We start from the raw sequence: 909,564 nt of genomic DNA on the forward strand, positions 1-909,564 counted from the left end.
CCTCGGCCCGGACCTCGCCGGCGCGGTGCGCGAGATCCGCGACCGGCACGAGCACGTGAAGGTCGTCGGGAGCCTGAACCTCGTGCAGACCCTCCTGCGCGAGAAGCTCTTCGACCGCCTCGGCCTCTGGGTGCACCCGATCGTGCTCGGCGTCGGGAAGAAGGTGTTCGACGACGGCGCCGTGCCCACCAACCTCACGCTGCTCGCGCCCCCGGCCACCGGCGCCAAGGGCACGGTGCACCTGCGCTACGGGCTCGCCGGCGGCACTCCCGCGACGGGCGACATGAGCGCCCCCGGCCGCGGCGTCGAGAACAGCACCTGAGGCCGCCCCGGCCCCACGGGCCCGTCCCACGAGGGGTGGCACCGGGCGGCGGACTGGGCCAGTAGAGTGATCCACCGTGGCAGCACGACCGTTGAACGAGATCGTCGAGCCGGGCTGGGCCCGGGCTCTGGAGCCGGTGGCGGCGCAGATCGCCGCGATGGGCGACTTCCTGCGCGCGGAGATCGCGGCGGGCAGGACCTACGTACCCGCGGGGGCGAACGTGCTGCGCGCGTTCCAACAGCCCTTCGACGAGGTGAAGGTGCTGATCGTCGGGCAGGATCCGTACCCGACGCCGGGGCACGCGATCGGCCTGTCCTTCTCCGTGGCCCCCGAAGTCAGCCCGTGGCCCCCGAGCCTCGACAACATCTTCCGCGAACTGCACGCCGATCTCGGTACGGGACGGCCCCGGAACGGGGATCTGACCCCGTGGACCCGGCAGGGCGTCCTGCTGTTGAACCGCTCGCTCACCACCGCCCCGCGCAAGCCCAACGCCCATCGCGGCAAGGGCTGGGAGGCGGTGACCGAGCAGGCCATCCGCGCGCTCGCGGCCCGCGGCAAGCCCCTGGTGTCGGTGTTGTGGGGGCGCGAGGCGCGCAACCTCCGGCCGCTGCTGGGCGATCTGCCGGCCGTGGAATCGGTGCACCCCTCCCCGATGTCCGCGGACAACGGGTTCTTCGGCTCGAGGCCGTTCAGCAGGACCAACGACCTGCTGGTCCGCCAGGGCGCGCAGCCCGTGGACTGGCGGCTTCCCGCCGCGGGGTGAGCGGCCGGGAGACCGGCCGGTGAGCGGAGAGCGGAACCGTATCTGACATTCACCGGATAAATACGGACAGATGCCGCCGGAGAAGGCCCTGCCCGAACACCCGGTTTCGATAAACCAGTAGCATGCGGCGCCATGAGCTCCCCCACTGGGCCCGCAAATGGCCTGCCCGTACGAATGCCGCGACCCCGCCAGACCGGACGGCACCGCCGGCCCGAGCCCGCGGTGGCGCCCGAGGGCGCGCCCGCGCTGGTGCTCGCCGTGCCCGGTGCCCCCTCGGCCGCCTCGCGGGGGCTCGCGGAAGAGATCATCAGCATCGGCCGCTCCGAGCTGCCCGGCCTGGACGCCCGGGTCGGTTTCCTCGACGGTGACGACGCCACCGAGTTCCCGTCCCTGGCGGGTGTGCTGACCACCGTCGCCCGTGACCGCGCGGCACGCGCGGAGTCCGCCCGCGCCGCCGGGCAGGAGGTGCCCGCGCCGACCGGCCCGGACGCCGTGGTCGTGCCCCTGCTGGCCGGCCCCGACGGGGATCTGCTGCGCCGCATGCGCCAGGCCCTGATGGACTCCTCGGCCGCCGCCGAGCTCGCCGACCCGCTGGGTCCGCACCCGCTGCTCGCCGAGGGGCTGCACGTGCGGCTGTCCGAGGCCGGTCTCGCCCGCGCCGATCGGGCCAGGCTCTTCAGCGTGACCACGGCCGCCGACGGCATCGTCCTGGCCACCACCGGCGGCGAGGAGGCCGTGCAGGCCGCGGGCATCACCGGCATGCTGCTGGCCGCCCGTCTCGCGGTGCCGGTGATGGCCGCCGCGCTGGACGAGGAGGGTTCGGTGGCCGCCATCGCCGACCAGCTCCGCCGCGAGGGTTCGACGCAGCTCGCGCTGGCCCCGTACCTGGTGGGCCCGGAGGCCGCCGAGGGGCTCCTCGACACCGCCTGCAAGGAGGCCGGCTGCAGCGCCGCCGACGTGCTCGGCGCGTACCCCGCGCTCGGCAAGCTGGCCGTCGCGCAGTACTCCGCCGCCCTCGGGATCACCCAGGGCGCCGCCGCCCACTGACCTCCCCGGCTCATGCCGTACGCACGAGGGCCCGCGCCACGGACCGTTCCGAATCGAACGAGCCGGGGCGCGGGCCCTCGTGCGTACGGCGGCGGCCCGGGTGTCAGCCGAAGACCACGCAGGTGGCGGCCGGCGCGGCCACCGAGCCGGCCCGGCGCGGTGCGCCGCTCAGCGGATCGACGTCGAACCAGGTGACGTCGCCGGAGCGCTCGTTGGCCGCGTACAGCCTGCGCCCCGACGGATCGGCGGCGAGATCGCGCGGCCAATTGCCCCCGCACGGCACGGCGCCCGTGAGCTGCGGCTTCTCCGCACCGTCGGCGAGGGAGAGGGTGACGATCGTGTCGGTTCCGCGGACGGCCGCCCAGACGAAACGGCCGTCGACGGAGGCCACGACGGCCGAGGGGTAGGCCGTCGGGGCCCCTGGAGCGCCCGTGGAAGCGACCGGAACCTCGCCGACCGGTTCCAGCTCACCCGCCTCCCCGTTCCAGCGGCAGACGGTCAGCTGCGGCTCCAGCTCGTGCAATACGTAGACCACCTCGCCGGAGGGGTGGAAGGCGAGGTGCCGGGGGCCGGTCCCGGCGCGCAGCGCGGTCTCGGCGTGCAGGACCGGGGCTCCGGTGGTGGGGTCGAGCGCGCAGACCCGTACCGAATCGGTGCCGAGATCGACGCTGAGCACCCAGCGGCCACCGGGGGCGGGCACCACCTGGTGGGCGTGCGGGCCCTTCTGCCGGCCGGAGTCGGGGCCGGAGCCTTGGTGGGCCAGTACGGCGGCGGGCTCCCCGATCGAGCCGTCGGCGGCGAGCGGGAGGCTGCTGACGCTGCCGGAGGTGTAGTTGGCGGTCAGCAGCCGGCGCCCGGCCAGGCTGAGGTGGGTGGGACCGGAGCCGCCGACGCGGACGGCCGCGCCGAGGGGGACGAGCCCCGCGCTGCCGGTCCGGAAGGCGCCCGCGGCGCCCTGCCCGGTCTCGCTCACGGCGTACAGCACGCCGGTTGCGGGATCGTGGGCCAGGTACGAGGGGTCCGCGACGGCGTCCGTCGCGGAGAGCGGGGTCAGCGCTCCCGTGACCGGATCCACGGCCGCGGTGATGACACCGCGGCCGCCCCCCGAGGTGAACGAGCCGATCCAGGCCAGGTGTCCGCCGCTGTGGACCGTACGGTCCGTACCGTCCACACCACTGTCCGCGTCGCCCACGGGAGGCCCCTCTCCGCCGTTCCGGATCCTCCCCCAGCTAACGCTGGGAGGTACCCCCTGTGACCGACGATAACAGAAGGTCTAGACCAAATCCCGTCCCTGGGCACGTTCCTGGGCGCCGGGGTGGTGGACGTAGGCCGTCGAGCTCGACCGGTCCTCGTAGGTCCGGTGGAAGACCGGGGTCGCCGACCCGGAGATGGGCGGCACGATCCAGGACCAGTCCGCGCCCACGTCACGGCCCTTGCGCTCCTCCTTCTCCAGGTGGGTCAGGAAGCGCCGGGACTCCGTGTGGTGGTCGGCGATGGTGACCTTGGCGCGGTCGAAGGAGTGCAGCACCGCCCGGTTGAGCTCGACGAGCGCGCGGTCCTTCCAGAGGGAACGGTCGCTGGCGGTGTCGAGGCCCATGCGGCGGGCGACCGCGGGCAGCAGGTTGTAGCGGTCGGTGTCGGCGAGGTTGCGGGCGCCGATCTCGGTGCCCATGTACCAGCCGTTGAAGGGGGCCGCCGGGTAGTGGATGCCGCCGATCTCCAGGCACATGTTGGAGATCGCGGGGACGGCGTGCCAGCGCAGGCCCCAGTCCGACCAGCCGTCACCGCCCGCCGCTCCGTCGGGGTGCTCGATGGGCACCTCCAGGACGGCGTCCGGGGGGACGTCGAACCAGCGGGGTTTGTCGTCGACCCCCTGCACGACCAGCGGAAGGAGGTCGAAGGGGGTGCCGGGGCCGCGGGACCAGCCCAGTGCGAGCAGCGCGCTCGTGAGTTCGGCGTTGCGGGCGTCGCCGACGGTTATCGAGTGGTGGTCGCCGTAGCCGGCGTACCGGACGAGCTGTTCGCTCCAGATGACCGGGCCGGGGCGGTCCGGGGTGTCGGGGGCGAAGACCGTGATGGTGGGCCGGACCCGGCCGCCGTTGGTGGCCTCGCGCAGGTGCTCGAAGCACTCCTCGGCGATCCCGTCGGCGTCGGTGAGGCCGCGGCGGTCGCGGACGCGGAGCGAGTTCCAGTACAGCCTGCCTATGCAGCGGTTGCTGTTGCGCCACGCGACGCGGGCGCCGTGCTCCAGTTCCTCGGGAGTGTGCCGGTACGTGTCCGTCTCGGCGAGCTCGGCCCGTACGGCGGCGAGCCGCTCGCGCGGATCACCGGCCTCCGGGTTCTCCCTGTGGAACAGTCGGATGAACTCCTCGGCCGCTTCCCACACCTGAGCGGTGCTGGAACGCTGTTGAAGTATTTCCATTCCGGGCGGTTACCCCCTGTCCGATCCGACCAGGTCCACCCCGCGCGCCGTGAAGCGGCGCCATGCCGGATGAATGTGCAATGAACAATCACCCGTTGTACACGTCGCAGGTCAGCGGCGTGCGGAAGGCGCGCCCGGAACACTCCTCCGTGTGATCTTCATCGATCGGCCTGCGGACGGGAGTTGGGCGGACGTACCATCCGCGGCAACACCGGAGCGAACGCCGGAGTGCGCGGGCGCGCGCCCCGTCCGCGGATCGCGCCCGGGTCAGGCGCCCACCAGCGGGGCGCGTGACGCGGTGCGTAGAGGTCCGTCGAGCTGCGCGAGGAGCCGCTCCAGCCCGTGCAGGTGCGCCAGCGCGGGCTCCGCGGCGGCCCGCGCCGGGTTCGCCGCCGGCGCGGCCGCCCGACGCCCCGACTCCGTACCGCGGTCCGCTTCAGGGGCCTCCTCCGGCGTCAGCAGGGCTTCCACGGCGGCCTCCACGCGCCAGCACGCCGCCGCGAGCCGGGCGTCGTGGCTCGCGTCCGGGTCCGCCGCCACCGAGACCAGACCGCGGACCTCCACGGCGCACTCGTCGAGCAGGGCGAGCACCCGGCGGGCCCTGGCCTTGCGGCCCCGGTAGGGGCTCAGCGGGTGGACGAGGGGAGCCAGGGAGAGCCGTACCCGGCCCAGGAACAGCTCCAGCTGCGCGGCGTGCGGCGCGGGGTCGGCGACCGGTGAGCCGGCGAGCCGGGCCGCGGCCTCGGCCGTGCAGGTGCGCACGCAGCGCAGGGCGCGCTGGATCCACATGTCGTTGGTCGCGTGGGTGGTCACCGGGAGGACCAGGATCACGGCCAGCCCGGCGCACACCGCGCCGACGGCCGTCTGCTCCAGGCGCAGGACGAGCAGACCCGGATCGAGAACGCCCAGCAGTCCGTAGAGCAGGCCGGCCATCACCGTCACGGCCAGCATCATCCAGCTGTAGGACACGGCGGCGGTGTAGAAGATCCCGAAGACGCAGAGCGCCACGAGGGCGGCCGTGGGCGCCGGCGCCCCGTTCAGCGGGATGGCGATCAGCAGGCCCGCGCCGATCCCGAACGCCGTGCCGAGGACCCGGCGGAAGCCGCGGACCAGGGTCTCGCCGCGCGAGGCGGTGTTGACGAAGATCCACCAGGCGGTACCGACCGCCCAGTACCAGCGGTCCTCCGACAGGACCTGGCCGATGCCCAGCGCGACCGCGCAGGCGGCGGTGGCCTGGAAGGCCTGGCGGGTGGTCGGCCGGGCCAGCCCGGTCCCGGGCGCGGCGGGCGGTACGGCGGCGGGCGGTACGCGGCGCTCGATCGGCCAGAGCACGAACCGCACGGCGCCGGCCGAGAGGAGGGCCAGTCCGACGGCCGCGTAGAGCTCGGGCAGCTGCGCGGGCCGGGCGTGCAGGAACTGCGTGACGAAGAAGTTCATGAACGCGAAAATCCCCAGGGCGTGACCGCGCACCCCCCACCTGCGGGCGTAGACGCCGGCGAACACCACGGCGACGAACACCGCGTCGCGGGCGAGCGGTACGCCGTGCAGGGCGGTGGCCAGGGCCAGTACGGGGAAACCTGCGGCCGGCAGCAGGGCGGTGGTCACCCGCTGGGCGCGCACGGTCGAGTCGGTCACCGTGAAGAGGGCGAGCAGCGCCGCCAGTCCCCCGGTGATCGACGCGACGAGCGAGAGCCCGCAGAGCTCGGCCACGGCCACCGCGAGCCCGATGCCGATGACGGCCCGCAACGCGTTCCTGAGTCTTGCCCGCCCCGGATCCGGAGCCACGAACATCCTCTTCACGGCGGTGTGCCGCCCCCCTTGCGATGGAGCACGCCGGACCCGTGGCCGCCCGGGGGTGGTGGGCGGTGCACGGGCACGGCGAAGGCGCCACGGTCCGGAGCGGCCTCGTTGCCGTCCGGCGCTGCGTGGCGCCGTAGATACATGGATAGGACACAGATAAGCATCCGCAGGGGCAATGGCTCAAGTCGGACCGCCGTGGGTGGGCCATTGGTACAGCAATGGGCGGCGATCTTCGGCCACGGAGAGACCAACGGACCCGCGCGGCGGCGGAGCGGCGTTCGGGTCCCGGCGCGCGGTCGGCGGGTCAGTCCCCCGGAGCGTGCTCCGTCGGGACGCACAGGACCGGGACCGGGGAGAGGTGCAGGAGTTTGTGCGGGGTGGATCCGAGCAGGGCCCCGCGGATCGGGCTGTCGCCCCAGCTCCCCACGATGATCACCCGGGCGTCGTGCCGTTCGGCGGCGTCGAGCAGCGCCTGGGCCGGTTTCGCGTCGGCCACCTCGATCGTGGACGGCACCCCCGCCTCGTCGGCGGCCTCCACCGCCCGGGCGAGCGCACTGCGGCCGGCCTCCCGTACGGCCTCCCGGTGCGCGCGGTACTCCTCGCCGGTAGGGCCCGGGGCGGCGGCCCCGTAGACGAGGACGAGCGGCTCGCCGAAGGCGGCGGCCACCTCCAGGGCCACGCGCAGGGCGCGCTCGGCGCCGGGCGACTCGTCGTACCCGAGGACGACGGACATCGGGGCTCCTCTCCGGCTTCCGGTCGGTGCTGCGGGGCTGTTCGGTGGTTTCAGCTGGGCGGGGAGCTGCGCGGAGAACCGGGCGGGGGCTTCCTGACCGCGTGCACCAGGGCCGGGTCGGCGACGCCGCGGCGCTCCTGCCAGAAGCGGCCGTCCCTGATCCGCCAGAAGCACATGACGAGCACGCCGACGACGGCGATGCCGATCCCGATGACCAGCGGCGGGCCGAGTCCGAACCAGGAGACGCCGCCGGCCGAGTTCTCCGGGTCGGACATGTCGCCGACCGACTGCACGAGCAGCCAGGCCAGCAGGCCGGCGCCGACCACCGGGCCGAGCCCGATCAGCAGGAAGTTGTGCACGCTCTCCAGCAGGTGGCGCCGGTAGTACACGGCGCAGGCCAGGCCGGTGAGCGCGTAGTAGAAGGAGATCAGCAGGGACAGGGCGGTCAGGGAGTCCAGGAGGGCGTTCTCGCTGATCTGGTTGACAGCCAGGTACCAGACGATGGCGATGCCGGCCACCCACCAGGTGCTCACGTCCGGGGTCCGGAACCGGGGGTGGATGTGCGAGAGCTTCGGCGGCAGCGCGTGCCGGCGGGCCATGGACAGGGCGGTACGGGAGGCGGGGATGATCGTGGTCTGGGTGGAGGCGAGGGCGGAGGTGCAGACGGCGAGCAGGACCATCCAGTCCCAGCCGCCCATGACCTCGTGGGCGAGGACCGCGAAGACGGCCTCCTCCTCGCCGGCGTTCGCGGCGAGGAACTCCGTCCCGGCGTAGCCGACGACCGCGAAGCCGACGGACAGGTACGTGACCAGCAGGACGACGGTGGACCAGATGCCGGCCTTGCCGGGTGCGGTGGCCGAGTTCTCGACCTCCTCGGTGAGGTTGACCGCCGACTCCCAGCCCCAGTAGATGAACACGCCGAGCAGCAGTCCGCCGGTGAGGGCGGCGCCGCCGGCGCCGAAGGGGTTGAGCCACTCGAGCGCGGGTCTGGTGCCGTCGAGGCTGCTGGTGCCGGCGTAGACGCGGTAGAGGGCGACCACGGCGAAGGCCAGCAGGAAGAAGACCTGGGCGAGGATCAGGACGTCCTGGAGCCGCGCCGACATCTCGGTGCCGATGACGCAGACGGCGGTCATGGCCAGGATCACGACGACGGTCAGGCTCTGGCGCAGTGCCTCGTTCGCCGCCCAGCCGTCGAGTCCGGCGGCGAGCAGTCCGAAGTGGACGGCCACGTCGGCCAGGGAACCGATGACGAGGACTCCGGTCATCGCGATGGCCCAGCCGCCGAGCCAGCCGGCCCAGGGGCCCATGGCGCGCGTCACCCAGGAGAAGGTGGTTCCGCAGTCCTGGTCGACCTTGTTGAGGTAGTAGAAGGCGGCGGCGATCAGCAGCATGGGGACGAAGGAGGCCAGCATGACGCCGGGGGCGTAGATGCCGGCGAGCGCGACGATCGGCCCGATGACCGCGGCCAGGGAGTAGGCGGGCGAGGTCGAGTTCAGGCCGATGACGAGCGCGTCGAGGAAGCCGATCGCGTTGGCCTTGAGCCCGGGTTCCGCCTCCGCCGCGGGGTCCGTGGCCGTACTGGACCCCGGTTCCCGGTCCGGTGCCGGTTCCGGGGGCTCAGGGGGATCGCCGTCCGAGCCATCGTGGGCCATGTACGCATCGTCACGCAGACGGCGGCCGCGCGCGAGGCGGGGCGGGGCGGGGTCGGAGTGGGCGGCGGGAGTGCTCGGCCCTACTACTGAGGCGGGCGTTCCGCTTCGGGGACGGCCGTTCCCCGTGTCGGTGTGCCGGGGGTCGGTGTGCCCGGTGCATCCGGGGTCGGTGTCCCCGGGGGCCTCACGCCCCAGGGGCGGGAGTTCCAGCTCGCGATGACCGGCAGGCCGTGCTCCGTGGACAGGGCGCTGAAGGTCCCCGTCCGGAGCATGAAGAGCCGTCCGGCCTCGGGCGGCAGACCGAGGTAGCGGGCGGTCAGTACGCGCAGCAGGTGCCCGTGGGCGACCAGGACGACATTGCCCCGGTCCTCGGCCAGTACCCCGGCCACCCGGGCCAGCACCCGGTCCGCGCGGGCGCCGACCTGGGCGGCGTTCTCGCCGGGGTGCTCCGCGTCCCCGGGCGGTACCCCGTCGGTCCACAGGGACCAGTCGGGGCGCTCGCGCTGGATGTCCGCGGTGGTGACGCCCTCGTAGCCGCCGTAGTCCCACTCGTACAGGTCGGGGTCCGTGACGCCACCGCTCAGGCCGGCGAGCTCGGCCGTGGCGGCGGCCCGGCGGAGCGGGCTGGTCAGCACCAGGGCCGGGTGCTTGTCCCGGAAGTACGCGAAGAGCGAGATGGCCTCTTCGACCCCGTGCGGGGTCAGCGGGACGTCGGTGCGCCCGGTGTGCCGCCCGGTCGCGCTCCAGGCGGTCTCGCCATGCCTCACCAGCAGCAGATCACTCACTCTCCGGACCCTAGTCCCTGCGGCATGTCAGCGCCGGACGAGCGGGCCGGATCTGTCAGTGTCGGGGCTCATGAGCCCCGGTTCCCGTACGACGCGGCCCGCGCTGCCCCTCCTGCTGCTGGTCCTGACCGTGGTGACCGGGCTGACCGAGGCGGTCAGCCTGCTGGCGCTGGGGCCCGTCTTCACCGCGATGCAGACGGGCAACGTGCTGTTCCTGGCCTTCGGCGTGGCCCACGCGGGCCCGGTGCCCTCGCTGGCGCCCGCCGTCTCGCTGTCTGCGTTCGCCCTGGGGGTGGCGTGCGGGGCCCGGCTGGAGGCCTTCGTGGAGAGCCGGGGCCGGCGCTGGTTCGTGACCGGACTGTCGGCCGAGGCCGTGCTGGTCCTGGCGGCCGCCGCCGCCGGATGGGGGTTGGCGCCTCGCTACGGAGCTCCTGGCGCCCGGCAGCTGCTGGTCTCCGCGGCCCTGTCGCTGGCGATGGGGATCCGGAACGTGACGAGCCTGCGGGTGAACCTGGCCGGGGTGCCGACCACCCTGGTGACCCGCTCGCTGACCTCCTTCCTCGGCGGCTCGGTCATCGGGCAGGACCGGGCCTTCGGGTACGGGACCGAGGCCTGGGTGCGGCGGGCCTGGTCGGTCGGCGCGATGTTCGCGGGCGGACTGGCCGGAGCCCTGCTCGTACGGACCGGCTGGCCGGTGGGGTGGCTGCTGCTGCCGGCCGCCGTACTGGTCCTGGCGGTGGCGCTGGTGTACCTGACCCAGCCGCTGATGCACCCCGGCGGGGAGCCGTCGGGCTAGGTGGTCTCCTCCAGCCGGGAGAAAACGCTGCGGAAACGGTGCAAGTTGGCTGCGGGTGCCGTTCCCGCGAGGCTCGGGGCATGGACGACCAGGACGGCGCGCGGCTGGCGGCGGGTTTCGCGGCGGGCGACGAGGAGTGCGTGGCGGCGGTCTACCGGCGCTGGCGGCCGCTGGTGCACGCGCTCGCGCGGCGCGCGCTCGGCGACGAGCGGGAGGCCGAGGACGTGACCCAGCAGGTCTTCCTCGCCGCATGGCGGGGCCGCGGCGGGTACCGGCCCGGGCCGGGCGGCCTCGGGGCCTGGCTTACCGGCATCACCCGGCACAAGGTGGCCGACGCCCTGGAGGCCCGCACCCGGCGGGCCCGGGCGGCCCTGGCCGCCGCGCGGGTGTGCACCCAGGTCCGGCCGGAACCGGAGCCGGGACCGGAACGGGCCGTGGAACGGGTCCTGCTGCTCGGCGAGCTGGCCCGGCTGCCATCGGCGCAGCAGCGGGTGCTGCGGCTGGCCTTCTACGCCGACCTGACCCAGTCGCAGATCGCGGACCGCACCGGGCTCCCGCTGGGCACCGTCAAGAGCCACATGAGGCGGGCGCTGCACGTCCTGCGGCAGTCCCTGGAGCCTTCCCTCGCGCATTCCCCGGAGCACCGGGTGCCACAACCGATTCGATGACGGCCAGCCCCGAGCGGAGCCCGAACAGCCGCTCGGCGCGGGCGGGCGGGGCCGCGGCCCCGGATCCCCAGCCGGGTCCGGCGAGCAGCAGCGCCGAGTGGCCGCGAGCACCGCGCGGCCCCCACTCGATGCCCGCCACCGCACTGGCCAGTGCGGCGTCAGCGGTGGTGCGGGACTGCGCCCACAGGACGACGGCCCGCGGACCCGTGCGCCGGACGGCCTCGCACAGGGCGTCGGCGGGCAGGGCCGCACCGAACATCCGCACCGGCAGGGCCCGTTCACCGAGGGCGGCGGCCAACGCCTCCATCGGCAGGCTGTGTTGCTCCCCGGGAGTGCAGGCCAGCAGCACGGGCGGGGCGGGCACCGGCCCCGGGGCGGGGAGCGCGTCCGGGGCGGGCCGGATCCGGTGCAGGGCCGCGGAGACGTACCAGGACAGGAGGTGCTCGACCTCGACGTAACGCTCCCCCGCCGAAGCCCACTTGCGGCCCACGGCGTGCAGGGTCGGCGCGATGACCTCTTCCCAGGCGGTGACCGGGCCCAGTTCCGCGAGCACGGACGCCAGCAGGTCCTCCACGGCCGGCGCGTCCAGTCTTACGGCGGCCCGCGCGAGCCCCCTGCACTCCGGGCGGACGTCCCCGAGGCGCAGCGCGCGGGGCCCTCCGGGGGCCGGGGCGGCGGGAGCGGCTGCGGGCGGGCCGTCCGGGGCGACTCCGCGGGCCACCCGGGCGGCTTCCGACGGGGGTGCGCCCTGGGCGGTGAGCCGGCACATCAGTTCCAGCCGGGCGATGTCCTCGGGGGTCCAGCGCCGGTGCCGGCCCGCTTCGCGGCGGTCCGGGCCGATGGCGTAGCGGCGCTCCCAGGAGCGCAGCGTGGTCGGTGAGACCCCGAGGCGCCGGGCGACCGCCCCCGTGCCGAGGGCGACGGGCGGGGGCTGCTGCGCCGGCGGGGGCTGCGAGGGTCCGGACTCCACCGTTCCACCGTACGGCGCGGCGGGGCGGCCGAGGGTCACTCGGATCCCTGTCCCGCATCGCGGCCCCGGCGGAAGCGGTCCAGCCCGTCGGCGAGGCCGACCACCGGGTCGGGGTAGTCGTAGGCGGCCCGTTCCAGGCCGGGGAGCCGCCAGGGCTCGTGCACGCGCGGCGCCGGGAGTCCGGCCAGTTCGGGGACCCAGCGGTGGACGTAGCCGCCGTCGGGGTCGTAACGCAGGCCCTGACGCACCGGGTTGAGGACCCGGTTGGGGCGGGTGTCGGTGCCCGTGCCCGCCGCCCACTGCCAGTTGAGCTGGTTGTTGGCGAGGTCCCCGTCGACGAGGAGGTCCATGAAGTGGCGGGCTCCGACGCGCCAGTCGACGTACAGGGTCTTGGTGAGGAAGCTCGCCACCAGCAGTCGGCCGCGGTTGTGCATCCAGCCCTCGTGGGCCAGTTGGCGCATGGCCGCGTCCACGACCGGGTAGCCGGTGCGGCCCTCCTTCCAGGCCCGGATCTCCTCCTCGGCGGCGGGTCCGGTGCGCCAGCGGTCGCCGCGGTCCCGGTAGTCCGCGGCGGCGGCGGCCGGCCTGGCGGCGAGCACCTGGTGGTGGAAGTCGCGCCAGCACAGCTGCCGTACGAAGGCCTCCGCACCGGGACCACCGGGGCCGGGGCCACCGGCTGCGCGGGCCCGGTGGACGGCCTCGGTGGGCGAGAGCGTGCCGAAGTGCAGGTGCGGGGAGAGCCGGGAGGTGGCGTCGCCGGCCAGGTCGTCGTGGGTCTCGGCGTAGCGCTCGATGCCCGAGCGCAGCCACCGGGCCAGCAGCCGGCGCGCCTCGGGCTCGCCGCCGGGGGCGAGCCCCGGGGAGGTGCCGGTGACGGCGGCGCGCTCGGGCAGGGGCTCGGAGTGGATCGCGTCGGGCACCGGGACGGCGCGGGGCGCGGGTGCGGCGGCCCGCAGGGGGTGCTCGGACCAGTGGCGGTGGTACGGGGTGAAGACGGCGAAGTGGTCGGCGCCGGACCCGGTGGGGGTGACGGCCCCGGGGGCGACCGCGGTGATCACCGCGTCGTGGACGTGGAACCGCCGTCCCTCGGCTTCGAGTGCCTCGCGCAGGCGCTCCTCCCGCGCGTGGGCGTAGGCGCTGACCCCGGCCGCCATGTGCACCTCGTCGGCGTCGGCCTCCCGTACGACCGCCATGGTCGCCGCGACCGGGTCGCCGGACCGCACGACGAGCCGGCCACCGCGGGAGCGCAGCCCGGCGTCGAGTCCGGCGAGACAGTCGGCGAGGAAGGCGAGCCGGTTGGGCGGGGCGGCGACCGCCGGGTCACGCACGAAGAGCGGCACGACCTGCCCGGAGGAGGACAGGGCCGCCCGCAGCGGCGGATGGTCGTGCAGCCGGAGGTCGGAGGTGTACAGCACCACCGCGACGTTCATGGGTTTCGCTCCGCGTGGGGGATGTGGGGAGGGACTGTCACGAGGTACTTCGCCACCGACCCCCCTCCCGGATGCGATGGCGCTGCCGCGCGGCGCCGAAGGCCCTCCGGGGCCGCCCCCCTGCCCCGCCACGGCCGCCGAGGGACGGCCTGGGGCCCGGGGGGCGTACGGGGCTCGAGGCGGCGGGCGCCGCCCCCGCCCACGGGGCTACGCCGCACCACCGTCGGCTCCGCCGGAGGCGTCCGCTCGCTCCGCCGCTCGGGCGATGTTGCGTGCCATGCCGCCGAAGACGACGGCGTGGAACGGCGACACGCTCCACCAGTACAAGTGGCCGAGCAGGCCGTGCGGATGGAACAGTGCCCGCTGCCGGTAGCGGGATCCGGATTCCCCCGGGGCCGGCGGATCGGCGTGCAGTTCCAGCCAGGCGAGCCCCGGCAGCCGCATCTCGGCGCGCAGCCGCAGCAGCCGGCCCGGTTCGATCTCCTCCACCCGCCAGAAGTCCAGCGAGTCCCCCACCCGCAGCCGCGCCGCGTCCCGGCGGCCGCGGCGGATGCCGACTCCGCCGACGAGCCGGTCCAGCCAGCCGCGTACGGCCCAGGCCAGCGGGAAGGAGTACCAGCCGTTCTCCCCGCCGATGCCCTCCACCACCTGCCAGAGCGCCGCGGCCGGGGCTTCGACCGTCAGCTCCCGGCGGTCGGTGTAGAGGCTGCCGCCCGCCCAGTCGGGGTCGGTGGGCAGCGGGTCGCTCGGCGCCCCCGGGAGGGAGGCGGAGGACCAGCGGGTGGTCACCCGGGCCTCGCGGATCCGCCGGAGGGCCAGGGCGAGGGCCTCGTCGAAGCCGATGGGCGCGCCGGGCAGGTCCGGGACGTGGACGGCGATGTCGTGCTCCGCGCACACCACCTCGTGCCGCAGGGATTCGGCGAGCGGACGCGCCAGCGCCCTCGGCACGGGGGTGACCAGGCCGATCCAGTGGCTGGACAGTCTCGGGGTGAGCATCGGCACCCGCAGGATGAGGCGGGCGGGGAGCCCCGCGACGGCCGCGTAGCGGCGCATCATCTCCTCGTACGTGAGCACGTCGGGCCCGCCGATGTCGAAGGCCCGGTTCACCTCGGGCGGCATGCCCGCGCTGCCGAGGAGGTAGCGCAGGACGTCGCGGACGGCGATCGGCTGGCAGCGGGTGCCGACCCAGCTGGGGGTGACCATGACGGGCAGGCGTTCGGTCAGGTAGCGCAGCATCTCGAAGGACGCGGAGCCGGACCCGATGACCACGGCGGCGCGCAGCACGGTGGCCGGAACGGCCCCGGCGAGGAAGATCTCCCCGACCTCGGCGCGGGAGCGCAGGTGCGGTGAGAGGGCGTGCGGCGGGATGTCCGAGGGGGTGAGGCCGCCGAGGTAGACGATGCGGCCGACGCCGGCGGCGCGGGCCGCGTCCGCGAACGCCCGGGCGGCGTCCCGGTCGCGTTCCTCGAAGCGGGATCCGGTGCCGAGGGAGTGCACGAGGTAGTAGGCGACGTCGATGCCGTCCATCGCCCCCGCGAGGGACGGCGGGTCGGTGACGTCTCCCCGGACGATCTCGGCGGCCCCGGCCCAGGGATGGTCGCGCAGTTTTTCCGGGGTGCGGGCCAGGCAGCGGACCCGGTGCCCGGCGTCCAGGAGGTCGGGTACGAGGCGTCCGCCGATGTATCCGGTCGCCCCGGTGACCAGGCAGTTCTTGCCCGTCATGGCTCTCTCCGCTCCTCGCGCCCTGTCCTTCGGTACCCCTGCCCCCTGCCTCCGTTTCCCGGCGGCGCGCCGGATCGGATGCGGGAATCCCCCGTACGGCACATCCAGGACCCCCCTCGGCTCCGAAGTGGGGGTGAGGGGGTGCACCGGATGACGGGGCGAGCAGAGAGGAACACGATGACCGAACGAGGGGCGCCGCGCCCGAGGACGGCCGTGATCGGCGGGGGCGTGTCGGGGCTGACGGCGGCGTACGTCCTGGCGCGCTCGCACGAGGTGACCTTGTACGAGGCGGACGACCGGCTGGGCGGGCACGCGCACACGCACGAGCTGAAGGGTCCGGACGGGGTGGTCCGATCGGTGGATTCGGGGTTCATCGTCCACAACGACCGCACCTATCCCCAGCTGCTACGCCTATTCGGCGAGCTGGGGGTGGCCACCCGGCCGACGACGATGAGCCTGTCGGTCCACTGCGAGGGGTGCGGGCTGGAGTACGCGGGCGCCCGCGGGCCGCGCGGGCTGTTCGCCCGGCGCCGGTCCGCCGTGAACCCGCAGTACCTGCGGATGCTGGCGCGGATCCCGGCGTTCCACCGGCGGGCCAGGCGGCTGCTGGCCACCGACGCCCGCACCGGCTCGGGCCCGTCGGAGACGACCCTGGCCGAGTTCCTGGAACGGGGCCGTTTCGGGGCGTACTTCACCGCGCACTTCGCGATCCCGCTGGTCGCCTCGGTGTGGTCCTGCCCGCCGGACACGGCGCTCGGCTATCCGGCCCGGTACCTGTTCCGGTTCCTGGAGCACCACGGCATGCTGTCGGTCGGCGGCTCGCCGAACTGGCGTACGGTCGAGGGCGGCTCGGCGCGCTACGTGGAGCGGGTCCGCGAACGGCTGGACGCCGTGTACCTGGCCACCCCCGTACGGGCCCTCGCGCGCTCCCCGCGGGGCGTGTCGGTCACCACCGCCGGCGGGGCCACCGACCTCTACGACGCGGTGGTCGTCGCCGTCCACGCCGATCAGGCGCTGCGCCTGCTGGCCGATCCAACGGACGCGGAACGCGCCGCGCTCGGCGCCTTCCGGTACTCCCGCAACCGGACCGTGCTGCACACCGACACCTCGGTGCTGCCGCGCACCCCCGGCGCCCGGGGCTGCTGGAACTACCGGCTGTCGGGGTGCCGCCCGTCCGACGCGCACGTACGGGTCAGCTACGACATGAACCGGCTCCAGGGACTGGACGGGCCCGAGCCGTACGTGGTCACGCTGAACGCGGACGGGGCGGTGCGGCCCGATTCGGTCCTGGCGGAGATGGAGTACGAACACCCCGTCTACACCACGGAGTCGGTGGCGGCCCAGCGGCTCCTGCCGGCCCTGTCGGGGCCGGTGACGGCCTTCGCCGGGGCCTACCACGGGTGGGGGTTCCACGAGGACGGCTGCCGCTCGGGCGTGGCGGCGGCCGCCGCGCTGGGGGTGACGTGGTGAACCACGGCCCGCCGGGGCCCGGCCCGACCGAGCCCCGCCTCTACCCGACCGAGCCCCGCCTCTACCTGGCCGACATCCGGCACGTCCGGTCGGGCGGGAGCCGCTACCGGCTGCGGCACCGCACGTACCTGTGGCTGGTGGACCTCGACCGACTCCCGCGCCTGCCCCGGCCGTTGCGGCCGCTCGCCCGGTTCGAGGCGCGTGACCACTTCGGCGGCGGCGCCCCCTCGATCCGGGCCGGACTCGACGCCTTCCTCGCGGCGCGCGGATCCGGACTCCCCCCGGGGTCACGGGTGTTGATGCTGGCGCACGCCCGGGTGCTCGGCCACGTCTTCAACCCGCTGACCGTGTACTGGTGCCACGGCCCGGACGGCTCCCTGCGCCAGGTGGTCGCCGAGGTGCACAACACGTACGGCGAACGGCACTGCTACCTGCTTCCTCCGGAGACCGCCCGGGACGACCGCGGCGCCCTTGGTGACCTCGGCGTGTCCCCGGTCCCCAAGGAGTTCTACGTCTCCCCCTTCCTCTCCGTGGAAGGGGCCTACCGCATGCAGCTGCCCGAACCGGGCGAACACCTGACCCTGACCGTCCGGCTGGCCGGCGGGACGGACGGTGCCCGCCTGACCGCGACCGTCCGCGGCGAACGCCGCCCCGCCGGCGCCCGCGGACTGCTGCGCGCCGCGCTGCGCCGGCCCTGGTCCACCGCCGCCGTCAGCGCCGGCATCCGCTTCCACGGCGTCCGGCTGTGGCTGCGCGGGCTGCCCGTCCGGCCGCGCCCCGTCCACGTACCCCAGGAGGGCCTGAAGTGAGCACGTCGACCACCACCAACACCGCCGCCCCGGCCGTGCCGCCCTGCTCCCGGGCCAGGGCCGCCGTCGGGCGGCTGCTGATCCGCCGGGCCCTGGACCGGCTGCCGCTCCAGGTCCGGATGGGCCCCGACGGGACCCTGGGGCGGGGCGGCCCCGCGATGGCGGTGTACGACCCGGACGCCTTCGAACGCCGGATCGCCGCCGAGGGGCTGATCGGCTTCGGCGAGTCGTACCTGGCCGGGGAATGGGACGCGCGCGACCCGGTCGCCGTCCTGACGGTGCTGGCCGGGCACGTGACGGGGCTGGTCCCGGCCCCGCTCCAGCGGCTGCGCGGCCTGTGGGCCTCCCGGCACCCGGCCTCGGAGCGCAACACCCCGGACGGCTCGAGGACGAACGTCCGGCGCCACTACGACCTGTCGAACGAGCTGTTCGCGGAGTTCCTCGATCCGACGATGACCTACTCCTCGGCGGTGTTCCGCACCCTGCCCGCCGGCCCGGAGCAGCTCGCCGAGGCCCAGCACCGCAAGATCGACATGCTGCTGGACCTGGCGGGGACCGGTCCCGGCACCCGGCTGCTGGAGATCGGCACGGGCTGGGGCGAGCTGGCCGTACGGGCCGCCCAGCGCGGTGCCCACGTGGTCACCCTGACCCTGTCGCGGGAGCAGCGGGAGCTGGCCCTGCGCCGGATCGCGGCCGCCGGGCTGTCCGACCGCGTCGAGGTGCGGCTGTGCGACTACCGGGAGGCCGAGGGCAGTTACGACGCCATCGTGAGCGTCGAGATGATCGAGGCGGTCGGCGCCGAGTACTGGCCGGTGTACTTCGCCACGCTGGACCGGCTGCTGGCGCCGGGCGGGCGGGTCGCGCTCCAGGCGATCACCATGCCGCACGAGCGGATGCTCGCCACCAGGGACACGTACACCTGGATCCACAAGTACATCTTCCCCGGCGGCATGCTGCCGTCGGTGCGGGCGGTGGAGGAGATGGCGCGCTCGCACACCGGGCTGCGCGTGACCCGCTCCGAGGCCTACGGGGCCCACTACGCGCAGACGCTGCGGCTGTGGCGGGAACGCTTCGCCGAGCGGGCCGACCGGGTGGCGGAGCTGGGCTTCGACGCGACGTTCCGCCGGATGTGGACCTTCTACCTGGCCTACTGCGAGGCCGGTTTCGCCTCCGGCTACCTCGACGTGCACCAGTTCCTGCTGACGCGCACGGCCCCGGAGGGGCTCGCGGCCGGGGGGCTCGCGGCGGGCGGTGGCCCCCGGTGAACTGGAGCGGCTTCGGGCTCAACCTGGCCGTCTCGGCGGGGGCGGCCCTCGCCGTCATGCTGGCCGCCTTCGCCGTCGGGGTCCGGCTGGGCAGGCACCGCGGGGTGGACGTGGCCTGGGGCCTGGGCTTCGTCGCCGTCGCCGTGGCCACGTACGCGCAGTCGGGCGGCCGGCACCCGCTGCCGGCCGCCCTGTCGGTGGTGTGGGGCCTGCGGCTGGCCGGGCACATCGCGTGGCGGGGCCGGGGACACGGCGAGGACCCGCGCTACGAGCGGATGCTCGCGAAGGCCCCGGGCAACCGGAACGCGTACGCGCTGCGCATGGTCTACCTGCTCCAGGCGGGCCTGGTCTGGCTGGTCTCGCTGCCCGTACAGGCGGCGGCGTACGCGACCGGGCGCCCCGGGGCCCTGGCCGTGGCGGGCGCCGCGCTGTGGCTGGGCGGGCTGCTCTTCGAGGGGGTCGGCGACCACCAGCTGGCCCGCTTCAAGGCCGATCCCGCGAACCGGGGGCGGATCATGGACCGGGGCCTGTGGTCCTGGACCCGGCACCCGAACTACTTCGGCGACTTCTGCGTGTGGTGGGGGCTGTCGCTGACCGCCTGGACCTCGGGCGCGGCGGTGGCGGTGTCGGTGGTCTCCCCGCTGGTGATGTCGTACCTGCTGATCGGCGGCAGCGGGAAGCGGCTGCTGGAGCGGCACATGGCGGAGCGCCCCGGCTACGCCGCGTACCGGGCCCGCACCAGCGGATTCCTGCCCCGGCCGCCGCGGCGCCACCGCAGGTCAGAGCGGGTTTGACGCGGTACACGTTGGTACAGTCGCGGCATGGCGGTGGACGAGCTCGACACACGGATCCTGCGCCTGCTGATCGAGCAGCCGCGTACCAGCGTCCGGGAGTACGCCCGGATCCTCGGCGTCGCGCGCGGCACCCTCCAGGCCCGGCTCGACCGGCTGGAGCGTACCGGGGTGATCACCGGGACCGGGCCCGTGCTCTCCCCCGCCGCCCTCGGACATCCCGTCCTGGCCTTCGTGCACATCGAGGTCACCCAGGGGCACCTGGACGAGGTCGGCGACGCGCTGGCCTCCGTACCGGAGATCATCGAGGCCTTCTCCATCACCGGCGGCGGGGACCTGCTGACCCGGGTGGCCGCGCGGGACAACGCGCATCTGGAGGACGTCATCCAACGGCTGATCCGGCTGCCCGGGGTGGTGCGCACCCGTACCGAGGTCGCGCTGCGCGAGCGGGTGGCGCACCGGCTCCTGCCCCTGGTCGAGTCCGTGGGACGAGCGGCACGGAAGCCCTGAAAATACTGACAAGATGGTACGGACAGGAAGAAGACAGGCACCGGCAGGACGGGCACAACGGATGATCTCCGTCATATTCGATCTCGACGGCACCCTCGTGGACAGCGAGCCGAACTACTACGAGTCCGGACGGCGCACCCTGGAGCGCCACGGCGTCCCCGATTTCACCTGGGAGCAGCACGCCCGGTACATCGGCATCGGCACGCTGGAAACCCTGGAGATCCTCCGGGACGAGTACGGCATCACGACCCCGGTGGAGCAGTTGCTCGCCGAGCAGAACGCCGCCTATCTGGAGCTGGCCCGGACCCACACCGAGGCCTACCCCGAGATGCGCGCGTTCGTGCGGCGGCTGCACTCCGAGGGCGTCCCGATGGCGGTGGCCTCGGGTTCCTCGCTCGAGGCGATCGACGCGGTCCTGGCGGGCACCGGGCTGGACGCGCTGCTGACGACGGTGGTCTCCGCCGAGGAGGTCGCGCAGGGCAAGCCCGCCCCGGACGTGTTCCTGGAGGCGGCACGGCGGCTGGGCGCGGAGCCCGCCGACTGCGTGGTCGTCGAGGACGCGGCGCCGGGAGCGCTGGCCGCGCACGCGGCGGGCATGCGGTGCGTGGCGATCCCGTACGTGGCGGCCATGGCCGACGACCCGGCCTTCGCGGCGGCCGGGCTGCTCTTCCCCTCCGGGCAGACGGAGTTCAGCGCGGAGAGCGCCTACACCTGGCTCACCACCGCGCAGGCGGCCTGAACCCTCCCGGACCCCGGACCCGCCGCACCAACGCGGCGGCCCGGGGTTCCGGCGCGCTCTGGCGTCCTGGGGGCGGCGCTGTCACCATGCCGGGGTGACCGCCACCCTGATGCCCCCGGGCGCCGAGCGCGGACCGCGCCGCTGGCCCCTGGTGGGGAACCTCCCGGCCTTCGCCCGTGATCCGCTGGCCTTCTTCGAATCGCTGCGCGACGAGTACGGGGACTGGGTGCCCTGGGCGCTCGGCCCGCAGCGCAACGTCCTGGTCTCGCGGCCGGAGCACGCCGGTGAACTGCTCGGGGCCGTGGAGTCCACCTTCAGCCCGACCGAACTGGGCTGGGCCTTCCGGCAGTTGCTGGGCAACGGGGTGGTCGTGGCCACCGGCGAGGACTGGCGGCGCAAGCGGGCGCTGGTCCAGCCCTCGGTGCGCCCGCGCCAAGTGCGCTCGTACGCGGGCACGATGGTGGAGTGCGCCGACGCGCTGGTCTCGGGCTGGAGCGACGGCGCGCGGATCGACCTGCACCGGGAGATGGCCGGACTCACCCAACGCATCGCGGTGCGCACCCTGTTCGGGAGCGACGCCGCCGGCCGGGAAGCGCCGATCAGCGCGGCCATGGCCACCGCACAGCGCGAACTGGGCGCCGAGTTCCGGGGCGTGACGATGTTCCTGCCGCCCTGGGTGCAAACCCCGGGCCGGCGCCGGATGCGGGCAGCCGTGGACGTCCTCGACCGCGAGATCGAGCACGTCATACGGGAGCACGAGGCGGCCTCGGCGGCCGGTGAGGAGCGGGACGACCTGCTCAGCAGGCTCCTCTCCGCACGCGACGAGAATGGCGGTCCACTGTCGCGCAAGGAGCTGCGGGACGAGTCGATCACCCTGTACATCGGCGGCCACGAGACCACGTCGACCACCCTGACCTGGGCCTGGCAACTGCTCTCGGGGGCGCCGGAGGCCCGCGAGCGGCTGACGGAGGAGCTGGACCGGGTACTCGGCGGCCGGCTGCCGACGTACGAGGACTACGCACGGCTGCCCTGGACCCAGCAGGTGGTCAAGGAGGCGCTGCGGATCTACCCGCCGATCTGGCTGATCTCCGCGGTTGCCGGGGAAGGCGCCACGCTCGGCGGCCGCCCGGTCCCGGCGGGCCTGTCGGTGTGGATCAGCCCCTGGTCGATGCACCGGGACGCGCGCTGGTTCCCGGAGCCGGAGGCCTTCCGCCCCGAGCGCTGGTCCGCCGAAGCGGCCGCCTCCCACCAGATCCCGGAACACGCCTGGTTCCCCTTCGGCGGCGGCCCGCGCGCCTGCCTGGGTGCCCGCTTCGCCCTGGTCGAGGCCGCCCTGGTGCTGGCCGTCGTGGCCCAGCGCTTCCACCTGGACAGCGGCCCGACCCACGCGAGGGTCCTCCCGGGACTCACCCTCCAGCCCAGGGACCCGGTCCTGGCCACCCTCCGCGCACACCGCCCCTGACCGCTGGCGTCCCGACGGGAGAGATCACCGTCTCAGGGGTCGAGACGCCATTGACCCGGAGCGGTCGAATGGCTAAGTTTCGCCGCATGTTGCGTCCAGTCATGCTCACCACGCGCGGTCACATCGACCTGCTGCGGGTGGCCTCCGCCGCGTGTTGTCGCGGCTGCTGACGCCCTTTCACCTGTGGCACGAGCGCTCCGCGCTCCCCTTTCGCGCGCCCTGAGCCGCTGATCCCCTGAGTCTCTGATCTCCTGAGCCCCGGTCCTCCGCGGCTCGGTCCTCCGTGGCTCGGTCCTCCGTGGCTCGGTCCTCCGTGGCTCGGGCTCCGGCTGCTCCGGTTCTCCGAGCTCCGCGCCCCCCGCACTCCGCCGCCGTACCGGCATGGGGGCCGAGGGGTGCGGGGGCCGATGGCGTGCGCTTCCCCCTGCCTGACTTCTCCCCTCGCCCTCCCCCGCCCTCCCTCGCCTCCCCTCGCCTTCCGTGGAGCACCCATGACCCTCACCAGCCATGCACCGCCGGATATATCGGTTAAAAGAGCATCCGTGCATCTCATCGGCGCCGCCCCCGCACTCGTACCCGTCGTACCCGCCTCGGCGAAGCGGCGCTCCCCGCCCCGCTGGATCCGGCGCACCATCGGACCGCTCCTGCTGCTCGCCGCGTGGCAACTGACCAGCAGCCTCGGCTGGTTGCCCGCCGACGTGCTGGCTCCGCCCTCCACCATCGCGAGCGCCGCCGCCGGCCTGATCTCGGACGGCACGCTGCCCGCCGCGATGGGGGTGTCGCTCCAGCGCGTGGCGATCGGTCTCGTCCTGGGCGGGACGGTGGGGACGGTGCTGGCGCTGCTGTCCGGGCTCTCCCGGCTGGGCGAGGACCTGATCGACGCGAGCGTGCAGATGCTGCGCACGGTGCCCTGGGTGGGTCTCATCCCGCTGTTCATCATCTGGATGGGCATCGGGGAGGCGCCGAAGGTGGCGCTCATCGCCCTCGGCACGGCCTTCCACCTGTACCTCAACGTCTACGCCGGGATCCGCGGGGTGGACGAGCAACTCATCGAAGCGGGCGGGGCCTTGGGGCTGGGCCGCTGGGGACTGGTACGGCACGTGGTGCTGCCCGGCGCGCTGCCCGGGTTCATGACCGGGCTGCGGTACTCGCTGGCCACCGGCTGGCTGGCCCTGGTGTTCGGGGAGTCCATCAACGCCGACGCCGGGATCGGGTTCCTGATGAACCAGGCCCGCGAGTTCTTCCGCACCGACGTCATCGTCGTCTGCCTCGTCGTCTACGCCTTCCTCGGCCTCACCGCCGACCTCATCGTCCGCGCTCTCGAAAGGCTGCTGCTGCAATGGCGACCGACCTTCACCGGCCAGTGACCGCCACCGCCGCCACCCTCTCGGCGGACCCGGCCGTCCCGGCGGACCCCGCGAACCTTGCCGACCCGGCCGATACCGCCGTACGGGTCCGGGGGCTGACCCGGGCCTTCGACGGCCGGGCCGTCATCGACGGACTCGATCTGACCTTGCGCGCAGGGCAGTTCACCGTGCTCCTCGGCCGCAGCGGTTGCGGGAAGTCCACCCTGCTGCGAGTGCTCGCCGGCCTGGACCGGGAGATCGAGGGCGAGGTCCTGGTGCCCGAGCGCCGGGCGGTGGCCTTCCAGGCTCCCCGGCTGATGCCCTGGAAGCGGGTCTGGCGCAATGTGCTGCTCGGCCTGCCCGGGCGCCCCGAACGCGAGCGGGCGGAGCGGGCGTTGGCCGAGGTCGGGCTGGAGCACCGCACCGACGCCTGGCCGAAGACCCTGTCCGGCGGCGAGGCGCAGCGGGCCTCCCTGGCCCGCGCCCTGGTCCGGGAGCCCGATCTGCTGCTGCTGGACGAGCCGTTCGGCGCGCTCGACGCGCTGACCCGGATCAACGCCCAGCGGCTGGTCGCCGAGCTGTGGCAGCGGCGCGGCTGCGCGGTGCTGCTGGTCACGCACGACGTCGACGAGGCGGTGCTGCTGGCCGACCGCGTGCTCGTGATGGACGAGGGCCGCATCGCCCACGACACCGAAGTGCCGCTGGAGCGGCCGCGCTCGGTCGGCGACCCCGGTTTCGCCGCGCTGCGCGCCCGGCTGCTGGCCGAGCTCGGCGTCAGCTGAGCCGCGTCCGGCCCTTCCGCTCCCCCTGCTCCCCCTGCCCCCTGTCCCCCTGCCCTGGTTCCCGTACGAGAGATCGAAGAGAAGCGACATGAGACGTCACACCCTGCCCCTGATCGCCGCGCTGCTTCCGCTGTCGCTGGTCCTGACCGCCTGCGGCGGCAGTTCGGCCGCCGACACCAGTTCCGGCGCGAAGGACGGCGCGAAGAGCGGCGCCAAGGTGACCCTCAACGTGGGTGACCAGAAGGGCGGCTACGAGTCGCTGCTGCGGGCCGCCGGTGAACTGGAGAAGATCGACTACGAGATCAAGTGGTCCACCTTCACCTCCGGCCCCCCGCTGCTGGAGGCCGTCAACGCCAAGGCCGTCGACATCGGCGGTGTGGGCAACACCCCGCCGGTGTTCGCCGCCGCGGCCAAGTCGAAGATCACGGTGGTGGGCGCCTCCCACGGCTCCTCCGCCGGCGAGGCGATCCTCGTACCCAAGGGTTCCGCCCTCCAGACCCCCGCCGAGCTGCGCGGCAAGAAGATCGCGGTGGCGCAGGGCAGTTCGGCCCACTTCCAGCTGATCGCGAGCCTCCAGCAGGCCGGCCTGACCCCGGCCGACGTGCAGATCACCCTGCTCCAGCCCGCCGACGCGCTGGCCGCCTTCAACAGCGGCAAGGTCGACGCCTGGGCGGTCTGGGACCCGTACACCTCCCAGGTGCTGCGCTCGGGCGCCCGCATCCTGACGAGCGGCGAGGGGGTGGTCAACGGGCTCTCCTTCCAGGTGGCGGCGCCCGGCGCGCTGGCGGACGAGGGCAAGGGGAAGGCCATCGGGGACTTCCTCCAGCGCCTCCAGCGGGCCCAGGACTGGGTGTTCAAGCACCCGGAGGAGTGGGCCAAGGTCTGGGCGAAGGAGACCGGGCTGCCGTACGAGGTGGCCTTCGACGCGGTGAAGCGGAGCAACGGCACCCGGGTGCCGGTCGCCGTGGACGATGCGGCCGTGGCCTCCGAGCAGAAGATCGCCGACACCTTCACCGAGCTCAAGCTGATCCCGGGCAAGGTCGTCTTCAAGGACTTCGTCGACACCCGCTTCAACGGGAACCTGCCGCCCTCCACCACCCCCGCGCGCACGTACGGGAAGGACTCCTGATGACGGTACGACTGCACTGGTTCCTGCCCACCGGCGGCGACGGCCGCACCCTGGTCGACCGGCACGCCTACGCCAACAACCACGCCGCCGCCGGGGTGCGCGAGCCCGACATCGAGTACCTCGCCCAGATCGCGAAGGCGGCCGAGCGGCTCGGCTTCGAGGCGGTGCTGACCCCGACCGGCACCTGGTGCGAGGACGCCTGGCTGACGACGGTGGCGCTCGCGCAGCACACCGAGCGGCTGAAGTTCCTGGTGGCCTTCCGGCCGGGAGTGATCTCGCCGACACTGGCCGCGCAGATGGCGGCGACGTACCAGCGGATCACGCGCGGGCGGCTGCTGCTCAACGTGGTGACGGGCGGCGACTCGGCGGAGCAGCGACGGTTCGGCGACCATCTCGGCCACGATCTGCGGTACGCGCGCACGGCCGAGTTCCTCTCGGTCGTCCGCGGGGTCTGGGGCGGGCAGCCCTTCGATTTCCACGGCGAGCACTACCGGATCGACGGCGGCCTGACGGCGCTGCCGCCCGACCCGCTGCCGGAGATCTTCTTCGGCGGGTCCTCGGCCGCGGCGGGTCCGGTGGCCGCCGAGCACGCGGACGTGTACCTGACGTGGGGCGAGCGGCCGCAGGAGGTGAAGGAGAAGATCGACTGGATCCGTTCGCTGGCCGAGGAACGGGGCCGGACGGTGAAGTTCGGCATCCGGCTGCACACCATCTCCCGGGATTCGGCGAAGGAGGCCTGGTCGGCGGCAGACCGGCTGCTCGGCGACCTGGACGACGCGTCCATCGCCACGGCGCAGGCGGCGCTGGGCGCGAGCGAGTCGGTGGGCCAGCAGCGGATGCTGGCCCTGCACGGCGATTCGCGCGACAAGCTGGAGATCTCCCCGAACCTGTGGGCCGGGGTCGGCCTGGTGCGCGGGGGCGCCGGCACCGCCCTGGTCGGCAGCCACGGGGACGTGGCGGACCGGATCGAGGAGTACCACGCGCTCGGGATCGAGAACTTCGTACTGTCGGGCTATCCGCACCTGGAGGAGGCCTACTGGTTCGGCGAGGGGGTGACTCCGGAGCTCGCGTCGCGCGGGCTGCTCGCGCGCTGAGCCGGCGGGGGCGGGGCTGAGGTCCCGGTCCCGGACCGGGGTCCGGGAAGATCTCGACTCCACCCCCAGTTAGTAGAACCGTGAACGATTTCGCGGTGCAGGACGTGGACGTGGTGGTCGTGGGCGCGGGGCAGGCGGGACTGTCCAGCGCCTACCACCTGGCCCGGGCGGGCATCGGCCACGTGGTCCTGGACCACGCGCCGCGCCCCGGCGGCGCGTGGCAGTTCCGCTGGCCCTCGCTCACCTACGGCAAGGTCCACGGCATGCACGCGCTGCCCGGGATGGAACTGACCGGCGCCGATCCTCTGCGGCCGTCCTCCGAGGTGATCGCGGAGTACTTCGCCGCCTACGAGGACCGTTTCGACCTGCGCGTACGCCGGCCCGTGGACGTCACCGCCGTACGCGACGGGGAGGGCGGCCGGCTGATCGTGGAATCCCGGTCGGGTACCTGGTCGGCGCGGGCGCTGATCAACGCCACCGGGACCTGGGACCGGCCGTTCTGGCCCCGCTACCCGGGGCAGGAGCTCTTCCACGGCCGCCAGCTGCACACGGCGAACTACCCGGGACCGGCGGAGTTCGCCGGAGCCCGGGTCGTCGTGGTGGGTGGCGGCACCTCGGCGGTGCAGCACCTGCTGGAGATCGCCGAGGTGGCGGCGGAGACCACCTGGGTCACCCGCCGGCCCCCGGTGTTCCGCGACGGGAGCTTCGGCGAGGAGCAGGGCCGTGCGGCGGTGGCCCTGGTGGAGGACCGGGTACGACAGGGCCTGCCGCCCCGGAGCGTGGTCAGCGTCACCGGGCTGCCGCTGAACGAGGCGGTCCGGGGCGGGCTGGAGTCGGGGGTCCTGGACCGCCTCCCGATGTTCGACCACCTCACGAAGACGGGGGTCGCCTGGTCGGACGGCAGCCGCGTGGACGCGGACGTGATCCTGTGGGCCACCGGCTTCCGCCCGGTCATCGACCACCTGGCTCCGCTGCGCCTGCGCGAGCCGGGCGGCGGCATCCGGCTCGACGGCACCCGCGCGGTCCGCGACGCACGGATCCACCTGGTCGGATACGGCCCCTCGGCCTCCACCATCGGCGCCAACCGGGCCGGCGGCGCCGCGGTCCGCGAGCTCCGCCGCCTGCTCGCCCGCACCGGGGCCGGGGTCAGCTAGGGGACGTCTGGTCGATCAGGAGGAGACGTCTTGTCGATCAGGCCGCGCACGCGGACCGCTCAGGTGGCGCGCGAGGCCGACCGGAGCCGGTTGAACTCGGCCACGTGCCGCTTGTGTTCCTCGTACGTCGCCGAGAAGCGGGTGTCCCCCTGCTTCACGGTGACGAAGAAGAGCCAGTCCCCCGGTGTCGGGGCCACCGCGGCGGCCAAGGCCTGCAGGCCGGGGCTGTCGATCGGGGTGGGCGGCAGGCCCTGGCGTTCGTACGTGTTGAAGGGGCTGTCGATCTTCGTCTCGCTCAGCTTGGTGTCCACCGTGGAACGGTTCAGCGCGTAGTTGATGGTGGAGTCCATCTGGAGCGGCATCGACTTCGCCAGCCGGTTGTGCACCACCCGGGCGACCTTGCCCATGTCCCCGCGGGTCTCGGCCTCCGCTTCGATGATGCTCGCGAGGGTGGCCGTCTGGTACGCGGTCATCCCGTGGGCCTTGCCGCCGTCCGCGACGGCCTTGGTGGCGAGGCTCTTGTTGGCCGTCTCGACCATGTAGGTGAGCAGCGAGGCCGGGGTGGCCTCTGAGGTCACCGGATAGGTGGCAGGGAAGAGGTACCCCTCCGGGTTGCCCTTCGCCTCGGCGGGCAGGGGCAGGGCGGTCGTGGCGGCCGCGGCCTTGGCGGAGCCGGCCGGGAGCTTCAGTTCGCGGTCGATGGCGGCGTAGACCTGTGGGGCCCGCCAGCCCTCGGGGATCAGCAACTGGCGCGGTTTCTCGGGCGCCCGCTCCCCGGGAAACAGGGGGATCAGGAGGGCTGCCCCGAGACCCAGGACGGTTCCGAGGAGGAGCGCCAGCCTGCCCCGGCGAGTGAGCCGGGAACGGCGCGGTGACGGCGGCCGGTTCTCATGACGCATGCGGGCACGCTAACCCGCGAACCGTCGCATTCCCGACATCCGACCCGTGTGCCGGTCATACGATCACACGTTCACCGGGGTCGGTTCGGTGCCGCGCAGGGTGTCCGGCTTGAACGCCCCCGGCTTGAGCAGGCCGGCCGTGTGCATCTCGGAGCCGAGCGCCCCGGACAGGAGGCCTCCGGACGCCGGGGTCTCCGGCGTGAGGACGGTCTCCCGGTCGCGGCGCACGAGGGCGGCGTACCGGCCGTCGGCCTTCAGCAGCTCCTCATGGGTGCCGCGCTCCGCTATCCGGCCTCCGTCGAGGACGACGATCTGGTCGGCGTCGCGGACGGTGGAGAGGCGGTGGGCGATGGTGATGGTGGTGCGGCCCTGAGAGAGGTTGTCGATGGCGCGCTGCACGGCGTGCTCGGTGCGGGTGTCCAGCGCGCTGGTGGCCTCGTCGAGGATCAGCACCGGCGGGTCGCGCAGGATGGTGCGCGCGATGGCCAGGCGCTGCTTCTCGCCGCCGGAGAACCGGTAGCCCCGCTCGCCGACCAGGGTGTCGTACCCGTCGGGCAGGGACTCGATGTGGTCGTGGATCTGGGCCGCGCGGGCCGCCTCCGCTATCTCCTCGTCGGTGGCGTCCGGCTTGGCGAAGCGCAGGTTGTCCGCGACGGAGGCGTGGAAGAGGTAGGTCTCCTGGGACACCACGCCGATGGAGCGGGCCAGGGAGTCGAAGTCGAGGTCGCGCACGTCGACGCCGTCGAGGGCGACCCGGCCGCCGGTGACGTCGTAGAGCCGGGGCACGAGGTAGCTCAGCGTGCTCTTGCCGGATCCGGTCGGGCCGACCACCGCGAGGGACCCGCCGGCCGGGACCGTGATGTCGATGCCCGTGAGGGTGGGGCCGCTCTTCGTGTCGTACGCGAAGTGGACGTCCTCCAGGCGGACCTCGCCCTTGGCGCGGTCGAGGCGGACGGGGTCCTCGCGCTCGGTGATGTCGACGGGCAGGTCGAGGTACTCGAAGATGCGGGCGAAGAGCGCCAGGGAGGTCTGGATCTGGACACCGGTCGACAGCAGGCTCACGGCGGGCCGGAACAGGCCCTGCTGGAGGGTGACGAAGGCGACGAGGGTGCCGACCGAGAGCGAGGGGGCTCCGGTCTGCAGGGCTATGCCGGCCGCCCAGTAGATGAGCGCGGGCATGGCGGCCATGACGATGCCGATGGTGGACATCCGCCAGCGCCCGGCCATGCTGGAGCGCACCTCGAGGTCGACGAGCTTCTCGGACTCCTCCGCGAAGGAGGTGGTGAGCGAATCGGCGCGGCCCATGGTGCGGCCGAGCAGGATGCCGCTGACCGACAGGGACTCGGTGACCGTCGCGGCCATCGCGGCCATCTGCTTCTGGCGCTGCGCGGTGATCTTCTTGCGCTCGCCGCCGACGCGGCGGCTGATCCACACGAAGACGGGCAGCAGGGCGAGCGAGACGAGCGTGAGCCGCCAGTCGAGCGCGAGCATCGCGACGACGGAGGCGATGACGGCCGTCGCGTTCGAGACGAGGGAGGTCGCCGTGGAGGTGACCGTCGCCTGCATGCCGCCGATGTCATTGGCGATGCGGGACTGCACCTCGCCGGTGCGCGTCCGGGTGAAGAAGGCCAGGGGCATCCGCTGGAGCTGTGCGTAGACGGCGGTGCGCAGATCGTGCATGACGCGCTGGCCGACGGTGGTGGATATCAGGGTCTGGAGCACGCCGAAGATGCTGGTGACGACGGCGGTCGCGATCATGCCGAGGGCGAGCAGGCTGAGCAGCCCGGTACGGCCCTGCGGGATCGCGACGTCGAGGACCTCCTTCAACAGGAAGGGGGTGGCGACCCCGACCAGCGAGGAGGCGGCGACCAGGACGCCGACGACGGCGAGGCGGCCGCGGTAGGGCCGGAACAGGCCGACGATGCGGCGCAGCTCGCGGGGCCGCTCGTCCGGGGCGGGACCGCTCGGGTCCAGGGATTCCTTCGAGGGTTCCCACTCGGGTTCTTTGGGGCGCATGGGCCTCCTTCATGACAGGTGACGAGACTCGAATGAGCATAGCTCATTGTTACCTATACTCACAATGAATCTGGTCCTGATATCGTTCCCATTATGAGGACCGCAGCATGAGCACCGCTTCCGAGACCGACAGCAGCCAGGGCGCCGCCGACGGCGCCGACACGACCGACGGTGTGCTCGCCGAGCAGCTGCTCCGCCTGACCCGGCGGCTCCACCGCATCCAGAAGCGCCATCTGGAGCCGCTCGGCATCACCCCGGCCCAGTCCCGGCTGCTGCGCACCGTCGCCCACCTCTCCGCCGTGCGGCCGCCCCGGATGGCGGACCTCGCCGCCCGCCTGGAGGTGGTGCCCCGCGCCGTGACCACGCTGGTCGACGGCCTGGAGAGCGCCGACTGCGTCCGCCGCGTGCCCGACCCGGCGAACCGCCGTGTCATAAGGATCGAGCTCACCGACACCGGCCGCGCCACGCTGCGCCGCCTGCGCAACGCGCGAACCGGCGCCGCAGAGGAGATCCTGGCTCCATTGACCGCCGATCAGCGCGAGGTGCTCGGCGGCCTGCTGAACGCTCTGGCGGACGCTCCGGCGGAGCACGGCTGCTGACGGGCGACGGTCCGGCCGGGACAGGGCTCGGGGGCTGCGCCGAACGAGTGAGATCGACTGAGCGGGATCGACCGACACGGCGCGAGTTGAGGGGCTGCAGATGCCACTGCTGGAACCGAAGCCGGGGGCCCTGCGCCCGCGCACCCTCAGCGGCCCCGCCCCCGACCGGGTGCCCGACCGCGCCTCGACGGGCACCCCCGAGCCGCTGCGGAGCGAGCTGGCGGAGCTCCTGGGCGCCGACAAGGTGCTCTCGGGCGTCTCCGACCTGGTCCGGTACGCCTCCGACGCCTCCCCGTACCGGTTCCTGCCGCAGGTCGTCGTGGTCGCCGAGGACATCGACGACGTCTCCGCCGTCCTGTCCTACGCCCACGGCAAGCAGCGCGAGGTGGTCTTCCGGGCCGCCGGGACCTCGCTCAACGGCCAGGCCCAGGGCGAGGACATCCTCGTCGACGTGCGCCGCCACTGGGCCGGGGTCGAGGTGCTGAAGGAGGGACTGCGGGCCCGGATCCAGCCCGGCACCACCGTCGTGCGCGCCAATGCCGCGCTCGCCCGGCACGGCCGCGTCCTCGGCCCGGACCCGGCCAGCGCCATCGCCTGCACCCTCGGCGGAGTCGTCGCGAACAACGCCTCGGGCATGACCGCGGGCACCACGAGGAACTCGTACCGCACCTTGTCCTCCCTCACCTTCGTGCTGCCGAGCGGCACCGTCGTGGACACCGCCGATCCGCTCGCCGACGAGGAACTGGCCCACGCCGAGCCCACGCTCTGCCACGGGCTGATGGAGATCAAGAAGGAGATCGAGGCCGATGCGGAGCTCGTCTCCCGCATCCGGGCCAAGTACGAGATCAAGAACACCACCGGCTACCGCCTCGACGCCTACCTCGACGGCGCCACCCCGGTGGAGATCCTGCGCGGGCTGATGGTCGGCTCCGAGGGCACGCTCGGCTTCATCGCCGAGGTCGTCTTCGACACCCTGCCGCTGGACCGCGAGCTCACCAGCGCCCTGCTCTTCTTCCCCTCGCTGCCCGCCGCGGCCGCCGCCGTACCGCTCTTCAACGAGGCGGGGGCGCTGGCCGTCGAGCTGATGGACGGCAACACCCTGCGCGCCTCGGTGAGCGTCGCGGGCGTCCCCGCCGACTGGGCCGCCCTGCCCAAGGAGACCACCGCGCTGCTGGTGGAGTTCCGGGCCCCCGACGAGGCCGGCCGCGCGGAGTACGAGCGGCGGGCCGCCGAGGTGCTGGCCGGGCTGGACCTGGTGGCCCCGGTGGCCTCGGTGACCAATGCCTTCACCCGCGACGCCGGGACCATCTCCGGCTACTGGAAGGCCCGCAAGGCCTTCGTCACCGCCGTCGGCGGCGCCCGCGCCTCCGGCACCACCCTGATCACCGAGGACTTCGCGGTCCCCCCGTCACGGCTGGCCGAGGCCTGCGAGGCCCTCCTCGAACTCCAGGCGGAGCACGGCTTCGACGCCGCCGTCGCCGGCCACGCCGCCCACGGCAACCTGCACTTCCTGCTCGCCTTCGACGCCGCCCGGCCCGCGGACGTGGAGCGGTACGCCGCCTTCATGGAGGCCTTCTGCCGGCTCACCGTGGAGCGCTTCGACGGCTCCCTGAAGGCCGAGCACTCCACCGGCCGCAACATGGCCCCGTTCCTGGAGCTGGAGTGGGGGCCCCGGGCCACCGAGATGATGTGGCGCACCAAGCGGGTCATCGACCCCGACCTGGTGCTCGCCCCGCGGATCCTCCTGGACCGCGACCCGAAGGCGCACCTGCGCGGCCTCAAGACGATCCCGAAGGTGGAGGCCGTCGCCGACCCCTGCATCGAGTGCGGGTTCTGCGAACCGACCTGCCCCAGCGAGGACCTGACGACCACCCCGCGCCAGCGGATCGTGCTGCGCCGGGAGATGATGCGCCAGCAGCCCGGCTCCCCCGTGCTCGACGGCCTGCTCGACGCCTACGGCTACGACGCCGTGGACACCTGCGCCGGCGACTCCACCTGCAAGCTCGCCTGCCCCGTCGGCATCGACACCGGCGCCCTGATGAAGGACTTCCGCCACCGCCGGCACAGCCCGCGCGAGGAACGCGCGGCCGAGCTCGCCGCCCTGCGGTTCGGCGCCGTCGAAGTGGCCGCGCGGCTGGCCGTGGCCGCCGCCGACAAGATCACCGATGCCGTCGGGGACCGGATCCTGCAGGCCGTGACGGGGGCCGCGCGCAAGGTCGTACGGCCCGACCTGGTTCCGGAGTGGCTTCCGCAGGTCCCGGGCGCCGCGGCCGGCAAGCTGCCCGCCACCCGGCGCCCCGGCGCCGCCGCGGTCTACTACCCGGCCTGCGTCAACCGGATCTTCGGCGGCCCCGACGGCAAGTCCGGGCCCTCCCTGCCCGAGGCCGTGGTGGCGGTGTCGGAGCGGGCGGGCAGGCCGGTGTGGATCCCCGGGGACGTCCGGGGCACCTGCTGCGCGACGATCTGGCACTCCAAGGGGTACGACGCCGGCAACCGCGTGATGGCCAACCGGATCGTGGAGGCCGCCTGGGGCTGGACGGCCGGCGGGCGACTGCCACTCGTGGTCGACGCGTCCTCCTGCACCCTGGGGATCGCCCACGAGGTGGTCCCGTACCTGACGGACGACAACCGGGCGCTCCACGCCGAGCTGCGGATCGTCGACTCCATCGTCTGGGCGGCCGATGAGCTCCTGCCGCACCTGGAGGTCCGGCGCACGGTGGGCTCGGCGGTGCTCCACCCCACCTGTTCGATGCGGCACCTGGACGACGAGGCGCACCTGCGGAAGGTCGCCGAGGCCTGCGCGGACGAGGTGGTGGTCCCGTACGACGCGGGGTGCTGCGCCTTCGCGGGCGACCGCGGCATGCTGCACCCCGAGCTCACGGAGTCGGCTACGGCACGGGAGGCCGCCGAGGTGACGGCGCGGCGGTTCGACGCCCACCTGTCGGCGAACCGGATGTGCGAGGTGGGCATGGACCGGGCCACGGGCCGCAGCTACTACTCGGCGCTGCTGGAACTGGAGCGCGCCACCCGGCCCTAGAACCGGGTGGCGCCCTCTCCCGGACGGCCCGGTCAGACCACGGTCACCGGGTGGTGCACCACCGCGTCGAACAGGTAGCCCTGCGTGTTGTGGGCCGTGGTCGCCGGCTGGGTCCGGCCGGTGGCGTCGGTGGCCCGCGCGAGCAGCGCCGTCGGACCGGTGGCCCGCGGGGTCCACGGCAGTGACCAGCGTACCCAGCTGCCCCGGCGCGGGGCGTCGTGCAGCCGGGCCCGCTGCCAGCGGACCCCGCCGTCGGTACTGACCTCCACCCGGTGCACGGGCGCCGCGCCGGACCACGAGCGTCCGGTCAGCAGCCGCGGCCGGTGCGCGGACACGGTCGCGCCGTGCTCCAGTTCGAAGGCGCTCTTGAGGGTCTGGCGGGTCAGCGGGGCACTGCCATGCGGCGGCTGGTCGGGCCCGAAGAGCCGGTACAGGTCGGTGTTCCACGGTGTGTAGAGGGGCTGTGCACTCACCTCGATGTCCCCGACCCACTTGATCGAGGAGATCCCGATCCAGTTCGGCACGACCACGCGGACCGGCCCGCCGTGGTCGGGCGGCAGCGGCTCGCCGTTCATCTCGTACGCGAGGATCACGTCGTCGAGGGCCTTGGAGACGGGCAGCGGGCGCCGCACCCGGCCCAGGTTCACCCCGTTCGTGACGACCTCGTCGTCCAGCCCGCGCGGCAGTACGTCCACGGCCCCGGGGGCCAGGCCCGCCCGCCTCAGGACGTCGGAGAGCCGGGCGCCGCGCCAGCGAGCCACGCCGATCGCGCCGAGGGTCCACGCGGTCCCGGTCACCGGCTGGCCCTGCTGCGTGGTGTAGAAGCTCCGGCCGTTGCCCGCGCACTCGATGAACAGGGTCCGCTCGACGGCCGGCAGCGCGCGCAGCCGGTCGTAGGAGAATTCGACCGGCCCGCCGGTCAGGGCGTCGCCCCACACCTTCAGCCGCCAGTCGTGCGCGTCGAGGCGCGGGGTGACGGTGTGGTTGCGTACGAAGAACCGGTCGATGGGGGTCAGGGGGCCGGTGCCGCGCAGGGCGGCGAAGTTCGTCTCCGCGTTGGTGCCCCGGATGGTGAACAGCTCGGGCGGCAAGGGCTTCACGGTCCCGGGCGCCGCGGCGGCGGCGGTCGTCGCACCGGCCGTCTTCGCGCCGTCCGTCGTCGCGCCGGCAGCGGGCGTCGCGCCGACGGCGGTTCCGGCGGCGCCCAGGCCCAGAGAGCCGGCCGCGGCCCCCGCCGCGAACAGTTTGAGCAGGTCGCGGCGGTCCACCCCGGAGGAGCGGGCGCGGCCACGCGCCCACTGCCGCAGGCGCGCGCGGTCGTACTGGCTCTCGTCCGACAGGTCGAGGGGCATGGCGGGACACTCCTTGGTCGTGATTCCCGACGGACCGTAGAAGCCCGGCCCCACCTGCGGGAACCTCCTCGCCCCGATGGCCACGAACCTGCAACACGGCTGCAACGGCGGACGGTTCGCGGGACGGCGGGTTCAGGGGCTGGTGTCCAGTTGCCAGAAGAGCCGGTTCCCCAGGCATTGCGTCAGGTAGGGGACGCCGTCGGTGTAGCCCGAACCATGGGCGTCGCCGAGCATGCGTGCGGCGAGCCCGCGGTGGGCCGACTTCCACCGCTGGTGCCCGTTCTCCAGACGGCCGATCGCCCGGTCGAGGCGGTTCCACCGGGCCCGGTCGAAACCTCCCTCGTTCCGGAGGTCGAGACAGGCCCGGGTGATGGTGTCGTGGCCGGGATCCTCCGTCTCGGCCCGTACGAAGGGCACGCTCGTGAACGCGGACGACCGCAGGCGCGGCACGGGCGGAACACCGCACAGGCTCTCGAAGCGTTTGTACTGTTCGGACTGAATGGCGCTGGCACCCTGGGTGTACTGCCGGAAGGCGGAGAACTGCTCCGGCCTCATCGTGGCCACGACGCGGAAGAGCGTCGCGGCCCGCTCGAACATCACCACCGCTCGGTCCACCAGCTCCGCGGCCGCTTCCGGATTTCCCGCGCGCAACGCCCCGATCACCTTCTTCGCGACGGCCGCCATCGCGGTGAAATACATTTCGTGGGTCTGGAGGACCCGGATGAAGAAGTATTCGTCATGAACGACGTGGACGGGCTGGACGGTGACGTCGAACCAGCGGGCGCAATCCGTCGCCGGCGGCCGGGGAAGCCGATCGGCAAGGCCTTCCAGGCGGGAGCGGGGAACGTGCTCCCGCCGCGACGGAAGGTCGTCGGACTCGGACTGCCCCGGCCCCGTCGTCACGAGTCGCAGGGCGTGCCTCAACCGCGTGTTCAGCGTCGCCTCATCGGGCCGGTCCCGCCCGGGCCCCTCCAGCGGCCCGGCCGCCGCCTCGATCTCGAAACGCACCACGTCGGCCATCAGCAGGGACGCCATCCGGTCCGCACTAAGCCCGGCGTGCCGTTCGTCCATGAGGAGTTCCAGGACCGGCAGCGCAAGGTAGGTGCGGTTCTGGAAACGTCCCTCGTGTTTGTCGAGGACGCAGTCGAGAAAGGCGCTGAGGAACGGCCGGTTCGTCCCGTGCCGTCGCTTGATGTCACTCAAACGGACAAGCGTCCGATCCGACAGGAGATGCTTCCCTTTCAGCCGCACGTGTTCCGTAATGGACCGCGCGAGGGAAAAGCCGTCGGATTCCTCCGGTATTCGTTCAGCGGTCGCCCAGCGATTGATCTCGCGCAGGTTCGCCGCCCGCGATCCGCACGTGTCACGCAGCGCGCATGCGGAGCCGCCGGCGATTTTCCGTGCGCACGCGAGCGTATCGATCTCAGGGTTCGTCGACATTCGTCTCTCCCAAGCCGTCATGCGGGGTAAAGGGTCGCTTTCCACTAGGCATGATCGAAAGACCGCGCGTCATGTCTCGGGAATTCGTGCCTTGACAGCGGACCCCGATCCCCCTTCGACGCCCCCGGCCGTCGATCCGCGCTCCCGGGCCCGGCCGGGGGCAGGACGGCGCCGGGCTTCCGGCTCGCTCCCCGGGTGAGCAGACCCTGCTGCGGAGGGCTGCGGGCAACGGAAAATCGATTGCCCCGGACCGGTCCGGAACGCGAACCTTGCACGGTTTGGAACACTCGACGAGTCATGGGGCGTCATGCAGATCAGCGATCTTCCGTATCCGGACCCAGGGGTACCCGATGCTCGCTCCGGCCCCCGCTTGCTCTGGTGGCTGGGCCGGAACCAACTCGGCGGACAGGCCAAAAGCCTGGGCTGGGGGATGCTTCACTTCGGCGGCGTCGCGGGACTGCCGTACACCGTGGGCCTGGGCATCGACGCGGTCGTGGACCACGACGGCGGCCGACTGCTGTGGGTCGGTGGTCTGATCGCGCTGCTCGGCGTCGCGATCTCGCTCGGCGACGCGATGCTGCACCGTACGGCCGTCACCAACTGGATCACCGCCGCCGCGCGGGTCCAGCAACTGCTCGCCCGCAAGACCGCCGAGCTCGGTTCCGCCCTGACCCAGCGGGTCGCGGCGGGCGAGGTGGTGGCCGTGTCCACGGGCGACGTGGAGAAGATCGGGTGGTTCGTCGAGGCGGTCTCCCGCTTCCTTGCCGCCGCCCTGACCCTGGTCGTCGGCTGTGTCGTCCTGCTCTTCTACGCGCCCACGATCGGCGTGGTCGTGGCCATCGGCATGCCGGTGCTCGCCCTGGCGGTCCTGCCCCTGCTGCCGCGCGCCACCCGGCGCGCCGACATCCAGCGGGAGAAGGCGGGCAAGGCCACCGAGCTGGCCTCGGACACCGTGGCGGGCCTGCGGGTGCTGCGCGGCATCGGCGGCGAGGAACTGTTCCTCGGCCGCTACCGCGAGGCCTCGCAGCAGGTCCGGGAGGCGGCGGTGCACAGTGCCCGGATGTGGGCGCTGATCTCCGCGATCCAGGTGCTGCTGCCGGGTGCGCTGCTGGTCACCGTGGTCTGGTACGGATCCTCGCTCGTCCTGGACGGCCGACTGGACGTCGGTGAACTCGTCGCCGCCTTCAGCGCGGTGGCGACCATGCTCTACCCGCTGCGGCACTTCGAGGAGATCGCGATGGCGTACTCCTTCTCCCGCCCCTCCGCCAAACGGGCCGCCCGGGTGCTGTCACTGACCCGGACCGGCGCGACGGCGGAGGCCGGTTCGGAGCCGGAGGGTGCCGCGGAACCGGTCGTGGCCACCGAGGCCACGCGGGCCCCGGCCTCGGGCGGGGACCTGTACGACCCGGAGACCGGGCTGCTGGTCCCGGCGGGCCGGCTCACCGCCGTGGTGTGCGGGGACCCCGACCTGGCGGGCCGGCTGGCCGAACGGCTGGGCGGGCACCCGATGGACGCCGCGACCGGGCCCTCCGTCCTGCTGGGCGGGGTCGCCCTGGACGAGCTCGCCCTCGGAACCGCGCGCGAGCTGGTCCTCGTACAGGACAAGGATCCGGTCCTGCTGTCCGGGACGCTGCGCGAGCTGTTCGACGTACCGGCGTCCGGAGCGGTCGAACCGCCGGCGGCGCTCGCGGCGGCCCAGTGCGCGGACGTACTGGACGCCCTGCTGCAGTCCGCCCCGGACGGGGTGGACGACCCGATGGACGCCAGGATCACCGAGCGCGGCCGCTCGCTGTCCGGCGGGCAGCGGCAGCGGCTGGCACTGGCGCGGTCCCTGGTGACCGATCCCGAGGTGCTGGTGCTGGACGAGCCGACCTCGGCGGTCGACTCGCACACCGAGGCCCGGATCGCGGACGGGATCTCGGCCCTGCGCTCCGGTCGCACGACGGTGGTACTGGCGTCCTCGCCCCTGCTGCTGGACCGCGCCGACCGGGTCGTCCTGATCCACGAGGGCAAGACGGCGGCGAGCGGTACGCACCGCGAGCTGCTGCACGGCGACCCCCGTTACCGGGCGGTCGTCACCCGCGAGACCGAGGAGGAACAGCGGCTCCCGCGGCTGGAATCCGTACTGACCGAGATCGAGCTGACAGAGATCGAGGAATCCGCATGATCGGCGTGGCGCCGCCGCAATACGATCCGGCCGCCCCCGAAACGGCCACGACCCTGCCCGTGGGCAGTGCCGCGACGGTACGGGGCTACGTGCGCGGCCTGTTCCGCCGCCACCGGCGGGCCTTCCTGGTCCTGGTGGCGGTCAACACGGTCGCCGTGATCGCCTCCATGGTCGGCCCGTACCTGCTGGGCCAGGTCGTGGACCAGCTCTCGGAAGGGACGCGCGAACTCCATCTGGGCCGGGTGGGGCTGCTGTTCGCCCTGGCGCTCGGCATCCAGACCGTGTTCGTGCGGCTGGTCCGGCTGCGCGGGGCGATGCTCGGCGAGGAGATGCTGGCCGACCTGCGCGAGGACTTCCTCGTGCGATCGGTGGGCCTGCCGCCCGGCGTGCTGGAGCGCGCGGGAACCGGTGACCTGCTGTCGCGGATCACCACGGACATCGACCGGCTGGCCAACGCGATGCGCGAGGCCGTTCCGCAGCTGGCCATCGGTGTGGTCTGGGCGGGGCTCCTCTACGGGGCGCTCGCCGTGACCGCGCCGCCGCTGGCGCTCGCCGCGCTGGTGGCGCTGCCGGTGCCGGTGATCGGCTGCCGCTGGTACTTCAAGCGGGCGCCGCGGGCCTACCGGTCCGAGGCGGCCGGGTACGCGGCGGTCGCCGCCGTGCTCACCGAGACGGTGGACGCGGGCCGCACCATCGAGGCGCACCGCCTCGGCGCGCGCCGGATCGAGCTGTCCGAGCGGCGGATCAAGGAGTGGACGGCGTGGGAGCGGTACACGCTGTTCCTGCGGACGGTCCTGTTCCCCGTCGTCAACGTCACCTACGTGACGATCCTCGGCTCGGTGCTGATGATCGGCGGGTACTGCGTGATCCAGGGCTGGATGTCGGTGGGGCAGCTGACCACGGGCGCCCTGCTCGCGCAGATGATGGTCGACCCGATCGGCCTGATCCTGCGCTGGTACGACGAACTGCAGATCGCGCAGGTCTCGCTGGGCCGGCTGGTGGGCGTACGGGAGATCGAGCCGGACGCGGGCGACGCGGCCGTCTCCCCGGACGGCCGGGACGTACGCGCCGACCAGGTGCACTTCGGGTACCGCGAGGGCGTCGACGTGCTGCACCAGGTGTCGATGTCGGTGCCGCCGGGCACCCGGATGGCCCTGGTCGGGCCCTCGGGCGCGGGCAAGTCCACGCTGGGCCGGCTGCTGGCGGGCATTTACGCGCCGCGGACCGGTGAGATCACCCTCGGCGGGGCGCGGCTGTCGCAGATGCCGGCGGAGCGGGTGCGCGAGCACGTGGCCCTGGTCAACCAGGAGCACCACGTGTTCGTGGGCTCCCTGCGCGACAACCTGCGCCTCGCCCGTACGGAGGCGGGTGACGCCGAGCTGTGGGCGGCGCTCGGCGCGGTCGACGCGGAGGACTGGGCGCGGGCGCTGGACGCCGGCCTGGACACCGAGGTCGGCTCGGGCGCCTCGGCGCTGACCCCGGCGCAGGCGCAGCAGATCGCGCTGGCCCGGCTGGTGCTGGCCGATCCGCACACCCTGGTGCTGGACGAGGCCACCTCACTGCTGGACCCGCGCGCGGCACGGCACTTGGAGCGCTCCCTGGCCCGGGTGCTGGACGGCCGGACGGTGATCGCGATCGCGCACCGGCTGCACACCGCGCACGACGCGGACGTGATCGCGGTGGTCGAGGGCGGCCGCATCACCGAGCTCGGCTCGCACGACGCCCTGGTCGAGGCCGACGGCGCGTACGCCGCCCTGTGGCGCTCCTGGCACGGCTGACCGCCACCGCCCCACCTGCCCCGGACCCCTCTCCTACGAGGTCCGGGGCAGGCGGACGGCCCCGCTGTGTGTTGAGGAACCGCACCGGCCGGTCCGACGTCGGCCTGCCGGGGGGGCTCCTGCGCGGTCTGTCCGACACGGGCCCCGTCTGGGATGCTGAAGGCCGGACTGGACGGGGGCGGACGGTGTTCACGGAACCCATGGCGCGAGCCGTTGTGGAACCAGCGGTACTCGAGCTGGTGCGGCGGTACCCCCGCGGCAGGTCGTTCTCCACCACGGTCGCGCTCGGCGGGGACGACTTCAGCATGTGCGCCCACGTACGGGCGCGGTGGGCGGCACCCGGGCAGGTCGAGATCGCGCTGGCCTGCTGGGTCGTCAACAAGGACACCGCGCGCTATCTGGGTGGCAGCCCGCCGGCCGCGGAGGAGTCGCGCCTGCCGCCGGAAGGCACGGCGCGGTGGGACGAGGAACTGACCGGCCGGGTGATCGGCCACCTCGCGACACGTATGAACGCACTGACCGCCGCCGTGCCGACCGGCGACGACCACCTCACCGTCACCGTGCCCCTCGTCCTGACGTAGTCCGGTGACCGGAGCGGGACCGGCCGACGGTCCGGCCGGCGGTCCGGCGAGCGGGCCCGCCCGTCAGAAGAAGCCGAGGGCCGAGGCTCCGCCGACCCCGCCCAGCAGCATGAAGACCGGCATGAGGACCTTGAGCTCCACCCAGCTGCCGGCGCGGAAGCGCATCATCTTCGGCGGGCCGATCGGGTACCAGCGCTTGCCCGCGATGGGCAGGGGCCACAGGATCGGGCAGCCCGAGACGGTCAGGGCGTCGCCGATGTCGTGGACCAGGGCGCCGAGCACGATCGGGATGCCGAGCCACAGGTATTCCTGGCCGGGGGCGGTGAAGAGCCAGTCGGAGCCGTTGCCGGGCTGGTCGAGCACGCCGGCCAGTATCCAGGCGCTGGTCGCGCCGAGGAGCCAGACCAGCACGTCGCTGGACATGCGGGCGGCCCGCCACAGCAGGCCCTCGACGGCGAGGACCAGGTGGACGAAGAGGAGGGCGAGGACGCCCCACCGGTCCGTGGTGACGGCGATCGCGGAGGAGCCTGCGCCGATCAGGACGGCCCAGACCCAGGTGTGGGTCAGGGTGCGGTGACCTCCGGTGCGGCGGGCATCGCGCGGGGACCGGGTGGCTTTGTAGACCCCGTAGGAGATCTTGTCGACCACCTCGCACAGGACCCGGGAGAGCGGGCCGAAGGCGCGGGAGATCGTCGCCGACTTGTGGTCCAGGTCGGGAGCCAGGGCCGCTCCGGCGCAGATGAGCGCGCCGACGACGAGGACGGGCCAGGGCATCGGGTGTCCGGCGGCCGCAGCCGCGGCGCCCACCCCCAGCCAGGCCGCTGCCCCGGACAGTGAGTGCGCCGGACCCATCATGGTCGTTCCCCGCCCCGGTGGTGTGCTGGTAGGGCCCTGTTGACGGTGTCGTTCGGGCCGCGTCGACGGCACAGCGTACCGTCGATGATCTTCCTTCTGTCCTCCGGTTCCCTGATCCGGGGGGAAGCCAGGCAAGATGGGGGGTGTGACCCTCATTGATCAGCTCCCGCCGAACGCCGACCCCGACGCCCTCTTCGAGGCTTTCTCCTCGTGGGCGGAGGACCAGGGCATCACCCTGTACCCGGCTCAGGAGGAGGCGCTGATGGAGGTGGTCACCGGCGCGAACGTGGTCCTGTCCACCCCGACCGGCTCCGGCAAGAGCCTGGTGGCGGCGGGCGCGCACTTCACGGCCCTGGCCCAGGACAAGGTCACCTTCTACACCGCGCCGATCAAGGCGCTGGTCTCGGAGAAGTTCTTCGACCTGTGCAAGCTCTTCGGCACCGAGAACGTCGGCATGCTGACCGGCGACGCCTCCGTGAACTCGGACGCGCCGGTGATCTGCTGCACCGCCGAGGTGCTGGCCTCGATCGCCCTGCGCGACGGCAAGTACGCCGACATCGGCCAGGTCGTGATGGACGAGTTCCACTTCTATGCCGAGCCGGACCGCGGCTGGGCCTGGCAGATCCCGATCCTGGAGCTGCCGCAGGCTCAGTTCATCCTGATGTCCGCGACGCTCGGCGACATGAAGCGGTTCGAGGAGGACCTGACCCGGCGCACCGGCCGGCCCACCTCGGTGGTGCGCTCCGCGACCCGGCCCGTCCCGCTGTCCTACGAGTACGTCACGACGCCCATCACCGACACCATCACCGAGCTGCTGGAGACCCGGCAGGCGCCGGTCTACATCGTGCACTTCACCCAGGCCCAGGCGGTCGAGCGGGCGCAGTCGCTGATGAGCATCAACATGTGCACCCGCGAGGAGAAGGACAAGATCGCCGAGCTGATCGGCAACTTCCGCTTCACCACCAAGTTCGGCCAGAACCTCTCCCGTTACGTCCGCCACGGCATCGGCGTGCACCACGCGGGCATGCTGCCCAAGTACCGCCGCCTGGTGGAGAAGCTGGCCCAGGCCGGTCTGCTGAAGGTCATCTGCGGCACCGACACCCTCGGCGTCGGCGTCAACGTCCCGATCCGCACCGTGCTGTTCACGGCGCTGACCAAGTACGACGGCACCCGGGTCCGCACGCTGCGCGCCCGCGAGTTCCACCAGATCGCCGGCCGCGCCGGCCGGGCCGGCTTCGACACCGCCGGTTACGTGGTGGCCCAGGCGCCCGAGCACGTCATCGAGAACGAGAAGGCCCTCGCCAAGGCGGGCGACGACCCGAAGAAGCGCCGCAAGGTGGTCCGCAAGAAGGCCCCCGAGGGCTTCGTGGCCTGGTCGGACATCACCTTCGAGAAGCTCATCGCCGCCGACCCAGAGGCCCTGACCTCGCGCTTCAAGGTCACCAACATCATGCTCCTGTCGGTCATCGCCCGGCCCGGCGACGCCTTCAAGGCGATGCGTCACCTGCTGGAGGACAACCACGAGCCGCGCAAGGCCCAGCTGCGCCACATCCGCCGGGCCATCGCCATCTACCGCTCGCTGCTGGACGGCGGTGTCGTCGAGAAGCTCGACACCCCGGACGCCGAGGGCCGCACGATCCGGCTGACCGTCGACCTCCAGCAGGACTTCGCGCTGAACCAGCCGCTGTCCACCTTCGCGCTGGCCTCCTTCGACCTGCTGGACCCGGAGTCCCCTTCCTACGCGCTGGACATGGTCTCGGTGGTGGAGTCCACGCTGGACGACCCGCGCCAGATCCTCGCCGCCCAGCAGAACAAGGAACGCGGCACGGCCGTGGGCGCGATGAAGGCCGACGGGGTCGAGTACGAGGAGCGGATGGAGCGGCTCCAGGAGATCACCTATCCGAAGCCCCTCGAAGAGCTGCTCCTGCACGCCTACGACGTGTACAGCAAGAGCCACCCGTGGGTCCGCGACCACCCGGTCTCGCCGAAGTCGATCATCCGCGACATGTACGAGCGTGCGATGACCTTCACCGAGTTCACCTCGCACTACGAGCTGGCGCGCACCGAGGGCATCGTGCTGCGCTACCTGGCGAGCGCCTTCAAGGCGCTGGACCACACCATCCCCGACGACCTCAAGTCCGAGGACCTCCAGGACCTGATCGAGTGGCTCGGCGAGCTGGTCCGCCAGGTCGACTCCAGCCTGCTCGACGAGTGGGAGCAGCTGGCGAACCCGGAGGTGGAGACGGCGGAGCAGGCCCAGGAGAAGGCCGACCAGGTCAAGCCGGTCACCGCGAACTCCCGCGCCTTCCGCGTCCTGGTCCGCAACGCCATGTTCCGCCGGGTGGAGCTGGCCGCCCTGGACCACGTCAACGTGCTGGGCGAGCTCGACGGCGACTCCGGCTGGGACGCCGACGCCTGGGGCGAGGCCATGGACGGCTACTGGGACGAGTACGACGACCTGGGCACGGGACCCGACGCGCGCGGCCCCAAGCTGCTGCAGATCGAGGAGGACCCGGCGCACGGCCTGTGGCGCGTCCGGCAGACCTTCGCCGACCCCAACGGGGACCATGGCTGGGGCATCAGCGCCGAGGTGGACCTCGCCGCCTCCGACGAGGAGGGCCGGGCGGTCCTGCGCGTCACCTCGGTCGGCGAACTCGGCCAGCTCTGACCCTCCTCCGGCTCCGCCCGGGCGGGCACCCGCCCCGCCACCGACCCCCGACCCGCAACCGGCCGGCGCCCTCACGGCGGCCCGGCCCGACAGTGGAGATCCTCCGATGACGAACCCCGCCGAGAGGCTGGTCGATCTGCTCGACCTGGAGCAGATCGAGGTCAACATCTTCCGGGGCGCCAGCCCCCAGGAGTCCCTCCAGCGCGTCTTCGGCGGCCAGGTCGCCGGCCAGGCGCTGGTGGCGGCAGGCCGCACCACGGAGGGCGACCGGCCCGTCCACTCCCTCCACTCGTACTTCCTGCGCCCCGGGATTCCCGGAGTGCCGATCGTGTACCAGGTGGAGCGGGTGCGCGACGGGCGCTCCTTCACCACCCGCCGGGTCACCGCGGTCCAGCAGGGCAAGACCATCTTCAACCTGACCGCCTCCTTCCATCAGCCGGAGGAGGGCAGCATCGAGCACCAGCTGCCTCCCCGCCTCGACTTCCCGCACCCGGACACGCTCCCGAAGGTCGTGGACGAGATCCGCGAGCACCTGGGCACGCTGCCGGAGGCGCTGGAGCGCATGGCCCGCCGCCAGCCCTTCGACATCCGCTACGTGGACCGGCTCCGCTGGACCCCCGAGGAGCTCAAGGACGCCGATCCGCGCAGCGCGGTGTGGATGCGCGCCGTCGGCCCGCTGGGGGACGACCCGCTCGTGCACACCTGCGCCCTCACCTACGCCAGTGACATGACCCTCCTCGACGCCGTGCGCATCCCCGTGGAGCCCCTGTGGGGCATGCGCGGTTTCGACATGGCCTCCCTCGACCACGCCATGTGGTTCCACCGGCCGTTCCGGGCGGACGAGTGGTTCCTGTACGACCAGGAGTCACCCATCGCGCACGGCGGCCGGGGCCTGGCCCGCGGCCGCATCTACGACCTCGAGGGCAAGCTGCTGGTCTCCGTGGTCCAGGAGGGGCTCTTCCGCCCCTACGGCGCCAAGGCGTCCAAGCCGGCCGTGTCCCCGCGGTAGTCCCTCCCCTCCCCGAAGAACTGAGTGCTCGCATGCCCACCCCGGCTCCCGCTCCAGCCGTTCCCTGCCCCTGCGGGCTGCCCGCCGCCTATCCGGAGTGCTGCGGCCGCTTCCACTCCGGCGAGCGGCAGGCGCCCACCGCCGAGCTGCTGATGCGCTCCCGCTTCAGCGCCTTCGCCGTCGGCGACACCGCCTATCTCCTGCGCTCATGGCACCCCTCGACCCGGCCGGGCGTGCTCGACCTGGATCCCGGGCAGCGCTGGGAGCGGCTGGAGATCCTGGCCACCGAGCGCGGCGGGATGTTCGAGACGGAGGGCTCGGTGGAGTTCCGGGCCCACTACCGCGAGGGGCGGCACACCGGATCGCTGCGCGAGCACAGTTCCTTCGCCCGGGAGAACGGGGCCTGGGTCTACGTCGGCCCCCTCTCCCCCGTCGACTTCGACTGACCCCTCGCTCCGGTCAGGGCGAAGTCGAGGCTGGTGCGGTACCACCCGATCTCGTCCGGTGGCCCGGCCCGTAGCAGCCGGGCCGCCACCTCGGCGGCCGGCGGAACCTGTGGGTGCCCGTAGGGCGGGGGCGGTGCGAGCGCCCCGAGCAGGATGCGTTCCGCCGGGTCGGGCACGGTCGCGCGCACGTCGTCCTCGGGGAGCACCGAGGCCAGGACGGCAGCGCGCTCCCAGGGGTCGGCGGTTCGTCTCAGCAACAGTCCGACGTGCCGTTCGCGCCACTTCCGGGGACGCAGGTCGGCCTTGGCCGCCATCAGCTCCCGGTCCGCCCGCGGCGCGCTCCCCGTCAGCATCGCGGGCTCGCGGGCCGCGAAGTCCCGTAGCTCCGCGGTCAGATAGAGCCACACCACCGCCCGGTAACGGTTGATCCGGTATCCCACCGGAATGAGGTGTCCGCAGCGTGCGAGCCGGGTGAACCGGCTCGGGCCGACCCCCAGGACGGTGGCCGCGGCCTCCGCTCCCGCGACCGTCTCCACGCGTCGGCGCAGCGCGTCCGGGAATCCCCCGGCCGACCGGACCCGGTCGAGCTCGGTCCGGGTGTACCGAGCTGTCCCGGCGACCCCCGGGGGCCCGGCCCGTACGAGCCCCAGCTGTACGGCGCGGGCGAACTCGCTGCGGCTCAGCCCCAGTTCTTCGGCGGCACGTCCGCCGCCCAGCAGCCCGGCGACCTCGCCGCACCCCGCCACCGCGGACTCCGCCGTCGCCGCTACCGTCGTCCGAGGCGCCTGAATCGTCTGTGCCATCGCGCTCTCCCCACCAGAGTGATTACCGTGTGTGAAGAACGTAACTCAGAGCGACGGCATCCCGCAGGGCCTGTGGACAAGCCGGCTCAGCCGCCGGTGATCCGCCGCTCCGCGACACCGAGGTGCTCCCCCACCCGGTTCACCAGCAGCGTCATCTCGTACGCCACGTGCCCGATATCGGCCTCGGAGGCGCTCAGCACGCACAGGCAGCTGCCCGCACCCGCCGCCATGACGAACAGGACCCCGTCGTCGTACTCGACCATCGTCTGGCGGACCTCACCCGCCCGGAAGTGCCGCCCCGAGCCCTTCGCCAGGCTCTGCAGCCCCGCCGCCACGGCCGCCAGGTGCTCCGCGTCCTCCCGTGCCAGCCCCGCGCTCGCGCCCGTCACCAGGCCGTCGTTGGAGAGCACCACCGCGTGCCGCACCTGCTGCACCCGCCGCGTCAAGTCATCCAGCAGCCAGTCCAGCTGCTTGTCCAGCGCCATATACAGTCCCTCCCCCTCGACGCGGCCGGACCGGCCGCGCCCCACCCCGCATGCTCGTGCCGCCAGCCTTCCCCACCAGGGGCTTTCCGGCAAGGAGGATGGGCCCATGGTGAAGAAGATGACTCAAGAGGAATGGCGGGAGTTCGTCTCCCACTCCACCCGCACCGGAAAACTGTCCACCGTACGTGAGGACGGAAGCCCCCACATCGCTCCCATCTGGTTCGTTCTCGACGGCGACTCCTTCGTGTTCAACACCGGGAAGGACACCGTCAAGGGGCGCAATCTGGCCCGCGACGGCCGCGTCGCCCTCTGCGTGGACGACGACCGGCCGCCCTTCTCCTACGTCGTCCTCCAGGGCCGGGCGGAGATCAGCGAGGACCTGGACGCGATGCTCCCCTGGTCGACCCGGATCGGTGCCCGCTACATGGGAGCCGAGCACGGCGAGGCCTTCGGCCGCCGCAACGCCGTCCCCGGCGAACTCCTCGTGCGCGTGCGCATCGACAAGGTGATCTCGGCAGCCGGCGTGGCCGACTGACGGCACCCCCGCGTCACCCCGCACCACCCCCGCAGCACCCCCGCAGCACCCCCGCGACACCGCTTCACCGCGGGCCGGTTCACACCGAGTCGGCCCGCGGTTCCACGGACTCCAGCAACCGCGCCGTGTGCACCCGGCCCGCGTACTCCACCAGCCGGATCAGCACTTCCTTCCCCGAGTCCTTGTCCCGCGCGTCGCACAGAACCACCGGCGTCCCCTGATCCAGGTCCAGCGCCCGCGCGACCTCGTTCGAGGCGTACCGACGCGCGTTCGCGAAGCAGTTGACGGCCACCACGAACGGGATCTTGCGGTGCTCGAAGTAGTCCACCGCGGGGAAGCAGTCCTCCAGGCGCCGCGTGTCGGCGAGGACCACCGCGCCCAGCGCGCCCTGGGACAGCTCGTCCCACAGGAACCAGAACCGGTCCTGCCCCGGCGTCCCGAACAGGTAGAGCGACAGCCCCGACCTGATCGTGATCCGCCCGAAGTCCATGGCCACGGTGGTGGTCGTCTTCTGGTCGACCCCTCCCGTGTCGTCGACCAGCTCCCCGGCCTCGCTGAGCAGTTCCTCCGTCCGCAGCGGCCGGATCTCGCTGACCGAGCCGACCAGGGTCGTCTTCCCCACGCCGAAGCCGCCCGCCACGAGTATCTTCAGCGCGAGCGCGGCCAGTTCCTCTCCGCCCTCGGCCGCCGGCGGCGGCCCGTTGTCGTGCAGTCCCATCACAGCGCTCGCAATCCCTCGATGACTTCACGCAGAATCCGCTCGTCCGGCAGCTGTGCGGGCGGCACGGGCCGGCTGACCTTGACGTGCCCGGCCTCCAGCAGGTCCCCGAGCAGTACGCGCACCACGCCCACGGGCAGGTCCGCGTCCGCCGCGAGTTCGGCCACCGACTGGGTCTCGTCCCGGCACAGCCCGAGCAGTGCCCGGTGCTCCGGTCCCAGCAGCGACTCGGCCGCCTCGTCCGTTCCCGCCGGGTCCACGACGACCAGCGCGATGAGGTCGAACCGGACCCCGTGGGGTCCGGGCTTCGTCCGTCCGCCCGTCATCGCGTACGGACGGACGAGCGGGCCCGCGTCGGCGTCGTACCACTGGCCGTTCGTGCTCAAGGCCGCCGCCCTAACCGGCGGCCGGCGGCCGCGCCGCGAACCGGGCCGGGGTGTAGAGGTGCTCGCCGACCCGCTTGACCAGCCGGGCCATCTCGTAGGCGATCAGCCCCATGTCGGCGCCGGCCCCGCTGAGCACGGCCAGGCAGGAGCCGTCTCCGGCGGCCGCCACGAAGAGGTAACCCTCGTCCATCTCCACCATCGTCTGGCGCACGCCCCCGGCGTGGAAGTGCCGGCCCGCGCCCTTGGCCAGGCTGTGGAAGCCGGAGGCCACGGCCGCCAGGTGCTCGGCGTCCTCCCGGCTGAGCGCGCTGGAGGCGCCCACCGCCAGGCCGTCGTTGGACAGGACCACGGCGTGCCGGACCTCGCGCACCCGGACCACGAGGTCGTCCAGGAGCCAGTCGAGTTCGCCCGACCTGCGGACGCCGTCGAGGTCGATCCTCTGATGTTCGATCATCATCGTGCTCCTTCACCTTCGCCAGTACTGCCTGTGCCGCCCGCGCCGCCCGTGGACCCCGGGGCGCCCGCACCGCCCGCACCGCCCGGACCGTCCGCGCCGGCCTCGGCGCTCGCCTGCGTGCCCCGCACCCAGCCCGCCCGGTAGGCCGCCATCCGCTCGCGCGCCTGCTCGGGGCTGCGCCCGGGCGGCCCCGCCGCCCCCCGGACACCGGCGGGAGCCTTGGTTGCGGGGGCCTCGCGCAGCTGCGGGACGAGGCTCGCCTGCCGGACCCGGCGCGGCAGTTCGGTGACCGAGGCGGCCGGGCCCGAGGAGGCCGGGGGGCCTGAGGGGGCCGGGGGGCCTGAGGGGGCCGCCGTGACCGCCGGGGCGGGCGTACGGGGAACCGCCCCCGCGGAGCCGCGCGGCCGCAGCGGGGCCACCGGGGAGGGCCGCGGTTCCTCCCGTACGGGGCTGCGGTCCGGGACCGGGACCCCGCGCGCGTCGTCCCGTACGACGCTGATGGCCTGGGAAGGCTCCCGGAACCGCTCCCGTACCGGCTCGGCGACCGGCTCCGGAGCCGGAGTCGGAACCTGTGCGGCAGTGCGCTCTTCCTCGTGCTGCGGGGCGGCGGCCGTGAGGGCGCCCTGGAGCAGGGAGTTGGGGAGGAGCACCACCGCGGTGGTGCCGCCGTACGGTGACATGCGCAGGTGCACCTTCACACCGTGGCGGGCCGAGAGGCGGCTGACCACGAAGAGCCCGAGCCGGTCACTGTCGAAGAGGTCGAGGGCCTCGGACTGCTCGATGCGCCGGTTGGCCTCCTGGAGGGATTCGCGGCCCATGCCGAGCCCCCGGTCCTCGACCTCCAGGACGTAGCCGGCGCCGACGGGTTCTCCGCTGACCCGGACCTTGGTGTGGGGCGGGGAGAACTGGGTGGCGTTCTCGATGAGTTCCGCCAGCAGATGGGTGAGGTCGGCGACGGCTCCGCCGACCACCGCGGCCTCGGCGAGCTGGCGGACCTCGACGCGCGGGTAGTCCTCGATCTCGGAGACGGCGGCCCGTACCACGTTCGTGAGCGGGATCGGCATCCGCCAGGCGCGCCCGGGAGCCGCTCCCGACAGGATGATCAGGCTTTCCGCGTGCCGCCGCATGCGGGTGGTCAGGTGGTCGAGCCGGAAGAGGTCGCCGAGCTCGTTCGGGTCGTCCGCGCGCCGCTCCATCGAGTCGAGCAGGGTGAGCTGCTTGTGCACCAGGACCTGGCTGCGGCGGGCGAGGTTGACGAAGACCCCGCTCACGCCGCTGGCCAGTTCGGCGCGTTCGACGGCGGCACTGAGCGCGGCCCGGTGGACCGTGTCCAGGGCCTCGCCGACCTGGGCGATCTCGTCGTCGGCGGCCGGGCCCCGCGGGGTCTCGGCGGCCACGTCGATGTCCTGGCCGGCCCGCAACCGGTCCATGGCCCGCGGGAGTTTGCGGTGGGCGATCTCCAGCGCGGTGTTGCGCAGCGAGACCAGCTCGACGACCAGGGCCCGGCCGATGCGGACCGAGATGACGAGCGAGGCGGCCACGGCGGCCAGGCCCAGGAGGACGGCGGCTCCGGCGGGACTCAGCGCGCCCGCGCCGAACGGGTCGGCGCGGTCCTCGGAGGCCGCGCGGGCGGCGTCCCCGATCTCCCGCATCGAGCCGGCGACGGAGGTGTACGCGGCCTCCCAGCCGGCGGGCGGGCCGGCGGTCCCGGCACCGGCCGCGGCGGCCAGCGCCCGGTCCTCGGCCCCGGTGAGATCGGCGTAGGCGGCGCTCTTGGCCACGGACTGCCAGGCGTCCTGCTGTGCGGCGGGCAGGTCCCGGGCGGCGGAGGCGGTCAGGGCCCGTCGGGTCTCGACCGCGCCGGTCAGGCGGCGAAGCGTTTCGGCGGTGCGCGGCCCCGGCGCCGTCAGCAGGGCGTCCTCCCGGGACAGCTGCTCCCCGGCCCGCGCGAATTCCAGCAGGATCCTGGCGTCGACGCCCAGTTCGGCGTCCCGGCCTCCTCCGGTGAGGGCTCCGCCGACCTCCAGCGCCGCGTCGATCACCCGGCTGTACGTCTCGTAGGCCGCTCCCGGGGTTGCCCGGTGCCCGGCGACGTCCTCGCGCACCGGGCCGAGTCCCTCGGCGGCGGCGACGAAGGCGCGCAGCCGGATGACGATGTCGGTGCCGTAGTCGCCGGAGTCGGCCACGGTGTTGCTGTCGCCGAGCCGCAGGGCCCGTAGCGAACCGTCCGTCCGGCGTGCCTGTTCGTCCAGGGCGGCGGCCTGGCCGGGGGCCTGGGCCGCGGCGGCCTGACCTCCGGTGGGATCGGCCAGCAGCCTTACGGCCGTGCGCCGTTCGGCCTGCAACGCGGTGACGGTGGCCTCGATCGGTGCCCGCAGTTCCCGGTCGACGCGCTGGACTCGGGTGAGGCGGGCGATGTCCTGGGCCGCGTCGACGGTCGCGAAGGCCCAGAGGGCGAGCAGCGAGACCACCGGCACCATCAGCAGCGAGACGATCTTCGCCCGGACGGTGGCGGGGCGCAGCCGCAGGCGCGGACCGCGGCCGCCTCCCCCGGTGGCGCCGGGTATCGCCCCGAGCGCGTCGAGGGCCGTGCGGTCGGCCGGCTCCTCGGCGGGCGGACCGGCGTGCGCCCGGCGGCCCGGCCCCTTGCCGCGGCCACCCGCCGGCGCGGGCGCGGGCGGCCGCGACGCCGCTGCTTCCGGTGTGGTGCGGGGTCTGCGCATGGGCTCCTCGTTCCGGGCGGTGCGTACCTACGTGACGGTCGCGGGGGCGGTGGCGTGGCGGCGGTGGCATGGCGCCGGTGGCGTGCGGGGCGGCGGGCATCACCGGCGGCAGGGGGAACGGCCGGGTGGCGGCGGGGCCTCAGCCGGCGGGTGCGGTGGCGGCCCGCTCCCCCAGGCGCAGGTCGGCGGAGGCCATCGCGGAGGCCTCCCGCTCGTCGGCGGTCGGCGAGAGGGCGACGAACGCGGAGGTGATGAAGAGGTAGGAGCCGAGGCCGACGGCGAGCGGGAAGATGAACTGCATGGCGGTGGCGCCCGGCAGGGCCGCGTCCGAGGGGGTGACCTGGACGGCGACCGCGAGCATGCCGGTGTAGTGCATGCTGCTGACGGCGCCGCCCATCACGAGCGAGGCGACGGCCACGGCGACCGGGGACTTGATGTTGAGGGCCGCCCACAGGGCGGCCGTGGCCGCGACGACCGCGATGGCGACGGAGAGTCCGACGGTGAGCGGCGCGTAGGAGACAGAGCCGTGCAGGCGCAGGGCCGCCATGCCGAGGTAGTGCATGCTGGCGACGCCGAGGCCGGTGGTGAGTCCGCCGACGACGAGGGCCCGGCCGCGGTCCTTCCCGTAGCCGACGGCGAAGACTCCGGCGCCCACGACGATCATCGCGACGAGGAGGCTGAGGATGGTCAGCGGCACGTTGTAGCGGATCTCGGTCCCGGTGACGTGGAAGCCGAGCATGGCGACGAAGTGCATCGTCCAGATCCCGGTTCCGATGGCCGAGGCCGCTGTGAGGAGCCAGTTGCGGCGGGAGGCGCCGGTCGTCGCGGCGAGCGCGCGAACGGTGCAGCGCAGGCCGAGGGCGGCGCCGATCGAAGCCATCACGTATGACAGCACGGGGGTAAGCCAGCCGTAGGCGGCGTGGTCCAGGTGTCCCATGGCCACGGAAGCTAGTCCGGGTGAGGGAGCGAACACGGGCAGCATTTCGAAAGCCACTGGAACTGCTGGAATATGACAGAGATACGTTCATCTTCGATCACGCCGGGTACCACCTTGCACACGTTCCGCAGGCATGTGCCGGAGCACCGGTGAGGGATCATGGGCACATGAGCGAAGAGCGTACGCAGGACCACACCGGGGACCGGGCTCAGGACGGGACTCGGGACCGGGTTCGGGACGGGATTCGGGACGGGGCTCAGGACGGGGTTCGGGAACCCGCTCGGGAGCGGCCCCGGGACCAGACGCGGGACCGCGGCCACGTCCAGGAGTTCTTCGGGGCGCGCGCGGCCGGCTGGGATGGCAAGTTCCCCGGGGACGGGCCCGCCTTCACGACCGCCGTGGGTGAGTTCGGGCTGCGTCCCGGCGACCGGGTGCTCGACGCCGGCTGCGGCACCGGGCGGGCGCTGACCGCGCTCCGCGCGGCCGTCGGCCCGTCGGGGACGGTGCTCGGCGCCGATGTCACCCCGCAGATGCTCGCCGCCGCGCAGGAGGCCGGCCGGGACGCCGCGGGCGCCCTGCTGCTGGCGGACGTGGCCCGCCTGCCGCTGCGCGACGGGGTGCTGGACGCCGTGTTCGCCGCCGGCCTCATCGCCCACCTGCCCGACCCCGGGGCCAATTTGCGCGAGCTCGCCCGGGTCGTGCGCCCGGACGGCCGGCTCGCACTGTTCCACCCGATCGGCCGGGCGGCCCTCGCGGCGCGCCACGGCCGCGAGCTGACCCCGGACGACTTGCGGGCCGAGCACAACCTCGGCCCGCTGCTGGCCGGTTCGGGCTGGCGGCTGACCTCGTACGCCGACGAGGACGCCCGCTTCCTCGCGCTGGCGGTCCGTACCGCCTGACGTACTCCCTGAGCACCGCGGCGCGGCGTCGGTGGCGCCGAACCGTATCCGTGCCGGGCCGCACGGCCCTCCGTGCAGGTGGCGGGCTCGGAAATCGGCTCCCGCCAGCTCTCGACGCGGTGGTTACTCGCTGGTTAGGGTGCGCCGACGAGAGAACGACCGGGAGGCCACGTGTCCGAAGAGGAGGACGGCGGTTCGCTGTACGTGCTGACCGCCGTGCTGCTGACCCCCGCGCAGTTCCCGAGCATCCTGGGTGACGACTACCCCGAGGCCTGCTCGCTGCTCGGCGTGCCGCCTGCGGCCGCCGGGTACGGCCTGGTGCTGGGGCAGGACGAGGAGGGCGCGCGCTGGACGGTCGTGATCGACGACGTCTCGCTCGCGGCCATGGCCATCGCCTCGTGGGACTGCGGGATGGAGTACGACCTGTCGCCCGACGAACGGTCCATCGTGGTCTCACTGGCCGGCTGGCCGCTGGCGCTCACGGTGGCCACGCCCGGGATCCCCGATCCGCACGATCCCGAGCAGGGCGCGGACGGTACGGGGCGGGTGCCGCTGGCCCCGCCGTCGGCCGAGGCCTGGGGTCCGGTGCAGCGGCGGATGGGCGCCGACCAGATAGCCCGGGAGTGGACCGACTGGAGCGCGCGCGTGGCCACGGACGGCGGGGCCGCGGCCGCCGCGCACCCGGGACTGGCGCGAGCCCTGGAGGAGGCCCTGGGCTACACCCAGAGCCCGCCGCCGCCCGGCAGGGTGCGGTCGGCCTTCGCGGGCGAGGAGACGCGGACCCTGCGCGCCGACGGGCCGGGGTGGTCGCTGGTGGCCCGTACGGACGGGGCCGCCTTCGTACTGCTCGACGAGGAGCCGAGCGAGGTGCTGGCCGTACCGCACGAGGCGCACGGAGAGCTTCCGGAGCTGTCGGAGCTGCTGGCGGCGTTGGACCGGGTCGCCGTGCGGCCCGCCTGAGCGGGGTCCGCTCGCGGGGATGCCCGCGTGCGGTGCTGGGATCGAGGGGGAGGACGCGCTGATGGATCCGGTGGAAGTGGTCCCGGTCGGCACGGTGGTGGGCGGCCGCTCGGCGGTCGTCGACGACGACTGGGGGCGGGAGACCGCGGTGATCCGCCTGGACCGGGAGCGGTTCGGTCCGGAAGCCCTCTACGGACTGGAGGACTTTTCGCACGTCGAGGTGGTCTTCCACTTCGACCGGGTGCCCGAGGACAGGATCGAGGCGGGCGCGCGGCGCCCCCGGGGCAATCCCGACTGGCCGCTCGTCGGCATCTTCGCCCAGCGCGGCAAGAACCGGCCCAACCGGCTGGGGCTCTCGCGCTGTCGCGTCCTGAAGGTGGACGTACTGGCGGCGGACGGCCCTGAGTTGCACGTGGAGGGGCTGGACGCGGTCGCGGGCACGCCGGTGCTCGACCTCAAGCCGTACATGACGGAATTCGGCCCGCGCGGCGAGCACCGCCAGCCGCAGTGGGCGACGGAGCTGATGCGCGACTACTACTGAGCCGCGCGGGGTGGGGTCGGGGCGCCGAGTGTAGGCTCCGGGATTCCGTGAGCACCTGCGGCAGGCCGCGAAGGGAAGCTCGGGGAACAGGGCCGGTGCTGGGCGAACCGACAGGAGTGCGGCATGACTGTGGTGACCCGTCTGGTCACTTACACCGATCTGGACGCCGGCGGTACGAGCGCGCGGCAGTTGTCCGTGTCGGCACGGCTGGAGGCCGTACTCGCGGACGGACGCAGCGTGGTGCTGCTCGACGATCGCGGCTGGAGCTCCTCGGGCCCGGCGGGCCTCCTCGCGTCGACCTCCGGCGAGGACCTCGAGGAGACGGCCCGGACGGTGGTCGGGCCGGACGAGCCCTTCGACGGCATGACACGGGAGCAGATGGCGGCCGGGCACTGGGGCCACCTGGCCGACGTCCTCGGGCAGCACGGGGTGGACGTGGCCGCGCACGAGTTGGAGCGGCTGCCCCATGACGTGGTGCTCAGCGCACGCCTTCGGGCATGGATCGGCTGAGGGACCGGGCGGGAGACCGGCCGTGAGACCGGCCGAGTGGACCCGGCCGGCCCCGGGCTCTGCCGGTCAGACCCGGTCGAGCGGGATGTGCGGGGTCGGGGGGAGGGTGACCTCGATGGTGTCGCCGGGGTGGATCGTGCCGCCCCGGTGGACCACGCCCATGATTCCGGCCTTGCGGAGCAGGTTGCCCTCGTCGTCCCTGCTCACCACCTGCTTGAGCAGCCCGTGCTGGAAGTTGTCGATCTGCAGGCACGGGTTGCGCAGCCCGGTGACCTCGACCACCGCGTCCGCCCCGAGGCGCAGCAGGGTGCCGGTCGGCAGGCCGAGCAGGTCGATGCCTTCGGTGGTGACGTTCTCCCCGAGCTGGCCCGGTTCGACCTGGTGGCCGGCCTCGGCCACCTCCTCGAAGAGCTCCCGGTGGATCAGGTGCACCTGCCGGAGATTCGGCTGCGTGGGGTCCTGGGCCACACGGGAACGGTGCTTGACCGTGACCCCCGCGTGGACGTCCCCCTCGACCCCGAGCCCTTCGAGGAGCCTGATGCTCTCGCGCGTGGGCTTGGTGAACGAATAGACCGCGTTGCTGCTGACCGCCGCGACCTGCGCCACGCCTGCCGTACTCCCCGTGCTCATGGTTGGCCCCCCTGCCGCCCTCAGCGGCCGATCTGCTTCCTGGATATACCCCGCAGCCTACGACGCTGGGAGGAGTCCAACAGCAGGTAGGCGGCCACGGGGACGCCGATCAGGACCAGCAGTCCGGCCCAGAAGCCGACCGCCCAGAACAGCACGATGGCTGCCACCACACCGGCAACCGCGATCTTTCCGCTCGTGGACATCTGCGGCACCCTCTTTCTCCGTCGGTCGGCCACTACCCCGCACAACGCGCGCTCCCGCCCCCGCGTTCCCGCGCCGCGGTCCCGCTCGCACATTTCCTTCCCGTCCCCCCGTCCCCCCGTCCCCGCATGTCGGCTCGCTCGCACGCAGACGTACGCAGGAGGAAGTGACCCGGGTCACGGTGTCGCCGTGGGCCCGGGCGGCCGCGGGTGCGTTACTCTCGGCCACCCTGTATTCGGTAGTCAAGTTTGAGGAATGCGTGCTCCCAGCGATCTCCGGTCTCATCCCCTGCTCCGCCGTCTTCCTCCCCGCCGAGCCGGCCCGCGACGGCCGGATCGCCTTCTGGCAGCTCGACCCGGACGGGCCCGACCCGGACAGGCCTGACCTGGACGGGCCGCCCGCCCCGGACGAGGGCCTCCACCTCGGCGGCCGGGGCACCCCCCAGCGGCTCACCATCGTCACGCCCGACCTGCGGCACACCACCGTGACGGCCCTCGTCCTGCCCCTCGCCGAGGCCCTGCCCCTGCTCACCCGGGTCCGGTCCGCCGCGTCGGCCGGGGCCGCGCCGTTCTGGGGCGCCGCCGCACTGCTGGCCCTGCGCTTCGCGGCCCGCGGACTGCTGCTGCCCGGCCTGAGCCCCGCCGGGTACGACGCCTGGCGGCTCGGGCCGCTGGACGCCGCCGACCTGGAGGAGGTCCGGGAGCTGGCGGCGGCCATGCCGCCCGACGCGCACTGCGTACCCGTGGACCCCGGCGCCACCGGCGCCACCGGCGACGTCAGCGCCGGGGGAGGCACCCGGGCAGGCACCGGGCAGCCCGACACCGCCGCCCCGCCGCGGCTGCCCGCCGCGGAGCCGCTGCTGCGCGCCTTCCTCGACGCCGTCGCCGACACCCTGCCCCGCTCCCCGGCCGCACCCGCCGCCGCCGGCGGTCCCGCCTACGCCGCCCGCCCGGCCCGGCTCCACCCCGAACTGCGCGACTGGGCCGCGGAGGTCGCCGCCGGGCACGACGCCGGGGTGCGCGTCTCGCTCCGCATCGAGGTGGACCCCGAAGCCCGGCCCCCCGCCTTCCGTGCCGTCCTGCAGATGCACGGCCTCGCCGACGCCACCCTCGTCGCGGACGCCGCCGACGTCTGGGCCGGCTCCGGACCCGCCGCGGCCGCCTTCCCGCCCCGCGCCCGTCTGGACGCGCTCCGGGCCCTGCGCCGCGCCGCCCGCCTGTGGCAGCCGCTCGCGCCGCTGCTCGGCGCCGCCGTCCCCGACGCGGTCGACCTGGCCGACGAGGAGGTCGTGGAGCTGCTCGGGGAGGCCTCCGCAGCCCTGGCGGCCGACGGGGTGCAGGTGCACTGGCCGCGCGGGCTCGCCCGTACGCTCACCGCGCGGGCCGTCGTGGGCAGGCCCGCCGCCGGCTCGGACCTGCCGGGCCTGGCCGGCCCGCTGTCCGCCACCTCGGCGCACCCCGTCGGCTGGCGCTACGGCCTGGGCGAGCAGGGCGATCTGACCCTCGACGAGCTGGACCGGCTCGCCGAGTCGAAGCGGCCCCTGGTCCGGCTGCGCGACCAGTGGGTCCTGATCGATCCCGCCGCGGCCCGCCGCACCCGCGCCCTCGCCGGCCGGCTCCGCGAGGTGACGGCCGCCGACGCGCTGGCGGCCGTACTGACCGGCTCGGCGGAGCTCGACGGCACGCGGTACGACGTAGAGGCCACCGGTCCGCTGGAACGGCTCCGCACCCTCCTCACCGCCGATCCCGGGCACCCCGCCGCGGAGCATTCCGACGTACAGGCCCCGGCCGCCCTTCGCGCCGCGCTGCGCGACTACCAGCTCCGCGGCCTGCGCTGGCTCGCCCGGCTCACCGGGCTCGGTTTCGGCGCCTGCCTCGCGGACGACATGGGCCTCGGCAAGACCGTCACGCTGATCGCCCTGCACCTGCACCGCCAGGAGCAGGTGCACGAGGGTCCGACTCTGGTGGTCTGCCCGGCCTCCCTGCTGGGCAACTGGCAGCGGGAGATCGAGAAGTTCGCCCCCGGCACCCCCGTGCGCCGCTTCCACGGCCCCGGCCGCGAACTCGAAGGGGCGGCCGGTGCACCCGCCGGTGGATTCGTCCTCACCACCTACGGCACCATGCGCCTGGACGCGCCCCGACTCGCCGCCGTGCGCTGGGGCATGGTGGTCGCGGACGAGGCCCAGCACGTCAAGAACCCGCGCTCCTCGACCGCCAAGGCCCTGCGCACCATCCCGTCGGCCGCCCGCGTGGCCCTCACGGGCACCCCGGTCGAGAACAACCTGTCCGAACTGTGGGCCGTCCTCGACTGGACCACGCCCGGCCTCCTCGGCCGCCTCGGCACCTTCCGCACGCGCTACGCCGAGCCGGTCGAAAGCGGTCGCGACCCGCGGGCGGCGGCCCGACTCGGGGCGCTCGTAAGGCCGTTCCTGCTCCGCCGCAAGAAGTCCGACCCGGGGATCGCGCCCGAACTGCCGCCCAAGACCGAGACCGACCACGCCGTGTCCCTGACCCGCGAACAGGCCGGGCTGTACGAGGCGGTCGTGCGCGAGACCCTCGCCGCGATCGCCGCAGCGGACGGGATGGAGCGCCGCGGGCTCGTCGTCAAACTGCTGACCTCGCTCAAGCAGATCTGCAACCACCCCGCGCAGTACACGAAGGAGCCGCACGGCCCGAAGGAGTCCGCCGCGGCGGGCTCCGGCAAGCTGGAGCTCCTCGACGAGCTGCTCGACACGATCCTGGCCGAGGGCGGCTCGGTGCTGGTCTTCACGCAGTACGTGACGATGGCCCGGCTCATCGAGCGCCATCTGACCGCGCGCGGCATCTCCCACCAACTGCTGCACGGGGGCACGCCCGTTCCACGCCGCGAGGAGCTCGTGGACCGCTTCCAGGCGGGCGAGGTGCCCGTCTTCCTGCTCTCCCTCAAGGCGGCCGGCACCGGCCTCAACCTCACCCGCGCCGGGCACGTCATCCACTACGACCGCTGGTGGAACCCGGCCGTCGAGGAACAGGCCACCGACCGCGCCTACCGCATCGGCCAGACCCAGCCCGTCCAGGTCCACCGGATCATCGCCGAAGGCACCGTCGAGGACCGTATCGCCGAACTCCTGGAACGCAAACGGGCCTTGGCCGATGCCGTGCTCGCGGGCGGCGAGGCCGCGCTGACCGAACTGAGCGACGCGGAGCTGGCCGAACTCGTCGCCCTCCGCCCGACCGCCTCCGGGAAGTGACACGGATGAACGCGCAGGACCCGTACGAGAAGACCTTCCCGGCCCTGGCGCCCGCCCCGGGCCGCGGCTTCGCCCACACCTGGTGGGGCCATGCCTGGCTGCGCGCCCTGGAGGACAGCGCGCTCGACGGACAGCAGGTCAAGCAGGGCCGCCGGTACGCACGTTCCGGCGCGGTCGGGGCCGTTTCCGTACGCCCGGGCGGGCTGACGGCCGTGGTGCGCGACCCGGACGGGACGGCGCACCGGACCGACGTGCTGGTCCAGGAGTTCACGGAGGCGGAATGGGACCGGCTGCTCGGCATGGCCGCCGCCGAGTCCGGCCACATCGCGGCGCTGCTCGACCGGGAGGTCCCGCCGGAGCTCGCGGAGGACGCGGCGGCCGCCGGGGTGGACCTGCTGCCCGGGATAGGCGACCTCGATCCGCGCTGCGACTGCGAGGAGTGGGACCACTGCCCGCACACGGCGGCGCTCTGCTACCAGGTGGCGCGGCTGCTGGACGAGGACCCCTTCGTGCTGTTGCTGCTCCGCGGGCGGGCGGAGGCCGGTCTGGTGGCCGAGCTGGAGGAGCGCAGCACGGCGGAGGCGGAAGCGGGATCTGCGGACTTCGCACCCGACGTCGGCGTGCTCGCCTCCGAGGTGTACGCCGAGGCCCCGGCCCTGCCCCCGCTGCCTCCGCCCGCGGCGCTGCCGGACGGGCCGGGCCAGCCTCCGACGCTGGACACGGAGTCGGGGACGGAGCCGCCGGGCCTGGACGTGGACGGGGTGGAGTTCCTGGCGCAGGCGGCCGCGGCGCAGGCGTACCGGCTGCTCGCGGAGGCGCTTGCTCCGGCCCACGCGGACCACGCCCCGCAGCCCGGGCCCCCCTTCGCGTACGACGCCGTACGGCTCACGGCCCAGGCCCACGACCTTCGGGTCCGCTCCCGCCTGTCGGAGGCTTCCGACAGGGACCGGGCGGCCATGGACCGGGCCGTACTCGCCTGGGGCTTCGGCGGGGCACAGGCCGTCGCGGTACTGGAGGAGGACTGGACCCCGGACCGGGCGTCGCTCGCCCGGGCCAGGGCCGCGCTGGCGGCCGCCCGGGCCGACGGGGCGGAGGCGGACACGGACGACGCCGACGCCGACGCGCCGGCCCCGACGCTGCGCCGGGTCCGGTCCCGCTGGACCGAACCGGGCGGCGACCGCCAGCTCCGCCTGGGCCGCGACGGCCGCTGGTGGCCGTACCGGCGCGCGGCGGACCACTGGCTCCCGGCGGGCCCGCCGTCCACGGACCCCGCGGCTGCGCTGGCCGCGCTGGACCCGGAGGAGTAGGCCCGGGACGGCGCGCGCACCGATCGGGACCGGCCGAGCTTCGTCACGCACTGGCCGACGTACCGCTTGCCGGGGCGGCGGGCCGGTACGACGATGGGGCGCTCCGGGTACCACGGCACCGCGAGAGGGCGACATGGACGATCCTTCTGTGGCTCTGCCGGGCGGGGCCGACCCCGCCGAGCGGACGCGGGAACTACGGGCGGCCCACGCCGCGTTCACCCGGGACGGGCGGGTCGAGGCCCCGGTGCGGGCGGTCATCGCGAGGTCCTGGCGCCGCTGCGCCCGGGCCCGGGTCAGCCCGGAGTGCGCGCCCCGGATGGAGCTGGCCGGGGCGGAACTGCGGTCGTACCGGGAGCAGCATCCGCTGGCCCGGGTGCTGCCGCTGTTCCGGGACCTCGTGGGCGCCTTCGCCTCGGACGGGGCCCATCTGCTGGCGGTGTGCGATGCGCGGGGCAGCCTGCTCTGGGTGGAGGGCGAACCCGCCACGATGCGGCGCGCGGAGGGCCTCGGCTTCGTGCCGGGTGCCCGCTGGGCGGAGACGGCGATGGGCACCAACGCCCCCGGCACGGCGGTGGCGGTCGGGGAGCCGGTCCAGGTCTTCGGCGCCGAGCACTTCAGCCGTCGGGTGCACCCGTGGACCTGCGCGGCGGCTCCGGTCCGCGATCCGCACACCGGAAGGCTGCTCGGGGCCGTCGACGTCACCGGGGGCGACTGGCTGGCCCACCCGCACTCCCTCGCCTTCGTGGCGGCGGTGGCGTGCGCGGCGGAGGCCCGGCTCGCCCTGCTGGATCCGGGGCCCGGGGCAACCGGGGTTCCCGGGGACCGCCTCACCGCACTCGGCCGCGAGGAGGCGCTGCTGACCAACGGTGGCCGCGAGCTCCGGCTCGGGCGGCGGCACAGCGAGATCATGGCGCTGCTCGCGCACCACCCAGAGGGGCTGTCGGGGGAGGAACTGTCGATCGCCCTGTACGAGGACGAGTCGGTGTCGCCGGTCACCCTGCGCGCCGAAATGTCGCGGCTGCGCGGCCTGTTGGGTCCCCGGGCCCCGCTCTCCCGTCCCTACCGCACGGCCGTGCCGCTGGAGGCCGACTTCACCGCCGTCACCCGCCACCTGGCCTCCGGAGCCGTCTCGGCGGCCCTGGCCCGCTACCCGGGCCCGCTGCTGCCCGCCTCCACGGCGCCCGGCATCGTCCGGCTCCGGCGCCGCATCGAGGAGCAGGCGCGGGCCGCGGTGATCGCGCGGGCCGACCCGGGGCTGCTCACCGACTGGGTGTGCAGCCCGTGGGGCGCGGAGGACGCCGAAGTCTGGCGGGCCCTGGCGGCCGTACTCCCTGCCGCCGGCCGGACGGCCGCGCTGGCCCGCGTACGGGCCATCGACGCGGAACTCGGAGCGGAGGGCCTGCAGACGGACCTCGGAACGGACCCGGACCCGGGCGCGGGCCTCAGAACGGACCCGGGCGCGGGCCCCGGCACGGGCCTGGGCGCAGGCCTCGGAACGGGCCTGGGCGCGGAACTCGGCAAGGCCCTCGGAACGGGACCGGGCGCAAAACACGGCTCGCCGGCCGCACACTTGCCGGTCGCCGGGCCGCCCGCGCGCCGTCGGCCGGCGCCGGAGGGGACCCCGACCGCCACCGCGCCACCGCCCGCGGCGGTCCGTTCACCGCGCGGCCGCGCAACGTACCGGCAACCTGCCCGCCCCTAGCCTCACGTCGAGCACCGGCCGATGGCGGCCGGCGCCCGGCAAGGGGAGGTCCTCCATGGCCCGTTACGCTGCGCCCGGTACCGAAGGCGCGCTGATGTCGTACGCGTCCCGCTACGGCCACTTCATAGGCGGCGAGTACGTCGAGCCCGCCCTCGGGCGGTACTTCGCCAACCCCTCCCCCGTGACCGGCGAGACCTTCACCGAGGTCGCGCGCGGCACCGCCGAGGACGTCGAGCGCGCACTGCACGCGGCGCACGCCGCCGCGCCGGCATGGGGAAGTACCTCGATCACCGAGCGTTCCACGATCCTGCTGCGAATCGCGGACCGCATGGAGCGGAACCTGGAAGCGCTCGCGGTCGCGGAGACCTGGGAGAACGGCAAGCCGGTCCGCGAGACCCTGGCCGCCGACATGCCGCTCGCCGTGGACCAGTTCCGTTACTTCGCGGGTGCGCTGCGGGCCCAGGAGGGGGCCCTCAGCCAGATCGACGAGGACACGGTGGCCTATCACTTCCACGAGCCGCTGGGCGTGGTCGCCCAGATCATCCCGTGGAACTTCCCCATCCTGATGGCCGTGTGGAAACTGGCGCCGGCCCTGGCCGCGGGCAACACGGTCGTACTGAAGCCGGCCGAGCAGACCCCGGTGTCCGTCCACTACTTGATGAGCCTGATCGCGGACCTGCTGCCGCCGGGCGTGGTGAACATCGTCAACGGCTTCGGCGAGGAGGCGGGCAAGCCGCTCGCGTCCAGCCCGCGCGTGGCGAAGGTGGCCTTCACCGGGGAGACCTCCACCGGGCGGCTGATCCTGCAGTACGCGGCGGAGCATCTGAAGCCGGTGACGCTGGAGTTGGGCGGAAAGAGCCCCAACCTCTTCTTCGACGACATCTGGACCGCCGACGACGACCTGCGGGACAAGGCCCTGGAAGGCTTCACGATGTTCGCCCTCAACCAGGGCGAGGTGTGCACCAGCCCGTCGCGCGCCCTGATCGAGCGCGGCCGCTACGGCGACTTCCTCGACGCGGCGGTGGCCCGCACCGAACTGATCGTGCCGGGGCATCCGTTGGACACGGACACGATGATCGGCGCGCAGGCCTCGGCGGAGCAGCTGAAGAAGGTGCTGTCGTACGTGGAGATCGGCCAGCAGGAGGGCGCGAAGATCCTGACCGGCGGGCAGCGCATCGACCACGGCGGTGAACTGGCGGGCGGGTTCTACGTCCAGCCGACCATCTTCGAGGGCGACAACCGCATGCGGATCTTCCAGGAGGAGATCTTCGGCCCGGTGGTGTCGGTGACCTCCTTCCAGGACTTCGACGACGCGGTGCGCATCGCGAACGACACGGCGTACGGCCTGGGCGCCGGCGTCTGGACCCGCGACATCAACACGGCCTACCGCGCGGGCCGCGCGATCCAGGCGGGCCGCGTCTGGACCAACTGCTACCACGCCTATCCCGCCCACGCCGCCTTCGGCGGCTACAAGCAGTCGGGCATCGGCCGCGAGACCCACAAGATGATGCTGGAGCACTACCAGCAGACCAAGAACTTGTTAGTAAGCTATTCCCCCAAGAGGCTCGGCTTCTTCTAAGAGTTGAGCACAGCGCCTGACCTGCACAAACGACCGGTCAGGCACCGCGCCCTGCTCTCCTGATGGCTACCGAAGCCGCTTGATTCCTGGGTTCATTTGCCTCCGGAATCCCACTTCCCAGAGAAGGTCCGGGCCAGTCACGGACCAGCGCGATCACCGGTCCACCACGCATACCAGCAGACAGTGGCCGCCTTGGAGCCCGTAGCCACCGTCCACCCCGTCTGCGCAGTGAACGACCCGCCCCAGACGTCGAGCAGCAAGCGGCTCTGGTGGACGTGTCTCTCGGTCTGCACCGGGCTGCCATCACCGTCGGCGTGGGCGACAACTGCCACGTCACCGAATCATCTTCATAATCGTCATCAATGACGGCCCACTCTCCGATTTCACGGAGCATGGGCCGCGGCCGGAAGGCAGGCCACGACTGCCCCGTGCGGCTTTGTTCGGCCTGCGGGCCGCCGTGCTAGAGCCGAGCGGGATGCCCGAGATCCGGTCGGCCGCCGTGAGGCGGAGCGTCACGGCGGCCGACGGGGCTCTCGCACTCAAACGCTCCGGACACGGCCAGGCCGCCACCGGCGGGGGTGACTCTGTCCCGGGATGGCTTGTCGAGGCGGTTGCCGACCAGGGCGACCTGATCCTCGACCAAGGTGGCACCCAGCAGCCCACGCACCGTCGTGGTCAAGGTGATCTCGTTGCCCCAAGAGCCGCCCAGGCCCGGTAGCCCGGTGCTGAGGGTGCCGCTGACGGGTGCACCCTCACCTTGCCCAGACAGGTGATGACGGCCAGGCCTGTCGCGCTGTGGCCGATTTCGTCGCTGGCGTGAACCGCGACCGTGTTGGCGACACCCCCGAGCACGAGTAACTCCCCGACCAGGCGACCGTGCCTCCAGAGCTGTGCGCGGAGACGACCTTCGCGTCACGGTCCAGGCCAGGACCGCGCTCTCCGGCAATCTGGCCACCTACGCCGGGACTGTGCTCCCGCACCGGCCGTCGCAGACTGAGTCCTGCGAAGGCAGGTACAGCGCTCCACGTGACGCGTCGCCAGCCCCGTACAGGACCCGGCCAACGTCGCGCCTGCCGATCAGCAGGCGCGACGCCCCTTGTGGGAGGCAATGAACAATCGGACCTCGACCGGTAGGTGCGGCCAGTCGGTCGAGGTCCGGGCATCCTGGATCGGCCCTGCCTGCAGGATGTTCAGGACCTCGCGCAGGTTGCCGGTAGGGGTCATGATCACCGTAAGGTCCATTCGGGGGCTGGTACCCCCGCCGTTCAGGCGTACGTGGGCCTGGTGGACTCCGGGGACGGCCAGAGCTTGTTCCCGGACGGCCCTAGCCAGCGCCGAGCCACGTACGGTGATGGACCCTCGTTGTGCAGGTCCGCCCACGGGAGCATTGCGGGGCATGAAGCCGGGAAGTTGCCGCAGCAGCCAGACGAGCCCGAACAGCACGACCAGGGCCAGTACGGCCAGGGTCACCGGCAAGGACCCCGGCCATGCGGCAACGCCATCGCGTGCAGCGGAGCGCAGGGCCTCGCCCGGGCTGGTGGGTATCCACTGGGGTGGCCGAGGCAGGTCCCAACGGCGGTACAGATCGAGGCCGGCGGCCAGAGCCAAGCATCCGGCGCCGAGCAGGGTCGCCCCGATCGAAGCCAAAAGGGCACGGTTGACGACGGGTTGCACTCGCATGACAGATCCCCGGGACGAAGTTTGGCCATGTGGCAGTGGGTGCGGGCTCCGGGCGCTAGGACGTGCGCCGTCGGGTGCGGAGCGTCAGGGCCGGGGAGTGGGTCAGGCAGAGCCCGTCCAGCGCAAGATTCAAAGCCTGGCTCAGATCCGTGTCGATCTGCTGCGGATCGCCGAAGCTGCTGACAGCTCGCACGGTGATCCGGCGTCGTAGGCGTACTCGCGCGGCGGTGACGCCCGGCACGCTCAGCGCCGCATCGCGCATCGCGTCGGCTGCGCTGGCACGGTCCAGGCTCGCCCTCAGCAGCTGTTCCTGGTCCTGGTCCTTCCGACGCAGGGGCAGCAGACGGCGACGCCCAGCGGTCAGTGCCAGGACGACGAGCCACAGGCCCAGCGTGGCGCAGAGTCCCGCTGCAAGCACCGGCCAGGCGCTGCCCAGCGGATGATCGGTCAGCTGGCGGACCACCAGGCTCTGGTCCCAGCGGGGCAGATGCTCATGCCCGACGGCCACGACGTCGTAGCTGACAAGTCCGGACCCGGCCATCACCAGCACGGCTGTCAGTGCGGCGGGGATCCGGCGTGCCGACCACCAGCGGTACGGCACGCGCGCCGCGTGGTTCACGGCCGCGCCGTCAGCCCCGGCGAGCGCCGGACTACGGAACGCAGGATGGGCTGGTGGCTTGGCGAGGTCCACCGCCGGGCCCCGGGCCGTGCCGGCGGGGTCGATGATGAAGTGCTGGATTTCGACCCGCACCTCGGGGACATGAAGACCCGTCATTTCGGCCAGGCGCACGGCGACGTGGTCCTGCAGCCGGGTGCAGACCCCTGAGAGATCAGCCGGGTAGGGCAGATGGATCTGCAGCGCTACCCGCACCGCACCCCCGGCGGTGGCGATCCGCGCGTGCGGTGCCCTGCTGCGCCGTCCGGGGCTGGCGTGCGCATCGAGCGCGTCGTCCGCCAGGCGGGCGGCGAGGCGTGCCACGACCCGGCCCTCAATATGGGTGGTCCCGCGCCCCGGAGCCGCCACGGCCTGCTGTCCGTGGGGCTCGGGCGGCACCAAGGCGGTTCTCATCATCGACCTCGCCGTGCCCCCAGAAGGGCGCCCAGGTCCAGGCGCCCCTCCAGAACAAGCCCCGTCACCAATCCCGCCGCTCCCATGACGGCCACCAGCAGGAAGGCGAAGAATCCGCCGAAGTAGCCGGCGAACGCCAGGGCCATCCCGGCCAGCAGGCCGATGGCGGCGCTGTGTTCGCCGGGGTACCGCCCCGGCTCAGTGCCCGACGCGTGCTCGCGCCAGGTCGTGCGCTCCACCGGGGGAGGCGTCACTGCACCCGGCTCTCGAGGGGTGCGGCCTCGTCCTCGTCCTGGGGCAGGTGGACGTCGACGACGGAGATGTTGACCTCCACGACCTCCAGGCCGGTCGTCCGCTCCACCTCGGAGATGACGTGTGCGCGAGTGCCTGCGGTGATGTCGAGGATCGCGACGCCGTACTCGACCACCACGTCCAGGTCCACGGCCGCTTGGCGCTCGCCGACCTCGACCTTGACTCCGCGGGAGAGGTTCGAGCCTCCGCCGGGGACGTGGTCGCGCATCGCGCCGATGGCACGGCTCATCCCGGCGCCCAGGCTGTGGATGCCAGGGACTTCGCGGGCAGCCATACCGGCGATCTGCGCCACCACGCTGTCCGCGATCGTCGTCCGGCCCCGAGACTCCGGTGCGGGCAGGTCGGCAGTGCTCCGTTGGCGCAGGTCCTTGCCATTGGTGCTCGGCACGCTCTCGATGGGGCCCCGGGTCATGGTGTCGGTCATGTTGTCTCCTTGAGGCAGGCGCCTCGGGTGCTTCGGAGAAGCACCGCATCTTCCTGCTTGCACCGACAGTGTGCTCGGGATAGGCCAGCGGCCGAAGGGCCGAACGGCCCAATGCGCCGGACCACTTGGACCCCGCCATCGCACCGCCATGCCCCCACCAGAGAACTGCGCCACGCAGGTGCGGCGCACGTATGCGCGATACTCCGCGTCGCCACACGAGCAACACAGCCTCAAGGCGATCAAGGTCAACCTCGTCGCGCGGATCGCCGAAGCGCACCGGCAAGGCTGGCTCGGTATGGCTGGACGAAGAAGAGCCGACGACTGACGGCCCCCGGCCCTTCTTCCTCCGGGAGCCGCCCATCCACGAAGTGGCCCTGGTCTGACGCTGTTCAGCACGTCGTGCGCAAGCCGACGCGGCCGTCACGGCGCCGCCATGGAGATCCCGACGGCCGGCCGTCCTGGGAGCGGTCTGCCCGTCGGGCTCGGGTTAGGGCAGGCGGATGGTCGGCACCGTGGGCGCGGACATAAGGACTTCGCCTGGCACGGGCGGCCGGACATACAGCCGTTAGACGCCCGCTTCGCTGCCGCGTCCGACCAGACCTCATAGCTGACCCACGGGACGTGCTCGTAGGTGTCGGTGTAGCTGTAGTCCCAGTCCCACAGGTTGGCGTCGAAGGCGAAGGTGCTGTCGTTGGTGAACGGCCGTGTCCTGTGCTGAGAGGCTGCATGCCGAACAGCCGGAACCCCGGCCAAGGGCGTTTCGCTTCAGCCGTGGGAGTTCGCCGTCGTCCGTCGCTGCGCGTGGAACGCCGTCCGTACGAAGCGGGCGGCGATGAATCCGGTCAGGGCTGTGGCCGCCGCCAGTCCGATGCCGGTCAGGTCGAGCGGTTCGGTTTCCAGGATCGAGCGGAGTGCGGGGAGGTAGAGCGCGGCTGCCGCGAGGAGTGCGGAGGCGAGGACTGCCAGGGGAAGGAAGAGGTTCTCCTTGGTCAGGAGGCGGGCTCGCAGGCCCAGGACCACTCCGAGCTGGCCGGCGAGCAGGGCGAGGAAGAGCACGCTCTGCCACGGCAGGTCCCAGGCGCGTGCGGTGAGGGCGGCTGCGAGGCAGGAGGCGGTGACGACGGTGGCGAGCAGGAGGAGTCGCTGCCAGGCTCCGGCGCCGAGGATGTGCTGTCCGGGCGGGCGGGGAGGTCTGTTCATGACGCCCGGTGAGACCGGTTCTGCGCCCATGGCGACACCGGTGAGGCCGTGGGTGAGGAGGTTGATCCAGAGGATCTGGCCGGCCCGCAGGGGCAGGGGGAGACCGATGAGGGGGCCGGTGAGCATGACGAGGATCTCGGCCGTTCCACCGGCCAGGCCGTACACGAGGAAGCGGCGGATGTTGTCGTAGACGCGACGGCCTTCCTCGACCGCCGCGACGACCGTCGACAGTTCGTCGTTGGTGAGCACGAGGTCTGCCGCCTGCCGCGCGACCTCCGTGCCGCGCGCGCCCATCGCGACGCCGATGTCGGCCTGGCGCAGGGCGGGTCCGTCGTTCACGCCGTCGCCGGTCATCGCGGTGACGGCGCCGTGGGAGCGCCAGGCTTCCACGATGTCCAGCTTCTGCTGCGGATTCGTACGCGCGAAGACGCGGACGGTGGTGAGGTCCTCGACCCGGCCGGCGGTGAGGTCCGCACCCGTGACCACGTTCTCGTGCGTGCTGTCGGAAGAGAGCAGGCCCACCTCGGTCGCCACGGCGCGCGCGGTGGCGGGGTGGTCGCCGGTGATGAGGATGGGGGTGATGCCCGCCGCCCGACAGGCGGCGATCGTGGCCGCGGCCTCCGTTTTGGGCGGGTCGCTGATGGCGACCAGGCCGAGCAGGTGGAGGCCGGTCTCGGCGTCCGCGGGGTGGTCGGGGGCCTCGTCCCGTGTCCCTGAGGCGATGGCAAGGACGCGGAAGCCGCGGGCAGCGAGTAGCGCGGCCTGCTGTTCCGCTGTGTGGAGCAGGTCCGTGGGGTCGGCGAGGACGGCGGGGTCGAGGATCGCTTCGGGCGCGCCCTTCAGGCACACGAGCACCCGGTCCTCGGGTGTGGTGTGCAGGGTGGTCATGCGTTTGCGCAGGCTGTCGAAAGGCGCTTCGTCCGCGCGCGGGTGGCTTTCGTGGAGGCTGGCCTGATCGGCGCAGCCCGCCTTGACCGCGGCCGTCAGGAGGGCCGCCTCGGTGGGATCCCCCATGGGGGTCCAGCGGTCGTCGGGCGCGGCGGATCCCGTCGGCGGGCGGATGGAGGCGTCGTTGCAGAGTGCCGCTGCGGTCAGCAGTTCGCGTAGCGGCTCCCATTCCCTCGGCGTCGGGCGTCGGCCGGCGATCAGGACATCGCCTTCCGGCTCGTAGCCGACGCCGGAGAGGTCGGCCGTGGCATGGGGCATCCAGACCTGCTGGACCACCATGCGGCCCTCGGTGAGGGTGCCGGTCTTGTCCGTGGCGAGGACCGAGACGGAACCTAGCGTCTCCACGGCGGGAAGGCGGCGTACGAGCGCGTGCCGCGTGGCCATCCGGCGGGCGCCGAGGGCGAGGGCGAGGGTGACTACGGCGGGCAGGGATTCCGGTACCGCGGCGACCGCCAGGCTGATGGCCGTCACGGCCATGATCCCGACGGGCAGGCCTTGCAGGAGGCCCAGTACGAAGACGATCAGGCACAATCCGAGGGTGGCGGCGGCCAGGATCCGTCCGAGGGAGGCCAGTCGGTGCTGCAGCGGGGTCGGCTCCCGACCGCCTTCGAGGAGGGCGGCGATACGGCCGAGCGCGCTGCCCCCGCCGGTCGCCGCAACGGTGGCCACGCCCCTCCCCCGTACGACGACCGTTCCGGCGCTCAGGGCCGTACCCGGCTCCTTGCCCACCGCGACGGACTCGCCGGTGAGCATGGACTCGTCGACGAGGAGGGCCGATGCCTCGGTGAGTTCGGCGTCGGCGGCGACGATGTCGCCCTCGCCGAGGAGGAGAACGTCACCGGGTACGACGTCGGTGGCCGGGACTTCGCGCGGTGTGCCCTCCCTCAGCACGCGTGCGCCCGGGGCCGACATGGCCGAGAGTGCGGCCACCGCGTTGTCGGCGCGGATCTCCTGGGTCACGCCGACGGTGGTGTTGAAGAGGATCACCAGGCCGATGACGATGGAGTCGGCGTGGTCGCCGATGGCGATCGTGAGCAGGACCGCGCCGATCAGGACCATGACCAGGGGGTCTCGGAGCTGTGCCAGGACCCGGGCGTACAGGGGTGCGGCCGGCCGGGCGGCGATTTCGTTGCGGCCGTGCTCGACGAGGCGTCGCCCGGCCTCCCGTTCGGTGAGTCCGCCGGGTTTCAGCGGGGTGGCGGGTGCTTGGCTGGCCGCGGGCGCGGACATCAGGTCCCTTGCGCGAGGGGGACAGTGATGACCGGGCAGTGTGCCCGGTGCAGCAGTCCGTGGACGACGGAGCCGAGCCGCATGCCGGTGTAGCCCCCGTTTCCACGGCGGCCCAGGATCACTACCAGTGCGTGTTCGGCCGCCTGCGCCAGCTCCTCGACCGGGTGGCCCGCCAGCACTTCGTGGGTGAGCGCGACGTCCGGGTACTTCTCCGACCAGCCGGCGACCGTCTCGTACAGCATGCGGCGCTGCTCCTGGAGACCTTCGTCCCTGTTCTGGAACGAGAGCAGGGGCAGGCGCCACACCGAGATGGCCCGCAGCATGCACCCGCGAACGCTCGCTTCCTCGAAGGCCACGGCCAGCGCCGCCTTCGAGGACTCGCTGCCGTCGACCGCGACGACCATGTACGGCGACAGTTGGCTGACGTGCTCCGCATCGCCGACGACCACGACCGGACAGTGCGCCTGCGCGACGACGGGCACCACCAGCGAACCGGCACTTAGGAACTCCTCGGTGCGGCTGAGGTGTCGCGAACCGAGCACCAGCATGGGGGCCTTGAGGGAAAGCCGGCCGAGGACGGGGGCGGGAAGCCCGTCGAGCAGGTGGGTGGACGGTTCGAGATCCGGGTGACGCGAGCGCGCCCACACGGCGGCCGCTTCGAGGGTTTCCGCTCCGGTCCGGCGCAGGTCGATGCGGTGCGTGCCCCCGTCGGCGTGCTGGGTGTCGTGTTGCGGTGGCACCACCAGGACGAGACCCAGGCCGAGCGCCCGGCGGTGCGCCTCGTCGGCGGCCCAGGCCAGGGCCATGTGCCAGTCCCTGACCGGGTCGATGCCGACGACGATCTCACGGTCCGTCATGTTCTTCATCACGACTCGTTCCCCTGGTCGTTGGCGTGCCGCGGGATGAGCAGCACGGGACACCGTGCGTGATGCAGGAGGCTGTGGCTCACGTGCCCGAGCGTGCGCCCGATGTAGCCCGGCGAGCGCTTCCCGCCGACGACCAGCAGGTCCGCGTCCTGCGAGGCCTCGGCCAGTACGCCAGCCACCGAGAAGCTCCTCTCCAAGTCGGCGTGCACGGTCAGATCCGGGAACTCCTCACGGATCAGGCCTGCCATGGCCGTCAGGCGCTCCACGTGCCGACCGCTGACCTCCTCGACGTCGTCGAGCATGCTCACGACGTTGCCGACGGAGTGCAGCGGGCTCCATACGTGCAGCAGCCGCAACGACGCCTTGCGCAGCCCCGCTTCGTGCGCGGCGTACCGGACGCAGTCGAGGTCGTGTTCGTCGTGGACGCCGGCCAGCACGCTGCCGGTTTCGCCCCGCGGGTCCGTGCCCCGCACCACGACGAGGGGGGTGGTGGCGCTCGCGGCGGCCTTGAGTCCGACGGAGCCGAGCATCAGCGAGGTGAACCCGCCGAGACCGCGGTTGCCGATGACGATCGTGCCGTGGACGCCGGCGGCCCTGTGGAGGCTGAGTACGGGTGCGTTGCGGCTGAACTCCATGGTGACGTACAGATCGGGATGGAGTTCCGCTACGGCGGCGGCGGTGTCATCGAGTAGTTCGCGGCCCGCGGTGCGGACCCGTTCGATGGTCTCCACCGATGCGTAGACGGCTCTGCTGTCCGTATCCGCGGCGTGGACGATGTGCAGGGTGCTCCCCCGCCGTACGGCTTCGGCCGCGGCCCACAGGACTGCCCCGCGTGCGGGGTCCGACCCGTCGACGCCGACGATGACCGTCCCGAGTTCCGGACCGGCAGTGATGCCTTCCATGTCTTCTCCTGATCGAGGGCCATCGTGCTTGCCCTCTCACGCTGGCATCGCGGGCGAGTGGCCGGCGAGGGCCATAGGGGCCAGGGCAAGGGCCGACCGGTCCCTCCCCGGTTCCCCTCCCCGGCGCTCGGAATCGGCGCACGCCCCCGTGGACTGACCCGGTCGGCCCTCTCACAGGACCGTTCGGCCCTCGATACGGATGCCGGCGGGGCGGATGGTGGCTGGTACGGGTGGTGCACACCAGCCCTCTGCGCCCCCGCATGACGACGTACAGGAGGTCCGGTCGTGAAGCACACCCAGGTCGGCGAGGTGATGTCGGCAGATGTCGTCTCGGTGGACCGTTCGACGACGTTCAGGGAGATCGTCAAGCTCCTCGCCGACCACGACATCACCGGACTGCCCGTCGTGGACGGGGACGACCGGGTGGTCGGCGTCGTCTCCGAGAGCGATCTGCTCGCCCGCAAGGCCCTGACGGCCGCCGACATCATGACGGCTCCCGCAGTCACCATCCGCGCGGCGGGAAGGCGTCTCGGAGGCCGGGCAGCTCATGACGCGCCTCGGTCTGCAACGCCTTCCGGTGACCGACGAGGAAGAACGCCTCGTCGGCATCGTCACCCGGCGTGACCTCCTGCGCGTCTTCCTGCGCCCCGATGCCGAGATACGGCGGCACGTGAGCGAGGACGTGCTGTCGGAAAGCGTCGGGGCGCCCACCGGGGCGGTGGACATCCACGTCCTGGACGGTGTCGTGACCCTCGCGGGCCGACTGGAACGGCAGAGCCAGATCCCCCTCGCCCTGCGACTCACCGCACGACTGGACGGCGTTGTCGCCGTGGTCGACGAGCTCACCGCCCGCACGGACGACTCCCGTCTGATCCCACCGGAGCGCGGAGCACAACCCATCACCTGGTGACCGCGGAACACTCCGCGCAGCCCGAGGAGGCCACCGTCATGAACCACCACGTAACCGTCGGCGTCGACGGCACCCCCAGAGCCTCTCCGCAGCCCGCTGGGCAGCCCGCGAGGCCACGCTCCGCGAGGCCCCCCTGCGGATCGTCCACGCCGAGGACTGGTCCTCCGGCACCCTGATACCTGAACTGGACCCCGGGACGCACGACCGCTGGGCCGACGAGGTCCTGACCTCCGCCACCGACGAGCTGAAGCAGGCGTATCCCCGCCTGGAGATCTCCGCCCGTCGCCTCTCCGGCAGGCCTTCCACGGCTCTGGCGGCAGAGGCCGAGAGCGCCGGCCTGCTGGTCCTCGGCTCCCGCGGGCTGGGCAGTGTGGTCGGCTTCATCGTCGGCTCCGTGGGCCTGTCCACCCTCACCGCCACCGAGACGCCCGTCGTCCTCGTACGGGCGGAGGAGGACGACGGGGAGAACGCGGCCCGCACCCCGTACGGCGAGATCGTCGTGGGCGTCGACATCCACCAGTCCTGCGACAGGGTCCTGGCCTTCGCCTTCGAAGAAGCCTCGCGCCGTGACTGCGCGTTGCGGGCGGTACACGGCTGGAAGCTCCCTCCGGCGTCCGGCTACTCGCCCGTCCTCAAGGCCTCGGTCGCACGCGAGGTCGACCACACCGTCGCCGAGATGCTCGACGACATGCTCATGCCCTGGCGGATGAAGTTCCCGGACGTACGACTCGAGGAGCAGACGTTCATCGGATCGGCGGGACGTGAGCTCGTCCAGGCCACCACGGGCGCGGACCTCGTCGTCATCGGGCGCCGCATCCGCCGCTCGCCCATGGGCACGCACCTCGGCCCGATCGCCCATGCCGTGCTCCACCACACGGCCGCACCGGTGGCCGTACTCGCCCACGACTGACCGCCGGCCAGAGCCGACCGTTACCGCTCCACACCCGGCAGCCCTGCCGGGGGACCTGCGCGCCCGCTCTCCGAGGAGGACTCGTGAAGGACCTGAGCACCAAGGTGGCAGCGGAGCGGCAAACCCGCCTCTCCCGCCGGGCGCTGCGCGTCATCGCGTACGGCGCACTCATGACGGACGAGTACCCGCCCTTGCGGCTCGACCTGGGCGGTGCCGAGCCGCAGCTCACTCCGGACACCGCCCGGCAAGGGCCGGTCGGCTCAACAACGGACTCCTCGGCCCCCCTTGGAAGCGGTGGCCGGGACGGAGTCTGGAACTCACACGTCAACTCAGGGAGATGGGCACCATGGCCAACCTTGTGACCGCCGGCCTCGACGGCTCGCGCGAAAGTGTCGCTGCGGCCCGATGGGCCGCGCACGAAGCAAACCTCCGCGGGGCACCTCTGGCCCTGGTCCACGTGGAGGAGTGGCTGGAGCGGCCCCCTCTCACCGTCGCGACGAGCGAAGTCCAGAGCGAGTGGGCGCAGGGACTGCTCCGCGAGGCCTCCGAGGAGATCAAGGGGCTTTACCCGAACCTGGAGATCACCTCCCGCCGGCTGTCAGGGATCCCGGCTACGGCCCTGGCCCACGCGGCTGCCTCGTCGGACATGCTGGTGCTCGGTTCCCGAGGGCTAGGCGGCATCGCCGGGTTCATCCTCGGGTCCATCAGCGCCGGGACCATCGCCGCAACCGATCAGCCGATCGTTCTCGTCCGGGCACCGCACGATGAGGCCACGCCCGCCGAGGAGCGCGGCACCGATGGCCCGATCGTGACGGGAGTGGACATCGGGCGCCCCTGTGACGCACTGCTCTCCTTCGCCTTCGACGAGGCGGCACGCCGCGGGTGCGCCCTGCGGGTGATCCACGCCTGGTCACCGCCGCCCGTCGTCGGCTCCGGCTACAGCTACGGTCTCGATCTCGGCGTGCAGGAGGAGATAGGTCGGGGGATCGCCACGGCCGTGGACGAGATGATCCGCCCCTGGTGCGAGAAGTACCCCTCGGTGGCGGTCGCCCCCGAGGTGTTCATCGGCCAGTCCGCGATCCAGCTCGTGGACGCATCCAAGGGTGCCGCGCTGGTCGTGGTCGGCAGGCGCATCCGGCGCTCCGCCTACGGCACCCACATCGGCGGGATCGCCCACGCGGTCCTGCACCACGCCGCCGCGCCCGTCGCCGTCATCGCCCACGAGTGAAGGCACCTCCCCGGCCGGTGAGCGCCTCAGTCGTCGTCGACTCCTGATTGAGTGGGCAGTCGGCCCGACCAGCCGGGTTCCACGCGCTGCCAGTCCCGTCCCCACATGGACAGGCTGCGCGCATGGACGGTTCGGAGCCTCAGGTGGACGACGCCTGCGGCTGTCAGCGCGATCAGGGCCGCGGCAGTGGCACCGACGGTCATCGCGGCGAAGGCCCGCTCGCCCGCGGATGGGTGCCCCTGGACCGTACGGCCCGAGTCGTCCACCCAGATCACGACGGGACTACCCGCGGGGGTTTTGGGCTGGACCGTTACGAGTCCCGTGCGCCGGGTGGCCGAAGGGTACTGCCAGGCAGCCTGTGCTACGGACGCGGCGGCACCGCCGCTCCAGGAGTCGGGTGCGTGCTCGGCGGCCCCGAGCGTGGTGGCCGTGATCCGGTGCGCGTGCTCGGCCTCTTCCCGCGCAGTGCGGTTGTCGACGTTCCACACGGCCAGCCCGACGGCCACTCCGCAGAAGGCTGCGACGAGAGCCGACAGGACGAAGGCGACGAGCCACCGGGTGCGCGTGCGGTCAGATTTCCGCCGCAACGGATTGGGCGGTGTTCCGTGAAGCATGGCGGGCCTCCGGCACCAGGAGTCTTCCTACGGGGCGGGTGAGGCGGCCGCGGTGAGTTCGGCACCGATGTGGTGGGCCCAGGCCTGGATGCGCTCGGGGTTGCGGAAGTCTCCGGCCTTGCCCTGGCGTACGAGGGTGCGGGCGAGCAGGCCGGGCGTGCCCTCCGTGAGGCTGCCGCCGAAGGTGACGTGGTCGCGGGCGCCGAGTTGTCGCATCTGCCTGGCGACGGCCCTTACCGGCGGGATGTCGTTGCGTTCGGCGGAGGAGTCGACCGGTCCGCTGCTGAACAGCCAGACGGGACGGTGCTTCAGATACCGGGCGTTGCGCTTCGCGCAGCGCCGGGCCCGTCCGTTCCACCGCCCCGCGTACAGGGATCCGCCCAGCACCACCCCGTCGTAGCCGCGGACGTCCGTGACCTCGTCGGCCGGGACCACCCAGACGTCGATGCCGTCCTCACGCAGTGCCGATCCGATCTGCTCCGCGATCCCGGCGGTCGCACCGTGCTTGCTTCCGTAGGCGACCAGAACCTGTTTCGCACTCATGCGCTTCCTCCTTCGGTCGTTCCTGCGAGCCCGTGCGTGATGCATCTTGACGCTTCCTCCACTCTCCCCTCGGGGACGAGCCGTCCGTAGGGGCCCAACCGGGGCCTGAGTAGGGGCCGTTCGGCCCTCTCGTGGATGCCAGGACCCTTTGAGGGGGACCTCCTCGAAGCAGGGATCAGTCCGGTGGCAGGCGGAACAGATGCTCGTCGCCGGCCGCCACCACGACGGCCTGCCCCCCGGGCAGCATGAGGGCCAGGGGACTTTGGCAGGATTCCGGCACGGTGATGCCGAACCTCCCGGGGAGCAGGCGTACGCGGACACCGCGGTGTCCCCGGTGGCAGAGCGTGAAGGAGACGGGCTCGATCTCCCGCAGGGGGACGGGATCGACGTACAGGCCTTCGGGGCCGGCCTCCAGGCCCGTGACGCCGCGCTCCGCGAGGTCAAGGGTGCCGGCCATGGCGCCGAGGTGGATTCCCTCGCCGGTGGTGCCCCCCTGGATGTCCGTGACATCGCCGAGGAGTGCCTCCTCGCAGTACTTCCAGGCGTCCGGGTCCTTCTGGCGGGCCAGCACCCAGCCGTGGACGAGGCTGCTGAGCGTCGATCCGTGGCTGGTGCGCTGCAGGTAGTACGCTACGGTCGCCCGCCACACCGCGTCGTCGAGCCGGTAGCCGAGCCGGGCGAAGAGGGCGTACAGCTCGGCGGGCCGGAAGAGGTAGCCGAGCATGACCACGTCGGCCTGCTTCGACGCCTGGTAGCGGTTGACCGTATCCCCCTCGGCTTCCAGGATCCGGTCGAGCCGGCGGATGTCGCCGTACCGGGCGCGGTAGGCCGCCCAGTCCAGCTCGGCCAGGTCTCCGTATCCCTCGAACTGGCTGATGACGCCCCGGTGGAACGGGACGTACAGGCGACGGGACACCTCTTCCCAGTGCACGAGCGCACCGCGGTCCAGGGCGAGCCATTCGGTCAGCTCCGTCCGGCGGGCCGGGGGCAGCTCGTCGAGCAGTTCGAGCCCCTGCTGGATCACCCAGGCGGCCATGACGTTGGTGTACGCGTTGTCGTCGATTCCGGGTTCCGCGGCCTCCGGATAGGCGTCGTGGTACTCGTCCGGGCCCAGCACGCCGCAGACGCGGAACCGCCCCCGTTCCGAGTCGTAGACGGCGGCTCCGGCCCAGAAGCTCGCGATCTCCAGCAGGAGTTCCGCGCCCGGGCCGTGCAGGAAGCCGGTGTCCCCGGTGGCCCGCCCGTACCGGCAGACGTTCAGGGCCATGGCGGAGCCGACGTGGCGCTGGAGGTGCGAGTGGTCGGGGAGCCAACGGCCCGAGCGGGGGTTGAGGTGCAGGGCCTGACTCTCCTCTTGTCCCGAACTTCCGCTCTGCCAGGGGAACATGGCCCCGATCTGACCGGCTTGCCGGGCAGCGTCGCGGGCGGCCGGAAGGCGTCGGTGGCGGTACATGAGCAGGGCCCGCGCGACTTCGGGGAAGTGCAGGGTGATGTAGGGCAGGACGAAGAGTTCGTCCCAGAAGACGTGCCCCCGGTAGGCCTCGCCGTGCAGCCCCCGCGCGGGGACGCCGACGTCCAGCTCGGCGGTGTGCGGGGAGAGCGTCTGGAGCACGTGGAAGGCATGGAGGCGCAGGATCCGGCCCGTCTCCCCCGAGACGGTCAACTCCCCTTGTTCCCAAAGTCGTTCCCAGGCCGAGTGCTGTGACGTGAGCAGCTCCGGGAATCCGGGGGCCCGCGAAGCGTGCTCGATCGCGCGCGGCAGGAGGTCTCCGTTCGGCCGGTCGAGGGATGTGTACAGGGCCGCGGTCTTCACCACCGTCGCGGATCGCCGGGGAGCCACGGGCAGTCTGAACGTCTGCACCGTCCCGGCCGCGGTGGAACTCGTCATGGTGGCCGCTCGGGGTCGGGTGACCGTCTTTACGGCAAGGGCGATTTCGGTGAGGGCGGAGGTGGTACGGCAGGCGATCCATACGACGCCGTGCGGTGCGAAGCCCGTCCGGTGGTCGGTGAGGTGGCGGCCGTCGAGCCCGCCGTAGCGTTCCACCCCCGCGTTGACGACGTCCCCGTCGAGCGCTGATTCCACTTCGACCTGACCGCTCCAGCCGTACGCGTGGAAGGTGGTTCGCTGGGCCGCGAGGTAGGGGTCCCCCATGTGCACGAGGCGGACGTGAGTGACGCCGAGGCGGCGGCCGTGGCCGCTCTGGAACAGCATGTGCCGGGTGAGCGTTCCCCGGCGCAGATCGAGCACCACCTTGTGGTGCAGCAGGCCGGGGTCGTCGGGAGTCAGCCAGTCGCCCGGGCGTCCGTCGTCGGTGATGCAGCGGTAGCGCAGTGCCGTCCAGTTGGGCAGGTTGACCATGTCCTCGTTGTCTACCTGCTGGCCGGCCACGTGGGAGGTGAGCCGGTTGGAGCAGCCGGCGGCGTAGGTGGCGGGATAGTGCACGGGGCCCGCCGGGGTCTCGGGGGCCGCACCACGCGTGGCGAACCTGCCGTTGCCCAGCGTGCACAGGGCTTCGACGAGTCGCTCCGCCTTGGGGTCGTAGTGGCCGTACTCCCACGTCCACGAGGCGGTCACGGTCCGGCCCCGCAGACGGTGTCGGCGACGGCGTGGAGTTCGGCGGCGACCAGGTCCGCCCCTCGTTCCCGTAGTGCCCGCGCGGTGGCGGGGCTCGTCGTCCGGTCGAGGCCGACGACGAGGCCGAAGCGGCCGCGCCGACCGGCTTCGACGCCCGCGAGGGCGTCTTCCACCACCGCGCAGCTGGCGGGGGCTATCCCGAGGCGTACGGCCGCTTCGAGGAACAGGGCGGGGTCGGGCTTGCCCGCGAGCCCCAGTTCGGCGGCGTCCGTACCGTCCACCACCGCGTCGAAGTAGTCCAGGAGGGAGGCTGCTCCGAGAAGCGGCCGGGCGTGCCGGGAGGCCGATACGGCGGCGCAGCACACTCCGTGCGCCCGCAGCCGGGAGAGCGCCGGAGCGACGTCGGCGAAGGCCTCCACGGCCCCCGCTTCCAGCGTCCGTACGAACGCCGCCTCCTTGCGCGCGGCGACCGCCCAGACCGTGTCGTCGCCCGGTGCGCTGTCGGGAGTGCCGGCCGGCAGGTCGATGCCACGGGAGCTCAAGAAGGATTCCGCCCCGTCCAGCCGGGGCTTGCCGTCCACCCACCGGCGGTACTCACGGTCCGCGTCGAAGGGAGGCTGCCGGCCGTTCCCGGACGCGGCCCAGGCGTCCAGGCAACTGTCGAAGGCGGTCTTCCAAGCCGCGGCGTGCCGCCGTGCCGAGTCGAGCAGTACTCCGTCGGTGTCGAAGACGACGGCATCCGGGGCGCTCACCCGGATCCCACGCGCCGGCCGGAGACCCGGGTCGGGGCCACGGTCATCCAGTGCGTACGGGGTCCGCCGGCCCAGGGGAGCGAGCGGGCTACGGAGTACAGGTGGCTGACGCGTTCCCCGTCCGTGATGCCGGACAGCTCGCCGACGGCCATGACGCTCCAGCCCTCTCGCATCGCGTCGTCGATGTGGTCCACCTCGAAGGCGACCTCGGTGCCGGATGCCTCGGCGAGGCGCGAGTCGGCCGCCGTTCGGAACGCGATCTCGGCCCCGACAACGACGTAGTTGACGGGAAAGACGGCAAGCCCTTCCATCCCGGAGAAGCCCACCCGGCCGATGCCGTGGGTGGAGAGCAGCCGGTGGCACTCGGCCTCGCTCAGCACCGTCGAGGCGGAACCGCGCATCGAGGTCCCCATGCCGGGAGGACTGTCCGTCGTTCTCCCGGTCAGCTCCCCAACGGTGGTCTCCAGACCATCCGCGAGACCCACGAGCATGCCCATGCTCGGCGCTGCCGCCCGTTCTTCCACGTAGGCGATGTACGACGCGGCGGCCCCACAGCGCTCTCCTAGTTCCTCACGCGTGATTCCCAGCTCTTCGCGTCGGGCCGTCACGCGTCGCCCGAGGTCACCCCGGGCAGCCGGAACCTTGATCGGGGACGCGTCTGCCGTGGTCTCTCCCATGATCGTCACACCCTTGCGGTTCTTAGCCGGTACAGGAACTTCGGCGACGCACAGGTCGTCACCCTCAGGTTGTACCCGCCACCGGTGCACGCACAGGGCCGGACGGTCCCCTACCGGGGCCGGTCGGACCCATGCGGGGCCGCGGCCGTCCGGGCCCGGTGCGGCGGCGCCGCACCGAGGGGCACGAGTACGCGTTCGGGCTGCTGCTCGCCAGCCCGTGCCCGGGTTCGGCCACGTCTAGGCCGTCTCTTTCGGATCTTGCCGGGCCCGCGACGCCTGGCGCCGCGGGCTCGGCCGACAAGATCCGAAAGAGACGGGCTAGGGCGTGTCCGCAATGTCAGTTGGGGAGCCATAGCCGTAGGCAGGCAAGGGTGACCAGGGCTTTGTAGTGGCGGGCTCGTTTGTCGTAGCGGGTGGCGAGGGCCTTGTTCTGCTTGAGCCGGTTGAAGCAGCGTTCGACGACGTTGCGGCGCCGGTAGACCGCACGGTCGAAACGGCACAGGCTCTCGCCGCGCCGCATACGCCCGCTGATCTGGTCGACGCGCTCGGGGATCGTGCAGGCGATGCCGCGTCGCCGCAGGTAGGAGCGGATCTTGCGGGACGAGTAGCCCTTGTCGCCGACCACCCGCTCCGGCCGGGTGCGGGGCCGGCCGGGCCCGCACCGTTTGATGCGGATGCGGGCCATGACCAGCTCGAACTGCGTGCAGTCGTTCACGTTCCCGCCGGTGATCGTGAACGCGAGAGGCCGGCCCTGCCCGTCGCAGGAGAGGTGGATTTTCGTGCTCAGTCCGCCGCGGGAGCGTCCGAGTGCTTCGCCGGTCCAGGGCCCCCTTTTCGGGCCCCGGCTGCGTGCTGGTGAGCTCGCACGATCGTCGAGTCGACGCAGACGATCGTCCAGTCGACCTCGCCGATCGCATCCGCGTGCTGCTGGACGTGGGCCAGGAGCCGGTCCCAGGTTCCGTCGGCTGACCAGCGGCGGAACCGTTCATAGACCGTCTTCCACGGCCCATACCGTTCCGGCAGATCCCGCCAGGCCGCACCCGTGGACAGCTTCCACAGGATCCCGTTGAGGACCTGACGCCGGTCTCGCACCGGACGACCCATCCGGGGCGGAGCCAGCAACGGCCCGATGACATCCCAGGCCTGATCAGTCAGTTCATGACCTCGCACCACGAACGGAGTAACGACCGATCGACATTGCGGACACGCCCTAGGCGTCCTGGACTGCTGACCGAGGCCGCTCAAACTCCGACCGGGGCCGTCATGTGCGCTGTGGCCCCCTTCACCGTGCCGAGGACCCGCCGTCGCTGTCCACTTCGGGAACCAGCCGGCTGTGGAGTTCCGTGGTCATCGCGTGGATGGCACGGGTCAGTTCCGTATTGGTCTTGAGCTCCAGCTCCTGCTCGACGAAGTCGTGGTCGGCCTTCTCCTGCTGGAACACAGCCTGCCGGTTCTGGCCGATCATCACGAAGGTCGACAGGAAGATCGCCTCCAGGGAGACGACGAGGGTCAGCATCGGCCAGGGATTGGCCTCCACGAACACCATCCAGAAGGCGAAGCCGATCGCGTGGAGGTAGACGAACGGCATGGAGCCGGCGAATTTCGTGATCGCGTCGGCGACGCGCAGCTGGACATCGGCCGCCCGGTTCGTACGGTGTGCGACGACAACGGGATGATGCCGCGCCTCGGCTTCGGCCTCGGCCTGGGGTCCCTTCACCTGCCTGCCTCCTCGGGACGAGCACCCTGACACGGTTCTGTGGCCCGCATCGTCTCAAACCGGCCGGCGTTCCCGACGTACCGCCAGGCCCCGCCCTGACGGCGCGGACATGCCCCCGCAACGGCCCGACTGCCCACACTCCACGCCCGGCTGTTGTCGCAGAAGGGGCCGACCGGCCCCCATGCAGGGCCGTTCCTGCCCTTCCCGCCCCCGGCCCCGCAGGAGCACGGTTCAAGCATCGGCTCGACCGGCCCATTCCCCGGACTGCGGTTCGAAGGAGTCTCAATGATGGAAGTCAAGCCGGATGCGTGACCGGCGGAGCGGAGGTGAACTCCCTCCCGTCACGCAGCAGTGTCCACAACACACTCGCCCGTCGTCGGGCCAGGGCGATGACGGCCTGGACGTGCTTGCAGCCCTCGGCGCGCTTCTTGAGGTAGAAGTTCCGGTTCGGGCCGTCGCGGATGATGCTGGTCTGCGCGGACATGTAGAACACCCGCCGCAGTCGGCGGCTGTAGCGCTTGGGCCGATGCAGGTTGCCCGTCCGGCGGCCGGAGTCCCGGGGGACGGGTACCAGCCCGGCCGCCGAGGCCAGGTGACCGGCATCCGCGTAGGCGGTCAGGTCGCCCGCGGCGACGACGAGCTCGGCGCCGAGTATCGGGCCCATGCCGGGCATCGACTCGATGATCCCGGCCTGCGGATGGGTACGGAACGTCTCGCGGATCTGCTTGTCGACGCGCTTGAGTCGATCGTCCAGCGCCAGGATCTGCCCGGCCAGGTCGGCGCTGATCTGTCCTGCAACGTCCTCGCCGGGCAGCACCGTGTACTGGGCTCCGGCCGCTTCCAGAGCGGTGGTTGCGACGGTGTCGGCGTTACGGACGCCGCGTTTGGCCAGCCATGCCGTGAGCCTGGTCTGCCCTCGCCTACGCAGGGCGGCCGGGGTCTGGAAGCCGGTCAGCAGCACCAGTGCACCTCTGTGACTGCTGTAGTCGAAGGCCCGTTCCAGCGAGGGGAAGACACCGGTCAGCACATCGCGGAGCCGGTTGATCATGCGTACCCGGTCGGCCACCAGGTCCGAGCGGTGGGCGGTCAGCAGTGCAAGGTCGGCAGCGAGCTGGGCGGGGACCTCAATCGTGGCGAAGTCCCGCCGGTGGCGGGCGGTTTCGGCGATGACGTAGGCATCTCGGGCGTCCGTCTTGGTCTCGCCCCGGTAGGCCCCGGACATGCGGTTGACCGTGCGGCCGGGCACGTAGACGGTCTGCTGGCCATGGGCCGCGAGCAGGGCCAGCAGCAGCGCGGAGGACGTTCCGGAGATGTCCACCGCCCAGCGGACCTCGTCGGCAAGCTCCAGGATCCCGCCGAGTGCGGTCAGGATCGCCGACTCGTCATTGTCGATCTTTTTCGACCACAGGGTGCTGCCGGATTCGTCGACCACTGCTGCCCAGTGGTGTCCCTTGCCCGCGTCGATGCCGGCCCAGAGCCGGGCTCGTCGCTCGTTCATCTACCCCTCCTCGTTCCGCACGGCTTGCCGTCGGCCCGAGGGACACCCCGCTGTCATCTCCGTAATCAGCGACCGAAGCGCACATCTCAATCAGCAGCCAGGGCGCCCAAGAGAGCCGGGCGGCCACTCCTTCGAAGCCACTGAAGGCAGAGCCTCATCAGCCACACCCGGCCCTCTCGGGCCGCCTAACAACTTACGGAGCACTCATGACGACCACGTACCGGATCACTGAGCTGGACGCGCATTGGCGTGCCGCGAACTATCTGACCGCCGGCCAGATCTACCTCCTGGACAACCCGCTGCTCGCCGAGCCGTTGCGGCCGGAGCACATCAAGCCTCGCCTGCTCGGCCACTGGGGCACCGCACCCGGCCTGAACCTCGTCCACACCCACCTGAACCGGGTGATCAAGGAGCGTTCGCTGGAGGCCCTGTGCGTCTGGGGACCCGGCCACGGCGGGGCGGCGGTCCTCGCAAACTCCTGGCTGGAGGGCACGTACACCGAGACCTACCCGGACCTCGGCCGCGACACGGAAGGGATGCGCAAGCTGTTCCGCCAGTTCTCCTTCCCCGGCGGCGTGCCGAGCCACGTGGCGCCCGAGACGCCGGGCTCCGTCCACGAGGGCGGCGAGCTCGGCTACTCACTGGCCCACGCCTACGGGGCCGCCTTCGACCATCCCAGCCTGCTCGTCGCCTGCGTCATCGGTGACGGCGAGGCGGAGACGGGACCGCTGGCCGCTTCCTGGCACTCCAACAAGTTCCTGGACCCGGTCCACGACGGCGCCGTCCTACCGATCCTCCACCTCAACGGATACAAGATCGCCAACCCGACCGTGCTGTCACGGATCCCCGAGGCCGAACTCGACGCGCTGCTGCGCGGCTACGGGCACGAGCCCCTCTACGTCTCCGGCAGCGACCCCGCACTCGTCCACCCGGCCATGGCCGGAGCCATGGACCAGGCCCTCGACCGCATCCACACCATCCAGAGCGAAGCACGGGCCGCAGGCACGGATCCGGGCGCCGAGCGCGCACGCTGGCCGATGATCGTCCTGAGGACCCCCAAGGGCTGGACGGGTCCCGCCGTCGTCGACGGGCAACCCGTCGAGGGCACCTGGCGCGCCCACCAGGTGCCGCTCGCCGAAGTCCGCGAGAACCCCGAACACCTGCGGCAGCTGGAAAGGTGGATGCGCTCCTACCGGCCCGAGGAGCTCTTCGCCGGCGACGGCCGTCCGGTGTCCGCCGTACTGGCCTGCGTACCGGAAGGCGAGCGGCGCCTGGGCGCGAGCCCGTACGCCAACGGCGGCCGGCTGCTGCGCTCGCTCCCCCTGCCCGGGCTCGACGCGTGGGCCGTCCCCGTGGAGAAGCCCGGAAGCACCCTGCACGAGCCCACCCGCGTGCTCGGCCGCTACCTCGCGCAGGTCATGGCGGCCACGGCGGGACGGCGGGACTTCCGGGTCGTAGGACCGGACGAAACGGCGAGCAACCATCTCGACGACCTGTACGCGGTGACGGGCAAGGCCTGGCAGGGCATGACGGAACCCACCGACCAGCACCTCTCCCGCGACGGCCGGGTCATGGAGATCCTCTCCGAGCACGTGTGCCAGGGCTGGCTGGAGGGGTACCTCCTCACGGGCCGCCACGGACTGTTCTCCACCTACGAGGCCTTCGCCCACATCGTGGACTCCATGGTCGGTCAGCACATCAAATGGCTCAAGAACGCCCGCGAGCTGAGCTGGCGCGCACCCATCGCCTCCCTCAACTACCTGCTCACCTCGCACGTCTGGCGCCAGGACAGCAACGGCTTCTCCCACCAGGACCCCGGCTTCGTCGACCACGTCCTCAACAAGAGCCCCGAGGTCGTACGGGTCTACCTGCCGCCGGACGCCAACACCCTCCTCGCCGTGGCCGATCACGCCCTGCGCAGCCGCGACCGGGTCAACGTGATCGTCGCGGGCAAGCAGCCCTGCCACGACTGGCTGGCCATGGACGCGGCACGGGCACACGTCGCACGGGGCGCCGGAGTCTGGGCGTGGGCCGGGACCGACGACGGGACCCGCGCACCCGACGTCGTACTGGCCTGCGCTGGGGACGTGCCGACCCTGGAGGTCCTCGCAGCCGCGGCCCTGCTGCGTCAGCACCTCCCGGAGCTGGCCGTGCGCGTGGTCAACGTCGTCGACATCGCCCGACTCATGCCGCGGTCCGAGCACCCGCACGGCATGACGGACCCCGAGTACGACGCGCTCTTCACCACCGACAAGCCGGTGGTCTTCGCGTACCACGGCTATCCGTGGCTGATCCACCGCCTCGCCTACCGCCGGACCGGCCATCCGAACCTGCACGTGCGCGGCTACAGGGAGTCCGGCACCACCACCACCCCCTTCGACATGGTCGTGCGCAACGACCTCGACCGGTACCGGCTCGTCATGGACGTCATCGACCGCGTCCCCGGCCTCGCCGGCCGCGCCGAAGGCCTGCGCCGGAGCATGTGCGACCAGCGGATCCGCCACCACGACTGGATCCGCTCCCACGGCACCGATCTCCCTGAGGTCGCCGACTGGTCCTGGCCTTACTGATCAGCCCGCCCGAGCTGGCACGGGTGGGCCGCCCGGGTCGGAGAGGGTACCGATCGGCCCTTTCCGGGCAGGCCGCCGCCGACGGAGTGTGAAGGTGGACCCGAACGGAGAAACGCCATGAGCACCTCCTCCCCCCACCGGCTCACCTCCTCCCCCAACCGCTTCGACCACGCCCTCTCCCCGGAACACCGTGGCAGCCTGCTGGCCCTCGCCCACGAGGCGGACTTCCCCGCCGGCACGCGCATGTACAACCAGGGCGGGCACACCAGCCACTTCTGGGTCATCCGGTCGGGGAACGTCGGCATGGACGTGCACGTACCCGGCCGGCAGGCCGCGGTGGTCGAGACCGTCGGCCCCGGCGAGCTCGTCGGCTGGTCCTGGCTGTTCCGCCCCTACACCTGGCACTTCGGCGCCGAGGCCATGACGCCGGTGCGCACCGACGAGTTCGACGCCGCCGCCGTGCGCGAGCTGATGGACACCGACCCCGCCCTCGCCTCCGCGATGTGGCAGTGGGTGGGCCAGGTGCTCGCCCACCGGCTCGTCTCCGCCCACGTCCGGCTCCTCGACCTGTACGCACCCCACGGCAGCGGAACCCACATCTGAGACAATAGACCCGAGACGTATCCCGACCCGAGAGTGTGGCGTGGATGTCCGATGCACCAGCTGCCGCCCAGGACCCCATCCGGGTGTTCCTCCTCGACGACCACGAGGTCGTCCGGCGCGGCTTGCACGATCTGCTGGACTCCGAGCCCGACATCGAGGTGGTGGGCGAGGCGGGAACGGCCGCACAGGCCCTGGCCAGGGGGCCCGCCCTGCGGCCGGACGTGGCGGTGCTCGACGTACGGCTGCCCGACAGCGACGGCATCACCGTCTGCCGCGAACTCCGCTCACGCATGCCGGACCTCGCCTGCCTCATGCTGACGTCCTTCGACGATGAGGAGGCCCTCCTCGACGCCATCATGGCCGGAGCGGCCGGGTACGTCCTGAAACAGATCAAGGGCTCGGACCTGCTCACCGCCATCCGGACGGTGGCGACGGGCCAGTCGATGCTCGACCCCGCGACCACCGCGCGCCTGATGAGTTCACTCCGGGATCCGGCCGCCGGGAAACCGCCCGGGGACGAGCGGCTGACGGTCCTCTCCGAGCGCGAGCGCGCCGTACTCGAACTCATCGGCGAAGGACTCACCAACCGTCAGGTCGGCAAACGGCTCTTCCTGTCCGAGAAGACGGTCAAGAACCACATCTCGCGACTGCTCGCCAAACTGGGCGTCGAACGCCGTGTGCAGGCCGCCGTCATCGCCGCCGAGGTCCGCGAACACGACGAGACCGGCCGCTGAGACCCGCGCTCACCTGGTGGGGCCCAGCGGGATCCGCCAGTCCAGACGCGTTCCGCAACTGCCGGAATGCGGCGAGACGGACAGCTTGCCCCCGCGGGCCTCGGCGCGCTCCGCGAGGTTGCGCAGACCACTCCGACGGCCACCGTCCGCGAGACCCACCCCGTCGTCACTCACCGTCACGGCCAGCACGCCGTCCGCCAGGACGATCCCGACCTCCACCCGCGCCGCCCGCGCGTGCCGGGCCACGTTGGTCAGAGCCTCCCCCAGCACCGCCACCACGTCGTCGGCGACCGGCACCGGTACATCCGTGTCGATCAGACCCTCCATACGCAGGGCGGGAGCGAAGCCCAGTACCGCCGCCGCCGCGCCCACGGCGCGCACCGTGCGGGCCCGGAGCCTCGGACTGCTGCCCGCCGCCTCGTGGTCGCGCAGTCCGAAGATGGTTGTACGGATGATCTTGATCGTCTCGTCCAGGTCGTCGATCGCCCGGCTCAGCCGCTCGGACGCCTCGGGGTGCTCCACGAAGCGCTGGGCGCTTTGCAACGTCATGCCCGTCGCGAAGAGCCGCTGGATCGCGAGATCGTGCAGGTCGCGGGCGATCCGGTCACGGTCTTCCAGCAAGCTCACCTGCTCGCTGTCCCGGCGCCGGTCCGCGAGCTCCAGGGCCAGGGCGGCCTGTCCCGCGAAGCCGGGCAGGGGCGCCACCTCGGCCCCGGCGAAGGCCCGCCGGCCAGTACGCCTCGCCAGCATCAGCACGCCGCGCAGCTTCGCCCTGGTGCCCACCGTGACGGCCACGGCCGGGCCGAAGCCCGTCCATGCGTCCGGCTGCGCCGCGATCCGGGCGTCGGTGGCCACATCGGCCAAGGTGATCAGTCCGTCCGGGGCCAGGGTGAGTGCGGCGAGTATCCCCTCGCCGCCGGGCAGCACGATCCCGCGGTGCGCTTCGGCACCCGCGCCCAAGGCCAGGGAGCCGCGCAGCTCGCCGCTGGGCCCCGACTGGTAGAAGACACACATCTCGGCCGAGATGATGTCGCGGGCGCGCTCGAGCATGCCTTCCAGTACCTCGATCTCGGAGGAGCCGGACAGCAACGCGTTCGTGAAGTCCGAGCCGGCCTCCAGCCAGCGCTCCCGAAGGCGGACCTCTTCGTACAAGCGGGCGTTGTCCACAGCGACACCGGCAGCGACCGCGAGTGTGGACAGGACCCCCTCGTCCTCCGCGTCGAAGCCCTTCCCGCCCCGCTTCTCCGTCAGGTAGAGATTGCCGAACACCTCACCCCGGGCCCGTATCGGTACACCGAGGAAGGAACGCATCGGCGGATGGTGTTCCGGAAAGCCGGCGGAGGCCGGGTGCTCCGAGAGGTCTCCCAGGCGCAGCGGCCGCGGGTGCCTGATCAGCTCGCCCAGCAGTCCATGCCCGGCGGGTAGGGCTCCGATCCGCGCCCGGAGCTGGTCGCTGATGCCCACCGGGAGGAACTCCGCGAGCTTCTCGTCGGCTCCCACCACGCCCAGTGCCCCGTACTCCGCGTCCACCAGGACGACCGCGGCCTCCACGATGCCCCGCAGCACCTGGGCCAGGTCCAGCTCCTGCCCCAGCGACATGACCGCTTCCAACAGGCCTGTCAGCCGGTCCCGGGTATCCCGCGCGTCGTTGACCTCTGCCTGGAGCGCGTCAAGCCTCGGCTGCGGAATCCGGCTCGTCGGCGCTTCGCGATCATCCCCGACCATGGGCACCTCCGCCAGTATCGAGGGGCTCTGCGCACCAGCCCGGCCTTCAGCCTAGTCCCCCTTCCCACAGGCCGGTCATTTCCGAAGCCTTGCGTGGGAGATGAGGGGCGTCGAGCCGTGGCGAATCCGGTCAGGCTGTTGCCCCTGAGCGAGGGGCTTGGGGTCCGTTCATTTGCCCGGGACGGTGACGACCGGGCAGTGCGCACGGTGCAGCAGCCCGTGGACGACCGATCCGAGCCGGATGCCCGTGTAGCCGCCCCTGCCCCGTCGGCCCACGACCAAGGCCAAGGCGTGATCAGCTGCCATGGCGAGGCACTCCACCGGGTGCCCGGTCAGCACCTCGTGGGTGAGCTTCACGTCCGGGTACTCCTGCACCCAGCCTGCGGCCGTCTCGGTGAGCATGCGGCGCTGGGCCCCCACAGCCGCCGTCTCGTTCTGGAAGGAGAAGACGGGTGGCTGCCACACCGAGATCGCGTGCAGCTCGCAGCCCCGCAGGCTGGCCTCCTGGAAGGCCACGGCCGTGGCCTTCTTGGACGCTTCGCTGCCGTCGACTCCGACGACAAGACGGGGCGGACCCGTGACAACGCCCTCGGAGCCTCCCACCACGACGACCCGGCAGTCCGCCTGCGCCGTGACGGGCAGCACGACGGAGCAACCGCTGAAGATCTCCTCGGGCCGGGTCAGGTGCCGCGAGCCGAGGACGACCATGCGCGCATGTCTAGACGTGCCGCAGAGCACTGGTGCCGGGTATCCGTCGCGCAGCACGGTTGCCAGTTCCGTCCCGGAGTGGCGCTCACGCGCCCAGACCGCGGCCTCTTCGAGAGCCTCCGAGCTGGCTTGGCGTACGGCATCGTGCTGAGCGGTGTCGTCGACCATGTGCTCGGTGTCGTGGGGCGAGGGCACGGCCAGGACGAGTCGGAGCCGTACATTGCGACGGTGTGCCTCGTCGGCAGCCCAGGCGAGGGGCAGGAGCCACCTTCCGGTGGGGTCGATCCCCACCATGATGTCCCTTCCTTCCGCGATGTCCGTCATGACGCGTCGCTCCCCTGCTCCTCGTCGCGCCGCGGAATGAGCTCCACGGGGCAGTGCGAGTGGTGCAGGAGACTGTGGGTGGTACGTCCCAGGGTGGGTCCGAAGTATCCGGGTGATCTCCGGCCTCCCATGACGAACAGGTCAGCGTGACGTGACGCCTCGACCAGGACCGAAGCCACCGAGACGCTCTTCTCCGCAACGGTGTTCACCGTCACCGCGGGAAACTCCTCGCGTACCCGGTCGGCCACGGACTTCAGACTCCGGACATGGCGGCCGGCGAGCTCGTCGACGTCATCGAGCATGGTGACGGCGGTTCCGGCGTACTGGAGTATGTTCCACACGGTCAGCAGCCGCAGCGTTGCCTTGCGCAGCTCCGCTTCGCGGGCGGCGCGTCGTGCCGATTCGAGGTCGTACTCGTCCCGGACCGCCGCCAGCACCACCCCGCTCTCGGCAAGGTCCTCGCCGCCTCGTACCACGATGACGGGGGTCGTCGCGGCTGCCACGACCCTCAGACCGACCGAACCGAGCCGCAGGGCCTCGAACCCACCCAGACCTCGGTGACCTACCACGGTGGTGCCGTACTTCGCCCCCACTCGGTGCAGACCGAAGACGGGGTCCCTGCGGCTGTACTCCGTGGTGACGTGGAGGCCGGGGAACCGCTCCGAGACCGCGGCGGCCGTGACCTCCAGCAGATCGCGGCCCTCCGCGTGGACGCGTTCGATGATCTGAGCCGAGAGGTAGAAGATCCGGTCGGCGGTGTCGCCCGCGTAGAAGATGTGAAGGGTGCTGCTGCGCCGCGACGCTTCGGCGGCGGCCCAGAAGGCCGCTGTCAGTGCAGTGCTCGATCCGTCGACACCGACGACGACCGAGCCGAGGTCCGGACGGTGTTGGGTGGAGCCTTCCATGGCTTCCTCCTCTGTCGAACAGCGTCGGGGATGCCTTCACCCTGCCACCCGGGCCCGCGCGAGGAACGGGCCGCAAGGGTCAGTCAAGGGACCGAAGGTCCCTTGCCCGCCACGCGCCGCCTCACCGGCAGTGCACCACAGGGACCTGTCAGGCCTGAGGGAGGACCGTTCGGCCCCTCGCACTGCGGGCGTACGGGGCGGATGGTGGCTGGTGAGGGCGCTCCGCAAGATGCGCTCACCGGCCGAAGCCGACAGGAGGGCCGCAGATGAAGCACGCCAAGGTCGGCTTCCTGATGACCGACGAGGTCGTCTCGGTCCTCGGGCTGACCCCGTCCACGGACGTGGCCGCGCTGCTCGTCGAGCACGACATCAGCGGAGTGCCGGTCGTGGACGCGGACGATCGCGTCCTCGGGGTCGTTTCGAGGAGCGATCTGCTCGTCCAAGACCACCTCACCGCAAAGGAGTTGATGACCACACCGGCCGTCACGATCCACGCCGAACAGACCGTCACCGAGGCCGCCCGCCTCATCACCCGACGCGGTGTGACGCGCCTGCCGGTGATCGACGACGAGGACCGGCTGGTCGGCATCGTGACCCGCCGGGACCTGCTGCGCGTGTTCCTCCGCCCTGACCACGAGATACGCCGCGTGCTGGTCGAGGACGTGCTGGCGGACACGATGGGCATCGGCGCCGACGCCGTGAGCGTGCGCGTCGCGGACGGGGTCGTCACCCTGGCCGGCCGGCTGCCCGAGAGCAGCCAGATTCCCGTCGCGCTCCGGCTCGCCGGACAGTTGGACGGTGTGGTGGCGGTCATCGACAGGCTCACGGCGCACTCCGACGACGCCCGCACCCGCATCCGCACCGCTCCACTGGACCGCGGCGCCGAGGATGCACCCCGCTGATCCCGGGTGTGGACCGTTCGACCCCTGCCCGCCCCACTCGACCGCGCGAGCATGGAAGGAGGCAGGCTCGCCGCCCCGATCGCAGAGGTGTGGAGCCCTGCGGACGGACCCGGGTCATCCCCTTGCTCCGCCACCGCACTTCGTGAGGTGCACCTTCATGGAAGTCCTGATCTTCGCGCTGATCGCTCTGGCCATCCCTGCCCTGATAGCGCTGCCGATGACCCTCAAGATCGTCAAGCAGTACGAGCAGGGCGTACTGTTCCGCTTCGGCCGGCTCACCGGGACCCGTGCGCCGGGCCTGAGGGTCATCGTGCCGTTCGCGGACGTCCTGCACAGGGTGTCCCTGCGGATCGTCACCATGCCCATCCAGTCCCAGGGCATCATCACCCGCGACAACGTCAGCGTCGACGTCTCCGCGGTCGCCTACTTCCGCGTCGTCGACGCCGTGAAGTCGGTCATCGCGATCGAGAACGTGGGCGCGGCCATCAACCAGATCGCACAGACCACCCTGCGCAAGGTCGTCGGGCAGCACACCCTCGACGAAACCCTGTCGAAGACCGACCGCATCAATCTCGGTATCCGGGAGATCCTCGATGTCACCACCGCCGAATGGGGCGTCGAGGTCACTCTGGTCGAACTGAAGGACATCCAGCTGCCCGACAGCATGAAGCGCGCGATGGCCCGCCAGGCCGAGGCCGAACGGGAGAAGAGGGCCAAGATCATCAACGCGGAGGGCGAATCGTTGGCCTCCGCCGCACTCGGAGACGCCTCCGACACCATGATGGCCCACCCCCTCGCCCTCCAACTGCGCAACCTGCAGAGCCTCGTGGAGATCGGTGTCGACAAGAACACCACCGTGGTCTTCCCCGCACCGCTCATGAGCACCATCGGCGAACTCGGCACCTTCCTCGCCCGCAAGACCTCCGCCGCCACCGTGGCCGCCACCGTCCAGGCACCGCCCGTCGCGGAGCTCGCCGCGAAGATCCCCACCCCTCCCCTGCCCAACGGAGCAGCCAAGGCCGTGTAACCGACAGTTGGTACCGCCGCGTGGAGGGCATCCTCCGCGCGGCGGTGCCGACTGCGGTGCGGCGCGCTCAGTGGGTCGCCGCGAGCTCGGCGCCGATCCGACGGGCCTCGACGCCCATCCGCTGTGCGCTCATGGGCCTGCCTCCCTACTGCTTTCTCAGTACGGCAGGACGCGCCCCGACGGGGTGCGCAGGTCGAGGGGCAGGGGGCGGTGCGGCCGAGGCCGAGGTGCCGAGATCTGGATGCGAGGCATGGCGGATCACCTCTCGGGAGCGGAACCGGAAGGGGTCCGCACTCCAGAGTCCTCCCGTGGGACGTTGACTTGGCAGGGCCGACGGGCCCAGAGGAGGGGGCCGACCGGCCCTCACATCAGCGCTGGTGCCGTCACGCTTTCTGGACGCGCGACGGGTTCGATACGGCCAGGTCGTCGTGGCGCGGGCCGCCCAGCACGACCTTCAGCGCGTTCGTCTCACCAGCGTGCGAGAACACCTCGTACGCCTCTTCCATCCGTCCCAGCTCGAAACGATGGGTGATGAGCGGCGAGGTCGGCAGCCTGCCGGCCGCCAGCATGCGCAACAGCATCGGCGTGGAGGAGCTGTCCACGAGCCCGGTGGTGATGGTGACGTCCTTGATCCACAGGTCCTCGAGATGCAGGGTCGCGGGCTCGCCGTGGACGCCGATGTTCGCGACCCGGCCGCCCGGGCGGACCATGCGGGTACACATTTCGAAGGCCTCGGGCATGCCGACGGCCTCCATGACGACGTCCGCACCGAGACCGTCGGTCAGGTCGCCCACGAGCATTTCCGGTTCCTCGGCGGCATTCACGACCGCAGGAGGTAGGGAAGATGTCCGCCAGCAGGACGGCGTCGGCACTGTCGACCGTGCTCGGCAGCAGGTGCACGGAGAGATCGGCGAACGGCACGCGGACGTATTCGGCCTGGGTTCCGTCGATCGTGTGGCCGAGCACCCAGCCGCCTCCCCCGCGGCACTGTCCGTAGCGGCTCTCACGGCAGAAACGGCACCGGCCGCACGAGGATATGCAGGAAACCAGCACCCGGTCGCCGGGCCGCACCGAGCGGACGTCACCGCCGCTCTCCACCACCGTGCCCACGGCCTCGTGCCCGAGCACGCGCCCCGGAACCACCTCCGGCAGATCACCCTTGACGATGTGCAGGTCCATACCGCAGATGGTCACGGCATCGACGCGCACTATCACGTCGGCGGGGTCCTTGATGCTCGGATCCGGCACCTCCTGCCACGCGGTACGCCCCGGCCCCTGGAAGACGAGTGCCTTCATGACTCCACCTCTCCATGTCTCCCGTGCTCCGTTCGGCAAAGGTCACTTCATGCTGTCCCCGCCGCTCGGTTCCCGGACAGGGCCGGACGGTCCCGTACACGGGCCTGACAGGCCCGTCCGACCCTGCCGAGGACATGTGATGGTGGATGGCGAGGTCTCCCTCACCGGAGGACGGCCGCCGAACTCCGGGGCAACACGGGGAACCTTTCGCTCTCTCATCGAGGACCACGCCATGACCTCCAGCCCGCATCCCGTCCGCGACATATCGAGGGCGAGGGCACCAGCGAGGTCATCGGTGTGGTCTCGGAAGCCGATCTGCTTCCGAAAGCGGAGTTCCGCGATCACGACCCCGATCTCATAGAGCGGATGCGGCGGCTGGGTGACACGCTGAAGGCAGGCTCGACCCTGGCCAAAGACCTGATGACGACCCCCGCCGTCACCGTTCGGCCCGACACCACACTGGCCCGGGCGGCCCGGCTCATGGCGGAACGGCACATCAAACGACTCCTGGTCGTCGACCCGGCCGGCACCCTCCAGGGCATCGTCAGCCGCAGCGATCTACTCAAGGTGTTCCTACGCCCGGACAGTGAACTCGCCGACGAGATACGGCGCGAGGTTGTCGGCCGACTGTTCCCCCTCGCACAGCACAGGGTGCGGGTCGATGTCCACCACGGCGTGGTCACCCTATCCGGCGGCATCCTCGACGCATCGCTCAGACTGCCGGAGCACAAATCCTTGGCCTCAACGGAAATACCTGGTCAGAACCCCTTTTGATCTCCACACCGGAGTAGGCTGAAAGTACCGGGAGTATTTCGCGCATCGGATGCAACTCAGGTGTCATTTCCGGCGATCAATACGCCGGGCCGTCGAACTGCGAGCGGCCCGGGGACAGGTCTCCACCATGACCGTCACCCTGGAACGCACCGCACCTGCCGCGTCATCCAAGCCGCCTCGCCCCGCTCGCCTCGTGCTCACGCCGAAGACCACCCTCGCCGGGCAGCTGGACGGCGCCTGGTGGCCCCGCTCCCGTGACCTCGCGGCCGAACTTCCTGCTCTCGTCGCCGCCTTGGCAGAACCCTGGGGACGCATCACCCGCGTCACCGTGAACCCCACCCGCTGGCCCGTCGTCCCACCCAAGGTCCCCGTGGCCGGGCACACCGTGCACGTGGGCTGGTTCACCGAACAGGACGCCGACAAGCTGATCCTGCTCTCCTACACCGTCGGCCGCTGGGACCTCCTCGTCGTCCCACCCCAGACCACACCCGCCGCCGCGGCCCGACTGATGGCCGCCGCTGCCGTCCCCGGCAGCGTCCTGACCCCCCGCGCGCTGATCGCCGCCGAAGCCGTCATCGGCCGAAGGCCCGACCTCCGGAACAGGGAAGACGCCTGGGAGAGCGAAGGTGGGGCGCGCACATCCGACATCGGCTCCCTCGCCAGGCTACCGGTCGGACCGCTGTCCGCCGGCGCCTGGTGGTGAGCGCTGCCCTACCTGACCGGAGGGGACCGCTGAGCGCGACAGCTTCCAAGCGGCGTCCTGATCCCCGGCCATGATCACGACCAAGAAGTCAGCCATGGGGCAACATACCGGCCCCATGGTGGCGTTGGTCTGGATTCGCAGTAGCCCCAGCTGAGCAACGACGGCCCCTGACACCGGGCACGGAATCAGGGGCTGTCACACGCGTCCCGACTTGGGAGCGTCGGGGCACGAGTCGGCGGCCAACAGCGCGGGCCGCCAGGTCACGCCGCTGGGTTCATCAGGTGTGCAGCCGGCTGTTGGGGCCGTCCTGGTCGCCGGCGCCCTCGTCGTTGAACCAGTAATGACCGCGTCCAGGTACCTGAAGGAAAGCGTGCTCCCACTCGGCAGCTCGACCGTGCCCAGCGGGTGGGCGCCCGCGCCCACCCGCCGACTCTTCTCCGCCCACTCCGAAGGGAACACGCCGACGTGAAGTACATCGAGACCCAGATACCGCCGTCGCTCGCACACGCCGAGATACGGATCATCGCACACACCCCCGAAGCCGCCCGAGCCGTCGCGGAGGCGCTTCGACACTGCTTCGCCGGCGCGGAACAGCGCAGCTACCCCGGTCTCGACGGCGACACCCGCCTCCACCTCACCGTGGACACGGCAACACGGGCCGGCCCCGCCCGCACCTGGCTGGCCGCCAGCAGAACCCCCGTCGGCGCCGGCACCCACTCCGACGAGACCTGAGCCAGGGCCCGGAAGCCCACCCACCCCGCACACGAGAGGACGCGGTCATGGCCACCCCGCACGAACGTAAGACCTATCGCGATCAGGTGCTCCGGGTCCTGTACGAAGCCGTCGAAGACAACCGCCTCCTCGGCGTCACCGGAGCGCAACTACGGCAGGACCTCCACGTGCCGGAGCAGGATCTTGCCGCCGCCTGCACCTACCTGGCAGGCGAGGGCTTGATCACGGTCGACTGGGAGCCGGGCAACACCTCCGCGATGGTCACCCTCACGCACGCGGGTATCCGGCGCACGGAGACCGAGGAGGAAGAACGCGGCTGAGCGGTCCTTCAGCCCCGGCGGTGGGCCGCGCGCGGCCAGGCGGATTTGGCGTGCGGCGGGACGAGCAGGCGTCGGAGTGCCTGGAGTCATGGCGTCGCCCGGTGCTGGTGGCCGACCTCGCGTACGAGGTCCAGCCCGAGGACGCGGTCGAGAAAGGCGAACGTCTCGAACTTGGCACCGGCCGGCACCTGCGCGCGTGTCGCCACGCCGGCCAACATGTCCAGGACGGCGGGGACGCCGAGATCGTCGGCGAGAACGGCCCGAGCCTGCCGCAGTTCGTCGGCAGGAATCGGCCTGGACGGCTGCTGCGCCCATTCGGCCACCTGCTGCCGCCAGTGCGTCAGCGTCCTCCGGGCCTCGGCGAGCGCGGAGCTGGTGACCGTGACCGGCAAGCCGTAGGCATGGCCGAGCAACAGCATCCTCACAGCCAGCGGATCGGTCCCCGCCGGGGCGAATCCTTCCGGGGGCGGCGGGCTGACCGGACCCACCTCGATCCGGACTCCGCCGGCCGCGTCCAGCAGGACGGCGTCGTACGGGAGGACGTGCACGTCGGCAGCCGCGCAGAACGTCTCGGTCAGCTGGTGAACACCGATGGTGGCGGGCGGGTGGATACCGAGAGCATCCATGGCCCGATCGAGCGCCTGGGTCTGCTCATGCGGGAGGTCCGGCGTCGTGAGGGCCGTGAGGGACTGCAGGCCATGCAACTCCGCGGCGCGCGCCAGTACGTCGCCGACCAGAGGCGCCCGCAGATGCGCCATACCGATCCCCGTGTCGATGACCGGCAGGTGGACGCAAATGCGCAGCAGGTGCCGGTGTGCGGAAGGAATCTCCACGAACAGGCCGGTGCGAGTGTCGGCGATACGCAGCATGATGCGGAGGCTAGTCCTGGAAACCTCCGGTACCGGGGAGGACCTGGCAGGACGCCTACGTTGCGAACTCCGACCGGCATCACGTGCCGTCCGTCCAGTACCGCTGAAGGCGGGCCACGGCATCCTCCACCTCGGTCAGTAGATGGGCGTTAGAACCATCGGCACGCACGATCCGGAGTCCCCCGCTTCTCAGCAAGACCTTGGAGTTCCGCAGGGGCGACGATGCGGGGGGAACTCCTGCACGGTGCCGAAAGCAAGCCGCTGGGTACGAGAGCCCAGGCCAGCACCACCGAACGCGTGACCGATGCGTGAGCGGACGGGGCGGCACCAGTCGTCACGCGCTGAACGACGCAACGTGCCGCATGGCGCTGAGCAAGGTGTTCAGCACAACTGAATCCGTATGGGGGCATCGGTGAACCGGTCGACCCGGCCTCAGAACACCACACCCGCCACCACGACGGAGGTCACGACGCGTGCACCACCTCGACACGGACACCCGCGCATCGATCCAGCGGCACTCTGCCGCGCGGCGCGACCCGCCCTGCGCCAGCTGGCAGAGCCCATCGACCGCAAGACGGCCCACACGGTCTTCAAGGCCTCCGGCTTGCAGTGACCGGCGGTCAGCGGCCTCTGCACTCCCGGTCATGACCTCAGTCCCACGCTCCCCGCCCTGGACTGCCTCGTTGGTGCCATCCGTCACGGGGATCGCCCCGCGCCGTGGCACACGCCAGCGGGCGTCGGCTGCCGGAACTGCGGGCCCGTCAGCGGGGTTTGCCTCAGGGCCCCGGCCGACCGGGGCTGCGGATCGTGGTCCGTGTTGTCGACGCTTCGGGCGAGACCAGGATCCGGACCAGTTCCGGACCAGCACCTCGCCGCCCGAACCATCTGCGCTAGTTACGGCTGGTCAGCAGGGGTACGAGCCATGTACCACCAGCAGACGAAGAATCTCCTGGTGTCCTACTCCCCGAAGAAGCTCGGCTTCTTCTAGAGGCACGGGGCCTCCCGCGGGAGGCCCCGGCATGATGGGGTCCGTAAGGTGTGCGTGGTCTCGTCGTCCTGTGCCGGCGAGCCATGGACGTGAGAGCGGACAGTGGAGTGCTGCGATGGTGACGGCGAAGACCAGCGACATTGAGCAGGCGGCCGAGGTGCTGCGTGCGGGCGGTCTGGTGGCCCTTCCGACCGAGACCGTCTACGGTCTCGGCGCGAACGCCGAGGACCCCGCCGCCATCGCGCGCACCTTCCATGTGAAGGGGCGTCCGCCCTCTCACCCGCTGATCGTCCACATCGCCGCCGCGGAGGATCTGGACGACTGGGTCGAGACCGTGCCCGCAACGGCGCGTCTGCTGGCCGAACATTTCTGGCCGGGGCCGCTGACCCTGGTCCTGCGGCGCGGGCACCGGGTGCCCTTGGAAGCGACGGGTGGGCTCGAGACGGTGGCCGTGCGCGTGCCCGATCACCCCGTCGCCCTCGCGTTGCTCTCGGCCTTCGGTGGCGGCGTCACCGCTCCGTCCGCCAACCGGTTCGGCTCGGTCAGCCCCACCACCGCGTCCCACGTCCGCGCGGAGCTCGGTGATTCCGTCGACTTCGTGCTGGACGGAGGCTCGTGCGCGGTCGGCGTCGAGTCGACCATCGTCGACGTCACGGGTGAGATCCCGAGCATCCTGCGGCCCGGCGGTGTGACGCGCGAGGACCTCGAAGCGGTACTCGGACGCTCGATCACGGTGCCCTCGACGAGTCGGGTCCGGGTACCGGGCCAGCACCCGTCGCACTACGCGCCGCGTGCCCGGGTCGTCCTGGTCGAGCCGGAGGAAGTGGCGGCCGAAGCCGAGCTCGCGCAGGGACTGGGGCACAAGGTCGGCGTCTTCCTGCCCGCCTCCCTCGCCGACGCCGCGGTCAAGGCACATGCCGTGGTGAGCGTCCCCGATTCGATGGACGCCTACGCGCAGGGCTTGTACGGATACCTGCGCGCGCTCGATCAGCAGGAGTGCGACCTCATCATCGCGTCCCTGCCGCCGGAGGAGGGGCTGGGGCTGGCGATCGCCAACCGGCTTCGCCGGGCTGCGGGGCCCCGGCCCTCCAGGTGAGCGGCTGCGGCCGGGACGCTCAGGACGCGGTGGGGAGCGCCGCGTCGAGGCCGCGGGCGGCGACGAGCTGCGCACTACCGTCGGCCAGCCGGTAGGACAGGCCCAGCACGCCGAGGCGGCCGTCGGCGACCCGCTCGGCCAGCACCCGGGAGCGCTCCAGGAGCAGGTCCACCGTGTTCTCGATGTGCTCGGCCAGGATCTCCTCGGCCGTATCGCGGCCGGCGGCGCGGGCTGCCAGCACGCTCGGGGTCACCCGTTCGACGACGTCGCGGACGAAACCGCCCGGCGTCCGCCCGTCCTCCAGTGCGGAGCAGGCCGCGGCGACGGCTCCGCACGAGTCGTGGCCCAGGACGACAACCAGCGGCGCGTCGAGAACGCTCACACCGAACTCGATGGAACCGAGCACTTCGGTACCGGCGACATGCCCAGCGGTGCGTACCACGAACAGGTCGCCCAGGCCGCGGTCGAAGATGATCTCGGCGGCCAGCCGCGAGTCGGAGCACCCGAAGACCACGGCGAAGGGCTGCTGGGACGGTGCGATCTCGGTGCGGCGGGTCGAGTCCTGGTTGGGGTGCTCGGGGGTGCCGAAGACGAAGCGCTGATTGCCGGCTATCAGCAGGTCAAAGGCGTCGCGGGGCGTGCGGGTCTCAGTCATGGCAGCAGCCTACGAGGCGGCACCGGGCCCCGCTGTGACAGGTACCGCCGGAAGGGCGACGGAGCGGACGGGGCGGACGGGGCGGACGGGGCGGACGGCCCGGCAGCCGACCCAGCCGCCCGACGAGGGCACCCTCGATGCCGCTTTCGTAGCTTTATGCACCAATCACCCCAGCGTTCGGCTCCGAATCAAGGGTGAGGGGAACGAGCGGGCCCAGGGACGGGGCAGACCATGGGTCCCGCCTCCACCAGGAGGAACACATGAGCATCCACACCGTCCGCCGCTCCGCCGCACTCGCGGCAGCAGCGTTCGCACTCCCCATCGCCCTGGGCGTGGCGGCCCCGGCGTTCGCCGACTCGCCGCAGGCCGATCCCTTCGGGCCCGCCTGCGCCTCGGTGCCCAAGGAGGGCTCCGGCAGTCTCGCGGGCATGGCCACGGACCCGGTGGCCACCGCGGCGTCGAACAACCCCGCGCTGTCGACGCTGGTCACGGCCGTCAAGAAGGCCGGCCTCGTCGACACGCTGAACAATGCCAAGGGCATCACCGTGTTCGCGCCGACCAATGACGCCTTCGCCAAGATCCCGAAGGCCGACCTGGACAAGATCCTGGCCGACAAGGCCGAACTCACCAAGATCCTCACGTACCACGTGGTGGGCGAGAAGATCACTCCCGAGCAACTCGCCATGGGCGACTTCAAGACCCTCGAAGGCGGCTCCCTGACCACGGCAGGATCCGGCGAGAGCTTCACCGTCAACGGCAAGGCGAAGATCATCTGCGGTGACGTCCAGACCGCCAACGCGACCGTCAACATCATCGACACCGTCCTCACCCCGAAGTGAGAACGCGGGCTCCGGGAGGGAAACGGGCAGGGGTGGACGGCTCGACAGAGCCGCCCACCCCTGCCCGGACCGTGTCAGCCCTGGTTCAGCGGCAGGGCGAGGTCGGTGATCTGGCGGTCCTTGGGGAAGGCTCCCAGGTCATGGGCGGCTCCGGTGAGGAGGTTGATCCCGTACAGGCGGAAAGCGCTGCCGGTGTTGAGGGCGGCGAAGCCCTGGTTGGTGCCCTGCTTGGGGGCGAAGTAGATATCGAAGCCCGCGTCGGGGCCGGCGTCGACGCCGAGGTTTCCGGTCGGGGCGAGCGTCCCGGCGTTGGCGGGCGACTGGAGGGAGACCCGGTCGGCCTTGGTGTCGATGTCGAACAGAGTGGTCGCGGTGGCCGCGTTGAGGTCGTTGTTCGTGTACGCGGCGCCGGTGACGCCCAGGGCGGTCGAGGGAGGCGTCGTCGGGTTGGTGAGGGGCCCGTCGACGGTGGTGGTCAGCGGGGCCGCGTTGTCGTCGATGTTGTGCCGCAGGTTCTGGCCGGTGTCGCTGATGACGCGCAGCCGGTTGGCGGCGGGGTTGAAGTCCACGCCGAACCGGGCTCCGGAGAGGGCGACGGTGAGCTGGGAGACCTTCGCGGCCTTGGCGTTGTGCGTGTTGAGGGTGTAGACGCCGCCCTTGTCGCCGACGCCGTAGAGCTTCTCGTTCTGGACGCGGAAGTCGATGCCGACGATCTTGGTGTCGCCCATGAGGCCGGCCACCTTGCCGATCGACATCGTCTTCGACGGCCGGTCGACCATGAACTCCACCAGGCGCTGGTCGGAAGTCAGCCCGATCGCGGTCAGCGACGTGCGGTCCATGCCGTCCATGCCGTGCGGGTCCGCGCCGTCGGCGGAGGCCAGGACGGGCGCGGAGAGGGCCGCTGCGATGGCGACCGAGACGGCGATGGTGCTCTTGCGCGTGCGCATGGTGCTCCCCAACTGAGGTGTCGTCCCGTCCGGAATGGGCGCGGGATCCGGTCGGGGTTCGCAGCGGACGGCCACCCGGACGGGCCGGGTACGTGAGGACCACCCTGACGGCGCCATAGTCCGCTTGTCGGGCTAGGCCGTCTCTTTCGGATCTTGCCGGGCGTCGCGGGCCCGGCAAGATCCGAAAGAGACGGCCTAGGCGCCGGCCGGACCGGACAGTGGCGCCTTCGTCCCCCGGGCCGCGATGAGGTGGCGCCGGGCCGCCGGGAGGGAGAGCGCGGTGGGTGCGAGAACGGCGAGGGTGAGGAAGGCCCAGCAGTACAGGGCGGCGCTCTCGCCGTCGTTCTGCAAGGGCAGCAGCCCATGGGGCTGGTGTTCGGTGAAGTAGGCGTAGGCCATGGTGCCGGAGCACAGCAGTGCGGCGGGGCGGGTGAGCAGGCCGGTGGCCACGAGGGCGCCGCCGCCGAGTTCGATGAGGCCGGCCCACCAGTAGGGCCACAGGCCCACCGGTACCGGGTCGTCTCCGAAGAAACCGGAGAGCTTGGCGGCGCCGTGGCAGGCAAGGAGGAAGCCGGTGGCGATGCGGAACAGGCCCAGCAGGTGGTCGTCCCCGGGGCGCGAAAGATGAGGCATGGCTGCTTTCCGGAGTCAGCGGACGGTGAGGCTGCCGGACATGAACTGGTGGATGTCGCAGATGTACGCGTACTGGCCGCGGGCGCGGGGCGCCGTGAAAGTGGCGCTGCGGCCGGCCTTGACCCTTCCGGTGTCGAAGGTGGCGCGGCCGGTTCCGGTGAGGGTGTGCGGGGCGTTGTCCCTGTTGACCACGGTGACCACGGTGCCGGGCGCCACGGTGAGGGACGCGGGACTGAATCCGAAGTCCTTGATCACGATGCGGGCGGTCGGAGCGGCCTGAGCGGGTGCCGACCGGGCGCCGGCGGGAGTCAGGAACACGCCGGCCAAGGCGACTGCGGCGCACGCGGCCCGGGCCGCGACGGAACGCAGCGCGACCGGGAGCGGGACGGGGGCGGAGCTGTGCTTGGGCATGACGAATCGGTCCTTCACGGGATGGCGGAGCAAGGGCGCCGGACGGCCCGCGTACGTGGAGGCGTACGCGGTCATCGGGGAAGGGGCGCCGCGACGGCGGAGCGGGCGCGGCGCCCGGGTCGTGCGTGGGTCAGATGGTGAGGAGGGCGGGCTCGGCGGCCTTGTCCGTCTGGAGGAAGGCGTCCGGGACGGGGTACTCGCCGAGGACGAAGTGCAGGATCGCTGCGTGCATCGCCTCAACGGGGGCGATGCTCGCGGCGGTCCCGATGCCGGCCGGGCTGCTGACGTGGCCGACGGCGAACAGGTAGGTCTGCGCGGCCTGGTCCTCCAGGGCCAGGGCGAGGCGGGCGACGGCGCCGACGTCCTTGGCCCGGCCCAGGGCTTTGACAGTGGCGGGCTGGTTCGACAGCGGTACCCCGGTGATCGCGGGGCGGCCCGCGCCGGTCAGGACCGCGTTCCAGGCCTTGGCGTGCGCCGCGTGCTGGTCCATGGCGGTCTTCGCGAAGGTGCCCACGGCGGGCGGCACCTTGCCGAGCTTGCCCGCGTCCGCCGCCTTCAGCGCGGCACCGTAGGCGCCCACGGCCTGGTTCTCCAGCGCTGCCGCAAGGGCCACCACCTTCAGGTCCCCCTGGTAGGGGCTCGGAGCCACGGCCCGCCGCCCCGGGGCCGTGCCGGCGCCGAACGCCTTCCCGGATCCCGTAGCGGAGACCAGGGCGAAGGCGGCGGCCGCTGCCGCGATGCCCGCGCCCGCGAGGAAGCAGCGCCGGCCCGCGTCCTCCCGGCCGATCTCCTCGACGAGTTCGGCCGCTCCCTCGTGCAGGGCGGGCAGCGTCTCCATGTGCGCCTCCTGCATTCCCTTCGTCAGCCGGATCAGCTCGCCCTCACCGATCCCCGGCTCCCACGTGCTCCTCGCGGCGCTCACTTGACGGCTCCTTCAGCGATCGGGGAAGCGTTCTTGACGGGATAGAAGCCCTCGGGGAAGGCGACCGACCCGGCCGCGGCCGGCAGCGCCGCGACCTTCGTGGGCAGGGCGATCAGCTCCGGCTTTCCGGCGCCCAGGAGGGCTTGGACCGCGAGGAGCACCGCCCGGTGCTGGGCCTCGACCGGCGCGATCGAGGCGAACAGCGACCGCAGCCGTGCGTCGCGGACCCCGCCGGCGTTCTTCGTGTAGGTCTGCGCGGCGACGTCCTCCAACGTGATCGCCAACGCCACCACATCGGCCGGCCCCTTGATCCCGGGCAGGGCCTTCTTCACGATCGCCGCGTACTTCGCGTTCGGCGCCGTCTGCGCCTTCCCTCCGGCCTGGGTCGCCGCCGCGTTGAACGCCCGCGCGTGTGCGCTGTGCTGGCTGATGGTGGTGGCGATGAAGGCGGCCACGGTCTTGTTGCCGTTCTTGATGAACGGCAGGCCGGCGGCCTTGCGGTACACGTCGACGGCAAGGTTCTCCAGCGAGGCCGCGGTCTGCAGCGCCATGACGTCCTCGCGCGACACCCGGACGTCGACCTCGCCGAGCGCGGAGCCCGTCATACGCATGGCGGTGCTGTTCAGGTCCTGCGACTTCTCGGTCAGCTGTCCCAACAGCCTGTCATCGATACGGCTTGCGCCCATCACGCCCCATCTCTCCTTCACATACGGCGCGCACGCACCCACCGCGCTCGCGCATCCAGCGCAAGTTCGCGACGGGGAGAGGGTCGGACCGGTCAACTCACCCTAAAGAGGTGAAGATTGGGATGATGTGACGGGTTGACGCAACGGCTGGGCACCTTCGACGGCCAGTGGCCGCAGCGGCCAATCCCCGCGGTCGTCCGCTACGAAGTCCGGGTGATGCCGCCGAGTAGGGCGGCGTGCCGAGTGGCGGGCGCCGGCCGGCTCCGGCGGCCGTCTTCGGTTCCTCGCGCGAGGCCGGGTCCCGTTTCCGGCGCATCGACGTCCGACAGGTTCTCCTCGTGGAAGGGACCATCCTATGAGGCCCGCAGCCGACCGTCTGGTCGACCTCCTCAGCCACTTCCTCGCCGGACCGCCACCGGTCCGGCTGCGTGCCTGGGACGGCAGCGAGGCCGGCCCCGCGGACGCGCCCCTGGTCGCCCTGCGCGGCCCCGAAGCCCTGCGCCGCCTGCTGTGGCAGCCGAACGAGCTCGGGATCGCCGAGGCGTACGTCACCGGGGACCTCGACGTCCACGGTGACCTGGCCCAAGCCCTGGGCAAGGCCGGCCGGTCGGTTCGCGACCAGGGGATCCGGCGGCCGGGCCCGGCCGCACTGGCCTCGGCCACCGTGCTCGCCGCCGGACTGGGCGCCGCCGGCCCGCCCCCGCACCGCCCGGACGGTCGCGCCCGGCTGAACGGCCGTCCGCACAGCGCCTCCCGGGACCGCGCCGCGATCAGCCACCACTACGACCTGTCCAACGCGTTCTACGCCCTGCTGCTCGACACGACGATGGCGTACTCCTGCGCCTACTGGACCCGCCCCGCGGACGCTTCGTACGGCCTGGCCGAGGCTCAGGCCGACAAACTGGAGCTGATCTGCGGCAAGCTCGGGCTGCGCGCCGGCGACCGGCTCCTGGACGTCGGCTGCGGCTGGGGCTCCCTCTCCGTCCACGCGGCCCGGGAACACGGGGCGAGGGTCACCGCGGTCACCCTGTCCGAGGCGCAGCGGGAGTTCGTCACCGCCCGGGCGGCCCGCGAGGGCGTGGCCGATCTGGTGGACGTCCAGCTGCGGCACTGGCGGCACGTCGACGGCGGAGGGTACGACGCTGCCGCCGCGGTGGAAATGGGCGAGCATGTCGGGGACGCCGAGTACCCGGAGTTCGCCGGGATGCTGCGGGCGGCCCTGCGCCCGGAAGGGAGGCTCCTCATCCAGCAGATGTCCCGCGGAGCACACGCCCCCGGCGGCGGCCGCTTCATCGAGACGTACATCGCTCCCGATATGCACATGCGCCCCTTGGGCCGCACCGCGGACCTGTTGGAGGCTGCCGGTCTGGAGGTCCGCTCCGTCGAGTCCCTCCGTGAGCACTACACCCGGACCATCGACACCTGGCGTGCCAACCTCGAAGAACGGTGGGGAGACATCGAGGACGTCGTCGGCGAGACCACCGGTCGCATCTGGCGGCTCTACCTGGCCGGGGCGTCCCTCGCCTTCGCCGAACGCCGCATGGGAGTCGACCAGTTCCTCGCGATCCGGCCCACCCGGGAGGGAACCTCGGGGATGCCCGCCACCTCGTCCGTACCGTCCGTCCCGGCCGCCCGGTACGCGCGCGAGGGCCGGCCGTCACGGGCAGGCACCCGGTGAAACACCTGCGCGACACCGCGGCGGAACCGGTCCCGGCCCTGGCGCCGGTCTTCCGCCACCGTCTGCCGCGCGAGGCCGCCGCAGCCGTACTCCTGCTCCACGGCGGACGCGCGAACGGGCTGCGACCGCCACCCCGCGCGAACCTGCCCGCGTTGCGGATGCGGCCCTTCGCCGGTGCGCTGCTCCGGGAGACGTTCGATGACGACGTCCTCGTCGCCCATGTCCGCTACCGGTACCGCGGCTGGAACGGAGAGCACGCGCATCCCGTAGCCGATGCCCGGCGGGCCCTGGCCGAACTCCGTGCCCTGACGGGCCCGGTTCCCGTCATCCTCGTCGGCCACTCCATGGGCGGCCGCGCCGCGCTGCGTGCGGCGGCAGACCCGCAGGTCAAGGGGGTAGTCGCCCTCGCACCCTGGTGGCCCGCCGCAGAACCCACCGGCCACCTGCACGGCCGTACCGTCATCGCCCTTCACGACGAGGCCGACCGAGTCACCAGCGCGGCGGACACCTGGGCCTGTCTCACACGTGCCCGGAGCGCGGGGGCACTGGTCCAGGGGATCCGCATGCCCCACGGCGGCCATTCGATGATCCGCGACGCCCGCCGGTGGCACCGCGTCATGGCGGAGGCCGTCGGCGCGATCCTCGGAAACGGCCTGCCCATCGCGCAGAGTGCGGGCGGGCCCGAGCGGGTGATCTTGGATGCAGGCCCGTAAAGGGGATACGGGCGGACCGTGCCGCTCCCCGCGAAAGCGGGGCCCGCACCTGGGTACGGGCCCCGCTCCACAGCTCCGGGAGGCCGGGAGGCCGGGAGGAGTCACGACAGCAGCAGACGGTCCCGGCCCGCGGGTCCGGTCAGCAGTAGCGCACCCATTCGTGCGCGTGGACGTAGCGGGCGTCGACCCAGCCGGACTTGTCGGCGAGGTGGTACCAGCCGCCCTGCTGGCAGGCCAGCTTGACGTGGCTTCCCGGGGACAGGCTCCACACCACGTGGGAGTGGGTCCACGGGTGCTGGCGGACGTTGAGCTCCATCCGGGAGGTCACGGTCCCCGACACCCCGTGATCATGGTGGTGGGACTGAGGGGCGGCTCCCGCCGCACCCACGCCCGCCACACCGAAAGCAGCGGCCAGGACTACGGCGGCGAGGCCGCGCCCGATCATTCGTCCGGTCATCGCAACACTTCCCTTCCTGCCCCCGCACCTCTGCGCCCCAGGGTCGGATGGGACCCGACGCCGTGAGCAGCGGATGCTCACGCCTCCACCCGTTGATTCGTCGGCACGAACACTCCGGATTGGTGTGCATCATCCCAATGCGGGCGGCGGGGTGGTGGGCGTGGGCGACCCCTCACAGACCGGTGACGGCTCGGGCGGTGAGGCCGATCCCGACGATCAGGACGAGCGCGGAGGTGGTGGCAGGTCCGATGCGCCGGAGCCCTGTCAGCCAGGTGGAGGCCTTCCCGGAGGCGTGGGCGGCCATGCGGTCGCCCAGCCGTACGAGGAGGAGGCCGGCGAGGGTGAGGGTGGCGGCCATGCCGAGGCCGTAGCCGATGACGAGGAGAATTCCGAAGGCCGTACGGCCGAGGGCGACGGCGCCCAGGAGCACGACGAGCGCCGAGGGGCTGGGGACGAGGCCGCCGGCGATGCCGACTCCGATCAGGACCCGGCGCCGTCGCCCGGCCGGCTCCTGGTCGTGGTCGTGGTCGTGACGGTGGTGGCCCGTGTCGTCGTGGTGATGGTGGTGGTGACGGCCGGACGGCGGTGCCGTTCTGGTCAGGACGGTGGTGTCGGCCGCCGTGGCCTCGGGTGCCCGGCGTGAGGGCGGCAGCGTGGGCGCCGGCTCGTCCGTCTGGCCGTGGCCCTGATCGTGACGGTGGCCGGCATGCACGTGGGCGTGGGTGTGGCCGCCGTGGTGGTGTCCGTGGCCGTGCTGCCGGCCGCGGCCGCGCAGGGCGGATTGCAGGAGGCGCAGGCCGATGGCGGTGACGAGGAGGCCGCTGGCCAGGCCGAGCCAGGCCAGGACGGTTTCCCCGGCGAGGTGGGTGGCGAGCGGGAGGACGAGGCCGAGCGTGAGGACGCCGGCTGTGTGGGTGAGGGTGACGGTGGCGCCGACGGTGACGGCGTCGCGCGGGGTGCCACGGCGGCCGGCCAGGTAGGCGGCCATGATCGTCTTGCCGTGGCCGGGCAACGCGGCGTGCGAGGCCCCGAGGACCACGGCGAGGAGCAGGGCGAGGAGGCCGACCGGCACGGTCAGTTCGCGGCTGCCGACGAGGCTGTCGAAGAGGGCCGCGACCTTGTCGAGTACGGCCGTGACGGGTCCCGCACCGGGCAGGCCGGGCGGCACGATCCGGGCTGCGGGCCCCTCCCCCGGGGCTGTCCGCAGTTCGGCACTGCGCTGGTCGAGCGGGGCGGCGAGCGGGTCCTGCGGGTAGTGGCGCAGCCCGCCGGTGGACGAGACGGCCGGGACGGTGGAGCCCGTGACAGTGAGGCCTTCGCCGCTGGCGGTGATCTCGCGCCAGCCGATGCGCCGGGTGTCGTAGTGGGTGACGGCCCGGACGGTGGACGGCGGGACGAGGTCCGCGTCGGCCTGGATCCGGCAGGTCAGCCGGCTCGTCTCGAGCCCGGCCTCGCCCGGATGGAAGGCCAGCGTGGCGGCGCGCCGGTTCCATTGGACTCTCATGCCGCCCGCGTCGGCGGCCAGTTGCCCGGCCAGGGTGGCACATGCCCGGTCCGCGTACCCGCCCCGTTCGACGGCCGTGATGATCCCGTCGCGGTCCCGGTCGATGAGCGGACGCTCCTGTGCGGCGGCGATCTCGGCGCGGTCGACCACGATCTCGGCCTCGACCGCATGGGGGCGCAGGGTGAGGTGGGTGGCGTAGTTGACGGTGAAGTTGCCCAAGGGATGCGCGGCGGCCGGGTGCGCGGCGGCGATCAACGCGAGCGGGGTGAACAGCGCGGCCGCGAGCGGGGTCAGCCGTACGGCCGCGAGCGGTGCGGCGGTCGGGCGCCGACGGTTGCGAGGGGTCATGGGGTGCCGTCGATTCGCCGGATCGCTGCGCGCGCCGCGGGGGCGTGCAGCGGGTGGAAGGAGGGGTCGATGGCCAGTGCCTGCTCGAGGTCGTGCAGCGCGGCCGTGGTGTCGCCGAGGGCCTGGTGGATGGCCCCGCGGTGGTAGCGGAAGAGCGCGCTGCGCGTCCCCAGCGTGAGAGCCCGCTCCGCTTCGGCGAGGGCCTCCTCGTCGCGGCCGGCGCGGTGCAGGGCCCAGGCGTAGGCGTCGTGGACCGCGATGAACGGCCGCTCCCGTACGGCCGCTTCGGCCATGGTCACCGCTTGCCGGGGGTCGCCGTGGTCGGCCTCGAAGAGGATCGCGTCGACGTCGGCGGGTGCGCCGGTCGCGCGGCGGAGCGTCTCCTGGGCGCGCAGGACCGCGTACTGGGCTTCGGCCTGCTCCCGGTTGCCGTGGGACTGCTGGAGTTCGCCGAGTCCGAGCAGGTACTGCGGCAGGGGGGCCGCGGCGATGGCGGCGGTGTAGTCGGCGACCGCCTGTCCGGTCTCACCCTGGGCTGCGCGGGCTTTGGCCCGGGCCTCCAGGAGGCCCGCATCGCGGGGGGTGATGGCCAGTCCGGCCTGCGCCTGGCGTTCCGCGGCCGCCGCATCACCGCTCTCCAGGGCGAGGGAGGACAGGTGCGTGTGGGCGAAGGCGCGTTCGCCCGGGGTGCCGGCCGCCCGCAGTGCGCGTGCCATCAGGGTCTTGGCCCGGGCGGTTTCTCCGCGGAGTTCGAAAACGTAGGAGGCCCGGGCGAGGGAGGCGCTGTCGGGGCGGAGGTCGGCCATCTTCTGGACGGCGTTCTCCGCTTCCTCGTACTGGCCGAGCTGGGTGTGGGCGTCGGCGAGGACCCCGTAGGAGGCGGGGGTGGCCGGGCTGGTGGCGACAGCCTTGCGGGCCCAGGTCAGTGCGTCCCGGAATCGGTGGCGGGCCGCGGCGAGGGCGCCCATCCCGATCTCGGCGTGGAGGTTCTCGGCCGGCTGGAGGGCGAGCGAGCGGCGCAGGGCGCCTTCCGCCTGCGCGTAGGTGCTCTGGTCGGCGGTGGTGCGGGCCTGCTGGACCAGGGCCAGGCCGAGGTCCGCCCAGCTGACGGGATCTTTCGGCAGGCGTTTCACGCGTGCGCGCAGTCCCTCGATGCCGCGCGTTTGTGCGGAGGTGGCCGACGCCGTGGTGGAGCTCTCCCGTGGGCCCGGACCGTTCGGGGAGAGGGCTACGGCGCCGACGGTGAACATGACCGCGCCCAGGGCGACGGCGATCGCGGTGTTGCGCAGGTGTCTGCGGTGCCGGATCGCGGGGGCGGGGTTCTCTTCGGGCCGGTGCACGGGGTCCTCCCCGGTGAAGGTGAGAAGTGACGGGTGACGGGTGGGGGCTCCGGGCGGGAAAGGAGGACCGGCCTCAGGTCCCGCCCGGAGTGTGTCGAGTCAGCCGGAGTGTGGTGGGTCAGTGCGGTTCCGCCGAGGGCTGCGGCGTTCCATCTACCGCTTCTCGGGTGCGTTCGGGCCGCTGTTGACGGACTTGGTGTGCGGGAGCGCCAGGTACGGGAACGAGGTGCCGAAGGGGACCTCGTTGGTGTCGACCTGGTCGCCTCCGGCGAGGGCCGGGACGAGCCGGCCGGTCTGGGCGGCGCCTTCGACGGCCTGGAGGGAGATGTCGATGACGTCGTCGGTCAGGCGGCGGCCGTTGGGGAAGCCGGCCAGGTCGCCGGCGAGGACGCCGTACCGGTTGGGACTGGTGGTGGGCGGCACGGCCATGTTCAGGCGCAGTTCCTCCGCGGGCACGATCTTCTTGAGGTTCGCGTCCTTGTTCAGGCGGTGCGCGTTGAGGTCGGCCTGGATGGGCCCGCACGCCTTGCAGATGCCCGTCAGGTAGATCTCGAACAGGTCCCTGCGCGGGGCGGCCGGGGCGGGGATGCCGTAGACCTGCTGGATGAGCTTGGGCAGGATCGGGTCCAGGACCTTGTCCACGACGGGCTGGACGGTGCGGTCCTGGTCCGGGTTGAGGGTGTTGAAGGCGTCCTTGTACTTGAGCGGGACGACGACCTCGTTGACCAGGGGGTTGCCCAGGCGCGAGACCTGCTTCCACTTGTCGCCGTGCTTGTCGCGGGAGTCGGACACCTGCACGCCCTGGCGGTCGGTGGTCGACCACACGCCGATGACCGGGTTGCGGCCGGGGTTGCCCTTCAGCGCCAGCGCCTTCTTGGGGATCTGCAGGGCGACGGAGTTGACGTTGTAGCCCGCGAGGGTGTCCTGGCCGCGCTCGGACAGGTTTCCGCCGTAGAGGAGGTCGAACACGCGCAGGTCCGCGAAGAACGGGTCCTCGGCCTGGCCCGCGAAGGTCTGCCCGCCGCCGGGGACGTTGCGGACGGCCTGGTTGCGCAGGGCGGCGTAGTCGGGCATCGACGCCGGGCCCACGCGGGAGGGAGCGGCGGGCACGCCGGACAGGAGCACGGTGGACTTGCCGCCGGTGGTGACGACGAGGTCGTAGACCTGCCGGAAGTTCAGGTCCGGGTCGTTCAGCGAGGTGACCTGACCGGTGTTGTACAGGAACTGGTTGGCGTCGTCGCGGTAGCTGCTGCGGAACCGCCAGGTGTAGGTGATGTCGGAGTCGCCGTCACCGTTGTTGTCGATCTTGATGTTGTAGCGGAGGTCGTCGCCGAACGCGTAGAAGTTCGGGCCGCCGTTCGGTTCTTCGAACGGGATCCAGTTCGCGAGGAGCGTGACCGAGTCGGGGCGGTCGAGGCTGGTGTACGCGTACACGTCGGTGTTGTCCGCCCGAGGGTCGCCCGCGATCAGCGGCGCCTCACGGTGGCTGGACGCCGAACTGACCCCGGGGGCCAGAGTGAAGGCGGCGAGGCCGGTCGCCAGCGCGCCGGCGCCCAGGACAAGCAGGGACTGGTTGAGCACACGACGCGAACGAGGCCGTGCGGAGTTGGACTTCAAAGCTGTTCCTCTCGACTGCGGACCCCCGGCCCACCGCACACACCGGCACGGCGGTTGAAGGGCCATACAGGTGGGGTGACCACTCGGTCGGACCACGCGCCCATGAGCCATCAGCAGCGGCGATAGGGCCCACCGACCCCGCGCCGCACCTTTGCGCTCAGACCCGCGCGCCCCTACTTCGCCGGGGAAGCTCAGACGGCTTGGCCCGAGCCAGCCTGTTCCCCCGAAGGGGTGGGCACTTCCCTGCATCCGGCCGAACGGTGCCACGCCGTCGGTCAGGCGGGGAGCGTCAGCTGGAGCAGGGGGCTCGTGGTGGGCTGCGGGGAGCCGCCGGCCGGTTCGAGGGTGAGACCGACCGCGCGGGCACTGCCCCGGTCGCCTTGCATGACGGTGGCGCCGTCGCTGGGGAGGAGGCCGGCGGGGCGCATGGTGCCGTTGTCGTCGAACCACAGCTGGTACGTCTTGCCGGCCGGCGGGGTCGGCAGGCCGGCGCTGACGAAGACGGCCTTGTCGCGCAGCGCCGAGGTGACCACGGTGGTGGCGGCGCCGGTGGTGGTGCGTCCGTGCACGGTCCTGGCGTCGGGGGCGGTCATGACGGCCGCCAGCTCCTGGGCCTGCTCGTTGGTGAGCCGGGCCTGGGCACGGGCCTGTTCGGTCTGCTGGTGCTGCCAGACGGCGAGTCCGCCGAAGGTAGCGGCGAGGGCGATACCGGCGGCGACGACGAACGGGCCGGCCCTGCGCGTCAGGACGGCGGTGAGCCGGGCCGGGGCGGCGGGCCGGATGCGCGGTGGCAGCTGACGGACGCCTTCGATGCGGTGGACCACCACCTGCTTCATGCGGGCGGGCGCGGGCAGTTGAGCCGCTGCGGCCAGATGTGCGGCGGTCGCCGCGAACTCGGTGACCTCCTGCGCGCAGGCCGGGCACTGCCCGAGGTGCGCGGTGAAAGCCTCGTACTCCTTGCCCGTGAGCGCGTCCAGGGCGTACGCCCCGGTGAGGGTGTGCAGGTCTTCGTCGTGTTTCACGTTGTCACCCCCATGCAGTCGCGCAGCCGGATCAGTCCGTCGCGCATTCGGGTCTTGATGGTCGGAAGCGGGGAGTGCAGGGCGTCCGCGACCTCGCGGTAGGTCAGGCCCTGGTAGTAGGCCAGGGTCACGGCTTGTCGCTGGAGTTCGGTCAGGCCGCGCAGGCAGCGGCGTACCTGTTCGCCGTCCAGGCGTGTTTCGACCTGTTCGGCGACTTCGTCGAAGGGCCTGGCCTGGTCGCGTACGGCGTTGGCGTACTCGCGGTCGGCGGAGGCCTGGGCGGACCGGACGCGGTCCACCGCCCTGCGGTGGGCGATCGTCGCCACCCAGGTCATGACGGATCCCTGCTCCGGGTGGTAGCGGGCGGCTTGGCGCCACAGGTCGATCATCGCTTCCTGAGCCACCTCCTCCGCCTGCGCGCGGTCCCGGACGACCTTGACGGCGATGCCGAAGACCATGGGGGCGACCGCGTCGTACAGGACGGTGAAGGCGTCCTTGTCGCCGTGGCTCACCCGCTCCATCACCTCCTCCAGCCGCGGTCCGCCCGCGTCCGTTCCTCCGGACCGCTGACGCTGGGTCACCGGTGTCCCGTCCCGAGTCGCCGGGAGCCTGGCTGCGGTCCGGCGCCTCTGTCGACCCGGTCGCTTCTGTCGCCTCTGTCGCCGCGTCCGCGCCCGCGCCTCGGTGCCATCAACCGCTCTTTCGACGAGAGAAGGACCGGCCCGTGGTCGGGGGCCGGTCATGGTTGCTCCGCTTGTCTTGCATGTTCTTCGTAGCGGACCTTTGTACGGATTGCTCCGGTGCGGCAACGCCGCACCTCTGGCGCCATCCGATCGGGTGAAGCCGCCTTCCACCGCCCAGCCACCCGGGGGCCTCATGTGCCCGCTCCGGGAGCGGAAACCGCTGATGTCGACGCGGGACCAATCCGCCGGACGGAGCGCAGCGAATGCCGGGTGTGAGTGCTCCGCGGCACTGACGGCTGGTCTCGGCCGGGCCGAGGGACGTACGCGGAGCAGCTCCACCCCCAGACCTGATGTGCCTTTGATCGCCAGATGCATACGAGGAGATCCTCATGTCCAGCACGCTTCGTTTCCGTCGTACCGCTCTCGCCGTGGCCGCCGCGGCCGTTCTTCCCTTCGCCCTGTCCGCCTGCTCCGACTCCGGAAGTGACTCCGCGTCCGGATCCTCTTCGGACAAGAGCAGCGAAGCTCCGGCCGCCTCGCAGCCCGCGACGCCGGACGCGTCGATGGCCGGGGACAAGCCGTTCGGACCGGCCTGTGCCGGGGTTCCCGCCGATGGTGCCGGCTCGTTCGACGGGATGGCCAAGGACCCAGTCGCGACCGCGGCGTCCAACAACCCGGCGCTGTCCACCCTGGTGGCGGCCGTCAAGCAGGCCGGGCTCGTCGACACCCTGAACAACGCTCAGGGCATCACGGTGTTCGCGCCGACCAACGACGCCTTCGCCAAGATCCCGAAGGCCGACCTCGACAAGGTCCTCGCCGACAAGGCCACCCTCACCAAGATCCTCACGTACCACGTCGTCGGCCAGGAGCTGACGCCGAAGCAGCTGGAGTCGGGCTCCTTCGACACCCTGGAGAAGACCAAGCTCACCACCAGCGGCTCGGGCGAGACCTACAAGGTCAACGACACCTCCAACGTCGTCTGCGGCAACGTCAAGACCGCGAACGCCAACGTCTACATCGTCGACACCGTCCTGATGCCCAAGTAACACCCTTCCGCGCGACCCGCAGCACCTGCACTCCCAGGAGCACTCGGCAGGGCGGCCGTCCCAGGACGGTCCCGCCGGGTGCTCGTCGCGCGCTGCGGCAGGCCCCAGCCGGTCGCCCTCGGACATGGTGCGCGGCCGGTCGGCGCCCCTCAGTGGGCAGGGGCTCCGAATTCCGCGTGCTGGGTGTGGAAGGCGTACTCCGCGTCATCGCCGGAGGGCGGTGCGGAGAACAAGATCCTGCGCGCTTCGGCCCGTGCCTGGTCCAGGAGCTCTTCGAACTCTTCGTCGGTCATCGTGATCACCTCACACCACTCGTCCCCCTACAGGTGATTCGTGGCACACCCGCTGCCGGACTGGTCGGCGGCGGCCGCGAGCAGGTTCCCGGAGAGCGTCCACAGGCGTCGGGCGTTGTCCGGGTCGAGGGCGTAGCGGGCGACGCCGTGCAGGTTGCCGGTGCGGCGCTCGACGGTCCCGGTCCCGTTGCAGTCGGCGAAGTAGCGGCCGCCGATGCCTTCGAGGAGGGGTGACGTGGCGAGGAGTAGGGCCGTCGCGGCGCTGCACCTCGTGGCCGCGCTGCGGGCGGCCGCCATCGCGACCGACGACGACGCACCCTGAGCACACTGGGGCGGGCCACCGTCCTGCCGCAGCCGCGGACAGCGGTTCCCGGAGCGCCACGTCCTCCCCTTTGGGGTGCGGAGGGAAGGCTTGGGGCATGGCCCTTCGAGGATGGTTGGACGTCCGGCGCTCCTGGCTGCCGGGGCACGCGCCCGCGCTGCTCGCGATCCCGCTCGGGCTGATCGTCACCGTGTGCGTACTGGACGTACTGGCTCCGCCGCACATCCACCTCGGACCGCTGCTCGTGGCGGCGCCCGCGATCACCGTGGCGTTTGCCGGCGCCCGTACGACGGCGGTGATGGGGGGTCTGGCCGTAGCGGCCCAGGTGCTGATCGGCATGCTCAGGGGGGTCTCGGGCACCGCCAACATCCAGGCGCAGATCGCTGCCCTGATCGTCGTCTCGGCCGTCTGTGTCACCGTCTGTGTGGTGCGGGGCCGGCGCGAGCAGCAACTGCACCGGGTCCGGTCGGTGGCCGAGGCAGCCCAAAGAGTGCTGTTGCAGCCGCTGCCCGCGCGCGCCGGGCCGCTGCGGATCGCCGGCTTGTACATCCCCGCCGAGGAGGAGGCCGAGCTGGGCGGAGACCTGTACGCCGCCGCACGCACCGCCCACCACAGCACCCGGATCCTCCTCGGCGATGTGCGCGGCAGTGGTCTGGGCGCCATCAGCAACTCCGCGCTGCTGCTCGGCGCCTTCCGAGCGGCCGCCCATCGGCAGGCCACCCTTCCCCGCCTCGCCGTCCACCTGGACGCCGCGTTCCGCTGGGACACCGGCCAGTGGCGGTCGCGGACGGAGCAGGACACCATCGAGGACTTCGCCACCGCCGTGCTGCTCGACATCCCCGACCACGATCCGGTGGTCCACCTCATCAGCTGCGGTCACCCGCCGCCGCTCATCCTCCGCGGAGATCGGCTCATCCCGCTCGTGGCCGAGGCCAGCCACCTTCCGATCGGATTCGGCGGGGCCTTCGGGATCACCGACTACGACGTCCAGACGTTCCCGTTCGAGGCCGGCGACCTGATACTCCTCTACACCGACGGCGTCATCGAGGCACGCGACACCGACGGACGCTTCTACCCGTTCACCGAACGCGCGCCACAGTGGACCGCGGAAGCCCCCGACCAACTCCTGCGCCATCTCCGGGCCGACCTGCTGGCCCACGTCCATGCGCACCTCGGCGACGACGCGGCCGTCGTCGCGATCCGCCGCAGGGCGTCCGCCCCTGCGCCGTCCGAACCCGCCCCGTGAACGGGGGCGGCGTGCCGTAGCCGGCCGGAGGTGGGCTCCCTCGATCGTCAGGGGCGCAACCAGATCGGGTTGGTGAGGGCGGCCGGCCAGGACGGCGCCACCGTCTGGAGCCGGCCCAGCGGCCTTCCACAGGTCGCCGTGACTGCGTCCATGGCCGGCTACCAGAGCTCACTCTCCCTCCACCAAGGCGTCCTCACCTGCATACCCCCCGGAACCTCGGTGCTCCCGGACAACCCCGTCGACACGGCGGCCTTCGACCCCGCCCGGGGCACCCGGCTCTGGAGCGGCAGGCGCAGTGGCCCCGTCGCCGGGAGCGCCGAGGCCGCGGGGGTGCTCGTCCTGGGCGGACCGCGGGGCGCGTCCGGCACCGACCTGCGCACCGGGCGTACCGCCTGGATCCGGCAGTCGCCCCCAGGCGGCGCCACCGTCCGGGGCTCCGCCGGGAAGCTGGTCCTCCTCACCGCACCCACCGCCGCCGGAGGGATCACCCTGCAGGCGCTCACCGCCGGCGGAGGCACCGTGAAGTGGCAGCAGACCTTCGCCCGGCAGCCGGGAGAGCCGCGGGTCCTGCTCCAGGACTCGGCCCTCCTGATCGGCTACGGGACCACGCTGACCGCCTACCGCCTGCCCAGCAGCTGACCCGCCTCCGAAAGGTTCACCACGAGATGGCCGACACCGAGGACACCCCGCACGCCCTCCCGAACCCGGCCGACCTGCGCCCCGTAGGCCCCGCCCAGCGGTGGATCTGGCTGCTCGGCGGCCTCGCCGCCGGGGCCGCGGCCATCACCCTCGCACTGAGCCTGGCTGCCAACCTCGTCGAGGCGGCACCGGCCGCCGCACCGACCACTGCGGCAACCGTCACCGGCGGTCCGGAAACCGCGCCCTACACCAAACTGGTCGACGGCTGTGCGCTGCTGCGCCCGGAGACGGTCGAGCGGTACATCAAGGGAGCCACCTGCACCGCGCAGGAGCAGAGAGCCGGTGAGGCCTCGTCGAACGGGATGTGGACGAGCATGACCTCCGGCTATGCCGAGGCGCGGATCGGCGTAGGACTGTCCCCGTTCGCGGAAGGCGTCTACCAGCAGACCCTGACCATCAGCCGGAACATGGCGACCACCACCGGCGCGAAGATCACCGACGACCGGGCCGTTCCGGACCTGGGCGACAAGGCGACCCTGCTCTACACCTCCTACAGCGGCTACGGCCGTGCCAAGCTCTCGGTGGTCCGGAACAACGCGCTCGTCACCGTCGAATACTCCGCGAGCACGTACTCCGGCCTGACCCGCAAGGACGTTCCCGTCGACACCGCCGAGGCAGCCGCCATCGCCTGCGCCAAGGACGTGCTCGGCACGCTCGCCACTCCCTGAACCCGCCCTGGCCCCGCACCCATCGGGGCGTCAGCCTGGCGTGTGGGCCGTTTGGCTCGTCGCGGTGCCGTCTTCGTCCCGGGCCTGCGCCGCCGCGGGCTGGTGCGGAGCGGGCGGGGTGCGGATCAGCAGCGCGACCAGCACGGCCAGTGCGCCGAGCCCGGCGCCGATGCCGAATCCCCATTGGATGCCCGTGGCGAGGGCGCCGGTGGCGTCGGCGCCCTCGGCCGCCGCCGTGGCGGCGTGCCCCGACATGACGCTGATCACCAGGGCGGTGCCCGCGGCGGCCGCGACCTGTTGGAGCGAGCCCAGGATGGCGGAGCCGTGGGGGTAGAGGTGCGGCGGCAGTACGGACAGTCCGGAGGTGAAGACGGGGGTGAAGACGAACGCCATGCCCGCGCTGAGGGCCACGTGCAGGGCGAGCACCAGCCACGGCGAGGTCCGTTCGCCCGTGAAGGCGAACAGCGTGAGGCAAAGGGCCGTGAGTACGGCTCCCGGTACGACCAGCCGTGGTGCGCCCAGTCGGTCGTAGAGCTTGCCGACCTGTGGTCCGAGCAGGCCCATGGTCAGGCCGCCGGGGATGAGGAGCAGCCCGGTCTGCAGTGAGGTCAGGCCGCACACCTCCTGCAGGTAGATCGGCAGCAGGATGAAGGTGCCCATGAGGGCCATGAAGGACACGCACATCAGGCCCAGCGCCACCGAGAAATGACGGAACGTCAGTGCGCGCAGGTCCAGCAGCGGGGTGGAGGAGCGCTGCAGTGCCAGCTGTCGCCATACGAACAGTCCTACGAGCACGGCGCCGGCCGAGGTGACGGCCTCCGCGGGCACCGGGGCCCGGGCCGCGTTCTCGGCGCCGAGTCCGCTCAGGCCGTAGACCAGGGCGCCGAAGCCCGCCGCCGCCAGGGGGACGGACAGCCAGTCGATGGGACCGGCCTGCGGCTCGCCGATGTTGACCAGGTTGCGCCGGCCGAACACGGCCATGCCTCCGGCGATGGGCAGTACGGCCAGGAACAGCAGTCGCCACGAGCCCAGTTGCAGCAGCACCCCGGAGACGGCGGGGCCGAGGGCGGGTGCGACGGAGATGACGAGGGTGATGTTGCCCATGACTCGGCCGCGGTCGTGCGGGGGCACGAGGGTCATCAGCGTCGTCATGAGCAGCGGCATCATGACGGCGGTGCCACTGGCCTGGATGACCCGGGCGGCCAGCAGCACGGGGAAGGCGGGCGCGGCCGCGGCCAGAGCCGTACCGGCGAGGAACAGCGCCATGGCGAGGCTGAAGGCGGTCCGGGTCGTCACGCGCTGGAGGAACCACCCCGTCACCGGGATGACCACGGCCATGGTGAGCATGAAGGCCGTGGACAGCCATCCCGCTGCGGCTGCGGTGACCTCGAAATCGCGCATGAGCCGCGGGATCGCGTTGACCATGATCGTCTCGTTGAGGAGGACGACGAACGTGGACAGTACGAGAATCCGCAGCACGGCGGTGACACGGGCGGGCGAGGGGTCGGGCGTTGCGTGGGGCACTGGCATCGTGGCGGGTCCCATCCGTCGTTCAGTCGCAGCAGTCGCAGCAGCACTTGCACGGATTGCAGCAGCCACCGCCACCACCACCGCAGCCGTCACCCGAGCCACCGCCCGAGCCTCCGGAGCTGCCGGAGCCCTGACCACCGCCCCAACCGCCCGAGGAGCCACCCGAGTTGCCGCCGCCCTGGCCGCCGGACCAGCCGTCGTTCCCGGACCGGTCACTCCCGGAACCGTCCCTGGTCGAGCCGCCGTTGCGGTTGCCGTCACCGAACTGCAAGGGCTCTCCGTCATCCATGCCGTCGTCCTCGTTGCAGCGGCAGCACGCACGGCACAACTGGCAATCGGCGCACAGCCGGCCCCGCTCGCGACACCGCCGGCACTGTCCCTCCGGCGGCCGGCCCGACGCCGTCACCCCACCGTCCGGCGCCGCGCCCGCAAGCTCCCCCACGCCGCAGGCCGCGCCCGTGCCGGTCCCCGACGGCGTGTCCGTCTCCGCACCCCGGCGTCCCAGCCAGGGCACCATGCGGAGGCCCGGCGCCGGGCGGCGGCGCTGATGGTGACGGTGCCGAGGGTCGAAGACCCGATCGACGGCACGCTCCAACTCGCCGCCCAGCAGCGCCCGCACCAGCCGATCGTCGACGAACACGGCCTCGGCCAGGGCGAGTCGGATGCCGTGGACGGCGTCGTCGCAGAGCCGGCGCACCTCGGCGCGGTCCGCTCCGGTCACGGCGATCGGGTTCCACGCGCCGGACGCCTCGTCCGCGTCCAGGTCCTCGACGGCGTCCAGCAGGTGCGCCAGCCGGCCGAACAGGCGGCCGGCTTCCGCCAGCGGTTCGGCGTTGCCCGGGCGGTCCGTGAGTACCGCGGTGTGCGCGAAGGCGGCCGCGGTCGCCGTCTCCGCGGGCTCCGTGACCGTCAGCAGCGACCCACCGGGGCCGGTCGACCGCTCGATCTCCGGCTGGCGTTCGACCGCCGCGAGCAGCAGCGCGGTGTCGAAGCCGATCCGTTCGCCGCCGGCGACGCCCGCACGGTCCCAGTGGTGGGCGATCCGGCGTGCCGCCAGCGCCACCGGGCGGCGCCCCGCCAGGCCGTCCCCATCGGCCGCGTGGTCCCGCATCTTCGCCGCGGCCAGGACCAGCGACACCGTCGCCGCCAGCCGCGCGCCCTCGCCCTGCGCCACGTCCGCCGACCGCATCCCGCGCAGCGGGCACGGACCGGCGCCCCGGCGCCAGTCCCCGGTGCGCTCCGACTGCGCTTCGGTCAGTACCGAGACGATCAGGCCGTCGTAGTTGGTGGCCACCCTCGCGAACTGCCCGTACTCGCTGCGCAGGGCCAGGCACAGCCCGCACAGATGCGCCATCCACTCGGTACGCAAGCCCTCGCCCAGGCGATGACGGCACGGTCTGATGATTCCGAACACCTAAGGTTCTCCCCCGTAGAAACAGTTACCCGGACGCCTCCGGGCGGACGGCATGTCCGGCCGGCCCGTGCGGAGCCTCCGTTGGAAAGTATGAGGGTGCGATGAGTGAACTGACGAAGCCCGAGGTCGAGGTTCCGGAGGGTGCCGCTCCCACCGAGCTGACCGTCCGGGACCTGGTCGTCGGGGACGGGGTCGAGGTCAAGCCGGGCATGGTGGTCAGGGTCCACTACGTCGGGGTGACCTTCGAGTCCGGGAAGGAGTTCGACGCCTCCTGGGACCGGGGTGAGCCGTTCAAGTTCGCCGTGGGCGGTGGCCGGGTCATCAAGGGCTGGGACCGGGGGGTGAAGGGGATGAGGGTCGGCGGCCGCCGCGAGATCATCGTTCCCCCGCGTCTCGGCTACGGCAAGCAGTCGCCCTCGCCGTTGATCCCTGCGGGCTCGACCCTGGTCTTCGTCGTGGACCTGCTGGACTCGTACTCCGGCACGGCCGGATGGAGCAAGGGCTAGGGGGTGTCTTGCCGATCAGGCCGGGAGCGGTCCGCGCGGAGCGTGAGGGCCCGCCCTTCCCCCGCCAGTTCGGCCGCAGGGGTGGATCACCGGACTCGGAAGGCTGCGGGCCGCCGCGCCTCGGGCGTCCCGCGCACGGCCGGCACGAAGCTGCTGCCTGCTCGTTTCCGCGGCGCGACGCGGAGGTCCGTACGCCCATGATCAGCTCATACCCCAGACCAGATGAGGAGCACCACCGCCCCGTCCGGCCCGGAGGGCGGGGCGGCAAGGTGGTGGCAGCCGCGGCGGCTGCCGCCCTGGCGCTGGTGCTCGCTCTGCCCGGCACCGCGCTGGCGGCTCCGGGGGACCTGGACCCCGCCTTCGCCGGCTCCGGCAAGGTCCAGACGTACTTCCCCGACGACGGCGGTCCGTGGGACTACGCCGAGGGGCTGGACGTGGCCCGGCAGGGCGACGGCAAGCTGGTCGTGGCCGGCCACGTCTCGGGGCCCGGCGTCCCCTTCGACATGGCGCTGATCCGGTACAACGCCAACGGCAGTGTCGACACCGCCTTCGGTGGTGGCGACGGCCGGGTGACCAGTGACTTCGGGGGTGACGACCAGGCCGAGGCGGTGGCCGTGCAGCCCGCCGACGGGAAGATCGTGGTCGCCGGCCGTACGGAGGTCCCGGACGAGGGCGGCGGCTGCTGCTTCTTCTCCGTCGCCCGCTACAACACCGACGGCTCGCTCGACCAGGGCTTCGGCTCGGCCGGTCTCGTGCGCGTCGACGACTTCGGCAGCGCCTCGGGGGCCGCCGACCTGGTCGTCCAGCCGGACGGAAAGATCCTCGCGGTCGGCCTCAGCGGCGGGGCGGGCTTCGCCCTGGCCCGCCTCAACCCGAACGGCAGCCCCGACCCGGCCTTCGGCGGGGACGGCACGGTGGTGGCGGGCTTCGCTCCCGCCTTCCGCGGGGACGCCGGCGGCCAGGCCACCGGCCTGGCGCTGCAGCCGGACGGCCGGTTCGTGGCCGTCGGCTACGTGGGCAGCACCGCCTTCGACTTCGGCGTGGCCCGCTACCTGTCCAACGGCAGCCTCGACACGTCCTTCAGCGGTGACGGCATGGCCACCGCGGACTTCGGCGGCACGGACTTCGGCCGGGCCGTGGCGGTCCGGTCCGACGGGGCGGTCGTCGTCGCCGGATCGACCAACACCGGTTTCGCACTGGCCCGGTTCACCGCGGGCGGCGGTCCCGACCCGGCCTTCGGCACCGGCGGCAAGGTCACCACCGTCTGGCCCCTCAGCACGGCGGTGGCGTACGACATGGCGCTCCAGCAGGACGGGAAGATCCTCGTCGGCGGCACGGCCGACGACCCGGACAGCCAGGAGGCCTCCGACTTCGCCCTCGCCCGCTACCTGCCGAGCGGTGTCCTGGACACCGGCTTCGGCGGCGGCGACGGCCGCGTGTACACCGGCATGCTGGGCGGGGAGGAGATCCGCGGCCTGCTCGTACAGCCCGACGGGAAGACCGTGGCCGCGGGCCTGGCCGGGCTCGGGGCCTTCGGCATCGCCCGCTACGAAGGCGGCGGCGGCACTCCGCCTCCGCCCCCGGCCGCCGACCTGTCGGTGACGCACACCGGTACGCCGACCGTGAGCATCGGCGACCAGGCCTCGTACACCGTACGGGTCTCCAGCGCCGCGACGTCCACCGTGACCGCGACGGGCGTGACCCTCACCGACTCCCTCTCGGGAGCGGGCGGCACCCTCCTGTCGGCCGTCCCCTCCCAAGGCACCTGCACGACCACGGCGACCGGGGCGAACTGCGCCCTGGGCAGCCTCGCACCGGGTGCGAGCGCCACGGTCACGGTGACGGCCGAGCCGCGCGCCACGGGCACCCTGACGAACAGCGCCTCCGTCACCGCCTCGACCCAGGACCCGAACGCGGCCAACAACAGTGCGGGCGCGTCGACCTCGGTGAACAACTCCCGCGGCTGCACGATCATCGGCACCAGCGGTACGGACACCCTGAACGGCGGCTACTCCAACGACGTCATCTGCGGCCTCAGCGGCAATGACACCGTCAGCGCGAGCTACGGCAACGACACCGTCCACGGTGGCCCGGGCAACGACAACATCGACGGAGGCTTCGGCGACGACACCCTGAACGGCGGCCCGGGCAACGACGTCCTCACCGGCTACTACGGCAACGACCGCCTGACCACCACCGACGGCGTGGGCGCCAACGACACCGCCAACGGCGGCATGGGCACCGACACCTGCACCACCGACCCCGGCGACACCCGCATCAGCTGCCCCTGATCCGAGGCGTGGGAGGGGTTCGTCCGTCCATTCGTTCGCTCCCCTCCCGCGCCGGGCTGTGCCCCCTGACCCCGAAGGAGCGGCAGATGACCGATTCCACGATGCTCGACCTCGGACCGCAGTGCGGGATCGTGGCCCGGCTCGCGGCGGGCGTCCCGGACGACCGGCTCGCCGGCCCGACGCCCTGCCCCGAGTACGCGGTCCGCGACGTGCTGGGCCACATCACGCACCTGGCCGTCGCCTTTCGCGACGCCGCCCGCAAGAACCTGGGCCCCACGACGGACACGGCCCCCGGCGCGGCCGTACCCGACCTTCCCGCCGGCTGGCGGGAGGAGCTGCCCCGGGTCCTCGGCGAGCTCGCCGAAGCCTGGAGGGATCCGGACGCCTGGACCGGCATGACCCGTGCGGGCGGCGTGGACCTGCCGGGCGAGGTCGCGGGTCTGGTGGCCGTCAACGAACTGGTCGTTCACGGCTGGGACCTGGCGCGCTCCACCGGCCAGGAGTACGCACCCGAACAGGCCGCCCTGCACGCCTCGTACGCCTTCCTCCAGGCAACGGTGGAGGAGGAAGGCGGCGGCGGGGGCATCTTCGGTCCCGTCGTCCCCGTCCCGGACGACGCCCCGCTGCTGGACCGGGCGATCGGGCTGAGCGGACGTGATCCGGGCTGAGCCGACGCGATCCGGGCCGGCCGGTACCGGGTGACGGGCGGGCTCCCTCAGTCGGCGGCCCGGCGCCTGCCGCGCTGACGGCGCGGGTACGGCAGGAGCCGCGGCGCGCGTCTGGCGGCCACGTCCTCGACCCAGCCGAAGGTCAGCACCAGCAGACCGACCAGCGGGATCGCCACCAGCAGCGTGAACCACTGGCTGGTCAGCAGCCACTGGAGGTGCTCGTAGAAGAAGGGGACGCTCCAGAGGGGGTCGATCAGCGGGATCGCGACCGCGAGCGCCGCCTGGTGCCACAGGTAGACGCTGACGGCGCGGGAGTTGAGCAGGCTGACCAGGCCGTTCCACCGCTCCAGCGCCCTGGGCCACTGCTCCCAGGACGGGCTGATGTGGAGCAGGATGGCTACGAAGCCGAGGGACCACAGGGCCTGGGCGATCGGCCAGGCCTCGATTTCGGTCGGTACGGTCGGGTCGACCGGGCGGGTCTGCAGGTACCAGAGCCCGGCCACCATGACCAGCGGCGCGACGGACGGCAGGACGTACTGCGGGATCTTCTTGAGCAGCCCCTCCTGGTGGGCCATGCCGAGGATCCAGCAGGAGCCGAACATGGCGAAGTCGTTGGCGCTCTCCCAGACCCGGCCGTAGACGAACTCCTGGTCGGCGAAGAGGGTGTTCATGACGATCAGCGCCGCCAGGGGGCCGGACAGCGTCACCACCGGAAGCCGTCGCAGCGCCCGGAGCATCAGCGGAGAGAGCAGCACGAACCACAGGTAGGCCCGGAGGTACCAGAGCGGGACGGTGATCTGCAGGGCCCACGTCGGTTCCACCAGGCCGAAGCCGGGCAGGCCCTCCGCGTACGGCGGCGTGCTCAGCGGCAGGATCCAGAAGCCCAGCTTGGTCCACCACCAGGTGGGGTGGCCTTCGGAGTCGGGGCCCCAGCCGTCGAGGATCTGGAGGGTGAGCAGGACGGCGCCGAACAGCCACATCGGCGGCAGCAGCCGGCGCAGTCGGCCGCGGATCACGCCGAGGGCGGGGCGGCTGAGCGAGCGGACCATCAGCGAGCCGGCCAGCGCGAACATCACGCCCATCGACGGGAAGACGAGGGGCAGCCAGAACCAGCCGAAGTTGTGGTAGAGCATCACGCGCACCAGCGCGAGCGCGCGCAGGAGGTCGAGATAGCGGTCCCGGCCGCCCTTGCGCGGGGCGGGTGACCCCGGATCCGGAGACGAATCCGGCTCTGGCTCTGGCTCCGTCTGCGCCTCCGGCCACGGTCCCTGCCCCTGGTACGGAAAGGCGAGGACCCTCAGCTGGACGGTGTCCTGGGTGCGCCCGGGGTCGGTGTACGCGGTCACGGTCGGACCTCCACGGGTACGGCGACCTCACCGGTGCGCCGGAGCTTCTGCCAGCGCAGGCGGCCCCCGGTCATCGCCGTGATCGCGGACTGCAGCAGGACGATGTACATCAGCTGCCGGTAGACCAGTTGCTGGATCGGCAGGCTGATCAGGTACCAGGGCTTCTCGCCGTCGAGATGGAAGGCGTACCAGGACAGTGCGGCCTGGAGCAGGATGAAGCCGCCCCAGCTGCTGAGGGTGATGCCCGCGTCCCCGAAGAACACGCCGTACAGCAGGAACAGGTCGACCAGCGGCGCCAGCAGCGGGGCGATCACGCCGAAGAGCACGACGAGCGGCAACCCGAGCCGGCCGAAGCGCCCGGCCGGGCCGCGGGAGGTCACCGCGTGGCGGTGCTTCCACATCGCCTGCATGCTGCCGTAGCTCCAGCGGTACCGCTGGGACCAGAGCTGCTGGAGGCTGACGGGTGCCTCGGTCCAGGCGCGGGCGTGCTCGGCGTAGACGATCCGCCAGCCGTCGCAGAGCACCGCGATGGTGATGTCGGTGTCCTCGGCGAGGGTGTCCTCGCTCATCCCGCCGACCCGCCGCAGGGCCTCCTTGTGGAAGGCTCCGACCGCGCCGGGGATGGTCTGGATGACGTTCAGCATGTCGTACATCCGGCGGTCCAGGTTGTGGCCGAGGACGTACTCGATGTGCTGCCAGGCGCCGATCAGGCTGTCGCGGTTGCCGACCTTGGCGTTGCCCGAGACCGCGCCGATCGCCTCGTCGCCGAAGGGCTGGACCAGCTCGCGCACGGTGGACGGTTCGAAGACGGTGTCGCCGTCCATCATCACGATGATCTCGTGCGAGGCGGCCGCGATACCGGTGTTGCGGGCGCTGGACTTGCCGCCGTTGGCCTGGCGGATCAGCCGGACGAACGGCAGGTTCATCGCCTCGACGATGTCCGCGGTGCCGTCCGAGGAACCGTCGTCGATGACGATCACCTCGATCGGATGATCGCTGACGGCCAGGGAGTTGAGGGTGTTGGCTATGCACTCGCGCTCGTTGTACGCGGGCACCAGCACGGTGACCGCCTGGGTGACGGGCGGTCCCCAGGCGTCGCGCCGCTTGGCGCGGCGGGCGTGGATCGGCGCGAGGACGAGCATCAGCCCGAACCGGCCGAAGTTGAGGAAGCCGACGAGGGCCAGCAGCCCGACCAGTACCGGCAAGGTGTGCACCGCCACCTGGGTGGCCCAGATGTAGCCCTTGCCCGCCCACAGCTGGTACCCGGTCACCGGCACGGTGGCGCCGGAGGCGCCGAGGGCTTCGGAGATGGTGGTGAAGCGGTAGCCCTCGGCCTGCAGCTTGACGATGATCTGCTCGAGCGCGGCGATGGTCTGGGTACGGTCGCCACCCGCGTCGTGCAGCAGGATCAGCGCGCCCGCACCGGGCCTGGACGGCATGGCCGCCTTGACGATCTCCTCGACTCCGGGACGCTTCCAGTCATCGGTGTCCCGGTCGATGAACGCGGTGAGGTAGCCGCGTGCGCCCACGTACTTGATCACCGGGTAGTTCCAGTCGTCCATCGCCGTGGCGTCGGAGGAGTACGGCGGGCGGAACAGTGCGCTGTGGACGCCGGCCACACCGGCCAGGGCGAGCTGCGTCTGCGCCAGCTCCCAGCTGATCCGGGTCTTGGACTGGTACACCAGGTCGGGGTGGGTGAAGGTGTGGACGCCGAGTTCGTGGCCGTCCGCGACGATCTGCCGGATCAGCTCCGGGTTGCGGGTGGTCATGGCGCCGGTCACGAAGAAGTCCGCACGGACGTCATGGGCCGCGAGCACGTCCAGGATCTTCGGAGTCCACTGCGGTGAGGGACCGTCGTCGAAGCTCAGTACCGCGGTGCGGTCGGGGATGTGGTAGCTGACCGGCTTCTCGTTCCTGCTGCCGCGCGCGTCGATGACCGGACCACCCTTGAGCAGTTCGGTCGGCACGGTCGTCTTGTCGACCGAGATCGCGATCCGGTCGTCGTGGAAGGCCTCGTTGGTGGCGAGGCCGCGCAGGACGAGAAGCGCGAGCAGGCATGCCAGCAGCGACAGCGGCATGAAGAAGCGCAGCGGCGGCGCGGCCAGTCGGCGCGGCCTGCGCAGGGACTGCCGGCGGCGCTGATGGCGGGACAATGACGCTCCTGGAGATGGGTGGCGCGGAAGATCAGGGGGTGTTGACGGGCCGGTCCGAAGGACGTGCCCCGGGCGGCACGGTGGCCGGGGCATCCGGTGTGTCGGCCATGGGCCTGGGCCCGGTGGCCGTGGGCTTCGGTTTGGCGGCCGGGGGTTTCGGTTTGGCCGGCGAGGACTTCGACGGAGCGGCCGACGGCTTCGGTGGGGTGAGCACCGGCTTCGACGAGGTGGCGGAGGGCTTCGTCCCGGGCTTCACCGACGGCGCGGCCGGGGCGGCCGGTGCGGACGATGTGGCCGATGCGCCCGGCCGGGGCGAAGAGGTCCGGGACGACGCCGACTGCGAGGTGGGTGACGGCGAGGGTACGGCCGAAGGCAGCGCCGCGGGCTGCCGCGAGGGCTGCGCGGGGATCCCCATCGCCGGGGCGTCCGCCTGCACGCCGATCAGGCTGCCGCCCATGGCGACCGCCAGGACCGCGCCGACTACGGAAACCGGCCATCCGAGCCCCCGCAGCAGACGGCCGCGCAGACCCGACTGGTCGACGAAAACCGGTCCCGGAGCGGGATCCTCGAAGCTCGACCCGGACATTTCAGGCTGCACCGGGTACGCCGATCCGCGATCAGGGGAACCATTGACTGAGCGCACCTTGCGGGGCCTTTCATTGCAGGGTACGTAGACCGTGGGATGGCAGGGCGAACGCTAGTGCACCGGACCAAACCGACTTGGGCCCGATCTGCGCTTTCGGCGCGATCTGCTCCGGTGCCGTAATCGGATTGGAATACCAATTGGCAGTACCGGCAAGTAGGCCTGTATGCGCGGTTGCCGGACAATGATCAGCGCGTATACGACCGGGGAAAAGAGAGGCCGCCGCGAACCTTAGGATGACCTCTCGCGTGATCAGCAATTGATCCGTTGATCCGTTGATCCTCGTTCAAGGGCGTGTCCAGGTACCGCCTCTGCGCCCCAAGGAGCCCGTGTGAGTCAGCCCCGCCGCACCACTCGTCGCCGCGCGTGGACCGCGCTCACGCTGCCCGCCCTCCTGTGCGTGCTCGCCGCCTGCTCCGGCGGCGGCCCCGTCGGCGGACCCGCCGCGTCCACGCCCGCCCCCAGCACCTCGCCGACGCCGTCCGGACCGCCGGGAACCCTGTTCGACGGCTTCCAGTACAGCGGTGCCGACGACCCCTCGCTCGGCGCCAACGGCTGGGAGATCCGTACGGGGGCGGCGGCCCGGGGATCAAGGACACCTGGTCCTCCGCCGGTGCGAGCTTCCCCTCCGACACGACGGCCCAGGGGGGCAAGACCCTGCAGCTGCAGTCCTCCACCGACGGCACCGAGCAGGGCACGCGGCAGGTCGAGGTGCAGACCACCGGCACCCCGCTCTTCACGGGTACCTTCGCCGCCCGGGTCCACCTGACCGACAAGCCCGCCGCCGGCCGCAACGGCGACCACGTCGTCGAGACCTTCTTCCCGATATCGGCGTCGGACTCCTCGGCGAACTACAGCGAGCTCGACTACGAGTACCTGCCGAACGGCGGCTGGGGTTCGGTGGGTCCGCAGCTCGACACCACGAGCTGGTTCAAGGCCGATCCGCCGGACCGGGTCACCCACGCGCTCAAGAAGCGGCGCCTCGAGGGCTGGCACATCATGATGGTCACCTTCCTGAACGGAAAGGTCACCTATTCACTGGACGGCAAGGATCTGTTCACCAGTTCCGGCAAATACGTTCCGCGCGAGAAGATGGACATGCATTTCAGCAACTGGTTCATCGACCTTCCCTTCACCGGCGGTACACGTACGTGGAACATGAAGGTCAACTGGTTCTACTACAAGGCCGGCGAGGCCGTTTCCCAGGCGAATGTCCAGAAAGCCGTCGACGGCTTCTACAACGCCGGAACCACCTACGTGAACACCGTGCCGAAGTCCTGATCCCCGGCCCTTCCACCGGCGGAAAGCGCCCCGCCGCCCCCGGACCCGCGTCCAAGTCCGCGGGGCAGCATCCTTCCTGTCGGACCGGCATGTTTCAGCCAGAGCCGCTCATGCCGGGGGCGCGACCAGGCCGAACTCGTAGGCGAGGATCACGAGGTGGACCCGGTCGCGCGCGTCGAGTTTGGTGAAGAGCCGCGCGAGGTGGGCCTTGGCGGTGGCCACGCTGATGGTGAGTTCCGCGGCGATCTCGGCGTTCGACAGACCCCGGCCCACGAGGGTCAGGACCTCGCGCTCCCGGTCGGTGATGCCGCCGACGGCCGTCCGGCGCGCGGGGGCGGGTTCGGGATCGGGATCGGGGCGCGCCGCGAACTCCTCGATGAGGCGGCGGGTGACGCTGGGCGCGATGAGGGCGTCCCCGGCGGCGACGATCCGGACTCCGTCGAGGATCGACTCCAGGGGCATGTCCTTGACGAGGAAGCCGCTCGCCCCGGCGCGGAGCGCACCGTAGACGTACTCGTCGTCGTCGAAGGTGGTGAGGATCAGGACGCGGGTCGCCGCCCCCGTCGACGAGGCCTCCGCCTTGATCCCGCGGGTGGCCTCGATGCCGTCGGTGCCGGGCATCCGGATGTCCATGATGGCGACGTCCGGCCGTAGCCGCGCCACCAGTTCCACGGCTTCGGCGCCGTTCCCGGCTTCGCCGACCACCTCCAGGTCGGGGGTGTCGGCGATGAGGACGCGCAGGCCCGTACGGATCAGCGGCTGGTCGTCGACCAGTACCACCCGGATCATCGGGCGGCCTCCACCGGTATCGGGAGCAGGGCCGCCACGCGGAAGCCGCCGTCCGGCAACGGCCCGGCGCTGAACTCTCCGTGCAGCAGACCGACCCGCTCCCGCATGCCGACGATGCCGTATCCGGAGCCCCCGGGGGCTCCGGCGCGGCCGTGGCCGCGGTCGACCACGTCGACGGCCAGCTCGCCGTGGCGGTAGTCGACGGTCACCGTGCAGTCCCGGGTGCCGGAGTGCCGCACCACGTTGGTGACCGCCTCCTGGACGATGCGGAAGGCCGCCAGGTCCACGTCCGGGGGCAGTTCGCACCGCTCCCCGCGCCAGCGGACGTAGACCCGGACACCGGCGGACGCGCTGCGCCCGACGAGGTCGCCGAGGGCGGCGAGGCCGGGGACCGGATCCAGCGGCGCCTGCTCCTCCTCGCCCTTGCGCAGCGCGCCGAGCATCCGCCGCAGGCCGGAGAGGGTCTCCCGGCCGGTGGCCTCGATGGCTTCGAGGGCCTTGCGCGTCTCGGCGGGCTGGGTGTCCATGACGCGGCTGCCCACGCCGGCCTGGATGGTGATGATGCCGATGCTGTGGGCGACCATGTCGTGCAGTTCCCGGGCGATCCGCAGCCGCTCGGCGGTGATCGCCTGACGTGTGGCCTGGGCGCGCACCGTGTCCGCGTGGGCCCGGTTCTGACGGATCGTGTTGCCGATCAGCCAGGCGATGGCGACGGTCGACGCGAGCCCGGCCGGCGCCGAGGCGTTGAAGAAGGTGCCGCGGGCCAGCTGCCAGACCGAGTAGCCCGCCAGGGTGGCGACGCAGAGCCCGGCGGCGGGCACGGAGAGCCGCCGGGAGCGGGTCGCGGCGGTGTAGCCCACGGCCGCGTCGGCCAGCAGGAACAGGACGAAGGTCGTCTCCCGCACGGCCATTCCGATCGAGAACACGGTGCCGGCGAGCGCGACGGCCACGGCTGCCAGCGGTGCCCGGAAGAGCAGCAGCGCGCCCAGGGTCGTGACGGCGGCGGTGGCCAGCAGCGGCGCATCCTCGATGTTGCCGTCGTACTGGATCAAGTGACGCAGCTCGTCCGGCCGTTGCAGCATGCGCACGAGGATGAGGGTCACCCAGAAGGCACCCACCCACGCACCCGGTGGCACGCGTCTGAGCAGGAATGGACGAGGAGCTGCGGTCATCGCCCGATCGTAACCGCGGCCGTCCGCCGGGGCATTGGCCCGCGGACCTAGTCCCCCGGGCTACCGGCGGGGCCGGTGGTGTGAACCCCCGGCCGACGCACGGGCGGTCCCCGTACCGGCAGCGTGGAGCCCGTGATCGAATCGACTCGGCTGACCAAGCGGTACGGCGACACCGTCGCCGTCGACGACCTGACCTTCACCGTGGAACCGGGCCGGGTGACGGGCTTCCTCGGCCCCAACGGCGCGGGGAAATCCACCACCCTGCGCATGATCCTGGGCCTGAACGCGCCGACCGGCGGGAGCGTCACGGTGGACGGGGTCCCCTTCGCCCACCGCCCGCGGGGGCTGCGCCACGTCGGCGCGCTGCTGGACGCCCAGGACGTGCACGGCGGACGGAGCGCGCGGGCCCACCTGTCCGCCCTGGCCCGCGGCAACGGCATCCCCCTGTCCCGGGTGGACGAGGTCCTGCGTGAGGTCGGGCTGACGAAGGCGGCGGCCCGCCGGATCGGCGGCTACTCACTCGGCATGAAGCAGCGCCTCGGCATCGCGGGCGCCCTGCTCGGCGATCCGCCGGTGCTGCTGTTCGACGAGCCCCTGAACGGCCTGGATCCCGAGGGCGTGCTGTGGGTGCGCGGCCTGTTCCGGCGGCTGGCGTCCGAGGGCCGCACCCTGCTCGTCTCGAGCCACATGATGGCCGAGATGGAGCACACCGCCGACCGGATCGTCGTCATCGGCCGGGGCCGGCTGATCGCCGACGAGAGCCTCGCGGAGTTCTCGGCGCGGCACGCCTCCCGGGGCGTGAGGGTCCACACCCCCGACCCGGCGGCCCTGGAGGCCGTACTGGTCGGCGAGGGCGGGTCGGTGCGCAGGGAGGGCGGCCCGGCCGTCCGCGTCACCGGTCTGACCGCGGCCCGGATCGGCGAGCTCGCCCACCGGCACCGCATCGTGCTGCACGAACTGGCCACGGACGCCTCGTCCCTGGAGTCGGTGTTCCTCTTCCTCACCACCGACAGCGTCGAATACCCCGCAGGAGACCCCCGATGATCACACCGAGCACACCGACCACACCGAGCGCACCGGCTCCGTCCGGCACCGTGCCGTTCGAGCGGACGGTGCCGCCCGCGGCGGCCGCCTTCACCGACCTGCTCGCCGCCGAGTGGATCAAGATGCGGTCGCTCAGGTCGACCTACTGGTTGCTCGCCCTCAGTGCCGTCGTCGCGATCGCGATCAACGTGAACGGCGTCCACTCCGACCTGCCGTACATCGACCAGTCGCATCCCCCGGTTCCCGGCGAACCCCCCTATCTGTACGACCCGTTGTTCCACGGACTGAGCAGCATCGCCGCCGACGTCATGGCCCTGGCCGCGGCCGCGTTCGGGGCCATCACCGTCTTCGGCGAATACGCGACCGGGATGATCCGCACCACCTTCGCCGCCGTTCCCGACCGGCGCGCGGTGATCAAGGCCAAGGTGGTCCTGGTCGCCGCGACCTCGCTCCTGCTCGGCGTCGTGGTCTCCGTGACCTCGTTCTTCACGGTCAACGCGATGCTGTCCTCCCGGCACGTCGGGCTCTCGATCGACGACCCCGGCTGTCTGCGGGCCGTCGTGGCCTACGCGCTGGTCGTCCCGGTGTGCGCGCTGACCGGCATGGCGTTCGGGGCCGTCCTGCGTCACGCCACGGCCTCGATCGTCGCGGTCGTGGGCCTGCTCTTCCTCCTGCCCCTGCTCTTCGGCGGCGATCGGTACAGGTTCCTGAAGGAGATCGGCAACCACCTGCCGCTCGCCGCCCAGGCCCGGCTGGCCCTGAACCCGGAGGCCTCCACCTCCCTGGGCGCCCACCCGGGCACGGTCACGGGCTCCTGGATCGCGCTCGCGGGCTGGGCGCTCGTCTCGGTGATCACGGCCGTGACGGTCGTACGGCGCCGGGACGTCTGAGGACGCCCTCGCCGCTTCCGGGCGGGCGGGCGTCGTTCAGGACCGGCTGTTGATGTATCCGATGACGCAGGCGCCCCACCAGCCGGTCTGACTGACGGTGGCGGCCAGACCCGACTGGACGAGGAAGCGGACGGGGACGCCGGTGTCCCGGTAGCGCTCCAGGCGCTGCCCGAGCCAGTGCGCGTAGAGACCGTTCAGGGTGATGACCAGAACCAGAGCGATCTTGGTCAGGGTGAGCGTCGATTCCATGTTCGGGCTCAGGAAGAGGCCCGTGACGAGGAGACCCGCGAGGCCGCCCCAGATCGGAACCTGCAGCGTGGCGGCGGTGTCCAGGATGTCGGCCAGGCGGCGGCGTCCGAGCAGCCACAGGATGGCGAACCAGTCGACGGCCAGTACGGCGCCCAGGCCCACGACCATGGCTGCCAGGTGGAGGAAGCGGGCGGTGGCCTGAAGCGTCGGGTCCGCGTGGACGTGGCCGGACACCCAGCACGCACCGGTCAGGGCGGCGGTGGCGAAGAGCCCGAGCGCTCCGAGGACCCATACGGGGGTCGGCTGCTTTCCGGCCGTGGACCGGTCGGCCGGCGGGACGGCCGTGGTGATCTGCGCATCGACGGAGAGGGCCACGGTTCAGCTCGCCACCTTGTGCACGACGGGGTGGCGGAGGTATCCGGGCGATCTTCGCATGGCTGATTTCTTCCGTACGGCAAGAAGGGGCTTAGGTAAGGCGAACCTAAGTCGTCGTTCGGGGCCCCGCCAGCCCGTCTCACCATGCGATCGCCAGGCAAAGGCGGGCATAAGGGGTGCATCCGGAGTGGGTGCGTCCGGAACCAAACCCGGGCCGGGGCCCGCACGGGGAGGGGCGGGCGACCCCGCCCCTCCCCGTCGCTCAGTGGGCGTGGCCGTCGGTGTGCGGCGCCGCCGACTTCGACGGAGTCGGCTTCGCGGGAGCGGGCTTCGCCGTGGACGGGGCTCCGGGGGCGGGCGCCGCCGGATGCTCCGGGGTGGCGGCAGGAGCGTGGCCGTCCTCGGCGGGCTCTTGCGCCCCGCCGTGACTGTGGCCGCCACCGGGGGCGTTCTCCATGGAGGCGGCGACTTCCCGCAGACCGAGGAAGGCGAGAGCCGCGGTGACGAGAACGGCCAGGCCGACGGGGCCGAAGACCCGGGGCGCCGGGGTGTCGGCGTCCTTGATCACGTAGGCGACGAACGAGACGACCAGTCCGGTGGGAACGAGAACGGCGCCGCGGGCGGGGAAGTCGTCGAAGTGCTGGAGGCCGCCGCTGAGCATGCCGATGCCGAAGGACAACAGCAGCGAAGCGCCCATCACCAGCAGCAGGCGGGGCAGCCCCGGACGCTCCCTGGTGAGCACGAACTCGTTGAGGACGGTCGCGGCGAGGAAGACGAGGGCGCCGTACGCGGCGATGCGGGTGTAGCGGTCGGGATCGAGCGGGTGGTGGACGACGGCGCCGCTGATGAGGCCGGCGCCGACGAAGTAGCCGACGTAGCCGAGGTACCGGGCGGCCAGGGACCGGGTCCGCGCCGGGCTTGCGTGGCGCTTGCGCCGGGCGGCGCGTCCCGTGGCGGGAGCGCCGGGTGAAGCGTCCGCGGTCCGGGTGCCGAGGAGTTGGGGCGAAGTCACGTGCGAGTTCCTTTGGTGCCGCGTGCACGGCTCATCGCCCGGCCGGCTACGAGGGGCGGACCGGGTCTTCGATGAGATCGGGTCGGATCGGGGCGAACGGCCCGGACCTATACCCGGTGCACCACCGAGCCGAGAACACTGCGCAGGGGAGGGAGGCCGGACGGAGCGGTCCGCTCCCACAGGGCCGTACGCATCGCACCGACGGCAGGAGACAGGTCCCCGAGGGGAACCGGCGACGGCGCGGGCAGCTCCGCACCCTGCTGCGGGTGCCCGGAGACGCACACCTCGGCGGGGTGCCCGCGCCCGCGATCATCACCGGGCCCGCTGCCGCTGCCGTCGCCGTGCCCGCCGTCATCGCCGTGCCCGCCCGGTGTCCCGTCGCCGTGAGGACCGGCGGCGCCGTCGAGCCCGACGGCATCCAGGTGGGCCACCGGGACCGCACCGCGGGCGACGTGCGTGGAGAGGAACGCGAACAGCAGGGCGGCCAGCCACAGCAGTCGCAGCGCGCCCGCCGGACGGCGGGCCCGCTGCGCGCCGGATGCGGCTCGGGCCGTGATCATGCCGAGAACCTATCCGGCGGCCGGGATCCACCGTGCGGCAGCCCCGTTGACACGAGGTGTACGGCCGTGGGCCGTTTCCGTCGCGCGCCGCCACCCTCTCCCGCGGCTCCCGTGGTTGCATCCTCAGCGGAGGGGTGGGTTCACCGGGACCTGGAGGAGGCTGGATGTCCGGCTCGGCCGACGACCCCGCACGGCTGCGCACCCGGGAAAGCCGCCGCGGGCGGGGCGCGATGCTCCCCCGCCCCTCGCGCGCGGTGCGCAGGGATCTGGCGCAGCTCGTCTGCGCGGTCATCGGGGCGGCCCTGGGGGTGGCCCTTCCCAGGCTCTCGCTGGGACCCGAGGTGGATGCCGGGCCGGTGGTGACGCTCCTGTTCACCCTCGGGTTCGGTGTCATCAGTCTGGTGAGCATCATCTACTCGATGCTGTTCCTGGTGATCCAGTTCTCCGCCAGCACCTTCACTCCGCGCCTCGGCCTCTTCCGGGACGACCCCATCGTGTGGCGCACCTTCGCCTTCACCGTCGGCGTGTTCGTCTTCAGCATCGTCTCCGGACTGGCCATCGGTGCCCGCAGGACGGCCGTCTCGACCCTCGTTCCGGGGACCGCGATGGTGCTCACCCTGGTCGCGCTCAGCTTCATGCGGACGCTGCAGACGAGAGCGTTCCTCTCGATCCAGCTCGGCCATTCCCTGACCGCGATCGCCACGCGCGCGCACCGGCTGTTCGATGAGCTGTACGTCCGGCCCTACGATCCCGGGACGGCCACGGCCACGGACCCACCGCCCCCGCAGGCCCCCACCAGCGCCGTCCGGTGGTCCGGACCGGCCGTGGTGGTGCAGCGGATCGACGTGCGCGCACTGGTCGCCCTGGCCGAGCGGCACGACTGCTCCCTCACCTTCCTCGTCGCCCCGGGAGCGACCGTGTCGCAGGGCATGACGCTCGCCGGGGTGACCGGCGGCGAGCTGCCCGAGGAGGTTCTGCGCGGCCATCTGGAGGCCGGAGTGGAGCGCACCTTCGATCAGGATCCCGACCTGCCCTTCCGGCTGCTCGCCGACATCGCGCTGCGGGCGCTCTCCCCCGCGATCAACGACCCGGCCACGGCGGCGGAGAGCCTGGACCGCCTCGAGGACCTGCTGACGCGGCTCTCCGGCCGCGATCTGGGCATCGGCCGGTTCGCCGACGGGAGCGGCCGGCTGCGGGTGACGATCCCGGTGCCGGACTGGGAGCGGTACGTGCGAACGGCCGTCGACGACCTGCTCTTCTCCGCCGCCGATTCCCCGATGGCCCTGCGCAGGATGCGCGACCTGCTGGGCAGGCTGGCGGAGCGGGTCCCGGAGAGCCGGCGCGCGGTCGTGCGGGAGCGGCTCCAGTGGGTCGACCGGACGGGAAGGGAGAGGTACCCGCTGCTCTGGGCCGATTCCGAGGCACCGTGAGCAGCAGGCCTCAGCGGGACGGAACAGCCGCACCCCGCAGGGTGGTTGGCCTGCCGCCCGGCCGCCGGGCTACTTCGCCCGCTCGTGGTACGTCTTGCGGGTGTGCTCCGTGTGCGCGCGCATGATCGCCGTCGCGGCCTGTCCGTCGCCGTCCGCGATCGCCGCGATCAGCTCGCGGTGCTCGACCCAGGACTGGCGGCCCCGCTGCCGGGCGACGGGCGTGTAGTACCAGCGGACGCGCCGGTCCACCTGTGCGGCCAGCTCGGCGAGGACGGCGTTGCCCGCGAGCTCCATGATCTTCGCGTGGAGCCGGGCGTTCGCCCTGACCGCCGCGTCCACGTCGTCCGCGGCGACGGCCCGCTCCCCCTGCGCGCACAGCTCTTCGAGCTCCGTGATGGCCTCGGCGCCGGCGTGGGTGGCGGCGAGCCCGCGCTCTGAGCCGCACCTCCGCGTAGCCAGAGCTCTCTCTCCGTCCCCCGACGGCCCCCGGGCGCTCTCCGCCCAGCCGTCGCATCCTTCTCCGGCCCGTTCCGGCAACCGGCGCGCCCAGCCCTTGCGGCGGGCTCGTCCGCCATGCTCCGGGCTCCCACCCCTCACCCTTTCCCAGGGCGTCCCACGGCCGCTCTGCCCTGTCCGCGCACAGCCATGTCCGCGGACCCCATTCCAGAAAGAAGCACTGTCATGACCTTCAACACCGCCATCGACGCCGCCACGACCACCCCCACCACCGCGGCCGCCGAGGAGCAGGCCCAGACCCTCGCCGTACTGCACGAGATCCGCGACGAACTCCGCGATTTCAACAAGGACATGGACCGTCTGAACGCCCTGACCGAGGATCAGGTCAAGTCCACCGTCGAGAACCGCAAGCTGACGGCGCTGACGCTCATGTTCGTCATTCCGTCCACCTTCGCCGCGATCCCGGGCGCCAACTTCGAGCACCTCAACGAGTACGGCTTCGACAACTTCTTCGCCCTGCCGGTGCTCCTCGGCACCGTCCTCGCCGCATCGCTGGGCACCTTCGTCTTCGTCAAGAAGAAGGGATGGCTCTAGAGCGCCCCGGCCGGCGAAGGCAGCGGCGGGAGGGCCGGCTCGGAGAGCCAGGCCGTGAAGAGCTCGTCCAGCGGTTCGAGCGCGTAGCGGGACGCGTGCGCGGTGAAGCCCGCCGTGGTGACCACGCCGTGGCGGTGCACGGTGGCCCACTCCCGCAGCATGCGGAAGAACGGGCCGTCCCCCAGTGCGCAGCGGATCGCGTGCACGGCCAAGCCGCCCCGCTGGTAGAGGCGGTCGTCGAACATCAGCTTGCGTCCCGGGTCGGCCAGCAGGAGGTCCTGCGGCTGCCCGGACAGCAAGCGGTGTGCGGCGGCCGCCAGTTCGTGCGCGGTGCGGCCGCCGGAGCGTTCCGACCAGAGCCATTCCGCGTACTTCGCGAAGCCCTCGTTGAGCCAGATGTGCCGCCAGTCGGCGATGGTCACGCTGTTGCCGAACCACTGGTGCGCGAGCTCGTGGGCGATGAGCCGCTCGGAGCCGCGTACGCCGTCCACGTGGTTGGCGCCGAACAGGGAGAGCCCCTGGGCCTCCACCGGCACGTCCAGTTCCTCGTCGGCGACGACGACCGCGTACTCGCCGAAGGGATAGGGGCCGAACAGCTCCTCGAACAGCTGCATCATGGCGGGCTGCCGCGCGAAGTCCCGGGAGAAGCCCGGCAGCAGGTGCGCCGGTACGTGGGCGCTCTGCGGGACCCCGCCGAGCCCGGGGTCGCCGAGCAGCACCGTCTGGTACATGCCGATGGACAGGCCGACCAGGTACGTGGAGGTCGGCGCGGGCTGCTCGTACACCCACGTGGTGGTGGAGGCCCGGGTCGTCCGCGTGAGCAGCCTGCCTCCGGCCACGACGGTGTAGGCGGAGGGGGTGTTGACCGAGATCTGGTACGAGGCCTTGTCCGCGGGCCGGTCGTTGCACGGGTACCAGGAGGGTGCGCCGACGGGCTGGCTCGCCACGAGCGCGCCGTCGGTCAGTTCCTCCCAGCCGAGCCCGCCCCAGGGGCTGCGCACCGGGGTGGGGTTGCCCGCCCAGTGCACCTCGACGGTGAAGGCGGCGCCGGCGGGCAGCGGCTTGGGGGGCCGGATCCGGAGTTTGCCGCCGCGGTGGCTGTAGTGCGGGGCCCGGCCGTTCACCAGGACGCGGCCTATTTTGAACTCGGCCAGGTTGAGGTGGAACTCGGTGAGCGGCGCCCGCCCGGCGATCGCGCTGAGCCGGGCCGTGCCGGCGAGCCGGTTGGGGCCGGGGCGGTACTCCAGAGCGAGTTCGTACCGGTGCACGCGGTAACGGGGGTCGCCGTTGGCCGGAAAGTACGGGTCCGATGCCGCTGTCTTCTGGCCGTTCACTGCCGCTTCCGCTCCCTGCGTTGTGCTCGTACGACGTGCTGGTGCCGCTGGGCCCGGACGCCCGGTTCCGGACGTCCCGACCCGCTCTTCAAGGCCGCCACGCCTCGATCGGGTTGCCCAGCCAGCGGGTGTCGGCGGGAACGGATTCCCCGGCCATCACGAGGGAGGCGGGGCCCAGCGTGCTGCGGGCCCCGACCGTGCTCCCGGGCAGGACGATGCCACCCGGGCCCAGGGTGGCGCCCTCACGGAGGACCACAGTATCCGTCCTCAAGATCCGGTCGTGGAAGAGGTGCGTCTGCAACACGCAGCCCCTGTTCACGCTGACCGCGTCACCCAGGGTGACCAGGTCGGTCTCGGGCAGCCAGTAGCTCTCGCACCACACGCCCCGGCCGATCCGGGCACCGAGTGCGCGCAGCCACAGCGACAGTACCGGCGTGCCGGGCACCGAGCCGATCAGCCAGGGCACGGCCAGTACCTCGACGAAGGTGTCGGCCAGTTCGTTGCGCCACACGAAGCCGCTCCACAGCGGGTGCTCGCCCGTCCGGTGCCGGCCGACCAGCAGCCACTTCGCGGCCGCCGAGACCACGCACGCGGCCACCCCGGCGGCGAGCAGGACCGCTCCCGACAGCACCGCGGTCACCCACGGGCCGGGCCCGTCCGCCGCGGCCAGCGCGCAGAACGCGGCGACGGTCAGTACGGCCAGCGCGGCCGAGCAGAAGACCGGGACGAGCCGGCACAGCTCCACCAGCCCGCGCGCCCACAGCAGCCGCGCGGGCGGATCGTACGTCCGGCTCTGGTCGGAGTCCGCGGTGGACCTGGGGAGCCGGACCGGCGGCAGGCCCAGGTAGGAGCTGCCCTTCTTGGCCTTCTTCGGGGTGGCGGACAGGACGCCGACCAGCCCGTCGTCCGGCACGGAGCGGCCCGGCGCGGTCATGCCGGAGTTGCCGAGGAAGGCCCGGCGGCCGATCTCGGAGTGTCCGATCCGCAGCCAGCCGCCGCCCAGCTCGTAGGGGGCGGTCAGGGTGTCGTCGGCGAGGAAGGCGCCCTCGCCGACGGTGGTGAGGCTCGGCAGCGCGAGCACGGTGGACACCTCGGCGCCCCGGCCGATCTTCATGCCGAGGAGCCGCAGCCACACCGGTGTGATCAGTCCGGCGTACAGGGGGAAGAGGGTTTCCCGGGAGAGGTCCATCAGCTGGGTGACCGTCCAGGCCTGCCAGCCGATCCTGCTGTGCGTCGGGTGGACGCCGGTGCGCAGTCCGAGGCTGAGGAGGCGTACGGAGACCAGGATCAGGGCCGCGTACGCGAACCCGAAGGCGAGCGCCCCCGGCACCACGGCGAGCAGCGCTCCGGCCAGGGCCCGGCCCGCTCCGGCGTCGGCGGGCATGAAGCGGGCGGCGACCAGGAGGGCGGGCAGGGCGGCGAGCACGGGCAGGGAGGTGAGGCAGAAGCCGGCCGCCCCGTAGGCGGCGCGCCAGGGCAGACCGCGCGGCGGGCGCTCCTTGGGCCAGTTCCGCTTGGCCTTGCCGAGTTTCCCGGCGGGGGCTCCGGCCCAGCGCTGGCCGGTCGGGATCTGGCCGACCACGGCGGAGCCGGGGGCCACCTCGGCCCGCTTTCCGACGCGGGCGCCGGGGAAGAGGATGCTGCGGGTGCCGACCACGGCGCCCGCGCCGACCTTCACGGCGCCGATCTCCAGCCGGTCCCCGTCCAGCCAGTGGCCGGAGAGGTCGACCTCGGACTCCACGGCGCAGCCGCGGCCGAGTTTGAGCATGCCCGTGACGGGCGGCAGCGAGTGCAGGTCCACCTCGGGGCCGATCTTGGCGCCCAGGGCCCGCCCGTAGCGCTCCAGCCAGGAGCCGGTGAGGGAGGTCGCGCCGGAGTACTCGGCCAGTCGCTCGGCCGTCCACAGCCGCAGGTGAACGTTTCCGCCGCGCGGGTGGCGTCCCGCCTTCACCCCGCGCAGCAGCAGCCGGGCCCCGCCCGCGGCGATCGCGAGGCGGCCGGGCGGGCTGAAGAGCAGTGCGGCGCCGGCGGCGACGAGCCACCAGGAGGCGGCGGGCGCCCACGGGTAGGCACCGAACCAGTGCAGGACGTTGCCCAGGGCGAGCACCGCCACGGTCCAGCGCAGGCCGACCAGGGTGAACAGCGGGATCAGCAGCAGGGACTGGATGACCTCGGTCCGCCGCGGCACGGGCGCGATGGTCCGGACGGCGCCGTCGTCCTGTGCGGACTTCTCCAGGTGCCGGGCCAGCTTGCGCAGGGTGGGCTGCTGGTAGATGTCGAGGACGGCCGCGCTCGGGTAGCGCGTGCGCAGCCGGGTGGTGAGCTGGGCGGCGGCGAGGCTGCTGCCGCCGATCGCGAAGAAGTCGTCGGCGGCGCCGGTGACGGCCACGCCCAGGGTCTCGCTCCACTGCTCGGCGAGCCAGGCCTCGGTCCCGTAGAGCTGCTCGGTGGGGCCGCTGGTCTCCAGTTCCGGGAGCGGCCAGGGCAGGGCGTTCCGGTCCACCTTGCCGGAGGTGCGGGTGGGCAGCTCCTCGACCGGTGCGAGCAGCGGTACGAGGGCCGCGGGCAGCTCGGCGCGCAGCCGGGTCACGGCCGCCGCGTGGTCCCAGCCGTCCTGGGTGACCAGGTAGCCGACGAGGAGCTGGTTGCCGCTGCGCGCGGTGCGGACAGCGGCGGCCGCGCCGGCGACCCCGGGCAGGGCCTGGAGGGCGGCGTCCACCTCGCCCAGCTCGATGCGCCGGCCGCCGAGCTTGATCTGCTCGTCGCCGCGGCCCAGGAAGACCAGGCCCTCCGGTTCCGCGCGGACGAGGTCGCCGCTGCGGTAGGCGCGCTCCCAGCCGAGGGATTCCAGCGGGGCGTACTTCTCCGCGTCCTTCTCGGGGTCGAGGTAGCGGGCCAGGCCGACGCCGCCGATGACGAGCTGACCGCTGCCGCCCATGGGCACCGGTTCGCCGGACTCGTCGACGACGGCCAGTTCCCAGCCGTTCAGCGGGAGGCCGATCCGGATCGGTTCCTCGCCGGTCAGCAGGGAGGCGCAGGCCACGACGGTGGCTTCGGTGGGGCCGTAGGTGTTCCAGACCTCGCGGCCCTCGGTGACCAGGCGCTGGGTGAGTTCGGGCGGGCAGGCCTCGCCGCCGAAGATCAGCAGCCGGACCTCGTTGAGGGCCTCGGGCTCCCACAGGGCGGCCAGGGTCGGCACCGTGGAGACCACGGTGATCTCCTGCTCGGCCAGCCAGGGGCCGAGGTCGGCGCCGCTGCGGACCTGTGAGCGGGGGACGGGCACGAGGCAGGCGCCGTAGCGCCAGGCCAGCCACATCTCCTCGCAGGAGGCGTCGAAGGCCACGGACAGTCCGGCCATGACCCGGTCGCCGGGGCCGATGGGCTCCTCGGTGAGGAACAGCGCGGCCTCGGCGTCCACGAAGGCGGCGGCGCTGCGGTGGCTGACGGCCACGCCCTTGGGCTTGCCGGTGGAGCCGGAGGTGAAGATGATCCACGCGTCGTGTTCGGGCCCGGGCCGGGCGGCCGGGGCGCCCGCGGCAGCGGGGCCCGCGCCCGGCGCGGCGACCTCGATGCACTGGCCGGCGCCCAGCACGGCCCGTACTCCGGCCTCGCCGAAGACCAGGTCGGCCCGCTCGTCCGGGTCCTCGGCGTCCACGGGCACGTAGGCGGCGCCCGCCGCGAGGACGGCCAGGATGCCCGCGTACAGCTCGTTGGTGCCGGACGGCACCCGGACGCCGACCCGGTCCCCGAGCCCCACTCCGGCGGCCGCCAGGGCCCGCCGCCGTCGCTCCACCTCGGCGGCGAGCGCCCGATAGGTCAGCCGGGTGGCGCCGTCGTCCAGGGCGAGCTCGTCGGGGTGGGCGCGTACGGAGGCCTCGAAGACGTCGACGAGGGTACGGGTCGGGGCGGCGGGTCCGGCACAGAACAGGGCGGACTTGCCCGACTCCCCGGGTCCCTCCCCGGCGTCGGGCGCCTGCCCTTCGTCGAGTCCGGTCCCGTCGTCGAGCAACGTGACTTCACCGTGCTCTGGTGTGGCTGCCATCGGCCCTCGCGTCGTGTTCCCGGAAGCCTCCGGGTCGCCGGGCGGAGCCCGGGGATGCCCAGGTTGTTCCGGTCCAGCGCCAAACAACCTGCCAGTCTAGTGCGATATCAAGGATTTTCCATTTCAAGCCTTGCGCATGGCCGGGAAGGACCGGTAAAAGCGGCGCGCCGCGGACCGGATACCCGGTCCGCGGCGCGCCCTGCGGGCTGAGGTCCGGCCTCAGCTGCCGGCGAGGAGTTCGAGCGTGTCGATGACCCGGTTCGAGAAGCCCCACTCGTTGTCGTACCAGGCGACCACCTTGATGTGGCGGCCTTCGACGCGGGTGAGCTGCGAGTCGAAGATGGAGGAGGCGGGGTTGCCCGTGATGTCGGAGGACACCAGCGGGTCGTCCGAGTACTCCAGCACCCCGGCGAGCGGTCCCTCGGCGGCGGCGCGGTAGGCCGCCAGGACGTCCTCGCGGGTCACGTCGCGGGCGACGGTGGTGTTCAGCTCGACGATCGATCCCACCGGTACGGGGACGCGGATGGAGTCGCCGGAGAGCTTGCCGTCCAGGTTCGGCAGGACCAGGCCGATGGCCTTGGCGGCGCCCGTCGTGGTCGGCACGATGTTCACGGCGGCGGCGCGGGCGCGCCGGGGGTCGCGGTGCGGACCGTCCTGGAGGTTCTGCTCCTGCGTGTAGGCGTGCACCGTGGTCATGAACCCGTGCTCGATGCCGGCGAGTTCGTCCAGTACGGCGGCCAGCGGAGCGAGCGCGTTGGTCGTGCAGGAGGCGTTGGAGACGATCGTGTGCAGGGCCGGGTCGTAGGAGTCGCTGTTCACCCCGAAGGCGAGGGTGATGTCGGCCCCGTCCGCCGGTGCGCTGACGAGCACCTTCTTGGCGCCGGCGTCGATGTGGGCGCGGGCGGCCTTGGCGGTGGCGAACCGGCCGGTGGCCTCCAGCACGATGTCCACACCGAGCTCGGCCCAGGGCAGCTGGGCCGGCTCGCGCTCGGCGAGCACCTTGATGCGGCGGCCGTCGACGACCAGGACGTCCCCGTCGACGGTGACCGGGCGGCCGAGCCGGCCGGAGGTGGTGTCGTAGGCGAGCAGCCGCGCGAGGGTGGCGGGTTCGGTGAGGTCGTTGACGGCGACGACGTCGAGCTTGCTGTCGCGTTCCAGCAGAGCGCGGAGCACGTTGCGTCCGATGCGGCCGAATCCGTTGATGGCGATGCGAGTCATGGTGTCTCCCTGTTCCCTGTCCCTTGGGTTCGACTCCAGGTTCGCCGCTCGGGGACGCCCGCGACAGCGGCGCGATCGCCACGGTCCGCAAGGATCGCGCCACGGAGGGGGCGGGCGGGGGCCTCGGGGCCTCCGGGCCGTCCCCGTCACTCGGGACCGTCCCCCGTCACTCGCCCCGGGCGAAAGTGCGCCGGTACTCGCTCGGCGTGGTCCGCAGGATGTGCTGGAAGTGCAGCCGCAGGTTCGCGCCGGTGCCCAGGCCCACGTCCGCGGCGATCTGCTCCACGCTCCGCTCCGAGCGCTCCAGCAGTTCCCGGGCCACGTCGATGCGGGCGCGCATCACCCACTGCATCGGCGTGTACCCGGTGTCCTCGGCGAACCGGCGGGAGAACGTGCGCGGGGACACCGCCGCGTGCCGGGCGAGCGTCTCCAGCGTGAGGGGTTCGCCGAGCCGGTGCAGGGCCCACTCGCGGGTGGCGGCGAACCGCGGGCCGAGCGGCTCGGGCACGCTGCGCTGCACGTACTGCGCCTGGCCGCCGCTGCGGTAGGGGGCCGCGACCAGCCGGCGGGCCGTGTGGTTCGACGCGGCGACCCCGAGGTCGCCGCGCAGGACGTGCAGGCACAGGTCGATGCCCGAGGCGGCTCCGGCGGAGGTGAGCACCGAGCCCTCGTCGACGAACAGGACGTTCTCGTCCACCTGTACCAGAGGCCACTTCGCGGCGAGGGCCCGGGCGTAGTGCCAGTGCGTGGTGGCGCGCTTGCCGTCGAGCAGGCCCGTGGCGGCGAGCGCGAAGGCTCCGGTGGAGATGGCTGCGAGCCGTGCGCCCCGGTCGTGGGCGGCGATCAGTGCCTCGACGACGGCCCGCGGCGGGTCCTCGCGGTCGGGGAACCGGTAGCCGGGGACGAAGACGGTGTCGGCCCACGCGAGGGCTTCGAGGCCGTGGGCGACGGAGTACGACAGGCCGTCACCTCCGGTCACGAGCCCCGGGGCGGCTCCGCACACGCGGACCTCGTAGGGCATGCTCGCGCGGGTCGTGAACACCTGCGCGGGGATGCCGACGTCGAGGGGCTTCGCCCCTTCGAGGACGAGGACGGCGACGTGGTGGGGGCGGGAGGCTGGCACCGCGACATGCTTCCGAAGCGGCGGGAGGCTTGTCAAGCATCACGGTTAGTAAACCTTCCGATTGAGATAACCACCTATCGGTTGGTCCAGACCTGTTGACGGCGGTCCTTCCGGAGGATTAGGTTCCCGGCCACGAAGCGCACTCGAAGCGGATACGACGTCAACTCCCCACGCCCGCCAGGATGTACGGCCCCACCTCGGGCCTCCCCCCCGCCGCCCGTCCCCACGCGTCCCCCGGCGGGCCCGCACGCCCCGCTTCGCGCTCCACGCCGTCCCCCCATTCCACTGGAGGCACTTCCTTGCGCACCCCAACCCGAACCCGAACCCGCACACGGCTGGCCTGCGCCCTCGGCGCGACCCTGCTCGGCGCGGCCGCGGTGCTGGCCTCCCCCGGGGCGGCCTTCGGCGCCAACATCCTCGCGAACGGCGACTTCGAGTCCGGCAGCACGGCCGGCTGGTCCTGTTCCGGCGGGCTGGGATCCGTGGTCGGCTCCCCCGTGCACGGCGGGAGCAAGGCACTGGCCGGCGCGGCCAGTGCGAGCGACAACGCCAAGTGCGTCCAGACCGTCGCCGTACAGCCCAACACCAGCTACACGCTCTCCGCCTGGGTCCGCGGCAGCTACGTCTACCTCGGCGTCACCGGCGGCGCCTCCACCTGGACCCCCTCGGCGGCCGCCTACACCAAGCTGACCGTGTCCTTCACCACCGGCGCCTCCCAGACCAGCGCGGAGATCTACCTCAACGGCTGGTACGGACAGGGTACTTACCACGCCGACGACATCACCCTGGACGGCCCCGGCGGCACCGCCGACACCCAGGCGCCCACCGTGCCCGGCAGCCTCACCTCCACCGGCAAGACCTCCACCTCGGCGTCCCTGAGCTGGAGCGCGTCCACCGACAACGTCGGCGTGAACGGCTACGACGTCTACCAGGGCGCTGCGTTGGTCGCCACGTCGGGCACCACCAGCGCGACCGTCACCGGCCTGACCTCGAGCACCGCCTACGCGTTCACCGTGCGGGCCCGCGACGCCGCCGGGAACACCTCGGCCGCCTCGAACACCGTCAACGTCACCACGGACACCGGGACCACGCCGCCGGCCGGCTTCAAGCAGGCCGCGCCGTACCTGTACCTGGGCTGGGGCAACCCGCCGAGCCCGACCACCGTGATGAACGCGACCGGCACCAAATGGTTCACCATGGCGTTCATCCTCTCCTCCGGGGGCTGCAACGCGTCCTGGGACGGTCAGCGCCCGCTGACCGGCGGCATCGACCAGAGCACCATCGCCTCGATCCGCGCCGCGGGCGGCGACATCGTGCCCTCCATCGGCGGCTGGCAGGGCAATAAGCTCGGCCCCAACTGCTCGAGCGCCGAGGCCCTGGCCGGCGCCTACCAGCAGGTCATCAGCGCGTACGGCCTCAAGGCCATCGACGTGGACATAGAGAACACCGACGAGTTCGAGAACGCCGTGGTCCAGGACCGCATCCTCGGCGCGCTCAAGATCGTCAAGCAGAACAACCCCGGCCTGAAGACCATCCTGACCTTCGGCACCTCCACCACCGGCCCGACCAGCTGGGGCAACCGCCTGATCGAGCAGTCCAAGGCGCTGAACGCCGGCATCGACGTCTTCACGATCATGCCGTTCGACTTCGGCAACGCCTCGACGGACATGTACGCCAGCACCGTCAGCGCGACCGAGGGCCTCAAGGCCAAGCTGAAGGCCGTCTACGGCTGGGACGACGCGACCGCCTACTCCCACATCGGCATCTCGGGGATGAACGGCATCAGCGACACCCAGGAGACCACCACCGTCCAGAACTGGACCGACATCCGCAACTGGGCCAACTCCCACCACATCGCGCGCCTCGCCTTCTGGTCGGTGAACCGCGACCGTGGCTGCCCCGGCGGCGGCCTGCAGGAGACCTGCTCGGGCATCGCCCAGAGCGACTGGCAGTTCACCTCCCTCACGGCCGGCTTCACCGGCTGATCCACCGCCTCGCAAGGGTGGGGGCCGTCGCGGAGATCCGCGGCGGCCCCCACTGCTCGTATGGGGTCAGGAAGCGGTCGGGGTCAGGAAGCGGTCGGGGCCTGCCCTTCGGCGCCGGCCCGGACCCGGGCCCGTACGACCTCCGGATACCTCTCCGTGAAGCGCAGGGCCGCGACGATCGTGAGGACCTGGATGATCCAGCCGGTCCACATGTTGTCCGGGTCGTGCAGCACGAGGTCGCCGTACGCCCCCACGATCGCGTTGATCAGGAAGGCCAGCCCCCAGACCCCGGTGATCAGGTAGTTCGTCCGCTTGAAGACGGGCGAGTCCCAGAACTTCCGGTCGACCTGCTCGCGGGCGTACTGGAGGGTGAACGGCATCCTTGCCAGGATCGAGCCGAGGGCGATGAGGAAGAGGGCGACGTTCGAGATCTCGCCCGCGTAGGTCTCCAGCCAGCGTCGCGTCCCGTCACTGGCGAAGGCCCCGACCACCGTCAGGATCGCGAAGAACACGACGTCGGAGAGTTCCAGGATCTTCAGTGAGGACCCGGGACGGAGCATCCGGCTGCCGACGACGAGGCAGACGGAGATGGCCAGGGCCAGCCCCACCGCCCATTCGAAGCGTCCGGGCCCCACCACGAAGGCGAAGACGATCCAGGGGGACAGCCCCACAAAGGGGCTCTCCAGGAACTGCGCCACCTTGTTCGTGCCGTGGGCACCAGCCGTGTGCGCCATGGGTCAGCCCTTCTTGCGGCGGCCGTTGTCCCTCCCCCTCCCAACGTACGCCGACACCCCCGGAGCCCGCCGCCCGGACCTGATTCCGGCGGCTGTCAAGTAACGAACAGCCGGGACTACGACCCGGCGACGCCTCCGGGCACGGTGGAAAGCGACCCTCCCGCGCACCGCGGGAACGACGCCGTCCGGCCCGGAGGCCCGCAATGACCGATACCGCCGTCATCGGACTCGGCCGCCGGACGCCCCGCGCCGTCCCGGCCGCTTCTTCCTCCCGGCCGGAAATCCCGGGCCGCTGGACCAGTACGTCGGCGAGTTACTCGACGTACTCGACGCGGCGGACCGTGCGCCGCTGGCCCGGCAGGCCGTCGAGCGCGGGTGACCGCACTGCGTTGGTGCTCCTTGCCGCTCCGGATGATGCTTGTCAGTGGAGCCCCTGGCCAGCGAAGGCGAGATGAGCGGCGATGGAGCAACTTCCCACCCCTCCCGGTGAGCGGCCGGCCCGGACCACGGATGCCTCGACGCATGCCTCCCCGGGCGCCTCGTACACGGCCACGGCCACCGTCAGTGACCTGGGCATCGTGACCGGGTGGAGCGAGGAGGCCCGCCGACTGCTCGGCTACGCGCCGTCGGAGGTCGTGGGGCGGCCCGCCGCGGATCTGCTCGCGGACCGGTCCGACCGCTCCGGCGGGCCCGCCGGATCCGGCGGTACGGGCCCTGCGGCGCGGCCGGTCACGCCCGGCCAGGAGCGGTGGAGCGGCACCGTCCCGCTGCGCCACCGGGACGGCCGCCGACTGGACGCTGCGCTGCTCGCACACCGCAGGACGGCCCTCGGCGGAGCCGCCGAGTGGTTCGTGCTGTCCGCCGTGACGGGGCCGCCCGACGCCTCCTGGGAGGGACCCCTGGGTGAATGGGCCTTCGACCGGTCCCCCTGCGCCATGGCGGTCTTCGACGAGGACCTGCGGCTGGTCCGGGCGAACGAGGGCATGCACGGCGCGCTCACCCTCACCGAGGCCGAGATGCGCGGGCTGCGCCTGTCGGAGATCGCCCCCGACCCGGTGAGCGAGGAGACGGAGCGGGGGATGCGCCGGGTACTGGAGACGGGAGAGCCGCAGGCCGTGGACGGCTTCGTCCGGCCGCCCGGCGCGGGAGCCGCGCACGCCTGGGCGACCTCGCTGGCCCCCGTACCGGGTCCGGACGGCCGGGTACGGGCCGTGTACCTGAGCGCGCAGGGTCGGCCAGGCGGTGACACCGCCCCGCGGCCGGCGCTCCCGCCGACCCTGGCCGGCGCCCGCGCCGACACCCCGCCGGACAGTGCCCGTACCGCGCAGGAACTGGCCGACGCGGCCGTCCCCCGGCTCGCCGACTTCGCGGTCGTCGACCTGCTGGAGCCCTCCCCGCGCGGCGAGGCCCGGGCCCCGGCCGCCGGGACGGGTCCGGTCACGGTCTCCCGCACCGCCGTGCGGTCGGTGCTCGGCGGGAGCCAGGAGGCCCGGTTCGCGGTCGGGGACACGGCGGTCTACCCGGCGCTGTCGCCCCCGGTGGAGTGTCTGGCCGCGGGGCACGGCGCGGTGTACGGGACCGCCGACCCGGCCGTCGCCCGGTGGGTCGCACAGGATCCCGGGGCCGGCTGGATCGGCGAGCACGGGACCCATTCGTTGATGCTGGTGCCGCTGCGCGACGGCCGGGTCACCATCGGCCTGGCCCTCTTCAGCCGTCACCGGGGGCGGGAGCCCTTCGACCTGGAGGACCTGCGGCTGGCCGAGGAGCTCACGGCCCGGGCGGCCACCGGCATCCACCGTGCGCGCCGGACCGTCCGGGAGCACACCACCACCATGACGCTGCAGCGCAGCCTGCTCCCGCACACGCTGCCCGTGCAGTCGGCGCTGGAGATCGCCTCCCGCTACCTGCCCTCCGGCGGCGAGGCCGGTGTGGGCGGCGACTGGTTCGACGTGATCCCGCTGTCCGGAGCCCGGGTGGCCCTGGTCGTGGGCGATGTGGTCGGCCACGGCATGCGCGCTTCGGCCACCATGGGCCGGCTGCGGACCGCGGTGCGCACGCTGGCGGACGTCGACCTGCCGCCCGACGAGCTGCTCACCCACCTCGACGACCTGATCATCCACCTGTCGGCGGACGAGACGGGCGGTGAAACGGCCGGGGGCATCGGCACCACCTGCCTCTACGTGGTCTACGACCCGGTGACCCGCCGGTGCACCGCCGCCCGGGCCGGTCACCCCCCGCCCGCCGTGGTCTCCCCCGAGGGCTCCGCGTACCTGCTCGACGTCCCGGCGGGGCCGCCGCTGGGCCTGGGCGGCCTGCCCTTCGAGACCATCGAGGTCGATCTTCCCGAGGGCAGCCTCCTCGCGCTGTACACCGACGGCCTCCTGCAGGCCCGCGAGCACGACATCGACGAGGCCCTGGACGGCATGCTGGCGGCCCTGGTCCGGCCCGCCTCCACCCTGGACACCGTCTGCGACCGGGTGCTGTCGGCGATGCTGACCCACCGTCCCGAGGACGACGTGGCCCTGCTCGTCGCCCGGACCCGGGCCCTGCACACCGACAAGGTGGCCGTCTGGGACCTGCCCTCCGATCCCGCTTTCGTCGCGGAGGCCCGCCGCAACGCCACCGACCAGCTGACCGCCTGGGGGCTGGACGAGGCCGCCTTCGTCACCGAGCTCGTGGTCAGCGAGCTGGTCACCAACGCCATCCGCTACGGCTCGCCGCCCGTACAGCTGCGGCTGATCCACGAGGGCTCCACGCTGATCAGCGAGGTTTCGGACGCGAGCGGTACCGCTCCGCACATGCGGCGTGCCCGGATCTTCGACGAGGGAGGGCGCGGGCTGCTGCTGGTCGCGCAGCTCACCCAGCGCTGGGGCACCCGGCACACCCTCTTCGGCAAGACCATCTGGGCCGAGCAGTCCCTCGTCGACTTCTGAGGGCACCAGGGAAGGGCACTAAGTCCCGGGACCAACGGGACCTAGTGCCCTTCCCTGTGACACGCCCGTGACAGACGACGGACAGGACGATGAACTCCCCCCGACATGCTCTTTAACACGGACATACACCCACATTCGTGGATATGTCTTCTGCTTTCAAAGGTGCGAGCAGCCGTGATGACCGAGCCCGAAGTCCGGAGGACGTCCCATGACCCTCACCCTGATCGCGCCGCACACCGAATCCCCCGCCGCCGTTCTCGCCCCCCGCGAGCAGGAGGCCCTGCGCCACATCGCCGCCGGGTGCACCTACGTGCAGACGGCCCGCTCGATGGGACTCTCCAAGCACACGGTCGACGCCTACCTGCGCCGCATCCGCGCCAAGCTGAACATCAACACGACGGCCGAGATGACTCGCCTGGCCATCTCCATGGGACTGTGAACACCGGCCGGGCCCAGTCCGGGGGCTCCCTGGGCGGTATCTGGTTCCCCGGTTCCGCAGGCCGGAGGGCGGCCCGCCGGGCCGGTGGGGTGGCCGTCGCGGTGGCCGCACGCAGCGCCGCCACGAACTCCAGGCAGGAGTCGTAACGGTCCTCCGGGGCCTTCGCCAGAGCCTTCGCCAGGACGGCGTCGGCCGCCGGCGCGATATCGGGCCGCTTCTCCGTCAGGGGAGGCGGCTTCTCGTACTGGTGCGCCCACAGCAGCGCGGGGGCGTCGTCCCGGACGAAGGGCGGCTCGCCGGCGAGGGACTCGTGGACGACACAGCCCAGGCTGTAGACATCGCACCTGCCGTCGACCGGGCGCCCCGAGATCTGTTCCGGCGCCACGTAGTCGATCGTGCCGACGAACTCGCCCGCCGTGGTGAACCCGGTGAGGGCCAGCGATCTCTTCGTCAGTCCGAAGTCCGTGAGGTAGACGTGCTCCGGGTGGTCGCTGTCGGTGCCCTCGGCGACCAGGATGTTGGCGGGCTTGACGTCGCGGTGCACCAGATCGTGCTCGTGGGCGGCGTCGAGCGCGGATGCCACCTGGGCGGCGATGCGCAGCGCGGTCGGGACGGGCAGCGGTCCGTCCCGGTCCAGCAGGGCCCGCAGGTCCGGTCCGGCCACGTACCGCATGGCGATGTACAGGACCCCGTCGGTCTCCCCGGCCTCGAAGACGGGGACGATGTGCGGGTGGTCGATCCGCGCGGCGACCTTGGATTCGTGGGCGAAGCGGCGCCGGAACACCTCGTCCCGGACGCGCTCCGGGGCGATCAGCTTGAGCGCGACCGTACGGTCCAGGCGCAGGTCCTTCGCCTGGTAGACGACGGCCATGCCGCCCCGGCCGATGATGCGCTCGATCCGGTAGCCGGCGATCTGCCTCCCGATCAGGCCGGAGGCCCGTCCCGTATAAAGGCCCTGGTTCGCTGCCGTGCCCATCAGGCGCCTCCCGCGGCAAGTCTATCGAGTGATCCACACGCACGCCCGTGGGGCGAGCGGCGCTCGCCCCACGGGGTGGGCCCCTCGGCCGGTCAGACGGCGCGGCGGCCGCGGAGGGCGACCACGGAGATCCAGAGCATCGCCGTGACGGCTCCGACGGCCAGGGTCAGCGTGCCGGCCCGGCCGCCGCTCATCGCCCAGCCGTTGCCGATCAGGAGGGCGGTAGCGGCGACCCGGGAGGCGATCGCGCGGCTGCGGTCGCCGGCCCGGCCGAAGTGCCGTCCCAGGACGTAGCAGGCGGCGATCAGCGAGGTGAAGGTGACCGAGCCGGCGGCGAAGTGGGCGTAGCTGTGCCAGGTCAGCGTCGCGGTCTCCGCGGAGGGGGCTCCCCCGGGGAAGCCGTCGACCGGGTCCATGACGAAGGCTCCCGCGGCGATCATGCCGATGCCCGCGATCCGGACCAGCCGCGGCGCCCAGGTGCCACCCGGGGTACCGCCGAGGGCCCGGCGCAGGCCGGTCGCCCCGAGGACGAGGAGGGCTCCGGCGAGCAGGAAGTTGGTGATCTGGAGCCAGCCGAGGCCGCCGTTGCTCAGCGCGCTCAGCGGGTGGCGGGTGATGTCGAAGCCCTGGCGGGTCGCGGCCTGGGTCAGGGAGACGGCCGCCCAGAGCGGGGAGGCCACGACCGCGCAGGTGAGCAGGGCGCGGGTGGAGGAGGCGGAGGAAGAGAAAACGGTGGCGGTGGCTGTGGCGGTGGGGGCCTGGGCGCTCATGGCGGGTGCCTCTCGGGGTCGTCGTACGCGGCTCTCGTTCGGGGTTCTCGCTGATACGTCGAACCGGAGATCTGACAGTGAATGGGCGCGTTCCCTGTCACATCGGCCGTTCGACGTGTAGGCAAGGTGCGGGCAGCAGCTCGGCACCACGAGACGAGGAGTCCCCATGCGCTACCTGATGACGACGCGCCCCTCCGGCAGCGGCGACACCGCCCCCGACGAGCGGCTGTACGCCGAGATGGGCAAGTTCATCGAGGAGCTGACCGCGGCCGGCGTCCTGCTGGCCACGGGCGGCCTGGAACCGGGCGGCATCCTGGTGGCCTCCTCCGGCGAGGAGATCACCGTGACGGACGGGCCGTTCGCCGAGGCCAAGGAGGCCGTGGCGGGTTTCGCGCTGATCGAGGTCCGGTCCAGGGAAGAGGCGATCGAGCTGGCCCGCCGCTTCCGCAGGATCGTCGGTGACGGCGAGAGCGTGGTCCAGCAGGTCTTCGGCCCCTGATCCGTGCCGGACATCCCGCGGACGATTGACGCGGTCTGGAAGCTCGAATCGGCCAGGATCGTCGCCACGCTCACGCGCATGGTGCGCGATGTCGGCCTGGCCGAGGAACTGGCCCAGGACGCGCTCGTCGCCGCCCTCGAACAGTGGCCGGACGCCGGGGTGCCGGACAACCCCGGCGCCTGGCTGACGACCACGGCCAAGCGCCGGGCGGTCGACCACATCCGGCGCTCCCGGACGATGACCGACAAGCAGGAGCAGCTCGCCCACGAGCTGGAGGAGCGGGAGGAACACCAGGAGCGGCAGGAGCCCGAACAGGACGACGTGCTGCGGCTGATGTTCCTCTCCTGCCACCCCGTGCTGTCGACCGGAGCCTGTGCGGCGCTCACGCTCCGGCTGCTGGGCGGCCTGACGGCCGAGGAGATCGCACGGGCCTTCCTCGTCACGGCGGGCACCGTCACCCGGCGCATCGCCGCGGCCAAGCGGACGCTGGCCGAGCATCACGTGCCCTTCGACCTGCCGGAGGAGTCGGAGCTGCCCGAGCGGCTGTCCTCGGTGCTGGAGGTCATCTACCTGATCTTCAACGAGGGTTACTCGGCCACCTCGGGCGACGACCTGATGCGTCCCGGGCTCTGCCTCGAAGCGCTCCGCCTGGGCCGGCTGCTGGCCGAACTGGCCCCCCGGGAGGCCGAGGTGCACGCCCTGGTCGCGCTGATGGAGATCCAGGCCTCCCGTTCGGCGGCGCGCACCGGGCCCTCGGGCGAGCCCGTCCAGCTCCACGAGCAGAACCGGGGGCGCTGGGACCAGTTGCTCGTACGCCGCGGGTTCACCGCGATGCTGCGCGCACGGGAGGCCGGCGGCACCCCGGGCCCGTACATGCTGCAAGCGGCGATCGCCGTGTGCCACGCGCAGGCACGCACCGCCGAGGAGACCGACTGGGCGCAGATCGCGACCCTGTACGGGGCGCTGGCCCGGCTGCTGCCGACGGCGGTGGTCCAGCTCAACCGGGCGGTGGCGCTCGCCATGGCGTACGGGCCGCAGGCCGGCCTCGACCTGGTCGACTCCCTGGTCGCCGATCCCGTACTCCGTGACTACCACCTCCTGCCCAGCGTCCGCGGAGACCTACTGCTGCGCCTGGAACGGGGCCCGGAGGCACGGCTGGAGTTCCTCCGGGCGGCGGGCCTCGCCAGGAACGCCGCCGAGCGCGCCTTCCTGCGCCGGCGCGCGCAGGAGGTGCCCGCCCCCGGCGGCCCGGCCGGTCCGCCGTCGGGTCCGACCCTCGGCCGTGCCGCGGAGGGCTTCCTGGGCCGGGCGGATCTGGACGCGGCGACGGTCCGCTCGTACGGCCAGACCCTGCGGCGCCTGCGCCTGGACCTCGGCGACGCCGCTCCGCTGTCCGGCGTGACGGCCGAGGCGGTGGCGCGGGTGTGCACGGCCGCCTGGGGCTCCGCGGCGGCCAGGACCTGGAACCGCCACCGCTCGGCCGTACGCTCCTTCGGCGCCTGGGCCGGCCTGGACGAGCTCGCGGCCGGGCTGGCGCGGCGCGCCGAGACCCGCCCCCGGGCGTCCGCCGCGGACCCCGTGCTGCTCGACGCGCTGTGGAGCGACCCCGAAGTCCCGCTGCGCGAGCGGACGTTGTGGCGGCTCCTGCACGAATCGGGGGCGGGCGCGAAGACCGTCCTGTCCCTGAACGTGGAGGACCTGGACCTGGAGGACCGCCGGGCCCGCGCGGGCCGCACCTGGGTGAGCTGGCGCTCCGGGACGGCCCGGCTCCTGCCCCTGCTGCTGGCCGGCCGGACCCGGGGCCCGGTGTTCCTCACCGACCGGCGGCCCGGACCGGCCCGGACCCCCGGGCCGGCCGACCTGTGCCCGGACACGGGCCGGCGCCGGCTGTCCTACGAGCGGGCCGAGCACCTCTTCAAGGAGGCCACCAGACCCCTGGATCCGGCGCACGAGGGCTACACCCTGCGCCGCCTCAAACCCGGCCCGAAGGCCGCGCCTTCGCCATGACAAGATCCGTGGCCATGAGGATCGAAGAAGCGGATCGGCCCGTGGCCCTGGTCAGTGGATCGACGTCGGGGATCGGGGAGGCGGTCGCGCGGCGGCTCGCGGCGGACGGGATGCGGGTCGTCGTGCACTCGCGGCACAGCGGGGAGGCCGGGGAGGCGCTGGCGGCGGAACTCGGCGGAGCGTACGTGCGGGCGGATCTGGCCGTGGAGGAGGAGGCCCGGGGGCTGGTCGAGGCCGCGCTGGACCGGTACGGGCGGCTGGACGTGCTGGTGAACAACGCGGGCATCAGCTGGCCGATCCCCCACGACGATCTGGCCGCGGCGACACCCGCGGACTGGCGGCTGCTGCTGGAGGTCAACCTGATCGCACCCTGGGTGCTGTGCACGGCGGCCCTTCCGGCGCTGCGCCGGTCCCCGCTGGGCGGCAGCATCGTGAACGTCACCAGTCACGCCGGGGTGCGCCCCAAGGGTTCGTCGGTGCCGTACGCGGCGAGCAAGGCCGCGCTCAATCACGTGACCCGGCTGCTCGCGGCCGCGCTCGGGCCCGAGGTGCGGGTCAACGCGGTGGCGCCGGGGCTGGTGGACACGCCGATGACCAAGGACTGGGCGCAGGCGCACGAGCTGTGGCGGGATCGTGCGCCCATGCGCCGTCCGGCCCGGCCGGCCGATGTGGCGGACCTGGTGGCGTCGTTGATCGCGAGCACCTATCTCACCGGTGAGGTCATCGTCCTCGACGGCGGACTGAATCTGACCTGAGGGCCCGGCCGGCGGTGCCCGGTCAGCCGAAGCGGCCCTGGACGTAGTCCGAGGTGCGCGGGTCGGCGGGGGTGGAGAACATGGCCTTCGTCGGTCCGTGTTCCACGATCCGGCCGGGCGTGCCCTGTTCCGCGAGGAAGAAGGCGCACTGGTCGGAAACCCGGGCCGCCTGCTGCATGTTGTGCGTCACGATCACGATGGTGACCTCGTCGGCCAGCTCGCGGACGGTCTCCTCGATGCGGCGCGTGGAGGTGGGGTCCAGGGCCGAGCAGGGTTCGTCCATGAGCAGGATCCGCGGCCGGACCGCGAGGGAGCGGGCGATGCACAGGCGCTGCTGCTGGCCGCCGGAGAGCGCGCCGCCCGGCTGGCGGAGCCGGTCCTGGACCTCCTTCCACAGCCCGGCCTTGGTCAGGCACTCCTCCACCAGTGCGTCCTTCTCGGCCGCGGAGGCGCGGGTGCCCGTCAGCTTGAGGCCCGCGGTGACGTTGTCGTAGACCGACATCGCCGGGAAGGGGTTCGGCTTCTGGAAGACCATGCCGATCCGGCGGCGGGCGTCGGTGAGCCGGCGGCCGCGGGCGTAGACGTCCTCGCCGTCGAGCATGACCTCGCCGGCCAGTTCGGCGCCCGGGATCAGCTCGTGCATCCGGTTCAGGATCCGCAGGAAGGTGGACTTGCCGCAGCCCGAGGGGCCGATCAGGGCGGTGACCTGGCCGCCGGGCATGGTCAGGGAGACCCGGTTCAGAACCTTGCGGCCGCCGAACCACGCCGAGATGTCCCGCGCGTCGAGGGTGGACGCGCCCGTGGCGGGGATCGCGGGGAGGGTGATCGTCTGGGTGGTCATCGCGGCCTCGTTCACAGGAGGTTGGGCAGGAGGAGGGCGGCCTGGTCGGCGACCGCCAGGCCGAGGACGGCCAGTACGGGGAAGCCGACCAGCCAGGTGTGCGCGCGGCCCCAGCGGATCCGCGCCCAGGCCAGGGCCGCCGCGGCCAGCAGCAGCGCCTGGGCCCACAGGACCAGCGGGAACCAGGCCGAGGTCTGGCTCCCCAGGGGGGCCTCGTCCGCGGCCAGCCGCCCCGGGGTGCGGCCGCCGGACTGCTGTACGGGCGTGGTCAGTTGCGCGTCGACGTGCACCACCCCGTCGGGCATGTACGGGGTCCCGTCCGCGGTCATCAGGGTGAGCAGGGCCGCGTCCCCGGCCGGGCGGGCCGGCCGGGGGTCGCCGGCGCGGCGGACGCCCAGCACCTTGTACGTGTGCTCGCCCTGACCCGTGACGACCCGGAAGGTCTCCCCGCGCTCCAGGTCCGCGATGTGGGCGAAGGGGCCGCCGTAGCCGGCCTGCCGGCCCATGAGGATGCTGGTGCCGGGCTGGCCGGGCAGGACCGTGTCGCGCCGGTGGCCGGGCCCCGAGGCCAGTACCCCGGAGGTGGTCGCCTCGCGGACCACCTCGCGCAGCCCGATCTGCGGGATCTCCAGGAGGGCGACCGGGGTGCCGGGCTCGGTCGGCCCGAGCGGCGCGGTGGCGTTGGCGAGCCCTTCCCGCAGCTGCGCGTACCCCACCCGGCGGTCCCGCTCGTGGCGCAGGTGTCCGAGCGGGCCCACTTCCGCGACGAAGCCGAGGAGCAGGGCGCCCAGGATGGCCAGGGCCGCGCCGGTGGCCCACAGGCCGGGTGGGCCCGTACGCCCCGCCGGGGCCCCGGGGGCTCCGGCGGGGTCGGGGCGCACGTCCACCGGCGGGGTGGAGGTGGCTGTCATCGTGTCTTCTCCGAATGCGGAAGCGGATGCTGCGGGGATGCGTGGATGCGTGGATGCTGCGGTCAGTTGCCCATGAAGGTCAGCAGGCCGCGGCGGCGGGCCCACCAGACGAGCCCGCCGCCGGTGACGACGAGGACTCCGGAGAGCAGGCCGATCGTGGTGGCGTCGGCTCCGGTGTTGGCGAGGCCGCCGCCGGGGCCGCCGGATCCTCCGGCCGCTCCGCCCGTGACGTTGGTGGAGACGCCCACGCTGCTGCCGCCGCTCGTGGTCGTCCCGGTGGAGGCCGACCCGGTCGGGGAGGGGGTGTCGGTCGGGGTCGGAGTGGGGGACGCCGAGTCCGAGGGGGTCGGGGTGTCGGTCGGGGTCGGGGTGGGCGTCGCCGTCGGGGTGGGGGTCGGCGTGGGGGTCGGGGTGGGGCTGGGCGTGGGGGTGGGGGTCGGGTTCCCGGTCCCCGGTTCCGTCGTCCGGTAGTCGGTGCCGGAGGTGAACCACATGGAGCCCGCGAACTCTCCGTGGATGTCCGGCCCGAAGGGCATGCGGCACACGACCGTCAGGTCGTAGCGGCCTTCGAGGGTGGCGAAGCCGGCCTGCTTCGCGTAGTCCCGCATGGTCAGCGTCAGGGGGATTCTCAGGCCGCCCGTTTCCGTCGGCGGGTACGTGGTGATGGGCGCGTTGCCGACCAGGTTGAGGCCCTCGGCCGGGAAGCCCTTGCCCACCACCTTGACCAGGACGTACGTGGAGGGCTCCGGACAGGCGGCCGACGTGGTCACGTCGACGTTGCTGTCGTCGTGACCGGTGGCCGGGTTGATCGTCGCCGACCCGGTCGGGGCGGCGTGGGCCGTCGTCGGCGCGGTCAGGGCCAGGCCCACGAGGGCGGCGGCCGCGGCGGCGGCACCTGCCGCGGATCGCCGGCGGGGGCGGGTGAACTGCACGATGGACTCCTTCTTGGCGTTCTGGCGTTCGTCGGTATCGGAGGTGGCGCGCCGGCGGGCCGACGCGGCGGCCGCGGCCGCGGCACGGGCCAGGCGCCTGCGGCGCCACACCCACAGCCCGCCCCCGGTGATCACGAGGACCATCGCGAGCAGCGCCCACGGGACCGTCCACAGCGACACCGAGCGGGTCAGGGACGGGAGTTTGGGGTCCACGCCGTCGCGGGCGGCGACCGGCTGGACGGAGACCACGGCGGAGGACCGCACCACCTGGGCCACTCCGTCGGCCTTGGCGGTGATCGTCAGCGCGGTGCCGGGCAGCACGTCGCCGAGGTCCTTGACGCCGGACGCGGTGACGGAGGTGCCGAAGAGGCCGTTGACGCGTACGGCCTGCCGGGCGCCGAGCCGCACGTTGCCGGTGTTGCGCAGGGTGTACGTGACGGTCGCCGAACCCGTGGAGAAGGGGTTCGCGGAGCCTTCGTACGTGGCGGACACCTGCTGGACCTCCAGGCGCGGGGTCAGGGTCCCGGCGGCGCGGACGTAGACGCGGGCGCCGACCCGCTGGTCGAGCTTGACCTTGTTGCCCTGGGAGTCCGTGGCTCCGGCGGCGAGCGAGGCGACGATGCCGCCGGTGTGGTCCCCGGGGGTGACTTCGCGGGGGACGGTGACGGTGAAGGGGACGACGACGTTGCCCTTGGGCGGGACGGTCACCTTGTCCTTCTCCAGCTTGATCCAGCTGCCCGCGTCCTTCGGGGCCTGGCCGGCCGGGAGCAGGTCGAAGCCGCCGTCGAGGGTGTTGACCGCGTCGCTCGCGTAGACGGCGAGGGTGAGCGGCTGCTCGCCGTAGTTCCAGATGGCGATCTGGTCGCGGGTCGTGGCTCCGCCGGTGACCCCGTAGGAGAAGTGGGCCCGGGCGTCGGGCCCCTTCGGCCCGGTCGGCTGCACACCGAAGGTGGACTTGCGGTCCTCCGCGGGAGCGGCCGGGGCCGAGGACGCGGCCCGCGCGGGTGCGACGCCCGCCAGCAGGAGCAGCCCGGCCAGCGCGAGCAGCGTGAGCAGCAGGGAAGGGAGCGGGGCGGCCGCGGCCGACGGGCCGGGGCGGCTGCCGCGCCGGGCGGCGGGGGCGGTGGGGTTCATGGCTCGGGCGTCCGATCCGGAGGAGGGTGTGCGGCGGGTCCAGGCGTCAGGGGCGGGTCGGAGCGGACCGCGGGGAAGCGCGGCCGCTCCGACCCGGAGCTCACGCCTGGATCAGATGGCGGTGAGCGTGAGGGTGGCGGAGTAGGTGCCGGCCACCGTGGAGGTCGGGACGTTCAGCGCCAGGTCGGCGGTGACGTGCGCGGTACCGAGACCGGTGCCGTTGGCGAGGGTGCGGGCGGACTTGAGGCCCGCCGTACCCGCGTCACCGGTGGCCACGCCGTGCGCGGCGGCGACGACGGAACCGGCCGTCACCGTCTGCGCGGGAGCCTTGTCGACGAGCTTCGGGCTCCAGCCCAGGTTCTGGCCGTTGATGGCGTGGGTGGCACCGTCGGAGAAGTCGGTGACCTGGCCGCTGACGGTCCAGCCCGGGTTGCCGGCGCGGGTGTCGGTGAGGGTGACCGGGTTGATGGAACCGGCCGTGGTCAGCAGGTCCCCGTCGGCGTTCAGCACCGGCGAGGGCAGCGTGACCTGCGGGTTGGCGACGCTGATGGCCAGCGCGCCCGAGTTGACGGTGGTGGTGATCGTCTCTGAGGCGGAGACACCGGCGAAGGCGCCGACCACGTACGGGATCGCGCCCGAGTCGGAGCCGGTGAAGGCGCCCGCGTTGGCCGGGACGAACACGGCGGTGAAGGAGTGGTCGCCCACCGGGAGGCTGCTGGTGTTCAGCACCGCGGTGCCGTTCGCCACCGGGACGGTGCCCAGGGTGGTGGTGGAGCCGCCGACGGTGTCGGTGAACTTCACCGAGCCCGCCGCGCCCGCGGGGGTGACCGTACCGGTCAGGGTCACCGTGCTGTACTGCGGCGCGGTGCCGGCCGGGGAGACGGCCAGGGCGGTGGTGGTGGTCGTGGCCGCGGCGGCCGTGACCACGTAGGAGACGGCGGAGGAGGCCGAGCCGTTGTACGAGGCGCTCGCCGGCGTGAAGACGGCCGTCAGGCTGTGCGTACCGGCGGTCAGGTTGGACGTGGTGAGCGCCGCGGTGCCGTTGTTCACGGTGACCGGGGTGCCCAGATCGGCCGCGCCGTCCTTGAACTGGACGGTGCCGCCGGCGCCGGCCGGGGTGACGCCCGCGGTCAGGGTGACCGGGGTGCCCGCCTGCGCGGGGCCGGCCGGGGCGACGGCGAGGGAGGTGACGGTGTCGGTCTTCACCGCCGGGTCGGTGTTCTGGTAGGTCGTGTTCGAGGTGAACCAGATCGCGCCGGTGTAGTCACCGAGGCTGGTGCCGTTGAAAGCGGTGCGGCAGATCACGGTGAAGTCGTACTTGCCCTGCAGGGTGGTGAAGCCCGCCTGGCTGGCGTAGTCCCGCATGGTGGAGGTGAGCGGGATGACCATGCCGCCGTTGGCGGCGGTCGGGTAGGTCGCGATGGGCGAGTTGCCGACCACGTTCAGGCCCTCGGCAGGGAAGCCGGAACCCGCCACCGTGACCAGCACGTTGGTGGCGTTGGCCGGGCAGGCGGCCGAGGTGGTGAACGCGATGCCGGACGTGTCCGCACCGGTCGCCGGGTTGATCTCGATGGTCCCGATCGGGGCGGCGTACGCGGCGCTCGCCCCGGCCAGACCCGCGGCGAAGGCGGTGGTCACGGCGGCGACCCCCAGGGCCATGGTCCGCAAAACTCTGTTCTTCAGCACAACGTCTCCAGAATGTGAAGCTCGAGCGGCGATCAGGGTGAGGATCAGGGGGTCTGCTTGGTGATGTCGCCACAGTTCGGGCTGGTGGCGAAGCCGTACGTGTTGATCACCGAGGTCTGCTTGCAGATCTCGGAGTTGGCGCCGACGAAGACGGTGCTCCACGGCGCCGTCCCGACCTTGCTGGTCGGGATCACGTTGTAGACGTCGCGCTTCACGCCGAACCCGCTGTTGAGGACGGTGGGCGCCGTGCCGTCGACCGTGCCGAGGATGGCGCGGCCGCGCAGGTCCGCGATGGTCTGCGAGGACTGCGACTGGTACTGGGCGATGGAGAACGGCACGATCGACTTGTCGTCGAGGAGGCGGCCGTCGTGCTCCTGCACCGGGGTGGTGCCCTTCTTGTCCTTGATGCAGGGGTAGACACCGGCGACGACGTCGGCGTCCGTGATCCCCATCTGGGACTCCCAAAAGCTGCGGGTGCCCGAGCCGGCCTGCGGCAGGTAGACCGTCATGGCGTAGTTGGGGCCCGAACCCACGTAGTTCGGGTCGCAGTGGTAGATCGCCTTCAGGTCGGTCAGCGACAGCTTGCGCGGGATCGCCGAACCGGGGGTGATGGCGTAGGTGACGCCGTCGACCGCGAAGGGCACGTAGGTCAGGCCCGGGGCCGCCGCCGCCAGGTTCAGCGAGGAGGAACGGGCGAAGTCCAGACAGCCGTTGCCCGCCTGCAGGGAGGTCAGCAGCGCGGAACGGCCGGCGCCCGAGCCGTTCGGGCGGGCCATGGTGCAGTTGCCGTTGGCCGGGTCCTTGGTGGTGATGTTCGCGGAGCCGGTGGAGTCGTAGGAGCCGATGACCTTCTGGCCGCCTACGGAGATGGCCGCGGCCATGCCGTTCATGACGTCCTGGGTCGTGTCGGAGCCGACGCCGGAGAGCTGGCGGTACGTCGGCGCGCCCGACGGGTCGGCGGCGGCGAGGCCGGCTCCGGCGACGGTCGCCGCGAGGGCGAAGGCCGAGACGCCGAAGGCGATTTTCTTCTTGTTCACTTGGGATGACCCCTCAGCTAGGCTGCGCCCCGGGTGGTGCCCGGCGCGCGTGGGATGAAGTTCCGTTGGCGCGGATTGGTCAGACGGTTGTCGCCGGGCACCACCTCCTCTCGTCGTACGGGGCCGCGGTCCTTCGTCCTACGGAGCCGCGGCGCGGACTTCAGTCCTGGTCCGGCGGGCTCCAGTCCCTCGGGCCGGGCTTCTTGTGGGTCGCCCAGTCCGCCGGCAGACCCACGGCCGCGCCGCCCGCGGCGCCGCGCAGCGACCGCAGCCACGTCAGGACCCCGGGCAGGAAGCGCGGGAGCAGCAGACCCGCGAAGGCCGCGAGCGCGCCGACCACGAGGCAGATCAGCAGGACGTTGCGGATGGCTCCGACGGCCCAGTCCGGCGTGCTCCCGACCGCCTGCGTGGCCGGGGCGCCCGAGGTACCGGTGGCGCCCGTGGTGCCCGCGCCGCCCGTGGTCGTCACGGCGGCGCCGGGCGAGGCCGGGGCGGGCCCGGGCGCGCCGCCCGCGGCGGAGCCGGCGCCCGCGGCCGAGGTTCCGGATCCGGAGGTCCCCGTACCCACCGAGCCGGCGCCGCCGGCCGCGCCGCCCGTACCGGACGGCGTACCGCCGGCGGCGCCCGGGGCCGGGCTGCTCGGCGCCGGGGGCTCCGGCGACGGCGTCGGCTTCTTTCCCGCCTCGGTGCTCACCCGCTGCGCCGCCGCCCGGGTCTGGGCGCGCAGGGCCTGCGGCAGCGGGGCGTAGCCGTGCGGCAGGCTGCCCGCGGCCACGCCCGGGGTCTGCCCCTGGGCGGCCGCGTAGGCCAGCATGGCGCCGTAGTCCTTGCCCTCCGCCTCCGTGAGGTCGGCGGGCACGGTGGCGGCGTAGGTGAGGACGGTGAGCGGGTACGCCGCCGGGTCCTTGGCCGCCGGGTCGGGTGAACTGACCCCGTCGGTACCGGCCTTGCGGGCGTTCGCGGCGGCGATCAGCGCGGCCGGCTCGGGCGCTACGAACTTCCCGCCGGCGTTGAGCAGTTCGGCGCGCACCAGGCCGTACCGGTCGGCGGTCGCGGTGTCGGTGACGGCGAGCACGGCGCGCGAGCCGGCGAGGTGCGGCGGGTCCTTCTTGTACGTGGGCGGGGTGGCCATGGCGTCCCAGGAGGTACGGGCCAGGGTGTCGCCCCGGCTCGCGGCGCGCGCGGCGGCGTGCATGTCGGTGGCGTAGGGGTGCTTGTCCTGGATGCAGAGCGGGGACTCGGGGTGGTCCGGGAAGGCCTGGCAGAAGGGGTCGCTCTTGGGGAAGGTGTCCAACGGCAGGGATATCCCCCGGTAGTTCGGGTTCACGGCCATGCCGGCGTACGAGGCGTCCCCGTGCGCGCCGGTGTTGTCGGGCGTGCCGTCGAGGAACTCCCGGGCGGCCGGGTCCCGGGACACCCACTCCCACAGCTGCCGGGTGGTGTCGGCGAGCGGCTGCGGGACCAGGGCGTCGCCGAGCTTGCCCGGGAAGTCCAGTCCCGCGTAGTCGGGGTTGTGGTGCATGAACTCCGGGTCGTGGCCCAGGTTCGCCGGGTTCTTCGCGGTGCTGTCGGCGAAGCGCGAGTTGCCGTCCTGGTAGGACTCGGTCAGCAGCTTCGCCACCAGCCTGGGGGTGAGCCGCAGGTTGCCCAACCGGACCCCGTTGCGGGCCTTGACCTCGTCGGGCGCCTGGAATCCGGCCTGGCTCTCGATGAAGAAGCCGATGGTGATGCCGGAGAGGGCCACGGGTGCGTAGACGGGCTTGCGCACGGGGTCGGCGGGCGCCGGCCGGCCGAGGAAGACCAGCCCGGGCGTGCCGGAGAGCAGCTTGACGCGGGCGGTCTCGTCGGGGACCTGGGCGTAGCCGTAGATGGCCTTGCCGCCGGTCTGGCACAGGGCGGGCTGCCAGCGCGTGATGGCCTCGGCGGCCATCTCGCTGCCGAGGGTGCCGCGTTCCTCGGCGCCGATGGGGCAGTAGCTGCCGAGGGGTTCGAAGCCGAGCGGAACGACGAGGCGCTGCTTCCAGTTGGCGGGGCTGAGCGGGGAGGACTGGAGCTGGCCGCTGGACTGCGCGGTGTACGGGCTGCCGTCGACCTCCTTCTCGCCGCGCGGCACGATCACCAGCCAGCAGCCGCGTCCGGTCGTGGCGCCCTGGGAACCGGGGACCGCGGTGCCGCAGCCGAGGCCGGGGGCCTCGACGGCGGTCTGGGTCTCGAACCAGACCTCGCCGGTTCCGCGGGCGTTGGTGCGTGCGTACGGGACCTCGTTGGTGCTGTTGACGTCGTAGAACTCGTTCCAGTTGCCCGGACTGACCGGGTCTCCGCCCACCGTGCGGAAGGGGGCGAAGGAGATCCCGCTCGGGGTGGGGGGCGGCAGCGGCTCGTGCTCCGCGTCCTGGAGGTTGGCGCCGTAGTTGAGCTGGCGGGTGTTGGTGTAGGCCCCGGCCTGGATGCCGGCGGAGCCCAGGGCCGAGGAGGCGCCGAACTGGCACTGGTCGGCGGCGGGACCGGTGGCCGCGTCGCCCCAGCACTGCATGATCTGCAGGTAGTTGGCGCTGTAGGCGGTGTCGGAGACCGTGGGCTTCCCGCCGGTCCAGGAGATCTTGACGACCTGGCCGACGAGGTTGCGGGTCTGGCCGACGGTCACCTTGAGGTCGGCGAAGTCGCCGGCCCCGGACACGGTGACCTCGGAGCTCGCGTCCACCCCGGCGGCGTACGCGGCCTGCGGCCCCAGGCCGCCGGGCCCGGAGGTGGCGACCACGGGGAGCAGCACGAGGCAGAGCGAGCCGAAGAGCAGCCGGATCCGGCCCGTACGGAGCGGGGTACGGGGCGGGGTACGGAACGGCATGCGGAACGCGGTACGGAACGGCATGCGGAGCGGGACGCGCATCAGGACCCGCCTCCCGTGCGGCCGCGCCGCGTCAGGCGCCGGGTGACCAGCGGAGGGGCGACCGTGACCGCCAGCAGGATCAGGGCGCCGAGCACCATCAGGACGGTCTGCAGGGACCCGCCGATGCCGCTCGAGGTGGTGACGGGGATGCCGAACAGATCGGCCGCGCTCGCCGCGAGGGGCTGCCCGGTCTGCGGGTCCACTCCCCCGCCGTCCGCGCCGCCGCTGACCGAGCCGTCACCCGTACCGCCGGTGGCGGACGCCGCGCCGCCGGAGGCCGCCGCACCGCCCGAGGCGGTGCCCGCGGCGCCCCCCGTGGCTCCGCCGGCGCCCGTGCCGGCCGTACCTCCCGTGGCGCCGCCGGAGGCCGCCGCACCGCCGGTGCCCGTGGCTCCGCCGGAGGCGGCAGCGCCGCCGCCACCGGAACCGCCGGGCTGCGTGGGGTTCTTGTTGCCGCCGGTGCCGGTCTCGCACTGGGTGGGGCCCTGCTTGTCGCAGGCGGGGGGCTTCGGGGCGGTCTCGGCCAGGATGTTGCGCCCGTCGGGCGAGAAGGTGGGGTTGCGGCAGTTCTTGATGTCGATGTTGGCCACGGTCACGCCGGGGATGCGGCGCACCTGCTCCAGCCCCGCCTGGACGAGGTTGATGGGGAGCGGCGAGTAGCCGAGCCGGTCGACGGAGCGCTGGCCCTCGCAGAGGAAGTAGTAGGCGAAGGCGCCGAGCGCCTTGCCCTTCTGCGGGTTGAAGTTCGACTCCTGCGCCGTCGGGATGATCATGTAGCTGTAGCTGGAGAGCGGGTAGGTCCGCACGTCAGGCCCCGTGTAGACGCCGTCCAGCCTCTGCGTGAGGTCGGGGTCGATCTTCGCGTTGATGAGCGACACGGCGACGTTCTGGGCGGTGGGCTCGGTGAAGTAGCCCGACTTGTTGAGCACCTTGACGACCGGGAAGCCCGTCGTGGAGACGGCGTAGGAGTACTCCACGTACGTGATGGTGCCGATGTTGCTCTCTTGGGCCACATAGCCGGAGACGCCGTTGGAGCCGGACTGGCCGACGAATCCGCGGCCGGCGATGGTGGGGTAGTTGGAGGTCTGCCCGCAGGGGGTGGAGCGGCCGGCCTTGCCGCAGTAGGCGTCCCACAGCCCCCCGTGCTGCGAGCTCATCCACCTGGTGAGCTGCGCCGTCGTGCCCGAGCCGTCGGAGCGGACGACGGGGACGATCCGGCGGGCGGGGAGGGCGGCGGCGAGGCCCGGGTTGTCGGCCTTGATCGCCGGGTCGTTCCACGTGGTGATCACGCCGGTGAAGATCTTGGCCACGTTCTCGCCGGTGAGGCGGAGGTTGGTGACCCGGCGGTTGCCGATCTTGAGGTTGTACATGAAGGCGGTACCGCCCGCGACGATGGGCATGTAGGCGAACTTCCGCCCGGGCGGCGGGTCGACGACCCCCGAGTCCTTGATCCCGTAGGGGATCTCGGAGACCGCGAAGTCGACGGTGCCGTTGCGGAACTGGTTGCGGCCGTCGGACGATCCCGTACCGCTGTAGTTGACCGTCATGCCGTACTGCTTGACGTTGGCCCGCCACTGGTCGAGGGCGTTCTGGCTCCAGGTGGAACCCGCGCCGGATACCGGTACGTAGCTCTCGGCGGCGGCCGGCACCGCGCCGGGCAGGACGGCGGCCAGCGCGGCCAGGACCAGCGCGAGTCCGCGGCGGAGCAGGCGTCCGCGCCGGTCGGGTGCGCGGTCGCCCGAAGGGGCCCGCACGGGGTATGCCGGGGGTCGTCCGGGCATGGGAAACTCTCCTGATCGGTCACAGATCGTACGAATGGACGCGGCGCGGAGCCGCGAGGAGCGGGCCGGCTACGGCAGGGGCTGGGGTAGCGCCCGCCACCCCTCCGGCTCCGGCCCCCCGGCCTCCTCTTCGGCCGGGGCGAGGTCCCGCTCGGCGGCCCGGGCCCGCATCCGCTCCACGTCACGGGCGGAGGCGAGCACCCGGCGGTGCTGGGCACCGCGGCCGAGCTGGCCCGGGGCCTTGCCGCCGATGACACGGGCGAGCACGAAGAGCAGCAGCACCAGCCCCATCAGCAGGGCCGCGCAGCCGAACCCGCGGGCGATCATGGACTTCTCCGGGGACTGGACCAGGCTGAAGACCGCGAGCGGCAGCGAGAGTTGGGGCCCCTCGAAGGGATCGGCGTTGAGCCCGTTGGCGATGCCCGAGGTGAGCAGGACCGGGGAGGTCTCCCCGATGCCGCGGGCGGTGCCCAGGATGACGGCGGTGGTCAGTCCGGACCGGGACGTGGGCAGGACCACCGTCCACACGGTGCGCCACTGACCGGCCCCCAGGGCGTACGAGGCCTCCTTCAGCGAGCCCGGCACCAGCCGGATCACCACGTCGGAGGCCCTGATGACGATCGGCAGCATCATCACGGACAGCGCGAGGGCGGCGGCGAAGCCGGACTTGTCGAAGTGGAGGATCAGGATCCAGGTCGCGTAGACGAACAGGCCGGCCACGATCGAGGGCAGCGCGGTCATGGCTTCGACGATGGTGCGCACGAACCGCGCGTAGCGGCCCGGTACCTCGTTGAGGAACACCGCGCAGGCCAGGCCCAGCGGCACGGAGACGGCCAGCGCGATGCCGATCTGCTCCAGGGTGCCGACGATCGCGTGCAGCGCCCCGCCCTGGGTCAGCGGCTCCAGGGGACCGGTGGCGGCCATGTCCTCGGTGAAGAAGTTGAGGTGGGCCAGGGCGGCCCAGCCGCGCATGAGCACGTAGCCGACGACGAGCGCCAGGGCCGTCATGAGCAGGGCGGCGATGCTGTGCACGAGGGCCTGCGCGAGGCGGGCCCGCACGGTGGCGGCGGACTCGTCGAGGGACACCAGGACGGCGTAGAGGGCCATGAAGGCCAGGTAGAGGACGACCACGAAGCCGAGGGGCGCGTTGAAGGGCAGGAGCCGACCGAACAGCAGCGCGGTCACGGCGAGCGCGGCGGCGGCCGCGCCCACCATGGCGAGGACGTCGCGCAGGTGCAACGTCGAGGTGTTGCGCCGACGTTCGGGCGGAACCCCGGCGCCGTCGGACACCACGGGCGGGCGGACCGTGGCGACGGCGGGAGCGTCCGCGGCGCCGGCGGGAGCGTCCGCGGCGCCGGCGGGAGCGTCCACGGCGCCGGCGGCACCCGGCCCCCCGTGCGGCGTGTGCGAGAGGGCGGTCATGCGTCGGCCCCCGCTCCGGAGCGGCTGCGGGCCACGACCGAGGAGGCGATGAAGTTGACCACCAGGGTCATCAGGAAGAGGGTCAGGCCGGCCGCCATCAGTGCGGATATCCCGAGGGGGCTGGCCGAGCCGTAGCGCAGGGCGATCAGGGCGGACACGGAGATGGTGCCGTTCTGGAGGATGTGCGGCTGGATCACGAAGACCGGGGAGATGATCAGGTAGACGGCGATGGTCTCGCCGAGCGCGCGGCCGAGCCCGAGCATGGTGCCGCCGATGATCCCGCCCCTGCCGAAGGGCAGGACGACGGAGCGGATGACACCCCACGGGGTGGCGCCGAGCGCGAAGGCGCCCTCGCGCTCACCGGGCGGCGCCTGGGCGAAGGCCTCGCGCATCACCGAACAGGCGATCGGCGTCACCATCAGCGCGACGACCATGCCCGCGATGAAGGTGGAGGAGGTGTAGAAGGTGTTCGGGCTGAGCGGGTCGCTCGGGTCGTCCCCGTCGACCGCGAAGGGCGGGAACCAGCCCAGGTAGGTGGTCAGCCAGCGGGACAGCCCGACCACGTGCGGCTGGAACAGGAACAGCCCCCACAGGCCGTAGACCACGCTGGGCACCGCGGCCATCAGGTCGACGAGGCTGATCAGGGTCTGCTTGATGCGGCGCGGCGCGTACTCGGTGATGTAGAGGGCGGTACCCATCGCCAGCGGCAGCGCGAAGAAGATCGCGACGCCGCCGATCAGCAGGGTGCCGACCAGCACCGCCGCCACACCGAAGTTGTGGGAGTCGGGCTCCCACGCGGAGGTCGCGAGGAAGGCCCAGCCGGCATCGTCCAGGGCCTTCACGGCGCGGACCCCGAGGAAGACGCCCACCAGGGTCATGACGAGCAGGACGGCGGCGCCGGCGGTGCGGGCCGAGCCGCGGAAGATCCGGTCGGCCGGATCGCCGCTCCCGGTGAGGGCGCGCGGGGTGATGTGCTCGTCCTCGGGGGCGGCCGGGGGGATCACCGTGGTCGCGGTCATCGCGGGCCTCCCCCGCGCAGGGCCAGCCCCTGGGTCTCCCCGGCACCGGGCAGCCGCAGACCGCGCAGCCGCCGGGTGTGGGTGACCCCGGAGGCCACCTGGGCCTCGGCGGCGGCGGACAGGAACAGCTGGAGGCTGTGCCGGCATTCGCGCTGGCGGCGGAAGGTGCGGACGGCCACGGCCACGCACTGCTCGTCGAGGACGAGCTGCCAGGTCCAGGCGCCGATGCCGGAGCCTGACGTGGCGCCCATGCCGGACGTGGCATTGGAGCCGGACGTCGCGCCGGAGCCGGACAGGGGACCGGACAGGGCGCCGGACCCGGTACGGGAGCCGCCCGGGACCGCGGCGCCCGCCCCCCGGGGGGCCGTACCCGCCATCACGGCCGTGGACATGGCTACGATCGGGACGGCCTCGCCGATCCGCTCCCGGAGCCGGTCCACGGCCGCGCCGCAGGCGCCGAGGGCGCGGAACATGGAAGGACTGCGGCCGAGTTCATGATTGTTCGAGCCGACCAGGCGCCAGGTCACGGCGTCGGGCCCGCCTCCATGGCCGCCACCCCCGCACGCTCCGTGCGGTCCCCCCGCCGTCGACGCAGGCGCCTGACGTCTTTCTACGTCCACCCAGGACACGAACAGAAAACGTGGCTGCGACACCGGACCGCCCCCCTTCCCCACAAGCCGTGCGTGGCCGGAAAACGGCCACCCACCCATGGCCGCGGGCATGACAATCCACGGGGCGTAGGGCTCTGGGGCACACGGATCGGTGAAGCAGAAACGGAGAACACGTGAACGGGCGGCGGAGGCGTGTTGCGCACGCGATGGCCCGTTCGGCCCGCGGCGGCAGGGATCAGGCCGCGACCGGCCCCTCGGGGGATCTCCACAGAAACATCACGAACGGGCTCAGGACCTGATGACGGCAGGCCCCCCACAGCACGGAGCGCGTCCCGCACCGGACCCCGGAGACCCGCGCGAAACTCGCCGCAGCGATCCTGCCCCCACCAACGAGTGGCCGAAACAGCATCCCGCCACCGGCCACCCCGCAGCACTCACCGGTGCATGCGGGCCCCCTTGAACACCTTGTCCACCGCGTTGCGCGCCCCGTGGACGGCGATCCCGACCAGGTCGAGCCGCTCCGTACCCACCGCCGCCACGGCCGCCCGGTTGGCCCGGTCGTGGCCCGTGGCGAACAGGTCGGAGGTGAACACCGCCGTCGCGAGTCCGCGCCCGACTGCGCGCGCGTGAGCCGCCGCCACCGTTTCCTTCCCGCCCTCGAAGACCAGTACGGGCTGGCGGAACATCGGCAGGTAGGGGGTCCCGTCGGCGTCCTCGTACGGCTCGCCGACCACCTCGGGGAAGGCCGTGCCGAGCCCGCTGACGAGGAACGCGGTGACGTTCAGCCGCTGCCAGGTCTCCAGGTCGTCGCGCAGCAGCACCGCGATCTTGGTATCGAACCGCACGGGCGCGTCCGCGCCGTTCCCGCTCTTCTTCTCGTCGCTCATGCCGTGAGACTGCCGGGCGTCCCCGCGCACGGTCTTGTACGTTCTTTGCGTGCAGCCCCAGCAGGAGGTCTCGGCCTGGCGTCCGCGGGTCGCGGGTGTCGTCGAGGTGTTCCACGCACACTTCACGGCGCACGCCTACCCCATGCACGTCCACGACGCGTGGACCCTGCTGATCGTCGACGACGGAGCCGTCCGCTACGACCTGGACCGCCACCGCCGCGGCACCCCGGGCGACACCGTGAGCCTGCTCCCGCCGCAGGTTCCGCACAACGGCTCGGCCGCGACCCCGGACGGGTTCCGCAAGCGCGTGGTCTACCTCGACACGACCGTGCTGGACGAGCGCTTCATCGGCCCCGCCGTGGACGGTCCCGACCTCGCCGACCCCGTACTGCGCCGCCGCGTCGGGCAGCTCCACCGGGTCCTGGCCTCCCCCGGTGACGAGTTCGAGGCGGAGAGCCGGCTGACGCTGATCGGCGAACGGGTGCGCACGCCGCTCCGGCCCCGCCCCGGGCTCCCGGGAACCGGCGCCGCATCGCCTGGCCCGGGCCTCGCCCGGAGCATGCGCGAGCTGCTCGACGACCGGGCGGCCGGCGGCGTGTCCCTGAAGGAAGCGGCGGGCCTGCTCCAGGCCCACCCCGCCCACCTGGTGCGCACGTTCAGCGGCGCCTTCGGCATCGCCCCGCACCAGTACCTCGTCTCCCGCCGGGTCGCCCTGGCCCGTCGGCTGCTCCTCGACGGCCGCCCGGCCGCCGAGGTCGCCGTCGCGGCGGGCTTCTACGACCAGGCGCACTTCACCCGGCACTTCAAGCGCGTCGTCGGCACCACCCCCGGGCGCTACGCCCGCTTCCGCGCGACCCACTGACGGCAACCCTCCGGGCGAGTAGGGTGACGATCCATCAGGTCATGCGACCCGGACTCTTGACTCTGTACCCGGCAGTAGCGATTCTCGACCCAATGCTTGCGCGGGACATGACAATCAGGTGCCAGGGCGGCCACGCCTCCGGTGGACCGTGTCCTCGACCGCGCCCTCCGCCGACCGAGGACGTGAGTAGTGGCCATGACCCCAGACCCGCAGAAGCCACGACCGGAACCGCACCCCCGCCGCCGGCGCAAGCCGGTCGCGATCCTGTCCCTGCTCCTCGGCCTGCTCGCCATGGTGCTCGGCCCCGCCCCGGGAGCCGCCGCCGACAACAACTGGTGGGAACCCACCGCACGGCCCGCACCCGATTCCCAGATCAACGTCACGGGCGAGCCCTTCAAGGGCACCGACGCCCAGGGCAACGTCCGGGGCTTCGTCGACGCGCACGACCACATCATGTCCAACGAGGGCTTCGGCGGCCGTCTGATCTGCGGAAAGCCCTTCTCCGATGCCGGGATCGCCGACGCGCTCAAGGACTGTCCCGAGCACTACCCGGACGGCAGCCTGGCGATCTTCGACTTCGTCACCAAAGGCGGCGACGGCAAGCACGACCCCGACGGCTGGCCCACCTTCAAGGACTGGCCCGCCCACGACTCGCTGACCCACCAGCAGAACTACTACGCCTGGATCGAGCGCGCCTGGCGCGGCGGGCAGCGCGTCCTCGTCAACGACCTCGTGACCAACGGGGTGATCTGCTCGGTCTACTTCTTCAAGGACCGCGGCTGCGACGAGATGACCGCCATCCGCCTGGAGGCGGAGAAGACCTACGACATGCAGGCCTACGTCGACAAGATGTACGGCGGCGCGGGCAAGGGCTGGTTCCGCATCGTCACCGACTCCGCGCAGGCCCGTGAGGTGATCAAGCAGGGGAAGCTGGCCGTGGTCCTCGGCGTCGAGACCTCCGAGCCCTTCGGCTGCAAGCAGATCCTGGACATCGCGCAGTGCAGCAAGCAGGACATCGACCGCGGCCTCGACGAGCTCTACAACCTCGGCGTGCGCAGCATGTTCCTGTGCCACAAGTTCGACAACGCCCTGTGCGGGGTCCGCTTCGACGAGGGCGCGCTGGGAACGGCCATCAACGTCGGGCAGTTCCTGTCGACGGGCACCTTCTGGCAGACCGAGCAGTGCCGGGGCCCGCAGCACGACAACCCCATCGGCCTGGCCCCGGCGGCCGGCGCCGAGAAGCAGCTGCCGGCGGGCGTGAGCGTGCCCTCGTACGCCTCGGGCGCCCAGTGCAACACCCGCGGCCTCACCGACCTCGGTGACTACGCGGTGCGCGGCATGATGAAACGCAAGATGATGCTCGAACTCGACCACATGAGCGTGAAGGCGGCCGGCCAGGCCTTCGACATCATGGAGACCGAGAACTACCCGGGCGTGATCTCCTCGCACAGCTGGATGGACCTCGGCTGGATGGAGCGGCTCTACAAGCTCGGCGGTTTCGCCGCCGCGTACATGGGCGGCTCCGAGGGCTTCAGCGCCGAGGCCAAGCGGACCGACGCGCTGCGCGAGAAGTACAACGTCGGCTACGGCTACGGCACCGACATGAACGGCGTCGGCGGCTGGCCCGGCCCGCGCGGGGCGAACACCCCGAACCCGGTGACGTACCCCTTCCGCAGCACCGACGGCGGCTCGGTCATCGACAAGCAGACCACCGGCCAGCGCACCTGGGACCTCAACACCGACGGCGCCTCCCACTACGGCCTGGTGCCGGACTGGATCGAGGACATCCGCATCGTCGGCGGACAGGGCGTGGTGGACGACCTGTTCAAGGGCGCCGAGTCCTACCTGCGCACCTGGGGCGCGTCGGAGCAGCACAAGGCCGGCGTGAACCTCGCCGTGGGCCGGCCCGCCTCCGCGAGCACGTCCGAGTGGTGGAACCCCTTCGTCAGCTTCTCGCCCGGCCTCGCCTTCGACGGCAGCCGGAGCAGCCGCTGGGCGAGCGAGTGGAACGACAACCAGTGGCTGCAGGTCGACCTCGGCTCCTCGCAGCTGGTCAAGCGGGTCACCCTGGACTGGGAGGCGGCGTACGGGCGTTCGTACCGCATCGAGGTCTCCCCGAACGGCACGGACTGGACGACGGCCTGGTCCACGGCCGAGGGTGACGGCGGGGTGGACACGGCGAGGTTCGCCGGGGTCCCGGCCCGGTACCTACGCGTCCACGGAGCGGGACGCGGCACCCAGTGGGGTTACTCCCTGCACGAAGTCGGCGTATACAGCAGCTGACGGCGCCCTGCGGGGTGTCCGGGGCCGGTGGCCCGCGGACACCCCGCAGGGGCGCACCGGAGCGAAGGGGAACCCGTACATGGCACGGATGCCGTTGACCGACCGGCGCAGGCAGCTGACGGAGGCGGCGATCCGCGCGATGACCCGCGACGGGGTGTCCAGGACCACGACCCGGTCCATCGCCGCCGAGGCGGGCGTCTCCCTGAGCGTCTTCCACTACTGCTTCGACTCCAAGCAGGCCCTGCTGGAGTCGGTCATCGAGACCATCACCGCGCACTACGTCACCCTCGTGAAGGCCGCGATCGTGCCGAGGCCGACGCTGCGCGAGACCATCCGGGCCGGCTTCCAGGCGTACTGGGACCACGTGGCGGCCAGTCCCGGGGCGCACATGCTCACCTACGAGCTCACCCAGTACGCTCTGCGCCGGCCGGAGTTCGGGCACCTGGCGCGCAAACAGTACGAGTCCTACTGCGACACGTACACCGAGCTGCTCGAAGAGCTGCGCCGGATCACCCCGTTCGAGCTGAGCGTGCCGGTGTCCGTGCTGGCGCGCTATCTGGCGGCCATGACGGACGGGGTGACCCTGAGCTTCCTGGTCCTCGGCGACGACGAGGCCGCCGCCGAGATCCTCGACATGGTCACCGACCACGTGGCCGGTCTCGTCGTCCAGGTGAACTGATCCGCCCTCAGGCCGCCACCCGGAAACCGATGTTGGACGTGGAGCTGTCCGGGGTGTTGGAACTGCGGGCCGCGACCCGGTAGCGGTTGCAGTACGAGTCGTGGCAGAGGAAGGAACCGCCGCGCATCGTGCGGGACTCGTGGCCCGGACCGAAGGGGTCCGCACACCACTCCCACACGTTGCCCACGGCGTTGTAGAGCCCGTGGCCGTTGGGGCGGTAGGACTTCACGGGGACCGTGCCGAGGTGGGGTCCGGTATGGGTGGTGGGGAAGTCGCCCTGCCAGATGTTGAGCAGCGTGCGTCCGCCCGGGGCCAGTTCGTCGCCCCAGGGGTAGCGGCGCTGCTCCAGGCCGCCGCGGGCCGCGTACTCCCATTCGGCCTCGCTGGGCAGCCTGGTTCCGGACCAGGAGCAGTACGCCTGCGCGTCGTTCCACGAGACGTGGACGACGGGGTGGTTCTGCCGGGTCGTGACGGACGATCCGGGCCCTTCGGGGTGCTTCCAGCTCGCGCCGGACACCGCCCGCCACCAGGGGACCCCGGCCACGGGCGGTGCGGTGGCGGCGAGTTCCTGCGCCAGCAGCCCGGCGAAGACGAAGGAGAACCCGAACTCCTCCGCCTCCGTGACATGTCCGGTGGCCTTGACGAAGGTGGCGTACTGGGCGTTGGTCACCGTCGTCGGCGCGATCCGGAAGGGATCCACGGCCACCTCCCGGACCGGCCCCTCACCGTCGGCCGGAAACCCGTCCGCGTCCTCGGTGCCCATGAGGAAGCGCCCCCCGGGCAGGTCGAGCAGACCGCGTACGGGCCGGGGCGCGGGGAGCACGGGAGCGGCGAGCACCGGCGCGGCGAGCAGGGTGACGGCGCCAGCCGGGGAGTCGTTTCCGGGGGTGCAGCAGGAGGGGTACGAAGAGGACACAGCAGCTCCGGTGAACGTGCGGGATGGATGCGGTCCGGCCGGGCGCGCGGTGGTGCGCCCGGCCGGAGGTCCGGCGGCTAGCCGACCCGGTCGGCGGCGAGCGCGGCGGCCAGGGCGGGGATGCCCAGGTTCCGTTCCTGCGCCGGGGTGGCCTGGTACAGCTTGTTGACCAGCTGGTGCGGGTCGGCGGCGAGGTCGTAGTACTCCCGGAAGGTGACCTCTCCGGTGCCGGACACGGTGCCGTTGGCATCGGTGTGCAGCTTGTAGTACTCCACGTACTGCTTGTCCTTGGCCACGTAGGAGGACCAGGTCCGGTGGTCGGGGGCGGTGCCCTGCTTCCACCATTCGACGAGCAGGTGGTCGCGGCTGTACGAGCTCAGCAGCGACCGGCCGTCCTGCGGGGTGTTCGGGGTGATCCCGGCGGCGTCGAGGATGGTGGGCGCGATGTCGATGTTGGCGACGATGCGGTTGTCCACCGTGCCGGCTCCGAGGCCTCCGGCGGGCCAAGAGAGGTAGAACGGCACCTCGTGGGCGGGGCTGTAGGGCACCGACTTGGCGGTCCAGCCGTGGTCGGCCCAGCCGAAGCCGTTGTCGCCGATGTAGATGACGAGGGTGTTGTCCAGCTGGCCGGTCGCCGCGAGCTTGTCCTTGAAGGCCTGCACCGCGTCGTCGACCGAGAGCAGGACGCGCAGTTGCTCCGCCCGGATGCGCTTGCCGTCCTCCAGGGTGCCGGTGGCGTCCTGGATGTAGGGCGGCTTGTCGCTGCGGTCGGCCTCGGTGACGGAGGGGCGGCCGTTCCACTCGGGGACGGGGGTGCCCGCGTACTTAGGCTCGGGCGTACGGGGCCCGTGCGAGGCGTACGGGGTGACGTAGGCGAACCAGGGGCGGGTGTCGGTGGCGGCCTTGTCCAGGAAGCTCAGCGTCCGGTGCTTGATGACGTTCGTGGTGTAGCCGTTGATCGTCTGGACCGTCCCGTTGACGTTCCATTTGCCGTCCACGTACGAGGGCTGGAGCAGGGCGAAATCCTCGAAATGCGGGGGCGCGTCCGCGATGTTCCAGGAATTGAGGTATTTACCGAAGAGGCCCGTGCGATATCCGGCCTGCTTGAGATAGCGCTGAACGGTCGTGTTCTGGTCGAGCGCCGCCGAGGAGGCATTGTTGCGCACCCCGTGGTTGTGGGCGTAGCGGCCGGAGAACACCGAGGAGCGGGAGGGTGCGCACAGCGGGGTGGTGACGTGCCCGTGGTTGAACTTCACCCCCTGCCCGGCGAGCCAGCCGATGGTCTTCTGGAGCGCCCAGTCGGTCTGTTTGGGCTGGTCATCGGTGACGATCAGCAGGATGTTCGGCCGGCCGGCGGCCGCCGCCGCGGGAGCCGCGGCCGCCTGGCCGATCGCGGGCACGGTGGCGGCGGCCGCGGCCGCCGCGGTGCCGGCGAGGAATCCTCGGCGGCTGACCTGCGTACGGATTCTCTTACTCATGGGTATTTCCTCCTGCTCTCCGAAGGGGCCCCATCAATTTCACAAGATGGTGTGGCGGCCACTGCCATGCGGAGAGCGTAAAGGGATCCCCATACCCGTTCCATGTACGGAGTATGAAATGACGTCAGTGTATGTGAACGGGCGTCAGTCGAGGACCGGGTGGGCTTCCGGGTGCTCGTCCCACCACGCCCGGTGGAAGGGGTTGTTGTCCACATTGGCCAGGTACGCGTACGCGGCGGACCGGAAGAAGAGCTCCGCCTGGCGGGCCGAGACCGCCGAGCGGTTCCAGGCGAGCCGGATGCGCCCCGTGATCGGCGCCCCGATCAGCGGCCGCATCACCGTGCCGGGTACGGCGGGTGCGGTGGGCTGGCTGAGGGAGACGGCGCGGCCCGCGGAGATCAGGTCGTACTGCATCATGCGGTCGGTGATCCGGTAGCGCAGCGCGGGGACGAAGCCGGCTTTGGCGCAGGCCTCGACCAGCGCCTCGGGTCCGCCGTCGTCGTCCTCGACGAGTGTCATCCACTGCTCGTCGGCGAGGTCCGCGAGATCGAGGGCCTCCAGCCGGGCCAGCGGGTGCCGGGCCGACATCCGGATGCAGAAGGGCTCCTTGGGGACCAGGGTGCGGGCCGTCACGCCCGCGGGCAGCGGCACCTCGTGGTCGTTCACCTCTCCGTACACGATGACGTCGTAGCGGCCCGCGCCGAGCATCCGCACCAGGGCGGTCACCGAGTCCTCCAGGTCCACGGTGATCTCCCGGCCCGACAGGACCAGGTCCTGCCGGGCGATCAGCCCGTCGATCAGCACCAGCAGGATGCAGCCCAGGCGCAGCGGGGCGTCGGCCGTCATGGCCCGGGTCTCCGCGCCGAGCGCGTCCATCTCGCTGAGCACCCGGCGGGCCTTGGCCAGGACGAACTGGCCGAGCGGGGTGGGTTCGACCCCGAGCCGGCCCCGGACGAAGAGTTCGCCGCCGGTGACCCGCTCGATCCGGCGCAGCTGGGCGGAGAGCGCCGGCTGGGAGACCCCGAGGACCCGTGCCGCGCCCCCCAGACTTCCGGTCTCCGCTATCTGGCAGACGGCTTGCAGATGCCTCAACTCCAGCTGCATCCCCGCAGCTTACGCAGCGTCACGCGCCCGCACCATAACGCCGGTCTTATGTCCGCAGGGATGTCCCGAACTCGTCATGGACACGCCCATACTCGGCCGCGAACAGCCGTCCAGCCGTCCCCATCCCCATCCACACCCCCCACACGATCGGAGTGGACTCTTGCAGCCCACCAGATGGATGGCCGCCCTCGCGGCCATGGTGCTGACCACGGGCCTCGCAGGCACGCTGGCCACCACCGCCACCGCCTCGCAGAGCTCGGACCCCGCCCCGGCCACCGCCGCCGAACGGGCCGTCGCCGCGGCCGACGCGGCCGTGCGCAGCGGGCTCGACAGCCTCGTCAACTCCCCGCAGCAGCAGTACGACCGGCGCCTGGTCACCCCCTGGGTGAAGGACCTCTACTCCGTCGCGTACGAGCGCAGCTACCGCGGCCTGCCGGTCGTCGGCGGCGACGCGGTCGTGCTCGCCGACGGCCAGGGCCGGGTACGGGCCCTCCAGTCGGCCTCCGCGACCGTGATCGACGTGTCGACCACCGCGTCGTTCACGGCCAGGGCCGCCGAGGCCGTCTCGCGCGGCAAGCAGGTCAAGACCGACAAGGTGGAGAGCAGCCGGCTCGTCGTCAAGATCAAGGACGACAAGCCGGTGCTGGCCTGGGAGACCGTCCTGATCGGACGGACCGCCAAGGCGCCGAGCAAGCTCCACGTGTTCGTGGACGCCCGCACCGGAAAGTTCGTCGACAGCTTCGACGAGGTGGTCGCGGGCAGCGGCAACAGCAAGTGGAACGGCCCGAACCCGCTGACCATCGACACCACGGCCTCGGGTGGCACGTACTCCCTGCGCGACCCGAACCGGACCGGTCTGAGCTGCGCCGACTACACCAGCGGCACGGTCTTCTCGAAGTCCTCCGACTCCTGGGGCACGGGCAACCCGACCTCCAAGGAGACCGGTTGCGTGGACCTGATGTTCGCCGCGCAGAAGCAGTGGGACATGCTGAGCCAGTGGCTCGGCCGCAACGGCGTCAACGGCAGCGGCCGCAGCTTCCCGGCCAAGGTCGGCCTGAACGACGTCAACGCGTACTGGGACGGCAGCTCCGTCAGCATCGGCCACAACAACGCCAACGAGTGGATCGCCGGCGTGGACGTGGTGGCCCACGAGTACGGGCACGCCATCGACTCCAACACCCCCGGCGGCACCAGTGGCCAGGAGTCCGGGCTCGGCGAGGCCACCGGTGACATCTTCGGCGCGCTGACCGAGGCGTTCATCAACGAGCCCTCCCCGTACGACACTCCGGACTACACCGTCGGCGAGATGATCAACCTCGTGGGCAACGGTCCGATCCGCAACATGTACAACCCGCCGGCCGTCAACAACGACCCGGCCTGCTACAGCTCCGCGATACCGGGCACCGAGGTGCACGCGGCCGCCGGCCCGCTGAACCACTGGTTCTACCTGCTCGCCGAGGGCACCAGCCCGGGCGGCGGCAAGCCCAGCAGCAGCACCTGCAACCAGTCCACGCTGACCGGGGTGGGCGTCCAGAACGCCGGCAAGATCTTCTACGGCGGCATGCTGCTGAAGACCTCCAGCATGTCCTACAAAAAGTACCGGACGGCGACGCTGAGTTCCGCCAAGTCGCTGGACACCACCTGCGACCTGTTCAACAAGACCAAGGCCGCCTGGGACGCCATCAGCGTGCCCGCCCAGTCCGGTGACCCGACGTGTACCCCGAGCGGCCAGAACAGCGACTTCTCGATGGCCCTGAACCCCTCCTCGGGCTCGGTCCAGCAGGGCGCCTCGGTCACCACCTCGGTCGCCACCGCGATCTCCACGGGCACCGCCCAGCAGGTGACCCTCAGCGCGTCCGGCCTCCCGGCCGGGGTCACCGCCTCCTTCAGCCCGGCCACCGTGCAGTCCGGCCAGTCCTCGACGCTGACGCTGACCGCCTCCTCCAGCGCGGCTCCGGGATCCTCGACCGTCGTGGTCAAGGGCCAGGGCACCAGCCTCTCGCACACCGTCGACTACACGCTCACCGTCGGCGGCACCACTCCCACCCCCGGCGCGCCGAACATCGACGTGGCCGCCGTCCAGGCACACCTGACCCAGCTGAACACGATCGCCTCCCAGAACGGCGGCAACCGCCGCGCGGGCAGCGCCGGTTACACGGCGTCGGTGGCGTACATCAAGGGCAAGCTGCAGGCCGCCGGCTACACGGTGTCCGAGCAGAACTGCACCTCGTGCACCTACCCGTCGAACAACCTGATCGCCGACTGGCCCGGCGGCCCCGCCGACCAGACGATCATGTTCGGCGCGCACCTCGACAGCGTCTCGGCGGGTCCGGGCATCAACGACAACGGCTCGGGCTCCGCGACCCTGCTGGAGAACGCGCTCGTCCTCGCCCAGAAGAACCCCACCATGACCAAGCACGTCCGCTTCGCCTGGTGGACCGACGAGGAGCAGGGCCTCAACGGCTCGAAGTACTACGTCAACCAGCTCACCAGCACCCAGAAGACCGCCATCAAGGCCTACTACAACTTCGACATGGTCGGCTCGACCAACGGCGGCTACTTCATCAACAACGTCAACTCCACCGCGGCCGCCCCGCTCAAGGCCTACTGGACCTCCCTGAACCTCGCTCCCGAGGAGAACACCGAGGGCCAGGGCCGCAGTGACGACTACTCCTTCCAGCAGGGCGGCATCCCCACCTCCGGCTACGCCGCCGGTGCCAGCGCCCGCAAGACCTCGGCGCAGGCGACGAAGTGGGGCGGCACCGCGAACGCGGCGTACGACCCCTGCTACCACGCCTCCTGCGACACCACGAACAACATCAGCGCCACCGTCCTGGACCGCAGCGCGGACGGCGTGGCCTACACCGTCTGGAACCAGGCCGTCGGCGGCACCACCCCCGGCCCCGACTTCTCGATCAGCGCCTCCCCGGCCACCGGCAGCGCCGCCCAGGGCGGCAGCGCCAGCTCCACGATCAACACCGCCACCACCAGTGGCGCCGCGCAGACCGTCGCCCTGTCGGTGACCGGCGCCCCCGCCGGCACGACGGCCTCGCTGAGCCCGTCCTCGGTCCAGTCGGGCAGCTCCTCCACGCTCTCCGTCCAGGTCGGCGCGAGCACCGCGCCCGGCACCTACACCCTGACCGTCACCGGCTCGGGCTCGGTCAGCCACACCACCACCTACACCCTGACCGTCACGGGCACCGGCCCCTCCTGCACCCCGCGCCAGCTCGTGGCAAACGGCGGGTTCGAGAGCGGCACCACCCCGTGGACGACCACCACGAACGTCATCACCAACCAGGCCGGACAGGCCCCGCACGGCGGCACGTACAAGGCCTGGCTCAACGGCTACGGCACGGCCCGCACGGACAGCGCCTCCCAGTCCGTGACCATCCCGACCGGCTGCTCCTCGTACCAGCTCGGTTTCTACCTGCACATCGACACCGCCGAGACCGAGAACACGGTCTACGACACCTTCACGGTCTCGGTGGGCGGCCAGACGCTGGCGACCCTGTCCAACGTGAACGCGGCCTCCGGCTACCAGCTCAAGACGTACGACGTCTCCCGGTTCGCCGGCCAGAGCGTCACCCTGAAGTTCCAGGGCGTGGAGGACGCCTCCCTGCAGACCTCCTTCGTCGTGGACGACGTCACCCTCCAGGTGAGCTGACGCCACCGGCACCCTGAGCACCACCCTGGCGGCACCCGCCCCGGCCCACGGCCGGAGCGGGTGCCGCCCGGCCGTGGGCGGTGTATGCAGGAGGCATGGACCCCTCAGCGCCGCACCCACGCACCAGCCGGTTCCGGGAATCGCGCGCGGTACTGCTGGCGGTCCCGTTCCTGCTGATCGCCGCCGTGACGGTGGTGGACGTCCTGGCCCCGCCGGACGTCCACCTGGGTCCCTTCCTGGTCGCCGCCCCCGCTCTCACCGCCTCCTTCGCCGGGCCCCGGACGACCGGGCTCGTCGGCGCCGTGGCGGTCCTCGCGCAGGTGGGGGTGGCGATCGCGCGCACCTCCCTGACGGACCTCAACCACACCTTCCAGATCATCGCCCTCGTCCTGATCTCGGCCTTCGTCACCTTCTTCGCACACTTGCGCGAAGTGCACGAGCGCCAGCTCACCCGCCTTCGCTCCGTGGCCGTGGCGGCGCAGCAGGTGGTCCTACGACCGCTGCGCGACCGGATGGGCCCGCTGCGGATCGCCTCGGTGTACCTGTCGGCCGAGGCCGAGGCGCAGATCGGCGGCGACCTGTACGCGGCCGCCCGCACCGCCGAAGGCACCCGGCTGCTCATCGGGGACGTCCGCGGCAAGGGGCTGGAGGCGGTCGGGGAGGCGTCCGTCGTCCTCGGAGCCTTCCGGGCCGCGGCCCACCTGGCGGCCGACCTGCCCGGCCTGGTGGGCTACCTGGAGGCCGCCGTGGCCGCCGACCCGGACCGGGGCGCGGAAGGCTCCTGGGGCCCCGGACGCCCGGACGAGGGGTTCACCACCGCAGCCGTGCTCGACATCCCCGACGGCGAGCCCTCACTGCGGCTGGTCAGCTGCGGGCACCCGCCGCCGCTGCTGCTGCGCGGGGGCCGGGCCGTCCCGCTCCAGGTGGACCACCCGGCGCCGCCGCTGGGTCTGGCCGAGCTGGCGGACACCGGGTTCACCGCGCAGCCCTTCGCCTTCGAGCCGGGGGACGTGGTGCTGCTGTACACGGACGGCGTCATCGAGGCCCGCGACGCGTCGGGGGCCTTCTACCCGCTGCCGGAGCGGGCCGCGGACTGGCCCGGAGACGGCCCGGAGGCCCTCCTGCGCCACCTCTGCGCGGACCTCCTGGCCCACACCCCGAACGGCCTCCTGGGCGACGACGCGGCGATGGTGGCCATCGAGCGCGTGGGCCCCGTGCCGTGAGCGGGGACCCGTCCGGTGGACGGGTCCCCGCTCGGGCTCGCCTCGAAGCTCAGCGGCCGTCGCGGACCGCGACGATGCCGTTGAAGACGCCGACGTAGGCGGTCCCGTCGGGGCCCAGCGTGATCGGGGCCCAGTTGTTGTCGTACAGCGGGCCGGTGCCGGTCAGCTGGCGCCAGCGGCGCTCGCCGGTGCGGAAGTCGACGGCCGTGAGGTACCAGGCGTCGATCCCCCAGACGTTCGGCTCCTTCTCGTAGAAGTACAGCAGCCCGTTCGCGGTGGAGAGCTTCGGGACCACGGAGGGCGAGCGGATCGCGCTCTGCCAGACCGTGTCGCAGCCGCTGCCGTCGGCGCGGACGTCGATGCGGCTAACGCCGCCGACGACCGACTTGCCGAGGACCAGCGAGGTGACGTTCTCGTAGCCGTAGTTGTTCTCGACGACGATGCTGTTGCCCCAGGTGATCAGGGAGTTGTCGGTGGTCGAGGCGCCGGACTGGAAGACCGGGACCTTGCACACCAGGCGCTGCCCCTCGGGGACGTCCAGGCCCCGCTTGAAGACCAGGACGTTCATCCGGTCGTCGGCGTTGTCGGTGATCGCGACATAGCCGTCGCCGAAGAGGTCCGGGGTGGTGCCCGAGCCCTGGTTGACCGAGCCGGGCTTGGTTCCCGTACCCCGGTCGTAGGTCTGGCGCCACTGCGCGACGGGGGTGCCGTCGGCCGAGGCGGCGAAGCTGTACAGCGCGTGGTCGGTGACGATGGAGACGCCGTCCTCGCCGACCGAGAAGGAGTTCTGGATCTCCTCCCCCGGCAGCCGGATCGAGCGGATCACCGAGGTCGCCGGGTCCACGGTGCCGACGCGGCCCTGGCGGGTGACCCACCAGATGCGGCCGTTCCAGTCGGGCATCACCGAGGTGACGGGGTCACAGGTGCCGGTGGGCCACAGGTTGGTCCAGTCGACGCAGTCGTGCGGGACCTGGCCGGTGAGGTCCCAGTCGTTGTCGACCGTGAACTGCCAGCTTCCGTCCGCCTTCTGGGCGTGCGAGAGGCGCAGGACGTGCTGGCGGGAGTCGGCCAGCACCGCCCGGTCCTGGTTGTCCAGGTAGAAGTAGGCACCGCCGGAGGTGTCCTTGAAGATCTTCGAGAAGTCGAGCGAGGTGATCGCCTGGACCGTCGAGGAACGCTGCGGGAGCTGGTACTCCGCGAGCGTGGCGAGCGTACGGGGCTCCAGCAGTTTGACCTTGAAGCCGCCGAAGGTGCCGCAGACCGTGACCAGCCGGCCGCCCGAGTCGAAGGTGGCGGTGGCGCATTCCCCGCCGAGGGCGGCGATCTTCTCGCTGGTCACCTCCGGGTCCTTGCCGAGCGGTCCCGACCAGGGCGAGGTGGCGCTGCCCGCCGCGTCGGAGTGCATGCCGCTGCGGCCGTTGGGCGCGAGGAAGGGGTGCTGCGGCGGGGCCTCGCCGGGGAGCGGGGCGGCGGTGGCGGGGCCGCCCTGGTAGTGGCTGATCAAGCGGCGGCCCGGGGCCAGGGGTATCTCCTCGGCGGCGGCCGGCGAGACCCCGTACAACACCGCACATGCGGCGAGAGCGGGTGCCACGGCGCAGTTCAGCGCTCTTCGGAACATCCGGACTTCCTCCTCATCCTCGACTGTCCTCGACTGCCGAAGGGTTCTATTGACATTGCGTCTGACATCGCGCCGGGGCCAGACGCTAGATCGCACTGCCTGAGGAGTCCATGGAAGAGCCGGATGATTCACGAAGGCGCAACAGTTGATCAATTGACGGGGCGTCAGGGTTTGAAGCCGCTGACCACCCCGGCCGTGGCCGAGACCCCGTTGTGGATGGTCTGCGCGAGGCTGCTGCTCGCGAGGTAGAAGCCGAGCAGGACGCAGACGAGCGCGTGCGAGAACTTGAGGCCGCCACCACGCAGGAAGATCCACGCGAGGACGAGGAGCAGGACGAGGACGGAGAGGGAGATCACCATCGGAACACCTCCTTACGCGCCGCCATGGTGGCGCAGCGGGAGGGCCCTTCGGGCGAAACCCGTGTCCGCCAAACGGGTGTTGACCGTCCGTGACCGGCGATCAGTCCTTGACGATCTCCTCCCAGTGAGCCGTTCGCGCGCACCAGCGTCCGAGCAGGACGGGATCGTGCCCCACCGCCAGCAGGCCCGCGCCGGACTCCGCGCGGTACTCCTCCACCACGCCGACCAGCGCGGCCGTGGTGGACGCGTCGAGCATGGCGGTCATCTCGTCGCACACCAGCCAGCGCGGCCGCAGAACCAACGCCCTGGCCACACAGGCCCGTTGCAGCTGCCCGTCGCTGACCTCGTGGGGCCGCCGGCCGAGCAGGTCCGCGCCGAGGCCGACCCGGCCCGCCAACTCGGGTACGACGGCCTCGATTTCGCTACGCCGACCGGTCGCGCGGAGCGGTTCGGCGACGAGCTCGCGCAGTGTGAGCCGGGGATCCGCCGCCAGCCGGGGCTGCTGGAAGACCATGCCGACCGAGGTGCGCAGGGCGCGCGGCGCCCGGTGCCGGAAGCCGGGCACGGCGCGGCCGTCGAAGGCCACGGTCCCCCGCTCGGGCCGGTGCAGCAGGGCGGCGACCCTGGCCAGCGTGGACTTCCCGCAGCCGCTGGGGCCCAGCAGTCCGAGGGATTCCCCGGGGGCGAGGCTCAGGTGGGCGTCCCGTACGACGGGGGCCCGGCGGTCGTAGCCGGCGGTGATGCCGGTCAGCTCAAGCATGGTGGCAGGCCACCCCTTCGGTGAGCGCGGGCCGCTCGGCCCGGCAGCGGGAGTCGGCGCGCGGACAGCGCGCGGCGAAGGCGCAGCCGGCCGGGAGCGCGCCGAGCTCGGGCGGGGCGCCCGGAACCGGGGTGAAGGCCCGCTCGGGGAGGGCGTCGAGGAGTCCGCGCGCGTAGGGGTGACGGGGGCCCGGAACGCCGAAGAAGGCTCCGGCGGGGGCGGTTTCCACGATGCGGCCCGCGTACATGACGGCCACGGTGTCGGCGATGCGGTGGGCCGCCGCGAGGTCGTGCGTGATCATCAGCAGCGCGCGCCCGGCGTCCCGGGTGTGGGCGCGCAGCTCGTCGACCGTGAGGTGGACCAGGTCCCGGTCGAGGCCGGTGGTCGGCTCGTCGGCGAGCAGCAGGGGCGCGTCGCCGATCAGCGCGAGCGCGGTGGCGGCCCGTTGGGCGAGCCCGCCGGAGAGCTCGTGGGGATGGCGGTCGAGGTGGGTGGCGGGGAAGGACACCCGCTCGGCCGCCGCTTCGGCGGCCTCGCGCAGCGCCGCCCCGGCCGTCCCCTTCAGCTCGCGGACGGTCTCCTCGAGGTGGGAGCGGATGGTGCGGACCGGGGTGAGGTGCGCGGCGGGGCTCTGCGGGACCAGCGCGACGCGGCGGCCCCGGATGCTGCGAGCGAGGGTGCGCTCGTCGAGGGCGAGCAGGTCGGTCCCGTCGGCGAGCCGGGCGGCGCCGGCGGTCTCGGCGTTGCCGGGGAGCAGGCCGAGGAGGGCTGAGGCGAGCACGGACTTGCCGCAGCCGCTCTCGCCGACGAGGGCGAGGCATTCGCCGGGGGCCAGGGCGAGGGTGGCTCCGGTGACGGCCTCGACGTACCGGCCGCCGCGCATGCGGAAGCGGACGGAGAGGCGGTCCAGTGCTAGCACGGGCGGGGCGGACGCGGGGCCGGGTTCCGGAGCCGGCTCCGCGGGGACGGGGGTCTTCACAGGCTGAGCTCCGAGCGGCGGCGGGGGTTGAGGCGCTCGCGCCAGGCGCCCGCGAGGCCGGCGATGGCCAGGGTCGGGACGATCAGGAGGAGCCCGGGGAAGAGCGTGGGCCACCAGTCGCCGGCGAGCAGCGAACCGCGGGCCGTCTGGACCAGGTTGCCCAGGCTCGCCTGGTGCGCCGGCAGGCCGAGGCCGAGGAAGGACAGGGCCGACTCGTGCCACATGGCGTGCGGGACCATCAGGACGGCCGCGAGGCCCGCCTGCGGCAGGACTCCGGGCACGAGGTGGCGTACGGTCACCCGCCACCGCGAGGCGCCGCCCGAGACGGCCGCGTCCAGATAGGGCCGCGAGCGCAGCGAGAGGACTTCCGCGCGGACGATGCGGGCCGTGGACAGCCAGTGGGTCAGGGCCACGGAGACGACCACAGGCCACACCCCCGGCCGGAACATCGCGACGATGAAGATGCCGAGCAGCAGGTGCGGGATCGAGGACAGCGCGTCCACCACGCGCATGACGCACCGGTCCGGCCACCCGCCGAGCGCCCCGGCGAGCGCGCCGACCGCCGTGCCGAGGACGCTGGCGACCAGCGCCGCCACCAGCCCGACCAGCAGCGAGACGCGCAGCCCGTACACGCAGCGCAGCAGCAGGTCGCGGCCCACGTCGTCGGTGCCGAAGGGATGGGCCCAGGAGGGCGGCAGGAGCTTTGCCGACAAGTCGACCGCCTGCTGGTCGAGCCGGACCAGCGGCGGCACGAGCAGCACTGCCAGCGCGATCAGTACGACGATCACCGCCGAGGTCCGCACCCGCAGGTTCCGGGTGGAGCCGCGGTCGCGGCCGTGGGAGCGCCAGAGCAGCGGCGCCGGGGTCGTGTCAGCCATCGAAGCCCACCCTCGGGTCCGCCAGCCCGTAGAGCAGGTCGGACAGCAGGTTCCCGGCCAGCACGGCCGCCGTGGCCAGGACGGTCAGCGCGGCCAGCAGCGGGAAGTCCACCGCGGTCGCGGCCTGCACGGTGGCCGCGGCGATGCCGGGCCAGCTGAAGACGGTCTCCACCAGCAGCGCACCGGTGATCAGCTCCGGCACCCGCGACCCGATCAGGGTCAGCATCGGGAGCATGCCGGAGCGCAGCCCGTGGCCGAGCAGCACCCGCCGCTCCGCCAGGCCCCGCGCGCGGGCGCCCCGTACGGGATCCTCCTCCAGCGCGTCGGCCACGCCCTGTCTGACGTACAGGAAGAACCAGGGCAGTTGGGAGATGCCGAGGACGAGCGCGGGCAGCACCAGGTGGCGGGCCACCTGCCCGGCGGTGACCACGTCGCTGCCCGCGTCGGTGAGGCCTCCGGACGGCAGCACGCCCAGGCGCACCGAGAAGAACCAGATGGCGAGCAGGCCCAGCCAGAAGGCCGGGGCCGCTTCGAGGGTGTACGCGAGCCCGGAGACGGCCCGGTCCAGGCGCCCGCCCTGGCGGCGCGCGGCCAGGACGCCGAGCCCGGTGCCGAGCAGCACGGCGACGGCGAAGGCGCACAGCGTGAGCAGGGCCGACCAGCCGAGCCGCTCGGCGATGACGTCGGAGACGGGCTGGCGCATGACGGCGGAGGTGCCGAGATCACCGGTCAGGGCCGAGGTCAGCCACTCCCACCAGCGCGCGAGCAGCGGCTGATCGGCGCCGAGGTTGGCCCGCAGCTGGTCGAGTCCGGCCTGCGAGGCGGTGAGCCCGGCGGTGCCGGCGTAGGCCTTGACGGGGTCGAAGGGGGACAGCGCGGCGACCGCGAAGACCCCGAAGGTGACGACGACCAGCACCGGCCCGGCGAACAGCGTCCGCCGGCCCGCCATGCGCGCCATCGGCCCCCAGGGGAGCCGGTGGAGCCGGTGGAGCGAGAGGGGACGGCTCACTTCTGCTTCGGCTTCCAGCTCTCGATGTTCCACCAGGGGCCGGTTCCGAGGCCGTGGTCGTGCGGCTCGGTCTGGGTGGAGGGTCCGTCCCACCGGTCGGCCACGACGTAGAGGTGGTCGATGTGGGTGAGGTAGACGTAGCCCGGGTTCTTGACCAGCTCGCGCTGGACCGTGTCGTACGCCGCCTTGCGCACGGCCGGGTCCGCGCTCCGGCGGCCCTCCAGCAGGGCCTTGTCGACGACCGGGTTGGCGTACCGGGCCATGTTGTTGAAGCCGTCGCCGGCGAGCGCGGAGTTCAGCGTCAGGTACTGGTCGAAGTCCGGGTCGGCCGGGGAGCCGCCGCCCGCGAGGACGGCGTCGGTCCGCATCCGGGGCTCGATGACCTCCCAGCTGCCGGACTCGGTGGTGACCTGGATGCCGGCCTTCTTCGCGTCGGAGGCGAAGGCGAGCGCGTGGTCCTGGCGGAGCTTGTCGCCGGTGGTGTACCAGAGCAGGAAGGCGGCGCGGACCCCGTTCTTGACGCGGATGCCGTCGGCGCCGGGGATCCAGCCGGCTTCGTCGAGGATCTGCTTGGCCCTGGCGAGGTCGTACGCACGCTCCGTGCCGGCGGTGAACCAGGGACTGCCGGTCGGGACGGGGCCGTAGGCGGCCTTGCCCGCGCCCTCCAGGAGCTTGTCGACCATGGTGGCGCGGTCCACGGCGATGTCCAGGGCCTGGCGGACGGCCGTGTCACCGGTGACGGGGTGCTCGGTCGGCAGGGTGACGTTGCGGTAGTCGAAGGACTTCGCGGCGTAGGTCCTGAGCGCCTTGTCGCCCTTGAATCCCTTGGCCAGGTTCGGCGGCAGGACGGCCCCGTCCAGTTCGCCGGAGCGCAGCCGGGTGGCGCGCACGTCGTCGTCCTTGATGACCGCCATGGTGAACTTCTTCACCGCGGGCTCGCCGCCCCAGTAGGTGGGGTTGGCCTTGAAGCTCAGCTTCTCGCCCTTGGACCAGGCGGTGAGCACGTACGGTCCGGTGCCGACGGGCTTGGTGGTGAACTCCCCGCTGTTGACGTCCTGTCCGCCCGCGAGGTGCTCGGGGGCGATGGGTAGGACGGTCCGTTCGGCGAAGGGGGCGTAGGGGTACTTCAGGGTGAAGACGACGGCCTCGTCGCCCCGTGCGGTGACGTCCGCGATCGCGTCGAGCTCGGACTTGGACGCGTTGTTCGTCTTCGCGTCGAGGATCGTCCGGTAGGTGAAGACGACGTCCTTGGCGCCGAAGGGCCGCCCGTCGCTGAACCGCACGCCCCGGCGGAGCGCGTAGGTGTAGGTGAGCCCGTCCGCGGAGACCGTCGGCAGGGCCTCGGCCAGCGCGGGCTTCAGCTTCATGTCGGCGTCGTGCGCGAGCAGTCCGTCGAAGATCTTCGAGTTGCCGTCCTTGCCGTAGCCCAGCAGCGGGCTGAGGCTCTCCGGCTCGGTGGCTATGCCGACGACGGCGGAGTCTGCGGCCCCGGCGCCCGCCGCGGCACCTCCCCCGGGGTTCGAACAGGCTGCCGCGCCCGTGACGATCACCGCGGCCGCGGTCGCCCCGGCCATTCCCCGTACGGTCCGGGCCTTCACCTGGTGCACTTCCTTCGTTATTGCAAAGAGCTCGCAATAATGCCAGACGGGAACGGAAGGACACGAACCGGGCACCCGGGCGGGAAGGGGTCCGCAGAGGTCTTGCCCGGCCGCCGCGGGGCGTGCCATAAATGTCTAGACCTTTCCGAGGAGCAGGAACCGGAAGACCCGGAGCACCGGAAGACCCGAAGCACCGGAAGACCCGAAGCACCGGAAGAAGAGGGCGCCCGCCGTGCACGACCCCGCACCCAGCACCGCGCCGCACCCCCCGCACCGCACCCGGCGGCCGTCCGTACGGGCAGGAGCGGCGCCCGCCCTCGCCCTGCTCCTCGCGGCCGCCGCGCTGACGGCGTGCGGCGGCTCCGACACCGAGCCCCCGGCGGCTCCGGCCGGGCTCACGGCCCAGGCCGGCAGCGCCACGACCGTGCACGTCATGTGGCTGTCACCCGCACCCTCCGACGGGGTGACCTCCTTCCTCGTCTACCAGGCGGACCGGCTGGTCCGCGAACTGCCCGCCGACAAGACGATGACGGACATCACCGGCCTCACCCCGCGGACGGCCTACGCGTTCACCGTCCGCGCCCGGGACGCCGCCGGGAACACCTCCCCGGCCGGCCCGGCCGCCTCCGCCACCACCCCCGCCGCCACGGCCGAGGACCGGCGGGCCCCGACCGCGCCGCCCCGTACGAACGGCCAGCAGCTCGGGCCCACTTCCGCCCGGCTGACCTGGGCCGCGGCCACCGACGACACGGGCGTCACCGCCTACGACGTCTACCAGGGCGACGCCCGGATCCACACGGTCGGCCCCGGCGTCACCACGACGGTCCTGGAGGACCTCCAGCCCGACAGCGTGTACACCTTCACCGTCCGGGCCCGCGACGGCGCCGACAACTCCTCCCCCGACGGCCCGGCCGTCGACGTGAGGACCCCGCCCGGTCCCGGACAGCGGAACGGCACCGCCCCGGGCGAGTTCACCGCGGCCGCCTCGCCGGGCACGGTCACCCTCACCTGGACCGCGCCGGCGACCGGCCGGGAGACCAGCGAGTACGAGCTCTACGTCAACGGCCGCCCCACCACCGTCATCCAGTTCGGCGCGGGCGCCGTCCCGGCGGGCCGGGCGGAGCACCGCCTCACGGTCGCCGAACCGCCCGGTACCGTATGGACGTTGAAGCTCCGGGCGCGGCTGCCCGACGGCACCTGGGGGGCCTTCTCAGCCGAGCGGCGGATCGTACTGGCCGCCTGAACCCCCGCGCCGCGGAGCGGTTCGCGACAACCTGTTCGTCCGATCTGGCCCGAACGGCACTACGGAGAAAGAAGATCGCGCAGAATACTCCCGTGTTCGGTGAGTACTCGGTCAACAACAATCAGGCAGATTCCATGGACGGCATTCCTGGAGCAGACTCTGGCGCCGTGTCGGGAAACCTGCCGCCGGAAACGGCGAGCTTCGTGGGCCGCGAGCGTGAACTCGGCCTCCTGTCCGACCTGCTGCGCGAGCGGCGGCTCGTGACGCTCACGGGCGTCGGCGGCGTCGGCAAGTCCAGGCTGGCCCTGCGGGCCGCCGCCGACCCCCGCCAGCGCAGGCACGACGGGGTGTGGTGGGTGGAGCTCTCGCCCCTGCGCGACGCCGAGCTGCTCACCGCCACGGTCGCGCACACCCTCGGCCTGGCCCACCAGTCCCCGCGCCCCCTCGACGAGGAACTGTGCGCGTGGATGGCCGACAAGGAGCTGCTGATCGTCCTCGACACCTGCGAGCACCTGGTGGCCGCCTGCCGGCACCTGGTGGGCGAACTCCTGCAGTCCGCACCGGGCCTGACGGTCCTGATCACCACGCGCGAGCCGCTCCGCAGCCCCGGGGAACACCTCGTCGAGGTCAGCCCGCTGCCCAGTGACGGACCCGAGAGCGACGCCCTCGCCCTCTTCCGGGCCTGCGCGCTCGCCGCCACCCCGCAGGCCGCGGCCGCCTTCGCCGACCCGGAGCGGGCGGCCCTCGCCGCGGACATCTGCCGCCGCCTGGACGGGATCCCCCTCGCCCTCGAACTGGCCGGGGCCCGGATGCGGCTGTGGACCCTGGAGCAGATGGCCCAGCGCCTCGAAGGCCGCTTCGACCTGCTCTCCGGCACCACCACCGCCCGCCTCCCCCGGCACCAGACGATGCGCACCGCGATCGGCTGGAGCCACGAGCTGTGCGAACCGGTCGAGCGGCTGCTGTGGGCCCGTCTCTCGGTGTTCACCGGGGACTTCGACATCGCCGCGGCGCGCGCGGTGTGCTCGGGCGGCCCGCTGCCCGCCGCGCGGGTGGAGCGGGTGCTGGCGGGCCTGGTGGCCAAGTCGGTGGTCCGGTGCAGCCGTGAGCGGGGCGCGGGCGCCCGCTACCGGCTGCTGGACACGATCCGCGAATACGGGCAGGACTGGCTGGCGGAACTCGGCGAGGAACGGGTCGTCGCCGACCGGCACGCCCATTGGTACGCGGCGCTCTCCAAGGCCGCCGAACCGGGCTGGATGGGGCCCGGCCAGGTGGACTGGTACCGCAGGATGACCGCCGAGCACGCGCAGCTGCGTACGGCCCTGGAGCACCTGCTCCGCTCGGACCCGACGGCGGCCCTGGAGGCGGCCGGCGCGCTCTGGTTCTTCTGGTTCTCCTGCGGCCACGTCGACGAGGGCCGGTCCTTCCTCGAACGGGCCCTGAGCAGGGGCCCGCGCTCGGGCGCCGCGTACGTCCAGGCCCTGTGGGCCCTGGGGCTCACCACCATGCTCCAGGGCGACCTGGCCACCGCCGAGGAGCTCGGCAAGGAGTGCACGGGCGCCGCGGCCACGCTGGCGGACCCCGAGCCGGAGCTGCGCGCCGCGTACCTGCACGCGGTGTCGGTGCTGATGCCGGGTGATCCCGTACGGGCCCTCGCGCTCGCCGGACCCCGGGCGCGCGGGGGGCACGGCGGCAGACCCAGCGGCGTGGGCTGGCTGCTGTGCCGGCTGGCCACCGGCTACGCCCTGTGCGACCTCGGGCGCTTCGAGGAGGCCGAGCGGGAGGCCCAGGGCCTGCGCGAGGCCTGCGCGGAGCTGGGCGAGCGCTGGCTGCGGGCGTACGCGGACTACATCCTGGCCATGGCGGCGCTGGGGCTCGGCCACCACGGGGAGGCGGCCCGGCACGCGCGGGCGATGCTGTCGGGCAAACGGCTGCTGGGCGACCGCTTCGGGATCGCGCTCGGCCTCGACCTGCTGGCGGCGGCCGTGGCGGGCCTGGGCGACGGCGAGCTGGCGGCCCGGCTGCTGGGCACGGGGCACGCCTGGTGGCGCACGGTGGGCCGGCCGCAGATGGGCTCCCCCTCGCTCACGGCCGTGCGCGACCAGGGCGAACGGCAGGCCCGGGCGGCGATCGGCGACGAGGCGTACGAAAGCGCCTTCTCGGGCGGTGCGGCGGCGTCCACCGGCTGACGGCGACCCGTGTCGTGGGCCCAGCCGGTGGCGCCGTGGCGTAACTCCGGGGCTCCCGTCAGTACGGGAGGGGTCTGCCCGACGGGGTACGCAGATCCAGGTCTCGGGGTGCGGGCTTCGGGACGGGCTTTCGGATCAGCTGCTGGCGCATGCTACCTCCTCGCTCAGACAAGGGCCGGGCGGCGGGGTTCCACCGTGCGGCCGTCGGGGAGCAGTTCACCTGTGTCGTCGAACACCACGGCGCCGTTGCACAGCAGATTCCAGCCCTGTTCGGGGTGGAAGGCCACGGTGCGTGCGGCGTCGTGATCGACGCTGTCGGCGGACGGGCAGGGGGGCTGGTGGGAGCACATGGCGCACCTCCTCGCAGTGTGGGGCGGGAGGGCCGGTGGTCACCCGGTCGAATCCGCGATCCACGGTGGCGGTGAGTATTGCTGATCGCCACCCCCGGACGGAACCCATATTCGCCGCCCAGTTCAGGGTGTGTATGCCCGCTTACGATGCGCTCATGCCCGCTATCCGGATCATTCGCCACACACTTCTCGACCCCGCGGAGGCGTGGAGGAGGCTGACGGACTGGGAACGCCACGGCGCCGCCGTCCCGCTCACCCGGGCGATCATCGAAACGCCGCCTCCGACGCACACCGGGACCCGTTTCACCATGCGTACGGGCGTGGGGAGGATCACGTTCGACGACCCCATGGAAGTGACCTTCTGGCGGCCCCCGCAGGGCGGCTCGGCGGGACTGGTCCGGCTCGTCAAACACGGCCGCGTGGTGCGCGGCCGGGCGGAGATCGAGCTCCGTCCCTCGCCCGGGGGCGGCGGCGAGGCCGAATGGCGCGAGGAACTGCGCGTACGCGGCCTGGGCCGCCCCTTCGACCCCCTGGTCGCGGCGGCTGCCCGGCTCTTCTTCACCCGCGCCCTGGACCGCCTGCTGCGGCCCTGAGCCCCGCGGTTAAGGTTCCCCCGTCACCGCACCCGGTGATCACCGCGCGACCGAAGGGGATCTCCGTGGCCACCCCGCCACCTCCGCAGGCAGGCCCGTACGGTCCGTACGCGGCCCGGCAGCCGCAGCAGCCCGGGCCGGCGGGCCCGTACGCCCCGCCGCAGTCCGCGGGCCCCTACGGTCCGCACGCGGGCCACGCGCCGCACGTGCCGCCGCAGCCGGGCCCGTACGGCTCCTGGTCCGCGCCGCAGCCCTCGTACGGCTGCCGGCTCTGCGGGGCCGGTCCGGCCGCCGAGGCGACCGTGCGCGGCCATCAGGGGATGATCGTGCTGATGCGGTTCCTGAGCCTGCGGGGGCCGTTCTGCCGGGACTGCGGGCTCGCCACCTACCGCCGCATGTCCTCGGACACCCTGTGGCAGGGCTGGTGGGGTCCCCTGTCGGCGTTCATCACGCCGGTCACCCTGCTGCTGAACCTCGGCCCGCGCGCGGCCTTCCGCCGGCTCGCTCCCCCGACGGGCGGCCACCGGCCCCCGCTCGACCCGGGCAGGCCGCTGCGCCGCCGGCCGGCCGCACTGTTCTTCCTCGTACCGGCCCTGCTCCTCCTCCTGGCGATCCCCACCCTGATCCTGATCGGCGTGCTGGCCGGGGACGACGCCCCGCGCCCGCTGGTGTCGGGGCAGTGCGTCCGCAACGTGGGCGACTGGAGCGACCAGAAGCTCCTCGTCACCGACTGCGCCGCTCCGGAGGCCCAGTACCGCGCCACCCGGCCCTCGTCGGCCCCGGGCGGGACCTGCGCCCCCGGCGACTTCCTGGCCCTGCCCGCCTACAGCCCCGAAGGCACCGTCCTCTACTGCCTGACCCCGCTGCACTGACCGGGCGACCGGCAGCGGAAGGGCCCCCGGCGCCTCATGGCGCCGGGGGCCCTTCCCGTTCGTGCCCCGCGTTAGCGGATCGGCATGCCCGAGAGGGTGCGGGCGATCACCAGCCGCTGGATCTCGCTCGTCCCCTCGAAGATCGTGTAGATCGCGCTGTCGCGGTGCATGCGCTCCACCGGGTACTCGCGGGTGAAGCCGTTGCCGCCGAGGATCTGGACCGCCTGGGCGGTGACCTTCTTGGCCGTCTCGCTCGCGAACAGCTTGGACATGGAGCCCTCGGCCGAGGTGAAGGGCTTGCCCGCGACCGCCATCCAGGAGGCCCGCCACACCAGCAGGCGGGCCGCGTCGATGGAGGTCCGCATGTCCGCGAGCTGGAAGGCGACGCCCTGGTTGTCGATGATCGGCCGACCGAACTGCGTACGGGTCTTCGCGTAGTCCAGCGCCACCTCGTACGCGGCGCGCGCCGTGCCGACCGCCATGGCACCGACGGCGGGTCGCGAGGCCTCGAAGGTGGCCATCGCCGCGTTCTTCACCCGCTCCCCGCCGCCCGCCTTGGCCCGCTCGTGGGCCCGCGCGAGCCGCTCGTCCAGCTTCTCCTTGCCGCCGAGCAGGCAGGAACCGGGGATCCGCACGTCCTCCAGCACCACCTCGGCGGTGTGCGAGGCGCGGATGCCGTGCTTCTTGAACTTCTGTCCCTGGGAGAGGCCCTTGGTGTTCGGCGGCACGATGAAGGAGGCGTGCCCCTTCGTCCCCAGCTCCGGGTCGACGACCGCCACCACGATGTGGACGTTGGCGATGCCGCCGTTGGTCGCCCAGGTCTTGGTGCCGTTGAGCACCCATTCGTCGGTGGCCCGGTCGTAGACGGCGCGGGTGCGCATCGCGCCGACGTCGGAGCCGGCGTCGGGCTCGGAGGAGCAGAAGGCGGCGACCTTCACGTCGTCGGGGGTCCCGTACATCTGCGGGATCCAGGTGCCGATCTGCTCCTCGGTGCCGTTGGCGACGACGCCGATGGCGGCGAGCCCGGTGCCGACGATCGACAGCGCGATGCCCGCGTCACCCCAGAACAGCTCCTCCATGGCCATCGGGATGCCGAGGCCGGTGGGGTCGAAGAACTGCTGGGCGTAGAAGTCGAGGGAGTAGATGCCGACCTTGGCGGCCTCCTGGATGACGGGCCACGGAGTCTCTTCGCGCTCGTCCCATTCCGCGGCGGCGGGACGGATCACGTCGGCGGCGAAACCGTGGATCCAGTCACGTACCTGCTTCTGGTCGTCGTTCAGATCCATGGTGAACTCCGCCATGTCCCCTCCATCTTTCGTCTCGCCTGCCGTACGGGTGGTCGTTCCAGCAGTGCCCATCAAGCATGTTACCAACGGTAACCCCCACTCCGACTCCAGTCTGTTACCGGCTAGTAAGCACTGTCAAGCAGCAGCGACCGAGGACCACCGATGAGATCACCGGGGTGTGCGGGGTGTTACGTTGCGTGGGCCTGAAGGACATCGCAAGGGCGGGGAGTGACACGGCATGGAGACCACACGGCAGTCCGGCGAACCGGGAGCGGGTGAGCGCCGGCGGCGGGAGCTGCTGGAGGCCGCCGACCGGGTCGTCCTCCGGGACGGCCCCAAGGCGTCCATGAACGCCATCGCGGCGGAGGCCGGGATCACCAAGCCCATCCTCTACCGCCACTTCGGCGACAAGGCGGGCCTCTACCAGGCCCTGGCCGTCCGGCACACGGACGCCCTGCTCGACTCGCTGCGCGCGGCCCTCGACGCCCCCGCCGAACGGCGCAGACGGGTGGAGGCCACCCTCGACACCTATCTCGCCGCGATCGAGGCCCGCCCCCAGGTCTACCGCTTCCTCATGCACCCGGCCGAGGACTCCCAGGCCCCGGAACGCGGCTTCGACGTCGGCCTGCACTCGGCCCCGCTGCTGCGCCGCCTCGGCGAGGAACTGGCCCAGGTGATCGGCGAACGCGTGGACCTCGGCCCCGGCGGCGAACGCCTGGCCCGGGTCTGGGGGCACGGCATCGTCGGCATGATGCACGCGGCGGGCGACTGGTGGCTCGGCGAACGCCCCTGCGAGCGCAAGGAACTCGTCAGCGCCCTCACCGACCTCTTGTGGGGCCGCCTCGCCACAGCAGGCAACCGCGCGGACGGCCCGGGCTTCTAGACACCGCCGGGCACATCCCGTACTCCCGTGCCGCCGGGCACATCCGGCGCCACCGGGGCACATCCAGCCCTGCGGACCCTCGGCCGCCCGGGCACCGCCGGGGGCAAATCCAGCCCCGCCGGCGTTTGAGGCGCGGGGTCCGGGGCGGAGCCCCGGGAACCCCGGCCCCACCGGGCCCTCACTCCCCCAGTACGTGGATCCCGGCGGCGCCCCAGTCGGTCTTCCGGATCTGCCGGCGCAGCTTGCGCGCCCGCAGCCCCGTCACCCGCTCCGCGTACACCGCACCGGCCAGATGATCGCACTCGTGCTGCAGGCACCGCGCGAAGAACCCGGTCCCGGACACCCGTACCGCCGCCCCGTCCGAGGTGACCCCTTCCACGACGGCCTCGTCGAAGCGAACCGTGGACGCCTCCAATCCCGGCAGGGACAGGCACCCCTCGGGGCCCGCGAACTCCTCGCCGCCCGTGGACACCAGCCGCGGGTTGACGATGTGCCCGACGTGGCGGACGTCCTCGTCGTCGGGGCAGTCGTACACGAACACCCGCTGCCCGACGCCGATCTGGTTCGCGGCGAGGCCGACGCCCTGCGCGGCGTACATCGTGGCGAACATGTCCTCGATGAGCCGGTCGAGGGCCGGACCGAACTCGGTGACCTCCGCGCAAGCGGAATGGAGCACCGGGTCGCCCAGCAGGCTCATGGTGCGGACGATGCCGGAGGTACCGGGGAGGGGGCGCTGTCGCATGGCCGTAAGGGTACGACGGGCGACTATATGAGGAGATCTTCGGCGGACCGGGGGCGCCGCGGTCGGGGCGCGGGCAGGTCATGGATAGGCTGGGGGCGACCGACGCAAGGAGGACAAGGGACGATGGCAGGCAACACAGAGCCGCTTTCGCCGCGGGCCAAGCTGGCCGTGACGGCGGGCAAGGCCGCGGCGGCGGTGTCGCGGGCCGCGGGACGCGGAAGCGGATCGGTGATCGGAGGCAAGGTCGCGCTCAAACTCGACCCCGATCTCCTCGGCGCACTGGCGCAGCATCTCGACGTCGTCCTCGTCTCGGCGACGAACGGCAAGACCACGACGACCCGGCTCATCGCGGAGGCCCTGCGGGCCAGCGGCCCGGTCGTCTCGAACGCCCTGGGCGCGAACATGCCCGCGGGCATCACCTCCGCCCTGGCGGGCGGCTCGGACGCCCGTTACGGCGTCATCGAAGTGGACGAGAAGTACCTGGCCGGAGTGGCCCGGGACGTCACCCCCAAGGTGATCGCCCTGCTGAACCTCTCCCGCGACCAGCTGGACCGCGCCGCCGAGACCCGCATGCTCGCGGAGAAGTGGCGCGAGGGCCTCTCGGGCTCCAAGGCGGTCGTCGTCGCGAACGCGGACGACCCGCTCATCGTGTGGGCCGCCTCCTCCTCGCAGAACGTGGTGTGGGTCGCGGCCGGCCAGGAGTGGAAGGACGACGCCTGGTCGTGCCCCTCCTGCGGTGGCGTCATGCAGCGTCCGGGCGACGACTGGTTCTGCGGCGAGTGCGGCTTCCGGCGTCCCACCCCGAGCTGGGTGCTCTCCGGTGACCACGTGCTCGACCCGCACGGCAGCGCCTGGCCGATCAGCCTCCAGCTCCCGGGCCGCGCCAACAAGGCGAACGCGGCCACCTCGGCCGCCGTGGCAGCCGTCTTCGGCGTCCCGCCGCAGGTGGCGCTGGAGCGGATGTACCAGGTGCAGGCCGTCGCCGGACGCTACGACGTGGTGAGCTTCCAGGGCCGCGAACTGCGGCTGCTGCTCGCGAAGAACCCGGCCGGCTGGCTGGAGACCTTCTCCCTGATCGACCCGCCGCCGACCCCGGTGATCCTGTCGGTCAACGCCCGCGGCGCGGACGGTACCGACACCTCCTGGCTGTGGGACGTGGACTACCCGCGCCTGGCCGGCCACCCGATCTTCGTGATCGGCGACCGCAAGCTGGACCTCGCGGTCCGACTCGAGGTCGCGGGCCTGGACTTCCGGGTGTGCGAGACCCTCGACGAGGCCGTGCAGCTGGCGCCGCCCGGACAGATCGAGCTGATCGCCAACTACACCGCCTTCCAGGACGTGCGCCGCCGCGTCGGCAACTAGTACCCATAAGGACAAGAGCATGAGCGACAACAGCCTGCGTCTGGTGTGGGTCTACCCCGACCTGCTCAGCACGTACGGAGACCAGGGCAACGCCCTGGTCGTCGAGCGCCGGGCCCGCCGCCGCGGCCTGGACGTGCAGCGCGTGGACGTACGCAGCGACCAGCCCATCCCGACCTCGGGCGACATCTACCTGATCGGCGGCGGTGAGGACCGGCCGCAGCGGCTGGCCGCCGAGCGGCTGGTGCGCGACGGCGGTCTGGAGCGCGCCGTCTCGAACGGGGCGATCGTCTTCTCCGTCTGCGCCGGGTACCAGATCCTGGGGCAGGAGTTCGTCAACGACGTCGGCGAGCGCCAGCAGGGCCTCGGCCTGCTGGACGTGGTGACCGTGCGCGGCGAGGGCGAGCGGTGCGTCGGCGACGTGCTGGGCGACATCGACCCGCGGCTCGGGCTGCCGCAGCTGACGGGCTTCGAGAACCACCAGGGCGTCACGCACCTCGGCCCGACGGCCAAGCCCTTCGCCCGGGTCTCGATGGGCCGGGGCAACGGCACCGGCGACGGCACCGAAGGCGCGTACAACGACACCGTGTTCGGCACGTACATGCACGGTCCCGTGCTGGCGCGCAACCCGCAGATCGCGGACCTGCTGCTGAAGCTGGCCCTCGACGTGAACGCGCTGCCGCCCATCGACGACCGCTGGTACGACGCCCTGCGCGCCGAGCGGATCGCGGCGGCCACGCAGCCCGCGTAGCGCTCGCGGCACCCGTTGTTCGGCCCGGATTCCCCTGGTGGGGTCCGGGCCGACGTGTTTTCGTACGACTGATCTGACCAGCATGTGGAGGATGGTTCAGTCCACCCTCGATCCGCTTGTAGGGTGCTGGGTAGTTCCAACCGGACGACGTGGTCCGGTCGTCGGCCCACGTTGCAAAGGTCCTCCTGCCATGCGCATAGGTGTGCTCACTTCCGGAGGCGACTGCCCCGGGCTCAATGCCGTCATCCGCTCCGTCGTGCACCGCGCCGTCGTCGACCACGGGGACGAGGTCATCGGTTTCCACGACGGCTGGCGCGGCCTGCTGGAGTGCGACTACCGCAAGCTCGACCTGGACGCCGTGAGCGGCATCCTGGCCCGTGGCGGAACGATTCTGGGCTCCTCCCGGGTCCAGCCCGCCCATCTGCGCGACGGCGTGGAGCGGGCCCGCGGCCACGTCGCCGATCTCGGCCTGGACGCCATCATCCCGATCGGCGGCGAGGGCACCCTGAAGGCCGCGAACCTGCTCGCGCAGGGCGGCCTGCCGATCGTCGGCGTCCCCAAGACCATCGACAACGACATCGCCTCCACCGACGTCACCTTCGGCTTCGACACCGCCGTCGGCGTCGCCACCGAGGCCCTGGACCGGCTGAAGACCACCGCCGAGTCCCACCAGCGCGTGATGGTCGTGGAGGTCATGGGCCGCCACACCGGCTGGATCGCCCTGCACTCGGGCATGGCGGCCGGCGCGCACGCCATCGTCGTGCCGGAGCGCCCCTTCGACATCGAGGAGCTGACGACGATCGTCGGCGAACGCTTCGAGCAGGGCAAGCGCTTCGCGATCGTCGTGGTCGCCGAGGGCGCCAAGCCCGCCGAGGGCAGCTCGATGGCGCTGGAGGAGGGCGGCACCGACATGTACGGCCACGAGCGGTTCGCCGGCATCGGCAACCGGCTCGCCGTCGAGCTGGAGGAACGCCTCGGCAAGGAGGCCCGGCCCGTCATCCTGGGCCACGTCCAGCGCGGCGGCACGCCCACGGCGTACGACCGCGTCCTGGCGACCCGCTTCGGCTGGCACGCCGTGGAGGCGGCCCACCGGGGAGAGTTCGGGATGCTCACGGCGCTGCGCGGCACGGACATCGTCATGGTCCCGCTCGACGAGGCCGTGCAGACCCTGAAGACGGTCCCGTCCGAGCGCTACGACGAGGCGCAGAACGTTCTGTGATCTTTCCCCTTTTCCCACCGTCACGCCCGTAATGGCCGCCCCCGGACGATTCCCGTCCGGGGGCGGCATTACTGTGGTGGGGCACCACGGGTCAAGGGAGTGAAGAGATTGAGTTACCTCGCGCACGACGGCATGGACATGCACGACATGGACCTGCCGCCCTTCACCCTCGGGCGCGGGCTGGAGTTCTCCTTCGACGCCTTCTTCCTGATCGGCTCCCTCCTCGGCCTCGCCCTGTACGGGTGGGGCGTGGTGCGGCTGCGCCGGCGCGGGGACGCCTGGCCGGTCGGCCGGACGGTCGCCTTCGTCATCGGTGTGCTGAGCGTGGCCCTGGTGATGTGCACCAAGCTGAACGACTACGGCATGGTCATGTTCAGCGTGCACATGGTCCAGCACATGGTGATCAGCATGCTCAGCCCGATCCTGCTGCTGCTGGGCGCGCCCGTGACGCTGGCGCTGCGCGCGCTGCCGCCGGCGGCCCGCGGTCACAAGGGGCCGCGCGAGCTGCTGCTGATGCTCCTGCACAGCCGGTACATGAAGGTGATCACCCATCCGGTGTTCACCATCCCGATGTTCATCGCCAGCCTCTACGGCCTGTACTTCACCCCGCTCTTCGATTTCCTGATGGGGTCGAAGACCGGTCACATCGCGATGATGGTGCACTTCCTCGCCGTCGGCCTCGTCTTCTTCTGGCCGATCATGGGAGTGGACCCGGGTCCGCACCGCCCCGGCTACGTGATGCGGATGCTGGAGCTGTTCGCCGGAATGCCCTTCCACGCCTTCTTCGGCATCGCGCTGATGATGGGCAGCGAGCCGATGATCAAGACGTACGCGAACCCGCCTGCCTCCCTCGGCATCGACCCGCTGCTCGACCAGCAGTGGGGCGGCGGCATCGCCTGGGCCTTCAGCGAGATCCCCTCGGTACTGGTGCTGATCGCGCTGGTCTACCAGTGGTACCACTCGGAACAGCGGGCGGCGAAGCGCTCCGACCGGTCCGAGGAGCGCAACGGCGACCAGGAGCTGGCGGCCTACAACTCGTATCTCGCCTCGCTCCAAGCGCGTGGCCAGTAGCGCGGAACCACCTTCAGGCGCCACCATGGGGCATGACCGGATCCGTGAAGGCGATGGCAGTGATGACCTTCGCCTCTCTGGTGGCGATCGCCACGTATTCCGTGGCCCTCGGAAGCAACGGCTGGCTGTGGTTCGGCTGGGTCGTGCTGGGGCTGCTCACCGCGGGCATGGCGGCCTCGGGCGGTACCTGAGTAGCTACCTGAGTAGCCGCGCCCTGCTCCCCCTGACGTGCCGTCCGTAGGATGTCCCTGACCACGGGACGTCGACGGGAGCCGCCTGGTGTTCTACCACTTGCTCAAGCACGTGATCCTGGGGCCGCTGCTGCGGCTCCTGTTCCGGCCCCGCATCGAAGGACTGGAGAACATTCCGGAGGACGGGGCCGCGATCATCGCGGGCAACCACCTCTCCTTCTCCGACCACTTCCTGATGCCCGCGATCCTGAACCGGCGCATCACCTTCCTCGCGAAGGCCGAGTACTTCACCGGACCGGGCCTGAAGGGCCGGCTCACGGCCGCCTTCTTCCGCAGCGCCGGTCAGATCCCGGTGGACCGCTCCGGCAAGGACGCCGGTCAGGCGGCGCTCCGCGAGGGGCTCGGGGTGCTGTCCAAGGGCGAGTTGCTCGGCATCTACCCGGAGGGCACCCGCTCGCACGACGGGCGGCTCTACAAGGGCAAGGTCGGAGTCGCGGCCATGGCCCTGGGCGCCGGGGTGCCGGTCGTCCCGTGCGCGATGGTCGGGACCTTCGAGATCCAGCCTCCGGGGCAGAAGATCCCCAGCATCCGCCGGGTCACGATCCGCTTCGGACGGCCGCTGGAGTTCTCCCGGTACGCCGGGATGGAGGGCGAGCGGGCCGTGCTGCGGGCCGTCACCGACGAGATCATGTACGAGGTCCTCTCCCTGTCCGGTCAGGAGTACGTGGACCGGTACGCCGCCGAGGTGAAGGCGGAGGAGGAGGAAGCACGGAAGAAGGCCCGGCGCAGGACACGCTGAGCCTTCTCCCGTGCGGTGCGCGGCGGTCCCCGCGGCCCGGTCCGGTCAGTGCCCGGACCGGGAAGCGGAGGGTGCTGCTAGCGGATGGCCGGGAGCTCGTCGATCGCCCGCTGGTCGGCGGCCGGGGCCGGCGCGATCAGCTTGGCGGCGACGGGGGCCGGAGCCACCGGGGTGGCGTGCGGGGCGCACGTCACGTCCTGGGCGTCCACCTTGCCGGTGAGCAGGTAGGTGTCCACGCGGGTGTTGATGCAGGGGTTCACCAGGTTGGTGACACCGTGCGAACCGGCGTCCTTCTCGGTGATCAGACGCGAGCCCGCGAGCCGCTTGTGCAGGGAGACCCCGCCCTTGTACGGCGTGGCGGCGTCGCGCTCGGACTGCACGATCAGCACCGGCGGCAGGCCGCGGTGGGCGCCGACCCCGACCTCGATCGCGTTGTGCTGCTTGGACTTCCAGGTGGCGCAGGGCAGGTTCATCCACGCGTTGGCCCAGGTCATGAAGGGGTACTGGGCGTGCAGCTTGGAGTTGTCCCGGTCCCACTTGGACCAGCTGGTGGGCCACTTGGCGTCGGCGCACTCCACCGCGGTGTAGACCGCGGTGCCGTTCTCCGCCGCGGCGTTGCCCTGGATGTCGCTCATGTCGGGCGCGATGGCGTCGATCAGCGCCTGCTCGTCCCCGGCCTCGTACGCCGCCCAGGTCTGGGCGACGGGCACCCAGGAGGAGTCGTAGTACGGGGCGCTCTGGAAGAAGCCGATGAGCTCCGCCGGGCCGACGATCCCGCCGAGCGGGTTGGCCTTGGCCTTGGCGCGCAGCTTCAGCCACTTGGCCTCGACCGCGGCGCGGGTGGTGCCCAGGTGGAAGGAGGCGTCGTTCTTGGCGACCCAGTCCTCCCAGTCGTTCCAGCGCATCTGGAAGGCGATGTCCTGGCCGAGGTTGGCCTCGTACCAGATGTTGTCGCGGGACGGGTCCACGACGCTGTCGACGATCATGCGGCGCACGTGCGTCGGGAACAGGGTCGCGTAGACCCCGCCGATGTAGGTGCCGTAGGAGACGCCGAGGAAGTTCAGCTTCTTCTCGCCGAGGGCGGCGCGGATGACGTCCAGGTCACGCGCGACGTTCGGCGTGGTCATGAACGGCAGCATCTCGCCGCTGCGCTCCTTGCAGCCGTCCGCGTACTCCTCGGCGAGCTTGCGCTGGGCGGCCTTGTCGGCCTTGCTGTCCGGCACCGGGTCGGCCTTGGGGGCCTTGACGTACTCCTGCGGGTCGATGCAGGAGATCGGCGCGGAGTGGCCGACGCCGCGCGGGTCGAAGCCCACAAAGTCGTACGCCTTGGCGGTGTTCACCCACAGCGGGCTGTTGGTGGTGGTGCGGCGCGGGAAGCGCATGCCGGAGCCGCCGGGGCCGCCCGGGTTGTAGACGAGCGCGCCCTGGCGCTCCTCCTTGGTGCCGGTGCTGACGGCGCGGTCGACCGCGAGGTCGATCGTCTTGCCGAAGGGCTTGCTGTAGTCGAGCGGGACCTTCACATAGCCGCACTGGATGGGCGCCGCGAAGCCCCAGTCGGGCGGGCAGTCCTTCCAGTCGATCCCGGCGCGCGCCGCGCGGGAGGCGGCGATCTGGGTGCCGATCGCCTCGGCGATCGGGGTGTCGCGGCCGTAGGACCCGCTCTCGAAGCTCTGCGAGGCCGACGCGGACGGGGCGAGCAGCAGGCCCGCCGCCAGCGTGCCGGTGATCAGAGTGGCGGCGCTCCCCAGCGCCGCGTTGCGTATCACGTGGTTGTTCCCCCTGCGTCATCTGCCGCCGTGGGCGGCGAGGTTCGTGCCGGTCCGGATGTGCGTCGGCATGTGCAGGGGATACTTCCGCCTGACCAGGAGCGGGCGACAGAGCGCGGGGCCGTTCTTTGCCAACCCGATATCCGGAAATGGGTGTACCGCTGAGCGGTGCCCGGTTCCTCCCGGGATCGCGGGCCGTCGGCCGGCGCCCGCCGCGGGGTCACCAACCGTAGGCCGCGCAGGCGGAGTCGAGCAGTTCGCGCAGCCGCAGCGCGTCCGGCGCCAGGGCCGTGACCAGGACGGCGGGGCCCGCCAGCGGGGTGACCGCGGCGAACTCCCCCAGCATCCCGGCCGGCGGCGGGGTCCTCGCGAACTCCGGGTCCACCACCAGCAGCTGGCCCAGCGCCCGGTGGCCCGCGAGTCCCGCCGGGCCGTCCCAGCCGCCGGGTGCGCTGGGTCCGCAGGCCAGCTCCTGGTCCAGCAGCGGTTTCCCGTCCCGGGTCACGGTGAGCCGGGCGCGCAGCAGGCCCGGCGCCTCCCCGCTACGGCCGAGCACCTGCTCCTCGCGCAGCAGGAGCCGGGCGGTCGGGGCGAGTTCGGCGCGGGTGCGGACCCGCAGGTCGCTGCCGCGCACCGAGACGAGGGGCTCCGGCAGCCAGCGCACCGCCGCTCCGTCCCCGAGCCGGAGCCGTACGTCGTACCGCGCGGGTTCCCCGTGCCGGCCGGGCAGCGCCAGGGTGGCCGCCGCCGAGCGGAGCACCAGCCGGGCGCCCGGCCCGGCGGTGGCCTCCACCCTGAGGTGGTCACCGCCCAGCGGGGCGCTCATGGCGCCGACCAGCATGACGCCCGCCTCGCCCGGCCCGCCCCGGGTGCGGCGCAGGGCGAGCGGTCCCTCCCCGGCCAGCAGCGGCAGGGCGGTGGAGCCCCGGCCGTCGGAGGCGGCGGCGATTCGGGCGGTGGCGCGCAGTCCGGCCGGAGCGGGGGCCGGGGGGCCGGCGGGGGCCCGGCCCGTCGCCGTGGGGGGCGCCGCCGCCGGGATCACCGTAGGGCTCATCGGGCGGTCCAGGCGGCGATCCGCTCGCGCACCCAAGCGGCCACCGGGGCCACGCCCTCCTCGCCGCGCAAGGACTGGAAGGCCACGGGCAGTTCGCCGCGCTGCTCGGCGGCGTCGCGGGCCATCCGGCCCAGGTCCGAGCCGACGTGGGGAGCGAGGTCGGTCTTGTTGACGACCAGCAGGTCGGCGGTGGTGACGCCGGGGCCGCCCTTGCGCGGGATGTCGTCGCCGCCGGCCACGTCGATGACGAAGATCTGGGCGTCGACCAGGCCCCGGGAGAAGGTGGCGGTGAGGTTGTCGCCGCCGGATTCGACGAGGATCAGGTCGAGCCGTCCGTTCCCGTGGAAGGCCTCCTCCAGTTCCTCCACGGCCTCCAGGTTGGCGGAGATGTCGTCGCGGATGGCGGTGTGGGGGCACGCGCCGGTCTCCACGGCACTGATCCGCTCGGGCGGCAGGACGGCCTCGCGGAGCAGGAACTCCGCGTCCTCGCGGGTGTAGATGTCGTTGGTGACCACGGCCATGGACAGCTCCGCGCGCAGGGTCCTGCAGAGGGCGGCGACGGTGGCGGTCTTGCCGGAGCCTACGGGCCCGCCGAGGCCGATGCGCAGGGCCCTGCGGGTACCGTCCGCGCGCAGCGGCTCGGCGCTGTGGGTGTGGCGGTGCGGGAAGGTCACGCTGTGGTCGAGGTGCATGGGGGTCTCCTTGTGCTGAAGCAGGGGGGTGCGGGGCCTGCGGGGGCCTCGCGGGGATCAGGAGGCGAAGAGGCGTACCGGCCAGTCGGCATGGGCCTGCGCCGCGATGTCCAGCAGCGGCGAGGAGGCCGCGGGCAGGGTGTGCGTGCCTTCGGCGCCGGCCCGCAGCGCGGCCCGCTCCGCGTGCCGGGACACGGAGTCCAGCTCGGGGGCGAGCCCGGCCAGGACCCGGCTCGCCTCGAAGGGGTCCAGGCCGAGCAGCCGTACGGTGGCGGTGGCCGGCCCGCTCACGCTCTCGTACGCCGCCACGTGCGCGGCGTCCAGCGGCCGGAGTCCCGCCGACCGGGCGGTGACGCCGAGCACCACGGGCTGGTGCGCCCCGCGCGGGAACGCGGCGGCCAGCGCGTCCAGTTCCGCGCCGGGCCAGGTGGCGCGGGCGGCCCGCATCAGCTGGCGCCCGAGCCGCCGCCCGGCGGCGCGCAGCGCGGGCGACGGGGTCCGGGCGTCGGCGGCTTCGTCGAGGGCCGCCGGGTCGATCCCGAGGGCGGCCGCCGCGGCGAGGCCGGCCGCGACGAGCCCGGCGGTGTGCAGCCGGCCCCGGCAGAACTCCGCCAGGGTGTCGGCGTCGTGGATCCGGCCCGCCTTGCAGGCGGCTTCGGCCCCGCCGGAGTGGGCGTGGCCTCCGGCGGGAAAGCGGCCGTCGGCGAGGACGAGAAGGGTGGCGAGGCTCATCGGAAGGCCCCTCCCCTCAGAAGAGGCCCCATCAGAAAAGGAAGTAGCGTTGGGCCATGGGGAGTTCCGCCGCCGGGGTCGGTTCCACGACCTCTCCGTCGATGGTGACGGTGAAGGTGTCGGCGTCGACTTCCACCCGCGGCATGGCGTCGTTGTTGCGCATGTCCGCCTTCGTCACCTTGCGGGTGCTCTCGATGGCGACGAACTCCTTGCCGAGCCCGAGGCGTTCGGGCAGTCCGTCGTCGAGGGCCGCCTGGGAGGTGAAGTTGACCGAGTTGAGCCCGGGGGCCCGCCCGTACGCCCCGAACATCGGGCGCGGCAGGACCGGCTGCGGGGTGGGGATGGAGGCGTTGGCATCGCCCATCTGCGCGTAGGCGATCTGGCCTCCCTTGATGACCAGTTCGGGCTTGACCCCGAAGAAGGCGGGCTTCCACAGCACCAGGTCGGCCAGCTTGCCGGTCTCGACGGAGCCGATCTCGCGGGCCAGGCCCTGGGCGACGGCGGGGTTGATCGTGTACTTGGCGACGTAGCGCCGGGCCCGGTGGTTGTCGGCGGGGCCGTCTCCGGGGAGGGAACCCCGGCGCTTCTTCATCACGTGGGCCGTCTGCCAGGTGCGCAGGACGACCTCGCCGACGCGGCCCATGGCCTGGGCGTCGGAGGAGATGATCGAGATGGCTCCGAGGTCGTGCAGGACGTCCTCGGCGGCGATGGTGGAGGGGCGGATCCGGGACTCGGCGAAGGCCAGGTCCTCGGGGACGGCCGGGTTGAGGTGGTGGCAGACCATCAGCATGTCGAGGTGTTCCTCGACGGTGTTGACGGTGTGCGGCCGGGTCGGATTCGTGGAGCTGGGCAGGATGTTCGGCTCGGAGACCACGGTGATGATGTCGGGGGCGTGCCCACCTCCGGCGCCTTCGGTGTGGTACGAGTGGATGGTGCGGCCGCCGATGGCGGCGAGGGTGTCGGCGACGAACCCGGCCTCGTTGAGGGTGTCGGTGTGGATGGCGGCCTGGGCGCCGGTCTCCTCGCAGACGGTGAGGCAGGCATCGATGACGGCGGGGGTGGATCCCCAGTCCTCGTGGAGCTTGAATCCGATTGCTCCGCCGCGCAGTTGGGAGTACATGCCCTCGCGGGACATGGTGTTGCCCTTGCCGAGCAGGCCGATGTTGACGGGGTGGGCCTCCAGCGCGGCGAACATCCGGGCCAGGTGCCAGGGCCCGGGGGTGACGGTGGTGGCCTTGGTGCCCTCGGCGGGGCCGGTGCCGCCGCCGACGAGGGTGGTGACGCCGGAGGCGAGGGCCTCGTCGATCACGGTCGGGGAGATGAAGTGCACGTGGGCGTCGACGGCTCCGGCAGTGAGGATCTTCCCGTTGCCGGCGATGATCTCGGTCTCGGGGCCGATCACCAGCGCCCGGTCGACGCCGTCCATGGTGTCGGGGTTGCCGGCCTTGCCGATGCCGCAGATCCGGCCGTCGCGGATGCCCACGTCGGCCTTGACGATGCCCCAGTGGTCGAGGATCACCACTCCGGTGATGACGGTGTCGGCGGCCCCTTCGGCGCGGGTGGTGCGGGCCTGCCCCATGGATTCACGGATGACCTTGCCGCCGCCGAAGACGGCCTCGTCGCCGGCCCGGCCGGGGCCGCCGGCGAGGTCCTGCTCGATCTCGACGAAGAGGTCCGTGTCGGCGAGGCGGATGCGGTCGCCCGTGGTGGGCCCGAAGAGGTCGGCGTAGACCTGGCGCGATATCTCAGCCATCGAGCGGCCCTCCGGTCTCCCCGCGCAGTCCGGGCACGGTGCGCAGCCCGGCCAGCGGCACGAGGGCCACGGCGACCGGGATGCCCGGCTCGAAGCGGACCGCGGTGCCGGCGGCGATGTCGAGGCGCAGTCCGCGGGCGGCCGTACGGTCGAAGTCGAGGCCGGGGTTGGCCTCGGCGAAGTGGTAGTGCGAGCCGACCTGGACGGGCCGGTCGGCGGCGTTGAGCACGGTGATTCGGGTGACGGGCCGGCCTTCGTTGAGGCGCACCGGGCCGTCCCCGTAGGCGATTTCGCCGGGGATCATGCGGGTACTCGCTCTCAGACGATGGGGTCGTGGACGGTGACGAGCTTGGTGCCGTCCGGGAAGGTCGCCTCGACCTGGACGTCGTGGATCATCTCGGGTATCCCCTCCATGACCTCCTCGCGGGAGAGCACGGTGCGCCCGGAGGCCATGAGCTCGGCCACCGTCCGCCCGTCGCGGGCCCCTTCGAGGATGTGTGCGGTGATCAGGGCTATCACCTCGGGATGGTTGAGGAGCACGCCCCGCGCCTTGCGTCTCTCGGCCACGTCGGCGGCCACGTGGATGAGCAGTCTCTCCTGCTCGTGGGGGGTCAGCTGCACAGCAATCACCAAGCTTCCGGGACATGATCAACATTGCGCCGAGCCGACCTTACGGGCCGTCAACACTTTGTTGACCTGCGCATATCCGAGCCAACCGCGTCTTGCCCAACACAGGGAAAGGCTTTCCGTCCCGCCCACCGCCGCTTTGCCGGCGCATGGGTGACCATTGACGGAAGGAACGTGGCCGCCACGCTAGGGGCCGTGTTTTTCCGCTGAGTTAACCCACGTTTCGAGCAGGTACCCGGTTCAACTCCGGGCGTCGCACAGCCCGGTTCCGTATACGGAGCCGTCCACGAGGAGCAGCATGTTCGCGAACCCCGTCCACCACATCACCTTCGACGCGCAGGAGCCGTACGCACTGGCCCGGTTCTGGTCCGAGGTCACCGGCTGGCCCATTCACCCGGACGACCTGGCGGATGACCCCGAGATCTCTCTGGTGCCGGGGCAGCCGGGGGTGACCGGACTGCTGTTCATCCGGGTACCGGAGGGCAAGTCCGCGAAGAACCGCGTCCACTTGGACATCCAGCCGACCAACGGCACGCGCGACGAGAACGTGGAGCGGCTGATCGCGCTCGGCGCGAAGCTCCAGGGCGACCACCGCAGGGAGGACGGCAGCGGCTGGGTCACTCTGACCGACCCGGAGGGCAACGAACTGTGCATAGAGCGCAGTGCGGCGGAGCGCGCCGGGGCCTGATCCGGCGATCGCCGGAGCGGGTCGGTCAACAGCCCGCGCGCGTCCCCGCCGGGGCGCCGGCCCCCGCCCAGGGCAGGGCGATCCACACGGTCTTGCCCCCGTCCTCGGTCGGGCTGACCGAGAGCCGGCCGCCCGCCTCCGCGGCGAGCCAGCGGATGATGACCATGCCCCGGCCGTTGTCCTGCTGGACGGCGGCCGGGAGCCGCTTGGGCCAGCGCGGGTGGCTGTCGGTGACCCCGATGCGCAGCCACTCCTCGCGCTCCAGGCGGATGTCCACGGTGAAGGTCGGTGACTGGCCGAAGGTGTGCTGCACGGAGTTGGTGGCCAGTTCCGAGACGATGAGCCGGATGCTGTCCGCGGCTTCGGTCTCCTCGGACAGTCCCCACTCACCCAGCACCTCCGCGACGTAGCGGCGGGCGGCCGCGACCGAGGCGGGATCGCTCGGCAGAGTGACGGATGCTTCCAGGTGATCTGCCATGGCGACGGTCCCTTTCCCACCGGGGCGAAGCCGCCCCGGATCTGTGCTGGACGCCAGAGTGCCACCCATCGTCCCGTCGTTTCCGCAGATCCCTCAAGATATGCATATATCTGTCGCTCGATGCGGTGAACTCTGCTACGGAAGAGCGTATTTGGACGGCAGACTGGTGCGACCTGTGCCGGTGGAAGGAGGCGGGTGTGCAGCACGGTCCCGCAGTGCGTCGGCGCAAGCTCGGCGAGGAACTGCGTGCCCTTCGCGACCGGTCCGGACTCACCAGTGGTGAGGCGGCCCGGCTGGCGGGGTGGCACCAGTCGAAGATCAGTCGTATCGAGACGGGGCGCAGCGGCGTCAAGGTGGAGGACATCCGGATCCTGCTCGACGTCTACGGGGAAGACGTGGTGAGCGCACAGCAGCGCGCCCTACTGGAGGCCCTGTCGGCCTCGGCGGCGGGGCCCGCCCCGGACGCCGACACCGGGCGCGGGCGCCAGTGGTGGCACGACTACCAGGGGCTGCTGCCGCAGGAGTACCGGGACTTCATCAGCCTGGAGGCGGGCGCCCGCTCGGCCCGCACCGTCGAACTGTCGGTGGTGCCGGGGCTGCTGCAGACCCCCGAGTACGCGCGCGCCGTGACCCGGGCCACGCTGGGCGGGCTGCCGGAGCCGAAGGTGGACGCGCTGGTCGACGTACGGCTGGCGCGTCAGTCCGTGCTGCGGGCCGATCCGCCGCTTGAGCTGAGCGCGGTGCTGGACGAGGCGGTGCTGCGGCGCACGATCGGCGGGGCGGGGGTGATGGAGGAACAGTTGAGGCACCTGGTGCAGGTGGCGCGTTTGCCCCAAGTACGGCTTCAGGTACTGCCGTTCAGCGTGGGGGGACATCTCGGCCTGACAGGACCGTTCGTCATCTTCTCATTTCCGAACATCGCCGATCTGGATGTGGTGGTACTCGACCATTTGACGAGTAGCCTCTATCTGGAGCGGAAGGAAGACCTTGAGGCGTACAGCGCCGCGTTCCGCACCATCCAGGCGCACGCCCTCCCGCCCCGCGATTCGTCGGATCTCATCAGCGCCCTCGCTGACGACGCGTAAGGAGGCACCCCCGTGTCCGCAACCCCCTTATCCACAGGCGGACTTCTGAACAGCGCGCGGTGGCGGCGAAGCAGCCGCAGCACCGGAATGAACAACTGTGTGGAAACGGCCGTCCTCAGCGGCGGCCTGCTCGCCGTCCGCGATTCCAAGCGGACGGACGGCCCGGCGGTGCTCTTCACCGGGCCGGCCTGGGACGGCTTCCTCGTCTCCGTCCGCGCGGATCTCGGGACGTAGGACGTAGGGACGCAAGACACGCAAGACCTGCACGACCTGCACGACCTGCACGACCTGCACGATGCGCAAGAACCCGAGCGCCCGTAACGGCTCCGCTCAGCGGTCCGTGGCTCCGGCCGGAGCGGTCTGAAGGATCGTCTCCACCGCACGGCTGATCTCGACCCCCGTGAGATCCGCCCGCGCGGTCAGTCGCAGCCGGGAGATGCCGTCCGGCACCGACGGCGGCCGGAAGCACCCCACGGACAGACCTGCCCCGCGGCAGTCGGCGGCCCAGCGCAGTGCCGCCGACGCCGACGGGGCCCGTACCGACACCACGGCCGCGTCCGGCCGGGCCGCGGTCAGGCCGGACGCGGTGAGCCGCCCGTACAGTTCGGCGGCCACCGCGCGGGCGCGGTCCGCGCGCTCCGGTTCCCGCTCCAGCAGGCGCAGGGCCGCCAGTGCGGCGCCGGTCGCGGCCGGGGCCAGCCCGGTGTCGAAGATGAAGGTCCGCGCCGTGTTGACCAGGTGCCGGATCACCTTCGCCGGGCCGAGCACCGCACCGCCCTGGCTGCCCAGGGACTTCGAGAGGGTCAGCGTCGCGACCACCCCGGGAGCCCCGGCGAGCCCGGCGGCGTGCAGCGCCCCCCGCCCGCCCTCGCCCAGTACCCCGAGGCCGTGCGCGTCGTCCACGAGCAGGGCCGCGCCCTCGGCCCGGCACGCCTCGGCGTGGGCCGCGAGCGGGGCGGCGTCCCCGTCGACGGAGAACACCGAGTCGGTGACCAGCAGCGCCCGGCCCTGGTGGGCGGCGAGGGTCTTGCGGGCGGCCTCCGGGTCGGAGTGCGGGACGACGGCGGTGTCGGCGCGCGAGAGCCGGCAGCCGTCCACGATCGAGGCGTGGTTGCCCGCGTCCGAGACCACCAGGGTGCCCCGGTCGCTGAGCGCGGTGACGGCGGCCAGGTTCGCCGCGTACCCGGAGGAGAGGACCAGCGCCGCCTCGAACCCGCAGAAGGCGGCGAGCTCCCGCTCCAGTTCGGCGTGCAGTTCGGTGGTGCCGGTGACCAGCCGCGATCCGGTGGCCCCCGCGCCCCAGCGCTCGGCGGCCTCGCGCGCCCCCCGTACGGTCTCCGGGTGCCGGGAGAGCCCGAGGTAGTCGTTGCTCGCCAGGTCCAGGAGCGGGGAGGCCGCCGGACGCGGACGCAGCGTCCGGACGAGTCCGGCCTGCTCCCTGGCCCGCTCCGCGTCGTCGATCCAGGAGAAGACGTCCACGGGGGCGGGGGTGTGCTGGTGCGGCATCGACGGTCCTCGGGTTTTTGTCGGCAGTCCACAGACCTGCCCGACCCTAACCGCCCGTGACCCCTGCGTCAGGTGTGGCGATACACACACCTTCTTCCGGCCATGTTGTTCGATCTCTCCTTGGCCGGGAGTGCCCGTGTGGGACAGGATCGGCATCATGGACCTGCTGAACACCCTCGTGGACAAGGGGCTGCGGCGTGAGCTGCCGACCCGCGAAGAGGCACTCGCCGTGCTGGCGACCTCTGACGACGAACTGCTCGACGTGGTGGCCGCGGCCGGCAAGGTGCGCCGACAGTGGTTCGGACGCCGGGTCAAGCTGAACTACCTGGTCAACCTGAAGTCGGGGCTCTGCCCCGAGGACTGCTCGTACTGTTCCCAGCGCCTGGGATCGAAGGCCGAGATCCTCAAGTACACGTGGCTGAAGCCCGAGGAGGCCTCCCAGGCCGCCGCCGCGGGCGTCGCGGGCGGGGCCAAGCGGGTCTGTCTGGTGGCGAGCGGCCGCGGTCCGACGGACCGCGACGTGGACCGGGTCGGCAAGACGATCGCGGCCATCAAGGAGGCGAACGAGGGCGTCGAGGTGTGCGCCTGCCTCGGTCTGCTCTCGGACGGCCAGGCCGAGCGCCTGAAGGACGCGGGCGCGGATGCCTACAACCACAACCTGAACACTTCCGAGGCCACGTACGGCCAGATCACCAAGACCCACACCTACGCGGACCGGGTCGACACGGTGCAGAAGGCGCACGCCGCCGGCCTGTCGGCCTGCTCGGGCCTGATCGCGGGCATGGGCGAGAGCGACGAGGACCTCGTCGACGTCGTCTACGCGCTGCGCGAGCTCGACAGCGACTCGGTCCCGGTCAACTTCCTGATCCCCTTCGAGGGCACCCCGCTCGCCAAGGAGTGGAACCTCACCCCGCAGCGCGCCCTGCGCATCCTCGCGATGGTCCGCTTCGTCTGCCCCGACGTCGAGGTCCGCATCGCGGGAGGCCGCGAGGTGCACCTGCGCACCCTGCAGCCGCTGGCGCTGCACATCGCGAACTCGATCTTCCTCGGCGACTACCTGACCAGCGAGGGCCAGGCCGGACAGGCCGACCTCGAGATGATCGCGGACGCCGGTTTCGAGGTGGAGGGCGCCGGTACGACGACCCTTCCCGCGCACCGCTCCGACATCGCGGCGGCGGCCACCGCCACCGGCGGCTGCGGTTCGAAGGGCTCCGGCGCCTCGGTCTGCGGCTCCTCCGCCACGGACGAGGCGGCCGGCTGCGGTTCGGCGTGCGGCGGCTGCTCGGGTCACGCCGGGCACGAGGCCCCCGTACCGGTCCAGGCGGAGGCCGGTGACGTCCGCTCCGACCTGGTGGCGGTCCGCCGTCGCGGTGCGGGAACGGATCTCGCGCCCAATGCCTAATGGGACGTATCGGGTCGTAGAGACTTGATGTTGTAGCCGCCAGCAGGTGAGCACTTCCGATGCCGGAGCCGTTCGAGTTCTGTGGTCAGACCGTGCCCCTGCTGGTCGGCCGGGAGGCCATGACCGCTGATGGGATGGCGTGCCCGCCCACGGGCGTGAGCACTGGATCCATTAGGCCGCGTGCCGTGCCTTCCGCAGGCTGCTGTGCAACTGAACGAACGGATACGAGCGGGAGAGAACTGTTGCTGCTGATCGGTGACGACTGGGCCGAAGACCATCACGATGTCGAGGTCCAGGACGGGACGGGCCGCAAGCTGGCCGTCGCGACCCTGCCCGAGGGGGTGGAGGGCATCGCGAAACTGCACGCGCTCATCGCGAAGTACGGTGGCGCGGATGTGGACTCCGCCGAGGTGGTGGTGGGGATCGAGACCGATCGCGGCCCGTGGGTGCAGGCCCTGATCGCCTCCGGCTACCAGGTGTTCGCGATCAACCCGAGGCAGGTCAACCGGTTCAAGGAACGCTACGGAACCTCCGGCGCCAAGAGCGATAAAGGCGATGCGCACGCGCTGGCAGACATGGTCCGTATCGACCGTGACCAGTTGCGGCCCGTCGCTGGAGACAGCGAGCAGGCCCAGGCCGTGAAGGTCGTCGCCCGTGCCCACCAGACACTGATCTGGGAACGCACCCGCACCTTCCAGCGGCTGCGCAATACGCTGCGCGAGTACTTCCCCGCGGCCCTGGACGCCTACGCCGACTTGGCGCTGACCAGCACGGACGCACTGGAGCTGCTGATCAAGGCGCCCACGCCCGCCACCGCGGCGAAGCTGACGCGCCCCCAGATCACCGCGGTCCTGACCCGCCACCGCCGGCACAACCGGCCCCAGAAAGCCGCCACGATCCAGACCGCGCTGCGAGAAGAACACCTCGGTCTGCCCGAACCGGTGACCGCCGCCTACGCGGCCGCCGCGACAGCCCACGCGCGCCTGCTGATCAGTCTGAACGAGCAGATAGCCGAGCTCGAAAGGCAGGTGAAGGCACATTTTCTTGAGCACCCGGACGCTGAGATCTACCTCTCGATGCCCGGCATCGCGGAGATCACCGGCGCCCGGGTGCTCGCCGAGTTCGGGGACGACCCCACCCGCTACGACAACGCGAAGGCCCGCAAGAACTACGCCGGGACCAGCCCTATCACCCGGGCCTCCGGCAAGAGCCACACCGTCCAGGCCCGCTACGTCCGCAACAACCGCCTCGCCTCGGCCCTGCAACTCCAGGCGTTCTCCGCGCTGAACACCTCACCCGGCGCCCGCCGCTACTACGACAAGCAGCGCGCCCGCGACGCCGGCTACAACCCTGCCCTCCGCCAGGTCGGAAACCGCCTCGTCGGCATCCTCCACGGATGCCTCAAAACCCGCACCCACTACGACGAAGCAACCGCCTGGTCACACCACGCCCAGCTCTATCCCTCTTGACATGAAACGGCATGGGATGTCTGACCAGCACCACGCGCAGCACTCGCCCGACGCGCTGCCGGCCGCCGAGCTCCTCGCGCTGGACCGGCAGCACGTCTGGCACCCGTACGGCCCGATGCCCGGGCGGCAGGAGCCGCTCGTCGTCGCCTCCGCCTCGGGGGTCCGCCTCCGGCTGGCCGAGCCCTCGCAGGGGCACGACGAGCTGGTCGACGGCATGTCCTCCTGGTGGTCGGCGATCCACGGGTACAACCACCCGGCACTGAACGAGGCGGTCACCGGCCAGCTCGGCCGGATGTCGCACGTGATGTTCGGCGGGCTCACCCACGAGCCCGCCGTCCGGCTGGCCGCGAAGCTCGTCGAGCTCACCCCGGCCGGCCTGGAGCACGTCTTCCTCGCCGACTCGGGCTCGGTCTCCGTCGAGGTCGCGGTGAAGATGTGCCTGCAGTACTGGCGTTCGGTGGGGCGCCCCGAGAAGAGCCGCCTCCTGACCTGGCGGGGCGGCTACCACGGGGACACCTGGCAGCCGATGGCCGTCTGCGACCCCGAGGGCGGCATGCACGAGCTGTGGTCGGGCATCCTCCCGCGCCAGCTCTTCGCGGACGCCCCGCCGAGCGGCTTCTCCGCTCCCCTGGACGAGTCCTACGTCGCCCACCTGCGCTATATGCTCTCCGCGCACCGGGACGAACTGGCGGCCGTGATCGTGGAGCCGGTGGTCCAGGGCGCGGGCGGCATGCGCTTCCACAACCCGGGCTACCTCCGGGTGCTGCGGGACCTGTGCGACGAGTTCGACGTCCTGCTCATCCTGGACGAGATCGCCACCGGCTTCGGCCGTACGGGCGCGCTGTTCGCGGCGGACCACGCCGGGATCACCCCCGACGTGATGTGCCTGGGCAAGGCGCTGACCGGCGGCTACCTCACCCTCGCCGCCACGCTCTGCACGGAGCGGGTCGCGGACGGCATCTCGCGGGGCGAGGTCCCGGTGCTGGCCCACGGGCCGACCTTCATGGGCAACCCGCTGGCCACCGCGGTGGCCCTGGCCTCCATCGACCTGCTGCTCGGCCAGGACTGGCAGGGCGAGGTCAAGCGCATCGAGGCCGCCCTGCTGGAGGGCCTGGCCCCGGCCGCGGAGCTGCCGGGCGTCCAGGAGGTACGGGTCCAGGGCGCGATCGGCGTCATCCAGCTCGACCACCCGGTCGACATGGCCCGCGCCACGGCGGCGGCGGTCCGGGAGGGCGTGTGGCTGCGCCCGTTCCGGGACCTGATCTACACGATGCCGCCGTTCGTGGCGGGCGACGCCGACCTGGCCCGCATCTGTCGGGCCGTGGTCGCGGCAGCGAGGGAGGCCTGAGATGGCGGTACTGATGGTCTCGGGGACGGGAACCGAGATCGGCAAGACGGTCGTCACCTCGGCCGTCGCGGCGGCCGCGCTCGCGGCAAACCTCTCGGTGGCCGTCCTGAAGCCGGCCCAGACGGGCGTCGGCCCGGACGAGCCCGGGGACGCGGCGGAGGTCGGCCGGCTGGCCGGCTCCGCCGTCACCACGGTCGAACTGGCCCGCTATCCGGAGCCGCTGGCCCCGGACACGGCGGCCCGGCGCTCGGGGCTCCCGACGCTCTCCCCCGAGCGGATCGCCGAGGCGGCGCGCGAGCTCGCCCTCTCCCACGACCTGGTCCTGGTCGAGGGCGCGGGCGGCCTCCTGGTCCGCTTCGACGAGGCCGGGCACACCCTCGCGGACGCGGCCCGCCTGCTCGGCGCCCCGGTGCTGATCGTGGCTCCGGCCGGTCTCGGCACCCTCAACTCCACCGCGCTGACGGCGGAGGCGCTCCGGGCCCGCGGCCTGACCTCCCCGGGCGTGGTGATCGGCAGCTGGCCGGCCGAGCCCGACCTGGCCGCCCGCTGCAACCTGGCCGACCTGCCCTCGGTCTCCGGACTCCCGCTCCTGGGCGCGGTCCCGGCCGGAGCGGGCGCCTTCGCCCCGGCGGCCTTCCGCGGCGCGGCGCCCGACTGGCTCGCCGCCCCCCTCCACGGCACCTGGTCGGCGCCCTCCGGCTGACCCCGCCGCCGCGGGCGGACCCGGGCGGCAGGGCCCCGTACGGCGTCCCGCCCGCCCCGGTCCGTGGGGCCGGACGGGGGAACGGGCGCCGCCGCACGCCCACCCGGCGGTGTCGCGACGGGCAGTGGCGCCGGGGCCGATGAGGATCGGCGCGTGGGCTTCCTCGTGCCGGTCCTCTTCGCGCTGTTCGCGGCGCTCAGCAACGCGCTCGCGACCGTGCTCCAGCGGCGGGCGGCACTCACCGTGCCGCAGAGCGACGGATTCCGCTTCGGGCTGGTGCTCGACCTGCTGCGGCAGCCGCTCTGGATCGGCGGGATCCTGGCGGTGATCGCGGCCGGTGTCGGGCAGGCCGTGGCACTGGCCACGGGCGCGCTGGCCCTCGTACAGCCCCTGTTCGTCCTGGAGCTGCCGCTCGCGCTGCTGATCGCCTCGCTGGTGACGCGGACCCGGATGCCGAGGTCGCTGTGGCTGGCCGTGGCAGGAGTGGTGGCCGGACTCGGGATCGTCCTGGTGGCCGCCTCGCCGACGGGGAACCGTACGGATGTCCCGGCCGGCCGCTGGGTCCTGGCCCTGGCGGCGTGCGCGGTCGCGGTGGCGGTGCTCGCCGTGACGGGCCTGCGGCGACGGCCCGGCCGGATGCGGGCCGGCTGCCTCGGCGCGGCCACCGCCGTCTGCTACGCGCTGACCGCCGCGCTGATGAAGTCGGCCATGCACGTCCTCGACGAACACGGCATCGGCACCTTCCTGCGCACCTGGGAGACCTACGCCTTCGCCGCGACCGGCATCTGCGCCCTCCTGTTCCTCGAACACGCCATGCAGGGCGGCCCCCTGGTCGCCTCCCAGCCCGCACTGACCCTCGGCGACGCGGGCGTCAGCGTCGCGCTGGGCGTACTCCTGTACGAGGAACAGCTCCGGGCCCACTGGTGGCTGCTGCCCCAGCTGCTGGGCCTGTCCCTGATCTGCGCCGGAGTACTCACCCTGGCCAGGCAGGACCCGGAAACCACCGCCGACACACCGTGACCCGGCGAGCGGGCGGCTGCGCCCTCGGAAGGTTCGGCGGCCTCGGCCGGACCAGCAACCGTAGCGGGGCCGACGGCCACGGCGGGGTCTGCAGGCCCGGCCACGTCAGCGGGATCGGCCGCGTCAACGGCCTTGGCCGGGTCAACGGGCTCGGCCCACCCGGCGGGATCTGCGGGCTCGGCCCGCTCGGCGGCCTCGGCAGGGTGGGGCGGGTCAGCGGCCTTGGCCGAGTCAGCAGGCTCGGCCGCGTCAACGGCCTTGGCCGGGTCAACGGGCTCGGCCCACCCGGCGGCGTCTGCAGGCTCGGCCGACTCAGCGGCCTCGGCCGGGTCAACGGACTCGGGTGGGGCGGCGGGCTCAGCCAGGTCAGCGGCCTCGGCGGGATGGTGCGGGTCTGCGGCCTTGGCCGGGGCAACGGCCTCGGCCAGGTCAGCGGCCTCGGCGGGATCGGGCGGGTCAGCGGCCTTGGCCGGGGCAGCGGGATCGGGCGGGCGGCGGACTCGGCCGGGGCAACGGGATCGGCCGAGTCACCGGCCTTGGCCGAGTCTGCGGGCTCAGCCGGGTCAGTGGCCTTGGCCGGGGCTGCGGGCTCGGGTGGGGCGGCGGTCGTCGTGGGGGCGGTGGCCCCGAGGGGTCGGCGGCGTCGCCGGTCAGTGGCCTCCGCGGGGCTCCAGGCAGCCGCCTTCGACGTACATCCCGTGGGCCTCCACGGTCACCGGCGGGCCCAGCCGGCCCGTCACGCACGGGCCGCTCTCGGGGACCGACAGGACGAACGAGACGTTCACCGCCCCGGATCCGTAGACACCCCCGCCCTCGAACCCGTACCCCAGCCCGGTCAGGACCGCGCGGAGCTCATCCGCCGAGTGCGGGGCACCCTTCGCGCCGGAGCCGCCCGTCATCGCCGCCTTGATCCGCGCGGCGTGCGCGGCGCCCCGGCAGCGGGCTCCGGGGGTGAGCGGTGCCTGCTGTTTGAAGGCGTGGTTCTCCGCGTACTTGCGCGCCTCGGGATCCGCGGGCAGCTCTCCCCCGGGGGATGCGCCGATCGCCCGTTCTCCCTCGCCCGAGCCAGCGCCCGCGCCCGCGCCCCCGCACCGCGCAGCGATCGCGGGGAACAGCTTGTCGTGGCGCGCGACCGCCGTGGCCGCCTGCGCCGCGTAGTCCACTGAGGGAGTCGCCGCAGGCGCCGACGGCTCGGCCGGGGAACCGGCGCCCGCGGCCCTCGTGCCACAGCCCGTCAGCGCGACCGCTCCGGCGGCGAGGAGCAGCGCCGCGCCACGCGTACGGGTGCGGGAGCGCGGCCTCACGGCGTCTCCACCAGCGGCTTGACCCAGCGCCGCCAGTGATCCTCTCGGTGGTAGCCGGCCGCGGCCCAGGCCCGCTGCGCGCGTTCGTTCGCTTCGAGGACCATCGCGTCACCGCGTCGGCCCCCGACGGCGACGAAGCGCCGTTCGGCCGCCTCCAGGAGCCCCGTGGCGATCCCCTGACGGCGACGGGACGGCAGTACGGCGAGCCGGTACAGGGACGCCCGCCAGCCGTCCCACCCGGCGATCACGGAGCCGACCAGGACCCCGTCGGCCTCCGCGAGGATCAGCGCTTCGGGGTCGCGGGTGACGAGCCGGGTCACGCCGTCCGCGTCGTCCGTGATCGAGGTGCCCTCTGCGGCTTCCTTCCAGAAGGCGAGAACGGCCCCGGCATCGGCCGGCACGGCGGCCCGTATGTGCAGATCGGTCATGTCCCGGAGCCAAGCACGCGCGGCCGGTGGCCCGCCACCGACTTCCGCCTGCCGAGACGTGCCGCGGGCTCGTCCGCGCCCGTCTCCCTGACGCCGGCCCGGGTGGGATGCGAGGATCGTTCACATCCGACCCCATCAGGGCCTCAGGCCCCCGGAGCCGGGCGGGTCCGCCGAAGGAATGATCCATCCACTTTGCTCTTCCTTTACCCTGTAGGCAGCTGTTCCTCTCCTCCCCTCGAACGAAAGGTGTGAGCGTCCGTCCATGGGCGAGCCTCCCAGTCCCCTCCCTTCCCGTCCGCGACAGCGCGCGACACCCCTCCTCCTGGCTGATCATGGGACGGAGGTGAAGGACCGATGACCGAAGTGCTCCTGCTCGTCGTGGCGCTGTTGCTCTGCCTTGCCTGCGGAGTCTTCGTCGCGGCCGAGTTCTCGCTGACCACCATCGAGCGCAGCGAACTGGAACGGGCCGTCGAGCGCGGCGAACGCGGCGCCGACAGCGCGCTGACCGCGGTCCGCAGCCTGACCTTCCAGCTCTCCGGCGCCCAGCTGGGCATCACCGTGACCGGCCTGGTCATCGGCATGATCTCCAAGCCCTCGATCGCCGCCCTCCTCAAGGGCCCCTTCGAGGCCATGGGACTGTCGGCCGGAGCCGCGTCCTCCACCGCGCTGATCCTCGGCACCGTGCTGTCGACCGTCGTCCTGATGGTCGTGGGCGAGCTCGTCCCCAAGAACTGGGCAATCTCCTCCCCGCTGGCCGTCGCCAAGCGGGTCGCCACGTTCCAGCGGGTCTTCAGCCGTGCCTTCAGGCCCCTCATCAGCCATCTGAACACCACGGCGAACCACATGGTGCGCCGGTTCGGCATGGAGCCCGCCGAGGAACTCGCCTCGGCACGCACCCCGCAGGAGCTGGCGGCCCTGGCCCGGCACTCCGCGCGGGCGGGCGCCCTGGAGAAGGACACCGCCGAACTGTTCATGCGGACCCTGAACCTCGCCGACCTGACCGCGGAGAACGTCATGACCCCGCGGGTCCAGGTCACCGCCCTCGACCTGCAGACCACCGCCGAGGACGTGGCGAACGCGACGCTCGCCACCGGCCTGTCCCGATTCCCGGTCTACCGGGGCAGCCTGGACAGCGTCGTCGGCACCGTCCACATCAAGGACGTACTGGCCCTGCCGGCGGAGGACCGGCACCGCACCCCGGTGTCGCAGCTGCTGCGCGAACCCCTCCTCGTACCGGAGTCGCTGACCGTGGACCGGCTGCTGGACCGGCTGTCCGGGAAGCAGACCATGGCCGTGGTCATCGACGAGTACGGCGGCACGGCCGGTGTGGCCACGCTGGAGGACATCGTCGAGGAGGTCGTCGGCGAGGTCCGCGACGAGCACGACCCGCACGAGACCCCCGACCTGGCCCCGGCCGGGGAGGACGACTCCGGTCACACCCTGTACTCGGCGGACGGCTCCGCACGCACTGACCAGCTCCAGCGGATCGGACTGCGCGTGCCGGACGGCCCGTACGAGACGCTGGCCGGTCTGATAGCGACCGAGCTGGGGCGGATCCCGGTGGTGGGCGACAGCCTGGAGCTCGACGGCTGGCGCCTGGACGTGGTGGACGCGAGTGGGCGGCGGGCCGCGCGGGTGCTGTTGCACGTGCCGGCCGAACCGACCCCCGGTGATGGTGTGGAGGAGGCCCGATGACCGTCGTCCAGTTGCTGATCGGCCTGGCGACCCTGGTCGTCAACGCCTTCTTCGTCGGTGCGGAGTTCGCCATGATCTCCGTACGGCGCAGCCAGATCGAGCCGTACGCCGAGGAGGGCGACCGCAGGGCGCGGGCCGTGTTGTGGGGCCTGGAGCACGTGTCGGCCCTCATGGCGGCGGCCCAGCTGGGCATCACCCTGTGCACCCTGGTGCTGGGTGTGGTGGCCGAGCCGGCCATCGCCCATCTGCTGACCCCCGCGTTCGACTTCTTCGGGGTGCCGTCGGGGCTGACCCACGCGATCTCCTTCGTGGTGGCGCTGGCCCTGGCCACGTACCTGCACATGCTCTTCGGCGAGATGCTGCCGAAGAACGTGGCCCTGGCCGAGCCGGTGCGGACCGCCCTGCTGCTGGGTCCGCCGTTGGTGACCCTCACCCGGGGGCTCAGGCCGGTGATCTTCGCGATCAACGCCTTCGCCAACGCCCTGCTGCGCCTGCTGCGGGTGGAGGTCAAGGACGAGGTCGCGGCGACCTTCTCGGACGACGAGCTGGCCCGGATCGTCAAGGACTCCAGCGACGCGGGACTCATCGACGACCGCGCGAGCGAGCGCCTGCACGACGCCCTGGAACTGGGGCGGCGGCCGGTGACCGACGTGGTGCTGCCCGCGGACCGGGTGGTTCCGGCCCGCGAGGGCATCACACCGGCCGGCCTGGAGCGGTTGTCGGCCGAATCCGGGTACTCCCGGTTCCCGATGATCGACGCACAGGGCCGGATCCTGGGATACCTGCACGTCAAGGACGCGCTGGACGCGCCCGAGCGGGACGAGCCCTTCCCGGTCACCGCGCTGAGGCCGATCGCGCAGGTCCGGGCGGAGACGCCGCTGGACGACGTGCTGACGGCGATGCGGCGCAGCCGTACACACCTGGCGGCGGTGCTCGCTCCGGACGGGGTCATGACCGGCCTGGTCACGATGGAGGACGTGCTGCGGGAGCTGTTCGGCCGGCCGGCGGCGACGTAGCGGCCGGAGCGTCGCCCGTCGCGCGCGGTACCCCGGCCCCGTCCGCGGGGTGGGGGTACCGCGCGGTAGCATCGCTCCCGCCATGGAGATGAATGTGCGTTACACCAGCTTCGTCGCGGTCGGCGACTCCTTCACCGAGGGCATGTCGGACCTGCTGCCCGACGGCTCCTACCGGGGCTGGGCCGATCTGCTCGCCGACCGCCTCGCCGCCCGCGAGCCGGGCTTCCGCTACGCGAACCTCGCGGTCCGCGGCAAGCTGATCGGGCAGATCGCCGGGGAGCAGGCGCCCGCGGCCGCCAAGATGGGCGCCGATGTGGTGACCCTGGTCGGCGGCCTGAACGACACCCTGCGCCCCAAGGTGGACATGGGCCGGGTGCGTGGTCACCTCGAGGAGGCCGTCGGCCTGCTGGCGCCCTCCTGCGGGACGCTGGTCCTGATGCGCTCACCGGGCCGCAACGGCCCCGTGATGGAACGGTTCCGCCCGCGCATGGAGGAGCTCTTCGTCATCATCGAGGAGCTCGCCGCGCGGCACGGCGCCCTCGTGGTCGACCTGTACGGGTCCGCCGCGCTCGGCGATCCGCGGATGTGGGACGTGGACCGGCTGCACCTGACGGCCGAAGGGCACCGCAGGGTCGCGGAGGCGGTCTGGCAGACCCTGGGCCTGCCGCCCGAGGCCGACTGGAACACCGAGCTGCCTCCCGCCGTCCCTCCGGGCTGGGCCGCGCGCCGCTCGCAGGACGTCAGCTTCGCCCGGCAGCACCTGCTCCCCTGGGTCGGCCGCCGCCTGACGGGCCGCTCCAGCGGGGACGGCCGGCCCGCCAAGCGCCCGGAACTCCTGCCGTACGAGGCTCCGGCGGCCGACCGGCCCGCATAGCCGACGGCGCCCGGGCGCACCGCCGCCCGCCCGCCCGGGCTCTCGTAGCAAGGCACAATCCCGGCCGGGTCCCCTACCTGCGTAAACGCACAGCCAGGGCCCAAGTAGAATCCCTACACGTGACTGCCAAGCCCCGCATCCCCAATGTCCTGGCCGGCCGCTACGCCTCCGCGGAGCTCGCCGTCCTGTGGTCCCCCGAGTACAAGGTGACGCTGGAGCGGCGGCTGTGGCTCGCCGTGCTCCGCGCCCAGAAGGATCTCGGCATCGAGGTCCCCGACGAGGCCCTCGCCGACTACGAGCGCGTCCTGGAGACCGTCGACCTCGCTTCCATCGCCGAGCGCGAGAAGATCACCCGGCACGACGTGAAGGCCCGGATCGAGGAGTTCAACGCCCTCGCCGGACACGAGCACGTCCACAAGGGCATGACCTCCCGCGACCTCACCGAGAACGTCGAGCAGCTCCAGATCCGGCTCTCGCTGGAACTGGTGCGGGACCGCACGGTCGCCGTCCTCGCCCGCCTCGGCAAGCTGGCCGGCGAGCACGCCGAGCTGGTCATGGCCGGCCGCTCCCACAACGTCGCCGCTCAGGCGACCACCCTGGGCAAGCGCTTCGCCACCGCCGCCGACGAGCTGCTGGTCGCGTACGGCCGCCTGGACGACCTGCTCACCCGCTACCCGCTGCGCGGCATCAAGGGCCCGGTCGGCACCTCTCAGGACATGCTCGACCTGCTGGGCGGCGACGCCGCGAAGCTGGCCGACCTCGAGCAGCGGATCGCGGCCCACCTCGGCTTCGGCCAGGCCTTCACCTCGGTCGGCCAGGTCTACCCGCGCTCGCTCGACTACGACGTGGTCACCGCCCTGGTGCAGCTGGCCGCCGCGCCCTCCTCCATCGCCAAGACGATCCGTCTGATGGCCGGTCACGAGCTGGTGACCGAGGGCTTCAAGCCCGGCCAGGTCGGCTCCTCCGCGATGCCGCACAAGATGAACACCCGCTCCTGCGAGCGCGTGAACGGCCTGATGGTCATCCTGCGCGGTTACGCCTCGATGACCGGCGAGCTGGCCGGCGACCAGTGGAACGAGGGCGACGTCTCCTGCTCCGTGGTCCGCCGGGTCGCGCTGCCCGACGCGTTCTTCGCTCTCGACGGCCTGATGGAGACCTTCCTGACGGTCCTGGACGAGTTCGGCGCCTTCCCCGCCGTCGTGGCCCGCGAACTGGACCGCTACCTCCCCTTCCTCGCCACCACCAAGGTCCTGATGGGCGCCGTGCGGGCCGGGGTCGGCCGCGAGTCCGCCCACGAGGTCATCAAGGAGCACGCGGTGGCCTCCGCCCTCGCCATGCGCGAGCAGGGTGCCGAGCGCAACGAGCTGCTGGACAAGCTGGCCGCCGACGAGCGCATGCCGCTGGACCGGGCCCAGCTGGACGCCCTGATGGCCGACAAGCTGTCCTTCACCGGCGCGGCGGGCGACCAGGTCGCCGCGGTGGTCTCGCGCATCGAGGAGATCACCAAGGAGCACCCCGAGGCCGCGGGCTACACCCCCGGGTCGATCCTCTGACCCCCGACGAGCTGAACGCCGCCCGTGACCGCGTCCTCCCGGACGTGGTCGCGGGCGGTCTTCGTGTCCTCTTCTGCGGCATCAACCCGGGCCTCCTCTCCGCCGCGACGGGCCACCACTTCGCCCGCCCGGGCAACCGCTTCTGGCCGGTCCTCCACATGTCGGGCTTCACCCCGCGTCTCCTCTCCCCCGCCGAGCAGGAGGAGTTGCTGACGTACCGCCTCGGCATCACGAACGTCGTGGCCCGCACCACGGCCCGCGCGGACGAGCTGAGCGCCGAGGAGCTGCGCGAGGGAGGCCGCGTCCTGACGGCCAAGGTGGAACTCCTGCGCCCCCAGTGGCTGGCCGTGGTCGGGGTCACCGCCTACCGCACCGCCTTCGGCGAGCGGAAGGCCCTGATCGGCCCCCAGGACCGCACCATCGGCGCCACCCGAATCTGGGCCCTGCCCAACCCCAGCGGTCTCAACGCCCACTGGACCGCCGCCTCGATGGCCCAGGAGTACGGCCGCCTCCGCACGGCCGCGGAGTCCGCCGGTCCGGCCGGCGCCGCTCCGTAGGACGCCCGCTGCCGTGGGACGGGCCCCTATCATCCGGGGATGATCATCAAGCCGATCGAACTCGTGATCTTCGACTGCGACGGGGTCCTCGTCGACAGCGAACGGATAGCCGCCCGCGTCCAAGTCGCCCTGGGCGCCGAGCTGGGCTGGCCGCTCACCGAGGCGGAGGTCGTCGAACGGTTCATCGGGCGCTCCTCCGTCTCCATCCGTGAGCAGGTCACCGACCGGCTCGGCCCCGAGGTCGCCGCCCACTGGTGGGACCGGTTCGAGGAACTCCACCGAGAGGCGGTGGACTCGGGGCTGTCCCCCGTGGAGGGGCTGCCCCAGGCGCTCGACGCGATCGACCTGCCGACCTGTGTCGCCTCCAGCGGCTCGCACGAGAAGATGCGCCACACCCTCGGCCGCACCGGCCTCTACGAGCGCTTCGCCGGCCGTATCCACAGCGCCTCCGAAGTCTCCCGCGGCAAGCCCGCCCCGGACCTCTTCCTGTACGCCGCCCGGCGGATGGGCGTGGATCCCGCCGCTTGCGCGGTCGTCGAGGACAGCCGTCCCGGCGTCCAGGCGGCCCGCGCCGCCGGAATGCGGTCCTTCGGCTACGCCGACGGGCTGACCTCCGCCGATCAGCTCGAAGGCCCGGGCACCGTCGTCTTCGACGACATGCGCCGACTCCCCGGCCTCCTCGCCGGCCACTGACCCCGCCGGGTGGCGGGGCCCCGTGACCGCTCCGGCGTCAGGCGTCCCGCCGCCGGACCGCCAGCCAGCCGCCGCCCACCGCGAGCAGCGCCCACAGGACCGTGACCCCGAGCCCGGCCCAGGGGGCGAGGCCCACCGAGGTGTCCAGCCGCATCATCATCTGGCCCGCACGGTCCGGGAAGTACTGGGCGATGCCCCCGGCCTTCGCCGCGAAGACGAACGACACGATCAGCGTGAAGGGTATGAGCAGGCTCAGGACGGCCGTCGCGCTGCGCAGCACCGCCGTCAGCCCGGCGGCCAGCAGGGCCATGAGCGCGAGGTACGCACCGCAGCCGAAGACGGCACGGTAGGTGCCCGGGCTCCCCAGCTCCAGGGTGTAGGGGCCCATGAACGCCTGTCCGCCGAGGAAGGTGGCCAGTCCGGTGAGCTGACCCACCAGGAAGGCGAGCCCGCCGATCACGGCCATCTTCGAGAGGTAGAGCCGCGCCCGGTTCGGTACCGCCGCGAGCGACGTGCGCAGGGCGCCGTTGTGGAACTCGGACGACAACGCGGTCGCGCCGAAGGCGAAGGCGGCTATCTGGCCGAAGTTGAGGCCGTAGAAGGCCGCGAGGAGCGGATCGTCCCCCATGCTGCCGGCCTCCGCGTCGCCGATCAGCGCGGCCGTCAGCGTCTGGATCCCCGCCGTCGCTCCGAAGATGGCCAGCAGCGCCCCGAAGGCGCCGCGCAGGGACCGTATCTTGATCCATTCCGAGTGCAGGACGGGGACGGTGGGCAGAGCGGTGCTCATGGGGAAGCCTCCTTGAAAGGGACGGGTCAGCGGGTGGCGGCGAACTGGGCGCTGTCCGCGGTGAGATCGAGGTAGGCCCGCTCCAGCGAGGCCCGCTCGTCGATCAGTTCCAGCATCGGGATGCCTTCGCGGGCTGCGATGACACCGAGCTGCTCGGCCTGTATGCCGTCCACGGTCCACCGCCCGCCCTCGGCGGTGACCAGTTCGAAGTCGTCCCGGGCCAGGGTGGCCCGGAGCCGGACGGGGTCCGTGGTGCGCAGCCGCACCCTCGGGGTGCTGCGGGAGTCGATGAACTCCTCCACGGAGGTGTCGGCCAGCAGCCTGCCCTGCCCGAGGACGATCAGGTGGTCGGCGAGGGCGGCGGTCTCGGTCATCAGATGGCTGGAGACGAGGACGGTGCGGCCCTCGGCGGCCAGGCCGCGCATGAGCTCGCGGATCCAGATGATGCCCTCGGGGTCGAGGCCGTTGGTGGGCTCGTCCAGGAGCAGCACTTCGGGGTCTCCGAGCAGCGCTGCCGCTATGCCGAGGCGCTGGCGCATGCCCAGGGAGAAGGTCTTGATCCGCCGCTTGGCCGCCGAGGCGATTCCGGACTGCTCCAGGACCGCCTCCACCCGGCTCGCCGGGATGCGGTTGGCGGCGGCGAGGAAGCGCAGGTGGTCCCGGGCCGTGCGGCCGCCATGCGCCGACTGTGCGTCCAGCAGGGCCCCGACCTGGTGCAGGGGGTCGGGGAGTTCGGTGTACCGCCGGCCCCCGATCGTGGCCGTACCGGAGGTGATCCGGTCCAGGCCCAGCAGCAGCCTCATCGTGGTCGACTTCCCGGCCCCGTTGGGTCCGAGGAAGCCGGTGACACGGCCGGGCATGACATCGAAGGTGAGGTGGTCCACGGCCCGGGTACGGCCGAACTCCTTGGTCAGTTCTCGGATCTCGATGCTGTTCATGTCTCAAGGTTCGCCGCCGGCCCCACCCCTCTTCCTCCCCCATGCGAGGGTTCCTTCTCCCCCACGTGGGGGAGGAGCCGCACCGCCCCGAACTGCGACGATGTGGGGATGCACCGACTGTTCCGCGCCGCGCTGCGCCCCGTGACCTACTCGCGCTGGGTGCATCTGTGCGTGCCCATCCTGATGTTGGCCGTCTGGATGTTCATCGAGCCCGCGGCTCCGTGGGTACCGCTCGTCCTCGTCATACCGATGGGGCTGCTGCCCTGGATGCGGGTGGCCGAGGGGCTCCAGGCGCAGTTCCTCCTCACCCCCGCCGAGCGCAACGCCCGGGGCGCGGCGGAGGCCGAGGAGAACAGCTTCAGCACCGTCGGGTCCCGGACGTGGAGCGACCGCTGGCGGACCCTGCTGTGGCTGGAGATACGACTCGTTGTCTCCCTGGCCACGATGATGGCCACGGTGTGGCTGCCGATGCTGACGGTCCAACTGATCACGGCCGGACTCGGCCGCAGGGTCACCGAGGACAATCTGATACCGCCCGGATTCCCGTCCTGGGCGGCCTGGCTACTGGCTCCGCTGCCGCCGGTCCTCCTGATCGTCCTCGTGGTCCTGCTCGGCGACATGATCACGGCCATCGCCCGCCGGCTGCTGGGGCCCTCGGCCGCGGAGCGGCTCACCGCCCTGGAGGTGCGGACCGAGCAGCTGCTGGAGCGCACCCGCATCGCGCGGGAGCTGCACGACTCCATCGGCCACGCGCTGACCGTGGCCGTCGTCCAGGCGGGGGCGGCGCGGGCGGCGGGCGATCCGGAGTTCACGGACCGCGCGCTGAGCGCGATCGAGGAGACGGGCCGGGCCGCTCTGGAGGACCTGGACCGGGTGCTGCGCGTCCTGCGCGAGTCCGGTCAGCGGCCGTCCCAGCGGCCGACCCTGGTGGAGGCGGACCGGCTGTTCGAGTCCGCGCGCGCCTCCGGCGCGGCCGTCGACGCGCAACTGGTCGGCCCCCTCGACCAGTTGCCGGACCCGGTGAGCCAGGAGGGGTACCGGATCCTGCAGGAGGCGCTGACCAATGTGCTGCGGCACTGCGGCCCCGTACCGGTACGGGTGAGGATCGGCATGGTCTCCGACCGGCTGGACCTGGAGGTGACCAATCCGCTGCCGGACCGGCCTTCCGTCATCACCGGCGGCGGCACCGGACTGCGCGGGATGCGGGAGCGGGCCGCACTCCTCGGCGGGAACACCGAGACCGGTCCGTACAAGGGGGGTTGGAGGGTGCGCACGCGGCTGCCGCTGGAGCGAATACGCTGACCGGATGCCGGTTACCGTACTGCTCGTCGACGACGAACCCCTGGTGCGCGCGGGTCTGCGCGCCGTCCTGGACGCCCAGCCCGACATCGAGGTGATCGGCGAGGCCGCCGACGGAGCCGCGGTGGTCCCGCTCGTGCGGCAACTGCGCCCCGACGTCGTGGCGATGGACGTGCGGATGCCGCTGCTCGACGGGATCGAGGCGACCCGGGCGGTCCTGCGGAGCGTGGACTCGCCTCCCAAGATCCTCGTGGTCACCACCTTCGAGAACGACGAGTACGTCTACCAGGCGCTGCGGGCCGGCGCGGACGGGTTCCTGCTGAAGCGGGCCCGGCCGTCGGAGATCGTGCACGCGGTCCGGCTGGTGGCGGAGGGCGAGACCCTGCTCTTCCCCCAGGCGGTCCGCTCGCTGGCCGCCGAGTACGGCAACCGGCAGGCGCGGACGGCGCTGGAGCGGGCGGCGCTGACGGAGCGCGAGGAGGCCGTGCTCCGGCTGATGGCGAAGGGGCTGACCAACATCGAGATCGCCCGTGAGCTGATCGTGGGCACGGAGACGGTGAAGTCCCACGTCAGCGCGATCCTGGCGAAGCTGGGGGCACGGGACCGGACCCAGGCGGTGATCACCGCGTACGAATCCGGGTTCGTCGCTCCCGCGTGACCGGCCCCCGAGGGGAAGGGCGGATTCCGGCCGATGGGGGGCCGCTTCTCGCCGCCGCGGCCGGTGCGCAGTACGATCCGGCTGACAAGCTCGCTCGCTGGGAGGACACACGTTGGGGCAGCTGACCGGCGGGGACCCTTCTCTGTTGCGGCGGATCAACTCCGCCGTGGTGCTGCGGGCCCTGCGTGCGGCCGAAGCGCCGACGCTCACCGACCTCACCCGGGTCACCGGTCTCTCGCGTCCCACCGTCGAGGGTGTCGTCGAAGGGCTCATCGGGACGGGCCTGGTCGTCGAGGCGGGCGCGGAGGAGGGTGCGCGGCGCCAGGGGCGCCCGGCCAGACGGTTCCGCTTCCGCGCGGAGGCGGGGCACCTGCTCGGCGTGGAGATCGGCGCGCACCGGATCGCGGTGCTGCTGTCCGGGCTGGACGGCCGGGTGATCGGCGCCGGCACCAAGGAGGTCGCCGAGACGGCCTCCGCCGACGAGCGGCTCGATCGGGTCCGCGGTGCAGTGGCCGACCTGCTGCGCCGCGCGGGCGTACCCCGGGACTCGCTGCGGGCGGTCGGTGTGGGCAGCCCCGGGATCGTGGAGGCCGACGGCACCGTCCGCCTCGGCACGGCCCTGCCCGGCTGGACCGGGCTGCCGCTCGGGGAACGGCTCCGGCGCTCGTTCCGCTGCCCGGTGCAGGTGGAGAACGACGCGAACGCCGCGGCGGTCGCCGAGCACTGGAAGGGCGCCGCGACCGACACGGACGACATGGTCTTCGTGATGGCCGGACTCAGCCCCGGAGCGGGCTCCCTGATCGGGGGCCGGCTACACCGCGGGTTCGGCGGGGCGGCCGGGGAGATCGGCGCACTGCACCTGCTGGGTCGCGAGGCCACGCCCGAGAAGCTGCTGTCGACGACCGGCGAACCGCTGCACCCGCTGGACGAGCGGGCGGTGGCGGAGGTCTTCGCGATGGCCAGGCGCGGGGACGTGGGCGCGGTGGCGGCGGTGGAGCGGTTCATCCAGCGGCTGGTCCACGACGTGGCCGCGCTGGTCCTCGCCATGGATCCGGAGCTGGTCGTGGTCGGCGGCTGGGCCGCCGGGCTGGACGGCGTACTGGATCCCCTGCGCCGGGAGCTGGAGCGGTACTGTCTGCGCCCGCCGCGCGTGGCGCTCTCCCTGCTGGGCGAGGCGGCGGTGGCCACGGGGGCGTTGCGGCTGGCGCTGGACCACGTGGAGGAAGAGCTGTTCGCGGTGGAGAAGACGGTCACCGCCCGCCGCCGCTGATCCCTTCCGGGGGTACGGATACCGGTGCCCCGGTCCAGCCTGCGGGCCGGCGCCGGCGCGTCCCTGCGGGGCGAAGTCCCCTACCCGCCCTTCCACCGTTCCCCGGGCGCTGCCCGGACCCCGGTCCTCGAACGCCGGACGGGCCGAAAAGCCCCTGGGGCTCCGCCCCGGACCCGGCGCCTCACACGCCGGCGAGGCTGGATCGACGCGGCCGCACCGAAAGAGGGGTACCGGGCTGGGCCGCCGCCCTGTGGGGCGGCCCAGATCAGCGCGCGGTCAGGACGCGACCCGCGCGTCGTGGGTGATCTGCACGTCGCCCGAGTCGCCGAAGGTCAGCCGGCAGGTGTCCGCACGGTAGGTGGCCACCGAGACGGCCGCCGTGCCCGCCGCCGTGAAGTAGCGGGTGGTGACCAGCAGGACCGGGGCGCCGGGCAGGCGGTCCAGTTCCTTGGCGTCGTCGGCACGGGCGGAGCCGAGCTCCACCGAGCGGTCCTGCCCGTCGAGGACCAGCTTCTGCAGCTCGCGCATGACGGCGCGGGCGCGGGCCGGACCGGCCGGGGCGTCGATCGCGGAGAGGCCCTGCACCGAGGAGGCCGGCACGTAGAGCAGCTCGGCCGCGAGGACCTGGCCCTGCTCTACGCGGCTGCGGCGCACGGCGAGCACCAGCTCGCCGGGGGGCGTTCCGAGGAGCTTCAGGATCGCGGAGGGCACGACGGCCTCCGCCGCGTCCACCGGCTCCCACCCGTCGACGCTCTCGCCGGGCCAGCTGTGCTGGGCACCGCCGACGTCGACGCCCACGCGCGGCGGGGCGACGGTGGTGCCGACGCCGCGGCGGCGCTGGAGGCGGCCTTCGAGCTCGAGCTGCTCCAGGGCCTGGCGCAGGGTCGCGCGGGCGACACCGAAGCGGGCGGCGAGCTCGCGCTCGTTCGGCAGGATCTCGCCCACGGCGAAGTCCTGGTCGAGCGCCTCGCTGAGGACGGTCTTGAGGTGCAAGTACTTCGGCTCCGGCACCGATTCGAGCTGCATGGTCCCCACCCTGACTCCTCCTGCAATCGCCGCACTCGCCGTGTTCCAGCGTGAGTTCCGCGCCTTTGTTTATTAAAGGTTCCTGCACTATGCCTGCGACGATAGGACCGCGCACCCCCTTGGTCAAGACCAATGCTCACCGCTTTATCGGGCAGATCGGGCATATGCATCAAGCTGTTCACGGGATGTTCGCGAGCACCGCGAAAGTCGAGCATCTTGCCCCCAGGGGCTACCGGACGGTAACCGGCCGGGAGACACTACTGACAAGTCGTCTCACACGGCCGCCGAAGCCGCCCGACCCCGACGAGGAGCAGCATGACCGCCACGGTCTCCTTCACGATCGATTCGCCGCTGGGCCCCCGCACCACCACCGCCGCCTACGAGCGCAAGGGCGCGGGCGAGCCGCTCCTGCTGCTCCACGGCATCGGCCACCACCTCCAGGCCTGGCACCCGGTGACCGACGTCCTGGCCGCCGAATACGACGTGATCGCCGTCGACCTGCCCGGCTTCGGCGTCTCGGAGCCGCTGCCGCACGGCGTTCCGTACGATCTGGGCACCGTCGCCCCGGCCCTGGGCGCGCTCTGCGCCGCGCTCGGGGTGGAGCGGCCGCACGTCGCGGGGAACTCCCTCGGCGGGCTGCTCGCCCTGGAGATGGGGCGCGTCGGCCTGGCCCGCTCGGTCACCGCCCTCTCCCCCGCCGGGTTCTGGTCGGAGGGCGAGCGCCGCTACGCCTTCACCGCACTGCGCGCGATGCGCGTAGGCGCCGGCGCACTGCCCCTCTCCGCCGTGGAACGGCTCGCCCGGAGCTCCGCCGGACGCGCCGCGCTGACCGGCAGCATCTACGCGCGCCCGGGACGGCGCTCGCCCGGCTCCGTGGTCGCCGAGACCGTCGCGCTGCGGGAGGCCACCGGCTTCGAGCAGACCCTGGCCGCCGGCGGCTCCGTACGGTTCACCGCGGATCTGCCCGATCTGCCCGTCACCATCGCCTGGGGCAGCCGCGACCGGCTGCTCCTGCGCCGCCAGGGCGTCCGGGCGAAACACACCATCCCCGGCGCCCGTCTCGTCGCCCTCCCCGGATGCGGCCACGTCCCCATGAATGACGACCCGGCCCTGGTCGCCCGCGTCATCCTGGACACAACCAAGCTTGTCCGGTGAGGTCCTGACTAGTCGTCAGCCCTGCGCATCAGTGTTCACGCATGGTTCGCGTGCGCGACGTGGGCGGTCCGGTGTGCGGCCGGTGTACGGCAGCACACTGGTCCGGCCCGTCCCCGCCGGCCTCTGGAGACGCACCGATGGCACCTCTGCCGCACACCCGACGCTCCCTGCTCGGCGGTTCCCTCGCCGTTCCCGTGGGCCTCGCCCTGTCCAGCGCCCTCACGGGCGCCCTGACCACTCCCGCCCACGCGGCGGTGCCCGCCTTCGTCCGCTCGGACCGGCCGAACGCCTTCTGGGGCGTCCAGTCCGGCGAGATCACCGCCCACTCCGCCATCGTCTGGACGCGTTCCGATCGCCCCGCGCGGATGTACGTCGAGACCTCCCCGAGCGAGTCGTTCCGCTACGCCGTGCGCCGCCACCGCGGCCCGCTGCTCGGCCCGGACACCGACTTCACGGGCACCACCACGCTGCGCGAGCTCCCGCCCGGCCAGCAGGTCCACTACCGGGTGATCCTCAGCGACCCCGACGATCCGCGCCGCAGCGGCGAGCCGGTCCACGGCACCTTCCGGACCACCCCCGCCTCCCGCCGCCGCGACGTGCGCTTCCTGTGGTCCGGGGACCTCGCCGGCCAGGGCTGGGGCATCAACCCGGAGCTCGGCGGCTACCGCGTCTTCGACGAAATGCGTCTGCGGGACCCCGACTTCTTCCTCTTCAGCGGGGACACCATCTACGCCGACGGGCCGATCCAGGCCTCCGTACCGCTGCGCGACGGAACCCTGTGGCACAACGTGACCACCGAGGAGAAGGCGAAGGTCGCCGAGACCCTCGCCGAGTACCGGGGCAACTTCCGCTACAACCTGCTCGACCGCAACCTGCGCGATTTCAACGCCCAGGTGCCGGTCCTCGCCCAGTGGGACGACCACGAGGTGCGCAACAACTGGTACCCCGGCCAGATCCTCGACGACCCCCGCTACACCGTGAAGGACGTCGACACCCTGGCCGGCCGGGCCCGCCGGGCCTTCGGCGAGTACTTCCCGGTCACCGACCTGCGCGGCGGCCGCGCCGAGGGCCGGATGTACCGCGTGATGCGCTACGGCCCGCTGCTCGACGTGTTCGTCCTCGACATGCGCACCTACCGCAACGCGAACTCCCCCGGCCGCCAGACCGACGACCCCATCGGCATCCTCGGTCCCGAGCAGCTGGCCTGGATCAAGCGCGAGCTGTCGCGGTCCCGCGCCACCTGGAAGGTCATCGCCGCCGACATGCCGCTGGGCATCGTGGTGGCCGACGGGGCCGCGAACTTCGAGGCAGTCGCCCAGGGCGACCCCGGCGCGCCGCTCGGGCGGGAGCTGCAGATCGCCGAGCTGCTGCGCCACGTCAAGCACCAGCGCATCACCGGCACGCTCTGGCTCACCGCCGACGTCCACTACACGGCCGCGAACCACTACGCGCCCGAGCGAGCAGCCTTCACCGACTTCGCGCCGTTCTGGGAGTTCGTCTCCGGCCCCATCGGCGCGGGCGGGTTCCCCGCCGGCCGGCTGGACGCCACCTTCGGCCCGGAGACGGCCTACGTCCAGTCCGCGCCCTTCGCCAACATGTCCCCGTCCGAGAACCCCCCGTACTACGGGGAGGTCGAGATCGACGGGGAGTGCGGCGAGCTCACCGTCCGGCTGCGCCGCCAGGGAGGCGGCGTACTCTTCTCCCGGACTCTGCAACCCGGGCGGGTGGGCCAGTAAACGGGTGGGCAGTGGACGGTCGGGGCAGTAGACGGGCGGGGCAGTAAGCAGGTCGGACAACAAGCGGAACCGCCGTGGGCGGACCGCCCACGCGCCGGGAGCTGGACCGGGATCTGAAATCAGCCGGAAAACAGGGCGAAATCGGCCAGATGGATCCTTAACCAGTCGGTCACAGATCGTTCGTGATCACGCAACACCCCTGCGTCACAGTGGTCTGCATGACTGAGCGTATTACTGCCCCTTCCCAGCGTCCCCACCGCCACCACTGGCGCCGCGACGTCGTCGAACTCGCCGCCCTCTTCTGCGCCGTCGCGGTCGCCGACGCCATCGCCAATCTCGTCGTGCACGGCCCCCGCGGCCCGGTCCTGCTCGTCGCCTCGGCCGTCGCACTCCTGGTCACGGCGGCGTTCCACACCTGGTGGGCACGCCGCCACAGCCATGCGCCACCGCCCACGGACACCGCGCTCCCGGACCCGGCCACGGGCACCGGGGCGGACGCGGAGGCGGCCCGTACGGCCGGCACGGACACCGCGCCGGCCCCCGCCCTGTGGCGGATGCGGACGACCGTGCGCGACGAGCCCGGCAGCCTCGCCGCGCTCTGCACCGCCCTCGCCGGCCGCGGGGTCGACATCCTGACCCTCCAGACGCACCCCCTTCCCGAGGGCGGCACGGTGGACGAGTTCCTGCTGCGCGCCCCGCAGCAGCTCCCCTCCGCCGACCTCACCCGGGCCGTCGCCGCCGCCGGCGGCCACAGCACCTGGATCGAGCGCGCCGACGCCCACGACCTGGTGGACACCCCGACCCGGGTCCTGGGGCTGGCCACCCGCACCGCACTGGACGCCGCCGAACTGCCGCTCGCCCTGCGCCAGCTGCTCGGCCGCTGCACCATCCACTCGATCCCGGCGACCACCCTCTCCGGGCGCCCCAACGCCGGCGCCGACGCGCCCGTCGAAGGCGTCCTGGAGGCCACCGTCATGCGGCTGCGCGACCCTTCCGGCGGCGCGATCACCATCGAGCGGCCCTACCTCCCCTTCACCCCGACCGAGTTCGCCCGCGCCCGCGCGCTCGTCGAGCTGGACGCCCGGCTCGGACCGCGGGTCCCGCGCAGCCGGGACGTACTGACCCTCCCCGAGGGCAACGAGATCACCGTCCGCCGCGCCGACGGCGCCGACCTGCCCGCGGCCCGCGCCATGCACGACCGCTGCTCGGAGCGCACCCTCGGCCTGCGCTACCACGGCCCCGTCTCCGACGCCGACCGCTACCTCGGCCACCTGCTGAGCCCGCGCTTCGGCCGCACCCTCGCCGCGACCACCGCCTCCGGCAAGCTCGTCGCCCTCGGCCACCTGCTCTGGGACGGCGACGAGACCGAGGTGGCCCTGCTCATCGAGGACGACTGGCAGCGCCGCGGCATCGGCTCCGAGCTGCTGGGCCGGCTGATCGGCATGGCCGTCGAGGCCGGATGCGACAGCGTGTACGCCGTCACCCAGGCCTCGAACACCGGCATGGTCGCCGCCATGCGCGGCCTCGGCCTCCCCCTCGACTACCAGATCGAGGAGGGCACCCTGGTGATCACGGCCCGGCTGGACGCGACCCCGGTCAGCTCCCGGCTGCCGTACGAGCTCCCGGGCGAATCCCGCGGCCTGCCCCGCGGCCGGCAGTGACCTAGACACCGGCCCCGGCCCGGCCCCGCCTCCGGCGCCGGCGGCCGACAGGCCCGCAATCCCCCTCCCGAGCCGGTGCCAGGAGGGGGATCGCGGGCCGCTGCCATGGCGTACGACAGCAGACTGACGCTCATTGGTGATGACGCGGACCCTTCCCGCGTACGAAGATGTCCACATGTCAGACATCCTCACCAGTGACAGCACTGCTCGACTGCCCCGTCAGGTCGCCGACGCCTACGTCGACGACCTGATCGCCATCGACCCGATCACGGGCACCTACCTCGGTGTCGCCGCAAGCTCCGGCAAGCTCCCGGACCTCTCCCCGGCGGGCCGTGCGGCAGCCGCCGAACTCTCCCGCGCCACCCTCGCGAAGCTCGACGCCGCCGAGCGCCTCCCCGGCGCCGACAGCGACGTCGAGCGCCGCTGCGCCCGGCTGCTGCGCGATCGGCTCACCGCCGAACTCGCCGTCCACGAGGCCGACGAGGACCTGCGTGCGGTCAGCAACATCCACTCCCCCGCGCACTCGGTCCGCGAGGTCTTCTCCCTGACCCCGGCCGACACCGACGAGGACTGGGCCGCGATCGCCGAGCGGCTGCGCGCCGTACCGGTCGCGTACGCCGGCTACCGCGAGTGCCTCGCGCTCGGCCTGGACCGCGGCCTGTTCGGCAGCCCGCGCCCCACCGCCACCTTCATCGAGCAGCTCACCGCGTGGGCCGGCCAGGCCGAGGACACCGACGGCGAGGGCAAGGGCGGCTACTTCACCGAGTTCGCCGCCGCCGGCCCCCAGGCGCTGCGCGCCGAGCTCGACGAGGCCGCCGCCGCCGCGACCGCCGCCGTCGTGGAACTGCGCGACTGGATGCGGGACGTGTACGCCCCCGCGGTCGAGGGCAAGCCCGACCCGGTCGGCCGCGAGCGTTACGCCCGCTGGTCGCGCTTCTTCAACGGCACCGACCTGGACCTGGACGAGGCGTACGCCTACGGCTGGTCCGAGTACCACCGGCTGCTCGCCGAGATGAAGACGGAAGCCGCCAAGATCCTCCCGGACGCCGGTCCCTGGGAGGTGCTCAAGCACCTGGACGAGCACGGCACCCACATCGAGGGCGTGGACGAGGTCCAGGCCTGGCTGCAGGGCCTGATGGACGAGGCGATCGAGAACCTCGACGGCACCCACTTCGAACTCGCCGAGCGGGTCAAGCGCGTGGAGTCGCGGATCGCCCCGCCCGGCGGCGCCGCGGCCCCGTACTACACGAACCCGTCCGAGGACTTCTCCCGTCCGGGCCGCACCTGGCTGCCGACGATGGGCCAGACCCGCTTCCCGGTCTACGACCTGGTCTCCACCTGGTACCACGAGGGCGTTCCGGGCCACCACCTCCAGCTGGCGCAGTGGACGCACGTGGCGGACCAGCTCTCCCGCTACCAGGCCAGCGTCGGTCTCGTCAGCGCCAACGCCGAGGGCTGGGCGCTGTACGCGGAGCGGCTCATGGACGAGCTGGGCTACCTCAAGGACGCCGAGCAGCGGCTCGGTTACCTGGACTGCCAGATGATGCGCGCCGCGCGGGTCATCGTGGACATCGGCATGCACCTGGGCCTGGAGATCCCGGCGGACTCGCCGTTCCACCCGGGCGAGCGCTGGACGGTGGACCTGGCGCAGGAGTTCTTCGGCCGGCACAGCGGCCGGCCGGGCGACTTCGTCGAGAGCGAGCTGACCCGCTACCTGTCGATGCCGGGTCAGGCGATCGGCTACAAGCTGGGCGAGCGCGCCTGGCTGCTGGGCCGTGACAACGCGCGTGCCGCGCACGGTGATTCCTTCGACTTGAAGGCCTGGCACATGGCGGCGCTGTCCCAGGGTTCGCTGGGCCTGGACGACCTGGTGGACGAGCTCTCCAAGCTCTGACCGCCGGAGTCCTCCATACGCGCGGACGGGCCGGCTCCCTCGGGGAGCCGGCCCGTCCGTCCAAGGGACCCGTCGTCAGCAGCCGCAGTCGTCGGAGTCCGTGGGGGCCGTCAGCGGGTCGGCCTCGGGGCGCTGTTCGCGGCCCTGCCAGGTCTCGACCTCGAAGCCCTCGCGGATCCAGTACTCGATGCCGCCGAGCATTTCCTTGACCTGGAAGCCGAGCCGGGCCAGGGCGAGCGCGGAACGGGTGCCGCCGTTGCAGGCGGGGCCCCAGCAGTAGGTCACCACGGGAACGTTCTTGTCGAGGAGGCGCTCCGCCTGCTCCGCGACGAGGGCGTTCGGCAGGTGGACCGCCCCGGGGACATGGGCCTGGTCCCAGGAGGGGGTGGAGCGCGAGTCGACGAGCTGGAAGCCGAGCTCGGCGCCCTCCTCCCGGTGCGCCTTGAAGGCGGCGGCGACGTCCGAGACGTCGGCGTGGAAGGCGAGGCTGGTCGCGAAGTAGGCGGCGGCATCGGCCGGTGCGGCCGGGGGAACCCGCAGGACGGGATTGGTCGAAGCGGGGGTGTGCGTGGTCGCCATGGCGAGAAATCTACAATTTGTTGATCACGCCCCGAAGAGCGCCTCCCCCGCCCGACCGACATGTCCACGAGGGTCGGTTTCACCCCGCTGACCTGGCATTTCAGCCCGTTCCGCCCGCCGTGCGGTGCCGCACCACCGAGCCTCCGCGCTGCTTGACGATCTCCAGCTGGGCCTGCACCCGGGTCCGCAGGTCGGCGACGTGACTCACGATGCCGACGCTGCGGTCGCGTTCGCGCAGCGAGTCCAGGACGTCGAGCACCTCGTCCAGCGCCTGGTCGTCGAGGCTGCCGAAACCCTCGTCGATGAAGAGGGTGTCGAGCCGCATGCCGCCCGCCTCGTCGGTGACCACGTCGGCCAGGCCCAGCGCGAGGGCGAGCGAGGCGAAGAAGGTCTCGCCGCCGGAGAGCGTGGCGGTGTCCCGCTCGCTGCCGGTCCAGGCGTCGACCACGTGCAGCCCGAGCCCGGAACGCCCGCGTCCGCTCGCCCTCGCGTCGGAGTGCAGCAGGGTGTAGCGGCCGCCCGACATGCGCAGCAGCCGTACCGTGGCCGCGGCGGCGACCTGCTCCAGCCGGGCCGCGAGCACGTAGGCCTCCAGCCGCATCTTGCGCTCGTTGTCCGCGGAGGTGCCCGCGGTGAGTCCGGCGAGCCGGGCCACCCGTTCGTAGGCCTCGCGCAGCGGTCCCAGGGAGCGCAGCTCCCGCTCCGCCTGGAGGGAGAGCCCGTCGAGGTCCTTGCACCGGACCCGGGCCGCGTCCACGGCGGACCCGGCCGTACGAAGCTTCGCGGCGGCCAGCGCCGCGTAGGCCTCGGCCGCCTCCGGCGCGGCCGGGGGCAGGGCCGCCGCCGCGGCGGTGTCGGGCTCGCCGAGGCGGTCGGCCAGCATGGCCTCCTCCGCCTGCCAGGCGTCCATGCGGCGTTGGAGCGCGCTGCGTTCGTACTCGGGGAGCACGGCGTCGGCCGCCTCCTCCGTGGTGTCGAAGCCGGCCTTGAAGGCGGCGTCGGCGAGCTGGTCGTCGGCCTCCTTCAGCCGGGCGGCGGTGGTCTCGGCCCGGCGCAGCGAGGCGGCCGCCGCCGTGACCATGCGGACCCGGTCCTCCAGGACTCCGCCGCGGGCCGCGACGCTGGGGGCGTCCGCCCGCACGAGGGCCAGCTCCGCTTCCAGCGAGGCCTGTTCCCGGTCGAGCGCCTCGCGCCGCGAGGCCCTGGCCGCGCCCCGGGCCTCGGCCTCGCTCCGCTCCGCGCTGCGCACGGCGTGCTCCCGCTCGGCGCGGGCGAGGCGCTCCCGCGCGGTGTGCAGACCGGCGGCCGCGGCGTGCGCTTCTGCGTGACGGGAACTCAAGCCGGAGGTGAGTTCCAGGAGTTCGGCGGTGGTGGCCTCCCCCGCGGCGGCCGCGGCCTCGGCGCGGGCCTCCCGGACCGCGGCCAGCCTGCGCTCGACGCCGGCCCTGCGCTCCTCGGCCCCCTCGAAGCGGGCGTGCGCCGCCTCCTCCGCGGCCCGGTCGACGTGACCGGGGGCGGGCCGGGCGGGAGCGGGGTGCTCCGCGGCCCCGCAGACGGTGCAGGGCTCCCCCGCCACCAGGGCGGCGGCGAGCTCCGCGGCGATCCCGCGCAGCCGGGTCTCCTTCAGCTCCAGCCAGCGCTCCCGGGCGACGGCCGACTCCTCGCGCGCGGTGAGCAGTTCGCCCGAGGCCTGCTCCGCGTCGGCGTCCAGGGCGTCGCGCCGCCGGGCGGCGTGCAGGTGCAGCCGGGCGGGCTCCAGCTTGCCGGCGAGCTGCTCGGCCAGGGTCGCGGCCTGCTGGGCGGCGTCCGCACGGCCGGCCAGCTCGGTCCGGGTGGCGTCCCAGCGGCCGAGCCACTCCGCGGTCTCCTGCTGCTGCTCCTCGGCGGCGCGGGACTCCCGTTCCAGGTCGGCGCGTTCGCGGCCGATCTCGGCGCTGCGCTGCTCGGCGCGGCGGGCGGCTCCGAGTGCTCCCAGATCCTCGCGCAGCCGCTGCTCGACCGCGGCCAGCTGCTCGGTCCCCGCCTCGGCGAGCTGGGGCGGTAGCTCCGCCCGGGCCACCGACTCGGCGTGCGCGGCGGCCATGTGGGCGCCGGCGGCGGCTCCGCGCAGCTCCAGGGCGGGGGCGACCAGCGCTCCGCGCCGGGCCCGGTCGAGCAGGGCGCGCACCCGCTCCCGCTCCGGACCGGCCTCGGTGAGCAGGGCCGCCCGACGGGTGGTCTCCGCGTGCCGGCGCTGCAACCGATCGAGCTCCCGTACGTCCTCGGCGGCCCGCCGGGCGGCGTGGTAGCGCCCCTCCACGGCGGCGAGGGCGTACTCGGCGACGGTGAGCCGCTCCCGGGCGGAGCAGCGCGCGACGGCGGCCCAGGCGCGGATCGCCCCGGCCAGCCCGGGGTCGCCCGGCTGGTGCCGGGGCAGTGGCCAGGCGCGCAGGTCGGCGGCGTCCCCGGCGGCCTGGGCGAGCCGCTGGGCGGTATGCAAGACCTGCTCGTCACCGGCGCGGACCTTGGCCTCGGCGGCGCGGCGGTGCTCACCCAGCAGGGTCTCGACGGCGGCGAACCGCCGGGTGTCGAAGAGCCGCCCCAGCAGCCGCCCCCGCGCCGCCTCGTCGGCCCGCAGGAACCGCGCGAACTCCCCCTGGGGCAACAGAACGACCTGGCAGAACTGCTCGCGGCTCATGCCGAGCAGCTGCTCGATCTCCTCGCCGATCTCCTGATGGGACCGGCTGAGCGCGCCCCACTTCTCCCCGTCGAACTCGCGCAGCCAGCTCTGCGCCTTGTCCTTCGTCGTCCCGGAGCCGCGCTTCTTGGGCCGGTCCTGCTCGGGCCGCCGGGTGATCTCGAGCCGGCGTCCGCCCGCGGTGAGCTCGAGGGTGATCTCGGTCGGGGTGTCGGCGGCCGCGTGGTCACTGCGCAGACTCGTCCCCGGAGCCTGCCGGGCGCCGGGCACGGATCCGTACAGCGCGTAGCACACGGCATCCAGGACGGAGGTCTTGCCCGCACCGGTAGGCCCGTGCAGCAGGAAGATCCCGGCGCCGGAGAGTGCGTCGAAGTCGATCTCCTGAGGCTCGGCGAAAGGCCCGAAGGCGGTGATCCGCAGCCGGTGCAGCCTCATCGGTGGGTCTCCTGCCGGCTGTCCTCGGCCCGAACCTCGTCGAAGGCGCCCTGGAGCACGGCCCGCTCGGCCTCGTCGGAGAACCCGCCGCCCCCGCGCACGTGGGCGACGAAGTCCTCGGCGATCTCCCGGTCGCTGCGCCCCTTGAGCCGCTGTGCGTAGGACCCGCCGGCGTCCTCGCCACGCCCCTCGGGGTCGAAGGCGAGGCTCAGCACGTGGGGGAACCGCACGGCGAGCCGGGCCATGGGCTCCTCGGGCCGGACGGCGTCGGTGAGCGTCGCCTCCACCCAGCAGTCCTCGTACCGGGCGTACGCGCCCTCTGCCAGCAGCTCCTCCAGCGGCCCCCGCACCCGCGCGAGCCCGCGCGGCACGGGGGTGTCCACACGCTCGGCGCTGACGATCTCCCCGCCCTCCCCCATGTCCACGACCCAGACACTCTTCCGCTGATCGGCTTCGGAGAAGGAGTAGGCGAGCGGGGACCCGGAGTAGCGAACCCTCTCGTTGATCCTCTGGCAACCGTGAAGATGACCGAGGGCGGCATAGTCGACCCCGTCGAACACAGAAGCCGGCACGGCCTCGACCCCACCAACGGTGATGTCACGCTCACTGTCACAGGCTTGCCCGCCAACAACAAAGGCATGGGCGAGCACGACGGACCGCGTCCCGGGCGCCCGCCCGGCCAGATCCGCCCGAATCCGGTCCATGGCCGCCCCGAGCACGGCCTCGTGGCTCACTTTCCCGGCACCGAACTCATCCTTGACCAGCGCAGGCTCCAGATAGGGCAGCCCGTAGAACGCCACATCACCATGCGCGTCGGCCAGCACCACAGGGTCGGCACACCCGGCGGGATCGGTCCGCAGATGGATCCCGGCCCGCCCGATGAGCCCGGCCCCCACTCCCAGACGGCGGGCGGAGTCATGGTTCCCGGAGATCATCACGGTGGGCACGCCAAGATCGGCGAGCCGATGCAGGGCCCGGTCGTACAGCTCGACAGCAGGCAGGGGCGGCACGGCCCGGTCGTACACATCACCGGCGACAAGCACGGCGTCGACCTCATGCTCCCGCACGGTCTCGACAAGGTGATCGATAAAAACACCCTGGGCCCCGAGCAGGTTCACCCGGTGAAAGCTCCGCCCCAGATGCCAGTCGGAGGTATGCAGAATCCTCAAGATATCGCTCCGACCTGCACGTTTACCGTTCCTCCGCCTCCGAAACCAGCACGGAACCAGCACGGGCGCCGTGGTCAGCACCAACCACGCTAACGCCAGTCAGCACCTGATCCATCACAGACCTCAGTCTGCCACCGGCGTCCGGGGTCAGGTGACCATAGATGTCAGCGGTGATCTGGATCGTGGCGTGTCCCAACCATCGGGAAACCTCCAGCAGCGACACGCCGCCGGCGATGGCGCTGCTGGCAAAGAAATGCCGCAGTGTGTGGGCCGTCCAGGATTCATCGCCGAAGCCAGCCTTCTTGACCGCATTCCGGAAGTCGATCCGGTAGTTCGAATCCAGCACCTCGCCACCCTGATGGGTGTGCATGAGATAGCCGTCGCGACCGAGGCCGTGCTTGTCTACATGCCGCCTTACAGCGTCCAAGACAGAGGGAGGAACAGGCACGTCGCGCCACTCGCCCTCTTCACGAGCCTTCAGCGGCGACAGCTCGGCTACATATACACCGGCCCGCTTAAGTCTCACGAACTGACGACGGAGCCTAACTGTCCCCCCCTCGAAATCCGCATGCCGCAGGGCCAAGACTTCACCAATTCGCAGACCACAACCCGCCATCAGCCAGATGGAGATTGCCCAGTCTGGGCGGATCTCCCCCGCAACGGACATGACCGCCTTGCCATCGGGAAGAGATTTCTCATCAACCCGCTTGGTCTTAACCCTCGGTAGCGCGGCACGAGCCACTGGCGATTCAGGTATTCGCTTTTCGTTAACTGCGGAGTTGAATAGCGACCGCAGCGGAACCATTATCGAATGATAGACAGTTCTACGCGAGAGACCCCGCTCAACCATGGCAGTACACATAATTTCAACATCGCGGGCCGTGACGCTAATCAGCGACTTCGAGCCAAGATGAGGAATCAGGTGGAGTCTGAAGAATCGGGCATAATTCTGCTTGGTGGTTTCTTTAATTGCTCGGCGCGCCAACCAATCGGCCGCATATACACTGACGAGGATCTTCCCGGCATCGGGATCCAGATAAGCATGTTCACGCTTGTCATTCTCGACCTTCACACCGTAATCTGCCGCCTCCCGCTTAGAAGGAAGGGTTTTCTCTCGCTGTCGCCCCGTTCGACCTCCCGGCTCCCGGTATCGAACGGTCCAGGAATGCCCACACCGCACCTTTTCGCATGGGAAATTATGGTTCTTCTCATCCACCTTGCATTTTTGGAACACCGTCGCCAAAACCTTGCCCCCCTGTTCACCTGTGGCCCACACAGCTATTTAGCCGTAACGCGAATCGAGATAGGCCACGATATCGCGCTCTCGAAACCGGAGCAGGCGCCCGACCTTTTGCGCTTTAATTCCCCAGGTTCGATATTTGTTCTTGACTGTTACCTCGCTCACTTTTAGCCATCCGGCAACCTCTGCAGGCGTGAGGAGTCGATTACTTCCTCCCGGCACATCCATCTCCAATATTCCGGGCAGCCACAATATCCACCACCATTCATCCGACTGCCGGAGATATGCTGCGCCCAAAGGGCCATGCAACTCGCCGAACCGCCATCGAGCGATGGGAGACAAGCCTCGCCACGTCGAACATGACGCATGGATCCAACAGCAGCTGTGGGCAACCAGTCGGGTTCATGCATCCGCATGGCTCCACCGCCAAGCACAGCCACTGCGAACAGATCCAATGATCCGGAAAATCTGGGATTTACGAATTCACGGATCGAGTGATAGAAGCCCTCAGCCACCGATTGACCGGGTGTGCCCACCGACCTCCCCCTGCCCGCGCTCCCGCCGCGAACTACAGGTCAGGCCTGCGCGCCGCGGTGCCTCTTCCCCATCTCCGCCGCGTACGACTTCGTGGACGACCCTCCGCTCCACTCTCCGCATGCGCACGCAGCCAGGTACCGCAATCGGCCAGTGCACCCCGAGGTCAGCGGGCCCCCTCCCCGCGTGTGCTCGTGAGCCGGCGGGCATACCGTTCCGTCCCCGTGCAGTCCGGTGACCTTGATCCTGTGTAGCGGCATGAAGCTCCCCGTTGAACAGTCGAGATTTGCAACCTCTGACCTGCGGCTCTCCGTCAGACCATTACGTTGACATGGGTTACCGAGTGATCTCCACTCATCGGACCGGGCTGCCGGTCTGCCACCAGCGAACTCTGTATGCGCAGCAGGCTGGGTCTGCGTCTACGGCCACGAGAACCAGCAGTTCGTCCTGAGTTAGGCGGGCGAAGTCCCGAGTTGCGCGCCGAACCGTGACGCCCAGCACCTGAGCCGAGTGGCGCGGCGTGACACCCGGGTGCGATGCCACATAGACCAGAATGGCTCGGTCACGCCGGTACGTATCCCGGAGCAGATTTTCGGCGAAGAGCGCGGCCGCGCACACGCAGAGCGAAAGCGAGACAGCGACGACTGCATAGTCATGGCACACCTGCCCAAAGACGGCAGAGACTGCACCTAGGGTGAACAGAATTGGGGCAGTCAGTAGAAATGCAATAGGGAGGTTAGTCAGTTGAGGCTCCTATGGTCGCCACACAGGTCAGAGAACGACGGGACTGCGTAACTGAATCGGTCTCAGTGAATGCGCACAGAGCCGATCCGCTCTTCCCGTGAGTGTTGTAGGTTGACATGCCGTGACGGAAGCTTCCAGCCCTATCGGTAACCTTCCCGTCTGCCGTGGGCGAATCCGACGCCGAACGGCCCTGCCATCGAGAAGGGCATTCTGATGCGGACCCTTGAGGAGCAGTGGGAGCGGTCGCTGGGCCAGCTGCAGAAGCTAGGGCAGCTCTCGGCCGCAGCACATGGCCGGGCTACGGCAGCACGCGAGATGCTCGCCTCCATCGGGGCCAATGCAGAGAGCCGCAGCGGCTACCTCGCCGCGTATCCGGCGCTTCAGGCCCGCAGCCAGGTCTGCGACGTGGCCTACCTCCGAGCCTCCAACCGCCTTCTTCGCCGGGCTGCATCGGGTCGGCGTCCGCCGGCTCGACTTCCTCGACCGTGGCTCGTTGGTCCAGCGGGCCCGTCCTGGTGGGTCGAGATGATCCGGTGTTCCGGCGCCGTATGGCGGAGCATCCCCGAGGCCGCGCCGGAGTTCGCGTTGGGGATGCCGCTCAATCACCCGGCCGTCGCTGCCGTCACTGCCGGGGCGGAACAGTTGGGTGCGAGCTGCCGGGCCAAAGATATCCGGGGCTCGTCGGCCCTGTACGAAATCACGAGGCCGGTCGGACCCGGTGGCCGCCTAGCATCAGCCGACGTCCGCATCCGCCCCGGCAAACAGGAAGAGACCCGTCAGCTTCACACCGACCGGCACAAGGTCTGGGAGCGTGCCGGCGCCTACGGCGACGCGACCCAGGTCCTGCTGGCCGAATGGCGCCACACCAACACCTAGTGGTCCGTCTTCGGGGCGCCCTGCTCCGCGAGCGCAGCGGCAGTCAGCACACGGCGCAGCACGTCGGGCCCATCGTCGCCTAGACCAGACTTATTCGCCGCGTACGTGAGCAGCTGGTTGAAGCCGTGCGTTCCGTACCCTTCAAACCACTGATCCAGGGTGAGTTCGCCGCCGAAATTGGCGCGATAGTCATCCCTGTCGCGCTGCTGGACAGCTGCGATCACCTCCACCGCGTCCTGGATCGCGGCTGGGGAAACCCCATGCTGTTCAGCCTCCGCGCGCAGCTGCTCCTCGCGGGCGGACTGATCCATGGCCGTCTCCTCGGTGTCGCGTATCTCCCGAAGCTTGATTCATTGAGATCCCGGGAATGTGTCCAGCCTTCCATACCTGGCCGCGAGGTAGTGCCATCGAGGCGGGTCTCAGGGTGTGGTCAGTGCCGGCGGGCCCGGAGCTGTCACGGCCATTCAGCCCAGGTCCTGGCGAAGGCGGCGGATATAGGCGTCGATCTGCGCAAGTCCAGGCCAGTCGCTTCCCCGTAGGCGGGACGTTTCCGACCGGAGCCGCTCTCCGACGTCCAGTGCCTTGGGGAGGCTTTCCGTCGCGGCATACAGACTCATCAGCCGTGCGAGAGCATCGAGGTGGCGGTTGACGGCGTCCTCGTCGCCCTCTTCGGGCATGATCTCGCTCACGCGGTCGAAAGCTCGGATCGCGGAGGTGGCTTCGCCGAGTTCCATCCTGCACTGCCCGGCGTAGTACCAGCACAGCTGGGCCTGCTCGTCATGGTCTCCGTAGCGGTCGGTGTAGTGGTCGGCGAGCGGCTCGAAGAGCGCGAGGGCCTCGCGGTGACTTCCAGCCAGGAACTTCACCTGTGCGAGGCTGAACTGCATACCTTCCCTGAGCTCCGGGTCAGCGGCTTTTGCGATTGCCTCGGCCAATACGTCGGCTGCCTGGGTGAACTGGCCCTCCTGAGCCAGCCCCGCTGCCCGGTCGGATACCTCGTCCGCCTCCTGCTCGGTCAGTGCGGCGGGGCCTGTCTCCGGCCCCTGAGGTGCGGCTACCGGTGGGGCCGCGAGCGGCGAGGGAACTACAACAGTGGGTGCGTACGAGGCGGCGACACTAGGGCTGTGCGCCCGGCCCCCGAAAGGACACAGGAACGGCAGACGGGGGTCATGGATGCCCTCGATGGTGGCGGGGGTGCCGGCGGAGGCGTGTACGAAGGGCAGGAGGGCGTCGTAGACGTCCATCGCGTCCATGCGCTGCTCGGATTCCTTGGTGAGCATCGCTAGCAGGAGCTTCTCGATGTCGACCGGCACGTCCGGGCGCAGGGAGCGGATGGGCGGGGGCGGGGTGTGGACGTGGTGCCACATGTGGGAGCGGCTGTCGTCGGGCGTGAACGGCGGCTTTCCGGTGAGGAGTTCGTGGAGTACACAGGCGAGGGCGTAGACGTCGGCCGCGGGGCCGACGGCGTTGGCAAGGCTCTGCTCGGGTGACATGTAGGGCGGGGTGCCTACGGTCATACCGACTTGGGTGAGCCGGGGCAGAGTGCCGACTCCGCGCAGAGCAGCGACGCCGAAGTCGAGGACCTTGACCACTCCTCCGGGGGTAAGCATCAGGTTGGACGGTTTGATGTCACGGTGAACGACGTCGTGACGGTGCACGGTGTCAAGGACGGAAGCGATCTGGGCGCCGACGGCCGCGGCCCAGGAGACGGGTACCGTTTCGCTCTCGTAGTCGGTCTCGTCGATGAACGTCTGCACTTCGCGTCCCTGCAGGAGCTGCATGACGACGAACAGCCGTCCACTGGCCTCGTCAGTACCGGTGTCGTAGACAGCCGGCACACCCAGGTGTTCGATGCCGGCGGTGATCTGGACCTCGCGCAGGAAGCGGGCGCGGCGAGTCTGCAGGGTCTCCTCGAAGGCTGCGCCGTGGAACCCGGGCGGAACCGGGCTCTCGGCCAACATCATCTTCACCGCGACCCGGCGGTCCAGGCGTTCGTCGTACGCCTGCCAGACCTCGCCCATGCCGCCCGCGCCGATGGGCGTGTGCAGCCGGTAGCGGCCCGCGATCACGCGGGCCGGTACGCCGGCGTCGAAGCTCGGCGTGCCGCCCTGCACCATGCGAGGTCCCCTTCTGCGTGGTCGGAGCGTGACCACCCCGACCGGATCCTTGTCAGATTTGCTGCCGAGGACAGGCTATGCGGATGGCGGCTCTGCCCGACGGCTTCCGGTGGACTTGAGCTCGGCAGCCCGCTGTTCGGTGGCCCGGCGCTCGGCCTCGCGTCGGACCGGGCGCCGGATGAGCTGGTACGCCTGCTGGGTCGCAACCTGCTTGAACAGGCGGTTGACGTTGGCGTCGTCAAAGTAGCGGACCATCAGGTCGTCGTTGGACGCCGCCTGGTCGATGACGATCCGGTCGAGGTCCTTTTCCAGTTCCCCACCGAAGACGTCCTGGTCCTGGTGCAAGGCGATGGCCCGAAGCTCGGGGTCCTCGCTGACGGCAACCACGAGCTGGCCAAGCAGGATCTGGTCTGTAGTGGACAGCCCGGTCCCGTACTCATGGTTAACAGACTGGATCACCTCGGCCAGCGACATCTCCTCCGCCTCAGCCACCCCTCCGCCTGCTTCGGGAACCAGCCCAGCCAAGACCTGCGCACCCGCTGCCTCCAGGCGCAGCTCCGGGGTGCCCGTCTGAGTGATGCGCATGTGGCTCGGGGCGGCGGTCCCTATGTCGGCGCCGGCACTGCGGGCGGGCGCAGGCAGGCGGCGCAGCAGGAAGCGTCCGTACTGGTAGAGCCGTTCCAGTTCGAGGTTCTCGAATCCGATGACGTGGGAGAGCCAGCCGTACGCCTTGGTGTAGGAGTCCAGGGCACGGCGGAACTCGGAGGCGGTTTCCGGTTCGGTGGCGTTGAGGGCGTTGAAGCGGTCCAGCGCAGGCTGAAGGTAGCCATAGAGGCGGGCGTGGGCCTTCATGATGGCGGTGTCGGTGGCCGAGCCGCCCTGGAAGGCTGCGAAGTACGCGGTGACGAAGGCGTCCATCTCGGCTTCCACCAGGAGCTGGTAGGCCATGACCTCGCGTTCGCGATCGAACAGCAAGTTGGGGTCGGTGGGCTCGGTGACCGACGCCTCGTAGTATTGCTGGAAAGCCTGTTCGATGTCCTCGGGCCGGTTGGCGAAGTCGAGGATGAACAGGTCCTCGGTGGTCTTGAGCCGGTGGGTGCGGTTGAGCCGGGAAAGCGTCTGCACCGCGGCCAGCCCCACCAGGATCTTGTCCACGTACATGGTAGTCAGCAGCGGCTGATCGAAGCCGGTCTGGTACTTCTCGGCGACAACGAGGATGCGGTGCTCGGGCTTGGGCACGGAGGGCGGGTTCGGATCGTCCGCGCGGGTATAGCCAAAGCGGGTCGGCAACTCACGTTCGGGGAAGCCGTTGAGCTTGGGCTCGGTGTACTCGATCCCGTCAAGGGTCAGTGCCCCGGAAAATGCGACCAAGGTGCCGCAGTCGGTGAAGCCCCGCTGGTCGATGTAGGCCCGCATGGCCTGGTACAGCCGTACGGCGTGATCACGACCCGAGGTGACCACCATCGCCTTGGCCCGGCCACCGAGGCGCGGGCTGGAATGCGAGCGGAAGTGGTCGACAATGATCTTCGCGCGGGAAGCCATCGACGCCTCCGACATCAGCGCGGCCCTCACCAGCTTCGAGCGGGCCTTCCGAGGGTCCACCTGCTGCTCAGCCTCATCGGCGGCAGCCTCCTGGAGCTTGAAGTACGTGGCGTAGGTGATGTAGTTACCGAGCACATCGAGGATGAAGCCCTCCTCGATCGCCTGCCGCATCGAGTAGACGTGGAACGGTCCCTTCTCCTGCTCCCCCGAGCCAGGGTTGAGGTAAGGGGTGCCGAAGAGGTCGATCGTCTTCGCCTTGGGGGTAGCCGTGAACGCGAAGAAGGACAGGTTCGGCTGCTTGCCGCGAGCCAGGGCTGCGGCGGTCAGTGGGTCGCCGTCCTCGTCCACCGCGTCCGAGCCGAGACGTCCCAGTGCCTTCTTCAGTGCCGCCGCGCTCTCCCCACCCTGCGAGGAGTGCGCTTCGTCGATGATCACTGCGTAGCGCTGGCCGCCCAGCCCAGCGACCTTGTCCAAGACGAAGGGGAACTTCTGCACCGTGGTGATCACGATCCGGGCCGTCGGCCCGGTCAGCGCGTCCGCGAGCTGCTGGGAGTTCTCGTCGATCCGCACGACCACGCCGGCCTTGTGGTCGAACTGGTAGATCGTGTCCTGAAGCTGCTTGTCCAGCACCCGCCTGTCGGTGATGACGATGACCTTGTCGAAGACCAGCTTGTTCGCCCCCAGGCCGAAGGCGAGCGCGGCGGGCGCGATCAACGCGGGGTCGTGGGAGGTATGCAGGCTGGACAGGTGGTGTGCAAGCCAGGCAATGGTGTTGGACTTGCCCGAGCCGGCGGAGTGCTGGATCAGGTAGTTCTCCCCCGCACCGTGGCGGGCCGCGTGCGCGATGAGCTTGCGCACTGCGTCCCACTGGTGGAACCGAGGGAAGATCAACGGCTGCGTGTGCGCGCTGCCCGGCCTGTGCGACGGCGCCCGCCCGGACTTCGCAGCGGCGTCCTCCACGTGCAAGAACCGCTGGAGCAGCTCCAGCCAGTTGTCCCGCGCCCACACCTCGTCGAAGAGGTAGGAGGTGGGGTACGTCCCGTCGGTCGGGGCCGGGACGTTGCCCGCGCCGCCGATCTGGCCAGGGCCGCCAGAGCCAGTGTTGAAGGGGAGGAAACGGGTAGCGTCCCCAGCCAGACGGGTCGTCAGGAAGGCCAGCGTCGGATCGACCGCGAAGTGGACCAGGCTGCGCTTGGCGAAGAACGCCTCCTTCGGATCCCGCTTCCGCCGGTACTGACGCTTGGCGTCCTCGACGGTCTGGCCGGTCAGCCCGTTCTTCAACTCTACGGAGGCGACTGGCAGCCCGTTGAGGAAGAACGCCATGTCGAGGGTGTCGGCCGGCCGCGTGGCTGAGTAGTGAAACTGGCGCACGAAGGTGAGCCGGTTGGCCTCATACTCAGCCAAGGCGTCGGCGGCAAGCGTGTGCGCGGGGCGGAAGTACGCAAGTTGGATCTTCACGTTCCGGTCGTTCACGCCCCGACGCAGCACGTCCAACAGTCCTCGCGAGTCAATCTCCCGCGCCACGCGCTTCGCGAACCGGGCGATGGCCTGCTCTTCCTCCTCGCCGTAGGCGGCCTGGAGCGCCAACCACGCGTCGTTCTGCGACGCGCGGAGGAACTCGGACAGCTCGGAGGTATCGATACCGAGGGCGCGATCGTAGGTGTTCGACGGCCCGCGCTGCCAGCCGCTGCGCAGCAGCGCCGCTTCCACGGCGTTCTCGAATGCCTTCTCGGTGTATACGCGGGCGTCGTTCATCTAAGTCCCCCTCAGAGGTCGCGTGCAGGGCGGGCGGTGGTGACGTCGAGCTGGCCAGTGACCGCAGCGGTGATCAGTGCCTGGCGGCGCTCGGCGAGCAGTGCCTGCGCTTGGTCAAGCCGCTTGACCAACGACAGCAGGTCACGTACCTCATGGTTCAGCGCGACTACGCGACTGTCGCCATCTGGAGGAATGGGGATTCGATACTCGCGCAATTGCTCGCCCGTAAGATGCGGGATAGTCGCGATGTTCCCGTCTGCCTCAAACACGCCTACGTGCTTGGCCAAGCGGAGCCAGTACATAAGCCACTCGACAGGCACGTGCCCTGACCTTCGGACCCGATGCAGCGACTTCTGGTAGTAGCAGTCCGAGATCTCGCCGTTCCATACTGCTGCCTCGGCGACTCCGGCGCCGCCTTCACAGACCAGTAGATCACCAGGTGCCACCGAATAGCGATGTGTTTCGGAGGCGTCGAACGACATCGTGGCCATGTCTGAAATATCGATGTCATACCAGTGGACATTGGCATTGCGAAGATATGGGCGCTGGCGATCCCCTGTTGCGCGCTCCGCGTTAAGCATCTTTCCGAGCTCGGTGGAGAAATAGGCGTATACCGGTCCAATCTTCCAATCCGCGGGAATTGCGGGAAGCCAGGGCATCCCGGTTGAACGACCGCCGCGAGGGCCTACCCCACCCGACAAGGTCTCAGAAATAAGTGAGAGCTCCCGCTCCCTAAGAATGGATTGCTGAGCCTGCCTTGCTGCTGCGGTGCGGTCGATGCGCGCTGTCTCGACATCGAGAAAGTCGGCGACTCGGCGTTGCTCGCCCAGTGGTGGACGCGGAATGGCGAGGTTGCCTACTTGTTCAGCATTGAGATTTGATTGAGTATTGCTTCGCGCCTGTTCTAGGAGCGTTGGCCTAAGGGAAACCAGACTATAGCGCAGGAACCGGGCATCGGTGGTCGAATCTGAACGCATTCCGAGGATAGCTTGATTCCAAGCAGCCGGGGTGCTGAGCCATGCTGTGTGACCGAGGCTCGCATACATGCTGAACAAGAGTGTCCCTGGATCACCCAGCGCGATTCGTGCTGAACGCAACCCGGCATCGGAGACCCGGCGCGCTGTTGCAGTGACGCTGTCAACCGAGGACATGTCACTAATAGAGACCCACGCATTACCTTCGCCCTCGTCAGACCAGTAAGTCGGCTCTCCCACCGCCGGCGTGCCGCCTGCTGTGAGCACCGCAATTCGCTTCAGAGGGATGGTCGCCCAACTCACCGCGCCACCTCCCCGAGCAGCGCCTGAATCTCGGCCTCCAACGACTTCAACTCCGAATCGATCTCAGCAAGCGGCCTCGGGGGCGTGTAGACGTAGAAATGACGGGTGAACGGGATCTCGTATCCCACCTTGTACCGTTCCATCTCCTTCGTCTTTGGGTTACGGGTCTCCGCAATCCAGGCGTCCGGCACGTGCGGCAGCACCTCGCGAGCGAAGTACTCGTCAATATCCTCGCTCAGCGGGACGTTCTCGTTGTCGCGCAGGTCGGGGTCGGGCTCGGGCTTGCGCTTGATGAGTTGGACCTCGCCCTCCGGGTCGGCCACGCCCACGGCGTCACGCAATGCCTTCTGGAACGGCGCGACGGAGGGCCACAGAACGCCCGCGGCCACCATCGCCGTCCGTAGGGCGTCCCAGGCCTCTGCCTTGGTGGACCACTGCGATCCGAGCAGCGGCTTGAGCGCGGCCAGCAACAGCTCGACCGCAGCCTCGTCCCCGACCGCCTTCTTCACGGCGGCCGACGCGTCGAGCTGGTCGAGGCTGTCCTCAGTCAGCTCGAACCGGAGCTTGAGCGGTCGATCGACCGTGATGCGCTGGTAGCCAAAGTCCCGGTTCGCGAAGAGCTTCACCCGCCCGTGCTCCGGATGGGCCGCGTTGTCGGCATTGCTGACGGCATCGCGGTAGATCGCGCAGATGTGCCCGATCTGAGCGCGAGTCATCGTCTTGCGCTTCTCGCCGAGAGACTTGCGCATCTTGGTCCACTGGTCGCGGGCGTCGAGCAGGATCACACGGCCCTTGCGGTCCGCGGACTTGCGGTTGGTAATGATCCAGAAGTATGTGGAGATGCCGGTGTTGTAGAAGAGCTGGTCCGGGAGGGCGACAATCGCCTCCAAGTAGTCATGCTCAATGATCCATCTGCGGATCTCTGACTCGCCTGACCCCGCCCCACCGGTGAACAGGGGGGAACCGTTGAAGACGATGGCAAGGCGGGTGCCGCCGACCTCGTCGCCCGCCGCATCCTTCTTGAGCGGTTGCATCTTGCTCATCATGTGCTGCAGGAAAAGCAGCGAGCCGTCATTGATCCGGGGCAGGCCGGCTCCGAACCGGCCGTCGTATCCCCGGTCCTCGTGCTCCTGGCGGACGGTCTTCTCAACTTTCTTCCACTCCACGCCGAAGGGTGGGTTGGCGAGCATGTAGTCGAAGACTTCGCCGTCGTGGCCGTCCTGGCTGAACGAGTTGCCGAAGCGGATGTTCTTGGCAGTGTGGCCCTTCAACAGCATGTCGGAGCGACAGATTGCATAGGACTCGGCGTTGAGTTCCTGACCGAACAGGTTGACGCGCACACGGGGGTTGAGCTTCTGGATGTGCTCCTCCGTCGCCGCCAGCATGCCGCCGGTGCCGCAGGCCGGGTCGAGGATCTTGACAACCTGGCCCTCCCCCGTGAGCCGACTGTCGTCCGGAGCGAGCAGCAGCTCGACCATCAGCTCGATGACCTCACGCGGGGTGAAGTGCTCACCGGCGGTCTCGTTGGAGGCGTCGGCAAACTTGCGGATCAGCTCCTCGAAGACGTAACCCATGTCGTGGTTGTCCACGGCTTCAAAACTCAGATCCAGGCCGGCGAACTTCCGCACCACCTGGTAGAGCAGGTCGGCGTTGTCCAGACGGTCGATCTGAAGGTGGAACTCGTAGCGGTTGATGATCTCGGTGGCCTCCGAGGAGAACCCCCGGATGTAGTCCTTGAGGTTCTTCGCCACGTTGGCCGCGTCGCTGCTGATCGTGTCAAAGGTCTGCTCGGAGACGTTGTAGAACTTCAGCTTGGAGGCTGCCAGCAGCAGCCCATCCTTGTTCTCCCCAGTGTAGGAGGCCGAGCGGTCCCACACCGCCTGGCGGGTCGGGGCCATGACGCAGTCCAGCCTGCGCAGCACCGTCAGCGGCAGGATGACCTTTCCGTACTCAGAGCGCTTGTAGTCACCGCGCAGCAGGTCGGCCACCGACCAGATGAAGTCGGCCAGTTCCTGGTTCTTACTCAAAGTGTCCTGTCCTCTCGCCCCACTGCGGCGTCTACGTCGGTCGTCGTTCTCTGGTGTTCAGCGTCGCCGCTGCCACGGGTCGGCGGCGGATCGAGCGCGCCGCCAGTGAGGCCGTCACGGGCGAGCCGCGCAGCCCGGTCTCCCATCCTGGCGAGTTCGGCAAGTTCACGCTCGAACGCACCCAACGAGCGAAAAGCGTCCCCGTAGCGGTGCTGTCGCTCGACATCCATGCGGGGCAGACGCGCCGCCTGCAGGTCCGCTCGGAACGTACCCGAGGAGGACGTGCTACGACGGGTATTCGCCGCGCTACTCGCGAATCCGCGCACGTAGTCGGGATCCAACTGGTCGCTGACGGACGTGAGCTCTTCGCCATCCAGGCTGACCAGGCCGGCGGCCAGTAGGTCGCTCACCGCCACCGGGACGCCATCGTCCAGGCCGTCGGCCCCGCCTCGCGGCGGCAGCTCGGGAAGTAGCGCCTGCAGGCGGCTCAGGCGCATGTCGAGATCCTCTCGCAGCGTGGCGTACTCCACCGCGTAGTCGGGTTCCGGCTCGCGTACGTAGCGGCTGGGCGTGAGGTCCACCTCGTTGTCCAGCAGATCGATCAGCGGCACCTCCACCTCCTGGTGCGGCTGCGGCTCCCACGGTCCGTCCGGGCTGTTGGTGCTGAGATCCACCATGCGTACGGTCCCCGTCGCCCGCCCAGGGCCCGGGGGGCGGCTCAGCAGCCACAGGTGCAGCGGAAATGCGTGACTGGCAGCGAGGCCCGGCGGCAGAGCCACCACCGCGGCGACGCATCCGCGACGCACCAGCTCCGCCCGGATTCTGCGACCGGAGCGGCGATGGGCGACCGACGCCGGCAGGGCCACCACTGCCCGCCCGCCGGGTGCCGTGTGGTGGTAGCAATGCTGGAGCCAAGCGAGTTCGCTCTCCCCTCGCGAGGGGACACCCGCCTCCCATCGCGGATCGATGAGCAACTGCTCGCGACCCCAGTCGGCCACGGCGGTCGGCGGCTCGCACACGACCAGGTCCGCGCGGAGATCGGGGAACGCGTCAGCCCGCAACGAGTCACCCGCCACGATCTCAACCGGCGCCGCCGCCCTGGTGGCGGCCAGGGCGGCGCGCACCCGGGCCACGCGCGTCGCGTCCGCGTGCGTGTCCTGCCCCAGCCTGCTCCCGACCGCATCACCACCCGCCCCGACAAGAAGCGAGCCGATGCCGCACGCCGGGTCGAAGACGGTGCCAGAGGTCTCACCAGCGAATTCTCGGACAGCGCGAGCAAGCCGCAACGTCGAGGCCCCATCCAACGCGGCGCGCGTGGTGGATTCCAGCAGCCGAGCGACTAGAGCGTCCATCACCTCGGTGGGCATACGGTCGGCGACCAGCCCGTCCGCCGCCTCGCGGGCGCCCTGGTCGGTCAACTCTCCTAGACCGCCCCCGAGATGGTCCCCGACAGCAGCCAGCGCCCTGACCATCTCCTCGCCGTAGGTGCCACGCAGCGCCTGCCAGAGCCGGACTTCCCCACTGACCTCTCGCCCTTCGCGCTGCCCCTCCAGCCACTGCCGTACCTCGGCGAGCGAAAACAGGGGACTCGCCGAGGTACCGCCGACGGGTGCGGGAAAGTCCGAGCGGCGCCTACGCCAGTTGGACACCGCAGCACGCGTCACGCCCGCCAACCGTGCGATCTCCGCAGCGGTCGCCGTGACAGCGGGCACCTCGTCTTCTCCGATCATGACAAGACCGTACACCCAGAAGCCATCCTGACCAAGTTACATTCCGTTGACAGCGTCAACCGACCCCGGACCTACGCGCGGAACCATGCGCCCGTACAACGCACGCCTTTAGGCTTCCAGTCCGTCGGAGCAGCCGAGCAGGGGGATTCGAGCATGAGCATCGGTCACGTAGGCGAAGAAGAGGACGACCGCGACAGCGTCGATAGCCTGTTCAGCAACTGGGAGCACCTGCTCTCCCGACCGCGCAGGACCGGCGACGAAGTACGCGCTCTCCATGCGCGCATGACGCCCTGGCACGGCCCGGAGCCGCGACGCGCGGCCGACTGGGATTGGATCATGGAGGCATTCGCGCGCGAGGCCGGCACCGCCAACAGGAGCGACTTCGACAGCTTGATCTTCCAGACCACAGGGCTGCACCACCGCGGTATCGAAGTCCTCAATCCGGATCGCGGCCCTCAGCCCATCCCCTCTGCGTTCGTGCGACGCATGCCCGAGAACCAAGCCAAGATCGAGGCCGAACGCTACGAACGCCAAGGCCGTCACGTACTCGCCTACCAGCAACACATCCGCCAGTGCCTTGAACACTTCGTCACCGCCTGGACCGCGCTCATCGACGGCTGCTCGATCTGCGACTGGGAGATGATCGACGACGAGTTCCCCAAACTCGCTCAACTGCAGGAGGAAGCCGCTCGCGCCTTCGCCATCTGGGCTGACCTCGACCGATAGCCGAGCACGGAATAGGGCCGTGCGGGTTTCGCTTGCTCCCCTTGTACTGATCGCGGGAGAGAACCGCTGGCGAACGACCTGAAGCTCAGACGTGGCCAGGCCCCTGTTTCCGGCGACTGCCCGTATTCCGGACCGTCCCGAACTCACTGCGTGGGGTGAAGCGTCGCCCCTGGTCGCCTGTCGTTGAGGCCGTCGCAGGGAAGCACGACGTAGTCGCGAGCTCGCGACTACGTCGTGCCGTAGGCAGTCTCAACGCCCTGCCCGTGCGGTTGCGGAACAGCCAGCCGTCCGGTGTCACCGAACGCGCCTCGCGGATTAGAGGATGTACTCCTCCATCAACTCGGCAAGGTGGACGATGGCAGGCCAGGTGGTCGCGATCGTCGTGTGGGCGTGGAGACGTCGCTGGGCATGGGTGTACATGGCCCAGTCGGCGGGGTTGTCTCCTTCCTGGAGGAAGGCGGGCACGATCTCCAGGGAGGTCGGGTTGGAGCAGGTCCTAGTGCGGCTGGACGGGTCGGCCGGGTCGAACTTGGTGAGGCTGAGCACGATCTGGTTCTGATCCGGCCGCGGGTTGATACCCCAGAAAGCGCGTTCACCGGCGTCGACGAGCCCCGAGAACCGCCCGTACCGGGTTACGGGGACCAGCTCGTCGATGTCTTCGCCGACGCTGACCATCTCCTCGGCGACTCCGAAGGCCCGAGGGACCGCATATCGGTCGCTACGCTCCCGGAGCCGAACGATCCGTAGGCCAGGCTGGTCGCCAGGCTTCCGGAACACCGGAACCACTGCAGGGTCCGTCATGTCGACACCCGGCAGAACCAGTCGGTCGAAGGCGATCCGACTGTCCTGGAGCCATGGCCAGATCTCCTTGTCGCTCATCCGCGCGCGGCGCACGAGCAGGAGCCGGTCTGCCGTCGAGTCGAGGGCCAATGCCCCGGTGATGAACTCGGCGAGAGCCGCGCGCGAGGTACGGGTGACCACCCGTCCGCGGCCAGCGGTCAGTGCCTCGGGCAGTGCGGTCAACGGCATGGGCCGCTCGGTGGGGCTGCCCGTTGAGGGCATCAGTTGCGCGGTGGGCTCTTCGTGTGTGTGCTGCCTGATGAGGATGGGAACGATCATCCGCTCGCCCGCAGGGGCGAGCCAAACCGTGATCAGCTCGAAGGGTCCCTCGATCCCTAGGGGTACGGCGACCTTGGGGAGGTGCCCAGCCTGACGGAGGGCGTCCTGGAGAGCGGAAGCGGCGCGCTCGATGTCCGTCGCGGTGAAGTCGGTGCCTAGGAAGCGCTTGGCGAGGGCGGCTTTGCTGGGATTCGGGTTGGCAGGAACGATCGGGCGCAGGCACTGGACGTTGCGGCGGAGAGCCGGGAGAGCCTTCTTGAAGAGCTTCTTGGGATCGTTTTGGCGCGTGCGTGAGAAGAAGGCAGCCCCTTCCATCTCCACGATGCAGGCGATGGGCTCGTCAAGACGGGGGAAGACTTCGGCAATCCTCGCCGCGCGCTCCGCCTCGTTCCTTTCGTACTCAGCTCGTCGAGCGGCTTTGTCGGTGTTGGTGGAGCGCGGCAGGCCGGCGGTCAGGTCTTGCGGATTGCAGCGGTGGAGCGTGACGTTCATCGGCCCGGTGAAGCTGGCTGAAGTCTCTGTGGAATGGCCGGGGGTCAGGTCGAGTTTGGCGGCGGCCGCGACCTGCAGCCCTTCCCAGGTCCGGTCGGAGGATGCCCAGACCTCAATCCCGTGGATGGGGTTGTCGTCCAGCTCCAGCGGCAGGAGGGTCTTGGCGCGGGTCCGCGCCTTGGGAGCGGGTGCGAGCGGAGTCATCCCCTTCGCCTCCAGCTGCTGGGCGACCTGGGCGAGGACCTCCATGTGGTCACGGGGCTGATAGCCGTGGCCGGCTGGGTGGTCGTGGGTCGAGCGCGCCGGTGGGGTGCCGTCCTTGTCTGGGTAGCGGTAGGTCATACCAGTGCTGTGGACGAGATGGGCTGCGAAGGGCTGGGCCGCCGCGTCGCCGGGTGCGGTGCGCAGTTGTTCGAGGCTTGGTGGCTGGTGGTGGGTGAGGCGGGCAAGGATCTCGGCAACGCCCGGCTCCCAGGTCCAAGTGCTGCCTTCTCCGCGCCGGCGGACGGTGGCTCCGCTCTGTAGGAGCATGGGCCGCTCTCGGCGGTGGACGAATCCCTCCTTGGCGGAAAGAAGGACGCTGGCAGTCGGGTCGCTGAATCCGCGGCGGGGGATGTAGTCGACCGGGTGCGTCGCAAAGCGGGTCATGCTCAGGTCGACATGGAGGTGGACTTCAGGGACGCCGGGCACGGTCTCGAGGTGGAAGGTCAGGACATCCACGCTGGCGCCGGCCGCGCCGTCTTCGTCGGTGAGGGTCTCGGGTGCGCCGAGGTGCAGGGTACGACGGCCATCCGGTCGGGTGGGGCCGAGTCGCAGGTCACGGTGGTGGTCCAGGAGTTGGAGCCCGGTGGTGGTGAGGTGCTCGGCGACAAGGCTGGGCAGGAGGTTGAAAACGTGGCTCGGGGGGTTGGCGGTGCCGTTGGTGTGAAGGTCGTGGCGGGTGAGATCGAGGTCCTCGGGGATCCATTCCAGCTGGCCGGCGCCTTCGAGCTGGCTGTACCAGTTGGTGTCGGGCATGTGAGGTGCTACACGCGCGGAGGCCCATGCCGACAGGGCGATCAGCAGGAGGTCCGGGTCGACCGTGGTCCGGGCTCGGAGCCATGCCGGATCGCGCGGGTTCCTCTGTACAGAGGTGATGTCGGGGTCGATGAGGGTGAGCAGGTCCCTCAGCGAGCTGGTGGGCAGGTAGTCCGGTGCGCCACGGGGACGACGGCCAGGCCGCGTATCCCACGCCTTCTCCAGGAGGGTAAGCATTCCCGGCGGGCAGGTCGTGCGGTAGCCAGTGACGGGCCAGGTGGCTTCCGGCGTGAAAGTGAGGACGGTGGCTTGGGTGCTGCGGTAGGCGGGCATCAGCGGTGACCCCAGTCGATGTTTTCGAGGAGATGGGAGGCCAGGCCCCAGCAGGCCTGGGCGAGAGCGTGGTCGAGCCGTTCGGTGGCCGTGGCCGTGGGGCCGGGATCGGTGAGCCAGCCGTGCAGCAGCTGTTGCGCGGCGACAATCACACTCGTACGGGGAGTGTCTGCGGCGGTTTCGTCTAGGTTCGCGGTGCGGGGGGCGAAGGCCGCGTCGCAGAGGTAGACCAGGACAGGCTCGTTGCCGCGGATGCCACGTCCGAGGGTCTGGTGGAGGGGAACCAGGAAATTGCCGACGAACGCGGCGTGCTCGATCGGGTCCGTGAGACGGGTGAATAGGACGGGCTCGCCTACCCGTCGCTGCCATCGGCGGCGCTCGCTGTAGCGCAGCTTGCGCGCAAGGTCGACCAGATCAGCATGGTCGAGGGTGAGGTCGACGGGGTGGCGAAGGCGGCGCATCGCCTCTCGGCTGAGGAGGGAGAGCGGGAAGGTGGCGTCGTCGGCGGGCGGGTGGATCCGGGCCAGGTAGAACACTGCGCCCAGGGCCGCGACGCGGCGGGCGTTGAGGATGTTGTGGCCACGTTGGACGGCGCCTTCGGCTGCGACGAGGATGTCGGCCCCGGAGGCCGCGAAAGTAGCAAGGCGTCGCCGGGGGATGCTGTTGCGGGTGGGCTGGTCGTCGTCGCGGATGACGTGGAGGGCCGTGTATGGGGTCTTCTGGTTGATGTAGTCGGCGACGGTCTGGGCGTCCCGGGTGCTCTGCACGGTGAACAAGACTTGCTGGCGGTCGGCGGCCAGGCGCTGGCGGGCCTGCTGCAGTAGCGACTCCCGCGCTCCGGGGGCGGGGTTGCAGATCCATTCAGCGGACGCGCACAGGGCGTGGGCGTGGAGGGTGGGGTTGCCGCCGGTGCCCGAGGTGAAGACCGGACGGCCGTCGCGGTAGCGCGGGGGGCGGAAGAACATCTTGCTCTCTAGCAGCGCTGCCCTGGCCTTCTTCGGTTCGCGCAGGACCAGGTTCGGGGTGACGTCGAGGTGGAAGCGGGGGGAGGCGGGCATCCAGCTGGTGGCGGAGGCGAGCACGACGTTGGGTCCCTGGATTCCTTCAGCCTCCAGGAGGTCATGGAGGTGATACAGGAGCCAGCGGCCCACGCCGCGCAGCCACAGAATGCTGAAGGACCCGCTGTCGCCACCTGGGTTGGGCTGCCACTGAAGGGCCATCAGGTTCCCCGCGGCCTGCTCGGGGACGAAGGGCATCAGGTCACGGGGCGGCTGACGGCTCCAGAAGTCCTCGCCATCGCCGATCTGCGACGTACTGATGGCCGACAGACGCTGGGCGACCTCGAAGAACGACGTCGTAATGCGTGCAGCCCACAAGCCGGCCTGCAACAGCTGTGCGAGCTCTGGCGGTGTGCCCCGGGCCGTGATGCCGTCGAGTGCCGGTTGGTGTGCCTCGATCCACGCCTCGGCGGCTTCCTGTGCCGACACAGCGGTGTCGTGGGTCGCGGTCATCGCCTCGATCAGCTCGGCCCAGTTCTCTGCGGGCGCTTGGAAGGGGGTGGTGACCATGGGCTCGAAGTGCTCTTCGAAGTACCGGTCGGCGGCTTCCTCGAGTTCTGCCTTGCGGGCGAAGTCGTTGCGCTCAGGGAGGCCGTGAAGGCTCCGGGCGAGGCGCCGGAGGAGGCTGTACCCGGTGAATGGTCCCTCGGCAATGACGGCGCGCAGCTGGTCAGCGCCCGGGTCGATCATCAGCCGGTAGAGCTCCGTCATCGCCTGATCGTGGCGGCGGAAGTGCTTGTCTCCGGCCTTCACCTCGGGGTCCAGGAGGTCAAGGAACCACGACTGCTCCAAGCGTTGCCCGATCCGGTCCCCCACTCGGTGGCTCCATCCCCTGCCGGGCTGGGAGAGAATCTCGTGCAGCAGGAACCGGTCGTCGAACTGCTGTTGCACGGTGTCGGCCTCGTCGACCAGCAGTGCGGCCAGGTGATGCTGGGCCGCTTCGGCGACGCGGACCTCGATCTGGGACTGCGGCATCACCGTGGATGCCATGCCGGCCGCAGTGGTCACCCACACCTCGGCTTCGGCCACATTGCGGGCCGCTGAGTGGGCAGGGCACCGCGAAAGAATCGGGCAGTCCCGCCGACCACTCTGACCGTCCACGAAGAGCTTGCCCCTGCATGGCCGCTCGTCCCTCGGCAGCGGTGCCCGGTCGGTCCTGCTGGTCAGGCGCAGCTCCTCCAGATAGCACTGGTCGTCGGCGAACGCCGCAGCGGCGTCGACACCGGTGGGGAATGTGGTATCGCCGTCGTGGAGGAGTGAGCGCCAATAGCGGTCTTTGTGGACTCCCTCCCGGGTCCGTCCAAAGATGGGGACGGCGTCGATGCCAAGTGCCCGCAGGAAGCTGACCTTGGCGTACATGTCGCTACCGGAGGCGAGCACGAAGCCGACCTTGCCGCCGCGGCGGGCGACGATGTAGGCGATCATGTCCAGCAGAGTGGACTTGCCGCTGTTCATCAGGCCGACCACGTGCCACAGTCCGTCGATGACCATCTGCTGCGGCCGTTCCAGAAGGCGCCCTCCGATCTGATCGGCGAGCAGGGCCTCCATCTGTTCCAGCCGCTTGACGAAGTCCCGGTTCTCGCTCTCCGGATGACTCTCAAGGATCTTGTCCATCTCGACCGCAGCCCATTGGAGATCCTCCGGGGTGAGAGGAATTGGCTCCCGTGTTCGGGAGGTCGTCGCTGGCAGCGTGGGCGGGGCCGGCGCGGGGATGAACGTCTCGGGGATACGGATCCTTTCCCGACTGCCGTCATCTCGGTCGAAGGAGCACATCGAGCCAGGCGGCGCGGGCCGGTAGCCACCGCCCGTCTTGTAAGGGGCGATTTCTTGAAGCTTCTGCCGGTAGACGTCGTGGCGTGCCGCGGCGTATGGGGAACGACGGCGAGTGAACACGGTCGACAGTTCAGTCTTGTGCCCCGCCATGTCACCGGGCTCAAACCCACGTACCTGGGCGGGGAGCTTCACATACTGGTCGATCTTCTCCCGCATCGTCCCGGTCTTGGCCACCGAGCCCATCAGCTCACGCAGGGTACGGATCTGCGGGTCGAGTGCCGGGTCCAGTCGCATGTACCCGGCGAGCACAGGCCACAGAGCGCCAATGCCCCGGCCCGGCAAATGGTCGGCCAGGAACGACAATCCAAGTTCGAGGGCGCACAGTTCCCACGGCTTGAGAGGGCCGAGCATAGGCCGGACGCACTCGTCGTCCAGTTCCTTCACAAGCAAAGTGCTCCAGGAGCGGGTGTCCCTCATCGCGTGCCCCCTGCCCTGCTCGCGCGGACGGCGACTTGCCGCAAGAACGCTTTCTCATCGAGGACCTCAACTCCGGTGACCCGTCCCTGCAGCTCGCGTTCCAAATCCGCTAGGTACCCGGGAGTCTTGAGGCGGTGCATGGGCACGACGATGATGCGGCGGCGCGCCGACACGCGGAGGTCGATGCGGAACCCGCGGGCAAGCAGGGTGGGGCTCGCGCAGTCCTTCGCGTCGATCGCCCAGCACTCCCCTTCTCCACCAGGGCTCAGCGGTTCGAAGGTCAGTGCCCCATCCCACGCATCCAGACACGGCCAAGGCTCGGTCCGGACCTGGTCCGGCGGCAGTTCGGCGAGCCGGTCCAGCAGCCGCCCTTCCAGCAGTCCCGGGTCGTGGAAGAACTGGCGAGTCGCCCGGTGCTGGGTCCAGTACCCGCCCAGACATGTGAGCTCGTACCGCTCGGGCTCTCCCTCACATCCCGGAGTTCCGCAGCTAGCCGCCCCCTCGTCGACGGTGTTGCGACACTTGCGGCAACGCCACAGCCGGATCTTCCCCGGGCTCTCGACCGGATGGAGTACGTACGCGGTGCGCACGAACTTCGCGAGAAACGAGTCGCTGTCTGCGTCCGTCTTCGGAAACTCTCGAGTCAGGGCCTGAACGTCCCGGTCGCTGAGCACGGGACGGTCGATCAGCAACCGCCGCAGGCAGCAGTAGTTACGCTGGACGGCCTGCTCGTCAGCACCGTTCATCCGCGCGCAGGACATCAGCGCCGCGAAGGTCTCGTTCTGAACGAGTTCTGCCTCGACATCTGCATGCCGGACGAGATCGGCCGCTTGCTCGGCGAACTCCGACAGCTCATCGCCTTCCAGCAGGACAGCATCCAGGTCGCCGTCGGCGAGGGAGAGGCGCACGGGCCAGGACCCCAGCGGGCGACGGCACCAGTCGAACAGCTCGAGATCGTCGCCGGGCCACTCCGACCCCAGCGCCTGGGCCTGGGCCTGGGCCTTCCACCACAAGCGTCCCCGGGCATCACGCCAGGCGCGCGGCAACAGCCCTGATAGTTCAGCAGAACGCAACTGACCGCTGTCGGCCTGCTGCCGGTCGAGCCGGATTCTGGCGAGGGCGGCACACAGCAGTTCCACCGTCATGTAGTCGTCCGCTGTGCTCTGCGGATCCCATTCCCTGCCGGGATTGGGATCCCGGGACTCCGCTACATCATCCGGCGAGAGACAGTCGGTCGGCGACGACGCTCCGACGGACTGAGGGTGTACGCGACCGGCGGGCAGCGCGCCGACTTCCTGGGCAATACTCATAGCCGATTGATATACATGACGTCACTGACAATGCACCGCCTGTTACGAACAAGCGTTCACCAGTCGCGCTACTGCGCATCTGTGAGGCGACGGCAGCCCCGGCCCTCCCCAGCGCGGAGCGCAAGATCCGAACAGCCTTATGCCACCAGCCGCCCCTACTCGCCTCCAGGGCGCGAGTGGGGGGCAGCTCAAGCCGAGCCAACGACGAGCATGTGCGCCGATGCATCGTGGAACACGCCGTGCTCATCGGCGAGCCGGGCCGTCGCTATCGCATCCGCGACGAGCTCCCCCGCCTCTTCCTGGCCCGCACACCGACCAGCCGCAACAACGTAAGCCCACCCTGGGCCCTCGATCCCGTGGATGCTCACAGCACCCAGTCCAACTTCACGGGCCTCCTCAGTCAGCTCTGCAGCCGTGTGGAAATGTACAACCGTGAAACCCCTGCTGCCGTCGTAAGAACCCGTACGAACCACCTGCGACACCTCGCCGGCCAGCAGCTCCGGGGACAGGCCCGCACTCACGGTGTAATCCTGCATCAGGGAGTACCGGGAGATACCCGCAGCCGCGATGACACCGCCCTGCACCGCAACGCGCCGGGCCTCCTGCAGCGCCTTCAGCCGGTCCTCGCGGTCCGCCAGGTGGTAGAGCGGCCCGAGGAGCAGCACCGCGTCGAAGGTTCGGGCCGAGAAGGCCAGCTGACGCGCATCCCCTTCCGCGGCGACGCATCCGGGCGCCCGCTCGCGGGCCTGCTCGACGTGCTTTGGCACGGGATCCACCAGGTGAACTTCATAACCGTCCTCGGCCAACCACCGGGCATGGGCACCTGGGCCTCCACCCACGTCCAACACGCGAGCTGGCGGTGGAGGCAGGTAGCGTCCTAACAGCTCCCGGGTGCGCTCGAATTCGAGACGGCCCGCAGCTGTGGAGTGCAGTCGGGCCGCCTCGTCGTACTCGCTGTAGAAACCCGCGATGCGGGGATCGATGCTCGTCATGCCTGGCGAGAGTAGGGCCCCGCAGATGCCGGCGTCATCCAGATATCTCGCGCGGCCGCCCTTTCGGGATGGCCGATGGCGATGACCGCGCCGGTCGACGCGCAGCATGAGGGGCGTGGCCGAAGAAACTGGGGCTCCGAGATGGCCGTGGAGGAGCCTATCGACGGGTAGCAATCGTGCATACGGTTTGCCTGGTCTCGAAGAACCGGCCAGTTGGATCGAAACGGGCTAGGTCGCTACGCAGGTCGGCCTCGTACGCGGCCTGCCTGTCACCGAGAACATCCGGACTGGTGTACGAGAAGGAGAATTGCAATCCCACCAGCTCCTCCAGGGTGAACTCGAGTGCCTGCTCGAAAGCGGCTGTCTCCACGTGGGAGAACACCGAGGCTGCGAGTAGGTCGCCAGGCTCCCCGACCGGGCCGCTGGCAGGTCCATACCGGGTCCGGTAGTCAGGCCCGAGGTAGTCCGCTCCTACTCCTTCGATCACCTTCAGCCACGGCGGCGGCTCCGGCGGTGCGAGGCTGGAAACGAATACGAGGCCGCCATCCGGCGTGATCAACCTGCCCAGGTCGGCCAGAACCTGGGATCGGTCCATCCAGCCGAAGGCACGTCCCATGGTGCACACCGCGACCTCGGGGAGGCCTAGATCAAGCACTCGGGACGCGTCCGCAACCTGCCACGCGATATTGACAGCGCCTCTGGCTTCGGCGAGTTTCAGGCCTTCAGCGACCATCGCGGACTCCGGGTCCACCGCATGGACAACCGCCGTGAACCGTGCCAGCGGGATGGCCAGCGTCCCTGGCCCGCACCCCAGGTCCAGAATGTGCTGAGTTCCGTCCAGCCGGAAACGCTTGCGGATGTGGGTGTAGACGGCCTCGGGGTAGGCCGGCCGGAAGCGGGCGTAGTAGGGAGCCGCAGCAGCAAAAGTGGTCATGTGGATCTCTACCTGCGCGGTGACCTGGAACGTCGCCGTCAGGTCCCAGACGGGCTCTAAATCACCCGGCCGGCGGTCTGAAATCCTTGCTGCTGACGAGCCATCGGGGCCGATACCCTGGCTCGATGAACTCGATCCGCGTCCGATTCGCCCCCTCGCCGACAGGCATGTTCCACGTCGGCGGAGCCCGCTCCGCTCTCTTCAACTGGGTCATCGCCCGACAGCAGCAAGGCAAGTTCGTCCTGCGGATCGAGGACACCGACGAAGCCCGCAACCGGCCCGAGTGGGTGGACGGCATCATCAGCGCCCTGTCCTCCATCGGCATCAACACCGGCGATCCCACTTTCGAGGGACCGCATTTCCAGTCTCACAACACCGAGGAACAGCGGGCCGCGGCTCTCCGGCTCCACTCCGAGGGCAAGGCGTACTACTGCGATTGCACCCGCGAGGAACTGACCGCCCGCACCGGCTCCCAGCAGCTGGGCTACGACGGGTTCTGCCGTGACCGTGGCCTCGAGCACGCAGAAGGCCGGGCCCTGCGCTTCCGTACCCCCGACGACGGCGCAACCGTCGTGGACGACGTCGTGCGCGGGCGAACCGAGTTCCCCAATAAGGCGCTGGAGGACTTCGTGATCGCCCGGGGCAACGGTAGCCCCGTGTTCATCCTCGCCAACGCAGTGGACGACATCCAGCAGGGCATCACGCACGTCATTCGAGGCGAGGAGCACCTGTCGAACACCCCCAAGCAGCAGCTGTTGTGGGACGCACTCGAGGCCCCGGCGCCCGTCTGGGCGCACCTTCCTGTGATCGTGAACGAGAAGCGGCAGAAACTGTCGAAGCGCCGCGACAAGGTGGCTCTGGAGGACTACCTCGCCGAGGGCTACCTCCCGAACGCAATGGTGAACTACCTGATGCTGCTCGGCTGGGGCCCCAGCGACAACGTAGAGGTCCGCCCGTTCACGGAGCTGGAGAAGCTGTTCCGGCTGGAAGATGTCAACAAGGCGTCCGCGTTCTTCGACGTCAAGAAGCTGTCTGCGTTCAACGGGGACTACATGCGGGCGCTGTCCCCGCAGGAGTTTGCCGACGCCTGCCGACCCTGGCTGTCCGGCGAGGCAGCACCGTGGCCGGAGGCCGCGTTCGATGAGGCAGTCTGGCAGGCCGTGGCCCCCTACGCCCAGACCCGCATCACCGTGCTGTCGGAGATCACGAACTACGTGGATTGGCTGTTCCTCGACACTCCCCCGCGTGATGAGGTGTCCTGGTCGAAGGCCATGAAGCCGGGCGCGGAGAGCATCCTGGCAGCAGCCCGTGAGCGGTGGGCGGCTCTGGACGACTGGACCGCCGCGGCGCTGCACGCGGGCCTGGAGGACGTCGCGGCCGGGCAGGGGCTGAAGCTGGGCAAGGCTCAGGCGCCCGTGCGGGTGGCGGTCACCGGTCGTACGGTCGGCCTGCCGCTGTTCGAGTCGGTCGAGGTGCTGGGCCGTGAACGGGTCCTGGCCCGTCTGGACGCTGCGTCGGTGCGTCTGACGGGCCAGGAAGAAGCAGCTGCTCCGGTCAGCTGATCTTGGCGAGGACGGTGCTCCAGGCGTCGGCGAAGTAGCCGGTGTCGAACTGGGCCAGGGCCGCGTACGCGGCCCTGGCCTCTTCCTGTGGTGCGGCAGCCCTGTCTCGGACCTGCTGCGGCAGCCGGTCCAGGTCAGGGGCGGGCTGACCGCTGACGGCAGCAAGGTCGCTAAGGCCGGCGAGAGGCCGGATGAGACACGGCATACCGAGCAGGACCGCTTCGGCGGCGCAGCGGCTCCACCCTTCCTGCATCTCGGGCATGAAGACCCCGACGTCGCACGCCCGCAGCAGCCTCAGGTACCGGTCCCGTGGCAGATCATGGTGGCTGCCAGCGAACCCGATCGTATTGCTGCCGGTGGCGAGGACCCTCATGCCCGAGGCGCCGTCGAGCTGGCCGGCAACCTGTTCGGTTCCTTTCCAGTGGACAGCCTTGCCCGCGTAGACGGCGATAGTGTCCACCGCAAGCCCGAACTCGGCCCGACACGCCGCCCGGTCGAGACCGCGTACGGTGTCGATCTCGGTCAGGTCGAAAGCGTTGTAGATGACGTGAACGTTCTCTACTCCATGGTGCTGAAGGAACTCCGCCCAGTACGGGGCAACGCACACCACGGCCGCGCACTCGGGTAGTAAGGCGAACAGCTGCTGCCACAGGACGGCTTCCAATGGCCCGGAGTCGTGCTGAAGAGGCTCGTAGTGGTGGAAGACGAACACGGTGCGCGCCCGCATGCCTGGGGTGAACAGCAGCAGGCTCAGGTCGTCCCACACGAACGAGGCGTCGGGACGGTCGAGCGCGGCGATGACCGGGGCCAGGCGCTGGAGATGCCGGACCTTGCGCCAGCGCCGGATGCGGTCGGCCCGCTTGTAGTCGGGAACCGTGCCCCATCGCACCTGCTCAGCTGTGACGTTGTGGATCATTTGGAGGTAGACCCGGCCGCCGGTCCTGCCCGTCGGTTCCATGGAGTACACGGTCTGCACCATCGTGCCTCTCCTACTGGTGGGTGTCGTACTCGCGCCGCAGCACCCGGTATGCCGCGGCAAGTTGAGGGCTGGCCGCCCGGCGTGCCTTGGCGAGCGGGAGGTAGAAGGCGGCCAGGTCGTCCAGGAACCGGGCGCGGCGCACCAGGTCGGGAGATTTGGCCAGGTCGCGGGTGTTGTGGATGCGGTCCGCCAGCCGGATCAACAGCGGCACCGGCTCCAGGGCCGCAGTCTTCTCCCGCCACGCCTGACGGTCTCCAGGCCCTTTGGCTCGCCGCTCGAGCCGGTGATCGGGAGTGATGTCAGCGAGCCGGTTGGCGAACTTCACCCCGAGCCGTCGGCCGATCAGATCGCGGGCACCGGGGCTGATCTCCAGCACATCGTGAAGAAGCCCGGTCATAAGGGCCGTGGGGCAGACAACACCCAGCTCTTCGCGGAGGATCTCCACCACTGCCATGGGGTGTTCGATGTACGGGGTGCCCTGATCGCGGCTGTGCCCCCCGTACAAAGTCATCGCGATTGCTGCGCAGGTGCGAGCCGTCGTCTGCTGGCCCGGCTCCCAGCTGGCAGCGCCAAGAGCAGACCAGACCGCCCTCTCCAGATCGGTCACGCCGCCCACCCCCGGGCCGGCGCGGCATGCTGACCGTGATCGGCGGCCAGGAGGGTCGTGCCGACAGCGAGCGCGTCGAGGCCAAGCCCGGCGGCGCCCTGGGCTGCCTGCGCGGCGGTCCGCAGGATCGGCGTGCCCTTGAGATTGAAGCTGGTGTTCAGCAGCATCGGCAGGCCCGTCTGCTGCCGGAATTCCTCCAAGAGGCGGCCCAGGCCGGTGTGCCCGGCTGCGACGGTCTGGACACGCGCGGTTCCGTCGTGGTGAACGACGTCCGGGACGTGTGCAGCCTGCTCAGGCCGGATACGGGCGACGCGGTTCATGAACGGGTCTGCGTCGCCGGTGAACCAATCACGAAGGTGGGTGTCGAGGACCGCTGGGGCGAACGGTCGGTACGCGGCGCGCCGCTTGATCGTGTTGAGGCGGTCGCGGCTGCCGGCGTGACCGGGGTGGGCGAGGATCGACCGGTGCCCCAGTGCCCGGGGCCCGAACTCCATGGGGCCCTGTACCCATCCGATGATGCTGCCGCCCGCGAGGAGCCCTGCGACTGTAGGCCCGAGGTCGTCACCGAGGTCACCGAGGTTGTGCCAACCGTCGGGGACATCCCGCAGGGACAGGGCGCCTGGCACGGGGCCCCATCCCGCGTCGACCGGGGCGGGCAGCGGGTCGTTCCCGAGGTGGTGGTGCCATCCGTAGAGGGCAGCGCCGACGGCGGTCCCCGCGTCGTGCGGCGCGGGAGCGATGAACAGCCGGTCGAACCCCGAGTCCTGGGCGAGAGTTCCATTGAGGTGAGAGTTGAGGGCACACCCTCCCGAGAACACCAGGTCAGTTGCGCGAGTCAGCCGGCGCAGGTGCCGGGCGGTGTGGACCACGGCGGCAGCGAACGCCTCCTGGACGGCCGCCGCGAAGTCAGCGCGTTCAGCCAGCGGCACCTCGGCGGCGCCGGCCTGCGTCCAGGCCCGGCTGCCGGCCTTGAGCGGGGTGCAGCTGTCCGCGGAACCATAGGGGGCGGCGATGCGGACAACACCGTCGCCGCCGAGGTGGATCAGCTCGCTGATCAGCTGCCGGTAGCGGGCAGGGTCGCCATATGCCGCCAGCGCCATCATGCTGCCCTCGGGTTCGTCTCCCGGAGGGATCACTCGGTGAGCCATGTTGCGGTAGAAGTGCCCGAGGGAGTGGTGGCCGCGCTCAACGCCTACCGGTCCTGCGGACAGGCTGGGAATGGATTGGTGGACGCGGTCGATGAGGCCGGGGCGCAGGTCATAGCCGGTGGTTCTCTCCCTGCCGGGCCCGAAGTCCACGCCGAGGGGTGAGCCCCCGGCGTCGATGACCAGGCCGGCGGCGTGGCCGAGTCCTGATATGAGATAGCCGGAGAGCATGTGCGCGGTGTGGTGGGACATCAACCGGAGCCTGTCGCCGAGCGGCTGAGGCAGGAGAGCAGCGAGTTCCTCACGTTCGGTGGCCAGGCAATGCCCGCCGGGCGGGTGGGGGCGCATCCCCGCGGCCCAGACGGCATCCACCTGACCGAGCTCGATCCCGGCGGCTTCCAGGCACCAGGCGAGGGAGCGGGCGGGGGCGGTCAGGACGGCCTTGTGCTGCCCGTGCTCGCGGTGGTGCTTGAGGCCGGACCAGCGCTCCTCCTCGGCGGCGTAGAGGCGGCCATCCACGATGAGCGCGGCGGATGTGTCGTGGTGGAAGTTCAAGCCCAGGGCGACGGGCATCAGGTACCTCCAGCAGTCGCGGGCACAGTCTGGCGCCCGGAGTCGGTGTACTCGTGGCACTTGAGACAGAACCGGTAGTGCTGGGTGCGGGGGGCGAACAACTTCGTCGTGAAATCGTCATCCCAGACGGTGAACTCGCTGTCCTGCTTGGCCATTGCGTTGAAGCATCGGTAGCAGGAGCCGTCGATCTCGACCATGAGGTGCTGGTCGAGATAGCGGGCGCACAGCCCGCCGAGTCGGTTGTCCGGCTGGCCGACGTCGATGTGGTGGACGTGGTTGGTGACGTGGATCGCGCCAGTCCGCTCGCACAGGGCGGCGACTTGGTCGAGGTGGCTGGAGGAGATGGCCTCGAGCACGCTGTTGATCACGACGGTCTTGCCCGCCTGCCGGAGTAGCGGCACGACGTGGGCGACCTCGTCGTAGTTCCCGTGCTCGTCGTCGCAGCCGATGAGGATCTGGTCGTAGACCTCGAGGGTCACGTCGAGGAGCCGCTGGTTGCGGGCGAGGGTAATGGCGTTGGTGCCCAGCACCATCACCGTGTCCGGCAGGCGGGTGTGGGCCAGCCGGGAGAGGGCGGGGAAGTCTCGGTGGACGGTCGGCTCGCCGCCATTGATGTGGAGTTGCCGGAACGGTACGGTCCCGAGCCGGTCCAGGATCCTTGCGAACAGCTCCAGGCTCATGTTCTCGCCGTGGGCGCCGTCGGCGAAGATGCAGAAGTCGCACGACCGGTTGCACTTTGTGGTGATCTTGACTTTGGCAGTCTTCAGCACCCGTGGGGGTATGAGCGGCCGCGTCATAGTGGGGCGCCTTCCATAGTCTGGGTCGGGCCGGTCAGGAAGTCTCCGAGGGCCGCACCGGCCCTCGACCAGGAGCGCAGCAGGTCCCGCAGCACCCCGGCGCTGGTCGGTGTACCTGACGGGGGCAGTACGGCGGCCACCCGGGCGGCCATGGACCGCTCCTCGGGCGTTCCGTGGCCGGCCAGCCGTTCCAGCGCGGCTTGTGCAGCGGTCAGTTCCTTGGCTTCGCGGGCGATCAGGTAGCCGGTGGAGATCCCGGGCGGGGGGTCCAGGTAGTACCGCCAGCGGGCTGGTTTGACCCGCAGCATGCCTGCAGTCATCGCCCACTCCCGGCGCAGCCCGAGCCCCGGCCGGCCATCCGGCTCGCAGAAGGAAGCTGGGGTGTAGTGCAAGGCGGCCTCCACCGCGCTGTGCGCGTGCCGCATCAGCAAACGGGGGGCAAGGGTGGGCCGGGACCCAACGGGCCCCGCGTGCGAGGCGAACAGTTCAGCGTGGCGACCGGTGTCACCGGGCCTCCAACGGGTGAGCGCGTCGAGCTTGCCCGACGAGCGGCTGTGGGTGGCCAGGCATGCGGCAGCGAACCAGCACGGGGCGACGTAGTGCCACGCTACGCAGTGCCGCAGGTAGCCGCTCAGATCACGGTGCACGTTGTCCGTGGCGTCGGCAGCCAGGCGGTAGCGGCCAGCCACCCGCGCGTCCAGGAGTGCCCAGTAGAACCGGGCGTCCGAGGCCGTCCATGGTTCCGCGGTGGCGACCTTCATCCACTGTCCGAGGATCTCCTGCGAACCATGGACCAGCGACCAGGTTGCGACCTCTGCGGGCTGGACCAAACCAGCGTCCAACTCCGCGGTCGTGAAGGCGTACCCGGGCGGGTGTTCCAGCAAGCGGCCGTGCGCCGGGTCGGCGGCGACGGCCGCCGTGTGGGCGGCAGCCACGCGCGTATTGAAGTCCCCCCAGGAGGCCGGGGCGGCATCGAGGACGAGCCGCAGGTCCAGGTCGGAATGCGGGGCGATGAGATCGGGCTGTTGCCACTTGTGCGTAACCATCACCGGGTGCAGCCCAGCAGCGCGAAGGTGATGGGCGTACAGGGCGGTGGTTGCCTCGTAGATGGTGTTCACTCCTCGACCCCGGTCGGCAGCCGGCGGACGGAGCATCCGGCTCCGCTGTTGGTGGCGAGGACCGGGAGGAAGACGGCAGCTCCCTGGGGGCGTTTCATGCGGTCCCACCGCAGGTCGTAGTCGACGTAGTGGTATCCGCCCCAGGCCGGGTTGGTGTTGCGTTCGAGCATGGCGTTGAACAGGTGGGCGAACGCCGTGTCCAGCGTGCCGGGGGCAAGGTATTCGCGGAGCTGGATGTCCTGGTTGTGGAGGATGCAGGGGCGCGCTACCCCGCTCGGCGTGACCTTGATGCGGTTGGCGTCCGAGCACGTAGCGCACGAGGAGTTGGAGATGAAGCCGATGGAGCCTTTCCAACCGTCGGGCTGGAGGTATCGGCCGGGGCTGCGGACACCGAGGTCAGTACGGGAAACTTCGCCAGCCCCGGTGAACCAGTCCCCGAGCAAATCCCGGACCTCCGCCTCGGGGATGAACTCGGTCTCGAACATCTCCTTGGCGGGGCCGATGTTCTGCAACTCGATCAGCCTCACTGCCACCGGCAGGCTCCGGGCCAGCGACGCGACGGCGAAGGCGTCCTCGATGTAGGAACGCATCAGCACGCAGTTGATCTTTACCTTGAGGCCGAGGTCTAGCGCCTCCGTGATGGTGGCGAGCGATATGCCCGGGTCACCGCCACCCATGATCTCCGCGGACCGGCCGGGGTCGGTGCTGTGGAGGCTTACGTTCAGGTACGTCAGCCCCGCCTCCGCAAACCCTTCCACCGAGAGTCCCTTGCGGAAGTTTCCGTGGCTGGTCATGCCGATTTGCGCGCCTTCGCCCAGCCCTTCTGCCAGGACCCGGATGATGTCGAGGATGTCCTTGCGGAGGGTCGGCTCCCCGCCGGAACAGTGTGCTTTGCGGACCCCCCACTGCCCGGCGGTGCGGGCGATGGCCGCGTACTCGGGTACCGAGAGGACGGTGTCCTTGTGTCCGTAGTCCGGCATGCAGCGCGGCTTGCAGAACACGCAGTCGCGGTCGCAGATTCCGTTCAGCGTGAACGCCAAGTAGGGGTGGTTGCGCCCCGTCTCCGCGAACGCGGCCAAGAGGTCGTTGTATTCGGTGGCGAGCGTCATCAGTGGATTCCTTTCATCCGGTCGGGGATCGGTTCGTCGACCGCGCCGCGCAGCGGGTGGCCGGAGAGGTAGCTGTGCAGGTTGTCCGCGAAGAACCGAACAGCCCTATCCATGTAGGCGTGGGAGAACACGGCGGTCTTCGGGGTAAGCAGCACCCGCGGGTGGCGGCGGAGTAGGTCACGCCGGTGCAGCGGACGAGGGTCGGTGACGTCAAGGCCGGCGCCATTCAGCTGGCGGGTTTCAAGGGCGCCCAGCAGAGCCGCGTGGTCGACGGTTGTCCCCCGGCCGAGGTTCACGAACACCGAACCGGGCTTGAACGCAGCGAATGTCGATGCGTCGAAGGCACCGACCGTGTCTGGTGTCGCAGGGAGCAGGTTCACCACCACGTCCACGGCGGGCAAGGCCTGCCGCCAGCGGGAGGCGGGTATCCATTCGATGCCGTTCTGGGGCGCGTGAGGCAGCGTGCGGCGGACGCCGAGGACCTGCATGCCGAAGGCTCGTCCCATTCCGGCGAGGTGGGTGCCGATGCTGCCGCAGCCGACGATCATCATCGTCGCCCCAGCGAGGTCGAAGAACTCACCCGCCAGGTCGTCCTTCCACCACTGATGGGTGCGCTGAAGCCGGGAACTGGTGAGAAGGCCGCGGGAGAACGCAAGGATCATGCCCATGGCGTGCTCGGCCACCGGCTGCGCGTGGAAACCGTACGAGCGAGTCAGCACGGCGCCGAAGGCGGCGATCTGCCTGGCGGGAAGGTGGTCGGTTCCGGCGGCCGGGGTCGCGATCCACTTCAAGTGGGGCGCCTGGGTCAGCCACCGTTCCTCGAACCGCCACCCGAGATAGGCTTCCGCAGCCGCGAGGGCGGTCGGTAGCTCCTCATCAGCAGCCGTGCGGAACTCCAGCGCGGGAAACTCGTCCCGGAGCCAGGCCATATGACCGGGCCCGATCGCCCAGAACGAGTGCGGCGAGTTCAAGGCGATGACGACCTGCCGGATCACTGGCTGACCCCCGCCCGGGCGGACAACGCCCACGGCGCGCACCGTTCGAGGACGGAACGGACCGAAACGGCGTAGTCATGGCGCTCGGCCAAGAGTCGCGCCCCGGCCTCGGCGAGCCGGGCGCGGTCGGCGGGAGAAGCGTCCAGAGCACGATGGAGCGCCACTGCCAACGCCTGGGGCGAGGCCGGCGGCGCGGAGTAGCCAGTGACGCCGTCGAGGACGGTCTGCGCCAACCCTCCTGCGGTGGTGGCCACCACGGGGCCGGCGCCAGCGGCGAACGCCTCCAGCGGTATCCGGCCGAACGGCTCAGCCCTTGAGGGCACCACCACCGCCCGCAGGCTGGGGTCGCCCAGCCAACCACGCACACGCGGATCGAACCGGGTGAGCAGCGTGGCTTCAATACCGAGTCGGTCGATGAGGCCGCGCAACTGCACCTGGTGCGAATTCCGCTCACCCGTGCTCGCGGCCACGAGCACCAGGTGCGGGACCGCAACGCCCTGGTCTCCGAGGAGGCCCACGGCATGGAGGAGATCCGCGAATCCCTTGGACTCCACAGCACGCCCCATCGCTAAGACGAATCCGTCGGTGGCGCCAGCCGGCAGCGGTAGCACGGGGCCGTGCACCACGGCTTGATCCGCGGGCATAAGCCCGTTGGGGAGGTCCAGCACCACGCCGTCGGGCAGCCCGTAGGTGCCAGTCAGGTGATCCCTCATATGGTCGGAGATAGCCGCCACGAGGCCGCCACCGGCGACGGTCACGGTCAGCCCGCGCCGCTCCCAGGCGATCTGTGAGCTGTCCTCCGGGCGGACCATTGCGGCCGTGGACCGGGGCACGAGGAGTACATCCGCGCTCTTCGGAGCGTACGAGCCAACGGCCAGGAAAGGCACATCGCAGCCGACAAGCAGCGACCGGCCGTGAAGGTAAGGCTCGGCTCGGCGCACGGCCATGGCAGATAACGCCTCACAGCCGACAGGCGACGTGAGCATGGCCTCACCCTGAAGCGGCAGCACCCTCGCTCCGGCCTTCGCCAACATCCGCTCGACGTCGACCTCCCACTGCGGGTCGCGGCCGGGGTGGGCAGGGGGCAGGACTACCGGTACGACCACCAGGAGCCCATGCGGCAGGTCTTGTGCGAGGGCGGTCAGGAAGGCCCGGTTGCTGAAGCCGCTGCCCGACACAGCTCCATAGAATCCTTCGTGGAGCAGCACCACGACGTAGCCGGATTCCGAGCTGAGTTCATTACGCGATCGTTCACAGCGCTGAATTGATGCCTGATGCATGGTGTCCTCGAAGCCGGGGGAATGCAGATGCGCGCACCGGCGTCGGCGCGTCTTGGCAGGCCGATCGCGTTTCGGTGCCGGGCAGACTGTGCCCTGGTCGATCCGAATCGCCTCCCGCTCCCGAGTAACCAGAGCTTGTGGAATGACTCGGAAGCGCCACCTGGTCTTCTGGGTCAGGGGGCCTGGACTCGGACGGCGTTAGAGAAGAGCAGCGTGGGCTCGCCGAGGATGTTGCGGCCGGCCTCGCTTTCGTAAATCTCCTCCACGCTGCCGAAGCAGGCCTCTGCGAAGTCGAGTTCGACGAGCGCGGCAGCCTGACGAACGGATGCCTCGTCCGGGGCCTCGATTTTGAGGAATGCGGAAAGGTCGGGCCACGTGTCGAAGCTGTAGTCGGCTTCGCCCAGGCGCCACTGCTCCCGGTAGTGCTCCTGATAGCGGGCTTCGCGCAGGCCGAGTCTGCGAAGGATGTCGGCCATGGCGTGCAGGTCCGCAACCTCGGTCTCGGTGGTGCTGGTCGTGGCGGCGCCAGCGACGTGCTTGAGCGTGAGGATGGACCGGGTGTGCTCGTCCCGCAGGCGGAGCCAGGCGCCGCCGAGAGCATCGTGCTCGAAGATCCTGCAGGTCACGAGGGTCTGAGGGAGCACTTGGACGGCACCAAGCTTGGTCAGCCTTACCCTGAGGTGGGCGACGTCAATGTCCAGGAACTTCGCCCCGTACTCGCGCTTCATCAGATCCTCTTCCCGTAGCGGTGGGGCCGTGGACGGGCCGCCCAGAGCAGGGCCGCACACCGCGCAAGAGTTCTGGGGCTCCCCCACACGGCGGGCCCCGATTACCTGCGGGCCTGCTTCGGCCGGTCACCTCGTCGAGGCCCTGATACTCCCTGAGCCTCTGGGACCTCATCACCGCGTATTCGGACGCCACGAAGGACGTCCTGGGACGTTTTCACTCCCGCGCGAAGTCCTCAAGCAGCGCGAGTACATGCGTGGTGTCCGACAGATCTGGTAGCACGACGGCCGCGCCGGCGGCAGACAGCTCCGCCTGGCCGTGAATCCCCGAGGCGACGGCGATGATTCCGGAGCCCGTCGTCAGGCTCGCTTCGACGTCCCTGGGTGTATCTCCGACCAACACCACGGGCACATCGCCTCGGACACCGCGAAGGCGCTGAACCCGCTCACGCGCAATGGCCACAAGGTCGGGGCGCTGATCGGCATCGGCGCCGTACGCCCCGACGCTGAGATCCAGCAGCAGATCAAGATCGAAGGCCGACAGTTTCACGCGGGCATTGGCCGCGATGTTGCCCGTCAGAACCGACGACACCCAGCCCGAACGTTGGGCCACTGCGGTCAGTGCCTCTCGTACCCCCGGCAACGCGGCCCCACGACGGCGGAGATCCTCCTCGCGCCCTTCGCCAGCCCTGGTCAGGGCAGCCTCGACAGTGGACCACCCCGGTACTGCCACTCCGTGCTGCCGGAGCATCTCGCGCATGATCATGCGGTCCGTCCGGCCTTCCGTCGGCGCCGGCCTCGTGGCAGGACGACCTGCGAGCGCCGAAAAAGCATCGGCGTAGATCTCCTTACTCACCCCCGCGTTCTCGATGAGCGTGTGGTCGATGTCCCACAGGACGATGAGCTGCATGGCGCAAGCGTAGGGAACCGTCCCGGCCTCATCCCGCATGAACGTCCCAAAACGTCCTTGCCCGATCGCTCCTCGCTCCGCTTGCATGACGTCTGTGAACGAGCGACTGCACTCCGTACTCGCCCAGCGTGGTGTCTCACCCGAGTCGCTCGCCGAAGTCTGCGAGGTTGACCCCAAGACCGTTGGACGCTGGCTTGGCGGACGCGTCCCCCACGCGCGTCACCGGTTCCGCGCCGCCCAACATCTGCGGGTGGAGGAGTCCTTCCTCTGGCCGGCCCCGCAACCACGTACCAGCGCGCCCAACACCGCCGGGGGCGGCGAACTGGTCGGCACGTACCCGAACCGGGCCTCCGTCCCCCGGGACATGTGGCTGGCCCTCCTCCAAGAGGCCCGAAAGGAGATCAGCGTGCTCGTCTTCTCCGGCACCTTTTTCGCACAGTCCAATCCGCACGTTGCCAAAATGCTCGCCGAGCGGGCCGCCAATGGCGTGCGTGTTCGTCTGTGCTTCGGCGACCCGGGGGGCCAGGCAGTCGCCATCCGGGGCCGCGAGGAAGGCATCGGCGACGCTCTCGCGGCCAAGATCCGCGCCTCCCTGACCTACTACCGCCCGCTACTTCCCGAGGCCAGCTGCGAAGTGCGGCTGCACGACACCACGCTCTACACGTCATTGTTCCGCTACGACGACAACCTGCTGGTCAACCCGCACGTCTGGGGCCAGCCCGCCAGCGCCAATCCCCTCCTGCACCTCAAGAAAGTTGACAGCACAGGGTGGTTCGACAACTACGCTGAAAGCTTCGAAGCCGTCTGGGCCGCCGCACGGCTCTGGACTCCCGACCAAGAGGGGACCGCCGCACATGGGCAGGACTGAGTACTACAACGACCCCACCGCACCCAAGGCAAATACCCTCATCCCCGCCAGCAACCTGCTCGTTGTCGACGAGAGCGGTGCCATCCTGCTACAGCGTCGCCGCGACACCGGCCAGTGGGCTTTGCCCGGCGGCGCGCAGGACATTGGCGAGACCGCTGCCCAGTGCGCTGTGCGGGAATGCCTGGAGGAGACCGGTATCGAAGCCGAGATCACCGGCTTCCTCGGGGTCTACACCAACCCCCACCACATCGTCGCCTACACCGACGGCGAGATCCGCCAGCAGTACGAGAACACCTACATCGGCCGCCCGATCGGCGGCGAGCCGACCATCAACGACGAGGCCGACGGCGTCCGCTTCATCCAGCCCGCCGACCTCGACCAGTACGACATCCACGCCAGCATGCGCCAGCAGATCGGCGACTACCTCGCTGGTTCCTTCCCCTACCTCGGCTGAGCCGCCAGTACCGCCTCCACCCGCTCAACAGCCGCCAGGATCTGCGGCGACGCCCGACGGATGAAGCGCCCCACCAGGCTGTCAGCCCCATAGCGGCCGACGATCTCCGCCACCCGCTCCTCGGCGGTCGTCCGCTCCCCGTCGGGCGTCGTCGTCATGTCGCAATACACGAGCGCGTCCACCAGCAGCGGCTCGTCAAGCAACGGGAACTCAGCATCCAGACACTCCCGAAACCCGCGTTCTTCGGCTTCCAGCCGTGCGAAGGAATGGTTCGCTACCAACCGCACGAGCCGTCCATCAGCACCATGCTCATCGCGTAGGAACCGTGCCCCGTCGAGCGGATGGAAGCCCGTCACCGCCAGCCGGGGTGCGTACCCCACGTCATGCAGCACCGCCGAAGCCAACAGGAGGCTGCCGTCACTTCCCAAGATCTGCGCAAGCTCGGCCGCTCGAGTTGCCACCCCTTGCGAGTGCGCCCACCGCCTCGGAAGTGCAAGGCTGAGTTCCGCGTTTGCAACCCTCGTCGCCCAGCCGACCAGCGACTCATCCATGGACTGGTACCTGTCCCGCCAGACCCGATGTGTCATGAGCTTCCCTTCCTACCTCGTCGTGACCTGGCCAATGTATTCGGGCCAGGCAGGCGGCGGCCCAGGCATCCAGGCCGGTGGCGGCGGGAATCCTCGGTGTCAGTACGGGGACCCCAGACGACACGTGTCGGCAGCGGCCTGGCGGGCGCGTTTATCGACGAATCAATCGGCGAGATCAGTAACCACTGTGAACAGCCTGGAGCGGTGCCTGAGATGACAATTACCAAGCGAAATGCCAGGGCCATCCTTCTGGACGGCGACGAGCTTGTTCTCATCAAGCGGACCAAGCCCGGCCGGGACGCGTACTGGGTAACCGTCGGTGGCGGCGTCGAGGCCGAGGACGCGAGCATTGAGGACGCCCTGCACCGCGAGGTGTTCGAGGAGCTCGGAGGCAAACTGAGCAAGGCTGAGCTCGTTTACCTGATCACCGACTCGCTGGAGGACGGCCTGGGTGTCCAACACATCTTCGCCGCGCGCCTGGAGCAGATGGACATCGCGGCCCGTACGGGCACCGAGTTCGACAAGCCCGAGCGGGGCGGCTACGAGGTCGTGCGCGTACCGTTCACCGCAGAGGCGATCCGGCAGCTCGACCTGATGCCGCCGGCGCTGGCCAAGTTCGTGGCCAGCAACGCCGAGGCCATCACGGCCGTGCTCGACACCCAGATCCGCGCCACCTGACCGTCGTCATGTTCCTCAGCCTCAACCGCCCGGACAACGACGGCAAGGCCACGCAGCTACGTCTGCTCGGCGCTCGCTTCCCCAGCGTCCAGCTACCCGGCTCCGCTCACGAGCACGATGCCGCTTCGTGGGAGCGAGTGGCCAGTGAGGACTACGCCGCGTGGTGGTTCAAGCAGTCCACCACCGCCGAGCTGACCGGTCTGCTCCTCACCAGTTCCAAGAAGCAGGCCGCTGCGCTCGAGCCCGGCCGCGTCGGTCTCCTCGACCGAGGGGTGCCGATCCTGATCGCCGTGAGCGCGGCCACTGCCACGGTCAAGGAAGACGCGTCCACCGCGGACGGCGTGGGCGAGGCGGGCACCATTCTTGCATCGGCCGACGACAGGGGAACTTGTGGTGCTCCGTGTTGACGGACGGATCGTGTCGGCGGGGCTCTTCCTGCTACGGTCATCCGTTCGCCGAGGAGGTCGTGATGACTGGATCCCTGCCCGTTGCTGCCCAGGTGGACCTGCGCCGTCAGCCAGTGGAAGACGTGCTGGAGCGCGTGGAGGAGGCCCTACAGGTGCGACTGGTTCGGGAGGCCCTGGTCCGCAAGCGCCGTTCCTTGGGTGGCCGTACGGAGCGGGGCACGTGGGTGCGTATCGAGCGGCGGGGATTCGAGCGGATCGGCCCGCAGGGCTGGAACGGGACCGAGGCCGCCGCCGTACTGCAAGGGGTCGCGATGCCCGAGTGGTACCAGGGAGTGGCGTGGCGCGAGCCGGGCGAGCCGGTCATGTGGCGCGCGGATGAGCTGGAGCTGATTCCATCGCCGTCTGTTGGCAAAGGTGCCCTGGTGCTTGAAGACCCGGGCCTTCCGGAGGAGTGGTGGGAGGCGCTGAATGCTTCGCTGGACGCGCTTGCCTCGCAGCAGACACCGCGGATCGCGACGCCGGACACGGTGACGATCACGCAGGAGCAGGTGACCCAGACCCTCAGAGCGGTCTTCCCCGGGGTGGCCGATACGCGGATCGAGCGGTGGGCGCCGGCTCATGCGGATCTGACCTGGGCCAACGTGATGGGACCGGGGTTCTCCCTCATTGACTGGGAGGACTGGGGCATGGCGCCCCGGGGCCTGGACGCCGCAACGCTGTGGGGCAACGCGCTTGCCGTCCCAGGGCTCGCGGACCGCGTCCGAAATGAGCGACGTGCGGACTTGGAGAGCCGGGACGGCAAGCTGATGTCGCTGTTCTTCCTGTCGAAGATCGTCGGACCCTACGTGTGCGAAGAGGATCCGCTGCTGGCACCGGCCCGGAAGGAGGCCGAGCGCCTGGTAGCCGAGCTTCAGCGCTGACGGTGTGAGAGCCTGGTGATCAAGGGCTAGTCAGTGCGGGGTGCCCCGCACTGGCGGGTGATCGTTTCCCTGCGGTGGGTGCCGAGGAGGGTTCCGGAGAAGCATCGAGCTGGTTCCGAGTGGACGTGGGAGGTCTCGATGGTGTCCGTGATGTCGTTGATGACGGCGAAGGCCGAGCTGGCGCGAGGGAAGGCGACGGAGTGGCAGTCGCTGCTCGTGGAGGCCCAGGAGCAGGTGGATCACTGGCTGGCGGAGGCTGCGGCGGAAGAGGACGCGGTGCGCCGGTTGCGCCTTGCGCTTGAGGAGCGTGCGGAACTGGCTGAGGTAGCGGCCTCGTTGAGCCCGGTCGTGACGGAGGTCGACGAGGTGGCTGACGCGGTCGGCGCTCTCGCGCCGGTCCGGACAGCAGCGCTGAGGACGGCCCAGGGGCCCGCGCTGACGGTGGCTGGTCCGATCGCCGCGTGGGAGCCGGGACGGGACGAGGAGGTGCTGCCCGGGATGTATCGGGCAGCGCTGGCGGTCGTGCGGGAGTCGGAGGGGGCGGTGATGGCCCGGCAGGTGGCCGAGCGGCTGGGCTGGGAGACGACTCCGGCGCGTCAGCAGCGGGCACGGGATGTGTGTTCCCGGCTCGCGGACCGGGGATGGATCGTGAAGCGGGGTGACGGGAAGTTCACCAGGCTGCCCGGCTGACGCCGCGGTTGCCGCGGTCGGCAGGGCCGGCGAGGCGGCGGCTCATCTGGATGCCTGCGGCGAGGAGGACGAACGTGGCGTGATGGTCGGGGCGGCGTTCGTAGTCGCGCACGCAGCGGCGCCGCCGGGTGATCCACGCGAGTGATCGTTCCACGATCCACCGCTTGGCGATGACCTTGAAGCCCTCGCCCTTGCGGCGGCCGGGGTGGTCGGGAATCTCCAGGTCCAGGCCGAGGGTGCGCCGGGCCCAGGGGGCGAGTTCGCCGTCGTAGCCGTGATCCGCCCAGACCTTGGTGACCCGCCGGAACAGCAGGGTGAGGCGGTGGAAGAGGGCCATCGCGGCGGTCCGGTCGTTCATGTCGGCGCCGGTGACAGCGACCAGCAGGATCAGGCCGAGGGTGTCGACGACGATATGCCGCTTGCGGCCGTTGACCTGCTTGCCGCCGTCGAAGCCCCGGCTCGAGGCGCCGACGGTCTCGGCCGCCTTCACGGACTGCGCGTCGATGATCGCGGCGGTCGGCTGCTCGGACCGGCCGGCCTTCACCCGGATCTTCTTCACCAGCGCGGAGTGGATCTGCGCGAACACGTTCTGACGCACCCAGCGGCGGAAGAAGTCGAAGACCTTGCGCGGCGGCGGGAACGGTTCGGGCAGCGCCCGCCACTTGCCGCCGTTGTCGGCGAGATAACGCAGCGCGTCCAACATCCGCCGATGGCAGTACTCCTCGGGCCGGCCCCCGCGTCCCTCCAGCCACGGTGGCGACGGGATCACGCCGCGCACCGCATCCCACTCGGTGTCGGTCATGTCCGTCTCGAAGGCACGCTCGTGCTCGGGCGCCCAGGACGGCACGTTCCCGAAACGGCATGGCAGACACGCGCACGTGCGGGTGGTGAAGTTGGCGGCGGGCACGGCGAGTTGGTAGAACTGCGGCACAGGGGTCCTCCGGAGTGTTTCGTCGCAACGAATAGCTCTCCAGAGGGCCCCTTCTCTCATGCCTCACGAACCCCGAAAACTCCCACCCGAACACCAGAGCCCCTGATCACCAGGCTCTGAGTGAAGGGCCCGCAGGTACTGACTGACGGCGGCGGTGTCCACCTCCGCGCCCAGGGCCTGGACCAACTGGGCCAGGTGCCCGGGGTCGTTGGTGCCGACCGCCATCGCGGAGGTGCTGGGCAGGTGGAACGCGGTCCGGAACGCGGCCTGTATGCGGGACAGATCTCCGTGATGCGGCCGTAGGAACGGCCGGGGGTCGAATTCCTCCCACACCTTCCTGTGGCCGCCGCGGAAGGGACTCATGCCCCAGGTCTCGTCCGGCTGCCAGGCCGTGCTCAGGACGGTTGTGGCGTCGAGTAGGTCGATGCCCACGAGGAACCCGGCACGGACCATGAGGACGTCCGGGGACGGCAGGTCGTCCACCTGGACCATGCTGAGCGTTCGGGTGTCCCAGGAGGTCACACCCCAGGCGCGGCACAGGCCGTCGCGGGCGGCGTCGGCCAGGGCAGTGCAGGCATTGCCGAGGAGGGTGTGGCCATCGGCAGTGGACAGGCCCGCGAGGCTCCGTTCGGGGTTGTGGAGGAGCACGGTGTCGGGTTCCCTGCCGAGTTCCCGGGCTGCTCGCTCGACGGCCAGCCGCAGCCGGACCGGATCAAGGGAGTGCTCAGCACCTCCGGCGCGCGGGAAGAAGCCCACCTTCGTGGAGAGGGTGAACTTCGGCAGCAGGTCGGCCGCCGTCTCGGACAGCACCGTGTGAGAGCGGAAGCCGAGGTAGGGAGCCGCAGTGTCCAGGGCGGTGACGCCGAGGTCGAGTGCGGCCGTCAGGATGTCGCGGTGGTGACGAGACCGGTGAAGGCCGAGGACAAGGCGGGGGTCAGCTCCGTGCACAGTTCCTCCTTCAGCAGGATCTCGGCGAGCTGTTCCACGTCCAGGCCGGTCTTCTCGGCGGCGTCGGCGATGTCGACGGGGTGGCCGCTCAGCAGCAGGGCGAGGGCGGGGTACGCCTTGCCGGCGAACGTGAGCTTCTTGCCTGCGGCGAGGACGTCCACGGTGTCGTGGTGCTGCTCGATCACGGGCTTGAAGTCGGTGACGCACACGACGGCCGCGGGCTTGCCGAACAGGCCGGTGGCCGGGACGTGCCGGGCGGCCAGCCGTTCGCGCTCGCGGGCATTGAAGAAGTCCTGCGGGGTCAGCTTCGTAGCCATCTCGGCGACGGCGTCGGCCAGGAGCTGCTGTTGCCCGTCCCACTGGCCGGGGGAGTTCCAGCGGTCCAGGTCGTACCGGAACAGGTCCTGCGTGCGGGCCTGGTCGGCGAGCCAGGCCAGCCAGTTCACGCCGACGCGCTTCACGATGCCGAAGGTGGCGTGGAGGCTGTAGCCGTCGCCTTGGTCGTCGCGGGTGGCCTGGTGCCAGAGGCCGCGCGGGATGTGCATCACGTCGCCGGGCTCCATGACGCCCTGCCACACGATTTCCTCGCTGGGCTCGGAGTTGGGGGCGGAGTCGCGGTACATCGGAACCTTGCGCGAGGTGCCGCGGACTTCCCAGCTCTTGCGGCCGGCGAGCTGGACGATCAGGGTGTCGTGGTCGTCCCAGTGGAGCTTGAAGCCGCTGGCGTCCTGGGTGGTCAGGTAGGCGTTCACCTGCACCAGCTCGCGGGCCCACCACTGGAGCGCGCGGCAAGTGGCCTCCATGGCCGGGTCGAAGAAGTCGACCTCGTCCAGCACCATGGTGCAGCCCTCGCGCATCAGCCCGCCGACGCGGCGCATGTCGGCCATGGGGATGGCCTGTCCCCGCCGGGTGACGGAGGGCTGGATGTAGCGGCCGGGGTGCAGTTCGGCCCCGTCCTGGAAGATGCGGAACTGGGGCGTGGTGACGCTGCGGCGCATCACCAGGTCCAGCAGTTTCCTGGGGTTGAGCAGGCGATCGAGCAGATCGAGGTCCTCGATCGTTCCCCGGGCGAAAGCGGCTCCGAGTGCACCGGGCCCGTCCCAGCCGAGGGCTTTCTCCAGTGCGGTGACGAAGTGGTGGTCCACGTGTTCCTCCGGTTGGTGCCATGGCGGGTGAAGGCCGGGGGTCCGCCGTGGCTGACGGGCCCCCGGTTGGTGCTGTGGTGTGCTGGTAGGGCTACTCCTGCGGGAGGTTCAGACCGTCGCGGTTCTCGCCGTCGTCGCCCGCGGAGGTGCCGGTGGAGTCGGACTCCGCCGCCGCGGCGGTGAAGCGGTCCTGGACCTTGATCAGGCTCTCGACGCCGATCAACAGGTCTTCCTTCTGTGCCGCCATGTGTGTCTCCATTTCCTGGAAGTCCAGGGCCGACGGATACCGACCCAGCCCCGATGGGGCGTGCCTCACCAACCTCTTTGTTCCCGGGCCGGTGAGGAGACGGGGGGTGGCGCGAGGCCACGGATCGAGCGAAGCCGGAATTCATGCTGGGAGCTGGTTGCCGGTCAGCGGCCGGGCTCACCGGCGATTGCCAGGGCGCCAGCCCCGCGGCGTGCGACTGCGTACCGGGGAATCCCGCCCTAAGGGAGCTTTCAACGTCGTAAGGCCGCCACTACACAGCCCCCGGCGCGATGGATGCCGGCTGAAGGGCACGGACCGACGACGAGGTACCGCCACAGCGGGGGCATTCGCACGGGGGGTAGCGGCCGGGGTTGGAGAGGATGTCGAACGGGTCGCCTTCCAGGACCCGCGTGCTCGGCGACCACGTCCGACCCGAGTCCCGCGATACCCGGATGCTCATCAGGACGTGGGGTTCTATGCCCAGGTCAGGGGTTTTCCCGAAGGCCGTTCGCTCTGTGTCAGGAGTGCCCGCCGAATCGTTCAAGGCGGTCGTCCTCGGTCGCTTCGCCATGTCCAGAAGGATCGCGATCAGGACGACGAGCCAGAAAGGCCCAGCGGATTACCCAACTTGGGTAACATCACAGGCGGTTGAGACTTTAAAGCGATCCGTAGTCTTCCTCCGGAGCGTGCCCGATGCCCGAGACACGTCGCACGAAGGAACTACCAGTAAGTCTGCTCACCGAGCCCGAGATGATCGACGCGTGCCGCGTGCGCGACTTTGCGAGGGTCTTTCGCCTGGTCAAGACTCGGGCAGGCATCTACCCGTCGATGATCGCGCGGCAGTGCGAGCTGACGCCGAGCCGAGTGGGTGAGGTGATCGCGGGTCAGCGGCAGCTCCTCCACATGGAAGTGATCGAGCGGATCGCCGATGGATTGCGTATCCCGGGGCACATGCTCGGGCTTGCCCGCCGTACGTGGGAGACGCCGGCTGTCTTGGCCGTGGCCGACCGGGAGCGGCCGGAGTCCGGCCACGTGGCCGTTGAGCCGAAACTCCTCAGCGCCTTACCGAGCGTGGAGGTGGACAGCATCCTGGCCCTGGCCGCCGGGACCAACCCGAGCCCATCCACACTGCACGCCCTGCGTTCTTCGATCGAGGACTACTGGCGTCGTGACGACGAGCACGGGGGCGAGACGCTCCGGCCTGCTGTCGTCGGCCAGCTGCGATACGTCGAAGGGCTGTTGAAGGACCAGCGACCGACGCCGATACAGCACGGCCTGTACGGCATCGCGGCGGAGCTGGCGCGGTTGACCGGGTGGACGTACTTCGATGCCCGGCAATACCACCAGGCTCGCGCGTACTTCTCCGAAGCTCTGCAACTGGCCCGGGAGATTGACGACCACCCATTCATGGCCAACGTGCTGGCGTGCATGAGCCTGCAAGCGACCTACCAGGACAAGCCAGCGGACGCGCTTGCGCTGGTGTCTGCCGCCCAAGACCAGGCCAGAGCGGCCATCGGCACGACGCCGAGAGTCCGGGCCATGCTGGCCATGCGTGAGGCGTTCGCCCACGCGACCTTGGGTGACCGGACGGCGACCCACACCGCGATCTCCGAGGCGCACGCTCAGTACGACCGGATCAAGGCGGACGACCCGGACCCGGCATGGGTGACGTACTTCGACGAGCCGAAGCTCATCGTGGACACGGGCATCGCGCACGGCCGTCTCGGCGAGGCGGCGATTGCCGAACCGTTGATCGCGGACGCGCTGGATCGGGAGGCCCCCGCCAACCAAACGGGGTCGGGCGTTCCACGCATTTTGGCTGGCCCGAACGCAGCTCCAGCGGGGCAAGCTCGACCAGGCGTGCCACACGGCGATAGAGGCGCTAGTACCCGCCGCAGCGGTGTCATCCGAGTGGGTGACCGGGCACCTTCGCGAGTTCTACGAGCAGCTTGCGCCGTATCGCGAGGTGCCGGCCGCAGTCGCCTTCGAGGCCCGCCTACGAGCGATGCTCCCCCGCAAGGTCAGCGAACCCCTTCATCCATGAGGACGTAGAGGAGGCCGACCAGGGAGCCGCTGCTGACGATCTCGCGGCGGTCGATCATGCCCCGGATGCTCGCCAGGGGGATCCACTCGACCCGGTCCGACTCATTCTTCTCGGTCGGCGGCCCGTCGTACGTCGCGCCGTCGGCGCGGAACAGATGGTGCTGGGAGTCCGTGATGCCGTTCGCCGGTTCGGCGTAGATCAGCGGCGTCATCGGGCCCGGACACCAGCCGGTCTCTTCTAGGACTTCACGGGCGGCAGCCTCGCCGGGGGTCTCGTCCGCCTCCACCAGGCCCATGGGAAGCTCCCACGCCCACGCATCCGTGATGAAGCGGTGACGCCACATCATCAGGACCTCTTGGCGGTCGTTGAGCACAGCGGCCACGGCCAGGTGTCGGAGCTTGACGACGTGGTGTTCCCAGCGGTGCCCGTCCGGCGTCTCGATGTCGGTGAGCCACAGGTTCACCCACTTGTTCTCGTAGATCGGACGTTCACCGTGGATCTTCCACTGCATCGCTGCGGCCCCTCTCGATCGGCCTCCAGCATCGCAGAATAGGCCTGTACGGCGGCCAGGTTCAGGCAAATTCACGTCATAATGACGAATATGGGCGAGGCCCTTCAGAGCTGCCGACGTTGGCACGGCTCGTCGTCGTCAGCTCGGCGATGCCCTCCAGAACCCGTGCCACGTCTGCGAGGGAGTCGAATACGAGGTCGGCGCCGGCCTCGGTAAGTTCGGCCGCCGTGGTCTTGCCCGATGCGATGCCAATGACGGGGGCGCCGCCCTCAAGGCCTGTTCGAACATCCTCCAGCGAGTCCCCGATGATCACAGTGTTCGAGCGTGTGAAGACCGTGCCGTACTTGGCCTGGGCGCGCTTCTGAGCGATGGCGACGAGCGCCGGCCGGTGGTGATCGTCGGAGGCGAATCCACCGATCTCGGTGTCGAGGAGACCGTCGAGGTCGAAGGCCGCGAGCTTGAGCACGGCGTTCGGCTTGAGGTTCCCGGTCACGGCGGTCGCAATCAAGCTCGGATGATCGTGCACCGCGCGCAGCGCGGCGGCGGCTCCCGGCATGAGGACGCCCTGTGTACGCAGGTCCTCTGCATGTGTGGCGAGGTGGACCGGCAGGAGATCCACCATGCGCGGCAGCAGACCGACCACTTCACCTTCCGGGACTCCGTTGTCGATAAGGAGCGATCGGATCGCCCGTGGCATGGTGACTCCAGTGCCGCGGGCCGGCAGGTGTTCTGCGGGGCGGCCGACAACCTCGGCGAAGGTCTCGCGATAGACCTGCCGGTCGATGTCGCCGACGTACAGGAGCGTGCGGTCGATGTCCCACAGCACGAGGACCTGCTGGGCCTGGGTCACGTTCAGCTCCTTACGCCTGTCACGAGAGCAGCGCGGTCGATCAGCTCCCGAGCGTACGGGCTCCGCTGGACCGGGGCGAGCTCGCCGACCATGCCGTCGATGTGCTCGTTGAGGCGGGCCGATTGGAGCTGTTCGGCAAGGTCGAGCGCCTGATGTGCCGTGGCGCAGCCTGCTTCGAGCTCGCCCTTCCGGAGGAAGGCGGACGCCGCGCGGGAAAGAAACAGGGCGTTGGTGCGCTGGTCTGCCGGGTTGAGGGCCTTTCGCGCCTCGGTGAAGCTGACAGCGGCATGGGGCGCATCGTCCAGGTCCAGATAGGCGCTGCCGGACTGGCCGTGGATCTCGCCTTCGTTGATCCAGTACAGCCAGTGGGGGTCGAACTCGGAACGCCCCCGGGCGCAGAGTTCGGCGGCCTCGCCGAGCGCGATGAGGGCTGCCTGCCGCTCGCCGAGCTTGGCGTGCCCGCGCGCCTGCCGGGTCAACAGCATCGCCTCCAGGGCGGGGGTACCCAGGGTCCTGATCTGCTCGCGGGCGGCTCGCGCCGCAGTGACCGCGGTACGTGGCTGTCCGGTGGAGTAGCCGTGGATGGCCAGGTAGGACAGGGCGCCGGCTCCCAGGCGGTCGTCGCCGGAGACCTTTGCCGCGCGGAGTGCGGCGAGCAGGTAGCTCTGGGCGTGGTCGTGGCGCCCGGAGTCGAAGGCGAACCAGCCGGTCTGTGTAGCGGTGTCGGCGACGATGGCGGCCAGGCGGCGGCCGATGTCCTCGGTGTATGACGCCTTCTGCAGAAGGCGTTTAAGGAGTTCGAGGTGCGCGTCGCCGAGCTCAGTGAGGGTCCCACTGCCGGCGTTGGCATCCATGATGCGCAGGTGGTCGGTCGTCGACTGCAGGTTGTCCAGCAGTTCCGGGGCGAGCTGGCTTCCCTCCGCGGCGCGTTGAAGGGGCTCTGCCTCGGCGGTGCCCCAGTGATGGACGAAGGCGGTGAGCGCGATGCCGCTCACCGTGAGGAATTGCCGGCGGTCAATCACGTCGCCTCCAGCCGCGTTGTCCAAGGCCGCCACCATACGGGCCGCGGTCCAGGGCAGGGTTGGGTCGAGATCTCCGGCCGACTGGTCCGTAGGCTGTTGAAGCGGTCTGCCCGCTGACCGTGGGAGCCGGAGCTGTACGAGGTCGGCGGGCGCGCCAATGCCTGCGACGAATTCGATGATCTTGTCGATGTTGGTGAGGCGGCGGCTGCCCGACTCCAGCATGGACAAGAACGCCTGGCTCAGTCCCGTGAACTGGGCCATGTCCTCCTGGCGCAGCGAGCCTCGCTGTCTGATCAAACGGCTGGCCTTTCCGAAGTCAAGGGCTGCAAAGGCCTGTCGGACACCGACGTCTTGCCACACCCGCTCCGGTACGGCGGGTAACGCGGGGGCGGACGGGATGCGAGATCGCGCGCAAGCGGAGCAGAAGCCGTCTGGGTTGTACTGGCTGAGTCGGCAGCCGCAGTCGTCGCACTGTCGCAGCGCCTGCTGGGCCACCTGTACCTCCCCTAGCGAAAGTGCGCCGGCCGCCGGCGTAGACCGCCGAAAACCGAGATCACCCCAGTGATATCACCGGCGGAATGTGCGCACCGGGCGTTTCCCGGTCAGCCTTGTGCCTCAACCAGCCTCAATTCAGGCCCACTCGCAGCTCGAACGCGTCCGGTCCTGTGTACCTCTCGCACCGGTTCGTCGCCATTGCCGCCGGGAATGGGCTTGAGCTCCGCTGCGGGGGGACTTGGCCGGGAACGAGCCACATCACCGACGGATCCGAAGGGGGGACACATCCGTGGCGGTCAGCATCTCCGCTGTCCTACTGCTCGCGGTCCTCGTCACCCTCCTCGTCAAGAAGGGCGGACTGAAAGCCGGGCACGCCGTCGTGTGCGTCCTCCTGGGGTTCTACCTGGCCAGCTCTTCGATGGCCCCCGCGATCTCCGAGGTCGCGACGAACGTCGCGCGCCTGATCAGCGGGATCAAGTTCTAGACCGGGCACTGGCAGTCCGGTAGCTCTCTCCGGCCGCGCAGCGATCCTGTCCGGCACCAACCTCCCTCTCTCTGCCGAGGAAGCATTCGATGACCGAGAAGAGCATGACGCACCCTTGTGCCGCGATCGAGAGCACGAGGTTTCAGCTTTCCCGGCCCTCGACTGCGACCGTCGACGACCCCGGTCGCGAGGCGCACTGATGCGCCCCGTGTACCACCCGGCCGGCACCGATGAAACCCTCGGTATGGCCATGGTCGAGTTGCAGGTCGGCCGGTGGAGACCGGCGCGTGACTTGCTGGCGGCAACTGGGGGGCAGTGGGGGCTGCGGACGTCACGTACGCAGGTGCTGGCGGTCACCGCTGCCCACTCCGACGTGATGGGCGTGTGGCTGGCGGAAGAGCCGAACAGTTACGACGCCCAGGTGATGCGTGCCCGCGTGTCGGTGGAGCGGGCACTGCGGGCCCATCACCAGCAGCACGCAGGCGCTGCGGCATTGGAGGAGGCTGCACGGCATGCCTCGTTGATGATGGCGCACCGGGAGCCGCGGGATCCGGTGCCCTGGATCTGCTTGCTCGCCCTCGCACAGATCGATGGACGCCAGGTGCGCCGGGAACACCGTGAGGTATCAGCAGAGCCGATGCTGCCGAGCGGGCCGTGGGGGCTGCTGCACGGGATCAACCAGCGCGACCCGTACAACCGGGAGGCGTACCACCGGATACTGCAATTCATACTGGCCCGCCCCGTCCCACGGGCAGCCTCACTCGCCGCGGTCTTCGACTTCGGCCGATGGGTGGCCTCGTGGTCGCCGGCGGGTTCCCCATTGCTGCTGTTGCCGCTGTACGCGCTCGTTGAGCAGTGCCGGCAGCAGTCCCTCCAGCACCGTGCCGATCCGCTGTGGCGACGGCAGTGGGCGCAGGAGCCGACGATCACATACACAGTCAAGGCGTTCCACCACTGGTTCAAGCAGCCGGACACCGCGCCGCGCTCGGTGACCGACCTGCACCACCTCGCGTACGCCTTGTGGGCCGGCCACCGGTTCGTGGAGGCCGCCGAGGTGTTCACAGCCGTGGGCACCTACGCCTCGCGCGAGCCGTGGGCGTCCGTCCATGAGGACCCGAACCATCCCGACGGCGGCGAGGCTCTGCTGCTGCGGGCCCGCCGGGAGTCCCTGTCCTTCGCACGCACCCACGCACCTCGCGCCGGACCGGTGCGCTGACCGTCACGCACAACAAAACACAGCTTGGCATACACCTGACTTTTTGTACTCGTTCCACCCATTCCATGGAGGATGTCCAGTGTTACGAACACGCCCGACTCGCCGCGCGGCGGGGGCCCAGTCAGATGACGCGTTCCTTCGGGAACTGGGCTACGAGCCGGTGCTGGCCCGCCGCATGCGGCCGTTCGGCAACTTCGCCATCAGCTTCTCGGTGATCTCCGTGCTGAGCGGCTGCATGACCCTGTACGGCTTCGGTCTCGCGACCGGGGGGCCCGCCGTGATGATGTGGGGCTGGATCGCCGTCGGCGCCATGGTGATGCTCGTCGGAGCCGGCCTGGCAGAGGTCACCTCCGCGTACCCCACCTCCGGCGCCCTCTACTACCAGGCCGAACAGCTCGGCGGGCGCAAGTGGGGCTGGTACACCGGCTGGCTCAACCTGCTCGGTCTGCTCGGTGCGATCGCCGGCATCGACTACGGTGCCGCGCTGTTCACCGGCGCCTTCTTGAACCTGCAGTTCGGCTTCGTCCCGACGCCAGGCAAGATCATGGCGATCTACTTCTGCATCCTCTCGCTGCACGCCACGCTGAACCTCTTCGGGGTCCGGCTGGTGAGCATCCTGAACTCCATCAGCGTGTGGTGGCACCTGGGCGGGATCGCCGTGATCGTCGGCGCGCTCGCGATCGTGCCGTCACGCCACCAGTCGCCGTCCTTCGTCTTCGGGGAGTTCGTCAACAACACCGGCTGGTCCGGCTCGCTGTACGTAGTGCTGATCGGGCTGCTGCTCGCCCAGTACACCTTCAGCGGGTACGACGCCTCCGCGCACCTGTCGGAGGAGACCACCAACGCGCAGGTCTCCGCCTCCCGCGGCATCATGCGGGCGATCGGCTGGTCGTGGCTGGCCGGGTTCGTGCTGCTGGCCGGACTGACCTTCGCCATCCAGGACTACGCCGCCACCCAGGCCACCGCCACCGGCGTGCCACCGGCACAGATCTTCCTCGACGCCCTCGGCACCGCCGGCGCGAAGGCCCTGCTGCTGGTCGTAATCGTCGCGCAGCTGTTCTGCGGCAACGCCGAGACCGCCGCCGCCAGCCGCATGGTGTTCGCCTTCTCCCGCGACGGCGCCCTGCCCGGGTCGAAGCTGTGGCGTCACGTCGATGCCCGCACCGGCACCCCGACCCGCGCCGTGTGGCTGTCAGTCGCCGTGGCCGCAGTCCTGGCGCTGCCGTCGCTGTACAGCCCGACCGCGTACGCCGCCGTCACGGCGATCAACGTCATCGGGATCACGCCCGCGTACGCCATCCCGATCTACCTGCGGATCCGCAACCGCCACCGCTTCCAGCCCGGCCCTTGGAACCTGGGTCGCTGGGGCGTGCCCGTCGGCGCGATCGCCGTGGCCTGGGTGGTCTTCGTGACCGTGCTGTTCTGCCTCCCCCAGTCCCGGCCCGAGTCCGGTCTCGTCTCCGTGACCACGTTCAACTACGCGCCCATCGCCCTTCTGGTCGTCATCGCCCTGGCCACCGTGTGGTGGCGTGTCGCGGGAGGCGACTACAAGGTGCCGACCGCGGCGGCCGACGCGGGCTCGGGCATGGCCCGGATCCAGGAAGAGGTCGTGTGATGACCGCTCTGTCCACCCAGACCGGAGGAACGCCGCGCCCGAGCGGCCCGTCGCACCGTAATGCCGATGCCGCCTCGACCGCCCCGCAGCGGCCGGCCCGGGCGTTCAGCGTCGACGAGCTGCGTAAGGCCGTCGGAGCCGGTGTGATCGACACCGTCCTCCTCGCCGTTCCGGACCTGCAGGGCCGCCTCAAGGGCAAACGGTACGGGGCGCGGCACTTCCTCGACCGCGTACTCGACGGCGGCGCGGAGATGTGCGCCTACCTCCTGGCCACCGACGTCGACATGACGCCCGCCGACGGGTTCGCCCTCACGTCCTGGGCGAGCGGGTACGAGGACATGACGGTCGTGCCGGACCCCTCGACGCTGCGGACTCTGCCGTGGATGCCGCGCACCGCGCTCGTTCTCGGCAACGCGATCGGTCTGAGCGAGGAGCCCATCGAGGTTGCGCCGCGGCAGATTCTGCGGCACCAGCTGACCCGGCTTGCCGCCCACGGGCTGCACGCCCAGGCCGGCCTGGAGACCGAGTTCATGCTCTACCACGGCACCTACACCCCGACCGCCGGCATCGGCCCGGGCGGACTCACGCCGGTGGCCGAGGAGAACCTGGACTACGCCCTCGACCACGCGCCGGACACTGACCGGCTCTTCCGGCGCCTCCAGGGCTCGCTGTCCAAGGCGGGCATGCCCGTCGAGGCGATCAAGACTGAAGGCGCCCCGGGTCAGGTGGAGGTCACCTTCCCCTACGGTGCTGCGCTGCCCGCGTGCGACAACCATGTCGTCTTCAAGCACGCGGTGCGCACCCTCGCAGGACGGTCCGGCATGACGGCCACGTTCATGGCCTCCCCCGAGACCGGCATCGCCAGCGGACTCCACCTGCACGTCTCCCTTACGCGCAGCGGCAATGCCATGCTCTCCGATCAGGCCGGACGGCTGTCCGAGATCGGCGAGCAGGCAATCGCCGGACTGCTCACGACGCTGCCGGGGCTCGCCCCGCTGTACGCGCCGAACGTCAATTCCTATAAGCGGTACGTGCCCGGCTCCTTCGCCCCCACTCGCATGGCGTGGGGGTGGGACAACCGCACGTGCGCCGTGCGACTCACCGGCCACGGTTCGGGCCTGCACTTGGAGATCCGCGTGCCGGGGGCGGACGCGAACCCATACCTGGCTCTCTCCGCCGTTCTCGCTTCGATCATCCACGGCATCGAACGGCAGATCACCCCGACGGCACCCTGCACGGCCAACGCCTACGAGGCCACCGACGTGCCCCTCCTGCCCCTCACCCTCGGTCAGGCCCGCTCCGCGTTCCGGCACAGCCCCGTCGCCCAGGAGGCGTTCGGGAAAGAGATGGTCGAGCACTACGCCCACCTCGCGCAGCTCGAACTCGACCACCACCGCGGCATCGTCACCGACGCAGAACAGGCCCGCTGGTTCACCCGCGCCTGATCCTGCCGCACCCAGACCAGACTCCGGCCGGGAGAGTTCCCCCTCGGCCGGGGTCTGCCCAACCTGCACCACCACACCGCCGCCGCAACGTAAGGACCCGATCATGCCCGCACGGCCCGCCACGGCCGCCTCACATCCGACCCCGGCACAGGTGAAGATCGCTGGAACCCTCGCCCAGGGCATGAGCACCGCCAAGGCGGCAGCCGAACTGGGCCTGTCCGAAGGCACCGTCGCGATCCAGATGTCGCACGGGAACCGGCGGGCCGGAGTACGCCACCGTCACGCCCTGGTCCACGCGTGCTACGTCACCGAGCAGCTGCCCCGGCCGGAGCCGACAGCACCACCGCCCGGCGGCGTCGACGACATCGAGACCAAGATCCTCTGGTCCCTCGCTCTGGACGGGACCTACGCCGAGATCGCAGAGCACTGCGGCCTCTCCCACGACGGGATGAAGAAGCGGATCCGAGCGCTACGGGCGCGCTGGAGCGCCGAGCACGACCCGCACCTGATCACCCTGGGCTGGATGTTCGGCGTACTCGACGCCTCCCACGGAACCGGCGGCCACCAGGTCACGTAGCTGCAGACGGCCACGTAATCAGTGGCCCTTGGCAAGCTACTCCCCCACACAACAGACAACACTGGATTCCTCGATACATCCAACCTCCGCTCCGGCCGTCGCGAAGGCATAGCCGATGTCCAGGTGGTAATGCTCCGGCTCGTCCTTCGCGGGCCTGGCCGGCACCTGGCCGAACTCGACGTAGGCGGGAAGCCCGGAGACCGGGACGATCCGCCCGGGGTCGATGCCCGTCTCCTCGGAAAGCTCCCGTATGGCCCCGCCGAGCAGCGTGGTATCAGTCAGTTCGGGATGCCCGCCCTTACGAACTCGTCCATGGTTGGCGGTGCGACGCCGGGGCTTGATCCCTGATCATGTTGGTGTGGTGGGGAAAGGGTCTCGTGCAGCGATCATCAGCGACCGGCGGATCACAGGGCTCTCAGCCGAAGTGATCGCCGAACTCGTCGCCGAGGTAGGTCCGTTATGGCACGAACGACACCAGGCGAGACTGGAGTCCCGGCCACGCCAGAGGGCCGTTGGCGCTGGTGCAAAGCATCGGCTGGTCTTCATCGACCGGCTCCTGGCCACGCTCGTCCACCTTCGCCACGGTGCCACTCACGACGTGCTGGCCTGCTGGTTCGGCGTTGACCGCTCCACGATCACCCGGGCGATCGGCGAGGTACGGCCCCTGCTCGCAGCCCGCGGCTGCACCATCGCGGCCGACATCCGGCTCCGCACCCTCGCCGAGGTCATCGACCACCTCGGCGTCAGCGGGCAGACCGGGATCATCGACGGCACCGAGATCCGGGTCCGCAGGCCCGCAGTCGGCCGCAAGGACCGGGAGAAGTTCATCTCCGGCAAGAACAAGCAGAACGCCGTCAAGGCCATGGTCCTCACCGACGCCCGCGGCAGGCTCCTGTTCTGCAGTCCAGCCCAGCCGGCAAGCTGCGCCGACATCACCCACGCCCGACAGTTGGGCCTGGTCAAGCACCTGACTGGCAGCCCGGTGGCCGTGGAGATCCTCGCCGACGCCGGCTACCAGGGCCTGGGCGCCCAAACCGGCGGCCGCGTGGTGACACCACCGCACCGCAAGTTCAAGAAGAACCCGCCGGACTGGTACGAAGAGATCTACGAACGCCAGCGCAAGGCGCACTCTTCACCCGGATCCGCGTCGAGCACGGCATCGCACACCTCAAGAACTGGCGAGTACTCGCCCACCACCACGGCCGACGCGACCACCTCAGCGACACGATCCAAGCCATCGCCAGCCTGCTCTCACACCAGCAGACCGCCACCCGCGGCGGCCGTCAGCAACCGTGACCACCAAGCCGACCTGCACCTTTCGACGTCGCACCGCCAACCATGCACGAGCTCGTTAGGAACAGTTCGCATATCTCAGGCCCTTGGCTGTCTCAGCGTACGGCGCTGCTGGCTCCGCACTCCCTGGTGTAGCGGCGTTAACCCTGGCGTCTCAGTCGGCATCGAAAACTTTACTCTTCTGTGATCTCGATTTGCTGACTTGTCGCTCGCCATAGACAGCTACTGCTGCGGTCGGCGATCAAGGAACGCCCGGACAGCTGTGTGCATCGTGGGCAGCAACAGGCGGACGGGAAGGGTCTCACCGCTCGGTCGCTGTCGGTGGTCGCCCGTAGAGTCATCGCGGGGCCAGCGTGGCCGCAACCTGACTGAGGGATGGACAAGTTGGTATCGGGACGTGCGACTGATCCGGAAGAAGCGCGGCAGCTCATGCTTCGGAACGGGTGCGACCCGAAGGTGCCTTTCGCCTCGAACAAGACACCCTGGGAGAGCACCTGCATGAGGTGCCAGGGAGATATTGACCCGACGTACGACAGCATCTCCACGAAGGCCAAGCGGCACGGGGATGCTCGCCGCGGTTGTCGCCCGTGCGCCGACAAGGAGCGTGCAAAGAAGTTCAGGCTCGATGAGGACGAGCTGGCGAAGAGCGTCGTAGCCGCCAACATCGAGCCACTGGAGCCGTACGAGAAGAACTCCAAGGGGTGGGCATGTCGTTGCCTCAATGTCGGTTGCCCACGCGAGGGCAAGCCGATCAAGGTACTCATGAAGGTGGTTCGGGCCGGCGGCATGGCCTGCCGTTTCTGCTCCAAGAAGGAGATCCACCCCGATGATGCGTTCAAGATGATGGTCGACTCGGGGATGGTCGAGCCCAAGGTGCCCTACCCAGGCATCGACATACCGTGGCTCGGCGAATGCCTGCGGTGTCACAAGGATGTGACCCCTCGTCTGAACGACGTCCGAAACGGTCAAGGAGCGTGCATACACTGCGCGTCTAACACTCCGCTAACCCCGGAGCAGGCATGGGGCCGCGCCCTCTCCTACCGTGTTCTTCCCGATGATCTGCACGCATTCAAGAGCACGAATACCCCTTGGCCGGGGACGTGCATCGAGTGCGGGGCCGATGTGGAGCCCCGACTGGGCAACCTCTACCGGGGCCAGGGAGCCTGCAACTCCCAAAAGTGCAAGCTCACCGGCTTCAAGGACGACGCGCCGGGCCTGATCTACCTCCTTCACCGCTCGGATCCGGAGATAGCGAAGATCGGCATCTGCGAGCACGCTCCGCACAACAAGGGTCTTGAGCGCCACATCAACAACGGCTGGGAAGTGGCGCAAACGCTAACTTTCCAGGTGGGACTCCATGCACGGCTGCTCGAGTCGACCATCAAGAGGTTGTGGTTCAAGGACCGGGCCTGGGCGGACGGCCGGGCCCGCGGAGAGGCGTGGTTCGACGGCTACACCGAGACGGTGCTGCTCGATGACCCAGAGCGGACTGAACCGTGGACTTCGCTCACGGCGCTGTCCCTGTGGACCGATGTCCAGATCCAGGCCGAGCGGCTGGGCTTCGCCATGGACGAGCGGCGCGCTGAGGCCGAGGCCGAGGGAGGCGAGCAGCTGACCTGAGTGGGGCGAACTACGTGTCGTTCGGCTTGGGCGTACAGGTGAGCGACCCCTTTGAGGGCAGGCCGAGCAGTTTACTTGGCCCGCTCGCGGGTCATGTTTGCGTGGCGTTGCCGCCGTGCAGGAGGCAGGTCCCGGTGTCGTACGGGCGAGCGGTGGCCCAGGAGCCGCCGTCGGGCGCGCCGATGACCAGGTGGTCGGCGGCGCAGTTCCGCACGAGGCCGGGATGGAGGTGTTCTTCGCGCTCAACATGTCTCATGAGACATGTTGCTTGACGCTGGCCGCGTGATTGACCGGGAGGCTAGCCGGATTGGCGAGAGCCTCTGGAGCGCGTGAGGCGCGAGCGAGGCAGAATCTGGAGTCCTGGACGGAGGTTCTGGAGCAGACTCAGGCGGAGGTGGATGCCGCGCGGGAGCGGGTCTAGCGGGCTCGGGTGGGCGTGAGGAGCTCGTGTCGGTGCTGGCCGAGGAACGCCCGGTTGATATGCCGGTTTCCGTGCCGTCTGGTGGTGAGATGGCTGCCGTGGGAGCGGGCGGCTCGGGTGTGGGGCATGGCGTGCGGCCGCCGGTGTGGCGGTCGGGCATGGGTGAGGAGGTGCTGAGCGGCATGTATCGGGAGGTGTTCGCCGCGGTGGTGGCTGCTTCGGGGCCGGTGAACGGGGTGGAGCTGACGCGGTCTGTGGGCCGGGAAGCGGAAATCGAGAACGAGGTGGAGAAGATCCGTCACCGTGACTATGTGCCGGAGAAGCGGGGCTGGCTGGCGCGGGCGAAGGACGGACGGTTCATGCCCGCGCCCGCAGCAGTCGGCCGAGGCGCTTCTCGGGCCAGTGCGGAGCATCCCCGGCCAGACGCCGGGACAGCCTGATCACGGCGGCCCACCACACCATCTGGGCGTGGTGGTCGAGGCGGCGCTCGTGGTCGCGGTTGAGGCGGCGTGAGTGGGCCAGCCAGCTCAGCGTGCGCTCCACCACCCACCTGCGGGCCAGTACGACAGACGCCGGCCTTGGTCCCGCAGCCAGCGCCAGGCCGTGACTCCGGAGCAGCCCACGGTCTCGGCCGGGACGTCGCGCCAGGCAACGCCGGTCCGCAGGACGTACACGATCCCCGCGAGAGCCGCTCGGTCCGGAACGCGAAGCCGCCCGGGATACGAATCTGTAGGACGGACGCCAAGGGTTCAGGGAACTTGTCACGACGTGTCCGCCAGCCTTGAACCGTCTGGCGCGGCCGGTCGCGACGCCGCCCTGCCCATAAGGCTCGCCAACTGGTCTAGGGTCGGCCCGTGTCACAGACCGCCGATCAGGACGATCAGAACGAGATACCAGGGTTCCTCTACCAGTGGGACCGCGACCAGGCGCTCACCCAGGACCGATGCTTCCTGTGCGGGGCCGACCTTGCCGGAGGCCGGACCGACGAGCATGTCTTCCCCCAGTGGCTGCTGCGGCGGTGTGACCTGTGGAACGAGAAGATCACACTGCTCAACGGCACCCTGATGCCGTACAAGCAGATGAAGATTCCCTGCTGCAGCACCTGCAACAACGAATACTTGTCCCGCATTGAACAAGCCGTGGGCGACGCCTTCGCCGAGGGCCCCGAAGCGGTTGCGGCCCTGGACGCCACCACCCTGTTCTTGTGGATGGGCAAGATCTACTACGGCCTCATGTTCCGGGAACTGTCGCTCCTCGCTGACCGGTGTGACCCGCAGGGCGGCTCCATCGTCTCGCCCGAATTCCTGACCACCTTCCGCATGCACCACCTGCTGTTGCAGGCGGCTCGCGGCGCCGTACGCTGGCAAAAAGATCAGCATCCGGCCTCCGTGTTCGTTTTCCAGGCGCAGGAGCCCACCGACCCGCGCCACCGCTTCGACTACGTGGACGTCATCAACTTCCCGTTCTTCGCCATCAGAGTCGGAGCGACCGCCGTCGTCGCCGTGCTCCAGGACTGGGGCGCGCTCGCCCAGGCTGTGACCGTGCCTGCTTTCGAGGCGGCCCGACAACTCGTGCTCCACCCGCAGCAGTTCCGTGAGGTGGCTGCCCTGGCCGCCTACATGACTACCCTGTTCAACCGCGTCCCCAAGCACCTTCTGTATGCAGGTGAGAACCGCGTCGATGTCATGACTCTGCCCCTCCAGGGCATGTCCACCAAGTTCGTCTTCGATCCCTTCGATGTGGGCGACTACGCACAGGTTCTGTCCCATGTCACTGGCCATCCCCTCGAGGAGCTGTATGACGGACGCAACATCGTCACCCTCCTGCGGGACGGGGACAATCAGCCGTGGGCCGTTCCATGGCCTGCCGACGAACGCCAGTACCCCGACATCCGGTTCATGCAGCGCTGACCTGCACAGCAATTCCCGCAGGCCGACAGGAGCAGCTCACGGCATGCGGCCTGCACCCGAGACCCAAGCCGCGGTCTGCATCGGGAGCGTCGACGTCGTGCCGGCGATGCCGGCGCAGGCAAGGGACCGGATCTCGCCGGCGGCGCGGAGGCAGTCTGCCCGGCGGCGGAGCGAGGAGGGCACGGTGGGTCCTTCGGCGCTGTCCGGCCGGCTGGAGCACCACATGATGCGGATCAAGAACGATCATGAAGGGCGAAGCGGGTGCGCCACACCCTCTGCCGGCGCCACGGAGCATCCGGGATGTCTTCTGCACCCGGTCCAGTCCTCCACGGACCGGTACACCGACGCTGCAACTGCGCGGCGCACCCCTCGTCTGCGATACGCACCGTCATCCCTGCCGGCTGCGAGAAAGAGGCTTCACCGGCATGCTCGTCATGCCTGCAGCGCAGCAGCAGGCACGGGAGTCGGGTGGAGCGGTCGGGCAGCTTGTCGGTGTGGCGTCGTGCGGCGAGGATGGCGGGGTGATCGAACGTGACCATGCGCCGAACGCCGGGACGGGACTGCTCGGAGCGAACTTCAGTCGTCGCAGCCGTCTGGAACCGACCGACGACCGGGCCGGGGCCGGGGCCGGGCGGTGGATCGCCATCGACGAGTCCGGCTACCACGGCGATCAGCTGCACGGCGGCGACCGCTACATGATCCTGGGCTCGGTGGCCATTGATGACGCCGATGCTGCCGCCATCGTGGACACCCTGCGTGTCGAGGGGGGGATCCAGAAGTCCGCGACAGAGCTGAAGTTCCAGAAGATGTTCGCCGGCCCGGCTGCGGGCCGGCGCCGTCACCTCCTGGGCGACCTGCTGGCACCCGATGGTCCGCTCCATGACCGCGCCTCGGTATACGTGATCGACAAGCACTACTTCGTCGCGGCCAAACTTGTCGACCTCCTGCTGGAGGAGCGGTTCAACGCCCTGGGCATCGACATCGTCATGAACGGCGTAGCCCGGCAGTTCGCCCTGGACCTGGCCACCGAAGGCCCCCGGGCGATGGGCCGCGACGGCTTCGACCGACTCATCGCCACCGCCGTGGGCTTCTTCTCCAAGAAGAACCGTACGGGCGACCATGTCACCGTCGACGAGCTCTTCACCGTCATCCAGCAGTGCCACACGTACGCCCGTCGCCGTAAAGCCCCGCAGGCGAAGAAGGCGGCACAGGTCCTGGAGATGTTGCGCACAACCCGCGCGGAGGCCGAAGCCTTCGCCCGTGAGCGGCCGTCCGAAGCCACACCGACCGGAGAGCACGGGCTGCTCGACGACTCCACCGATCCGCTCGTCACCGCCGTGCCGACGGTCATCCTCCACGCCTCGATCCGACACGGCGGCAAGCTCCAGGTCCTCGCGGACGACCAACGGCTTCTGACCGACGACAAACTCGACGTCCTGGAACGCGGGGCGACAGCCGTGGGTCTGGTGCAAGGCCTGATCGAGCAGAGCCACCTTCAGAGCCTGGTCCGCGGCCGGTCGGTGGATCATCCCTCCCTCCAGCTTGCCGACCTGGTGGCAGGCGCCGGCCGGGCGGTTGCACGATGGCACGACGGCCAGGACGACCCTGCCGGGCAGGACCTTCACCTAGTAGTGGCGCCACTCGTGGACCCCAACGGCCTGCTCATGGGTGAGAAGCCCGCCGATTTCGCGCGAGTCGACACCGCCCGCGCGAAGCGCCGCTGAACGCCGTGCGCTGCCGTAGAGTCACCTGCGGTTCGAGCACCGGATGGGACGCTGCCCGCCCGAGGTGTTGTGCCGTCGCTGCCCCTGCCGCCGCGCAGAGAGCTGATGCCCCGTGCCCGGACAGCAGCCGGCGAGCCCTTCCGCACGGCACGAGGAATATGCGCGTGTCGCATGCGAGGGAGGTGGATTCTGGTGTAAGCAGGCGTGAGGCCCCGCGGCCGTAGACGTCCGGCGGGGGCAGGGATCGGGGTGGGGCTCGTGACAGAAAGCGCGTACGAGGAGCTGCAGACCGGCGGGTTGGGGCCAGCAACGTTCGAACTGCTGCGGAGGCTGGTTCACCAGGTGCGCCGTGGCACCGGTTTTCCGCCCCCGGAGGGGCACACGGTGTGGAGCGATGACGCGGCTTACGACGTGATTAGCGCGATGTTGTCCCAGGAAGGAGCGGGACAACGGTTCGTGACCGTCTGCTTCACCCAGGCCGCCGACGAAGCCTCTCTGGAACGACTGTTTCTCACGTCGATCAAGAACTTCCTCATCGACGAGGCGAAGAAGACACCGCGAGGCAAGCTTCGGCGCCGTATCGCCCGGCTGATGGGCGAGAACGCGGCCTACCGCAAGCTCAAGGGTTCCCCGCCGCGCTGGGCACTGGCCGACCACGCCGAAGGAGCCGTTTGGCAGGGAGATCTCGACGATCTCATCGCCCAGGCCGCACAGGTGAAAGGCGTCGGCATCACCCGCTGGAACCACTCCGGCCCCACACCCCAGCAGACCGTGCACGCCCTGATGGCCATCCTGCTGTCCGTGCTGCAGTACGCGCAAGGAGCGGTACGGGAGGAAGACCTCGCCAAGGTTCTCGAGGCCCGGTTCGGGCTTCTGGCACCGGCCCGCATGACCCCTCTGTTCGCCGACGAAGGGACCGTCGCCGCCATCGTCGAGCAGCATGCAGCCACCACCGCACCTGACCCGACCGGGGTCGAAGGGGTTGCCGAGGACATCTGGCAGCGCCTCTCACCCAACGAGCGTCTGCTGCTTCCCTACCTCGACAAGGACGCCCACCACGCGGCGCAACTACTGGAGATCCGGCAAGGCCATGCGGCGCTTGTCCTGTCCAACCTCAAGACAATGCTCCGTGATGCCCTCTCCGCTGACAGTGCCCCCCAGGTGGTCATGGCTGCCCTGTTGCGGCGCTGCAGCGAGGCTGCCTCGTGAACAGCCCCAGTTACGTCGTCTGGACCCAGTGAGAAGAGAATGCGCTGATGGACCACAGCCGAGGAGACGGGGGAGACGGCATGAGCTCTGTCCACACCACTGCCTACCAGAGGCTTCTAGCCGCCGCAGCGAACCTGAAAGTACCCGACGCCGTCCACCGAGTGGCCACCGCAGCACCCCAGGACCCCCGCCCCGGCCAGATCTGGCGCGCGATGTGGGAGGACACCATCGAGCTGCTGCTGATCACCACGGCCGGTGACGACGACACCGCCCGCGTCGTGCCGGCCTCCTTCGAGCGGTACGCCGACGCCGACACCCTGCTTCTGCCCGCCCAGGCGACCACCCTGGAGCAGCCGCTGGCCCTGTGGTGGGGCCTGGAGACCACCGTGCCGTGGTGTGTGCTGGACCGGCAGGTCAGCGAGCTGACAAGCCGCCCCGACAACCTCACCTCCCGTGCGCTCGCCGACACAGTGACCGGCGCCCAGTGGGGGAGCCGTACCGTCTTGTCCACAGCGGCAGGCGAGTACCGCGCCGTTCTCACCGGCCACTTCGAGGTCCTCGGCTCCGCATGGTGGGCCCCGCAAGGATCGGGAGGTCTCTCCGAGCTCCTTGGTGAGCATGGAATCACCGTCAAGCAGCTCGCGGCCGAACTGAAACTGCTACCCCCTCTGGCGCTGGACGTGTGGCGGGGCCAGCAGCCCCTCACCGCCGAACAGGCCGCCACGCTCGCCGCACTCCTCGGCCAGCCCGCCGCCCGCTTCCTCGACGCCAACCCCGCCCTGCCACCCGCCGTCGTCCACGAACTCAACCGGCCTCTGCGGCGCAGCCAGGTCAAGAAGCTCTCCGCCCAGTACGACGAGACCGAACACGCCGCCCGTCTGCGCGCCGCCTATGGCGTCTACACGCTCGCGGCACGCGACGACAACCGCACCCAGCCGAACTGGACCGCACGCACCGACCGCTACTTCGAACTCCTCCTGGACCAATAGAGAAGAGGGGGTACCCCCGGGTGATCAACTACGTGCTCGCCGGCGCCGCCCGCACCCAGGCCGCCGCCATGATCACAGAACTCGAAACGGCCCGCCCCGGCGCCGTCGAACTCCTGGCACAAGGCGCCCTCGCGGCACTGCGGACCTGGCCCGAGCTCACCGTCAAAGACGTCCCCGAGAACGAGGCAGCCCAAGGCTGCAGCGTCGCCGGCGCGTACGACTACGGCCCCCACCCCGCCTGTCCGTCGCCACCTCCAACAGCCACGCACGGCGGGACTTCACCGCCCTGCACGAACTCGGTCACCACCTGCAGAAGAACAGCTTCGACCTCATGGAGCCCTTCAGCAAGCAAGCCGACCGCGGCGTCCTCCTCGAAGACGCCGCCTGCGACGCGTTCGCCGCCCAGATCCTGCTCCCTGCACACCTCGTCGACCAGCACCTGGACGCCAAAGGGCCCACCGCCTCAGCGATCACCCTCCTGTGGGAGACGAGCAAAGCCTCCCGCATGGCCGTCTGCGTACGAGCAGCCCAGCACCTCCCCGCCCCCGGTCACGTTCTCCTCCTCGACCCTGTCGGACACCTCGCTTTCGCCGCCTCCCACGGCCTGCCGCCCCTGCGGCGCGGCAGCTTCCAAGGCGACATCCCCGTCATCGACCGCGCCCTGGCCGGCCCCGGCCGCGTACAAGGACGGACCCAGGTCCGCTACCGCGACGGCATCCTCGGACGCGAACTGCACACCGATACCGCCCCCATGGACGGCTACACCGTCGCCGTCCTCCTCACCGACTCCGCCCCCTGGCGCGCCTTCACCCCGCCCACCACCGACACCGGCCCCCGGCCGCGCGACTACATCTGCGCGAACTGCGACGAGAACTACCGCTCCTTCGAACCCGCCTGCCGGCGCTGCCGCGTCCCTCACTGCCCCGAATGCGGCCGCTGCGCCTGCCCGCCCCGCACCCCCGGCCGCTCCTGCCCCGGCTGCTTCCTCGAGCACCCGCCCGCGATGTTTGCCCCGGACAGCGACCGCTGCCTCGACTGCTCCTGACACCCCGCCGGCCCCGCCAGCCACACGCGTCTTCCTACCCGCGAGTTACGTCGTCTGTCCCAGGCGAAGCACCCCACCCAGGGTGCTCACGGAACCCGGGCGCCGGCCGCGGGGACCCGCAGGAACGTCGCCGGCAGGGACAGCAACATGGCTATCCAGATCACCGCAGTGCGCCTGACGGCCGGCGGAACCGCGCACGAGCACATCACCCACCTGTGGTGGACCGAGCAGGCGACTGGCAAGACCGGCGACAACACCCGGGCCGAGATCGTCCACTGGATCGAGAACAAGGCCGGCAAGGCCTACACCAGTGACGCAGCCGGCCGCAGCACGGAAGTGCTCGTGGTGACGCCCACCCGGGGCGAGAAGTACCTGCGGACCCACGCCGACGGCGTATGGACCAACAACCTTCTCGCCCTCCCCAGGCGCTGACCCGCCACAAGCCCCCGGGCACTCGGCGCGCCGCCCCCGTAGCGGCGCGCCGGGGTACCCCGGCATCCACAGTCCGAACACGCGCTCCCCACTTCAGGAGGACCCCATGTCCCAGGACACTCACGGGCCTAAGCCCGTCACGATCATCGTCAACGCCCGCCCCCACATCTGGGAGGCGAAGGAGATCACGTATGAGCAGGTCGTCGACCTCGCTTACCCCGGCCAGCCGCCGAACGACCAGGACACCTACACCGTCCGCTACAGCCGCGGACACGACGGCCACGGAACAGGCAGCCTCACCGCCAGCCACAGCGTCCGAGTGAAGGAGGGAATGGTCTTCGATGTCTACCGCACTTCTCGCTCGTGACCCCGACCTGTCCCGCCTCATCGACGACGGCTACGCCATCACCGTCCACGCCGGCCACATCATCGTCCGGATCCCGTACGTCACCGAGAACGGCACTGTTGAGCGTGGCTTCCTCGCCCACCCGATCACCGTCAGCGGAGACCGCCTCGTTTCCGGCACCGACCACCGCATCTGGTTCGGCGGCTCCACCCCCTGCACCGAGCACGGCCACCCCCTGCCCCTGGCCACCCCCGAGAGCCGGGTGATCGCCGAGGGCATGCAGGCGAACTTCATGCTCTCCAGCAAGCCCCCGGACGGCTACCCCGACCAGTACACGAAGATCACCGCGTACGCGCGGATCATCGCCGACCACGCCCACGCCCTCGACCCCTCAGCCACGCCCACCCCCGGCGCCGCGTGGCAGAAGATCGACGACGACAGCCCCTTCGCCTATCGCGACACCGCCACCTCCCGCGCCGGCATCACCGCTATCAACCGCCGCTTCCGGGGCCACCGGATCGTGATCGTCGGCCTCGGCGGCAGCGGCAGCTACATCCTCGACCAGGTCGCCAAGACCGAGGTCGACTCGATCCTCCTCATCGACGGCGACACTTTCGACAACCACAACGCCTTCCGCGCACCCGGCGCCCCCACCCTCGACACCCTGCGCACCCGCCCACCCAAGGCGACCCACTTCGCCTCGATCTACGCCAACATGCACCAGGGCGTGACCGCCTGCGCGCAGTACCTCGACGAGGACAACCTCGACCTGCTCACCGGGGCGACGTTCGTGTTCCTCGCCTCCGACGACGCCGCCAGCAAGCCGGTCATCATCGACTGGCTCGAAGCCCACGACGTGCCGTTCATCGACGTCGGCATGGGCATCGAAGAGATCGACGGCCGCCTCAGCGGACTGCTCCGCATCACCACCAGCCTCCCCGGCCGCCGAGACACGCCCCGCGAGCGCATCCCCCGGCCGGCACCCGAACGCGACGCCTACGCAAGCAACATCCAGACCGCGGACCTCAACGCGCTCAACGCCGTCCTGGCCGTCATCCGATGGAAACGCTCCCTCGGCATCTACGCCGACGCCACCGACGAGGCCCACACCACGTACTCGCTGATCACCAACGAGATCGCCAACGAGGACCTCCCGTGACCCCGCAAGACACCCTGCGCCCGGTCTTCACCGAGACCTTCCCCCAGGCCATGGACGCAGGAGTGCTTTACATCTCGATCTCGTACCGCACCTGCGGCCACCTGTGCTGCTGCGGATGCGGGTACGAAGTCGTCACACCGCTCTCTCCGGCCCAGTGGTCCCTCACCTACGACGGCGAGAACGCCTCCCTCACCCCATCGATCGGCAACTGGTCCCTCCCGTGCCAGTCGCACTACTGGATCCGTGACGGCCGCGTCCGCTGGGCCCGCCGCTACTCGCCGGCGGAAATCGACCAGAACCGGAACCGGGACGGTCGCCTGCTGGCCGTCCACGACACCAGAGATCCCCAGCCGAAACGACGGGAAGGGTTCCGCCGCCGTCTCCGGTTCTGGCACCGTCCGTAGACCGACGGGCGAGCCCTGCCCCCACCGCCCTGCCGGACAAACAGACCCCCACAACGCACTTAGCGACGTTGACGGGGGCCGCGGGGGCGGATGGGCGTGACGGTGGTTGAGATGTCTTGTCGAGTTGCTACCGATGGGCTTCGTAGAACGGATCCTAGGGAGCCGCCAGCGGGAGCCCGCCCAACGGCTCCCAAGATCGCCCGGACAAGTCCTAACAGACTCCCGTCCGTGCTCGGCTTCGGTGCCTATGGAGTTACTCCAGGCGGTCGGCCTGTCGGATGTCACCTGGGAGCGAATTCGTGACTTCGAGACGCGCGCCCTCAAGGCGTTAGATCACTGGTGACCCCCGACCCAAGACGCCCCACGCCTCTGCGGCTGAGCGACGTAGCTACGGCACTCCGTCACAGCCGCCTGATGTGACTGACCGTCATATTTGGCCAGTCTGCCGGGCCCCTTTTGGCGGGCCCCGGCGGCGTGCTGATGAGCCCGGACGATCGTGGAATCTACATCGCCACTGCCCGAACCCCCTGCTACGCGCGGGTTGGAGAGCCGTGATACTGGGGAGATGGCAGATGACTCCGCGCCGAACCTCAACCTCTCCGCCCCTGTCGGGTCCGTCGACCTCCGCGCCTTTGACGACGACGGCAACCCGTACGAGATCTGGACGTGCCACGACTGCTTGCCCTGGCATGCTGAGGTCGTCCTGGTCTAAGGTGAAGTGCTCGTGCGTGAGTGGCACGCCGTGGACTGCCCTCAGTTCCGGGACCTCGTGAAGGACTGAGCTGCCCGGGGTCAGAACTCGAACGCCAACTGCTCCGTTGGCCGAGGGCTCTCCGTTGGAGCAGGTGGCCTCGGAGCCGGCACTGTAGCCCGCAGCGTGGTCGCTCCGGCCCCTCGCTCAGCCTCGGCCAGGACCAGCTCCCAAACCTCACGCGCCGAGATAAGTGACAGGGCGAACGTCTCCGTGGCGCCGTTCTGCGGAAGGTCCCGCTGGGTGAGGTACTGCGGCACCGCCAGTTCATCGCGCAGAAGATCCAGCACGGCCTGCTCGATCCGATAGGCGTCGTCACCTGAGGGGCGCGGCAGTGAGTACGGCATCCTCCAGCCGCGAGGACGCATCACCGAGAGCCGACCGCGCTTCGGGCGCATCGAAGCGATGCCCACCTTCCCGGCTCCGGACTGATCGTTGGTCATGACGTAGACCAGTGCCGGACCGGACCAGTCGAACCCCTGCTTGTCGCAGAGCTTGCAGCCGTGGCCCCGCATTACCGCCTTGTAGCGGCGTCGCGATTCCTTCCCGCACTTGTGGCAGCGCATCAGCCAGGTTTCCTGACGGCCCCGGAACTTCTCCAACGGCGTCGCCCCCCGCTCCTCCATCCGCTTTGCCGCCGTCTCTGGCGTGATCCTCGCGACCTTGGAGCAGTACGGGCAGCCGCTCTGCTCAGGCCGCTGGCGCAGGTTGACGAGGATGGGCTGCACCGTCTCGCCGCACCGCAGACAGGTGCTTACCCAGGGGAAGCTGACCCGGGCGGGTGCGGGGGCGAGTCGAAGCCACGCCACACCATTTCCGAGTGCAGTTCTTCAGGTGACCACCGACCGGAACACCAGGAACAGCCGAGCCCGCGGGCGATGCGCTCGACCACCACATCGACCTCATTGCCACACCCTGTGCACCGACACCGCCACGGCGTCGCGGAAAGCTGGGGCGCCGGCACCACCGGCACAAACCCGGCATCCTGCACGATCTTCTTCCGGCGCGTAGGGCTGGCGAGGAAGAAGCTGCACGACCGGCAGCCGTGGCCCTCCACGACGCGTCGCAGTGAGCGTCGGTGGCTCTCGCTGCACGTTGTGCACCGCATCAGCCAGGTCGCGTTCACGGTGCCGGGGAAGTCTTCCAGCGGCACCCAGCCGCGCTGATCCAGCTCAGCTTTGGCTTCCTCTTCGGTGAAGCGTGGCTTGCGCATACGTCGACGATAGAACGTGGCACTGACAGCCAGTCAGGACCACCTCGCGCTATGCCGCCATGCCCTGCGTGCGCATACTGAGGATCTCCGACTTCGGGCTCGGCCCGATGGGGCCGAAGGCGGCTATCTGGAACCGGTACACGGTGTCAGAGGGCGAGTCTGGTCTGACCTTCGCGTCGGAGGAGCCTGCGCCACTCGCTCGGAGGGCTTCCGGTCAAGGCGTTCCACCCACATCCTGACCCGGAGGTGACTTCGGGAGGGGAACCGCGTGTACGCGAAGAACTGGGCGAAGTACTACATCGACCTGGGTGCGGAATCCATGTACGTCGACCTGAGCGGCGAGTCAGACGCGCCTGTCCCCCACTGGGACGACCTGAATCTGGTGGAGGCCGCCTACCGAGCACGACAGCGGATCCTGCACGCGTTCCACCAGGACCTCAGGCCGGATACTGCGGACAAAGAAGTCGTCCTCACGGCGGCCAAGCGCAGCATGGTGCACAGCGCCGGCGGAACGAAGCTGCACGGGGACCAGCTCTACGTGCTGTGGTTCGAGGACCGCGATTCCTCGTTCGTTAAGGTCGGCCGCTCCTACGACTTCGAAGGGACCGGAGCTACCGATACTTCAGCGAGGCGGACCGGAACGCGAAGGCCCTGATGGGTGCGTGGCTGTCGCCTCCGGTGGCGCCCTTCGACGACAAGTACGCTGCGAAACCGTGGGAGGACAGGCTGAAGGCCAAGCTGGTGGAGTACGGGGTCGCGCGGAAAGGTACGGAGTACTTCAGCGTCATCTGGGAGCCCGGCGGGAACCTTGTCAGACCGTACGGGGACGCTGCGAACGACGGGATCACGTTCAGGCGCGTGGTGGACATCGCCCAGAAGCTCCGCGGCGGGGATGCGGACATGGTCTAGCGGACCGCGGGAGGCTTCGCGTCGTTGGTCATGGACCGCAGTCTGGGGGACGCGCCCCCTCCAGGACGTGCCGCACCGGCCGGTGTCCCCTGCGCACCCCTCCACCAGGTCACATCCAACGCGGCATAGGGCGAGTCAGTTTGAAAGGCTTGAGGACTGAGATGCCCCCGGACCGATCCGGCGGATTCAGGGAACATCCACCCGCCGCAAAGGTACCGACCATCGCCGACTCTCGGCTTGCATCTTGAAGCCTGAACTGGTTGCGAGACCAAGTATCCCTAGACACCTGGGCTTCCGGGGATCACCCCCACGAATCAGCCTATGCCGCAAAGCCTCAAGAACAGTCGTTCGTCTGGAGGTTCCACGACACCCCTCCAGGGAGTCGGGGACCACCGCCTTTTCACACAGGGTAGGGCGCGGCCTCACGGACGGGCCGGCATCTCCAACATCCCCATGGTGCGCACAGGGGTTATCTCCACCAACACACGCTCAGGGTCTGGGGCAGGGCGGCGACCGTATCGATCCGCATAGCGGTCGACAGCGTTCGAAACCTCATCGCCTGCAGTTCGAACCTCAGCAACGCCCTCGATGGTCAGCCACCTCGGACCCGCTACCTGCGATATCGCGACCCTCGCCTCTCCGGGAAGCGCGGCAAGGATGTTGGCGATTTTCACGCTGCTCTTTCGCGTGATGACACGCGCGACGCCCGCATCGTGGTCGTAAGTCACACCCACGGGCACTACATGCGGAGTTCCATCCGAACGCAACGTGGTCAGCGTGGCCAGGTGGTATTCAGACCAGAAGTCTACGAAGGCTTCGGTTTCAGTGATCGCGGTAGCCATGGCGCCAGGTTAATTCACTTCCGCATTCAAGCGGGTGCGACCTGTGTCACGTAATTCGAGATCACCACAAAGATTCCGTTACGTCCGAATCGCTCCAATTCAATAGCAGGCCCTACAGGCGGCCTGTTTCGGATTCATAACGAATCCGCCCGCGCCCACTTTCCGTGAACCTGCCAACTCATTCTCCAGATAATGGCAGGTCAGATGGGTTTCACTACGGCGCGCCTCACGGGGTTCGATGATCGAATAGCCGTTTTCGATCTTGCCTAACTTTTCGCTCCCTATTGCCCTACGCGAATCCGGTGATCAATCCACTCCAGGGATGACGTACGGTTCGATCAAGCAGGTGGATCACGGGTTCATCAAGGCCTTCCTCCGTGACCTCCACCGGCCAGGCCATGCGGAGATACGTCTTCCACAGAACCCCGAGCACGAGCCCAGCGGAGTCGCTGGGTGGAGACGGCTCGCAGGGCGCAGGGGTACCGCTTGACCGGCGGCGCACCCCGCCCCTCAGACAGCAGGACAAGACCGAGCCGTACCTCCACCGCTGTGGCGTCCGCCTCGGATATCGAGCATACAAGCGATAGCACCGGTGTCGATCGCCACCGCCTGCGGGTGTGGCGGACGACCACTGGCTGACGAGGGACCTATGTGGTGGCGAACCGGGGACACACGTCCCCACAGCAACACCGAGCGCCAGGTGCGTCCCTGGCCTCTCCGCCGACCAGGGACCTTCTCCCTTGCAGGTCGAGCGGACCGCGTGGCGGACAGGCAACTTCGTAAGCGGATCCGCCTGGAGCTCCAGGAGCTCGGCGTGCAGCCCCCGCTGCGCATCGACGAGCTTCGGAGCGCGCTGGCAGCCCAGCGCGATCGACCGATTCTGATTCGACGCGCTCCGCTCCCGATGCCGGGGCCCGTGGGCTTCTGGCTCGACCTCCCGGACGCCGACGTCATCGTCGTCCAGGAGCGCACGACCCGGCTCCACCAGGACCACATCATCCTGCACGAGCTGTGCCACCTAAAGGCCGACGGACCGCAAGCTCCCCGCTGGGAGGACCACGCCGCAGGTTTCGGAACGGAGGGCGGGCGATGCTCGTACCTCGACAAGGAGGAGTGTCAGGTGGAGAAGGCGGCCACGATCATCATGGAGTGGGCGTCCGTTCTGGAGCAGGTCGGTCCGCCGCCGGCCACCGATCCGGCCGTACGCAGCGTGAACCTGGCCCTGGGTGACCGTCAGGGGTGGCTGTGATGACGATCCTGTTCCTCCTCATCCTCGCCGCCGCCGTTGCATGGAAGGTCTACCAGCTCACGAAGGCACCCCGGGATGGCGCCCTGCGCTCCGTCACCCTGTGCCTCGTGTGTGCGGCCCTGTCCTATCCGGTGGCGATGCCGGGCGGAGCCAGTGGCGTGGACACCGTCGCCGGCCACGGCGCGGCCAAGCTCATACAGAACATCCTGCTGCTCGGCACGGTGTACTTCCTGATGTGCTTCTACCTGTACTCATCGGCCGACCGGGCAACGAGTAGGCGTCGTGCGCGTCGCGAGGCCCTTCTTGCGCTCGGAGTCGCGGCCGTTCTCGTCATCTCGGCCACGACGGTGCCGCACGAGGTGTTCGCCGGCTCTTTCTCGACCGCGGACATGGCAATTACCCAGCTCGCCGCGTTCTACGGCGTCGCCGGCCTGTACCTGACCTACGCCTTGGGCGCCGCCGGCATCTGGACGGTCCGCTACGCCCGGCTTTCACCGCGTCCGCATTCCACCGGTCTCTGGATCACGGCGGTCGGGCTGCTGGCCATGGCTGCGGCCTGCGCTGTCCGAGCGGTCTTCGTGGCAACCCGGTGGCAGGGCGGCACCGTTCCGAGGGGACTGATGTCCGCGGTCGCGATGCTGCTGGTCCTCTCCATCCTCCTCTTCGTCGTCGGCGTTTCGTACTCCGGCGCCCGCAGCCGCCTGTCGGCTCTGCGGGTGTGGCGGCAGCATCGCCGCGGATACCGTCGCCTCGAACCGCTCTGGAGGCTCCTGTCCGACCGGTTCCCCGAGACCGTCCTCGCCTCCCTGCCTACGGTGCTCGAAACCTGGGGTGTGCGTGGCGTGCACCGCCTCTACCACCGCCGCGTGGTCGAGTGTCGAGACGGGCTGGTCCGTATCAGCCCCCTCATGGGCGACCTGACGACGGAGGACCTCCTGGCCATGGACGCGACCATCCTGGCCAACCGGCTCCGCTCGGCAGCAGCCGCAGACGTCCACGGGTCCGAGGAAGCCCAGCCGGTCATTCCGCTGGCCGTGCCCGAGATCGACAGCGCCGGTGCTGACGCCGCCCACCTGTTCGCCCTCTCCGACGCCCTCCGCGCCGCCTGACCACCCTTCACGGAAAGAGAATCCCGATGCTGATCACAGCTGGCCGCATCCTCACCGGAGACGCCGACGTAACCGACGGCGCCGTACTCGTCCGAGACGGCATCATCACGGCCGTCGGCCTGCGCGCCGACATCGAAGCCCAGGCGGGCAGCGACGAACCGCGCCAGGACTTCCCGGACTCCACCCTGCTGCCCGGCCTCATCGACGCCCACGTCCACCTGGTCTTCGACGCCGGCGCGGACCCCGTGGCCACCATGCAGGAAGCCAGCGACGAGGACCTGCTGGAGGGGATGCGCAAGCGCGCCGACCAACTGCTGGCCACCGGCGTCACCACGGCCCGCGACCTCGGCGACCGCGGAGGCCTCGCGCTGCGCCTCGCCCAGGAAATCGCCGCCGGCACCGCGACGGGCCCCCGCATCATCGGAGCCGGGGCACCCGTCACTCCGCCCGGAGGACACTGCTGGTTCCTCGGAGGCGAGGTCTCCAACGCCGACGAGGCCCGCGCCCTCGTGCGCCGCAACGTCGCCGCCGGCGCCAAGGTCGTCAAGGTCATGGCCGGCGGCGGCGGCCTCACCAAGGGCGGAGCCCCCAGCTGGAAGAGCCAGTTCGGCGCAGACGAGCTCGCCGTCGTAGTCGAAGAGGCCCACCAGGCTGGCCTGAAGGTGGCCGCACACGCGCACGGCACCGATGCCATCACCGACGCGGTGGCCGCCGGTGTCGACACCATCGAGCACTGCACCTGGATGACCGAGGACGGCTTCGACCTCCGCGAGGACGTCCTGGCACAGATCATCGAGAAGGGGATCTACGTCTGCCCGGCCGTGAGCCCGCACTGGCGGATGCTCCCCCGCTTCTTCGGCGAGGAGAAGGCCGCCGCCATGTTCGCGCTCGTGCAGCGGATGGCCGAGGCAGGAGCCCGTCTGATCGCCGGCACCGACGCCGGCGTCCAGCGCGCCGGATTCGACGGGATCGTGGGCGCCCTCGGGTTTTACGAGCACCTCGGCGTCTCCCGCGACCGAATCCTGGCCATGGCCACCACCGAGGCTGCGGCGGCCCTCGGCGTAGGTGACCAGACCGGCCGCATCGCCCCCGGCTACAGCGCCGACCTCCTCCTGGTCGACGGCAACCCGCTCGAAGAGCTGTCCGCCCTGAGCGCGGTACGTGCCGTCTTCACCAACGGCCGCCAGCACCAGGCCGCTTAGACGCAGGGAACTACCAAGCGGGGCTTCGCCCGGCGCCGTCAGGCGCTGGGCAGGCCCCGCTCTTCGATTTCCGCGACGATGTTGTTGATCAGGGTCATAACTTCGGTGGGCAACCCCTCGGGTCCCATCTGTCGCCCCTTCAACCCGCGGATCTTGCCGGCCTGAACGTTCGCGAGCAGGGTCAGTCCCTCGGCGACCTGCCTCTTGACCACGTCGCGGCTCCGGAAGAAGAGGGCGCTGACTCCGAAGGCAGCCGACAGTCCCTCCAGCACCGGTGGGGACGCCTCGGTCACCACGCCGTTCCGCAGGTCCGCAACACCGGCCGCAGAGATCACCTGGGCGCCGACGTAGGCGTTGACCGCGCGCGCGGTCTGCGCATCCGAGGGTGGCGTGCTGCCGTCGTCCGGGTTCTCCAGGAGGTACCGCATCTTCTCGGCCAGGCTCGTGGGCACCTCGGGGTGAGGCTCCGGCACCTCGATCCCGAACGAGCGCTCCTGCGCTGCCATCAGCTGCTCGACACTCACGCCGTACGCCTTGGCCAGTGGCTCTACATAGACACCCGAGAGCCGCCGCTTGGCCCGCTCCGCGTTCGCCACAGGGCCAGCGGATTTAGTGCCTAGGAGCCCCGGCACCTCGTTCTGGAAGAACCCGGCATCGGCCCTCAGGTCCGCCAAGGTCGGCAGACCATCACGCGGGAACAGGTCTTCGAGCGACTGCCCCAGCGCGCGAGCGAGAGCCGGGAGCCTCTCCTGATCCGGATGGCTCGCACCCTTCTCCCACGCGGTCACGCTGGTGGCGTGGACTCCCACTACGGTCGCCACAGCCTCCTGTGTCAGCTCGGCGGTGCGACGGAGCGTGCGTACACGCTGCCCATCGAAAGTCCGTGCTGGCATGCTCCTCCTTCGTTCCGCCCCGACCCTGCGTTCACTGTATTCAGGAAACCTAGTTTTAGCCACTTGTGCGGTTCGCCGAACACAGATAACTTCGACTCAGCGAACGATACCGGCCGGCAGTCGGAGATCCCACCCTCGCGTCCAAGTCGTGATGGTCGGATTCTCCGCAGGTCAGGTGGGTGCTGCGTGGAGTGCGTCGGTTCTAGAGCTATGTCTAGATCTTGCACGGGGGTCTGCGTAGCTTGTTGCCAACCCCGCCGGACACGGCCGGGCAAGGGGCAGACCAGGGGGAGGGGTCCGGTGAGGACACAGCGCCAGTCACGCACTAGCGGCGGGTAGGCAAACAGAAACGGCGCCGGGGAGGAACTCCCAGACGCCGACTGCGCAGCTCGGAGGGCGTCAACTCTCCTGCGCTGCCCAGCAGATCACCTCGGGCCCCGGCAAGGGCCCGGCAGATCACCTACCTCACTCCGCGCCGGCCCCTTTCCATGGACAGCGGCGCGGAATCATCACGGGAGAGTGTTGCATGTCCACACCCCTGCGCGAAAGGCCGCAGATTCCGGCTCACGCCGAGATACCGACTCTGCGGGCCCGCGCGCTTGCCCAGCAGCTCACCACGATGCTGCCGCAGGTCGCCGACCTCCACATCCGCCTGCAGGACGGCCGCACAACCTGGCCCCACCTCGACGTGAGGGCCACCGGCGCCGACGGGCAGGCGGTGCGGATCAGCCGCACCCAGGCGCACGTCGCCGCCCGCTGGATCATCCGCACCTACCCTGCAGCCAACTGGGCAGCACGCCGCACCTTTGACCTTCGGTCCGGTGCGCTCGATGGCGGTGCCGCCTGATGGCTCGCATCCGCACGATCAAGCCCGAGGCCTTCGAGTCGGAGGACCTTGCCTCGGTCGACATCACCGCCATGGTCACCTTCTTCGGGCTGCTCACCCAGGCCGACGACCACGGTCGCTTCCGCGACCACCCGGCGATCATCGCCGGGCGGCTCTGGGCTCTCCGCGCCGACCACACCCCGGCAGACGTGGCCAGGGACCTCGACCAGCTGGCCGGCGCAGGCCTCATCTGCCGCTACACGGGGTGCGACGGCGGGCAGTACCTGCACTTTGTGACCTGGGAGAAGCACCAGAAGATCGACCGCGCCTCAGCGTCTCGGCGACCGCGGTGCCCCGTGCACCAGAGCCACAGCAAGTGCAGCGAGTGCGACGGGGCCTCGTGCCCAGCCTCCTCCGCTCCGGCCACGACAGCGGCACCGACCACTCCCGCCGAGCTCTGCGGTCCCCGCCCAAAGGACTCGATGAACACTCGACGAGCCCTCGATCACACCATTTCGCCGGATTCGACGCCCTCTGCGGCTCCAGGGGCCTCCCGCGCCGACAGCAACACCGGTCTGAAGTCGACTCCACCGGCGCTCCAGCAGGCTCTTCCCGGAAGCCCGGAGGAATCCGCAGGTCAGACGGTTCTCGATGAGCCTTCGACACAACTGCGCGAGGGCTCGGCGTCTGGATCTAGGATCCTGGATCTTGGATCTTTCCCTAAGGGGGGCGCTGCCCCCGCGCCGGAGTCCGCACCCGGATCGATATCGGCAAAGGACCTGCTGGCCGAGTATGTGGCGGCCTGCTCGCAACCGGTGCCGCAGACGGTGCGCGGACTGATCGGCCGCCACACCAAGGGACTGCTGGAAGAAGGCTTCGACCCGGCGGTCATCCGAGCCGCCCTGGAGCGCCTCCGCGTCAAGGGCCTGCACGCCAGCGTCCTCCCGAGCCTGGTCAACGAGGCACTGAACGCCTCTCCGCCGGCATCCGCCTCCGGCGCGGGGCCCTGGGCCAGCGCCCGGCCCGCCTATCAGCCCTGGCAGAACCCCACCGACAGCTCGGTCTACGAGGAGTCCCTGTGAACCGACGCACGCACACCCGTGATCCGCTGGCGCTGGGCGAGACCACCTCGGTGAGCCGCATTCGGGCGAAGTTCGCGGCGATGGGGATCGATCCGGGCCGACCGGTGGCCGACACTCCGGCAGCAATTCCCGCGCTGGAGGCGGCGCACGCGCGGATCCCCTCGCGCTACCAGCGGGCGACGATCTCAGACCCACGGGTCAGCCGGTGGGTGGACGACGTCGTCGAGCGCTCCTCGGCTCCCCACACCGCTGGGCGCCGGGAGGTGGCGACGGGTCCCTCGCTGCTGCTGCTCGGAGCGACCGGGGTCGGCAAGACGCACGAGGCCTTCGCCGCGATCCGGGCCCTGATCGCCACCGGGATCGTCGTCCGGTGGGAGTCCGTCACGGCCGCCGACCTGTACGCCGAAATGCGCCCTCGGCAGGGTGTCGACCCGGAGTGGATGCTGCGGCGCCTTGTGCGGATCCCGGTCCTGCACCTGGACGACCTGGGTGCTGCAACGACCACCCGGTGGACCGAGGAGCTGACTTACCGGCTGATCAACCACCGGTACAACCGCGAGCTGCCGACGCTGATCACCAGCAACCTCGCCCCCGCGCGCACCCCCTCGATGCCTGCCGACCAGCCGGTGCTGCGCGAGCAGATCGGCGACCGCGTCGCCTCGCGCCTCGTCGGAATGTGCCAGCAGATCGCCATGACCGGACCGGATCGCCGCCGGACACGAACCTCCGCCTGACCAGCCTCCGCTCCCCCTGCCAACCCTCACCGCCTGGACCCGCCACGCCGCGCTGCCCTGCTGCAGCGCCGTGGTGACCGCGTGCCGGCCGTGAAGCACAACGGAGAACACCTTGCGATACATCACCACCCACGAGAACCCCCTTGTCGGCATGCTCGGGATCACCGACCGAAGCTGGGCCGAGCGAGGCTCCTGCTACGGCATGGACGCAACCGAGGCCGACGAGATCTTCTTCCCGACGGTCACCAACACGAAGAGCACTGAGGAAGCGCGGTCCATCTGCGCAACCTGCCCGGTCGTGCAGCAGTGCTTCGACGGCGCCATGGACAGCGACGCCCGGAGGGGATTCCGAGCCGGACTCACCGAGGCAGAACGGCGCCCCTTCCACAACAAGGTCGCCAAGCGCCTTGACTACAACCGCGTGCACGCCACCTTCCGGGGCCGCGACGTCGCCCTGTCGATTCCCGAGCGCAACGCTGTGGTCCGCCAGGCCTACCTTCGGGGATGGAGCGTCGAGCGCCTGGTGATGCTGCTGCAGAGCGAGTTCGACTACACCCGCCGGTTGATGCGCGAGCAGGCCGAGCTGGTGACGGACCGCGACCGCGATTGGCTCCGGCAGATGTCCCGCGCGCGCGAGGCCGGCGATCAGGCGAGGGCCGCGAGCGCGCCCACCACCGACGCCCCTGCCGCCCGCGGCTCGGAGCTCCGAATGGCCTTCGGGGAGGCCGCGTGAAGGACTCCCCCGCGCACACCGTCGCCCCCATCGGGTTCTGGGACCGCCTCGCGATCATCACGCTCGGCACGGCCGGCTGCGCCCTGTCGTACGACGCCCTCCAGCAGATGGCCGTGGCCATCCACGTCCGGGGATTCCTGACCTACCTGTTCCCGCTGGTGGTCGACGGATTCATCGCCTACGGCGTGCGGGCCCTGCTGGTGCTCGCCGAAGCGCCTCTGCGTGCCCGGCTGTACGTGTGGACGCTCTTCGGCACGGCAACCGCCTCCAGCATCTGGGCGAACGCACTTCACGCGGTACGTCTCAACCAGCAGGCCCTCAGCCCCAACGGACTGCAACTGGGCGACACCGTGGTGGCGATCCTGTCCACGCTCGCCCCCCTTGCGCTCGCCGGCGCGGTCCACCTCTACATCCTCATCACCCGGCACCACCCCGCGGACCAGATGCGGACCAGACCTGCGGACCAACCCACCACCCCTCTGGTCCGGTCCAGCACATCCCTCGTCCGGTCCGTCGCGTCGGAGGCGGATGTCATCGGACCAGACCGCCTGTGCAAAGTCATCGTTCAGGCGGACCAGGAGGAGGCGGACCACACCGCTGGCCGCGATCCGCACAGTGGGGAAGGCGACGAGACGGTGGCCCCCATGGCGGACCACCCCCTGCCCAGCGAAGCGGGCGGGGGCACACCGGCGGCGGCCCTCCGACCCCACCTGGGGAGCGACCTCGCCGCACACGAGCCTGAACCCGATCACGGCCGTTCTGGCAAAGCCGCAGGTGGCATCGCGGACCAAGCCCTCCCGCACCCCGTCGAGCAAGGCGGACCAGACCCTGCGGCGGACCACGCTCCCGACGCAGATCCTGCACTGGAGCCTCCAGGGGCCGGACCAGACCCGGCCTCAGACCAGCACAGCGACAGGACGGGAGAAGGATTGAGGTGCCCCGAAGTTCTCGGACAGGGGCCCAATAGGGTTGTCCTGTCAAGGGAATGAGGAAGCACGAAGTGGCACCGCCCAGCAAGTACACCCCGGAGTTCCGCGAGGAAGCAGTCCAGATCGCGCTCCGCTCCAGCAAGACCGTCTCGGAGACAGCCCGAGAGCTTGAATTGAACCCGGAGACACTCCGGGGCTGGGTGAAAAAGTTCCAGAAACGGCGTGAGCCGGCCGCTGACGCTGAGCTGACGGTGAGTGAACGCGCCCGGTTGAAGGAACTCGAACGCCGCATTCGCGAAGTCGAGATGGAGAACGCCTTCCTGAAAAAATGCGCGGCGTACTTCGCGAAGGATCCCCGGTAGCACGCAAGTACGAGTTCATCGAAACGATGCGACTCGACACCGCGGAGTACGTATTTTCTGTCGAGTTCATGTGTGAGCGGCTCGACGTGTCCAAGTCCGGCTACTACGACTGGCGACGCCGTCCTGATTCTGCGACGGCTCAGCGGCGCGAGGAATTGAAACTGCTCGTCAAGAAAGCCTTCGAGGTGTCCGACAGTACGTACGGATACCGGCGCATCCGCGCCCAGCTGGCGCGCTGGGGGCACGCCGCCGGCCTGGAGCTCGTGCGCCAGCTCATGCGTGAACTGGGCCTGATGCCCTGCCAGCCCCGCCCGAAGCGGTTCAGCCTGACCCAGGCTGCGGCGGGCGCAGTGCCCGACCTCGTCGGCCGGAACTTCACCGCCGACACCCCGGGTGAAAAGCTCGTCGGAGACATAACCTACATTCCGACTGGCGAGGGCTGGCTTTATCTCGCGACGGTCATCGACTGCTGCACGAAGGAAGTCATCGGGTATGCGATGGACGACCACTACCAGACGCCTTTGATATCCCGGGCCATACGCAACGCAGCCCGCAACAGGAAGCTCACCAAGGGGGCAATTTTTCACTCCGATCGCGGAAGTAACTATATGTCAGCCGAGTTCGGGAAGGCGCTGAACCGGCTCGGCCTCCGCAGATCGTCTGGGCGCACCGGGATCTGTTTCGACAACGCGATGGCCGAATCGTTCTTCGGAACTCTGAAGAACGAGCGTGTCTCACGTGTGACTTACCTGACCCTCGAGGCCGCCCGGCAGGACATCACTCGCTACATCGAATTCTGGTACAATCGCAAACGCCTTCACTCGGCTGTCGGTTACCGGCCTCCGCAGGAAGTCCACGCCGAGTATGCAAGGTTGCGAATAGCCGCGTGAAATGAACGGTCAGATCCCTGTCCGAAAAACGCGAGGCCCCTCAGATCGGCGGACCAGACCAACACCCCCTTTCCTGACCCGGTCCCCCTGGAAGTGCTCGTCCCGATCGCCCGCGATGCGGCTCTGGCCGGCGGCCGAATGACGCGCCGAGTCATCGGACCGTACTTGCGCCAGCAGCACCTCACGATCAGCAACGAGCGGTTCCGAGAGCTGCAAGAGGTCCTGTACGAGGACGCCGCGCTCGCCCACCTGCCTCGGCCGAAACGTCGAACCCGTTGATGCACGGACAACCAGCGCGTCCCTGACCGGTCGGTCACCCATCGCAGAGCGGGGCGTCCCGGAGACAGCTCCGGACGCCTCGCTCCTCTCACTCAAGGAGCCTTCGTGTCCTCATCCGCCAGCAACCGGCCCCCGAAGTCGGCGAACCACCCTGCTGTTGCCGCCGCTTGGGCTGAAGTCCTCGTGCGCCGAGGGCACCTGCACGCAGCCCTGCCTGCGCCCACGGGCCAATGGCTGGTCCAGGAGGGGCCGGAATCGCCCGTACTGGTGCTGCCCGGCCCCGAAGACCTGCTGGACCTCGCGGCCCAGGCCCAGCGCCTCGATCACGCGAGCCGGGGCGTCAGCCGATGACGGATCTGCTCTCGAGCCTGCCCCACGAGACCTACCCGCTACCTATCAACTCGACGTCAGGGCGAGCAAGTTATCCCATTGGATACTCCACCGTCGGCGGAGTATCCAATGGACCCGGCCCCCAGGGGAGCCGGGAGCCCTCCTGGCACCGGGGGGCGCCAGGAGGGGAGACTGCGACCGGGGGCGGATCGCAGTCGGAGGAGCAGCCACACACCTGCCACGACAGCGCGTGCGAGCACGTCGAGCGTGTCCAAGCGCGCCCACGCCGCCGTCCGTACCAGCGCGGGCAGCGCCCGCACGTACGCAACGCCCGACTCAACGACGAAGAACTCGCGGCCATCACCGCCGGCGCCCACGCTGCCGGTCTGACCGTCGCCGGATTCATCGCCCACGCCGCCCTCGCCGCGGCGCGCGACATCCACAAGACGGCAGCGGAGATCGCTTCCGAACGCGAGGTGGTCTCAGAGCTGTTCGCCGCCCGTCGGCACCTGGGCTACATCGGCAACAACATCAACCAGATCGCCCACATCCTCAACTCCGGCGGCGACACACCCCAGACCGACGCCGCCCTCGCCGCGGTCCATCGGGCAGCACGGCGCCTGGAAGCCGTCACCCAACAGCTGATCGAACGCTAAGGCGCCTGCGCATGATCCCCCGAGTCCACAAGCGCGGCAGCCGCACGATCGGCCTGCTCCACTACCTCTACGGCCCCGGCACCCACGAGGAACACACCGACCCCCACCTGGTCGCCGCCTGGGACAGCCTCGCCCCCGATCCCGGCCGGGACCCCGAGGCGACCTTGAAGGAACTGCAGCAGCTGCTCGACCAGCCCGTGGACGCTCTGCCCGCTGGCCGGTGCCCGGACCAGCACGTGTGGCACCTGTCCGTGCGCGCCGCCCCGGAAGACCCGGTGCTGACGGACGAGCAGTGGGGGGACATCGCCCGACGGATGGTCGCCGCGACCGGCATCGCCGCAGGTGATGATCCTGCAGCCTGCCGGTGGGCGGCCGTACGCCATGCGGACGACCACATTCACATCATCGCCACGACCGTCCGCGAGGACGGCCGCAAGCCCCGTCTCCACAACGACGCGGCCCGTTCCCAGGCCGAGGCACGCCTCATCGAGGCCGACTACGGTCTGCGGCGTCTCAACGCTGGTGACAAGACCGCTGCTCAGCGCCCCACCAGCGCCGAGCGGCACAAGGCGGAGCGCACCGGGAGGACCCGTACCGCGCGCGAGGAGCTCCGCGAGACCGTCCGTCGTGCGGTGGCCGGGGCCGTGAGCGACGCCGAGTTCTTCGACCGGCTCGGCGCCTCCGGCCTCCTCGTCGTTCGCCGGGTCGCGCCCAGCGGTGACCTCCTCGGCTACAAGGTCGCCCTGCCCGAGGACCGTAACAAGGACGGCGAACCGATCTTCTACGCCGGCGCGAAGCTGGCTCCCGACCTTTCCCTCCCCCGGATCCGCCAGCGATACGGACGCGAGGAGGCTCCGGACGAGGCCACGGTCAGCAGTCCGCACAGCGGCGAGGAACGGCCGGGTCCGTCGCAGGCCCGCCGTTCGGCCACCGGTGCGGTGTGGACAGCACTGCTGGTCATCGACCAGGACGATGACAGCGCGGCGGCCGCCCAGATCGCCGATGCCGGAGAGGTCCTTGACGCCCTGGCCAAGACGAGCGCCGCCCACACCAGGCGTGAACTCTCCGATGCAGCCTTCGCGTTCGAGCGGGCATCGCGCTCTCACATCCGTGCCGAACGGCAGCAGGACCGTGTCCTGCGTCAGGCAGCACGCGACCTGGTCCGGGGAGGTCCCGCTCTGGGCCGTGGTGAGGACGGCGCCGGCACGGCCATGGTCATCGACATGTTGTTCTTCCTCGTCATCACCGCCGCGGCCTGGCATGCGAAGAAGGACCATGCACAGCAGGCCGCAGCGGCGCAGCAGGCGGCCGAGTACCTGCGGGCGGCGTACCTCAACGCGGCCGTGGCGCCCCTTGGGGTCTTGCGTGAACGGGGCCGCCGACTGGCTCCACCGCTCCAGCGCCGGTACGGATCCGCTCTCCGCGAGGCTGTGCCAGATCTCGCGCAACGGGTCCTCGACGAGGCCGGGTGGCCGGCGCTCGCTGCGACGCTCGCGGAGGCCGAGGCAGCTGGTCACGAAGTGGGGCCGCTGCTGGCCGAGGCCGCCTCGCGCCGCGAGCTGGATACCGCGGAGTCGATGTCCGACGTGCTGGTGTGGCGCCTTCGGCGCCTGGCAGACCTTCCTGCCGCTGCTGGTACCGGTCCTCGCCCTCGAAGCACCAAGCCGAGCACCGTCCGCTCCGGGCGGGCCTTCGTCCCAGGTCAGAGCGGGCATAAGCGCGATCAGCCGACGCCGAGCCAATGATCTTTTCGTTAGTAGAAGTGCGAGCCGCTGTCGGGAGAGGATTCTCCCCTGCCACCACACCCCAGGCCCGGGAGGCGCCCATGTTCCGCCGGAAGAACCGACACGACGAACAGGCAGAGGAGTTCCGCGCCGCCGCCGCACAGCTGATCGCCTCGGCCGCCGAGCCCTGCCGGCCTGCTCCGGCGGGCGCGGAGCCGAGCGGCGTAGAGCCCGAGGGTGTGGAGCTGGAGATCCCGGCGGAGCTCCACGTCCCGGCGGCCGGGGATCTGGCCGGGTCGATGATGCCGTACTGGGCGCCGCTGACCGTGGACGGAGTCGTCGTGTCCTGCTCGGAGTGCGGCGTATACCGCGACTGGCTCGTCCTGAACTCCGACGACCGGGTGTGGGTGCGCTGCCGCTCCGGACACGCAACTCCCGTCCCCGGGCTGGACGCGGCCTGGTACGAGCGGACCGCCGGGCCGGTCGAAAGTCTCCACGCCAGCCGGGAGGACGGCGAGACCGCGTTCGGCTACGACGGAACCTTCGCGGGAGTGATCCTCTGATCGCACACCAGGCGAGATGGATCTACCCCGCCCATGGTGATCGGGGTAACGTACGGCCGCACACGAATTCTGGGGGGGGAATCACATATGCGAAACAGCGTCAGAAATCTGCTCGGCCTCACCGCTCTCGGCGCCTTCGCGCTGACGGGCTGCTCTCAGGCCGCCACGCCCTCCGCACCTGCCTCCTCACCGCAGGGCGAAGTGAAGGTCGGCGCGAAGTCCGGCACACCGTCGAAGCCCTTGACCAGTGCTGAACTCGGCCCGCGCTTGCTGGACCTGATCGACCTCGGCTCCGACTACCGGGTGAAGCCCGAGACGACGTCGAAGCACGACGACATGGCCGTGGTCGGGTGCCCGGCCCTGGAGAAGCTCGGCTCCGGATCAACTGACGGCTCCCTGGACTTCCCCAACCAGGCCAAGGTCTCCTTCACGTACGCGTCGAAGGATTCCGACCTGAGCGAGGAGGTCTACAGCGACACCGACGAGAAGATCGCCAGCCGGTCCCGGGAGATCTTCACCGCGATGGGCTCGTGCCCGAAGTACCAGATGGTCTCTGGAAGCACTCCCATCGAGGTCACCGTCCAGAAGGTGACCGCGCCCCAGCGCGGCGATGAGCAGTGGGGGCACATCCTGACGCTCACGGCCGGCGGACGTCCCAGCGTGATGAAGCAGATCGCCGTCCGCTCCGGCAACGTGCTGGTCGTCGCGGCTTATGCGGGTCCGGACATGTCCTTGCTACGTTCCCGCTGTGCTGAAGAGCGAGACTGGAGTGCTGGGGTGGCGGGTGTTCTTCACCCGTCGTGGTCTGCCGCGGCCGAAGACCGAATGCGACTTGCTGCCTGAACTCGGTGATCTTGACGGTTGGCTGGACGAGTGGCGGATCGAGGATGGATCGCCGTATCTGATCGACCCGTTGCGTCGGTACGACGTGGACCTCAACGACTACTTCGTGACCGAGCTGGCCAACGAGCCGGTGACCACGCAGGAGGCGGTGGCGTACGACCTCAAGCGGTTCTTGAAGTTCTTATGGGACAACCGGAGGCGGCGGAGCTGGAAGGTGGCCACGTCCGAGGACCGGGCCGCGTTCAAGCACTGGCGGGTGACCGATATCGCCGGCCCGCGGGTGGAATTGACGACCTGGGACCGGGAGGTCGCGACGGTCAACCAGTTTTACCGCTGGGCCGTACGGAAGGGGCATGCTGCGTGGAGCCCGTTCCTTCTGCGGACGTCCCGCAGCCGCGACCCTCGGCGGACGGCAGCGGGTGCGGAGACCCCGGCGGAAGCGTCGCACAAGGGCCCGCGCAACGACGTCGAGTGGCTGCCGCCGGCGCTCTACCGGCAGTGGCGGGACGTCGGGGTACGGGGCTTCGGCGTTGACGGCCTGCCGGACCGATCGTTCCGGGGCCGGTTCGCCTCGCGCAACGCGGCCTACAGCGATCTGAAGATCCGCACGGGCCTGCGGCTGGCCGAGCAGACGAGCCTGAGCCTGTTCGAGCTGCCGGAGATGGTCCCGGGCCTGCTGAATCAGCGGTCGTGGCTACCGACAGCGATTGCCAAGGCAGGCTCCGCACGCCGTGTCTACTTCCCGGCGTCCGCGCTGAAGGACGTGTGGGACTTCGTTGAGACAGACCGGGCGGAGGCGGTGGAGGCCGCCCAGGAGGCGGGCCTCTATGAGCGGATCCTGAACCCGCTGATCGTCCCGGACCGGCGACGGCCGTTCGTGATGGTGGACGGCGAACGTCTGTCCATCGCGAAGCTGAAGCACGAAGAGCGCCGACGGGTGCTGATCGACAGCCCGCAGGGGCTGGAACCTGCGGCCTTGTGGCTTAACCAGTTCGGCCTGCCGAGCAAGCCTTCGGCCTGGCAGGAGGTGTTCAAGACAGCCAACGGGCGGTGCGAGCGACTCGGGCTCAGGCTTCGGTGCCACCCCCATGTTCTGCGCCACAGCTTCGCCGTGATCACTTTGGAACAGCTGTGGCGCGGGCACATTCAGGAGCTGGCGACGATGACTCCCAGGCAGCGTGAGACGTACCAGATGATCTTCGGGGATCCGTTGAACTGGGTGCGGATGAGACTGGGGCATTCGTCCATCGAGGTCACGCAGATATACCTGCACACCTTGCAGGAACTGGAGATGGAGACCCGGATGGCGCTGGTCCCCTCCGGGTGGGAGCCAACCGGTGTCCATCCGGAGGACCTGCAGGGGGCGGTGGACGATGCAGCCTGAGCTCCCTGGACAGCGCCGCCGGACCGGGCGGGGGCGGGTCGCGGCCCAGCCGGAGGGTTACTACCAGCCGGAGATGGTCCGCGCGGAGGCCGGTCCGGTCGTCGAGTTCTTCGGGGAGGACGACCGCCGAGCCGCCTACGACTTCGCCAAGCTGCCCTGCTCGCGCATGCACGCGGACCTGGCCGCCGCGTGGGGGCGCCGGATCGGCCCGAGCGGGGGACTGCGGACCCGTGGCGCCGCGGACAGCGCCTGGGGATCTCTCTCGCGTCTGCTGCGGTGGTTGGGCAGCCTGGGCCGTCCGCCCGCGACGCTGGCCGGGCTGACCGTCTCGCATCTGCGGCACTTCGACCAGCACCGGCGCATGACCATCTCCGCCTTCGTGGCGGTGACCGAGATGGCCCAGATCCGCGAGGCACTGAAGGCAGTACAGCCGGTCAGCCTTCTGCACCAGGAGGTACGCGAGTACCTGGAACAGCCCGGGCATCTCTACGGCCGGTGGAAGGCGCTCAAGACCAGGCCGCTGGTTGCGGGCTACTCGGACCGGGAGTTCGCCGCCATCATGGCCGCGGCTCGCGCGGACGTGGTGGCCGTCCGGCAACGGCTGCGGGCCTCCTGGAGGCTGGCCGAGATTTTCGAGTCCACCCCGGACACCCTTAGCGATACCGACCGGGCCCGGGTGGCCGAGCTGGCGCGGAGGCTGCGGACGGGTGAGGTCCCGCCGCCGGAGAGGCACCGGATCAGGGGCACCAACATCCCGGATCTGACCGCGCAGAAGGACCGTGCGGGCGAGCTGTTTCTCACCACTCAGGACCTGGCTCCGCTGCTGGTCCTCGGAGTTGGGCTGTCGGGGCGGAATTCCGAGACGCTGAAGGAGCTTGCGGCCGACCATCGTGTTCTCGATGGCCGGGCGGTCGCGGTGAACCTGCTTAAACGACGCCGCGGCAAGACCCGTAGCCGCGAGACGATCCACTGGGAGGTCGGCTCGGAGAGCTCCCAGCTGCACACGCCGGGCGGGTGGTTCCTGTTGGTGAGCGAATTATCCGCTGCCAGCCGTGGCTTCAGCCGCTCCGAGCGAGTGTGGTCGATCTGGGCGGGTACGCCGTCTGCCGGCCCGGAGGAGTTCCGCGCCGCCCGGGCGGCCGCCAACGGCCACATCGACCCGTTCGCCCTCCGTCTCGGCCGGCAGCTGCATCTGAGCCGGTGGGCTGCCGGGCACGGTCTGATCGCCGATGCGGCCACCGAGACCGCCCAGGGCGAGCCGGAGCCGCTGAAGCTCACCCTGGGACGGTTGAAGAAGACCGTCGAGGTTCGCACCACCCGGGCCGTGGGCGGCCACCTGCCCTCGGCATCGCGGACCAACACCCCGGACGTGTCGTTCCTGCACTACCTGCGCAGTGATCCGAGGATCAGGAACTGGGCCGACCGGGTCCTGACCGAGGCCCTGGCAGACGCAGAGGCGTCCGCCCACGCCTTCCGCGGAAGGATCCTGGATGAGTGGGCCGCCACGGAGGTGCGGCGCGATCCGCAGGCCACGGCCACTGCGCTGGGCACCACCGCCGAAAACCTCATGCGCGCGACCGCCGGTGAGCTTGACACACTGGTGGCTTCCTGCCTGGACTTCGAGCACAGCCCGCACAGCGCGGGCGGACTCTGCGACGTGTCCTTCCTGACCTGTTTGCGCTGCCCGAACGCGCTGGTCGCGGAACGTCACCTGCCCAAGCTGTTCGCTCTGCTGAACTGGCTCCAGGACGAGCTCAACGCCCGCAGCATCGAGGACTGGATCGGGCGGCACGGCATCACCTGGCTGATCATCACCCGGCTGATCCTGCCGAAGTTCACCCCCGCCCAGCTGGAGCAGGCCCGCCACCAGGCGCCGGATGCCTTGCCCACCGCTCTGCTCGACGGACTGAGGGAGCCTTCGTGACCAACCGGACTGCCGGCCGCGTACACGCGGGCCTGCCCAACCAGAGGCAGCCCCGGGTCGATCCGGATGCCTTCGTCCTGGCCGGGCGCCCGCTGCTGCCCGGAGTGCGCCTGTCGGACACCTCACGGTTCAGCGAGGACATCTGGCGGCTGAAGCATGCCCAGATGCAGCGCCACCAGACCGACCTCGTCATGAACTTCACGCGGGTCCCAGCCCGGTTCCGGCAGGTTGCCAAGGAGGTGAGCTACACGCTGCTGGCCAGTGACCTGCCGCCGGGCTGCGAGCAGGTCCGAACCCTCTCGACGATCCGCAGATACGCGGCCGACCTGCGAAGGGTTCTGGTCTGGGTGGACGACCACCAAGCCCTTGCAGTCTCCGCGTTGACCGGCGCCGATGTCGAGGAATTCGCCCGGCACCTGGCCGGTCTGCGGGAAAGTCAGGACGCCAAGAACGGCTGCCACCGGGCCCTGCGCCTGCTGTGGTTGTGCCGGACGAAGATCAGCGACCCACTGACGTTCGACCCCGCAGCCGTCCTCGCCGGCCTCCAGCCGTCGGGGTCCCGCTCGGTGACACGACGGGCCAGGGAGAACGCGACCAGCCGCATCCCCGAGCAGGTGCTGGCGCCCTATCTGGTCTGGGCCCTGCGCTGGATTAACGACTTCGCGGACGATGTGATCGGCGCCCATGACGAGTGGCGTCAGCTGAACCGCTGGTCGATGCCCAGCCGTCGACGTCGCGGGCAGCAGCCCATCGGGTTCGGCCAAGCGGGCAAGCAGGTCGCCAAGGTCCTGAACCGATATCGGCTCGAGGGCCGGCCCTTGCCGGGGTGGAAGGGCAGCGTCAACCGCCAGCACCTCGCCCGTGAGGCCCAGGTCGAACGGACGAGTCTGGTTGACCGGGCCCCGGGCGGGAAGCTGATCCGTGAGGCCGCCGCCGAACTCGGGATCGCCGACGCGGCATACCTGCGGGTTCCCGTCCGCGGCCTGCTGGACGGCAAGCCCTGGCACGGGCCGATCGAGTACGCAGACGTCGAGCCGCTGACCCGAATGCTGCAAACTGCCTGCTACATCGTGATCGCTTTCCTTTCCGGCATGCGCGACAGCGAGGTCAAGCACATCAAGCGCGGCGGCGTCTCCGCCTGGCGCGACGAGGACGGACATGTGGTCCGCCGGCGTTTGACCAGCCTGGCGTTCAAGGGCGAGGCCGAGCAGGCGGGAGTGGAGGCAACCTGGGTGATCAGTGCCTCCGCCCAACGGGCCGTCGAAGTTCTCCAACGGCTTCAACCCGATGGCCAGGACGCTCTCTTCGCGCTGCTGCCGCCTTCGCACGGCTATATCGCCCAGGGCGGAAGGAACGAGGCGCGAACGACGAGCGCCACCAACGCCGACCTGACCGCCTTCACGAAATGGATCAACGGGTACTGCCAGAAGACCGGCAGCGATGACACCATTTCGCTGGTCAACGGACAAGACTGGAAGGTCACCACCAGCCAGTTCCGGCGCACGCTGGCCTGGTTCATCGCCCGCCGTCCCGGCGGCGTCATCGCCGGGGCCCTGCAATTCCGCCACCTGTGCGTTCAAATGTTCGAAGGGTATGCGGGCACCTCGGAATCCGGCTTCCGAGACGAGGTCGAGGCCGAGGACGCCATCGCTCGCGGCGAGAAGCTCGGCGACCTGATCGTAAGCCACGAGTTCCACCGCCTGAGCGGACCGGCTGCCGCCGAGGCAGAGAGCCGCCTCGCGGAGTTCGAGCGACACGTCCAGTTCTGCGGCAAGGTCTTCAACGACGCCAAGCGGCTCCAGCGACACATGAACCGGCATGACCCGCACATCTATCCGGGCGACTTTGTCACCTGCGTCCACAATCCCGACCGGGCCCTCTGTCGTCGCAGCGATGGCAGGGACGGGCCATCCCTGCCGGATTGCCAGCCGTTGCGCTGCCGCAATGTCGCGCTGAGCAGCGACAACATCCTCCGCATGAGGGAAGCCCTCGCCGCCTATGACCGGGAGCTCGAGCTTGGCGACCACCTCGCCCCGCTCGTCCGCCACCGACTGGGCGTCCGCCGCCAGGAGATCGCCGGCTTCCTCACCGCTGCCGCCGCGAATGACCCCGCCCCGGAGACATCATGAATCGCCCCCTGCCGACGGATCAGCAGGTCCGCACCTCGATGGAGACCGAACTCGACGCGAGCCGGTCCGCCGGCCGGCGCGCCACGGTGAGCAACGTCGAGAAGCAACTCGGCGTGACGCACGCGACGTTCTACCGGAACTATCCCGGCCAGATCGCGTGGTTCAAGGCTCAGCTTGTCGCTCGCCGCGAGGGTGCGGTCGCCGTCAGGGACACCGTCAAGCACCAGGACGATCTGGACCGGCTTCGACGCGAGAACACCGACCTACGCAAGCAGCTGAGGATCTATGCCGAGGCGATCCGTCAGCTATCCATGGACAAGGCCTTGCTGGAGGACAAGCTCCAGGTCCTCACAGGAACCACGGATCTCGATGAGCGCCGTCGCCAACAAGACCTTCGGGGAGTATCGCAACGAGAGACGGAAGCCCGCGTCGCTGCTGGCGAGGGTTCGGCATTGGGAGCCCGCGAGCATGGACGACGCCTTGGACCTCCTGGACATCTTGATGGCCTCCCGGCTCCCGGCCCGCACCGACCGGGAGGAGCAGGAGCCGCTCGGTAGGGTTCCCGGCCGCCGTTGTGGGCGATCTCCCGGAAGACCGTCGACGCCGCCCGACCGAGGCGCCTCTCCATCTGACGAGCGGAGTCACCGACGCTGTCCTTCGACAGTGGGCATAGTCGCCTTGTCGCCGATTCGAGTCGACGCGAAAGGCTCGTGGCATCTTGGCTGGAGATGTCACGGCGGCCTGCCTCGACCGGTCCTACAGGGATGAGGTTCCCCTGCAATGCCGAGTGTCGGGGGAGCGAGCGGGGCGGAGGCACTGCACCGCCGAGCCGAAGCCGCCGAGCAAGGAACTGCCCGTCGATCAGCGTGCACCCGGAGGGCAGCACGGCTGGATCCCTCAGGCCGCGCCTGGGTCGGTGAGTGCGATGGCCGGATCACCATCGACGAACGCGCCGAACTTGCCGCGCAGCGCACGGAGAATGCCCAGTTCGAGGGGGCCAGCGGCGTACTGAGGACAGCCGCCGGCCGCCGCTGACGGACCTCCTGGACGAACTGCCCTGCGACTGGGAGCAGGGGCGATGCAGTCCGGCCCGATTTGCTTGTGTGGACGCGTAAGAAGCCAGAGGCCCAATGCGGTTGGGCGGCGAGCCTTGCGGGCGTACACCGATGAGGCGGAAGGGGCTGACGGCTATCCGTCCGTCGGCTCGACGTAGGTGCTGTCGAACCAGTCGATGAACTCGCGCACGGTACCGATCTTCGAGATCCGGGCGTGCAGGGCTCGCTGGTCGTGGCCGATGACGAACCAGCCGCTGGCCACCGGCTCTCCGCAGCCGCAGTAGCAGGTGCGGGCGCCGTGGGGGGAGTCGAAGTAGGTGATGGGGTTACGGGTCGTCTCGACAGGCGTGGGCTTGCCGACGTAAGCGTCGTAGACCTCGTCGCCCGGCGTGAGGTACCTGCCCTCGATCGCTTTGCGTCCTCCGGCCACGGGAACGAGGCTGTCGATCTCGATGGCCATGCGCACCTCGCCCTCGTGGGAGAGCAGGGCGTAACGCTCCTTCTCGGCGCGTTCCCCAAGGACCCAGCAGCCGCGGTTGGCGTGGAAGAGGGCTTCGTCATTCATGACCGGGTCGAAGCCGACGATGTTGCGGCCGAGCTGGTCCTCCTGCGGGTTGACGTACCGCCTTGAACCAAGGGTGATGTGAATCATGAACTGCCCCCAATAGGTGTATACCCAGGGCTCCCCGCCCTGCGGACTATCGAGATCCTGGCATGAGAGCGCGATACCTTCAACCCCCGGGACGCCAGCACTTCAAGTAGATCGAGTGATGCGGACTTCAGACACGCGCGAGTCACGTGGTACGGGCTTCGCGGCGCCTTGACCGCCGTTCGACGTGGTCGTGGTTCCAGGCCGGGAAGCTGGGGTGGCCCGGCTGCGACTTCGTGATGTGTGCGTGCCGGTCATGCTCGGGGCGCCCGAGGTCACGGCCCCTGTGGCATCCGTGTCAGGCAGGCCACGCCGGAGCTGGACCAGTCGAAGACGTCTGGAACGCGGACGTGTTCAGGTCGGCTTGTGGGGCGCGCAGCCCACGGGCGGCATCCCGCAACCCGCTGCGGGCCCCGGGCGCGGCCGGGCGCGACGAGGGGAGGGCAACGCAGGACTGCCGGCATGGGGCGGTCGGGCATGCAGGGGGATCCGAAGGTGTTTCACCCTGTGGTTTCGAGGGTGCTGAGGGCGGCGTCGAGGCGGCGGGCGGCTTCGTCGGCGACGGGCTGGAGGGCGGGCAGGCCGGTGAGGGTGACCATGACGCCGGGATCCAGGACCTGGACGGCGGTGCGGTCGCCGTCGGCGCGGACCACGACGTTGCAGGGCAGGAGGAGGCCGATGGTGCGGTCGGCGTCCAGGGCCTGGCGGGCGAGCGGCGGGTTGCAGGCGCCGAGGATCAGGTAGTCCTCCATGTCGTGGCCGAGTTTGGCCTTCAGGGTGGCGGTGACGTCGATCTCGGTGAGGATGCCGAAGCCCTGCGCGGCAAGGGCCTCACGTACGGCGGTGACGGCGGTGGCGAAGTCGGTGTCGAGGTGGACGGTCCGGTCGTAACGCATGGCGTCATCTCTCTTCCGGAGGTGCGTAGGCGGGCGGGCGGCGGGTAGCCGCCCTGTGTGAACGGGTTCACCATGCCGCCAAAAATACCCCCGGGGGTACCCGTGCTAGGCTCGAGATATACCCCCGGGGGTAAATGTCAGCCGAAAGGAGCAACCGCGTGTTCTTCATCGACACCATCGAGACCGAGGGTCTCGGAAACCGCAGCTACCTGGCGGGCGGCGCGCACACGGCGGTGGTGGTGGACCCGCCCCGCGACATCGACCGTGTCCTTGTGGCCGCTGCGGAGCGGGGCGTGCGGATATCGCACGTCGTGGAGACCCACGTCCACAACGACTACGTCACCGGCGGCCTGGACCTGGCCCGCCTGACCGGCGCCGCCTACCTCGTGCCCGCCGCCGCCCGCGTCGCCTTCACCCGCACACCGGTAGCCGACGGTGACACAGTGAGCGTGGACGAAGGCATCACGCTGCGGGCGATGGCGACCCCCGGCCACACCCCGCACCACACCTCCTACGTCCTGGAAGAGCAGGGGGCAGTGGCAGCGGTCTTCACCGGCGGGTCGCTCTTGATCGGTTCGGTGGGCCGCCCCGACCTGGTCGAGCCGAGGCTGACCGAACAGCTGGCCCGCGCCCAGCACGCCTCCGCCCACCGGCTGGCCACCGAGCTCCCCGACGAGACACCGGTACTGCCCACCCACGGCTTCGGCAGCTTCTGCTCCTCCTCCCAGTCCGAGGGCGACGCCACCACCATCGGCAAGGAGAAGACGGGCAACGACGCCCTGGTCAAGGACGTCGACTCCTTCGTCGCCGCCTTGCTGGCCGGCCTGGAGGACGTGCCCGCCTACTACGCCCACATGGGCCCGGCCAACGCCGACGGCCCCAACCCGGTGGACCTGACCGCACCCCCGCTGGCCGACGCCGCCGACATCGCCGAGCGCCTGGCCGCCGGGGAGTGGGTGGTGGACCTGCGCAACCGGATCGCGTTCGCCGAGGGCCACGTCGCGGGATCGTTCAACTTCGAGGCGGACGGCAAGATCGCCACCTACCTCGCCTGGATGATCCCCTGGGGCAAGCCCGTCACGCTGCTCGCGGAGTCACCCGCCCAGCTCGCCGCCGCCCAGCGTGAACTGGTCCGCGTCGGCATCGACCGCCCGGCCGCCGCCGCCACCGGCACCGTCCGCGACTGGATACCCGATGGCCACGCCCCGCGCTCCTTCCCCCGTGCCACCTTCGCCGAGCTCGCCGCCCAAGACCCCCGCCCGGACCTGGTCCTCGACGTGCGCCGGGACTCCGAACGCGCCACGGGCTGGATCGAAGGCTCCGTACACATCCCGATCCACCACCTCCACCGCCGCCTGGCCGACGTACCGGCAGGGACGGTCTGGGTGCACTGCGCGGGCGGAATGCGCGCGGGCATCGCAGCGTCCCTGCTCGACGCCGCGGGCCGCGACGTCGTCGCAGTCGACGACTCCTTCGACGCCGCAACCGACGTCGGCCTGCCCCTCACCACCGGCACCGGCACCGGCACCGGCAGCTGAACCGCAACACCGCAGCCACCCCCCTGCCCCCGACAATCGGAAGGAAGACGGATGTTCCTCTTCCGTCGCGGCACCGCCCGCGTCACCCCCGCCCAGGCCCGCCAGAACACCACCGACGGCGACGCCGTTCTCCTCGACGTACGCGAGCAGGTCGAGTGGAACGCCGGACACGCTCCCGGCGCCGTCCACATCCCGCTCTCCCGGCTGGTCACCGGCGCCGCTCTGCCCTCCGCCGCCGAGGGCCGGCCGCTGGTGGTGATCTGCCGCTCCGGGCACCGCTCCCGGCAGGCCGCCAAACTCCTGGCCGGGCGCGGAGCCGAGACCGTCGACGTCAGGGGCGGTATGAACGCCTGGGTGTCAGCCGGGCTGCCGGTCGTCGACGAACGCGGAAGCAGCGGCCGGATAGCGTGAGCACGCTCATACTCGCCCTCGCCGCCGGGGCCGTCATCGGCCTGGCTCTCGGGGCACTCGGCGGAGGCGGCAGTGTCCTGGCCGTGCCCGCCCTGATCTATCTCCTCGGCTTCACACCGGCCGCCGCCACCACCGCCTCACTGATCATCGTCACCGCCACCTCCGCGACCGCCCTCTACGCCCACGCCACATCCGGCAACGTCCGCTGGAAGACCGGCGTCCTGTTCGCGGCCGCCGGGATCGTCCCCGCGATCACCGCGGCCACCCTCGCCACCCGCCTGCCCGAAACGGTTCTGACCGCAGCGTTCGCCGCGATAGCCGCCCTCGCCGCCCTCGCCATGCTCAGAACCCCGGCCGCCAATCCGCAGCCCCAGCCGGTCCGGCCCGTACGGGCGGCAGGAGCGGGCGCCGGACTCGGGGCGGTCACCGGATTCCTCGGCGTCGGCGGCGGCTTCCTCGCCGTCCCCGCACTCGTAGGCGTCCTCGGACTGCGCATGCGCGCCGCGGTCGGCACCAGCCTGCTGGTCATCACCGTCAACTCCCTCGCCGCGCTCGCCGCCCGCGCCGGCACCAGCACGCCCCTGGACTGGGCGGTCATCGCCCCCTTCACCGGCGCCGCGATCCTCGGAGCCTGGGACGGCAAACGCCTCGCCGCCAAAATCTCCGGCCCCACCCTCCAACGGATCTTCGCGATCGTGCTCCTGGCCGTCGCCGCCCTCATGCTCACCGACGCCCTCCACTGACCCCTGCGCGACCCGTGGCGGAGCCCCGCCGCGACACCCCCGCCAATACCTCCCGGGGTAGCGCGTTGCCCACAATCGGGCATCACCGACAACTCAGGAAGGAACGCCTCACCGTGATCACGCCCCGCACCCTCGACGCCGACCAGGCCCACACCCGCCTGCACGAACTGATCGTCCTGGACGTCCGCACTCCCGGCGAATACGCCGCCGGCCACCTGCCCGGCGCCCTCAACATCCCGCTCGACCACCTGGACCGGGCCCTACCCGACATCCGTCACGCGGCCCAGCGCGGCGACATCCTCGTCGTCTGCGCTTCCGGCGCCCGCTCCGAGAACGCCTGCCACACTCTCGCCGCCCACGGCATCACCACCGCCACCCTCACCGGCGGCACGGGCGCCTGGGCCGCACACGGCCACGCCCTCCACCACCCCGACGGCGCCCGGCGTACCGCCTGGAGCATGGAACGCCAGGTCCGCCTCACCGCCGGCGCCGTCGTCCTGACCGGCCTCGCCTTGGGCCGCCTGCGCCCCGCATTCCGCCTCGCCTCCGCCGGCATCGCCGGCGGCCTGGCCTTCTCCGCCGTCACCAACACCTGCGGCATGGCCGCCCTCCTCGCCAAACTCCCCCACAACCGCCCCCACCAAGGCGACCTCGATGCCGCCCTCGCCGCCCTCCGCAACCACTGACCCCCACCCGGCCGGATACCCCCTGGGGTACCATGAGGTGAGAGTAGACAAGGCCAGGAGGCAACCGGTGAAAGTCGACGACGACGCAGTCAAAGCAGTCCTCAACCGCCTGCGCCGCGCCCAAGGCCAGCTCGCCGGCGTCATCGCCATGATCGAAGCCGGCCGCGACTGCAAGGACGTCGTCACACAGCTCGCCGCCGTCTCCAAGGCCCTGGACCGCGCGGGCTTCAAAATCGTCGCCAGCGGCATGCGCCAGTGCATGACCAACGCCGATGCGAACCAGGCCCCCATGACCGAGGAAGAACTCGAAAAGCTCTTCCTCGCCCTCGCCTGACAGCGTCGGCCCGAACGGCCCGGCCGCCACCGCGAACCGGGCCGTCCGCGTGCCCGCACCGGCCATGGCGCAGTGTCGCGCCCCGCCCTCCGCCCCGAGCGCGTCAACCGCCGCAGAATCTCACCAAGCCCTGCTAGTGACCGTAGTCTGAGGTCTGGCGTTAGTTCGGCATGAGTCGTCCTGGTCCGAAGATTCCACCGTTGCCGGTAACCGATGCCCAGCAGGCTGTGGTGGAGGGATGCGTGTGTCGTCGTACAACGGTCCAGGCGCCGGCTCGGCGGTCGCGGAACGTGCTGGAGTACGCGGACGGGCACTCGATCATGGAGGTGTCGCGTCGACGCTTGGCTGGCGAGACTGCCATCGACTGCACGAACCTGGTCGACTACACGACCGGACACACCGAGGAACGTGGTGACGGGTCGCGGCCGCTTGTGCGGTAGCGGCTCACGTGGTTGTGGCCAGAAAAACCCAGGGCTCTGAGAATTCTGACGTGGGCTGACGCAAGACCGCGAACGCGTACCGCCCTCGTTGACCGGGAGAGAAATATGACCATCAAGGACATCGGGCCGGAACCTCAAAGCTTCAACCTCGAGAAGGCAACGCTCGAGAACGCGAACTACCGCGCGGTCGCCTGGTCCGGGAAGTACCTTCAGCTGACCCTCATGTCGATCCCTGTGGGTGCGGACATCGGCTTGGAAGCCCACCCGGAGACCGACCAATTCCTACGACTCGACGCAGGCCGGGGCCGCGTCCAGATGGGCCGCACGAAGGAGCGACTCGACTTCGACGGGGAGGTCGAGGACGGCTGGGCAATCTTCGTGCCCGCCGGCACTTGGCACAACGTCACCAACATCGGTGACGAGCCCCTGCAGCTCTACGCCGTGTACGCACCGGTCCACCACGCACCGGGCAAGACCCAGGCGACAGCCGCCGACGCGGAGCGCGAGGAGGACTCAGGCGACGACGAGCCGCCAAGCTGGTCGGTCCAGCCTGCCCAGCAGCCATCGGACAAGCACGCCTGACAGCGAGGACCCCATCGCGACAGAGGAGACGTGCCCCTCGGTGCCTTCGGCGCGGAGCCCGCAGGCCAGCCCGCGGGTGGCGGCCGGGTCGTCGAGGAGGGAGGCGATCGGCTTGCCGAGCAGATCGACCGAGGGCATGTGCTGACGAAAACGGGTCGGACGGTCGCCGCGTGGATGTGTTCCGGGAGATCCACCGAAGACGCGGATTCAAGGGCCTCGCCATTTCCGCGCCGTCAGCCGGCAGCGGGGAGGTCCCGCAGTCGGTCGCGGAATTCGCGGACGGCCGGCACTGCGGCGTGCGGCCCGGCTCGCCGCCGTCTCCAAAGCCCTGGACCGCGCGGGCTTCAAAATCGTCGCCAGCGGCATGCGCCAGTGCATGACCAACGCCGACGCGAACCAGGCCCCCATGACCGAGGAAGAACTCGAAAAGCTCGCCCTCGCCCTCGCCTGACAGCGCCGGCCCGAACGGCCCGGCCTCCGCGGGCCGAGCCCTTTCGCGGGCAGCCTGCGGCCGAACCCAGCGCCACCACGCCACCCTTTCAATGCTCCCGCGCGCGACGATGCCCTGCGCCGTAGCGGTCACCGGGCTGGCGCAAGCCCCGGCCACGCCACCCACGAAAGCGCGCCCCGGGGTGAAAACCGTCGGCCGCACTCGATACCGTGATCACGGTGACCAAGCCTCAGAAGGACCGAGTACAAGACAGCGACGACCGCGGACTGTCGGCGTGGGCATTCGCCGCGCTGCTGCTGGCCGCCTTCGCCGTCGTAGCCGTATGCGCGCTGATCGGCGGTTGGCCAGGACTGGTAGGCATCGCCGTCGCCGCGATCGTCCTGATCGCCTTCGCCGCCTACCGCCTGTAGAGCACACGGTCCTTGCCCCCATTGACCAGGCCCCTGCACCGGGACAGCACGGGGGCAGGCTGGGGTCAGCGAGCGTTTTCAGCTTCGCCACTCCAGAGTGACGCCGCGGCCCTCGCTTGAGCCTGGAAGCTCCTCGGCTGGGCCCGCCGGGCACGGTGGGTTGTCTGTGAAAAGTCGCGTGCGGTCACTTTGCTGAGGGGCCGGTCCTGCGCTTCGGGGCGGACGGTGATTGTGGGGAGGGATGGAACGCATGCTCGAAGTACCATCCCTGCAAGGTTCTCCGGCCGGTACTTCCCAACCTCCGCAGTGGCGTAGTCGGACGGGGACATCCTTGTAGAGAGGACAGAGGGCATAGGGCGATGAGTGTGGCTGAGAGTTGGTCGCGTGTGATGAGCCTTCTTCGGGAGCACGCGTCGGCCGATCACGCGGATCTGCCGGGGCCCGCTACGGAGCAGATGCTCGCGGCAGCCGAGGAACGGATGGGGGTCTCCCTTCATGGGGACCTGCGGACGTGGCTGGTGCAGAACAATCTGGATCTGCCGGAGGAAGACCTCGACGACGACGTGATGTGCTGCGGCTTCGACGGGTTCCCCGACGAGGGAAGCTTTTTTCTGGGCATCCGGGCGATGGAGAGGCTCTACGCCAACCATCCCCTGTCCAGTGGGAGCGAATGGCGCGAGGAGTGGATCCCGTTCCTGTCGGATCAGGATGCCTGGATGGGGCTGTTCATCGATGTGACGGACGGACGTATCGGCAGGTGGTTCGTGAGTAAGCCAACGACCACCGGCGAGTACGCGTCACTGGCTCACTACTTCGACTTCGTGGCGGAGATGCTGACGAGGATCGGCGCAGGAGACTATCCGATCTGTTCCGTTGCCGAAGGGCGACTTGTCTGGTCGTGAGACGGTTCCCACCGTATGACGGCCATCGCCAATCCGTCCTCACCCTGGAACGGCAAGGAGACGCATCAGCGTTGACGTTCCAGGGTGAGGACGGCTGCGGCGATGACGGTCATCCGGTTGGGCTGCAGCGGGCCCGGCGCAGGATCTGCCAGGACTTGAGTCGCGCGATGCTGCGTTCGACCGGTGCTCGTGCCGCTGACAGGGCTCGGTTGACCGTCTGCTGGGTTGTGGTGAGGTCTTGGCCGGGAAGCCGTCTGATGGGTGTGGTCACCCAGGGGCCGGCCCCGATGTAGGCGCGGTCGGCGAGCACGGGGACGCCCTGGCGTTCGCAGATCCGGATGATGCGGTGGGTGCGGGCCGCGGTCAGGTCATGGGTGCGGCCGGGCAGCGCGGGTGAGATCCGCAGCAGGTTGCCGGTGGGATCGGCCACGACCTGCACGTTCACGCTGTGACGGCGTTGCTTCTGGGAGAAGTCGGCCCGGCTGTCGCCGACTCGGTCGCACTCGGCGAGCGTCCCGTCGAGCAGGACGTGATCAGGATCCGTCTCGCGCAGGACCCGCAGCAGACCGGGTGCCCGGCGGGACAGGTGGTTGACGACGGCCGTGACGTAGGCGTGGGCGGTCCCGACGGATATGCCGAAGCCGGCGGCGATCTGCGCGAGCGTCTCGTGCCGGCGCAGGTAGACCAGGCCGACGAGGGCGCGCTGGTGGGGCGGGAGCTTGCAGCGTCGGTCACCCTCACGGGTGACGATGAGCATCGATACCAACTCGACCAATGTATGAGGCAGGTCGAGTGCGGAAGGACGGGGAACCAACGAGGCTCCTGTGCTGTTGAGTTGAGACGTCGAGCATCTCTCTCAACGGCACGGGAGCCTCGTGGGTTGCGGGACGCTGGCCCGCCACCCGATCAGTGGCCACTCTGAAAGAGCTCAGTGACTGGCGAGTTCGCCGGTGAGCTTGCCGTGGAGGTCGGCGCTGGCGTCGTTGAGGCCGATGATCTCCACGGATTTGCCGCGCTGGGCGTACTTGGTTTCGATCGCGTCCAAGGCGGCGACCGAGGAGGCATCCCAGATGTGCGCGGCGGACAGGTCGATGACGACGGTCTTCGGGTCGGCCGTGTAGTTGAACTGGCCGACGAGGTCGTCGGAGGAGGCGAAGAATAGCTCCCCGGTCACCGTGTAGACCACGCTGGTGCCGTCGGGGGCGGTGACGGCGGTGACTTCCGCGAGGTGGGCGACGCGCTTGGCGAAGATGACCATCGCGGTGACCGAGCCGGCGACGACGCCGATGGCGAGGTTGTGGGTGGCCACGACGCAGGCGACGGTGACGACCATGACGGTGATCTCCCCGGCCGGCATCCGCTTGAGGGTCTTGGGGGCGATGGAGTGCCAGTCGAAGGTGGCGAAGCAGACCATGACCATGACGGCGACGAGGGCGGCCATGGGGATGTCGGAGACGACCGGGCCGAAGACGATGCACAGCACCATCAGGAATACCCCCGCCAGGAAGGTCGACAGGCGGGTGCGGGCGCCGGACACCTTCACGTTGATCATCGTCTGGCCGATCATGGCGCAGCCGCCCATGCCGCCGAAGAACCCGGTGACGATGTTGGCGATGCCCTGGCCGATGGACTCGCGGGTCTTGGAGGAGTGGGTGTCGGTGATCTCGTCGACGAGCTTGGCCGTCATCAGCGACTCCATGAGGCCGACCAGCGCCATCGCGAAAGCGTACGGGGCGATCGTGGTCAGGGTGTCCACGGTGAACGGGACGTCGGGCAGGCCGGGCACGGGCAGCGAGGACGGCAGCGCCCCCTTGTCGCCCACGGTCGGGACCGCGATGCCGGCCGCGACGGTGATCACGGTCAGGATGACGATCGAGACCAGCGGCGCCGGGATCACGGTGGTGACCTTCGGGAAGAACACCATCAGCGCGAGTCCGGCCGCGATCAGCGGATACACCGGCCAGGGCACGTCGTGCATTTCGGGGACCTGGGCCATGAAGATCAGGATCGCGAGGGAGTTGACGAAGCCGACCATCACTGAACGCGGGATGAACCGCATCAGCTTCGCGACCCCGATGGCGCCGAGCGCGATCTGGAAGACACCGGCCAGGATGACCGCGGCGACCAGGTAGCCGAAGCCGTGCTCCCGGTTCAGCGGCGCGATCACCAGGGCGACGGCGCCGGTGGCGGCGGAGATCATCGCGCGGCGGCCGCCGACGATGGAGATGACCACGGCCATGGTGAATGAGGCGAACAGGCCGACCGCCGGGTCGACCCCGGCGATGATCGAGAATGAGATCGCCTCCGGAATAAGGGCGAGCGCGACGACCAGGCCTGCGAGGACCTCGGTGCGCCACACCTTGGGGTCGGAGAGCCAGTCCGGGCGCAGGTCGCGCAGCCGAGATCCGGGAGAAGACTGGGCGGAGACAGAAGACAAGGGATCGGGAACCTGTCGTTCGGGCACACCCTGCCCTGGCAGGCCGGGGCTGTGCGGCAGGACGCGGGAAGGCCGGGCGGGCATTCCGCGGACGACCCGCACGAGCGGGCCGGAAGCAGAAGGGAGACGAAGCGGGGCCTCGCCAAGGGCGTGGCCGGGCCGTACCTCAGAGGTGAAGCGTCACGGCGGGCAGGCGGCGGCGCTGGGCGTCATGGGCTCGCGCACGCTTCTCTCCTGCAAGAGTCGGATCTTCCACGGGGACTCCATCGACCCCGACACAGTCACAGCGGCACCGCGGCAGGCCGCCCTCACTGCCAACGACTCTACCCTAACGTTAGAGTAGAGATCGGTGAGGCGGTGCGGACGCGTCCGCCTGGACGAGACGGACCAGAGGATCACGGGCGTGGACGATAGGCACATGCAGATCGGTGAGGTCGCCACACGGACCGAGCTGTCCCTGCGCACCATCCGGCACTACGAGGAGACCGGTCTGGTCACCCCCTCGGCACGCTCACAGGGCGGCTTCCGGCTCTACACCGAGACCGACGTCGCCCGCCTGATGGTCATCCGCCGGATGAAGCCGCTCGGGTTCACCCTCGATCAAATGCGCGACCTTCTGGACGCTACCGACCGCCTGGATGCCGGTGACGGCCTCGACGGCGACGAGCGCAAAGTCCTCCTCGAGCGTGTACGCGCGTACGAACAGGCCGCCACCGAGCAGGTCGGCAAGCTGCGAGTGCAGCTCGCCCGGGCGGAAGATTTCGCCGCCACCTTGCGCGGACGCCTCCACCCCATCCCCGCGCCATAAGCCGCCAAACGGTGAAGGAGGCTCCCGTGCCGCAGTCGCGCTGGAGGATGTGGCGGACGGTGCACGACCCCGGTTGCCCTGTGCGGGTCCACCGCAGAGGTCCCAACGGTGTGGAGGTCGCTTTGCGCGGCGAGATCCGCGCCCAGGACGCCCCGCTCGTCGGATCCGCGCTGGCCCGTCTGGCGGACGATGCCCCGCCGCACATCCGTATCGATCTCGGGCACGCCGGCGAGCTGAATGCGACCACCGGCGGGGCGGCGTTCTTCCCCCTGCTGGCCCGGGCCCGCCTGCACGGCACCGTCGTCATCGTCCACCACGCCTCGACCCGTACCCGTGCGAAGCTCCGCGAACTGGGCCTGGACCACTGCGTGGCCTGCCCCGACACCTCCCCCTGACCGTGGGCCGAGAACTCGGGACGGGGCCGGGGAGGGAAGGCAGGGCTGGCGCTCACGCCCAGAGGGTTTTGGCGAGGCCGAGCCCTCCGCTGCCCAGGAGCCCCGTATGAGCCACTACCCTCGCACCGGCCGCGCCGATCCGAGTCCGGCGGGCGCTCGCTGCCCCGGCTCGCCGCTCTTCGTTGCGGGCCTGATTCTCACCATCACCGGCGTCGCCCTCTACACGCTGCCCAGGGAACGGCCGGGGCTCATCCCGCCGGATCACTGCCCCTGGCCGCGGTCGCCGCCTGGTGGTCCGCCTCCCGCCAGAGCTGATCACAACCCCGCACCGATGTGATCATGCCAAGGGCGCGAGGCAGACATCCGGCCCTGCTCTGGATACGGTGTAAGGAACGCGTCAAGAGTGTGGCGCGCGGTGTGCCGGGAAGTCTGGTCGGCGTCCTGGGGGCAGTGCGCCCTCGTCGCCCCCGACACCCGAAGGCCACCGACATGCCCGCCGACCCGCACGAACCCTCCTCCTCTTCCCGGTCACCGCTGTTCGGGGTCCTGCCCTGGCCCGAGCGCACCGCCATCGCCGGCGCGCTGCGGACCGAGACGGTGGGCGGGATGGTTCTCCTCGCCGCAGCCGTGATCGCCCTGGTGTGGGCCAACAGCCCCCTGTTCGGCGCGTATGAGGCGGTGCGGGACTTCCACTTCGGTATCCCCGCCCTGGGCCTGGTACCTGTCGGTGCAGCACTGGGCAGCGGACGGCCTCCTCGCGATCTTCTTCCTCGTCGCGGGAATTGAGCTGAAGCGCGAACTCGTCGTCGGTGAGCTCCGCACCCCGGCCACTGCTGTACTGCCCGTCGTCGCCGCCATCTGTGGGATGGCCGTCCCGGCCGCCGTCTACCTGACCATCGTCTCGGCGGGTGGCGGGAGCCCGGGCGGGTGGGCGGTGCCGATGGCCACGGACATCGCCTTCGCGCTCGCCGTCCTCGCCGTCATCTCCACTCACCTGCCCGCTGCTCTGAGGGCGTTCCTCCTGACCCTGGCCGTCGTCGATGACCTCGGTGCGATCCTGGTGATCGCCGTGTTCTTCACCGCCGACCTCAACCTCTGGGCCCTCGCTGCGGCCTTCACCGGGCTCGCTGTCTTCTACCTGCTCCAGCGGTTCCGGGTTCGCGGCTGGTGGTGGTACGTCCCCCTTGGGCTGGCGATCTGGGGGCTGATGTACAACAGCGGGGTCCACGCCACCGTCGCCGGCGTCGCCATGGGCCTGATTCTCCGCCCCCAGCGCGACCCCGCACGCGGCCACCGCCCGGCCGAGACCGCCTCCCCCGGCGAGCGGACCGCGCATCTCCTGCGCCCGGTGTCCGCCGGGATCGCGGTGCCGCTGTTCGCGCTCTTCGCCGCGGGCGTGGCCCTCTCCGGGCCCGCGCTCGGCGCGGTGTTCACCCAGGCCGAACCCCTCGGCGTCGTCCTCGGCCTCGTCCTCGGCAAAACGGTCGGGGTGTTCGCCGGTACCTATCTGACTGCCCGGTTCACCCGGGCCCGTCTCAACCCCGACCTGGCCTGGGCCGACATCCTCGCCTTGGCTGTGCTCGCCGGGATCGGGTTCACCGTCGCCCTCCTCATCGGCGAACTCGCCTTCACCGACCCGACCACAACCGAGCACATCAAGGCCGCCGTCCTCGTCGGCTCCCTCATCGCCGCCGCCCTCGCGGCCCTCCTGGTCCGACGCCGCAACACGATCTACCGACGCCTGTACGAGGAGGAGAACCTCGACGCGGACAACGACGGGATACCCGACATCTACCAGCGCGGCCCTGTCGCAGGGACCGACGGCACCGTTGACCGTGCAGGAGGGCAGCACACCTGATGTCCAGCGATGCCTCACTGCCAGGCACCCGCTGCCGGCGCCGTCTCGGACACCTCCACCGCGCTCCAGCATCCGCGGCCAATGGTCACCTCTGCTGGGCAGTGGCGGGCTCGGGCCTGCTCGCCGGGGCACTCTCCGCCTTCCCCACCGCCCGCAACGTCCCTGCCGCCGCACCCCCACCGCCCCGAGCAGGAGCAGACCATGTCTGAACGCCGGATCGGACGAGTAATGGCTCTCATCGGCGCACCTCTCACCCTGGCCGGAGTGGCGTTGTACTTCCTGCCCGGACCCGGCTTCCCCATCCTCGTCATCGGCTTGGCCCTACTTGTCACCGGCCTCGCCATGGCCGCAGCCGGCCACCGCTGACTCTCCACCCCCAAGCCCGCACCACGAACGACAGGAATCACGACGATGAGCTGGGAATGGATCGGGTGGCGTGGCCGCCCGGCGGCAGGACGGCCCCTTCCGGACGAGCCAGTGGATGCGCCCGCCCCACACGCCACGCCGCTTCCCCGCCCCATCTCGCTATCCGTCGAGTTCGAGGGCAGCGAGCCGATCGCCGAGGCCCGGCGACTGACCCGCGCCTTCCTCGCCGACGTGCAATCCGTCCACGGCCTGCCGGTCTCTCACCGTGCCCGGGACATGATCGAGCTGGTCGTCAGCGAGCTGGTCACCAACACCCGCAAATACGCGCCCGGCCCCAGCCTGCTCATCCTCGAAGTCCGCGACGGCTGCGTGAACGTGGCTGTCTGGGACAGCAATCCCGCGCTACCCGCGATCCTGCCTCCCGACCCCGCCCGGGTGGGACAGCACGGTCTGGAGATCATCATGGCCGCGGCACTGACCCTTCAAATCCACCGCGAACCCGTCGGCAAGCGGATTACAGCGTCCATCGAACTGGCCCACGGGCCGAACACCGACGCCGCAGACCGAGAACGCTGAGATTGGGTCCGGCAGGTTCTGGACCCGGACCAAGCGATACCCGCCAAGGAGGAGGCCCCTTCTTTCGGTGATCAAGCTCCTGACCGACTCCGCATGCACTGTGCACCGCGCGAAGACAGGGATCATCGAGACCGGCTCCGGCACCGCAAGCTCGGCCCACCGAGGCTGCGTAGGTCGCAGCAGGCTCACGGCGACAAAGCCAGGGGACTCCCGCCGCAGAAGGCCTACACGGTGACACGGCTCACCGTGGAGCTGCACCACGTCTGGCCCTGGCCTCAGTGGCTGATCGGGCTACGCCTACCTGCCGAACCTGGCAGGGTGGGTGTAGCCCGATGAGTTGTTAGCCCGCGGTAGTTGCGAGCGTGATATCCGCCACCGAGATGAACGGGTCTGCCGCATCCACTAGGCCGCGCATACAGTGTTGATCACCAGCTTCTAACGATCTTCGGATGGCCCATGGTCGACCACTGGACCGCCACCCCATACCCACCAGCGATCATCAGCGACCTCCAACGCCCGCCGAAGTCGTTACTGGTCGCTCCGATCCTCCCGAGTGCCGACAACAGGCACCAGCGGACAACGGACATAAGTGAAAGACCCTCATAAGCTCTCCGGCAGCCCCGCCCTCGTCGACGCCCATGTGGACAAGGCGCTTGACAAGGCCCTGAAGCCCGCAGGCTGACACGCTCCGGACATACAGAAGGCACTGGCCCCCAGCGAAGGATCTCGCTGGGGGCCAGTGCCTTGTTGACGGGCCGCGTAGGTCCGGTGTCCGCCACCGGCCGTCCCCTCGTTAGAGGGAGGGCCGGATCGTGAGGCGTGCTTGGGAGGATTCCGGCAGGACGCGACGCGGAACCGGTGCCTCGCAGACGAGGCCTGCGGCGAAGACTGCGACCAAGTCGTGCGGTGTGGACGTGCTGAACGCGGCAACCCACAGGTAGGGACCGCTGGCTTCCGGCTGGGACCAGGCCTGCCAGCCGGGCATGTCGGGGCGGGGGTCCTGGTCCTGGATCCCGTCCGGGAGCGGCGCCCGGGTCATGCATGCCGTGAAGGACTTGTCCCAGAGGGTGAAGGCCGGGTCGTCCACGTCCCCGTGCCAGCCTCCGGCCACCAGCGCTTCGGGAACGGCCTCGGGCCCGTCGAAGCCCCACGTCGGCTCCGTACGGGCGGCAACGGCGAGGGCGAAGGCGGCAACAGCTTCGTAGGGCACACCGCGGGTGAAGTAGGCCGTCCAGTTCACCGTGGCACGTGAGGTGTCCTCGCGTGCGGAGATCTCCCAGGCGACGGGTAGGTCGGCCAGTTCCGTGGTGAGAGGGTCGGCCATGACCCATTCGGCGCAGCGGAGTTGGTCGGGGCTCGCGTGGAAAAGCGTCCGGCGGGCCGTTACCCAGTACGACCATCCGGCGCCGACGAGTTCGTCTCCCACCTGCTCAGCCAGCGCGCTGTCGTCGCCGGCCAGGTGTCGCGGGCTGACCCAGAGCACGTCGGGACTCGGAAGGTCTGCGGGCAGTTCGGGATTCAGGGGCGCCTCCCGGGCTTTCGTGGAACGGTCACTGGACGATGGCTCCTACGCCTCGTCGGACCCTGGCCGGCAGGGTGGTGCGCGGGTGCCAGCCCAAGTCCTGGGCGGTGAGGGCCGGCAGGAAGCCCGTCTGCCCCGATTCGCCGAGAAAGACGACGGGGCGGCCGTCGTGCCCGACGCCCAGGACGATGTCTCCCAGCGTGTGGGCGAAGGGGAATTCGGGGTTGATGGCCAGGCGTACTGAGATGTCGGGGGCGAAGCGCGAGAGGTGCTCGATGATTTCGGCGACGGTGGGATCGGCGGCGATGGGGTGCATGGAGCCTCCGGGGCTGGATGCGGAAGAGGGGTGCGAAGTCGTGCTCGACGTCGGCTATCAGGCCGGACGTGAGGTGGAGATGACGGTGGCGACCGCCGAGGCGATGACATGGGCTGGGGTCTCGACACCAAAGCCGATGCTGTAGCCGGGCACGGTTGCCGTTCCCGTGATGGCCAGCCGCCAACCCTCGTCGAGTCGGCCAGGCCGGCCTTCGGGGAACCAACCGAGGTAGAGGCGCCCGTCCTTGCTGGCGATGTGCATGTCGGCCCTGTCGTCCACGACGAAGTGGAAGTCCTCGGCCGTGAACTGGTCGATCACCTGGGAGGGCTGGCCCCGCCCGAGCATCCACGTGCGGATCCGCAGGGCCTCGATGCTCGTGGAGAATCCGGGGCGGCCTACCTCGACGGTCATACGCGATCACCTTTTTGACCTGCGGTTTCGGGGAAGGGGTCAACCTTGACATGGGTCGGCCGGTCTCTCCAGAGATGTACGCGTCTTGCCCGTCTGCCGTGAGCGATGTCCGGACAGCACGAAGCGAGGGCGGTACCCCGTCAGGGGGGTATCGCCCTCGCTTGGCGTTCTTCGGCTATCGGATTGATTCGGGAGTGGTGCTTCGCCGTCAGCCGTCAGGAATGCCTGCCGGGATGGGGCTCCGTGGCCGCCCCATCTCTATGGGGCGGGGGCGGCCTCGGCGTCCTCCGCAAGCGTCACGACCTGCTCACCGGGCCGACCCCAACGGTTGGTCCAGGGCGGCGCGGGCACGCGTCTCGAATTCGCGAATTCGCTGCCAGGTCAGGTCGGACAGGCCGACGGCATCGGCCGGTCCTTGCCGGAGCACAGACTGTACGGAACGTGAGGCCGCCAGAGGATGGCCAGGATGGTATGCGCCGCTCGAGCAAGCCCAAGCTGTCAAGGCGCGCACCGCTTGGTGAGCCGCACGCGCTACATCCTCGGGGCCCTCCACCAGAACCAGGGCGAGTGCCTTGCTGGTGGTCCGGCGCATGTCGACGACCTGGCTGTATAGCTCTGCTGCTTCGGGGCTGGGGCGGTCCTCGTCGTCGAGTGCCTGAACGATGCTGATGACTTCACCGTAATCAACCGCCGCGCCGACGAAGGCCACGTACGCCTGCCTCCGGCCGTCTCGACGCCAGTGCTCGTGTTGTGAGCGCCGCTGCATCGTCCCGTTCAGCCGTGCGGCGCCGAGCGCGCTCACTGCCCCCGAGCACGTACCGATGATTGCCGCCAGCGCCGCCACGATCCCTGGTTCCACAGATCCGCCCCCTACGAGGAACACCCCTGGCACTGTTCGACGAAGCCAGGGTCCACCTGGTTGCACGCGGGACGCTGGAGACGGCGGCCGGGTGCCGTCCGGCTTCGGTATGGTGCTGCCCTTCACGGAGGTACGACCATGACCGACGAACCCCTCGACCGATGGGCCGCGCGCCGCCAAGGGCGACTGCGCAAGCCCGGCGAGCTCAAGGCCATCACCCTCGGCGCCGGCCCGCAGCGCGCAGCACACGTGGACCCCCGCGCCCCTCGCCTGATCTTGGAGTGGGACGGCTTCGCCTGGCAGGCACTGACGACGGTGAAGAACTATGCAGAGGCCTGCCGCGTACTCGGCCGGACGCTTGAAGCCGCGAGTATCGAACAAGCCGAGACGACTGGCCCCATCACCGGACGCAATCCACTGGCCCCAGGGACCGGACGTCACCGAAAGCCCCGGCCCTGACCGATGCCGACCGTCCGACTCCCCGAGATCCCCGCTGACGTCCTGGACCTGATCGAAGCGCGGACTGGGCCCGTCCTCGGGTACGAGACCGTCAGTGCCGGGCTGAACAGTGCCGTCGCCGCCCGCGTCCGCACTGCCAACACCACGGTCTTCGTCAAAGGGATGCCCAGCGACCACCGCCGCGTCTGGACGCAGCAGCGCGAAGCCGACATCAACCCGAGCGTCCCTCACCTCGCGCCGACGCTCCTGTGGCACGTCCAAGAGGCCGGCTGGGACCTGCTGGCCTTCACCAACATCGACGGCCACCACGCGGACTACGCCCCCGGCTCGCCCGATCTTCCGCTCGTGGCCGAAGCGATGGCCCGCCTCTCCCCCGTCACCGCGCCCGGCATCACCATGCGGTCGATGCCGGAGCGGATGAAGGCCTACAGCGAGACGCCCGAGCTGTTCGCCGGCCCGAGCCTTCTCCACACCGACTGGTTCCCCAGCAACGTCCTCATCGCCGACAACCGCGCCGTCCTCGTCGACTGGGCCTGGGCCTCACGCGGGGCGGCGTGGATCGATCCAGCCCTGTGGGTGGTCTGGCTCATCAAGAGCGGCCACACCCCTCAGCAAGCTGAGGAGTGGGCGGCACGCGTCCCCACCTGGACTACCGCCCCGCCTGCGGCGGCCACCGCCTTCGCGAAGGCCACCGTCGCTGTGTGGGAGGAGATCGCCGCGGGCGAGCCGGCGGGCTGGGTCCTCGACATGCTCCAGGCCGCCCGCACCTGGTACGGCTCCCGCTGAGCCGGACGGGACGGTCAACTGCCACCACGGGTGGGAGGACGACGGAACGTGTCCGGCACCGCGGGCTTCGTGGCCGGTTTGGCAGTCGGGCCGATAGGACGCGGTTCCTGGACGGGCACGGCGGCAGACGGGCGGACGGGCCCCAAGGCCATGAGCCCTTGAAGTCGCTCGGCGGGGAGAGCCGGGTGGTCGGCGGTGTACATGGCGATGTACCCGGCGTTTGCCAGTTCCGCGTACGACGCCAGGTGCAGCACGGTGCTCAGCTGCGTGCTGGTCCCTTCAGGGAGAGCGAAGAGTTCCAGGTCACCGACCATGGTTGGGCGGAAGGCATGCCGTTCTAGCACCTCGATGACGGCCGGGTTGTCCTTGAGCACGGCGACCCACAGCGGATTCGAACTGCCGGGAGTCTGCCCGTACAGGACGTCGGGCTCGACGAAGTCAGTCATGTAACTCCTGGTGAAAGGGACGCCAGAGCGGGCTGGCCGTCCGATTTACGTGAGGGCGTCAGTGGGCGAGCGTTAAGGGGTGGTGCGTTCTGCCCGGCGACGCAGTGCCCAGACGGCGCCGCCGCCGGCAATGATCAGAACGCCGCCCAGGAGGCCGATCCAACGGGCGGAGCCGCCACCGGTATTGGCGAGCACGCCTGTCGGGGCGGGGGAGGTGGTACTCGAAGCTGTCTCAGCGACCGTGGGAGTGGCCGACGGGGCCGCGGAGGCTGCAGCCGAAGGTGTGGATGACGTGCTCGGCTTGGGCGTGGACGGGGAAGTCGGCGGAGGGCTGCTCGGGGGCTGGGTCGGGGGGATCTTCGAGTTGGTGAACTCCGCGGTGACCGGTGCGCCCGGCTTCGCAGTGACGGTCACCGGCTTGGCGGTCAGCTGGTATCCGGCCGGCGCCTTCGTCTCGGTGGCGGTGTAGGCGGTGCCGGTTCGCGCGGAGACTGTCAGCTTGGCCTTGGCTGTGCCCTCGGGTCCCGTGGTCAAGGTGAGCGTCTCCCCCTGGCCGCTTGTCGGTGTCACGTTGATCACCGCGCCGGACAGGGGCTTGCCGGTTTCCTTGTCCGCCTTCTTGACGATCAGGTCGGCGGCCTTGAACGGGTCGGTGATCACCATGGGCGTGACGGCATCGGTGATGATGACGTCCTGGTCGGCGACGGTGTCGTGGATCGGGCTGCCGCTGGCGGTTTCCTTGAGGCGGTAGGGGCCGGGTATGAGGCCTTCGAGGCGGAGCAGGCCGTCGGCGCCGGTCTTACCTTCGGCTGCCGGATTGCCGGAGGCGTCGAGGAGGGCAAAGGAGGCGCCGGCGAGGATGTCTCCGGTCGGGTCCTTCTTCTGGATCTCGATCCCTCCGGTCGTCACGGAGCGCTCGGTCATGACCGGCGGCGGGGCGGACGGGTCGGGGCTCGTGCTGGCGTGGGCGAAGGGAATGGTGGCGGCCATCGCCGTGAGGGTGAGGGCGAGGACCGGGGTTGTGCGGCGGCTGGGCAAGTGGTGGTGCTCCTGTTGATCGCAGTGGCGGGTGGTGCGGCGGCTGCTCGGCAGAGTGCTGGCCTGTCCCGCTGCGGGGACAGACCAGCGGGAATGGGCGGCCGCTCTCCTGGGGTGCGGTTCATCGCGTGGGGCTGGTTGCGGCCTTCACCGGCGTGGCCTGGAGGACTGGGGCCGGGGCTGACCTGACGGTTCCCCGGGTGCGTTTCGGGGAGAACCAGAGGTCGGCATACCTCGTGATGGCCTCCCTCAGCGGAGTCCAGTCGCCTCCTGACCAGCCGGGTGCGCCCTTGGCGGTGTTGTAGTCGGTGAAGACGCCGTGCCCGCTGAGGCCCGGGTAGCTGCCGGCGGCTTGGTCGCGGCGCTGGAATGTCCGGTGGTCGGCGAAGGACAGGACCAGGTCGTCGATCGTGCCTTTGTCTTCGTGGAGGATCCGGACGCGCAGGCCCCCGTATTCGCGATGGCGGATGGTCGGATGGAAGTCGACTCGCAGGCGCAGTGGGCTCCGGGGGCTCGGCGTCGCGTAATAGCTCTGCCCGATGACCGTGCTGCCGGGGAGGCCGAGAGCGAGTTCCTGATCGAAGAACCAGCGTGGCTGTAGGGACAATTCAACAACTCCACAGGTTCCGACTCAGCGGCCCGACCGCCGGGTGGGCACGGGGAGCCGCGCGCCCGGTGCGCTGCTGGTCGACCAGCGCGGAACACTGTGTGTCCGGGCGCTGGGCAGCACGCGGGGGCGGGCACGGGCGACATCGAGAGGCGTCGGCGCCTTCGGCGATGCCGGTCGCACCGGGGTGAGCTCGGCGCGTTCGCGCAGCGCCTTCGGCATCTCCTGCTCCCAGCGCAGGATCGGGGCGGGGTCCGCAATCGCAGCAGTGATCGCAGTGATGAGGCTGACGGGGGTCTCCGTGGACGCTGTCGCGTACCAGCGGTCCCATCCCTTCGGCCCGCCCCACATGAACCACCGGGCTTCCAGGGTGGTGAACTCCATCTCGGGGTCGAGGTCACCGGTGGTGAAAGCGACGCCCGCCAGCTTGTCGGGCGATGTCCATTCGAGGGTCCGTTCCACGGCGCGGGTCAGTTTCCATCCGTTGTGGATCATCGGAACGAGCCCGTCGTAGGCGCTCCCCTTCATGTGGGGAAGGTAGGACCCGGGTCCTTCGGTGTAGCCCTGGGCGAGGGCTTCGGTGAAGGCGGTGACGAACTCGGTGGGTGCCTTGTCGTTGAAGCAGACGCCCCAGACCGGGGCTGCGTGCGGGTCGCGGTAGGCGGAGATCCGCCAGAGGCCGTCGTCCTCGCCTTCGGGGAGGTAGCCGAGGCGGACGCGCCGGTCGGGTGAGGTCACGTAGCAGTTGCCGAGGTTGTCGTGGTCGAGGGGCCAGCCCAGGTCGCGCAGGGGCTGAAGCCCCGGGTCTCCTATGTATGTGGTTCCGGCGAGGTAGCGGGGGGTGACGTAGACGTCGCCGTCGAGGTCGTCGGCGTCGAATGCGGAGGAAGCCTCGCCCATCAGCCGGCCACCTGTCCCCCGGTGCTCGCGCCGGGGTTCTCCGGTGCGGGGTGGACCACGACCGTGATGTGGTCCTGGGCTTCCTCGATCCGGGTGGCGGCCTGGGCAGCATCAGCGGCGGTCACGACGACGAGGCCGACCCGGGCAACGTCGACATCGCCCTCGGGTGGCAGAACCACTTGGTCGCCGACCTCGCTGATCCAGCTGACCTGCGTCAGCCAGTCGGCGCCGACCAGGTGGGCGTCGATGCCTCGCTCGATGACGGTGCCGGATACCTCGGGGTAGAGCAGGCGTACGGCTGCGGCCTGCCGGCGGGTGGGCGTGAGGTTGGGTTCGGTGCCGAGGGCGAGGTCGGCGGCGGCCCGGGGCAGGTCGATGCCGGTCGCGAGCTGGACGAGCCGGCCGATCAGGTCACCGCCGATCCGCTGGTTGACCTCGATGATCCGCGGGCCGGTGGCGGTAAGCCGGAGCTCGACGTGGGAGATGCCGGTCGTCACCCCGAGGGCGGCGACGGCGGCCGTGGCGATCGGGCCGGCCTCGGCGAGCAGCGGGTCGGCTGCGTCCACGCTGTGGCCGATCTCCTCGAAGTAGGGCTCGAAGCCCAGTTCCTTGCGTGTGACGGCCACGGCGGTGGTCTGGCCCCGGTGGGTGACGCACTCGACGGAGATCTCCGGGCCATCGAGGTACTCCTCGACGAGGACGTCGTTGGAGTCACCGCCGTGCAGGTTCGCGCCGGCGGTCGCGAACTCGTATGCCTCGGGGAGCTGTTCGGCCTTGTCCACGCGGATCACGCCGACGCTGCCGGCCTGACCCGCCGGCTTGAGGACGGCGGGATATCCGATGGATTCCGCCGCGAGGGCGCTCTCCAGGAGGGAGGCGACCTTGATGGACTGCGCGGAGGGAACGGCATGGCGGGCGAACTGGGCCCGGCTGGTGGCCTTGTCGCGGCAGGCGTGGAGGACCTGCGGGTCGTCGGTGAGGACGGCCAGGTGCTGGGCCAGGTGTGCGGTCGCCACCAAGAGCGTCTCGTTCCAGGTGAGGACGGCGGCAACAGGATGGCGAGAAGCGAGGAGTTCGCCTGCGGCCAGCAGGGCCTCGCGGTCGTACGGATCGGCCGTCTCGTGGTCGATGACGAGTCCGTGCTCCCAGGTGATGGGGCCCGGGGTGATGACGACGGTGTCGTAGGCGGCGGCGACCGATTCCAGGCAGTAGCCGCGGTACAGGAAGTCGTTCGGGGCGACGACCAGGACGACCGGGCGGGAGGGTGCGGGGCGAGTGGAGGACAAGGGTCGGAAGGGTCCCGTTCTAGAGATGGTTGATGGAGGGCGGTGGCTGCTGATGGCTACTCCGGCGCCACCGAGGCCATGGGGCGGAAGCCGGCACGCAATCCCCGTGCGCCCGGAGAGAAGGACCGGTCCGGTACCCGCCGGGCCGGGGACGGAATTCCGACTGCCTTCTGCTCGGCGGTGGTCAGGTGCCGACGGAGTTCGGACAGTGGCCCGTCGTCAGTCGGCACCGCGACTCCGGCGTGGGCACTCGCCGCTGCGACGAGCAGGCATATGTCGTTCACGAGTCCGGCGGGGACAAGGAGCGAACGAGCGAGGGACTCCGCTTCCGGCTGGGGAAGGGTGTCGAGCCGCGAGGTGAGGCTCCGCAGGAGGCTTCCGGCAGCCGCGGCTTGATCCGCGCTGAACGACGAAGCGTTGTGGTTCGTACGCGACATGGCTTCTCCGGGGGTTGTTGTTCAGACGGCGGCTGGTTCGAGGGCCGGTCTGTTCGGCTCGTGCATGGCGGGATCGCGTCGCAGGCGCCAGAACGCGGTGGCCAGCCCGATGGCCTGGAGCGCGGCGCAGGCGGTCATCACGTGGCCGAGCGTCTCGGGCGGGGTGACGGCGACGAGGACGCCGGCGATCGGGAAGGGCAGCAGCATGATCAGGATGGTGATGCTGAGGGTGGCGCCGAAGACGTCGCGCGGGATGAGGCGGGAGCGCAGGGTGCGTAGGACGACGGTCATGGAGCCTTCGCCGGCCATCAGGACGGCGACGAGGACCAGGAACGGTGTGTAGTCGCTGGCCTGGGACACGGTGAGGCCGCCGAGCGAGGCGATCAGGGCCCCTGCTGTGCCGACGGGCCAGAGCCCGAAGCGGTCGATGGCGAACCTGGACAGGGTGGTGGCGAGGAGGGCGGCGGTCGCGGCGGCGGACCAGATGAGGCCTACGGAGGCGGTGCTGAGGCCGAAGTTCTGTACGACGATCACAGGGGCGGCGGCCTGGAGGAGGCCGGTGGCGAAGTTGCTGACTGTGAGGCCGGCGATCAGCCATCCGAGGGCGGGCAGTGCTCTGAGCGTCGACCAGCCCATCCTCAGGCTCTGTCGGGCGGTTGCGGAATCCGCGTCCTGCTGGGTCCGGCGAGCCCTGGGGGAGGTGACGGCCGCGAGGAGTGAGAGTGCTCCGATGGTGATGAGCAGGGTCTGCTGTCCGGCGTATTGGAGGAGGAAGGCGCCGGCGGCGGGTCCGGCGAGGGTGGCGGACTGGTCGATGCTGAGCAGTACGGACTGCACGCGGTGCTCGACGCGGCCCGGTTCCCGGCTGGCTGCGCCTCCGGCGGTCTCCGCTGCGACGTAGGAGTATTCGGTGAGGACGCCGATGACGGCGGCGAGGGCCATCACCGAGATCGTGGTGATGAGTTTGTCGTCGATGAAGGTCAGGGCCAGGACCGCTGCGGTGACGACCAGGGTTCGGATCGTTGTAGCGGTTCGGAAGACGCGTTCCGCGCCGTGGCGGTCGACGGCAGCGCCGGCACCGATGAAGGCTCCAATCCGGGGGATCCATTCCAGGACGAAGGCGAGGCCAGTCAGCATGGCCGAGGACGTGGTGGCCAGTACGAGCAGCGGGATCCCGTAGGTGCCCAGGTTGAACGCGGCGGCGTCCATGGTCCGCGGCAGGTAGATGCGGCGGAAGATGCCGTGATCGGGCAGGCGGGCATGGCGGCCACCAGCGGCTCTGTGACGGGTCATGATCACTTTCAGTCGGGGTGTGGCCGATGGGTGGTGGCCGGGATACTTCAGTCCTCGCGGTCCGCGGGTGTGGGCGCCGAGCCGACCGGCACCGTCAGTTCTGACGTGTGTGCTTGCTCGCGCACCTGGCGGAAGGACGGGTTGCTACGCGGAGCGCCGAGGGGCTGCCCCGGGCAGGGCGGCTCCCAGTACTACGCCCGGGACGGCTGCACGCACCCTGGACACCGGTGGGGCAGGCCGTGCGTGCCGCACGCGCTGGACGAGCGCGGTGTTCGCGGTGGCCCAGCCCTGCACCTCGGCCAGCGGCCCCTGCAGGTCGCGTCCGGCATCGGTCAAAATCCACGGAACGTGAGCGCCTTGCCGGACCAAGCCGGCGTCGACAGCTCGGGCAACACGGCTGGCTTCGTACGGGGCGTGGGGGTTGAGCAGGAACGTCACGGTGTGCGGGTCGCGCAGCAGGCCGAGGGCGGCTTCGACTCGGGTGACGAAGTCGGGCTGGTCATCGGGGTAGTCGTGTTGGCGGGCCCACCGGCCGAGCCGGTCGTAGACGTCTCCGAGGGCGAGGCCTGGCTCCGTCAGGGTGAGTTGCTGCTCTCCGGTGGTGAGGGTCTCGCGGCGGACGAGTCCACGACGGCGCAGGCCGGCCACGGCAGTCTTCAAGACGTCCACCGGGATGTCAGAGAACGTGGCTGCGAGGCTGCCTCGACGCCGGGCGACGGGGCCGTTGTCGTCGAGTTCGGTGATGATCCTTGTGGTCCACCGGTAGCTGAGAAGCGTCGCCGTGCGCACGAGGGAGTCGGCCTCGGGGTTCGGCTCGGTCATCGGACGCGGCCGCCCATGGAGGACCCGGCTCGGGGGCGATCGGGTACTCCATGGGAGAACAGGCTCGTGGAGCTCTGCGGGGTGCTCTCTGGCGTGGCCACCACCGGTGTGGGGCTCGGGGACGGGGAGCTGTTCGCGGCCCACATGGTCGGGCGGCCGGGAGCGGGCGCGGACAGCCAGAGCGGGTGCTCAGTGGCTTTGGTGCGGCCGGCTGCCCAGGTGGACAGGGCCTGGAAGGTGCTGGTCAGGGCTTCGCCCTGGGCGGGAGGAGCAATGCTCGGAACCTGTGGATCGGCCTGGGGCGGGGTGCCTCGTGGGATGCGGAGGGCGTACCTTCCCGGGTGATCGACTCATGGTCACCGAATGGGCCCGCGTTCGAGCGCGGGTCGGGAAGGCACGCCCGTGCTCAGCGTAGTCAACGAAGACGGCACCACCGAGTCTGGTATCTCTCTGATCGACGAGATCGTCCGGGAGGGCGCCCGGCGGATGCTCGCGGCAGCCCTGGAGGCCGAGGTCGAGCAGTACATAGCCGAGCTCGCTGGCCAGCACGACGAGCGGGGCCGGAGGCTGGTGGTCCGCAACGGCCGTCACCGGCCCCGGTCGGTGACCACGGCCGCGGGACCGGTCGAGGTGGCCGCGCCGCGTGTGAACGACAAACGAGTCGACGCTGGGACCGGCGAGCGGGAACGGTTCTCCTCGAAGATCCTCGCGCCGTGGTGCCGGAAGTCCCCGAAGGTCAGCGAGGTCCTGCCCCTGCTCTACCTCCACGGCCTGTCCTCGGGTGACTTCGTGCCCGCACTCGAGCAGTTCCTCGGCGGCACGGCCGGCCTGTCACCGGCGACGGTGACCCGGCTGACGAAGCAGTGGACAGCAGATCATGCCGTCTTCCAGCGCCGTGACCTGGCGGAAACCGATTACGTCTATGTGTGGGCCGACGGCATCCACCCCAAGATCCGTCTGTCCCAGACCCATTCGTGCCTGCTGGTCTTGATGGGCGTCCGCGTCGACGGCACCAAGGAGCTGATCGCGATCGCCGAGGGGCTGAGGGAGTCCACCGAGTCCTGGGCGGATCTGCTGCGGGACTGCCGCCGGCGCGGCATGCGCGACCCGGTCCTGGTCACCGGCGACGGGGCAATGGGGCTGTGGCGGGCCCTGGCGGAGGTGTTCCCCGCCGCCCGCCATCAGAGGTGCTGGGTTCACAAAACCCGCAATGTCATGAACGCGCTGCCGAAATCCGCGCAGCCCGGCGCGAGGAAAGCCCTCCAGGAAATCTACAACGCCGAGGACCGCACCCACGCCCAGAAGGCGGTCACCGCGTTCGAGAAGACGTACGGGGCGAAGTGGCCGAAGGCGGTGAAGAAGATCACCGGCGAGGTCGACGAGCTGCTGGCGTTCTACGACTTCCCCGCCGAGCACTGGATCCACCTGCGGACCACGAACCCCATCGAATCAACGTTCTCCACAGTCAAGCTCCGGACCAAGGTCACCCGCGGCGCCGGCAGCCCCACCGCCGCCCTCGCCATGGTCTTCAAGCTCGTGGAATCCGCCCAGGCCCGCTGGCGCGCGGTCACCGCACCCCACCTCGTCGCCCTCGTCCGAGCCGGCAACCGCTTCGAGAACGGTCACCTCGTCGATCAGGACGAGACCCTCGCGGCATGAACCACCTCAGCTGATCCACAACTCTTGACTATTGCTCTGGCGGGAGAGCTGGTAACTGCTGTGGCCGAGTCGGTCGACGAGGCCGTCCTCGACGAGCTGGCGCAGCGGCTGGTAGATCGGGGCGGTGGTGCTGGCGTGGTCCAGGACGACGTCGGCGAGCTGTCGGCCCGAGGCGCTGCCCTGGTAGCGGAGGGCCCACAGCAGGGAGGTGGCGTATTTGGGGGTGATCAGCTTGAGTGCGTCCTCGGCGTTCTGGGCCGCGGGTATCCGCTCGGGCTCCAGTTCGCCTGTGGTCCGGTTGGGCTTGGAGATCTTGTCCAGGTGGGTGTCGCCGTAGGTGGCCAGGGCGGCGATGACCGTTCCCAGGCTGCGTCCGCGCACGGAGAGCCGGTAGGTGACGTGGCGGACGGTCTCCTCGTGCCGGTCGACAAGTCCGTCAGCGGTCAGGGTGGTCAGCCGTGCGGAGAGCTGGGCGTCGAAGAGCATGGGGAGGCGTGTCTTGATGTCGGTGTAGCGCAGGGGCTGTTCGCCCAGGGTCATCAGGGTCCACACGCTCCAGCGGGGGCTGAGCATGTCGAGTGCCTCGGTGACGCGGGACAGGTCCTTCGCGATGGGGCGGGGCAGGCCGGGGGTAGCCACGGGAGGGTCTCCTGGGAGTTTCGGGTCAGTGGGTGCGCGAGGAAGTGCTGGACACCGCCCGGGCGGTGGACGCGACGGGCGGGGTCACGGGCGGCTCGGTGCGGCGCAGTCCCTGGAGGACGGCGGTCAGGGTCTTGGCGTGAGTCGCGTGCGCGGTCACCGCGCGGTGCAGCCTCTCGGCGCTGTCGCGGATGTGGCCGGCCTCGAAGGAGCCTATGTCCCGGTCTTCGCCCGTGTAGGTGCGCAGGCGGTCCAGCTGGAAGTCGATGCTGCGTTCGGCGAAGACCAGGTCACCGTGGATGGTGAGGATGGCGCCGAGGAGGGTGGAGTCGGGAGCCTGTGCGGCGGCCTGCTTGAGTTCGGTGAGCGGCCTACCGAAGAGGGTTTCGATGCGGTTGCGGAGCTCGCGGGAGGTCCGATCGGACAGGTGCGTTCCTTCAGGGGTGTCGGGACCGGGCCGCGGTTGTGGCGGTGTTCGCCTTCGGGCTGGCCGTGGGGGTGACCTGGTGACGGCCAGCGTTGGAGGCTTCGCGGCCGGGCATGCTGCGGAGCAGCCGGGTGAGGGCGGTGATGATCTCGGTGCGGGAGGAGAGGGCCGCTTCTAGCCACTGGACGTCCATGCGGAAGTCAGCCGCGTCGAGTTCGTTCTGGTCGCGGTCGGGCGCGGTGGCCTGGTGCATGCGGTCCCGTACCCGGTTCACGTGCGATTCGGTGACGGCGAGGAAGGAGCGGAGCTCCATCGCCCGTAACAGCGCGGGCCCTGCCTGGCCGGCGGTCGCCGTGCGGTAGAGCTCGGATACCGGCTGGCCGAACGCGGACTCGATCGCCTGGTCCTGACTGCTCACACGCGACGGGGTACTCATCGCCCGGTGGATCGAGCGGCGTTCGCCGGCGGGCGAGGCGGCAACGCCGTGGATGCCTGCGAGATGGTCCGACCCTGGGGTCGGTCCCCTCGCCAGACCTGTCGCGCATTGGGGTCGAGCAGATGGCGCAGGACCATGGCGCGGCCGTCTCGTGCTGCGACCGCAGTATTGACGTGGTGCGCGATGGCCATCTGGGACGGGGTGAGTTCGCCGGGAGCCGGTCCGATGGCCGCGAGCAAGGTGTTCTCGGCCCGGTCCACCACAGTCTGGGCTTCGGCTGTCAGCCCGTACCAGTGAAGGACTTCGGTGGCGGGATGCACTCGACCGGTGGCGGCCGCTACCTGGCGGAGGTCATCGAGCGGCTGCTGAAAGGCTGCCTCTATGTGCTGGGTGAGGACACCCATGACGTCGTCGGATGACACATCTCTCCTTTCGGGAATGCGGGGTTCGACCGGCGGGCGTGTTCCGCGTACGGCCTTCTCTAATACTCCGGAGAATCCGGGAATTTGATAAACACGAAAGGGCTGATACAAGGCCATCGGCGGCGAGCTGGATATCGTTCAGCGCCGACGGGCGAGGCCCGGAATCGGGGGCTGAACCGGAGCCTGGCGGGGAGCTGTTCGAGAGGTGAGGGGTGCCGGGCGAAGGGGGACATTCGGACCGTCGATCCAGTCCATCGCGGCATCAAATGTGGGGAATACGCCCTCGCGGAGGGTGTGAGTGAAGGACTCCATGTCGGCAACCTCGTGCAGGAGCCGGTAGGGGTGGGGATCCTTTTCGTCGAGGGCGCGCAGTACGACAACGACGACCGGTGCCTGCGCCGAGTCGTCGGTGTCGCTGTGCAGCAGCGCGAAGTGGTCGCCGTCGCCCATCAGGCGCTCTTGCAGGGCAACTGTCCGCTTGTCAGCGGGTGTGGTGCCCATGCCTTTCGGGAGGCGGATTTCCTCACGCGGGCATCCTCGGGAAATCAGCCAGGACTGCACCATCACCGCGAGCGGAAGGCTGGCGAACTCGAAGGTGAAGGTCTTGGCCGTCAGGTCGCGGTCGATGTGGAGGGCCAGGAGCTGGGGAAGTCCGGGGATTCCCCAGGTGACGGATTCATCGAAGATGACGTGGTAGCTGTGGCGGCCGTCGGGCGTGTGATGCTCGGCCAGCCGGCACAGCGTGTGGAGGTTGGAGTCGATCGCGTCGTAGAAGTCCCTGTCCACGGAGTCGTCGGCGGGCTCGAAGCCGTCGAGGCGCAGGGCAGGGCGGCGGTCAGGATCTGGCACGTGCCTGCTTTCGGCAGTGGCTGGGTCAGGCCAGCGGGGAACGGGAAGGAGTTCGGGGGCCCGGCTGCGGGGGCGGGCGGGTGCCGATGGCGGGGCGCCGGGTGCCTGCGAGGACTGAGCGGCCAAGGTCGGTGACCGTGACGGGCTGGCCCGCGTGCAGAGAGTGCGAGGGATCGCGGGCGACGAGGCCGGCGTCCTCAAGACGCTCGAAGTCGTACTGGGTGATCTTGGTTCCGGCTGCCGTAGCGACGGATAGGCGCCGCGTCATGAGGTTTTCGTGGAGTTTGGCGCCGCGGGCGATGGCGAGGAGGGCCGCGAAGTCCGGTGGTGAGATGTCGGGGCACAGCGGCCTGGAGGGACGAGGACCGGCCTGTTCCAGCGGTACGAGCAGGGTGAGTACTTCGCCGAGGAGCTGGTCGCGGGTGGCGACGGCTTCCTTGAGGTGGGCGAGACCGCGATCGATCCGGCCGAGTACAGCGTTGTCGATCTCGAACTGTCCGCTGGTCAGACATCCCATGCCGTTTCATGTCAAGAGGGATAGAGCTGGGCGTGGTGTGACCAGGCGGTTGCTTCGTCGTAGTGGGTGCGGGTTTTGAGGCATCCGTGGAGGATGCCGACGAGGCGGTTTCCGACCTGGCGGAGGGCAGGGTTGTAGCCGGCGTCGCGGGCGCGCTGCTTGTCGTAGTAGCGGCGGGCGCCGGGTGAGGTGTTCAGCGCGGAGAACGCCTGGAGTTGCAGGGCCGAGGCGAGGCGGTTGTTGCGGACGTAGCGGGCCTGGACGGTGTGGCTCTTGCCGGAGGCCCGGGTGATAGGGCTGGTCCCGGCGTAGTTCTTGCGGGCCTTCGCGTTGTCGTAGCGGGTGGGGTCGTCCCCGAACTCGGCGAGCACCCGGGCGCCGGTGATCTCCGCGATGCCGGGCATCGAGAGGTAGATCTCAGCGTCCGGGTGCTCAAGAAAATGTGCCTTCACCTGCCTTTCGAGCTCGGCTATCTGCTCGTTCAGACTGATCAGCAGGCGCGCGTGGGCTGTCGCGGCGGCCGCGTAGGCGGCGGTCACCGGTTCGGGCAGACCGAGGTGTTCTTCTCGCAGCGCGGTCTGGATCGTGGCGGCTTTCTGGGGCCGGTTGTGCCGGCGGTGGCGGGTCAGGACCGCGGTGATCTGGGGGCGCGTCAGCTTCGCCGCGGTGGCGGGCGTGGGCGCCTTGATCAGCAGCTCCAGTGCGTCCGTGCTGGTCAGCGCCAAGTCGGCGTAGGCGTCCAGGGCCGCGGGGAAGTACTCGCGCAGCGTATTGCGCAGCCGCTGGAAGGTGCGGGTGCGTTCCCAGATCAGTGTCTGGTGGGCACGGGCGACGACCTTCACGGCCTGGGCCTGCTCGCTGTCTCCAGCGACGGGCCGCAACTGGTCACGGTCGATACGGACCATGTCTGCCAGCGCGTGCGCATCGCCTTTATCGCTCTTGGCGCCGGAGGTTCCGTAGCGTTCCTTGAACCGGTTGACCTGCCTCGGGTTGATCGCGAACACCTGGTAGCCGGAGGCGATCAGGGCCTGCACCCACGGGCCGCGATCGGTCTCGATCCCCACCACCACCTCGGCGGAGTCCACATCCGCGCCACCGTACTTCGCGATGAGCGCGTGCAGTTTCGCGATGCCCTCCACCCCCTCGGGCAGGGTCGCGACGGCCAGCTTGCGGCCCGTCCCGTCCTGGACCTCGACATCGTGATGGTCTTCGGCCCAGTCGTCACCGATCAGCAGCAACAGTTCTCTCCCGCTCGTATCCGTTCGTTCAGTTGCACAGCAGCCTGCGGAAGGCACGGCACGCGGCCTAATGGATCCAGTGCTCACGCCCGTGGGCGGGCACGCCATCCCATCAGCGGTCATGGCCTCCCGGCCGACCAGCAGGGGCACGGTCTGACCACAGAACTCGAACGGCTCCGGCATCGGAAGTGCTCACCTGCTGGCGGCTACAACATCAAGTCTCTACGACCCGATACGTCCCATTAGGCGCTGGAGCAGGGTGCGGTTGAAGGTCAGGGTGGCCTGCGCTTTCGCCAGTGCACGGTGTGCGTGGACGAGACGGGCAACGGGCTCGGTCAGCAGGTTGCTGTCATCGAGGCGCCAGAGGGCCTCGACGGAGTTCCCAGTGACGGCTTCGATCCGGTCATCGATCCCGGTCGGGTCCTTGTGGATGGGCATAAAGGTCCTGTCGGACGAGCTGGAGAGGGGCCGGCAGAGCAAGGAGCGCGAGCGGGAGCCGTACTTCCAGATGGGCGCCGTCGGGCCGCTCGACGGTGGGGCCGAGTCGCCGCAGGAGGGCCAGCATCGGGTGGTTGGACCGCTCGACGTACGCGTGCAGGGTGCGGGCTCCCGCGGTCCGAGCGTGGTCTGCGGCCGTGTGGATCAGCCGGGTCCCGATGCCGCGGCGGTGGTGCGGGTCGGCGACCTGAATGCCGAGGTCAACGGTGCCGGGTTCGTTGCGGACCGGGCCGATGGACACGAGTCCGATGGCGGCGCCGGCTTCGGTTGCCGCCCAGCACTGCGAGAGGGTCAACAACCGCTCCCAGTCGCGCTGTCGAATCTGGGTGTGACCCCATCGGCGGTGCAGCGAGTTCTCGGCGCACCCGCGGTGGAAGGCATCCATCAGGGGCCAGTCGGCTGCTCCGGTCCGGCGGATCTGGGTCGGCCCGGTGTGCTGGGTACTCAGGGTGTGGCTCGCCCCTGCGCGCACGCGGGGGCCTCCACCTCGCAGGTGCAGCAGCAGGTGGCGCGGGCGCGTAGGGCCTGCACAAGCACAGCGAGGAGGGAGCAGGCGCAGGTGTCGCTGGCGGTGTCCGCAATGACGGCGTCGTCAGCCGACCGCGGGCAAGACGTCGTGGGGGTACAGGGGGCTGCGACCGGACATGCTCGGCTGCTCAAGGGGTTGCGCCTCTCGGATGGTGGGAGACGGGAGACGGGGTGGCGGGCCGCCCGAGGGGCAGGCCGACCGTGATCGGCTTGGGGTGCGCGGTGGTCTGCGGGGATCTCGCCCGGGCCGCGTGGGCGAGCGCGCTCAGGGGCCGGTGCGCGATGCCCAGGCGTTCTGCGACGACCTTGTAGATCTCGTTCTGGGCACGTGGCCTGAGCGCGACGACGAAGACCTCGCGCCGGTGCTCCGACCCTTCCGGCGCGGGGCGCAGTCCGTAGACCATGCGCCATCGGGCGGAGTCGATGTAGACCTTCCGGAACCCAGCCAGGGTTCCGGTCAGTTCCCGGCCGTGGCGCTGGCCGGTGACCGCGTCCTGGAGGCGGGAGAGCGCCACATCCCGGACGTCGGCGGGCGCGGCAAGCAGGTCGTTCAAGGCCCGAGGGTCAAGAGACAGGCTGTACACGGGCTCGGCGGGGCCGTTCACGACACCCCTTGAGGCCCGTTCGCCTCCGCGGCCGGCGTGGGAGCCTTCGGCCCCGGCAGCAATCGGTGGGAGGGTCGGCTCGGATCGGTCATGCACGCCGAGAGGGGCCCGCCCGGGGCGCGCACCGCGGCCATGGTGTGGGTGAGGAAGTCGCGGTGCCAGACGGCCGGACCGGACAGACCTGCCTCGGGTTCCATGTGCTGCTGGTAGGCCATCCACAGGGCGTGGAGCCAGCCCACGACGTCAAGATGCTCCTGCCACTGCTGGCACCAGGGCGCCGACGTGGTGACCTCCGCGCCGTAGACGTCGAGGAGAACGTCCTGGACCCAGTCGGTGAGGGCGTCGAGCTCGGCCTCGTACTCCTCGCCGTCGAGGGCGAGGATGAAGCGCGGCTCGGGCGGTGGTTCCGGCATCGAGCGCGAGCCCGGCATCGGCATGCCGGCGAACGGGGACATCCCCGGGAGCGGTTCGGCGGAGAGCGTGTCCAGAAGGCGGGCCTGCTCGGCCGACTGGTCCATCAGCCGGCGCACCGAGGCCTCCAGGTTGTCCAGCTCTGTGTCCGGCAGCCTGATCGGCTCCAACCGCCTCTGATCAGGATCGGTGGATTCAGACATGGAGGTCCTCCTTGACGCCGCACAAGGCGGGAAATGGGCTGCCACTTCCAGCAGCATGGGAATCCGCTGATTCCGAATTCACGAACCAGCTGCTATGTCCGACCGGGGCAGGGGAACCCCCTGCCCCGGAAGCCGGTCATGCGGCGAGGATGAAGTCCTCGCGGGTGAGGGTCTGGTTGAGGGTTTCGGTAAGCCGGTCGGCCGCTATGCGGCTGTACTCGGCGGTCTTCTCCACACCGATAAAGCTGCGGCCCTCCAGCAGGGCCGCGACTCCGGTGGAGCCGCTGCCAGCGCAGAAGTCGAGGACGGTGCCCTGCTCCGGGCAGATCTTCACGAGCTCCCGCATGACGGAGACCGGCTTCTGCGTGATGTGCTGACGCTCCTTGCCCGAGGGCTGCGAGGCGCTGTAGAGACCAGGCAGGTAGACCTCGTTCTGGGAGCCGTCCAGAGCGCCCTTGCTGCCCCAGATGACGAACTCTAGGTTCTGGGTGAAACGGCCCTTCTGCGGCCTGGCCTGCGGCTTGTGCCAGCCCAGGACGCCGCGCCACAGCCAGCCAGCGGCCTGCAGGGCGTCGGTCGTGGTCGGCAGCTGCCGCCAGTCGCTGAACAGGAGCGCGGTGCCGCCCGGCTTCGTCAGCCGGTGCGCCTCGGTCATGATCTGCGTCAGCCAGAACGAATAGGACCGCTGGTCCATGTTCTCGCCGGTGAAGTCCGGCAGAGCGTGCTTGGCGTCGTTGGAGGTGTACTTCTGCCGCGCCGTACGGGACGTGCGCTCCTTCGCCGTCCGGCCGCCGCTGTTGTACGGCGGGTCGGTGATGACGGAGTCGACACAGGCATCGGGCAGGGTGGCGAGCACGCTGAGCGCATCGCCCTGGTGAAGGGAAAAGGGCAAGGGTGTACCGCGATTCTGATTGATGAAGGGGAAACCCCCAGCGCGACGGCGCATCCCCGGACGTCATGAAGGGCGACGTCCGGCGGGTGCGGTGGCGGGGATATCGAAAAGGCTAGGGCACGATCCGGGAATGACGACGGCCGCTCACGGCTGTTTCGGGAAGTCCGGATCGGCACTTAGTGTTTTGGATGTCCCGACCGGCACAGCCCGGTTGGACATCCCTTCTCCCCGACTTCCGTGCCGGAGGCATGCCTTGATCCGAATCACCTAGACGTGCGCCGGCCCCGGACGAGCGGCAACTCGACCGGACATGCCGGCCTCCCTGATCACCTACCGCCGGCCGTAGCGTCTTTCCGCTCCTCAACGCGCCACGGCCTGGCCCTCATCCAAGGAACCTTCCCATGGCACATCCATGCCCTGAGGCAGCTGATGCCTCCGTCGACCAGCCTGTCCCCGCGCTGAGGCGGCCCGATTGAGAGCGCTGGCCGCCGCGATAGGCCTCGTCTGCCTGTCCCCGCTCCTCCTCGCAGCCACCGCAGCCGTAGCGGCGGCGGGCTCCGCCGGACGCTCGACCACGTGCAACACGGGGTTCGGTACCGATGCGGCGGCCGTGGCCAAGGCCGTCGAGGCGATCCTCGGCAGCAACGGCTCTTCCAGCCAGGACGTACGCGTCGAGGGCCTGGAGCTGCCCGCCGAACAGATCCCCCACGCGAAGACCATCGTCGCCACAGGCATCTCCCTACACGTCCCCGAGCGCGGCCAGGTCGTGGCGCTCGCCACCGCGATCCAGGAATCCCGCCTGCGGAATCTGGACTACGGCGACCGCGACAGCCTGGGCTTGTTCCAGCAGCGTCCCAGCCAGGGGTGGGGAACGCCTGCGCAGATCCGCGACCCCGTCTACGCGAGCACCGAGTTCTACAACGCGCTCCTCAAGGTGCCCGGTTGGGAGAGCCTGACCGTCACCCAGGCCGCACAGAAGGTCCAGCTCAGCGGATTCCCCAACGCGTACGCCCAGTGGGAGCCGCTCGCCCGGGCCCTGCAGCAGGCCATCGTCAAGGTCCTGCCCGGCGGCGGAAACCCGGCCCCCGGGGGACAGCCCCCGGCTGCCGGCGGATGCACCGGCGGCGGGGACTTCGGGCCGATCCCCGAGGGCACGGTGCCCGAGGGGTACGAGATCCCCAAGGACGCACCCGCGAAGGTCCAGAGCGCGATCCGCTGGTCCATGGGCCAGCTCGGCACGATGTACCAGTGGGGCGGCACCTGCCTCGCCTCCCACGGCCCGGACCCGATGGGCCGATGTGACTGCTCCAGCCTGACCCAGCAGTCCTACAACGCGGCCGGCATCACCCTCACCCGCACCACGTACACCCAGGTCAACGAAGGTTCCAGCATGCCGGTGTCCGGCATCAAGCCGGGCGACCTGCTGTTCACCCGCCCCGGCCCCAACGGACCCGAGCACGTGGCCATGGCCATCGGCTCCGCGAAGGGCACGGTCCTCGCGATCGAGGCCCCGCGGACTGGAAAACCGGTCCGGATCGTGACCCAAGCCAGTCTCGGCGACATCATCGCCGTCCGGCGGATGGTCCCCGTTCCCTGACCGCCTGACGGCCGTCCTTTCCTATCCGGCTTCCTCACCGGATCTCCCAGCGACCGGGCGCTGCCCTCGCTTCCCCCTCAGAACACGCCACCGCACGAGGCCGAACTGCCAGTGCGTGCAAGGAGTTCAGCACAGCCATGCCCACGATCGACCGCATCATCTACCTCGCGTACGACCCGGGCGTCACCCCTAAGGACGGCGGCCTGCCGGGCCTGTCGGTCCTCAAGGATGTCGTCAACTCCATCAACCTCTACGGGATCATCGCCGTCGTCGGTGCCCTCTCGGTCAGCCTCGCCGTCTGGGCCTGGGGCCACTTCACCGGCGGCCACAACAGCGAGGCAAACGGGAAGAAGGGCGCCCTGGTGTCTGCGGGCGCGGCCCTCGGTCTCGGTGCCGCCAACGGCGCCGTCGCCTTCTTCACCACGCTCGGCTCCCAGGTCAAGTAGTGGCGAAACGATCACGCAAGCGCGCTCGCCCCCGCATGTACAGCCACGCAGGCCACTGGCCGGCCAACAAGCGCATCACCTTCCTCGCCATCGGCCTGGCCGTCCTCCTCGCCTTCGCCGGGCTCGCCGCATGGTGGACCGGGCGCTCCGAAACCGACCGGCCCACATCCCTCAGCCCTTCCGGCGCACCGCCGACCACGGCCCCGGCGCAGTCTCCGGCCGGCGGTACCGGCACGGTGGCCCCGCCGGCGAAGATCTCCGACCCGCTCGCGTACGGGAAGGCAGCGGCGCAGGTGCTGTGGACGTACGACACCCGCACCACGAGTCACACCCAGCACCTCGCCGGTCTTCGCGGCTGGGTCACCCAGGAGACGAAGTACGCGGACTGGCCTGGAATCCAGGCCCAGATCCCCGACCCGGTCCTGTGGACCCGGATGCACGACAACGCCCAGCACGCCGAGGCCAACATCAGCGAGTCCCGGTTCCCCAGCAGCTTCAAGCAGGCGCTGGCCGAGGATCCCGCCGCGCTGACCACCGCGTACATCTACTTCGTCACCGTCACCGGCAAGCAGCAGATCAGCTGGAACGGCGGCGGCGCCGGGGCCGAGGACCGCTCGGTCACCCTCGCCGTGCAGTGCCGCGCAGGAGCCGACTGCTCCCTCGTCGCGATCTCGCCCCGAGTCCTGCCGTGATCCGCCCCGCTCCCTGAAAGGAGGCATCCCCTATGGGGTTCTGTGACCTGCCCATGGCGAACAAGTTGTGCTCCGCTGCCGACCTGATCGACTTCGCCAACGACCCCGGCAAGGCGATCACCGAAGGCATCGGGAACTGGATCGCGAAATCGGTCGGGGAACTGGCGATGGCCTCGGCCGACCTCGCCGTCGATGGCATCACCGCCACTACCAAGATCGACCTCAACGCGACGTGGTTCAGGGACAACTACGAGACGCTGCTGCCCATCGGCCTCGTCATGCTCGTGGCGACCATGTGCGCTCAGCTGGTACGTGCCGCGATCAAGAGGGACGGCCAGGCCCTGACCCAGGCGTTCACCGGCACCTTCATGGGCGTGCTCTTCTCGTTCAGCGCCATCGCCCTGACCACGGTCGCGATCGAAGTCGTCGATGCCCTCAGTGACGGGCTCTTCGCGGCGGCCGGCACCTCCATGGAGGAGGCGGTCCGGCGCAGCATCAAGGCCTCCGTCATCGGCGGCGTGGCCGGGCTCGGCTGGATGGTGCCCGCGTTCGTCGGGATCGGCACAGCCGTCGGCGCGTTCATGTTCTGGTGCGTGATGCTGATGCGCAAGGTGGGCATCCTGGTCCTCGTCACGCTGGCGGTCTTCGCCGGTGCCGGCGGCGGCTGGGAAGTCGCACGCCGTTGGCGCCGCGGATGGATCGAGGCCACCGCAACCCTCGTCGTCTCCAAGCTCCTGATGACCGTCATCTTCATCCTCGGCATCTCCGCGCTCGGCGACACCGAGGGCAAGGACGGCACCCAGGCCCTGGCCGACGTCATGGCCGGCATCGTCATCATGTGCCTGGTCCTGCTCGCCCCGTACGCGACGTTCAAATTTGTGCACTGGGCGGCTGAGGGCACGGACGGCGAATCCATTCACCGCGCCGGTGGAGCCGGTGCACAGGTTGCCCGTCAGCACACTGAGCAGGCAGCCCGCAAGGCCGCGACCATGGCCGCGACAGGCGGAGCCGGCGGAGCGGCAGCAGGATCCGCCGCTCCCCAGGGTCCCGACTCGCTCGCAAGCGGCGGGTTCCCCGGCGATGTCGCCTCCCAATCGAGTGGTGGCGGCGGGCAGAAGCAGGGCTCCCAGGAGGGTGGCGGCATGTCGCCCGCGATGGACGCGCTGACGAAGGCGGTCCAGCCTCCGCCGACCAGCCCGCAGCAGGACACCAGCGGACAGCCCGGAGGCCCCTCCGGCCAGCAGCCCGGCGGCGGTTCCCCCGCCAGCCCGGACTCGAGCGGCACGCAGTGGTCGGGCCGCGGCACCGGTTCCCCGCCCCCGCAGGGAGCCGCCCCGTCGGCCGACGCAGGCCAGGCGACCGGACCGGCGGCCCCGACGCCGCCGCCCGCCGGCAACTGATCCCCATCCGCTGACGGCAGGAAGCCCCGTGGGACGCGCCGCGCCCGCTCCGGCGCGTCCCACGGACCCACCCCGGCCTCCCGCCCGTACCTGAACGGCCCTCCCTTGTCAGACCTGACACTCTCCCCCATGACGGTGAAGTTCCCCATCCGCTCCCGTCGCGGCATCCTCCTCGGCCTCACCCTCCCCCAGCTCGTCCTCGTCTCGATCACCCTCGCGCTGCTGCTCGCGACCGTCGTGACCTCCGGCCTGCTCGGCGCCCTCGCCCTGACACCGATCTGGGCGGCCATCGCCACCCTCACCTTCGTACGCCGCCAAGGCCGGTCCCTGATCGACTGGGCGCCGATCATCGTCCGCTACGCGCAGCGCCGCCGTACCGGGCAGACCATGTGGCTGGCCCGCGCTGTCTCCCGGCCCCGCTTGGACGGACTGCTCCACCTGCCCGGCACCACCGCGTCGCTGCGCGTCGTCACACCGGACGGCTCCCAGGCCGCCGCCGTCCACGACCCCCAGCAGCAGACCCTGACCGCGGTCGCCCGCGTCACCTCCCGGGCGTTCGCGCTGCTCGACCCGGGCACCCAGAACGCGAACGTCGCCAACTGGGGCCGGGCGCTGGCGAGCATCGCCCGCACCGGGCACGTCGCCACCGTCCAGGTCCTGGAGCGCACGGTGCCCGACTCCGGGGACGGGCTGGCCCGTCACTGGGCCCAGCACGGCAACGCCCAGACCCCCGTCGCCGGCCAGGTGTACTCAGAGCTGCTGGCATCCGCCGGACCGGCCGCCGCCCCGCACGAGGCGTACATCGCGATCTCCCTGGACCTCAAGGCCGCCAAGCGCCTCATCTCCCAGGCCGGCGGCGGCCTCGCCGGAGCCTTCACCGTCATGGCCACGACCACGAGCTCGGTCTCCCAGGCCGCCCGCTCCTCCGGACTGACCGTCACCGGCTGGCTGACCGCCCGCGAGATCTCGGCCGTGATCCGCACCGCGTACGACCCGAAGGCCATGTCCGCCCTGCAGCAGTGGTCTCCCAACGGCCGTGCCGAGGCTGACCCGGCCGCCGCCGGTCCCGTGGTTCAGATCGAGGAGAGCGACCGGCTCGCCACCGACTCCGCACGCCACGCCACCTACTGGGTGGAGGCCTGGCCGCGGACCGAGACGGGCGCCGGCTTCCTCCATGGCCTCCTCTTCAGCGCCGGCGTTCGGCGCAGCTTCTCCCTTATATACGCACCGCAGGCCCTCACGGCCGCCCTCCGTGATGTCCAGCGCCGCAAGGCGACGATCATCGCCGACGTCGCCGAGCGGCGCCGCAAGGGCATGGTCGACAGCGAAGAGGACAACGTCGAGTACACCGACGTCAAAGACCGCGAGCGCCAGCTGATCGCCGGCCACGCCGACGTCGCCCTCACCGGCCTGATCACCGTCAGCGCCGAGACCGACGCCCTCCTCGACGCAGCCTGCGCGCAGATCGAGACCGCCGCCGTCACCGCCCAAGTCGACCTGCGGCGGCTCCTGTTCCAGCAGCCCGACGCCTTCGCCCTCGCCGCGCTGCCTCTGGCCCGCGCCGCCCTCTAGCAGCGGCGCACCGTCCCTGCCCCGCAGGAAGGACTCCGTGACACCCCCCACCCCGCTGCCCGACTCACATCCCTATCTGCGCGCCGCCACCGCCGGTATCCGCCACCACGCCCGCGGCCTGATTCCCAGCGCTCCAGTGCCCGCCGACCGGGTCCATCTCGACACCGTGCACGCCCACCTCACGGCGCTCCATCACCTCCTCGACCAGCTCACCGACACCACCCGCACCACCTGGCCGACCGCTGGCCGTCACCTCGCCGGCGCCCACACCCGCCTGTGGCAGGCCGCAGCCGAAGTCCACGACGCCTTCCACACCCTCCCGGCGACAACCGCCGCCCCCGGCGCGGCTGAGGAGTGTGATCCGGACCGGCTTCCCGAGGGCCCGCCCGTGCTGACCATCTGCCAGCGCCACCTCACTGCCGGCCACGCCATCCGGCGCAAGACGACCCCTGCCGACCTGCGCGGTCACGTCACCCACTGCGGGCGATGACCACCCCCGCCCTCACGAGATCAGGCCGCCCCCGATGACCCACCGGCCCGCACGCCGCGCCCGACGCGCCAGCGCATCGCCCCTGTTCACCCCGCACGGCACCGACCGCGCTACCCGCCGGGCCGCGCGACGCCAGCTCGCCGAAGCCCAGGCCAAGGCCCGCGAAACCGCCGCGTCGCTCCCCGGCGGATACCTGCCGACCGAGGCCGAGATGCCGCTGCCGCTGTACCCGCCCTCCGGGCGTCCCGGCCCCGCCTCAGCCCGCGGCAACAAGCTGCGGCTGCCCGCCCACCGCATGACCACCGCTACCGCGAGCGGCGCGTACCCCTTCCTCGCCGAGGGCGGCCTCGGCGCCGACGGCGTCTACATCGGTCGAGACGTCCACGCCGAGGCGTCGTTCACGTTCGACCCCTTCTCCCTCTACGGGAAGATCGAAGGCTTCACCAACCCGAACGTGCTGCTCGCCGGAGTGATCGGCCAGGGCAAGAGCGCCCTCGCGAAGTCCTTCGCGCTCCGCAGCGTCGCCTTCGGGTACAAGGTGTACGTCCCCTGCGACCCGAAGGGCGAGTGGACGCCCGTCGCCACAGCCCTCGGTGGAACCTCCATCGCTCTCGGCCCCGGCCTGCCCGGCAAGTTGAACCCGCTCGACGCTGCGCCCCGCCCGAACAGCGTTACGGAAGCGGACTGGGCGGGCGAGATACGCAAGCGGCGACTCCTGCTTCTCGGTTCCCTGGCCCGCACCGTCCTCGGCCGCGATCTCCAGCCGATGGAGCACACCGCCCTCGATGTCGCCCTCGACGCCGTCGTCCAGGCCGCTGCCGCGGCCGGGCGCACCCCCCTGCTCGGCGACATCGCCCACACCCTCAACCAGCCCAACCTCCTCGACCAAGCCGGCGGCACCATGTCCGGCCACCTCGGCGACGCCGCCCGCGACCTCGCCCATGCCCTGCGGCGCATGGTCCACGGAGACCTGAGCGGCATGTTCGACGCCCAGTCGACCATCCGCTTCGACCCCAACAGCCCGATGCTCACCATCGACCTCTCACGGCTGGGTGGATCGGGCGACGACACCGCCCTCGTGCTGGCGATGACCTGCGCATCGGCCTGGATGGAGTCCGCGCTCACCGACCCGCGCGGTGGCCGGCGCTGGGTCGTGTACGACGAGGCCTGGCGGCTGATGCGCCACGCCGGCCTCCTGGAGCGCATGCAGGCCCAGTGGAAGCTGAGCCGTGGCCTTGGCATCGCCAACTTGATGGTCATCCACCGGCTGTCGGACCTGCTCACCGCAGGCGACGTCGGCTCCCGAGGCCGCGCCCTCGCCGAAGGTCTCCTCGCCGACTGCTCCACCCGCATCATCTACCGCCAGGAGAACGACCAGCTCGCCGCAGCCGCTGGACTCCTCGGCCTCACCAGCGTCGAGACGCAGGCCATCTCCCACCTGAACCGGGGCCGCGGCCTGTGGCGGGTCGCCGGACGGTCCTTCATCGTCCAGCACCTCCTCCATCCCCACGAAGCCGCCCTCTTCGACACAGATGCCCGGATGCACTAGCTATCCGACCAATCCACCAACTTGAGGAACCGATCATCGAATTCCACCCCACCGCCACCATTTTTCCCATGCTCGACGAGGACGAACTCCACGCGCTTGCTGAGGACATCCGTCAGCTCGGCCAGCTCCAGCCCATCGTCCTGGACAGCGCAGGACGCCTTCTCGACGGACGAAACCGCCTCAAAGCCTGCGAGCTCATCGGCATCAAGCCGGTCTTCGCCACCTACGACGGCGACGATCCCGACGCATACGCCCTGTCCGTGAACGCGCGCCGACGCAACCTGACCAAGGGACAGCTGGCCATGATCGCGGCCAAGGCCCTTTCAATCACTGAACAGTCGCACCGTTCAGCCGCTGAACAGTCCGCTCGTTCAGTCAGTGAACAAGCAGGGGTGTCCCTCGGCCGGATCGGCCAAGCCAACACCGTCCTACGCCACGCCCCCGACCTGGTCGATCCCGTCATCAACGGCGCCATCACCATCGACGAGGCCTACAAGACGGCACGCGAAGCGAAGAACCACGCCGAGTCGGCGGAATCCCAGCTCGCCCGACTCCGCTCCGAGGACCAGGAACTGGCCGATCGAGTGGTCGAAGGAGAACTAACCCTGGCCGGCGCCTGGGCGGAGCGGAAAGCCCGCGCGGAAGAAGAAGTACGCCAGCGCAAGGTCGCCACCCAGTTCCTGTGCGAGGTCGTACCGCCCCTCGCACAGGCGCGCGGCACGAACACCGCCGGCAAGTTCGACCCCGAATTCGTGCTGCCGGGCAGATCCATAACCCAGGAAGTCATCCAGAACGCCATGACCGCCCTGACAGAGATGGCCGCGACCCTACGGGCGCGTGATCTCGCATGAGTGCACAGTCCGACGCCCGCCTGTGGCAGATCGTCGAGGAAGCCGCCGCCGCCGTCACCGACGAAACCGGCCGCTTCCGCAAGGGCGACCTCGAAAGCGAGCTCCGCACGCGGTTCGCCCACGAAGATCTCGAAGTACATGTCCGAGCCGCGGCAGCCGACAAACTCGTCCAAGGCCTCGTGCGGGGATTCGGCGAGCGCCGCAGCCCCAAGCTGCGCCGGCAGTCGGGAATGTTCCACCCCGAAGGCATCCTGAAGCTGGGCAACGGCATCTGGGTCTGGATGGACCGCGCCACCCGCAACGACCTCCTGGAGTGGGGCCGCCTGTCCACCCGGAACCTTGCGCGGGTCGCAACAGCCGAGATCGACCGCCAGCGCTACGTCGCCGAGCGGCTCGATGCATTCCGCGAGCACACCGGCTTCGATTTCCTCGGAGAGCTGGAAAAGACCGTCTTCGGGTACGTCGCGTCGGAGGCGGAGGACCCCTTCAGCGATGACGATCCGCTGCCGGATCCCGAAGGCCTTCTCGATGGTGGCCAGCAGCGATGACCTCCTCCGAGCGTCCGCGCCCATTGGCCCCGCTCCCCGACCATCGCAAGACCGAGGACCCCGCGTGGCAGCGGGCGTGGGCGAACAACGCGTACCTGACGACCCCGCTCCGCGAGCGCGGCATGGTCTGCGATGTCCAGCAGGGTCTCCAGTACAGGCTCGTCTACGCCTATCCGCCCGGCCACGACTCGGTCCTCGTCATCGGCCCCGAGGGCTACGGCTGGCTGGTGACCCACCAGGCACCCGCGGAGGACTGGACCGACTTCTCCGTCGTCTACGACTCCCGCGCCGGCAGCACATCTCCAGCGGGCCCTGATGCAGAACACGGCAGCCAGATCGGCCCCCTGCTTGCAGCCATAGACGCTCACGTCGCCCGCCTTCCCCGCGTGCCCGCTGCTCCCATTTCGACCGTGCCCCGGCAAGCAGGGTCGTCCGCAGGGAAACCGACGCGCACCCGTTGACCAGACCCGATCGGATATCCATGGACCGACCACCCGGACTAAGTGACGCCGACTGGGCCGACTACCGGACAGCCGCCCGCGACGACGCACTCATCCAGAGCGAACTTGCCGATCGCGAGGCTCAGATCGAAGGCGGGCTCATCAGCTCCTACGAGGAGTACGACTTCACCTGGGAGCCGGCCGACGACCGCACCTGGCCCGGCGGCCTCGATGATCTCACAGCCGCGTTCGAGCAGGCCATGCAGAGCATCGTCCTGCTGGACGCGTCCGGCAACGTGCCCAAAGCTCCACTGCAGCCCCTGCTGTACCAGCAGATGCGCCAGGCCCAAGGGCTCGCCCGTGCAGCCAACCGAGTGCTCGACGAGGCAGCGAGGCCAGACCAGCTCCCGACGCCCCGAGGTATCGCCGCGCTCGCTCACCTTGCTTCCGCCGCTGCTCTGAGCGCAGCGGCCGTGGGCGGCCTGGCCGAGGCCCTCAAGACCGAGGCCGAACCTTCCAGGAGTCCCCGGCACACCGTCGAATGGCGTCTGGTCATCGCCCACGCCGACGCCCGCCGAGACCTACGCCGGGCCGGCGAGGCCATCCGCTCCGCCAAGGCGCAGATCGCCCCACCTCCCCCTGCCCTCAGTGTCATGCGGACAACCGGCATCGCCCAACGCCCCACGCCTGGGCCCCTTCCCCGAATCCGGCGCTGACCCAGGACAAGCAGAACGAGAGGCCTCCTTCCGTGTACCACCCCGCCAGCATCCGCATCGGTCTGCACACAGCAGGCCCGCTGGACCAAGCCCCCAGGACGCCGCTCCAACGACTCCTGTGGAGCCGCGGGTTCACCTACTCGCCGCGCTACAACGGATACGTGCCGCCGCTGTCCCTCTCCGTTGACCAGCAGATCCATCTCGTCCACGACGCCGTACACGCCGTGCACTCCCTCGGCCATCCCGTCGCGCACTTCCACCACCCCGAGGCCGGCCTGTGACGAGCCCCGGCCCGAACCGCCCGACGGAGGACACGACCAAGGACACCAGCCTGTTCCTGTTCGCTCAGCAGCTGGCCACACGCCTGGGTCCCGCCTGGGCGGCATCTGCTCGGCAGAGCCCCCACACCACTAGCACGGTGGGGTGGGACCTAGCGGAGAAGCGCTGTTGGGACAGAGAGGAAGGCGTCGTCAGCCGAGCCCTGCGCCGTGCAGTAGACAGCGAGCGAGCCGTCCTCACCCATCCGCACGGATTCCAGCTCTACCTGATGGAGCGGCCGGGACGGGCGCGGCAGACCCTCGTGGCCGGACTACTCCCCGCAGGAATCCGGGAATTCGGTTCGGTTCAGGCTCCGGCCGCAATCTCCGTGCTGAGGGACCCTGCCCGCGCCGCCGCGACCATGCGGAGCCGAGGTTTCCTGCCGCGCTACCGGCTGGCCGCCGCTCGCGTGTCGAGGGAGACCCGGTTCAAGGGCGTTCACCAGGTCATGTTTGGCCAGGACTTCGACGGTAGCCCGCTCGTCAACGTGCTGTCGCAGCACGCGGCACGCCTCTTGCTGCACGTGGACTCCCCCTGGCTGCTCGATCCGGAATCCGGCCTGTGCCGTCCCCGGGACCCCGCCAGTGATGCGGGAGAACTCGTCCGCTCCGCGGGCGCCCTCCTGCAGTCTTACGGCTACAGGGTCACCGTCACCTCGGCCCACCCCTGGGACCACGCCCTCCAGCCTCCCACCAGGCCTCTCCCGCCACCTGCGCCAGGTCCGCCGCCTGGCAGGTCCGCCGGACAGACCCGCTGACAAGGCCAGCCGCCTCTCCCTTGGCGCGCGTAGAGCGCGCCTGCTTCCCCTGGAGTCACCCTGGCAACCCGATCGACCATCGCCCGCCCCACGGAGACCGGCTTCACCGGCATCTACGTGCACTGGGACGGATACCCCAGCAACCACCTTCCCCTCTTGCTCGCGGCTCATCAGCACCGCTTCGCCGGTGACACCGCCGCCCTTGCCGCCCACCTCATCGACTCGCCCACCGTCGGATGGAACTCGCTCGGCGACGACCTCCTCAACGGCGCACCCGAGGAACTCCGCCAGCACCTCGTCGGCCAGTACGGCGGCCCGGGGCCAAGCTCGACCATCGACAACATGTACACACCCGACGGCAGCCCCGCGGAGCGGATGACCTGCGACGAGTCCGCAGCCGGACAAGGGTGGCTGCAGTGGGCCTACGTCCTCCACCCGCACGGCATCGAGGTCCTCCCGCTCTCGGAGTCCGTCACCGGATCCGTCGTGGCCTGGGACCAGGACCCGACGACACCCTTCCCGGATGACGTACGGGCCTGGCTCCCCGGACGGCGCACACCACCCGCGACCACCGTCCATAAGCCGGCCCCCCTGAGCACGTCGCCCGCCAAGACGGTACGCCGGTGACCAGCGGGACCGTTCCGTCCCAGGCTGATGCCGCGGACAGCACGCATCCGGAGACCGACCCGCAGGCATGCCCGGGGCCCGCAGGCCTTCGGCGGCAGGCTCGCCTGGAGGCAGGACCGTACCTCGCCGGCCTGGAGCTCCCCGATCCGGGCCGCGCGGTCCGCGCCTGGGCTGAGCAGGGGGCCCAGGCCCCGTCTGCGGCGGCACTCCACCTCCTCGTGGACGGCGCCACCGGAGCGGACGGCGCCCTGCTCGAACTCCGTGACCTCCTTCGCGCCGCCGCTACGTGGTGCCTGGAACACGAAGAACTGGACCTCGCTCGGCGGTACGCACACACCAGCGATCTCTTCGACGTCGCCGACCGACTGCTCTACCAGCTGGGTGTCGACCTGCTCACTGCCGCGCACGAGGCCCGTACCGCGCCCTGACCGCCCCGCGCAGCGCCACCGATCGCCGAGCAGGCGCCACCTCCCCACGACGAAAGGACCCTTGAGCCCTTGGAAGCCCCGCACCTCCATCTCGGCTGGCACCCCGACTACGGCTTCGTCGCCGCGTCCACCCCGCTTCTGACCGACCACCTGCGCGACTGGGCCCTCGAACGTGTCCAGTTCGAACCCGTCCCCGGCACCAACCTGCACCGCCTCACCGAGCCGGGCCAGGACGGCCAGCGCCGCGCCCGTCAGGCCGTGACCGCGATCCGCGGCCTGGGCTTGGTCGTCAAGGCGGACTTCACCCTCGATCCGGAACTCACCCCCGACCCGCCGCGGCCCACCGTGAGCCGCCGCCTCGCCGAGCGCCAGGCCCGTGTCGCGGGCGCGGCCGCAGCCCAGTCACCTCAACGCGCCGCACCTATCCCCAGCGCCGTCGCCTCGGCCAACCAGGCGGTGCCCGTCGCGGTGCCGGCGAGCGCGGTCACCGGCCCAGCGCGAGGCCGGTAGCCCCGGCCAGGACTGCGTTCACCTGATTCGTCCCACTTCTCTCCGAGGAATTCCCTTTTGGCTATTCGAACCCATTGGACTGTCGAGCACCCCTGCGGCCACCAGGTCGATCATGACCTCTCGACTCGGCCTGCTGATAGGCGCGCCGGCCTCGCGCGCTGGCTCGGCACGAAGGACTGCACCGCCTGCTGGAAGGCAGCCCGCGGCGGCGACACCGAGAGCCGGGAAGCCTGGCTCGCCGGCAAGCGTGCCGAGGAGCAGGCCGCCGCCACGGAGTGGGCGGCCAAGTTCTCCATGCCACCGCTGGAAGGCCCCGAACGTGCTCTGGCATGGGGCGAACGCAGCCGACATCAGCTGGTCACCGCCGCATATGAGGGTCTCGTGGTCGAAGGGACCTGGGATGAATCCGACTGGTCGACGCTGGAGGAGGCAGTCCGCGGCATCCGCCGGGCGGGGTGGTGGATCGACCAGCGCGACGCCGAAGGGACCGACCTGCCCGAGCTCGTCGACGCCGTCTCCGAAGCCGACCGCGGCAACGAGAACCCCCACCTGTAGCTGCTTCTATCCCACATTCCGCGAATTCGATAATCCGGGATTCTCCGCATCATTAAAGTAATCCCCTTCGCCAACCGGCGCCCATTCGCGGAAGGACCCGACTATGCCCGAAGCTGTTCCCCGCCCGCCCTATGCCACCCCCGCGGACACCCTCACCCCCAACCGGGACATCACCCACGGCCACTTCGCCCCCGGCGACCGCGTCGTGGTCATCCACGGCGTGGCGGGGGACAGCCTCTACGGTGACGCCGTCACCGTTGTCGCCCCGTCCTGGCACACCCCCACCGACGAGGACGGGTGGAGGCTGCGCAACCCGCTCGGCGGGCAGCACACCTTCGTCACCGGCCACCCGCGCTACCTCATCCACCTGGACCGGCACTGCCCGGACTGCCTGATCCACATGCGGGCCCTGGAGGAACTCCTCCTGCCCCGCCTTGCCACGGAAGCCGAGAACACCGAGATCGACTGCGGCTGGTACAGCCTGACCGCACTCGACCAGCTCGTCCACGTCGCCGACACCAAGCACGGCCAGTGATCCCCCTGGTCCGGCCTCGACTCTTTCACGTCGAGGACGTCTTCGAAGATGCCCTCGGCCGGCCCGTACTCCACGCCGATGACCTGACCGCGTTCACCGTGGTTGCTCACGGTCCGGCCGTCACCCAGCGGCCGGTGCTGGAGGAGAACGCCCGCATGTGGAGTGCGGAGGAGTGGGTCGAACATCTCGAAGAGCCTTTCCACGAGCACCCCTTCGCCGCCAGCCCCGGGGGTGACCGACACGCGGTCCTCCATCTGGAGCTCCGACTCCACCCGCATGATCCGGGGCAGCATCCCGCCACGTGGGAGCAGATCGCCGTACGGATGGCACAGGCCTCGGGCGTCGCCGCACCGACCGACGAGCTCGGGTGCCGCTGGGTGGCCTTCCTCTCGGAAACGAACACGCTCCACGTCGTCGCCAACCTCATCCGCGCCGACGGCTCATGGACCGACGTGTCGCGCGGCCTCGCCCGCCATCTCACCGCCGAAGCACGGCGCCTCGAACTCGACTTCGGCCTCCACGCCCCGAAGGCGGACGGAGGCCTTACGGAGGCGCCCATCCACCTCGGAGGGGATACCGAGAAGCTGCTCGCGGCACTGGCGGACCCCGACCGGGGACTGCTCGCCCAGGCCGCGCGCGTCAGTGCCCGAACCTCCGAGGCCCTCGCCTACCGCTTCGGGCAGACCAATGACATCAGCACCCGGATCGCGGCCGTCGTCACCCACCTGCGAGCGCTGAACGCCGAGGTCACCACCATCGCCACCCTGGCCGACCCCGCGTGGACGAGGCCGGCCCAACCCACCACGGTCCTCCGCGTTCCGGCCGCTGCCACGCAGCCGAGCATTCCTGGCCCGCGGAGACGCTGACCCAACTGGAGCCAGCCATAGCCCTATCCGACCGCGCCGTGCACATCTCCCGCGATCCGCACTCCGACGAGATCATCGCCCGTGGCGGGGACGAGGAAGCCGAGTCGATCCTGCAACGCGCAGGGTTCATCGTCGTCGCCCGCGCTCATGACCGCTACCACCGTCTCCCCTACGCCCTCGACGGAGACGAACAGCTCCATCTGCCCCGACGGGCAGTCGCGCTGCTGAAGGCGGCCGGTTACGCCGTCCAGCACGATCCCGCTTTCGCCGCTACCCAGATGGCGTTCCACGACCTGACGCTTGGCGGACAGGTCGCGAACCTGGCCCAGAGGATCCGGGCCGCCGAGCACAGTGAGGATGCCACCGCCGTTCTGACCGAGCTGGTGGCGCCCGGCGACGGTGTCCTGCCGGCAGCTGTCGAGGTCCTCGAAGCCGCAGCGGAGTTCGTCGGCGGCCTCGGTGAAGACGCCGACCCTCATCACGCCGCCCGGATCCGCGGCCTCGCGGAGAAGATCGCGGTGGTCAGCATCGAGATCTCCGCGTACCGCAACGCTCTCGCGGACCGGCATACCGCGCACCCTCTTCGTCCGGCCTGCACCGGAGTCGAGAGCACCGAGCGCGAAGCATCCGTCATCTGCTCCTGCCCACCGCCCCCTCCCCCGGCTCCCGCCGTACGCCGCGGGCGCTGAACTTCCCCCATCACCCGCAAGGTTCCCCATGCCCTCGTCCCATCGGCGCGATGACCTCGCCGTCTTCGCCGCCTCCCTCGCCGCCCGCCTGCCCGGCGCGACCTGGACCAGCACGTACACCCGCCACGCCTCGTATTCCGATCAGATTCCTGCGACCGCCGAGCTCTGGGACGTCGGTGCCATCGGATACGCCGCTTCCAACTTCGTCCTAGCCCACCAAGCGGTCCTCAGCCGTGCCGACGGAGCCCGCCTGCTGGCCTTCGACCGGCCGATGCGGGCCCGCCAGTTCATGATCGGACCGATGGTTCCGGACGCCGTTCCTGACGCCTTCCACAAGGTCGCCGAGCCCAACGGCATCACCATCCCCGCGGACCCTGTCCGCGCGGCCTCCCAGATCGGCCGCCGGCTCCTGCCCCGGTACGAGGCGGCTCTGCAGCAGGTCCAGCACAATTTGGAGCACCCCATCCCCCGGCGTCCGGCGCCGCCCGTCCTCGCCGGGCGGGTCAGCATGGCCTGGTACCCCGACGGAGCCGTAGGCGCGGTGTCGGGAGCCGATGGCGCCGGCGAAGCCCTGTACCGGTCCGGCTTCAGTTACCACCCCTACGACCGGATGTTCGTGCTGCCCCCGTCGCAGTACGGCGACCGCGAACAGATCACCCGCATCCACCTCGTCTCCCAGCGCCTGGACCGCCTGGGCATCGGTGTCGTCGTCCGGCCCCCGCTCATCTCCAAACCAGCCCGGCCAGTCGCCCACAGCCAAGGTGCCCCTGCCCGCAGCCGGTGACCTCGTTCAACACTGCGCCCGAGAGGACTGCCCACCCTGAACCACGCTGACGAATTCGGCACCGACCTTGAGATCTACCGGCATTACTCCGACAAGGCCGTCTACGCCGATACCCGCACGGGGGCCCCCGAGCGCCTGCTGAAGCTGCTGGATGCCCAGGGCTTCGAGCGGAATATCCTGCCGCCCCTCTACGTGTGGCACCGACTCCCCGACACCATCAGCTCTGAAGAGGAAAGGCAGCACGCGACCCGCGCCATGGCCGCCGGGACGAAGGCCGGTTACCGGGTCAATATCGCCCCCGAACTCTTCGACGAGGCGACCTACTCCGAGGCCATGACCAACCGGAATAGCCCAGTGCCGCATCCGCCCTACGGCCTCCCCGCGCCGGGCTCCGCCCCACGTCGGCGTTCCTGACGTCGCTGGAGACCCGATCACCTCAACGCCCAACCCCGTCCTGCCTCCTCCGATCTCCGTCCGGCGCAGACCCCGGCTCGCCTTCCTCCTCATCCGCCGCTACCTGAAGGACTGCACCTTCGGCAGCGACCGCCGCCCCACCCCGAGAACGGCGAAGACCCCCCTCGGCGCAGGCGGCGGGAGCCGCCGCCGCGCCCCGCGCTGCAGTCCCGGAGAGCACCCCGTACAGCACCCCGTACACCCCGATGCCTGAAAGGAGGCCGCTTGTTCAACGTCACCGTGCGAGACCTCCACGACGTCATTACGACCCTCGCTACCCTGGCCAAGCAACTGGACGAAGGCACACCGGCCCAGGACGCCGCCGCACTGTTGACCCCCGTCTTCGAGATTGACGACGGGCTGCTCTACCAGGTCAGCAACGTCCTGGGAGCGGTCAGCCGGATGGCCAAGCGTTCCCACGACGCCGGCGTCGAAGACGCTGACATCTGGCGAGACCTCGCCAACTCCTGCGACACAGTGTTCCGCCAAGCAGAGAAGCTCCTCGGCACCGAAGCCGAGATCGCCCAGTGGCCGGCCTCCGAACCCGCTCCGGCCAAGTCCGCCACCCCCTTGCCGCCGCCCCCGCCTGCCCCGCTGACGAGGCGGGGCCGATGAGCCGGCAGTGGAAGGGGTGGGGACCGGGGGCCGAGCTCCCTGAGCAGCACTACCTCATCGAACCCCGCCACCTGGCCGGCGGCGGCGACATCCGGCACGTCACCGAATACCTCCGTGCCAGCGGATGGGCCGACAGGACGCCCCGCGCCGGCACTCCGGTCGTCTTCGACAGCCCGGACCAGTCCGTCCGCATCGGGTACAACGTCGCCGCCACGCCCCCGGGCTGGACGGTCTCCGGACGAGCCACCCCGGAACAGGACGCCTGGCACGTGACCCTCACCGCGCACGTTCCCGTCGAGATCATCGCGGGGCTCACCGACGCGCTGACGCAGCCCCGCCCGGCGCACGCCCCGAACGTGTGGGCGCCGTTGGAGGAGCAGAACTGGGCGACCGCCCGCGGGAAGCACTTCACCGCGACCAGCCCAGACGGCGACGCCTGGATCCAGTTCCACCAGAACGGGCCGGGCAAGGCGCACTGGTGGGCCGGCGCCCGAACCGAACACGGACGGGCCTGGGACGCGGTGTTCTCCCAGACCACCCCGATGCACCTGGTCCAGGAGTTCGCCACCGCCCTCGCCGACCCCCAGCCCGTGATACGGCCACGAGGTCACGTACCGGCCACCGACAGGATCCGCACCACCTCGGTGTCCGTCCTGCCCTCCCATCTCGCCGCCTGGAAGCAGGCGCGCGTCACCGCCGCCCGCTCCGCGACCTGGGCCAAAAACGCATGGGCCGCCCGCCAGCCTCGCAAGGCCGCACCCCGCGCCCACACCTCCCGGAGCGGTGCCGCAACCGGCCGCCGTTAACCACCTCACTAGGACGCCCATGCCCGACAGCACCACCGACATCACGCCCGAGCAACTCCAGGAGGCCGCGAACACACTCCTGAAGCTCACCGCACATCTGCGATCGGGCCCCGCCCCCGACCAGGCCCTGGACCTGGCTGCCGTCCTCCTCGACGAGGATCACGGAGTCCTCGTCCGCCTCTCCGAAGCCCTCCGCGCGACCTCCCGCTACCTGGTCCAGCAGGCACCCGTCCCGTGGAGCCCGCAGGTCGAACACACCGTCCACTGGCTCACGCTCGCGGCCAACGACATCCAGGACTGGACCATCCTTCACTTCGACGTCAGCCGGCTGCGCAAGACTCCCTTCCGGGGCCAGAGCAGCCCGTGAACGAGGACCTGCAAGCCTTCGCCGAAGACAAGAAGGGCAAGTTCCACTGCGAGGTCAGCCCCCGCCACCTGGCCGGTACAGGAGACCCCCGGCACATCACGCACAGCCTGCGCGCGGCGGGCTGGAAGCATGACGGTGACCGCGGTCTCCCGCAGGTCTCCCTGACGAGCCCCGACCGCTCGCTGGGTCTCGTCCTCGACCCCTTCTCACCGCACCAAGCGTGGTCGGTGGGCAGCGCCCTGATGTTCGTGCCCGGCTACTGGCACGCCGGGTTCACCCGCAACGCCCCGGTCGAGATCATCGCGGGACTGACCGACTCCCTCATCCGACCAGCCCCCACGCACGCTCCACCAGACCTATGGGAGACGCTGGCTGCCGCCGGGTGGAATGCCAGCGACGGACCTCGCGGGCGCGAGGCCTCAGCACCCGGCCAGGGACTGAAGATCCAACAGTTCGGGTCGGACAAGCCAGACGACGACCGCTTCTGGTGGAGGATCCAGGCCGTCGAGGAGACCTACGGCGGCGGGGTCGAAACGGTCTGGTCTGCCGCCCTTGACCAAACCACCCCAACGCACGTCATGGCCGGCCTGATCAAGGAGCTCGCCAACCCGGCCGCCTTGCTCCGAGGTTCACACGACCAAGGCGCCCACTACCGGGCGACTGAGGGCGACATGTTCACCGCCGGGCCCCAGATCGTGGAGGCCCACAGCGCACGCCTGGACGCGGCGCGCGCCGGGGCCCGAGCCCTCGCCCGAGCAGCAAAGCCGCCGTCCGCCCGTCCGCACTCGCCCGCCCCGGCCGCAACTGCCGCGGCGACGGGCCGCAGCCGGTAGCTGATCCCGGAGGGTGGCGCGCCGACCCGTGCCCGCCCCCTCCGGGAACCCCACTCCCCTTCCGTTGGAAGGACGCCCTCTCCCCTTGGCCTTGTCCCCCACCGAACTCCACCGGCTACGCCTCCAGCAACTGGCCGTGTACGTACGCGACAGTCGCGCGCACCTCCAAACAGCGCGGGATGACCCCGGCGACGGAACCGAAGAACCGTCGATCGCGAGTACGGCAGCGCACGCGGCCACGTGGCGGGCGTTCCGGAAGATCTCCTACAGCACCGCGCAGCTGGTCACCGTCGCCGAGATCCAGGCCACGCGGCTACCCGCGGACGTCCTACCCGATTCCTGGGCCGCCGTCTGCGCGGGCCTGCGCGACGCAGCCCGCCGCCTGGACGAACTCCAGTCCCAGTGGCTGGTGGACCGCGAGGAGATCCTCGCCCGCGACACCGATACGCGAACTGAGTACGAAGCAACCCTCCAGCGCCGCAACCACGCCGCCTGGCCGTACCTGTCCCTCTGGTCCCGCGATGCAGAAACGATCCTTCAGATCGACGTTCTCGCGCGCAGTCTCACCGCTCCCGTAGCCCGCATTCCCGGACTGCCCCCACTTCCCCGCCGCCGTGCCGCGCCGCCGAACCGTCCCTGAACCAACGCTCCTAGGACCTCCGCTTGCCACCCAACCGACCCGACTCCTCCAACGACTTCACCGACCTGTCCTTCAAGCTGCTGCTCGGCACCCTGGCCGTGGCCATCCCCTGGGCCAACCTCGCCTGGCTGGGCGCCAACAGCACCACCTGGCTGACCGGTGCAGGCGCTTGGGCCGCGTACGACCCGGCCAACGCTCTCCTCCACCCGGAACGGCTGTGGCCCACCACCGGCAGCACCGCCCTGGTGATCGGCCGCCTCATCGTCCCCGCGGTCCTCCTGGCCACGATCGCACTCGTCGCACACAGCCTGTGGAAGAAGCGCGCCGGCGGGGGGACGAAGAAGAAGGTCGTGGGGATGGCCAAGGCCCGCGACATCGAACCACTTCTTGCCAAGTCCCTCAACGGCAAAGCCCGATCACTGCGCCCCAGCCTGAAGGAGGTCAAGAACCTCGCGCCCAAGGACACCGGAATCCTCCTCGGCAACATCGCCGGAAGCCGTACCGAGGTCCGGATGAACTTCGAGGACGTGGCCGTCGCGATCATGGCACCCCGGTCGGGCAAGACGACCACCCTGGCCATCCCCATGATCCTGGCCGCCCCCGGCCCGGTCCTCCTGACCTCGAACAAGGCCGCCGGCGACGCCTACACCTGTTGCCTCGACGCCCGCGGCGCGGTGGGCCGGACCTGGTCGATGGACCCGCAGCAGATCGCCCACGCGGAGCGGACCATGTGGTGGAACCCGCTCGCCGACGCCGACAGCCTCGAAGGGGCCGGCCGCCTCGCCGGCCACTTCCTGACCGCCGCCGTCGATGCCAGCCAGCAGGGCGACTTCTGGTCCAAGGCCGCCTCCAACGTGCTGAGCCAGTTGTTCCTCGCGGCCGCACTCGACCAGCGCCCCATCACCGACGTCATGAGCTGGCTCGCGTTCCCTGCCGACCGAACCCCGCTCGACCTCTTGCGCGACCACGGCTTCACCGCCGTCGCCTCCCAGCTCAAGGGCACCGTGGAAGGGCCGCCGGAAACACGGGACGGCATCTTCGAAACCAGCAGGCAGTACGCCGCCTGCCTCCTCAACGCCGACATCGCGAAGTGGGTCACCCCGCAGAAGGACGCGGACGAGTTCAAGCCCCGCGACTTCGTAACCAGCACCGACACCTTGTTCCTCCTCAGCAAGGATGGCGGCGGCGGCGCCTCTGCCCTCATCGCAGCCTGCGCGGACTCCGTGATGCGCACCGCGACGTCCCAGGCCGAGCGCGCCGGCGGGCGGCTCGACCCGCCCATGATCTGCGTCCTCGACGAGGCCGCAAATGTCTGCAAAATCTCAGACTTGCCCGATCTGTACTCCCACCTCGGCAGCCGAGGCATCATCCCCATCACAATCCTGCAGTCCTACCGGCAGGGCCAGCGCGTCTGGGGCGATGCCGGCATGGACGCCATGTGGAGCGCCTCCACCATCAAGGTCATCGGCAGTGGCATCGACGACCCCGACTTCGCGGACAAGCTGTCCCGGATGATCGGCGACCACGACGTCGAGACCACCTCCACCTCGACCTCCGACTCCGGGAAGTCCACGTCGGTCTCCATGCGGCAGGAGCGGATCCTGCCGGCCGACGCCATCCGTGCCCTCCCCAAGGGGTCCGGACTCCTCTTCGCCACCGGTATGCGCCCCGCGATGCTCGACATGCGCCCGTGGTACCTGGAACCCGGCGCCGACGAGCTGTCTGCCGCCTCCGCCCGCGCTTCGAAGGCCATCACAGCCCGAGCCATCGCCAAGGTGACACCCGGCCAATCCGACTTCGGAACCGCCTCCTGAACCGACTGGGCGCATCCAGCCCCAGTCCGTCCTCACCACACCCCCCAGCCCCTAGTCCTCGGCATGCCCTCAGCCCAACTCCCCCACGCGTCCCGTACTCGCCCGTAGCCCGGGTCCGCTCACTCCCTGGAGGCCCCATCAACGAAGACAATCACGCCGTGCCGATCAAGACCTTTCGAGAGCTCACCGTGGAGGAGTACGAACAACTCTGTGAAGATCTCGACGCGCCTCTCAGGCGCTTGGCAGACCTGGATGACGTGTTCAGGCAGCTCTGCAGCGAGGTACGCGGACTCTCCTACACGGTTGATACCGACGCCCAGCGCAAAATCACCCCCCTCCTCCTCAGAGCTGTGGCCCTGACGGCCGACGCAGTCGAGGTCCTCGGAGTACTGGACAGCAGCAAGTACGCGTCGATGCCCCGTCGGGATTCCTTCCTGGAAAGGGTCACCGGGCTCGTCCACGACTCCTCGCTGGCTACCACCAACCTGGCCGTCGCGCTCAGCGCCAACCCGTACACCGAGACTCCCGCACCGCTCTCAAGGCCGAACGGATACCGCCCCCTTATCCGTCACTTCGAGGCGGAGTACACGATGGCGTGGCACCTTGCTGAGGGATCCAATCTGCTCGAACGCAGCGCCGACACCTGCACCAATGCCGCGGATGCCATGTCATGGGACTTGGACGTCGCCGATCAGGCACGCAATCAACGGCATCTGAACATCGCGGTCCATGCCAGCGCAGTAACGGCCCTACCCGTCGCGCCCCCTGCGAAGGCTGCACCGCCGCCGAGCCTCCGCCGGTAGCCCCGGCGCCGCTACGGGTCGCGCGCACGCAGCCGTCGAATTTGGCCGCGCGCCTCGGGCCACCCGTCGCTGGGTGGCCCGGGCACCGCGGCCAGCTCGGCACCCGACGTCATCCGCACACAGGCGTGCCTTCCTCCGCCCCCTGGAGTTGTCCTGAATACACCCTCTGCCGAAGCCGCTCGTGCCATCGAACGCCTCCGTGCCCTGTCCCACGATTACGGAACGCTCCGTGAGGTCCTCGACAGCGCGCATCCCGTCGCTGGAACCCCGGCTTTCCCAGAACTCGCCTCCTGGTACGGCACCGCCCAGGGGCTCTCCGCCACCGCCCTCGCACTACTGCTGGCAGTATCCGAGCATCCGTACGCGCACACCACTGTGTCCGGACACCACGCCGTGGAAGCGCTCGGTCAGCTCGTCCAGCGCTCGGCCGACATCACCGCCCGCATCGCCGGCGCCGTCGGAATCGCCACCCAGTACCACCGCATCGACGGCCTCCCCGACCCGGTATCCGGCCAGATGGACTCGCTCACCGAGAAGCAGCTGATTCGCCTGGATGCCAGCGGCAGCCTCTCCGCCGGGCAGAGGCTGCGCCCCACCGAGCAGGGGCGACGAGCTCTCGACAGGGGACTTCAGCTTCCTGTCACGACCACGCTCACCGGCCCCCAGCACCGCGCCCTGCACCTCGTCCACGCCAGCACCGTCACGTACTGGCAGTGGCCCGGAAAACAGCCGACCGTGACTGCCGGATCACCCGAGAACATCACCCTGCGCTCGGTGAACTCCCTCTTTGAGAAAGGCCTCATCGGGCGGGACCGCAGCACCAGCCTGCACACGGGACAGCACCTGTACCTCACCGACGACGGACACCGCCTCCTTCACCATCTCGGACCCGCGCCCACGCCGGCACCCCCCGCCCCCTCACGTCGTCCAGGCCCCGCCCCGGCTCGCTGACTTGATCACCCCGTAGCGGAGCGTCCCACCTGACGACGGCCCTCCCCCGAAGGCCAGTTCTCTTGACCGAAGACGTCCTCTTCTCCCTCCCCGAGACACCCTCGCCGCCCGAACCCGCCCCCTCCCTACCCGTGCCGGCCCCTGCCTCTCCGCCCATCCCCGCCGAGCCCTCTCCGGTGGTGCGTCTGCTTGCGCTCGGCGACCAGTTCACCCAGCACAACGACCACATGGCCCGGCTCCGGCCGACCTACGGTGCCGCCCGCGGGCACGCCTCCGCTCAGATCCTGGTGCTCGCCTGCCTGGAGGCTGTCCAGGCCATCGCGGACCAGCCGATACACGCGAACGTCGCGCTGACCGAGGCCGCGGTCCGGATCAAGCAACTCGCCGTTCTCACCGGACAGGCAGTCCGTCACCTCGCCGAAGCCAAGGCACTGCTCAGCGCGCCGGCTTCGCCGCCGGCGCTGGCGTCCCGGGGCGGAGAGATCGAGCGCCAGATCCAGCTGGCCCGGGAGCTGACGGCTCTGGCTCCAGCTGCGGCCGTCGAGTCAGCGAGCACCGTCGCCTTGGAAATCCACCGCCGCAGGAACTCCACCAACACAACGGCGGACGGCCTGACTCCCGCCGAGCGGACCGCACTTCACGCCACCGCCCGAGGACACGTTGTGATCGGCCGGCAGCAGGGACGCGAGTACGTACACAGCCGCGACAGCTCCGTGGACATCGGCACGCTCCGCGTCCTGGAAGGCAATGGCCTCATCGCGATCGAGCCCGCCGGTGCCCCGCCGGCCTTCGACGGAGGGCCTCCGCTCGATCGTGTCCGTCTCACCCTCAGTGGCGCACTGTCCGTCGCGGCCCTCCTCGGGTACAGCCCCCAGAGCCCTGCCCGAGCCACCCCCACCGCTCGGCCCGCGCTGTCCACCCCATCGCCGACACGAGTCCGCTGACCCGTTGCCCCGCCTCTCCCGCCTGCGCGCCGTGGCAATCCGGCGCCCGCACTACCTTGGAATCCCTACTTGGAAATCCCCCGCCACCGCCTGCTCTCCCTCGGAGCCGGCGTCCAGTCTTCAGCCCTCCTCGCGCTCTCCGCCAGTGGGACCCTCCCGCGAGTCGACGCCGCGATCTTCGCCGATACCGGCTGGGAACCCCGCGCCGTGTACGACCACCTCGACCGGCTGGAGCGCGAGGTAGCCAAACCGGCCGACATCCCCATCGTGCGTGTTTCCTCCGGAAATATTCGCAAGGATGCCCTCGATCCGAATCACCGGTTCGCCTCAATGCCGCTCTACATTCTCAATAGGGACGGCAAGAATGGAATGACTCGACGCCAATGCACGGGCGAATATAAGATAAAGCCGATAAAGAAGGCCGTGCGTGAACTCCTCGGCTACCCGTACCCGATTCGTGTCCCGAAGGGCGTGTTCGTCGAGCAGTGGGTCGGCATCTCCACCGACGAATTCCATCGGGCCAAGGAGGCTGACGTCAAGTACATGCGCAACCGGCATCCCCTCATCGATCTGGGCTGGTCACGCACGGACTGCATTCGGTACCTGACCTCACTCGGCCTGGCGGACACTCCGAAGTCCAGTTGCCTGGGTTGCCCCTTCCACGGTAATCGGCAGTGGAGAACCATAAGGGACACCTCGCCTGCCGAGTGGGAAGACGTAGTCGAATTCGATGCAGCGATCCGCAAGGGAAACGCGCGCGCCAACGCGACGGGAAACCAGTTGCTCGGGCAGGCATTTCTCCACCGCTCCCGCGTGCCCCTGAGTGAAGCTCCGATCGACCACGTCACCGCAGCGGAATGGGCTGCCATCCAGCAGGAAACCAGCACCGATCTCGATGAGCTGGAACAAGGGGTCTCCAACGGCTGCTCGCCCTGGGCCTGCCGCGGCTCCGAGGCCGAGACGGACCTGGTCCAGGACGACTTCGGGCTGGCGACGTGATGCGCTACGTCTTCGACCTGTTCGCGGGCCCGGGCGGCTGGAGCCACGCCCTGCATGTTCTCGGTGTACGGGACATCGGCCTGGAATGGGACGAGTGGGCCTGCAAGACCCGTGGCCGCGCTGGCCAGTTGACGATCCGCACCGATGTGGCGATGTACCCGGCCTGGCCTCTGGTCGGCCGGACTGATGGGTTCCTGGCGAGCCCACCCTGTCAGGCGTGGTCGATGGCCGGCAGGAGGCTCGGCCTGCTCGACCAGCCGCTCGTCCACCAGGCCGTCGCCGACCTCGCTGTCGGCCGCGACACCCGGGAGCAGCTCTTGGCCGCCTGCAAGGACCCCAGGTCGCTGCTGGCCGCGGAGCCGATGCGCTACCTCCACGCCCTGCACTCGGTGGGTGAGCCGGAGTGGGTCCTCATGGAGGAAGTCCCGGACGTCCTGCCGCTGTGGCGGCAGTACGCCGTGATCCTTCGGGGCTGGGGCTTCTCCGTCTGGACCGGAATCCTTAACGCTGCCGATTACGGGGTGCCCCAGACCCGGCGGCGGGCGATCCTGATCGCCTCCCGGACCCGCGTGGCCGAACCGCCGACGCCGACCCACGCGCAGGCTGCCGAGCCCGAGTCGTTGTTCGGCCCGGGTCGCGAGAAGTGGGTGTCCATGGCTGAGGCCCTCGGCTGGGGCGCAACCGACCGCCCCGTCCCGACGGTATGCGCCGGCGGGGGCCCAGGCGGAGGGCCGGAGCCCTTCCCGTCCGGGGCCCGCAAGACCCTGGCCGACGCCCGCGACCGCGGCACCTGGAAGCCTCCCGCCTCGCGCCCCGCCACCCAGCGGAAGCGAACGCGTCCGTCTCGCTCTGAAGCTTCGGCTTGTACCTGCGGGAGGCACCCCTGGGCCTGGTCGCTCCGGAGCAACAACCAGGCCAACGCCACCATCCGCGCCATCGACGAGCCGGCCGGGACCTTGTTCTTCGGGCACCGGGCGAACGAGTGCGTGTGGGTCGCGGAGCCCGCGAACACCGCCACCGGCGGGGAGGCAGCCGCGCCTGACCCCATCCGGATCACCGCCGCCGAAGCAGGGGCGCTGCAGACCTTCCCCGCGGGCTATCCGTGGGCCGGCACGAAGGGAGCCCAGTTCAGTCAGATAGGCAACGCTGTCCCACCCCTGCTGACCGGCCACCTCCTTGCGCCGCATCTCGGCAAGAGCCTCACTCGCGCCGACTTCATCCTGGCTGCCTGATGCCCATCGTTCCGCGGCCCGACCCGGACTTCGGGCTGGCGGACATCCCACCGAATCCACCTGTCCACTACGCCGAGCAGGCCCTCCTCGGCGCCCTTCTCCTCGACCCGCACCGGATCAAGACGATCGGCCCCCTCGACCCCGATCGCTTCGCCTCCGCCAACCACCGGGCACTCTTCGCGGCGATGGCCACGCTCACCGCACCGGCCCCAGACCTCCATGCCAGGGAACCGGTGTGGATCGCAGCCGTCCTCGCCCACGCACGCCCTCACGCCCGCGGGCTGACCCCCAGCTACCTCCACGCCCTGGCCGGTGCCTGCCCCGATCCCGCTCACGCCCCCGCCTACGCGCGGATGGTCCGGTCCGACCACGCCCGACGAACCGTCCTCATGCACGCCGGCCTCCTCGTCCAGGCGGCGAACGACCCCGGGCTCCCCGACCCCACCGCCGTGACGCTGCGCCGGGCGGACGCTCTTACCGCGCTCCTCGATCATCTGGCCGCCACCTTCCCCTCCCATCCCGGCTCACTGCCCCGCACCCCACCGCCGGCACCGCCGAACCACCAGGAGGGCACTGAAGCCGCCGGGGAGGAGCAGCTGCTGCTGTCGACGGCCGCCGCGTATCCGGCGGCACTGGCGTCGATGCGGTGGCTGCGCCCGGAGGACTTCACCACCGTGCTGTACGGCGGGCTGTACCGGTGTTTGACCTCCCTGGCCGGTCGGGGAGAGCCGGTCGACAAGGTGACCGTGCTCTGGGAGGCCCAGCAACAGGGTTTGCTGACAGCCGCGTTCGGCTCGCAGGAAGCCCTGGAGCTGCTGGCCACCCCGGCAGGAACCCCAGAGCACTGGGGCGAGCAGATCCTCCGGCGCTCCCTCCTGCACCGCGCCCACCTCACGGGGCTGCATGTCCAGGCCTTCACCCAGGACCTGACGAACTCCCCTCACCAAGTGATCACCGGCAGTCGCCGGGCCCTCGCCCACCTCGCCGGGGTCCGGGCCCGCTGGCAGCAGGCCACCGGCCGGACGCCAGCGGGACGCCCGCCGACACCGCCTGTCCCAGCCTCCCGGGCCGGGCCCTCTCCTCAGCGGACCAGCCTCCCACCCGCCTCCTCACGATCCCCCCGATAAACCCACCCGACCGGGTCCGGCCGGCCACTCGCTGGCCGGACCCGAGAAGCGAGCCGCATGCCCCACGCCACACCCGACACCCACGATGTCCACCTGGCCCTCCACCCCGACCACAGCAGCGCCGTGATCGCCACCATCAGCACCCCCGACCGCTACCTCGCCCGCGCCGTGCTCACCGAGTACGGATTCCGCCCGACCGGCGACAACAGCATGGTCCTGGCCCGAATCGACCACGACGAACCCCACCATGCCGAGAAGGCCGCCTTCGCCCTCCGTCAGAGCGGCGCAATCGTGGAGATCACCGCCGCCCTCCAGGAGGAGATCGACACCGAGTGGACCTACGGCAACGCCCCAACGCACTGGACGTGGCTGACTCGGGAGGAGATCCGCGAGGCCACCGGTGAAGCCCAGCAGATCCACGACGACATCGCCGCCGGCCGCCTCGTCATCCACCTCCACGCCCGTGACAACTGGACCACCCTCGCAGTGGGCACCTACACCGGAGGCAAGAGCGTCCACCTCCACGGAGAAGACCACTTGCGCACGGAGGAGACGGACTACACCTCCGAGGCCGAGGCAGTGGCCGACTTCCATCGCCGCCACACCGTTGCGGTCCGCCCCGGACCAGCCCCTCTCACTGACATCGAGCGAGCCGCCGGCGAAGCCCTGGGGGTGGCACCACCCTCCACGGCGCCGACAGCGACGCCAATGACCGTCGCGGCCGAGGAGGCGTCACAGCTGGTACCTGTGTACGCCAATGGCCCTGGCGACCACGAAGCCCTCCTCAACGAGTTCTTCACGACCCACGGGGAATGGGAGAAATGGCGCCCTCACGACGAGACCACCATTGCCAGCCACGAATCCCTCACCCTGCGCGTCGAGTTCCTTCACGACGCAGCCCACGGCGACAGCCTCTGGACGATCGCCGCCTACGAGTCACCCGTCGGCGAACGCCACTGGCACGCCACCGCCACCCCAGCCACTCCGGTCGAGATCATGCGTGTCCTCCTCAACAGCCTCAGCACCGAAGACTCCTGGCCTCGATCGTTCACGTGCGCGCGCCGGCGTAGGTGGTTCGGCTGGGTGTCTGCTTCCTGATGGTTTGTTCTGTGGGTTGGCTGCCGCGGGGTAGGCCGGTGGGCCGCGTGTCGTCGCGGGTGTCGTCGGCGTCCACTCGCCGAGGGTGCTGCGGGTCTCCTCCTTCCGGTGGGTGGGGCGGCGGCGTGCTGGTCAGCCGGGGTCGGGCAGGGCCTGGACCCGTTCCCATGCGGCGACGACATGGTGGGAGGCGGGCCAGGCAGGGTCGAGCTTGAGTTCGCGGCGGCGGGCGTGGTCGGTCAGCTTGGCGGGGACGTCGAGCAGGTCGGTGCGGACGGCGGCGGGCTCGGCACGGGCAAGGCGCCCGTCGAGTGCGAGCAGTTGCAGCCAGGACAGCAGGTCCATGGCCAGGGCGAGCAGGGTGCACCAGGCCTGGTTGAGGGCGAACTTGAACGATGGCAGCCGCAGTAGGGTCAGCGCCTTTGACCTGCGGATCCCGGACTCCACGTGCGCGTGGGCCCGGTGGCGTGCGTCCAGCCACTGCAGTTGCCGGCCGACGGTGTTCGTGGCGATCACGGTGTACCGGAACCCGGTCGTCTGCTCGTAGGGCTTGAGGTCCTTGGTGTACTTGGGGTGGACGGGCTCGCGACGGATGATGATCCGCAGGCCCGGTGGCCAGCCCGAGAGGCCGAGGAGGTCGGTGATCTCGACCAGGGCGGCGTCCTGGCGGGGGTCGCCCTTTGCGTCGAGCGCGGGCGTCCACGCTTTCTCGGGGACCTTGGCCAGGCCGGTCCAGAAGTCCTCGTCCCGGCTCCAGCCGACCGAGTACTCCCAGGTGTTGGCCTTGTTGCCACCACCGGAGGTGATCCAGGCGAGCCACTCCTTCGTTGCGCCGGCGCCGTCGGCGCGGAAGAGGACCTTCCTACGGCGGCGGGTCGGCAACTGCCGCACCGCCTCCGTGGAGACCTCGATGTGGTCTTCGGCGGTGTTCGCGCCCGCACTGCCGGGCCGGAGCCGGCACACCAGGTGCTCGTCGGTGTTGTCCAGGAACACCAGCAGCGGGTGCAGGCCGAAACCCTTGCGGTGCGGCTCGGCACCCTCCTTGTCCGAGTGCGCGGGCACGAAGGAAGCATCGACGTCCAGCACACTCCATCCGGTCAGCGGCCTGCCGTCCACGCGTATCCACGGGAAGCCGCCCGGGCGAAGGTCAAGCAGGTCATGGACGCGAGAGCGGACCTTCGCCCGCGCCGAGGTAATCTTCGCCAGCTGGACCGGGCCGATCGCGTCCAGTGTCCGGTACAGCGTCGAGGCCGAGGCCGGCCGGCCCAGCACCAGCGCCGCCTGCCGCATCACCGCGATCCCGGCGATCGAACGCGCGCCCAGCAGCACCGCACACGCTGCGGACACCAGCACCCCACCCCGGTCATGGACCGGATGGAAGCCCCGCCGCACCAACGCGCCGCTGAGCGCGCCGGTCAGCCCGATCTTGTCCGCCAGACGCCGCACCGGCACGATCCCGGCCTTGCCCACCAGCTTCCGTCCGCCCGCCGACAGCGACAGGCCCTCCGACCACTCGGTAAGCTCCGACACCCGAAGGGTGCCTCCTTCCCACGATGATCCAGCCCTCAGCAAGCCAGATCATCACAGGTCGAGGCACCCTTCCTCGCTACTCTCACGCTCTGTCACCAACACCGACCCCTACGGTGAATTCATGAGGCTGGGGGCTGGGCGCCGCCACCCCCGTCAAGGAGGAGGACCTCGCCCAAGCGTCCCGTCCCCTGGAAGACGCAGGCTGGCCCCTGAAGTGCGGAGCCCAGCTGATCGACTGGACCGCACCCACCACCGACGGGGCAGGCCTCCGCTTCGACACCCACGTCAAGCAAGGAAACCCGCTGCCGGCTTGGACCATCTGGGGCGGCAACGCGGCCGACAATTTCACATGGGCCATCCGCCTCTCCACACACGCCCCCACATCCCTGATCCAGGACATCACCTTCGAACTCGCGCACGGCTACAGCCACCAGCCGCCCCCACTCCGCGCCACCGGCTCAGCCCCCAACCTCATCCATCAGCCGGTTGCGGTCCCGCCCCCGGCCACATCGCCCCGCCCGGTTTCCAAGCGCTGAACCGGCGCCCCGGTGCGAAACCGCCACGCCGTCGCCTCGACCACCGTGCGTCGGTCTATCTGCGGACGGCCCGTAGCCTTCACAGCGGGAAACAGAGGCTCGAGCACGGCCCACGCCTCATCAGAGATCACGTCACGCGACACAGCACAAGGCTGCGCCCGACGACTTCGAAGACCCTCTAGCAACACGCTCCGAGGCTGACCGAGACTCGTTGCCCGCGCGCACCACGAAGTGTCTACTGGTCAGACGGGATCGGTGAACGAGATCGACTTGCCGGTGGCGTGGGCATATGCGATCTCCCTGCTCGTGGACTCGCCGACATACCCGCCGGGGTTGACGACCAGAACCCGGTCAGCCAGGTCGATCTTGCGCAGGTGGAGGGCGTCCAGCGCGGTCTTCTGCTCGTTGGTGATCAACTCGTCTGCTTCGCCTGGCGCGACGACGATGACACCTGCGAAAGTCAGATCACGGTTCGCCATACGCATCTCGTCCACGAACCGGGTAGAGCCGCAGATGCAGACAATCTCAGGTCGGCCGGGCACGGCTCAGTCCTTCGGTCGAACGGGTAACCGTCAGTGTGCACGTTGACATCACAGAGAGACACACGAGCCAACAGTTTACGCAGCGAGATGGTCACCACGCGACTGCACCGTCGCAGGCGGGAGGCGTGGCCCGTACTGGGAATGGAGCTGCTCGACGGCGAAGTCTGGGGTGCACCCGGCCCACCAGCTCTCTTTAGCAATACGGCCTAGTCCACAACCTTCAGATTGATGGCGGACGCCTTGCCGTTCTTCTGGTTCTCCTCGATCTCGAACTCAATCTCCTGGTCGTCATTGAGGGTGTTCAGGCCTGCTGCCGAGACGGCGGAAATGTGGACGAAGATGTCTTGGTCGCTGCCCTCCGGCTTGATGAAACCGAACCCCTTGGTGATGTTGAACCACTTCACTCGTCCTCGCTGCATGCGCCCATACGTGCCCATGCATACGATCATGAAACGCGCGCGGATGGGCGAGTGGCTGACGGGTTGGTCGCAGTCGGCCGCACCAGGCTCGGACAGCCAACACGCAGGCAGCCACCGTCACGATCCGATGCACACGCCGAAGAGCTACTGTCTGAGTGAGCGTTTTCAGCGTTGCCTCTCCAGAGTGAGGACGGCTTTGGTGATGACGGTCATGCGGTTGGGGCTGACGCGGGACCTGCGGAAGATCTGCCATGACTTCAGCCGTGCCATGCCGCGTTCGACCGGTGCCCTCGCCGCGGCCAGGGCCCGGTTGACGGTGCGCTGGGTGAGGGTGAGTTCACCGCCCGGTGGCCGTTTGAGTCCGGTGGTGACCCAGGGGCCGGCGCCCTGGTAGGCGCGGTTGTGGCCGGTCTTCAGAACTGACCGTTGACCGGTGGAAGGGGGTTAGGAACTCCAGGACCCCGTTGCGGATAGCCCCCCATCACGAAAGCGGGACCCATGTCAACCACAGCCCCGAGGATCGGAGGCCGTCGTGTCAGCTCTGCCTCCGCGCCCAGCACGCCGGTGTCCCTCTTGACCACGAGCACGGAACACGGCAACCGCAGGGCTTCCAGGACTTCGACGGTCGTTTCGTCGGCCTCGTCAACGACAAGGAGTCCCAGGCCTTGAGTTGCCTGCGTTAGCCGGTCTCGGAGCTCAGGGCTCACGTGCAGGGGACGCCTCTGCGTCGCCCAGTCGGGCGCCCAGACGTAGTGCGTCTTCGCGCCCGCCTTGGCCAGGGTCTCGCTGACCCAGCGGACGGTCGTGGACTTGCCGCATCCCGCTGGACCCATGAGCAAGTGCAGCCGGTTTTGGCTACTTGGGCTGACGTCGAGGATTGCGTCGAGCAAGGTGAAACAGGCCTGGCGCTGATCGGCCGTGGGGAGCACTGTCAGGCCGTAGCTCAGGGCGTTCGGCGTGCGCGTCGGCAGGAGTTGCTCGAGAGGCTGCCCAGGTCGGCTCGCTCGGCGTGCAGTCCGCAGTGACCAGCGGAGTTGCGGCAGCCGCGCAAAGTAGCCCAGCGCGAATCCCATGTGTGCCAGCTTCCCGGGCAACCGTTCGAGTTCTGCGGTCCACTCCTCGGAGTACCGCTCGATCGCCTGCGGATCGCCCAGCCGTCGGGCAGTCCACCGGACGAGGTTCTTGGCGAGGCGGGGGCACCAGTCTCCGAGCTCCGTTAAGGCCATGGGCAGGATGACGGCGGTGACGAGGAAGAGGATGGCCTCGGTGGTCATCGGGTGCCTCCAAGGCCGGGGCGGAGGATCGCGGGCATGATCTTGCGGGGTGCCTTCTTCTTCTCGCGCACCAGGCTTGCGGCTTCGCCGGCATGGTCGGAGTGGAGCCGGTAGAACCGGCGCCGGGGCCCGCGGGCGGCGTTGCCCTGCTCCCACTCACTGAGGACCCAGCCGCAGCTTTCGAGGCGCATCAGGATGGGGACGACGCTGCCGCTCGGCCGGTCAATCATCTTGGCGATCTTCAAGCCGTAAAGCTCCTCATCGCCGGAGAGGAGCGCTTCAACGACGTCGACCGTCGCGTCTGTGACCCTGAACGGATAGCTCATACTATAACTCTAGCTAACTAGAGATAGCGCGTCTAGGGGTCGGCGCGACGTCAGATCCTTCAGTTCCGCGGGCGCCTCTCGTTGATGTGGGTGACCTTTATGCTGGCCTCGAGGGCCTCCTCGAGCCGGGCAGATCTGAGGGCGAGGAACTGGATCTGAGCGACGGCGAGAGCGAGGTCCGAGGCCAGCTCCTGGTTCCGGCGGCGAAGCTTCGCGTTCCGGGCAATGAGCCTGTCCTGCGTGGTAGGCCCAGCGCACCGTCAACCGCGCGCTCGCCCAGGCCCGCGCACCCGTCGAACGAGGCATGGCCCGGCTGAAGTCCTGGCGGATCTTCCGCAGGTCACGCATCAGCCCGAACCGGATGACGTCCATCGCGCGAGCCGTCCTCACCCTGGAGAGGCAACGCTGAAAACTCTCAGTGAAACCCCGCCGAATCCCCCCTCGGCGGGGTCTCACTGCGCATGCAGCGCGGCCGTCGACCAGTGGCTATCGCATCGTCCCGGCCACGAGGCTACGGCTCTCAGACGGCCGTGCCCCGTCGAGATCCGGATGGAGCATCGGACGGTCAGGTGCAACAGGGGCCTCTTATATCAGCGGTTTCACGAATTCCGAATTCCCGAATTCGCCGCATCATGGAAGGACACCGCCACCCCTGTTCGCACCACGAAAGGCCGACGCCGCTGCCTGAACCACAACTCGACGCCTCCGCCCGCCGTGCGGTCAGACAGCCTCGTAGGCCTGCCGCAGCAGTGGCTCCGCTCGCCGGAGATCACGGTCCGCGCGCAGCCGGACTTCGAGGTCGCCCGTTCCGTGGTGGCCGATCTCGCTGACGTCCCGGGTGAAGCCGGGGACCAGGTCAACGTCCTTGGGCGACAGGCGGAGGGTCATGACGACTTCCTGCTGGTGGCCGTGGCTGACGCAGGCGAAGTTCCGCAGCGTCCGGTACGCCCGGTACTGCTTGCGGTCTATCCGGCTGACGTCGTCACCGAGTCCCAGGAGCAGCTCCTCCAGCGCGGCCCTCAGGTCTGGTACCCGGGAGGCGGACGCCGCCCTGTCCGCTGGCGCCGCCCTGCGCTGCCGGCGGTCGGTTCGGACCGCTCCGTCGGCGACGACGGAGGCCACCGGCTCAAGGGCCAGGAGGTCGGTGCCGAAGTAGCTGTAGCGAACCAGGTCGATGCTGCGGCGGATCTCGCGTACGGCGTGGACGTCGTAGCGCGTGAAGTCCTCCGCAACGCAGATCAGCCTGGGCGCGCTCCACAGAACCTGGGCCGCGGCCGCATCCCCGAGCCGGTCGCGGACCAGGTGCTGGAACTCGGCCTTGTGGTCGACGAGCCACGACAGGTAGAAGAGCCCCTGCGTGATGACACCGGCGTCGCGTCCACGCTTGTACTCGACGACGACCGGCGAGCCGTTCTCGTCGATACCGAGCGAGTCGATCCTGCCACCGTGAACCGGCCCCGTGCTGTACTCGCTGGCCAGGAACCGGACCCCGAGCAGCAGCTCCATGTTCCCCTCGACCACGTCCTGCAGATGACGCTCCAGCTCCGCCGGCCTCGCGGTGATCTCCACCGCGCCCCCACCGTTCACATCGAACAGCCTCAGTCTCAGCACCCCCATGCATCGCTGTATCCAGGGGCCATAACAGCGACGGAGACCGAATTGTTTCCGTCCCGGCCTTCGAGGATGTAAAGATCCCGTGAGAGGCTGAAAGCCGGAGCCGGACGCCCCACACGTACCCTTGTGGCCCATGTGTGGCACAGCGACACACGGCTCATGTTCGGAAGCTGCGTTTTCGCAGGTCAGCCCCCGCAGCTCAGCGGATAGAGCAGGCGCCTTCTAAGGACCCTCTCTTCTTCAGAAGTCTCGACACCCAGCATTTTCACCGCCTATGCAGAAACCTGCGCCCGACAGGCAGAATTGTGCCCCGCAACTCCCGCAGAAGTCGGTTCGCATCGGTCTGCAGCGACTGGCTTCCACCGTCCACACACCGTCAACGCCCAGACCGCTGTCGCCAAGTTCGCCCGTCCGATCTTGGTTGCACAGCTTGCCGATGACCACCGAAGGCATCGGGGCTGGGCGTGTCTAAGTCAGCACCGACCCAGCACGGTTGAGGTTCGCAGGGGTGATGACGGGTGATGAGCTGCCTGGCCCGGGCCCACTGCGCCGCCACCCTCAGCGACGCGGTTCCGGTTCGTGGGGGTTGCATCCCCTGAGGTGAGGCTTAAGCTCCTCCGGCGTGGGTTCACGTGTGTGGGGCATGCCTGGAAGCCCGCTCAAGGGGTCTATCGACTTTACATATTCCCTTGCCCACTCCAACCAGCGTCGGGCCGAGTCCAGTGCCGCCTCGTCCCCGGCGCCGTCCGACTCTCCGATACGACGTTCCAGTGCCATGCAGTACGCACTGAGAGCAGCCGCTTCTCGCCACCCCCCGGCCTCTTCACGCAGCACCTGGGCAAGTTGTTCACGAAGGGCTTGTTCCTTCGCCGCGTCCATGGCCGCTTGCCAACGGACCTCGCTTTCTGCCCTGGCCTGCCGTTCATCCTGCCGGCGCCGAGTGTCCTCGACAGCTCGCGCCTCGATCTCTTCAAGAATCAGGCCCAAGGCTTCTTCAAGTGTCCGGGTCTTCCGATCCCGCCAGCGACCAGGCCGACCGGTCAGACCATGGGCAAGCTCCACAACGAGACGAGCGGAGCGCTCCGGATTCGTGGACTCCGGGAACTCCTGCCTGGCGGAGACCGTGTACGCAAAGCCATCGACAGTGACATCCACTCCACCCTCGCGCCGGGAGAAGCACGACCTCGCCCGCCGCACCTCATGCCCTCGCCGTACCGCCTCAGCCGCCAGACCCTGCAACAGCAGAAGCGACCTACGGCGCAGCGCAGACGGCATCACTAGCCGACGCTCGTCGTCTTTGAGCGCAGCCACCACCGGATGCAGGTGACCCAGCCGAGCGGCGACAGGAACCAGCCCCCCGCCCACCTTCGGCCGCTGGCTCCGCGCGTTAGGATGCGGGCCCTCCGTAAGAAGCCGTATCTCAACCGAACGTGATCGTTGAGTCTTCGCTGGTCAGGAATGGTTTCGGTGGGATGAGGGAGGGATCCTGCGTCCTGTTTCCGTCTGATCGTCGAGGTGCGTGCGGTGGCGTCGATTCTGGGTTTGCTGGAGGAGCGCGAGGCGGCTGCTCGTGTGCGGGCCGAAGAGCTTCGGGAGGCCGCGGTGTTGGCGGCTGCGGTGCTGGAGGCCGCTGAGGTCGAGCTGGAGCGGCGGGTGATCGCGCGTGAGGAACTCGTTGATGCCCTGGCCGTGTCCGCGGCCGAGACCGCCGTCGTCACGGAGGGCGGAGAGGAGAGGGTCGCGCCGCCCGAGCCCGGCCCTGAGCCCGTGGCCGCGTCGGTGCCGGGGGCCGTGGTGCCTGCGTGGCGGGAGGGGCTGTCGGTGTCGGTCCTCTCACCGGACAATCAGCGGATCTTGAATGTCCTCCAGGACCGGCCGGGCCCGGAGCCGGTGCGGGCCAAGGACATCGCGGAGGCGCTGGGGATCGATACGACGGTGCCGGCGAAGGTCGAAGGAGTGCGCTCGAAGGCGAAACGCCTGGGCGAGCGCGGTTGGCTGCTCCTGGAGGCTTCGGGGATGTTCAGTGCCGGACGGCGGCTCGTGGCCGGGCCAGCCGGCGCCCCATCCGCGTGATCATCGAGAACAGGATCATCGCCTCGCTGGTCGCGGGCAGGGTCTCGTAGTCCCTGGCCAGACGCCTCGAATGCATCAACCAGCTCAGCGTCCTCTCTACCACCCACCGCCTGGGCAGCACCACGAACCCCTCCATGTCGTCGGTACGTTTGACGATCTCGAGGGTGAGCGCGAGCTTCTGCCGGCACCAGTCGATCAGGCCGCCGGTGTAGCCGCCGTCGGCCCAGACCAGGGTGATGTCCCGGTGCAGGTTCCGCAGCCGGGCCAGCAAGGGGAGGGCTGCCTCGCGGTCGCCGATGTTCGCGGCGGTCACCGCGACGACCAGGATCAGACCGAGACAATCTGTAATCATGTGGCGCTTGCGCCCGTTGACCTGCTTGCCTCCGTCGTAGCCGCGTGAGGCGGCGGGCACCGAGGCGGCCGCCTTCACCGACTGCGCGTCGATGATCCCCGCGCTGGGTTGCGCCTCGCGGCCCTCCCGCTTTCGAACGTGTCCCCGCAGCCGGTCGTGGAACTCCGCGATCAGCTCGTTCTCGCGCCAGCGGCGGAAGAAGGCATAGACCCGGGCCCAGGCGGGGAAGTCCACCGGCATCGACCGCCAGGAGATCCCGCCCGCGACGAGGTAGCGGATCGCGTCCAGCATCTGACGGTGACAGTAGCCCTCGGGCTGCCCGCCCCGGCCCTCCAGCCAGGCCGGGACCGGTAGGAGAGGGCGGACCGCCGCCCACTCCTCGTCCGACATGTCCGAGGGGTAGTGCGGCTTCCGGGCGGGATGATCGGCCGCGTTGCCGTACACGTGCGCGAGGCAATCGCACGACACGTCGGACGAGTTGAAATGGGCGGGCGCAGGCGCGTACAACTGCGACAACAGGGCCTCCGGGTACTCGGTAAGGATTCGCATCCCCGAGCTACCAGGAGGCCCTGCCTTCATGCACCGGCCACCCGGAGATCACTCACGCGGGAAGCCTGTTCGACCCGCACGTTCCAAGATCGGTTGAGATACGGCTTCTAAGCTTGGCGTTTATCCTCGCTCGTCACCCGACCTGCTGATCTGCGGTGTTTCCCGGGACAGCGGAGGCGGCCGTTCTCCACGCTTCGAGATGTCGAGTAACAAAGCACCAGAGAACGGCCGCTGTGTATGAGTCTGTCTGCCGACGTGTCCGGACGCGAGGCATTGGAGGTGTTGTCCCGCTTTCGTGTCGAGTTCTACGACTGCCTGTATGCCCGGGCTGACGCGCTCTTCGAGCTCACCGACGCGGTGCTGTGTGCGGACGGGCCGGTGAACACCCTGGTCGAGCTGTCGCTGACGGCCGAACACCGGCGCGGACACGGCGCTCTGTACGCGGGGCTGGATCGCGGCTGGACCGAACCGTCGCGTCTGCGACGCGCTCTGGCCGGCCTACCGCTGCCGAAGACGGCCGACGGGCGGATCGTACTGGCTGTCGACGTGAGCAACTGGCTCCGCCCCGACGCTCCGACCAGCGACGACCGGCTGTTCTGCCACGTCTACGGACGTGGCGACCGCAAAACGGACCAGTTCATCCCGGGCTGGCCGTACTCCTTCGTCGCCGCCCTGGAAACAGGCCGCACCTCCTGGTGCCGTCTACTGGACGCCCTGCGGCTCGGACCCGCGGACGACGCGACACTCGTCACCGCCGCCCAGCTCCGCGAGGTCGTGGAACGCCTGGCCGACGCGGGACACTGGAAGCCGGGCGACCCCGAGATCCTGATCGTGATGGACGCCGGCTACGACGTCACCTACCTCTCCCACTCCCTGCAGGACCTGCCCGTCGTGCTGCTCGGACGACTGCGCTCGGACCGCGTCATGCTCCGCGACCCGGGCCCCGCCCGCTCCGGACCCAAGGGCGGACGACCCCGCCGGCACGGCGGCGTCCTTACCTTCGCAAAGCCCGACACATGGCACCAGCCCGACGTCACCACCGCCACGGACACCACCCGCTACGGCAAGGCAGAGACGATGGCCTGGAACCGGATGCATCCCCGGCTCACTCACCGCGGCCCCTGGCTGGAGCATGCGGAAGAGGAACTGCCTGTCCTGCACGGCACATTGATGCGACTGAAGGTGGAGTACCTGCCGGGCGACCGCGACCCGAAGCCGGTCTGGCTGTGGTGCTCCGCAACCTCGGCCGTGTCGGCCGACGTGGACCGGTGGTGGCAGTCGTTCCTCCGCCGCTTCGACCTGGAGCACACCTTCCGGCTGATGAAACAGACCCTCGGATGGACCGCACCGAAGATCCGCCGCGCCGACACCGCTGATCTGTGGACCTGGCTGATCATCGCCGCACATACCCAGCTCTGTCTCGCCCGGCCCCTCACCGAAGACCTCCGGCGGCCCTGGGAACGACGAACCGAACCTCGTCGCCTCACCCCCGCCCGGGTCCGGCGGGGGTTTCGCAACGTCCGTGCAACCGCGGCCCGCCCTGCAGCCGCACCGAAACCATCCCGACCCGGCCCCGGACGACCCCTGGGCACGAAGAACAAGCACCGAGCCGAGCACCACAACGTCGGCAAGACCGTCAAACGAGCCGAATCAATCAAGGAACACCAAGCCCGCAGAGGATAAATGCCAAGCTAAGGAACAGCTCCAGCCCCGGCCCGCTATAAGGGACCTTCTCAATGCGCTTGCCCGCCGGCTCCAGGCCGTGGCGCTTCGCGTAATTGACGACGCGCCGCCACTCCGCGACCTCGTCGTCATCGGGATCAGCGATCCGGACCCGCCCCTCGGCGACGAGCCGCTCGATCAGTTCCTGCGCCTTAACCTGCCGGGCGCGCGCGATGGGCCGCTCACTGTAGGGCGCCCGAGGCTTGGTAGGCTCCGCCGCCTCACCGCCGCCGGCAACCGCAGTTTCGTCGTCGATCATCAGGAGCCAACGATCCCGCATCGCATCGGCCGAACGCCAGCCACTTGACATCAAGGTTCGAGCGCCCTCGTCGACAACGCCGGGTCGCGGCGTCCGGCGCGGTGCCGTGACCCGGTGAACCGTGCCGGTCAGAGCTAGGTGATCATGTCGCGGCGGCGGAGGGCGGCGAGGCCGGCGCCCGTCAGGGCCGCGGCCAGGGCGGTCAGGGTCAGCAGCGGGCCCCAGGCCAGGGCCTCCGCGCCCGGGAGCTTGGGCAGGTGGGCGAAGGGCGAGAGGTCCATAACGGTCTGCGGGAGGTTCAGCGCCGGGCCGATCCAGCCCAGGGCCAGCGCGGTCCCGGCCACCGCCCAGGCGGCCACCGCGTACTTCGGGGCCGCGCCGTGCAGCAGGGCGGCCAGCGCCCCGAGCACCCACACCGCCGGGAGCTGCGCGAGGCAGGCCCCCACCACCGCGCCCACGTCCTCGCCGTGCCCAGCGCCCAGGCCGAGCCCGCCCAGGAACAGGATCAGTGCCGATCCGCCGAAGGCCACGGCCAGGTGGCCGCCGGCCCAGCGCAGCCGGCCGACCGCGTTCGCGAGCAGCGATTCGGCGCGCTGCCCCGACTCCTCGCCGCCCAGCCGCAGCACCGCCGAGACGATGTAGAGGGCGGCAACCATGCCCAGCATCCCGGCCATCGTGGCGAGGAAGGCGTCGGCGAGATCGCTCTGCCCGCCCATCCGCTCGATGACCTCGCGGGACTTCGCGTTGTCGCCGATCAGCTCGGTGGCGCCGTCCGTCATCCCGCCGAAGACCACCCCGGCGGCGAGGAACCCGAGGCTCCAGCTGGTCAGGCTGCCGCGCTGGAGCCGCCAGGCCAGCGCCCCGGCCGAGCCGAGCCGCCCCTGCGCCGGACCCGGGCGGGCCGGCAGGAAGCTCATGCCCAGGTCACGGCGGCCGGCCAGTACGTACGCCGCCGCCACTTGCGCGGCCCCGGCCGCCGCGAACAGGGCGAGCACCCACCAGCGTTCGCCGGCGAAGGCCCGTACGTTCTCCAGCCAGCCCAGCGGCGAGACCCAGGTCAGCGCGGACGAACCGTCCACCGACCCCGCGTCACCGGCCGCGCGCAGCACGAAGGCCACGCCGATGAGTGCTCCCGTGAGCCCCTTGGCGAGCCGCGCGCTCTCGGTGAACTGCGCCGCGATGGCGGCCAGCCCCGCGAACAGCATCCCGGTGGCGCCGATGCCGAGCCCGAGGGCCAGCGCACCGCCCGCGCCCTGCCCGGCGAGGCCGGCGGTCACCAGCAGCACGACGAGGCCGTTGGCCACCAGGGCCGCCAGCAGCGCGGCCGTCAGCGGAGCTCGGCGCCCCACCATGGCGGCAGAGAGAAGCTCCTGACGGCCCGTCTCCTCCTCCTCGCGGGTGTGCCGCACCACGATGACCAGGCTCATGATCGCGGCGAGGAGGGCGGCGAAGCCCCCGCCGCGCCAGGCGGTCAGAGCGCCCAGCGAGTCGCCGAAGAGCGGCCCGTACACGGAGCGCAGCGAGCCGTTGACGCTGACCGCGCGGGCGAGTTCGGCCCGTTCGGCGGCCGTCCCGTACACCGACTCCAGGGCGCCCGGCAGGCTCACCACCATCATGGCCACGACCAGGATCCAGACGGGCATCATCACGCGGTCGCGGCGCAGGGCGAGGCGCAGCAGGGCGCCGTTGCCGGCCAGTTGGTCCGTCATCACGTGCCGGCTCGCGTCGTTCTTGCTCTTCATCGCGACACGCCTGCCTTCGCGGTGCCGTCCGTACCGTCCGAGCCATCCGTGCCGGTCGTGCCGTTTCCGCCGTCCGCGTCGTCCGTGTAGTGGCGCAGGAAGAGCTCTTCGAGCGTCGGCGGGTTCGCGGTCATCGAGCGCAGACCCGACTCGGTGAGCGAGCGCAGTACGGGGTCCAGCTTGTCGGTATCCACCTGGAAGCTGATCTTCAGCCCGTCCACCTCCACGTCGTGGACGCCGGGCAGGTGCGCGATGCCGTTCGGCGGGCCGGCGAGCTCGGCGCTGATCGACGTACGGGTCAGGTGGCGCAGTTCGGCAAGGCTGCCGGTCTCCACGGTGCGGCCCTTGCGGATGATGCTGACCCGGTCGCAGAGGGCCTCGACCTCGCTGAGGATGTGCGAGCTGAGGAGGACGGTGCGGCCGGCGGCGCGGGCGTCAGTGACGCAGCTCCGGAAGACCCCCTCCATGAGCGGGTCGAGGCCGGAGGTGGGCTCGTCAAGGATGAGGAGCTCGACGTCGGAGGCAAAGGCGGCGACGAGGGCGACCTTCTGCCGGTTGCCCTTGGAGTACGTACGCCCCTTCCTGGTGGGATCGAGTTCGAACCGCTCGATCAGCTCGGCCCGGCGGGCGCGGTCGAGGCCGCCGCGGAGCCGCCCGTAGAGGTCGATGACCTCACCGCCGGAGAGGTTGCGCCACAGCGTGACGTCTCCCGGGACGTAGGCGACGCGGCGATGGAGGGCGACGGCGTCGGCCCACGGGTCGCCGCCGAGGAGTTCGGCGGCGCCGGAGTCGGCGCGCAGCAGGCCCAGCAGGACCCGGATGGTGGTGGACTTGCCAGCGCCGTTGGGGCCGAGGAACCCGTGGACCTCGCCGGTCGAGACCGAGAGGTCGAGTCCATCAAGTGCGTGGGTGCGGCCGAATGCCTTGTGGAGTCCGGCGACGCTGATTGCCTTCGTCATTCTTCCGAACGTACGCTATTTTCATAAATTTGTGAAGGTTGGAGATCGCGTAAAGTCTGGAGGGTGACGGGCATGGACGCGGAACGGAACGAGGAAGCGGTCTCCCGCTTCGTGGAGCGGTTCGCCGCCCAGTTGACCGACGGGGGAATGCAGCGGATGGCGGCGCGGGTCTTCGCGCAGCTGCTGGCGAGCGACGAGGGCGCCATGACATCGGCGGAGCTGGGTGAGGCGCTGCAGATCAGCCCGGCGGCGGTGTCGGGGGCGGTCTCGTACCTGACCCAGGTCGACATGGTCAGCCGCGAGCGGGAACCGGGCTCGCGACGGGACCGGTACGTGCTGCACAACGAGCTCTGGTACGAGACCTTCAGCCGGCGGGACCAAGTGCTGACCTTGTGGGAGAAGACCCTGCGGGAGGGCGCGGCCAGCCTGGGCACCGGCTCTCCGGCCGGGTCGCGGGTCGCGGAGACGGCGGAGTTCTTCGACTTCATGCAGAAGGAACTGCTGGGCCTGCTGGACCGCTGGCGGATCCACAAGGAGAAGCTGGACCGGTCGTCTGCAGCGGGCTAGGTGTACTGCCCTGTGAGGTTGTGGACGCGACTGGCGGGTGGTTTGCCTGCGAGGGCGGTGTGTCCGCAGTGGTGATTGTAGGTGTGGAGCCACTGGGGGAACGCTGCTCCTCGTTCGGCTTCTGACTGGTAGGGGCGGGCGTAGGCCCATTCCTCCAGCAGTGTGCGGTTGAGGCGTTCGACTTTGCCGTTGGTCGGGGGCCGGTAGGGCCGGGTTCGCTTGTGGGTGATCCCGGCTACTGTCAGCAGGTCGCGCCAGGCATGGGATTTGTAGGCGACACCGGCATCACGTCCGCCGCCGTCGCCGCGGCCCGCGACTTTCCACGCCTTCGCGTGCTGGCTCTGACCATCGTCACCAGCATGACGAGCTCCGATCTCGCTGACATCGGCGTCGCCGGCTCAGCCTCGGCCGAGGAGCAGGTGTTGCGGCTGGCCCGGCTGGCGGAAGGCGCTGGTTGCCATGGCGTCATCGCATCGCCGCAGGAAGCCGGGCCACCGCGTGGTGTGCTGAGAACCAGCGCCCTGATCGTCACGCCGGGAGTCACGCTTCCTGGTGAGTCCCCAGGTGAGCACGCCCGGCCCGGCACGACGCGTGGTGCCGTTGTTGCCGCTGGTGCTTCACATGTTGTCGTGGGCCGGACGGTCACCCGTACCGCGGACCCGGCGGCGGCATTCCGGCTCGTCCGCACCGACCTGGAGCTGTGAGCGGAAGCGATCATCCGGCTGGATGGTCAAGCCGCTGCTGGGAGGGGCCGACCGCTCCATCGGATGCCCTTCTCGCTGTGGATGCGGGCGCGGCCGCCAGAACACCCCGAGAACGCCACGCCCCGACCCGACCCGCGCAGCGGGAATGGCGCCTGGGCTCAGCTGAGTTCGGCGAAGGCTTCCACGTCGCGAGTCTTGCCCGTGACGATGATGACGTCGCCCTTCTCGACGACGGTTTCGGCGGTGGCGTGGGTGAAGTCCTGGCCAGGGCGTTTGATGCCGACGACAGTGATGCCGTACTTGGTGCGTACGGCGCTCTCGCCCAGGGGGATGCCGGTGGCGACGGCCGGGGTGATGGTCTTGACCAGGGCGTAGTCGTCGTCGAACTCGATGAAGTCGAGCATGCGGCCGGTGACGAGGTGGGCGACGCGTTCGCCCATCTCGTGTTCGGGGAGGACGACGTGGTGGACGCCGAGGCGTTCGAGGATCTGGCCGTGCTGGCGGCTGATGGCCTTGGCCCAGATGTTGGGGACGTTCTCCTCCAGGAGGTTGGAGGCGACGAGAATACTTGCCTCGATGTCGGTGCCGATGCCGACGACCACACTGGGGAAGTCCCCGACGCCGAGTTGTCGGAGCACCTCGGGGTCGGTGCAGTCGGCGACGGCGGTGTGGGTGAAGACGTCGCTGTGCTTCTGCACGAGGGTGGCGTCGGTGTCGATGCCCAGCACGTCCCAGCCGCGCCGGGTCAGTTCGTTCGCCAGGGAACTGCCGAACCTGCCCAGGCCGATGACGGCGACGCGCTGGTCAGCCGCGGCGTGGGTGCCGAGGTCCAGGAGCCGCTTGCGGCGGCGACGGCGCAGGGAGTGCAGGTAGTTACCCAATGACGGGTCGCTCCTCGGGTAGCTGGTAGCGGCGGGTCCGCTCGCGCAGGGCGAGGGACGAGACGAGGGTGATCGGGCCGAGTCGGCCGACGAACATGAGGAGGATGAGGATCAGCTGGCCGGAGTCGGGGGTGTCCGCGGTGATGCCGGTGGACAGGCCGACGGTGGCGAAGGCGGAGACGGCCTCGAAGAGGACGGCCTCGAAGGGGGCTTTGGTGACGGTGAGCAGGGCGAGGGTGGCGGCAATGACGAGTCCCACGGCGAGCAGTGCCACGGTCAGGGCCTGACGCAGCACGTGCGGGGCAAGGCGCCGGCCCATCACGGTGGAGTTGGGCTCGCCCCGGACCTCTGCGAGCATCGCGGCGGCCAAGACCGCGAAGGTTGTCACCTTGATGCCGCCGGCCGTGCCCGCGCTCCCGCCCCCGATGAACATCAGGGTGCAGGTGAACAGGATGGTCGTGGCGTTGAGTGCGCCCATGTCGATGGCATTGAAGCCGGCGGTGCGGCTCATCGCGGAGTAGAAGAAGCCGTTGAGGATCTTCTCGTCCCAGTCGAAAGGAGCGAGGGTCCCCGGGTTGGTCCATTCCAGCAGGCTGGTGAGCACGGTGCCGATGAACAGCAAGGCGGCGCTGGTGACGATCGTCAGACGGGTGTGCAGCGACCAGTTGCGGCGGCCGGTGGTGCGGCGCCGGGTGCGATGGCGCAGCAGTTCCAGCAGGACGGGGAAGCCAAGGCCTCCCAGGATCACGGCCACGGCGATCGGGAGGGTGACCCACGGGTCCTGGGCGTACGGAGTGAGGCTGTCTCCGTGCAGGCCGAAGCCGGCGTTGTTGAACGCCGATACCGCGTGGAAGAAACCGGAGTAGGCGGCTTCGGTGAAAGAACGGCCGTATCCGAAGCGCAGCCGCAGGGCGAGGAACGCGCCCACCGCGAGTTCGACGATGAGCGTGCAGCCCGCGACTCCGAGGAGGACACGGCGAACGTCGCCGATGCCCAGGCTCTTGGTCTCCGCTGCCGCGGTCAGCTGCATGCGCAGCCGCAGTTTGCCGGATACCAGCAGAGCCAGCAGGGATGCCAGGGCCATGATGCCGAAGCCGCCGACCTGGATCAGCGCCAGGATGACGCCCTCACCGAAACCACTCCAGTGCGTGGCGGTGTCCACGACGACCAGACCCGTCACGCACACCGCCGAGGTGGACGTGAACAGCGCCGTCACGACGTCCGTCGTCGAGCCGTCCTGGGAGGCGATCGGCAGCATCAGCAGTGCCGTGCCGACGGCGATCACCAGCGCGAACGCCCAGACCACAGTGCGGGCCGGATGAGTGGTGAACAGCGAATGCCACAGTCTTGCCGCGTGTCCGGGCACTCGACCGACTTCCCTCCGACTCGACGCCACCATTGGGCCCGAGCGTCAGGAGTGCGTCAAGGACCAGCGGCGTCACCCTACCCGGCCACGCAGCAAGTCCCGAACGGGGCACGAGGTTCCGGAGCGAGCGTCCCCCCGACGGCAGCAGCAGGGTCCATCAAGGTGAGCCGGAAGGTAGGCCGGGTTGCCGTGCGTGTCAGGTGAGTGCCGCCTTGGGGAGGTCGGGGGCGGATCTGGGGACCTTGTCCGCGATGGGCAGGGTGAGAACCATGGTCAGACCGCCGCCGGGGGTGTCCTCCGCTGCCAGGGTGCCTCCGATGGCTTCGGTGAAGCCGCGGGCGACCGCGAGGCCGAGGCCCACGCCGGCTCCGGCGGGGGCGTCTCCGTAGCGCTGGAAGGGTTCGAAGATGCGGTCCTTGGCCTCGTCCGGGATGCCTGGGCCGCGGTCGACGACGCGCAGTTCGACCCGCTCGGCCAGCGCACTGGCCGAGACGAGGACGGGGCGACCGTCTGGGCTGTACTTGACGGCGTTCTCGACGATGTTGGCGACTGCCCGTTCCAGCAGGCCGCGGTCGACGGCGACCATGGGGAGGGTTTCAGGAATGTCGAGTTCGACGCTGTCGTCGGGTACGCCGACCAGGGCCATCGGGACCACTTCGTCGAGGTCGGTCTCGCGGATCAGCGGGGTGACGGTGCCGGTCTGGAGGCGGGACATGTCGAGGAGGTTGCCGACCAGTGCGTCGAGTCGGTCTGCTCCCTCTTCGATGCCTTCGAGCAGGTCGGCTCGGTCCTCTTCCGACCATTCCACGTCATCGGCGCGGAGGGAGGTGACGGATGCCTTGATTCCGGCGAGGGGTGTGCGGAGGTCGTGGCTGACGGCTGCCAGCAGCGCGGTACGGATTCGGCTGCCCTCGGCGAGCCGCTGGGCTTCCTCGGCCTGGCCGACCAGGCGCTGGTGGTCGAGGACGACGGCGGCTTGGGCGGCGAAGGCGCCGAGGACCCGGCGGTCCTCGGCCGGGAGGACGCGGCCGGTGAGGGCGAGGGCCATGTTCTCGCCGATGGGCATGTCGACGTCGGCGTCCTCCGGTCGCGCGGCCGGGGCGGGCCCGGTGCCGGCCGCGAGGGTCCAAGGTTCGACCTCGCTGTCTCGCTCGAGCAGGGCCACCGATTCCATGGCGAAGGTCTCGCGGACCCGTTCCAGCAGGGCGGGCAGGGCTGTTTCGCCGCGCAGGACGCTGCCGGCGAGGAAGGAGAGGATCTCGGCTTCGGCGCGCAGCCGGGCGGCCTGGTGGGTCCGGCGGGCGGCGAGGTCGACGACGGAGGCGACGGAGACGGCGACCGCGAAGAAGACCGCGATGGCGACGATGTTCTTGGGGTCTGCGATGGTCCACAGGTGCAGCGGCGGCGTGAAGAAGTAGTTGAGCAGCAGGGACCCGAAGGCAGCCGAGGCCAGCGCGGGGAACAGTCCGCCGAGCAGGGCGGCGGCCACGGTGAGCGTGAGGAAGAGCAGCATGTCGTTGGTGAGCCCGAGGTCGGGCACGACAGTGCGCAGCAGTACGGTCAGGAGTGCCGGTCCGGCGATGCCGACCAGCCAACCCCAGATGCTGCGGGAGCGGCCCAGGCGGGCGCCGCGTGCCACGGGTAGGCCCCTGCCCTTGGCGGCCGCGTCGTGGGTGACGATGTGGACGTCGAGGTCGGGTCCGGACTCACGGGCGACGGTGGCGCTGACGCCGGGGCCGAAGACGTACTGCCAGGGGCGGCGGCGGCTCACGCCGAGGACGATCTGGGTGGCGTTGACGCCGCGGGCGAATTCCAGCAGGGCGTCGGGGATGTCGTCGCCGATGACGTGGTGGAAGGTGCCGCCGAGGTCCTCGACCAGGGTGCGCTGGACGGCCAGTTCCTTGGGTGAGGCGGAGGTGAGCCCGTCGCTGCGGGCGATGTAGACGGCGAGGACTTCACCGCCCGCGCCCTTCTCGGCGAGACGTGCGGCCCGGCGGATGAGCTGTCGGCCTTCGGGGCCACCAGTCAGACCGACGACGATGCGTTCACGGGCCTGCCAGGTGGAGCGGATGTTGTGCTCGCCCCGGTACTCCTGGAGGTACTCGTCCACCCGGTCGGCGACCCACAGCAGCGCCAGCTCGCGCAGGGCGGTCAGATTGCCCGGCCGGAAGTAGTTCGACAGGGCCGCGTCGACCTTGTCCGGCTTGTAGACGTTGCCGTGGGCCATGCGCCGGCGCAGGGCCTGCGGGGACATGTCGACCAGCTCGATCTGGTCGGCCCTGCGGACCACCTCGTCGGGCACGGTCTCCTGCTGCCGGACCCCGGTTATGGCCTCGACGACGTCTCCGAGGGACTCCAGGTGCTGGATGTTGACGGTCGAGACGACGTCGATGCCCGCCTGGAGGAGTTCCTCGACGTCCTGCCAGCGCTTGGCGTTACGGGAGCCGGGAACATTGGTGTGGGCGAGTTCGTCCACGAGCGCCACGGCAGGGCGGCGGGCCAGGACGGCGTCCACGTCCATCTCCGTGAAGACGCCACCCCGGTACTCCAGCTCGGCCCGCGGGATCTCTTCGAGTCCGTGGAGCATGACCTCGGTGCGGGGGCGGCCGTGGTGCTCGACGAAGGCGACGACGGCGTCGGTGCCTCGCTCGATCCTGCGGTGCCCTTCCGAGAGCATGGCGTACGTCTTGCCGACGCCCGGGGCGGCGCCGAGGTAGATCCGGAATGTGCCGCGTCTCATGTCGTTCAGCCTTCGAAGCGGTAGCCCATGCCGGGCTCGGTGATCAGGTATCTGGGATGTGCCGGGTCTGCTTCCAGTTTGCGCCGGAGCTGGGCCATGTAGACGCGCAGGTAATTGGTCTTGTCTTCGTACGTCGGGCCCCACACCTCCAGCAGCAGCTGACGCTGGCTGATCAGCCTGCCGGGGTGGGTGATGAGGATTTCCAGCAGGTGCCACTCGGTCGGAGTGAGCCGGACATCCCGGCCATCACGCCGGACCCTTTTGGCCACCAGGTCCACCGTGAAGCCGTCGGTCGTCACCAGGACCGTCTCCTGCGAAGGCTCAGCGGCCTCCTGGCGGCGGACCGCTGCGCGCAGCCGGGCCAGCAGCTCGTCCATGCTGAAGGGCTTGGTGACGTAGTCGTCGGCTCCTGCATCGAGCGCCCTGATCTTGTCCTCGGAGGTGTGGCGGGCCGACAGGACGAGGATCGGGACGCGGCTCCAGTCCCGTACGCCCTTGATGACTTCGATGCCGTCCATGTCGGGCAGGCCGAGGTCCAGCAGTATGACGTCCGGTTTGCGGGTGGCGGCGAGGCGGAGGGCCGACCTGCCGTCGGTCGCCGACTCGACGTCGAACTTGCGCGCCTGGAGGTTGATCCTCAGGGCGCGGACGAGCTGCGGGTCGTCTTCCACCACCAGGACCCTGGTCATCGCTGTGGCACCTTCCTTCCGTGGTGGGTGTGCTGGGTATGGGGCGGAGCCGGCCGGACACGAGAGTTCCGCATCTGGCCGGCTCCGGAGCCCGTTCAAGGCAGGCCCTAGCGCTTGGTCAGCGCCTTGAGTGCCAGGTTGAGGCTGAGGACATTGACGTGGGGTTCGCCGAGGAAGCCGGCGGTACGGCCCTCGGTGTGCTCTTCGACCAGCTTGGCCACCTGCTGCTCGGTGAGGCCGTTCTCCTTGGCCACGCGCTTGATCTGGATTTCCGCGTACTCCGGGGAGATATGCGGGTCGATCGCGGAGGCGGAGCCGGTGACCGCGTCCTTGGGCACCTCGGACTCCGGGACGCCGTTGAACCCGGCAACCTGCTTCTTGGCATCGGTGACCGCTTGCACCAGCCGGGAGTCGGACGCGCCGAGCTGACTGGAGCCGGTGGCGAGCGGGTTGTAGCCGCTGTTGGAGGGGCGCGGCTGGAACCACTTGGGGTCCGGGCGCGCTGCCTCTTCCTCGTCATCCGGGTTGTTCTTGGGGAGGTCCCAGCTCTGGCCGATGAGCGAGGAGCCGACCTCCTTGCCGTCGGCCTTGACCAGGGAGCCGTTGGCCTTGTCGTGGAAGAGCGCCTGGGCGACCCCGGTGACGGCGAGCGGGTAGAGGATGCCGGTCACGACGGTCAGCACCAGCAGCATCCGTAGCGCGGCGACCAGGAGACGGCCTGTGTTGGAGACGGAGTTGTTCATGGCGATCAGCCGATTCCGGGGATGAGGGAGATGAGCAGGTCGATGAGCTTGATGCCGATGAACGGGGCGACCAGGCCGCCCAGGCCGTAGATCCCGAGGTTGCGGCGGAGCATCTTGTCCGCGCTGGTCGGCCGGTACCGGACGCCCTTGAGGGCGAGCGGGACGAGCGCGATGATGATCAGCGCGTTGAAGATGACCGCGGAGAGGATCGCGGACTCGGGCGAGGCGAGGCCCATGATGTTGAGCTTGTCCAGGCCCGGGTAGGCGACCGCGAACATGGCCGGGATGATCGCGAAGTACTTCGCGACGTCGTTGGCGATCGAGAAGGTGGTCAGGGCGCCTCGGGTGATGAGGAGTTGCTTGCCGATCTCGACGATCTCGATGAGCTTGGTGGGGTTGGAGTCCAGGTCCACCATGTTCCCGGCCTCCTTCGCGGCCGAGGTGCCCGTGTTCATCGCCACGCCGACATCGGCCTGGGCCAGGGCGGGTGCGTCGTTCGTGCCGTCGCCGGTCATCGCGACGAGCTTTCCGCCGGCCTGCTCCCGCTTGATGAGGGCCATCTTGTCCTCGGGAGTCGCCTCCGCGAGGAAGTCGTCCACACCCGCTTCCTCCGCGATGGCCTTCGCGGTCAGCGGGTTGTCTCCCGTGATCATGATGGTCTTGATGCCCATGCGCCGCAGCTCGTCGAAGCGTTCGCGCATGCCCTCCTTGACCACGTCCTTGAGGTGGATGACACCGAGGACGCGCGCGCCCTTCTCGTCCTCCACGGCCACCAGGAGCGGCGTGCCGCCGGCCTCGGAGATGCGGTTGGCGAGAAGGTCGGCGTCGTCGGAGACCTGACCGCCCTGCTCCTTGACCCAGGTGATGACCGAACCGGCCGCACCCTTGCGGGTCTTCCTGCCGTCGACGTCGACACCGGACATACGGGTCTGGGCGGTGAACGCGATCCACTCGGCGTGGGCGAGCTCGCCCTGGTGGCGCTCGCGCAGCCCGTACTTCTCCTTCGCCAGGACCACGATCGAGCGGCCCTCGGGGGTCTCGTCGGCCAGCGAGGACAGCTGGGCAGCATCGGCCAGTTCGGCCTCGGTGGTGCCCGTGACCGGGACGAACTCGGCGGCCTGCCGGTTGCCCAGCGTGATCGTGCCTGTCTTGTCGAGCAGCAGCGTCGAGACGTCTCCGGCCGCCTCCACGGCTCGCCCGGACATGGCCAGCACGTTGCGCTGGACGAGGCGGTCCATGCCGGCGATGCCGATCGCGGACAGCAGGGCCCCGATCGTGGTCGGGATCAGGCAGACCAGCAGCGCGGTCAGCACGATCATCGAGGTCTGCTCGTCGGCGCCCGCATAGATCGCGAACGGCTTCAACGTGACCACGGCCAGCAGGAAGACGATCGTCAAGGAAGCCAGAAGAATGTTCAGCGCGATCTCGTTCGGCGTCTTCTGCCGCGCCGCGCCCTCCACCAGGTTGATCATCCGGTCGATGAAGGTCTCGCCCGGCTTTGTCGTGATCTTGATGACGATCCGGTCCGAGAGGACCTTCGTACCGCCGGTCACCGCACTGCGGTCGCCGCCCGACTCGCGGATGACCGGGGCGGACTCCCCCGTGATGGCGGACTCGTCCACGGACGCGACACCTTCGACGACGTCACCGTCGCCGGGGATGATGTCGCCGGCCTCGCACACCACCAGGTCGCCGATGCGCAGCTCGGTGCCCGGGACGCGCTCCTCGTTCTTGCCGACGATGCGGCGGGCGACGGTGTCGGTCTTGGCCTTGCGAAGAGTGTCGGCCTGCGCCTTGCCCCGTCCCTCGGCGACGGCCTCCGCGAGGTTCGCGAAGATCGTGGTCAGCCACAACCATGCCGTAATGGCCCAGCCGAACCAGTCCGTCGGGTTGGTGATCGCCAGGACGGTGGTGACCACCGACCCGATCAGGACCACGAACATGACCGGGGACTTGATCATGATCCGGGGGTCGAGTTTGCGGACCGCGTCCGGGAAGGACTTCAGCAGCTGCTTGGGGTCGAAGAGACCGGCGCCCACGCGGCCGCTCTCGGGCTTGTGCCCCGTCGGAACATCGCTGTGCGGCGCGGGGGTCCCCGTGCTGGTGGACATCGGGTCCTCGTGCTTCTTTACGTTGGTGTTCATGACCCCAGCCCCTCGGCGAGCGGCCCCAGCGCCAGCGCCGGGAAGAACGTCAGACCGGTGATGATCAGGATTACGCCGACGAGCAGCCCCGTGAACAGGGGCTTCTCGGTGCGCAGGGTGCCCGCGGTCTCGGGGACGGGCTTCTGCTCGGCGAGCGAGCCGGCCAGGGCCAGCACGAACACCATGGGCAGGAAGCGGCCCAGCAGCATGCACAAGCCCAGCGTCGTGTTGAAGAACGGCGTGTTGGCGCCGAAGCCGGCGAACGCCGAGCCGTTGTTGTTCGAGGCGGAGGTATAGGCGTACAGGACCTCGGAGAAGCCGTGCGCCCCGACGTTGGTCATGGCCTCCTTGCCGTCCGGCAGGGCCATCGCCACGGCGGTACCGACCAGTACCAGCGCGGGAGTGATGAGGATGTAGCAGGCCGCGAACTTGATCTCGCGGGTGCCGATCTTCTTGCCCAGGTACTCCGGGGTGCGGCCCACCATCAGACCGGCCAGGAAGACCGCGATGACCGCCATGATCAGCATGCCGTAGAGGCCGGAGCCCACGCCGCCGGGCGCGATCTCGCCCAGCATCATGCCGAGCAGCAGCACACCGCCGGACAGGCCGCTGAAGGAGTCGTGGAAGGAGTTGACCGACCCGGTGGAGGTCATGGTGGTGGAGACCGCGAACAGCGAGGACGCGCCTTCGCCGAACCGCTGCTCCTTGCCCTCCATCGCCCCGCCCGCGAGCTGGGAGGCGGTGCCCGGGTGGGCGTACTCGATCCAGGTCACCAGGATCACGCCGACGAACCAGATCGTCCCCATCGCGGCGACGATCGCGTAGCCCTGCTTGACGTTGCCGACCATGCGGCCGAACGTGCGCGGCAGCGAGAAGGGGATCACCAGGAGCAGGAAGATCGTCAGCAGGTTCGAGAAGCCGTTGGGGTTCTCGAAGGGGTGGGCGGAGTTGGCGTTGAAGTAGCCGCCGCCGTTGGTGCCCAGGTCCTTGATGGCTTCCTGGGAGGCCACCGCGCCCGGCGAGATGCTCTGGGTCTGCCCGGTCACCGTGGTGAGCTCGTGGATGCCGCCGAAGTTCTGGATGGCGCCCGCGGCGACCAACAGGATCGCGGCGATCACCGAGATGGGGATCAGGATGCGGACGGTGCCGCGCACCAGGTCGGCCCAGAAGTTGCCCAGCTCGCCCGTGCGGGAGCGGGCGAAACCGCGTACGAGGGCCACCGCGACGGCGATGCCGACTGCCGCCGAGACGAAGTTCTGGACGGCCAGGCCGGCGGTCTGGGTGACGTGGCTCATGGCCGTCTCGCCCGAGTACGACTGCCAGTTCGTGTTCGACACGAAGGACGCGGCCGTGTTGAACGCCTGGTCCGGGGTGATCGCCTCGAAGCCGAGCGACAGCGGCAGCACGTGCTGTACGCGCTGGAGCACGTACAGCAACAGCACGCTCACGGCCGAGAAGGCCAGCACCGCGCGCAGGTAGGCGGACCAGCGCATCTCGGCGTTCGGATTGGCGCCGACGCTGCGGTAGATCCACTTCTCGACCCGCAGGTGCTTCTCGGAGGAGAAGACGCGGGCCATGTAGTCGCCCAGGGGGCGGTGCACCAGGGCCAGGGCGGCGATCAGCGCCGCCACCTGGAGCACGTCAGCAAGAACGGGGCTCATATCGGGACTCAGAACCTCTCCGGCTTGACGAGGGCGAGAACGAGATATCCCAGCAGAGCGACGGCCACGACCAGGCCGACGATGTTCTCGGCAGTCACAGCTTCGTCACCCCCTTGGCGATGAGAGCCACCAGCGCGAAAACCGCGATCGTGGTGACGACGAAGGCCACATCGGCCATCGTGAGCTCCTGGAGGAAGTGGAAGTAAAAGATCGGCCAGCTGGCCGATCCAGAGCTAACCGCATCCCGGAAGCGTCGTTAAGGGGCCTTGACGGCTCCCATACGCCGGACGTGGCGCCTTTGACGGAATCCTTACGCGGCTCCGATACGCAAGCCCTGTTCAGCCCTCGCCGGGCAACGCCGTGTCGAGGGCAGAGCCGGTCAGGTCGGCGAGTGTCGCGGCCACCCGGCGCGCCTGGACCGAAGGCACCGAACCCGGCGTGGGGGCGAGCATGAACCGGCCGTAGTAGTGACCGTTGCCACTGGCGCGCAGTTCGATCTCGCCCTCGGGCCAGCCGTTGCGTTCCAGATCCCAGGCGCGGCGACCGACCGACACACTGCCGTCGTGCTCCAGCCGTGGCGGGCGGCCGAGCAGGGACCCGTATTCGAAGCGGCATCCCCGCAGCTCCAGCAGCTCGGTGAGATCGCCCCGGACGTGGTCCACCACGGCCTCGGGAGATCCGGCGCGCTGAGCGAGACGGGCGGTGGCGTGCAGGCGGGAGAGGTGATCGGCATCTGTCACCGTCACCACCTCGAGCCGTCGCACCCGGACGGCGAGCTGGGCGACGAGGAGTCCGACCACCAGCAGCAGGACGGCAGTCTGGATGTCGTCCGGGTCGGTGATGGTGAAGCGCTGGTAGGGGCGGGTCAGGAAGAAGTCGAACCAGGCCGCCGCCGAGACGGCCGCGAGCGCCCCGGCGAGGCGGGTGCCACGGGCGGCCACCAGGACGATGGCCACCACCAGGATCAGTGCTTCGTTCGTCTCCGCCAGCCGGCTGCGGAAGGGCACGAGCGCGAGGGCGACCAGGAAGGGCAGGACGAGCGCCCCGATCAGTGCGACACGGTCACTCGCCAGGTACCGGGGCATTCGGTCACCTTCCAGTTCATCCGTCTCGGGACGGACCCCGAAGGACGTCGGCTCAGAACTTCTCCGGGTTGATCAGGGCTGCCACGAGGTATGCGAGCAGGGAAACGGCCACGAGCAGCCCGACGACATTCTCCAGGTCCATCTGCGATCCGTTCTCTCGGCCACGCGGGGCGGCCCCGCAATGCGACGATGCACCCGCGCCGGGCGGACCGCGCCCGTGCTGACGCTGTCTTGTCGGACTTCATACGGAAACCGTCCAGCACTCGCCGACACCCCGTGACGTACAGGAACCGGAACCTCAGCGAGTCGGCAGGGCCGGCGGATCCATACCTGTTGATGTTTCGCTGACGGAGTCCTGACGGAAGTCACCGCACACCCGTCAAGACCTCGCCAATTACCGGCTCCGGACGCTGGGCATGGGCTCAACGACCGGTAGGTTCCTGCCCGTTGCACCGCCAGGGGATCCTAACGTCGTGTGACGAGCCGGAGGGGCCCCTATGGGACGGGTCCCCCGGCGGTGCATCCCTCGTTCCGGCCCAGCCGATCCCACCGATAGGTCTCTCCATGCCTCCCGCGCCACCCGGCAGGTACCTCCCGTCCGGACCCCGTCGCAGGCTCCCGTCAACCGGCCACCTCACAGACGCCCAGGGCGGCGGCCCCTGCTGGACTCCGTGCAGCCGGCGGCTTCCTTCCAGGAAGCCCTGCGCAAGCTGCGTCCCCGTGAACTCGTCAGGAAGCCCGTCTTGTTCGTGGTGGCGGTGGGGTCCGTCCTGACCACCCTCTCGGCTCTGGTCCACCCGTCCGTTTTCACCTGGGTGATCAGCATCTGGCTCTGGCTGACGGTGATCTTCGCCAACTTCGCCGAGGCCGTCGCCGAAGGGCGCGGCCGGGCCCAGGCCGAGTCGCTGCGCCGGGCGCGTACAGACATCGTCGCGCTGCGCCTTCGTCACTGGACGTACGGCATGAACCTCCGGCACGCCGAGACCGAGGCCGTCTCACCGGCCGGCCTCCAGCCGCTCGATGTGGTCCTGGTGGAGGCGGGGGAGATGATCCCCGCCGACGGCGATGTGATCGACGGCGCCGCAGCGGTCGACGAGTCAGCCGTCACCGGCGAATCGGCCCCGGTGATCCGGGAGTCCGGCGGCGACCGATCAGGCGTGACGGGCGGTACGACCGTTCTCTCCGACTCGATCGTCGTACGGGTCACCTCACGCCCCGGGCACAGCTTCATCGACCGCATGATCGCCCTCGTGGAGGGCGCCACCCGGCAGAAGACCCCGACCGAGATCGCGCTCAACATCCTGCTGTCGGCGCTCACCGTCACCTTCATCCTGGTCGTCGTCACGCTCCAGCCCATGGCCGCACACGCGGGCGCCGCCCAGACCACCACCGTGTTGGTGGCCCTCCTCGTCACCCTGATCCCCACCACCATCGGCGCCCTGCTGTCCGCCATCGGCATCGCCGGCATGGACCGCCTCGTCCAGCGCAACGTCGTCGCGATGAGCGGGCGCGCGGTCGAGGCCGCCGGCGACGTCAACACCCTGCTGCTCGACAAGACCGGCACCATCACCCTCGGCAACCGGGAGGCGGCCTCCTTCGTGCCGCTCCCCGGGGTGGACCACCTCAAGGCCGCCGACGCCGCCCAGCTGGCCTCGCTCGCCGACGAGACCCCCGAGGGGCGCTCCATCGTCGTGCTCGCCCGGCAGTACGGCCTTCAGCCGCCCGCCGAGGGGGAGCTGAGCAATGCGACGTTCACCCATTTCAGCGCCCGGACCCGGATGAGCGGAATCAACCTGAGCTGGAGCAACGGCGCCGCCTGCGCCATCCGCAAGGGCGCGGCGGCTCAGGTCGCCGAATGGGTCTCGCTGCGCGGCGGGAGCGTGCCGAGCGAGGCCCTGCACTGGTCCGACGGGATCTCCGCGTCCGGTGGTACACCCCTGCTGGTCGCCGTCCATGACTGGGACGGCCCGCGGGTGGTGGGGATCATCCATCTCAAGGACGTGGTCAAGGAAGGGATCCGGGAACGCTTCGCGGAGCTGCGCAGCATGGGCATCCGTACGGTCATGGTCACCGGCGACAACCCTCTCACTGCCAGGGCCATCGCCCAAGAGGCCGGCGTCGACGACTATCTCGCCGAGGCCACCCCCGAGGACAAGCTCGCGCTGATCAAGCACGAGCAGGCGGGCGGCAGGCTCGTCGCGATGACCGGCGACGGCACGAACGACGCTCCGGCCCTGGCTCAGGCCGATGTCGGCGTCGCGATGAACACGGGCACCTCGGCCGCGAAGGAGGCCGGGAACATGGTGGACCTCGACTCCAACCCCACCAAGCTCATTGAGATCGTCGAGATCGGCAAGCAACTCCTCATCACTCGGGGAGCACTGACCACGTTCTCCATCACGAACGACGTCGCCAAGTACTTCGCGATCATCCCCGCCATGTTCACTGCCGCCTACCCGGGGCTGGAGGCGCTCAACATCATGGGCCTGCACAGCCCGAAGTCCGCCATCACCTCGGCGATCATCTTCAACGCCCTGATCATCATCGCCCTGATCCCCCTCGCCCTGCGCGGCGTCCGCTACACGCCCGCCTCCGCACACGATCTCCTGCGCAGAAACCTCGCCCTGTACGGACTGGGCGGCCTCATCCTGCCTTTCGTGGGCATCAAGCTCATCGACCTGCTGGTGTCCGCCGTTCCCGGCCTCGGATGAGATCCGTCAGAGCCGAGTCAAGGAGCCGTCAGGGCACTTGAACCCGTCGTCGCAAGCACGTTGGATGGATACCGTGAACATCGGTCAGCGCCACGACGACCGGCCGCCATCAGGACTGATCCGTGCCCGGCTCACGTCGATGCCGCCCGCGAAGCGCCCTGCGCGCCCTCCAGTGCGCTAGCACCCGTTGACCCGTGCGGGAGGCCCTTCCGGGCTCGCCGCGATCACCATGCAACGCCGGCGCACTCGCGTCCGCACACACCCGCGTTCACCTCACCGCATGGCCGGCGGGGCACTTCGTGTCCCCTCCGCAGCTATGCCCTTCCACAGGAACCACCATGCCTTCATTCCTGTCCGGCCGGACCATCCTGGTCACCGGCGCCACCTCCGGCATCGGCTACGAGACCGCCCGTCGGCTCGCCGAATGCGGTGCCACCGTCCTGCTGCACGGCCGCACCCCGCAGGAGGCCCGGGCAGCCACCGACCGCCTCATCGCCACCGCCGACGTCGACGCAGAACTACTGCGCCCGTGCGCGGCGGACTTCGCCCACCTCGACGAGGTCGAGCGGCTGGCCAACCGGATCATCACAGGGCACCCGCATCTCGACGTCCTCGTCAACAACGCCGCCGTCGCCGCCCCCGAGCGCCACACCGTGACACCCGATGGCAACGAACTCGCCTTCCAGGTCAACTTCCTCGCCCACTACCTCCTGACGAACCTCCTCGAACCGGCGCTGACCAGCGCCCCGGGCGGCCGCGTCGTCAACGTCTCCTCCTCAATGCACCGCACAGCCTCCATCATGTGGAACGACCCCAACCGCACCCGCCGCTACTCCAGGCTGGCGGCCTACGCCCAGTCCCAGCTGGCACTCACGGTCTTCGCCGCCGACCCGCGCGTCACCGCGGTCTCCGTCGATCCGGGTGTGTGTGAGACCGCACTGCGGCCCCTCTACGGCCACGAAGGCACCTCGGCCGCCGAGGGCGCCGCCCACGTCGCGCGGCTCTGCGACCCGGCCGTCGAGATCGTCAACGGCGCTTACTACGACCGCGGCCGGCGCATGGAGCCGGCACCCGCCGCCACCGAGGAACGGACCGTCAAGCGGCTGAACAAGCTCGCAGACCTGCTCGTCAGCCACTCCGGCTGAAGGAGGACCCGGAAGAAGAAAGCTCGCCGCGAAAGGGCCGCCGACCACGGAGGCAGGGCCAGCCGGAGCTGACCGCTGTGCGATCCGGCCCAGGAGTGGGGCGGCCCAACAACCGGGGCCGCCCCACTCCCGCCTCCCATGGGTACGGAGACCGATGATCGAGATCTCTCCCTGACCCGTCGCGGTCACACTGCTGGTCGGGAGCCTGCTGGGCGCGTTCCCCAGAGCGTCGTAGACGGTGCGCACTCGCAGCTCCACCTGTACGAAGCGGTGGCGGCCCCGGCGCCGCGGCCCTGGTGGGGGTCCAGCTCACCACCATTGGACCTTGGTTCCTCCACCGCTTGGCCGCACGAAGCGGCCAAGGGGACCCGCTGGCCTCCCACCTCCCGGCTGACGAGAGACCGGACACAACCAGCGGACACGGCGGACAGCCCGTGGGAAGCTTCGCTCTGAGAAAGCCCTCCTGCCAGGAGTCCCTTCATGAGCCACCACTCCCATCCCGGCCAACGCCGAGCGAACCCCCGCGCTCGCATGCGCTGTCCCGGCTCACCGCTTGCCGCTATGGGAGTGATCCTCACGATCACCGGTGCCGCCCTCTACGCGACGCCTGGTGAGCGGCCGGGAATCGTCGCCGCCGGCGCACTCGTTCTGTCGGCCCTCGCCGCTTGGTGGTGTGCCTCCCGCCAGGGGTGATCACGACCTGACACCGAAGTGTCCATGGGCCGGGTGCGGGGCAGACAACCCGGCCTCCGGTGGATACGGTGTAAACAACGTGTCAAGAGTTGGCACGCGGTGTGCCGGGAAGTCTGGTCGGCGTCCCCAGGGCAGTGCGCCCTTTCTCGCCGACGCCGAAAGCCAACCGCGATGCCCACCGACCCACATGACACTTCCTCCCCCCGACCGCCACTCCCCGGTGTCCCACCCCGGCCCGGGCTCACCGCTCCCAAAGCCGAGACAGTCGGCGCGGACGGACACCACATCTGATGGCCGATGGTGGAACCTCGCTGTTGGCACCGGTAATCGTCATCGCTGCCCTGGTCATCCGGACAGCGCTCACCGAGCTCCGGGATCCGGGCAGTGCCCAGCGGCAGTGGGCATTCGCCGCCAATGCCCGGGCCATGGCGGTCGGCGCGACGGTCGCCTCAGCCATCATCTTGATCGGCGGTCAGCGCTTCGGCTGGGCGGCATCTGCCTGGGCACTTCTCGCCGGGGCACTCACCGCGTTCCTCACCGGCCGTGACACTCCCGACCCCACATCCGCGGTCGCGCGGAGCAAGGAGCAGGCCGTGTCGGAACGGCAGATCGGAAAGGTGTTGGCCGCGGTTGGCGCGCCCCTCACCCTGGCCGGAGCGGCCATGCACATCCTGCCTGGCCCCGGATTCCCGTTTCTCATCATCGGCCTGGCCATGCTGATCACAGGCCTTGCCATGGCCGCCTCAGCCCGCCGCCGATAGCGCTGTCGGCGTACGGGAGCTCAGGACGTACGCCGACAACCACCGCCACCTCCCCCTCTCCCCGCCCCACCGTCGACCGGAGCCTGCAAGCCATGACCTGGCAGTGGATCGGGCGAGGTGGCCGTCCGGCAGGAGACCGGCCCGACACGGACGAGGCGGCGGAGGGGACCGAACCGGACACCACGCCACTCCCCCGCCCTCTGTCACTCTCTGCCGCATTCGAGGGCAGCGAGCCGATCGCCGGGGCGCGGCTGCTTACCCGCTCCTTCTTGGCCGGCGTGCAGAGGGTCCATGGTCTGCGGATCTCGGACCGCGTTCTGGACCTGGTGGAGCCGGTCGTCAGCGAGTTGGTCACCAACACCCGCAAATACGCGCCCGGCCCCAGCCTGCTGACCCTCCAAGTCCGGGACGGCTGCGTGGACGTGACCGTCTGGGACAGCAACCCGGCCCTGCCGACGATCCTGCCTCCAGAACCCACCCGCGTGGGACATCACGGCATCGAGATCGTCATGGCCTCCGCCCGGACCTTTCAGGTCCGCCGCGAACCCGTCGGCAAACGGATCACCGCCTTCATCCTGCTCACCGACGATCCGGCCGCGGACGCCGCAGGCCGCTGACGATGAGAGATCGGGCCGCGGAAACGCACAGCCTGCGGGGGGGCTGCCCTCCTCGAAGGCGTGGACCTCTTCAAGGCTTCATCCCTCAGCCATGGCATCGCGAAGCGGCCGCCGCCCAAGCCTCGCGCGAGGTCCAGGTCACGGGTCAGGAGCGCGCGGACTGCGCAGCCCGGTTCTCGGCAGAACGTATGGGTAAAACACTACAAAAGGTATATAGCCACTCTCCTTCGCTTGCGAGGAGGCGTAGGGCATGGATTCCTGGCTGATCTGGCTGATTGCAGCTCTGATCCTGGGCGCAGTGGAGATCATCACCCTCACCGCCGCTCTCGGGTTGCTGGGGGGCGCAGCGCTGGTCACAGCCGTATTCGCCGCCGCCGGTTTGCCCCTTCCCTGGCAGTTTCTGGTGTTCGCGGTCGTGTCGACGGTCGGCTTGGTCTTCGTCCGCCCGGTCGCGCTTCGCCGCTTGTCTTCATCGCAGGAGGGGCGCTTCGGCGTGGACGCCCTGATCGGCGGAGCCGCCTACGTGACATCAGAGGTGTCGAAGTGGGGTGGCAGGGTCCGTATCGGCGGTGAGGAATGGACGGCGCGTGCCTACGACGAGACGCTGGTGATCCCTCCCGGCACGACCGTCGATGTCATCGAGATCAAAGGCACCACCGCGCTCGTCTATCCCCGGGAGTGAGCCATGGAGATCTCCGCGTTCCTCATAGCCGGCCTGCTCGTCGCGGCCCTCGCAGTCTTCACCGTGGTGCGGGCGGTCCGGATCGTCCCCCAGGCCCGCGCTCGCAACGTCGAGCGCCTCGGACGCTACCACCGGACCCTGAAGCCCGGGCTCAACGTGGTCATCCCCTACATCGACCGCGTCTACCCGGTCATCGACCTGCGCGAGCAGGTCGTCTCCTTCCAACCTCAACCGGTCATCACCGAGGACAATCTCGTCGTCGAGATCGACACCGTCCTCTACTTCCAGGTCACCGACCCGCGCGCGGCCGCCTACGAGATCGCGAACTTCCTGCAGGCGGTGGAACAGCTGACCGTCACGACGCTGCGCAACGTCGTCGGCTCCATGGACCTGGAAAAGACCCTGACATCGCGCGACACCATCAACAACCAGCTCCGCGGTGTCCTCGACGAAGCCACTGGTAAATGGGGACTCAGGGTCAACCGGGTCGAGATCAAGGCCATCGACCCGCCGCAGTCCATCAAGGACGCGATGGAGAAGCAGATGCGGGCCGAGCGGGACAAGCGGGCCGCCATCCTCGGAGCCGAGGGGCAGCGCCAGTCCCAGATCCTCACCGCGGAAGGCGACAAGCAGTCCGCCGTCCTGCGTGCCGAAGGCAACCGGACCGCCGAGATCCTCAAGGCCGAGGGGCAGTCGCGAGCCATCGACGAGGTGTTCCAGGCCGTCCACCGCAACGACCCCGACCCCAAGCTCCTCGCCTACCAGTACCTCCAGATGCTCCCCCAGCTCGCACAGGGCCCGGGCAACACGTTCTGGGTGATACCCGGCGAGGTCACCTCCGCCCTCCAGAACGTGACGCGCGCCTTCACCGAAGCCCTCCCCCAGTCCGCGGCCACACGCGAGGCGTCCTCGGACGACCTGGCCGTCCAGGCCGCGAACGACGCGGCGAAAGCCGCGGAAGCCGCCGCCGAAGCCCTCGCCGACGCCGCCGAGGCCGACAGTGAGGCCGTCACCGTCAGCGCGCTCACAGCACGTCGCGACTCCAGCGGGTCGGGCGATAAGGCAGCGCCCCCGCCCGGTCCACCGAACTGAATCGACTTCGGGTCGATCCGGACGCGCCACGCACAGATGCTCCAGCGCCGTTCTCGCGCACGGGAGACACCCGAACGCAACCGCTCGGCAGCCTCGTCAACGTGACCTTGGTGTACCGGTTGTCGGCATGCCTTGCTGATCCCTGGGCACCGGAAGGGCCGCCGGCGAGCCTCCAAGCCTTCGCCGACGGCGACCACTCACATGGCCCGATACCGGGGCGGTTCGTACGCATTCCTCTTCAGGGAGCGCCTGGGGCGTGGTGCAGGGTTGGGCCGATGCCCGCCGCCCGCGCGTCCGCGACGGTTCTGGGCAGCAGCGCGAGCAGGACCGCAGGCACCACGACGCCACCCAGCCCGCCGAGGAAGGCCAGCACCCCTTTGGCGTGCAGACGCCGCCTGCGTCGGTTGCGTGACCGCTCGCCGCGACTCGTCTTACGACTGGACACGGCTCGTCTCCGGGTCAGTAGTGACTGGCGGGTGGGAGGGCCTGGGTGAGCCGGCGGCGGGGATTCCGGCGAGGTCGTCGACGTGGAAAAGGCGCGCGATCGGTACGTCGGTGCTGCTGTGGGCGATGATCGAGAAGGCGATGCAGATCGCGATGAGGGTGTATGCCTCCTTGCCCTGCGGGATGCCGGCCTGCAGAACCAGCAGGCCGTAGACGACGGACGCGAAGCCCTTGGGCCCGAACCAGGCGGCGACCATCTTCTCCCGCCGCTCCAGCCGGGTGCCCAGCAGCGACAGGAGCAGCGAGGCCGGGCGGATCAGGACGATCGCCAGGATCACCGCTGCGTACCCGCCGAGTGACAGGTCGCCGAAGAGCTGGGGCGTGAGCAGGGCTCCGAAGACGAGCAGGGCGGCGAACTTCGCCAGCTCCGCGAGCGCTTCGCCGAGCGGCTCGAAGACCGTCTTCGCCTCGGGCGACACGGATGCCAGGACGGCGCCGGCAGAGAAGGCGGCGAGGTAGGGGTTGGCGTGGGTGAGGTGGCACAGCCCGTACAGGATGATGCCGGTCGCCAGGGGCAGCAGTGGCTGGAGCTTGGGCTCCGCCCCCAGCAGTCGGAGCCGCACCAGGCCGGTGACCACCAACGGGAGGACGATCCCGAAGAGGAGCCCCAGCCCGAGCTCCAGACCGATCATCGGGATGGATGCCTGCATCTGGCCGGAGGTCGGTCCTGCGACGGCGATGAGGATCAGGACCACCGGAAGGGCGAGACCGTCGTTGATGCCGCTCTCCACGTTGAGCAGTTGGCGCAGCTTCGCCGGTACCTCTTTGCGCCCCACGATGGCCGAGGCGAACACCGGGTCCGTCGGCGCCAGCACCGCACCCACCAGGAAGGACGTCGTCCAGTCCAGCCCGACGAGGTAGTGGGTGATCAGCGCCATGCCGGCCATCGCCAGCGGCATACCGAGCCCCAGGGCGCGGGCCGGATTCTTCCAGTTTTCCCGCAGCTTCGGGAAGGAGACGTGCATGCCGTCGGTGAACAGCACGGCGAACAGCGCAAGATCGGCGGTGACGGCCACGATCGGGCTGTCGGCGGTGATGTGGATCAGCCCGAGGAACCCGTCGCTGACCAGGGCTCCGCCCGCGAGGAACAGCAGCGAGGTCGAGAGCACGGTGCGGGCGGCGAGCCCGGAGAAGAGGACCGCGATCAGCAGCGCCACACCGAAGACAGCGACGAGCACCATGGCAGAAGCCCCCGATTCGAGAAGAGATGTGTCCCGTATCCGCCGACCAGGCTTCCCGGCACTCCACCGGCTACTTTACGTATCCCTTACGTCGTCTTGACGGGGCTCTGACGGCAGTCCGGACAGCCGCACATTGCCGGACTCCGGCATGAACGCGTCACTTATCGGCCGTCTATCGTGGGCGTACGCATCAGAGAGGTGTCCATGAACGGAAATCCGCTGTACCACGGCATCGCGCTGGCGGTAGGCACACTGCTCGTGCTCCCCCTGGCGTTGGCGGTGCTGGGCGGCTGGACGCCGCGCGGGCTCCGGGGGCGGCGGCTGGCCGTCCGTCCCTACGCATGGGCCTTCCTCTGCCTCTATGCCGTGATGCCGCTGAACGCCGTCCCGCGCATGATCGACGCACCATCGGGCGTCGTCATGGCCTGCACAGGCCTGGGCTTCGGCTTCGTGGTGGCGGCCGCAGTGTGCTTCCTGCGCGCCGAACGGACCCCACGCTGCGTGGACTCGCGAGCGAAGAGTTGATCGCGATGCCTGGAGGCAGGCTCCTTGGGTGGGTGCGGTGCAACCTCACGGAACGCCGTATGGCGGTCGCCCTCGTGATCGTCGGCGTTCCTATGACGCTGGCCGGCGCCTTGCTGTACGTCCTGCCGGGCCCCGGATCTCCGGTGCTGGTCATTGGCCTCGCCACGCTCATCACAGGCTTGGTCATGCTGGGCTCACGGGCCGGCCAAGGCTGAGCCGACAGGAAGACGCCCTCGGCGCTCCTGCCAGTCCGCACCGACCGCTCGGAACGGTGCCCGCTCGCGCTCAGTGTGCTGCCGTTCAACGTCGGGCGGCAGCCGAAAGCATCTGACGACGACGGTCGTGCGAGAGTCAGTCCGGAGGCGGGCGTCCGCCAATGGTTAACGCGACCAAGGCCCCCGCCAGCAACGCCCAGGTCAGGGCCGGCGACCCGGCCGACGCCAGTCGGCCTGGGCGAGGACACATGCCACCACCGCCCCGGCCACCAATGCACATCCCGCAGAAAACGCCACTGTCGACGCCCGGCCCCGGGTTCTCGCAGCTCGGTGACCGCTGTCCTGATCACGAGGGCGGCAATGACGATCGCCATCCCCAGGAGCGTTGCCCACCCGCCGTCTCCTTCGCGTCAGCCATTGGAGCCGGGCGCGGGGGTGCGCTGGTAGATGTCGGGGATGCCGTCGGCATCGGCGTCGAGGGTCTCCTCCTCGTACAGATGCCGATAGATCTTGTTCCGGCGCCGGAGCAGGACGGCGGCGAGTACAGCCGCGGTGAGGGAGGCGATGAGGACGGCGGCCTTGACGTGCTCACCGGCTTCCGCACCCGGGAAGGCGAGTTCGCCGATGAGGAGGGCGACGGTGAAGCCGATCCCGGCCAGGACGGAGAGGCCGAGGACATCGGCCCATGCGAGGTCGGGGTTGAGCTCCGCCTTGGTGAAGCGGGCGGCGAGATAGGTACCAAGGAAGATGCCCAGGACCTTGCCGACGACGAGGCCGATGAAGACGCCGAGGGGCTCGGGGCTGGTGAACACCTCGGCCAGCGCAGGTCCCGAGATGCTGATGCCGGCGGCGAAGAGGGCGAAGAGCGGCACCGCGATGCCCGCCGAGAACGGGTGCACCAGGTGCGATACGCGGGCCCCCGGGGAGCTGTCCTCACCCTTGTCGCGGGTGGTCCGCAGGATGAGCCCCATGGCGACGCCCGCGACGGTGGCGTGGATGCCGCTGTTGTACATCAGGGCCCAGATCGTGATACCGAGCGGTACGTAAAACCACCAGCCGCGGACTCGGAGCCGCTGGAGCAAGTAGAAGACTCCCAAGCCAGCGAAGGCTCCGCCCAGCGCCCAGAAGTTCAGGTCGCTGGTGAAGAAGATCGCGATGATGAGGATGGCACCGAGGTCGTCGACGACGGCCAGGGTGAGCAGGAAGGCCCGCAGGGCGGAGGGGAGGTGGGTGGAGATAACGGCGAGGACGGCGAGGGCGAAGGCGATGTCGGTGGCCATCGGCACGGCCCAGCCGTCGAGGCTGCCGCCCCCCAGGCCGGCGGTGAGTGCGTACAGGGCGGCAGGCACGATCATGCCGCACGCGGCGGCGACGACCGGGAGGGCAGCCGTGGCGGGGGTGCGCAGCTCGCCGACGACGAGTTCGCGCTTGAGTTCGATGCCGGCGACGAGGAAGAAGACCGCCAGGAGCCCGTCGGCGGTCCAGTGCCCGAGCGACAGGTCCAGCCCGAGGGCGGGTATCCCGAAGTGGAAGTCGCGTATTGCCTCGTACGCCCCGCTCCACGGGCTGTTGGCCCAGACCAGGGCCACGACGGCTGCCGCCAGCAGGACGAGGCCGCCGATCGTCTCGGTGCGCAGGGCGGAGGCGATGGCCTGACGTTCGGGCCATGGCATGAGTCCGAACACGACGCGAGGGCGTGGGCTGGTCATGGCGGTGGCCCTCCGGGGCGTCGGCTGCAAATGGGCGCACGGCCCCTACATCGCCGACCAGACTTCCCGGCACACCGCGCGTCACCGGCAGCTCGGCTGCCCCGTTGACGCGTTCTTTACACCCTATGGGAGATGCCCGGATACCGCCAGAGGGCTTCTCACCTGCTGAAACGCAAACGAGCGGGCTCGTACACACCAAGGCGCGAGGTGTGTACGAGCCCGCTCAGGAGCCGGGCCGCGGGGGCGGTCAGACGCTGGCCTTCACCAGCTCCTGGTCGTCGTCCTCGTCTGCTTCGGTGTCCGTGTCGAGACCCGCGTCGCGGCGGCGGACGAACTCGAGGAACTTGTCCAGCTCCCGCTTGACCACGGGCGCGAGCAGGTACAGGCCGATGATGTTGATGACGGCGAGCATGAAGAGCACCGCGTCGGCCATGTCGATCAGGGTCTGCAGGGTGAGCAGCGAACCGGCGACCGCGAACAGCGTGTAGAAGACCTTGAAGGTCAGCTCGCTGGTCTTGCTGCGGCCGAAGAGGTGCGTCCACGCCTTCATGCAGTAGTAGCCCCACGTCAGCACGGTGGAGATGGCGAACAGCATCACCGCGACGGTGAGGATGTAGGGGAACCAGGGCAGGACCGTGGCGAAGGCGTCGGAGGTGATGGTCACGCCGCCGGGGCCTTCGTTCTTGCGGGCCGCGCCCCAGCTGGCCGGGTTGGCGATGACGATCGTCAGCGCGGTCATCGTGCAGATGACCACGGTGTCGATGAACGGCTCCAGCAGCGCGACCAGGCCCTCGCTGGCGGGGTGCTTGGTCTTGACCGCGGAGTGCGCGATCGGCGCGGAGCCGAGACCGGCCTCGTTGGAGAACGCGGCCCGCTTGAAGCCGACGATCAGTGCGCCGAGGACACCACCGGCGACACCCTGCGGGTTGAAGGCGCCCTCGATGATCGAGGAGATCGCGGACGGCACCGCGGAGACGTTGACCAGGATGACCACGAGGCAGGCGGCGATGTAGATGCCGGCCATCGCCGGGACGAGCTTGCTGGTCACGGAGGCGATGGAGCGGATGCCGCCGAGGAGCACGATGCCGACCAGGGCGGCGATCAGGATGCCGAAGAACAGCGCGCCGGCCGAGGAGCCCATCAGGCCGCTTTCGCCGCCGGTGACGGAGACGAGCTGGGCGTAGGACTGGTTGACCTGGAAGAGGTTGCCGCCGAAGAGGCCGAAGAAGAGGATCATCACGGAGGCGAGGACACCCAGCACCTTGCCCAGTTTCAGGCCCTTGGCGCCGAAGCGGTCGGCCAGGCCCTTGGGCAGGTAGTGCATCGGGCCACCGGAGACCGTGCCGTCGGCGTGCACCTCGCGGTACTTCACGCCGAGGGTGACCTCGACGAACTTCGTGGCCATGCCGAGCAGGCCGCAGAGGATCATCCAGAAGGTCGCGCCCGGACCGCCGATGGAGACGGCGACGGCGACACCGGCGATGTTGCCGAGGCCGACGGTCCCGGACACCGCCGCGGTCAGCGCCTGGAAGTGGTTGACCTCACCGGCCGAGCCGTCCTCGTCGTACTTGCCGCGCACCACGTTCACGGCGAGGCGGAACTTGCGTATCTGCACCAGGCCGAACCAGCCGGAGAAGACCAGACCGGCCACGACGAGCCAGGCCACGATCAGCGGAATCTGTGTCCCGTTGACGGGGACGGAGTAGAAGACGATGTCTCCGAGCCACTTGGCGATGGGCTCGAAGAATCCGCTGACGGCTTCGTCTACGGACGTGGTGATGGTGTCGAGTGACATCAGGCTTTACCTCGATGGCGCAGACCGGTGCTGTGCGGTGCGCCGGTGTGAGTGCGGGCGGGCATGGAGCGAAATCCGTTGTCCGATCGGCGGCCCGGGCGGCATGGTCCGCGGACTCGGACCGTGACCTCCCTGGCCATGCAAAGCCGGTGCGTGCCGGCACTCCGTGATCCGGCGAGGGGTAGGCCGGAAACGGAGTTGCGCATTCTTAGCACGCTCTTTATGGGATCTTTAGTGACGCACGTCACTACCCTGGGTGCCGAGCCCCTGACCCCAAGGGTCGGTAATGCGATCGTTATCCGGATCTGAGGTTGTCCTGAGCGAACACATCGAAATGTGGACACCGGTCGACGCGGGCTCCAGGACCGGGAAGCCGAGGCGAACGCGAGCGGGAAAGGGACCCGGATGAACTGGCTGATCACCGCCGCGGGCGCGACCCTGGTGCTGACCCTGCTGCGGGACGTCTTCCATACCTTGTGGCACCCCACGCGCCACGGTGGTCTCAGCCGCCTCGTGATGACGGCCCTGTGGCGGCTGCCCTCCTCCTTGACCCCGCGGCGCCGCGCCTCTGGGCTGGCCGGGCCGGTCGCCATGGTGGCCGTGGTCGCGATGTGGGCCCTTACCGCGGTCGTGGGATGGGCCCTGATCTACTGGCCGCACATGCCGGACGCCTTCACGTACACCGCCGGCCTCAGACCCGCCGACCACGCAGGTTTCCTGGACGCGATGTACGTATCTCTGGTCCACGTCTCCACCCTCGGCCTCGGCGACATCGCACCCACCGCGGGATGGCTGCGCATCCTCGCCCCCATGGAAGCCCTCGTCGGTTTCGCCCTCTTGAGCGCGACGGTCGCGTGGACCCTCGGGATCTACCCGGCCCTGGCCCGCCGGCGCGCCCTTGCCCTCCGGCTCTCGCATCTCGCCCGCACGCACCCCACCACCGAGCAGATCGACGCAGACGCGGGCGCGGCGGTCCTCGACAGCCTCGCTGCCGGAGTGTCCGTGATCTCGGTCGACTTCCAGCAGTACGCCGAGTCCTACTACTTCTACGACGGCGACGACCGTATCTCCCTCTCCTGCCAGATCACCGGCGCGATGAATCTGGCGGACCGGGCTGCCGCCGCCCGCCACCCTGATGTCCGGCTGTCCGCGGCCGTGCTCCGAGCCGCGCTGGACGACCTGGCCGCCATCCTCGACGAGCGCTTCCTCTACACCCGGGGCACGGCACGACAGGTCTTCGACGCGTTCGCACGCGACCACAGGCGTCACTCCGGCGTTCAGTGACACTCCGGTGGTGTCGCGTTGACGGCCCTCAGGTCCTCCGCGCCTACGGGCGCCCTGCCCCGCTTCACCCCGGCGGTGGCCGTCCCGCAGGACCAGACGACGTCGGAGGCCTGGACGGTCTCCGACGCAGAACCCTCGCGCGCCAACGGCTTCGTGTCACTGCCTGACGCGGTACAGCCGGATGTCCCGGTTCACGAAGAGATGCACGTAGCCACACTCCCAGCAGATGAGTCCGGTAGCCGATTCATCGGCCCAAGCGAGCTTCAGGAACTCCATGCCGAAGCTGTTGAGCTTGACCTCCCGCTTGCGGAACTCGTCGCTCTGGCAGATCAGACAGCGGATCCAGGTGTCGCCGATCGCCGCATGCACTGGCTTGGCCATGCCCGTTCCTCTTCTTCTCTCGGGGAACCGCGTTCACGGTCGTGGGCCGTGGTGATCCCGGGCCGCGTGCCGCCCGCCCTGGAGGTCCAGCCGGTGGTCGGGGTCCGTCGCGCGGGTGATGGCGCTCTCCACGGCGGCGATCCGGTCGGCGAGCAGGCCGAGGGCGGCGACCGCTCGGGTCAGCGGGTCGTCCACGGTGCAGCCGAGGGCTTGGGTACGGACGTAGGACGTGGTGATCTCGGTCCAGCGGGCCGCCTGTTGCGGGGCCAGGGTGCCGCGGAGGGCCCCGAGTTTGAGGAGGTTGGCCTCGGCGCCGGTGGTGAGGGTCTGGGCCTCCGATGTGTAGTGGTCGTCGATCAGCGCGGTCAGTTCCGCGTCGTTCATTGCCGGGGAGATCCGAGCCGCGATCTTGTTCATGTTGCGGTAGGAGCCCTGGAGTTGGAAGGGCGGCTCGGTGCGACTCGCGTCGGTCTGGGCCGCGGAGGCGATGTAGGCGTCGTTGACCGCGAGGACCGTATGCCGGGCGGCGAGCAGGTGGCGCAGGACGGCGAGGATCCGGTCCAATTCGGCGGGGGCGTAGGGGTGGGTGAGCCGGTCGGGTCGGGCGGTGGGGTCGTCGGCGGCGAGGCGTGCGAGCAGCTCCAGGTCGGTGCGGTCTCGGGCGGCGAGCGGGGCCAGGACGGGGTTGGAGGTGAGGGCGTTCTCGACGAAGCTGAGGGCGAAGACGTCCTCCTTGCCGGTCAGCACGTCCCCGAGGTTCCAGACGTCTGCGCGGTTCGCGAGCATGTCGGGGATGCGGAAGCGCTGCCCCGACTCGGTGTACGGGTTGCCGGCCATGCAGACGGCGAACCGCTTCCCTCGCAGGTCGTGCCCGTTCAGGGTGCGGATCGCGTCGCACAGCGGGATGAACTTCTGGAGCAGCTCGGGCGAGGTGTGCTGGATGTCGTCCAGGTAGAGCAGGACGTTGTTGCCAGCCGCGAGCGCGAAGCCGATCTTCTGCAGTTCGCGACGGGCAGCGGCATCCGGGGCCTCGGCCGGGTCGAGGGATGTGGTGTCGTGGCCGAGGGCCGGTCCGTCCACCTTGACCAGGAGAAGCCCGAGTCGCTCGGCGACGTACTCCAGGAGCGTGGTCTTGCCGTATCCGGGCGGTGAGACGAGCAGGAGCAGGCCACTGCTGTCGGTGCGCTTGGCGTCCCCGGCCGCGCCCAGTTGCTTGGCGAGGTTGTCGCCTATGAGGGGGAGGTAGGCCTCGTCGACGAGGCGGTTGCGGACGAAGGAGGACATAACTCGGGGCCGGTACGCGTCGACGCGCAGCTGGGTGCGCATCGACGCGAGGAGGGTGCTGCGGCGCTGCTGGTAGGTGCGGAAGCCCGGGACGGCCTCGGCCGCGAAGTCGGTGGTGCGGGAGAGGAATTCGTCCAGCCGCAGGTCCAGGGAGCGCCCGGTGATCCGCGGATGGGTGCCGAGCAGGCCGGTGACGGTCGCCGTGGTCTCGCCGGTGACGTCGTAGCGCTCCAGGGAGGGGCACAGTTCGACGGCCGCGGCCTCGGCGATGTCGCCCGCGTCGATGTCCTCGCCGCAGGCCGCCGCGTAGGAGGCGAGCCAGCCCTCGACGAGGTGCCGGCGTACGGCCAGGTCGGGGAGAGCAGCCAGGTCCTGCTCGTACGGCGATGCTCCTAGGCTGCGGTGGAACTTCTCGAGGAGGATGCGGGCCGAGGCAGACACCGCGAATCCGACGGGGCCGGAAACCAACTCCTCGAAGAGGTACTCGGCGGTACGGCCGGCATCGGCTTTCCCGTCAGTGAGCCGGGTGACCTCGGAGGCGAGTTCGGCCAGCAGTCCGTCGATGGCGGTGGTGAGCCCGAAAGTCTCGCGGGCCCTGGCCAGGGACACCGCGCGACGGGCGAAGGTGTCACGGAAACCTTCCGTCGTGCCGTGTGCCCAGAACAGAGTGGCCGCCGCGCGCTCGCCCGACGGATAGCGCAGCAGTCCGGCGCTGTCGCGCAGCCGGATCAGTACACCCAGGATCGCGGTGGCGTCGTGGTCGTGGACGCCCCGCTCGTAGCCCTCGTCGTACGCGGCTTCGGCGGCCTGCCGCACGAGTTCCGACAGGTCGGCTGCGGCGAGAGCTTCCGGACCGTGTTCGGCCAGCAGCCGCGCGGCCAGGTACTCCCCCCGGTATACCTCGGGTGACTCCGACGGCAGCGACCGACCCCAGTAGGGCCGGGTGGCAGCGAATTCGGGGTCGGTGACCGGGCGGCGGTAGTCGGTGCCGGTCAGGGCGAAAGCCAGGCCGTCCTGGTGCGGTACGAGGGTCAGCTCGGGGGCCTGGCGGGTGACGGCAAAGCGGTGGCGGCCCAGGCGGATCGTGTCGCCGCCGTCCGCGAACAGCTCGCCGCGGTCGCGCAGGGCACGTCCGGCCTCCTGGCGGGCAGCCAGCAGGCGGCCCTCCAGTTCCTCCGCTCTGACCGAATCGCCGAGCTGACGCAGCTCGTCGGCGCTGCGGCGGACCTTGGCCGCCATCGGGTCGGAGGCGAAGTAGGTGCTGATCTCGTCGAGGCTCTCCAGCCCGGATGCCCGGCGGGTGACCGTCTCCAGGACCCGGCGCGCGGACTCGGAGAGGGCTTCGGCGCGCCGGGCGCGGGCGTCCCGGAGGGTCTGCTGGCGCGAGGAGAACGCGCCGTGGATCTCGGTCCGCTTCTCGGTGATCTCGGCGAGGAATCCGTCGTGCTCGGCGAAGCGCGACTCCAGGTTCTCCAGTTGCAACAGCAGCCGGGCGAGCTGCGCCTCGCAGTCCTCGGGCATGGCGGCGGCGGCCAGGGCGCCGGTGACGGCCTGGCCCAGGAGTGCGAACTCGGCAGCGAACTCGGCCCGCCCTTCGCGGTCGAGGAGTTCTCGGCGGCGGGCGGCAAGCGTGGCGCGGGCCCGGTTCACGGACCCGAGGACGTCCACGACCCGCTCCAGGATGGTGGTGCGTACCGTCGCGTCACCGATGTCCAGGCCCGCGACGACCTCGACGAGGGCCTGGAGGCCGAAGGTCCGCTCCTCCAGCCGCTCATCGACGGGGACGGCCTCGGCGACGGTGGTGATGCCCTCCGCAACAGCCGTGAGTTGTTCGGCCTCGGCATGGTGGGCGGTGAAGGCGTCCTCGCGGTGCAGGAAGGCAACGGCACGCCGGGCCGTGGAGGTGATGTCGCCCTCCACGTTGGCGGCCAGGGCCTCGATGCCGTCGGTGTCCGCGTACCGCATCTCCTTGAGGGTGATCAAATGACCCTGGGCCCGGCGTAGTTCGGTAATGCGGTCGATCCACTCCTCGGCTGTGGCCGGGGCCTCGCCGCGGATACGGCGGATCAGCCGGGCGATCGACTGAGCTGATTCGGCGAGGGCGTTGGCAGCTTGCCGGGTGAGGACCTGGACGCTCTCGAATTCCTCCAGTACGTGCGCGGTGGTGGACCGGACCTCCTGGAGGGGGCCGTGCAGGTCCCCGGTCTCGGCATCGCGGAGCCAGGGGAACCGGTCGGCGGCCCGGACGCAGGCGGCGAGCAGCGTCTCGTAGACCGCCCCGGAGGGCGTGGCTTCGGTCGCTGTGGCTTGGCGTGCGATGGACAGGCAGTCGGCGATGCCCCGCACCAGGTCGGCGTTGCCGATGCGGGCGAGCGGGCCGTTTCCGGACGAGGAGGCGTAGGTGTCGGAGGTGTAGGGGGTGTGCCAGATCTGCACGGGGTGCATACGGGCGGGCTCCGCGGCGCCGGCGCGCAGGACGACGAGAGCGCCGTCGTCGAACAGCGCGTGGCCGTGGCAGGAGATGGGGGCGGCGACCTCCTTGCGGATGAGGTTGTAGGAGAGCAGCAGGCCGCGTCCTTCTGCGCGGGCGTGGAAGGTGAAGAGGACGTCCTCGCCGTTGGGAGCGCGCACGGCCTTCTCGAATTCCAGGTCCGTCGTGTCCGTGTCGAAAGTCCTCACGGTGCCCGAGGCGAGGCAGTAGCCGCCGGGGAAGACGATGCCCTCGTCGTCCGGCAGCCGGCGGCAGGACTGGCCGATGCCGTCGAGGCGGACGACGGTGTTCGTGACGGTGTTGAAGACCAGGTGACGCCTGGTCTCCTCCTTGTAGGGGTGGATCCGCAGCAGGATCAGTGCGCCCACGGTCGCGTAGGCGATCTCGGCGTCGGCGAGGGACTGCAGCGGCTCGTCAACCGGCTCGCGGTGGATGCCCTCGACGGTCTCAGTGTCGTCGACGGTCTTGACGGTGAGCGCGCCGCCGACCGTCGAGACGAAGAGCCGCCCGCCGATGGAGGTGTGAGGGTGGCGGCCCAGGACGTGGTCGTCCCGGGTGGTCTCCCGCCACTCGACGTCGTGAGCGGGTGGGAAGACGTGGTCGCGTTCGCCCTGGGCGTCCAGGAACCGTGCCTCGCCGGCCGGGGTGAGGGACCAGCGCAGGACGCGGATGTCCTCGGCCTGCTCTCCGGTCTGGAAGACAGCCAGCAGCTTGCCGTCGACGCGGCGGAGCTGGAGCAGGCGTGCGCCTTGGTAGTAGCGGTGCAGAGCCCCGAACTCCCGGATGAAGCCGGGGTCGTCGAGGAGGCCGGGCACCGCGTCCTCGGGGAGCGAGCTCAGGTCGCGGTCGTACAGGGCGAGCACGTCCCCGACGGACATCTCGCGCCCCTGGTGGGTGGCGCCGTTGTAGCCGAAGAGCAGCACGTCCCCGATGGCGACGATGTCGCGGGGTACGCGGCTGTGCTCGGTGCGGATGCGCTCGGAGCCCGAAAGCGTGAGCCCGGCTCCGCCGAACTCGGCGATCCGAGCGGCGTTGAGGACCTCCGCGCGCCGGGCCAGCTCGCCGGCCTGCGCCGCCATCCGGTCGCGCAGCACCTCGTACGACAGCACCTCGTACGTACGGGCGTCCATCGCCGTGGCCGTGGCCGTGGTCATGTGTTCCAGCTCCCTCGTAAGCAAAGTGGTGCTGTTCCGGAGCCGCCGCCCCCTCCGCGGCGGCTCCGGAACGTGACCGCACCCCCGTGGCGGTCAGCTCTTGGCGGTGCCGTTCAGGCCGGCGAGTGCGGTCACCGGCGTGTCGGCCAGGCCCAGCTGCCGGGCCTTGGCCATCAGCTCGTCCAGCTGCCCCGATCCGGTCGGCATGAGCTTCATCAGCAGGGCCGAGACGGTCAGGTGCTGCACGTCGGACGTGGACACCGAGCCCAGTGCCTTCGTGAGGTCTTCCGTGAAAGAGCCGGAGCCGTCCAGCCAGGGCCCGGCCAGGGTCTGGGCGGTCTGGGAGTTGTCCATGAACCCGTCCACGGCCCGGCCCATCGACATCGCTCCGACGATGCGGTCGAAGAACGCCGACTCACCGCCGATGATGCTGATGTCGGCGCTTTCCAGCCCGGTCGCCAGGACGGTTGCCTGGGCTTCTGCGACCTGGCGCTGCATGTCCAGCCCGGCGAGCCGAATCTCCTTCTCCGCCTCCAGCCGCAGCCGGTACTCCTCGTGGCCGCGTGAGGCCTCGTCGAGCGCGGCCATGGCCGCCGCCTTCTCGGTCAGGCCCTCGGCCTCCGCCTTCAGCTTCTCGCCGATGGCGGTCGCCTCGGCGAGTGCCATCTCGCGGGCGCCGTCGGCCTCCGCCTTCAGTCGCGCCGTCGTGGCTCCGGCCTCGGCCCGGCCGGTCTTCTCGATCGCGTCCGCTTCCTTCTCCCGTACGGCGACGGCGGCCAGGCCTTCGGCGGCGGCCTCCGCCTGGATGCCTTCGGCGAGGCGGATCTTGGCGCGGGCGTCGAGGTCGGCGGTCTTGTTGCGGGCCTCGGCGAGCGTGAGTTCCTCGGCCGCCCGGTGCACGGCTGCCTGTTCGGCGGCCTCCGCCGCCTTGATGTCCTTGACCAGCTTCTCCTGGGCTTCCGCCTCGGCGCCGATGACGATCGCCTGCCGGGTCCGCTCGGCCTCCTCCACCGTACGGAGCCGCTTGATGGACTCCTCCTGCTCGGCGACGGTACGGTCCACCGCGATCCGCTCGCGCACGACCTCGGCGATGTCCCGCTTCTCGGTCTCGACCTCCTTGTCGGCGGCGATCCGACTCAGCTGAGTCTCCCGCTCCCGCGCGATGACCTCCAGCAGACGGTCCTTCTCGATGCGCTCGTTCTCGATGGCGATGACCCGCTCGCGGTTCTTCTGCGCGACGGCCACCTCGCGCGCCTGGTTCTCGCGCTGGATACCGAGCTGCTCCTCCGTCTTGAGGAAGGCGCTCTGCGCGCGCAGCCGCTCCTCCTCCACCACTCGCGCGGTTTCCGCTTCCTCCCGCGCCCGCACCGTCTCGATCTCGCGGCGCTGCTTGATCTCGGCGTCGGCCTGCCGGCGCTCCAGCTCCAGGATCGCCTCGCGGGCGTCGACGTTCTGGCGGGTAAGTTCCTTCTGCTCGTGCTGGCGGAACTCGTTGGTGCGCACGCTCTCGATGGCCGTCAGCTCGGTGATCTTCCGGATGCCCTGGGCATCCAGGATGTTGCCGGCGTCCAGCTGGGAGAGCGGGGTCTGCTCCAGGTAGTCGATCGCCGCGTCCTCAAGGCTGTAGCCGTTCAGATCGGTGCCGATGATGTGGATGATCCGGTCGCGCAGTTCGTTGCGCATCGTGTAGAGGTCGGTGAAGTCGAGCTGCTTGCCGACCGTCTTGAGCGCCTCGGAGAACTTCGCGTTGAACAGCTCCTGCAGGGTCGCCTTGTCCGAGGCCCGCTGGGTGCCGATGGCCTGGGCGACCTTGATGACGTCCTCGACGGTCTTGTTGACGCGCACGAAGAACGAGATGCGGATGTCGGCGCGGATGTTGTCCTTGCAGATGAGACCGTCGCGGCCGGTCCGGGAGATCTCGATGGTCTTCACCGAGATGTCCATAATCTCGGCCTTGTGCAGCACGGGCAGCACGACCTGACCGGTGAAGGTCACATCGACCTTCCGCATCTTGGAGACGATCAGGGCCTTGCCCTGCTCGACCTTGCGGAACAACCGGGTCACCACGAGCAGAGCCGCGATCACGAGGAAGAGAACGACGATGACGAGCGTGCCAAGGCCCAAAGAAATGGCATCCATGAGGAGTCCCCACGTGAGAAGTCGAAGCTGAGAAGCCCGGGAAGACTGAGAAGAGCGGCGGATCAGCCGCGCGGGTCGAGCGCCGCATCGAAGGGCGCGACCCAGAAGAACTCGCCTGCGTCGTCGTACGCATAGAGCAGCGCAGTACTGCCGAGCGTGAGCGGGTCGCTGCCGTGCTGGCGTACCTGGACGAGCGAAGTGGCGCCGTCCCCTGCCGCGACCTCGGCCTGGCCGAAGCCCGCGTCCACCCGCCCCGTGCGGATGACGCAGGTCAGACCGACGAAGTCCAGCCGGGACGGCCCGGGTTCATCGGGAAAGAGCTTGGCCAGGGGCCGTACGAGGTGTCGGGTGACGCGCCAGGACAGGAAGACCGAGGCGAACAGCAGGGCGGCGCCGAGGAAATGAACCAGGGCGCCGGGCCACCCCGTACGGGCAAGGAGCACGGAGCCGGAAAGGCTCGTGAACCAGGCCAGGCCGATCAGCAGCGAGGCCGGCACCGTGACGGGCACACCGCCGATGCCGAGAGCACTGCTGCCGGAATCAGCACCGACACCGTCGTGATCCGCGGCCCCGCACAGCACGAGCAGCCAGAACCCGAGAACCACGACCAGGGCGGCTGTGAACAGCACGGTGGGAAAGCCCAGAGCGGCCCTGATGAACTCGTCCACGCCTCCCCCTCCCTTCCGGCACCCGGCATCAGGTGCGTGGGCCCGTCCGGCCTCGGCCCATCCTGCCCCGACGGGAGCCCGTCGCACATTGCCGATCACCGGCAGTCTTTACGCGACATTGACGCCGACCGCAGGATGGTGCGGGTGACGCTAGTTAGCGTTAGTGTCTAACCTACGTTAGCGACTAACGAAAGGTGGCTGCCATGCCCTCGACGACGGTTGTGGTGGCCGGTGCCGGGCCGACCGGACTGGCGACGGCCTGTGGACTAGGCGCGGCGGGAGTCTCCGTCCGGGTGCTGGACAAGGCGCCTGGACCAGCTGCGACCTCGCGGGCCCTGGGCCTTCAGCCTCGGGGGGCAGAGGTGCTCGACCGCCTCGGGGCGCTCGGCGATCTACCCGAGCGATCGGTGCGCATCGCCCACGTCGTCACGCACGTCGACGGCAGGCCCCTGGCCAGGCTCCCAGTGGGACAGCCCACGAAACTGGTGACCAGGCCCGGCCTGCTCATGTCCCAGGCCGAGGTCGAGGCCCGGCTCCGGGACCGCCTGGCCGAATTCGGCGTCGAAGTCGAATGGGGCCGCGAGCTGCTGGACGTGCGTCAGGACTCGGACCGGGTCGTCCTCCGCCTTGGCGAGGGTGAGGAGCAGACGGCTGACTGGCTGGTGGGGTGCGACGGCGCACACAGCCGCGTACGCAAGGCCGCCGGAATCGCTTTCCCCGGTGTGCCCGTCGTTGAACGCTTCCTGCTGGCCGATGTCAGGGCACGTCTGCCGATCCCCAGGGACACGGTCGCGGTCTGGCTGCGCGGAGACACGATGCTGGGGGCGTTTCCGCTTCCAGGGGACAACGTGTGGCGCCTGATGGCGCCCGCAGCGGCCGGATCCGCCGCGGACCCGATGGAGACGCTGACGGAGCTGCTCCTGCACGAGGCCGGAATTCCCGGCACCGCCGTGCGCGAGGTCCTCTGGACCTCCACGTTCCGGATTCACCGGCGCCTCGCCTCGTCATACCGCCAGGGCAGGATCCTGCTCGCCGGCGACGCCGCGCACATCCACAGCCCCTTCGGCGGCCAGGGCATGAACACCGGCCTGGGCGATGCCGAGAACCTGGCCTGGAAGCTTGCCCTGGTCGCCGCAGGGCGGTCCGCCGACGGCCTGCTCGACACCTACGAGGCCGAACGCAAACCCATCGCACGCGAGGTACTCGCATCCACGACCGCCATGACCGGCGTGGTCCTCGGACAGACCGCGTGGGCGCGGGCCTTGCGTGATCACGTCTTCGTCCCCCTGCTCAACCGGGCTGCCATCCAACGCCGGCTCTGGGAGAAGTCCTCACAGCTGACCCTCACCTACCGCAAAGGCCCGCTCGGTGCCGGCCGCCAGCTCCCCAGCTCCGCCCCGCGCACCGGCGACCGCGTACCCGACCTCGCCTGCATCCGCCAGGACGGCACGCCCACCCGCCTGTACGAGGAACTGCGCACAGGCTGGGTCCTGCTCATGCCCGGAGCGCTACGCGCGGCCCAGGAGGCCGTCGCCCTGCGGCACCTCGGAGTCGGCGGCCTGACCGCGCTCACCATGCCGGGAAGCCGACAACACAGCCTGCTGGTACGGCCTGACGCCCACCTGGCCTGGCGCGGAACGTCGCCGGTCGCCCTGGACAGGACACTGGCACGCATACTCGGGAACGGCACAATGCAGTGAGCGAGCACCGAGAACGCCCGGAGGCGGCAGGTCCATGAGTACGTCCCCCACGCCGGCTCCCGGACTGCGCGAACGAAAGAAGGCGCAGACCCGCCGGACGATCCAGGAACAGGCGCTGCGCCTGTTCCTGGACCAGGGCTACCAGAACACCACCGTCGAGGAGATCTCGGCCGCGTCCGGGGTCTCCCACATGACGTTCTTCCGGCACTTCCCCACCAAGGAAGCCGTCGTGGAGTCCGACGACTACGACCCGCTGATCGCCCGGCTCATCGAGGAGCGACCGCCGCACGAGGACAGTCTCACCGCCCTCTGCAACGCCCTCGGCCAGGGCCTGGAGACGGTGTACGCCACGGGCAAGGACGCCCTGCTAGCCCGCACCCAGCTCATCTTCGAGACACCGGCCCTGCGCGCCAGGACCTGGGACAACCAGTACGCCACGCAGCGGCTGTTCGCCGACGCCCTCAGGTCACGCAACCCCGACGAGAGCGACCTCTCCACCCGGGTCGTGGCGGCCGCCGCACTCGGAGCCGTGACCACGGCCCTCGCCGCCTGGGCCGAAAGCGATGGCGCCCTCGATCTGCCCACCCTGGCCGACGAGGCGTTCCGCGCCTTGCGCCCGTCATGACGGGTACCAGCCCGTGCGGCCAGGCCCGCGTGCAGCACGGCCCGGCGCCGTCAGGATGCCTCGCCCACCGTAAGACCGGGAATGGCCGCCTCAGTCGACGGCCACTGTCACGCCACCGTATCCGGCCAGCCCAGTAGACGAGCGCCGATCACTGCGGTCTGCAGGGTGTAGCGGTTGTGGGGGTCCGCCGGGTCGGCGGCGGTGAGGGTGTGGATGCGCTCCAACCGGTAGGTGAGCGCGCGCACGCTCAGCGAAAGCCGCCGCGCCGCCTCGGTCGCCACGCAGCCGCTGTCGAAGTACGCGGTGAGCGTGTCCAAAAGGGGCTGCGCGCCGCCCCGGGCCTTCCGCAGTGGGCCGAGGACGCTCTCCACCAGGTCGGCCATGGCCTGCCGGTCCCGAGTCAGGACCGGGTAGACCAGCAGGTCGGCGGAGTGCAGCACTGGCCCGTCCAGACCCATCCGCTCCGCGAGATCGAGAGCGTTGAGCGCCTCCTCGTATGCGTGCACGACGCCTCCCGCCCCGGAGTGTGACCGGCTTATCGCGACGCGTCCGCCGTCCGTGGCCGCGTACGCCTGCTTGGCGAAATAGGCCAGGACGTCCGGCTGGTCACCGGGAGCCACGCAAATCAGCCTGCCGTCCTTCGTGGTCAGAAGGATCTGCCGGTTGCCGAACCGGGCCAGGATGGTCTCCTCGATCCCCCGGGCCACGGGGTAGCCGTCGCCGTATGGCTCCGGCCCCTGGGCCACCGCTACCGCGTGGGCCTGCGAAAGCCGCAGCCCGAACCGCTCGGCCCGCTCCGCCAGGCGGCCCAGGTCACTGCGCCCGTACAGCAGGTCGTCGACGAACTCCCGGCGCGCGGCCTCCTCCTGCCGCACCGCCTGGTGCTGCGCCCGCTCATACCCCTCGGCGAAAGCGTCCACCGCCTGTTCGACGGCGGCCAGCAGCGGCCCCACCGACCCGGACGGCAACCGCGAATGTACCTCCCGCGCCGCCGCCAGATGGTCCCGGATGAGGCCACGCAGCGCCAGTCCCGCCTCCGCAGCCCGCGCGCCCTGGGCCCTCCGGGACTCCAACTCGTCGCGGGTGAGCCGACGCCCCGTGGCGCAGGCGTCGAGCAGAATCTCAGCGCACCCCGCCACGTGCTCTGCTGGCGCTGCCGCCTCGGCCATGTCGCTCCCCCGATCTCACGCCTGTTGACGCGCCCTTGACGTAGGGATCAGGGTGACACGTGCTGAGCGGGGCGCCACCATCGGCATTAAGGCGACGCAATAGCTGCCGGTCACCGGCAATGCGCCACCGCACACAGCATGGGCAGGATCAGATCACGGGGGAGGCCGGCACTGCCCCGGATGCCGGACTGCGGAAGCAGGAGGGATCCGGACCGGTGATGGATCTCGCACACGAGGTGGCACACACCTAGGGCGGTCCGAGATCCGCATCGCAAGGGTGGCCGCCAGAATGGGGGCTACCCGCGGAAGCAGCGATACCCGTGCCGAACCGCCCTCGCCATCGCTCAACAAGTCGACAAGGGACCAGCCGAGCCGATGCGCTGCGGCAGTGGCCCTCCGAGAGCCACGCGCCTCAACACATCAGAAGTCCGGGGTGAGCGTGCTGCTTCGTCCGAGAAGTTCGGCCAGCCCCCGGCGGGTGGCGGCCAGCACCACACGGTCCTCGGCCTTCAGGACGTAGCCGGGATGCAGCTCCCACACCAGTCCGGGCCGCTCGGCCGGCCCCTCGCCGGGGGCAGACGCCAGATCCGGGCGGCGGTCCTCCACAGACGCGGTGTCGAGGGCGATGACCCGCCAGGCGCCGGGGCGGAAGGATTCCGCGATAGTGCGGCCTTCCAGCTGCGGGTGACCGGCCACCTCGAGGGCGGCGAAGAGCAGCACCCGGCGCTCCACCGGTATGGCGCCGAGGATCTGTCGTCCCATCATGGCCCCGGCGAAGGCGGGGGCGGCGAGGTGGGTGACGCTGCGGCTTCGAGTGAGGGCGGCCGGGTGGGCGGCGCGCAGGGTGCGCGAATCCGGCCAAGATCTGGAGCACCTGCTGCTGCGTCGCGGCGCCCACAGCCGGGTCGTTGATCGCGAAGATGTCGAGCAGGGTGATGTACGCGGCGTGCAGCGGGTGATCGCCCGTGGTCAGCCAGGACGCCACCGCGAGCGCGGCCACGGCCGCCGCGATGCCGGCCAGCGACCACCGCAGCCGCCGCGAGAAAAGCGAGGACACCGGCAGCGAAGCCGCGCTCAGCCGCGACGCCGCCCGCACCGGTCCCGCATGCGTGACTGCCTCCAGGGCCACGATGCCCCGCCCGGTCGCGGCCGCCACCGCACGGTCGTCAGGAAGCAGCTGCGGGCCTCGTTCGCCGCTGAGTTCGGCACCTTCGCTGCCGGCCGGGTCGTTGGACGTCGCCGACAGCAGAGCGAGCGTGCACAACCCCGGATCGGCAACCCCGCCGCGCCCCGGAGGCGTACGCTCCACCGCGCGCAGCAACAGCCCGTCGGCCTGGACCACCTTGCTGGTCCCGGATATCGCGCTGGCCGCGAGCGCGGGGGCGGCCGTGTCGGCGTCCGACAGCACGGTCGTGGAGGAGTCCAGCTCGCGCAGGTCGATGCCAGGTTCGGCAACGATCGCCGCTTGGTCGAGCAGCTCTTCCAGGTGCTGGCCGAGCTTGCGGTTGTAGAGCCGGATCACCAGCCGCAGCCTCGGATTGAGGCGCCGGGCCACCAGGGCGGCCCGCACGTTCACGTCGTCGTCCTCGTACACCAGCGCCAGCGCGATGGCCCCGGCCACCCCCGCGGCAGCCAGAACCTCCTCGTCCGGCTCCGCCGCCTCCACGACCCGCACTTCCTGGCCCGGCAGCAGCTCCCCCGACGGACTGGCCGACGCCTGCCCGAACAGTCCCAAAAATCGGCTTCGTTGGAGCCCCACCACCAGCTGTGGACCACGAGCGACCGGAACCACCAACGTCACCCGCTCCTGGTACACGTCGCGGAGCTCAGTGGCCAGCCGGCGGGCGAGGCCGTCATCACCGCAGACGACCATTCGCCCCGGCACGCATGGAAGTTGAACCTGCTCAGGAATCTGCACGGACACAGGATGCCTTGCCCGGATTGCACCTCCTGGTCAGGCGCTCCTCACCCTGGAAACGCAGAGCCGTCTCATCAGCACCCCTCCGACCAATCCCTGCGGCCAGCAGACGCCTCCGAGGCCGAATGAAGCGAGCCCCTCACCTGCGGATTCGCAATCCACCGCAAAGTCTTGGTGCTTCACAGCCAGGGCTTGCACCCCAATGCGCACCGGCTCTCTCAGGCGGCCACTCGCGCTGCGCGAGGCGGCTCCCGCACAGGGCCGGGCCAACGTTCAAAGGCGCCTAGTAGTGCTTCGTTACGTCGGGTGATCTCGCCTGGTGGTGGGCATCTTCCGGTTATGAGGCTTGGGGAGGTGGAACGACTTCGCGGCGAGTTGGCGGAGTTCGTTGCTGATGTGTTCGCTTCGTTTCCGCGGCGGGATCAGCGCAGGTGGGGCGGGTGTTATCTGCGAGGTTTGATGCTGGACGGGCGGCGTAAGTCGATCCAGCCGATGGCCGGGCGGTTGCCGGACGGGAACATGCAGGCCCTGCAGCAGTTCGTGAATCAGTCGCCGTGGGATCCGCTGCCGGTGCGGCGGCGGATCGCCGAACGGCTGACGGAAGTTGTTGGGCCCGAGGTGTGGGTGGTCGACGACGTGTCGTTCCCCAAGTGCGGGACGGCATCGGCGGGAGTGGCCCGGCAGTACTGCGGCGCGCTGGGCAAGAGGGCCAACTGCCAGGTCGCGGTCAGTGTCCACGCGGCAACCGACTTCGCGTCCTGCCCGTTGGAGTGGGAGTTGTTCCTGCCCGAGGACTGGGCGGCGGACGAGGGGCGGCGGCAAAGGGCCGGGGTGCCCGACGAGATCGGGCATGTCTCCAAGATCCGTCTGGCCCTGGGCCTGCTCGACCGCCTCGCCACCTGGTTGCCGCGGGTGCCGGTGATCGTGGCCGATGCCGGCTACGGCCGCAGCGTCTCCTTCCGGCTCGCGCTGGAGGAACGCGGCTGGTCCTACGTGATGGCGGTCGATCCCAAAGAGGTCGCACGGCCCGCCGCAGCCGAGCCGTTCCAGCCTGCTTACGGCGGGCTGGGGCCGCCCACGCTGCCCCGCTACCGCAAGGCGGCCCAGCCCCTGCCGAGCTTCATCGATGCCGACACCTGTTTCCAGGAAGTCACCTGGCGCCAGGGCAGCAAGAGTGCGATGACCTCGCGTTTCGCTGTCCTGGAAGTGCGTCCGTCAGGCAAGGAAGCCTGCCGCACCGCCCAGGAACAGGCCGGCGGACGCAACCAGTGGAACGGGGTCCTGCCGATGTGAGGTTCCCCCGTTGTTCGGGAGTTGCTGATTAGCTGGTCAGGAGGGGTTGACGGGTGTTCAGGTTCGCTGGTTCGGCCGTCGCCTGGTTGGCGTAGTGCTTCTCTTCGTACTCGATCGGGCTGAGGAAGCCGAGCCGTTCCTGGATGCGACGGGAGTTGTAGAAGCCATCGATGTACTCGAAGAGCGCGAGGTTCGCCTCAGCCCGGGTGGTGAAGGTCCGGCCACGGAGGCCCTCGGTTTTGATGAGCATCCAGAGGTTCTCCGCGAGAGCGTTATCGTATGAGTCGCCGATCGAGCCCATGGACGCTTCAACTCCAGCTCTCATTAGCCGGGTTGTGAGCTTGATAGACGTGTATTGACAGCCGTGGTCCGCGTGATGAATCAGCTGGCCGGGCTCGACCTCGCGGGACGCGAGGGCGTACTCCAGGGTGGTCAGCACCAGGTCGGCGTCCGCGCGGGCGGAAGTCTCCCAGGCGACCACCCGGCGGGAGAAGGCGTCGCGGATCGCCGAGAGCCACAGAGGCCCCTCACCGGTGGAGATCATGGTGAGGTCGGTGACCCACAACCGGTTCGGAGCCGGTGCGGTGAAGTCCCTGTTGACCAGGTCCGGGGCCAGGGTGGCCTTCGGGTCCCGGCGCGTGAAGCCCTTGCGCCGTGGGCTGACCCCCGCGATGTCGGCCTCGCGCATCAGGCGCTCGACCCGCTTGCGGCCCACGTGGACACCCTCACGCTTGAGGACGGCGTGTACCCGCGGCGAGCCGTAGTTGCCGCCGGAATCCGCGTGGATCTCTTTGATCCGCTCGGTCAGCTCGACGTCACGGCGCCTTCGCTCGCACGGCTCGGCCTCTGCACGGCGCCAGCGGTAGTAGGTGGAGGAGGGGATGTGCAGTTCCCGAAGTACGCACTCGACTCCCAGGCACGGGTGCTCGTCAACGAGCGCCGTCACCTGGGCCGGGTCGGGTCGAGTTGCGCCGCGAAAAACGCCGAGGCCGTCCGCAGTACGTCGTTGGCCCGCTTGAGCTGGACATTCTCCTTGCGCAGGGCCGCGAGCTCGGCGCGTTCGTCGGTGGTGAGCCGGTCATCGCGTTCGCCGGCATCCGCCTCCGCCTGGCGGATCCACCCGCGCAGGGCCTCGGGATGCACGCCGAAGTCGACAGCCAGCTTCTTGATCTGGGGCTTCGGCTCCGCGGTGCGATACATCCGTACCGCACGCTCACGCAACTCGAGCGAGTATTTCCGGGGTGCAGCCATGGCCACTGGTCCTCTCATGAGTCCCATCTGACCCGATGTCAACACTCTCCGCATCCCGGGGGAACCTCAATGCGAACCCTGCTGGTCGAACAGCCCGCAGAAGCGGACGGGCCGACCGGCTACTGGATGACCAACCTGCCCGCCACCACCCCGATCGCCGACCTGGTGCGGTGGGCGAAGATGCGCTGGCGCATCGAACACGACTACCGCGAACTCAAGCACGGCCTGGGCCTGGACCACTTCGAAGGCCGGACCTGGCGCGGCTGGCACCACCACGTCACCCTCGTCACCGCCGCACAGGCCTTCCTCACCCTTCGGCGGCTCGACCCAAAAGCACACACGCCGGCCTGACCCTCTACCAAGTCCTGGACGCGCTCCAGGACCTGCTCAAGTGCTGGACCGGCACCTGGACCACCTGCGGCCGCTCCTTGCCCCGCAACAGAACGAGACCCAGAACCTAACGAAGCACTACTAGGCCGTTTCGTTTGGATCATCGGGCTGACCACAGGAAGATGCCTGCGATGTGGAGTCCGGCCAGGTAAATCGTGGCGGTCTTCTCGTACCATCAGCACGGACGCAGAGGGCCGCAAGACGGAGACGTCGAGGTCAAGCCGTCCGTTCCGCCCGCGCACTGACCTGACGGACACGCCGGAGAAGGGCACCGTATGAGCAGGCTGCTGGAAGCGGTGTGTGCGCTGACTATCGGCGTCCTCGTTGCGCTCCTTGTATGGGCTGCTAACCCTGGCGCCGTGCGGGTGGCGTGGCGGGAGGGCGAGCTGAGCGGTGTGACGGTCGTGTTCGTGGCGGCGTGTGCGCTGTGGCTGGTGCTGTGGCGCAGGCGTACCGGGCGCGGCCGACTGGCATGGCCTCTTGCGGTGCTGCTGTGCGGTGCGGCTGTTGCGCTGGTCGTGGCGGCCATGGCCGGTTGACCGGCACGTCGAGCAGGTGGGGCTTCCCGTTCTTGTGGGCGGGGAGCCCCGCTGGCGTTTTCGGGCTCTGGTCCGTTGCGTTCGGATCATCTGATCGTTGGTCTGGGTGTGTCGTTGACTGACGCGCAGTGGGCGCGGATCGAGCCGTTACTTCCGGACCGGTCTCGAAAGCGGGGTGGACGGTGGCGTGACCATCGACAGGTGATCGACGCGATCGCGTTCAAGTTCCAGACCGGCTCGCAGTGGGTGCACCTGCCAGAGCGGTACGGCAACTGGCGGGGCGTCTACAACCGGCTGAGGATGTGGGCTGTGGACGGTACCTGGGAGCGGGTGTTCATTGCGCTCATGGCCCAGGCCGATGCCGACGAGGACCTGAACTGGGCCGTATCGGTGGACTCGACGATCGTGCGCGCTCACCAGCACGCTGCCGGGGCCCGCAAAAAGGGGCCCCGGCCGGCGAGCCGCGCGACCATGCCATCGGTCGGTCCCGCGGAGGACTGACCACAAAGATCCATCTCGCGTCCGACGCCCACTGCCGACCCTTGGCCTTCGTTCTCACCGCCGGACAGGCCGGCGATGCGCCCGCTTTTCCGGACGTGATGGCCCAACTTCGCGTCCCTCGCCCACGCGGACGGCCCCGGACCAGGCCGGACACGGTTCTGGCCGACAAGGCGTACTCCTCACGCGCCATTCGCGAGCACTTACGCCCTCGCTGCCACCGACCGCGACGCGCCCTTCCCCCGCGGCTCCCCGCGCCCGGTGACCGCCGTCGCCCCCGGCACCCCGCTGGACGCCGGCACCCACCTGGCCTCCGTCAACGACGCCGCGGGCTCCATCATCGGCATCGTCACCATGGAAGACCGTGAAACCACCCGGACCGTGGACTCCGCCCAGCCGGGACCTGCCCGGGCCTGAGAGCTCCCTACCTGGGGCCCCTGTCTCACCCCCGCTCCTGGGACGCACGGCTTCAGCTCGCCCGACTCCTCCACCAGCGTCGCCCGCATCGACCGGCGTCAGACACACCGCCCAGGGCACGATGGACGAGATATGCCTGAGGGGCTTCGAATGTCAGTCGCGTCATTCACACTCATGGGATGAGTAGCACGAAGCGCCTGTTCAGCGCTGGCGACCTCCACAGTGGCCTCAACAGCCAACTGCACCGAGTTCCTGATGCCGTCGCCAAATGGGACGAGGACCTCTTCCTGGCTACGCCGGAGCCCGACATCGTCGACCTGGTCCTTCGCGAGTTCACCATCGAGACACCGGTATGCAACGGAACGAAATCACTGCTCAGCCAGTCAAGGAGCAGAACGTCACTGCTCGTGAGTTCGGAGAGGAGGTCCAGATCCGACAGAGAGTCGTGACTTTCGTGATCCCCTTCTCAGGCCTGAAGGACATTTTCAGCTTCAGGCCGGATCGGTTCACACACAGCCCGCCCCTCGGGGAGATCCGTGGTCCAGAGCTGTGGCTTTCCTGGACAGGGCCGCCCAACCTGCCAGGCGAACAGATCAAGCGCAGCCTGGAGGCCTCCCTGACGGAGATCGAGAAGTGGCTGGGTTGGGCGAAGGAACAGATCGACGCCTACAACGAGGCAGTCGCCGAGAAGGCCAACAGGGAAGTTCGGGCTCGTAAAGCCGCCGTGCTGGCCAACCGCGACATCGAGGAGTCTCTGGGGTTCCCAATCCGCCGACGCTCAGACGCAGCCACATACGCCGTCCCGATCGTACGGAAGAAGATCGTCCCAGTGAGCGCCTCACCGGCTGCCGGCCCATTCCGACCAGAGCCCGCTCTCGATGACGCCCACTACGAGGCGGCCCTCGAGGTGCTCAAGAGCCAGCGCAACCAGATGGAACGGTCTCCCTCCACGGTCGCTCACTTTGGCGAGGAGCAGATTCGGGACAACCTCCTCATCGGGTTGAACGCCCAGTTCGAGGGCAGGGCTGCCGGCGAGGTCTTCAACGGAAAAGGCAAGACGGACATCCTGGTTCGGGAAGGCGACAAGCACGTCTTCATCGGCGAGTGCAAGATCTGGAAGGGCCCCAAGACCATCACCGACACGCTCGACCAGCTCCTCGGCTACCTGGTCTGGCGCGACACCAAGGCAGCGCTGCTGCTGTTCATCCGCACCGGCTCGCCCTCGGAGATCATCGGGAAAGCGGTCACTAAGGTGAGGGAGCACCCGAACTACAAGCGTGACGGCCGCAATGCCACGGAGGAGAGACACGACTTCATCCTGCACGCGTCTGGAGACCCATCGCGCGAGATCAAGCTCGCGTTCCTCCCCTTCGTCCTCCCCAAGAACGAGGTGCCTGGCTGACGATCCGTCGGTCAACAGTCAGTTTCAAAGGGTGTCTACAACAGGCCCTCCACCCCGGAGACGTCTGTCCTCCTCCAGCCACTCCCGGGCCGTGGCCGGATCGGTGGTCATCGGGCACGAAGTCCACGGTGCGCGAGTTCACTGGCCCAATAGTGGACGCTCCGCTCGGCGACACGCTTCCCAAGCCATCAAGGCTTGTCCAAGTCAGCACCAAACCAGCACGGTCGAGGTTCGCAGGGGTGGTCACGGGTGATGAGAGGTCAGCACCAGGTCAGCACGGGGATGCAGAAGGGCCCCACCGAGAGGCGAGGCCCAAGCGCTTGACCTGCATGTTTGCGCTCAAATGAGTATTCATGATAAGGGAAGCGCCAAAAAGGTATGCAGGAACTTCACAGAACAACCCCGACCTGCACGTTTACCCCTACGGCCCTTCTAACCGAACACGAACCGACCAGAGCCGAAACAGCCCGCTGCCACGCTAACGCATCCCAACCCCTAGTCCGCCATCCTCCCCTCACCGCTTACGCTCGGCCCAGCAGGGTCGGCAGGCGGGGCGGAAACACAAGCGGGCGGTGACCCAAGAGACCGGAGCACGTGTGCCATACCGGCGGGCCACCTTGATCAAGTGAAGGAACCCTGGACAGCTCGGTCCGTCATGCATGTCACGGGTGAGCCGGGCAGCGACGGTCACCCCCTCCCCCGTCGTTCGGGGCAGCAAGATCCGCGCATAACTGGTTCTCCTTACGCCCCGAAGGCGTGAGGAGAACCAGAACGGCGACGACCGATCTGGCTAAGGATTGTCCCATAAATGATCTTCGAGTCGCCTGAGCGAGGTTGGTCGCTGTGCGGAGCGCTCGCCTATCCGGCGAGGGCGAGGTTGGGCAGTCGGGCGATGCCGAGCATGGCGTGGTGGACGCCGTCGCCTTTGAGGCGGCAGTCTCGGAGGATCTTCCAGGTCTTCATGCGGGCGAAGACGCGCTCGACGCGGGCTCGGACCTGCTTGCGGGACTTGTTGTGTTCCTCTTTCCAGTCCGGGAGTTCGGTCTGGCCGCGCTCGCGGCGGTGAGGGATGACGAGTCCGGTGCCCGGGTAACCGTCACCAGCTTCCCGAACTGCCGCGGGCTCAGCCCGGTGAACGGGGCTATCCAGGACGGCTCCGACGCCGTGATCACACAACTCACCTTGATCACGCTGCCGGGCCGCCAGCCTCTGGCTCCGGGACATATCCCGGCCGCTCGGACGGATTCGGCATGAGAGCCCCACCCCCGTGGCTACCGAGGTAGGAGAGCTGTTGCACCAGCGCGGCTGGCGGATGGCATTCATGGTCGCTGAAAGGGTGAACGCGTGGGCCGCCCTGGTGAGCGCCAACGAGCGCGGCTACGGCGACGACATCTACGAGTACACCAACGACCTCTACTGCCGAAACTGGCTACACGAGGCGTGGCTCCTGCTGGACGAACACTTCGTCCAGCTCCGGACCCCGCAGGTTAAGGCTCTGGATGACCGGTACAAGGCCGCGACCATCGACGACGACGGGCAAGCACTCGACCAGTTTCACTGGCTGCCCGATCCCAACCTGCGGTGGTGGCGGCACCCTCGCATCCTCACAGGAGACCTCGGGCGTTCACTTCGCTCGGCCGGTGCCATCGGCACCGCCCCGGACACAGTCTGACCCTCAGCCTCGTGGGATTACGGGACAACTCTTAAGGCTGAGCACTCAAGAATCACGAACGGCCGAATACGCGGGTGACCGGGCGTTGTCGGCAAGACCTTGTTATGGACCCCTAGGGTGATTGGATAAGTCCGATCCTCAGCTAGAAATTACGTAGGCCGCAATTACAGACAAGGAGAAGAAAAACATCAGGTAACGCAGGGATCCGATTGCCGACATTTCCCGCTTTTCTCGTATTTCGACCACGATTGTGGCTACCAGGACTCCGATCATCGCCCCGAAGAAAAAATCACTGTGAAGATCCAAATCTACTGCCCTGGCCAATTCTTGATTAATGGATCGGTGTCCGGCGAGGGGAAGGCCTCGCCGGACACCGCGCGTCAATTTAAGGTAGAACCGCTACATATAATACCTGTAGAACTCGTCGTCGGCCTTCTGCGCGACCTCGACGGCCAATCTTTCCGCCGTTTCTGCAACCTCGGCCGCAGCCTTGGCTGCCCGTGAAGCTATGTACTTTTCGGCCGTTGCGCGGATAGGGCCGCCGATACCCAGGCCCAAGGTTCCACCGGTCGTGCCTTGTTGGACATAGGATGCCGCCTTATCCATGTCGATCGACCCGGGGTCGTTTACCTGCCATGCTCCTAGGCCCACAGCTGTTCCCGCAATGACCGCGCAGGCGGCGGCGCCGGCGACAGAGGCGATGGCTATTGCGCAGCCGACACCAGCGGCGAATCCGATGATCGTCGTCTTATGCGTTTTGGCCCAATCTATGCCTGAACTTATTGCACTTTTCGAAGCGTCGGCTAGCCATCCAAGAACGCCGTTGTGGCGCTCGATCTCCTGAGATGCCGCTCGGACCTTGGCGGCGACTTCGGACTTAGAGTCACTTCCGCCCTTGCCGCTGGGCTGGGTTCTGGAGCAGTCGGGGTCATTCCTGCACGCGTTCCTGTTGCGGTTCTGCTGCGTGACCCATTCGGGAGAGACAGTGCCGCCGCTGGCGCCGACGTTGCGTTCGTAGTTGTTGCCGAAGCCGGTTACTTCTGTGCCGCGGTTACTGCACGTGTACATGCCGCTGGCGCACTCTTCGAGGGCCTCACCCGTCGGGTCGCTGAATGCCAGTGGGTTGTTCCCTCCATAGGTGTATCCGTTGAGGGTTTGGTGCCTGCCTAGCTCCAGTAGCGGGTCAACGCTGAGGAACTGGCCGGCGTAGGGGTCATACTCGCGGGCGCCGATGTGGGTAAGTCCGGTGTTGGTGTCGGCGGACTTGCCGAGGAACCGCTTGTCGTCCGGCCAGGTGCCGACGGAGTCGCCGCGTGGGGCACCGAATGGAGTGATGTAGCGCTTGCTCACCGTCTGCTCGTCACCACTGTCAATGGCGACTGACCCGGTTCCGTGGTGGTCGCCGGCGAGGAAGGAGACCTTCGACGTGCCCGTCTCGTTGCTCCGGACCGCTACGCGCTGGCCGCCGAGCGTGTAATAGCGGTTGGCCCACTTCTTGGTGCCTTCGAGATGGACCTCGGTGCCGCCGACGTAGAGGACGGCCTCGCCGCTGGTGTTGCGGCGGATGAGGAGTTCGCCATCGGCGTCGTACAGATACGAGGTGCTTTCGGTTCCCTCGACGAGCTTGCTGAGCTCGTTCTCGCTGTTCCAGGTCAGGGTTTGGCTGTCGCTGCTGGAGGGGGAGCGGAGGCGCTTGGTGGTGTTGCCGCTTTCGTCGTAGGTGTACTGGTCCGCGACGCCGGTGCAGTCGGTGCCGGTGGTGCTGGAGACGAGGGCGTGCTTGCGGGTGGTGCCGTAGCAGTAGGTGCGGTTGGTGGTGCTGGAGCTGGTGTGCGTGGTTTCCGACGCGCGCTGGCCGCCGGCGTTGTAGGTGTAGGACTTCCAGTAGGAGGCGGGTCCTCCGAGGTTGGACGTGGTCCGGCCTGTGCTGGCGCAGTCGGCGGTCTTCGGGGTCCAGGCTTCGGTCACGCGGCGCTGGCCGTCGTAGGTGAAGCACTGGTAGTCGGCCGCGCTGGCACCACTGACGGTCGCCTTGTCGAAGATCGACGTGACGTTTCCGGCGTCGTCATGCTTGTACGTGCTGTCCTGGACGAGGCCGTGGGTGGGTTCGTAGACGGTGGTTGCCTTGAGGCGGCCGGTTCCTTCCTCGAAGGTGTTGGCGATGTCGACGTCCTGGACGCCGAGCGCGCCCGAGCGCGAGAGCTTCATCGTCTCGAGCCGGCCGAGAGGTGAGTAGCCGACGCTCTGGACGTACCCGCTGGTTCCGGAGAGACCGTCCGGAAGCAGGTAGCTGTTGTAGTCGGTGGTGATGGTCTCCGAGGAGAGTCCGCCAGCTGCAGGCTCGGATGTGGAGGAGACGGTGCCGTCTTCCCACAGGTTCGTGCTGAACGCGATGGTCGCGTTGACGGCGCCCGAGGTGACCAGTGGTTCGTCGTCGGGCAGCGTCAGCTCGGTCTTGCTGGGACGGCCGAGGTAGTCGTACGCCGCGACCTTCTTGGTGTAGGCCTTGCCCCCCGTGCCGCCGACGTAACGGATGGCGGCGGCCGGAGAACCCCGGAGGAGGGTGTCGTAGGTCCAGGCGGCCAGTTTGTTGGCGTCAGTGCGGGAGGTCTGCCACAAGTCGGTTTTGCGGCCGAGCTCGTCGTAGGAGTACAGGAGCGTGGTGCCGCGGGCGTCGTCCGTGCTGGAGACCTGGTCCAGGGAGGTGTAGTGCGTGGTGGTCGTGCCGTTGTCCGGGTCGGTGGCGGTGCGCTGACGGCCGTAGATGTCGTAGGTGTACGACCATTTGCTGCTGTCCGGGCCGGTGACCGCGGCGGGCTTGCCGTCGCGGGTGAGCGTGTACTTCACGCTGGTGTACGCGGTGCCGAGGGTGGCGCCGTATGCGCTGTCGTCCGGCTGCTCACCCGAGTACGTGCGGGTTTCCGTTGTCCGTCCCAGCGTGTCGGTGATGGTACGAGCAGCGGTGCCTCCGTCAGGTGCGGAGGTGGCTACGGAGTCGCCCGTGTAGCTGGTGGTCGTGGACCACTTCTTGGCGCCGTTGACCCACAGCTCTGCGGTCGTGGGTCGGCCTGCGCCGTCGAAGGAGGTCTTGGTCTGTGGGAAGGGGCCGCCGGCGGTGACGGAATCGTAGTCGCCGTCCGGTGCGTTCTTGTCGTCCCAGGCGTCGGCGTACGTGTCGTAGGCCAGGCCGCGGGAGTCGTAGCGGGTATCGGTGAGGATCCGTCCGCCGTTGGGCGAGAGGGTCTGGGTCTGCAGCGGGCGCAGCAGGGAGTCCGCGATGGAGTAGACCGGGGTCCGGTAGGTGGTGTTGTCGTGCTTGAGCTGGGTTACGGAGGTCCAGGGTGAGGATCCGCGCTTGAAGGAGTACCCGTACTTGATGTTCGGGGTTTCACCGCCGGCCTGGCTGCGGTTGTTGAGCCAGGTGCCGGTGATACGGCCGAGCGCGTCGTAGGCGCTGGTGGTGATCTTCGCGTTGGCGTCTTCGGTCTTGATCTTCGATCCGTGGGCGGGATCGAAGTAGGCGTAGGTCCGGTGCTGCTGCCCATTGGACTCCAGCGTGGGCGTCACGCTCACGATCGCGGTGAGGGGGCCAACGGTTGCCGGGGTGTAGGCGGTGGTGGAAGTGTTGCCTGCGGCGTCGGTGGCGCTCAGAGGCCGGCCGAGGACGTCGTACGTCGTGCTGGACAGTTTCTGCCAGCCGTCCGCCTCGGCCGGGGTGCGCGGGCTGGTGCCGCTGGCAGCGGGGTAGGCCTTGGCGCGGCCGGTCCAGGTCGCCAGACCCTTGGTCGGGACGCGCCCGTCCTTCCAGCCCGTGACTGTGGCGTCGTCGTAGACGCTTGCGGTGTCGGAGATGACATCGCCGCGGCTGGTGAGTGAGCTGGACAGGGTCAGTTTGTCATCAGTGAGGTCGTTGCCGTCGGCATCGGTGCACGCCTGGGCCACGGTGCGGGTGCGGGAGACCAGGCTGGTCAGGCCGACAGCCGGGTTGCGGGCGTACCAGGTGTTCGTGCAGGTCTCGTCGCCGATCTTGGCATGGTCGCCCAGGGCGTAGACCCGCTCGATCATGCCGTAGTCGTCGTACGAGTAGTCGGTCTGAGTCCGTCGGAAGCTGTCGGAGGCGGTGAGGTACGTGTACTCATGCGCCCTCGAGTTTCGAACGCGCGAGGCAACGATGGTCTTGTCGACGATCGGCTTGCCATCGCCGTCCTTTGCGACCTGACCCGCATCCGTCATCTTGTAGACGTTCTGCGTCGCTGTGTTCGTGTACACCGGGTAGTTCAGGGAGGACCCGATGATGGTCGACCCGTTGTACGTGACCGACTGGCGCAGGAAGCCGGCCAGCTGGTCGTAGTCGGTGGAGTCCGCCGTCGCGATGGGGCCGGCGCCGTCGATGTCGATGACGGGCACCTTGTTGGTACGGGTGACCTTCGGGTCGGCCGTCTTGTCGCCGTACATGCCTTGCATGTACACGTTGGTGGTCTTGGAGCGGTTGGAGCCGGCGCCAGTGTAGGTAGTGACCCTGCCGTAGCCGCGCCAGCTGGACCAGGTGCGGTCCTTCTCCTTGGTCATGGGGTCGTCGTTGTAGCGCCAGCCGGGCTTCTCGTACTCGTACGAGGTGGACACGGTGGCGGCGGTGACGGCGTCCTTGGTGGTGACGTTGGTGACCCGGTACTTGTGGAACCAGCCGAGCTTGGTCGCGCCGCCGTTGGGCTTCCACTTCACCGGATAGCAGGGGCGGGTGGCGTCTGCGTTGTCGTCCTCGGCGGCCGGCATCTTGGTGCCGCTGACACACTCGGGGTCGGAGAGAGTGACCGTGGTCGTGGCTCCGGTCTCCGAGGTGATGGTGCGGATGCGGGGGCGGTTGATGGGCAGGATGTTGTCGCCCGGTACGTCGACCCGGTTGGGCCGGTTGTCGTAGACCAAGTCGACGGGGTCGAGGCTGAGGTCGGTGCCGTTCTTGCCCGTGCGGGTGATCGACTTGAGGACCAGGCTCCGCTCACTCGGGTCGTTGAGATTGACCGGAGCCGTGTAACCCGAGACCAGGGCGTAGCTGTCGACATCAGCAAAGGCGTCAGGCGTGAGAGCAGTGGACCACACCTGGGTGGTGATGTTGCTCAGGCGCTTGCGGGTGAAGAACGACGGCCCTGTGGACGTGCAGTCCGTCGCCGTGCTGGCGCAGATGGTGTCGAAGGGTACGTCGGGCCAGTTGTCGGCAGTGTCCTCGGTGAGCGAGGAACAGTCGGACTCGCAGCGCTCCGCATAGGTGAATCCGACCCGGCCGGAGGCGATGCCGGTGAAGAGCGCGTCGGCGCGCTGCCCGTACTTGATCTCCTTGAGATAGCCGCCACGCGTGTAGGCGCCAAGGGTCGTCTTGTCGCCGTTCTTGGCGTAGTAGTTGCCCTCCTTGGTGTACCAGTACGTGGAGGCGTTGCCCTGCAGGTCCTGGACCAGGTCCAGGTTCCAGCGCCAGGCCTGCTGGACGGCGCGTCCGGAGAAGCTGCCGCTCTTCTTGTAGCCGGGCTCGCCTTCGTCGTCACCGAAGACGGGGGCGGTCCAGACCGAGTTGGTCTCGGTGTCCGCGGGGGCGCCGGGCAGCTTGTTCAGGCCGAAGGTGTAAGTGGTGCCGTTGCCGGTGGTCACCTTCCAGAACTCGCCGTCGGTGTCGTTCGGGTCGGTGGCAGTGTCACCGTCATCGGTGCTGCCGGCGCCGTGCCCGCGGATGACCTTCGTGGCGTCGTCGTTCTTCAGCCGCCAGGTGTTGCCCGTCGCGTCCGAGGGGTCCTTGACCAGTTCGTTGGCCTGACCGTTGAGGACGAGGGAGGCGTTGTCGTACTTCCAGCACAGGTCGTACTTGTCCGTCTGTGCGTCATCGACGCACGAGCCGTACTTGCGCTCGATGTAGGAGGAGGTCAGGTCGAAACCTTCACCGACCTGGGAACCCTGGTTGTTGGTGTTCCCCGTGCGTCCGTCGATGGAACCCGAGCTGTAGGACAGGGCCAGTGGTGGCACAGGGCCCGCCGCTGCTGGCGGCACTGTGATCGGGTAGGACCAGGAAAACGCCCCCGATGACGCGCCGGCCTCCCAGGTGGAGGAGCTGGCCAGCGGGGTCGCCTTGTAATCGCCGGCGCCCGATGTCGAGTCGGCACTCGTGGCCATCGCCGCAAGGACGGTGGGTACGGACGAGGCAGCACTCAGCAAGGGCGTACTCGGGGGGCTGCCCTGCGCTCGAAGCAGGACGCTGCCCTTGGCCGCCGGCTCGGCGCCGGCCACGGTCACCGTGGCGGACAGCTCGTGGCTCTTGAGGTCGTTGCTGGAGGCGACGGGCGTCGTCGTGCGGCACTCCGGCTTCTCCGGAGTGGTCAGCGCGCAAGCGGGCAGGGTCACCAGGCCCAGGCGGGAGGACCAGGAGCCGCCGATGGCCGATGAGAAGGAGTCGTAATTGACCTCGACCTTGGCGTTGCCGGGGGTGGCGGCGGTGGCGGTGAACAGGACACCGGTGATGCCCGCCTTGCGGGCCGCCTGCTGGTCCAGCACCCGCACCGTGGCCTGGCCGGACGCCGTTGCGGCCGAGCGGGCGGTTTTGGCCGGAGCGCCGAGGGCCACCAGGGAGTCGGCGGCCGGGGCGCTGCTCACGTCGCTCTTGAGGGTGGTGGCCTTGGGCCACGTGTTCTTCGGGTTGGCCTTCGCGCGGTCGGCCTGGGCCTTGTCCTCGGCCTTCAGCTTGGCGATCAGTTCGGCCGAGGCCGTCGTAGGAACCGGTGCCGAGGTGACCTTGGCGGGCCGGTGCTGCGGGCTCGACGGGCGGCCAGGCGCGTCTGCTGCGCTGGCGAGGGGTGCGATCGAGCCTGTTATCGACACGGCCAAGGCGAGGACTCCGATGATCGGTGTTCTCGCCAACAGACTTCTCTTTTTTGACACAGAAACTCCTGAAGCGGACGAGCCGCGGTGTGGACAGGTAGAGGTGCGTGCGGGCCGGCGACGGGTACGCGCAGCGGCCACTCAGTGCATATGGGCCGAGTGGCCGGGGTCGCGCGAGGCGACCCCGGCCACTCGGTACAGGCGCCGGCTGCCAGTTGGAGGCAGGGGGCGTGTTCGGTCTAGGTGAAGTCCTTGACCTGTTCGGCGTCGATCATGGCTCCGGTCCATACGCGGACGTCGTTGATCGTCCCGGGCAGGTAGTTGCCCCAGGCGTCGTTGACGAGTCCCTTGCCGACCGCGAAGGTCGTGCTGCCCGACTCGGTGGCGTAGAAGTCGTCACGGTCGGAGACGTAGTTGCCGTCGACGTACAGCTTCAGACGGTTGTCCTGGGCGTTGTGGACGACGGTGACCTGGACGGAGGTGTCGAGCTCGGCGCGGGCCGGGCTCACCGACCAGGTGCCGGTGCCATCGGAGTTGAGGCGTCCGAAGTACCAGTTGCCGATGACGGAGGTCACCAGCTCACCGGTGTCGGGGTGGTGGCTGGTCTCGGTGGCGACCTTCTTGAACCACACGCCCCACGCGGCCCCGCCGGCATTGCGCTGGCCAAGGACCTGCGCGATGTACCCGTTGGGCTTGGTCGCGAGCTTCGCCGAGTCGAGCTCGACTTCGGCGGTCGCGGTGAACGAGCCCATCTCGTCGACGATGGGTCCTGCCGCGTATCCGTCGCCGGTGGTCCCGTTGAGGACCAGCTTTCCGCCGGCGATGGTCGCTCCCGAGGAGATGGTCAGGTCGCGGCCGTAGCCGGAGGTGTCCGTCAGGGCGCCCCCGGCGACGGTGTCGGGGTTCCAGCGGGCCGAGAGCTCGACCATGTTGCGGCCGGTGGTCTTGTCGTGCATCTGCACGTCGGCCCGCAGCGACTCCGCGCTCAGGTCGGACTGCCACACGGTCATCTCGTCGATGAGGCCGGGGAAGTCGTTGGTCCAGTCACCGCGGTACTTGTTGCGCCCGATGGTCAAAGGCCCCGTCGCGGCGATCGGCTTGAAGTCCGAGGGCAGGTCGATGCCCTCCTGGAAATCGCCGTTGATGTAGAGGCGCAGCCGCTTGGCAACCCTGTCGTACACGACTGCGACATGCGTCCACACCTTGGGAACGGTCTTCGCCTTGGCGTTCACGACGTACTTGATGCCGTTGGAGTTGGTGTCGTCCGTGGTGGGCAGCGCGGCCGACCAGGTTCCGTTCGCGCGGTGGGTGATGTTGACGGCGCTCATGTACTCGCCGGCGACACCCGCCATGGAGAACGTCTTGTCGACACGGTCGGGACGCACCCAGGCCGCGATGGTGAAGGACTCCTGGGTGTTGATCACGGGACCGGAGGTCGCCGCGTAGTCATCGACACCGTCGAGCTTCAGAGCCGTGTCCTCCTGCTCGATACCGGAGAGCCAGCCCCGGCGACCGTCCGTGGGACGGGTCGCGCCGTTGCGCAGATCGGCCGGGTCGGGCCGGACGTCCTTGTTCGCGGTGTCCTTGGCGTCGTCACCGGACATGTCGTAGAAGTTCCAGTGCGCGACGGGATCGGGATCCTCGTTGACCGCGAACCGGAACGTCGCCTGCTCGCCGAGACGTCCGCCGTTGACGTCGTCCAGGCCCTTGACGTACAGCGTGTTCAGCCCCGCGTGGTGCGGGGTGATGTCGAGGGACGCGGCGGCCGCGGCCGTCACGTAGGTCCACTCGCTCTCGTCGTCCAGCTTGTACTTGTACTTGACGACCTTGGAGTCCTCACCCACGGCCGAACGGAAGGTGAACTTGCCCGACAGGCCCGGCTTGCCGCCCGCCGTGCAGGTGCTCGAGGTGCACTCGTCGTAGAGACCGCCGGTCGAAATCCGCGGCTTCTTCGGAGCGGAGGAGTCCAACTTGAAGTAGCAGGTCACATACGGGCTGCCCGCGGTCGCCGCGTTGGCGGCGAAGGACCGGGTCCAGGTGAGCATCCGGTAGGTCTTGCCGTCCTGAAGGGTCGGCATCAGCTCCGGCTCGGCACGCACCGAGGCATTGGCCCCGTAGTAGCTGTTGCTGGGACTGTCGATGAACGGACCGCTGCTGACCGTGGTCCAGTTCGCCCCGTCCTGCCTGTCGACACGGAAGGCGATGCGCAGACGCGCCTCCGCCTCACCGCCCCGCTGGACCTCGGTGGTGGCACGCAGCTCGGGCGTGCTGTCCGCGATGGTCGTCGCGTCACCGATCGTCTTCTCGCACGGAGTGTCGTCGATGCTCTGAGCAGTGGGGGTGGCCGGGTCGCTGATGTAGTCCACCGAAAGCGCCGCATCGTTGCGGAAACGCTTCCAGGCGCTGGTGTCGCCCTCGTTCTCCGCACGCAGCTCCAGCGTCAGCGGAGCACTGCCGGTGGCCCAGGCGGCCACCGTCGACGTCAGGTTCTCGTCCCCCTCGTCGGGGTTGTCGTTGAACTCGATCGGCGCGGCCGGAGAGTTCGGGTCACACGAAGAACCCCGGCCCGCGGACACCAGACGGTCGCCCATCAGGTCCAGGTAGGCCGGCTTGGTCCCCCAGGTCGTCGACTTGGTGAACCTGCCCGCCGTCCGCACGAGCCACACATTGCGCGGCTCGCACTGGAAGGACCACGGCTCCGTGACCGTGAACGTCGCGTCCAGGACCCGCTTACCGCGCAGGTTGTCCGGCGTGAACTGGAAGTAGAGCCGCTGCACGTATCCCGGACCGCAGTAGTAGCCGCCCCACGAACCGCACTCGCCGACACCCTTGCCGAGCTTGTCCTCGCCGTTCTCCCAGGCGTAGTCCTCATACCCGTCATTGCGCAGCAGGAGGCGCTCGACGCTCTCGTCCGCGTTCACCGACGGGTCGATGTACAGCGGGAAGGCCGCAGGATCCTTCTGCGCCATCAGCTTGGCGTCGGGGACCACGGTCAGGCTCTTGGCGTCCACCGCCAGGGGCATGGTCGCCGTCTGGTCACCGAGACCGGGACCATCGAACGGCGACTTCTGGTCCGTGCCCGCCCCGGCCACGGGGCCGGTCGTTTCCGCCGGCGCCGCGGCGCGGCTGTTCAGCAGGACCGAGGGCGACTTCGCCGCTGCGGGAGCAGGCGCCGTCTCAGGGCCGGCCGAGTCCCACATCCGGGCCGGCGGCGCCTCGAAGACCGCCTGGCCGTCGCTGTTGCGGGCCGTCAGCCCGTTCTCCTTGGTCCCGGAGACGTCCAGACCCTTGGAGTTCAGCGCGAACTTGACTTCCTTCAGCGCCGGACTCGCCGCGGCCTGCGGCGTCTTCACGACGAGGACCTCGCGGAAACCCTCCACCGTGGCCGTCATACGAAGGTCGACGCCCGGCAGAACCTCCGAATAGGTGGCACTGGCCCCCTCGAGCTTCGGCTTCGGCAGGGCCTTGCCCCAGCCCAGGCCGAGGGTGCGGCCGCCCCGCTCGATCTTCACCAGGTCCGACTTGCTACCGCCACCCGAGAAGCTCAGACCCACGAGGGCGGCCTTCGGCCCCACCGTTCCGTCCGGGCGGGTCACCAACGTCGCGTCGGGCTCCACCCAGGCACCACCGGCGCCCTTCACGCGCACCGGCACGACCGACTGGACCAGACGGAACGACTTCCCGTCCGGATTCGCGAAGGTCGTGGTGAACTCCGAACGCTCACCCACCACCTCAACACGCTGACCGCTCTTCGCGGCCTTCTTCAGCGCTTGCTGCCCCTCCGGAAGCGGAGCTTCCGCGGCAACTGCCTTTGCCTCAAGGCCATATGCGGGTGAAACTCCGACAAGCAGAGCCACACCAATTGCAACACTCAGAGCACGGCGAAGCCGTCTCTGTTCTCTTCCTGACACTAACCCACCCCAGAAGAAGGATGAGGACCTCCCCGGCCCCCATGGCGGCGATACGCACAGCGCGCCGCACACCAGAGGCTAAACATTTGATGAGAATCGATCAACACATAGTTGACGGGGTTCTTGATCACGTTTGGCTGAATTTGCACCCACAATTGACGCTCCATCACCGGCGGGGGAATTATGCCGAATATGGACACACCGGTGAATCTCTCCGCAGTTTTTCGAGTAAAACTTTCTGCCGACCGACCGAACCCCGACCTCACCGAAGTCTCATCAGGCAAAGGCGGGGTTCCGATTCGCCCGACTATGGAAGGAATGCCATGCGCATGACATAGCGGCATTGGATTCACAATCCGCTTCGAAATTTCCGACCTCAGCACATTTCCACGGTGCGATGGAGTCTGCCCCTCGATGCGTGAATCCATCCGACCGGTTTAAATCCTTCCGGGGCCGCTGCCGTGCCGATTGCCCGACGCGGGTCCCTGGGAACCGGGATCACGATCCATCAGATCCGGCGATTTCCCCTCTACCGTGCGACTCATGTGAGCCTCGCCGCCAATGAGTTGATCCCCGCCCGTACATCCGCCTCGGCCGGACCGGCCGGACCGGCCGGGCCGTTCAGGGGGCGTACGTTTCGCCGCCCTCGGTCAGGGTGGCACTGCCCGCCGTGCTGTCGGCGAGCCAGGCCCCGAAGGCGGGCAGGTCGGCCTCGGGGAGGGCCACCTCGATCTCCACGGCGGCCCCGTAGCGCACGCCGAGGACGGTCCTGCCGGTGGAGCGCAGGTCGTTCTCGGTCTTGCCGGCCCGCTGGTGGTCGACGGTGACGGTGACCAGCCGGTACCGGTGCCGGGTCACGGTGCCGAGCACGTCCAGCGCCTCCCCGACGACCCCGCCGTAGGCGCGGATGAGCCCGCCGGCGCCGAGCTTCACGCCGCCGTAGTAGCGGGTGACGACGGCGACCGCGTAGCGGATGTCCCGGCGCGTGAGCATCTGCAGCATCGGCACCCCGGCGGTGCCACCCGGCTCGCCGTCGTCGCTGGCCTTCTGCACGGAGGCGTCGGCGCCGATCACGTAGGCGTAGCAGTTGTGCGAGGCGGTGAGGTGCTCCTTGCGGATCCGTGCGACGAACTCCTGCGCCTCCCGCTCGGTCGCCGCGGGCGCGAGCGCGCACAGGAACCGGGAGCGGTTGATCTCGGACTCGTGCACACCCTCACGGGCCACCGTCACGTACTGGTCTGCCTTCACCCGTCCACCCTACGGGGAATCCGACATGCGTCTTTTCTGTTGATCGAGCTGGCGGCAATCAGCGGTCAGACGGAGCAGGACCAGCAGCAGGAGGCGGCACGCGTGTACGGCGATCCGGGAACCATCCGCAAGATCCTCACCGAGCTCGGCGACACCTGGGCCGTGGTGGGCCTGTCCAACAACCAGGACCGGGCCGCGTACCGCGTGGCCGAGGCCCTCCAGCGGTACGGCAAGCGCGTGGTCCCCGTGCACCCCAAGGCCGAGACGGTCCACGGCGAGCAGGGCTACCCCTCGCTGGCGGCGATCCCCTTCAAGGTGGACGTGGTGGACGTCTTCGTGAACAGCGCCCTCGCGGGCGCCGTCGCCGACGAGGCCGTCGCGAAGGGGGCGGAGGCCGTCTGGTTCCAGCTGAACGTGGTCGACGAGGCCGCGGCCGCCCGTACCCGCGCGGCCGGCCTGGACATGGTCATGGACCGCTGCCCGGCGATCGAGATCCCCGCCCTCTGAGGCCAGAACGGCCCAAACGGTACGAATACCTGCCTGGCGGATGGCTCCGTGACCGCCGGGAGGCGTGGCGTGGCCGCGGCCTGGGGGTCGGCGGCCCGCGCCGACCCCTCCGCGGTCACGCGTGGGCGGTCACCGGCGGGATGGAGACCGCCATGGTCATCTCCATCGGACCGGGCCCCTCGTTGCGGTAGGCGTGCGCGGCGTCCGCCTCGAAGGAGACGGCTCCGCCGGCCGGTACGGCGTACGTCTCGTCCGCGACCACCAGCGTCAGCTCGCCCACCGTGACGTGCAGCATCTCGAAGGTGCCCGGCGGGTGCGGGTCCGAGACCGTCCCCTCGCCCGGCTCCAGTCGGTAGGTCCACATCTCCACCGGCCCGCGCCGGTCGTCGCCGAGCAGCATGCTCGCGCCGCTGCCGCCCTCGGTGGACCACATCCGCACCCCTTGCCCCGGCAGCACCACCTGCACCCGTGGACCGCGGTCGTGGTCGAGCAGGGTGGTGATGCTCACGCCGAGCGCGTCGGCGAGTTTGACCGTCGTGCCGACACTGGGGTTCGTACGGGCCTGCTCGATCTGGATGATCATGCCGCGGCTCACCCCCGCACGCGCGGCAAGGGCCTCCAGGGTGAACCCGCGCTCCGCGCGCCAGCGCTTGAGGTTGCGGCCGAGCGCCTGGGTGAGCTGCTCGAGATCCGACACCAGTCCCTCCACTCCGTACAATATTTTGGATGACAGGGTCCAACAGGCTGAACTATTGTGCGCTGTACTTCACGTGTACTTCATCGTGTACTCCACCGTTCAACGCACTGTACTGCGAGGCCCGCCATGACCGCCCTCTTCGCCTTGGCCACCGCCGCCCTGTGGGGACTGGCCGACTTCGGCGGAGGGCTGCTCACCCGCCGGATACCGGCCCTCACGGTGGTCGTGGCCTCCCAGGTCCTCGCCGTCCTCGTGCTGGGTGCGGTGGTCCTGGGCACCGGCGCCTGGCGGGAGGCCGGACCACAGCTGTGGTTCGCGGTGGGGGCGGGGCTGGTCGGCCCGGTCGCGATGTTCAGCTTCTACAAGGCGCTCGCCCTCGGCCCGATGGGCGTGGTCTCCCCGCTCGGATCCCTCGGCGTGGTGGTGCCGATGGCCGCGGGCCTCCTTCTGGGCGAGCGGCCGGGTGCCGCCCAGCTCGCCGGGATCGCGGTGGCCGTCGTGGGCATCGTCCTCGCGGGCGGACCCGAACTGCGCGGCGCCCCCGTCCAGCGCCAGGCCGTCGTCCTCACCCTCGTCGCGGCCTTCGGCTTCGGCGCGGTGATGGCCCTGATCGCCCCCGCCTCCTCCACCGTGCCGGGCCTGTTCCTCGCCCTGTTCGTCCAGCGCGTCACCAACGTCACCGTCGGCGGCACGGCCCTGTGGGTGCGGACCCGGCGCGGAGTTCCGGCCCTCCCGGCGGGTACGGACGGCCGGCGGATCCTCTGGACGCTGCTGCCGGCGCTGGCCTTCGTCGGCCTCGCCGACGTCGCGGCGAACGGCACCTACTCCATCGCCGCCCAGCACGGTCCGGTCACCACCGCCGCCGTGCTCTCCTCCCTGTACCCGGTGATCACCGCCCTGGCCGCCTTCGCCGTCCTCAAGGAACGCCTGCGCCCCGTCCAGGCGGCGGGCGCGGGCCTGGCCCTGGCGGGCACGGTCCTCCTGGCGGCGGGCTAGCCCGTCTCTTTCGCCAAAGCGACAGACACGGCCCTCACTCCTGCTCCGGCACGTCCGCCAGTGCGCCCAGCGCCCGCAGCTGCTCCGGTGTCACCCCGTCGGGGATCGGGACCGGGGCCGGGGTGCGCAGGGGTGGCTGCCAGCCCGTGTCGGGGTCCCAGCGGCGGACGATCCGGGCCGGTGCCCCCGCCACCACGGCGTGGTCCGGCACCTCGCCCCGTACGACGGCGCCCGCCGCCACCACGACGTTGCGGCCCAGCTTCGCCCCGGGCAGGATCACCGCGCCGGTCCCCAGCCAGCAGCCCGGGCCTATCTCCACCGGGGCGCTGCGCGGCCACTGCTTGCCGACGGGCTCGTGCGGGTCGTCGTAGCTGTGGTTGGTGGAGGTGATGTACACCCCGGGGCCGCAGAAGGTGTCGTTGCCGATCGTGATCCGGGTGTCGGCGATGACGTGGCTGTCGCGGCCGATGACCACGCCGTTGCCGAGGACCAGCATCGGCTCCGCGCCGAGGTCGAGGTCCGGCATCATCCCGGCGGTGAGCGTGACCTGTTCCCCGATGATGCAGTGGTCCCCGAGCCTGATCCAGGGCTCGCCGAAGACCGTGCCCTGCGGGAAGGCGAGGCGGGTGCCGTGCCCGATCGCGCCGAAGCGCAGCCCTCCGGGGGTCTGGGCGGTGACCGCGCCGGCCCGCTGCATCCAGCGCCAGCCCGCGTGGACGACGCGCCCGGCGAGCCGGCGACGCAGGCCCGTGAGGGAAGGGAGCGCCGTCAGAGAAGAGAACGTGTTCTGGTTCTTCGCCACCGGGTCACCTTAAGCGCCGGAAGCCCGGGCCGCGCCGTGATCTTCACCCCATCTCCGGGGGTGCGGACCGCGTGGCCTACGGTTTCCGGTAGCGCGACGCGACGTACCGGAAGAGGAAGAGAACACATGACGCAGCAGGCGGCCCAGGCACTCGTGATGGGTGTCGGCGGGAAGAACCCCGAGATCGACCCGACGGCGTTCACCGCTCCCACCTCCGTCGTGGTCGGGGACGTGCGCCTCGGCGCGGGCGCGAGCATCTGGTACTCGGCGGTGCTCCGCGCGGACTGCGGTCCGATCACACTGGGCGCCGACAGCAATGTGCAGGACAACTGCACCGTGCACGTGGACCCCGGTTTCCCGGTCTCCATCGGCGAGCGCGTCTCCATCGGCCACAACGCCGTCGTGCACGGCTGCACGATCGAGGACGACTGCCTGATCGGGATGGGCGCGACGGTCCTCAACGGCGCGGTGATCGGCGCCGGGTCGCTGGTGGCCGCGCAGGCGCTGGTCCCGCAGGGCATGATCGTCCCGCCCGGTTCGCTGGTCGCGGGCGTCCCGGCGAAGGTGCGGCGCGAGCTGACCGCGGAGGAGCGCGAGGGCCTCAAGGTCAACGCCCTCATGTACACCGAACTGGCCAAGCAGCACGCCGCCTCGGTGACCGAAGGCGCGTAACGGGCTTCGCCACGGCGCCGGTTCCCCGCCCGCCCCCTGGGGCCGGGCGGGGGTGTGCCCCTCAGTCGGTGAGCACGGTCGGGGCGGCCGCGGCCTGCCCCGGCACCCCGGCCGCATCCGCGGCCGCCTCGGCCCGCGCCGCCGCTGCCGCCTTCTTCATCCGCCCGCGCACCACCAAGGTCATGGCGAGCCCGCACACGAGGGCCAGGGCGAGGGCCACCCACGAGAACCCCTTCAGCCACGGCTCGGCGACGATCCCGATCGAGTAGATGACGGCCGTCGTACCGCCCGCCCACAGGATCCCGCCGAGGACGTTCGCGATGAGGAACCGCCAGTAGGGCATGTGCAGGACGCCCGCCAGCGGCCCCGCGAAGATCCGCAGCAGCGCCACGAACCGCCCGAAGAAGACGGCCCACATGCCCCACTTCTCGAAGGAGCGCTCCGCCATGGCCACCTGGTCCGGCCCGAAGTGCTTGGGGAAGCGCCGGCCCAGCCGCTCCAGCATCGGCTTCCCGCCCTTGCGCCCGATCGCGTAGCCGATCGAGTCGCCCACGATCGCTCCGGTGGTCGCGCAGATGCCCAGCACCACGGGGTCGATGTGCCCCTGCTGCGAGGCCAGCAGCGCCGAGCTGACCAGGACGATCTCCCCCGGCAGCGGGATGCCGAGGCTTTCCAGTCCGATGACGAGCCCCACCAGGAGGTAGATGCTGACCGCCGGAATCGTCTCCAGCCATTCCTGGATGTGCACCGGTACGTCCTCCCGAGATTCTCCGCCCGGCCCGCCCCCTGTGGCGGACCGAACGGGCAGCCTATCCGGTCGCTATCCGGTCGCCACCACAGCCTTTGCCCGCAGCGGCAGTTCGCGCGAGGAACGGCCGGCGAACACTTCGCGGCGTCCCGTCCCCACCACCCACGCGTTCCGCTCCGGATCCCAGGAGGACAGCGTGCGCGCGTCGATGTCCAGGACGATCAGCCGCGCCTCGCCGGGTTCGAGGGTCAGGCGCCGGTACCCGGCCAGTGCCCGGACCGGCTGGTCCAGTCTCAGGTCCGGGGACGGGCCCACGTAGACCTGGGCCACCTCGGTGCCCGTACGGCGTCCGGTGTTGCGGACGGTGAACTCCACGCGCAGCCCGCCGTGCTTGCCGTGCGCGCCGCCGCGCCGGACCGCCAGCTTCTCGTACGCCCAGGTCGTGTACGAGAGCCCGTGCCCGAAGGCGAACAGCGGAGCCACCCGCTGCTGGTCGTACCAGCGGTGGCCGACGTGCACGCCCTCGGTGTACTCCTGCCGTCCGCCGACCCCCGGATAGCGCACCGGGTCCGCGCCGACCGGGGTGGCCCGCTCGTCGGCCGGGAAGGTCTGGGTGAGGCGGCCGCCCGGGTCCGCGTCGCCGAAGAGCACGTCGGCGGTGGCGGCCGCGCCCTCCTGACCCGGGTAGTACATCTGGAGGACCGCTCCGGTACGCGGGAGCCACGGCATGGCCGTACCGGAGGAGGTGTTGAGCACCACCGTGGTGCGGGGGTTGGCGGCGGCGACCGCCTCGATCAGCGCCGCTTGGCCGCCGGGGAGCGCCAGGGAGGTGCGGTCGCTGCCCTCGGTGGCGTCCTCGTAGGCGAACAGCACCACGCTGCCGGCCGCCTTGGCCGCCTTGACGGCCTCGGCCAGGTCGGCGGCCCGGGTCGCCTTCGTGGTGTGCCGCAGCCGCAGCCGCTGCCCCTTCGGCCCGCCCTCGGCGAAGACGGCGAGGCGGTGTTCGCCCGCCTTGAGCGCGAGGGTGCGGCGGCGCACGGTGCGGCCGTCGGGCGCGGCGCCGAGCAGCCCGCCGGCGAACTGCTCGGCCACGCCCTGCCGTACGGGGAAGAGTTCCTCCCCGTCGAGCCGGACGGCCGGCCGCTTCCCGGTGTAGTGGACGAGCAGGGTCCACTCGTCGTCGGCGGTCAGCCGGAAGGTCCCCTCGTAGCCCCAGGTGCGCCCGGGGGCCACCGCGCGGTCCTCGAGGCCCGCGTCGGGCGTCAGCAGTTTCGCCGGCAGCGGGCGCCCGTAGATGTCCTCGCCGAGCGCGTAGGTCACCGTGGAGCCGCTCCCGGCCCGGCGCCGGATCTCGTCGAGGGGGGCGGCGGCCGCGTCGGGCACCACGTGGGCACTGCCGCCGCCGCCGACGAAGGGGGTCCGCCCGGTGGGGCCGATCACGGCGACGGACCGGGCGGCGGGGCCGGTCAGCGGCAGGGTGGCCCGTTCGTTGCGCAGCAGGACCGCCCCGGCGGTGGCGATCTGCCGTGCCGTGCGGGCCCCGGCGGCGGCGTCCCGGGCGGGCCGCGCGGCGGGGTGCCCGGCGAGCAGTCCGAAGCGGTCCATGGTGGTCAGGATCCGGCGTAGGGCGAGGTCGACGGTGTCCTCGTGGACGGAGCCGCCGCGCACCGCCTCGCGCAGCGGGGCACCGTAGTGGGTGCCGGCGGGCATCTCCATGTCGAGGCCGGCGCCGATCGAGGCGACGGTGCTGTGGGTGGCGTCCCAGTCCGACATCACCCAGCCGTCGAACCCCCAGCGCCCGCGGAGCAGTTCTTCGAGGAGCGGCCTGTTCTCGCAGGCGTAGACCCCGTTGACCTTGTTGTAGGCGCCCATCACGGCGCCGGCCCCGGCGGCCACGGCGGCTTCGAAGCCCCGTAGCTCCGTCTCGTGGAGGGTCTGTTCGGCGGCGATCACGTCGACGGTGTCGCGGCCCTTCTCCTGGTTGTTGAGCGCGAAGTGCTTGACGGTGGCGATGAGACCCTCGTCCTGGATGCCGCGGACCACCTCGGCGACCAGGTCGGCCGTCAGCTTCGGGTCCTCCGAGAACGTCTCGAAGTTCCGTCCGGCGTACGGGGTGCGGATGAGGTTGGCCATCGGCGAGAGGAGCACGTCGATGCCGAGCGCGCGGCCCTCGCGGCCGATGACCCGCCCGTACGCGCGGGCGAGCGCCGGGTCGAAGGCGGAGGCGAGCAGGACCGGCGCGGGCAGCGCGGTGGCGGGCTTGGCGACGCGGACCCCGGCCGGACCGTCGGCGAGGCGCAGCGCCGGGATGCCCAGGCGGGCGATGCCCGGCACGTATCCGGCCTGGCCGAGCGGCTCGGGGTCCGGCCCGCCGTGCAGCAGGACGGTCTTCTCCTCCAGGGTGAGCCGGTCCAGCAGGGCGTCGATCCGGGCGGCGCTGCCGGCCTCGGGCGCGCCGGCGGGGGATGATCCCGCGGCGGCGGAGGCCCTACGGGGCTGCGCGCCGGGCGGCGGCGCCGGTACGCAGCCGGCCGCGCCGAGCGCGGCGCCCATCGCCCCGAGGAAGCGCATCGCACGGCGTCTGGACACGGCCTCGCTCATGGGCGCTCCCTGCGGCGTGGGCATCGGCGTCAGGTGGCGGGAGCGGCCCGCGCCGGACCGCTCCCGCCCCCCACTGTGCGCCGACCGCGACGCGGCCCCGCTTCAGGCGCGCCACCGCACGGCCGATGTTCAGCCCTGCGGCGGCCGCAGCCGAGTCCGGCGGACGCCGGTGTTCAGCCCTGCGGCGGCCGCGGACCGAGGTCGGCGTCGCGCCGGGGTTCGTCCTGGAGCTGGATCCGGGCCTCGGTGCGGTGGCCGCGCTCGATGTAGTCCCGTACGACGGCCTCGACCGCGTCCTGGGGCGAACCGATCCCGGCGAGGACCATCACCTCCACCACGAGCTCGGCGTCGAGGCTGATGCTGATCTTGGCTCGGCCCGGCACGGGACCCCCTCCGTCCGTCATCGGTGGAGGGACTCTAGCGGGATCAGGCGTTGGGGCGCAGGGTCCAGACCACGGTCATCTCGCCCGTCACGGCCTCGTCCTCGCGCTGGATGGCGATGGTGACGGGGAACTCGGGGCGGCCGCCCGCGTCGAGTTCGGCGACGACCTCGGCGGCCGGGCGGCCGAGGGTGGCGGTGGCCGTCACGACGCCCTTGGCGAGCTTCTTGTAACCGATCTCCGCGCTCACCGCGAGCGGCACCGCGCGCGAGAGCTGGTCGCCGAAGGCGGCCAGGACGATCGCACCGCTCGCGGACTCGGCGAGGGTGAACATGGCGCCGGCGTGCGGGCCGCCGAGGTGGTTGTGGAAGTCGGGCTGGTCCGGGAGCCGGACGACGGCGCGCTCCGGGGTGGTCTCCAGGAACTGGAGGTTCAGGGTCTTGGCCATCGGCACGGTCGCGGCGAGCAGTTCGCCCACGTTCATCTGTTCAGCGCTCATGGCACGCGATGTTACCCACGAGTAGAAGGCCTTGGCCATACCCGTCCGGGGGCGGCCGTGGATCCCCGACCCCACTCCCACTATCGTTACCGGCCATGTGGCCAGGACAGCAGCAGCCGCCCGGGGGAGAACCCAACCCCCAGGACGCGCATCAGAACCCGTACCAGCAGCAGCCGGGAACGCCGAACCCGTACCAGCAGCAACCGCCGACGGCGGCGTACGGGGAGCAGCAGCAGCCCGGCTACGGGTACCCGCAGCAGCCCCCCGCTCCCCAGGGATGGGGTCAGCAGCCCCCGACCGTCCCCGTACCCCAGTGGGGCGGCACCCCGCCGCCCCCGCCCCGGCCCCCGCGCGGAGGCAGCCCCTTCGCGACCCGGACCGTGGCCATCGTCGCGGCCTCGGCCGTCGTCGTGGCGGCCGCCGCCACCGGGGCGTTCGTCCTGACCCGGGACGACAAGGGCTCCGACCGGGCGGACGACAAGCCGAGCTCCTCGCCCTCCGCCCCGGCCTCCTCCCCCGCGCCCGCCACCGGGAGCCCGAGCGCCAACCCGCGCGGCGGCGCCGAAGCCAAGCCGGTGATCCCCGGCTGGAAGGTCGTCATCAACCCGAAGTACGGCACCGCCTTCGACGTCCCGCCGGACTGGGACGTGCAGTCCTCGAGCCTGTCCATCGGCTTCGAGGACGACTCCAAGAACGACGGCTCGGCCATCGTCATGATGGGGGCGCCCGCCATCCTCAAGGAGGAATGGTGCATGGTCGACGCCGACAAGGACGGCAAGGAGGACTCGACCTCCCTGGCCGCCACCGGCACCAAGGGCGGCCAGGGCGCGAAGGGCACCGCCGAGGCCGCGTACAACGAGGCCGGCAACTGGGTCTTCGCCGGGTACGCGCAGAAGGCGCCGAAGGGCACCACCAAGGTCGCCCCGGCGAAGGAGTACACGACCTCCTCCGGGCTCAAGGGGCACATGGCGACCGCGACCGTCAGCGGCCTGCCCAAGGAGAACAAGTGCTCCTCGGACGGCAAGTCCGTCGCCTTCAGCTTCACGACCGCCAACGGTGACCTCTCCACCTGGGTCCTCTACGGGGCCGCGGGCGTCCCGGGCGAAGTGAGCAAGGAGACCTACGAGAAGATCCTGAGCAGCGTCCGCCTCAACGCGGGCTGACCTCCGGCGCCTCCGCCCCCGGGCCGGAAATCCGTTTGGATTCCCGGCCCGGGACGGGGATAGTCCTGAGGTGAGCTCTCCGTCCTCCCTCTCCCCCAGCCCCTCCGGCCGCAGGCCCGAGTGGGCCGGCCGCAACTACACCCTGCTGACGGGTGCCGCGGTCATCACGAACCTCGGGAGCCACGGAGCGCTCATCGCGACCGCCTTCGCGGTCGTCCAGGCGGGCGGCTCCGCCGGTGACGTCGGCCTGGTGGCCGCCGCCCGCACGCTGCCGCTCGTCCTGTTCCTCCTCATCGGCGGAGCCGTCGCCGACCGGATCCCCCGCCATCACGTCATGGTCGCGGCCAACACCCTCAACTGCCTCTCGCAGGCCGCGTTCGCCGTACTCGTCCTGAGCGGCGATCCGAAGCTGTGGCAGATGATGCTGCTCACGGCGCTGTGCGGCACCGGTACGGCCTTCTTCAACCCGGCGGCCGAGGGCATGCTCATGGCCACCGTCTCCGGCCCCCAGGCCAACCGCGCCTTCGCCTTCTTCCGGATGGCGATGAACGGCGCAGGTGTCGGCGGCGCCGCCCTCGGCGGGGCCATGGTCGCCTTCATGGGCCCCGGTTGGGTCCTCGCCGTGGACGCGGCCGCCTTCGCCGTCGCCGGAGCCCTACGGGCCTTCCTCCAGGTCGGCCAGATCGCCGAACGCGCTCCCGGCGGCGGCCTGCTGACCGATCTGCGCGAGGGCTGGACGGAGTTCAAGAGCCGTCCCTGGCTGTGGAGCATCGTGCTCCAGTTCTCCGTCGTCGTGGCCGTCGTGGGCGCCGCGGAGGCGGTCTACGGGCCCCTGGTCGCACTGGAGCGCCTGGGCGGGGCGGCTCCGTGGGGCATGGCCCTGGCCTTCTTCGGCCTCGGCACGATCGGCGGGGCCGTCCTGATGATGGCCTGGAAACCGCGCCGCCTGCTGCTGGTCGGCACCCTGTGCGTGTTCCCGCTGGCGCTCCCCTCGGCGGGACTGGCGGTGCCGCTTCCGGTGTGGGGGCTGTGCGCGGTGATGTTCGTGAGCGGCGTGGCCATCGAGGTGTTCGGCGTGAACTGGATGACGACGATGCACCAGGAGATCCCGGAGGAGATGTTCTCCCGGGTCTCCGCCTATGACTGGTTCGGCTCGCTGTCGATGCTCCCGCTGGCCACGGCGGTGGCCGGCCCTGTCGAATCCGCGATCGGCCGCACCTCGGCCCTCTGGGGCTGCGCGGCCCTGGTGGTCGTCGTGACGGCCGCCGTCCTCCTGGTCCCGGACGTCCGCCGCATGACCCGCAAACCGCCCGTCGTGCACGGCCCCAGCGCCGCGCCGGACCTCACCGAACCAAGCCCCGCCCCATCCAGCCCCGCCGGCGTTTGAGGCGCGGGGTCCGGGGCGAAGCCCCGGGGAACGGAGGAAGGGCGGGTAGGGGACTTCGCCCCGCGCAGCGGCGGCACACCCTCAGCCGAGGCTGAACGCCCCCTCCGGCGGCTCGGGCGAAGCCACCGCATCCGCGTCCGCCACCGGCAGGGCCCCCCGCATCAGCCGAGCGAGCGCCGCCCCCACCTCCACCCGCGCCGGGAACGCGTCCCCCGCGCACACCCGCGAAAGCTCCGCCACCGGCAGCTCCCGCCGCGAGGCCAGCAGCACCGCGTTCCCGAACCGCCGCCCCCGCAGCACCCCCGGCTCCGCGATCAGCGCCAACTCCCCGAAGGCCGATCCGAAGTTCGCGAGCTGCCCGCGCAGAAAGCCGAACGGCGCCCCGTCGGCGAGGTTCGCCACGTACACCCCGCCGGGCCTCAGCACCCGCGCCACCTCCCGCGCGTACTCCACCGAGGCCAGCGAAGCCGGCACCCGTGAGCCGCCGAAGACATCGCCCACCACCACGTCCGCGCTCGCGTCCGGCGCCGCGGCCAGCCAGGCCCGTGCGTCGGCGACGTGCACGGTGATCCCGCTCCCGGCCACCGGCAGGAACTCGCCGACCAGCGCGACGAGCCCGGCGTCGAACTCGACCACGTCCTGCCGTGACCCCGGCCGGCCCGCGGCCGCGTACCGCGGCAGGGTCAGCGCGCCACCGCCCAGGTGCAGCAGGTCCAGCGCGGCCCCCGGCTCGCCCACGCAGTCCAGGACGTGCGCGAGGCGGCGTACGTACTCGAACTCCAGGTGCTCCGGGTCGTCGAGGTCCACATACGACTGCGGCGCCCCGTCCACGGTGAGCAGCCAGGCCCGCTCCCGGTCGATGTCCGGCATCAGTTTGGCGGTGCCCTGCGCCACGTCCCGGATCACCGGGATCTGTTCGTCACTCACCGCACCATTGTCAGGCCCCCGGAGCCGCCCACACCTCGCGCGCCCGCTCCACGTGCTCCGCGGCCTGCTCCAGCCCCGCCCGCGCGGCGGGGTCGCGGCGCGCGGGGTCCAGTACGTTGCGTCCGAAGACCTTACGGGCCCGCGGCGACGGGGTGATCAGCAGCACCTTCGCCCCGGCCTCCCGCAGCCGGGCGGCCTGCGCCGCGGGCGAGGGGATCAGCCCGGCGCCCGTGGCCATCGGCGCGAGGATCACCACGCGCCCGTAGCCAGAGGCGAGATCGGCGTTGGCGCCGGAGCGGATCCCGCCGTCGATGAACCGCCGGCCCGCGACCGTCACGGGCGGCCACACCCCGGGGACGGCGCAGCTCGCCGAGACCGCGTCGAGCAGCCCGGCCTCGCTGCCGCGCTCGAAGGCGGCGAGCTCGCCGGTCAGGGCGTCCACCGCGGTGACGACGAGGCGCCGCTCGGGCCAGTCGCGCGACACCAGCCGGGCTTCGAGCACCTTGCGGCGCTCCTCCTCCGGCCCCGTGTCGGCGGCGAGCGCGAAGGCGCCGATCCGGCGCCGGTAGGACTTCGCGTCGCGGGAGCGCACCATCGCGACGGCGTACCGCCCGATCAGGGAGGCCCCCAGTTTCGCGGGGAGTTCCCCGCCGGGGTCGCCGAGCTGGCGCTCGTACAGCTCCTGCGGGGTGAGCAGCCCGGAGGTGAGCTGCGCGCCGACGACCGAGCCGGCCGAGGTCCCGACGACCAGGTCGGCGCCGGTCAGGTCGACGCCCGCGCGGGCGAGCCCGTAGAGCATCCCGGCCTCCCAGCCGACGCCGGTCAGCCCGCCGCCGCCGAGCACCAGAGCCGTGCCCTTGCCCTGTCCGTTGCTGCTGCCGTCTTCCACGAACCGCTCCCTCCCCGCATGCCGGTGGTGACGGCAGTCTGGCGCAAGCCGACCACCGCCACCACAGCGGGTACCGCCCGCCCGCTACCGGGCCGCTATCCGACCTCGGTCACCGTCCCGGCCCCGACGGTGCGCCCGCCCTCGCGGATCGCGAAGCCGAGCCCGCTCTCCAGCGGGACGTCCCGGCCGAGCTCCACGGTCATGGTGACCGTGTCCCCCGGCCGGGCCGCGCCCGCCTCGCCCAGGTCCACGTCGCCCACCACGTCGGCGGTGCGCAGGTAGAACTGCGGCCGGTAGCCGGTCGCCACCGGCGTGGTGCGACCGCCCTCGCGGGCGGACAGCAGGTACACCCGCGCCGTGAAGCGGCGCCCCGGCACGACGCTGCCGGGCGCGGCCACCACGTCCCCGCGGCGCACCGCGTCGCGGGGCACCCCGCGCAGCAGCAGCGCGACGTTGTCCCCGGCCTCGGCGGACTCCATCGGCTTCCCGAAGGTCTCCAGCCCGGTGACCACGGACTCCACGGCCGCGCCGGCACCGGCGCCGAGCAGCGCGACGCGGTCCCCCATGGCCACGGTGCCCCGCTCGACGGCGCCGGTGACGACGGTGCCGCGACCGGTGATGGTGAGGACGTTCTCCACCGGCATCAGGAACGGCGCGTCGGTGTACCGCACGGGCGTGGGCACGTACGTGTCCACGGCGTCGAGCAGGGCCTCGATCGAGGAGGTCCAGCGCGGGTCGCCGTCCAGCGCCCCGAGCCCGGAGACCCGTACGACGGGGGCGCCGTCCCCGCCGTAGCCGTTCGCGGTGAGCAGCTCGCGGACCTCCAGCTCGACCAGGTCGGTCAGCTCGGGGTCCCCGGCGTCGGCCTTGTTCAGAGCGACGACGATGTGGTCGACGCCGACCTGCCGGGCGAGGAGCACGTGCTCGGCGGTCTGCGGCATGACCCCGTCGAGCGCGGAGACGACGAGGATCGCCCCGTCGAGCTGGGCCGCGCCCGTGACCATGTTCTTGATGTAGTCCGCGTGTCCAGGCATGTCCACGTGGGCGTAGTGCCGGGTGTCGGTCTCGTACTCGACGTGCGTGAGGTTGATGGTGATGCCGCGCCGGGCCTCCTCGGGGGCCCGGTCGATCCGGTCGAACGGCACGAAGGAGGCGCCGCCCCGCTCGGCCAGGACCTTGGTGATGGCGGCGGTCAGCGTCGTCTTGCCGTGGTCGACGTGACCCATGGTGCCGATGTTGAGGTGCGGCTTGGTGCGCACGAAGGCCGTCTTGGCCATGTTGTCTTCCCGTGTGGTTCCGAAGCTGGAAATACGGGACCCCTGAGCGAACCGACCCTCCCCCTGTGGGGTCCGCCGGACGATCCGGGAAGGGTCAGCTTCGTGCGCCGCCGAATGCGGGTGCGCCTGCGGCGGGCTGTGCGGGGACGGCAGCCTTCGGCGCGTCCGCGACTGCGGACGGCGCTGCGGGGAAGGTCTGCCTGGACATGTGCCAGATCCTGCCGGAACGGGCGCGGCGGGGCCACTGAATATTCGGCCCCCGCAGGGAAGCTGACCCCGACCGGTCCCGCGGCCGGCCGGAGGCCCGCATAGGGCCTCCGGCCGGCCGGAGGCCCTATGCGCCGCCGATGTGCTTCGACGCCTCGCGTACCGAGAGCGGGGACAGCGTCCCCCGCTCGGCGGCGATGAAGGACCGGACCGCTTCGGGGTCCGTCTTCGCGTACTCGCGCAGGCACCAGCCGATGGCCTTGCGGATGAAGAAGTCGGGGTGGCCGGCCTGGCGCCGGCAGTACGCGAAGAGCCGGTCGGTGTCGGTCGCGGACTTGTACCGGAGCTGGTGGAGCAGGGCGGTGCGCGCCACCCACAGGTTGCCGTCCTCGATCCACTCGTCCATGACGGCGGGGAGCGCCTGGTCGGCCGCCACGAGCGGGCCGACCGTGTGCGCGGCGAGCAGGTCGACGGTGTCCCACCAGGAGTCGGTCACGATCAGGTGCCGGACCACGGGCAGGATGCCCGAGGAGCAGCGGGAGACGTGCCGGCGCAGGTACTCGACGGCGAAGTACCGGTACTCACGCTCCGCGAGCTCCCAGCAGCGCAGCGCGAGGGCCGCGCAGTCCGCTTCGGACGGTTTCGGGGTGTCCTTGATCACGGCCCGGGACAGCTCGCGGCGCAGCGGGGTGGGGATCCCGAGGAAGGGCGAGACGTCCTTCATGTACGCGGCCATGGGCCCGGCCCGCTCCGCGTCGGCCGCGGCGCCGTAGGACTCCGTGAGCCGCGCCACCATCAGCTCGGCGAGGCCGCCGTGCGCGTCCCCGGCTTCGGTCCGGGGCCGCCGGTCGTTCGACTGCATGAGGCCCAGATTACGGCGCTCGGACAGGGGGGTCGGTTAGTCTCCCGGAATGTCCCTCCTCCTCGCGCCGTGGACGCGGCTCTCGCTGCTCGTCGTGCTGCTCCTCGCGGCCGGCGTCTGCGTCGTGCTGTACGAACCCCAGCGCCTGCTCTCGGAGGGCTGGCCCCCGGGGCTCCCGGTGGGCACCGCCGTCCTTCTCTTCGCCGCGGCGTACGGGGTGTGCACGGCCGCCCTGGTGCCGCGCCCCCTGCTGAACCTGGCCGCCGGGGCCCTCTTCGGCTCCCAGTTCGGCCTGCTCGCCGCGGTCGGCGGGTCGGTGGTCGGCGCGGGGATCTCCTTCGGCCTCGGCCGGATGATGGGGCGCGACGCCCTGCGTCCGCTGATCCGCGGCCGCTGGCTGCAGGCGGCCGACGACCAGCTGGCCCGGCACGGCTTCCGCTCGATGCTCGCGATCCGGATCTTCCCGGGTCTGCCCTTCGTCGTGGCCAACTACGCCGCCGCGCTGTCCCGCTGCGGCTGGCTGCCCTTCCTCCTCGCCACCGCGATCGGCGTGGTCCCGAACACCGCCGCGTACGTGATCGCGGGGTCCAGCGCCTCCTCCCCGACCTCTCCCGCGTTCCTCGCCTCGTTCGGCTTCATCGCCCTCTCCGCGGTGGGGGCGACGGTCGTCGCCTGGCGCAAGCGGCACCGGCTGGCGCCCGTGCGCAGGCCCGAGCGGCCCGTGCCGGCGCGGGAACTGACGGCCGTACACCCCCCTGTGGTCACGGCCTCACCCCACGGGCCCTAGCATCGGACCCGAACTGCCCGACGATCACAAGGACGAGCGCACCCCGACATGAACTGGATCGAATCCCTCATCCTCGGTCTCGTCCAAGGACTTACGGAGTTCCTCCCGATCTCCTCCAGCGCCCATCTCCGGCTGACCGCGGCGTTCGCCGGCTGGACGGACCCGGGCGCGGCCTTCACCGCCATCACGCAGATCGGCACCGAGGCCGCCGTACTGATCTACTTCCGCAAGGACATCGCGAAGATCATCTCCACGTGGTTCCGCTCGCTGTACACGAAGGCGCTGCGCTCCGAGCAGGAAGCCAAGATGGGCTGGCTGGTGATCGTCGGCTCGATTCCGATCGGCGTCCTCGGCCTCGCCTTCAAGGACCAGATCGAGGGCCCGTTCCGCGACCTGCGGCTGATCGCCACCACCCTCATCGTGATGGGCATCGTGCTCGGCGTCGCCGACCGGCTGGCCGCGCGCGACGAGGAGGGCGGCCGGCACCGCGCCATCCGCGAGCGCAAGACCCTGAAGGAACTGGGCGTCAAGGACGGCCTCATCTTCGGTCTCTGCCAGGCGATGGCCCTGATCCCGGGCGTGTCCCGGTCCGGTGCCACGCTCTCCGGCGGTCTGCTGCTGGGCTTCACCCGCGAGGCGGCCGCCCGCTACTCCTTCCTCCTCGCGATCCCGGCCGTGCTGGCCTCCGGCCTGTTCGAGATCAAGGACGTGATGGAGGACCCGGGGCACATCGAATGGCCTCAGACGATCTTTGCCACGGTCATCGCCTTCCTCGTCGGCTACGCGGTCATCGCCTGGTTCATGAAGTTCATCTCCAGCAAGAGCTTCATGCCGTTCGTGATCTACCGGGTCCTGCTCGGCATCCTGCTGTTCGTCCTGATCGGCATGGGTGTCCTCAGCCCCCACGCGGGCGAGTCGGCCGGCTAGTACGGGTACCACTCACCGCTTCGCGTGAATCGGAGGCCGTCCGGGAACGTTCCCGGACGGCCTCCGCGTCGTTGTGGAGGGAGAGACCTGAAGACGAACAGCAGGGGGTGTCCCATGGGTCGAGTGGTGTTGGAGCGGTTTCCGGCCGGAAGTCCGAGGGGGAGTTGGCCGGCCGAGGAGTACGCGGCGCAGCGGACGCGCGAGGGCGTGCCCGCGGAGGTGGTGATGGATCTGGCGAGCGACGCCTACCTCGTGGTGGTCCGTCCCCGGGAGGCGCGTTCCGGTCACTGATCCGCCGCCGGGGCATCCGGGCCGCGCACGCCCCTTGGCCTCCGCGCCCCGCGCGCGCACACTGACCCGATGACGCAGCGTGTGGACCTTGCGGGCGTGATGGACCGACTGGCGATCGACGAGCTGGTCACGGGGTACGCCATCGCCGTGGACGACGGCGACTGGGACGCCTACCGCGCCCTGTTCGCCCCGGGCGGGCGGGCCGACTACGCCTCGGCCGGCGGGATCGAGGGCCCGGCCGGGGAGGTGGCGGACTGGCTGTCGGAGACGATGAAGCTGTTCCCGGTGCGCCAGCACCTCATCGTGAACCGGCTGATCCGGATCGCGGACCTGGGCGGCTCCCCCGGTGACACGGCGGAGGTCCGGGCCGACTTCCTCAATCCCATGCGGCTGGCCGGGGAGGAGCCCGACGACGGTACTCTCCCGGTGACCGCGCCCAACTTCGTCGCGGCGGGCCGCTACACCTTCGCCGTCGTCCGGACCGCGCGGTCCGGCTGGCGGCTCTCACGGGTCACCGTCCACGAGAAGTGGCGGCACATGTCGTTCTGACGGCGCGGCGATGCGGCGGCGCCGCTATACAGCGGTTCGGCGGGCGGGGCTGTTCCACCCGGGAAGCGGAGGCCCAACACCATGCTGACGGTCTCGACGGGCTCTTCGGTCCCGCGGCGGGTCCTGTGGTGGCGTGCGGTGGCGGCCGTCACGGCGGGGGCCCTGCCCTGCCTCGCCTTCCCCGCCCCCGCGCTGTGGTGGTTCGCCTACGTCGCCCTCGTGCCCTGGATCCTGCTGCTGAGGTCGGCCCCCACCGGCCGGCGCGCGGCCCTGGAGGGCTGGCTGGGCGGCGCCGGCTTCGTCTTCGCCGTGCACCACTGGCTGCTGCCCAGCCTGCACGTGTTCCTGTTCGCCCTGGCGGCGCTGCTGGGCCTGCTCTGGATCCCCTGGGCCCTGCTGGTACGGGAGTTGCTCGGCGGACGGCCCGGGGGGCGCCGGGCGGGCGCCGCGCTGGTCCTCGTACCGGCGGGCTGGCTGCTGTCGGAGCTGGCCCGGTCCTGGAACGGGCTGGGCGGGCCGTGGGGGCTGCTCGGCGCCAGTCAGTGGCAGGTGGCCCCCGCGCTGCGGCTGGCATCGGTGGGCGGAGTCTGGCTGGTCGGCCTGCTGGTCGTGGCGGTGAACTGCGCCCTGGCGCTGCTGATCACGGCCCCGAGGGCGGCCCGGGTGGCGGCGCTGGCCGGGGTGACGGGCTGCGCGGTGCTGACGGGGGTGGTGTGGCTGTGGGCGCCCCGTCCGGAGGTCTCGGGCATCCTCCGCGTGGCCGTCGTACAGCCGGGCACGGTCGCGGACGGCCCGGACAGCGCGGAGCGGCGGTTCGCCGCCGGTGAGCAGCTGACCGCGCCCCTGGCCGGGCAGCGCCCCGACCTCGTGGTGTGGGGCGAGAGCAGTGTCGGCGAGGACCTGACGGCCCGCCCGGACCTGGCCCGGCGGCTCGCCGACCTGTCGGCGCGGGTGGGGGCTCCGCTGCTGGTCAACGTGGACGCGCGGGCCGCCGACCGGCCGGGGATCCGCAAATCGGCGGTGCTCCTCGGTCCCGGGGGCCCGACCGGTGACCGGTACGACAAGATGCGCCTGGTTCCCTTCGGGGAGTACGTGCCGGCCCGCGAACTGCTGGGCTGGGCCACCTCGGTCGGCAAGGCGGCCGACGAGAACCGCGTCCCGGGCGACGCACAGGTCCTCATGGACCTGCCCGGCCGGGCGGACGTCCGCCTCGGCCCGCTGGTCTGCTTCGAATCGGCGTTCCCCGACATGAGCCGGCGCCTCGTCCGCGACGGAGCCTCCGTGCTGATCGACCAGTCGGCCACGTCCAGCTTCCAGGACGGCTGGGCCCCGGCCCAGCACGCCTCGCTGTCCGCGCTGCGGGCGGCGGAGACCGGCCGGCCCGAGGTGCACGCCACCCTGACCGGGATCAGCGCGGTGCACGGCCCCTCCGGCGAGCGGATCGGGTCCGCGCTGTCGACCTCGGCCCGGACGGCTCGGGTCTACGAGGTCCCGCTCGCCCGGGGCACGACCCTCTACGTCCGCTTCGGGGACTGGGCGGTGGGCGCCGCGCTGGCCGCCCTGGCCGCCCTGGCCGCGTACTGCGCGGTCTCGGGCGCCCGCTCCGTACGGGGGTAGCTCAGGACGCCTGCTCCAGCGCCGAGCGCACCACGCGCTCGCACAGTTCGTGGGTCAGCAGGGCGTCGCGCGCGCTGAGGGTCGTCCCCGTGGCGACGGCCTCCAGGAAGGAGTCGACGACCTGCTCGATGCCGCGCTGGCGGGCCACCGACACCCAGTCCCCGCGCCGCCGGACCGTGGGCTGACCCTTGTGGTCGATGACCTCCGCGAGGTTGACGACCTGGCGCTTGGTGTCCTGCCCGGAGACCTCCAGCACCTCCTCCGTGGAACCGGAGAGGCGGTTCATGATGCCGAGCGCGGTGAAGCCCGTACCGGACAGCTGGAGCACGACCTGGCTCATCAGGCCGTCCCGCACCACGGCCCGTACGTCGACCTGGTCGGCCTCGCCGGGCAGCAGGAAGCGCAGCGTGTCGACGACGTGGATGAAGTCGTCCAGGACGAAGGTCCGTACGTCCTCGGGCAGGCCGACCCGGTTCTTCTGCATGACGATGAGGTCGCGCGCGTGGTCGGCGCACTGTGCGTAGCCGGGCGCGTGGCGGCGGTTGAAGCCGACGGCGAGGGAAACCCCGCGTTCCTCGGCCAGTTCGACCAGGCGGCGCGATTGCGCGAGCTCGTAGGCGATCGGCTTGTCGACGTACGTCGGCACGCCCGCCTCGAGCAGCCGTTCCACGATCTCGGGGTGCACGGCGGTCGGGGCGTGCACGAAGGCCGCGTCGAGCTTCTGGGCGAGCAGCGAGTCGAGGTCGGTGTGCAGGCGTTCGGCCGGGACGCGGTGCTGGGCGCCGACCCGCTCGAGGGTGGCCGGGGTCCTGGTCTGCAGGTGCAGTTCGAGCCCCGGGCGGGTGGTCAGGACGGGCAGGTACGCCTTCTGCGCGATGTCGCCGAGTCCGATACAGCCGACCTTCACCGGGACCTCCAGGTTCGTTCCTTGTGGGAGTACGCAGCCTAATCGTTGATGGCCACGGCCGTGTTCGACCAGGATGGGGGCCATGACCACCAGCGACGGATCCCACCGCCCCGAACCCTCCACCACGGCCGACGAGCGGGAGATGCTCGACGGCTGGCTCGACTACCACCGCTCCACCCTGGCCTGGAAGTGCGAGGGCCTGTCCGACGCGCAGCTGCGCACCACCCCGCTGCCGCCGTCCGCACTGAGCCTGCTGGGGCTGGTGCGCCACATGGCGGAGGTGGAACGGTACTGGTTCCGGGAGGTCATGCTGGCCGAGGACCTGCCCGAGCTGTACTGCACCGGCGAAAACCCGGACGGGGACTTCCAGTTCACCGACCGGGACACCTGGGCCGAATCCGAGCGGGTCTGGCGGACCGAGATCGAACTGGCCCGGCAGGCCGCGGCCGGCCGCTCCCTGGAGCTGGTCTCCAAGCCCGAAAGCCACCGCCGGGGCGAGGTGTTCAGCCTGCGCTGGGTCTACACCCACATGATCGAGGAGTACGCGCGCCACAACGGCCACGCCGACCTGCTGCGCGAGCACCTCGACGGCGCCACGGGCGAGTAGCCGTCACCCGTGCGGGGTGAATATCGGCTCCGGGTTTTCCGCGCGGGGTCCTCGCACAGCAGAGTGGTGTGAGTGCATCCAACCCGAACCACGACAAAGCTGCTGCTCGGCGTCGCCTGCGCGGTCTCGGCCGTCTCCGGCTGCGTGAACGTGACCCCGGCCCCCGTGCAGCCGGCGACCGCCCCCGGCACCCCGGGGGCGCCGCCCCGGCACGAGCCCCTCGGCGGGGAGGCGGCCGCCCCGGTGGTCGTCCGGGCACCCGCCCTGGAGGCGCTGGAGGCCGTGGAGGCCGCGCCGGGACGGCCGGCCGGCCCGGCCCCCTCCACGTCCGGCCGGGCCGCCGTCCCGCGGGCCGCGATCCCGGACGCGGAGGCGGCCGGCAAGGGCCGGCGAGGGGACCGCGGAGCCCCGGCGGCCGCCGCCCCGGTCCCTGACATCCCGGAGCCCCGGCAGCCCGGCGTGCACCGGGAGCACGCCGACGGGCGTCCCGGCGGGAAGCACCAGGGGCGGCCGCGCGGCGAGGGCGGCGAGGTGCCCCGCGAACTGGTGCGGGAGCTGCCGGTGCGGCCGGCCGACGTGTGCGCGCTGGGCCGCCGGCACGGGCGCTGGCATCCGGACAGCCCGGAGGCCCGTATCTGCGCGGGCGTCCAGGGCGGCTGACGGCCCGGCTCCGCCCGGCCCCCGTCGGACCCTGTCCGCCCGCACTACTGGTTCTGCTCCGGGAAGGGTCTGCGCCCCTCCTCCGGTTCCGTCGCGAGCCGGAGCTCCAGCCGGGCGATGGCGGCCCGTACGCCGTTCCCGTACCCGTCGTCGGCCAGGGCCCCGGTGGCGGCGCGGGCCCGCGCCAAGTGGATCCGGGCCGCCTCGGGACGCCGTAGCTTCACGTAGTCGGCGGCCAGGCTCAGGTGCAGCGAGGGGTAGAAGACCCGTACGGCCGCCGGCGGACCGGGGCCGTCGGCATCGGCGTGCGCGGCCGTCAGGGCGCGCAGGTCCCAGGCCAGCTCCTCGGCGGGGTCGTCCTGCGCGTCGGCCAGGTAGTGGGCGAGCGTGCAGCGGTGCAGGGAGTCGCCCTCCGTGCCGAGCTCGGACCAGATCTCGCCGAGCCGGTTGCGGGCCTCCTCGCGGTCGCCGGCGTGCAGCAGGATGACCGCTTGGCCGATCCTGGTCATGACGGCGTCCTCGGACGCCTCCTGCTGCTCCGTCAACGCGGCCTCCGGCTCGTTCCCGTCAGACCTGCTCCGGTCCGATCATCAAGACGCTAGCCGCAGGCACCTGCAATGCCGCCTAGGCGCGGTCGGCCGTCAGCCCAGGTCCGGAATCCGCCAGTCGATCGGCGCATGGCCCTGGGCGGCGACGGCCTCGTTGATCTGGGTGAAGGGCCGGGAGCCGAAGAACTTCTTGGCCGACAGCGGGGAGGGGTGGGCGCCCTTGACAACGATGTGCCGCTCCTCGTCGATCAGCGGGAGCTTCTTCTGCGCGTACGCCCCCCAGAGGACGAACACGGCCGGGTCGGGGCGCTCGGCCACCGCGCGGATCACCGCGTCGGTGAACTTCTCCCAGCCCTTGCCCTTGTGCGAGTTGGGCTCCGCCTCGCGGACGGTGAGCACCGCGTTGAGCAGCAGGACGCCCTGCTCGGCCCACGGCATCAGGTAGCCGTTGTCCGGGACGGGGGTGCCCAGCTCGGCCTGCATCTCCTTGTAGATGTTGCGCAGCGAGGGCGGGGTCTTCACGCCGGGCTGCACGGAGAAGCACAGCCCGTGGCCCTGGCCCGCGCCGTGGTAGGGGTCCTGGCCGAGGACCAGGACCTTCACCTGGTCGAACGCGGTGGCCTCCAGGGCCGCGAAGACCTGCTCGCGGGGCGGGTAGACCGGCCCGTTCGCCCGCTCCTTCTCGACGAACTCGGTGAGCTCCTTGAAGTAGGGCTGATCCAGCTCCCCTCCGAGGACGGGGAGCCAGGACTCGGGCAGCATCTGGGTCACGGCGACAAACCTCCGGTACACGTTGTCCATACGCACTCGCGCAACTGCTTCGCGCGACTGCTCCAGAACTTACCGGTGGCCACTGACAACGCGACGCCCGCCCGCCCCGCCCGGGTGGGCGGTGCGGACGGGCGGGGTGGCGAAGCGGCCTACGGGCCTGCTACCAGCTGGTCTTGCGGTACAGCTCCCACACCTGCATGACGGTCTGCGGGTCGAGCGCCCGCTCCGCGCCGGCGATGTCGTCGCGGGCGGCGACGTACAGCTTGCCCTGCCACAGGGGCAGCAGCCGGACGTCGTCGGCGAAGATCTGCTGGGCCTTCTCGAACTCGTGGACTCCGGCCGACCGGTCGCTCTCGCGACGGGACTTGGGCAGGACGACGTCCACGATCTCCTTGGACTCGTACGGGGTGCCGACCGCGTTCTCCTTGCCGACGAACGGCGCGATGAAGTTGTCCGGGTCCGGGAAGTCGGGGAACCAGCCTCGGCCGAAGATCGGGTACTCGCCCTTCTTGTAGCCCTCCTGGAAGGTCTTCCAGGGCTGGCCGCGCAGGGTGATCTTGAAGAGCCCGCTCTCGTCGAGCTGGCGCTTGAGCTCGGTGAACTCGTCCGCCGTGGAGGCGCCGTAGCGGTCGGTGGTGTACCAGAAGGTCAGGGGCACCGGCGTCGCGATCCCGGCGTCCTTGAGGGCCTTCTTGGCCTTGGCCACGTCCGGCTGGCCGTAGGAGTCGTAGAACGGCGTCCTGTGGCCGACGACGCCCTTGGGGACCATCGAGTAGAGCGGCTCGGCGGTGCCCTGGTAGACCTTCGAGACGAGCGCGCCGCGGTCGACGATCTGCGCGATCGCCTGACGCACCGGGACCTTCGCGACCAGCGGGTCCGAGGGGTTGAAGACCAGGTAGCGGATCTCCGAGCCGACGTTCTCGACGACCTGGACGCCCGCGTCGTGCGAGGCGGGGGACTGGAGGTCCTTGACCTCGTCGGCGGAGAGGCCGCGGTAGGTCGCGTCGATCTCCTTGCCCTTGAGGGCCGCGATCATCTTCTTGGAGTCCGCGAAGTAGCGGATGGTGACCCCGCCGTTGCGGCGGTTGGCGAAGCCGTTGTAGCTCTCGTTGCGGTTCAGGACCGCCTCGCCGGCCTCCTTGTACGACTCCAGGGTGTACGGGCCGGAGCCCGTGACCTTGTCGCCCTCGCGCAGCTTGTCGGCCGGGTACTCCTTCGGCGAGACGAGCGACGCGGCCGGGGATCCGAGCACGAAGGGGAAGGTGGCGTCCGGGGTCTTCAGGTGGAAGACCACCGTCTGCGCGTCCGGGGTCTCGATCTTGTCGAGGCTGCCGAACAGGGCCTTGGGGCCGGACGGGGCGTTGATGGTCATGATCCGGTCCAGCGAGTGCTTGACGGCCTTGGCGTCGAGCGGCTCGCCGTCGGAGAACTTCAGGCCCTTGCGCACCGTGCAGCGGTACGACTCGTTGCCGGCGTCGGTGAACTCGCAGCTCTGGGCCGCGTCCGGCTGGGGCTTGGTCGCACCGGTGGGGAACGCCAGCAGGGTCTGGTAGACGTTCCGGTAGAGCTCCCAGGAGCCGTCCCAAGCCGCGGCTGGATCGAGGGTCGTGGGTGCGCTCGTCGTTCCGACGACAATCCGCTGATCTCCATTGCCGCCGTCGTCCGAGAACAGGCCGCATCCGGAGATCAGGGATATGGACGCAAGGGCCGCAGAGATCTGCAGGCATCTGGTCCGGTTGAACACGTGCACGCTCCTCGATCAGCCAGGGGTGCGGCAGACCCTACCGCAGAGCATCACGAATCCAATGGGTAGGTTTCGTGCGGCACTTGACCGATTACGTGCCTATTCGGTACGCATTTGCCTCCTCTTCGGAGGCAAATGCGTCCGATTATCGGTCAATGCACTCCGGCATTGAGGAACATTCCCCCGTCGACGACGAGAGTTTGTCCTGTGATCCATTCCGCTTGTGCAGATGTAAGAAAGGCCGCGGCCCCTCCGATGTCCTCCGGGACCCCGAGCCGGCCCAGCGGATAGGCCGCCGCCGCCTCCTGCTCCCGGCCCTCGTAGAGGGCCTGGGCGAACCTGGTCTTCACGACCGCGGGCGCGATCGCGTTGACCCGGACCCCCGGCGCCATCTCGTGGGCGAGCTGGAGGGTCAGGTTGACCATGGCCGCCTTGCTCATCCCGTACGCCCCGATGAAGGGCGAGGCGGAGACGCCGGCGATCGAGGCGATGTTGACGATCGCGCCGCCGTTCTCCTTCTGCCAGGCGTGCCAGGTCCGCTGGGCGAAGCCGAGCGCCGAGATCACATTGGTCTCGAAGACCTTGCGGGCGACCCCGAGGTCCAGGTCCGCGATCGGCCCGAAGACCGGGTTGGTCCCCGCGTTGTTGATCAGGAAGTCGACCCGGCCGAAGGCCTCCATCGTGCGTTCCACGGCGACGGCCTGATGGGCCTCGTCGTGCGCCTTGCCCGCGACCGAGATCACCCGGTCCGCGCCGAGCCGCTCGACGGCCTCCTTGAGGGACTCCTCGTTCCGTCCGGTGATGCAGATCCTGTCACCGCGGGCCACCAGGGCCTCGGCGATGCCGTAGCCGATGCCCCGGCTCGCCCCGGTGATCAGCGCGACCCTGCCGCTGTCCGTTCCGTCGTACGTCATGACGTGCGCCTGCCTCTCGTCAGCTGAGCGGGCCGCCGGCCACGTACATGACCTGGCCGGAGACGAAGCCGGCGGCCTCGCCGGTGAAGAACGCGATGGCGTTGGCCACGTCGTCCGGGCGCCCGACGCGCTGCACCGGGATCTGGGTGGCGGCCGCGGCCTGGAAGTCCTCGAAGTCCATGCCGACCCGGGCGGCCGTGTGCGCGGTCATCTCGGTGACGATGAACCCGGGGGCGACGGCGTTCGCGGTGATGCCGAACTTGCCGAGCTCGATGGCCAGGGTCTTGGTGAAGCCCTGCAGGCCGGCCTTGGCCGCCGAGTAGTTGGCCTGGCCCCGGTTGCCGAGCGCGGAGCTGCTGGAGAGGCTCACGATCCGGCCGAACTTGGCTGCCACCATGTGCTTCTGACAGGCCTTCGACATCAGGAACGCACCGCGCAGGTGGACGTTCATGACGGTGTCCCAGTCGGTGTCGCTCATCTTGAACAGCAGGTTGTCCCGCAGCACACCCGCATTGTTGACCAGGATGGTCGGGGCGCCGAGCAGGCTCGCCACCCGCTCGACGGCCGCCTCCACCTGCGCGCTGTCGGACACGTCGCAGCCGATCGCGACGGCCGTGCCGCCGGCCGCCGTGATCGTCTCCACGGTGTCCTTGCAGGCCGCCTCGTCCAGGTCGAGGACGGCGACCGCCCGGCCTTCGGCGGCCAGGCGTACGGCGGTGGCCGCGCCGATGCCCCGGGCCGCCCCGGTCACGATCGCGACGCGCTGCTCGGTGGTGGACATGCTGGATCTCCTCGCACTGGGAAAGCGGCCCCTCAGGGGTGAGCAACCGCTTAGTAGCTTCAGCTGAGGAGACGCTAGGAGCCCTGGCACTCCGTGTCAACGGGAGTGGATCCAGCCGCCTACCGGACCAGCAGGTCCAGCAGCCGCTCCACCTCCGCGGCGGGGTCGGCCGTCAGGCCGGTGTGCACCGGGCCCGGCTGCACGACCGTGCTGCGCGGCGCGATCAGCCACCGGAACCGCCGCCCCGCGTCGTCGCCGCTCGCCTGACCGGCCGACTCGCCTCCGGCGCACAGTCCCTCGACCCCGCGCAGGGCGGCCCGGACCCCGGCCACGTCGGCCCGCGGATCCAGCGCGAGGAGCTTGGCCTCGTCCAGAAGGGTGCGCGCGGCGACGTACGAGCGCGCCCGGCAGTAGACGATCACGCCCGCGTTGAAGCACTCGCCGCGCTCCATCCGGGGCACCACGCGCACCAGCGCGTACTCGAACACGTCCCGCTTGATCACTCGCTGTCGCTCTCCATCTTCCGGGGACGGGGGTCGAGGCGGTCGGCGAGCCAGCCGGGCGGACCCGACCGGGGCTTCACCTCGGCCTCCATCGTGATCCTCTCGTGGATCGTGGCCGCGCGCGGCAGCAGGGCTTCCACATAGGCGCGGCGCAGTGCGTCGGTGGAGCCGAAGCCCGGCTCGTCGACCAGCCACTCGTCGGGCACGTCGGCCGCGACCTCGGTGAGCAGTTCCTCGGTGACCAGCGGGGCGAGCGCGGCCGCCGCCGCGGCGATGTCCGGGCCGACCGGGGCCAGTACGTGGTCGGAGGCGTTGTACGGCTTGGCGGAGGCGCTCGCGGCGGTGGGCCAGTTGTGGTGCCAGATCATGGTGGCGCCGTGGTCGATGAGCCAGAGGTCCCCGTGCCAGACCAGCATGTTCGGATTGCGCCAGGACCGGTCGACGTTGTTGATCAGGGCGTCGAACCAGACCACGCGCCCCGCCTCCACCGGGTCCACCTGGTACGCGAGCGGGTCGAAGCCGATCGAACCGGGGAGGTAGTCCATCCCGAGGTTCAGCCCGCCGCTGGCCTTCAGCAGCTCCTGGACCTCCTGGTCGGGCTCGCCGAGTCCGATGACGGGGTCGAGCTGCATCTGCACCAGCCGCGGGACGCGCAGCCCCAGCCGCTGCGCCAGCCGGCCGCAGATGACCTCGGCGACCAGGGTCTTGCGACCCTGGCCGGCTCCGGTGAACTTCATGACGTACGTACCGAGGTCGTCGGCCTCGACGATTCCGGGGAGCGAGCCGCCCTCGCGCAGGGGCGTCACGTAGCGGGTCGCGATCACTTCTGTGAGCATCCCCCCAGGCTAACGGGCGGCCGACGGCTCCCGTCGGGGAGCGGCGGCGGCCCGTCCGGGGGAGATGGCGAGCAGCCGGCCCAAGGCGTTGGGGAACCACCAGTTGGACCGCCCGAGGAGGGTGACCAGCGCCGGGGTGAGCAGACCCCGCACGACGGTGGCGTCGATGATGATGCCCGCCGCCAGCGCGGTGGCGAACACCTTCACGTCGGTGACGGGGACGGAGGCCAGCGCGGTGAAGGCCAGGAAGAGGATGAGCGCCGCGGAGGTGACCAGCCGGCCGGTCCGGCTGATGCCCGTCACGACGGAGGGGACCACCGTCTCGCGCACGCCCCGGGCGGTCAGTTCCAGATGGGTTTCGCGGATGCGGTGGAGGATGAACACCTCGTAGTCCATGGACAGCCCGAAGAGGAACGCGAAGACCGCCATGGGGATCCAGATGGTCACCGCCCCGATCGCCGGGGTGCCGAACAGCGCCTCGCTGCCGTGGCCCTCCTGCCAGACGAGCACGACGACGCCGTACGCCGCACAGGTGGACAGCGCGTTGAGGATCAGGGCCTTCAGGGGAAGGACCACCGAGCGCAGGGTCCGGGCCAGCACGACGAAGGTGAGCAGGGCGACGAAGGCGAGTATGAGCCCGAAGGATCCGTAGACCGCGTCGATGAAGTCGACGTCCTGGGCGGGTCCGCCGCCCACGAGGGCGCCGGGGCGCTCCCCCGCCGCGTCCACGGCCGCCGTCACCGTGTCCCGGCCGGCGCCGCTCGACGGGTCGGCCTCGGTCCACACCTCGACGATGCGCTGTCCGCCGCGCTCCCAGTCCGCCGGGGCCACGGAACCCGCGACGCCGTCGAGAGCGCCGAGCCGGCCCTGCGCCGCGTCACCGGCGCCGGCTTCCACGACGACTTCGAGGGGGCGGGCGATGCCCTCTCCGAAGCCCGCGTCGACGATCCGCTGGAAGGCCGCCGCGGGCCGGCCGCCCTGGGCGAGCGTCACGGTGGCCGGCTGCCCCAGACGCAGGGCGAGTACGGGCGCGGCCAGGGCCAGCAGCAGCGCGCCGCTGATCACGGCGGTGAGTGCGGGACGGCGTGTGGTGACCCCGGCGATGCGGCCCCACATCGTGCTGTCCGGGCTGTGCGCCCGGCGCGGCCGGTCGAGCCGGTCCCCCCACGAGTACAGCAGGACGGGCAGCAGGGTCAGGGCGACCGCGACGCTGACGAGCGGGATCAGCAGACCGGCGTAGCCGACGCTGCGCAGGAAGGGCACGGGGAGCACCACGAGCGCGGCGAGCGAGATCGCCACGGCGGCGCCGCTCAGTGCGACCGCGCGGCCGGCACTGGCCACGGAGCGTACGACGGCCTCGCGGCGGTCATCGGGACCGGGGCCGTCGGCTCCGGGTTTGTGCCGCTCCTCCCGCCAGCGGGTGACGACGAGGAGGGCGTAGTCGATGGCGATGCCCAGGCCGATGAGGGCCACCAGGTACTGCACGATGAACGAGACGTCGGTGACCGCGGTGATGCCGCGCACCAGCAGGAACGTGGTGGGGATGGCGACCGCGGCCATCAGCAGGGGGACGACGGCCAGGCCGCTGGTGAAGACCAGGCCGAGCACGACCAGGGCTCCGAGCGCGCCGATCAGCGTCTCGTGGACCGGGCTGCCCTGGGCTCCGCTGTCGCGTCCGGACAGGACGGGCTGGCCGGTCAGTTCGACCGGGGCGCCCGCGATCCTCGCCTTCTCGACCGTCTGCCTGATTCCCGGGAGCGACTGCGCGTAGGGGGCGTTGGTGCGGTTCGCCGGCGGATAGACCAGCGCGACCGTGGTCCGCCTGTCCGCGGAAATCAGCGAGTCGGCGCCGGAGTTCGCGTAGGACACGCTGCGGCCGCCCTCCGGGGTGACCTCGGCGACCAGCTCGCCCCAGGCCCTGCGCACCTCCTCGCTGTCGGCGCTCGCGCCGTCGGGCACGGTCACGACGAGGAGCAGCGGGGCGTTCTTGCCGCCCGTCTGCGAGAAGCGCTGGGCGAGAGTGTCGTTCGCCACCTGGGCCGGCTTGTCCGGGAGGCGGGACTCGGACGAGAGCTCCTTGATCGTGCTGCTGGACAGCGCACCCCCGACCAGGGTGAACACCGCCCAGACCAGGACCACGGGCAGCCGATGGGCGAGCACCCATCGCGTCATGCGCTCCACGGCACACCTCCTGTAGCGACGCTATTGTGTAGCCGAGCTACACATGAGTGGTCAAGGTAGTGCCCCGGCGCGGCCTGCGCAACGCAAAGCCGGGACCCGACAGGGAAGTTGACCGGGCCGCGGGCTCCGCCCCGGACGCACGAAGAGCCCCTGGAGGGGCGGCATCCATCCGTGGATGCCGCCCCTCCAGGGGCTCTGATCCCGCCGTTGCGCGGGGTGGTGCAGCCTTGCGCCGCGCCCTGACGCTACGGGGCGCCGCGGGGCGTCAGGGGGATCCGGCTCCCCGCATGACCGAGAGGAAACGCTTCAGGGCCAACCCGAAATAGCCGCCCGCCAGGACGGTCATGGCCGCCGCGACGGAGACCATCGGCCAGTCCAGGGATTCGGGATGACTCAGCCCCCGGTTCAGCATCAGCAGGATCAACGCACCCAGCAAGCAGAGCAGTCCGATGAGGGCCGCGAGCGTCCCGGTCGTGACCCCGCGGTCCCGCCGGGCGTCCGCCGCCTCGATGACGCTGCCCTTGCGGAGCCCGGAGACGGCTCCCGCCAGGGAGAGCACGCAGCCGAACGCGACGACGGACAGCCCCAGCAACAGCAACGGCGGATGCCGGTCCTGCCAGGGGCCTGCCGGGCCTCCCAGCATGGCTGAGGCCCAGGTCGCCGCGAGCAGCGGCAGCGCGCAAACGGCGCGCACGGAGAGGCGGTTGGCGCTGAGCCGCAGCGTGGCGTCGTTGTAGGCCCGGGCGACCTCGGTGGGCGTTCCCCACTCCCGTACGGCGCGCCGCGCGGCATCCTCGGCGTCGGCGCAGGCCTCCAGATTGCCCTCGGTCGCACACTCCAGGCCGTCCAGCACCTCGTCGAGGATCTCCGACCGTCTGGAGACGGTCCGACGAGGTGTTCGGCGACGTGCTCGGCGTAGCGCCGCAGTACCGCGGCTTCGCTCACGCCCCGCCCCCGAGCACCACCGAGATGACCGAGGAGACCTCCTGCCAGGCCGTGCGCTTCTCGGCCAGGGCGCGGCGTCCGGCCGTGGTGAGGAAGTAGTTGCGGCGGCGCCGGCCGTTGAAGGTCGACCACTCGCTGCCGACCAGACCCGCGGCCTCCAGCCGGTGCAGGGCCGGATAGACCGTCCCCGTGGGCAGGTTGATCGCGTCACCGCTGCGCCGCTTGAGTTCTTCGATGACGGCATAGCCGTGCTGTTCCCCGGGCTCCAGCACGGCCAGCAACAGGCCTTCCAGGTGCCCCCGCAGGATCTCTGCCTTCATGTCGCCACACTACACATCGGGGGCCGGACGGGGACCGGGCGCTATCGCCCCGTCCGGGCGTACGGAGATCAGCGGGCCGGGGCCCACTGCCCGATGAGGGCTTCGGCCGTGGTGATGGCCGCGACGAGCGAGAGGGAGTTGCGGATCACCTCGGCGGTGCAGGACGCGGGCACCCCGGCGATGGCGTCGGAGGGGACCACGACCTGGTAGCCGAGGTTCACCGCGTCGAAGACGGTGTTCGGGATCGCGATGTTGGAGGAGACCCCGGTGACGACGAGGGTCCGGATGCCGAGATTGCGCAGCAGGGCGTCCAGGTCGGTGCCGGCCATCGGGGAGAGCCCGTGCAGGCGGCGCACCACGAGGTCCTGCTCCGCGACGGTGAGGGGCGGGGCGACCTCCACGGCCCGGCTGCCGGTCAGCTGGCGCACCGGCAGCTTCCCCGCGGCCCGGAACAGCCGCGCGTTGGTGTTGGCCCCGAGCCCGTCCGGGCGCCGCTCGGCCACCGCGTGGAGCACCTGCACCCCGGCCCCGCGCGCGGCCTCGACCAGCGCGGCGACCCGGTCCAGCATGCCGGAGTCCCGCGCCTCCTTCGCCAGCTCGGGGAGGGCGCTCTCCTCGCCGACGACACCGTTCTGGCACTCGACGGTGAGCAGTGCGGTGGTGGCGGGATCGAGATCGGGCATGGCTCCCCCTGGCGTGGCGACGGAAGAGCACGCATGATTCCTGACACACAGTCAGATGTGAAGGGGCGCGGACCACATGGACAGGACACCCGGTCACACGAACAGGGCACAGCGGCGGGGCCGCCGCATCATGATGACCGACGAGGAGACGGACGCCTTCCTGCGTGAGCAGCGCACCTGCCGGGTGGCCACCGTCTCCTCCGACGGGCGTCCCCACGTGGGCGCGCTCTGGTTCGCCTGGGACGGCACCTCCCTGTGGCTGTACTCCATCACCCGCAGCCGCCGCTGGTCCGACCTCCGCAAGGACCCGCGGATCTCGGTGGTCGTGGACGCCGGCGAGGCCTACGACGAACTGCGCGGGGTCGAGCTGTCCGGCACGGCCGTCTTCGTGGGCGAGGCCCCCCGTACGGGCGAGCCGTGCGAGGAACTGGCGGAGCCGGAACGTCTCTTCCCCGTCAAGAACTTCGGCATCACGGAGATGCCGCACGACGGACGGCACGCCTGGATCCGGCTGACACCGGACTCGATCGTGTCCTGGGACTTCCGCAAGATCTAGGTCGTCGCTTCCGGATCCTGCCGGGCCCACAAGATCCGGAAGAGACGGCCTAGGCCGTCCCCTCCGGACCCCGCCCGCCCCGGCCTTCCTCCCCGTCGGCCGCCCGGCCCTCCCCGGCAGCGGCGGCCGCCGCCCCGCGCAAGGCCTCGACGGCGGCCCGGATCGACGGCCGGCGGTCGGCGTCCGCCCGCCAGACGACGTACACGTGCCGCCGGGCGGTGTCGGACACCGGCAGCAGCCGGACCCCCGGCGGTACGGGGCCGCGCCCCAGCCGGGGGGCCACGCACACGCCCAGACCGGCCTCGACGAAGGCCAGTTGCGTGTGGTGCTCCTCCGCGATGTGCGCGATCCGGGGCTCGATCCCGGTTCCGCGCAGGGTGGAGACGAGCCACTCGTGGCAGAACTGCCCCTCGGTCCAGGAGATCCAGTCGTCCTCGCCGACTTCGGCGAGGGAGATCCCGGCGCGGTCGGCCAGCGGATGCCCCGCCGGCACCGCGATGTCGATGGAGTCGTCCAGGAGATGCGCCCGGGTGAGCTCGGCCGGTACGGGCATCCGCTTGTTGTGCCAGTCGATGGCGAGGGCCATGTCGAGGTCGCCCCGCACCACGGCGGCCATGCTCTCCTCCGGCTCCTGCTCCCGCACCCGGGGCCGCAGTTCGGGGTGCTCGGCACGCAACTGCGCCAGGACCTGCGGCAGTAGCCCCCGCATGGCGGTCGGGAAGGCGGCGATCCGCAGCTCGCCGACCGCACACCCGCGCCTGGCCTCCACGTCGGCCTGGGCGAGCTCGACCTGGGAGATGATCCGGGCCGCGTGCTCGGCGAGGAGTCGCCCCGCATCGGTGAGCCGGATCCCGCGCCCGTTCTTGGCCAGGAGCGGCTGGCCGACCTCCCGCTCCAGTTTCGCCATCTGCTGGGACACGGCGGAGGTGGTGACGTGGATCCCGTCGGCGGCGCCGCTGACGGAGCCGTGGCGGGCGAGGGCGTCGAGGGTGCGGAGCCGCTCCAAGTTCAACATGTAAGCGATCCTACGACGTCACCCCCAACAACTTTCGCTTGTCCTACGAGGTCGTGAGGGGCGAAGGTAGCTGTCATGAGCGCCCCCAGCATCCCGGTCCCCTCCAGCATCCCGGTCCCCTCCAGCACCCCGGTCCCCGCCGGCACCCCCGCCCCGACCGCCGTCACGCCCCCCACCACACCCCCCTCCGCCGGCCCCGCCCCGAAGGCTCCCGCCGGCGGCCGCCTGGACTGGCGCCTGCGCTTCGCGGTCCTCTCGGTGATCTGGGGCTTCAGCTTCCTGCTGATCAAGGTGGGCACGGAGGCCTACGCCCCGTTCCAGGTGGCCCTCGGCCGGGTCTTCTTCGGCGCGCTCGCCCTGCTCACCGTGCTCCTGATCCGCCGCGAACCGCTCCCCCGGGGCCGGCGCACCTGGGCCCACCTGACGGTGGCCGCGCTGCTGCTCAACACCGCCCCGTTCTCCCTCTTCGCGTACGCGGAACTGAGCATCCCCTCCAGCCTGGCGGGCATCTGCAACGCCACCTCCCCGCTGTGGGGCATGGCCCTCTCCCTGGTCGCGCTCTCCGAGGACCGCCCCACACGCCGCCGCTTCGCGGGCCTGGGTCTGGGCTTCCTCGGCGTCCTGACCGTCCTCGGCGCCTGGCAGGGCTTCTCGGGGCTCGACGCCGAGGGCACCGCGCTCGCCCTGCTGGCCGCGCTCTGCTATCCGATCGGCTGGATCTACGTACGCCGCACCCTGGCCTCCACGCCGGGCTCCCCGGTCGCCCTGACCGGCGCCCAGCTCCTGGTCTCCACCCTGCAACTGGCAGCGGTCAGCGCCCTGTTCACCTCGGCCCCGACCTCGTTCCCGCTCTGGCCGACCCTGTCGGTGATCGCCCTGGGCGCCCTGGGCACGGGCATGGCCCTGCAGATGCAGTACGGCCTGGTCACGGAGATCGGCCCGACCACCGCACAGATGGTCACGTACTTCATCCCGGTCATCGCGACGACGGCCGGCGTCCTGCTCCTGGACGAGCAGCTCCACTGGAACACCCCGGTGGGCGCGGCCATCGTCCTGGCCGGCGCGGCCCTCACGCAGACCCGACGCCGCTAGGCCGTCCCTTTCGGATCCTGTCGGCGGGGCCCGCCGGCCGGGCCCGGGTGCGCACCGGTCTCAGGTGCGCACCGGGCCCCGCCGTCAGTCCAGCCGCCCCCCGGACGCCGGGCGGACGGCCGAGGCCACCGCCTCCGCCAGCACCGGTACGTCCGCCAGGGACAGCGTCGACATCGTCATCCGCACCGCCGGCCCCGATTCCACCCTGAACCGGGCCCCCGGAGCGACCGCCCAGCCCGCGCCCAGCAGGCGCGTCACCACCGCCGTCTCCTCGGCGACGGGCACCCACACGTTCAACCCGCTCCTCCCCCGCGCGCTCACCCCGCGCCGGGCCAGTGCCGCGACCAGGCCGTCGCGGCGTTCCCCGTAGGACCGCGAGACCGCCGCGTGGTCGACCGCTCCGGCCTTCCACAGCTCCACCGCGGTGTACTGCAGCAGCCTGCTCACCCACCCGGGGCCCAGCCGCTGCCGCCCCCGGACCCGGTCGAGCGTGACCCCGTCCCCGGTCAGCACCGCGATCCGCAGGTCCGGTGCGTACGCCTTCGCGGTGGAGCGGATCAGCACCCAGTGGCGGGTCACCCCGCTCAGTGCGTGCAACGGCAGGTCCACGATGCCGTGTCCGTGGTCGTCGTCGACGACGACCACCTCCGGGTACCCGGCGAGCACCGCCCGCAGCTGCCCGGCCCGCTCGGCGCTCACCACCGCACCGGTCGGGTTCTGCGCCCGGGCCGTCACGAGCAGCGCCCGGGCGCCCTGGGCCAGCGCCCGTTCCACCGAGTCGGGCAGCGGCCCGTCGTCGTCCACGGCCACCGGCACCACCCGCAGCCCCAGCGCCGGGGCGAGGTCGAGCACGCTCCCCCACCCCGGGTCCTCGACCGCCACCGCGTCCCCGGGCCGCAGGTGCGCGGCCAGCACCCGCTCGATGCCGTCCAGCGCGCCCGAGACCACGGCCAGCTCCCCGGCCGGCACCCCGTCCGCGTCGAAGGCGGCCCTGGCGAGCCGGGCCAGCTCCGGAGCGACCGGGTCCTGGCCGTACAGCGTCGGCTCCGCGTCGTACCGGCGGGCCGCGCCCGCCAGCGCGTCCCCCAGCGGGGGCAGCAGCCGCACGTCCGGATTGCCGGAGGCGATGTCGCGCACCCCCTCCGGGACGGCCATCCGCAGCTGGTCGCGCGGCGCGGTCGCCGGGCGGGCCCGCACCCGGCTGCCGCGCCGTCCGTCGGTCTCGATGACCCCGCGCTCGCGCAGCGTGCGGTACGCGGCGGCCACGGTGTTGGGGTTCACCCCCAGCACACCCGCGAGCTCCCGCATCGGCGGCAACAGCGCTCCCGGCGCGAGCGCGCCCGAGGCGACGCCCGCTTCCACACTCGCGGCGATTTCCGATGCGCGCCGCCCGATGATCAGATACTCTCCTAGCACAAAGCCAAGTATGCACTAATACAACGGAGTCCGCACCATGAGCGTCACGCCCGCCACCGAGACCACCCCGGAGACGTCCACGGCACCGGCCGCGCCCGCGGATGCCCCGGCCACCGGGTACGCGCCGACCGACCGTACCGTCCCCAGCCGCTACCGCGACCGCGCGCACTACGACCACGAGACGGTGCACTCGATACTGGACGCGGCCTTCCTCTGCCACCTCGGCTTCATCCGCGACGGCGCGCCGGTGGTCCTGCCGACCCTCTTCGGCCGGGTCGGCCAGACCCTCTACGTGCACGGCTCCACGGGCTCGCGCCCGCTCCTCGCGGCCGACAAGGCCGACCCGGGGCTGCCGGTCTGCCTCACCGTGACGCACCTCGACGGCCTGGTCCTGGCCCGCTCCGCCTTCCACCACTCGCTCAACTACCGCTCGGTGGTGGTGCACGGCACCGCCCACCAGGTGACCGACCCCGAGGAGCGCCGGATCGCCCTCGACGCCCTCGTCGACCAGGTCGTCCCGGGCCGCTCGGCCGACTCCCGGCCGGCGAACGCCAAGGAGCTCGCGGCCACCGCCGTGATCCGCCTGGACCTGAACGAGGTGTCCGCCAAGGTCCGCAGCGGCGGCCCGGGCGACGACGCCGAGGACCTCGATCTGCCGTACTGGTCCGGTGTGGTCCCGGTCGCGCCGGCGTACGGGACCCCGGTCCCGGCCGCCGACCTCGCCGCGGGCATCCCCGTCCCGGACTACGTCACCGCGCTCTGACGACCGCCTCCGCGGCGAGGGCGGGCCGGACCTCCGGCCCGCCCTTCGGCGCATCCACGTTCCCGGTGCCCGCGGGACGCCGCGACTCTGCGGCGATCAGCGCCCCCACCGCCGTCAGCAGGAGTACGGTGCCCAGCGCCACCGCGCCGGTCAGCCGCTCCCCGAGCACCAGGACGGCGATCGCCGCCGCGCCGACGGGCTCGATCAGCATGATCACGGACACGGTCGCGGCCCGGACCGCGGCGGCCCCGCTGAAGTAGAGCGCGTAGGCCAGCGCGGTCGGCACGGTGGCCATGTAGGCGAGCAGCCAGAGCACCCGGACGGGCTCCGCGGTATGCGGCATCAGCCCCTCCAGCAGGGCGAACGGCAGCAGGCACGCCGTGCCCACCCCGACGGACCAGACGGTGGTGACGAGCGGGTCCCCGCCCGTCCCGCGCCGCCCGAGCAGCCTGGCCCGCAGGGTCATGGCCCCGTAGCCGCCGGCCGACAGCAGCGCCCAGCCGACGCCGAGCGGCCGCACCTCGCCGCCCCCACCGCCGAGGACGAGCACGGCCAGCCCGGCCAGCGCCCCTGCGACCGCGACGATCCCGCCCCGGCCGAGCCGCTCCCCCATCCAGTACCGGGCCCCGAGCGCGATGAGCACGGGCCCGGATCCGAGGGTGACCACGGTGGCCACGGCGAGGCCGGTCTCCCGCACGGCGGCGAAGTACGCGGACTGGAAGAGGGTGAACATGAGCCCGGTCCCGATGAGCGACCCCACCGATGCCCGCGCCCGGACGGTCCGCGCCCGGACGGCACCACCCGTGACCGCCCCTTCCTCAACGGCACCGACCCGCGGGCGTCGGCGTACGGCGAGCACCGCGAGCAGCACCGCCAGCCCGCCCGCGCACCGCCAGAACGACAGGGCGAGCGGGCCGAGGTCACTGGCGAGGTAGAGCAGCGAGGCCGCCGCCCCCGCCGTGCCCCAGGCGGTTCCGGCGATGACGAGGTAGAGCAGGCTGCGCCCGGTGGCGGGCGTTTGGTCCGACTGGTTCGAATGGTCCGGCTGGATCGACACGAGAGGTCTCCGCGCGTGCGTGAAGGATGAAAGGAACAGGTCATCGCTTCGCGGGCAGCGCGAATCCGCCCGGGACACGGCCCGGGCCGGGTTCTTCTGCGTGGTGGCAGCCGCCCGCGCTAGACGGCGGGAGGCGGAAGCACGGTCATCGGCATGATCGCGAGCCTAGACCTTGCTCGGATCGTGGTCCAGAGCGGCCACCGGCTCGGCGACCCCGGGCGGCGCGGGCTTCCGGGAGGTCTGCGCAATGAACGCCCCGCCCAGCACCAGCGCGCCGCCGATGATCTGCCAGGTCGAGAGGTGCTCGCCCAGGAGCACCCAGGCCAGTACGGTCGCCACGACCGCCTCCAGGCAGGCCACCACGCCGGCGACCTGCGGGGACAGCTTGCGCACGGAGACGACGCCGGTCAGGTACGCGAACACGGTCGCGATCAGCACCACCCAGCCGACCAGCGCGTACGCGGGCACCATCAGGTCCCCGAGCGCCGCCTCGCCGCCGAGCACCTGCCAGTCGATCCCCCAGGGCCGGGCGATCACGGTCATCACGAGGGTGCCGACGATCATGCCGTACGTGATCACGCCGATCGGGTCCGGCACGTCGTCCCCGTCGCTGCCCTGGTCGGCGAAGACGAAGTAGAAGGCCTGGCAGCAGGCGGCCGCGAGGCCGAGCAGCACGCCGAGCGGGTCCAGGCTCAGCCCGGCCCAGATCTGCACCACGCAGGCGAGACCCACGACGGCGACGGCGGCTCCGGCCGCGGCGGCCCGGGTCACGGGCTTGCGCTGCACGAAGCGGATCCAGCCGAGCAGCAGCGCGGGGCCGAGGTACTCCAGCAGCAGCGCGACACCGACGGGGATCCGGGACAGCGAGGCGAAGTAGAAGGCCTGCACGCCGGCCACGGCGACGATCCCGAAGCCCGCGAGCAGCAGGGGTTTGCGGCGTACGAGATCGCGATGGCGCCAGGCCAGCGGGGACAGCACGAGGGCCGCCCCGGCCACCCTGAGCCAGACCACGTGGAGCGGGTCCAGACCCGCCTCGATCAGCGGCTTCGCCGCCACACCCGAACTACCGAACGCGATCGCCGCAATGAGGGCGAGGCCCAGTCCGGCATGTCTCCCTGACGCTTGCATTCGAACATCATGGCAGGGCCGGCCAGGAGCGACGAGGCCGTGACACCTGTTGAGACGCTCCCGAGACCGACCCGGCGCCGGCCGGGTCCACAGCCGCCCCGCCCTCCAATATCTGACAGGTCGTCAGTCTTGAATGTTGCGCCCCCCGGGACTACCTTCCGCCGCACGTACCTGACGAGAAGGGGTGGTCGCATGGCTGAAGTCACCGCGGAATCACGCATCGAGGCGTCCGCCGCGAAGCTCTGGTCCCAGCTGACCGACTGGGACGCTTACGGCCAGTGGAGCATGACCCACACCAACTTCCCGAAGGGCGGTCCCGAGACCCTCGCAGTGGGTTCCACCTTCGCCGAGAACATGAAGATGATGGGCTTCCCCGCCGAGGTCCTCTGGACGGTATCGGAGCTGGAGGACGAGCGCGTCTTCGCGATCACCGGCAAGGGGCCGATGGGCGTGGCCGTCCTGACCCGCTACACCCTGATCCCGGACGGCGAGGCCACCACCGTCCGCATCGACGGCGAGTTCACCGGCGCCGCGGTCTCCCTCATGGCGGGCAAGCTCAAGGACTCGGCCACCGCCGCCCTGAACGAGTCGCTCCGCAAGCTCTCCGGCCTGGTCGTCTGACCACCCCTCCCGAACGAGCAGGTCCGTACACACCCGGACACGACGGCGCGCCCCGCGATCTTTCTCGCGGGGCGCGCCGTCGTGTGCGGGAGGTCCCGCCGGCTCGCACTCAGTGCTCGTCGGCCAGGATCAGGTAGAGCTTCTTGCGGGTGTCGTTGATGACGGCGAGGGCCTTCTCCCGCTGCGCGGGAGTGCCGGTCTTGAAGACCTGGCCGAAGGCCTCCATCAGGCCGAATCCGGCCGTCCGGACCTCGTTCATCGCCTCGAAGTCGAAGCCCCTGCCGGCCTCCGCCCAGGGGGCGTCCGGGCCGGACTCGGCCTCGGTGCGGCCGGCCTCGGTGAGCGTGAACAGCTTCTTGCCGCCCTCGCTCTCGCTGGTGATGAGGCCCTCGTCCTCCAGGAGCTGCAGGGTCGGGTAGACCGACCCCGGGCTGGGCTTCCAGGCCCCGCCGCTGCGCTCGCCGATCTCCTGGATCATCTCGTAGCCGTGCATCGGCCGGTCGGCGAGCAGCGCCAGGAGGGAGGCGCGCACATCACCCCGCCGGGCCCGGCCACGCGGTCCGCCGCGTCCGCCCCGCCCGCCGAAGGGCCCGCCGCCGAAGGGCGGCCCGAACGGCCCGAAGGCGGCACGCCGCCCCTGGAACTCCTCCCGACGGTCCGGCCCGCAGTGGCCGTGACCCCGTCCGTGCTCATGTCCGTGGTCGTGTCCGTGCTGTCCGTGTGAACGCATGACTGCGCTCCTTTCCTCATTCGGTACTCGTTGTCGCTGTTGCGATGTCTCTACTATCGCTGACCCATCGCGATGCGTCAACGATATATCGGAATCTTCTTCAGCGAACAGCCGTCGACCAGTCCAGTCATCCCGGATTGGCCTTTGCAGGCGGCTTCGCCGCGTCCCTACCGTCGGTGACATGCGCATCCGAATCGTCGACGCCTTCACCGACCGCCCGTTCGGCGGCAACCCCGCCGGAGTCCTCCTCCTCGAAGGCGAGGGCGGGTTCCCCCCGGACGCCTGGCTCCAGCAGGTCGCCACCGAGGTCAACCTCTCCGAGACCGCCTTCGTCCATCCGCTCCCGCCGGGTGGCGAGGCGGACTGGGCGCTGCGGTGGTTCACCCCGGGCGGCGAGGTCGACATGTGCGGCCACGCGACGCTGGCCACCGCCCACGTCCTGGCCACCAGCGGCCTGGCGACCGGGACGGTCCGCTTCTCCGCCCGCTGCGGGATCCTGGCGGTCACGGCCGCCGAGGACGGGACCCTGGTCATGGACTTCCCGACCTCCTCCCTGACCGAGGTCGAGCCGGACGCCGCCGTGGAGCGCGCGCTCGGCGCCACGGCCAAGTCGGTCCACGACACCGCCGCGCACATCGGGGACCTCGTGGTGGAGCTGGCCGACGAGCGGGCCGTACGGGAGCTCACGCCGGACCACGCCGCCCTGCGCGGCCACTCCCGGCGCGGCATCATCGTGACCGCGCCGGCCGAGGACCCCTCCCGCGGCTACGACTTCGTCTCGCGCGGCTTCTTCCCCGCCCTCGGCATCAACGAGGACCCGGTCACCGGCAGCGCCCACACCGCACTGGCCCCTTTCTGGGCGCAGCGCCTCGGCCGCACGGAGCTCGTCGGCCTCCAGGGCGGAGCCCGCACCGGCCTGGTCCGGGTCCGGCTGCTGGGCGACCGCACGCTGCTGATCGGGCGCGCGGTCACGGTCGTCGACGGCGAGCTGCTCACCGCCCCGTAGGCGGGCGGGCGCCGGCCCTACGCGGGGTGCCTGGGACGGAAACCTACGGGGTGGGCAGCCAGCCCACCTTGCCCGCCAGCAGGGCGTACCCGCCGAAGGCCACGATGTCGAGCAGCGCGTGCGCGACGACCAGCGGTCCGACCCGGCCCCAGCGCCGGTAGGCGAGGACGAAGACGACGCCCATCACCACGTTCCCGATGAATCCGCCGATGCCCTGGTAGAGGTGGTACGAGCCACGCAGCACGGAGCTGGCCATCAGCGCGGCCATCGGCGACCAGCCGAGCTGCCCGAGCCTGCGCAGCAGGTAGGCCAGCACGATGACCTCCTCCACCACGGAGTTCTGCACCGCGGAGAGGATCAGCACGGGGAACTTCCACCACACGTCGGGCAGCGCCTCGGGCACCACCGTGAGGTTGAAGCCGGTCGCCCGCGCCCCCAGGTAGAAGGTCAGTCCCGCGCTGCCGATGCAGGCGGCGACGAGCGCGCCCCGGCCCAGGTCCCACCAGGGCCTGGTCCGGTCGAAGCCCAGCACCTTCAGCCCGGGCGCGCCCTCACGGGTCAGCAGGTGCGCGACGAGCAGGACGGGTACGAGGGCGCTGGCGATGCCGAACAGCTGCCAGGCCAGGTCCAGCCAGGGACGGCCGGGGGCGTACGAGCCGTTGAGCGTGGCGGCCTGGTCCTTGAGCCCGCCCGGCTTGGTCAGCGAGCCGATGAAGCTGATCAGCGCCGAGACCCCGCTCGCGCCCAGCGACAGCGCGAGCACGAGCAGCGTCTCGGTGCGCAGCATCGCCCGCCCGCCCGCGCGCTCGCCGAGCTCGAGCTCCCCGATCTCCGGTTCCGGCTCCGTCCGCACGCCCGTCTCCCGTCCCGCCACCGCTGCGACATCTCGCGGGGCGCCCCGCCCCGATGACCCCATACTGCCTCCTCCGCGAGGCGCGGGGATCATCGGGCGGGACCGGAGGGGCCCCGGAACCGGTCCGCGGCCGGCGCTCGGCTGGTGCTGGGGGCGACGGCCGGGCCGGCGGTCAGGCCGTGGGTCCACCCCCCAGGCCCACCGGCCAGGTGTGCACGGGATCGCCCCGGTGACTCAGCTCGCTGTAGCGGCGCGTGGTCGCGGCCAGCGCCGCGTCCCGCTCCAGCCCGCCCGCGAGGGCCCGGTGGTACGTGTCCACCTGCCAGGTGGCTCCGTTCACCCGGCGCCGGCACCGCTCCTCGATGATGCCGAGGTAGTGGTCCCGGTCGGCGGGCTCGATGCCCCAGGCGTCCAGTCCGGCCGCCGCCATGGGCAGCAGTTCCTCCAGTACCAGCCGGACCGCGGGCACGCTCGCCAGTCCCCCGCCCCGGCCCCGGCGCGGCCAGCGCACCCGGGCGTCGATGCCGTAGCGGCAGGCCGCGTCGAAGTTGGCCTCCGCCTCCGCGAAGGGCAGCCGGCTCCACACCGGGCGCTGCTCGTCCGCGAGGGTCCGTACCAGCCCGTAGTAGAAGGCCGCGTTGGCGACGACGTCGGCCACCGTGGGGCCGGCGGGCAGCACCCGGTTCTCCACGCGCAGGTGCGGCACCCCGTCGGCGATCCCGTAGACGGGCCGGTTCCAGCGGTAGACGGTGCCGTTGTGCAGCACCATCTCCTGCAGGCTCGGCACCCCGCCCTCGGCGAGCACCCGCAGCGGCTCCTCCTCGTCGCAGATCGGCAGCAGGGCCGGGAAATAGCGGACGTTCTCGGCGAAGAGCTCGTACGCCGAGTCCACCCACCGCTCGCCGAACCAGGTGCGCGGGCGCACCCCCTGCGCCTGGAGTTCGGGCGGCCGGGTGTCGGTGGCCTGCTGGAAGAGCGGCGGCCGCGATTCCCGCCACAGCTCCCGCCCGAACAGGAAGGGCGAGTTGGCGCCCACGGCTATCTGTACGGCCGCCACCGCCTGGGCCGCGTTCCACACGTCCGCGAAGCGCCCCGGAGTCACCTGCAGGTGCAGTTGTACGGAGGTGCAGGCGGCCTCCGGCACGATCGACCCGGAGGTCCAGGTCAGCCGCTCGACCCCCTCGATGTCGAGGACGAAGTCCTCGCCCCGCATCATCAGGATCTGCTCGTTGAGCAGGGAGTAGCGGTCCACCGCCGACAAGTTGGCGGTGACCAGGTCGGTGCGGGAGATCGTCGGCAGAATTCCGATCATGACCACCCCGGCGCCGACGTCCAGAGCCTGCCGGTGGGCATAGCCGAGGCCCGCACTGAGTTCCTCGGCGAGCTGGTCGAATACCCGGCCGCCGAGCCGGTGCGGGAGGACGTTCACCTCCAGGTTGAACATTCCCAGTTCCGTCTGGAAATCGTTGCTCGCAATACGCTCAAGGACCTGGGCATTCACCATTCTCGGCAACCCGTCGGCACCAGCCAGATTCAACTCGATCTCCAGCCCCATCATGTTCTTGGGGCGATCGAACCTCTTCTCCTCCAGAAGTCGCTCCAGTACCTCCAGGCACTCGTGAAGCTTCCTCCGGTACCGTTGCCGATCGGACAGGTCGAATCCGCCCGCCACGACCTTCTCCCCCATCGGAGCGTCCCTCCTCGACTGGGCCCGGCCGGCGTCGAATGATCCGCCACCCGGGCGCGCGTTACGGTCGATGATGCCCCGGCGGCGTGATCGATAACGCGGAGGGGCCGTGTCTGGCGGGGAGCGCGCGCCGGTTTGGCCGACGGGCGCTTTGGCACATTCACCTGGCAAGCACCGATACGCAAATACAGTGTAGAACTTGCCGGTTATCGATAAACAACGCTTTTCAGCCGAGCCCTCATCCGGTAACCTCCGAGGTCAGCGCGGAACTTTTGCGCGCGCCCGGCATGAATGCCACGTCAGCGGGACCGGTAAGCGCCTTGTCGGAAATGGGCGGGACAGCTAGCCGAAACACTGAGTGAACACATGTCAGATAAACTCCGCAAGCGAGGCAGAGAGTTGGCGCGCGGCCATTGCCCCTCCGCCCCCCTCTGACCCCAGAATGCGACAGCGCCGTCCGCACCCCACACCCGCCCCGTTCCACAGGTCTCCCTAGCGAGAGGCGACCCACCATGCCGCTGCACGTCCCTCCGGCTCCCGCGCCCGCCCTGCGCAGCGTCCTCGCGGCCCTCGGCTCCCCCACCGCCGTCCATGAGGCGCACACCCCGGCCCTGCGCGCCCTCCAGGGGCCGATGACCGCCGAACTGCCGTTGCCCGTCCACGTCCTGGACCGGCTGCACATCTCCGGGCTGACCGCGGGCGGCAGGCCCCCGCGCACCCGGCTGACCGGCTGGCGGTTCCTGATCCGCAGCGGGGACCGCTACGTCGCCGCGGCCGACACCCGGCTGACACCGGACGGGTGGGCCTTCTCCCACTTCTTCGAGGGCCCCTACGTCGCCGCCACCGAACGCGCGCTGCGCCAGGCCGAATCGCTCGGCAAGAACTACCAGCCCCGCCTGCTGTCCGTACCGGAGCTGTACATGCTGACCCTGTGGCTGCACGGATCGGTGGGCGCCGACGCCTCCGCCGGCCTGCCGGCCGCCGCCGACCTCCTGGTCCCCCTCGCCCCCGCCCCGCCCGGCATCGCCGCCTACCGACCGCACCCCGTGTCCGAACTGCTGCCCGTACTGACCCACCGGCTCACGCCGACGGCCCCTCCGGTACCGCCCTCCGTGGCCGCACCGGCCGCCTGACCCGGCTCCTGGCCGGTTCTGCCCATTCGGCCTAGCCCACTCGGGCCCCCGGTGAACCATCCGAAATGACAGGGGAGTTGACCTGAACCGCCCGCACGGGTGATGCGTCATCAATCTATGAGGACAGCTGCCGGGAAATCCCTGCGGACACCGTGCCGTGGGGCAACACTGGGGACCCTGACCGAGCCAAGTCGTCGTTGATACGGGGGGCGGCCATGAACCACGCGCACAACGCACCGAGCCGCAGCACACAGACCACACCGCAGCGAAAGAACGCATCCATGTGCCAGCACAAGCCAGCATGCCCGACCGCCGACTCAGCCGACAGGGAGGCCGCGCACCCCGTGGCCGTTCACCCGGAACAGGGCTGGAGCCTGCTGTGCAACGGCGTCCTGCTGTTCGAGGACACCGGTGAGCTGCTGCCGGACGGCCAGATCATCGCCCCGAACCGCCCGCTCGCGGCGGCGCAGGTGATGAAGGCGGCCTAGCCGACGACGCAAACGAAAGGGGCCGGCCCAGGAGGAAACTCCCGGACCGGCCCCTTCGTCACGTCACAGTGCCACGTCGCCGCGTCACGTCACTGCGTCGGTCACGTCACTGCGCCATGGGACGTGCCACTACATCAGTTGTCGTACTCGTCCAGCGGCGGGCAGGAACACACCAGGTTCCGGTCGCCGAACGCACCGTCGATGCGGCGCACCGGCGGCCAGTACTTCTCCGCGGCCGACACCCCGCCCGGGAAGACGGCCTCGTCGCGGGTGTACGGGTGGTTCCACTCGCCGCCCAGCGCCGCCGCCGTGTGCGGGGAGTTGGCCAGCGGGTTGTCGTCCACCGGCCACTCGCCGCCCGCGACCCGCTCGATCTCGGCGCGGATGGCGATCATCGCGTCGCAGAAGCGGTCGATCTCGGCGAGGTCCTCGGACTCCGTCGGCTCGATCATGAGCGTGCCGGCGACCGGGAAGGACATGGTCGGCGCGTGGAACCCGTAGTCGATCAGGCGCTTGGCGATGTCGTCGATGCTCACGCCGGTCGCCTTCGACAGCGGGCGCATGTCGATGATGCACTCGTGCGCGACCAGGTTGCCCGGGCCGGTGTAGAGCACCGGGTAGTGCGGCTCGAGGCGCTTGGCGATGTAGTTGGCGCCGAGCACCGCCACCTGGGTGGCGCGCTTGAGGCCCTCGCCGCCCATGAGGCGCACGTACGACCAGGAGATCGGCAGGATGCCGGCCGAACCCCACGGCGCGGCCGAGATCGGGCCGACGCCCGTCTCGGGACCGGCGGTCGGCTGCAGCGGGTGGTTGGGCAGGTACGGGGCCAGGTGCTCCCGGACACCGACCGGGCCGACGCCCGGGCCGCCGCCGCCGTGCGGGATGCAGAAGGTCTTGTGCAGGTTCAGGTGCGAGACGTCGCCGCCGAAGTGACCCGGCTTGGCCAGGCCCACCAGGGCGTTGAGGTTGGCGCCGTCCACGTAGACCTGGCCGCCGGCGTCGTGCACCTGGGCGCAGATGTCCGCGACGTGCTCCTCGAACACACCGTGCGTGGAGGGGTACGTGATCATCAGTACGGCGAGCTCGTCGCGGTACTGCTCGATCTTGGCGCGCAGGTCGTCCGCGTCCACCTCGCCGTCGTCGGCGGTCTTGACGACGACCACCTTCATGCCGGCCATCACGGCGCTCGCGGCGTTGGTGCCGTGCGCGGAGGACGGGATGAGGCAGACCGTGCGCTGCTCGTTGCCGTTCGCCCGGTGGTAGGCGCGGACGGCCAGCAGGCCGGCGAGCTCGCCCTGGGAGCCGGCGTTCGGCTGAATGGAGACCTTGTCGTAGCCGGTGACCTCGCAGAGACGTTCCTCCAGCTCAGTGATGAGCGTGAGGTACCCCTCGGCCTGCTCGACCGGGGCGAACGGGTGCACCTGGCCGAATTCCGGCCAGGTGACCGACTCCATCTCGGTGGTCGCGTTGAGCTTCATGGTGCAGGAGCCCAGCGGGATCATGCCGCGGTCCAGCGCGTAGTCCTTGTCCGAGAGCTTGCGCAGGTAGCGCAGCATCGCGGTCTCGGAGCGGTGCTGGTGGAAGACCGGGTGGGTCAGGTACGCGTCCGAGCGCAGCAGCCCCTCGGGCAGCGCCTCGGCCGTGGTCCCGTCCAGCGCCTCGATGTCGGCGGTGACGCCGAAAGCGGTCCAGACGGCCTCGATGTCGGCGCGCAGGGTCGTCTCGTCACAGGCGATGGAGACGAGGTCCGCGTCGACCTGGAAGAGGTTGACTCCACCCTCGCGGGCGGCTGCCACGACCTCGGCGGCCCGGCCCGGAACCCGGACCGTAAGGGTGTCGAAGTACGAGCCGTGCACGACCTCGACCCCGCCGGCCGTCAGGCCCGCGGCCAGCAGGCTGGCGTAGCGGTGGGTGCGGCGGGCGATCGTACGCAGCCCGTCCGGGCCGTGGTAGACGGCGTACATGCCGGCCATGACGGCGAGGAGCACCTGCGCGGTACAGATGTTGCTGGTGGCCTTCTCGCGGCGGATGTGCTGCTCACGAGTCTGCAGCGCCAGGCGGTAGGCCTTGTTGCCGTCCGCGTCCACGGAGACGCCGACGAGGCGGCCGGGCAGCGAGCGGGCGTGCTTGGCCTGGACGGCCATGTAGCCGGCGTGCGGTCCGCCGAAGCCCATCGGGACGCCGAAGCGCTGGGTGGTGCCGACGGCGATGTCCGCGCCCAGCTCGCCCGGGGAGGTCAGCAGCGTCAGGGCGAGCAGGTCGGCGGAGACGGCGACGATGGCGCCGAGCCCGTGCGCCTGCTCGATGACCGGCTTGATCTCCCGCACCGCGCCGGAGGCACCCGGGTACTGGAGCAGCACGCCGTAGACGCCGCGCTCGACGATCTCGGCCGGGATCCCCTCGCTCAGATCGGCGACGACGACCTCGATGCCGATCGGCTCGGCACGGGTCTGGATCACCGCGATGGTCTGCGGCAGCGCGTCGGCGTCGACGAGGAAGACGTTGCCCTTGGCCTTGCCCACGCGGCGGGCCAGGGTCATGGCCTCGGCGGCCGCCGTGCCCTCGTCGAGGAGGGAGGCGCCGGAGGTCGGCAGACCGGTCAGCTCGGCGACGACGGTCTGGAAGTTCAGCAGGGCTTCGAGGCGGCCCTGGGAGATCTCCGGCTGGTACGGCGTGTACGCCGTGTACCAGGCCGGGTTCTCCATGACGTTGCGCAGGATCACCGGCGGCGTGAAGGTGCCGTAGTAACCCAGGCCGATCATGGAGGAGAGGACCTGGTTGCGGTCGGCGAGCTCGCGCAGCTCGGCGAGCACCTCGGCCTCGGTCCGCGCCTCGGGCAGGTTCAGCGCGGCGGTGGTCTTGATCACATCCGGCACCGCGGCGGCGGTGAGCTCGTCGAGGGAGCCGTAGCCCACCTGAGCGAGCATCTTCGCCTGCGCCTCGGCATCCGGGCCGATGTGGCGCTGCTCGAAGGGGATGCCTCGCTCCAGCTGGGAGAGCGGAATGCGGTTGGCGGTCATGTACGGAGGCCTCCTGGTCGTACGACCTGCGAGGGGCACCACGGCGCGGGCACCCGGACGGCCTCCCCCTCTGTCATCACAACCTGAGAGCTTCACCGGGCCGCGCGGGGATCGCCCACGAGATCCGGCTTTCACCGTCGGTGAGGAGAGGGACCGGCACTGCGCGCCCGGTACCCGCCCCTGCTTTCCAGAGTGGCCTCACCACGTGCGGTACGTATGCCTGAGAGATTCCGGGGAGGATTTGCTCCTTCGGCGCCTCCGTCTCACTCACTCGGAGGACTCTCCCGCACAGGGTCAACAGCCGTCACCCAGCCTACCAGCGAGGATCTGGGCGCTTCCCGTCGAGTGGCCCCCTCTCCGGAAATGCACTTCTGTAGTCATTACGGAGGAGTTGCGCCCAAATGGAGGGACCGGACCGTGCAGACCGACATCGATCCCCGCAGCCTGATCGGCCGCAAGGCGTTCGACCGCAATGGCACCAAGATCGGCACCGTCGACGAGGTCTACCTCGACGACGCCACGGGCGTCCCGGAATGGGCCGCCGTACGCACCGGCCTCTTCAGCCGGGACGCCTTCGTCCCGCTGGAGCCCAGCGAGATGGTGGGCGACACCCTGCGCGTGCCCTTCGAACGCGCCCTCATCAGGGACGCCCCCGACTTCGGCGTCGGCCGCCACCTCTCCCCCGAACAGGAGCTGCAGCTCTACCACCACTACGGCCTGGACCTGGCCCTCCCCTCAGACTTCCACCACGACTTCGGCCACACACCCCCGGACACCCCCTGACCCCTGGCACATCCACCCCTTCCGGGCACATCCAGCCCTTCGGCCCCATCCAGCCCCTCCGGCGTTTGAGGAGCGGGGGTCCGGGGGCTGGCCCCCGGCAACAGCGCCGCACGCGGCAACGGGTCCGGGGCGAAGCCCCGGGGAACGGTGGAAGGGCGGGTAGGGGACAGCCCCACAGGGCCCACCCCACCCCACCCCACTGCCTACCCAGTCCCCCCGACCCCCAAGGCCCGGTCCCCGACCAACGGCATCGGATCGGACGCCTCCAACTCGGGATCGTCCACCAGAAACGTCCGCACCCGGCCGGGCGGAGATCCAGGCTCCTCGAACCGTACGGTCACCCGCCCGACCCCACTGCCCTGCACCCACCCCGGCCCGTACACCGCATGCCGCACATCCCCCCCGGCCGCCCACCGCCGCTCAGGCACACCCTCGACACCCTCCACCCCCACCCCGCCCCCACGCCCCGACTCAGCCCCCTGCCCGTCCCCGGGGCCCTGCCCCAGCCCCTGCCCCACGGCCTCCCCCTCCGCCGATCCGGCACCCCGCTCCCGCCCAGCGGCCTCCCCCGGCCCCTGCCCGGCGGCTCCCGGCCCCACCACGGCCCCCCGCCCGGCACCGCCCTCCAGGGCCTGGCCCCGGACCTCGGCCTCCGGCCCCCCGCCGACTGCCCGTTCCACATCGGGATCTACATCGGAATCCGCACCAGGATCCGGGCCCGGCCCCGCACCCTCCCCCACCCCGGCCCGCGCAGCCATCGCGTCGGCGAACGCGAACAGATCCTCCTGCGTATAGTCCGCCAGCCCCGTCACCCCCACCCCCAGCAGCCGCACCCCGCCCGTGGTGTCCACGGCCTCCAGCAGCCGGCCGGCGGCCTCCCGAACCACCGCGGGGTCGTCCGTGGGCCCCCGGAGGGTTTCCGAGCGGGTGAGCGTGGAGAAGTCGTACCGCCGAACCTTGAGCACGATGGTCCGGCCCGAGTGCCCCGACCCCCGCAGCCGCTCCACGCACCGGTCCGCGAGCCGCTGCACCTCGCCCCGGATCCGCACCCGGTCGTGCAGGTCCACGTCGAAGGTGTCCTCCACGGAGACGGATTTCGCATCGCGCTCGGCGACCACCGGCCGCTCGTCCACGCCCAGCGCCATCCGGTACAGCCCGAGCCCGTGCGAGCGCCCCACCATCCGGACCAGTTCGTCCTCACCGGCCTCCGCGAGCTCCCCCACCGTGGTGATCCCGGCCCGCCGCAGGTGCTCCCCCGTGGCCGGCCCCACCCCGGGCAGGGTCCGTACCGACATCGGTGCCAGATGTGCCCGCTCCGTGCCGACCTCGATCAGCAGCAGCCCGGCCGGCTTGGCCTCCTCCGAGGCGACCTTCGCCAGCATCTTGGACCCCGCGAGCCCCACCGACCCGCTCAGCCCGGTCGCGGCGGCGATATCGGCCCTCAGCCGCTCCCCGACGGCCCGCGCGGACTCCGCGTCGAAGGCGACGCCGCCCGCCTCCAGGTCCACGAAGGCCTCGTCCAGGCTCAGCGGCTCCACGAGGGGGGACAGTTCCCGGAGCATCCCCATGACCATGTCGCTGACCTCGCGGTACAGGCTGAAGCGCGGGATCAGGCACGCGCCGTTCGGGCAGAGCCGCCGCGCCTGGGCCATCGGCATGGCCGAATGCACCCCGAAGCGCCTGGCCTCGTAGGAAGCGGTGGCGACGACCCCGCGCGGCCCCAGCCCGCCCACGATGACGGCCTTGCCGCGCAGGCTCGGCTTCGACGCCTGCTCCACGGAGGCGTAGAAGGCGTCCATGTCCAGGTGCAGGATGGTCGGCGCGGATCTCACAGCTCCGATGCTGCCCTACGCCACTGACAATCGGCCCGCCCCGCAGCGGGCGAGCCGTACGGCCCACCGACGAGACCCGGCGGACCCGGACGCGGACGCGGCGGAAGCCGCGGACCACCCGGCCCCCGCCGCCGCCTCAGACGGCCCGGTTCCTCCGAGCGGCCAGCTCGTCGGCCGGGTTGTGCCCGACCACCGTCTCACCCGTGTCGACGCGCTCCCCGTGCAGCTGCGACAGGGCGTTCTCGACATCGCGCCAGACCACGCCCACGGCGATCCCGAAGATGCCCTGGCCGCCCTGGAGCAGGCTGACGACCTGGTCCGGCGAGGTGCACTCGTACACGGTGGCGCCGTCGCTCATCAGCGTCATCCGCTCCAGGTCCGAGAAACCCCGGTCGCGCAGGTGCTGTACGGCGGTGCGGATGTTCTGCAGTGCCACCCCGGTGTCCAGGAAGCGCTTCACGATCTTGAGGACGACCACGTCCCGGAAGCTGTACAGACGCTGCGTCCCGGACCCGTACGCGGGCCGCACCGTGGGCTCTACCAGCCCGGTGCGCGCCCAGTAGTCGAGCTGCCGGTACGTGATGCCGGCCGCGGCACACGCCGTCGGCCCCCGGTATCCGACCTGCTCCGGTGCGCTCTCGCCACCCACCGACTCGACTGACCCCACCGAACCGACCGGCGCGGGCTCCGGCTGACGGCGCGCGGAGTTCACCGCACCACCGTGCAGCGGGTACGGCCCACCGTCACTCCGTGCGGGGATGCCCCCGGTCATACCGTCGCCCGTGACTCTCACGCCGACCCTCCGTCCTTGACCTGCCACCTCGAAGGTAGGCAGTCACCAGGGGTGCGTCAACGATCGCCACACTCGGCACGCCGAGTGATAATCACCCTGAGAGTGGTTTCCCGTACCCCATAGCGGGGAAAACCTACTCGAATGGGCTGAAATATCCGGGAGGACGGCGCGACCCGCGCCTCACTGCGGGCCTGTACCGAAGTCCTCCGGCGAGATCTGGTCGAGGAACTCGCGGAACTTCTCCACCTCGTCCTCCTGCTCGTCCGGGATCGCGATGCCGGCGTCATCGAGCACGCCGTCGCTGCCGAAGATCGGCGTCCCGGTCCGCAGGGCGAGCGCTATGGCGTCGGAAGGCCGCGCGCTCACCTCGACTCCGCTGGCGAAGACGAGCTCCGCGTAGAAAACGCCCTCCCGCAGATCCGTGATCCGGACTTCGGTGAGCTCCTCACCGATCGCCTCCAGCACGTCCTTGAACAGGTCGTGCGTCAGCGGCCGGGCAGGCGCCATGCCCTGCTGCGCGAAGGCAATGGCGGTCGCCTCCCCTGGTCCGATCCAGATGGGGAGGTACCGATCGCCTCCCACTTCACGCAGGAGCACGATCGGTTGGTTCGAGGGCATTTCCACCCGGACACCCACAACGTCGAGCTCGTTCACACAGCAACCCTAGGACCTGCCCGGCAGGTTTGGGTAGTCGGGCTCCCCCAAGCCTGCCCCGAAGCCCCTGCGAACACGCCCGAAGTCGGCCCGAAAAGCCCCTCCGGATCAGTGCAGCCGCACCCCGAGAGCAGTTTGTACGAGGGCCTCGTGCAGCCGTACGGAGAGCCCCGCGAGCTCCTTCATGGTGGCCTCGGCATGGGCCCTGGTCTGCGGATTGCGGTGCCGGCGCAGCGGCGAGACGACCTGCTCCACCAGACCGGCCTCCCGGTCGGCGGCGGCCTTCATCGCACGCAGGTGGCGCGGCTCCAGACCGAATCGGCCGAGATCGGCCACCAGACGGGCCACCGTGACCGCCTCGGCGTCGAAACCGCCGCCGGGGGCCTCCGCGATGAGCCCGTACGACTCCCACTCCACGAGCTGGACCTCGTCCACCTCGGCGGCGGCCATCAGCTCGGCCCGGCCCACCCGGGCCACGGTCGGCCGCTCCCGGCCCACCTCGCCGTAGAGGGCGACGGGGCTCGCGGGGTCGACGGACTCCCCGTGCGCCGTGGGCGCCGGGATGCGGATCTGCTCACCCCGCGCGAGCGCGTCGAGCTGCTCGCGGATGACCTTCAACGGAAGGTAGTGGTCGCGCTGGAGGCGCAGGACGTGGGCGAGGCGCTCCACGTCGTCGGCGGTGAACTTGCGATATCCGGAAGGTGTGCGCCGGGGCTCGACGAGCCCCTCCGCCTCCAGGAAACGGATCTTCGAGATCGTGACTTCGGGGAACTCGTCACGCAGCATCGTGAGCACCGTTCCGATGCTCACCAGCCGCGCGCCCGAGGAGGACGCGGTGGCGGTGCCGCCCTTGGCGGCACCGCCTGCCGGGATACGCAGCATGGGACCTTCCCTTGAAGGGTCAGTGCCCCCGCAGGCTCGCGTAGAAGACCAGCCGGTACTTGCCGATCTGCACCTCGTCGCCGTTGTGCAGGGCGACGGAGTCGATCGGTTCACGGTTCACGTACGTGCCGTTGAGGCTGCCGACGTCGGAGACGGTGAAACCGTCGTGACTCCTGCGGAACTCGACATGGCGCCGGGAGACGGTGACGTCGTCCAGGAAGATGTCGCTCTGCGGGTGCCGGCCGGCCGTCGTCAGCTCACCGTCCAAGAGGAAGCGGCTGCCGGAGTTCGGGCCGCGCCGCACGATCAGCAGAGCGGAACCCGGCGGCAGCGCTTCCACCGCGGCCTGGGCCTCGGGGGACAGCGAGGACGACACGTGCGTCTGTCCCGACACCTCGGCCTCGTAGGCCTCCAGGCCCGAGATCGAGATGGTGGACGTGGTCTCCGAGGCACGCTCCGGCGTCAGACCCGCCCGCAGCGGCGCCCCGCAGTTGGAGCAGAACCGGCTCGCCGCATCGCTGCGGTGCCCGCACCTGCTGCAAATCTGCTCGGCCGACATGGACGGCTCCTCGCGCCGCGGCTGCCCCGCGGAGGCATTGGTGGCATACGGGTCGGGGGCAAACCCTCCACCCGTACTTGAGGTTGATGGTTCACCGAAACCTATGCGTCCGGTACCGGCAGGGTCAACAGCCGACGCGCCGTGCGCGCCCGAAATGTCACCCGCCCTGGCGACCTCGTCGCGGAAGAGCGGCCGGTCGCCCTGCCCTTCCACGTCCCCATGCCCCGCACGGTGCCTGGCCGCACCGCTTTCCTCGCGGTTCTTCTTGCCGAACAACTTCTCAAACAACTTCACGGGCGATTCCCCTTGACCGAAACAGACCCGCCCGTGGGGCAGGACGAACTCCGAATGCAACACCTGCCGACCCGGACATACTTACAACGTCCGTAACCATCAGACAGTTTCCACCACGCACCGCGACTTCGGTGCCTCGACCCCCCGCAGGCATCCGCCCGCGTGAGCCGGTCTCCCGCACCTCCCGCATCACGACGATGACGACCGAGCGTAGTCAGGCTGCTTCGCAGCCCGCAAGGCATCCACAACGATCTTCGCCGGACGTGTGACGCTGACGACGGCCTGCTCCTTCTCCAGCGACTGGACGACGCCACCGGGAATGTTGAGAGCCGGTTCCAGGTCCTGCGGCTTGCCGATCACCTTGAACTCGTAGGGCTGTGTGATCTTCTTACCGTCGATCGCGACCCCGTCCTCCTCGTCCGAGAAGTACGAGTCCGCCACGATCCGCACCCCGTTGATCTGGATCGCCTCGGCCCCGGCCGCCCGCAGCTCCTGGAGGGTGTCCAGCAGCTTGTCCGACGACACCTGGCCCTTGGGGTCCGTGATCTTCAGCACGATGCCCGGACCCTGCGCGGCCACCGTACCGGCCAGGATCCCCAGTTGGCGTTCCTTCTCCACGGTCTGCTTCCGGGCCTCCTCGGCCTGGTTGGAGCTGCTCTCCAGCTCCCGGCGCTGGTCGTCGAGCCGCTGCTTCTCGTCCTCCAGCCGCTTGGTCCGCCCGTCCAGCTCGTCGAGGATCCGTACGAGGTCCTCCTGGCGGGCGCCTCGCAGCGCGCTGGAGTCGCTGTTCGACCGTACCTGGATGGCCAGCCCGAGTCCCAGGACGAACAACAGCACCGCGACGATCAGTTGGGCCCGGCTCACCCGCGGCGGCCACAGCCCGGCCGCCAGCCGCTGCCGGCCGGTCTGCTGGGATCCGTCCTGTACGGGTCCGGGCCGCTCCGGCCCGGCCTGCGCGGCCCCGGGGGCCGGCTCCTGGCCCACGCGCCCGGCCGACGGCTCCAGCGGAGGCTGCGCCTTCGGCCGCTGTGCCGCGGCCCCGGGCTCTTCGGGCGGGGTGTCGTTCGAACTCATCGGCCTCACGCCCGGAACACGTGCCGGCGGATGGCCGCGGCGTTGGAGAAGATGCGGATGCCGAGGACGACCACCACACCCGTGGACAGCTGCGAGCCGACCCCCAGCTTGTCGCCGAGGAAGACGATCAGCGCCGCCACGACCACGTTCGACAGGAACGACACCACGAAGACCTTGTCCACGAAGATGCCGTCCAGCATCGCGCGCAGGCCTCCGAACACCGCGTCCAGCGCCGCGACCACGGCGATCGGCAGATAAGGCTCCACCACGGCCGGCACTTCGGGCCGGACGAGAAGTCCGACCACCACTCCGACCACGAGGCCCAGTACCGCGATCACGATGCACCCTTCTGCTGCTCTGCTGCTGTAGCCGTACGTACGGTCAGGCTCGACGCGGCCGGAAGGCGCATCTCCGCTTCGGACGACAAGGAGTAGCGGATGCCGTAGTTCTCCTGCAGTACGTGCAGGTACTGGCCGTCCGCGGAGTCCTGGAACGAGGTCCCGAGGCGCTTCTTGTCGCCGATCGCCAGCACTTCGTACGGCGGCACCAGCGGCCTGTTGTCGACCAGTATCGCGTCACCCGCGGCCCGGATGGCCGAGAGGGACGTCAGCCGCTGACCGTTGATCGAGATCGCTTCCGCCCCCGACTGCCACAGCCCGTTGACGATCTTCTGCATATCGCGGTCGCGGAGCCGCCCGGTGTCCGAGAATCCGGCGCTCTCGCGCGGCGCGGAGCCGTTTCCGGTCGTCGAGCCCTTGGCATCGTCCACCGTCAGCTTGATCCCGGGCCCCTGCACCTCGGTGGCCCCGGACAGCAGCGCCACGAGCTGGCCCTGTTCGCCACCGTGCTGCTTGAGCGCCTCGCGCTGCCGGTCGGCGACGGTGGCCCGCAGCCGCTCGATGTCCCGCTCGAGACCGTCCGCGTGCGCGTCGGCCCGCTCGACCCGGTCGATGAGTTCCTGACGCTCCTTGGCCAGCACCGGCGCGGTCGCCCGCGCCTGCGCGGCGCCCAGGGTGACGACACTGGCGGCGAGCACGAGCCCGGCGGCCAGACCCAGTTTGGCCTTGAGGGTCCGCGGCAGGCCGGACGTGCCCTCGGCCTCGCGCCGGGCCGAAGCCTCCGCGTAGCCCTCGTCAAGGGAGTGGTCCATCACGTGCGTCAGCAGCGACATGGAGGCGTCCGGCCGCGCCGGAGGTACCGAACTGCGGTTGTGGGGCGGCTGCGACATGCCGCACATCGTCGCATGTCGGCGCCGCTCCCACCGAATGCGGACGTCCGGTGGACCGGACGGGACCTGCGCCCCGCCGCTCCACCGGACTTCCGGCCCTACGCCGCTCCGTTACGGCTTGCGCCCTCGCGCGGGCGGCTCAGTGCCCGGCGCCGTCCACCACGGCTGCCCAGTCGTCCAGCAGCGCCTGCGCGGACGCGTCGTCGGGTCCCTCCGCCCACAGGTGGGTGACCGCCTCCGCCGGATCCGGCAGCACCAGCGCCCACCGCCCGTCGGCCTCCACGACCCGCACCCCGTCGGTGGTGTCCACCTGCCGGTCCCCGGCGGCCTCCACGACCCTCCGCATGACGAGCCCCTTCACCGCCCACGGGGTCGGCACGTCCCGCTTGAGCACGTGCGCCCGAGGGATCCGCGCATCGATCTGGCTCAGCGTGAGCTGCGTCCGCGCCACCAGCCCGATCAACTGCACGAAGGCGGCCGATCCGTCGAAGACGCTGCTGAACTCGGGGACGATGAATCCGCCCCGCCCGTCACCGCCGAAAATGGTGTTCTCCGCCCGGCCCACCCGCGTCAGGTCGTCGGGCGAGGTCGTCGTCCACTCCACCTGGGTCCCGTGGTACGCCGCCACCTGCTCGGCGATCCGGGTCGTGGTCACCGGCAGCGCCACCTTGCCGCTGCGCTTCTCGGCGGCCACCAGGTCGAGCAGGACCAGCAGTGCCCGGTCGTCCTCGATGATCCGGCCGCGCTCGTCCACGAGGGAGATCCGCTCGCCCACCGGGTCGAAGCGCACTCCGAAGGCGGCCCGCGAGGACGCCACGATCTCCCCGAGCCGCACCAGTCCCGCCCGGCGGGATTCGGCGCTCTCGGTGGGCCGGGACTCGTCGAGTCCCGGGTTGACGGTGAGGGCGTCCACCCCGAGCCGGCCCAGCAGGCTGGGCAGGACCAGGCCGGCGCTGCCGTTGGAGGCGTCCACGACCACCTTGAGCCCGGAGTCCGCGACCCCGGTGGTGTCCACGCGCCGCAGCAGCGAACCGGTGTAGGCGTCGAAGACGCTGCCCGGGAACTGCAGGTCACCGATTTCTCCGGGGAACGCCCGTCGGTACTCCTGGCGCGCGTAGACCCGGTCGAGCTTGCGCTGCTGCTGGAGGGAGAGGTCCGCCCCGCGCTCGTCGAGGAACATGATGTCGACCGAGTCGGGCACTCCCGGCGAGGTCCGCAGCACGATCCCGCCGGCGCTGCCGCGCGCGGTCTGCTGCCGCGCCACGGGCAGCGGTACGTTCTCCAGGTCCCGGACGTTGATGGCGCTGGCCTGGAGCGCCGAGATCACGGCCCGCTTGAGCGCGCGCGCGCCTCGGGAGTGGTCGCGGGCCGTGGTGACCGTCGCCCCCTTCTTCAGGGTCGTCGCGTAGGCACCGGCCAGCCGGACCACCAGCTCCGGGGTGATCTCCACGTTGAGGATTCCGGTGACCCCGCGGGCGCCGAACAGATGTGCCTGCCCCCGGGACTCCCAGATGACCGAGGTGTTGACGAAGGCGCCCGCCTCGATCGTCTTGAAGGGGTAGACCCGGACGTTCCCCTGGATGATCGATTCCTCGCCGACGAGGCACTCGTCGCCGATGACGGCGCCGTCCTCGATCCGGGCGGCCCGCATGATGTCGGTGTTCTTGCCGATGACGCAGCCGCGGAGGTTGCTGTGGGGCCCGATGTACACGTTGTCGTGCACGACGGCCTTGTGCAGGAAGGCGCCGCTCTTCACGACGACGTTCGACCCGATCACGGTGTGCTCGCGGATCTCCACGCCGGCCTCGACCTTGGCGTAGTCCCCGATGTACAGCGGCCCGCGCAGTACCGCGTCCGGGCTCACCTCGGCGCCTTCGGCGATCCACACGCCGGGGGAGATTTCGAAGCCGTCCATGTCGACCTGGACCTTGCCCTCGAGCACGTCGGCCTGGGCCTTGACGTAGCTCTCGTGGGTGCCGACGTCCTCCCAGTAGCCCTCGGCGACGTAGCCGTAGATCGGCCGGCCTTCCTTCATCAGCTGCGGGAAGACGTCGCCGGACCAGTCCACGGAAACGTCCGCGTCCACGTAGTCGAAGATCTCCGGCTCCATCACGTAGATGCCGGTGTTGATGGTGTCCGAGAACACCTGGCCCCAGGTCGGCTTCTCCAGGAAGCGCTCGACCTTGCCTTCCTCGTCCACGATGGTGATGCCGAATTCCAGCGGGTTCGGCACGCGGGTGAGGCACACCGTGACGAGGCCGCCCTTCTCCTTGTGGAAACGGATCAGGTCGGTCAGGTCGAAGTCCGTGAGCGCGTCGCCGGAGATCACGAGGAACGTGTCGTCCTTCAGAGCCTCCTCGGCGTTCTTCACGCTGCCGGCGGTGCCGAGTGGCTTCTCCTCGTTGGCATAGGTGAGCTCCATTCCGAGCTCCTCGCCGTCACCGAAGTAGTTCCTGACGAGTGAGGCCAGGAACTGTACGGTGACCACGGTTTCGTTGAGCCCATGCCGCTTGAGCAGCCTGAGCACATGCTCCATGATCGGCCGGTTCGCCACCGGCAGGAGCGGCTTGGGCATGCTTGAGGTCATGGGGCGAAGCCGAGTGCCTTCGCCACCAGCCATCACGACGGCCTTCATGTCGGAAGAGTCCTCCTCGAGAGACGGCGTATAGCCGACCTCACCCGTCTCGGACGGTGACTGGACCACTCCCCCGCGTCAGTCACGCCGAGCGAGCTCAATCGGCCGTGGCGTCCGCCTTCACCAGCCGGCGGACTTGTACCACGTAAAGGACTCCTGCCCACCAATAGAGGGTTGTACCCCATCCGGCGAACGCCCATCCGAAAACTGACCCCATCCAGGCCAACCAACCCGACCAGGTGCTCACCAGGAGGAAGGGGAACGCGTACATCAGGTTGAAGGTCGCGGCCTTCCCGAGGAAGTTGACCTGGGGCGGCGGATAGCCGTGCCGGCGCAGGATCCAGACCATGACCAGCAGCATCAGCTCGCGCGCGAGCAGCGCCCCGGTGAGCCAGAGCGGCAGGATCTCGCGGTACGTGAGACCGAACAGGGTGGACAGGATGTAGAGCCGGTCCGCGGCGGGGTCCAGCAGCCGGCCGAGGCTGCTGATCTGATTCCAGCGCCGCGCCAGCTTCCCGTCGAGGTAGTCGCTGATCCCGCTGAGCATGAGGACGGCGAGAGCCCAGCCGTCGTGCTCGGCCAGGATCAGCCACAGGAACAGGGGTACGCCTGCGAGGCGCGCCATGCTCAGGATGTTCGGAATGGTGAAAATTCGGTCAGTCTGAACCCGAGTCTCCTGGACCTCCACCCGGGGGCCTCCACTGTGACTGTAGAAATGTCGAACGATGCCCCCTGACCCTACAGGAGCCGGTGCACCGGTCCGTAAACGCAGAAAAGCCCCGCACCGAACCCTGAAGGGCTGGTGCGGGGCTTTCCCACAATGATTGTTCGGCGGCGTCCTACTCTCCCACAGGGTCCCCCCTGCAGTACCATCGGCGCTGAAAGGCTTAGCTTCCGGGTTCGGAATGTAAACCGGGCGTTTCCCTAACGCTATGACCACCGAAACACTATGAAGTTAACCAACCGGATATGCTGTCACATTGACAACGTAGTTCGTTACTTCAGAACTAACACAGTGGACGCGAGCAACTGAGGACAAGCCCTCGGCCTATTAGTACCAGTCAGCTCCACCCGTTACCGGGCTTCCACATCTGGCCTATCAACCCAGTCGTCTACTGGGAGCCTTACCCTCTCAAGGAGGTGGGAATACTCATCTTGAAGCAGGCTTCCCGCTTAGATGCTTTCAGCGGTTATCCCTCCCGAACGTAGCCAACCAGCCATGCCCTTGGCAGGACAACTGGCACACCAGAGGTTCGTCCGTCCCGGTCCTCTCGTACTAGGGACAGCCCTTCTCAATATTCCTACGCGCACAGCGGATAGGGACCGAACTGTCTCACGACGTTCTAAACCCAGCTCGCGTACCGCTTTAATGGGCGAACAGCCCAACCCTTGGGACCGACTCCAGCCCCAGGATGCGACGAGCCGACATCGAGGTGCCAAACCATCCCGTCGATATGGACTCTTGGGGAAGATCAGCCTGTTATCCCCGGGGTACCTTTTATCCGTTGAGCGACGGCGCTTCCACAAGCCACCGCCGGATCACTAGTCCCGACTTTCGTCCCTGCTCGACCCGTCGGTCTCACAGTCAAGCTCCCTTGTGCACTTACACTCAACACCTGATTGCCAACCAGGCTGAGGGAACCTTTGGGCGCCTCCGTTACTTTTTGGGAGGCAACCGCCCCAGTTAAACTACCCATCAGACACTGTCCCTGATCCGGATCACGGACCGAGGTTAGACATCCAGCACGACCAGAGTGGTATTTCAACGACGACTCCACAACCACTGGCGTGGCCGCTTCAAAGTCTCCCACCTATCCTACACAAGCCGAACCGAACACCAATATCAAACTATAGTAAAGGTCCCGGGGTCTTTCCGTCCTGCTGCGCGAAACGAGCATCTTTACTCGTAGTGCAATTTCACCGGGCCTATGGTTGAGACAGTCGAGAAGTCGTTACGCCATTCGTGCAGGTCGGAACTTACCCGACAAGGAATTTCGCTACCTTAGGATGGTTATAGTTACCACCGCCGTTTACTGGCGCTTAAGTTCTCAGCTTCGCCACACCGAAATATAACTAACCGGTCCCCTTAACGTTCCAGCACCGGGCAGGCGTCAGTCCGTATACATCGCCTTACGGCTTCGCACGGACCTGTGTTTTTAGTAAACAGTCGCTTCTCGCTGGTCTCTGCGGCCACCCCCAGCTCACGGAGTAAATCCGATCACCAGGACTGGCCCCCCTTCTCCCGAAGTTACGGGGGCATTTTGCCGAGTTCCTTAACCATAGTTCACCCGAACGCCTCGGTATTCTCTACCTGACCACCTGAGTCGGTTTAGGGTACGGGCCGCCATGAAACTCGCTAGAGGCTTTTCTCGACAGCATAGGATCATCCACTTCACCACAATCGGCTCGGCATCAGGTCTCAGCCTTATATGAGGGACGGATTTGCCTACCCCTCGGCCTACACCCTTACCCCGGGACTACCACCGCCCGGGCTGGACTACCTTCCTGCGTCACCCCATCGCTTACCTACTACAAGTCTGGTTCGCCGGCTCCACCACTTTCCTTTCCCCGAAGGGTCCGGAACGGCTTCACGGGCTTAGCATCGCCTGATTCGATATTGGGCGTTTCAAAGCGGGTACCGGAATATCAACCGGTTGTCCATCGACTACGCCTGTCGGCCTCGCCTTAGGTCCCGACTTACCCTGGGCAGATCAGCTTGACCCAGGAACCCTTAGTCAATCGGCGCACACGTTTCTCACGTGTGTATCGCTACTCATGCCTGCATTCTCACTCGTGAACCGTCCACAACTAGCTTCCGCTGCTGCTTCACCCGGCACACGACGCTCCCCTACCCATCACAGCGGGCGTTGGCCCTATTGCTGCAATGACACGACTTCGGCGGTACGCTTGAGCCCCGCTACATTGTCGGCGCGGAATCACTTGACCAGTGAGCTATTACGCACTCTTTCAAGGGTGGCTGCTTCTAAGCCAACCTCCTGGTTGTCTCTGCGACTCCACATCCTTTCCCACTTAGCGTACGCTTAGGGGCCTTAGTCGATGCTCTGGGCTGTTTCCCTCTCGACCATGGAGCTTATCCCCCACAGTCTCACTGCCACGCTCTCACTTACCGGCATTCGGAGTTTGGCTAAGGTCAGTAACCCGGTAGGGCCCATCGCCTATCCAGTGCTCTACCTCCGGCAAGAAACACGTGACGCTGCACCTAAATGCATTTCGGGGAGAACCAGCTATCACGGAGTTTGATTGGCCTTTCACCCCTAACCACAGGTCATCCCCCAGGTTTTCAACCCTGGTGGGTTCGGTCCTCCACGAAGTCTTACCTCCGCTTCAACCTGCCCATGGCTAGATCACTCCGCTTCGGGTCTAGAGCGTGCAACTCAATCGCCCTATTCGGACTCGCTTTCGCTACGGCTTCCCCACACGGGTTAACCTCGCTACACACCGCTAACTCGCAGGCTCATTCTTCAAAAGGCACGCAGTCACGACCCATTGAGTAAACTCAATGAGCGACGCTCCCACGGCTTGTAGGCACACGGTTTCAGGTACTATTTCACTCCGCTCCCGCGGTACTTTTCACCATTCCCTCACGGTACTATCCGCTATCGGTCACCAGGGAATATTTAGGCTTAGCGGGTGGTCCCGCCAGATTCACACGGGATTTCTCGGGCCCCGTGCTACTTGGGAGATTCTTAAGCAAGCCGCTGATGTTTCGTCTACGGGGGTCTTACCCTCTACGCCGGACCTTTCGCATGTCCTTCGACTACATCAACGGTTTCTGACTCGCCGACCGGCCGGCAGACCGATCAAAAGAATTCCCACAACCCCGCATACGCAACCCCTGCCGGGTATCACACGCATACGGTTTGGCCTCATCCGGTTTCGCTCGCCACTACTCCCGGAATCACGGTTGTTTTCTCTTCCTGCGGGTACTGAGATGTTTCACTTCCCCGCGTTCCCTCCACACTGCCTATGTGTTCAGCAGTGGGTGACAGCCCATGACGACTGCCGGGTTTCCCCATTCGGACACCCCCGGATCAAAGCTCAGTTGGCAGCTCCCCGGGGCCTATCGCGGCCTCTCACGTCCTTCATCGGTTCCTGGTGCCAAGGCATCCACCGTGCGCCCTTAAAAACTTGGCCTACAGATGCTCGCGTCCACTGTGTAGTTCTCAAGCAACGACCAGTCACCCATCACCCTCACCCAAAAGGCGAAGTTCACTGGGGCCGGCATCACGAAGATAAGACCTTACGGCCGTACCCTCAGATACCCAACAACGTGCCAAGCACGATCCCCCGTCAGTGAGTCACTTTCCACGCCGAAGCAGTACTTGTGATCCATCCAGGAAACCGTGCCAACTAATCAACGTTCCACCCTGAGCTGACCGTGCAGAACGTTTGTCTGCAATCGGTACTGTGCTCCTTAGAAAGGAGGTGATCCAGCCGCACCTTCCGGTACGGCTACCTTGTTACGACTTCGTCCCAATCGCCAGTCCCACCTTCGACAGCTCCCTCCCTTACGGGTTGGGCCACCGGCTTCGGGTGTTACCGACTTTCGTGACGTGACGGGCGGTGTGTACAAGGCCCGGGAACGTATTCACCGCAGCAATGCTGATCTGCGATTACTAGCAACTCCGACTTCATGGGGTCGAGTTGCAGACCCCAATCCGAACTGAGACCGGCTTTTTGAGATTCGCTCCACCTCACGGTATCGCAGCTCATTGTACCGGCCATTGTAGCACGTGTGCAGCCCAAGACATAAGGGGCATGATGACTTGACGTCGTCCCCACCTTCCTCCGAGTTGACCCCGGCGGTCTCCTGTGAGTCCCCATCACCCCGAAGGGCATGCTGGCAACACAGGACAAGGGTTGCGCTCGTTGCGGGACTTAACCCAACATCTCACGACACGAGCTGACGACAGCCATGCACCACCTGTATACCGACCACAAGGGGGGCACCATCTCTAATGCTTTCCGGTATATGTCAAGCCTTGGTAAGGTTCTTCGCGTTGCGTCGAATTAAGCCACATGCTCCGCTGCTTGTGCGGGCCCCCGTCAATTCCTTTGAGTTTTAGCCTTGCGGCCGTACTCCCCAGGCGGGGAACTTAATGCGTTAGCTGCGGCACCGACGACGTGGAATGTCGCCAACACCTAGTTCCCAACGTTTACGGCGTGGACTACCAGGGTATCTAATCCTGTTCGCTCCCCACGCTTTCGCTCCTCAGCGTCAGTAATGGCCCAGAGATCCGCCTTCGCCACCGGTGTTCCTCCTGATATCTGCGCATTTCACCGCTACACCAGGAATTCCGATCTCCCCTACCACACTCTAGCTAGCCCGTATCGAATGCAGACCCGAGGTTAAGCCTCGGGCTTTCACATCCGACGTGACAAGCCGCCTACGAGCTCTTTACGCCCAATAATTCCGGACAACGCTTGCGCCCTACGTATTACCGCGGCTGCTGGCACGTAGTTAGCCGGCGCTTCTTCTGCAGGTACCGTCACTTTCGCTTCTTCCCTGCTGAAAGAGGTTTACAACCCGAAGGCCGTCATCCCTCACGCGGCGTCGCTGCATCAGGCTTTCGCCCATTGTGCAATATTCCCCACTGCTGCCTCCCGTAGGAGTCTGGGCCGTGTCTCAGTCCCAGTGTGGCCGGTCGCCCTCTCAGGCCGGCTACCCGTCGTCGCCTTGGTGGGCCATTACCCCACCAACAAGCTGATAGGCCGCGGGCTCATCCTTCACCGCCGGAGCTTTTAACCCCCGCCCATGCAGGCAGGAGTGTTATCCGGTATTAGACCCCGTTTCCAGGGCTTGTCCCAGAGTGAAGGGCAGATTGCCCACGTGTTACTCACCCGTTCGCCACTAATCCACCCCGAAGGGCTTCATCGTTCGACTTGCATGTGTTAAGCACGCCGCCAGCGTTCGTCCTGAGCCAGGATCAAACTCTCCATGAATGTTTACCCGTAATCGGGTGCACACGCACTTAGAGCGGGACAGTCATGTCGGAATAAGACCGACCGTCCACTGCGTCCTCGCTGTGTAATTGCCTGCAAGCATCACGGCAGAACCGCGACCTCACAGGTCTTTTTCAAAGGAACCTCATCCACCGAAATGGACGGGGTATCAACTTTTTGGCGTTGATTTTTGGCACGCTGTTGAGTTCTCAAGGAACGGACGCTTCCTTTGTACTCACCCTCTCGGGCTTTCCTCCGGGCTTTTCGTTCTGTTCTTGCGTTTCAGACTCTATCAGAGTCTGTCTCGCTTGTTTTCCGCCTTCCAGTTCTTCGCTTTCGCGTTTCCCTTTCCGGCGAGTTCGACTCTATCAGTCCTTTTCTTTCCCTCTGACCACCCTCCGCTTTGCCGAATAGGCATGCGAAAAGAAGGCAGGATCAAGATCAGAACTAGAGAGAAGAGGAGTCCCGTCCATCGGCCGTTCGCGAAATGTTCACGCGGGGCGCCCTGGCGGGAGTCACGACAGTACAGGTCCACCTGGGCCCAGGCAAATCGATTCAGGCGTATGGTCTAGTCCACCGGTCTAGTCCACTAGTCTCCGTGCCGAAGGACCAGTCCAGTTCGGGACCAACATCGGGCGAACCCGAACATCTCGTGACTTATCCTTCTGGAGAGTACGCCGTTCGCGACAGGTAGTGACGGCGCCACGACGAAGCCCCACCCCTGGGAGGCCCCCATGACCAGCGTGACGTCCCCACTTGCCGGGACCGCCATCGGACTCGCGGCAGTGCCCGATCCGGTGTTCTCCGGCGCGATGGTGGGACCGGGCACCGCCATTGATCCCGTGCGCGAGCCTTCGGCGGCGGTGTCGCCCGTAGACGGTGTAGTCGTCTCCCTGCACCCGCACGCGTACGTCGTAGTCGACAGCGAGGGCCACGGTGTTCTCACGCACCTGGGCATCGACACCGTTCAGCTCAACGGCGAGGGCTTCGAGCTGCTCGTCAACAAGGGCGACACCGTGACCCGCGGCCAGGAGGTCATTCGTTGGGACCCCGCCGCGGTCGAGGCCGCCGGAAAGTCCCCCATCTGCCCCGTCGTGGCACTTGAAGCGACTGCCGACTCCCTGTCCGGCGTGGTCGAGGCCGGAGACGTCAAGGCCGGGGACTCCCTCTTCGGCTGGCAGTGACCTTCGCCTTCTAGACGCACTGGCACATCCAACGCGGCGGGTGGACCCGCCGCTCAATCGGAGACAGGTGAAATGGAGACAACGCTGCGAGGCGTCGGCGTGAGCCACGGTGTGGCGATCGGCGAGGTTCGGCACATGGGCACGGCGGTTCTCGAACCGCCGGCGAAGCAGATCACCGCGGACGAGGCGGAGCGCGAACAGGGGCGCGCCCGTCAGGCCGTGGAAGCTGTATCGGCCGACCTGATCGCCCGGGGCCAGTTGGCCGGTGGCGAGGCCCAGCACGTGCTCGAGGCCCAGGCGATGATCGCCACGGACCCCGAGCTCATGGCGGACGTCGACCGGCGGATCGCCGTCGGCAGCACCGCCGAGCGCGGTGTGTACGACGCGTTCGCCGCCTACCGTGACCTGCTCGCCGGTGCCGGTGAGTACATGGCCGGCCGCGTGGCCGACCTGGACGACGTGCGCAACCGCATCGTCGCGCGCCTGCTCGGTGTGCCGATGCCGGGTGTGCCCGACAGCGACGAGCCGTACGTACTGATCGCGCGGGACCTGGCTCCGGCCGACACCGCTCTGCTCGACCCGGCGCTCGTCCTCGGTTTCGTGACCGAGGAAGGCGGCCCGACCAGCCACAGCGCGATCCTCGCGCGGGCGCTGGGCGTACCGGCCATCGTGGCGCTGCCGGGTGCCGGTGAGATCGCCGAGGGTACGGTCATCGCCGTGGACGGCAGCACCGGCGACCTGTTCGTGGAGCCGAGCGCGGCGAAGCGGACCGAGCTGGAGGCCGCGGCCGCCGAGCGCAAGGCCGCTCTCTCCGCGTCTTCCGGTCCGGGCGCGACGTCCGACGGTCACAAGGTGCCGCTGCTCGCCAACATCGGCGGTCCGGCGGACGTGCCGGCCGCTGTCGACGCCGGGGCCGAGGGTGTGGGCCTGTTCCGCACCGAGTTCCTCTTCCTGGACGACAGCAAGCACGCGCCGACCGAGGAGAAGCAGGTCGAGTCGTACCGCAAGGTCCTCGAAGCCTTCCCCGAGGGTCGTGTCGTCGTACGCGTCCTGGATGCCGGCGCTGACAAGCCGCTGGACTTCCTGACCCCGGCCGATGAGCCGAACCCGGCTCTGGGTGTCCGTGGCCTGCGTTCGCTGCTCGACCACCCGGACGTGCTGCGTACCCAGCTCACCGCGCTGGCCAAGGCCTCCGAGGGGCTGCCGGTCTACCTCGAGGTCATGGCCCCGATGGTGGCCGACCGCATCGACGCCAAGGCGTTCGCGGACGCGTGCCGCGAGGCCGGTCTCAAGGCGAAGTTCGGTGCGATGGTGGAGATCCCCTCCGCCGCGCTGCGGGCGCGCTCGATCCTCCAGGAGGTCGAGTTCCTCTCGCTGGGCACCAACGACCTGGCGCAGTACGCCTTCGCAGCCGACCGTCAGGTCGGTGCCGTATCGCGGCTGCAGGACCCGTGGCAGCCCGCGCTACTCGACCTGATCGCCATGTCGGCCGAGGCCGCCAAGGCCGAGGGCAAGAGCTGCGGCGTCTGTGGCGAGGCCGCCTCCGACCCGCTGCTGGCCTGTGTGCTGACGGGTCTGGGTGTCACCTCCCTTTCGATGGGTGCCGCTTCGATTCCCTACGTGCGGGCGACGCTGGCCAAGTACTCCCTCGCGCAGTGCGAGCGTGCGGCTGCCGCCGCGCGCGCCGCGGACAGCGCCGAGGAGGCCCGGGTGGCAGCCCAGGCAGTGCTCTCCGGCGAGTAGTCGGACAGGAGAACCGCGCTCGAGGGGCCTTCGCCGGTGGCGGGGGCCCCTCGGCCGTTGCCGGGTGGGCGGGGTGGGGTGTGGCCGGCTCAGTGGTGCGGGCTCGGTGCGTCCACCTCGTAGCCGGGGCAGTACTCGACGCCGGGCTCGGGGCCCACGGGCTCCCCGGTGTCGGCGTCGGTGCAGTAGGCGTTGAAGACGGCCGCTGCCGAGAGGGGTACGAGGCGGCCGCGGTCCAGGCGCCAGCCGTGGACGCGGTCCCGGTCCCCCTCGGTGGTGGTGCGCAGGACCAGTCCCCCGGGTCCGCCGAGGGCCAGGCCCGCGGCGAGTACGGTCACGAAGTCCAGGCCGTCGCGGCCGTCCACCCGGGGCCGGCCGCGGGGGCCGTCGCCGGTGTCGACGTGCAGGACCGCCACGAGCTGTTCTTCCTGCGCCGGGACGCTGCACACCAGGTGGTGGTGGCCCGGGCCGGCCCCGTCCACCAGGCGTCGCAGCGCCTCGGCGGCGCGCTCCAGGGAGGCGGTCCCGATGTCCTCCCCGCAGTCGGCGCAGCGTCCCACTTCGGCCAGGAGCGAGCTCGCGTACTCCCAGGTGGCCTGGCGGACAGCCGCGTCCATGAGGAGCGGGACCAGTTCGTCGATGGGCTGGCCGGCATACGGGAGGCCGCCGGTGGCGCCGCCCAGCTCGGCGGTGAATCGGGTGCGGGACCCGGGGCTGTCCGGGTCCAGTCCGCGGTCCGCGCAGAAGTCGGCGTACTCCACCGGGTCGAAGAGGGCGACCGTGGTGTGGATGCCCTGGGCCGCGAGGGAGCGGAGCAGCCGGTCCACGTGGTCCAGGTAGTCGCGGTGGTCGTCGAAGGCGAAGCTGCGGTACCCGCGCATGGCCGCGAAGTCCCCGGCGTCGGCCAGGAGGCCGACGGTGCTGGGGACTTCGCGGCGCAGGGTGCGGCGCCTGCCGGAGCGGGCGGGGCGCGGTGGGGTGGTGCGGGTTCCAGTGGGCGTTCCGGTTTGGTTCGAGCGGCGCATGGTTCCCCCTGAGTGACGCGATCGCTTGCTCACTCAGAGTAATCATCGCCACTGACAGTGGCCGCTCGCGTCAGCCGCGGGTGCGGGCGAGCTCCTCGTAGAAGTGCAGGAGGTCCAGGTTGTCGACCGAGCCGGGGTTGACCGCCTTCGCCATGGGGGCGCCTTGGAGGAGGCGCTTGACCGGGACCTCGATGCGCTTGCCAGTGAGGGTGTGGGGGATGCCCGGGACCTCGATGATCTCGTCGGGGACGTGGCGCGGGGAGAGTTCCTCGCGGATCGTCGCCTTGATCCTGGTGCGGAGGGCGTCGTCGAGTACGGCGCCGGGCACGAGGTGGACGAAGAGCGGCATCCAGTACCCGCCGTTCGGCTCCTCCAGGCCGATGACCAGGGATTCCTTGATCTCGGGTAGGCGCTCGACGGCCTCGTAGATGTCCGCGGAGCCCATCCGGACGCCCTGGCGGTTCAGGGTGGAGTCGGAGCGGCCGTGGATGACGACGGAGCCGTGATCGGTGATCGTGATCCAGTCCCCGTGGCGCCAGACGCCGGGGAACATCTCGAAGTAGCTGTCGCGGTAGCGGCTGCCGTCCGGGTCGTTCCAGAAGCGGATCGGCATGGAGGGCATGGGGTTGGTGACGACGAGCTCGCCGACCTCGCCGGTGACGGGCTTGCCGGAGGGGTCCCAGGCCTGGAGGTCCGTGCCCAGGCAGGCGGCCTGGAGCTCGCCGATGTGGACCGGGAGCGTGGGGACGGCGCCCGCGAAGCAGCTGCAGACGTCGGTGCCGCCGCTGACGGAGGCGATCCAGAGGTCCTCCGCCACCTCGTCGTGGAGCCAGCGGAAGCCGTCGGGCGGCAGCGGGGATCCGGTGGTGGCCACGCACTTGACCGAGGAGAGGTCGAAGTCGCGGGAGGGGTGGACCTCCGCCTTGCGGCAGGCCATCACGTAGGCGGCGGAGGTTCCGTAGAGGGTGGCCTTCGTCCGCTCCGCGATGCGCCACTGGGCGCCGGTGTCGGGGAAGCCGGGGCTGCCGTCGTAGAGGACGACGGTGGTTCCGGTGAGCAGGCCGGAGACGAGGAAGTTCCACATCATCCAGCCGGTGGAGGTGTACCAGAAGAAGCGGTCCTCGGGGCCCAGGTCGCACTGCAGGCCGAGCTGCTTGAGGTGTTCGAGGAGGATGCCGCCCTGCGACTGGACGATGGCCTTGGGCAGGCCGGTGGTGCCGGAGGAGTAGAGGACCCAGAGCGGGTGGTCGAAGGGGACCGGTTCGAAGACCGGCTCCGTCTCGCCCGCGGTGAGCGCCGACCAGTCGAGGGCGCCCGCGGGCGCCGGGGTACCGAGGAGCGGGATGTGCACGACGGCGCGCAGCGAGGGTAGCTCGGCGCGCAGTTCGGCGACGGTGTCGCGGCGGTCGTGCTCCTTGCCGCCGTAGCGGTAGCCGTCGACGGTGAAGAGGACCACCGGCTCCACCTGCTGGAAGCGGTCCAGGACGCTGCGGGCGCCGAAATCGGGGGCGCAGGAGGTCCAGACGGCGCCGACGGCGGCGGTGGCGAGGAGCGCGGTGACGGCCTCGGGGATGTTGGGGAGGTAGCCGCTGACCCGGTCGCCGGGGCGCACGCCCAGGGCGCGCAGTTCGGCGGCGAGCGCGCCGACCTGGCGGCGGAGCTCGGCCCAGGTGACGGGGGTGGGCTCGTGGGTCTCGTCCACGTGCAGCAGCGCCGCGTCGGCGGCGCGGGCCGGGTCCTCGGCGGCGCGCAGGGCGTGCTCGGCGTAGTTGAGGGTGGCGCCCTCGAACCAGACCGCGCCGGGCATGGACCGGTCCGCGAGGACGGCCTCGTACGGGGTGGTGAAGCGGACGTCGAACCACTCGGCGACGGCCTGCCAGAAGGTGTCCAGCTCGTCGACGGACCAGCTGTGCAGGGCCGGGTAGCCGCCGTCCGCGGGGGCGCCGTGGTGTTCGGCGGCCCAGGCCTGGAAGGCGGTGATCCGGGCCGCGGCGATCCGGTCGGGGCCCGGGGACCAGAGGGGCTCGGAGGAGGTGGCTGCTGCGGTCATGCGTCGGCTCCCGGTCACGTCTGCGGTTCGCGCCTCGTGGGCGTGGCGTGGTCTGGCGTGTGGTGTGGCGTGTGGCGTGTGGACTTCGTACGGTGCCACCGCGCGCGGGGTGTGCGCACGGGGGCTCACTGGGACGATGCCATGTGATCGACATCCGCACCAGAGCCGTCATCGACGGTCGGCCGTGATCCTTTTGCGGGTGAACGGCAGTTGAACGGCGCCTTGTGGGGCGGGTCGCGGTGGCAGGGTGGCGCCATGGACGGTCGTGGGCTGGTACGTGCGGTGAAGGACCTCGGCGGCGAGCGGGGGCGGCGCGCTCTGCGCTCCGCGTGGCGCAACCGGCGCGCGGACGCCGCGGGGCTCGCACCCCGGGGCGCGGAGCGGGCTCGCGTGCCGGGTCTGCTGACCGGTACGGAGGCCCTGCCGGGCGGTGGGGTGCTCCGGTTCACCCGTTCGGAACTGCTGATCCGGGTCACCGTGGGCGGGGCGGTGTTCTGGGGCTGGGACGGTGCCGCGCCGACGCCCTCGTACGCGGTGGTGGGCAGCGGACCGGAGCCGGATCCGCGCGCCGAGCTGGAGCCGGACACCGACGGCGGCTGGCGGGTGGTGTCGGAGCGGGTGACGGTGGCGGTGTCCCGGCACGGGGCGGTGGAGGTGCGCACCCCCGGCGGGACGGTGCTGCGACGGGATCTGCCGCCGCGGTGGTGGGAGCCGGTCGGCTCCGCCGGGTCCGCGGGTCGTGCGGCCGGTGGGGACGGCGCCGACGGGGCGGGCGGGGCCGGCAGCAGCACGGGCGGAGTCGGCGGCCCTGGCGGAGTCGGGGCCGCCGGCGGAGTCGGGGCCGCAGGCGGCGTGGGAGCCCCGGGCGGCAGCGGGGCCGCAGGCGGAGTCGGAGCCCCGGGCGGCAGCGGGGCCGCGGGCGGCAGCGGAGCCCCGGGCGGCAGCGGAACGCCGGGCGGCAGCGGAACGCCGGGCGGCGGCGGGGCGCGGTGGCTGTTGCGGAGTGAGGTGGCGGCGGACGCGCGGGTGTTCGGGCTGGGTGGGCGGGCGGTGGGGCCGCGGTTGCGGGACGGGAGCTACCGGCTGTGGAACACCGATCCCAAAGGGGGGTTCGGGGGCGGCTCCGGCGAGGAACCCCTGTACATCACGATGCCGGTGCAGCTGGTGGTCGCGGACGCCGGCACGCACCTGGTGTTCCACGACAACTCCTGGGACGGGCGGGTGGCGTTGCGGGACGGCGAGGAGGGCGCGGGCTCGGGGGCGGACCGGCCGGGCTCCTGCGAACTGCGCATGGAGGGCGGCCCCTTGCGGTGCTGGGTGATCGTGGGGCCGCCCGGGCGCGTGCTGCAGGGCTGGTCCGGGCTGACGGGCGGGGCCGCAGTGCCGCCGGAATGGGCGCTCGGGTACCAGCACGCGCGGTGGGGGTTCGGGAGCGCTGCGGAGGTACGCCGGATCGTGGCGGGGTACGCCGAGCGGGGGCTGCCGCTGTCGGCCGTCCATCTGGACATCGACCACTACGACGGCCACCGGGTCTTCACCGTGGACCGCGAGCGGTTCCCCGATCTGCCCGGGCTGGCACGGGAGTTGACGGACGGCGGCGTTCGACTGGTCTCCATCGTCGACCCGGCGGTGAAGGCCGGCGACCCGCTGCACGCCGCAGGGCTGGCGGTCGGCGCGCACGGGGCCTTCGTACGGGACGCGGCGGGGCGGGAGGTCCGGGGCGAGGTGTGGCCGGGCGAGTGCGCCTACCCGGACTTCACCGACCCGGAGGTGCGGCGGTGGTGGGGCGGGCTGTACGGGGAGCGGCTCGCGCAGGGCTTTGCCGGGGTCTGGCACGACATGAACGAACCGGTCTCCTTCGCCCCGTTCGGGGACCGGACCCTCCCCCGCTCCGCGCGGCACGTGCTCGACGGGGCCGGCGGGGACCACCGGGAGGCGCACAACGTGTACGCCCTCGCGATGGCGCGCGCGGGCTGGGAAGGACTCGTACGGCTGCGCCCGGCCGAGCGGCCGTTCCTGTTCTCCCGGTCGGGGTGGGCGGGGATGCAGCGGTACGGGGGCACGTGGTCGGGTGACGTGGAGACCAGCTGGGACGGGCTGCGGGCCTCGCTGGCGCTGGTGCTGGGCCTCGGGCTGTGCGGGGTGCCGTACTCGGGGCCGGACATCGGCGGCTTCTGGGGCTCCCCCTCACCGGAGCTGTACCTGCGGTGGCTGCAACTGGGCTCCTACCTACCACTGTTCCGGACGCACTCGGCGATCTGGGCCGGCCGCAGGGAGCCCTGGGAGTTCGGGGAGGAGACCACCCGGGCCGCGCGGGCCGTCCTGGCGGAACGGGAGCGGCTGCGCCCGTACTTCGTGACGCTGGCCCACATGGCACGGCGGACCGGGGCGCCGTACGTACGGCCGCTGTGGTGGGGGGCTCCGGAGGACCGGGCGCTACGGGACTGCGAGGACGCCTTCCTGCTGGGTGACGCCCTGCTGGTGGCGCCGGTGCTGGAGTGCGGGTCGGACCGGCGGGCGGTGCGGCTGCCGCGCGGGCGCTGGTACGACACGGCGACGGGCCGGGCGTACGAGGGCCCGGGCCAGATCCTGCTGGACGCCCCGGCGGACCGGATCCCGGTGCTGGCACGGGCCGGCTCGCTGCTGCCGGTGCGGGCGGCCGACGGGTCGGTGACCCTGGAGGCGTGGGCTCCGGCGCGGGGCCGCACGGGCGGCGGGGTGGTGATCCGGGACCCGGGGCCGGGCTTCGAGCCGGGCGTGGTGGAACGGTACGTGGTGCGGTGGGCCGGGGACGCGGTGGCGGTGGAGGACGAGGCCGGGGAGCGGGTGGACGGGGTGGTGCTGCGGGGGCTCGAGGGCCCGTAGGCACTTAGACGGCGGGCCCTGGACGGTCCGGGGCGCAGCGGCGGTCGTCGCGGCCGGGAGGTGCCGGTCCGCCGGGGGCGGGCGCCCGGGGGCGCCGTCCCCGGCGGACCGGTCCGGGTCAGCCGTCGATGCGGTGCGTGGTCCAGAACGAGGTCAGGTCCGTGGCCGTGGCGGCCTGGGCGGCCGCCTTGAACTCGGCCGTGGTGGAGACTCCGTACCAGTGCGACGTCGCGTAGTCCTTCAGCAGCTTGGCCATGGCGGTGTCGCCGAGGACCCTGCGCAGGTCGTGCAGGGCGCACTTGCCGTAGCCGTAGATGACGGTGGAGTACCGGGAGGAGTGGGTGTCCCAGTAGGCCATGGAGTTGCTGATCTTCTCCGCCGACGAGGCCCACGAGACGCTGTTCCAGCAGCTCGCGCCGGTCTTGTTCTGCGCGAGGTCGGTGGCGTAGTCGGTGAACGCCTCGTCCAGCCACGGGTTGTTGTACTGGTCGTCGCCGACGATGCCGTACCACCACTGGTGGGCGATCTCATGGGTGAGCGCCGTGGTGCTGACCAGGTCGAGGACGAACCCGGGGTATTCCATGCCGCCGAACCAGAAGTTGTTGTCGATCACCGCGTCCAGCTCGCCGTACGGGTAGGCCCCGAACCGGGCGGAGTGGGCGTCCACGGCGGACTTGGCCGTGGTGAGCATCGACTGGGAGTCCGCCGCGCTGATGCCCGAGACGGAGTAGACGTTGACCGGGGTTCCGGCGGCCGAGGTGCCGGAGATCTTGGTGAACGGGCCGGCCGCCCAGGCGAAGTCGCGCACCTTGGAGGCGGTGGCGGTGGTCACCGTACGTCCGCTGGTGCCCGGGGTGTCCACCGATCCGCCCGTGGCCGGTACGAGCAGACTGCTCGGGTGGTCGAGGGCGACGCTGAAGTCGGAGGCCAGGGAGTAGAAGGACTCGCCGTTGTTCGTGTACGGGTCCAGGTGCCAGCCCGCTCCGTCCCGGACCGCGAGCACGGGCAGGGCGTTGCCGACGAAGGCGAAGGCCCCGTCGTGGCCGAAGCGGTCGGCGCCGCTGGGCAGGGTTATGCCGAGGTCGAAGCCGATCGTGGCGCTCTGGCCCTGGGTCAGCGGCGCCGGCAGGTCGATCTTGAGGGCGGTGCAGTTGACGGACAGGGCACCCGCCGTGCCGCCGGTGACGTTGCTGACCACGATGGGCATTGCGGCGCACGTCCCGTGGTAGTTGTCCCACAGCCGCAGGTACACCTCGCTGAGCGGGGTCGCCGAGGCGTTGGTGAAGGTGGCGCTCTCGTGGCCGGTCCAGACGGTGCCGGCGGCGTTGCTGCTCAGGCTGACCGTGTAGGCGGGGGCGGCCGGGGTGCGCGTGGAGTCCCCGGGCGGGGTGGTGCCGCCGGAGGTGTTCAGCGCGATGTCGTCGAGGACGAAGTTGGTCTTGAGGCTGGAGTCCTCCGTGCCGGTGAAGGCGAGGGTCACGGTCTGGCCGGCGAACGCGGACACGTCGAAGGTCTTCTGGACGTATCCGGTGTTCTTGTCGAGGTTCGAGTACGTCGCCAGCGTCGTCGCGCCGATCTTCGCCGTCAGCTTGTCGTACTTGGTCGACGTCGTCGTCTCGGCGGTGTCGACGTGCATCCAGAAGGTGAGGCTCGCACTGTCGCACCCGGAGGGGATCGTGACGCTCTGAGAGAGCGTGTCGGTGTGGGTGCTGCCGACGCCGTTCAGCCAGGCGAAGGAGGTACCGCCGTGGGCGCTCTGGCCGGTGCGGTTGGTGATCAGGCCGGTCTGCGACTGGGTCCAGGGTGACGTACCGCTTTCGAGGCCGCCGTTGGCGACGACTTGGGCGGGGGTGCAGGCGGCGGGCGCGGCTGCCGCCGAGGTGGCGGTGGCGGGCAGGGCGGCTGCCAGCAGCGCGGCGATGGCGAACGCACTCGCCGCGAGGGCCTTGTGGGGGGTGGCTCTCACGCGAAACTCCTTTGAGGCGGCCGGGGTTGCGGCCTGCTCGGTGACTGCCCGGCCGGTCCGGGTGCGCCGGAGGGCAGCCGCGGGGGTGACGGCTGCGGGGAAGCCTCGCGGATTTGACCGGAGCATGCCATCAAAGGCAGGTAAAGGGTTCGTTCTCCGAACGGTGAGGTCCTGTGGCCGGTACGGCCGAGCGGCAGCGGCCCGTTGGGGGGCAGCGGAACCGGCCCGCTTGCGGTCAGCGGTAGCGGCCCTCGAACCAGGCCCCGGCCACCGTCGTGTGCAGCGGGAACGCCAGCGGCTCCGGACCGCGCAGGACGTGCCAGCCCGTCGTTTCGTCCGTCGGCGCGGACAGGGGAAGGGACGCGGCCGGGCGGACGGGCAGGAGACCGAAGACGAGCAGATGGCCGGCCGGGGAGCTGAGGGTGTCGGCGAGGGCGACCTCGGAGGCCGGGGCGTCGATGCCGGTCTCCTCGCGCAGTTCGCGGACGACCGACTCGCGCCAGTCCTCGCCGAAGTCCATGAACCCGCCCGGCAGGGCGACGGCGCCGAGGGCGGGCTCGATGGTGCGGGTGATGACCACGAGGCCGGTGCCGAGCTCGTCCTCCACGGGGAGCAGGGCGACGGCGACCGGGAGCGGGTTGCGGTAGGCGACCGCGCCGCACGAGGGGCAGGTACGGGGCCATTCGGCCGAATCGAACAGGGCTCCACAGGCGGAGCAGTGCGAGTCCTTCAGGTGCGCCGGCATGCGGCGATGGTATGCCAAGGGACATGCGGATGATGGTCGTTGCGGGACGGTTCGGTGCGCTTGTGCTGCTGGCGGCGGTCGCGCCGGGGGCGGTGGCCGCGTCCGGGGCGGCGGCCGCGGGAGCCGCGTCCGGGATGGCGGCCGCGCCGGGGGCGGGAGCCGGAGGCGCGCCGGCGGTCGCACCCCCGGGCTCCGCCGCGGAACGGGCCGCGCCGGGCGGCGGGTTCACGGCCCTGGCCGAGGTGGATGCGAGCATCGGGCAGGAGATGCGGTACGCCACCCCGCGCAATTTCACCGGGGCGGTCGTGGACGGCTACGACGAGCCCGTCTGCCTGCTCGCCCGGCCCGCCGCCGAGGCGCTGCGGCGGGCGCAGCGCGAGGTGCTGCGGCGCGGGTACTCGCTGCTGGTGTACGACTGCTACCGGCCGCAGCGTGCCGTCGACCGGTTCGTGCGGTGGGCCCGGGACGGGGCCGATCAGTCGACCAAGGCGGAGTTCTATCCGGGGGTGGCGAAGGACCGGCTGATTCCGGAGGGGTACATCGCCGAGAGGTCCGGGCACAGCCGCGGCAGCACCGTCGACGTGACCCTGACGGAGTTCGGCCGGGGGCCCCTCGACATGGGGACGCCGTTCGACTACTTCGATCCGCTCGCGCACACCGACAGCCCGCGGGTGACGGGTGCGGCCCGCGAGCACCGGGATCTCCTCAGGCGCGTGCTCGGCCGGCAGGGGTTCGCGAACCTGCCCCAGGAGTGGTGGCATTTCACGTACGCACCGGAGGCGTTCCCGGACTCGTATTTCGATTTTCCGGTCTCTGTCGCCTCCGTTCACCGCTGAGTACCGTGCCCGCATGACATTCAGTTCGTACGAGGAGTTCTGGCCCTACTACGTCGCCATGCACTCCCGCGCCGCCACCCGCTGGATCCATCTCACCGGCACCCTCACCGGCCTCGCGCTCACCGCCTACGGGCTGGCCCGCGGCCGGAAGCGCTATGCCGCCGCGCTCCCCCTGATCGGGTACGGAACCGCGTGGCCGGCGCATTTCCTGATCGAGCGGAACAACCCCGCCAGCTTCGGCCATCCGGGGTGGTCGCTGCGCGGGGACGCGCAGATGATCCGGATGATGCTGGCCGGGCGGGACGCGGAGCTGGGCGAGATCGCCCGGAAGTGGCTCGCCGAGAACTCCTGCGAGGAGTGCGGCACCGGGGGTGCGTTCCCGAGCGTTCCCTGACAGACTTCTGACGGTTCGTCAGATGTCGGTTTCGGGAGGGGTCTTGGAACGCACACGCACACCCGTGGTCAGCGGGTGGTTCACCGGGGACGGCGCGGACGGCGGGTTCCGCCTGCTCGGCACCCGGTGCTCCGCCTGCGCCGCCGTGTTCTTCCCGCGCGAGGACGCGTACTGCCGCAATCCGCACTGCCCGGGCGGCGGCGAGCTCGACGAGACCCCGCTGTCCCCGCGCGGCCGGGTCTGGTCCTACACGGACGGGCGGTACCGGCCGCCCGCGCCGTACGTGTCCGACCCGGAGGTGCCCTGGACTCCGTACACCCTGGTCGCGGTGGAGCTGGAGGCCGAGGGGATGGTCGTGCTCGGGCAGACGGTGCCCGGGGTGGGCGTCGGCGATCTGGCGGTCGGGATGGAGGTCGAGGTGGTCGGCGGCGTGCTGAACGTGGACTCCGACGGACCGGACGGCACCGCCTGGACCACCTGGCAGTTCCGGCCCGTGGAGGTGGAGCGGTGAGCACCGACATCGCCGTCCTCGGGGCCGGCATGCACCCGTGGGGCAAATGGGGCCGCAGCTTCGTCGAGTACGGACGGGCCGCCGCGCGGGCCGCGCTCGCCGACGCCGGGCTGGACTGGACCGACGTGCAGTCCATCGTGGGGGCCGACACCGTCCGGTCGGGCTACCCCGGCTACGTGGCCGGAGCCACCTTCGCGCAGGCGCTGGGCTGGCAGGGCGCCCGTGTGACCAGCGTGTACGCGGCCTGCGCGTCCGGCGCCCAGGCCATCGGCGCGGCCCGGGCGCAGATCCTGGCCGGGCTCGCCGACGTGGTGCTGGTGGTCGGGGCGGACGCCGCCCCGAAGGGGTTCTTCGCGCCCGCCGGCGGGGACCGGCCTGACGACCCGGACTGGCTGCGCTTCCGGATCCTGGGGGCCACGAACCCGGCGTACTTCGCGCTGTACGCCCGGCGCCGCATGGCCCTGTACGGGGACACCGGCGAGGACTTCGCGCAGGTCAAGGTGAAGAACGCGGCGGCCGGTCTGCTGAACCCGAACGCCCGCTACCGCAAGGCCGTCACGGCCGAGGAGGTGGCCGCCTCGGCGATCGTGGCCGATCCGCTGCGGCTGCTCGACATCTGCGCCACCTCCGACGGGGGCGCGGCGCTCGTGCTGAGCAGCATGGACTTCGCCCGCTCGCGGGGGGCCGCGGACCCGGTGCGGATCCGGGCCGTGTCCACGGTGACGCCCACGTATCCCCGTACCGTCCTGGACCTGCCGGACATCGCCACCGACTCGGTGACGGCCGGGGTGGCGGGGTCCGGCTCCTTCCGGGCCTCGATCGCGCGGGCCGCGTACGAGGAGGCGGGGCTCGGGCCGGACGACCTCTCGCTCGCCGAGGTCTACGACCTGTCGACCGCGCTGGAACTGGAGTGGTACGAGGACATCGGCCTGTGCGGCGAGGGCGAGGGGGCCAAGCTCGTACGCGAGGGCGCGACCGCGCTCGGCGGGCGGATCCCCGTCAACACCAGTGGTGGACTGGCGTCGTTCGGGGAGGCGGTGCCCGCGCAGGCCATCGCCCAGGTGTGCGAGCTGACCTGGCAGCTGCGGGGCACGGCCGGAGAGCGGCAGGTGGCGGGGGCGCGGGCCGGAATCACCGCGAACCAAGGGCTGTTCGGGCACGGATCGGCGGTCGTCGCGGTGCGCTGAGCGGTACCCGCGGCCGCCGTTCTGCTCCGGGTGGGCCGCTGAACAGCGGCTGCTGTCCGAACGCTTGACGGCCCCCAGCGGCGGGTTCACACTCTCCCCACGGTCCCGCGCCGCGACCGGGACTCCCGGATCCCCCCATGAGAGCTGCGGCCCGTACCCCAGTCGGCGGGGGTACGGGCCGCCTCCATGTCACGGCCCGGCCGGAACGGCCCGCGTTCTCGGGCACCGTCCCAGGGCGCCGCCCTAGGGCGCCGTCAGTTTCTGGCGGCGGGCTCTGGCCAGGGTCATCGCGTGCTCCACGACCCCGACGAGGACGTCCTTCACCGATTCCCGGTCCCGTGCGTCGCACAGCAACACCGGTACCTCGGGAGTGAGGTCCAGGGCCGCCCGTACGGCCACCACCGGGTACTGCTCGGCTCCCTCGAAGCAGTTCACGGCGACCACGAAGGGGATCTCGCGGCGCTCGAAGTAGTCGACGGCGGCGAAGCAGTCGGAGAGCCGCCGGGTGTCCGCGAGGACGACGGCGCCGAGCGAGCCCTGGGCCAGCTCGTCCCACAGGAACCAGAAGCGGTCCTGTCCGGGGGTGCCGAACAGGTACAGCACCAAGTCCTCGCGCAGCGTGATGCGCCCGAAGTCCATGGCCACCGTGGTGGTGCTCTTGCCCTCCACTCCCCGGGTGTCGTCGACGACGCGGCCCGGCTCGGAGAGGAGTTCCTCCGTCCGGAGCGGTCTGATCTCGCTCACCGCACTGACCAGGGTGGTCTTGCCCACCCCGAAACCGCCCGCGACCAGGATTTTCAGGGTCAGCGGCTCGACCGGCGTCACGGCATGCATGGCGCCGGTGCGGCTAGAGCGCCCGAAGGCCATCGATCACCTCACGCAGAATGGATTCGTCGGGCAGTTCGGCCGGGGGGACCGGCCGGGTCACGTGCACCAGTTCGTCGTCGACGAGGTCGCCGATCAGGACGCGTACGACCCCGACCGCGAGGTCGAGTTCGGCCGCGATCTCCGCGACGGACTGCGGGCGGAGCAGGCAGAGCCCGAGGATGTCGGCGTGTTCCGGGGACAGGGTCGTGTCCCAGACCGGGTCGTCGGCCGCGGATTCCGCGACCACCAGCGCGATCAGGTCGAGGCGGTGCTGTCCGGCGTGGCTGGTCCGGCCGCGGGTCATCGCGTACGGACGCACCACCGGACCGGCGTCGTCGTCGAACCACTGGCCGGCCGCCGCCTCGAACCCGGAAGCGGCGTCGCCGGCGGTGCCGGGGACGTGGACGGGGTACTCCTGGCCTGGATCGCTCATGCCTTCCGACTCACCCTCCGGCGGGCAGCCCGGTGCGCGGGGCGGTCGCCAGGTGGTCACCGACCCGCTTGACCATGAGGGTCATCTCGTACGCGACCTGGCCGACGTCGGAGTCGGCGTCGGCGAGCACCGCCAGACAGCTGCCGTCGCCGGCCGCCATGACGAAGAGGAACGCCTCGTCCAGCTCCACCACGGTCTGGCGGACGCGGCCGGAGTCGAAGTGGCGGCCCACGCCCTTGGCGAGGCTGTGGAAACCGGAGGCCACGGCGGCCAGGTGCTCGCTGTCCTCCCGGGTGAGGTCCTTGGAACTGCCGGTGGGCAGGCCGTCCCCGGAGAGGACCACGGCCTTGCGGATGCTGGCGACCCGGTCGACCAGCTCGTCGAGGAGCCAGTTGAGGGGGCCGGAGCCACGGCCCCTGGTGTCGTTGCCGGACTGCGGTGCGGTCATGGACCGTCCCCTTCGCTCTCGCATCCGGGACCGGTGGCGGCAGGGGTGCCGGCCTCGGTCACGGACTGGTGTGGTGCGTGTGGCTGCGCGTGCTGCGTCTGGTCGGCGGCCGGCCCGGTCTGCCCGGTCCGTTCCGCCTGCTGTCGGGCTTGGTGGTCGCGGCCCGCGGTCCAGCCGCGCTGGAGCGAGGACATGCGCCGGCGCACCTCCTCGGCGTCACGGTCGGCCACCTGGTCGGCGGCGGCCTCGGCGGATGCCCGGGCCGGGCCGTCCTTGAGCTGGGGCGCCAGGCTGGCCTGGCGGATCCGGCGGGGCAGGGTCGCTCCGGGGGGCGCCGCGACGGGGTGCGCCGGGCCGGTCGGTCCCGGACCCGCCTGGGCGTCCGGGACGGCCGAGACCGGGCGGGGCTCCACGCGGCGGCCGTGCTCGGCCACCAGGGTCGGGGCCGGGCGGCGGCGCGGGAGCGGGACGGCTCCGGGCGAACGGGCGCCGTCGGGGCGGGCGGATTCCGCTCGCGCCGGTTCCAGGCGGACCGGGCCGGTGGGGGGCAGGGGCTCCCGCTCGCGGTGGTCGCGGTCGCGGCGGTCACGGCTGCGGTCGCGGAAACCCTCCCGGGTGGAGTCGCGGTCACCGAGCCGGGCACCGGACCGCTCGGCGGGGGCGTCGGTGGAGCGGTCGCCCTTCCAGAGGCCCGTACGGTCGCCGGAGCCGTCGGCGGTCCGCTCGCCCATGCGGTCCGCGCCGCGGTCGCCCTTGCGGGGGCCACCGCGGTCGGTGTGCTTGTCGGTGTGGGGCCGGCCGGCCGGGCGCAGTCCGAGCAGGGAGTTGCGCGAGATGCCGTTCGGCGGGGTCTCGTCGTCCAGGGTGGCCATGGCGGGCCTCCCCTTGGCTCCGGAGAACCCGGTGAGCCCGATCGCCCCGGTGGAGCCCGCGATGCCCGTGGGGACGTCCTCCGGGGCCGGGACGGGCTCGTCCAGCCCCAGCATGCCGATCGGGGCCTCCAGCTCGACGGGGCCGCGCAGTTCGGCGCCGACGGGGAGCCGGCGGTCGCCGCCGCCCCGCTCGGCGACGGCCTTCGGACGGGCGGAGCCGACCGGGCCGCCGGCCGCCCTGCCACCGGCGAGCCGGATGCCGGTGCCGTTGGTGTCGGGAGCCTCCGTCAGCAGGGCCACGGGGAGGAAGACCACCGCGGTGGTGCCTCCGTAGGGGCTGATCTGGAGGCGGACCTTGACCTCGTGCCGGTGCGCGAGGCGGCTGACCACGAACAGGCCGAGCCGGTCGGTGTCGGAGAGTTCGAACTCGGAGGTCTCGGTGAGCCGGAGGTTCGCGTCGAAGAGCGCCTCGGGGGTCATGCCGAGGCCGCGGTCGTGGATCTCCAGGGTGAAGCCGTTGGCCACGCGCTCGCCGAGGACCTGGACCCCCGTGTGCGGCGGGGAGAACACGGTGGCGTTCTCCAGGAGTTCGGCGATGAGGTGGGTGACGTCGGCGACGGCCGGGCCGGCGATGCCCAGGCGCGGCAGCCGGCGCACCTCGATGCGCTCGTAGTCCTCCACCTCGGCGACGGCGGCCCGTACGACGTCCATCAGCTGGACGGGCTTGCGCCACTGGCGGGAGGGCGCGGCGCCGGAGAGGATCACCAGGCCCTCGGCGTGGCGGCGCATGCGGGTGGTCATGTGGTCGAGGCGGAAGAGGTCGGCGAGTTCCTCGGTGTCCTCGGTGCGCCGCTCCATGGTGTCGAGCAGGGTGAGCTGGCGGTGCAGCAGCACCTGGTTGCGGCGGGCCAGGTTGACGAACACCTCGGACACCCCGCGGCGCAGCTCGGCCTGCTTGACGGCGGCCTCGATGGCCGCGCGCTGGAGGGAGTTGAGGGCCTGACCGACCTGGCCGACCTCGTCCTTCTCGTACTCCAGGCGGGGGGCCTCGGTCTCCACGTCCACGTGCTCGCCCGCGGCCAGGCGGCGCATCACGCCGGGGAGGCGGATGCCGGAGACCTCGTGGGCCTCCTTGCGGAGCCGGGACAGGTCGCGGATCAGGTCGCGGCCGATGCGTACGGACAGGACGAGGGAGACGACGAGGGCGATGAACCCGAGCACCCCGGCGAGGGCGGCCTGGACCAGGACGTCCATGGCGACGGGCTCGACGCGCTTCTGGTAGCGGTCGCCCGCGGCGGTGCCCATGGCGGCGAGGTCCTCGAGCACCTTGCCGGCGGCGTGGTCCCACTGGGCGGCGGTCACGTTGCGCGGGCTGTGGGTCGGCCCCTGGACGAGGAATCGTTCCTCTGCCTCGCGCAGGGAGCGGCTCTCCGGATTGTTCCAGTACTGCTCGAACTGCTCCCGGTCGGCTGCCGGGAGGATCGCGAGGTTGAACTCGTAGAGCAGCTTGCGGTTGGCCACGAAGTCGGAGACGCGCCGGATGTCCGCCTGGCTCACGTTGCGGGCGGCGAGGGCCCCCGCGACGAGGGCGTCCTCGCGCGAGAGCGTCTCGCGGGCGCGGGTGACGCCGACGAGGGCGCGGCCCTGCTTGTCCATCTCCACGTCCTGGAGCGCGTGGAGGTTCATCAGGAAGTCGTAGCAGGGGTCCACGAGCCGGTTGTAGAGCTCCAGCGCCTGGTTGGTGTCGACGGAGCCCCCGTCCACCGCGCCGCGCAGGGCTCCGATGCCGTGGAAGGCTTCGAGGATGGAGGTCAGGTGCTGGGCGGTGGCCGGGGTGAGTTCGTCGAGGACCTCGGGGTCCCGGGCGTCGGCGGAGATCCTCTCGACCGCCTCGTCGGTGGCCGCGCGGGTCTTGGACAGCTCGGTGGTGGCGTTGGAGGCGCGCGGGTCGCCGATGACCACGAGGGTCTGGCGGCGCTCCTTCTGGATGACGCGGACGACGTCCTCGACGGGGTAGCCGACCTTGTCGATGACGTAGGCGACACCGAGCAGTTGGACGGCCTGGCGGCCGGTGATCACCGTTGCGAAACCCCAGAGGGCGGTCAGGGAGACGAGCGGCACAAGGAGCAACGCCACGATCTTCCGGCGGATGGACTTCCCGCGAAAGCGCATGGCCTCCCCAGCCTCCCCAGCTCAACCCCGTTACCGGGGGTTGGTGTTCCGTCATTTAAACGGCGTGAGCCTACTACTGCCACGGGGAACCTTCGAAGGCCTGTCCGGACGTTTTCGGCCTGCCCCCTGGGCGAAGATCACGAGTTGTCCGATAGATCCGGGGAAGTGCGGCCCGATATGCGGCAGATGACACTCTGTGGGGCCTCGGTTCCCGTAGCGGAATGGATGGCTGGAATTCTTCGTTCCGCGACACTTCGGGGTGTCCGGCGCGTCCGGGATCCGGGAATCTCTCGGCCCCTTTGTGCGTCTACCTGTTCGGGGCGGGCATGAGCGGCTGCGGAGAGGGGAGGGACCCGACCATGGCGAAGAGGTACGAGGAGAGCGGTGCCGACGGTGCCGACGGTGCCGGCCTCGCCGGCGGAGACGGCGCGGGGCCCGGGGGGGCGCGCGGGCGGGCCTTGTGGGTGGACCAGCCGACCGGGCGGCGGCGCATGCCGGACCCGGTGCGGAGATCCGCCGTGCGGGCGGTGCTGATCGTCGCCGTGACGCTGACGGCGGCCACGATCGCGTTCTTCCTGACGGTCACCGGCTCCTGGCTGGCCCTTCCGCTGTCGCTGGGCGCGATAGCAGGGACGGTCGTGGCCACGTGGGGCGTGCTCGACGTGCTGATCACCCGGCAGGCGTGGAACCAGCGCCACGGAGTCCTCTCGGAGCCCAGCAGTACGGCGCGGAGCCGGCGGCGCGAGCGCCGCAGGGCGCGCCGGGAGGCCCGCTCGGCACCTCCGCTGCCGCCCCGCATACCGGTACGGGGCGAGGCGACGGGCATCTGGCCGCCGCCTACGGGCACCGGACGGGGCTGAGGCGCCCGCGGGGCCGCGCCGGTGCCCTGCTGCGGCTCGGCGGCGACGCGTCGGAAAGGAACGGCCCGGCGGGGCCGAGCCGTGCGCGCGGCGGCGGAGAGGTCAGCTCCGGCGGTACATCCGGGTCGCCGTGATCTCGCCGTGGATCGTCTCCCCGTCCGTGAACTGCTGGGGCAGGCCCGGGCGCAGGTGTTCCTCGACGCTGATGTATTTGAGCCCCGCGCGCAGGTCGGCGTCGTTGCGCAGCCGGATGACCAGCGGGAACTCGGCGAGCGCCGTGGTGTCGAACAGGCCCGTGGTGTACAGCAGCTGGACGCCGAGCGCGTCCGAGACGGCCCGCTGGAGTTCCAGCAGGTACGTGGCGTTCGCGCGCCCGATCGGGTTGTCGAGGAAGAGCGTCCCCGCGTGCCGGTGCTTGTCGCGGCCCCGGTCGTTGCTGCGCAGCGCCGCCATCGTGCAGTACAGCGCGATCGCGGCGGTGAGCAGCTGGCCGCCCGAGAACACGTCACCCATCTGGCCCACCGGGACCCGCTCGGCGCGGAGCACCGCGTCGGGCTTGAGGATCTCCACCGCGATGCCCTTGGGTTCCAGCGCCGCCGAGACCCCGTGCAGCAGCAGCGACATGCCGTCGCGGCGGCCCTCGCCGAAGGAGGCGGTGCTGTTCTTCTTCACCGCGGTGCGGGTCGCCTCGTCGATGACCTCGCCGAGCCGCTCGGTGAGGGTGGCCTGGTCGGGCTCCTCGAAGCGGATGCGCAGGAACTCCTGGCCCGACCACTCCCCCAGGCCCTCGGGGAGCTGGGAGAGCCGCTGGGCGGAGCGCAGGGTGGCCAGGGCCGATTCCACGAGGCCGCGCAGCCGGTCCACGATGCTGTCCCGGTTGCGCTCCAGCTGCGCCAGCTCGTCGGTGAGGACGCGCAGCCGGGGGGCGAAGGCGACGGCCCAGGCCGCCGCGTGCTCGGGCAGGGCGGAGGCGGGCAGTTCGCGGATCTGCTGGCGCGCGGGGGTGCGCACCTGCTCGTAGCGGTTGGCGTTGGCGTGCCGGACCAGGATGTCGCTCGCCTCGCGGACGGCGGCCTCGGCGGCCGACAGGTCGGCGGCGCAGCCCCGTAGCGAACGGCGGGCCTCGGTGGCCGACTGGCGGGCCTCCTCCAGGCTGCCGGGGTGGGCCACCGGCTCCTGCTCGTCCTCCGGGTGGGTGTGGTCCCGCAGGAGGTCCCGGAGCATGGCCGCGGTCTCGTCGAAGCCGCCCGCGCCCTCCTCAGCGGTGCGGTGGGCGCGCAGCAGGTCAGCGTGGGCCGCGCGGGCGGACTCCACGGCGGCGGTGTGGGCGCCGAGTTGCGCTGTGGCGGTGCGGAGCATGGCCTGGGCCGCCTCGACGTCCTCGGGGATCAGCTCCTCGGGCAGCTCGGTGTGGGCCTCGCCCTCGGTGGGGGCGTGCCGTTCGGCCTCGCCGCGGAGCCGGCCGAGCTGCTCGCTCGCGGTGGAGGCGCGGGTCTCCAGCATCTGTACGAGGGCCTCGGCGCGGGCCGCCGCGGCCTGCCGGGAGGGGCCGTCGGCTCCGTCGGTGCCTTCGAGGAGCTGGGCGGCGCGGGTACGGACCTTGTTGGTGAGGCGGTCCAGTTCGGCGAGGGCCACGCTCTCGTCGCTCTCGGCGCGGGCCTGCTCGGAGCGCAGGTCGGCGCCGACACCGACCTTCTCGTAGAGCTGGGAGGCGGCGCGGTAGGCCTCGCGCAGCGCCGGGAGCGGCGCCTTGGCCGTTCCGTCGCCCTCGGGCAGCGGGTCGGGGGCGCCGGCGATCTCGGCGCGCTCGGCGCGCAGGGCGCGGGCGGTGCGGCGGGCGTCGTCGGCGGCGCGCTGGGCGGCGCGGCGGTCCTCGTCGGCGGCCCGGGCCCGGTCGAGGCAGACCTCGGCGCGGGCCTCGGACTCGGCGGCGTCGTCGGCGAGTTCGCGCAGCTTGGTCTGCCAGCCGGCGCGCTCGCGGAGCCGGTAGGCGAGGCCGGCGAGGGCGTCGGCGACGCGGCGGGCGCGCTGGGCGGTGTCCTGGCGTTCGTCGCGGACCCGGGCGGCGTCGGTGGCGGCCTCCTCGGCCTCGGCGCGTACCGTACGGGCCTCCGCGAGCTCGGCGTCGGTCTCCTCGGCGAAGCCGCGGGCGGCGGCGGCCTGCTCCGCGAGCTCGGCGAGGCGGCCGGGCGGGCAGCCGGTGCGCCAGGAGCGGAGGCGGGCGGCGAGCTCGCGGTCGCCGGACAGGCGGGCGGCGAGCTCGCGGATCTCGGTGTCGCGGGCGGTGGCGCGGGCGCGCAGCGCCTGGCGCTCCTCGTCGGCGGCGTGCTCGTCGTGCATGGCCGGGTTCGGCGGCACGATGAAGATGCCCGAGCCCGAGGCGTCGCCCGCCGGGGGGACCGGCGCCAGCAGGGCCGCGGCGGTGCCGACGGCGACGGTGGAGCGGGGCAGCAGCGCGGCGCCGGAAAGGACCTCGCGGGCCCGGGAGTGGGTGTCGGGGTCGGTGATGACCACGCCGTCGACGAGTTCGGGGCGGGCGGCGAGGACCGCGGCGTGGTCGGCCGGGTCCACGGACTGGGCGAGGTAGCGCCAGCCCGGGAGCGCCGGGATGCCGTGCTCGCCGAGGAACTCCACGGTGGCCAGGACGTCGGGGCCGGGCGGCAGCAGGCCGCCGTCGCCGAGGGCGCCGAGGATGCGGGAGTCGTCGGCGGCGGCGGTGCGCAGGTCGAAGAGCTGGCGTTCGGCGGCGGTGACTCCGTCGGTGAGCAGGGTGCGCAGGTCGTCGGCGCCCCGGTCCAGGTCCGCGACGGTGAGCCAGCCGCCGGCCCCGGTGTGTACGGACTCCCGCGGGGCGGGGGCGCCGCCGGACCCGGGGGCGCCGGGGCCGGAGCCGTGGCCCTGGCCGGGGCCGAGGGGGCCGGAGGTCGGGGCGGTACCGGCGGGAGCGCCGGACCCGGCTCCGGAGCCGGGGTGCGGGGCCGACGGGGCGCCCAGCAGGGCCGCCAGGCGCGGGGCACCCGCGAGGGCTTCGGCCGCCCGGTACTCGGCGTCGTGAGCGGCCTCGGCCGCGTCGGCGGCGTCCGCCGCGCGGGCGGCGGTGAGTTCCGCGCGGGATTCCGCGGCGGCGGCCTCGCGGGCGGCCCCGGCGGCTTCGCGGGCCGCCTCCCGGGACTCGTCCCAGGCGGCCACGGCCGTCTTCTCCGCGTCGGCGGCGGCCAGGGCGGCGCGCGCCGGGTCGGCGTCGGGGGCGGAGTCGTCGAGCCAGCCGGCCCGTACGGCCTCGGCGGTCTCCTGCTGGACCTCCGCGAGGCGGGCGCGCAGGTGGTCGGCCTCGCTGCGGGCCCGCTGGGCGGCCGTGGCGGCGGCGGTGGCGGCGCGGTGGGAGGCCTCGCCGGTCTCCTGGAGGACGGCGGAACGCTCCTCCTCCTCGTTGGCGGCCCGCTCCCCCTGTTCGGCGGCGGCGTGCAGGGCCCGTACGAGCTCGGTGGCGGCGGTGGCCCGGGCGGCGAGCGCCGGGGCGGCGTCCCGCTCGGCCTCCAGGATCGCGGCGGCGACGCGGGCGGAGCGGTCGGCGGCGGAGCGGTGGCGCAGGACGTGCTCGGCGGCCTGCCAGGCGGAGTGCAGGGTGCGGGCTTCGAGGAGTTCGCGGCGCTGCGCGGCGGCGGCCTTGTCGGCGACGGTCAGGGCGAGCGAGGCGTGCCGGTAGGCGAGTTCGGCCGAGACGGCGGCGCTGCGGGCGCGCGCGGACTCGGCGGCGGTGACCTGGTGGGCGGCGCCGGTGACGCGCTGCGCGAGGTCGGCGGCGCGGCCGCGCTCCTCGCCGGCGCGGGCGGACAGGCGCCGGGCGAGGGTGCGCGTACGGCGTTCGGCGCCGGCGTGGACGTCGCGCAGCCGGGAACGGGCGGCGGCGGCTTCGACGATCTTCGTGAGCAGGTCCACCGAGCCCGCGGTGAACTCCCGTTCGGCCATCAGCTCGGCGCGGCGGCCGAGCTTGTTGCCGAAGCCGTGGACGAGGTCGGCCAGGCCGTCCGTGTCCCGGGTGTCGGTGACGGCGCGCAGCAGGAGGTCGGTGAAGTCGGAGTCCTTCTTGACCGCGAAGAGGCCGGCGGCCTCACCCTCGTCGGCGTTCATCTCGCGCTGATAGCGGAAGAGTTCGGGGTCGAGGCCGACCTCGGTGAGGTGCTCGTTCCAGCGGTCGTGGATCTCCTCGAAGTACACCTCGAGGTGCGGGTACGCCTTGCCGGCTTCGGTCAGGGCGTCGCGGAACCCCTTCATGGTGCGGCGCCGCCCCTGGGCGCCGGACACGCCTTCCACGGGCGGGCGCACCGAAGTGGCCTCGGCCACCGGGAGGTTGTCCAGGCTGAGGCCCGGGCCGGGGCGGAAGGAGTACCAGGCCTCGGCGAACTTGCGCGGGTCGTTGGAGACTTGCCGGCCGCGCCATTCGCTGACCTTGCCGACGACCACGCACTCGCCGGTCTGGGTGTGCTGCCATTCCAGCGCGACGTGCCCGCAGTCGTCTGCCAGCAGGAACTTGCGCAGGACGCCGGAGCTGGCGCCGCCCAGGGTGTTGCGGTGTCCGGGCAGCATGACCGAGAAGATCAGCTTGAGCAGGACGGACTTGCCGCCGCCGTTCTCCAGGAAGAGCACGCCGGCGGGCGCGGGGCGGCGCGGCGGGCCGGTGGGCTCGTCCTCGAAGAACTCCGCCTGGGTGGGCGCCGGATGGGGCACCGGCTCGCCGACTCCGCGCAGGTCGAGCACGGTGTCGGCGTAGCGCGCGCCGGCGGGCCCGATGGAGTAGAGGCGGATCCGGGACAGCTCGTACATGGCGGCGGACTCTCGTGGTCTTTCGTAGGTCCTACGGGGACGGGTGGCGGGCGGCCGGATGGCCGGGCGGGGTCGGCTCAGGGGTGGAAGGGCAGGCCCGCGTCGGCGGCGAGTTCGAGGTCGTCGCCCTCGGGCGGCGGCAGCAGGCTGGCGGAGCCGTCGCTGACGGGGACGACGCCCAGCTCGAGGAGCTCGGCCATGGCCGCGCTGCCCGCCATGTCGCGGACCTGGAGCTGGTAGCGGGGGGTGGTGCGGTACGTGCCTCCGGCGTCGTCCCCGGTGCGCTGGAGGAAGCCGGAGTCGGTGAGGAAGGCGGCGGCCTTGCCGACGATGCCGGTGGTGGAACCGGCCAGCCGGCGGGCGTCCTTGGTGGCGCCGGTCGCGCTGCGGCGGGCGTAGACCCGCCAGGCGGCCTCCAGGCCGGGGGCGTCGGAGGCCGGGTCGGTGTTCTCGCCGAGTTCCTCGGCGCGCTCCTCCAGGCGGCGGCAGGTCTGCCGGACGAAGGCGTCGACGCCGTTGACGGTGATCCGGCCGATGTAGCCGTCGTCGGCGAGGTCCTCGGGGCGGGGGAAGGCCAGGGCCGCCACGGCGAGGTGGGCGAGGCCGTGCAGGAAGCGGTCCGCGGAGTCGGCGGTGGTGCGGCGGGCGTAGTCGCCCATGCGGACGGCGAAGACGGAGTCCTCACCGGCGGCCACGGCCATGCCGGCGCGGGAGGACACCTCCAGGACGACGAGGCCGAGACCGGTGGCGACGGCGTCGGCGAGCCGGGCGAAGGCGGGGTCCTCGCGGTAGCGGCGCAGCAGCTCGGCGTACTCGGCGTCGCGGGCGGGCAGCAGCTTGGGCTGGAGCCCGAACGCGACGAGCCGGGCCGCGTCCGCGGCGTCCGCCGGGGTGACGGTTCCCTGCGGGGCCGGGGCCGGCGCCTGTACGTGTGCCTGCACCGGAGCCGGGGCTTCGTGCGCGTCGGGCTCGCTCCACGCGGGGTGCTGCTCGGCGTGGTGGTCGCTCACGGGTGGGTCTCCTCGGTGGTACGGGTGTTCGTGCGGGTGTTCCGGGCACGGGCAGCGTCCGGACCGGCAGCGCGCGGGCCAGCGTGCACCGAGCCGCCTCCGGCGTGCGCCGAGCGGGCTTCGGCAGGCCCGGCAGGCCCGGCAGGCCCGGCAGTAAGGAGTCTTCCCCCAGCCCGCCCCTTTCCGAAAGCGGGGGCGAGCCCCCACACCCCCGGGTGGGGCCGCTTCACCAGGGGCTCCGCCCCGGTGACTGGGGTCGTCGCCCCTGTCGGGGACAGGACGCCGCCCGGGCATCGGACGATGTTCGTGGCCGGGGCCCCGTCGGGTCCGGGGCGACAGGCCTCAAGGGTGCCGACGACGACCGCGGCCGCGCGGGCAACGCCCCGGCCCCGACCGACCGGAACCGTACGGCCGGCCTCGCCGCGGCGGGCAGCTTCGCGGGGGTCCGGTTCACTGCCCGGCCAGGGCCAAGGCGGGGTCATGCCGCCTCCGTGCGGTCCGCCGTCATGGCCGCCGCGTCCAGGAGGGCGGTGCCGACGATGAGGTCCGCGCCGCCGAATTCGGGGTCGTTCAGCTCCGTGCCGTCGTCCACCGCGAAGAGGAGGCGCTCCTCGCCCTGGCGGTACGCCGTGCCCACCGCCGGGCTCGCCGCGTGGACGGCCAGCAGGGCGACCAGGTAGGGCAGGTCGGGGTCGGAGCGGCGGGCCTCAGCCAGGAGGCCGGACAGGCGGCGCGGGGCGTCGTGCGGGAGTTCGAGGAGTGCCATCGCGGCGGCGAGCTGCTCCTCGCTGAAGCGGCTGTCGTCCGGGGTGGCGATCAGGTCCGGCTCCGGCATTTCCAGACCCAGGTGCTCACGCTCCACCGGCGGGGTCAGGAGGATCTCCACCAGGTCCGCGACGCGGACCGAGACGGGGGTGCGCAGGCCCGCGCCCGAGGCGAAGAAGGCGTCCGTGACCCGGATGGCCGACGTGACCGGAAGCGGCAGCATCGGGGCTACGAGCTGCCCGTACAGGTCGATCCCGGAGCGCGGCGCGGGAGCCGCGAAGGCCTGGCGGTCCTGTTCGGCGCGGAAGAGCGGGCCCGCGTCCAGCAGCCGGGACTGGAGCTGGGTGTGGCGGCGGATGCAGTCCTTGACGATGTCGACGAGCTCGGCGGCGCGCCGCTTGTTGTCCGGCTCTTCCGCCTCGTCGCGGGCCTTGCGGATGTTGGTCAGGATCGCGTTCTCGTGGCGGTAGCGGTCGGCCACGTGGTCCAGGGCCTCCGCGATCATGTCGGGGACGGTCACCAGCCAGTCCACCGCCCGGACGTTGCGCCGGGTCGCGTCCAACGTGCGGCGCAGGGTCTCGGCGTACTGGACAGTGCGGTAGCGGGCCTGTTCGGCGGCGAGTTGGGCGTCGGCGAGCCGGCCCCGGCTGATCAGGACCTCCAGCTTGACCTCGGCGGCGATCTGCGCGCTGGTGACGTCCGTGTCGAGGGCGCCGACCAGGACGTTGACGGCCTCGTCGGTCGTGCGCAGGTACACCGCGCCGCCGTAGCCCGGGACTTCCTCGATCAGCTTGAAGTCGTAGTCGCGGCGGACGTACACCCCGTCCGGGCCGAACGTGCCGTAGATCGCACGGAATCCGCGGTCGACGCTGCCGACGTTGATCAGGTTCTCCAGCACCCAGCGGGCCACCCGCTCGTGCTCGGCCGCGGGGCGTGCCGGTGCCTGGGCGGCGACGCGCGGCAGCAGGCGAGCGACTATCTGCTCGTGGTCGGCGCCGGTGTCGAAGTCCATGTTGAGCGTGACCAGGTCGATCGCGGCGAGCGCCACCTCCGCCATCGCGTAGACCCCGTACTCGCCGGCCAGATTGGCCTTGCGCACGTCGAGGTCGTGGAGCGGGGCGGTGCAGGCGAGCGCGCGCAGCCGCCGGGCCAGGCCCTCGTCGGCGGCCGGGCCCGGCGCCGGGGAGGGAAGGGTCTTCGCCGGGGCAGGGAGAGTCACGGGCAAAGACTAGGCGCTGACCCTGACAACATCCCAAACGGGATGGTTCGCCCGATCCTCCCGCCGTCGGCGAGGGCGCGGCCCGCGCCCTGTTCTACGCTCACCGCATGGCTTCCATGATCACGCCGGACACTCCGGCGGCCGCCCCCGTGATCGATCTCAACGCCGACCTCGGCGAAGGCTTCGGGCGGTGGACGCTGACCGACGACGAGGCCCTGCTGTCCGTCGTCACGAGCGCCAACGTCGCCTGCGGCTTCCACGCCGGCGATCCGTCCATCATGCGGCGCGTCTGCGAGCTGGCGGCCGCGCGCGGGGTACGGATCGGCGCGCAGGTCTCGTACCGGGACCTGGCGGGCTTCGGCCGCCGTTCCATGGACGTGCCGGCCGGAGAGCTGGCCGACGAGGTGGCCTACCAGATCGGGGCGCTGGAGGTCTTCGCGCGGGCGGCCGGTTCCCGGGTGTCGTACGTGAAACCGCACGGTGCGCTCTACAACCGCACCGTGCACGACTCCGGCCAGGCCGCCGCCGTGGTGGCGGGCGTGCTGCTCGCCGCAGGTCCCGCCGGGCTCCCGGTGCTGGGGCTGCCCGGCTCACTGCTGCTCGCCGCCGCCGGGCGGGCCGGGCTGCCGGCCGTACCGGAGGCCTTCGCCGACCGCGCCTACACCCCCGCGGGCACCCTGGTACCGCGCGGTGAGCCGGGCGCCGTGGTCCACGACCCGGACGCGGTGGTGGCCCGCGCGGTGGACATGGCCGCCGGGCACGTCGTGACGGCCGCCGACGGCTCCCGGATCCCGGTGGCCGCCCGCTCCCTGTGCCTGCACGGGGACACCCCGGGGGCCGCGGAGCTGGCGCTGCGCGTGCGCGGGGCGCTCGGCGGGGCCGGGGTGCGGGTGGAGGCCTTCGCGTGAGGGCCCTGGAGGCCGGCGCCGAGGCGCTGCTGCTGGAGCTGGACTCCGGCGAGGAGGTGGCCGCGCTCCACGCGGAGCTGCTGCGCCGGCGGTACGCCGGCGACGTCGAGCTGGGCGGCGTACGGGAGATCGTGCCGGCGGCCAGGACCGTCCTGCTGGACGGGGTACGGGAGCCGCGCGCCCTCGCGGCCCGGATCGCCCGCTGGCGGGTCCCCCCGCTCGCCCCGGCCGACGGGCCGCCCCCGGTGACGGTCGCGGTGCGCTACGACGGCCCGGACCTCGCGGAGGTGGCCGGGCTGTGGGGGGTGGCCCCCGGGGAGGTGCCCGGGATCGTCGGCGCGATCACCTTCCGGGTGGCCTTCTGCGGTTTCGCCCCGGGCTTCGGCTACCTGACGGGCCTGCCCGCCCGCCTCCACCTCCCCCGGCGCGCGACGCCCCGTACGGCGGTACCGGCGGGCTCATTGGCCCTCGCGGGCGAGTACGCCGGGGTCTACCCGCGCTCCTCCCCCGGCGGCTGGCAGCTGATCGGATCCACCGACGCGGTGCTGTGGGACCCGGCGCGCGAGCCTGCGGCGCTGTTCGCGCCGGGGGTGCGGGTGCGGTTCGAGGAGGCCTCGTGACGGCGCTCGAGGTCGTACGGGCGGGCGCGCTGACCACCGTCCAGGACCTGGGGCGGCCCGGGTACGCCCACCTCGGCGTCCCCCGGTCGGGGGCCCTCGACACGGGGGCGCGGGCGCTGGCGAACCGGCTGCTCGGCAATCCGCCCGGGGCGGCCGTCCTGGAGACGACGGTGGACGGCGTGGCCCTGCGGGCGGTGGGCGGCGCGGTGACGGTGGCGGTGACCGGGGCGCCCTGCGCCGTACGGGTCTGCGGGCGCCCGGTGGCCTGGGGTGCCCCTGTCCTGCTGCGCGCGGGGGCGGAGCTGGAGGTGGGCCGGGCGGAGTCGGGGATGCGCGGCTACGTGGCGGTGCGGGGAGGTTTCGCGGTCGAGCCGGTGCTGGGCAGTCGCTCGACCGACCTGCTGTCGGGCCTCGGGCCGCCGGTCCTGGCGGCGGGGGCGCTGCTGCCGGTGGGCGAGCCGGGTCCGGATCCGGTGGCCGGGGTCGATGCCCTGGCGACGCCGGGTCCGCCATCGGAACTGGTGCTTCCGCTGCGGCTGGGGCCGCGGGCCGACTGGTTCACGGCGGAGTCGGTGACGGACCGGCTGCTGCGGGCGACGTACCGGGTCTCGGCCGCCTCGAACCGCATCGGGCTGCGGACGGAGGGGCCGGCCCTGGTTCGGGCGCGGGGTGGGGAGCTGGCCAGTGAGGGGATGGTGCTGGGGGCGGTGCAGGTGCCGCCCGATGGGCAGCCGGTGGTGTTCCTCGCGGATCATCCCGTGACCGGGGGGTATCCCGTCGTGGGGGTGGTGGCGGGCTTCGCGCTGGACGCGGTGGCGCAGGTGGGGCCGGGGGTGGCGGTGCGCTTCGTCCGACTCTGACCGGCCCCGGGGTGACTCCCCCGCCCCCGGCCGGGCCGGGCCCCGCTACGCCCCTCCCCGCTGCGCGGGGCCACACCCTCCGCCGGAGCCCGGCTGCGACCCTGCCGCTGCGCGGGGCTTGTCCCCTACCCGCCCTTCCACCGTTCCCCGGGCTCCGCCCGGACCCGCGCCTCAAACGCCGGCGGGGCTGGAGAAGGTCCCCGGGCTCCGCCCGGACCCCCTGGGGCTCCGCCCCAGACCCCGGTCCTCAAACGCCGGACGGCTGAAAAGCCAAACCCCGGCCGGGGCCAAATGTCCCCCCCGGCCGGGACCGAATGCCTCCGGGCCGGGAGTGAGCTGTCTCCCGGCCGGGGTCGGGGGCTGCGGCCAGGGCCGGGGACGGGGGCGGGGGCGGGGTGGGGTGTTGGCCGGGACGTAAAGCGTGATTTGTGGCGCACAAAGAAGCCGCGCCCTGTCGAAAGTCGGGGACAGGGCGCCTAAATCATGCAGTCCAGGCCGACACCCCACCCCGCCCCCGGCACCGGCCCCCACCCGCAGCCAACCCGCCGCACAGGCCAACCCCAGCCCCGCCGGCGCTTGAGGCGCAGGGGGCCGGGGCCCCGGCTACACCGCCGACTCCGGGGCTATGCGGCTGCGGACCGCCGACTGGACGTCTTCTTCCTCCGCCGGGTCGGCCGCCAGACGGCGCAGACGCGGGGCCACCCGGGCGTCGGCCGTTTCCGCGTGGCGGGCGGCCACCTCGCGGGTGGTCTCCTCGCAGTCCCAGAGGCACTCGACGGCGAAGCCCGCCGCGAAGGAGGGGTCCGTCGCCGCCAGCGCGCGTGCGGCGCGGCCGCGGAGGGCGGAGGAGGACGTCTCGCGGTAGATGTGGCGCAGGACGGGGGCCGCGCAGCCGATGCGGAGCCGGCCGGCCCCGTCGACCAGGGCGAACAGCGGCGTCGAGTCCGGGCCGGAGCCGCGGACGGTGGAGCGGAGGGCTCCGAGGACGAGAGGGGCGTCCCCGGCACCGCCCCGGGCTGCCAGGAGGGTCGCCGCAGCCGTTCCGAGGGCGTCGGGGCGCTGGACCCAGCGTCGGGCCCGTTCGGCGGCGGCGGGGCCGCACATGCGCTCGAAGGCGGCTACGGCCGGCTCGTCGCCGGCGGCTTCGATGAGGTCCAGTACGGCCGGGTTCTCCGGCTCGGCGAGGACCAGGTGGTGCAGCGCGGTGGCGCGGGCGGCCTCTCCGGAAGCGCCGGCGGCGGCCGCCAGGATCGCGGAGCGGTCCTCGGGGGTGGCCACGGCGGCGAGGCAGCGGGCGGCCGGGACGTGCAGGGGGGTGCCCCGGCGCAGTCCGTCGGCGGCCCAGTCGAAGACGGCCTGGACGCCCCAGCCCGGCTGGGGGCCGCGCGGGGTGAGCTGGCGCTGCCAGCGGTCGAAGGAGCCCTGTTGCCGGGCGGCGCGCAGCCGCTCGGCGTACTCGTTGGGCTGCGCAGCCTCTTCCCACAGGCACCAGGGCCGGGGCTCGTAGGCGTCGCGGACGGCCGCGGCGAGCAGCGCCTCGCCTTCGGGGGTGGCGGGGAAGCGGGCGAGGACGGGGGCGGCCAGCGAGCGCAGCCCCTCGTCGTCGTCGCGCAGGGCGAGCTCGTCGAGGGCCCAGGCCCAGTTGGCACCCGTGGCGGCGTACCGGCGCAGCAGCATGAGCGCGTCGTCCCGGCCGTACGAGGCCAGGTGGCCCAGTACGGACAGGGCGAGGCCCGTGCGGTGGTCGTCCTCGTCGAGGACGTCGTCGACGCCGAAGAGGTGGGCCTCGATCGCGCCCAGGGGGCCGTCGAGATCCAGGTACAGGCGTGCGTAGTACAGGGAGCGGTTCTCGACCTGCCAGTCCTGGCGCGGATCGCCGGCCACGCAGTGGTTGAGGGCCTCGAGGGCCTCGTCCCTGGGAGCCGCGAGTGCGTGCAGCGTGCCGTCGCCGCGGCCGCGCTGGAGGAGACCGAGCAGGGTACCGCTCGGCGCTATGACTGGTTCGAACATGGGAATGGCCTCAAATCAAGCTGGGGACGCAACCGGGAATCGGAATTCACAGGGCCGCGTAACAGCTTGTGAGGACGTCCGCCGTCAGGTTCCGCTCGATGTAGACCATTGCCTTCTCACTCTCGTCGGTGCTTCTCGGCCAGGGCGGCGGTCCCCCGGCAGGAGTGGGGGTCGGACACCCGTTGTGTCCTGCCCGCTCCTGCCCGTCCGTCCTGTCCGCGAATCGAATCCGACGCCATGATGACCCAGGCGGTTTGTGCGCCGCGACCACATTTAAGGCCGCCGTGACCAACCCGTGAGGTCTGGACCGGCCGAAGAACCGGCCAGGAACCGGCCAGGCACCGGGCACGGACCGGACACGGACCGGCCAGAAGCGGACTAGACGGCTCCGAAAAGTTCCAGCAGGTGGGCCTTGGCGAACATGCGCGCCGTGTCCACGGCGGAGGGCGTTCCGGCGTTCGGGTCGGCCCCGCCGGCGAGCAGCGCGCGGATGACGTCCTCCTCGCCCTTGAAGACCGCTCCGGCGAGCGGGGTCTGGCCGCGGTCGTTGGCGCGGTCGGCCTCGGCTCCGCGGGCCAGCAGGGCCGTGACCGCCTCGGCGTGCCCGTGGTACGCGGCGAGCATGACGAGGGTGTCGCCGCGGTCGTTGGTGAGGTTCGCCGGGACACCCGCGTCGACGTACGCGGCGAGGGCCTCGGTCTCGCCCCGGCGGGCGAGGTCGAAGATCTTGGTGGCCAGCTCGATGACGTCCTCGTCGGGAGCGCCCGCCGAGCCCTGGGAGGCCTGGGAGTCCTGGGAGCCGTTCTCGACGTGCTCACTCATCGGTCGTACCGCCTTTCACGGGCAGGGCTGCGCACGGCACTGCGTCCGTACGGGTGAAGCGTCAGAGTAGCGCCCGGACCTGCACATGAGAGGCACGGGCCGAGGCAATGATCACCTTGCGGCCCCTGTGCCCCCAACCCGCCAGGCGCGCCAGCCGGGATGGGCCGGTCAAGTGAAAAATTGCCGAATTCACCCGTATGCACCTTTTATCGCATTGATACTTCCTGTGAGCCTGGAAGAACTGATGGTGACTGTCCCCACCCACCAGGAGAACTGACTCATGGTCCTGTCCATCTCAGGTGTCGTCCTGCTCGGCATCATCTGCTTCCTGTTCTTCAAGAAGGACGGCATGAAGCTGACGCACGCGTTCGTGTGCGCGCTCTTCGGCTTCTTCCTCGCCGGCTCCGCCATCGCCCCCAGCATCACGGCGAGCACGGCGAGCCTCGCGAGCCTTCTCGGCGGGATCAAGCTCTAGCGCCCGGCCCCGGCACCCACCCCGAAGCATCCACAACTCCAGGAGACGCCCGTGGCCCGGCGCCCACTTCCCCGCATCCTCAGCAGCGGCACCGTGTCGCTGACCCGGGGCCGCGACTTCGCTCGCACGGCCGCCGACAGCGCCACGGACGTCCTCCATCCGCTCCTCACCATCGGACGCGGCCTGCGCGTCCTGGCCTCGGCCGGGCGGCGCAAATGGTGCGACACCCCCAAGGACAAGCGTGGTCCCGCGCTCTTCCTGGGGGCCGCCTGCGTCCTCGTGGTCGCGCTCGTCCCCTACGGCCCCCTCACCGCCCTGATCACCCTCATGGCGGCGGCGGCCTGGCAGGGACGCGACCGCACCCCGGCGAAGACCGGGCCCAGCGATGCCGAGACCGAACGGCTCGGCTCCCTCTACGAAGCCCTCGTGCCGTACTTCTCCATCCCGGAGGACCCGAGCCCCCTCTTCGCCCACGGCGGGGAGTGGGACAAGGCCTTCAGCGGCTACGAGTTCGACGAGGCGGGCCGGATCACCCGGCTCCACATCCGCTACCCGGCCTACTTCACCGATGGCGAGGCCGCGTCACGGGCCCGGATCGAGGCATTGCTGCACGCCAAGTCCGGGCGCGGACGGGAGTATCTCTTCGACTGGGACGAGGAGGGCAACCAGCTCGACCTGAGCGTGCTGGCGGCGCTGCCGACAGGCATCGCCGCCCAGCCTTTCGTCACCTCCCCCGGTGAGACCGTGCTCGGCTTCACCGACCCCGGCGGTGTGCAGCGCACCCTGCCCGTCCTGGACGGCGGCGAGCCCCGGGACGTCCCGCCGGTCATCTGGCGCACCGGCTCCCGCTCCGCCGAACCCCATCTGCTGGCCGTGGGCCAGCCCGGCAGCGGTACCTCCACACTGCTGCGCTCCATCGCCCTGCAGGCCCTGCGGCACGGGGGCGACGTCCTGATCGTGGAGGGCGGCGGCACCGGCGAGTACTCCTGCCTCTCCGGCCGCGCCGGCGTCCTCGCCGTGGAGTGCGGGCCGACCGGGGCGCTGGCCACCCTGGAATGGGCCGCCCGCGAGACCGAACGGCGCCTGATCGCCACCCACCGGGCCCGCGAAGCCGGCCGGCCCGCGCCCGAGGACACCCGGCGTCCGCTGTGGATCCTGCTCGACCGGCCCAGCGTGCTGGCCCACCTGGCCGCCGCCGAGGGCGCCCCCGACCCGATCGCGCAGCTCCAGGTGCCGCTGCGGCACGGGCGCGCCGCGCACGTCACCGTGGTGGTGGTCGAGCAGTTCGACCACCTGGAGCTGTTGAACGACTCCGTCTGGCAGCACACGCGGGCCCGGGCGGTGCTCGGAGCCGCCACGATCCAGCAGATCGCCGACGTCCTGGGACTGCCCCCGCACACCACGCCGACGGCGGTACTGCCGCCGGGGCGCGGGTACGCCCGGCTCGGCGCCGGTCCCGTGCACCGCCTCCAGGTCCCGGCCACCCCGGACCCGTACGACGAGGCCACCCACCCGGGGCACCGGCAGGCGGTACTGGACCTGCTGCCCGAGCGGCAGGCGCAGCCCAAGCCCGTCCCGGACCACGTCACCCCGGCCAAGCCGCTGCACATCGTCCAGCCGCCCGCCCAGGCGCAGGGCCCGGCGATCGACGCCTCGGAGATCCCCGAGGTCCCGGCGGACGCCCCGTAAGCACTTCTGCTCCTACGCGACGAAGGTGCGCGGCGGCTCCGCCCCGCCGCCGCCCGCTCCGGTGGCGACCAGCCGGGCCGCGGCGGCCAGCCGGGCCGCCGCTTCCTCGGCCACCGGGCCGCCGACGGTGAACGGGAGCCGGACGTACCCCTCGAAGGCCCCGTCGACGCCGAACCGGGGACCCGAGGGAACCCGTACGCCCACCCGCTCCCCGACCTCGGCCAGCCGGGAGCCGGAGAGCCCGCCCGCGCGGGCCCACAGGGTCAGGCCGCCGAGCGGGACCCGGAACTCCCAGTCGGGCAGCTCCCGGCGGACCGCCGCCACCAGCGCGTCCCGGTTCTCCCGGGCCTGGTCGCGGCGGATCTCCACGGCCTGCTCCCAGCCCCCGGTGCGCATCAGCCAGTCCACCGCGAGCTGTTCCAGCACGGGCGTGCCCAGGTCGGCGTAGGCCCGGGCGGCGACCAGGCTGCGGATGACGTCCGGGGCCGCGCGGACCCATCCGATGCGCATGCCGGCCCAGAAGGCCTTGCTGGCGGAGCCGACGGTGATGACGGTGGAGCCGGCCGGGTCGAAGGAACAGACCGGTCGGGGCATCTCCAGCGTCGGGTCGAGCTGGAGCTCGACCATGGTCTCGTCGGCGACGAGGACGGTGCCGGCCGAGCGGGCCGCCTCCACCATCGCGCGGCGCTGCTCGTCGGAGGCCAGGGCCCCGGTCGGATTGTGGAAGTCGGCGACCACGTAGGCGAGGCGGGGGGCCGAGTCGCGCAGGACCTGGCGCCAGACGTCCATGTCCCAGCCCGTCAGCCCCTCCCCCATGGCGACCGGCACGAGGCGGACTCCGGCGGCGCGCATCAGCTGGAGGATGTTGGCGTAGGACGGGGATTCGACGGCGATCCGCTCGCCGCGGCCCGCGAAGAGGCTGCAGATGGCGTCGATGGCCCCCATCGCGCCCGTGGTGACCATGATCTGCTCGGGCATGGTCGGGATGCCGCGCTCGGTGTAGCGGTCGGCGAGCATGCGGCGCAGCGCGGGCAGCCCGGCCGGGTAGTCCCCGTGGGTGTGGGCGTACGGCGGGAGTTCCTCCAGGGCGCCCTGGACGGCCTTGGTGAGCCAAGGCTCGGGGGCGGGGAGGGCGGCGCAGCCGAGGTCGATCATCGAGCCGAGGGACTCGGGGGGCAGCGGCTCCAGGCCGCGGGCCGGCATGGGGTTGCCGGCGGGCACGGAGGTCCAGCTGCCCGCGCCCCGGCGGGATTCGAGGAACCCCTCGCCGCGCAGGGCCTCGTAGGCGGCGGCGACGGTGGTGCGGCTGACGGAGAGGGCCACGGCCAGCTCCCGCTCGGCGGGGAGCCGGGCGGCGACGGGGATGCGGCCCTCCAGGACGAGCAGGCGGACGCCGTCGGCGAGCGTGCGGTACGCGGGCAGCTTCCGCCCGCCGGGCGGGGCGGTCCGGCCCTGCTGGGAGGTGATGAGCCGGCCGAGCTGTGCGGCACCGACGGCCGAGGTCCACTGCGCCATGTGTTCCGGTCCACCTTCGTCGAATTGGCTTCTGCCGGACCGTGACGGGCCGGTATTGGATCGCTTCTACCGGTCCAGAGTGCCACGGAGCGCTCCGCGTGAAAGAGGGAGCCTCGTGCACGGTCCCGTGTGTAGCGTCCGGCGGGTGACCATCAACCTCTTCCCCGGCGACATCCCGGGCGGGCTGACCCGGCGCGCCCAGTACTTCCTGGCCGTCCACTGCGTCCGCATGGACCCCGTGGGCATCGGCTCCTACAGGGATCGCTGGCTCGCCCACGGCGTCCCGGCGCGGGAGATCGACCGGGCGGCGGAGTACTCGGCGCGCTGGGGCGGGCTGCTCCTGCCACCCTCGCGCCAGTTCGAGGGCGGCCCCAAGGTCCTGGACACCGACCTCCCGGAGGGCTCGGCGGAGGAAGGATGGTGGATCACCGTGGGGTTTCCGCGGTGCTCGGTCAATTTCGGCTTCTTCATCGGACCGGACGGCGCGTTCGGCGTCGACGGCATCCGCTGGACCCCGCTGCACGCCACGGTCGAGGGATGGATCGAGTCACAGGCCCTGGACCAGCACGCGACCCGGTGGGCGAAGCGGGTCACCACGCTCAGCGGTGACGAGGCGGACGACTTCGACCTGACCGGATTCGAGCGGGTGCCCGAGGTCGTGGGGCTGGCGGACGACTGGTGGCGGGGGCCGGACTCCCTGGTGGCGGTCCACCGGGGCGAGGCCGAGTACTTCGGCGAGCCGCGGTACCGGACCGCGTACGTCTACTCCGGGCTCCCGGCGCACGCCCTGCGGGACTGATCCCCTGCGGCCGTTCACCGGCCGGCCACCGACCGCTCCCGCCCCAGGGGGAACAGGGGGCATACTGCCGCGGTGACGCACGTACGCCTACCCCACCCTTATCTCGACCACCCGGGTCCGATCCCGTTCGCGCACCGCGGCGGGGCCGCGGACGGGCTGGAGAACACCGCCGCGGCCTTCCAGCGGGCCGCCGCCGCGGGCTACCGGTACTTCGAGACCGACGTGCACGCCAGCGCCGACGGGAAGCTGGTCGCCTTCCACGACGCCACCCTGGACCGGATCACCGACGGCCGGGGCCGCATCCGGGAGCTGCCGTGGAGCCGGATCCGCGAGGTCCGGGCCGCCGGGAGCGAGCCCCTCGCGCTCTTCGAGGACCTGCTGGAGAAGTTCCCGGACGCCCGGTGGAACGTGGACATCAAGGACGAGTCCGCCGTGCACCCGCTGATCGGCCTGATCGCGCGGACCGGGGTCTGGGACCGGGTCTGCGTGGGCTCCTTCTCCGAGCGACGGGTCGCCCGGGCCCAGAAGATCGCCGGCCCCCGGCTGGCGACCTCGTACGGGGTCGCGGGGGTGTTCGGGCTGCGGCTGCGGTCGTACGCGATCCCCGCGGCGCTGCGCGCGGGCGCGGTGGCGGCGCAGGTGCCGGAGACCCAGGGGGGCATCCGCGTGGTGGACCGCAGGTTCGTGCGGACGGCCCACGAGCGGGGGCTCCAGGTGCACGTGTGGACCGTGAACGAACCGGAACGCATGGAGGCTCTCCTGGACCTGGGAGTCGATGGCATCATGACCGACCGGATCGACATCTTGCGCACGGTGCTCGACCGGCGCGGAGCCTGGGCCTGACCGGCCCGTTCGGCTGCGCGCCCGGTGGGCGGCGGCCGCGGCGGTACGGGGACCAGCGAGGGGGGCACCGATGAGTGCGCAGACGACGGAAGACGCGGAACCGGGGTCCGAGGACGGCAGATCGGAGGCCGCCGGGGCCGAGGCCGCGGCGGCGGCCCGCAAGCGCGAACAGCACGGCTGGTACTTCTACGACTTCGCCAGCTCGGTCTACTCGACGAGCGTGCTCACGGTGTTCCTCGGGCCGTACCTGACGGCGGTGGCCAAGGCGGCCGCCGATTCCGACGGGTACGTCCACCCGCTCGGCATCCCGGTGGCTGCGGGCTCGTACTTCGCGTACACCGTGTCGGCCTCGGTGATCGTGGCCGTCCTGATCATGCCGCTGGTCGGCGCCCTGGCCGACCGGACCGGCCGTAAGAAGCCGCTGCTGGCGGCGGCCGCGTACACGGGTGCGACGGCCACGGCCGGGATGTTCTTCCTGGGCGGCGACCGGTACCTGCTCGGCGGGCTGCTGCTGATCGTCGCGAACGCCTCGCTTTCGTGCTCCGTGGTGCTCTACAACGCCTATCTGCCGCAGATCTCCACCCCGGAGGAGCGGGACACCGTCTCCTCGCGCGGCTGGGCCTTCGGGTACACCTCGGGCGCCTTCGTGCTCGTCCTGAACCTGGTGCTCTTCCAGGGCCACGACTCCTTCGGGCTCTCCGAGGGCGAGGCCGTACGGATCTGCCTGGCCTCGGCGGGGCTGTGGTGGGGCGCCTTCACGATCGTCCCGCTGCGCCGGCTGCGGGACCGTGCCGTGGTCCGGGAGCCCGGGGAGGCTCCGCCCGTCAGCGGCTGGAAGCAGCTCGTGGTCACGCTGAAGGACATGCGGCGCCATCCACTGACCCTGTCGTTCCTGCTGGCGTACCTGATCTACAACGACGGCGTGCAGACCGTGATCTCCCAGGCCTCCGTCTACGGCTCCGAGGAGCTGGAGCTGGAGCAGTCCACGCTGATCGTGGCCGTTCTGCTGGTGCAGATCCTCGCGGTGGCGGGTGCGCTGGGGATGGGCCGGCTGGCCGTGCGGTACGGCGCCAAGCGAACGATTCTCGGCTCGCTGGTGGCCTGGGGCGTGACGCTGGCCGCCGGGTACTTCCTGCCGGCCCGGACCCCGGTGTGGTTCTTCGCGCTCGCCGCGATGATCGGACTGGTGCTGGGCGGCAGTCAGGCGCTGTCGCGCTCGCTGTTCTCGCACCTGGTTCCGGCGGGCAAGGAGGCCGAGTACTTCTCGGCGTACGAGATGAGCGACCGGGGCCTGAGCTGGGTGGGACCCCTGGTTTTCGGGCTCACGTACCAGGTCACGGGCAGTTACCGGGACGCGATCATCTCGTTGGTGGTCTTCTTCGCACTGGGTTTCGTGCTGCTCGCGCGAGTGCCGGTGCGGCGCGCCGTGGAGGCGGCGGGGAATCCTGTACCCGAGCGGATCTGACCTGGGATCCGACGGATCCGAGGGGCTACGGGCGCGCGAATTCGGAACGAATTTCGACGTTCAAGCTAAGGGCCGGTAGTGTACGCCTTTGGCCTGCCAGGCGGACCGTTACTGCGTGCTTATGAAGTGAAGACGTTGGGTGACATCTGCTGCCAGATGTGACAAAACGGGCACTGGTGGGTACAACAAGGGGCGGTACGACGGGCGACGCATGACCCGGAGCGGGAATCTATACCGCCGACCGGACGTTGACCGGATGACGACGACAGCGACACCTGTCCTGTGGGCGACAAGCCCGGGAGGCACGATTCATGAGTGAGCGAGCTCTCCGCGGTACGCGGCTCGTGGTTACCAGCTACGAGACGGACCGCGGCATCGATCTGGCCCCGCGCCAGGCGGTGGAGTACGCATGCCAGAACGGACATCGATTTGAGATGCCGTTCTCGGTTGAGGCAGAAATTCCGCCGGAGTGGGAGTGCAAGGCGTGTGGCGCCATGGCACTCCTGGTTGACGGGGATGGGCCCGAAGAGAAGAAGGGCAAGCCTGCGCGAACGCACTGGGACATGCTCATGGAGCGGCGCACCCGCGAGGAGCTGGAGGAAGTGCTGGCCGAAAGGCTTGCGGTCCTTCGTTCCGGCGCCATGAACATTGCCGTGCATCCGCGGGACAGCCGCAAGTCCGCCTGACAGCCGGACGCCACAGCGGCGCAGCAAGACAGCACGAAGCAGAGGGGCCCCACCACACGGTGTGTGGTGGGGCCCCTCTGCTTCGTGCTGTCCGGTCAGGGGGTCAGCGGCGGCCGGTAGCCGTTGTCGGGGCACTGCGGGCCGTCCTCGCGGATGACCTCGCCGTGGATGACCTCACCCGGGACGACCTTGCCGTCCGGGTAGTGGATCCGGGCCTGCTGGAAGGCGTCGCCGAAGGAGCCGGCCGGCGCGGAGGCCATCTTCCGCTCCAGGGAGCCGGCGGCCCGGCGGCCGATCCAGGTGCGGACCGGCGGGAGCATGAGCAGCAGACCGGCCGCGTCGGAGATCAGGCCCGGCATCATCAGGAGCAGCCCGGCCAGCATGGTCAGGCCGTTGCCCGTACCGGGCTTGCCGGGCTGCGGCGCAGTCGGCTGACGGCCCTCCTGGGCCTGCTGGAAGGTCTCCGTCAGGTTCTTGAAGGCGCGTCGCCCGGCCCGCTTGATGACCACCGCACCCAGCACCAGGCCGCCGGCGAGCAGCAGGGCGACACCGCCGCCGCCGATCACTCCGGCGACCTGGCCGAGCAGCCAGATCTCCAGGATCAGCCAGGCCGCGATGGCCAGGGGAAGGTACGTACGGGCGGGCGAACGCCGCCGGGGGGCCGTAGGGGTCGGAACTCCGGTCGTCATACCCCCAGTGTGCCTGGGACGGCGTAAAGACGTCCTCAGCCGGAGGTACCGGACATCCCCTAGGGGCCGGAGCGGACTACTTGCCCCGGGGCTTGCCCGTCAGCTTGTCCGAGAGCTTGCCCGCGTGCTCCTTGAGACCCCACTGGGTGACCCTCCAGAGGGCCTCCACCACGATGTCCTTGCTCATCTTGCTGTCGCCGAACTCGCGCTCGACGAAGGTGATGGGCACCTCGACCACGCGGAAGCCCTTCTGGACGGCCCGGCGGGCCAGGTCGACCTGGAAGCAGTAGCCGGCCGAGGCCACGTCGGCCAGGCCCAGCCCTTCGAGGGTCTCGCGGCGGAAGGCGCGGTAGCCGCCGGTCACGTCGCGGATCGGGACGCCCAGCATCAGCCGGGAGTACGTGGACCCGCCCCGGGAGAGGAACTCCCGGCTCTTGGGCCAGTTCACGACCCGGCCGCCCGGCACCCAGCGCGAGCCCAGCACCAGGTCGGCGCCCTCCAGGGCGGTGAGCAGCCTGGGCAGCTCCTCGGGCTGGTGGGAGCCGTCGGCGTCCATCTCGATGATGACGCCGTAGCCGTGCTCCAGACCCCACGCGAAGCCGGCCAGGTAGGCGGCTCCGAGCCCTTCCTTGCCCTTGCGGTGCAGGACGTGGACCTGGTCGTCCGCGCCCGCGAGCTCGTCGGCGAGCTTTCCGGTGCCGTCCGGGCTGTTGTCGTCGGCCACCAGGACGTGGGCCCCGGGTACAGCCGCGCGGACGCGGCCGACGATCAGCCCGATGTTCTCCGCCTCGTTGTAGGTCGGAATGATCACCAAGGCCGTGCCGAGCGGTCCGTAGCTTCGCTGTCCGCCGTCGCTCACTGATTCCCCTTTTGCGTTCTCGTACATCCAGTACGTCGTGTCGCAGAGGATGATTTTAGAACAGCGATCGGGGCCCGCGGTCCTTCGGGCCGGACCGGCTCCCGCTGGCTGCGGGCCGCCTGACCGTTGTCTACTGGACCGCGGGGCCCCGATCTGAGGCCACCGGCCCCCAAGTCTCCTGCGGAGCAGGGGGGACACCCTTGCGGCGAAACCTTCCCTCGCCCCCGAGGCGCGGGCGCGGCTGAGCGATCGGCTCCGTCCGGTTCGGACGTCCGGTGGTGGACCCGGCCGAACCTATCCGGGTCCGGCCGCCCTCACCGAACCACGGCCACCCGGATCACCCCTGTGGCCGTACGAATACCTCCCGGCCGCCGACGACGGTGGCCAGGCAGACCGGCAGCTCGCCGCCGGGGGTCAGGTCCGGCAGTCCGGGGGTCCCGGAGCGGGGGTCCGTGGACCAGCGGGCGACCCGGTCGTCGGGGGCCTGGACCACCAGCTCGGCCGTGTCCCAGACCGCGTAGTCGGCCGGGGCCCCGGGGACGAGGATGCCCGCGTCGTCGCGGCCCAGGGCCCGCCAGCCGCCGCGGGTGTGGGCGGCGAAGGCCGCCCGTGCGGAGATGCGGTGGGCCGGGGTGTGGTGGAAGGCGGCCGCCCGGACGGTGCCCCAGGGGTCCAGCGGGGTGACCGGTGCGTCGGAGCCGAAGGCCAGCGGGACGCCGGCCTTGAGCATGGCCGCGTACGGGTTGAGGGTGCGGGCGCGCTCGGCGCCGAGCCGGTCGGCGTACATGCCCTGCTCACCGCCCCACAGCGCGTCGAAGGCGGGCTGCACGGAGGCGGTCAGGCCCAGCTCCGCGAAGGCGGCGATGGTGGCCGGGGTCATCATTTCGGCGTGCTCGACCCGGTGCCGGGCGGCGCGCACGCGGTCCAGGCCGACCTTCTCCGCGGCGGCCCGCACCCCGGCCACGACGGCGGTGATCGCGGCGTCCCCGATGGCGTGGAAGCCCGCCTGGAGGCCCGCCTCGGTGCAGCCGGCGACGTGTTCGGCGACGGCCCGCGCGTCGAGGTAGTCCGTGCCGGTGTGCTCGGCGTCGGCGTACGGGGCGTGCAGGCAGGCGGTGTGCGAACCGAGGGCTCCGTCGACGAAGAGGTCGCCCGCCGCCCCGACGGCGCCGAGCTCCTTGACCAGGGCCAGGTCCCGGTCGGCCCAGTAGCCGAAGACCCGCGGGCCGGGGTGGGTCCGCGCCAGCTCCAGGAGGGCGGTGAAGTCCTCCGGGGAGGAGATGTCCGGGCCGCCGCACTCGTGGACGGAGCCGATCCCCAGGGAAGCGGCCCGGTCGAGGGCGGCCCGCTGGGCCTCGGCGCGCTGGGCGGGGGTGACCGCGGCCAGCGCGGCCCGCCGTACGGCGTGGTGGTCGTCCCGGGTCAGCGGCTCGTCCCCCGCCGGCCGCACCTGCGGGACGAGCTCCAGCAGGGCAGTAGTCACCACGGCCGAGTGGACGTCGATCCGGCTCAGGTACAGGGGGCGCCCGCCGGTGGCCCGGTCCAGCTCCTCCCGGCGCGGGGCGCGCCGCTCGGGCCAGCGGGCGGCGTCCCAGCCGTGGCCGAGGAGCACCCGGTCGGCGGGGCGGCGCTCCGCGTACGCGCGTACGAGCTCCAGCGCCTCCGGGAGCGAGCGGGCCCCGGTCAGGTCCAGGCCGGTCAGGGCGAGCCCCGCGGAGGTGGTGTGCACGTGGGCGTCGGTGAAGGCGGGGGTGACGAGGGCCCCGCCGAGGTCGACGACCTCGTCCACGCCCTGCGCGAAGGCGTCGGCGGCGCCCTCGGAGCCGACCCAGGCGATGTGGCCGCGCTCGACGACCATCGCGGTGGCGAAGGGGTCGGCGGGGCTGTGGACCTCGCCGCCGCGGAGGAGGACCGTGCGGGGGCCTCCGGCGGTGGGGGCGGCGGTGCGGGGGCCTCCGGCGGTGGGGGCGGCGGTGCGGGGGCCTCCGGCGGCGTTGGCGGAGTCGGCGGTGCTGTCTGTCATGCCGACAGTCTGGCGGGTGTGTTGCCGGGCCCGGACCGCGGCCCCTGCGGGGCTGTCCCCTACCCGCCCTTCCACCGTTCCCCGGGCTTCGCCCGGACCCCTTGCCGTGTGCGGCGCCGTTGCCGGGGGCCGGCCCCCGGACCCCCGCTCCTCAAACGCCGGAGGGGCTGGATGTGGCCGGGAGGGGCTGAAGTGGGCCGGAGGGGCTGGATGGGTCGCCGGAGGGGGATCCCGGGGCTCAGATGCGGGGCGGGCGGGCCTCGTACGGGGTGGAGAGGACCACCGTGGTGCGGGTGGAGACGTGGGCCAGGGCTCGTAGGCGGCCCAGGAGGTCTTCCAGTTCCAGCGGGGTGGCCACGCGGACCTTGAGGATGTAGTTCTCGTCGCCCGCGACGCTGTGGCAGGCCTCGATCTCGGGAACCCCGGCCAGCCGCTCCGCGATGTCGTCCGGATCGCTCGGGTCGAAGGGCTTGACCGAGATGAAGGCCGTGAGGGGAAGACCGACGGCCTCGGGGTCGACGACCGCCGCGTAACCGCGGATCACCCCGCGCTGCTCCAGCCGGCGTACTCGCTGATGGACCGCCGACGTGGACAGGCCCGTGGCCTTGCCCAGGTCCGTGTAGCTCATCCGCCCGTCCCGTACGAGCAGATCCACGATCTGGCGGTCCAGCTCCTCCATTGCGCTCATAGCCGCACAACTTACGGCCCCGAACCGTTCAGGCCCAGCCGTGTCCACGGATTGAGGCGGCACCTGCGGCGGGCATGTGACCAAGGCCACAGGGGTAAGCGGGCGTACGGCGGCCGGATGTGGTTACTCGTGCCGCGCGACGGGAAGTGCTTGGGGTGGCCGTGGCCGAAGAACCTGCCCGCCCGGCCCACCCAAGGGGGAGTACATCCATGCTGAACACCAAGCGCGCCGGTCGCACCGAACCGGAGCCCCTGGAAATCGTCGAGAGCGGTTACGCCGACGACGACGAGTACCTCGAATACGACGCCGAGGGCTTCGAGATCCACCACGCGACCTGCCCCGACTGCGGCCAGTCGATCGCCCTCGTCGCGGACGAGGAGTTCCTGCCGGAGCACGCCCTCTGCCTGACCCCGTGGAACCCCTTCGGGCTCACGGTGTGCGCGGGCACGGGGCGGCCCGCCTCCGACGCGCTGCCCACCCTCGACTTCGGTGACGGCGAGGCCACGGACCTGGAGCCCGTCGTCCTCCTGGCGCTGCCGCAGGGGCTGGACTGGCGGACGCAGCCCTTCTCGCACGTCGGCGGCCCGGGCTCGCGGCCCGTGCGCATGCCGGCGCCCGCGGCGATGCCGCAGATGCGCCAGCACGCGCAGGCCGCCTGAGCCGGGGGCCGCTACCAGTACGTTCCCTGCACCATGGCGGTGAGGCTGGCATGGTGCAGGATCAGGCTGTCGGGATCCGCCGGGATCTCGACCTCCCCGAAGTGCGCCTGCCGGTAGGCGATGCGCAGCATCACGATCCCGTGCCGCAGGGCGGCGTAGAGCGTGTGGAACTCCATGTCCCGCGGCGTGTGCCCGGTGAGTTCGGCGTACCGGCGTTCGATGTCCTCGCGGCGCAGGAAGTCCGGCAGGCCCGGCTGGCCGAAACTCTCCGTCAGGTCCTGGAAGAACCGGTGCAGGTAGACGGTCCAGCCGAGGTCGACCTCGCGCGGGGCGCAGGCCGCCATCTCCCAGTCGAGGACGGCCACGGGTTCGAAGCCGTCGGCCTCGAAGATGACGTTGCCGATGCGGGCGTCACCCCAGTTGAGGACGGCCGGGCCGCCCTCGTCTGCGGGCCAGAGCTCTTCGAGGCGGGCGAACGCGCGCTCGAGGAGGGGTGATCGGGACTTTCCCTCAACCACCCATCCATAGTAGGCGCGTTGGGACTCGACGTGCCGGCGCAGCGGGCTGGCATCGCCCTCCGGGAGGAGGAACCGCGCCGCTTCGGGCGGGAACTGGTCGTGCAGCCGGGCGAGCAGCGCGATGCTCGACTCCTGGAGCGCGGCGCGCTGCGCGTCGGTCGCCGCGTGCAGCCAGTTCCCCTCGTAGGTGTAGGGCATCACGTCGGGCGGTACGCGGCCTTCGGCGCGGGCCATCACGAAGAACGGGGCTCCGAGCGGACCGGGGTCCTCTTCCAGCCACTGCACGCGCGGGACCGGCAGGTCGGTGTGGGTGGCGACCAGGCTCATGACCCGGTGCTGGCGGGGCATGTCGTACGTCGGGAACACGGTGTAGGCGGCCGGGTCGGCGGCGAGGCGCAGCGCGCAGGCGTGGATCGGGGCGTCGGGGTGCTCTATGTCGAAGAGCAGGGTCTCGCTGGACATGCCGTTGGAGCCGGGGACGGAGATGTTGGTGACCTTCGCGCCGGGAAGCTCGGCGTCGAGCCAGGCGGCGAGGCGCCGGCCCAGCTCCTCGGGTTCGCGGGTGGAGGTACGGGGGCGCGGTGCCGGTCCTGCCATGGGAAACCCCTTCTCTGGATTGACCGTTGAGGTGTGCGGCGTGCGGGTCCGGGCCGGTTCTACGGGGCGACCGAGCTGTAGTCGGCGAAGCCGCTGGGGTCGTGGCGGCCGAAGCTGCCGTGCTCGAAGATGCCGTAGCCGGTGCGGCCTTCGAGGGTGAAGCGGGCCGAGTGGTCGGTGACCCCGAAGGCGGCCATGGGGTGGGCCGCGGGGTCGGAGAGGTCGTAGGTGCGGCGGTCGGTCCAGCCGCGGCCCTGCCAGGTGCCGTGCTGCCAGTCGGAGGCGGGCGGGTAGCCGGCTCCCACGGCGAGCGGGGAGGAGTTGAGGATCTCTACTCCGAGTTCGAGGGGTTTGCGGCCGGCCGGGTCGGTGAGGTGGACGACGGCGCTCTCGGGGTGGCGGCTGCCCGGGCGGTAGCGGATGTCGGTGTGCGGCCAGCCGAGCTGTACGTCGTGGCGGTCGCTGTCCTCGGGGAAGACCTGGACGGCCTCGCTGAGGGCCCGGTGGCCGTCGGCGTCCTCCTGGGTGATGACCATCAGGAAGCGGTCCTCGAACCGGACGGGGATCCAGAGCCAGTGGAACCCCTCGGGGCGGTGCTCCTCGGCGGCGCGGCCGCCCTCCTCGCCGGGGATCGGGCGCACGCCCCAGCTCCGGTCGCGGGTGCCGGTCCAGTCGGCGTCGAGGATGAACTCCTCCCCCTTGGCGCGGATGGTGCCGGTGACGCCGCCGGCCTGGACGAAGCGGCGGCCTTCGAGGATGAGGCGGTCGCCCCGGCGCTGGGTGTGGTGCGGCTCCCAGACGGCGGGGAACTCGGCGGTCCAGGTGATCTCGTACGAGAGCCCGTCGGGGTCCTCGGGGTCGGCGGCGCAGGAGAGGGTGATCCGGCGGAGGGGTTCGTCGACGGTGATGCGGAGCGGGCCGACGGAGAGGTTCATGCGGTCGTCGGTGAGGGCGTCGGAGGCACGGACCGCGAGGAGTTCGTCACCGACGCGGAGGGTGGCGTAGGCGTCGATGACACCAGCGTTGGGGTACACCCCGAGGCCGAGGATCAGGACGGCGCGGCCCGCGTGGTCGAAGACGTGGAAGATGCAGCGGTCGTAGGCGTTGCGGTCGCCGGTGACGAGGTGCTTCATCGACAACGGGGCCTGGTGGATGGGGTATTCGTCGAGCGGTACGGGCCGGTCGGCGGGCATGGCGAACCTCCGGGGACGGGTGCGGGGGATGACACCTGGGCGGAGATGACGGTACGTCAGATCGGGGGCCGGGGAACAGGGTTGTGGCACGAACTGGCAGGGAGACACGACGTGCGGGGGCCCGGTTGGAGCCGGGCCTTGGACGGGGCGGCCGGTCCCCACCGGGGGTGGCCGGTACCCGGGCGGGGAGGACCGGGCACCGCCCGGGAGTGGCCGGGCACCGCCCGGGAGCAGCCAGGCACCGCCCGGGGAGGACCCGGCACCGCCCGGGAGCAGCCAGGCACCGCCCGGGGAGGACCCGGCACCGCCCGGGAGCAGCCAGGCACCGCCCGGGGAGGACCGGGCACCGCCGGACGGGGTGCGGCCCCCACCGGGGAGGGCTGGGCACCGCCCGGAGATGACCCAGCACCGCCCGGGGAGGGCCGGGCACCGCCGGACGGGGTGTGGCCCTCACCGGAGGTGACCCGGCATCGCCCGGAGGTGCCCCGGTACCTGAGGGGCCTCGCGTTTTTCGGACAGGGATCTGACCGTTCATTTCACGCGGCTATTCGCAACCTTGCATACTCGGCGTGGACTTCCTGCGGAGGCCGGTAACCGACAGCCGAGTGAAGGCGTTTGCGATTGTACCAGAATTCGATGTAGCGAGTGATGTCCTGCCGGGCGGCCTCGAGGGTCAGGTAAGTCACACGTGAGACACGCTCGTTCTTCAGAGTTCCGAAGAACGATTCGGCCATCGCGTTGTCGAAACAGATCCCGGTGCGCCCAGACGATCTGCGGAGGCCGAGCCGGTTCAGCGCCTTCCCGAACTCGGCTGACATATAGTTACTTCCGCGATCGGAGTGAAAAATTGCCCCCTTGGTGAGCTTCCTGTTGCGGGCTGCGTTGCGTATGGCCCGGGATATCAAAGGCGTCTGGTAGTGGTCGTCCATCGCATACCCGATGACTTCCTTCGTGCAGCAGTCGATGACCGTCGCGAGATAAAGCCAGCCCTCGCCAGTCGGAATGTAGGTTATGTCTCCGACGAGCTTTTCACCCGGGGTGTCGGCGGTGAAGTTCCGGCCGACGAGGTCGGGCACTGCGCCCGCCGCAGCCTGGGTCAGGCTGAACCGCTTCGGGCGGGGCTGGCAGGGCATCAGGCCCAGTTCACGCATGAGCTGGCGCACGAGCTCCAGGCCGGCGGCGTGCCCCCAGCGCGCCAGCTGGGCGCGGATGCGCCGGTATCCGTACGTACTGTCGGACACCTCGAAGGCTTTCTTGACGAGCAGTTTCAATTCCTCGCGCCGCTGAGCCGTCGCAGAATCAGGACGGCGTCGCCAGTCGTAGTAGCCGGACTTGGACACGTCGAGCCGCTCACACATGAACTCGACAGAAAATACGTACTCCGCGGTGTCGAGTCGCATCGTTTCGATGAACTCGTACTTGCGTGCTACCGGGGATCCTTCGCGAAGTACGCCGCGCATTTTTTCAGGAAGGCGTTCTCCATCTCGACTTCGCGAATGCGGCGTTCGAGTTCCTTCAACCGGGCGCGTTCACTCACCGTCAGCTCAGCGTCAGCGGCCGGCTCACGCCGTTTCTGGAACTTTTTCACCCAGCCCCGGAGTGTCTCCGGGTTCAATTCAAGCTCTCGGGCTGTCTCCGAGACGGTCTTGCTGGAGCGGAGCGCGATCTGGACTGCTTCCTCGCGGAACTCCGGGGTGTACTTGCTGGGCGGTGCCACTTCGTGCTTCCTCATTCCCTTGACAGGACAACCCTATTGGGCCCCTGTCCGAGAACTTCGGGGCACCTCAACCACCCAGGCACGGCCAAGGAGTGGCTGGGCACCGCCCAAGGAGTGGCTGGGCACCGCCCAGGGATGGCCGGGCACCGCCCAGGGATGGCCGGGCACCGCCCGGAGGTGACCCGGCAGCCCGGGGATAGCCAGGTACCGCCCGGAGAGGTGACCCGGCACCCCGGTGGGATGGCCCCGCATCGCCCGAGAGGGCGGGGCGCGGTGCGGATGGGGTTCGGGGGCTGCACCGGGTTGACCGGGCACCGCCCGGAGATAGCCCGGCACTACCCGGGAGTGGCCCGGCACCGCCCGGGAGCAGCCCGGCACCGCCCGGGAGTAGCCCGGCACCGCGCCCGGGAGTAGCCCGGCACCGCCTGGGGCTGGCTCGGGGGTGACCGGCACCGCCCGGGAGGGTCGGGCGTGGTGCGGATGGGGGTCGGAGGCAGCGTTGGGTTGTGCGGGGATGGGGGCCGCCCTGCCCGGGGTGGGGGGAGGGAGTGGGCATGGCGTTGTTGTCGGGTGGTGGGGGCGCATGATCGGATCGGATCGTGATGGTCGGGTTGCGGTGGGGGGTGGACCGGCAGGGTTGATATCGAAAGGAGGCCTCGTGATCTCGGCACTCAATCGGCTCGTCGACCTCGTCGAGGAACACCTCGCGGAGGAGATCGACGTTCAGGCACTGGCCTCGGAGCTCGGTACGACCGAGTACCACCTGCGCCGGATGTTCTCGTCCCTGACCGGCATGCCGTTGTCGGAGTACGTGCGCCGGCGTCGCATGACCGTCGCCGCCGGCGACGTCGTCCGGGGCGGAGCCGATCTGCTGAGCATCGCCGTCCGGTACGGATACGGCTCGACCGAGGCGTTCGGACGCGCGTTCCGCGCGGTCCACGGCGCCGGTCCCCGTGACGTGCGCCGCGACGGAGGCCCCCTGCGCACACAGCCACGGCTCAGGATCCGCCTGACCGTCGAAGGGAGCACCCCCATGGACACCCGCCTCATCGACCGCCCCGCGTTCCGGCTGGTCGGACACGCCGCCCGGGTTCCGCTCGTCCACCAGGGCGTCAACCCGCACATCCTGCGGCACATCACCGCGCTGCCGCAGGAGGCGCACCTCCGGCTGAAGGCCCTCGGCGACACCGAACCGGCCGGCCTGCTACAGGTCTCCGACGGCGTCGACCCCGACGGCACGGAGGGGAGCGAACTGACCTACCTGCACGGAGTCGCCGTGTCCCGGGAGACGGCGACTCCCGACGACCTGGACGCCATCGAGGTACCGGCCGGCACGTGGGCGGTCTTCCGCACCGCCGGCGCCCACCCGCAGGCCCTGCAGACGACCTGGGCCGCGACCGCGACCGAGTGGTTCCCCTCCAACCCGTGGCGTCTGCGGCCCGGACCCTCGATCGTCACGATCCTCGAACGCGCCGACGATTTCAGCACCGCGACCTGCGAGCTGTGGCTGCCCGTCGAACCGGCTTGACGGATCGCAATCACGGTCCCGGCGGGAAGCCCGGCGGGTAGCCCGGCGGGGATCGAAGGGGAAGGGTCGAACGGATGGGCGGGGTTACCCGTGGGTCCGGTGGCGCGTTGGCCCGGTATGACCACGATGGAGACTTCCACGCCGAGGGTGGGGCGCCGGCGGCGGGCGCCTGCCGCAGGGCACGAAGAATCGGTTCGGCAGGCCCCCGACCCGCCCATCTACCGCGCGCTGCTCACCCGCTGGGAGGAAGACGGCCGGACCGTGCCGGGGCAGCGCGATCCGGAGTGGTCCCGGATCACCTCCTCCCCCATCTGGCCGACCGGCCCCCTCTTCGGCGGCTGACCCCGAGGTGCGCGGTGTGGCCCACGTGCAGCCCCTGTGCGCCCGCGCTCCGCGCTCCGCGCCGCCGCGGCGCCCGTCCCCCGTCCCCCGTCCCCCGTACGGCTGCCCGTGGGGCCGACCCGGTGCCGGGTGGGCCACAGCCGTCGGCTCGTCAGCTTGCGTGCTCGTCGGCGATGCACTCGGCCAGGGGCGCAATTCGCCGAGGGGGCGCGCGATCGCGCGCCGGTGGCCACCGGTAGTGATCTTCCCACTGAAGTGCGCGGTTGCCCGGGTCTCGTCGCCTATGAGTGAAATGGGCGCCCGGAACAAGTGGACGTCTCCGTTCCGGGGTGTGGCGCTCACACAAGCCCACCGCTCCCATGGCTCTGGAGAGGCACATGCCCGGATCGTTCGAGTTCTCCCCCGCCCAGTTCCTCGCCGACACCCGGGCGACAGCCCGGGCCATCGGCGCCGCTTACTGCCCGGACACCACCCGGCACATGCTCGACACGTTCGCGGCGGGCTTCCAGGACGGGGCCGTCCTGTGACGCACCACCAGCAAGCCGGCCGGAGCGCTCAACTACCGCTTCTACGAGCGCCGTCCCACGGCCACGGTCGCCATCGCGACAGGAGCGGGCCTGCTGGACGCGGCCGACCCCATGGCACGGCTGATCGACGTCTGGAGCGGCCTGTACGCGGACTCCACCGAACTGTGCGACGTCGACGCCGCGGCCGGGCTCGTGAAGACGTGGGTGTTCCTGGGAGGGATGCGTCCCCTCGCCGAGGTCCTCGCCGCCCCGGGTGTACCGGAAGGCGTGCGCCGCCACGAGGCCGCCTTCGCCACCCTGGGACTGGTGTGGGTCCGGCACGTGGCGGTCGACTACCAGCACCGGTCGGTGAACCTGTACTTCCGCACCGCCGAGGGTTTCTCCCCCGCACAGGCGGAGCCGTTCCTGGCCCTCACCGGCGGCGATGTCCCGAAGGCCTCCGTCATGGAGGACATGCGGGAGTTCACCGCGCGGTCCGGCTACACGTTCTCCGTCACCATGGCGGCCGCCACGGGCCGGATCGAGCGCGTGGGCTTCTACGCGCTCAAGTTGCCCGCCGGCCGGTTCCCCGCGATCGGTGACCGGCTGGAGCGGTTCTTCCAGGCGGCGCCCTCCCACGACGACGAGGAGATGAACGCCATCGCCTGGTCCTTCGGCGCCCAGGGCACGGAGGACCTCAAGGCCGAGCGCTCCTACTGCTGTCGCCTGGTGGAACTCATGCAGGAGTGGGCGAGCCCCATGACCGCCCTCGGCGAGCGCGTGTGAGCACCGCATACCGGCCTCGGACGACGGACCCGGCGGGCGGGCGCTATGCGGATGGCCTGCTGAGCCACGGCAGAGCCGGAGAGTACGAGCGCCTGCTCCTTCTGGAACAAGTCTGCGACCCCGGGACGATCCGCGTCCTCGAATCCCTGCCGATGAAGCGGGACTGGCACTGCGCCGAAGTCGGCGCGGGTACCGGTGGAGTCGCCCGGTGGCTTGCCGAACGCTGTCCCCACGGACAGGTCACCGCCACCGATCTGGACACACGGTTCCTCGACTCCATGGTCCGGCCCGGCCACTTGAGGGTTTCACAGCAGGACGTCACCACAACCGACTTCCCCCCGGGTTCGCTCGACCTCGTGCACGCGCGGGCGGTACTGACCCACCTCCCTGCCCCCGAGCAAGTGGTACGGCGCATGGCGAACTGGCTGAAGCCGGGCGGCTGGCTGGTCATCGAGGACCCCACGTACCTGCCGGCCGGAGCTTCCCCCTACCCCGACTTCGCGGCGCTCCTGGCCGCATGCGAGGAGCTGCTGGCGCGCACCCAGGGCACCGACAACTCCTGGGCCCGCCGCATTCCCGCGGCCATGGCCGACTCCGGTCTGACGGATCTCGCCATGGCCGGCGAACTGTCGGTGTGCGGCCGGGACGAGACGGAGGACAGGTACTGGCGCCAGTGCTTCGCCCGGGCAACCCCCGCCCTGCTGGAATCCGGCCTCATGACCGCGTCCCGGATCCAGCGCGCCCTCGCCCATCTCGACCGGCCGGAATTCTCCGACGTGGCCTGGATGATGATCTCCTGCTCGGCCCGTCGGCCTCCTCGGTAGGACCCCGCCGCTCCCCCTTCGCCCGGTGGCCAGGTGCCACTTGGCGAAGGGGGAGCGCGCCGTCACCCCCTCAACCGGAGGGTGCTAGGGCCGCGCTCTGCGCGGCGCTCGGGTCCGGCCGACGGTCAGCGGGATTCCGGGCCCGCCAGGTGGCGGGCGATCACCATGCGCTGGATCTGGTTCGTGCCCTCCACGATCTGGAGGACCTTCGCTTCGCGCATCAGCCGCTCGACCGGGAAGTCCGCCGTGTAGCCGTAGCCGCCCAGCACCTGGACCGCGTCCGTCGTGACGGACATCGCCGCGTCCGTGCAGAAGAGCTTGGCCATCGCAGCCTGGCGGGAGAAGGGCTTGCCCGCGTCCCGCAGCCGCGCCGCCGCCAGGTACAGCGCGCGGCCCGCCTCGATCTTCGTCGCCATGTCGGCCAGCATGAACCGCAGGCCCTGGAAGTCCGCGATGGGGTGCCCGAACTGCTTGCGGTCCAGGGCGTAGGCCAGGGCCTCGTCGAGCGCGGCCTGGGCCACGCCGATCGCACAGGCGGCGATGCCGAGGCGGCCCGCGTCCAGGGCTGCCAGGGCGATGGTGAAGCCCTGACCCTCCTCGCCGATGCGGCGCGTGTCCGGGACCCGTACGCCGTCGAAGTGCAGCTGGGCGGTGGGCGAGCCCTTCATGCCCATCTTCTTCTCGGGAACCGCCGCCGTGAGGCCCTCCGCGTCGCCCGGGACCAGGAAGGCCGTGATGCCCTTCGGTCCGTCCACGCCGGTGCGGGCCAGCACGGTGTAGAAGTCGGCGACCCCGCCGTGGGTGATCCAGGCCTTGGTGCCGGTGATCACCCAGTCGTCGCCGTCCCGGACCGCCTTGGTGGTCAGGGAGGCCGCGTCCGAGCCCGAGGACGGCTCGGAGAGGCAGTACGCGCCGAGCAGTCCGCCGCCGAGCATGGCGGGCAGGTGGGCGCCCCGCTGCTCCTTGGTTCCGTAGCCGGCCAGGCCGTGACAGGCCAGCGAGTGCACGCTGACGCCGAGCCCGACGGTCAGGCGGGCCGCGGCCAGCTCCTCCAGCACCTGGAGGTAGACCTCGTACGGCTGGTCGCCGCCGCCGAACTCGCCGGCGTACGGGAGCCCGAGCAGTCCGGCCTCGGAGAGCAGCGCGAAGACCTCACGGGGGAAGCGGCCGGCGTCCTCCTCCTCGGCGGCCCGGGGGCGGATCTCCCGCTGCGCGATCTCGCGCACGAGCACGAGCAGGTCTCGGGACTCCTCGGTGGGCAGCGATCGGTCCACCTGCGGCGCGCGGTCGGTCATGGCGACGCTCTCCTCACGTTCAAGCACGGGGCGGCGCGTGAGGGTGGTACGCGTCGCCGGGTCTCGGGGCTCACAACCGATGGTGCCCTCCCGGATCGCGGGAAGGTCCTGTTCAAGGGGCTGCGGCGGTTGAGTATGCCCGATCAGGGGCTTCCCGTCACGGGTGCAAGATCGTCCTCGGGGACGGGCGGGGCCGGGCATTCCGGGACGAACTCCTCGATCACCGTCAGCGTCGCGCGCAGCGTGCGCACCAGCAGTGCTCCGACCGCGGCCCGGTCGGGGTACCCCGGATCGCCGGGAGCCCCGGGCCCGCGGCCCTCCCGGGCCTGCGCCGGGACCTCGGCAGGGACCTGGGCAGGGGCTTGGGCGGGAGCCTGCGCCGGGACCTCGGCAGGGGCCTGGCCCGGACCCTGGGCGGGTACCGGCGCCGCGGTGTCCCCCGGGCCGATCCAGTCGAGGGTGCTGCCCTCGACGCCCGCCAGCCAGCCGACCAGCGCCAGCCGGGCGACCGGCGGGATCTCGCGGCGACCGTACGCGCCTTCCGCGATGGTCGCGATGAGTTCCTCGCGGACGGCGTCGCGGATGGCGAGGACCTCGGAGTCCGAGCCGACGCCGCCGGTGACGATGGTGCGGTAGGCGGCCTGGTGGTGCTCGGCGTAGTACAGGTAGCCGTCGATGGTGGTGCGCACCCGCTGCGCGTTGGGCAGTTCGCTCTCGCCGGCGGCGCGGGCCACGAGCTCGGCCACCGAGTCCTCGACGATGGCCAGGTAGTAGCCGCGTTTGTTCTTGAAGTAGTAGTAGATGAGCCCCTTGGCCACGCCCGCGTGCTTGGCGATGTCATCCATGGAGAGCGCGTCGTACGAGGTGTCGGCGAACAACTTCCGCCCGATCGATATGAGTTCGGCGCGCCGAACCTGCGAACGTCCGGTCGTTCCGCGCTGTTGACTATTATTCAAATTCAGCCCTAGCCTCGAACTGCCACAGGAAGCCCGCAGTATGGCAGACCCCTGGGCACCCCCCTTTGCACTCCCCCTGCGCACCGGACGACGTACGGGAGGACCACATCATGGGCACCAGCGGAACGAGAAGCACCACCGAAGGCCGGGTCAACTGGAAGAAGACCGCCGCCGTCGCGATGCCCGCGGTCGTCGCGGTCGGGGCGATGGCGATGGTCATGGCGCAGGGCGCGCTCGCCGCCTCCTTCGCCGTCTCGGGGACCAGTTTCCAGGTCTCCTCGTCCAAGCTGAGCAGCAAGGGCCTGTCCTCCTACGTGCAGACGGACCGCTCCGTCGACGGCAAGGGGCATCCCGTCGCGCTGCTCGGCATCGGCGAGGCCACCCTCACGGACATCTGCCAGGCCGCCGAGGTGGACACCCCGGTGGGCAAGGTGGTCTTCAAGCTGACCGCCGGCGGCCCCGCCGGCAACGTCACCGCGAGCAATCTCGTCATCGACGGCGAGGACCTGGCCGGCGACGCCGTCTTCGGGACGGCCCAGATCGGCCGCGACGCCTCCACCCTCGACCAGGTCGGCGGGATCAAGGGCGAGGCCGGCAAGTTCGGCCTCCAGGCCGGGGACATCGAGGTCGTGGACGTGAAGTCGCACGCCTGGTCGGCGACCGGCGGCAACTTCCACCTCAAGGGCCTGAAGCTGAACGTCAGCCTGGACGGCAAGAAGTGCTTCTAGGCCTGCACGGGTCCGCCGGGCCGGGCAGCGGGTGGCTGGAGCGTCGGCTCCCGCTGCCCGGCCCCCGGCGGCGGCTGCGCACCTGGCGCCGCACCCGCCCCTTCTGGGGCGGTCTGCTGGTGATCCTGGGCGGGACCGAGCTGCTGCTGGTCCCGCTCTCCCCGCTCACCGTGCTGGTCAGCCTGGGCCTCGGCGGGATCGCGGCCATCGGGATCGGGCTCGCGCTGATCGCCGCCGGCCTGTTCCTGTGGCTGCTGCCGCAGACCCGGGCCTACGTCTCGATCCACGCGCTGCTGCTCTCGGTGCTGTCCTTCGTGGCGACCAACCTCGGGGGCTTCCTCGTCGGGATGCTGCTCGGCATCGCGGGCAGCGCGCTGGCCTTCGGCTGGACCCCGGCGCCCGATCCACAGGAGGGCCAGGAGGGCCCGTACGTCCCGAGCCTGGACGGCAGCGGGCCGCGCACGCTGGCCGCCGCGCTGCCGGTGGTGCTGCTCGCCTCGCTGGTGGCGGGCGGCGGGCAGGCGAGGGCCGCCGCGGCCGGTCCGCCGATGGCCGCGCGCACTCCCCCGACGGTGACCACCTCGCTCTTCGCCCCGCAGGGGTTCACCTTCGCGGGGGTCACCCACGTACCCACGGTGGACGGCCCGCTGAAGGTGCTGGTGCTGCGGATGCGGGCCGCCACCCTCACCGACTACGAGCTGCACAGCCGCGACGGCCGCGAGGAGTACGGGCTCGCCGCGAAGAGGCTCGATCTGAGCGGCGAGGTGACCTTGTACCTGACCCGGTTCAGCGGGTGCATCGAGGGGCTGCTGTGCGTGACCTTCAGCCCGGACGGGCTGCCCGCTCCCCCGGCCATCCCGCCGTTCGTCTTCATGACCCGGGTGAGCGCGGAGCAGGCGCTCGTCACCTCCGACGTGATCAGGACGGACAACCTGCGGCTGGTGGCCTCGTGATCCCCGTCCAGGCCGCGCCGCTGTGGGCGTACGGCATCGGCGCCACCTTCGCGGTGGCCGCCGGGCGCCAGCTCCAGTGGTGGGAGCGGTCGGTCCGGGGCGAGGGGGTCCGTACGAGGAGCCGCGCGGCCAATCCGTACCTGGCGCTCACCCTGCTCTACGCGGCCCTGCTGCCCGCCCCCACCGGGGCGTACCTGCTCTGGCAGAACCCGGCCTGGTCGACGATGCACGTGGCCCGCGACCACGACGGGGTGTGGGCCGGCTTCGCCCTCTTCTACGGGGCCTCGGTGGTGGTCGGCGCGCTGCTCGGGTTCCTGGCGGCTCGGCTGTTCGTACTGGTCGGAGCCGGGTACTGGGGGTACCTCCAGGCGGTGGCCGGGTACTTCCTGCTGTTCTTCACCCTGATCCACGGGTGGGACGGCACGGGGTACGAGCGGCTGCTGAGCGCCGATCCGCGGGCCTTCGCCGACTGGTCCGCGGAGGGCGTCGTGAACGGCGCACTGGCCTTCGCGACCTCGGGCACCTTCCTGGCCGTGCTGATCTTCGGGACGGCCGTCATCGGCACGATGCTGCTGGCCGAGATCGGCTGGCTGGTGGAGGGCTGGCGGCTGCCGGGCGCCGCGGCGGACCTGAAGGTGCCGCGGGTGGTCGCGGTGGCGATCGCCGGGGCGGGGGTCTACGGGCTGCCGTTCGCGGGGGCAGTGGGCGTGAGCATCCTCGTCCGGCTGCTGGGGTGGTGGGCCGGGATCGGGGTGTTCGCCCTGCTGGCCGGGGTGGTGCTGCTGCCGGCGCGCTCGCCCGTGCGGGCGCTGTACGGGCTGGTGGGCGTTCCGGACCGGCACTGGCGGGTGGAGCCGGAGGCGGATGCGGAGGCCCGGGGCGGGACGGAGACCGGGGCCGGGGCGGAGGCGGAGACCGGGGCCGGGGCCGAGGCGGAGACCGGGGCCGGCGCGGAGGTTAGAAGAACCAGCCGACCTGGGTGACGAACATGGCCACCACCACGACCAGGGTCCAGCCGAGCACGTGCTCCAGCCAGGAGGAGGAGTCGTCGTCGGGCCCGCCGGTGCGGACCAGGTTGCGGGCGCGGGTGGTCAGGGCGGCGCTGTGTGCGGTCATGCCTCCAATGTGACAGCGGGGGCGGCCCTCGCGGTAGAGACGATGGTCACGGGTGGCATGTCTCACGCCCCCGGCCGCGTGGTGCGGACGGGGGCGTGAGGGGTGCCTGCGTGCCGGATCAGGTGGTGCGGTCGCGGCCCGCCATGCCCGCCATGGCCAGGGCCAGGCACAGGGCGATACCGCCGGCGAGGACGTTGCTCCACACCGTGCGGGTGGTGCTGACGTCGCCGGAGATGACGAAGGGCGCGACGATCGTCCAGGCGGCGAGACCGACCGCCGTCCAGGCCATGGCGTGGGTGCGTTCGTAAGCGGTGCCGAGTCCGCTCATGCACAGGCAGTACGCCAGGCCCGCGATCAGGTTGTTGATCGCCAGCGAGCTGAGCCCGCTGAATCCGGCGATCCACGGCGAGGCGGCGATGTAGAGGCCCGTCATCAGGGCCAGCGCCTCGACGACCTGGGCACTCGGAGTGCTGGTGACCCGCTCGAACCGCGAGCGCATCTCAGCGAGGTCGGGGTGGTGTTCGATTCTCGGTTGGGTGGTCATGGCGGGCTGCCTCCTCTTGAGAAGCTCCTATTGCCCTTTTGCCCTTTATATTCCACTTACATGCCCATCGGGGCAACGCGAGATCTCAGAGCACGCCGACCGCCCGCAGCGCGAGGACCTGGGCCGGGTTCGGCCGGATCGGACCGTAGAGGTAGCAGACCCCTCCGGTGCCGGAGACGACCTTGCCGGCCGCGTTGTGGCGCTTGGTCCGCAGCCAGTTGTTTTCAAATTGCCGGCGCCGGTAGACGCGGCGCACGGCGGTGTTGTCGGCCGAGTTCGGGTCGTTGGCGATCACGTCGCCCGAGGCGGTGAAGCCGATGACGGTCATCAGGTGGCCGGCCGTGCCGTAGCCCGCGCCGGTGAGCTCCTCGGCCGTGAAGGACTGGGACGTGATGACCGGGATGCCGGCGCGGACCAGGGTCTCCAGGTCGGCCAGCGAGCCGAGGCGGGTGACGACCCCCGCGAGCTGCCGGTAGGTGGCGGCGTAGGCGGCGTTGAAGGGCCAGTTCCCGCAGCCCTTGTACGCGGCGTCGTAGGTGGAGCGGGCGGCGTGGCAGACCTGCGGGTCCGCGTAGTCCTTCTTGACCCAGGCCACGGAGGTGGCACTGGCCCTGCGGCCCCAGAACTCGATGATCATCTGCGAGGAGGTGGGGCTGCACCAGGCCTCGCCGCCGTTGTCGTACTCGGGGTACTGGCCCGCGTGCGTCTCCTGCGAGTACCGCGGCACCTTCAGCTCGTGGGCCCCGCCGGAGGCGGTGGTGGCCGGGACCGAGAACCGGTCCGGGACGTCCGAGACCATGGCGCCGGCCAGCCACACCGTGGGGCCGCGGCTCGCGCCGGGCTTGCGGTACAGGGTCAGGCGCAGCCGCCAGTCCTTGATCCGCAGCCCGCCGGCGGGGGCGTCCACGGCGAGGGTGTCGGTCCAGACGGTGGACTTGCCGTCGGTCTGGCCGTCCACGGAGGTGCGCCGGATGTCCCCGTCGCCGGAGGCCCAGCGGCCCATCACGTACCAGGGGGTGGCGGTGCCGTCGGTGTAGGTGCCGCGCAGTTCGGCCTGGATCCAGGTGCCGGCCGGGGTGCGGGCGTTCCAGGAGGCGATGGCCTCGGTGGCGGGCACGGTCGGGGTGTGGACCGGGGAGGTCCAGGTGGCGTACTCCCAGGTGCTCTTCTTCGCGGTGTGCGGGTCCTTGTACTCGGTGCGGCCCGTCGGGGTCTTGATCTCCAGGCCGGGGCGGGCGCCGCCGATGGCGGTGGTGCCCTGGTGGAGGCCGGCGGTCCAGTGGGCGTACGAGTACCAGAAGCGGTTGTCCACCGTCTTGCGGGTGGCTCCGGTGCGGGTGGGGTCCGGGACCTCGGCCGGGTCCCCCGGCGGGGCCTGGGCGGGCTCCGGGCCGGCTCCTGCGGCTGTGGCCCGGGCGCCCGGGACGGTGGCCGCGGTGGCGGCCGCGAGGACCACGGCCAGCAGGGCTCGGCGGGGTGTGGGTGCGGTCATCAGCGTGGCCCCCAGGGGTCGGTGCGGCGGGTCGGCTCCCGCCCACCCTTCCAGTTCCCGCCTGCGGGGCCGTGAAGCCGGGGCGTCGTGTCGGGGTGACGGTCCCCTACCCGCCCTTCCCCCATCCCCCAGACTCCGTCCGGGGGGACCCCCAGCCGGGCTCCGCCCGGACCCCGTTGCTGCGTGCGGCGCCGTTCCCGGGGGCCAGCCCCCGGACCCCCGCTCCTCAAACGCCGGAGGGGCTGGATTTGCGCCTGAGCCCCGGGGAACGGGCAAAGGGTGGGTAGGGGGCTCCGCCCCACGCAGCGGGATGGCCGGGGGCGGGGTCCGTTCCTAGGATGGAGGGAGAGGCCGAGGGGTGCCGGGTTCAGGGGTGATGCGTCATGCGCAGCTTCCGGGCCGTCCCCGTGATGGCCGCCGCCTCCCTGCTGCTGACCGCGCTGTGCGCGGGAACCGCACCCGGGCGGGTGGTGGGCGACGTCGACGCGGCCACCGCCGAACGGCTCGACGAGCCATCACCACGGCCATGCGGAAGGCGGACATCCCGGGGGTGGGCGTCGGCCTGTGGTTCGAAGGCGGAGGTTCCTACGAGCGGGCCTTCGGCACCGCCGACACCGGCACGGGCACGCCGATGAAGACCGGCCTCCACACCCGCATCGGCAGCGTCACCAAGACCTTCACGATCACGGCCGTCCTGCACCTGGTCGACCAGGGCGAGCTCAGCCTCGACGCCCCCGTCCTGCGGTACCTGCGGGGGCCCCTCGCCGCGCAGTTGGGGAAGGTTGCCGGCGCGGACAAGGTCACCGTCCGCCAGCTCGCGGAGATGCGCAGCGGGCTCTTCGACTACACCTCGGACACCGCCTGGCTGGCCGAACTCCAAGCCGATCCGACCCGCGGCTGGACCCCGCCGGAGGTCCTGGGCGTCGCGTTCGCGCACCCCATGGACTTCGCACCGGGCGCCAAGTGGGAGTACAGCAACACCAACACCGTGCTGCTCGGCGTGCTCGTGGAGCAGCTCAGCGGCCGGAGCCTCGCCGACTACCTGCGCGACCACGTGCTCGAACCGGTCGGGCTGGCGGACACCGCGCTTCCGAAGGGCGCCGAGATCCCGAGCCCGTACGCCCACGGCTACACGACGTTCTCGCCCGGCGGGAAACTCGTCGACGCCTCCTCGTGGAAACCCTCGTGGGGCTGGGCCGCCGGGGCCATGACCTCCACCCTGGACGATCTGCACACCTGGGTGCCCGCGCTGACCAGTGGGAGGACGGCGGGCGGGGATCCGCTCCTGCGGCCGGACACCCAGGCCGAGCGCATGCGGGTCCTTCCCACCGGGTACCCCGGCGTGGGCTACGGCCTCGGGATCGCCGAGGTGAACGGCTGGGTCGGGCACAACGGCGAGCTCCCGGGCTACGAGACGATCGCCGCCGGGCTCCCGAAGGACGGTGCGGTCCTCGTCGTCATCGTCAACTCGGACCAGGACGACGCGGTCAAGGATGCGGGGAGCCTCAGCTCCCTCATCGGCAGGACCGTCACCGAGATCGCCACTCCGGACCACGTGTGGTCGCTCCCGGCCGCCGCGCAGCCCGACGCGACGCCCGATGCCACGCCCGGTGCCCCCGCCTCCGGCGGCTGAGGGTGGGGCGGCCCGAGGCCATACGCTGGGTCCGTGGAGACTCAGCCATCACTTCCGTCGCTTTCGCCCCCTTCCCCGCTTCGGCCGCTCGCGCGCCAGATCACCGCGCTGCGGCCCTCCCTCGGACCCGTCCGCCTCGTCGGGATCGACGGGCACGCCGGGTCCGGGAAGAGCACCTTCGCCGGGGTGCTCGCCGAGGCGCTGGGCGGGGTTCCCGTGCTGCGGCTGGACGACGTGGCCACCCATGAGGAGCTGTTCGGCTGGATGGGGCGGCTACGCGCACAGGTGCTGGAGCCGCTCGCCGCCGGGCGGGCCGCGCACTGGGCCCCGTACGACTGGGTCGAGCGGCGGTTCGGTCCGGAGCGGGTGCTGGAGCCCGGTCCGGTGCTGCTGGTCGAGGGGGTCGGTGCCGGGCGGCGCGCCCTGCGCCCGCACCTGGCGCGGCTGCTGTGGATGGAGACCCCGCGTGCGAAGTCCTGGGGCCGCGGGCGCGACCGTGACGGGCGCGAACTGTCCGACTTCTGGGACGGATGGGAGCGCGCGGAGCTCGCGCACTTCTCGGATGATCCTTCGCGCCCCTTCGCGGACACCCTGGTGCGGCAGAGCAGTACGGGATACGAGTGGACTTCCGGGGCTGCCGGGGCGGCCCTCACCGGTGCCCGTGTGACTGAGGGTGACGAGGTCCCCCAGGCCTGAAGGGCGACGGAAAGGCCCTCCCTGCGGGTGCCTCCCGGCCGCTTGACCCGGGGGCCGGGACGGCCTTACGTTCTGAAGAAGCGGCCCTCACCGGCCGCCGCGGACGCGAAGCCCCCGATTGTTCCCCCGTGATCGGGGGCTTCGTTCTGCCCCCGATTCCCCGTCGGGTCCCGTCCTGCACTCCTCCGTCGCGGCGTCGCACGGGGCGCATCCCGGCGATTTTCTCACCCTGCGTCACCGTGGACCGCCCGGATACCCGCCCCGCGGGTCTTCGACGCACCCTACGTAAGGTGCGTAACCGCAGGTACGATGCACCCCTGATTTCATCGGCGCAGGGACAACTCGCGTACGCATCGCGGGGGTTGCTGGGCACCACGGGGGCAGGCTTGTGGGGGATGTGATGGACTTCGCCGCGCACGGCAGCAGCGCGCACGCCCCGGCCGAACTCGCCTGGCTGCGAGGAGTGGACGCCTGCACGATGGGCGCCTACCCGCAGGCCGAGGAGGAGTTCCGGGCGGCCGTACGACTGGATCCCGCCATGGCCGACGCCTGGCTGGGCCTGCACGCGCTCCGCGTCGACACCACGAACGCGTTATTGCGCATGTACGCCCACCGGGACCGCTTCGGGGAGCAGCGGGCCCGCCACCGGCGGACGCTGAACTCCTGGTACTGGCTGGGCTGGTGGGTGCAGCCGGTCCTGGAGACCCGGCGGGACCTGCTGCTGGCGCACGCCTCGCACTGGCTGGACGGGCGCCACGTCCCCGAGCTGGACCAGGCACTTGCCGCTCTGCCGCCCGTGGACACCGACCCCCAGGTGCGCTTCCTGCACGCCTGCCGGGCCTACCTGGTCAAGGACTGGGAGCAGTTGGTCCGCTCCACCGAATCGCTGGTCGACGATCCGCTCCTGGGCATCGAGGCGGGCCTGTTCGGCGGGATGGCGCGGGTCCGGCTGGAGATGTACGGGCAGGCCGAGCCGCTGCTGTCGGCCTCGCTGATGCGCTGCCGCAGCGAGCAGCCCCAGCGCAAGGAGCTGCGGTACTGGCTGGCGCGGGCGCACGAGGGGACCGGGCGCAGCGCCGCGGCCCTGCCGCTGTACCGGGCGGTGCACCGGGTGGACCCGGCGTTCATGGACACGGCGGCCCGGCTGACGGCGATCGAGGACAGCGAGGACGCCGACGGCCTGGCCGGGTTCGCGAGCGGCGCGGGCTACGAGGCCTTCGGCGGGCACGGAGCGGCCCCGTCGGGCGGTGACTTCGCGGCGGTGGCGCTGGGCGGCGGTCCGGTCCAGGGGATCGCCGCGGACGGGCAGCCGGACGCGGACCCGCTGTCGGCGGCCGACCCGCCGGAGCCGCGGCACGGCCCGGGGGCGCCGGGGCCCGGCGCGGGTCTGCCGGCCGGGGTACGGCACAAGGCCTCGCTGCCCGCTCAGCCGGGACCGGTGGGACTGCCGGCCGGGCCGGCGGATCCGGCGGCGCTGGCCGAGGCGCTCGCGGAGCTGGAGCGGATGGTGGGCCTGGAGCCGGTCAAACGGCAGGTGAAGGCGCTCTCCGCGCAGCTGCACATGGCCAGGCTGCGGACGGGGCAGGGGCTGCCGGTGCAGCCGCCGAAACGGCACTTCGTCTTCTCCGGGCCCTCGGGCACCGGCAAGACCACGGTGGCGCGGATCCTGGGCCGGGTCTTCTACGCGCTGGGCCTGCTCGGCGGCGACCACCTCGTCGAGGCCGGGCGCGCGGACCTGGTCGGCGAGTTCCTCGGGCAGACCGCCGTGAAGGCGAACGAGCTGATCGACTCGGCGATCGGCGGGGTGCTGTTCGTGGACGAGGCGTACAGCCTCTCCAACTCCGGCTACAGCAAGGGCGACGCGTACGGCGACGAGGCCCTGCAGGTGCTGCTGAAGCGGGCGGAGGACAACCGGGATCACCTGGTCGTGATCCTCGCGGGCTATCCGGCGGGGATGGACCGGCTGCTCGCCACGAATCCGGGGTTGTCCTCGCGGTTCACCACCCGGGTGGACTTCCCCAGCTACCGGCCGCTGGAGCTCACCTCGATCGGCGGGGTGCTGGCGGACGCGAACGGGGACCGGTGGGACGCGGAGGCGCTGGAGGAGCTGCGGAGCATCAGCGGGCACGTGGTGGAGCAGGGGTGGATCGACGAGCTGGGCAACGGGCGGTTCCTGCGCACGCTGTACGAGAAGAGCTGCGCGTACCGGGACCTGCGGTTGTCCGGCTTCGCCGGTGATCCCTCGCGGGAGGACCTGTCCACCCTGCGGCTGGCGGACCTGATGCAGGCCTACGGGGAGGTCCTGTCGGGCCGCGGCCCCCAGGAGCGGCCGGAGCCGCCGCCGCTGTGAGGACGGCCTACGGCATGTCCGGCGGCGGGCCGGAGCAGGCCGCGAAGGCGTTGAGGACCATGAGGGCGATGACCGCGGCGATGAGGAACCAGCCGCCCCAGAGGGGCCGTCCGCCGTACTGCTCGGCCCACTGCTCGTCCGCCCCGCCGTCGCCCAGCCTGCCTTGCAGCAGCGCCCGGACCCGGTCCGCGAACTCCGGTTCCGCCGCCGCGCGTTCGCTCAGGACCGATGCGAGTGCGAGGGCCGCGGCCGGTGCGCAGGGTTCGCGGTCGAAGGCCGCGACGGCGCCGACCCGTTCGGCCGGCAGCCCGTCGAGGATCACCTCGCGCAGCCGGCGCACCACCGGGGAGGGTGCGTCGGGGTCCTCCCGCAGCAGGTCCAGCACCTCGCGGGCCATGGCCCGGAACTCCGGCTCCCCGTCGTCGTGTTCACCGGATCGCATGAACGCCCCCTCCCGCCGCCTCCTCACGAGTATGGCGGCCCGACGCCGTTGCCGGACCCCTCGCGCGAGGGGTCCGGCGGCGGGCGTCAGCCGGTGAGCGCACCCTCCGAGCGGAGTTCGGGCCTGCGAGCCTGCGGCGCCATGCGGTGGGCCGGGTCGCGGACCTCGCCGACCAGCGTTTCCAGTACGTCCTCCATGGCGACCAGGCCCAGGACCCGGCCCGAGGGGTCGGCGACCTGCGCCAGGTGCGTCGCGTCGCGGCGCATCACCGTCAGGGCGTCGTCCAGCGGGAGCGTGGAGCAGACCGTGGTCATGCGGCGCCAGACCCGCTGGGGCACGGCCCGTTCCCGGTCCTCCAGGTCCAGTACGTCCTTCACGTGCAGGTAGCCCATGAAGGCACCGCTCTCGGCGCGGACGGGGAACCGGGAGTACCCGGTGCGGACCGTCAGCTGCTCGATCTGGCGCGGGGTGACGGCCGGGCCGACCGTGACCAGCCGGTCCGGGGCGAGGAGGACGTCGGTGACCGGGCGGCTGCCCAGCTCCAGCGCGTCCTCCAGGCGCTCCTGTTCCACCGGCTCCAGCAGACCGGCCTGCCGGGAGTCCTTGAGCAGGCGGCCGAGCTGGGCCGAGGTGTAGACGGCCTCGACCTCGTCCTTGGGCTCCACCTTGAAGAGCCGCAGGATCAGCGTGGCGCAGGCGCCCAGCGCCGTGGTGACCGGTCCGCAGACCCGGGCGAAGGCGACCAGGCCCGGGCTGAACCACAGGGCCGTCCTCTCGGGGGCGGCCATGGCGAGGTTCTTGGGGACCATCTCGCCGATGACCAGGTGCAGGAAGATCACCGCGGTGAGGGCCACCGCGTAGCCCAGCGGGTGGATCAGGCCCTCGGGCACGTGGGCGGCGTGGAAGACGGGCTCCAGGAGCCGGGCCACGGTGGGTTCGGCCACGGCGCCGAGGGTGAGCGAGCACATGGTGATGCCGAACTGCGCGGCGGCCATCATGCGCGGCAGGTTCTCCAGGCCGTGGAGCACCTGGCGGGCCCGCTTGGAGCCGGCGGCCAGGGGTTCGATCTGGCTGCGGCGTACGGAGACGAGCGCGAACTCGGCGCCGACGAAGAAGCCGTTGGCCAGGACGAGGAGCAGGGCGAACAGCAGTTGGAGCGCGTTCACCGGCCACCCACCTGCGCCAGCTCTGCAGGGGCGGGTACCGAACCGAGCCGGTCGGGGCCGAGCCCGTCGGGAGCGGTGCGCACGAGGCGGACCCGCTCCGCGCGGTAGCGGCGGACCTGGCGCACGGAGAGCTTCCAGCCGGGTAGTTCGGCGCGGTCCCCGGGGGCAGGGATGCGGCCGAGCAGGTCGGCGACGAGTCCGGCGACGGTCTCGTACGGGCCTTCGGGGACCTCCAGGCCTATGCGGCGCAGGGTCTGCACGCGGCAGCTCCCGTCGGCCTCCCAGGAGGGGCGGCCGTCCTCGGCGGGCACGGCGGCCAGTTCGGGGCTGCCGTCCTCCGCGAGGTCGTGCTCGTCGCGGACTTCGCCGACGAGCTCCTCCACGATGTCCTCCAGGGTGACGACGCCGGCGGTGCCGCCGTACTCGTCGACGACCACGGCCATGGGCTGTTCGCTGCGCAGCCGTTCCAGCAGCGGCTGCACCGGCAGGGAGCCGGGCACCAGCAGCGGGGCCACGCAGATCCCGCTGACGCTGGTGCGGGCGCGCTCGGCTTCGGGCACGGCGAGGGCGTCCTTGAGGTGGACGACCCCGGTGATCTCGTCGATGCGCTCGCGGTAGACGGGGAAGCGGGACAGGCCCGTGGCGCGGGTCAGGTTCAGCACGTCGGCCGCGGTGGCCGTGTGCTGGAGGGCGCTGACCTTGACCCGGGGGGTCATGACCAGCTGCGCCGTGAGCTCGCCCAGCGAGATGGTCCGTACGAAGAGGTCGGCGGTGTCCTGTTCCAGGGCGCCGGCCTGGGCCGAATGGCGGACCAGGGAGACCAGTTCGCCGGGGGTCCGGGCGGAGGCCATCTCCTCGGTGGGCTCCACGCCGAGCGCCCGGACGAGCCGGTTGGCGACGGCGTTGAGGCCCGCGATGACGGGCCGGAAGACCCGGGAGAAGACGTGCTGCGGGCCGGCCACGAAGCGGGCCACCTGGAGCGGCCGGGAGACGGCCCAGTTCTTCGGGACGAGCTCGCCGACGACCATCTGGACGGCGGAGGCGAGCAGCATGCCGATGACGACGGCCACGCCGGGTACGGCGCCCTTGGGGAGGCCGGTCGCTTCGAGCGGCCCGGCCAGCAGGGCGGCGAGGGCGGGCTCGGCGAGCATGCCGACCACGAGGGAGGTGATGGTGATGCCGAGCTGGGTGCCGGAGAGCTGGAAGGACAGCTCCCGCAGGGCTGCGACGACCGTGCGTGCACGGCGGTCGCCCTCGGCCGCGGCGCGTTCGGCCTCGGGTCTCTCGACGGTGACGAGGCCGAATTCGGCCGCCACGAAGAAACCGTTGGCGAGGATCAGGGCGAATGCCGCCACGAGCAGGAGTAGCGGGATGGTCATGCCGCCGCCTCCGGGGGGAGGGCGGCGCGTGTACTACCGGACGATCCGTCCATTGCTGGAGGGAGTCACTCCTCAGGTCGATGGTGCCCACGGGCCACGGGGTCCCGGGGCGTGTGGGAGGGCACGCAGGTGCGCGCCCCGCCCACCAGGTTAGTCATTGGGACCGCCGCCGCAATGGGACGCAGCGTTAGGTGGGCCGGGCTCAGTCGTTCTTCGAGCCGGTTCCACGGGCTTCGGCCAGGGCGCGCAGGGTGCGCGCGTCGGCGATCGCCTGGGCCTTGGCGACCCCCGGCTGGATGCCGAGGGCGGGCAGGCTGGTGCCGTCGCTCAGGTCGAGGAACACCCAGGCGTCGCCGGGGCGGAGGTTGACGCGCAGGATCTGCGCCCACTCCAGGCGGCGGGTGGTGGTGAGGTTGACGACCGTGACCCCGGCCTCGTCGGCGACCACCTTGGGGCGGCTGAGCAGGACGAGGACGGAGGAGAGCAGGGCCGCGGTGAAGACGAAGGCGATCCGCTCACCGGGGTGCAGGGTCTCGAGGATCAGCGCGATCGCGGTGATCGTCACGAACATGGCGGCGCCCACGCCCAGCAGGACGGCCCGGGTGCGGGTCGGCCGGAAGGTGACCGGCAGGGCGGGCGGTGCGGGCTGGGCGGTGGCGTCGGCCATGTTCGTCAGGTGCCTTCGGGTGGTGCCGGATGGAGGCGGGTGTGCGCGGCGGAGCGCCGGCGGACCCGTCAGAGGCGGCAGGCGTGGATCGAGGTGGTGAGGATCGCGCGCGCGCCCAGCTCGTACAGGTCGTCCATGATCCGCTGGGCCTCCTTGGCGGGGACCATGGCGCGGACGGCGACCCAGCCCTCGTTGTGCAGCGGGGAGACGGTCGGCGACTCCAGGCCCGGGGTGAGGGCGACGGCGCGCTCCAGGTGCTCGGCGCGGCAGTCGTAGTCCATCATCACGTAGCTGCGGGCGACCAGGACGCCCTGGAGGCGGCGCAGGAACTGCTGGGCCCGCGGGTCCTCCGGGTCGGTGCCGTTGCCGCGGATGACGACGGCCTCGGAGGTCATGATCGGCTCGCCGATGACCTCCAGTCCGGCGTTGCGCAGGCTGGTGCCGGTCTCGACGACGTCGGCGATGATCTGGGCGACGCCGAGCTGGATGGCGGTCTCGACCGCGCCGTCGAGGTGGACGACGGAGGCCTCGATGCCCTGGTCGGCGAGGTGCTTCGCGACGATTCCCTCGTACGAGGTCGCGATGGTCATCCCGTGGAAGTCCTCGGGGCCCTTCGCGGTGCCGGGGATGGTGGCGTAGCGGAAGGTGGAGCGGCCGAAGTTCAGCGGCAGGATCTCCTCGGCGCTGGCGCCGGAGTCGAGCAGCAGGTCGCGGCCGGTGATGCCGATGTCGAGCTTGCCGGAGGACACGTAGATCGCGATGTCCTTGGGGCGGAGGTAGAAGAACTCCACCTCGTTCTCGGGGTCGACGACCACGAGCTCCTTGGACTCCTTGCGCATCCGGTAGCCGGCCTCATGGAGCATCGCCGACGCCGGTCCGGAGAGTGAACCCTTGTTGGGGACGGCGATGCGCAGCATGGGGCTTCCTTTGGTGCGTAGGTGCGAAAGGGTGTGCTGGTACGGGTACGGACGCGCGGACGCCCCGGCAGGATGTGCCGGGGCCCGCGCGGCCTGGGAACTGCTCCGGCCTAGAGGTGCGCGTAGACGTCTTCGAGGGTGATCCCGCGCGCCACCATCATCACCTGGACGTGGTAGAGCAGCTGGGAGATCTCCTCGGCGGCGGCTTCCTTGCCCTCGTACTCGGCGGCCATCCAGACTTCGGCGGCCTCCTCGACGACCTTCTTGCCGATGGCATGGACACCCTTGCCGACCAGCTCGGCGGTACGGGAGGTGCTCGGGTCACCGTTGGCCTTGAGCTGGAGCTCGGTGAAGAGCTCTTCGAAGCTCTTGGGGGTTTTGTTCGCCATGATGGTCCTCAGAATACGGGGTCCGCGGCTGCCTACTGGCGCCAGGGTTCGCTGACGGTCCGCAGGGTCATGGCGGTGGAGACGGCGGCGGTGACCGCTTCGTGCCCCTTGTCCTCGTTCGACCCCTCGAGCCCGGCGCGGTCCAGCGCCTGCTCGTCGTTGTCGCAGGTCAGTACGCCGAAGCCGACGGGGACTCCGGTGTCGATCGACACCTGTACCAGGCCCTGGGTGACGCCCTGGCAGACGTAGTCGAAGTGCGGGGTGCCGCCGCGGATGACCACGCCGAGGGCGACGATGGCATCGTAACCGCGACCGGCCAGTACCTTCGCCACGACCGGGAGCTCGAAGCTGCCCGGGACCCTCAGCAGGGTGGGCTCGTCGATCCCCAGCTCGTGCAGGGCCCGCAGGGCGCCGTCCACCAGGCCGTCCATGACCTTCTCGTGCCACTGGGCCGCGATGACGGCGACGCGCAGGTCTCCGCAGTTCTTCACGCTCAGTTCGGGTGCGCCCTTGCCGCTCACAGCTCTGCTCCTCGTTGCGATTCGTGTGGTGTTACCGCGTGGGTGGTGCTCTGGGTGGTGCTCGGGTTGGTGTTACTGGTTGCCGCAGGCGGACGCGGGCGGGGCCCCGTCCAGCCAGGGCAGGTCGTGGCCCATCCGGTCCCGCTTGGTGCGCAGGTAGCGCAGGTTGTGCTCGCCCGCTTCCATGGGCATCGGCTCCCGGTCGGAAACCTTGATGCCGTGGCTGATGAGGGCCGCCGACTTCTCGGGGTTGTTGGTCAGCAGCCGGACGCTGTGGACGCCGAGGTCGGCGAGCATCTGCGCGCCCGCCCCGTAGTCGCGGGCGTCGGCCGGCAGGCCCAGTTCCAGGTTGGCGTCGAGGGTGTCGCGGCCGCGCTCCTGGAGTTCGTACGCGCGCAGCTTGGACAGCAGCCCGATGCCTCGGCCCTCGTGGCCGCGCAGGTAGACGATGACTCCGCGGCCGGCGGCCTGGACCCGCTCCATGGCGGTGTGCAGCTGGGGGCCGCAGTCGCAGCGCTGCGACTGGAAGATGTCCCCGGTCAGGCATTCGGAGTGCATGCGGACCAGGACGTCCTCGCCGTCGCCGATCTCGCCGTGGACGAGGGCGACGTGCTCGACGCCGTCGACGGTGGAGCGGAACCCGTACGCGGTGAAGTGGCCGAAGGAGGTCGGCAGGCTGACCTGGGCCTCGCGGCGCACGGTCGGCTCGGCGGAGCGGCGGTAGGCGATCAGGTCCTCGATGGAGATGATCGTCAGTCCGTGCTTGCGGGCGAACGGGATCAGCTCGGGCAGCCGCAGCATGACGCCGTCCTCGCCGGCGATCTCCACGATGGCGCCGGCCGGGCGCAGGCCCGCGAGGCGGGCGAGGTCGACGGCGGCCTCGGTGTGGCCGTTGCGGACCAGGACGCCGCCGGGCTTGGCGCGCAGCGGGAAGACGTGCCCGGGGCGGACGAAGTCGCCGGGGCCCGAGACCCCGTCGGCCAGGAGGCGCAGGGTGGTGGCGCGGTCGGCGGCCGAGATGCCGGTGGTGACGCCGTGGGCGCCGCTCGCGTCGACGGAGACGGTGAAGGCGGTCTGCATCGACTCGGTGTTGTGCTGGACCATCTGGGGCAGTTCGAGCCGCTCCAGCTCGTCGCCCTCCAGCGGGGCGCAGATCAGGCCGCGGCACTCGCTCATCATGAACGCGATGATCTCGGGGGTAGCCTTCTCGGCCGCGATGACGAGGTCGCCCTCGTTCTCGCGGTCCTCGTCGTCGACGACGACCACCGGACGGCCGGCCGCGATGTCGCGGATGGCCTGCTCCACGGGGTCGAGCCGGAAGGTCTCTTCGAGCTCGACGCCGGGCACGGGCTTCAGGACGGGGTTCGGGGAGGTCATGCCGTTGCTCCTTCCAGAGCCGGGGCGGGGTTGGTGCGCGAGCGGAGCCACCAGTCGCGCATGCCCCACAGGACGAGCGCGCCGTAGATGACGTAGACGAAACCGGAGAACGCGTAGCCGTTGGCGAAGTTCAGGGGCACGCCGACCAGGTCGACCAGGAGCCAGGCGAACCAGAACTCGACCATGCCGCGCGACTGGGCGTACATGGCGACGATCGTGCCGACGAAGATGTAGGCGTCGGGCCAGGGGTCCCAGGACAGGGCCGGGTAGGCGGTGAAGAGGAGGGCGACGGCGACGGTGCCGACGGCGGCCGCGGCCACCAGGACACCGCGTTCGCGCCAGGTGGCGAAGCGGACGGCGAGCCCGCCGTCCTGGGCCTGCTGCCGGCCCCGGTTCCACTGGGCGTAGCCCCACGCGGCGACGAGCATGACGACGACCTGCTTGCCGGCGCTGCCGGACAGGTGGCCGGCGGCGAAGGCCACGAAGAGGATCACGCCGGAGAGGAACTGGGCGGGCCAGGTCCATATGGAGCGCCGCCAGCCGAGGGCGAGGGCGATGAGACCGATCGTGTTGCCGATCATGTCGGACCACTTGATGTGCTGGTCGAAGGCGGTGAACGCCTCCGAGTTCAGCCAGTTCAGGGCGCTCATCGTGCCGTCTCCCCCTGTCCGCCGTTCGCGCCGAGCAGCCGCTCCACGTACTTCGCCAGGACGTCGACCTCGAGGTTGACCGGGTCGCCGGGCTTCTTGATGCCCAGGGTGGTCAGCGCGAGGGTGGTGGGGATGAGGCTGATGGTGAACCAGTCGGCGGCGGCCTCGACCACGGTGAGGCTGACGCCGTCGACCGTGATGGAGCCCTTCTCGACCACGTAGCGGGAGAGGTTCTCCGGGAGGGCGACCTTGACGATCTCCCAGTGCTCGGAGGGGGTCCGGTCGAGGATCGTGCCGGTTCCGTCCACGTGCCCCTGGACCAGGTGGCCGCCGAGGCGCCCGCCGAGCGCCATCGGGCGCTCCAGGTTGACCCGGGAGCCCTGGGTGAGGGCGCCGAGGCTGGAACGGTTGAAGGTCTCCTGCATGACGTCGGCGGTGAACTCGCCGTCACCGGTCTCCACGACCGTCAGGCAGACGCCGTTCACGGCGATGGAGTCCCCGTGCTTGGCGTCCTCGGTGACGACCGGGCCGCGCAGGCGGAAGCGGGAGGCTTCGGCGAGCTCCTCGACGGCGACGACCTCGCCCAGTTCTTCGACGATTCCGGTGAACACTCAGTGCTCCTTGAGGGCAGTGGGGGCGGAGGGGGCCGACGCGGGGACGGCGGTGACGCGGATGTCCGTGCCGATGCGGACGGTTTCGGTGATCCGGAGCCGGAGCGCGTCGGCGAGGGTGCCGATGCCGGCGTCGGCGAGGGCGAGCGGGCCCGCGCCGAGGAGGACGGGGGCCAGGTAGCCGACGACCTTGTCGACGGCCCCGGCGGCGACGAAGGCGCCGGCCAGGGTGGGGCCGCCTTCGAGGAGGACGGAGCGGATGCCGCGCCCGAACAGCTCGCGCAGCAGGGCGTCCACGGAGATCCCGTACTTGTCGTACGGGAGCCGGGCCAGCTCCACTCCGGCGAGGTGGCGGGTGTCGGCATCCTCGGCGACGACGATCAGGGTGGGAGCGGCCTCGTCCAGCACCCGGGCGGTGGGCCGGATGGTGGCGTGGGTGTCCAGGACCACGCGCAGGGGCTGGTCGGCGGCGGTGAAACCGTCGATCCCCCGGACCGCGAGGTGCGGGTCGTCGGCGCGCAGGGTGCCGGAGCCCACGACGACGGCGTCGGACTCGGCGCGCAGCCGGTGGACGTCGGCGCGGGACTCGGGCGAGCTGATCCAGCGGCTGGTGCCGTCGGCGGCCGCGATGCGGCCGTCGAGGGTCGCGGCGTACTTCCACAGGATGTACGGGCGGCCCAGGCGTACGGAGGTCAGCCAGGCGGCGTTGCCCGCCTCGGCCTCCTCGGCGAGCAGTCCGGCGGCGGTGTCGACCCCGGCGGCGCGCAGGGTGGCGCCGCCGCCGCTGGCCTGCGGGTTCGGGTCGGAGACCGCGTAGACCACGCGGGCGATCCCGGCGGCGACGAGGGCCTGCGCGCAGGGCCCCGTACGACCGGTGTGGTTGCAGGGTTCGAGGGTGACGTAGGCGGTGCCGCCGCGGGCCGCCGCGCCGGCCGCGTGCAGGGCGTGGATCTCGGCGTGCGGGCCGCCGGCCCGCTCGTGCCAGCCTTCGCCCACGACGGCGCCGGAGGCGTCGGTGATGACGCAGCCGACGACGGGGTTGGGGCTGGTGGAGCCGAGTCCGCGGGCGGCGAGCTCGATGGCTCGGCGCATGGCGCGGGTGCCCGCGTCGGGTGCTGCGTGCGCGGCGTGTGTCGCCACCGGGTCCTCCTGCCTCATCGGGCACGGACTCCGGGGCCTGTCGGGATACGACAGATGAAGCGGGTAGCACACGCGGGGACGCCGAGGCCGGAAACGCGGTCCGTTCGACGGCACGCCCCGAGGGATGTGCCGGTGGACCGCCGACGGCGGCGTACCGGTGACTGGCCCGCCGCGCACTGCCTCCCATCCGGACTTTAACCGTCGGTCCAGGAATTTCACCTGGTCAACCGGCCGCTGGCTGCGGACGGGTCGCGGACTATAACCGCCGGTTCGGAATTACACCGACCCCGGAGTGCGCTGCTACTGGTACTGAAGCCAGTGTGCCACGGGTGATCGGCGGCCATGCGGGTGAGTCAATGTGGCCTGGGTCACACATTCGGTCATTCCCGGGTGCACCGATGGACCCATTCGGCCGATTCTCTCCCTCACGGACCCCCTGTCGGATCCCGTGTCGGACCCCCCTGTCGGACCCCCCGCCGGACCCCCTGACGGATCCGCGCCGGACTCGCACCGGATCCACGCCGGACCTTGAGCGGCGCTTGACGGGCGCTTGACGGAACCCGCACCGAACCTTGCCGATCGCGCACTTTGGTCCAGACCTATTGACGGGTTGGTCTAGTCCTCTTAACGTTCCCTTCATCTTCCCCGGGAGACAGCCCGTCAGATGTGCGCACGTCACGGGCCAACACGCACCACGTCTCAGCCTGTTGTGTCCTGCCATCCTCCCCTCCCCAGGAGGCACAATGCTGTCCCCCACCAAGACGAGGGCCATGCTCCTGACGTCCGGCGCCGCAATCGCCGGGCTTCTGGTCGCGGGGCTCTCGGCGGGCGTCTCGCACGCCGCCGACAACGAGTCCTGTCGCCCCGACGGTCTGTACAAGACCGCGGGCGTGGACGTCCCGTACTGCTCGGTCTACGACACCGAGGGCCGCGAGAAGATGGGCGCCGACCACCAGCGCCGCGTCATCGGCTACTTCACGGGCTGGCGCACGGGCAAGGACGGCACCCCCGCCTACCTGCCCGGCAACATCCCGTGGTCCAAGGTCACCCACCTGAACTACGCCTTCGCCCACGTCGACGGCAACAACAAGATCTCGGTCGGCGCGGACAACGCGAACAACTCCGCCACCGGGATGACCTGGCCGGGCGTCGCCGGCGCCGAGATGGACCCCGCCCTCCCCTACAAGGGCAATTTCAATCTTCTGAACAAATTCAAGAAGCAGAACCCGAACGTCAAGACGCTGATCTCGGTCGGCGGCTGGGCGGAGACCGGCGGCTACTTCGGCGACGACGGCAACCGCGTCGCGTCGGGCGGCTTCTACTCGATGGCCACCAACGCCGACGGCTCGGTCAACCAGGCCGGCATCAACACCTTCGCGGACTCCTCGGTCGAGTTCATCCGCAAGTACGGGTTCAACGGCGTCGACATCGACTACGAATACCCGACCACCATGAAGGACGCGGGCAACCCGCTGGACTGGCAGCTGTCCAACGCCCGCCGGGCCGGGCTGGTCCAGGGCTACGACGCCCTGATGAAGTCCCTGCGCGAGAAGCTCGACCGGGCCGGCGCCGCCGACGGCAAGCACTACCTGCTGACCGTCGCCGCCCCCTCCTCCGGCTACCTGCTGCGGGGCATGGAGACCTTCCAGATGCAGAAGTACCTGGACTACGTCAACATCATGTCCTACGACCTGCACGGCGCCTGGAACGAGTACGTCGGCCCCAACGCCTCGCTCTTCGACGACGGCAAGGACGCCGAGCTGGCGGCCGCCAACGTCTACGGCAGCTCCCAGTACGGCGGCATCGGCTACCTCAACACCGACTGGGCCTACCACTACTTCCGCGGCTCCATGCCGGCGGGCCGCATCAACATCGGCCTGCCCTACTACACCCGCGGCTTCAAGAACGTCCAGGGCGGCACCGACGGCCTGTGGGGCAAGGCGGCCGCGACCACCTGCCCGGCCGGCGCGGGTCTGACCAAGTGCGGTGACGGCGCGGTCGGCATCGACAACCTGTGGCACGACAAGGACACCAACGGGGCCGAGTCCCCGGCCGGCTCCAACCCGATGTGGCACGCCAAGAACCTCGAGAAGGGGATCGTCGGCGACTACGTCACCAAGTACGGCTTCCCGGCGAACACCACGCTGACCGGCACCTACGTCCGCAAGTACGACGCGAACCTGGTCGCCCCGTGGCTGTGGAACGCGCAGAAGAAGGTCTTCCTCTCCACTGAGGACGAGCAGTCGGTGGCGGCCAAGGCCCAGTACGTGGTCGACCGCGGCATCGGCGGCACCATGGTCTGGGAGATGGCCGGCGACTACTCCTGGAACGCCGCGAAGGGCCAGTACGAGATCGGCGACACGCTGACCTCCGTGATGTACGACAAGTTCAAGGCGGCCTCCCCGTACGGCGCCAAGAAGTCCAACACCGCACTGCCCACGCAGGCCGTGGACATCAAGACCGAGTTCAACGAGTTCAAGCTCGGCGACTCCAACTACCCGATCACCCCGAAGCTCAAGATCACCAACAACACGAACGCGACGCTCCCGGGCGGCACGGAGTTCCAGTTCGACTACTCGACGGCGGCTCCGGCCAACGCCTCCGACCAGTCGGGCTTCGGCACCAAGGTGATCAAGAGCGACCACACCGGCAGCAACGTCGGCGGTCTGAAGGGCGACTTCCACCGGGTCTCGCTGAAGCTCCCGGCGTGGCAGACGCTCGCCCCGGGCGCCTCGGTCGACCTGGCCTTCAACTACTACCTGCCGGTGTCCACGCCCTCCAACTGGACGGTGAACATCTCCGGCACGACGTACGCCCTCGCCGGTGACCTGGCGCGCGGCACCACGGTGGTCCAGCCGGGTAGCACCACTCCGCCCACGACCCCGCCGACCACGCCGCCCACCACCCCGCCGACGACTCCCCCGACCACGCCGCCCACGACCCCTCCGGGCGGCACGTGCACCAACCCCGCGTACGTGGCGGGCACGGTCTACAACAGCGGCAACGTCGTCTCGCACCAGGGCCGCAACTGGAAGGCCCAGTGGTGGACGCAGAACGAAACGCCCGGCACCACGGGCGAGTGGGGCGTCTGGAAGGACCAGGGCGCCTGCTGACCCCCCTGCTGACCCCCGCCCGGTGACCGCACAGGTGACCGCGTAGGTGAAGGAACGTGAGGACCCGGTGGCCCGGCGGCCACCGGGTCCTCGCGTTCCCCGGACGGTCCGGAACACGGACCGGGCGCGGGGGTCAGGCCGTGAAGAGGACGGACTGCGCCGACTCGCGGGCGGCGAGGCGGGCGCCCGTGAGCACCGCCGTATCGCCGAGTGCGCCCGCGCGGACCTCGGTCGGGACCGGGCTCAGGGCGGTGAGGCGGCGGGCGACCCGGGCCGCCAGGGCGGGTCCGCCGGCGCGGCCGAGCTCCCCGCCGAGCACGACGCAGCCGGGGTCCAGGATCGCCGCGACGGCCGCCGCCCCCAGGGCCAGCCGGTCGGCCAGGGCGTCGAGGAACTCCGGTCCGGCGGCGCCCGCGACGGCCTCCTCGACCGGCCCGTCGTAGCCGTGGGCCGCGGCGAGGGCGGTCACCCCGGTCCGCCCGGCGAGTTGGTGGAAGCCGCCGTCGCAGTTCGCGGCCGACGGAAGGCCTCCCGTCCCGGGCACCGGCAGGAAGCCGATCTCCCCCGCTCCGCCGGAGGCGCCCCGGCGCAGCCGCCCGTCCAGGACCACGGCGGCGCCGACCCCTTCGCCGAGCCACAGCAGCACGAAGGAGTCCAGGTCCCGGGCGGCTCCGACGCGCTGTTCGGCCAGGGCCGCCAGGTTGGTCTCGTTCTCCACCACGACCACCGCCGGCAGCCGCCGCTGCACCGCCGCCACCAGGTCCCGGTGCCAGGCGGGCAGGCCCGCGGTGTCCCGGAGCTCCCCGGTGCCCGGGGCCACCAGCCCCGGCGCTCCGATCACCACCGTGTGGAGCCGGTCGGCGCCCGCCTCCGCGGCGAGCGCCTCCAGCCGGTCCACCATGTCGTCCACGGCGCCCACCGGCAGGTCCGCCTCGGCCAGTGGCCGCCCGAGGAGGTCGGCGACGACCGCGGTGGCGCCGCCCGTCCGTACGTCGAGCGCGGCGAGGTAGGCCCGCCGCGCGACGATCCCGTAGAGCTTGGCGTTGGGTCCCCGCCGCTGTTCGCCGGATTCCCCGACGACCTCGATCAGTCCGGCTCCGGTGAGCCGTTCCACCAGGTCGGCCACGGAGGGCCGGGACAGGCCGGTCAGCTCCTTGAGCTGGGGCGCCGTCAGGGGGCCCTCCTCCTGGAGGAGCTGGAGGGCGAGCCGGTCGTTGATGGCCCTGGCCGTGCTCGGCGAGGCGGGGGACGGAGCGGGGGACGCGGCGCGGGCGGTGGCGGTCAGGGCCTTGGCAGGAGTCACGGAGCCCATCCTAGGAGTTCCGGGGTCTAACTATCAGGCAGGGTACCTGATAGTTTACGGGTCATGACCGGGGAAACCGACCTCAGCCCGGCGCGACTGCGCCATGCCCGCTTCGCCATCGCCGGCGTCTTCTGCGCACACGGCGCGGTCACCGGATCCTTCGCGACCCGCATCCCCTGGATCCAGGAGCACGCGCAGCTCAGCGCGGGCACCCTGGGCCTGGCCCTCGCCTTCCCCGCGCTCGGCGCGGCGCTCACCATGCCGCTGGCCGGCCGCATCAACCACCGCTTCGGCGCGCGCACCGCCCTGCGGATGCTGCTGAGCCTGTGGACGCTCGCCCTCGTGCTCCCGAGCCTCGCCCCGAACCTGTGGACGCTCTGCTTCGTGCTCTTCGTCTACGGAGCCACCGCCGGCATGTCGGACGTGGCGATGAACGCGCTGGGCGTGGAGACCGAGAACCGGCTGAAGCGCTCGATCATGTCCTCGCTGCACGGCATGTGGAGCGTGGGCGCCCTGATCGGCTCGGCCGCCGGCACGGTCGCCGCGCACGCCGGCGCCGATGCCCGTCTGCACCACCTGATCGCCGCGCTCACCCTGACGCTGGCCGGACTGATCGCCGTACGGGGCGTCCTGGACCTGCGGACGGACACCGGCGGGGAGGAGGCGCCGCCGCACTTCGCGCTGCCTCCGAAGTCCGCGCTGTTCATCGGCGCGATCGGTTTCTGCGCGGTCTTCGCGGAGGGCGCGAGCCTGGACTGGTCCGCGGTGTACCTGCGGGACGTGCTGCACACCGACGCCGGTCTCGCCGCCGCCTCGACCACCGCCTTCGCGCTGACGATGGCCCTCGCCCGGCTGGTCGGGGACAAGGTCGTGGACCGGTTCGGGGCCGTACGCACCGTCCGCGCGGGCGGCGCGCTGGCCACGGCGGGCGGGCTGCTCGTGGTCACGGTCCACGAGCCGGCCGCGGCCCTGACCGGCTTCGGGCTGATCGGGCTCGGCATCGCCGTGGTGGTCCCGCTGGCCTTCGCGGCGGCCGCGCGCAGCGGTCCCGCCCCGGCGCAGGCCATCGCCGGTGTCGCGACGATCACGTACACCTCGGGGCTGATCGCCCCGTCGGCGATCGGAGCGGTGGCCGACGCGACCTCGCTGGTGGTGTCGTTCGGGCTGGTCACGCTGCTGTCGTTCGCACTGATCGTGGGGGCGACCGTACTGCGGCAGCGGCCGGTGGCGGCGGAGGTCCCGGCCGTCAACCAGGACGAACCTGCACCTATCCGGCCGTAATATGGCGCCTGGTCACCGGCGGCCTCGTAGCGTGACCGCGCTCCCGGCGAATGGCCGAAGAACGAACGAAATGCGGTGGAACATGGGCCTCGGCGTGCGCTGGACCCTGCACGGAGACGGGCGGACCCCCGCCCCCGGCGCGGTGGTGCGGCCGGACGAGCGGCTGTCGTGGCCGCGGACCGCCGGGCTGGGCGCCCAGCACGTCGTGGCCATGTTCGGAGCCAGCTTCGTGGCGCCGGTCCTGATGGGGCTGGACCCGAACCTCGCCATCATGATGTCCGGTGTCGCCACCGTCATCTTCCTGCTGGCGACCCGCGGCCGGGTCCCCTCGTACCTGGGCTGCTCGCTCTCCTTCGTGGGGGTCGCGGCGGCGATCCGGGCGAGCGGCGGGGACAGCGCGGTCGTCACGGGCGCGGTCTTCGTGGTCGGCGCGGCCCTGTTCCTGGCGGGGCTGGCGGTCCAGCGCTTCGGGGCCCGGATCATCCACGCGGCGATGCCGCCGGTGGTGACGGGCGCGGTCGTGATGCTGATCGGTTTCAACCTGGCGCCCGTGACCGCGTCCACGTACTGGCCGCAGGACCAGTGGACGGCCCTGCTGACCATGGCCTTCACCGGGCTGGCCGTGGTCTGCCTGCGGGGGTTCTGGTCGCGGATCGCGATCTTCCTCGGCCTGGTCTTCGGGTACGGCCTCTCCTGGATCCTCGACCTCGTCTTCGGCAAGATCCACTCGACGGTCGGCGGCCCCGAGGCTGTGGACCACTGGCGGCTCGACCTGTCGGGCGTCGCCAAGGCCGACTGGGTCGGGCTGCCGACCTTCCACGCGCCGGCCTTCGAGTGGTCGGCGATCCTGATCGCCCTGCCCGTGGTCATCGCGCTGATCGCCGAGAACGCCGGACACATCAAGGCCGTCGGCGAGATGACCGGCGACTCCCTCGACGACAAGCTCGGCACGGCCATCGCGGCCGACGGCGCCGCGTCGATGCTGTCCACGGCCGTGGGCGGCCCGCCGAACACCACGTACTCCGAGAACATCGGCGTCATGGCGGCCACCCGCGTCTACTCCACGGCGGCCTACTGGGCGGCGGCCGGGTTCGCCCTCCTCTTCGGCCTGTGCCCCAAGTTCGGCGCGGTCGTCGCCGCGATCCCCGGCGGGGTGCTGGGCGGGATCACCGTGATCCTCTACGGCATGATCGGCCTGCTCGGCGCGCAGATCTGGATCAACGGCCGGGTGGACCTGCGCAATCCGCTGAACCTGGTGCCGGCCGCGGCGGGCATCATCATCGGCGTCGGCGGGGTCGAGCTGAACATCACCGACAGCTTCGAGCTGGGCGGGATCGCGCTCGGCACGATCGTCGTGATCACCGGCTACCACGCGCTGCGGTACTTCGCTCCGCCGCACCTGAAGCAGCAGGAACCGCTGCTGTACGCGGGCACGTCGGCGTACGACGAGGCGGACGGGAGCCCTGCCGGGGAGCCCGGGGACAAGCGGGGTTGACGGAGTTTCGCCCGAACCGGCGACGCTCACGGCCAAGTTCCCCTGATCCCGGCCCGCGGCTGCGACGCTGCGTCCCATGGTCCCCATGGAAGCGGTGCTGGCGCGGATGCGCGCCCTGGACGAGCGGCTCCCCGAGCGGGACGGCGTCGCCGTCTTCAACCGGGTGTACCTCACGGTGACGCAGACCCTGCACGAGGGGATCACCCAGGGCGCGTTCCCCTCGCCGCGCAGGGCGGAGGCGCTCAGCGTCCGCTTCGCCGAGCGCTACCTGACGGCGGTGGAGGCGGAGCGGGCGCCGGCGTGCTGGCGGCCGCTGCTCCAGTACCGCCGCCACCCCGGGATCCGGCCGCTCCAGCACGCACTGGCCGGGATCAACGCGCACATCGGCCACGACCTGGCGCTGGCCGTGGTCGCCACCTGCCGCTCGCTCGACTGCGAACCGGCCGCGCTCGAAGCGGACTTCGACCGGGTCGGCGACACCCTGGTCTCCCTGGAGGAGCACATTCGGGAGGACCTGATGCCGGGCCCGGACCTGCTGGAGGTCGCGGACCCGCTGACGCATCTGCTCGGCGCCTGGAGCCTGGAGCGGGCCCGCGCGGGGGCCTGGGCGTCGGCCCGTCTGCTCTGGTCGCTGCGGCGCTCCCCCGACCTGGCGGAGGAATTCACCGAGTCCCTCGACGCGGGCGTCGGCCTGGTCGGCCGCTGCCTGCTGACCCCTACGGGCTGATATCCCGGTGCGTGCCGTGAGCACGCGCGCCTAGGCTCGGCCGATGACCAGCTTCGCCACGCACCGGCTCCGCGTGCACGACGCCACGCTGCCGGTCCACCGGCGGATGTCGGCCCTGCGCACCTGCCTGACCCAGTTCGCCCCGTACGGGCTCCGCGCGACCTTCCACCACCTGCGGGGCAGTGCGGGCATCCCCCGCGACCCGGCCCGGGACCCCGATTCGCTGGTGCGGGCGGTGGAAGAGCTCCAGGCCGCCCGTGAGGTGTGGGTACCGGGCATCCGCGCCTGGCAGGCGGCCCGGCGGATCCAGAAGCGGGCCGGGGTACGCCTGCCGCACCCGCCCGAACCACGGCCCTGGGTGTCGTGTCCGAACCTGGAGTTCCATCCGCTGGGCCCGCTGGCCGAGGTGATGCCCCGGATCCTGCGGGCCCGGGAGTACACGGGTGAGGGCTGCGCCGTGTGCGAGGCCGCCCGCTCCGTCATGAACTGGAGCGACGGCCACCGCGTGTACGCGCTGTGCACGCACTGCGGGGTGGAGCGGGGCCCTTCGGCCCCGGACCCGGTCTACGACCTCCACCGCCGGATCGCCTGCGCGGCGCGCTGGGGGGCCGTCTGGCGCGGGGACGCGGAGTGGGAGCGGCCGTACCCGCCCCGAGCATGAGAACGGGCCGCCCCCGCGCACGGGGGCGGCCCGCGGTCACGGGTCCGGAGGGCCTGGGGGGTCAGTCCTCCGGGAGTTCGACCGGGGCTATCTCGTCGTAGACGTCGCCCGGGCCGGGGTTGGTGGAGTCCGTGGAGCCGCCGAGGTGGTGCATGACGCCCCAGACGGCGTTGAGGGCCGTCTGGACGGCGCCCTCCGCCCAGCCCGCCGTCCAGGAGATGTCGTCGCCCGCGAGGAAGATGCCGCGCTTGTCCTCGGGGAGGCGGTCCTGCATGAAGTGGGTGAACAGGCGGCGCTGGTAGCGGTAGTGGCCCGGCAGGTTGGCCTTGAACGCGCCCATGAAGTAGGGCTCGTTCTCCCAGGACACGGTCACCGGGTTGCCGATGATGTGGCGGCGGATGTCGACCTTCGGGTAGATCTCGCCGAGGGACTTCAGCATGACCTCCATCCGCTCGTTCGCGGACAGCGGCAGCCACTTCAGGCTGTCGTCGCACCAGGTGTAGGAGAGGCAGATGACGGCCGGCTTGTCGGGGCCGTTGTCGAGGAGGTACGTGCCGCGGGTCATGCGGTCCGTGAGGGTCATCGACATGACGTCGCGGCCCGTCTCCTCGTCCTTGTCCAGCCAGAACGGGCGGTCGACGGGGATGAAGAGCTTCGAGGACTCCATGTAGTGGGTGCGCTCGATCGCCGTCCAGTGGTCGATCGGGAAGAGCGTGTCGTCGCACGCGATCTTCGAGAGCAGCATCCAGGACTGGGCCGTGAAGATCGCGGCGCGGTACGTGCGGATGTCGCCCGAGGCGTCCGTGACCGTGATGCGGTTGCCCGCCGTGCGGTGCAGGCGGGTGACCGCCGGACGCGGGGTGCCCCCGTGCAGGGAGGACAGGGAGGTGCCCTGGGCCCAGTGCACGATCTTCTCGGGCTCGCGGTCCCACATGCGCAGCGGGAGCTGCTGCGAGCCGCCCACGATGCCGCGGTGGTGGTCGTCGGCCTCGGTGTAGACGACGCGCAGGATCTCCAGGATCGAGTTCGGGAAGTCGGTGTCCCAGCCGCCCGTGCCGAAGCCGACCTGGCCGAAGATCTCGCGCTTGCGGAAGGACTTGAAGGCCTCGGACTTGCAGAGGAACCCGTAGAAGGTCTCGTCGTCGAGCTTCTCGACGAGCTTCGCCCAGATCTCCCGGATGCGCGGGACGTCCCGCTCGCGCATCGCGGTGTTCATGTCGGAGAAGTCGGCGCCCTCGTCCAGGCAGGCGTTCCACGCGGCGGAGACGTCGCGGTAGACCTGCGGGAGGTCGGCGATGGTCTCGGCGTAGTGGGTCTCGCCCTTGAGGTCGACCACCGTCGAGGGGGTGGCCTCGGCGAGCGGGTTCGGGAAGGGCTCGGTGACCAGGCCGACGAGGTCGATGTAGTGCTGGAGGGCCGTGGAGGACGGCGGGAAGCGCATGGCGCCCATCTCCGCGGTCAGTTCCTCGGTGCCCGCTCCCTCGAAGCCGACGGTGCGCAGCCGGCCGCCGATCTGGTCGGCCTCGTAGATGACGGGCTTGAGGCCCATCTTCATCAGCTCGTAGGCGGAGATGATGCCGGACAGCCCGCCGCCGATGACGGCGACCTCGGTGCCGTGCTCGGTCGCCGGTATCTGCCCGAGGCCCGCCGGGTGGGCCAGGAAGTCGTCGTACGCGTAGGGGAAGTCCGGGCCGAACATCGTGATCGGCAGCGCGCCGTCGCTGTGCGGGACGGCGGTGGTGGGCACCGTGGACGTCATGGGGTACGACTCCTAGCGGGGTGGGGCAGGGGGAAGGGCGAGCGGGAGGGGAGGCGACGGCGGGCGCGGGGCCGCGGTCAGACGAGCGAGGCGTACAGCCCGGGGCGCCGGTCGCGCAGGTACGGGTTGGTCTCGCGCGAGACGCGCAGCAGCTCGGGGTCGGCCTCGCCGAACACCAGCTCCTCGCCGCGTCCGGCCCTGGTCCGGGTGACCCCGTCGGGGCTCGCCAGGCAGCTGAGTCCGACGAACTCGAACTCGCCTTCCGGGCCGGTGCGGTTGACGTACGCGATGTACATCTGGTTCTCGAAGGCCCGTACGGGGACCAGCTGTTCGGCGACGAACTGGAACGGGTGCATCTGCGCGGTCGGCACCAGGAGGAGGTCGGTGCCGGCGAGCGCGTGCGCCCGGACGTTCTCGGGGAACTCCACGTCGTAGCAGATCATCACGCCGACGCGCAGGCCACCGAGGTCCGCCTGGACCACCGGGGTGTCGCCGGGGGTGAAGGCCGCCTGCTCGAAGCAGCCGAAGAGGTGGGTCTTGCGGTAGTTCGCGAGCCGTTCCCCGTCGGGGCCGACGAGCTGCGCCGCGTTGTAGACGGCCTCGCCGTCGCGCTCGGGGTAGCCGTAGAGCACGGCCAGCCCGTGGCGGCGGGCGATCTCGCCGATGGCGCGGGCGGACATGCCGTCGGCCGGTTCGGCGAGCCGGGCGATGTCCTCGATCTCCAGCGCGTAGCCGGTGAGGAACATCTCCGAGGTCACGAGGAGTCCGGCCCCCGCCTGTGCGGCGCGGGCCGCGGCCTCGTCGAGCGCCTTCAGGTTGTCGGCGGTGTCGCCGAGCCGTCCGGAACTCTGGAGGAGGGCGGTGCGCAGCGGGGGCATGGGCGAACCTCTGTGGCAGGAGGGGTGGGGGTCCCTAAACGGTACGTTCGCGCGTTCGACCGGGACAAGGTGTGACCGTTGCGCTCCGCGCATCGATTCGTTGCGCATCGGAGGGAGAAGGCGGCGATTCGTTGCGCGAAGGCCGTACGAACGGTCCGAAAGGCCTTTTCGTGAGGTCTACCGGCCCGGGCGGAAGGCCGGGTGCACGCTCAGCCTGCGCAGGTCTTCCAGGATGTCGGGAGCGTGGTTGGAGACCACCCGGCCGCTCCAGCCGTCGCAGAGCGCGGGGACGGTGAGGGTGCCGTCGTGATCGTGCCCGGCGGCCTCGTAGGCGCGGCGCAGCGCCTCGTGCCCGGCGGGGTCGGAGCCGGGCCGCAGGACGGTCAGCGCCACGGTGTCCCGCAGGCCCAGGTCGGCGAAGGCGGCGGTGACGCCGAGGCAGCTCGGACAGTCGTCGGCGGCGACGTAGAGCCGGTACCGGTGCGGTTCCGGCGAGAATCCGGTCCCGATCCGGCCCCGCAGGAGGGCGGCCCGGCCGCGGCTCCGGGTCGGGACGGGGGGCTGCGCAGGGGCCTGGACAGGGATCTGGACATGGGTCTGCACGGGCGTCGTGGGCATGGGTCTCCTCGGTCTGTGTGCGTACGTGCGTGCGTGCTCGGCGGGCCTCAGGAGGCCGGGGCCGTGGCACTGCAGACGCGGAGGAGATCTATGTGCAGCCTGCGGGTGAGCCAGGAGCGGCGCAGCGGGGAGGTGGTGGAGGAGGGTGTGGTGAGCTGATCCACCGGGCCCCCTTCCTGTCCGCGCCCGCATTAGGCTGGCGTTCGCAGTCTCACGGCACCGCCGGGGGCCGTCAAGACCGCCCGCACGAGTGCCTGAGCGAGTGCCTGCTCGGGTGCCTGAGCGAGTGCTGCTCGGGTGCTTGCCCGGGCGCCCGCGCCCGATGGAAGGAAACTCCCGCCCATGTCCCGCGAGTCCCGGCCCGACGCAGTCCTCGACAACCCCGTCTGGGCCGCGCTCGGCGGCCCGCACCGGGGTTTCGCCGAGCTCGGTCCCGCCGGACTCGCCGCCCGGTACCCGGCCGGAGTGTCACCCTTCGCCGCGCTCCACGACCCGGAGGACCCGCGGGCCTGGGCGGACCTGGCCGAGCTCGTCGGCCCCGGCCGGGAGGTCTGGGTGACCGGGCTGCCGACCCCGCCCGCGGGCTGGGAGACCCTGATGTCGATACCGGGCGTGCAGCTCGACGGCCGGGCGGTGCCCGGCAAGGAGGAGCCGGAGGCGGTCCCGCTGGGGCCCGCCGACGTGGCGGAGATGCTGGAGCTGGTCGAGCTGACCCGGCCCGGCCCGTTCGGAGACCGCACCGTCGAGCTGGGCACGTACCTCGGGATCCGCCGGGGCGGCCGGCTCGTCGCGATGGCGGGCGAGCGGATGCGGCCGCCGGGCTGGTCGGAGATCAGCGCGGTGTGCACGCACCCCGACCACCGTGGCCAGGGGCTCGCCGGGCGGCTGATCCGTGCGGTCGCGGCCGCCGTGGAGGAGCGCGGGGACACCCCCTTCCTGCACGCCGCGGCGCAGAACACCTCGGCCGTGGGGCTGTACCTCTCGATGGGCTTCACCCTGCGCCGCGAGCCGGTGTTCATCGGGCTTCGCACGCCCGACACGAAGGCTTAACACGGATTGACATTCCACCCGTTGTGGCCCGGTCCCCGCTGATCTAGCGTCGGAAGGACGACCGGGAGCACGAGACGAAGGGGGTGGCCCGGCATGACCGTTCGCACCGCGGGTGACGCCCTCACCCCCCGCCGTGCCGTCCATCTGCACTCCCGCGCGCACATCGACCTGCTGCGCGTCGCCGGCTCCCTCTGTCGTTCCTGATCAGCGTTCCGCAGCCCGCGTCCCGCGCCCTGCGTCCGCGCCCCGCGTCCCGCGAGCCCTTCCGTCCTTCGCCGCGCCGCCCGATCAGGAGGCCGTTCCGCCATGCCCGTGCACCCTTCTCCCTCCGCTTCCCCCTCCCCCGCGCTCCACCTCGCCGTGGCCCTCGACGGGGCGGGCTGGCATCCCGCCGCCTGGCGCGAACCGGGGGCCGGCGCCGACCGGTTGTTCACCGCCGGCTACTGGGCCGCGCTCGTCGCCGAGGCGGAGGCCGGGCTGCTGGACTTCGTCACCTTCGAGGACTCACTGAGCCTGCAGTCCACCGATCCGGCGGGGCCCGACGGCCGCACCGACCTGGTGCGGGGCCGGCTCGACGCGGTGCTGGTCGCCGCCCGGGTGGCGCCGCTCAGCCGGCACATCGGGCTGGTCCCGAGCGTGGTGGCCACCCACACCGAGCCCTTCCACGTCTCCAAGGCGCTCGCCACCCTGGACTACGTGAGCCGCGGGCGCGCCGGGCTGCGCATCCAGGTCTCCGAACGCCCGGACGAGGTAGGCCACTTCGGGCGCCGTACGGCACCCCTGGACCCGGCGGAGCTGTACGCGGAGGCCGCCGACCACGTCGAGGTGGTGCGCCGGCTGTGGGACAGCTGGGAGGACGACGCCGAGATCCGGGACGCGGCCACCGGGCGGTTCATCGACCGCGCCAAACTGCACTACATCGACTTCGAGGGCCCCCGATTCAGCGTGAAGGGCCCCTCCATCACCCCCCGGCCGCCCCAGGGCCTGCCCCCGGTCAGCGCACTGGCCTCCGACACCGCCGTGTACCCCTTCCTCGCCCGGTCCGCCGACATCGGCTACGTGACGGCGCGCGATGCCGGCGAGGTCCGCGCCGCCGTCGCCGCGCTCCCCGCCACCCCGCACCTGTTCGGCGAGCTGACGGTCTTCCTCGACGAGCGGCAGGCCACGGCGGAGCGACGGCTCCAGCGGCTGGACGCCGCGCACGGGGCCGCGTACACGAGTGACAGCCGCGTCTTCGCGGGGACCGCGGCGGACCTCGCCGACCTGCTGCTGGAGTGGCGGGAGGCCGGGCTGACCGGCTTCCGGCTGCGGCCGGGCGTCCTCGCCCACGACCTGCCGGCGATCACCCGCGGCCTGGTCCCGGAGCTCCAGCGGCGCGGGGTCTTCCGGCGGTCCTACGAGGCCTCCTCGCTCCGCGGCCTGCTGGGGCTGGCGCGCCCGGCGAACCGGTACGCCGCCGCCGCTTCCCTCACTTCCCCCGCCGCCTGATTCCCCAGGAAGGACCGACAGCAGTCATGAGCAAGCCGCTCAAGCAGATCCATCTCGCAGCGCACTTCCCCGGGGTCAACAGCACCACCGTGTGGAGCGACCCGGCCGCCGGGAGCCAGATCGACTTCGATTCCTTCGTCCATTTCGCGCGGACCGCCGAGCGCGCGAAGTTCGACTTCCTCTTCCTCGCCGAGGGCCTGCGCCTACGCGAACAGGGCGGCGAGATCTACGACTTGGACGTCGTGGGCCGCCCGGACACCTTCACCGTGCTGGCGGCGCTCGCCGCCGTCACCGAGCACCTCGGGCTGACCGGCACCATCAACTCCACCTTCAACGAACCGTACGAGGTGGCCCGCCAGTTCGCCTCCCTGGACCATCTGTCGGGGGGCCGCGCCGCCTGGAACGTGGTCACCTCCTGGGACGCCTTCACCGGCGAGAACTTCCGGCGCGGCGGCTTCCTGCCGCGCGAGGAACGCTACGAGCGGGCAAGGGAGTTCCTCGACACCGCCCACGAGCTCTTCGACTCCTGGGACGGCGGCGAGATCCTCGCCGACCCGGCCTCCGGGGAGTTCCTGCGCGACGCGGGCCCCGGCGCCTTCGCCCACGGGGGCAAGCAGTTCGACATCTCCGGGCACTTCAACGTGCCGCGCAGCCCGCAGGGGCGGCCGGTGATCTTCCAGGCGGGCGATTCGGACGAGGGCCGGGAGTTCGCCGCGGCCTCCGCGGACGCCATCTTCGGCCGGTACCGCACGCTGGAGGAGGGCCGCGTCTTCTACGCGGACGTGAAGGGGCGCCTGCCCCGGTACGGACGCACCCCCGACGAGCTGAAGATCCTGCCGGCGGCGAGCTTCGTGCTCGGCGACACCGACGCCGAGGCGCGGGAACTGGCCCACGAGGTACGGCTCCAGCAGGTCAGCGGGGCGACCGCGATCAAGTACCTGGAGCACGTGTGGAACCGGGACCTGTCCGGCTACGACCCGGACGGGCCGCTGCCGGAGGTCGATCCCGAGCCCGGTGAGAACACCATCGCGCTGGGGCGGGCGAGCGTGCGCATGAACGGGGACCCGCTGGCCGTGGCGCGGGAGTGGCGGGAGCTGGCCGCCGCCGAGGGCCTGTCGATCCGGGAGCTGATGATACGGACGACCGCCCGGCAGTCCTTCGTCGGCTCGCCCCTCACCGTCGCGCAGTCCATCGACGCCCTGGTCCAGGCGGACGCGGCCGACGGTTTCATCCTGGTCCCGCACCTGACGCCCGGCGGGCTCGACGCCTTCGCGGACACCGTGGTCCCGCTGCTCCAGGAGCGCGGGGTGTTCCGCCGCGAGTACGCGGGCCCGACGCTGCGCGACCACCTCGGGCTGGCCGCGCCGCGCGCGCTCGCCCCGGTCCGCGGCTGAAGAGCGCGGACCCGCAGACCCGAATCCGAAGTCGCACCAGAGAAGGGGCCACACCATGCCCGGTATCCCGCTCGGGGTCCTCGACCTCATCCCGATCCCGTCCGGCTCCACGGCGGCCGACGCCCTGCGCTCCACCGTCGACCTGGCCCGGCAGGCGGAGCGGTTCGGGTACGCCCGCTACTGGTTCGCCGAGCACCACCTGAATCCGGGGGTCGCGGGGACCTCGCCCTCCGTCGTGCTGGCACTGACCGCCTCGGCCACCTCCACGATCCGGATCGGCTCGGGGGCGGTCCAACTGGGGCACCGCACGGCCCTGTCCACGGTCGAGGAGTTCGGCCTGCTGGACGCCGTGCACCCCGGGCGGATCGACCTCGGCCTGGGCCGCTCGGCGGGCGGTCCGCCCCCGCGCCGCGCCGGGGCCGAGCCGCCGGTGGCGTACACCACGGCGAACGGGCTGCGCATACCGAAGCCGTTCTCCTGGGCCCACCTGCGCGATCACCCGCGCATCGCGCTCCAGAACCGGCTGCTCCAGCTGCCGGGCGCCACGCCGCAGGAGTACGCCGAGCAAGTGGGCGACGTACTGGCCCTGTTGCGCGGGGAGTACCGCTCACCCGAGGGGGTGGAGGGGCGCGCCGTGCCCGGGGAGGGTGCCGAGGTACAGGTGTGGATCCTGGGCAGCAGCGCGGGGGTGAGCGCGGAGACGGCCGGGGCGGGCGGGCTGCGGTTCACGGCCAACTACCACGTGAGCCCGGCGAGCGTGCTGGAAGCGTCCGAGGCCTACCGGGCGGCCTTCAAGCCCTCGGCGGAGCCGGGCGGGCTGGACCGGCCGTACCTGAGCGTGTCCGCCGACGTGGTGGTGGCTCCGGACGACGACGAGGCCCGGGAGCTGGCCGCCGGGTACGCGCCCTGGGTGCACAGCATCAGGTCGGGCGAAGGCGCGATCCCCTTCCCTTCGCCCGGGGAGGCCCGGGCACTGACCCGGGACTGGTCGGCGGCCGACCACGAGCTGGTCGCGGACCGGGTGGAGACCCAGTTCGCCGGTTCCCCGGCCACCGTCGCCGACGCGCTGGAGCGGCTGTGGGAGGCGACCGGCGCGGACGAGCTGCTGATCACCACGATCACGCACGGGCACACCGACCGGGTGCGCTCGTACCGGCTGCTGGCCGGGGAGTGGGCCCGCCGGGGGCACCTGCGCCCGTAGGGGCGGCTCGGGGAGGCGGGAAGGAGGCCGGCGGGGAAGGAAGGCCGGCGGGAAGGCGGGGATGCGCCCGGCCGGGGTTTGGTGCCGTGCGGAGCGGTCACACGCGCAGGGAAACCTTCCGGCGACCGCAGCGCGAAAGGAACCGTCATGACCCACAGGGCCTCCAGGGCCGCCACGACCTCTGCGCCCCCTGCTCCGGCGACTCCCCGGATATCGGCCGGCGCGGCCCGGCTGCCCGGTCCGGCCCCCCACCACTGGCAGTGGCAGATGCGCGCGGCCTGCCGCGCACTCGGCTCGAACCGGTTCTTCCACCCCGCGGGCGAGCGGGGCGAGGACCGGGAGGAGCGCGACGCGGCGGCGAAGCGGATCTGCGCCGACTGCCCGGTGCGCGCCGCGTGCCTGGAGCACGCCCTGCGCACGCGGGAGCCGTACGGGGTGTGGGGCGGCCTGACCGAGGAGGAGCGCCGCGCGCTGCTCGTCCGCTCCCGCAGGACCGGCAGGAGCCCGGCCGCCCTCGCGGCCGCGGCGGCCACCGCGCCGGAGGGACGGACCGGGCGGAGCGGACCGGCTACGCGGGCGCGCCGGAAGTGAAGCGGCGCAGGAGCGGGGAGAGGACGAGCACGGACTTGGTGCGCTCCACGAAGGGCTCGCCCGCGATCCGCTCCAGGACCCGCTCGAAGTGCCTCATGTCGGAGGCGAAGATCTGGACGAGGGCGTCCGCGTCGCCGGTGACGGTCGACGCGGACACCACCTCGGGGTAGCGCTCCAGCCCCCGCCGGATGTCGTCCGGCGAGGTGTTGTGGCGGCAGTACATCTCGATGAAGCCCTCGGTCTCCCAGCCCATCGAGGCGGGGTCCACGCGGACGGTGAAGCCGGTGATGGCTCCTTCGGCGCGCAGCCGGTCCACACGCCGCTTGACGGCGGGGGCCGAGAGTCCGACCTCGGAGCCGATGTCCGCGAAGGAGCGGCGGGCGTCCTTGGCGAGGGCGTGCACGATGCGTTCGTCGAGATCGTTCAGTCGCACTGCGCGTGGATCACTTCTCTGCTGCGGCCGGTTCTACAGCGGCCAGACGGGAGCGGCGGATGCCGTACTGGAAGTAGATCACGAGCCCGACGGCCATCCAGCCACCGAAGACGATCCAGGTGGCGGTGTCCAGGCTGAACATCATGTAGGCGCAGGCGAGCAGACCCAGGATCGGCGTGACGGGGAAGAGCGCCACCTTGAAGGTGCGCGGCATGTCCGGGCGGGTCCTGCGCAGGATGACGACGGCGACGTTGACGAGGCCGAAGGCGAAGAGGGTGCCGATGCTGGTGGCGTCCGCCAGCTTGCCCAGCGGGATGAAGGCCGCGAGCGTCCCGCAGAAGAGGGAGACGATGACCACGTTGGCGCGGGGGGCGCCGCTCTTCGCGTCGACCCGGGCGAAGACCTTGGGCACGAGGCCGTCGCGGGACATGGCGAAGAGGATGCGGGTCTGTCCGTAGAGGACGGCGAAGACGACGGAGGCGATGGCCACGACGGCGCCGGCGGCCAGGACGACGCCCCAGAAGGTGTGGCCGGAGACGTCGGTCATGATCTGGGCGAGCGCGGCCTCGGTGCCCTCGAAGTCCTGCCACGGCATGGCGCCGACGGCGACGAAGGCGACGAGGACGTAGAGCACGGTCACGATCAGCAACGAGAGCATGATCGCGCGGGGCAGGTCGCGCTTGGGGTTCTTCGCCTCTTCACCGGCGGTGGAGGCGGCGTCGAAGCCGATGTACGAGAAGAAGAGCGTGGCGGCGCCGGCGCTGATGCCGGTGATGCCGAGCGGCGCGAGCGGGGCGTAGTTGCCGGCCTTGATGCCCATGAAGCCGATGCCGATGAAGAGCAGCAGGGTGACGATCTTCACGCCGACCATGATCGAGTTGATCCGGGCGCTCTCCTTGGCGCCGCGCATCAGGAAGACCATGGCGAGCAGGACGACGACCAGTGCCGGCAGGTTGATGAAGCCGCCTTCACCGAGCGGGGCCGAGACCCCGTCGGGGATGGTGACGCCTATGGTCCCGTCGAGGAGCTCGTTGAGGTACTCGCCCCAGCCGACGGCGACGGCCGCGACGGAGACCCCGTACTCCAGGACCAGGCACCAGCCGCAGACCCAGGCGACGAGCTCGCCCATGGTGGCGTACGAGTACGAGTACGAGGATCCGGAGACCGGCACCGAGCCGGCCAGCTCCGCGTAGGAGAGGGCCGAGAACAGGGCGGTCAGGCCCGCGATGACGAAGGAGATCGTGACGGCGGGGCCGGCCTTGGGGGCCGCGGTGCCGAGGACGACGAAGATGCCGGTGCCGAGCGTCGCGCCGATGCTGATCATCGTCAGCTGCCACATAGTGAGCGAGCGGCGCAGGGAGCCGCCCTCGCCCTGGCCGCCCTCGGCGACCAGCTGCTCCACCGGCTTGCGGCGCAGCAGGGGGTGGACCGCTTTGGGGCGCTCGGGGGTGAGCGGTGGCGCCTGGCCGTGATCGAGCACGAGGGGACTCCTTTGTCACTGCGGGTGGGGTTTCAGGCGTCGACCGCAGCGGTCCGGAGCAGGAGCAGGCCGAGAGGGCCTGGGCATGGGGGACCGCCGAGCAGGCGGTCCACGCCACTCCACGTACAGCGAGTGAGCCTACGAGCTGAGTGATACCGCCCGTAATGCACCATCCTTGCACATTGACGACTGATCGTTGCGCGGATCTGTCCTGGATGGTCCTTTGTTGCGCGGGGATGATCGATCAGTGCGCAAGCGACCTCGACCGGCATTCTTGACACTTCGTCAGATCTGCCGCAGCGTGCGGCCATGGACCTGGACGTGCTCTACGAGATCGACGTACCGCGGCCCTGGCGGGGAGCCCACCCGCACGGCCAGCGGGCCGCCGAGCAGCGCGCCTACCGGGAGGCGGTGGAGCAGATCCGGCTCGCCGACCGGATGGGCTTCCGTACCGTCTGGGCGGTCGAACACCACTTCCGCGAGGGCCGCTCCCACTGCCCGGCCCCCGAGGTGCTCCTCGGACACCTGGCCGGACTCACCGAGCGGATCCGGCTGGGCTTCGGCGTGACCCTGACCCCCTTCGCCTTCACCCCGCCGCAGCGCATCGCGGAGAAGGTCGCCACCGTCGACGTGCTCTCCGGCGGCCGGGTGGAATGGGGCACCGGCCGGTCCACGCCCATGGAGCAGGCGGCCTTCGGCGTGGATCGGGAGAAGTCCCGCGACGACTGGCGCGAGGCCATAGAAATCGTGACCGGAATGTGGCGCGAGGAGTACTTCGCGTACGAGTCGGAGCGCTTCACCTTCCCGCGCCGCATGGTCACCCCCAAACCCGTGCAGGATCCGCACCCGCCCGCCTGGATGGCGGCCACCTCCCCCGGCTCGGCGGAGGTCGCGGGCGCGCACGGCCTCGGGCTGCTCTCCTTCTCGATCATGCAGCCGCTGGAGGCGATGGCCGCCCAAGTGGCCGCCTACCGGGCCGCGGCCGCCGCCCCCAGTCCCCTCACCGACGTCACCACGGACCGGGTCGCGGCCTACACCCTGGTCCACGCCACCGGGCCGCGCGCCGAGCCGGGTCCGCGGGTCTGGGAGTCGGTCGCCTGGTGGTACTCCAACCTCGCGCGGTTCACGCTGGACTGGGAGCTGCCCCACCTGAGCCCCGAGGAGCGGGAGCGGACCTTCCCGCTGCTCACGCCGATCCTCGAAGGGAACCTACCCGTACGGGAGTTCAGCGACGGGGACATGATCCTCATCGGGGACGCGGAGACGATCGTCGCCAAGGCCAAGCGGTACGCGGACCTCGGCGTCGACCAGCTCATCTGCTACGTCCAGTGGGGGTACCTGGAACACCGCGAGATCCTGCGGACCCTGGAGATCCTGGGCAAGGAAGTCATCCCGGAGCTGGCCCGGTACACGCCCCGCAAGGCCTCCGCGTGAGCGACGGCCCCGACACCGTCGCGGACACCTCCCCCGACACCTCCCCCGTCCCCGACTACGCCGCCCTGCACCGCCTCGACGGCCGCGCCCTCGTCCTGCTCGGCGCCGGCAACGGCATCGGCCGCCAGACCGCCCACGCGCTGGCCGCGGGCGGCGCGCACGTGCTGTGCGTGGACGTGGACGAGGAGCGGGCCCGGGCGGTCGCCGCCGAGACCGGGGGCGTCCCGTACGCCGCCGACGTCACGCGGCGCGAGGCCGTACGGGAGCTCTTCGCCTCGGCGCCGGGACTGCTCGGCGGCCGTCCGGTCGGCGGGGTCGTCGACATCGTCGGCATGGCCCGGTACGCGGCGCTGCCCGAGCTGGACGACTCCGGCTGGGACTGGCACTTCGACCTGGTGCTGCGGCACGCCTGGCTGGCCGTCCAGTACGGCGGCGAGGCCGTCGCGGCGGCCGGCGGCGGACCGCTGGTCTTCGTCGCCTCCGTCTCCGGGCTGACCGCGGCCCCGCTGCACGCCGCCTACGGGGCCGCGAAGGCCGGCCTGATGTCGTTGGTGCGCTCGGCGGCGGTAGAGCTGGGTCCGCGCGGGGTACGGGTGAACGCGGTGGCACCGGGGGTGGTGTGGACCCCGCGGGTCGCCGCCCTGCTGGGTCCCGAGGGGCGCCGGCTCAACGCGGAGAACGCTCCGCTGGGCCGGGTCGCGGAGACCCGGGACATCGCGGCCGCGCTGTACTTCCTGGCGTCGCCGCAGTCCTCGTACATGACGGGCCAGACGCTGGTGGTGGACGGCGGCGTCGGCGTGAAGTTCCCGTACCCGACGGTCGGAGGCGCACGATGAGCACACGGGAAGCCGGACCGGACGCGGGCCCGGACGCGTCCTCGGCCGCGCACGCCCCCACGCACACCGACGCGGACGCCGGGCCCTGGCTGGACCCCGCCCCCTTCCTGCGCGGTGTGGCCTGGCTGGACGGGGGCCGCCCCGTGCGGGCCGACCCGGCCGACACCATGCGGCTGCCCTGGGACACCGGCGAGCGGGCCACCCTGCCCATCGGGGTGCGCCTGGAGTTCAGCGCGCCCGGCACCCGTGCGGTGGAGATCCACTACCGGGCGACCGTGCCCGGCCCCACCGACGCGCTGCGCGACCTCGCGCACGGATTCGCCCTGTGGGACCGGCACGGGGTGGTCTGCGAGCTGTACACCGAACCGGCTGCCGAGGCCGTCGTACGCCTCGAACTGCCGGGCATTTCCGGCCCGTTCACCATCCACCCGCCCGAGACCCAGTCCCCGCTGATCCTCGGCCTGCGCGGGATCGGCGGCCCGCTCGCCCCCGCACCGCCCACCACCCGCTGGGTGGTGCACGGCGACTCCATCACCGAGGGCTGGTGGTCCACCCGTCCCGCGCACGGCTGGCCCTCGGTGGCCGGGCGCTCGCTCGGCTGGGACACCGTCAACCTCGGCTACGCGGGCGCCGCGCGCGGGGAGCTGGCCTGCGCCGAGCAGATCGCCGGACTCCCCGCCGACGCCCTCACCCTCGCCTTCGGCACCAACTGCTGGTCCCGCGTGCCGTTTTCGGCCCCCCTGCTGTACGAGACCACCCGCGCGTTCCTCGAACTGGTCCGCCAGGGCCACCCCCGGACCCCGCTGCTCCTCCTCTCCCCCGTGCTGCGCCCCGACGCGGAGCGCACCCCCAACAAGCTGGGCGCCACCCTGGGCGCCCTGCGGGACGCAATGGAGCGCGCCACCCGGGAGCGGATCGCCGCCGGGGACGAGCGGCTGGTGCTGCTGCCGGGGCGGGAGGTGCTGGGCCCCGAGCACTTGGCGGACGGTCTGCACCCCAATGACGCGGGACACCGCACGCTCGGCCTCGCTGTGGCCACGGCCATGAGGCGGGCCGGGTTCGACCTGGGGTGAGTGAAACAGCCCACATCGGAGGAATTGAACAGATCGGCTCCGGCACGTCGTGTCCTGCACAAGTTGCCGCCGCTCCACTCCGCTCGGACGGACGAAAGCCGCGGCGCAGGCAGGGACACACACGTGGGAGAGATCAACATGGGCATCAAGCGCGGAACCACCCTGGCGGCCGTGGCGGCCGTCGTCGCACTCACCGCGACCGCGTGCGGCGGGAGCGACCCGGCGGGCGACAACGCCAAGCCGGCCGGAGCGGTCGCCGCTCCCTCCCAGGCCCCCTCCTCGGGCGACGGCTACGGCTCGGAGGCCGACGCGGCCGGTGCCGCCGGCGACGCCAAGCCCGGCGGTCAACTGGCCATCGCCCAGGACGAGAAGCTCGGCTCCGTCCTCACCGACAGCGCGGGCTTCACCCTCTACCGCTTCGACAAGGACACCGCCAAGCCGTCGAAGTCCAACTGCGACGGGGACTGCGCGAGGACCTGGCCGGTGGTCGCGGCCGGAGACGACACCGCCGCGGCGGGCATGGACCCGGCGCTGCTGGGCGAGGTGGTCCGTACCGACGGCAGCAAGCAACTGACGGTGGCGGGCTGGCCCGTGTACCGGTTCAGCAAGGACACCAAGGCGGGCGACACCAACGGGCAGGGCGTCGGCGGGACCTGGTTCGCGGCGGCCCCCGACGGCAAGAAGGCGGCCAAGGCGGCCCCCGCGCCCGGCGGCGCGGGCCAGGCCTCCGGCGCGCTGACCGTGGCCAAGGACCCCAAGCTCGGCGAACACATCGTCGACGGCAACGGAATGACCGTCTACCGGTTCAAGCCGGACACCGCGTGGCCCATGGTCTCCAAGTGCGAGGGCGCCTGCGTGGCCAAGTGGCCGGTCGTCCCGCCGGTGGACCAGGCGAACACCAAGGGGATCATCGAGAAGAACTACCTGGTGCTCGACCGCCCCGACGGCAAGAAGCAGCAGACCGTGAACTGCTGGCCGGTCTACACCTTCACCGGTGACAAGAAGGCCGGCGACATCAACGGCCAGGGCGTCGGCGGCACCTGGTACGCGGTCGCCCCCGACGGCAAGCTGATCACCGTCCAGTAGGCCCCCGCCCGGGCTTCCGCCTGCCGGCGCCCGTCCGACCACCCGACCGTCCGACCACCTGACCGCGCGGCCCCCGCCCCCCTCCCCCCGGGCGGGGGCCGCGCACCGTTCCGCCCCGGCCGGGCGGAACCTAGACTCCGCATCATGCTGCGCGTACTGGCCGTCGACGACGAGAAGCCCCTGCTCGAAGAGCTCCTCTACCTGCTGCGCTCGGACCCCCGGGTGCTCAGCGCCGAGGGTGCCTCGGACGCCACCGAGGCGCTGCGCCGGATCACCCGGGCGCTGGAGAGTGGGCCGGACGGTGCCGACGGCATCGACGTGGTCTTCCTCGACATCCACATGGCGGGGCTGACCGGGCTGGACGTCGCCCGGCTGCTGGCCGGGTTCGCGCGGCCGCCGCTGATCGTGTTCGTCACCGCGCACGAGGGGTTCGCCGTACAGGCCTTCGACCTCAAGGCCGTGGACTACGTGCTCAAGCCCGTACGGCCGGAGCGGCTGGCCGAGGCCGTGCGGCAGGCCTGGGCGCAGTCCGGCCGGTCCGGGGAGCAGCCCGTGGCGGCCGCCCCCGAGGCGGTGCCCGCGGTGCCCGCCGTACCGGCGGCCCGCGCGGCCGTCGCCAAGACCCCCGGGGCCCCCGTCGCGGCGGGCGCCGGGGCCTCCGCAGCCCGCGGCGCGGACCGCGCGCACGACCAGATCGCCGTCGAACTGGGCGGAGTCACCCGCTTCGTGGCGATCGCGGACATCACGTACGTGGAGGCCCAGGGCGACTACGCCCGGCTGCACACCGACGAGGGCACCAGCCATCTGGTGCGGATCCCGCTGGCCACCCTGGAGGAGCGGTGGGCGGCGCGCGGCTTCGTCCGCATCCACCGCCGCCACCTGGTCGCACTGGCCCGCATCGACGAACTGCGGCTGGACGCGGGCACCACCACGGTCCGCGTCGGCGCGGCCGAACTCCAGGTGAGCCGCAGGCACACACGGGAGCTGCGGGACCTGCTGATGCGCCAGGCCATGGGCTGAACCGCCCCGGGCCGGGGCGGAGCCCCGAGGGGGCCCGCGCCGACCGCCCGGCGCTGCGGCGGACCGTTCACCGTGCGGGCAGGTGCGTACGGCGATCCGCCCGGGCCGTCGGCCGCAGCGCCGGCCGGACCGCCCGCCCGGGCGGGCTTCCGCGGGTATCGTGGATCTTCGGCCCCGGGAGGAAGCGGATGTCCGAAATCCAGGCGCTGCTCGACGCGCTGACCGGACTGCCCCGCACCCGGCCGGCCGGTCCCGCCGAGGCGGAGGTGCTGCTGGCCCGCCTGCGGAGCGCGGCCGCACGCTGGGCCGATGTCCTGTACGAGGCCCAGGAGGGCGCGTACGGACACCTGCCGCCCCGGGCCGAGGCGGCCCTGACGCTGGCGTTCCGGCGCGCCGAGGAATCGTACGTGGAGCTGGAGATCGCGCTGCGCGACTGCGCGGAGCACCGCGATCCCGCCCGCTGAGCCGGGCCGTCCGGATCCGGCCTGACCTGCGAGAGGGCCTGTCGCCTCGTCCGGGGGCGTGCGTAGACTCCCGGAGCCCCGGCAGACGGCCGGGACCCGACACCCGTGCGGGGCCGTGCCCGCGCCCGCGCCCCAGCCGAAGGACCGCCGGTGAACCAGACGTACGCGCTGACCGCGGTCGCCGTCGTCGTCCTGGTCACGGTGCTGGTCGGCGCGCTGGGGCTGCGCATCTCCCGGACCACCTCGGACTTCTACGTGGCTTCGCGCACGGTCGGCCCGCGCCTCAACGCGGCGGCCATCGGCGGCGAGTACCTCTCGGCGGCCTCCTTCCTCGGCGTGGCCGGGCTGGTGCTGCTCCAGGGGCCGCAGATGCTCTGGTACCCGGTGGGCTACACCGCCGGGTACCTGGTGCTGCTGGTACTGGTGGCGGCCCCGCTGCGGCGCTCGGGCGCGTACACGCTGCCCGACTTCGCCGAGGCCCGGCTCGAATCGCAGGCGGTGCGCCGGATCGCGGTGCTGTTCGTGCTCGGCGTCGGCTGGCTGTACCTGCTGCCGCAGCTCCAGGGCGCGGGGCTGACCCTGGAGATCCTCACCGGCGCCCCGCACTGGGTGGGCGGGGTGGTCGTCGCCTGTGTGGTGACGGCGGCGGTGGCGGCCGGCGGGATGCGGTCCATCACCTTCGTGCAGGCCTTCCAGTACTGGCTGAAGCTCACCGCCCTGCTGGTGCCCGCGTTCTTCCTGCTGGCCGCCTGGGCGGGGGACGGCGCCCCGCGCGCCTCCTTCGACGCCCCGGCCGTCTTCCGCGAGCACGCCGCCGTCACGCTGGCCGAGGACGTACGGCTGTCCCTGGACGCGCCGCTGACGGTGACGGTGACCGGGCAGGTGGACGGTCGGGCGTACGCGGGCCATTCCGTGACCCTCGGCGCCGGGCAGCATTCCGTACGGGCGCACGCGCGGCTGGAGTTCGCCCCGGACTCGGCGGTGCCGCAGAGCCGGGTGGAGTCCGGACCCGGGGTGTCGAGCTGGTCGGAGCCGCTGTCCGGGGACCGTCCCGAGCTGCGGCTGTACGCGACGTACGGGCTGATCCTGGCCACCTTCCTCGGGACCATGGGGCTGCCGCACGTGGCGGTGCGCTTCTACACGAGCCCCAACGGCCGGGCGGCGCGGCGCACCACGCTGGTGGTGCTCGGCCTGGTCGGCTCCTTCTACCTGCTGCCGCCGGTGTACGGGGCGCTGGGCCGGATCTACGCCCCGGAGCTGGCCCTGACCGGGGAGGGGGACGCGGTGGTGCTGGTGCTGCCGGCCCGGGTGGTGGGCGGGCTCGCCGGGGAGCTGCTGGGGGCGCTGCTGGCGGGGGGCGCGTTCGCGGCGTTCCTGTCCACGGCCTCGGGGCTCACGATGGCGGTGGCGGGGGTGCTGCACCAGGACGTGCTGCCTTCGCGCGGGGTGCGCAGCTTCCGGGTCGCGGTGCTGGTGGCGATCCTGGTGCCACTGGCCGGGAGCGTGGCGGTGACGGAGGTGCCGGTGGCGGACGCGGTGGGGCTGGCCTTCGCCGTGTCGGCGTCCTCGTTCTGTCCGCTGCTCGTGCTGGGGATCTGGTGGCGCGGGCTGACGCCGCCGGGGGCGGTGGCCGGGCTGGTGACGGGGGGCGGGGCGGCGCTCAGCGCGGTGCTGGCGACACGGGCCGGGCTGGCGCCGGCGGGGTGGGTGAACACGCTGCTGGCGTGGCCGGCGGTGTGGTCGGTGCCACTGGGCTTCCTAACGATGGTGGTGGTGTCGCTGGGTACGCGCGGGCGGATCCCGCCGGGCACGGCGGCGACGCTGGCGCGGCTGCACCTGCCGGAGGCGGTGTCGGAGCCGGCTCCTGCGGGCGGCGAAGCCGGGGGCGGGGGTACGGGCAGGGGCCCGGGAGCGGGCAGGGTCGGCTCCACCGCGCCCTCCGGGAAGGGCGGTGCTCCGTGACCGGAGCAGCCCACCGGGACGAGAGCGGTGCTCCGATCGTGGCGCGGCGCTCCACGGCCGGAGCGGAGCTCACGGCAGACGCCGGAGCGGCAACCCGAAGCACCGCTCGCGGTCGAGCCCGGTGCACTCAGACCGGAGCGCTGCTCTCGGCGAAGGGCGGCACGTCATGACCGCAGCACTGTTCTCCGAGGAGGGCGGCACACCATGACCGGAGCACTGCTCTCGCTGCTCGGCGCGGCCGGTGGGGCGCTGCTGCTCGGGCTCGGCTGGATCGGCGGACGCCGACAGGCCCGGCGGGGCGAGCGTGCTCTGGGCCTCGGCCTCGGCACCCCCGTCGAGCGGGCCACCTTCCACACCCTGCACACCGCTTCCCTCGCCGCTCCCCCGCTGCGCGCCGGCCTCACCGAGGACGCCGCCCGCAAGGCGGCCCGACGCCTGCGCTCCCTCCTCGGCACCGAGGCCCTGTGTCTGACGGACCGTGAGAGCGTCCTCGCCTGGGACGGCCCCGGCGCCGATCACCACGAGCGCCGGGCGATGGCCCGGGTCGCGGTCATGCTGGACTCGGGGCGCAGCCAGAGCGTGCGCACCGAGTGCGAGCGGCCCGACTGCCCCCTCAAGTGGGCCGTGGTCGCCCCGCTGACCGGTGAGGACGGGATGCTGGGCGCGCTGGTGGCCTACGGGTCACGGGAGTCGGCGGTGCTGGTGCGGGCCGCCACCGAGGTCGCGCGCTGGGTGTCCGTACAGCTGGAGCTGTCCGAGCTGGACCGTTCGCGGACCCGGCTGATGGAGGCCGAGATCAAGGCGCTGCGCGCGCAGATCTCCCCGCACTTCATCTTCAACTCCCTGGCGGCGATCGCCTCGTTCGTGCGCACCGATCCGGAGCGGGCCCGGGACCTGCTGCTGGAGTTCGCGGACTTCACCCGCTACTCCTTCCGGCGGCACGGGGAGTTCACCACGCTGGCGGAGGAGTTGCGGTCCATCGAGCAGTACCTGGCCCTGGCCGGTGCCCGGTTCGGGGAGCGGCTCAAGCTGACCTTGCAGGTGGCCCCCGAGGTGCTGCCGGTGGCCCTGCCCTTCCTGTGCCTGCAGCCGCTGGTGGAGAACGCCGTGAAGCACGGGCTGGAGGACTCCACCGAGGAGTGCCGGATCACCATCGCGGCCCGGGACGCGGGCGCGGAGGCGCTGATCACCATCGAGGACAACGGCATCGGCATGGATCCGTCCCTGCTGCGCCGGATCCTGGCCGGGGAGCATCCGGGCTCCTCCGCGGGCATCGGGCTGCCCAATGTGGACGAGCGGCTGCGCCAGGTCTACGGGGACGGCCACGGGCTCGTCATCGAGACGGGTGTGGGCGCGGGCATGAAGATAACGGTCCGGATTCCCAAATACCGTGCGGGGGTGCACAGTTCGGCCCCACCTGGCCGAATTCCCCGGCGCTGAGCGGTCCGCTTCCTGCCATCCTGGTGAGGGCGCGAACGACCGGAGGGATCGCCGACGTGCGGGTCGGGCGAGAACAGCACCGCGATGAATGCCGTGCGGCGTTACGGACATGGGTGCGGGGAACCATCGGCGAGGCGGGCGCCGGAGCCTGCCTGCTCGTGGAGGGGGAGCCCGGCGCGGGCCGCACCTCCTTCCTGCGCGAGGCACTGGCCGACGCGTCCGCACTCGGCTGCCGGGTCCGGTACGGGGCCGCCGAGTCCCTGGGCACCGGGCTTCCGCTGCGCGCGGCGCTGGACTGCCTGCATCCGGCCGGCCCGGGGCGGGTACGGGCCCTGACCCTGCTCCGGGAGGCCGCCCGGTCGGCCGAACCCGGCGGGGCGCTGCTGGCGGCCGTGGACCTGCTGGCCGCCGACGTAGAGGAGTGGTGCGCGCGGCGGCCGCTCCTGCTGGCCCTGGACGACCTCCAGTGGGCGGATCCGGCTTCCCTGCTGCTGTGGCGCCACCTCGCGCGGGCCGCGCAGCGGCTGCCGCTGCTGCTCCTGACGGCCCGGCGGCGGCTCCCCCGGCGGCCGGAGGTGGAGGAGCTGTGCGCCTCCCTGGGCGGCGGGCCGGCCGGGCGCACGCTCCGGCTGGAGCCGCTGACCGGCACGGAATCGGCCGCACTGCTCCGGGAGGTACTGGGCGCGGCGCCCGGCCCCCGGCTGCGGGAGGCCGCCGGACAGGCGGGCGGCAACCCCCGGCTGCTGCGGGAGTTGCTCGCGCACTGGTCCGGAATCGTTGATGTCCGCGGGGCCCACGCCGAACTCACCATCAGTGTCGAAGAGTTGCCGCCGCCCCCGGAGGCGGTGACCCGGGAGCTGGGCCGGCTCCCCGCGGCGGCCGTGGCCACGCTCCGGCAGGCCGCCCTGCTCGGACCGGCCTTCACGGCGCGCGAGCTGGCCCTCGTACGGACCCTCCCGGTCCGGGACCTGCTCGCGGACCTGGAGGCCCCCCTCCTGACCGGGGTACTGGAACCGGCCACCCTGCCCGCCGGGCTCCCGGCCGGTCCGCCCGCTCACCACCCGGCCGGCGGTGACGCCCTGCGGTTCCGGCAGCCGGCCGTGCGGCTGGCCCTGTACGCGGAGCTGCCGCGGGCCGCCCGCAGCGCCCTCCACCAGGACGCCGCGCGGACCTTCGCCGAGGCCGGGCTCGATCCCGCCCGGACCGCGGGACAGCTGCTGGCCGCGGGGGTGCTGGACCCGTGGGCGGTCCGGTGGACGGCGGAGTCGGCGCAGGCCCTGATCGCGGTGGCGCCCGAAACGGCGGCGGAACTGCTGGGCCGGGCCGTGGCCCGGAACGCTGAGCAGAGCATGGAGCCGGGCGCGGATCCGGACGCGGAGACTCCCCCCGACCGGACCGGGAGTCCGTACCGGGAGGCCCTGGAGGACGGGCTCGCCGATGCCGCGCTGATGCTGCGGCGGCCCGAGTCCGTGGAGCTGATCCGTGCGCTGCGGGAGCGGGCGCGGGATCCCGGGCGGCGGACCGCGCTGGCCTTCAAGCTGGTCTCGGCGCTGATGATCCAGGGGGACATGGCCCGGTCCCTGGAGGTCACCGAGGAGGCACTGGCCGAAACGACCGAGAAGACGCCGGCCCAGGCGACACCGGCCGAGGCCCCGACTGAGGAACCGGCTGCGGAAGTGCCCGGCGCGGCCATGCGGTTGCGGCTGGAGGCGTGCCGGGTCCTGGCGCTGGCCGATCTGCACCGGCCCGAGGAGGCGTACGCGCTCGCCGGGCCGCTGGTCGCCCGGGCCCGGCTGCTCGGTGATCCGCTCTGCGGCGCGGAGGCCGAACACGCCATGTCCTTCGCGCTGTTCCACCTGAACCGGGGCCGGGAGTCGCTGCGCCACGTGGCGGCCGGGATCGCGCACGCCCGCCGCAGCCCGGCCGCCAACGACATGCGGCTGCTGCTGCTCGCCAACCAGGCGGAGGGCCACCTGCGGTTCGACGAACCGCACGCCGCCGCGGCGGCGCTGCGCGAGGCCCGGCAGCTGGCCGCCCGGACGGGTTCGACGGGCCGACTCGTGGTCACGGAGGCCCTGCTGGCCGATCTCCGCTACCGGCTCGGCGACTGGGACGCCGCACTGGCCGGGCTCGCCCGGGCGGAGGGCATGCCCGTCTCGGACGCCTGGCTGCCGGTGCTGAGCCGCGGACTGCGCGCACTGATCCTGGGCCACCGGGGCGAACAGGCGGCTGCACGGGCTGAGTTGGCCACCCTCGGACCGGACGCGTACGAGCCGTCCGCGGCCCGTCGGCACACCACGCGCGTACTGCTGGCCCGCGCCCTGCTGGCGGAGCGCGACGGGAGCCCCCGCACGGCACTGGAGGCGTTGCTGCCCGCGCTGGAGGACGGTGTGGACGAGGCGGTGGCCTCCGACCGTCCCTGGGCGCTGTCGGAGGCCGTCCGGCTCGCGCTGGAGGACCGGGACACCGGGACGGCCCGGTCCGCACTGGCCGCCTGCGCCCGCATGGCGGCGGCCCTGCCGGAGCAGCCGGGTCCGGCGCTGGCGCTGCTGCGCTCCCGCGGGCTGTTCGCGCAGGACCCGGAGCTGCTGGCGGAGTGTGCGGCGCGGGCGCGGGGCAGGCTGGTGGCGGGCCAGACCCTGGAGGACCTGGCGGTGGCGCGGGCCTGGCACGGGGACCTGCCGGGCGCGCGATCGGCGCTGACCGGCGCGGTGGCCTCGTACGAGCTCCTCGGCGCCCGGTGGGACATCGCCCGGGCCGACGCACGACTGCGGAGCCTGGGGGTGCGGCGGGGCAGCCGGGCGGCCCGGCGGCGGCCAGCGCGGGGGTGGGAGGCGCTGACTCCGGCGGAGCTGAAGGTGGCGCTGCTGGTCGCGCGCCGCCGGACGAACCCGGAGATCGCCTCGGCGCTCTTCCTGTCCCGCCGGACCGTCCAGACCCACGTCTCGCACATCCTGGCGAAGCTGGAGGTCCGCTCACGCGCGGAGGTGGCCGTCATCGTAGCCGGGCAGGAGGGCACGCAGGGCCCGCAGGGCGTAGTACGTACGGGACTTGACCGTGCCGACCGGTACTCCGAGCGCCTCGGCGGCCTCGCCGACGCTGGCCCCGCGGAAGTAGATCTGGAGGAGGACGGCCCGGTGATCGGGGCTGAGTGATCGCAGGGCGCCCCGGACATCGAGGACGGCCACGGACCGCTCGGTGCGGTCCTCGTCGGCCGGCGACTGCTCCAGCCCGTCGGGCCCGACCTCGGCGGGGCGCGACAGGCGGGCCCGGCGGGCGTCGATGGCCACGCGCCGGGCGACGGTGTACAGCCAGGGCCGCATGGACGCGTGGGCGCCGTTCTCCAGGGCTTCGGGGTGCTTCCAGGCGCGGAACAGGGTCTCCTGGAGCAGGTCCTCCGCCCGGTGGCGGTCACCGAACGTGAGGCCGAGGAGGAACCCGTGGAGCGCCTTGCCATGCTCCCTCTCCAGCCGGGCGAGGGCGTACGCGTCGGTGCGGCGGCCGGCCCTGCCTGAGCCGGCGGCGGCGCCGATGGCGGGGCCGGCGCCGACGGCGGGGCCGGGGCCGGGGCTGATGACGGCGCCGGCGGTCGCGAACATGGGCGACATGGGCTCCCCCTTCCGGGTCGGATGTACCGAGCGTGCCGGACCGCACGCGTGGAGTTATCCGCCGCCTGACGTATCCCGCCGCGCCGTGCGCCCACCGGTCGCCCCCCGTCGGTGAACGGTCGCCCCGGTGGGTGCGGCGGCGGGCACGGCGGCGCGCGAACGGCCCCGCCGACGTCCGGGTGGACGGTGGCGGGGCCGCGGGAAGAAGGGGCCGGCCCCTGGGGAAAGGGAGTCCGGGGCCGGGGCGGACCTCCGGCCCCGGGGCAGGGCCGGGCCGGAGGTCCAGGACGGGGCTCAGTCCTGCGACGGGTCCAGCACCACGAAGTCGGCGTTCGCCGGGTCGAGGCAGACGGCCAGCCGGCCGACGCCCTCGGCGTCCGCCGGCCCCATCTGCACGCTGCCTCCGTGCCCGGTGACCTCGGCCACCGCCGCGTCACAGTCGGTGACGCGGAAGACCGGGTGCCAGTACGGCCGCCCGCCCGCCACCGCGAGATCCTCGGCGGAGAGTTCCATGAGCCCGCCCTGCATGCTTCCCTCGGGCTGCCCGGCGGGGGTGATCAGGGTGTACGTGCCCTCGCCGCCCGGCATCGGCATATCGCTGAACTGCCAGCCGAAGACGCTCCCGTAGAACTCCCGGGCGGCCGTGGCGTCGCTCGTGTACAGCTCGGTCCAGGACAGCGATCCCGGCTGGTCCACGAGGTCGACGCCCTTGGTCTCGCCGGGCTGCCAGACGGCGAACTGGCCCCCCAGCGGGTCGCTGAACTGCGCCATCGTGCCCCACTCGTCGAGCGTGCGCGGGGCCACCCGCACGGTGCCGCCCGCGTCCTGGACGGCGCGGGTCGTGGCCTCGGCGTCGGGGACGCTGTAATAGATCATCCAGGCCGGGCGGGCGCCCTCCTCGGTGAGCTTGCCCAGCCCGGCGACGATCTTCCCGTCCCTGCGGAACATGCCGCCTTCCCTCTCCTCCCCCTCGCCCATGGACTCGTAGTCCCACCCGAGGACGGCTCCGTAGAAGGCCGAGGCCGCGGGGACGTCCGGTGCGCCGAGGTCGAGCCAGCAGGGGGAGCCGGGGACGAAGTCAGTGGTGATCATGACGACTGCCTTTCGCGGATCGGGTACGACCAGCGTGGCACCGGACACCTGCCCCCGCCCGTCGGTCCGCGGGCGGGGCGGCGCCGGGTTCAGGACACCCCCTACGGCCGTACGTTCCCGAAGGCCCGGCGGGCGAAGTGGGTCAGGGCGTGCTCCTCGCGCAGTTCCCGCAGGCGCCGGAGGGCCGGGGCTCCGTAGATCCGCTCCAGCAGGTCCGTGTCGAAGTCGTGGGTGCCGTAGAGGTACGGACGGCCGCCCGCCTCCGCGCAGGCCTCCAGCAGCTCCCGCAGGACGCGCCTGGTCTCGGAGATCCCGCGGGAATCGGACGTTGCGGCCGCCGTGAAGATGCCGATCAGGTACTGGACCGGCGCGTCGACCACGGGCGCCAGGACGAAGGGAGTGGCCGATTCGGGGCGGCGGATCACCAGGAAGTACAGGGCGACCAGGGTCTCGGAGAGCGGGTACTCCTCGAGCATGCCCTCCACCTTCTTCGTGAAGAGCTTGAATCCCTCCTCGTCGAAGATGTGGTCCACCCACATGTTCGCGTGGGAGTCCTCTTCGAGCAGGTGGTGGAGGTGCTTCGCGGTTTCGCCGTGGCTGAAGAGCATGTAGTCCGGAACCGCGAACTCCTGGGCCGGGTCCGCGGGCGCGGGTGCGTCGTCGGTGAGCGATACGTGCGAGTACCAGGCCGCCCGGTCGTACATGCCGAAGAAGCTCGACACCCACGGTTCCTGGACGTCCTTCATCATGAATTCCGTGAGGTCGGAGAGGCCGGTGTGCTCGACCCTGGCCGCACGGGTGACGGGCCTGTACGGAACCGTCTTCAGGACCACCTTCTTGATGAACCCCACCTGCGCGAGGCCGCCGAGGGCGTAGCGGAACAGCTCGGAGTTCTCCCGGTCCGAGCACCGGCGCGAGCGGCCCGTTCCGTCGACGAGCTCGATCTCGTGCACCTGGTCGCTCTGGATCCCGGAACGGCAGGATGCGAGACCGAACCCTCCGATGGAGAGGTTTCCGCCCACGGTGATGTTCAGGTAGCTGGGGAGGACGGGATTGGAGCGGCCGTGGCGGTTGAGCCACTTCTCCAGTTCGAGCCAGGTGATCCCGCTCGGGACCTCCACCAGGTGCTCTTCCCCGTCGGCCCCGACGAAACGCGGCGCGGCATCGGGCCGGTAGTTGTCGATGACCACCCCGGGGGACAGCGTCTGGCCGTTGGTCGAGCGGCCGGCTCCCCGGACGGTCATGTCCAGGCCCGCCGTGCCCGCCTCCCGCATCGCCTCCGCCACGGTGTCGCCCTCGTCCTCCCGCAGCACCGCCTGGGGAGGAACGACGGAAGTCCGCCCGAAGTCCCGGCTGAATGTGTCCACCTGTCTCCACCTTTCCACGGCCTGGGGCAGCACGACGCGTCGTCGGCGGTCGCCAGTCTGGGCCGGGGCGCTAGCGCACCACTCAAACGAGCGCCGGACAGCACTGCGCCGGGGCCCCACGGGGACCCCGGCGCAGTGGTGAAGGGTGACTAGCTCCAGCTGGCGTGCAGCGGCTTGCCCTCGGCGTAGCCCGCGGCGGACTGGATGCCGACGACGGCCTTCTCCTCGAACTCCGCGAGGGAGGCCGCACCGGCGTAGGTGCAGGAGGAGCGGACGCCCGCGATGATCGAGTCGATCAGGTCCTCGACGCCCGGACGGGCCGGGTCCAGGAACATCCGCGAGGTGGAGATGCCCTCCTCGAAGAGGCCCTTGCGGGCGCGGTCGTAGGAGGACTCCTCCGAGGTGCGGTTCTGGACCGCGCGCGCGGAGGCCATGCCGAAGGACTCCTTGTACAGACGGCCGTCGGCCGACTGCTGCAGGTCGCCCGGGGACTCGTACGTACCGGCGAACCAGGAGCCGATCATGACGTTGGACGCACCGGCGGCCAGCGCCATCGCCACGTCGCGCGGGTGACGGACGCCGCCGTCGGCCCAGACGTGCTTGCCGTACTTCTTGGCCTCGGCGGCGCACTCCAGCACCGCGGAGAACTGCGGGCGGCCCACGCCGGTCATCATGCGGGTGGTGCACATGGCGCCGGGGCCCACACCGACCTTGATGATGTCGGCGCCGGCGTCGATCAGGTCCTTGACGCCCTCGGCGGCGACGATGTTGCCGGCCACGATCGGGACCTGCGGGTCAAGGGCGCGGACGGCCTTGATCGCGTTGATCATCGATTCCTGGTGGCCGTGCGCGGTGTCGATGACGAGCGTGTCGACGCCCGCGTCGAGCAGCTGCTTGGCCTTCGCCACGAAGTCGCCGTTGATGCCGACGGCGGCGGCGATGCGCAGCTTGCCGTTGGCGTCGGTCGCGGGGGTGTACAGGGTCGCGCGGAGCGCGGCCTTGCGGGTGAGGATGCCGACGAGCTTGCCGTCCTTGTCGACGGCGGGGGCCAGCTTGCGGTGGCCGGCGTCGAGCTTGGTGAAGGCCTCGCGGGGGTCGATGTCGGCGTCGATGAGCAGGAGCTCCTTCGACATGACCTCGGAGAGCTGGGTGAAGCGGTCCACGCCGGTCAGGTCGTGGTCGGTGACGACGCCCACCGGGCGGCCGTCCGCGTCCACGACCACGCCGGCGCCGTGCGCGCGCTTGGGCAGCAGGGACAGCGCGTCGGCGACGGTCTGGGTGGGGGCCAGCGTGATCGGGGTGTCGAGCACGAGGTGGCGGGTCTTCACCCAGGAGATCACGTCGGTGACGACGTCGATCGGGATGTCCTGCGGGATGACGACGATGCCGCCGCGGCGGGCGACCGTCTCGGCCATCCGGCGGCCGGCGATGGCGGTCATGTTGGCCACGACCAGCGGAATGGTGGTGCCGGTGCCGTCAGGCGCGGAAAGGTCGACGCCCTGGCGGGAACCGACCGCGGAGCGGCTCGGCACCATGAATACGTCGTCGTACGTAAGGTCGTACGGCGGCTTCAGGTCATTGAGAAAACGCACGTGCTGAACATCCCAGTCGTTCGGAGGTGACCCCGACAGGGCAGTCGAGGAACGCACGTACTTCATTCTCACACGACCTGGAGTTCACACCGCCCCGGCGAAACGTCCATGACATGTGGGGCCGGATGGTCGGTTCCTACGGGACCTTGGTCCTCCGGACGGGTAGGTGCGGGTCCGCCCGGCCATGGACGGGGCCCCGGCTCCAGGCCAGCGGAAGAATCCTTCCGCCGTACCGGACGGCCGTGAACTCGGCGGCGATGGCGAGCGCGGTCTCCTCGGGGGTTCCCCCGCCGAGGTCCAGGCCGATCGGTGAGCGCAGCCGGGCCAGCGCGGCCGCCGGCACCCCCTCCGCCCGCAGTCGGCGGGCCCGCTCCTCGTGGGTGCGGCGCGATCCCATGGCTCCGACGTACCCGAGGGGCAGGCCCAGGGCGAGCGCGAGCAGCGGGACGTCGAATTTGGCGTCGTGGGTCAGTACGCACACCGTCGTACGGGAATCCAGGCGGCCGCCCTCCCACTCCGCGGCCAGGTGCCGGTGCGGCCAGTCCACGACCACCTCGTCCGCCTCGGGGAACCGGGCGGCGGTGACGAAGACGGGCCGGGCGTCGCACACCGTGACCCGGTAGCCCAGGAAGGCGCCCACGCGGGTCAGGGCGGCGGCGAAGTCGATGGCTCCGTAGACCAACAGCCGGGGTGGCTCGGCGGCCGATTCCACCAGCAGGGTCAGGGGCTGCCCGCAGAGCCCGCCCGCCGTGCCCAGTTCGGCGGTGCCGGTGCGGCCGGCCGCCAGCCAGCCCCGGACCCGTTCGGCGGCGGCCCGGTCCAGCTCGGCGCCCCCGCCCAGGCGGCCCTCGTAGGAGCCGTCCGCGTGCACGGCTATGGCCCGGCCGAGCTGCTCCGGCGGCCCGCAGACCACCCGGCCCAGCGCGGAGCGGGTCCCGCCGCAGGCCGCGTCGAGCACGGCGCCGATGACGGGCCGCACGGGGTCGTGCACGCGCACCGGGGTGATCAGGACGTCGAGGACTCCCCCGCAGGTCAGCCCTACCGCGAAGGCGTCGTCGTCGCTGTATCCGAAGCGGTGGACGCTGCTGTGTCCGGAGCCGATCGCCTCCAGGCAGAGCTCGTGCACGGCGGATTCCACGCAGCCCCCGGAGAGGGAGCCGAGCGCGGTGCCCCCGGTGTCGACGGCCAGTGAGGCGCCCGGACCGCGCGGCGCGCTGCCGCTGACGGCGACCACCGTGGCCACCGCGAAGTCCCGTCCGGCGGCGCACCACGCGCGTAGCTCTTCGGCGATGTCGAGCATCAGCGGATGTACTCGCGGCGCGGGCTCTGCCCGGGGATGACCGGTCTGGGTGGCAGCGTCGGGGGGAGGGCGTGCGCGGCGGCGACCGCACGGGTGGGGGCGGTCCGGGCCGGGCCGGGGTACGCCTCGGGCTGCAGCGGGTGGGGCTCCCGTCCGCGCGCGCCCAGCAGCATCGCGGCGTGGGCGACGCTGGCGAGGGTGGCGTGGTGGTGCCAGCCGCGGAAGGACCGGCCCTCGAAGTCCCGGATCCCGGCGGGCTCGCAGACCTCGGTGAAGTCGAGCGCGACCCGGTCGGTGAGTTTGGCGAGAAGGAACAGCTGCGCGAGCGGCCGGTCGCCGATGTTGGTGATCCAGAACTCCGAGGGCAGCAGGGCGGCCTCGGTCCAGGCCCCGACGAGCAGCAGCGGGGTGGGCGGCGCCGGTACGAGGCGGTCCTCACCGGGGGTGGCGAAGATGGCGGCCGAGGTGAGCAGGGTGACCGCTCCCTCGGCGCGGCCGTGCCGGGTCCATTCGACGACCCGCCGCTGGGAGCGCAGGGAGTCGATGAGCTCGCGGGCCGGCGCGGTGTGCGGTCCGGGTTTGTGCCGGCCGGCTCCGCCGAAGGAGACGGGCAGGGTGCCGTCCACCTTGAATACGAAGGGGATGTCCTGCATCGCGAACGATTCGATGCACTGGGGCAGTTCGCTGTTGGCGACTTCCATCACCACGGGTCTGCGCTGGAGCTGCCAGGCGGAGGCCATCCGCTGGACCGCGTGCACCGCGTCCTGGGCGGGGGTGAGCGAGCGGGCCGTGTCGGGGATGCCGGCCCGTCGGCGCCGCAGGAGTTCCGCCGTCCAGGGCCCGGGGAGGGTGAGGGTCCATTCGACGGGGAAGCCGGCATCGCTGGAAGTGAGCCAGATCCCGCTGGCCTGCTGACAGTTGGCGGTGCGGCCCAGCTGGGGGACGAACTGCCGCCCCACGCCGACCGATCGGTCGCCGGCCTTCTCGATGACCATGGGCTGCACCACCCAGGCCAGCGGGCGCTGCGCGGTGCGTTCCAGGTGCTGGGCGAGGGAGCGGCGGACCGGGGTCCAGTCCCAGGGGGATTTACTGATGAACTGCTGAAGGCTCTGTTCTACGGAACTGGCCCCGGTTCCGGCAATGTTACGAATTGTTTTCTTGCCGTTGGTCTGCACCAGGCCGTTCAGGTATACGCGGGCCCAGTTTCGCTGGTCCCGCCGAGGTAACGACTCGAAGAAGAGCGAGATCAGAACGTCGATCAATTCGGAGATTTCCTTCGTGGATTCCTCCGGCAGGACTACGCGAGCCATCTGGGCCTCCCCCGCGACCAGCTAGATCCATTACCCTACTTGACCGCGGAGAACGGCCGTAGGTCCCGGCGGCTACTTCCTGAGGTCGCTGGCAGTATCGAGCCGCTCTTCCTCTACCACGAGGGGGATGGGGATCTGGTTCGCCGCATAGTAGAGCGCGATCAGGAAGTGTGCGACGAGAGTGAGCGGGGCCGAGAAGAACGCCAGGGCGACGGTGCACGGGTAGGCGATGGCGCCCAGACCGAAGCGGACCCTGGTGGCCCGTGCGCCGTCCTTGTCCACGTGGTCGTGGAAGAGGTGTCCGACGCGGGTGACGTACCACCAGAAGGCCAGGAACGCCAAGGCGTAGGCCACGGTGAGGAGGCTGTAGAGGACGGCGGCCGCGTTGGCCGATCCTCCTTCCTCCATGAGGTGTTCGGCGAGCACATTGGTCGTGTACGGGACCACCGACACCACCATCAGCACCAGGAGGTTCAGGAACAGCAAAGGACGGTCGACGCGCTTGATGTGACTGAAGATGGTGTGGTGGTTCACCCACATCACGCCGATGATGAGGAAACTCACCACATAAGCGGCGTAGTGCGGCCACTGTTCCCGCACTCCGTGCCAGAAGTCGGAGCCTGTTTCTTCCGGAACTTTCAATTCCAGGACGAGGATCGTGATGATGACCGCGAATACGCCGTCACTGAATGCCTCGACCCGGCCGGTTTCCGATTCCATGGCCTCCCCCTTCGCACTTCTTGCATATATCTACGGCTGCCGCACATACGGGGAGGGTGTACATCCCCACCCTCCCCGCACACGCTACCCAGATTTCCGCAATCAGCCGCCGAATCCGGCAGTCTGGCGCCAGATCCGGCCATCCCGGACGACGAGCGTCCCGAACGCGTGCTCCGGTTCGCCGTTCAGGTTCATGATCGCCCGGTAGAAGATCGTGTCGTCGGTCTCGATGTACTCCTGGAGCTCCACGAGGGTGGGCTTCACCGTCAGGTACCCGGTGAACGTCTCGCGCACCGCGTCGATGCCGACGGAGACGCCTTCGAAGCGCAACAGCACCGCGTCGTCGGTGTAGTTCTTCATGACGGCTTCGATGTCCAGCGCGGCGAGCGCGTCCATCTGCCGGACGAACACCGGGTGCAGCGTGGAGATGTCGTACTTGGGCATGTCGACTCCCTTTCAACTCTTCGATGGGGATGGAGCGGTGGAATCCGTGGAATCCGTGGGACCGGAGGGCTCTTCGCCCGCGGCCGGCACGGCGCAGGACGGATCGGTCCCGGACAGCGGCAGCCGGACGGTCATCCGGGTCTCCCCCGGCCGCGAGCGGGCCGTGATCGAACCGTGGTGGCGCTGGGTCACGATGCGGTAGCTGAGGTGGAGCCCGAGCCCCGTTCCCTTGCCCACGTCCTTGGTCGTGTAGAAGGGTTCGAAGATCCTCGGCAGGGATGCGGCGGGGATGCCCGAGCCGGTGTCGGCGATCTCCACCACCATGCAGACGCCTTCGACCCGGGCCCGCAGGGTGAGGGTTCCGGCGCCTTCCATGGCCGCCGCGGCATTGTCGACCAGGTTGGTCCACACCTGGTTCAGCTCGCTCGGATAGCCCGTCAGTTCGGGCAGGTCCGGGTCGTACGAGCGGACGATCCCGATGCCCGCGAGCTTGGAACGCAGCACGACCAGCGTGTTCTCCAGCCCGTCGGTCACCGCGAAGCGCTGCTCGGGGGCCCGGTCGAGATTGGCGTAATCACGGGTCGCCGAAACGAGTTGGGAGATCCGCGGACCGGCCGCCCGCAGCTCGGCGGCGAGCGAGCGGATCTCCAGGAGGGCCGCCAGATGGTCCAGGGCCGCGGGCAGGGCCGGCTCGCCGACCCCCTCCAGCCGCTCCAGCAGCCCGCCCAGGTTCAGTCCGAGGTCGGAGACCCCCGAGCCCAGCAGCCCCGCCCGCTCCGCGCCCGCCTCCTCGGCCCAGTCGGCGATCTCCTCCTCGGCGTCCGCCTGCGCCAGCGGATCGGTGACCTCGGGCGGGGTCACCTTGTCCAGCTCGACGGCCAGCTGGTCGAACACGGCGCGCTCCGCGCCGGTGGCGGCCGCGCCCCACGCCTGGGCGGTGCGCGTGAGCTGGTCCAGGGCGGGCGCCAGTTCCTGCGCGGCCCGGGCCACGGCCGCGGCGGGATTGTTCAGCTCGTGCGCGAGGCCGGCCGCGAGGGTGCCCAGCGCCTCGACGGTGGCCCGTTTGCGGGCCTGGACCTCGGAGGACTTGATGCGCCAGGCCAGTACGGGGATCAGTACGGCGGCCACCCCGTGGCAGCGGGTCAGCATCTCGAAGAAGACCGGTTTCGCGTACGCCACCACGGTCGTGGCGGGCCCGCTCGCCGCGGCCGTGGCCACGTACGCCCCGTCCGTCAGCAGGGGAAGTTCGCCGGTGAACCGGTGCGCGGCCGAGGGTTTGCCGTCGTGCTCCTCGGCGGCCGCGCTCTCCTCCTCGGTGGAGTGCCGGGTGAGGACCTCTTCGCGGCCGTCGACGACCTTGGTGACCACCAGCCCACCGGAGAGCAGGACGTGGAAGCCCGTGGCCTCCTCCCCGTCGCGGAACAGCACCTCCCCGTCGGCGAGCACCCTCGGTTCGGAGACCGAGACCAGCCAGTCCAGCTGCTCCTCGGTGAGGCCCTCGAAGATCTCCAGCCCGCGCAGGGCGGTGCGCAGCGCGGCGGTGCCCGGGGCCCCGGTCATGCGGTGCTCCCTTCCGTCCTGTTGCGGGCCGCCAGCCGCAGGGTGGCCAGCAGGGCCAGGGCGCACACCGCGGCGACGGTGGCCATGAAGCCGACCGAGGTGCGGTGCAGTCCGTGGATGTTGGTGAGCAGTCCGGCCAGCACCGCCGGCACGCTCATCGCGAGGTACGCGAACACGTAGACGGCGGCGGTCAGTTCGCCCCGGTGCGCCGGCTCGGCCAGCGCGCTCAGGGCGCGGAAGGAGCCGAGGAAGGCGGCGCCCCAGCCGGCTCCGAGCACCGCGGTGGCCACGAGGAACACGGGGGCGGAGCCGAGCCCGAGCGCGAGGAGCACCAGGGCCAGTCCGCCCAGCAGCCCGAGCAGGCCGAGGACGGCGGTGCGCAGGGCCTCGGTGCGGCCCAGCAGGAGCTGGGCGGCGGTGGCGGCTCCGGCGAGGAGGGCCACGGTGGCTCCGCCGACGAGGTAGTTGGTGCTCTGGAGCAGGGACAGGGCCAGGTGCGGGCCGAGCGAGAGGTAGAACCCTCCGACCGACCAGACGGCCACGATGGTCAGGATCAGCACGGCGAAGCGGCCGCGCGCCGCGGCGGGGATGTGGATCCGGTGCGGGGCCAGTTTGAAGCGGCCGCCGGCCGCCCGGCCCGCCGCCCGCCCCGGCGCGCTCTCCGCCATCCGGGCCACCCCGACCAGGGAGACGGCGAAGGCCCCGACGAGCAGGAGGTAGGTCAGCACGGTCGGAGCGGGTGCGTACTGCACCAGCAGCCCGGCCCCGATGCCGCCGAGGCCGATGCCCACCGTCGGGCCGGCGCTGTTGACCTGGGCGCCGAGCGCGGGCCGCGAACGCGGGGCCAGTTCCAGCAGGGCGGCGCCCATGGCCCCGGCGGCCAGGCCCACCGCCAGCCCCTGCACGGCGCGGGCGGCGAGCAGCAGGCCGAGCCCCTGGGCCGCGGCGAACAGGCCCATGGCGACGATCGCCAGGACCAGCCCGGCCGCGAGTACGGGCCGCCGGCCGAGGGTGTCGGACAGCGAGCCGAACAGCAGGAGTCCGGCGAGCACGGTGACGGCGTACAGGGCGAAGACCACCGTGATCATGCCGGAGGACAGGCCCCACTCCTGCTGGTAGAGGACGTAGAGGGCGGAGGGGACGGAGGAGGAGAGCATCAGCAGGACGAGGACCGCGCCCACCACCCAGAAGCCGGAGCTTCTCGGTGCGCCTGCGGCGCCGGCGGCTGGACGCAAGGTGACCCCCGTGGTGGTCGCGGACGGCGCGGTCCGTGCTGTCGTGGGCAACGGTTCCACTGCTTCAACTCCCCCGTGGTGGGCGGTCAGGCGGGTGCCTGCACGGCCCTCGTGAGCGCGCGGGCGGTGAGTACGCCCGCGAGGTGGCCGAGGTACTCGGCCGAGGTGCCGCGCCCCGGGACGAACAGCTCCCGGGGTTCGGCGCGGAAGGCCGCGAGCACGTTCTGCGTGCCGTACGGGCCTCCGCCGATCCGTTCCTCGACCCCGCGCAGCCGCACCGCGCGGGCGGTGGCCCCGGTGACCGCGATGCGCGGCCCGTCGGGGGTGATCCGTACGGCGACGGCGCAGACCGGGTAGCGGGTCGCCCGGTCGGCGGTCTTCTCGAAGGCGGCGGCGCCGCCCGCGACCACCGGGACGAGCAGGGCGGTGATGACGGTGCCCGCCGGAACCCCGGAGGCGGCCAGCTCCTCGGCGGTGATCACCGACACCCCGCCGGGGCCGGCCAGTTCGGCCGTGGCGCCGGCGGCGATGGCGGCGACGGGCAGGTCGGTGGCCCGGCCGGTGGCGGCGAGGTTGCCCCCGGCGGTGCCGAGGTTGCGGACCTGGGGGTCGCCGTTGGCGCGGGCCGCGGCGGCGATCTCCGGCGCCCCGGCCAGCACCAGGGGATCCGCGGCCAGCTCGGCCAGGGTGGTCAGCGCCCCGATCCGGAGCCCCCCGGGTACCGGCTCGATCCCCCGGAGCTCTTCCATCCGGCGCAGGTCGACGAGGAGGGAGGCCCGCTCCTCCCCCGTGCGCAGGCCGGGCAGCAGGCTCTGCCCGCCGGCCAGCACCCGGGCACCGGGACGGCCGGCGAGCAGGGTCAGCGCCTCGTCGAGGCCGACGGGGCGTACGTAGTCGAACTCCGTGAGGATCACTGGGCTTCCCCTCTCAGGCGGCGCCAGACCTTTTCCGGGGTGACGGGCATGTCGATGTGCTGCACGCCCAGGTCGGACAGGGCGTCGACGACGGCGTTGACCACGGCCGCGGCGGGCGGCACGGTGGCGATCTCGCCGGCGCCCTTGGCTCCCAGCGGGTTGTGCGGGGTGGGCGTGGTGGTCTTGTCGAGGGTGAAGAAGGGGGCGTCGATGGCGCGTGGCAGCGCGTAGTGGCCCAGGTCGCGGCTGACGAGCTGCCCGTCCGGGTCGTACTCGGCGTGCTCCATGAGGGCCTGGCCGAGGCCGTGCAGGATGCTGCCCTCGATCTGGCCGAGGACGATCTTCGGGTTGCCGATGTTCCCGGCGTCGTCGACGGCGGTATAGGCCACCACCTCGGTCTCGCCGGTCAGTTCGTCGATCTCGACGACCGCCACGTGCGTCCCGAAGGGGTAGTTGAAGTCCGGTGGGTCGAAGTGGGTGGTCTCGTCGAGGGCGGGCTCGATCTCGGGCGGGAGCCCCCAGCCGTACCACATGGCCATCGCCAGCTCGGCGAAGGTCTTGGTGTTCTCCTCGTTGCCCGCTTCGAAGACCTTGCCGTCCGCGTAGACGACCTTGTCCTCGGGGACGCCGAGGAAGACGGCTCCGGCCTTGACCAGCTTGGCCTTGAGCTTCCGGGCGGTCAGGGCGATGGCGGGCGCCGCCATGCTGTAGGAGCGCGAGCCGTAAGTCCCCTGGCCGTACGGGGCCTTGAGCGTGTCCCCCTCGTACACCTGGACCGTCGCCGGGTCGATGCCGAGCTCGTCTGCGGCGACCTGCGCGAAGACGGTGCCGTGGCTCTGGCCGGTGGAGGCGGAGCCGACGGTGACGGTGACCTCGCCGGTCGGGTGGACGCGGATGTTCGCGCTCTCCCAGGTACCGCCGAGCATGCCCTCCTTGGACATCCGGGTGGAGGGGCCGACCCCGCAGATCGCCACGTAGGAGGCGATGCCGACGCCGAGCCGCTTGCCGCGGGTGCGGGCCTCGGTCTTGCGGGCGGGCATGTCGGCGTAGCCGGAGAGCTCGATGGCCCGGTCGAAGTTGAGTTGGTAGTCGCCCGAGTCGTAGGTCCAGCCGAGGCCGTTGTCGTACGGGAACTTCTCCTTCGGCACCAGGTTCCTGCGGCGCACCGCCGCCGGGTCCATGCCGATCTCGGAGGCGTAGCGGTCCACGAGCCGCTCCATCAGGAACGCGGCCTCGGCGCGCCCGCTGCCGCGCTGGGCGCCGAGCGGGACGGTGTTGGTGAAGGCGACGTAGACCTCGCAGAACGCGGCGTCGATGTCGTACATGCCGCTGATGGAGCGGCCCATCAGGGCGGTGGCGACGCCGGGGCCGATGGTGGAGGGGTAGGCGCCGAGGTTGGCGTAGCTCGTGCAGCGCACGGCGGTGATCCGGCCGTCGCGGGTGCCGGCCAGGGTGACGTGCTGGCGGTGGTCGCGGCCCTGGACGGTGGAGTTCATCAGCCCGGTGCGGGTGTCGACCCATTTCACGGGCCGGCCGAGCGCCTTGGAGAGCAGCAGGACCAGCGCCATGTCGGGGTACAGGTACCCCTTGGTGCCGAAGCTGCCGCCGACGGTCGGGGCGACGACGCGGAGCTTGTTGAAGGGGATGCCGAGGACCAGGGCGGAGAGCAGGAAGCGGTGGTTGTGCGGGCCCTGGGTGGAGGCGTACAGCGTGTACTCGCCGGTGGCGGCGTTGTAGTCGCCGACCGCGCCGCGCGGCTCGATGGGGCTGTTGATGGTGCGCTGGTTGACGAGATCGAGCTCTACCGTGACCTCCGCCTCGGCGATGGCCGCGTCGGTGCGGTCCTTGTCGCCGCAGGTCCAGTACGCGTTCAGGTTGCCGGGCACGGCCTCGTGGAGCTGCGGGGCGCCTTCGGCGAGGGCCTCGTCGGCGCGGGTCACCACGGGCAGCGGCTCGTACTCGACGGAGATGGCGGCGAGCGCCGCGGCGGCCTGGCGCGGGGTCTCGGCGACGACCACGGCGATGGCGTCGCCGACGTGGCGCACGGTGTCGCCGGACAGCACTGGGCGGGAGCCGGGAAGTCCGTAGGGGTGGGGCGGGAAGTGGCTCTCGACCCCGCCGGGTATCCAGATGCAGGGCAGCGGCATGACGTCGGTGAAGTCGGCCGCGGTGGCCACCTTCAGTACGCCCGGCAGCTGCTCGGCGGCCTTGGCGTCGATGGAGAGGATCTTCGCGTGGGCCACGGGGCTGCCGAGGATCGCCATGTGGGCGGTGCCCGGCAGGTCGATGTCTCCCACGTACGTGGCCTCGCCGCGCAGGAGCTGCGGGTCCTCACGGCTGTCCAGTGGCTGTCCGAGCAGGCCGTTGCCCTGGATCGGCGCCTGGAGCGGGGTCTCCCCCGTGACTGCGGTCATCTCCCTCACCCCTCCTGTCCGGACGCGGCGGCGGTGGCCGGCTGCGCGGTGCCCTGCTCCACGGGCGCCTGCGCGCGGGCCGCGGAGCAGGCGCGCTGCACTCCCCGTACGACGCTGTGGTAGCCCGTGCAGCGGCACAGGTTGCCGGTGAGCCACTCGCGGATCTCGGGCTCGGTGGGCGGCTCGCGGTCGGTGGTGTTGTCGACCAGTTCACCCAGGGCCATGACCATCCCGGGAGTGCAGAAGCCGCACTGGGTGCCGTGTTCCTCGCGCAGGGCCTCCTGGAGGCCGGTGAGTTCACCGCCGGGGGTGGTGACCCCTTCGATGGTGGTCACCGCGGAGCCGGCGGCCGCCGCGGTGAGGATCAGGCAGCTCTTGACGGAACGGCCGTCGAGCCGGACGACGCAGGTTCCGCACTGGCCGGTGTCGCAGCCGACCTTGGTGCCGGTCAGCCCGAGGCCGTCGCGGAGCCGTTCGACGAGCAGTTCGTTCGGCTGCGCCGAGAACTGCTCGGGTCTTCCGTTGACGTTCAGTGAGAGGTCCATGCCAGCGCCTGCGCTTCCGTGAGCGGCCGGTTGAAGAGGGGCCCGCCGGGCTGCTGGAGAATTCCTCCGGAGTGCAGCGGACCGGTGTCCACGGGAGCGAATCCGAGATCCGTGATGATTCCCGCGACTATTTCCTTGGCTTTCCCGTCGTCGCCCGCCGTGAAATGGGCCAGACGCGGGCCCTGCGCGGTGCCGGCGACGGCGAGCGTCTCGAAGTGCATGGTGTTCAGGGATTTGACGATCCGGGTCCCCGGATACCATTCGGCGACGAGTTCGCTGGATCCCCGGCCGCCCAGGTCCCGGGCATTGCCCGGGCCGTCGAACGCGTTGGTCGCGTCCACCAGCACGGTGTCCCGTACGGCGTCCTGGGGCAGCAGCCCCTGGACGCTGTCGAACGGCACCATCAGGACGAGGACTTCGGACCGGGCCGCGGCCTCGGCGGGGTACGCCGCCGAGGCCGCGGGGCCCAGTTCGGCCAGCAGGTCCGCGAGGCTCCGCGGGCCCCGTGCGTTGGCGAGCACGACCTGGTGGTCCGCCGCCACGAGGATCCTGGCCAGGGTCGATCCGATCCGGCCCGTTCCGACGATGCCGATCCGCATGAGGGCTCCTCCGGTGGTCTGCGTGCGAGCGGTGAGGTCAGTCCATTCCGATCCAGACCGACTTGGTCTGGGTGTAGCTCTCCAGGGACTCGGGGCCGCACTCGCGCCCGTAGCCGGAGGCCTTGTAGCCGCCGTAGGGCACCGACGGGTCGTACTGGTTGTAGCAATTGACCCAGACCGTGCCGGCCTTGATCTGCGAGGCGACCCGGTGGGCGCGGCGCAGGTCCTTGGTGTGGACCCCGGCGGCGAGGCCGTACGCGCTGTCGTTGGCGATGCGCACGGCGTCCTCCTCGGTGTCGAAGGGGATGATCGACAGGACGGGTCCGAAGATCTCCTCCTGGGCGATCCGCATGGAGTTGTCGACGCCGGTGAAGATGGTCGGCAGGAAGTACAGGCCGTCGGAGGAGGCCCCTTCGGGGGTCCAGCCGGTGCCGCCGACGCGCAGGACGGCGCCTTCCTTCTCGCCGACCTCGATGTACGAGCTGACCTTGTCGAACTGGCCGCGGTGGGCGAGCGGCCCGAAGAGGGTGGCCGGGTCGCGCGGGTCCCCGGGCCGCAGGGCGGCCGCGCGGGCCACGAGCCGTTCGACCATCTCGTCGTGGATCGGGCGGTGCAGCAGCAGCCGGGAGCCGGCGGTGCAGATCTCGCCCTTGTTGTAGTAGATGCCGAAGAAGGCCAGTTCCTCGGCGGCGTCGAGGTCTGCGTCGGCGAAGACGATGTTGGCGGACTTGCCGCCGAGCTCCATCGTCACCTTCTTCAGGGTGCCGGCCGCCTTGCGGATGATCGACTGGCCCACGGAGGTGGACCCGGTGAAGGCGATCTTGTCGATGCCGGGGTGCCCGGTGAGGGTCTCGCCCAGTTCCACGCCCGGACCGGTGATGACGTTCAGCACCCCGTCCGGAATCTCCGCCTCCTGGAACAGCTCGGCGATCTTCAGGGCGGTGAGCGGGGTGGCGGGCGAGGGCTTGTGGACCACCGTGTTCCCGGCCGCGAGGGCCGGGGCGATCTTCGTCATCGACAGGAGCAGCGGGAAGTTGAAGGGGGTGATGGCGCAGACCACGCCCAGCGGTTCGCGCAGGGTGTACGCCAGCTGCCCGCCGGCCGGGGCCCGGGAGGAGCCGTCCACCCGGGTCACGGCGCCGGCGTAGTAGTGCATGAGCTGGGCGGCCATGGGGGCATCGACCGTGGAGGAGAAGGCGAACGGTTTCCCCATGTCCACCGTCTCCAGCAGGGCGATCTCCTCCAGGTCGCGCTCGATGAGCTCCCCGACCCGGTTCAGCCGCAGCGCGCGTTCCTGGGCGGAGAGTCTGCTCCAGGGGCCTTCCTCGTACGCCGTGCGGGCGGCGGCCACGGCCGCGTCCGCGTCGGCGGCGGCGGCCTGGGCCACCGGCACGATCTCCTGGCCGTCCACGGGGCTGATGTCCGGTTCGGTGCGGTGGTCCTGGGCCGGGACCCAGGCGCCGCCGATGAACAGTTTCCCCGGGTTGGCCAAAGGCTGGTCGCTGAGCGCGCGCTGGGGCATGGCTGTGGCTGCCTTCCGGTTTCGGGTGCGAGGGGCGGAGCGCCAGGGGGCAGGACACCCCCTACGGCTAGCCCTGCGCGAGCTGACGTAAGAACGTCTCCGCGAGGGCCTTGGAGGAGTAGGGGTTCTGGCCGGTGGTGAGCTTGCGGTCCACCACCACGTGCGAGTCCCAGATCGCGTCGGCCTTCTCGTAGCGGGCGCCGAGCCGGGTGAGTTCGGCCTCCAGGATCAGCGGGAGCCGGCCGGCCATGTTGGTGACCAGCTCCTCGCTGTGCGAGAAGGCGGTCATCCGGTAGCCCGCGAAGGGCCACTGGCCCTCGCCGTCGCGCAGGGCCAGCAGGGCGGTGTGCCCGTGGCAGACCGTGGCCAGGGGCTTGTCCTGGGCGATGGCCCAGCGCAGGATCTGCGCGAGCTCGTCGGACTTGGGCAGGTCACCGATGGCCCCGTGGCCACCGCTGATGTAGATGCCGTCGTAGTCGGCGATGTCCTTCTCGCCCAGGGCCTCCAGGGCGATCGGGTTTCTCAGCTGCGGGGTGTTCTCTATGACGCGGCTGTACTCCAGGGCACTGGCCGTGTCCGTGTCCGCGGAGCCCTGGGGGCGGACCCACCGGAGGAACTGGGGATCGATGCTGGTCGCGTCGACCGTCGGGGTCCGGCCCGCGATCGTCGCCACGTCCACGGTGTGGCCCGCGTTCTTGAAGAGGGTGTAGGGAACGGCGAATTCCTCGGCCCAGAAACCCGAGGGGTGTTGTTCCCCGTCCAGCAGATGAAGCGTGGCCTTGGCCGTCATGACGACGAGAATCTTCATGACTCTTCTCCTTGGTCTGTCTGGATTCGCTGCCGATTCAACACGCCCCCCGCTAGGGGCGTAAGGGGGAGGCGCCAGGCCCGCGATACTTCGTCACGTGCGTCCAACGCCGAGATGATGGTGCGGAATTCACCGACCAGGGGATGGTCGGGATGGGCTTCGGAGAATATGCGTTCCCCGTAGAGCGCGGCCATTTCCGGAACATAGGGAAGGATTCCGGCCAACGGCGTACGGTAGACCTCCTCGGCCCGCCGCCGGGCGGCCTCCCGGTCGATGCCCTCGGGCGCCATGCTCATCACCAGGGTCCGCCGGCAGGCGAGCCGGCCGGTCAGGGCGATGGTCTCCTCGACGCCGAGGAGGTCGACCCGGTCGGCCCGGGCCATGATCAGCAGGACGTCGGCGCTCGCCATCGCGGTGACCGACTCGTTGTTGAGCCCGGCGTGGGTGTCGAGCAGCAGGACGTCCAGGGAGTGGGTCACGGCCAGCCGGTCGAAGCCCTCGGGCAGCAGCCCCACGTCGTAGCCGGTGGTCATGAGTTCCCGCAGCGCCGCCGTCCCGGTCCGCGCCGGTACGACGTACAGGCTGCGGCCGCAGCTCGTGGCGACCTCCTGGGCGGCGGCCTCGATCTCGCACCGGCCGAGCAGGTAGTCGGCCAGGGACGGGCCGGGGCGGAGCCGGAAGAGCAGGTCCAGGGTGGGCGACTGGATGTCCGTGTCGATCACCCCCACCCGGCGCCCCTCGCCCGCCAGGAGCAGGGCCAGGTTCGCCAGTACCGAGGACTTTCCGGTACCGCCGCGGTACGAGTGCACCACGATGGTCCGGGTCATCAGGCGACGACCTGGCGATCGGCCCCGCCCGCGTGCGGCCCCCGCGCCGCGCGTGGCCGGTGCAGGGCCAGCATGGTGACGTCGTCGTGCTGTTCGGCTGTTCCGGTGTGTTCGCGTACCGCGGTGTCCATCCGGTCGACCACCTCCCTGCCGCTGACCGGGGGGCCGGACAGCAGCTGCAGCATCCGCTCGTCGCCGAGGAAACCGCCGCTGGGGCAGCGCGCCTCGGGCACTCCGTCGGTGAACACGAAGAGCGTGTCACCCGGGTCCAACTGGGCGTAGCCAAGCGTGTACACACAGTCCGGAAGTACTCCGACGGCGGGGCCCGTGACCTCCAGCGCGCGGGGCTCGCCACCGTCCGCGTCCAGCAGCAGCGGCGGGTTGTGGCCGCCGTTGATGTAGACGAGGGATCCGGTGAGCGGGTCGAGCACCCCGAAGAAGAGGGTGGCGAAATAGCCCTGCCGCAGGTGGTTGCGGGTCAGGTAGCCGTTGGTGGCGGTGACCGCGTTGAGGAGCGGGGTGGCACCCACCACCGGGATGCGCCGGCTGTTGCCGGTGCGGCCGGCGGCCACCAGGTGCTGGAGGCCGCTGTTCTCGGCGGTGTGCCGCAGCAGGGAACGGATGAGCGCCATGAAGAGCGCGGCTCCGACCCCCTTGTCACAGACGTCGGCGACGACGAAGGCCAGGCGCCTGCCGCGGGAGAGCTCGAAGACGTCGTAGAAGTCCCCGGCGACCTGCCGGGCGGGCCGGAAGCACACGTCGATCTCCCAGCCCTCCGGGACCGGCAGCGATTCCGGCAGGAAGCCGGCCTGGATCTCCCGGCCGATCTCCAACTCCTTCTCATAGCCCATCAGTTCGGCGCGGGCGTCGGCTTCGCGCAGGGTGCGGCCGAGTCCGGCGCGCTCCGAGCAGCTGTGCAGCCGGGCCCCGACGAGGGCGGGCAGGAAGGGGGGTACGAGGTAGTCGTGGCCGATCCGGACATGTTCCTCCAGGGCGGCGAACTCCGTCACGGTCCAGACGACCACGATGGGGGCACCGCCCCAGCGGCGCAGTCGGCGTACGACGGTCCGCACGGACTCCCCGTCGGCCTGGGCCGGGGCGAGCAGCACGTCCGCTTCGGGCAGCTCCTCCAGTGGGCCGGCCAGCAGTTCGGCCAGCGTACGCGGGACGAGTTCCGCACCCATCTCCTCCAGCGCTCCGAGGAGTTCGAGGGGAGGTGGCGGGTACTGGTCGAGGATGATCACGGTAGTGGAGGGCATGGGTCCGTCCCCTCAGCCATCACAGTCAGCGTGCTGATGTTGCGGCCGTCCCTGCGTACGTAGTCGAACTCGTCCACGCTGGTCAGTGCGAGGTGGATGCCGAGTCCGCCGATCCGGCGCCGCTCGGGAGCGGTGTGCGGTTCGGGCGGCAGTCTCCCCTGAACGGGGTCGAAGGCCGGGGCGTGGTCCTCGATGCGGATCCGTACCCGGCCCGGCCCGGAGCGGCCCCGGACGGTGATCCGTCCGTCGCCGCCCCGGTACCCGTGCATCACGATGTTGGTGGCCAGCTCGTCCACGGCCAGCCGGATCCGGTACGAGGCGCCCTTGCCCAGGCCCGCGCTCCCGGCCAGCCGCCGGACGAGCGCGGCGATGTCGCCCAGTGCCCCCAGGGTGGCGGGCACTTCCAGCTCGGCGGACATCCTTTCCGTCGTGACCGCCTCGTCCATCGGACTCAGTCGTCGGAGAGCACGATGCTGCGGTCGAGCCCGGCCGTCCGGATGGTCCGGGCGACGGGCTCGATGGCGCCGACCACCTTGATGGTGACGTGCTCCCCCACCTTCTGCTGGGCGAAGACCAGGGAGCGCAGTCCGGCGCTGGCCATGTAGCCGACCCCGGCCATGCGGATCTCGACGGTGCTAGTGCCGTGGCCGGCGGCCTTCTCGATGGTCTGGTGGAAGTCCGGCGCGGTCTTGGCGTCCAGTTCGCCGTCCAGCTCGATCACGGTGGTGTCGCCCTCGATGCTCAGGGACACGGAAAGCGGCATGTCAGGTCTCCTTCGGTGCGTGGGCTAGAGATCGGCGTCGGGCGTGCGGCCGACCAGGATCACGACGGAGCGCGGACCGATCAGGTACTTGCCGGCGTTCTCCAGTTCGACTTCGGCGCCGGGGGTGCGGATGTCGTACGGGGCCTCGGCCCCGGTGTCCGCGAAGAGGTGCCAGCTGCGGCCGCCCGGGAGGGCGGGCAGTTCCAGGTCGTGCGCCTCCCAGTGGGAGTTCATGGCCGCGTACACCACGTCGTCGTCACCGGTGCCGCAGCGGGCCACCGCGAGCAGTCGGCTCTCCGCCGACCAGTCGGGCTGCCAGGCCCGCTCCCCGTGCCAGCTGATGTCGGGCAGCCCGAGGCTGTCGCGGAGCTGTCCGGTGGGGTGGGAGGTGGAGCGCAGTTCGCGGTGGTGCTTGCGGAAGGCGATCATCTCCCGCGTGAACCGAAGCAGTTCGGAGTTCTCGTCGACCTGGCTCCAGTCGAACCAGGACAGTTCGTTGTCCTGGCAGTACGTGTTGTTGTTGCCCTGCTGGGTGCGCGCCACCTCGTCGCCGGACAGCAGCATCGGGATGCCCTGACTGGTGAAGAGGATGGCCAGGGCGTTCTTCATCTGGCGCAGCCGCAGCGCGTTGACCTCGGGATCGTCGGTCGGTCCCTCGGCCCCGCAGTTCCAGCTGGCGTTGTCGTTGCCGCCGTCGTTGTTGCCCTCACCGTTGGCATCGTTGTGCTTGTCGTTGTACGAGACCAGGTCGGCCAGGCTGAAACCGTCGTGCGCGGTCAGGAAGTTGACCGACGCCGAGGTCCCGCGGGTGGAGTAGAGGTCGGGCGATCCCGCGACGCGGGTGGCGAGTTCCCCGGTGATCCCGGGGTCGCCCTTGAGGAAGCTGCGTACGGTGTCGCGGTACTTGCCGTTCCACTCCGCCCAGCGGCCGTACGCCGGGAAGTTGCCGACCTCGTAGAGGCCGCCGGCGTCCCAGGCCTCGGCGATGAGCTTGGTGTGCCGCAGGACCGGGTCGTAGGCGAGCAGTTCCAACAGCGGCGGGTTGGGCAGCGGAGTGCCGTCCGCGGAGCGGCCGAGGATGGCCGCGAGGTCGAAGCGGAACCCGTCGATGTGATAGTCGGCGACCCAGTGGCGCAGGCAGTCGAGGACGAAGTTGCGCACGACGGGGTGGTTGCAGTTGACGGTGTTGCCGGTGCCGCTGAAGTTGAAGTAGTACCCCTCGGGCGTGAGCATGTAGTACGTGGCGTTGTCGAGCCCCTTGAAGGAGATGGTGGGGCCCTGCTCGTTGCCCTCCGCCGTGTGGTTGAAGACCACGTCGAGGATGACCTCGATGCCGGCCGCGTGCAGGTCCTTGATCAGGGTGCGGAACTCGTCGCCCTGCATGCCGTAGCGTCCGGTGGCCGCGTAGCCGGCCTTGGGGGCGAAGAAGGAGACGGTGTTGTAGCCCCAGTAGTCGAAGAGCTGCTCGCCCGTCTCCGGGTTGTGCCGCGGGTTGTCGCTCTCGTCGAACTCGAACACCGGCAGCAGTTCGATGCAGTTGATCCCGAGTTCCTTCAGGTACGGGATCTTCTCCCGCAGCCCCGCGAAGGTGCCGGGGGCCGTGACCTGCGAGGAGGGGTGCCGGGTGAAGCCGCGCACGTGGGTCTCGTACACCACGAGGTCCTCGGCGGGGATGCCCAGCGGGGTGTCGTCGCCCCAGTCGAAGTCCTGGAGGCAGACGCGGGAGCGGTACTGGTAGCCGCGGCTGCGGTCCGGCTCGACGCCCCACACGTCACGGCCCGCGATCAGCCGGGCGTAGGGGTCCGAGAGCACCTGGCGGGCGTCGAAGCGGTGGCCGGTGACGGGGTCGTACGGTCCGTCGGCCCGGTACCCGTACTCGATGTTCTCGTGATCGAGGCCGAAGACCGTCATGGCGAAGACGCTGCCGGTGCGGAATTCCTGGGGGAACTCCAGTTCGGCCATCGGCTCGGGCTCTCCGCGCTTGTAGATGACCAGGGTCATGGAGGTGGCCTGGTCGGAGAAGACGGAGAAGCTGACCCCGCCGGGGACCACGTTGGCCCCGAAGGGGAACGGTTTGCCGGCGCGGACGCGGTACCCGCCCACCTCGTGGGTCGGGTACGCGTCGACGCGCAGCACCTGTTCGGACGACGACTCGCTCATCGCGCGGCCCTGGCGACTGGCTTCGCGGCGGCCTTGGCGGCCGTCTTGGCGGCGGCCGCCTCGGCCTCGCCCGTGGAGAAGAAGTCGAGGAAGCCGGTGGCCGACATGACGAACCGGACTTCCTCGCTCACCCCGTAGAGGGTGACGGCGACCCCGGCGTGCTGGGCCTCGCGGTAGACGACGAGCAGGGTGCGCAGCCCGGCGCTGGAGACGTAGGTGACGGCCGTCAGGTCGATGCGCAGCGGCCGGCCCTCGCGGACCAGCGGCAGCAGCGTCTGCAGCAGCGATCCGGAGGTCTCACTGTTGATCTCGCCGATGGCGACGAGTACGGTGCCCGCCTTGTTGCGGCGTTCCTTCACGTTCAGGGTCATTGCATTCCCCTCTGAGTGGGGCGCCCCCGTTGAGCGCTACTGGGCGGTCGGGCGCAGCCGGACCTTGACCTTGACCCGGCCCTGGACGTCGGGCAGCCGGACGGTGAGTCCGTCGGCGTCGAAGTCCGTGTACGGCTTCTCGTCGATCTCGACGGACGCGATCCGCACCGAGCCGGCGGGGAGCAGGTCGGGCGAGACGCGCAGCACGCGGTCGGGCAGGTTCGTCGGGTCGGGCTGGAAGTGGAAGTCCATCTCCCGGCCGTTGATGAGCAGGTTGTTGTAGACGGCGGACAGGTAGCAGAGCTCCGCCGAGTGGTACATGGACATCGAGTGGCTGCCCTTGAGCCGCTCGGTCCCGAGCAGGTACGGGGTCCCGCTCGCGAGGACGTTGAAGTAGACGGCACCCTCGTCGTGGTCGAGGAAGAAGGTGTTGTAGAAGGCCTCCGCCTGCCGGGCCTCGCGCAGGAAGCCGTCACCGCCGACGGTGCCGTTCAGGATGAGGTAGGCGAGGATCGCCTGCTCCTGCTGCCACCAGGCCTTGCGGTCGTGCCAGGCGAAACGATACGCCTCCTCGTCCCCGGACTTGACGCGCTCGACCACGTCGTACCAGCCTCCGCGCTGCACGTCGCTGCCGACGGCCGGCATGATCTCGCCGATCTTGCGGGCGAGCTCCTCGTAGGCCGGCTTGGCCTTCAGCGAGTTCATCCGCATCAGGTTCCAGGCGATCTTGAGGTTGTGGCCGACGACCGCGCGGTTCTGCTGCCAGCTGTGCGCGGTGTCGTGGGACCAGTCGCGGAAGAAGCGCTCCTGGACGAAGGGGCTGTTCTTGTAGTCCGGGAACTTGTCCGCGATCGTGTCGAAGGTGTACTCGAGGAAGTCGGCGTAGCTCTGCTCGCCGGTCGCCAGGTACAGGTTGATCAGGTACGCGGGCGCGTGGTCGCCGACCGAGTTCCAGTTCTTGCGCTCCGCGTTCTCCCCGAGGGACTCGTGGTCGGCGCTGAAGAGGATCGGGTCGATGTGCGAGTAGTAGCCGCCCTGCTCCGGGTCCTTGAAGAACTTGTCGAACAGCCGGATCGTGGCGTCCGCGTCGTTCTTGATCCGGATGTCGCCGGTGACCCGGTAGGTCTGGATCGGGCCGGCCAGCGCGTAGATCTGCTCGTACATCGGGATCGCGTCGTAGTCGTCGGAGAACTCCGAGGTGAACAGTTTGCGTTCGCTGTCCCCGTCGACGCTGATGCCGTGGTACCAGAAGACCACGTCCTCCTCGCTGTCCACGACGCGCATGTGCTTGCGCAGGTACTCGGTGCCGCGCTCGGCGACCTCCAGGTACTCGTCCTTGCCGGTCAGCAGGTAGGCCGAGGCCATGCCGTAGACCAGGCGGGAGATCGTGTCGGTCTCCTGGACATGACTGGCGGTCTTGTCACCGCCGAGCCGGACCTCGGTGCGGTACTCGGTGAAGTCCACCGGCCCGTCGCCGAACTGCGCCCGCTTGTAGAAGTCGGCCAGCGACTCGATCTGCTTGATCCACCAGCTGGGCTCCTCGAAGCGGTAGTCCTCGGCCCCGCGGCCCAGGAACACCAGGCGCTTGGCCTCGAAGCGGCCGCCCTGCTCGGGGTAGTGCACCCCGTAGACGTAGAGGAACCGTCCCGGCGAGAGCATCTCGTCGATGTGCCCGGAGGCGTCGATGTACGGCTCGTCCAGGTTGCGGACCAGCTCGGCGCTGGGGTCCCCGGCCAGGGAGACGTCGAACTCGCGGCCGTCCGAGGTCTTCAGCCTCAGCAGCCGGGTTCCGGAGTCGAAGCGGCCGACGTAGCCGGCGATCGTGTCGGAGAAGGAGAAGCTCACGGCGTCCGCCATGTCATGCACCGTCCTTGTCGTGTTGACCGTGTTCGTCCTCGAATCCCTGGCTGACTTCGACGATCACCCCGTCGGGATCGCGGACCCACACGGTCCGCCAGCCGCAGATGAAATCGTCGAAGTCCAGTGGCCCCAGGGTCACTTCGGCCGCTTCGCCGAGCGTGGCCAGGAAGCCGTCCACGCTGTCGGTCTGGAAGGCCAGGTGGCGCATCCGGCCCGGTGCCGCCGGCCCGTCGTGCTGGGCCGTCTCGGCCGGCTCGGTGCCCGCCGCGAAGAGCTCCAGGTACACGTCCCCCTGGCGGAGGAAGATGATCTGTGCGTCTCCGAGGTCGACCACCCGGGCCCGGGTGAAGCCGAAGTACCGGGTGTAGAAGTCCTCGGTGGTCTTCTGGTCGGCGCAGTTCAGGCCCACGTGCGACCAGACCATCGGGGCCATCAGCCGGTGCCCCGGCGGCTCTGGTCCCCCTTGGCCCGCGTGCCCCGGTCGGCGGCGATCAGCTCGATGATCCGGCGGGCGAACAGGTGGTGGTGGGCCCCGGTGCGGCCGGTGACCAGGTCGCCGTCGACGACCACGTCCTCGTCCACGTACTCGCCGCCCATGTTCCGGACGTCACCGATGAGGTTGTTGTGGCAGACGACCTTGCGGCCGCGCACCTTGTCCGGGATCGAGGCGGCCAGCCACATGCCGTGGCAGATGATCCCCTTGAGGACCGTCGGCTCCTCGAAGGCCCGGCGCAGCAGCTCCGTCGCCGGGGCCAGCACGTCCACGTCCTCGGTGTAGCGCAGCCGGTCGGCCACCATGCCCGAGGGCACGATGATCGCCGAGTAGCGCCGCAGGTCCTCGTCGCTCAGCCCCTCCAGGGACTGGGTCGCGGTGAACGGCGCCCGGTACTCGTGCCCGGAGAAGGTGATGGAGTCGTTGCCCCACAGCCGGGTCAGGAAGTCGACCTCGGCGCCCTCCTCCGCGAACCGGTGGCCGTAGTAGAAGATCTCCGGCTCGTAGAAGTCGCTCTCGACCAGGACCGCGATCCGGGTTCCGGTCAACGCACCCTCGCGCAGGACCACATCAGGCACGGGACACCCCCTTCAGGAAGTCCGCCGCGCGCTCGGCGATCATCGCGATGGCGGTGTGGCAGTTGCCCGACGGGACGGCGGGCATCACGCTCGCGTCGACGACGCGCAGGTTCCGTACGCCGTGCACCCGCAGTTCCGGGTCGACGACGGAGAGGTCGTCGATGCCCATCCGGCAGGAGCCGGCCTGGTGGTGGTAGCTCTCCGACTTCTGCTTCACGAAGGTGCGCAGGTCCTCGTCGGACACGTAGCCGGGTCCGGGCTGGAGCTCCTGCTTGTACCAGGGCGAGAAGGCGGAGGTCGCGAAGATCTCCCGGGCGGTCTTGACGCCCTGCACCATCCGCTCCAGGTCCCAGCGGTCACCCAGGTAGTTGGGGTGGATCAGCGGGTGGGCCAGCGGATCGGCGCTCGCCAGCTTGATCCAGCCCCGCGAGACGGGCCGGACGACACCGGGCAGGATGGACACCGTGTTCGGGTGGTCCTGACCGACGATCACGTCGAAGGGCACGTGAACGAAGGCGATCTGCAGGTCCGGCGCCGGCAGCCCGGGCCGGGACGAGAGGAACAGCGCGCTCTCCGACAAGTTCTGTGCGGGTGGCGGCAGTTCCTGGGTGACCTCGGCCATCAGCCCGGTCAGTACGTGGTTGTGGAAGTTCTCCCCGACCCCGGGCAGCTCCGCGACGGTCCCGATGCCGTGCTCGCGCAGCTGCTCGGGGTGCCCGATCCCGGAGAGCAGCAGCAGCTTCGGCGATTCGATCGCCCCGGCGGCCACGATCACCTCCCGGCGGGCCCGTACGGTGTGCGGCCCGGGCTCGGGGGCGGTGCTGTGCCCGTCGCGCACGGTCCGGCCGGGGATCTCAGCGGGGGCCTGGAGCTGGACGTACTCCACACCCGTGCAGGTGTCCCCGTCGAAGAGCAGCCGGGTGCTCTGCGCACTGGTGCGCAGGGTCAGGTTGGAGCGGTCGAGCGCCGGTTCCAGGTAGGCGGCGAGGACGCCCTGGCGGCGGCCGTCCGCCACGTCGATGTGGTGCCAGCCGGTGCCGAAGAGTCCGCGCCGCGGCCCGTCGGTGTTGAAGTCGGCGATCTCCTCGTGCCCGAGCTCGACGGCGGCGTCGATGAAGGCGCGGGAGACCGGGTTGGGGCCGTGTCGCCCGGCGTGGGTGATCCGCTGCGGCCCGCGGGTGCCGGTGGTCGGCGCGGTGGCGTCCTCCTGGCCCTCCAGCAGCGAGAAGTAGGGCAGGACGTCCTCGTGCGCCCAGCCGGCCGCGCCCTGGTAGGCCCAGTTGTCGAAGTCCGAGGCGTGGCCCCGGATGTGCATCATGATGTAGAGGTTGCTGCTGCCCCCGGGGGCCTTGCCGCGCGGTTCGTAGGTGCGGCGGCCGTCCAGGCCGGGCTGCGGGACGCTGGTGTAACCCCAGTCGACGGGTCCGCCGAGCAGCTTGTACCAGGAGGACGGATCGTCCACCTCGGGAGGGATGCGGCCGGCCCCCGCCTCCAGGACCAGGACGGTGACGTCCGGGTCCTCGGAGAGCCGGTTCGCCAGGACGCTGCCGGCGGTGCCGGAGCCCACGACGATGTAGTCGTACTCATCCACGGCCATCGCGCGCCCCCTCAGCCCTGGCCGAGCACCTGGAAGGGAACCGTGTCGTGGTAGTTCGCCATGTAGGCGATCTTTCCGTCCACGATCCGGAAGAAGTTCATGACCTCGGCCTCGATCTCCGCCCCGGTGGGGGTGACCGCGGTCAGGTGGGAGACGGCCGCGGCCTTCTCCCCGTCGACGAGGAAGTGCACGGGCTCGTTGCGGAAGACCCGGTACATGGCCCCCATGCCCTTCATCATCGACCGCAGCGTCTCCAGGCCCTCGATGTGGCCGGCGAGCTGCTCGTCCATGACCTGGTCCTCGGCGAACAGGTCGCACCAGCTGTCCCAGTCACCGGCGTTGGCGTACTCGTAGTACTTCTGCAAGATCTGCCGCGCGTCCATGGCGCTCATCCCCCTATCCGTCCCTGCGGGTTCCGTCCGGGGCGAAGGGCGCCCAGAACTGGCTGAAGGCGGTGGCCGTGTCGCCGAAGAGACCGTCGTGGCCCTCGACGATCCGGCCGTCGCGCCAGCGCATGAAGTGGAAGACCGGGTAGTCCATCCGCTCGTACGGGGAGTTGCTCGACTCGTCGGCGCCGCCGCGCACGGCGACGTTGCGGCAGACGTCCGCGCTGCAGTCCTCGCCGACGAGGACCGCTTCGATGTCCATGCGGAAGGTGCCGCCCGTGAGCTTGTGGGTCTGGCCCATCAGCTCCAGGAAGGCGTCCAGGCTCTCGTACCAGCCGGCGAGCGGGTGGTTGCCGGGGACCTGCCAGCGCAGGTCCTCCGCGTAGTACTCCAGGATCCTGGCCCGGTCGCCGGAGCCGAGGGCGCGGTACGCCGCCTCGACCCGTTCCCGTGTCACTTCGGTCATCGTCGCTTCTCCTTCGGCGCTCAGAGGGAGGCTGAACCGGGCATGGGCGCCAGTTCGTTGACGGTGTACTGCCGGATCAGCGGCCCGTCGGGGCCGGTGACCACGGTCCAGGTCTGGTCGGCGTCGAAGCCGAGCCACACGCTGCGGGCGGCCGGCGGGTCCCAGATCTTGGCCTGCCAGTTGACGAGGACCCGGACGATCGCCCGGTCGCCCTCGATGACGGGCTCCACCTTGGTGACCGTGTGCACCTCGTCGAAGAAGCGGTTGGTGACCGCCTCGTACCAGCGGCCGAAGCCCTGGTGGCCGAGGAAGGTGTCCTCCGGGACCTTGAACTCCAGGTCCTCGGTGATCAGGGCCAGCACCTGGTCCGGCTGGACGTGCTGGTCCAGGGCCACGTACCACTTCTCGGCGAAATCGCGGATCGCGTCCTCGGTCAGCCGCTCGGCGGGCATGCGGTCTCCTCCTGTCTGTGGCGGTGTCAGATTTGTATGTCCACGAGGAACGGCCCGGGGTGGGCGAGCATCCGGCCCACCGCGGCGATCGCCTCGTCGGGCTTCTCCACCCGCATCCCGCCCGCCCCGAGCGACCGGGCCAGAGCGGCGAAGTCGATCTCGGGGTGCGAGAGGTCGAAGGAACCCGGGAAACCGTGCTGCGGAATCTCCCGCTCCCGCCAGTACTGGGCGATGTTGTCGTCCAGCAGCCGGTACTTGCGGTTGTTGCAGACCACGAACTTGGCGTCGATGCCGTGCCGGGCCGCGGTCCACAGCGCCTGGTAGGTGTACATCGAGCCGCCGTCGCCCGCGAAGCCGACGACGAGCCGCTCCGGCCGGGCCAGCTTCACGCCGACCGCGCCCGGGAAGCCCACGCCCAGCGATCCGCCCCGGGTGAGGTGGTAGTCGCCCGGCCGCTCCGGCGGCAGGTACCGGGTGACCAGCGGAGAGGTGGTCAGCGCCTCGTCGAAGACGATCAGGTCCCCGCCGGTGCGCTCGGCCAGCGTCCGCAGGAAGACCGCCATCGGCGAACCGGCTGCCTCTTCGGAGCCCTTGGCCTCCCGCTCGGCCTGGTCCGCCCGCACCCGCTCCCGGGTCCGCGCGTCCAGCCGCCCGGCCGCCGCCGCCCGCTGCGCGGGGGTGAGCACGTGGTCCAGTACGCCGGCCAGCGCGCGCAGCGCCTGCCGGGGATCGGCGGCGAGCCCGAGGTCCACCGGGTGGTTCTTGGCGATCTCGTAGGCGTTCAGGTCGATGTGCACGACCCGCGCGCCGGCCCGGAAGGGGCTCTCCAGCTCCGGGAACACCTCGGGGAAGACGTAGGTGCCGACGATCAGCACCCCGTCCGCGTTGCCGATCAGCTCCTTGCTGTGCGGGCCGAACATGTGGCCGGTCTGACCGCGGCGCAGCGGGTGCGAGGCCGCGATGTTCACCTCCGAGGAGTCGACCTCGTACACGTCGGCGCCCAGCAGCTCGGCGACGGCGACGAGTTCGCGCTGCGCCCCGGAGAGGGAGACCCCGTCCCCGACGAGGACGACCGGCCGCTCGGCGGAGGCCAGCAGCTCGGCCGCCCGCCCCACCGAGGCGGGCGAGGGCGCCACGTCCGTGAGGGGCACCGTGGCGGGCAGCACGAGCTCGGAGTTGAGCTCGTCCAGCACGTCCATCGGCAGCGCCACGAACACCGGGCCGCGCGGCGGGGTCAGGGCGATCTTCACCGCCCGGCGGATCGTGCGGAGCACGGAGTGCCGGTCGGTGACCCGGGTCGCGTACTTGGTCACCGGCTTCGCCATCGCCACCAGGTCGGACGCCATCTGCGCGTCCATGGCGTCGTAGCGCACCCCGGCGTCACCGGCGACCACGACGAGCGGGGTGTGGCCGCGCAGCGACTGGTAGAGCATGCCGATGCCGTTGCCCAGCCCCACCCCGGAGTGGAGCTGGAGCAGCGCCGCCCCGCCGGTGGCCCGGGCGTAGCCGTCGGCGATGCCGGCGGCCACCGTCTCCTGGAGGGCGAGGACGTAGTGGAAGTCCTCCGCCGCGTCGACCGCGTCGAGGAATCCCTGTTCCACCGTCCCCGGATTTCCGAACATGACGTTCAGGCCGTCGGCCTTGAACTGGTCGATCAGCCTTTCCCGTCCGGGAGTGGCTCCAGAACTCATCGAACTCCCCCTCCTTTGCGTACCGTCGTGCCGGAGTTGCCGCCAATTACCAGCCGTACCGGGTGAGACCGTTCTCCAGGACTTCCACGATCTTCTGCCCCGTGAGATAGGAATCCGGGGTCGAACGACCGGTCACGAAGGGGAAGTCGACGATCACCGAAAGGGGATGGCCGAAATTCCCGTGGTACGCGCCGCGCGGCCCGGTGGCATCGCGCAGGATGTACTCCAGCGGATACGGCGGCGGCCCCATGTTGAAATCGGTACCGAGGAATCCGGTGCCGTCCTTGTAGTCGTACTCCTTGCAGTGGCCGGTCACGTGCTTGCCCCAGATGATGCTGCGGCGGTCGCCCCAGTCCCGGGCGAAGGCCAGGCAGGCGACGCCGTAGCACTCGGCGGCGACGACCTTGCCCGCGTTCTTGAAGGCGAGGATCAGGGCGTGCACGCGCTCGTTGTTGGCGAGGTCGACGATCGGACCGCTGCCGCCCACGATGAGCACCGCGTCGAAGCCGGCGATGTCGGCCTGCAGCTTGTCCAGATCGCGGTGGTACTGCTCCAGCTTGGGCAGATAGGCCGAGTCGCTCGTGTACGGGCGCTCGGGGGCCCACGCTTCGATGTCGAGGGGGGAGTCGAGCCGGCTCGACTGCTCGAACTCCCGGCCCAGCCGGGCGTTCTCCTCGGTGGTGACCGAGCGTCCCAGCGGAGGATCGATGTAGTTCGCGTCGAGGCTCGGCGGGAGAGCGTGGGCACGCTTTCCGGTCGGCGTGGCGAATACGACTTCATAGCCCTTCTCGTCGAACTGGGATACGGGGCCGATCAGTTCCTCGGCCCAGTAACCGTGTTCGGAGACAATGACCAGAATCTTTCTGCTCACGGATTCCTCCAGGCGCCGCCTGTTGTCGTTGGCGTCCCCCACACTGGCCGCGCCCGGGGTTCCCGTCAAAGCGCTGGTGTGCGACTTCGTGAGGTAGTCGCCCAGGTCATGGGGGCACCTCAGGAAGTCGTCCGGCGAGGTCATGAAGTAGCTTCAGGACTACCTGACTTCGTCCGAATCACTGAACCGTCGCCGGGGCCCCGTCTTATGGTCTGGACGCGCCGGAATCACGGGCGCGCTGCAATCACGGGCGCGATGCGCGAGAGCGCGGGAGCGCGAGAGAGGGACGGGGACGATGACGATGGACCTGTTGTGCACCCACATCGAGTCGATACGTCCGGTGAAACCCGGCACCGAGGGCTGCGAGGAGTGCCTCGTCTCCGGTGACGCCTGGGTGCACCTGCGGATGTGCCTCAGCTGCGGACACGTCGGCTGCTGCGATTCCTCGAAGAACCGTCACGCCACCCGGCACTACGGGACCACCGGCCACCCCATCGCCGCCTCCCACGAGCCCGGCGAGGACTGGGCCTGGTGCTACGCCGACAAGCTGATGCTGGACCCGGCGTGAGCGCGGCCCCGGAGAGCGCCGGCACCGCGCCCACGGGCACCGCCGCCACGAGCACCCCCGCCGCGAGCGCCGAAGCCGCGGCGCGCGCGGAGAACCGCAAGCCCGTCATCCTGGCCGTGGACGACGACCCGCAGGTGCTGCGCGCCGTCCGCCGCGACCTGCGCAGCGCGTACGGCGACCGCTACCGGGTGCTCGGCGCCTCCTCGGCCGCCGACGCGCTCAAGATCCTGGACTCCCTCGACGAGCGCGGCCACGACCCGGCGCTCTTCCTCGTCGACCAGCGGATGCCGGACGTCACCGGGGTCGAGTTCCTGCTGGAGGCCGTCAGCCGCTTCCCCGACGCCCGCCGCGTGCTGCTCACCGCGTACGCCGAGACGGACGCGGCGATCACCGCCATCAACCGGGTCCGTCTGGACTACTACCTGCTCAAGCCCTGGGACCCCCCGCACGAGCGGCTCTTCCCGGTGCTGGACGACCTGCTCTCCGACTGGCTCGCCACCTACCGCCCGGCGTACGACGGGATCATCGTCGCGGGCCACCTGGTCTCCCCCGGCACCCACGCCGTCCGGGACTTCTTCACCCGCAACGGCCAGCCCTTCCGCTTCCTCAACGTGGAGCGCGACCCCGAGGCGCTGACCGTGATCGCCGCCGCCCAGCCCGACGCCGCCCTGCCCCTGGTCCGCTTCCCGGACGGCTCGGTGGTCTCCGCGCCGACGGACACCCAGCTCGCCCAGCGCCTGGGCCTGGCCACCACCGCCTCGCGCCCGCACTACGAGTGCGTCATCGTCGGCGCGGGCCCGGCGGGCCTCGCGGCCGGGGTGTACTCGGCCTCCGAGGGCCTGTCGACACTCATGCTGGACTCCCGCGCCCCGGGCGGCCAGGCCGGCACCTCCAGCCTGATCGAGAACTACCTCGGCTTCCCCTCGGGCCTCTCGGGCGGCGACCTGACCCGCCGCGCCACCATCCAGGCCTCCCGCTTCGGCGCCGAGATCCTGCACCCGGTGGAGGTGACCTCGCTGACCCGCGACGACCCGGCGAAGATCCTGACCCTGGCCGACGGTACGGAGATCAGCGCCGAGACGGTGCTCCTGGCGACCGGGGTCGCCTACAACCGCCTGGACGCCCCCGGCGCCGACCGCTTCGAGGGCGCCGGGCTCTACTACGGCGCGGCGACCACGGAGAGCTCGGCGTGCATCTCGCAGCACGTGTTCATCGTGGGCGGGGCCAACTCGGCCGGCCAGGCGGCCGTGCACTTCGCCAAGTACGCCGCCCGGGTCACGATCCTGGTCCGCGCGGCCTCGCTCGACGACAGCATGTCCCGCTACCTGATCGACGAGATCGACCGGACCCCCAACATCGAGGTGCGGGTGCACACGACGGTCGTCCGCCTGCACGGCGAGGACCACCTCGAACGCCTGACCCTGCACGACTCCGGGACCGGCGAGGACAAGGAGGTCCCGGCCCGCTTCATGTTCACCTTCATCGGCGCCCGCCCGCACACGCAGTGGCTGGCCGGGGTGGTGGAGCGGGACGAGTACGGCTTCCTCCTCACCGGCTCGGACCTGATCTCCAACGGCGGCGAGCTCCCGGCGGAATGGAGCCTGGAGCGCGCCCCGTACCCGCTGGAGACCAGCGTCCCCGGGGTCTTCGCGGCGGGGGACGTACGGGCCCACTCGGTCAAACGCGTCGCCTCGGGCGTGGGCGAGGGAGCCATGGCGGTCTCCCTGATCCACCGCTACCGGTCGATGGGCTGAGAGCGAACATCGCGCCGACCCGCGCCGATCCACTTGCGATCAAGGGCGGGCCGGACGCACCGTTGATTACATGATTACAACCGAGCAGAACGAACAGCTCCGCACCTGGTTCGCCGAGCACCTGCCGGTGGACGTCTACACCTCGCTCCTCTCGGTCACGGTCGACCGGGAGGAGATCACCGTCGTCGGCGCGATCCCCGAGACGGAGACGGTCGCGGCCTTCCGCGAGCGCACCCGCGAACAGCGCATGGAAGTCGCCCGGGACGCGGAGGAGCTCTACCGCCGCAAGGTGTCCTGGGCCGCGCAGTCGGGCGAGGACCTGACCCTCTTCACACACCTCGCGGTCCCCGTCATGACCCGCTTGCGCCAGCCCGAACGCCAGGTCCTCGACACCCTGGTCGCGGGCGGCGTCGCCCGCAGCCGCGCCGACGCCCTGGCCTGGTGCGTCCGCCTGGTCGGACGCAACACCGACACCTGGCTCACGGACCTGCGCGAGTCCCTGGACCGGGTCCAGCAGGTCCGCGCCGAGGGTCCGGACCTCGCCGACTCCCAGAAGTCCGGGTCATAACGGCGAAAGATCTCCCCGCGCCCGCAAGATCGCGCAAACCTGGCACGGACCACCGGCGATCAACGCCCGACCCCAGGGAGAGGCCCGCACCATGACCACCACCGTCGAATACATCCGCTACCGGATCGCATTGGACGACCAGCCGGCTTTCGAGGACGCGTACGTCAGGGCCTCCGAAGCCCTGGCCGCCTCGCCGGAGTGCATCGACTTCGAACTGGCCCGCTGCGATGAAGAGCCCGAGCGCTACATCCTGCGCATCCGCTGGACCTCGATCGACGCCCACCTGAACGGATTCCGCAAGGGCGAGCACTTCCCCGCGTTCTTCAGCGCGATCCGCCCGTACGTCACGGCCATCGAGGAAATGCAGCACTACCTCGTCACCAAGGTGGCCGGCCCCGGAAAGGCTTCCACCCCGTCATGAGCACCACACCCGACACCACCCCGGACACCAAGCCTCCGACGCCCACCATCTACGAGTGGATGGGCGGCGAGGAGGCGATGAACCGCCTCACGGACGTCTTCTACGCACACGCCCTGCGGGACGAGATCCTGGCCCCGGTCTTCGCCGGCATGGACTCCGAGCACCCCCAGCACGTGGCGGTCTGGCTGGCGGAGGTCTTCGGCGGCCCGAAGCAGTACACCGCGTCCCACGGCGGCCACCAGCACATGGCCACCAAACACCTGGGCCGCGGCATCACCGAACAGCAGCGCCGCCGCTGGGTGGACCTCCTGTCGGACACGGCCGACGAGGTGGGCCTGCCCACGGACCCCGAGTTCCGCGCGGTCTTCGCGTACTACATCGAGTGGGGCACCCGCATGGCCCTGATCTACTCGGGCCCCAACCCACCCCCGGTCGACGCGGCCGACATCCCGGTCTGGTCCTGGGGCCAGACCCCACCCTGGATCCCGAAGTCCTGACCACACACCCGGCGGAGCCCCTGGGCTCCGCCGGGGCACGTTCAGCCCCGCCGCACCGTCCGACTCCGCCGTGCCCATCCGGCCCCGCCGGGGCAAATCCAGCCTCGCCGGCGTTTGAGGCGCGGGGTCCGGGGCGGAGCCCCGAATCCTTCAGCCCCGCCGTGGCATCCGACCCGGCCCGGGCACATTCAGCCCCGCCGGCGCTTGAGGCGCGGGGTCCGGGGCGGAGCCCCGGCAGCCGGCCCCGGGCCGGACTCGGCGAGCAGCACCGTCAACCCGGGCGCGTCACCCTCGCCCTCGGACTCGGCCCGCCAGAAATCGACGGCCTCCTCGAGGATCTCGCGCAGCGTCTCCCAGTCCGCGGACCGCGCCTCCGCATAGCCCCGCCAGGAGGTCACGACCAGCAGCCGCCCCGGCGCAGCCGGCAGCCACGACAGATCCCGCAGCGCATCGGCCAGCGCGTCCCAGTTCCCCCCGAAGTACTCGGGGACCGACAACGCGGCCCCACACCTCCGCATCAGCTCCGCCTTGCTCCGTACGCCGTCCAGATCCAGCCGTACGGTCGCCCACCCGGCGGCCTCGGCCGCTTCGAGCGCGGGGGCCATGGGCCGCGGGTCCAAGGTCATCGGAGAACCGCCTTGAAGGTCTCGTAGTGGTCGTCCGTGTAGAAGAACTCCCCGCCCCCACCGGTCACGATGCGCCGGGCCCCACGGTCCCGCTCACCGGGCGTCTTCACGGTGAACTCGTGGTAGTAGCCGCGCTTCTTCTGCGGCAGGACCTTCTCGAAATTGCCGAAGACGGTCCCGTCCTGCCGGTACTGGTACGGCCCGCCCTTGTCGATCAGCGTCAGCACGTCCCGGGCCTGCTGCGGCAATGCCGAAGCCCGTACCGTCGCCATGCCCTTCGCCCATCCGGGCGTCGGCACGGCGGAACTCGCCGCCCCGCTCGGGGCAACGTCAACGCCGGAGCCGGCGCTCGCGCTCGTACTGGTGGCCGCGGCGGACGCGGGTTTCTTCCCGCTGCAACCCACCGCACCGACCAGCGCCGCGCAGAGGAACACGGCCCCCAGCAAACGCAGCAACGATCGGGGCACGTTCCGAAAGATCATGCACCGATCGTGCCAAATATCCGATTCTCCCGCGAATCGCGCGGTGTCTTCAGAGGGCGGACATCTTGGTGTACGGACTCAGGATGCGCTTACGGACCTCAGGCCCGAATTCGACGAGGACAGCGATCCCCTCCTCAACGGCGACGACACGGCCGAGGCCGTGCTCATCGTGAGAAACCCGGTCGCCGACGCTGAAGTGCCGGAGCGGCGCTTCCACGGGGGCCTTGAACGGGCTGGACGGCAGATGGCGGCGAGGTACTGCGGACTTTGTCATTGCACCCAGTATGCGCCCAGCGGGCCGCTGAACGGTCCGCCGTTCGGATCTCAATTACGGCACCATCCGCATCGGCGAACCTCACGTGCCCGCGTTTGACCGGCATTCGTCCGGACAATCGGACCAATCCGAACAATCACTCGTCGGGGTCGGCCCGCTCCAGCGCCGGCCGCAAACCGGGCTCCGATTCGGTCAGCAGGTAGTCCGCGACGGCGGTGTCGGTGACCAGGCTCGTCACGAGCCCCGAGCGCAGCACCGCACCGATCGCGGACGCCTTGCGCAGCCCGCCGGCGATGGCGACGACCTCGGGGATCCGGCGCAGCCGGTCGGCCTCCACGGTGATGCACCGCTCGCCGAGGTCCCGCCCGACCCGACGCCCTTCGGCGTCGAACAGATGGGCCGACATCTCGGCCGCGACGCCCAGCGAGGCGTAGTGCGCCCGCTCCTCGTCGCTCAGCATGTCGTGGACGGTGGAGATGCCCGGCTCCCAGGACCCGATGGAGACGGCGGCGACCGTCACCTTGTCGAAGTACTCGAAGGCCCGCGCGATCCCCGTCTGGTTGCGCAGGGCCGCCGCGGTGGCCGGATCGGGCAGCAGCATCGGCGCGTAGATCGGGTGGGCGTCGCCGCCCGACACCTGCGCGGCCCTGCGCACGGCCTCCACGGACCCGCGCTCGGCCGTACCGGCGTCGTACACGCCCGTCAGCTGGACGACCGTGCACGGAGGCAGCCGGTGCAGGGAGGCGGCCATGTGGATGGTGGAGCGACCCCAGGCCAGGCCCAGTACGTCGCCTTCGTTGACGAGCTCGCCCAGCAGATCGGCGGCCACGGCACCGAGGTTCTCGGGGTCCGGCGCGTCCTCGGTCGCATCGGCCGGGGACTCGACGACCACGGCGTGCCGCAGCCCGTACCGGGCGCGCAGCGCGTCGGACCGCTCCGCGTCCAGCTCCGCCGGTACGCGGATCTCGATGCGTACGAGGTCGCGCTCCAGGGCGGTCTCCAGGACCCGGGCCACCTTGAAGCGGCTCACGCCGAACTCCTCGGCGATCTGGATCTTGGACTTCCCCTCCAGGTAGAAGCGGCGCGCCATGGCCGCCGCCTGCACCAGCTCCGCGGGTCCCATCCGCAGGGCTGACCGTCCCGCCGACATTGCAGACACCGCGTTCTCCTCACTGCTGTTCACACCATCGTGTTCACACTCTCGACTCGCCGTTCATCCTGTCAGATCCGACGGCCGTTGATCAGCCTGGACAGCTCCCGTTCACCGAGCTGTTCACCAAGCCTTGTTTCAGTGGTTGCAAGCCCAGGGCGCAGCAGCGATCGCCGCACCCGCCTGGTCACGCAGCGTGCGAACGGCTGCCGCCGGATCGACCGCTCCGTATACGGCGCTGCCCGCGACGAACACGTCCGCGCCGGCCTCCGCGCACCGCTCGATGGTCGTGGCGGAGACGCCTCCGTCGACCTGCAGCCACAGCTCCAGACCGTGCCTGGAGATCAGCTCCCGGGTCCGGCGGATCTTGGGCAGCATGATGTCGAGGAAGGGCTGGCCGCCGAAGCCGGGCTCCACCGTCATGATCAGCAGCATGTCGAGCTCGGGAAGGATGTCCTCGTACTGCTCGATGGGCGTCGCCGGCTTCAGCGCCATGGACGCGCGCGCCCCCTTGGCCCGGATCTCCCGCGCGAGCCGCACGGGGGCTGCGGCGGCCTCGGCGTGGAAGGTCACGGAACCCGCGCCGGCCTCGATGTACTGGGGGGCCCAGCGGTCGGGGTCCTCGATCATCAGGTGCAGATCGAGCGGGATGTCCGTAGCCCGGCTCAGCGACTCCACGACCGGCACGCCGAGGGTGAGGTTCGGGACGAAGTGATTGTCCATGACGTCGACATGCAGCCAGTCGGCCCCCTGAACGGCCTTCGCCTCCTCGGCGAGCCGGGCGAAGTCGGCGGACAAGATGCTGGGATTGATCTGAACGGCCATGCCCCAAGCGTGCCATGCCGTCGACGGCTTCCGGCCACTACCCCGGAAGTGGGGGGTGGGGGTGGGGAGGGCGGTGGTGGGGTGACGGGTTGGGGGCTTGCGCTGCGGGGTGGGCGGGGCGTTGACAGGGTCCGGGGGGAGGAGGGGGGAGGGGCGGGCCGGTTGGCTGTGCGCAGCCCCCTCCGGCCGGTGGACATCCATGCACCGCCCCGGCAGGACCGTGAGCTCAGCCGGTACGGAGGCGCGGGGCGGTCAGAGCATCCAGGGCCGGGGGGCTGGACACCCTTCCCGTGACCGTCGACAGCCACTAGGAGCTAGAGGGGGATGAGGACGGCCTCAGGGTCGGGGGGCGCGACAGATCGCTACACACTCCCACTCGGCTAAGCGACTACCCACCGTCCGTGGCTGATCTAGAAGGGTGCGAGAGGGAGAGGTAATCAAGTTTGACTAGCTGGGGTGGATGGTCCTACGGTCGGAGGATGAGCGAGAAGCTGGCGGCAATACTCCCGTGCAGGTCCATCCCCGAGACAGTCGACTTCTACAAGGCCCTGGGTTTCGAGGTCACGTTCTATCAAGAACGTCCGTACGCCTATGCCATCGTGCGGCACGGTGACGTCGAGTTGCAGTTCATGGCGATAAAGGGCTTCGAGCCGGCCGCATCGTACGGCGCTTGCTACATCACGACCGACGACGTGGACGGTCTGTACGCGAAGTTCCGTAGCGGACTGAAGCGAGAACTGGGCAAGATCCCGACCCGTGGCCTCCCCCGCATCGGTCCGCTGAAGGACACGACCTACGGGGTGCGGCAGTTCATCATGGCCGACCCGGGTGGCAACAGCATTCGCATCGGCCAACCGATCAGCGAAGACCTCCACCACTCCCCGGTTCCGAAGGAACCGGTGGCGAAGGCCCTCCACATGGCCTCATTGCTCGGCGATTCCAAAGAGGACTACCCGGCCGCCGCCAAGATCCTCGACCGCCTCCTTTCCACCGACGTCCCTCCCCCGGCCCGCGTCAAAGCCCTCATCCTCCGCGCCGCCATGGCAGTCCACCTGGACGACACCGACCTAGCCGCCCGCCTACTCTCCGAGGCCGACCAGATCCCCCTCCCGGCCGCTGACCGCACCTCCCTGGCCGACGACCTCCTCCGCGCCGAGGATCTCCGAGACAACCTCCCTCACACCCCGCCCAATTCATCCAATTCGTCCAATTCAGCCAGTTCAGCTAGATCAGCCACGGCCGGTGGGTAGTCGCTTAGCCGAGCGGGAGTGTGTAGCGATCTATCGCGCCCACCGACTCTGAGGGGCTTCTCGTCCCCCTCTCGCTCCTAGTGGCTGTCGACCGTCACGGGAAGGGTGTCCGGACGCCCGGCCCTGGATGCTCTGATCGCCCCGCGCCTCTGTGCTGGCTGAGGTCACGGTCCTGCCGGGGCCGTGTCCAGATGCCCACCGGCCACAGGCAGGCTGCGCCTCTCCGGCCTGCCCGCCCCTCCCCACTCGTCCCTCCCGGCCGTTCCCCGGGGGGATCCCGGAAGTCTTGTGGCGTTTCGGGGTGGGCCGGTCGGTCAAGGGTGGCCGAAGGCCATCGCGAAGCGACGCGACCGCAGGGAGCGCCCTTGAGGGACCGGCCCACCCCGAAAGGACACTGGACTGCCGGGCTCCCCCCGGACCCTGTCAACGCCCCCGCCCACCCCGCAGCCCAAGCCCCCAACCCGTCACCCCACCACCGCCCTCCCCACCCCTACCCCCCACCCCCGTAACGCGCCGCAACCGCCTCAGCCCGCTCCCGCAGCAGCGTGCGCAGCGACTCCGGTGCCAGGGCTTCGCCGTCCGTGCCGAGCTGCCACAGTGCCCACTGGGCATGTCGGGAATCCTGGAAGGTCACCTCCAGGCGCAGCCAGCCCTCCGCGTCGGCGTCGGGCTCCTCCGCGCGGACCGCCAGTGCCGTGTTCAGCAGGTCCTCCCTGCGCGCCGGGTTCACCCGGAGCAGCACGGCGATGTGGTCGCCGCCGGACAGGAACTGCGCGGAGCGTTCCTGCCAGATCCGGTCCAGATCGACCCGGTTCGGCCGCTCCGCCGCCTCCGGGAGTTCCTCGGCGGCCAGCACGCGCGACAGCCGGTACGTGCGGTCCTCACCGGACCTCGTGGCCAGCAAGTAGCCCCGGTCCCGTACGGTGACCAGCCCTATCGGGTCCACCGTCCGCCACTGCGGCGTCCCGCCCGCGGCCGCGTAGTGGATCCGCAGCTTGTGTCCGGCGAGCACCGCGCGGCGTACCTCGGTCATCGTGGTGCCGGGTACCTCCTCGGCGACCAGCCGGCGCGAGAGCAGGTCGCCCTCCGGGTCGACGAGAAAGCGCTGGGCCGCGTCATGCGCGACGGCCCGATGGCTCTCGGGCAGCGCGTCGACCACCTTCCGCATCGCCGAAGCGAGCGCCGGTCCCAGGCCGAACACCTGCTCACCGCGTCCCGATCCGGCGGCCAGCAGGGCGAGGGTCTCCTCGTGGTTCACGCCGGTGAGCTCGGTGCGGAATCCGGGCGACAACGCGAAGCCGCCGTGCCGGCCGCGTTCGGCGTAGACCGGGACCCCGGCCGCCGACAGCGCCTCGATGTCGCGCAGCACCGTACGGGTGGACACCTCCAGCTCGCCGGCCAGTGCGTCCGCGGTCAGCCGACCGCGCTGACGCAGCAGCAGCACGAGCGAGACCAGCCGATCTGCGCGCATGAAAAAACTCTATCGGAATACATGACAGAGGGTGTCGTGATTCATTGCGAAGCTCTTCATCACAAGGTCTTACGGGCCCAACAGGGCCCTGCACAACGACAGATGGAGCTGGACATGGCAATCCACCGCACCCCCGTCAACCCCGTGACCTGGTCCGTCGACATGGGCTTCAACCAGGGCGAGGTCGTCTCCGGCCACACCCGGACCCTCTACATCTCGGGCCAGACCGCGATGAGCGCCGACGGCAAGCCCGAGCACGACGGTGACATGGCGGCGCAGCTGGCGCTGAGCATCGACAACGTGGAGGCCGTGCTCGCCGAGGCGGGCATGTCGCTCGCGAACCTGGTCCGGCTCAACGTCTACACGACCGACGTCGACCTGCTCTTCCGGCACTACGGCGAGCTGGCGTCCCGGCTGGGCGCCGCACAGGTGGCGCCGACCACCACCATGCTCGGGGTGACGCGGCTGGCGATCCCCGGCCAGTTGGTGGAGCTGGAGGGCACCGCCGTCGCATGACGCTCCGCTCCCGGACCCCCGGCCTCCCGGGCCGGGGCGACCCCCCCGGCCCGCCCCGCCCCCGCTACCCAGTCCCCCTACCCAGTCCTCCGGATCAGCGCCAGATACATCGCGTCCGTCCCGTGCAGGTGCGGCCACAGCTGCACGTCCGGGCCGTCGCCCAGGGCCGGGACCTCCTGCATGTACGGTCGCGCGTCGATCAGTTCCGCGGCGATCGGGGCCGCACCGGCGCCCCGGCCCTTCAGTACGTCCTCCACCACCACCCGGGTCTCCGCCAGGTGCGGCGAGCACGTCGCGTAGCCCACCACGCCGCCCACCCGGACGGCCGAGAGCGCCTCGCGCAGCAGCCCGCGCTGGAGCGGTGCGAAGCTCTCCAGGTCCTCCGGGCGGCGGCGCCAGCGCGCCTCCGGGCGGCGGCGCAGCGCGCCGAGGCCCGAGCAGGGCACGTCCATCAGAACGCGGTCGAAGGAGCCCGGCAGCCACGGCGGGCGCGTTCCGTCGGCCGTGATGACCTGGTAGGGGCCCGGGTTGCCGGCGAGCGCGCGCTCGACCAGCCGGGCCCGGTGGGGCTGCTTCTCGGAGGCCAGCAGGAACGCCCCGCGCTGGGCGGCGAGCGCCGCGAGCAGCGCGGCCTTGCCGCCCGGTCCGGCGCATCCGTCCAGCCAGCGCTCGTCACGGCCCTCGACGGGGACGGCCGCCAGGGCCATCGCCACGAGCTGGCTGCCTTCGTCCTGGACACCGGCGCGACCTTCGCGCACCGCTTCCAGCGCACCCGGTTCGCCGCCCTCGGCCATCCGGACCGCGTACGGGGACCAGCGTCCGGGCAGCGCCGAGTCCTCGCCCACCGCCTCCAGCAGTTCCTGGGCCGTGGACCGTCCGGGCCGTGCCACGAGGGTGACCTCGGGCCGTTCGTTGTCGGCCTCCAGCAGGTCCTCGATCCCGGCCCGGCCGCCGCCGAGGGAGTCCCACAGGGCGCTGACGACCCACCTCGGGTGCGAGTGGAAGACCGCGAGGTGTTCCTCGGCATCGTCCTCGTACGGCGGGGCGACCTTCTCAAGCCACCCCTCCAGGTCGTGCGCGGAGATCTTCCGCAGCACCGCGTTGACGAACTTCGCCCGCCCGTCGCCGAGCACCACCCGGGCCAGCTCCACGCTCGCGGACACCGCCGCGTGGGTGGGGATCCGGGTCCCGAGCAGCTGGTGCGCGCCGAGCGAGAGCACGTCGAGCACCGGCGGGTCGACCTCGCGCAGGGGCCGGTCGATGCAGGCCTTGATGACCGCGTCGTACGTGCCCTGGCGGCGCAGGGTCCCGTAGACGAGCTCGGTGGCCAGCGCCGCGTCCCGCGCCTGGAAGGTCTCGTCCTTGCGTGCCTTCTTCAGCAGCGGGGGCAGCACGAGGTTCGCGTACGCGTCACGCTCGTCCACCGCCCGCAGCACCTCGAAGGCCAGCATCCGGACGGGGTCCTTCTTGGGCCTGCGGTACGGCTTGGCCGTCTTGCCGGGCTTGCCGCCGCTCTTGGGCTGTTCGCTCACGTGAAAGGTGCTCCGGATTTACGTAACGCTGAAGGACAAAACAAACACAACAACGACAACAGGACAGAAAGAACGACTACTACGAAAATCAGCCTACGTCGGTCGCGCCCAGCCGCTCGCCGGGGGCGATCCGCACCCCGCGCGCCCAGTCGGCGGCCTTCATCGGCTTCTTGCCCTGCGGCTGCACCCAGAGCAGTTCCACGGCGTGCGAGCCGGTGCCGACGTAGACGTTGTTCTTGCCCACGCCCAGGTCACCCGGCGCGAGGTCCGTCCGGTCCGCGACCGGCGTCACCGAGACCAGCTTGAGCCGCTCCCCCCGGAAGACCGTCCACGCGCCCGGCGCCGGGGTGCAGCCGCGCACCAGCCGGTCGACGCGCATCGCGGGCGCCTTCCAGTCGACCCGGGCGTCCTCGACGGTGATCTTCGGCGCGAGCGAGATCCCGTCGGCGGGCTGCTCCACCGCGCGCAGGGTGCCGTCCTCGATGCCGTCCATGGTGGCGACCAGCAGCCCGGAGCCGGCGAAGGCCAGGCGGGTCAGCAGGTCACCGCTGGTGTCGGTGGGCCGGATCTCCTCGGTGAGGATCCCGAAGACCGGGCCGGTGTCCAGCCCCTCCTCGATCCGGAAGGTGGAGGCACCGGTGACCTCGTCCCCCGCCATGATCGACTGCTGCACGGGCGCGGCGCCGCGCCACGCGGGCAGCAGCGAGAAGTGCAGGTTGACCCAGCCGTGCTTGGGGATGTCCAGGGCGCCCTTGGGAATCAGTGCGCCGTACGCGACCACCGGACAGCAGTCGGGGCCGATCTCCCTCAACCGGGCCTGGAACTCCGGGTCGCGCGGCCGGGCCGGCTTGAGCACCTCGATGCCGGCTTCCTCGGCGCGCTCGGCGACGGGGCTGGCGACGAGGCGACGGCCCCGGCCGGCCGGCGCGTCGGGCCGGGTGACGACGGCGGCGACCTCGTGGCGCCCGGAGGCGATCAGAGCGTCCAGGGCGGGCACGGCGACCTCGGGGGTGCCTGCGAAGACGAGCTTCACTGGGGTCTACCTCGCTATCTCGGCTGTCAGCAGCACATCAGTCTATGGTCTGTCCGGCCACGGTCCCACCTGCGTCGCACCGCCCGCCCGAGGGGGCGTACGCACACACGCGCGCTCCTCGCATATGCCGACACGCCCCCACAGCGTGACCTGGCCACCGGGTAGCGCGTTGGTCAAGAGAGATTGACCGAAACGGGCCGCGAAACAGAACGGTGTCTGCGGCCCTATCCGCTCTTCAGCACCGGTTCGAGAGGCTTCTTCATGGCCGACCACGCCACCCACGACGCCCAAGCACGGGCCAGCCTGCACCTCCTGGTGCGGGACATCGAGCGGGTTCGCCGGCAGGTGGATGCTCTGCGTACGCTCACCGCCCAGCTCGGCAACGTCTACCGCCCGCGCCGCTCCGGCCCGTCCACGGGCTTCGTCGTCTACGGCCGGGCACCCGCGCCCACCGTCCGCCTCGCCCAGGAGCTGCGGGACAGCGTCGAGACGCTGGTCACCGCCGCGGTGGACTTCGACCGCTCGCTCGGCTTCTCGTGGGACGCGGTCGGCTCGGCGCTCGGTGTCACCAAGCAGGCCGTCCACCGCCGCTACGGTGCCCGGCGGGCGCAGAGCGCCGAGGCCGCCGAGCGGGAGCCGCTGGCCGAGGGCACGACGACCACGACGACGACCCGGACGCTGGGCCCCCTGCCCACCATCCCGGCCGCGCGCTCGGTGCCCCCGCAGCCGGTCCGCGAGGAGGCGGGCGCCTCCCGCCCCGCCGCCTTCCCCGGCCCCCGCAACGGCTGACCCCCGGCCGCCGGGACGCCGACCCCCGACGACCCAGCCCCCGCCGGAGGCGACCTGACAGGTCGCCTCCGGCGGGGGCTCCGTCGTCCCCCGCCCGGGCCGGACCCGCCGCCCTGCGGGGCTGTCCCCTACCCGCAGGGCCGACCCGCCGCAGCCCGGACAGGGCCTAGCCGATGTCCAACGGGTCGATCCGGATCCGCACCGCCTCCGACGCCGGGACGCCCCGGGCCATGCGGGCCGCCTGCGCGGACTTCAGCGCGGCCGCCAGCGCGGCCCCGCTCCCCGGCGGCACCCGCACCAGCGCCCGCTCCCCCGCGGACGGCTCCCCCCGGAGCCCGGGCATCGGCACGGGCCCCAGCACCTCCGCGTCCGGCGGCAGCCCGGCTCCCGCCAGGAAGGCCGAGACGGCCTCCGCGCTACCACCCGCGACCGCCGCCATCCGGGAAACCGGCGGGAACCCGAGCTCCGCCCGCTCCGCGAGCTCCCGCACCGCGTGCCCCACAGGATCCCACCGCACCAGCGCCTGGACCGGCCTCAGCGTCGGCTCGGCGACCACCACCACCTGCCCGTCCCCGCGTACCAGCGAGGCCGCCGCGATCCACCGCCGCAGCGCGTCCTCGCTCGCCCGCAGGTCGGGCCGGCTCAGCATGGCCCAGCCGTCCAGCAGCAGCGCCGCCGCGTACCCGGCGCCCGCCGCGACGGGCTCGGCGCCTGGCGTGGACACCACCAGCGCGGGCCGGTCCGGCACCTCGTCCAGGATGTGGTCGCGCCCGGAGGTCCGTACGGGTACGGCCGGGAAGGCCCGCCCCAGCTCCTCGGCGGTCCGCCGCGCTCCCACCACCTGGGCCCGCAGCCGGAACGATCCGCACTCCTCGCAGTGCCAGGACGGCTCGGCCCGCCCGCACCACCCGCAGTGCAGGTCCCGCTGGTCGGGAGCCTCCAGCGGCCCCGCGCAGACCGTGCACCGCGCGGGCGTCCGGCACCGCTCGCACGCCAGCCGGGGCACGTAGCCCCGCCGTGGCACCTGTACGAGCACGGGCCCGGTCTTCAGTCCCTCCCGTACGGTCTCCCACGCGAGGCTCGGCAGCCGGGCGGCCCGCGCGGCCCCGTCGCGGGCCAGCAGCTCGTCTCCGACGGTCCGGATCCGGGGCGCGTACGTGCGCACCGTCTCGCGGTCGGCGACCAGCGGCCGGGCCCAGCCGGACTCGACGAGCTGCGCGGCCTCCACCGTGCAGCTGGTGCTGCCCACCAGGAACGCGCAGCCGTCGGTGACCGCGCGCAGTTCCAGCACCTCCCGCACGTGCGGGAAGGGGGCGTGGACGTCGCTGTGGCTGGAGTCGCCGTCGTCCCAGACGGCGACGAGCCCGAGGTCCCGTACGGGAGCGAACATCGCCGCCCGGGTGCCGACCACGGCCCGCACCGAGCCCCTGCTGACGGCCAGCCACTCGCGGTAGCGCTTCTCCGGCCCCGACTCGGCGGTCAGCAGCGCGTGCCTCCCCTCACCGAGCAGGGCGGTGAGCGCCGCGTCGACACGGGCCGCGGTGCGCCCGTCGGGGACCACCGCGAGGGCGCCGCGTCCGGAGGCGAGCGTGGCGGCCATGGCGCGGGCCAGCTCGTCGGCCCAGCCGGGGCCGGGCAGGGCCGTCCACACGGCGCGCGGGGTTCCGCCGCCCGCCAGGGCCCGCAGGAAGCCGGGGCCGGCTCCGTACCGCTCCCAGCCGGCGGGCTCGGGCGCGGCGGGCGGGGGCAGTGGTTCGGGGGACGGCTTGGACTCGGCGCGGGCGCTGCGCGCGGGCAGGGCGAGCTGGAGCACGTCGGCGAGGCTGCCGGCGTACCGGTCGGCGACGGCGCGGGCGAGGGCGAGCATGCGGGGGCCGAGCACGACCTCGGGCGAGACGACCTGGGCGAGGGCGGCGAGGGCTCCGTCGTAGTCGGACTCGGCGCGGCGCTCGATGACGAAGCCGTCGATGAGCCCGCCGCCCTCGCGGCGGCCGCCGTGGACCCGGTGGGAGCCCGCGCCGAAGCGGACCCGGACGCGGACGCCGGGCTGGGCGGACTCGGAGAGCTCGGCGGGGACGGCGTAGTCGAAGAGCCGGTCGAGGTGGAGCACGCCCTTGTTGACCAGGACCCGGGCCACGGGCAGTTCCTCGGCCACGGAGGCTCCGCGCCAGGTACGGGGCTTGGCCTTGGGTGCCTTGGCCTTCGCCTCGGCGACCATCTCCCGCATCAGCGCCAGCTGCTCCGGCGGGGAATCGTTCGCGCTGCTCACACCCGCATTCTTACCAAACACCACCGACAGCGGCGGGCACGGTGCACACGGCCCTCCCGAGATCAGGTCGGGCGGCGGCGGTCCTGCGGTCCTTCAACACGGGCTCGTACCCGCTCCAGATGAAGCCGTCGCCCCGCGCACCGGGAGGGCTGCGCCAGCCTATCCACGCGGCACGGGCCGCACCAACGGAATACGGCCCCGGACCACGAGGGTCCGGGGCCGTCCGTCGATCAGGCGTCGACCAGGCCGGTACTAGAGGCCCGCGGCCGCGCGCAGGGCGTCCACGCGGTCGGTGCGCTCCCAGGTGAAGTCCGGCAGCTCGCGGCCGAAGTGGCCGTAGGCGGCGGTCTGGGCGTAGATCGGGCGCAGCAGGTCGAGGTCGCGGATGATCGCGGCCGGGCGCAGGTCGAAGACCTGGCCGATGGCGTTCTCGATCTTCTCGACGTCGACCTTGTGCGTGCCGAAGGTCTCCACGAACAGGCCGACGGGCTCGGCCTTGCCGATCGCGTACGCGACCTGGACCTCGCAGCGCGAGGCCAGACCGGCGGCGACGACGTTCTTGGCGACCCAGCGCATGGCGTACGCGGCGGAGCGGTCGACCTTGGACGGGTCCTTGCCCGAGAAGGCGCCGCCACCGTGACGGGCCATGCCGCCGTAGGTGTCGATGATGATCTTGCGGCCGGTGAGGCCGGCGTCGCCCATCGGGCCGCCGATCTCGAAGCGGCCGGTGGGGTTGACCAGCAGGCGGTAGCCCTCGGTGTCGAGCTTGATGCCGTCCTCGACGAGCTGGTTCAGCACGTGCTCGACGACGAACTCGCGGATGTCCGGCGCGAGCAGCGAGTCCAGGTCGATGTCCGCGGCGTGCTGCGAGGACACGACGACCGTGTCGAGGCGGACGGCCTTGTCACCGTCGTACTCGATGGTGACCTGGGTCTTGCCGTCGGGACGCAGGTACGGGATGGTCCCGTTCTTGCGGACCTCGGACAGCCGCTTCGAGAGGCGGTGCGCGATGTGGATCGGGAGCGGCATGAGCTCGGGGGTCTCGTCGCAGGCGTACCCGAACATCAGGCCCTGGTCGCCGGCGCCCTGCTTGTCGAGCTCGTCCTCGTCGCCCTCGACCCGCTTCTCGTACGCGGTGTCGACGCCCTGCGCGATGTCCGGGGACTGCGCGCCGATGGACACCGACACGCCGCAGGAGGCGCCGTCGAAGCCCTTCTTCGAGGAGTCGTAGCCGATCTCGAGGATCTTGTCGCGGACGAGCTGCGCGATCGGCGCGTACGCCTTCGTCGTCACCTCTCCCGCGATGTGGACGAGACCGGTGGTGATGAGGGTCTCCACGGCGACGCGCGAGGTCGGGTCCTCGGTGAGGAGCGCGTCGAGAATGGTGTCGCTGATCTGGTCAGCGATCTTGTCGGGGTGACCCTCGGTCACAGACTCCGAGGTGAACAGGCGACGGGACACAACGCTCCCTGGGGTTGCAGCGGCTGCTGGCTGAAATATTGGTGGAACCACATCGGAGGCTGCGCCCGATCACGTTCCGGCTGCAGTTTATCGGTCGCCACCGTTCGCCGGACCACCCGTCTCGCCCTATGGGAGCCGTGTGACCTGCGACACTCCATTCTTACCCAAGGAACAGCCTGCGGAAAGGGCCTCCGCTCAGGCGCGTCGCTCCGCGAGTCGCGGTGCCACCTGATCCCAAATCACGTCTGCCAGCGATTCCTTCGGACCGTAGGGGACCGCGAGCTCGCTTCCGTCGGAGGACAGGATGACCGCTTCGTTCTCCTCGGAACCAAAGGTCTTCGCCTCGCCCACCTCATTGACGACGAGAAGGTCACACCCCTTGCGGAGGAGCTTGCTCCGCCCGTTGGCGAGGACGTCGTCGGTCTCGGCGGCGAACCCGACCACCACCTGGCCCTCCCGGGCCCGGTCGGCGGAAATCTCCGCGAGAATGTCCGGATTGCGTACGAGGGCGACCGGCGCGGGCTCCTGCCCGTCCTTCTTCTTGATCTTCCCGCCCGCGTACTCGGCCGGCCGGAAGTCGGCCACCGCCGCGGCCATCACCACCGCGTCGGCGTCCGCGGCGGCCTTGAGCACGGCCTCGCGCAGCTGCAGGGCCGTCCCGACCCGTACGAGGTCCGCCCCGGCGGGGTCGGCGAGCGCGGTGTTGGCGGAGACCAGGGTGACCCGGGCCCCGCGGGCGACCGCGGTACGGGCGAGGGCGTAGCCCTGCTTGCCGGAGGAACGGTTGCCGAGGAAGCGGACCGGGTCCAGCGGCTCGCGCGTACCGCCCGCGCTGATCACCACGTGCCGCCCGGCGAGGTCGGGCTCGGCGACTCCGCGGGCGATCACCCTTGCGCACACCTCGAAGATCTCCTCGGGGTCGGGCAGCCGCCCCTTGCCGGTGTCCTTGCCGGTGAGCCGGCCGACGGCCGGCTCGATGACCACGGCGCCGCGCCGGCGCAGCGTGGCCACGTTCTCCTGTGTGGCCGGGTGCTCCCACATCTCGGTGTGCATCGCGGGTGCGAACACCATCGGGCAACGCGCGGTGAGCAGGGTATTGGTCAGCAGGTCGTCGGCGAGCCCGTGGGCGGCCTTGGCCAGCATGTCGGCCGTGGCCGGGGCGACGACGACGAGGTCGGCGGACTGTCCGATGCGCACGTGCGGCACCTCGTGGACGCTCTCCCAGACCTCGGTGGAGGCCGGGTTCCCCGAGAGGGCGGCCCAGGTGGCCTCCCCGACGAAGTTCAGCGACGCCGCCGTCGGGACCACGCGGACCTCGTGCCCGGACTCGGTCAGCCGGCGCAGCAGCTCGCACGCCTTGTAAGCGGCGATCCCGCCACTGACTCCGAGCACGACCTTCGGCTTACCCACCACACACGCCCCTTCGGCTGACTGTGACGACTGACTGCGACGACACCTCTATGACACACCACAGGCCCGGCAGATGTTCTGCCGGGCCTGTGGTGAAAGGACACTCGTGCCTTACTGAGCCGGGGCCTCGATGGCCTCGGAGGTCAGCAGACCCGCGTTGATCTCGCGCAGCGCGATCGAAAGCGGCTTCTCGTGGACGTGGGTGTCCACCAGCGGGCCGACGTACTCGAGCAGGCCCTCACCGAGCTGCGAGTAGTACGCGTTGATCTGACGGGCACGCTTGGCCGCGTAGATCACGAGGCTGTACTTCGAGTCCGTGGCCTCGAGCAGCTCGTCGATCGGCGGGTTGATGATGCCCTCGGGCGCAGTAATGGAAGAGGACACGCTCTACCTTCCGAAGATGGGGTAATACCTAGAAGTGTCGATTTCGGACCGTTCGGACCGGTTGAACACCGGTCAACGATCAGACGACATTCATCAAGGCTAGCAGCTCGCGCGCGACGTCCTCGACCGAGGTGTTGACCAGGGTGGTGTCGAACTCGGATTCGGCAGCAAGTTCGATCTTGGCAGCGCCGAGTCTGCGCTCGACGACCTCCGCCGTTTCGGTGCCCCGGCCGGTGAGCCGGCGGACCAGCTCGTCCCAGCTCGGAGGAGCCAGGAAGACCAGCTGTGCCTCGGACATGGACTCGCGTACGAGCCGTGCGCCCTGGAGGTCGATCTCCAGCAGGACCGGCTCGCCGTTCTCCAGGCGTTCCAGCACTGCGCCGCGCGGTGTGCCGTAGCGGTTGCCCGCGAACTCGGCCCACTCCAGCAGCTCGCCATTGGCGATCAGCTTGTCGAACTCGTCGTCGTTGACGAAGAAATAGTGGACTCCGTGTCGCTCACCGGGCCGCGGCTTGCGGGTGGTGGCCGACACCGAGAGCCAGACCTCGGGGTGAACCTTGCGCATATGCGCGACGACCGTGCTCTTGCCGACCCCCGAAGGGCCGGAGAGCACGGTCAGCCGCGGACGAACCTCTGCTGCCATAGAGCGATTATCCAGCTTCTCGGGACTGCCTGAGAACGCCGGGAGAACTTCGGACGACGCCTTAGGCGGCGTTGCCGCCGAACTCACGCTCCAGAGAGGCGATCTGGTTGGAACCGAGACCTCGGACACGCCGGGACTCGGAGATGCCGAGGCGCTCCATGAGCTGCTTGGCGCGCACCTTGCCGACGCCGGGCAGGGACTCCAGGAGAGCGGAAACCTTCATCTTGCCGATGACGTCGTTCTCCTGCCCCATCTTGATGACGTCATGCAAGGAGGCGCCGGAGTGCTTGAGTCGATTCTTCACCTCGGCCCGCTCCCGGCGAGCCGCGGCGGCCTTTTCGAGCGCTGCTGCGCGCTGTTCAGGGGTAAGGGGCGGAAGAGCCACGCCTACGTCACCTCGGATGTCGAACTGTCGGATACGGACCAGTGGAATGCCGGGAGGCATCACACCAGGCGAGCCCCCGAACAGCGGTGGTGCTCGATCGCTGCTCGTTCACTCTGCTCGGAGACTAGCGGCCATGACCGCTCCAGTCAGCGAGAACGGACGAAAAGTCCTGGTCAGCCTCCACTGAACCGTACATCACGGACAAACCACCCCGGTTTTGTCCGGTGAAGGACGTTCGAATTTCGTCAGAGAGTGCGATGAGCGCGTCCGACGGCGTCCTCGAAGGCCCCGATCCCGCGTGCGGCGAGTGCCGCGCGCAGGTCGTCCCGGATCCTCAGCGGCGCGGACGGATCGTTGAACAGGGCAGTCCCCACGGCCACGCCCGAGGCCCCCGCGAGGACGAATTCGAGCGCGTCACGGCCGGAGGCGATCCCGCCCATCCCGAGGATGGGGACCCGCCGGACTGCGCCCGCCAGCATCGCCCCGTGCACCTGGTAGACGCAGCGGACGGCGACGGGCCGGATCGCCGGGCCGGAGAGGCCCCCGGTGACCCCGGCGAGGGCCGGGCGCATGGTGTCGGTGTCGATGGTCATCCCGAGGACGGTGTTGATCATCGAGAGCCCGTCGGCGCCCGCCTCCGTACACGCGGCCGCGATGTCCGTGATCCGCGTCACATCGGGGGTCAGCTTGGCGTAGAGGGGCAGTGCGGGGTCGGCCGCCGCCCTGACCGCCTTGACCACCTCGAAGGAGGCGTCGGCGTCACAGGCGAAGACGAGACCCCGGTTCGCGACGTTGGGGCAGGAGATGTTGGCCTCGATGCCGACCACGCCGGGCTGCCCGGTCAGCCGGGCGGCCGCCTCGGCGAACTCCTCCGTACGCTCCCCCGCGACCGATACGAGGACCCGTGCCCCGCGCTCGGCCAGCCAGGGCAGCTCGTGCTCGACGAAGTGGTCGATGCCGGAGCCCTGGAGCCCGATGGAGTTCAGCATCCCGCTGGGGGTCTCGGCCATGCGGGGCGTGGCGCGGCCGGAGCGGACGTACGGCATCACGGTCTTGGTGGTGATGGTGCCGAGCTCGTGCAGGGGCGTGAACCGGTGCAGCTCGCGGCCGTAGCCGGCGCAGCCGGAGGCGGTGGAGACGGGGTTGGGGAGGGTGACGTGCGCGCCGAGGGGCGCGGACATGTCGACGTCTTCGGGGTTCAGGGCGTTCACCGGGCCTCACTCGCCTTCGGGGTCATGGCGGCCGCGCCTTCGAGGTCCTCGGGGAGGGTTCCGGCGTCGTCCCAGCGGACGGTGGCGCCGTCGAAGACGGGGCCGGATGTGCAGGAGCGAAGGAAGCGGGTGACCCCGTCGGGGCCGGTGACGGGCAGGACGCAGCTCATGCAGATCCCGATGCCGCAGGCCATCGCCTCTTCGACGGCGGTGTGACTGGCGGCTCCGGCGGCGGTGGCGATCTCCGTGACGGCCTTGAGCATGCCCATCGGGCCGCAGGAGTGGACCTCGGTGGCGCCGGTCACCGTGATGGCCTCGAAGAGCGCGTCGGTCACCCGGCCGCGCCGTCCGGCCGAACCGTCGTCCGTGACCACGTACACGTGCTCGGCGAGGGCCTCGGCCCGCTCGACCCCGAACAGCCGGTCCGCGGTGGCCGCGCCGAGCACGAAGGCGACCCGGCCGCCGCGCCCGAGGATCTCCTCGGCGAGGGCGAACATCGGGGCGCTGCCGTAGCCGCCGGCGACGAGGACCGCACCGACGGGTCCGTCGGGGAGCGGGAAGGGGGTGCCGAGGGGAGCGATGAGGTCGACGGTGTCGCCGGGGCGGTGCGCGGCGAGCGCCCTGGTCCCTCGGCCGGCCTCGGCGAAGACGAACTCGACGGTGCCCTGGTCCGGGTCGGCGCGGTGGATGGAGAAGGCGCGGCGCAGCAGCATCGCCGAGTCCCGGCCGCCGATGGCGAGGGCGCCGAAGTGGCCGGGGCGCACGCCGGTGACGCCGGGGGCGTCGAGGACGAGGTGGTGGTAGGCCCCTACGGGCGTGATCCGCCGGATCGTGGCGGCGGTCTGTACAGGGGGCACGCGGGGCGCTCCGTCCGGGGTAGGGGCCATAACCCCCCACCCCATGATCACCCAGGGCCCACCCCCACCACACCGGTCCGAAGCCCCGACCCGACGGGCCGTACGCCCTTCCCGTCCCCGGGGGCAGCCCCCGGCCCCCCGCTCCTCAAACGCCGGAGGGGCTGGGTAGATCCAGCCTCGCCGGCGTTTGAGGCGCGGGGGTCCGGGGCGGAGCCCCAGGGGGTCCGGGCAGCGCCCGGGGAACGGTGGAAGGGCGGGTAGGGGACAGCCCCGCCGGGCCGCGCCCCGGGGTGCCGCCCCGGGCTAGACCGTGACGGCGGTGCGGATCTCCTCCGCGAAGGCGTGCGCCGAGGCGCGCAGCGCCGCCGCGTCAGGCCCGTGCCTCAGGACGCCCCGCGACACGTTCGGGACGACATTGCGGACGGCCTCGCCGAACACCCCCGCGAGATCCGCCGCGGATGCGCCCTGCGCCCCGATGCCGGGGGCCAGCAGCGGCCCGTTGATGTCCAGGTCGAAGGACGACAGGTCCCCCAGCGTCGCTCCGACCACGGCTCCGAAGGAGCCCATCGGGGAGGCGCCCGCGTTCTCCGCGGCCAGATGCGCCAGCATCGTCGCCCCGATCGTGCGCCCGTCGGAGCGCACCGCCCGCTGGACCTCCGCCCCCTCCGGGTTGGAGGTGAGCGCCAGCACGAACAGGCCGGCCCCCGACTCCCGCGCCAGGTCGACGGCCGGCTTGAGGGAGCCGTAGCCGAGGTAGGGGGAAACCGTCAGCGCGTCGGAGAACAGCGGCGACGAGGGCGAGAGGAAGGTCTCCGCGTACGCGGCCATCGTGGAGCCGATGTCACCCCGCTTCGCGTCCATGACGACCAGGGCCCCCGCCGCCCGCGCGTCGGCCACCGTCTGCTCCAGCACCGCGATCCCGCGCGAGCCGAACCGCTCGAAGAACGCCGCCTGCGGCTTGAAGACCGCGACCGTGTCGGCCAGCGCCTCGACCACCGTCCGGGAGAACTTCTCCAGGCCCGCGATGTCGTCGTTCAGGCCCCAGGAGGCCAGCAGGGCGGCGTGCGGGTCGATGCCGACGCACAGCGGCCCGCGGGTGTCCATCGCCTCGCGCAGGCGGGTACCGAAGGGGGTCACGGGAGTCGCAGAGGTCACAGGGCGGCCTTTCGGGTTTCCGCGCCCACCGCTTCGGCGAGCGTCGCGTACGGGCTGGCGGCCAGGCGTGCGGCCAGGCCCTTGTGGATGGCGCGGGAGTAGCCGGGGCCCTCGTAGATGAAGGCGCTGTAGCCCTGGACCAGGCTGGCGCCCGCCAGGATCCGCTGCCAGGCGTCCTCGGCGTTCTCGATGCCGCCGACGCCGACCAGGACCAGGTCGCCGCCCACGCGGGCGTACAGGCGCCGCAGGACCTCCAGCGAGCGCTCCTTGACGGGGGCTCCGGACAGGCCGCCGGTCTCCTTGATCAGCGACGGGTCGGACTTCAGACCGAGGCCCTCGCGGGCGATCGTCGTGTTCGTCGCGATGATGCCGTCCAGGCCCAGCTCCAGTGCCAGGTCGGCGACCGCGTCCACGTCCTCGTCCGCGAGGTCCGGGGCGATCTTGACGAGCAGCGGGACCCGCCGTTCGGTGACGACCCGGTCCGCCGCTGCGCGCACGGCGCTCAGCAGGGGCCTCAGCGACTCCGTGGCCTGGAGGTTGCGCAGGCCCGGGGTGTTCGGGGAGGAAACGTTGACGACGAGGTAGTCCGCGTGCCGGGCGAGGCGCTCGGTGGAGGCGACGTAGTCGGCGACGGCCTCCTCCTCGGGGACGACCTTGGTCTTGCCGATGTTGACGCCGACGACCGTCCTGAAGACGGGCACGCGGGCCGCCAGACGGTCCGCCACGGCCGCCGAGCCCTCGTTGTTGAAGCCCATGCGGTTGATCAGCGCGCGGTCCGGCACGAGCCGGAACAGCCGCTTCTTCGGGTTGCCGGGCTGGGCCTCGGCGGTGACGGTGCCGATCTCGATGTGGTCGAAGCCGAGCATCGACATCCCGTCGATGGCGACGGCGTTCTTGTCGAAGCCGGCCGCGAGCCCGAAGGGGCCGTGCATCCGCAGTCCGAGGGCCTCGGTGCGCAGGGAGGCGTACCGGGGGGCCAGGTAGGCGGCGACGAAGGTGCGCAGCACCGGGGTGCGGGCCGCGAGGCGGATCCAGCGGAAGGCCATGTAGTGGGCCTGCTCCGGGTCCATCCGCTTGAAGACGAGGTTGAAGAACAGTTTGTACATCGTCCGAAATATCCCTTTGGCACTCATGAAAGGGGGGACACCGTCATTATCGCCGGTGCCCCCCTTTCGTACGGGCTGCTAGTCGCGGGCCGCCGTCAGCCGCTCCGCGTGCTCCTGGAGCGAGCAGACGCCGACGTCACCGCGGTTGAGCGCGTCGATGCCCTGGACGGCCGCGGCGAGCGCCTGGACCGTGGTGAGGCACGGGACTCCGCGCGCCACGGCGGCCGTACGGATCTCGTAGCCGTCGAGGCGGCCGCCGGTGCCGTACGGGGTGTTGACGATCAGGTCGACCTGGCCGTCGTGGATGAGCTGGACGATGGTCTTCTCGCCGTCCGGGCCCTCGCCCTCACTGAGCTTGCGCACGACGGTGGCGTTGATGCCGTTGCGGCGCAGGACCTCGGCGGTGCCGGAGGTGGCCATCAGCTCGAAGCCGTGGGCGACGAGCTCGCGCGCCGGGAAGATCATCGTGCGCTTGTCGCGGTTGGCGACGGAGATGAAGGCGCGGCCCTTGGTGGGCAGCGGGCCGTAGGCGCCGGCCTGCGACTTGGCGTAGGCCGTGCCGAAGACGGAGTCGATGCCCATGACCTCGCCGGTGGAGCGCATCTCCGGGCCGAGGACCGTGTCGACGCCGCGGCCGTGGATGTCGCGGAAGCGCGACCACGGCATGACGGCCTCCTTGACGGAGATCGGCGCGTCGAGCGGCAGGGTGCCGCCGTCGCCGGTCTTCGGGAGCATGCCCTCTTCGCGGAGCTCGGCGATGGTGGTGCCGAGCGAGATGCGCGCGGCGGCCTTCGCGAGCGGGACGGCGGTCGCCTTCGAGGTGAAGGGGACGGTCCGGGAGGCGCGCGGGTTGGCCTCCAGGACGTAGAGGATGTCACCCGCCATCGCGAACTGGATGTTGATCAGGCCGCGGACGCCGACGCCCTTGGCGATGGCCTCGGTGGAGGCGCGCAGGCGCTTGATGTCGTAGCCGCCGAGGGTGATCGGGGGCAGGGCGCAGGCCGAGTCGCCGGAGTGGATGCCGGCTTCCTCGATGTGCTCCATGACGCCGCCGAGGTAGAGCTCGGTGCCGTCGTAGAGGGCGTCGACGTCGATCTCGATCGCGTCGTCGAGGAACCGGTCGACCAGCACGGGGCGGGTCGGCGAAATCTCGGTGGACTCGGCGATGTACGAGGACAGCCGGTCCTCGTCGTAGACGATCTCCATGCCGCGGCCGCCGAGCACGTACGAGGGGCGTACGAGGACGGGGTAGCCGATCTCGTCGGCGATGGCCTTGGCGCCGGCGAAGGTGGTGGCGGTGCCGTGCTTGGGGGCGGGCAGGCCGGCCTCGGCGAGGACCTGGCCGAAGGCGCCGCGGTCCTCGGCGGCGTGGATGGCCTCCGGCGGGGTGCCGACGACGGGGACGCCGTTGTCCTTGAGGGCCTGGGCGAGACCCAGCGGGGTCTGGCCGCCGAGCTGGACGATGACGCCCGCGATGGGGCCCGCGAGGGACTCGGCGTGGACGATCTCCAGCACGTCTTCGAGCGTGAGCGGCTCGAAGTACAGGCGGTCGGAGGTGTCGTAGTCGGTGGAGACGGTCTCCGGGTTGCAGTTGACCATCACGGTCTCGTAGCCGGCGTCGCTGAGGGCGAAGGAGGCGTGGACGCAGGAGTAGTCGAACTCGATGCCCTGGCCGATGCGGTTCGGGCCGGAGCCCAGGATGATGACTGCGGGCTTCTCGCGCGGGGCGACCTCGGACTCCTCGTCGTAGGAGGAGTAGAAGTACGGGGTCTTCGCGGCGAACTCGGCGGCGCAGGTGTCGACCGTCTTGTAGACCGGGCGGACGCCGAGTGCGTGGCGGACCTCGCGGACGACGTCCTCGCGCAGGCCGCGGATCTCGGCGATCTGGCTGTCGGAGAAGCCGTGGCGCTTGGCCTCGGCGAGCAGCTCGGGGTGGAGCTTGTCGGCGGCGGCCAGCTCGTCCGCGATCTCCTTGATGAGGAAGAGCTGGTCGACGAACCAGGGGTCGATCTTCGTGTACTCGAAGACCTCTTCCTGGGTGGCGCCGGCGCGGATGGCCTGCATGACCGTGTTGATGCGGCCGTCGGTCGGACGGACCGCGGTGGCCAGGAGCTCTTCCTTGTCGCCGGTGGGGCCGACGAAGGTGAACTGCGAGCCCTTCTTCTCCAGCGAGCGCAGGGCCTTCTGGAGGGCCTCGGTGAAGTTGCGGCCGATGGCCATGGCCTCGCCCACCGACTTCATGGTGGTGGTGAGGGTGGCGTCGGCCAGCGGGAACTTCTCGAAGGCGAAGCGCGGGGCCTTGACGACGACGTAGTCGAGGGACGGCTCGAAGGAGGCCGGCGTCTTCTCGGTGATGTCGTTGGGGACCTCGTCGAGCGTGTAGCCGATGGCCAGCTTGGCGGCGATCTTGGCGATCGGGAAGCCGGTGGCCTTCGACGCGAGCGCCGAGGAGCGGGAGACGCGCGGGTTCATCTCGATGACGATGACGCGGCCGTCGACCGGGTCGATCGCGAACTGGATGTTGCAGCCGCCGGTGTCGACGCCGACCTCGCGGATGATCGCGATGCCGATGTCACGCAGCCGCTGGTACTCGCGGTCGGTGAGCGTCATCGCGGGGGCGACGGTGATGGAGTCGCCGGTGTGGACGCCCATCGGGTCGAAGTTCTCGATGGAGCAGACGACGACGACGTTGTCCTTGGTGTCGCGCATCAGCTCTAGCTCGTACTCCTTCCAGCCGAGGATGGACTCCTCCAGGAGCACCTCGGTGGTCGGGGAGAGCATGAGGCCCTGGCCGGCGATGCGGCGCAGCTCGTCCTCGTCGTGGGCGAAGCCGGAGCCGGCGCCGCCCATGGTGAAGGAGGGGCGCACGACGACGGGGTAGCCGCCGAGGGTGTCGACGCCCTGGATGATGTCGTCCATCGTGTGGCAGATGACCGAGCGGGCGGACTCGCCGTAGCCGATCTTGGCGCGGACGGCTTCGACGACGCCCTTGAAGAGGTCGCGGTCCTCGCCCTTGTTGATCGCCTCGACGTTGGCGCCGATGAGCTCGACGTTGTACTTCGCCAGCACACCCTGCTCGTGCATGGAGATGGCGGTGTTCAGCGCGGTCTGGCCGCCGAGGGTCGGGAGCAGCGCGTCGGGGCGCTCCTTCGCGATGATCTTCTCGACGAACTCCGGGGTGATCGGCTCGACGTACGTGGCGTCGGCGATCTCCGGGTCGGTCATGATCGTCGCGGGGTTGGAGTTCACCAGGATGACCCGCAGGCCCTCGGCCTTGAGGATGCGGCAGGCCTGGGTCCCGGAGTAGTCGAACTCGGCGGCCTGGCCGATGACGATCGGGCCGGAGCCGATGACCAGGACGGACTGGATATCGGTGCGCTTAGGCACGCTCGGCCTCCATCAGATGTACGAAGCGGTCGAAGAGGTACGCGGCGTCGTGCGGGCCGGCGGCCGCCTCGGGGTGGTACTGCACGGAGAAGGCCGGCTGGTCGAGCAGCTGGAGGCCTTCCACGACGTCGTCGTTGAGGCAGACGTGGGAGACCTCGGCGCGGCCGTAGGCGGTCTCCGAGACCTTGTCGAGGGGCGCGTCCACGGCGAAGCCGTGGTTGTGCGCGGTGATCTCGACCTTGCCGGTGGTGCGGTCCTGCACCGGCTGGTTGATGCCGCGGTGGCCGTACTTCAGCTTGTAGGTGCCGAAGCCGAGCGCGCGGCCCAGGATCTGGTTGCCGAAGCAGATGCCGAAGAGCGGGGTCTTGCGGGCGAGGACGCCCTGCATGACGGAGACCGCGTGGTCGGCGGTGGCCGGGTCGCCGGGGCCGTTGGAGAAGAACACGCCGTCCGGAGAGACGGCGTAGACGTCCTCGACGGTGGCGGTGGCGGGGAGCACGTGCACCTCGATGCCGCGCTCGGCCATCCGGTGTGGGGTCATGCCCTTGATGCCGAGGTCCACGGCGGCGACGGTGTACTTCTTCTCACCGATCGCGGGGACGACGTACGTCTCCTTGGTGGCGACCTCGGCGGAGAGGTCGGCGCCCTTCATCTGCGGGGCGGCCTGGACCTTGGCCAGCAGCGCCTCGTCGCGGACGCCCTCCCAGGCCTCGCCCGAGAAGATGCCGACGCGCATGGCGCCGCGCTCGCGCAGGTGGCGGGTGAGGGCGCGGGTGTCGATGCCGGAGATCCCGACGACGCCCTGCTTGACGAGCTCCTCGTCCAGCGAGCGCACGGAGCGCCAGTTGGAGGGGACCCGGGCGGGGTCGCGTACGACGTACCCGGCGACCCAGATGCGGGAGGACTCGGGGTCCTCGTCGTTGACGCCGGTGTTGCCCACGTGCGGGGCGGTCATCACGACCACCTGCCGGTGGTACGACGGGTCGGTCAGGGTCTCCTGGTAGCCGGTCATGCCGGTGGAGAACACGGCCTCGCCGAAGGTCTCCCCCACAGCGCCGTAGGCGCGGCCGCGGAAGATCCGACCGTCCTCCAGGACGAGTACGGCGGGAGCTTTGGCTGCTCCCCTGGTGGAGGTCGTCATCGTTCGGCGCCTTCCGTCGTGGTGAGTGAGTGGTTCATGTCGTTGATCGCTTCGACCCAGGCGGCGTGTTCCGCCGCACGGTCGGAGCGGAATCCGGAGTCGATCAGCCTGTCGCCGTGCGCCCATGTGACGACGAGGAGACCGCCCTCGGTGAGTACCTTGCCCGCGATTCCCTTGTCGAGGCGGGCGCCGCGCAGCTGCGCGGCCGGTACGAAGAAGTCGGTGGCACCCGGTCGGACCACGTCGAGGCCCGCGTCGGTGAGCGTGAGCTCGACCCGGCTGCGGACGCCCAGTCCGTGGGCGACGATCCGGTCCAGCCACTGCCCGGCGGTGGTGGACCCGTGGTACCGGCCGGTCAGGGCCAGCCGGTGCTCGGGGAGCCCGCCGGGGGCGGCGGGCAGTTCCGGCAGATCGCTCTGCAGGGTGCCGCGCCATTTCCAGCCCTGCCGCATCAGCCAGTACACGAACGCGATGAAGACGAGCAGACCGATCACCCACGCGATGCGGGCGCCCCAGTCCGTCACCTCCGCCGACTGTCGTTCGGCAGCCTCTGCGGCCAGTTGGATTACTGCAGGTGTCACGCCAGCGTCCCGTCCACGACCGTTGCCCGGCCCCGCAGGAAGGTGTGAGTGACGCGACCCGGCAGCTCACGGCCCTCGTAAGGCGTGTTGCGGCTGCGGGAGGCGAAGTGTGCGGGGTCCACGACACCACGGTACGAGGTATCGACCAAGGTCAGGTTCGCGGGTTCACCTGCCGAGACGGGGCGTCCGTGGTTCGGGAGGCCGCCGATGCGCGCCGGGGCGAAGGACATCCGCTCGGCGACGCCCGCCCAGTCGAGCAGTCCGGTCTCCACCATCGTCTGCTGGACGACCGAGAGCGCGGTCTCCAGGCCCACCATGCCCATGGCGGCGGCGGCCCACTCGCAGTCCTTGTCCTCGTGCGGGTGCGGGGCGTGGTCGGTGGCGACGATGTCGATCGTGCCGTCGGCCAGCGCCTCGCGCAGGGCCAGCACGTCGCGCTCGGTGCGCAGCGGCGGGTTGACCTTGTACACCGGGTTGTACGAGCGCACGAGCTCGTCGGTGAGGAGCAGGTGGTGCGGGGTGACCTCGGCGGTGACGTCGATGCCGCGGGACTTGGCCCAGCGGATGATCTCGACGGAGCCGGCGGTGGAGAGGTGGCAGATGTGGACGCGGGAGCCGACGTGCTCGGCGAGCAGGACGTCGCGGGCGATGACCGATTCCTCGGCGACGGCCGGCCAGCCGCCGAGGCCGAGCTCGGCGGAGACGATGCCCTCGTTCATCTGGGCGCCCTCGGTGAGGCGGGGCTCCTGGGCGTGCTGGGCGACGACGCCGCCGAAGGCCTTCACGTACTCCAGGGCGCGGCGCATGATCACCGCGTCGTCCACGCACTTGCCGTCGTCGGAGAAGACGGTGACGCGGGCGGCGGACTCGTGCATGGCGCCCAGCTCGGAGAGCTGCTTGCCCTCCAGGCCGACGGTGACGGCGCCGATGGGCTGCACGTCGCAGTAGCCGGACTCCTTGCCCAGGCGCCACACCTGCTCGACGACGCCGGCGGTGTCGGCGACGGGGAAGGTGTTGGCCATGGCGAAGACGGCGGTGTAGCCGCCGGAGGCGGCGGCGCGGGTGCCGGTGAGGACGGTCTCGGAGTCCTCGCGGCCCGGCTCGCGCAGGTGGGTGTGGAGGTCGACGAGACCGGGGAGGAGGACCTGGCCCGCGGCCTCGATGACGGTGGCGTCGCCGGCGTCGAGGCCGGTGCCCACGGCGGCGATGGTCTCGCCGTCGATCAGGACGTCCTGGACGTCGCCACCGAGTACCTTCGCGCCACGGATAAGGATCTTGCTCATCTTTACTTGCTCTCCTCGGTGCGGGGCGTGCTGGTGGTGGTGACGGCGGGCTCGGAGCCCCCGAGCAGCAGGTACAGGACGGCCATGCGGATCGAGACGCCGTTGGTGACCTGCTCGATGACCGTGCAGCGGTCGGAGTCGGCCACCTCGGCGGTGATCTCCATGCCGCGGACCATCGGGCCGGGGTGCATGACGATGGCGTGCTCGGGCATCCGGGACATCCGGGCGCCGTCCAGGCCGTAGCGGCGGGAGTACTCGCGCTCGGTGGGGAAGAAGGCGGCGTTCATGCGCTCGCGCTGCACCCGCAGCATCATCACCGCGTCGGACTTCGGCAGCACCTCGTCCAGGCTGTACGAGATCTCGCACGGCCAGGCCTCGACGCCGACGGGGACCAGGGTGGGCGGGGCCACCAGGGTGACCTCGGCGCCGAGGGTGTGGAGCAGCTGGACGTTGGACCGGGCGACCCGGCTGTGCAGGACGTCGCCGACGATGGTGATCCGGCGGCCGTTCAGGTCCTTGCCGAGCCCGGCGTCCTTGCCGACCAGGCGGCGGCGCATGGTGAAGGCGTCGAGCAGGGCCTGGGTGGGGTGCTCGTGGGTGCCGTCGCCGGCGTTGATCACCGGGGCGTCGATCCAGCCGGAGGTGGCGAGGCGGTAGGGGGCGCCGGAGGCGTGGTGGCGGATGACGACCGCGTCGACGCCCATGGCCTCCAGGGTCTGGGCGGTGTCCTTCAGGGACTCGCCCTTGGAGACGCTGGAACCCTTGGCCGCGAAGTTGATGACGTCGGCGGAGAGGCGCTTCTCGGCGGCCTCGAAGGAGATCCGGGTGCGGGTCGAGTCCTCGAAGAAGAGGTTGCAGATCGTGCGGCCGCGCAGGGTGGGCAGCTTCTTGATCGGCCGGTCCGCGACACGGGCCATCTCCTCGGCGGTGTCGAGGATCAGGACGGCGTCGTCGCGCGTGAGATCGGCGGCCGAGATGAGGTGTCGCTTCATCCGGGTGCTCCGTAAGTCGTTGAATTCAAAGCCGTGGTGAGTTCAAAGCCGTGGTGAGTTCAAAGCTGTGAGGTCAAGGCCGTGGGGAGGGCAGACAGGCCGACCGGGGGCGGCCAGGGCATGCTCCGGCGCGGACCCGGGGGGCCCGGCCGTAGGCATGGGACTACTGCCCGGTTGCCCGGGCGGTCCGCTGGCCGAGCAGCACGGCGTCTCGGCCGTCCTCCTCCTGTACCTGGACCTGGACGTTCTCCCGCAGCGACGTGGGGAGGTTCTTGCCGACGTAGTCGGCGCGGATCGGCAGTTCGCGGTGGCCGCGGTCGACGAGGACCGCGAGCTGCACCGCGCGGGGGCGGCCGATGTCGCCGAGGGCGTCGAGGGCGGCGCGGATGGTGCGGCCGGAGAAGAGAACGTCGTCGACGAGGACGACCAGGCGGCCGTCGATGTCGTCGCCGGGAATCTCGGTGCGGCCGATCGCCCGGGCGGGCTTCATCCGCAGATCGTCGCGGTACATGGTGATGTCGAGGGAGCCGACCGGGATCTTCACACCGGTGATCTCTTCGAGCTTGGCGGCCAGCCGGCGGGCGAGGAACACGCCGCGGGTGGGAATGCCGAGGAGCACCACGTCGTCGGCGCCCTTGGCGCGTTCGACGATTTCGTGGGCGATGCGGGTCAGAACACGGGCGATGTCCTGCGCTTCGAGAACGGGGCGCATGACATCGGGATCGATACCGACGTTCTGAGACTGCGGGGAATGCTGAGTGTCCATGAAAAGGACCTCCTTCTCCGCCTCACGGGACGGACCTTAAAGGACGTCGGATGTACGTGTTCCACGGTACCAGGGGGATGCCCGCGACCCGACATCGGGGCAGACCAGGACCCCTCTTACGTGGGCGTCGGAGACCATTCGGCTTGACGCATCCAAGTAACGCTGCGTAACCTCACAGTGAGTTACCAGCCGCGCGGCGGAGCCGCACGTGGTCATGTCGTCACAGCGTCCGGGAGCGTTATGTCCAGCGAATACGCCAAACAGCTCGGGGCCAAGCTCCGCGCCATCCGCACCCAGCAGGGCCTTTCCCTCCACGGTGTCGAGGAGAAGTCCCAGGGCCGGTGGAAGGCCGTGGTGGTCGGCTCTTACGAGCGCGGGGACCGCGCCGTGACCGTCCAGCGTCTCGCCGAGCTGGCGGACTTCTACGGGGTGCCCGTGCAGGAACTGCTGCCCGGTACGACCCCCGGCGGAGCGGCCGAGCCGCCGCCGAAGCTGCGCCTGGACCTGGAGCGCCTCGCCCACGTCCCCGCCGAGAAGGCCGGCCCGCTGCAGCGTTACGCGGCGACCATCCAGAGCCAGCGCGGCGACTACAACGGCAAGGTGCTGTCGATCCGCCAGGACGACCTGCGCACCCTCGCCGTGATCTACGACCAGTCGCCCTCGGTCCTGACCGAGCAGCTCATCAGCTGGGGCGTTCTGGACGCGGACGCGCGTCGTGCGGTGGCGCACGAGGACATCTAGTCCCCCACGCCTCAGCAGAAACGTTTACCGGTGGGTGCCGGGAGCCGAAGGGCTCCCGGCACCCACCGGTTTTTTCATGCCCGCTCAGCGGCTCGCGGCGCCGTCCGGGCAAACAGACGGAGGGCCCGCAGCGCGTGTGCGCTGCGGGCCCTCCGTTCACGCCGTACCGGCGCCTGTCAGCTCTCGCTGCGGCGCAGCTTCGGCTTGAGGTCCTTGAAGCGGCCCAGCAGTCCGTTCACGAACGAGGGCGACTCGTCCGTGGAGAACTCCTTGGCCAGCTCGACGGCCTCGTCGATGGCCACGGCGTCCGGGGTCCCGTCGACCCAGATCAGCTCGTAGGCACCGAGGCGCACGATGTTCCGGTCCACGACCGGCATGCGGTCGAGGTCCCAGTCCACGGCATACGTGGCGATCAGATCGTCGATGCGGTCCACCTTGTCGGCGTACCCCTCGACGAGTTCCATGGTGAACTCGTTCACCGCGGGCTGACGGTCGGTGTCCGACCGCGAGTGGCGGACCCAGTCCGCGAGGACCTCGCGCACGGACACCCCGCGCTGGTCGGCCTCGAACAGGATCTGGAAAGCGCGCTTGCGCGCGTTGCTCCGGGCAGCCACGGTTAGCTGTTCACCCGGCCGAGGTAGTCGCTGGTGCGGGTGTCGACCTTGATCTTCTCGCCGGTGTTGATGAAGAGCGGGACCTGGATCTCGTGGCCCGTCTCCAGCGTCGCCGGCTTGGTGCCGCCGGTGGAGCGGTCGCCCTGGACACCCGGGTCGGTGTGCTCGATGGTCAGCTCGACGGCGGCCGGGAGCTCGACGTAGAGCACCTCGCCCTCGTGGCGGGCCACGGAGGCGGTGAAGCCCTCGATCAGGAAGTTGGCGGCGTCGCCGACGGCCTTCTTGTCGACCATCAGCTGGTCGAAGTCCTCCATGTCCATGAACACGAAGTACTCGCCGTCCATGTAGGAGAACTGCATGTCACGGCGGTCGATGGTGGCCGTCTCGACCTTGGTGCCGGCGTTGAACGTCTTGTCGACGACCTTGCCGGACATGACGCTCTTCAGCTTGGTGCGCACGAAGGCCGGGCCCTTGCCGGGCTTGACGTGCTGGAACTCGACGACGGACCAGAGCTGGCCACCTTCGAGCTTGAGCACCATGCCGTTCTTGAGGTCGTTCGTGGAAGCCACGGTTTGGGAATCTCCTGCACTGGAAGACCACGGGTGCGCGCACAGCCCGATGACGCGGGCTAGAGCGCGAGCAGCTCCTTGGTCGTAATGGTGAGTAGCTCGGGACCGCCGTCCGCCTCGGGGCGTACGACGAGCGTGTCATCGATCCGGACACCGCCCCGGCCGGGGAGGTGAACCCCCGGTTCGACGGTGACCGGCACGCAAGCGTCCAGTTTACCCATGGCCGTAGGTGCAAGCTGCGGGTCCTCGTCGATTTCGAGACCGACTCCGTGTCCGGTCCACGCCGCGAGGGCCTCGCCGTGACCTGCGGAGTCGAGTACGGAGCGGGCCGCGTGATCCACATCGCGGTACGCGGCCCCGGGCAGCAGGGCCTCCCGGCCTGCCCGCTGAGCGGCGAAGACCAGGTCGTACAGCTCGATCTGCCAGTCGGCGGGGGTCGTGCCGATCACGAAGGTGCGGCCGATCTCGCAGCGGTAGCCGCGGTAGTTCGCGCCGAGGCAGACGGAGAGGAAATCACCCTCCTCGACCCGCCTGTCCGAGGGCCGGTGACGGGAGCGGCCGGAATGCGGCCCGGTGCCGACGGAGGTCGGGAAGGCCGGTCCGTCGGCCCCGTGGTCCACGAGCCGCCGTTCCAGTTCGAGCGCGAGGTGCCGTTCGGTGCGGCCCACCAGGATCGATTCCAGCAGCTCCCCGAGGGCCTGGTCGGCGATCTCGGCGGCGATGCGCAGGCAGGCGATCTCCTCCTCGTCCTTGACCAGGCGCTGCTGTTCCACGGCGGTCCCCAGGTCCGCCAGGCGCAGCCCGGGCGCCACCGAGCTCAGGGCGCGGTGCCGGCCGACGGTGAGGTGGTGTTCCTCGACGGCGAGGGAATCGGCGCGGGCGAGGGAGGCCGCGTCGGCCGCCGCGACGGCGGGATCCGCCCCGGGTCCGGCCAGCACGGAGAGCCGCAGGTGCTCGTCGAGCCGTCCCTCGTCGGCCTCCCCGGAGGGCTGCCCGGCGCAGAACAGCATGTCGTCACCGTCCGGGCCCACCAGCAGGACCGCGCCCAGCGGCGACGCCCCGGAGAGGTAGCGGACGTTCGCCGGACGCGTGATGAGTGCGGCGGCGTTTCCGGCGGCCGCACAGCGGTCGCGAAGCAGGCCCCGGCGGGCCGCGTACACGTCTGACATGTTTCCGAGCCTACGAGCGCTGCGCGCATCCGGCCTGGTGAGCGCAGCCGTACGAGGGCCGGACCCGGCGGGCGCCGGGATTCAGTAGGCCGGCTGCGAGATGACGCGGGCCAGCGTCTCGTCCAGGGCGCGGGCGGTGCCCTCGACGTCCAGATGGGAGTTGTCGATGATCGGCAGCCCGGATCCGTACCAGCCGGCCATGCGGCCGTGGATCCGTGCGACCTCCTCGTCGGAGAGCCGCCGGTTCCCGGAGCGGGCGGCATTGCGCTCCAGGACGATCTCCAGGCCGGGCAGCAGTACGACCGGCAGCAGCGCGGGCCCCACATGGCGCTTCCAGCCGCCGAGTCCCACCACCGGCCGGTCCGGGAACACGGCGTCGTCGAGGATGCACGAGATCCCGTTGGCCAGGAAGTTCCGGGCCGCGAAGCCGCAGGTGCGGCGGGCGAGGCGGTACTGGGCTTCGGAGTGGTCGTTCCAGCCGGCCTGCGGGTCCGCGAAGCCGGAGCACACCCATTCCCGTACGTCGTCCAGGCTGATGTGCGCCGTGGGGACGGGCCGGGTGCCGGCCCAGTGGCGGGCCACCGTGGTCTTGCCGGCGCCCGCGGGCCCGATCAGCAGGACCGCGAGGGTGGCGCCGCCGGTACCGGGGGCGGCGGCGGGCGGCAGCGGGACGTGCCCGGTGAACCCCTCCGGCGGCCCCGGCGAGGTCAGGGGCGCCGCGGGCTTGGCAGGCACGGGAGGTATGGAAGGCACGGGCCAGCCCGCCACCGGCGGTACGGGCGGCTGCGCGGGCGCCGCCGGGTGTCGACTCCCCGGCGGCTCCCAGCCCCCGTCTCCCACTCCTTGGTGCATCCGCTGCCACTCCGTCTCGTTCCACCACGACTGATACGAGAACGTTATATGACCCCGGAGGCCCGCCGGGTCACGCGGCGGTCGCGAGGTGGCCCGGCCTCGGCCGGTTCGGGCCGGTTCGCACCGGCCCGGACCGGGTTCAGGCCGTGACCTCGCCGAAGGCCGCCACGAGGACGGCCGGGTCGGGACCCTCCAGGACGGTCGGCTTGGCCAGCCCGTCCAGGACGATGAAGCGCAGCAGGTCGCCCCGCGACTTCTTGTCGAGCTTCATGGTCTCCAGCAGCTTGGGCCACTGGTCCCCGCGGTAGGTCAGCGGGAGCCCCACCGAGGCGAGCACGGCCTTGTGCCGGTCGGCCGTCGCGTCGTCGAGCCGGCCCGCGAGCCGGCCGAGTTCCGCCGCGAAGACCATGCCGATCGAGACGGCCGCGCCGTGGCGCCACTTGTAGCGCTCGTTCTTCTCGATGGCGTGCGCGAGGGTGTGCCCGTAGTTGAGGATCTCCCGCAGGCCCGACTCCTTGAGGTCGCTGGAGACCACGTCGGCCTTGACCTGGATGGAGCGGACGATCAGCTCGGCCGTGTGCGGGCCGGCGGGCGTGCGCGCCGACTCGGGGTCCGCCTCGATCAGGTCGAGGATCACCGGGTCGGAGATGAATCCAGCCTTGATGATCTCGGCGAGACCGCTGACGTAGTCGTTGACCGGCAGCGAGTCCAGCGCCGCCAGGTCGCAGAGCACACCGGCCGGCGGGTGGAAGGCGCCGACGAGGTTCTTGCCCTCGGCGGTGTTGATGCCGGTCTTGCCGCCGACTGCCGCGTCCACCATCGCCAGGATGGTGGTCGGGACGGCGATCCAGCGCACCCCGCGCAGCCAGGAGGCCGCGACGAAGCCCGCGAGGTCGGTGGTGGATCCCCCGCCGACGCCGACGACGGCGTCGCTGCGGGTGAAGCCGGACTGGCCCAGGGCCTTCCAGCAGTAGGCCGCCACCTCGGCCGTCTTGGCCTCTTCGGCGTTCGGCACCTGGATGGCGATGGCCTCGTACCCCTGTGCGGCGAGGTCGTCCCGCAGCGCCTCACCGGTCGAGGCGAGGGCCTCGGGGTGGATGACGGCGACCCGCTGGGCCTTCGTACCGATCAGGGAGCCGAGCTCGCCGAGCAGCTGCCGGCCGACCAGCACCTCGTACGCGTCGTGGCCCGCGCTCGCGCCGACCTTGATCCGCGTCACCTGGTCTGTCATGCGTTCTTCAACTCCAGAGCGTCGAGGACCGCCTGGGCGACCTCTTCGGGGGTGCGGGCGTCCGTGGCCACCACGACGCGCGCGACTTCGGTGTACAGGGGGCGCCGCGCCTCCATCAAGTCCCGCCACTGGCGGCGGGGGTTGACGGCGAGCAGCGGGCGCGCGGCGCCGAGGCCCACGCGCTTGACGGCTTCCTCGACGTCCATCGAGAGGTAGGCGACGGGCAGCCCGGTCAGCAGCTCGCGCGTCTTCTCGTCGAGGACGGCGCCACCGCCGAGGGCGAGGACGCCTTCGTGGCCGGCGACGGCGGCGGCGACCGCCTCCCGCTCCAGCTCACGGAAGTACGGTTCGCCCTGGTCGATGAAGATGTCGGAGATCTCACGGCCCTGGGCCGCGACGATGTCGGCGTCGGTGTCCCGGTAGGGGACTCCCAGCCGCTGGGCGATCAGCTCGCCCACGGTGGACTTGCCGGACCCCATGGGGCCGACGAGGACCACCAGGGGTCCGGTGGCGCGGTCGCCGGTCACCGGATCTGCAGGTTGTCGAGGTACGACCGCACGTTGCGGCGGGTCTCGGGGACGGAGTCGCCACCGAACTTCTCCACCACGGCATCCGCCAGCACCAGCGCGACCATCGCCTCAGCCACGATGCCCGCGGCCGGCACGGCACACACGTCGGAACGCTGGTGGTGCGCGACGGTGGCCTCGCCGGTGGCGACGTCCACGGTCGCCAGGGCCTTCGGCACGGTCGCGATCGGCTTCATCGCGGCGCGCACGCGCAGCAGTTCACCGGTGGTCAGACCGCCCTCCGTGCCACCGGCACGGCCCGAGGTGCGCTTGAGGCCCTCGGGGGTGGAGACGATCTCGTCATGCGCCTTGGAGCCGGGCACGCGAGCCAGCTCGAAGCCGTCACCGACCTCCACGCCCTTGATGGCCTGGATGCCCATGAGCGCGGCCGCCAGGCGCGCGTCGAGACGACGGTCCCAGTGCACGTGCGAGCCCAGGCCCACCGGCACCCCGTACGACAAGACCTCGACGACACCACCCAGGGTGTCACCGTCCTTGTGGGCCTGGTCGATCTCCGCGACCATCCGCTTCGACGCGTCGGCGTCCAGGCAGCGCACCGGGTCGGCATCGAGCTTCTCGACGTCCGCGGGGGTCGGGTAGAGGCCGTACGGGGCCTTGGCCGCCGCCAGCTCCACCACATGGGAAACGATCTCGATGCCGGCCACCTCCTTGATGAAGGACCGGGCCACGGCGCCGAGGGCGACGCGGGCCGCGGTCTCCCGGGCGCTGGCGCGCTCCAGGATCGGCCGGGCCTCCGAGAAGCCGTACTTCTGCATGCCCGCGAGGTCGGCGTGGCCGGGGCGCGGGCGGGTCAACGCGGCGTTGCGGCCGGTCTCCTTCAGCAGCGAGGGGTCGACCGGGTCGGCCGACATCACCGTCTCCCACTTGGGCCACTCACTGTTGCCGATCATCACGGCGACCGGGCCGCCCTGCGACAGACCGTGGCGCACACCGCCGAGGAAGGTGATCTCGTCCTGCTCGAACTTCATCCGTGCACCGCGGCCGTAGCCGAGCCGGCGCCGGGCCAGGTGTTCGGCCACCAGCTCCGTGGTCACCGGAACACCGGCGGGAAGCCCCTCCAGCGTCGCTACCAGAGCCGGGCCGTGGGATTCCCCGGCCGTCAGCCAACGCAACCTGCTCAACGATGCTCCTCGTGCTCGCGCCTGATTCATCGATGGCGCGATCGGGTGCGCGGCCCGGACCCGCCTACACCCGATCCTCCCATGTCCGGGCCGGTACACCGCCCTCCGGTCCAGCTGTCGGACGGCGGCGCACCTCGGCCCGGGGTGACCTGTGGATCTGGAAAAGGATTCCGGTTCCGCTCACCGGTTCCGCTCAGTGGCGGGCGCGCAGAGCCGCCTCGCCCGCGGTGCGCATGGCCGCGAGCGGAGCGGTGGGGCAGCCGGTCATCAGCTCGACCTGGAGGACCGCCTGGTGGACCAGGAGGTCGAGGCCGCCGAGGAGCTTGCCGCCGCGCTGCGTCCAGGCCGCGGCCAGGGGCGTGGGCCAGGGGTCGTACAGCACGTCGAAGAGGGTGCCCGGAGCGGCGGGCACGGAGGCGGCCAGCTCGTCGGTGGCACCGGCCGGGGTGGTGGCGATGACCAGCGGCGAGGCCAGCGCCTCGGCCGCCCGCGACCAGTCAGCCGTACGGACGTCCACGCCGAGCCGCTCGCCCCAGGCGCGCATCTCCGCGGCCCGGGCCTCGGAGCGTACGTACGCGGTCACCTCGCCGGTGCAGATCCGGGCCAGTGCGGCGAGCGCCGAGGAGGCGGTGGCACCCGCGCCGAGGACGGCGGCGGACTCCACTTTCCGGACGCCCTGCTCGCCGAGCGCGGCGAGCAGGCCGGGGATGTCGGTGTTGTCCCCGACCTTGCGGCCGTCCTCGGTGAAGACGACGGTGTTGACCGTCTCCACGGAGGCGGCCGTGTCGCTGATCCCGTCGAGCAGCGGGATGATCGCCCGCTTGAGCGGCATGGTCAGCGACAGCCCGGCCCACTCGGGGCCGAGCTGTGCGATGAAGCCGGGGAGCGCGGCCTCGTCGATCTCGAAGCGGTCGTACGACCGGTCCCCGAGGCCGAGCTCCTGATACGCGGCGCGGTGCAGCACCGGTGAGAGGGAGTGCTCGATGGGCGAACCCAGCACCGCGGCCCGTATCCGTGACATGTCCTGCTACCCGCCGTTCTTCTGCTTCTGCCGTGCCTGGAACTCGGCGACGAGCTTGAGGTGCTCGTCGTACGTCTTGGTGAAGGTCGTCGTGTTGCCGTCGACCGACACGAAGAACATCCAGCCTCCGTGGTCCGGGCTGAGCGTAGCGGTCAGCGCGTCCAGACCGGGGTTCCCGATCGGGCCGGGCGGCAGCCCCTTGACGTTGTGCGTGTTGTACGGGTTGACGAAGGCCTTGGCCTCGGTCAGGTTGAAGTTGATCTCGCTCTGGTTCTTGACGTAGTTGTACGTCGAGTCGAACTCGATCTTCTGGTTGGTGACGTCGTTGGTCTTCTTGAGGCGGTTGTAGACCACCTCCGACATCTTCCGGAAGTCGTCGTGGTTCTTGCCCTCGGCGTTGACGAGGCTGGCGACCGTGATCACCTGGAGCGGGTTGTCCAGGCCCAGTTCCTTGGCCTTGCCCTCGACCCCGAGCTCCGTGTACTTGTCCGTCGCGTTCTTGACCATCTGCTTGAGCAGCGACTCGGGGGTGCTGTCCTTGCTGAGGTCGTACCGCATCGGGTACAGGAAGCCTTCGAGGGGATCGATGATGTTCTTGTCGTTGTTCGCCCACGCCGGAAGACCGAGGGTCTTGGCCTGCTTGAAGGCGATGCCCTTGGTGGTGCCGGCGGGCTTTTCGAGCTTCTTGTCGATCGCGTCGTAGACCGTGCTGTTGCGCATGCCCTCGGAGATGGTGAGCACGTGCAGCTTGGAGGGGTCGGTCATGACCGCGACCGCTGCCGCGGCCGACATCTTCTTCTTGAGCGGATAGACGCCGGGCTGGATCGACTGGCCCTTGGGGTTGTTGCCCGCGGCGTCCACGAAGGCCTGGGCGCTCGCGACCACGCCCGCTTCCTTCAGGATGCGGCCCATCTGGCCCACTCCCGCGCCCTTGGGGATCTCCACGTCGACGGTCTCGTCGATGCCCTCGCCCGCGAAGTCCTCGGCCTGGCCGAACCGCGCCTTGATGTAGTTGTAGCCGTAGTAGCCGCCACCGCCGACCACGCCGACGATGACCACGGCCGCGATGAGGCAGGCCATGCCGCTGCGCTTCTTCGGTTTGCCGCCGGAGCGGCCCGACCGGCGGCCTCCGCGCCCGCCGTCGTCGCCGTCACCGTCGCCGTCGCCGTCGCCGTCGCCGTCGCCGTCGTCACCGGCGTCTCCGCCGCCGGCGAGGAAGGAGTCGGCCGCGGCGTCCTCTTCCTCCTGCCACGGCTCCTCGGTCTCCAGGTGCCGCATGCCCGGGGGCCGCGGCGGCGGAAAGGCCTCGGGGGTGCCGTAGAGGTCGGGGGCCTCGCCGGGGTAGCCGCTCGACTGCTGCTGCGCGTACGGATCCGCGCCCGCGTAGGGGTCGGCGACCTGCGGGACCGCGGCGTAGTGGCCCTGCCCGGTGTCCCAGACCTGGCCCTGACCCCCGTACGTCTCCTGGTGCTGCTGGTGCTGGGGGTGCTGCTGGTACTCGGGGTGCTGCTGCGGGTGCTGGGGATACTGCACCTGCTGCTGCTGTTCTTGTTGCTGCTGCTGTTGCTGCTGGTACGGCATCTGCTGGCCCTGGGGGTACTGACCCTGCTGCTGCGGGTAGTAGGCCTGCTGGGGCTGAGGCTCCTGCTGGTACTGCTGCTGCGGTCCTCCGACATAGGGCATCTGACCCTGCTGGGCCTCGTGCCCGGTCCACCCCTGGTCCCCGTACTGCGGGTCCTCGGGGTGCCACGGTTCGGGACCAGGGCCCCGGCCATACTCAGTCATCGATCCCCTAGCGCGCAGCAGGGCGTTGGCCGCGACTCCGTCTGACGCGACACACGGTTCCGCCTCTTCCGATGGGCGACGGCTGTTCGAATGCCGTCACATCGCGCGGAACGTTACCGTATCGCGATCAGACAACCACTTCGACGCACTCACCGGGCGGATTACCTGATACCCGTTCGGTCTCCAGAGCGTTCTGAAGGATCACCACGGCGGCCGCCTGGTCGATGACCGACCGGCTCTTCTTGGCGTTCTTCCCCGAGGCCCGCAGGCCCTGGGCGGCGGTGACCGTGGTCATCCGCTCGTCCACCAGACGCACCGTCACGGGCTTGATGCCCTTGGCGAGTTCCGTGGCGAAGGCGCGGCACTTGGCCGCGGCCGGCCCTTCCCGCCCGCTGAGCGAGCGGGGCAGACCGACCACCACCTCGATGGGCTCGTACTCCGCGACGAGCTGCCGCAGCCGCCGGTGGGCGAAGGGGATGTCCCGGCCCGGAACGGTTTCCACCGGTGTGGCCAACACCCCGTCGGGGTCGCACGAGGCGACCCCGATCCGGGCGTCACCGACGTCGATGGCCAGACGGCGGCCGCGGCGCAGTGTCATATCTTCAGGCCGTCTCTACGACGAGGCGCTCGACCGCGGCGATGGCCTCGGGGATGGCGGCCGGGTTCTGGCCACCGCCCTGGGCCACGTCCGGCTTGCCGCCACCGCCGCCACCGAGGGTCTTGGCGGCCGTACGGACCAGGTCGCCGGCCTTGAGACCGCGCTCGCGGGCGGCCTCGTTGGTGGCGATGACGGTCAGCGGGCGCTCGTTGGCCGTGGTGAACAGGGCCACGACGGCCGGGCGGTCGCCCTGCCCCGACATTTGACCGAGCCGGCCGCGGACGTCGAGGACCAGCTTGCGCAGGTCGTCGGAGCCGGTGCCGTCCGGGACGGTGCCCACGACGAGGGCGACGCCCTTGATGTCCTGGGCGCCCGCGGCGAGACCGGCGGCGGCCTGGAGGACCTTCTCCGCGCGGAACTTCTCGATCTCCTTCTCGGCGTCCTTCAGCTTGCCGAGCATGGAGGCGATCTTCTCCGGCAGTTCCTCCGGACGGCCCTTGACCAGCTCCTGGAGCTGGGCGACGACCGTGTGTTCCTTGGCGAGGAAGTTGTACGCGTCCACGCCGACGAGGGCCTCGACACGGCGCACGCCGGAACCGATGGAGGACTCGCCGAGCAGCTTCACCAGGCCGAGCTGGGCGGTGTTGCCGACGTGGGTACCGCCGCACAGCTCCTTGGAGAAGTCGCCGATGGTCACGACGCGCACGCGCTCGCCGTACTTCTCGCCGAACTCGGCGATGGCGCCCTGCTTCTTCGCCTCGTCGATGCTCATGATCTCGGCGGTGACCTCGAGCTCGCGGGAGAGCACGTCGTTGATCTTGTGCTCGACGTCGGTGAGGACCGAGCCGGGCACGGCGTTCGGCGAGCCGAAGTCGAAGCGGAAGCGGCCGGGCGAGTTCTCAGAACCGGCCTGGGCGGCGGTCGGGCCGAGCGCGTCGCGCAGGGCCTGGTGCGTCAGGTGCGTGGCCGAGTGGGCGCGGGCGATGGCCCGGCGGCGCTGGATGTCGATGGCGGCGTACGCGGAGGCGCCCACCGTCACCTCGCCGACCTGGACGGAGCCCTTGTGCACGGAGACGCCCGGGACCGGCTGCTGCACGTCGCGGACGACGATGATGGCGCCCGAGTCGAGCTTGATGCGGCCCTGGTCGGCGAGCTGGCCGCCGCCCTCGGCGTAGAAGGGGGTGCGGTCGAGGACGACCTCGACCTCGTCGCCCTCGGAGGCGGCGGGCGCGGAGACGCCGTTGACCAGGAGGCCGACGATGGTGGACTCGCCCTGGTTGGTGGCGTAGCCGGTGAACTCGGTGGCGCCGGAGCCGTCGGCGATCTCCCGGTAGGCGGACATGTCCGCGTGGCCGGTCTTCTTGGCCTTGGCGTCGGCCTTGGCGCGGTCCCGCTGCTCCTGCATCAGGCGGCGGAAGCCGGGCTCGTCCACGGCGAGGCCCTGCTCGGCGGCCATCTCCAGGGTCAGGTCGATCGGGAAGCCCCAGGTGTCGTGGAGCAGGAACGCCTTGTCGCCGGCCAGGACCGTGCCGCCGGCGGCCTTGGTCTCGGACACGGCGGTGTCGAGGATGTTCGTGCCGCCCTTGATGGCCTTGAGGAAGGCGGCCTCTTCGGCGAGCGCGACGGTCTCGATGCGCTTGCGGTCGGTCACGAGCTCCGGGTACTGCTGCCCCATCGTCTCGATGACCACGTTGACCAGGTCCTGCACGACCGGACCGGTGGCGCCCATGAGGCGCATGTTGCGGATGGCGCGGCGCATGATGCGGCGCAGCACGTAGCCGCGGCCCTCGTTGCCGGGGGTCACGCCGTCGCCGATGAGCATGGTCGAGGTGCGGATGTGGTCGGCGACCACGCGCAGCGAGACGTCCGTGCCCTTTTCGGCGCCGTACTGCACGCCGGTCAGTTCGGTGGCCTTGTCCATGACCACGCGCAGGGTGTCGGTCTCGTACATGTTCTGTACGCCCTGCAGGATCATGGCGAGGCGCTCGAGGCCGAGACCGGTGTCGATGTTCTTCGACGGCAGGTCACCGAGGATCGGGAAGTCTTCCTTCCCGTCGCCGGCGCCGCGCTCGTACTGCATGAAGACCAGGTTCCAGATCTCCACGTAGCGCTCGTCGTTGACGGCGGGGCCGCCCTCGACGCCGAACTCGGGGCCGCGGTCGTAGTTGATCTCGGAGCAGGGACCGCAGGGGCCCGGGACGCCCATGGACCAGAAGTTGTCCTTCTTGCCCAGGCGCTGGATGCGCTCCTGCGGGACGCCGACCTTGTCGCGCCAGATGGCCTCGGCCTCGTCGTCGTCGAGGTAGACCGTGATCCAGAGCTTCTCGGGCTCCAGGCCGTAGCCACCGTCCGCCACGGAGCTGGTGAGCAGCTCCCAGGCGTACTTGATGGCGCCTTCCTTGAAGTAGTCCCCGAAGGAGAAGTTGCCGCACATCTGGAAGAACGTGCCGTGGCGGGTGGTCTTGCCGACCTCTTCGATGTCCGGCGTACGGACGCACTTCTGCACGCTGGTGAGCGTGGACGCGGGCGGCTTGACCTCGCCGAGGAAGTACGGCTTGAACGGCACCATGCCCGCGGGCACCAGCAGCAGAGTCGGGTCGTCCGCGATGAGCGACGCCGAAGGGACAACGGTGTGACCGCGCTCCTCGAAGAAGCTCAGCCAGCGGCGGCGGATTTCAGCCGACTCCATCAGTGGTCCTCATTCCGGTTGTACGTAACGGTCGAACGGTTCGTGTTCTGGTCGTGCTCGATGGCCCGCAGCCGCCGCGGCCCGGGAAGGGCGGTGACGTTGGTGGGCAGTTCGGGATCCTGGTGGAGTCCCAGTGCGTCGTTCAGCTCGTCCTCGCGCTGCGACATTCCCGACTTGACGTCGAGGGCGAAGTCCTTGAGGCGGTGACCCGCTTCGATCGCCTTGTCGGCCGCCTGGGCGGCGAGGCTCTCCGGCGTCAGCTTCTTGAGCTGCCGGTTGACCTTGGTGGTGGCCCACACGCCGGCGGCCGCGCCGGCGGTGAACCAGAAGGCTCGGCGGAACATCGGAGATCTCAGCCCTTCTGCTTCCGGCGCCGGGCCGCCGGCACCGTACGGCCGACGATCACGGTCCGTCGGGAGGTCTTGCCCTGCGCGCCCTCGGGCGTCGCGCCGCCCTTGCCCAGCGCCTTGCGGACGCCGTAGCCGAAGGCCGCGACCTTGACGAGCGGGCCGCCGAAGGTGGAGGCCACGGTGGAGGACAGCGCGGAGGCGTTGGAGGTGACTTCCTGTACGTCGCTCGCGATGGCGTCGACCCGGTCGAGCTGGGTGCGGGCGGAGCGGACGGTGGTGGAGGCGTCGGCGAGCAGCGGGACGGCCTGCTCGGTCACGTCGGCCACGAGCTTGGTGGTCGCCTTGAGCACCTGGGCCAGCCTCACCAGCACCACGGCGAGGAAGGAGACCAGAATGGCCCAGAAGACGGCCACGAGGATCCCGGCCACCTCTCCACCGGACACGTTCACACCGCTCTCTACAGATTGATCACCAAGCGAAAAAGTCGTCCTCCGACCCTATCGCGCCGGAGATCCGCCGCAGTACCGGAATTCCGGGGCGCCACCCCCGCCGGGCGTCCGGAACGGACCCGCCTTGTACGCAGCGCATGCGGACCAGTACGCTCCGTGTCCCATGCGACAAAGACCCATTCCTCGAAGGACGCCGGGCAACCTTCCCTCGGACCTGAGCGGCTTTGTCGGGCGGGGTGGGGAACTTGCCGAGCTGGGGCGCCTGCTGGACGTCTCGCGGCTGGTCACGGTGACCGGCGCGGGCGGCGTGGGCAAGACCCGCCTGGTGCTGGCGGCGGCCAGGGCGGCCGCCGACGCGGCGGACGCTCCCGTCCGTCCCGCCGGGGTGGGCGGTTCCTCCGATCCGGCGCAGGAACGCTACTGCGACGGTGTGTGGCTGGCCGAGCTGGCCTCCGTACGGGATCCGGCGCTGCTGGAGCTGACGCTCGCCGAGGCGCTCGGGCTGACCGACCACACCACGCGGCCGCTCCGTACGGTCCTCGCCGAGCACCTGGCCGAGCGGCGGCTGCTGCTGGTCCTGGACGGTTTCGAGCAGCTGGTCGACGAGACCGCCGACCTGGTACGGGACCTCCTGCGCCGCTCCCCCGGCCTGCGCGTGCTCGCCGCCGGCCGGCGCCCGCTGACCCTCGACGGGGAGTTGTCCTGGCCGCTGGCCCCGCTGGGCCCGGAGGAGGCCCTGGCCCTGCTGATCGAGCGGACCTCGGCGGCCGATCCGGCCTTCACCCTGACGGAGTCCAACCGGGCGGTGCTGGCCGAGCTGTGCGCCCGCCTCGACGGCCTGCCGCTGGCGCTGGAGCTGGCGGCCGGCCGCCTGCGCACGCTGTCGCCTGCGCAGGTGCTGTCCCGGCTGGAGGACCGCTTCGCCCTGCTGACGGGCGGCTCGCGCGGGGCGCTGCCCCGGCACCGGGCGCTGCGCACGGCGATCGGCTGGAGCCACGAGCTGTGCACGTCCGGGGAGCGGCTGCTGTGGGCGCGGCTCTCGGTGTTCGCCGGGCAGTTCGACCTGGACGCCGCCGAGTACGTGTGCGCGGGGCCCGACCTGCCGGTGGATTCGGTGCTGGACCTGATCGGGGAGCTGCTGGGGCAGTCCCTGCTGGTCCGGGAGGACACGGCGGCCGGGGTCCGCTACCGGATGCTGGAGAGCGTACGGATCTACGGGGCGGGCTGGCTGGAGTCGCTGGGCGACGCCCGGCGGCTGCGGCGCCGGCACCGGGACTGGTACATGGGCCTGGCGACCTGGTGCGAGCTGGACTGGTTCAGCCCGCGCCAGGAGGAGGTGGCCGCGCTGGTGGAGGCGGAGCTGCCGAACCTGCGGCTCGCCCTGGAGTGCTGCCTGGACGAGCCGGAGGAGATCCACCTGGGCCAGTACCTGGCGGGCACCCTCTGGTTCTACTGGGCGGGCTGCGGCCGGCTCACCGAGGGGCGGCACTGGCTGGACCGGACCCTGGAGGGGGATCTCGGGCTGGCCGGGGCGGAGTACGAGAGCTCCCGGCTGAAGGCGCTGTGGGTGCTCGGGTACGTCGCGGCCCTGCAGGGCGACTCGGTGGCCTCGATGAGCGCGCTGTACGAGTGCCGGGACGGGGCCGCGCGGAGCGAGAACCCAGTGGCGGGGGCGTACGCCGTGCACCGGATGGGCTGCCTCGCACTGGTCTCGGACGACATGGGACGGGCCGGGGAGCTGCTGGGCTCGGCGCTGGAGCGCTACCGGGAGGCCGGGGAGCTCAACAGCAACGTGCTGATGTGCCAGGTGGAGCTGGCGATGACGCTGGCCTTCCAGGGGGAGCTCGCGGGCGCGCTCTCCCTGTGCCGGGAGGTCCGGGACATCTGCGAGGAGCGCGGGGAGCGCTGGACCAAGGCGTACGCCCTGTACGTCCTGGCGTACGCGGCGCTGGACGCCGGGGGCACGGCCGAGGCGCGGCGGCTGCTGACCGAGTGCGTGGCCATCAACCACGCGTTCCGCGATCTGGTGGGGCTGGTGCTGGCGGTGGAACTGCTGGCGCTGGTCACGGTGGCCGAGGGGCATCCGGCGGAGGCCGCGGTCCTGCAGGGCGCGGCGGAGCCCCTGTGGGACGGGGTCGGGATGCGGCTGTTCGGCTCGGGGTACTTCAACGCCCCGCGGCTGATGTGCCAGGAGCGTGCGGGCGAGCTGCTGGGCGCCGAGCGGTACGCCTCCTGCGCCCGGCACGGCCGGACCCTGCCGCTGGACGCCCTCGTGGAGCGGGCCCTGCGCGGACCGGAGCCGGCGCCCGTGGCGGCGGGTCCGCTGCCGAGGCCGCGCGGGGTCGCGGAGCGGGCCGAGCGGACCGAGCGACCGCTGGCGCACCCGGGGGCGAAAAGCAGGAAACCCGCCGGCTCCCCCGAAGGGGAACCGGCGGGCTGAACCAGCCTGTGAGGCTACGTCCGCTGGTGTTGCTCGATCAGCGGGCGTAGTACTCGACGACGAGCTGCTCGTCGCAGATGACCGGGATTTCCTTGCGGTTCGGGTCGCGGTCCAGGCGGAAGGCCAGGGCCTTCAGGTTGACCTGCAGGTAACGCGGGGTTTCGCCCTCGCCTGCGTAGCCACCCTCACGGGCAACCTGGAACGGAACCTTCTCGCGGCTGCGCTCGCGCACCGTGATGACGTCGTCCGGACGGACGCGGAACGACGGCTTGTCGACCTTGTCGCCGTTGACCTCGATGTGGCCGTGAACGACCATCTGGCGAGCCTGGTAGATGGTGCGGGCGATGCCCGAACGCAGGACCAGGGCGTCGAGGCGACGCTCGAGCTCGACGACCAGCGCCTCGCCCGTCTTGCCTTCGGCCTTCTTGGCGCGGTCGTACGCGCGGGCCATCTGACGCTCAGAGATGTCGTACTGAGCGCGCAGACGCTGCTTCTCCAGCAGACGAACCTTGTAGTCCGAGTTCTGCTTGCGGCCACGGCCGTGCTCGCCCGGCGGGTAGGGGCGGGCCTCGAAGTACTTGACGGCCTTCGGGGTCAGCGCAATGCCGAGGGCACGCGACTTCTTGACCTTGGGTCGCTTCTGGTTCACGTGGAACCTACCTCCATGTAAGTTAGGTGAGGCTTACCTTAGCGAGGAGGACGTAATGTCTCGACCACATGGGATCCCCCTGCCCAGTGCGCACCGAAGTTCAGATCCAAACGAAACAGGATCTGCTTTCGGCGACGATAGGCAAGGTCAGCCGCGTCCCAGGGAAGGCGTTCGGCAGCTCACCGGAGCCGAACGCGTACGAACCCTCGTAGAGTCCAACGCCTCAGTATCCCTCACGCTCCCGGGTGCTTATGACCGGGAGGAGCTCGGGACAGGGATGCCGGCCGCAAGGACCGTCACCCCGGACGGGGACGTGATTCTCCTGGTGTCAGGGGAATCCGCGGCTGCCAGAGCAGCCGCTCACGCCCAGGACGACGACCTCACCGCCGTGATCGAGATCACGGATGTGGCGCCGGTGTCCGTGCCCCATCGTATCCGAGGCCGCGCCTGGCTCGCCGGGTGGCTCACGCCGGTGCGCGGAGCCGCTGAACGGGCGGCCTGCGCGGCGCTGCTGGCCGAGCGGCACCCGGTCGGCGAGCTCCTCGGACTGTCCGAGTCGCTCGACGCCCAGCCCGGCGGCCGGCCCGCGTGGATGCTGCTGCGCCTGGAGGTCGGCGAGATCTCAGTGGACGACCTGTGGGGCGCCGAGCACGTGGACCCGGACCTGCTGGCCGGGGCCGAGCCCGACCCGATGGTCGCCCACGAGACGGAGCTCCTCCAGCACCTGGCCTCCTCGCACGGCGACCGGATGGGTGACCTGTGCGGCCTGTTGGGCACCCGGGAGGCGGCGGACCTGACGGCGGTCCCCCTCGCGCTGGACCGGCTGGGCCTGCGGGTGCGCTTCATCCGCGGCGCCACCGCCTTCGACGCCCGGTTCGACTTCCCGGAGCCGGTGACCGACGTCTGCGGCCTGCGCCGGGCGATGAGCACGCTGTTCTCCGGCTGAAGCCTAGGCCGGACAGGTACCGAGCATCTCTTGCAGCGCCTGCTTCTCCGGCGGGGTCACGGAGAGCGCGTACTTCGCCTTGATCCCGGTGTACCGGCGCGCGTACTCGCACCAGTAGCCCTTCTGGGGCGGCTTCCACTTGTCCGCGGTCTTGCTGCTCTTGTCGTAGTTCGTCTGCTTGTCCACGGCGAGCAGCACGTCCAGGTCGTTGGCGTACTCCAGGCGCCGCTGCGGGGTCCAGGCGTACGCGCCCCCGCGCCAGGCGGCGCCGAGGGCGACGACGTGGTCGGTCTGGATCTGCGAGGCGCGGCGGTAGGTGTAGGGGAGCTCCTTGCCCGTGTACGGGTCCTTCAGCACTCCGGACAGCACGACGCAGGGGTTCCTGTCGCCCTCGCGGAGCTCCCGCAGGTCCCTGCGCAGGACGTCGTCGCGGGTGTCGCACCCGTTGCGGCCGCCGATGGCGTCGGTCTCGTCGGACCAGTACCTGCCGAAGTTCTCGCGCTTGTACGTTTCCCAGTTCTTGCCCCACTCGACCTTGAGCTTGCTCAGCTGGGTCTTGGCGGTCGCCGCGGTGGGCGGGAACCCGGGGCTCGCGAGGGGGACCTGGGCGAGGAGCGCGGCGGCGCTGGCGTGAGCGGTCTCGCCGTCCCCGTGATGACACCCGCCGAGCAGCAGCGCGGCTGCGACGGCAATGAGCGGAGCGGGACGTCCCATGCGACGGAGCCTAGGCCCGGCCTCCCCGCCCCGCGAGGCCGACACGACGCCGCTGGGCGGGGCCCGCCGACGTTTGAGGCGCCGCCGGAGACGAATCCAGCCCCTCCGGCGTTTGAGGAGCGGGGGTCCGCGGGCTGGTCCCCGGGAACGGCGCCGCAGGTTACGACCCGGCGCCCCGGAGCCGCTCGCGGACCTTCTCCACCACGTCCGCGTAGCGGGCTTCGGCCCCGTACCGGGTCGGTTCGTAGTACCGCTTGCCGTGCACCGCATCCGGCGCGTACTGCTGCGCGGCAATCGCACCGGGCACGTCGTGCGGGTACACGTACCCCACGGCGTGCCCCAGCTTCGCCGCCCCCTTGTAGTGCCCGTCACGCAAGTGCGCCGGCACGGACCCCGCCAGCCCCGCCCGGACATCGGCCAGCGCCGCGCCGATCGCCGTCGTCGCGGTGTTCGACTTGGGGGCCAGCGCCAGCGCGATCGTCACGTGCGACAGCGTCAGCGAGGCCTCCGGGAAGCCGATCATCGCCACCGCCTGGGCGGCCGCCACCGCGAGCGGCAGGGCCGTCGGGTCGGCCAGCCCGATGTCCTCGCTCGCCGAGATCATCAGCCGGCGCGCGATGAACCGGGGGTCCTCCCCCGCTTCGATCATGCGGGCCAGATAGTGCAGCGCCGCGTCCACGTCCGAGCCCCGGATCGACTTGATCAGCGCACTCGCCACGTCGTAGTGCTGGTCGCCGTCCCGGTCGTACTTCACCGCGGCCCGGTCGACGGCCTCCTCCACCGTCTGGAGGCTGATCTCCGGCTCGCCCTTGGCGATCGCCGAGCCCGCGCCCGCCTCCAGGGCCGTCAGCGCGCGCCGCGCGTCGCCGCCGGCGATCCGCAGCAGGTGCGCCTCCGCGTCCGGCGGCAGGGTGACCGCGCCGCCCAGGCCGCGCTCCTCCGTCAGCGCCCGGTGCATCAGGGCGCTCAGGTCCTCGTCCGTCAGCGGTTCCAGCGTCAGCAGCAGCGACCGCGACAGCAGCGGGGAGATGATCGAGAAGTACGGGTTCTCCGTGGTTGCGGCGATCAGCGTGACCCAGCGGTTCTCCACGGCGGGCAGCAGCGAGTCCTGCTGCGCCTTGCTGAAGCGGTGGATCTCGTCGAGGAAGAGGACGGTGTCCTTGCCGTATCCGCCGGCCGCCCGCTTGGCGCCCTCGATGACGGCCCGTACTTCCTTCACGCCGGCGGTGATCGCGGACAGCTCGACGAACCGCTTCTTCGTCGCCTGGCTCACCACGTACGCGAGGGTGGTCTTCCCGATGCCGGGCGGGCCCCAGAGGATCACCGAGGAGGCACCGGCGGGACCGCCCGCCCCGTCACCGACGAGCCGCCGCAGCGGGGAGCCGGGCTTCAGCAAGTGCTGCTGACCGACGACCTCGTCCAGGGTGCGCGGGCGCATCCGGACGGCGAGCGGAGAACTGGAGGGGTCCTTCGCCTGGCGGTCTTCGGCGGCTGCGGTGAAGAGGTCTGGTTCCACACCGGAAGCCTATGCGAGGCCACCGACACTCCCGCCCGCCCGGCCTCCCGGGGTCAGGAGGTCCAGAAGTCCCACCAGCGCGTCAGGATCAGCATGCCGATGATCCCGATGTGCAGGACGGGCAGCACCCAGGTGAACTCGTCGAAGAAGGCGCGCAGCCAGCCGGGGGCCGGCAGCAGCCGGTGGCGGACGTTGTGCGCGGTGACGTACCAGAACATGACGATGGTGGCGACCCAGGCCAGGCAGCACCACAGGCACAGGGAGTTGATGTTGTACAGCGACTGGTACATCAGCCAGGTGCAGAAGCCGATGCCGAAGAGCATCCCGGCGTTCAGGGTGAGCCAGTACCAGCGCGGGAAGCGCGCCCGTGCCAGCAGGCTCATGCCGACGCAGACGACGATGCCGTAGGCGACGAGCCCCAGCATCGGGTTCGGGAAGCCGAACACGGCCGCCTGGTCGCTCTTCATGATGTTGCCGCAGGAGACGATCGGGTTGAGGCTGCAGCCCGGGACGAAGTCCGGGTCCTCCAGCAGCTTGAACTTGTCGATCGTGATGACCCACGCGGCGAGCAGCCCCGCGGCCCCCGTGATCACCAGCAGCAGGGCGAGCGCCCGGCTGCCGCCGACGGCCGTCCGCGTCCCGGCGGTGTCCGTATCGGTCCCTCGTGTCGTCATCCGGCCCGCTCCACATCTGCAAGGTCAACAAGCACCGGCCATTGTGCCGTACCCGACCGTGCTGTCCACCGATCGACGGACAGCGGGAGGTACGCACGGGGGGACCGGTGGCAGGGCTTCCGCCCCACCATAAGAGCCATGACACAGAACGCGGTGGAAGTACGGGGGCTCCGCAAGCAGTACGGCGAAGTCACCGCGGTGGACGGACTGGACCTGACGATCCGGCGGGGCGAGGTCTTCGGCCTGCTGGGGCCCAACGGCGCCGGCAAGAGCACCACGGTGGAAATACTCCAGGGGCACCGGGAGCGGGACGGCGGCGAGGTGCTCGTCCTCGGCGCGGACCCCGCGACGGCCGGCCGGGCCTGGCGCTCGCGCGTCGGCATCGTCTGGCAGGACGAGTCGGCGCCCGCCGAACTGACGGTCCGGGAGACGGTCGAGCATTTCGCCCGCTACTACCCGGCCCCGCGCGATCCCGCCGAGGTGATCGCCCTGGTCGGCCTTCAGGACAAGCGCGGCCACCGGATCAAGAGCCTCTCCGGCGGGCAGCGGCGCCGCCTCGACGTGGCGCTCGGGGTGATCGGCGACCCCGAACTGCTGCTCCTGGACGAGCCCACGACCGGCTTCGACCCGGTGGCCCGGCGGCAGTTCTGGGACCTGATCCGGCTGCTGTCCGAATCGGGCACCACCATCGTGCTCACCACCCACTACCTGGAGGAGGCCGAGGCCCTCGCCGACCGGCTCGCGGTCATCGCCGGCGGCAAGGTCGTGGCCGAGGGCGAGCCGGCCGCGCTGCGCGCCCGCCTCGGAACGGGCGCCACCGTCGAGTGGACCGACCGGGACGGCAGCCCGCGCAGCGCCTCCACCGAGACGCCCACCCGTACGGTCGCCGAACTGGCGGCCCGCTTCGACGGGGAGGTCCCGGACCTGAGGATCACCCGTCCCACCCTGGAGGACGTGTACCTGCGCCTCACGGGCCGGCTCGACCCGGACACGACGCGGCAGGAGGAGTCCCGATGAGCACGGAAATCGGTACGGGCAAGGGCGCGGGCACGCGTACGGGCACGGGCGGGGCCGGGGCGCTGCCCGGCGCCTGGTCCCTCGGTCTGAGCCGCGGGGCGCTGGAGATCAGGCAGTTCGCCCGCCAGCGCGACGCGGTGATCTTCACCTTCGCCTTCCCCATCGTCTTCCTCGCGCTCTTCGCCTCGATCTTCAGCGAGGGCATGGAGGGCACCGGGGTCACCGCCTCCCAGATGTACGCGGCCGGCATGGTCGCCGCCGGCATCATGTCCACCAGCTTCCAGTCCCTCGGCATCTCCATCGCCGTCGAACGCGACGAGAAGGTGCTGCGCCGGCTGCGCGGGACCCCGATGCCGCCGGCGGCGTACTTCCTCGGCAAGGTGTGGATGGTGCTGGCCACCGGTCTCGCCGAGACCGCGATCCTGCTGCTGGTCGGCTCCACCCTCTTCGACCTCGATCTGCCGACGTCCGCCTCGAAATGGCTGACCTTCGCCTGGATCTTCGTCCTGGGCCTGGCCGGCTGCGCCCTGCTCGGCATCGCCATCAGCAGCCTGCCCAAGTCCGGCAAGAGCGCCAGCTCGGTCGTGGTCCTGCCGTTCCTGATCCTGCAGTTCGTCTCGGGCGTGTTCATCCCGGTCCACCAGATCCCGGACTGGCTGCTGAACATCGGTGCGCTGTTCCCGCTCAAGTGGATGTGCCAGGGGCTGCGCGGGGTGTTCCTGCCGGAGTCGGCGGCCGTTCTCGAACAGGCCGGCGGCTGGGAGTATGGGCGGGTCGCCCTGGTTCTGGGCGCCTGGGTGCTCGGGGGGCTGGTGCTGTGCCTGCTGACCTTCAAGTGGAAGAGCCGGCGCGACGGCTGACCGCCTTCGCCACGGCGGCCGGAGCGCGCGAGTCCCACGTCTGGGACCGCGCGTTCGGGCCGTGGATCCTCTACTTCGCGCTCGTGTGGGTCGCGACCGCGGTCTTCGTGCTCGGCGCGGACTTCCCCGCACTGCCGTACCGGGTCCTCGCCGTGGGCCTGCTCGCCCTCCTCGTCCCCTGGTTCTTCCGCGCCGGACGCCCCCTGCTGGTGCGGGAGCCCGGCGCCGAACCGCGCTCGTCCGCCCGCTACCTGGGTGTGGCGCTGGCCCTCTTCCTGCCCGCCGCCTCCCTAGTCGGCGAGACCCGGCTGATCACCTTCGCCCTCGCCCCGCAGTGCTTCATGCTGCTGCCCCTGCGGCGCGCGATCGGCGCGGTGGGCCTGGTGTCGCTGCTGCCGGTGGCCGGCTGGGCGCTGGTGTGGCGGCCGGAGGGGACGCACCTCTTCGTGAGCGCGATCAGCGCGCTCGCCACCTTCGCCTTCTCCGCTTTCTTCGGTGCCTGGACCGTCCGGATCATCGAGCAGAGCGAGGACCGGGCCTCCCTCATCGCGGAGCTCGACGCCAGCCGGGAGGAGGTGGCCCGGCTCTCCGCCGAACGCGGCGCCCACGCGGAAAGGGAACGCATGTCCCGCGAGATCCACGACACCCTCGCCCAGGGCTTCACCAGTCTGCTGATGCTCGTACAAGCCGTGCAGTCGGAGCTGGACACCGATCCGGAGCGAGCCCGCCACCACTTGGAGCTGATGGAGGCCACCGCCCGGCAGAACCTGGCCGAGGCCCGCGCCCTGGTGGCGGGCGGCGCGCCCGCGGACCTCGACGGCGGTTCGCTGCCCGACGCGGTACGGCGGCTCGCGGCCCGGCAGGATCCGCCGGCGGAGGTCTCGGTGACCGGGGAGGTCCGGCCGCTGGCCGCGGCCTTGGAGGTGGTGGCCCTGCGGTCCTGCCAGGAGTCCTTGTCGAACGCGGCCAAGCACGCCGGACCTCGGGCCCGTTGCGCGGTGTCCCTCGCCTACGGCGCCGCCGAGCTGACCCTCACGGTCCGGGACACCGGCCGGGGCTTCGACCCGGCGGCCCCCGCACCGGGCTACGGCCTGCGGGGCCTGCTCGCCCGCGCGGCCGAGGAGGGCGGCACGGCGGCGGTCGACAGCGCCGCCTCGGCCGGCACCACCGTCACCGTCACCCTCCCGATCCGCTGAGCCGCTGAAGCGCTGAACCGCTGAGGAGCCGTACGAGATGATCCGCATCCTGCTGGCCGACGACCACCCGGTGGTACGGGAGGGGCTGCGCGGCATGCTCGCCGCCGAACCGGACCTGGAGGTCGTCGCGGAGGCCTCGAACGGCCCGCAGGCCGAGGCACTGGCCGCGCGGCTGGTCCCCGGGGGCGGCCTGGACCTGATCCTGATGGACCTGCGGATGCCGGGCGGCGACGGGGTCGAATCCATCGCCCGCATCACGGCGGCCCGGCTGCCCGTACGGGTGGTGGTGCTGACCACGTACGAGGAGGACCGGGACATCCTGCGGGCCGTGGAGGCGGGGGCAGCGGGCTACCTGCTGAAGGACATGGCCCGGGCCGACCTGGCGGCCGCGATCCGGGCGGCCGTGCGCGGCGAGACGGTGCTCGCGCCGACGGTGGCGGGCCGGCTGGTCGACCGGCTCCGCACCCGTCCGTCGCTGCCGCGGCTCTCGGAACGCGAGGTGGCGGTGCTCCGCCTGGTGGCGGAGGGCGCGACCAACGCCGACATCGGCCGCCGCCTGTTCGTGGCGGAGTCCACGGTCAAGACGCACATGCTGCGCATCTTCGGAAAACTGGAGGTCACGGACCGCACCGCGGCGGTGACGACGGCCATGCGGCACGGGCTGCTCTGACCGCGTCCGCTGCGCGGAGCCTGTCCGCCGGACAAATTCAGCCGGCGCGGCGTTTGAGCGCACCGGGCGCGCAGCGCCCGGGATCGGGGTCCGGGGCGGAGCCCCCGGGAAACGGCGAAAGGGCGGGGCGGGGAGACCCCCCCCACCCCGCCCCACCGGCGGGTGACCGTCAGGCCAGGCGGGCCTGGACCGTGGCGACCACGTCGGCCAGTGCCACCGGCGTCTGCTCGCCGGACTGCATGTCCTTCAGCTGAACCACGCCCTCCTCGAGGTCACGGTCCCCCGCGACCACCGCGAAGCGGGCCCCGCTCCGGTTCGCGTCCTTCATCGCACCCTTGAGGCCCTTGCCCCCGTAAGAGATGTCCGCGGCCACCCCGGCCCGCCGCAGCTCGGTCACCAGACCGAACAGCACCGGCTTCGCCGCGCCCAGGGCGATCGCGAAGACGGAGGTCGCGGACGGGATGTCCAGTTCGACGCCCTCCGCTTCGAGCGCCAGCACCGTACGGTCGACGCCCAGCGCCCAGCCCACGGAGGGCAGCGCCGGTCCGCCGATCATCTCGGACAGGCCGTCGTAGCGGCCGCCGCCGCCCACCGCCGACTGCGAGCCGAGACCGTCGTGGACGAACTCGAAGGTGGTGCGGGTGTAGTAGTCCAGGCCGCGCACGAGCTTCTCGTCGTCCTCGAAGGCGACGCCGGCCGCCGTCACCAGCGCCCGCACCTCCTCGTGGTACGCCTTGCAGCCGTCGCAGAGGTAGTCGCGCAGCATCGGGGCTCCGACGAGCTGCTTCTGCACGTCGGCCCGCTTGTCGTCGAGCACGCGCAGCGGGTTGATCTCGGCCCGGCGCACGGTCTCCGCGTCCAGGTCGAGCCCCCGCAGGAAGGCCTGGAGGGCCTCCCGGTACACCGGGCGGCACTCCTTGTCGCCCAGCGAGTTCAGCAGGATGCGGAAGTTGCGCAGGCCCAGCGAGCGGTACGCCTGGTCGGCCAGGATGATCAGCTCGGCGTCCAGGGCCGGGTCCTCGGCGCCGATGGCCTCGGCGCCGACCTGGGAGAAGTGGCGGTAGCGGCCCGCCTGCGCGCGCTCGTAGCGGTAGTACGAGCCGGAGTACCAGAGCTTGACGGGCAGGCCGCCGAGCTTGTGCAGGTTGCCCTGCAGGGCGGCGCGGAGCACGGAGGCGGTGCCCTCGGGGCGCAGCGCGAGCTGGTCGCCGCCCTTCGTGGTGAGGGTGTACATCTCCTTGCTGACGATGTCGGTGGACTCGCCGACACCGCGCGAGAACAGCTCGACGTTCTCGAAGCCGGGGGTCTCGACGTACCCGTAGCCGGAGTTCTTCAGGGGCGCGGAGATCGCCTCGCGCACCGCCAGGAAGGTGGCCGAGCGGGGCGGCAGCAGGTCGTACGTGCCCTTGGGGGCCTGAAAAGTACTCACGAAACTCTCGTCACATTCCTCGTCGTGGAGACGTGAAACCGTCTCCCAGGCCGGCGGCCACCTGCCGCAGGTACGGGTTGGTGGCTCGCTCACGGCCAATGGTCGTGTGCTCGTTGTGTCCGGGCAGCACCACGGTCGAATCGTCGAGCGGCAGGCACACGCGGGCCAGCGATTCGAGCATGTCGGCGTGGCTGCCGCCGGGGAAGTCGGTACGGCCGATGGAGCCGGCGAAGAGCAGGTCACCCGAGAACAGCAGCGGCGGGATGTCGGCCGCGGCGGGAGTCCCGAAGGTCACCGACCCCCTGGTATGGCCGGGGGCGTGCGACACGGTGAGCTCCATGCCGGCCAGGGCGAGCTTCGCGCCGTGGTTAAGCTCCTTGACGTCGGAGGGCTCCCCCACCGTGAGCTCGCCCATCAGCTGGGCGCCGAGGGCGCGGCCGAGGGCCTTCTCCGGGTCGCTCATCATGAAGCGGTCCTCGGGGTGGATCCAGGCCGGTACGTCGTGTGCTCCGCACACAGGGACCACCGAGGCCACATGATCGATGTGGCCATGGGTGAGGACGACCGCGACGGGCTTGAGCCGATGCTTCTTCAACGTCTCTTCGACACCCTGGGTGGCCTGGTGGCCCGGGTCGATGATGACGCACTCCTCACCGGCGGCGGGGGCGACCACGTAACAGTTGGTCCCCCAGGCCCCGGCGGGGAATCCGGCAATCAGCACGTTCGTCCTCAATCGTCGTCCGGCGGGAGGCTTGCAGATCGGAATGCTGCTGCTCAGAGCCTACCGGCGCCGCTCATTACACAGCGAACCCATATACGGTACGGCCTAACCCAGCCCGGACAGTGGTACCAGACACGCACAAGGAGACGACCCGGTGGTCACGAGCGATCAGCGGCGGCGCCAGCTCGCCAGGGAGAAGTACGAACGCCAGCAGAAGCGGCGTGCCGAAGCGCGGCAGAAGTCGCGCAAGCGGCTCGCCGTGATCGGTGCGGCGGTGGCCGTGGTCGTGGCGGCGCTGGTCGGCCTCGTGGCCGGCGGTGTGTTCGACAAGGACAAGAAGGACGAGGCGGCCGACCCGGCCGCGTCCCCCTCGGCCCAGCCCACCCCGCAGCAGTCCCCTTCCCCGGCGATGGCGATCGACGCCAAGGCGAAGTACACCTTCGACCTGAAGACCAGCGCGGGCGACATCAAGGTCGAGATGGATGCGGCGAAGGCCCCGCAGACGGTCAACTCGTTCAAGTCGCTCGCCGACAAGAAGTTCTTCGACAACACCAAGTGCCACCGCCTGACGACGGGCGGCATCTTCGTCCTGCAGTGCGGTGACCCGCAGGGCACCGGCTCGGGCGGCCCCGGCTACACCATCCCCGACGAGAACCTCGACGGGCTGGGCAAGCCCAACGCGACGGGCCAGGTCGTCTACCCGGCGGGCACGGTGGCGATGGCCAACGCCGGCCCCGGCACGGGCGGCAGCCAGTTCTTCCTGGTCTACAAGGACAGCCCGCTGGCTCCCTCGTACACCCCCTTCGGCAAGATCGACGCGGCCGGCCTGAAGGTGCTCGAAGAGGTGGCCAAGGCCGGTGTGGCCGACGGCGGCCAGGACGGCGCCCCCAAGACCCCCGTGACCATCGAGAAGGGCACCGTCACCCAGAACTGACCGGGACCGGGCGCCCCGGGCCCGGACTGCATCCGCGATGGCGCTTCGGACGTCGGTACGCCGATATTCCGTCGTGCTGGATGCGGACAGCCGGCCCGGCGGTCGCCTATGTTGGCGTTGTGCAGGGCGGGCGCGGCCCGCCCCAGGAAACTGTGGACGATGCCCAGGGGGTTGACCCCTCGCAAGGCATCAGGTGGAGGAGGCGCTGTGAGCAGCGACCCGTGGGGCCGAGTCGACGAGACCGGCACCGTGTACGTGCGTACTGCCGATGGCGAGAAGGTCGTCGGCTCGTGGCAGGCCGGCACCCCGGAGGAGGCCCTGGCCTACTTCGAGCGCAAGTACGAGGGCCTGGTGGTCGAGATCGGCCTCCTCGAACGACGGGTGCGGACCACCGATCTGGCCGCCAAGGACGCCCAGACGGCCATCGAGCACCTGCGCACGCAGGTGGACGAGCACCACGCCGTCGGCGACCTCGACGCGCTGCGCGTCCGGCTCGACAAGCTGGTGTCGACCGTGGACTCGCGCCGCGAGGAGCGCAAGGTCCAGAAGGCCAAGCAGACGGACGAGGCCCGTACGGCCAAGGACGCGCTGGTGGCCGAGGCCGAGGAGCTGGCGCAGAGCGACCAGTGGCGCAGCGCCGGCGAGCGGCTGCGGGCCCTGGTGGACATCTGGAAGGGTCTGCCCCGCCTCGACCGCAAGTCGGACGACGAGCTGTGGCACCGCTTCTCGCACGCCCGCTCCGCCTTCTCCAAGCGCCGCAAGGCCCACTTCGCCTCGCTCGACGCGCAGCGCGAGGACGCCCGCAAGGTCAAGGAGAAGCTGGTCGCGGAGGCCGAGTCGCTGTCGAAGTCGACCGACTGGGGTCCGACGGCCGCGCGCTACCGCGAGCTGATGGAGAACTGGAAGGCCGCGGGCCGCGCGCAGCGCGAGTCCGAGGACGACCTGTGGAACCGTTTCCGCGGCGCCCAGGACGTGTTCTTCGCGGCCCGCAGCGAGGTGTTCGCGGAGCGCGACGCCGAGCAGGTGGAGAACCTGAAGCTGAAGGAGGAGCTGGCCGACGAGGCCGAGAAGCTCGTCCCGATCACGGACCTGAAGGCGGCCCGTGCCGCGTTCCGTTCCCTGAACGAGCGCTGGGAGGCCATCGGCCACGTACCGCGGGACGCGCGTCCCAAGGTCGAGGGCCGGATGCACACCGTCGAGCGGGCCATCCAGGAGGCCGAGGAAGGCGAGTGGCGCCGTACGAACCCGGAGGCGCGGGCCCGTGCGGCCGGTCTGACAGGTCAGCTGCAGGCGGCGGTCGACAAGCTGCGCGGCCAGATCGACGCGGCGCGCGCGCAGGGCAACAACTCCAAGGCCGACAAGCTGTCCCGGGAGCTGGAGGGCCGCCAGGCCCTGCTGGACCAGGCGCTGAAGGGTCTCGAGGAGTTCGGCGGCTGATGTCGCGGACGCCCGGCACGTGAGAGGGCCCCGGTACGCACTGCGTACCGGGGCCCTTTCACATGTGCGGTGCTACGGCCTGCGGGCCGAGGTCACGCGGTAGACGTCGTAGACGCCCTCGACGCCCCGTACGGCCTTCAGGACGTGGCCCAGGTGCTTGGGGTCGCCCATCTCGAAGGTGAACCGGGAGGTGGCCACCCGGTCGCGGGAGGTCTGCACGGCCGCCGACAGGATGTTGACGTGCTGGTCCGACAGGACCCGGGTGACGTCCGACAGCAGCCGGGACCGGTCCAGCGCCTCGACCTGGATGGCGACCAGGAAGACGGAGGACTGGGTGGGCGCCCACTCGACCTCCAGCATCCGCTCGGGCTCCTGCGAGAGGGAGTCCACGTTGACGCAGTCGGCGCGGTGCACCGATACGCCGCTGCCGCGCGTGACGAAGCCGACGATCGGGTCGCCGGGCACCGGGGTGCAGCAGCGGGCCAGCTTGACCCACACGTCCTCGACGCCCTTGACCACCACGCCGGGGTCCGCGTTGCCGCGGCGCGTGCTGCGGCCGCGGGCCGGCGGGATGGTGTCCTCGATGTCCTCGTTGGCCGCGTCCTCGCCGCCGAGGGCCTGGACCAGCTTCTGCACGACGTTCTGCGCGGTGACGTGGCCTTCGCCGATCGCCGCGTAGAGCGAGGAGATGTCGGGGTAGCGCATCTCGTGGGCGATGGTGACGAGGGAGTCGCCGGTCAGGATGCGCTGGATCGGCAGGTTCTGCTTGCGCATGGCCCGTGCGATGGCGTCCTTGCCGGACTCGATCGCCTCGTCGCGGCGCTCCTTGGAGAACCAGGCGCGGATCTTGTTGCGGGCCCGCGGGGACTTGACGAAGCCCAGCCAGTCGCGGGAGGGTCCGGCGCCCTCGGCCTTGGAGGTGAAGACCTCGACCAGGTCCCCGTTGTCGAGGGTCGATTCGAGCGGTACGAGCCGCCCGTTGACCCGCGCTCCTATGGTCCGGTGGCCGACCTCGGTGTGGACGGCGTAGGCGAAGTCCACGGGGGTGGCGCCGGCCGGCAGGGCGATGACGTCGCCCTTGGGCGTGAAGACGAAGACCTCGTTGCGCGAGAGGTCGAAGCGCAGCGAGTCGAGGAACTCGCTCGGGTCCTCGGTCTCCTTCTGCCAGTCCAGCAGCTGGCGCAGCCAGGCCATGTCGTTGACGGTGTCGTGGCCCGCGCTGCCCTTGGCCGCCTGCGGTACGTCGGTGCGTACCTTGGAGGTGCCGGCGACGGTCTGCTGCTTGTACTTCCAGTGCGCGGCGATGCCGTACTCGGCGCGGCGGTGCATGTCGAAGGTGCGGATCTGCAGCTCGACGGGCTTGCCGCTGGGGCCGATGACCGTCGTGTGGAGCGACTGGTACATGTTGAACTTCGGCATCGCGATGTAGTCCTTGAACCGGCCGGGGACCGGGTTCCATCGCGCGTGCACGGTGCCGAGGGCGGCGTAGCAGTCCCGGACGGTGTCGACGAGGACCCGGATGCCGACCAGGTCGTAGATCTCGGCGAAGTCGCGGCCGCGCACGATCATCTTCTGGTAGACGCTGTAGTAGTGCTTGGGGCGTCCGGTGACGGTGGCCTTGATGCGGGCGGCCCGCAGGTCGGCCATCACCTCGTCGGTGACGACGGTCAGGTACTCGTCCCGCTTGGGTGCCCTTTCGGCCACCAGCCGCACGATCTCGTCGTACATCTTGGGGTAGAGGATCGCGAAGGCGAGGTCCTCCAGCTCCCACTTGATGGTGTTCATGCCCAGCCGGTGCGCCAGCGGGGCGTAGATCTCGAGGGTCTCGCGGGCCTTCTTCTCCTGCTTCTCCCGCTTGAGGTAGCGCATGGTGCGCATGTTGTGCAGGCGGTCGGCGAGCTTGATCACGAGGACCCGGGGGTCCTTGGCCATGGCCACGACCATCTTGCGGACGGTCTCGGCCTGGGCGGCCTCGCCGAACTTGACCCGGTCGAGCTTGGTGACCCCGTCGACGAGCAGGGTCACCGCGTCGCCGAAGTCGCGCCGCAGGTCCTCCAGCCCGTACTCGGTGTCCTCCACGGTGTCGTGGAGCAGCCCCGCCATCAGCGTGGCCGGGTCCATGCCCAGCTCGGCGAGGATCGTGGTCACCGCGAGCGGGTGGGTGATGTACGGGTCACCGCTCTTGCGCTTCTGGCCGCGGTGCCAGCGCTCGGCGACCTGGTACGCCTGCTCGATCTGCCGGAGCGTGGCCGTCTCGATCTTCGGGTCGTTGCTGCGGACTATGCGGAGCAGCGGTTCCAGGACCGGGTTGTACGGGTTGGAACGCTGCACGCCGAGGCGGGCTAGCCGGGCGCGCACCCGATTGGAGGATCCGGCCGACTTCGCGGACGCGGGCTTGACCGGCGGGGCCGGCGGAGCCGGCGTGGGCGTGGCGGCGGCCGCCGCGGCCGGCTGCTCGGCCTCCGGGTCGGGCTGCGCGGCGGAGATTGGCTGGACCTCGTCTGGCAAGAGCGCTCCTCAGCGGTTCCGGTACCCGTGTCCGGTCCGGACAACCCATCGTAGCGAGGGTTCCGCCACCTCGTTCCCCGAGTCCACCCCGACTCGGGCCGGTCCCGGCCACATCCAGCCCGTCCGGCGTTTGAGGACCGGGGTCCGGGGCGGAGCCCCGGGGAACGGTGGAAGGGCGGGTAGGGGACAAGCCCCCACGCAGCACCCCGCACACGCGGAAGCGGGCGCGCCCCGGGATTCCCCCGGGGCGCGCCCGCTTCACAGTCAGCGTCGTCAGACCACGATCAGCGCGTCCAGCGGCGCATCGCCCAGTACGGGCACCAGCCGCTCACGCCCCGGCAGGAACGAGAGCTCCATCAGGACCGCGACCCCCGCGACCTCCGCCCCGGCCCGCCGGATCAGCTCCAGCGAGGCCGCCGCGGTACCGCCGGTGGCCAGTACGTCGTCGATGACCATGACCCGGTCATCCGCGCACAGCGCCTCCGCGTGGATCTCGATCTCCGCCGACCCGTACTCCAGGTCGTAGGACTGCAGGAGCGTGGCCCCGGGCAGCTTCCCGGCCTTGCGGACCGGCACGAAGCCGATGCCCGCCTGCACGGCCACCGGAGCCGCCAGGATGAATCCCCGCGCCTCCAGCCCGACGATCTTCGTCGCTCCGTACTGCCCGGCCAGGGCCACCAGCGCGTCCGTGAGGGCGCCGAACGCCTTCGGGTCGGCCAGCAGCGGGGTGATGTCCTTGAACATCACGCCCGGCTTCGGGTAGTCCTCGACGTCCGTGATCCTGCTGAGCAGCAGGTCCCGTACGCCGGAGGGCAGCTCCGTGGTCACCGGCGCCGTCCCGACCGGCCCTGCGCCACTGCCTCGGAGGACTCTTCGGTGCCGGCGTCCTCGGGCGATTCGCCCCTGGCCTCGGCCGACGCCCGCTTCGCGAGCACCCGCTTCTTCAGGGCCTTCATCGCCGGCTCGCGCTCCTTCAGGTCCACGACCAGCGGGGTCGCGATGAAGATCGACGAGTAGGCACCGGCCGCGAGGCCGACGAACAGCGACAGCGAGATGTCGTTCAGCATGCCGGCGCCCAGGAAGCCGCCACCGATGAAGAGCAGCGCCCCGACAGGGAGCAGGGCCACGACGGTGGTGTTGATCGAGCGGACCAGGGTGCCGTTGATGCTGCGGTTGGCGACCTCGCTGTACGTCCAGCGGCTCTGCTTGGTGATGTCCTTCGAGCCCTCCTTGAGACCGTCGAAGACGACGACGGTGTCGTAGAGGGAGTAACCGAGGATGGTCAGCAGACCGATGACCGTACCCGGGGTGACCTCGAAGCCGACCAGCGCGTACACGCCGACGGTGATCGTGAGGTCGTGGATCAGGGCGATGAGCGCCGCGATCGCCATCCGCCACTCGAAGGCGATGGCCAGGTAGATCACCACGAGGACCATGAACACGCCGAGGCCGGTCCACGCCTTGTTGGCGATCTGCTCGCCCCAGCTGGGGCCGACCAGGTCCGCGTTGATCTGGCCCGCGTCCATCTTGAAGTCGGCGGCGAGCTTCGTCTTCACGTCGGCCGCGGCGTTGGTGTCCAGATCCGAGATCTGGATGCGCAGGGCGCCGGTGCCGAGCTTCTGGACGACCGCGTCGTGGCCGGAGGCCTTCTCCGCGACCTCGCGGGCGTGGGTCTCCGAGATGGTGGACTTCGGGGTGGTGAAGACGGCACCACCCTTGAACTCGATGCCCATGTTGAGGCCCTGAACGGCCAGGGCCACGATCGCCGTGATGGTGATCAGGATGGAAACGCCGTACCAGACGAAGCGCTTGCCGACGAAGTCGTAGCCGACCTCACCCCGGTACAGCTTGGCGCCGAGATCTCCGAGCTTCGACATCTCTCACGCCTCCTTTGCGTCGACGGGAACGGAGACGGTCGCGGCGGCCGCGCCGGAGCCGGTACGACGCGAGCGTCGCAGCGGCGGCTTGGCGCCCAGTCGCTTCGGGTCCAGCCCGGACCACGGGTGACCGCTGGCGAAGAAGTTCGTACGGGCCAGCAGCGTCATGACGGGCTTGGTGAAGAGGAACACCACGACCACGTCCAGCAGGGTCGTCAGACCCAGGGTGAAGGCGAAGCCCTGCACCTTGCCGACGGTGACGATGAACAGGACCGCGGCCGCCAGGAACGACACGAAGTCGGAGACCAGGATGGTGCGACGGGCACGGGGCCAGGCGCGCTCGACGGCCGGACGCAGGGTGCGGCCCTCGCGGATCTCGTCGCGGATGCGTTCGAAGTACACGATGAACGAGTCCGCGGTGATGCCGATCGCGACGATCGCACCACAGACGGCAGGCAGGTTCAGCGCGAAGCCGATGCCCTTACCGAGCAGCGCCATGATCGTGTACGTGAGGATGCCGGAGACGATGAGGCTGATGATGGCGACGAACGCCAGGCCCCGGTAGTACGCCAGCAGGTAGATCACGACGAGGGCGAGGCCGATGGCGCCGGCGATGAGGCCGGCCTTCAGCTGCTCGCCGCCGAGCGCGGCGGAGACGGTGGTGACGCTGTCCTCCTGGAAGGACAGCGGCAGGGCGCCGTACGAGAGCATGTTGCCCAGGTCCATCGCGGACTGCTGGGTGAAACCGCCGGAGATCTCGGCGTTGCCGCCCGTCAGCGCCTCGCGGACGTTGGGGTCGGAGATGACCTCGCCGTCGAGCACGATGGCGAACTGGTTCTGCGGGGGCTGCTTGGCCGCGAGCTCACCGGTGATCTTGGCGAACTTGTCGGCGCCCTTGTCGGTGAACTGCATCGTGACGATCCAGATGCCACGCTGCTGGTCGATGATGCCCTTGGCGTCCTTGACGTCCTGGCCGTTGACCTGGGCCGGACCGAGCACCCACTTGTACCAGACGCCGTCGCGCTTGCCGCAGGCGAGCGTCGGGTCCTCGGGCTTGACGTTCTTGGTGGCGGCGGTGCGCTGCGCCTCGTTGGTGCAGTCCAGCGCGGCGAACTTCGCCTGCAGGGCCGCCGCGGCGGCCTGGTCGGCGGAGGTCGCGGACGGCGACGTGGACGGGGTCGCCTTGTCGTCTGCCTTCTTCGACTCGCTCGCCGAGGGCGAGGGAGAGGGGGCGTTCGGGGCCTTGAGGGCCTCACTGACCGCACGGCCCTGGGAAGTGGCGCTGGACGACGGGGTGGCCTTGGCGGACGGGCTGCCCGAGCCGCTCGGGGCGGCGCTCGGGGAACCGCTCGACTCGGCCTCCGGAGGTGCCGGGGCACCCTCGGTGACGGCGAGCACGGGGCGGAAGTAGAGCTGGGCGGTGGTGCCGACCTGCTCGCGCGCCTGCTGCTCGTTCGTCCCCTTGGGGATGTTCACGATGATGTGGTCCGTGCCCTGCTTCTGGACCTCGGCCTCGGAGACGCCCAGACCGTTGACGCGGCGTTCGATGATGCCGATCGCCGTGTTCATGTTGGTCTCGTTGATCGCGTCCGGCTTACCGGGCTCGCTCTTGGCCTTGAGCGTGATGCTCGTACCGCCGGCGAGGTCGATGCCGAGTCGCGGCGTCGTCTGCTTCGTGAGGAACATCCCCGCGGTGAGCGCCACCATCGCGATCAGGATGATGGCCAGGGAACGCCCCGGCCTCCCCTGAGCCCCCGTGGGCCGCCGGCCCTTCTTCGGTGCTGCCACCTTGTCGTATCTCCCTGTCCAACCGTCCGGCGCCGGGTCAGCGCGTCGACGGCCACGAAATGTGTGTGGGGACCCCTGCCCCCCGCAGAAGGGTCACTGGCGGGGACCGACGGGGCTGCCGGTCTGGCGCCCCGCTCGGTCCCCGGCCCAGCGCTACTTCGCGCCGGCCTCGCCGTCGGTCTTGCCGTCCTTGGGCTCGTCGCCCTTGGGCTCCTCCGCCGCGGGCTCGTCGGCCTTGGGCTCGTCCTTCTTGCCCAGGTCGAGCTTGGGGGCCTCGTCCCCGGTCAGGGAGGACGCGTCGTCGGGGACGACCGGCGTGTCGATCGTCAGATCATCGGTGATGCCGTGGACGATGCGGTTGTACTCCTCGTCCTCCAGCACGGCGCCGATGGAGTTCTTCGCGTAGAGCGCGTAGACGCCGGGAGCCACCTCGAGCGTGACGGTGTCTTCGCCGATCTCCTTCACCGTGGCGTACATGCCGCCGATGGTGCGGACGCCGGTGCCGGCGGTCAGCTGGTCGCGCATCTGCACGGCCTGCTGCTGCTTCTTCTTCTGGCTGCGGGTCAGCAGGAACATCGCCCCGATGATCAGCACGAACGGAAGGAGGGACATGATATTCACGGGACGCAGGTCCTTCGCATCGACCGCACGAGCGCACGGCCTTTGTACGGGGGGTGGGTACGCCGACCGTAAGGGTCGGCATCGGCGGAGTCTAGGCGAGTCCGCACCGATGGAACAACGCCCAGCATGTCACCGCAGTTCCTGAGGGGGCGAACCTCCGCGCCGTCAGGTCCCGAAGAGGCCCTGTTGTCCGCTTGATCCGTTCGCGCCCTGCTGTGGTGGCACAAGTCCCAGGTGAGCCCATGCGGCGGGGGTCGCGACCCGCCCCCGCGGGGTCCTTGCCAGGAGCCCCTCCCGTACGAGGAACGGCTCGGCCACCTCCTCGACGGTCTCCCGCTCCTCACCGACGGCGACGGCGAGCGTCGACAGGCCGACGGGCCCCCCGCCGAAGAGCTTCAGGAGCGCCTCCAGGACGGCCCGGTCCAGCCGGTCGAGCCCGCGCTCGTCGACCTCGTAGACCTTCAGGGCGGTGCCGGCGACCTCCCGGTTGATCACGCCGTCGGCCCTGACCTGGGCGTAGTCGCGGACGCGGCGCAGCAGCCGGTTGGCGATACGGGGGGTTCCGCGCGAGCGGCCGGCGATCTCGGCGGCGCCGGCGGTGTCGATCTCCACGTCGAGGAGGCGCGCGGAGCGGTGGATGACGCGCTCCAGCTCCTCGGGGGCGTAGAACTCCATGTGGCCGGTGAACCCGAAGCGGTCGCGCAGCGGGGGCGGGAGCAGGCCGGCCCGGGTCGTGGCCCCGACGAGGGTGAACGGGGGAAGTTCCAGCGGGATGGCGGTGGCCCCCGGACCCTTGCCGACGATCACGTCGACGCGGAAGTCCTCCATGGCCATGTAGAGCATTTCCTCGGCGGGCCGGGACATGCGGTGGATCTCGTCGAGGAAGAGGACCTCGCCCTCCTGGAGGGAGGAGAGGATGGCGGCGAGGTCGCCCGCGTGCTGGATGGCGGGTCCGGAGGTGATCCGGATGGGCGCACCCATCTCGGCCGCGATGATCATGGACAGGGTGGTCTTCCCCAGGCCCGGGGCGCCCGACAGCAGCACGTGGTCGGCGGTGGCGCCGCGCTGGCGGGCCGCCTTGAGGACGAGGTCCAGCTGCTGGCGGACCTTCTCCTGCCCGACGAACTCACCGAGGTCCTTGGGTCGCAGGGCCGCCTCGACGGCGGTGTCCTCGCCGTCCGCCGCGGCTGCGACGATCCGGTCGTCGCTCTCGTCATCCCAGTTCACGGTGTCAGTCTGCCTTCTCGGTGGTGCGGTGGTCTGTGCGCGGGCCGTTTCCCGGGGCTCCGCCCCGGTACCCGCTCCTCGAACGCCGGAGGGGCTGGGTGGTGGCCTGCCTCGGCCCGCCCGGGCCCGCTGCGTGCTCCGTGCGCGGGGAGCCGGACATCAGCCGGATCCAGCCCCTCCGGCGTTTGAGGAGCGGGGGGCGGGGGCCGGCCCCCGGCAACGGCGCCGCACCCTCTTACCGGGTCCGGTTCAGGGACTGGAGCGCGGCTCGCAGGAGCTGCGGAACCGGGGCCGAGCCGCCGGCGGCGATGGCCTCCTCCGCCTGCGGGGTCACCGCCGAGACGGCCTCCTCCGCGTCCCGGGGCGCGTACCCGAGGCCGACCAGGGCGGCGGAGAGCTGCTCCGACCACGGGGCCGGGCCGGAGGCCGCCGCGCGCTGCGCGCCGACCATGCCGCTCGATCCCAGCGGCGCGCCGAGCTTGTCCTTGAGGTCCAGCAGGAGCTTCTGCGCGCCCTTCTTCCCGATGCCGGAGACGGCCATCAGCGCCTTCTCGTCCCCCACCGACACGGCTACGCGGAGCGCGTCCGGGCTGTGCACCGCCAGCATGGCCTGGGCGAGCTTCGGTCCGACCCCGCTCGCGGTCTGCAGGAGCTCGAAGACCTGGCGCTCGTCGTCGTCGGCGAAGCCGTACAGCGTCAGCGAGTCCTCCCGTACGACCAGGGACGTCGCCAGCCGGGCCGGCTCACCGGTCCGCAGGCCCGCGAGGGTGTTCGGGGTGCAGTGCACGGCCATGCCCACTCCCCCGACCTCGATGACGGCCAGGGTGGGGGCGAGCGCGGCGACCGGGCCGCTGACGAAGGCGATCATGTGGTGCGGCCTTTCAGGGCGCTGGCATGCCGGTTGACGGCCTGCTGGAGGCGGTTCTGCGCGGGGGCGCGCCAGATGTGGCAGATGGCGAGGGCGAGGGCGTCCGCCGCGTCGGCGGGCTTGGGCGGGGCGGACAGCCGCAGCAGTCGGGTGACCATGGCTCCGACCTGCGCCTTGTCGGCGCGCCCGCTGCCGGTGACGGCGGCCTTGACCTCGCTCGGGGTGTGCAGCGCGACCGGTATGCCGCGGCGAGCGGCGCACAGCATGGCGACGGCACTGGCCTGGGCGGTGCCCATCACCGTACTGACGTTGTACTGGCTGAACACCCGCTCCACGGCGAGGACTTCGGGACGGTACTCGTCGAGCCATTCCTCGATGCCCCGCTCGATGCCGACGAGCCGGTCGCCCAACTCGGCGTCCGCGGGCGTCCGTACGACCCCCACGCCCAGCATCGTCAGGGGGCGGCCCGCCACCCCCTCGACCACACCGACACCGCATCGGGTCAGGCCCGGGTCAACGCCCAGTACGCGCACCGCGCCCCCTCTCTCGATCACCCGGCCGTGTTCGTGCAGGCTATCCGGCACCACTGACAAAGAACGGGCCGACAGGGTGTGTCCTGTCGGCCCGTCCAAAACAGCAACCATCAATCGAGCAACCCAGACGGCGGGCAACCACGTCCGCGAGAGCGGCGGCGGTTTGGCCGCAAGGGGGGATCAGGCGTCGACCTTCTCCATGACCTCGTCCGAGACGTCGAAGTTGGCGAAGACGTTCTGCACGTCGTCGCTGTCCTCCAGCGCGTCGATCAGCTTGAAGATCTTGCGCGCGCCCTCCTCGTCCAGCTCGACCTGCATGGTCGGCAGGAAGTTGGAGTCGGCCGAGTCGTAGTCGATGCCGGCGCCCTGGAGCGCGGTACGGACCGCGACCATGTCGGTGGCCTCGCTGATGATCTCGAACTGATCACCGAGGTCGTTGACCTCTTCCGCGCCCGCCTCGAGCACCGTCTCCAGCACGTCGTCCTCGGACAGCTCGCCCTTGGGCAGCAGGACGACGCCCTTGCGGTTGAACAGGTACGAGACCGAGCCCGGGTCGGCCATCGAACCGCCGTTGCGGGTCATGGCGACCCGCACGTCGGACGCGGCACGGTTGCGGTTGTCGGTGAGGCACTCGATGAGCACCGCGACGCCGTTCGGGCCGTAGCCTTCGTACATGATCGTCTCGTAGTCGGCGCCGCCGGCCTCGAGGCCGCCGCCGCGCTTGACCGCGGAGTCGATGTTCTTGTTCGGGACCGAGCTCTTCTTCGCCTTCTGGATGGCGTCGAAGAGGGTCGGGTTGCCATCGATGTCGGCGCCGCCCATACGGGCCGCGACCTCGATGTTCTTGATCAGCTTCGCGAAGAGCTTGCCGCGCTTGGCGTCAACCACGGCCTTCTTGTGCTTCGTCGTAGCCCATTTAGAGTGGCCGGACATCTGCCTGTCTCCTTCGCGTCACCAACAATGTTCGCCTCAGATCCTACCGGGACACCGTTACAGCCCCGCGCGCACCATGTCGACGAAGTACGCGTGGACCCGGTCGTCACCCGTGAGCTCCGGGTGGAACGAGGTGGCGAGGACATTGCCCTGGCGCACGGCGACCGTGTGACCGTCGTACGTGGCGAGCACCTCGGCGGCGCCGCCGACGGACTCGACCCAGGGAGCGCGGATGAACACGCCCTCCACCGGACCGCCCTCGATGCCGGCGAAGTCGACCTGCGCCTCGAAGGACTCGTTCTGCCGGCCGAAGGCGTTGCGGCGCACGATCATGTCGATGCCGCCCAGGGTCTCCTGGTCCTCACGGCCGTCCAGCAGCTTGTCCGCGAGCATGATCATGCCGGCGCAGGTGCCGTAGACCGGCATCCCGGCCCGTACGCGCTCGCGCAGCGGCTCCAGCATGCCGAACAGCACGGCGAGCTTCGACATCGTCGTGGACTCGCCGCCGGGGATCACCAGGGCGTCGACCTCGGCGAGCTCCTCGGGACGCCGGACCGGCCTGGCCACGGCGTCAGCCGAGGCCAGGGCGATCAGGTGCTCCCGTACGTCGCCCTGGAGTGCCAGGACACCAATCACGGGGGTGGTCATGGTGATGACTACCAGCCGCGGTTGGCGTAGCGCTCGGACTCGGGGAGGGTGTCGCAGTTGATGCCGACCATGGCCTCGCCCAGGTTGCGGGAGGCGTCCGCAATGATCTTCGGGTCGTCGTAGAAGGTGGTGGCCTTCACGATGGCGGCGGCGCGCTTGGCCGGGTCGCCCGACTTGAAGATGCCGGAGCCGACGAAGACGCCCTCGGCACCGAGCTGGCGCATCAGCGCGGCGTCGGCGGGGGTGGCGACGCCACCGGCGGAGAACAGCACGACCGGGAGCTTGCCGAGCTCGGCGACTTCCTTGACCAGCTCGTACGGGGCGCGCAGCTCCTTGGCGGCGGCGAACAGCTCGTTGTTGTCGTAGCCGCGCAGGCGGGCGATCTCGTTCTTGATCTGGCGCAGGTGGCGGACGGCCTCGACGACGTTGCCGGTACCGGCCTCGCCCTTCGAACGGATCATGGCCGCGCCCTCGGCGATGCGGCGCAGGGCCTCGCCCAGGTTGGTGGCGCCGCAGACGAAGGGGGTGGTGAACGCCCACTTGTCGGAGTGGTTGACCTCGTCGGCCGGGGTCAGGACCTCGGACTCGTCGATGTAGTCGACGCCGAGGGACTGGAGCACCTGGGCCTCGACGAAGTGGCCGATGCGGGACTTCGCCATGACCGGGATGGAGACGGCCTCGATGATCTCTTCGATCATGTTCGGGTCGGACATCCGGGCGACGCCTCCGTCCTTGCGGATGTCGGCGGGGACCCGCTCGAGGGCCATGACGGCCACGGCGCCGGCATCCTCGGCGATCTTCGCCTGCTCGGCGTTGACCACATCCATGATCACGCCGCCCTTGAGCTGCTCGGCCATGCCGCGCTTGACGCGGGAGGTGCCGATCGCCGACTCGGCGGACTGCGGGGTGGAGGGAAGCGTGCTCACGGATTGACCTCACTCGAAAGGAAGATTCAGGCGCTACTGGCGACCGCCAGGGCGATCTGGTGGTACTCGACCGAGGAAACCTTCTGGACCAGTCCACGGCAAGGGCCAATGTGCAGCCGGTGGCTCCTTGCGATTTGGCCATTGGGTACAAGTTACGGCCGTTCGGCCAGATCCACCGGAGGCTCGTCGTCCATCTCGAAGGCCAGCGGGAAGGGCGCGTGGCCCGCCAGCCGGAACCAGCGGACCTTGCGGTGCCGGCGCAGGGCGCGGGCCGCGCGGACGGCGTCGTTGAGGAACCGGCGTGCCATCGGCACCCGGCGGACCGCCGCCGCGAGCTCCTCGGCGGCCTCCGCCCCGCCCGGCGCGGCCTTGAGCACGTCGACCTGCTCCGCGTCGGCGAAGACGGCCCGCAGGGCCTGGCTGAGCTCGCTCTCGGCGACCTCGCGGTGCTCCTCCTCCGCCTGGCGGGCGGCGTGCGCGGCCTCGTACAGGACGAGGGAGGAGGCGGGGTCCAGCACCCCGGAGGTCGCGACTTCCAGCACCACGGAGGCCCGGCGGACGAGCTGCGCGTCGAGGGCGGCGCGGGCGGCGTCCATCCGCGAGTGCAGCCGGTCGAGCCGGCCGGCGGTCCAGCTGAGGTACACGCCGACGAGGCCGAGGCCCAGGGCAATCCAGACAAGGGTTTCGATCACGGGCCGCGACCTTACCTTTCCATGCGCCGCTCGCGCGCCTCGGCCCTGGCGGGCCTCCCCTCTCGACGCGCCGCGCACCTTCTTGACGCGCCGCGCACCTTCTTGACGCGGAGCTCGCACCGCTGCGCGGGCTTCGCCCCGCTGCGCCAGCCTCCGGCCGGCGGGGCCGGGCGGTGTTGCCGCCACCGCCGCCTGGCGCGGGCCCCGGTGGGCGCGTGCGGGCGGGCCCTGCGGGGCGAAGTCCCCTACCCGCCCTTCCACCGTTCCCCGGGCTCCGCCCGGACCCCGGTCCTCAAACGCCGGACCGGCTGAAGCAGGGGTCCCGGACTGCGCCCAGGTCGACGCCGGCCGAATTCAGCCCCTCCGGCGTTTGAGGAGCGGGGGTCCGGGGGCTGGCCCCCGGGAACGGCGCCGCACGCGGCAACGGGTCCGGGGCGGAGCCCCGGGGAACGGTGGAAGGGCGGGTAGGGGACTCCGCTACGCGCAGCGGCACACCCGCAGCCGGGGCCCGCGCGGGCGGACGGACCACAGCGGCCGCACCCGGACGGGGCCGGAGACCCGGGCAGGCCGGGTCCGGCCAGGCCGGGCGGGACCAGAACCGGCCGGGGCCGGGACCGGGGCCGTGCCGGGGCCGGGGCCGGGGCCCAGCAAGGGCCGGGACGGGCTACCCCTCGCGGGAGAGGCCCAGGCGGGTTCGGAGGGGGACTCGTTCGTCCTCCGCGACCGCCGCCGCGCCGTCCGTGACCGTTTCGTAGACCGCCAGGATGTCCGCCGCCACCGTCGACCAGTCGAAGCGGCGTACGTGGGCCGCGCCCCGGGTGCTCAGTTCCGCGCGGCGGGCCGGATCGCGCAGGAGGGCGATCGCCGATGCCGCCAGGGAGTCGGGGTCCTCGTTCGTGAAGAGGGCCCCAGCCGACCCCTGGTCCAGGACCTGCGCGAAGGCGTCGAGGTCGGCGGCAAGGACGGCCGCGCCGGCCGACAGGGCCTCGACCAGGATGATGCCGAAGCTCTCGCCGCCCGTGTTCGGGGCCACGTACACGTCCACGCTGCGCAGCAGCCGCGCCTTGTCCTCGTCCGAGACCATGCCGAGGAACTCGACCCGGGCGCGGAGTTCGGGCGGGAGGGAGGCGACGGCCTCCTCCTCGTCGCCGCGGCCCGCCACCAGGAGGCGTACGTCCGGGCACTCGGCCACGATCCGCGGGAAGGCCGCCATCAGGACCGGCAGGCCCTTGCGCGGTTCGTCGATGCGGCCGATGAAGCCGAGGGTCCGGCCCGACCAGGCCGGGTTCGGTTCGGCCTTGGCGAAGAAGTCCACGTCCACGCCGTTGGGGATGACCACCGCGTCCCCGCCGAGGTGCTCGACCAGCGTGCGCCGCGCGTACTCGCTCACCGCGATCCGGGCGCTGATCTTCTCCAGCGCCGGCTGCAGGATCGGGTACGCCGCGAGCATGGCCCGGGAGCGCGGGTTGGAGGTGTGGAAGGTGGCCACGATCGGGCCGGACGCCGCCCAGCAGGTCAGCAGGCCCAGGGAGGGGGAGGTGGGTTCGTGGATGTGGACCACGTCGAAGACCCCGTCGTGCAGCCAGCGCCGTACGCGGGCGGCCGACAGGAAGCCGAAGTTGAGCCGGGCGACCGACCCGTTGTACGGCACCGGCACCGCCCGCCCCGCCGAGACCACGTACGGGGGCAGCGGGGTCTCGTCGTCCGCCGGGGCCAGGACCGACACCTGGTGGCCGAGGCCGATCAGGTGTTCCGCCAGGTCCCGGATGTGGAACTGGACCCCGCCGGGGACGTCCCAGGAGTACGGGCAGACGATGCCGATCTTCACGCGGCGTGCTCCTCGGGCCGGGCGGCGACGCCGTGGCCGGCGATCTCCAGATCGTCCAGCCACAGCCGCTGGAGCATGTGCCAGTCCTGCGGGTGTTCGGCGATGCCCTGCGCGAAGGCGTCGGCGACCGCCTGCGTCATGACGGCCGTCTTCTCCTGCCGGGTGCCCTTCTCGGGCACCTCCACCGGGGGGTGGATCCGGCCGTACATCTTCGGCGCGTCCCCGTAGTACAGGGTCGCCGGGAGCAGGACGGCGCCCGTCTGCTGGGCGAGCAGCGCCGGGCCGGCCGGCATGCGCGCCGTCGAGCCGAAGAAGTCCACTTCCACCCCGGAGGCCGACAGGTCCCGGTCCGCGACCAGGCAGACGAGCCCGCCGGAGCGCAGCCGACGCGCGAGCGTGCCGAAGGCGGCGCCGCCGTTGTGCGGGAGCACCTCCATGCCCAGGCTCTCGCGGTAGGCGACGAAGCGGTCGTAGAGGGTTTCCGGCTTGAGGCGTTCGGCGACCGTGGTGAACGGGACTCCGATGTGGGTGACGGCCCAGGCGCCGGCGAGGTCCCAGTTGGCCAGGTGCGGGAGGGCGACGACCACTCCGCGCCCGGAGGCCAGTGCCTCGCGCAGGATGTGGTCGTCCTTCATCTCCACGTCGGTGCTGAATCGTTCCTTGGCCATGGTCGGCAGCCGGAAGGACTCCATCCAGTACCGCATGTAGGAGCGCATGCCCGCGTGCGACAGCTCGCGCAGCCGCTCGGGCGTCGCGTCGGGCACCACCCGGGCCAGGTTCGACTCCAGGCGCAGCACGCTCTTGCCGCGCCGCTTCCAGGTGAAGTCCGCGATCCGCCTGCCGAGGGCCCCCGCGGCCGGCTCGGGGAGCTTCTTGACCCCGGCCCAGCCGAGCCCGTACAGCCCGTCGACCAGCTTGTCCTGTGCCTTGCCCATCAGGGCGTACCGCCTTCGGAGGGGGCTCCCGCGGCAGCGGCGGCGTCGGCCTCCGCCGATTCGCGCCGTACGGTCACCACGCGCTGGATCAGGGTCACGAGCGAGCCCGCGGCGACCACCCAGAGGGCGATCGGCAGCAGCAGGCCGATCCACGAGGGGACTCCGAAGGTCTCCAGGCCGGACAGACCGGCCGCGACCAGCGTGATCACCAGGCGTTCGGCGCGCTCGATGAGCCCGTTGACGGCCACCGGCAGGCCGATCGACTCGCCCCGGGCCTTGGTGTACGAGACCACCTGGCCGCTGGCCAGGCAGAAGATGGCGACGGCGCAGAGCGCGTTGTTGTTCCCGGAACCCGCGTACCAGAGCGCGAGTCCGCCGAAGATCGCCGCGTCCGCCACCCGGTCGAGGGTGGAGTCGAGGAACGCGCCCCACCGGCTGGAGACGCCGGCCTGGCGGGCCATGTTCCCGTCCACCAGGTCGGAGAACACGAAGAGCGTGATGGTGATCGTGCCCCAGAAGAACTCGCCCATGGGGAAGAAGACCAGGGCTCCGGCCACCACTCCGGCCGTGCCGATGAGGGTGACCGCGTCGGGACTCACTCCCATCCGGAGCAGAAAAGCGGCGAATGGCGTGAGAACACGCGTGAAGAATGCACGCGCGTACTTGTTCAGCATGGCCTTCCCGGAGGGTCGCTGGGCCGCACGGCCACCACGGCCACCGGCTGGCCCATCGTAGCCAGGGCCCCGGGCCATCGGCGCCGCGCACCCACCGGTTCACACGACGCGGGCCGTTCTCGGGCCGTTCGCCACGTTCCGGACGGCCTTGCGGGCACCCCCCGCCGGGTCCTGCCGGTTCCCGCCGGGTCGGGCCGCGCCCGCGGTTTCCGCGCCTCCGGTACGACGTATGGACGCCGTGTGACGGCAGTGCAAAGCTCGAAGGAGGCCTTTTCCTCCGCATCCCTCTCCATCCCTCTCCATCCCCCTCCAATCGGGAGGTACGAGCATCGTGGGAGCCGCATCGCACCAATCCGGAGCCGCCGGAAGAGCACCGACGGCCGACCACCCGGCCTCCGTACGGAACGTCGTGCTGGTCGGCCACAGCGGATCCGGCAAGACCACCCTGGTCGAAGCCCTGGCCCTGACCGCCGGCGCCGTGAACCGGGCCGGGCGCGTCGAGGACGGCGCCACCGTCTCCGACTACGACGAGATCGAACACCGCCGCCAGCGCTCCATCCAGCTCTCCCTGGTCCCCGTGGAGTGGGCCGGGATCAAGATCAACATCCTGGACACCCCCGGTTACGCCGACTTCGTCGGAGAGCTGCGGGCCGGGCTGCGGGCCGCCGACGCGGCCCTCTTCGTGGTCTCGGCCGCGGAGGACGGCGACGGGCTCTCCGGCGCCACCCGCATGGTCTGGGACGAATGCGCCGCCGTCGGCATGCCCCGGGCCATCGTCGTGACCCACCTGGAGGCCGCCCGCGCCGACTACACGCAGATGACCACGGTGTGCGGGGACGCCTTCGGGGCGGACGACCCCGATGCCGTGCGCCCGCTCTACCTGCCCCTGCACGGCCCCACCGCCCCCGACGGCCACGCCCCGGTGGCCGGACTGCTCGGGCTGCTCTCCCAGCGGGTCTACGACTACTCGTCCGGCGATCGCGCCGAACGCGACCCGGACCCCGGCGAGCTCGCCCTCATCACCGACGCCCGCGCCCGGCTGATCGAGGGGATCATCGCCGAGAGCGAGGACGAGACCCTCATGGACCGCTATCTCGGCGGCGAGGACATCGACCTCAAGACCCTGGTCGACGACCTGGAGCGGGCCGTCGCCCGCGGCACCTTCCACCCCGTCCTGATGGCCGCCCCGGCCGCCGACGGCGCCCGCAAGGGCCTGGGCACCGTAGAACTCCTCGAACTGATCACCGGCGGCTTCCCCACTCCGCTGGAGCGCCCGCCCGTCGGGGTCACCGCTCCCGACGGCGCGGCCCGCCCCGCGGTCACCTGCGATCCCGCCGGACCGCTCGTCGCCGAGGTGGTGAAGACCTCCTCCGACCCCTACGTCGGCCGCGTCTCGCTCGTCCGCGTCTTCTCCGGCACCCTGCGCCCGGACGAGACGGTCCACGTGAGCGGGCACGGACTCGCCGACCGCGGACACGAGGACCACGATGTGGACGAGCGCATAGGCGCCCTGACCTCGCCTTTCGGCAAACAGCAGCGCACCCTCACCCACTGCGTCGCCGGCGATCTCGCCTGCGTGGCCAAACTCACCCGCGCCGAAACCGGCGACACCCTCTCCGCCAAGGACGGCCCCCTCCTGATGGAGCCCTGGCCGATGCCCGACCCGCTGCTCCCCCTCGCCATCGAGGCCCACAGCAAGGCCGACGAGGACAAGCTCTCCCAGGGCCTGGCCCGGCTCGTCGCCGAGGACCCGACCATGCGGCTCGAACAGAACCCGCACACCCGCCAGCTCGTCCTGTGGTGCCTCGGCGAGGCCCATCAGGACCTCGCCCTCGAACGCCTGCGCACCCGGTACGGGGTCCAGGTCGACCCGGTCCCGCACAAGGTCAGCCTCCGCGAGACCTTCGGCGCCAAGGCCGGCGGCCGGGGGCGGCACGTGAAGCAGTCCGGCGGGCACGGCCAGTTCGCCATCTGCGAGATCGAGGTCGAGCCGCTGCCGCCGGGCAGCGGCATCGAGTTCGTCGACAAGGTCGTCGGCGGAGCGGTGCCGCGCCAGTTCATCCCGTCCGTGGAGAAAGGAGTCCGGGCGCAGGCCGCCCGGGGGCTCGCGGCCGGCTACCCGCTGGTCGACGTACGCATCACCCTGCTCGACGGCAAGGCCCACTCGGTGGACTCCTCCGACGCCGCCTTCCAGACCGCGGGCGCCCTCGCCCTGCGGGAAGCCGCCGCCGGGGCCCCGGTCCAGCTCCTCGAACCGGTCGCCGAACTCGCCGTCCTCGTCCCCGACGAGTACGTCGGCCCCGTCATGAGCGACCTCGCCGGACGCCGGGGCCGCGTCGTGGGCACCGATGCGGCGGGCACCGGGCGCACCCGGGTCCTCGCCGAGATCCCCGAGATCGAGATCGGCCGGTACGCCGTCGAGCTGCGCTCCGTGTCGCACGGCACGGGGCTGTTCAGCCGTACGTACGCGCGGCACGAGCCGATGCCGCCGCAGATAGCGGACAAGTTGCGCGAACAGCCCGAGAAGGGAAGCCAACTGACATAGCGTCACTGAAGCCGCCCACCCAACCCGCTTGCGGTGGGCGGCATTTACCTGTCCCATCACCATGGGGAGGAATCGGCCGATAGGCTCGTCCGCGCGTGAGGCGGGCAGGCCGAACGGGTAGACCAAGCGGGTAGGCCGAGAGCGTGAGCGGGAACGCCGCACCGGGAACACCACCCGGCGCGGACGGCATCGCGGGCAGGCCCGCACACGAGCACGACGCACAGCGATGGGGGCAGCGGTGGCGGACGACGGATTCGACTTCAGGCCCGGGGCACAGATCCCACTCCAGGGCGGCGGCGGCCAGACCGCCGCGACCAACGCCCTCGCGTCTGCCGCCTACCGGGACGGCGGGCGCGACACCAAGCTGGAAAAGATACTCGAGGCCAACAACGACTACTACGAGTCGGTCATCAAGCCCGGCAAGATCCCCCAGCTCGCCCCCAACCTCGGCGAGGCCTTCTGCCGCGCCGTCGAGACGCGCACCATCCCGCCCACCCGCAAGCCCCTCATCCAGTCCTTCGGCGCCGACCCGCAGACGGTCGTCGAGCACTGTCTGGCCGCTTCGCGGATCCGCAAGGAGCGCGACCGCAAGCTCCGCCTGATCATGCTGGTCTGCGGCGTGGCCTTCCTTCCGGGCCTACTCCTGTGGCTCGGGCTCTTCTGGGGCCGCAAGGCCCTGGCCTCCTCCGATGCCAAGCGTGCCTCGTGGCTGGGCACGGCGCTGCTGGTCGGCGTGGGCCTGGTGGTCGCCGTGCTGATGTTCCGGCTCCCGGTGACCGGGTTCCTGGGGCTCTACGTCCGCGCGATGGTCATCGCCCCCGTCCTCGGCTGGTTCCTCGCCAGGCGGCTCTGCCAGGCCACCGCCACCGACCTGCGCTCGCGCTGGGACGGCCTCATCGACGGCGGCGGAGGGGTTGCCGCCAAGATTCCCGAAGCCGTCCCCGGCAACCCCGACGAGAAGGCCCGGGAGGACCTGCGCCACTCCCTCGCCAAGCTCACGGCGGAAGACCGCAGCAACGCCGCCTTCTACGCCGGCCCCAAGGGAATCCTCGGCATGGGCACCCGCTGGGGCAGCTGGCAGATGGCCGAGGAACTCGCCCCCAGGAACGAGGGCGCCGAGATCCATCCCTTCCGCAGCTGGGACGTCGTCCGGGCCATCGACACCGAGCTCCGCAAACTGGAGCGGGGGCCCCTGCACACCGGCGGCCTCCCGCCCGCTTCGATCCAGCACTGGATCGTCACCCACGTCGGAAAGGGAGCCAAGGAGGTCGCCCGCCCCAGCGGAGCGGACGTCGACACCTTCCTCGTCAAGCCGCACGAGATCACACGGATCTGCAACGAGCAGCAGTTCAACAAGGGCACCCGGCACTACCTCGGCATCCAGTACCCGGTCTGGGACGGCCAGCTCGTCATCACCATGCTGGTCACGGTCACCGTGCTCTACAAGACCCTGCGCGTGGAGGTCACCGGCCACGCCCTCGGCCCCGTGCACAGTCTGTTCAGCACGAAGTCGAAGGCCCCGACCGACGAGGTAGCCAAGTCGGTACGGTTCTGGGAGACCGTGGAGCTCCTGCGGCCGGTGGTCGAGACGGACGAGGTCATCCGCCTCACCGTGCGCGCCCCCTTCACCTGGTACCCGCCGCTCCTGGACTTCCTGGGCGGCAAGCTCGTCCTCCCGGAGCCCTTCGGCGTCCGCCACGTCTGGGCGGACCAGCCGTGGGAGCACCGCTTCATGGCGGACGACGCGATGCGCACCGCGACCCCGGTCCTGCGCGCGGTGCACAAGGCCGCGATGCGCGTCCTGGAGGAGAACGGGGTCGACACCGACCGCTTCACCAACCGGTCGAGCATCGTCAGCGGTCTGATCCAGGACGCCGCACCGCGCAAGGCGGACGTCTACGACGCGTGAGGCCGCGCGGACTTCCGCGCGGCCTGCCCTGGTCGGCCTGCCCTGGTCGGCCTGCCCTGGGCGGTGGGCCCTGGCCGGCCGGAGCTAGTCGGTGGGCCAGGCGTCCGCGAGCATCTGGCGGGTGTCCGCGAGGAGTTGGGGCAGCACCTTGGTGTGGCCCACGACCGGCATGAAGTTCGTGTCCCCGCCCCAGCGGGGCACGATGTGCTGGTGCAGGTGCGCGGCGATGCCGGCCCCGGCGGCCTGGCCCTGGTTCATGCCGATGTTGAACCCGTGCGCACCGGAGGCCTTGCGCAGCGCGACCATCGCACGCTTGGTGAGGTCGGCGAGCTCGAGGGTCTCGGCGGCGTCCAGGTCCGTGTAATCGGCGACGTGCCGGTACGGCACGACCATCAGGTGACCGCCGTTGTACGGGTAGAGGTTGAGCACGGCGTAGACGTGCTCGCCCCGGGCCACGACCAGCCCGTCCTGGTCCGACATCTCCGGAATCCCGCAGAAGGGACAGCCGTCCCCGGCCTCCGGCCCGGTCGGCTTGTTCTCCCCCTGGATGTACGCCATCCGGTGGGGCGTCCACAGACGCTGGAACGCGTCCTGCGTGCCCACACCGATCTGCTGCTCCGGCTCAATCGTCATGGGATGCAGCATATGACCTTGGCCCGGAGCGGCGTGTCGCCGGGGCGAACACCGGTGGGCGGGACGCGATGCTGGGCCCATGAACGATGCACCCGAGACCGGTGACCAGGCCTGGGAACGCCGGACCGAGCTGCCCCTGTTCTACGCCTCCCTGCTCTTCCTCGCCGGCTACACCCTCTCCGTACTGGCCTACCGGACGCACCCGCTGATGCGCGACATCGGGCTCGGCCTGGTCGTACTGACCTGGGCCTGCTTCATCGTGGACTACGTGGCCCGGCTGCTGCTGAGCCGCACGCGGCCCCTGCGCTTCGTGCGCGTGCACTGGCTGGACACCCTGATCGTGCTGCTGCCGCTGCTGCGGCCGCTGCGCATGGTCAAGGTCCACGACGCGATCCAGGCCCGCTACAACCGCCCGCGCCGGAACCTGTACGCGCGCGTGATGTCGTACGCGGGCCTGTCGGCCGGGCTGCTCGGTTTCGCGGGCGCCCTCGGGGTCCACCACTTCGAGCGCCGGGCCCCGGGAGCCTCGATCCTCACGCTCGGGGACGCGGTGTGGTGGGTGTGCGAGACGCTGACGACGGTGGGCTACGGGGACATGGCCCCGGTGACCCCGGGGGGCCGGATCATCGCGGCGTTCATGATGGCCGGCGGACTGGCGCTGCTGGGCGCGGTGACGGGTTCCTTCTCGTCGTGGATGCTGCAGGCCTTCCGGCGGGAGGACGAGGAAGCCCCCGGGAAGTGAGACCTCCCGGGGGCTTCCTCCCCGCGTGCGCGGGGATCACGCTCACACCTGGACGCGGCGCTCCACGACGTCCACGAGCTTCGCCAGCGCCTGGTCGCGCGGGACGCCGTTCTCCTGCGAACCGTCGCGGTAGCGGAAGGAGACGGTGCCCGCGGCCATGTCCTCGTCACCGACGATGATCATGAAGGGGACCTTCAGCTTCTGCTGGTTGCGGATCTTCTTCTGCATGCGGTCGGAGGAGGCGTCCACCTCGACGCGCAGGCCCTTCTTCTTCGCCTCTGCGGCGAACTCCTGCAGGTACTCGATGTGCGAGTCGCCGATCGGGATGCCGACCGCCTGGACCGGGGCGAGCCACGGCGGCATGACGCCCGCGTAGTGCTCCAGCAGCACGGCGAAGAACCGCTCGATGGAACCGAACAGCGCACGGTGGATCATGACCGGCCGCTGCTTGGTGCCGTCGGGGCCGGTGTACTCCAGGTTGAAGCGCTCCGGCAGGTTGAAGTCGAGCTGCACGGTCGACATCTGCCAGGTGCGGCCGATCGCGTCACGGCACTGGACGGAGATCTTCGGGCCGTAGAACGCGGCGCCGCCCGGGTCCGGGACCAGGGGCAGGCCCTGCTTCTCGGCGACCTGCTGGAGGGTGGCGGTGGCCTCCTCCCAGATCTCGTCCGAGCCGACGAACTTCTCCGGGTCCTTGGTCGACAGCTCCAGGTAGAAGTCGGTCAGACCGTAGTCGCGGAGCAGGTTCAGCACGAAGGTCAGCGTGCGGTCGAGCTCCTCCGCCATCTGCTCCTTGGTGCAGTAGATGTGCGCGTCGTCCTGGGTGAACCCGCGCGAGCGGGTCAGGCCGTGCACGACGCCCGACTTCTCGTACCGGTACACGGTGCCGAACTCGAAGAGGCGCAGCGGCAGTTCGCGGTAGGAACGGCCGCGCGCGTCGAAGATCAGGTTGTGCATCGGGCAGTTCATGGGCTTGAGGTAGTAGTCGGTACCACCGTCGAGCTGCATGGGGGGGTACATGCCCTCCGCGTACCAGTCCAGGTGGCCGCTCTTCTCGAAGAGGGTGCCCTTGGTGGCGTGCGGGGTGTAGACGAACTCGTAGCCCTCTTCCTCGTGCCGCTTGCGCGAGTAGTCCTCCATGGTGCGCCGGATGACTCCGCCGCGGGGGTGGAAGACGGCCAGGCCGGAGCCGATCTCGTCCTGTACGGAGAACAGGTCGAGCTCGGTGCCGAGCTTGCGGTGGTCGCGCTTCTCGGCCTCCACGAGGAAGTCGAGGTGGGCCTTCAGCTCCTCCTTCGACGGCCACGCGGTGCCGTAGATGCGCTGGAGCATCGGGTTCTTCTCGCTGCCGCGCCAGTAGGCGGCGGCGTTGCGCATCAGCTTGAACGCCGGGATGTTGCGGGTGGTCGGCAGGTGGGGACCGCGGCAGAGGTCCTTCCAGCACAGGTCGCCGGTCTTGGCGTCGAAGTTGTCGTAGATGGTCAGCTCGCCGCCGCCCACCTCGACGTTCGCGCCGTCGTCGGTCGAGGCCGAACCCTTGATGCCGATGAGCTCCAGCTTGTACGGCTCGTTCGCCAGCTCCTCGCGGGCCGCCTCGTCGGTGACGACGCGGCGGGCGAAGCGCTGGCCGCGCTTCTGGATCTCCTGCATCTTCTTCTCGATGGCCTTGAGGTCATCGGGGGTGAAGGGCTTCGCGACGTCGAAGTCGTAGTAGAAGCCGTCGCGGACCGGCGGGCCGATGCCCAGCTTGGCCTCGGGGAACAGCTCCTGCACGGCCTGCGCCATGACGTGCGCGGTGGAGTGGCGCAGGATGTCGAGGCCGTCGGGAGAGGAGATCTCCACGGGCTCGACGGTCTCGCCGTCCTTCACCTCGTACGCGAGGTCCTTCAGCTCACCTGCGATGCGCGCGGCGACGATGGTGCGCTCGCCGGCGAAGAGCTCCGCCGCCGTAGTGCCCGTGGCCACCACGCGCTCGTCCCGCTCGGAATCGCGTTGGATGAACACACGGACGTCTGACACCGGTCTCTCCTGACTCAGGGGGTGCGCGAGCGAACACTGCGCGCCTGAATCGTACCGAGCGGATGGGCTGAGCCGCTAAACGGTTACCGCCCGGGGCCGATCCCGGCGCCCCCGTACGGTGGGGGTTTCCCGCTCCCGCACCCCGAAAGGACCCCGGACCATGCCGAGCGCGCACCCGCGGCCGCTGGACCTGACCGACGACTCCACCGCGTACGCCGTGCACCGGATCGGCAGGGCCGCGTACGCGGTGGAGGCGGAGCTGATCGGCTTCGACGGCATCCCGGCGCTCCGCGAGAGCCTCGCGGACCTGCGGGCGCGGCCCCTGAACTGGATCGGCGCACTGTCCGGGGACGGCGAGATCACCGGCTTCCTCGCCTGGGGGGAGGAGGCGGACGCCGTTCACCTGGACCGACTGTGCGTGGATCCGGCCCGGTTCCGCCGGGGGATCGCCTCGCTCCTGCTGCGCCACGTCCTGACCGACGTGCTCCCCCACCGCACGGTCACGGTCACCACGGGCGCGGACAACGCCCCCGCGGTGACCCTGTACGAACGCTCCGGCTTCACCCGGGGCGCGGACTTCTCCCCGGTCCCGGGCCTGCGCATGGCGTCCTTCACCCACGCCCCGGGCTGATCCCGCCCTCGGGCCGTCCCTTTCCGTCTAGTCGTCCGAGTCCGACGGCAGTGCGTCCCCCGCGTCGAGGGACTCGTCCAGGGACTTCATGAGCCGGTCCCGCTCGACCTCGTCCATCGGGACCGGACGCACGTCCGCCGCGTCCGTCAGCCGGCGGAAGCCTCCCCGCCGCTGCAGGCGCCCGCTGACCCGGATCGGGAGTCCGACGAGGTGCGCGTGGCCCGCCACCCGGTACGACTCCTCGTCGAGCACGACCCGGACGTACGGGATCTCCGCCCCGGCGAGGACCCGCAGCCGGACCGTGCCCCCGCCGCCGGGGGCCGACCTGCGCATGCGGACCACGGCTCCCGCCACCCGGACCGGTACCGCCGGTTCGTCCCTCGTGTACCGCGCGGCCGCGTCCCGGAGCACCGGGAGGTCGCCGGGCGAGAACTCCACCGGCTCCGGCCGGGCCGCGCATCCCGCCGGGACCCCGGCGGCCGGGGCCCACGCGAGGGCCACCCGGGCCCCCTCCGAGCCGTGGACCAGCGAGATCAGCGCCTCGGCGAGCTCCCGGCTGACCCCGGCCTCGACCGCCGCGTCGAAGGCTTCCATGCCGCCGGTGGCCCGCTGGTAGTCCACGGCCTCGCGGGTGGCGTGCAGCGCGTGGTGCAGCCGGGTCACGATGCCCCGGCCCCCGTCGACGGGGACGTAGGCGGTCAGGCGCCGGCCGCCCGGGGCCGGCCCGACCAGGACCCCGTCCAGCGCCCGCTCCGCCTGGCCACGGTGCCGGGCTCCGTAGTACCCGGCCCGCGCCCGGTCGGCCAGCGCCCCGGCGAGGAGCAGCTGGCGGGCGGCCGAGCGGAGCTGTTCCTGGACCGTCCAGTCGGCCTCGCCCTGGAGTCCGTACGCCCCGCGCGGGACCTCGCGCTCCCAGCGGATCTCGTCGCTCGGCACGCTGAGCCCGTACAGCACCTCGCGCGCCGACGGCAGCGCGCTGCGCGAGAGCGCGGTGAGCGCCTCTTCGAGCAGGTCGGCGCAGTCGGGGAAGGCCCGGCTCTCGGGGACGAGCAGGCTGGTGCCGCCGCTGCCCGTGGCGTACGGGGCGGGCGGCGTCCAGCGCCCGTACCGTCCGGCGGCGCCGCCGCGGCGCAGCCAGCCGTGCCGGTGCAGCAGGGCGCCGAGCACGAGCGGATCGACGTGTGCGGGATCGGGCGCGCCCACGGCGAACTCCGGTGGGGAGAGCGGCTCCAGGTGCGGTGACTGCCAATTCATCAAGGTGTCCCTCCCGACCCGACCCGGGTCATGATCTCGCAGAGCGCCCGGTCGTCGAAGATCCGCGTGGTCGGGATCCGTACGGTGGTCCGGCGCCGGCCGGTCACGGGGTGTCCGGCGAGATTGGTCCAGTAGCAGCAGTGCCGCAGGTCGAGCCGGTCGTGTCCGGCGCTCAGCCATTGGTCGCGTTCCCGCGGGACGAGCATCACGACGAGGATCTTGTGCACGGCGACCGGACTGCGGGCCAGCTTCACCAGGTGCTCGTTGTCGAGGGTGAAGCCGAAGGTGGGCCCGGCCGGTCTGGGCGGTATCTGGTAGGTCGCCTTGAGCTGGACCTTGATGGTCACCTCGTCGTCGATGACGTGCTCGGGGGCGCCGTGGCTGACGTGCCAGTCGATGCCGTTGTCGGGAAAGGGCTGGGACAGCGAGCAGCCCGCCGCGGCGACTACGGCGTGCAGGTATCCCACCTGAAGGGTTTCCATGCAGGCGGTGGTGGCGAGTGTGCCGCGCAGCGGTCCGCTCCGCGGGTCGGTCCGCGGATCGATCTGCCCCGCGAGCACCCCGCCCGGTTCGGGCTGCGCGAGCGCCATGGCAGGCTCCCCATGCCTTCCGGGCTGTCCCCGTCGAAGCGGCCGCGTGGGGCCGCGTCAGGTGCGTGTCAGGGTGTCGGGGTTGACGACCGATCATGTGTGCGGTCCCCCAGTTGAGTTGTCTCCGCAGTCGGCGTCCCGCAAACGGCGTACGGGGCAAAGAGCCCGGGTATCACCGTTTCGGGCAAGGGTGGCGGGCCTGGGGCGCGGTGCCCGGGCGGGGGCCATCTGCCGACGGGTGACGAGGAGTTCGCCATGACACGCTGGTACGAGGGCCCGCTGGCCGCATTCGACACGGAGACGACCGGGGTGGACGTGGAGCGGGACCGGATCGTGTCCGCCGCGCTCATCGTTCAGGAGTGCGCGGGCGGCCGGATCCGCTCGACGCGATGGTTGGTCAATCCCGGCATCCCGGTACCCCCGGGGGCCACGGAAGTGCACGGTCTGACCGATGAGCACCTCCAGCGCAACGGTCGGTGGCCCGCGCCGGTGGTGGAGGAGATAGCCCGCGCGCTCGGGGAGCAGCAGGTGGCGGGCCGGCCGGTGGTGGTGATGAACGCGCCGTTCGATCTGACGCTGCTGGACCGGGAGTTGCGCCGCCACCGGGCGTCCTCACTGTCCCGGTACCTGGACAACCGGCCGTTGACGGTGCTGGATCCGCGGGTGCTCGACAAGCATCTGGACCGCTACCGCAAGGGCCGCCGGACGCTCACGGACCTGTGCGCGCACTACGGGATAGAGCTGGAGGGTGCCCATGACGCGGGCGCGGACGCCCTGGCGTCCCTGGAGCTCGTACGGGCCGTGGGGCGCAGGTTCGCGGGCCGGCTGGAGCGGCTGACGCCGACGGAGCTGCACACGCTCCAGCAGGTGTGGCACGCGGCCCAGGCGCGGGGGCTCCAGGCGTGGTTCGCGCGGCAGGGCACACCGGAGTCGGTGGATCCGCACTGGCCGCTGCGGCCGGAACTGCCCGCGGCGGCGTGAGGGACCGTACGGAAAAGGTCCCTGACATGCGGAAGGCCGGTCCGTGTCGACGGACCGGCCTGTCCCGGTGGGCGATACTGGGATCGAACCAGTGACCCCTTCGGTGTGAACGAAGTGCTCTCCCGCTGAGCTAATCGCCCGGGAACGGTGTGAACAATACAGAAGGCCCGGGGCTGGTTCAAACCGCTTCCGGCCGGGCCGCCAGATGTGCGGCGAGCCCGCGCCGTCCGGACCGCATCATCAGCGTGTGGTTGAGCCGGAACACCGGCCGCCCGGGGAACGCGAGCAGGCGCATCAGGGGGCGGCGCACCTCGACCTCCTGCTCGTACAGCGCCCGCGTGCCACCGGCCCGCGCCCGTACGGTCCACCGCGCCCAGCCCTCCAGATCGCCGAGCAGGGCGACCTCCAGGATGCCGCGCAGGGGGTCCCGCAGGAGTTCGGCCGCGCCCACGCGCAGGGTGTAGGGGAGGACGGAGCGGATGAGGGCGGTGCCGCCGCTCCCGTCGGCGTCGGGGGCGACGGCGCGGATCTGGGGCCACCACAGGGGGTAGGACTCGGGATTCTCCAGGGCGGCGTAGACGCGGGTGGGCGCGGCGTCGAGGTCCCACACGCTGCGGAAGCGGTAACGGGTCCACCGGCCACCGGGGTTGGCGGGCGCGGCCGGGTCGCCGCCGGACGTGCCGCCATGGCTGCTTCGGTCCATGCCCCCAGTCTCGCGCGCGGCGCGGACGCCCACCCGGTACTCAGCCGGAACTCATCCGGAGATGAGTACGCGCACCCATGTCCTGACGGGGTGACGGGCACCACACTCCGAACCATGGACAACCCCCTGCCGCCGGCCGAGGAGCTCGTGCTCATCGACCGCGAACTGATCCAACTCGACGCCCGGCGCCACTTCCTGCTGAGCCGCCGTGCCTGGCTGCTGGGCGCCCAGGCCCCCCAGGCCTGGGGTGCACAGGTCCGGCCGAAGGCGTCCGCGCAGGCCACGGGGGCCTCGGAGGCCTCGGCCCCGGGTGCGCAGAACGTGCTGCTGGTCCTGGGCGCGGTGCTGCTGGCGGTCGCGGCCCTGGCGTTCACGCTGGTCAGCTGGGGCTCCCTGGGGATCGCCGGGCGCAGTGCGGTGCTGGCCGTGGTGACGGCGGCGGCGCTGGGCGCCCCGGTGGCGCTGCTGCGCCGGGGGCTCCGCTCGACCGCCGAGGCGGTGGCCGCGGTCGGTCTGCTGCTGACGGTGCTCGACGCGTACGCGCTGTACGCCGTCGGCATGCCGGAGGTGGACGGCCTGGCGTACGCGGCGGGCGCGGCCGCGGTGCTGGCGGCGGTGTGGGCGGGGTACGGGCGCGCCCTGACCGTGCTGCGGATCCCGGTGCCGGCGGCGCTGCTGACGGCGCAGCTCCCGTTGCCGCTGGCGGCGCTGGCCGCCGGGGCGGCGGGGCTGGACATGGCCTGGGCCCTGCTGGGTACGGCGGCGCTGGACGCCGGGCTCGCGCTGCTGCGGCCCGGGCGGTGGTCCCGCTGGGCGGGAGAGGCCGGCTCGGTGGTGGGCGGGGCCGCGCTGCTGACGGCGCTGACGCAGTCCCTGGACGCGGAATCGACGGGCGCGGCCCTGGCCCCCTCGGCGCGGCTGGCGGCGGTGGCGGTGCTCGCGCTGGCGGTGGCCTGGCGCGCCTCCGCCCTGCGGACCGCGTTCGCCGCGGCCGGCGCCTTCGCGGCGGTGGCGGCGCTGGGCGGCCTGGTCCGGCCGGAGCTGAGCCCGTCCGGGGCGGCGGTCGTGTACCTGGCGGTGGCCCTGCCCCTGCTGGGAGCGCTACGGGTCTCCGCGCTCCCGGAGCCGGTCCGGCGCGGGCTCGCCCTGTGCGGTGCGGGGGTGGCCGTCCTGCAGGCGGCGCTCGCCGCGGCGTGGGTGGCGTCGGTGCTGGTGGGCCGGCTGCGGGTGCTGGAGGAGGTCTGGTCGGTGACCGCGCCCGCCCCGGCGGCCGACGGCTCGGGGCTCCCTGCGCTGGTGGTCCTGCTGCTGACGGCCGGGGGCTCGTGGTGGCTGGTCCGGGTGCTTCCGGAGCGCACGGAGCCGGCGGTGGCCGCCGTGGTCCTGGGCTGGGCGGCGCTCTTCACGGCCCCGGTGGTGCTCGAAGCGGCCCCGGGCGCGGTCCTCGCCGCCCAGCTCGTGGTGACGCTGGCGACGGGGGCGCTCGCGCTCCGCGCCCCGGCACCCGCGGCCTCCACCGCTCCGGCGCGGGCCCCGAAGCCGGCCGGCGCCGGTCAGGGCCTCGTGGGGGTCGCCGCGGGGACGTGCGCCCTGGCAGGGGCCCTGAGCGTGTCCGTGGCGGCCCTGGACGGCCGACTGGCCACCTTCGCGGTGTTCGGCCTGCTGGGGGCCGCGTGCGCGGCGGGAGCGGCGTACCGGCCCGCCCCGGTGTGGGCCCGCGCGGGAGCGGCGGCCCTCGCCGTCGGGTACGCGGCGCTGCTCGCGGTGGCGCTGGGCGCACTGCTGGAGCGGCCGGTGGCCTGGTGGGCACCGGCGGTGCTGGTGGTCCCGGCGGCGGTGGCGGCGCTCGGGCCGCGGCTGGGCTCCGTACGGGTCCCGGCGGAGGTCGCGGCGGCCGCGGCGGGTCTCCTCGCGCTGGCCCTGGCCACCGGGGACGCTCCGGTGCTCGCGCTGGTCCTGGCCCTGGCCGGGGTGGTGTGCGCGGCGGCGGCGGTGCGGCCCGAGCGCCGGTCGGCGGCGGGCTGGCCCGCCGGGGCGCTGTTCCTGGCGGCGACCTGGGTACGGCTGGCGGCTTCGGAGGTGACGGTGCCCGAGGCGTACACCCTGCCGGTGACGGCGGCGGCACTGACCGTGGGATTCCTGCGACGGCGCCGCGATCCGCTCGCCGGGTCCTGGACGGCGTACGGGCCGGGGCTGGCCGCGACCCTGCTGCCGAGCACCCTCGCGGTGTGGGGCGACCCGCACTGGCTGCGGCCGCTGCTGCTGGGGACGGCCGCGCTCGGGGTGACCCTGGCCGGTGCCCGCGGCCGGCTCCGGGCGCCGCTGCTGCTGGGCGGGGCGACGCTGGCGGCGGTGGCGCTGCACGAGCTGACCCCGTACGTCGTCCAGGTCGTGGACGCGCTGCCGCGCTGGCTGCCGCCGGCCCTGGCGGGGGTGCTGCTGCTGGCGATGGGGGCCACCTACGAGAAGCGGCTGCGCGACGCCCGCCGGCTGCGGGAGGCGATCGGGCGGCTGAAGTAGCCCGCCGCGCGGACCTGGCGTCCGGACCTGGAGTCCGAGTCCCGGCGCCGGGGCCGGACGGGTGCGGACCGTCGGCCGGACGAGGGAAAACGCCAGAGGCCCGGAGACTGTGAAAGTCTCCGGGCCTCTGGTCCGGGTGGGCGATACTGGGTTCGAACCAGTGACCCCTTCGGTGTGAACGAAGTGCTCTCCCACTGAGCTAATCGCCCGGACGCACCGCAAACATTACCGCATGTCAGCGGTGCTCTCCGCCATGGGCGGGCGGGCTCACTGGTCCTTGAGGTTCCAGGGCAGCACGAGCCCGTACTTCCACAGGTAGAAGCCGATCAGGACGCCCGCGATCGCGAGCCCGACGCTGGTCAGGATGATGTTGCGGCGGCGGACCTTCGGGTCCAGGGCCTTCTGGGCGGCTTCGCTGACCTTGCGCTTGGTCCAGCGCAGGGCGAGGTGCGCCCAGGCGAATTCGGTGGCCCAGATCGCGAGGCCCGCGAAGATCGCCACCCAGCCCGGGCCGGGCAGCACCAGCATGGCGACACCGGCGCCGACGACGGCGAGGCCGACGACGAAGACGCCGACCTGCCAGCTCAGGTGCAGGCCCCGGCGGGCCTTGATGAAGTCCGGCGCCTTGGAGACGTGAAAGACCTTCGGGTCCTCCTCGGCAGCGGCGGACTCGCCTTCGGCGGCGGCGGACTCGTTGGCGGACTCGTTGGTCTCGCGGTCACTCCCCGTGTTCATGGGGTCGAATCTACCGGAGGTCCCAGCACACGTGAATGGTCGTTTGGATCCGCCGTCCGAGGGACCCAGAGGTCCGCAAAACGGTCAGAGGGGTTTACAACGGCACCGTAGGTGGCATGTCGATTTCGCCGACGTGCGAATCCCCGAGCGCACACTGAGCGAAAGGCCCTGGCGCTTATGAACACCACGGTCAGCTGCGAGCTGCACCTGCGCCTCGTTGTGTCGAGCGAGTCCTCACTGCCTGTTCCCGCGGGCCTGCGGTATGACACGGCCGATCCCTACGCCGTGCACGCCACCTTCCACACCGGCGCCGAGGAGACGGTCGAATGGGTATTCGCCCGCGACCTCCTCGCCGAGGGCCTTCACCGGCCCACCGGTACCGGCGACGTCCGTGTCTGGCCGTCCCGCAGTCACGGTCAGGGGGTCGTCTGCATCGCCCTGAGCTCACCGGAGGGAGAAGCGCTGCTCGAAGCACCCGCCCGAGCACTGGAGTCGTTCCTCAAGCGGACGGACGCCGCGGTTCCACCCGGAACCGAACACCGGCACTTCGACCTCGACAAGGAGCTCTCCCACATCCTGGCCGAATCCTGAGCCAGGCCTACAGAGGGAACCCTCCCCCGGCTGAGTCCGGGGGCCGTACGACACCGTCCGACTCGGGGCGACGGTGCACGGCGGACAACCACATACCGAAGTGCCGGCGCTGTTCACGCGAAAGCCACCCGCGTGGACGGCGTCGGTGCGCGTTGGGGTGACCCGCTAGAGTCGGCCACCAGCGGCGGCAGCAGACCGTCACCGCAGGCCCGGCCCTTCAGGGAGACCCCGTGCAGATCCCCCACGACACCCGTCGCGCGCTCGACGTCGTCGTCGCGCTGGTGAACACCTCGGCCGAGACGGAGCAGCCCGACGGGCTGGCGGACGTGAACGCGCTGCGCGGTTTCGTCCACGACTACGCGATCAGCGACGTCGGCGAGCTCAGCGCCCGCGACCTCGCCGGCGTGCGCACGGTGCGCGCGAAATTCGCCCAGATCTTCGCGGCGCCGAGTCCGCGCGCGGCCTCCGTGCTCATCAACGAGCTGGTCGCGACGGCCGGGACCACCCCGCAGCTGACCAATCACGACGGCTACGACTGGCACGTGCACTACTTCGCCCCGGGCGCCTCGGTGGGCGACCACCTGGCGGCCGACGGCGGCATGGCGCTGGCCTTCATCGTGGTCTCCGGCGAGCAGGAGCGGCTGCGCCGCTGCGAGGCCCCCGACTGCCGGCGGGCCTTCGTCGACCTGTCCCGCAACCGCTCCCGGCGCTACTGCGACAGCCGTACCTGCGGGAACCGGCTGCACGTGGCGGCGTACCGGGCCCGGCGCAAATCGGAACTGGGGACGGAGCCCGGCTCAGAGCAGGAAGAGATCGTGCACGGCGGCGAGCAGCAGCAGACCACCGATCACGGCTAGGAAGATCATCAGGGGCGGCTGGGAGAGCGCGAAGAGGCAGCCTCTCGGCTCCTCGGCGACGGGGACGGTGGCCGGCGCGGGAACGGCGGGCTCACCCGGTGATGTGTCGAGCATGTCGGGGCGATGATGGCCCAGCGGGCCCGCCCGCGCCGCTCAACACGCCAGACGGACCCGCGAGTTCACCGGATCCCGTCATATGCCGTGCTTCTTGAGGATCGCCTCGATGTCGGAGAAGTCCTCGGCGGGGGCCGCGGCCCCGGTCGGCCGCGGGCGGGCGCCGTCCCCCAGCGAGGGCGCGGAGGCGGCCGGGGCGACGGCCTCCTGGGCCGGGCGGCCCTTGACGGCCTTCGGCCGCTTCTGCTCCCCCTCCCCCTCTCCGCCCTCGCCCGCTCCCCCCGCGCGCCGCTCTATCGCGCGCGTGGTCACGAAGAGCAGCCAGGCCAGCCCCAGCACGGCGAACCCGGCCCAGACGGTCGGCTTGAAGACGATCCCGGTCGCCCACGCCACGACGCCCGTCATCACCAGGCCGACGGGCACCAGCGAGTACGCCGCGATCCGCGTGGCCGCGAGGAATCGCTTGCGGTAGGCGGTCAGCGCGGCGATGCCCAGGCCCGCCGCGGACACCGCGGAGCAAATGGTCTCGGCGAGCATGCGGGGCCTCCAGGGGCGGTTCGGTCGTCGGACCCGGCCGGTGGGCCGGGCGTTCTGTCCCCATCCATCCTGCACCCGAGGCTCTCGCCCTGGCCACGGCCGGAGCCCCTCGCGGGCGGATCTCCGGGACATCTCCGGGTCGCGCCTCCTCCCGAGGTCCCGGTCGGTTCCCCCCGAGGTCCCGGTCCGTGCTCGTCCCGGCGGGCTGGGAGACTGTCCGTATGACCGATTCCGTGATCCTCGACGTCTGGTGCGAACTTCAGTGCCCGGACTGCCACAGCGCCCTGGACGACGTGCGCGCCCTGCGGGCCCGCTACGGCGACCGGCTGGACATCCGGCTGCGCCACTTCCCGCTGGAGAAGCACAAGCACTCCTTCGCCGCGGCGCAGGCCGCGGAGGAGGCCGCCGAGCAGGGGCAGGGCTGGCCCTACGTGGAGGCCGTCCTCGCCCGCACCGCGGAACTCGGCAAGGCCGGCGAGCCGGTACTCGTCGAGGTCGCGCACGAACTGGGCCTGGACGCCGAGGAGTTCGACACCGCCCTGATCGACGGCCGGCACATCCTGATCGTGGACGCCGACCAGGCCGAGGGCAAGGCGATCGGCGTGACCGGCACCCCGACGTACGTCATCGACGGACAGCGCCTCGACGGCGGCAAGAGCCAGGCCGGCCTGCGCGAGCGCATCGAGGAGATCGCCGACCGGCTGCTCGCCGAGGCCGCCTAGGTCGTCGAGGCCGTCCAGGTCGTCTCTTACGGCCTAGATCAGGTCCTTCGCGTAGTTGAAGCCGGTCGTCCGGTAGCCGAGGGACTCGTAGAGCCGCAGGGCCGGGACGTTGTCGGTGAAGACGTGCAGCGCGAGCACCCGGTGGCCGGCGGCCAGGGCGGCGCCCTCCGCGAGGAGCATCAGGTCCCGGCCGTGGCCCCGGCCGCGGTGCTCCTCGGCGACCGCGACGTCGAAGACGTACGAGTCCCCGCCGCTCGGAGCGACCCAGACGGTGCCCACCGGGACGCCGGCCGCCTCCAGCACGGAGAAGCTGACGCCCGGGGTGGCCAGGCCCAGGGGCAGCGAGGACGCGTGGTCGTTCGCCGATTTCGTCCGTGCCGCCTCGGCCGGCATGCCGCGGCCCACCCAGCTCTGCGCGTAGCCCTCGAGCGCCGCCGCGAGCCAGGTATCGAACTCGGGCTCCGTCATCGGGCGGCCGGCGACCCCCTCGGACAGGGCGGGCGGCTCGGCGGGGAGTTCCTTGGCCATGTTGCGGCTGTACTCGGCGTACCCGAGGGCGGCGGCCAGCCGCAGGCCGCCCGGCGAGCCCGCCGGGACCGAGACGCGGACCCTGCGGCAGCCCCAGCTCCGCAGCACCTCCTCGGCGGCGAGCGCGGCGACCGTGGCACGGCCGCGCCGGCGGTCGGGTTCCTCGACGGCGAGTTCGCGTATCTCGGCGACCGTCGGCCCGAAGGGGGTGTCGGTGGCGAGCAGCAGGGCGCCGACGCGCCTGCTGTTGACACGGATCTCGTACGGGCGCGAGCGCGCCCCGCCGGTGCTCTGCTGAAGCGGCCCGCTCGGCCGCAGGGTGGTGGTCATCAGTCGAGTTCTACCCGCCCCGCGGCCCGAAGCACAGCGGATGTGCCGGCTCCCGGTCAGGAGCGGGGGTCGGCGTCCTCGGCGGAGCGGGCGTCGAAGATCCGCATGGCCTCGGCCGTGACGGGGCCGGGGGCGGAGCCCAGCTCGCGCCCGTCGATCCGTACGACGGCCTGGACGTCCCGCAGGGAGGAGGTCAGGAAGACCTCCTCCGCCTGCTCGAGCGCCTCGAAGGGCAGATCGGTCTCCTTGGCCCCGCACCATTCGGCGACGAGGGCGCGGGTGATGCCCGCGAGGCAGCCGGAGGCCACGGGCGGGGTGTGCAGCTGTCCGTCGAGGACCACGAACACGTTGGAGCCGGTGCCCTCGCAGAGCCGGCCGACGGTGTTGGCGAAGAGGGCCTCGGAGGCACCGGCCCGGTGGGCGGCGGCGAGCGCGACCACGTTCTCGGCGTACGAGGTGGTCTTCAGGCCCACCACGGCGGAGCGTTCGTTGCGCACCCACGGCACGGTGACCACGGCGGTGGTGTCGGGGCGCCGGGTGGCCCCCGCCAGCGCGACGATCAGCGTCGGGCCGGCGTCGCCGCGGTCGGAGCCCAGCGGGGAGACGCCCCCGGTGTAGGTGACGCGCAGCCGGCCGAGCGGCAGCGGGTCGGCCTCCAGTACGGCGGCGCAGGCGCGGCGCACCTCGTCCAGGTCCGGGTCGGGCAGGCCGAGCCCCCGGGCGGATCGGGTCAGCCGCTCCAGGTGCCGGGTGAGCGCGAAGGTCGTCCCGCGCTCCGCCTTGAGCGTCTCGAAGACCCCGTCGCCGACGGTGAGGCCGTGGTCGAACACGGACACCTTCGCTTCGTCGGCGTCCCGCAGTGCTCCGTCGAGCCAGATTCTCACCGTACGGTCCTCCCGCTTTCGTCCGTCTGTGTTCCCGCCGGGCCCGACGAGCCCGGCGCGCCGGTCGCGCCCTTCGCGCCGGTCGCGTTCGCTTCGACGGCTCCCGACGCTACCCGCAGCAGCCGGGCGGCCTTCAGCTCGGTCTCGGCCCACTCCCGGTCGGGGTCGGACCCCCAGGTGATCCCGGCGCCGGTGCCGAAGAGCAGCCGGGGGCCGCCGGGGGCCGTGCGATCGATCCAGAAGGTCCGGATGCCGACGGCGAGCTCGGCCGTGCCCCGGTCGGCGTCGACCCACCCGATGCCTCCGCAGTAGGGGCCGCGCGGGGCGGTCTCCAGGGCCTCGATGATCCGCAGGGCCGAGGATTTGGGGGCTCCGGTGACGGAGCCCGGCGGGAAGGTCGCGGCGAGCAGCTCGGGCCAGCCGGCGCCCTCGGCGAGTTCCCCGGCGACGGTGGAGACGAGGTGGACGAGGCCCGGGTGCTCTTCGAGCGCGCAGAGCGCGGGGACGGTCACGGAGCCGGTGGCGCAGACCCGGCCGAGGTCGTTGCGTACGAGGTCCACGATCATCACGTTCTCGGCGTGGTCCTTGGGCAGCAGATCGGCGGCGGTGCGGCCGGTGCCCTTGATCGGGCCGGACTCGACGCGGCGGCCGGAGCGGCGCAGATAGAGCTCGGGGGACGCGGTGGCGATCTCGACGCCGTGGGCCGGCAGCCGAATCGTTCCTGCGTAGGGGGCCGGGTTGCCCCGCGCGAGCAGTGCGGTCAGGGCGTCCACGTCGGCGCCCGCCGGGTCGGGAAGCGGCGCGGACATCACGCGGCAGAGGTTGGCCTGGTAGACCTCCCCCGCCTCGATGTGCTCGCGGATGCGACGTACGCCCGCGGTGTACGCGGCGCGGTCGAGGGAGGAGCTCCACTCGTCGGCGTCGGGACCGCGCCAGGCCCCGGGAACGGGGGCCGGCACCGGGTCGGGGCGTATGTCCCCGAAGCGCGCGCAGACGAGACGGCCTTCGAAATCGGCCGTCACCGCCCAGAAGCCGGTGGAGTCGAGGGCACCAGGATCGCTGGTGACATCTCGGAGATCGGTCGCGAGAAGGCCGCCGAAGCGGGCGAGGGGAGGCAGGTCGTGCACGGCTGCGAGTCTATGACCGGTGACGCCCGGGCGCCGGGGAGGCGTCCGCCGGGTGACCGGCGGTGATCAGGCGGCAGCACGCTGCGGAAACGCGTTTTTGAGCTGGCCCGGGAATCCGCTAGAGTTCAACTCGTCGCCAGGGAGCGAAGGGGGAAACCCCCGGAGCGAACACGGTGACCTGCGGACGTAGCTCAGTTGGTAGAGCACCACCTTGCCAAGGTGGATGTCGCGAGTTCGAGTCTCGTCGTCCGCTCTGAGGTGGGGGATCATCTTCCCGAGGACCCCCTACTTGCTCCATGGTGGAGTGGCCGAGAGGCGAGGCAACGGCCTGCAAAGCCGTCTACACGGGTTCAAATCCCGTCTCCACCTCCAAGGACGATTAGCTCAGCGGGAGAGCGCTTCCCTGACACGGAAGAGGTCACTGGTTCAATCCCAGTATCGTCCACTGGTCCGCAAGGATCCCCGCGCGATTAGCTCAGCGGGAGAGCGCTTCCCTGACACGGAAGAGGTCACTGGTTCAATCCCAGTATCGCGCACGCAGTAAGCTTCATACGTGCCACCTGCGGTGTTCGCACCGTGAACGTGGTCCCGCGCGATTAGCTCAGCGGGAGAGCGCTTCCCTGACACGGAAGAGGTCACTGGTTCAATCCCAGTATCGCGCACCAGCTGTCCGGAAGCCCCGGCCGTTCCCACGGCCGGGGCTTTCGCGTGTCCGAGCTCAGGAGGAGAAGAGCATCCGGCCGAAGCCGCCCTTGCGGTGGCCGTGCCCGTGACCGTGGCCGTAGCCGCCGTGCTGCGGGGCGCCCCAGGCGGGCGCGGGGGCGGCGTGCTGCTGCGGGTACGCGGCAGGGGCCGGAGCCGGCGGCGCGGCCGGGGGCGGGACCTGGCCGTACTGGGCGGTGTACTGGGACTCCAGACGGGTCAGCGCCTCCAGCTCGCCGTAGTCCAGGAAGATGCCGCGGCAGCCGCTGCACTGCTCTATCTGGACACCGTTGCGGTTGTACGTGTGCATCATCGCGTGACACTTCGGACACTGCATGACCGGATCAACTCCTCGCCGTTCGGGTCGACACCGGATGCGTACCCGGTGGCGTGGGGCTCACCCTACGACGGAGGCTCCGGCTCCAAGTCGGGCGGGAGGGAGGCAATTCGGGCACAGGCCTCCACCATCAGCCGCTCCACGTCGTCGAGTCGGCGCCGCTCGCGGGCGGCCTTGGCGAGTGCCAGCGCGGCCGTCTGCACGGTGAGCGCGCGGGCCGCGAGATCGAGTTCCGGCCAGGGGTCGCTGCCGGGCGCACCGGCCGCGGGGCCCCCGGCGGCGCGGTAGGCGTCGAGGAAGCGCAACCAGGTCCCGGTGTCCAGCAGCCCGGCCGCGTACCAGGCCGCCGGGCGCGCGAGGTCCCAGGCGGGCGCGCCCAGTCCCAGGTCGTCCACGTCGATCAGCCGCCAGCCCCCGGCGGGGCTCCGCACCAGCTGCCCGAGGTGCAGGTCGCCGTGGCAGAGCGCCCCGCCGGACGGCGGCGGCCCCTCCCCCCGGGCCCACCCGGGGAGCGTGGCCGCGGCGGCCCGTACGAGCCGCGCCAGCTCCGCGGCGTCGGCGTCCGTGCCCGCCTGCCCGGCCGGTACCGCCTGCCCGTTGGGGATGGACAGGACGGCGCGACGGGCCCGGTCGGCCCGGCCGGAGGGCGGCCCGGCGGGGAGCGCGGGAGCCGCCCCGGCCCGGGGTGGCCCGTCCCCGGAGCCCCGGTCGGGGTCCCGGCCGTGGTCGGGGGTGCGTTCCCCGGCCGGGCTCACCCGCCGCGCACCGCCCGGGTCGCCGGCCTGCCTGCCCGCGGGCCGTCCCGGCGCGGCGTGCCCCACCAGGACCGGGCCCTCGGGCGGGTGCGCCGCGTCGAGGCGGCGCAGGGCGCGGGCGAGCTTCGCCGGGCCGCGCATCGGCGGGACCGGGTACGGGAGGTGGTGGAGCGGGGTCCGGTGGAGGGCGGCCAGGAGTTCGGCGACCTGCTCCCAGGGGGCCTCCTCGGGGCGGTCCGGAGCGACCGGAGCGCCGTAGGGCCACAGGGAGACGGGCCGGGAGCCGACCAGGCCGAGCCCGGTGCGCAGCGGGGGCAGCAGTACCCCGGCCAGCGCCGGGTCCCCGGCCACGCGGATCCGTACGGCCAGGGCGTCGGGATCGCTGTCGCCCGCGTGCGCCTTGGCCACGACGTCCCCGCAGCGGACCACGGTGCCGTCGTCGCGGTCCGCGAGGAGTACGTACTGCACCGCACCGGCGTACGCGGCGAGCTCGGCCGCGCTCACTCGCTCCAGCGGAACCACGCCTCGGCTCTCCCCGCGCTCCGCACCCCGGGCGGGTGCTCCTCGGACGAGCGTACGCAGCACGGGGGCGCGGGGCAGTGGCGGTACGGCCGGACGGAGTCCGGCGCAGCGGAGAAGGGGCGGGCATGAAAAAGGGTGCTGCGCGTCCGGCTCCCCAGCCGTACGCGCAGCACCCTTCACCTGCCGTCCGTCGACCGCTCCCCCGTCCCCACGGGGTTCGGTCGGTGACAGTCCCGGCCCAGACCGCTCTCCTGGGCCCGGGGCGCCGCTCAGCGCCCCAGCATCACGCTTACGGACGACGCCTGTGCCACCACCTGGTCGAAGCCTCCGAAGAGGAAGAGCAGGAGGGCGGCCAGGGGGAGCACCATGGCCGCGGCCACCAGTGGGTGGCGACGACCGGACTCATGGCTGTTGAACGCGAATGCCTTGCGTCCCTGCCGTGCGATGTCCGCCATGGTCCTCTCCCTGTCGTTTGGCAGCGGCGGGTTTGTGACCTCGGGGGACGAGTGTTCTCCACCCGCCGCTTGCTTCAACACTAGGCGCGGCGAGGGCTCCTGGCCTCATGCCTTCGTACCCATTGCCTGGCCTCCAGGAGGATGAGGGGCCCACCTCGCGCGTACTCCCCTGGGTGGAGACCCGCCCCCCGTTCTGAGGGTCTTCCCGGAGGGGATGACCGGAGCGTGGTGACTTCGCTCACTTCCGTCACTCACCGCACCCGTCCGGCCGCCGACCAGGCAGTCCCAAGATCAACCGGCCGGGCCCGGCCGTCCCGCCGGCCACCGCTCCCCCGTCGGCCCACCCCGGACCCCAATTCCCTTGACCCCGGCCCGGCTTGACCGAACCATCCCGCTCCGCACATGCGTCCTACCGGTGGTCCGGAGAATCCCCAAGTGGACTGCCCCGTACTGACAATCGAATCCCCCGGCGAGGGCGCGGCCTCTGAGCGCGCATGCCGGATGGTCCGTAAGCTGTGCCACGTCAACAGGACGACCGGTCAGCGGGGTGGACATGGCGATGATGCGGCTCCGGCGCGAGGACCCGCGTGTCGTCGGCTCGTTCAGGCTGCACCGGCGCCTCGGCGCCGGCGGCATGGGCGTCGTCTATCTGGGCTCCGACCGGCGCGGACAGCGCGTCGCGCTCAAGGTGATCCGGCCGGACCTGGCCGAGGACCAGGAGTTCCGCTCGCGCTTCGCGCGCGAGGTCTCCGCGGCCCGGCGGATCCGCGGCGGGTGCACCGCGCGCCTGGTCGCCGCGGACCTGGAGGCCGAGCGCCCCTGGTTCGCCACGCAGTACGTGCCCGGCCCCTCCCTGCACGACAAGGTGGCCGAGGAGGGCCCCCTGACGGCCGCGGCCATCGCCGCGATCGGCGCCGCGCTCTCCGAGGGGCTGGTCGCCGTGCACGAGGCCGGGGTGGTCCACCGCGACCTCAAGCCCTCGAACATCCTGCTGTCGCCCAAGGGCCCGCGCATCATCGACTTCGGGATCGCCTGGGCCACGGGCGCCAGCACCCTCACCCACGTGGGGACGGCCGTCGGCTCCCCCGGCTTCCTGGCACCCGAGCAGGTGCGCGGCGCCGCCGTCACCCCCGCCACCGACGTCTTCTCCCTCGGCGCCACCCTCGCCTACGCGGCCACCGCCGACTCGCCCTTCGGGCACGGCAGTTCCGAGGTCATGCTGTACCGGGTGGTGCACGAGGAGCCGCACCTGCAGGGTGTTCCGGACGCGCTCGCACCCCTCGTACGGGCCTGCCTGGCGAAGGATCCCGACGAGCGGCCGACCACGCTCCAGCTGTCGATGCGGCTCAAGGAGATCGCGGCCCGCGAGGCGCACGGGATGGGCGACAGCCGCCCGCCGGCGCAGCGGGCGCGGGCGGCCGAGCGGCCGACGGGGCGGCTCCCGGAGGGCTACGCGGAGGACGGCGCGGGGTACGCCGAGCAGCGCACGGAGCGCCGTACCGCCGGCACTCCCGTGCCGGGACGTGCGGGTACCGGCACCGGAGCGGGCCAGGGAAAGCCGCAGACCAAGGGCCAGGGACCGCGCGGCGGGCCGGACTCGCGGCCCTCCTCGCCCCGTGGCACCGGCTCGCGGGGACCCGGCTCCACGGCCGGGCGTACGGGTGGCCGTCCGGCTCCCCGTACGACGGGCACGGGGCGTCGGCCGTCACGGCCGGACCCCAAGCTGATGCGCCAGCGCCTGATCGTCTTCGTCGTGGTGACGCTGCTCGTGGCGCTGGGCATCGCGCTGGCCCAGAAGCTCTAGCTCGGAGCCTCCGGGCCCACTGACGGCCTACGGGCGGCCGCTGGCGACCGCGTAGAAGGCGACGGCCGCGGCGGCGCCCACGTTCAGCGAGTCCACCCCGTGCGCCATCGGGATCCGTACCCACTCGTCGGCCGCGACCAGGGCCTGCGTCGACAGCCCGTCCCCCTCCGCGCCCAGCATCAGCGCGACCCGATCCAGGTCCTGGGGAGCCGCCTCGTCGATCGGCGAGGCCTTCTGGTGCGGGGTGAGGGCGAGCAGCTTGAAGCCCGCCTCGCGGACCGAGTCCAGGCCCTTGGGCCAGGCCTCCAGGCGGGCGTACGGGACGGAGAACACCGCGCCCATGGAGACCTTGACGGAGCGCCGGTACAGCGGGTCCGCGCAGTCGGGCGAGAGCAGGACCGCGTCCATGCCGAGGGCCGCCGCGCTGCGGAAGATGGCCCCGATGTTGGTGTGGTCGTTCACCGCTTCCATGATGACCACGCGCCGGGTGGTGGCGAGCAGTTCCTCGGCCGTGGGCAGCGGCTTGCGCTGCATGGAGGCGAGGGCGCCGCGGTGCACGTGGTAGCCGGTGACGCGCTCGGCGAGCTCGGGGCTGACGGCGTAGACCGGGGCCGGGAGCTCGTCGATGACGTCGCGCATGACGTCGACCCACTTCGCGGAGAGCAGCATCGAGCGCATCTCGTACCCGGCGTCCTTGGCGCGTCTGATCACCTTCTCGCCTTCGGCGATGAAGAGACCTTCCGCGGGCTCGCGCCGGCGCCGGAGTTCTACGTCGGTCAGGCCCGTGTAGTCGCGCAGGCGCGGGTCGTCGGGGTCCTCGACGGTGATGAGATCAGCCACAGGGTGATACTGCCTTGTCCTGGGTGCGGTGCCAACGGCTCTGCCGGGTTGCGGGATTGCGGGGGTGTCAGTCGGACACGGGCCGGTGGACCTTCACCACGTCGCCGATCACGATGACGGCGGGCGGCCGGACCTCCTGGGCCTTCACGGTCTCGCCCACGGTCGCCAGGGTGGCGTCCACACGGCGTTGGGAGGCGGTGGTGCCCTCCTGGATGACGGCGACGGCGGTGTCGGCGGGGCGGCCGTGGCGCACCAGGGCCTCGGCGATCAGGCCGATCTTGTCGACGCCCATGAGGATGACCAGGGTGCCGGTGAGCTTGGCCAGCGAGGCCCAGTCCACCAGCGAGCGCGGGTCGTCCGGACCGACGTGCCCGCTGACCACGGTGAACTCGTGGGCCACGCCCCGGTGGGTGACCGGGATGCCGGCCGCGCCGGGTACCGAGATGGAACTGGAGATGCCGGGCACGACGGTGCAGGGGATGCCGGCCTCGGCGAGGGCCTGGAGCTCCTCCATGCCGCGGCCGAAGACGTACGGGTCCCCGCCCTTGAGCCGGACCACGGCCTTGCCGGCCTTGGCGTGCGTGATGAGCGCGTCGTTGATGGCCTCCTGGGCCATGAAACGGCCGTACGGGATCTTCGCCGCGTCGATGACCTCGACGTGCGGCGGGAGCTCGTCGAGGAGGTCGCGGGGGCCGAGCCGGTCGGCGATGACCACGTCGGCCTCGGCGAGCAGGCGCCGGCCGCGGACCGTGATCAGGTCCGGGTCGCCTGGACCGCCGCCGACGAGGGACACGCCGGGGGTGTGCGGGCGGGCGGCCGTCAGGGAGCCGTCGCGCAGCCCCTCGACGACCGCGTCGCGGACGGCGGCGGAGCGGCGGGGGTCGTTGCCGCTCAGCACGGCGACGGTGACGCCCTCCACCCGGCCGGTGGCCGGGGTCCAGGCGCTCGCGGCCTCGGCGTCGTCGGCGCGGACGCACCAGACGCGCTCGCGCTCGGCCTCGGCGGAGGCGGTGTCGTTGGCGGCCCGGTCCCGGGTGGCGACCAGGGCGTACCAGGCGCCGGCCAGGTCACCGTCCTCGTAGCGGCGGCGCTCCCAGCGGATCTCGCCGGTCTCCGCCATGGCGTCCACGGAGGGGGTCGCGGAGGGGGAGATCAGGACGATGTCGGCGCCGGCCGCGATGAGCGCGGGCAGCCGGCGCTGGGCGACCTGGCCACCACCGATCACGACGACACGGCGGCCCGTGAGGCGGAGTCCGACGGGGTAGGCGGGGTGTGCCGGGTGTCCCATGGCGGTTGCGGCTCCTGATGCGGCGGTGACGGCGGGCCGCTGCGTCGCTGGAGCGGCTGATCGGGCGGTGACGTGCGGTGGCCCGTCCGGGGTCCACGATACGACCCACCTGCGCGGTGGTCGCCTCGGGGGGCATTGCCCTGGCCGGGCGGTGCCCCCGACCCACCCCGGGCTCCGCCCCAGGCCAGGGGGCTGACGCCCCATGATCCCCGGACCGTGCGCGGGCTCCGGCCCCGGGTCGGCCGTGCGGCCGCGGGGCCGAAGCGGCTCGGGCGGGCCCTGCGGGGCATTCCCCACCCCGCCCCTTCCCGAAACCGGGGGCTCCGCCCCCGGACCCCCGCTCCTCAAACGCCGGAGGGGCTGGATTGTGCCGGAGAGGCTGAATTGTGCCGGGGCGGCCGGACTCCCCAGGGGACGGGGACGGGGTGGGGTGTCGTCCGGGACGTAAAACGTGATTTGTTGGCGCGAAAACAAGGCCGTCCGGGACGCAGCGCGCAGGGGGCGCCATAAATCATGAGTCCCGGACGACACCCCACCCCGTCCCCGGCGCCGGCCCCGCAGCGAGCGGGCCTACTTCTCCGTGACACCCGCCGAGTCGAACGTCGCCACCTCGTGCATCGCCCGCGCAGCACTCTGCACCAGCGGCAGCGCCAGCAGCGCCCCCGTACCCTCGCCGAGGCGCAGGTCCAGGTCCACCAGCGGGCGCAGGCCGAGCTTGTTCAGGGCCGCCACGTGGCCGGGCTCCGCGCTGCGGTGGCCCGCGATGCACGCCGACAGCGACTCCGGGGCGATCGCCCGGGCCACCAGGGCGGCCGCTCCGGCGCTGACGCCGTCCAGGATCACCGGGGTCCGCAGGGAGGCTCCGCCGAGGAGGAGGCCCACGATCGCCGCGTGCTCCAGGCCGCCGATCGCCGCCAGGACGCCGATCGGGTCCGCCGGGTCGGGCTGGTGGAGCTCCAGCGCGCGCCGCACGACCTCGACCTTGCGGGCGTGCGTCTCGTCGTTGATGCCCGTGCCCCGCCCGGTGACCTCGCCCGGGTCCACCCCGGTGAAGACCGAGATCAGCGCCGCCGACACCGTGGTGTTGGCGATGCCCATCTCTCCCGTGAGGAGCGCCTTGTTGCCCGCCGCCACCAGGTCGCGGGCCGTCTCGATGCCCACCTCGATGGCCGCGACGGCCTCCTCGCGGGTCATCGCCGGTCCGACTGACAGGTCGGCCGTGCCCGGGCGGACCTTGCGCGGCAGCAGGCCCGGCGTGGCCGGGAGGTCGCCGGCGACGCCGACGTCGATCACGCAGACCTCGGCGCCCACCTGGTTGGCGAAGGCGTTGCAGACCGCGCCGCCGCCCAGGAAGTTGGCCACCATCTGCAGGGTGACCTCCTGGGGCCACGGGGTGACCCCCTGGGCGTGCACGCCGTGGTCACCCGCGAAGATCGCCACCGCGGCGGGCTCCGGGATCGGCGGCGGGCAGACCCGCGAGAGGCCGGACAGCTGGGCCGAGATGATTTCGAGCATGCCGAGGGCCCCTGCGGGCTTGGTCATGCGCTTCTGCCGCTCCCACGCCTCGCCGAGCGCCTTCGCGTCGAGCGGTCGGATGCTGGCGACGGTCTCGGAGAGCAGGTCGTGTGGCTCCTCGCCGGGCAGCGCGCGGCGCCCGTACGTCTCCTCGTGCACGACCCAGGAGAGGGGGCGGCGCTGCGACCAGCCGGCCTGCGCGAGCTCGGGCTCGTCGGGGAACTCGTCCACGTACCCGATGCACAGGTACGCGACGACCTCCAGGTGCTCCGGCAGGCCGAGCTCGCGGACCATCTCGCGCTCGTCGAAGAAGCTGACCCAGCCGACGCCGAGGCCCTCGGCGCGCGCGGCGAGCCAGAGGTTCTCCACGGCCAGGGCCGAGGAGTACGGGGCCATCTGCGGCTGGGTGTGCCGGCCCAGGGTGTGGCGGCCGCCGCGGGTGGGGTCGGCGGTGACCACGATGTTCACCGGGGTGTCGAGGATGGCCTCGATCTTGATTTCCTTGAACTGCTTGGCACGGCCCTTGGGCAGCGACTTCGCATAGGCCTCGCGCTGGCGCTCGGCGAGCTCGTGCATCGTCCGGCGGGTCTCGGCGGACTTGATGACGACGAAGTCCCACGGCTGGGAGTGGCCGACGCTGGGCGCGGTGTGGGCCGCCTCCAGGACGCGCAGCAGCACCTCGTGCGGGATGGGGTCGCGGCGGAATCCCTTGCGGATGTCACGGCGCTCGCGCATGACGCGCAGGACGGCCTCGCGCTCGGCGTCGGCGTATCCGGGGGCCGCCTCGGTGACCGGGGCTTCGGGCTCGTACTCCAGCTCGGGCTCGGGCTGCGGCTCGGTGCCGGCCTCGGGGCCCTCGGCCTCCGGGAGTACGTCGGCCTGCGCGACGGCGACCGGCTCGGGCTCGGGCGCTGCTACGACGACAGCGGCATCGGCGTCGACGGAGGCGGCGGGCTCCGGCAGGAGCTCCGGCTCCTCGGCCTGGGTCACCGTTTCTGCGGGCTGCGGCTCGGGCGCGGGCTCGACGACGGCGGCGGCAACGACGGACTCGGCCTCGGGAACCGCCACGGGCTCGGGCACCGGTACAACGGCTGCCTCGGGCTCGGGGACGGCGACGGGCTCGGCGGCGACCTCCGCCGCGGGCTCCACGTGAACCGGATCGGCGACGGCCGCGGGCTCCGGCACGAGGACCGGCTCGGGCCCGGCGAAGGCGACGGGCTCGGCCACGGGCTCGGCCACGGAATCGGGAACGGGCTCCGCCACCGGCTCGGAGACGGCTTCCACGGCCTCCGGGGCTCGCTCGGCCTCGGCGGCCGGCTCCACGGGCCACGGCGTGCCGGCCTGCACCGGGATCTCGACCGGCTGCGGCGCCGCGCCCGGCACGTGCTCGGCCTCGGCCTGCGTGAAGTCCAGGTACTCGGGACCCGTGGTCGGCGGCCCGGACTGCCGCACCGGGACGGGCGTCGCCGGGGTGCTCATGGCCGGGGCGGGTGCCGGGGCAACGGACTCGGGGGTGACGGGGACGGGACCGGGCGCGACCGGCGCCGGCGGCACCGGGGCCTGCGCGGGCGCCGCGGCCGGACCCCGGTCCGCGAGGGACCGTACGACTCCGCCGGTGGCCTCGGGCACGGGCGGGCCCATGTGCAGCGGCCGCCGCACGGGGGCCGCGGCGACCGGGGCCGGTGACTGGGGCTGGGCAGCGGACAGCGGCTGCGACTGCTGCGGGGCCACGAGGCCGCCGAGGTCCAGCGCACCGGAGTCCCGGCCGCCGGCCTCGTGCGCACCGGCGCCGTAGGAGGCGTCGGCATAGGAGGCGGCCGGCGCGTCGGTGAAGGACGGCTGCCCCGCGAACGGCTGACCGTCGAAGGACTGCTGCGGGTAGCCGGCGCTCTCGTAGCCGAGGGGCGCCTCGGGAACCGGGAGCGGGGCCGGGTGGGGCTGCTGGTACCCGGGGGCCGCCGCGAAATCGGCGTAGGGGCCGTCCGCATAAGGGGCGTCCGCGTACGGGGCGTCCACGTACGCGGAGGGCTCGGGGAACTCGGGGAAGGCGGGCACCGGCGGGACGACCTGGGGGTCGCTCCACGCGCCCTGGCTGCTCGGCATCAGCAGCAGTTCCTCGTCCTCCGGCTCGGCCGGGTTGTCCACGAGGTCCTGGAAGGCGTAGCTCCCGGTCGCCGGGGAGGACGGGGGAACCGGGGCGGGGACGCCCTGCTGATCCACCATGCCCGTGCTGTCCGGGAGACCCTCGCCCGGAACCTGGCCGGTGTCAGTCATGCGTACCCCTCGCCCATCGGTGTTGCCTCTTCGACTGCCCGGTCGCCCACGAGGCCTCACGTACGACCGCACGACAACCAGTAAGTATTGTCCTGCCCGTTCGCCACCGCGGCGGCCATAACCGGCACGGTCCTCTGTGGACTGCGCCACGTCGCGCGTCCGGCCGGAGCCGCCTGCCCGAATCGTCCGGGCGGTGTGACGATCGGCCAGCCTACCCCGGGCTCGTGGCTAGGGTCGGTCCGGGCGGTTAACGGGGCGTTCGGCGGCCAGCAGGAACACCACGGAGCGCTGTTGTTCGGCCCAGGTACGGGTGTCCATGCCGACGGACTGGAGCAGCGCGCACTCGACGGCGTAGCCGCCCTCGGCCAGGACCCGGCCGATGGCCTCGGCCTCGTCGCGCGTGGAGGCGTGGCTGACGATCCGTTCGGGACGCCGGTCGGCGACGGCGGCGACGACCTGGGCTCCGCCGCCGCCGACGCGGACGACGTCGGGTTCGGGCAGGGTTTCGAGTACGTGCGGGGCGCGGCCGTGGACGACCTGGAGCTGCACACCGCGGGCGCGGGCGGCGGCCGTTGTGCGTTCGCAAGCGAGCCGGTCGGCGTCGACGGCGATGACGGCGGCGCCGAGGGCGGCGGCGTCCACGGCGAGGGCACCGGAGCCGGAGCCGATGTCCCAGACGAGGTCCCCGGTGCGCGGGCCGAGCCGGGCGAGCTGGGCGGCGCGCAGCTGCGTGGACTCCCCTTCCCCTACGTCGATCTGCGGGCGGGCCCAGCCCCGTCCGGCGGTCGGGGCGGCGCTCCGGCCGAGCAGCCAGGCCGGTTCGGCGGCGGTCGCGGCCGGTCCCGTACCGCCGATGACGATGACGACGTTGGGGTCGCGCCAGCTGTGGTCGGCGGCCTTGTCGGAGGTGAGGACCGTGACCTGTTCCTTGTCGGTGCCGAGTTCCTCGCAGATGACGAAGGTGCGGTGGACTCCTTCGAGCAGCAGGGCGAGTTCGGCGGGGCCGGCGCCGGGCGAGGTGATGACGGCGACCTTGGGGTGGGCCCGGCAGACGTTGACGGCGCGGCGCAGGGTGCGGCTGTGGGCGACGACGACCTGGGCGTCGTCCCAGGGCATCCCGGCGCGGGCGAAGGCGGCGGCGACGGCGGAGACGGCCGGTACGACCTCCACCTCCAGGCCGTGTTCCGGGGCGCGCAGGGCCCGTACGACGCCGAAGAAGCCGGGGTCCCCGTCGGCGAGGACGACGGCGGTGCCGCGGTGGCCGGCGATCCGGCGGGCGGCGAGGGAGAGGCTGCCCAGGCGCACGTGTTCGGCGGTGGGCGGGATTTCGGGGAGTGCGAGGTGGTGGGCGGCGCCGGCCACCAGGGTGGCGGCGGAGAGCGCGGACCGGGCTGCCGCGGTCAGGGGGGAGCCGTCCCAGCCGATCACCGTGACCCGGTCGGCCATCGTCGTCAGTCTCCTGGTGTGGGAGCGGGGCCCCGCCCGGCGGTGGCCGGGTCAGGGCGAAGCTTCGTCGAGGGGGGGCGGTCTGGGTGAGACTACCCGGTCGTCCGGTCAGTTCCGGTCGGAGAAGACGGGGTAGCCGTTCGCGTCGCTCGCCTGGGAGGGCAGGATCCGGTAGCCGTCGCGGGTATCGGCGCGGGTGTCCGCGTAGCCCACGGAATAGCCGTCCGAGTACCCGTCGCCGTAGTCGTCCCCGTACTCGTCGCCGGAGCTGGAGTACCCGTCGGCGTCCTCGTCGAGGTCTTCGGGGACCAGGCCCCAGACGATGAGGTCGCTGCGGGTGTCGGTCCAGGAGCCGTCGGGGTTCTGGGTGCGCACTATGCAGGCGTTGCGCAGGACCCCTTCACTGATGCAACCGGTCTTCTGGGCCACTTGCTGGGAGGCCGTGTTGTCGGCGGCGGTGCGCAGTTCGAGGCGTTCGAAGCGCTGGTCGGTGAAGAGCCAGCGGGCCACGGCGCGGACGGACTCGCTGGCGTAGCCCTCGCCGCGGGCCCAGGGGGCGGTGACGTAGCCGACCTCGGTGGTGCGGGTCCGCCAGTCGGTGTCCTGCAGGTGCACGATGCCGACCAGCCGCTGGGTGAGGAACTCGGTGACGGCGAAGACGATGCCGCGGCCCTCGGTGCGCTCGGCGTGGGAGGTCCTGGTGGCCCAGGTGACCGCGTCGGCGTAGGTGTAGGGGTGCGGGACGGAGGTCCAGGCGGTGACGTGTTCGTCGTTCATCATCTCGGCGAGCGCGGTGACGTCCTCTTCCTCGAAGGGGCGCAGCACCAGCCGGTCCGTGCTGATGGTGACGTCCGGGAAGGTGGTAGTCATGCGCAGCTCCAAGCCTGAGACCGTGGTGCGACCGTGGTGCGAGGCGACCGTGGTGCGGGTCCGTCTACCCGGGGTACTCGGGCCGCAGCAGGTCGTAGGCCACAGCATGCAGCATCGGCCTGGTGATGTGCAGGGCCGGGCTGCCCGGAAGCGGGCAGCGCCCGGCCCCGTACACCGGTGGGGTGTACGGGGCCGGTTGCCGGGCCCGGCCGGTTCGAACCGGCCGGGTGCCACGGGCCGGACTAGGCGGCCGACTTGCCGAAGGCCGGGATGACCGAGCCCTCGTACTTGTCGTCGATGAACTTCTTGACCTCGGGGGAGTTCAGGAGCTTGGCGAGCTTCTGGATCCGCGGGTCGTTCTCGTTGCCCTTCTTGACCGCGAGGATGTTGGCGTACGGGTTGCCCTCGGCCTTCTCCAGGACGAGCGCGTCCTTGGCCGGGACGAGCTTGGCCTCGATGGCGTAGTTGCCGTTGATGACGGCGGCGTCCACGTCGTTCAGGGCGCGCGGGACCGTGGCGGCCTCCAGCTCCTTGAACTCCAGGCCCTTCTTGTCGGTGATGTCGGACAGCTTGGCGGCGGTGCCGACACCCTCCTTGAGGGTGATGAGGTTGTTCGCGGCGAGCAGCTGGAGCGCGCGGCCCTCGTTGGTGGGGTCGTTGGGGACGGCGATGGTCTGGCCGGCCTTGATGTCCGTGAGGGCCTTGTCCTTCTTGGAGTACAGGCCCAGGGGCTCCAGGTGCACGTTCACGACGGGCACGATGTCGGTGCCGTTCTTCTTGTTGAAGTCGTCGAGGTACGGCACGTGCTGGAAGTAGTTGGCGTCGACCTGGCCCTGCTGGGTGGCGGTGTTCGGCAGGACGTAGTCCGTGAACTCCTTCACCTCCAGCTTGAGGCCTTCCTTGGCCGCCAGGTTGTCCTTCACGAACTTCAGGATGTCGGCGTGCGGGGAGGGGGACGCCGCGACGACCAGGGGCTTGCTCTCGTCGGTCTTGCCGCCGTCGGCCTTGGTGGAGGACGGGTCGGAAGAGCTGCCGCAGGCGGTGAGTCCGAGGGCGAGCGCCGAGACGGTGGCGGCGAGGGCGGTGAGCTTGATGTTCTTGCGCACGAAGAGTGCCTTTCTTGCGTCTTGCTTCATGGATGACGGCCCAAGCACGACAAGTGCGGGCTTTCTTGGGAAAAGTTGGTGTATGTCCGGCTCAGGCCCGGATCAGGCTGTCCGACCGCGCCGCGCGAGGAGGCGTACCACGCCGTCGCCGATGAGCTGGATCACCGTGACGAGCACGATCAGCACCACGACCGTGGCGATCATGAAGCCGGTCTCGAAGCGCTGGAAGCCGTACGTGATGGCCTTGGAGCCGAGGCCTTCGCCGCCGACCGCGCCGGCCATGGCCGAGTAGCCGATCAGCGTGATCACGGTGGTGGTGACGGCGGCGATCAGCGAGGGCAGCGCCTGCGGCAGGAGCACCTTGCCGACCAGGGTCGGGATGCCGCCGCCCATGGACTCGACGGCCTCGATCAGGCCGTGGTCCACCTCGCGGACGGCGGTCTCGACGAGCCGGGCGAAGAAGGGGATGGCGCCGATGGCGAGCGGGACGATCATCGCGGTGGGGCCGATGAAGGTGCCGACGATCGCCGTGGTGACCGGGATCAGGAAGATCAGCAGGATGATGAAGGGCAGCGAGCGGCCCATGTTCACGATCACGCCGAGGATCTTGTTGACCGCGCGGTTCTGGAGCAGGCCACCCGTGTCGGTCAGGACGAGCAGGATGCCGATGGGCAGTCCGCCCAGGATGGTCACGAGGGCGGACCACAACACCATGTAGAGGGTGTCGAAGGTGCCCTGCGTGAGCAGCGGCTGCATTTCGGACCAGGTCACTTCGCACCATCCTTGACCAGCTCGGCCAGTTCGCCGTCGACGTCCGTCTCCGCCTCCACGACATCCACCTGCAGGCCCTGCTCGCGCAGGAAGCCGACGGGGACGACGTTGTCCTCGTAGCGGCCGGGCAGCTCGATGCGCATGCGGCCGATCTGCCGGCCCGCGACGGTGTCCATCGCGGCGCCGAGAATCGATATGTCGATGTTGTAGGTGCGCGCCAGCTGGGAGATGACCGGCTGGGTCGCGGTCTCGCCGTGGAAGGTGACGTCGATGACCGTGTGCTCCGCGGTGGTCGCGGACCCGGTCAGCGGGAACAGTTCGTGGGCGAGCTCGGAGCCGGGGGTGGCGAGCAGCTCGGTGACGGTCCCGGCCTCGACGATCCGTCCCTGCCGCATGAGGGCGGCCGAGTCGCAGACGGACTTGACCACGTCCATCTCGTGCGTGATGAGCAGGACGGTCAGGCCCAGCTGGCGGTTGAGGTCGCGCAGCAGCTGGAGGATCTGGCGGGTGGTCTCCGGGTCCAGGGCGCTGGTGGCCTCGTCGGAGAGCAGCACCTTGGGGTCGCCGGCCAGGGCGCGGGCGATGCCGACGCGCTGCTTCTGGCCGCCGGAGAGCTGGCCGGGGTAGGACTTGGCCTTGTCGGCGAGGCCGACGAGGTCGAGCAGTTCGGCGGCCTTGCGGGAGCGCTCGCGGCCGGAGACCCCGAGGATCTCCAGGGGCAGCTCGATGTTGCCCTGGACGGTGCGCGAGGACAGCAGGTTGAAGTGCTGGAAGACCATGCCGATGCGGCTGCGGGCCTCGCGGAGTTCCTTGCCGGCGCGGCGGCCCCGGCCGGCGAGGGCCGTGAGGTCGACGCCGTCGACGGACACGGTGCCGGTGGTGGGGCGCTCCAGCAGGTTCACGCAGCGGATCAGGGAGGACTTTCCGGCGCCGCTCTGGCCGATGACTCCGTAGACCTCGCCCTGGCGGACGTGCAGGTCGACGCCGTCCAGGGCGGTGACCTCTCGGCCGCGGGATGAGTAGACCTTCGTGAGGCCCGATGTGGTGATCACAGGATTTCCGTCGCTGTCGAGTGCACGGTGCAGCGGGTGCCGGGCACGGGGCAAACATCTGGGGACGCGATACGGGCAACCCGCCGAAAAAACGTAAATCGACGGCTTCGGCGCGTGCGCGGGGCAGGAGCGTTCCGGGTTCACACGGGGGTGACGGGAGTTGCTCGGCCGGTCTCGCTTCGGGGCGTGAGACCTGGTGCAGGGGCCCTCAGAAGGCGCGCATTCGACACATACAACGAGCACCGGGCGTCATCGTCGCCTCGGTCGCAAGGGTGCGGCTGCTCGTCGTGGTCATGGGCCCAGTAAACCAGACGTTCCCCGTCACCGATCAAAGGTGTCCGAATAGCGGACGGATTTCGGCCGCATACCGGACAACACCGGTCAGGGCCGATCGTCCGTCTCGATCGTCACACCATCGGCTCCGACCAGCACGGACACGGCCGAGAGGTCCCGTACGACCACGTCCGCCTCGAGTTCGGCGGCCGGGTGCGTTGTGGTCAAGGCCACGGTGGTCATCCCGGCGGCGCGGCCCGCGGCCAGGCCGGCGGGGGCGTCCTCGAAGACGACGCAGCGGGCCGGGTCCACGCCGAGCCGGGCGGCCGCCAGCAGGAAGGGCTCCGGGTCGGGCTTGCCGCGGGTGATGTCGTCGGCGGCCACCAGCTCCGCGCAGTCGATGCCGACCTCCCGCAGCCGGGCCTCGGCCAGCGGGCGGGTCGCGGAGGTGACCACGGCCCACCGGCCGGCGGGAAGGGCCGAGAGCAGCTCCTTGGTCCCGGGGAGCAGGACCACGCCGCCCGCCACGTCCTCGGTCTCCAGCACCTGGATGCGCGCGAGCGCCCCGGCCCGTACGTCCTCGGGCAGGAGGTCGGCGATGATCTCCGCGGCCGGGCGGCCGTGGAGCTCCACCGCGGCGAAGGCCTCCTCGGTGACCCCGTACTCGCGGGCCCAGCGGGTCCAGCAGCGGTGCACCGACTCCATCGAGGAGACGAGCGTGCCGTCGTTGTCGAACAGCAGCGCGTCGAATTGCGGGCCGAGCTTCCCATGCAGCAGGTTCATGTTTTCAAGGAAAGCCCCGGGGCAGGGGTGAGCGCATCGGGTCTTTCGGCCCGTAATACCCTCGCTGCATGCTCGACGCCCTGACGGTCGCCATCGGCGTGGCCGCACTCGCTCTCGCCGCCTGGTGCGGTGTCGCCGCCTGGCGGGACCAGCCGACCAAGGACTGGCACTTCATCGGCATGGCCGTGGTGACCGTCCTGGTCCTGGCCCAGCTGGTGATCGGCCTGGTCCAGCTCGGCCGGGGCGAGAAGCCCGGCCAGGGCACGGTGCTCTTCCTCGCCTACCTGGTGGGCGCCTTCGCGACCATCCCGGCGGCGGGGTTCCTCTCGCTGAGCGAGCGGACCAAATGGGGTTCGGTGACGGTGGCCGCGGGAGCGGTCGTCCTCGCCGTGCTCGAAGTACGGCTCTACGACATCTGGGGAAACACCGGTGCCTGATACCGACACGGACGCCACGACCGCCGCCACCCCGCCGGCCGGGCGCAAGCGACTGGTGACCGGGCCCGGGGTGCTGCTGGTCTGGTTCTACGGAGTGATCACCGTCGGTGCGGTCTCGCGCTCGATCTACCAGATCTCCACCGAATTCGACCGGGCCCCGCTCGCCTACTCGCTGTCGGCCGTGGCCGCGCTCGTCTACGCCTTCATCACGTACTCGCTGGTGCGCGGCGGGGAGACGGCCCGCAAGGCGGCGCGGATCTGCTGCGCCGCCGAGCTGGCCGGCGTCCTCGTCGTGGGCACCTGGACCCTGGCGCGGCCCGAGGCCTTCCCCGACGCGACCGTGTGGTCGGACTTCGGGATGGGGTACCTGTTCATCCCGGTGATCCTGCCGATCACCGGGATGCTCTGGCTCCGGGCGAAGCGCTAGACGCCCGGCCGGCTCAGAGGCTCAGGCGCTGAGGTGCTCAGGCGCTGACCGCGAAGTCGGTGGCCTCCTTGGCCTCCTTCTCCAGGATCACCAGGCGGACGCCGTCGGACGCGGTGCGCCCGCCGACCTGGGTGTAGCCGGCCTTGCGGTAGAGCCGCAGGTTCGACTCGCTCTTGTGGCCGGTGAACAGCCGGAAGCGGGTGGTCGCGTCGTTGCCCGACAGGGCCGCCTCGACCGCGCTCAGCAGCCGGGCGCCGAGGCCGTGGCCCTGGAGCCGGGGGTGCACGCAGAGCTTGGCGATCTTGCCGGTGCCCTCCTCGTCGACGGTGCCGCGCACGGCTCCGACGATCTCCTCGCCGAGCCGGGCCACCAGGACGGTGTCCGCGGCCAGCTCGGCCTTGAGGGAGTCCAGGGACTGGGTGAGCGGCTGGATGCGGTAGTTGCCGTACAGCTCGGCCTCGCTCTGGAACGCCAGATACTGCAGCTTGATGATCTGCTCGGCATCCTCGGCAGTTGCCGCCGAAATGGTCACGCTCATGCCCATGTGCGCATGCCTCCCGCTCACCTGGTGGCCTTTTGGTCTACCGCTCCATTCCCCGCAGGGCGGGAGCCGCAACCTCTACGGCCAGCATTCTGCGCAGACATCCCAGGCATCGGGAACGGACTGGCCCCAAACTTCCTTGTGAGATACCCAACTCTCCTGCGATTTCACGGTAGGTGAGGTCCCTCGGCGAAAGAAGTGCCCTCATGAGCTCCGGACACCTTCCGGGCAATCGGGCGACCGCCGATCGGAGGGCCCGGTTCTCCTCGCCGTGCAGGAGGGCGTCTTCCGGTTCCGTGCCCGTGCTGGTACGGGTCCCCGCGCCTTGCACGGACGGCCGGTCGTACGGAACTTCGCGCCGTGCCCTGCGCCGCGCGCGGCGGGCTTCCCCGCGCACCGCCCGCCGCAGCCAGTCGGCGGGTTCGGCGGGGATGCGCCGGTGCTCCAGCAGCCTGACCCAGACGGCTTGTTCCAGGTCGGCGGCGTCCACTCCGGTGCCCGCGGTCTCCGCGGCGGCTTCGGCCGAGAGCAGCGGGCGGAGCTTTTCGAACAGATCGGGGAGACCGGGGAGATCGGGGAGGTCAGCCTTCAGCAGGTCCATGCCGGGCGGGACGCGAAGGCCGTGCCGGGCGGTTTCCCCGCCGGGCACGGCCCACTCGTACGAGAAGCTCCGGTCAGGCGTTGACGCCTCGGCCCGGGCGGAAGGCCTCCGCCGCGAGCAGCCCGGTGTCGGGCTGGTCGGTGAAGATGCCGTCGATGCCCTGCTCGAAGTAGGCCTTGAAGGCGCCGAAGGCGTCCCCGTAGGCCGTCGGGTCGGTGCCCTTGCGGAAGTCGGCCGGCAGGAAGTTGTTCTCGTTGCGCGCCGTGTAGGGGTGCAGGATCAGCCCCTGCGCGTGGGCGTCCGCGACCAGGGTGGTCGGGGCGCCGAGCTTGCCGGCCGCGTCGCGCGGCAGGATCAGGTCCATGGTCGGCCCGATGCCCTGGGCGAAGCCGGCGATCCACCGCAGCCCCTCGGGCTTGACCAGATCGGCGACCGTCCGGGGGTCCTTGGCCAGCTCGAAGTCCCACGGGCGGGTGCCCGCCGCGGAGAGGAGCACCACGCGCGGGGCGGAGACCAGCCGGGAGAGCCGCTGGATGCTGGAGGGTTCGAAGGACTGCAGGAAGAGCGGGGCTCCCCGGCGGTCGCGCCCGTAGCGGCGCAGCAGCTTGGCGAGGGGCTCCTCCAGGCCGAGACCGAGGCCCCGGAAGTAGCTCGGGTGCTTGGTCTCCACGTGCAGCCACACGCGCTTTCCGCGGCGGCGTCCCTCGCGGTCGGCCCAGCGGAGCACCTCTTCGAAGGTGGGGACGTCCCAGCGGCCGTCGTAGAGCGTATTGCGCTGGCGGAGGGCGGGGATGCGTTCCTTCGCCCGCAGGGTCTTGAGCTCGGCGAGGGTGAAGTCCTCGGTGAACCAGCCGGTGACCGCGACCCCGTCGACCGTCTTGGTGGTCTTGCGGGACGTGAAGGCGACGTGGTCCGCGACGTCCGTGGTGCCGCCGATCTCGTTCTCGTGGCGGCACACCAGGTGGCCGTCCTTGGTGGGCACGAGGTCCTGTTCGACGACGTCGGCGCCGAGGTCGAGCGCGAGCTGGTAGGAACCGAGCGTGTGCTCGGGCCGGTAGCCGCTGGCTCCGCGGTGTCCGATGACCGTCGGCACCGGCAGGTCGCGGTACCCGCCGCCCGGGCCTCCCCCGTGGCCGCTCTCCGACGCCGCGGCCGTACCGCCCGCCGCCAGTCCGCCGAAGGCTCCGCCCGCCGCCACGACGGCCGCGCCCAGTACCGTGCGCCGCGCTGCCCCACCCTGTGTCATGAGTGCCCACTCCCCATCGGACAAGGGGCGGGCGTCCCGGGATCTCCGGGGCCTGCGGCCCGAATCCGCGTGCCGATGGTAGGCAAGAGTCGGTGGCGGGCGGGGGTGCGCGGGCGGAACACGGCGGAAACGTGCGTCAACACTGCGTATCCACCTCGTGAACCCGATGTGCGATCAGAGCGGACCCGCGAGTATCGTCCTCACCTGCACTACCGCCGAGTGGTGGGTGCGAGAACCTTAGCTTTTCGATGCCGGAGGGCCCACGTTGTTCCGTACGCGCCTGATCAAAGCCACTGTCGGACCCGTCATGCGCCTGATGTTCCGCACCCGCGTCGAGGGCATCGAGAACATTCCGGGCACCGGGCCGGTGATCCTCGCGGGCAACCACCTCACCTTCATCGACTCGATGATCCTGCCGCTGGTGTGCGACCGCACGGTCCACTTCATCGGCAAGGACGAGTACGTGACCGGCAAGGGCATCAAGGGCCGGGCCATGGCCTGGTTCTTCACCGGCGCCGGCATGATCCCGGTGGACCGCGACGGGGCCAACGGCGGCGTCGCCGCCCTGATGACCGGCCGCCGGATCCTCGAAGAGGGCAAGATCTTCGGCATCTACCCCGAGGGCACCCGCTCCCCCGACGGCCGCCTCTACCGGGGCCGCACCGGCATCGCCCGCCTGACGCTGATGACCGGCGCGCCCGTCGTCCCCTTCGCGATGATCGGCACCGACAAGCTGCAGCCCGGCGGCGCCGGCATGCCGCGCCCGGGCCGGGTCACCGTCCGGTTCGGCGAGCCGATGGAGTTCTCCCGGTACGAGGGCATGGACCGCGACCGCTACGTGCTGCGCGCCGTCACCGACTCGGTGATGGCCGAGGTCATGCGTCTCTCGGGCCAGGAGTACGTGGACATGTACGCGACCAAGGCCAAGGCGGCCTGAGCCCCGCTACTGCCGTTGCAGTGACCGGCTGACGCCCGCCGCGGTCGTCGTGGCGAGGACCCAGCCGGTCACGATCAGCAGGTACGAGAGCCACTGGTACCAGCCGTCCGGCGCGTAGGCCGCCTCCTGGCCGAAGCTGATGATCGGCACCATCAGGTCGAGCGTGTAGAAGACCGGGTTGAACTCCGGCGCCTCCCCCTGCTTCAGCTCCCGCGGCGGGTGGAGCCCGTACGCGAGGCTCCCCGTGATCAGCAGCGCCAGCAGCCAGCCCGCGGCGCGCAGCGGTCGGAACCCGTAGCCCACGGTGGCGTCCTGGAGCAGCCCCCAGAACCGGGCGGCCCGGGGCAGGGTGCGGCGGTGGCGCCGCAGCTTGGCGAGCAGGACGGTCCGCGCCGCCGCCTCGTCGCCCGCCGTGCGGTAGGCCGTGGCGAGCTGTTCGTAGGCGTGCGGGAGGTAGCCCGACTCCTCGCGCTCCAGCACGGGCAGCCTCTGCTCGGCGGGAACGTGCGGGCTGAGGGCGCGGTAGGCGAGTCCGGCGATGCGGACCTGCGGCGGCCAGGTCTCGGGCGTGATGTGGAGCAGGTCGAACTGGGAGCGGCGCAGGTTCACGCCGCCCTGGACGGTCGGGCAGTTGCGCAGCCACACCTCGCCGGCGATACAGCTGGAGGCGCGCAGGGCGACCCCGCCGGGGTTGATGAGGCGGGCGTAGGCGAGGTTGAGCTGGCCCGGTATCCGGGAGCCGGTGAGGTTGACCCGGCCCCGGGCCTCCAGTCGCATGGCGCGCAGGTCGGTGCCGACGCTGAGGATCTCGGCGTGCAGGGCGGTCGCGCCGGGGGCGAGGAGCCGGGCGTCGTCGAAGTTGATCTGGCCGCCGACGGTGGCGCCGTTGATGCGGGTCTGGCCGTGGACCGTGAGCTCCATGGCGATGACGTCGGTCCCGATGTCGGCGTGGTTGAACCGGAGCGCCGGCTCCTGGCCCTCCTCGGCCGGGCCCGCGATGCCGATGACCGCCTTCCGGAGGAAGAGTCCACCCGCTATCCGGGCACCCGCGAGGCGGACCGGCCCGGTGATGCGGCAGCAGGACAGCTTGAGCGCGACTTCGACGCTGACGGTGTCCGCGGTGAGGCCGGGAAGGGTGGAGTCGTTGGCCACGAAGACCCGCAACTTGGCTCCGTAGAGCAGGGGCTTGCGTTCGAACCAGCAGGCCCGCAGCCGGATCGGGTGCTCCACGACGGCGTACTTGAGGTTCAGCTTGCCGGTGATCCGCGCACCGCGGACGTTGAGTCCGGCGACCTGCCCTTCGGCGGTGGGGCCGCCCAGCAGGAGCGCGGTGAGGACCTCGGCGCGCACGGTCCGTTCGGGCCCCCAGTCGGCGCCGCCGGCGCCGGTCTCCTCGGGGGCCTCCAGGAAGTCGACGCGCTCCCCGCGGGGAAAGGCGTCCCATACGCGGCGCTCCGCCGGGGTCAAGTCGTTGATCTCCATCGCCGGGATGGTGTCCCGCGCGTCGACGGACTGTCAACTCCGCGCGGGACACCGCTCTCTGGCGAGGCGTCAGTGCTCGATGCCGTCCTGGAGCTCCTGCCCCTTGAGGAGGAACCAGGCGGCCACGGCGGTGGCCAGCAGGACGGCCGCGCCCACGCCGGAGGCCAGCCGCAGGCCGTCCACGAAGGCCTCCTGGGCGGCGCCGACCATCTGCTGGGCGGTCTGCGGGTCCAGCGACTTGGCCGCTTCGACGGCTCCGCCGAGCGATTCGTGGGCGGCGTCGGCGACCGGCCCGGCGACGGAGGCCGGGGCGGTGAAGCTCTGGTAGACGCCGGTGACGACCGAGCCGAGCAGGGCGATGCCGAGGGCGGCGCCCAGTTCGTAGGCGGTCTCGGAGACGGCCGAGGCGGAACCGGCCTGCTCCTTGGGGACGCTGGAGAGGATCACGTCGGCGGTGACCGTGAAGGAGAAGCCGGCGCCGAGGCCGACGACGAGCAGGGCCGCGCCGAGCAGCGGGTAACCGGTCTCCTTGTGGATCACGGTCAGCGCGGCCAGCGCGATGCCGATGGCGGCGAGGCCTCCGGTCACGATGACCCGTACCCCGTACTTGCGGGCGTACCTGCCCGCGACCAGGCCGGTCGCCACGGCGCCGATGGCGGCGGGCAGTTCGGCGAGGCCCGCCTCCAGCGGATCGCGGCCCTGGACGAGCTGGAGGAACTGGGAGAGGAAGAAGACCAGTCCGGACAGGCCGAAGACGGTGAGCAGGTCGGCGAGGACCGCGCCGGAGAACCCGCGGTGCTTGAACAGCCGCATGTCGAGGAGCGGGGACGGCAGCGCGAACTGGCGTCGTACGAAGGTGTAGAGGGAGCCCGCTCCGATGGCGGCGGCCACCCACACCTCCCAGCCCAGGCCGTGGGTGGCGACCTGCTTGACGGCATAGACCACGCCGATGATGCCGACGAGGGAGAGGCCGACGCTGAGCAGGTCCCAGGGGCCGGCGACCGGGTTCTTGGACTCGGGCAGCAGCTTGATGCCGACGATGACCAGGACGATCATCACGGGGAGGTTGATGAGGAAGACCGAGCCCCACCAGAAGTGCTGGAGCAGGGCTCCGCCGACCACGGGGCCGACGGCCGCGCCGGCCGAGGCGGTGGCGCCCCAGATGCCGATGGCGAGGCTGCGCTCCTTGGGGTCGTGGAAGATGTTGCGGATCAGCGCGAGGGTCGAGGGCATCAGGGTCGCGCCGGCCACGCCGAGCAGGGCCCGGGCGATGATCATCATCTCGGGGCTGGTGGCGTAGGCGTTGAGGACCGAGACGGCGCCGAAGGCGGTCGCGCCGACGAGGAGGAGCTTCTTGCGGCCTATCCGGTCGCCGAGGGAGCCCATGGAGACGAGCAGGCCGGCGATGACGAAGGAGTAGATGTCGCCGATCCACAGGAGCTGGGTGCCCGAGGGCTTCAGGTCCTCGCTGAGGGCCGGCGTGGCGAGACCGAGTACGGTGGCGTCGACGGCGACCAGCAGGACGGCCAGTACGAGCACGGAGAGCGCGAGCCAGCGCCCGGGGCTCCGGCCCTCCGCCCCCTTCGTCCGGGTCAGCTGTTCGGTACGGCTCATTTCTCCACACTCCGTCTAGCGCCACCGAGCAGCAACTCGGTGATCATGTACGAGAAGTCCTTGGCCGCGACCCGGCCGTCCATGACGGCCCAGGCGCAGGCGCCGATGAGGCTGTACAGCGCCTCGGTGAGCCAGGCGGGGCTCAGATCGATCCGGATGTCGCCCTCGTGCTGGCCGCGCCGGAAGAGCTCGCCGACGCGGGCGTCGAGCCGGGCCCAGCCCTCGTTGACCTGGTCCCCCTCGAAGAGCTGGTTCTCGGTGACGAGGAAGGCAAGCAGCTCGGCGTTGGGCTCCGCCTCGGCGACGAGCCTGCGGAGCGCGTCCACGGCCGTGCCCTCGCCGAGGCGGGCGTTGTCGAAGGCCACCTCGAACTCCCGGATCCCGAGCTCTTCGAGTGCCCGTACGAGGGCGTCGCGCCCGGCGAAGTGCCGGTGGAGGGTCGCGCGGCCGATGCCGGCGGCCCTCGCGACCTCGTCCATCGTGGCGGTCGATTTGCGGGAGAGCAGAGCGGCGGCGGCGCGGAGCACCTGATCACGATCCATGGCCATGAGACAAGCATAGCCCGAATGAGACGTCCACGTCTCATTAAATAAATGAGATGCCCCTCGGGGCGACGAGAGGAACCCTTCCGGAATGATGCCCCTGCTGCTGATCGACGTGGACGGACCGCTGAACCCCTACGCGACCAAGCCCCAGCGCCGCCCCGAGGGCTACCTCACCCACCGGATGCGCCCGACGGGCTGGACGCGGGCCAAGAGCGCGAAGCCGCTGCGGGTCTGGCTGAATCCCGGCCACGGCGAGGAACTGCTCGCGCTCGCGGAGGCGTACGAGCTGGTCTGGGCCACCACCTGGAAGGGCGAGGCGAACGAGTGGATAGGCCCGCACCTGGGCCTGCCGGAGCTCCCCTGGATCGACTGGCCCCAGATGCACGGGCGGGCGCCGCGCGGGACGTTCTGGAAGACGCAGTACATCCTCGAGTACGCGGGCGAGCGGCCCTTCGCCTGGATCGACGACGACATCACCGACATGGACCGCGCGTACGTGGAGCAGCGCCACCCCGCTCACGCGCTGCTGCTGCGGATCGACGAGCGGATCGGGCTGGTCCGGGCCGACTTCGACGCACTGGCGGACTGGGCCGCGTGATGACGAACAGCGATTCAGGCACTACTACCCGCGTTCGCCGCAGTGATGCGAAAGCGTCAACAGCCTCGGAAAAGACTTCGCCATCGAACGAATGCGCTCACGCCGCACGGCTTGATCATTTGGAGTGACCGGGCCCCCGATCCCTTCCCCGAGCGGCCGGGCGGGGAGGAACCTCATCTCTCGTGAGCCCTTACCCGGGGCGGGTTCACCTGCATCGATTCCACCTTCGGCAGGGAGAGAACCATGAACGTGTCCAAGAAGCTTGCCCTCGGAGCCGCGGCGACGGCCCTCATGATCGGCGGCGCCGTCGCGGCGTCCTCGGCGTCCGCAGGAACCAACCACCCCGTCGCCGGGGCCGCGGTGACCACCACCGCCTGGGCCAAGGTCGCCGCGAACGGACAGATCCTCGGCGGGCAGGGCATCACCGGGATCAACAAGTTCGGCATCGGCCGGTACAACATCACCACCAGCGTCGGCCTCAACGGGTGCGCCCTCCTGGGCACCGTCAACACCAACGGCGGCAACGACCCCGGTCCGGGCAGCTCCTCCGTCCTGGTCGGCCAGGTGAACGGGAACACCCTCTTCATCCGCACCGCGACGCCGTCCTCCACCGGCAACGCCACCGTGGACAGTGACCGGCCCTTCTCGGTCACCATCGTCTGCGCCTGACCCGGACACACCGGAGGGGCGGCCGGGGCCCGAAGGCTCCGGCCGCCCCTCCGGGCACCGCGGTCAGTTCTTGTGCGTGGCCCAGGCGTGCTGGATGACCAGGTCGGCCTTCAGCTCCGTCAGCTGGATCGCGACCGCCGACGGGGCGGTGCCGCCGCGGCCGTCGCGGGAGGCCAGCGCGCCCTTGACGTTGAGGACCGTACGGACCTCCGGCGTCAGGTGCTCCGAGATCTTCGCGAACTGTTCGTCCGTCAGCTCGTCGAGCTCGATGCCGAGCCCCTCGCACTCCTTGACGCAGCCGCCGGCCACCTCGTGCGCCACCCGGAACGGCACGCCCTGCTTGACCAGCCACTCCGCGATGTCGGTGGCGAGCGAGAAGCCGGCCGGGGCCAGCTCCTCCATCCGCTCCCGGTTGACCGTGAGGGTGGCCATCATGCCGGTGAAGGCCGGCAGCAGGACCTCGAGGGTGTCGCAGGAGTCGAAGACCGGCTCCTTGTCCTCCTGGAGGTCCCGGTTGTAGGCCAGGGGAAGGGCCTTCAGGGTGGCGAGCAGGCCCGTCAGGTTGCCGATGAGGCGGCCCGACTTGCCACGCGCCAGCTCCGCGATGTCCGGGTTCTTCTTCTGCGGCATGATCGACGACCCGGTGGAGAAGGCGTCGTGCAGGGTCACGAAGGAGAACTCCTTCGTGTTCCAGATGATGATCTCCTCCGCGATCCGCGACAGGTTGATGCCGATCATCGCGGTGACGAAAGCGAACTCGGCGACGAAGTCCCGCGAGGCCGTGCCGTCGATGGAGTTGCCGACCGAGCCGCGCTCGAAGCCCAGCTCGGCGGCGACCGCCTCCGGGTCCAGGCCGAGCGAGGAGCCCGCGAGGGCGCCCGAGCCGTACGGGGACACCGCGGTCCGGGTGTCCCACTGGCGCAGCCGCTCCGCGTCCCGGGACAGGGCCTGCACGTGGGCCAGTACGTGGTGGGCGAAGAGCACCGGCTGCGCGTGCTGCAGGTGGGTCCGGCCCGGCATGGCCACGTCGGCGTGCGCCTCGGCGAGGCCGACCAGCGCGTCCTGGAGCTCGGCGACGAGGCCGCCGATGATCCGGGCGTGGTCGCGCAGGTACATGCGGAAGAGGGTGGCGATCTGGTCGTTGCGCGACCGGCCGGCGCGCAGCTTGCCGCCGAGGTCGGCGCCGAGCCGCTCCAGCAGGCCCCGCTCCAGGGCGGTGTGGACGTCCTCGTCGGCGATGGTGCCGGTGAAGGAGCCGCTCTCCACGTCGACCGCGAGCTGGTCCAGGCCGGCGATCATGCGGCCGAGCTCGTCGGCCGTGAGCAGACCCGCCTTGGCGAGCACGCGGGCGTGGGCCTTGGAGCCCGCGATGTCGTACGGGGCCAGGCGCCAGTCGAAGTGGACCGACGCGGACAGCTTCGCGAGGGCCTCGGCGGGACCGTCGGCGAACCGGGCGCCCCAGAGCCGGACGTCACCACCGTTGTTGCTGCTCACAGCTACTGCTCCTCAAGAACGTGCATGGCTTCGGATGTGCAACCGCCTCCCCGCCGCGGAGGTAACGGGGAGGCGGTTCGTACTGCGGGTACCCCGGTACCGAGGGTACGAACGGTGTGGATCAGGCGAGGTCGCGGCGGGCCGCGATCTTCGAGGACAGGCCGAAGATCTCGATGAAGCCCTGGGCCTTCGACTGGTCGAAAGTGTCGCCCGAGTCGTAGGTGGCGAGGTTGAAGTCGTACAGCGACTCGTCCGACTTCCGGCCGGTGACGACGGCGCGGCCGCCGTGCAGGGTCATCCGGATGTCGCCGCTGACGTGCTGGTTGGCCTCGTTGATGAAACCGTCCAGCGCCCGCTTCAGCGGGGAGAACCACAGGCCGTCGTAGACCATCTCGCCCCAGCGCTGCTCGACCTGCCGCTTGTAGCGGGCGAGTTCGCGCTCCACGGTGACGTTCTCCAGCTCCTGGTGGGCGGTGATCAGCGCGATCGCGCCCGGCGCCTCGTACACCTCGCGGGACTTGATGCCCACGAGCCGGTCCTCGACGATGTCGATCCGGCCGATGCCCTGGGCCCCGGCGCGCTCGTTGAGCTGCTGGATGGCCTGGAGCACGGTGACGGGCTTGCCGTCGATGGCGACCGGGACGCCCTCCTTGAAGGAGATGACGACCTCGTCGGCCTCGCGCGGGAGGGCCGGGTCCGCGGTGTACTCGTAGATGTCCTCGATCGGCGCGTTCCAGATGTCCTCCAGGAAGCCCGTCTCGACGGCGCGCCCGAAGACGTTCTGGTCGATGGAGTACGGGGACTTCTTGGTGGTCGCGATCGGCAGGTCCGCCTTCTCGGCGAAGGCGATGGCCTTGTCGCGGGTCATCGCGTAGTCGCGGACCGGGGCGATGCAGGTGAGGTCGGGGCCGAGGGCGGCTATGCCGGCCTCGAAGCGGACCTGGTCGTTGCCCTTGCCGGTGCAGCCGTGGGCGACGGTGCTCGCGCCGTGCTTGCGGGCGGCGGCCACGAGGTGCTTGACGATGGCCGGCCGCGAGAGGGCCGAGACCAGCGGGTAGCGGTCCATGTAGAGGGCGTTCGCCTTGATCGCCGGGAGGCAGTACTCGTCGGCGAACTCGTCCCTGGCGTCGGCGACCTCGGCCTCGACCGCACCGCAGGCGAGCGCCCGCTTGCGGATGACGTCCAGGTCCTCGCCGCCCTGACCGACGTCCACCGCGACGGCGATGACCTCGGCGCCCGTCTCCTCGGCGATCCAGCCGATGGCGACGGAGGTGTCCAGACCGCCTGAATAGGCGAGTACGACGCGCTCGGCCATGGGGCTACTCCTTACACAGTGCATCCGCCGTCAGGTCCAACCGCGGTAGGCATAACTATGCACTGCTCTGCATGTTTCGTCAATCGAGTCCGAGGGCACCCCGCGCTGCGCGGAGGTGGAGCTGCGCCGCTCCCGGCTCGGTCTCACCGGCTGGAATCCCGTGACCGGACCCAGAAGCGAGGGCGATAATCCGGTCATGGGAAAGCTCTACGATCGTATTGACGGCAGGCTCCGCACCTTCATCGAAGAACAGCCGATCTTCTTCACCGCCACCGCCCCGCTGTCCGGCGACGGCCACATCAACCTCTCCCCCAAGGGCCGCGCCGGGACGCTCGTCGTCATCGACGAGCAGACCCTCGCCTACCTGGACTTCGGCGGCAGCGGCGCCGAGACCATCGCGCACGTCCGCGAGAACGGCCGCATCACGCTGATGTGGTGCGCGTTCAGCGGGCCGCCGAACATCGTGCGCATCCACGGCGACGGCGAGGCCGTCTTCCGCGACGACCCGCGCTGGGACGGGCTCGTCGAGCTGTTCGGTGACGCCGACGGGCCCGCGGCGCGCGCGGTCATCCTGGTACGGGCCCGCCGGATCGCGGACGTGTGCGGTTACGCCATCCCCTTCATGGAGTACCAGGGCGAGCGCACCCTCCACGCGGAGTACTTCGGCCGCAAGACGGACGAGGAGTTCAACGAGTACTGCGAGAAGAAGGAGTTCATCGGAGTGAGCGTCGACGGCCTGCCTGCGCTGCCGCTGCCCCTTCCGCCCCGTACCGTCTGACATGTGCTGCGTACCGCGCTCCTCGCCACCTCACTGATCGTCACCAGCCTGCTGGTACAGGGCTCCCACGGTGACCCGCCGCTCCCCGCCCGGCTCGCCGACACCGGCGGCGGCAGCCAGCTGATCACCGCCGTGGCTCCGGCCCCCGGCTCCACGACCGGGCGTCTGACCTGGTGGGACCGGTGGGCGGGACGCTGGTACGCGGCGGGGAGCGCGCCGGCCCGCTTCGGCGCGAACGGGCTGACCGAGGGCGCGACCCGGACCCAGGGCACGGACACCACCCCGGCCGGCCTGTACGCGCTCCCCTACGCCTTCGGCATCGCGCCCGCCCCGGCCCGTACGGCGTCCCGCTACCGGCGGGTGACCCCCGACTCCTGGTGGTGCCAGGACAATGCCTCGGCGAGCTACAACCGCTGGGTGGAGCCGCTGCCCGCGGACTGCGCGCCCGGCGAGGCCGAGCACCTGACCGCGTACACGCAGCAGTACGCGCACGCCCTGGTCATCGCCTTCAACTACGAGCACCCGGTACGGGGCCGGGGCGCGGGCATCTTCCTGCACGTGAACGGCAAGGGCGCGACGGCCGGCTGCGTCTCGGTCCCCGAGAGCGCGATGCGCGCGGTGCTGCGCTGGGCGGACCCGCGCAGGCAGCCGCACATCGCGATCGGCACGGAGTCGGGGCCGCTCGCCGTCACCCGCTACTAGGAGGGGTCCCGGGTCCCGGGGCCCGACTGTTCGGCGTCCGAGGCCCGGTAGTGATACGCGTCCGCCCACCGGGCCTCGTCCCACCAGCTGTCGTCCTCGTCGGCATCGTCGTCGGCGCCGTCATCGTGGTCGGCGCCGTCATCGCGTTCGACCCGGTCGGTGCCGCGCCACCTGCCGCAGTCGTCGAGGCTCCTGAGCAGGTGGAGCCGCTGCCGCTCGTCCAGGCCTTCGACAGCGGGGTGCCGCTCGCCGTGGATGCGGTCCCACAGGGGGTCGCCGGACTCCGTACGGGCGCGGACCGCCTTGGCGAAGCCGTCGGCGTACCAGAGCAGCCCCAGGCAGAGGGCCGTCACGCCCGAGGCGGCCCATTCCAGGACACCGTGCGGGCGGGACACCACCAGCAGTTCGGCGGCCGCGATCCAGCAGACCACCAGCAGGACCACGCCCACACAACCGCAGCAGGCCCGCAAGCTGCCCTCTGTGACGACGGGCGGGCGCGGGCGCACGGGCAGCAGGGCCTCCCGCTCCTCGCGGTGGGCGAAGCGCACGGTCGCGTACTCCGCGTCGTGGCGCTCGATCCAGCCGATCGACACCGGCTCGGGATCATGGCGGCGCAAGGCCTCCAGCAGACCGGCGGGCACCGGGTGGGCGGGGATCGGGCCGGGGCCGCGGCCCGTCTCCGTCAGGAGCACCGCGCCGTCCGCGTCGATGTCGAGGCGGCCGCCCCGGAGCAGTTCGGCGGCGGCCGCCCCGGACTCCTCGTTCTTCAGCGCGGCGGCGTGGTACGGCTCGAACTCCAGGGCGGCGACCCGCCCGAGGAAGGCGCGCCACAGCCGGACCCGGCGCCGCCAGCGCAGGCCGATGGTCCCGTAGACGGCGAGGGCCGCGGCGAACACCGTTGCGGCGAGGACGACTTGGAGCACGTCCCGAGGCTACGGCCGCGGGCGCGGGACCCGGGAAGGGTTTTCCGGGCGCCACGGGCCGGACGGTGCCGGACGGAGCCGCGGGGGCTCAGCCTTCCTTCTGCGCCAGCCTCAGCAGGTGGTCGGCGAGGGCCTGGCCGCCCGCAGGGTCGCGGCTGATCAGCATCAGGGTGTCGTCGCCCGCGATCGTGCCGAGGATGGCCTGGAGTTCGGCCTGGTCGATCGCGGAGGCGAGGAACTGGGCCGCACCCGGCGGGGTGCGCAGGACCACGAGGTTCGCGGAGGCCTCCGCGGAGATCAGCAGCTCGCCGGAGAGGCGCCGCATGCGCTCCTCCTTCGCCGACTCGCCGAGCGGCGCCTGCGGGGTGCGGAAGCCGCCCTCGCTGGGGACCGCGTAGATCAGCTCGCCGCCGGTGTTGCGGATCTTCACCGCGCCGAGCTCGTCGAGGTCGCGGCTGAGCGTCGCCTGGGTGACGCTCAGCCCGTCGTCGGCGAGCAGCTTGGCCAGCTGGCTCTGGGAGCGGACCGGCTGCCGGTTGAGGATGTCCACGATCCGGCGGTGGCGGGCGGTGCGAGTCTGCGGAACGGACTGCCCGTTCTGCTCGTATTCCTGCGCCTGACTCATCGTCGTCCCATTCCCCGATAGATCATCCGTCCACGTCCGCGGCGGACTTCGCCGCGTCCAGCACCCCGGGCAGCGCCTGGAGGAACACGTCCACCTCGGCCTCGGAAAGCACGTACGGGGGCATGAGCCGTACGACGTCGGGGGCGGGCGCGTTGACCAGGAAGCCGGCGTCCTGAGCCGCGTGCTGCACCTGCGGTGCGAGCGGCTCGGTCAGCACGATACCCAGCAGGAGGCCCGCACCGCGGACGTGCGAGACGAGCGGGTGTGCGAATCCTTCGATTCCGCCCCGCAGGCGCTCGCCGCGCTCCTTGACCTGGTCGAGGAGCCCGTCCGCGGCGATGGTGTCGATCACGGCGAGGCCGGCCGCGCACGCGATCGGGTTGCCGCCGAAGGTGGTGCCGTGCTGACCGGGCTGGAGCAGGTCGGCCACGGGCCCGAAGGCGGCGACGGCGCCGATCGGCAGACCGCCGCCGAGCCCCTTCGCGAGGGTGACGAGGTCGGGCTCCACGCCCTCGTGCGCCTGGTGCTCGAACCACTGGCCGCAGCGCCCGATGCCGGTCTGCACCTCGTCGAGGACGAGCAGGGTGCCGGTGGCCCGGGTGATCTCGCGGGCGGCCGTCAGGTAGCCCGCCGGGGGAACGACCACGCCGTTCTCGCCCTGGATCGGCTCGATGATCACGAGCGCGGTCTCTTCGGTGACGGCGGCCCGCAGGGCCTCCACATCGCCGTAGGGGACGTGCGTGACGTCTCCGGGCAGCGGCAGGAACGGACCCTGCTTCTTGGGCTGGCCGGTGAGGGCCAGGGCGCCCATGGTGCGGCCGTGGAAGCCGCCGTCGGTGGCGACCATGTGGGTCCGCCCGGTCAGCCGGCCGATCTTGAAGGCGGCCTCGACGGCCTCGGCGCCGGAGTTGCAGAAGAAGATCTTGCCGGGGCGGCCGAAGAGCTGGAGCAGCCGCTCGCCGAGCGCGAGGACCGGCTCGGAGGCGTAGAGGTTGGAGACGTGGCCCAGGGTGGAGATCTGCTCGGTCACCGCGGTCACGATGGCCGGGTGCGCGTGGCCGAGCGCGTTCACCGCGATCCCGCCGACGAAGTCGGTGTACTGCTTGCCGTCCGCGTCCCAGACCTGCGCACCCTCGCCGCGTACGAGCGCCAGCGCGGGGGTGCCGTAGTTGTTGGTCAGCGCGCCCTGCCAGCGGGCGGCGAAGAGCTGGTTGCCGGTGGCCTGGTTGCCGGTCATGCGGGGTCCCCTTCCTGGGTATCTGCTGCCTGTGCGTCGGGCACGACCATCGTGCCGATGCCCTCGTCCGTGAAGATCTCCAGCAGGATCGAGTGCTGGACCCGGCCGTCGATCACTCTGGCGGTGGTCACCCCGTTGCGGACGGCGTGCAGGCACCCCTCCATTTTGGGGACCATGCCGCTGGACAGCTCGGGCAGCAGCTTCTCCAGCTGGCTCACCGTGAGCCGGCTGATGACCTCGTCGCTGTTGGGCCAGTCCGCGTAGAGACCCTCCACGTCGGTGAGGACCATCAGCGTCTCGGCGCCGAGCGCGGCGGCGAGCGCCGCGGCGGCCGTGTCCGCGTTCACGTTGTACACGTGGTGGTCGTCGGCGCTGCGCGCGATGGAGGAGATGACCGGGATCCGGCCGTCCGCCAAAAGCGCCTCGATCGCGCCGGTGTCGATGGTGGTGATCTCGCCGACCCGTCCGATGTCGACGCTCTCGCCGTCGATCTCGGGCAGGTGCTTGGTCGCGGTGATGGTGTGCGCGTCCTCGCCGGTCATGCCGACGGCCAGCGGCCCGTGCTGGTTGAGCAGCCCGACCAGCTCGCGCTGGACCTGCCCCGCCAGGACCATCCGTACGACGTCCATCGCCTCGGGCGTGGTGACGCGCAGACCCGCCTTGAACTCGCTGACCAGGCCCTGCTTGTCGAGCTGGGCGTTGATCTGCGGACCGCCGCCGTGCACGACGACCGGCTTGAGGCCGGCCTGGCGCAGGAAGACGACGTCCTGGGCGAAGGCGGCCTTCAGGTCCTCGTCGATCATGGCGTTGCCGCCGAACTTGATGACGACGACCTTGCCGTTGTGCCGGGTCAGCCAGGGCAGGGCCTCGATGAGGATCTCGGCCTTGGGCAGGGCGGTGTGCCTGCGCGCGGTGTGCTTGCCCGCCGTGCTCATGAGGAGTACGCGCTGTTCTCGTGGACGTACTCGGCGGTCAGGTCGTTGGCCCAGATGACCGCGGACTGCGAACCGGTGGACAGGTCGGCGGTGATGCGCACCTCGCGGCCCTTCATGCTGACCAGGTCGCGGTCCTCGCCGACCGAGCCGTTCTTGCAGACCCAGACGTCGTTGATGGCGACGTTCAGCCGGTCCGGGTCGAAGGCGGCCTTCGTGGTGCCGATCGCGGACAGGACGCGGCCCCAGTTCGGGTCCTCGCCGTGGATGGCGCACTTGAGCAGGTTGTTCCGGGCGATGGACCGGCCGACCTCGACCGCGTCGTCCTCGGTGGCCGCGCCGACGACCTCGATGCGGATGGACTTGCTGGCGCCCTCGGCGTCGCCGATCAGCTGGCGGGCCAGGTCGTCGCAGACCGTGCGTACGGCCTCCGCGAACGCCTCGTACGCCGGCACCTGGCCGGACGCGCCGGAGGCGAGCAGCAGCACCGTGTCGTTGGTGGACATGCAGCCGTCGGAGTCGACCCGGTCGAAGGTGGTGCGGGTCGCCGCGCGCAGCGCCTTGTCGAGGGTGCCGCTGTCCAGGTCCGCGTCCGTGGTGAGGACGACGAGCATGGTGGCCAGGCCCGGGGCGAGCATGCCCGCGCCCTTGGCCATCCCGCCGACGGTCCAGCCGTCCTGGCCGGCCGTGGCCGTCTTGTGCACGGTGTCGGTGGTCTTGATGGCGATGGCGGCGGCCTCGCCGCCGTCGGCGGAGAGCGCGGCGGCGGCGGTCCCGACGCCCGGGAGGAGCTTGTCCATGGGGAGCAGGACGCCGATCAGGCCGGTGGACGCGACGGCGACCTCTCCGGCGTTGACGTCCCCGCCCAGGGCTTCCGCGACCTTCTCGGCGGTGGCGTGGGTGTCCTGGAAGCCCTTGGGGCCGGTGCACGCGTTGGCGCCGCCGGAGTTGAGGACCACCGCGCTGACGGTGCCGCCGCGCAGGACCTGCTCGGACCAGTGGACGGGCGCGGCCTTGACCCGGTTGGAGGTGAAGACGCCGGCCGCGGCCAGGCGCGGTCCGTTGTTGACCACGAGGGCCAGGTCGGGATTGCCGTTCGCCTTGATCCCGGCGGCGATGCCCGCCGCCGTGAACCCCTGTGCTGCCGTGACACTCACGGTGCGACTCCGATCGTGGAAAGACCCAGGCTCTCGTGGAGCCCCAGGGCGATGTTCATGCTCTGGACCGCGCCGCCGGCAGTGCCCTTGGTCAGGTTGTCGATGGCGCTGATCGCGATGATCCGCTGCGCGCCCTCGTCGTACGCGACCTGGATCTGGACGGCGTTGGAACCGTAGACGGACGCCGTCGCCGGCCACTGCCCCTCGGGCAGCAGGTGTACGAAGGGCTCGTCGGCGTACGCCTTCTCGTACGCGGCGCGGACCGCGTCGGCCGTGGTGCCCGGCAGCGCCTTGGCGGTGCAGGTGGCCAGGATGCCGCGGGGCATCGGCGCCAGCGTGGGCGTGAAGGAGACGGAGACCCGCTGTCCGGCGACGGGGCTGAGGTTCTGCACCATCTCGGGCGTGTGGCGGTGGCCGCCGCCGACCCCGTACGGGCTCATGGAGCCCATGACCTCGGAGCCCAGCAGGTTCGGCTTGAGCGCCTTTCCGGCGCCGGAGGTGCCGGAGGCGGCGACGATCACGGCCTCGGGCTCGGCGAGCTGCGCGGCGTAGGCCGGGAACAGCGCGAGCGAGACGGCTGTCGGGTAGCAGCCGGGGACGGCGATGCGCTTGGAGCCGGCCAGCGCGGCGCGGGCGCCGGGCAGCTCGGGGAGGCCGTAGGGCCAGGTCCCGGCGTGCGGGGCGCCGTAGAACTTGTCCCAGTCGGCGGAGTCCCGGAGCCGGTGGTCGGCGCCCATGTCGACGACGAGCACGTCCTCGCCGAGCTGGGCGGCCACCGCGGCGGACTGGCCGTGCGGAAGAGCCAGGAAGACGACATCATGACCGGAGAGCACCTCGGGCGTGGTCGCCTCCAGAACGCGTCCGGCCAGCGGCACCAGGTGCGGCTGGAGCGCGCCGAGCGGCTGCCCGGCGTTGGAGTTCGCGGTCAGCGCGCCGATCTCCACCTCGGGGTGGGCGAGCAGCAGGCGCAGCACTTCCCCGCCCGCGTATCCGCTCGCACCGGCCACCGCTACACGTACCACCATCGGACCCTCCTCCTCGATGGCATGACTATACGTATGACCGCACGTTTATGCAAAGCAGTCATCCTGCCCCGCCCTCCCAGTTGTGACTGAGCGTTTCCGTTGGCCCCTGAGCGTTGTACCTGGCCCGGCTGGGCGTGACGGTTGGCCCGGGCCGTTCGCGGGTGGCGCACCACCGGTCTGATCGGCTGCAGTGTCATGGGTTTTCTCGTTGCTCCACAGCGCGGCCGATGAGTTTGTGGCGCCCGGCGAGTCCAAGCTCGTGACACTCCAGGAAAGGACACCGCCATGTCGGAGCTTCTCGTCGACTTCATCACCTCCCTCGACGGCCACGCATCGGGAGAGGGATGGCCCGGGTTCTGGGGCCTCGAGGGCCCGGAGTACCTCGCATGGCTCGGCGAGCAGCCCGAGGCCACCTACCTGATGGGAGCAAACACCTACCGCCTGATGTCGGGCTTCGCCGCCGGCGAGGTCCCGCATGGCCAAGACGAGTTCAGGCCCGAAGAAGAGGCATCCGTTGACGAGCTCACGCAAGCGTCCAAAGTGGTGTTCTCCTCCTCACTCGAGGAGCCACTGAAGTGGGCCAACTCCACGCTCGTCCGCGACGATGCCATCGAGGCGGTCCGCGCCATGAAGTCGAGTGGCTCGGGGCTCCTCAGCACGATCGGCAGCCTCAGCCTGTGCCGGTCCCTGCTACGTGCCGGACTCGTCGACCGCTTCCGGGTCGTGATGTTCCCGGTGATCACCGGAGCCACGGGCGAAGAACGCATCTACGACGGCTATCCGGACGTCGCCCTCGAGATGATCGAGCACCGCACCTTCGACGGCCGTATCCAGCTGGTCGAGTACAAGCCCCGTGTGCTCGAGCACCCGCCGCTCGGCGTCCCTGGGTGACGTCGCCCCGTCCGCCGGTCTGGACGGCCGCCAGGCCGGCGCCGGCGGGTGCGGAGCAAGACCTAGAGGGGCCGGCCAACGTCAGGACGCCCGGTTCGGGGGTGCCGGGTGGGCTGGTCCCCGACCGCAGGTTAGTGGCCGCCTCTCACCTGGGGCGTTTGTGAGCGGCGGCCCAGTGCCTCGCTTGTCATTGGCTCCGCATACGGTCTGCACATGCTTGATCAGAGGCCCCCCTTGTCATCGGTATCCGACTTCGCGACCTGGGAACCCGTGCTCCGGCTCATGCTGGCCGACGACACGGATCGGCGTGCTGCCCGGCCGGCACGTGTTGCAGGGCGCATCAGCCCGTACGGCACGAGCCTTGCGTACCGGGGATCCATGTCGCCGACAGCACGGGCCGCGGTGGAGGACATACAGCGGGCGCTCGCACGCGGCGGAGTTCAGGAGATCGCGTTCAGCGCGGAGGTCCAGCCGGATGGTCGGACCACGCTCGGCCTGGTCTGGCCGAGCGCGGCCGTGGAACCGGCTCTCGGCTGCCCGGACCTGGGGGTGCTGGTTCTGGCCGAAGGCTCCCTTGCCGAGCCCTGGCTCCGCCATCCCGATCCGGTGCCCGGAGCGGTGCCGTCGCCTTCGGCGGATCCTGAGTTGCTGGAGCGGACGCTGCGTGAGCGGTTGCCCGGAGCCGTCGGAGCGACGGAGGAGGAGATCGCCGCAGCCGAGGCACGCCTTGGTGTCACGCTGTCCGATGAGCTCAAGGCGCTGTACCGGGTGACACGGGTGTACGGCAAGGACGACGACTTCGATCTCGAGGAGGCGGACCGGGCCGGCGAGGCGGTCGGCTGCGAGCTCTCCGGCCTGGAGCACCTGTACAGCGTCGACGCGGCAGTGCGTCACCCCGGCTGGGACCACGGCGCGACGCATGCGGTCGGTACAGGGCCCGACGCAGCGGTGCAGGGTCTGGCCGGCTCTCCTGGCTGGATCGGCTTCGGGACCAACGGCGGCGACGAATTCGCCGTCGACCTGACCCCCGGCCCCACCGGCTACTTCGGGCAGATCATCCTGGTCGACCACGAGCAGAGCCTCGGTGCCGACCTGGTAGCCGATTCCCTCACCGATTTCGTCCTGGGCCGGATGCGAGAAGAAGTCCATGGCCGCCGCGCAGACGAGCCGCCCTCCGAGGCCAAAGTCGGCACCGGATGCCTCGAGACCATCCGAGCTGCCGCCCATCCCACCCTGGAGGTCCTGTCCATCGGGGCCTGGGACGGCGCACCCTTCAGCCTCACGCCTCTCGTCGGACTGCCCCGTCTGCGCACTCTGACCGCCATGCCCGGCACACTGGCCGACCCCCTGGAGGTCGCTGAGCTCACGGGACTGGAGTTCCTGGAGATCGGCGCGCAGGAATGGCGCGTCCTCCTGGACGCCGGAACCGTCCCGCGCACCCTGAAGGCGGCAGCCATCAAGGTGCGGGACAAGGACCACCTGCCCGTTGCAACCCTCGCGAACGAGATCCTGGCCCTCTGGGACCGCCCCAAGATCACACAAACGCTCCTCGCGGGAGAACTCGGCCTTCCGATCTAGCCGGCGGGGCCGCACGCCCCACGAGAGCTGAGCGCTGTAGTTGGCCAGAGGGGCCAGCTACGGCGCCAAGTCACACCCGTGTTACTCCCTTGTCCGCCCGATGATCACGGGTTACGTTCCTCGGGCACATATCGGGGGATCACAGCAGGTGGGGGACATGACCGAAGGCGTCGGGACGATCACAACGGGCGCGGCGATAGGCCAGGGCATCACGGCCGTGGTGCTGATCGGGGGCATGGGACTCGGCCTCTGGGTGACCGGGCAGGCGGCCGGTACGACCGGCGAGCCGAAGCCCGTCGCCTGCCCGCAGGTCCAGGCGGAGAAGACGCCGGGGAAGAGCCCCGCGGAGAGGACCGCGGAGGCCACCGGGTCCCAGTTGTGTGCGGCGCTGCACCGTCCCGATCTCCCCAGCCTGCTGGGCACTCCGGGGGAGGTCGCGAAGAGCGCGGGCGGTGGCGCGAGCAGCTCCAAGCCGGCCGGCAGCGGCGAGGAGATCCACACCCCTACGGCCTCGGTCGAGTTCGAGACCTACACGGTGCACCTGAGGGCCTCCCGCGACGGGCTGACGGTCGCCACCGTGGCCGGGCTCCTCGGGGACGGTAAGCCGCCGCGGACGGTGCTGGGCCGTCCGGCCACCTTCTACTCGGACCGCACGCTCAGCATCAGCTTCCGCCTGGACGGCAGCGATACGAGCAGCGGCCCCGGTGTTCCGACCCGCGCCCTCGTGGTGGCCATGGACCCGCGGGACGGCGGCGGCTCCTACGAGCTGACCCTGTGGCGCTCCGACGGCACGGTGCCCGACGACGCGGTCGTTCTGCGGGTCGCCGAACAGGTGCTGCCGACGGTCCCGGGGTTCGCCGCGGCCGGGTGAGGGCCCGGAACGGGGGCAGCGGCTCCGGGCTCAGAGGCTTCGGGGGCAGCGGTTCCGCGGCTCAGCGGTTCCGGGGCTGGTTGAAGCGGAGCATGTTGCCGGCCGGATCGCGGAAGGCGCAGTCGCGGACCCCGTACGGCTGGTCGACGGGCTCCTGGAGCACCTCCGCGCCGGTGGCCCGGATCCGCTCGAAGGTGGCGTCCACGTCGTCCGTCGCGAAGATCACCCCGCGGAGCACGCCCTTGGCCAGCAGTTCCGCCATCGCCTGCCGGTCGGCCGGCGACGCCCCGGGATCGGCGAGCGGCGGTTCGAGGACGATCTCCACGTCGGGCTGCTCGGGCGAGCCGACGGTCACCCAGCGCATCCCCTCGAACGCGACGTCGTTGCGCACTTCCATGCCGAGGGCGTCGCGGTAGAAGGCGAGCGCCTTGTCGTGGTCGTCGACGGCGATGAAGCACTGCGCGAGCTTGATGGTCATGCCCCGACGCTACGACGCGGCCGCGGATCCCGCTCCCCCGCTGCCCGCAGGCCTGCGGACCGGACGGGTGAGGACCTTGGCGACACACGCCGGGATGGCGGCGCCCTCCTCGTGGCGCCGGGCCCGGTACGCGCTCGGGGTCTCGCCGACCAGCTCCGTGAAGCGCGAGCTGAACGATCCCAGCGAGGTGCATCCGACGGCGAAGCAGACCTCGGTCACGCTCAGGTCGCCCCGGCGCAGCAGCGCCTTCGCCCGCTCGACGCGGCGGGTCATCAGATAGCTGTACGGGGTCTCCCCGAAGGCCGCCCGGAAGCTGCGGGAGAAGTGCCCGGGCGACATGAGGGCTCCGGACGCCAGCGCCGGTACGTCCAGCGGCTCGGCGTAGTCGCGGTCCATCCGGTCCCGGGCCCGCCGCAGCCTCACCAGGTCCTCGATCGTCACGCGCACCAGCATCTCACGCCGGGTGCGGGCCGACCGGGGACCACGGCTCCGTGCTACTTCTCGGTCTTCTGCGCCTTCTCGGCCTTCTCCGCCTGCATCTGCTTGATGCGGACGGCCTCCTTGCGGACGTCAGCCTGGGTGGCGCGCTCCTTGGCGAGCCACTCCGGCATCTCCTGCTTCAGAGCCTCGATCTGCTCCGTGGTGAGCGCCTCGGTGACACCGCCGCGCGCCAGACCGGCGATGGAGACGCCGAGCTTCGACGCGACCACCGGACGGGGGTGCGGGCCGCTGGCTCGGAGGTCCTGCAGCCACTGGGGCGGCTCGGCCTGGAGGGCGGTGAGCTCGGTGCGCGAGACGACACCCTCCTGGAACTCTGCGGGGGTGGCCTCGAGGTACACACCCAGCTTCTTCGCCGCGGTAGCGGGCTTCATGGTCTGGGTGGTCTGGTGCGACGTCATGGGGTCCAGGGTATCGAGCATGTGCGCCACCTCCGACCACGGCCGGTAATCTGGCCGGGTGACAGACTCCCGGACACCCCCGTCGTTCCAGCTCGCATACGTCCCCGGGGTGACTCCCACGAAGTGGGTCCGGATCTGGAAGGAACGCCTGCCCGACGTTCCGCTGACCCTCGTCCAGGTCGCTCCGGCCGAAGCACCCGCCCTGTTGCGCGGCGGCGGCGCCGACGCCGGGTTCGTCCGGCTGCCGATCGACCGTACGGACCTCAGCGCGATCCCGCTCTACACCGAGACCACGGTCGTCGTGATCCCGAAGGACCACCTCATGGCCGCGTCCGAGGAGCTGTCGATCGAGGAGCTGGCCGACGACATCGTGCTCCACCCGCTGGACGACACCCTGGAGTGGGAGCAGCTGCCGGGCAAGGCCGCGCTCCAGCGCCCGGAGACCACGGCCGACGCGATCGAGCTGGTGGCCGCGGGCATCGGAGTGCTGGTCGTGCCCCAGTCGCTCGCGCGGCTGCACCACCGCAAGGACCTCACGTACCGGACCCTCGTGGACGCCCCCGAGTCGCGTGTCGCACTGTCGTGGCCCGAGGCGGACGAGACGCCCGAACTGGTCGAGGAGTTCATCGGGATCGTGCGCGGGCGTACGGTCAACAGCTCGCGCGGACGCGGCCGTACGCAGCCCGAGCCCGAACCGAAGAAGGCGAAGCCGGCGCGCAAGCCGGCCCCCCGCTCGGGCGGCAAGCCCGCCGCCAAGAACCCGCGCTCCGGCGCACCCAAGGGTGGCAAGGCCACGGCGAAGTCCACCGGCAAGCGCGGGAAGCCCCGGGGCCGCTAGGCCGTCTCTTTGACCACGTACGCCCAGTACGCGAGCGCCCCGACAGCACGCCCAGGCACGGCACCAGACGCCGCGGGCTCGGCCGACAAGATCCGAAAGAGACGACCTAGGCCGTCTCGGCCTAGCGGCCGACCAGCGTGAGGGCGGCGCCGATCGCGACGAGGCCGGGCACCACCCCGACGGCCACGGCGAGGAAGGTCGAGACCCCGGCCACGGCCGGGTGCGCGCGCGGGTCGGCCAGGCCGGCGCACAGCAGGAGCAGGGACACCGGAAGCAGGAACCACACTCCCTCCGGTGCGACGAGGAGCGACCACCCCGCCACCACGACGGCGAGGACCGCGCACGAGGTCCTGAACCAGGCCCGGTTCCCGCGCAGCACCGTCGGCACCGCGAGCACGAGGAGCGGGACGACCGGCCCGAAGGGTGGTGCGCCCTCCTTGAGCAGCACCGCCACGGGCGCCACCGGGAGGATCAGCGCGGTCAGCGCGATCCCCCGCTGCCACGAGTGGGCGGCCCGCGCCCTGCGTGTCGCGGAGCCGGCGCCCGCAGCTCGCCGCCCGGGCGTCGCGATCCCCGCCATGCCCGCTCCCCGTGCCGGCCCCGCTTGAACTGAACGCGTTCAAGCTAGCGGATATTCGCACTTCCTGGCGATGCCCGGAGAGCGTTGCGCCCGCCACACACCCGTCCCTATAGTCACTTCGTATTCATTTCGTCACAGTGAGTGATCTGGGGGCAAGGGTGTTGCGTATCGGCAAGGGGTGGGCCCGGCTCGCCGCGTCGGCCGTCGGGGCGGTACTCGCCGTGGGTCTACCGGTCGTGGGCCTGGGGGCCGCGCCCGCGAGCGCCGCCGAGGGCTCGTGCGCCGGGGGCGTCACCGTGCGGCTGCCGCGACCGCAGGACCAGCGGTTCTACGTCCAGTGCGGGGGCGGGACCGCCACCGTCGTGGCCTGCCCCACCGGGCAGGTCTTCGCTCCCGGCACCCAGCTCTGCGAGGCGCCCGAGCTGGTCCGGCCCGCCGTAGCCACGGTCACCACGGCCGGTCCGGCGAAGCTGAACGGGCTGCTCTTCGGGGTCAGGAACCTCAGCACCACCGTGCGGATCGCGGACGCCCCGGCCGGGCTGGACGGCGTACCCGTCACCTTCACCACCGTCGGTGGCCGGACCCTCTGCACCGCCGTCACCGACCAGTTCGGAGCCGCCCGCTGCGACAGCCCGGCCCGGCTGACGATCCCGCTGGACGAGATCCTGCGCGGCTACCGGGCCACCTACGCGGGCATCGGCGGGATCTACCTCTCCTCCTCCGCCACCGCCCCCATCGCGCTCCTCTAGGAGAGGGCGTGCCGGACCCAGACGTTCGGCTCCACGTAGACCGCGAAGCCCTGCTCCGGTTCGCAGTGGACCGGGGACAGGGCGCCCGGGACGTGGACCGGGCCGGCCGTGTCGAAGGGCAGGCCGGTCCAATCCCGCCACTGCGCGAGGGAGCCGGTGATCGTCATCGACAGCGGGGCCACCGAGTCGATGACGCCGCCCGCCCGCACGTGGACCCGTAGCCACGGGTCGTACGGGAGGCCGTCCTCACGGGTGCGGTACGCGTACGCGTGGATCGGGGTGTCCGGCTCCGCGGGCTTCCCGCTGGGCCGCACCGGGGCCACCACCTCGCCGAACCCGTGCCCTCGGGCGTTCTCCCGCATCGCGGCGAGCATCCGGCCCGAGAGCCCCTCGCCCTGCCGGTCGGTCGCGACGCTGATCTCGATCGCGCTGACGGTGTCGGCCTCGACCCCGCGCCGCAGGTCGGAGAAGGCCCACATCAGGATCCGGTCCCAGCCTTGCGCGGGCAGCGCCCCGTCGCGGCCCGGCGCGTGCTGCGCGAAGGGCACGCTGAAGCCCCGGGCGACCACCGCGTCCCCGTCCGTGGCGACCAGGACGTACTCCGGCAACTCGGCCACCATCCGCGGATACAGCAGCCAGGCCAGCGAGTCGTGTTCGGCGAACTCGGGCCACGAGTCCTTCATGTCCCAGAGCCGGGCCGCCAGTTCGGGCCGCTCCGCTAGCGTGGTGATCCGGATGCCCGAACCGCTGGTGTCTGTGCTGTCGTCCATGGCCGCAGGCTAGGCACGCCCCACCGGCGCCTCAACCGAATTAGGCCGTCCCTTTCGGATCCTGCCGCGTCCCCTTCGGATCCTGCCGCGTCCCCTTCGGATCCTGGCGCGTCTCCATCGGACCCTGCCCAGCCCCCTTCGGACCCTGCCCGGCCCGCAACCGCCGGACGGCCTGGGTCAGTTCACCCCCGCCGGACACCCCGGCGAGACTCAGCCGGACGAACGGGCCGGGCGGCTCCGCGCAGAAGTACGCCCGCCCCGGGGCCACCGCCACCCCGGCCCGCAGCGCGGCCGCCACGAAGGCCGCTTCGTCTTCGCCCGCGCCGAGCCCCGCCCACACCTGGTAGCCGCCGCGCGGCGGATGCGGCACCTCCAGCTCCGGCAGCTCCCGCCGCAGCGCTCCCGTGAGGACCTCGCGGCGGTGGCGCAGTTCGGCGGCCACGGACTTGAGGTGGCGCGGCCAGGCCGGTGCGCCCACCAGCTCCAGGGCGGTCTCCTGGAGCGGCCGGGGCACGAAGAAGGTGTCCACGACCTGGATGGCGCGCAGCCGGTCGAAGACCGGGCCGCGGGCCGCCAGTGCGCCCACCCGCAGGCTGGGCGAGGTGACCTTGGTCAGCGACCGCACGTGGACGACCACCCCGTCGGGATCCTCGGCGGCGAGCGTCGCAGGCAGCGGGCCGGAGTCCTCGTGGGCCAGATAGCGCGCGTAGTCGTCCTCCAGTACGAACGCCCCGGCGGCGCGCGCGATCCGCAGCACCTCCCCCCGCCGCTCGCCGGACAGCACGGCCCCGGTCGGGTTCTGGAACAGCGGCTGGCATACGAACACCCGCGCCCCGGTCGCTTCGAAGGCGGCGGCCAGCAGCTCCGGCCGGACCCCGTCCGCGTCCACCGGGACCGGCACCGGGCGGCAGCCGGCGGCCCGGGCGAGGGCCAGCAGTCCCGGATAGGTGGGGGATTCGACGAGGATCGGCGCCCCGGGCGGGGCGAGCGCCCGCAGGGCGGTGGCGAGCGCGCTCTGGCCGCCCGCGGTCACCAGGACGTCTCCGGCCGCGACGGCCCCGCCGATCTCCCGCGCGAACCAGTCCCGCAGCTCCGGCAGCCCCTCGACGGGCGGCCTCCCCCACACCCCGGGCCGCCGGCCGGCCCGGGCCAGGGCCGCCGCCATGGCCCGCTCGGGCTGGAGCACCGAGTGCAGGTAGCCGCTGTGCAGTTCGATGACCCCGGCCGGCGGGGCGGCCAGGGTGACCAGCACCCCGGTGGCGTCCACGGAGCGCGGGACCACCTCGCCCGCGTCCTCGGCGCTCAGGGCGACGGCCTGCCAGGAGGTGTCGCCGGGCGCGGTCGCCTGTGTACGGGGCTGCGCGCGGTAGACGCCGGCTCCGGGGCGGGTGACCACCAGGCCTTCGGCGGCCAGCTGGGCGAGGGCCCGGGAGACGGTGACGGGACTGACCCGGTACTGCTCGACCAGAACACGACTCGATGGCAGTTTTCCACCTACCGAGTAGCGGTTGAGCTCCGCTCGCAGGGATTCCGCCAGTTCCGCCACACTGCTACGCTCATACATGACAGCACAGAATAGCGCTACTCTCCCCAACGCGATAGCAGTTGGTGCCTCCGCCACCGGGCGGCGCACCCGTCGGCCCGCCCTCGGCGGCACCACGCTCGCCGCGGCCGGAGTCGTCACCTTCTCGCTGACCTTCCCCGGTACCGCCTGGGGCCTGGAGAGCTTCGGCCCGTGGTCCCTCTTCGGCCTGCGCTGTCTGCTCGCGGGCCTCACGGCCGGCGCCTTCCTGCTGGCCCTGCGCGTCCGGGTGCCCGACCGCGCCCACTGGGCGGGCCTGGTGGTGGTGGCCGGCGGCGTGGTCGTCGGCTTCCCGCTGCTGACCACCCTGGCGCTGCAGACCTCCACCACCTCGCACGCCGCCGTGGTCGTCGGACTGCTCCCGCTCACCACCGCCGTCGTGTCCTCGCTGCGCACCGGAGCCCGGCCCTCGCGCCGGTTCTGGATCGCGGCCGTGGCCGGCGCGGTGATCGTGCTCGGCTTCACGGTGGCCCAGAGCGGCGGCGCCCTCTCGGCCGGCGACGCCTTCCTCTTCGCCGCGCTGCTGGTGTGCGCGGCCGGGTACACCGAGGGCGGGCGCCTCGCCCGGCTGATGCCCGGCTGGCAGGTGATCGCCTGGGCGCTGGTGCTGTGCCTGCCGATCGGCGTGGCCGGCTCCGCGCTCGGGCTCGCGTACGAGCCGGTCGAGCTGACCGGCCGCGGGGTGGCCGGGCTGGTCTGGGTGGCGGTCGGCTCCTCCTTCCTCGGCCTCTTCGTCTGGTACCGCGGCATGGCCGAGATCGGCGCGGCCCGCGCGAGCCAGCTGCAGCTCGCGCAGCCGCTGCTGACCCTGCTGTGGTCGGTGCTGCTGCTCGGCGAACACCTCTCCCCGGCGGCGCCCGTCGCCGCCTGCGCGGTGCTCGTCTGCATCGCGGTGACGCAGCGGCCCGATGGGCCAAAAAGGGGCAGGACGACCTAAACTGCTAGCACCGGATCGGACCGCCACCGAGGAGGTCAGCATGCGCGCGACCGAGGGCGACCAGCTGGTTCAGCACGGCAGGATCGTGGGCCAGCACGACAAGGTCGGTGAGATCACCCAGGTCCTGGGAGAGAACGGCACCCCTCCCTACCGCGTCCGCTTCACGGACGGACACGAGGCCGTCATGTCCCCCGGCCCCGACTGCGTCGTGAAGCACCCCGCCGACCACGACCACTGACGGGCTGCCCCTGAAGCCCCCGAGGACGGCCGGGTCGGCGGGGTGGCCCGGTCAGCGCGGTGGCACGGCCACCGCCGTCGGATAGTGATCGGCGACCACCCGCGCCATCGCCCCGTTGGGGTCCGCGTCCACCTGCTTCGCGGAGAAGTAGGCGTGGCCGCGGACCTCCGGGTATCCGGCGGCGAACCGCAGGTGCCGGGACAGCTCGCGCGGATCGCGCCAGGCGGCGGTGGAGCTCTGCGCGTCGCAGCGGTACAGCGCCTCCCCCACGTAGAGCTGGACGCGGGTGCCGGCGACGGTCTTCGCCCACCAGGGGACGATCGCGGCGTAGTCGGCGGTCGGGTGGCCGATCTGCCAGTACGCCTGGGGCACGATGTAGTCGATCCAGCCCTCGCGCACCCACTTGCGGGTGTCCGCGTACAGGTCGTCGTACGTGCCGACGCCCGCCTGGGTCGGCGAACCGAGCGGATCGCGGTCGGAGTTGCGCCAGACGGCGAAGGGGCTGATGCCGAAGCGCGTCGCGGGGCGCAGGGCCCGCAGCCGCTCGGACATCTCGCGGACCAGGGTGTCGGTGTTGTTCCGGCGCCAGGCCGCGCGGGTCGCGAAGGCCCGGCCGTACTGCTCGTAGGCGTCGTCGTCGTCGAAATCGCGGCCTTCGACGGGGTACGGGTAGAAGTAGTCGTCCCAGTGCACCCCGTCGAGGGGGTAGCGGGCGACGGCGTCGAGCATGGCGTCCTGCACGAAGCGGCGGACTTCCGGCAGGCCGGGGTTGTAGTAGAGCTTGCCGCCGTAGGGCACGGTCCAGTCCCGGTTGCGGCGGGCCGGGTGCTCGGGGACGAGCAGGCTCCGGTCGGTGTGGTTGGCCACCCGGTACGGGTTGAACCAGGCGTGCAGTTCCAGCCCCCGGGCGTGCGCTTCGGCGACCGCCGTGCCCAGCGGGTCCCAGCCGGGGTCGACGCCCTGCTCGCCGGTGAGCCACTGCGACCAGGGCTCGCGCGCCGAGGGCCACATCGCGTCGGCGGTGGGCCGGACCTGGAGGATCACCGCGTTGAGGCGGCGGTCGACGGCGGTGTCGAGCAGGTCCAGCAGCTCGGCGCGCTGCTCCCGCGCGGAAAGCCCGCTCCGCGAGGGCCAGTCCACGTTCTCCACGGAGGCGACCCACATCCCGCGGAAGGCCGCCTTGTCCGCCGCCCGGGCCCGCTCCTCCTCCCCGGCCGTCCCCGCCCGCGGCTTCCCGGACGCCAGCGCGGGGGCCGTCGCCACCGCCGCCAGCACCCCCGCCGCTCCGGCCAGCATTCCCCGCCTCCCGATGGCTCGCCCCCCGATGGCCCGCCTTTCCGTGGACGTCATGTAATCGCTCCGTTCCGTTCCGTGACATCGCCTCGTGTCCGCCCAGCATGCCCGCCCCGGCCCGACACGCCGGGCAAGGACGGGGGTAACGTCGGGGGGCGTGGCGGGCGCCGGAACGCAGTTACCACTGCACGAGTACGGGGGACCCGCGATGGAGAGCAGCGAAAGGCACGATGTGACGGACCTCCCAGACGACATCGCACGCGTCGGCGTAGTGGGCTGTGGCCAGATGGGCGCGGGCATCGCGGAGGTGTTCGCCCGGAGCGGGCTCGAGGTGATGGTCGCCGAAACCACCGGCGAGGCCCTCGAACTCGGGCGGACCCGCCTGCACACCTCTCTGACCAGGGCCGCCGAACGCGGCAAGATCAGCGAGGAGGAGCGGGACGCGACCCTGGCCCGCCTGTCGTTCACCACCGACCTCGGCGAGTTCGCCGACCGCGACCTCGTCATCGAGGCGGTCGTCGAGAACGAGCAGGTCAAGACGGAGATCTTCCAGGTCCTCGACCAGGTGGTCACCCGCCCGGACGCGATCCTCGCCTCCAACACCTCCTCGATCCCGCTGGTCAAGCTGGCCGTCGCGACCTCGCGTCCCGACCAGGTCATCGGCATCCACTTCTTCAACCCGGCTCCGGTGCAGCAGCTCGTCGAGCTGATCCCGGCGCTGACCACCAGCGACGAGACCGTCAAGCGCGCCGAGGCGCTGGTCGGCCAGGCGCTGGGCAAGCACGCGATCCGCGCCCAGGACCGCTCCGGCTTCGTCGTGAACGCGCTCCTCATCCCGTACCTGCTGTCCGCGATCCGGATGTTCGAGTCGGGCATCGCGAGCCGCGAGGACATCGACAACGGCATGGAGCTGGGCTGCGCCCACCCGATGGGCCCGCTGAAGCTCGCGGACCTCATCGGCCTGGACACGGTGGCCTCGGTGGCCGACTCGATGTACGCGGAGTTCAAGGAGCCCCTGTACGCGGCTCCCCCGCTGCTCCAGCGCATGGTCGACGCCGGCCGCCTCGGCCGCAAGACCGGCTCGGGCTTCTACCCGTACGGCTGACCCCTACGGCGCTGCGGGCGGCCGCCTGCAGCTCAGCCGAGCCGCAGGTGGTGCAGCAGCAACAGCCCGGCCGCCATGTTGGCGGCCGGGATCTCGCCGCGCGCGATCATGTCGGGGACCAGCTTGAGGGGGACCCACTCGCGGCGCGAGGACTCGAAGTCGTCCTCGGGGTGGCCCATGTACGTGGCCCCGTCCGCCCAGTAGAGGTGGTGGCGGGCGTCGGTGAGCCCGTTGGACGGCTCCACGGTCATCAGGTGGTGCAGGGGGCCGGGCCGCCAGCCCGACTCCTCCTCCATCTCGCGGGCGGCCGCCCGCTCCACGGACTCCCCGTCCTCCACGACCCCGGCGGGCAGTTCCCAGCCCCAGCTGTCGGTGATGAAGCGGTGGCGCCACAGCAGCAGCACCTCGTTGGCCGCGTTGACGGCCGTGGCGACGGCGACCGGGCGCAGCCGGATGACGAAGTGGTCCAGGTGCCGGCCGTCGGGGAGCTCCACATCGGCGAGATTCACGTCGAACCAGCGGTTCGTGTACACGGTTTGCTCACTCAGGTTCATCCACTGCACGGTTGTGCCACCTTCCGATCGAGTAGGTGGCAACATGGCAGCAGTTCACCCCGGCCCAGGGGAACGCGCACAGGGCGGCGCAGAGAACGCCACCGGGGATGTCACAGCGGAACGCGCAGCGCCCCGTCGATGAGTTCGGCCGTTTCCCCGGCCCCCGAACAACCGCTGGTCAACAGCTGTTCCCGGACCGCGCGCAGCCGGTCGCGCAGGCGCAGCGACTCCATCCCCTTGGCCCGCTCGGCCATTTCGGCCGCCGAGGCCACCGCCTGATCGGCCTCGCCCTGGCGCAGCTGGATCTCGCACAGCATCGCGAGCCGGTGCACCCGGCCCCGGTCGTGGGCGGGCGTCCCGACGGCGGCCGTGGCCTGCTCCCGGGCGGCCCGCAGGTCACCCAGCCCGAGCAGCGCCTCCGCCACCTGTACGTTGACCAGCCCGGGCTGTACGTACCCCGTCTCGTCCGGCTCCGTGCCGGGCCGGATCCGCTCCGCCGCCGCCTCGGCCTTGCGGATGCATGCCAACGCGGCCGCCGTGTCGCCGAGTTGGGCGTACGCCTTGGCCTGCATGGCGTACAGGTCGGCGGCCAGGGCCGGGGTGGTGTGCCGGCCGGCCGCGCGCAGGGCGGCCTCGGCGAAGGCCACGGCCTGGCGGAACTCCCGTAGGTGCAGGCTCTGGTTGACGATCAGCGCGATCACATAGGCCCCGAGCCCCCGGTCCCCGCTCGCCTTGGCCAGCCTCAGCGCCTGGTGGAAGTACCGCTGGGCCAGCCCGTGCGCGTCCGAGTCGTAGGCGCAGATCCCCGCCACGGCCACGAGGGAACCACCGGCCCGGTGCAGGCTGCGGCCGAGCCCGTCGGAGTAACTGCCGCGCAGCATGGGGGCGGTCTCGGTGCCGAGGAAGCGGACGACCCGGTCGCGGGTGGCCACGCCGCCGGCCCTGCGGTACATCAGCTCGTAGTGCGCGCGGGCGGCCTTCAGGATCTCCACGTGCTCGGGGCCGACCCGCGTCGGCCCCTCCCTCGACACGTCGGAGTCCTCCGGCGGGTTCTCCCACTCCCATACGGGCATCACCGCGGGGGTACCGGTCAGCGCCCCGGCGTCGAGGGGCTGGCGGCCGTGGCCGTCGGAGCGCCACAGGGCGGCGGCGCGGTCGACGAAGCTGCTGAGCGGCGACCCGTGGGGATCGGCGGCCTGCCCGGGCAGGCCGAACCCCACATCGTCGAGGGTGAGCGGCCGCCGCAGCCGGCCCCCGATCACCTCGCAGATCAGGTCCGGAATCTGACCGCGCGGGCGCTGCCCCTTCAACCACCGCGCCACGGCGGTGTGTTCGTAGCGCAGGGCGAGTCCGCGGGAGCGACCCGCCTGGTTCACGTACGCGGCGAGTCCGGCGTGGGACATGCCCGCCTCGGCGAGGAGGGCGTCGAGCAGTGCATTGGGCTGCATGGCCGCTCCAAGGGCTCGTCGGATCCAGGCTAGTGGGTGCGGGGTTCACACGGGGTGTGAACGGAGTACGCGCATAAATGCGATACGCACCCTGCCGCGGAGGCCCGTCGGAGCGCTTCACTTAAGGGCCTCGCCAAGAGGTAGCTCGGGTCGTCGGCTCCCCCTCGTACAGTGCGACGACCCGTCAACCGCGCCGCCCGTCCTGTTGTCTGCCCGACACTCCACGGCAGGCGGGCGGCGCGCTTCGGCTCCGCCGGGTCCTGGTTGGTCGCCGGGCCCCGGCCGGGCCGGACCGAACGCGGGCCGGGCCCACCCACCGGGCCCGGCCCGCGTGGTCCCCCATCCGGCCCGGACGTCCGCGCCCCAGCCGCACGGGCGTCCGCGCCCCCACCCGACCCTGCGGGGCTGTCCCCGGGTACGGGTGAGGGGGTGCACCCCCTGATCGGGATGCACCCCCTCGGCACAGCGAGCGGCAGCGGCTACGCGCCGCGCAGCGCCGCCCCCGTCCGCTCGCCCGCCAGGGCGACCGCCGCGTCACGCGCCGCCGTGGACTCCTCGGCGGTCAGCGTCCGGTCCGCCGCGCGGAAGCGCAGCGCGTAGGCCAGGGACTTCTTGCCCTCGCCCACCTGATCGCCCTCGAAGACGTCGAACAGCCGCAGGGACTCCAGCAGTTCACCGGCGCCCTTGAGCAGCGCGTCCTCGACGGCCGAAGCCGGCACCGACGCGTCCACGATCAGCGCGACGTCCTGGGTCGCCACCGGGAAGGAGGAGATCCGGGGCGCCTGGAGGGCCTCGCCACCGGCCGCCGCGAGGCGGTCCAGGTCGAGTTCCATGGCGCTGGTGCGGGCCGGCAGGCCCATCGCCTTGACCACGCGCGGGTGCAGCTCACCGGCGTGGCCGATGACCGTCTCCACCCCGTCCAGGGTGACGAGCAGCTCGGCGCAGCGGCCCGGGTGCCAGGGACCGTACTGGCCCTGGCGCACGACGAGCTCCGCACCGGCCTCGACGGCCAGCGAACGCGCCGCCTGGACCGCGTCGGCCCAGTCGGCCGGACGGCCCTTGCCCCACCAGCCGGCCTGCTCGCGGGCCCCGGCCAGCACGACCGCGGCGTAGCGCGGCTGGGCGGGCAGGGCCGCGTTCAGGGTGGCGATCTCCTCGTCGGTGGGACGCCGGTCGACACCGAGGCGTACGGCGACGCCCGGCTGCGCGGCGGCCCGGAAGACCGAGCCGGTCTCGAAGAGGGCCAGGTCGTGGCTGCCCCGGCTGTCGTTGCGGCGCAGCGCGCCGAGCAGACCCGGCAGCAGCGTGGTGCGCAGCGCCGGCTCCTCGTCGGAGATCGGGTTGACCAGCTTGACGACCTGGCGGGAGGCGTCGTGCGCGGACAGCTGGAGCTGGTCGAAGACGCCCTCCCCGATGAAGGGGTAGCTGAGCGCCTCGACGTAGCCCGCGCCGGCCAGAGCGCGGCCCACCCGGCGGTGCAGCTGCTGGCGGGCGGTCAGACCGCGGCCGGAGGGCACCTGCGGGAGGGTGGACGGGAGGTTCCCGTACCCCTCGAGCCGGATGACTTCCTCGGCGAGGTCGTTGGGCTCGGCGAGGTCGGGCCGCCACGAGGGCGTGGTGACGACGAGCTCGTCCTGGCCGTAGACGTCGCAGCCGACCTCCTGCAGGCGGCGTACGACGGTCTCGCGGCCGTAGTCCATGCCCGCGACCTTGTCGGGGTGGGCCGCGCTCATCGCGATGGTGCGCGGGGCGCCCGGGGCGGTGAGCTCGGTGACGCCGGCCTCGGCGGTGCCGCCCGCGAGCAGCACCAGCAGGTCGACGGTGCGCTGCGCGGCAGCGGCGGCGGCCTGCGGGTCGACGCCCCGCTCGAAGCGCTTGGACGCCTCGGAGGACAGCTTGAGGCGGCGGGCGGTGCGCGAGATCGACACGGAGTCGAAGTGCGCGGCCTCCACGACCACGTCGGTGGTGCCGCTGACGGCGCCCGTCTCCGGGTCGGTGACGGAGTCGGCGATCTCCGTGTTGGCGCCGCCCATGACACCGGCGAGCCCGATCGGGCCGCTGTTGTCGGTGATCACCAGGTCCTCGGCGTCGAGCGTGCGCTTGACCCCGTCGAGGGTGGTGAACTTCTCGCCCTGCTCGGCCCGGCGGACGCCGATGGCGCCGTCGATCCGCGAGCGGTCGTAGGCGTGCAGCGGCTGGCCGAGCTCGAGCATCACGTAGTTGGTGATGTCGACGGCGAGCGAGATCGGGCGCATGCCCGCCTTCTGGAGGCGGCGCGTGAGCCAGATCGGCGAGCGGGCCTCGGGGTCGAGGCCGGTCACCGTGCGCGCGGTGAAGCGGTCGCAGCCCTGCGGGTCGTCGATCTTGACGGCGTAGCCGTACGAGTTCGGCGCGGGCACGTCGAGCAGCGCCGGGTCGCGCAGCGGCAGGCCGTACGCGGTGGCGGCCTCGCGGGCCACACCGCGCAGGGACATGCAGTAGCCGCGGTCCGGGGTGATGTCGATGTCGAGGACCTCGTCGACCAGCTCCAGGAGCTTGATCGCGTCGGTGCCGACCTCGTGCTCGTGCGGCAGCACGATGATGCCGTGCGTGCCGTCGTCGCCCATGCCCAGCTCGTCGCCGGAGCAGATCATGCCGTGGGAGGTCTTGCCGTACGTCTCGCGCGCGGCGATCGCGAAGTCGCCGGGCAGCACCGCGCCCGGCAGGACCACGACGACCTTGTCGCCGACGGAGAAGTTCCGGGCGCCGCAGACGATCTCCTGCGGCTCGCCGGTGCCGTTGGCGGCGCCGACGTCGACCGTGCAGAAGCGGATCGGCTTGCGGAAGCCTTCGAGCTCCTCGATGGTCAGCACCTGGCCGACGACGAGCGGGCCCTTGAGCCCGCCGCCGAGCTGCTCGACGGTCTCGACCTCGAGGCCGGCGTCGACGAGCTTGTGGGCCACGTCGCGACCGGTTTCACTCGCGGGGAGGTCGACGTACTCCCGCAGCCAAGAAAGCGGGACGCGCATCAGATCTCACTCCCGAACGGCCGGGTGAAACGAACGTCACCCTCGACCATGTCTCGCATGTCTTCTACGTTGTGGCGGAACATCAGCATCCGCTCGATGCCGAAGCCGAAGGCGAACCCGCTGTACTTCTCCGGGTCCACACCGCAGGCGGTGAGCACCTTGGGGTTGACCATGCCGCAGCCGCCGAGCTCGATCCAGCCCTCGCTGGAGCAGGTACGGCACGGGCGGTCGGGGTTGCCCACCGACGCGCCGCGGCACACGTAGCACTGCATGTCCATCTCGGCGGACGGCTCGGTGAAGGGGAAGAAGTGCGGGCGCAGGCGCGTGGTGGTGCCCTCGCCGAACAGCTCCTGGACCATGTGGTCCATGGTGCCCTTGAGGTCCGCCATGGTCAGGCCCTCGTCCACGGCGAGCAGCTCGACCTGGTGGAAGACCGGGGTGTGCGTCGCGTCGAGCTCGTCGGTGCGGTACACCCGCCCCGGGCACACGATGTAGACGGGGGGCTTGCGCTCCAGGAGCGAGCGCGCCTGCACCGGGGAGGTGTGGGTGCGCAGCACGACGCCGGACTCGTCGCCTTCGGTGCCCTCGGGGCCCTTGACGAAGAAGGTGTCCTGCATCTGGCGCGCGGGGTGGTCGGGCGTGAAGTTGAGGGCGTCGAAGTTGAACCACTCCGCCTCGACCTCGGGGCCCTCCGCGACCTCGTACCCCATGGCCACGAAGATGTCCGCGATGCGGTCCATCAGCGTGGTCAGGGGGTGCCGGGCGCCGGCGGGCACGCGGTCGTAGGGCAGTGTGACGTCCACCGCCTCCTCGACCAGCACCCGCTCATCGCGCTCGGCTTCGAGCGCGACCGTGCGGGCCCCGAACGCCTTGTTCACGGCGCCGCGGGCCTGGCCCACGAGCTTGCCCGCGGTGGCCTTGGCCTGCGGGGGCAGCGCGCCGATCTCGCGGTTGGCGAGCGCCAGGGGCGAGCGGTCGCCCATGTGCGCGGTCTTCGCCTCGCGAAGTTCGTCGAGGTCACCGGCGGACGCGAAGGCGGCGAGCGCCTCGTCCCGCATGCGCTCGATCTCTTCCGGTTTCAGTGCCTCGACCTCGACAGGGTCGTACGACTTGTTCGGTGCCGACATCTCTTCCCGTACTTCCGATGGCTGGCTGGTGGTCCCCCGCGCGACGCGCAGGACGCGCTCGGCACTAGGACACAAAGGTGCCAAAGGTCGAGTCTAAAGGTCGCCGGGGGTGAAGGAGCCCGTGGGCCGCCTGGCGAGACCCTCCGCAGGACTACTGCGTGAGGTATGCCGGGGCGCCGACGGGCAGGATAAATCGGAACTCGGCGCCGCCGCCGGGGCCGCGGCCGACCGTGATGGTGCCGCCGTGGGCTTCCACGATGCCCTTGACGATGTAGAGGCCCAGTCCCGTGCCGCCGCGCTTGCTGCCCCGCCAGAAGCGGGTGAAGACGCGCTTCATCGACTCTTCGGGGATACCGGAGCCTTCATCGGTCACGGTGACGGCGGTTCCCTTCTCGGTCTTCCCCGCGGCGTTCGCGAAGCTGGTCGGCGTCACGTCGATGGTGACGGTTCCCTCGCCGTGGCGCACCGCATTTTCGAGCAGGTTGCCGAGGATCTGGTCGATCTTGTCCGGGTCCGCCCACAGATCGGGCAGCGGCCGGCTGACGCTGACCAGGAACCGCTCCGGGGCCTGCCCGTTCGCGGTGAGCGCCTGGACGTGGCGGCCCACGGCCGTGGAGATGTCGACCGGCTGGCGGCGCACCTCCAGGCGGCCCGAGTCGATGCGGGAGATGTCCAGGAGCTCGGCGATGAGCCGGGTGACGCGGTTCGCGTCGGCGTCGACGGTCTCCAGCATCAGGCGCTTCTGGTCGTCGGTGAACCGCTCCCACTTGGCGAGCAGGGTCGCGGTGAACCCCTTCACGGAGGTGAGCGGGGAGCGCAGCTCGTGCGCGACGGTGGCGATCAGCTCGGCGTGACTGCGCTCGGTGCGCCGCCGGGCCTCGGTGCCCCGCAGGGTGACCACGAGCCGGCGCACCGGGCCCTTGGGGTGGGTGCGCACGTACCGGGCGGAGACGAGCACCTCTCGGCCACCGGGCAGCAGCAGGTTCCGCTCGGGCTGTCCGCGCCGGGTGGCGAGGCCTCCGTAGGGGTCGGTCAGCGCCCACCAGCGGCGGCCCTCGAGGTCCTCCAGCGGGAGTGCGCGCTCGATGCCGAGGCCGAGGGCCTCGCCCGCCACGAGGGCGGTGATCCGGGCGGCGGCGGAGTTGAAGCAGATGACCCGGCCGGTGGCGTCCGCGATCACGAGCCCGTCGGGCAGGTCGTCGGGGTCGATCCCGAGCCCGGAAAGGTCGCCGTGCCCGTCCGCGTCCTGCGCGTCCCCGGGCGCGTCCGGCCCGTCCGCGGGCCCTACAGGGCCGGCGGGCGCGGGCCGGGCCTGCGGGGGCGGGGCGGTGGCGGTGGAGGCCGCGGCGCCTGTCCGGGGGGGCTGCACGGGCACCCGGGCGGCGGGCGCGGCCAGCTGGGACACGGTCGCCAGGACCGGTGCGCCGGGCGCCTTGGCGGCACCTGGCGAGCTGTTCGTACCGACGGTCATGTCCCCGTACCCCACATCTCCGAGTACCACAGTGGGTCCCCCGGGCCGCCACATTACTAGCTGGGGGTCACGGAGCGGCACCCTCCGGGCGCCCGCTGTGCACGCGCGGACGCGTACAGGCACACCGCGGCGGCCGTGGCGAGGTTCAGGCTCTCGGCCTTTCCGTGGATCGGGACCCGTACGACGGCGTCGGCGAGCGCCCTGGTCTCCTCGGGCAGGCCCCAGGCCTCGTTGCCGAAGATCCACGCCGAGGGGGTGCCCATGGTGCCCGCGTCGAGCTCGGCGTCGAGGTCGTCCGTACCGGCCCCGTCGGCGGCGAGGATCCGTACGCCGGCCGCGCGCAGCCCCTCGACGGCCTGCTCCACGGGCACGCCGACGGCCACCGGGAGGTGGAAGAGGGAGCCCACGGAGGCGCGTACCGACTTGGGGTTGTACAGGTCCACGGAGGCGTCGGTCAGTACGACCGCGTCGGCTCCGGCGGCGTCCGCGCAGCGCAGCACCGTACCGGCGTTGCCGGGGTCGCGGACGTGCGCGAGGACGGCGACGAGCTTGGGCCGGGCCTTCAGGATCTCCTCGAACGGGGAGTCCAGGAAGTGGCAGACGCCGACCAGGCCCTGCGGGGTGACGGTTTGGGAGACCTCCGCGAGGACCTCGTCGGAGGCGTAGTGGACGCGGGCCCCGGCGGCGTACGCGGCCTCGACGATGTCGGCGTAGCGCTCGGCGGCCTCCACGGTCGCGAAGAGCTCGATCAGCGTGGACTCGCCCCCGGCACCGCGGTGCTCCACAGCCTCGCGCACGGCCTGCGGACCCTCGGCGATGAAGCGGCGCTCCTTGGTCCGGAAATTGCGTCGCGCCAGACGCCTGGCGGCGGCCACCCGGGTGGACCGGGGGGAGATCAGCTCGGCGGGGGTGCCCATGGCGGTCGGCTCGCTTCCGTACGTACAGCGGGTGGAACTGGTGGGTCAACGCACCGGACCCGCAGGCGCGAGGCCTGCGGGTCCGGGCAAGTTACTGCAGCCTTTGAGGGCTTGCTGCTCAGGCAGCGACCTTCGGGGCGTTGACGTCGGCCGGGAGGGCCTTCTGCGCGACCTCGACCAGCGCGGCGAACGCGTTGGCGTCGTTGACGGCCAGCTCGGCGAGGATCTTGCGGTCCACCTCGATGTTGGCGGCGTTCAGACCCTGGATGAGGCGGTTGTACGTCATGCCGTTCTGACGGGCAGCCGCGTTGATGCGCTGGATCCAGAGGCGACGGAAGTCACCCTTGCGCTTCTTGCGGTCGTTGAAGTTGTAGACCAGGGAGTGGGTGACCTGCTCCTTGGCCTTGCGGTACAGGCGCGAACGCTGACCGCGGTAGCCCTTGGCCGCCTCGAGGATTGCCCGGCGCTTCTTGTGCGCGTTTACTGCCCGCTTGACGCGTGCCACTTTGTACTCCTTGTAGCGGGGCCGTGGATGACTTCACACGACCCGAATTCGATGGGGTCCCGGTCTTGACGTGCTCCCGCTCCCGGAAGGGGAGCGGAGGACGTCACTTGCCGAGAAGCTTCTTGATCTTCGCGGCGTCGCCGGGGGCCATCTCCGCGGTGCCGGTCAGGCGGCGGGTGACACGGGACGACTTGTGCTCGAGCAGGTGGCGCTTGCCGGCGCGCTCACGGAGCACCTTGCCGGAGCCAGTGATCTTGAAGCGCTTCTTGGTCCCGGAGTGCGTCTTGTTCTTCGGCATAGCGCCGTTATCTCCTCGTCGGTGGCGCCCCCACCGGCCCTGGTGGGGGCCGGCTCACGGGAGCGTCATGTTGTATCGGTGATCCGAGACGGGCTGCCTCGGAATCAGGCCTGGGCCGAAGCCTCGTCCGAGGCGGCTGCCTCGTCGGTGCCGGCCTCGTCCGCGTCGGCCGCTTCGTCGGAAGCGTCCTCCGCGTCCACGTCCTCGGCTTCGAGTGCGGCGTTCTCGGCCTCGAGCGCGGCGTCGGCGGCCAGGGCCTCGTCACCACTCTCGTCGCTGTGCGCAACACCCTGGCGCTCGGCCTTGCGGGCGGCCTGCGCCTCGCGGGCTTCGGCCATCGCCTCGGTCTTCTTCTTGTGCGGACCGAGAACCATGATCATGTTTCGGCCGTCCTGCTTCGGGTTCGACTCGATGAAGCCGAGCTCCTCGACGTCCGAAGCGAGACGCTGCAGCAGTCGGTAGCCGAGTTCCGGCCTGGACTGCTCGCGACCACGGAACATGATCGTGATCTTGACCTTGTCGCCCTGCTTGAGGAACCGAACGACGTGACCCTTCTTGGTGTCATAGTCGTGCGGGTCGATCTTCGGCCGGAGCTTCATTTCCTTGATGACCGTGTGCGCCTGGTTCTTGCGCGCCTCACGGGCCTTCATGGCCGACTCGTACTTGAACTTGCCGTAGTCCATGAGCTTGCAGACCGGCGGGCGTGCGGACGCCGCGACCTCGACCAGGTCGAGGTCGTACTCCTGCGCGAGCTCGAGCGCCTTGGCAAGCGGCACGATGCCGACCTGCTCGCCACTCGGGCCGACGAGTCGTACCTCGGGAACGCGAATCCGGTCGTTGATGCGGGGCTCGGTGCTGATGGATCCTCCTCGGTAGCACCACACGGCTGCCTGGAGGGCAGTCGCTGACGTTTTTCCGTCAGACCGACCGCAGCGGAGCAAAACAAAAAAGCCCCGCCGGGCACAGGCGAGGGCTCCAATACAACCGGAGCACCGTCGCGTGCGAACCGCGGGGCGCAAAATCGGGCAGCTTTCCATCGTCCGTACGGAACGATGGATACCACCTGACCGGTGACCCGCCTCCCGTGAGGGTGGCTGGGTGGGAGAATCGGAGCCTCCACTTGTGGGCCGGGCACATAAGTGTCCGGCCGGTCGAAGTACATACTAGCACCCGCGTTGCAAGCCCGCCGCACGGCATATCGTGGGGCACATGACTGACGCGACGCCCTCCGGCTCCCCCTCCGGATCCCCCGATTCCCCGGCCGCTCCCGACTACGACGACCTGACCCGCGACATCGCGGACGTTCCGGCCGTCGAGGTCATCACCACGGTGGCCGTCCACCTGCTCAGCGCGGCGGCGGTCAACCTGGGCCTGGACAAGCCCGACTCCGAGTACAAGGACCTCGACGAGGCCCGCAAGCTGATCACCGCCCTCGCCGGCCTGGTCACCGCGAGCGCCACCGAGATCAGCTCCTTCCACGCCGCCCCGCTGCGCGACGGCCTGAAGTCCCTCCAGCTGGCCTTCCGCGAGGCCTCGCTGGTGCAGGACGAGCCGGGGCAGGGCCCGGGCGAGAAGTTCACGGGTCCCGTGTACGCGTAACCGCGCGGAGCGCGACGCCGAAGGGCACCCCTCGACTGTCGAGGGGTGCCCTTCGGTATCCGGAGGCGTCGGAGGGGTTCGGAAGGGCTCGGAGGGGCCCGGATGCGTTTCGGAGGAGCTCGGAGACGCTCAGCGCGTGAAGAGCGGCTCGCCCGGCGGGACCGGGGCCCCCTCCGGGAGCAGCGCCAGGTCCAGTCCGCCTACTAGGCGTGCGCGCAGGGTCTCGTCGGCCGCCAGGGCCTCGGCCACCCGGCGGGCCGCCGCCGCGGCCTGCGGACCGGCCGCCAGCACGATCGCCAGGGTTCCGTCGGCGTCCGCGCCGCCCGGGCCCAGGTGGGCGCCGAGCACGGCCGGCTCGGCGGTCACGACGGCCCGTACGGCCTCGCGCACAGCCGGGTCGGCGAGCGGGCCGGCGTCCGTGCGGCCCTCGGCGAGCGCCAGCAGCGCGGGGCCCGCGAGCTGGTACGGGACCGGTCCCGAGAGGTCCAGGACGATGGTGTCGGCCTTCTCGTGGGCGGCGGCGGCCAGCGCCTGGTGGAGCGGCACCGCGACCGGGCGGGCGGCCGGGTCCCACAGGGCCAGCGAGGCGATGGAGGTGAAGGCGGGCAGCGCCCGCCGGTCCCCCGCCCGCAGGGTGGGGACGGCCATGTCGCTGGTCTTCTCGCGCTTGAGGCCGGTCTCGGGGTCGGTCTCGACCTCGCCGAGGACCGCGACGACGGGAACCAGCAGGCGGGCGTCCTTGAGGGCCGCCAGCACCTGGGGCTCCTTGGCTCTGTCCTCGGCCCAGGCGGCCAGGGCCGCGCTCAGCCGGGGGTCGGCGGAGCCGTCGTCGTCGGAGAAACCGGGGTCCGGAATGTTTTTGTTCGCCACAGTTCCCCGAGCCTATCCCGCCTCGGGATCCCGCCGTCCGGACCGGGTCCGCCGGGCCAGTACGCCGGCCACCACGAGCAGTCCCAGCCCCGCGGCCGCGCCCACCGGGGCGCCGAAGCGGGCCAAGGGCCCGGGGTCGGGCACCGGATCGGGGCCGGCGCCGAAGTAGGGCCTCGCCGCCGCGACGGGCACGGGCAGCGCCGGTTCGGGGGCGATCGCGTCGGCGGCCTGGAGGGCGGCGGCCGGGTCCACCAGGCCGAAGCCGCGGGAGTCGTCGCGGCCGCCGGGCGGCGGGTCGGAGGCGGTGTCCTCCAGCAGGTTCTTGATCTGCGCCGGGGACAGGTCGGGGTGGGCGGCCTTGACCAGGGCGACGGATCCGGAGACGAAGGCGGCGGCGGCGCTGGTGCCCCAGCCGTCGGGGTAGGAGCGGTCGGGCTGGGCGATGACCACCCCGACGCCCGGGGCGCTGACGGTGGCGTACCAGTTGCGGGTGGAGAACTTCGCCTTCTTGTTCTCGCGGTTGACGGCCGTGACGGCGATGACCCCGGGGTAGGCGGCCGGGTACGAGATGCGGTCCCCCTTGTTGCCGCCGTTGCCGGCGGAGGCGACCACGACCACGCCCTTGCCGAGGGCGTACTGGATGGCCTCGTCCTCGGCGGCGTCGTGGCGGGCGTCGCTGCTGTCGTCGCCGAGCGAGAGGTTGATCACGTCCGCCCCGTGGTCGGTGGCCCAGCGGATGCCCTCGGCGAGGGCGCCGCCCTTGCTCGCGCGGGCCTTTTCCCGGCCGGGGTCCGACTCCTCCAGGATCACCCGGACCGGCAGGATCTTGGCCCGTGGGGCGATGCCGCGGATGCCGCCGAGGCCCAGGGAGCCGTGGCCGTGCCCGGCGATGATCCCCGACATGGCGGTGCCGTGCTTGGCCCATGCCGCGTCGCCGCGCACCGCCCCCATGCCGACGAGGTCGAGACCCTCCAGGACCTGGCCTGCCAGGTCGGGGTGGGTCGGGTCGACCCCGGTGTCGAGGACGGCCACGGTGACCCCCTCGCCCTCGGTGATGCCCCAGGCCAGCTTGGCGCGCAGGGCGATCAGCGGCCACTGTTTGTCGCGGACGGCGTCGGCGGCGGCTGGCGGCGCGGCGGTGACGGCGAACAAGGCTCCGAGGGCCAGGGCGGCCGGGAGCAGGGTGCGACGGGTCATCGAGTGGCCTCCGCTGTCGCCGCCGGTGTCCGCTGTGTCTGCTGTGTCTCCGGTGTCTGCGTCATCTGAGGCTTCTGCGAGTTCTGCGGGGCCGGCAGGCCCGATGCCTTGGCCGCGAGGGTGCGCACGGTGTCTTCCATCAGGTCGGCGAGGGCCTGGGCCTCGTGGCCGAGGCCGGACTCGGCCACGCGTCCCTTGGCGTCCTCGGCCATCTTGTCCGCGGCGGGGCTGGGGGCGCCGAGGCGGCGGCCGTCGGCGAAGGCGGAGACGGAGTAGACGACGACCGGGGCCTCGGCGAGGACGGAGACCACCCAGGCGGCGCGGCGGTCGTCGGAGAATCCGTAGCCGGTCGGGGCGGGCAGCCGGCCGCGCAGGGCGCCCATGGCGGTGGCCTCGGCGGGGGTGAACACCATGCCGACGGTGACGAGGGAGCTGCGGGTGGCGTCGGTGTAGGTGGCGCGGAGCACGCGGGTGCACCCGGTTTCGGCGAGCACGGCCTGCCAGTCGGCGGCGAGCGCCTCGGCGCAGCCGGCGTCGGCGGGGGCGGTGATCCGGGTCCACGTGCGGTCGGCGCCGCCCGGCCCGGTGCCCTGACCGTCGAGGACGGGCGGGAACAGGGTGTCGGCGGGGGCGCTGTGCCAGAGGGACGCGGCTTTGCGGTACGCGGCGGCGGGATCGACCGGCCGCTGCGCGGCCCGGTGGTCGGAGACGGCTTTGTAGCCGGCCGCACCGGTGAGACCGAGGCCGAGGAGGCCGCACAGAGCGGCGGCGAGGACCTTCCCCGGGCGCCGCCTTGGCGGTACCGGGGTGGGGTCGGGCGCGGTCTGGACCCCGCCGTGCGGTGTGGACGTGCTCATCCGGCGGCTCAGCCCCCCGATTCCGTCGGCTGCCTGCCCCTACTTTACGTGCCCGTCAGTGCTGGAACGCCGGCCGGGGAATAGCAACTGTAAACACATGCGAACGTCAGTCTCAATATCCAAAAGGGGCATCCGTCGGCCGAGACCGAGATGTGACCGCAGCGCGCTTCCCGGCGTCTGACCTGGCCGGGTGTCCCGCGGGCTGCACGAACCCCCTACCCACGGGTACGAGCGTCTGGCAGGCTGCCGCCCATGAACTCCCCCGCCGCCGACCGGGCCCGTTACGACCGGGCCACCGCCCATCTCGACGCACCGCTCGCCCTCGTGGATCTGGAGGCGTTCGACGCGAACGCCGACGATCTCGTGCGTCGCGCCGGCGGGAAGCCGGTCCGGGTGGCGAGCAAGTCCGTACGGTGCCGTGCGCTGCTCGAACGGGTGCTGGCACGGCCCGGGTTCGCCGGGATCATGTCCTACACCCTCGCCGAGTCGATCTGGCTGGCCCGCTCCGGCTTCGAGGACGTCCTGCTCGCCTACCCGTCCGCCGACCGGGCCGGCTTCGCCGAGCTCGCCGCCGATCCGAAGCTGGCCGGCGCGGTCACCGTGATGATCGACGACCTCGCGCAGCTGGAGCTCGTGGACCGGGCCCGCGACGGCGGGGCCCAGGAGATCCGGGTCTGCCTGGAACTGGACACCGCCCTGCACCTCTTCGGCGGCCGGGTCCGCGTCGGCGCCCGCCGCTCCCCGCTGCGCGAGCCCGCCCAGCTCGCCGGGCTGGCCCGCGCGGTGAGCGCCCGGCCCGGCTTCCGGGTGGTCGGGCTGATGGGTTACGAGGGCCACGTGGCCGGGGTCGGCGACGCGCTCGCGGGGCGCCCGCTGCGGTCGCGCGCCATCCGGCTGATGCAGGGCGCGGCCCGCAAGGAGCTGGCCGCCCGCCGGGCCGAGGCCGTACGGGCCGTGCGCGCGGTCGTCCCGGACCTGGAGTTCGTCAACGGCGGCGGGACCGGCAGCGTCCAGCAGACCGCCGCGGAGGACGCCGTCACGGAGATCGCCGCCGGGTCGGGGCTCTACGTACCCCGGCTGTTCGACAACTACACCTCGTTCACCGGCCGCCCGGCGGCGCTCTTCGCCCAGCCCGTGGTCCGCCGGCCCGGGGTCGGGGTGGTCACGGTGCTCGGCGGCGGGTACCCGGCCTCCGGTGCGCCCGGCCCGGACCGGCTGCCGGTCCCGTACCTCCCGGAGGGGCTGCGCTACGACGCCCAGGAGGGGGCCGGCGAGGTGCAGACCCCGCTGCTCGGCAGCCCGGCCGACGATCTGCTGATCGGCGACCGGGTCTGGTTCCGGCACGCGAAGGCCGGTGAACTGTGCGAGCGCTTCGACACCTTGCACCTGGTCCAGGGCGACCGGGTGACGGCCACCGCCCCGACCTACCGGGGCGAGGGCCGCACCTTCCTCTGAGTCCGCGACCGTTTAGAAGACGGAGTCCGTCTGGTCCGGGATGACGCTGGTGTCACCCCGGAGCACGGGCCCCGGGGTGCCGTCGCGGCCGGTGAAGCCGGTGGTCGCGCACGGGTACGGCGCGGCCTTCTGCTTCTTGGGCTGGATGAACATCGGGTTCACGATCCACTTGCCGTCGCTGTTGTCGTAGGCGCGGCACATCAGCTCGTTCTTGTTGCGGTTCACGACGAGCCGCAGCGCGGTCGCGTCCCGCAGGAACGAGATGTCGGTGTCGGAGTCGCCCGCCGCGAACACCTGGCGGCGGGAGGCCGGCTGGACCTTCTCGGCCGCGGCGCCGCGGACCTTGAAGATCTCCTTGTTGATCCAGCAGCGCTTGCCGTCGATGTACGTGATCATCGTGTCGGCGCCGTCCGCGACGGACCCGCAGCCCTGCAGGTGGGAGGTGAACTTCCCGCCGTACGTCGTGGTGTTGCGGATGCCGATGACGTGCCGGGCGTCGATGCCCACGCCTTCGGCCCACACCTCGACGACCGGCTGCGGCGAGGCCGAGCTGATCCAGACGTCGAAGCCGGCCTTCTGCAGGGCGGCGACGAGTTCCTTCTGCTGGTCGTAGTAGCGCACCCAGCCGGTGGCGCTGGTGGAGCCGACCTGCTGCTTGGCGTCGACCGGGGCGGCCAGGTTCTCGGCCCGCGCGGCGGCCGTGAAGCCGCGGATCTCGCGCGCGGTCCAGCCCTGCATGAGCTGCGGCAGCCAGGAGTAGGCGGGCTCGGTCGTACGGCGGTCCCAGCCGGCGAAGGCGGGGGCGGCCGCGCGGGTGGCGGCGGTGCCGTAGACGGCGTTGATCTCGTCGGCGCAGCCGGCGCCCTCGGGAGTACCGGTGGGCAGCGGGGCGCCGGGCCTCGCCAGGGAGCCGCAGGCCTCGGCCAGGGCCTGGGCGGCGGCCGGGGTGAGGTAGCGGCTGGTGCTCGTCCAGTCGCCCCCGGCGGGCTGGCGGATCTTGCCGTTGCGCAGCAGCCAGAACATCTGCGCGTCGCCCACGTCGTTCTTGACGACGGTGTTGTCCCAGTCGAAGACCGCGACGGGCTTGTTGCGGCTCGGCCGGTACGGGTTGCAGGTGCCGTAGTCGTCGATGAGCTGCTGGAGCCGGGCCTGGTTGTCGCCGAACCAGGCGGCCTCGAGCTGCGGAGTGGTGCAGTGGTGTGCTCCGGGGCGGTCCGCCTGGGCGGCGGGTGCGGCGGCCACGAGGGTGCCGGCGGCTATCGCGACGGCGGCGCCGACGGCCGGGAGCCGTCGCACGGAACTGGGTCGGGTCACTGAGGGGGGTTCTCCTGGTTCTGCTTCGAGATCGTCGGGGACGGTGGAGCACGGCAGCCGGGCGTCGTGCGACGCCCGGCTGTCGGGTGGGTGGTGTGGCGGCGGAGGTCTAGAGGGGAGTGACGTACGCGCCGGAGATCCCGCCGTCGACCAGGAAGTCGGTGGCGTTGATGAAGGAGGAGTCGTCGCTCGCGAGGAAGGCGACGGCGGCGGCGATCTCGGTGGGCTCGGCGAACCGGCCCAGCGGGATGTGCACGATCCGGCGGGCGGCGCGCTCCGGGTCCTTGGCGAACAGCTCCTGCAGGAGCGGGGTGTTGACGGGCCCCGGGCAGAGGGCGTTGACGCGGATGCCCTCGCGGGCGAACTGCACGCCGAGCTCGCGGGACATGGCGAGCACCCCGCCCTTGGAGGCGGTGTAGGAGATCTGCGAGGTGGCGGCGCCCATCCGGGCCACGAAGGAGGCGGTGTTGATGATGGAGCCCCGGCCCTGGCGCTGCATGTAGGGCAGGGCCGCCTTGCAGCAGAGGTAGACGGAGGTCAGGTTGACGTCCTGGACCCGCTTCCAGGCCTCCAGGCCGGTGGTGAGGATCGAGTCGTCGTCCGGGGGCGAGATGCCGGCGTTGTTGAAGGCGATGTCCACGGAGCCGTAGGTGTCGAAGGCGGTCTTGAACAGGGCCTCGACCTCCTCCGGGCTGGTGACGTCGACCTTGACGAAGGTGCCGCCGACCTCCTCGGCGGCGGCCTTGCCCGCGGTCTCGTCGATGTCCCCGCAGACGACGTTGGCGCCCTCGGAGGCCAGCCGGCGGGCGGTGGCGAGCCCGATGCCGCTGCCGGCCCCGGTGATGACGGCCGTCCGTCCGACCAGGCGTCGGCAGACGATCTCTTCGGTGGAGTCGATGCTCATGTTCTTCAGGCCTCCGTGCTGATGAAGACGTTCTTGGTCTCGGTGAAAGCGGTGAGGGAGTCGGGTCCGAGCTCGCGCCCGAGTCCGGACTGCTTGTAGCCCCCGAAGGGGGTCCAGTAGCGGACGCTGCTGTGGGAGTTGACCGACAGGTTGCCCGCGGCGACGGCGCGCGAGACGCGCAGCGCGCGGCCCACGTCGCGGGTCCACAGGGAGCCGGCGAGGCCGTAGTCGGTGGCGTTGGCCAGGCGTACGGCGTCCTCCTCGTCCTCGAAGGGCAGGACGACGGCGACCGGTCCGAAGACCTCCTCGGTGGCCACGGCGGCGGTGGGGTCGACGCCGGTGACGAGGGTCGGCGGGTACCAGAAGCCGGGGCCCTCGGGGGCGGTGCCCCGGACGACCGTGAGGTCGTCGGTGACGTAGGACCGCACGCGGTCCAGCTGCACCCGCGAGATCAGCGGCCCGAGCTGCGTGTTCTCGTCGTACGGGTCCCCGACGACCACCTTCTCGACGGCCGGGGCGAGCAGCTCCATGAACCGGTCGTACGCGGAGCGCTGTACGAGGATCCGCGTACGGGCGCAGCAGTCCTGCCCGGTGTTGTCCAGGAAGGACATCGGGGCCGAGGCCGCCGCCGCCTCCAGGTCCGCGTCGGCGAAGACGATGTTGGGGTTCTTGCCGCCGAGTTCGAGGGTGAGGCGCTTCACCCGGTCGGCGCACTTCGCCATGATCCGCTTGCCGATCCGGGTGGAGCCGGTGAACACGATCTTGGCCACCCCCGGGTGCTCGACGAGGGCGTCGCCCGCCACTTCACCCCGGCCCGGCAGCACCTGGAACAGGTGCTCGGGGAGTCCGGCCTCCAGGGCGAGTTCGGCGAGGCGCAGCGCGGTGAGCGGGGTGGTCTCGGCGGGCTTGAGGATGACCGCGTTGCCGGCGGCCAGTGCCGGGGCCAGGCCCCAGGCGGCGATCGGCATGGGGAAGTTCCACGGCGCGATCACGCCGATGACGCCGAGGGGTTCGAGGAAGGTGATGTCGATGCCGCCGGCGACGGGGATCTGGCGGCCGGAGAGCCGTTCCACTCCCCCGGCGGCGAAGTCGAGCACGTCACGGACGTTGCCGGCTTCCCAGCGGGCGTTCCCGATGGTGTGGCCCGCCTCCCGGACCTCCAGCAGTGCCAGTTCCTCGATGTGCCCGTCGACGACCGCGGCGAAGCGGCGCAGCAGCCTGGCCCGGTCGGCGGGCGCGGCCGCCGCCCAGGCCCGCTGGGCCGCGGTGGCCCGTACGACGGCGGCGTCGACGTCGTCCCGTGTGGCGGCCGGGACGACGGCGACGAGTTCCTCGGTGGCCGGATTCAAGACTTCCAGCGCATCGGACACGTGGTGGCCTTTCAGACGTTCGGGTGCGGTGCGTGCCGCGGGTGCGGTAATGCGCGTGCGGTGATGCGGTACGGCAGGACGCCGGATGCCGGATGCCGGAAGCCGGGACGGCTCCGGGCCCGGGTCTAGAGGCGTTCGAAGGAGCGGCGCAGTTCCCAGTCGGTCACGGCGGAGTCGTACGCGTCGAGCTCGACGCGGGCCATGTTCCGGTAGTGGGCGACGGCCTCGGGGCCGAAGGCGGCCTTGGCGATCTCGCTGTTCTCCCAGAGTTCTGCGGCCTCGCGCAAGGTGGTGGGGACGTGCGCGAAGTCGGCCGTGTACGCGTTTCCGGCGCAGGGCTCGGGCAGCTCCAGGCGGTTCTCGATGCCGTAGATCCCTGCCGCGACCAGGCCGGAGACGGCCAGGTAGGGGTTGACGTCGCCGCCGGGCAGGCGGTTCTCGAAGCGCATGGAGCGGCCGTGGCCGACCACCCGGAGCGCGCAGGTCCGGTTGTCGACGCCCCAGGCGACGGCGGTGGGAGCGAAGGATCCCGGCCGGAAACGCTTGTAGGAGTTGATGTTGGGAGCGTAGAGAAGGGAGAAGTCGCGCAGCGCGGCGAGCTGGCCGGCCAGGAAGTGGCGCATCACGGGTGACATACCGCCGTGGTCGTGCGCGTCCGGCCCCTCACCGGCCATCGCGTTGCGCCCGTCGGCGTCGGAGAGCGAGAGGTGGATATGACAGGAGTTGCCCTCGCGCTCGTCGTACTTGGCCATGAAGGTGAGCGAGACGCCCTCCTGGGCGGCGATCTCCTTGGCCCCCGTCTTGTAGACGGAGTGCTGGTCGCAGGTGGTCAGCGCCTCGTCGTAGCGGAAGGCGATCTCGTGCTGGCCGAGGTTGCACTCGCCCTTGGCCGACTCCACGACCAGGCCGGCGGCCTGCATCTCGTTGCGGATGCGGCGCAGCAGGGGCTCGATCCGGCCGGTCCCGAGGACCGAGTAGTCGATGTTGTACTGGTTGGCGGGGGTCAGGCCGCGGTAGTTGGAGTCCCAGGCCTGCTCGTAGGTGTCCTGGAAGACCATGAACTCCAGCTCGGTGCCCACCATCGCGGTGTACCCGAGCTCGCCGAGGCGCTCGAGCTGGCGGCGCAGGATCTGCCGGGGTGCGGCGACCACCGGCGAGCCGTCGTTCCAGGCGAGGTCCGCGAGGAGGAAGGCGCTGCCCGGGTTCCAGGGGATCCGGCGCAGGGTGGCGAGGTCGGGGTGCATGGCGAAGTCGCCGTAGCCCCGGTCCCAGGAGGACATCTCGTACCCGTCGACGGTGTTCATGTCCGTGTCGACGGTGAGGAGGTAGTTGCATCCCTCGGTGCCGTGCTGGAGGACCTCGTCGAGGAAGAACTGTGCGGCGAACCGCTTGCCCTGGAGGCGTCCCTGCATGTCGGGGAAGGCCAGGACCACTGTGTCGATTTCACCGCTGGCGACGAGAACGCGGAGCTCTTCGGTCGAAAGCGGCGGCTTGCGGTCTACCACGGGATTCTCTCCTTCGGTGAGCCGAGGAGGCCTAAGGTATTGAATAGAACCATTGCTTGGGAAGGGGAGGAGGCGAGATGACCGATACGGCGAGCGAGGACGAGGCCGCCCGACGGCTCAATCCCGTACTGCGGCAGGTGCGGGCGGGCAACGGGTTCGAGGAGGCGCTGGAGCAGATCCTCCAGGTGGTCCGGCTCGGACTGGTGCCGGGCGGGGAACGGCTGCCGCCGGAGCGCGAGTTGGCCGAGCGGATGGGGATCAGCCGGGTGACGCTCCGCGAGGTGCTGAAGGTGCTCCAGGACCAGGGCCTGGTGGAGGCCCGGCGCGGACGGTACGGCGGAACGTTTGTCCTGCCCCGTCCCGACACGCCGGCCGGGGGCACCGAGGAGGAGCTGCGACGCCGGGTCGCGGGCGTGGACATCGAGGACGTCCTGCGCTTCCGCGAGGTCCTGGAGGTGGGAGCGGCCGGGCTGTGCGCCTCCCAGGGACTGTCCGAGCGGGACACCGACCGGCTGCTCGCCGCCCTGGCCGCCACCCACGACGCCCCGCTGCCCGACTACCGCCGCCAGGACACGCTGTTCCACCTCACCCTGTGCGAACTCGCCGGATCCGCCACCCTGACGGCCCAGTACGCCGCCGTCCGGGCCTCCGTGAACGACCTGCTGGACTGCATTCCACTGCTGGTGCGCAACCTGGAGCACTCGCAGCAGCAGCACAGCGCCCTGGTGGAGGCGGTGCTGGACCACGACCCGGAGGCGGCCCGCGCGGTGATGCGCGAGCACTGCTGCGGCACGGCGGCGCTGCTGCGGGGGTTCCTGACCTGAACCGGACCCGTCCCGGACCCGGCCCGGGCCGCCCCGGCCACCCGGTCCGTCCCGACCGAGAGGCATTCGTAACCCCCGTTTAACGCAGGGGTCTTGCGCCCGCCACGCCCGAGCGGCAAAGGTACGCCCCACAACCATTGCCCTAGGCAGGAGCGCACATGGCCGACGACACCGGCGCACGGCTGGCAGCCGTACCCGAACCCGCACAGTCCCCCGAGAACGCCGCACCCGGGAACGGCAGCGACGGCTACCTGGAGCGCCGTACCCTGCGCCGCGGCAGCGCCGGCTGGCTGCTGCTGACCGGTCTCGGCGTCGCGTACGTGGTCTCCGGCGACTTCTCCGGCTGGAACATCGGCCTCGCGCAGGGCGGTTTCGGCGGCCTCGCCGTCGCCACCGTCCTGATGGGCGCGATGTACGCGTGCCTGGTCTACTCCCTCGCCGAGCTGTCGGCGATCCTGCCCACCGCGGGCGGCGGTTACGGTTTCGCCCGCCGGGCGCTCGGCACCTGGGGCGGCTTCCTCACCGGCACCGCGATCCTCATCGAGTACATCCTCGCCCCGGCCGCCATCGCCATCTTCATCGGCGACTACGTGGAGTCCCTCAACCTCTTCGGCCTCACATCGGGCTGGCCCGTCTACCTCGCCTGCTTCGTCGTCTTCATCGGCATCCACCTGTGGGGCGTGGGCGAGGCCCTCAGCTTCTCCCTGATCGTCACCGCCATCGCCGTGATCGCGCTGGTCGTCTTCGCCGTCGGCGCGTTCACCCAGTTCGACCCCTCCAACCTCGACAACATCGCCGTCGACACCACCGCCGCCGGCGCGAGCTCCTGGCTGCCGCTGGGCATCCTCGGGATCTGGGCCGCCTTCCCCTTCGGCATGTGGTTCTTCCTCGGGGTCGAGGGCGTCCCGCTCGCCGCCGAGGAGGCCAAGGACCCGGTCCGCTCGGTACCGCGCGCCCTGTCGATCTCGATGGGCATCCTGGTCCTCCTGGCCCTGGTCACCTTCCTCGCCTCGACCGGAGCCCGCGGAGCCGAAGCCATCAAGGACGCGGGCAACCCGCTGGTCGTCGCCCTGGAGGGCGACCCCGGCCTCTCCTGGCTGAAGACCTTCGTCAACTACGCGGGCCTGGCCGGGCTGGTGGCCTCCTTCTTCTCCCTCATCTACGCCGGCTCCCGCCAGCTGTTCGCCCTGTCCCGGGCGGGCTACCTCCCGCGCTTCCTGTCCCTGACCTCGAAGCGCAAGGCCCCGTACCTGGGCCTGCTCATCCCCGGCGCCATCGGCTTCGCCCTGGCCGCCGCCACCGGCAACGGCCCGCGCATGCTGAACATGGCGGTCTTCGGCGCGACCATCAGCTACGCCCTCATGGCCCTCTCCCACATCGTGCTGCGGCGCCGCGAGCCCGGCCTGGAGCGCCCGTACCGCACTCCGGGCGGCATCGTGACCTCCACGGTGGCCTTCGTCCTCGCGATCTCGGCCCTGGTCGCCACCTTCCTGGTGGACAAGGACGCGGCCTTCATCGCCCTGGCCGTGTACGCCGTCGCCCTCGCCTACTTCGCGTTCTACAGTCGGCACCACCTCGTGGCCTCCGCGCCGGAGGAGGAGTTCGCGGCGCTCGCGGAAGCGGAGGCCGAGCTCTCCCGCGACTGACCCGCCCGTCCCCTCTCGCTCCTTCCGGAGGTCCTTCCGTGCCCAGGCCGCTCATCGGCATCACCACCTACGTCGAGAAATCCACCCGCTACGGGGTGTGGGACGTTCCGACGGCCCTCGTCCCCACCGGGTACTACGAGCTCGTCCAGGCCTCGGGCGGCACCGCCGTCCTGCTCCCGCCGGACGAACCGGAGGCGGCGCCGGAGGTGCTCGGCCGACTGGACGGCCTGGTCGTCGCGGGCGGCCCGGACGTGGACCCGGACCGGTACGGGGCTCCGCGCGATCCCCGCACCGGCCCGGCGGCCACCGTCCGCGACGCGTGGGAGCTCGCGCTCATCACGGCGGCGCTGTCCTCCGGTACACCCCTGCTCGGCATCTGCCGCGGCATGCAGGCGCTGAACGTGGCCCTGGGCGGCACCCTGATCCAGCACATCGACGGCCACGTACTGAGCCCCGGCGTGGTCTCCTGGCACCCGGTCCGCCCGGTCCCCGGCACGCTGTACGCGGCGCTGGTCCCGGAGGAGGCGGAGGTCCCCACCTACCACCACCAGGCCGTGGACCGCCTGGGCCACGGCCTGATCGCCTCCTCCCACGCGGCGGACGGCACGATCGAATCCATCGAACTCCCCGGAGCCCCCTGGACCCTGGGCGTCCAATGGCACCCAGAACTGGACAAGGACACCCGCGTCATGTCGGCCCTGATCACGGCGGCGGCCGCCCGCCCTTGTCAGCCGTCCGGCGTTTGAGGACCGGGGTCTGGGGTCTGGGCTTTCGGCCCGGCCGGGGTTTGTCTTTCAAGCCGTCCGGCGTTTGAGGACCGGGGTCTGGGGCGGAGCCCCAGAAGGGGTCCGGGCGCAGCCCGGGGAACGGCGGAAGGGCGGGTAGGGGAACTCCGCCCCGCGCAGCGGCACACGCCCGCAGCCGGGGCCCAGCGCCGCGCCAGCGCCGCGCCAGCGCCGCGTCAGCGCCGCGTCAGCGTGAGCAGATCCCGCGCGGGCCCCGCCGGCCGCGCCCCCGCGGGCCACACCGCGCGGAGCTCCCGCTCCAGCCCCGCCCCGAGCACCGGCACGGACACCAGCCGCCGCCCCGCCATCTCGTCCCCGACCGCGAGTTCCGACAGCACGCACGGCCCGGCCCCGCTCACCGCCGCCGCCTTCACCGCCGTGGTGGAGGCCAGTTCCAACAGCGGCTCCGCCAGCCCCCCGCACCCGGCCAGCGCCGCGTCCAGGACCTGCCGGGTCCCCGACCCCCGTTCCCGCAGGATCAGCGGCGTCGCCGCCAGCTCCGCCGGCTCCACCCCGCGCGTGCGCCGCGCCCAGGGGTGCCCGGGGGCCACCGCCACCACGAGGCGGTCCCGCGCGATGACCACCGAGTCCAGTCCCTCCGGCACGCTCAGCCCCTCCACGAACCCGAGGTCCGCCTCGTGGGCCAGGACCCGCTCCGCGACCACCGCCGAGTTCCCCGCGTGCAGGGACACCGCCGTGTCGGGCCGCTGCCCGCGCAGTGCGATCAGCCAGCCGGGCAGCAGGTACTCCGCGATGGTCATACTGGCCGCGACCCGCAGCCGGGAGTCGCGGCGGCCCCGTAGCGCCTGCGCTCCCGCGTCGAAGGCCTCGGCCGCCTCCACCACCCGCCGGGCCCAGTCCGTGACCAGCGCGCCCTCCGCGGTCAGCGTCGACCCGCGCGGGGAACGGTCCACGAGCGCGACCCCCAGCCGGGTCTCCATCGCCCGGATCCGGCTGCTGGCGGCGGGCTGGGTGATCCCGAGCCGTCGCGCGGCGGCGCTCAGACTGCCCACGCGCGCGACCGCGAGCAGCAGCTCCATGGCCCCCAGGTCCGGGACCCGGTGTGCCAGCGGAACCTGCCCCTCGACCCACTCCTCATGACCCTGCCCATGACCCATAACTTCAGTTTATGCCCTCATAGGAAGATCCCCTCTGCCATCCGGCCCCGCCCGGCGGGACGCTGGACCCATGGCCACCACGCTCGTACGACCCCGCCCCACCACCCCCGGGACCCTCCGCACCGCAGCCGCCCACAAGGCCCCGTCCCTGCGGCACCTCGGCCCCAACTGGTACGCCTCCGTCATGGGCACGGCGATCATCGCCAATGCCGGCGCGACCCTCCCGTACCAGCTCCCCGGCCAGCGCGTGGTCTGCCAGATCTTCTGGGTCCTGGCCGCCACCGCCCTCACGGCCTTGCTGACCGCCCGCGCCGGCCACTGGCTCCACCACCGCGACCAGGCCCGCGCCCACCTCCTGGACCCCGCCGTGGCCCCCTTCTACGGCTGCCTCTCCATGGCCCTGCTGGCCGTCGGCGGCGGCGCGCTCATCGTCGGCAAGGACCTCGTCGGCGTCCCCGCCGCCGTCGCCGTGGACACCGTCCTGTTCACCGCCGGCACCGCCATAGGCCTCCTCGCCGCCGTGACCGTCCCCTACCTGATGGTGGTCCGCCACAAGGTCGAGGCCCACCAGGCCACCCCCGTCTGGCTGCTCCCCGTGGTCGCCCCCATGGTCTCCGCCGCGCTGGGCCCCCTGCTCATCCCCCACCTCCCCGCGGGCCAGGCCCGCGAGGCCATGCTGCTCGGCTGCTACGCGATGTTCGGCCTCAGCCTGCTCGCCACCCTGCTGCTGCTCCCCCTGATCTTCGGCCGGCTGATCTTCCACGGCCCCCTCCCCCTGGCCCTCACCCCGACCCTGTTCCTGGTCCTGGGCCCCCTCGGCCAGTCCACCACCGCGGTGAACTCCCTCGCGGACATGGCTCCCCGGTCGATGGCCGGCCAGTACTCCGGCGCCCTCTCCGCCTTCGCGGTCGTCTACGGGGTCCCCGTGATGGGATTCGCGCTGCTGTGGCTGGCGCTGGCCGGGGCGATGCTGCTGCGGGCCGCCCGTGACGGCATGGGGTTCGCCATGACCTGGTGGGCGCTGACCTTCCCCGTCGGCACCTGTGTCACCGGCGCCGCCGGACTGGCCCGGCACACCGGCCTCACCGCCTTCTCCTGGCTGGCCGCGGCCCTCTTCCTGGCCCTGCTGACCGCCTGGCTGCTGGCCGCCGCGAACACCCTGCGCGGCCTGTGGACCGGCCGCCTCCTGGCGGCGCCCCGCTAGAGCGCAGCCCGCAGGGCCGCCCCCAGCACCTCCGGGGCACCGGCCAGCGAGGGCCCGTACCAGGTCAGGTGGCGGCCGTCGACGAACGCCGCCGGGACGCCGGGGAAGGCCTCGGGCCCGTCCCCGGGCGTGAAGCGGTACGGCTCGTCCGGGAACACCACGAGATCGCAGCCCGCGGCGGCCAGCTCCGCCGCCGGGATCCTGGGGTAGCGCTCCGCGTGACCGGCGTAGGCGTTGCGCACGCCCAGGCGGGCCAGCAGGTCCCCCGCGAAGGTGTCGCGGCCCAGCACCATCCAGGGCCGTCGCCACACGGGCACGAAGGCCGTCCGGGGCGGTCCGGCCGGCTCCGCGCGGGCCCACGCGGCCTCCGCGGCCGCCAGCCACCCGGGCCGCTCCAGCCCCATGGCCCCCACGAGCACCCGGTCCAGTTCGGTGAAGGCCTGTGGGAGGTCCCGTACCTCGGTGACCAGGACCTCCAGGCCGGCCGCCCGCAGCGCCGCCAGGTCCGGCGCCCGGTTCTCCTCCTCGTTGGCGAGGACCAGATCCGGGCGCAGCTCCGCGATCGCCCGTACGTCGGGGTTCTTCGTCCCCCCGATGCGCACCACGTCCCCCAGCGCGGCCGGGTGCGTGCACCAGTCGGTCACCCCGGCCAGCGCCCCGGGCGCGCTCACGGCCACCGCCTCGGTCAGGGACGGCACCAGCGAAACGACCCGCATCCGCTCAGTGTCCCGGCGAGGGCGGCTCGGAGGTCGCGTGGATGTGCTCGCCGACCGCGACGATCAGGATCCGGGTGTCCTCGGTGACGGCCCGCCAGCGGTGGCGCACCCCGCCGGACAGGAACAGCGCGTCGCCGTTCTCCAGCCGGTACGCCCGCCCCTCGGCCTCCACCTGGCAGGCGCCCGAGACCACGTACATCAGCTCGTCGTTGCGGTGCTGGTACTCGCGGCCCGCGTCCTGGTCCCCGGTGAACTCCAGCGCGTGCAGCTGGTGGTGCCCGCGCACGAGGGGCCGTACGCCGGGCACGGGGGTCAGCGCGGAATCGTCACCGGCCCGTACGAGGTCCACGGTGCGCGCGGTGTCGGAGGCGGCCAGCAATTCGACGGCCGTGGTCTCCAGCGCGTCGGCGACCCGTTCCAGGGACCGCATGCTGGGCCGGGCCCGCTCGTTCTCTATCTGACTCAGGAAGGGGACCGACAGCCCGCTGCGCGCGGACACCGCCGCGAGGGTCAGCTGCAGGGCCCGGCGTCTCTTGCGCACGGCCACGCCCACCCGCAGCGGTTCCTTGGACTCCTTGTCCCGATCCCGCTCCTTGTCGTCCGCGCCGGTCGTCGCTCCGCGTCCGTTCCTGCCCTCGGTGCCGTCCCTGTCGTCCATGGCGGGGCTGCCCTCCCCTTGTCCCGGTCAGTCCGTCGCACATCGCGCATCGCACATCGGTGTGCTGTAAGCACCTTACGCAGCAACCGGCCCCGGTTTCGCGCTCACGAGCGGAGCAGGCCGTACCTGCGCCACTTTCCGTTTGCCCTCAGTGCATCATCGTGACCGTGACGACGACACGACGCTTGATGCTCCTGGACACCGCTTCCCTCTACTACCGCGCGTACTTCGGCGTGCCGGACTCCGTGAAGGCCCCCGACGGCACTCCGGTCAACGCCGTCCGCGGCCTGCTCGACTTCATCGGCCGCCTCGTGCAGGACCACCGGCCCGACGACCTGGTGGCCTGCATGGACGCCGACTGGCGCCCCCACTGGCGGGTGGAGTTGATCCCGTCCTACAAGGCCCACCGGGTCGCGCAGGAGACCGAGAGCGGCCCGGACGTCGAGGAGACCCCGGACACCCTGGCCCCGCAGGTCCCGATCATCGAGGCGGCCCTGGACGCCTTCGGCATCGCCCGGGTGGGCGTCGCCGGGTACGAGGCCGACGACGTGATCGGCACCCTGACCGGCCGCGCCACCGGCCCGGTGGACATCGTGACGGGCGACCGCGACCTGTACCAGCTGGTCGACGACGCCAAGCAGCGCCGGGTGCTGTACCCGCTGAAGGGCGTGGGCACCCTCCAGGTGACCGACGAGGCGTGGCTCCGCGAGAAGTACGGGGTGGACGGCCCCGGGTACGCCGACCTGGCGCTGCTGCGCGGGGACCCGAGCGACGGCCTGCCGGGCGTCCCCGGCATCGGCGAGAAGACGGCGGCGAAGCTGCTGGACGCCTACGGGGACCTGGCCGGAATCATCGCGGCGATCGAGGACCCGAAGTCGAAGCTGACCCCCACCCAGCGCAAGCGGCTGGACGAATCGAGGCCTTATCTAGCGGTTGCCCCGAAGGTGGTCCAGGTCGCCTCGGACGTTCCGCTTCCGGCGTTCGACCCGGCGCTCCCGGCCGTCCCCGCACAGCCGGATCTGGTCGCCGCGCTCGCGCAGAGGTGGGGCCTGAGTGGAGCCGTTGAACGTCTGGGCAGCGCACTTCGCCTCTGAGGTGCTAACTTAGGCAATCCTAAGCTTCACCGGAGTCAGGGTCGGAAAGTCAGGGAGACGTCGTGGCAGAGGGACGAGCCCGCAAGGTCGGCACCGCGGTGGTCGTGCGGACCGAGCGGTTGAGTCCGCACATGGTGCGGATCGTGCTGGGCGGTGCGGGTCTGGCCGGATTCGGCGCGGGCGAGTTCACCGACCACTACGTGAAACTGCTCTTCGCACCGGACGGAGTCACGTACACGACCCCCTGGGACCTGGAGCGGATCAAGGCGCTCCACCCCCGCGAGGAGTGGCCGCGCCAGCGCGCGTACACGGTGCGCGCCTGGGACCCGGCCCGCCTGGAGCTGACCCTCGACTTCGTGGTCCACGGCGACGAGGGCCTGGCCGGCCCCTGGGCCGCCCGCGTCCAGCCGGGTGAACTCGTACGCTTCCTCGGCCCGGGCGGGGCCTACGCCCCCAACCCGGTCGCCGGCTGGCACCTGCTGGTCGGCGACGAGAGCGCCCTGCCGGCGATCGGCGCGGCGATGGAGCGGATGCCCGCCGGAGCCCGGGTGCACGCGCTGGTGGAGGTCGAGGGCCCGCAGGACGAGCTGAAGATCGCCACCCCCGACGGCGTCGTCCCGGTCTGGATCCACCGCGGCTCCCGCCCGATCGGGGAGGCACTGACCGAGGCCGTCCAGGCCCTGGCCTTCCCCTCCTCCGACGTACACGCGTTCGTGCACGGCGAGGCCGGCTTCGTCAGAACCCTGCGCCAGCACCTGCGCATCGACCGCGGCATCCCGCGCGAGCGGCTGTCCATCTCCGGCTACTGGCGCCTGGGCCAGACCGACGAGGGCTGGCGCGCGATCAAGCGCGACTGGAACGCGGAAGTGGAAGCCGAGCAGGAACGCACCCTGGCCGCAGCCGCATCCTGACCCGCCGACGGGCCCGGCGTCAGGCGCAGCCCTGCGGGGCATGTCCCCTACCCGCACGGCACCCCGCGGCGAGCACCCACCGGGTCCAGGACCGGCCTCCGAGGCCCTGTGCGGCCCCCGCCACGAGCCAGCCCACAGCGTCCGGGCCCACCGGGCCAGAGCAGCCCCGGTCCCCCGGCCGCCCCAAGGCGGTCCACGCAAGGCGCCCGCCCCCGTTCGGCGGCACAATGGCTCCATGCGTACGCTCCGCGCATTCACGGCAGTCGGAGCAGCCGCCCTCCTGGCCTCGGCCGGGACCGCGACCGCCGCGCCGAGCCCGCCGCCCGCGCCCACCGCACAGCTCACCGACGCCCAGGTCGACACGGCGGTGCGGCACCTCGACTCGAGCATCGCCGAGATGATGCGCCGCACCGGGGTTCCCGGCGTCTCCGTCGCCGTCGTCCACGACGACGAGGTGGTCTACCTCAAGGGCTTCGGCCTGCGCCGCGTCGGCGACCCGGCCGCGGTCAATCCCGACACCGTCTTCCAGATCGCCTCGCTCTCCAAGCCGGTCTCCTCCACCGTCGCCGCCGGGGTCCTCAAGGAGCCGGCCGACTTCGACCGGCACACCGAGCTCCCCGGCTTCGCCCTCAAGGACCCGTGGGTGACCTCCCGCGTCACCACCGCCGACCTGCTCTCCCACCGCAGCGGCCTGCCCGACCACGCCGGCGACCTCCTCGAAGACCTCGGCTACGACCAGGCGTACATCCTCGACCACCTGCGCCTGGCGCCCCTGACCCCCTTCCGCTCGAGCTACGCCTACACCAACTACGGGTTCACCGCCGCCGCCCAGGCGCTCGCCCGCTCCCGCGGAACCACCTGGCAGAAGCTCAGCGCTGACACCCTCTTCAAGCCCGCCGGCATGACACGCACCAGCACCGAGTTCAAGGCCTTCATCGACGCCCCCGACCACGCCTCCACCCACGTCAAGAACGCGAACGGCACCTGGACCCCCCGCTTCGTCCGCGACCCCGACGCCCAGGCCCCCGCCGGCGGGGTGAGCAGCACCGCCCGCGACATGTCCCGCTGGCTGCGGCTCCAGCTCTCCGGCGGCACCCTCGACGGGCAGCGGATCGTCCCCGCCGACACCCTGGCCCGCACCCACCTCCCCGAGATCGTGTCGCAGCCACCCGCCTCGCCCACCGGCCGAACCGGCTTCTACGGGCTGGGCTGGAACGTCGGCTACGACGACGCGGGCCGCCTGCGCCTGAGCCACTCCGGCGCCTTCGAGCTGGGCGCCAACACCAGCGTCGCCATGCTCCCGCTGGAGAAGCTCGGCATCGTCGTCCTCACCAACGGCGCCCCCGTCGGCCTCCCCGACGCCGTGGCCGCCGACTTCTTCGACACCGCCGAACACGGGAAGGCCACCACCGACTGGCTGGCCCTGACGGGCGCCCTCTACGCCGGGATCAACGCGGAGGGCCGCTCCCCCACCGACTACGCCCGCCCGCCCACCGGCGCGAAGCCGGCCGCGGCGGACTCCACGTACACCGGCACCTACGACAACCCCTACTACGGCAAGGCGACCGTGGCCGCCACGAGCAGGGGCAAGCTGACCCTGTCCCTCGGCCCGGAGCCGATGGTCTTCCCCCTCACCCCCTACGACGGGGACACCTTCAGCTACGAGACCACCGGCGAGAACGCGGTCGGCCGCACCGGGGTGTTCTTCTCCCCCGCCGACCGCACGCTCCGCATCGAGCACCTGGACGCCGACCACCTGGGAACCTTCACCAGGCGGTAGCCGCATAGCCTGTACCCGGTGAAGCGCAGATCCCACATCCCCGCCACGCCCCTGCCCCAGGTCTCCGGCATCGACCCGGTCCGCATGCGGCTGCCCCCCGACCCGGACGGGACCTGGCCGGACCTCGGCTCCTACCTCACGGCACGCTACGAGGGCACGCGCGGCGCCGAGTCCATGGCCCGCCTGCTGCGGGACGGCCGGGTGCTGGGCCCCGGCGGCCGGGTGCTGCGGCCCGGGGATCCGTACGAACCCGGCGGCTTCCTGTGGTTCCACCGGGACATGCCGCCCGAGCCCGTGGTGCCCTTCCCCATCGGGGTCGTGTACCGCGACGAGCACCTGCTGGTGGCCGACAAGCCGCACTTCCTGGCCACCACCCCGCGCGGCAGCCACGTCTTCCAGACGGCCCTGGCCCGGCTCCGGGTGGAGCTCGGCCTGCCCGCGCTGAGCCCCGCGCACCGGCTGGACCGGATGACCGCCGGGCTGGTGCTGTTCAGCATCCGCCCCGAGGACCGGGGCGCCTACCAGCTGATGTTCCAGGAGCGGCGGATCCGCAAGGAGTACGAGGCGCTCGCGCCCCACGACCCGGCGGTGACCTTCCCCCGGACCCTGCGCAGCCACATCGTGAAGGTCCGCGGGGTGATGGCGGCGACGGAGATCGCGGGCGCCGAGCCCAACGCCGAGACCCTGGCCGAACTCCTCGCGGTGAAGGGGGACACCGGGCGCTACCGGCTGACCCCGCACACCGGCCGCACCCACCAGCTGCGGGTGCACATGAACAGCCTGGGGCTGCCGATCCTGGGCGACCCCGTCTATCCCGTGGTCCGCGACCCGGCGCCCGACGACTACCGGCGTCCGCTCCAGCTCCTGGCCCGCACCCTGGAGTTCACCGACCCCGTCACCGGGATCGCGCACCGCATCGAGAGCGGCCGCACCCTGCGGGCCTGGGACGACCGGCCCGGCTGGGAAAAGGGATCCGAGGAACCCGAGGCGCCCTAGCGGGCGACGTCCGCGATCCGCAGCGCCGCGTCGGCGGTGGCCTCCGCGAAGGCGGCCACCGGGCGCCCCGGGTCGGAGCGGTGGATCAGCATCACGCCTTCGATGAGACCGAAGACGAGGTCGTTGCGGAGCACCAGTCCGGCCCGGTCACCCGCGAGTTCGGATCCGGCGCGGGTACCGTCGAGCAACTGCCGGTAGATGTCCTTGAGTTCCTGCCGCATGCGGCGGAAGCGGGCGAAGCGGGTACCGGAGACCTCCGGCAGCAGGTAGAGCGCGCCCAGGTTGTACGGCCCGCCGCAGAGCAGCATCACGTCCGAGCGGCACAGCTCCCAGAGCCGGCGGCCGGCGGGCCGGTCCGCTTCCCCGGCCAGCCGGCGGGCCAGCTCCAGGGAGGGCGCGACCGTGGACTCCAGGAGTTCGGCGAGGAGTTCCTCCTTGCCGCCGAAGTAGTGGTACATCGTGGCCTGGCGCATTCCGGCCCGTTCGGCCACGGCCCGCGTGGTCGTCGCCGCGTACCCCTTCACCGTGAACAGTTCGGCCGCCGCGTAGAGGAGTTCCTCGCGCGGCGGCCGCCCGCTCGCCGGTCTCAGCTGATCGGCGCGTGGCCGACCGACCCGTCTCGGCCCGTCATCCGTTCCACCAGTCATGGCCCGATTTTCCCACGGGACACACCGAATCGATCATGGCAAGAGGTGAGATCCGGCCAGGACCACTTCTGGAGGAACCTACGAATCCGGCTACCCCACCGAGCTGTACGCCACCACACCTCGCAGCAGCGCGTCCACCGCCTTGCGGGCGTTGCGGGCCACCGTGCTCCCGCCCCCCGAGGAATCGGAGGAAGCCTGCGCCGAGGAGGAAGGCGCCGCGGCGGCCACCTGCCCCAGGACGTCGATGACCTGCTTGCACCAGCGCACGAAGTCACCGGCCGGCATCTCCGCCTCGCGCAGCACCTCGTCCAGGCTCTTGTCGGAGGCCCACTGGTACACCGCCCACGCGAAGCCGAGGTCCGGCTCCCGCTGGCCCACCCCCTCCGCCTGGTTGATGCCGTGCTCCTCCTCCAGCGCGTCGAGCCGGCCCCAGATGTGGACCATCTCGCCGAGCGCGGCCTTCGCCGCACCGCCCGGCACCTTCGGCGCGACCGCGTCGTCGGACTGCCGCGCCTCGAAGACCAGCGCCGAGATGCACGCGGCCAGTTCGGCCGGGCTCAGCCCCTCCCAGACACCCGCCCGCAGGCACTCCGACGCCAGCAGGTCGAGCTCTCCGTAGAGCCGTGCCAGACGCCGCCCGTGCGGGGTCACCTCGTCCTCGCGCAGGTAGTCCAGATCCGTCAGCAGCGCGTGGATCCGGTCGAAGGTACGGGCGATGGTGTTCGTCCGGCCCTCGATGCGCTGCTCCAGCTGCCGCGTGTCCCGCTGCAGCCGGTGGTAGCGCTCCGCCCAACGGGCGTGGTCCTCGCGCTCGTCGCAGCCGTGGCACGGGTGCGCCCGCAGCGCGGTGCGCAGCCGCGTGATCTCCCGGTCGTCGGCCGCGGCCGCCCGGCCCCGGGGTGCCCGGCCGGGCCTGAAGTCGCCGGCCTTGGTCCTCAGTTGCGAGGCCAGATCCCGACGGGACTGCGGCGAGCGGGCGTTGAAGGTCTTGGGGATCCGCATCCGGTCGAGAGGCTCCACCGGCACCGGGAAGTCGATCCCGGCGAGCCGCTTGACCTGCCGCTCCGCGGTGAGCACCAGCGGGCGCGGGCCCTCGGTGTACTCGTGCCCGCGGTGCCCGTTGGACCGCCCGGCCGGCACCCCCGGGTCCAGCACCAGCGCCAGCCCGGCGAACTTGCCCGTCGGCACGTGGATGATGTCGCCCGGCTTGAGCTTCTCCAGCGACGCGGCCGCCTGCGCCCGCCGCTGGGCGGCGCCCTGCTTCGCCAGGTCGTTCTCCCGGTCCTTGAGGTCGCGGCGCAGCCGCGCGTACTCCTCGAAATCACCGAGATGGCAGGTCATGCCCTCCCGGTAGCCGTCCAGGCCCTCCTCGTTGCGCTGCACCTGCCGGGAGATCCCGACGACCGAGCGGTCGGCCTGGAACTGCGCGAAGGACGTCTCCAGCAGCTCGCGCGAACGGTGCCGCCCGAACTGCTGGACCAGGTTCACGGCCATGTTGTACGAGGGCTTGAAGCTGGAGCGCAGCGGATAGGTACGGGTACCCGCGAGCCCGGCCAGGCCCGCCGGGTCCATGCCCCGCTGCCACAGCACCACCGCGTGGCCCTCGACGTCGATGCCGCGCCGCCCGGCCCGGCCCGTCAGCTGCGTGTACTCGCCCGGGGTGATGTCCGCGTGCTGCTCGCCGTTCCACTTGACGAGCTTCTCCAGGATCACCGTGCGCGCCGGCATGTTGATGCCCAGCGCCAGGGTCTCGGTGGCGAAGACGGCCTTCACCAACCCCCGTACGAACAGCTCCTCGACGACCTCCTTGAAGGTCGGCAGCATGCCCGCGTGGTGCGCGGCGATGCCCCGCTCCAGGCCTTCGAGCCATTCGTAGTAGCCCAGGACGTGCAGGTCCTCGGTGGGGATGGAGGCGGTCCGCTCCTCCACGATCTCGCGCACCTTGAGCCGCGCGGTGTCGTCGTTGAGCCGCAGCCCCGCGAACAGGCACTGCTGGACGGCGGCCTCGCAGCCGGCCCGGCTGAAGATGAAGTTGATGGCGGGCAGCAGCCCGTCGCCGTCCAGCCGGGCGATGACCTCGGGACGCGAAGGGGTCCAGATCCGGCCGCGGGAGCGCCGCTCGCGCTCGCGGTCGGCCTCGCGGACCATCTTTCCGCGCCGCCGGTCCTTCGGGCTGTACCGGCTGCTGTTCTCCTCGCGCGCCATCCGCAGCAGGTCGGGGTTGACCTCGCGGCGCGCGGAGCCGCGGCCGCCGTGGTCGGACCCCTCCTCGAAGAGGTCGTAGATCCGCCGGCCGGCCATGACGTGCTGCCACAGCGGTACGGGCCGCTCCTCGGAGACGATCACCTGGGTGTCGCCGCGCACGGTGTCGAGCCAGTCGCCGAACTCCTCGGCGTTGGAGACGGTGGCGGAGAGCGAGACCAGGGTCACCGACTCGGGGAGGTGGATGATCACTTCCTCCCAGACGGCTCCGCGGAACCGGTCGGAGAGGTAGTGCACCTCGTCCATCACCACGTAGCCCAGCCCGTTCAGCGCCTGCGAGCCCGCGTACAGCATGTTGCGGAGCACCTCGGTGGTCATGACGACCACCGGAGCATTGGCGTTGACACTGTTGTCGCCGGTGAGCAGGCCGACCTTGTCCGTGCCGTAGCGCTTGGCGAGGTCGGCGTACTTCTGGTTCGACAGGGCCTTGATGGGCGTGGTGTAGAAGCACTTGCGGCCCTGCTGGAGGGCCAGGTGCACGGCGAACTCGCCGACGATCGTCTTGCCCGAGCCGGTCGGCGCGGCGACGAGGACGCCCTTCCCGGCCTCCAGTGCCTTGCAGGCCTCGATCTGGTAGGGATCCAGGTCGAATTCGTACATCTCGCGGAAGGGCGCCAGGGCGGAGGCCTCTTCGGCGGCGCGGATCCGGGCAGCGGCGTACCGCTCGGCGGGAGAAAGTTCTTCGGTCATCTTGTCTTCGAGCCTACCCGCCGCCCCTGACAACAGTCGCGATCTTTTGCGCGGGCCCGGACGCGGGCCCGGACGCCGGCCCGGACGCCGGCCCGGACCTCCTACGCCAGGAGCCGCAGCGCCGCCGGGACGCACTCGGCACTCACGGGGAGCGGACCCAGCGGCTCGCCGTCCGCGTAGGCCGTGATGCCGGCCGCCTCCAGGGTCACCTTCGAGGCCCGGTGGACGGTCACCTTCGGATGGTCGAGATGGGTGCCCTTGTAGACCCGGGGAAAGACCTTCAGCAGGGTGCTGCGACTGCAGTCGCCGACGACGGTGACGTCGAAGAGCCCGTCGTCGGGGACCGCGTCCGCGCATATCCGCATGCCGCCGCCGTAGAAGGAGCCGTTGCCGACGGCCACCAGCGTGGCCTCCGTCTCCAGCACCGGCCCGCCGTCCAGGGTGATCCGGTACGGGAAGGGCCGGAAGGCGGCCAGTTCCAGGGCCATCGCCAGGTCGTACGTGAACCGGCCCGCCGGCAGCCGCATCCGGTTGCCCCGGTCGTTGACCCGCGAATCGAAGCCGGAGCACAGCACGGTCCCGTACCAGGTGCCGCCGACGCCGCCCGGGCCCCCGACCGCGTGCCCGGTCCCGGTGACCCGGCCCAGGTCGATCTCGCGGACCCGGCCCTCCTTGAGCGCCTCGGCGGCCAGCCGCCCCGCCCGCGCGGGTTCCCGTACGGGCAGTCCCATCGCGCGCGCGAAATCGTTCCCGGTACCCACCGCCACCACCCCGAGCGGCACCTCGGTGCCCGCGAGCGCCTGCATCGCCAGGGAGACCATCCCGTCGCCGCCGACCGCGATCACCGCCCCGGTGCCCTCGCGCACGGCGGTCCGCAACCGGGCCAGGGCGTCGGGGGCATCACCGCCGACGACGCTGCGCACCGAGAAACCGGCGTCACGAAGCGCGGAAGCGGCCGGCTGCGCGGCGTGCGCGGCCCGGCCGCTTCCGGCGGTGGGATTGACGAAGAGGGTGATCTCGGCGCTCACCGGCGGGAATCTACCCGTCGGGGCGGGCCCGCGTCGATCAGGTGGCGTCGTCGTAGCCGTTGATCCGCTGACGTCCGCCGTCGGCCTGCTCGGGCAGGGCGCCCGGGGCCGCCACGGGCTCGACCTCGCCCACGGCCGCCGGCGTCAGGTCCACCGCGGAGGCCTCGTCGTCGTCCAGGCCCGCGTCGGGGTTGCTCCGCGCCCGCCTGCGGTCGTTGAGGTAGCAGACCAGGAGGGCGATGAAGTACAGGGCGACGATCGGCGCGGCCAGCGACAGCATCGTCAGCGGGTCACCGGTGGGCGTCGCGAAGGCCGCGAAAAGGGTGATGCCCAGCACCATGGCCCGCCACCAGCTCGCCAGCCGCTTCGCGGTCAGCACCCCGGTGACGTTGAGCAGGATCAGCAGCAGCGGCAGCTCGAAGGCCAGGCCGAAGACCACGATCATGCGCGTGACCAGGTCGAGGTAGTCGTCGACCGGCAGCAGGTTGCTCGCGTTGTCCGGGGTGAACTCCAGCAGGATCACCGCGGTCTGCGGCAGGACGTTGTACGCGAGGACCGCGCCCGCGCCGAACAGCGGAGCACCGACCGCCACGAAGGCCACGGCGTACTTCTTCTCGTGGTTGTGCAGTCCCGGGGCCACGAAGGCCCACAGCTGGTACAGCCACACCGGCGCGGCGAGCACCACACCGGCGGTGAGGGAGACCTTCAGGGCGATGGAGAACGGAGCGATCAGGCCGCTCACGGTCATGGCGGCGCAGGGCTTCCCGTTGCGCTGCTGGATCACACCGTTGGTGCAGCCGACCGAGTCCAGGATCGGCTTCATCATGAAGTCGATGAGGTCCTTGTAGAAGAACGCGGCCACGATCGTGACCACGAGGATCCCCAGGACCGCCTTCAGCAGCCGGTTTCTCAGCTCACGCAGGTGCTCGACCAGAGGCATCCGCCCTTCGGCGTCCTTCGCCTTCTGGTCCTGCTTCTCCTGCTTGCGGGCAGACTTGAGCAACCCACGTCCCTTGTCTCGTTGCAGTTGACTGGTGCGAGCGCGGCCGGCGGACCGGCCCCGGTCAGCCCTGCGTGGTGTGGTTGGGCTCGTTCACGGGGCGGGCGCTGGTCACGTCACCGGGCGAGGCCTGGATCGTGCGCGGAGCCGGGGTCTGCTGCTGGGGCGCCGGGTCGGCGACGGAAGCGGCGGTGGCGGCGTCATCCGCCTCCCCCTCCTTCTTCATCGCCTTCGCCTCGCTCTTGAGGATGCGGGCGGACTTGCCGAGCGAGCGGGCCATGTCGGGAAGCTTCTTGGCACCGAACAGCAGGAAGATCACGGCGACGATCAGGAGGATCTCGAGGGGCTTCAGGTTGCCGATCATGTGTGTCTTCCTTCTCACCGAAACGGCTGGTTGTGGTAGTCAAGACGGCCCTGACCGAGATCGGTGAGCCGTTCTGACATGGATCGTAACCCCCGGGGGTTAACGCCGGGCAATGCCCTGGGGTATCACCGCTTGCGTGGTCAGACAGTACGACGGTTGCCCTGGGATGGCTATGGCCGCACGGAGCGCCCGGCCCTGGCCAGGCCCGTAGCGGCCCGCTCCAGCTCGGCGGAGGCGTCCGCGATCCGGCGCCCGGCATCCGCGACCTGGACGGAGAGCCTGCGCACCTCCACGAAGACCCGCACGGCGAGCACGGCGAGGACGGCGAGCCCGAGGAAACCCAGAGCGATTGCGAACATCGGCCACAGCATGCGACGAGCCTAGGCCACCGCGCGCCTCACACGCTGCGCAGGGTGCTCACGCCGCCACCGGTCAGAAGTTCCACGATGCGCTCCCCGGCCGGTTTGCGGACCGGCGCCGCGCACGCGGGACAGGTGAAGGAGTAGAAGGTCGTACGACGGCTGCCGCCGATGGCGAGACGCAGGGCGCCCGCGTCCAGCTCGAAGCGGGCCCGGCAGTCGGGACAGGACGCCTTGAACGCGACCGACATCGCGCGGATCCCCCCTCGGCCCCTCAGCCCTGTCGCCCGTCGGCGCCGCTCCCGGCCACCACGTCCCCGGCCGCCCCACCCTCATAGGCGGCGAGTGCCGCCCGGGCCGCCCGGCGGGCGCTGTCCGCCAGCTCCACGGGGGCCACGATCCGCCCCTCGCGGCCCAGCCGCAGCGCCAGCCGGCGCAGCGAGGCCGGATCAGGACTGCGCAGCGTGATGCGCAGGCCACCCTCGGGCAGCTCCTCGGCACTGTCGTGCGGGTAGTACTCCGCCACCCAGCGCCCCCCGGGACCCACCTCGACCACGACCTCCGGGTCCTCGGCGGCCGGCTGCACCAGCCCCTCGGACAGGTCGCGGGGCTCGATGGCCGGCGGCTCGGCCCGCTCGTCGAGCAGCCGGATCTCCGCCACCCGGTCCAGCCGGAAGGTCCGCCGGGCCTCCGAGAGGTGGCACCAGCCCTCCATGTAGGTGTGCCCGACGGCGAACAGCCTGATCGGGTCGACCTTGCGCTCGGTGAGCTCGTCGCGCGCCGGCGAGTAGTAGCGCAGCCACAGCCGGCGCCGCTCGGCGATCGCCCGGTCCACGTCGGCGAAGACCCCGCCCTCGGACTCGAAGGTCACCGACAGCCGGGAACTGGCACCGGCCACCTCACCCGCGGCCGCCTCCAGCTTCGCGGTGGCCCGCAGCAGCGCCTGGCGGTCCCCCTCGCGCAGCCCGGGCAGCGTGGCCACGGCCCGCGCGGCCACCAGCAGCGCCGTCGCCTCGTCCGCGGCCAGCCGCAGCGGCTCGGCGGTGGACTCCCCCGAGGCATCGGGATTGCGCCACCAGATGCGCTCCCCGTCGGTGTCGATGTCGAGCAGGTCACCGCCCCGGAAGCTGGTCCCGCACATGGGCAGCACGTCGAGGTCCGAGATCAGCTCGTCCTCGGTGATCCCGAAGGCCCGGGCCACGTCCGCGACGTGCGCACCCGGGCGCTCGCGCAGGTAGGTCACCAGGGACAGCATCCGGCGTGTCTGGTCGATGGCGTTGGCAGCCATGCTGGTACGTCTCCCCCTCAGGGCGTTGCTCACTGATCTTGCCCGGTCCACCCGGTCCACCCGCTCCGCGCGGCTCCGCACGGGTCCGCCGGGCCTGACTAGCCCTTGGCCACGGCCCGCAGCCGGTCCACGACGTCGGCCCGCAGATCGGCCGGCTCCAGCACCACGACATCGGGGCCGAACTCCACCAGCCAGGCGTCCAGCCCGTGCCCGTAAGGGATCTCCAGCTCGTCCCAGCCCTCGCCCCCGGCCCCCTCGCGCACCGCCGCGGCCTTGGCCCGCAGCGGATAGCCCGCCCCCGCCCGCAGCCGGATCACCGCGGAGCGCTCCGCACTCTCACCGGCCCAGCTCGCCACGGTCTCCCGCACGGTCACCACGTCCGGGACCTCGGCGGTGTACTTGGCGGCCCGCGAGCGGACCTTGCCCGTGATCCGGGACAGCCGGAACACCCGCTCCGCCCCGCGATCGCGGTCGAAGCCCGCCAGGTACCAGTGACCGCGCCAGCACTCCAGCGCCCACGGCTCGACCTGCCGGGTCTCGGGACGGGCCGCGGTGGACTTGCGGTAATCGAAGACGACCGGCCGCCGGTCGCGGCAGGCCAGCATCAGCGGCTCGAAGGCCGCCTCGTGCACCGGGATCCGCGGCTCGATGGCACTGTGCTGACCCTCGTACGGATCCGAGGCCTCCGGCATGCCGCCGGCGCGCAGCTTCTGCAGCGCGCCACTGGCCGCACCCGCGAGCCGGGCCTGCTGCCACACCTTGGCCGCCAGCCCCAGGGCCGCGGCCTCCTCGGCGTCCAGCGCCACGGGCGGCAGCCGGTTGGAGTCACGACGCGCCAGATAGCCGGTGTCCCCCTCCAGGTTCTCCACGGTCTCGATCACCAGCCCGAGCTCCCGCAGATCGTCCTTGTCCCGCTCGAACATGCGGTTGAAGGACTCGTCGTTCCCGGCTTCCATGTAGGCCTCGATGGAACCGCGCAGTTCCCGCTTGCTGAGCGGCCGACGCGTCCCCAGCAGACACAGCGCCAGATTCATCAGCCGCTCGGCCTTGGCAATCGCCATCGACGCCCATCCGCCCTTCCAGACCTTCGAGTCGTGTCCCCGGTACACCCTCGTGACCGCTGACCGTACCGCCCCGACGGTCCAGGGCAAAAGCGAGGGCCCCCGCCTTCAAGGCGGGGGCCCCACACGCTTTCACAGCGGACCGATCAGGCGCCCATCAGGTCGCACACGAAGATCAGCGTCTCGCCCGGCTTGATCGCACCGCCGGCGCCACGGTCGCCGTAGGCGAGGTGGGCCGGGATGACCAGCTTGCGGCGGCCGCCGACCTTCATGCCCTGGATGCCCGTGTCCCAGCCGGAGATGACCTGGCCGATGCCGAGCTGGAACTGCAGCGGCGCGCCGCGGCCCCAGGAGGCGTCGAACTCCTCACCGGTCGAGTAGGCCACGCCCACGTAGTGGACGGAGACCCGGGAACCGGCCTTGGCCTCGGCGCCCTCGCCCACCCAGAGGTCCTCGATCACGAGGTCCGCCGGGACCGGGAAATCGGGGAAGTCGATCTCGGGCTTCTCGAGCTTGTCACTCACGGAACTGCTCCTCAAAACTTACGAACAGGGGTACAACCCGGACAGTCTTACACCACGGCCAGGATGTCGAGGCTGAAGACCAGCGTCGAATTGGCCGGGATGGTGCCCTGCTCCTTGTCGGCGAAACCCTGGTCCGGCGGGATGACCAGCAGGATCCGGCTGCCGGTCTTCTTGCCGACGATCCCGTCCTTCAGGCCCTTGACCTGGAGCTCCGCCAGCGGCCACGTCACGGACGTCCCGGTGGCGTACGTGCTCTCGAAGGTCTTGTCGTCCTTCCACGTCTTGCCGTGGAACTTGACCACCACGCTGTCGGTGTCCTTCACGGCCGCGCCGTCGCCCTCGAGGACGTAGTTCGACACGAGCTTCGCCGGGGGCGCGGAGTCCTTCGGAACGGTCACGGAGACTTCCTTGCCGTCCGTGTTCGTACCGACCTTCGGCAGGGCGGCGTCCGCCTGCGGGACCTCCTTGCCCGTGGCCGAAGCCGGGATGGAGGTGCCCTTGACGATGTCCACGACGAAGACCAGCGTGGCGTTCGGCTTGATCTTCTCGCCCGAGCCCTGGTCGCCGTAACCGAGGTCCGGCGGGATCACCAGCTCCAGCCGGCTGCCGACCTTCTTGCCCAGCAGGCCCTGGTCCCAGCCCTTGATGACCTGGCCCTCGCCGACGGTCACGTCGAACGGCTTGTCCTTGCCGAAGCTCTGGTCGAACGGCTCCTTGCCGTCCCAGACCTGGCCGAGGTAGTTGACCTGGGCGATGTCGCCCTTCTTCAGCGCCGGGCCGTCACCCTCGCTGATGGTCACCACCTTCAGTTCCTTCGGCGGGGTCCCCTTCCCCGTCGACAGGGTGGGGGTCTCCCCGAACTTGGCACCCTTCGTGATCGCGGGCACCCCGTTCTTCATCTGGGCGGAGTCGGAGCCGCTGTCACCACAGGCCGCTGTCGACAGCAGCAGAAGGGGTACGACAAGCAGGCCGGCAAGTCGGCGCACGTGTTCCTCAGATCTCAGACGGCACATAGGTCGTCGCCACTCTAAGGCGTCGACAGGGCCCCGTACGAGATCCGTACGGGGCCCTGGCCGAGATCAGAGCGATGCGCGCGGCACCGCCGGGTGCGCTACATCCCCGCGATCAGCTTCTCCACCCGCTCGTCCACCGACCGGAACGGGTCCTTGCACAGCACCGTGCGCTGCGCCTGGTCGTTCAGCTTCAGATGCACCCAGTCGACCGTGAAGTCCCGCCGCTGCTCCTGCGCACGACGGATGAAGTCACCCCGCAGCCTCGCCCTCGTCGTCTGCGGAGGCACCGACTTGCCCTCGAAGATCTTGAGGTCGTTGCAGATCCGCGCCGCCTGCCCCTTGCGCTCCAGCAGGTAGTACAGCCCGCGCCTGCGATGGATGTCGTGATACGCGAGGTCTATCTGAGCCACCCGCGGATTCGACATCGTCATGTTGTGCTTCGCCCGGTACCGCTCGATCAGCTGGTACTTCATCACCCAGTCGATCTCGGTCCCGATCCGGTCCAGGTCCTCCGCGTCGATCGCGTCCAGCGTCCGGCCCCACAGCTCCAGCACCTGGTCCACGACACCCGTACGGATCCCCCGCCGCTCGGCGAAGTCCACCGCCTTGTCGTAGTACTCCCGCTGGATCTCCAGCGCCGAGGCCTCCCGACCGCTCGCGAGGCGCACCTTGCGCTGACCCGTGATGTCGTGACTGACCTCCCGGATCGCCCGGATCGGGTTCTCCAGCGTCAGGTCCCGCATCACCGTGCCCGCCTCGATCATGCGCAGCACCAGATCGGTCGCCCCGACCTTCAGCAGCATGGTCGTCTCGGACATGTTCGAGTCGCCGACGATCACGTGCAGACGCCGGTAACGCTCCGCGTCCGCGTGCGGCTCGTCCCGCGTGTTGATGATCGGCCGCGAACGCGTCGTGGCCGAACTGACACCCTCCCAGATGTGCTCGGCCCGCTGACTCACGCAGTAGACCGCACCCCGAGGTGTCTGCAGCACCTTGCCCGCACCGCAGATCAACTGCCGCGTGACGAGGAACGGGATCAGAATGTCCGCCAGCCGGGAGAATTCCCCGTGCCGGGCCACCAGGTAGTTCTCATGGCAGCCGTACGAGTTTCCCGCCGAGTCGGTGTTGTTCTTGAACAGATAGACGTCGCCCGCGATTCCCTCCTCGTGCAGGCGGCGTTCGGCGTCGACGAGCAGGCCCTCGAGAATGCGCTCGCCGGCCTTGTCGTGGGTGACCAGTTCGATCAGGTTGTCGCATTCGGGAGTTGCATACTCCGGATGCGAACCCACGTCGAGGTAGAGGCGGGCGCCGTTCCGCAGGAAGACATTGCTGCTGCGGCCCCATGACACAACACGGCGGAAGAGGTAGCGCGCCACTTCGTCAGGAGACAGTCGGCGCTGTCCCCTGAACGTGCACGTGACGCCGTACTCGTTCTCCAGCCCGAAAATGCGGCGGTCCATGACTGAACATTACGCCTTCTGCTCTGTTCTGAAACCGAGTTCGCAGGCGCCGTTTCGATCATTTTCCCGAGAGGCCACCCCGGCGGGCGCCCGGAACACGCCCGCCGCGCGCCCACCGCACGCCCGCCAGACGCCCACCGGACGCCCGCAGCACGCCCGCCGGCCCGCCTAAGACCCCGTCTAAGACCCCGTCACCGAGGCCTCCGCGGAACCCTCCAACGGCCCCGCCGACCCGGCCGCCGGCACCCCCGCCACCGAACCCGCCACCGCACGGCTCGCACCCGGACGCGCCAGCACCCGCTGAGTCACCGTCAGCACCAGCAGCGCCGCCGCCCCCGCCACACTCGCCACCGCGAACCCCGCCGCCGTACCCCCCGCCTCCACCGAAGGACCCGCCGCCGCCGTACCGATCGCCGCGCCCACCCCGAAGAACGTCACCAGCCACGAGAACGCCTCCGTCACCGTGCCCGCCGGAGCGTGCCGGTCCACCACGATGAACGCACACGCCAGAGCCGGAGCCAGGAACACCCCCGCCAGCGCCGCGAACCCCGTCATCGCCACCACACCCGGCACCAGCATCAACGGCAGATAGCACACCGCCAGCAACGCCACCAGCAACCGCAGCCGCCGCTCTGGCGCCCCCGCCCACTGCCGCGCCCCGTACAGCACACCACCGAACAGCGCGCCCAGACCCAGCGCCGCCATCAGCCAGCCGTACACCGCCTGACCACCGTGCTCGTCCGCGTACGCCACACCCGCCACCGTGATCGACCCCAGCGCCGTCCCCACGAAGAAGAACGCCCCCAGCAACGCCAGCAGACCCGGCGAACGAAGCGCCCCCAGCCAGTGCGCCTCCCGCGGCTCCGAACGCCACCGCCGCGAAGGCTCCGACACCACGACCGACAGCGCCCCCAGCACCCCGATCCCGTTGAGCACCAGCAACGCCACCGCCGGATCCCACAGCGCCACGCACAGCGTCACCAGCAGCGGCCCCACCGTGAACATGACCTCCTGGGCCACCGCGTCCATCGCGTACGCCGCGTGCACCCGCTCCTCCTTGCCGCCCAGCACGCTCGGCCACAGCGCCCGCAGCCCGCCCTCCAGCGGCGGCGTGAACAGCCCCGCGACCACCACCGCCGCGTACGCCACCACCACCGACCCGGTACCGGCCAGCGCCAGCCACACCATGCCCAGCGCCGACACCACCGCCGCCGGCAACTGCACCCGCGGCTGCCCGAACAGGTCCACCGCCCGACCCAGCAACGGCTGCCCCACCGCGTTCGACACCCCGTACACGGCCGCGAGCGCGCCCGCCAGGCTGTAGCTGCCGCCCTCGGCCCGCGTGAACAGCACGATCGCGATCGGCCCGGTCCCGTTCGGCAGCCGGCCTATGAGCGTGCCCACCAGCAGCCTCGCGGCATGCCGGGTCCTGAGCAGCTCCGCGTAACCCGCGGCCATGTCCGCCCCCTTCTGCCCGGGACCACCCCGGGAGTAAGCCAAGTAATACGTATAACGTAACCGGTCATACGTACCATGACCACAGTCGGACGGTCCACCCACCCGACCCACCACACCCCCCGCGACCTCGCACTACAGGAGCACCGTGTGACGAGACCCACCAGCCGCGACGTGGCCACCGCCGCCGGGGTCTCCCAGGCCACCGTCTCCCTCGTCCTCGGCGACAAATGGCGCGGCCGCGTCTCCGAACGCACCGCCGACCACGTCCGCCACACCGCCACCGAACTCGGCTACCGCCCCAACCTCGCCGCCCGCAACCTCCGCCTCGGCTCCACCCGCACCGCCCTCCTCGTCGTCCCCGCCCTCACCAACGAGTTCTTCGCCCGCGTCTACACCGGCGCCGCCCGCATCGCCGCCGAACACGGCTTCGGCGTCGTCCTCTACCCCTCCCCCGACGGCACCGGCCCCGCCCGCGACCCGTTCGCCTCCGCCCGCGCCGCCCTCGACGGAGTCATCGCCTCCTCCATGGCCGCCGACGCCCTCCACGCCCTCGGCGGCGATGGACTCCCCCTCGTCATGCTCGACAGCGACCCCACCGCCGACACCGCCCACGCCCACGTCAACCTCGCCATCGCCGACGGCATGCGCCAGACCGCCGAACACCTCCTCACCCACGGCCACCACCGCTTCCTCCACCTCGCCTCCGCCATCGACTCCTGGACCTTCGACGTCCGCGCCAACGCCCTGGCCGCCCTCCTGCCGCCCCCCGCCGAGCTGCGCACCGTACGGGCCCACCTCAGCGTGGAAGCCGCCCGTACGGCCACGGAAGCCGCCCTGGACGCCCCCGCGGACCGCCGCCCCACCGCCGTCGTCTGCGACGACGACATCCTGGCCGCCGGCGCCTGCAAGGCCGCCCGCCGCCTCGGCCTGCGCATCCCCGAGGACCTCTCCGTCACCGGCTTCGACGACCTCGCCCTCGCCACCGCCGTCGAACCGGAACTCACCACCATCCACCTCCCCGCCGAACGCGTCGGCGAACAGGGCATGACCGCACTCCTCGCCGTCCTCGAAGGCACCCCCTGGACCCCCGTCGACATCCCGGTCCACCTCGTCGTCCGCGACTCCACGGGCCCGGCCCCGACCCCCTGAGCCACCCGGGAACGCGAAAGCGCCCCCGACCCGAAGGCCAGGGGCGCTCACGCACTCTCCTACCGCTCTACTCGGCTTCCTCTTCGGGAGCCTCGTCGTTCGACACGGCATCCGCCTGGGCCGCCGCCGGAACGTCCGCCTCCAGCAGCCTCGACAGCTGCCGGCCACGGATCCGCTTGAACTTGCGCTGCTGAGCCCGCGTACGGTCCAGCACCGCCACCTCCAGCCGCTCCGCCGGAATCGACTTGTCCGTGCCGTTCGCCTGGCTCGACAGCGCCTGCACCGCCAGCTTCAGCGCCTCGGACAGGGTCATCCCGTCCTGGTGCCGCTGATCGAGGTAGGTACTGATCTGCTCGGCGTTGCCACCCACGGCGACGGACCCGTGCTCGTCGACGATCGACCCGTCGTGCGGCAGCCGGTAGATCTGGTCACCGGCCGCCGTCGCGCCGACCTCGGCCACGACCAGCTCCACCTCGTACGGCTTCTCCCCCGCACTGGAGAAGATCGTGCCGAGCGTCTGCGCGTAGACGTTCGCCAGCCCACGGGCCGTCACATCGTCGCGGTCGTACGTGTATCCACGCAGATCGGCGTACCGGACGCCGCCGATGCGCAGGTTCTCGTACTCGTTGTACTTGCCGGCGGCCGCGAAGCCGATCCGGTCGTAGATCTCGCTGAACTTGTGCAGCGCACGGGACGGGTTCTCACCGACGAACACGATGCCGTCGGCGTACTGGATCACAACAAGGCTCCGACCACGGGCGATGCCCTTGCGGGCGTATTCCGCCCGGTCGGCCATGGCCTGCTGGGGTGACACATAGAACGGAGTCGACACCGGCTTTCCGTCCCTTTCTTCTGGACGACGAGGAGGTCAGAGATCAGAGCAGTGCGGCGCGCGGACCGTCGGGCTGCTCCAGCCGGCGGTTCGTGATCTTGCGGGCCAGCTCCGAGGACTCCTCGTCGGTCAGCCTGCGGAATCCCTCGTCGGTCATGACGGTGACGATGGGGTAGATGTGGCGGTAGAGGTCCGGGCCACCGGTCGCCGAGTCGTCGTCGGCGGCGTCGTACAACGCCTGGACGACGAGCGTCGTGGCCTCCTCCTCCGTCAGCTTGGAGTGGTACAGCTTCTTCATCGACCCGCGGGCGAAGATCGAACCGGACCCGGTCGCGGCGTAACCGTGCTCCTCGGAGCGGCCGCCGGTCACGTCGTAGGAGAAGATCCGTCCCTTCTCCTTGGCCTCGTCGTACCCCGCGAAGAGCGGGACGACGGCGAGCCCCTGCATCGCCATCCCCAGATTGCTCCGGATCATGGTCGACAGCCGGTTCGCCTTACCTTCGAGGGAGAGGGTCGCGCCCTCCACCTTCTCGAAGTGCTCCAGCTCCAGCTGGAACAGCTTCACCATCTCCACCGCCAGACCGGCGGTGCCGGCGATGCCGACGGCGGAGTACTCGTCCGCCGGGAACACCTTCTCGATGTCCCGCTGCGCGATCATGTTCCCCATGGTCGCCCGCCGGTCACCGGCGAGGACCACCCCGCCGGGGAAGGTGGCGGCCACGATGGTCGTCCCGTGCGGCGCCTCGATGACCCCGTCGGGCAGCTTCCGGTTGCCCGGGAGCATCTCGGGCTGGTGAGCCCCGAGGAAGTCCATGAAGGACGACGACCCCGGCGTCAGGAAGGCTGCCGGTAGACGCCCTGTGCTACGAGTGTTGGGTTCCACAGGTTTCCTTCCAGATATGAGACGACCCTACGAGCTGCGTCGGGATCGTCTCCCAACTTGCCGATGGCCGTGTTGCAGTTGAAGCAAAGTACGCCTCGGACCTTACCCGTGGTGTGGCAGTGATCCACATGTACCGCCGGACGCTTTTTGCAGATCAAGCAGATGCCGCCCTGCGCCGCGATCATCGCGTCGCGCTCGGCCTCGGTCATGCCGTAGGAGCGCTTCAGATGGTCTGCCCGACTCTGGATCGCCCGACAGGCCTTGCAGCGCGTCGACAACCCGTCCGAAGCTGTCTTGTTCCGGTCCCATTCCGAGTGCGGCTTGGTTTCCTTGCACCGCCGGCAGTACTTGTGCCCTGCCGGAACCACCACGCGGGGACGGACGTTCTTCCCCTTGGCTATCTGCCGCTGCTGGTGATACTCGGCTGCGCACGGCCTGCAATAGCATTGCAGGCCGTCACGCATGGCCCGATTAGAAGCGAAAGCATCGAGCGGCTTGACCAGGTCGCACCGCGCACACCGCTTCCCACCCTCCAACACGCACCCTCCCCGCGAGCTTCACCTTCGATTCGAAGGTGAAATCACTCGCCACCCTTCTGAACGAAGGAACGCACGAAGTCCTCGGCATTTTCCTCGAGCACATCATCGATTTCATCGAGTACCGAGTCGACGTCGTCGGAGAGCTTTTCCTGTCGCTCCTTGAGGTCGGTCGATTCTTCGACCGCGGCCTCCTCGACCTCCTCGGTCGAGCGCTGCGCCTTCTGCTGTCCGCCGCCGGTGTCCTTGGTCGCCATGTCTAGCTCACCCCGCTCGGTTCGCACGCTCACGTGAAAGACCCCGCGAATTCGGGATCCCTCAAGATCAGACTCTACGTCGGACCCTACAAGGAGGGTCCGACATCCGTCCCGGTACTTTCATAACGTCCGGGTGTCTTCATGATTCCCGGGCCGGGGGCCTTTCAGCCCCCGCCCGGGGACCGGGAAAGGGCTTACCGCCCCGAGAGCACCCGGACCAGGTCCTCCGCCGTACGACAGCGGTCCAGGAGCTCCTTCACGTGGGCACGGGTCCCCCGCAGGGGTTCCAGGGTCGGGACCCGCTGGAGGGAGTCGTGGCCCGGCAGGTCGAAGATCACCGAGTCCCACGAGGCCGCCGCCACGTCGTCCGCGTACTGCTCCAGGCACCGCCCCCGGAAGTACGCCCGGGTGTCCTCCGGAGGCTTGCTCTGCGCCCGTTCCACCGCGGTCTCGTCCAGCAGCCGCTTCATCTTGCCGCGGGCCACCAGGCGGTTGTACAGCCCCTTCTCGGGCCGTACGTCCGCGTACTGGAGGTCGACGAGGTGAAGCCGGGCCGCGTCCCAGCCTAGGCCGTCCCGGCGCCGGTAGCCCTCGAGGATCTCCCGCTTGGCGATCCAGTCGAGCTCCCCCGACAGGCTCATCGGGTCCGTCTCCAGCCGGCCCAGTACGTCCTCCCAGCGGGCCAGCACATCCTTGGTCTGCTCGTCCGCGTCGGAGCCGAAACGCTCCTCCACGTACTTCCTGGCCAGCTCGTAGTACTCCATCTGGAGCTGTACGGCGGTCAGCGTCCGCCCGCTGCGCAGCGTGATCAGGTGCTGCAGGTCGGGGTCGTGGGAGACCTGGTGGAGGGTGCGTACGGGCTGGTCCACGGCGAGGTCGACGTTGATGTAACCGTCTTCGATCATGGACAGGACGAGGGCGGTGGTGCCGAGCTTGAGGTAGGTGGAGATCTCGGAGAGGTTGGCGTCTCCGATGATCACGTGGAGGCGGCGGTACTTCTCCGCGTCCGAGTGCGGCTCGTCCCGCGTGTTGATGATGGGGCGCTTGAGGGTGGTCTCCAGGCCGACCTCGACTTCGAAGTAGTCGGCGCGCTGGCTGATCTGGAAGCCGTGTTCGCGGCCGTCCTGGCCGATGCCGACGCGGCCGGCGCCGGTGAAGACGAGGCGGGAGACGAAGAAGGGGGTGAGGTGGCGCACGATGTCCGAGAAGGGGGTCTCCCGCTTCATCAGGTAGTTCTCGTGCGTGCCGTAGGAGGCGCCCTTGTTGTCGGTGTTGTTCTTGTAGAGGTGGATGGGCTGGGCCCCGGGGAGCTGGGCGGCCCTGACGGCGGCCTCGGCCATGATCCGCTCGCCGGCCTTGTCCCAGAGGACGGCGTCGAGCGGGTTGGTGATCTCCGGGGAGCTGTATTCGGGGTGTGCGTGGTCCACGTAGAGGCGTGCGCCGTTGGTGAGGATGACATTGGCGAGGCCGATGTCCTCGTCGGTGAGCTGGCTGTTGTCGGCGGCCTCGCGGGCGAGGTCGAAGCCGCGGGCGTCCCGCAGCGGGTTCTCTTCCTCGAAGTCCCAGCGGGCGCGTCGCGCCCGGTGCATCGCCGCCGCGTAGGCGTTGACGATCTGGGACGAGGTGAGCATGGCATTGGCGTTCGGGTGCCCCGGGACGGAGATCCCGTACTCCGTCTCGATCCCCATTACTCGCCGTACGGTCATGCGGCCCTCCTTGCCCGGCGGCGCTCCCGTTCGGGAGCGGCGCTCAAGTACCGCTGGTGCTCCGGTGCGTCGTGTGCGGTGCCCGTCCCCGCACTGCGCGACCTGCGGTATGGAAGAGCCTAGAACCACTCCGCGCTGGTGGGGAGATCATTTCAGTCATTGACTTTGCCCTGTCACCGGCTGAAAAGAGCGTTTGGTAAAGCAGTCGGCTGCGGGTGCCCCTGCCGGGCGCCCGCAGCCGGCCCGCTTTGTCAGAGGTACTGACCGGTGTTGGCCACCGTGTCGATGGAGCGTCCGGTGTCCGCGCCTTGCTTTCCGGTGACGAGGGTTCGGATGAATACGATCCGCTCGCCCTTCTTTCCGGAGATTCGGGCCCAGTCGTCGGGGTTGGTGGTGTTGGGCAGGTCTTCGTTCTCCTTGAACTCGTCCACGCAAGCCTGGAGGAGATGGGCGACGCGAAGGCCCTTCTGGTTGTGCTCGAGGAAGGCCTTGATGGCCATCTTCTTCGCACGGTCCACGATGTTCTGGATCATCGCGCCCGAGTTGAAGTCCTTGAAGTAGAGGACTTCCTTGTCGCCGTTGGCGTACGTGACCTCGAGGAAGCGGTTTTCCTCGGTTTCGGCGTACATCTGCTCGACGACGGTCTGGATCATGCTGTGGACGGTTTCGGCGGTGGATCCCTGGTGCTCGCCGAGGTCGTCGGTGTGCAGGGGCAGGGTGGCCTTGAGGTACTTCGCGAAGATGTCCTTGGCGGCCTCGGCGCCGGGGCGCTCGATCTTGATCTTCACGTCGAGCCGGCCGGGGCGCAGGATGGCCGGGTCGATCATGTCCTCGCGGTTGGAGGCGCCGATGACGATGACGTTCTCCAGGCCTTCCACGCCGTCGATCTCGGCGAGCAGCTGGGGGACGATGGTGTTCTCCACGTCCGAGCTGACTCCGGATCCGCGGGTGCGGAAGAGGGATTCCATCTCGTCGAAGAAGACGATGACGGGGGTGCCCTCGCTCGCCTTCTCCCTCGCACGCTGGAAGACGAGGCGGATGTGCCGCTCGGTCTCGCCGACGTACTTGTTGAGGAGTTCGGGGCCCTTGATGTTGAGGAAGTAGGACTTCCCGGTGGGCTGGCCGGTGACTTCGGCGACCTTCTTGGCAAGGGAGTTGGCCACGGCCTTGGCGATGAGCGTCTTGCCACAGCCGGGGGGGCCGTAGAGCAGGATGCCCTTCGGGGGCCGCAGTTCGTGTTCCTTGAAGAGGTCGGGGTAGAGGTAGGGGAGCTCGACTGCGTCGCGGATCAGTTCGATCTGGTCGCCCAGGCCGCCGATCTTGTCGTAGTCGATGTCCGGGACCTCTTCGAGGACGAGGTCTTCGACCTCGCTCTTGGGGACGATCTCGTAGACGTAGCCGGAGCGGGGTTCGAGCAGCAGGGAGTCGCCGGGGCGGATGGTGACGTCCAGGAGCGGCTCGGCGAGCCTCACCACCCTTTCCTCGTCGGTGTGCCCGACCACCAGGGCGCGCTCGCCGTCCTCGAGGATTTCCTTGAGGGTGACGATGTCCCCGGCCCGTTCGAACTCCATGGCCTCGACCACGTTGAGGGCCTCGTTGAGCATGACCTCCTGGCCTCGCCGGAGGTCTTCCGGTTCGACGCTGGGGCTCACGTTCACGCGGAGCTTTCGGCCGCCGGTGAAGATGTCGACGGTTCCGTCTTCGTTCGACTGCAGGAAGACTCCGAAGCCGGCCGGCGGCTGTGCGAGCCGGTCGACTTCTTCCTTGAGGGCCACGATCTGGTCGCGGGCCTCGCGCAGGGTGTTCGCCAGCCGCTCGTTCTGTGCGGAGACGCCTGCCAGGTTTGTCTGGAGCTCGACGATCCGCTCTTCGAGAATCCTCGTGTGTCGCGGAGAGTCGGCGAGCTTACGTCGCAGGACGGCGATTTCCTGCTCGAGATAGGCAACCTGGCCGGCGGGGTCCTCAGACCCTCGCCCGGGCCGGATGCCGCGGTTGATGTCGTCGTCGTGGGCTGCCACGGTCCTCACCTCCTCCAAGGGGAGCTGGACGCTTTCTGACCCTACCTGGGCTGGTGGTGATTGAAACCCCTAGATCACAAAGACGGTAGGGGTGTGTCCGATCTTCACCCTTGCGTACTCCCTCCCGTCAAGGAAATACCCACCCATCAACATCGGAAAGCAGCCGGTTGTAAGGTCGAACTGTTCAACACCCGTCAGAGCTCGTGCGACTTGCCTCGCGTTGTGACCGGGATGGATCACTCAGAGCAGGGAACGGCAGGGGATATGACCGTGCAGCAGGAGGCGGCCACCGAGCGGAACGCGGGTGCCGAGGGCGTGGCCGGAGAGCCGTTGGAGGTCTGGATCGACCAGGACCTCTGCACGGGCGACGGCATCTGCGTGCAGTACGCACCGGAGGTGTTCGAGCTGGACATCGATGGTCTGGCGTACGTGAAGAGCCCTGCCGACGAGTTGCTCGTGGAGGCGGGGGCGACCACTCCGGTTCCGCTGGTGCTGCTTCAGGACGTGGTGGATTCCGCGAAGGAATGCCCCGGGGATTGCATCCATGTAAGGCGGGTTTCGGACAGGGTGGAAGTCTTCGGTCCGGACGCCCAGTAAAGGTTCCAGCGAGGGTTCAAACACCTGTGGGGGTCGAGTCCGTAAGCTCCTGGCGGAATTTTCCGCCGGTCCAGCGCCACTTGGCGAGCTGCTTGGTGTCGGGGCTGTAGCGGGGCACTTCGGGCGAGGAGTACCCGAGGAGGCTCGCGGTGACCAGGCCGTCGCGGACGGTGAGGTCGGTCGCGGTCTGCTTGCGGCCGGCTTCGAGGAGTGTGGCGACGACGCGGGGGTTCGCGGTTTTCGCCGGGTCCTGGGCGAGGACGTAGATCGCGTGCGGCGGGGTGCCGGAGCCGGCGTCGCAGCGGACGGCCGCGACGGTTTCGGGGTGGCCGTCGCCGTCGAGGTCGCCTTCGGCGGTGTCCGTGACGGCTTGCGGGAGGCCCTTGCAGTCCAGGGGGTACGTGACCGCGTGCGCGTCGGGAGCGGAGGCGGTGGCGGCCTGTTGGCCGTGGTCCGGGCTCGTGGGACCCGTGGGGCGTGCCGGGTCCGTGGAGGCTCCGGTGGCCGGGGCGGGCTGCAGGAGTCCCGCGCCGGCTATGACGGCGGCCAGGGCCGAGGCGGTGGCCAGCCAGTGGACGGGCCGGGTCCGGTGGTGCTCCGTGGTGGGGGTGCTCGGCGCCGGCTCGGCGGGGCTGTGCGGCACGCGGGGTGTCTCCTGTGCGAAGGGTGACGGGGAGCCAGCATCGTGCCACACCTCACATCGGGGTGGAACGGGTGGGTCCGGACCGGTCGGGCCGCTCGTGCGGGACCGGCCCGAGGGCAACGAAAAGACGCCGTGCCGCAGTTCCCGGATGGTCCGGGGGAACTGGGGCACGGCGTCTTCGTGTTGGTGGTGCGGGTCGCCCTGCCGGGTGGCCGGGCGGTCCTCAGGCTCTCAGCGGCTCAGGCTGCTCAGACGCCGTCGGTGTCGGCGGTGGTCTCGGCCGCGGCCGTGGCGGCCGTCTCCGCGGTCTTGGCGGCGGACTGTCCCCCAGCTACCGCTGGGAGGGGCCCCCGGCCGGGGCCGTCGTAGTCCTCGCCGTAGGCGCCCTTGGAGGGGCGGCGGCGGCGCATGGGCGGCTCGACGCCGTCGGCGAGGCGGCGGGCGGTGACGAGGAAGCCGGTGTGGCCGATCATCCGGTGGTCCGGGCGGACGGCCAGGCCCTCGACGTGCCAGTTGCGGATCATCGATTCCCAGGGCTGCGGTTCGGCGTAGCAGCCGAACTCGCGGATCGATTCGACGGTCCGGGAGAGCTGGGTGGTGGTGGCCACGTAGCAGCAGAGGATGCCGCCGGGGACCAGCGCCTTGGAGACGGCCTCCAGGCACTCCCAGGGGGCGAGCATGTCGAGGATCACGCGGTCGACGTCCGTGTCGGACAGGTTGTCCTGGAGGTCGCCCACGGTCAGCTGCCACGCGGGGTGCGGGCCGCCGAAGTAGCGCTCGACATTGGCCGTGGCGATCTCGGCGAAGTCGGGGCGGCGCTCGTAGCTGTGGAGCATGCCCTGGTCGCCGATGGCGCGCAGCAGGAAGCTGCTCAGGGAGCCGGAGCCGACGCCTGCCTCGACGACGCGGGCGCCGGGGAAGATGTCGGCGAAGGCCAGGATCTGGCCGGCGTCCTTGGGGTAGACCACGGCGGCACCGCGGGGCATGGACAGGACATAGTCGGGGAGCAGGGGACGCAGCGCGAGGTAGGCGACGTTGCCCGTGGTACGGACAACGCTTCCCTCGGGGGAGCCGATCAGCTCGTCGTGCGGGAAGGAACCCTTGTGGGTGTGGAAATTCTTCCCAGCTTCGAGCGTGAACGTGTAGTGGCGGCCCTTGGGGTCGGTGAGCTGTACCTGGTCCCCGACCTCGAAGGGCCCGCGTCGGCGGGCGGCACCGGTCGGTTCGGACATGTGACCAGTGTATTGGCTTCAGGACTGGGGCCGCGCCATGGCCTTCACGAAGGCCTTTTCCACGTCGAGGGTGGACAGGACGCCGTAGATGGCGCCGTCGGGCTGGAGGACGAGGTACTCGGTGGCGGGGGTGGTGCGGAGGTGGTCGAGGAGTTCTTCGCCGGTGAGGTCCGCTGAAACCTTCATGCCGTCGGTGAGGTCCTGGGCGAGGGTGCCGGCGGCGACCCAGGGGCGGCGGTGTTCGGGGACGGAGGCGATGGCGCTTTCGCGGACGATGCCGGTGGGGTCTCCGAGTCCGTCGACGACGACGAGGGCGCGGGCGCCTGCTTCGTTGGCGCGGCGGAGGGCTTCGGAGAGGGGGGTGGCGTTCTCGACGGGGATGGCGCGGCGGGTGAGTTTGCGTGCGTGGAGTTCCGGGAGGTGTTCGCGCAGGCGGGCGACGCGGAGGCTGTTGCCGGCTCCGGTCCAGATGATGCCGGCGAGGATCGCGGCGAGGAGGGCGTCCATGACGGTGTCCATGCCGCCGATGTCGTCCGTGGGGCTGCCGAGGGTCCCGGTGGAGTTCAGGAGGGGCAGGCCGAGGAGGACGGCGACGGCGAGCGCGCGGCCGGCCCAGGCGGCGGCGATGGTGCCGGTCATGGGTTTGCCGGTCATGCCCCAGATGACGGCGCGGAGCATGCGGCCGCCGTCGAGGGGGAGGCCGGGGAGGAGGTTGAAGGCGGCGACGAGGAGGTTGGAGATCATGAGGCCGGCGAGGAGGACGCCGGGGACGCTGGCGGGTTCGACGGCTTTCATGCCGAGGTAGAAGGCGCCGGCGAGGAGGAGGGAGAGGAGGGGGCCGACGAAGGCGAGGACGAATTCGCGGCCGGGGGTTTCGGATTCCTTCTCGATCTCGGAGACGCCGCCGAAGAACTGGAGCTGGATTCGGCGTACGGGGAGTTTGAAGCGGAGGGCGGCGACGGTGTGGGCGAGTTCGTGGACGAGGACCGAGGCGTAGAAGGCGACGGCGAAGAAGAGGGCCACGAGGTAGCGCAGGGTGCCGAGGTCGGGGAGGATGCGGTCGAGCTGGCCGCCGAAGACCCAGGTGATGAGGGCGGCGACGAGGAACCAGCTGGGCGAGACGTAGACGGGTACGCCGAAGGGGCGGCCCATGAGGAGTCCGCCGCCCGGTCCTGAGCGCCGGCCCACGCGCTCGCCGGTTTCGTCGGTGTCTGCCACGGTTGTCCTTCGTTCGCTGCTGTCCGGTGCGGTGGTGCGCCGGTGGTTCCGGTGTGTGTTTCCCGTGGTGCCGGGGTGCGCCGTTGCGCGGTGTGATGCTCCGATCATGCAGTGCGAGGGGGGTCGGCGTCGATGGTATGCGCGTGCTGTCGGTGGCGGGTCGTAGGGTTTTGTCCATGACGACGAGCCCCGGCAGCGGTCCGGACGACGCAGTGAGCAGTTCCGTGCCCGATCCGGTGCCCGGTTCCGGTGCCGTGCCCGGTTCCGGTGAGGGTTCCGGTTCCGGTGCGGGTTCCGTGCCCGCGCAGGCGGTGGCCGTGGCGCCTTCTTCGCTGTCGCCCTCGCGGGCGAGCGATTTCATGCGGTGTCCGTTGCTGTACCGGTTCCGGGTGATCGACAAGCTGCCGGAGAAGCCGAGTGCGGCGGCGACGCGGGGGACGCTGGTGCACGCGGTGCTGGAGCGGCTTTTCGATCATCCGGCGGCGGAGCGTACGGCGCCGCGGGCGAAGGCGTTGATTCCCGGGCAGTGGGACCGGCTGCTGGAGTCGAAGCCGGAGCTGTCGGAGCTGTTCCCGGGGGGTGACGAGGGGGCGGGGCTGGAGCGCTGGCTGACGGAGGCCGAGGCGTTGGTGGACCGGTGGTTCACGTTGGAGGACCCGACGCGGCTGGAGCCGGTGGAGCGGGAGTTCTTCGTGGAGACGGAGCTGGAGTCGGGGCTCCGGCTGCGCGGGATCATCGACCGGGTGGACGTGGCGCCGACGGGTGAGGTGCGGATCGTCGACTACAAGACGGGGAAGGCGCCGCGGCCGGAGTACGCCGAGGGTGCGCTGTTCCAGATGAAGTTCTACGCGCTGGTGGTGTGGCGGCTGAAGCGGGTGGTGCCGCGGCGGCTGCAGCTGGTGTATCTGGGCAGTGGGGACGTGATCACGTACGACCCGGTGATCGAGGATCTGGAGCGGATGGAGCGCAAGCTGCTGGCGCTGTGGGAGGCGATCCGGGAGGCGACGGAGACGGGTGACTGGCGGCCGCGGCAGTCGAAGCTGTGCGGCTGGTGTGATCATCAGGCGGTGTGTCCGGAGTTCGGTGGTACTCCCCCGGTCTATCCGCTGGCACTGCCGTCCGCCGGGCGGGGCGAATCCTGATCTTGGTGTCAGGGCAGAATGGGCCGGGTTCCCCGTCGGTGTCCGGATGACTCCGCTGAATCCGATGCCCAGCTGAACCCGATGTCCCGACGAGCCCTACGAATACGAGGTGGACCCCGTGGCGATCCGCGTACTGCTGGTCGACGATCAGCCGCTGCTGCGCACCGGTTTCCGGATGATCCTGGAGGCCGAGCAGGACCTGGCGGTGGTCGGTGAGGCCGGGGACGGTCTGCAGGCGCTGGACCAGGTGCGGGCGTTGCAGCCCGATGTGGTGCTGATGGACATCCGGATGCCGCGGATGGACGGGGTGGAGGCGACGCGGCAGATCACGGGTCCGGGTCGGGACGGTCCGGCGAAGGTGCTGGTGCTGACGACCTTCGATCTGGACGAGTACGTGGTGGAGGCGTTGCGGGCGGGGGCCAGTGGGTTCTTGCTGAAGGACGCGCCGGCGGCGGAGCTGGTGCAGGCGATCCGGGTGGTGGCGGGTGGCGAGGCGATGCTGGCGCCGAGCATCACGCGGCGGTTGCTGGACAAGTACGCGGGGCATCTGCCGTCGGGCGAGGACAGTGTTCCGGACATGATCGCTTCGTTGACGGAGCGTGAGGTCGAGGTGCTGAAGCTGGTGGCCCGGGGGCTGTCGAACGCGGAGATCGCGGCGGATCTGTTCGTGAGCGAGACGACGGTGAAGACGCATGTGGGTCATGTGCTGACGAAGCTGGGTCTGCGTGACCGGGTGCAGGCGGCGGTGTACGCGTACGAGAGCGGTCTGGTGCGTCCGGGCGCCGGTCAGTAGGCAGCCGGGGGCGCCGGCGCGCCGGTACGGGTACGGGCCCGCTTCCGCTTCGTGCGGAGGCGGGCCCGTCGCCGTTGCCGTCGGGGTTTCCCGGGCGGAGGGGCTCAGCCCTTGCTGATCTCCCAGAAGCGGAAGACGGTGGAGGCGTCCAGGGACCACTGCAGGCCGGTCACGTTCTGGCGGGTGACGGCGTACTGCTTGCTCTGCCAGAGCGGGAGCAGGGGGATCTCGTCGGCGACGATGTCCTGGAGGCGGGCGTAGTCGGCGCTGGCGGAGCCGCGGTCGGACTTGGCGGAGGTCGCCGGGATGATGGTCCCGGTGATCTCCTTGTTGTCGTAGTTGTTGTGCAGCACGTTGTCGGGGCCGAAGAAGGGCTGCGTGAAGTTGTCGGCGTCGGGGTAGTCGGGGACCCAGCCCTTGACGTAGACGCCGTACTTGCCCGCCTGGATGTCCTTCTCGTACTGCTCGAACTCGACGGATTTGACGTCGGCTTCGAAGAGGCCGCTGCTGTTGAGCTGCTTGGCGATGAGCTGGAATTCCTGGTCCGTCGAGGGGCCGTAGCGGCTGGGCGTCGAGTACAGGGTGATCTTCACCTTGTCCTTGATGCCGGCCGCGCGGAGGGCGGCCTTGGCCTTCTCGGGCTGGGGGCTGCCGCCGTAGCGGTCGAAGAAGGCGGTGGTGTGGGAGGCGATGCCGGCCGGGACGATGGAGTAGAGCGGGGTGGCGGTGCCGTCGTAGACCTCGCGGACGAGGGCCTCGCGGTCGACGAGGTAGGCGATGGCCTTGCGGACGGGGAGCTTGCCCGCGACGGGGTCGGCCGTGTTGAAGACGAGGTGTTCGACCTCGGCGCCGGCGCCCTGGACGACCTCGACCTTCTGGTCGCCGGTCTGGGAGGCGAGGCCGGCGATGTCCTTGGCGGCGAGGCCGCGGAAGGCGAAGTCGACGTCTCCGCTTTCGAGGACCTTCTTGAGGGCGGCCTGGTCCTCGTTGAAGAACTTCATGGTGACGCCGCTGTTCTTCGGCTTGGCCTTGCCGCTGTAGCTGTCGTTGACGGAGAAGGAGGCGCTCTTGTCGTTGATCGAGTCCAGCTTGTAGACGCCGGAGCCGAAGGCCTTGCCGTCCGTGCGGAGTTTGTCCGCGGGGTACTCGGTGTGGTCGACGATGGAGCCGGCGCCGGACGCGATCTTGCTGGGGAAGGTCGCGTCGGGGGCCTTGAGGTGGAAGACGACGGTCTTGTCGTCGGGGGTGTCGATGCTGCCGATCGACGCGAGCATGACGGCGGGGCCGTTCTCGTCGTTGATCTTGAGGGTGCGCTCGAAGGAGTACTTGACGTCCTTGGCGGTGAGGCTGTTGCCGTTGCTGAACTTCAGCCCGGTGCGCAGGGTGCACGCGTAGGTCTTGCTCCCGACGCCCTCGAAGCCGCAGGCCTGGGCGGCGTCGGGTTCGGGGTTGGTGCCGCCCTTGGGGAAGCTGAGCAGGGACTGGAAGACGTTGTTGAAGAGCAGCCAGGAGCCGGGGTCGTAGCCCGAGGCGGGGTCGGTGGCCTTCACCTTGTCGGATATGCCCATGACGACGCCCTTGGCGCCGGCGGCGTTGGAGCCGTCCGTCGCGCCGCAACCGCTCAGCAGCGCGGCGGCGGTGGCCGCTCCGACGGGGGCGGCCAACCACTGGTTCCGTGTCTTCACGCGAACATCCTTCTCAGTCTCACTGGCTCGTCTGGTTCTGGTGCCGGGGGTGTGGCACCGGGGCCTGGTGCCGGGGGTCTGGTGCCGGGGTGTCAGCCGCTGACGCCGCGGCCGAGTTCCCACAGCTGGAGGTCGGAGATAGCGTTGACCGACCATTCCACTCCGGTGATCCCGTCGCGTGCGGCGACGTACTGCTTGCCCTGCCACAGGGGCAGGACGGGTACGTCCTCGGCGACGATGTCCTGCATCTCCGCGATCGCGGGTCCGGCGACGCCGCGGTCGACGGCGCGGCGCGATTCGGGGATGAGCTTGGTGCGCACCGTGGTGTTGGCGTACGGCGTGCCCAGGAAGTTGTCCTGCTCCAGGAACGGGGCGAGGAAGTTGTCGGCGTCGGGGTAGTCGGGGAACCAGCCGAGCCCGTAGGCGGCGTATTCGCCCTTCTTCTGCGCGGGGCGGAAGGCGGCCCAGTCGGTGCCCTGGACGGTGATGTCGAAGAGCTGGGTGGAGTTCAGCTGCGTCTTGAGGGCTTCGAACTCTGCCGCGGTGCCGTCGCCGTAGTGGTCGTTGGTGTAGTGGAGGGTGAGCTTGACCGGGGTTTTGATCCCGGCGGCCTTCAGCAGGTCGGCGGCCTTGGCGGTGTTGGCTTCGCCGTACTTGTTGAAGAAGGAGTTGACGTGGCCGGTCACGGTGGTGGGGACCAGTGAGTACAGGGGCTGCGCGGACTTGCCGTAGACCTTGGAGATGAGGGCGCCCCGGTCGACGGCGGCGGCGAGGGCCTGGCGTACGGCCTTGTCCTTGACGGTGGGGGCCTCGGTGTTGAAGCCGAGGTAGCGGATCTCCAGGCCGGGCATCGGGACGAGCTTGATGCCCTTGGGGGGCTTAGCGGAGAGTTCGGTGATCTGGGCGGGCGACAGGGTGCGGGAGACCATGTGGACGGTGCCGTCCTGCAGTGCCTTGCCCACGGCTTCGGAGTCGTCGAAGGTGCGCAGTTCGGCCTTGTCGTTCTGGAGCTTGAGATCACCCTTGTAGTGGGGGTTCTTGCTGAAGACGGCGCGGACGAGGCGGTTGTCCTTGACTTCGGCCTTCATCGTGTAGGGGCCGGAGCCGTCGACGGTGAAGCCGGTGCGGAGCTTTTTGGCGTCGTACTTCTTGGCGCTGACGATGCCCGCGGCGGGGGTGGAGAGCTTCTGCGGGAAGGTGGCGTCGGCGGTCTTGAGGTGGAAGACGACGGTGTCGGTGCCCTTGGTCTCGACGGTGTCGATGGTGGAGAGCAGCGAGGAGGGGCCGTTCTCGTCCTTGATGGCGAGGACGCGTTCGATGGAGAACTTGACGTCCTGCGCGGTGAGGGGGCTGCCGTCGGCGAAGGTGAGGCCGGTGCGCAGGACGCAGCGGTAGCTCTCGTTGCCGGTGTCGGTGAAGCGGCAGTCGTTCGCCGCTTCGGGGACGGGGCTGCCGCCGCCGCGCGGGGTGTGCATCAGCGTCTGGACGGTCTGGCGGAGGATGTTCCAGGCGCCGGCGTCGTAGGCGTAGGCGGGGTCGAGCGGGGCGGGGGCGTATTCGGCTGCCTCGAACCGGTCGGTGGTGCCGACGACGATCGTTCCGGATCCTGCTCCTGCGCCGCTGGTGCTGCCGCAGGCGGTCAGCGCGGGGGTGAGCAGTCCGGCGGCTGCCGTCAGCGCCATGGTCTTGCGGTTCATGCTGGAAGTACTCCCTCGACCCGGCACTTGTTCAAAGCTGGCGTGGAGGGCATCGCGACGGTCGCCCGTTCTGGGCGGAACGATCGGGCCGGTGGTGTGACGATCGGTCCACGCGGTTCCGGAAACAGGGGTGTGTGTCCGGGACGGCTGAGGTGCGGCGCAGTGCCCGGATCGACATTAGTGGCCTGTGGAGGGGTGGCTTGAACCGTGTGGCGCGGGGGTGTTGTCGCTCCGTCGCGGGAGCTGACCGGGGGTGTGCGCGGGGGCGTGCGCAGATTCGGTCAGGTGCTGATCAATGGGGACACAAGGGGTGGGATGGGAGGGCGCGCAGTGGTGCGAAGGGGGCTTTGCGGGTGACAAAGGTCACCCGGGACAACTCCCCCGGTAGGGATGGAATTTCGGCCTCCGGGGAAGTGCGCGGGAGATCCGCCCGCGGGACTTTGGTCCTGGGGCGGATCGTCCGGTACGGAGCGTGCGCGGTCAGTTCAGCGGAGTGATGAGGGAGCGCAGGAAGGGCAGGTCGACGTCTTCGAGGGAGCCGACGACGGTGCGGCCCGGGGCGGGTGCGATGAGGCCTACGGAGGGGATGGCGACGACTCTGCATCCGGCGGCTTCGGCGGCGGCGACGCCGGTGGCGGTGTCCTCGATGACGGCGCAGCGGGAGGGGTGGGCGCCGAGGGTGTGGGCGGCGAGGAGGTAGGGGTCGGGGTGCGGCTTGGTGCGTGCGACCTCGTCTCCGGCGACGGTCATGGTGAAGCGGTCGCGGCCGAGGGTGAGCAGGACCTGGTCGATGACGCGTCGGTGGGAGGCGGAGACCAGGGCGGTGGGGACGTTGTGCCGGGCGAGTTCGCTCAGGAGGCGTTCGGCGCCGGGCATGAGGGGTACGCGGTCGGCGATGCGGGCTTCGAAGCGCTCGTTGAGCAGGACGGTGAGTTCGGCGAGGCCGATGTCGGCGCCGGTGGCTTCGATGAGGAAGCCGCCGCTGCGGGTCATGGGGCCGCCGACGACGACGTCCCGCCAGGATTCGTCGAGGCGGTGGCCGAGTTCGCCGAAGACGCCGACCTCGATCTCCCACCAGAAGCCCTCGGTGTCGACGAGGGTGCCGTCCATGTCGAGCAGCACCGCCTGCAGGGCGTGTCCGTCGGCCGTACGGGCGACGGGGGCGGGGACTGTGCTCGTCATGCGCGCACCTTTCCGGGGGTCCGTAGGGGACGAGAAGGCCGGTCACCTCACCTCCGGGGGCGTGCCCGGGGGAACAGGTGACCGGCCTGTATGGGACCGACTAGTGTACGCCGGTCCGTCTCGATGTGCGTGGTATTACGCCGCTGCGTGCGCGGGGTGCTTCTGGGTGGGCGCCGAGGTGCGTCTCAGCGGGCGTTGAAGTACTTCGCTTCGGGGTGGTGGATGACGATGGCGTCGGTGGACTGCTCGGGGTGGAGCTGGAACTCCTCCGAGAGGTGGACGCCGATGCGCTCCGGCTGGAGGAGGTCGGCGATCTTGGCGCGGTCCTCCAGGTCGGGGCAGGCGCCGTAGCCCAGCGAGAACCGGGCGCCGCGGTACTTCAGGTCGAACATGTCCTCGACCTTGGCGGGGTCCTCGCCGCCGAAGCCCAGCTCGGCGCGGACGCGGGCGTGCCAGTACTCGGCCATGGCTTCGGCGAGCTGGACGGAGAGGCCGTGGAGCTCGAGGTAGTCGCGGTAGGAGTCGGACTCGAACAGCTTGGCCGTGGCCTCGCCGATCCTGGAGCCGACGGTGACGACCTGGAGGCCGACGACGTCGATCTCGCCGGATTCCTCGGGGCGGAAGAAGTCGGCGAGGCACAGGCGGCGGCCGCGGCGCTGGCGGGGGAAGGTGAAGCGGGTCCGCTCGTTGCCGGCGTCGTCGAGGATGATCAGGTCCTCGCCCTTGGAGACGCAGGGGAAGTAGCCGTAGACGACGGCGGCTTCGAGGAGGTTCTCGGTGTGCAGCTTGTCGAGGAGGCCGCGCAGGCGCGGGCGGCCCTCGGACTCCACGAGCTCCTCGTACGTCGCGCCGCCGGCGCGGGCCTGCTTGAGGCCCCACTGGCCCTTGAAGAGGGCGCCTTCGTCGAGCCAGGAGGCGTAGTCCTTGAGCGGGATGCCCTTGACGACGCGGGTGCCCCAGAAGGGCGGGGTGGGCACGGGGTTGTCGGTGGAGGTGTCGGAGCGGCCGCCGGGCTCCTCCGTCTCCTCCACCGCCAGGGGGGTGTCGCGCTTGGCGACGCGGCGCTGCTTGAGTTCGGGGAGGGTGGCGCCGGGGACTCCGCGCTTGACGGCGATGAGGGCGTCCATCAGGCGCAGGCCCTCGAAGGCGTCGCGGGCGTAGCGGACCTCGCCCTCGTAGATCTCGTGGAGGTCCTGTTCGACGTAGGCGCGGGTGAGGGCGGCGCCGCCGAGGATGACCGGGTAGTCGGCCGCCAGCTTGCGCTGGTTGAGCTCCTCCAGGTTCTCCTTCATGATCACCGTGGACTTGACGAGCAGGCCGGACATGCCGATGACGTCGGCCTTGTGCTCCTGTGCGGCTTCGAGGATCGCGGAGACCGGCTGCTTGATGCCGATGTTGACGACGTTGTAGCCGTTGTTGGTCAGGATGATGTCGACGAGGTTCTTGCCGATGTCGTGGACGTCGCCGCGGACGGTGGCCAGGACGATGGTGCCCTTGCCCTCGTCGTCGCTCTTCTCCATGTGCGGTTCCAGGTGGGCCACCGCGGTCTTCATGACCTCGGCGGACTGGAGGACGAAGGGGAGCTGCATCTGGCCGGAGCCGAAGAGCTCGCCGACGACCTTCATGCCCTCCAGGAGGGTGTCGTTGACGATGTCGAGGGCGGGGCGGGTCAGCAGGGCCTCGTCGAGGTCGGCGTCCAGGCCGTTCTTCTCGCCGTCGATGATGCGGCGCTGCAGGCGCTCGTCGAGCGGCAGGGCGAGGAGTTCCTCGGCGCGGCCGGCCTTCATCGACTTGGTGTTGACGCCTTCGAAGAGGGCCATCAGCTTCTGCAGCGGGTCGTAGCCCTCGGCGCGCCGGTCGTAGATCAGGTCGAGGGCGGTGGTGACCTGCTCCTCGTCGAAGCGGGCGATCGGCAGGATCTTGGAGGCGTGGACGATCGCGGAGTCCAGGCCGGCCTTGACGCACTCGTCGAGGAAGACGGAGTTCAGCAGGACGCGGGCGGCCGGGTTGAGGCCGAAGGAGATGTTGGAGAGGCCGAGGGTGGTCTGGACGTCGGGGTGGCGGCGCTTGAGCTCGCGGATCGACTCGATCGTGGCGATGCCGTCCTTGCGGGACTCCTCCTGGCCGGTGCAGATGGTGAAGGTCAGGGTGTCGATGAGGATGTCCGACTCGAGGATCCCCCAGTTCCCTGTGAGGTCCTCGATGAGGCGCTCGGCGATGGCGACCTTGTGCTCGACGGTGCGGGCCTGGCCCTCCTCGTCGATGGTCAGCGCGATCAGCGCGGCGCCGTGCTCCTGGGCGAGGGCGGTGACCTTGGCGAAGCGGGACTCGGGGCCGTCGCCGTCCTCGTAGTTCACGGAGTTGATGACGGCGCGGCCGCCGAGCTTCTCCAGGCCGGCCTGGAGGACGGGGACCTCGGTGGAGTCCAGGACGATCGGCAGGGTGGAGGCGGTCGCGAAGCGTCCGGCGAGCTCCTTCATGTCGGCGACGCCGTCGCGGCCGACGTAGTCCACGCACAGGTCGAGCATGTGCGCGCCTTCGCGGATCTGGTCGCGGACCATCTCCACGCAGTCGTCCCAGCGGGCTTCGAGCATGGCCTCGCGGAACTTCTTGGACCCGTTGGCGTTCGTGCGCTCGCCGATCGCCATGTACGAGATGTCCTGGCGGAAGGGGACGGTCTGGTAGAGCGAGGACGCGCCGGGCTCGGGGCGGGGGTCGCGGACGGCCGGGTTCAGGCCGCGGACGCGCTCGACGACCTGGCGCAGGTGCTCGGGGGTGGTGCCGCAGCAGCCGCCGACGAGGGAGAGGCCGTACTCGCGGACGAAGGTCTCCTGGGCGTCGGCGAGCTCGCTCGCGGACAGCGGGTAGTGGGCGCCGTTCTTGCCGAGGACCGGCAGGCCCGCGTTGGGCATGCAGGAGAGGGGGATGCGGGAGTTGCGCGCGAGGTAGCGCAGGTGCTCGCTCATCTCGGCGGGGCCGGTGGCGCAGTTCAGGCCGATCATGTCGATGCCCAGGGGCTCCAGCGCGGTCAGCGCGGCGCCGATCTCCGAGCCGAGGAGCATCGTGCCGGTGGTTTCCACGGTCACGGAGCAGATCAGCGGGACGGAGACGCCGAGGGCCTCCATGGCGCGGCGGGCGCCGACGATGGAGGACTTAGTCTGCAGGAGGTCCTGGGTGGTCTCGACGAGGAGCGCGTCGGCGCCGCCGGTGATCAGACCCTCGGCGTTGATCTGGTAGGCGTCGCGGATGGTTCCGTAGTCGATGTGGCCCAGGGTGGGCAGCTTGGTGCCGGGGCCCATGGAGCCGAGGACCCAGCGCTGCTGTCCGGTGGAGGCGGTGAACTCGTCGGCGATCTCGCGGGCGATCCGGGCGCCGGCGAGCGAGAGCTCGTGGTTGCGGTCGGCGATGTCGTATTCGGCGAGGGCGGCGTAGTTGGTGCCGAAGGTGTTGGTCTCGACGCAGTCGACGCCGGCCTCGAAGTACTCGCGGTGCACGTTGGCCACGATGTCGGGGCGGGTGACGTTGAGGACCTCGTTGCAGCCTTCGAGCTGTTCGAAGTCTTCCAGGGTGGGGTCCTGGGCCTGGAGCATGGTTCCCATCGCTCCGTCGGCGACGACCACGCGGGTCGCCAGTGCCTGGCGGAGGGCATCGGCCCGGGTCTGGGTGTCTGCGGGCGGGTTCGGCAACGAGGCCATGGTTGAGCTCCCTGGGATGCGACGGCTGTCGGCTTTGCACCCCCTCTGTGTCAAGGGTGCACGCGGCCAGGGTAACGGTGGACACCCGGCCCCGGTGAGGGCGTCCCACGTGGCGGACTGCATTCTGTGCCCGGGGGGACGGCGACTTCCGGCCGGGGTGTCCTGGGCGACTCGTATCGGTGGACTCTGCCCTCATCATGCACAAAGTCGGCATCGACCGATAGTGTTCAGCATTGTCGAACTACGTCAGCAGGAGGCTGCGCGATGGCACGGAACATCCAGTCGCTCGAACGAGCCGCTGCGATGCTGCGGCTCCTGGCGGGCGGCGAGCGCCGGCTGGGGCTCTCGGACGTGGCCTCTTCCCTGGGTCTGGCCAAGGGGACGGCGCACGGGATCCTGCGCACGCTGCAGGCCGAGGGTTTCGTGGAGCAGGACCCGGCTTCGGGCCGCTACCAGCTCGGTGCGGAGCTGCTGCGCCTGGGCAACAGCTATCTGGACGTCCACGAGCTGCGGGCGCGCGCCCTGGTGTGGACGGACGACCTGGCCCGCGCGAGCGGGGAGAGCGTGTACGTGGGGGTGCTGCACAAGAGCGGGGTGCTGATCATGCACCACGTGTTCCGGCCCGACGACAGCCGCCAGGTGCTGGAGGTGGGGGCCATGCAGCCGCTGCACTCCACGGCCCTGGGCAAGGTGCTGTCCGCGTACGACCCGGTGGCGCACACGCAGGTCCTGGAGGTGGAGCGGGAGTCGTTCACCCCCCGGACGATCACCGACGGCTCCGGCTTCGAAGAGGTCCTGGACACGATCCGGGCCCGCGGCTGGGCCAGCGACATCGAGGAGACCTGGGACGGGATCGCCTCGGTGGCGGCCCCGATCCACGACCGCCGCAGGATGCCGGTCGGCGCGGTGGCCGTCGCGGGGGCCGTGGAGCGGGTGTGCGGGGACTCCGGGGAGCCCCGGGCCTCGCTGGTGGCCTCCGTACGGGACTGCGCGCGGTCGGTTTCGCGCGATCTCGGGGCGGGCCGGTTCTGACCTTGGCATGACCTCATCGCTCCGCCCGAACCACCCAACGGCCGCGTCAAAGTGGCATTTGGGTGGTTTTTGGCGTTTGATGATCAACGAATGGCCTAATTTGTTCGATCGCACCGACCGGTAACGATCCGGCTCATTGGCCTGGTCAACTCTTGACGCCCGCTTCACCCGGCCGGAAAACTGCCGTTCATCGGTCGGCATTGCCGAACACCTACCGGCAATACGCGTTAGAGTGTGGCAAGGCCAAGGACCGGTGCAGCACTCACCGAGTGCGTGGACCGCCGGAGGGACCCGGCGGCCACCACCCCTGAACGACAAAGGAGTCGCGGGTGTCCAGCTCCGACATCTTCATCGGCGAGACCATCGGTACCGCCCTGCTCACCCTGCTCGGTGGTGGCGTCTGCGCCGCGCTGACGCTCAAGAGCTCCAAGGCCCGCGGCGCAGGCTGGCTCGCGATCACCTTCGGCTGGGGTTTCGCCGTCCTGATCGCCGCCTACGTCTCCGCACCGCTCTCCGGTGCGCACCTCAACCCGGCGGTCACCGTCGGCATCGCGATCAAGGACGGCGCCTGGGGCGACGTACCGGTCTACTTCGCCGGCCAGCTGCTCGGCGCGATGATCGGCTCGGTCCTGATGTGGCTGGCCTACTACGGCCAGTTCCAGGCGCACCTGTCCGACCCGGAGCACATCCGTGACGCCAAGCTCGGCCCCGAGGACCCCCACCCGCACGACGTGGCCGGCCCGGTGCTCGGCATCTTCTCCACGGGCCCCGAGATCCGCAACGTCGTCCAGAACCTGACGACCGAGATCATCGGCACCGCCGTCCTGGTCCTGGCCATCCTGACCCAGGGCCTGCAGGACGACGGCAAGGGCCTCGGCGTCATCGGCGTCCTGATCACCTCGTTCGTCGTGGTCGGCATCGGCCTCTCGCTCGGCGGCCCGACCGGCTACGCCATCAACCCGGTGCGCGACCTCGGCCCCCGCATCGTCCACTCCCTGCTGCCGCTGCCCAACAAGGGCGGCTCGGACTGGAGCTACTCCTGGATCCCGGTCCTCGGCCCCCTCGCGGGCGCCGCGCTCGCCGGCGGTCTGTACAACATCGCGTTCGCCTGATCAGCAATCGGCACCACGGCACCATCCGCACCGCCATTCTGATTCCGCCTACTTCGACACCTGCCAGGAGCAGCCACCATGACCAGCAGCACCGGCCCCTTCATCGCCGCGATCGACCAGGGCACCACCTCTTCCCGCTGCATCGTCTTCGACCGTGACGGACGCATCGTCTCGGTCGACCAGAAGGAGCACGCGCAGATCCTCCCGCAGCCGGGCTGGGTCGAGCACGACGCCGCCGAGATCTGGACCAACGTCCAGGAGGTCGTCGCCGGGGCCCTTTCCAAGGGCGACATCGACCCGGCCGAGGTCAAGGCCGTCGGCATCACCAACCAGCGCGAGACCACCCTGCTGTGGGACCGCCACACCGGCGAGCCCGTCCACAACGCGCTGGTCTGGCAGGACACCCGCACCGACGCCCTGTGCAAGGAGCTCGGCCGCAACGTCGGCCAGGACCGCTTCCGCCGCGAGACGGGCCTGCCGCTGGCGAGCTACTTCGCCGGTCCCAAGATCCGCTGGCTGCTCGACAACGTCGAGGGCCTGCGCGAGCGCGCCCAGGCCGGGGACATCCTCTTCGGCACCATGGACTCCTGGGTCATCTGGAACCTGACCGGCGGCGCCCAGGGCGGCGTGCACGTCACCGACGTCACCAACGCCTCGCGCACCATGCTGTTCAACCTGCACACCATGGCCTGGGACGAGCGCATCGCCGAGTCCATGGACGTGCCGATCAACGTCCTCCCCGAGATCAAGTCCTCCGCCGAGGTCTACGGCCACGTCAAGGAGGGCGTCCTCGCGGGCGTCCCGGTCGCCTCGGCGCTCGGTGACCAGCAGGCCGCGCTGTTCGGCCAGACCTGTTTCGCCGAGGGCGAGGCGAAGTCCACGTACGGCACCGGAACGTTCATGCTGATGAACACCGGCGACAAGATCATCAACTCCTACAGCGGCCTGCTGACCACCGTCGGCTACCAGATCGGCGACCAGAAGCCGGTCTACGCGCTGGAGGGCTCCATCGCCGTCACCGGCTCGCTCGTCCAGTGGATGCGCGACCAGATGGGCATGATCAAGACCGCGGCCGAGATCGAGACCCTGGCCTCCTCCGTCGAGGACAACGGCGGCGCGTACTTCGTGCCGGCCTTCTCCGGCCTGTTCGCCCCGTACTGGCGCTCCGACGCCCGCGGCGTGATCGCCGGCCTCACCCGGTACGTCACCAAGGCGCACATCGCCCGTGCCGTCCTGGAGGCCACCGCCTGGCAGACCCGCGAGATCACCGACGCCATGACCAAGGACTCGGGCGTCGAGCTCGCCGCCCTGAAGGTCGACGGCGGCATGACCTCCAACAACCTGCTGATGCAGACGCTCTCCGACTTCGTGGACGCCCCCGTGGTGCGCCCGATGGTCGCCGAGACCACCTGCCTCGGCGCCGCCTACGCCGCCGGCCTGGCCGTCGGCTTCTGGCCCGACACCGACGCCCTGCGCGCCAACTGGCGCCGCGCGGCGGAGTGGACCCCGCGGATGCCCGCCGAGCAGCGGGAGCGCGAGTACAAGAGCTGGCTCAAGGCCGTGGAGCGGTCCATGGGCTGGGTCGATGACGAAGACGCCAGCTGACCGCACAGCGGCGCAATCGACGAGCAAGTAGGAGTCAAGGGATATGAGCAGCCTGCAGAGCGTTCCCACCCTGGGGACGCACCCGACCGCCGGTTCGAACGCGAGCCGCGCCGAGACCCGTGAGCAGCTGGCCAAGGCCACGTACGACCTGCTGGTCATCGGCGGTGGAATCCTGGGCACCTCGGTGGCCTGGCACGCCGCGCAGTCGGGGCTGCGGGTGGCCATGGTGGACGCCGGCGACTTCGCCGGCGCCACTTCCTCCGCCTCCTCCAAGCTCGTCCACGGCGGCCTGCGCTACCTGCAGACCGGTTCGGTCAAGCTGGTCGCCGAGAACCACCACGAGCGCCGGGTGCTGGCCAAGGACGTGGCCCCGCACCTGGTGAACCCGCTCACCTTCTACCTCCCGGTGTACAAGGGCGGTCCGGTGGGCGCGGCGAAGCTGGGCGCGGGCGTGTTCGCGTACTCGGCGCTCTCCGGCTTCGGCGACGGCATGGGCAAGATCATTTCTCCGGCCCGTGCCGCCGCCGACAACCCGGGTCTGAAGACCGACGACCTCAAGGCCGTCGCGGTCTACTACGACCACCAGATGAACGATTCGCGCGTCGCCGTGATGACGGTCCGCGCGGCCGTGGAGTCGGGCGCGGTCGTCCTGAACCACGCCGAGGTGACCGGTCTGCGCATGACGCGCGGCCGGGTCTCGGGCGCCGAGCTCAAGGACCGCCTGGACGGCACCGAGTTCGGTGTGGACGCCCGCGTCGTGCTGAACGCCACCGGCCCCTGGGTGGACCACCTGCGGCGCATGGAGGACAAGCACTCGATGCCGTCCATCCGCCTGTCCAAGGGCGCGCACATCGTGATGAAGCGCAAGTCGCCCTGGAAGGCCGCCATGGCCACCCCGATCGACAAGTACCGCATCACCTTCGCCCTGCCGTGGGAGGACCAGCTGCTGCTGGGCACCACGGACGAGGTGTACGAGGGTGACCCGGCGGACGTGCGCGCCACCGAGGGCGACATCCAGCAGATCCTGGACGAGGCGGCCTTCTCGGTGAAGGACGCCGATCTGGACCGCTCGCTGATGACGTACGCCTTCGCGGGCCTGCGCGTGCTGCCCGGCGGCCCGGGCGGGGTGGAGAAGGCCAAGCGCGAGACGGTCGTCTCCGAGGGCGCGGGCGGCATGCTGTCGGTGGCCGGCGGCAAGTGGACCACGTACCGGCACATCGGCCGCGTGGTCATGGACAAGCTGGCCAAGCTCCCGGGCAGCCCGCTGACCGATGACATGGAGCCGCTGAAGTCCCTCGTACGACGGATCGCGCTGCCCGGTGTCGCCAACCCGAACGCGGTGGCGCACCGGCTGCTCGTGGACCGCGAGCCGGGCTCGCGGATGGACCCGCTGACCGCGCGGCACCTGGCCTCGCACTACGGCTCGCTGGCCTTCGACATCGCGCGGCTCGCGAACGAGGACCCGGCGCTGGCCGAGCGGATCCACCCGGACGGGCCGGAGATCTGGGCGCAGGTCGCCTACGCCCGGGACAACGAGTGGGCCGAGACGGCGGACGACGTGCTGCGCCGCCGTACGACGGTGACGGTCCGCGGTCTGGACAGCGCCGAAGTGCGCGGCCGGGTCGAGGAGATGTTGGCCGACAAGGCATAAGCGGTGGCGTGAACGGGCAGAGGGGCGGTTCCAGGGGGAACCGCCCCTCTGTCGTGGGCTGTGGCCGGTGCCTCATCAAGGCTTAGGCTGACCCACGTACACAAGGGAACTTCGGAAGGAGACCTGGGTGATCGAGCTTGAGGGCGTGCCCGAGCTGATCGACCCGGTCATGGTGGCCGCGTTCGAGGGCTGGAACGACGCGGGTGACGCCGCCTCCGGTGCGGTCGCCCACCTGGACCGGGAGTGGAAGGGCGAGGTCTTCGCGGCTCTGGACGCCGAGGACTACTACGACTTCCAGGTCAACCGGCCGACGGTGTGGCTGGACAACGGGGTGCGGAAGATCACCTGGCCGACGACCCGGCTGTCGGTGGTCCGGATCGGCGGGACCAAACCGCGCGACCTCGTGCTGGTGCGGGGCATCGAACCGTCCATGCGGTGGCGTTCGTTCTGCAACGAGATCCTGGGCTTCGCCCACGAGCTGGGCGTGGAGATGGTCGTCATCCTGGGGGCGCTGCTGGGCGACACCCCGCACACCCGCCCGGTGCCGGTCAGCGGGGTGACCTCGGACGCGGATCTGGCGCGGACGATGGACCTGGAGGAGACCAAGTACGAGGGTCCGACGGGGATCGTGGGCATCCTCCAGGAGGCCTGCACCCATGCCGGGGTGCCGGCGGTGTCCCTGTGGGCGGCGGTGCCGCACTACGTGTCGCAGCCGCCGAACCCGAAGGCGACGCTGGCGCTCCTGAACCGGCTGGAGGATCTGATCGACATCCGGATCCCGCTGGGCGAACTCCCCGAGGACGCGCGGGCGTGGCAGCTGGGCGTGGACCAACTGGCGGCCGAGGACAGCGAGGTGGCGGAGTACGTCCAGACGCTGGAGGAGGCGCGGGACACCGCGGACCTGCCGGAGGCGTCCGGGGACGCGATCGCCCGGGAGTTCGAGCGGTATCTGCGGCGGCGGGATCCGTCCGCGGGCGCGGAGCCGGGTGACGGGTCGTACCTGAGGGACACCTCGGGTGGGATGCCGCGGCCGCCGAAGCGGAAGCCTTCGGGGACCGAGGAGGAACCCCCGGCCCCTCCGGCGGCCTCGCCGGACGAGGACGAGGCGCCTCCGGAGGCGTAGCCGTGTGAGGGGGCGGGGCGGGGGATCTTCTCCCCGCCCCGCCCTTTCGCCGTTTCCCGGGGCTCCGCCCCGGACCCCGCTCCTCAAACGCCGGAGGGGCTGGAATTGCCCTACGGGCAATTCCAGCCCCTCCGGTGAGTGTTTACAGGGCAACGCCCAGCAGGGCATCGACAGTGCGCGAGACCAGGCCGGGGGCCGACTCGTCGTCGCCGTCGGTGACGAGCTGGCGCTCGACCCAGCGGTCGACCGCCGCGAGAGCGGCAGGGGCGTTCAGGTCGTTGGAGAGGGCCTCGCGGACCTCTTCGACCAGGTCGTCGGCCGGGATGCCGTCGGGGCGGGAGACGGCCGCGCGCCAACGCTCCAGGCGGGCCACCGCCTCCGCGAGGACCTCGTCGGTCCACTCCCAGTCCGCGCGGTAGTGGTGCGAGAGCAGGGCCAGGCGGATCGCCGCCGGGTCCACTCCGGCGCGCCGCAGGGCCGATACGAAGACCAGGTTGCCCTTGGACTTCGACATCTTCTCGCCGTGCAGCGCGACCATCCCGGCGTGTACGTACGCCTTGGCCATCGGGAACTCGCCCGTCAGCACCTGGGCGTGCGAGGCGCCCATCTCGTGGTGCGGGAAGGCCAGGTCGGAGCCGCCGCCCTGGATGTCGAAGGTCATCCCCAGATGGTCCAGGGCGATGGCCACGCACTCGATGTGCCAGCCGGGCCGGCCGCGGCCCAGCGAGCCGCCGTCCCAGCTCGGCTCGCCCGGGCGGGCCGCCATCCACAGCATCGGGTCGAGCGGGTTCTTCTTGCCCACCCGGTCCGGGTCGCCGCCGCGTTCGGCCGACAGCAGCCGCATCGCCTCGGCGTCCAGGTTGGACACCTTGCCGAAGTTCGGGTCGGACTCCACCGAGAAGTAGACGTCGCCGTCCAGCTCGTAGGCGGCGCCCGCGTCCCGCAGCCGCTCGACCAGCGGCACGATGCCGGGTATGGCCTCGACGGCGCCGATGTAGTGCTGCGGCGGGAGCATCCGCAGGGCGGTCATGTCCTCGCGGAACAGAGCGGTCTCGCGTTCGGCGAGCTCGGTCCAGTCCTGGTTGTCGCGCAGGGCCCGCTCCAGCAGTGGATCGTCGACGTCCGTGACGTTCTGGACGTAGATGACCTGCCGCTTGGTGTCGAGCCACACGCGCTGCACGAGGTCGAACGCGTTGTAGGTCGCCGCGTGACCGATGTGCGTCGCGTCGTACGGGGTGATCCCGCAGACGTAGATACGGGCGACGGGACCGGGGGCGAGGGTGATCGTCCCTTGGGTCGCGGTGTCGTGGATCTGGAGGTCGCGGCCCTTGCCAGGCAGGGCGGGGACCTCAGAAGCGGGCCAGGCATGCATGTCTCGAGCCTAACCGGACGAGTGTTCCGAAAACTAACCGGACCTGCACTGTTGTCTTGATCGGCGCTCTTGCGCCATGGCCGGTTCTATGCGTACGCGCCCGTACGGTCGGCGGCCCGCTCAGACGGGCGGCCACGGGATCGCGGGCCACTGTCCGGAGGGCTGCGGATGCCTCCCGGTGCGCAGCAGCAGGGCCACACGGGCCCGTACGGCGGCCAGCTCTGCGGTGGTGACCAGTTCGGCCAGTCGGGTGGCGAGGGGCTCTCCGGGGGCCAGTGCGGCCTCCAGGGCGGTCAGGACGGACGTCGCCTCCCCGGTCAGCGGCTCCCCCGCCCAGCCCCAGAGCAGGGTGCGCAGTTTGTCCTCGGTGTGGAAGGTCACTCCGTGGTCGATGCCGTAGACACGTCCGTCGGGCGCGGGCAGCAGGTGGCCGCCCTTGCGGTCGCCGTTGTTGATCACGGCGTCGAGGACGGACATCCGGCGCAGCCGTTCGTCGTCGGCGTGCACGAGGAGCGCGGTGCGGCCCTCGCCGACCTCGGCGAAGGCGACGGGCTTCCAGCCCTCCCCCGCCTCCTCGCCGTCCACGAGCGCGAGCAGTTCGGCCTCCGGGGACTCCCCGGTCTCGATCCACTGCTGGACCATGCCCTCGCCGTACGGTCCGTCGCGCAGCACGGTCGGGGGCACCAGCCCCCAGCCGGTGGCCTCGGAGATCAGGTACGCGGCGACCTCGCGCTGGGCGAGGTTGCCGTCGGGGAAGTCCCACAGCGGGCGCTCGCCCTTGACCGGCTTGTACACGCAGTCGGTGCTCGCGCCCCCGTGCGTGACGGTGCACAGCAGGACGGCGTTGGACGCCTCCCGGATCCGGCCGACGACGGTGAGTTCCCCGTGGGCCAGCAGTGCTTCCAGTTCCGTCGTTCCCCCCGTGGAGTTCACGCCTGGCGCCGGTAGCCGTTCTGGCGCGGGCAGACGTGCCCTTCGGGGTCCAGCGGCAGGCTGCACAGCGGGCACGGCGGCCTCCCTGCGTTGACCACGTCCAGGGCCCGCTTGGTGAAGGCCCGGGCCTGGGCGCCGGTGAGGCGCACGCGCAGCATCGGCGGCCCGTTCTCCTCGTCCTGGAGCAGCCGCTCCTCCGCCTCGGCGAGGTCCTCCTCCGAGTCGGCGTCGAGTTCCACCAGGGCCTGCGCCTCGACGATCATGCGCTGGTCCTCGCCGTCCCAGGCCAGGGCCATGGTGCCGACGCGGAACTCCTCCTCGACGGGGACGTCGAGGGGTGCGGTGTCGGTCGCCTCTGTGGGGGCCACGGCGGGGACGGGGGCATTGCCCCCGGTGCGCCGTACGACCTCGTCCAGCAGCTCTTCCATGCGCTCCGCGAGCGCCGCCACCTGGGTCTTCTCCAGGGAGACGGAGGTGACCCGGGGGCCGGTGGAGGCCTGCAGGAAGAACGTACGGCGTCCAGGCAGGCCGACCGTGCCGGCCACGAAACGGTCCGGTGGGTCGTAGAGGAACACCTGACGGGGCACGTCCAGTCTCCAAGCGTCGGCAGCAGGGGCAGGGCTGCGCCCATGGGTTGGCCCGTCCACCCTACTGCGCCGTTCGATCACACCGCGCCCGCACCGCCCCCTACGACCGCCTCGCCGCCCGCTTCCGGGTCGCCCGGGGCCTCGGCGGCGTCCGGCGAAGCCTTCTCGCGGGGTGCGAGGGAGGCGAAGTCGCCGGTGTCGCCGAGCCGGAGCAGGAAGGGGCGGGTCGGCGTGTAGCGGATCGCGGTGACCGAGCAGGGGTCGACGTGGATCCGCTGGAAGAGGTCCAGGTGCATGCCGAGGGCGTCCGCCACAAGGGACTTGATGATGTCGCCGTGCGAGCACATCAGGAACACGGCGTCGGCGCCGTGCTCCTCCTCGATCCGCGCGTTCCAGTCGCGGACGGCGTCCACGGCGCGGGCCTGCATGGCGCGCATGGACTCACCGCCGGGGAAGGCGGCGGCCGAGGGGTGCTGCTGGACGATGCGCATCAGCGGTTCTTCGGACAGTTCGGAGAGTTTGCGGCCCGACCAGTCGCCGTAGTGGCACTCGCCGATCCGCTCGTCGGTGTGCAGGGCGAGACCGGGCCGGGCCGCCAGCAGCGGGGCGAGGGTCTCGGCGCACCGCTCCAGCGGGCTGCTGACGGCGGCGGCGAGGGGCACGGCGGCGAGCCGCCCGGGCAGCGCGGCGGCCTGTGCGGCTCCGTGCTCGTCGAGGGTCACCCCCGGGGTCCATCCGGCGAGCAGCCCTGCGGTGTTGGCGGTGGACCGCCCGTGTCGTACGAGGATCAGCGTGGCCATGGCAGAAGGGTATGCGGTGCCGCCGGCGTGCGGTCGGGGCCCGGGCAGGGAACAATGCGCGAGTGATTGTGGACTGCGCCATGTACCGCGACGGCCGCCGCTCCGAGGCGCCCGACGACTTCTCCGACGCCCTCGACGAGGCGCGGGCCACCGGTGACTCCTTCCTGTGGGTCGGCATGTACGAGCCGACGGAGAAGGAGTTCGAGCACGTCAGCCATGAGTTCGGGCTGCATCCGCTGGCGGTGGAGGACGCGCTGACCGCGCACCAGCGGCCGAAGATGGAGGTCTACGACGATTCGCTGTTCGTGGTCCTGAAGCCGGTGATGTACGACGACGCCTCGGACACGGTGAGCACGGGCGAGCTGATGGTGTTCATCGGCGACTCCTTCGTCGTCACGGTCCGGCACGGCGAGGGGGCCGCGCTGGCCGCCGTACGCCACCGGCTGGAGCAGGATCCCGAGGTGCTCAAGCACGGCCCCACGGCGGTGCTGTACGCGGTCTCGGACGCGGTGGTGGACCACTACATCGAGGTGGCCGCCGAGCTCCAGGCGGATCTGGAGGAGCTGGAGGCGGAGGTGTTCTCGCCGAATCCCGCGGACAGCAAGAACACCGCCGCCCGGATCTACGGGTTCAAGCGGCAGGTCCTGGAGTTCCGCCGGGCCACGAGTCCGCTGCTGGCGCCGATGGACCGGCTCGCCTTCGGGGACGTGCCCTTCGTGCACGAGCACGCCCAGCCGTTCTTCCGCGACGTCGCGGACCACCTGACGAAGGCGAACGAGTACGTCGAGGGCCTGGACCGGCTGCTCTCGGACGCGCTGGCCGCGCACCTGGCGCAGATGGGCGTCCGGCAGAACGACGACATGCGCAAGATCTCGGCCTGGGCGGCGATGGCGGCGGTCCCGACGATGGTGGCGGGGATCTACGGGATGAACTTCGAGCACATGCCGGAGCTCAAGCACCGCTGGGGCTATCCGCTGGTGGTCCTGGTGATGGTGGCCATGTGCCTGGGCCTGCACCGGATGTTCAAGCGCCGCGGGTGGCTCTGAGGCCGGGACCCGGTCGGGGGTGACCGGCGGGACGCCCTAGGCGAACTCGGGCGCCGAGGTCGGTCGCCCGCCCAGGGGGTTGCTCCGCCGCGGCGGGCGCAGGTCCACCATCCGGTGCCAGCCGCTGAAGCGCTCGTACGCGTACATCCCGCGGATCCCGGCGGCCAGCGCGGCCGCCTTCGGCGCGGGCCAGCCCAGCAGCCGCCCCATGTGGCCCATGACCGCGAGGCTCACGTCGCGGTAGACGGCGATCTCGGCGAGCGCGCACTCGCGCAGCACCCGGTGGATGGTGCGGCCGTGGCCGGCGCGGGCGAGGCGCAGCAGTTCCTCGTGGCAGTAGGCCAGGTGGTTGTCCTCGTCCGCGCCGATCATGCGGATGGCCTTGCCGAGCTCGGGGTCGTCCCCGAAGTACCGGACCAGCATGATCATCTGGTCGGCGGCGCGCTGTTCGGTGACCCGGCTGTGCGCGAGGTAGACGATGACGTCCTCCTCGCTCAGGGCCCGCTCGCCGCCCAGCTTCTCGTGGCTCAGGCCGATGCCGCGCCGCTCCAGCAGCATCGTGTAGTCGGTCTCCGGCGGGACGGGCACGGGGGGCAGGGCGCGCTTGCGGAGCAGCGCGTTGAAGATCCGGCCGTGTTTGTCCTCGTCGGCGCCGTGCCGGGTGATCTTGGGCGCGAGGTCGCGCATGGAATCGGGCACCAGCGCCGCGATCCGGGCGTTCTCCCAGCCACCCTGGGACTCGCCGCCGGCGGCGATGGAGCAGAACAGCTGGAAGGAGTCGTCGTGGTCGACGATCTCCCGGAACAGGCTGCGCGCAGAGAGCATGTGTCGAGTCAAGGCCCGATTCGGGGGCCGGGCAACCGGGTGCGGCGTACGGCTCGGCCGAATGAACGACTGCGACCGGAGGCTCCGGGGGCGTAACCCCACGGCCGCCCCGCGCGTTGTTGGCTGTGTCGGCCGTGGCGGGGAAGACCCCCCGAGCCCCCACCACGGCCGCAGACCGCACCCCTTTCGACGCCGCCCTCGCACGGCTTCGCCGGCTTCGGGCGGCTGCGCCGGACTCCGTCCGGCGGCCGCCCGGGTCCGTCCGGCGGCCGCCCGGCCCCCGGTGTCGCTCAGGCCAGGCCCGCGAGCTCCATGGCCTCGACGCCGGCCCGCAGGGCGGCCGTCCGCTCCTCCAGGGTGAAGCCGGCCGGGGCGAGCGTCAGGGTGGTGACCCCGGCCTCGGCGTAGGCCTTCATCCCGTCGGCGATGCGCTCGACCGGACCCAGCAGGGTGGTGGAGTCGATCAGCGAGTGCGGGATCGCGGCGGCCGCGCCCTGCTTGTCGCCGGCCAGGTACTTGTCCTGGATCTCGGCGGCTTCCTTCTCGTAACCCATGCGCTGGGCCAGTTGGTTGTAGAAGTTCTGCTTGCGGCTGCCCATGCCGCCCACGTACAGGGCGGTGTACGGGCGGAACGTGTCCGCGAGCCCGGCCACGTCGTCGCCGAGGGCCAGCGGCACGGTCGGGCAGACGTCGAAGCCGTCCATCGTCAGCCCGGCCTTCTCGCGGCCCGCCCGGATGTGGGTGAGCGCGGTGGCCTCCAGGTGCTCGGCGGCCGGGAAGATCAGCAGGGCGCCGTCGGCGATCTCGCCGGTCTGCTCCAGGTTCTTCGGCCCGATGGCGGCGATGTAGAGCGGGATGTGCTCGCGCTCCGGGTGCACGGTCAGCTTGAGCGGCTTGCCCGGCCCGCCGGGCAGCGGCAGGGTCCAGTGCTCGCCCTCGTAGCTGAGCCGTTCGCGGGTCATCGCCTTGCGGACGATCTCCACGTACTCGCGGGTCCGCGCGAGCGGCTTGTCGAACTTCACGCCGTACCAGCCCTCGGAGACCTGCGGTCCGGAGACGCCGAGGCCGAGCCGGAAGCGGCCCTTGGTGAGCGAGTCGAGGGTGGCGGCCGTCATGGCCGTCATCGCGGGCTGGCGAGCCGGGATCTGCAGGATCGCGGAGCCCACGTCGATGCGCTCGGTCTGGGCGGCGACCCAGGCGAGCACGGTCGGCGCGTCGGAGCCGTAGGCCTCCGCGGCCCAGCAGACGTCGTAGCCGAGGCGGTCGGCCTCCTGCGCGACGGCCAGGTTGTCGGCGTCCATGCCAGCGCCCCAGTAGCCGAGATTGATGCCGAGCCGCATAAGTCGTCCCCTTACCGGTTTACCGATCAGTAACGTAGGTCTGCGGGGACTGTAGCGCGCCCGGCCGTCCCGCGTCAGTGCGGCAGTAGTCTCAGCCCTCATGGAGCAGAGGCATCTCGGCCGCACCGGACTGCGCGTCTCCCGGATCGGTCTCGGCACACTGACCTGGGGCCGGTCGGCGGACGGACCGGACGAGGCGGAAGCGGCCGCGCAGTTGAAGACGTTCTGGAACGCGGGCGGCACGCTCGTGGACACGGCGGACGTGTACGGCGGCGGGGAGGCGGAGTACCTCCTCGGGCAGTTGATCGGTTCCGTCGTCCCGCGGCGGGACCTGGTGATCGCCACGAAGGCCGGCGGGGTCGCCGATCCGGACCGCCGTTTCGACGCCTCGCGCGGCCACCTCCTCGCGGCGCTGGACGATTCCCTGGCCCGTCTGG

829 protein-coding genes, 7 tRNA genes, 3 rRNA genes, 21 pseudogenes and 2 riboswitches (2 of these 862 only partly in view) are annotated in these 909,564 nt (G+C 71.1%); of the genes and pseudogenes, 370 read left to right on the forward strand and 490 right to left on the reverse strand.

Annotated elements, in window-relative coordinates:
* From OG435_RS06965 to OG435_RS06975, 3 genes are all read left to right on the forward strand, one after another.
* A protein-coding gene (locus OG435_RS06965) for a dihydrofolate reductase family protein (protein ID WP_266875951.1) crosses the window boundary here: on the forward strand, positions 1-322 show its 3' end. The gene continues 323 nt to the left of window position 1, outside the view; only the last 322 of its 645 coding nucleotides appear in the window; its start codon lies beyond the left edge, outside the window; it ends in the stop codon at positions 320-322.
* Positions 323-398: 76 nt separating this feature from the next.
* Entirely contained in the window at positions 399-1,085 is a 687-nt protein-coding gene (locus OG435_RS06970) for a uracil-DNA glycosylase (protein WP_254381347.1), read from the forward strand.
* Between the two features lie 132 nt (positions 1,086-1,217).
* Positions 1,218-2,132 (forward strand): sirohydrochlorin chelatase, encoded by a 915-nt coding sequence (locus tag OG435_RS06975; RefSeq protein WP_266875952.1) that lies wholly within the window; start codon positions 1,218-1,220, stop codon positions 2,130-2,132.
* Positions 2,133-2,235: 103 nt separating this feature from the next.
* Here OG435_RS06975 and OG435_RS06980 read toward each other — a convergent pair whose 3' ends face one another.
* The 6 genes from OG435_RS06980 to OG435_RS07005 all read right to left on the reverse strand — a co-directional run bounded on the left by OG435_RS06980 (position 2,236) and on the right by OG435_RS07005 (position 9,524).
* Complete coding sequence (locus OG435_RS06980) at positions 2,236-3,324, reverse strand: lactonase family protein (RefSeq protein ID WP_430625592.1); 1,089 nt, start codon at positions 3,322-3,324, stop codon at positions 2,236-2,238.
* An 81-nt stretch (positions 3,325-3,405) separates the two neighbouring features.
* The gene (locus tag OG435_RS06985) at positions 3,406-4,554 is read right to left on the reverse strand and encodes a nitric oxide synthase oxygenase (RefSeq protein WP_266875953.1); all 1,149 of its coding nucleotides are present in this window, start codon (positions 4,552-4,554) and stop codon (positions 3,406-3,408) included.
* A 267-nt stretch (positions 4,555-4,821) separates the two neighbouring features.
* Positions 4,822-6,345 carry an FUSC family protein gene (locus OG435_RS06990; RefSeq protein ID WP_266881556.1) on the reverse strand — a complete coding sequence of 508 codons (1,524 nt, stop codon included), beginning with the start codon at positions 6,343-6,345 and terminating at the stop codon, positions 4,822-4,824.
* Between the two features lie 313 nt (positions 6,346-6,658).
* On the reverse strand, positions 6,659-7,087 hold the full coding sequence (locus OG435_RS06995; RefSeq protein ID WP_266875954.1) for a universal stress protein: 429 nt from the start codon (positions 7,085-7,087) through the stop codon (positions 6,659-6,661).
* Between the two features lie 50 nt (positions 7,088-7,137).
* Positions 7,138-8,739: an APC family permease gene (locus OG435_RS07000; protein WP_266875955.1), complete on the reverse strand. Its 1,602-nt coding sequence runs from the start codon at positions 8,737-8,739 to the stop codon at positions 7,138-7,140.
* Between the two features lie 83 nt (positions 8,740-8,822).
* The gene (locus tag OG435_RS07005; RefSeq protein WP_430625593.1) at positions 8,823-9,524 is read right to left on the reverse strand and encodes a histidine phosphatase family protein; all 702 of its coding nucleotides are present in this window, start codon (positions 9,522-9,524) and stop codon (positions 8,823-8,825) included.
* 70 nt (positions 9,525-9,594) lie between these two features.
* Here OG435_RS07005 and OG435_RS07010 point away from each other — a divergent pair, with 70 nt between their 5' ends.
* Together OG435_RS07010 and OG435_RS07015 are read left to right on the forward strand one after the other, a co-directional pair.
* The gene (locus OG435_RS07010) at positions 9,595-10,320 is read left to right on the forward strand and encodes a YoaK family protein (RefSeq protein WP_266875956.1); all 726 of its coding nucleotides are present in this window, start codon (positions 9,595-9,597) and stop codon (positions 10,318-10,320) included.
* An 80-nt stretch (positions 10,321-10,400) separates the two neighbouring features.
* Positions 10,401-10,988, forward strand: coding sequence for an RNA polymerase sigma factor (locus OG435_RS07015; RefSeq protein WP_266875957.1), 588 nt, complete (start codon positions 10,401-10,403; stop codon positions 10,986-10,988).
* Here the strand turns inward: OG435_RS07015 and OG435_RS07020 are convergent.
* The 3 genes from OG435_RS07020 to OG435_RS07030 form a co-directional block, all read right to left on the reverse strand.
* Positions 10,888-11,958: a MerR family transcriptional regulator gene (locus tag OG435_RS07020; RefSeq protein WP_266875958.1), complete on the reverse strand. Its 1,071-nt coding sequence runs from the start codon at positions 11,956-11,958 to the stop codon at positions 10,888-10,890. The genes OG435_RS07015 and OG435_RS07020 overlap by 101 nt on opposite strands.
* A 35-nt stretch (positions 11,959-11,993) precedes the next feature.
* A complete protein-coding gene (locus tag OG435_RS07025) occupies positions 11,994-13,388 on the reverse strand; it encodes a cryptochrome/photolyase family protein (RefSeq protein WP_266875959.1) in 1,395 nt (464 codons plus the stop codon).
* Positions 13,389-13,595: 207 nt separating this feature from the next.
* Complete coding sequence (locus OG435_RS07030; RefSeq protein ID WP_266875960.1) at positions 13,596-15,110, reverse strand: SDR family oxidoreductase; 1,515 nt, start codon at positions 15,108-15,110, stop codon at positions 13,596-13,598.
* Between the two features lie 177 nt (positions 15,111-15,287).
* Between OG435_RS07030 and OG435_RS07035 the strand changes: the two genes are divergently transcribed.
* The 13 genes from OG435_RS07035 (at position 15,288) to OG435_RS07090 (ending at position 27,661) form a co-directional block, all read left to right on the forward strand.
* Entirely contained in the window at positions 15,288-16,580 is a 1,293-nt protein-coding gene (locus tag OG435_RS07035; protein WP_266875961.1) for an NAD(P)/FAD-dependent oxidoreductase, read from the forward strand.
* The gene (locus OG435_RS07040; RefSeq protein ID WP_430625594.1) at positions 16,577-17,389 is read left to right on the forward strand and encodes a DUF1365 domain-containing protein; all 813 of its coding nucleotides are present in this window, start codon (positions 16,577-16,579) and stop codon (positions 17,387-17,389) included. Before OG435_RS07035 ends, OG435_RS07040 begins: the two co-directional genes overlap by 4 nt.
* Positions 17,386-18,654, forward strand: coding sequence for an SAM-dependent methyltransferase (locus tag OG435_RS07045; RefSeq protein ID WP_266875962.1), 1,269 nt, complete (start codon positions 17,386-17,388; stop codon positions 18,652-18,654). Before OG435_RS07040 ends, OG435_RS07045 begins: the two co-directional genes overlap by 4 nt.
* Before the next feature lie 56 nt (positions 18,655-18,710).
* A complete protein-coding gene (locus OG435_RS07050) occupies positions 18,711-19,448 on the forward strand; it encodes a DUF1295 domain-containing protein (RefSeq protein ID WP_266881558.1) in 738 nt (245 codons plus the stop codon).
* A 27-nt stretch (positions 19,449-19,475) separates the two neighbouring features.
* Complete coding sequence (locus tag OG435_RS07055) at positions 19,476-19,955, forward strand: Lrp/AsnC family transcriptional regulator (protein ID WP_249764881.1); 480 nt, start codon at positions 19,476-19,478, stop codon at positions 19,953-19,955.
* Positions 19,956-20,016: 61 nt separating this feature from the next.
* Complete coding sequence (locus tag OG435_RS07060) at positions 20,017-20,694, forward strand: HAD family hydrolase (protein ID WP_266875963.1); 678 nt, start codon at positions 20,017-20,019, stop codon at positions 20,692-20,694.
* A 109-nt stretch (positions 20,695-20,803) separates the two neighbouring features.
* Positions 20,804-22,156, forward strand: coding sequence for a cytochrome P450 (locus tag OG435_RS07065; protein ID WP_266881559.1), 1,353 nt, complete (start codon positions 20,804-20,806; stop codon positions 22,154-22,156).
* A gap of 86 nt (positions 22,157-22,242) precedes the next feature.
* Positions 22,243-22,326 (forward strand): putative leader peptide, encoded by an 84-nt coding sequence (locus tag OG435_RS50345; protein ID WP_351303160.1) that lies wholly within the window; start codon positions 22,243-22,245, stop codon positions 22,324-22,326.
* Positions 22,327-22,647: 321 nt separating this feature from the next.
* Complete coding sequence (locus tag OG435_RS07070; RefSeq protein WP_266875964.1) at positions 22,648-23,523, forward strand: ABC transporter permease; 876 nt, start codon at positions 22,648-22,650, stop codon at positions 23,521-23,523.
* Entirely contained in the window at positions 23,496-24,284 is a 789-nt protein-coding gene (locus OG435_RS07075; RefSeq protein WP_266875965.1) for an ABC transporter ATP-binding protein, read from the forward strand. The genes OG435_RS07070 and OG435_RS07075 overlap by 28 nt, the downstream gene beginning before the upstream one ends.
* An 88-nt stretch (positions 24,285-24,372) precedes the next feature.
* The gene (locus OG435_RS07080) at positions 24,373-25,413 is read left to right on the forward strand and encodes an ABC transporter substrate-binding protein (RefSeq protein ID WP_266875966.1); all 1,041 of its coding nucleotides are present in this window, start codon (positions 24,373-24,375) and stop codon (positions 25,411-25,413) included.
* Complete coding sequence (locus OG435_RS07085; protein ID WP_266875967.1) at positions 25,413-26,507, forward strand: LLM class flavin-dependent oxidoreductase; 1,095 nt, start codon at positions 25,413-25,415, stop codon at positions 26,505-26,507. Before OG435_RS07080 ends, OG435_RS07085 begins: the two co-directional genes overlap by 1 nt.
* A gap of 95 nt (positions 26,508-26,602) precedes the next feature.
* On the forward strand, positions 26,603-27,661 hold the full coding sequence (locus OG435_RS07090; protein WP_430625742.1) for an FAD-dependent oxidoreductase: 1,059 nt from the start codon (positions 26,603-26,605) through the stop codon (positions 27,659-27,661).
* A gap of 59 nt (positions 27,662-27,720) precedes the next feature.
* On the opposite strand, the gene mltG (OG435_RS07095) is transcribed toward OG435_RS07090, so the two are convergent.
* The gene (gene mltG / locus OG435_RS07095; protein WP_266875969.1) at positions 27,721-28,560 is read right to left on the reverse strand and encodes an endolytic transglycosylase MltG; all 840 of its coding nucleotides are present in this window, start codon (positions 28,558-28,560) and stop codon (positions 27,721-27,723) included.
* Positions 28,561-28,623: 63 nt separating this feature from the next.
* The gene (locus tag OG435_RS07100) at positions 28,624-30,576 is read right to left on the reverse strand and encodes an ABC transporter ATP-binding protein (protein WP_266875970.1); all 1,953 of its coding nucleotides are present in this window, start codon (positions 30,574-30,576) and stop codon (positions 28,624-28,626) included.
* Positions 30,577-30,683: 107 nt separating this feature from the next.
* Here OG435_RS07100 and OG435_RS07105 point away from each other — a divergent pair, with 107 nt between their 5' ends.
* Together OG435_RS07105 and OG435_RS07110 are read left to right on the forward strand one after the other, a co-directional pair.
* The gene (locus tag OG435_RS07105) at positions 30,684-31,175 is read left to right on the forward strand and encodes a MarR family winged helix-turn-helix transcriptional regulator (protein WP_266875971.1); all 492 of its coding nucleotides are present in this window, start codon (positions 30,684-30,686) and stop codon (positions 31,173-31,175) included.
* A gap of 100 nt (positions 31,176-31,275) precedes the next feature.
* On the forward strand, positions 31,276-34,212 hold the full coding sequence (locus tag OG435_RS07110; RefSeq protein ID WP_266875972.1) for an FAD-binding and (Fe-S)-binding domain-containing protein: 2,937 nt from the start codon (positions 31,276-31,278) through the stop codon (positions 34,210-34,212).
* 32 nt (positions 34,213-34,244) lie between these two features.
* Here OG435_RS07110 and OG435_RS07115 read toward each other — a convergent pair whose 3' ends face one another.
* Both OG435_RS07115 and OG435_RS07120 read right to left on the reverse strand, forming a co-directional pair.
* Positions 34,245-35,564 (reverse strand): sulfite oxidase, encoded by a 1,320-nt coding sequence (locus OG435_RS07115; RefSeq protein ID WP_266875973.1) that lies wholly within the window; start codon positions 35,562-35,564, stop codon positions 34,245-34,247.
* A 132-nt stretch (positions 35,565-35,696) separates the two neighbouring features.
* Positions 35,697-37,004: a tryptophan 2,3-dioxygenase family protein gene (locus tag OG435_RS07120; protein ID WP_266875974.1), complete on the reverse strand. Its 1,308-nt coding sequence runs from the start codon at positions 37,002-37,004 to the stop codon at positions 35,697-35,699.
* A gap of 307 nt (positions 37,005-37,311) precedes the next feature.
* Here OG435_RS07120 and OG435_RS07125 point away from each other — a divergent pair, with 307 nt between their 5' ends.
* From OG435_RS07125 to OG435_RS07135, 3 genes are all read left to right on the forward strand, one after another.
* Complete coding sequence (locus OG435_RS07125) at positions 37,312-39,171, forward strand: ABC transporter transmembrane domain-containing protein (protein ID WP_266875975.1); 1,860 nt, start codon at positions 37,312-37,314, stop codon at positions 39,169-39,171.
* Positions 39,168-40,949: an ABC transporter ATP-binding protein gene (locus OG435_RS07130; RefSeq protein ID WP_266875976.1), complete on the forward strand. Its 1,782-nt coding sequence runs from the start codon at positions 39,168-39,170 to the stop codon at positions 40,947-40,949. The genes OG435_RS07125 and OG435_RS07130 overlap by 4 nt, the downstream gene beginning before the upstream one ends.
* Before the next feature lie 200 nt (positions 40,950-41,149).
* Positions 41,150-41,530, forward strand: coding sequence for a hypothetical protein (locus OG435_RS07135; RefSeq protein ID WP_266875977.1), 381 nt, complete (start codon positions 41,150-41,152; stop codon positions 41,528-41,530).
* A gap of 63 nt (positions 41,531-41,593) precedes the next feature.
* Here OG435_RS07135 and OG435_RS07140 read toward each other — a convergent pair whose 3' ends face one another.
* A complete protein-coding gene (locus OG435_RS07140) occupies positions 41,594-42,385 on the reverse strand; it encodes a metal-dependent hydrolase (protein WP_266875978.1) in 792 nt (263 codons plus the stop codon).
* Positions 42,386-42,530: 145 nt separating this feature from the next.
* On the opposite strand from OG435_RS07140, the gene OG435_RS07145 reads away from it, so the two are divergent.
* The 3 genes from OG435_RS07145 to OG435_RS07155 all read left to right on the forward strand — a co-directional run bounded on the left by OG435_RS07145 (position 42,531) and on the right by OG435_RS07155 (position 46,508).
* Entirely contained in the window at positions 42,531-45,053 is a 2,523-nt protein-coding gene (locus tag OG435_RS07145) for a DEAD/DEAH box helicase (RefSeq protein WP_266875979.1), read from the forward strand.
* 106 nt (positions 45,054-45,159) lie between these two features.
* Complete coding sequence (locus OG435_RS07150; RefSeq protein WP_266875981.1) at positions 45,160-46,062, forward strand: acyl-CoA thioesterase; 903 nt, start codon at positions 45,160-45,162, stop codon at positions 46,060-46,062.
* Positions 46,063-46,094: 32 nt separating this feature from the next.
* Positions 46,095-46,508 carry a YchJ family protein gene (locus tag OG435_RS07155; RefSeq protein WP_266875983.1) on the forward strand — a complete coding sequence of 138 codons (414 nt, stop codon included), beginning with the start codon at positions 46,095-46,097 and terminating at the stop codon, positions 46,506-46,508.
* Here OG435_RS07155 and OG435_RS07160 read toward each other — a convergent pair.
* Both OG435_RS07160 and OG435_RS07165 read right to left on the reverse strand, forming a co-directional pair.
* On the reverse strand, positions 46,472-47,311 hold the full coding sequence (locus OG435_RS07160; RefSeq protein ID WP_266875985.1) for a DUF6397 family protein: 840 nt from the start codon (positions 47,309-47,311) through the stop codon (positions 46,472-46,474). The two genes, OG435_RS07155 and OG435_RS07160, sit on opposite strands and share 37 nt — an antisense overlap.
* A gap of 86 nt (positions 47,312-47,397) precedes the next feature.
* Positions 47,398-47,796, reverse strand: coding sequence for a roadblock/LC7 domain-containing protein (locus OG435_RS07165; protein ID WP_243340556.1), 399 nt, complete (start codon positions 47,794-47,796; stop codon positions 47,398-47,400).
* 106 nt (positions 47,797-47,902) lie between these two features.
* Here OG435_RS07165 and OG435_RS07170 point away from each other — a divergent pair, with 106 nt between their 5' ends.
* Positions 47,903-48,331, forward strand: coding sequence for a PPOX class F420-dependent oxidoreductase (locus OG435_RS07170; protein ID WP_266875986.1), 429 nt, complete (start codon positions 47,903-47,905; stop codon positions 48,329-48,331).
* A gap of 79 nt (positions 48,332-48,410) precedes the next feature.
* Here OG435_RS07170 and OG435_RS07175 read toward each other — a convergent pair whose 3' ends face one another.
* The 5 genes from OG435_RS07175 to OG435_RS07195 all read right to left on the reverse strand — a co-directional run bounded on the left by OG435_RS07175 (position 48,411) and on the right by OG435_RS07195 (position 53,552).
* Positions 48,411-49,049, reverse strand: coding sequence for a GTP-binding protein (locus OG435_RS07175; protein WP_243340554.1), 639 nt, complete (start codon positions 49,047-49,049; stop codon positions 48,411-48,413).
* Positions 49,049-49,375 carry a DUF742 domain-containing protein gene (locus OG435_RS07180; RefSeq protein ID WP_254381858.1) on the reverse strand — a complete coding sequence of 109 codons (327 nt, stop codon included), beginning with the start codon at positions 49,373-49,375 and terminating at the stop codon, positions 49,049-49,051. Before OG435_RS07180 ends, OG435_RS07175 begins: the two co-directional genes overlap by 1 nt.
* Before the next feature lie 70 nt (positions 49,376-49,445).
* Entirely contained in the window at positions 49,446-49,889 is a 444-nt protein-coding gene (locus OG435_RS07185; protein ID WP_112449851.1) for a roadblock/LC7 domain-containing protein, read from the reverse strand.
* A complete protein-coding gene (locus tag OG435_RS07190; RefSeq protein WP_266875988.1) occupies positions 49,889-52,615 on the reverse strand; it encodes a sensor histidine kinase in 2,727 nt (908 codons plus the stop codon). The genes OG435_RS07185 and OG435_RS07190 overlap by 1 nt, the downstream gene beginning before the upstream one ends.
* Before the next feature lie 139 nt (positions 52,616-52,754).
* A complete protein-coding gene (locus OG435_RS07195) occupies positions 52,755-53,552 on the reverse strand; it encodes an MHYT domain-containing protein (RefSeq protein ID WP_266875989.1) in 798 nt (265 codons plus the stop codon).
* Between the two features lie 167 nt (positions 53,553-53,719).
* Here OG435_RS07195 and OG435_RS07200 point away from each other — a divergent pair, with 167 nt between their 5' ends.
* The 4 genes from OG435_RS07200 (at position 53,720) to OG435_RS07215 (ending at position 56,462) form a co-directional block, all read left to right on the forward strand.
* Positions 53,720-54,451, forward strand: coding sequence for a class I SAM-dependent methyltransferase (locus OG435_RS07200; RefSeq protein ID WP_266875990.1), 732 nt, complete (start codon positions 53,720-53,722; stop codon positions 54,449-54,451).
* Between the two features lie 171 nt (positions 54,452-54,622).
* Positions 54,623-55,411, forward strand: a complete 789-nt coding sequence (locus OG435_RS07205; RefSeq protein WP_266875991.1) for a hypothetical protein — start codon at positions 54,623-54,625, stop codon at positions 55,409-55,411.
* A 61-nt stretch (positions 55,412-55,472) separates the two neighbouring features.
* Complete coding sequence (locus OG435_RS07210) at positions 55,473-55,952, forward strand: SAM-dependent methyltransferase (RefSeq protein WP_266875992.1); 480 nt, start codon at positions 55,473-55,475, stop codon at positions 55,950-55,952.
* 123 nt (positions 55,953-56,075) lie between these two features.
* Entirely contained in the window at positions 56,076-56,462 is a 387-nt protein-coding gene (locus tag OG435_RS07215; protein WP_266875993.1) for a hypothetical protein, read from the forward strand.
* A 66-nt stretch (positions 56,463-56,528) separates the two neighbouring features.
* Here the strand turns inward: OG435_RS07215 and OG435_RS07220 are convergent, their stop codons facing one another.
* Positions 56,529-57,092, reverse strand: coding sequence for an MOSC domain-containing protein (locus OG435_RS07220; protein ID WP_266875994.1), 564 nt, complete (start codon positions 57,090-57,092; stop codon positions 56,529-56,531).
* A gap of 20 nt (positions 57,093-57,112) precedes the next feature.
* A complete protein-coding gene (locus OG435_RS07225; RefSeq protein WP_266875995.1) occupies positions 57,113-57,295 on the reverse strand; it encodes a hypothetical protein in 183 nt (60 codons plus the stop codon).
* Positions 57,296-57,552: 257 nt separating this feature from the next.
* Between OG435_RS07225 and OG435_RS07230 the strand changes: the two genes are divergently transcribed.
* The 4 genes and pseudogenes from OG435_RS07230 to exaC all read left to right on the forward strand — a co-directional run bounded on the left by OG435_RS07230 (position 57,553) and on the right by exaC (position 65,110).
* Positions 57,553-60,522: a DEAD/DEAH box helicase gene (locus tag OG435_RS07230; protein WP_266875996.1), complete on the forward strand. Its 2,970-nt coding sequence runs from the start codon at positions 57,553-57,555 to the stop codon at positions 60,520-60,522.
* 5 nt (positions 60,523-60,527) lie between these two features.
* Positions 60,528-61,829, forward strand: a complete 1,302-nt coding sequence (locus tag OG435_RS07235) for an SWF or SNF family helicase (RefSeq protein ID WP_266875997.1) — start codon at positions 60,528-60,530, stop codon at positions 61,827-61,829.
* Positions 61,830-61,962: 133 nt separating this feature from the next.
* Positions 61,963-63,219 (forward strand): annotated as a pseudogene (locus OG435_RS07240) (transcriptional regulator); the annotation flags it as partial.
* A gap of 367 nt (positions 63,220-63,586) precedes the next feature.
* Positions 63,587-65,110, forward strand: coding sequence for an acetaldehyde dehydrogenase ExaC (exaC, locus tag OG435_RS07245; protein ID WP_266875998.1), 1,524 nt, complete (start codon positions 63,587-63,589; stop codon positions 65,108-65,110).
* A gap of 1,077 nt (positions 65,111-66,187) precedes the next feature.
* Here exaC and OG435_RS07250 read toward each other — a convergent pair.
* The 7 genes from OG435_RS07250 to OG435_RS07280 all read right to left on the reverse strand — a co-directional run bounded on the left by OG435_RS07250 (position 66,188) and on the right by OG435_RS07280 (position 73,741).
* Positions 66,188-66,784, reverse strand: a complete 597-nt coding sequence (locus OG435_RS07250; RefSeq protein ID WP_266875999.1) for an alkaline shock response membrane anchor protein AmaP — start codon at positions 66,782-66,784, stop codon at positions 66,188-66,190.
* 61 nt (positions 66,785-66,845) lie between these two features.
* A complete protein-coding gene (locus OG435_RS07255) occupies positions 66,846-67,769 on the reverse strand; it encodes a DUF6286 domain-containing protein (protein ID WP_266876000.1) in 924 nt (307 codons plus the stop codon).
* An 89-nt stretch (positions 67,770-67,858) separates the two neighbouring features.
* Positions 67,859-68,098 carry a hypothetical protein gene (locus OG435_RS07260; RefSeq protein WP_266882311.1) on the reverse strand — a complete coding sequence of 80 codons (240 nt, stop codon included), beginning with the start codon at positions 68,096-68,098 and terminating at the stop codon, positions 67,859-67,861.
* An 11-nt stretch (positions 68,099-68,109) separates the two neighbouring features.
* A complete protein-coding gene (locus OG435_RS07265; protein ID WP_266876001.1) occupies positions 68,110-68,595 on the reverse strand; it encodes an Asp23/Gls24 family envelope stress response protein in 486 nt (161 codons plus the stop codon).
* A gap of 765 nt (positions 68,596-69,360) precedes the next feature.
* Positions 69,361-71,973: a cation-translocating P-type ATPase gene (locus OG435_RS07270; RefSeq protein WP_266876002.1), complete on the reverse strand. Its 2,613-nt coding sequence runs from the start codon at positions 71,971-71,973 to the stop codon at positions 69,361-69,363.
* Entirely contained in the window at positions 71,973-72,839 is an 867-nt protein-coding gene (locus tag OG435_RS07275; protein ID WP_266876003.1) for a universal stress protein, read from the reverse strand. Before OG435_RS07275 ends, OG435_RS07270 begins: the two co-directional genes overlap by 1 nt.
* Positions 72,839-73,741: a universal stress protein gene (locus OG435_RS07280; protein WP_266876004.1), complete on the reverse strand. Its 903-nt coding sequence runs from the start codon at positions 73,739-73,741 to the stop codon at positions 72,839-72,841. Before OG435_RS07280 ends, OG435_RS07275 begins: the two co-directional genes overlap by 1 nt.
* Before the next feature lie 285 nt (positions 73,742-74,026).
* On the opposite strand from OG435_RS07280, the gene OG435_RS50065 reads away from it, so the two are divergent.
* The 5 genes and pseudogenes from OG435_RS50065 to OG435_RS07305 all read left to right on the forward strand — a co-directional run bounded on the left by OG435_RS50065 (position 74,027) and on the right by OG435_RS07305 (position 76,789).
* Entirely contained in the window at positions 74,027-74,365 is a 339-nt protein-coding gene (locus tag OG435_RS50065) for a CBS domain-containing protein (RefSeq protein WP_323187793.1), read from the forward strand.
* Positions 74,319-74,651 (forward strand): BON domain-containing protein, encoded by a 333-nt coding sequence (locus OG435_RS50070; protein ID WP_323187794.1) that lies wholly within the window; start codon positions 74,319-74,321, stop codon positions 74,649-74,651. The genes OG435_RS50065 and OG435_RS50070 overlap by 47 nt, the downstream gene beginning before the upstream one ends.
* A gap of 133 nt (positions 74,652-74,784) precedes the next feature.
* Positions 74,785-75,036: pseudogene (locus tag OG435_RS07290) on the forward strand (universal stress protein); the annotation flags it as partial.
* A gap of 9 nt (positions 75,037-75,045) precedes the next feature.
* A complete protein-coding gene (locus OG435_RS07295) occupies positions 75,046-75,561 on the forward strand; it encodes a universal stress protein (protein WP_266876005.1) in 516 nt (171 codons plus the stop codon).
* Positions 75,562-75,907: 346 nt separating this feature from the next.
* The gene (locus OG435_RS07305) at positions 75,908-76,789 is read left to right on the forward strand and encodes a universal stress protein (protein ID WP_266876006.1); all 882 of its coding nucleotides are present in this window, start codon (positions 75,908-75,910) and stop codon (positions 76,787-76,789) included.
* 26 nt (positions 76,790-76,815) lie between these two features.
* On the opposite strand, the gene OG435_RS07310 is transcribed toward OG435_RS07305, so the two are convergent.
* The 8 genes and pseudogenes from OG435_RS07310 to OG435_RS07345 all read right to left on the reverse strand — a co-directional run bounded on the left by OG435_RS07310 (position 76,816) and on the right by OG435_RS07345 (position 85,165).
* Entirely contained in the window at positions 76,816-77,403 is a 588-nt protein-coding gene (locus tag OG435_RS07310; protein WP_266876007.1) for an Rv1733c family protein, read from the reverse strand.
* Positions 77,404-77,430: 27 nt separating this feature from the next.
* On the reverse strand, positions 77,431-77,946 hold the full coding sequence (locus OG435_RS07315) for a flavodoxin domain-containing protein (RefSeq protein WP_266876008.1): 516 nt from the start codon (positions 77,944-77,946) through the stop codon (positions 77,431-77,433).
* 175 nt (positions 77,947-78,121) lie between these two features.
* Positions 78,122-80,521, reverse strand: coding sequence for a glycoside hydrolase family 65 protein (locus OG435_RS07320; RefSeq protein WP_266876009.1), 2,400 nt, complete (start codon positions 80,519-80,521; stop codon positions 78,122-78,124).
* A complete protein-coding gene (locus OG435_RS07325) occupies positions 80,518-81,273 on the reverse strand; it encodes an HAD family hydrolase (RefSeq protein ID WP_266876010.1) in 756 nt (251 codons plus the stop codon). The genes OG435_RS07320 and OG435_RS07325 overlap by 4 nt, the downstream gene beginning before the upstream one ends.
* A complete protein-coding gene (locus OG435_RS07330) occupies positions 81,270-81,950 on the reverse strand; it encodes a helix-turn-helix domain-containing protein (RefSeq protein WP_266876011.1) in 681 nt (226 codons plus the stop codon). Before OG435_RS07330 ends, OG435_RS07325 begins: the two co-directional genes overlap by 4 nt.
* Before the next feature lie 337 nt (positions 81,951-82,287).
* Positions 82,288-83,123 (reverse strand): annotated as a pseudogene (locus tag OG435_RS07335) (IS5 family transposase).
* Between the two features lie 109 nt (positions 83,124-83,232).
* On the reverse strand, positions 83,233-83,667 hold the full coding sequence (locus OG435_RS07340; RefSeq protein WP_266876012.1) for a DUF1003 domain-containing protein: 435 nt from the start codon (positions 83,665-83,667) through the stop codon (positions 83,233-83,235).
* 295 nt (positions 83,668-83,962) lie between these two features.
* Positions 83,963-85,165 (reverse strand): IS110 family transposase, encoded by a 1,203-nt coding sequence (locus OG435_RS07345; RefSeq protein WP_266876013.1) that lies wholly within the window; start codon positions 85,163-85,165, stop codon positions 83,963-83,965.
* A 206-nt stretch (positions 85,166-85,371) separates the two neighbouring features.
* Between OG435_RS07345 and OG435_RS07350 the strand changes: the two genes are divergently transcribed.
* The 3 genes from OG435_RS07350 to OG435_RS07360 all read left to right on the forward strand — a co-directional run bounded on the left by OG435_RS07350 (position 85,372) and on the right by OG435_RS07360 (position 89,072).
* Complete coding sequence (locus OG435_RS07350) at positions 85,372-87,735, forward strand: phosphoketolase family protein (protein WP_266876014.1); 2,364 nt, start codon at positions 85,372-85,374, stop codon at positions 87,733-87,735.
* A 117-nt stretch (positions 87,736-87,852) separates the two neighbouring features.
* Complete coding sequence (locus OG435_RS07355) at positions 87,853-88,338, forward strand: Crp/Fnr family transcriptional regulator (RefSeq protein ID WP_266876015.1); 486 nt, start codon at positions 87,853-87,855, stop codon at positions 88,336-88,338.
* Between the two features lie 44 nt (positions 88,339-88,382).
* Positions 88,383-89,072, forward strand: coding sequence for a response regulator (locus tag OG435_RS07360; RefSeq protein WP_266876016.1), 690 nt, complete (start codon positions 88,383-88,385; stop codon positions 89,070-89,072).
* Between the two features lie 9 nt (positions 89,073-89,081).
* Here OG435_RS07360 and OG435_RS07365 read toward each other — a convergent pair whose 3' ends face one another.
* From OG435_RS07365 to OG435_RS07375, 3 genes are all read right to left on the reverse strand, one after another.
* The gene (locus tag OG435_RS07365) at positions 89,082-90,797 is read right to left on the reverse strand and encodes a sensor histidine kinase (RefSeq protein WP_266876017.1); all 1,716 of its coding nucleotides are present in this window, start codon (positions 90,795-90,797) and stop codon (positions 89,082-89,084) included.
* 168 nt (positions 90,798-90,965) lie between these two features.
* Positions 90,966-91,829, reverse strand: a complete 864-nt coding sequence (locus OG435_RS07370) for a universal stress protein (RefSeq protein WP_266876018.1) — start codon at positions 91,827-91,829, stop codon at positions 90,966-90,968.
* On the reverse strand, positions 91,826-92,734 hold the full coding sequence (locus OG435_RS07375; RefSeq protein WP_266876019.1) for a universal stress protein: 909 nt from the start codon (positions 92,732-92,734) through the stop codon (positions 91,826-91,828). The genes OG435_RS07370 and OG435_RS07375 overlap by 4 nt, the downstream gene beginning before the upstream one ends.
* Before the next feature lie 266 nt (positions 92,735-93,000).
* On the opposite strand from OG435_RS07375, the gene OG435_RS07380 reads away from it, so the two are divergent.
* Positions 93,001-93,636 carry a CBS domain-containing protein gene (locus tag OG435_RS07380; protein WP_266876020.1) on the forward strand — a complete coding sequence of 212 codons (636 nt, stop codon included), beginning with the start codon at positions 93,001-93,003 and terminating at the stop codon, positions 93,634-93,636.
* A gap of 157 nt (positions 93,637-93,793) precedes the next feature.
* Entirely contained in the window at positions 93,794-94,663 is an 870-nt protein-coding gene (locus OG435_RS07385; protein ID WP_266876021.1) for a slipin family protein, read from the forward strand.
* 383 nt (positions 94,664-95,046) lie between these two features.
* Here the strand turns inward: OG435_RS07385 and OG435_RS07390 are convergent.
* Positions 95,047-95,959 (reverse strand): annotated as a pseudogene (locus tag OG435_RS07390) (alcohol dehydrogenase catalytic domain-containing protein).
* A 297-nt stretch (positions 95,960-96,256) separates the two neighbouring features.
* On the opposite strand from OG435_RS07390, the gene OG435_RS07395 reads away from it, so the two are divergent.
* The 4 genes from OG435_RS07395 (at position 96,257) to OG435_RS07410 (ending at position 98,488) form a co-directional block, all read left to right on the forward strand.
* Positions 96,257-96,733: a CBS domain-containing protein gene (locus OG435_RS07395; protein WP_323187795.1), complete on the forward strand. Its 477-nt coding sequence runs from the start codon at positions 96,257-96,259 to the stop codon at positions 96,731-96,733.
* Positions 96,734-96,860: 127 nt separating this feature from the next.
* Complete coding sequence (locus OG435_RS07400) at positions 96,861-97,436, forward strand: DUF5994 family protein (RefSeq protein WP_266876022.1); 576 nt, start codon at positions 96,861-96,863, stop codon at positions 97,434-97,436.
* A gap of 465 nt (positions 97,437-97,901) precedes the next feature.
* Positions 97,902-98,168, forward strand: coding sequence for a hypothetical protein (locus tag OG435_RS07405; protein ID WP_266876023.1), 267 nt, complete (start codon positions 97,902-97,904; stop codon positions 98,166-98,168).
* Positions 98,169-98,215: 47 nt separating this feature from the next.
* Positions 98,216-98,488: a hypothetical protein gene (locus tag OG435_RS07410; protein WP_266876024.1), complete on the forward strand. Its 273-nt coding sequence runs from the start codon at positions 98,216-98,218 to the stop codon at positions 98,486-98,488.
* Between the two features lie 86 nt (positions 98,489-98,574).
* Here OG435_RS07410 and OG435_RS07415 read toward each other — a convergent pair whose 3' ends face one another.
* A complete protein-coding gene (locus OG435_RS07415) occupies positions 98,575-99,357 on the reverse strand; it encodes a hypothetical protein (protein ID WP_266876025.1) in 783 nt (260 codons plus the stop codon).
* 1,103 nt (positions 99,358-100,460) lie between these two features.
* On the opposite strand from OG435_RS07415, the gene OG435_RS07420 reads away from it, so the two are divergent.
* Entirely contained in the window at positions 100,461-101,441 is a 981-nt protein-coding gene (locus OG435_RS07420; RefSeq protein ID WP_266876026.1) for an L-threonylcarbamoyladenylate synthase, read from the forward strand.
* A 19-nt stretch (positions 101,442-101,460) separates the two neighbouring features.
* Here OG435_RS07420 and OG435_RS07425 read toward each other — a convergent pair whose 3' ends face one another.
* A complete protein-coding gene (locus tag OG435_RS07425; protein WP_266876027.1) occupies positions 101,461-102,096 on the reverse strand; it encodes a carbonic anhydrase in 636 nt (211 codons plus the stop codon).
* A gap of 260 nt (positions 102,097-102,356) precedes the next feature.
* Between OG435_RS07425 and OG435_RS07430 the strand changes: the two genes are divergently transcribed.
* A complete protein-coding gene (locus OG435_RS07430; RefSeq protein WP_266876028.1) occupies positions 102,357-102,935 on the forward strand; it encodes a fasciclin domain-containing protein in 579 nt (192 codons plus the stop codon).
* A 74-nt stretch (positions 102,936-103,009) separates the two neighbouring features.
* Here OG435_RS07430 and OG435_RS07435 read toward each other — a convergent pair whose 3' ends face one another.
* The 5 genes from OG435_RS07435 to OG435_RS07455 all read right to left on the reverse strand — a co-directional run bounded on the left by OG435_RS07435 (position 103,010) and on the right by OG435_RS07455 (position 106,534).
* Positions 103,010-103,882 (reverse strand): DUF4394 domain-containing protein, encoded by an 873-nt coding sequence (locus OG435_RS07435; RefSeq protein WP_266876029.1) that lies wholly within the window; start codon positions 103,880-103,882, stop codon positions 103,010-103,012.
* Positions 103,883-104,077: 195 nt separating this feature from the next.
* Positions 104,078-104,515: a DoxX family protein gene (locus OG435_RS07440; protein WP_266876030.1), complete on the reverse strand. Its 438-nt coding sequence runs from the start codon at positions 104,513-104,515 to the stop codon at positions 104,078-104,080.
* Between the two features lie 15 nt (positions 104,516-104,530).
* Positions 104,531-104,926: a cupredoxin domain-containing protein gene (locus tag OG435_RS07445; protein ID WP_266876031.1), complete on the reverse strand. Its 396-nt coding sequence runs from the start codon at positions 104,924-104,926 to the stop codon at positions 104,531-104,533.
* Between the two features lie 130 nt (positions 104,927-105,056).
* Positions 105,057-105,848, reverse strand: a complete 792-nt coding sequence (locus tag OG435_RS07450) for a ferritin-like domain-containing protein (RefSeq protein ID WP_266876032.1) — start codon at positions 105,846-105,848, stop codon at positions 105,057-105,059.
* Positions 105,845-106,534, reverse strand: coding sequence for a ferritin-like domain-containing protein (locus OG435_RS07455; RefSeq protein WP_266876033.1), 690 nt, complete (start codon positions 106,532-106,534; stop codon positions 105,845-105,847). The genes OG435_RS07450 and OG435_RS07455 overlap by 4 nt, the downstream gene beginning before the upstream one ends.
* Positions 106,535-106,889: 355 nt before the next feature.
* On the opposite strand from OG435_RS07455, the gene OG435_RS07460 reads away from it, so the two are divergent.
* Entirely contained in the window at positions 106,890-108,212 is a 1,323-nt protein-coding gene (locus OG435_RS07460; RefSeq protein WP_266876034.1) for an SAM-dependent methyltransferase, read from the forward strand.
* A 5-nt stretch (positions 108,213-108,217) separates the two neighbouring features.
* Entirely contained in the window at positions 108,218-108,925 is a 708-nt protein-coding gene (locus tag OG435_RS07465; protein WP_430625743.1) for an alpha/beta fold hydrolase, read from the forward strand.
* Between the two features lie 139 nt (positions 108,926-109,064).
* Here the strand turns inward: OG435_RS07465 and OG435_RS07470 are convergent, their stop codons facing one another.
* The 6 genes from OG435_RS07470 to sigK all read right to left on the reverse strand — a co-directional run bounded on the left by OG435_RS07470 (position 109,065) and on the right by sigK (position 115,794).
* Positions 109,065-109,382 (reverse strand): SH3 domain-containing protein, encoded by a 318-nt coding sequence (locus OG435_RS07470; protein WP_266876036.1) that lies wholly within the window; start codon positions 109,380-109,382, stop codon positions 109,065-109,067.
* A gap of 172 nt (positions 109,383-109,554) precedes the next feature.
* A complete protein-coding gene (locus OG435_RS07475; protein WP_266876037.1) occupies positions 109,555-111,234 on the reverse strand; it encodes a nickel transporter in 1,680 nt (559 codons plus the stop codon).
* The gene (locus OG435_RS07480) at positions 111,231-112,574 is read right to left on the reverse strand and encodes a tetratricopeptide repeat protein (protein WP_266876038.1); all 1,344 of its coding nucleotides are present in this window, start codon (positions 112,572-112,574) and stop codon (positions 111,231-111,233) included. The genes OG435_RS07475 and OG435_RS07480 overlap by 4 nt, the downstream gene beginning before the upstream one ends.
* 153 nt (positions 112,575-112,727) lie before the next feature.
* A complete protein-coding gene (locus OG435_RS07485; RefSeq protein ID WP_266876039.1) occupies positions 112,728-114,191 on the reverse strand; it encodes a DUF4331 domain-containing protein in 1,464 nt (487 codons plus the stop codon).
* Positions 114,192-114,466: 275 nt separating this feature from the next.
* Complete coding sequence (locus OG435_RS07490) at positions 114,467-115,213, reverse strand: anti-sigma factor (RefSeq protein ID WP_266876040.1); 747 nt, start codon at positions 115,211-115,213, stop codon at positions 114,467-114,469.
* Positions 115,210-115,794, reverse strand: a complete 585-nt coding sequence (gene sigK, locus OG435_RS07495) for an ECF RNA polymerase sigma factor SigK (protein WP_430625595.1) — start codon at positions 115,792-115,794, stop codon at positions 115,210-115,212. Before sigK ends, OG435_RS07490 begins: the two co-directional genes overlap by 4 nt.
* A 491-nt stretch (positions 115,795-116,285) precedes the next feature.
* Here sigK and OG435_RS07500 point away from each other — a divergent pair, with 491 nt between their 5' ends.
* Positions 116,286-116,942 (forward strand): fasciclin domain-containing protein, encoded by a 657-nt coding sequence (locus OG435_RS07500; RefSeq protein WP_266876041.1) that lies wholly within the window; start codon positions 116,286-116,288, stop codon positions 116,940-116,942.
* 149 nt (positions 116,943-117,091) lie between these two features.
* Here OG435_RS07500 and OG435_RS07505 read toward each other — a convergent pair whose 3' ends face one another.
* On the reverse strand, positions 117,092-117,235 hold the full coding sequence (locus OG435_RS07505) for a hypothetical protein (RefSeq protein ID WP_266876042.1): 144 nt from the start codon (positions 117,233-117,235) through the stop codon (positions 117,092-117,094).
* A gap of 27 nt (positions 117,236-117,262) precedes the next feature.
* A complete protein-coding gene (locus OG435_RS07510) occupies positions 117,263-117,532 on the reverse strand; it encodes a short-chain dehydrogenase (RefSeq protein ID WP_430625596.1) in 270 nt (89 codons plus the stop codon).
* 122 nt (positions 117,533-117,654) lie between these two features.
* On the opposite strand from OG435_RS07510, the gene OG435_RS07515 reads away from it, so the two are divergent.
* The 3 genes from OG435_RS07515 to OG435_RS07525 all read left to right on the forward strand — a co-directional run bounded on the left by OG435_RS07515 (position 117,655) and on the right by OG435_RS07525 (position 120,170).
* A complete protein-coding gene (locus tag OG435_RS07515; RefSeq protein WP_266876043.1) occupies positions 117,655-118,803 on the forward strand; it encodes a PP2C family protein-serine/threonine phosphatase in 1,149 nt (382 codons plus the stop codon).
* A gap of 72 nt (positions 118,804-118,875) precedes the next feature.
* Positions 118,876-119,442, forward strand: a complete 567-nt coding sequence (locus OG435_RS07520; protein WP_266881561.1) for a PQQ-binding-like beta-propeller repeat protein — start codon at positions 118,876-118,878, stop codon at positions 119,440-119,442.
* A 26-nt stretch (positions 119,443-119,468) separates the two neighbouring features.
* Positions 119,469-120,170, forward strand: a complete 702-nt coding sequence (locus OG435_RS07525; RefSeq protein WP_266876044.1) for a hypothetical protein — start codon at positions 119,469-119,471, stop codon at positions 120,168-120,170.
* A gap of 30 nt (positions 120,171-120,200) precedes the next feature.
* Here OG435_RS07525 and OG435_RS07530 read toward each other — a convergent pair whose 3' ends face one another.
* Complete coding sequence (locus OG435_RS07530; protein WP_266876045.1) at positions 120,201-121,700, reverse strand: DHA2 family efflux MFS transporter permease subunit; 1,500 nt, start codon at positions 121,698-121,700, stop codon at positions 120,201-120,203.
* Between the two features lie 22 nt (positions 121,701-121,722).
* The gene (locus OG435_RS07535) at positions 121,723-123,114 is read right to left on the reverse strand and encodes a DUF5685 family protein (protein ID WP_266876046.1); all 1,392 of its coding nucleotides are present in this window, start codon (positions 123,112-123,114) and stop codon (positions 121,723-121,725) included.
* 101 nt (positions 123,115-123,215) lie between these two features.
* Here OG435_RS07535 and OG435_RS07540 point away from each other — a divergent pair, with 101 nt between their 5' ends.
* From OG435_RS07540 to OG435_RS07550, 3 genes are all read left to right on the forward strand, one after another.
* Positions 123,216-123,620, forward strand: coding sequence for an FKBP-type peptidyl-prolyl cis-trans isomerase (locus tag OG435_RS07540; RefSeq protein ID WP_323187796.1), 405 nt, complete (start codon positions 123,216-123,218; stop codon positions 123,618-123,620).
* Positions 123,621-123,817: 197 nt separating this feature from the next.
* Positions 123,818-125,911, forward strand: coding sequence for a calcium-binding protein (locus OG435_RS07545; RefSeq protein WP_266876047.1), 2,094 nt, complete (start codon positions 123,818-123,820; stop codon positions 125,909-125,911).
* A gap of 86 nt (positions 125,912-125,997) precedes the next feature.
* Entirely contained in the window at positions 125,998-126,579 is a 582-nt protein-coding gene (locus OG435_RS07550; RefSeq protein ID WP_266876048.1) for a TIGR03086 family metal-binding protein, read from the forward strand.
* A gap of 47 nt (positions 126,580-126,626) precedes the next feature.
* On the opposite strand, the gene OG435_RS07555 is transcribed toward OG435_RS07550, so the two are convergent.
* Together OG435_RS07555 and OG435_RS07560 are read right to left on the reverse strand one after the other, a co-directional pair.
* Entirely contained in the window at positions 126,627-127,925 is a 1,299-nt protein-coding gene (locus OG435_RS07555) for an acyltransferase family protein (protein ID WP_266876049.1), read from the reverse strand.
* Positions 127,922-130,003, reverse strand: a complete 2,082-nt coding sequence (locus tag OG435_RS07560; protein ID WP_266881563.1) for a bifunctional polysaccharide deacetylase/glycosyltransferase family 2 protein — start codon at positions 130,001-130,003, stop codon at positions 127,922-127,924. The genes OG435_RS07555 and OG435_RS07560 overlap by 4 nt, the downstream gene beginning before the upstream one ends.
* Positions 130,004-130,077: 74 nt before the next feature.
* On the opposite strand from OG435_RS07560, the gene OG435_RS07565 reads away from it, so the two are divergent.
* Both OG435_RS07565 and OG435_RS07570 read left to right on the forward strand, forming a co-directional pair.
* Positions 130,078-130,752, forward strand: coding sequence for a hypothetical protein (locus OG435_RS07565; RefSeq protein WP_266876050.1), 675 nt, complete (start codon positions 130,078-130,080; stop codon positions 130,750-130,752).
* Between the two features lie 365 nt (positions 130,753-131,117).
* Positions 131,118-132,002 carry a glycoside hydrolase family 16 protein gene (locus OG435_RS07570; protein WP_266876051.1) on the forward strand — a complete coding sequence of 295 codons (885 nt, stop codon included), beginning with the start codon at positions 131,118-131,120 and terminating at the stop codon, positions 132,000-132,002.
* Between the two features lie 108 nt (positions 132,003-132,110).
* Here OG435_RS07570 and OG435_RS07575 read toward each other — a convergent pair whose 3' ends face one another.
* The gene (locus OG435_RS07575; protein ID WP_266876052.1) at positions 132,111-132,791 is read right to left on the reverse strand and encodes a response regulator; all 681 of its coding nucleotides are present in this window, start codon (positions 132,789-132,791) and stop codon (positions 132,111-132,113) included.
* Complete coding sequence (locus OG435_RS07580; protein ID WP_266876053.1) at positions 132,788-133,873, reverse strand: sensor histidine kinase; 1,086 nt, start codon at positions 133,871-133,873, stop codon at positions 132,788-132,790. Before OG435_RS07580 ends, OG435_RS07575 begins: the two co-directional genes overlap by 4 nt.
* A gap of 222 nt (positions 133,874-134,095) precedes the next feature.
* On the opposite strand from OG435_RS07580, the gene OG435_RS07585 reads away from it, so the two are divergent.
* Both OG435_RS07585 and OG435_RS07590 read left to right on the forward strand, forming a co-directional pair.
* Positions 134,096-135,007: an ABC transporter ATP-binding protein gene (locus tag OG435_RS07585; protein WP_266876054.1), complete on the forward strand. Its 912-nt coding sequence runs from the start codon at positions 134,096-134,098 to the stop codon at positions 135,005-135,007.
* Entirely contained in the window at positions 135,004-135,897 is an 894-nt protein-coding gene (locus OG435_RS07590) for an ABC transporter permease (RefSeq protein WP_266876055.1), read from the forward strand. The genes OG435_RS07585 and OG435_RS07590 overlap by 4 nt, the downstream gene beginning before the upstream one ends.
* Positions 135,898-135,933: 36 nt before the next feature.
* On the opposite strand, the gene OG435_RS07595 is transcribed toward OG435_RS07590, so the two are convergent.
* The 3 genes from OG435_RS07595 to OG435_RS07605 form a co-directional block, all read right to left on the reverse strand.
* Positions 135,934-136,521, reverse strand: a complete 588-nt coding sequence (locus OG435_RS07595) for a hypothetical protein (RefSeq protein ID WP_266876056.1) — start codon at positions 136,519-136,521, stop codon at positions 135,934-135,936.
* Between the two features lie 262 nt (positions 136,522-136,783).
* On the reverse strand, positions 136,784-137,533 hold the full coding sequence (locus tag OG435_RS07600; protein ID WP_266876057.1) for a hypothetical protein: 750 nt from the start codon (positions 137,531-137,533) through the stop codon (positions 136,784-136,786).
* A gap of 107 nt (positions 137,534-137,640) precedes the next feature.
* The gene (locus tag OG435_RS07605; RefSeq protein WP_266876058.1) at positions 137,641-138,093 is read right to left on the reverse strand and encodes a hypothetical protein; all 453 of its coding nucleotides are present in this window, start codon (positions 138,091-138,093) and stop codon (positions 137,641-137,643) included.
* A 164-nt stretch (positions 138,094-138,257) separates the two neighbouring features.
* Between OG435_RS07605 and OG435_RS07610 the strand changes: the two genes are divergently transcribed.
* Positions 138,258-139,523 carry a DUF2254 family protein gene (locus tag OG435_RS07610; RefSeq protein ID WP_266876059.1) on the forward strand — a complete coding sequence of 422 codons (1,266 nt, stop codon included), beginning with the start codon at positions 138,258-138,260 and terminating at the stop codon, positions 139,521-139,523.
* A 69-nt stretch (positions 139,524-139,592) separates the two neighbouring features.
* On the opposite strand, the pseudogene OG435_RS07615 reads toward OG435_RS07610, so the two are convergent.
* Positions 139,593-139,949, reverse strand: a pseudogene (locus tag OG435_RS07615) (FCD domain-containing protein); the annotation flags it as partial.
* Between the two features lie 255 nt (positions 139,950-140,204).
* Between OG435_RS07615 and OG435_RS07620 the strand changes: the two are divergent.
* A complete protein-coding gene (locus OG435_RS07620) occupies positions 140,205-140,573 on the forward strand; it encodes a hypothetical protein (RefSeq protein ID WP_266876060.1) in 369 nt (122 codons plus the stop codon).
* Here OG435_RS07620 and OG435_RS07625 read toward each other — a convergent pair.
* The 4 genes from OG435_RS07625 to OG435_RS07640 all read right to left on the reverse strand — a co-directional run bounded on the left by OG435_RS07625 (position 140,570) and on the right by OG435_RS07640 (position 148,290).
* Positions 140,570-141,907 (reverse strand): M1 family metallopeptidase, encoded by a 1,338-nt coding sequence (locus OG435_RS07625; RefSeq protein ID WP_266876061.1) that lies wholly within the window; start codon positions 141,905-141,907, stop codon positions 140,570-140,572. The two genes, OG435_RS07620 and OG435_RS07625, sit on opposite strands and share 4 nt — an antisense overlap.
* Positions 141,908-141,995: 88 nt before the next feature.
* The gene (locus tag OG435_RS07630) at positions 141,996-145,949 is read right to left on the reverse strand and encodes a Pls/PosA family non-ribosomal peptide synthetase (RefSeq protein WP_266876062.1); all 3,954 of its coding nucleotides are present in this window, start codon (positions 145,947-145,949) and stop codon (positions 141,996-141,998) included.
* Between the two features lie 219 nt (positions 145,950-146,168).
* The gene (gene gap / locus OG435_RS07635; RefSeq protein WP_266876063.1) at positions 146,169-147,167 is read right to left on the reverse strand and encodes a type I glyceraldehyde-3-phosphate dehydrogenase; all 999 of its coding nucleotides are present in this window, start codon (positions 147,165-147,167) and stop codon (positions 146,169-146,171) included.
* A gap of 166 nt (positions 147,168-147,333) precedes the next feature.
* Positions 147,334-148,290: a GlxA family transcriptional regulator gene (locus tag OG435_RS07640; protein ID WP_266876064.1), complete on the reverse strand. Its 957-nt coding sequence runs from the start codon at positions 148,288-148,290 to the stop codon at positions 147,334-147,336.
* A gap of 299 nt (positions 148,291-148,589) precedes the next feature.
* On the opposite strand from OG435_RS07640, the gene OG435_RS07645 reads away from it, so the two are divergent.
* On the forward strand, positions 148,590-150,275 hold the full coding sequence (locus OG435_RS07645; protein ID WP_430625597.1) for a carbohydrate binding domain-containing protein: 1,686 nt from the start codon (positions 148,590-148,592) through the stop codon (positions 150,273-150,275).
* Positions 150,276-150,358: 83 nt separating this feature from the next.
* Here OG435_RS07645 and OG435_RS07650 read toward each other — a convergent pair whose 3' ends face one another.
* Positions 150,359-151,009, reverse strand: coding sequence for a hypothetical protein (locus OG435_RS07650; protein ID WP_266876065.1), 651 nt, complete (start codon positions 151,007-151,009; stop codon positions 150,359-150,361).
* 461 nt (positions 151,010-151,470) lie between these two features.
* Between OG435_RS07650 and OG435_RS07655 the strand changes: the two genes are divergently transcribed.
* The gene (locus tag OG435_RS07655) at positions 151,471-153,942 is read left to right on the forward strand and encodes a SpoIIE family protein phosphatase (RefSeq protein ID WP_266876066.1); all 2,472 of its coding nucleotides are present in this window, start codon (positions 151,471-151,473) and stop codon (positions 153,940-153,942) included.
* A 208-nt stretch (positions 153,943-154,150) separates the two neighbouring features.
* Positions 154,151-154,381, forward strand: a complete 231-nt coding sequence (locus tag OG435_RS07660) for a response regulator transcription factor (protein ID WP_266876067.1) — start codon at positions 154,151-154,153, stop codon at positions 154,379-154,381.
* Here the strand turns inward: OG435_RS07660 and OG435_RS07665 are convergent.
* The gene (locus OG435_RS07665) at positions 154,332-155,357 is read right to left on the reverse strand and encodes a serine/threonine-protein kinase (RefSeq protein WP_266876068.1); all 1,026 of its coding nucleotides are present in this window, start codon (positions 155,355-155,357) and stop codon (positions 154,332-154,334) included. The two genes, OG435_RS07660 and OG435_RS07665, sit on opposite strands and share 50 nt — an antisense overlap.
* A gap of 92 nt (positions 155,358-155,449) precedes the next feature.
* Positions 155,450-156,127, reverse strand: a complete 678-nt coding sequence (locus OG435_RS07670) for a DUF998 domain-containing protein (RefSeq protein ID WP_266876069.1) — start codon at positions 156,125-156,127, stop codon at positions 155,450-155,452.
* Positions 156,128-156,293: 166 nt separating this feature from the next.
* On the opposite strand from OG435_RS07670, the gene OG435_RS07675 reads away from it, so the two are divergent.
* Genes OG435_RS07675 through OG435_RS07685 form a run of 3 tightly spaced genes read left to right on the forward strand, consistent with a single transcriptional unit; the run spans position 156,294 to position 159,388 of the window.
* Positions 156,294-156,626, forward strand: coding sequence for a YciI family protein (locus tag OG435_RS07675; protein WP_266876070.1), 333 nt, complete (start codon positions 156,294-156,296; stop codon positions 156,624-156,626).
* 3 nt (positions 156,627-156,629) lie between these two features.
* Positions 156,630-158,633, forward strand: a complete 2,004-nt coding sequence (locus tag OG435_RS07680) for a sigma-70 family RNA polymerase sigma factor (RefSeq protein WP_266876071.1) — start codon at positions 156,630-156,632, stop codon at positions 158,631-158,633.
* 14 nt (positions 158,634-158,647) lie between these two features.
* Positions 158,648-159,388, forward strand: a complete 741-nt coding sequence (locus OG435_RS07685) for an SDR family NAD(P)-dependent oxidoreductase (protein ID WP_266876072.1) — start codon at positions 158,648-158,650, stop codon at positions 159,386-159,388.
* 22 nt (positions 159,389-159,410) lie between these two features.
* Here OG435_RS07685 and OG435_RS07690 read toward each other — a convergent pair whose 3' ends face one another.
* The 11 genes from OG435_RS07690 to OG435_RS07740 all read right to left on the reverse strand — a co-directional run bounded on the left by OG435_RS07690 (position 159,411) and on the right by OG435_RS07740 (position 174,536).
* The gene (locus OG435_RS07690; RefSeq protein WP_266876073.1) at positions 159,411-160,229 is read right to left on the reverse strand and encodes a phosphate ABC transporter ATP-binding protein; all 819 of its coding nucleotides are present in this window, start codon (positions 160,227-160,229) and stop codon (positions 159,411-159,413) included.
* Positions 160,230-160,240: 11 nt separating this feature from the next.
* Positions 160,241-161,140, reverse strand: a complete 900-nt coding sequence (locus OG435_RS07695; protein ID WP_266876074.1) for a sortase — start codon at positions 161,138-161,140, stop codon at positions 160,241-160,243.
* Positions 161,141-161,202: 62 nt separating this feature from the next.
* Complete coding sequence (locus OG435_RS07700) at positions 161,203-163,206, reverse strand: WxL protein peptidoglycan domain-containing protein (protein WP_266876075.1); 2,004 nt, start codon at positions 163,204-163,206, stop codon at positions 161,203-161,205.
* A 111-nt stretch (positions 163,207-163,317) separates the two neighbouring features.
* On the reverse strand, positions 163,318-164,892 hold the full coding sequence (locus OG435_RS07705) for an Ig-like domain-containing protein (protein WP_266876076.1): 1,575 nt from the start codon (positions 164,890-164,892) through the stop codon (positions 163,318-163,320).
* A gap of 44 nt (positions 164,893-164,936) precedes the next feature.
* Positions 164,937-165,929, reverse strand: a complete 993-nt coding sequence (locus tag OG435_RS07710) for a substrate-binding domain-containing protein (RefSeq protein WP_266876077.1) — start codon at positions 165,927-165,929, stop codon at positions 164,937-164,939.
* A 160-nt stretch (positions 165,930-166,089) separates the two neighbouring features.
* Positions 166,090-168,816: a hypothetical protein gene (locus OG435_RS07715; RefSeq protein WP_266876078.1), complete on the reverse strand. Its 2,727-nt coding sequence runs from the start codon at positions 168,814-168,816 to the stop codon at positions 166,090-166,092.
* Entirely contained in the window at positions 168,816-170,597 is a 1,782-nt protein-coding gene (locus OG435_RS07720) for a phosphate ABC transporter substrate-binding protein PstS (RefSeq protein WP_266876079.1), read from the reverse strand. Before OG435_RS07720 ends, OG435_RS07715 begins: the two co-directional genes overlap by 1 nt.
* Positions 170,598-170,666: 69 nt before the next feature.
* Positions 170,667-172,019 carry a phosphate ABC transporter permease PstA gene (gene pstA / locus OG435_RS07725; protein WP_266876080.1) on the reverse strand — a complete coding sequence of 451 codons (1,353 nt, stop codon included), beginning with the start codon at positions 172,017-172,019 and terminating at the stop codon, positions 170,667-170,669.
* Complete coding sequence (pstC, locus tag OG435_RS07730) at positions 172,016-173,038, reverse strand: phosphate ABC transporter permease subunit PstC (protein ID WP_266876081.1); 1,023 nt, start codon at positions 173,036-173,038, stop codon at positions 172,016-172,018. The genes pstA and pstC overlap by 4 nt, the downstream gene beginning before the upstream one ends.
* The gene (locus OG435_RS07735) at positions 173,035-173,565 is read right to left on the reverse strand and encodes a hypothetical protein (RefSeq protein ID WP_266876082.1); all 531 of its coding nucleotides are present in this window, start codon (positions 173,563-173,565) and stop codon (positions 173,035-173,037) included. The genes pstC and OG435_RS07735 overlap by 4 nt, the downstream gene beginning before the upstream one ends.
* 518 nt (positions 173,566-174,083) lie before the next feature.
* Complete coding sequence (locus OG435_RS07740; RefSeq protein ID WP_266876083.1) at positions 174,084-174,536, reverse strand: DUF2000 domain-containing protein; 453 nt, start codon at positions 174,534-174,536, stop codon at positions 174,084-174,086.
* A gap of 49 nt (positions 174,537-174,585) precedes the next feature.
* Here OG435_RS07740 and OG435_RS07745 point away from each other — a divergent pair, with 49 nt between their 5' ends.
* The 3 genes from OG435_RS07745 (at position 174,586) to OG435_RS07755 (ending at position 178,360) form a co-directional block, all read left to right on the forward strand.
* Entirely contained in the window at positions 174,586-175,398 is an 813-nt protein-coding gene (locus OG435_RS07745; RefSeq protein ID WP_266876084.1) for a helix-turn-helix domain-containing protein, read from the forward strand.
* Between the two features lie 291 nt (positions 175,399-175,689).
* A complete protein-coding gene (locus OG435_RS07750) occupies positions 175,690-177,681 on the forward strand; it encodes a discoidin domain-containing protein (protein ID WP_266881565.1) in 1,992 nt (663 codons plus the stop codon).
* Positions 177,682-177,760: 79 nt separating this feature from the next.
* Positions 177,761-178,360, forward strand: a complete 600-nt coding sequence (locus OG435_RS07755) for a TetR/AcrR family transcriptional regulator (RefSeq protein ID WP_266876085.1) — start codon at positions 177,761-177,763, stop codon at positions 178,358-178,360.
* 7 nt (positions 178,361-178,367) lie between these two features.
* Here OG435_RS07755 and OG435_RS07760 read toward each other — a convergent pair whose 3' ends face one another.
* The 3 genes from OG435_RS07760 to OG435_RS07770 all read right to left on the reverse strand — a co-directional run bounded on the left by OG435_RS07760 (position 178,368) and on the right by OG435_RS07770 (position 181,858).
* Complete coding sequence (locus OG435_RS07760; protein ID WP_266876086.1) at positions 178,368-179,276, reverse strand: formylglycine-generating enzyme family protein; 909 nt, start codon at positions 179,274-179,276, stop codon at positions 178,368-178,370.
* Positions 179,277-179,353: 77 nt separating this feature from the next.
* On the reverse strand, positions 179,354-180,754 hold the full coding sequence (locus OG435_RS07765; protein ID WP_266876087.1) for a sulfatase family protein: 1,401 nt from the start codon (positions 180,752-180,754) through the stop codon (positions 179,354-179,356).
* A 144-nt stretch (positions 180,755-180,898) separates the two neighbouring features.
* Positions 180,899-181,858 carry a LysR family transcriptional regulator gene (locus OG435_RS07770; protein ID WP_266876088.1) on the reverse strand — a complete coding sequence of 320 codons (960 nt, stop codon included), beginning with the start codon at positions 181,856-181,858 and terminating at the stop codon, positions 180,899-180,901.
* 178 nt (positions 181,859-182,036) lie between these two features.
* On the opposite strand from OG435_RS07770, the gene OG435_RS07775 reads away from it, so the two are divergent.
* Together OG435_RS07775 and OG435_RS07780 are read left to right on the forward strand one after the other, a co-directional pair.
* Positions 182,037-185,522, forward strand: a complete 3,486-nt coding sequence (locus tag OG435_RS07775; RefSeq protein WP_266881566.1) for a M28 family peptidase — start codon at positions 182,037-182,039, stop codon at positions 185,520-185,522.
* Positions 185,523-185,617: 95 nt separating this feature from the next.
* Positions 185,618-186,745, forward strand: a complete 1,128-nt coding sequence (locus OG435_RS07780; RefSeq protein WP_266876089.1) for a PP2C family protein-serine/threonine phosphatase — start codon at positions 185,618-185,620, stop codon at positions 186,743-186,745.
* 49 nt (positions 186,746-186,794) lie between these two features.
* On the opposite strand, the gene OG435_RS07785 is transcribed toward OG435_RS07780, so the two are convergent.
* The 7 genes from OG435_RS07785 to OG435_RS07815 form a co-directional block, all read right to left on the reverse strand.
* A complete protein-coding gene (locus tag OG435_RS07785; RefSeq protein ID WP_266876090.1) occupies positions 186,795-188,363 on the reverse strand; it encodes a hypothetical protein in 1,569 nt (522 codons plus the stop codon).
* Positions 188,364-188,527: 164 nt separating this feature from the next.
* Positions 188,528-188,722, reverse strand: coding sequence for a hypothetical protein (locus OG435_RS07790; protein WP_266876091.1), 195 nt, complete (start codon positions 188,720-188,722; stop codon positions 188,528-188,530).
* A gap of 100 nt (positions 188,723-188,822) precedes the next feature.
* Positions 188,823-189,482 carry an ABC transporter ATP-binding protein gene (locus OG435_RS07795; RefSeq protein ID WP_266876092.1) on the reverse strand — a complete coding sequence of 220 codons (660 nt, stop codon included), beginning with the start codon at positions 189,480-189,482 and terminating at the stop codon, positions 188,823-188,825.
* Entirely contained in the window at positions 189,475-190,365 is an 891-nt protein-coding gene (locus tag OG435_RS07800) for an ABC transporter ATP-binding protein (RefSeq protein WP_266881567.1), read from the reverse strand. Before OG435_RS07800 ends, OG435_RS07795 begins: the two co-directional genes overlap by 8 nt.
* Before the next feature lie 92 nt (positions 190,366-190,457).
* A complete protein-coding gene (locus OG435_RS07805; RefSeq protein ID WP_266876093.1) occupies positions 190,458-191,339 on the reverse strand; it encodes an ABC transporter permease in 882 nt (293 codons plus the stop codon).
* On the reverse strand, positions 191,332-192,297 hold the full coding sequence (locus OG435_RS07810) for an ABC transporter permease (protein WP_266881568.1): 966 nt from the start codon (positions 192,295-192,297) through the stop codon (positions 191,332-191,334). Before OG435_RS07810 ends, OG435_RS07805 begins: the two co-directional genes overlap by 8 nt.
* Before the next feature lie 47 nt (positions 192,298-192,344).
* Positions 192,345-193,946 carry an ABC transporter substrate-binding protein gene (locus OG435_RS07815; protein ID WP_430625598.1) on the reverse strand — a complete coding sequence of 534 codons (1,602 nt, stop codon included), beginning with the start codon at positions 193,944-193,946 and terminating at the stop codon, positions 192,345-192,347.
* A 232-nt stretch (positions 193,947-194,178) separates the two neighbouring features.
* Between OG435_RS07815 and OG435_RS07820 the strand changes: the two genes are divergently transcribed.
* A complete protein-coding gene (locus OG435_RS07820; RefSeq protein WP_266876094.1) occupies positions 194,179-195,189 on the forward strand; it encodes a fibronectin type III domain-containing protein in 1,011 nt (336 codons plus the stop codon).
* A gap of 167 nt (positions 195,190-195,356) precedes the next feature.
* Positions 195,357-197,378: an ATP-binding protein gene (locus OG435_RS07825; protein ID WP_266876095.1), complete on the forward strand. Its 2,022-nt coding sequence runs from the start codon at positions 195,357-195,359 to the stop codon at positions 197,376-197,378.
* A gap of 164 nt (positions 197,379-197,542) precedes the next feature.
* Here OG435_RS07825 and OG435_RS07830 read toward each other — a convergent pair whose 3' ends face one another.
* Positions 197,543-197,728 carry a DUF5999 family protein gene (locus OG435_RS07830; RefSeq protein ID WP_250740159.1) on the reverse strand — a complete coding sequence of 62 codons (186 nt, stop codon included), beginning with the start codon at positions 197,726-197,728 and terminating at the stop codon, positions 197,543-197,545.
* Between the two features lie 155 nt (positions 197,729-197,883).
* On the opposite strand from OG435_RS07830, the gene OG435_RS07835 reads away from it, so the two are divergent.
* Both OG435_RS07835 and OG435_RS07840 read left to right on the forward strand, forming a co-directional pair.
* Positions 197,884-198,321, forward strand: coding sequence for an SRPBCC family protein (locus OG435_RS07835; RefSeq protein WP_266876096.1), 438 nt, complete (start codon positions 197,884-197,886; stop codon positions 198,319-198,321).
* Between the two features lie 65 nt (positions 198,322-198,386).
* Positions 198,387-199,193, forward strand: coding sequence for an LppU/SCO3897 family protein (locus tag OG435_RS07840; protein WP_266876097.1), 807 nt, complete (start codon positions 198,387-198,389; stop codon positions 199,191-199,193).
* 71 nt (positions 199,194-199,264) lie between these two features.
* Here OG435_RS07840 and OG435_RS07845 read toward each other — a convergent pair whose 3' ends face one another.
* Entirely contained in the window at positions 199,265-200,494 is a 1,230-nt protein-coding gene (locus OG435_RS07845; protein WP_266876098.1) for an acyl-CoA dehydrogenase family protein, read from the reverse strand.
* A gap of 223 nt (positions 200,495-200,717) precedes the next feature.
* On the opposite strand from OG435_RS07845, the gene OG435_RS07850 reads away from it, so the two are divergent.
* Positions 200,718-201,362, forward strand: coding sequence for a TetR family transcriptional regulator (locus OG435_RS07850; protein ID WP_266876099.1), 645 nt, complete (start codon positions 200,718-200,720; stop codon positions 201,360-201,362).
* A 178-nt stretch (positions 201,363-201,540) separates the two neighbouring features.
* Here the strand turns inward: OG435_RS07850 and def are convergent, their stop codons facing one another.
* Positions 201,541-202,104 (reverse strand): peptide deformylase, encoded by a 564-nt coding sequence (def, locus tag OG435_RS07855; protein ID WP_266876100.1) that lies wholly within the window; start codon positions 202,102-202,104, stop codon positions 201,541-201,543.
* 123 nt (positions 202,105-202,227) lie between these two features.
* Between def and OG435_RS07860 the strand changes: the two genes are divergently transcribed.
* The 6 genes from OG435_RS07860 to OG435_RS07885 all read left to right on the forward strand — a co-directional run bounded on the left by OG435_RS07860 (position 202,228) and on the right by OG435_RS07885 (position 207,494).
* A complete protein-coding gene (locus OG435_RS07860) occupies positions 202,228-203,466 on the forward strand; it encodes a MurT ligase domain-containing protein (protein WP_266876101.1) in 1,239 nt (412 codons plus the stop codon).
* 19 nt (positions 203,467-203,485) lie between these two features.
* The gene (locus tag OG435_RS07865; RefSeq protein ID WP_266876102.1) at positions 203,486-204,214 is read left to right on the forward strand and encodes a type 1 glutamine amidotransferase; all 729 of its coding nucleotides are present in this window, start codon (positions 203,486-203,488) and stop codon (positions 204,212-204,214) included.
* A gap of 190 nt (positions 204,215-204,404) precedes the next feature.
* A complete protein-coding gene (locus OG435_RS07870; protein ID WP_266876103.1) occupies positions 204,405-205,433 on the forward strand; it encodes a 6-phosphofructokinase in 1,029 nt (342 codons plus the stop codon).
* Between the two features lie 132 nt (positions 205,434-205,565).
* Positions 205,566-206,504 (forward strand): cytochrome c oxidase assembly protein, encoded by a 939-nt coding sequence (locus tag OG435_RS07875; RefSeq protein ID WP_266881570.1) that lies wholly within the window; start codon positions 205,566-205,568, stop codon positions 206,502-206,504.
* 32 nt (positions 206,505-206,536) lie between these two features.
* Positions 206,537-206,695, forward strand: a complete 159-nt coding sequence (locus tag OG435_RS07880; RefSeq protein ID WP_250740168.1) for a hypothetical protein — start codon at positions 206,537-206,539, stop codon at positions 206,693-206,695.
* An 88-nt stretch (positions 206,696-206,783) separates the two neighbouring features.
* Positions 206,784-207,494 (forward strand): lysophospholipid acyltransferase family protein, encoded by a 711-nt coding sequence (locus tag OG435_RS07885; protein ID WP_266876104.1) that lies wholly within the window; start codon positions 206,784-206,786, stop codon positions 207,492-207,494.
* Positions 207,495-207,571: 77 nt separating this feature from the next.
* Here the strand turns inward: OG435_RS07885 and OG435_RS07890 are convergent, their stop codons facing one another.
* From OG435_RS07890 to OG435_RS07920, 7 genes are all read right to left on the reverse strand, one after another.
* Positions 207,572-209,260, reverse strand: coding sequence for an alpha/beta hydrolase (locus OG435_RS07890; protein ID WP_266876105.1), 1,689 nt, complete (start codon positions 209,258-209,260; stop codon positions 207,572-207,574).
* 220 nt (positions 209,261-209,480) lie between these two features.
* Positions 209,481-210,314: an urease accessory protein UreD gene (locus tag OG435_RS07895; protein WP_266876106.1), complete on the reverse strand. Its 834-nt coding sequence runs from the start codon at positions 210,312-210,314 to the stop codon at positions 209,481-209,483.
* Positions 210,311-211,006 carry an urease accessory protein UreG gene (gene ureG, locus OG435_RS07900; RefSeq protein WP_266876107.1) on the reverse strand — a complete coding sequence of 232 codons (696 nt, stop codon included), beginning with the start codon at positions 211,004-211,006 and terminating at the stop codon, positions 210,311-210,313. Before ureG ends, OG435_RS07895 begins: the two co-directional genes overlap by 4 nt.
* A gap of 57 nt (positions 211,007-211,063) precedes the next feature.
* Complete coding sequence (locus tag OG435_RS07905) at positions 211,064-211,738, reverse strand: urease accessory protein UreF (RefSeq protein ID WP_266876108.1); 675 nt, start codon at positions 211,736-211,738, stop codon at positions 211,064-211,066.
* A gap of 31 nt (positions 211,739-211,769) precedes the next feature.
* Positions 211,770-213,491, reverse strand: coding sequence for an urease subunit alpha (locus OG435_RS07910; RefSeq protein ID WP_266876109.1), 1,722 nt, complete (start codon positions 213,489-213,491; stop codon positions 211,770-211,772).
* A complete protein-coding gene (locus tag OG435_RS07915) occupies positions 213,484-213,795 on the reverse strand; it encodes an urease subunit beta (RefSeq protein ID WP_266876110.1) in 312 nt (103 codons plus the stop codon). The genes OG435_RS07910 and OG435_RS07915 overlap by 8 nt, the downstream gene beginning before the upstream one ends.
* Before the next feature lie 14 nt (positions 213,796-213,809).
* Positions 213,810-214,112, reverse strand: a complete 303-nt coding sequence (locus OG435_RS07920) for an urease subunit gamma (protein ID WP_266876111.1) — start codon at positions 214,110-214,112, stop codon at positions 213,810-213,812.
* Positions 214,113-214,416: 304 nt separating this feature from the next.
* On the opposite strand from OG435_RS07920, the gene OG435_RS07925 reads away from it, so the two are divergent.
* Positions 214,417-214,806 (forward strand): VOC family protein, encoded by a 390-nt coding sequence (locus tag OG435_RS07925; RefSeq protein WP_266876112.1) that lies wholly within the window; start codon positions 214,417-214,419, stop codon positions 214,804-214,806.
* A 25-nt stretch (positions 214,807-214,831) separates the two neighbouring features.
* On the opposite strand, the gene OG435_RS07930 is transcribed toward OG435_RS07925, so the two are convergent.
* Positions 214,832-215,284 (reverse strand): ATP-binding protein, encoded by a 453-nt coding sequence (locus tag OG435_RS07930; RefSeq protein WP_266876113.1) that lies wholly within the window; start codon positions 215,282-215,284, stop codon positions 214,832-214,834.
* A gap of 197 nt (positions 215,285-215,481) precedes the next feature.
* Between OG435_RS07930 and OG435_RS07935 the strand changes: the two genes are divergently transcribed.
* Entirely contained in the window at positions 215,482-216,369 is an 888-nt protein-coding gene (locus OG435_RS07935; protein WP_266876114.1) for a helix-turn-helix domain-containing protein, read from the forward strand.
* 12 nt (positions 216,370-216,381) lie between these two features.
* The gene (locus OG435_RS07940) at positions 216,382-216,603 is read left to right on the forward strand and encodes a DUF397 domain-containing protein (protein ID WP_266876115.1); all 222 of its coding nucleotides are present in this window, start codon (positions 216,382-216,384) and stop codon (positions 216,601-216,603) included.
* Positions 216,604-216,699: 96 nt separating this feature from the next.
* On the opposite strand, the gene OG435_RS07945 is transcribed toward OG435_RS07940, so the two are convergent.
* Positions 216,700-217,875, reverse strand: coding sequence for an 8-amino-7-oxononanoate synthase (locus OG435_RS07945; RefSeq protein WP_266876116.1), 1,176 nt, complete (start codon positions 217,873-217,875; stop codon positions 216,700-216,702).
* A 157-nt stretch (positions 217,876-218,032) separates the two neighbouring features.
* On the opposite strand from OG435_RS07945, the gene bioB reads away from it, so the two are divergent.
* From bioB to OG435_RS07970, 5 genes are all read left to right on the forward strand, one after another.
* On the forward strand, positions 218,033-219,277 hold the full coding sequence (bioB, locus tag OG435_RS07950) for a biotin synthase BioB (protein ID WP_266881571.1): 1,245 nt from the start codon (positions 218,033-218,035) through the stop codon (positions 219,275-219,277).
* 242 nt (positions 219,278-219,519) lie between these two features.
* On the forward strand, positions 219,520-220,746 hold the full coding sequence (locus OG435_RS07955; RefSeq protein ID WP_266875563.1) for an IS110 family transposase: 1,227 nt from the start codon (positions 219,520-219,522) through the stop codon (positions 220,744-220,746).
* Between the two features lie 16 nt (positions 220,747-220,762).
* The gene (locus OG435_RS07960; protein WP_266876117.1) at positions 220,763-222,094 is read left to right on the forward strand and encodes an adenosylmethionine--8-amino-7-oxononanoate transaminase; all 1,332 of its coding nucleotides are present in this window, start codon (positions 220,763-220,765) and stop codon (positions 222,092-222,094) included.
* Position 222,095: 1 nt separating this feature from the next.
* A complete protein-coding gene (bioD, locus tag OG435_RS07965) occupies positions 222,096-222,797 on the forward strand; it encodes a dethiobiotin synthase (protein ID WP_266876118.1) in 702 nt (233 codons plus the stop codon).
* Between the two features lie 153 nt (positions 222,798-222,950).
* Positions 222,951-223,817, forward strand: coding sequence for a DMT family transporter (locus OG435_RS07970; protein WP_266876119.1), 867 nt, complete (start codon positions 222,951-222,953; stop codon positions 223,815-223,817).
* A gap of 650 nt (positions 223,818-224,467) precedes the next feature.
* Here OG435_RS07970 and OG435_RS07975 read toward each other — a convergent pair.
* Both OG435_RS07975 and OG435_RS07980 read right to left on the reverse strand, forming a co-directional pair.
* Complete coding sequence (locus tag OG435_RS07975; protein WP_266876120.1) at positions 224,468-225,121, reverse strand: hypothetical protein; 654 nt, start codon at positions 225,119-225,121, stop codon at positions 224,468-224,470.
* Entirely contained in the window at positions 225,118-225,549 is a 432-nt protein-coding gene (locus OG435_RS07980) for a GNAT family N-acetyltransferase (protein WP_266876121.1), read from the reverse strand. The genes OG435_RS07975 and OG435_RS07980 overlap by 4 nt, the downstream gene beginning before the upstream one ends.
* Before the next feature lie 354 nt (positions 225,550-225,903).
* Here OG435_RS07980 and OG435_RS07985 point away from each other — a divergent pair, with 354 nt between their 5' ends.
* The 6 genes from OG435_RS07985 to OG435_RS08010 all read left to right on the forward strand — a co-directional run bounded on the left by OG435_RS07985 (position 225,904) and on the right by OG435_RS08010 (position 231,937).
* Entirely contained in the window at positions 225,904-227,244 is a 1,341-nt protein-coding gene (locus tag OG435_RS07985; protein WP_266876122.1) for a hemolysin family protein, read from the forward strand.
* Entirely contained in the window at positions 227,241-228,260 is a 1,020-nt protein-coding gene (locus OG435_RS07990; RefSeq protein WP_266876123.1) for a hemolysin family protein, read from the forward strand. Before OG435_RS07985 ends, OG435_RS07990 begins: the two co-directional genes overlap by 4 nt.
* Before the next feature lie 82 nt (positions 228,261-228,342).
* Positions 228,343-229,134 carry an SGNH/GDSL hydrolase family protein gene (locus OG435_RS07995; protein WP_266876124.1) on the forward strand — a complete coding sequence of 264 codons (792 nt, stop codon included), beginning with the start codon at positions 228,343-228,345 and terminating at the stop codon, positions 229,132-229,134.
* A 119-nt stretch (positions 229,135-229,253) separates the two neighbouring features.
* A complete protein-coding gene (purB, locus tag OG435_RS08000; RefSeq protein ID WP_266876125.1) occupies positions 229,254-230,687 on the forward strand; it encodes an adenylosuccinate lyase in 1,434 nt (477 codons plus the stop codon).
* A complete protein-coding gene (mug, locus tag OG435_RS08005; protein WP_266881572.1) occupies positions 230,684-231,244 on the forward strand; it encodes a G/U mismatch-specific DNA glycosylase in 561 nt (186 codons plus the stop codon). Before purB ends, mug begins: the two co-directional genes overlap by 4 nt.
* A 42-nt stretch (positions 231,245-231,286) precedes the next feature.
* Positions 231,287-231,937, forward strand: a complete 651-nt coding sequence (locus tag OG435_RS08010) for an HAD family hydrolase (protein ID WP_266881573.1) — start codon at positions 231,287-231,289, stop codon at positions 231,935-231,937.
* Positions 231,938-231,974: 37 nt separating this feature from the next.
* On the opposite strand, the gene OG435_RS08015 is transcribed toward OG435_RS08010, so the two are convergent.
* Together OG435_RS08015 and OG435_RS08020 are read right to left on the reverse strand one after the other, a co-directional pair.
* Complete coding sequence (locus OG435_RS08015) at positions 231,975-232,724, reverse strand: ABC transporter permease (protein WP_266876126.1); 750 nt, start codon at positions 232,722-232,724, stop codon at positions 231,975-231,977.
* Positions 232,725-232,750: 26 nt separating this feature from the next.
* Positions 232,751-233,662, reverse strand: a complete 912-nt coding sequence (locus OG435_RS08020; RefSeq protein ID WP_266876127.1) for an ABC transporter ATP-binding protein — start codon at positions 233,660-233,662, stop codon at positions 232,751-232,753.
* A gap of 108 nt (positions 233,663-233,770) precedes the next feature.
* Between OG435_RS08020 and OG435_RS08025 the strand changes: the two genes are divergently transcribed.
* From OG435_RS08025 to OG435_RS08035, 3 genes are all read left to right on the forward strand, one after another.
* Positions 233,771-234,964 (forward strand): sensor histidine kinase, encoded by a 1,194-nt coding sequence (locus OG435_RS08025; RefSeq protein ID WP_266876128.1) that lies wholly within the window; start codon positions 233,771-233,773, stop codon positions 234,962-234,964.
* A 4-nt stretch (positions 234,965-234,968) separates the two neighbouring features.
* Positions 234,969-235,619, forward strand: coding sequence for a response regulator (locus tag OG435_RS08030; RefSeq protein ID WP_266876129.1), 651 nt, complete (start codon positions 234,969-234,971; stop codon positions 235,617-235,619).
* A gap of 112 nt (positions 235,620-235,731) precedes the next feature.
* A complete protein-coding gene (locus tag OG435_RS08035) occupies positions 235,732-236,889 on the forward strand; it encodes an ROK family transcriptional regulator (protein WP_266876130.1) in 1,158 nt (385 codons plus the stop codon).
* Between the two features lie 276 nt (positions 236,890-237,165).
* Here the strand turns inward: OG435_RS08035 and OG435_RS08040 are convergent, their stop codons facing one another.
* On the reverse strand, positions 237,166-237,924 hold the full coding sequence (locus OG435_RS08040; protein WP_266876131.1) for a GntR family transcriptional regulator: 759 nt from the start codon (positions 237,922-237,924) through the stop codon (positions 237,166-237,168).
* Positions 237,925-238,230: 306 nt separating this feature from the next.
* Between OG435_RS08040 and OG435_RS08045 the strand changes: the two genes are divergently transcribed.
* The 4 genes from OG435_RS08045 (at position 238,231) to OG435_RS08060 (ending at position 244,361) form a co-directional block, all read left to right on the forward strand.
* Positions 238,231-239,070, forward strand: a complete 840-nt coding sequence (locus tag OG435_RS08045; protein WP_266876132.1) for an alpha/beta fold hydrolase — start codon at positions 238,231-238,233, stop codon at positions 239,068-239,070.
* 137 nt (positions 239,071-239,207) lie between these two features.
* On the forward strand, positions 239,208-240,806 hold the full coding sequence (locus OG435_RS08050) for an alkaline phosphatase D family protein (RefSeq protein ID WP_266876133.1): 1,599 nt from the start codon (positions 239,208-239,210) through the stop codon (positions 240,804-240,806).
* A gap of 218 nt (positions 240,807-241,024) precedes the next feature.
* Complete coding sequence (locus tag OG435_RS08055) at positions 241,025-242,467, forward strand: GNAT family N-acetyltransferase (RefSeq protein WP_266876134.1); 1,443 nt, start codon at positions 241,025-241,027, stop codon at positions 242,465-242,467.
* A 175-nt stretch (positions 242,468-242,642) separates the two neighbouring features.
* Entirely contained in the window at positions 242,643-244,361 is a 1,719-nt protein-coding gene (locus OG435_RS08060) for a DUF885 domain-containing protein (protein ID WP_266876135.1), read from the forward strand.
* A gap of 75 nt (positions 244,362-244,436) precedes the next feature.
* On the opposite strand, the gene OG435_RS08065 is transcribed toward OG435_RS08060, so the two are convergent.
* The 5 genes from OG435_RS08065 to OG435_RS08085 form a co-directional block, all read right to left on the reverse strand.
* Entirely contained in the window at positions 244,437-244,940 is a 504-nt protein-coding gene (locus tag OG435_RS08065; protein ID WP_266876136.1) for a rhodanese-like domain-containing protein, read from the reverse strand.
* A 100-nt stretch (positions 244,941-245,040) separates the two neighbouring features.
* Positions 245,041-248,052, reverse strand: a complete 3,012-nt coding sequence (locus tag OG435_RS08070; RefSeq protein WP_266876137.1) for an AAA family ATPase — start codon at positions 248,050-248,052, stop codon at positions 245,041-245,043.
* Positions 248,049-249,221 (reverse strand): exonuclease SbcCD subunit D, encoded by a 1,173-nt coding sequence (locus tag OG435_RS08075; protein ID WP_266881574.1) that lies wholly within the window; start codon positions 249,219-249,221, stop codon positions 248,049-248,051. Before OG435_RS08075 ends, OG435_RS08070 begins: the two co-directional genes overlap by 4 nt.
* Before the next feature lie 22 nt (positions 249,222-249,243).
* Positions 249,244-250,293, reverse strand: a complete 1,050-nt coding sequence (locus OG435_RS08080) for a tyrosine-type recombinase/integrase (protein WP_266876138.1) — start codon at positions 250,291-250,293, stop codon at positions 249,244-249,246.
* A 210-nt stretch (positions 250,294-250,503) separates the two neighbouring features.
* Positions 250,504-250,689 carry a helix-turn-helix domain-containing protein gene (locus OG435_RS08085; RefSeq protein WP_266881575.1) on the reverse strand — a complete coding sequence of 62 codons (186 nt, stop codon included), beginning with the start codon at positions 250,687-250,689 and terminating at the stop codon, positions 250,504-250,506.
* A gap of 1,263 nt (positions 250,690-251,952) precedes the next feature.
* Here OG435_RS08085 and OG435_RS08090 point away from each other — a divergent pair.
* Positions 251,953-252,615 carry a hypothetical protein gene (locus tag OG435_RS08090; protein WP_266876139.1) on the forward strand — a complete coding sequence of 221 codons (663 nt, stop codon included), beginning with the start codon at positions 251,953-251,955 and terminating at the stop codon, positions 252,613-252,615.
* On the opposite strand, the gene OG435_RS08095 is transcribed toward OG435_RS08090, so the two are convergent.
* The 6 genes from OG435_RS08095 to OG435_RS08120 form a co-directional block, all read right to left on the reverse strand.
* The gene (locus tag OG435_RS08095; RefSeq protein ID WP_266876140.1) at positions 252,612-252,926 is read right to left on the reverse strand and encodes a hypothetical protein; all 315 of its coding nucleotides are present in this window, start codon (positions 252,924-252,926) and stop codon (positions 252,612-252,614) included. The two genes, OG435_RS08090 and OG435_RS08095, sit on opposite strands and share 4 nt — an antisense overlap.
* Before the next feature lie 153 nt (positions 252,927-253,079).
* On the reverse strand, positions 253,080-254,732 hold the full coding sequence (locus OG435_RS08100; RefSeq protein ID WP_266876141.1) for a protein kinase domain-containing protein: 1,653 nt from the start codon (positions 254,730-254,732) through the stop codon (positions 253,080-253,082).
* 75 nt (positions 254,733-254,807) lie between these two features.
* Positions 254,808-258,029: a type I restriction endonuclease subunit R gene (locus OG435_RS08105; RefSeq protein ID WP_266876142.1), complete on the reverse strand. Its 3,222-nt coding sequence runs from the start codon at positions 258,027-258,029 to the stop codon at positions 254,808-254,810.
* A gap of 11 nt (positions 258,030-258,040) precedes the next feature.
* On the reverse strand, positions 258,041-259,306 hold the full coding sequence (locus OG435_RS08110) for a restriction endonuclease subunit S (protein ID WP_266876143.1): 1,266 nt from the start codon (positions 259,304-259,306) through the stop codon (positions 258,041-258,043).
* Positions 259,303-261,333 (reverse strand): type I restriction-modification system subunit M, encoded by a 2,031-nt coding sequence (locus tag OG435_RS08115; protein ID WP_266876144.1) that lies wholly within the window; start codon positions 261,331-261,333, stop codon positions 259,303-259,305. The genes OG435_RS08110 and OG435_RS08115 overlap by 4 nt, the downstream gene beginning before the upstream one ends.
* Positions 261,330-263,063 carry an N-6 DNA methylase gene (locus tag OG435_RS08120; protein ID WP_266876145.1) on the reverse strand — a complete coding sequence of 578 codons (1,734 nt, stop codon included), beginning with the start codon at positions 263,061-263,063 and terminating at the stop codon, positions 261,330-261,332. Before OG435_RS08120 ends, OG435_RS08115 begins: the two co-directional genes overlap by 4 nt.
* 153 nt (positions 263,064-263,216) lie before the next feature.
* Here OG435_RS08120 and OG435_RS08125 point away from each other — a divergent pair, with 153 nt between their 5' ends.
* Positions 263,217-263,789 carry a hypothetical protein gene (locus OG435_RS08125; protein ID WP_266876146.1) on the forward strand — a complete coding sequence of 191 codons (573 nt, stop codon included), beginning with the start codon at positions 263,217-263,219 and terminating at the stop codon, positions 263,787-263,789.
* Between the two features lie 315 nt (positions 263,790-264,104).
* Here OG435_RS08125 and OG435_RS08130 read toward each other — a convergent pair whose 3' ends face one another.
* From OG435_RS08130 to OG435_RS08150, 5 genes are all read right to left on the reverse strand, one after another.
* Positions 264,105-266,750: a pPIWI_RE module domain-containing protein gene (locus OG435_RS08130; protein WP_266876147.1), complete on the reverse strand. Its 2,646-nt coding sequence runs from the start codon at positions 266,748-266,750 to the stop codon at positions 264,105-264,107.
* Positions 266,750-270,025: a hypothetical protein gene (locus tag OG435_RS08135; RefSeq protein ID WP_266876148.1), complete on the reverse strand. Its 3,276-nt coding sequence runs from the start codon at positions 270,023-270,025 to the stop codon at positions 266,750-266,752. The genes OG435_RS08130 and OG435_RS08135 overlap by 1 nt, the downstream gene beginning before the upstream one ends.
* Positions 270,026-270,054: 29 nt before the next feature.
* The gene (locus OG435_RS08140) at positions 270,055-271,368 is read right to left on the reverse strand and encodes a hypothetical protein (protein WP_266876149.1); all 1,314 of its coding nucleotides are present in this window, start codon (positions 271,366-271,368) and stop codon (positions 270,055-270,057) included.
* 188 nt (positions 271,369-271,556) lie between these two features.
* Positions 271,557-272,360 (reverse strand): class I SAM-dependent methyltransferase, encoded by an 804-nt coding sequence (locus tag OG435_RS08145; protein ID WP_266876150.1) that lies wholly within the window; start codon positions 272,358-272,360, stop codon positions 271,557-271,559.
* Positions 272,361-272,517: 157 nt separating this feature from the next.
* Positions 272,518-273,294, reverse strand: a complete 777-nt coding sequence (locus OG435_RS08150; RefSeq protein ID WP_266876151.1) for a class I SAM-dependent methyltransferase — start codon at positions 273,292-273,294, stop codon at positions 272,518-272,520.
* A gap of 167 nt (positions 273,295-273,461) precedes the next feature.
* On the opposite strand from OG435_RS08150, the gene gltX reads away from it, so the two are divergent.
* Positions 273,462-274,856, forward strand: a complete 1,395-nt coding sequence (gene gltX / locus OG435_RS08155) for a glutamate--tRNA ligase (protein WP_266881576.1) — start codon at positions 273,462-273,464, stop codon at positions 274,854-274,856.
* On the opposite strand, the gene OG435_RS08160 is transcribed toward gltX, so the two are convergent.
* The 10 genes from OG435_RS08160 to OG435_RS08205 form a co-directional block, all read right to left on the reverse strand.
* The gene (locus tag OG435_RS08160; protein ID WP_266876152.1) at positions 274,849-275,835 is read right to left on the reverse strand and encodes a glycosyltransferase; all 987 of its coding nucleotides are present in this window, start codon (positions 275,833-275,835) and stop codon (positions 274,849-274,851) included. The genes gltX and OG435_RS08160 overlap by 8 nt on opposite strands.
* A 10-nt stretch (positions 275,836-275,845) precedes the next feature.
* Positions 275,846-276,442: an HD domain-containing protein gene (locus OG435_RS08165; RefSeq protein WP_266876153.1), complete on the reverse strand. Its 597-nt coding sequence runs from the start codon at positions 276,440-276,442 to the stop codon at positions 275,846-275,848.
* A complete protein-coding gene (locus tag OG435_RS08170) occupies positions 276,439-278,160 on the reverse strand; it encodes a carbamoyltransferase C-terminal domain-containing protein (RefSeq protein WP_266876154.1) in 1,722 nt (573 codons plus the stop codon). The genes OG435_RS08165 and OG435_RS08170 overlap by 4 nt, the downstream gene beginning before the upstream one ends.
* Positions 278,160-278,957 (reverse strand): radical SAM protein, encoded by a 798-nt coding sequence (locus OG435_RS08175; protein ID WP_266876155.1) that lies wholly within the window; start codon positions 278,955-278,957, stop codon positions 278,160-278,162. Before OG435_RS08175 ends, OG435_RS08170 begins: the two co-directional genes overlap by 1 nt.
* Positions 278,954-280,075, reverse strand: a complete 1,122-nt coding sequence (locus OG435_RS08180; protein WP_266876156.1) for a hypothetical protein — start codon at positions 280,073-280,075, stop codon at positions 278,954-278,956. The genes OG435_RS08175 and OG435_RS08180 overlap by 4 nt, the downstream gene beginning before the upstream one ends.
* Positions 280,072-281,184 (reverse strand): radical SAM protein, encoded by a 1,113-nt coding sequence (locus tag OG435_RS08185; RefSeq protein ID WP_266876157.1) that lies wholly within the window; start codon positions 281,182-281,184, stop codon positions 280,072-280,074. The genes OG435_RS08180 and OG435_RS08185 overlap by 4 nt, the downstream gene beginning before the upstream one ends.
* The gene (locus OG435_RS08190; protein ID WP_323187797.1) at positions 281,184-282,179 is read right to left on the reverse strand and encodes a D-2-hydroxyacid dehydrogenase; all 996 of its coding nucleotides are present in this window, start codon (positions 282,177-282,179) and stop codon (positions 281,184-281,186) included. Before OG435_RS08190 ends, OG435_RS08185 begins: the two co-directional genes overlap by 1 nt.
* Positions 282,176-283,357, reverse strand: a complete 1,182-nt coding sequence (locus OG435_RS08195) for a glycosyltransferase family 4 protein (protein ID WP_266876158.1) — start codon at positions 283,355-283,357, stop codon at positions 282,176-282,178. The genes OG435_RS08190 and OG435_RS08195 overlap by 4 nt, the downstream gene beginning before the upstream one ends.
* Positions 283,358-283,632: 275 nt before the next feature.
* The gene (locus OG435_RS08200; protein WP_266876159.1) at positions 283,633-284,187 is read right to left on the reverse strand and encodes a CYTH domain-containing protein; all 555 of its coding nucleotides are present in this window, start codon (positions 284,185-284,187) and stop codon (positions 283,633-283,635) included.
* A gap of 214 nt (positions 284,188-284,401) precedes the next feature.
* The gene (locus tag OG435_RS08205; RefSeq protein ID WP_266876160.1) at positions 284,402-285,094 is read right to left on the reverse strand and encodes an HAD family hydrolase; all 693 of its coding nucleotides are present in this window, start codon (positions 285,092-285,094) and stop codon (positions 284,402-284,404) included.
* Positions 285,095-285,188: 94 nt separating this feature from the next.
* Between OG435_RS08205 and OG435_RS08210 the strand changes: the two genes are divergently transcribed.
* A complete protein-coding gene (locus OG435_RS08210) occupies positions 285,189-285,962 on the forward strand; it encodes an XRE family transcriptional regulator (protein ID WP_266876161.1) in 774 nt (257 codons plus the stop codon).
* A complete protein-coding gene (locus OG435_RS08215) occupies positions 285,949-286,416 on the forward strand; it encodes an NUDIX hydrolase (protein ID WP_266876162.1) in 468 nt (155 codons plus the stop codon). The genes OG435_RS08210 and OG435_RS08215 overlap by 14 nt, the downstream gene beginning before the upstream one ends.
* On the opposite strand, the gene OG435_RS08220 is transcribed toward OG435_RS08215, so the two are convergent.
* Complete coding sequence (locus OG435_RS08220; protein ID WP_266876163.1) at positions 286,404-286,967, reverse strand: HD domain-containing protein; 564 nt, start codon at positions 286,965-286,967, stop codon at positions 286,404-286,406. The two genes, OG435_RS08215 and OG435_RS08220, sit on opposite strands and share 13 nt — an antisense overlap.
* 249 nt (positions 286,968-287,216) lie before the next feature.
* Here OG435_RS08220 and OG435_RS08225 point away from each other — a divergent pair, with 249 nt between their 5' ends.
* The 4 genes from OG435_RS08225 to OG435_RS08240 all read left to right on the forward strand — a co-directional run bounded on the left by OG435_RS08225 (position 287,217) and on the right by OG435_RS08240 (position 289,698).
* Positions 287,217-287,681 (forward strand): NUDIX hydrolase, encoded by a 465-nt coding sequence (locus OG435_RS08225; RefSeq protein ID WP_266876164.1) that lies wholly within the window; start codon positions 287,217-287,219, stop codon positions 287,679-287,681.
* Positions 287,682-287,689: 8 nt separating this feature from the next.
* Positions 287,690-288,088, forward strand: a complete 399-nt coding sequence (locus OG435_RS08230; protein ID WP_266876165.1) for a hypothetical protein — start codon at positions 287,690-287,692, stop codon at positions 288,086-288,088.
* 62 nt (positions 288,089-288,150) lie between these two features.
* A complete protein-coding gene (locus OG435_RS08235) occupies positions 288,151-289,008 on the forward strand; it encodes a hypothetical protein (RefSeq protein ID WP_266876166.1) in 858 nt (285 codons plus the stop codon).
* A gap of 150 nt (positions 289,009-289,158) precedes the next feature.
* The gene (locus OG435_RS08240; protein ID WP_266876167.1) at positions 289,159-289,698 is read left to right on the forward strand and encodes a hypothetical protein; all 540 of its coding nucleotides are present in this window, start codon (positions 289,159-289,161) and stop codon (positions 289,696-289,698) included.
* On the opposite strand, the gene OG435_RS08245 is transcribed toward OG435_RS08240, so the two are convergent.
* The 4 genes from OG435_RS08245 to OG435_RS08260 form a co-directional block, all read right to left on the reverse strand.
* A complete protein-coding gene (locus OG435_RS08245) occupies positions 289,679-290,629 on the reverse strand; it encodes an IS5 family transposase (protein WP_266876168.1) in 951 nt (316 codons plus the stop codon). The genes OG435_RS08240 and OG435_RS08245 overlap by 20 nt on opposite strands.
* 63 nt (positions 290,630-290,692) lie before the next feature.
* Positions 290,693-291,577 (reverse strand): aldo/keto reductase, encoded by an 885-nt coding sequence (locus OG435_RS08250; protein WP_266876169.1) that lies wholly within the window; start codon positions 291,575-291,577, stop codon positions 290,693-290,695.
* Positions 291,511-292,722, reverse strand: a complete 1,212-nt coding sequence (locus OG435_RS08255) for a JmjC domain-containing protein (protein ID WP_266876170.1) — start codon at positions 292,720-292,722, stop codon at positions 291,511-291,513. The genes OG435_RS08250 and OG435_RS08255 overlap by 67 nt, the downstream gene beginning before the upstream one ends.
* 91 nt (positions 292,723-292,813) lie before the next feature.
* Complete coding sequence (locus OG435_RS08260) at positions 292,814-292,969, reverse strand: hypothetical protein (protein WP_157853303.1); 156 nt, start codon at positions 292,967-292,969, stop codon at positions 292,814-292,816.
* A gap of 693 nt (positions 292,970-293,662) precedes the next feature.
* On the opposite strand from OG435_RS08260, the pseudogene OG435_RS08265 reads away from it, so the two are divergent.
* A pseudogene (locus OG435_RS08265) lies at positions 293,663-295,013 on the forward strand (hypothetical protein).
* Here the strand turns inward: OG435_RS08265 and OG435_RS08270 are convergent.
* From OG435_RS08270 to OG435_RS08280, 3 genes are all read right to left on the reverse strand, one after another.
* Positions 294,991-295,524, reverse strand: coding sequence for an NUDIX hydrolase (locus OG435_RS08270; RefSeq protein ID WP_266876171.1), 534 nt, complete (start codon positions 295,522-295,524; stop codon positions 294,991-294,993). The pseudogene OG435_RS08265 and the gene OG435_RS08270 overlap by 23 nt on opposite strands.
* 76 nt (positions 295,525-295,600) lie before the next feature.
* On the reverse strand, positions 295,601-296,374 hold the full coding sequence (locus tag OG435_RS08275; protein WP_266876172.1) for an HAD family hydrolase: 774 nt from the start codon (positions 296,372-296,374) through the stop codon (positions 295,601-295,603).
* Between the two features lie 2 nt (positions 296,375-296,376).
* Positions 296,377-297,657, reverse strand: a complete 1,281-nt coding sequence (locus OG435_RS08280) for an XRE family transcriptional regulator (RefSeq protein ID WP_266876173.1) — start codon at positions 297,655-297,657, stop codon at positions 296,377-296,379.
* A 523-nt stretch (positions 297,658-298,180) separates the two neighbouring features.
* Between OG435_RS08280 and OG435_RS08285 the strand changes: the two genes are divergently transcribed.
* The 5 genes from OG435_RS08285 (at position 298,181) to OG435_RS08305 (ending at position 303,228) form a co-directional block, all read left to right on the forward strand.
* Positions 298,181-298,375, forward strand: coding sequence for a hypothetical protein (locus OG435_RS08285; protein ID WP_266876174.1), 195 nt, complete (start codon positions 298,181-298,183; stop codon positions 298,373-298,375).
* Between the two features lie 199 nt (positions 298,376-298,574).
* The gene (locus OG435_RS08290; RefSeq protein ID WP_266876175.1) at positions 298,575-299,591 is read left to right on the forward strand and encodes a hypothetical protein; all 1,017 of its coding nucleotides are present in this window, start codon (positions 298,575-298,577) and stop codon (positions 299,589-299,591) included.
* Positions 299,592-299,670: 79 nt separating this feature from the next.
* Positions 299,671-301,206 carry an amino acid permease gene (locus OG435_RS08295; RefSeq protein ID WP_266876176.1) on the forward strand — a complete coding sequence of 512 codons (1,536 nt, stop codon included), beginning with the start codon at positions 299,671-299,673 and terminating at the stop codon, positions 301,204-301,206.
* Positions 301,206-302,651, forward strand: coding sequence for a glutamine synthetase family protein (locus tag OG435_RS08300; protein ID WP_266876177.1), 1,446 nt, complete (start codon positions 301,206-301,208; stop codon positions 302,649-302,651). The genes OG435_RS08295 and OG435_RS08300 overlap by 1 nt, the downstream gene beginning before the upstream one ends.
* Positions 302,652-302,754: 103 nt before the next feature.
* On the forward strand, positions 302,755-303,228 hold the full coding sequence (locus OG435_RS08305; protein ID WP_266876178.1) for a LuxR C-terminal-related transcriptional regulator: 474 nt from the start codon (positions 302,755-302,757) through the stop codon (positions 303,226-303,228).
* Between the two features lie 36 nt (positions 303,229-303,264).
* Here the strand turns inward: OG435_RS08305 and OG435_RS08310 are convergent, their stop codons facing one another.
* Positions 303,265-303,570, reverse strand: a complete 306-nt coding sequence (locus OG435_RS08310; protein WP_266881578.1) for an NUDIX domain-containing protein — start codon at positions 303,568-303,570, stop codon at positions 303,265-303,267.
* An 82-nt stretch (positions 303,571-303,652) separates the two neighbouring features.
* On the opposite strand from OG435_RS08310, the gene OG435_RS08315 reads away from it, so the two are divergent.
* Both OG435_RS08315 and OG435_RS08320 read left to right on the forward strand, forming a co-directional pair.
* Positions 303,653-304,708, forward strand: a complete 1,056-nt coding sequence (locus OG435_RS08315; RefSeq protein WP_266876179.1) for a transposase — start codon at positions 303,653-303,655, stop codon at positions 304,706-304,708.
* 188 nt (positions 304,709-304,896) lie between these two features.
* The gene (locus OG435_RS08320) at positions 304,897-306,141 is read left to right on the forward strand and encodes a hypothetical protein (protein ID WP_266876180.1); all 1,245 of its coding nucleotides are present in this window, start codon (positions 304,897-304,899) and stop codon (positions 306,139-306,141) included.
* Positions 306,142-306,232: 91 nt separating this feature from the next.
* Here the strand turns inward: OG435_RS08320 and OG435_RS08325 are convergent, their stop codons facing one another.
* Positions 306,233-306,397: a hypothetical protein gene (locus tag OG435_RS08325; protein ID WP_266876181.1), complete on the reverse strand. Its 165-nt coding sequence runs from the start codon at positions 306,395-306,397 to the stop codon at positions 306,233-306,235.
* Positions 306,398-306,588: 191 nt separating this feature from the next.
* Between OG435_RS08325 and OG435_RS08330 the strand changes: the two genes are divergently transcribed.
* Positions 306,589-307,002, forward strand: a complete 414-nt coding sequence (locus OG435_RS08330) for a hypothetical protein (RefSeq protein WP_266882313.1) — start codon at positions 306,589-306,591, stop codon at positions 307,000-307,002.
* A gap of 93 nt (positions 307,003-307,095) precedes the next feature.
* Here OG435_RS08330 and OG435_RS08340 read toward each other — a convergent pair.
* A pseudogene (locus OG435_RS08340) lies at positions 307,096-307,284 on the reverse strand (transposase); the annotation flags it as partial.
* A 132-nt stretch (positions 307,285-307,416) separates the two neighbouring features.
* On the opposite strand from OG435_RS08340, the gene OG435_RS08345 reads away from it, so the two are divergent.
* The 10 genes from OG435_RS08345 to OG435_RS08390 all read left to right on the forward strand — a co-directional run bounded on the left by OG435_RS08345 (position 307,417) and on the right by OG435_RS08390 (position 316,492).
* Positions 307,417-308,472 (forward strand): hypothetical protein, encoded by a 1,056-nt coding sequence (locus tag OG435_RS08345; protein WP_266876182.1) that lies wholly within the window; start codon positions 307,417-307,419, stop codon positions 308,470-308,472.
* A gap of 521 nt (positions 308,473-308,993) precedes the next feature.
* Positions 308,994-310,196 carry a DUF3800 domain-containing protein gene (locus OG435_RS08350; RefSeq protein ID WP_266876183.1) on the forward strand — a complete coding sequence of 401 codons (1,203 nt, stop codon included), beginning with the start codon at positions 308,994-308,996 and terminating at the stop codon, positions 310,194-310,196.
* A gap of 258 nt (positions 310,197-310,454) precedes the next feature.
* The gene (locus tag OG435_RS08355; protein WP_266876184.1) at positions 310,455-311,405 is read left to right on the forward strand and encodes a hypothetical protein; all 951 of its coding nucleotides are present in this window, start codon (positions 310,455-310,457) and stop codon (positions 311,403-311,405) included.
* An 80-nt stretch (positions 311,406-311,485) separates the two neighbouring features.
* Entirely contained in the window at positions 311,486-312,394 is a 909-nt protein-coding gene (locus OG435_RS08360) for a hypothetical protein (RefSeq protein ID WP_266876185.1), read from the forward strand.
* 331 nt (positions 312,395-312,725) lie between these two features.
* Complete coding sequence (locus tag OG435_RS50075; protein ID WP_323187799.1) at positions 312,726-313,439, forward strand: hypothetical protein; 714 nt, start codon at positions 312,726-312,728, stop codon at positions 313,437-313,439.
* A gap of 147 nt (positions 313,440-313,586) precedes the next feature.
* Positions 313,587-313,871: a DUF3892 domain-containing protein gene (locus tag OG435_RS08370; RefSeq protein ID WP_266876187.1), complete on the forward strand. Its 285-nt coding sequence runs from the start codon at positions 313,587-313,589 to the stop codon at positions 313,869-313,871.
* Positions 313,872-313,977: 106 nt separating this feature from the next.
* Positions 313,978-314,238 (forward strand): multiubiquitin domain-containing protein, encoded by a 261-nt coding sequence (locus tag OG435_RS08375; protein ID WP_266876188.1) that lies wholly within the window; start codon positions 313,978-313,980, stop codon positions 314,236-314,238.
* Positions 314,213-315,376, forward strand: a complete 1,164-nt coding sequence (locus tag OG435_RS08380; protein ID WP_266876189.1) for a ThiF family adenylyltransferase — start codon at positions 314,213-314,215, stop codon at positions 315,374-315,376. Before OG435_RS08375 ends, OG435_RS08380 begins: the two co-directional genes overlap by 26 nt.
* Positions 315,373-315,780: a DUF6527 family protein gene (locus OG435_RS08385; RefSeq protein ID WP_266876190.1), complete on the forward strand. Its 408-nt coding sequence runs from the start codon at positions 315,373-315,375 to the stop codon at positions 315,778-315,780. The genes OG435_RS08380 and OG435_RS08385 overlap by 4 nt, the downstream gene beginning before the upstream one ends.
* Positions 315,781-316,345: 565 nt before the next feature.
* Positions 316,346-316,492, forward strand: a complete 147-nt coding sequence (locus OG435_RS08390) for a hypothetical protein (RefSeq protein ID WP_266876191.1) — start codon at positions 316,346-316,348, stop codon at positions 316,490-316,492.
* 80 nt (positions 316,493-316,572) lie between these two features.
* On the opposite strand, the gene OG435_RS08395 is transcribed toward OG435_RS08390, so the two are convergent.
* The gene (locus OG435_RS08395; protein WP_266876192.1) at positions 316,573-317,259 is read right to left on the reverse strand and encodes a hypothetical protein; all 687 of its coding nucleotides are present in this window, start codon (positions 317,257-317,259) and stop codon (positions 316,573-316,575) included.
* A 26-nt stretch (positions 317,260-317,285) separates the two neighbouring features.
* On the reverse strand, positions 317,286-317,744 hold the full coding sequence (locus tag OG435_RS08400; protein WP_266876193.1) for a hypothetical protein: 459 nt from the start codon (positions 317,742-317,744) through the stop codon (positions 317,286-317,288).
* A 268-nt stretch (positions 317,745-318,012) separates the two neighbouring features.
* Here OG435_RS08400 and OG435_RS08405 point away from each other — a divergent pair, with 268 nt between their 5' ends.
* Positions 318,013-318,399, forward strand: coding sequence for a hypothetical protein (locus OG435_RS08405; RefSeq protein ID WP_266876194.1), 387 nt, complete (start codon positions 318,013-318,015; stop codon positions 318,397-318,399).
* On the forward strand, positions 318,399-318,653 hold the full coding sequence (locus OG435_RS08410; protein ID WP_266876195.1) for a hypothetical protein: 255 nt from the start codon (positions 318,399-318,401) through the stop codon (positions 318,651-318,653). The genes OG435_RS08405 and OG435_RS08410 overlap by 1 nt, the downstream gene beginning before the upstream one ends.
* Positions 318,654-319,075: 422 nt before the next feature.
* On the opposite strand, the gene OG435_RS08415 is transcribed toward OG435_RS08410, so the two are convergent.
* Positions 319,076-319,495, reverse strand: coding sequence for a TIGR03618 family F420-dependent PPOX class oxidoreductase (locus OG435_RS08415; RefSeq protein ID WP_266876196.1), 420 nt, complete (start codon positions 319,493-319,495; stop codon positions 319,076-319,078).
* Positions 319,496-320,255: 760 nt separating this feature from the next.
* On the opposite strand from OG435_RS08415, the gene OG435_RS08420 reads away from it, so the two are divergent.
* Genes OG435_RS08420 through OG435_RS08430 form a run of 3 tightly spaced genes read left to right on the forward strand, consistent with a single transcriptional unit; the run spans position 320,256 to position 323,055 of the window.
* Positions 320,256-320,744 (forward strand): hypothetical protein, encoded by a 489-nt coding sequence (locus OG435_RS08420; RefSeq protein WP_266876197.1) that lies wholly within the window; start codon positions 320,256-320,258, stop codon positions 320,742-320,744.
* Entirely contained in the window at positions 320,744-321,853 is a 1,110-nt protein-coding gene (locus OG435_RS08425) for an MAB_1171c family putative transporter (RefSeq protein WP_266876198.1), read from the forward strand. The genes OG435_RS08420 and OG435_RS08425 overlap by 1 nt, the downstream gene beginning before the upstream one ends.
* 26 nt (positions 321,854-321,879) lie before the next feature.
* A complete protein-coding gene (locus OG435_RS08430; protein ID WP_266876199.1) occupies positions 321,880-323,055 on the forward strand; it encodes an amidohydrolase family protein in 1,176 nt (391 codons plus the stop codon).
* 38 nt (positions 323,056-323,093) lie between these two features.
* Here the strand turns inward: OG435_RS08430 and OG435_RS08435 are convergent, their stop codons facing one another.
* Positions 323,094-323,948 (reverse strand): helix-turn-helix transcriptional regulator, encoded by an 855-nt coding sequence (locus OG435_RS08435; RefSeq protein ID WP_266876200.1) that lies wholly within the window; start codon positions 323,946-323,948, stop codon positions 323,094-323,096.
* Positions 323,949-324,474: 526 nt separating this feature from the next.
* On the opposite strand from OG435_RS08435, the gene OG435_RS08440 reads away from it, so the two are divergent.
* The 15 genes from OG435_RS08440 (at position 324,475) to OG435_RS08510 (ending at position 339,893) form a co-directional block, all read left to right on the forward strand.
* A complete protein-coding gene (locus OG435_RS08440; protein ID WP_266876201.1) occupies positions 324,475-324,795 on the forward strand; it encodes a transcriptional regulator in 321 nt (106 codons plus the stop codon).
* Positions 324,795-325,856, forward strand: a complete 1,062-nt coding sequence (locus tag OG435_RS08445; protein ID WP_266876202.1) for a hypothetical protein — start codon at positions 324,795-324,797, stop codon at positions 325,854-325,856. The genes OG435_RS08440 and OG435_RS08445 overlap by 1 nt, the downstream gene beginning before the upstream one ends.
* Complete coding sequence (locus OG435_RS08450) at positions 325,853-326,590, forward strand: ATP-binding protein (RefSeq protein WP_266876203.1); 738 nt, start codon at positions 325,853-325,855, stop codon at positions 326,588-326,590. The genes OG435_RS08445 and OG435_RS08450 overlap by 4 nt, the downstream gene beginning before the upstream one ends.
* Positions 326,591-326,702: 112 nt before the next feature.
* A complete protein-coding gene (locus tag OG435_RS08455) occupies positions 326,703-327,323 on the forward strand; it encodes a WhiB family transcriptional regulator (RefSeq protein ID WP_266876204.1) in 621 nt (206 codons plus the stop codon).
* Positions 327,320-328,312, forward strand: coding sequence for a DUF2637 domain-containing protein (locus tag OG435_RS08460; RefSeq protein ID WP_266876205.1), 993 nt, complete (start codon positions 327,320-327,322; stop codon positions 328,310-328,312). Before OG435_RS08455 ends, OG435_RS08460 begins: the two co-directional genes overlap by 4 nt.
* Positions 328,309-329,504 (forward strand): IS3 family transposase gene (locus OG435_RS08465; RefSeq protein ID WP_266874684.1). Its coding sequence is split into 2 segments (ribosomal slippage): positions 328,309-328,588 and positions 328,588-329,504, totalling 1,197 coding nucleotides; the frame shifts between segments, so codons are not numbered across the junction. Before OG435_RS08460 ends, OG435_RS08465 begins: the two co-directional genes overlap by 4 nt.
* 384 nt (positions 329,505-329,888) lie before the next feature.
* Entirely contained in the window at positions 329,889-330,134 is a 246-nt protein-coding gene (locus OG435_RS08470) for a hypothetical protein (protein WP_266876206.1), read from the forward strand.
* Positions 330,131-330,769 carry a plasmid mobilization protein gene (locus OG435_RS08475; protein WP_266876207.1) on the forward strand — a complete coding sequence of 213 codons (639 nt, stop codon included), beginning with the start codon at positions 330,131-330,133 and terminating at the stop codon, positions 330,767-330,769. Before OG435_RS08470 ends, OG435_RS08475 begins: the two co-directional genes overlap by 4 nt.
* Before the next feature lie 11 nt (positions 330,770-330,780).
* The gene (locus OG435_RS08480) at positions 330,781-332,514 is read left to right on the forward strand and encodes a relaxase/mobilization nuclease domain-containing protein (RefSeq protein ID WP_266876208.1); all 1,734 of its coding nucleotides are present in this window, start codon (positions 330,781-330,783) and stop codon (positions 332,512-332,514) included.
* Positions 332,515-332,594: 80 nt separating this feature from the next.
* Positions 332,595-333,056, forward strand: a complete 462-nt coding sequence (locus OG435_RS08485) for a hypothetical protein (protein WP_266876209.1) — start codon at positions 332,595-332,597, stop codon at positions 333,054-333,056.
* 33 nt (positions 333,057-333,089) lie between these two features.
* The gene (locus OG435_RS08490; RefSeq protein ID WP_266876210.1) at positions 333,090-333,899 is read left to right on the forward strand and encodes a hypothetical protein; all 810 of its coding nucleotides are present in this window, start codon (positions 333,090-333,092) and stop codon (positions 333,897-333,899) included.
* Complete coding sequence (locus tag OG435_RS08495; RefSeq protein WP_266876211.1) at positions 333,805-335,283, forward strand: tyrosine-type recombinase/integrase; 1,479 nt, start codon at positions 333,805-333,807, stop codon at positions 335,281-335,283. The genes OG435_RS08490 and OG435_RS08495 overlap by 95 nt, the downstream gene beginning before the upstream one ends.
* Positions 335,273-337,207 carry a hypothetical protein gene (locus OG435_RS08500; protein ID WP_266876212.1) on the forward strand — a complete coding sequence of 645 codons (1,935 nt, stop codon included), beginning with the start codon at positions 335,273-335,275 and terminating at the stop codon, positions 337,205-337,207. Before OG435_RS08495 ends, OG435_RS08500 begins: the two co-directional genes overlap by 11 nt.
* Positions 337,204-339,336, forward strand: a complete 2,133-nt coding sequence (locus tag OG435_RS08505) for a hypothetical protein (protein ID WP_266876213.1) — start codon at positions 337,204-337,206, stop codon at positions 339,334-339,336. Before OG435_RS08500 ends, OG435_RS08505 begins: the two co-directional genes overlap by 4 nt.
* Complete coding sequence (locus OG435_RS08510) at positions 339,333-339,893, forward strand: hypothetical protein (protein ID WP_266876214.1); 561 nt, start codon at positions 339,333-339,335, stop codon at positions 339,891-339,893. The genes OG435_RS08505 and OG435_RS08510 overlap by 4 nt, the downstream gene beginning before the upstream one ends.
* A gap of 631 nt (positions 339,894-340,524) precedes the next feature.
* On the opposite strand, the gene OG435_RS08515 is transcribed toward OG435_RS08510, so the two are convergent.
* Both OG435_RS08515 and OG435_RS08520 read right to left on the reverse strand, forming a co-directional pair.
* Positions 340,525-341,043, reverse strand: a complete 519-nt coding sequence (locus tag OG435_RS08515; RefSeq protein WP_266876215.1) for a hypothetical protein — start codon at positions 341,041-341,043, stop codon at positions 340,525-340,527.
* A 497-nt stretch (positions 341,044-341,540) separates the two neighbouring features.
* Positions 341,541-341,936 carry a DUF302 domain-containing protein gene (locus OG435_RS08520; protein ID WP_266876216.1) on the reverse strand — a complete coding sequence of 132 codons (396 nt, stop codon included), beginning with the start codon at positions 341,934-341,936 and terminating at the stop codon, positions 341,541-341,543.
* A 158-nt stretch (positions 341,937-342,094) separates the two neighbouring features.
* Between OG435_RS08520 and OG435_RS08525 the strand changes: the two genes are divergently transcribed.
* From OG435_RS08525 to OG435_RS08565, 9 genes and pseudogenes are all read left to right on the forward strand, one after another.
* Positions 342,095-343,474, forward strand: coding sequence for an MBL fold metallo-hydrolase (locus OG435_RS08525; RefSeq protein WP_266876217.1), 1,380 nt, complete (start codon positions 342,095-342,097; stop codon positions 343,472-343,474).
* A 51-nt stretch (positions 343,475-343,525) separates the two neighbouring features.
* Positions 343,526-343,885 (forward strand): rhodanese-like domain-containing protein, encoded by a 360-nt coding sequence (locus tag OG435_RS08530; RefSeq protein WP_266876218.1) that lies wholly within the window; start codon positions 343,526-343,528, stop codon positions 343,883-343,885.
* Entirely contained in the window at positions 343,882-344,628 is a 747-nt protein-coding gene (locus OG435_RS08535; RefSeq protein ID WP_266876219.1) for a sulfite exporter TauE/SafE family protein, read from the forward strand. The genes OG435_RS08530 and OG435_RS08535 overlap by 4 nt, the downstream gene beginning before the upstream one ends.
* A 113-nt stretch (positions 344,629-344,741) precedes the next feature.
* Positions 344,742-345,314, forward strand: a complete 573-nt coding sequence (locus OG435_RS08540) for a rhodanese-like domain-containing protein (protein ID WP_266876220.1) — start codon at positions 344,742-344,744, stop codon at positions 345,312-345,314.
* Positions 345,315-345,381: 67 nt separating this feature from the next.
* The gene (locus OG435_RS08545) at positions 345,382-345,648 is read left to right on the forward strand and encodes a metal-sensitive transcriptional regulator (protein WP_266876221.1); all 267 of its coding nucleotides are present in this window, start codon (positions 345,382-345,384) and stop codon (positions 345,646-345,648) included.
* Positions 345,649-346,193: 545 nt separating this feature from the next.
* Entirely contained in the window at positions 346,194-346,670 is a 477-nt protein-coding gene (locus tag OG435_RS08550; RefSeq protein WP_266876222.1) for a cupin domain-containing protein, read from the forward strand.
* 304 nt (positions 346,671-346,974) lie between these two features.
* A pseudogene (locus OG435_RS08555) lies at positions 346,975-347,121 on the forward strand (metal-sensing transcriptional repressor); the annotation flags it as partial.
* A gap of 218 nt (positions 347,122-347,339) precedes the next feature.
* A complete protein-coding gene (locus tag OG435_RS08560; RefSeq protein ID WP_266876223.1) occupies positions 347,340-347,531 on the forward strand; it encodes a hypothetical protein in 192 nt (63 codons plus the stop codon).
* 359 nt (positions 347,532-347,890) lie between these two features.
* Entirely contained in the window at positions 347,891-348,433 is a 543-nt protein-coding gene (locus OG435_RS08565; protein ID WP_266876224.1) for an SMI1/KNR4 family protein, read from the forward strand.
* Between the two features lie 65 nt (positions 348,434-348,498).
* Here the strand turns inward: OG435_RS08565 and OG435_RS08570 are convergent.
* Positions 348,499-349,247: pseudogene (locus OG435_RS08570) on the reverse strand (transposase).
* Positions 349,248-349,361: 114 nt separating this feature from the next.
* Complete coding sequence (locus OG435_RS08575; protein ID WP_266876225.1) at positions 349,362-350,870, reverse strand: SulP family inorganic anion transporter; 1,509 nt, start codon at positions 350,868-350,870, stop codon at positions 349,362-349,364.
* 403 nt (positions 350,871-351,273) lie between these two features.
* Here OG435_RS08575 and OG435_RS08580 point away from each other — a divergent pair, with 403 nt between their 5' ends.
* From OG435_RS08580 to OG435_RS08600, 5 genes and pseudogenes are all read left to right on the forward strand, one after another.
* Positions 351,274-351,678: a MerR family transcriptional regulator gene (locus OG435_RS08580; protein WP_266876226.1), complete on the forward strand. Its 405-nt coding sequence runs from the start codon at positions 351,274-351,276 to the stop codon at positions 351,676-351,678.
* Between the two features lie 110 nt (positions 351,679-351,788).
* Positions 351,789-352,073 carry an STAS domain-containing protein gene (locus OG435_RS08585; protein WP_266876227.1) on the forward strand — a complete coding sequence of 95 codons (285 nt, stop codon included), beginning with the start codon at positions 351,789-351,791 and terminating at the stop codon, positions 352,071-352,073.
* Between the two features lie 489 nt (positions 352,074-352,562).
* Positions 352,563-353,931 (forward strand): annotated as a pseudogene (gene nhaA, locus OG435_RS08590) (Na+/H+ antiporter NhaA).
* Positions 353,932-354,132: 201 nt separating this feature from the next.
* Positions 354,133-354,297 (forward strand): PGPGW domain-containing protein, encoded by a 165-nt coding sequence (locus tag OG435_RS08595; RefSeq protein WP_266876228.1) that lies wholly within the window; start codon positions 354,133-354,135, stop codon positions 354,295-354,297.
* 45 nt (positions 354,298-354,342) lie between these two features.
* On the forward strand, positions 354,343-354,873 hold the full coding sequence (locus OG435_RS08600; protein WP_266876229.1) for an ATP-binding protein: 531 nt from the start codon (positions 354,343-354,345) through the stop codon (positions 354,871-354,873).
* A gap of 793 nt (positions 354,874-355,666) precedes the next feature.
* On the opposite strand, the gene OG435_RS08605 is transcribed toward OG435_RS08600, so the two are convergent.
* The 4 genes from OG435_RS08605 to OG435_RS08620 all read right to left on the reverse strand — a co-directional run bounded on the left by OG435_RS08605 (position 355,667) and on the right by OG435_RS08620 (position 357,966).
* Positions 355,667-356,356 (reverse strand): DUF317 domain-containing protein, encoded by a 690-nt coding sequence (locus OG435_RS08605; protein ID WP_266876230.1) that lies wholly within the window; start codon positions 356,354-356,356, stop codon positions 355,667-355,669.
* A gap of 67 nt (positions 356,357-356,423) precedes the next feature.
* Positions 356,424-356,711: a hypothetical protein gene (locus tag OG435_RS08610; protein WP_266876231.1), complete on the reverse strand. Its 288-nt coding sequence runs from the start codon at positions 356,709-356,711 to the stop codon at positions 356,424-356,426.
* 57 nt (positions 356,712-356,768) lie between these two features.
* Entirely contained in the window at positions 356,769-357,122 is a 354-nt protein-coding gene (locus OG435_RS08615) for a DUF317 domain-containing protein (protein WP_266876232.1), read from the reverse strand.
* Positions 357,123-357,429: 307 nt separating this feature from the next.
* A complete protein-coding gene (locus OG435_RS08620; protein WP_266876233.1) occupies positions 357,430-357,966 on the reverse strand; it encodes a hypothetical protein in 537 nt (178 codons plus the stop codon).
* Positions 357,967-358,119: 153 nt separating this feature from the next.
* Here OG435_RS08620 and OG435_RS08625 point away from each other — a divergent pair, with 153 nt between their 5' ends.
* Together OG435_RS08625 and OG435_RS08630 are read left to right on the forward strand one after the other, a co-directional pair.
* The gene (locus OG435_RS08625; RefSeq protein WP_266876234.1) at positions 358,120-358,440 is read left to right on the forward strand and encodes a DUF6087 family protein; all 321 of its coding nucleotides are present in this window, start codon (positions 358,120-358,122) and stop codon (positions 358,438-358,440) included.
* A 3-nt stretch (positions 358,441-358,443) separates the two neighbouring features.
* Positions 358,444-359,226: an aminoglycoside phosphotransferase gene (locus OG435_RS08630; protein ID WP_266876235.1), complete on the forward strand. Its 783-nt coding sequence runs from the start codon at positions 358,444-358,446 to the stop codon at positions 359,224-359,226.
* Positions 359,227-359,240: 14 nt separating this feature from the next.
* On the opposite strand, the gene OG435_RS08635 is transcribed toward OG435_RS08630, so the two are convergent.
* From OG435_RS08635 to OG435_RS08665, 7 genes are all read right to left on the reverse strand, one after another.
* Positions 359,241-359,672 carry a hypothetical protein gene (locus tag OG435_RS08635; RefSeq protein ID WP_266876236.1) on the reverse strand — a complete coding sequence of 144 codons (432 nt, stop codon included), beginning with the start codon at positions 359,670-359,672 and terminating at the stop codon, positions 359,241-359,243.
* Between the two features lie 72 nt (positions 359,673-359,744).
* The gene (locus tag OG435_RS08640; protein WP_266876237.1) at positions 359,745-360,710 is read right to left on the reverse strand and encodes an MSCRAMM family protein; all 966 of its coding nucleotides are present in this window, start codon (positions 360,708-360,710) and stop codon (positions 359,745-359,747) included.
* A 121-nt stretch (positions 360,711-360,831) separates the two neighbouring features.
* The gene (locus tag OG435_RS08645) at positions 360,832-361,317 is read right to left on the reverse strand and encodes a hypothetical protein (RefSeq protein WP_266876238.1); all 486 of its coding nucleotides are present in this window, start codon (positions 361,315-361,317) and stop codon (positions 360,832-360,834) included.
* 24 nt (positions 361,318-361,341) lie between these two features.
* Positions 361,342-362,217, reverse strand: coding sequence for a DUF317 domain-containing protein (locus OG435_RS08650; protein WP_266876239.1), 876 nt, complete (start codon positions 362,215-362,217; stop codon positions 361,342-361,344).
* Entirely contained in the window at positions 362,217-363,503 is a 1,287-nt protein-coding gene (locus OG435_RS08655; protein ID WP_266876240.1) for an ATP-grasp domain-containing protein, read from the reverse strand. Before OG435_RS08655 ends, OG435_RS08650 begins: the two co-directional genes overlap by 1 nt.
* Before the next feature lie 458 nt (positions 363,504-363,961).
* Positions 363,962-365,233 (reverse strand): MFS transporter, encoded by a 1,272-nt coding sequence (locus OG435_RS08660; protein WP_266876241.1) that lies wholly within the window; start codon positions 365,231-365,233, stop codon positions 363,962-363,964.
* Between the two features lie 144 nt (positions 365,234-365,377).
* Positions 365,378-366,055, reverse strand: a complete 678-nt coding sequence (locus OG435_RS08665; protein WP_266876242.1) for a winged helix-turn-helix transcriptional regulator — start codon at positions 366,053-366,055, stop codon at positions 365,378-365,380.
* Positions 366,056-366,457: 402 nt separating this feature from the next.
* On the opposite strand from OG435_RS08665, the gene OG435_RS08670 reads away from it, so the two are divergent.
* Positions 366,458-367,714 carry an IS256 family transposase gene (locus OG435_RS08670; RefSeq protein ID WP_266874713.1) on the forward strand — a complete coding sequence of 419 codons (1,257 nt, stop codon included), beginning with the start codon at positions 366,458-366,460 and terminating at the stop codon, positions 367,712-367,714.
* A gap of 6 nt (positions 367,715-367,720) precedes the next feature.
* Here OG435_RS08670 and OG435_RS08675 read toward each other — a convergent pair whose 3' ends face one another.
* From OG435_RS08675 to OG435_RS08685, 3 genes are all read right to left on the reverse strand, one after another.
* Positions 367,721-368,353 carry a winged helix-turn-helix transcriptional regulator gene (locus OG435_RS08675; protein ID WP_266876243.1) on the reverse strand — a complete coding sequence of 211 codons (633 nt, stop codon included), beginning with the start codon at positions 368,351-368,353 and terminating at the stop codon, positions 367,721-367,723.
* Positions 368,354-368,378: 25 nt separating this feature from the next.
* On the reverse strand, positions 368,379-368,513 hold the full coding sequence (locus OG435_RS08680; RefSeq protein WP_266876244.1) for a hypothetical protein: 135 nt from the start codon (positions 368,511-368,513) through the stop codon (positions 368,379-368,381).
* 277 nt (positions 368,514-368,790) lie between these two features.
* Positions 368,791-369,198 (reverse strand): hypothetical protein, encoded by a 408-nt coding sequence (locus OG435_RS08685; RefSeq protein WP_266876245.1) that lies wholly within the window; start codon positions 369,196-369,198, stop codon positions 368,791-368,793.
* 140 nt (positions 369,199-369,338) lie between these two features.
* On the opposite strand from OG435_RS08685, the gene OG435_RS08690 reads away from it, so the two are divergent.
* Positions 369,339-369,635 (forward strand): hypothetical protein, encoded by a 297-nt coding sequence (locus OG435_RS08690; protein ID WP_266876246.1) that lies wholly within the window; start codon positions 369,339-369,341, stop codon positions 369,633-369,635.
* Positions 369,636-369,776: 141 nt separating this feature from the next.
* On the opposite strand, the gene OG435_RS08695 is transcribed toward OG435_RS08690, so the two are convergent.
* From OG435_RS08695 to OG435_RS08730, 8 genes are all read right to left on the reverse strand, one after another.
* Entirely contained in the window at positions 369,777-370,487 is a 711-nt protein-coding gene (locus OG435_RS08695) for a hypothetical protein (protein ID WP_266876247.1), read from the reverse strand.
* Between the two features lie 25 nt (positions 370,488-370,512).
* A complete protein-coding gene (locus OG435_RS08700; protein ID WP_266876248.1) occupies positions 370,513-371,004 on the reverse strand; it encodes a hypothetical protein in 492 nt (163 codons plus the stop codon).
* An 11-nt stretch (positions 371,005-371,015) separates the two neighbouring features.
* Positions 371,016-372,242 carry an IS110 family transposase gene (locus OG435_RS08705; protein ID WP_266875563.1) on the reverse strand — a complete coding sequence of 409 codons (1,227 nt, stop codon included), beginning with the start codon at positions 372,240-372,242 and terminating at the stop codon, positions 371,016-371,018.
* A gap of 222 nt (positions 372,243-372,464) precedes the next feature.
* Positions 372,465-372,680 carry a hypothetical protein gene (locus OG435_RS08710; protein WP_266876249.1) on the reverse strand — a complete coding sequence of 72 codons (216 nt, stop codon included), beginning with the start codon at positions 372,678-372,680 and terminating at the stop codon, positions 372,465-372,467.
* Complete coding sequence (locus OG435_RS08715) at positions 372,646-373,212, reverse strand: GNAT family N-acetyltransferase (protein ID WP_266876250.1); 567 nt, start codon at positions 373,210-373,212, stop codon at positions 372,646-372,648. Before OG435_RS08715 ends, OG435_RS08710 begins: the two co-directional genes overlap by 35 nt.
* Before the next feature lie 184 nt (positions 373,213-373,396).
* The gene (locus OG435_RS08720) at positions 373,397-373,822 is read right to left on the reverse strand and encodes a hypothetical protein (RefSeq protein ID WP_266876251.1); all 426 of its coding nucleotides are present in this window, start codon (positions 373,820-373,822) and stop codon (positions 373,397-373,399) included.
* Between the two features lie 47 nt (positions 373,823-373,869).
* Positions 373,870-374,487, reverse strand: a complete 618-nt coding sequence (locus OG435_RS08725) for a DUF4913 domain-containing protein (protein WP_266876252.1) — start codon at positions 374,485-374,487, stop codon at positions 373,870-373,872.
* Between the two features lie 136 nt (positions 374,488-374,623).
* Positions 374,624-375,379: a DNA-methyltransferase gene (locus OG435_RS08730; RefSeq protein ID WP_266876253.1), complete on the reverse strand. Its 756-nt coding sequence runs from the start codon at positions 375,377-375,379 to the stop codon at positions 374,624-374,626.
* 472 nt (positions 375,380-375,851) lie between these two features.
* Here OG435_RS08730 and OG435_RS08735 point away from each other — a divergent pair, with 472 nt between their 5' ends.
* From OG435_RS08735 to OG435_RS08900, 34 genes are all read left to right on the forward strand, one after another.
* Positions 375,852-376,976: a C40 family peptidase gene (locus OG435_RS08735; RefSeq protein WP_266876254.1), complete on the forward strand. Its 1,125-nt coding sequence runs from the start codon at positions 375,852-375,854 to the stop codon at positions 376,974-376,976.
* Between the two features lie 137 nt (positions 376,977-377,113).
* Complete coding sequence (locus OG435_RS08740; protein ID WP_266876255.1) at positions 377,114-377,422, forward strand: DUF6112 family protein; 309 nt, start codon at positions 377,114-377,116, stop codon at positions 377,420-377,422.
* Positions 377,423-377,457: 35 nt separating this feature from the next.
* Positions 377,458-378,114, forward strand: a complete 657-nt coding sequence (locus OG435_RS08745; RefSeq protein ID WP_266876256.1) for a hypothetical protein — start codon at positions 377,458-377,460, stop codon at positions 378,112-378,114.
* A gap of 32 nt (positions 378,115-378,146) precedes the next feature.
* Complete coding sequence (locus OG435_RS08750) at positions 378,147-379,514, forward strand: SCO6881 family protein (protein ID WP_266876257.1); 1,368 nt, start codon at positions 378,147-378,149, stop codon at positions 379,512-379,514.
* Positions 379,515-379,643: 129 nt separating this feature from the next.
* Complete coding sequence (locus OG435_RS08755; RefSeq protein WP_430625599.1) at positions 379,644-381,086, forward strand: SCO6880 family protein; 1,443 nt, start codon at positions 379,644-379,646, stop codon at positions 381,084-381,086.
* Positions 381,087-381,123: 37 nt separating this feature from the next.
* Positions 381,124-381,576 carry a DUF6238 family protein gene (locus tag OG435_RS08760; RefSeq protein ID WP_266876259.1) on the forward strand — a complete coding sequence of 151 codons (453 nt, stop codon included), beginning with the start codon at positions 381,124-381,126 and terminating at the stop codon, positions 381,574-381,576.
* A 34-nt stretch (positions 381,577-381,610) separates the two neighbouring features.
* Entirely contained in the window at positions 381,611-383,125 is a 1,515-nt protein-coding gene (locus tag OG435_RS08765; RefSeq protein ID WP_266876260.1) for an ATP-binding protein, read from the forward strand.
* A 68-nt stretch (positions 383,126-383,193) separates the two neighbouring features.
* Complete coding sequence (locus OG435_RS08770; protein ID WP_266876261.1) at positions 383,194-383,976, forward strand: ParB/RepB/Spo0J family partition protein; 783 nt, start codon at positions 383,194-383,196, stop codon at positions 383,974-383,976.
* Positions 383,973-384,524 carry a hypothetical protein gene (locus OG435_RS08775; protein WP_266876262.1) on the forward strand — a complete coding sequence of 184 codons (552 nt, stop codon included), beginning with the start codon at positions 383,973-383,975 and terminating at the stop codon, positions 384,522-384,524. Before OG435_RS08770 ends, OG435_RS08775 begins: the two co-directional genes overlap by 4 nt.
* A complete protein-coding gene (locus OG435_RS08780; protein WP_266876263.1) occupies positions 384,521-384,985 on the forward strand; it encodes a hypothetical protein in 465 nt (154 codons plus the stop codon). Before OG435_RS08775 ends, OG435_RS08780 begins: the two co-directional genes overlap by 4 nt.
* Positions 384,986-385,005: 20 nt before the next feature.
* Complete coding sequence (locus OG435_RS08785; RefSeq protein ID WP_266876264.1) at positions 385,006-385,680, forward strand: hypothetical protein; 675 nt, start codon at positions 385,006-385,008, stop codon at positions 385,678-385,680.
* A gap of 32 nt (positions 385,681-385,712) precedes the next feature.
* Entirely contained in the window at positions 385,713-385,961 is a 249-nt protein-coding gene (locus OG435_RS08790; RefSeq protein ID WP_266876265.1) for a hypothetical protein, read from the forward strand.
* The gene (locus OG435_RS08795) at positions 385,958-386,755 is read left to right on the forward strand and encodes a hypothetical protein (RefSeq protein ID WP_266876266.1); all 798 of its coding nucleotides are present in this window, start codon (positions 385,958-385,960) and stop codon (positions 386,753-386,755) included. Before OG435_RS08790 ends, OG435_RS08795 begins: the two co-directional genes overlap by 4 nt.
* A 156-nt stretch (positions 386,756-386,911) precedes the next feature.
* Positions 386,912-387,382 (forward strand): hypothetical protein, encoded by a 471-nt coding sequence (locus OG435_RS08800; protein WP_266876267.1) that lies wholly within the window; start codon positions 386,912-386,914, stop codon positions 387,380-387,382.
* Entirely contained in the window at positions 387,379-387,810 is a 432-nt protein-coding gene (locus OG435_RS08805) for a hypothetical protein (protein WP_266876268.1), read from the forward strand. The genes OG435_RS08800 and OG435_RS08805 overlap by 4 nt, the downstream gene beginning before the upstream one ends.
* Before the next feature lie 69 nt (positions 387,811-387,879).
* The gene (locus OG435_RS08810) at positions 387,880-388,320 is read left to right on the forward strand and encodes a hypothetical protein (RefSeq protein ID WP_266876269.1); all 441 of its coding nucleotides are present in this window, start codon (positions 387,880-387,882) and stop codon (positions 388,318-388,320) included.
* Between the two features lie 57 nt (positions 388,321-388,377).
* Positions 388,378-388,875, forward strand: a complete 498-nt coding sequence (locus OG435_RS08815; protein WP_266876270.1) for a hypothetical protein — start codon at positions 388,378-388,380, stop codon at positions 388,873-388,875.
* A 103-nt stretch (positions 388,876-388,978) separates the two neighbouring features.
* Positions 388,979-389,410, forward strand: a complete 432-nt coding sequence (locus OG435_RS08820) for a hypothetical protein (RefSeq protein ID WP_266876271.1) — start codon at positions 388,979-388,981, stop codon at positions 389,408-389,410.
* On the forward strand, positions 389,407-390,276 hold the full coding sequence (locus OG435_RS08825) for a hypothetical protein (RefSeq protein WP_266876272.1): 870 nt from the start codon (positions 389,407-389,409) through the stop codon (positions 390,274-390,276). The genes OG435_RS08820 and OG435_RS08825 overlap by 4 nt, the downstream gene beginning before the upstream one ends.
* 38 nt (positions 390,277-390,314) lie before the next feature.
* The gene (locus OG435_RS08830; RefSeq protein ID WP_266876274.1) at positions 390,315-390,965 is read left to right on the forward strand and encodes a hypothetical protein; all 651 of its coding nucleotides are present in this window, start codon (positions 390,315-390,317) and stop codon (positions 390,963-390,965) included.
* 28 nt (positions 390,966-390,993) lie between these two features.
* Positions 390,994-391,749 (forward strand): hypothetical protein, encoded by a 756-nt coding sequence (locus tag OG435_RS08835; RefSeq protein ID WP_266876276.1) that lies wholly within the window; start codon positions 390,994-390,996, stop codon positions 391,747-391,749.
* A gap of 678 nt (positions 391,750-392,427) precedes the next feature.
* On the forward strand, positions 392,428-392,817 hold the full coding sequence (locus tag OG435_RS08840; protein ID WP_266876278.1) for a hypothetical protein: 390 nt from the start codon (positions 392,428-392,430) through the stop codon (positions 392,815-392,817).
* Entirely contained in the window at positions 392,814-393,623 is an 810-nt protein-coding gene (locus tag OG435_RS08845) for a DUF317 domain-containing protein (protein ID WP_266876279.1), read from the forward strand. The genes OG435_RS08840 and OG435_RS08845 overlap by 4 nt, the downstream gene beginning before the upstream one ends.
* 19 nt (positions 393,624-393,642) lie before the next feature.
* Positions 393,643-393,990, forward strand: coding sequence for a hypothetical protein (locus tag OG435_RS08850; RefSeq protein WP_266876281.1), 348 nt, complete (start codon positions 393,643-393,645; stop codon positions 393,988-393,990).
* Positions 393,987-394,823, forward strand: coding sequence for a DUF317 domain-containing protein (locus tag OG435_RS08855; RefSeq protein WP_266876282.1), 837 nt, complete (start codon positions 393,987-393,989; stop codon positions 394,821-394,823). The genes OG435_RS08850 and OG435_RS08855 overlap by 4 nt, the downstream gene beginning before the upstream one ends.
* 85 nt (positions 394,824-394,908) lie before the next feature.
* Positions 394,909-395,463: a hypothetical protein gene (locus OG435_RS08860; RefSeq protein WP_266876283.1), complete on the forward strand. Its 555-nt coding sequence runs from the start codon at positions 394,909-394,911 to the stop codon at positions 395,461-395,463.
* A 23-nt stretch (positions 395,464-395,486) separates the two neighbouring features.
* Complete coding sequence (locus OG435_RS08865) at positions 395,487-397,277, forward strand: type IV secretory system conjugative DNA transfer family protein (RefSeq protein ID WP_266876284.1); 1,791 nt, start codon at positions 395,487-395,489, stop codon at positions 397,275-397,277.
* A gap of 158 nt (positions 397,278-397,435) precedes the next feature.
* A complete protein-coding gene (locus tag OG435_RS08870; RefSeq protein ID WP_266876285.1) occupies positions 397,436-398,080 on the forward strand; it encodes a hypothetical protein in 645 nt (214 codons plus the stop codon).
* Positions 398,081-398,473: 393 nt separating this feature from the next.
* A complete protein-coding gene (locus tag OG435_RS08875) occupies positions 398,474-399,031 on the forward strand; it encodes a hypothetical protein (RefSeq protein WP_266876287.1) in 558 nt (185 codons plus the stop codon).
* 176 nt (positions 399,032-399,207) lie between these two features.
* A complete protein-coding gene (locus OG435_RS08880) occupies positions 399,208-399,975 on the forward strand; it encodes a hypothetical protein (RefSeq protein ID WP_266876288.1) in 768 nt (255 codons plus the stop codon).
* Positions 399,976-400,044: 69 nt separating this feature from the next.
* Entirely contained in the window at positions 400,045-400,974 is a 930-nt protein-coding gene (locus tag OG435_RS08885) for a hypothetical protein (RefSeq protein WP_266876289.1), read from the forward strand.
* Positions 400,974-402,206 carry a DNA cytosine methyltransferase gene (locus OG435_RS08890; protein WP_266881579.1) on the forward strand — a complete coding sequence of 411 codons (1,233 nt, stop codon included), beginning with the start codon at positions 400,974-400,976 and terminating at the stop codon, positions 402,204-402,206. The genes OG435_RS08885 and OG435_RS08890 overlap by 1 nt, the downstream gene beginning before the upstream one ends.
* On the forward strand, positions 402,206-403,333 hold the full coding sequence (locus OG435_RS08895) for a DnaB-like helicase N-terminal domain-containing protein (RefSeq protein WP_266876290.1): 1,128 nt from the start codon (positions 402,206-402,208) through the stop codon (positions 403,331-403,333). Before OG435_RS08890 ends, OG435_RS08895 begins: the two co-directional genes overlap by 1 nt.
* A 57-nt stretch (positions 403,334-403,390) precedes the next feature.
* Positions 403,391-404,431 (forward strand): DUF317 domain-containing protein, encoded by a 1,041-nt coding sequence (locus tag OG435_RS08900; protein WP_266876291.1) that lies wholly within the window; start codon positions 403,391-403,393, stop codon positions 404,429-404,431.
* Positions 404,432-404,563: 132 nt separating this feature from the next.
* Here OG435_RS08900 and OG435_RS08905 read toward each other — a convergent pair whose 3' ends face one another.
* A complete protein-coding gene (locus OG435_RS08905; RefSeq protein WP_266876292.1) occupies positions 404,564-405,961 on the reverse strand; it encodes an IS1380 family transposase in 1,398 nt (465 codons plus the stop codon).
* 230 nt (positions 405,962-406,191) lie between these two features.
* On the opposite strand from OG435_RS08905, the gene OG435_RS50350 reads away from it, so the two are divergent.
* A complete protein-coding gene (locus OG435_RS50350; protein ID WP_353962783.1) occupies positions 406,192-406,497 on the forward strand; it encodes a DUF317 domain-containing protein in 306 nt (101 codons plus the stop codon).
* On the opposite strand, the gene OG435_RS50355 is transcribed toward OG435_RS50350, so the two are convergent.
* The 6 genes and pseudogenes from OG435_RS50355 to OG435_RS08930 form a co-directional block, all read right to left on the reverse strand.
* Positions 406,440-406,685, reverse strand: a complete 246-nt coding sequence (locus tag OG435_RS50355; protein ID WP_353962771.1) for a transposase — start codon at positions 406,683-406,685, stop codon at positions 406,440-406,442. The genes OG435_RS50350 and OG435_RS50355 overlap by 58 nt on opposite strands.
* A 54-nt stretch (positions 406,686-406,739) precedes the next feature.
* Positions 406,740-406,982, reverse strand: coding sequence for a hypothetical protein (locus tag OG435_RS08910; protein WP_430625744.1), 243 nt, complete (start codon positions 406,980-406,982; stop codon positions 406,740-406,742).
* 263 nt (positions 406,983-407,245) lie between these two features.
* The gene (locus tag OG435_RS08915) at positions 407,246-407,458 is read right to left on the reverse strand and encodes a cold-shock protein (protein ID WP_266876294.1); all 213 of its coding nucleotides are present in this window, start codon (positions 407,456-407,458) and stop codon (positions 407,246-407,248) included.
* 165 nt (positions 407,459-407,623) lie between these two features.
* A pseudogene (locus tag OG435_RS08920) lies at positions 407,624-407,860 on the reverse strand (transposase family protein); the annotation flags it as partial.
* A gap of 11 nt (positions 407,861-407,871) precedes the next feature.
* The gene (locus tag OG435_RS08925) at positions 407,872-408,732 is read right to left on the reverse strand and encodes an ATP-binding protein (protein WP_266876295.1); all 861 of its coding nucleotides are present in this window, start codon (positions 408,730-408,732) and stop codon (positions 407,872-407,874) included.
* A complete protein-coding gene (locus tag OG435_RS08930; protein ID WP_266876296.1) occupies positions 408,729-409,058 on the reverse strand; it encodes a helix-turn-helix transcriptional regulator in 330 nt (109 codons plus the stop codon). Before OG435_RS08930 ends, OG435_RS08925 begins: the two co-directional genes overlap by 4 nt.
* 250 nt (positions 409,059-409,308) lie before the next feature.
* Between OG435_RS08930 and OG435_RS08935 the strand changes: the two are divergent.
* Positions 409,309-409,467: pseudogene (locus tag OG435_RS08935) on the forward strand (transposase family protein); the annotation flags it as partial.
* Between the two features lie 311 nt (positions 409,468-409,778).
* On the opposite strand, the gene OG435_RS08940 reads toward OG435_RS08935, so the two are convergent.
* Complete coding sequence (locus tag OG435_RS08940) at positions 409,779-410,675, reverse strand: DUF5655 domain-containing protein (RefSeq protein WP_266876297.1); 897 nt, start codon at positions 410,673-410,675, stop codon at positions 409,779-409,781.
* Between the two features lie 1,521 nt (positions 410,676-412,196).
* Here OG435_RS08940 and OG435_RS08945 point away from each other — a divergent pair.
* Positions 412,197-412,745, forward strand: coding sequence for a hypothetical protein (locus OG435_RS08945; RefSeq protein ID WP_266876298.1), 549 nt, complete (start codon positions 412,197-412,199; stop codon positions 412,743-412,745).
* On the opposite strand, the gene OG435_RS08950 is transcribed toward OG435_RS08945, so the two are convergent.
* Entirely contained in the window at positions 412,693-413,646 is a 954-nt protein-coding gene (locus OG435_RS08950) for an IS5 family transposase (protein ID WP_266876299.1), read from the reverse strand. The two genes, OG435_RS08945 and OG435_RS08950, sit on opposite strands and share 53 nt — an antisense overlap.
* A gap of 237 nt (positions 413,647-413,883) precedes the next feature.
* Between OG435_RS08950 and OG435_RS08955 the strand changes: the two genes are divergently transcribed.
* Positions 413,884-415,329 carry an NF041680 family putative transposase gene (locus OG435_RS08955; RefSeq protein ID WP_266875532.1) on the forward strand — a complete coding sequence of 482 codons (1,446 nt, stop codon included), beginning with the start codon at positions 413,884-413,886 and terminating at the stop codon, positions 415,327-415,329.
* On the opposite strand, the gene OG435_RS08960 is transcribed toward OG435_RS08955, so the two are convergent.
* The 3 genes from OG435_RS08960 to OG435_RS08970 form a co-directional block, all read right to left on the reverse strand.
* Positions 415,301-415,627 carry a hypothetical protein gene (locus OG435_RS08960; RefSeq protein ID WP_266876300.1) on the reverse strand — a complete coding sequence of 109 codons (327 nt, stop codon included), beginning with the start codon at positions 415,625-415,627 and terminating at the stop codon, positions 415,301-415,303. The genes OG435_RS08955 and OG435_RS08960 overlap by 29 nt on opposite strands.
* A 134-nt stretch (positions 415,628-415,761) precedes the next feature.
* Positions 415,762-417,369 carry an ABC transporter permease gene (locus OG435_RS08965; RefSeq protein WP_266876301.1) on the reverse strand — a complete coding sequence of 536 codons (1,608 nt, stop codon included), beginning with the start codon at positions 417,367-417,369 and terminating at the stop codon, positions 415,762-415,764.
* Positions 417,366-418,328 carry an ABC transporter ATP-binding protein gene (locus OG435_RS08970; protein WP_266876302.1) on the reverse strand — a complete coding sequence of 321 codons (963 nt, stop codon included), beginning with the start codon at positions 418,326-418,328 and terminating at the stop codon, positions 417,366-417,368. The genes OG435_RS08965 and OG435_RS08970 overlap by 4 nt, the downstream gene beginning before the upstream one ends.
* Positions 418,329-418,400: 72 nt before the next feature.
* Here OG435_RS08970 and OG435_RS08975 point away from each other — a divergent pair, with 72 nt between their 5' ends.
* Positions 418,401-418,895 carry a GbsR/MarR family transcriptional regulator gene (locus tag OG435_RS08975; protein WP_266876303.1) on the forward strand — a complete coding sequence of 165 codons (495 nt, stop codon included), beginning with the start codon at positions 418,401-418,403 and terminating at the stop codon, positions 418,893-418,895.
* Here the strand turns inward: OG435_RS08975 and OG435_RS08980 are convergent.
* A pseudogene (locus tag OG435_RS08980) lies at positions 418,892-419,182 on the reverse strand (integrase core domain-containing protein); the annotation flags it as partial. The gene OG435_RS08975 and the pseudogene OG435_RS08980 sit on opposite strands and share 4 nt — an antisense overlap.
* On the opposite strand from OG435_RS08980, the gene OG435_RS08985 reads away from it, so the two are divergent.
* Positions 419,156-419,599, forward strand: coding sequence for an orotidine 5'-phosphate decarboxylase / HUMPS family protein (locus OG435_RS08985; RefSeq protein WP_266876304.1), 444 nt, complete (start codon positions 419,156-419,158; stop codon positions 419,597-419,599). The pseudogene OG435_RS08980 and the gene OG435_RS08985 overlap by 27 nt on opposite strands.
* Positions 419,600-419,757: 158 nt before the next feature.
* Here the strand turns inward: OG435_RS08985 and OG435_RS08990 are convergent, their stop codons facing one another.
* The 10 genes from OG435_RS08990 to kdpF (OG435_RS09035) all read right to left on the reverse strand — a co-directional run bounded on the left by OG435_RS08990 (position 419,758) and on the right by kdpF (OG435_RS09035) (position 431,050).
* The gene (locus OG435_RS08990; RefSeq protein ID WP_266876305.1) at positions 419,758-420,480 is read right to left on the reverse strand and encodes a potassium channel family protein; all 723 of its coding nucleotides are present in this window, start codon (positions 420,478-420,480) and stop codon (positions 419,758-419,760) included.
* Positions 420,473-421,846: a TrkH family potassium uptake protein gene (locus OG435_RS08995; protein WP_266876306.1), complete on the reverse strand. Its 1,374-nt coding sequence runs from the start codon at positions 421,844-421,846 to the stop codon at positions 420,473-420,475. Before OG435_RS08995 ends, OG435_RS08990 begins: the two co-directional genes overlap by 8 nt.
* Before the next feature lie 196 nt (positions 421,847-422,042).
* Complete coding sequence (locus tag OG435_RS09000; protein WP_266876307.1) at positions 422,043-424,586, reverse strand: sensor histidine kinase; 2,544 nt, start codon at positions 424,584-424,586, stop codon at positions 422,043-422,045.
* 5 nt (positions 424,587-424,591) lie between these two features.
* A complete protein-coding gene (locus tag OG435_RS09005) occupies positions 424,592-425,275 on the reverse strand; it encodes a response regulator (RefSeq protein WP_266876308.1) in 684 nt (227 codons plus the stop codon).
* Positions 425,276-425,382: 107 nt separating this feature from the next.
* A complete protein-coding gene (kdpC, locus tag OG435_RS09010; RefSeq protein WP_266876309.1) occupies positions 425,383-426,018 on the reverse strand; it encodes a potassium-transporting ATPase subunit KdpC in 636 nt (211 codons plus the stop codon).
* Positions 426,019-426,023: 5 nt separating this feature from the next.
* Positions 426,024-428,162 (reverse strand): potassium-transporting ATPase subunit KdpB, encoded by a 2,139-nt coding sequence (gene kdpB, locus OG435_RS09015; RefSeq protein WP_266876310.1) that lies wholly within the window; start codon positions 428,160-428,162, stop codon positions 426,024-426,026.
* Complete coding sequence (kdpA, locus tag OG435_RS09020) at positions 428,159-429,823, reverse strand: potassium-transporting ATPase subunit KdpA (protein ID WP_266876311.1); 1,665 nt, start codon at positions 429,821-429,823, stop codon at positions 428,159-428,161. Before kdpA ends, kdpB (OG435_RS09015) begins: the two co-directional genes overlap by 4 nt.
* Before the next feature lie 8 nt (positions 429,824-429,831).
* Positions 429,832-429,921: a K(+)-transporting ATPase subunit F gene (gene kdpF / locus OG435_RS09025; RefSeq protein WP_018845955.1), complete on the reverse strand. Its 90-nt coding sequence runs from the start codon at positions 429,919-429,921 to the stop codon at positions 429,832-429,834.
* 240 nt (positions 429,922-430,161) lie between these two features.
* On the reverse strand, positions 430,162-430,908 hold the full coding sequence (locus tag OG435_RS09030; protein ID WP_266876312.1) for a DUF4118 domain-containing protein: 747 nt from the start codon (positions 430,906-430,908) through the stop codon (positions 430,162-430,164).
* A 52-nt stretch (positions 430,909-430,960) separates the two neighbouring features.
* Positions 430,961-431,050 (reverse strand): K(+)-transporting ATPase subunit F, encoded by a 90-nt coding sequence (gene kdpF / locus OG435_RS09035; protein WP_252310259.1) that lies wholly within the window; start codon positions 431,048-431,050, stop codon positions 430,961-430,963.
* 355 nt (positions 431,051-431,405) lie between these two features.
* On the opposite strand from kdpF (OG435_RS09035), the gene kdpB (OG435_RS09040) reads away from it, so the two are divergent.
* The 6 genes from kdpB (OG435_RS09040) to OG435_RS09065 all read left to right on the forward strand — a co-directional run bounded on the left by kdpB (OG435_RS09040) (position 431,406) and on the right by OG435_RS09065 (position 438,609).
* Positions 431,406-433,619, forward strand: coding sequence for a potassium-transporting ATPase subunit KdpB (gene kdpB, locus OG435_RS09040; protein WP_266876313.1), 2,214 nt, complete (start codon positions 431,406-431,408; stop codon positions 433,617-433,619).
* Between the two features lie 338 nt (positions 433,620-433,957).
* Positions 433,958-434,764: an SDR family NAD(P)-dependent oxidoreductase gene (locus tag OG435_RS09045; protein WP_266876314.1), complete on the forward strand. Its 807-nt coding sequence runs from the start codon at positions 433,958-433,960 to the stop codon at positions 434,762-434,764.
* Between the two features lie 983 nt (positions 434,765-435,747).
* Positions 435,748-436,218 (forward strand): hypothetical protein, encoded by a 471-nt coding sequence (locus tag OG435_RS09050; RefSeq protein WP_266876315.1) that lies wholly within the window; start codon positions 435,748-435,750, stop codon positions 436,216-436,218.
* A gap of 278 nt (positions 436,219-436,496) precedes the next feature.
* Entirely contained in the window at positions 436,497-436,835 is a 339-nt protein-coding gene (locus OG435_RS09055; protein WP_266876316.1) for an ATP-binding protein, read from the forward strand.
* Positions 436,836-437,085: 250 nt separating this feature from the next.
* A complete protein-coding gene (locus OG435_RS09060; protein ID WP_266876317.1) occupies positions 437,086-437,517 on the forward strand; it encodes an NfeD family protein in 432 nt (143 codons plus the stop codon).
* Between the two features lie 3 nt (positions 437,518-437,520).
* A complete protein-coding gene (locus tag OG435_RS09065) occupies positions 437,521-438,609 on the forward strand; it encodes an SPFH domain-containing protein (protein WP_266876318.1) in 1,089 nt (362 codons plus the stop codon).
* A gap of 238 nt (positions 438,610-438,847) precedes the next feature.
* Here the strand turns inward: OG435_RS09065 and OG435_RS09070 are convergent, their stop codons facing one another.
* Complete coding sequence (locus tag OG435_RS09070) at positions 438,848-439,054, reverse strand: hypothetical protein (protein WP_266876319.1); 207 nt, start codon at positions 439,052-439,054, stop codon at positions 438,848-438,850.
* The gene (locus OG435_RS09075; RefSeq protein ID WP_266876320.1) at positions 439,041-440,294 is read right to left on the reverse strand and encodes a cation:proton antiporter; all 1,254 of its coding nucleotides are present in this window, start codon (positions 440,292-440,294) and stop codon (positions 439,041-439,043) included. The genes OG435_RS09070 and OG435_RS09075 overlap by 14 nt, the downstream gene beginning before the upstream one ends.
* A 204-nt stretch (positions 440,295-440,498) precedes the next feature.
* Between OG435_RS09075 and OG435_RS09080 the strand changes: the two genes are divergently transcribed.
* Both OG435_RS09080 and OG435_RS09085 read left to right on the forward strand, forming a co-directional pair.
* Positions 440,499-440,819 (forward strand): hypothetical protein, encoded by a 321-nt coding sequence (locus OG435_RS09080; protein ID WP_266876321.1) that lies wholly within the window; start codon positions 440,499-440,501, stop codon positions 440,817-440,819.
* A 59-nt stretch (positions 440,820-440,878) separates the two neighbouring features.
* Positions 440,879-441,034 carry a hypothetical protein gene (locus OG435_RS09085; protein WP_266876322.1) on the forward strand — a complete coding sequence of 52 codons (156 nt, stop codon included), beginning with the start codon at positions 440,879-440,881 and terminating at the stop codon, positions 441,032-441,034.
* 410 nt (positions 441,035-441,444) lie between these two features.
* Here OG435_RS09085 and nhaA (OG435_RS09090) read toward each other — a convergent pair whose 3' ends face one another.
* Together nhaA (OG435_RS09090) and OG435_RS09095 are read right to left on the reverse strand one after the other, a co-directional pair.
* Positions 441,445-442,743 carry a Na+/H+ antiporter NhaA gene (gene nhaA / locus OG435_RS09090; RefSeq protein ID WP_266876323.1) on the reverse strand — a complete coding sequence of 433 codons (1,299 nt, stop codon included), beginning with the start codon at positions 442,741-442,743 and terminating at the stop codon, positions 441,445-441,447.
* A gap of 247 nt (positions 442,744-442,990) precedes the next feature.
* Positions 442,991-444,538, reverse strand: a complete 1,548-nt coding sequence (locus OG435_RS09095) for an alanine/glycine:cation symporter family protein (protein ID WP_266876324.1) — start codon at positions 444,536-444,538, stop codon at positions 442,991-442,993.
* A gap of 405 nt (positions 444,539-444,943) precedes the next feature.
* On the opposite strand from OG435_RS09095, the gene OG435_RS09100 reads away from it, so the two are divergent.
* Complete coding sequence (locus OG435_RS09100) at positions 444,944-445,822, forward strand: potassium channel family protein (protein ID WP_266876325.1); 879 nt, start codon at positions 444,944-444,946, stop codon at positions 445,820-445,822.
* A 156-nt stretch (positions 445,823-445,978) separates the two neighbouring features.
* On the opposite strand, the gene OG435_RS09105 is transcribed toward OG435_RS09100, so the two are convergent.
* The 4 genes from OG435_RS09105 to OG435_RS09120 form a co-directional block, all read right to left on the reverse strand.
* Positions 445,979-446,203: a hypothetical protein gene (locus OG435_RS09105; RefSeq protein WP_266876326.1), complete on the reverse strand. Its 225-nt coding sequence runs from the start codon at positions 446,201-446,203 to the stop codon at positions 445,979-445,981.
* A gap of 33 nt (positions 446,204-446,236) precedes the next feature.
* A complete protein-coding gene (locus OG435_RS09110) occupies positions 446,237-451,132 on the reverse strand; it encodes a DNA repair ATPase (protein ID WP_266876327.1) in 4,896 nt (1,631 codons plus the stop codon).
* A gap of 93 nt (positions 451,133-451,225) precedes the next feature.
* Positions 451,226-453,271: a flotillin family protein gene (locus tag OG435_RS09115; RefSeq protein WP_266876328.1), complete on the reverse strand. Its 2,046-nt coding sequence runs from the start codon at positions 453,269-453,271 to the stop codon at positions 451,226-451,228.
* A gap of 62 nt (positions 453,272-453,333) precedes the next feature.
* Complete coding sequence (locus tag OG435_RS09120) at positions 453,334-453,939, reverse strand: hypothetical protein (RefSeq protein ID WP_266876329.1); 606 nt, start codon at positions 453,937-453,939, stop codon at positions 453,334-453,336.
* A 203-nt stretch (positions 453,940-454,142) separates the two neighbouring features.
* Here OG435_RS09120 and OG435_RS09125 point away from each other — a divergent pair, with 203 nt between their 5' ends.
* Positions 454,143-455,639 carry an FAD-dependent monooxygenase gene (locus OG435_RS09125; RefSeq protein WP_266876330.1) on the forward strand — a complete coding sequence of 499 codons (1,497 nt, stop codon included), beginning with the start codon at positions 454,143-454,145 and terminating at the stop codon, positions 455,637-455,639.
* A 34-nt stretch (positions 455,640-455,673) separates the two neighbouring features.
* Positions 455,674-456,264 carry a TetR family transcriptional regulator gene (locus OG435_RS09130; RefSeq protein ID WP_266876331.1) on the forward strand — a complete coding sequence of 197 codons (591 nt, stop codon included), beginning with the start codon at positions 455,674-455,676 and terminating at the stop codon, positions 456,262-456,264.
* Positions 456,265-456,371: 107 nt separating this feature from the next.
* On the opposite strand, the gene OG435_RS09135 is transcribed toward OG435_RS09130, so the two are convergent.
* Together OG435_RS09135 and OG435_RS09140 are read right to left on the reverse strand one after the other, a co-directional pair.
* A complete protein-coding gene (locus OG435_RS09135; protein ID WP_266876332.1) occupies positions 456,372-457,433 on the reverse strand; it encodes a PucR family transcriptional regulator in 1,062 nt (353 codons plus the stop codon).
* A gap of 420 nt (positions 457,434-457,853) precedes the next feature.
* Positions 457,854-459,306, reverse strand: a pseudogene (locus OG435_RS09140) (NAD-binding protein).
* Between the two features lie 384 nt (positions 459,307-459,690).
* Between OG435_RS09140 and OG435_RS09145 the strand changes: the two are divergent.
* Positions 459,691-460,638 (forward strand): annotated as a pseudogene (locus OG435_RS09145) (IS701 family transposase); the annotation flags it as partial.
* Positions 460,639-460,672: 34 nt separating this feature from the next.
* Here the strand turns inward: OG435_RS09145 and OG435_RS09150 are convergent.
* On the reverse strand, positions 460,673-461,590 hold the full coding sequence (locus OG435_RS09150; protein WP_266874687.1) for an IS3 family transposase: 918 nt from the start codon (positions 461,588-461,590) through the stop codon (positions 460,673-460,675).
* On the reverse strand, positions 461,587-461,895 hold the full coding sequence (locus OG435_RS09155; RefSeq protein ID WP_266874686.1) for a transposase: 309 nt from the start codon (positions 461,893-461,895) through the stop codon (positions 461,587-461,589). Before OG435_RS09155 ends, OG435_RS09150 begins: the two co-directional genes overlap by 4 nt.
* A gap of 75 nt (positions 461,896-461,970) precedes the next feature.
* Between OG435_RS09155 and OG435_RS09160 the strand changes: the two are divergent.
* The 5 genes and pseudogenes from OG435_RS09160 to OG435_RS09175 all read left to right on the forward strand — a co-directional run.
* Positions 461,971-462,246 (forward strand): annotated as a pseudogene (locus tag OG435_RS09160) (transposase); the annotation flags it as partial.
* A 314-nt stretch (positions 462,247-462,560) separates the two neighbouring features.
* Positions 462,561-462,824 (forward strand): hypothetical protein, encoded by a 264-nt coding sequence (locus tag OG435_RS09165; RefSeq protein ID WP_266876334.1) that lies wholly within the window; start codon positions 462,561-462,563, stop codon positions 462,822-462,824.
* Positions 462,825-462,926: 102 nt separating this feature from the next.
* Positions 462,927-463,627: pseudogene (locus tag OG435_RS09170) on the forward strand (IS5 family transposase); the annotation flags it as partial.
* Positions 463,584-463,739 carry a hypothetical protein gene (locus OG435_RS50080; RefSeq protein WP_323187957.1) on the forward strand — a complete coding sequence of 52 codons (156 nt, stop codon included), beginning with the start codon at positions 463,584-463,586 and terminating at the stop codon, positions 463,737-463,739. The pseudogene OG435_RS09170 and the gene OG435_RS50080, both read left to right, overlap by 44 nt.
* Positions 463,740-464,091: 352 nt before the next feature.
* Entirely contained in the window at positions 464,092-465,141 is a 1,050-nt protein-coding gene (locus OG435_RS09175; protein WP_266876335.1) for a hypothetical protein, read from the forward strand.
* Positions 465,142-465,999: 858 nt separating this feature from the next.
* Here OG435_RS09175 and OG435_RS50085 read toward each other — a convergent pair.
* Positions 466,000-466,464 (reverse strand): transposase, encoded by a 465-nt coding sequence (locus tag OG435_RS50085; protein WP_323187802.1) that lies wholly within the window; start codon positions 466,462-466,464, stop codon positions 466,000-466,002.
* Between OG435_RS50085 and OG435_RS09185 the strand changes: the two genes are divergently transcribed.
* Positions 466,454-466,813 (forward strand): hypothetical protein, encoded by a 360-nt coding sequence (locus OG435_RS09185; protein WP_323187803.1) that lies wholly within the window; start codon positions 466,454-466,456, stop codon positions 466,811-466,813. The genes OG435_RS50085 and OG435_RS09185 overlap by 11 nt on opposite strands.
* A 399-nt stretch (positions 466,814-467,212) precedes the next feature.
* Here OG435_RS09185 and OG435_RS09190 read toward each other — a convergent pair whose 3' ends face one another.
* The 3 genes from OG435_RS09190 to OG435_RS09200 form a co-directional block, all read right to left on the reverse strand.
* Positions 467,213-473,710, reverse strand: a complete 6,498-nt coding sequence (locus OG435_RS09190) for an RHS repeat-associated core domain-containing protein (protein WP_266876337.1) — start codon at positions 473,708-473,710, stop codon at positions 467,213-467,215.
* A 200-nt stretch (positions 473,711-473,910) separates the two neighbouring features.
* Positions 473,911-477,402, reverse strand: coding sequence for a LamG domain-containing protein (locus OG435_RS09195; RefSeq protein WP_266876338.1), 3,492 nt, complete (start codon positions 477,400-477,402; stop codon positions 473,911-473,913).
* 801 nt (positions 477,403-478,203) lie between these two features.
* Positions 478,204-478,830, reverse strand: a complete 627-nt coding sequence (locus tag OG435_RS09200; protein WP_266876339.1) for a YigZ family protein — start codon at positions 478,828-478,830, stop codon at positions 478,204-478,206.
* A 102-nt stretch (positions 478,831-478,932) separates the two neighbouring features.
* On the opposite strand from OG435_RS09200, the gene OG435_RS09205 reads away from it, so the two are divergent.
* Positions 478,933-479,337, forward strand: coding sequence for a CoA-binding protein (locus OG435_RS09205; protein ID WP_266881580.1), 405 nt, complete (start codon positions 478,933-478,935; stop codon positions 479,335-479,337).
* 115 nt (positions 479,338-479,452) lie between these two features.
* Here OG435_RS09205 and OG435_RS09210 read toward each other — a convergent pair whose 3' ends face one another.
* A complete protein-coding gene (locus tag OG435_RS09210; protein ID WP_266876340.1) occupies positions 479,453-480,034 on the reverse strand; it encodes a helix-turn-helix domain-containing protein in 582 nt (193 codons plus the stop codon).
* A 126-nt stretch (positions 480,035-480,160) separates the two neighbouring features.
* Between OG435_RS09210 and OG435_RS09215 the strand changes: the two genes are divergently transcribed.
* On the forward strand, positions 480,161-481,030 hold the full coding sequence (locus OG435_RS09215) for a DMT family transporter (protein WP_266876341.1): 870 nt from the start codon (positions 480,161-480,163) through the stop codon (positions 481,028-481,030).
* Positions 481,031-481,064: 34 nt separating this feature from the next.
* Here the strand turns inward: OG435_RS09215 and OG435_RS09220 are convergent, their stop codons facing one another.
* Positions 481,065-481,832, reverse strand: coding sequence for an acyltransferase (locus tag OG435_RS09220; RefSeq protein WP_430625600.1), 768 nt, complete (start codon positions 481,830-481,832; stop codon positions 481,065-481,067).
* 126 nt (positions 481,833-481,958) lie between these two features.
* On the opposite strand from OG435_RS09220, the gene OG435_RS09225 reads away from it, so the two are divergent.
* Positions 481,959-482,504 carry a gamma carbonic anhydrase family protein gene (locus OG435_RS09225; protein WP_266876342.1) on the forward strand — a complete coding sequence of 182 codons (546 nt, stop codon included), beginning with the start codon at positions 481,959-481,961 and terminating at the stop codon, positions 482,502-482,504.
* 61 nt (positions 482,505-482,565) lie between these two features.
* Here OG435_RS09225 and OG435_RS09230 read toward each other — a convergent pair whose 3' ends face one another.
* The 4 genes from OG435_RS09230 to OG435_RS09245 all read right to left on the reverse strand — a co-directional run bounded on the left by OG435_RS09230 (position 482,566) and on the right by OG435_RS09245 (position 486,732).
* Positions 482,566-483,252, reverse strand: coding sequence for a DedA family protein (locus OG435_RS09230; RefSeq protein ID WP_266876343.1), 687 nt, complete (start codon positions 483,250-483,252; stop codon positions 482,566-482,568).
* Between the two features lie 72 nt (positions 483,253-483,324).
* On the reverse strand, positions 483,325-485,853 hold the full coding sequence (locus OG435_RS09235) for a beta-glucosidase family protein (RefSeq protein WP_266876344.1): 2,529 nt from the start codon (positions 485,851-485,853) through the stop codon (positions 483,325-483,327).
* A 173-nt stretch (positions 485,854-486,026) separates the two neighbouring features.
* Entirely contained in the window at positions 486,027-486,257 is a 231-nt protein-coding gene (locus OG435_RS09240) for a DUF2191 domain-containing protein (RefSeq protein ID WP_430625601.1), read from the reverse strand.
* Between the two features lie 22 nt (positions 486,258-486,279).
* On the reverse strand, positions 486,280-486,732 hold the full coding sequence (locus OG435_RS09245; RefSeq protein WP_254386872.1) for a DUF4442 domain-containing protein: 453 nt from the start codon (positions 486,730-486,732) through the stop codon (positions 486,280-486,282).
* Between the two features lie 95 nt (positions 486,733-486,827).
* Between OG435_RS09245 and OG435_RS09250 the strand changes: the two genes are divergently transcribed.
* Both OG435_RS09250 and OG435_RS09255 read left to right on the forward strand, forming a co-directional pair.
* A complete protein-coding gene (locus OG435_RS09250) occupies positions 486,828-487,895 on the forward strand; it encodes a hypothetical protein (protein WP_266876345.1) in 1,068 nt (355 codons plus the stop codon).
* A 70-nt stretch (positions 487,896-487,965) separates the two neighbouring features.
* A complete protein-coding gene (locus OG435_RS09255; protein ID WP_266876346.1) occupies positions 487,966-489,282 on the forward strand; it encodes an MFS transporter in 1,317 nt (438 codons plus the stop codon).
* 81 nt (positions 489,283-489,363) lie between these two features.
* On the opposite strand, the gene OG435_RS09260 is transcribed toward OG435_RS09255, so the two are convergent.
* The 4 genes from OG435_RS09260 to OG435_RS09275 form a co-directional block, all read right to left on the reverse strand.
* On the reverse strand, positions 489,364-490,152 hold the full coding sequence (locus OG435_RS09260) for a spermidine synthase (RefSeq protein ID WP_266881583.1): 789 nt from the start codon (positions 490,150-490,152) through the stop codon (positions 489,364-489,366).
* 67 nt (positions 490,153-490,219) lie between these two features.
* On the reverse strand, positions 490,220-491,098 hold the full coding sequence (locus OG435_RS09265; RefSeq protein WP_266876347.1) for a patatin-like phospholipase family protein: 879 nt from the start codon (positions 491,096-491,098) through the stop codon (positions 490,220-490,222).
* A gap of 95 nt (positions 491,099-491,193) precedes the next feature.
* The gene (gene tuf / locus OG435_RS09270; protein WP_266876348.1) at positions 491,194-492,375 is read right to left on the reverse strand and encodes an elongation factor Tu; all 1,182 of its coding nucleotides are present in this window, start codon (positions 492,373-492,375) and stop codon (positions 491,194-491,196) included.
* Positions 492,376-492,709: 334 nt separating this feature from the next.
* On the reverse strand, positions 492,710-493,378 hold the full coding sequence (locus tag OG435_RS09275) for a DNA alkylation repair protein (RefSeq protein ID WP_430625745.1): 669 nt from the start codon (positions 493,376-493,378) through the stop codon (positions 492,710-492,712).
* A gap of 115 nt (positions 493,379-493,493) precedes the next feature.
* On the opposite strand from OG435_RS09275, the gene OG435_RS09280 reads away from it, so the two are divergent.
* The 5 genes and pseudogenes from OG435_RS09280 (at position 493,494) to lnt (ending at position 497,693) form a co-directional block, all read left to right on the forward strand.
* The gene (locus OG435_RS09280; protein ID WP_266876350.1) at positions 493,494-494,231 is read left to right on the forward strand and encodes a TVP38/TMEM64 family protein; all 738 of its coding nucleotides are present in this window, start codon (positions 493,494-493,496) and stop codon (positions 494,229-494,231) included.
* A 48-nt stretch (positions 494,232-494,279) separates the two neighbouring features.
* Positions 494,280-495,158 (forward strand): undecaprenyl-diphosphate phosphatase, encoded by an 879-nt coding sequence (locus OG435_RS09285; RefSeq protein WP_266876351.1) that lies wholly within the window; start codon positions 494,280-494,282, stop codon positions 495,156-495,158.
* 114 nt (positions 495,159-495,272) lie between these two features.
* A complete protein-coding gene (locus OG435_RS09290; protein WP_266876352.1) occupies positions 495,273-495,449 on the forward strand; it encodes a hypothetical protein in 177 nt (58 codons plus the stop codon).
* 69 nt (positions 495,450-495,518) lie between these two features.
* A complete protein-coding gene (locus tag OG435_RS09295) occupies positions 495,519-495,998 on the forward strand; it encodes a nuclear transport factor 2 family protein (protein ID WP_266876353.1) in 480 nt (159 codons plus the stop codon).
* Between the two features lie 81 nt (positions 495,999-496,079).
* Positions 496,080-497,693 (forward strand): annotated as a pseudogene (lnt, locus tag OG435_RS09300) (apolipoprotein N-acyltransferase).
* Here the strand turns inward: lnt and OG435_RS09305 are convergent.
* The gene (locus OG435_RS09305) at positions 497,617-498,522 is read right to left on the reverse strand and encodes a Gfo/Idh/MocA family protein (RefSeq protein ID WP_266881584.1); all 906 of its coding nucleotides are present in this window, start codon (positions 498,520-498,522) and stop codon (positions 497,617-497,619) included. The pseudogene lnt and the gene OG435_RS09305 overlap by 77 nt on opposite strands.
* Positions 498,523-498,604: 82 nt before the next feature.
* Here OG435_RS09305 and OG435_RS09310 point away from each other — a divergent pair, with 82 nt between their 5' ends.
* Positions 498,605-499,129 carry a DinB family protein gene (locus tag OG435_RS09310; RefSeq protein ID WP_266876354.1) on the forward strand — a complete coding sequence of 175 codons (525 nt, stop codon included), beginning with the start codon at positions 498,605-498,607 and terminating at the stop codon, positions 499,127-499,129.
* A 72-nt stretch (positions 499,130-499,201) separates the two neighbouring features.
* Complete coding sequence (locus OG435_RS09315) at positions 499,202-499,789, forward strand: hypothetical protein (protein ID WP_266876355.1); 588 nt, start codon at positions 499,202-499,204, stop codon at positions 499,787-499,789.
* 44 nt (positions 499,790-499,833) lie between these two features.
* Here OG435_RS09315 and OG435_RS09320 read toward each other — a convergent pair whose 3' ends face one another.
* The 11 genes from OG435_RS09320 to OG435_RS09370 all read right to left on the reverse strand — a co-directional run bounded on the left by OG435_RS09320 (position 499,834) and on the right by OG435_RS09370 (position 510,015).
* On the reverse strand, positions 499,834-500,334 hold the full coding sequence (locus OG435_RS09320; protein ID WP_266876356.1) for a hypothetical protein: 501 nt from the start codon (positions 500,332-500,334) through the stop codon (positions 499,834-499,836).
* Between the two features lie 96 nt (positions 500,335-500,430).
* Entirely contained in the window at positions 500,431-501,138 is a 708-nt protein-coding gene (locus OG435_RS09325) for a uracil-DNA glycosylase (protein ID WP_266881585.1), read from the reverse strand.
* A gap of 130 nt (positions 501,139-501,268) precedes the next feature.
* Positions 501,269-502,852 carry an ABC transporter substrate-binding protein gene (locus tag OG435_RS09330; RefSeq protein ID WP_266876357.1) on the reverse strand — a complete coding sequence of 528 codons (1,584 nt, stop codon included), beginning with the start codon at positions 502,850-502,852 and terminating at the stop codon, positions 501,269-501,271.
* Between the two features lie 152 nt (positions 502,853-503,004).
* Positions 503,005-503,766 carry an SDR family oxidoreductase gene (locus tag OG435_RS09335; protein ID WP_266876358.1) on the reverse strand — a complete coding sequence of 254 codons (762 nt, stop codon included), beginning with the start codon at positions 503,764-503,766 and terminating at the stop codon, positions 503,005-503,007.
* A gap of 19 nt (positions 503,767-503,785) precedes the next feature.
* Positions 503,786-504,547 carry a 3-oxoacyl-ACP reductase FabG gene (fabG, locus tag OG435_RS09340; RefSeq protein ID WP_266876359.1) on the reverse strand — a complete coding sequence of 254 codons (762 nt, stop codon included), beginning with the start codon at positions 504,545-504,547 and terminating at the stop codon, positions 503,786-503,788.
* A gap of 119 nt (positions 504,548-504,666) precedes the next feature.
* Positions 504,667-505,050 (reverse strand): DUF3037 domain-containing protein, encoded by a 384-nt coding sequence (locus OG435_RS09345; RefSeq protein WP_266876360.1) that lies wholly within the window; start codon positions 505,048-505,050, stop codon positions 504,667-504,669.
* Complete coding sequence (locus OG435_RS09350) at positions 505,047-505,886, reverse strand: HipA family kinase (RefSeq protein ID WP_266876361.1); 840 nt, start codon at positions 505,884-505,886, stop codon at positions 505,047-505,049. The genes OG435_RS09345 and OG435_RS09350 overlap by 4 nt, the downstream gene beginning before the upstream one ends.
* Before the next feature lie 9 nt (positions 505,887-505,895).
* Positions 505,896-508,058, reverse strand: coding sequence for an MMPL family transporter (locus OG435_RS09355; protein WP_266881586.1), 2,163 nt, complete (start codon positions 508,056-508,058; stop codon positions 505,896-505,898).
* 274 nt (positions 508,059-508,332) lie between these two features.
* Positions 508,333-508,920, reverse strand: a complete 588-nt coding sequence (locus OG435_RS09360) for a hypothetical protein (RefSeq protein ID WP_266876362.1) — start codon at positions 508,918-508,920, stop codon at positions 508,333-508,335.
* Positions 508,921-509,008: 88 nt separating this feature from the next.
* Positions 509,009-509,332, reverse strand: a complete 324-nt coding sequence (locus OG435_RS09365) for a PadR family transcriptional regulator (RefSeq protein ID WP_266876363.1) — start codon at positions 509,330-509,332, stop codon at positions 509,009-509,011.
* Between the two features lie 68 nt (positions 509,333-509,400).
* Complete coding sequence (locus OG435_RS09370) at positions 509,401-510,015, reverse strand: cysteine hydrolase (protein ID WP_266876364.1); 615 nt, start codon at positions 510,013-510,015, stop codon at positions 509,401-509,403.
* A 76-nt stretch (positions 510,016-510,091) separates the two neighbouring features.
* On the opposite strand from OG435_RS09370, the gene OG435_RS09375 reads away from it, so the two are divergent.
* The gene (locus tag OG435_RS09375; RefSeq protein ID WP_266876365.1) at positions 510,092-510,571 is read left to right on the forward strand and encodes a pyridoxamine 5'-phosphate oxidase family protein; all 480 of its coding nucleotides are present in this window, start codon (positions 510,092-510,094) and stop codon (positions 510,569-510,571) included.
* A gap of 49 nt (positions 510,572-510,620) precedes the next feature.
* On the opposite strand, the gene OG435_RS09380 is transcribed toward OG435_RS09375, so the two are convergent.
* The gene (locus OG435_RS09380; RefSeq protein WP_266876366.1) at positions 510,621-511,586 is read right to left on the reverse strand and encodes a LysR family transcriptional regulator; all 966 of its coding nucleotides are present in this window, start codon (positions 511,584-511,586) and stop codon (positions 510,621-510,623) included.
* Positions 511,587-511,661: 75 nt separating this feature from the next.
* Between OG435_RS09380 and OG435_RS09385 the strand changes: the two genes are divergently transcribed.
* Positions 511,662-512,678, forward strand: coding sequence for a DMT family transporter (locus OG435_RS09385; protein WP_266876367.1), 1,017 nt, complete (start codon positions 511,662-511,664; stop codon positions 512,676-512,678).
* 84 nt (positions 512,679-512,762) lie between these two features.
* Here the strand turns inward: OG435_RS09385 and OG435_RS09390 are convergent, their stop codons facing one another.
* A complete protein-coding gene (locus tag OG435_RS09390; protein WP_266876368.1) occupies positions 512,763-514,094 on the reverse strand; it encodes an aminotransferase class I/II-fold pyridoxal phosphate-dependent enzyme in 1,332 nt (443 codons plus the stop codon).
* A 37-nt stretch (positions 514,095-514,131) separates the two neighbouring features.
* Between OG435_RS09390 and OG435_RS09395 the strand changes: the two genes are divergently transcribed.
* Positions 514,132-514,857, forward strand: a complete 726-nt coding sequence (locus OG435_RS09395) for a pyridoxamine 5'-phosphate oxidase family protein (protein WP_266876369.1) — start codon at positions 514,132-514,134, stop codon at positions 514,855-514,857.
* On the opposite strand, the gene OG435_RS09400 is transcribed toward OG435_RS09395, so the two are convergent.
* Together OG435_RS09400 and OG435_RS09405 are read right to left on the reverse strand one after the other, a co-directional pair.
* On the reverse strand, positions 514,844-515,914 hold the full coding sequence (locus tag OG435_RS09400) for a DMT family transporter (RefSeq protein ID WP_266876370.1): 1,071 nt from the start codon (positions 515,912-515,914) through the stop codon (positions 514,844-514,846). The two genes, OG435_RS09395 and OG435_RS09400, sit on opposite strands and share 14 nt — an antisense overlap.
* Before the next feature lie 165 nt (positions 515,915-516,079).
* Positions 516,080-517,042 carry an EamA family transporter gene (locus OG435_RS09405; protein WP_266876371.1) on the reverse strand — a complete coding sequence of 321 codons (963 nt, stop codon included), beginning with the start codon at positions 517,040-517,042 and terminating at the stop codon, positions 516,080-516,082.
* A 192-nt stretch (positions 517,043-517,234) separates the two neighbouring features.
* Here OG435_RS09405 and OG435_RS09410 point away from each other — a divergent pair, with 192 nt between their 5' ends.
* Entirely contained in the window at positions 517,235-517,663 is a 429-nt protein-coding gene (locus OG435_RS09410; RefSeq protein ID WP_266876372.1) for a type II toxin-antitoxin system Rv0910 family toxin, read from the forward strand.
* Positions 517,664-517,772: 109 nt separating this feature from the next.
* Here OG435_RS09410 and OG435_RS09415 read toward each other — a convergent pair whose 3' ends face one another.
* Complete coding sequence (locus OG435_RS09415) at positions 517,773-518,393, reverse strand: PadR family transcriptional regulator (RefSeq protein WP_266876373.1); 621 nt, start codon at positions 518,391-518,393, stop codon at positions 517,773-517,775.
* Between the two features lie 181 nt (positions 518,394-518,574).
* Between OG435_RS09415 and OG435_RS09420 the strand changes: the two genes are divergently transcribed.
* Positions 518,575-519,399 carry a PhzF family phenazine biosynthesis protein gene (locus OG435_RS09420; RefSeq protein ID WP_266876374.1) on the forward strand — a complete coding sequence of 275 codons (825 nt, stop codon included), beginning with the start codon at positions 518,575-518,577 and terminating at the stop codon, positions 519,397-519,399.
* A gap of 43 nt (positions 519,400-519,442) precedes the next feature.
* Here OG435_RS09420 and OG435_RS09425 read toward each other — a convergent pair whose 3' ends face one another.
* Together OG435_RS09425 and OG435_RS09430 are read right to left on the reverse strand one after the other, a co-directional pair.
* Entirely contained in the window at positions 519,443-520,186 is a 744-nt protein-coding gene (locus OG435_RS09425; RefSeq protein ID WP_266881588.1) for a CPBP family intramembrane glutamic endopeptidase, read from the reverse strand.
* A 238-nt stretch (positions 520,187-520,424) separates the two neighbouring features.
* Positions 520,425-521,939 (reverse strand): glutamate-cysteine ligase family protein, encoded by a 1,515-nt coding sequence (locus OG435_RS09430; RefSeq protein WP_266876375.1) that lies wholly within the window; start codon positions 521,937-521,939, stop codon positions 520,425-520,427.
* Positions 521,940-522,451: 512 nt separating this feature from the next.
* Between OG435_RS09430 and OG435_RS09435 the strand changes: the two genes are divergently transcribed.
* Positions 522,452-523,072, forward strand: a complete 621-nt coding sequence (locus tag OG435_RS09435; RefSeq protein WP_266876376.1) for a hypothetical protein — start codon at positions 522,452-522,454, stop codon at positions 523,070-523,072.
* A gap of 281 nt (positions 523,073-523,353) precedes the next feature.
* A complete protein-coding gene (locus OG435_RS09440) occupies positions 523,354-523,560 on the forward strand; it encodes a DUF5999 family protein (protein WP_323187805.1) in 207 nt (68 codons plus the stop codon).
* 134 nt (positions 523,561-523,694) lie between these two features.
* Here the strand turns inward: OG435_RS09440 and gcvP are convergent, their stop codons facing one another.
* A complete protein-coding gene (gene gcvP, locus OG435_RS09445) occupies positions 523,695-526,580 on the reverse strand; it encodes an aminomethyl-transferring glycine dehydrogenase (RefSeq protein ID WP_266876378.1) in 2,886 nt (961 codons plus the stop codon).
* Positions 526,581-526,778: 198 nt separating this feature from the next.
* Positions 526,779-526,877, reverse strand: a riboswitch (glycine riboswitch).
* 120 nt (positions 526,878-526,997) lie between these two features.
* Here gcvP and OG435_RS09450 point away from each other — a divergent pair.
* Entirely contained in the window at positions 526,998-527,363 is a 366-nt protein-coding gene (locus OG435_RS09450) for a PRC-barrel domain-containing protein (protein ID WP_266876379.1), read from the forward strand.
* Between the two features lie 203 nt (positions 527,364-527,566).
* Here OG435_RS09450 and OG435_RS09455 read toward each other — a convergent pair whose 3' ends face one another.
* The 13 genes from OG435_RS09455 to OG435_RS09515 form a co-directional block, all read right to left on the reverse strand.
* Entirely contained in the window at positions 527,567-529,195 is a 1,629-nt protein-coding gene (locus OG435_RS09455) for a DNA polymerase IV (protein WP_266876380.1), read from the reverse strand.
* A gap of 136 nt (positions 529,196-529,331) precedes the next feature.
* Positions 529,332-529,988 (reverse strand): MerR family transcriptional regulator, encoded by a 657-nt coding sequence (locus tag OG435_RS09460; RefSeq protein WP_430625602.1) that lies wholly within the window; start codon positions 529,986-529,988, stop codon positions 529,332-529,334.
* 180 nt (positions 529,989-530,168) lie between these two features.
* Positions 530,169-530,642, reverse strand: coding sequence for a bifunctional nuclease family protein (locus OG435_RS09465; RefSeq protein WP_250745191.1), 474 nt, complete (start codon positions 530,640-530,642; stop codon positions 530,169-530,171).
* A gap of 108 nt (positions 530,643-530,750) precedes the next feature.
* Positions 530,751-531,524, reverse strand: coding sequence for a MerR family transcriptional regulator (locus OG435_RS09470; RefSeq protein ID WP_266876381.1), 774 nt, complete (start codon positions 531,522-531,524; stop codon positions 530,751-530,753).
* A 19-nt stretch (positions 531,525-531,543) separates the two neighbouring features.
* A complete protein-coding gene (locus OG435_RS50090; RefSeq protein ID WP_274547808.1) occupies positions 531,544-532,083 on the reverse strand; it encodes an FHA domain-containing protein in 540 nt (179 codons plus the stop codon).
* Positions 532,084-532,566: 483 nt separating this feature from the next.
* Positions 532,567-533,451, reverse strand: coding sequence for a DUF881 domain-containing protein (locus OG435_RS09480; RefSeq protein WP_266876382.1), 885 nt, complete (start codon positions 533,449-533,451; stop codon positions 532,567-532,569).
* A 5-nt stretch (positions 533,452-533,456) separates the two neighbouring features.
* On the reverse strand, positions 533,457-533,789 hold the full coding sequence (locus OG435_RS09485; RefSeq protein WP_112452698.1) for a small basic family protein: 333 nt from the start codon (positions 533,787-533,789) through the stop codon (positions 533,457-533,459).
* A complete protein-coding gene (locus OG435_RS09490; protein ID WP_266876383.1) occupies positions 533,786-534,688 on the reverse strand; it encodes a DUF881 domain-containing protein in 903 nt (300 codons plus the stop codon). The genes OG435_RS09485 and OG435_RS09490 overlap by 4 nt, the downstream gene beginning before the upstream one ends.
* Before the next feature lie 130 nt (positions 534,689-534,818).
* Positions 534,819-537,314 carry a mannose-1-phosphate guanyltransferase gene (locus OG435_RS09495; protein ID WP_266876384.1) on the reverse strand — a complete coding sequence of 832 codons (2,496 nt, stop codon included), beginning with the start codon at positions 537,312-537,314 and terminating at the stop codon, positions 534,819-534,821.
* Positions 537,315-537,411: 97 nt separating this feature from the next.
* Positions 537,412-538,002, reverse strand: coding sequence for a CDP-alcohol phosphatidyltransferase family protein (locus OG435_RS09500; protein WP_250745186.1), 591 nt, complete (start codon positions 538,000-538,002; stop codon positions 537,412-537,414).
* A 138-nt stretch (positions 538,003-538,140) separates the two neighbouring features.
* A 5S ribosomal RNA gene (gene rrf, locus OG435_RS09505) occupies positions 538,141-538,258 on the reverse strand.
* Between the two features lie 87 nt (positions 538,259-538,345).
* Positions 538,346-541,469: ribosomal RNA gene (locus OG435_RS09510) — 23S ribosomal RNA — on the reverse strand.
* Positions 541,470-541,753: 284 nt separating this feature from the next.
* Positions 541,754-543,278, reverse strand: a 16S ribosomal RNA gene (locus OG435_RS09515).
* Together the 16S, 23S and 5S rRNA genes form the textbook arrangement of a ribosomal RNA operon.
* 734 nt (positions 543,279-544,012) lie before the next feature.
* On the opposite strand from OG435_RS09515, the gene OG435_RS09520 reads away from it, so the two are divergent.
* The gene (locus OG435_RS09520) at positions 544,013-544,462 is read left to right on the forward strand and encodes a PTS sugar transporter subunit IIA (RefSeq protein WP_266876385.1); all 450 of its coding nucleotides are present in this window, start codon (positions 544,013-544,015) and stop codon (positions 544,460-544,462) included.
* Between the two features lie 72 nt (positions 544,463-544,534).
* Entirely contained in the window at positions 544,535-546,205 is a 1,671-nt protein-coding gene (gene ptsP / locus OG435_RS09525; protein ID WP_266876386.1) for a phosphoenolpyruvate--protein phosphotransferase, read from the forward strand.
* 89 nt (positions 546,206-546,294) lie between these two features.
* Here the strand turns inward: ptsP and OG435_RS09530 are convergent, their stop codons facing one another.
* Together OG435_RS09530 and OG435_RS09535 are read right to left on the reverse strand one after the other, a co-directional pair.
* Positions 546,295-547,230, reverse strand: coding sequence for a hypothetical protein (locus tag OG435_RS09530; protein ID WP_266876387.1), 936 nt, complete (start codon positions 547,228-547,230; stop codon positions 546,295-546,297).
* A gap of 70 nt (positions 547,231-547,300) precedes the next feature.
* Positions 547,301-549,280 (reverse strand): acetoacetate--CoA ligase, encoded by a 1,980-nt coding sequence (locus tag OG435_RS09535; RefSeq protein ID WP_266876388.1) that lies wholly within the window; start codon positions 549,278-549,280, stop codon positions 547,301-547,303.
* Between the two features lie 255 nt (positions 549,281-549,535).
* Here OG435_RS09535 and OG435_RS09540 point away from each other — a divergent pair, with 255 nt between their 5' ends.
* Entirely contained in the window at positions 549,536-552,145 is a 2,610-nt protein-coding gene (locus tag OG435_RS09540) for a glycoside hydrolase family 31 protein (RefSeq protein WP_266876389.1), read from the forward strand.
* 118 nt (positions 552,146-552,263) lie between these two features.
* Here OG435_RS09540 and OG435_RS09545 read toward each other — a convergent pair whose 3' ends face one another.
* Positions 552,264-554,111, reverse strand: coding sequence for a M1 family aminopeptidase (locus tag OG435_RS09545; protein ID WP_266876390.1), 1,848 nt, complete (start codon positions 554,109-554,111; stop codon positions 552,264-552,266).
* 235 nt (positions 554,112-554,346) lie between these two features.
* Positions 554,347-554,856, reverse strand: coding sequence for an NUDIX domain-containing protein (locus OG435_RS09550; RefSeq protein WP_266876392.1), 510 nt, complete (start codon positions 554,854-554,856; stop codon positions 554,347-554,349).
* Positions 554,857-554,888: 32 nt separating this feature from the next.
* Between OG435_RS09550 and OG435_RS09555 the strand changes: the two genes are divergently transcribed.
* Genes OG435_RS09555 through OG435_RS09570 form a run of 4 tightly spaced genes read left to right on the forward strand, consistent with a single transcriptional unit; the run spans position 554,889 to position 557,784 of the window.
* The gene (locus OG435_RS09555) at positions 554,889-555,692 is read left to right on the forward strand and encodes a M15 family metallopeptidase (RefSeq protein WP_430625746.1); all 804 of its coding nucleotides are present in this window, start codon (positions 554,889-554,891) and stop codon (positions 555,690-555,692) included.
* Positions 555,693-555,705: 13 nt separating this feature from the next.
* Complete coding sequence (locus OG435_RS09560) at positions 555,706-556,086, forward strand: DUF962 domain-containing protein (RefSeq protein WP_266876393.1); 381 nt, start codon at positions 555,706-555,708, stop codon at positions 556,084-556,086.
* Positions 556,087-556,129: 43 nt separating this feature from the next.
* On the forward strand, positions 556,130-556,597 hold the full coding sequence (locus OG435_RS09565) for a Zn-ribbon domain-containing OB-fold protein (protein ID WP_266876394.1): 468 nt from the start codon (positions 556,130-556,132) through the stop codon (positions 556,595-556,597).
* The gene (locus OG435_RS09570; RefSeq protein WP_266876395.1) at positions 556,594-557,784 is read left to right on the forward strand and encodes a lipid-transfer protein; all 1,191 of its coding nucleotides are present in this window, start codon (positions 556,594-556,596) and stop codon (positions 557,782-557,784) included. The genes OG435_RS09565 and OG435_RS09570 overlap by 4 nt, the downstream gene beginning before the upstream one ends.
* 243 nt (positions 557,785-558,027) lie before the next feature.
* On the opposite strand, the gene OG435_RS09575 is transcribed toward OG435_RS09570, so the two are convergent.
* Genes OG435_RS09575 through OG435_RS09590 form a run of 4 tightly spaced genes read right to left on the reverse strand, consistent with a single transcriptional unit; the run spans position 558,028 to position 562,576 of the window.
* Entirely contained in the window at positions 558,028-558,651 is a 624-nt protein-coding gene (locus OG435_RS09575) for a GTP-binding protein (RefSeq protein WP_266876396.1), read from the reverse strand.
* Positions 558,632-559,084: a DUF742 domain-containing protein gene (locus OG435_RS09580; protein ID WP_266876397.1), complete on the reverse strand. Its 453-nt coding sequence runs from the start codon at positions 559,082-559,084 to the stop codon at positions 558,632-558,634. The genes OG435_RS09575 and OG435_RS09580 overlap by 20 nt, the downstream gene beginning before the upstream one ends.
* Positions 559,085-559,094: 10 nt before the next feature.
* Positions 559,095-559,532 carry a roadblock/LC7 domain-containing protein gene (locus tag OG435_RS09585; RefSeq protein ID WP_243341589.1) on the reverse strand — a complete coding sequence of 146 codons (438 nt, stop codon included), beginning with the start codon at positions 559,530-559,532 and terminating at the stop codon, positions 559,095-559,097.
* Positions 559,529-562,576 (reverse strand): sensor histidine kinase, encoded by a 3,048-nt coding sequence (locus tag OG435_RS09590; protein WP_266876398.1) that lies wholly within the window; start codon positions 562,574-562,576, stop codon positions 559,529-559,531. The genes OG435_RS09585 and OG435_RS09590 overlap by 4 nt, the downstream gene beginning before the upstream one ends.
* Before the next feature lie 359 nt (positions 562,577-562,935).
* Here OG435_RS09590 and OG435_RS09595 point away from each other — a divergent pair, with 359 nt between their 5' ends.
* The gene (locus OG435_RS09595) at positions 562,936-563,436 is read left to right on the forward strand and encodes a hypothetical protein (protein ID WP_266876399.1); all 501 of its coding nucleotides are present in this window, start codon (positions 562,936-562,938) and stop codon (positions 563,434-563,436) included.
* Positions 563,437-563,538: 102 nt separating this feature from the next.
* Here the strand turns inward: OG435_RS09595 and OG435_RS09600 are convergent, their stop codons facing one another.
* From OG435_RS09600 to OG435_RS09610, 3 genes are all read right to left on the reverse strand, one after another.
* Positions 563,539-568,260 carry a hypothetical protein gene (locus OG435_RS09600; RefSeq protein ID WP_266876400.1) on the reverse strand — a complete coding sequence of 1,574 codons (4,722 nt, stop codon included), beginning with the start codon at positions 568,258-568,260 and terminating at the stop codon, positions 563,539-563,541.
* A gap of 77 nt (positions 568,261-568,337) precedes the next feature.
* Positions 568,338-569,270 carry a hypothetical protein gene (locus OG435_RS09605; protein ID WP_266876401.1) on the reverse strand — a complete coding sequence of 311 codons (933 nt, stop codon included), beginning with the start codon at positions 569,268-569,270 and terminating at the stop codon, positions 568,338-568,340.
* A 478-nt stretch (positions 569,271-569,748) separates the two neighbouring features.
* Entirely contained in the window at positions 569,749-571,254 is a 1,506-nt protein-coding gene (locus tag OG435_RS09610) for a hypothetical protein (protein ID WP_266876402.1), read from the reverse strand.
* 107 nt (positions 571,255-571,361) lie between these two features.
* Between OG435_RS09610 and OG435_RS09615 the strand changes: the two genes are divergently transcribed.
* The 3 genes from OG435_RS09615 to OG435_RS09625 are packed head-to-tail and all read left to right on the forward strand — an operon-like array spanning position 571,362 to position 573,642.
* The gene (locus OG435_RS09615) at positions 571,362-572,162 is read left to right on the forward strand and encodes a LamB/YcsF family protein (protein WP_266876403.1); all 801 of its coding nucleotides are present in this window, start codon (positions 571,362-571,364) and stop codon (positions 572,160-572,162) included.
* A complete protein-coding gene (locus OG435_RS09620) occupies positions 572,159-572,782 on the forward strand; it encodes a 5-oxoprolinase subunit B family protein (protein WP_266876404.1) in 624 nt (207 codons plus the stop codon). Before OG435_RS09615 ends, OG435_RS09620 begins: the two co-directional genes overlap by 4 nt.
* Positions 572,779-573,642 carry a biotin-dependent carboxyltransferase family protein gene (locus OG435_RS09625; protein WP_266876405.1) on the forward strand — a complete coding sequence of 288 codons (864 nt, stop codon included), beginning with the start codon at positions 572,779-572,781 and terminating at the stop codon, positions 573,640-573,642. The genes OG435_RS09620 and OG435_RS09625 overlap by 4 nt, the downstream gene beginning before the upstream one ends.
* Positions 573,643-574,245: 603 nt before the next feature.
* On the opposite strand, the gene OG435_RS09630 is transcribed toward OG435_RS09625, so the two are convergent.
* Together OG435_RS09630 and OG435_RS09635 are read right to left on the reverse strand one after the other, a co-directional pair.
* Positions 574,246-575,652, reverse strand: coding sequence for a HEAT repeat domain-containing protein (locus tag OG435_RS09630; protein ID WP_266876406.1), 1,407 nt, complete (start codon positions 575,650-575,652; stop codon positions 574,246-574,248).
* Between the two features lie 378 nt (positions 575,653-576,030).
* Positions 576,031-576,474 carry an ankyrin repeat domain-containing protein gene (locus tag OG435_RS09635; RefSeq protein WP_266876407.1) on the reverse strand — a complete coding sequence of 148 codons (444 nt, stop codon included), beginning with the start codon at positions 576,472-576,474 and terminating at the stop codon, positions 576,031-576,033.
* 280 nt (positions 576,475-576,754) lie between these two features.
* Between OG435_RS09635 and OG435_RS09640 the strand changes: the two genes are divergently transcribed.
* Both OG435_RS09640 and OG435_RS09645 read left to right on the forward strand, forming a co-directional pair.
* Positions 576,755-576,949 (forward strand): hypothetical protein, encoded by a 195-nt coding sequence (locus OG435_RS09640; protein ID WP_007262923.1) that lies wholly within the window; start codon positions 576,755-576,757, stop codon positions 576,947-576,949.
* A gap of 51 nt (positions 576,950-577,000) precedes the next feature.
* Complete coding sequence (locus OG435_RS09645) at positions 577,001-578,638, forward strand: hypothetical protein (protein WP_266876408.1); 1,638 nt, start codon at positions 577,001-577,003, stop codon at positions 578,636-578,638.
* Between the two features lie 12 nt (positions 578,639-578,650).
* Here OG435_RS09645 and OG435_RS09650 read toward each other — a convergent pair whose 3' ends face one another.
* Positions 578,651-580,153, reverse strand: a complete 1,503-nt coding sequence (locus tag OG435_RS09650; protein ID WP_266876409.1) for a PLP-dependent aminotransferase family protein — start codon at positions 580,151-580,153, stop codon at positions 578,651-578,653.
* Between the two features lie 145 nt (positions 580,154-580,298).
* Between OG435_RS09650 and OG435_RS09655 the strand changes: the two genes are divergently transcribed.
* The 4 genes from OG435_RS09655 (at position 580,299) to OG435_RS09670 (ending at position 583,946) form a co-directional block, all read left to right on the forward strand.
* Positions 580,299-580,952 carry a hypothetical protein gene (locus OG435_RS09655; protein WP_266876410.1) on the forward strand — a complete coding sequence of 218 codons (654 nt, stop codon included), beginning with the start codon at positions 580,299-580,301 and terminating at the stop codon, positions 580,950-580,952.
* 72 nt (positions 580,953-581,024) lie between these two features.
* A complete protein-coding gene (locus OG435_RS09660; RefSeq protein ID WP_266876411.1) occupies positions 581,025-581,795 on the forward strand; it encodes a glycerophosphodiester phosphodiesterase in 771 nt (256 codons plus the stop codon).
* A gap of 70 nt (positions 581,796-581,865) precedes the next feature.
* Positions 581,866-583,260, forward strand: coding sequence for an MFS transporter (locus OG435_RS09665; protein ID WP_266876412.1), 1,395 nt, complete (start codon positions 581,866-581,868; stop codon positions 583,258-583,260).
* A 311-nt stretch (positions 583,261-583,571) separates the two neighbouring features.
* Entirely contained in the window at positions 583,572-583,946 is a 375-nt protein-coding gene (locus OG435_RS09670) for an RNA polymerase-binding protein RbpA (RefSeq protein ID WP_007262928.1), read from the forward strand.
* A gap of 95 nt (positions 583,947-584,041) precedes the next feature.
* Here the strand turns inward: OG435_RS09670 and fxsA are convergent, their stop codons facing one another.
* The 4 genes from fxsA to OG435_RS09690 form a co-directional block, all read right to left on the reverse strand.
* Entirely contained in the window at positions 584,042-584,635 is a 594-nt protein-coding gene (fxsA, locus tag OG435_RS09675) for an FxsA family membrane protein (protein ID WP_266876413.1), read from the reverse strand.
* A 76-nt stretch (positions 584,636-584,711) separates the two neighbouring features.
* Positions 584,712-585,494, reverse strand: a complete 783-nt coding sequence (locus tag OG435_RS09680) for a polyprenol monophosphomannose synthase (RefSeq protein WP_266876414.1) — start codon at positions 585,492-585,494, stop codon at positions 584,712-584,714.
* Positions 585,495-585,831: 337 nt separating this feature from the next.
* Positions 585,832-587,517, reverse strand: a complete 1,686-nt coding sequence (locus OG435_RS09685) for an amidohydrolase (RefSeq protein ID WP_266876415.1) — start codon at positions 587,515-587,517, stop codon at positions 585,832-585,834.
* A 238-nt stretch (positions 587,518-587,755) separates the two neighbouring features.
* Positions 587,756-588,196: an Lrp/AsnC family transcriptional regulator gene (locus OG435_RS09690; RefSeq protein WP_266581396.1), complete on the reverse strand. Its 441-nt coding sequence runs from the start codon at positions 588,194-588,196 to the stop codon at positions 587,756-587,758.
* 218 nt (positions 588,197-588,414) lie between these two features.
* Here OG435_RS09690 and OG435_RS09695 point away from each other — a divergent pair, with 218 nt between their 5' ends.
* Entirely contained in the window at positions 588,415-588,864 is a 450-nt protein-coding gene (locus tag OG435_RS09695; RefSeq protein ID WP_266876416.1) for a hypothetical protein, read from the forward strand.
* An 11-nt stretch (positions 588,865-588,875) separates the two neighbouring features.
* On the opposite strand, the gene OG435_RS09700 is transcribed toward OG435_RS09695, so the two are convergent.
* The 3 genes from OG435_RS09700 to OG435_RS09710 form a co-directional block, all read right to left on the reverse strand.
* Entirely contained in the window at positions 588,876-589,979 is a 1,104-nt protein-coding gene (locus OG435_RS09700; protein WP_266876417.1) for a phosphotransferase family protein, read from the reverse strand.
* 59 nt (positions 589,980-590,038) lie between these two features.
* Positions 590,039-591,172, reverse strand: a complete 1,134-nt coding sequence (locus OG435_RS09705; RefSeq protein WP_266876418.1) for a hypothetical protein — start codon at positions 591,170-591,172, stop codon at positions 590,039-590,041.
* A gap of 536 nt (positions 591,173-591,708) precedes the next feature.
* Positions 591,709-592,904 (reverse strand): IS3 family transposase gene (locus OG435_RS09710; protein ID WP_266874684.1). Its coding sequence is split into 2 segments (ribosomal slippage): positions 591,709-592,625 and positions 592,625-592,904, totalling 1,197 coding nucleotides; the frame shifts between segments, so codons are not numbered across the junction.
* A gap of 643 nt (positions 592,905-593,547) precedes the next feature.
* On the opposite strand from OG435_RS09710, the gene OG435_RS09715 reads away from it, so the two are divergent.
* From OG435_RS09715 to OG435_RS09735, 5 genes and pseudogenes are all read left to right on the forward strand, one after another.
* Complete coding sequence (locus tag OG435_RS09715; protein WP_266876419.1) at positions 593,548-594,417, forward strand: AraC family transcriptional regulator; 870 nt, start codon at positions 593,548-593,550, stop codon at positions 594,415-594,417.
* A 126-nt stretch (positions 594,418-594,543) separates the two neighbouring features.
* The gene (locus OG435_RS09720) at positions 594,544-594,759 is read left to right on the forward strand and encodes a hypothetical protein (RefSeq protein ID WP_266876420.1); all 216 of its coding nucleotides are present in this window, start codon (positions 594,544-594,546) and stop codon (positions 594,757-594,759) included.
* Positions 594,760-595,136: 377 nt separating this feature from the next.
* Positions 595,137-595,286: a hypothetical protein gene (locus tag OG435_RS09725; RefSeq protein WP_266876421.1), complete on the forward strand. Its 150-nt coding sequence runs from the start codon at positions 595,137-595,139 to the stop codon at positions 595,284-595,286.
* Positions 595,287-595,298: 12 nt separating this feature from the next.
* Positions 595,299-596,051, forward strand: a pseudogene (locus tag OG435_RS09730) (aromatic prenyltransferase); the annotation flags it as partial.
* A complete protein-coding gene (locus tag OG435_RS09735) occupies positions 596,048-596,875 on the forward strand; it encodes a class I SAM-dependent methyltransferase (RefSeq protein WP_266876422.1) in 828 nt (275 codons plus the stop codon). The pseudogene OG435_RS09730 and the gene OG435_RS09735, both read left to right, overlap by 4 nt.
* 125 nt (positions 596,876-597,000) lie before the next feature.
* On the opposite strand, the gene OG435_RS09740 is transcribed toward OG435_RS09735, so the two are convergent.
* Positions 597,001-598,170 (reverse strand): acyl-CoA dehydrogenase family protein, encoded by a 1,170-nt coding sequence (locus tag OG435_RS09740; protein WP_266876423.1) that lies wholly within the window; start codon positions 598,168-598,170, stop codon positions 597,001-597,003.
* Between the two features lie 443 nt (positions 598,171-598,613).
* Positions 598,614-599,126, reverse strand: a pseudogene (locus OG435_RS09745) (TetR/AcrR family transcriptional regulator); the annotation flags it as partial.
* 179 nt (positions 599,127-599,305) lie between these two features.
* Here OG435_RS09745 and OG435_RS09750 point away from each other — a divergent pair.
* From OG435_RS09750 to OG435_RS09760, 3 genes are read left to right on the forward strand one after another with little or no spacing between them, the layout of a single operon-like run.
* The gene (locus tag OG435_RS09750) at positions 599,306-599,854 is read left to right on the forward strand and encodes a DUF6230 family protein (protein ID WP_430625747.1); all 549 of its coding nucleotides are present in this window, start codon (positions 599,306-599,308) and stop codon (positions 599,852-599,854) included.
* Positions 599,845-600,807 (forward strand): DUF6114 domain-containing protein, encoded by a 963-nt coding sequence (locus OG435_RS09755; protein WP_323187807.1) that lies wholly within the window; start codon positions 599,845-599,847, stop codon positions 600,805-600,807. Before OG435_RS09750 ends, OG435_RS09755 begins: the two co-directional genes overlap by 10 nt.
* Positions 600,804-601,790, forward strand: coding sequence for a hypothetical protein (locus OG435_RS09760; RefSeq protein ID WP_266876425.1), 987 nt, complete (start codon positions 600,804-600,806; stop codon positions 601,788-601,790). Before OG435_RS09755 ends, OG435_RS09760 begins: the two co-directional genes overlap by 4 nt.
* Here OG435_RS09760 and OG435_RS09765 read toward each other — a convergent pair.
* From OG435_RS09765 to OG435_RS09775, 3 genes are all read right to left on the reverse strand, one after another.
* Positions 601,765-601,923 (reverse strand): SCO1431 family membrane protein, encoded by a 159-nt coding sequence (locus OG435_RS09765; RefSeq protein WP_266876426.1) that lies wholly within the window; start codon positions 601,921-601,923, stop codon positions 601,765-601,767. The two genes, OG435_RS09760 and OG435_RS09765, sit on opposite strands and share 26 nt — an antisense overlap.
* Positions 601,924-602,041: 118 nt before the next feature.
* On the reverse strand, positions 602,042-602,467 hold the full coding sequence (locus tag OG435_RS09770) for an SPW repeat protein (RefSeq protein WP_266876427.1): 426 nt from the start codon (positions 602,465-602,467) through the stop codon (positions 602,042-602,044).
* Between the two features lie 85 nt (positions 602,468-602,552).
* Complete coding sequence (locus tag OG435_RS09775) at positions 602,553-603,959, reverse strand: peptidase C39 family protein (RefSeq protein WP_266876428.1); 1,407 nt, start codon at positions 603,957-603,959, stop codon at positions 602,553-602,555.
* 526 nt (positions 603,960-604,485) lie between these two features.
* Between OG435_RS09775 and OG435_RS09780 the strand changes: the two genes are divergently transcribed.
* From OG435_RS09780 to OG435_RS09790, 3 genes are all read left to right on the forward strand, one after another.
* Positions 604,486-605,592 (forward strand): serine hydrolase domain-containing protein, encoded by a 1,107-nt coding sequence (locus OG435_RS09780; protein ID WP_266876429.1) that lies wholly within the window; start codon positions 604,486-604,488, stop codon positions 605,590-605,592.
* Between the two features lie 33 nt (positions 605,593-605,625).
* Positions 605,626-606,288: a uridine kinase family protein gene (locus OG435_RS09785; RefSeq protein WP_266876430.1), complete on the forward strand. Its 663-nt coding sequence runs from the start codon at positions 605,626-605,628 to the stop codon at positions 606,286-606,288.
* A 400-nt stretch (positions 606,289-606,688) separates the two neighbouring features.
* A complete protein-coding gene (locus OG435_RS09790; RefSeq protein ID WP_266876431.1) occupies positions 606,689-608,638 on the forward strand; it encodes an AAA family ATPase in 1,950 nt (649 codons plus the stop codon).
* Positions 608,639-608,645: 7 nt separating this feature from the next.
* Here OG435_RS09790 and OG435_RS09795 read toward each other — a convergent pair whose 3' ends face one another.
* From OG435_RS09795 to ribD, 11 genes are all read right to left on the reverse strand, one after another.
* A complete protein-coding gene (locus OG435_RS09795) occupies positions 608,646-609,080 on the reverse strand; it encodes a hypothetical protein (protein ID WP_266876432.1) in 435 nt (144 codons plus the stop codon).
* An 86-nt stretch (positions 609,081-609,166) separates the two neighbouring features.
* Positions 609,167-610,246 carry a hemolysin family protein gene (locus OG435_RS09800; RefSeq protein WP_266876433.1) on the reverse strand — a complete coding sequence of 360 codons (1,080 nt, stop codon included), beginning with the start codon at positions 610,244-610,246 and terminating at the stop codon, positions 609,167-609,169.
* Entirely contained in the window at positions 610,243-611,625 is a 1,383-nt protein-coding gene (locus OG435_RS09805) for a hemolysin family protein (RefSeq protein WP_266876434.1), read from the reverse strand. Before OG435_RS09805 ends, OG435_RS09800 begins: the two co-directional genes overlap by 4 nt.
* 202 nt (positions 611,626-611,827) lie before the next feature.
* The gene (locus OG435_RS09810; protein WP_266876435.1) at positions 611,828-612,292 is read right to left on the reverse strand and encodes a PH domain-containing protein; all 465 of its coding nucleotides are present in this window, start codon (positions 612,290-612,292) and stop codon (positions 611,828-611,830) included.
* A 68-nt stretch (positions 612,293-612,360) separates the two neighbouring features.
* Complete coding sequence (hisG, locus tag OG435_RS09815; RefSeq protein WP_266876436.1) at positions 612,361-613,209, reverse strand: ATP phosphoribosyltransferase; 849 nt, start codon at positions 613,207-613,209, stop codon at positions 612,361-612,363.
* Between the two features lie 110 nt (positions 613,210-613,319).
* A complete protein-coding gene (locus tag OG435_RS09820; RefSeq protein ID WP_266876437.1) occupies positions 613,320-613,598 on the reverse strand; it encodes a phosphoribosyl-ATP diphosphatase in 279 nt (92 codons plus the stop codon).
* A 32-nt stretch (positions 613,599-613,630) separates the two neighbouring features.
* A complete protein-coding gene (gene ribH, locus OG435_RS09825) occupies positions 613,631-614,119 on the reverse strand; it encodes a 6,7-dimethyl-8-ribityllumazine synthase (RefSeq protein ID WP_150520523.1) in 489 nt (162 codons plus the stop codon).
* 72 nt (positions 614,120-614,191) lie between these two features.
* On the reverse strand, positions 614,192-615,496 hold the full coding sequence (locus tag OG435_RS09830; protein ID WP_266876438.1) for a bifunctional 3,4-dihydroxy-2-butanone-4-phosphate synthase/GTP cyclohydrolase II: 1,305 nt from the start codon (positions 615,494-615,496) through the stop codon (positions 614,192-614,194).
* On the reverse strand, positions 615,493-616,146 hold the full coding sequence (locus tag OG435_RS09835) for a nicotinamide mononucleotide transporter family protein (protein ID WP_266876439.1): 654 nt from the start codon (positions 616,144-616,146) through the stop codon (positions 615,493-615,495). The genes OG435_RS09830 and OG435_RS09835 overlap by 4 nt, the downstream gene beginning before the upstream one ends.
* On the reverse strand, positions 616,143-616,757 hold the full coding sequence (locus OG435_RS09840) for a riboflavin synthase (RefSeq protein WP_266876440.1): 615 nt from the start codon (positions 616,755-616,757) through the stop codon (positions 616,143-616,145). The genes OG435_RS09835 and OG435_RS09840 overlap by 4 nt, the downstream gene beginning before the upstream one ends.
* On the reverse strand, positions 616,758-617,915 hold the full coding sequence (gene ribD / locus OG435_RS09845) for a bifunctional diaminohydroxyphosphoribosylaminopyrimidine deaminase/5-amino-6-(5-phosphoribosylamino)uracil reductase RibD (protein WP_430625603.1): 1,158 nt from the start codon (positions 617,913-617,915) through the stop codon (positions 616,758-616,760).
* Between the two features lie 151 nt (positions 617,916-618,066).
* Positions 618,067-618,197: riboswitch (FMN riboswitch) on the reverse strand.
* A 443-nt stretch (positions 618,198-618,640) separates the two neighbouring features.
* Between ribD and OG435_RS09850 the strand changes: the two genes are divergently transcribed.
* Complete coding sequence (locus tag OG435_RS09850; protein ID WP_266876441.1) at positions 618,641-621,010, forward strand: chitinase C-terminal domain-containing protein; 2,370 nt, start codon at positions 618,641-618,643, stop codon at positions 621,008-621,010.
* Positions 621,011-621,143: 133 nt separating this feature from the next.
* Here the strand turns inward: OG435_RS09850 and OG435_RS09855 are convergent, their stop codons facing one another.
* Positions 621,144-622,322 carry an ROK family transcriptional regulator gene (locus tag OG435_RS09855; RefSeq protein WP_266876442.1) on the reverse strand — a complete coding sequence of 393 codons (1,179 nt, stop codon included), beginning with the start codon at positions 622,320-622,322 and terminating at the stop codon, positions 621,144-621,146.
* A 54-nt stretch (positions 622,323-622,376) separates the two neighbouring features.
* Between OG435_RS09855 and OG435_RS09860 the strand changes: the two genes are divergently transcribed.
* From OG435_RS09860 to OG435_RS09875, 4 genes are all read left to right on the forward strand, one after another.
* A complete protein-coding gene (locus tag OG435_RS09860) occupies positions 622,377-623,594 on the forward strand; it encodes an MFS transporter (protein ID WP_266876443.1) in 1,218 nt (405 codons plus the stop codon).
* A gap of 82 nt (positions 623,595-623,676) precedes the next feature.
* Positions 623,677-625,089 (forward strand): uracil-xanthine permease family protein, encoded by a 1,413-nt coding sequence (locus OG435_RS09865; RefSeq protein ID WP_266881599.1) that lies wholly within the window; start codon positions 623,677-623,679, stop codon positions 625,087-625,089.
* A gap of 76 nt (positions 625,090-625,165) precedes the next feature.
* Positions 625,166-625,816 carry a DUF5995 family protein gene (locus tag OG435_RS09870; RefSeq protein ID WP_266876444.1) on the forward strand — a complete coding sequence of 217 codons (651 nt, stop codon included), beginning with the start codon at positions 625,166-625,168 and terminating at the stop codon, positions 625,814-625,816.
* Between the two features lie 43 nt (positions 625,817-625,859).
* Entirely contained in the window at positions 625,860-626,477 is a 618-nt protein-coding gene (locus OG435_RS09875; RefSeq protein WP_266876445.1) for a hypothetical protein, read from the forward strand.
* A gap of 61 nt (positions 626,478-626,538) precedes the next feature.
* Here the strand turns inward: OG435_RS09875 and OG435_RS09880 are convergent, their stop codons facing one another.
* The 3 genes from OG435_RS09880 to OG435_RS09890 form a co-directional block, all read right to left on the reverse strand.
* Positions 626,539-628,236, reverse strand: a complete 1,698-nt coding sequence (locus OG435_RS09880) for a flavin monoamine oxidase family protein (protein ID WP_266876446.1) — start codon at positions 628,234-628,236, stop codon at positions 626,539-626,541.
* Positions 628,237-628,313: 77 nt separating this feature from the next.
* Entirely contained in the window at positions 628,314-629,114 is an 801-nt protein-coding gene (locus tag OG435_RS09885; RefSeq protein WP_266876447.1) for a carbon-nitrogen hydrolase family protein, read from the reverse strand.
* Positions 629,115-629,291: 177 nt separating this feature from the next.
* Positions 629,292-629,732, reverse strand: a complete 441-nt coding sequence (locus OG435_RS09890) for a hypothetical protein (protein ID WP_266876448.1) — start codon at positions 629,730-629,732, stop codon at positions 629,292-629,294.
* 342 nt (positions 629,733-630,074) lie between these two features.
* On the opposite strand from OG435_RS09890, the gene OG435_RS09895 reads away from it, so the two are divergent.
* The 6 genes from OG435_RS09895 (at position 630,075) to OG435_RS09915 (ending at position 635,456) form a co-directional block, all read left to right on the forward strand.
* Entirely contained in the window at positions 630,075-630,782 is a 708-nt protein-coding gene (locus OG435_RS09895) for a GNAT family N-acetyltransferase (RefSeq protein WP_266876449.1), read from the forward strand.
* 93 nt (positions 630,783-630,875) lie between these two features.
* The gene (locus OG435_RS50095; RefSeq protein ID WP_323182381.1) at positions 630,876-630,986 is read left to right on the forward strand and encodes a putative leader peptide; all 111 of its coding nucleotides are present in this window, start codon (positions 630,876-630,878) and stop codon (positions 630,984-630,986) included.
* Between the two features lie 102 nt (positions 630,987-631,088).
* Positions 631,089-632,270, forward strand: coding sequence for an LLM class flavin-dependent oxidoreductase (locus OG435_RS09900; protein WP_266876450.1), 1,182 nt, complete (start codon positions 631,089-631,091; stop codon positions 632,268-632,270).
* A 26-nt stretch (positions 632,271-632,296) separates the two neighbouring features.
* Complete coding sequence (locus OG435_RS09905) at positions 632,297-633,664, forward strand: NtaA/DmoA family FMN-dependent monooxygenase (protein ID WP_266876451.1); 1,368 nt, start codon at positions 632,297-632,299, stop codon at positions 633,662-633,664.
* A gap of 55 nt (positions 633,665-633,719) precedes the next feature.
* Positions 633,720-634,865, forward strand: a complete 1,146-nt coding sequence (locus tag OG435_RS09910) for an LLM class flavin-dependent oxidoreductase (protein WP_266876452.1) — start codon at positions 633,720-633,722, stop codon at positions 634,863-634,865.
* 147 nt (positions 634,866-635,012) lie between these two features.
* Positions 635,013-635,456: a WhiB family transcriptional regulator gene (locus OG435_RS09915; RefSeq protein ID WP_323187808.1), complete on the forward strand. Its 444-nt coding sequence runs from the start codon at positions 635,013-635,015 to the stop codon at positions 635,454-635,456.
* Here OG435_RS09915 and OG435_RS09920 read toward each other — a convergent pair.
* Together OG435_RS09920 and OG435_RS09925 are read right to left on the reverse strand one after the other, a co-directional pair.
* The gene (locus tag OG435_RS09920; protein ID WP_243334460.1) at positions 635,434-635,889 is read right to left on the reverse strand and encodes an Lrp/AsnC family transcriptional regulator; all 456 of its coding nucleotides are present in this window, start codon (positions 635,887-635,889) and stop codon (positions 635,434-635,436) included. The genes OG435_RS09915 and OG435_RS09920 overlap by 23 nt on opposite strands.
* A 10-nt stretch (positions 635,890-635,899) precedes the next feature.
* Positions 635,900-637,369 (reverse strand): amino acid permease, encoded by a 1,470-nt coding sequence (locus tag OG435_RS09925; RefSeq protein WP_266876453.1) that lies wholly within the window; start codon positions 637,367-637,369, stop codon positions 635,900-635,902.
* A gap of 309 nt (positions 637,370-637,678) precedes the next feature.
* On the opposite strand from OG435_RS09925, the gene OG435_RS09930 reads away from it, so the two are divergent.
* The 9 genes and pseudogenes from OG435_RS09930 to OG435_RS09970 all read left to right on the forward strand — a co-directional run.
* On the forward strand, positions 637,679-638,803 hold the full coding sequence (locus OG435_RS09930) for an LLM class flavin-dependent oxidoreductase (protein WP_266876454.1): 1,125 nt from the start codon (positions 637,679-637,681) through the stop codon (positions 638,801-638,803).
* On the forward strand, positions 638,800-639,639 hold the full coding sequence (locus OG435_RS09935) for an SDR family NAD(P)-dependent oxidoreductase (RefSeq protein ID WP_266876455.1): 840 nt from the start codon (positions 638,800-638,802) through the stop codon (positions 639,637-639,639). The genes OG435_RS09930 and OG435_RS09935 overlap by 4 nt, the downstream gene beginning before the upstream one ends.
* Complete coding sequence (locus OG435_RS09940) at positions 639,636-640,712, forward strand: GDSL-type esterase/lipase family protein (RefSeq protein ID WP_266876456.1); 1,077 nt, start codon at positions 639,636-639,638, stop codon at positions 640,710-640,712. Before OG435_RS09935 ends, OG435_RS09940 begins: the two co-directional genes overlap by 4 nt.
* 138 nt (positions 640,713-640,850) lie before the next feature.
* A complete protein-coding gene (locus OG435_RS09945) occupies positions 640,851-641,798 on the forward strand; it encodes an SCO0930 family lipoprotein (protein ID WP_430625748.1) in 948 nt (315 codons plus the stop codon).
* A 144-nt stretch (positions 641,799-641,942) separates the two neighbouring features.
* Positions 641,943-642,818: a LytR/AlgR family response regulator transcription factor gene (locus OG435_RS09950; protein WP_266876458.1), complete on the forward strand. Its 876-nt coding sequence runs from the start codon at positions 641,943-641,945 to the stop codon at positions 642,816-642,818.
* A gap of 188 nt (positions 642,819-643,006) precedes the next feature.
* A complete protein-coding gene (locus tag OG435_RS09955) occupies positions 643,007-643,282 on the forward strand; it encodes a hypothetical protein (RefSeq protein ID WP_266876459.1) in 276 nt (91 codons plus the stop codon).
* A gap of 150 nt (positions 643,283-643,432) precedes the next feature.
* Positions 643,433-645,244: a cation acetate symporter gene (locus tag OG435_RS09960; RefSeq protein WP_266876460.1), complete on the forward strand. Its 1,812-nt coding sequence runs from the start codon at positions 643,433-643,435 to the stop codon at positions 645,242-645,244.
* 204 nt (positions 645,245-645,448) lie between these two features.
* Positions 645,449-646,684 carry a sensor histidine kinase gene (locus tag OG435_RS09965; protein WP_266876461.1) on the forward strand — a complete coding sequence of 412 codons (1,236 nt, stop codon included), beginning with the start codon at positions 645,449-645,451 and terminating at the stop codon, positions 646,682-646,684.
* Positions 646,685-646,740: 56 nt separating this feature from the next.
* Positions 646,741-649,623 (forward strand): annotated as a pseudogene (locus OG435_RS09970) (ATP-binding protein); the annotation flags it as partial.
* A gap of 36 nt (positions 649,624-649,659) precedes the next feature.
* Here OG435_RS09970 and OG435_RS09975 read toward each other — a convergent pair.
* From OG435_RS09975 to OG435_RS10125, 31 genes are all read right to left on the reverse strand, one after another.
* Complete coding sequence (locus OG435_RS09975) at positions 649,660-650,292, reverse strand: sigma-70 family RNA polymerase sigma factor (protein WP_266876462.1); 633 nt, start codon at positions 650,290-650,292, stop codon at positions 649,660-649,662.
* 294 nt (positions 650,293-650,586) lie between these two features.
* Positions 650,587-651,384, reverse strand: coding sequence for a VOC family protein (locus OG435_RS09980; RefSeq protein WP_266876463.1), 798 nt, complete (start codon positions 651,382-651,384; stop codon positions 650,587-650,589).
* Positions 651,385-651,485: 101 nt separating this feature from the next.
* Entirely contained in the window at positions 651,486-652,751 is a 1,266-nt protein-coding gene (locus OG435_RS09985) for an FAD-binding protein (protein ID WP_266876464.1), read from the reverse strand.
* A gap of 149 nt (positions 652,752-652,900) precedes the next feature.
* Positions 652,901-654,343 carry a GuaB1 family IMP dehydrogenase-related protein gene (locus tag OG435_RS09990; protein ID WP_250741399.1) on the reverse strand — a complete coding sequence of 481 codons (1,443 nt, stop codon included), beginning with the start codon at positions 654,341-654,343 and terminating at the stop codon, positions 652,901-652,903.
* Between the two features lie 136 nt (positions 654,344-654,479).
* A complete protein-coding gene (locus OG435_RS09995) occupies positions 654,480-655,643 on the reverse strand; it encodes an XdhC family protein (RefSeq protein WP_266876465.1) in 1,164 nt (387 codons plus the stop codon).
* Entirely contained in the window at positions 655,643-656,953 is a 1,311-nt protein-coding gene (locus OG435_RS10000; protein ID WP_266876466.1) for an IS701 family transposase, read from the reverse strand. The genes OG435_RS09995 and OG435_RS10000 overlap by 1 nt, the downstream gene beginning before the upstream one ends.
* Positions 656,954-657,025: 72 nt before the next feature.
* Entirely contained in the window at positions 657,026-657,673 is a 648-nt protein-coding gene (locus OG435_RS10005; RefSeq protein WP_266876467.1) for a TMEM175 family protein, read from the reverse strand.
* Positions 657,674-657,775: 102 nt separating this feature from the next.
* Entirely contained in the window at positions 657,776-658,117 is a 342-nt protein-coding gene (locus OG435_RS10010) for a nuclear transport factor 2 family protein (protein WP_266876468.1), read from the reverse strand.
* Between the two features lie 12 nt (positions 658,118-658,129).
* Complete coding sequence (locus OG435_RS10015; protein ID WP_266876469.1) at positions 658,130-659,677, reverse strand: ATP-binding protein; 1,548 nt, start codon at positions 659,675-659,677, stop codon at positions 658,130-658,132.
* Positions 659,674-660,963: an MFS transporter gene (locus OG435_RS10020; protein ID WP_266876470.1), complete on the reverse strand. Its 1,290-nt coding sequence runs from the start codon at positions 660,961-660,963 to the stop codon at positions 659,674-659,676. Before OG435_RS10020 ends, OG435_RS10015 begins: the two co-directional genes overlap by 4 nt.
* 35 nt (positions 660,964-660,998) lie before the next feature.
* Complete coding sequence (locus tag OG435_RS10025; protein ID WP_266876471.1) at positions 660,999-661,826, reverse strand: FAD binding domain-containing protein; 828 nt, start codon at positions 661,824-661,826, stop codon at positions 660,999-661,001.
* The gene (locus OG435_RS10030) at positions 661,823-664,240 is read right to left on the reverse strand and encodes a xanthine dehydrogenase family protein molybdopterin-binding subunit (protein WP_266876472.1); all 2,418 of its coding nucleotides are present in this window, start codon (positions 664,238-664,240) and stop codon (positions 661,823-661,825) included. Before OG435_RS10030 ends, OG435_RS10025 begins: the two co-directional genes overlap by 4 nt.
* 5 nt (positions 664,241-664,245) lie before the next feature.
* Positions 664,246-664,785, reverse strand: a complete 540-nt coding sequence (locus tag OG435_RS10035) for a (2Fe-2S)-binding protein (protein ID WP_266876473.1) — start codon at positions 664,783-664,785, stop codon at positions 664,246-664,248.
* Entirely contained in the window at positions 664,770-665,384 is a 615-nt protein-coding gene (locus OG435_RS10040; RefSeq protein ID WP_266876474.1) for an NADPH-dependent F420 reductase, read from the reverse strand. The genes OG435_RS10035 and OG435_RS10040 overlap by 16 nt, the downstream gene beginning before the upstream one ends.
* Before the next feature lie 37 nt (positions 665,385-665,421).
* The gene (locus OG435_RS10045; RefSeq protein WP_266876475.1) at positions 665,422-666,906 is read right to left on the reverse strand and encodes an aldehyde dehydrogenase family protein; all 1,485 of its coding nucleotides are present in this window, start codon (positions 666,904-666,906) and stop codon (positions 665,422-665,424) included.
* A 67-nt stretch (positions 666,907-666,973) separates the two neighbouring features.
* Entirely contained in the window at positions 666,974-667,714 is a 741-nt protein-coding gene (locus OG435_RS10050) for a type 1 glutamine amidotransferase domain-containing protein (RefSeq protein ID WP_266876476.1), read from the reverse strand.
* The gene (locus OG435_RS10055) at positions 667,711-668,541 is read right to left on the reverse strand and encodes a MinD/ParA family ATP-binding protein (RefSeq protein WP_266876477.1); all 831 of its coding nucleotides are present in this window, start codon (positions 668,539-668,541) and stop codon (positions 667,711-667,713) included. The genes OG435_RS10050 and OG435_RS10055 overlap by 4 nt, the downstream gene beginning before the upstream one ends.
* Entirely contained in the window at positions 668,541-669,800 is a 1,260-nt protein-coding gene (locus OG435_RS10060; RefSeq protein ID WP_266876478.1) for a PP2C family protein-serine/threonine phosphatase, read from the reverse strand. Before OG435_RS10060 ends, OG435_RS10055 begins: the two co-directional genes overlap by 1 nt.
* A complete protein-coding gene (locus OG435_RS10065; RefSeq protein WP_266876479.1) occupies positions 669,782-670,219 on the reverse strand; it encodes an ATP-binding protein in 438 nt (145 codons plus the stop codon). Before OG435_RS10065 ends, OG435_RS10060 begins: the two co-directional genes overlap by 19 nt.
* 32 nt (positions 670,220-670,251) lie before the next feature.
* The gene (locus tag OG435_RS10070) at positions 670,252-670,563 is read right to left on the reverse strand and encodes an STAS domain-containing protein (protein WP_266876480.1); all 312 of its coding nucleotides are present in this window, start codon (positions 670,561-670,563) and stop codon (positions 670,252-670,254) included.
* A gap of 24 nt (positions 670,564-670,587) precedes the next feature.
* Complete coding sequence (gene glgX / locus OG435_RS10075) at positions 670,588-672,723, reverse strand: glycogen debranching protein GlgX (protein WP_266876481.1); 2,136 nt, start codon at positions 672,721-672,723, stop codon at positions 670,588-670,590.
* Positions 672,720-673,094, reverse strand: a complete 375-nt coding sequence (locus tag OG435_RS10080; RefSeq protein WP_266876482.1) for an STAS domain-containing protein — start codon at positions 673,092-673,094, stop codon at positions 672,720-672,722. The genes glgX and OG435_RS10080 overlap by 4 nt, the downstream gene beginning before the upstream one ends.
* A gap of 36 nt (positions 673,095-673,130) precedes the next feature.
* Entirely contained in the window at positions 673,131-674,951 is a 1,821-nt protein-coding gene (locus OG435_RS10085; protein WP_266876483.1) for an AGE family epimerase/isomerase, read from the reverse strand.
* Position 674,952: 1 nt separating this feature from the next.
* Positions 674,953-675,387, reverse strand: coding sequence for a VOC family protein (locus OG435_RS10090; RefSeq protein ID WP_266876484.1), 435 nt, complete (start codon positions 675,385-675,387; stop codon positions 674,953-674,955).
* Positions 675,387-676,025, reverse strand: a complete 639-nt coding sequence (locus tag OG435_RS10095) for a DJ-1/PfpI family protein (protein ID WP_266876485.1) — start codon at positions 676,023-676,025, stop codon at positions 675,387-675,389. The genes OG435_RS10090 and OG435_RS10095 overlap by 1 nt, the downstream gene beginning before the upstream one ends.
* Positions 676,018-677,622 (reverse strand): GMC family oxidoreductase, encoded by a 1,605-nt coding sequence (locus OG435_RS10100; RefSeq protein WP_266876486.1) that lies wholly within the window; start codon positions 677,620-677,622, stop codon positions 676,018-676,020. The genes OG435_RS10095 and OG435_RS10100 overlap by 8 nt, the downstream gene beginning before the upstream one ends.
* A gap of 11 nt (positions 677,623-677,633) precedes the next feature.
* On the reverse strand, positions 677,634-678,014 hold the full coding sequence (locus OG435_RS10105) for a nuclear transport factor 2 family protein (protein ID WP_323187810.1): 381 nt from the start codon (positions 678,012-678,014) through the stop codon (positions 677,634-677,636).
* Positions 678,015-678,018: 4 nt separating this feature from the next.
* Positions 678,019-678,474: a nuclear transport factor 2 family protein gene (locus tag OG435_RS10110; RefSeq protein WP_266876487.1), complete on the reverse strand. Its 456-nt coding sequence runs from the start codon at positions 678,472-678,474 to the stop codon at positions 678,019-678,021.
* A gap of 20 nt (positions 678,475-678,494) precedes the next feature.
* Entirely contained in the window at positions 678,495-678,926 is a 432-nt protein-coding gene (locus tag OG435_RS10115; protein ID WP_266876488.1) for a nuclear transport factor 2 family protein, read from the reverse strand.
* Positions 678,927-678,952: 26 nt separating this feature from the next.
* Positions 678,953-680,617: a thiamine pyrophosphate-binding protein gene (locus OG435_RS10120; RefSeq protein WP_266876489.1), complete on the reverse strand. Its 1,665-nt coding sequence runs from the start codon at positions 680,615-680,617 to the stop codon at positions 678,953-678,955.
* 46 nt (positions 680,618-680,663) lie between these two features.
* Positions 680,664-681,488, reverse strand: a complete 825-nt coding sequence (locus OG435_RS10125; protein WP_266876490.1) for a type 1 glutamine amidotransferase domain-containing protein — start codon at positions 681,486-681,488, stop codon at positions 680,664-680,666.
* Between the two features lie 295 nt (positions 681,489-681,783).
* Here OG435_RS10125 and OG435_RS10130 point away from each other — a divergent pair, with 295 nt between their 5' ends.
* The 5 genes from OG435_RS10130 (at position 681,784) to OG435_RS50105 (ending at position 685,296) form a co-directional block, all read left to right on the forward strand.
* Positions 681,784-682,056 (forward strand): UBP-type zinc finger domain-containing protein, encoded by a 273-nt coding sequence (locus OG435_RS10130; protein ID WP_266876491.1) that lies wholly within the window; start codon positions 681,784-681,786, stop codon positions 682,054-682,056.
* Between the two features lie 110 nt (positions 682,057-682,166).
* Complete coding sequence (locus OG435_RS10135; protein WP_266881605.1) at positions 682,167-683,810, forward strand: FAD-dependent oxidoreductase; 1,644 nt, start codon at positions 682,167-682,169, stop codon at positions 683,808-683,810.
* 70 nt (positions 683,811-683,880) lie between these two features.
* On the forward strand, positions 683,881-684,378 hold the full coding sequence (locus OG435_RS10140) for a hypothetical protein (protein ID WP_266876492.1): 498 nt from the start codon (positions 683,881-683,883) through the stop codon (positions 684,376-684,378).
* A 91-nt stretch (positions 684,379-684,469) separates the two neighbouring features.
* Entirely contained in the window at positions 684,470-684,799 is a 330-nt protein-coding gene (locus tag OG435_RS50100; protein WP_323187811.1) for a putative quinol monooxygenase, read from the forward strand.
* Positions 684,796-685,296, forward strand: a complete 501-nt coding sequence (locus tag OG435_RS50105; protein WP_323187812.1) for a group II truncated hemoglobin — start codon at positions 684,796-684,798, stop codon at positions 685,294-685,296. Before OG435_RS50100 ends, OG435_RS50105 begins: the two co-directional genes overlap by 4 nt.
* Before the next feature lie 188 nt (positions 685,297-685,484).
* Here OG435_RS50105 and OG435_RS10150 read toward each other — a convergent pair whose 3' ends face one another.
* From OG435_RS10150 to rpe, 5 genes are all read right to left on the reverse strand, one after another.
* The gene (locus OG435_RS10150) at positions 685,485-685,922 is read right to left on the reverse strand and encodes a barstar family protein (RefSeq protein ID WP_266876493.1); all 438 of its coding nucleotides are present in this window, start codon (positions 685,920-685,922) and stop codon (positions 685,485-685,487) included.
* Entirely contained in the window at positions 685,919-686,149 is a 231-nt protein-coding gene (locus OG435_RS50680) for a ribonuclease domain-containing protein (protein ID WP_430625749.1), read from the reverse strand. Before OG435_RS50680 ends, OG435_RS10150 begins: the two co-directional genes overlap by 4 nt.
* A gap of 304 nt (positions 686,150-686,453) precedes the next feature.
* The gene (locus OG435_RS10160; RefSeq protein WP_243334368.1) at positions 686,454-686,678 is read right to left on the reverse strand and encodes a hypothetical protein; all 225 of its coding nucleotides are present in this window, start codon (positions 686,676-686,678) and stop codon (positions 686,454-686,456) included.
* A 136-nt stretch (positions 686,679-686,814) separates the two neighbouring features.
* A complete protein-coding gene (locus OG435_RS10165) occupies positions 686,815-687,828 on the reverse strand; it encodes a sugar-binding transcriptional regulator (RefSeq protein ID WP_243334549.1) in 1,014 nt (337 codons plus the stop codon).
* Positions 687,829-687,966: 138 nt separating this feature from the next.
* Positions 687,967-688,653, reverse strand: coding sequence for a ribulose-phosphate 3-epimerase (rpe, locus tag OG435_RS10170; protein WP_266876495.1), 687 nt, complete (start codon positions 688,651-688,653; stop codon positions 687,967-687,969).
* Positions 688,654-689,132: 479 nt separating this feature from the next.
* Between rpe and OG435_RS10175 the strand changes: the two genes are divergently transcribed.
* Complete coding sequence (locus OG435_RS10175) at positions 689,133-689,903, forward strand: bleomycin resistance protein (RefSeq protein ID WP_266876496.1); 771 nt, start codon at positions 689,133-689,135, stop codon at positions 689,901-689,903.
* A 490-nt stretch (positions 689,904-690,393) separates the two neighbouring features.
* On the opposite strand, the gene OG435_RS10180 is transcribed toward OG435_RS10175, so the two are convergent.
* On the reverse strand, positions 690,394-691,374 hold the full coding sequence (locus OG435_RS10180) for a helix-turn-helix transcriptional regulator (RefSeq protein ID WP_266876497.1): 981 nt from the start codon (positions 691,372-691,374) through the stop codon (positions 690,394-690,396).
* Between the two features lie 114 nt (positions 691,375-691,488).
* Between OG435_RS10180 and OG435_RS10185 the strand changes: the two genes are divergently transcribed.
* The gene (locus OG435_RS10185; protein ID WP_430625604.1) at positions 691,489-691,890 is read left to right on the forward strand and encodes a RidA family protein; all 402 of its coding nucleotides are present in this window, start codon (positions 691,489-691,491) and stop codon (positions 691,888-691,890) included.
* A 77-nt stretch (positions 691,891-691,967) separates the two neighbouring features.
* Here OG435_RS10185 and OG435_RS10190 read toward each other — a convergent pair whose 3' ends face one another.
* Together OG435_RS10190 and fmt are read right to left on the reverse strand one after the other, a co-directional pair.
* On the reverse strand, positions 691,968-693,422 hold the full coding sequence (locus OG435_RS10190; RefSeq protein WP_266876498.1) for an RsmB/NOP family class I SAM-dependent RNA methyltransferase: 1,455 nt from the start codon (positions 693,420-693,422) through the stop codon (positions 691,968-691,970).
* Between the two features lie 88 nt (positions 693,423-693,510).
* Positions 693,511-694,455, reverse strand: coding sequence for a methionyl-tRNA formyltransferase (gene fmt / locus OG435_RS10195; RefSeq protein WP_266876499.1), 945 nt, complete (start codon positions 694,453-694,455; stop codon positions 693,511-693,513).
* Between the two features lie 261 nt (positions 694,456-694,716).
* Between fmt and OG435_RS10200 the strand changes: the two genes are divergently transcribed.
* The gene (locus OG435_RS10200; RefSeq protein WP_266876500.1) at positions 694,717-695,244 is read left to right on the forward strand and encodes a hypothetical protein; all 528 of its coding nucleotides are present in this window, start codon (positions 694,717-694,719) and stop codon (positions 695,242-695,244) included.
* A 166-nt stretch (positions 695,245-695,410) separates the two neighbouring features.
* Here the strand turns inward: OG435_RS10200 and OG435_RS10205 are convergent, their stop codons facing one another.
* The 16 genes from OG435_RS10205 to pyrR form a co-directional block, all read right to left on the reverse strand.
* Entirely contained in the window at positions 695,411-697,513 is a 2,103-nt protein-coding gene (locus OG435_RS10205; protein WP_266876501.1) for a primosomal protein N', read from the reverse strand.
* A 252-nt stretch (positions 697,514-697,765) separates the two neighbouring features.
* The gene (gene metK / locus OG435_RS10210; RefSeq protein WP_266876502.1) at positions 697,766-698,974 is read right to left on the reverse strand and encodes a methionine adenosyltransferase; all 1,209 of its coding nucleotides are present in this window, start codon (positions 698,972-698,974) and stop codon (positions 697,766-697,768) included.
* A 195-nt stretch (positions 698,975-699,169) separates the two neighbouring features.
* Complete coding sequence (coaBC, locus tag OG435_RS10215) at positions 699,170-700,384, reverse strand: bifunctional phosphopantothenoylcysteine decarboxylase/phosphopantothenate--cysteine ligase CoaBC (RefSeq protein ID WP_266876503.1); 1,215 nt, start codon at positions 700,382-700,384, stop codon at positions 699,170-699,172.
* 111 nt (positions 700,385-700,495) lie between these two features.
* Positions 700,496-700,768 carry a DNA-directed RNA polymerase subunit omega gene (gene rpoZ / locus OG435_RS10220; RefSeq protein WP_004948662.1) on the reverse strand — a complete coding sequence of 91 codons (273 nt, stop codon included), beginning with the start codon at positions 700,766-700,768 and terminating at the stop codon, positions 700,496-700,498.
* Positions 700,769-700,847: 79 nt separating this feature from the next.
* Positions 700,848-701,411 carry a guanylate kinase gene (gene gmk, locus OG435_RS10225; RefSeq protein ID WP_243334346.1) on the reverse strand — a complete coding sequence of 188 codons (564 nt, stop codon included), beginning with the start codon at positions 701,409-701,411 and terminating at the stop codon, positions 700,848-700,850.
* A 61-nt stretch (positions 701,412-701,472) separates the two neighbouring features.
* Positions 701,473-701,796 (reverse strand): integration host factor, actinobacterial type, encoded by a 324-nt coding sequence (mihF, locus tag OG435_RS10230; protein ID WP_250741333.1) that lies wholly within the window; start codon positions 701,794-701,796, stop codon positions 701,473-701,475.
* Positions 701,797-702,041: 245 nt separating this feature from the next.
* A complete protein-coding gene (locus tag OG435_RS10235) occupies positions 702,042-703,007 on the reverse strand; it encodes a dihydroorotate dehydrogenase (protein WP_266876504.1) in 966 nt (321 codons plus the stop codon).
* Positions 703,004-703,864 carry a dihydroorotate dehydrogenase electron transfer subunit gene (locus OG435_RS10240; RefSeq protein ID WP_266876505.1) on the reverse strand — a complete coding sequence of 287 codons (861 nt, stop codon included), beginning with the start codon at positions 703,862-703,864 and terminating at the stop codon, positions 703,004-703,006. The genes OG435_RS10235 and OG435_RS10240 overlap by 4 nt, the downstream gene beginning before the upstream one ends.
* A 303-nt stretch (positions 703,865-704,167) precedes the next feature.
* A complete protein-coding gene (pyrF, locus tag OG435_RS10245) occupies positions 704,168-705,001 on the reverse strand; it encodes an orotidine-5'-phosphate decarboxylase (RefSeq protein WP_266881612.1) in 834 nt (277 codons plus the stop codon).
* A 14-nt stretch (positions 705,002-705,015) separates the two neighbouring features.
* Positions 705,016-706,125 carry a quinone-dependent dihydroorotate dehydrogenase gene (locus tag OG435_RS10250; RefSeq protein ID WP_266876506.1) on the reverse strand — a complete coding sequence of 370 codons (1,110 nt, stop codon included), beginning with the start codon at positions 706,123-706,125 and terminating at the stop codon, positions 705,016-705,018.
* Positions 706,126-706,203: 78 nt separating this feature from the next.
* Positions 706,204-709,512 carry a carbamoyl-phosphate synthase large subunit gene (carB, locus tag OG435_RS10255; RefSeq protein WP_266876507.1) on the reverse strand — a complete coding sequence of 1,103 codons (3,309 nt, stop codon included), beginning with the start codon at positions 709,510-709,512 and terminating at the stop codon, positions 706,204-706,206.
* On the reverse strand, positions 709,505-710,653 hold the full coding sequence (gene carA / locus OG435_RS10260) for a glutamine-hydrolyzing carbamoyl-phosphate synthase small subunit (protein WP_266876508.1): 1,149 nt from the start codon (positions 710,651-710,653) through the stop codon (positions 709,505-709,507). The genes carB and carA overlap by 8 nt, the downstream gene beginning before the upstream one ends.
* Positions 710,650-711,234 carry a hypothetical protein gene (locus tag OG435_RS10265; RefSeq protein WP_266876509.1) on the reverse strand — a complete coding sequence of 195 codons (585 nt, stop codon included), beginning with the start codon at positions 711,232-711,234 and terminating at the stop codon, positions 710,650-710,652. The genes carA and OG435_RS10265 overlap by 4 nt, the downstream gene beginning before the upstream one ends.
* On the reverse strand, positions 711,231-712,517 hold the full coding sequence (locus OG435_RS10270) for a dihydroorotase (RefSeq protein ID WP_266876510.1): 1,287 nt from the start codon (positions 712,515-712,517) through the stop codon (positions 711,231-711,233). The genes OG435_RS10265 and OG435_RS10270 overlap by 4 nt, the downstream gene beginning before the upstream one ends.
* A gap of 2 nt (positions 712,518-712,519) precedes the next feature.
* The gene (locus tag OG435_RS10275) at positions 712,520-713,509 is read right to left on the reverse strand and encodes an aspartate carbamoyltransferase catalytic subunit (RefSeq protein WP_266876511.1); all 990 of its coding nucleotides are present in this window, start codon (positions 713,507-713,509) and stop codon (positions 712,520-712,522) included.
* Between the two features lie 163 nt (positions 713,510-713,672).
* The gene (pyrR, locus tag OG435_RS10280; RefSeq protein ID WP_323187813.1) at positions 713,673-714,275 is read right to left on the reverse strand and encodes a bifunctional pyr operon transcriptional regulator/uracil phosphoribosyltransferase PyrR; all 603 of its coding nucleotides are present in this window, start codon (positions 714,273-714,275) and stop codon (positions 713,673-713,675) included.
* Between the two features lie 240 nt (positions 714,276-714,515).
* Between pyrR and OG435_RS10285 the strand changes: the two genes are divergently transcribed.
* A complete protein-coding gene (locus OG435_RS10285) occupies positions 714,516-715,016 on the forward strand; it encodes a transcriptional regulator BldD (RefSeq protein WP_069929708.1) in 501 nt (166 codons plus the stop codon).
* A 176-nt stretch (positions 715,017-715,192) separates the two neighbouring features.
* Here the strand turns inward: OG435_RS10285 and nusB are convergent, their stop codons facing one another.
* The 13 genes from nusB to OG435_RS10350 all read right to left on the reverse strand — a co-directional run bounded on the left by nusB (position 715,193) and on the right by OG435_RS10350 (position 728,045).
* Positions 715,193-715,630, reverse strand: coding sequence for a transcription antitermination factor NusB (nusB, locus tag OG435_RS10290; RefSeq protein ID WP_266876512.1), 438 nt, complete (start codon positions 715,628-715,630; stop codon positions 715,193-715,195).
* 2 nt (positions 715,631-715,632) lie between these two features.
* Positions 715,633-716,199 carry an elongation factor P gene (efp, locus tag OG435_RS10295; protein ID WP_266876513.1) on the reverse strand — a complete coding sequence of 189 codons (567 nt, stop codon included), beginning with the start codon at positions 716,197-716,199 and terminating at the stop codon, positions 715,633-715,635.
* Between the two features lie 59 nt (positions 716,200-716,258).
* Complete coding sequence (locus tag OG435_RS10300; protein ID WP_266876514.1) at positions 716,259-717,368, reverse strand: aminopeptidase P family protein; 1,110 nt, start codon at positions 717,366-717,368, stop codon at positions 716,259-716,261.
* Between the two features lie 81 nt (positions 717,369-717,449).
* Positions 717,450-718,220 carry an AAA family ATPase gene (locus OG435_RS10305; protein WP_266876515.1) on the reverse strand — a complete coding sequence of 257 codons (771 nt, stop codon included), beginning with the start codon at positions 718,218-718,220 and terminating at the stop codon, positions 717,450-717,452.
* A 139-nt stretch (positions 718,221-718,359) separates the two neighbouring features.
* Complete coding sequence (gene aroB, locus OG435_RS10310; RefSeq protein ID WP_266876516.1) at positions 718,360-719,451, reverse strand: 3-dehydroquinate synthase; 1,092 nt, start codon at positions 719,449-719,451, stop codon at positions 718,360-718,362.
* Positions 719,448-719,930 carry a shikimate kinase gene (locus OG435_RS10315; protein WP_266881616.1) on the reverse strand — a complete coding sequence of 161 codons (483 nt, stop codon included), beginning with the start codon at positions 719,928-719,930 and terminating at the stop codon, positions 719,448-719,450. Before OG435_RS10315 ends, aroB begins: the two co-directional genes overlap by 4 nt.
* A 44-nt stretch (positions 719,931-719,974) precedes the next feature.
* A complete protein-coding gene (gene aroC, locus OG435_RS10320; protein ID WP_266876517.1) occupies positions 719,975-721,159 on the reverse strand; it encodes a chorismate synthase in 1,185 nt (394 codons plus the stop codon).
* Between the two features lie 193 nt (positions 721,160-721,352).
* Positions 721,353-722,180 carry a shikimate dehydrogenase gene (locus tag OG435_RS10325; RefSeq protein WP_266876518.1) on the reverse strand — a complete coding sequence of 276 codons (828 nt, stop codon included), beginning with the start codon at positions 722,178-722,180 and terminating at the stop codon, positions 721,353-721,355.
* A 6-nt stretch (positions 722,181-722,186) separates the two neighbouring features.
* A complete protein-coding gene (mltG, locus tag OG435_RS10330) occupies positions 722,187-723,965 on the reverse strand; it encodes an endolytic transglycosylase MltG (protein ID WP_266876519.1) in 1,779 nt (592 codons plus the stop codon).
* A 127-nt stretch (positions 723,966-724,092) separates the two neighbouring features.
* Positions 724,093-724,563 carry a Holliday junction resolvase RuvX gene (gene ruvX / locus OG435_RS10335; RefSeq protein ID WP_243334308.1) on the reverse strand — a complete coding sequence of 157 codons (471 nt, stop codon included), beginning with the start codon at positions 724,561-724,563 and terminating at the stop codon, positions 724,093-724,095.
* A 4-nt stretch (positions 724,564-724,567) separates the two neighbouring features.
* Entirely contained in the window at positions 724,568-727,252 is a 2,685-nt protein-coding gene (gene alaS / locus OG435_RS10340; RefSeq protein ID WP_266876520.1) for an alanine--tRNA ligase, read from the reverse strand.
* Positions 727,252-727,596, reverse strand: a complete 345-nt coding sequence (locus tag OG435_RS10345) for a DUF6167 family protein (RefSeq protein ID WP_266876521.1) — start codon at positions 727,594-727,596, stop codon at positions 727,252-727,254. The genes alaS and OG435_RS10345 overlap by 1 nt, the downstream gene beginning before the upstream one ends.
* Positions 727,597-727,604: 8 nt before the next feature.
* Positions 727,605-728,045: a DUF948 domain-containing protein gene (locus OG435_RS10350; RefSeq protein ID WP_266876522.1), complete on the reverse strand. Its 441-nt coding sequence runs from the start codon at positions 728,043-728,045 to the stop codon at positions 727,605-727,607.
* Between the two features lie 169 nt (positions 728,046-728,214).
* Between OG435_RS10350 and OG435_RS10355 the strand changes: the two genes are divergently transcribed.
* Complete coding sequence (locus tag OG435_RS10355; RefSeq protein WP_266876523.1) at positions 728,215-730,491, forward strand: ATP-binding protein; 2,277 nt, start codon at positions 728,215-728,217, stop codon at positions 730,489-730,491.
* A gap of 37 nt (positions 730,492-730,528) precedes the next feature.
* Here the strand turns inward: OG435_RS10355 and rpsD are convergent, their stop codons facing one another.
* The gene (gene rpsD, locus OG435_RS10360) at positions 730,529-731,140 is read right to left on the reverse strand and encodes a 30S ribosomal protein S4 (protein WP_008740451.1); all 612 of its coding nucleotides are present in this window, start codon (positions 731,138-731,140) and stop codon (positions 730,529-730,531) included.
* 55 nt (positions 731,141-731,195) lie between these two features.
* On the opposite strand from rpsD, the gene OG435_RS10365 reads away from it, so the two are divergent.
* Positions 731,196-732,086: a DUF2470 domain-containing protein gene (locus tag OG435_RS10365; RefSeq protein WP_430625605.1), complete on the forward strand. Its 891-nt coding sequence runs from the start codon at positions 731,196-731,198 to the stop codon at positions 732,084-732,086.
* A 3-nt stretch (positions 732,087-732,089) separates the two neighbouring features.
* Here the strand turns inward: OG435_RS10365 and OG435_RS10370 are convergent, their stop codons facing one another.
* The 3 genes from OG435_RS10370 to OG435_RS10380 all read right to left on the reverse strand — a co-directional run bounded on the left by OG435_RS10370 (position 732,090) and on the right by OG435_RS10380 (position 734,990).
* Positions 732,090-732,800, reverse strand: a complete 711-nt coding sequence (locus tag OG435_RS10370; RefSeq protein WP_266876525.1) for an HNH endonuclease family protein — start codon at positions 732,798-732,800, stop codon at positions 732,090-732,092.
* 160 nt (positions 732,801-732,960) lie between these two features.
* Positions 732,961-734,316, reverse strand: a complete 1,356-nt coding sequence (locus OG435_RS10375) for a replication-associated recombination protein A (protein WP_254384898.1) — start codon at positions 734,314-734,316, stop codon at positions 732,961-732,963.
* Positions 734,317-734,369: 53 nt separating this feature from the next.
* Positions 734,370-734,990 (reverse strand): vitamin K epoxide reductase family protein, encoded by a 621-nt coding sequence (locus OG435_RS10380; RefSeq protein WP_266876526.1) that lies wholly within the window; start codon positions 734,988-734,990, stop codon positions 734,370-734,372.
* Positions 734,991-735,128: 138 nt separating this feature from the next.
* Between OG435_RS10380 and OG435_RS10385 the strand changes: the two genes are divergently transcribed.
* Genes OG435_RS10385 through OG435_RS10400 form a run of 4 tightly spaced genes read left to right on the forward strand, consistent with a single transcriptional unit; the run spans position 735,129 to position 738,733 of the window.
* Entirely contained in the window at positions 735,129-736,007 is an 879-nt protein-coding gene (locus OG435_RS10385; RefSeq protein WP_266876527.1) for an ABC transporter ATP-binding protein, read from the forward strand.
* Positions 736,004-736,867 (forward strand): ABC transporter permease, encoded by an 864-nt coding sequence (locus tag OG435_RS10390; protein WP_266876528.1) that lies wholly within the window; start codon positions 736,004-736,006, stop codon positions 736,865-736,867. The genes OG435_RS10385 and OG435_RS10390 overlap by 4 nt, the downstream gene beginning before the upstream one ends.
* Positions 736,825-738,063 carry a sensor histidine kinase gene (locus OG435_RS10395; RefSeq protein ID WP_266876529.1) on the forward strand — a complete coding sequence of 413 codons (1,239 nt, stop codon included), beginning with the start codon at positions 736,825-736,827 and terminating at the stop codon, positions 738,061-738,063. The genes OG435_RS10390 and OG435_RS10395 overlap by 43 nt, the downstream gene beginning before the upstream one ends.
* 37 nt (positions 738,064-738,100) lie before the next feature.
* A complete protein-coding gene (locus OG435_RS10400; RefSeq protein WP_266876530.1) occupies positions 738,101-738,733 on the forward strand; it encodes a response regulator in 633 nt (210 codons plus the stop codon).
* Between the two features lie 169 nt (positions 738,734-738,902).
* Here the strand turns inward: OG435_RS10400 and hisS are convergent, their stop codons facing one another.
* Together hisS and OG435_RS10410 are read right to left on the reverse strand one after the other, a co-directional pair.
* Positions 738,903-740,162, reverse strand: a complete 1,260-nt coding sequence (gene hisS / locus OG435_RS10405; RefSeq protein WP_266876531.1) for a histidine--tRNA ligase — start codon at positions 740,160-740,162, stop codon at positions 738,903-738,905.
* Positions 740,163-740,172: 10 nt separating this feature from the next.
* Positions 740,173-740,883: an MBL fold metallo-hydrolase gene (locus tag OG435_RS10410; protein ID WP_266876532.1), complete on the reverse strand. Its 711-nt coding sequence runs from the start codon at positions 740,881-740,883 to the stop codon at positions 740,173-740,175.
* Positions 740,884-741,037: 154 nt separating this feature from the next.
* Here OG435_RS10410 and OG435_RS10415 point away from each other — a divergent pair, with 154 nt between their 5' ends.
* Positions 741,038-741,817 carry a peptidylprolyl isomerase gene (locus OG435_RS10415; RefSeq protein ID WP_266876533.1) on the forward strand — a complete coding sequence of 260 codons (780 nt, stop codon included), beginning with the start codon at positions 741,038-741,040 and terminating at the stop codon, positions 741,815-741,817.
* Between the two features lie 207 nt (positions 741,818-742,024).
* Entirely contained in the window at positions 742,025-743,254 is a 1,230-nt protein-coding gene (locus OG435_RS10420) for a DUF349 domain-containing protein (RefSeq protein ID WP_266876534.1), read from the forward strand.
* A 72-nt stretch (positions 743,255-743,326) separates the two neighbouring features.
* Here the strand turns inward: OG435_RS10420 and OG435_RS10425 are convergent, their stop codons facing one another.
* From OG435_RS10425 to pgsA, 15 genes are all read right to left on the reverse strand, one after another.
* Entirely contained in the window at positions 743,327-745,762 is a 2,436-nt protein-coding gene (locus OG435_RS10425; RefSeq protein ID WP_266876535.1) for a RelA/SpoT family protein, read from the reverse strand.
* A gap of 273 nt (positions 745,763-746,035) precedes the next feature.
* Entirely contained in the window at positions 746,036-746,590 is a 555-nt protein-coding gene (locus OG435_RS10430; RefSeq protein WP_266876536.1) for an adenine phosphoribosyltransferase, read from the reverse strand.
* Positions 746,587-747,639, reverse strand: coding sequence for a protein translocase subunit SecF (secF, locus tag OG435_RS10435; RefSeq protein WP_266876537.1), 1,053 nt, complete (start codon positions 747,637-747,639; stop codon positions 746,587-746,589). Before secF ends, OG435_RS10430 begins: the two co-directional genes overlap by 4 nt.
* A 3-nt stretch (positions 747,640-747,642) precedes the next feature.
* Positions 747,643-749,427: a protein translocase subunit SecD gene (gene secD, locus OG435_RS10440; RefSeq protein WP_266876538.1), complete on the reverse strand. Its 1,785-nt coding sequence runs from the start codon at positions 749,425-749,427 to the stop codon at positions 747,643-747,645.
* A gap of 153 nt (positions 749,428-749,580) precedes the next feature.
* Positions 749,581-750,048 carry a preprotein translocase subunit YajC gene (yajC, locus tag OG435_RS10445; protein ID WP_266876539.1) on the reverse strand — a complete coding sequence of 156 codons (468 nt, stop codon included), beginning with the start codon at positions 750,046-750,048 and terminating at the stop codon, positions 749,581-749,583.
* 165 nt (positions 750,049-750,213) lie between these two features.
* Positions 750,214-751,275: a Holliday junction branch migration DNA helicase RuvB gene (gene ruvB, locus OG435_RS10450; protein ID WP_266876540.1), complete on the reverse strand. Its 1,062-nt coding sequence runs from the start codon at positions 751,273-751,275 to the stop codon at positions 750,214-750,216.
* A gap of 235 nt (positions 751,276-751,510) precedes the next feature.
* Positions 751,511-752,143, reverse strand: a complete 633-nt coding sequence (ruvA, locus tag OG435_RS10455; protein ID WP_266876541.1) for a Holliday junction branch migration protein RuvA — start codon at positions 752,141-752,143, stop codon at positions 751,511-751,513.
* Positions 752,140-752,676, reverse strand: coding sequence for a crossover junction endodeoxyribonuclease RuvC (gene ruvC, locus OG435_RS10460; RefSeq protein WP_266881618.1), 537 nt, complete (start codon positions 752,674-752,676; stop codon positions 752,140-752,142). The genes ruvA and ruvC overlap by 4 nt, the downstream gene beginning before the upstream one ends.
* A gap of 180 nt (positions 752,677-752,856) precedes the next feature.
* Positions 752,857-753,609 (reverse strand): YebC/PmpR family DNA-binding transcriptional regulator, encoded by a 753-nt coding sequence (locus OG435_RS10465; RefSeq protein WP_266876542.1) that lies wholly within the window; start codon positions 753,607-753,609, stop codon positions 752,857-752,859.
* Between the two features lie 57 nt (positions 753,610-753,666).
* Positions 753,667-754,257, reverse strand: coding sequence for a pyridoxal 5'-phosphate synthase glutaminase subunit PdxT (gene pdxT / locus OG435_RS10470; RefSeq protein ID WP_250744713.1), 591 nt, complete (start codon positions 754,255-754,257; stop codon positions 753,667-753,669).
* A gap of 8 nt (positions 754,258-754,265) precedes the next feature.
* Positions 754,266-755,183 (reverse strand): pyridoxal 5'-phosphate synthase lyase subunit PdxS, encoded by a 918-nt coding sequence (gene pdxS, locus OG435_RS10475; protein ID WP_030294529.1) that lies wholly within the window; start codon positions 755,181-755,183, stop codon positions 754,266-754,268.
* Between the two features lie 152 nt (positions 755,184-755,335).
* A complete protein-coding gene (locus OG435_RS10480; protein WP_266876543.1) occupies positions 755,336-755,875 on the reverse strand; it encodes a hypothetical protein in 540 nt (179 codons plus the stop codon).
* Positions 755,876-756,539: 664 nt separating this feature from the next.
* Positions 756,540-757,703 carry a glycosyltransferase family 4 protein gene (locus tag OG435_RS10485; RefSeq protein WP_266876544.1) on the reverse strand — a complete coding sequence of 388 codons (1,164 nt, stop codon included), beginning with the start codon at positions 757,701-757,703 and terminating at the stop codon, positions 756,540-756,542.
* Positions 757,700-758,638 (reverse strand): phosphatidylinositol mannoside acyltransferase, encoded by a 939-nt coding sequence (locus OG435_RS10490; protein WP_266876545.1) that lies wholly within the window; start codon positions 758,636-758,638, stop codon positions 757,700-757,702. The genes OG435_RS10485 and OG435_RS10490 overlap by 4 nt, the downstream gene beginning before the upstream one ends.
* Complete coding sequence (pgsA, locus tag OG435_RS10495) at positions 758,638-759,312, reverse strand: phosphatidylinositol phosphate synthase (RefSeq protein WP_266876546.1); 675 nt, start codon at positions 759,310-759,312, stop codon at positions 758,638-758,640. Before pgsA ends, OG435_RS10490 begins: the two co-directional genes overlap by 1 nt.
* 331 nt (positions 759,313-759,643) lie before the next feature.
* On the opposite strand from pgsA, the gene OG435_RS10500 reads away from it, so the two are divergent.
* Positions 759,644-761,857 carry an elongation factor G-like protein EF-G2 gene (locus tag OG435_RS10500; RefSeq protein ID WP_266876547.1) on the forward strand — a complete coding sequence of 738 codons (2,214 nt, stop codon included), beginning with the start codon at positions 759,644-759,646 and terminating at the stop codon, positions 761,855-761,857.
* A 238-nt stretch (positions 761,858-762,095) separates the two neighbouring features.
* The gene (locus tag OG435_RS10505) at positions 762,096-763,766 is read left to right on the forward strand and encodes a hypothetical protein (RefSeq protein ID WP_266876548.1); all 1,671 of its coding nucleotides are present in this window, start codon (positions 762,096-762,098) and stop codon (positions 763,764-763,766) included.
* A gap of 84 nt (positions 763,767-763,850) precedes the next feature.
* Here the strand turns inward: OG435_RS10505 and OG435_RS10510 are convergent, their stop codons facing one another.
* Positions 763,851-764,411 (reverse strand): HIT family protein, encoded by a 561-nt coding sequence (locus OG435_RS10510; protein ID WP_266876549.1) that lies wholly within the window; start codon positions 764,409-764,411, stop codon positions 763,851-763,853.
* Positions 764,412-764,478: 67 nt separating this feature from the next.
* Here OG435_RS10510 and OG435_RS10515 point away from each other — a divergent pair, with 67 nt between their 5' ends.
* Entirely contained in the window at positions 764,479-765,141 is a 663-nt protein-coding gene (locus OG435_RS10515; protein ID WP_266876550.1) for a potassium channel family protein, read from the forward strand.
* 42 nt (positions 765,142-765,183) lie between these two features.
* On the opposite strand, the gene thrS is transcribed toward OG435_RS10515, so the two are convergent.
* Positions 765,184-767,160 (reverse strand): threonine--tRNA ligase, encoded by a 1,977-nt coding sequence (gene thrS, locus OG435_RS10520; RefSeq protein WP_250744703.1) that lies wholly within the window; start codon positions 767,158-767,160, stop codon positions 765,184-765,186.
* Positions 767,161-767,320: 160 nt separating this feature from the next.
* On the opposite strand from thrS, the gene OG435_RS10525 reads away from it, so the two are divergent.
* Positions 767,321-767,791, forward strand: a complete 471-nt coding sequence (locus OG435_RS10525; protein ID WP_266876551.1) for a GNAT family N-acetyltransferase — start codon at positions 767,321-767,323, stop codon at positions 767,789-767,791.
* Between the two features lie 27 nt (positions 767,792-767,818).
* On the opposite strand, the gene OG435_RS10530 is transcribed toward OG435_RS10525, so the two are convergent.
* Positions 767,819-769,045 (reverse strand): hypothetical protein, encoded by a 1,227-nt coding sequence (locus tag OG435_RS10530; protein WP_266876552.1) that lies wholly within the window; start codon positions 769,043-769,045, stop codon positions 767,819-767,821.
* Entirely contained in the window at positions 769,045-769,635 is a 591-nt protein-coding gene (locus OG435_RS10535) for a DUF4365 domain-containing protein (RefSeq protein WP_266876553.1), read from the reverse strand. The genes OG435_RS10530 and OG435_RS10535 overlap by 1 nt, the downstream gene beginning before the upstream one ends.
* 255 nt (positions 769,636-769,890) lie before the next feature.
* Here OG435_RS10535 and OG435_RS10540 point away from each other — a divergent pair, with 255 nt between their 5' ends.
* Positions 769,891-770,616 (forward strand): 3'-5' exonuclease, encoded by a 726-nt coding sequence (locus OG435_RS10540; RefSeq protein ID WP_266876554.1) that lies wholly within the window; start codon positions 769,891-769,893, stop codon positions 770,614-770,616.
* Positions 770,617-770,684: 68 nt separating this feature from the next.
* Here the strand turns inward: OG435_RS10540 and OG435_RS10545 are convergent.
* A tRNA-Val gene (locus tag OG435_RS10545) sits at positions 770,685-770,756 on the reverse strand.
* 38 nt (positions 770,757-770,794) lie between these two features.
* Positions 770,795-771,319, reverse strand: coding sequence for an SRPBCC family protein (locus OG435_RS10550; protein WP_266876555.1), 525 nt, complete (start codon positions 771,317-771,319; stop codon positions 770,795-770,797).
* A gap of 114 nt (positions 771,320-771,433) precedes the next feature.
* Here OG435_RS10550 and OG435_RS10555 point away from each other — a divergent pair, with 114 nt between their 5' ends.
* On the forward strand, positions 771,434-773,839 hold the full coding sequence (locus OG435_RS10555) for an SCO7613 C-terminal domain-containing membrane protein (RefSeq protein ID WP_266876556.1): 2,406 nt from the start codon (positions 771,434-771,436) through the stop codon (positions 773,837-773,839).
* A gap of 137 nt (positions 773,840-773,976) precedes the next feature.
* On the opposite strand, the gene OG435_RS10560 is transcribed toward OG435_RS10555, so the two are convergent.
* A tRNA-Val gene (locus OG435_RS10560) sits at positions 773,977-774,048 on the reverse strand.
* Positions 774,049-774,106: 58 nt separating this feature from the next.
* Entirely contained in the window at positions 774,107-774,574 is a 468-nt protein-coding gene (locus OG435_RS10565) for a TIGR02611 family protein (RefSeq protein ID WP_266876557.1), read from the reverse strand.
* 177 nt (positions 774,575-774,751) lie between these two features.
* Between OG435_RS10565 and OG435_RS10570 the strand changes: the two genes are divergently transcribed.
* Positions 774,752-775,165, forward strand: a complete 414-nt coding sequence (locus OG435_RS10570) for an SsgA family sporulation/cell division regulator (protein ID WP_030011909.1) — start codon at positions 774,752-774,754, stop codon at positions 775,163-775,165.
* Positions 775,166-775,395: 230 nt separating this feature from the next.
* On the forward strand, positions 775,396-776,022 hold the full coding sequence (locus OG435_RS10575) for a CGNR zinc finger domain-containing protein (protein WP_266876558.1): 627 nt from the start codon (positions 775,396-775,398) through the stop codon (positions 776,020-776,022).
* Here the strand turns inward: OG435_RS10575 and OG435_RS10580 are convergent.
* Positions 775,963-776,136, reverse strand: a complete 174-nt coding sequence (locus OG435_RS10580) for a hypothetical protein (RefSeq protein ID WP_266876559.1) — start codon at positions 776,134-776,136, stop codon at positions 775,963-775,965. The two genes, OG435_RS10575 and OG435_RS10580, sit on opposite strands and share 60 nt — an antisense overlap.
* Before the next feature lie 78 nt (positions 776,137-776,214).
* Positions 776,215-776,673 carry a hypothetical protein gene (locus OG435_RS10585; RefSeq protein ID WP_266876560.1) on the reverse strand — a complete coding sequence of 153 codons (459 nt, stop codon included), beginning with the start codon at positions 776,671-776,673 and terminating at the stop codon, positions 776,215-776,217.
* A 221-nt stretch (positions 776,674-776,894) separates the two neighbouring features.
* Between OG435_RS10585 and OG435_RS10590 the strand changes: the two genes are divergently transcribed.
* The gene (locus OG435_RS10590; RefSeq protein WP_266876561.1) at positions 776,895-777,395 is read left to right on the forward strand and encodes a DsbA family protein; all 501 of its coding nucleotides are present in this window, start codon (positions 776,895-776,897) and stop codon (positions 777,393-777,395) included.
* Between the two features lie 33 nt (positions 777,396-777,428).
* Here OG435_RS10590 and OG435_RS10595 read toward each other — a convergent pair whose 3' ends face one another.
* Genes OG435_RS10595 through OG435_RS10605 form a run of 3 tightly spaced genes read right to left on the reverse strand, consistent with a single transcriptional unit; the run spans position 777,429 to position 780,264 of the window.
* Positions 777,429-778,253: a GNAT family N-acetyltransferase gene (locus OG435_RS10595; RefSeq protein ID WP_266876562.1), complete on the reverse strand. Its 825-nt coding sequence runs from the start codon at positions 778,251-778,253 to the stop codon at positions 777,429-777,431.
* A 56-nt stretch (positions 778,254-778,309) separates the two neighbouring features.
* A complete protein-coding gene (locus OG435_RS10600; RefSeq protein ID WP_266876563.1) occupies positions 778,310-779,137 on the reverse strand; it encodes an aminotransferase class IV in 828 nt (275 codons plus the stop codon).
* Entirely contained in the window at positions 779,134-780,264 is a 1,131-nt protein-coding gene (locus OG435_RS10605) for a chorismate-binding protein (protein WP_266876564.1), read from the reverse strand. Before OG435_RS10605 ends, OG435_RS10600 begins: the two co-directional genes overlap by 4 nt.
* 180 nt (positions 780,265-780,444) lie before the next feature.
* Here OG435_RS10605 and OG435_RS10610 point away from each other — a divergent pair.
* The 5 genes from OG435_RS10610 (at position 780,445) to OG435_RS10630 (ending at position 780,929) form a co-directional block, all read left to right on the forward strand.
* Positions 780,445-780,517: transfer RNA gene (locus tag OG435_RS10610), tRNA-Gly, on the forward strand.
* 45 nt (positions 780,518-780,562) lie between these two features.
* Positions 780,563-780,636: transfer RNA gene (locus OG435_RS10615), tRNA-Cys, on the forward strand.
* A 1-nt stretch (position 780,637) separates the two neighbouring features.
* A tRNA-Val gene (locus tag OG435_RS10620) sits at positions 780,638-780,709 on the forward strand.
* A 19-nt stretch (positions 780,710-780,728) separates the two neighbouring features.
* Positions 780,729-780,800, forward strand: a tRNA-Val gene (locus OG435_RS10625).
* A 54-nt stretch (positions 780,801-780,854) separates the two neighbouring features.
* Positions 780,855-780,929: transfer RNA gene (locus OG435_RS10630), tRNA-Val, on the forward strand.
* 53 nt (positions 780,930-780,982) lie between these two features.
* Here the strand turns inward: OG435_RS10630 and OG435_RS10635 are convergent.
* From OG435_RS10635 to OG435_RS10645, 3 genes are all read right to left on the reverse strand, one after another.
* Positions 780,983-781,303 carry a zf-TFIIB domain-containing protein gene (locus tag OG435_RS10635; RefSeq protein ID WP_266876565.1) on the reverse strand — a complete coding sequence of 107 codons (321 nt, stop codon included), beginning with the start codon at positions 781,301-781,303 and terminating at the stop codon, positions 780,983-780,985.
* Between the two features lie 65 nt (positions 781,304-781,368).
* The gene (locus OG435_RS10640) at positions 781,369-782,580 is read right to left on the reverse strand and encodes a phosphotransferase (RefSeq protein WP_266876566.1); all 1,212 of its coding nucleotides are present in this window, start codon (positions 782,578-782,580) and stop codon (positions 781,369-781,371) included.
* Between the two features lie 269 nt (positions 782,581-782,849).
* Entirely contained in the window at positions 782,850-783,035 is a 186-nt protein-coding gene (locus OG435_RS10645; protein ID WP_266876567.1) for a hypothetical protein, read from the reverse strand.
* 553 nt (positions 783,036-783,588) lie between these two features.
* Between OG435_RS10645 and OG435_RS10650 the strand changes: the two genes are divergently transcribed.
* The gene (locus OG435_RS10650) at positions 783,589-784,839 is read left to right on the forward strand and encodes a serine/threonine-protein kinase (RefSeq protein WP_266876568.1); all 1,251 of its coding nucleotides are present in this window, start codon (positions 783,589-783,591) and stop codon (positions 784,837-784,839) included.
* Positions 784,840-784,866: 27 nt separating this feature from the next.
* Here the strand turns inward: OG435_RS10650 and OG435_RS10655 are convergent, their stop codons facing one another.
* From OG435_RS10655 to OG435_RS10695, 9 genes are all read right to left on the reverse strand, one after another.
* Positions 784,867-785,679 (reverse strand): TrmH family RNA methyltransferase, encoded by an 813-nt coding sequence (locus tag OG435_RS10655; protein WP_266876569.1) that lies wholly within the window; start codon positions 785,677-785,679, stop codon positions 784,867-784,869.
* Between the two features lie 67 nt (positions 785,680-785,746).
* Positions 785,747-786,967: a uroporphyrinogen-III C-methyltransferase gene (gene cobA, locus OG435_RS10660; protein WP_266876570.1), complete on the reverse strand. Its 1,221-nt coding sequence runs from the start codon at positions 786,965-786,967 to the stop codon at positions 785,747-785,749.
* A gap of 570 nt (positions 786,968-787,537) precedes the next feature.
* On the reverse strand, positions 787,538-790,756 hold the full coding sequence (gene cobT / locus OG435_RS10665) for a nicotinate-nucleotide--dimethylbenzimidazole phosphoribosyltransferase (protein ID WP_266876571.1): 3,219 nt from the start codon (positions 790,754-790,756) through the stop codon (positions 787,538-787,540).
* Between the two features lie 228 nt (positions 790,757-790,984).
* Positions 790,985-792,202 carry a precorrin-6y C5,15-methyltransferase (decarboxylating) subunit CbiE gene (gene cbiE / locus OG435_RS10670; RefSeq protein ID WP_266876572.1) on the reverse strand — a complete coding sequence of 406 codons (1,218 nt, stop codon included), beginning with the start codon at positions 792,200-792,202 and terminating at the stop codon, positions 790,985-790,987.
* A 108-nt stretch (positions 792,203-792,310) separates the two neighbouring features.
* Entirely contained in the window at positions 792,311-793,072 is a 762-nt protein-coding gene (locus OG435_RS10675; protein ID WP_266876573.1) for a GNAT family N-acetyltransferase, read from the reverse strand.
* Between the two features lie 242 nt (positions 793,073-793,314).
* Positions 793,315-794,178, reverse strand: a complete 864-nt coding sequence (locus OG435_RS10680) for a MetQ/NlpA family ABC transporter substrate-binding protein (protein ID WP_266876574.1) — start codon at positions 794,176-794,178, stop codon at positions 793,315-793,317.
* A 102-nt stretch (positions 794,179-794,280) separates the two neighbouring features.
* Complete coding sequence (locus OG435_RS10685) at positions 794,281-794,949, reverse strand: methionine ABC transporter permease (RefSeq protein ID WP_266876575.1); 669 nt, start codon at positions 794,947-794,949, stop codon at positions 794,281-794,283.
* Positions 794,946-796,001, reverse strand: a complete 1,056-nt coding sequence (locus OG435_RS10690; protein WP_266876576.1) for a methionine ABC transporter ATP-binding protein — start codon at positions 795,999-796,001, stop codon at positions 794,946-794,948. The genes OG435_RS10685 and OG435_RS10690 overlap by 4 nt, the downstream gene beginning before the upstream one ends.
* Positions 796,002-796,382: 381 nt before the next feature.
* Complete coding sequence (locus OG435_RS10695; RefSeq protein WP_266876577.1) at positions 796,383-797,057, reverse strand: HAD-IA family hydrolase; 675 nt, start codon at positions 797,055-797,057, stop codon at positions 796,383-796,385.
* A 68-nt stretch (positions 797,058-797,125) separates the two neighbouring features.
* Here OG435_RS10695 and OG435_RS10700 point away from each other — a divergent pair, with 68 nt between their 5' ends.
* Both OG435_RS10700 and OG435_RS10705 read left to right on the forward strand, forming a co-directional pair.
* A complete protein-coding gene (locus tag OG435_RS10700) occupies positions 797,126-797,494 on the forward strand; it encodes a hypothetical protein (RefSeq protein ID WP_266876578.1) in 369 nt (122 codons plus the stop codon).
* Entirely contained in the window at positions 797,487-797,921 is a 435-nt protein-coding gene (locus OG435_RS10705; RefSeq protein ID WP_266876579.1) for a hypothetical protein, read from the forward strand. Before OG435_RS10700 ends, OG435_RS10705 begins: the two co-directional genes overlap by 8 nt.
* A 37-nt stretch (positions 797,922-797,958) precedes the next feature.
* Here the strand turns inward: OG435_RS10705 and OG435_RS10710 are convergent, their stop codons facing one another.
* The 3 genes from OG435_RS10710 to OG435_RS10720 all read right to left on the reverse strand — a co-directional run bounded on the left by OG435_RS10710 (position 797,959) and on the right by OG435_RS10720 (position 800,309).
* Positions 797,959-798,465, reverse strand: a complete 507-nt coding sequence (locus OG435_RS10710) for a GNAT family N-acetyltransferase (RefSeq protein WP_266876580.1) — start codon at positions 798,463-798,465, stop codon at positions 797,959-797,961.
* 37 nt (positions 798,466-798,502) lie between these two features.
* A complete protein-coding gene (locus OG435_RS10715; protein ID WP_266881621.1) occupies positions 798,503-799,063 on the reverse strand; it encodes a sigma-70 family RNA polymerase sigma factor in 561 nt (186 codons plus the stop codon).
* Positions 799,064-799,136: 73 nt separating this feature from the next.
* Positions 799,137-800,309: a glycerophosphodiester phosphodiesterase gene (locus tag OG435_RS10720; RefSeq protein WP_266876581.1), complete on the reverse strand. Its 1,173-nt coding sequence runs from the start codon at positions 800,307-800,309 to the stop codon at positions 799,137-799,139.
* Positions 800,310-800,616: 307 nt separating this feature from the next.
* Between OG435_RS10720 and OG435_RS10725 the strand changes: the two genes are divergently transcribed.
* The gene (locus tag OG435_RS10725; RefSeq protein ID WP_112453204.1) at positions 800,617-801,246 is read left to right on the forward strand and encodes a lysophospholipid acyltransferase family protein; all 630 of its coding nucleotides are present in this window, start codon (positions 800,617-800,619) and stop codon (positions 801,244-801,246) included.
* Positions 801,247-801,252: 6 nt separating this feature from the next.
* Here OG435_RS10725 and OG435_RS10730 read toward each other — a convergent pair whose 3' ends face one another.
* The 3 genes from OG435_RS10730 to OG435_RS10740 form a co-directional block, all read right to left on the reverse strand.
* A complete protein-coding gene (locus tag OG435_RS10730) occupies positions 801,253-802,728 on the reverse strand; it encodes a membrane-associated oxidoreductase (RefSeq protein ID WP_266876582.1) in 1,476 nt (491 codons plus the stop codon).
* Positions 802,729-802,797: 69 nt separating this feature from the next.
* Positions 802,798-804,342, reverse strand: coding sequence for an MFS transporter (locus OG435_RS10735; protein ID WP_266876583.1), 1,545 nt, complete (start codon positions 804,340-804,342; stop codon positions 802,798-802,800).
* Positions 804,339-804,890 carry a TetR/AcrR family transcriptional regulator gene (locus OG435_RS10740; RefSeq protein WP_266876584.1) on the reverse strand — a complete coding sequence of 184 codons (552 nt, stop codon included), beginning with the start codon at positions 804,888-804,890 and terminating at the stop codon, positions 804,339-804,341. Before OG435_RS10740 ends, OG435_RS10735 begins: the two co-directional genes overlap by 4 nt.
* Before the next feature lie 85 nt (positions 804,891-804,975).
* Here OG435_RS10740 and OG435_RS10745 point away from each other — a divergent pair, with 85 nt between their 5' ends.
* Both OG435_RS10745 and OG435_RS10750 read left to right on the forward strand, forming a co-directional pair.
* Positions 804,976-805,485, forward strand: a complete 510-nt coding sequence (locus OG435_RS10745; protein ID WP_266876585.1) for an HAD domain-containing protein — start codon at positions 804,976-804,978, stop codon at positions 805,483-805,485.
* 243 nt (positions 805,486-805,728) lie between these two features.
* Positions 805,729-806,154, forward strand: coding sequence for a hypothetical protein (locus OG435_RS10750; RefSeq protein WP_266876586.1), 426 nt, complete (start codon positions 805,729-805,731; stop codon positions 806,152-806,154).
* A 63-nt stretch (positions 806,155-806,217) separates the two neighbouring features.
* Here OG435_RS10750 and argH read toward each other — a convergent pair whose 3' ends face one another.
* Positions 806,218-807,648 carry an argininosuccinate lyase gene (gene argH, locus OG435_RS10755; RefSeq protein WP_266876587.1) on the reverse strand — a complete coding sequence of 477 codons (1,431 nt, stop codon included), beginning with the start codon at positions 807,646-807,648 and terminating at the stop codon, positions 806,218-806,220.
* 121 nt (positions 807,649-807,769) lie between these two features.
* Positions 807,770-808,963, reverse strand: coding sequence for an argininosuccinate synthase (locus OG435_RS10760; RefSeq protein ID WP_243334137.1), 1,194 nt, complete (start codon positions 808,961-808,963; stop codon positions 807,770-807,772).
* Between the two features lie 196 nt (positions 808,964-809,159).
* Here OG435_RS10760 and OG435_RS10765 point away from each other — a divergent pair, with 196 nt between their 5' ends.
* Positions 809,160-809,741, forward strand: a complete 582-nt coding sequence (locus tag OG435_RS10765) for a pyridoxamine 5'-phosphate oxidase family protein (RefSeq protein WP_266876588.1) — start codon at positions 809,160-809,162, stop codon at positions 809,739-809,741.
* A 33-nt stretch (positions 809,742-809,774) separates the two neighbouring features.
* Entirely contained in the window at positions 809,775-810,443 is a 669-nt protein-coding gene (locus tag OG435_RS10770) for a L,D-transpeptidase family protein (protein WP_266881626.1), read from the forward strand.
* Here OG435_RS10770 and OG435_RS10775 read toward each other — a convergent pair.
* From OG435_RS10775 to argC, 6 genes are all read right to left on the reverse strand, one after another.
* Positions 810,440-811,366 (reverse strand): hypothetical protein, encoded by a 927-nt coding sequence (locus OG435_RS10775; protein WP_266876589.1) that lies wholly within the window; start codon positions 811,364-811,366, stop codon positions 810,440-810,442. The two genes, OG435_RS10770 and OG435_RS10775, sit on opposite strands and share 4 nt — an antisense overlap.
* An 88-nt stretch (positions 811,367-811,454) precedes the next feature.
* Positions 811,455-811,991: an arginine repressor gene (locus OG435_RS10780; protein WP_266876590.1), complete on the reverse strand. Its 537-nt coding sequence runs from the start codon at positions 811,989-811,991 to the stop codon at positions 811,455-811,457.
* 22 nt (positions 811,992-812,013) lie between these two features.
* On the reverse strand, positions 812,014-813,228 hold the full coding sequence (locus tag OG435_RS10785) for an acetylornithine transaminase (protein ID WP_266876591.1): 1,215 nt from the start codon (positions 813,226-813,228) through the stop codon (positions 812,014-812,016).
* The gene (gene argB, locus OG435_RS10790) at positions 813,225-814,163 is read right to left on the reverse strand and encodes an acetylglutamate kinase (protein WP_266876592.1); all 939 of its coding nucleotides are present in this window, start codon (positions 814,161-814,163) and stop codon (positions 813,225-813,227) included. The genes OG435_RS10785 and argB overlap by 4 nt, the downstream gene beginning before the upstream one ends.
* Positions 814,160-815,317, reverse strand: coding sequence for a bifunctional glutamate N-acetyltransferase/amino-acid acetyltransferase ArgJ (gene argJ / locus OG435_RS10795; protein WP_266876593.1), 1,158 nt, complete (start codon positions 815,315-815,317; stop codon positions 814,160-814,162). Before argJ ends, argB begins: the two co-directional genes overlap by 4 nt.
* Positions 815,314-816,342, reverse strand: coding sequence for an N-acetyl-gamma-glutamyl-phosphate reductase (gene argC, locus OG435_RS10800; protein WP_266876594.1), 1,029 nt, complete (start codon positions 816,340-816,342; stop codon positions 815,314-815,316). The genes argJ and argC overlap by 4 nt, the downstream gene beginning before the upstream one ends.
* Positions 816,343-816,627: 285 nt before the next feature.
* Between argC and OG435_RS10805 the strand changes: the two genes are divergently transcribed.
* From OG435_RS10805 to OG435_RS10815, 3 genes are all read left to right on the forward strand, one after another.
* Positions 816,628-817,233 carry a dihydrofolate reductase family protein gene (locus OG435_RS10805; protein ID WP_266876595.1) on the forward strand — a complete coding sequence of 202 codons (606 nt, stop codon included), beginning with the start codon at positions 816,628-816,630 and terminating at the stop codon, positions 817,231-817,233.
* Positions 817,234-817,446: 213 nt separating this feature from the next.
* The gene (locus OG435_RS10810; protein WP_430625606.1) at positions 817,447-818,811 is read left to right on the forward strand and encodes an SMI1/KNR4 family protein; all 1,365 of its coding nucleotides are present in this window, start codon (positions 817,447-817,449) and stop codon (positions 818,809-818,811) included.
* Positions 818,812-818,968: 157 nt separating this feature from the next.
* Entirely contained in the window at positions 818,969-819,682 is a 714-nt protein-coding gene (locus OG435_RS10815) for a DUF6215 domain-containing protein (RefSeq protein WP_266876597.1), read from the forward strand.
* Positions 819,683-819,743: 61 nt separating this feature from the next.
* On the opposite strand, the gene OG435_RS10820 is transcribed toward OG435_RS10815, so the two are convergent.
* From OG435_RS10820 to OG435_RS10830, 3 genes are read right to left on the reverse strand one after another with little or no spacing between them, the layout of a single operon-like run.
* Entirely contained in the window at positions 819,744-820,160 is a 417-nt protein-coding gene (locus OG435_RS10820) for a VOC family protein (RefSeq protein ID WP_266876598.1), read from the reverse strand.
* Between the two features lie 9 nt (positions 820,161-820,169).
* Positions 820,170-820,601 (reverse strand): helix-turn-helix transcriptional regulator, encoded by a 432-nt coding sequence (locus OG435_RS10825; protein ID WP_266876599.1) that lies wholly within the window; start codon positions 820,599-820,601, stop codon positions 820,170-820,172.
* A 53-nt stretch (positions 820,602-820,654) separates the two neighbouring features.
* Positions 820,655-821,080 carry a DUF5997 family protein gene (locus OG435_RS10830; RefSeq protein WP_266876600.1) on the reverse strand — a complete coding sequence of 142 codons (426 nt, stop codon included), beginning with the start codon at positions 821,078-821,080 and terminating at the stop codon, positions 820,655-820,657.
* A gap of 37 nt (positions 821,081-821,117) precedes the next feature.
* Between OG435_RS10830 and OG435_RS10835 the strand changes: the two genes are divergently transcribed.
* On the forward strand, positions 821,118-821,897 hold the full coding sequence (locus OG435_RS10835) for a LysR family substrate-binding domain-containing protein (RefSeq protein ID WP_266876601.1): 780 nt from the start codon (positions 821,118-821,120) through the stop codon (positions 821,895-821,897).
* 121 nt (positions 821,898-822,018) lie between these two features.
* Here OG435_RS10835 and OG435_RS10840 read toward each other — a convergent pair whose 3' ends face one another.
* A complete protein-coding gene (locus OG435_RS10840) occupies positions 822,019-822,477 on the reverse strand; it encodes a hypothetical protein (RefSeq protein ID WP_266876602.1) in 459 nt (152 codons plus the stop codon).
* 158 nt (positions 822,478-822,635) lie between these two features.
* Here OG435_RS10840 and OG435_RS10845 point away from each other — a divergent pair, with 158 nt between their 5' ends.
* Positions 822,636-823,226, forward strand: coding sequence for a carbohydrate-binding module family 14 protein (locus tag OG435_RS10845; RefSeq protein ID WP_266876603.1), 591 nt, complete (start codon positions 822,636-822,638; stop codon positions 823,224-823,226).
* Here OG435_RS10845 and OG435_RS10850 read toward each other — a convergent pair.
* Both OG435_RS10850 and OG435_RS10855 read right to left on the reverse strand, forming a co-directional pair.
* Positions 823,223-823,996: an N-acetyltransferase gene (locus OG435_RS10850; protein ID WP_266876604.1), complete on the reverse strand. Its 774-nt coding sequence runs from the start codon at positions 823,994-823,996 to the stop codon at positions 823,223-823,225. The genes OG435_RS10845 and OG435_RS10850 overlap by 4 nt on opposite strands.
* A gap of 40 nt (positions 823,997-824,036) precedes the next feature.
* On the reverse strand, positions 824,037-825,560 hold the full coding sequence (locus OG435_RS10855; protein WP_266876605.1) for a PLP-dependent aminotransferase family protein: 1,524 nt from the start codon (positions 825,558-825,560) through the stop codon (positions 824,037-824,039).
* Between OG435_RS10855 and OG435_RS10860 the strand changes: the two genes are divergently transcribed.
* Together OG435_RS10860 and OG435_RS10865 are read left to right on the forward strand one after the other, a co-directional pair.
* Positions 825,559-826,515 carry a DMT family transporter gene (locus OG435_RS10860; RefSeq protein ID WP_266876606.1) on the forward strand — a complete coding sequence of 319 codons (957 nt, stop codon included), beginning with the start codon at positions 825,559-825,561 and terminating at the stop codon, positions 826,513-826,515. The genes OG435_RS10855 and OG435_RS10860 overlap by 2 nt on opposite strands.
* A gap of 40 nt (positions 826,516-826,555) precedes the next feature.
* Complete coding sequence (locus OG435_RS10865; RefSeq protein WP_250744647.1) at positions 826,556-826,753, forward strand: DUF1918 domain-containing protein; 198 nt, start codon at positions 826,556-826,558, stop codon at positions 826,751-826,753.
* Positions 826,754-826,804: 51 nt separating this feature from the next.
* Here the strand turns inward: OG435_RS10865 and OG435_RS10870 are convergent, their stop codons facing one another.
* Entirely contained in the window at positions 826,805-828,103 is a 1,299-nt protein-coding gene (locus OG435_RS10870) for a glycoside hydrolase family 10 protein (protein ID WP_266876607.1), read from the reverse strand.
* Positions 828,104-828,254: 151 nt separating this feature from the next.
* Here OG435_RS10870 and OG435_RS10875 point away from each other — a divergent pair, with 151 nt between their 5' ends.
* On the forward strand, positions 828,255-829,151 hold the full coding sequence (locus tag OG435_RS10875; protein ID WP_266876608.1) for a 3-hydroxybutyryl-CoA dehydrogenase: 897 nt from the start codon (positions 828,255-828,257) through the stop codon (positions 829,149-829,151).
* 32 nt (positions 829,152-829,183) lie between these two features.
* Here OG435_RS10875 and OG435_RS10880 read toward each other — a convergent pair whose 3' ends face one another.
* The 9 genes from OG435_RS10880 to infC all read right to left on the reverse strand — a co-directional run bounded on the left by OG435_RS10880 (position 829,184) and on the right by infC (position 839,363).
* Complete coding sequence (locus OG435_RS10880) at positions 829,184-829,705, reverse strand: NUDIX hydrolase (protein WP_382974377.1); 522 nt, start codon at positions 829,703-829,705, stop codon at positions 829,184-829,186.
* Between the two features lie 110 nt (positions 829,706-829,815).
* Positions 829,816-831,153 carry a transcriptional regulator gene (locus tag OG435_RS10885; protein ID WP_266876610.1) on the reverse strand — a complete coding sequence of 446 codons (1,338 nt, stop codon included), beginning with the start codon at positions 831,151-831,153 and terminating at the stop codon, positions 829,816-829,818.
* Positions 831,154-831,632: 479 nt separating this feature from the next.
* Positions 831,633-834,161, reverse strand: coding sequence for a phenylalanine--tRNA ligase subunit beta (pheT, locus tag OG435_RS10890; protein ID WP_266876611.1), 2,529 nt, complete (start codon positions 834,159-834,161; stop codon positions 831,633-831,635).
* Entirely contained in the window at positions 834,161-835,288 is a 1,128-nt protein-coding gene (pheS, locus tag OG435_RS10895) for a phenylalanine--tRNA ligase subunit alpha (RefSeq protein ID WP_266876612.1), read from the reverse strand. Before pheS ends, pheT begins: the two co-directional genes overlap by 1 nt.
* A gap of 151 nt (positions 835,289-835,439) precedes the next feature.
* Entirely contained in the window at positions 835,440-836,759 is a 1,320-nt protein-coding gene (locus tag OG435_RS10900; RefSeq protein WP_266876613.1) for a sensor histidine kinase, read from the reverse strand.
* 56 nt (positions 836,760-836,815) lie between these two features.
* Complete coding sequence (locus tag OG435_RS10905) at positions 836,816-837,676, reverse strand: TrmH family RNA methyltransferase (RefSeq protein WP_266876614.1); 861 nt, start codon at positions 837,674-837,676, stop codon at positions 836,816-836,818.
* A gap of 118 nt (positions 837,677-837,794) precedes the next feature.
* Entirely contained in the window at positions 837,795-838,181 is a 387-nt protein-coding gene (rplT, locus tag OG435_RS10910) for a 50S ribosomal protein L20 (protein ID WP_214948116.1), read from the reverse strand.
* A gap of 103 nt (positions 838,182-838,284) precedes the next feature.
* Positions 838,285-838,479 (reverse strand): 50S ribosomal protein L35, encoded by a 195-nt coding sequence (rpmI, locus tag OG435_RS10915; protein WP_030157249.1) that lies wholly within the window; start codon positions 838,477-838,479, stop codon positions 838,285-838,287.
* Between the two features lie 104 nt (positions 838,480-838,583).
* A complete protein-coding gene (gene infC / locus OG435_RS10920; protein WP_266876615.1) occupies positions 838,584-839,363 on the reverse strand; it encodes a translation initiation factor IF-3 in 780 nt (259 codons plus the stop codon).
* 325 nt (positions 839,364-839,688) lie between these two features.
* On the opposite strand from infC, the gene OG435_RS10925 reads away from it, so the two are divergent.
* Complete coding sequence (locus tag OG435_RS10925; RefSeq protein WP_266876616.1) at positions 839,689-840,078, forward strand: DUF1844 domain-containing protein; 390 nt, start codon at positions 839,689-839,691, stop codon at positions 840,076-840,078.
* A gap of 129 nt (positions 840,079-840,207) precedes the next feature.
* On the opposite strand, the gene OG435_RS10930 is transcribed toward OG435_RS10925, so the two are convergent.
* From OG435_RS10930 to OG435_RS10940, 3 genes are read right to left on the reverse strand one after another with little or no spacing between them, the layout of a single operon-like run.
* Positions 840,208-840,948, reverse strand: coding sequence for an SseB family protein (locus OG435_RS10930; protein ID WP_266876617.1), 741 nt, complete (start codon positions 840,946-840,948; stop codon positions 840,208-840,210).
* 12 nt (positions 840,949-840,960) lie between these two features.
* Entirely contained in the window at positions 840,961-842,145 is a 1,185-nt protein-coding gene (gene mycP, locus OG435_RS10935; RefSeq protein WP_266876618.1) for a type VII secretion-associated serine protease mycosin, read from the reverse strand.
* Positions 842,142-843,002 carry a hypothetical protein gene (locus OG435_RS10940; RefSeq protein WP_266876619.1) on the reverse strand — a complete coding sequence of 287 codons (861 nt, stop codon included), beginning with the start codon at positions 843,000-843,002 and terminating at the stop codon, positions 842,142-842,144. Before OG435_RS10940 ends, mycP begins: the two co-directional genes overlap by 4 nt.
* A 252-nt stretch (positions 843,003-843,254) precedes the next feature.
* On the opposite strand from OG435_RS10940, the gene OG435_RS10945 reads away from it, so the two are divergent.
* Positions 843,255-844,457 carry an amino acid deaminase/aldolase gene (locus tag OG435_RS10945; protein WP_266876620.1) on the forward strand — a complete coding sequence of 401 codons (1,203 nt, stop codon included), beginning with the start codon at positions 843,255-843,257 and terminating at the stop codon, positions 844,455-844,457.
* Between the two features lie 12 nt (positions 844,458-844,469).
* Here the strand turns inward: OG435_RS10945 and OG435_RS10950 are convergent, their stop codons facing one another.
* From OG435_RS10950 to OG435_RS10965, 4 genes are all read right to left on the reverse strand, one after another.
* Complete coding sequence (locus tag OG435_RS10950) at positions 844,470-845,771, reverse strand: haloacid dehalogenase-like hydrolase (RefSeq protein WP_266876621.1); 1,302 nt, start codon at positions 845,769-845,771, stop codon at positions 844,470-844,472.
* A 109-nt stretch (positions 845,772-845,880) separates the two neighbouring features.
* Positions 845,881-846,675 (reverse strand): 3-oxoacyl-ACP reductase, encoded by a 795-nt coding sequence (locus tag OG435_RS10955; RefSeq protein ID WP_266876622.1) that lies wholly within the window; start codon positions 846,673-846,675, stop codon positions 845,881-845,883.
* Between the two features lie 5 nt (positions 846,676-846,680).
* Positions 846,681-848,045, reverse strand: coding sequence for an aldehyde dehydrogenase family protein (locus OG435_RS10960; protein WP_266876623.1), 1,365 nt, complete (start codon positions 848,043-848,045; stop codon positions 846,681-846,683).
* 125 nt (positions 848,046-848,170) lie between these two features.
* Complete coding sequence (locus OG435_RS10965) at positions 848,171-849,550, reverse strand: glutamine synthetase family protein (RefSeq protein WP_266876624.1); 1,380 nt, start codon at positions 849,548-849,550, stop codon at positions 848,171-848,173.
* Positions 849,551-849,627: 77 nt separating this feature from the next.
* On the opposite strand from OG435_RS10965, the gene OG435_RS10970 reads away from it, so the two are divergent.
* The 3 genes from OG435_RS10970 (at position 849,628) to OG435_RS10980 (ending at position 852,766) form a co-directional block, all read left to right on the forward strand.
* Complete coding sequence (locus tag OG435_RS10970; protein ID WP_266876625.1) at positions 849,628-850,374, forward strand: FadR/GntR family transcriptional regulator; 747 nt, start codon at positions 849,628-849,630, stop codon at positions 850,372-850,374.
* A 158-nt stretch (positions 850,375-850,532) separates the two neighbouring features.
* Positions 850,533-852,020: an ethanolamine permease gene (gene eat, locus OG435_RS10975; protein WP_266876626.1), complete on the forward strand. Its 1,488-nt coding sequence runs from the start codon at positions 850,533-850,535 to the stop codon at positions 852,018-852,020.
* A 38-nt stretch (positions 852,021-852,058) separates the two neighbouring features.
* Positions 852,059-852,766, forward strand: coding sequence for a gamma-glutamyl-gamma-aminobutyrate hydrolase family protein (locus tag OG435_RS10980; protein ID WP_266876627.1), 708 nt, complete (start codon positions 852,059-852,061; stop codon positions 852,764-852,766).
* A 215-nt stretch (positions 852,767-852,981) separates the two neighbouring features.
* Here the strand turns inward: OG435_RS10980 and OG435_RS10985 are convergent, their stop codons facing one another.
* On the reverse strand, positions 852,982-853,923 hold the full coding sequence (locus tag OG435_RS10985; protein WP_266876628.1) for a LysR family transcriptional regulator: 942 nt from the start codon (positions 853,921-853,923) through the stop codon (positions 852,982-852,984).
* A 70-nt stretch (positions 853,924-853,993) separates the two neighbouring features.
* On the opposite strand from OG435_RS10985, the gene OG435_RS10990 reads away from it, so the two are divergent.
* A complete protein-coding gene (locus OG435_RS10990; protein WP_266876629.1) occupies positions 853,994-855,127 on the forward strand; it encodes a TDT family transporter in 1,134 nt (377 codons plus the stop codon).
* On the opposite strand, the gene OG435_RS10995 is transcribed toward OG435_RS10990, so the two are convergent.
* A complete protein-coding gene (locus OG435_RS10995; RefSeq protein WP_266876630.1) occupies positions 855,124-855,843 on the reverse strand; it encodes a helical backbone metal receptor in 720 nt (239 codons plus the stop codon). The two genes, OG435_RS10990 and OG435_RS10995, sit on opposite strands and share 4 nt — an antisense overlap.
* Positions 855,844-855,847: 4 nt before the next feature.
* Entirely contained in the window at positions 855,848-856,501 is a 654-nt protein-coding gene (locus OG435_RS11000) for a helix-turn-helix domain-containing protein (RefSeq protein WP_430625607.1), read from the reverse strand.
* A gap of 188 nt (positions 856,502-856,689) precedes the next feature.
* Between OG435_RS11000 and OG435_RS11005 the strand changes: the two genes are divergently transcribed.
* The 4 genes from OG435_RS11005 to OG435_RS11020 all read left to right on the forward strand — a co-directional run bounded on the left by OG435_RS11005 (position 856,690) and on the right by OG435_RS11020 (position 861,282).
* Positions 856,690-857,595: a 5'-3' exonuclease gene (locus tag OG435_RS11005; protein WP_266881630.1), complete on the forward strand. Its 906-nt coding sequence runs from the start codon at positions 856,690-856,692 to the stop codon at positions 857,593-857,595.
* A 62-nt stretch (positions 857,596-857,657) separates the two neighbouring features.
* Positions 857,658-858,506 (forward strand): siderophore-interacting protein, encoded by an 849-nt coding sequence (locus tag OG435_RS11010; RefSeq protein WP_266876631.1) that lies wholly within the window; start codon positions 857,658-857,660, stop codon positions 858,504-858,506.
* 235 nt (positions 858,507-858,741) lie between these two features.
* Positions 858,742-860,286 (forward strand): serine hydrolase, encoded by a 1,545-nt coding sequence (locus OG435_RS11015; protein ID WP_266876632.1) that lies wholly within the window; start codon positions 858,742-858,744, stop codon positions 860,284-860,286.
* 18 nt (positions 860,287-860,304) lie between these two features.
* Positions 860,305-861,282, forward strand: coding sequence for an RluA family pseudouridine synthase (locus tag OG435_RS11020; protein WP_266876633.1), 978 nt, complete (start codon positions 860,305-860,307; stop codon positions 861,280-861,282).
* Here the strand turns inward: OG435_RS11020 and OG435_RS11025 are convergent.
* The 13 genes from OG435_RS11025 to OG435_RS11085 form a co-directional block, all read right to left on the reverse strand.
* The gene (locus OG435_RS11025) at positions 861,279-861,929 is read right to left on the reverse strand and encodes a TetR/AcrR family transcriptional regulator (protein WP_266876634.1); all 651 of its coding nucleotides are present in this window, start codon (positions 861,927-861,929) and stop codon (positions 861,279-861,281) included. The two genes, OG435_RS11020 and OG435_RS11025, sit on opposite strands and share 4 nt — an antisense overlap.
* 90 nt (positions 861,930-862,019) lie before the next feature.
* On the reverse strand, positions 862,020-864,881 hold the full coding sequence (locus OG435_RS11030) for a DEAD/DEAH box helicase (protein WP_266876635.1): 2,862 nt from the start codon (positions 864,879-864,881) through the stop codon (positions 862,020-862,022).
* 101 nt (positions 864,882-864,982) lie between these two features.
* Entirely contained in the window at positions 864,983-865,909 is a 927-nt protein-coding gene (locus OG435_RS11035; RefSeq protein ID WP_266876636.1) for a diacylglycerol kinase, read from the reverse strand.
* A 37-nt stretch (positions 865,910-865,946) separates the two neighbouring features.
* Positions 865,947-866,912, reverse strand: coding sequence for a twin-arginine translocase subunit TatC (gene tatC, locus OG435_RS11040; protein WP_266876637.1), 966 nt, complete (start codon positions 866,910-866,912; stop codon positions 865,947-865,949).
* Positions 866,913-866,973: 61 nt separating this feature from the next.
* Positions 866,974-867,273, reverse strand: coding sequence for a Sec-independent protein translocase subunit TatA (gene tatA / locus OG435_RS11045; RefSeq protein ID WP_266876638.1), 300 nt, complete (start codon positions 867,271-867,273; stop codon positions 866,974-866,976).
* 170 nt (positions 867,274-867,443) lie between these two features.
* A complete protein-coding gene (locus OG435_RS11050; protein ID WP_266876639.1) occupies positions 867,444-867,644 on the reverse strand; it encodes a hypothetical protein in 201 nt (66 codons plus the stop codon).
* A 26-nt stretch (positions 867,645-867,670) separates the two neighbouring features.
* Complete coding sequence (locus OG435_RS11055) at positions 867,671-867,883, reverse strand: hypothetical protein (RefSeq protein ID WP_266876640.1); 213 nt, start codon at positions 867,881-867,883, stop codon at positions 867,671-867,673.
* A 23-nt stretch (positions 867,884-867,906) separates the two neighbouring features.
* Positions 867,907-868,920 carry a helix-turn-helix transcriptional regulator gene (locus OG435_RS11060; protein WP_266876641.1) on the reverse strand — a complete coding sequence of 338 codons (1,014 nt, stop codon included), beginning with the start codon at positions 868,918-868,920 and terminating at the stop codon, positions 867,907-867,909.
* A 98-nt stretch (positions 868,921-869,018) separates the two neighbouring features.
* Positions 869,019-869,981 (reverse strand): helix-turn-helix transcriptional regulator, encoded by a 963-nt coding sequence (locus OG435_RS11065; protein ID WP_266876642.1) that lies wholly within the window; start codon positions 869,979-869,981, stop codon positions 869,019-869,021.
* A gap of 146 nt (positions 869,982-870,127) precedes the next feature.
* Positions 870,128-870,505, reverse strand: coding sequence for an FKBP-type peptidyl-prolyl cis-trans isomerase (locus tag OG435_RS11070; protein ID WP_266876643.1), 378 nt, complete (start codon positions 870,503-870,505; stop codon positions 870,128-870,130).
* Positions 870,506-870,552: 47 nt separating this feature from the next.
* Entirely contained in the window at positions 870,553-871,491 is a 939-nt protein-coding gene (locus OG435_RS11075) for an FKBP-type peptidyl-prolyl cis-trans isomerase (protein ID WP_266876644.1), read from the reverse strand.
* Positions 871,492-871,616: 125 nt separating this feature from the next.
* The gene (gene pafA, locus OG435_RS11080; RefSeq protein ID WP_266876645.1) at positions 871,617-872,978 is read right to left on the reverse strand and encodes a Pup--protein ligase; all 1,362 of its coding nucleotides are present in this window, start codon (positions 872,976-872,978) and stop codon (positions 871,617-871,619) included.
* Positions 872,979-873,158: 180 nt separating this feature from the next.
* Positions 873,159-874,436 (reverse strand): MFS transporter, encoded by a 1,278-nt coding sequence (locus tag OG435_RS11085; protein WP_266876646.1) that lies wholly within the window; start codon positions 874,434-874,436, stop codon positions 873,159-873,161.
* Positions 874,437-874,583: 147 nt separating this feature from the next.
* Here OG435_RS11085 and OG435_RS11090 point away from each other — a divergent pair, with 147 nt between their 5' ends.
* Complete coding sequence (locus OG435_RS11090) at positions 874,584-875,585, forward strand: LacI family DNA-binding transcriptional regulator (RefSeq protein WP_266876647.1); 1,002 nt, start codon at positions 874,584-874,586, stop codon at positions 875,583-875,585.
* Between the two features lie 67 nt (positions 875,586-875,652).
* On the opposite strand, the gene prcA is transcribed toward OG435_RS11090, so the two are convergent.
* The 6 genes from prcA to arc all read right to left on the reverse strand — a co-directional run bounded on the left by prcA (position 875,653) and on the right by arc (position 881,817).
* Positions 875,653-876,417: a proteasome subunit alpha gene (gene prcA, locus OG435_RS11095; protein ID WP_254384775.1), complete on the reverse strand. Its 765-nt coding sequence runs from the start codon at positions 876,415-876,417 to the stop codon at positions 875,653-875,655.
* A 43-nt stretch (positions 876,418-876,460) separates the two neighbouring features.
* A complete protein-coding gene (gene prcB / locus OG435_RS11100) occupies positions 876,461-877,300 on the reverse strand; it encodes a proteasome subunit beta (RefSeq protein ID WP_266876648.1) in 840 nt (279 codons plus the stop codon).
* A complete protein-coding gene (locus OG435_RS11105) occupies positions 877,252-877,764 on the reverse strand; it encodes an endonuclease VII domain-containing protein (RefSeq protein ID WP_266876649.1) in 513 nt (170 codons plus the stop codon). Before OG435_RS11105 ends, prcB begins: the two co-directional genes overlap by 49 nt.
* A 116-nt stretch (positions 877,765-877,880) precedes the next feature.
* Positions 877,881-878,093: a ubiquitin-like protein Pup gene (locus OG435_RS11110; protein WP_030294332.1), complete on the reverse strand. Its 213-nt coding sequence runs from the start codon at positions 878,091-878,093 to the stop codon at positions 877,881-877,883.
* A gap of 194 nt (positions 878,094-878,287) precedes the next feature.
* A complete protein-coding gene (dop, locus tag OG435_RS11115) occupies positions 878,288-879,799 on the reverse strand; it encodes a depupylase/deamidase Dop (protein ID WP_266876650.1) in 1,512 nt (503 codons plus the stop codon).
* A 251-nt stretch (positions 879,800-880,050) separates the two neighbouring features.
* Positions 880,051-881,817, reverse strand: coding sequence for a proteasome ATPase (arc, locus tag OG435_RS11120; protein WP_250740357.1), 1,767 nt, complete (start codon positions 881,815-881,817; stop codon positions 880,051-880,053).
* 264 nt (positions 881,818-882,081) lie between these two features.
* On the opposite strand from arc, the gene OG435_RS11125 reads away from it, so the two are divergent.
* Positions 882,082-882,414, forward strand: coding sequence for a ferredoxin (locus OG435_RS11125; RefSeq protein ID WP_266876651.1), 333 nt, complete (start codon positions 882,082-882,084; stop codon positions 882,412-882,414).
* A gap of 16 nt (positions 882,415-882,430) precedes the next feature.
* Here OG435_RS11125 and OG435_RS11130 read toward each other — a convergent pair whose 3' ends face one another.
* The 3 genes from OG435_RS11130 to OG435_RS11140 form a co-directional block, all read right to left on the reverse strand.
* Positions 882,431-883,057: a hypothetical protein gene (locus OG435_RS11130; protein ID WP_266876652.1), complete on the reverse strand. Its 627-nt coding sequence runs from the start codon at positions 883,055-883,057 to the stop codon at positions 882,431-882,433.
* Positions 883,058-883,305: 248 nt separating this feature from the next.
* On the reverse strand, positions 883,306-884,289 hold the full coding sequence (locus tag OG435_RS11135; RefSeq protein WP_266876653.1) for a tRNA (adenine-N1)-methyltransferase: 984 nt from the start codon (positions 884,287-884,289) through the stop codon (positions 883,306-883,308).
* An 18-nt stretch (positions 884,290-884,307) separates the two neighbouring features.
* The gene (locus OG435_RS11140) at positions 884,308-885,441 is read right to left on the reverse strand and encodes a site-2 protease family protein (RefSeq protein WP_430625750.1); all 1,134 of its coding nucleotides are present in this window, start codon (positions 885,439-885,441) and stop codon (positions 884,308-884,310) included.
* A gap of 149 nt (positions 885,442-885,590) precedes the next feature.
* Here OG435_RS11140 and OG435_RS11145 point away from each other — a divergent pair, with 149 nt between their 5' ends.
* Positions 885,591-886,649, forward strand: coding sequence for a RecB family exonuclease (locus OG435_RS11145; RefSeq protein ID WP_266876655.1), 1,059 nt, complete (start codon positions 885,591-885,593; stop codon positions 886,647-886,649).
* A 118-nt stretch (positions 886,650-886,767) separates the two neighbouring features.
* Positions 886,768-887,442, forward strand: a complete 675-nt coding sequence (locus tag OG435_RS11150) for a response regulator (RefSeq protein ID WP_254384765.1) — start codon at positions 886,768-886,770, stop codon at positions 887,440-887,442.
* 104 nt (positions 887,443-887,546) lie between these two features.
* Here OG435_RS11150 and OG435_RS11155 read toward each other — a convergent pair whose 3' ends face one another.
* The 4 genes from OG435_RS11155 to metH all read right to left on the reverse strand — a co-directional run bounded on the left by OG435_RS11155 (position 887,547) and on the right by metH (position 895,701).
* Entirely contained in the window at positions 887,547-889,127 is a 1,581-nt protein-coding gene (locus tag OG435_RS11155; protein WP_266876656.1) for an ABC transporter substrate-binding protein, read from the reverse strand.
* Positions 889,128-889,219: 92 nt separating this feature from the next.
* A complete protein-coding gene (locus OG435_RS11160; protein WP_266876657.1) occupies positions 889,220-890,824 on the reverse strand; it encodes an ABC transporter substrate-binding protein in 1,605 nt (534 codons plus the stop codon).
* Positions 890,825-891,304: 480 nt separating this feature from the next.
* Positions 891,305-892,006: an HAD family hydrolase gene (locus OG435_RS11165; protein ID WP_266876658.1), complete on the reverse strand. Its 702-nt coding sequence runs from the start codon at positions 892,004-892,006 to the stop codon at positions 891,305-891,307.
* Positions 892,007-892,191: 185 nt separating this feature from the next.
* Positions 892,192-895,701 carry a methionine synthase gene (gene metH, locus OG435_RS11170; protein ID WP_266876660.1) on the reverse strand — a complete coding sequence of 1,170 codons (3,510 nt, stop codon included), beginning with the start codon at positions 895,699-895,701 and terminating at the stop codon, positions 892,192-892,194.
* A gap of 264 nt (positions 895,702-895,965) precedes the next feature.
* Here metH and OG435_RS11175 point away from each other — a divergent pair, with 264 nt between their 5' ends.
* From OG435_RS11175 to OG435_RS11195, 5 genes are all read left to right on the forward strand, one after another.
* The gene (locus tag OG435_RS11175; RefSeq protein WP_266876662.1) at positions 895,966-896,733 is read left to right on the forward strand and encodes an IclR family transcriptional regulator; all 768 of its coding nucleotides are present in this window, start codon (positions 895,966-895,968) and stop codon (positions 896,731-896,733) included.
* A 329-nt stretch (positions 896,734-897,062) separates the two neighbouring features.
* Positions 897,063-897,845, forward strand: coding sequence for an MIP/aquaporin family protein (locus tag OG435_RS11180; RefSeq protein WP_266876664.1), 783 nt, complete (start codon positions 897,063-897,065; stop codon positions 897,843-897,845).
* Positions 897,846-897,923: 78 nt separating this feature from the next.
* Positions 897,924-899,450, forward strand: a complete 1,527-nt coding sequence (gene glpK / locus OG435_RS11185) for a glycerol kinase GlpK (RefSeq protein ID WP_266876666.1) — start codon at positions 897,924-897,926, stop codon at positions 899,448-899,450.
* A 43-nt stretch (positions 899,451-899,493) separates the two neighbouring features.
* Positions 899,494-901,101, forward strand: coding sequence for a glycerol-3-phosphate dehydrogenase/oxidase (locus OG435_RS11190; RefSeq protein ID WP_266876667.1), 1,608 nt, complete (start codon positions 899,494-899,496; stop codon positions 901,099-901,101).
* Between the two features lie 127 nt (positions 901,102-901,228).
* Positions 901,229-902,224, forward strand: coding sequence for a PAC2 family protein (locus OG435_RS11195; protein ID WP_266876668.1), 996 nt, complete (start codon positions 901,229-901,231; stop codon positions 902,222-902,224).
* 142 nt (positions 902,225-902,366) lie between these two features.
* Here OG435_RS11195 and mshC read toward each other — a convergent pair whose 3' ends face one another.
* The 4 genes from mshC to OG435_RS11215 form a co-directional block, all read right to left on the reverse strand.
* The gene (mshC, locus tag OG435_RS11200; protein ID WP_266876669.1) at positions 902,367-903,596 is read right to left on the reverse strand and encodes a cysteine--1-D-myo-inosityl 2-amino-2-deoxy-alpha-D-glucopyranoside ligase; all 1,230 of its coding nucleotides are present in this window, start codon (positions 903,594-903,596) and stop codon (positions 902,367-902,369) included.
* Positions 903,597-903,716: 120 nt separating this feature from the next.
* Positions 903,717-904,562 (reverse strand): SCO1664 family protein, encoded by an 846-nt coding sequence (locus OG435_RS11205; protein WP_430625751.1) that lies wholly within the window; start codon positions 904,560-904,562, stop codon positions 903,717-903,719.
* Positions 904,526-905,116 carry a DUF3090 domain-containing protein gene (locus tag OG435_RS11210; protein WP_266876671.1) on the reverse strand — a complete coding sequence of 197 codons (591 nt, stop codon included), beginning with the start codon at positions 905,114-905,116 and terminating at the stop codon, positions 904,526-904,528. Before OG435_RS11210 ends, OG435_RS11205 begins: the two co-directional genes overlap by 37 nt.
* Before the next feature lie 77 nt (positions 905,117-905,193).
* Complete coding sequence (locus OG435_RS11215; protein ID WP_266876672.1) at positions 905,194-905,916, reverse strand: histidine phosphatase family protein; 723 nt, start codon at positions 905,914-905,916, stop codon at positions 905,194-905,196.
* Positions 905,917-905,978: 62 nt separating this feature from the next.
* On the opposite strand from OG435_RS11215, the gene corA reads away from it, so the two are divergent.
* Positions 905,979-906,962: a magnesium/cobalt transporter CorA gene (corA, locus tag OG435_RS11220; RefSeq protein ID WP_266876673.1), complete on the forward strand. Its 984-nt coding sequence runs from the start codon at positions 905,979-905,981 to the stop codon at positions 906,960-906,962.
* Between the two features lie 36 nt (positions 906,963-906,998).
* On the opposite strand, the gene OG435_RS11225 is transcribed toward corA, so the two are convergent.
* Together OG435_RS11225 and OG435_RS11230 are read right to left on the reverse strand one after the other, a co-directional pair.
* Positions 906,999-907,787 (reverse strand): ferritin-like domain-containing protein, encoded by a 789-nt coding sequence (locus OG435_RS11225; RefSeq protein ID WP_266876674.1) that lies wholly within the window; start codon positions 907,785-907,787, stop codon positions 906,999-907,001.
* Positions 907,788-908,077: 290 nt separating this feature from the next.
* Positions 908,078-909,127 carry an LLM class F420-dependent oxidoreductase gene (locus tag OG435_RS11230; RefSeq protein WP_266876675.1) on the reverse strand — a complete coding sequence of 350 codons (1,050 nt, stop codon included), beginning with the start codon at positions 909,125-909,127 and terminating at the stop codon, positions 908,078-908,080.
* Between the two features lie 100 nt (positions 909,128-909,227).
* Here OG435_RS11230 and OG435_RS11235 point away from each other — a divergent pair, with 100 nt between their 5' ends.
* A protein-coding gene (locus OG435_RS11235; protein WP_266876676.1) for an aldo/keto reductase crosses the window boundary here: on the forward strand, positions 909,228-909,564 show its 5' portion. 656 nt of this gene lie beyond the right edge of the window; 337 of the gene's 993 nt are visible here — the first part of the coding sequence; it begins with the start codon at positions 909,228-909,230; the stop codon falls past the right edge of the window.

The sequence above is a fragment of the Streptomyces sp. NBC_01264 genome (genome assembly GCF_026340675.1).
In the GTDB taxonomy this organism is placed as follows: Bacteria; Actinomycetota; Actinomycetes; order Streptomycetales; family Streptomycetaceae; genus Streptomyces.

Excerpts from the sequence above, each read along its gene's own strand:
- OG435_RS10995 (WP_266876630.1), bottom strand. The coding sequence starts at position 855,843 with ATGCGGGTCGTTTCGCTGGTGCCGTCCCTGACCGAGGCGGTGGCCGTG.
- nhaA (WP_266876323.1), bottom strand. The coding sequence starts at position 442,743 with ATGACCAGCCCACGCCCTCGCGTCGTGTTCGGACTCATGCCATGGCCC.
- OG435_RS10955 (WP_266876622.1), bottom strand. The coding sequence starts at position 846,675 with ATGAGCATCGACTCCACCGAAGAGATCGTCTGCCGACGCCTGGTCGGA.
- OG435_RS09880 (WP_266876446.1), bottom strand. The coding sequence starts at position 628,236 with ATGACGTCCACGGTGCCCACCACCGCCGTCCCGCACAGCGACGGCGCG.
- OG435_RS08480 (WP_266876208.1), top strand. The coding sequence starts at position 330,781 with ATGATCCCCCGAGTCCACAAGCGCGGCAGCCGCACGATCGGCCTGCTC.
- OG435_RS09060 (WP_266876317.1), top strand. The coding sequence starts at position 437,086 with ATGGATTCCTGGCTGATCTGGCTGATTGCAGCTCTGATCCTGGGCGCA.
- OG435_RS09540 (WP_266876389.1), top strand. The coding sequence starts at position 549,536 with ATGGACGGTCGTGGGCTGGTACGTGCGGTGAAGGACCTCGGCGGCGAG.
- OG435_RS07995 (WP_266876124.1), top strand. The coding sequence starts at position 228,343 with ATGGAGATGAATGTGCGTTACACCAGCTTCGTCGCGGTCGGCGACTCC.
- OG435_RS08515 (WP_266876215.1), bottom strand. The coding sequence starts at position 341,043 with ATGATTCACATCACCCTTGGTTCAAGGCGGTACGTCAACCCGCAGGAG.
- OG435_RS07130 (WP_266875976.1), top strand. The coding sequence starts at position 39,168 with ATGATCGGCGTGGCGCCGCCGCAATACGATCCGGCCGCCCCCGAAACG.
- OG435_RS07925 (WP_266876112.1), top strand. The coding sequence starts at position 214,417 with ATGTTCGCGAACCCCGTCCACCACATCACCTTCGACGCGCAGGAGCCG.
- ureG (WP_266876107.1), bottom strand. The coding sequence starts at position 211,006 with ATGCACCTCGACCACAGCGTGACCTTCCCGCACCGCCACACCCACAGC.
- OG435_RS10525 (WP_266876551.1), top strand. The coding sequence starts at position 767,321 with ATGCCGAGCGCGCACCCGCGGCCGCTGGACCTGACCGACGACTCCACC.
- OG435_RS07930 (WP_266876113.1), bottom strand. The coding sequence starts at position 215,284 with ATGGCAGATCACCTGGAAGCATCCGTCACTCTGCCGAGCGATCCCGCC.
- OG435_RS08030 (WP_266876129.1), top strand. The coding sequence starts at position 234,969 with ATGCCGGTTACCGTACTGCTCGTCGACGACGAACCCCTGGTGCGCGCG.
- OG435_RS07455 (WP_266876033.1), bottom strand. The coding sequence starts at position 106,534 with ATGGGCGCAAGCCGTATCGATGACAGGCTGTTGGGACAGCTGACCGAG.
- pstA (WP_266876080.1), bottom strand. The coding sequence starts at position 172,019 with ATGACCGCCCTCTCGCACACGCCGCACGGGGGGCCGGGTGCCGCCGGC.
- OG435_RS09535 (WP_266876388.1), bottom strand. The coding sequence starts at position 549,280 with ATGACCGCAGCAGCCACCTCCTCCGAGCCCCTCTGGTCCCCGGGCCCC.
- OG435_RS07780 (WP_266876089.1), top strand. The coding sequence starts at position 185,618 with ATGGACCCCTCAGCGCCGCACCCACGCACCAGCCGGTTCCGGGAATCG.
- OG435_RS08785 (WP_266876264.1), top strand. The coding sequence starts at position 385,006 with ATGGACCGACCACCCGGACTAAGTGACGCCGACTGGGCCGACTACCGG.
- OG435_RS07120 (WP_266875974.1), bottom strand. The coding sequence starts at position 37,004 with ATGTCGACGAACCCTGAGATCGATACGCTCGCGTGCGCACGGAAAATC.
- OG435_RS07100 (WP_266875970.1), bottom strand. The coding sequence starts at position 30,576 with ATGCGCCCCAAAGAACCCGAGTGGGAACCCTCGAAGGAATCCCTGGAC.
- OG435_RS07415 (WP_266876025.1), bottom strand. The coding sequence starts at position 99,357 with ATGCTGCGTATCGCCGACACTCGCACCGGCCTGTTCGTGGAGATTCCT.
- OG435_RS11165 (WP_266876658.1), bottom strand. The coding sequence starts at position 892,006 with ATGACGAGCACAGTCCCCGCCCCCGTCGCCCGTACGGCCGACGGACAC.
- mycP (WP_266876618.1), bottom strand. The coding sequence starts at position 842,145 with ATGACCCGTCGCACCCTGCTCCCGGCCGCCCTGGCCCTCGGAGCCTTG.
- OG435_RS07715 (WP_266876078.1), bottom strand. The coding sequence starts at position 168,816 with ATGCGCGTCCCGCTCCGCATGCCGTTCCGTACCGCGTTCCGCATGCCG.
- OG435_RS10285 (WP_069929708.1), top strand. The coding sequence starts at position 714,516 with ATGTCCAGCGAATACGCCAAACAGCTCGGGGCCAAGCTCCGCGCCATC.
- OG435_RS08090 (WP_266876139.1), top strand. The coding sequence starts at position 251,953 with ATGCGGACCCTTGAGGAGCAGTGGGAGCGGTCGCTGGGCCAGCTGCAG.
- OG435_RS10030 (WP_266876472.1), bottom strand. The coding sequence starts at position 664,240 with ATGACCGCAGTCACGGGGGAGACCCCGCTCCAGGCGCCGATCCAGGGC.
- OG435_RS09835 (WP_266876439.1), bottom strand. The coding sequence starts at position 616,146 with ATGAGCGCCCTGAACTGGCTGAACTCGGAGGCGTTCACCGCCTTCGAC.
- OG435_RS08120 (WP_266876145.1), bottom strand. The coding sequence starts at position 263,063 with ATGATCGGAGAAGACGAGGTGCCCGCTGTCACGGCGACCGCTGCGGAG.
- OG435_RS09355 (WP_266881586.1), bottom strand. The coding sequence starts at position 508,058 with ATGACGCGATGGGTGCTCGCCCATCGGCTGCCCGTGGTCCTGGTCTGG.
- OG435_RS07350 (WP_266876014.1), top strand. The coding sequence starts at position 85,372 with ATGACGACCACGTACCGGATCACTGAGCTGGACGCGCATTGGCGTGCC.
- OG435_RS10060 (WP_266876478.1), bottom strand. The coding sequence starts at position 669,800 with ATGCCCTCCACTACCGTGATCATCCTCGACCAGTACCCGCCACCTCCC.
- OG435_RS10850 (WP_266876604.1), bottom strand. The coding sequence starts at position 823,996 with ATGGACGACAGCACAGACACCAGCGGTTCGGGCATCCGGATCACCACG.
- OG435_RS07755 (WP_266876085.1), top strand. The coding sequence starts at position 177,761 with ATGGCACGGATGCCGTTGACCGACCGGCGCAGGCAGCTGACGGAGGCG.
- OG435_RS07070 (WP_266875964.1), top strand. The coding sequence starts at position 22,648 with ATGACCCTCACCAGCCATGCACCGCCGGATATATCGGTTAAAAGAGCA.
- OG435_RS09875 (WP_266876445.1), top strand. The coding sequence starts at position 625,860 with ATGACCAGCTTCGCCACGCACCGGCTCCGCGTGCACGACGCCACGCTG.
- OG435_RS07990 (WP_266876123.1), top strand. The coding sequence starts at position 227,241 with ATGACCGTCGTCCAGTTGCTGATCGGCCTGGCGACCCTGGTCGTCAAC.
- OG435_RS07740 (WP_266876083.1), bottom strand. The coding sequence starts at position 174,536 with ATGAGCGACGAGAAGAAGAGCGGGAACGGCGCGGACGCGCCCGTGCGG.
- OG435_RS07010 (WP_266875956.1), top strand. The coding sequence starts at position 9,595 with ATGAGCCCCGGTTCCCGTACGACGCGGCCCGCGCTGCCCCTCCTGCTG.
- OG435_RS08770 (WP_266876261.1), top strand. The coding sequence starts at position 383,194 with ATGCTCGACGAGGACGAACTCCACGCGCTTGCTGAGGACATCCGTCAG.
- OG435_RS10090 (WP_266876484.1), bottom strand. The coding sequence starts at position 675,387 with ATGGCCCCGATGGTCTGGTCGCACGTGGGCCTGAACTGCGCCGACCAG.
- OG435_RS08850 (WP_266876281.1), top strand. The coding sequence starts at position 393,643 with ATGCCCGACAGCACCACCGACATCACGCCCGAGCAACTCCAGGAGGCC.
- OG435_RS09640 (WP_007262923.1), top strand. The coding sequence starts at position 576,755 with ATGGTCCTGTCCATCTCAGGTGTCGTCCTGCTCGGCATCATCTGCTTC.
- OG435_RS09695 (WP_266876416.1), top strand. The coding sequence starts at position 588,415 with ATGCTGAACACCAAGCGCGCCGGTCGCACCGAACCGGAGCCCCTGGAA.
- OG435_RS07960 (WP_266876117.1), top strand. The coding sequence starts at position 220,763 with ATGTCTGACCAGCACCACGCGCAGCACTCGCCCGACGCGCTGCCGGCC.
- OG435_RS10250 (WP_266876506.1), bottom strand. The coding sequence starts at position 706,125 with ATGTACAAACTGTTCTTCAACCTCGTCTTCAAGCGGATGGACCCGGAG.
- OG435_RS11085 (WP_266876646.1), bottom strand. The coding sequence starts at position 874,436 with ATGGCCGCGGGTTACGCGGAGCTGCTCAGGACCCGGCATGCCGCGAGG.
- mltG (WP_266875969.1), bottom strand. The coding sequence starts at position 28,560 with ATGCGTCATGAGAACCGGCCGCCGTCACCGCGCCGTTCCCGGCTCACT.
- OG435_RS07470 (WP_266876036.1), bottom strand. The coding sequence starts at position 109,382 with ATGACCGGACGAATGATCGGGCGCGGCCTCGCCGCCGTAGTCCTGGCC.
- OG435_RS07185 (WP_112449851.1), bottom strand. The coding sequence starts at position 49,889 with ATGATCGAACATCAGAGGATCGACCTCGACGGCGTCCGCAGGTCGGGC.
- OG435_RS07065 (WP_266881559.1), top strand. The coding sequence starts at position 20,804 with ATGCCCCCGGGCGCCGAGCGCGGACCGCGCCGCTGGCCCCTGGTGGGG.
- OG435_RS10945 (WP_266876620.1), top strand. The coding sequence starts at position 843,255 with ATGAACTCCCCCGCCGCCGACCGGGCCCGTTACGACCGGGCCACCGCC.
- rpmI (WP_030157249.1), bottom strand. The coding sequence starts at position 838,479 with ATGCCGAAGAACAAGACGCACTCCGGGACCAAGAAGCGCTTCAAGATC.
- OG435_RS10490 (WP_266876545.1), bottom strand. The coding sequence starts at position 758,638 with ATGGGCAAGGCACAGGACAAGCTGGTCGACGGGCTGTACGGGCTCGGC.
- OG435_RS06990 (WP_266881556.1), bottom strand. The coding sequence starts at position 6,345 with ATGTTCGTGGCTCCGGATCCGGGGCGGGCAAGACTCAGGAACGCGTTG.
- OG435_RS08765 (WP_266876260.1), top strand. The coding sequence starts at position 381,611 with ATGACCCACCGGCCCGCACGCCGCGCCCGACGCGCCAGCGCATCGCCC.
- OG435_RS10140 (WP_266876492.1), top strand. The coding sequence starts at position 683,881 with ATGATTACAACCGAGCAGAACGAACAGCTCCGCACCTGGTTCGCCGAG.
- OG435_RS10595 (WP_266876562.1), bottom strand. The coding sequence starts at position 778,253 with ATGACCACCACCCTGCGGCCGAGCGGGCCGCTTCAGCAGAGCACCGGC.
- OG435_RS09810 (WP_266876435.1), bottom strand. The coding sequence starts at position 612,292 with ATGGCCGACGCCACCGCCCAGCCCGCACCGCCCGCCCTGCCGGTCACC.
- OG435_RS07330 (WP_266876011.1), bottom strand. The coding sequence starts at position 81,950 with ATGGGAGAGACCACGGCAGACGCGTCCCCGATCAAGGTTCCGGCTGCC.
- OG435_RS08360 (WP_266876185.1), top strand. The coding sequence starts at position 311,486 with ATGAGCTCTGTCCACACCACTGCCTACCAGAGGCTTCTAGCCGCCGCA.
- OG435_RS09405 (WP_266876371.1), bottom strand. The coding sequence starts at position 517,042 with ATGCAAGCGTCAGGGAGACATGCCGGACTGGGCCTCGCCCTCATTGCG.
- OG435_RS08950 (WP_266876299.1), bottom strand. The coding sequence starts at position 413,646 with ATGCGAATCCTTACCGAGTACCCGGAGGCCCTGTTGTCGCAGTTGTAC.
- OG435_RS09225 (WP_266876342.1), top strand. The coding sequence starts at position 481,959 with ATGACGCAGCAGGCGGCCCAGGCACTCGTGATGGGTGTCGGCGGGAAG.
- OG435_RS50085 (WP_323187802.1), bottom strand. The coding sequence starts at position 466,464 with ATGAATGCCATCCGCCAGCCGCGCTGGTGCAACAGCTCTCCTACCTCG.
- OG435_RS08550 (WP_266876222.1), top strand. The coding sequence starts at position 346,194 with ATGACCATCAAGGACATCGGGCCGGAACCTCAAAGCTTCAACCTCGAG.
- OG435_RS11125 (WP_266876651.1), top strand. The coding sequence starts at position 882,082 with ATGACCGTGCAGCAGGAGGCGGCCACCGAGCGGAACGCGGGTGCCGAG.
- OG435_RS08835 (WP_266876276.1), top strand. The coding sequence starts at position 390,994 with ATGCCCTCGTCCCATCGGCGCGATGACCTCGCCGTCTTCGCCGCCTCC.
- OG435_RS08915 (WP_266876294.1), bottom strand. The coding sequence starts at position 407,458 with ATGCAGCGAGGACGAGTGAAGTGGTTCAACATCACCAAGGGGTTCGGT.
- gcvP (WP_266876378.1), bottom strand. The coding sequence starts at position 526,580 with ATGACCGCCAACCGCATTCCGCTCTCCCAGCTGGAGCGAGGCATCCCC.
- OG435_RS10855 (WP_266876605.1), bottom strand. The coding sequence starts at position 825,560 with ATGTATGAGCGTAGCAGTGTGGCGGAACTGGCGGAATCCCTGCGAGCG.
- OG435_RS10130 (WP_266876491.1), top strand. The coding sequence starts at position 681,784 with ATGACGATGGACCTGTTGTGCACCCACATCGAGTCGATACGTCCGGTG.
- OG435_RS09095 (WP_266876324.1), bottom strand. The coding sequence starts at position 444,538 with ATGTCACTCGACACCATCACCACGTCCGTAGACGAAGCCGTCAGCGGA.
- OG435_RS09085 (WP_266876322.1), top strand. The coding sequence starts at position 440,879 with ATGGCGGTCGCCCTCGTGATCGTCGGCGTTCCTATGACGCTGGCCGGC.
- OG435_RS11030 (WP_266876635.1), bottom strand. The coding sequence starts at position 864,881 with ATGACCGAAGAACTTTCTCCCGCCGAGCGGTACGCCGCTGCCCGGATC.
- gap (WP_266876063.1), bottom strand. The coding sequence starts at position 147,167 with ATGACTCGCATCGCCATCAACGGATTCGGCCGCATCGGACGCAACGTG.
- OG435_RS08225 (WP_266876164.1), top strand. The coding sequence starts at position 287,217 with ATGACAATTACCAAGCGAAATGCCAGGGCCATCCTTCTGGACGGCGAC.
- OG435_RS07650 (WP_266876065.1), bottom strand. The coding sequence starts at position 151,009 with ATGGCGCACACGGCTGGTGCCCACGGCACGAACAAGGTGGCGCAGTTC.
- OG435_RS09945 (WP_430625748.1), top strand. The coding sequence starts at position 640,851 with ATGGGCATCAAGCGCGGAACCACCCTGGCGGCCGTGGCGGCCGTCGTC.
- OG435_RS07055 (WP_249764881.1), top strand. The coding sequence starts at position 19,476 with ATGGCGGTGGACGAGCTCGACACACGGATCCTGCGCCTGCTGATCGAG.
- OG435_RS07440 (WP_266876030.1), bottom strand. The coding sequence starts at position 104,515 with ATGCCTCATCTTTCGCGCCCCGGGGACGACCACCTGCTGGGCCTGTTC.
- OG435_RS07105 (WP_266875971.1), top strand. The coding sequence starts at position 30,684 with ATGAGCACCGCTTCCGAGACCGACAGCAGCCAGGGCGCCGCCGACGGC.
- OG435_RS08625 (WP_266876234.1), top strand. The coding sequence starts at position 358,120 with ATGACCGACGAACCCCTCGACCGATGGGCCGCGCGCCGCCAAGGGCGA.
- OG435_RS10970 (WP_266876625.1), top strand. The coding sequence starts at position 849,628 with ATGACCGATACGGCGAGCGAGGACGAGGCCGCCCGACGGCTCAATCCC.
- OG435_RS07560 (WP_266881563.1), bottom strand. The coding sequence starts at position 130,003 with ATGCCGCTGTCGCTGCTGGCATGCCTGCTCGCGCTTCTCGTCCTGCGC.
- OG435_RS10370 (WP_266876525.1), bottom strand. The coding sequence starts at position 732,800 with ATGGGACGTCCCGCTCCGCTCATTGCCGTCGCAGCCGCGCTGCTGCTC.
- OG435_RS07000 (WP_266875955.1), bottom strand. The coding sequence starts at position 8,739 with ATGGCCCACGATGGCTCGGACGGCGATCCCCCTGAGCCCCCGGAACCG.
- OG435_RS07500 (WP_266876041.1), top strand. The coding sequence starts at position 116,286 with ATGTCCAGCACGCTTCGTTTCCGTCGTACCGCTCTCGCCGTGGCCGCC.
- OG435_RS10050 (WP_266876476.1), bottom strand. The coding sequence starts at position 667,714 with ATGAAGATTCTCGTCGTCATGACGGCCAAGGCCACGCTTCATCTGCTG.
- OG435_RS09635 (WP_266876407.1), bottom strand. The coding sequence starts at position 576,474 with ATGAGTGAGCACGTCGAGAACGGCTCCCAGGACTCCCAGGCCTCCCAG.
- pafA (WP_266876645.1), bottom strand. The coding sequence starts at position 872,978 with ATGGACCGCCGCATTTTCGGGCTGGAGAACGAGTACGGCGTCACGTGC.
- ptsP (WP_266876386.1), top strand. The coding sequence starts at position 544,535 with ATGGAGACAACGCTGCGAGGCGTCGGCGTGAGCCACGGTGTGGCGATC.
- OG435_RS10160 (WP_243334368.1), bottom strand. The coding sequence starts at position 686,678 with ATGACAAAGTCCGCAGTACCTCGCCGCCATCTGCCGTCCAGCCCGTTC.
- OG435_RS08630 (WP_266876235.1), top strand. The coding sequence starts at position 358,444 with ATGCCGACCGTCCGACTCCCCGAGATCCCCGCTGACGTCCTGGACCTG.
- OG435_RS09135 (WP_266876332.1), bottom strand. The coding sequence starts at position 457,433 with ATGGCCGAGGCGGCAGCGCCAGCAGAGCACGTGGCGGGGTGCGCTGAG.
- OG435_RS07165 (WP_243340556.1), bottom strand. The coding sequence starts at position 47,796 with ATGGCGCTGGACAAGCAGCTGGACTGGCTGCTGGATGACTTGACGCGG.
- OG435_RS09900 (WP_266876450.1), top strand. The coding sequence starts at position 631,089 with ATGCCCGTGCACCCTTCTCCCTCCGCTTCCCCCTCCCCCGCGCTCCAC.
- OG435_RS07110 (WP_266875972.1), top strand. The coding sequence starts at position 31,276 with ATGCCACTGCTGGAACCGAAGCCGGGGGCCCTGCGCCCGCGCACCCTC.
- bioD (WP_266876118.1), top strand. The coding sequence starts at position 222,096 with ATGGCGGTACTGATGGTCTCGGGGACGGGAACCGAGATCGGCAAGACG.
- OG435_RS08100 (WP_266876141.1), bottom strand. The coding sequence starts at position 254,732 with ATGGTGCAGGGCGGCACGCCGAGCTTCGACGCCGGCGTACCGGCCCGC.
- OG435_RS09045 (WP_266876314.1), top strand. The coding sequence starts at position 433,958 with ATGCCTTCATTCCTGTCCGGCCGGACCATCCTGGTCACCGGCGCCACC.
- OG435_RS07135 (WP_266875977.1), top strand. The coding sequence starts at position 41,150 with ATGGCGCGAGCCGTTGTGGAACCAGCGGTACTCGAGCTGGTGCGGCGG.
- OG435_RS09670 (WP_007262928.1), top strand. The coding sequence starts at position 583,572 with ATGAGTGAGCGAGCTCTCCGCGGTACGCGGCTCGTGGTTACCAGCTAC.
- OG435_RS08890 (WP_266881579.1), top strand. The coding sequence starts at position 400,974 with ATGCGCTACGTCTTCGACCTGTTCGCGGGCCCGGGCGGCTGGAGCCAC.
- OG435_RS08160 (WP_266876152.1), bottom strand. The coding sequence starts at position 275,835 with ATGGTGCAGACCGTGTACTCCATGGAACCGACGGGCAGGACCGGCGGC.
- cbiE (WP_266876572.1), bottom strand. The coding sequence starts at position 792,202 with ATGGCCGACCGGGTCACGGTGATCGGCTGGGACGGCTCCCCCCTGACC.
- OG435_RS08510 (WP_266876214.1), top strand. The coding sequence starts at position 339,333 with ATGAATCGCCCCCTGCCGACGGATCAGCAGGTCCGCACCTCGATGGAG.
- OG435_RS07810 (WP_266881568.1), bottom strand. The coding sequence starts at position 192,297 with ATGGCGCGCATGGCGGGCCGGCGGACGCTGTTCGCCGGGCCGGTGCTG.
- OG435_RS11190 (WP_266876667.1), top strand. The coding sequence starts at position 899,494 with ATGAGCAGCCTGCAGAGCGTTCCCACCCTGGGGACGCACCCGACCGCC.
- OG435_RS09650 (WP_266876409.1), bottom strand. The coding sequence starts at position 580,153 with ATGGCGCAGTGGACCTCGGCCGTCGGTGCCGCACAGCTCGGCCGGCTC.
- OG435_RS10785 (WP_266876591.1), bottom strand. The coding sequence starts at position 813,228 with ATGACCGGCAACCAGGCCACCGGCAACCAGCTCTTCGCCGCCCGCTGG.
- OG435_RS08940 (WP_266876297.1), bottom strand. The coding sequence starts at position 410,675 with ATGGGGGTGCTGAGACTGAGGCTGTTCGATGTGAACGGTGGGGGCGCG.
- OG435_RS07550 (WP_266876048.1), top strand. The coding sequence starts at position 125,998 with ATGACCGATTCCACGATGCTCGACCTCGGACCGCAGTGCGGGATCGTG.
- OG435_RS09690 (WP_266581396.1), bottom strand. The coding sequence starts at position 588,196 with ATGGAGGAGCTGGACCGCCAGATCGTGGATCTGCTCGTACGGGACGGG.
- OG435_RS07980 (WP_266876121.1), bottom strand. The coding sequence starts at position 225,549 with ATGACCGATCTGCACATACGGGCCGCCGTGCCGGCCGATGCCGGGGCC.
- OG435_RS08750 (WP_266876257.1), top strand. The coding sequence starts at position 378,147 with ATGGGGTTCTGTGACCTGCCCATGGCGAACAAGTTGTGCTCCGCTGCC.
- OG435_RS07860 (WP_266876101.1), top strand. The coding sequence starts at position 202,228 with ATGGCAGGCAACACAGAGCCGCTTTCGCCGCGGGCCAAGCTGGCCGTG.
- OG435_RS08520 (WP_266876216.1), bottom strand. The coding sequence starts at position 341,936 with ATGCGTTACGACCGGACCGTCCACCTCGACACCGACTTCGCCACCGCC.
- OG435_RS09820 (WP_266876437.1), bottom strand. The coding sequence starts at position 613,598 with ATGGCGAACAAAACCCCCAAGAGCTTCGAAGAGCTCTTCACCGAGCTC.
- OG435_RS07675 (WP_266876070.1), top strand. The coding sequence starts at position 156,294 with ATGCGCTACCTGATGACGACGCGCCCCTCCGGCAGCGGCGACACCGCC.
- OG435_RS08970 (WP_266876302.1), bottom strand. The coding sequence starts at position 418,328 with ATGACGAAGGCAATCAGCGTCGCCGGACTCCACAAGGCATTCGGCCGC.
- OG435_RS09435 (WP_266876376.1), top strand. The coding sequence starts at position 522,452 with ATGCCGCTGCACGTCCCTCCGGCTCCCGCGCCCGCCCTGCGCAGCGTC.
- OG435_RS10355 (WP_266876523.1), top strand. The coding sequence starts at position 728,215 with ATGCGACAAAGACCCATTCCTCGAAGGACGCCGGGCAACCTTCCCTCG.
- OG435_RS08930 (WP_266876296.1), bottom strand. The coding sequence starts at position 409,058 with ATGAGCTATCCGTTCAGGGTCACAGACGCGACGGTCGACGTCGTTGAA.
- OG435_RS11015 (WP_266876632.1), top strand. The coding sequence starts at position 858,742 with ATGCGTACGCTCCGCGCATTCACGGCAGTCGGAGCAGCCGCCCTCCTG.
- OG435_RS08910 (WP_430625744.1), bottom strand. The coding sequence starts at position 406,982 with ATGCGTATGGCGAACCGTGATCTGACTTTCGCAGGTGTCATCGTCGTC.
- OG435_RS07265 (WP_266876001.1), bottom strand. The coding sequence starts at position 68,595 with ATGACCGACACCATGACCCGGGGCCCCATCGAGAGCGTGCCGAGCACC.
- OG435_RS08070 (WP_266876137.1), bottom strand. The coding sequence starts at position 248,052 with ATGAGGCTGCACCGGCTGCGGATCACCGCCTTCGGGCCTTTCGCCGAG.
- OG435_RS10150 (WP_266876493.1), bottom strand. The coding sequence starts at position 685,922 with ATGACCTTGGACCCGCGGCCCATGGCCCCCGCGCTCGAAGCGGCCGAG.
- OG435_RS10045 (WP_266876475.1), bottom strand. The coding sequence starts at position 666,906 with ATGCCCCAGCGCGCGCTCAGCGACCAGCCTTTGGCCAACCCGGGGAAA.
- OG435_RS09185 (WP_323187803.1), top strand. The coding sequence starts at position 466,454 with ATGGCATTCATGGTCGCTGAAAGGGTGAACGCGTGGGCCGCCCTGGTG.
- OG435_RS09495 (WP_266876384.1), bottom strand. The coding sequence starts at position 537,314 with ATGAAGGCCGTCGTGATGGCTGGTGGCGAAGGCACTCGGCTTCGCCCC.
- OG435_RS09245 (WP_254386872.1), bottom strand. The coding sequence starts at position 486,732 with ATGAGCGCTGAACAGATGAACGTGGGCGAACTGCTCGCCGCGACCGTG.
- OG435_RS08375 (WP_266876188.1), top strand. The coding sequence starts at position 313,978 with ATGTCCCAGGACACTCACGGGCCTAAGCCCGTCACGATCATCGTCAAC.
- cobT (WP_266876571.1), bottom strand. The coding sequence starts at position 790,756 with ATGACTGACACCGGCCAGGTTCCGGGCGAGGGTCTCCCGGACAGCACG.
- OG435_RS10865 (WP_250744647.1), top strand. The coding sequence starts at position 826,556 with ATGCGCGCGACCGAGGGCGACCAGCTGGTTCAGCACGGCAGGATCGTG.
- OG435_RS07845 (WP_266876098.1), bottom strand. The coding sequence starts at position 200,494 with ATGGCGGAGTTCACCATGGATCTGAACGACGACCAGAAGCAGGTACGT.
- OG435_RS10590 (WP_266876561.1), top strand. The coding sequence starts at position 776,895 with ATGACCGATTCCGTGATCCTCGACGTCTGGTGCGAACTTCAGTGCCCG.
- OG435_RS07085 (WP_266875967.1), top strand. The coding sequence starts at position 25,413 with ATGACGGTACGACTGCACTGGTTCCTGCCCACCGGCGGCGACGGCCGC.
- kdpC (WP_266876309.1), bottom strand. The coding sequence starts at position 426,018 with ATGAACAACTCCGTCTCCAACACAGGCCGTCTCCTGGTCGCCGCGCTA.
- OG435_RS10870 (WP_266876607.1), bottom strand. The coding sequence starts at position 828,103 with ATGACGTCCACGGAAAGGCGGGCCATCGGGGGGCGAGCCATCGGGAGG.
- OG435_RS07875 (WP_266881570.1), top strand. The coding sequence starts at position 205,566 with ATGGACATGCACGACATGGACCTGCCGCCCTTCACCCTCGGGCGCGGG.
- OG435_RS07315 (WP_266876008.1), bottom strand. The coding sequence starts at position 77,946 with ATGAGTGCGAAACAGGTTCTGGTCGCCTACGGAAGCAAGCACGGTGCG.
- OG435_RS10820 (WP_266876598.1), bottom strand. The coding sequence starts at position 820,160 with ATGACCATCAAGCTCGCGCAGTGCTTCATCGCCGTCGACGACCACGAC.
- rpe (WP_266876495.1), bottom strand. The coding sequence starts at position 688,653 with ATGGCCGTTCAGATCAATCCCAGCATCTTGTCCGCCGACTTCGCCCGG.
- OG435_RS08060 (WP_266876135.1), top strand. The coding sequence starts at position 242,643 with ATGTCAGACATCCTCACCAGTGACAGCACTGCTCGACTGCCCCGTCAG.
- OG435_RS10400 (WP_266876530.1), top strand. The coding sequence starts at position 738,101 with ATGATCCGCATCCTGCTGGCCGACGACCACCCGGTGGTACGGGAGGGG.
- OG435_RS10345 (WP_266876521.1), bottom strand. The coding sequence starts at position 727,596 with ATGTTCCGCCGAGCCTTCTGGTTCACCGCCGGCGCGGCCGCCGGCGTG.
- OG435_RS11160 (WP_266876657.1), bottom strand. The coding sequence starts at position 890,824 with ATGAACCGCAAGACCATGGCGCTGACGGCAGCCGCCGGACTGCTCACC.
- OG435_RS08025 (WP_266876128.1), top strand. The coding sequence starts at position 233,771 with ATGCACCGACTGTTCCGCGCCGCGCTGCGCCCCGTGACCTACTCGCGC.
- OG435_RS09175 (WP_266876335.1), top strand. The coding sequence starts at position 464,092 with ATGCAACGGAACGAAATCACTGCTCAGCCAGTCAAGGAGCAGAACGTC.
- OG435_RS10200 (WP_266876500.1), top strand. The coding sequence starts at position 694,717 with ATGGCCGACCACGCCACCCACGACGCCCAAGCACGGGCCAGCCTGCAC.
- OG435_RS08280 (WP_266876173.1), bottom strand. The coding sequence starts at position 297,657 with ATGGCCCAGTTCACGGGACTGAGCCAGGCGTTCTTGTCCATGCTGGAG.
- kdpB (WP_266876310.1), bottom strand. The coding sequence starts at position 428,162 with ATGAACACCAACGTAAAGAAGCACGAGGACCCGATGTCCACCAGCACG.
- OG435_RS11055 (WP_266876640.1), bottom strand. The coding sequence starts at position 867,883 with ATGTCGGTCGCGTTCAAGGCGTCCTGTCCCGACTGCCGGGCCCGCTTC.
- OG435_RS08320 (WP_266876180.1), top strand. The coding sequence starts at position 304,897 with ATGGACAAGTTGGTATCGGGACGTGCGACTGATCCGGAAGAAGCGCGG.
- OG435_RS07445 (WP_266876031.1), bottom strand. The coding sequence starts at position 104,926 with ATGCCCAAGCACAGCTCCGCCCCCGTCCCGCTCCCGGTCGCGCTGCGT.
- OG435_RS07275 (WP_266876003.1), bottom strand. The coding sequence starts at position 72,839 with ATGAAGAACATGACGGACCGTGAGATCGTCGTCGGCATCGACCCGGTC.
- OG435_RS10300 (WP_266876514.1), bottom strand. The coding sequence starts at position 717,368 with ATGTCAGACGTGTACGCGGCCCGCCGGGGCCTGCTTCGCGACCGCTGT.
- OG435_RS08755 (WP_430625599.1), top strand. The coding sequence starts at position 379,644 with ATGACGGTGAAGTTCCCCATCCGCTCCCGTCGCGGCATCCTCCTCGGC.
- OG435_RS10750 (WP_266876586.1), top strand. The coding sequence starts at position 805,729 with ATGAACGTGTCCAAGAAGCTTGCCCTCGGAGCCGCGGCGACGGCCCTC.
- OG435_RS08140 (WP_266876149.1), bottom strand. The coding sequence starts at position 271,368 with ATGAGTATTGCCCAGGAAGTCGGCGCGCTGCCCGCCGGTCGCGTACAC.
- OG435_RS10380 (WP_266876526.1), bottom strand. The coding sequence starts at position 734,990 with ATGACGACACGAGGGACCGATACGGACACCGCCGGGACGCGGACGGCC.
- OG435_RS09615 (WP_266876403.1), top strand. The coding sequence starts at position 571,362 with ATGGCTTCCATGATCACGCCGGACACTCCGGCGGCCGCCCCCGTGATC.
- OG435_RS07685 (WP_266876072.1), top strand. The coding sequence starts at position 158,648 with ATGAGGATCGAAGAAGCGGATCGGCCCGTGGCCCTGGTCAGTGGATCG.
- fabG (WP_266876359.1), bottom strand. The coding sequence starts at position 504,547 with ATGTCCACCACCGAGCAGCGCGTCGCGATCGTGACCGGGGCGGCCCGG.
- OG435_RS10840 (WP_266876602.1), bottom strand. The coding sequence starts at position 822,477 with ATGGCGGGGATCGCGACGCCCGGGCGGCGAGCTGCGGGCGCCGGCTCC.
- OG435_RS09110 (WP_266876327.1), bottom strand. The coding sequence starts at position 451,132 with ATGACCACGGCCACGGCCACGGCGATGGACGCCCGTACGTACGAGGTG.
- OG435_RS09895 (WP_266876449.1), top strand. The coding sequence starts at position 630,075 with ATGTCCCGCGAGTCCCGGCCCGACGCAGTCCTCGACAACCCCGTCTGG.
- OG435_RS09325 (WP_266881585.1), bottom strand. The coding sequence starts at position 501,138 with ATGGACAACGTGTACCGGAGGTTTGTCGCCGTGACCCAGATGCTGCCC.
- OG435_RS10115 (WP_266876488.1), bottom strand. The coding sequence starts at position 678,926 with ATGCCCGCCGAGCGGCTGACCGAGGACGCGATCCGCGATTTCGCCGAG.
- OG435_RS10730 (WP_266876582.1), bottom strand. The coding sequence starts at position 802,728 with ATGGAGATCAACGACTTGACCCCGGCGGAGCGCCGCGTATGGGACGCC.
- OG435_RS10875 (WP_266876608.1), top strand. The coding sequence starts at position 828,255 with ATGGAGAGCAGCGAAAGGCACGATGTGACGGACCTCCCAGACGACATC.
- OG435_RS07370 (WP_266876018.1), bottom strand. The coding sequence starts at position 91,829 with ATGACGGACATCGCGGAAGGAAGGGACATCATGGTGGGGATCGACCCC.
- OG435_RS07665 (WP_266876068.1), bottom strand. The coding sequence starts at position 155,357 with ATGGGCACGGCAGCGAACCAGGGCCTTTATACGGGACGGGCCTCCGGC.
- OG435_RS10000 (WP_266876466.1), bottom strand. The coding sequence starts at position 656,953 with ATGGCTCGCGTAGTCCTGCCGGAGGAATCCACGAAGGAAATCTCCGAA.
- OG435_RS10985 (WP_266876628.1), bottom strand. The coding sequence starts at position 853,923 with ATGGGTCATGGGCAGGGTCATGAGGAGTGGGTCGAGGGGCAGGTTCCG.
- OG435_RS10065 (WP_266876479.1), bottom strand. The coding sequence starts at position 670,219 with ATGTCCGCCGAGCTGGAAGTGCCCGCCACCCTGGGGGCACTGGGCGAC.
- OG435_RS07525 (WP_266876044.1), top strand. The coding sequence starts at position 119,469 with ATGGCCGACACCGAGGACACCCCGCACGCCCTCCCGAACCCGGCCGAC.
- OG435_RS10940 (WP_266876619.1), bottom strand. The coding sequence starts at position 843,002 with ATGAGCACGTCCACACCGCACGGCGGGGTCCAGACCGCGCCCGACCCC.
- OG435_RS08230 (WP_266876165.1), top strand. The coding sequence starts at position 287,690 with ATGTTCCTCAGCCTCAACCGCCCGGACAACGACGGCAAGGCCACGCAG.
- OG435_RS08380 (WP_266876189.1), top strand. The coding sequence starts at position 314,213 with ATGTCTACCGCACTTCTCGCTCGTGACCCCGACCTGTCCCGCCTCATC.
- OG435_RS08610 (WP_266876231.1), bottom strand. The coding sequence starts at position 356,711 with ATGCACCCCATCGCCGCCGATCCCACCGTCGCCGAAATCATCGAGCAC.
- OG435_RS10325 (WP_266876518.1), bottom strand. The coding sequence starts at position 722,180 with ATGTCACGGATACGGGCCGCGGTGCTGGGTTCGCCCATCGAGCACTCC.
- OG435_RS07690 (WP_266876073.1), bottom strand. The coding sequence starts at position 160,229 with ATGACCACCCAGACGATCACCCTCCCCGCGATCCCCGCCACGGGCGCG.
- OG435_RS11135 (WP_266876653.1), bottom strand. The coding sequence starts at position 884,289 with ATGTCCGAACCGACCGGTGCCGCCCGCCGACGCGGGCCCTTCGAGGTC.
- OG435_RS11215 (WP_266876672.1), bottom strand. The coding sequence starts at position 905,916 with ATGGCCACGCTGATCCTCGTACGACACGGGCGGTCCACCGCCAACACC.
- OG435_RS07805 (WP_266876093.1), bottom strand. The coding sequence starts at position 191,339 with ATGGCTGACACGACCCCGGCGCCGCTGCTCTGGCGCTCCCACGGCCGC.
- OG435_RS11060 (WP_266876641.1), bottom strand. The coding sequence starts at position 868,920 with ATGGCTGCCAACGCCATCGACCAGACACGCCGGATGCTGTCCCTGGTG.
- OG435_RS10735 (WP_266876583.1), bottom strand. The coding sequence starts at position 804,342 with ATGAGCCGTACCGAACAGCTGACCCGGACGAAGGGGGCGGAGGGCCGG.
- OG435_RS09065 (WP_266876318.1), top strand. The coding sequence starts at position 437,521 with ATGGAGATCTCCGCGTTCCTCATAGCCGGCCTGCTCGTCGCGGCCCTC.
- OG435_RS09630 (WP_266876406.1), bottom strand. The coding sequence starts at position 575,652 with ATGTTCGAACCAGTCATAGCGCCGAGCGGTACCCTGCTCGGTCTCCTC.
- OG435_RS09685 (WP_266876415.1), bottom strand. The coding sequence starts at position 587,517 with ATGACAGACAGCACCGCCGACTCCGCCAACGCCGCCGGAGGCCCCCGC.
- OG435_RS09370 (WP_266876364.1), bottom strand. The coding sequence starts at position 510,015 with ATGCCCGATCTCGATCCCGCCACCACCGCACTGCTCACCGTCGAGTGC.
- OG435_RS10120 (WP_266876489.1), bottom strand. The coding sequence starts at position 680,617 with ATGAGTTCTGGAGCCACTCCCGGACGGGAAAGGCTGATCGACCAGTTC.
- OG435_RS07865 (WP_266876102.1), top strand. The coding sequence starts at position 203,486 with ATGAGCGACAACAGCCTGCGTCTGGTGTGGGTCTACCCCGACCTGCTC.
- exaC (WP_266875998.1), top strand. The coding sequence starts at position 63,587 with ATGGCCCGTTACGCTGCGCCCGGTACCGAAGGCGCGCTGATGTCGTAC.
- OG435_RS11110 (WP_030294332.1), bottom strand. The coding sequence starts at position 878,093 with ATGGCGACCAAGGACACCGGCGGCGGACAGCAGAAGGCGCAGCGCTCG.
- OG435_RS07800 (WP_266881567.1), bottom strand. The coding sequence starts at position 190,365 with ATGCGCGGCGGCCGGTACGTCGAGGCCGTCACCGGAGCCACCCTCGCC.
- OG435_RS09335 (WP_266876358.1), bottom strand. The coding sequence starts at position 503,766 with ATGACGTACGACGGAACGGACAGCGGCAGGGTCGCGCTGATCACCGGG.
- OG435_RS07655 (WP_266876066.1), top strand. The coding sequence starts at position 151,471 with ATGGAGCAACTTCCCACCCCTCCCGGTGAGCGGCCGGCCCGGACCACG.
- OG435_RS09115 (WP_266876328.1), bottom strand. The coding sequence starts at position 453,271 with ATGGATGCCATTTCTTTGGGCCTTGGCACGCTCGTCATCGTCGTTCTC.
- OG435_RS09915 (WP_323187808.1), top strand. The coding sequence starts at position 635,013 with ATGACCCACAGGGCCTCCAGGGCCGCCACGACCTCTGCGCCCCCTGCT.
- OG435_RS07770 (WP_266876088.1), bottom strand. The coding sequence starts at position 181,858 with ATGCAGCTGGAGTTGAGGCATCTGCAAGCCGTCTGCCAGATAGCGGAG.
- OG435_RS09350 (WP_266876361.1), bottom strand. The coding sequence starts at position 505,886 with ATGCTCACAGAAGTGATCGCGACCCGCTACGTGACGCCCCTGCGCGAG.
- pstC (WP_266876081.1), bottom strand. The coding sequence starts at position 173,038 with ATGACCGCGACCACGGTGATCCCCCCGGCCGCCCCCGAGGACGAGCAC.
- OG435_RS09080 (WP_266876321.1), top strand. The coding sequence starts at position 440,499 with ATGAACGGAAATCCGCTGTACCACGGCATCGCGCTGGCGGTAGGCACA.
- OG435_RS09705 (WP_266876418.1), bottom strand. The coding sequence starts at position 591,172 with ATGCCCGCCGACCGGCCCGTACCGCTCGACGAATACCCCATCCACCAG.
- OG435_RS07695 (WP_266876074.1), bottom strand. The coding sequence starts at position 161,140 with ATGACAGCCACCTCCACCCCGCCGGTGGACGTGCGCCCCGACCCCGCC.
- gltX (WP_266881576.1), top strand. The coding sequence starts at position 273,462 with ATGTTCCACGTCGGCGGAGCCCGCTCCGCTCTCTTCAACTGGGTCATC.
- OG435_RS10175 (WP_266876496.1), top strand. The coding sequence starts at position 689,133 with ATGAGCGAGAAGCTGGCGGCAATACTCCCGTGCAGGTCCATCCCCGAG.
- glpK (WP_266876666.1), top strand. The coding sequence starts at position 897,924 with ATGACCAGCAGCACCGGCCCCTTCATCGCCGCGATCGACCAGGGCACC.
- OG435_RS10650 (WP_266876568.1), top strand. The coding sequence starts at position 783,589 with ATGGCGATGATGCGGCTCCGGCGCGAGGACCCGCGTGTCGTCGGCTCG.
- OG435_RS08130 (WP_266876147.1), bottom strand. The coding sequence starts at position 266,750 with ATGCCCGCCTACCGCAGCACCCAAGCCACCGTCCTCACTTTCACGCCG.
- OG435_RS07075 (WP_266875965.1), top strand. The coding sequence starts at position 23,496 with ATGGCGACCGACCTTCACCGGCCAGTGACCGCCACCGCCGCCACCCTC.
- OG435_RS10010 (WP_266876468.1), bottom strand. The coding sequence starts at position 658,117 with ATGCCCAAGTACGACATCTCCACGCTGCACCCGGTGTTCGTCCGGCAG.
- OG435_RS09890 (WP_266876448.1), bottom strand. The coding sequence starts at position 629,732 with ATGCCCACGACGCCCGTGCAGACCCATGTCCAGATCCCTGTCCAGGCC.
- OG435_RS09775 (WP_266876428.1), bottom strand. The coding sequence starts at position 603,959 with ATGACCGCACCCACACCCCGCCGAGCCCTGCTGGCCGTGGTCCTCGCG.
- OG435_RS10675 (WP_266876573.1), bottom strand. The coding sequence starts at position 793,072 with ATGACTACCACCTTCCCGGACGTCACCATCAGCACGGACCGGCTGGTG.
- OG435_RS09780 (WP_266876429.1), top strand. The coding sequence starts at position 604,486 with ATGCGGAAGGCGGACATCCCGGGGGTGGGCGTCGGCCTGTGGTTCGAA.
- OG435_RS10005 (WP_266876467.1), bottom strand. The coding sequence starts at position 657,673 with ATGGAATCGGAAACCGGCCGGGTCGAGGCATTCAGTGACGGCGTATTC.
- OG435_RS09910 (WP_266876452.1), top strand. The coding sequence starts at position 633,720 with ATGCCCGGTATCCCGCTCGGGGTCCTCGACCTCATCCCGATCCCGTCC.
- OG435_RS08125 (WP_266876146.1), top strand. The coding sequence starts at position 263,217 with ATGAGCATCGGTCACGTAGGCGAAGAAGAGGACGACCGCGACAGCGTC.
- OG435_RS08775 (WP_266876262.1), top strand. The coding sequence starts at position 383,973 with ATGAGTGCACAGTCCGACGCCCGCCTGTGGCAGATCGTCGAGGAAGCC.
- OG435_RS07880 (WP_250740168.1), top strand. The coding sequence starts at position 206,537 with ATGACCGGATCCGTGAAGGCGATGGCAGTGATGACCTTCGCCTCTCTG.
- OG435_RS10275 (WP_266876511.1), bottom strand. The coding sequence starts at position 713,509 with ATGAAGCGACACCTCATCTCGGCCGCCGATCTCACGCGCGACGACGCC.
- OG435_RS08270 (WP_266876171.1), bottom strand. The coding sequence starts at position 295,524 with ATGCAGTGGAAGATCCACGGTGAACGTCCGATCTACGAGAACAAGTGG.
- OG435_RS10540 (WP_266876554.1), top strand. The coding sequence starts at position 769,891 with ATGACACGCTGGTACGAGGGCCCGCTGGCCGCATTCGACACGGAGACG.
- OG435_RS09860 (WP_266876443.1), top strand. The coding sequence starts at position 622,377 with ATGACCGGGGAAACCGACCTCAGCCCGGCGCGACTGCGCCATGCCCGC.
- OG435_RS08240 (WP_266876167.1), top strand. The coding sequence starts at position 289,159 with ATGTCGTTGATGACGGCGAAGGCCGAGCTGGCGCGAGGGAAGGCGACG.
- argC (WP_266876594.1), bottom strand. The coding sequence starts at position 816,342 with ATGGTGGTACGTGTAGCGGTGGCCGGTGCGAGCGGATACGCGGGCGGG.
- OG435_RS11175 (WP_266876662.1), top strand. The coding sequence starts at position 895,966 with ATGGCACGGAACATCCAGTCGCTCGAACGAGCCGCTGCGATGCTGCGG.
- OG435_RS09375 (WP_266876365.1), top strand. The coding sequence starts at position 510,092 with ATGGACAGGACACCCGGTCACACGAACAGGGCACAGCGGCGGGGCCGC.
- OG435_RS07410 (WP_266876024.1), top strand. The coding sequence starts at position 98,216 with ATGGCCACCCCGCACGAACGTAAGACCTATCGCGATCAGGTGCTCCGG.
- OG435_RS09280 (WP_266876350.1), top strand. The coding sequence starts at position 493,494 with ATGTCCCTCCTCCTCGCGCCGTGGACGCGGCTCTCGCTGCTCGTCGTG.
- OG435_RS10990 (WP_266876629.1), top strand. The coding sequence starts at position 853,994 with ATGGCCACCACGCTCGTACGACCCCGCCCCACCACCCCCGGGACCCTC.
- OG435_RS09830 (WP_266876438.1), bottom strand. The coding sequence starts at position 615,496 with ATGACCTCCCCGAACCCCGTCCTGAAGCCCGTGCCCGGCGTCGAGCTC.
- OG435_RS10725 (WP_112453204.1), top strand. The coding sequence starts at position 800,617 with ATGCGCCTGATGTTCCGCACCCGCGTCGAGGGCATCGAGAACATTCCG.
- OG435_RS10905 (WP_266876614.1), bottom strand. The coding sequence starts at position 837,676 with ATGGGCACCCCCGCCGAGCTGATCTCCCCCCGGTCCACCCGGGTGGCC.
- OG435_RS10880 (WP_382974377.1), bottom strand. The coding sequence starts at position 829,705 with ATGAACCTGAGTGAGCAAACCGTGTACACGAACCGCTGGTTCGACGTG.
- OG435_RS09765 (WP_266876426.1), bottom strand. The coding sequence starts at position 601,923 with ATGACCGCACACAGCGCCGCCCTGACCACCCGCGCCCGCAACCTGGTC.
- OG435_RS08290 (WP_266876175.1), top strand. The coding sequence starts at position 298,575 with ATGCGCCCCGTGTACCACCCGGCCGGCACCGATGAAACCCTCGGTATG.
- OG435_RS09250 (WP_266876345.1), top strand. The coding sequence starts at position 486,828 with ATGTGGCCAGGACAGCAGCAGCCGCCCGGGGGAGAACCCAACCCCCAG.
- OG435_RS08205 (WP_266876160.1), bottom strand. The coding sequence starts at position 285,094 with ATGCAGCTCATCGTCCTGTGGGACATCGACCACACGCTCATCGAGAAC.
- OG435_RS07175 (WP_243340554.1), bottom strand. The coding sequence starts at position 49,049 with ATGGGACTGCACGACAACGGGCCGCCGCCGGCGGCCGAGGGCGGAGAG.
- OG435_RS11050 (WP_266876639.1), bottom strand. The coding sequence starts at position 867,644 with ATGCTGTGGCCGATGTTCGCAATCGCTCTGGGTTTCCTCGGGCTCGCC.
- OG435_RS08725 (WP_266876252.1), bottom strand. The coding sequence starts at position 374,487 with ATGTCTGAATCCACCGATCCTGATCAGAGGCGGTTGGAGCCGATCAGG.
- OG435_RS07910 (WP_266876109.1), bottom strand. The coding sequence starts at position 213,491 with ATGGCTGAGATATCGCGCCAGGTCTACGCCGACCTCTTCGGGCCCACC.
- glgX (WP_266876481.1), bottom strand. The coding sequence starts at position 672,723 with ATGAGCGAGTCGTCGTCCGAACAGGTGCTGCGCGTCGACGCGTACCCG.
- OG435_RS08615 (WP_266876232.1), bottom strand. The coding sequence starts at position 357,122 with ATGACCGTCGAGGTAGGCCGCCCCGGATTCTCCACGAGCATCGAGGCC.
- OG435_RS08200 (WP_266876159.1), bottom strand. The coding sequence starts at position 284,187 with ATGAAGCGCGAGTACGGGGCGAAGTTCCTGGACATTGACGTCGCCCAC.
- OG435_RS10315 (WP_266881616.1), bottom strand. The coding sequence starts at position 719,930 with ATGGGGTCCGGCAAGTCCACCGTGGGCGAGCTGATCGCCCAGCGGCTG.
- OG435_RS10570 (WP_030011909.1), top strand. The coding sequence starts at position 774,752 with ATGAACACCACGGTCAGCTGCGAGCTGCACCTGCGCCTCGTTGTGTCG.
- OG435_RS08055 (WP_266876134.1), top strand. The coding sequence starts at position 241,025 with ATGACTGAGCGTATTACTGCCCCTTCCCAGCGTCCCCACCGCCACCAC.
- OG435_RS08565 (WP_266876224.1), top strand. The coding sequence starts at position 347,891 with ATGAGTGTGGCTGAGAGTTGGTCGCGTGTGATGAGCCTTCTTCGGGAG.
- OG435_RS09720 (WP_266876420.1), top strand. The coding sequence starts at position 594,544 with ATGGAGACTTCCACGCCGAGGGTGGGGCGCCGGCGGCGGGCGCCTGCC.
- OG435_RS09480 (WP_266876382.1), bottom strand. The coding sequence starts at position 533,451 with ATGAGTTCGAACGACACCCCGCCCGAAGAGCCCGGGGCCGCGGCACAG.
- OG435_RS07945 (WP_266876116.1), bottom strand. The coding sequence starts at position 217,875 with ATGCCGCACCAGCACACCCCCGCCCCCGTGGACGTCTTCTCCTGGATC.
- OG435_RS08305 (WP_266876178.1), top strand. The coding sequence starts at position 302,755 with ATGCCCGCACGGCCCGCCACGGCCGCCTCACATCCGACCCCGGCACAG.
- OG435_RS10015 (WP_266876469.1), bottom strand. The coding sequence starts at position 659,677 with ATGACCGGGGCCCCGGGCACCGCCGCGCTGCGCACCGCCCTGCGCGGG.
- OG435_RS09100 (WP_266876325.1), top strand. The coding sequence starts at position 444,944 with ATGAACTGGCTGATCACCGCCGCGGGCGCGACCCTGGTGCTGACCCTG.
- OG435_RS09980 (WP_266876463.1), bottom strand. The coding sequence starts at position 651,384 with ATGATCACCACTGACTTCGTCCCCGGCTCCCCCTGCTGGCTCGACCTC.
- OG435_RS07345 (WP_266876013.1), bottom strand. The coding sequence starts at position 85,165 with ATGAACGAGCGACGAGCCCGGCTCTGGGCCGGCATCGACGCGGGCAAG.
- OG435_RS10035 (WP_266876473.1), bottom strand. The coding sequence starts at position 664,785 with ATGGACCTCTCACTGAACGTCAACGGAAGACCCGAGCAGTTCTCGGCG.
- OG435_RS09310 (WP_266876354.1), top strand. The coding sequence starts at position 498,605 with ATGACCACCAGCGACGGATCCCACCGCCCCGAACCCTCCACCACGGCC.
- OG435_RS08635 (WP_266876236.1), bottom strand. The coding sequence starts at position 359,672 with ATGACTGACTTCGTCGAGCCCGACGTCCTGTACGGGCAGACTCCCGGC.
- OG435_RS11065 (WP_266876642.1), bottom strand. The coding sequence starts at position 869,981 with ATGGCGATTGCCAAGGCCGAGCGGCTGATGAATCTGGCGCTGTGTCTG.
- OG435_RS08600 (WP_266876229.1), top strand. The coding sequence starts at position 354,343 with ATGAGCTGGGAATGGATCGGGTGGCGTGGCCGCCCGGCGGCAGGACGG.
- OG435_RS08400 (WP_266876193.1), bottom strand. The coding sequence starts at position 317,744 with ATGCGCAAGCCACGCTTCACCGAAGAGGAAGCCAAAGCTGAGCTGGAT.
- OG435_RS07905 (WP_266876108.1), bottom strand. The coding sequence starts at position 211,738 with ATGAGCCTCGCCACCCTTCTCGTCCTCGCCGACGGCCGCTTTCCCGCC.
- ruvX (WP_243334308.1), bottom strand. The coding sequence starts at position 724,563 with ATGACACTGCGCCGCGGCCGCCGTCTGGCCATCGACGTCGGTGACGCC.
- eat (WP_266876626.1), top strand. The coding sequence starts at position 850,533 with ATGGCCGACGACACCGGCGCACGGCTGGCAGCCGTACCCGAACCCGCA.
- dop (WP_266876650.1), bottom strand. The coding sequence starts at position 879,799 with ATGACCGTACGGCGAGTAATGGGGATCGAGACGGAGTACGGGATCTCC.
- OG435_RS07155 (WP_266875983.1), top strand. The coding sequence starts at position 46,095 with ATGCCCACCCCGGCTCCCGCTCCAGCCGTTCCCTGCCCCTGCGGGCTG.
- OG435_RS07700 (WP_266876075.1), bottom strand. The coding sequence starts at position 163,206 with ATGAACCCCACCGCCCCCGCCGCCCGGCGCGGCAGCCGCCCCGGCCCG.
- OG435_RS07140 (WP_266875978.1), bottom strand. The coding sequence starts at position 42,385 with ATGATGGGTCCGGCGCACTCACTGTCCGGGGCAGCGGCCTGGCTGGGG.
- OG435_RS09285 (WP_266876351.1), top strand. The coding sequence starts at position 494,280 with ATGAACTGGATCGAATCCCTCATCCTCGGTCTCGTCCAAGGACTTACG.
- OG435_RS07670 (WP_266876069.1), bottom strand. The coding sequence starts at position 156,127 with ATGAGCGCCCAGGCCCCCACCGCCACAGCCACCGCCACCGTTTTCTCT.
- OG435_RS09595 (WP_266876399.1), top strand. The coding sequence starts at position 562,936 with ATGGCGAAGAGGTACGAGGAGAGCGGTGCCGACGGTGCCGACGGTGCC.
- OG435_RS07235 (WP_266875997.1), top strand. The coding sequence starts at position 60,528 with ATGAACGCGCAGGACCCGTACGAGAAGACCTTCCCGGCCCTGGCGCCC.
- OG435_RS08690 (WP_266876246.1), top strand. The coding sequence starts at position 369,339 with ATGGCGCAGGACCATGGCGCGGCCGTCTCGTGCTGCGACCGCAGTATT.
- OG435_RS07190 (WP_266875988.1), bottom strand. The coding sequence starts at position 52,615 with ATGCGCAGACCCCGCACCACACCGGAAGCAGCGGCGTCGCGGCCGCCC.
- OG435_RS06975 (WP_266875952.1), top strand. The coding sequence starts at position 1,218 with ATGAGCTCCCCCACTGGGCCCGCAAATGGCCTGCCCGTACGAATGCCG.
- OG435_RS09965 (WP_266876461.1), top strand. The coding sequence starts at position 645,449 with ATGACCGGAGCACTGCTCTCGCTGCTCGGCGCGGCCGGTGGGGCGCTG.
- OG435_RS09380 (WP_266876366.1), bottom strand. The coding sequence starts at position 511,586 with ATGTTGAACTTGGAGCGGCTCCGCACCCTCGACGCCCTCGCCCGCCAC.
- pheS (WP_266876612.1), bottom strand. The coding sequence starts at position 835,288 with ATGTCGGCACCGAACAAGTCGTACGACCCTGTCGAGGTCGAGGCACTG.
- OG435_RS07150 (WP_266875981.1), top strand. The coding sequence starts at position 45,160 with ATGACGAACCCCGCCGAGAGGCTGGTCGATCTGCTCGACCTGGAGCAG.
- OG435_RS09955 (WP_266876459.1), top strand. The coding sequence starts at position 643,007 with ATGTCCGAAATCCAGGCGCTGCTCGACGCGCTGACCGGACTGCCCCGC.
- OG435_RS10270 (WP_266876510.1), bottom strand. The coding sequence starts at position 712,517 with ATGAGCAAGATCCTTATCCGTGGCGCGAAGGTACTCGGTGGCGACGTC.
- OG435_RS08430 (WP_266876199.1), top strand. The coding sequence starts at position 321,880 with ATGCTGATCACAGCTGGCCGCATCCTCACCGGAGACGCCGACGTAACC.
- OG435_RS09790 (WP_266876431.1), top strand. The coding sequence starts at position 606,689 with ATGGACTTCGCCGCGCACGGCAGCAGCGCGCACGCCCCGGCCGAACTC.
- OG435_RS08095 (WP_266876140.1), bottom strand. The coding sequence starts at position 252,926 with ATGGATCAGTCCGCCCGCGAGGAGCAGCTGCGCGCGGAGGCTGAACAG.
- OG435_RS07425 (WP_266876027.1), bottom strand. The coding sequence starts at position 102,096 with ATGACTGAGACCCGCACGCCCCGCGACGCCTTTGACCTGCTGATAGCC.
- OG435_RS07790 (WP_266876091.1), bottom strand. The coding sequence starts at position 188,722 with ATGGTGATCTCCCTCTCCGTCCTCGTCCTGCTCCTCGTCCTCGCGTGG.
- OG435_RS07835 (WP_266876096.1), top strand. The coding sequence starts at position 197,884 with ATGCCCGCTATCCGGATCATTCGCCACACACTTCTCGACCCCGCGGAG.
- OG435_RS08145 (WP_266876150.1), bottom strand. The coding sequence starts at position 272,360 with ATGACGAGCATCGATCCCCGCATCGCGGGTTTCTACAGCGAGTACGAC.
- OG435_RS08105 (WP_266876142.1), bottom strand. The coding sequence starts at position 258,029 with ATGAACGACGCCCGCGTATACACCGAGAAGGCATTCGAGAACGCCGTG.
- OG435_RS07360 (WP_266876016.1), top strand. The coding sequence starts at position 88,383 with ATGTCCGATGCACCAGCTGCCGCCCAGGACCCCATCCGGGTGTTCCTC.
- OG435_RS10715 (WP_266881621.1), bottom strand. The coding sequence starts at position 799,063 with ATGGACCTGCTGAAGGCTGACCTCCCCGATCTCCCCGGTCTCCCCGAT.
- OG435_RS09215 (WP_266876341.1), top strand. The coding sequence starts at position 480,161 with ATGACCGCCCTCTTCGCCTTGGCCACCGCCGCCCTGTGGGGACTGGCC.
- OG435_RS10780 (WP_266876590.1), bottom strand. The coding sequence starts at position 811,991 with ATGAGTCAGGCGCAGGAATACGAGCAGAACGGGCAGTCCGTTCCGCAG.
- OG435_RS07060 (WP_266875963.1), top strand. The coding sequence starts at position 20,017 with ATGATCTCCGTCATATTCGATCTCGACGGCACCCTCGTGGACAGCGAG.
- OG435_RS08425 (WP_266876198.1), top strand. The coding sequence starts at position 320,744 with ATGACGATCCTGTTCCTCCTCATCCTCGCCGCCGCCGTTGCATGGAAG.
- OG435_RS50095 (WP_323182381.1), top strand. The coding sequence starts at position 630,876 with ATGACCGTTCGCACCGCGGGTGACGCCCTCACCCCCCGCCGTGCCGTC.
- OG435_RS08490 (WP_266876210.1), top strand. The coding sequence starts at position 333,090 with ATGGTGATCGGGGTAACGTACGGCCGCACACGAATTCTGGGGGGGGAA.
- OG435_RS10185 (WP_430625604.1), top strand. The coding sequence starts at position 691,489 with ATGGCAATCCACCGCACCCCCGTCAACCCCGTGACCTGGTCCGTCGAC.
- secF (WP_266876537.1), bottom strand. The coding sequence starts at position 747,639 with ATGTCGAAGCTCGGAGATCTCGGCGCCAAGCTGTACCGGGGTGAGGTC.
- OG435_RS10105 (WP_323187810.1), bottom strand. The coding sequence starts at position 678,014 with ATGAGCGCCATGGACGCGCGGCAGATCTTGCAGAAGTACTACGAGTAC.
- OG435_RS07125 (WP_266875975.1), top strand. The coding sequence starts at position 37,312 with ATGCAGATCAGCGATCTTCCGTATCCGGACCCAGGGGTACCCGATGCT.
- OG435_RS08965 (WP_266876301.1), bottom strand. The coding sequence starts at position 417,369 with ATGAAGAGCAAGAACGACGCGAGCCGGCACGTGATGACGGACCAACTG.
- OG435_RS50105 (WP_323187812.1), top strand. The coding sequence starts at position 684,796 with ATGAGCACCACACCCGACACCACCCCGGACACCAAGCCTCCGACGCCC.
- OG435_RS07200 (WP_266875990.1), top strand. The coding sequence starts at position 53,720 with ATGAGCGAAGAGCGTACGCAGGACCACACCGGGGACCGGGCTCAGGAC.
- OG435_RS09415 (WP_266876373.1), bottom strand. The coding sequence starts at position 518,393 with ATGCGTTCACACGGACAGCACGGACACGACCACGGACATGAGCACGGA.
- OG435_RS07080 (WP_266875966.1), top strand. The coding sequence starts at position 24,373 with ATGAGACGTCACACCCTGCCCCTGATCGCCGCGCTGCTTCCGCTGTCG.
- OG435_RS09125 (WP_266876330.1), top strand. The coding sequence starts at position 454,143 with ATGCCCTCGACGACGGTTGTGGTGGCCGGTGCCGGGCCGACCGGACTG.
- tuf (WP_266876348.1), bottom strand. The coding sequence starts at position 492,375 with ATGGCCAAGACGGCCTTCGTGCGCACCAAGCCGCACCTCAACATCGGC.
- hisG (WP_266876436.1), bottom strand. The coding sequence starts at position 613,209 with ATGCTGCGCATCGCCGTCCCCAACAAGGGTTCACTCTCCGGACCGGCG.
- OG435_RS07195 (WP_266875989.1), bottom strand. The coding sequence starts at position 53,552 with ATGGGACACCTGGACCACGCCGCCTACGGCTGGCTTACCCCCGTGCTG.
- OG435_RS09725 (WP_266876421.1), top strand. The coding sequence starts at position 595,137 with ATGCCCGGATCGTTCGAGTTCTCCCCCGCCCAGTTCCTCGCCGACACC.
- OG435_RS08845 (WP_266876279.1), top strand. The coding sequence starts at position 392,814 with ATGAGCCGGCAGTGGAAGGGGTGGGGACCGGGGGCCGAGCTCCCTGAG.
- OG435_RS09870 (WP_266876444.1), top strand. The coding sequence starts at position 625,166 with ATGGTCCCCATGGAAGCGGTGCTGGCGCGGATGCGCGCCCTGGACGAG.
- OG435_RS10720 (WP_266876581.1), bottom strand. The coding sequence starts at position 800,309 with ATGACACAGGGTGGGGCAGCGCGGCGCACGGTACTGGGCGCGGCCGTC.
- OG435_RS08150 (WP_266876151.1), bottom strand. The coding sequence starts at position 273,294 with ATGACCACTTTTGCTGCTGCGGCTCCCTACTACGCCCGCTTCCGGCCG.
- OG435_RS10040 (WP_266876474.1), bottom strand. The coding sequence starts at position 665,384 with ATGCGGATCGGCATCGTCGGAACGGGCCGGATCGGATCGACCCTGGCC.
- OG435_RS10765 (WP_266876588.1), top strand. The coding sequence starts at position 809,160 with ATGGGAAAGCTCTACGATCGTATTGACGGCAGGCTCCGCACCTTCATC.
- OG435_RS11105 (WP_266876649.1), bottom strand. The coding sequence starts at position 877,764 with ATGCGTGACGGCCTGCAATGCTATTGCAGGCCGTGCGCAGCCGAGTAT.
- OG435_RS09885 (WP_266876447.1), bottom strand. The coding sequence starts at position 629,114 with ATGCCCCCGCTGCGCACCGCCCTCCTCCAGAGTTCCGGACGGCTCGGC.
- OG435_RS10110 (WP_266876487.1), bottom strand. The coding sequence starts at position 678,474 with ATGACCGAAGTGACACGGGAACGGGTCGAGGCGGCGTACCGCGCCCTC.
- OG435_RS10860 (WP_266876606.1), top strand. The coding sequence starts at position 825,559 with ATGACAGCACAGAATAGCGCTACTCTCCCCAACGCGATAGCAGTTGGT.
- OG435_RS10085 (WP_266876483.1), bottom strand. The coding sequence starts at position 674,951 with ATGGCGGACGCCGTGAGCTTCTCCTTCTCCGACACGATCGCCGGCTAC.
- OG435_RS10180 (WP_266876497.1), bottom strand. The coding sequence starts at position 691,374 with ATGCGCGCAGATCGGCTGGTCTCGCTCGTGCTGCTGCTGCGTCAGCGC.
- OG435_RS07545 (WP_266876047.1), top strand. The coding sequence starts at position 123,818 with ATGATCAGCTCATACCCCAGACCAGATGAGGAGCACCACCGCCCCGTC.
- OG435_RS08530 (WP_266876218.1), top strand. The coding sequence starts at position 343,526 with ATGTTCCTCTTCCGTCGCGGCACCGCCCGCGTCACCCCCGCCCAGGCC.
- OG435_RS09555 (WP_430625746.1), top strand. The coding sequence starts at position 554,889 with ATGGTCGTTGCGGGACGGTTCGGTGCGCTTGTGCTGCTGGCGGCGGTC.
- OG435_RS09795 (WP_266876432.1), bottom strand. The coding sequence starts at position 609,080 with ATGCGATCCGGTGAACACGACGACGGGGAGCCGGAGTTCCGGGCCATG.
- OG435_RS10830 (WP_266876600.1), bottom strand. The coding sequence starts at position 821,080 with ATGCTCGATACCCTGGACCCCATGACGTCGCACCAGACCACCCAGACC.
- OG435_RS08650 (WP_266876239.1), bottom strand. The coding sequence starts at position 362,217 with ATGGGCGAGGCTTCCTCCGCATTCGACGCCGACGACCTCGACGGCGAC.
- OG435_RS08085 (WP_266881575.1), bottom strand. The coding sequence starts at position 250,689 with ATGGATGTGCCGGGAGGAAGTAATCGACTCCTCACGCCTGCAGAGGTT.
- OG435_RS11140 (WP_430625750.1), bottom strand. The coding sequence starts at position 885,441 with ATGGGCCGCCCCTTCGGCGTACCCGTCTACGTCTCGCCCAGCTGGTTC.
- OG435_RS07660 (WP_266876067.1), top strand. The coding sequence starts at position 154,151 with ATGACCCTCACCCTGATCGCGCCGCACACCGAATCCCCCGCCGCCGTT.
- OG435_RS09575 (WP_266876396.1), bottom strand. The coding sequence starts at position 558,651 with ATGGCCTTCGGGCGCTCTAGCCGCACCGGCGCCATGCATGCCGTGACG.
- OG435_RS07050 (WP_266881558.1), top strand. The coding sequence starts at position 18,711 with ATGCTGGCCGCCTTCGCCGTCGGGGTCCGGCTGGGCAGGCACCGCGGG.
- OG435_RS09585 (WP_243341589.1), bottom strand. The coding sequence starts at position 559,532 with ATGACCGCACCGCAGTCCGGCAACGACACCAGGGGCCGTGGCTCCGGC.
- OG435_RS08015 (WP_266876126.1), bottom strand. The coding sequence starts at position 232,724 with ATGAGCACCGCTCTGCCCACCGTCCCCGTCCTGCACTCGGAATGGATC.
- OG435_RS06995 (WP_266875954.1), bottom strand. The coding sequence starts at position 7,087 with ATGTCCGTCGTCCTCGGGTACGACGAGTCGCCCGGCGCCGAGCGCGCC.
- cobA (WP_266876570.1), bottom strand. The coding sequence starts at position 786,967 with ATGGGACACCCGGCACACCCCGCCTACCCCGTCGGACTCCGCCTCACG.
- OG435_RS09770 (WP_266876427.1), bottom strand. The coding sequence starts at position 602,467 with ATGACCACCCAACCGAGAATCGAACACCACCCCGACCTCGCTGAGATG.
- OG435_RS07305 (WP_266876006.1), top strand. The coding sequence starts at position 75,908 with ATGGCCAACCTTGTGACCGCCGGCCTCGACGGCTCGCGCGAAAGTGTC.
- OG435_RS08485 (WP_266876209.1), top strand. The coding sequence starts at position 332,595 with ATGTTCCGCCGGAAGAACCGACACGACGAACAGGCAGAGGAGTTCCGC.
- OG435_RS08740 (WP_266876255.1), top strand. The coding sequence starts at position 377,114 with ATGCCCACGATCGACCGCATCATCTACCTCGCGTACGACCCGGGCGTC.
- OG435_RS10565 (WP_266876557.1), bottom strand. The coding sequence starts at position 774,574 with ATGAACACGGGGAGTGACCGCGAGACCAACGAGTCCGCCAACGAGTCC.
- OG435_RS07515 (WP_266876043.1), top strand. The coding sequence starts at position 117,655 with ATGGCCCTTCGAGGATGGTTGGACGTCCGGCGCTCCTGGCTGCCGGGG.
- OG435_RS10585 (WP_266876560.1), bottom strand. The coding sequence starts at position 776,673 with ATGCTCGCCGAGACCATTTGCTCCGCGGTGTCCGCGGCGGGCCTGGGC.
- ribD (WP_430625603.1), bottom strand. The coding sequence starts at position 617,915 with ATGAGGCAGGAGGACCCGGTGGCGACACACGCCGCGCACGCAGCACCC.
- OG435_RS10760 (WP_243334137.1), bottom strand. The coding sequence starts at position 808,963 with ATGGCCGAGCGCGTCGTACTCGCCTATTCAGGCGGTCTGGACACCTCC.
- OG435_RS09930 (WP_266876454.1), top strand. The coding sequence starts at position 637,679 with ATGGACCTGGACGTGCTCTACGAGATCGACGTACCGCGGCCCTGGCGG.
- OG435_RS08700 (WP_266876248.1), bottom strand. The coding sequence starts at position 371,004 with ATGGGATGTCTGACCAGCGGACAGTTCGAGATCGACAACGCTGTACTC.
- OG435_RS10070 (WP_266876480.1), bottom strand. The coding sequence starts at position 670,563 with ATGCCGCTTTCCGTGTCCCTGAGCATCGAGGGCGACACCACCGTGATC.
- OG435_RS07530 (WP_266876045.1), bottom strand. The coding sequence starts at position 121,700 with ATGCCAGTGCCCCACGCAACGCCCGACCCCTCGCCCGCCCGTGTCACC.
- OG435_RS09590 (WP_266876398.1), bottom strand. The coding sequence starts at position 562,576 with ATGCGCTTTCGCGGGAAGTCCATCCGCCGGAAGATCGTGGCGTTGCTC.
- OG435_RS07420 (WP_266876026.1), top strand. The coding sequence starts at position 100,461 with ATGGTGACGGCGAAGACCAGCGACATTGAGCAGGCGGCCGAGGTGCTG.
- OG435_RS07225 (WP_266875995.1), bottom strand. The coding sequence starts at position 57,295 with ATGTCCACGAGCGGAAAGATCGCGGTTGCCGGTGTGGTGGCAGCCATC.
- OG435_RS10805 (WP_266876595.1), top strand. The coding sequence starts at position 816,628 with ATGTCGGAGCTTCTCGTCGACTTCATCACCTCCCTCGACGGCCACGCA.
- OG435_RS07025 (WP_266875959.1), bottom strand. The coding sequence starts at position 13,388 with ATGAACGTCGCGGTGGTGCTGTACACCTCCGACCTCCGGCTGCACGAC.
- OG435_RS10925 (WP_266876616.1), top strand. The coding sequence starts at position 839,689 with ATGACTGACGCGACGCCCTCCGGCTCCCCCTCCGGATCCCCCGATTCC.
- OG435_RS08065 (WP_266876136.1), bottom strand. The coding sequence starts at position 244,940 with ATGGCGACCACGCACACCCCCGCTTCGACCAATCCCGTCCTGCGGGTT.
- OG435_RS07035 (WP_266875961.1), top strand. The coding sequence starts at position 15,288 with ATGACCGAACGAGGGGCGCCGCGCCCGAGGACGGCCGTGATCGGCGGG.
- OG435_RS09550 (WP_266876392.1), bottom strand. The coding sequence starts at position 554,856 with ATGCCGGCGCACCTGAAGGACTCGCACTGCTCCGCCTGTGGAGCCCTG.
- pgsA (WP_266876546.1), bottom strand. The coding sequence starts at position 759,312 with ATGCTGAACAAGTACGCGCGTGCATTCTTCACGCGTGTTCTCACGCCA.
- OG435_RS10390 (WP_266876528.1), top strand. The coding sequence starts at position 736,004 with ATGAGCACGGAAATCGGTACGGGCAAGGGCGCGGGCACGCGTACGGGC.
- OG435_RS09950 (WP_266876458.1), top strand. The coding sequence starts at position 641,943 with ATGCTGCGCGTACTGGCCGTCGACGACGAGAAGCCCCTGCTCGAAGAG.
- OG435_RS09580 (WP_266876397.1), bottom strand. The coding sequence starts at position 559,084 with ATGAGCGATCCAGGCCAGGAGTACCCCGTCCACGTCCCCGGCACCGCC.
- OG435_RS07605 (WP_266876058.1), bottom strand. The coding sequence starts at position 138,093 with ATGATCACGGCCCGAGCCGCATCCGGCGCGCAGCGGGCCCGCCGTCCG.
- OG435_RS07115 (WP_266875973.1), bottom strand. The coding sequence starts at position 35,564 with ATGCCCCTCGACCTGTCGGACGAGAGCCAGTACGACCGCGCGCGCCTG.
- OG435_RS09395 (WP_266876369.1), top strand. The coding sequence starts at position 514,132 with ATGAGCGTCACGCCCGCCACCGAGACCACCCCGGAGACGTCCACGGCA.
- OG435_RS07030 (WP_266875960.1), bottom strand. The coding sequence starts at position 15,110 with ATGACGGGCAAGAACTGCCTGGTCACCGGGGCGACCGGATACATCGGC.
- OG435_RS10745 (WP_266876585.1), top strand. The coding sequence starts at position 804,976 with ATGATGCCCCTGCTGCTGATCGACGTGGACGGACCGCTGAACCCCTAC.
- OG435_RS10645 (WP_266876567.1), bottom strand. The coding sequence starts at position 783,035 with ATGGCGGACATCGCACGGCAGGGACGCAAGGCATTCGCGTTCAACAGC.
- OG435_RS07400 (WP_266876022.1), top strand. The coding sequence starts at position 96,861 with ATGACCGTCACCCTGGAACGCACCGCACCTGCCGCGTCATCCAAGCCG.
- pdxT (WP_250744713.1), bottom strand. The coding sequence starts at position 754,257 with ATGACCACCCCCGTGATTGGTGTCCTGGCACTCCAGGGCGACGTACGG.
- OG435_RS11005 (WP_266881630.1), top strand. The coding sequence starts at position 856,690 with ATGCTCCTGGACACCGCTTCCCTCTACTACCGCGCGTACTTCGGCGTG.
- OG435_RS09410 (WP_266876372.1), top strand. The coding sequence starts at position 517,235 with ATGGCTGAAGTCACCGCGGAATCACGCATCGAGGCGTCCGCCGCGAAG.
- OG435_RS07510 (WP_430625596.1), bottom strand. The coding sequence starts at position 117,532 with ATGGCGGCCGCCCGCAGCGCGGCCACGAGGTGCAGCGCCGCGACGGCC.
- OG435_RS10635 (WP_266876565.1), bottom strand. The coding sequence starts at position 781,303 with ATGCAGTGTCCGAAGTGTCACGCGATGATGCACACGTACAACCGCAAC.
- alaS (WP_266876520.1), bottom strand. The coding sequence starts at position 727,252 with ATGGAGTCGGCTGAAATCCGCCGCCGCTGGCTGAGCTTCTTCGAGGAG.
- OG435_RS08780 (WP_266876263.1), top strand. The coding sequence starts at position 384,521 with ATGACCTCCTCCGAGCGTCCGCGCCCATTGGCCCCGCTCCCCGACCAT.
- ruvA (WP_266876541.1), bottom strand. The coding sequence starts at position 752,143 with ATGATCGCCTTCGTCAGCGGCCCGGTCGCCGCGCTCGCCCCCACCCTG.
- OG435_RS07775 (WP_266881566.1), top strand. The coding sequence starts at position 182,037 with ATGGCCGCCCTCGCGGCCATGGTGCTGACCACGGGCCTCGCAGGCACG.
- OG435_RS07170 (WP_266875986.1), top strand. The coding sequence starts at position 47,903 with ATGGTGAAGAAGATGACTCAAGAGGAATGGCGGGAGTTCGTCTCCCAC.
- OG435_RS08260 (WP_157853303.1), bottom strand. The coding sequence starts at position 292,969 with ATGGCGGCACAGAAGGAAGACCTGTTGATCGGCGTCGAGAGCCTGATC.
- OG435_RS09940 (WP_266876456.1), top strand. The coding sequence starts at position 639,636 with ATGAGCACACGGGAAGCCGGACCGGACGCGGGCCCGGACGCGTCCTCG.
- fxsA (WP_266876413.1), bottom strand. The coding sequence starts at position 584,635 with ATGACGACCGGAGTTCCGACCCCTACGGCCCCCCGGCGGCGTTCGCCC.
- OG435_RS09470 (WP_266876381.1), bottom strand. The coding sequence starts at position 531,524 with ATGCTGCGTATCCCGGCAGGCGGTGCCGCCAAGGGCGGCACCGCCACC.
- OG435_RS07015 (WP_266875957.1), top strand. The coding sequence starts at position 10,401 with ATGGACGACCAGGACGGCGCGCGGCTGGCGGCGGGTTTCGCGGCGGGC.
- OG435_RS10055 (WP_266876477.1), bottom strand. The coding sequence starts at position 668,541 with ATGACCCGGACCATCGTGGTGCACTCGTACCGCGGCGGTACCGGAAAG.
- OG435_RS08440 (WP_266876201.1), top strand. The coding sequence starts at position 324,475 with ATGTCCACACCCCTGCGCGAAAGGCCGCAGATTCCGGCTCACGCCGAG.
- OG435_RS08895 (WP_266876290.1), top strand. The coding sequence starts at position 402,206 with ATGCCCATCGTTCCGCGGCCCGACCCGGACTTCGGGCTGGCGGACATC.
- kdpF (WP_252310259.1), bottom strand. The coding sequence starts at position 431,050 with ATGGACCTGGAGAATGTCGTCGGGCTGCTCGTGGCCGTTTCCCTGCTC.
- gmk (WP_243334346.1), bottom strand. The coding sequence starts at position 701,411 with ATGGCAGCAGAGGTTCGTCCGCGGCTGACCGTGCTCTCCGGCCCTTCG.
- OG435_RS07210 (WP_266875992.1), top strand. The coding sequence starts at position 55,473 with ATGGATCCGGTGGAAGTGGTCCCGGTCGGCACGGTGGTGGGCGGCCGC.
- OG435_RS08445 (WP_266876202.1), top strand. The coding sequence starts at position 324,795 with ATGGCTCGCATCCGCACGATCAAGCCCGAGGCCTTCGAGTCGGAGGAC.
- OG435_RS09275 (WP_430625745.1), bottom strand. The coding sequence starts at position 493,378 with ATGGTGGCGCGGCTCACGGAGTCCTACGGCGCCGCGGCCGACGCGGAG.
- OG435_RS08175 (WP_266876155.1), bottom strand. The coding sequence starts at position 278,957 with ATGACGCGGCCGCTCATACCCCCACGGGTGCTGAAGACTGCCAAAGTC.
- OG435_RS07430 (WP_266876028.1), top strand. The coding sequence starts at position 102,357 with ATGAGCATCCACACCGTCCGCCGCTCCGCCGCACTCGCGGCAGCAGCG.
- OG435_RS11230 (WP_266876675.1), bottom strand. The coding sequence starts at position 909,127 with ATGCGGCTCGGCATCAATCTCGGCTACTGGGGCGCTGGCATGGACGCC.
- OG435_RS10465 (WP_266876542.1), bottom strand. The coding sequence starts at position 753,609 with ATGTCCGGCCACTCTAAATGGGCTACGACGAAGCACAAGAAGGCCGTG.
- OG435_RS09665 (WP_266876412.1), top strand. The coding sequence starts at position 581,866 with ATGAGTGCGCAGACGACGGAAGACGCGGAACCGGGGTCCGAGGACGGC.
- OG435_RS08500 (WP_266876212.1), top strand. The coding sequence starts at position 335,273 with ATGCAGCCTGAGCTCCCTGGACAGCGCCGCCGGACCGGGCGGGGGCGG.
- OG435_RS08900 (WP_266876291.1), top strand. The coding sequence starts at position 403,391 with ATGCCCCACGCCACACCCGACACCCACGATGTCCACCTGGCCCTCCAC.
- OG435_RS08435 (WP_266876200.1), bottom strand. The coding sequence starts at position 323,948 with ATGCCAGCACGGACTTTCGATGGGCAGCGTGTACGCACGCTCCGTCGC.
- OG435_RS09105 (WP_266876326.1), bottom strand. The coding sequence starts at position 446,203 with ATGGCCAAGCCAGTGCATGCGGCGATCGGCGACACCTGGATCCGCTGT.
- OG435_RS07985 (WP_266876122.1), top strand. The coding sequence starts at position 225,904 with ATGACCGAAGTGCTCCTGCTCGTCGTGGCGCTGTTGCTCTGCCTTGCC.
- OG435_RS11000 (WP_430625607.1), bottom strand. The coding sequence starts at position 856,501 with ATGGACGACAGGGACGGCACCGAGGGCAGGAACGGACGCGGAGCGACG.
- OG435_RS10710 (WP_266876580.1), bottom strand. The coding sequence starts at position 798,465 with ATGGGCATGAGCGTGACCATTTCGGCGGCAACTGCCGAGGATGCCGAG.
- aroB (WP_266876516.1), bottom strand. The coding sequence starts at position 719,451 with ATGACAGACCAGGTGACGCGGATCAAGGTCGGCGCGAGCGCGGGCCAC.
- OG435_RS08415 (WP_266876196.1), bottom strand. The coding sequence starts at position 319,495 with ATGGCTACCGCGATCACTGAAACCGAAGCCTTCGTAGACTTCTGGTCT.
- OG435_RS07475 (WP_266876037.1), bottom strand. The coding sequence starts at position 111,234 with ATGACCCCTCGCAACCGTCGGCGCCCGACCGCCGCACCGCTCGCGGCC.
- OG435_RS10365 (WP_430625605.1), top strand. The coding sequence starts at position 731,196 with ATGTCTCGACCACATGGGATCCCCCTGCCCAGTGCGCACCGAAGTTCA.
- OG435_RS07220 (WP_266875994.1), bottom strand. The coding sequence starts at position 57,092 with ATGAGCACGGGGAGTACGGCAGGCGTGGCGCAGGTCGCGGCGGTCAGC.
- OG435_RS07380 (WP_266876020.1), top strand. The coding sequence starts at position 93,001 with ATGAAGCACGCCAAGGTCGGCTTCCTGATGACCGACGAGGTCGTCTCG.
- OG435_RS07280 (WP_266876004.1), bottom strand. The coding sequence starts at position 73,741 with ATGGAAGGCATCACTGCCGGTCCGGAACTCGGGACGGTCATCGTCGGC.
- OG435_RS08185 (WP_266876157.1), bottom strand. The coding sequence starts at position 281,184 with ATGACGCTCGCCACCGAATACAACGACCTCTTGGCCGCGTTCGCGGAG.
- OG435_RS07830 (WP_250740159.1), bottom strand. The coding sequence starts at position 197,728 with ATGTGCTCCCACCAGCCCCCCTGCCCGTCCGCCGACAGCGTCGATCAC.
- OG435_RS07310 (WP_266876007.1), bottom strand. The coding sequence starts at position 77,403 with ATGCTTCACGGAACACCGCCCAATCCGTTGCGGCGGAAATCTGACCGC.
- OG435_RS10550 (WP_266876555.1), bottom strand. The coding sequence starts at position 771,319 with ATGGACCGAAGCAGCCATGGCGGCACGTCCGGCGGCGACCCGGCCGCG.
- OG435_RS09420 (WP_266876374.1), top strand. The coding sequence starts at position 518,575 with ATGCGCATCCGAATCGTCGACGCCTTCACCGACCGCCCGTTCGGCGGC.
- OG435_RS08220 (WP_266876163.1), bottom strand. The coding sequence starts at position 286,967 with ATGGATGAGTCGCTGGTCGGCTGGGCGACGAGGGTTGCAAACGCGGAA.
- OG435_RS09850 (WP_266876441.1), top strand. The coding sequence starts at position 618,641 with ATGCTGTCCCCCACCAAGACGAGGGCCATGCTCCTGACGTCCGGCGCC.
- OG435_RS10580 (WP_266876559.1), bottom strand. The coding sequence starts at position 776,136 with ATGCTCGACACATCACCGGGTGAGCCCGCCGTTCCCGCGCCGGCCACC.
- OG435_RS07435 (WP_266876029.1), bottom strand. The coding sequence starts at position 103,882 with ATGCGCACGCGCAAGAGCACCATCGCCGTCTCGGTCGCCATCGCAGCG.
- OG435_RS08325 (WP_266876181.1), bottom strand. The coding sequence starts at position 306,397 with ATGAGACATGTTGAGCGCGAAGAACACCTCCATCCCGGCCTCGTGCGG.
- OG435_RS08170 (WP_266876154.1), bottom strand. The coding sequence starts at position 278,160 with ATGCCCGTCGCCCTGGGCTTGAACTTCCACCACGACACATCCGCCGCG.
- OG435_RS07870 (WP_266876103.1), top strand. The coding sequence starts at position 204,405 with ATGCGCATAGGTGTGCTCACTTCCGGAGGCGACTGCCCCGGGCTCAAT.
- OG435_RS09700 (WP_266876417.1), bottom strand. The coding sequence starts at position 589,979 with ATGGCAGGACCGGCACCGCGCCCCCGTACCTCCACCCGCGAACCCGAG.
- mshC (WP_266876669.1), bottom strand. The coding sequence starts at position 903,596 with ATGCATGCCTGGCCCGCTTCTGAGGTCCCCGCCCTGCCTGGCAAGGGC.
- OG435_RS08975 (WP_266876303.1), top strand. The coding sequence starts at position 418,401 with ATGGACGCGGAACGGAACGAGGAAGCGGTCTCCCGCTTCGTGGAGCGG.
- OG435_RS07915 (WP_266876110.1), bottom strand. The coding sequence starts at position 213,795 with ATGATCCCCGGCGAAATCGCCTACGGGGACGGCCCGGTGCGCCTCAAC.
- pheT (WP_266876611.1), bottom strand. The coding sequence starts at position 834,161 with ATGCGCGTCCCGCTTTCTTGGCTGCGGGAGTACGTCGACCTCCCCGCG.
- OG435_RS07620 (WP_266876060.1), top strand. The coding sequence starts at position 140,205 with ATGACCTTCAACACCGCCATCGACGCCGCCACGACCACCCCCACCACC.
- metH (WP_266876660.1), bottom strand. The coding sequence starts at position 895,701 with ATGGCCTCGTTGCCGAACCCGCCCGCAGACACCCAGACCCGGGCCGAT.
- OG435_RS10535 (WP_266876553.1), bottom strand. The coding sequence starts at position 769,635 with ATGGCGCTCGCGCAGCCCGAACCGGGCGGGGTGCTCGCGGGGCAGATC.
- def (WP_266876100.1), bottom strand. The coding sequence starts at position 202,104 with ATGCGACAGCGCCCCCTCCCCGGTACCTCCGGCATCGTCCGCACCATG.
- OG435_RS50100 (WP_323187811.1), top strand. The coding sequence starts at position 684,470 with ATGACCACCACCGTCGAATACATCCGCTACCGGATCGCATTGGACGAC.
- OG435_RS10100 (WP_266876486.1), bottom strand. The coding sequence starts at position 677,622 with ATGGCCGTGGATGAGTACGACTACATCGTCGTGGGCTCCGGCACCGCC.
- OG435_RS07180 (WP_254381858.1), bottom strand. The coding sequence starts at position 49,375 with ATGACGGGCGGACGGACGAAGCCCGGACCCCACGGGGTCCGGTTCGAC.
- OG435_RS09030 (WP_266876312.1), bottom strand. The coding sequence starts at position 430,908 with ATGCCCCGGTACCTGGCGAGTGACCGTGTCGCACTGATCGGGGCGCTC.
- mltG (WP_266876519.1), bottom strand. The coding sequence starts at position 723,965 with ATGACTGAGTATGGCCGGGGCCCTGGTCCCGAACCGTGGCACCCCGAG.
- OG435_RS50345 (WP_351303160.1), top strand. The coding sequence starts at position 22,243 with ATGTTGCGTCCAGTCATGCTCACCACGCGCGGTCACATCGACCTGCTG.
- OG435_RS08955 (WP_266875532.1), top strand. The coding sequence starts at position 413,884 with ATGAGTCTGTCTGCCGACGTGTCCGGACGCGAGGCATTGGAGGTGTTG.
- OG435_RS08410 (WP_266876195.1), top strand. The coding sequence starts at position 318,399 with ATGGGTGCGTGGCTGTCGCCTCCGGTGGCGCCCTTCGACGACAAGTAC.
- OG435_RS07765 (WP_266876087.1), bottom strand. The coding sequence starts at position 180,754 with ATGAGTAAGAGAATCCGTACGCAGGTCAGCCGCCGAGGATTCCTCGCC.
- OG435_RS08215 (WP_266876162.1), top strand. The coding sequence starts at position 285,949 with ATGGGCAGGACTGAGTACTACAACGACCCCACCGCACCCAAGGCAAAT.
- OG435_RS10695 (WP_266876577.1), bottom strand. The coding sequence starts at position 797,057 with ATGAACCTGCTGCATGGGAAGCTCGGCCCGCAATTCGACGCGCTGCTG.
- OG435_RS09165 (WP_266876334.1), top strand. The coding sequence starts at position 462,561 with ATGAGCAGGCTGCTGGAAGCGGTGTGTGCGCTGACTATCGGCGTCCTC.
- OG435_RS09240 (WP_430625601.1), bottom strand. The coding sequence starts at position 486,257 with ATGACGGACGGAGGGGGTCCCGTGCCGGGCCGAGCCAAGATCAGCATC.
- OG435_RS11025 (WP_266876634.1), bottom strand. The coding sequence starts at position 861,929 with ATGACTGGTGGAACGGATGACGGGCCGAGACGGGTCGGTCGGCCACGC.
- OG435_RS10815 (WP_266876597.1), top strand. The coding sequence starts at position 818,969 with ATGACCGAAGGCGTCGGGACGATCACAACGGGCGCGGCGATAGGCCAG.
- OG435_RS09490 (WP_266876383.1), bottom strand. The coding sequence starts at position 534,688 with ATGTGCGGCATGTCGCAGCCGCCCCACAACCGCAGTTCGGTACCTCCG.
- OG435_RS09740 (WP_266876423.1), bottom strand. The coding sequence starts at position 598,170 with ATGACCGACCGCGCGCCGCAGGTGGACCGATCGCTGCCCACCGAGGAG.
- OG435_RS09975 (WP_266876462.1), bottom strand. The coding sequence starts at position 650,292 with ATGTCGCCCATGTTCGCGACCGCCGGCGCCGTCATCAGCCCCGGCCCC.
- OG435_RS08710 (WP_266876249.1), bottom strand. The coding sequence starts at position 372,680 with ATGCCCATCCACAAGGACCCGACCGGGATCGATGACCGGATCGAAGCC.
- OG435_RS09290 (WP_266876352.1), top strand. The coding sequence starts at position 495,273 with ATGGGTCGAGTGGTGTTGGAGCGGTTTCCGGCCGGAAGTCCGAGGGGG.
- OG435_RS09520 (WP_266876385.1), top strand. The coding sequence starts at position 544,013 with ATGACCAGCGTGACGTCCCCACTTGCCGGGACCGCCATCGGACTCGCG.
- OG435_RS08985 (WP_266876304.1), top strand. The coding sequence starts at position 419,156 with ATGGGATTTGTAGGCGACACCGGCATCACGTCCGCCGCCGTCGCCGCG.
- OG435_RS09130 (WP_266876331.1), top strand. The coding sequence starts at position 455,674 with ATGAGTACGTCCCCCACGCCGGCTCCCGGACTGCGCGAACGAAAGAAG.
- OG435_RS07540 (WP_323187796.1), top strand. The coding sequence starts at position 123,216 with ATGAGTGAACTGACGAAGCCCGAGGTCGAGGTTCCGGAGGGTGCCGCT.
- OG435_RS09295 (WP_266876353.1), top strand. The coding sequence starts at position 495,519 with ATGACGCAGCGTGTGGACCTTGCGGGCGTGATGGACCGACTGGCGATC.
- OG435_RS07460 (WP_266876034.1), top strand. The coding sequence starts at position 106,890 with ATGAGGCCCGCAGCCGACCGTCTGGTCGACCTCCTCAGCCACTTCCTC.
- OG435_RS09000 (WP_266876307.1), bottom strand. The coding sequence starts at position 424,586 with ATGAGACGCGGCACATTCCGGATCTACCTCGGCGCCGCCCCGGGCGTC.
- OG435_RS10515 (WP_266876550.1), top strand. The coding sequence starts at position 764,479 with ATGAACGATGCACCCGAGACCGGTGACCAGGCCTGGGAACGCCGGACC.
- OG435_RS10080 (WP_266876482.1), bottom strand. The coding sequence starts at position 673,094 with ATGACCCTGAACGTGAAGGAACGCCGCAACAAGGCGGGCACCGTACTC.
- pyrR (WP_323187813.1), bottom strand. The coding sequence starts at position 714,275 with ATGGACACTCAGCATTCCCCGCAGTCTCAGAACGTCGGTATCGATCCC.
- OG435_RS07630 (WP_266876062.1), bottom strand. The coding sequence starts at position 145,949 with ATGGCAGCCACACCAGAGCACGGTGAAGTCACGTTGCTCGACGACGGG.
- OG435_RS10900 (WP_266876613.1), bottom strand. The coding sequence starts at position 836,759 with ATGACCGTCGGTACGAACAGCTCGCCAGGTGCCGCCAAGGCGCCCGGC.
- OG435_RS08300 (WP_266876177.1), top strand. The coding sequence starts at position 301,206 with ATGACCGCTCTGTCCACCCAGACCGGAGGAACGCCGCGCCCGAGCGGC.
- carA (WP_266876508.1), bottom strand. The coding sequence starts at position 710,653 with ATGACGACCTCCACCAGGGGAGCAGCCAAAGCTCCCGCCGTACTCGTC.
- OG435_RS10305 (WP_266876515.1), bottom strand. The coding sequence starts at position 718,220 with ATGCACCAAGGAGTGGGAGACGGGGGCTGGGAGCCGCCGGGGAGTCGA.
- OG435_RS07575 (WP_266876052.1), bottom strand. The coding sequence starts at position 132,791 with ATGATCCGGGTGGTACTGGTCGACGACCAGCCGCTGATCCGTACGGGC.
- OG435_RS07785 (WP_266876090.1), bottom strand. The coding sequence starts at position 188,363 with ATGTTCCGAAGAGCGCTGAACTGCGCCGTGGCACCCGCTCTCGCCGCA.
- bioB (WP_266881571.1), top strand. The coding sequence starts at position 218,033 with ATGGACCTGCTGAACACCCTCGTGGACAAGGGGCTGCGGCGTGAGCTG.
- OG435_RS07850 (WP_266876099.1), top strand. The coding sequence starts at position 200,718 with ATGGAGACCACACGGCAGTCCGGCGAACCGGGAGCGGGTGAGCGCCGG.
- OG435_RS09805 (WP_266876434.1), bottom strand. The coding sequence starts at position 611,625 with ATGACCATCCCGCTACTCCTGCTCGTGGCGGCATTCGCCCTGATCCTC.
- OG435_RS07610 (WP_266876059.1), top strand. The coding sequence starts at position 138,258 with ATGTCCGGCTCGGCCGACGACCCCGCACGGCTGCGCACCCGGGAAAGC.
- OG435_RS50090 (WP_274547808.1), bottom strand. The coding sequence starts at position 532,083 with ATGTCGGCCGAGCAGATTTGCAGCAGGTGCGGGCACCGCAGCGATGCG.
- OG435_RS08390 (WP_266876191.1), top strand. The coding sequence starts at position 316,346 with ATGGCAGATGACTCCGCGCCGAACCTCAACCTCTCCGCCCCTGTCGGG.
- OG435_RS07160 (WP_266875985.1), bottom strand. The coding sequence starts at position 47,311 with ATGGCACAGACGATTCAGGCGCCTCGGACGACGGTAGCGGCGACGGCG.
- OG435_RS10810 (WP_430625606.1), top strand. The coding sequence starts at position 817,447 with ATGCTTGATCAGAGGCCCCCCTTGTCATCGGTATCCGACTTCGCGACC.
- argB (WP_266876592.1), bottom strand. The coding sequence starts at position 814,163 with ATGAGCACGGCGGGCAAGCACACCGCGCGCAGGCACACCGCCCTGCCC.
- OG435_RS10555 (WP_266876556.1), top strand. The coding sequence starts at position 771,434 with ATGGACAACCCCCTGCCGCCGGCCGAGGAGCTCGTGCTCATCGACCGC.
- OG435_RS09530 (WP_266876387.1), bottom strand. The coding sequence starts at position 547,230 with ATGCGCCGCTCGAACCAAACCGGAACGCCCACTGGAACCCGCACCACC.
- OG435_RS08050 (WP_266876133.1), top strand. The coding sequence starts at position 239,208 with ATGGCACCTCTGCCGCACACCCGACGCTCCCTGCTCGGCGGTTCCCTC.
- OG435_RS10530 (WP_266876552.1), bottom strand. The coding sequence starts at position 769,045 with ATGAATTGGCAGTCACCGCACCTGGAGCCGCTCTCCCCACCGGAGTTC.
- OG435_RS09995 (WP_266876465.1), bottom strand. The coding sequence starts at position 655,643 with ATGCTCGACATCGCCGAAGAGCTACGCGCGTGGTGCGCCGCCGGACGG.
- OG435_RS09425 (WP_266881588.1), bottom strand. The coding sequence starts at position 520,186 with ATGCTGCGCACCGAGACGCTGCTCGTGCTCGCGCTGTCGCTGGGCGCG.
- OG435_RS09560 (WP_266876393.1), top strand. The coding sequence starts at position 555,706 with ATGACATTCAGTTCGTACGAGGAGTTCTGGCCCTACTACGTCGCCATG.
- OG435_RS09365 (WP_266876363.1), bottom strand. The coding sequence starts at position 509,332 with ATGAAGGCAGAGATCCTGCGGGGGCACCTGGAAGGCCTGTTGCTGGCC.
- OG435_RS07565 (WP_266876050.1), top strand. The coding sequence starts at position 130,078 with ATGACGCTCCTGGAGATGGGTGGCGCGGAAGATCAGGGGGTGTTGACG.
- OG435_RS07750 (WP_266881565.1), top strand. The coding sequence starts at position 175,690 with ATGGTGCTCGGCCCCGCCCCGGGAGCCGCCGCCGACAACAACTGGTGG.
- OG435_RS08020 (WP_266876127.1), bottom strand. The coding sequence starts at position 233,662 with ATGAACAGCATCGAGATCCGAGAACTGACCAAGGAGTTCGGCCGTACC.
- OG435_RS07590 (WP_266876055.1), top strand. The coding sequence starts at position 135,004 with ATGATCACACCGAGCACACCGACCACACCGAGCGCACCGGCTCCGTCC.
- OG435_RS07270 (WP_266876002.1), bottom strand. The coding sequence starts at position 71,973 with ATGTCCGCGCCCGCGGCCAGCCAAGCACCCGCCACCCCGCTGAAACCC.
- OG435_RS10510 (WP_266876549.1), bottom strand. The coding sequence starts at position 764,411 with ATGCTGCATCCCATGACGATTGAGCCGGAGCAGCAGATCGGTGTGGGC.
- OG435_RS09235 (WP_266876344.1), bottom strand. The coding sequence starts at position 485,853 with ATGAGCGAGGCCGTGTCCAGACGCCGTGCGATGCGCTTCCTCGGGGCG.
- OG435_RS09750 (WP_430625747.1), top strand. The coding sequence starts at position 599,306 with ATGCCCGCGGTCGTCGCGGTCGGGGCGATGGCGATGGTCATGGCGCAG.
- OG435_RS10385 (WP_266876527.1), top strand. The coding sequence starts at position 735,129 with ATGACACAGAACGCGGTGGAAGTACGGGGGCTCCGCAAGCAGTACGGC.
- OG435_RS09600 (WP_266876400.1), bottom strand. The coding sequence starts at position 568,260 with ATGTACGAGCTGTCCCGGATCCGCCTCTACTCCATCGGGCCCGCCGGC.
- OG435_RS50075 (WP_323187799.1), top strand. The coding sequence starts at position 312,726 with ATGGAGCCCTTCAGCAAGCAAGCCGACCGCGGCGTCCTCCTCGAAGAC.
- OG435_RS07580 (WP_266876053.1), bottom strand. The coding sequence starts at position 133,873 with ATGCTGCAACGGCCGGACGAGCTGCGTCACTTGATCCAGTACGACGGC.
- OG435_RS09385 (WP_266876367.1), top strand. The coding sequence starts at position 511,662 with ATGAGCGCCCCCAGCATCCCGGTCCCCTCCAGCATCCCGGTCCCCTCC.
- OG435_RS10740 (WP_266876584.1), bottom strand. The coding sequence starts at position 804,890 with ATGGCCATGGATCGTGATCAGGTGCTCCGCGCCGCCGCCGCTCTGCTC.
- OG435_RS10165 (WP_243334549.1), bottom strand. The coding sequence starts at position 687,828 with ATGTCGGCGGGACGGTCAGCCCTGCGGATGGGACCCGCGGAGCTGGTG.
- OG435_RS09155 (WP_266874686.1), bottom strand. The coding sequence starts at position 461,895 with ATGGCTGCACCCCGGAAATACTCGCTCGAGTTGCGTGAGCGTGCGGTA.
- OG435_RS07385 (WP_266876021.1), top strand. The coding sequence starts at position 93,794 with ATGGAAGTCCTGATCTTCGCGCTGATCGCTCTGGCCATCCCTGCCCTG.
- OG435_RS08745 (WP_266876256.1), top strand. The coding sequence starts at position 377,458 with ATGTACAGCCACGCAGGCCACTGGCCGGCCAACAAGCGCATCACCTTC.
- OG435_RS10700 (WP_266876578.1), top strand. The coding sequence starts at position 797,126 with ATGCTCGACGCCCTGACGGTCGCCATCGGCGTGGCCGCACTCGCTCTC.
- OG435_RS09855 (WP_266876442.1), bottom strand. The coding sequence starts at position 622,322 with ATGGGCTCCGTGACTCCTGCCAAGGCCCTGACCGCCACCGCCCGCGCC.
- OG435_RS07720 (WP_266876079.1), bottom strand. The coding sequence starts at position 170,597 with ATGCCCGGACGACCCCCGGCATACCCCGTGCGGGCCCCTTCGGGCGAC.
- OG435_RS08665 (WP_266876242.1), bottom strand. The coding sequence starts at position 366,055 with ATGACCGAGCCGAACCCCGAGGCCGACTCCCTCGTGCGCACGGCGACG.
- OG435_RS09260 (WP_266881583.1), bottom strand. The coding sequence starts at position 490,152 with ATGCCGGACATCGACCGGGAGCGGGCCTGGCTGCTCACCGTGGACGGG.
- OG435_RS08370 (WP_266876187.1), top strand. The coding sequence starts at position 313,587 with ATGGCTATCCAGATCACCGCAGTGCGCCTGACGGCCGGCGGAACCGCG.
- OG435_RS09430 (WP_266876375.1), bottom strand. The coding sequence starts at position 521,939 with ATGGGGGAGAAGGTCGTGGCGGGCGGATTCGACCTGTCCGATCGGCAA.
- OG435_RS08820 (WP_266876271.1), top strand. The coding sequence starts at position 388,979 with ATGCCCGAAGCTGTTCCCCGCCCGCCCTATGCCACCCCCGCGGACACC.
- OG435_RS10885 (WP_266876610.1), bottom strand. The coding sequence starts at position 831,153 with ATGCAGCCCAATGCACTGCTCGACGCCCTCCTCGCCGAGGCGGGCATG.
- OG435_RS07375 (WP_266876019.1), bottom strand. The coding sequence starts at position 92,734 with ATGGAAGGCTCCACCCAACACCGTCCGGACCTCGGCTCGGTCGTCGTC.
- OG435_RS09005 (WP_266876308.1), bottom strand. The coding sequence starts at position 425,275 with ATGACCAGGGTCCTGGTGGTGGAAGACGACCCGCAGCTCGTCCGCGCC.
- OG435_RS08960 (WP_266876300.1), bottom strand. The coding sequence starts at position 415,627 with ATGATCGACGACGAAACTGCGGTTGCCGGCGGCGGTGAGGCGGCGGAG.
- OG435_RS09440 (WP_323187805.1), top strand. The coding sequence starts at position 523,354 with ATGTGCCAGCACAAGCCAGCATGCCCGACCGCCGACTCAGCCGACAGG.
- OG435_RS08045 (WP_266876132.1), top strand. The coding sequence starts at position 238,231 with ATGACCGCCACGGTCTCCTTCACGATCGATTCGCCGCTGGGCCCCCGC.
- OG435_RS09050 (WP_266876315.1), top strand. The coding sequence starts at position 435,748 with ATGGCCGATGGTGGAACCTCGCTGTTGGCACCGGTAATCGTCATCGCT.
- OG435_RS07895 (WP_266876106.1), bottom strand. The coding sequence starts at position 210,314 with ATGAGCCCTACGGTGATCCCGGCGGCGGCGCCCCCCACGGCGACGGGC.
- OG435_RS08925 (WP_266876295.1), bottom strand. The coding sequence starts at position 408,732 with ATGACCACCGAGGCCATCCTCTTCCTCGTCACCGCCGTCATCCTGCCC.
- OG435_RS07215 (WP_266875993.1), top strand. The coding sequence starts at position 56,076 with ATGACTGTGGTGACCCGTCTGGTCACTTACACCGATCTGGACGCCGGC.
- kdpA (WP_266876311.1), bottom strand. The coding sequence starts at position 429,823 with ATGAGCCCCGTTCTTGCTGACGTGCTCCAGGTGGCGGCGCTGATCGCC.
- OG435_RS07795 (WP_266876092.1), bottom strand. The coding sequence starts at position 189,482 with ATGCTTGAGCTGACCGGCATCACCGCCGGCTACGACCGCCGGGCCCCC.
- OG435_RS08595 (WP_266876228.1), top strand. The coding sequence starts at position 354,133 with ATGTCTGAACGCCGGATCGGACGAGTAATGGCTCTCATCGGCGCACCT.
- tatA (WP_266876638.1), bottom strand. The coding sequence starts at position 867,273 with ATGATCGGCAACCTGAAGCCCCTCGAGATCCTCCTGATCGTCGCCGTG.
- OG435_RS06985 (WP_266875953.1), bottom strand. The coding sequence starts at position 4,554 with ATGGAAATACTTCAACAGCGTTCCAGCACCGCTCAGGTGTGGGAAGCG.
- OG435_RS11225 (WP_266876674.1), bottom strand. The coding sequence starts at position 907,787 with ATGCTCTCTGCGCGCAGCCTGTTCCGGGAGATCGTCGACCACGACGAC.
- kdpB (WP_266876313.1), top strand. The coding sequence starts at position 431,406 with ATGGGACGGGTCCCCCGGCGGTGCATCCCTCGTTCCGGCCCAGCCGAT.
- OG435_RS07505 (WP_266876042.1), bottom strand. The coding sequence starts at position 117,235 with ATGACCGACGAAGAGTTCGAAGAGCTCCTGGACCAGGCACGGGCCGAA.
- OG435_RS08235 (WP_266876166.1), top strand. The coding sequence starts at position 288,151 with ATGACTGGATCCCTGCCCGTTGCTGCCCAGGTGGACCTGCGCCGTCAG.
- OG435_RS08475 (WP_266876207.1), top strand. The coding sequence starts at position 330,131 with ATGACGGATCTGCTCTCGAGCCTGCCCCACGAGACCTACCCGCTACCT.
- OG435_RS07355 (WP_266876015.1), top strand. The coding sequence starts at position 87,853 with ATGAGCACCTCCTCCCCCCACCGGCTCACCTCCTCCCCCAACCGCTTC.
- OG435_RS07365 (WP_266876017.1), bottom strand. The coding sequence starts at position 90,797 with ATGGTCGGGGATGATCGCGAAGCGCCGACGAGCCGGATTCCGCAGCCG.
- OG435_RS09905 (WP_266876451.1), top strand. The coding sequence starts at position 632,297 with ATGAGCAAGCCGCTCAAGCAGATCCATCTCGCAGCGCACTTCCCCGGG.
- OG435_RS08660 (WP_266876241.1), bottom strand. The coding sequence starts at position 365,233 with ATGACCCGTCACAGAGCCGCTGGTGGCCGCCATGCCCGCCTGCCCGAT.
- OG435_RS09865 (WP_266881599.1), top strand. The coding sequence starts at position 623,677 with ATGGGCCTCGGCGTGCGCTGGACCCTGCACGGAGACGGGCGGACCCCC.
- OG435_RS09075 (WP_266876320.1), bottom strand. The coding sequence starts at position 440,294 with ATGGTGCTCGTCGCTGTCTTCGGTGTGGCGCTGCTGATCGCGGTCCTC.